Source organism: Isosphaeraceae bacterium EP7, assembly GCA_038400315.1.
Taxonomy (GTDB): domain Bacteria; phylum Planctomycetota; class Planctomycetia; order Isosphaerales; family Isosphaeraceae; genus EP7.
In genome coordinates, this window is sequence record CP151667.1 from 6,340,156 (window position 1) to 6,996,328 (window position 656,173).

Genomic DNA, 656,173 nt, shown 5'->3' on the forward strand with positions numbered 1-656,173 from the left:
TGAACGCATCGAACTTCTCTCGGCCGAACGTCTCTTCGAGCGTCTTCAGGAAGAGGGCCCCCTTCTCATATGGGATGCCCGTCACCCCCTCGTCGGGGTCGCGGCCGGCCAGGTCGATGTGAAGGATCTGGTCGGCGGGCTTCAGCTCCTTCACCTCGGCCTTCAGCTTGGCCAGGCCCAGGACGTCGTCCATCCGGGCGCGGTCGGCGCCGAAGACATCCTCGATGATCCGGCCTTCGATGTAGGTGGTGAACCCCTCATTGAGCCAGAAGTCGCGCCAGGTGGCATTGGTCACCAGGTTGCCCGACCACGAGTGCGCCAGCTCGTGCGCCACCAGCGAGACCAGGCTGCGGTCGCCGGCCAGGATCGTGGGGGTGGCGAACGTGAGTTTGGGGTTTTCCATGCCGCCATACGGGAAGCTCGGCGGCAGGACGAGCAGGTCGTACCGGCCCCAGCGATAAGGGCCGTAGCGATCCTCGGCCACCTTCACCATCGTCTCCGTATCGGCGAACTCGAACGCGGCGCGGTCCACCAGCGACGGCTCGGCATACACCCCCGTGCGCGGGCCGAGCTGGCGGAAGGCCAGATCGCCCACCCCCAGCGCGATGAGGTACGCGGGGATCGGCTGCGGCATGGCGAACCGGAAGACCTCGGGCACGTCGCCCGCGGGCAGATGGTCGGCCGACATCACCGCCGTCAGCCCCTTCGGCACCCGAATGCTGGCCGTGTACGTCAGGCGGACGCCTGGCGAGTCCTGCACCGGGATCCATGAACGCGCGTGGATCGCCTGCGACTGCGTGAACAGGAACGGATTCTCGCCGCCAGCCGTCTGCACCGGGTCGAGCCATTGCAGGGCCGTCGCACCCGGCGTCGTCTTGTACGTCACCCGCACGGCGCCCGCGTCGCTGGGCACGTCAATCGCCAGGGGAGCCCCCAGGATCGGGTCGGCCTTGCCCAACTCGAACTTCACCCCCTTGAACGGCCCTCCGACCGTCGGGGCCCACTCGACGGAGGCAATCTCCAGCGCCCTCGTGTCGAGCACCAGCTTGGCGTCTACAGGGCAGCCGGCCTCGCGGGCCACCGTCAGGACGGCGCTCCCCAGGATCGCCTTGCGCTCGAAGTCGACCTCCAGGTCGAGATCAACATTCGTGACCCGGATCTGGTCGGGATTGCCGTACGAGTGCGGGTCGCGCTTCGAGTCGGCGGCGAGGCCCGGCGTGCAGGCGTTCATGAAAGCGGCCCCGGCCAGGACGAGGGAGGCCACCGCGCGGCGGCTCCGTTTCAGGTGGTTCGACATGGAGGTTTTCATGCAACTTCTGATTCCCGGAAGACCAGCAGAAATTCAATAGATCAAAATCTACTGACCCAACTGACTGGCCATTGTCAAGAGGTCACGCTTGGCCGTTTCGATCAGTCGCTCCGCCGCCGATAGCTCGACGAGATAGACCACTGTCTCACCGGGCGGGGGCAACAGTTCGATCTTCAGTTGGCGATCACGATCATCCATGAAAATGGTAATCCATAGGTGCTCTCTGCCGACCCAGATTTCGGCCACTGCGAGTCTAGAGTCCGGCCTGTTCGCCCAGACCATATTCAGTTTCGTCGTTGTCATCTCAGACCGACTCGCTCGGCCTTATTGCAAACGCCGGATCGAAGGAGGCAAAGTCCTCCTCGAGGCCCGACCGCCGCCGGGCCGGATTGGCCCCGACTCTATCGGGGGCCAATGGCTCGGGCAAGCGCCGGCGACATTCATTTCGGGGCGACCCTGGCCTTGAGCATCGCCTCGCGGCGGGCCTTGAACTCGCTGCCCGGCTTCCAGGTCGGCAGCTCGGGGGCGTCGGCCACCGCTCGGCCCACGGCGGCGAACAGGTCCATGTCCTGCGCGGCCCCGGCCAGGTCCCAGTCGGGCTTCACCTCGTCGGTCACCTTGTGATAGTCCACCTGCGTGTACCGGTCTCGGGTCATCTTGCCGTAGTCGGACGGCCTGCCCACGTAGCGAGTGCCCGACTTGGGGTCGAGCGCCGGCACCCCCTGCTTGGCGAACTCGAAGTGGTCGGAACGGTAGTAATACCCCTTCTCAGGGTCCTCGTCGGGGCTAATCGCCCGTCCCTGCGCCTTTGCGGCGTCGGCCAGCACCTCGTCCAGGCTCGACAGCCCCGCGCCGATGCTGATCACGTCCTCGGTCTTGCCCCAGAGATTGATGACGTCCAGGTTGACCACGGCCGCCGTCGTCTCCAGCGGATAGAGCGGATGACCCGCGTAAAACTTCGAGCCGAGCAGGCCTTTCTCTTCGGCCGTCACGAACAGGAACAGGAGCGAGCGTCTGGGCCGGGCGGCCTCGGGGCTGAACGTGCGGGCGATCTCCAGCACGCCCGCCACTCCCGAGGCGTTGTCCGCCGCCCCGTTGAAGATCTGGTCGCCCTTCAGCGTCGTGTCCCGGCCCAGGTGGTCCCAGTGGGCCGTGTACACGACGTGCTCGTCGGCCAGCTTCGGGTCCGAACCTTGCAGCCGACCGATCACGTTCCTCGACTTCACCTCGCGGTCGACCTTGGTCACCTCGAAGTTGGCCCTGGCACCCAGCGGCACGGGCTTGAAGTCGGGGCGGCGGGCGGCTTCTTTCAGCGTGGCGAGGTCTTGGCCGCTCGCTTTGAGGAGCTTCTGCGCCGTCTCCAGGGCGATCCAGGACTCGACCGCGACGCGACCGGCGTTGCCGTCGGCGGCCGGGATGTCGAAGCCCTCGCCCGTCCAGCTGCCGATGACCACCGAGTAAGGGTAACCGGCCGGGACGGTCTCGTGGATCAGGATCGCGGCGGCGGCCCCCTTCTCGCTGGCGATCTCGTACTTGTAAGTCCAACGCCCGTAATATGTCATGGCCCGCCCCTTGAAGAAGGCGGGGTCGAGCTTCGAAGGGTCGGCCGGGTCGGGCACGGGCGGGTCATTCACCAGCATCACGATCGTCTTGCCGCGGACGTCGAGCCCCTTGTAGTCGTCCCAGCCATACTCAGGGGCCACCACGCCGTAGCCGACGAAGACGACGTCGGAGTTCTCCACCGTCACCCGATCGGCCTTGCGCCTGGAGGTCGCGACCCAGTCGTCGCTGGTCTTCAGCTCGACCTTCGTCCCGCCCACGTCGAACGAGCCCGACGACGCCTTGACCTTGAACCCGACAAGCGGTACCTCCTGCACATAGCTCCCGTCCGGGTTCCCAGGCGCCAGCCCCATCCCCCTCAGCTGGCCGACCAGGTAGTCGACGGTTTTGTCCTCGCCTGGCGTCGCCGGCCCTCGCCCTTCGAAGTCATCCGAGGCGAGCGCCTTGATATGCCCGAGCACCGCCTCGGGACTGACCTCGCCCGCGCAAGCCCCCCCTCCTTGCCAGGCCAGAATCAGAACCAGGGCCGCAGTCAACGCCTGACACATCGGGGTCGCTCCCGCAGAGATTGCCTCCCCGTCGAAAGCCGGGAGGTTCGAGCCGTCATGATAAACGCAGGCCGAGGGCGTGGCCAACCGGCCGGAGGGTGCCGAAGCAGGTCGGACGCGGGTCAAGGGGCCAGAAGGGTTTGCCAACCCCCCCAGATTCTCCCCTACCCCTCGCCTGTTCAAGCCGCCGTCCAGGTCGGTCGATAGACTTCCCATGAGTGGGGGCGTCCGGAGTGGCGCCGTCGAAGGGGGCATGGAGGCCGGGTCATGCAGCGCCGACGTGGCCGGATCATCGCGGAGCTGGCCGTCCTGGCCCTGGTCCTGGCCTGCCTGGCCGGTGCCCTGGGATCGGTGATGGCGATGCATCGCCGCCAGGCCATCGCCCGCATCGAGGCCGCCGACCGCTCACGCACGCCGGCCCCCGTCGCACCCCCCAGCCCCGCGCCGATCATCGTCGCGGCCCCCGAGCCCGAACCTGAACCCGAGCTGGCCCCGGATCCGATCCCAACGGGGCCAACGATCGACCCGACGCCGACGATCCTGGCGAAGGTCGACGCCCTGCGTGCCGAGCAGGCCCAGGAGGCGAGCGTGCTCGACCGCCGCTCGGCGGACTCACTGGCCGCGAAGGCGAAGGCCGAGCAGGAGGCCGATGACTGGCAGAGGCGCGAGGCCATGGCCCGCGCCGAGATCAATGCCGCCATCTCACGCGCCGCGGATGCCGAGGCCGAAGCCGACGCGATCGCCCTGGAGCGTGATGCGCTGGCGCAGGATCGCGACGCCGCCAAGGCCGCGGTGTCGTCGGCCAAGGTCACGTCGAGCCACGCCGTGATGCCCAACAAGGCGGCAAACGGCACCTGGCGGGCCCCCATCGTGCTGGAATGCCACAACGGGATGGTGACCCTGCGCCCCGGCGGCCAGTCATTCAGCCTGATGGAGCTTTCCGCCTTCGGCCCCAGGTCGCACCCGCTCGTCGCCGCCGTGGCCCGCGAAGCCGCCCGCCTCCAGGGGGAGTCGCCCGACGGCGCCGAGACGGTCCCCTACCTGTTCTTCCTGGTCCGGCCCGACGGCGTGAGGCCTTACTACGAGGCCCGTGGCCGCCTGGAAAACCTGGGGATCGCCTTCGGCTACGAGCTGGTCGACGAAGGCTGGACCATCGACACCCCTGACCTTTCCCAGCCCGCCGAGTGGGGCCTCAAGCCCCGGCTCGCCCGCCCCCTTCATCCCGAAACACCCCTCGCCGCCGCACCTGCTCCTGCCCCTGCCCCTGCCGCCGTGGGCTCGGTCAACCGCGACACGACCGGCATCGGAGACCTGCCAGCCCCGGTTCGGCGAGTCGGCGGTTCCGCAGGCCGGCCCCCTGCCTCGTTCGGCAGGCCGGTCGCCGGCACTGTCCCCGGCGTCCCAAATGGGGCCGGTCCAGGCGGAACCGGGATCAGTCCGGTCGCCCGGGCGGGTTCGGAAGATCCAGGCGGCATCGGATCGGGAGTTGGTCATCTCGTCGGCTCCAATGGTCATGCTGCCGGAGGGGCAGGCGCAGGCGTCATCGGAGCCGGAACGGGCGGAAAGGGGCCCGAAGCCGGTGGCCTGGCTAACGGCAATAGCGGCGGGCCGGGCGCGAATGGGTCCGGCAGCCTGACCGGTCCGATCGGAAGTGGAACCGGGACCGGCACCGCAGCGGGCGGTACGGGCGGGCAGGGCCCCGGAACTCCGACCGTCGGAACTCTGGCCGGAGTCGGGACCGGCACCCTTGCGGGGGCCGATGGATCGGGCAACGGCTCGAATCCCGAAGGTGCGAACGACGCGGCACGCGGGAATGGCCCGGCCGGAACTCTGGCCTCCGGAAACGCATCCCCAGGCGGCGGAACACCTTCGGCCAACAACGACCCATCCAGGAATGGCGCCTCGGGCACCGGCAATGGCGAGAATTCTTCGCTTGCTGCATCCGGATCAGCGGGCGCCGGCAAGGGTGCGACGGCCGGCGACGCGGCCAAGGGGCCTGCGGCCTCGAAATTCGTCTGGGGCGGGGCCGGCGGCGCGGGCGGTCACGGCGGCCGTGGCCCGAAGGGGACGGCTAACGTCGCCGACTCGGGGGCCTTCGAAGGCGAGGAGGGGCAGGGGCCGGCCGGCGGTCGTCCCGGAATCTCCGACCTCGATGAGCTGACCGCCGGCGAAGGCACCGACCTTCCTCGCGGAGGCAAGCCGGCCGCCCAGGAGGGCCCCCTCGCCGATGCCGTCGGCCGGGCTTTACGCGGCCCGCTTCTGGGCGCCGGCGAAGGTTCCGACACCCGCAAGCCGATCGAGGGCGGCAGCGCCGACCCCCTGGAACAACCCGACCGCAGCCGCGTTGCCTTCAATGGCTTCGCGCCCAACGGCCGAGGCACGTATCCCGAGCCTGAACAGGGACAGCCAGGCAACGTCCCCGCGACCGCCAGGCCGGCCGAACTGCATCCCGATCTCGGCCAGGGACGGCTCGGGCCGAAGTCGGGCTCCTACTTCGCGGGAATGGATGACCTGCCGCGGACAAGCGGCTCCAGCGCCTCCGAAGGGTCCGCCTCGGAAACGAGCGACCGCGCCGACGCGAACGCCACCCCGGGCGACCCGTCGAACGGCGGAAACCCCGGGAGTTCCGGCAGCGGCGGGAAGGGGAGCGCAAGCTCGAAACCGAAGGGCAAACTCGGCAACGCGACGGGCGCGGGCGGCGGGGTCAACGTCGGCGGCAAGGCCAGCAGCGGCCAGCCCGGTGGCGGTGCCAGCATCGGCGGCGGCGGTTCCCCGGGTGCGGCCAGTCAGTCGGCCGGCGCCGGGATCGGCATGCCCTCGATGAACGTCGGCGGTGGCCAGCCCGGCGGCATCCCCCAGGCCGCCGTCGAGGGCATGGACCAGGGCTCACCCGACCTCCCCGAAGAATCCCTGGAACTCGTCGTCGCCTGCGGGCCGGGCGGGGTCGTCATCCAGCCGGGCGGCTATCGCCTGAGCAACGACGCGATGGCCAGAACCCCCGACTCGCTCCGCTCGTTCCTCGTCTCCATCGCCGCCGAGCGCCAGCGGGCCAACATGGGCGTGCTCCTGCGACCGGGCGTCCGCTTCCTCATCGAGGTCGGCGGCCAGTCCACCTACGCCAAGGCCCGTCAGCAGACCATCCTCTCCGACCTCGACTGGCCCATCAGCCTGCAAGTTGCCGAAGGCAATTCCGGCGTGCTCCGTTCCAGGAGGCTCTTCGAATGAGCAAGCCGAATCCCCCAGCTCCAGAACCAGGCCTTCCCTCGACACCGTCCGCCGCCTGGATCGTCGGCCGCCTGGCCCTCGTCCTCGTCGCGGTCGGAGGCCTCGGAGCCCGCCTTTACTGGCAACCCGCCGCAAAGGCCCCTGCCCCGGCGCCGGTCGCCAGCACGGTCGCCGCTCCCGCGCCTCCCGTGGTGGTCGTGGCCCCGCCCGCCAAAAAGCCCAGGGTCAAGCCGGGGCCGCTCGTCGGGCCACCCAGGCCGGTCTACCTGGAACCCGACAAGGCGAAGATCGCCGCGGCCGAGGCCCTGCTCGACGCCGTCACCCGCGAGCGGGCGATGGCCGAGGCCCGCGCCGTCGACACCGAGACCGACCTCGTCCGCGCCACCAATCGCGCCCGCCAGGCCGAACGCACGTTCCTCGCCCGCGGCGACCGCACCGCCGAGTTGCAAGAACGCCTCACCCTGGCCAGCCAGCGCGGGGGGTTCCTGAAGTCCGAGCGCGACCAGATCAAGAGCGAGCTTGCCACCCTGGCCAACATCCCCAGGCCCAAGGGCAAGACCCTCATCGCCAAGAACCCGGTCTCCCTGCCGGTCGACACCACTGAGGTCCATTTCGAGCTCCGGCGCGACCGGATCGCCCACCTCGACCTCGATCGCCTCATCGACCTGGTCAAGGCCGACGCCAAGCTCAGGCTCCGCCTGCATGGCTCGCCCAAGCCGATCAACTCCGTCGTCGGGCCCGTCGGCCCCTTCGCGCTCCGCTACCAGATGGGCCCCGACATGGACACCTCGATCAACTCGATGCTCGAGAACCGAGGCGTCACCTTCCTGCTCCAGGGCTGGGAAGTCGTCCCCGAGGGCGACGTCCGCGGCGAGACCTACCCCACCACCCGCCACCCCGCCTCGGGCTACGCCCGCGTCATCAGCCGACACTCGCCCGAGGCCGCCGTCATCACCATGTGGGTCTACCCCGACAGCTTCCAGCTCTACCGCACCTTGCGAGACGAGCTGCAAGCCCACGGCTTCATGGTCGCAGCCCGCCCCTTGCCCGAGGGCCTGGCCATCCGAGGCAGCCCCAGCGGCTCCGTCTCCGCGGGCCAGTAAGCCGCCCTGTAGCTCGCATCAGACCTACCACTTGAGCAGTCGCGCACCTTCCGCCGGAAATCTGCAACCGACTCCCTCGCCCCCTGCATTACTCTCTGGAAGACCAGAGGGTAACCAGGGGCCGAGGGCGGCATCCACGTGGCGACCGACAATCCGAGATCGGTGCTCAGGCAGTTCCGCACCCTTTGCGAGGTCGGCGTTGCCCGCGACCTCACCGACGGCCAGCTCCTCGAACGGTACCTCGCCGCCCGCAACACCTCGGGGCATCTTGCGTTCGAGGCCCTCGTCGAACGCCACGGCCCCCTGGTCTGGCGTGCCTGCCGCTCGCACCTCTCCAACCCCGAAGACGTCCGCGACGCCGTCCAGGCCACCTTCCTCATCCTCCTGAAGCAGGCCCGATCCCTCTGGGTCAGGGACTCCCTCGGCCCCTGGCTGCACACCGTCGCCCTCCGCACCGCCCGCCGAGCCCACGCCGAAGCCGCCCGCCGCCGCCAGCTGTACCTACGCGTCGCCGACCACGGCACCCTTCAGTCTCAGACTAGCCCACCGCCTCTCGACGACCTGGAGCAGACCCTCCACGCCGAGATCGACCGCCTGCCCGAGCATCAGCGGGCCGCCATCATCCTCTGCGACCTCCAGGGCCAGTCCTGCGAGCAGGCCGCCCGCGCGCTCAACCGTCCCGTCGGGACCATCAAGAGCTGGCGATCCCGGGCCCGAGACCGCCTCCGAGTCCGCCTCTCCCGGGCCGGCTTCGCCCCCGAAGGCGAGTTGTCCATCCCCCTCGCCACCGGCCTCGCCGCCCGTGGCCTCGCCGCGGCACAGGCCGACGTCGCCGTTCGCACGCTGACCCATCAAGCCATCATCGGAAACGTGTCATCCACCGTCCTCGGCCTTGTTCAAGGAGTGACCAGGACCATGCTCATCGCCATCGTCAGGAAGGCCGCCCTCACCGGCGTCGCGCTTCTTACCTGCACAGGCGGCCTCGGCGTGATCGCCCGAGTTGCCACGGGTGAGGGCAAGGGCATCGAGACGCACCCGACACTCGTCTCCGCCCCTTCGAGGGAAGTCATCAAAGTGCCTCCGCTCTTGCAGACGGAGCCCTGGCGTCTGTCTCTCTCCGAGGCGATTCGCATCGGCCTGAGCAAGAAAGAACTGCGGAACGACGTCCGCCCCCCCGAGGATCACCCCGACGGATCGATCAAGATTGTCGCCGGTCCAAAGGTCGCCCCACATCGGTTCAAGGCCGAGGTCATGGCCTCTGCCCGGTTGATTGAGCAGCAGTATTGGGCCTTGGCCGAGCAGAAGCTCAAACTCGATGGATTTCGAAGGGCCGTCGAGGAGATCGGACTGGTTCTCAGGCGGGAACAAGTCGGACTTGAGGTCGGCCGTGGCAACGTCGCCAATGTCGCAGAGGCCCGCAAGCGGCTTGAGCAAGCTCGCCTCAAGGAGGACAGGGCCTTCTCCGATGTCATCACCTCCGATCATCAATTCAGGAACCTGCTCGGCCAGCCGGCCGCCGATGGGCGAAAGATCGTGCAAATCAACGACCCGCCAATCGCGGAGCCGCCCGCGCCGATCTGGGAGGAGTCTCTGGCCCAGATGCTTGCGTCGCAACCCGATGTGGTCGGAGTGACGGAGGAACTTCGGCTGGCCAAGGCAGATCCGGCAGCGAAATCGGAGTTCAAGGTTCTGTCGGAACGACGCCAGCAAGTCATCGACCGGGCAACCCTCTCGCTTTCCCGTCATTTCCAGGAACTCGGCACCAACTTCAGATGGCTCCAGGACGCGACGAAACTCAGAACAGCGGCCGGCGTTCGTCTCGATGCTCAGCGTGTTTTCTACGAGCAGGGCCGAATTCCACTCGATCGCTTCTTCGACGAGATCGACCAACAGGCGGACGCCATTGCCGCCCATGTTCAGGCCAAGACGAATTACAATACGTCGGTTGCCAATCTCGAAGAAGCGAAGGGGACCTTACTCGATAAAAATAAGATCGTCATCACATTTTCTCCAAATGCGATTCCGTCACAATCCAAATCATTCGACCAGTCTAACCCCGTCCCCATTCCGCCGCCGACCACTCCCACCATCGCCTCGGACGACCATCCCGCCGCGACAATCCCTCACCCAGTCGAGACTTCAAACCCCGCCCTTGCCGACCGAACGTACTCGTTCCACTTCAGCCTCGGTTCCGGTCCCAAGCCGATCGAATTCCGCGGCTCCCTCACCATTCCCCCCAAAAACTGACCCCGCCCCCGAGGGACGCCCATCAGGCGTTCCACATGCAGGTGACGCGGGAACACGGGGGCTGGCGCCGCGTCGAAGCGCTGGTGCCGGTCCCCATTTTCCCGTGCAAGCGCCCCTCTCGGGCGAGATCAGCACACCTCAGCCGCCCGGCCCGCGATACCCCTTGGCTTCGTCATCCAAAATCAGCACCCAGTCATTCCCCTTGCCCTCCGTCGGGGGCTTGAACTCATGCGTCCCCCCCTTCGTCAACGTGTCGGCCCCCTTCAATTCCCCCGTTCGCGGGTCATACCAGCTCACCTTGATCTTGTCGCCGGAGAGCTTCGTCAGGTCGACCGTGAACGGCTTGCCCGAGGCCGAGTAGATGAAGGCGTAGCTGCCGTCCTCGCCTCGCGTGGCCCGGACGTGATCGGTCCCCCGCCCCGCGTCCGACTTCAAGAGGGATTGATCCGGGATGCGCGTGAGGATCGGCCTCGACTCGATCAGGGACCGCGCGAACTTCATCTGGCCGGCCCCGGGCAGGTTGATCGCCTTGGTCCAGGGGGTACGCGCGGCCGTGATGGCCGGGTGGGCGGGGGATAAGAATTGCCAGATGTCATGGCAACCATAGGTGTGGCCGCAGGCGCCGGCGAAGAGGGCCCAGTAGGCGAACTTGCGGGCGTCGTAGTCGTCGAGATAGCCGTTCTCCGCCTTGAAGCCCGAGGGGTGATCCTCATAGCCGGGCTCGGCGTCCAGGCAAGGCTTCGTCGGCTTCAGGGCGTAGTCGGCGGCCACCTTGTTGTAGTTGGCGTTGTTATACGCATGACCCGTCTGCATCATGTTGAAGGCGAGCCAGTCGTCGTTGTGGAAGTCGGTCGCCGACGTCCGACCGCCCGACGGGTGGAACGTGATCAGATGTCGGCCCTCGTCACCTTTCTTGATCCCGGCGGCCATCGCCCGGATGACCGCCCGCTGCCCGTCCGACTCGACCGGGCGGTCGCCGCCCAGGATCCAGATGATGGGCTTGTCGCGATACCGGCGGCCGAGGAATTCGCCGTAGATCGCGGCGTTCTCGGGGGTGAAGACCTCGGGCCCCTTCCCCCACTTCTTGTTCCACTTGTCGCCCCAGGTCGGCAGCATCCCGACCACCAGGCCAAGGCCGTCGGCCATCTCCACCACGCGGTCGACGTCCTTGAAGTACGCCTCCGAGGGCTTCGTCGGATCATTCTTCTCCAGCGGCTGGTTGCCGAACGCATTCGGCACATTGAGCCCGTCGAACTCGGCCAGCACCACCGCCTGGATCACGGTGAACCCCTTGGCCGCCCGGTCCTTCAGATAAACCTCCGCCTCCTTCGCGTCGAGCCGATGGAACAGCTCCCAGGCGGTGTCGGCCAGGTAGAAGAACGGCTTCCCCTCCGCATCCAGCAAGAACCGCCGATTCTCGCTCACCCGGGTCGGAAACCGAGTCTTCCCCCCCGGCCCATCCGCCGCGAACGCGAGCGAGCCCGCCGACCCAGAGACCAGGACCGCAGCCAGCAAGACCAAAGACAAACGTCTCATCGTGCCACCCCATCGGCCGGACGGTCGCGAGCAAGCCCCGAGCCCCCGCCCGGGGACCGAGAACCGCCCTTAAATCCATCTCAATCCAAGGCCTCGCTGCCGCGACCGCGACGCGGCTCATCCTAATCGTGCGGCCGGGCCATGGATACGGTCGGCCAATGGATGCCGAATCCCGGGCGCAGGGTTTCCCTCGAAGAACGACGGGGACAGGGCGGCACGTTCTCACGTCCCGAAACCGGCCCCCGATTCCGATCGCCAGCGAGGCACGAATGGCCCCGGAAAGGCCGGGACCAGAGACGAATCCCGGTTGAGCCGGATACCCGGTACCGAGGAGACTCGCATTCAGTCGTCGGATTTCAGCCGCGAGAATCCGTTCTTCCCCGGCGCCTCAACGGCCTCGTCAGGCCCGTCCTCCTCGGCTCCGGCCAGACCCAGGGCTTCCTCCTCGGCCGCCGATGCGAGCAGGGCGGCGGTCATCTCCTCGCGCAACCCATCGAGCCTCGCCTGGATCTCGGCCCTCGCTGCGTCCGTCAGCTTACTGTTCTTCAGAGCGTCCTCGGCCTTCGTCAACTCGGCCCAGATCACCGGCATCGTTCGCATCGTCGTCTAACTCCAACCATCATCTGTCAGGGATTATGCCGGGGGTCACGTTCCGTCGGACTGCGAGATGTCTGGGAATTTTCATGCCGAGGCGAGGGTCATCCTCGTCGCCCCGACCGATTTCTCACTTCGCCACGAACTTCCCGCCCGAATCCTTGGCAATCTGCCTGAGCTGGTCGCCCGCGGTGCCGCCGGAAAGGTCGATGCAATGGATGGGGATTTTGGCCCGGTTGCGGCCGGCGACCTCGTTGGCGGTCCCCTCGGGATACTCGCCGTCGGAGAGGAGGAAGATGGCGTCTGGTCGCAGGGCGACGGCCAGTGAGAGGGCGGGAAGAGGCTCGGTGCCGCCGGAGGGCTCGATGGCGTCGAGCCAGCGGAGGGCGTTGAGCTTGTGGTTCAGGTCGGCCGAGACGGGGGACGGGCCGGCGGTGTTCACCAGGTCGTCGTTGTAGAGGAGCACCTTGAACCGCTGGGGATATTGCAGCCGCATGATGCTCCGACGCAACTCGGACCTGGCACGCACCATCCGCGAGTTGTCGTCCATGCTGCCCGAGCAGTCGACCACGAAGACGAAGACCTTTCCCTTCGCCTTCACGCCGAAGAACGAGGCCTGATCCCAGGGCTCGACCTTCGACCAGTCGATGACCCCCGGCCCATACCGCTCGTCGGTCCCCCGTAGCGAGTCGGCCACCCCCTCGGCGGTCCTGGGCCTGACCAGGATCGGCCCGTCGGCCGCCTTCGACTTTCCGGCCGAGACTGGACGAGCCACGGTCTCGGCCGGCTTGGAGGCCACCCCGGCCTCTTTGGTTTTGGGGACGATCAACTGACCGGGGGCCTGGGTGGCGGCGAGCAGCATCGCGACCAGGCCCAGAGAGGCCGGCCACCGCGAGACAAACCGAGCCCTCGGCCCCATCATGGCCACCCTCTCGAACGGACCAGGATCGCCACGCCCCGACCCCCATCAGCCTACCCCCCGGATCCCGCCTTCGCCAGCGCCGGAATGATAACCCCGCCGGGCGTTCGGCCTGGATCGGGACTACGGGAGTGTTGGCACACGGGCCGCGATCGGCGGCAGGTCCGGGAATTTTTTCAAGAATTGCTGCCGGTTTTCCCCGTGGATTGCAACTGTAGGGGTTGGCCCCTCGTCTCGTTCCATCTGCGTCGAGTCGAGGGGCCCCGACTCTTTGGCAATCTGAATCGGGGGCACGCGCCGAGTCATCGGAGCGAAACGAACCCACTTGCGAGCGACGACCGGCCCATTTCACCGAAACGAACCCACTCTCGGCCCGACGCCGACCAGTCCTGACGAAACGAACCCATTCTCGGCCCTGCAAATCCCGCATCCAGGTGAAACGAACCCATTCTCAAGGGCCAAGCGGTCCATTTCTGCGAAACGAACCCACTTTGAAGGGCCACGAGGCCCCTTTTTGCGAAACGAACCCATTCTGCGCGTTGTTCAACTCGCGACGGCGGTGCCAATGACGAAGGCGGGCCGGGTCGCTTTCGCGCCCGACCCGCCCTGGTTGGACGAGGTCGTCATGGGGACCGCAGATGGTCAGATCAAGGGGTGGCCGGCAGCGGGGGGAGGTCGATGGGGACATCCTGGATCGGCGGCTCGACGGCGGCCGGTTCGGGCGGGGCCGCGGCCGGTTCGGCCGGGGCGGGGGTCTCGACCGAGGCGGGCATCACGCCCGGCTCGGGGGCCGAGGCCGGCAGCTCGGCGAGAGCGGGCGGGGCCGGGGCGGTCGGGTCGGCGACGAGGGCGGGGTCCGCGGCCGGGGCCTCGGCCATGGCCGGGGGGAGGGCCGGGAAGTCGGCGGGGGCCGGGGCGGCCTCGGACCGGATGTTGGGCTCGCCGACGGGGATGGTCGGGCCCATCGGGGTCGGCAGCGGCCCGAGCGGGCCGACGGGGGCCGGCAGCGGCGGGACGGTCCCGGAAGGAACACCTTCAGTCGGCGGGGCCTGAGTCGGCACCGGGTCGGGGATGACGGGGCCGACGACCGGCTCGGGGGTGTAGGGCCCGTCGCCGGGAACGCTCAGGCGGCGGTGGGCGCCCTGCTGGTCGCGGGCCTGCTGATAGGCACGACGCGGGTAGGGCCCTTCGGCGACCGCGATGTTGTTGTAGGCCAGGAGCGTTCCCTTGGCCTCTTCGAGGGCGACGATCGAGGTGTTGTAGCTCGTCTTGTACTGGGCCTCGGTCGCCACGGCGTTGGCATACTGGCTGACCGCGTCGAGGTAGCGGTCGATCAGGATCCGGCCTTCCTCATAGAAGGCACGCTGGGCGTCGAGACGCTCGGCGGCCGCCTCTCGGACGTTGCGGGCCGTGCGGAACTGCTTGTAGTTGGCGTCCACTTCCAGGAAGAACCGGGCCAGCGAGTGGGTCGTCTGGTGGACGATCTGCTGGAGATAGGCCCGCTGACGCAGCAGCGAATACTGGGCCGACCGGGTGTTGGCCAGCGGTCCGCGGAAGCCGAGAGGCATCTGGAAGGTCAGGCCGACCTGCCAGGTCTCGAAGTTGTTGTAGTTGCCCGGCTGGGCCGGCAGGCCGGCGGCTCGCTGGAGGGCCGAGATCCGCGGGTCGATCGCCTTCAGGCTCGAGCCGGTCATCACCCCCTCGGACTTGCTGAGCGACTGGCCGAGGCCGTTGAACTGGTAGAGGGCGTTCAGGTTCAGGACCGGCAGGAGCTGGTTTCGGGCCAGCAGGAGCTGCAGTTCCGAGAGCCTGACGACCAGCTGCTGGGTGACGATGTCGGGCTGGAACGAGATCATCTGGGCCAGGCTCGATTCCCAGTCGGGCTCGACCCGGGCCTCGTTCGGCGGGGTCACCGGGATGATCCGGCGGTTGTCGGCGGGCGGCAGGCCCAGGATGTTCCTGAGCTGACGCTCGGTGGTGATGACGTCCGAAGTGGCCGTCACCAGGTTGAGCCGGAACTGCTCGAGCTGCTGGCGAGCCTCGGCGACGTTGGCGATGGTGCCTCGTCCCACTTCCAGCTCGGCCTGCTCACGCCTGAGGATTTCTTCGCCCAGGGTGACGGCGGCCTCGCGGCTCCAGAGCTGCACATGCTGCTGCGACAGGGCCCAGTACTGCTGCTCGATCGACCGGACGTGGGCCATGACCTCGGCCTTGAACCGCCAGACCGCCGCGTCGGCATTGAGCCGGGCGATGACGATCGGGGCGCGGTTGGCCTCCAGGCCGCTGGGGTTCTGGGCCGTGCCGCCGAGCAACGGCTGGGTGATCTGCAGCTGCGTGTTGGTGGTGTAGGCCGACGGATAAACGTTGATCGGGCTGTTGGTGTAGGCGAAGTTGATGTTGTGCTGGATCTGCAACACCGAGCCGGTCGCGGTCCGCTTCTGGAGCGTGGACTGCAACTGGCCGGTGTCCTGCTGGAACAGAATCGGATAGCGGGCCCCGGCGGAGATCGTGCCCGCCGCGATCCCGTTGTTCAACGGCGTGAAGCTCTTGCCGTAGAACAGGTTGGTCGAGAGCTGGGCGTCGAAGGTCGAGAGCGCCTGGGCGATCTGCGTCTCCTGGATCGCCGGGTCATACACCGTCTGAAGCTGACCGGCGCCCAGCGAGCTGGCGACCCCGGCCCCGGCCCCGTTGTTCAAGGGGGTGGGCTCGAAGCCGCTGACCGGAATCCCCTGGGCACCCAGCGAGATGACGCGGATGACCTCGGAGTTATCCAGGCCGATGCGGATGGCCTCCTCCAGCGACATCGGCCAGAGCTCTTCGGCCTCGGGGTCGTTGGTGGTCCTTGGCTTGGCCACCTTCGGCAGGGGCATGGGCAGTTGGCTGGTGAACGCCGTCGGCTTGAGCAGGCCGTCCCGCTTTACCTCGGCGTCTTCCTCGCGGATCGTGCCGGCCCTGTCATGAGGAACAGTCTTGGCCTGGTCGATGTAGGGCAGCCGCTGGCAGCCGGGGGCGACGACGCACGCCGTCAGCATCGCCAGGGCCAGCCGTCGTTTAGGAAGGGTCAATCGCATGGCCAGACCGTCCTTGACTTTGGGCGCCATGTGACGAGCGAGACCGGGTCCGTCGCGTCCGGTCGTCCCCGCTCGGGTGACCACCGGGCTGGAAGAGCCCGATCCGCGGCCGGCCGCGTCCATACAGCCTGCACCGCATCGGTCGTGATCCATGTCCGCTCCGAACCGATTCCCACGTCACGCGGCCGGGCCGGGCCGGGCCCGGACGACCTACGTCTTCGTAAAGGCAACAAACCAGCGACCCGCGAGTCATCGCGAGGCTTCCTGGTTCATCACCGATCGCGTCATGGGGTTGTATCGGACAAAACGGATGTGCGTCTTGAGGCGAGCGTGCGGATTATAGGGGGGAATCCGGAATCAATCCACCGCAACCGCCCATTCAACTGGCCGGCCACCCAGTAAGCTTCGTGACCATTCGAACGGGCAAAGGGCCGGGCCCCGTCTTCGACGGCCCCAGCCCAGTTCCAATCGAAAGACGCCCAGAATCCCGGCAACGACGCCGGCACAGGTCAGGCCAGGCTTTGCGTCGACTCGGGGACCGCCTTGGGGGCGACCTTGGCGAACGACCTGGCCAGCTTCTTCTTGAACAGGGTCACCTCGCCCGGCTCACTCCCTTCGATGGCATGTCCGAGGAACTGGATCAAATATCCGCCCACGAAAATGGCCAGCGCGAACAGGAAAATCGCCGGCGAGAGCAGCACGACGAAGACCGGCAGCAGCAAGCCGCCGAGGATCGTCGCGGGGATCCCCAGCATGTGCAGCCAGAACGAGGCCGGGGCGCGGTGACGTTCCAGCCAGTCGCGGACGAAGGGGTGCGGCGGCAAAGGTGGGCAGATCATCCGGGCTCTCCGACGGCAACGATTGCCGGGGCGGGGCGTGTCTCTTGACGCTTGACCAAGGTGTCACTTACGCTTCTCGTCCCTAGTATTCCCAGAGTAACGAAAAGCCGACCCGCATCGCAAGACGCTATTCTGCCGGATGTTTCGGCGGGCGACTGGCCAAGACGAGCCGCGGTCGACGGAGGCCCCCCTGAGCGACCGAACCCCCTGGACAGCCCGCTACCTCCAACTCGTCAGGGGCGAGACCTCCGGGGCCTTGGCCGGCTCGCTCCGGCTCGGCCTGGCCGCGGCCTCGGTCCCCTATCGACTCGCCATCGCCGGCCGAAACCTGGCCTTCGACCGCGGCTGGAAGCCCGCCGCACGCGCCGACGTGCCGGTCATCTCCGTGGGGAATCTCACCCTGGGCGGCACCGGCAAGACGCCGATGGTCGAGTGGCTGGCACGCCACTACCGCGCCCGGGGCATCCGCGTGGCCATCCTCAGCCGCGGATACGGGCAGGACGAGGGCCTCAACGATGAAGGCCGGGTGCTCGAGGAGAATCTGCCCGACGTCCCACACCTGCAAGGCCCCGACCGCGCCGCGCTGGCCCGGGTGGCCGTCGAGGAGCTTGAGAGCCAGGTCTTGATCCTGGACGACGGGTTCCAGCACCGCAAGCTGGCCCGCGACCTGGATGTCGTCCTGATCGACGCGCTCGACCCCTTCGGCGGCGGACACCTGTTCCCGAGAGGCTTGCTCCGCGAGCCGGTCAGCTCATTGCGTCGGGCCGGGATCGTGGTCCTCTCCAGGGCCGATCAGGTCGACGCGAAGACCCGCGCGGCGATCCGCGCCGAGGCCGAGCGACGGGCCGGGCCGCTCGCCTGGGTCGAGGTCCGTCACGCCCCGCTCGATCTGATCGACTCGTCGGGCGGCTCCAGTCCGCCGGCCGACCTCGCAGGCAAGCGAGTCGTCGCCTTCTGCGGGATCGGCAACCCCGAGGCGTTCCGCCGGACCCTTGCCGGGCTCGGGGCCGACCCGGTCTCGTTCCGGGCGTTCGCCGATCACTATCCTTATAGTGCTGCGCAGGACGTCTCGGATCTCTCGGCCTGGGCCGCCGAGCACGGGGCCGAGCTGGCCTTGACCACCCAGAAGGATTTGGTCAAGTTGCGTACTCCCCGTCTGGGAGCGACGCCCCTGCGTGCCCTGCGCATCGGCCTGGAGGTCATCGACGGCCTCGATCGGCTCGAGTCGGCCCTGCACTCGATCTCGGCCTCCCGCTGACAACGCATGACGCGACCGCGCCGAAGGGAAGGATTCCCGATGTTGTCCGATGATCTCGGTCCAATCGACCTGGATGCCTTGCGCTACGAGCCCCTGGCCGGGCGCCCCAGCAAAGTCACGATCGAAGACCTCGGCCGGCCGCTCGGCCCCAAGGCGTCCCTGGCCGACCTGCTCGGCTCGCTGCCCAGGCCGCTGGCGGGATCGGGCCTGCGCCGCCTGCGCGACTCGATCGTGCTGGCGAGGACCTGCGGCAAGCCGGTGGCCGCGGCCATCGGCGGGCACGTCATCAAGACGGGCTGCGGCCCCTACCTGGTCGACTGGATCGATCGCCGCGTGCTCAACGCCCTGGCGATGAACGGATCGGCGGCCATCCATGACCTGGAGCTGGCCGTGGCCGGCCACACCAGCGAGGACGTCGGCCCCCGGCTGATGGAGGGGACCTTCGGCTTCGCCCGCGAGACCTCCGACCTCTTCGCCCGCGCCTGCGCCATCGCCCTCGCCTCGGGCTGCGGCCTCGGCTCGGCCCTGGGACGAGTGGTCGTCGAGCACGGCGGCCCGGGACTCGATTCGAGCGTGCTGGTCGCCGCCTACCGACGCAAGGTCCCGCTGACCGTCCACGTCGCCGTGGGCACCGACATCGTCCACATGACCGGCAAGCTCGACGGGGCCGCGCTCGGGCGGGCGACGCTCGACGACTTCCGGACCCTCACCGAGGTCGTCGCCCGGATGTCGGGCGGAGTCTGGCTGAACATCGGCAGCGCCGTGGTGCTGCCGGAGGTCTTCCTCAAGGCCGTCGCCATCGTCCGCAACCTCGGCAGACCTCTGGACGGCCTGACCACGGCCAACCTCGACTTCCAGCAGCAATACCGCGGCCTCCTGAACGTCCTCCAGCGCCCGGGAGCCGAGGGCATCGCCCTGACCGGGCATCACGAGATCATGATCCCATTGCTTCATGCGGCGGTCCTGGAACGCCTGGAAGCCGCCCCGCACTCGGCCCTACCCCACTTCGACCTGGCCGGGCGGACGGTGCCCCGGTGAACGTCATCGTCTTCTGCCCTAACCTCATCGGCGACACCGTCATGGCGACGCCGACCCTCCGCGCGCTCCGGGCCAGGTTCCCCGACGCCCGGATCGTCGCCGTGGTCAAGCCCGTGGTCGCGCCAACCCTCGACGGCTGTCCCTGGATCGATGCCTTGATCCGTTTCAAGCCGGGCTCGTCGAATCCTGACGAACGGACCGTCGCGGTGATCCGTTCGATCCGCGCCCTCCGTCCCGACCTCGCCGTGCTGCTGCCCAACTCGTTCCGGTCGGCCCTGATGGCCTGGCTGGGCGGGGCTCGTCGCCGCGTCGGTTACGTCCGAGGAGGCCGCGGCCCGTTGCTGACTGACGGGCTCAGGCCGCCGCTCGACGCCAACGGCAAGTTCAAGATCACGCCCATCGTCGACTACTACCTGGAGCTGGCCCGCCACCTGGGCTGCCCGCGCGAGTCGACGCGGCTGGAACTGTTCACCACGCCCAACGACGAGGCCGCGGCCGACGCCGCATGGGCCCGGCTGGGCCTTCCCAAAACCGGCCCGGTGGTCGGCCTGAATACCGGCGGCGCGTTCGGCCCGGCCAAGTCGTGGCCCGTCGAGCACTTCGCCACGCTGGCCCGCAGGCTCCGCGACGAAGGGCGGCACGTCCTGGTCCTCTGCGGACCGGGCGAGCGCGAGGCCGCCCGCGCGATCGTCGCCCAGACCGGGCGAGAAGGGGTGGTCAGCCTGGCCGATGAGCCCATGAGCATCGGATTGTCCAAGGCGTGCGTCAGGCGCCTGAGCCTGCTGGTGACGACTGACTCGGGCCCCAGGCACTTCGCCGCGGCCTTCGGCGTCCCAGTGGTCTCGCTCTTCGGGCCGACCCACATCGCCTGGACCCGGACGCAACACCCGTCCGCCATCCACATCTTCCACCCCGTCCCCTGCGGGCCATGCCAGAAACCCGTTTGCCCGGAGGGGCATCACCGCTGCATGCGCGACCTCTCCCCGGACGCCGTCCACGCCGCATCCCGCAAGTTGCTCCGCTGATCAACCCCGCGCAAGCTCGCCCCTCGCATCAACGATGAACTGGAGTCTCCCGACGATGGCGGCCTGGCTGGTGACGGGCGGTTCCGGATTCCTCGGCCGCCACCTCCTCGACCTCCTGAAGGCCCGGTGCGCCGCCGACATCGAACCGATTGCCCTGGGCCGGCGCCTCCCGCCCGGCTGGCCCGCCGGCGCCTTCATCGTGGCCGACCTCGACGACCCCGGTGCCACAAATCGGGCCATCGCCCTCGCTCAACCCGAGGTGGTCTTCCACCTGGCGGGCCGGATGGTGCCCGCGACGCCCGAGGAGATGTATCGCGGGAACACACTTGCGACCGTGCATCTTCTGGACGCCCTGCGAGCCCTCGACCGACCCGTCCGCCTGGTCATCGCGGGCTCCGCGGCCGAACTTGGTCCCGTGCCCGACGGTGACCTGCCCGTTGACGAGACCTGGCCGTGCAAGCCGGCGGGCGCGTACGGCCTGAGCAAGCACCTGGCGAGCGTCGCCGGCCTGGCCGCGGGCCCCCCGCTCCAGGTCATCGTCGCCCGGATCTTCAACCCGATCGGTCCCGGAATGCCCGCCTCGCTGGCCTTCGGCCGCCTTGCCCGCGAGTTGACGGCCAACGGGCCGATCCGCCTGAAGGCCGGCGGGTTGGAGGTGCGTCGAGACTTCATCGACGCCCGCGACGTGGCGCTCGCCCTGCTCGCCCTGGCCCTGCATGCCACGGCCGACCGGGTCTACCACGTCGGCACGGGCCAATCCCGGTCGATCGGCGAAGGCCTGAGGCATCTGATCGCACGAAGCGGGCGCGAGGTCGTCGTCGAGCCGGACGGCATGGAGCCCCGGGGGCCGCTCGACTCTCGGGCGGACATCGGCCGGATCGCGGCTGAGACCGGCTGGCATCCTTCGATCTCCTTCGAGCGGAGCCTCGACGACCTCTGGGGCTCGCTGTGCGCCGGTCCCGGTTGCGATTGACCCCCCGGGGGGGCGGCCGTATGATCCGCCGCGAATCGAGGGGGCCGGGATGGCCCCGGTGGCCGCATTGACGCGGCCCGATCGATCGGGGTGGGTCAGGGAGGACCCGCGATGTCCGAACGCCGGAATCTGTGGGCGGTGGTGGCCCTGGCCGCCACCCTGCACCTGGCCGGCATGGCAAGGTCGCCCCTGCCCGCGCAGGACGGCCTGAAGTTCATCCGGGTCGCCCGAGAATTCCAGACAGGGCCCTGGGTCGACGCCGTCCGCGGCTCCGACGCCCACCCGCTCTACCCCGCCTTGATCGCCCTGGCCGAGCCCGTCGTCAGGCCCTTCACCGGCGCGGGGCCCGACGCCTGGCGCATCGCGGCGCAAGTCGTCTCGGTCCTCGCGGCACTGGCCGCACTCTTCCCGCTGCACGCGCTGGCCCGTTCGCTCTTCGACGAACGGACGGCCGACGTGGCCACCTTCTTCGCATCGGTGGTGCCCATCTGCTCCGAGCTGGGGCACGACACGCTGGCCGACAGCGTCACGCTGCTGGGAGTGCTCTGGTCCGTCTGTCTGGCCGAGCGCGGCCTGCGCACGGGCTCGATCCGCTGCCTGATTCTGAGCGGCCTTGCCGCGGGCCTCGCCTACCTGGCACGCCCCGAGGCCATCATCGTCCCGCTGGCCATTGCCTTCGCCGCGGCGATCACGATCGCCGCCCGGGCCTGGCGAGGCCGGGACGAAGGGGCCCCCCGCCCCGCGTTCCTCATGCCGCTCGCCGGCCTGGCGTTCGCCTTCTTCGCGGTAATCGGCTCGTATGCGGCGGTGAAGGGCGAGGTCTCCGAGAAGCTGGCGATCCGAGGCGCCCTGGGCCTGGCCCCGAGCTACCTGACATCGAAGAATGCCGCTCCGCCACTTCCCGCCGGCCTCGACGACGCCCGCTGGGACTTCTCGCCCAAGGAAGAATCGGGCGACGACGCCTACGTCGGCAGGCCGCTGGCCGCCGCGTCCCAAATCATGGGCCACTGGGCCGACGAGATGGGCTATGCGCTGCTGGCCCTGGGCCTGCTCGGCCTGGTCTTCGCCAGGTCAGGGCCCGGCTGGGTCCTTGTCGCGTCCACGCTCGTCCTGTTCCTCGCCGCCCTGACCCGACACGCCACCGTCCTCGGATATGTCTCGGGAAGGCATCTGCTGATTCCCGTTGCACTCGCGCTCCCCTGGACGGGCGCCGGCTATGCCTGGTTCACGCGGTCCTGCGCCATCAAGCTGGGTCTGAACACCGAGAACACCCCCGGCCGTCGGCGTGTGATGATGGTGATGGGGGTTGCCCTGGCCGTCGCCGTGGCCGCGCTGCGACCCGGGCATGCCAACCGCTGGGGCCACCAGGCCGCGGGGCACTGGTTGGCTGGCAATGCCGGGTCCGCATCGGCGGTGCTCGACACCCGGGGCTGGGCGGGCTTCGTCTCGGGCCGAGAGGCCTACGATTACTGGCACGTCCGGCAGGCGCTCGCCGACCCGAAGCTGGACTACCTGGTGGTGGGGGCCGACGAACTGGCCGCCGACAGCCCCAGGGCCGAGACCCTGCGGGCGATGGTCGCCCACGGTGCCGAGCCCGCCGCGTCGTTCCCTTCGCGGCGGGGTGGCACATCCGCGGGCGTTCACGTCTACAAATTCCGCAAGCCGGCCTCGTGGGAGACCCTCCGTCGATGAACCACGGATCGTTCTTCGCGAGGCTGTTCCGCGGCTCCCGCTGGGCCTGGCAATCCGATCGCCACGTGGCCTCGCTGCCGGTGGACCTCGATGCGACGGTGATGGGCCTGCAAGCCCGCGACCGCCTGCACGAGAAGCAGGGCCGGTCCACGGCTCGCGTCGTCTTCAGGGCCGATTCGGGCGAGGCGCTGCCCACCTATCTGAAACGGCACTACTCGCTCCCCTGGCCCGAGCGGCTGAGCGCCCTGCTGAATCCGGCGGGCCGCCACTCGCCCGCCACGGCCGAGTTCGCGCACCTGGAGCACGCCCGATCGCTGGGCGTGCCCGTGCCCGAGGTCGTCGCGGCCGGCGAACGAATCGGCCCCTGGGGACGGCTGGAGAGCTACCTGATCGTCGCCGAGCTGACCGGCTCCGACGAGCTGAACCTGATCATCCCCAGGCTCGCGGCGCAGCTCGATCCCGAAACCTTCGCCCGCTCGAAGCGGCTTATCATCGCCCGCATGGCCGAGCTGACGGCGCGGCTGCACGCGGACCATTGCTTCCATAAAGACCTCTACCTCTGTCACTTCTACCTTGACCCGGCCACGGCCACCATGGAGCCCCCTGCCCTGTCGGTCATCGACCTGCACCGGATGGGCAGGCATCGGTGGACGGCCTGGCGCTGGCGTACCAAGGACCTGGCCCAGCTCCTCTTCTCGACCCGCGGGGTCGTCGGGATCAATGGCCGAGACATCCTGAGATTCTGGAAGCATTACAGGGCGTGGGCCGAGCCCCGGCGGCCGCACTGGCAGGCGGAAATGATCCGACGCAAGGCCGGCCGCTACGAGCGGCACAATGCCGGCCCCGATCGGGTCGGGGGGTCGAATTAGAATGCGACTTGCCTTGACCTATCAGAGAGTCGATCCGAGCCGGGGCGGGGCCGAGACCTACGCGGTCGACCTCTGCCACCGCCTGATCCGGGCGGGCCACGACCTGACGCTGTACGCCGACAGCTGGCGCGACAACGTGCTCCCCCCCGAGGTGCGCACCGTCCGCGTTCCCGCCAGGGGGCCCAACAAGCTGGCGCGGATCTGGAACTTCGGCGTCGCCAGCGAGGCCGCGCTGATCGCCGCCCACCACGACTGCTCCGTCGGGCTGATCAACACCTGGCACCAGGACGTGATCATTCCCCAGGGTGGCGTGCATCCCGGCAGCCTCGAGGCCAACGCCCGGCGGTTCGCCCCCGGCTGGAGACGGCGGGCCTACGTCGCGGCCAAGAAGGCCAACCCCAAGTGGTGGGTGTATCGGGCCATCGAGCAACGTCAATATGATCCCGCGCGTGCCACGCGCATCGTGGCCGTGAGCCGGATGGTCGAGAACCACCTGGAGCGCCACCACCGCGTCGACCACTCCCGCGTGACGGTCATCCCCAACGCGATCGATCCCGACCGCCTGCTGGTCCCCGATCCCGCCGCCGCACGCCGCGCATTCAGGGCCGAGCACGGCATCGCCGAGGGCGACCTGACCTGCCTGTTCCTGGCCCACAACTTCTGGCTGAAGGGCCTGAAGCCGCTGATGGAAGCCCTGGCCTTGCGCAAGCGGCGCGACCCCGCCGGCCGGCCGATGACGCTCCTCGTCTGCGGTGGCGGCACCATCGCGCCGTTCCGCGCCATGGCCGAGAAGCTCGGCCTGGCCGACTCGGTGAGGCTGGTCGGGTTCGTCGACGACATCCGCGCCGCCTTCCACGCGGCCGACTTCTTCACGCTCCCGAGCTACTACGACCCCTGCTCGCTCGTCGTCTTCGAGGCCCTGTCCTGCGGCCTGCCGGTCATCACGACAGGCTGCAACGGGGCCGGCGAGGTGCTGACCGAGGGGCGCGAAGGATTCGTCATCAACACGCCCGAGGCCGTCGCCCACCTGGCCGATGCCCTCGACGGCATGGTCGACGACCATCGCCGCGCGGCCATGTCCGAGGCGGCCCTGAGACTGGGTCGCGAACAATCGATCGGCCGGCATGTGTCCAGGCTCATCGAGGTCTTCGAATCCGTCGCCGCCGACCGCCGGGCCGGGCGGAGGGCGTGCTGCACCCCGCACTCGGCGGCCAGACTCGGGTCGGGCGTCATACGCGACCATTGACGACGGCCGGCCCGACCACCCGTCGGGCCGGGCTGTTCGTCCCATGCAGAAGGAGTTGCGCACGATGCGATCGATCATCCTGGCCGGCGGAAAAGGGACGAGACTCAGGCCGTTCACCGCGGTCTTCCCCAAGCCCTTGATGCCGCTCGGCGAGCACGACCCCATGCCCATCATGGAGGTGGTCATCCGCCAGCTCGCGCGCCACGGGCTCGGCGAGATCTCGGTGATCACGGGCTACCTCACCGAGCTCATCGAGGCCTTCTTCGGCGATGGCCACAAGTTTGGCGCGACCGTGGAGTATCGTCGCGAGGTCACTCCCCTGGGAACCGCCGGCGGCTTGACCCTGCTGGAACGCCCTGCGGAGCCGGTCCTGGTCATCAACGGAGACATCCTGACCACGCTCGACTTCGGCCGTATGATGAGGTTCCATCGCGAGCGCGGGGCCGCGGCAACAATCGCGTCTTACCCGCGCGAGGTGAAGATCGACTTCGGCGTGCTGGAGTTCGGCGACGACCCTCACGTGCTCGCCGGCTACCGGGAAAAACCCGAGTACTCGTTCCAGGTGAGCATGGGCATCTACATCCTCGACCCATCGGCCTGGGACTATCTGATCCCCGGCGAGCCCCTCGGCATGCCCGACCTGCTCGAACGGATGCGCGGCGACGGCCGCCCGGTCCATTGCTTCCGCCAGCCCTGCGACTGGCTGGATATCGGCCGGCACGACGACTACGCCACGGCCAACGAGATGTTCGAGGCGCGTCGGGCCCAGTTCCTCGGCGAGACGCCCACCTCGGCGATTCCCGCGCCACACCTGTCGACGGTCGCCTCGCGGGCCAAGGTAGGGCGCGACCTGTGAACGGACAAGCGACGGCAACCGGCCTCGTCCTCGTCGGCTACCTGATCGGCTCGATCCCGTTCGGACTGCTGGTGGCGATGCTGGTGCGCGGGGTGGACATCAGGACGGTGGGATCGGGGAACATCGGTGCGACGAACGTCGGCCGATTGCTCGGCTTCCGCTACTTCGTTCTCGTCTTCCTGCTCGACGCGCTCAAGGGATTCGCCCCGGCCTATCTCGCGGCGAAGCTGATGGGACCGACCTGGCCGTCGGTCCCGGTGCTCACCGCGCTGGCGGCGATCCTGGGACATACCTTCCCCATCTACCTGCGACTGCGCGGTGGCAAAGGGGTGGCGACGAGCCTGGGCGCGGTCTTCGCGCTCGACCCCGTGGCGGCGGGGTCGGCAGCCTGTGCCTTCATCGTCATCCTGTCGGCCTGCCGCTACGTCTCGATCTCTTCGCTGCTGGCAGGGCTGGCGTTCGCCCTGGTCCACTTCCAGCGGTCGAAGGCCCCCTGGTCGCCCGAGGAAATCGCCATGAGTTCGGTGACACTGGGCCTGCTGGGCCTGCTTGTGGTCAAGCACAGGTCGAACCTGGTCCGGGTCGCCGCCGGGACCGAGCCCAAGGTGACGCTGGGACGCAAGCGTGCAAGGCCCAGCGGTCGCGCGGCGGTTTTCGTCGTCCTGGGGCTGGCCGGCCTGGTCGCCTTGGGCTTGCTCGCCTCGCACGCTTCGAAGGTCGAGGTCCTCGACCTGGGTTCGTGCACGCTCAAGCAGGTGGCACGCGTGGCCACCGGCCATCAGCGTGCCGAGCGCGTGGCCTTCGGCGACGGCGGCCGGGTCCTGATGGTCACCTGCCCGAGATATAACCGCGTGGTCCTCTACCGCGTGACCGACGATGACTCTCTGGAGCCGATACGCGATGTGGCCCTGGAAGGTCGGCCGATGGCCCTGGCCGCCGGCGCCGACCGCTTCTATATCCTCCAGCGCCCGCACGGAGACGCCCGGCACATCGAGGAAGCCTGGTGGGAGACCTTCGGCTTCGACGGCCTGAAGGTCGGATCGAGGGTCCGGGTCGGCTTCGATCCCGACGACATCGCGCTGGTGGACGAAGGGCGCAAGGCCCTGGTCCTGACCTCGGGCCGCGCCGAGGGCGAGGCCAATCGACCATCCCCCGCGCTGACGGTGTATGACCTGACCAACGCTGTCCACGCGAGGGTCATCTCCCGGATGGAGTTCAACGGGCCGAAGGACGATCCCGAGCGGCTGAGCCTCTCGACCACCGGACAGCGCCTGGCCGTGACCTTACGTGGGACGGAGGAAGTCGCCGCAATCGACCTGTCCGACGCCGCCAAGCCGACGATCGTCGGCCGCTGGCCGATCCCGCCGAACGGAATTCCTTATGTGTCGGCGCAAGGCAGTGAGCGGATCGTGATGCCGATCGACGAGCAAGGTGAGAGCCTCTGGCTGACCCCGGGCGGCGAGGGGGCGGGACCTTATTTCGTGCGGACCGACCCCGTGGACTCGGTGCTCGAGGTGGTCGACGCCACGCGCCGGGTCAAGCTCGGACGCCTGCCACTGCGGGGGGCGATGAACCTCGGCTCGATCCGGCCGCTGGGCCTGGCCGCATCGCCCAGGCGAGGCTTGCTCGCCGTGGCCGGCCGCGACGGCGGGGCCGTTCACCTGCTCAAATTCGAGTCGGCCCGCGGCCCTGCACTGGCCGAAGGCACCCGCAGTGATGTGACATTGGCTCGGTAGAAACGGCGGTTCTTGCGCGAGGGCGGAGCCGTAATTCTCCCCCTCGCGTCGCCGTGCGCCTGGCTCGCATCACCGCCGAGGCTTGGTCCCGGCGGGCGGTGCGATTAGAATGGGACGATGATGCGGCTCCGCTTTCACGCGCGAGACGCCTCGCCCCGAGGCCACACCATGCACTCGACCGCCGAAAAGCCACCCTTGTTCTGCCCCCGCTGCCGACGCGCCGCTCGGGACGAGCGAGGGAAGGGCCTTTGCAGCCAGTGCGGAGACTCGCTCCAGCCTCAGGGTTATTGCGAAGTCTGCGAGAGCTTCTGGCCGCAGGCGGCCGGGTTCGAATGCCCCAAGCATGAGATTGCGCTCGTCGATTCGGCGCCAGGTCCGCTGATAACCGAGGTCCCTCCGGAGGGGTTGCGGCTCGTCACCGTCGGCGTATACCACATGCCCTACGAGGCCGAGACGCGACGGAGCCGTCTGGAGGCCGAGGGGGTGCCGACGTTCCTGGAAGGGGCGCGAATGGGGGCCATGAAGCCCTACGGCGGCGCCACGGGTGGGATCAAACTGCAAGTCCCGCTCGCCTATCAGGACGAGGCCCGCATCCTCCTGGCGCAGAGCTGGGCCCCCCCGCGCTACCCGGACGACGACCTGGACGACGCCTGGGATGACCTGGAGCCGGACCCAAACGCCACCCACGACGAGCAGGCCCACTGGATTGCCTGGCCCCTCATCGCAGTCGTCATCTTCACGGCTTTGGTCGTGCTGATGAGGCTTCTGAGGGGGGCGTGATCCGCCTGTAAATGGGATCGGTCGGGTCGTCGGAGACCGTCCAGACCTTGCCGTTGCGCAAGTACATCCGCCGCTGCTCCTCGCCGCTGAGGGGCCTGGCCCCGACCCGGCCGAAGACGGCGAGTTGGTTGCCGCTCTCGTCGACCGCGCGGTCCCGGTCCATCCCCTTAGAAACCGCGAGTGCATTGCCGCCTCGGGGCATCTTGTAGGTGGCCACAAGCTGGGGCGTGGGCCTGGGGGTGAAGCCGTCATTGCCGGGGGTCTCGGGGCCGGTCAACTGCACGATACGCAGGCCGTTCTTGCCATCGGCCAGGTAGGCGAAGACGCTGACGTAGGTGATGCCCAGCTTCACGTCATTCAGGTCATTGATGGCCCCCGCGGCGTCATAGACCTGCTCGATGAACGGCCGCTCGGGGTTCTCGACGTCGAGGATGACGAGCCCCTGCTTGCCGGCGGAGACGTAGGCACGCGTTCGCGCGACATAGACGCTTCGGGCGTCGGCCAGGGGGAGGGAGGCGACGGGCCGGGGATGGGCCAGGTCGGTGACGTCGAGGACTTTGACCCCTTCCGCGTCGCAGGCGAACGCATAGCGGAACTGGACCGCGACGGCCTTCGCATGATTCAACGGGACGACCGAAGTGACCCGAGGCTTGGACGGGTCGTCGATCGAGACGACGACAAGGCCGGCGTCGCACGAGATGTAGGCGTAGGTCCCGACGATCGTGAGGCCGCGGGCGCCCTTGAGGATGTCGTCGGGGTTGAACGTCACGTCGCGTTTGAGGAAGTTGTTGAGCGGGTTGCCGTCGAGCAGCGTCGCGGCGCCGACGATAATGAGGCCCTCATACTTATCTGCCACGTAGATCGACCCGTACATCGGGTGCACGCGCCCTTCCTTGTTCTCGGGAAGATGCGTGCGCGTGGGGTCGGGGACCAGGGTGGAGGGGGCAGCGACGGCGGTGGCGTACATGGTCTTCACGAAGAATTTCTGGCCGAGCGGCGAGACAGGAGCGGTGGTCGTGCGCTCGGAGAACCCTTTGTTGTCGATGAACGCGACGTCGAAGATGCGCAGGCCCCCCTCGCCGCAGGCGGCGTAGGCATACTCCCCTCGCATCTGGACGGAGAGGACCTCGGCCTTTTGCAACGGATGGAGCAACGCCTGCGCGACATCGGAACCGCGATGGCGGTGGGCTTCGTGCAGCTCGCGGCCCTCCTCGACGTGCTTGGCATACCGATCAGGGAACGCGAGCTTGTGCAGGTGGCTGCCGAAGACGGCCTGCGGCTCGTCGCGCTCGGTGGCCTCGACCGCGAGCAAGCCATGCTCGCCCGACGCGACCCAGGCATAGCGGCCGATGAAGTTGAGGTAGTTGGTCCCCTGCATCAGCAGCTGCGCCATGATGGCGTTGTTGTCATTCTTGCCCGAGACGTGGCAGTCGGTGCACATCTTGGTCTCGTGCGCCCCGGCGTCGCGTACGGTATGGGGCACGTTGGTGCTGAAGGAGAGGCCGCTGAACCCCTCGGCCGAGATCGTCTGCTGCTGGACGTAGATGCTCTCGCGGTTGCCGTTATACGAGCCCACGTGGATGGCGCAGCTCGAACGCGCCGGGCCGATGCGGTTGCCGGTCACGTCGCCATCGCGGGCGAGCATATAGACGTCGTCGCGCAAGGTCTGGAAGTTGTAATTGACGTAGTTGCGGGAGACGTCGCCGCTGTTGTGCAGGTCCGGCATCTTCATGTTCGCCTTCTGCGGCAGGTGGCACCCGTAGCACGACGGATTCCAGCCGGAGTGGCATGAGATGCAGCTCATCTGCTCGTCGCGATGGGCACACTGGCTGGCATCGCCGAGCCCATCGACGCTGCGGGGGCGATCGCCCCAGATCAGACGATTCTCGGGCGAGTTGAGGTCGAACCGGACGGTCTTGGCCAGGTGCGACTTGGCGTTGTAATCGACGTGCCCCGGGGAGACCGAGTCGACCGTCTGCACGACGCGCCACGACCGATCCTTCTCGACCATCGAATTCTGGATGATCTCATCCCCTCGTCGCTCGAATCTGCGCCTGCCGAACGGAGTGCGCAATGACGCCAGGTCCATCCCACCTTCGGGGGAGGCGGGCCCCGATGACTTGAGATTGGGCCGCTCGCTGGCCGTGCCGTGGCAATCCTTGCAGCCGATCTCGATGGCGTTGCGCACCTCGCCGTAGAGCTTGCCGTTGCCGTGGGCGCTCACCTGGAAATGGCAGTCAACGCAGTGCATCCCCTTCTCCATGTGGATATCCATCATGTGAAGCGGGATGTCGGGTCGGGTCTCGTCCTTGCCGTGTTCGACCTCTTGCTTCGTCGGCGGCAGCATCGCGGCCATCAGCTTGGCGGTGGTCACGTCGTCGATGACCGCGCCCTTGCTGTCGAGGAGCTGTCCCTTGCGATCCTGCTTGAAGACCGACCGGTATACCCAGCCGTGGCCGTGGAAATCGGCGAACTGGGTGTGCTTGAGGTAGGGATTCAGCGAGGTGATGTTCTCCAGGAACTTGGGGTCGGACCAGAGGCCGCGGGCCGACGCCTCGTCGGGGTTGGACATCGCCGCGCGGACGATCTCCTCGGCGGTCGGGTCCTTGGCCTTCTTGGGATACATCAGCTCGCCGTCGGTCTCGTTGTCCCACCACATATAGCCGACATAGCTGTTCATCACGGTCGTGCCGGGATGGATATGGCAGGTGAGGCACTGGCTGGTTGGCGGGGCGGTGATGAACTTGTGCTCGATGGGGTGGCCCGGCTGATTCTTGGGGATCATCGGGTCGGTCGAGAAGCTCGTCCCCTTGTTGCCGAACCGATAATAGGACTCGCTGGAATGGACCGGGGATCGGTCGTTGGCATACATGACATGGCAGGCGGTGCAGCCGCTGGACCGATAATCGCCCGCGTGATCGTTGGTGCCCAGGAAGTTGAGCGTGGGGTCGAGAAGCCGCGTCTTCTGCAGGCCGATGAAGACGGGGTCGGTCCGGTTCAGGGTACCGAGGCCGCGATTGCTCAGACGGACGCGAGGACGGCCCGGATCCTCGAAGATGTCGGGAATTCCCGTCTCCGGCCTGCCTCGGCCGCCGCGTTCGAAGATGCGCAGGACGTTACCGGGCTGGGTGATCTCGAACTGCGGGAGCGGGTCGAGATAGGGAAGAACCCCCTTGCGGTCGATCTCATCCTGCGTGGGCGGCGGCACCGTCTGGATGCGCTGGGGCACGCCATTCATGCTGTAGCTCTCGCCGAACTGCGCCCGCTTCTTGGGGAATGACCCGTTGTTATATAGGGCCGCCTCCCAGAGCATGGCCCCGTGGGTCATCATGCTCTTTCGGTTTTGCATCACCTCATTGGGATGACAGCCCGACGTGCCGCAACTGATATGAGCGACCCGCAGGTCGCCCGGGTTGACGAACCGGATATACTCGGGCGACTCGTGGTTGAGCAGCGTATAAGATCGGACGGGATTGCCCGAGCCGTTTCGCCAGGCTTCGGGCATGCGCGAGATGGGATGCGCCTCGTTGACGTTCACGGTGGAGGCGTTGCCGCCGTGGCAGTCGGTGCAGCCGAGCCGCACGGTGGCCTTCAGGTGGGGGTCGTGCGATCCCTGATGGCAACTGACGCACCCGTTGCTCTTGGACGCGAGGGCCACGTCGCTCTGCCTGTTGAGGTCGACCCCGGCCAACCCGAGAGGCAGCGGGTACGGGTCGGTTCCCGTCGTCTTGCTGTCGTGGAATCCATGCCCCTGACCGTACGCCCAGGATGGGAGAAGGGCGAGACAGAGGGCCGCCAGGGCGGTCCGGATGCAGGCGCAGGGGGGCATGTGTGGACGACCTCCGTGTCGACCGTCGGGAGCGGGCGCAGCTTCCCCGCAAGTGCGAGGCGCGGCAGTGGAGCACAATTAAACCCGTTGGTCAATCGCGACCGTGCCGTCAGGATCGCTCAGAAGCTGACCGTCATCGCCGTGAAGCCCGCGAAGAGGGGGTCGACCTGCTCTCCGAAGTTGCTGTACAGGTTGCGGAAGCCCAGGCCGGGAAGCAGCGTGGTCACGCCCAGGACGCAGACGAAGTTGTCGCTGAGGAAGGGCCGATACTCGAATCCGCTGGAAATATCGACGCCAATGCCGCGGTGGATATTCCCCATATAGAGATACTGCTCGAGCACATTCGTGCTGTCGAACCACTCGAAATTCATGTTATTGATCATCTTCAGCTTGGGCGTGAGGTCCATGTCCTGGCCCAGATTGAAGAGGATGAGGCCCGGGTTGACGAAGTTGCTCTGCCCCTGAATCTTGCTGGCCCGCAGATCTGGCAGGAGGCTGCCGTTGTTCACGAGATTGACACCGAAGAGGGGTAACGCCTGGCGCTGGAGGGTGGCGAAGATGCCGCCGGCGAAGACCTGGGAGTCGAGGATCGAGTCGAACCCGGTCGCCTTGTTGTTGTTGATGTCCTTGTCGCCCGACGCGTACAGGAACGCGGTACGGAACCGCATCCAATCGCGATCGTAGGACAGCTCGATGGCGCCCAGCATCGCGCTGATGTTCTGCGGCTTGCCGGCCAGCGGGTTCATGCTGTCGCGACCGAAGGCCCAGTAGAGGGCATGGTTGACATTGAATCGATTGATGTGGCCGTCGCCCGTCCAACCCAGGTAGGCGACGTCGACCCGGTGGGTCTGGAAGATGCCCACGGGGTCGGGTCGCACCAGGGTCCTGTTCTTGCTGAAGCGGAAGTATGGGTTGTCATTGTTGAAGTGGAAGCTGAGCTGCGACGTGTAGCCGGGCCAGATGAAGTCTTGCCTGTAGTAGTTGGCAATGACCACATTCTGGTTGCGATCATAGAACGAGTTCAGGCCGCTGTTGGTGTCCTTCTCGGCCTGCCGGAAGTAGGCCAGGTTGAACTGGTCTCGGTTGCCGTTGCGGGTGCCGAAGAGGCGGACGGCCCGGTTGACGTCGGCGAAGATCAGGCCGCGGAAGTCGCTGACGAAGAACTGCGAGCCGACGCGCACCGAGGCGAAGTCGAAGTTCGGGCTCAGGTCGGTCAGCTTCCCCTCCGCGAAATATTCCTGGAGCGCGAAGAAGGTCCGGTTACGCGACGTGCCTTGCAGCACGTTGGGGCTCACCTGTGCCAGCTCGCTGAACGCGGCGCTGTTCACGTTGAAGACGGGCGTGACCTTAATCTGCCAGTCGACCGGCTTGAAGGCCGTGTCGCCGTGGAACAGATTGAAGGAGACCTGGCTGAAGTTGGAGAAGCCAAACTGGTTTGGCCGGCCGAAGAAGGGGAACTGGCCCGCTCGTGCGGTGCTCTCGAACGCACCGGTCTGGGTCGGCGCACGGCGAAACTCAGAGACCATCAGGTTCGTGGCCGTCACATCCAGGAAGGTGTGCTGGCCGATGATGGGGAAGTCACCCTTGAGCAAATTCTGATTATACGGGTCATACCAGCGACCGACCGTATAGGGGATATCTTCGAGGCTCCCCTTCCCCTTGCCATAGCGATCCCAGGCCGGGAAGCCGACGCGCCAGCGGTCTTCCACCGGCACGAAGTCGGCCGTCTCCTGGGCCTCGCGGGGGATGATGCTCGACTTGCCCGCAAACCCATTGGGCAGGTCAACCGGCGTGCGGAAGGCATCCGGCGGGAGCAGCATCAAGGTCCCGGGCGGGACCACGAGCATCTCGTCGGGCGTGCGAAGCCCTTCGAGCAGCGGCCCCGGGGCGGGCCGGTCGGGTGCGATCTCGGCTGAGTCGTCCGGGTCAGGCGGAGTCACCGGGAGATCGGGCAGCGGGTCGATGGCGGGCAGCGAGACGGACGGCGGTATGGGCGCGGCAGCAGGCGCCTGGGCGATCGCCTCCGGAGCCAGGAGCAAGGACAACGCGATGGCTCGCGGCAGGCTTCGCCAGATCCACCGTGTCCACCGCGCCATTCATCGCACCCCTGGATCCCGAAATGTCTGCCTTGCTAGGCCGAAGCGCCTGGATGTTCAATCGGACACAACGCAGGGAAACTTTGAGGCCTGCGCCGATTCTTGCGATTTTACCGATTCCCGCAGCAGTCGCGGTTATCGCGATTAAGCCAACCCCGGTTCCGGACCGATATCGAAAGGGGTCGGGGCATGGACTGCGCCCTGGTCTGGATCCGGGGACGAAGGGGAGGCGTGATGGCTAGCGTCGCATCGAAGCTCGGCATGGGCAGGATCCGACGCGGCTGCGTCCCTTCGATCGAGGCGTGCGAACAGCGGACGATGCTCAGCGGCGCCAATGCCAGAGGGGCCGCGTCGCGCACCGACCCGGCCAACCTGAGTGCAACTCTCACCACGATCGAGGTTCAGCAGCTATTGAGCCGGGCGGCGGCGGCCTCTCAGTCCGATGACGCGATCATCGCGGTGGTCGATCGCGGCGGGCGGGTCCTGGGGGTGCGGTCCGAGGCGGGGGTCTCGACAGCGATCACCGGCGACACCGAGAAGATGGTCTTCGCCGTGGACGGGGCCCTGAGCCTGGCCAGGACCGCCGCCTTCTTCGGCAATAACCAGTCGCCCCTCACGTCAAGGCTGGTCCAGTTCATCAGCCAGACGACCAACACCCAACGCGTGATCGAGTCGGACCCGAACATCCAGGACCCGAACTCAACGCTGGCCGGGCCCGGGTTCATCGCCCCGGTGGGCATCAAGGGACACTTCCCGCCCAACGTGCCGTTCACGCCTCAGGTGGACCTGTTCGCCATCGAATATACGAATCGGGACAGCACGTTCATCGCGGGGGATGACGGGCTGCGCGGGACGGCCGACGACCTGATCTTGCCCAACCGATTCAATGTCGCCGACCAAAATATCCCAGCGAATATCTTCACTCCTCCCACCGACACGAGCCCGGGCATCGACCTGCGGCTGGTTCCGCCCGACTCCTACGGCGTGATCTCAGGGCTGCTGCCTTCGGGGCAGAACCGGGGGATCGCGACGCTGCCCGGGGGGATCCCGATCTTCAAGAATGGCGCCGCCGTGGGCGGGATTGGTGTCTTCTTCCCGGGGACGACCGGCTTCGCCACGGCCGAGAACTCGATGCTGAACGATTTCGGCTACGACGACCGGAAGCCAGACCGGTCGATCGAGGCCGAATTCATCGGCTTCGCGGCGGTCGGCGGCAGCAAGGCCGCGGCGCGTCAGCTCAAGCTCCCGCTGTCCATCGGGACGCTCGGCGGAGTGCCCGCCCTGCCGGGGTTCGACCTCCCATTCGGCCGGATCGACCTGGTGGGCGTCACGCTCGACGTCATCGGCCCGCATGGCAACCTGGGGCCGGGCAACCTGCTGCGCTACATCAAACGCATCGGCGTCAAGGCCGGCACCGGCAACCCCAACAGCGGAACCAACCTGCCGGTGACCACCGATCCGGGTGTCACCGTCAAGGCCGGCCGCGTCGTGCCGGACGGCTGGCTCGTCACGCCGCATGACTCGAAGGACGGCAGCTTGACGGCCGCCGACGTCGAGACGATCGTCTCGCAGGGCATCGCACGTGCCAACATGACTCGGTCGGCGATCCGCCTGCCGATCAACAGGCACACGCGGATGGTCTTCGCCGTCACCGACAAGACCGGAGAGGTCCTCGGCCTGTACCGGATGACCGACTCCGTCGTCTTCTCGTTCGACGTCGCCGTGGCCAAGGCACGCAACGTGTCGTACTACGACGACCCGGCGCAGCTCCAACCTCAAGATCAGGTTGGCTCCACCGTGCCCGTGGGAACGGCGTTCACGGCCAGGACGATCCGCTACCTGGCCTTGCCCCGGTTCCCCGAGGGGATCGAGGGCTATCCGCCGGGGCCGTTCTCGATCCTGGAAGACGGCGGCGTGAACACGACCACGGGTCAGACGATCGGCGCCGCCCTGCCCGCCTCGGCGTTCCAGAGCGTCCAGGGATACGCCGCGTTCCACCCGCAGGCCAATTTTCACGCCCAGACCGACCCCAAGAACCAGAACGGCGTCATCTTCTTCCCAGGCAGCAGCCCGCTTTACAAGGACGATGGCCACGGCAACAAGGTCATCGTGGGGGGCCTGGGCGTCAGCGGCGACGGCGTGGACCAGGACGACGACGTGACCTTCTCGGCCTCCCTCGGATACAGGACCCCGGCGACCGTCCCCAGGGCCGATCAGGTCTTCGTCCGTGGGGTCCGTCTGCCATATCAGAAATTCAACCGCAACCCGAACGTGGGTTGATGCCGATAGCAGAGGGGTCGATCCGAGACGTCGTCGCGCAAGCGATTTCACCCGAGGCCCCGAGCATGCGCCGCCCCCGCCTGGTCCTGATCGTGGTGGCCGCCATCGGGGCGATCGCGCTTCGTGCCTCGGCCGATGATGCCCAGCGAGGTCGAGGGCACGTGAAGGCCCCGCGGGTGCAGTCCGAGCGCGATGCCGGCTACCCCCATTGCGTGTCGCCCCACGCGGCGCCTTCGATCACGCCGAGTTATGGCGGCTATTACGTCGGCGGCGGGTGGCCCCTGCATCGCCGGGGCAACGCCCCCCGCCCCGACGATGGGACGTTCGGCTGGGACTATACCGGCCGCGGTCTCTTCCGCCCGCGAGTCAACCTGGGCTTCAGCCATCGATTCCGCCAGGGCTCGGGCGGGCCGTACGCCACCGAGGGCCCCAAGATTCTGGAGCCCGCCATCGAGAAGGTGCGGGAACACCACGAGCCGGCGGAGCACTGATCGCCGGGCGGCACCTCGCCTGGTATCATGCCTTTCTAAAGAGGTGGCCCTCGGGCCGTCGGCGGGGTGCCCACCCCGTCAATCGATGCCTAGCCGCCGAGGTGCCGGTCGATGAAGGACTCGCTGGAGATCCGCGTCTACGACGCCCAGGTCCCCGTCTATCAGGGCGAATTCGTCAAGCCGGTGGAGCTCGGCCGTCAGGGCGCGGGGGAAGAGGGGCCCTACAGCAAGGTGGGGCGTTCCGGTCGCTACCGGCTCATCGTCGCCGGCCTGGAAGAGTCGAACGTCTCGCGCAGGCATGTGCTTCTGGAACCGCTGGGCGACGGATGGGCCCGGCTGACGAACCTGAGCTCGCATGCCCCCTTGCGCATCGAGGGCCGGGGCGACCTGCGGCCCCAGTCCGCCCCCCTGGATCTGCCCCTCCCGTTCGTCTTCTTCCTGGGCCGCAAGGCGGTGCGGGCACAGGCTCCCGAGGTCGAAGAGGTTGGGGTGATTAACGCCCTGGCCGAGGCCACCATGATACCGGGCGGTGGTGCTTCGCCGAGGCCCAAGCCCTCGATCCTGAGCAGGCCCGCGGCCCCATCCAGCGACCTGGAGTCGATGGTCCGATGGCTCTCGGCCACGATGAACGTGCTGCTCAGCGGCGGCAACGCCGGCGAGTTCTTTCAGCAGGCGGCGCAGGCCATCGTCGACGTCGCGGGGCTCGACACCGGCCGGGTCCTGCTGCTGGACGACGGCGACTGGAAGACGGTCGCCGTCGGCATCTCGCCGGCCATGCTCCAGGCCAGGCCCGACTTCCAGCCCAGCCGGTCCGTCACCCGCAAGGTGCTCGCAGAGAAGCGGACCTTCTGGCAGATCCCCGACTCCGACTCCTCGGCCAGCCTTGAGGGGCTCGAGTCGGTCATCGCCGCCCCGATCCTCGACTGCAACGGCGAGGTCATCGGAATCGTCTACGGCGAGCGCGGGGCATCCTGCTCGTCCGACGACGAAGACGCGATCTCCATTTTGGATGCGATGCTGGTCGAGCTGCTGGCCTCGGGCGTGGCCAATAGCCTGGCCAGGCGCGAGCAGGAAGTCGCCGTTGTCGCGGCCCGGGTGCGGTTCGAGCAGTTTTTCACGCCCGAGCTTTCACGCGAGTTAGAGGCCCACCCCGACCTGCTCAGCGGCCGAGACAGCGAGGTCACCCTCCTCTTCGCCGACATCCGCGGCTTCAGCCACCTCAGCGAGCGGCTCGGCCCGACGCGGACCGTCGATCTGATCAACGACGTGATGAGTGCCCTGTCCGACTGCGTCCTCGAACACCAGGGGGTGCTGGTTGACTACATCGGCGACGAGCTGATGGCCATGTGGGGGGCACCTTGCGCGCAGCCCGAGCACGCGAAACTCGCCTGCAAGGCGGCCCTGGACATGCTCGGCCAGCTTCCCGCGATCAACGGGCGCTGGCAAGGAACGGCGGGGATCGACCGCGAAATCGGCCTGGGCATCGGCCTCAACACGGGCATCGCGCGGGTGGGCAACACCGGATCCACCAAGAAGTTCAAGTACGGCCCGCTGGGCAATACCGTGAACCTCGCCAGCCGCGTTCAGGGGGCCACCAAGCACCTTCGCACCAGGCTGCTGGTCACCGGCATGACCCAGGCCGGCGTGGGCGACGACTTCGCCGTCCGCCGCCTGGGCAAGGTGCGTGTGGTCAACATCCAGGCGCCCGTGGATCTCTACGAGATCGACAGTGGGACCACGCCCAACTGGTCGAGGCTGAAGCACGAATACGAGGCGGCCCTGGTCCACTTCGAACGCGGTGAGCTGGCCCCGGCCGCCCGCATCCTGGGCGCGCTCCAGTTCGAGTTCGCCGGCGACGGCCCCTCGCTGGTGTTGCTCTCGCGGGTGGTCAACGCGATGGTCGACCCCAGCAAATACGACCCGATCATGGAACTGCCCGGCAAATGACGCGGGACGTGCCGGGCGATGACTTGCCTATCGGCCCGTCCGCCGCGTCTTCCGGCCGTCGACGAAGCTATCCAGCACAACCTTCCCCAGGTCATCCGAGCCGCAGTAGGCGGCCACGCCCTTGGTGACGCGGGCCATCTCCTCGACGAAATTCACCAGGCTCGTGTAGAAGTAATCCTCGATCAGGGCGAAGCTCGACACTCGGATTCCCGCGGCGGAACAGCGGCGGGCCTCTTCCAGCGTGGCCCTGGCGGTCTTTTGCGCGGGGGGGTAGATCAGGACCACATCGCGACCCTCCAGGTGAGCCGTCGGCTCTCCGTCGGTGATAACGATGATCTGCTTGTTCGCGGCCGCCTGCTTGCCCAGCATGTTGCGGGCGAGCTTCAGGCCGGCATGGATGTTGGTGAAGTGCTGCGGGACCCGCTTGGGTGGCTCGTCCAGGCTGTATCGCAGGTTCACGCGGCTGTCGTAGATGCTCACCGGCTTGGGCGCCGAGTTCAGCAGCTCACGCTCGGTCATCGGCGTGGCATACGTGTAGAAGCCGATCATCTTCAGCCAGTCCTGGGCGTACTGCCCGCGTACCATGGCTTGCAGGGCCATGGCCACCTTCTTGGTCATGGCATACTTGCCATACCGGCTCATCGATCCGCTCATGTCGATGAGCAGGACGGTGGCGCAGCGGGCCTGATACTCCATCTCGTGGACGACGAAATCGTCCTGCTGGAGCCTGATCGGCGCGGTGGCCCCCTGGCGGGCCATCGCGTTCTTCAGGGTCTCGTGCAGGTTGAGGTTCGCCATGCTGTCGCCGAAGACGTACGGCCGCGAATCCTCGTGGCGGATGCTGCCGTCCCCCTTCTGCGGGGTCTCGTGCTTGCCGGCGCCGTCCTTGCGGAAGATCTGGAACAGGTGCGTGAGCGACGATTCCTGGATCCGGCGGATTCCCTTGGGGCTGACCTGCCACTGCCCCTTCTCGTCCTTCTCGATCAACCCTTCCTTGCGGATCAGGTCGAGCATCTCGGGCATGTCGTCGTTGTCGAACTCGTCCAGATTGCGCAGGACCTGGTCGCCGTACTGGAGCATGTAATCGGCGATCTGGTCGAACGCGGCGTCGGCCGACTGCGACTGGAAATCCTGCGAGCCGTCCCACTGGGTATATTCATATCGGGGCATCGCGGGGCGTGTCCTTCCTGCTCAGCTGTCGGACCGGATCGCATCACGCCGCATTCTGACCGCGGTGCCGGCTCAGCGCTTGTACGAGGCCCCGCCGGTCTTGCTGGCCTTGTTCAGCTTGTTGTGGACGTGCAGGCCTTCCAGGATGAACTCGACGGCGCTGGCCGTGGCGGCGTCGCGGGCGTCACCCTCGGTCAGGTCGGGCAACTGGGCCCGCGCCAGCTCGTCGGCCTTCTTCCGCAGGCCGGGCACCTTGTCAGCACGCTCCAGGATCGCCGAGGCCGGCTCTGTGTCGGAGATCTCGAAGCCCTTGCCGCTCTCAAAGTAGTCGACCGTGGCGCGGAAGTCCTTGGCGTTCAGGTGCATGTCGAACACGTTCTTGACCGCCTCGCCCACGATCCGGCCGATGAGCTTGTCTTCCTGCGCGTCGTCCTCGCTCATCGTCAGCTCCAGCTTGCCGCGCGAGCTGGGGGTGGCGTGCGTCAGGTCGGAAACCCTCGGGACGATCCACGACTCGCCGTTCAGCAGCGCCCGCCGCTCGGCGTTGGAGACCACGTTCTCCAGGTTGGCGATCGACATCCGGACCGAGACGCCCGAGGCCTGGTTAACGTGCGGGCTGGTCCTGGCCAGTCGCGACGCCTCCTCCACCACCTGCTTGACGTAGTTCGGCAAGGCAAGCCGCCCCGTCTCGCCGCGGTCGAGCCAGGCATTCTGGTCGTTGATCGCCATGCCCAGCTCAAGGGTCAGCGGATAGTGCGTGCGCACCACCGAGCCGATCCGGTCCTTCAAAGGGGTGACGATCCGGCCTCGGTTGGTGTAGTCCTCGGGGTTGGCCGAGAAGACCATGCAGAGGTCCAGGGTCAGGCGGATCGGGTAGCCGCGAATCTGGATGTCGCGCTCTTCCAGCACGTTGAACAGGCCGACCTGGATCTTGGGCGACAGGTCGGGCAGCTCATTGATGCAAAAGATGCCGCGATTGGTGCGCGGGACCAGGCCGAAGTGCATGGTCAGCTCGCTGGAGAGGTAGCGCCCCTCGGCGTGCTTGATCATGTCCACCTCGCCGATCAGGTCGGCGATGGTCACGTCGGGGGTCGCCAGCTTTTCCTGGTAGCGCTGGTCACGGCCGACCCAGGCGATCGGCGTCGCGTCTCCCAGCGACTCGACCTTGTCCTTGCCCACGGCCGAGAGCGGCGCCAGCGGGTCGTCGTTGACCTCCGACCCCTCGATGATCGGCATGGCGTCGTCGAGCAGGTTCACCAGCTGGCGCAGCATCTTCGTCTTGGCCTGGCCGCGCAGGCCGAGGAACAGCATGTCGTGCCGCGAGAGGATCGCGTTCTGGATCTGCGGGACGACGGTCTCTTCATAGCCGAGAATGTCGGGGAACAGCGTCTCGCCGGAGCGCACCTTTCTGATCAGGTTGCGCCTCATCTCGTCCTTGACCGGCACGCTTCGATACCCGCTCGCCCGCAACTCACCGAGGGTCTTGGGCCGATCCGTCGCCATAAGCTTGCAATCTCCGGATGCTCGCCCGGCGGCCCCCTTGGACGCGAGAAGGGCCGCCCGCGCCTTCGATTCGGGCGAGAGCGAGTCACACGGTCATGCTAGGCACCCGTCCAGGGGATGTCAACGAACCCAGGCACCCGCCGATCCGTGCGGAAGGCCGCCAACGGCGCCCGCGGCCCCCTTCCCACCGGGCGTCCGTCCGCGAATGATTGGGACTTCGACCGAAGACACGACCGACCGCGGAGCTTCTCGCCGATGATCGAATGGCTGGCCATCCCCGCCGTGCAGGCCCCCAAGCGGACGCTCAAAGACTGGGCGAAGGCGTTCGAGGATCTCGGCCAGTTCGCCGCGATCGTCCCCGAGCCCCCGGGTGCCTCCTGGCTCGAAATCCCGGCCCTCGGCCTGCGCGGGTTCGCCACCCACGAAGAATCGGGCCTGGAGGCGATCCTGTTCGAGATGAACGCCCAGGACCCGGAAGTCGCGCTGGCCGCGCTCGCCACGGCCGCCAAGAGCCTCGATTGGGAGATCCACGAGGACGACGACGACGGATCGGACGACGGTTCCGACGACGACTGAGGCCCCGCACCGGGCAGGTCCACGCTTGATCCGGGGCCGCCGACCGGGCACCATCGGGAAATCAAACAATCCCGGCGAGCCCGATCGGAGCCCCCGACGCATGAGACGCGCACTGAGCCTGATGACCCTCGCCGCTGCCGCATTCGCCGGCCCGGCCGACGCCGCCGAGCCCAAGTGGAAGAAGCACGACGTCAACGCCTCCAGCCCCTACGAGGCCGCGGGCGTCTTCGACGTCGACAATGACGGCAAGCTCGACATCGTCTCGGGCGCCTTCTGGTACAAGGCCCCCGACTGGGCCAAGTTCCCGGTCCGCGACGTGGCCAAGATGGGCACCTACTACAACTGCTTCTCCACCCTGCCGATGGACGTCAACGGCGACGGCAAGATCGACTTCATCAGCTGCGCCTACTTCTCCAAGAACGTCGGCTGGGTCGAGAACCCCGGCGAGCCCGGCAAGCCCTGGGCCTATCACGAGATCGACGTACCGGGCCCCAGCGAGGCCGCCGTCCTCGTCGACCTCACCGGCGACGGCATCCCCGAGATCCTGCCCAACACGGTCAACACCGTCGCCTGGTACCAGCTCGAGACCAAAGGGCCCAGCCCCAAGTTCCGCAAGTTCGACTTCGGCACCAAGGCCGCCGGCCACGGCGTCGGCTCGGGCGACGTGAACGGCGACGGCCGCGTGGACCTGCTCACTCCCAAGGGCTGGTTCGAAGCGCCCACCGACCCCGTCAACGCCACCTGGACCTGGCACCCCGAGTGGGAAGCCGGCACCGCGGGGATCCAGATGCTGGCCAAGGACGTCGACGGCGACGGTCTCTCAGACGTCGTCTACGGCAACGGCCACGACTTCGGGCTCTTCTGGCTGAAGCAGGGCAAAGGGACAGACGGCGGCCGGACCTGGACCAAGGCCGTGATCGACCCCAAGCTTTCCTCGGTCCACGTCCTGCAATGGGCCGACCTGAACGGGGACGGCGCCGCCGACGAGTTGATCACCGGCAAGCGCGTTTACGCCCACGAGATCGAGCCGGGCATCACCGAAGGGTCGGTCGTCGGCTACTACCGCTTCGACAAGGCCACCAGCGCCTGGACCAAGCACGTCGTCTTCCAGGGCGAGCCGGCCAATAAAGACACGCCCGCCGAGGGGGGCAAGCGCGACGCCCAGAAGGACTTCCCCGCCGGGACCGCCGGGACCGGCCTCCAGGTCACCGCGGTCGACATCGACAAGGACGGCGACCTCGACCTCGTCTGCCCCGGAAAGAGCGGCCTTTACTACTTCGAGAACCTGGGCGACAAGCCCTGATCGGGCTTCGAACTCGATCCGGGACGCCCCTCCAAACCCTCGCCGATCTGCGGGGGCCTGGAACGGGCGTCCCGGCTTTTGTATAACGAAGGCCCGACCGAAGCCCGCATGCCAACGGCCCCGCCGCGCCGCGACGAGACGCACCCGACCCCCGAAGGCCAAAGCTCCCGATGAAAGTCCACGAATATCAGGCGAAGGACCTGCTCAAGGCCGCCGGGGTCGCAGTGCCCGACGGCATCGTCGCCACCACGCCCGATGAGGCGGCCGAGGCTTATGACAAGCTCGGCGGCGGCCTGATCGTCGTCAAGGCGCAGGTCCACGCCGGCGGGCGAGGCAAAGGCGTCGCCATCGACGCCGATGCCGACCACGACAACGCCCTGCTCATCGCCAGCGGCAAGCTGCCCCGGCCCGACGGCATGGCCAAGGGCGTGCAGCTGGTCAAGACCCGCGACGACGCCAAGAAGGCCGCCGCGGGCCTGCTGGGCAAGACGCTCGTCACCTACCAGACCGGCGCAGTCGGCCAGCTCATCTCCAAGGTCCTCATCACGGTCGGCCACGACATCGTGCGTGAGCTCTACCTCGGCCTGGCCGTCGACCGCGAGACCAAGTCCGCCGTCCTGATGGCCTCCACCGAGGGGGGCGTCGAGATCGAGACCGTCGCCTTCGAGAGCCCCGAGAAGATCCACAAAGAGGCGGTCGACATCGGCCTCGGACTGGCCGATTTCCAGGCCCGCAAGGTCAGCCGGTCGCTTGGCCTGAAGGGCGACAGCGCCAAGAAGGGCGAAGTCCTCTTCAAGTCGTTCGTCAAGTTCTTCCTCGACTCCGACGCGTCGCTCGCCGAGATCAACCCCCTGATCGTCACCGACAAGGGCGACGTCCTGGCCCTCGACGCAAAGCTGAACTTCGACGACAACGCGTTGTTCCGCCACAAGGACATCGCCGCCCTGCTGGACGTCGCCGAGGAAGACCCCAACGAGCTGCGTGCCGGCAAGTCGGGCCTCAGCTACGTGAGCCTCGACGGCGACATCGCCTGCCTGGTCAATGGTGCCGGCCTGGCCATGAGCACCATGGACCTGATCAAGCACCACGGCGGAGATCCCGCCAACTTCCTCGACGTCGGCGGCGGAGCCAACAAGGACCAGGTCCTCGAAGCCTTCCGCATCCTGCTGGGCACCCCGAACGTGAAGGCCGTGCTGGTCAACATCTTCGGCGGGATCATGAAGTGCGACATCATCGCCGCGGCCCTGCTGGCCGCTTACGATGAGATCGACTTCCGCGTCCCCCTGGTCGTCCGCCTGGAAGGGACGAACGTGGAGCTGGGCAAGAAGATGCTGGAAGAGAGCGGCCGCAAGATCATCACCGCAACGGGCCTGACCGAGGCCGCGCAGAAGGTTGTGGCCGCCGCCAAGGGCGCCGCCTGAGCCCGAGCCACGCGAGGACGCCCCCGGCGAGACCCGCGGGGGGCGTCCATCCAGATCCGGCCCCCGGCCCGAGCCACCGCATCGCACACCGGACCTACCGACCCAAGTCCCAGACCGGCCCGAGATGAGCACGCCTTCATGAGTATCCTCGTCGACAAGAACACCCGGCTGATCTGCCAGGGGATCACGGGCAAGGCCGGGGCGTTCCACTCGGAACAGTGCCGCGACTACGGCACGAACCTCGTCGGCGGCGTCACCCCCGGCCGCGGCGGCAACACCACCCTGGGCGTCCCCGTCTTCGACGGCTGCGACGAGGCCGTCAAGGCCACCGGCGCCAACGCCACCATGATCTTCGTCCCCCCGCCCGGGGCCGCCGACGCGATCCTCGAAGCCGCCGACGCCGGCATCAAGCTCATCGTCGCCATCACCGAGGGCATCCCCGTCCTCGACATGGCCCGCGCCGTCGCCTACCTCAAGGCCCACCACCCCGACGTCCGCCTGATCGGCCCCAACTGCCCCGGCGTCATCACCCCTGGGCAGTGCAAGATCGGCATCATGCCGGGCTACATCCACAAGCCGGGCCGCGTTGGCCTGGTCAGCCGGTCGGGCACCCTCACGTATGAAGGTGTCTGGCAGCTCACCAGCCTGGGCATCGGCCAGAGCACCTGCGTCGGCATCGGCGGAGACCCCATCAACGGGTCGAGCTTCTCCGACATCCTGGAGATGTTCCAGAACGACCCCGACACCGACGCCGTCCTGATGATGGGCGAGATCGGCGGCAATGCCGAGGAGCAGGCCGCGGGCCTGAAGGCCTCGGGCAAGTTCACCAAGCCGATGGCCGCCTTCATCGCCGGCCAGACCGCCCCCCCCGGCAAGCGCATGGGCCACGCAGGCGCCATCATCTCCGGCGGGTCGGGCAAGGCGTCCGACAAGATCGACGCCCTCGAGGCCGCCGGCATCCTGGTCGCCAAGAGCCCCGCCGACATGGGCATCACCCTCCAGGCCGCCCTCAAGGCGGGCTGAGCAAGGTCGTCTCCTCGACCAATCCAGGGCCGATTGCTTGGCACCCTCCCGAGCAACCGGCCCGGTCCACATTCCGGGGGTCGACCGCCCTACCCCCCGATCGCCGGCGCGAGCACACCTTCATGTCCACGCCCGACGCCGAGAACCCCTGGACCACCCGGTCCAGCCGCCCCATCTACGACAACGCCTGGATCGCCGTCCGCGAAGACCAGGTCACCCGGCCCGACGGCCAGCCCGGCATCTACGGCGTCGTCCACTTCAAGCACACGGCCATTGGCGTACTGCCCGTCGACGACCAGGGGCGAGTCTGGCTCGTCGGCCAGCATCGCTACCCGCTGGGCAACTATTCCTGGGAAATCCCCGAAGGGGGCGCCGACGACGGCGAGACCCCCGAGCAGGCCGCCCGCCGCGAACTCCTGGAAGAGACCGGCCTCGTCGCCGCCCACCTGGAGCCGATCGCCACCTCGCACCTCTCCAACTCCGTCAGCGACGAGGTCGCCTACCTCTTCCGCGCCACCGGCCTGACCCTCGGCGAAAGCTCCCCCGAGGGGACCGAGCGCCTGGAAGTCCGCCAAGTCGAGTGGGACGAGGCCTGGGCAATGGTCAAGGAGGGCCGGATCACCGACTCCATGTCCCTCATCGCCCTGCTGTCCGAGGCCGTCCGCCGCGGAACTCCGCCGTTGACCGGCTAGACCAAACGCGAAGGCCGGGCCGAGTCGCCATGCGGGCGTCTCGACTCGGCCATTGGTCGCGGCTCGGGCTTGAAAAGCAGGCGAGTTGCTCAGCGGGAGGCGATGCCGCGGACGCCGAGGATGGATTGCGAGGGGAAGTGCTTGCCGGGGCAAGCGGCCGGGCTGTCGGACAGGTCGGCGTGGGTGCCGACGTGGTCGGCGGGAATCTTGTAATGGTCGGTCAGGTAGGCGACGAGCGCCTTGGCGGCGGCGATCTGCTTGGGGGTGGGGGGCTTGTCGTCCAGGTCGCCCACCAGGCAGATGCCGATGCCGTCTTCGTTCATGCGCTGGTCACGGGCGTTGCGGGTGTGCACGCCCCCCTTCTGGTTCGCCCAGCGGCGGGCGACCTCGATCTGGCCGTCGGGGCTGTCGGTGCCGTTGCCGATGACGAAGTGGTAGCCGCAGCCGTCGAAGCCCAGGGCCTTGCGGTGTTCGCGGTCGATCTGGTCGAGACCGCCTTCGCTGTGGGCGCTGTGGTGCAGCACGACATACTTCCAGGGCCGGTCGGCCTTGGGCGGGGCGAACAGGTCGCCCGGGTCGTTGACCAGCGGGCGGACCACCTCGGCCGGGGTCAGCTTGCGCTGCTTGGCGGCGGTCGTACGCCGCTTCGACGAGCGGGCGGCGCTGGGGGGGACCAGTTCGGGGCGAGGCTCGTCAATCTTGGGGATCACGTCGTTGTCGCTGGTGCCGCTGCTGGGGGCCACCTTGGCGTCAAGTGACGGCTCGCCCGTGGAGCCCCCGCGAGACGCGGCCGGCGGCGATTCGGGCACCGCGTTGGCCGGCTCAAGCCCGCCGATCGACGGCTCGACGACCGTGGAGGACTCCCCGGCGTCGCCCGGCACGACGGTCGTGACGCCCGAAGAGACGCCGACAGGCGAGTCGCCGCAGCCGCCGGGGACGTTGCACGGGGCGGCCACCGCGGCGGGGGCACCCATATACACCGGACGCATCGAGGCGCGTTTGTGGCTGCATCCCGGGCCGGAGATGATCAGGCAGGCGGCCGCCAGGCCGGCGGGGGCGGACATCCAGGTCGGTACGGCGCGCAGGGCGGACGCGGCCATCTGGAAGAGGGCCATGAGGGCATCTCCGGTCGGAACACACGGGGAATTTGTTCGAGAGGCGACGACTCTCGCGACGGAACTTCCTAGAGCAATCAGGAGGCCAGCCCCCGACGAAAAACCTTCAAAGTCCGCCGCCAGAATCCTGGATTCGACTGAAGTCTACACCCCGATTGGACGATAGGTCGGCAATCGAAAGAAAATTTTCCGATTCCCCTCAAGACCCAGGCCCCGCCGACCGACGACCCGAAGTCATCTTGACACGCCCTTCTTGTCAATCGTTCAAACCTGCCGTCCGCCACTCCTCATGACAGGCCGCCACCCGGCGCGTTATCCTGTCCCCTTCCATCGCGCCAACCCCCCGTCGACCCGGGCGCGACTCACATCGATGACAGCGGAGGAGGCGTCTCGCCCCCGGCGCGCCCCGCGCGACCGGCCCCCGCGCGACGCGAAGGCCTGCACCCATGCCGAGCTACCACCCGCAGCGGATCGAGCCCAAGTGGCAAGCCTACTGGGACGCCAACAAGACGTTCGCCGCGCGCGACCTCGTGGCCGATCAGCCCAAGCTGTACGTGCTCGACATGTTCCCCTACCCCAGCGGCGCCGGCCTGCACGTCGGCCACCCCGAGGGGTACACCGCAACCGACATCGTCTGCCGCTATAAGCGGATGCGCGGATTCAACGTGCTGCACCCGATGGGCTGGGACGCCTTCGGCCTACCCGCCGAGCAGTACGCCATCAAGACCGGCGCCCACCCGCGCGAGACCACCCAGGCGAACATCGACAACTTCCGCCGCCAGATCAAGTCGCTCGGCTTCTCGTACGACTGGGACCGCGAGGTCGACACCACCGACCCCGCTTACTACAAGTGGACCCAGTGGATCTTCCTGAAGCTCTACGACACCTGGTATGACCCCGACTGCGCCTGGACCGACCCCGGCGGCAAGCCCCGCAAGGGCAAGGGTCGCCCCATCGCCGACTTGCCCATTCCCGACGGCACGCCCGACGCGGCCGCCTATCAAGACGCGAAGCGGCTGGCCTACCGCGCCGAGATCCCCGTCAATTGGTGCCCCGCGCTGGGCACCGTGCTCGCCAATGAAGAGGTGCAGGACGGCAAGTCCGAGGTCGGCGGCCACCCCGTCGTCAAGATGCCGTTGAAGCAGTGGATGCTGCGAATCACCGCCTACGCCGACCGGCTCGTCGACGACCTGGAAGGGCTCGACTGGTCCAAGGCCATCCGCGACATGCAGCGCAACTGGGTCGGACGCAGCGAAGGGGCCGAGCTCGACTTCGCCCTGGCCACCGTCACGCCGGGCGGCTACGACAACTGGAAGATCCTCCGCCAGGGAGACGGCTTCCCCGAGCCCGCCGGCCCCGACGTCGTCCGCGTCTTCACCACCCGGCCAGACACCCTCTTCGGCGCCACCTACCTGGTCCTCGCCCCCGAGCACCCCCTCGTCGACCGCGTCGTCGGCGTCGAGCAGCGGCCGGCCGTCGACGAGTATCGCGAGGCCTCCGCCCGCAAGAGCGACATCGACCGCACCGACCTGTCGAAGACCAAGACCGGCGTCTTCACCGGCGCCTACGCCGTGAATCCGGCCAGCGGCGAGCCGGTTCCCATCTGGATCGCCGATTACGTCCTGCTCGGCTACGGCACCGGCGCCATCATGGCCGTGCCGGCGCACGACCAGCGCGACTTCGAGTTCGCCCAGGCCTTCAACCTCCCCATCAGGGCCGTCGTCCTGCCCGATGATGCCTGGATCGACACCCATGCGCCTGAGGGGCTCGACGGCGACTCGACCGTCGACGCCTGGCGCGCCCACTACATCAGGAATCCGGGGCTCTTCCCCGTGGCCTTCGGCGGCGAGGGCCGCGCCCTCAACTCGCGCAACCCCGAGATCGACCTCGACGGCCGTGCCACCGCCGAGGCCAAGGCCAGCATGGCCAACTGGCTGACCGAGCAGAAGCTGGGCCGCAAGACCGTCAACACCAAGCTCCGCGACTGGCTCTTCAGCCGTCAGCGCTACTGGGGAGAGCCCTTCCCCATCCTGCTGGACAAGCCAGACGGCCTGAAGGCCTACGCCGTCCCGGTCGACGAGCTGCCCGTCGTGCTCCCCGAGATGGCCGACTTCCGCCCTTCGGGGCGGCCCGAGCCGCCGCTGGGCAAGGCGACCGAGTGGGTCAACTACTCCGAGGCCTATCGCCGCGAGACCAACACCATGCCGCAGTGGGCCGGCTCGTGCTGGTACTACCTGCGCTACCTCGACCCCAAGAACGACCAGGCCCCCTTCGACCCCGAGAAGGAACGCTACTGGATGCCGGTCGACCTGTATGTCGGCGGCGCCGAGCATGCGGTCCTCCACCTGCTCTACTCGCGGTTCTGGCACAAGGTCCTCTTCGACCACGGTCTGGTCAGCACCATGGAGCCGTTCCAGAAGCTGGTCAACCAGGGGATGATCCTCGGGGAGACCGAGTACACCGGCTATCGCGACCAATCCGGCGCCTGGGTGAGCTCGGCAACCGTCCGACTCGTCGACGAGATCCAGGTCGACGCCAAGGGCCGGCCGGTCGAGACGGTCAAGCTCACCGAGGACAGGGTCGTCAAGAAGGGCGAGGGCTTCGTCCTGGTCGACGACCCCTCGATCCGCATCGATGCCCGCGCCCACAAGATGTCGAAGAGCCGGGGCAACGTCATCAGCCCCGACCACGTCGTCAAGGAATACGGCGCGGACAGTCTCAGGCTCTTCGAAATGTTCATGGGACCGCTCGAAGCCGTCAAGCCCTGGAGCATGAAGGGGGTCGAGGGCGTCTACCGCTTCCTCGCACGCGCCTGGCGGATGGTCGTGGATTCCGACGCCGACGAGATCCGCCTCGACTTCCGGGTCGTTGACGCCGAGCTGACGCATGAGCAGGCCAAGCTCGTGGCGCGTACCGTCGCCGCGGTGACGGACGACCTGGAGCGCCACAGCTTCAACACCGCGATCAGCCGCCTGATGGAGTTCGTCAACGCGTTCACCGGCCAGGAAACCCGCCCGAAGGCGGCCATGGAGGCCTTCACTTTGCTGCTTGCCCCCTACGCCCCGCACCTGGCCGAAGAACTCTGGGAGCTGCTGGGCCACGGACCGACCCTCGCCTACCAGCCCTGGCCCACGTATGACCCGGGCCTGCTGGTGGACGAGGAAATCGAGATCCCGCTCCAGGTCAACGGCAAGCTCCGCGCCCGCCTGACCGTCCCCTCGGCCATCACGCCCGAGGACCTGGAGGCCACCGCGCGGTCGCACGAGCGGCTGGCCGAGTGGCTCCAGGGCAAGACCATCAGGAAGGTCATCGTCGTCCCCGGCAAGCTCGTCAACTTCGTCGTCGGCTGACGTTGCCCCCCGCCCTCGGTTCACATCTCCTCCACGGCCAACGAAGCCGGCGCCCCGGCCCTGTCCGCCGGGCGCCCGGCCCGCCCGGCCCCCAGCGCAGGTCCGACCCATGACGAAGCACCCCATCCTCCGCGAGTTCAAGAACTCGGCCTTCATCATCGCCGGCATCCTCTCGGCGGCCTTCGGCCTCCACGGTTTTCTGCTCCCCGAAGGCCCGGCGCACGTCGCCGCCCATGGGGCCCCGGTCGAAACCACGAACCCACTCGACACTCACTCCAGGCCGAAGCTCGACGCCGAAGGCAATTCGCTGGTCAAGGTGGATGATCATGAGATCCACTTCATCGACGGCGGCGTCACCGGCATCTCGATGCTCGTCGCCAAGCTCTTCGGCATCCCCCTATCGGTGCTCCTGCTCGTCATCAACCTGCCGTTCATCGCGGTGGGATACAAGCAGATCGGCTGGGCCTTCGCCCTGCGCAGCGCCCTGGCCATCGGCGGGCTGTCGATCTGCCTGGCCACGATCCACTTCCCCGACGTCACGCCGGACAACCTGCTGACGGCCGTCTTCGGCGGCTTCTTCATCGGCGCCGGCATCGGCCTGGCCATCCGGGGCGGGGCCGTGCTCGACGGCACCGACATCGCGGCGCTGCTCATCAGCAAGAAGAGCTTCGTCCTGAGGGTCGGCGACGTCATCCTCGGCCTGAACATCGTCATCTTCCTGACGGCCGCCTTCGTCCTGGGCGTCGAGAGCGCCCTCTACTCGATCCTCACCTACGTCTCCGCCTCCAAGACCCTCGACTTCATCCTCCACGGCATCGAGGAATACACCGCCATCACGATCATCTCGGAGAAGAGCGAGCCGATCCGCAAGGCGATCATCGAGGTCCTGGGCCGAGGGGTCACCATCTACAAGGGGCGACGCGGGATGTCCGGGGATGACCAGGACATCCTCTATTGCGTCGTCACCCGCCTGGAAATCGGCAAGGTCAAGATGATCATCCAGGACATCGACAAGGCCGCCTTCACCATGGTCTACCCGCTCACCGACGTCACGGGCGGCGTGCTCAAGAAGTCGGGCCTGCACTGAGGCGGAGGCCGCCTACCGCACCGAGGCGGCGTCGAAGTGGGGGTTCTCGACGATCGAGAACGTGTTGCCGAATGGGTCTTCCACCGACGCCACCTTGATTCCTCCCCCCACGTCGCGCACCTCTTCGAAGACCCGGGCCCCCAGCTCGACCAGCCGCTTCAGCTCAGCCTCGGCGTCGGGCACGCCCCAGTAGGCCTGCACGCCGTGAGAGCCGGGGGTGCCATCCGGGACCAGGCCCAGCTCGAACCCGCCCACCGTGTATCCCACATAGAAGGGCTGGTCGAAGTACGGCTCGACGCCCAGCACCGCCCCATACCAGGCCTTGGCCGCCGCAAGGTCTTTCGCCGGATAGATCGCCGATCGCAAGCCCTGGATCATCGGATCAACCCTCGTCGCCCCGGTTAGCCCGCGTCGCCGACGCCCTCGTGGCGATCCGCGTGCCATCTCTCGTCTATACTAATGGACGCGGCGGGCGATGAGACCGGGGCCGCCCCGGGTCGTCGCCCACCGACGCTTCGAATCTACGGGACTGGAACGGTTATGGCACGCCCGCGCTACGTCATCGGCATCGACCTGGGGACCACCAACTGCGCCGTCGCCTACGTCGACACCAAGGGGAAAGAGCGGCCGACCGCCGACATCCGCCCGTTCGACGTCCCCCAGCTCGTCGCCGCCGGCGAGACCGCCCCCCGCTCGATGCTCCCCTCGTTCCTCTACTTGCCCGGCACGCATGACCTCCCCCAGGGCGCCGCGGTCCTCCCCTGGCGCGACGACGCCGACCGGATCGTCGGCGAATTCGCCCGGATCCAGGGGGCACGCGTCCCCTCGCACCTCGTCTCCAGCGCCAAGAGCTGGCTCTGCCACCCGGGCGTCGACCGCGAGGCCGACATCCTCCCCTGGGGAGCCCCCGCCGAGGCCCGCAAAGTCTCGCCCGTCGAGGCCTCCGCCGACCTCCTGCGCCACATCCGCGACGCCTGGGACGCCACCTTCGCCAAGGGTGACGACACCCGCAAGTTCGTGTCCCAGGAGATCGTCCTGACCGTCCCCGCCTCCTTCGACGAGGCCGCCCGCGAGCTGACGCTCGAAGCCGCAAAACGCGCGGGAATTCTAAAGCCGGTCCTGCTGGAAGAGCCGCAGGCCGCCTTCTACTGCTGGATCGTCAGCCACCAGGACGGATGGCAGCGCGAGGTGAAGGCCGGCGAGCGCATCCTCGTCTGCGACATCGGCGGCGGCACGTCCGACTTCAGCCTCATCACCGTCGTCGAGACCCCCGATGGCCCCGCCTTCCGCCGCGTCGCCGTCGGCGATCACCTGCTGCTGGGCGGGGATAATATCGACCTCGCCCTGGCCCACGCCGTCGAAGCCAAGCTCAAAGGGGCCCGACTGGACACCGAGCAGTGGTCGGCCCTGCGGCTCGCCTGCCGGACCGCCAAGGAGAAGCTGCTTGCCGACGGCGGGCCCGAGCGCTGGCCGGTCACCATCGCTGGCCGGGGCTCGAAGCTGATCGGCGGCGCGATCCAGTCGGACTTGACCCGCGACGAAGTCCGCAAGGTGGCCCTCGACGGCTTCTTCCCCGCCACCAACGCCGCCGACGAGCCCGGCCGAGGCGCCCGCGCGGGCCTCCAGGAATTCGGCCTCCCATTCGTCAACGACCCGGCCATCCCCCGCCACCTCTCCGCCTTCCTCCGCCGCCACGCCGCCGACGGCGCCCCCGAAGGCCAGCCCCACACGGGCAGGCCCGACGCCATCCTCTTCAACGGCGGGGCCCTCACGCCCCCCGTCGTCCGAGAACGCATCGTCCAGGTCATCACCGCCTGGTTCGCAGGTTCCGAGCCCGAGTCCGCAACCCCTTACAAACCGCGAGTCCTCACCAACGCCTCGCTCGACCTCGCCGTGGCCAACGGGGCGGCCTACTACGGGATCGTCCGGCGCGGCGGCGGCATCCGCATCGGCGGCGGCACCGCACGCTCGTTCTACGTCGGCTTCCAGGGCCAGCCAGGCTCCCCCCCCTGGCTCTGCACCGTCCCGCGCGACGCCCAGGAAGGCGACGAGTTCGCCATCGAGGGTCGCGACTTCGAACTCCTGATGGGCAGGCCCGTCGCCTTCCCGCTCGCCTCCAGCTCGGTGAGGCCCCAGGACAAGCCCGGCGACCTCGTGCCGGCTGATCCCAATTCCATCCTCGACCTCCCCCCGCTCGTCGGCCTGATGAAGGTCGGCCGCAAGGCGAAGGCCGAGCAGATTCCCGTGAGCCTCGCCGCCCGCGTCACCGAGGTCGGCACCATCGAGCTCTGGTGCCAGTCCCGCACCGACGACCGCCGCTGGCGCCTCCAGGTCCAGCTCCGAGGCCCATCCAATCGGGCTGAACCTGGTGCCGACGTACCCATCGAAGAATCCGAGCGCGTTGTCCTGGAGCAGTCGTATGTCGACGCCGGGGTCGAGGCCATCCGAGTCGCCTTCGCCGATCCTTCGCCCCCCGAGGATCGAGGGCCGTCGCGCCTGGTGAAAATCCTCGAAGAAGTCGTCGACCTCCCGCGCGACCAGTGGCCCCCCTCGGCCCTGCGCTCCTTCTGGGAACCCCTGCGCGACGCCGCCGACCGCCGCGCCAAATCCTCGCGCCACGAGTCCCGCTGGCTCAACCTGGCCGGCTACTGCCTCCGCCCCGGCGTCGGCTACCCGCTCGACGAGCTGCGCATCAAGGCCGCCTGGTCCCTCTGGCACCAGAGCGTCAAGCACCCCAAGGACCCGCAGTGCTGGGCCGAGTTCTGGATCCTCTGGCGCCGCGTCGCCGCCGGCCTGACCAAGGCCCACCACGAGGAAATCCACCGCCGCATCGCCCCGTTCCTCATCCCCCCCAAGGCGGCCGGCGGCCTCGCCGGAGTCGCGAAAAAGGCCAACCGCCCCAAGCCCGAGCCCCACGAAGTCGCCGAAATCTGGCGAACCGCCGCCGCCCTCGAGCGCATCCCCGCCGCCGCCAAAACCCAGCTCGGCGACGCCCTCGCCGCCGACCTTACCCGCCCCGGCCCCCTCGCGCACATCCCCTGGTGCCTCGGCCGCCTGGGAGCCCGCGTCCCCCTCTTCGGCCCCGCCAACACCGTCGTCCCCCCCGACGTCGCAGCCCGCTGGCTGGCCCCCCTGCTCGCCCGAGAAAACCCCGCCGGCCGAGAAACCGGCGACCTCACCTTCGCCCTCACCCAGCTCGCCCGCCTCTCCGGAGACCGGGCGAGAGACCTCGACCCCGACCTCCGTCACCAAGTCGCCGCCCGCCTCGCCGAGCTAGGAGCCTCCGAAGAGTCCATCCGCCCCATCCTCGAACTCCAGACCCGAAAAGCCGCCGATCAGGCCCAGGCTTTGGGGGATACGCTGCCAACGGGGTTGCGGCTCATCGTCGCGGATGTCGCAGCGATGGCGTGATCACCACGACATCCCAATCGAATGGGCACGATCGAGAACCACGGGTTCCGTCATCCGTCTCGCGCCCGACATTCCCAACGATCGGTCGCGAGAAAATTGACGAGAGTACCGTGGACGACTTAACGCTCGCCTTGGGTCTGCGAGTGTTCTGTCAATTCCTGCTCCGTGGAATGATTGACCGTCGTCGTCGGCCGGCGGCTGACGATCCACCCGATGCCTCCAACTCCGATCATCACCAAGCTGCCGAGCTCACCGAGTGCGAGCAATCCGTCAAAAACCAGGAACACAGGGGTTTTCCTCAAGGCTCCCCCGAAAGACGCGACCAGCTTGCTTATAAGAAACAGAACTCCGGCAGCACAGAGGCTTCCCAAGCACACAGATTTCCACCAGGATCGCCATCCCGGCACCGGGCCATCGAGAGGATACGGTGGCGCATACTCATGCGACTTCGTCATCATGTTTTCCCAAGTAAATTTCGGCCGGCTCGATTAAGTCAAATGGACCCGCTCAATCGATTCACCAGGGTGCACGCTTAAAACGAGTGACACGAGCGAACGACCTTGGCGGGCCGCGCCAAAGCGGCGCGGCCCGCATCCCATCAACCGATCACTTCGCCGGCGAAATTGTCACCGTCTCCTCACCGTCTTCCGCAAACTCCACGGGCACGGTCCAGACGTAGCTCTTGGGGATGCACAACCCCTCGCTGCCGCCTTGCTTGCAGACGAGGGCACCGACGGACAGCTTCAGGGTTAGCGTCTTGCCGACCTCTAGCTCCTCGGTCAGGGGCAGGTCGAGGCTGAACTCGCTCTTGGCGGGCTCGATGCGGCCTCCGCTCGTGGTGACTTCGCCCTTCAGGGCGTCTTCGGCGCCGGGGGTCTCGGCCAGGTAGACGACGGGGGCCTCGGGGCCCAGCTTGAAGCCCTCGGGGATGGGCAGGGTGATGCTAACTTTCAACGACTTGCCGGGCTTCAGCTTCGCCAGGGGAAGGGTGGCCTCGGTTGGGTTGGCGAAGGAGGGCTTGCGGGGCTTGAGCTTGGGGGCTTCAAGGCCGGCGAGGGCCAGGGTGGTGACTTCCTTGGTGGCCAGGTCGATGGCGCGGATCCGGTGGTTGTTGGTGTCGGCCACGTAGAGGATCTTGCCGCCGACGCTCAGGCCGCCCGGCTCGTCGAAGCGCGGCGGGGTGTCGGAGAGGCCGGGCTTCACGGCTCCCACGAAGGTCTGGACCGACTTGGTCTTGGGGTCGGAGACCTTGATCTTGTTGTTGTAGGTGTCGGCGATGTACAGCTTGCCGTCGGCGTAGGCCAGGCCCAGGCAGTGCTGGAGGCGGACTTCCTTGCCGATGCCGTCGACGTCGCCGAAGCCGAAGAGGCCCACCCCCGCGATCCGGTCGACCTTGTCCTTGTTGTCGCCGGCCAGTCCGATCGAGCGGACGCCGGAGACCTCGGAGTCGGCCACGAAGAGGTACTTGCCGTCGGTCGCCAGGCCGCTCGGCTGCGCGAACTCGGCACTCTGGACGGGGCCGTCGGCGATGTTCTCGCGGCCGTTGCCCGCCCAGACGCTGACCTCCTCGGTCTTGATGTCATACTTCCAGATCTGGTGCGGGCCGGCCATCGCCACGGCCAGGGTGTCGGTTCCCGGGATCAGCAGGACGTCCCAGGGGCTGTTCAGGCCGGTCGCGGTGCCGGGGCCCCCGCCTTCGCGCCGGTTCGACTGCTCGCCGTTGCCCGCCACCGTCTTGACCGACTTGGTTGTCAGGTCAATCGCGCGGATCGCGTGGTTCTCGGTGTCGGCCACGTAGAGGGTCTCGCCCACCAGGGCCATGCCCTGCGGCCGGTTGAACTTGGCCTCGCCGTACTTGCCGTCCGAGAGCCCTTCCTCGCCCGTTCCGTAGGTGGCGATCGCCTTGCCTTCGAGGTCCAGCACCACGATCCGGTTGTGGCCCGTGTCGGCGACGAACAGGCGATTGCCGGGCGTGTCGGCCAGCACCTTGCCGGGGTAGAGCAAGGGCCCGCCGGAGGGCCGGTCGCTCTCGGGCTGGAAGACCAGCTTCGCGTCGCTGAGCTCCCCCGCCTTCTTGTGCTTCTCCGCGAGCTTGCCGATCACCTTGTCCAGGACGTCGTAATTGCCCTCGCCGCTGACGTAGCCGACGTACTTGCCGGTGGCGTCGAGCAAGACCAGGGTGGGCCAGCTCTGCACGCCGAACCGGTTCCAGATCACCTGATTGGCGTCGTTGACAACTGGGTGCTTGATCCGGAACTCGGCCACTTTCTTGCGGATGTTCTCCGTCTCGCGCTCGGCCGGGAACTTGGCCGTGTGGACGCCGATGACGACCAGCTCGTCGGGGTATTTCGCCTCAAGCCGGGCCAGATCCGGCAGGATGTGGTGGCAGTTAATGCAGCAATAAGTCCAGAAGTCCAGGAGCACGATCTTGCCGCGCAGGTCGTCCATGTGGATCGGCCCGCCGACGTTGATCCAGCCGAGTCCCCCCTCCAGCGAGGGCTTCATCTCCTCCTGCGCCTGCGCCCTGGGTTGTGCCAGGGAGCTGTACACCAGCGACGCCAGCAGCGCCGCGGCGCCCAGAGTCATGCCCGCCCAGGCTCTCTTCGCGATCATCGGGGGCCAATCCTTTCCTTCGACGATTCGATCCGGGGTTCGGGTGCGGCCTCGGCGCCGTCCCGCCTCCCCTCAACGTTTCAAGCCCGCATTGTATTCGCCCGAGGGGCCCGCCTGGTCGCTTTTTCCGGCCGCGTCGCCGCCCGGGCAACGTCCCCCGGACGCGAGATCATCTGGCGGCCCCCCGACATGGCGGTTAATCTAGCTGACCTTGAGGCCGGTGGCCCCGACCGCGGGGGCCTCTCATGCCCCGACCCCACGCCCATTGCCCGCCCCAGAACGCCGTCGCCGCGGCCGCGCCGGACAGGCCCCGTCAGGTGAGCATCCCCCGCAATGGACCAGTCGCTGATTTGCACCTCCAAGCAGGCCGATCCCTACGGCGAGCTGAAGATTTTTGCGGGCAAGGCCAGCAAAGACCTGGCCGCAAAAATCTGCGAGTACCTGACCATCTCCTGCGCCAAGTCCGAGGCCATGGTCTTCAGCGAGGGCAATGTCTTCGTCAGGGTCCTTGAGAACGTGCGCGGCCGCGACGTCTTCATCGTCCAGGGGACCGAGCAGCCGGTCAACGACAACTTCATGGAGCTGCTCTTCTGGATCGACGCCTTCAAGCGCGCGAGCGCCACCCAGGTCACCGCCGTCATCCCCTTCTTCTCCTACGCCAAGGGGGACAAGAAAGATGAGCCACGCGTCTCCATCCGCGCCCGCGTCTGCGCCGACTGCCTGGAGGCCGCCGGGGCCGACCGCGTCCTGACGCTCGACCTCCACAGCCCGCAAATCCAGGGGTTCTTCCGGATCCCCGTCGACCACCTCTACGCCATGCCCGTCCTGGCCGACTACTTCCGCAAGAAGCAGATCGAGGACCTGGTCATCGCCTCGCCCGACGTCGGCTTCAGCAAGCAGGCCAACAAGTTCGCCAAGCTGATGAAGACCTCGTTCGTCATCGGCAACAAGACCCGGGCCGACCACACCGAGACCGCCGAGGTGCTCGACATCATCGGTTCCGTCGAGGGGAAGAACGTCCTGATCGTCGACGACTTCACCATCTCCGGCGGCACCCTCATCGAGATGGCCCACGCCTGCAAGGCCCGAGGCGCCAAGGACGTCTACGCCTGCGTCTCGCACGGCGTCTTCTCGCTGGGCTCGGCCGCCAAGATCGCCGCCAGCCCCATCAAGGAGCTGGTCCTCACCGACACCATCGGTTATCGAACCGAGCCCCTCCCCCCCAACTGCACCGTCGTCAGCGTCGCCCCCCTCTTCGCCCAGGCCATCCTCTCCATCCACAGCCGAGAGAGCGTCAGCCGCCTGTTCGAAGACCCGATGCCCGCCGGCGGCTGAGTCGAAATCCTGAGATTGACACCCCCCGATCTCGCGGTTACCTTCGCCGCCATCCCCTGCGCATGCAACCAAGACAAGGTCGTCGGGTCGGTGCGCGGGGCACACGGATGGCCCCCCATGCTTTCCTCATGGAAGCGGTTTGCGGCGAAGAGCCTCACCCTCGTCGCGATCTCTGTGTTCGCCTCGGAGTCCGAAGCCTCCAATCTGGTCACGAGTTACGACCAATGGAGGACGTTCCCCGACCAGTCGATCACGGTTCCCGGAGACACACCCTTCCAGGGCCTCACGTTCCAGTCCGGCAACACATCGATGGCGGGCAAGATCCCGGAGTTCGTCCCTTCCCCGGACGACTTTCCCGTATTTACCGGGACGAGGCATCCGTTCACCGCGACGGATCAGGGATCGTTCCTCATGTTCGTCCATTTCGACCGTCCTGAAGGGGGTGAATCCTCGTCGGAACCCTTACGCGTCTATCTCGCGATCAAGGGGACATTCCAAGGCCAGCTCGGCGGCTATTCCGTTGACCCGAGGAAGGATTATCCTTCGATCGGCGGCAAATACACCGGCAACGTCGAATCGGTCCGGGTCAGCGGGATGACGCTCGACGGCCAGCTTCGCTCCGCCGAGATCACCGACCCCAAGCAGGTGGTCGACCCCGCCCTGATCGCCAGCGTCGTCGAAGGCACCAACATCCCCGCGTCGTTGGTCGACGCCTTCCTGCACCTCGACCGCTACAGCGTCAAGGGTGATATCGGCGTCAAGTCCACAAACTTCAAGCGGCAGCTCAATCTGACCCTCGCCGCCACCTCTCCCGCCCCCGAGCCGGTGCCCGAGCCCACCACCCTCCTCACCTTCGCGGCGCTCATCGGCGGCCTCGCCTATCGTCGGCTCCGCCCTCACGCCACCCCAGCCTCGGCCTGAGCTCAAGTCGCCGACCGTTGATCCGATCCAAAGGCTCGGCCTGAGCACCCGCGGGCCCGGGCCCTCAGCCAATTCGAAGTGGCCTCGCAGGCAATCTCGCGACGAGAACGACCCGAGAATTGTCGGGATCTTGGCCAGCTCGGGATCCAAGGACCGCCGACGGCGAGACGTCAAGTTGGGATTGACACAACTCGATCCCGCGGCGACCATCGCCGCGATTCCCTCCGCGTGCATCTTCGACACGGTCGTCGGATCGATGCAGGGGGCGCACGGATGCGACCTAATGCTCTCCTCGCGGATGCTCCCGACGACAGCCCTCGTCCTCGCCCTGCTCGGCTCAATCGCCCCGGCAACCCCTGCTTCGGCCTCAACCCTGGTCACCTTCTGGGATCAGCGACACATCTTCAGTGAGAATTCATACCAGCTCTCGGCTGACCCCTCGTTCGGTGGCACGGCGATCAAGGGGGAGCGAGGGATTGCAGGTGTATTCGGCCCGCGATACACGTCAGACGGCATGTCAGACGGTACCCTGTGGCACGCGACCGACTCGAATTCGTTCGCCATCATTGCAAACTTCATCGTCCCCTCGGACACCCAGAACGATACGGGCCGCCGAGTCTGGGTCACGCTCGAAGGCTCCTACACCGGGGACCTGACAGGCGGAGACCGGTTTGGCAGGATGAGCGGCTCCTATACCGGCCAGGTCAATTCCATTCACCTCGGTGGCTCGACCCTCGACGGAGAACGAGTCTCCCTCGACATCACAGATCCCTCGAAGCCCATCGATTACACCGCAGTCTCCCGATCCATCGAGGGAACGGACGTCCCGCTTGCCCTGATCGACGGCTTCCTTCATCTCAACCGCTACAGCATCTCCGGCTACATCGGCGGCGGCCACTACGATGTCCGCCTGCTCACCCTGAACATCGCCGGCGGCCCCGCCCCCGAGCCGGTCCCCGAGCCCGCCACGCTCCTCACCTTCGCGGCCCTGCTGGGTGGCCTCGCATACCGCCAGTTCCGCAGCAACGCGAGCCCAGTACCAGCCGTCTGAGCCCTGGCGCCGAGGCGAATCCACCGCGGAGCCCAGCCCGGCCACTTCGCGTGGGCGGCTATCCGATCGTCAGCCGTGCAATTGTCCATTCACGGCTCCAAGGACAGGCTTCCGGGGCCACGAGAGCGGCGACCGACTCAGACGATCGGGATTGACATCATCCGATCTCAAAGCGATTGTCTCCACATCCCCCTCGCATGCAACCACGACAGGGCTGTCGGGTCGATGCCCGGGGACCATGAAAGCCCCCAATGACCACGTCATGGATGTGTCGCACCGCGAGTCTCCTCGTCCTCACCCTGATCGGCGCGATCGCCCCGGTGTCACCCGCCTCGGCATCGACCCTCGTCACCTACTACGACAAGATGCGCAACTTCGACAATGATTCGGCCCCCGTTTCGGCCGATCCATCGTTTGCCGGCACAACGATCGCGCTGAACTATGGCCCCATTTCGACAGGTGTTCTGTCCGATTTGACATACTCGCCGATCGATGGCCGATATCGCGGGACCGACCAGGGGACCTTCACGGTTTTCACCTACTTCAATCGCCCGATCAGCGGTCGGCGTGATTCTTTCGATCCTGATCCGAGCGATCCCTTCCCGCCGTATGTCGCGATCAGCGGCACTTATATCGGGCAAATCGTCGGAGGTGGTGTTGAGGACAGAGCCGGTGGCAGCTATACCGTCCAGGTCAACCATCTCTACCTCTCCGGAATGACTGCCGACGGGGACCACCTCTCAATCGACACCTCCGACCCCTCGAAGCCCATCGATTACAACGCAGTCTCCCGACTCCTTGAGGGGAGGGATATTCCCCTGGCGTTGGTCGACGGCTACCTCCATCTCGACCGCTACAGTGGCACCGGCTCGATCACCGATGGTCACCGGAGCACGAAATTGCTCACCCTGACCATCGCCGGTGGCCCCGCCCCCGAGCCGGTGCCCGAGCCCGCCACCGTCCTCACATTCGTTGCCCTCATCGGTGGCCTCGCCTACCGTCGCTTCAACAGCCCGGCGAGCCCGGCACCGGATTGCTGAGCCCTCGCATCGAGGCGAACGAACCGACCGCGACCGAAGCCAGCCCGGCCACCCCGCAACAGCGTCGATTCAATCGACGTCGGCGAGGTCGATCGGGCCGTTTCATGCGCCAGAGCGCGGGCCGACACTGGTGGGGCGAATGGTGGCCCTGCCAGCATTCGCCGTCCGGTCGGGGAGCGGACACAAATCCGCCTCAGGTGGACATAATTTCGACGTGCGCCGCGATGATTCGAGCGACACCCGCGTCGATTCGCCCGAGAATCAGGCATTTTGGGCCCTCGAACGACCAGGGCATGGGGCATGCATTGACGCTTGATTGACCGGCCATGCACGGCGGCAATCGGCCGTGCCGGGTGGACCGGCCCTCCCCCCCCCGAGGTTTCCATGCGTCGAAACGCATTCACGCTCATCGAGCTTTTGGTGGTCATCTCGATCATCGCCGTGCTCATCGCCCTCTTGCTCCCCGCCGTGCAGAGCGCCCGCGAGGCCGCCAGGCGCATCCAGTGCACGAATAACCTCAAGCAGATGGGGTTGGCCGTCCACAACTATGAGTCGACCGTCGGCGGTCTGCCCCCCACGCTCTGCATCACTGGGGTCGGCACGACCGTTACCTGGACGAACAGCTTCGGGCCGCACGCGCGGGTACTCCCCTATCTGGAACAGGGGAACATCTTCAACACCACCAACTTCACCGTTGATATGCAGTCGCCCCCCAACACCACGGTGCTGGCTCAGGTGATCGGCACGCTCATCTGCCCCAGCGAGATCAAGCCCAACACCAGGCCCCTGGCCGACGGCACGCGTTATGGCATCTCCAACTATGGCTACGTCACCGGCGACTGGTACGTCTGGGGCGGCCTGGGCAGCACCCGCCAGAACCGGGGCGCCTTTGGCGTCAACCTCTCGCGCGGCTGGTCGAGCTTCCAGGATGGCACCTCGAACACGTTGCTGATGAGCGAGGGAAAAGCCTTCTTCGACTACATCCGCGACTGCGGCACGCTCGCCAACATCAACAACCCCGACATCATCCCGCCGCCCAACGCCGACCCCTACACCGTCGCCCCCGAATACCTCTCCGGTTGCGCCCTGCGGCCGCAGGAGGGGCGCACCCAGTGGTTCGAGTCGGGCTCGCACCACAACGGGATCACCACCGCATGGCCCCCCAACAAGGTCATCCCCGGCGGCCCCAACCGCGTCTACCCCGACAGCGACCTCAATGGCAGCCGAGAGAAGCTTGGCAGGCCCAGCTATGCCGCGTCCACCGCGCGAAGCTTCCACCCCGGTGGCGTCAACACGCTCTTCGGCGATGGATCCGTCAAATTTGTGAAATCCACCATTGATGGCATGATATGGCGTTCGCTCGGCACAGTCGCCGGCGGCGAGATCGTCTCGGCCGACGCATTCTGAAGCCTCTACCTGGGGATCGGCCCGGCGGCCTCACGCCGGATCTGGCCGGATTCGCCATCCGGCCTCGTCCCGATTGACTTCCAGGTCGGCCGGGCCTATGCCATCCGGCGGGCCCCTCTTGCATAATGCCGGCCGGTCGCTCAGAATCCGAAATGCCAGGCGAAGCCGGCGAATCGTCGCACCCGTGCGAGGCAAGGTAGGGGTGGTGCACATCCCGGCAAGACCGCCCGACCGCGGCCCCGGGCCTCCTCGACGCGCCCCCGTATCCTCGATACGGGCCCGCCCGAGGAAGTGCCCGGCCGCCCGGGGGGTCCTGGACTTACGTTCGGCTCACGCGTCGCCGCGTGCGGGGCCGTCGCGCCCCCAGAACTCGCAGTCACGACGCCACGTCCCATCCATTCTGATCTTCAGATCCTTCAACTCATGAATGCGTGAATGGCCCGCCGCCCGCGCCCCGGGATGGGCGTCGGCCGCCACCGCGGCGGGCCGAACTCGGCCCCCAGGAGATCGAACGATGACGCGACGCAAGACGTTGGCAATCGCCTGCCTAACCCTGGCCGCGACTTACGGGGCGGCGGCCCCCGGGGCGCAGGCCCAGCCGGTCGTGGCGGCCCCCTACCGGGCGAAGCTCTCCATCGAGACCGCCCTGCCCGCCCTGCCGGGCCACCCGACGCAGATGGCCTGGGGCCCTCGGGCCAGGCTCTACGTCATCAGCACAAATTCGGGCATTACCAGCTATCGATACAACTGGATCACCGGCAAGCTGACCAGCCCCGTCCAGGCCCTCCCCTCCGCCAACGGCCTCGGCCTCGCGTTCCACGGAGGCGACCTCTACTACTCAAGCATGGACGGCTCGCTCTGGAAGGCCAATGACGCCAACGGCAACGGCCTCTTCGGCGAGACCGGCCTGGGCGAGCTGAAGGTTGCGCTCGTCACCGGCATCCCCATCGGCGACCACGGCGTCGACAACATCCAGATCGCTGGCAACACCCTCTACGTCGGCATCGGCACCCGCACCATCAACGGCCAGAGCGGCCCGCTCTCCAGCGGCGCCCTCGACGACTTTGGCAACCAGGGCTTCTTCAGCGGCGGCCCGGGCAACACCTGGGGAGACTCGTCCTACAACGGCACCATCGCCTGGATCAAGGATCTCGGGCAGGTCGTCAACGCCACCAACTCGGCCAACGCCTTCAACACCGTTCCCGCCAACATCTCTCAGGCCTTGATCCAGGACGACTCCGGCCCCGTCACCAAGACCGACGCGGGCAAGCTCGTCGTCCACTCCGCGGGCACCCGCAACCCCTTCGGCCTCGCCCTCGACGCCGCCGGCCAGCTCTTCTTCACCGTGAACTACAACCGGGCGAAGACCAACGGCGACGGCACCACCGTGCAGGCCCACCCCAAGGACGTCGTCGGGCCCGACCTCTCCATGGAAGTCTCCGACCAGCTCTTCAGGGCCGTCCCGGGGGCGGACTACGGCTTCGCCAACGTCAACTGGCGCGGCAAGTCCCCTTTCCTCAGCCTCAATGCCGACGGCCCCAACCGGGCCCATTCCATCACCTTCGACAACCTGGCCAACCCAGGGCCCTACGTCCTGCACAACCCGGCCCAACCCGTCGGGCTCGGCCCGAACGCCTCCGCCGACGGCGCCTCGTTCTTCTACGCCGCCGGCCTGCCCGATGACCTCGCCGGCAACCTCTTCATCGTCCGCTTCAACGACGAGGTCACCGAATCGAGCCCCGGCAGCCGCACCCTCCGCTACGCTGACCTCGTCGCCGTCGACGTCCAGACCGGCGCAACCAAGCGCGTGGCCTCGCAATTCAGCAGCCCGCTTGCGGTCCTCTCCGACGGCCTGGGCAGGCTCCTCGTCGCCGACTTCGGCCTGACTAGCAACCCCGGCGGCAACGGGGCCATCTATACCCTCAAGGTCAAGCAGACCCGCTAGAGCGGTCCCGATTGAACGTATCACGCCGGAAAAGGGGGACAGGTCCCTGCGCTTCGCTGCGGAGCCGGTCCCCTTTTCCTCAACCGCGCCGAGCTAGCAGGAACCGCTCGAATCTCGGCGGCACCGCAGCCCTCGCGCCGCAACGGCCGAATCACTCACGGGGAACGAACCCAATGCCCAGACGCACGCCCAGCCTCCTCGCCGCCGCACTCGTCGCGCTCGCCACAGTCGCGGCCTCCGCTCCGGCCAGGGCCGACCTCGTCACCGTGCTCACGGCCACCGTCAGCGACGCCGGCGGGGGCGCCTCGCTCTACCTGTACACCCTGAGCAACGAGCCGGACAGCACCCTGCCCGTCGTCCAGTTCGACCTCGCCGTCGACGCCACCGCCGACCTCCAGGACATCACCGGCCCCGCCGGCTGGGCCTTCGACTACACCGCGGGCGCCACCACCGTCTCCTTCTTCCTCGACACCGCCGACGGGATCCTCCCCGGCACCTCCGCCGAGTTCTCCTTCACCAGCCTCCTGGGCCCGGTCCTGTCCGACTACGCCATCACCGGCGCCGCCCCCCCCATCATCGGCGTCAACTCAGGCAGCATCCTCGCCCCCGGAACTTCCACCGTCGTCCCCGAGCCCGCCACCCTGGCCCTCCTCGGCCTGGGCCTGGCCGGCCTCGCCGCCGCGCGATCGCGCATCCGTTAAGGGCGATTTTCGACAGGGTGACGATCAATCAACGGGGCCCGGCTCCGCCGCGAAGAGCGGGAGCCGGGCCCCGTTTTCAACGTCATCGAGGTCCGGTTCAGAACCGGATGCCCACCTGGGCGATCAGCTCGTAGGAGAACGGCCGGGGCCCCGTCACGGGAGTCACCACGCCGAAGGCGAACCGGCTCCGCTCGCCGATGATCGTGTTCAGCCCGTAGGTGAAGTCCAGGACGTCGGGCGTGCCGGCGAGGTCCGTCAGCGAGAACCCTCGGTGGTTCAAGGGGGTGCTCAGGTGCACCTCGAACGTCGGCGCGATCGTCGTGATCCAGGCGCTCTCTTCCTTCGCCTGGTACAGGTAATAGCCGAGGCCGAAGTCGTTGAACATCAAGGTCACGTCGGCCGAGTTCATCGGCACGTCGATGGATGAGAATCCCTGCACGAACCAGCTCTCGTTCGTCCAGAAGTAGCCCAGATAGGGCTGCAAGCCCGCATAATGCAGGTTGCGCACCGCGGGCGAGTTGGCGAACGAGGATGGCCCCGTCGGCGCCGTCACCGCCAGCCCGGCCGACATCAGGCTCGGCCCGTTCGGATCGCGCAAGAATACGTACTTGAACACGATTGCCAGATCGCCGAACGACGACGTGTAGCCGTTGTATGCCTTGATGGGGCTGACCACGGAGAGCGTGTTGATCGGCAGCTGCAATCCGATCGACGCATCGCCATCCCAGAACGTCTTCTCGACGCCCAGGATGTTCCGATAGACCCGAAGCTGGCTCACCTGCGCGTTCACGCGTCGATTGAGCGAGGCATTCACGTTGTCGAAGTAGTTGTACTGGTAATAGACCCGGTCCAGCGGCACCGGGCTCTGGTTGTCGGCGATCTTGAACCCGCGGATCGAGGGCACGAAGATGACGCCCTGAGACTGCCCGCCGGCCCCCGGCTCGATCGGCTTGGGGGGCGGGAACGGGGTCGGCAGCCCGTTCGCCTGACCGGCCAGCCTCCCCAGCCTCGGGTCCGGCAGCTTGTCGCCGAACATCTCCATCGCGCGGCCACGCCGCAGCCCCGACAGGTTCGACCGCGTCGCCCGGCTCCCCAGCGCGGGGGCCCCCTGCGTCAGCCCATCACCCAGGACCCGCGAGGCACTCGGCCCCGCCAATCCCGGAGCAAGCGGAGCCGGCGCGACCGGGGCGGCGGGCGCCGCGACGCCCGGCAAGGCCGGGGCCGCGACCGGGGCAGTCGCCGGGGCCCCGGGCGCCTGCATCGCCAGCCGATCTTCGCCAGGCTCGTCCTCGCCGGCGAGATCCGTCGAAGACTCCTCGGGCCCTTCCGCGACCGGAGCGGCCGGAACCGGATTCGGAGGCTCCTGGCCCGCGGCAAAGCCGGCAGGGCCGGGCCTGAGCCCGTAGGCCAGCGTCGCCAGGAAGACCAGAGGCATGCCCCAACCAGTCCGTCGCACGCGATCTCCTCCCCGTCACCACACAGTCCGGTCCATCCCGCCAGGCCAACGTACGCCCCTTATCGACACAATCATCACCCGCCATTGAACCCCATTTCTCCAATCACCCAACCGGGCCCCTTCCGAGGCTCGGAACTCGCACCGGACCGAGCCATAGTCGACGGGCCGACCAACGGTTTCCAGGGTGTTCAAAAGCACGAATTTGCACCCCGGCCCACCGGCGACGGGACGCTTGCGCACGGCGGACGGGCGGGCCCGCCCGTCGTCGCCGATGACCGGCCATCGACGAGCCGCGCAGAGGCTGGACGTCGATCCGCGGGCCTCGGCAAGCTAGGATACTGGCGGCATCGATCAGGCGTTCCGATCAAGTGCTGTTTCGAGCCGCTCGAGTGACCTTCGACCGGCGTTATTGTATAAACGCCCATGGGCTCACCCAAAATGACCAATCGTTCCGATGCCGAGCTTCCTCAGGATGGGGGCGAATTGAGCGTCAAGAACCTTGGCGTGCAAGAGCCGAGCACCTCCGCGTTCGGTCGAGAGACCCTGCCCAGAACCATGACCTGGCACGCGATCTCGGTCGCCGAAGTCGCGGAGAAACTCCGGAGCGATCGCGCGCGAGGATTGGCGGAACTCGAGGCCACCCGAAGGCTCGCGGAATTCGGGCCGAACCGACTCGCGGAGATCCGCGGCCGCAGCGCGTTCGTGATCCTCCGCGCGCAGTTCAAGAGCGTGATCGTGCTCTTGCTGCTCGCCGCCGCGGCGATCGCCCTCGCCCTCGGAGAGAACGTCGAGGCCGTCGCGATCCTGTTCGTCATCGTGGCCAACGCGACGATCGGCTTCCTGACCGAGTGGAAGGCCGAGCAGGCCCTCTCGGCCCTCCAGAAGCAGTCGGTGCCCGTGGCGCACGTCGTCCGCGACGGGACCGAGCACCAGATCCCGGCGGCCGACCTGGTGCCCGGCGACCTGGTGATCCTCTCCGCCGGCATCCGCATCCCCGCCGACGGGCGCATCACCGAGGCCGCCCGGCTGCAGATCGAGGAGGCGTCCCTGACCGGCGAGTCGCTCGCGGTCAGCAAGCGGCCCGACACGGTACCCGACCCGAGGGCGGCGCTCGGAGATCAGACCTGCATGGCGTTCATGGGCACGACCGTGACCGACGGGCGGGGCCGGCTGCTCGTCACCTCGACCGGCGCGCGGACCGAGATGGGCAAGATCGGGATCATGATCGAGGAAGCCGGCACCCATGACACGCCGCTCGACCGGCAGCTCGACCGGCTCGGCCGGGTCCTCGTCGGGGTCGTCCTCGCGCTCTGTGCGGTCATCGTGCTGGCCGGCTGGCTGCGCGGGAATGAGCTCCTGCATATGATCGAGGTCGGCATCTCGCTGGCCATCGCCGCGGTGCCCGAGGGGCTCCCGGCCGTCGCGACGATGACCCTCGCCGTCGGCATGCAGCGGATGTCCCGCATGCGCGCCCTCATCCGTCGCCTGCCCGCCGTCGAGGCCCTCGGCTCGATCACCGTCATCTGCACCGACAAGACCGGGACCTTGACGCGCAATGAGATGACCGTGCAGGCGCTCGTCCTCGACGGGCAGCGGCTCCAGATCACGGGCAGCGGCTACGCCCCCGTGGGCGAGTTCCTCGCCCACGACGGAGGACGCATTGAGCCTCGCTCCGATCCCCATCTGAGCCTCGCGCTCCGCATCGGCGTGCTATGCAACGACGCCCGGATCGACCGCACCGGGGGTGGCGAAACCATCCTCGGCGACCCGACCGAGGCGGCGCTGCTCGTCGCCGCGGAGAAGGCCGGCATGACGATCGAAGACCTCCAGGGAGAATATCCACGCATCGACGAAGTTCCGTTCGACAGCCTCACCAAGCGGATGGTCACGGTCCATCGCACCGCGTCCGGCTCGGTCGTCGCCTTCATCAAGGGCGCCCCGGGTTCGATCCTCGAACTGAGCAGTACCCAGCTCCGCAATGGCGCCACCGAGCCCCTGACGGATGAAGGTCGCGAGCGCCATTCGGAATGGAACCGCGAGCTGGGCGGTGCCGCCCTGCGCGTGCTGGGGCTCGCCTATCGCGAGCTTCCCGAGCGCTACAACCGCGAGGACCTCGATCGCGAGCTGGTGTTCGTCGGCCTCGTCGGGATGATCGACCCGCTCCGCGAGGAGGTGAAGGACGCGATCGCCACCTGCCGCGAGGCGGGGATCCGCACCGTCATGATCACCGGCGACCAGCCGCCCACCGCCGCGGAAATCGGCCGGCAGCTTGGGCTCGACTTCGACTCGCTCGGCCGGCCGCTCGCGGCCGTGCATGCCCGCGAGCTCGAGGGGCTGGATGACGCGGGCCTCGACCTGATCGTCGCCAACACCTCCGTCTTCGCCCGCGTCTCGCCCAAGCACAAGCTGCAGCTCGTCGAGGCGCTCCAGCGTCGGGGCGAGCTCGTCGCCATGACCGGCGACGGCGTCAACGACGCGCCGGCCCTGAAGCAGGCCGACATCGGCGTGGCGATGGGGATCAAGGGGACCGAGGTGGCCAAGGAGACGGCCGACATGATCATCGCGGACGACAATTTCGCCACGATCGTCTCGGCCGTCGAGCAGGGGCGGATCATCTACGCGAACATCCTGAAATTCATCCATTACCTCTTCTCGTGCAACTTCGCCGAGATCCTCACCGTGTTCGTGGCCATCCTCGTCGGCTGGCCGCTCCCGCTGGTCGCGCTCCAGATCCTCTGGCTGAACATGATCACCGACGTCTTCCCGGCCCTGGCCCTGGCCCTGGAGCCTTCGGCCCCCGATATCATGAACCGACCGCCGCGAGACCCGCGGGCGGGGCTCGTGGATCGATCGTTCCTCGGCCTCATCGCCTGGCAGGGGGCGCTGCTCGCGGCGTTCACGCTGCTCGCCTTCGGCGTCGGCCTGCAATGGCACGGGAGGGGGGCCGAGAGCGCCGACCGGGCAACCACCATGGCCTTCTCGACGCTCTCCCTCGCGCAGGTCTTCCACGCCTTCAACGCCCGGTCGCGAATCCGGTCCGTCTTCACGTCCCGGCTGTTCACGAACGGCTGGCTCTGGGCCGCGGTCATCCTCTGCGTCGTGCTCCAGTTCACCGCGGTCTCGGTGCCCCTCCTCCGGCGTATACTCCACACGGTACCGCCCAGCGGCGCCGAATGGACGGTCATCGCCGCCTGCTCGCTGGCCCCGGTCGCGATCGTGGAGCTGGTCAAGCTCGCCGCTCGTCGACACCTCCGCGGCAAATCGGCTCGGATCAAGGCCTGAGGCTCCCGGGAAACGTTCAAACTCTCTCGCCGCGTCCCCTTCGGGAGATCCGGCCGTCCCTCGCGAATGGAGCCCGTCATGCATCGATTCAGGAACATCCTCGTCCCGATCGACGACACCTCGAATCAGCCCGTGCTGGCGCGAGCCACCCGGCTGGCCAAGTGGAAAGGGGCGGCGATCAAGCTGATCGCCGTCGTGGAGGACCTCCCCTGGTATTCCCGACTCCTCTCCCCCAACTCGGAAGACCTGCGTGCGCTCCTCGTCCGCGAGAGGTCCGAGGCGCTCGATGGCCTCGCAGCCCAGCTCCGCGAAGACGGCCTCGACGTCACCACGGAGGTGCTCCGGGGCCGTCGTCACCACGAGATCGTCCGCGAGGTCCTCAGGGGCGGGCACGACCTGCTGCTGAAGAAGGCCGAACCCAACGAGGGACTGCTGTTCGGCTCGACCGACATGCACCTGCTCCGCTCCTGCCCCTGCCCGCTCCTGCTGCTGAAGCCCGAGCACGACGGCGGGGACTTCGCGCGGATCCTGGCGGCCGTCGACCCCGCGCCACCGCCCAACGAGGCGGACCCGCTCCACCTCAAGGCGGAGCTGACCGCGAAGGATGCGGCCCTCGACGCCAAGATCCTCGAACTCGCCGGCTCCCTGGCCGACGAGGAAGGTGGAGACCTCCACATCGTCCACGTCTGGTCGGCACCCGGCGAAGAGTTGCTACGCGGCGATCCCATGCTGGCCCAGGATCAGGTCGATCGCTACGTGTCGGACTCGCAAGCGGAGGCCCGCAAGGCCCTCGATCATCTCCTCGCGAAGGTCCCCGATCAGTCGGGACATCGCATCGTGCATCTGATCAAGGGCGTCCCCGAGGACGCGGTCGTGGAGGCCGCGAAGACCAATCGCATCGACCTGATCGTGATGGGGACCGTCGCCCGCACCGGCATCTCCGGCCTCCTCATCGGCAACACCGCGGAGTCCATCCTCCAGCGAGTCGACTGCTCGGTCCTCGCCATCAAGCCGGACGCGTTCGTCTCCCCGGTGAGCCTCAACGACTGAAGATCCAAGCCGGCCGGAAGTCCTACCGATCCACCGACCCGAACACACCGCAGTCGGACGCACGATTGGGTTTCAGCCACCATTCACGGGCGCCTCAAGGCAGGACGGCCCGTTGAGCGGAGTTCAAGGCCAGGAGCGACGGCGAGGTCGCGCCGTCGCTCCTCGACCGCAGCCGATCACCGAGGCCTCCCGCCAGGCCGATCCACGCCGTTGACCGACATGGCCTACTTGACCCATAAAAATTTCCAGAAACACAGAACTAAATCGCGCGTTCTCAGGATTATCTCTAAAGGAGGCCCGTGCACGCGAAGCCGCGTGCGGCAAGCCCACCGCCGACGTCGGCGGCAATCGTTCGATGATGCACCCCTCGCGACGAAAGCGACGCAAACCCATGGGCAAGATCGCCGTCAGCCAGGCCCGCCTCGACGCCAACCGCAGGAACGCCGAGCGCAGCACCGGCCCCCGCACCGCCGAGGGGAAGGCCAGATCACGCCAGAACAGCCTGATCCACGGGCTCTCGGGCGCCGGGACCGTCGTCCCGCACGCCGAGGCCGAGGCCATCGCCGAACTCGCCGAGCAGTGGAACTCGTCGCTGCGGCCCAACAACGCCTTCGAGATGAACCTGGTCGAGACCGTCGCCACCGAGAGCATCCGCATCAACCGCTGCAGGATCGAGGACCGGGTCGTCCGCACCATCCGCGGCCTCCGCGCCGAGACCTGCTGGGATGACGACCGCCGGGCCGCCGTCGACCGCATCGCCCGCTCGCTCCCGTCCCGCCCCGGCGAGATCTCCCGCAAGCTGGCCGGCACCGCCCACGGCTGCGACTGGCTCATCGAGCGCTGGACCTCGCTAGGCCGCACCCTCGACCATCACGGCACCTGGACCGACGCCCAGTGCGCCCGGGCCCTCGACCTCCTCGGCGTCGAGCCCGAGGACCGCGACACCCCCACCGCCATCGACCCGCCCGCCGGCGAGCCCCCCCTCTTCCATCGACAGGAACTCGTCAGCGACCAGATCGACGACCTCAACCGCCGCAAGGCCGAGTCCCTCGACCTTGTCGAGCAATACCACCGCGACGCCACCATCGAAGGCCTGACCACCCTCGACGACCCCACCCTCGTCCTCCTCCGTCGCTACGAGACCGCCAGCCACCGCCGGCTCTACCGGGCCCTGCACCAGCTCAACCAAGGGCGCCAGAAAGCCCTCCCCCCCCTCGACGAGATGTCGCACACCTACCGCGAACGCCCCAAAGACCACACCTTCGTCCGAGGCCCCGCCCGCGAATTCGAAGACGACCCCAAGCCCGACCTCAACACCCCCGGAGGCCCCACCCAGAACCCGTCCACCGACCCCCGCCCACCCCAGTCCGGCCCCACCCATCAAACCCCAGCCCCGCCATCCCCCACCGACCAAGCCCCCACTGAACCAGCTCCAGCCGCCAACTATTTCGGTCTTACCGCCCGCCTCGCCCCCCAGATCCGGGCCGCCGCCCCCCTCGCAACCCGTCAGGCCCCCCGCCCCATCCAATCCAAGTCCCGAACTCGCCGCACCCCCACTCAGGCCCACGCCAGGGCCCGAGCCCTCTGCCTCGCCCGCTGACCCATCAGGCCAACCTCAAGCAACCAATCCGCCTCTTTGACAATTCGGACGCAGAACGGCCCCGGCAAATCGCTTGCGAGCGAGAGCTGACTCCCGCACAATCCCGGTTCGTCCCGGCCCTCAATGATTAATCTGCGAATCCATTCAGGCTCGACGGATCGATAGGGGACCGCCGATGCCGCCCGACTCTCCCACGGTCTATGTGATCGCCGGCCCCAATGGCGCCGGCAAGACGACGTTCGCCACGGAGTTCCTCACCCACTTCGTCCACTGCCGAGAATTCCTCAACGCCGACCTCATCGCCGCCGGCCTCTCCCCCTTCGCCCCCGAAACCCAGGCCATCCGGGCCGGCCGCCTCCTGCTCTCTCGCATCCACGAACTCGCCGAAGCCCGGCAGACCTTCGCCTTCGAGACGACGCTCGCGGGCCTAGGCTACGTCAAGTTGATCACGCGGCTGAAACGCTCGGGCTATCAGGTCGCCCTCCTCTTCCTCTGGCTGCCGAGCGTTGATGATGCCCTGGAGCGGGTCGCCAACCGTGTCCGACAGGGGGGCCACAATATCCCCGAAGAAACCATCCGTCGTCGCTACGTCGCAGGCCTCCGCAACTTCTTCCGCTTGTATCAGCCTCTCGCGGATTCCTGGCGGCTGTATGATGGGTCGACTCTGATTCCAAGGTTGATCGCTGAAGGCTCAGAGGCGGGAACTCGAGAATGGCTCCCCGACATTTATCGGGCGATTCTCACGCTTGGGGAAAATTCATAGCATGTTTAAACCGAACGAAGATCCGCTCTTGGGAAAGGCCGACGCCGCCTTTCGACTGGTTGCCGCCAAGGTCTTGAATCTCGCGAGACAGACTGGAACCCCGGTCATCATCCGGGTCGATGGCGAACGACGCTCCATCTCGCCGGACGACCTGCAAGACCTCAAAAATCATCCGATCGAGGGCGATCCCATCCGGCCACCAAGCTGAAACCAGAAAGCCCGGCAGCCGTTGGCGTGAGTCGCAGCGGTCCAGGAAACTGCCGTAATCCTTCTTGTGAGCGGCTTCCCGAGATGCGACAATTGTCATAGATGGTCGAAGCGAATCGGTCAGCCAGCGTTGAGAAAGTGGCGACCACACATGGCGCTCCCTTCAGAATCGATCCACAGACCTCGGCACTCACTCGTCTGGATGATGTCTCTCATCGTGATCATCGCCGCCGATCTGGCCGCCTTACGCCCGTTCATTCCGTTGCCACCCATCTTCGAGGCTTCTTATCCCTGGTTCCCTCGTGAGCCCGAGTTTCTACCTATCGGATTCCCCAATCTTGGGATCGTCTTCATCATCCTCGTGCTCGAAATCGGCATTTTCCGATTGGTTTCACGGCAGGGAGCGGGACGAGCGTTCTGGCTCGGCTTCGAGGCCGCGGGATGGGCATGCGTCATCACAAGCTCGATCTTTGCCAGGACGATCTGGTGGCACACTCGCTCGGTTTTTGAAGGATCTTTGCTCGGTCGGCAGATTGGACATCCGCTCGACATGAGCCGATTCATCCTCTTCGTGGGGGCGATTCATCTGATGGTCATACTGGCCATCGCCCTCTTCGTCGGCATGCTGGCACGCTCCATCTGGTATCAAAGGTCGAACTTGCAGAAGTGGCAGTTAAGGTGCTGAACGAAGATTTCCACGATCCACCGGACAAAGCAGGGGCATCAAGGCCCAAGGCAGTCACAGATAGAGTGCACTCCATCCGTCCCATCGGTTTTCGGACGGCTCGAGTCGGTTTTCTGCTCGGTTGCGACTCACGGCCCGCCATCGAAGTTCCGGGGCAAAACGAACCCACTTTCGCCCCATCAAGCCTTCGCGAAACGGCCCGGGTTGCGGCCCGGGAATCGCGACCGGTAGGCTGGCGGGGCGGATGGTGAACCGGGGTCGAGCGGCGGGGGCGGGGTGCATGGCGAAGCGACGGGGCTCGGGCGGGGAACAGGGTGTGGAGGTGGCGGCGGTTGTGGTCGAGGAGGGCGACGAGCCTGACGCGTTTATCAGAGTGCGCGGGGCGAGGGTCCACAATCTCCGGGATGTCAGCGTCGATATTCCCCGCGACAAGCTCGTGGTGCTCACCGGGGTCAGCGGGTCGGGCAAGAGTTCGCTGGCGTTCGACACGATCTATGCGGAGGGGCAGCGGCGATATATCGAGGGGCTCTCCAGCTACGCTCGCCAGTTTCTGGATCAGATGGAGCCCCCCGACGTCGACCTGATCGACGGGCTCCCGCCCACCGTCGCCATCGACCAGCGGGCCGGCACCGCCAGCCCCCGCAGCACGGTGGCGACCGTCACGGAAATCCACGACTACCTGAGATTATTATACGCTCGCGTCGGCATCCCTCATTGTCCCTCGTGCGGCGAGGCCATCCGCCGCCAGGCCCCCGAGCAGATGGTCCGCACGGCTCTTGCACTGGGCGACGGCCGTAAGGTGCTCGTCCTGGCCCCCCTGGTCCGCGCCCGCAAGGGGCTGCACCGCGAGTCGTTCGAGGCCATCCGCCGCGCGGGCCTGCTGCGGGCCAGGGTCGACGGCCAGGTTATCGAGATCGCCGACGACCCTATTCTGGCCAAGACCAAGGTCCACACCATCGAGGCCGTCGTCGACCGCCTGGTCATCCGCGAGGGCATCGCCCCCCGGCTCTCCGAGAGCGTCGACCTGGCCCTGAAGCTGGGCGACGGCTCGATCCTGCTCTCCGCCCAGGCCGGCGAGACCTGGGACGACCTGCTGCTGAGCACCCGCTTCGCCTGCCCCGCCTGCGGCCTCGGCTTCGAGCCGCTGGAGCCGCGCAGCTTCAGCTTCAACAGCCCGCAAGGGGCCTGCCCCGCCTGCGACGGCCTGGGCACCGTCCCCGGCTTCGACCCCGAACTCGTGTTGCCCGACCGCTCGAAGTCCGTCGCCGCAGGGGCCATCGCCCCCTGGAACCGCCCCGGGGCAAAGTCGAAATCCAGGGTCGCCGAGCGTGCCGCCCTCGACGACTTCCTCGCCCGCCTCGAAGTCTCCCGCGACACCCCGCTCGCCGAATGGCCCGACGCCACGCTCCAACAGATGCTGAAAGGAGACAAGACGACACACTTTGACGGAATCATACCCATGCTCGAACGCGAATATAAGACCGAGCCCGCCCGCCCGCCGCTGGAGGCCTACCGCGGCCAGGCCCCCTGCCCCGCCTGCAACGGGGCCCGCCTGAAGCCCGAGTCCAGGGCCGTGAGCCTGGGCGGAATGGGCATCCACGGGGCCTCGGCCCTGGCCATCGACAAGGCATTTACTTTCTTTGACTCCTTGATTTTCGAGCCCGAGATGGCGGCGATTGGCCCGCCGTTGGTCCGGGAGATCATCGGCCGGCTGACCTTCCTGAGGCGCGTGGGCCTGGGCTACCTGAGCCTCGACCGCCCGGCCGACACCCTCTCCGGCGGCGAGCTCCAGCGCGTCCGCCTGGCCACCCAGACCGGCTCGGGCCTGGTCGGCGTCTGCTACATCCTGGACGAGCCGACCGCCGGCCTCCACCCCCGCGACACCGGCCGCCTGCTGGACAGCCTGGCCGCCCTCCGCGACGCCGGCAACAGCGTCCTCGTCGTCGAGCACGACGAGGCCACCATCCGAGCGGCCGACTGGGTCCTCGACATCGGCCCGGGCGCCGGCCCCGACGGCGGCCGGATCGTCGCCGAAGGTCCCCCCGACGCCCTGGTCGACCTGGGCGGCTCACGCACCATCGCCTACCTCGCCCGGACCCACGTTCCCGCCCTCAGCGATCCCGCCCGCCTGGCCGCCAGCCCCGGGAGCATCGACGTCATCGGGGCCCGCGAGCACAACCTGAAGAATGTCGACGCCCGCTTCCCCGTCGGCTGCCTGACCTGCGTGGCGGGCGTCAGCGGCTCGGGCAAGAGCACCCTCGTCCACGACGTTCTGGCCCGCGCCGTCCGCCGAGCCCTGGAGCAGGTCGGGCCCAAGCCGGGAGCCCACGACCGCGTCGACGGCCTGGCCGCCTTCGACAAGCTCATCGAGGTCGACCAGTCCCCCATCGGCCGAGGGCCGCGGTCCACGCCGGCCACCTACACCGGCGTCTTCGACGAGATCCGCAAGGTCTACGCCCTGACCCGCGAGGCCAAGGTGCGGGGCTACAAGCCCAACCGCTTCAGCTTCAACGTGAAGGGGGGGCGATGCGAGCGGTGCGAGGGCCAGGGGATGCGCCGGGTGGCCATGCAGTTCCTGGCCGACCTCTACGTCGGCTGCGAGTCGTGCCACGGCCTGAGATTCAACCGACAGACGCTGGAGGCCCGTTACAAGGGGAAATCCATCGGTGAAGTGCTCTTGATGCGAGTCGACGAGGCCCTCCCCTTCTTCGACGCCGTGCCCAAGGTTCGCAGAGGCCTGCAGGCGCTGCACGAGGCCGGGCTGGGCTACGTGACCCTCGGCCAGTCGAGCACCACGCTCTCCGGCGGCGAGGCCCAGCGCGTCAAGCTGGCCGCCGAGCTGGGCCGGGCCTCGACCGGGCGGACGCTTTATATCCTGGACGAGCCGACCACCGGCCTGCACTTCGCCGACGTCGCCAACCTGCTCCTGGTCCTGCAACGCCTGGTGGACATGGGCAACACCATGATCGTCATCGAGCACAACCTGGACGTCATCGCCGCCGCCGACTGGGTCGTCGACCTCGGCCCCGACGGCGGCGACGCCGGTGGCCACGTCGTTGCCCAGGGCTCCCCCGCCGGCATCGCCGCCGATCCTGCAAGCGTCACCGGAGCTTACTTGCGTCCCCAGCCATGAGCACCCACTTACTTGGCCAGAGACTCCCCGAAGAACTCGTCCACCGCGGCGATATACTGCGCCGGCGACGCGGCATAGGCCCGCACGTGCATGACCCCCGGCAGCGTGACGGCTCGGCACGTGGGCCCGGCGGCATGGGCGATCCGGATCGCCTGGTCCACGGGGACAATCTCGTCCTCCTCGCCGTGGATCAGGAGCATCGGCCTGTCGCCCCAGGCTCGCGCCGAACGGATCGGCACCAGGTCATCCGTCCGCACGCCGAAGGCCCAGTGGGCCGCCAGCAAGATGCCCGGATTGAAGAAGGCGGGCAGGTGGCTGTGCCTGGGCAACTGTGCGGCCAGCAGCTCGGGCAGGTCGCCGTAAGGGCTGTCCATCACCGCCGCCCTGATCCCCGGGTTGCGAGCCGCCTCCATCAGCAGGGCCGACGCCCCCATCGACTGCCCCAGCCAGCCGATCCGATCCGGCGTGAAACCCTGCGTCCCCGCCCACCCCTGCACGGCCCGGAGGTCGCCACGCTCATTGCGCCCCATGAATAGCCGCGAGGGGTCGCTGCCGCCGTGGCCGCGGAGGTCGAACAGCAGGACGTCATAGCCCCTGGCGTGGAGGTCCAGACCGATCAGCGCAATCTTATCCCACGAGTCCCGCATCCCGTGCACCAGCACCAGCAGCCGCCGATGCTCGGGCGTCGGCAGGTACCAGCCCCGCAAGGTCAGGCCGTCGGCGGTCTGGGTCGACCACCCTTCCGCCGACTCATCCAGCTCGCGAATGTCCACCAGCGATGGCCGATTCGAGGCCCGCGTGAGCTGGTCGGCCACCGCCAGCGAGATCGCCGCGTAGCCCATGGGCAGGGCCAGAATCAGGGCCAGCGCAGCCACCCGCAGCCGCCGCCTCGGACGTCTCACCTCAGCCGCCGCCGTCATCTCGATCGCCATGAGACACCCCTCCTCAGGCCGGCGAGCCATCCCGGGACGCCACAATCACAACAACCCTACTCCTCCTTCGGAACACCGCGACCCTCTCGGACAGGAAAATCCCGAAACTCGTGGGGCCTACCGAGCCTACCATCGCCTCGCCGCACGAGCCATCCCCACCGACAGGACCGCGCGCAGGTGAGCCCCGCGCCGTCTGAACGCGACCCCGCGATCCCTGCGACCCGCCGATTCCGGAGATCCATCCCGGCAATCGCGCGATTCCGGCCAGTCCGCGGCACGCCCACTGCTGTAACTGATTCCCGGACGGCGGAACTGCCGAAGCTGATGAGAACGCCGATGTCGGCCCGTGGAGCGGGCCCGGCCCGGCTTACCGGGGAACTGCCATGCGGATTAAGCTTGCGACCTTCGCCCTGCTGGGCCTCGCCACCCTGGGCGGCTGCGCCAATGGTCAGGCGGCCGGTCGCCCCTGGAATAATCGGTCGGCCATGCAGGCCCCTGTCGTCGGCAAGCCCACCAGGCTCTCCCAGCAGCTCAAGGTCAACCGCGAGATCAAAGCCCAGCGTGAGATCGCCGGACACACCGTCGTCGACGGCAACATCACCCGTTAATTCCGACCCCATCGCCCCGCGAAGACGGCACGAGCTCGCTCGCGCCAACTCGATCAGAGCCCAGGCCGCCGAGCTTCCCCTCGCGAGGATGCCCGACGGCCGGGCGCAGCGGTCAGTTCGGGGTGACCACCACCCGGAAGACGGTATTCGAGGCCGTGCTGGCCGTGCTCTCTCCCTGGGCATTCGTCGCCGTCGAGATGATCCCGCCGTAGATGTACCCCACCGTGGTCGCCCCGCGAAACTGCTTCAGCGGGATGACGCCATTGTCGAACGCCTTGATCCCGGGGGCCGCGAAGAACCTGGCCTCCGCGCCGTAGAGGCCGGGCAACTGGGCGGACAGGCTGTACTCCAGGCTCGACCCGTTCGCACTCCGGACCAGGGCGGTCACGTCGTTCACGAATGGCAGGCCCGGGTCCTGGGTCAACTGGCCGGTGCTAAAATCATAGTGCGACAAGCTGATCCCACCGAACAGGATCGTGTGCGACGACCTGTCCCGGGCGTCATACAAGGTGATGTTCGGGGCGCTATACTGCGAGAAGTATTGCTGATACGGGTCGACCCGGCTCCGTCCGCCGCCGCCGATGATGATCGGGTTGAGGAAGCCGCCGCCGGTGTCGGCCGTGAAGACGCCCCCGTAATAGGCCAGCGCGGGCCGGCCCGATGCGACGATCGGCGACAGGTTGCCGTCGCGGCGGCGGTAATTCACCGGGTCTCGCGTCGCGCTGTAATTGTCGATGCGAAGCTTCGAACCGTGCTCCACGATCCGGAAGCTGCGGATCTCGCTGCTATAGACCTGGCTGAGGTCGGCCGTGGAACCGTTATACAGCCCCTGGAAATCGTGCCCGACGACCAGGAACGTCCGGTCGCCGATGGCCGCCATGTCGCCGCCCGTCACTTCAAAGCGCGGGTCTTGGATCTGCCTGACCGCGCCCAGGGCCGTCGTCCCCCCGATCACCGCGTCCATGAGCGCACTGACGTTGATCGAGGAGAGCGTGTCGTAAGTCTGGAACGTCCCCGTGGACGGGTCGCTGGAATAGCCCCCGACGGCGTAGAGCCGGTTGCCCTTCTGGTAAAACTCCTGGTTGGTCGACGCCAGAGAGGCCGTCATCGAGGAGGGCAGGCCGGTCTGCGTCCACGACTCGGACCAGACCTGGCCGGTGGCAGGATCGATGACGAAGATGTCGTTGTTCTGATAGAGCGGCGGGAAGCTCGTAAGGCCCGTGGGATCGAACCCGTGCAGGCCGTTGGTCCGGCCGCCGAAGACCAGCCACTTGCCGCCGTACTGGGCCGCGACGGGAGACTGGATCGACGGAACGGAAGGCATCGAGACCTGCTCGAGGCTCACGGAGTAGGGGAGATTCTTCGATGTCGCCACGACCGGCGTGGGCGCGACATTCACCCCGCCGAGGCCCGGCGTGGGGGGGACGGCCGAGAAGGCCGAGATCGGCAACGAGTTCGCCGACAACTGATTGTCGACCCCGTCCAGGCCGTTCGTGGGCAGGCCCACCACGCCGTCGCCCAGCCTGCCTCGGACCACCGAGCCCCTCAGCACGGTCCCGCCCGGGACGGCCCCGGACACCCCGAACTGGTGCACATTACCGTCGAGGTCGCGCCAGACCTGGACTCGCCCGCCGCCGGTCACGCGGATCCCGGCGACGTCTCCATTGATGTCCGCGAAATGGACCCGCGATCCCGCGGCCACCAGGCCGTAGAAGTCGCCCGCCGCCGTCTGATCATCGTCGCCGTCAAACGTGGTCCCGTCGATGCCGGCCAGGCCCGTCAGGGGTGTGCCGTCGATCCGGACCCGGTAGAACTGCCCCGCGTTCAGGGGGTGCGCCAGGCCGAGGGTCACCTGCCCGGCGGCGGCGTCGTACACCACCGATCGGATCGGGTCGGCACGCCCGGGAGACGTGATCACCCGCGGATCGGCCGTGCCGACGTCGGAAACCCGGTAGAACTTCGGGTCATGGCCGAGGCCGGATCCAGGGGGGAGTCGAAGCTCACGACGATCGTGCTCCGGTCCCGGATGACCAGCCCCGTCACGATCGCTCCCGTGCCGACGGCGAGGAGTTGACGGCCTTCCATCGGCTCCGCACGGGGGCGGGACGGCCTTCTCGACCTCCCGGCGGGCGATGCGTTCGTGCCATCCCGGTCGGGGCGAAAGAGCGACTTGCTTCTCATCCGAGATTCGTCCGATTGCTCATAGGATATCATGCATGGGCCGAACCCCCCGGCGGCATCGATACCGCGGACAGGGCGATCAATATCATGAAAGACCCGTGGACCGCCCGCAAGACAGGAGGTCTAGGCAAAATGAAACGACAATTTCTTGGGCTCACCCCGAAATCCTCCTGGTCTTTCTCAGGCGCGTGCATCGGCCTCGTGACGGGCCGGCGCCACGTAGCCCGGAATAGAATTCATCGAGCCATAATAATACCATACCTATTATGAGATAACATTCGGAGTTTCCACGGGGGATATAGCCTCTTCAGATCGACACGTCTGCGAAGACTTCGAGGAAAACCCCGGCGCGCGGGCCCCTCCGGGCGGGAGTCCTGCATCGGACGGCGGATCGCATCTCACAAAAAATCCATGTCGATTGATGCTCCCATGGTGTAAGATCTTCTCCGTTGCATACCCCCATAGCTCCAAGATAGGATTCGCATCATGGCCCGCAAGTCCGCGTCGAAAGTGATCGAGGCGACCGCCGAGCCGCTGGAGCTCGACGACGAGCAGGTCGAAAACGGTTCGACCGAGGTCGACGGCGCGCCGCTTTCGCAGACCGATGCCGTGAAAGCGGCCCTCGACGGCGGCTATGAGATGCCCGGCGAGGCCACCGACTACATCCGCGACCAGTACGGGATGGAAGTTACCAAGGCCTATTTCAGCGCCATCAAGTCCAAGCTCAAATCCCAGGGCGGGACGGTGAAGAAGCGCGGCTATACGAGATCCGCGGCCACGGTTGCGAAACATGCCGGGGCGTCGAGCACCTCCCAGGCGTCGGCCAGGCTGAAGTCGGCCGGCGGCGACGAGGGATTGCTCAAGGCCCTGGAGGTGATGAAGCCGCTGGTCGAGAAGCTCGGGGCCGAGAAAGTCCGGCGGCTCGTCGACCTCCTCGGCTGAATCGGCCTCGACCCGACGCCCGGCCCACGGGGATGCCGCGATGGATGAAGTAAGCAGTACGTACTTCTATGAACCGTCCAAGGGGCATGGCCTTCCCCACAGCCCGTTCAAGGCGATCATCGCGCCCCGGCCGATCGGCTGGATCTCGTCGAGAGACCGGCAAGGGCGGGTGAACCTGGCCCCATATAGCTTCTTCAACGCCTTCTGCGAGACGCCGCCGATCCTCGGATTCAGCAGCACGGGCCGCAAGGACAGCCTGCGGAATGCCGAGGAGACCGGCGAATTCGTCTTCAACCTGGCGACGAGGCCGCTGGCCGAGGCCATGAATCTGACGTCGGCACCGTTCAAGCACGGTGTCGACGAGATGGCCAGGGCCGGCCTGACGCCGGCCGCTTGCCGGATCGTGGGCACGCCTCGCGTCGCCGAGTCGCCCGCGTCGCTCGAATGCAAGCTCCTGCAAATCATGCCGATCCTCGACCTCGATCGGAGGGAGACGAACTCGTTCCTCGTGATGGGTCAGGTGGTCGGGGTCCACATCAACCCGCTCTACCTGAAGGACGGGATCTTCGACACCGCCGCCGCCAGGCCGATCGCCCGATGCGGCTATCTCGGCGACTATGCGGAAGTCGGCCATCTCTTCGACATGCAGCGTCCGAAGTTCGACGAAGAATAACCGTGGAGACTCCCGCCTTGCCGGGACATCCGCACCGATCCTCCGGACATCAGCGGCCTGACCGTTGTGAGATGTGCCATGCAATGAATGGCCGTGGATCGATATAGATCGGGCCAGATGTCATGTCTTGGCAAGTGGGGGACGAGCGTCGCTCGGAAGGCTCGTAACATGATGCGCATCCGGTCGTCGGCCTGGGCGATGGCAATTCTCGGCCCGAACCGGCTGCGCGGCGATTGACAGGTGTTGCGAGGTCGGGCGCCCCGGAACTGGCCGAATGGCCTCAGGAATCGGCATATCCTCTTGAAACGGCGTGAGTTTCGGCGCGAACATTCGCCTTCCGAGCCCAGCAGGGCGGAAAGGTCCGTGCACGCCTGGATCTCATCTAACCCGACTCACGAGATCGATGGCCGCCACCACTCAGCGCCGACGCCGGGGCGGCCTCGGCCGTCCCGGCGTTGATGGACCGATGACGCGCGTCAGGCGCCGCAGAAGGCGGCCATGCGCTCCTGCATCTGCTCGGTGGTCAGGTCTTCCAGGTGCTCGGCGATCGACCAGTGGTGGCCGAACGGGTCGACGACCTTGCCGTATCGATCGCCCCAGAACATGTCGGCCAGCGGCATGCTCACCGTGGCGCCCGCCTCGACGGCGCGTGCGAACGTGGCGTCGGCATCGGTCACGTACAGGTGGATGGTCACCGGTGAGACGCCTACAGGGCCGAACGAGTCGCATTCGGGGAACTCATCGGCCAGGAAGATCCTCGAGTCGCCGAACAGGAGCTCGGCGTGACCGAGCCGCGGCGTGCCGTCGGGCGACGGGAACGGCATGCGGCTCACTTCCACGGCCCCGAAGGCCTTCGTGTAGAACTCGATGGCCTCCGACGCCCCTTTGATGACCAGGTGCGGGGTGATCGCGTGATGACCTGCCGGAATTGGGTGACCCATGGTTCCCTCCCGTCGTTGAGGAGCCCGGCCTTCCCTGATCACTTGAACAGGATTCCTGCCGGGCTCGTGGATTGGAACCTGGTATCGGCAAGATGTCAACGGCTGTACAGTCCATTTTGGAGAAAGAGGATTTCAGATCGAGGCGATGGGCGATCCCACGGCCCGCATCTTGCGGAATTTGTCCGTCAATGGGCGGTCGAGAATTGCCTCCCGGCAGACTTCACGCAGCAATCCGAGTCACACATCGCATACCTTGGACTCACGAGGGTGACATGATGCCCGCCCAGGACCTCGCGGTTTACGTGGACGACCTGGCACGAGGCTATGACGGAGACGCCTGGCATGGTCCACCCCTCCGCAAGGTCCTCGAGGGCGTGACCGCCGAGATCGCGTCCGCGCGGCCCATCCCGGGCGGCCATAGCATCCGCCAGATTGTCGTCCATCTCTACTCATGGGATGACGTGGTCGTCCGCCGGATCGAGGAGAATTGTGTCATCGAGGCGCCCGACGGAGGCAACTTCCCGCCGCCCGAGGGGACGGGCCCGGACGCCTGGCAAGACGACCTTTCCCGGCTGGATTTATGGCATGCTCGCCTCCTGAAGACAGTCCTGCATCTCGACGCCTCTCGGCTGGAATCGCGGGTCGCCGGCAAGGAATATACCATCGGCCACATGCTGCGCGGTGCCGTGCAGCACATGGCCTACCACGGCGGCCAGATCGCGCTGCTCAGGAAGCTCTCGGAGCGAGGCACGGACGGCTGAAATGACGCATCATATCACCGAGATTCTTACGAGATATGATGCACGATTCTTGAGCGGAACGGACGGGTGGCGGCCCGGTCGAAGGCGTCGTGCATGGCCGTTGGTGCGCCGTCTTCCCCCTCGGTGCACGGTCGCAGGGAACGTCGCGCGGTTCCGAGCTTGCCCGGAGTTGGCCCGTGGCGGACAATCGGCGGACCTGGATCGACGTAACCCGCGCAGGGTCTCCCTGACGACGAATTGCAATCGGGCATCCCATCGGAATTCATGAGAATGATGGGATCCCACAACGCCCCTCGGAAGAGCGATTTATGAAAACCGTGCGGATCGGGATCGTCGGCGTCGGCTTCATGGGCATGATCCATTACCTCGCCGCGCAGAAAGTCCCCGGGGCGAAGGTCGCCGCGATTTGCAGCCGCGACCCCAAGAAGCTGGCCGGCGACTGGACCGGGATCAAGGGGAATTTCGGCCCTGCGGGGACGCAGATGGATCTGACGGGGATAACAGGGTATTCCGACGTGGCCGAGCTGCTGGCCGACCCCTCGATCGACCTGGTCGACCTCTGTGTGCCGAACGACGAGCACGCCGCCCTGACCATCCGGGCGCTTGAGGCGGGCAAGCACGTGCTGGTGGAGAAGCCGATCGCCCTGACAGGGGCCGACGCGGACGCGATGGTGGCCGCCGCGAAGTCCAGCGGCAAGCTGCTGATGGTCGCCCACGTGCTGCCGTTCTTCCCCGAATTCGCCTATGCGTTCGAGGCCGTGCAGTCGGGCCGATACGGCAAGGTGCTGGCCGCCCGGTTCGCCCGGGTCATCAGCAAGCCCGACTGGTCCAGCGGCATTGCCGACTCGGACCGCAGCGGCGGGCCGGCGATCGACCTGCACATCCACGACACCCACTTCGTCGGCTTGCTTTTCGGCGTGCCCCGCGCCGTGGCATCGCGCGGGGTGGAGCAGCAGGGGGCGGTAGTCCACCTCGACACGCACTATCTGTATGACGACTCGAACCTGGCCGTGACGTCGGTCTCGGGCGCGCTGAGCCAGTCCGGGCGCCCCTTCATGCATGGCTATGAGATCTACTTTGAGAAGGCGACGATCTTCTTCGAGTTCCAGAGCGTCGTCGACGGCGCCAGGGTCTCGCCGCTGACGGTCCTGCACGCCGATGGGACCGCAGAACGCCCCGAGCTGGGCTCGGGCGACCCCGTGGATGGATTTGTCGCCGAGATCGGCGTGGCGGTCGAGGCCGTCGCCACGGGCACCCCGGCGCCCAGGCTCGCCGGCGAGCTGGCCAGGCAGGCGCTGATCCTCTGCCAGGCCGAGGTCGAGAGCGTCAGGCGCGGCGGGGCCCCGGTCGAGGTGGCCTGACTCCCCTCTTTGATGTGTCGATGGCCCCACCCCCGGCCTCCGGGGCGACGGGCCATCGACACATGCGACGCGCATTCCGGGAAGCTTCGCTGAAGAGGCCCCCGGCGCCGGGCCGATACAAAGAAGCGGACAGGAGGTCCAAGGCCGAAGCCGCCCGAGCAGGGAGGAGACCGAAGATGACCATCACGATGTCGGAGATGATCCATCCGACGGCAGTCATCGGCCATGAGGTCGAACTCGATGACTCGGTCCAGGTCGGACCTTACGCCATCCTGGAAGGGCCCGTTCAGGTCGGCCCCGGATGCGTCGTCGAAGGGCACGCCTGCCTGAGCGGCCCGCTGGTCATGGGCAGGAACAACCTCGTCGGCCACGGCGCGGTGCTGGGCAAGGCCCCTCAGCACCGGGGCGACCGTGGCGATTCGTGCAGGCTGGTCATCGGCGACAATAACGCCTTCCGCGAGCACGTCACCGTGCATCGGGGGACCTCCGCCGGGGGGGGCGAGACGTCGATCGGCGACGATAACCTGATGATGATCGGCTCCCACCTGGGCCACGATGCGCGGATGGGTAACGGCTGCACATTGGTCAACGGGGCGCTGGTGGCCGGCCACGCCGTTCTCGGCGACGGCTGCATCCTCTCGGGCCACTCGGCGGTGCAGCAACGGGTGAGGATCGGCCGGCTGGCGATGCTCGGCGGGCTCGGCTCCTCGACCAAGGACATCCCCCCGTTCGTCCTCCAGCAGGGCTACAACACGGTCAGCGGCCTGAACGTCGTCGGGCTGAGGCGGGCGGGCCTGGCGCACGCCTCGATCAACGCCTTGCGCGAGGCCTTCAGGATCCTCTACAAGGAAGGCCGGACCCTGACCGCGGCCGCTGATCGCATTGAATCGGACCTCGGTCAATTCGGCGAGGTCGCCGAGTTCGTCCGGTTCCTCCGCACCTCGACGATCGGCGTCTGCCCCGGCCGCGAGGCGACCCGACTGCGGTCGGTCTGAACCGACCGAGCCGGCCGATCAGCCCTTCTTTTTCGTCTTCTTGGTCGCCGGAGGCGCGATCTCGCCGAACTCGCGGTCGATGTCGCGCTGCATCTGCACGATCTCGGCATCGGTGAGCATCGTGGGCTCGGGGGCAAGCTGGCGATGGACCTCGGGGTCGGTGGCCAGGTCGGCGAATTCCTCGAGCCAGTACTCGGCGTCGGCGTGGCTGGGCCCGTGGTGCTTGGACGCGGCGTCGACGCGGGGGATCAGCCGATCGGCCCGCTCCTTGCGACCGTCCAGCTCGGTCCAGTACTCCTCCGAGGTCACGGAGTGGGCCTTGCGGCGGGTTGCGGCCGTGCGGATCCGCCGGTCGGTCGAGACGACCGTCAGGGTCTTGGGAGCGTTGTGGCCGAGGATGAGCAGCTCGATCCGCTCGTCGGCGTCGTCCTCGTCGACGGCGTAGAGGACCGTGATCCCCTTGTGCACCGCCTGGCTGGGAAGCCCGTGCGGGGCCTCGGCGGCGTCGAAGACGACGGTGGCGGCGTGGGCGTCAACCGGCCCGAGGCGGACGGCCAGCGTGTTTAAAAACCGGGTGCGGGCCTTGCGAAGGCCGTCGGGCCCGAGCTTGCGGTCGAGCAGCCCGTTGGCGTACATCAGGTTATAGCCGTCGATGAGCGTGCGCATCACGGCCCCGGTCGGTTGGACACTCGCGGAAAATCCGCCCTCATTCCAACCATACAAGCCGGGGACCGCGTCGTCCAATCGGACTCTCAGGGCGTGGCGGCCTCGCCGGCCTCGTGGACGATGCCGCCCAGGCTGTGGCGAACCTCTCCGGCGACGATGGCCACGTGGGCCCGGCCCTTCACCTTCCAGCCGCCGTAGGGGGTGTTGCGGCTGCGTGAGAGGAACTTCTCGGGGTCGATGGTCCAGGGGGTTTCGGTGTCGATGATCGTCACGTCGGCGTCGGCCCCGGGTCGGAACGTCCCCTTGTCGACCAGGCCCAGCAGCTTGGCCGGGGCGACGGTCAGCATCCGGATCACGTCGACCCAGGTGAGGTGCCCCGGCTCGATCAGGCCGTGGACGGTGATCGGGATCAGGGTCTCCAGGCCGACGATGCCGAAGGGGGCCTGGTCCAGCTCGCGCATCTTCTTCTCGGGCGCGTGGGGCGCGTGGTCGGTGGCCAGCAGCTCGATGGTGCCGTCCTTCAGCCCTTCGATGACGGCGGCCACATCGTCGGCGGTGCGCAGGGGGGGGTTCATCTTGAAGTTGGAGTCGAAGGTCCTGAGCCGCTCGTCGGTGAGGGTGAAGTGGTGCGGGCAGGCCTCGGCGGTCACGTCGATCCCGCGTTTCTTCCCCTCGCGGACCAGCTCGACGGATCGGGCCGTGGAGATGTGCTGGATGTGCAGGCGGCCGCCGGTGATCTCGGCCAGGCGGATATCGCGGGCGACCATGATGTCCTCGGCCGCGGCGGGCATCCCGCCCAGGCCGAGGCGGGTCGACTCGGCCCCCTCGTTCATCACGCCGCCGACGGTCAGCTCGGGCACCTGGCAGTGCTGCATGATGACCCGGTCAAGCATCTTGGAATAGAGCAAGGCCCGGCGCATCAGCGACGCCGAGGCGACGGGGGCGCCGTCATCGGTGAAGGCGACCGCGCCGCCGGCGACGAGTTGGCCCAGTTCGGCAAGCTCGTCCCCCTTGCGTCCCTTGCTGACGGCCCCGACCGGGTAGACATTGGCCTTGCGCGCCCGCTGGGCTTGTAGTACGACGAACTCGGCGGCGCCCTGGGTGTCGAGCGCCGGGATGGTGTTGGGCATGCAGGCGACGGTCGTCACCCCGCCGGCCAGGGCCGAGGCCGCGCCGGTGGCGATGGTCTCGTCTTCTTCGTTTCCGGGCTCGCGCAGGTGGACGTGCACGTCGATCAGGCCGGGGCTGACGATCATCCCTCGGGCGTCGATGACGACGTCGGCCGTCCCCTGGGCGTAGGCTTCACCGATGCCGAGCACGCGGTCGTCGCCGAGCCAGAGGTCGGCCACCTCGTCCACGCCCTGGCTCGGATCGATGATCCGACCGCCCTTGATCTGGATGGTGCGCAAGTCAGGGAACTCCCAAACGAATCAGTCGGCGAGTCTAAGACGGGTCAGTCGGCCGCGGGCTTCGCATCGGTCTTGCCGCCCAGCAGGTAAAGCACGGCCATGCGCACGGCCAGGCCGTTCTTGACCTGCTCCAGGATGGCCGAATTCGGGCCGTCGGCCACCTCGGGGGTCAGCTCGACGCCTCGGTTGATCGGGCCTGGGGCGAGGAGCAGCAGGTCGCCGGGGGCCTTGGACACTCGTTCCTGGTTCATCCCATAGAACCGGGAATACTCGGCCACGGAGGGGAACAGGCCCTGCTGCTGGCGCTCGGACTGGATGCGCAGGACGTTCACCACGTCGAGCCTGGGGAGGATGTCGTCCAGGCTATAGGCGATCTCGCAGCCGAGCCCTTCGAGGCTGCGGGGGACGAGCGTGGGCGGGCCGCAGAGGATGACCTTGGCGCCGAGCTTGGTCAGGCCCCAGATGTTGGAACGGGCGACCCGCGAGTGGCTGATGTCGCCGACCAGGCCGACGGTCAGGCCTTCGATGCGGCCCTTGGCCTTGCGGATCGTGAGCAGGTCGAGCAAGCCCTGCGTGGGATGCTCGTGCGCGCCGTCGCCCGCGTTGATGATGCCGCACTGGACGTGCCTGGCCAGCAGGTGCGGGGCACCCGGCGAGGAGTGGCGGACGACCAGGACGTCGGCCCCCATGGCCTCGATGTTCTTGGCGGTGTCGATGAACGTCTCGCCCTTGGAGAGGCTGGAGACGCTGGCGGAGAAGTCCTGCACGTCGGCGGAGAGCCGCTTGGCGGCCAGGCTGAAGCTGGTCCGGGTGCGGGTGGAGTTCTCGAAGAAGAGGTTGAAGACGATGCGCCCCTGCAGCGCGGGGACCTTCTTGCGGGTCCGGCTGGAGACCTCGCCGAAGCTCTCGGCGGTGTCCAGGATGAAGTGGATCTCCTCACGCGAGAGGTCTTCCAGGCCGAGCAGGTGCTTGCCGGACCATCCCGAGGCGGGCGGCTTGGGCGGTTCGGCCGAAGTCAGGGCGGCGATGGACACCTCGGGCGCTCCGGGAGAAGGGTGAAACGTGCAAGGGGGAGCGATGACGAGTCAGGCCCGCACTTCGCCGGCCTTCGGGGCCGAGATGCGGACGACCTCCTCGACGGCGTCGACCGGCGCGATCCTGACATGAACTCGGGCGCCAGGCGCGGCGACGACGACCAGGCCGACCGCGTCGGGCTGGATGGGCAGCTCGCGCCCGCCCCGGTCCACGGCGATGGCCAGCCGGATGCAGGCGGGCCTGCCCAGGTCGCAGATGGCGTTGAGCGCCGCCCGGACGGTCCGGCCGGTGTGCAGCACGTCGTCGACCAGGATGACCTCGACGCCGTCGACCGCGAAGGGGATGTCGGTCCCCTGCAGGACCGGCCAGCGGCGGGCACGTTCCATGTCGTCGCGATAGAGCGTGATGTCGAGCGCCCCGACGGGAACGGCGTCCCCCGTCTCGCGCCTCAGCTGGATCGCGATGCGTTCGGCAAGCGGGACGCCGCGGCTGCGGACGCCGACCAGCGCGAGCGGGACCCCCGCGGTTCGGCCGTCGAGGATCTGCCCCGCGAGGCGGATGATCAGGGCGTCCAGCCCCAGGGCGTCGCAGAGGCGTTGCTCGGGCCCGGACATCGTCGACTCCAAGGGATCGGTCCCCGGCCGTTGCGGCCGGCGCGCGGGCCTCGTCTGCGGCCGGCCGGATCGTAGCAGCCAGCCAATCGGCCCGCAAGCGTCCGCGGCAGGCAGGCAGGCGTCCCCGAGGCAATACGGACCGGATTTTCGCCGGTTTTCCTCAAGTTTTCGGATCCGGAATGTGGCGCGCGCCGTCCCATGCCGGCTCCGGTTTGCTGAGTGTCCGCGACCTGGCCCGCCGCCCGAGACCGGAGCGTCATCGACCCCGGCGCGGCCCATCGGCCCGATCCGTCTCCTCAAATTCAGGATGAAAATGATGAACACTCGCTTTTCCGACGCAATCCGCGGCCTTTCCACCGACCTCGACGCCCGCGCCAAGCGAGACGCACGCCGCGGCAAGCCGGCTTGCGAGTCGCTCGAAGGACGCGTCGTGCTCTCGACCATGGGCGCCGGGATGGGCGGCTGGGATTCGCAGGGGGCCGACCGATTCGCTCAGGTTGACCTCCAGGCGACGAGCGGCATTGCCATGGAAGGCGGCGGCCCGCAAGACGGCGGGCAAGAGATCCAGCGGGCCAGCTTCCACAGCGGCCCCGGGGGCCAGGGCTTCCGCCAAGGCGGGTTCCAGCAAGGTTTCGAAACCGGATCGAGCGGCCAGTTCGGCAACGGATCGGTGGCCATGTTCGGTGGTCAGGGCGGGATCGGCTCGGGCGTCACGGCGGTCGGCAGCGTGGGCAACTTCGGGATGGGGATGCCGACCGGCTCACCTTCGAGCCTGATCGGTAGCCTCGCCGACCTGGGCATCCTCGGCGACAGCTTCGGCAGCGGAGGCGGTGGTGAGATCGGCGTGGCACCCGGCGGCCCGCACATGATGACCGGAGTCCCGCCGGCGGATTCCCTCACGATCAACGCAACGGCCATCGACGCGACGGCGACAACGGACGCCACCGCGGCGAAGACCAAGCTCGACACCGACCTGACGGCGCTCCAGACCGACATCCAGGCGATCGCCGCCAAGTCGGGCGTCACCGTGGCCGACCTCACCACGCTGGCCGCCGATGAGAAAGCCCTAGCCATGGCCGGCTCCCGGCCCGACGCCACGGCCTTGAAGACGGCCGTCACCGAACTGGCCACCGCCGTCGCCACCGGGGCCGACACCGCCCAGGCGAAGACCGACTTCAACGCGGCTTACGCCAAATCAGGGGTCTCGCAGACCGTGCTCGACCAGGCCTTCGCCGACCTGTCGAAGACGATCACGAACAGCAAGATCACCGCCGACGACCTGACCAGGATCGCCGCCGATCGCGCCGCCATCGAGGCCGACCTCACCGCCCTGAAGCCCGTCAAGCCCACCGAAACCACGACGACCCACGCCGCTACTCCGACGACCATCACCGCCGCTGCGGTCGCGGAGACCACGACCATCGAAGCGGCCACGACGACCGAAGCCGGCACGACCACCGCCGTGGCCGCGGCGACCGAAGCCGCGCCCGCGACGACCCTGACGCCGGCCGATGTGGCCACGACCAACGCGGCCCCGACCGACGCGCCGAGGACCTCGACCGCCTTCGGACGCCGGTTCGGCCAGCGTAAACTGGCCTCACGCGGCTTCGGCGGCGGCCAGAACTCGGGCCAGGCCACGATGCTGACGCAGGCCATCACTCAGCAAACCCAGGGCGGGATGCAGTCCCTCGGCCGATTCCGCGGGTTCAGCCGCCAGCGTTGATGGACGCACCACGGACGCGTGTCTCGGGGGACGGGTTGGTCCGATCCGCTCCCCGGACCCGCCGAGTTCCGCGGCCCGGGGTTGTCCGTCTCCTGCAACCCCGGGCCGTCGTGGAGGACACCTGGCGACCCGACCGACCTTCGACGCGTGGGCCCGCCGAGCTGACCGGCGGGCCCTTCCCTTTGCGCGAAGGTCGATTGCGCTTAGAATCGGGATGGATCTAGGATTGAAGACGTGGCCGGAGCCGACCCCTCGATGAAGGTTTACCTGGCGAATCCCCGCGGCTTCTGCGCGGGCGTGAACATGGCGATCGAGAGCCTCGACCGGGCGCTCGACTTCTTCGGGTCGCCGGTCTACGTCTATCACGAGATCGTCCACAACAAATATGTCGTGGAGCGGGCCAAGCGCCGGGGGGCCGTGTTCGTCGAGAGTATCGACGAGGTCCCCGAAGGCTCCCCCCTGCTCTACAGCGCCCACGGCGTCTCGCCGCAAATCCGCGAGGAGGCCCGCGCCCGCAACCTGCGGGCGATCGACGCCACCTGCCCGCTGGTCACTAAGGTGCACCTGGAGGCGATCAAGTACGCCCGCGAGGGGTACACGATCATCCTCATTGGCCACGAGGGGCACGACGAGGTCATCGGCACCATGGGCGAGGCCCCCGACCGGATGATCCTGGTCGAGACCGCCGAGGACGTCGAGAAGCTCGACCTGCCCGATGACGCCAAGGTTGCCTATCTCACCCAGACGACCCTGAGCGTAGACGACGCCAATGTCGTGATCGGGGCCTTGCGGCGGCGGTTCAAGTCGATCGCCAATCCGCCCAAGGATGACATCTGCTACGCGACCCAGAACCGCCAGGAGGCGGTGCACGAACTGGCCAAGCGGGCCGACCTGGTGCTCGTCCTGGGCAGCCAGAACAGCTCGAACAGCAAGCGCCTGGCCGAGATCGCCAACTCGCTGGGACCGCGTGCCCACCTGATCGACGGGGTCTCGGAGATCCAGGCCGAGTGGCTCGACGGCGTCGAGACCGTCCTGATCACGGCCGGCGCAAGCGCCCCCGAGGACGTGGTGCAGGAGTGCGTCGAATTCCTCGAGGCCCGCTACGGCGCCACGATCCACGAGGAGACGATCCGCGAGGAGGACGTCCATTTCCCCCTGCCCAAAACGCTCAGGGAACTACTCCCCGCATCGGCCATCGCCGGCCCACGCATGGCCTGAACCCGATTCGTATCGTCAGAACGCTTCCTGAAAGGCGGGTTCGAGGGGGAGACCCGACTCCTCGGACCTCGACTTGAGCGGGTCGTTGGCGTGCTCCTCGCGGTCGATCTCGGCGAGGACGTGGCGGCAGCGAGAGGCGGCGAGGAAGCTGAGCGAGGCGACCTGGAAGGCGACGATCGTCTGGATGAAGAGGTTCGCCAGGGAGAACATGAACAAGCCAGGCGTCACCCTGAGCCGGGGCTCCAGCGGCCAGAACGGGTGGCCCCAGTTCGTCCCCTGGATGAAGAGATACATCCAGGACAGGGCGCCGACGGCCACCAGCGAACGCGTCGTCTTTCCCGAATCGGCAGCATGCGGCACCCCCAGGTGGACGGCCAGATCGGCGGCGAGCCCGGCGATCAGGGCGAACTCGGCCCACCCCAGCGCCTGGGCCAGCTTGATCCGGAACCAGAGGTGCTCGGCATCGGCGGCCATCAGGCCCAGCTCGGGACCGCGATCGATCGCCCAGAGGACCGAGTCGACCAGGTTCATCACGACGAGAAGGCCGGCGCGACGCTGCCAGCTCGGGTCGTCCCAGCGACCCCAGAGGAGGTAGGTGCCGAGCAGGGCCATCCAGGTGATCGGGGCCCCGATGAGCCAGGAATAGGCCGGCGAGTTCAGGGCCCAGGCCCAGGGGGCCGGCTGGCCGCGCATCCAACTGAGCCGCAGACCCAGGTTCAAGGTCGAGTCGACGGCCAGCAGCAAGATCGACACCGCGGTCAGGCCGAAGCCGATCATGCAGAGCCGGTAGCGCCGCCGTTGGATGTCGTGGTCGGATTCCATCATCGATGCGGCCTCGGAGTGAGTGGCGGTCCCGATCCGTCGAGGGACTATGATAAAGCCGCGACCGGGCCATCGCCAATCGGATTCGCCGGGGCGATGACCAGGGCGACCTCGCCCCAGGGCCTTCCGTCCACGCAGGCCGCCAGGTCGACCTCCAGGATCAGGCGATTGGATGGCCCCAGGAGCCCTTGAATTTCGGACCCGGCTTCGACTTCCGCCTCGTTGAGCCTGGCGGCGACGAGACCCCGGACCTGCTCAAGGCGCAGGATGACCGCCTCGTCGGTGTCGATGGGCGGGCGGTTGAAGCGGCGGACGAGCGTCGCGGCGGTCCCGGCGTCGTCGGGCCAGGTGGTGGGAAGGGCAAGGCGCCGGGGTGCCTCGTCGGGCGTGGCGGGGTTGTGCCATTCCCAGCCGCCCCTCAGGCGGATGGCGTGTCCTGCTTGATCCATCGGGAGCGCGTCTCGCGGGGCGTCGGTTGGTCTGGCCATCATCGGCCGATTGGATTATAGTTCTAGCCTATCGTGAAGCGTCCGCGGTCATGCCGGTCATGGACACGCGCGAGCGTCCGACTTCGGCGGGCCGCCCGCGCGAGGACGCCGGCAAGCGACCGATCGCCCGCCCATCTCCCCTCGAGCTTGCTCCCGGCATCGCGGCTGGTCGGACCCCTCGGCAGGCCCAAAGCCCCGTCCGGTCGCCGGTCCGCGACCGCCGCGAAATGCCCTATGAACCAAGCGCAAACCACGGTCAAGCCCCGCACTCGATCGCTGACCGGGGTGCAGATCCTCGGCACCGGGCGGTACCTTCCCGACAACGTCGTGACCAACGACGACCTGAAGATCTCGCACGGGTTCGACCCCGAGTGGATCGTCAACCGGACGGGCATCCACGAGCGTCGGTTCGCCCTGCCGCACCAGGCGACGAGCGACCTCTGCGTCCACGCCGGCGTCAAGTGCCTGAAGGCCGCGGGGTGCGACCCTTCGGAGGTCGACCTGCTGGTCGTCGGCACGTTCACGCCCGACATGTCGTTCCCGTCGTCGGCCAATCTGGTCCAGGACCGGATGAAGCTGACCTGTCCGGCGTTCGACCTCCAGGCCGCCTGCGCGGGATTCGCCTACGCCCTGGCCACCGCCGCGCAATTCGTGGCGGCCGGGACCAGCCAGCGGGCCCTGGTCATCGGCGGAGACTGCAACAGCCGGGTCATCAACCCCAATGATATGAAGAGCTTCCCGCTCTTCGGCGACGGCGCTGGCGCGGTGCTTCTCGGCCCCGGCTCGCCCGAGCAGGGGATGCTCGCGTATCAACTCGGCTCCGACGGCGGCGGCGGCGACTTGCTCTGTCGCCCCGCGTGCGGCAGCCGGATGCCCCCGACGGCCGAGGCGCTGGATGCAGGCCTGCAATACCTGACGATGGACGGCCGGGCCGTCTTCAAGTGGGCCGTGCGGGTGCTGGCCGACTCGTCGCAGACGGTCCTCGCCCAGGCGGGCCACACGGTCGACGACGTCCGCTGGTTCATCCCCCATCAGGCCAACGTGCGGATCATCCACTCTGCCAGCGACGTGCTCGGGTTCCACCGCGACGCGGTCTACAAGAACCTGGACCGCTACGGCAACACCTCGGGCGGCTCGATCCCGATCGCCCTGGATGAGCTGGTCGAGGAAGGGCAGGTCAAGCGGGGCGACCTGCTGCTGACCTCCGGGTTTGGCGCGGGCCTGAACTGGGGCACGATCCTCTGGCGTTGGTGAGACGCCATCCGTTCGACCCGTCAACGAAGTACGGCCGGCGCCCGCGAGAAGCTCGCGGGCGCCGGCCGTGATTGATTGACCCGATAGGGCCCGGATCAGGCCTTCCGCACGCCATGCACGCGAAGGGCGGCCTGGGGCGGCGGCAGGTAGCCGCCTTGTTTGGTCCTGGCGTAGAAGCCGGCCCCGACATTGCCCAGCGCGGTGGTCGTCTGGGTGTTGTAGGTGTTGCCGGTCAGGTCGCCGGTGATCGTGCCATCCCCCGCGGTGCTGGTCGAGGAGCCGTAGACATTCCCCCCGGGAATGTACGAGGCAGAGACGACCGAGTTGACCATGTCTCCACGCTGGTGGTAGCGGCCAATCCTGCTGGCGCCCCGGGTCCCTTGCAGGCCGGCGGCCGCGGCGGCGGCGTTGTAGCCCGCCTTGATCTCGGTGTTCTGCAGGTTGCCGACGATCTCGGTCTTGCCGATGTCCGTCGAAGACGTGACCGCGGCGTTGGTCATCGCATTGCCGGGACGGACATAGTAGGTCGTCGAGTTGGTCCGACGCGACTGGATGCTGCCGGGGTTCTGCGCGGTCGAGAGGATCGCGTTGGCCGGTCCAGCCTTGATGTGGCCGATGCTCGACGCGACGATCTTGCCGCCGAGCAGCCTGTTGCCGGGGTAGCCGAAGTTGGCCGTGGGCGTGCCAAGCGTCGTCGCCGCGGTGGAGACGCCGGTCGGGTTGCCCAGGCCTCGGTTGAACTTCAGGCCGCCGATTCTGCCACGCACGTCCAGGCCGAGCCCGTCGGCGTTGCCGCCAAAGGTCGCCTTGTTCAGGTGGGTCAGTCCGCTGGTGCTGCTGGAGAAGGGGACCGCCTTGCGGGACGCGGTCACGTTCACGGCCGAGCCGGCGACGGCCAGCGTGTTCAGGCCCACGGCGCGGATGGCCGTGCGGCCGGTGACGCCGACGGTCGGGTAGAGATACTGGATGCCGGCCGGGATCGTGGCATCGGCCGTCGAGGAGACGAGCTCGACCTTCTGAGCCTGGCCGTTGATGACGAGGTTCACCGTCGGGGACGTCTGCGGGCCGGTCGGCACGCTCGTCGAGGTGCTGTCTACAACCGTGTTGTAGATCGACCGGATCTTCACCGAAGGCCGGACGAGCAGGGCCGTGTTGGCGCTGCCGATGACGATGTTGACCGGCTGGTCGTTCGTCGAGGTGTCGATCGTGGCGATGACGTCGTTGAACTGGAGGACTTGGGCCCCGCCACTGAGGAACACGCCCGTCTGGGTGTTATTCAGGGCGTCGCCGGTGGGGGCGACGGTGCGGGTCAGGTTGAACCCGTTGAGGATCACCGACTTGACGCCGCTGGCGGCCGTCAACTTGTTGAACAAGACGACCGGGGAGGTCTGGACCTCGCCGGATCCGACCACCGTGCCGGTGACGTAGGTGTTCTTCAGGCTGGTGCCGACGAGCTGAATCGTGTCGATGTCGTCGTCGAGCACGCCGTCATTCGGCGTGGCGTCGGTGACGATGACGGCACCCGGGCCGTGGACGGTGATGGTCCACTGGTTGCCGTTGCGATCGCGGCCGGTGAGGATCTTGCCGTCGTTATCCAGGAACGAGAGCTGTCGGGCGCCGTTGCCGAACCCGCCTTCCAGATTGTTCGTCTGGAGCGTCCCGTGGTGCGCCGTCCTCAGGGACAGGTCGGCGGGGGCATAGAGCCCCAGGCCGGGGGAACCGGTCGAGAGGAGCTGCCGGATTTCCAAGGTTTCAAGGTGTGCCGCCGGCCGGCGCCGGGATGAGCCACCTCGGTCGATTTGCCGCCGCTTAGATTGCATGGGTGACTCCCTCCACGGCCGTACCTGCGAAGATCAACCCCCGAGTGGGGATCAATCCGTCGAGGCCGACGTCCGTGTCTCGGATGGCCGTCCGGGTCGAAGAAACACAGCCCGCACTGTCGCCTTGGACGATGGAGACGCGACCGACCGGTCAACCCGGGGGTCGGACCTCATCGCCGAGGCGCATTGCGAGGACACCCTAACTCTCGGACAGTCCCAAGCGGAGACTTCATGCGACTTAGGAAGATAGGGAGGTTGCGGTGTCGAGGAAATCGGGGGGAGTGGTCGAAGCGCCGGCGAGCTTGATGGCGGTCGGAAGGTCCGGAACGATCGTGAAGAATTTATCCAACTTCATGACAGAAAGGACGTCATTTAAGTAGGGCTGAAGGCCGAAGAGAACGAACTGGATCTTGCGGTCTTCGAAGCGTCGCTTGATGCCGATGAGCAGGGCGACGCCGGAGCTGGTGACGATGCCGACGTCCGCGAGGTCGACGGCGGCCGTCGGCGTGGGACATTCCTCGACCGCGCGATAGATTGCCGCCCGGTATTCGTCGGACTGGCGGTCGCTGAGCGCGGGCAGATTCTCGAGCGTGAGGATCTGCACGCCGGCTTCCTGGCGGGTCTTGACGGTTTGCATGAGGTCGCTACCTCGGGGCTGGGATGGATCCGCCGGTTCCGCTTGACAGGTCAGCCGCGGGGGCGATGCTCTTCGCTGCAATCTTAACCCAGGCCTCAAGGATACGCCATGAGACGCCGCCTCCACCACCCAATGCACGCGGCGCTGGGGCTTACCCTGCTGATGACCGGCTGCAATTGCGGCCACAGCCGGCAGGTGATGTACCCGGCGGGCACCCGCGATTCGAACGACGACATCCACATTCGAGCCCCCTTCGTTGACGTCCGGGTCCCGCGCAACAACAAGAGCAGCCGAGTCGTCCCGCAGGCCGTCGAGGTCCAGCCGCCCCTGGAAGTTGAAGACTGAGCCGGCCTCCGATCGGTGGTGGCGTGCCGGGCGGTCGTGGTATGATGGGAAAGTCGGGCGGGCCCCGTCGCGAAGGGATGCCCCCGGCCTCAGACGACCCAGGTGAGGAATGCCCCGTTGAACCGCCTCTGGCTGGCCTTGCGCGCCTTCTGGCTGATCCTGACCGATGCCGAGGTCGCCGTTCGCGTCGAGTCGAGCCTCGTCGCCGCGTCGAAGGGCCCCGACCTGCGGGTGCTCACGGTGCTCCAGCGCGACGGGCGACTGGTCGACTTCCTGCAGGAAGACATCGACCCGTTCAGCGATGACCAGATCGGTGCGGCGGTTCGAGACATCCATCGTGGGTGCCGCAAGGCGCTGCGGGATTACCTGACGATCGAGCCGATTCTGGCCGGCGACGAGGGGGAGGGCGTGACCGTCCCGCTCGGATTCGACCCCGCCTCGATCCGCCTGACCGGCGACGTGCAGGGGAATCCGCCGTTCCGCGGGGTGCTGAAGCATCACGGCTGGAAGGTCAATTCCGTGCACCTGCCGGCCCTGCCGGGGTCCCGCGACGACGGGTCGGTGCTGGCCCCCGCCGAGGTCGAGGTCGAAGTCCGCTAGCGCGCCGGGTTCGTTTCGTCATCGCGCAATCAAAGGGCCCGAGCCAATGCCGCGGTACGTCGTGGGAATCGACCTGGGGACGACTAACTCGGCCCTCGCCTATGCCGACATGCGTGAGGCAGGGGCCGACGCGATGGCCCCCATCCGGCCATTCGCGATCCCACAAGTTGTCGACTTGAAAGAAGTTGCGCCGCGTCCGTCGCTGCCCTCGTTCTTCTATGTGCCCGCGGCCAAGGAGTTTCCGGCCGGCTCGATTGACCTGCCCTGGGAGAAGGGGCCCGAGTGGGTCGTGGGGACGTTTGCTCGCGAGCATGGGGCGAAAGTTCCGGGCAGATTGGTCTCCTCGGCCAAGAGCTGGCTGTCGCATTCGGGCGTCGACCGGCGGGCGGCGATCCTGCCCTGGGGTGGGCCGCCGGACATGGCCAAGGTCTCGCCGGTGGAGGCCTCGACCGCCTACCTGACGCACTTGCGCGACGCCTGGGACGCCGCGATGGCGACCGGGCCCGACGCCAAGGAGTGCCGGCTGGCCGATCAGGACGTGCTGTTGACCGTCCCCGCCTCGTTTGACGCCGCGGCCCGTGAGCTGACCGTCGAGGCCGCGCGCGCCGCGGGTCTCGACCGAGTGACTTTGCTCGAAGAGCCGCAGGCGGCCTTCTATGCCTGGCTTGACGCCATGGGCGAAGGGTGGCGTAAGCGGGTGAAGGTGGGGGACCTGCTCCTGGTTTGCGACGTGGGCGGCGGCACGACCGACTTCACCCTGATCGCGGTGACCGAGGAGCAAGGAAACCTCGGCCTCGACCGGGTCGCCGTGGGCGAGCACATCTTGCTGGGCGGCGACAACATGGACCTGGCCCTGGCTCATGCCGTGGGAGGGACCCTTCCCGGCGGATATGAGTCGCTCGACGCGGGCCAGCGTGTGGGCCTGGGCCACGCCTGCCGGGCGGCCAAGGAAGCCCTCTTCTCGAATCCCAAGAAGGCGTCGGCCCCCGTGACGATCCTGGGTCAAGGGTCGAAGGTGATCGGCGGGACGAAGCGTTCGGAGCTGGACCGAGAGACGCTCAGCCGCGTCTTGCTCGACGGCTTCTTCCCCGCGTGCGAGCCGACCGCCGTGCCGGCTCGAGGGCGTCGAGTGGGTCTGACCGAGATCGGCCTTCCCTATGCCGCGGACGCCGCGGTGACCCGCCACCTGGCCCGGTTCCTGGGCCGGCAGGCCGACTCGCTGGGTTCGTCCGGATCGCAGGTGGCCCCCTCCGCGGTGCTGTTCAACGGCGGCGTCTTCAAGGCCGACCCGCTGCGCGAGCGGGTGGTGGATGTGCTCTCGGGATGGGCCGGGCGACCGGTCCCGACCCTGGGCTCGGGCGACCTCGACCTGGCCGTTGCGCGGGGGGCCGCCTATTACGGCCTGGTCCGCGCGGGTCAAGGGGTCCGCATCCGCGGTGGCGTGCCTCGATCTTACTACGTGGGGATCGAAGGCTCGGCGCCGGCCGTGCCCGGCGTGGCGCCGCCGATCAAGGCGCTCTGCGTGGTCGCCCTGGGGATGGAAGAAGGGACCGAGGCCGACGTGCCCGGCCCCGAGTTCGGCCTGGTCGTGGGCGAGCCCGCGTCGTTCCGGTTCCTGGGCTCGACCACAAGGCGCGACGACACGGTCGGCACGATCCTGGACCGTTGGACCGCCGAGGAGCTGCAAGAGCTCGAGCCGCTTGAGACCTCCCTGGGCGCCGCCGACGGCGTCGAGGGGCAGACCGTGCCCGTGCGGCTGCACGCCCGCGTCACCGAGGTGGGGACGCTGGATCTCTGGTGCAATAGCACGCGAGACGACCGCCGCTGGAAGCTGGAATATGACGTCCGCCATGACGCCGAATGATCCGACTCCGACCGATCCGAGCCCTGCCCTTTCCAGGCCCGCCGCGATCATCCTCTGCGGTGGATTGAGCCGCCGGATGGGCCGGCCCAAGGCCTGGCTGCCGTTCGGGCCCGAGGTCTTGCTCCAGCGCATCGTCCGGCTGATCGGCGAGGCAACCGACCAGGTCGTGGTGGTCGCCGCCGAGGGTCAGGACCTGCCCCCCCTACCCGGCTCGGTCCTCGTCGCACGCGACCCGGCCCCCGACCGAGGCCCGTTGCAGGGCATCGCAGCGGGGATGGATGCGCTACCGTCGGATGCCGATCTCGTCTTTGTTTCGGGCACCGACACCCCGTTCGTGGAGCCCGCCTGGATCGGCCTGCTGGCGGAGTTGATCGGCGACGCCGACCTGGCGATCCCCGAGGTCGACGGCTTCCTCCAGCCGCTCGCGGCGCTGTATCGCAGGTCCGGGGTGCGGCCCTCGATCGAGGGTCAGCTCTCCTCGAATCGGCGGAGCCCATCGTCGCTGGTCGGCGTGGTCCGCTCCCGGGTCGTGCGTCCCGAGGAGCTTGCAGCGGCCGACCCGAGCCTGGCGACGCTCTGGAACCTGAACACCCCCGAGGATTATCGGGCGGCGCTGGCCGAGGCCGGCTTCTGAGACCGGACCTGGAACCGGGACGGATCGGCGGATCGGTGAGCGGCGTGCGGCTGAGCGGGGGCGTGGCGCGGGTCGAGCCGGACCTGCGCCACGCTCGCGGTCGAGGCCTTGGGGCGAGCCTGGGCACGCTCTGAATCCAGGCGGGCGAGGAGCTTCGCCTTCTGGCGAGCCTTGCGGCGTGCCCGAGCGGCCTGCACTTCGGGCTTGCGGTCCCTGGGCCTCGGGGCGTCGTTGCGGGGCGGTGCGCCGGCGGCGCGGAGGAGCCGGTGCGTGGTGGGGGCGGCCCTCAGCAGCGCGTCCAGGCCCCAGCTGTCGCAGACCAGGCAGTACTCGTGCGGGTCGAGCTCACGGCCGGCGCAGGCCGGGCAGACCGGCGGGGGCGTGGGCATCGGGCCCGGAAACGGGCTCAGCCCCTCGCCGATGAGCAGGGTGGGGTGCGGGAGGCGGTCGAGATTCTTCGCGGCGGCCGACGGGGCCAGGGTGACGGCGTGCGCGGCCTGGCGTGTGGCCTCCTCGGCCAGCTCGGCGGCCTCGTCTGGGGTGGGGGCCTGGTCGAAGAGCTGGTCGAGCTGGGCGGCCCGATGGCTGACGAAGACGCCGCGTGCACGGGGGGGAGAGGGCTCGGGATCACCCTGGCGGATCCAGCGCGGGACCTCGTCGAAGCCGACCTCGACGAGTCGGACGCCCATGATCTCGGCGGCGGCGGCCGTCAGGGTGACGACGGGCCCCTGCCGCGGGTCGCACTCCCAGACGTCGAGCCAGCCGGCCAAGTCGAGATCGGCCAGCAGGTCGGTCGTCTGCTCGACCTCCAGGCCGGTCGCCGAGGCGACCTCGCGGGGCGTCTGCCAGGCGCGTGAGGAGCGGATCAGGGCGTCGATCAGCGGTGCGCACGATTCGGGAAGTGTGTCCACGGTCGTCCAGCCTTCTTTGGGGATCCAAGGATGAATTTCAGTGCGAGATGACAAAAAGTCTGCGGCCTTTGAGAGTCCGAGCCCGGGTCGGCGGTCCCGGGTCGCGTGCTGACGTCGGAGCATCATCATGAATGCGGATGGCGTGATTGACCCGGTCCGAGCCCCGGGTGCGTGCTTCTGCGGAGCCTGATCTTGGGGCGAGGCTGGCTGTTCTCAAGCGGATGCGCCGCAGAAGCGTGCGCCCGGATGGTCAGACCTCGAAGAGTTCGGCGGACAGCGCGTCGAACTCTTCGGGGGTGGCCCCTCGGCGGTCGAGGGCCAGGCCAATGGGCTCTCCCAGGGCGGCGCGGGGCCGGGCCAGGAATCGTTCCTGCTGCTCGAGCTCGGCCTCGGTCGGGGCTTCCAGCGACGAGAACCGGCCCTCGGCGTCGGCCAGCGCGATGGCGAACTCGGCCTTGGTCCGGGCCCCTTCCGCCTCGGCGCTGCGGGCGTCGGCCTCCGAGGAGCGGAGGGCCGCCAGGGCGGCGTCGGGGAACTCGGGGACCCCGTCGAGGACGCGGCGCACCCAGCGCAGGGCCGGCCCTTCGGGGGCCTCGCGGGCCAGGACGAACGCGGCACAGCAGGCGTTGGAGTCGCCCGAGCGGAGTGCCTCGGCGACGAACGTCTCCAGGGCATCCGCATCCTCGCCGCGCATCGCGTCGAGATAGGTCGTGATCAGCCTTGGGTTGATGCGATCGGGGCGGTCGCAGGCCAGGTCGATGCGCCTGAGGTCGGCCTCGACGAACGTCTGGCTGCGGCGCGACTCAAGCTGGCGGCGGGCCCACTCGCGGGCCGAGTCGTCGCCCGAGACGGTCGCTTCCTGGTGGAACTGGAGGAGCGACTCGATGGTCGGGGCGGGGACGCCGCCGCCGACGGACCTTCGGAACGAACGGCCCTCGAATTCGGCGGCGCGGGTCTGCATCTGCTGCTCGATGATGGACTGCCGCAACAGCTCGTTGGTGTCGCGCTGGAGGGTCTCCAGCGAGGCCTGGGACCTGGCCTTGCGGCGCGACTCCGAGGCGTCGACGAGCCGGTCGAGGAAGGCGCGAGGGACGGGGCTGTAGGTGTCGGCCCGGGTCAGAAGATCGGCCCGCATCGAGGCGGCGGCGGCCTCGGCCTTCTGGCGGGCGAGCTTCACGGTCAGGTCGCCGCGCCGCACCTGACGCTCCAGGTCGGAGCGGATGGCCCGGAAGCCGGCCAGAGCGACCTCGGCCTCGGCCTGGAACGGGGAGTCTTCGTGGTGCGATCGCATGCCGGTCAGATTCAGCAGGCTGCGGTTCGGATTCAGGGACATCGGTCGGGTCCTCGGCGGTTCAAAGGGTGCCGGTGCGTGGTGCGCCCGGTCGATTCAAGTGAGTGGACCGGCGTAGGCCGGTGCCGTCAGAAAGGGTGGAACCAAAAGGGTCTGACATCGTTCAGGATTCGGGGGTCGACTCGGGCTCGGGCGTGATCCGATTGGTGAAGAAGCTCCGGTCGCCCCGCAGCGCGAGCATCGCGCCCATCGCCCGATAGGCCCGGTCGATGGCCTGAAACCGCGAGCGGCCGGTGCGGCTGATGGAATAGGGGAGCTCTCGCGTGGAGATCGTGGCCTGCCAGAATCCGTCCTCGGTGAGCTGCCAGCTGAGCAGCCAGCCCTTGAGGCCGAAGTCGGCGCGATACTTCCTGGCGATGCTCTCGTCGTGCTGGTTCCAGAGATTCAGCAGGGATAGGTTCATCGAAGTCCCCTCGGCGAAGGCGGGCCATACCCGCCGCCGTCCGGATGCCGGGCGCCCGGCCGGATCTCACGCAACTTCGCGCGTTCCGGTCCAGAACTCAGGCCCGCCGGCAACACCGCCGTGGGCCCCGAAGATGTGACCACTTCATCACCGCCTCTATTGGGAACTATCCTAAAAAAAGCGAGCGCGGTTCTCCCTTTTTGGGAAAAGTCTCGAAATATTTTTCAGACCCCTCCCGAGAGCCGCTTTTGAAAGCCGATGACCCGAGTCGGACGTTGCCGGCCGTTGATCCCAGGTCGGGGCGTCGTTCTCGGGAAGCGACGAGGTGTCGGTCGGCGTCGAAAAATAGGGCGGGTTGTGGTTGGACGTTTGAATCAGGCCGCGGTGGGCCGTACCATGTCGGCTTGCGAGGCAAGATGATGACCCCGACAACCTTGGATGCGATGGGCTGATGAGGCCCGACGCCGAGGGCGATTGCGCCATGGCCCCGACCGACCCGTATGCCCTGCCCGCCGACGCGATCCAGGATCCCCCCACGAGCCTGCTGGGGGCGATGCGGAAGATTGGCCCCGGCCTGATCCTGGCCGGCTCGATCGTGGGCACCGGCGAGCTGATCGCCACGACAGGTCTGGGGGCCGAGCAGGGATACGTGCTCCTCTGGCTGATCCTGTTCAGCTGCGTGATCAAGGTCTTCGTGCAGGTTGAGCTGGGCCGGTACGCGATCACGCACGGCAAGACGACGCTGGCGGCGCTCGACACGCTGCCCGGCCCGCGGCTGGGCGTGTCCTGGATCTGCTGGGCCTGGCTGCTGATGATGCTGGCCACCCAGGCGCAGATCGCCGCGATGGAGGGCCTCATCGGCCAGGCGGCGCACATGACCTTCCCGAGGGTCAGCTTCGCGATGGCCGGGGCCGCCGGAAGTTTCCACCTGGCCAGCGGCGCGTTCCTGGAGAGTCGGCCCGAGCATGTCTGGGCCACCCTGACGGCCATTGCGGCGGTGGTCCTGCTGCTGTCGGGCGGATACAAGCGGCTGGAGCGGATCACGACGACCCTGGTGGCCCTGGTCACGCTGATTACCGTCGCCTGCGTGCTCGGCCTGTCATGGACCGACTATCCCTTGAGCCTGAAAGGCGTGGTGGATGGCCTGAAGGTCACGGTGCCGACGGCGGGCGTGGCGCTGGCGTTCTCGGCGTTCGGGATCACCGGCGTCGGCGCGAGCGAGCTGTTCGCCTATCCGTACTGGTGCATCGAGAAGGGCTACGCACGATCGGCGGGCCCCAGGGATGACTCCGCGGGCTGGGCGATGCGGGCGAAGGGCTGGATGCATGTCATGCAGGTTGACGCCTGGTTCAGCATGCTGGTCTTCACCGCCGCCACGATCGCGTTCTACCTGCTGGGGGCGGCCGTGCTGCACCCTCAGGGGCTGGTGCCCAAGGGCTCTGAGATGCTGGAGACGCTCTCCAGGATGTATGTGGAGCCGCTGGGCCCCTGGACGAGATCGGTGTTCCTGGTGGGTGCCTGGGCCGTCCTGTTCAAGACTCTTTATGTGGCGACGGCGGCCAACAGTCGGCTGTCGGCCGACTTCCTCGACCTGGCCGGCTTCTGGCGTCAACCCGACGCGGCGTCGCGCGAGCGGACGATCCGGGCGTTCTGCGTCTTCTACCCCGCGCTGGCATTGGGGTTGTACTTCGGCCTGCGCGACCCGAAGGCGTTGGTGACGCTGGGGGGTTATGCCCAGGGCTTGATGCTGCCGGTGATCGCCGCGGCGAGCCTGTACCTGACTCGCCGCGACCGCGTGGCCAGCGTGGCCGAGGGCCCGTTCTCGAAACTCCTCTCCTGGGTGGCATTCCTCTCGATCACGGCGGTGGCGAGCTACAGCGTCTACGACCTGCTGGCGCGACTTCGCTGAGAATGACCGGCGGCGACGGCTCGACATCGGCCCACGTTTCTCGCACGCATATTGGCTGACCAACGATCGTTTGCACCCGAACGAGAACGATTCGCATCACTCCAGCAGTCTGGCTCCGGGTCCGATCGCGTGCCCGGCATGCGCCAGCCCTGGAATTGGGCGAGCGAGAACCAGATCGCAAAGTCGGTCGATGATCAACGAAATTGATCGACGCATTCCTGGAGATCGAGTCTGCTCGGCCGGCGCAGGCCGAGGCCGCGACAGGGCAAATTCTCCATCGGAGAGAACAGGGGCCCGCCGAAACGGGGATTGAAACGCGAAGGGCGGCGAGGGACAATCTCGCGGTGTCTCGCGAACGTCTCGGACGACCGTGCGCCCAAGAGGGCAAGGAAGCCTCGAAATCGCGAGACGCGCCGCACAATGCAACGTGGCCTGAGCCACCGCATTCGAGCGCTTTAGGGATTTCGATTGAGAATATTGCGTCCGCTCCTACAACGGATCGGATGGGCCGTTCGCCGTAGGTCGGCGATTCGGTCCGGAGAGCGGCCCCGGGGTGCGTTCCGTTGATCTCCACCTTGCTGCGCGCCCGTTACGTCTCCCTGGCCGTCGTGGTCCTGACCCTGGTGAGCCTGGCCCTGTTCGGCCGTCGGGTCAGCTATGAGCAGTCGATCAAGTCGTTCTTCGCCGACGATGACCCCGAGTTGGCCAAATACAAGGTGGCGTCCGACTCGTTCGGCGACGACAACTTCGTCTTCGTCGCCTACGACGACCCCGAATTGCTCACCCCAGGCGGCATGGACCGCGTGGCCGAACTGGCACGCGAGCTCGGCCCTCTGAATATCGAGGGGGTGCTGCGTATCGAGTCGCTGGACGCGATGCCGGTTTTCTGGAAGATCGACGAGGCCCTGGTCCGCCTGGAAGGTCTTCCCATGTTCGCCCGCAACATAGCGGTCGCGGGCTTGATGCGGGGAGTGAAGGGGGCCGACCTGGCGGGGAGCCCGTTCACGATCGGGGCGGCCGTGCGCGCCGGCGGCGACGAGAAAACGAGGACGCTGCTTCGCGAACGGATCACCGCACACCCCCTGCTTCTGGGAACCCTGGTGAATTCCAAGGCGACGAGCACCGCCCTGGTCGTCCGGCTGAGGAAGACGGAGGAGCACGACGTCATCCGGACGATCGGCGGCCTGAGGTCGAAGGCCGACGCATTCACGTCCCGGCACAAGCTCGGAACGTCCTACGTCGTGGGCCCGCCGGTCCTACTGGCCGACGGCTTCGCCAGCATCGAGGTCGACGGCAAGCGACTGGCCGCGGTGGGGATGGCCTTGATCGCGCTGGTGACCCTGGGGGCGGTTCGTAGCGTCTGGTGGGCGATCGTCCCCCTGCTCTGCGGCTGGACGGTCTGGCTGGCGACGGAGGAAATCCTCTCGGTGTTCGACCTGCGCCTCTCGCTCTCGGGCGGCCCCCTGGTGGCTCAAATCATCGTTCTGACGATGCCGGCGGCGAGCCACCTGGCGATCCACTTCCGGGATGAACGCAGGCGCAGGACCGACCCCGAGAAGGCGGCGCGGTCGACGTTGCAAGCGGTTGCGGTGCCGATCACCTGGTGCGCCGTCACTGGCGCGATCGGCTACGGCGCATTGCTGACGAGCAGCGTGGTCCCGATCCAGCAGTTCGGCTGGATCATGGGCGCCTGCACGTTCGTGTCGGCCATGATGGTGATGGCGCTCTCTCCCGTGGCGATGATGCCCCCCTGGCGGATGGAAATCCCGGTGAAGCCCGGCTCGACCTCCAGGGCGTCGAACATCGTCGCCCCGCTGCTCGGCCTGGCTTACCGACGGCCAGGTCTCGTGGTGATCGCGACGGTGGCGCTGGCCTTGCCGCTGGCCCTGGGGATCGCGCGACTACGCTATGAATCGAACTATATCAACGCCTTCCGTCCGACGGCGCGGGTGGTGAAAGACTACCACTCGGTCGAAAGTCGGTTGGGTGGCATCGGCCTGGTCGAGTTGATCGTGCCCGTGGGCAACGCGATCACCCCGGCGCACATGGCCCAGTTCCGGGCGATCGGCGGGGGCTCGGGCGACGGCGCGTCGAGCGAGGTCCGGCCGATCTCGCTCGCGACGGTCCTGGATCCCGACCATCGCCTCGAGGAGGAGCTTGACGAGGCGGCTTATGCACACGCGTTGACGACCAAGCTCGACCTGATCGCCGCGTCGCCGCAGTCCGAACTGCTGGCGAGTTTCTGGAACAAGACGACGGGGGAAGCCCGGATCCTGGTGCGTGTGTCCGAGCAGCAACCGGCCGAGGTGAAGGACGCGACGTTCCGGCGGGTGGAGGCGAAGACGAAGGAAGTCTTCGGTCCCGGGGCGTTCCTCACGGGACTGTCCTACCTGATGACCAAGACGGTCCAGGGGGTGATCCTGACGCAGTGGACGACGTTCATCTGGTCGGTGCTGGGCATCCTGGCCATGCTGACGATCGCGCTGCGGGGGCCATTCCTGGCGGCCCTGGCCATGTTGCCGACGCTTCTGGCGGTGGCCCTGGTGCTGGGGCTGATGGGCTGGCTGGGGGTGAAGCTGGACATGGCCACGGCGCTGGTAGCCAGCGTGGCGCTCGGGCTCTCGGTGGACGACACGTTCCACTGCCTGCTGCAATATCGCCGCGAGCGTAAGGAGCAGGACTTCAAGACGAGCCTGTTCGACAGCTATGCCGTGACGGGACCTGGCGTCTTGCTGTCGAGCCTGGCGGTCGCCGTCGGGTTCGCGGCGCTGCGGCTGAGCGAGTTCGAGCCGTTCGTCAACTTCGGCACGATGGTCGGCATCGCCACGGCGGGCAGCACGCTGGGCAACATCCTGCTGTTGCCCGCATGCCTGACCCTGGCCGATCGAGTCTCGACGCGTCGGCCGACCAGGGTGCCCGCGAAGGTAAGCTGAGCGTGGCATCCGACCGTGGCGCGCACCGCCACGTCTGTCGCATTCAGCGATTCTGATGGAAGGGGAAGGAGCCAGCGTCTGCCCAGACGGTATGTTGCTCTGCCAGTTGAGCTACATTGGATTTCGCCAATGGTCGGAGTCGAACCGACAGCCGACGGTACCCGGACAGGCCTGGCTCCCTCCACCCTCCACATCCCCAGAGCCACAAAGCAAGGCTCAGGTTCGCGGGTCTGTTGCAATACTCCCGGATGGAGGCCGTCGCTTCATCCCATTCAATGGCGGGCGCGGATCTGGTCGCGCAGGCGGGCGGCGGCCTCGTAGTCTTCGCTGGCGACCGCCTCGTCGAGCTGCTCCCTGAGAGTCTTCTGGACCTCGAAGTTGCGGCGGATTTCCTGCTCGAGGAAGCGGAGCTGCTCGATCATCGCCTCGTAGTGGACCTCGGCCTGGTCGTTGTCGCCGGCCAGGGCATCGGCGTGGCCCCTGATGCGATCGGCGCCGTCGCGGACGACGTCGATGGCCTCCTCGGGCTTGCGTCGCTCCAGGGCGAGCGCGGCGGCGGCCTGGGTGCGATGCAGCAGCACGAGGGCGCGGAATCGCTCGTGAGAGGCGATGTAGTCGGGGTTCTCACCGTGGCGGGCGACGAAGTCCATCAGGGCCAGCGTGTGCTCTGAGTCTTGCAGGGCCCGCTCGTACCGCTGGAGCGAGAGCCAGGCGAGCCGTCGCTGGTAATACTGGGTGAACTCGCGATCGGCCTCCATCCGGTGCTCGGTGCCCATGGTCCAGCTTGGCGACTTGCCGCCCCGGGTCTGGCCGCGGCCGGCGGCCCGGTAGCGCATGTAATCGAGATAGCTGACGAAGCCGAACGGCTTGACGCCGTCGGGTCGGTTCTCGACCTCCATTTGCAACAAGCCCAGCTCGACGCGCATCTGGAGCACCGTGCGGCCGTCGCGGGCGCGCACTTCTCGCGCCATCACTTCCCCGGGCGTTGGCTCGTACGGCCAGCCCTGAAGCGCCTCATCGATGTCCCGCCGCATCGCCACGTCTCCCTCCGCAGTCGAGCCCCGTTTCCCCGCAGGAATTATAGCGGGAGGGCCAAGGGTCAACTACTGACGCCGGATTCGCCCTGGTCCAGCGTCAGCCGGTGATGCGTGAGAACCTCAAACCCTGAGGACGTGATGAGGTAATTCCGCTCGAACCTCATCCCCGATTCCCCCGGAACATACACGCCCGGCTCCAGCGTGACGACATCGCCGAGAACCAGCGATTCCATGCTGAGCGGGACGAGATAAGGAGGCTCGGGATGACCCAACCCAAGTCCGTGGCCGGTGTGACCCGGGCAGACCAGGCGACCTGGAGAAACTGGGATGGCTTGCCTGACAGCCAGGTCGATCTCCCGACACTCTGCGCCCGGCATGAGCAGGCCCTCGCCCACCTCGATCGCCGCCAGGCAGTGGGCGAGGTCGTCACGCTGTTTCTGAGTTGGGCCTGCGCCCACGACGAACGTGTTGGCGAAGTCGCCGCGGTAACCGTGGACGATCACGGAGAGGTCGACAAGGAACAGGTCGCCTGACTTGATGACGCGATCCGTCGGCGGGCCGCCGATCTCGCCGGTGCGGGATCCCGAGACGAAATCTCCGTAGACGACCACCGGATGGCCGGCCGACTCGATGGCCGCACGCTGGGCGATCAGGTAAGCGTCCAGCTCGGTCATCCCGGGCTGCAAGTTCGCCAGGACCGCCGCCAGCGCCGCGTCGCCGGCGCGCATCGAACGTCCCAGGACGACCAGCTCGTCGGCGTCCTTCGACCGGCGCATCGGCCGGATGATGGGGTCAAGGTCGACCACGGCCGACTCGGGACGACCCCGCAACAGCGAGGCGGGTACCGAGGCCAGTTCGACGCCAACGCGGGCGGGATGGAGCCTCGACAGGACCTCGCCGGCCGCGTTGGCCAGGTGCACCCTGCGGTTGCCGGCCGACGACTTGCCTTCGTACCAGGCGGGGGCGACGACCTCGTCGACATGCGCCGCGGCCCAGGCGGGTTCGAGGAGGTTGTCGGCGACGAGCGTGGCGCGGTCGGGCTCGAGGATCAGGATCGCACCCGCCTCGGCGGCCCGGAAGGTGAACGGGGTGACGAAGAAATTGGCGAAGTAGACGAGGTGCTGCGGGTCGGCGACGACCAGGGCATCGCAGGGCGTCGGGAGCGACTCCCAGAGGCGTTTGCGGCGGGCACGGCAGCCCTCGGCGGTCAGCATGGAAGTCGGCTCCTTGGCCGTTCAACCGAGGTTGGGTGGCATGCCCGATTTCGAACAGGCATGCCACCGGCGACGCTCAGTTACTTGGCCGGCACGAGCCAGATGTTGCGGAAGGAGACGAGATTGCCGTGATCTTGCAGCATGATCGGGCCATCGTCTTCATCCTTCAGGCCGTCGATGCCGCCAGGGGTGATGACAATCTCCTTGTCGTCGATGATCGTCTGGCCGTTCTGCACGACGCTGAGACGGGCCTTTTTCCCGTCCTTGGCGGCGTTGAACGTGATGTCGTAGGTCTGCCAGCGCAGGGGGGGGAGGCAGGCGTTGACGGACGGGACGATCTGCTGATAGATCGCGCCGCACTCGTTGTTCTTGGGGGTCAGGCCGTAGGAGTCGAGCACTTGAAGCTCGTACTTGCCCTGGAGGTAGACGCCGCTGTTGCCGCGAGCCTGGCCCTTGGCATCGGGCATGTAGGGGATGTTGAACTCGACGTGCAGGACGAACGAGCCGAAGGTCTTGTCAGTGCGGATGACGCCCGACTTCGGCTTGACGGTGAAGATGCCGTCTTCGACCGTCCAGGGGGCCGGGCTCTTGCCGTCCCCGCCGCGCCAGGCGGACAGGTCCTTGCCGTCGAACAGGACGACGGCGCCCTCGGGGGGCTTGGCGTTCAGCGTGGGAGAATCCTTGGCGTCGGCGGCCTGGGCCGAAGTGACGCCGGCGAGGGCGACGAGGGCGAACGCCGCGAGGGTGGGACGCATGGAAGGGGAAGCTCCTGGTGGGTTTCGGTCAGACGGCACGACGCGGCGTGACCGGCCAGTGTAGCGGGCGGGCGGCCCGACACAAGCCGATGGTTGAACCCCGGCCGGACATCGGCGACGATTGAATCCGACGGGCCGGCGACCGGCCCCCGCGCCATCCCCATTGCTTGTCGTCCGAGCGCCGGAGCCGCGATGCCCCTGGATTTGTTGACTCGGCTCGACCCGCTCCGCCGGATCCGCTGCCCGTTCTGCTTCGAGCGGTTCGCCGCCTACGAGATGCATCTTCGGTGCAACGACCCGGCGTGCAAGACCGACTTTTCCCGGATGATCGAGGACCCCATCCTCTCCAGGGCCCTCAACGGTCGACGTTACACCGGCGGCGCGGGCTCGGCCCTGCGCAGCCCTTGGTGGACCGACCCCATGGCCGACCCACGACGGGGCGTCGGCAAGTATCTCGACTGGATGCTCCTGCCCGCGTCGCTCGACTGCCCCAACTGCAAGAAGCCGACCGATTACCACCTCTGCCCGCGCTGCCACGCCCACCTGCCCGACTCCGTCATCACCCACGACGCCGGCCACCTGGCCATCTTCGGCCCGCAGTCGGTGGGCAAGACCACATTCGTCACCGTCCTGCTGCACGAACTCGAAGAACGGGTGGGCCCCGCCCGCGGCTTCGTCCTCGACCCCCTCACCGACGAGATCCGCGAGCGTTACGAGCGTGAATATCGCGAGCTGACCTACGGCGGCGGCCAGTTCGGCGTGGGCGAAGCGGGCATCAACGACCTCGACCGTCGGAGCCACTCTGCCACCCCCAGCATCGAGACCAACCGCAGCATCTTGCAGCCCCTGGTCTACCGTCTGACGCGACGAAATCGCCGGGGCGGGCCGTCGGGAAGCGGCACCCTGCTCTCCTTCTTCGACACGGCCGGCGAAGACTGGGAGATGAACATCGACCTCCTCCGATCCGAGGCCCGCTACCTCGGCCAGGCCCGCGGCCTCCTCTTCCTGATTGACCCCCTGCGCATCCGCGAGGTGGCATTAGACCGTCGCCTGAACCTCACCGAGAAGGAGCGCCGGGTGCCGCCGGCCAACTACCTGGACGACGCCCGCAAACTGGCCACCTTCTTCCCGAAGTCCCCGGTTAAGACCCCGCTGGCCATCTGCCTGAACAAGCTCGACCGCTGGGGCCGCCTGATGGACGAAGGCACCGCCCTCCGCGAGTGGGGCTCCTCAGTCCCGACCCAGCCCGCCGACGCCAGGCTCGACCAGACCATCCACGAGGAGGTCAAAACCGCCCTGCGAAAGTGGGGAGCCGCCGGCTTCCTGGAACACGTCGCCCTCACCTTCCCCAACCACCGCTTCTTCGCCTCCAGCGCCCTGGGAGACGCCGCCCAGCCCGACGAGAACGCCCCCCAACCCCTGCCCACGCCATTACTCGTGGAGCGTCCGGCGCTCTGGCTTTTGGAGCAGCAAGGGATCATCCGGCCGGAATGAACGATGATGGAAAAAATCGAAAAGACCTTCTCCCGAACATCACCTCTTCCCCAGCATGGGGTAGTGGCCCTAACGAAGTGATAACATGTACCTTATTTGATCTGCCAGCTCAGTCCGTCCGAGTCCCGGTTGATCATCGATGACCACGTGCCCCAAGCGCCAGAGACGCTTTCGATAATGCGGTCTACGTGGTCTGTCTCGTCACCCCGAAGTTTGATGCCGACCATGTAATTTCCGTAGCAGAAGACCACAGAGCGATGGTACTCGGTCCGAGCGTCATCATGGAAGGCGGCGATAAGTGCGGGCCTGCCTGGCCCATCCTGGCTCGCAAAAAACATGATTCCTGCTGTCAGTTCTGCATCTTGGTGAAGTTTGGTCAACCAGTGGGAATGGGCCGAGCTGTCTACCTGGCCGGGTCTCGGAACTCTTGCCGCGACATAAGAGTCGGGGTCGAGAAATCCGATTCGGACCATGCACCTTCTGCTCCACGACGCCATCGCCGGAACACTATCAGGGAACGCTTCGCTGCAGAACGAATCGATTCCAGGGATGACGCCGCAGTTTGTTGATAGTGCGGCGGCGTATTCGGTCGTGCGCGGGCATTCAGTGGACGCATCGGGCATAGGAATTCTACGGTAACGAGATTGATTGTCCGAGAGGTCATTGGACCAGGTTCGAACGGACTGGCCTTGCCTCATTGCGAGTAGTGCCGCCAACAACGCGCCGTTCGGCCCTCCGTATTCGTATAACTCTGAACCGTCAGCTAATGCGTAAGGTACGACGGGCAAACCCGGCACATTTGTAAGGCAATCTCTTAGCAGTGCTGGATAAGAAGTGCGTGCTCCCACGGCGATGACGCCGTTCAACAAATTAGCCATCACACCCTTGTTGAACCTAGGGTTATTCCCTGGTTCGTGCGGAGTTTTGTGCCAGCATTGGGTGAGCGGAGGCATCGAGAATGAAGATGCGACTTCGACAGTGGCTTCTGGGTGTCTCATTAAGACACGAGCCACTTCGAGTACTACGAGATTTTCCAGTAGTGTTCCGTGATTCAACCGTGGCATATTATAAGCAACCTCAACTTGCACGAGAAGAATGTAAACCTTCGGGCTCTGCTGGGATCCGCATGCCGCGAAATGGGAAAATAGAAGAGTGGCGACCTCGGACTGGCCGACGATCCCTCCACGAAAGCCCTGGACACGTTCCTCGCCGGGGTGTTGAAGAAGTGAGTCGGCCGATCATGGAGCCGGTCGAGAGGTCTGACACATGCCTATTGCTTTCCGTTGATCAGGTTTCGCCAGAGCCTTTGATTAACGCTTGATTTCTGTGCCCAGCAGCGTCAGGAACTTGGCCATCCAGGCGGGATGAGCCGGCCATGCGGGTGCGGTGACCAGATTGCCTTCCACATGGGCCTGGGTCACGTCCAACTCTACATACGTGCCGCCGGCCGTCCGCACGTCCGGGCCGCACGCCGGATAGGCGCTGCATTCTCGGCCCTTCAGAACTCCGGCCGTTGCCAGGATCTGGGCGCCGTGGCAGACGGCGGCGATTGGCTTCTTGGCCTCGTCGAAGGCCCGGACCAGGGCGATGACTTCGGGCTTCAGGCGCAGGTACTCGGGCGAACGGCCTCCGGGGATCACGAGGGCGTCGTAGTCGTCGGCCTTCACACGGGCGAAGTCGAAGTTGAGGGCGAAGAGGTGGCCGGGCTTCTCGCTGTAGGTCTGGTCGCCTTCGAAGTCGTGGATGGCGGTGCGCACGGTCTGCCCGGCGAGCTTGTCGGGGCAGACGGCGTGGACGGTGTGGCCGACCATCAAGAGGGCCTGGAATGGGACCATGGCCTCGTAATCTTCCACGTAGTCGCCGACCAGCATCAGGATCTTCTTCGCGGCCATGGCGCTTCTCCGGGACGTTGGGGCTGGCGGCTCGGCGGGAACTCGGTGCCTCCTCGTGGACGGCAAGCCCGGCAGGATAAGATTGTGGGACAGACTCGACCGGCTTGCGAGAGGATTTCCCATGACGCCGATGGATGACGATCTGATCGAGGTTGACGGGCCCGACGAGGCCGAGGGGGTCGACGTCTCGCTGGTCGTCCCGCCCGAGATCGTCGACTCCGTCGACACCGACGAGGGGGGATGGGCCGGCGAGGTCTCGCAGGTCGAGGCCTCCATCGCCGTCGTGCCCGACTTGCCGGCGGTCGCTGCCCAGATTCCCGAGAACCCGGCGATCCGCGAACTGGGCGAGTCACTCACCGGCCGGCTCGACAAGCTTCAATCATTGTTCGAGCGCGAGGTGAGGGCCGAGGCGACTCGCGAGCGGGTGGTCGACCGGCTTCATGCCGAACTCCAGGAGTACAAGAACGACCTGCTGCTGAAGGTGCTCCGCCCCGTGTTCGTCGACCTGATCCAGCTTCACGACGACATCGGCAAGATCGCCGAGGCCCAGCCCGACGGGCAGGGGCCCGAGGTCGCCCGGCTTCTGGGCCTGATGCGGGGGTTCCAGCAGGGGATCGAGGATATTTTGTATCGGCAGGGGGTCGAGCCGTTCGAGGTCGACGGCGACGAGTTCGACCCGCGACGGCAACGCGCCGTGGCGACCACGGCCACCGACGACCCGGGGCTCAACCGTCGGGTGGCCTCGCGGCATCGTCGAGGGTTCAAGTCCGAGGACCGGATGATCCGACCTGAAGTTGTCTCCGTCTTCGCTCACCGGCCGGGGTCCGACTAATCTCGGGGGGCGGGTCGTTCGCGGCCCGACTGTTGCAATGACGGGAAGCCATCCCGAATCGATGAACAACGGCCCGATTTTGCCCGAATCGACGGCATTTATGCCCGAAAATTGGGCGTCGCGACGTTTGATTGGGTGGAACGACGCGTTCTGATGGCCCCGAGGTACCTGAGACTGATGGACGACCTCGAAACCTCGGCGCCCCAGACGATGCCGGCCCCCTTCGGGCGATACGAGGTCGGCGATACCTTCTTCGACGAGATGTTCGACCCGGCGGAGGGGCCGAGGCCGGCCTACCGGAATATCCACCGGCGAATCATGGAGCTGCTCCCCGAGGAGCTGAGGCTCAAACAGCACGCGGCCGACCTGTCGTTCCTCAATCAGGGGATCACGTTCACCGTCTATGGTCGCGACGAGGGGACCGAGCGGATCTTCCCGTACGACCTGCTGCCGCGGATCATCACCGGCGCGGAATGGTCGCGCATCGAGCGCGGCCTGGTGCAGCGGATCACGGCCCTGAACCTGTTCCTGAAAGACCTGTACGACGACGCCCACATCCTGAACGACAACGTCGTGCCGCGCGAGCTGGTGTATAGCTGCCCGCAGTATCAGCGGGAGATGCGCGGGTTCAGCGTGCCGCGGGACATCTACGTGTCGGTCGCGGGCACCGACCTGGTGCGGCTGGAGGATGGCTCGTTCGCGGTGCTGGAGGACAACCTGCGGGTGCCCAGCGGCGTGTCGTACATGCTGGCCAACCGGCAGGTGATGAAGCGCGTCTTCCCGGCGATGTTCCGCGACCATGGCGTCCGGCCGATCGAGAACTACGGCCAGATGCTGCTGTCGACGCTCAAGGCGCTGGCACCGCCGCACCGGATCGACCCGACGATCGTGCTGCTGACGCCGGGCGTGTTCAACTCGGCCTACTTCGAGCACACGTTCCTGGCCCGCCAGATGGGCATCGAGCTCGTCGAGGGACGCGACCTGGTCGTGCACGACAACGTCGTCTGGATGAGGACGACGGCCGGACTGGAGCGGGTCGACGTCATCTATCGGCGGCTCGACGACGACTTCCTCGACCCGCTCGCCTTCCGGAGCGACTCGCGCCTGGGCGTGGCCGGGCTGTTCAACGCGTATCGGTCGGGGAACGTGGCGCTGGCCAACTCGATCGGGACCGGCGTGGCCGACGACAAGGCGATCTATGCGTACGTCCCCGCCATCATCAAATACTACCTGAATCAGGACCCGATCCTGCCCAACGTCGAGACCTTCCTGATGACCAACCCGGTCCATCAGGCTCACACACTCGACAACATCGAGAAGCTGGTGGTCAAGGCGGTGGGCGAGTCGGGCGGCTATGGGATGCTGATCGGGCCGCACTCGACGAAGGCTCAGCGGGATGACTTCCGGGCGCTCATCAAGGCCGACCCGCGCAACTACATCGCCCAGCCGACGCTCTCGCTCTCACGCGCCCCTTGCTTCATCGACGGCGAGGTCGAGGCCCGGCACGTCGACCTCAGGCCGTTCATCCTCTATGGCGAGAAGGTGACGATCATTCCGGGAGGCCTGACCCGGGTGGCGCTGAAACGAGGTTCGCTGGTGGTCAACTCGTCCCAGGGGGGCGGCAGCAAGGACACCTGGGTCCTGTACGAGTAGCGGGATCCGACGACGCCCGCTCGCACCAAACGAAGCCAATGCCCAGGACCAGGACCGAGGCCTTTCCACCATGCTCTCCCGAGTCGCCGACACGCTCTACTGGATGAGCCGCTACCTGGAGCGGGCCGAGCACACCGCGCGGCTGGTGGACGTGAACCTGAACCTGATGCTCGACCAGTCCCCCGAGTCCGCCGTGCCTCGGTGGGACCGGGTGTTGACCAGCCTGCGGGCGAAGATCCCCGGCGTGGACCTGGAGAGCGACCCGTACGCGATCGCGCGGACGTTGATGTTCGACCCGACCAATCCGTCCTCGGTCGTCGCCTGCATCGGCGTGGCCCGCGAGAACGCGAGGCAGGCCCGTGAGTTGATCAGCTCGGACATGTGGGAGCACCTCAACCGGATGTACCTGGATGCCCGGACGGCCGGCGCCGACGGGTTTTTCCAGGCACAGCCGGCCGACTTCCTCCGCGGCGTCCGGCTGTCGGCGCACACGTTCCAGGGGCTCACCGAGTCAACCATCGCGCATGACGAGTCGTGGCGGTTCATCGAGCTGGGCCGCTACATCGAGCGGGCGGGCGCGGTGGCCACGCTGCTCGACGCCTACTTCAACACGCTGGACGAGGCCGAGGCCGCGCCCGGCGGCGACCACCTCGAGTGGATCGGCCTGCTGAAGGGCTGCACCGCCTTCGAGGCCTACTGCAAGGTGTACACGGCCGACCTGCACCCCGACCGGATCGCCGAGTTCCTGCTGCTAAGCGGCGACTTCCCGCACTCGGTCCGGTTCGCCGTCGAGCGAGTGCAGGGGGCCTTGCAGGCGATCGCGGCGCAGGCCGTGCGCCGCAACGCCGGGCGGCTCGACCGCCTGGCCGGGCGGCTCCGTTCGGCCCTGAGCTTCGGCCAGATCGACGAGATCCTCGTCTCCGGCCTGCACGCCTACCTGGAAGAGATCCGCAGGCAGTGCGCCCTGATCCACAAGGCGATCCACGACTTCTACATCGCCTATTCCGTCGAGAGTGCCCTGGGGGCCTGACCGAGCCCGGACATCGGCGACGCCCGACCTGGAGGACGCCCTTCATGTTCTATTACGCGATCCGCCACGTCACCCGCTACCGCTACTCCACCCCCATCGGCGAGAGCGTGATGGAAGTGCGCATGCAGCCCAGGAGCGAAGGCTCGCACCGCTGCTGGGACTTCCAGCTCTCCAGCGCCCCGCGCGCCAAGGTGGCCTCGTACCGCGACAGCCTGGGCAACCACGTCCACCACTTCGACATTCCGGGCCGGCACACCAAGCTGACGATCACCGCCGAGTCGGTCGTCGAGATCGCGCCCACCCCCGAACCCGTCGGGATCGGCCCCGAGGCCTGGGACGCGCTGGACGCCCTGGCCGAGTCGGGCCGCGAGTGGGAGATGCTCCGCCCCAGCAAGTTCTCCCGCTCGAGCCCGCTGCTCGAGGAGTTCGCCCTCGAGATCAACCTGTGCCGCGGCGAAGACCCCTGGACCACACTGCTCGGGCTGAACAAGGCGATCCACGAGGCCTTCGAGTACGTCCCCAAGAGCACGCGGGTCGACTCCCCCATCGACCTCGTCCTGGAGCAGCGCCGGGGGGTCTGCCAGGACTTCGCTCACGTCATGGCCGTGCTCATCCGCAAGCTGGGCATCCCCTGCCGGTACGTCAGCGGCTACCTCTTCCACCGACGGGGCGACGAGGGCGAGCGCAGGGCGGCCGACGCCACGCACGCCTGGGTCGAGGCCTTCCTGCCCGGCCACGGCTGGGTCGGCCTGGACCCGACCAACAACACGGTCGCCTCCGACCGTCACGTCCGCGTGGCGATCGGCCGCGACTACCACGACGTCCCCCCCACCCGCGGGTTCTACAAGGGGGACTCCAGGAGCGAGCTGAGCGTCTCCGTCGAGGTCAGCGAGACCGACGCCCCCGTCGACTTCGACCCGCCGGCGCCCGAGAACTGGGTCGCCGTCGAGACCGAGGCTCCCGACGTCACCTCCCTCCAGCAGCAGCAGCAGCAATCCCAGCAGGAGCAGCAGCAGCAGTCGCTCAATGGGTGGCGGCAGTCGCAGAGTGGATCCGGTAAGAGTCAGCGGCAGTCGCAGGGGCGTTGACCGACCCCGCGGGTTCTTCGTACGCTCAGGGGCATGGGTTACGAGGTCGAGATCAAGTTCAGGTGTCCCGATCACGGGGCCATATCGAAGCGCCTGATGGCTCTGGGGGCCGGCCCTGGGGCCGAGGTCGAGCAGGCCGACGCCTACCTGGCTCATCCATCGCGCGACTTCGCCGCGACCAACGAAGCCCTGCGCATCCGCCGCGAAGGGGCCGAGAACCGGGTCACCTACAAGGGGCCAAAGCACCCCGGGCCGACCAAGACCCGCGAAGAGATCGAAATCCCCTTCCAGGGGGGGCAAGAGGGATTTGAAGCCACGTCCAGGCTGTTCGAGGCCCTAGGCTTCCGCCCCGTGGCCGTCGTGCGGAAGCGGCGAATCCCCCATCACGTCCGCTTCCAGGGGCGTGAGTTGGAGGTGACGCTCGACCTGGCCGAGGAGCTTGGCCCGTTCGTCGAGGTGGAGGCCTTGGCCGCCGACGCGGCCGACCTGCCCGCCGCGCAGGCCGCCGTCCAGGCGCTGGCCGCCGAGCTCGGTTTGACCGACGCGAGCGTCGAACCCCGGTCCTACCTGCGGATGCTGCTGGAGCTGAGCGGGAACCAGGGCTGAGCCGTCGGCCGGTCCGGGTGGCCGAACCCGACTATCCAGGATTGCCCACCTCTGGTAGATATCCCCCCGCTCAGGGCCGCACGAGGTCCGGGCGCCCAGATTCTCGGGGGAGACTCTCGCGATGGACCGCCGCCGATACGTTCCGATGACCGACACGCTGGAAGGGCGGCAGCTCCTCTCCACCGCCAGCGCCACCATCTCGGCCGCAGATGCCAAGGCGAAGACCACCACGAGCAGCACCACCACCACGAATCTCAAGAACCAGACCACCACCACGACGGTCGTCGTCACCACCGACGGCGTCAAGACCGCGACGACGACCACCACCAGCACCATCACGAACGACCCGGACTCGATCGCCAAGAAAGAGAGACGGGTCAAGAATCTACCCGTTTACCTCAAGCAGACCGTACCGGGCCGTTATATCCCACCCGCCGTCCTGACGCAGATCCAGGCCAACCTGTCAGCGATCATCGGTCAGCTCAAGCCGCCCAACCCGGAAGTCCTCAACGGGTTCAACGAACGCCTCCGCGACCTCGGCCAGTGGCAGAACCTTCGCCCCGAGGACGCCGCCGCCCTGAATCATGACTTCGGCACGGTGCTCAAGGCAGCCGGGGCCACCGACGCTCAGACGACCAGGCTCCAGGATTCCATGAAGCAGCTGGCGCAGGTGAGCGCCAACAGCGTCAGCCCGTCGATCCTGGCCCGCAACGACTACGCGACGGTCATCCAGACGGCCCTGTCCGTGGGGCGTGCCCCGGTTGCCAGGACGACGGTGAACACCGTGGTGGCCCAGGCGCATCCCAAGGGCGCAACGTCCCTTAAATAATTGGCCGCGGGCGAAGCCGGGGCGGGTCTTTCCCGAGCTTGATTCGGCCGCCCTTCGTGGCTACCATGACCTTTGTCCGGCCTCGGCCGGGCTGCCTCTGCCATGTTCGTCAGCGGCGTTCTTTTGGCGAACCAACGAGTCCCCGTTGGGCACCGAAACTGGCCTCTGGGCTTGTCCCTGAAGGTCTCAGGTTCCCACTTATTAATTGCGGGTTCTCAAAAGCGCCTCAACGGCATTGCGGTGGAGGCTTCACCCGGCCCACGCCCGGAGCCGACTCGATCGGCCCCGCGTGCGGGCCGGTCTTCGTTTCGAACCTCGGCGATGACGCCCATGGACAACCGCACGCGGAAACGCCGGCTCCGCCGGGAAGTCCGGGCCAGGATTCTGGCCACGGCCCCGGCCCGACGCCTCGAGGAAGAGGCTGAGCTCGCCCTTCGATTCGAGACCCTGCCGGGCCTCTCCTCGGCTCGGACGGTCCTGCTCTACGTCCGCGCGTTCCGCGAAGAGATCGACACGCGACCGATGGTCGCTTCGGCCCTCGAACGAAACCTGATCGTCGCCTGCCCGCGCGTGGATGCGGCCGGTCAACGCCTGCGCCTCTTCCGCATCGCCGACCCCGACCGCGACCTCGTCCCGGGCACGCTGAACATCCCCGAACCCGCCGCGACCTGCCCCGAGCTTTCCCCCAAAGCGATCGACTGGGTCCTCGTCCCGGGCCTCGCCTTCGACCCGCGTGGCTATCGACTGGGACGCGGAGGCGGCTACTACGACCGACTGCTGCCCGAGCTACGCCCCGACGCCCCGCGCTGGGCGCTGGCCTTCGACGCCCAGTGGGTCGAAGGCCTCCCCGTCGAGCCGCACGACATGCCGCTCGACGGGATCGTCAGCCCTTCTCGGACGGAGACGCCCGCCTGACTTACGGCTTGGCCTTCTCGACGCCGATCGCCAGCGACGCATAGGCCGAGTTCGCCGCGGCGACCTGCGCCGCCGTCGTGTCGCCTGCGTGGAGGATGACCCGATAGCGGAACGTGATCGACTTGCCCTGCGGCACGACGAGGTCACCGCTGCGCCCGGACTTGGGGTCGAACTCGCGATTTCCGAACGGATTGGCGGCGAACAGCCCATAAGTGCGGACGTGCCAGGTGGTCGGGTAGCGGACGCTGGTCGGGTGATTGAGGATGGCGATGCCGACCGTCTTGCCGTTGACGGGCCCGACATAGTCGACCCAGGCCGAGGGCTTGCCCCAGGCAGCGTCATCGGTCAGTCCCTCGGCATTGATAATCTTGCCACCTTGCTTGGCGGTGACATCCATGCTGCTGGCCACACGCACGCCGAACGACCCTTCCTTGGTGTCGCCGAAGGTGAGCGGCCCTTCGCTAGCCTTCACGGTGAAGTCGAAGTCGATGACCCGGGCGCCCTTGGTGTTGTAGAACCGGGCGACGCGCTCGTCTTCGCAAACCTTCTTGCCATCGGACCCGATCCAGTCGTCGGTGGTGCGTAGGATGCCGACGGCGGGGCCGCCCAGCTTCGTGAGCTTGGACGTCTCCTTGATCGTGCCGTGGCCGGGCATCTCGGACCAGAAGTCGACACCATTCACCTTGCCGTGATTGAACCAGAGCGAACGGTGGTGCGGGTGGTCGAGCTTCTCGCCCGCGACCTTCTTCATGGGGAAGGCTCGCGTGACAGGGGCGCCGGTCGGCCCGATCAGGGGGAAGAAGAACGGCTTGGGCCCGACATTGCTGACGTACTCGGTCAGGGGCTTGCCGCCGACCGTCACGGCGACGTTCGGCCCCTCATCGGTGAGCACCACGCCCGGCGCCGCGGCCGAGTCGGCGGCCTGTGTCACTTCGAAGCCGTTCGTACCCTGGTCGAGCGCCGGCAGCACGACGGCCAGATACGTCTTGCCCGCGTCCTTGTAGACCTGCGCCGCGAGGGCGGGGCCTTTCCCTTCCGGCCGGACCAGGTAGGCGCCGGGGGCGGCATCGACCTGGAACCAGATGGGCGTCTCGCCCAGCACAGGGCCGGGGTTGTTGACCGTGAATTGCCAGGGCTCGACGGCTCCCGCCGCGGGGGCCGCGAGCAAGAGCAGGGCGATCGCGGCTCGAATCGTTGGCTTCATCGGGCGGCACTCCGTGGGTCGTCTGATCGGTTCACATCGTGGTCGTTCGGGCGGTCAGGGCAGCCGCCATCGCTCGTCGAAGAATCCGGCAACCTTGGCCTTCTGGTTCGGGTCGGCCAGCTCGAAGACGGCGTAATCCCCCAGCTGGGGATAGAGCAACGCATTCGTCCCCTTGAATGCCGATGCGCCGAACGTGTGGCCGCTGTTGAGCACCACGTAGCGGCCCCTGGCCAGCGGGCTGGGCGCGATCAAGGCCGGCGAGTGCGTGGCCGCGTCGTAGGTGTTACGGAGCCGCAACGACTCGCGCGTCCAGGTCAGCGGCAGCCCGGAGAGCGAGCGGGCGATGAGCGAGTTGGAGCCGGGATCGCCGAACAGGATCAGATTCTTGCCGGCAATGTCGGCCTCTGTCACTTGCGCATCGTCCTTGACGGGCAGGTCGCCCCGCATCCACTTGCTCCAGTCCTTGGAGAAGCGGTCGAGGCGGGCGTCGGCCCAGGCCTGGAGCGCCGGGTTCCAGGGGGTCCCGGTGCCCCGGACGCAGAGGAACGGGCCGGTGAATGCGTCGTCGATCGGGCCTTGAAGGCCGGGTGCCTTGGTTCCGTCGAGGTTCTCCTGCAACCCGCGCGAGGCCTCGTGGTCGAGCACCTCCCAACCCTTGGCCCGCTTCTGGTAGTAAACCGAGGGGAGCAGGCCCGACGCCGCCAGCTTCAAGGGGAGTTCGTCGCCGTCGAGCTTGATCGTCTCGCCCACCTGGCGCTGAACCGAAAGGACCGCCACGTTTTCCGTGGTCGCGATCACGGAGCCGCCCTCGACGCGGGCATCGACGGTCGCCCGCGTGTAGTGCTCGCCCATGCGCTCGACGGCCAGCCATGCGGCCTTCGGATACTTGAGCGAGTACGTGACGAACCGGACTCGGGCGGGTTCCAGGTTCGCCCCGTCCTTGGCGTGCTCGTCGTGAAAGGCCGCGAGCAAGGCGGCGCTCGCCGGGTCGACCTTGTGGCCCATCTTCGCGCCGACGACGCCGAGATAGTCGATGTCGGTCCCTCGCGTGACCAGGCCGTCGGCCTTCAGGGCGAACCCCAGCGTGCGCAAGGCTTCTTCAATATTGCGGCTCGCCTTCAACTGCGGGTCATCCTCGCCGCCATAGCCCGCCATCGGCACGTTGAAGGCGTTCAGCGCATGATCCACCGACTCGTAAAGGTGGATCCCTCGGGCCTCGACCTCGGTGAGATTGGCGAGCTTGGCATAGCGTTTCGTCTCGGTGAAACCGGCGCCAGCCTCGACCGACGACCAGGCGGCCGGGTGGTGCAGGCCCAGGTGCCAGGCCCCTGCCCCGCCCATCGAGAACCCGCGCAGGACGACTCGACGGTCGTCGACGGGATAGTTCCGCTTGACCGCCTCGATGGCCTCGAAGACGTCGGTCTCGCCCGCCCAGCGGTAGGCGTTGTTCCCCCGGCCGAAGACGTGCAGCACCAGGCCCGCCTGCCCCGCCGGCGCGGGCTTGCCCTGGTGAGCGTGCAGGAAGCTGACCTCGTTGAGCGTCGCCCCGCGCCCGTGCAGGACGACGTCGAGCCGCAGCTTCCTGTCCGCGGGCACACCTCCCGCGGGGACGACCACCGCATAGGGCTGGATTGATCCATCGACCCTGGAGACATATCCGCGAGCGGTCGATCCCTCGGCGGTCGCCCATGGGCTCTCGCGATGGGCAAGCTTGCCCGCCCGGTCCAGGCCCCTGCCCAGCCCCTCCAGCGTCCAATCCGCGTACGCAGGGGTGTAGAACTCGCCGTGTTCCACGATCAATCGGGCCGCGCGGAGGTAGACGCGGACGTCGGCCACCAGATCGGCCGACTTCGGCGGGACGATCCCCCGCTCGATCGACACAAGGGCCTTCTCCAGCTCGTCGGATTTGGCCGCGATCGCCGCGAGCTGTTCCGCCTTGGGCTCGATCGTGGCCGAGGGCGGCGGTGCCTGCGCCCGCGCATCGCCCTGTGACGTGGCCAGGGACAGGAGCCCCAGCGACGCGGCCAGAAGGCCCTTGAAACTCATCATCACCGGATTTCGCCCCCTCGCACGAAGGCCGGGACCCGCCCGGCCGGGCCCCGATTGTAGCCGAACCGAAAGGCCGGCCAAGGCCCAAGGCCGCCGGCGGACTCGACCGGGGGATGCGTTTGTGGTCTCATCGGGGATCGCCCCGACATCACCCCGCAGGACCGATCCAACGATGGCCGAATCCAGGTTTGGCGTGGGCTTATGCTCGCCCGACGATCTCAAGAAGCGCCTCGACGAAGGTCAGCCCCTGGTCCTGCTCGACGTGCGCGAGGACGACGAGCGGAACTATTGCGCCATCGCCGCGCCCGTGCATGCGACCGACCTGCACGTCCCCATGGGCAGCATCCAGGAGTCTTATGAGCAGATCCGCGAGGTGGCCGAGACGGCCCCGGTCTTCGTCTACTGTCACCACGGGATGCGGTCGATGACCGTCGCACGCTGGCTCGCGGGCCGGGGCCTGACGGGCGTTCACAACCTCGAAGGGGGGATCGACGCCTGGTCTCAGGGCATTGATCCCGGCGTCCGCCGGTACTGAGACGGGCCGGCCTGGGTCAACGGCTCTCCAATGGCAACGAGCGACGCCCGGCGGGAACCGAAGGAAGCGCCGATGGCCTTGGAATCGAGCAACCCCGGCAGCCGACCGGGGTCTTCGGCGGTCCAAGGCGCATCCAGTACGCCATCAGAGAGTGCAACCTCGCCCAGAGGGCCATCGAGAATCCGACCGCCCCCAGACCGTCCAGCCGGGCTGCTCTCGGCCGCCCAATGCACCTCCGGCCCCGCACCCAACGCATCAGACTCTCGACCACGCTTGGGCGATCCACGCCGATCATCATGCAACCAACCCGCCGCCGGAAAATCGCACGTTTTCTCTCGATCGCCCTCCGCTCTGGCAACGCGTTTACATGGATTTACGCGAATTAATCATTTTCTCAAACCAATACACTCTTTTAACTTGCGTCGGCTATACCCGCATTTATGGCCACAAACACGGCGAAATCGGGTCGACCCGGCGCTCGCCTCCATGTAGAACGAACGCTTTCGTTTGAACCCCGGACACTCGGGTCCGGAACAGCGGAAGGCTCCGACCGAGCAACCCCACTTTCGCCGCATCGAACGGGCGGAAATTGCTCCCGGTTGGGAGCCGTACCTCGGACACGCTCATAAGGATGCGTGCGTGTTCGGCTGGCTAGCCGCGTTCCAGGTCGAAGAGGTGAAGGCATGAAGCCAGACCTTGTCCCAACGCGTTTCCATGCCTTCGACGGCCTCCGGGCTTCGATGATGCTGCTGGGCGTCGTCGTCCATACCGCTCTGTCCTACAGCCAGATCCCCTCCAGCAGGCATTGGGTCTTCAAGGACTCGCAGACCAGCATCGTCTGCGACCTGTTGCTGACGGGGTCGGGCCTGTTCCGGATGCCGGCCTTCTTCGTGCTGGCGGGGTTCTTCGCGGCGTCGACCCACCGCAGGCGAGGGCCGGCCGGGCTCGTCCGCGACCGGATGCGGCGGATCGGACTGCCCTTGGTGGCGGGCTGGGTGATTGCGTTCCCCATCACCCGCGCCGCCTTCGCCTGGGCGCGGACACCCGCGGGCGTCGGCCCGGTCGCCTCCATCTTGCTGGCCATCCGCGAAGGGTCGCTACTGGACCGGCCCGGTCCGATGCACTTCTGGTTCCTCGAGAACCTGATCCTGTATTGCACCCTGGCGGCGCTGACCGCCCGGCTGGTCCGCGGCATGCCCAGCCTGGCGATCCGGCTCGACGCGGCCTTCCGCGGCGCCTTGCAGTCGCCCCTGGGGCCTCTGGCGTTCGCCGTAGCGACGTTGCCGGCGTTCTGGATCTCGCCGGGCGCGGCTCTGGAGACGCCCTCGTCGTTCCTGCCGCCCGCCTCGTCGCTGCTCGGCGACTGGGGCTTCTTCGCCTTCGGCTGGATGCTGGGCCGCCACCCGGAGCAAGTCCAGGCCCTGGCGCGGTACCCGATCAGGCTGCTCGCCCTGGCCCTGGTCTGCTGGCCGCTCACCCGCACGGCGGGCCTGTTGCGGCGATCCGGCCTCGATCCGGTGCGGCTGTCATTCGGGCCCGAGCTGGCCCACACGGCGTCGGCCGCGGCGACCTCGCTCGTCACCTGGCTGCTCGTCTGCGGGGTCATCGGCCTGGCCCTGTGCTATCTGGACCGCCCCATCCGCGGCGTCCGCCCCCTGGTCGCCGCCTCGTACTGGATCTACCTGGCCCACCTGCCGCTGGTCGCCTGGCTCGCCCCGTTCCTGGCCGATGTCCCCCTGCCGGGCGTGGTCAAGCTGGTCATCGTGGCGTCCACGACGATCCTCACCTTGCTCGTGGTGCACAAGCTGGCCACCCGCCCCGGGGCGATCCGGATCGTCGCTGGAACCTGGGGCAGAGACCATCCGGGGCCGGTTCACGCTTGAGCGCCGGCCTCGGCTCTGGTACCAACGCGGTCAAGAACCCCGAATTTGCACGGGCTTCCCCCGCCGACACGCGTCGCCAGCCACCGGGCATGGCGACCCCCACCAGACGCAGGCAGCAAACGAGGACCCGCCCATGACCGATCCCACCACCAGGCGCGACTTCCTGGCCGCCTCGGCGTTTGCCGCAGCGAGCCTGGCCGCCACCAGGGCCGGCGCCGACGAGCCGAAAAAGGCCGTCGGGGCCAATGACAAGATCAGCCTCGGCTTCATCGGCGTCGGCGGCATGGGTTCAGGCCTGCTGAACATCTTCAAGACAATGCCCGACGTCAACGTCGCCGCGCTATGCGACGTCTACGAGCCCCACCTCCTCCGCGCCCGGTCGGCCGTCGACGGCAAGCCCGACACCTACGGCGACTTCCGCAAGGTGCTCGAACGCAAGGACATCGACGCCGTCGTCATCGCCACGCCCGACCACTGGCACGCCATCCCGGCCATCATGGCCTGCCAGGCCGGCAAGGACGTCTACTGCGAGAAGCCCCTGTCCTATCGGATCGCCGAGGGTCGGGCGATGGTCGACGCCGCGACCAAGTACAAGCGCGTCACCCAGATGGGCAACCTCATCCACGCTGGCGAGAACTATCGCAGGGTCGTCGAGATCGTCCAGTCGGGCGCCCTGGGCAAGGTCCTGAAGGCCCGGGTCTGGCTCAACGGCGACCACAGCGGCCTCGGCAGCCCGGATGATCTGTCGCAGCCCCCCGCCGGCGTCGACTACGACTTCTGGCTGGGCCCGGCCCCCAAGCGTCCGTTCAACGCCAATCGCTTCACCTTCAACTGGCGCTACTTCTGGGATTACGCCGGCGGCAGCCTCTGCGACTTCTGCTGCCACATCATCGACCTGGTCCATTGGGCCATGGAAGTTGACGCCCCCGAGACCATCACCGCCACCGGCGGCCGGTACGGCCTTCAGGATAACGCGGAGACCCCCGACACCCTCGAGGTCGTCTACCACTACCCCAAGGGAGAGAAGGGCTTCGACCTCGTCTGGAGCTCGTCCGACGTCAACCCTCGCGGCTTCGAGGGCAAGTCCATGGGGATCGCCTTCTACGGCTCCGAGGCCACGCTCGTCTCCGACTACGGCAGCCATCAGGTCTTCGCCAACAAGAAGGGCGCCGAGATCAGCCTGCCACCCAAGACCCTGCCCCGATCCGTCGGCCACCATCGCGAGTGGCTCGACGCCATCGCCAGCCGCGGCCAGGCGTCGTGCCACTTCGAGTACGGCCATCGCCTGACCAGCACCGGCCATCTGGGCAACATGGCCCTCTTGACCGGCGAGAAGCTGCACTGGGACGCCAAGGCCGAGCGCGTGACTAACCACGAGGCCGCCAACCAGCACCTCTCTCGCGCCGAGTACCGGGCCCCCTGGACCCTGCCCAAGATCTGAGATTTCTCGGGACGACGCCGACTTCTCATCCCACCCCGCAGCCGGGCCGCCGGCTGCGGGGTGGGATGCTGCGCGCACCGAAGAAACTCGGGAGCATCACGAAGGCTTCACGCAACCTTCCCGGAGCGAGGGGATAATCAGGCGAATGTGAATGGATAGCGGTCCGCACGACCGCCCCCCATCGCAGGGCCCCGGCCCATCTGTTCATCTCGCCGCCCCGTCGCCGCTGCCGCGTCCATCGACGCTCGCATCGGCGAAGTTCCCAGGAATCCAACCGTGCCCCAGCCGCTCGCCTCATCACGTCGTCACGCCGGCTTCACACTCATCGAATTGCTGGTCGTCATCTCGATCATCGCCGTGCTGATCTCGCTGCTGCTCCCCGCCGTGCAGAGCGCCCGCGAGGCCGCCAGGCGCGCGCAGTGCGTCAACAACATGAAGCAGATCGGCCTAGCCCTGCACAATTTCGAGTCGACCAACGGCTTCTTCCCCCCCTCGGGCATCACCGCGGCCGGCGAGTTGAAGGCCATGGCCATCAACGTCGACGATCAGGGACGAGACCTCCCGGCTCGCCACCCCGAACGCGGCAGCCATTACTTCCTGACATTCCTCCTCCCCTTCGCAGAGCAGCAGCAGGTCTTCAACACCTACAACATCCGGCTCGACTCACGCGAGCGGGTCAACTCCACGACCGTCGGCACCCAGCTCGCGATGTTCGCCTGCCCTTCGACCCCCGAGGCGGACCGCTACCACGTCTTCGACGACACCAACGTGCAGTCGTCGGCCACGTATACGGGCATCAAGATGGCCATGACCGACTACGCGGTCAACAATGGGATCGAGGTCAATCTCGCCGCAACGGGCCTGGTCGACCCCATCTCGGGCCAGATCGCCATGCTACGCAATGCCACCGACGCCCTGCCCAACAACCAGACCCGCCACTCCGACGTCACCGACGGCCTGACCAACACGTTCCTCGTCAGCGAGATCGCCGCCCGACCGTTCCGCTATCGAGGCTGGAGGAAGCTGGCGACCTTCGTCCCCAGCGCCGGCACCGGCGGTGGCTGGGCCGACTATGACTCGGGCTACACCACACACGGCTTCACCGTCGATGGGCTCAAAAACCCCGGGCCTTGCCATACCAATTGCACCAACAACAACGAAAATTACGCCTTCCACCCGGGCGGAGCCAATAGCCTGATGGGCGACGGCTCGGTCCGGTTCATCAAGTCTACGCTCGACATCCGGATCTTCGCCCGCCTGCTGTCCCGAAGCGGCGGCGAGGTCGTTTCGTCCGACCAGTACTGATCCGTCGCCACACCATTCAAGCGGCAGGGCGGCAACTTATTGCTGCCCTGCCCTTCCCCTTGATGAGTTCCCTCACCATGCCTTCGCACTCCTTCCGGGCGCCGCGCCACCAGGCGACGGCCGCACTCTCGCTCGCCCTCGCTGCCCTGACCTCGCTCGCCGGCTGCGGCTCGGACGAGTTCCGCCTCAAGGTCTACCCGGCCGGGGGAACCGTCCTTGCCGGCGGCAAGCCCGTCGCCGACGCCCTCGTCCGGTTCCACCCGGTCGACCCTGCAACCGTGAAAATCCCAGAGGGCCAGGCCGGCTACCCGATCGCCAACCCGACGACCGAGACCGCCGCCGACGGCAGCTTCCAGCTCAGCTCCTACCTGGCCAACGACGGCGTGCCCTCGGGCGAGTACAAGGTCACCGTCCTGGTGGGAGCCGGCAACCCGGGCGACGATGACTCGGGCGAGGAGGCCAACCCCGACGCTCAGAAGCCCCGGACGAAAGGCCCGAAGCTCGCCGCCGCCTCCAAATATCGCGACCCGGCCAACACACCCCTCAAGGCCACGATCAAGCCCGGCCTCGAGAACCGCTTCACCTTCGAGCTTAATTGACCCGGTCCGGAGAGGGGGGCGACGCCATGCAGCCCGCTTCCCGGCTCGCCGGGCACGGTGTCGTCCCGCCTTGCTCGGAAGATTCGCACTCGTACACCGAGAGCCGATTGTCCATTGTTCTGGGCGGTCGAATTGTTCTCGATCTCAACACGCATGGCATTGTTCACCGGCGTCAATGCGCCCACTTCATCCGCTCGAAGTAGGGTCGCGCCGGCAGTTGCACATCCTTCGACAGCCGCAGGTCGGGGCCGAACGGCCTGAGATGCGGCCAGTAGACGGCGAACACCTTTCCGATCAGCAGGTTGTCCGGCACTTCCCAGCTGGCACGGGGCGTCGAGGTCCAGCCTTCGCCGGGCTTTAAGGGATCAATCTGGTCGATTTTCCCCCAGGATCGGCCGTCGTTGCTCCACGCGCTGTTGTCGCCCAGCATCATGGAATGCCCCGGCCTGATGTCGTACTCGGTGGCCGCCGCCTTGATCGTCGACGCGTAACGATCGGGGTCGGCCAGCAGGTCGAACAGCTCGGAGGGATCGGTCCGATCGAGCGCCTGGTCGTCTTGCCGGGTGGGGAACTGCGTGTAGTACAGGTCGCGGCTCAGGACGAGGCCGCCGACACGGACCGAGGCCCCGCGCGACGCGACCGCGACCGGTGCCAGGTCGGCCGAGGTCGGACCGACTCGCTCGCCACGATGTTCGATCCCGTCGCCGAAGGGAGCCTCGCCGTCGACCCAGAGCGAGAGACGGCCGTCGACATTGGCGAACTCGACGTCGTAGGCTCCCGCCCCGCGAATCGGCGTCGGCCTCGGCTCGCCCAGCGGCTCATCGCCGCGTCTCAAGGTCGCCAGTCCGCTGGTCAGGTCGACCTCGCATGTGAGGGGCACGCCCCCCTCGATGAGTTCGAATCGCACCGCGCCACGGGGTTGCTCGACGTGCAGGCGCAGCGCCAGCGTGAGCTGACCGACCCAGTGCGGATAGAGCCAGCCCTTGGAAGACGCGCGAGGTTCGAGTTCCAGGCCCGCGGGAACGTCGGTGTCGTAGGCGTTGAAGTCGGTGATCAGGGTGGGCCTGGGCGGATGCGGCAGATCAACTCCCACTCGGATCGCCGCCCACTGATCGGGCTCGGGCACGACGTGGCGATATCGCAGCTCGGACCAACCCGGCGCATCGCCCGGTCGATAGAGGCCGGTCGGCCCCTCGCTCCAGCCAGTCCAGCGATCCCACCGAGGGTCGCCCCGGAGCGCCTTCGCCCTGTGCGAGTCGTCGTGGACGAGCATCTGCATCCCCCGCCGATGCTCGGTCGACCGCTCGGGTCGGCGGAATGGGGCCGAGGTCCCCAGGGGGCGGGCATAGATGTCGCCGTTGTCGATGCGAATCTGCTCGCCGGAGAGTCCGACCAGTCGTTTGATGTAAGGCTCGTTGGGAATCTCCGGGCGGCGGAAGACGATCATCTCCCAGCGTTTCGGGCCGCCGAACAGCCCCGGCCAGGCCACGTTCGTCTTCATCACCCCGATCCGGTCGCCCTGGAAGACCGGCAGCCCGCCGATCGCCGCATCGTTCCGGCAATTCCCGCAAGTGCCCCGGGCCACCTCGGTCCCCTCGCTGACATTCACCTGGAAGACCGAGCCGCACTCGGGGCACGCCAGCTCCTTGTGACGCCCCATCAGGGTCGGGCCCATCGACCCCGTCGGGATCACGAACCCTTGCGCCTCGAAGCCGACGAGCAGGTAGACCAGCGCCACCGCCACGCACGACTCCACCGTCTCTCGCCAGCCCCCTTTTGCCTTCGGAGGCTGCGGCCTGGACGCGGGAAGAGGCGCGGCGGGAACCGCTGGTTTCGTCTTGCGCGAGTTGCGTCGCGGTCGTGCCATCGTCGTGAGTCTCCCTCATGAAGTCGGAACTCCGGAGATTCGCCGCCGTTGGCCGGTTATTGCCCCCGACATCCCGGCTCGCCGCATGCAGGGCCTTTCGGCTATGCTCGGGCGATTCGCAAGTGCAACGCCTCGCCCCCTTCGGAGAGCCGGTTGGCCATGGATCTGAGCGTACGCCTCGGTCGGCTCGAGCTGAAGAACCCCGTCCTCGTGGCCTCCGGTACGTTCGGATACGTGCGCGAGATGAGCCCGTTCGTCCGCATTGAACGTCTGGGCGGGGTCATCCCCAAGACGGTCACCGCTCGACCGCGTGCCGGCAATCCCACGCCGCGCACGGCCGAGACCGCCTCGGGCCTGCTCAACGCGATCGGACTGGATAACGACGGGTTGGAGCACTTCATCGACCACCACATGCCCTACCTGCGCACGGTGGGCACGGCGGTCATCGGCAACATCGCCGGCGAGGACGAGGACCAGTTCGTCGCCATGGCCGCCCGCATCGGCGAGTGCCCTGGGCTGGCGGCGCTGGAGCTGAACGTCTCGTGCCCGAATGTCAGCCACGGGCTCGACCTGGGCATCGACGCCGCGGCTGTTGGCCAGCTGGTGGCCCGCGTCCGCGCGGTCTGCCCGCTGCCGCTCATCGCCAAGCTGACGCCCAACGTCACCGACATCGTCGCCATCGCCCGCGCCGCCGCCGAGGGGGGCGCCGACGCGGTCAGCCTGGTGAACACCTTCCGCGGGATGGTCGTCGACTGGCGCCGCCGCCGCCCGGTGCTGGCCAACGACATCGGCGGCCTCAGCGGCCCGGCCATCAAGCCGCTGGCCTTGCGCATCGTCTGGGAGGTCTCCCGCGCCCTTCCCGACCTGCCCATCATCGGCGTCGGCGGCATCTCCAACGCCGACGACGCCCTCGAATTCCTCGCGGCCGGGGCCACCGCCATCCAGGTCGGCACCGCCACCTTTGCCGACCCCGCCGCCGCCGACCGCCTCGTCGACGACCTCGAAACCCACCTTCAAGCCGCCGGCCTCACCTCGGTGCGCGAGATCATCGGCACCCTGAAATCCAACCGAGCCTGACCCGCCGGGAAGCAACGGGCTCCGACCGGTACCCCGCCCGGGTGCCATGCGTCCTCAACGCACAAGCATGGCACCCGGAGACCCGTCACTCCGGCAGCGGCTTGCCCTTCGTCTCGGGGGCGAAGGGGAGCGCGGCCAGGCCGATCAGGAAGCAGGCGGTCATCGTCACGCAGGCCAGGCGGTTGGACATGATCTCGCCGTAGCCGCTGTAGACGACGGTGAGCTGGCCCAGGAACAACGGGCCGAGCGCCGCGACGAGCCGCCCCACGTTGTAGCAGAACGACGTGCCGGTGCTGCGCAGGCGGGTCGGGAACAGCTCGGGGAAGTAGATCGCGTAGCCGCCGAAGACGGTGAGCTGGCAGAATCCCATGATCGGGATCAAGACGAAAATATGCCAGAACTCGCTGATATACCAGAAGGTGAACGCCGTCGACGCCATCGCCAGGACGAACGAGATGGCGAATGCCGGCTTGCGGCCAATCTTCGCCGTCACCCGGCTGAAGGCGTAGACGCCGAAGAATGCGCCGAAGTTCTGAAGCAGCGACGTGATCCCCGTCCAGATCGTCAGCTTGCCGGCGATCTCCTTGGGGTTGAGGCCTTGCGCCTTGAAGTGCCCCTCGAAGATCGGCCGGATCACGTCGAAGCTGAAGAAGCCGATCCCCCAGAGGCCCACCACGCCGGCAAACGCCAGCATCATCCCCACGATCAGGTTGTGCCGCCACCGCGGGTCGCTGAACATCTCGCTCAACGAGCCCAGCTTCGGCGCCCCGGCGATCTCCTCCTTCGCCTCGGCGGCCGCGGCCGCCTTCCAGCGCTCGGGCTCCTTCAGCCTGCGGCGGATCAGGATCGCCAGCAGCGCGGGGAACATGCCCACCAGGAACATGATCCGCCAGGGGGCCATCCCCTTGCCCGTCGCGTCCATGCCAATCTGGCCCGCTTGCTCCAGCAGGCCCAGCACGATCGCGATCAACGCGGCCAGCATGTTGCCCACCGCCGAGAGCGCCTGCACCCAGCCCAGCGCGAACGGCCGGGCCCGCTCGGGCATCACCTCGGCCACCAGCGCCACGCCCACCGCGAACTCGCCGCCGACGCCCAGTCCGGTCAAAAATCGGTAGAAGCTGAAGTCCCAGACCCCCACCGACAGGGCGCTCAGGCCCGTGCAGAGCGAGTAGATCAGGATCGTCAGCAGCATCGTCCGCGCCCGGCCGATCTTGTCGCCCAGCACCCCGAAGATCAGGCCACCGATCGCCCAGCCGACCATGAAGATCGAGGTTGCGTAGGCGCCATATTTCGTCACCAGCTCGGGGGCAGGCCGCACCCCGCCGACGGTCAGCAGCTCGGTGATGGCCGGCTTGCGGGCCAGGTTGAAGAGCTGCTGATCCATCGTGTCGAACAGCCAGCCCATGCAGGCCACCACCAGCACGAACCAGTGATATCGGGTCAGGTCCTTGTACCAGGGCCCGGTGTCGGCCCCCGTGGATGGCGACGCCGTCGACGCCGGGTCTTCGAAATGCATCGGGGGATAGCTCCCGGGAAACGAGGCGGGGGGTGGGGGCCGGAGCGGGTCGGGCCTGCCGGGGGGTGTCAACTCCGACGATCTTTCCATCTCCCGGACCCGGCCGCAACCGCCAGCCCCTCGAAATCCGGGCGGGCGCCGGCGACGATAACGGGCTCGCCCGCGACAACCGACCCAGGAGGCCCAGATCGATGCTCGACCCGAAACCTGCCGCGACGGCCCACACGCGCCGGGCCTTCCTGGGCGCGGCCGCCGCCGGCCTCGCCTTCCCCACGATCATCCCCGGCTCGGCCCTGGGCCTCGGCGGCAAGGTCGCGCCCAGCAACCGGATCACGCTGGCGGTCATCGGCACCGGCAACCAGGGGTTCAACGACATCCGGTCGTTCCTGAAGGACGAGCGGGTCCAGATCGTCGCCGTCTGCGACGTCAACCGCGAGAGCAAGGGCTACTGGGAAGACAAGCTCGGCGGCCGAGAGCCCGCCAGGCGGCTGGTGGACGACCACTACGGCAAGATCAAGGACAAGGGGCCGGGCACCTCGAAGGGCTGCGACGCCGTCGTCGACTTCCGCGAGATCCTCGGCCGCGCCGACATCGACGCCGTCGAGGTCGCCACCCCCGACCACTGGCACGCCATCCCCGTCATCGAGGCCTGCAAGGCCAAGAAGGACGTCTACTGCCAGAAGCCGCTGTCGCTGACCATCGCCGAGGGCCGCGCCATGGCCGACGCGGCGAAGAAGCACGGCGTCGTCTTCCAGACCGGCAGCCAGCAGCGGTCCGACCCCCATTTCCGCAAGGCCTGCGAGCTCGTCCGCAACGGCCGGATCGGCGCCTTAAAGGTCGTCAAGGTCGGCCTCCCGGGCGGCCGGCCCGACCTCGCCAGGAACGCCGACAAGAAGGCGGTCGCCCCCGTCCCCGAGGGGTTCGACTACGACCGTTGGCTCGGCCCGGCGCCCGACGCCCCCTATGCGCCCGCCCGCTGCCACGTCAATTTCCGCTGGATCTTCGATTACTCAGGCGGCAACGTCACCGACTGGGGAGGCCACCACCCCGACTGCGCCCAGTGGGGCATGGGGACCGAGTTGACTGGGCCCGTCGAGATCCGAAACGCCAAGGGGGTGTTCGCCCCCGACCCCCTCTGGAACACCGCGACCGAGTTCACCTTCGACGCCGTCTATGAGAACGGGGTCGTCATGCAGGTCGCCAACACCAACCCGATGGGCGTCACGTTCGTCGGCACCGAGGGGACCATCCACGCCGACCGGGGCAAGTTCACGACCGACCCCGCGTCCTTGCACGACTCGGAGATTAAACAGGGCGAGATCCACCTCTACGCCAGCGACGACCACTTCCGCAACTTCATCGACTGCGTCATCTCCCGGGGTCCCACCGCCGCGCCGGCCGAGATCGCGCACCGGTCGATCACCGTCTGCCACCTGGGCAACATTGCCATGCGCCTGGGCCGAGACCGCCTGCGTTGGGACCCCGTGGCCGAGAAGATCCTGGGTGATGACGAAGCCGCCGCGATGCTCAGCCGCCCCTACCGGTCCCCCTGGACCTTGCCCGTGGCCTGACCTGCGAATGGGTCGTGCGCCTGCGGACTGGCCTGGAACTCGGCGGCGAAATGTGGAAACTTGACGATTGGTCGCGGCAAATCGTCAAGTTTCCGCAAACATTGATTTGAAAAGGCCTGAGTCATGTTGACACGAAAGGACTTTTGATGGATTTCCTGACGAGGATTATTTTCGGTCTAATGGCTTTCGACGCGGTCATCGTCGCGGTTTTCTATCTGAAACTTCGGTCGACCTCGCCTATCGATGAGAAAACCCTCTCCGCCAGCGGATTAGGGCTGCTTATGTTCGTGGTGCACGCCTTGTTCTTCTTCAAGGGGGCACTCCTGATCATCCAACTCGTATCCATCGCGGCTCTCTTCGCCATTTGTCAGCTCCAGCACATGGGGAAAATCTCGAAGTCCTCGCTTGTTCCGTCGAAGAAGTGAAGGCCGGGATCTGTCGGATCTTTTCATGGTTTTACACAGAGATTTTCGAGAGTTGAACTCCGTTGAAACGGCGAGAATCGACCGCCTTCTCGCGGTCGATTTCCCCGGACGCGATGAACTCGCCATTCAAATCCAGGACTGCTGGGTCAAATCGCTCGACGAAAATGGCAGCCTCGAGATTCAGGTTCGGTCTCCAATCAAGGCAGCTTCCGTGAGTGGCCGCGTTCCCGCTGAGGGTGAATGCGCGGATTCCGATGGAATCGTCATTCATTATCTCCTGCATGTTCTTGACGGCAGAGTTTGCGAGCTGGAAGTGGACAAGGACGACCTTTCGGCCGTGGTGAACCATCCCCCAGCCCTATCCATCCAGGTTTTTTCTTATTAGGGTATGGCGATCAATTCGCCCGATCCCGCCCCCACGATCGACGACGCACGCAACGCCGGAGTTCCGCCGATGTCCGAGCCCGAGAGCAACCGCCCGACCCCCGTTTCCATGCGTACCCAGGCCGTCTGGGCCGGCGAAGGGGGGACGCACATGCAGGGGGCCACCCAGGTCCCGGTGGTGCACAGCGTCTCGTTCGGCTACGACGACCTCGACCACTGGCGGGCCGTCTCGCTGGGAGAGGCCGAGGGGCACATCTACGGCCGCAACACCAATCCCACGGTCGCCGTCTTCGAGGAGAAGCTGCGCGTCCTGGAAGGGGCCGAGGCCGCGACCAGCTTCTCCACCGGCATGGCCGCCATCAGCGACACCCTGTTCACCCTGCTGGAAACCGGCCAGCGGGTCGTCTCCGTCACCGACACCTACGGCGGCACCAACCGACTCTTCGACGAGTTCCTCCCCAGGATCGGTGTGAAGGTCACCCTCTGCCAGACCCACGACCAAGGCGAGATCGAGGCCGCCATCGACGCGGGCCTGCGCGTTCTCTACCTGGAAACGCCCACCAACCCCACCTGCAAGATCCTCGACATCGCCCGCCTCGCCGCCCGGGCCCGAGCCAAAGGGGCGATCGTCGTCGTCGACAACACCTTCGCCACGCCCATCAATCAGCACCCGCTTGAACTTGGCGCCCACCTCGTCGTCCACAGCGCCACCAAGTTCCTGGGCGGCCACGCCGACGCCCTCGGCGGCGTGCTGGCCGGCGACAAGCATCTCGTCGAGGCCGTCTTCCGTCGCCGCGAGATCACCGGCGCCACCCTCCACCCCGAGGCCGCCTACCTGATCCTGCGCGGGATGAAGACCCTGGCCCTGCGCGTCGAACGCCAGAACAGCAACGCCCTGACGATCGCGCGCCACCTGAAGGCCCACGACCGCGTCGCCAGCGTCTTCTACCCCGGCCTGGAAGACCACCCCAACCACGACGTGGCCAAGCGGCAAATGCCCGGCGGTTACGGCGGCGTGCTCAGCTTCCAGCTCCACGGCGAGTTCGACGCCGTGAAGCGGTTCCTCCCCCGCCTGCGCTGGGCCCACCGAGCCGCCAATCTCGGGGCCGTCGAGACCGTCGTCGCCCCGCCGGCCACCGGCTCCCACGTCGAGCTGACCGCCGACCAGCGGGCCGCCCTCGGCATCCCCGAGACCCTCGTCCGCTACTCCTGCGGCATCGAGGACGTGAACGACCTCATCGCCGACCTCGACCAGGCCCTCGAATCCAGCCGCCTGGCCTGACCTTCTCACTGGCCCTCGGCCACCGACCGATCATCTCAAACCGAGGGTTCGGTTCTCAGCGGGTTCGCGCCTCTCCCTGCCATTCAATGCTCGCTGAATGCGCCGAGATGTAGATGCATGAATTCCAGCTGCTGACGTAAATATAGTGGGCAAAGGCCCCCTGGGGGACCGGGCCGGGCAACTTCATCTCCGGCGGCCATTTCATCGACTCGACCGAGCCCGAGTCCACCCAGAGCGGGCCCGCCACCTGGTAGGGATAGTCGGGGAACGGGGGCTCGATGCAGCAGTACAGCAGCCCCGAGATTGTCACGGTCGCCAGGCGATAAGCATCGCGCTCGTCCGGTCCATCGTCAGGAAGACCGACGCTGATGTCCATCTCGATCACGACTTCCCGGCGGACGTAATCGATCCGGAGACTGGCAACATCGGCGTCGTGGAATCCACTCGGCAACGATTTTTCAAGTTCATCGAGCGTCATGCGGCCGTCCGATCGATGCGGGTTCGCGATTGTAAAAAGGCCCGGGAGCCAGGCGTATCACATGGCTTGTCGCCTCATGATACCCAGGTCGCCGGGCCCGCGATTGTCCGCGTGCATTGAGCTGGCCGCCGATCAGGTGACGGGACGCTTGCGTCGGGCCAGGGTGACGATCCCGATCATGCCGCCGATGCCGCAGAGGGCCAGGGACGTGGGCTCGGGCACCGAGGTGAGCGTCAGGGAGATCACGCCGTTCGACGTGAACCGGAGGCCGGCGAGGTTGACCAGCAACCGACCTTGAGTGAGCGTGATCCTCGAGCTCGAGAATCCCACGATGTTCGAGGAGGGGTCGATCGCGAATGTGTTGACGCCAAGATTGCCGGCGATGTCGGTGAAGCTGAAGCCGTTGAAGCTCGAGTTGGCGAAGGTCTGGTTCCCGGTGATCAGGCTCGTGATCGTCAGGTTCGTGTCGCTGAGCACGGCCTGGAGGAATGGCGAACCGAACTGCTTCGCCTGGAACGTCGCCGTGGGGGCGACGACCTGCGTCCCTTGGTCGTGGTACAGCGAATTGATGTTGGGGCTGAAGTACTGCGAGTGAATCGAATGGTTGATCATCCCCGCATCGACCCGTGTCAACATCCCCGACATCAGGGCCAGCGCTGCGAAGCCGAACGCGATCCTGCGCATGTTGCTCACCATCGATCGAACCTCCTCAGATCGTCCCGCAACCCGGCTCGTCCACCCTGGATACCGGCTAACAAAGGCTAGAACACCCTCTGACGCTCGCATCCAGAATTCGTTGAACGTGCCGAAATCGCACTCGCAAACCATCAACACACGACTGGTCGTCGGGGATGAAGAGCCTTGAGGATCGGATGCCTCGGTCGACGGACCGACCCGGGCTCAATGAGAAACGCCCGCGTCCCGACCTGATGGCCGGAACGCGGGCGATGTCGGTTCGATCGGGAGGCGTCCGATCAGGCGAAGATGTCGCGCACCACGTTGCCGTTGTTCACCCGCAGGGGCCTGCCCAGGGGGTCGAACAGCTCCAGCGCGGGGTCGATCCCCAGGGCGTGCAGGATGGTCGCGCCCACGTCGTCGGGGCTCACCGGGTTCTGGATGGGGCTCGCGGCCCAACGGTCGGAGGCCCCGTAGATTGACCCTCGCTTCACCCCGCCGCCGGCCATCGCCGCGGTGTAGCAGCGCGGCCAGTGCTCGCGGCCCCCGCGCACGCCGGCCACCGGGTTGATCCGCGGGGTCCGGCCGAACTCGCCCGTCCAGACGACGAGCGTCTCGTCGAGCATCCCCCTGGCCTCCAGGTCGTCCAGCAGCGCCGAGAAGGCGCGGTCGGCCGGCGGCATCAGGCGATTCTGGAGGTGGTCGAAGTTGTCACCGTGGGTGTCCCAGAAATTCTGGCCGTCGTCGTGCCAGTTGACCGTCACAAGGTGCACGCCGGACTCGACCAGCCGCCGGGCCATCATCAGGCACTGGCCGTGGATGTGCCGGCCATAGCGATCGCGGAGCCGGGGGTCCTCGCCGTCGAGCGTGAAGGCGCCCCGGGCCTCGGCCGAGGAAAGGGCATCGATCGCCTTCGACTGGAATCCGCCCCAGGCGCCCGAGCTCTCGACCGGAGACAGGCCCCCCAGCAGCGAGCGTCGGCCGACCATCCGCTCCGGGCTTACGCCGTCGGGCAGGTCGAGGCCGGCGACCTTGAAGGCGGGATTGTTGGGGTCGCCCTCGACGGCGAACGGGTCATACGCCTTGCCCAGCCACCCCGCGTGCTGCCCAGGGGCCCTGCCGCCGGGTGCCGCCGGATGGGCCACCGTCCAGGGCATCGTCACGCTGGCGGGCATCGCGCCACGCGCCGGCATCATCCGGGCGACCAGCGAGCCCAGGTGGGGCGAATCGTTCGGCGTCGGGCCGGCCGCGTCGGAGATGGGCGTCGGGGCCAGGTGGCCGGTCAGCACCCGGTGGGCGCTGGAGAGATGCGCCGGGTCGTTGTGCGACATCGACCGGATGAGGGTCAGCTTGTCCATCCGCTGCGCCAGCATCGGGAAGTGCTCGGAGATCTGCACCCCCGGCACGCTCGTCGAGATCGCCTTGAACGGCCCTCGAATCGCCTCGGGCGCCTCGGGCTTGGGATCCCATGTGTCGAGCTGGCTAGGCCCGCCCCACATGAAGACCAGGATGCACGCCTTGGCCTGGCCGAACCCGTCGGCGCCCCCCGCCTTCAGCTTCCCCGCCTTGCGAGTGGCCGCTGCAAGCGCACGCCCGCCCATCAATTCGGGGAGCCCCAGGCCGGTCAGCCCCAGAGTCCCCGCCTTGAGCATCGACCGCCGGGTCACGCCAAGGTCCTGGAACCCCGAGCACCCCGAATGTCCACCGTCGGCCTTGCGTGCCATCTGCGGGCTCCGATCGCCCAGGACCGCGTCCCACGGGCGACACCGTCGCCGCCCATGTTCAACCTTCGCTCAACACGGTCTACAACCCGAACTGTATCCCACCGGCCCCCCGTTGTCCACCCTCCGACCACATCAGCAACACATCACGCACACAAGCATCCATCGCGAATCCGAAGCAGTTCGGTACGCACATCGAACGTTCGACGCTAGGACCTCTCCGGGCAATCCGGGATATTCAACAATTTTTCCCGCCGGTTTTCTCGGGCGATTACAACTCTAAGGTTGTGCTGCGGGCCGGGCGATTTCTCATCGGCACCTCGAACGACCTTTCCCAATCCGGTGCATCCCAGACTTGCCGCCGCCGGCAAATCGAACCCACCTTTGGCGCAAAACGAACCCACTTTTCGACCTGAATGCCCACTTAGGCGCAAAACGAACCCACTTTTCGGCCTTAAACATCACCGTGGTGCAAAACGAACCCACTTTTCGACCTGAATGCCCACCTCGGCGCAAAACGAACCCACTTTCGTGGGCTCGAACCGCGCGATTGATTCAACAAACCACCGGGCCTAGGGCGTCGCCTCATCGCGTCTTCAGGAAGTCGGCAAGCCTCTTGCTCTCCGATTCGATCAGACCGGTCACGATCTCGTAGAGGGCATCGGCCGCGAATCGGTCGACGGGCACCGACTTGCGCCACTTGACGGTCCTCCCGTCCAGACGAAGCGTGACCACGAACGCGTCGGGCATCGGCCTCACCCGGATGGTGTAGTAGGGGGCCCCGCCGCTGCCGGTCGTCTTCACGCGAAGCAGGTCGACAAATCCCTCGGTCACCAGTTGAAGGCGCCTGTTCGCCGCCCCGGCGTCCCCCTCCTTGTCCCTGGCCAACCGATCATGAAGGGCTTGCAGGACGGTTGCCGGATCGAACGTCTCTGAATCCATGGTTCCCATCGATCGTTGTTGGTCTCGAAATTGGGTCGCCGGCCATCCGAGGAGTCTAGCCCTTGATGACCCCGACTGGCCTGAGGCGGGCGACCTTGCGGGAGATCCCGGCGCGGTCGACGACCTCGACCACCTGGTCGACGTCCTTGTAAGCAGCCGGCTGTTCCTCGGCCAATCCCTTGACTCCTCGGGCCCGGGCGATGATCCCGAGGGCGTCGAGTTCCTGGTCGATTCGACGGCCGGCGGCGAGCTTCACCGCGGCGGTCCGGCTCATCATCCGCCCTGCCCCGTGGCAGGTGGTGCCAAACGAATGCTCCATGCTCCCGGGCAGGCCCGCGAGCACCCAGCTCGCCGTCCCCATGCTACCCGGAATGATCACGGGCTGCCCGATCGCCTGGTAAGCGTCGGGGATCTCCGGGTGGCCGGGCGGGAACGCCCGGGTCGCCCCCTTGCGGTGGACGCAGACCCGCTTGCGGAGGCCCCCGCCGACGTCGTGATCCTCGAACTTGGCGATATTGTGGGCCACGTCGTAGACCTGGGTCATCCCCAGCGATTCCCAGGGCTTGCCGAAGACGCGGGCGAAGACCTCGCGGGCCTGGTGCGCCAGCAGTTGCCGGTTGCACCAGGCGTAGTTCGCCGCGGCGCGCATCGCCCCCAGGTAGGCTCTGCCCTCGGGGCTATTCACCGGGGCGCAGGCGAGCTGAGGGTCGGGCAGCTCGAAGCCGTACTTGCGCGGGGCTCCCCTGAACAGGGCGAGGTTGTCGTCGCAGACCTGGTAGCCGAGCCCGCGCGAGCCCGAGTGGATCAGGACCGTGACCTGCCCCTCTTGCAAGCCCATCACGCCGGCCGCGAGCGGGTCGATGACGCGGTCGACCACCTGGACTTCGAGGAAGTGGTTGCCCGAGCCCAGGGTGCCGCACTGGTCATATCCGCGGGTGTAAGCCCGGTCGCTCACGAGGTCGGGGTCGGCCCCTTCGAGGCGGCCGTGGGCCTCGGTGAACTTCAGGTCGTGCTCGGTCCCCCACCCCTGCTCGACCACGTAGGCCGAGCCCATCTCCATCAGGCGCCTGAGCTTCGGCCTGTCGAACTTGTAGTTGCCGCTCTGGCCGACGCCGGTGGGAATGTCGCGAAAGAGCTGGTCGACCAGGTCGCGGATCCGTGGCCTGGCTTCGGCCCAGGAGAGGTCGGTACGCAGCAGGCGGACGCCGCAATTGATGTCGTAGCCAACCCCGCCGGGCGAGATGACGCCCCCCTGTTCGGGGTCGGTCGCGGCCACCCCGCCGATGGCGAATCCGTACCCCCAGTGGATGTCCGGCATAGCCAGGCTGGCCTTCTGGATCCCGGGCAGGGTCGCCACGTTAACGACCTGCTCGGGCCCCTGATCCTTGCGGATCTGCTCGATCAGGACCTCATCGGCGAAGATCAGGCCATCCACTCGCATGTCGGCCCGGTAGCTTTTGGGAATCCGCCACTGGCAAGGGCCCGCCTGCTCCAATGGCCCCGTGTATCCGGCGTTCGCCATGATCTCGCCCCCGTCCCGAACCGCCTGCGTCCCGCCCCGTCACCGAGCGAAGCCCGTGCCGCGCCCCGTCCGGACACGAGCGAAGTGGGCGGGTTCGCCCCATCTCAACGGCTGGCCGTCTCGGTTGCCGCCGCGCAGCACGAGCACGCCTCCTCGGGGAAGACGGCGCGAGCTCGCTCGCGGAGGGCGGGGTCCCGATGCTCGACCAGCCTGCGGCGGTACGCGGCATCGACCTCTTCGGGGGGCGTGCAGGTGTCCTCAAGCGACGAGATGAGGTCCCCGGTCCAGTCGGCCCGCGCGAGCAGCGCGTCCAGCACGGCCAGCCTCTCGACCGGCCCGTGGTTCGACCAGCCGGCCAGCAGCACCTCGGGCACGCGGGCATCGGCCGATCGAGCCAACGCCGAGATCGCGGCCAGCCTGACAGGCCCGGGGGCCTGCGGCCCGACCAGACCGGCCAGCATCTCACGATCGCCGGGGCCCAGAATTCCCAGCGCGACGACCCTGGCCGATTCGGGCAAGGCCGCCGAACCGGCCACCAGCCGGGCGACGGGCGCGAGCTTCTCACGGGTCTCGGGCCGGAGCCAGGCTGCGGCCTTCTTCGGAGTCAATCCGGCCTTCTCCAGCAGGGTCTTGAACGATCGGCGGTCCACCAGGTCCATCTTCCCCGCGGTGTCCTCGTTCTGCACCCAGAGGTGCCCGCCGGAGAACCAGGCGCCGTTGTCCGTGCCGCCGCGGACGATCCTGGGCAAGGCGTTGTCCTCGCCGGCTTTCCCCGCCGTCACCTTCCTCGGCCAGCCCGCCGCCATCGACTCGAACAGGAACAGGCCATACGCATCATCATTCGAGAACGCGACATCGTCGCGGCCGTTACCGTCCACGTCCACCAGCCGCAGGCCGGCGTCGGTCCCCGAGCGATCCACGAATCGGGCCCCGTCCGGCAGGCGGATCGGCAGGAGTGTCCAGCGGTCGCCCGACCGGCCGAAGACGGCATTCTGACGCGCATTGGCCACGATCAGCTCGCAGACGCCGTCGCCGTCCAGGTCCCGCAGCCTGGCCCCGAGGTCGTGGCCCCCGGCGTCCAGCTCCAGCGGCTTGCCGTCGATTTCGAGGCCGGCCGACAGCGACGCGTCCGGGAGCCAGGCGGAACCATCGAACCGCCAGCCGACCGGGCCGCGTTCGCCGTCGGCCAGGACGATCACCGAGCCCCCCGCGCCAATCCCGAAGCGGGCTCCCGGATTGCCGGCCAGGAGGACGGGGAACGGCCCGACCTTCCAGCGACCTGCGGCGGGATCCCAGATGCGGGTCTCTCGGCGTGACGCGTTGCCGACCACGAAATCCATGAAGCCATCGTCATTCAGGTCGAGCATCCGCACGCCGTTGTCGCCGCCGTCCTTGGCCCTCAGAGGCTGGCCGGCCAGCATGTGGGCGTCGATGCGGGCCTGGGCCTCGCGGAAGTTGAGGAACTTCACCTTGCGGCCGTATTTGGCCTTCGCCTGGTCGATCAGGGCCACGACCTGCTCTGTGCTCATCCATCCGTGCGGGTGGAAGACGAGGCAGAAGACCCCCTGCTTCAAGACGGTGGCATCGACGGCCGCCTTCATGTCGGCCAGTGTCTTCGGGCTGTTCTTGCCGTTGAGGTTCTGCCCCTCCCAGTCCGAAGGGACCATGCAGGGGAACTCCCAGGCCAGCTTGTTGATCACAAACGGATAAGGATAATTCTCCACGACATTGACGAACGAGCGGAACGGCAGGAACTTGCGGAATCGGTCGCGGCCGTCGGGGTCCACCGTCAGCTCTCGGGGCAGCGCCTTGTCGGCCGAGGTCGTCAGGTTGAAGACCGAGGTGTCGATGGTCAGGAACCGCCCGCCGGGGCTCGTCTTGTTGAACATCTCGGAGAAGAACCGCGGGCTGACGGTGTTCTGCGAGTCGCAGCAGGGCATCCGGAAGGCGGCCGGCCGGTTCCCCTCGATCGCGCCGACCTGGTCGACGCAGTCGTGATAGGCACGGGCCGCCGCGGCGAAGTCCCCCTTCTGGAGCAACGGGCAGGGATGAGTCACCGAGTGGATGTCGAGCGACACCCCCTCGCCCAGCCAGCGCTTGACCTCGGGGGAATTGGCCGCGACCGAGTTGGTCATGATGCTCAGCGCACCGCGCCCCTCGACCTCCTTGAGCCGGTCGATGATCGGCCGGAGGAAGGTCTCGTACTTCGCCGGATTCCCCTTCAGGTCATCCACGGCCAGCACCACGACCGCCTCGACCCCCGCCTCTCCGACCCATTGCGGCGTGGTCAGCCTGGGCGACTTGAGGCCCACGTGATAGGGGCTCGTCTCGTCAAGCGAAACGAGCCTGTTACCGTCGCCGCCTCGGGCCTGCGCCGCCAGCATCAAGACGGTCAAGCATGCGAACGGGATGCGGGCGAGCATGGGATGGAGGCTCCGGAAGGTCCGAGATCAAGGGGAAGGCGTCGGCGCGGCCACGCTCGCCCCGGTCGTCGGATCGAACCAGACCCCCCGCGCCAGGTCAAGCCCCAGGTCGAGCACCGAGCCCACGGCCAGGTCGGCTGCGGCCGGCAATCGGGCGATCAGAGCCTGACCGCCCGCGTCGAACGAGGCCAGCCGTTCGTGGCCCGTCGTCTCGATGCGTACCACCCGCCCCGGGGCCGCCAGGTCGCCGGGCCGAGGCGGAATGTGGACGTGCTCGGCCCGCAGGCCCAGCATGACTGACCCCGCCGCGTCGAGCCGGAATCGCCCGCCATCCCCGATGCGACCCATCAGCAAATTCATCGGCGGCGAGCCGACGAACGCCGCGGCGGTCGCCGAGGCGGGACGGTCATAGACCTCGGCCGGGGTCCCCACCTGGAGCAATTGTCCGCGATCCAGGACCGCCATGCGGTCGCCCACGGCCATCGCCTCGCCCTGATCGTGGGTGACGAACAAGGTGGTCGTCCCGCTCGCCCGCTGAAGGGCCGCCAGTTCGCCACGGAGGGCGACACGCAGCGGGGCGTCGAGCGCCGAGAAGGGCTCATCCAGCAGCAAGACCAGCGGCCGACGGACCAGCGCCCGCCCCAGCGCGGCCCGCTGCCTCTGCCCTCCAGAGAGCGTCGCCGGCATCCGAGCCAGCACCGAGCTCAGGCCCAGAAGCTCGGCCATCTCGGCCACCCGTCGGCGTGTCTCATCGCGGGCCACGCCCCTGGCTCGCAGGCCGAAGGCCAGGTTGTCGCCGACGCTGAGGTGCGGGTAGAGCGCCGGGTCCTGGAAGACCATCGCCACGTCGCGGTCGCGCGGGGGCAGTCCGTCGATCCGGCGGCCACCGGCCCAGACCTCGCCGGCGGTCGCCGTCTCCAGGCCGGCAACCAGCCGCAGGAGCGTGCTCTTGCCCGATCCCGACGGGCCGAGCACCGCCAGGAACTCTCCCGAGTTGACGGCCAGGTCCAGCGGCCCAAGGCCGACGACGCCTCCGGGGAACCGTTTCGACACCCCCCGCAACTCGATCCTGGCCATCGCGACCGCCTTCTCGAGGGGCAATGTCGGCGGGGCGAGCGAGGCTGCCCGGGCCGCAGATCCGCGGCCGTCGCCGTCTTACTCGGCCGGAATCATGACGTCCAGATAGCTCAATCCCCCGTGCTGCTTCACGGTGCAGGAGACCTTGTAGCGATGGGGCTCGGGCGTGAGGAACCCGTAGGTGACCTTGGCGGGGCCGAACCTCAGGGTCTCGACCGGCTCGCCGAGGGCCGCCCTCAGTTCCTCGAATTCCATCCCCGGGCGAACCGGAAGGCCGATGGCCTTCAGCACCCGGTCCGCGGCCTGCCTCGGAAACTCCCCGAAATCGAGTGAGAGCGAGCCAAGAACCTCCGGGGTGTCGGCCGGCCTCAACCATTCGGAGAACCCGACGGCCTCGCCGACCCACTCGCGATCCTCATACTCCCAGCCCTCAAGCTCGCTGATCTCCGCGTCCGGGCGGAACTGGCTCAAGCGAAGGGCGCCGAACTCGGGGTAGGAAATCATCGCGGCCTCCGGCGGTGCTCGATCGAGTTGCGAGGGCGGGCCGAGGGGTTGCGGGACCACCATGTCAGTTCGTGGGCCGCCCCATGATACGCGTCCACGGGGCCGAGCTCCATGGAGCGACCGATCGCCCCCATGCCGACGAACTCCCTTGGCTTGCCGGCCGGTTCCTGACACAATGAAAGGCCGGGGATGGGTCCGTCGACCGCCCTCCGGCCAGGTCGCCCCGCCCCGCCCACCCGCCCGCGACCCACCTGCTCGGGAGACCCACGCATGAGCCGAGTCCCCCGGACCGCTCGCGTCCCTCTGGCGATGACGAGCCTGCTCGCCTTCGGAATCTTCGCCGCGCGCACGCCGGCCGACGAGCCGAAGCCCACGGCCGCCCCCGCCGAGGTCGCCCCGCCCGAGAAGTTCAACTCCGAGCAGAAGTCGCACTGGGCGTATCAGATCCCCAAGCGGCCCGAGTTGCCCGCGGTGAAGGAAGCCGGCTGGGTCCGCAACCCCGTCGACCGCTTCATCCTGGCCGAGCTCGAGGCAGTCGAGCTGGCCCACTCGGCCGAGGCCGACAAGATCGCCCTGATTCGCAGGGTCACGTTCGACCTCACCGGCCTCCCCCCGACGCCCGCCCAGGTCGACGCCTTCCTGGTCGATGCCAGGCCCGATGCGTACGACCGGCTGGTCGACCGATTGCTGGAGAGCCCGCAGCACGGCGAACGCTGGGCCCAGCACTGGCTCGACCTGGCCCATTATGCGGACACCAACGGCTTCGAGCTGGACGCCGAGCGGCCCGACGCGTGGCGATACCGCGACTGGGTGGTCAACGCCCTGAACGCCGACATGCCGTATGACAGGTTCTTGACCCTGCAACTGGCGGGCGACGAGGCGAGCCCCGGCGACCGCGACGCCCTGATTGCCACCGGATTCGGCCGCTGCGGCCCGCGCGAGGTGGTCGGCGGCAACGTCGACCCCGAGGTCCGCCGCCAGTCGGAGATGACCGAGGTGACCGGCACCGTCGGCTCGGTCTTCCTGGGCCTGACCTTGGGCTGTGCCCGCTGCCACGACCACAAGTTCGACGCCCTGCCCACGACCGACTACTACCGCCTCCAGTCGTTCTTCGCCGCGTCCACGATGGACGACCGCTCGATCGCCGACGCCGCCGAGACCGACGCGTTCGCCGCCGCCACCAAGGACGTCGCGGCGAAGGTCGCCCCTCTGAGGAAGGCGATGGCCGATCTGGAAGCCCCCTACCGCAAGGTGCTCAAGGCCCAGAAGGACGCGACCCTCACCGCCGACGAGCGCAAGGCGCTGGACACCGCCGAGAAGGACCGGACGCCCGAGCAGAAGAAGACCGTCGCCGGCTTGGCCTCCAGCCTCGCCATCCAATGGCCCGAGGTCGCCGAGGCCGTCTCCAAGGTGCCCGCCGACCATGCCGAGCGCGAGCGCCTGAAGCGGGAGATCGACGCCATCGAGCGGACCTTGCCCAGGCCGCCCGCGGGTGCCATGGCGCTCGCCGACTCCGGCAAGGACGCCCCCGACACGTTCGTCTACCGCCGCGGCGAGGTGAAGTCGAAGGGTCCCAAGGTCGCCCCCAGGCCCCCCGGAATCGTGCTCACCTCGCTGCCCGCCGGCTCGTTCCCCGACGAGATCAAGCCGGGCGAGAAGACGACCGGACGCCGCAAGGCCCTGGCCGCCTGGCTGAGCCGGCCCGACAACCCGCTGACCGCCCGCGTGATCGTCAACCGGCTCTGGGCGCACCACTTCGGCCGCGGGATCGTGGCCACACCCAGCGACTTCGGCGTCAGGGGCGAGGCCCCCACCCATCCCGAGCTGCTCGACTGGCTGGCCACCGAGCTGGCCTCCAACGGCTGGCACCTGAAGCCCCTGCATAAGCTGATGGTCACCTCGGCCACCTACCGCCAGACGAGCGCAGGCGACCCCAATCGCGCCACCCTGGACCCCGAGAACACGACCCTCTGGCGCATGAACCGCCGGCGCCTGGAGGCCGAGAGCCTGCGAGACGCCATGCTGGCCGTCAGCGGCGAGCTGAACCCCAAGCTCGGCGGCCCCGGCGTGCTCGTCCCCATCGAGCGCGAGGTCGAGGACCTCATCTTCACCGAGGCCGAGGTCGTCGACCTCTGGCCCGAGACCCCGGACACCTCCGAACACGCCAGGCGTTCGCTCTACCTCTACCGCAAGCGCAACGTCCGCTACCCGATGTTCGACGCCTTCGACGCCCCCGACACCCAGACCGCATGCCCTCAGCGGGCCGTTAGCACCCACGCACTCCAGTCGCTCGTCATGCTCAACAGCGACTTCGCCCTCTCTCGGGCCGCGGCGCTCGCCGGCCGTCTCTACCGCGAAGGGCAAGGGGCCGACGACCGGATTAGGCTCGCTTATCGCCTCGTCCTGGCCCGCGAGCCCCGTCCCGCCGAGGTCGACCAGGCTCGCGCCTTCCTCGCCTCGCAGGCCGGGCGCCTCTATGGCCGCGAACCCGAGAAGCTCGCCCGGCCCGCCTTCGTCCCGGCCGAGACCCCCGCCGTGGCCGCCGCCGCCTGGGTCGACTTCGCCCTGGCCATGCTCAACCGCAACGAGTTCGTCTACATCCCCTGAAGTCGACCGACGAACCCAGGCCAACAACAGCCCGCCCCGAATTCACGCCGCCCGCGGAGACCCGACGCCATGAGCCAGCCGAGCAACCCCCGCCGCTGCCCTGGCCCGCAGCCGTTCAGCCCCCCCAGCCGACGAGACTTCCTCAAGACCGCCGGCAACGGGTTCGGCATGCTCGGGTTGTCTTACCTGATGCAGCAGCAGGCGATTGCCGACTCCTCCAGGGCTGCGGTCAACCCGCTGGCGCCCAGGCCCGGACACTTCCCCGCCAAGGCCAAGCGCTGCATCTTCCTGTTCATGACCGGCGGCCCCAGCCAGATGGACCTGTTCGACCCCAAGCCGGCGCTGAACAAGCTGGAAGGGAAGCCGCTTCCGAAGAGTTTCGGCAAGATCAGCAGCCAGTTCCTGGAGGCCGACCCCGTCTGCATGGGCAGCCGCCGGAAGTGGGGCAAGTACGGCCAGTCGGGCATGGATCTGTCCGACCTGATCCCCAACATGCACCCGCTCGCCGACGACATCGCCCAGATTCGCTCATGCGTGGCCGATAACGTGATCCACGCGCCGGCCATGTATCAGATGAACACGGGCCGGACCTTCATGGGCTACCCTAGCCTTGGCAGCTGGGTCACCTACGGCCTCGGCTCCGTCAGCGAGAACCTCCCCGCCTACGTCGTGATGCCCCAGCCCGAGGGGACCCCCGAGGGGGGCGCGCCCTGCTGGGGGGCCGGCTTCCTGCCCGCTCAGCACCAGGGGACCCTCTTCCGCGGCGGGCCCAACCCCATCGTCAACCTCAAGCCCGCCTCGGCCGCCTTCACCCGAGACCAGCAGCGCGGGACGCTCGACCTGCTCCGGTCGATGAACGAGCAGGACCTGGAGCCCGACGACTCGGAACTCTCCGCCCGGATCGCCAGCTATGAGCTGGCCTTCCGCATGCAGAGCGAGGCCCCCGAGGCCGTCGACCTGTCGCGCGAGACCGAGCAGACCCGCGAGATGTACGGCCTGAACGACGCGCGCACAGCCGAGTTTGGCACCCGCTGCCTGCTGGCCCGCAGACTGGTGGAGCGCGGGGTCCGGTTCGTCCAGCTCTACTCCGGCGGCGGGCCGATCACGGTCCAGTGGGACGCCCACGACGACGTCGACGCCAATCATGAGAAGATGTGCGGGATGACCGACAAGCCGGTCGCCGCCCTGCTGGCCGACCTGAAGCGCACCGGCCTGCTGGAAGACACGCTCGTCATCTGGGGCGCCGAGTTCGGCAGGACGCCGGTCTGCCAGGCGGGCGGGCGCGGGCGAGACCACAACGCGGACGGCTTCACCATGTGGATGGCCGGCGGCGGGATCCAGGGCGGTCGCGTCGTGGGGGCCACCGACGAGATCGGCTACAAGGCCGTCGAGGACCGGGCCCACGTCAACGACATCCACGCCACGATCCTGCACCTGATGGGCCTCGACCACAAGCAGCTGACCCACCTGCACAACGGCCGCGACGAGCGGCTGACCGACGTCGCCGGCAAGGTCGTCACCAAGCTCTTCGCCTGACCGACCCGTCGACTCCTGCCCGCTCCCCACGCCCGGGCCCCGCCGGGGGGAGCCCACGCCCCCGGACCCGGCTTGACCGGGGCGGGTGCGTCCCTAGACTGGAAGCCGTCTCGCGCGATCCGCCGCCTGTGGCTCGTCCGACCGATCTCCCGACCGAACCGGCACCTTTTTCCGGCCGGGCGCCCGAACTCTCCGCCGCCGCGGGACGTACCCAATGACGAAGGCTCTGGAATCGGACGCGACCCTCGACCTCGCCTCCACAACGGACGAGGCCCTGATCGGCCGCTACCGCGACGAGGGCCGGACGCAGGACTTCAACGAGCTCGTCCGACGCTACGAGCGCGAGCTGTACCGCTACCTGGCCCGTTACCTCGGCGACCCCGCGCTCGCGGAGGACGTGTTCCAGAACACGTTCCTCCAGATCCACCTCAAGCGGGCGCTCTACGAGGACGGCCGACCATTCCGACCCTGGCTCTACTCGATCGCCACCCACCAGGCCGTTGACACGCTGAGAAAAGTCGGGCGGCACCCCACCGTCAGCCTCGATCAGCGCACCAGCGGCGGCGACGACTCGAACTCGGGGACCTTGGTCGACCTGCTCGTGAAAGACGAGCCCGGCCCCCTGGCCGCGCTCCAGGGCCAGGAACGCGAACAGTGGGTTCGAGACGCCGTCGCCAAGCTCCCCGAAGTCCTCCGCCAGACGCTCACCCTCGCCTATCACCAAGATCTCAAGTACCGCGAGATCGCCGAAATTCTCAAAGTCCCGGTCGGCACAGTCAAGTCTAGGTTGCACGCCGCGATGGCCAAGTTGCAGGACATGGCCCGCGCCGCCGACCGTGACGCAGACGGATCGATGCCATGAACTCATCTCACAAGCTCGACTATGCTCTCGGCCAGCTCGAAGGCCCCGAGCTGGCCGCCGCCGAAGCCGCCAGGGAGGCCGACCCCACCCTGGCCGCCGAGCTCGCTCGCCTCGGGCTAGCCCTGAGCCGGCTGGCCGACGACGGCCAGGACGACATGCTACCCCCGGAAGGCCTCCGCTTCCGGACCGTCGCCTTCGTCGCCGAGGCCGAGCTGGCCCGGCCCAAACGCCGCCGGTTTCACGATCTGGCCCCCTCCACCGTCCCCTTCAAGTGGTCCGACGTCGCCGTCGCCGCCGGCATCTTCATCGCCGGCCTGCTGACCCTCATCCCTGCCGTCCAGCAAACTCGCACGCGGTCGATGCTCGCCGGATGTGCCTTCAACCTCCATCAGATCGGCACGGCGCTCTCCCAGTACAGTGGCCAGCATCACGCTTTCCCGTTCGTCTCGCCCGAGAACCCCACCGCGCAAACCGGCACCTTCGCCGTGATCCTGCACGATGCCAAGCTCCTGAACAATCTGGACGCCCTCCACTGCCCCAGCAACAGCTCCGCCCGCCGCACTCCCCTGCCCGACTACAAAACCCTCTGCTCCTGGCGGCACACCGACCCCGAGGGGTTCAGGCAGGCCCTCAGCCTCGACTTCGCTTACCATGTGGGCAATCGTCAGCCATCGGGTCGACCTTGCGCCGTCAAAGGGCAGCTCATCTCGAGCATCCCCATCCTGGCCGATCAGCCCCCCAATGACGGCGTCGCCAGAGTCATGGATGGGAACAGCCCCAACCACAATGGCCGGGGGCAGAACATCCTCTTCAGCGACGGCCACGTCCGCTATCGCCGGACCCGCTGGATCAGCGGTCACGACACCGACGTCTACCTGAACTCCGACGGGAAGGTTGCTCCCGGCACTGATCTGGATGACTCGGTGCTCGCCCCCAGCATCTTCCCCTTCGGCGGCCGTTGAGCCCCATCAGGCGACATCCAACACAGACGGCCAGATCCGGGGCAGACTCCCCGGATCTGGCCGTCTTGAGTCACGGCTCCGGCTTCAAGCCCGGGCGGCCTTCCGCCTGGCGTCGCAAATCAGCAATGCCAGCATCGTCTTGGCGTCATCGATCCGACCGTCGGCGACCATGGCCATTGCCTCGTCCCAGGTGACCACGATCGGCTCGATCCGCTCGTCGGGCTGATGCTCGGTCGGCCCGGGGCTCAGCTCGGTGCAGAGGAAGATGTGCATCCGCTCGGTCATCAGGGCCGGGGAGACCCACCAGGTCGACACCGGCTCGATCCGGCCCGCGCGATAGCCCGTTTCCTCGATCAGCTCACGCGCCGCGGTCGACTCGGGCGTCTCGCCGGGGTCGAGCGTCCCGGCGGGAATCTCCAGGATCGACCGCGCCGGGGGATAGCGGAAGTTGCGCACCAGGCAGACGCGGTCGGCGTCGACCATGGCCACCAGCCCCACCGCCCCTGGGTGGATGATCACCTCGCGATCGGCGGTTTTGCCGTCGCTCAGGCGGATCGACTGCAAGGCCAGGTCGACCTTGCGCCCCTTGTAGATCACCCGCCGACCTTCCGGCCCGTCCGTCGTCGCTTCGTCCACGAGATCCCACTCCCCGCCCTAGCCCCACTCATGCCATTCGGCCTGAGCACATCCCGCCCTAGCGGCTCACGACCAGCGTCAGGGACAGCCCGCCCACCACCATGCGAATCGGGGCGCCAGGGCCGACGGCGGGGTCGACCACGGGCACATAAGTGATGAACTGTCCGTCGGACGAAAACGCGGCTGGTGTCGGGTGGACACGTCGGGCGATGATCCGCTCAGACCCCTCGACCAGGCTCAGCGCCCCATCCACGCCGCTCGCGGCAAGCTCGGCCAGTTCCAGGTGCCAGTGGGTCTCCCCATCTCGCCTCGCCAGGAATGCAACCTGGATGCCGCCGCCGAGCGAGCGCCCGATGGTGGGGAACCGCCGCTCGCAGCCGGCCCCCTGAATTGAACGATCCAGGGGCTCGCATTCTAGGATTGATCCGTCCTCGGGATCGAGCCGCAGCCAGGCCATTTGATAGGGCGGAGTCCCCATCCCCCCGTCTGCCTTGCCCGGCAGCCGGGTGGTCACCAGCAGGCGGCCGCCCAGACGGGGGTCGGTCGGCCAGCAGACGTCGCGGATCTGGCCGATGGATCTCGGGGTCAGTCCCCCCCGCATTTCCAGCCGGCGGACGGCCATCCCCGACCGGGTCCCCCTGCGATACTCATAGAGCCGGCCGTCGAAGGCCGAGAAGACGATCCGCTCGGAGCCGTCCGGCGACCAGCACGGGTCGCTCGTCGGGATCACATCGAGCGAGACCCGGTCGATCTCCCGACCATCGGGCACCCCGAAGACCACAAGCCGATGCGTGCTCGATTCCCCCTCGCCGCGGCCCACCGCGGAGAATCCGGCGGCCCGGCGGGAACCCGTCCCGTCCGACGGCGGGGCCAGGCCGATCGGTCCGAAGCCCCCCTGCATCGGCAAGGCGAGACGCACCGACTCGCCGGTCTCCGGGTCGAAGAAGTTGTTCGCCTGATCCCGGCAGAACGCCGCGGCGTCCTGAATATGAACCGCGCGGACCACACCGTGAGGCTCACGCGCCCGGCCGACCAGCGGATCGACATAGCGGCCCAGAAGGATCGCCGCCACGGTGATCGCCAGGGCAAGGCCGATGACAACCCGCCCTACCATCCTGATCACGGCACCGACCCCCTTCATGGACCCGGCTGAAATCCTCATCGATCGATCCCTCGTACATTCGGGGCCCCCCCGCGCCGTTGCAGGACGGTGCCGACGGCCCGACGGGGTATTCCGGCGACGGGCCCCGATATTGAGTCGAGACTCAGACAAAATGTCGCCAGGCTTAGGGACAATTTCGCCACAATCAAGGGCTGATGGACGGATTTAATCGGGAATCCTCGCATTCACGCCTGCTTAGGCAGAAGACTTCAGCGAATCCTGGGCAGCACGTCCGCCTCGATCGCGGTCGAGTCGGCCGTTGCCGGCAAGCCCCCGATCAGCTCCCAACGCTCGACGTGCTCGACGAAGTGACCTGGGGCCAGGGTCACCACGGGACCCAGGCTCTCGAGTTCCGCCATATCGGCGTTGCTGAACGTTTCATAGTTCACCCCGCCATCGGGGTAGCGTGCGTTTGCGTCGTAAGGGAACCGCTTGATGAAAAGGGTCCCCTTGTTGAGGTAGGCGACGGCGCCGGCCGTGTTGGCCAGCCCCAGCTTGGTCGGGCCCGCGGCGGCGGGGTCCTGCCTCAGCAGGATCGCGTCCGAGCCGAACGTCCAGCGAGGGTCCTTGAAGTCGAAGAAGGGCCAGACCGCGAGGACCTGGCTGGGTGCGAAATCGGCCGCCGACCTGGCGTTCTCGGGGCCTCCGGGATGAGGCCGCTTGGGAGGCAGAGGAATGACCTCCACGCCGCCGGGGGCCATCACCGTCAGGGCCCAGGGGGCCAGTTCGGTCGGGGTGTCGCCCAGATTGTGGATCCGGTGGGTGATGGTCACCTTCGAGCCCGACGGGGCCAGCGCCACGTCGAATTCACGCCTGAGCCCGAACGGGCCGTCGGGCGCGGGCGTGAAGCGGATGACGCCAGGGGAAACTTCCCGATGGGCCACCGGGCCGTTGTCGGGATAATAGGTCCGCTTGGGATCCTCGGGCCAAGACCAGAGGCGGTGGCCGCCGCGTGCCAGCCAGCCGGCCTCGCCCGACTTGCCCAGGTGCCCTTCAAATTCCTTGAACACGTTGACCCCGTCGGCCAGGCGGTAGCTCAGGATCCGCGGGCCCACCTCCAGGGTCACGATCAGCTCGGCATCACCGTTGGCGATCCGGAGGTTGTCCTTCCAGCCGCGATAGGCAATCGTCTCGGCCACGGCTCGTCCTTTCTGGGGCCGACCTTGCGCCCATACGGGCGCGGGCCATGCCGCCAAGGTCGCCACCACGGTGACGGCCCACCAGCGGAACCTCGTTACACGCACCGTCATTCGCCTCGCGCACCGGGAAAAGGGGCTCGGCCGCATCACTCGTCTCGGAGCACTGATCGGCCGCCCGTATTAGGAGGCCCACTCTCACATCAGTCAATGGATTTTCACAAAAATTCTGTTCAAACGAACAGTTCATCGCAGGGGCTTCAGCCCGATCGACCGGCGATGCTCGTTGACCAGGCCCAACGCCCTCGGCTCGACCTGGAGGAACCGGGTCAGTTGCGTTGACGAGCACCCCAGCGCCGATGCCGCCGCCGGAACGTCCATCCCGCACACCGCCAGGGCATCGAGTGCCTCGGCAAGCAAGGCCGGGACATCGTCATGCTCGGGATTGACCGAGATCCGCCCCCCCTTGCACCGAGAGGTCCAGAGTAGGCTCGGCAGGATCTCCCCATCCTTCTGGGGTGAACGGAGTTCTAGCGCCAGGAGCATGCGCAATCGGAAGAGCGCCGCACGCCTGTTCTCCCCCTGGGTCCGGCATTCGGCCGCCTCGGCCCGCAGCCCCGTGGGGAGGTGCTCCAGCACCGCGGCCGTCTCCACCTTGTTGCGGTTCTGCCCGCCGGGTCCCGAACGCCTGGTGAAGGTCACCCGGCACTGCTCGAGCAGCTTCTTGGGGTCGATCCGGCTGGGATGAATCTCGGCTGAGTCGCTCACGGGGCCTCCTCGGCGATCGGCCATTCCAGGCCGAGGACCCTTGCCCAGAGCCGCTCATAGGCGGGTGCAACTCGCTCAATTCCGAACTCGGCCTCGACCCGCGCCCTGCCCGCAAGTCCATACTGCGCCAGCCGATCGAGGTCGGACGCCGCGTCGCCCAGGGCAGCCGCGAGTGAACCGGCGGCTGCTGGAGGCACGAGCCATCCGGTTTCTCCGGGTCGAACCAGGTCTTCGGTCCCCTCGACCGACGTGGCGACCACCGCCCGACGCGCGGCCATGGCCTCGAGAACGACGTTGGGCATCCCTTCCCAGAGAGAAGGGAGCACCAGCAAGTTCGCCGCTTTCATCAATCCAGGGACGTCCTCGCGGCGCCCGAGTAACCCGACTCGCCCCCTGAGGCTCGACAAGCGGGCCTCGATCGCGGGCCGCTCGGGCCCCTCGCCGACCAGCAGCAACCACCAATTGGGATCGCTCTTCACCATGACCTCGGCCGCATCGAGCAGCGTCATCAGCCCCTTCTGGGTGTCAAGCCGGCCCACATAAAGCGCCAGAACGGCGGACTCGGGCACGCCCAAACTGACCCGTTCGACAGGACTTGCGACATCGATCGGGCCGACTTCGATGCCGTTGGGGATCACGACCAGGCGTTCCGGGTCCAATCGCCCCTGCCGCACGCTGAAGGCCCTGACCCCCTCCGAGACGCAGACCGAGCCCAGGGCGAGGGGCATCGTCAGGCGGTCGATCTTCAGGTGACTGTTGGCCCGCCGCTCAGCCACCCGCAGGCCGCCAATCACCCAGGGTCGGCCCGCCAGCGGCGCCGCCAGGCGGGCCGCCACGTTCGCGTGGAACAGGAAGCTTTGCACCACTTTCGGCCGGATCCGTCGCAACGCACGCGTTAGGGTCAGGACAGCAGCCGGCGGATTCCCGGCGGAAATGCCCAGGCAGACGGTGGGGATGCCCGCCCGACGCAAGGGCTCGGCCAGCGCGGCTTCCGGGCCCAGGCAGACGACGCTCGGCTCCCAGCGCCTGCGGTCGAGCCGCGTCGCCAGGGCGACCAGGGCTCGCTCGGCGCCGCCGACATCCAGGTCGGTGATCACCAGAGCGAGGCGCACAGGACCGGCCGACCAGGGGCGGCTCGGGGCGGTCGCGAGGCGGCGGGAGAGCGAGATCACGGGGCTTTCGGCTACAATCCGAGGGAGAATCATCGTTGGCGGTCGACGCGACGCCACCATCCTGACAGGCCCCGCGCCGCGGAGTAAGACGTTGCTGACGGCCGACTTCGATTTCGACCTCCCGGGCGATCTCATCGCCCAGCAGCCGGCCGAGCCACGCGACCAGTCCAGGCTCATGGTCCTGCGCCGCGGCAATCGGTCAATCGAGCACCGGATCTTCGCCGACCTGCCCGACCTGCTCAATCCCGGCGACGTCCTCGTCCGCAACGTCTCGAAGGTCGTGCCGGCCCGCCTCATCGGCCGCAGGGTCGCGACCGGCGGTGCCTGGGAAGGTCTCTTCCTCCGAGCCCTGGCCGACAACACCTGGGAAATTCTGGCCACGACCCGTGGAAGGCCCCAACCCGGCGAGATCGTCGAGGTCGGCCAGGGCCTGCAACTGACACTTGTCGAGCGCCACGAGGCCGGCCGCTGGATCGTCTGCCCACATGCGGAAGCCGGGTTGGATCTCGAAGGGCTGCTCGAACGGCACGGGCAAATCCCCCTGCCGCCCTATATTCGCAAAGGCCTCGAAGGCCCCGGCGATCGGGTGAACTACCAGACCGTCTACGCACGAGATCCGGGCTCGGTGGCCGCCCCCACGGCCGGCCTCCACTTCACCCCCCTCGTCTTCGACCGACTCGACGCCCGAGACATTGCCCGGGTCGATGCAACCTTGCACGTCGGGATCGGGACATTCCGACCCATCCAGACGGAGTCCATCGAAGACCACGCTTTACATGGCGAATGGGCCGAATTGACCGACTCGGCCGTGCAGACGCTCCTGGCCAGGCGCGAGGCGGGCGGGCGGATCGTGGCCGTTGGGACGACGTCGGCCCGGACCCTGGAGACGGCGGCAAAACCCACCGGCCGGCTTGCCCCGTTCCGAGGAGAGACGTCGACGTATCTGATGCCAGGTCACGACTTCCGCGGCCTCGACGCCTTGCTAACCAACTTCCACCTGCCCCGCAGCAGCCTGCTCGTCCTGGTTTCTGCACTGGCCGGGGTCGAATTCGCCCGCGAGGCCTACGCCGAGGCCGTCCGCCTGCGTTACCGATTCTACAGCTTCGGCGATGCAATGCTTATTTTGTAAGCCGAAAAACACCCCAGGAAGGCGACAAACTTCCCCCAGACCACCAAAGCCGCCTAGGATTCATGATTGCGGGGATGATTTCCGTCGATTCTCGGTATAGCATGGCGTATCTTCTGTTCGTCATGAAGATCGGATGTTGAAAATCCTGGTGAGGATGCCATGTCGGAATCCGACGCTTCAGTCAGCCAGCATGACCCCCTGAAGGCCGTGGCCGACGCGATGGAAGCCGCCGTTCAGGCGGCCCAGGACGGCGCGACGAGCGCCCGCGACACCGCGGCCCGATTCCTCCCCGAAGCAAGCAGCATGCTGGCCCGTGCCGCGTACTCCACCTGCTATGGAATCTCCTACGGGCTCGTCTTCCCGTCGGTGTTCATCGCCCGCTCGATCCCCCAGAACAACCCGCTCATCCATGGGCTGGTCGACGGTGCGCACGCCGCCCGTGATATGATCAGCGAGATGAAGGCGAGCAAGTCAGCCGTCGACATCTGACGTCCCTCGGGGGCTCCCCCCCCAATCGACAACCGACGACGAAGACGTCGCCACGATCACATCGCCCGCATTTCCGGATTCACTCGACGCCATCGGGCGACCGGGTCGAGGCGGTGTGCGTGTGTGCGCGTCGGCCAATCGGGCGTCGGTCTCGTAGGAGTCGAGCAAGAACTGCCGGCATCCCCCTCCTCCGCCCGCACATCCAAAACTCCTCCTGATCCGACCGATCGACTCTCGTCCACTTTCCGCACATCCGCCCAGGCCCGATTGGCGGGCCCCATCGAGACGCACGACCCAGACCCACGGGCGCGCCGCCTATGGCCCGCGGTTCGACCGACATAAGGCAGAATCTATGGACTTCGCCGTCAGCTTCCCCTCCCCGGGCGTGATCCTGCTGAAGGGTCCTGAGCTATTCCGGGACACCGACTCGCCAGACTGCCGCCGGTTCCTTGACTGCATCTTCCAGGCGCCCGAGGTGAGCCACGTCGAGATCCGACGGGCCGAGGCCGAGTTGAGGTTCTGCCCCAGGACACACAGCCTCAAGGACGTCGTCCGTCGCGTCTGCTCGTTCCTCGCCCCCAAGCCGGTGCCAGCCCCTGTTCATGTCCATGTCCGGGAGGTCGAGGTCGAGGTCCCCGCTTTCACCTTTGCGTATGCGGGCGGAGACGGCTCGTCGGGCGGCCCCGACCACGGCAGCAGCTACGTCTTCGAGCCCGAGTACGAGAACGCGTACGAGAACGGGCACACCAACGGCTCCCACCTTCCCAACGGCTCCCACCTTCCGCACGCCAGCGGGGCGTCCGGCGGCCCTCAGAACGAGACGCGTGGTCCCCTGATCGCGCGGCCCGACACGGCCCGCGACCGCAAAGGGGTGGTCCGCTACTATCGCCACGACTCGGTCGTCTCGGGCTGGGAGGTCAAGCTCGACCGGCCGGGCAGGCTCAAGGTCAAGAACCGGGTGCTCTACCGCAAGCAGGAGCTCTGCCAGGCGATCGAGCGCGAACTGGTGAGCGTCCTGGGCGTCGACAAATATCAATCGAGCTCGATGAGATGCACCGTCCAGGTCGACTACGACCCGCACGAGCTGACCAGGCGGCAGGTGATCGAGATCCTCGACTCGGCGCTCGCTGGCGCCGAGAATCCGTCGAAGCTCGACAAGCTCGACCTGCACTTGCCCATCTGCACCGCGTCGCTGCCGCTGGCCGCCCTCGCCCAGTTCGCCATGCCGCCGCTGCTGCCGGTCGCCGCGGTGGTCTTCGCCTACACGTCGATCCCGACCTTCAGGGAGGCTCGGGCCGTCCTGGTCGACGAGCGTCGCTTGGGCGTCGACGTTCTGGACGCCATCGTCGTCGTCGGCTGCCTGGGGACGATGTCCATCTTCCCGGGGGCCATGCTCTGCTGGTGCCTGGGCCTGGGCAAGGTGCTGGTCAAGCGGACGCAGGACAACTCCAAGAAGCTGCTGCTGAACGCGTTCGGCAAGCAGCCGCGCTATTGCTGGCTGTACAAGGACGGCGTCGAGGTGCAGGTCTCGCTGGATAAGCTCCAGCAGGCCGACGTCATCGTGGTCAACACCGGCGAGGTCGTGCCCGTCGACGGCGTGGTCGTCGAGGGGATGGCCATGATCGACCAGCACGCCCTGACCGGCGAGTCGACCCCCGCCGAGAAGGGGGTTGGCGACCGCGTCTTCGCCTCGACCCTGATGGTCGCCGGCAAGATGTACGTCTCGGTCGAGAAGTCGGGCAGCGACACCGCCTCGGCCAAGATCAGCCAGATCCTCAACGACTCGGCCGGCTACAAGCTCAGCTCGCAGCACAAGGGCGAGGTCATGGCCGACCGCGCGGTTATCCCGACCCTGGCCATCGGCGCCGTGGGCATGGCCACCATGGGCCCGGCCGGGTGTGTCGCGGTGCTCAACAGCGACTTCGGCACCGGCATCCGCATGGCCGCCCCACTGGCCATGCTCTCCAGCCTGGCCCTGTGTGCCAACAAGGGGATCCTGGTCAAGGACGGCCGGGCCTTGGAGCTGATGAACGAGATCGACACCGTCCTCTTCGACAAGACGGGCACGCTCACCCGCGAACGCCCCGAGGTCGGCCGGATGATCGCGTCGGAGGGCTTCGACGGCACCCAGATCCTCCGCTATGCCGCGGCCGCCGAGAAGAAGTTCCACCACCCCATCGCCCTGGCCATCCTCCACAAGGCCCGCGAGCTGGGCCTCGACCTCCCCTCGATCGACGACACCCAGTACAAGGTCGGCTACGGGATCACCGTCCACCTGGAGGGGCACACCGTCCTGGTCGGCAGCAAACGGTTCATGGAGCTGGAAGGCATCGGCATGACTCCCGAGGTGGCCGAGGCGCTCGAGGCCTCGCACCTGGAAGGCAACACGATGGTCATGGTCGGGGTCGACGGCCGCCTCGGCGGGGCCATCGAGCTGCAATCGGCCGTCAGGCCCGAGGTCAAGGACATCGTCGCCGGCCTGCGCAAGCGCGGGGTCAAGCACCTGGCGATCATCTCGGGCGACCACGAGGCGCCCACCCGCAAGCTGGCCGAGCAACTGGGCATGGACCGCTACTTCGCCCAGGTCTTGCCGGCCGACAAGGCCGATTACGTCGCCAAGCTCCAGGCCGAGGGGCGCAAGGTTTGCTTCGTCGGCGACGGGATCAACGACTCGATCGCCCTGAAGAAGGCCAACGTCTCGATTTCCCTGCGGGGTGCCTCGTCGATCGCCACCGACACCGCGCACATCGTCTTCCTGGAAGAGGGCCTGTCCAAGCTCTGCGAGCTGAAGGACATCTCCAGGGAACTTGACCGCAACGTCAAGCGGAGCTGGCAGTTGATCCTGGCGCCCAATATCCTCTGCATTGCGGGCGTCTTCACGCTAGGCTTTGGCATCATGGCCTCCGTCATCACCAACAACGTCGCCGCCATGGCCGCGCTAGGCAACGGGCTCCTGCCCCTCCGCCAGATCGCGCAGGTCGAGGCCGAGCGGCGGCACAAGCGAGAACTCAGGCAGGCCCATGCCCTGGAAAGAAACGCTGTTTGAGCGGAAGTTGAAGCGGCCCGTCGACGGGCCGCTCCGCAAGGACGTCGAGGACGTCTACCAGCGGAGGCGCGGGGAGATCCCCATCTCCACCGACCTCAGCTGGCACCCGGAGAAGCCGGAATTCACCATCCGGTCGAAGCTGCTCTCCTTCATCGTCCGCTTCACCCAAGACCAGCGCATGGTGGTCGAGGCCGAGCTCTCTCTGGCCGCCAAGCTGATGGCCACCGACGCCAACCGCCGTCAGGCCGTCGCCTTCATCGAGTCGATCGCCGACGACCTGAAGATCTGACCCGACCGACCCCCGGGGGGAGCGCCCGCCATGTCAGAAAACGCCAACGCCGTCGAAGACAGGCCGGCCGACTCTCCCCCCAAGGGGGGCGTCGACCTGAACATGCGCGACCATCACTGGAACAACCCGCCGGGACCGCACGAGAAGCGGTTCAACTACTTCCTCGTCGACTCGGGCTGGAACCACGCCGTCTCCAAGATGGTCCGGTCCTTCTTCCCCACCTACTTCAACGCCCACACGCCCGACTCTCTCTACATTCTCACTCCCGAGCAGTCGATGCTGATCCTCCAGCGCGACCCCGAGCTCATCGGCCGAGACCCGATCATCCTCGTCTACGACCTCTACGCCTCCAACCATCGGGGCGCACGCGGCTACCGCGGCTTCCGGCTCAACCTCGGCCTCATTCGGAGCCCCGAGCAGGCCATGGCCCGGCTCCAGGAGTTCGTCCGCTTCATCGCCGTCCACCGCTCCTCCCAGCACCTCGAGGGCGAGGTCCGCAGGGAGCTCCACCGCGAGGGGATCGATGGCATGGTCAAGATCCTCCGCGAGGCGACCACCGAGCTGCTCTAGCCACGCGGCCCTCCGAGGCCCGTCGACCGAACCATCCGTATCCGTGTGAGACCCCCGATGAACGCCGAAGAACTGCCCATCCTGCCGATCATCGCCGTCACGCTGGCCACCCTCTATTTCGGCTACGAGGTGGAGAAGCGCCGCAACCGCCTTCGGAACATCTTCGACACCTTCGACAAGACCGAGAGCCGAGTCGCCTCCGTGCTTGAACGCCTCGTCGAGAGCGGCCAGCTCACCCCCTACCGCGCCCCCTGATCCCCCCGTTGCCACGCGTTCGATTCGCAAGCCCGCAACGCCTCTGCTGAGCTGACTGCGTTCATGCTGACGCTCTGCGAACGCATGACATCCGGTGCTTATTCGAGGGATGCACGTGTCTATCGCCCGGCCCGCCCCCAAACCCTCGACGCTCGCCGGACCGGTTGCCCTGCGCGACGGGGTCGTCTGCCTGCGCGATCGGGCGGCCTTCGGCCCCCTTGCCGACGAGCCGAGTGACCGCCTCGTAAGGCTGGCCCTGGCACTGCCCGAAGTCCGCTCGGTCGCCATCAACCGGGCCACAGGCACCGCCACGATCCGCCACAAGCCTGCGGCCGGCTTCCACGCCCGGCTTGCCTCGGCCATCCGCGGCGAAGGAGTCGTGCTGCCCCTTCCGCCCGGCCCGGCGCTCGCCCCCGAAGGCGAGACCGACTACATCGCCAGGAGGCTGGGCGACGCGGCGACCACCTGGGATCTCGTCCACGTGGCCGAAGGCCGGGTCCGCCTGCGGCACGAACGCCTGACCCGCGACCTCGAGTTCGCCGAGGAGCTCACCCGCCGCCTCCGCGAGCTGCCGGGCGTCACGCGAGTTGGGGCCAATGCGATCACCGGCAGCGTCCTGATCGAGTACCGGCCCAGGTTGGTCACTCTCACCGGGCTGGCCAACGCCGCCGAGCGTTGCCTGCGCCCCGAGCCTGCCGCGCCGCAGCTCTTGAAGCCGCCGAAGCCGGTCCGCCTCGGCCCGGCCAATGCGACGCTTGGCATCGCGATGCTCGGCGAGCTGGCCCTGCCGGCGCTGCTACCGGTGAGCGCCATGCTGCTCATCGGCACCAACATCAAGATCTTTCGCGCCGCCGCCGCCCAGATCCGCGCGGGTCAGTTCGGCCTGCCGGTGCTTTACGCGGTGATCGTCGGCACCACGCTGGCCAGCGGACAGTTCTTCGCCTCGGCCCTGATGAGCTGGTCGCTCCGCTACTGGGAACGACGGCTACGCGGCGACCTCGCCGAGCATCGTCACCAGCTCCTGCACCGCGAACAGGCCGGCTTCGCGCGTCGGTTCGACCCGACAACCGACCGCGAGGTGCTCATCGAGGCCTCGCTCCTCCAGGTCGGCGATCGCCTGAACGTCGGCCCCGCCGAGATCATCCCGGCAGACGGCCGCGTCGACGCCGGCGAGGCCATCGTCGACGAGCGATCGGTTCGCGGCCTGGAAGGGGTCACGCGCAAGCGGGCCGGGGACCGCGTGCTCGACGGCTCAACCGTGCTGACGGGCACCCTCACCGTCGAGGTCAGCCGCCTGGGCGACCGCACCCACGACTCGGGCGTGCGCCGCGCCATGCTGGCGGCAACCACTCCGGACCGCGGGTCCACAGCCCCCACCCGAGACGCGGAGGCCTTCGCCACGCGGGCCGTCGTCCCCACCCTGGCCACCGCCGGCTTCGGCCTGCTTGCCGGCGACCTTGGTGTTGCCGGCGCGATTTTAAGACCCGACTACGCGACCGGCCCGGGCATGGCCGTACCGCTGGAAACCCTGCGAGACGTGGCCCTCTGCGCCCGCAGGGGGATTATCGTCCGCCAGCCCGACGCCCTCGCCCGACTCGCCGAGGTCGACCTCATCCTGGTCGACGATCACCCCATGCTCGCCCGCCCCGAGCTGGAAGTCGCTCGCATCACCACCAAGATGCCAGAGGACATCCTGCTCCCCCTGGCCGCAGCCGCCTTGCGTCACCTGGACGACGAGCGGGCCCACGCCCTGATGGCCGCTTGCCGGGCCCGCACGCTCTCCGTCTTCAAGCTGAATCCGACCCATTTCGATCGCGGCGTGACCATCACCTACGGCGACCACCAGATCCGGGTCGACGACCAGGACCCCGCCGGCGGTCCGATGGGCCCGATCGCCGTGGAGGTGGACGGCACCCTCGTCGGCCTGCTCGAGTTCCGCCGCTCGGCACGCCCCGAGGCCGCCGAGGCGATCCGCCGGATGCAGGCCCTGGCCCCCGTGCCGATGGCGTTCCTCTCTTCGCGACCCCAGGACGAGGCCGTCGCCCTGGCCGCAGCCCTGGGCATCCCCATCGCCCACGGCGACACAACACCCGAAGCCGCCGCCACACTGATCCGTGACGCCAAGGCCAGGGGTAGGCGTATCGCGTTCGTCGGCGACTGCCGCCGCTCGACCCTCGCGGCCGACGCCGCCCACGTGGCGATCGCCCTCCTTGATGACCGGGATGAGGACCTCGACGCCGGCCGCGCCGGAATCTTCATCCAGGGGGGACGCCCCGGCCCGCTCGCCGACCTCTGGAAGATCGCCGGGGCCCACCGTGACCGGGTTCGGGAGGCCCACCGCCTCATCCTGGTCCCGAATCTATTCTGCATCGCCGGAGCCTTCTTCTTCGGCTTCACCAGCCTGGCGTCCGTTCTGGTGAGCAACCTGGGGACCTACGGCCTCTATCGCCGGGCCACCGACTCGCTCCGAGACCTGGACGAGCCCGCAACGCGTCGGGCCCTCGGGCAGTTCGCCCTAGCCCCGGCCGGCGATCGAGTCCCCGGGCTGTCGTAAGATGAATCCCGCCATCGAGCCCACGATTGACTCATCGGGCAACTCCCCGCCGCCACCGCCGACCGACTCTCACGCGTCCCCTCGCAGGCCGGAGCCCACGATGTCCATTGCCATGCCCGAGAACGCCGGCGACCCCCTCGAAGTCAGCCCCGCCGACCGCCTGGGCAAGCTCCCGCGCGAGCTGGGCATCTTGCTCGTCTCCGTCGGGGCCGTCGGCACGCTCCTGCCCGGCATCGTCGGGGCCCCCGCCATCGTCGCCGGCGGCCTGGTCCTCTGGCCCACCGCGTTCGGCCGGGTCGAAGGCTGGCTCCGCCGCACCTGCCCCGACATCCATCGCCAGGGCTTCAACCAGATCGGCCGCTACCTCGACGACATGGGCCGCCGCTACCCCTGGGCTGACTGACCCGGCCCTCTTCCCATCCCCTGCCAGGTCCTCGCGCGATCCATCCCCTTTGGCAATTCGACCCAGCGAGCATCCCCGGCCCAACGAACCCACTCTCGCTCGCGTCGGCCGACTTTGAGGATTCTCTGGATTAATCCGGCAACTACAGCCGATCTCCTCAATCTGGCGGGATGCGTCCATCCGTCCGAACCGAGGTGTCTCGATTGGCCCGAAGTCAGACCAGGCATCCACTCGTCGCCACATTGGCCCTGGCAATCGCCGGGATGCAAGGATGCGCCACTCTGGCGCCGAAAGCCGGGGGCAAGCCCGCCGAGACGGTCCGACTCCAGGACTCGGGCGCCCCGACACTCACCCTGCCCGCCCTGCCGGAGCCCGACCGGCGCGCCTCGCTCGATGATCCCGTCCCCCTCTCGCGCAACGACCCGGAGGACAAGGACGAGGACGAGCCCGTGTTCCCGGACATTCACTCCGATCCGCTTGCGGGCTCGTCGATCCCAGAGTCGGAGCGCGACCCCTTCCTCTTGCCCTGGGCCGTGAACCTGATCCACCATGACCGATGGCGGATGGAGGAAGGCCCCAGCGAGAGCCGGCTCGACCGATTCCGGCGCCAGGCCAGGGCCGACGTCCGCGACCCCGGGCCCGATACCGCCAATTTCCCCAACGGCGCGTACACCTTGCCCAAAGGTCGGGCCTACCTCGAGACCTCGCCCGTCGGCTTCTACGCCGGCTCGCGCGGGGCGCCTCGCCAGTACAACTGGGAGTTCCTGCTCCGCTACGGGCTGACCGATAGCCTCGAATTCCGCATCTTCTCCAGCGGCTTCACCGCCACGGGCGGGAATCACCCGACCAGCGGCTTCTCGCCGTTGGCGTTCGACATCAAGGCGCACTTCTGGGATGAGAACCGCAGGTATTTCATCCCCGCTGTCGGGGCCGAGATCTATCTTCAGACCCAGTTCGGCTCTCCGGCCTACAACGGTGGCGTTCAGCCATCGATCAACCTGCTGCTGGACAACACGTTGCCGCTCGAGCTCAACCTCGAAACCAACTTCGGCATGACCGGAGCGCAGGACTCGAAGGGTGCCATCGCCTACCAGTTCAGCTACCAGTGGGCCCTGGAGCGCGAGGTGGCCGACGGCCTCGTGGTCTTCGTTCACGGCTTCTACAACGCCGCGGCCCTCCCCCGGATCACCAACTTCCAGGGCCTTGCCCCCGGCAACAGCTTCCCGAACATCAACGTCGTCGGCGCCGGCACCACCTGGGCAGTCAACGATCGCATCGCCATCTTTGGCAGCTACAACTTCGGGACGACCCCGGAATCACCCCAGACCATCGCCCTGCTCGGCTTCGCCATCGCACTCTGAGAGGCCTCGGGCGTTGCCCTGAAACAACGCCGAGGGCCCACGAGTCGGCGGGGCGACCGACCCCGAGATCGAGGCGGATTCTTTTGGTCGCGCCCTCATCGCTGAGTTAATCTAGGAAGAGTTGGGCGATCAAGACAACGTGGCCCCGTCGCATGCGGCCATGCAGTTCAACCCTTTTCTCGGTCGAGGTAGTCCGATGTCTGAAGAGTTCCACGAAGCGGGATCGAACAACGTCGCACAGGCCGCCGACACCCTGGAGATGGTCAGGAGCGGAGCCCGCCAGGGGGCGGCCGATGCCCGTGACGTCGCCAATCGCGTCTGGGACGGTGCCGGCCTCTTCTTCTGCCGGTTCCTCTACACGACCAGCTACACCCTCTCGTACGGCGTAGTCTTCCCCGCCACCCTGCTGGCCCGGTCGATCCCCCGCGAGAACTCCGCCGTCCACGGTTTCATCGACGGAGCCAGGGCCGCCCGTGAGAAGGTCGACCAGGTCCTCGAGACCAGGTCGGAACACCACTCGCTGATCATCACCACCGTCTGAGCCAGTTCCCTCGGCCAGCAGATATGGCATCGGCCTCGAACGACGGCTCCCTCAGATCGAAGGGTCTTGCGGAGCCGTCCCTGAATTCACACTCGCAATCTTCACGCGACGCACAAAGAACGAGCACAACGTTCACGTCATCAGCAAAAACAGACTTCAGCGAGCCGAAGGCTAGTTCTCCACGCGATCAAATGTCTCTTTATCACTGAGTAGCCGGCCTAACACCCTCCGATCCGCCCAAAACCGCCGCACTTCATGCCATTATTTTGGGCTTCGACTGCAATGCGCCGCCCGACCTGACCAATTCCCTCACAAGCTAAGTGAGTGGTGTACGGCAACTTGGCACCGATTGCCCGTGCATGCACCCTTTCGGTACACCTCTTGCGTTAGGAGTCATCAACCTCGCGGCGTGGAGCCGCGGGGATGACACGACGGAGTGCCCTCTCCGGGCCCGCAACGCTCCTCCCAAACGCGGTCCCGAGCACATGTCTCGCTCCCATCCGTGCCGGCCGGCGATCGGACGAAGGCCCCCAAACGGGTCCCGATCTCGGGTCGAAGCACCGAGTCCCCGACGCGAGTTCTCCCTGCAATGAGGATGTCAATCGTCCCCAGTCGGACCACCGACGCGCCCGTTCTGCGCGCCAAGACCACCGGTGATCGATTCCTGAAGGCCCTGATCTTCGCCAGCGCCGGGCTCACCGGGCTTTCCATCGCCATGTATGGCGGACTGGCCTCGTGGGTTTCCGAAGATCTGGACCTGCGGCATGTCCACTCGGGACTGGCCCAGGCGGCCTTCTTCGCGGGCAACCTGCTGGCCGTCTGGCTGATGGGGCGGGCCTTGCGGGCCAACCCGTCGCCGGGCCGGCTCTGGCTGATGGCGCTGTCGTTCACGGCGATGGGTAGCCTGGCCACCGGGACGCCCAGCTTCGCGCTGCTCGTCTTCGGCCGGTTCGTGGCGGGCATGGGGCTCTCCAGCACCACGCTGGCGCTGACCGCCCTGATCGTGGAACGCTGGCCGGCGGAACGGACGCGGATGCTCAACCTGATGCACGCGTGCACGGCGACGGCCGCGGCCCTGGCGCTTGGCGGCGGTCGTTCGCTGGCCGAGGGGCTCGGCGGTTGGATGCCCGTCTTCTGGCTCTGCGCCCTGGCGGGCGGCCTCACCGCCGTCGGCCTCCGATTCGTGGACCTCAGCCCTGTCGAGGAAGTCTCCGACGAGGAGACGGGCTTCGCCGAGGAGTTCGACGCCGATCGGCCCCCGGTTTCGCTGGCCCGGATCATCGGCATCATGGGAGCCTATGTGGCGATCGAGCAGGCGCTCACCGTGTTCCTGCCCGCCCTGGCCGAGACGGCATTGAACCTGTCGCCGGCACGTGCCTCGCTGGCCGGGGCCGTGATGTGGGCGGGCGTGATCGTCGGCCGGCTCGGCTCCGCGGCGCTCCGCACGCTGCCCGAGCGGCCGACCCTGATCTTCGGCTCGCTCGGCATGGGTGCCAGCGTCCTGCTGGCCATGGTGCAGACCGAATGGTGGACGATGGCCCCGCTCATCTTCGCCGCGGGCGTCTTCGGTGGCCCCCTGATCCCGACCGGCTACGGCCTGGCCTCGCGCTCCAGGTCGGTCTCGCGCCCGCTGGCCATCAGCCTCTGCCAGGTCGGCACCGGCCTGGGCGGCCTGGCCGGCCCGACCTTCGTGGGCCTGGCCGGCGACGGCTGGGGCCTGCAAGCCGGCCTGACCTGCGTGGCGCTCACCGCCCTGGTCGCCGGCCTCGGCCTAGCGCTTCCAGCCCAGCTGGCCTCGACCGGCGAGGATGACGACGCCGTCACCTCGCCGTCGTTGAATCTGGCCGAGGCCGCCTGACGCCTCGGGGGATTTCCCCGAACGTTCGCCACCGACGCGGGGTGCCTACCGGCCCCGCGTCGGTTTGCGTAGATTGGATGGCTCAATCCGCCCGCGCCCTCAAGGCCTGGAATTCCCCCCTCTGAAACCGGAGAGCCCTGCGGAGAGTATCCTCGTTGCGCGGGCACCCGCGATGCCGCGGGACCGGCCACGCCGGGGCCGCCTCGAACCCTCGGAGAGCAGCATCCATGCGACGCTTCGCAACCCTGGCAGCCGGCCTCACGCTCCTGGCCACGGCCGCCCCGGCGATGGCCGACGGGGCAGTCCCGACTTACACCAAGGACGTTTCCAGGATCCTCCAGGCGCGTTGCCAGGATTGCCACAGGCCCGGGCAGGTCGCCCCCTTCTCGCTGCTAACCTATGAGCAGGCCCGCAAACGAGCCAGCGACATCGGGCACGTGACCGGGGAGAAGATCATGCCCCCCTGGCCCGCCTCGACCAACGTGGGGGGGCCGTTCCGCGACGCTCGCGTGCTCTCGGACGCCGAGATCAAGACCCTGGCCGACTGGGCCGCGGCCGACTGCCCCGAGGGCGACCCCAAGGACGCTCCCGCCCCGCGCGAGTTCTCGTCCGACTGGCCGATGGGCCCCCCCGACCTCGTCGTCACCATGCCCGAACCCTACAAGCTCGAGGCCTCCGGCGACGACGTCTTCCGCGTCTTCGTCCTGCCCACCAACCTGCCCGAAGATCGCTGGATCAGGGCCGTCGACCTGAAGCCGGGCAACCGCGCCGTGGTCCACCACGTCATCGCGGGCGTCGACACGTCGGGCAGGGGACGCGAGTTGGACGCAGCCGATCCCGGGCCAGGCTATGAAGCCCTGGGCGGATTCGGCCCGGGCGTCCCCATCCGCGCCTTCCTGCCGATCTGGGTCCCGGGCTCGACCCCGCGCAACACGCCCGAGGGCTCCGGCTATGTGCTCCCCAAGGGGGCCGACCTCCTGATCCAGATGCACTACCACAAGAACGGCAAGCCCGAGACCGACGCCACGTCGATCGGCCTCTACCTGACCGACAAGCCGCAGCCGCGCGGGGTGCACACCGGGTTCGTCTTCCCCAATGTCTCGGTGCTGCAAGGCATGGCGGCCCGCGCCAAGCTTGAGGCGGCCAAGAAGGACGGCCGCAGGCCGACCTTCGACGAGATGCTGCGCGACGTGCTGGTGATCCCCGCCGGCGAGGCCCACCACGAGGTGAAGGCCAGCACCGCCAAGGGCGCCACCGTGATGGGCCGCCCGCTGCCACGAGACATCCTGCTGACCGCCGTGATGCCCCACATGCACTGGCTGGGCAAGGACTTCAACATGACCGCCGTGCTGCCCGACGAGGCGAAGACCCGCATCCCGCTGATCGAGATCAAGCGTTGGGACTTCAACTGGCAGGGCACCTACGCGTTCGAGAAGCCGATCCCGCTGCCGATGGGGACCACCTTCGAGATGAACGCCCACTTCGACAACTCGGCCGCCAACCCCGCCAACCCGAGCAAGCCCCCCCGCGAAGTGCGCTGGGGCGAGCAGACCACCGACGAGATGTGCATCGGCATCTTCGAGTTCATCAACGCCACCGACGACGACACCCCGCAGAAGAAGCCGAAGCAGGACGCCCCCAAGTCCGCCTCGCGCTGAGCCGGCCGAACGAGACCGTCTCCCCGGCGTCTTCTGATGAATGACGCCGGGGAGACCTGATTACTTCGACCGTGCGAGGGCAACCCGGCCGACGGGAGCCAGCAGCATCGCCCTCGACGCCCGGACCACCGACCGGACATACGGCACGAACCGCCGTGTCGTCGCGGTTTCCTGGCCACCGACATAGACGACCGCCGGGCTCGCCCCGGGGCTGGTGAGCGCCTTCCAGGTGATCTTCGTCGAGAAGTCCGTCCCCGGCGTGCCCCGCCCCGAATCATCGAGGGCCAGGCCATTGGTCCCGGCGAGTCCCGTCACTCCGCCGCCTACCGCCGTCAGCGTGTAGGACTTGAGAAGTTCCAGCCGACGGGCCGGCCTGAGCGTCACCGTCATCGTCGCCGAGTCATAAGCGGCCGCCACGATCGCGACCGGACGGCCGCGCGGGTCGACCAGCCGATAGTTGGCCGGGTCTTGCGCCCTGGTCGGTTCCAGCGGGCCGTCGAAGGTCAGCACGATCGTCGTCGGGGAGGCAAGCAAGCCATACCGGCTCAGCCCGGTCACCTTCGGCCCGGCGACCGTCAAATCCAGAGACGAGTTGCTCGACTCATAGAACCTGCCCTCGGAATACACCGCCCTGAACTGATGCACGCCCGGCGCGAGCGGCCCGACATCCAGGCTCGCATCGCCTTCAAACGAGAAGACAGTCCCCAGCAAGGTCGGGCCGTCGTAGAACGAGACGTTGCCGCCCGTGGTCCAGAGCCCGGAAGGGTCTTCAGACACCCGAGCATACAGCCGCGTGGATGTGCCCGTCGGCTCCGAAGTCAGGCTCGTCTTCGTGCCGATCGGCAGCACCGTCACCGAAGCCTGCATCGACGACTCGGCCGGCGTGAAATTCGAATCGCCCGAGTAGACGGCCCGGAAGGAATGCTCGCCCTTGGCCAACGACGTCACCGTCAGCGTGGCGTTGCAGGAGTATGTTTGGGGGACCATGGGCATGTTCAGCCCCGGCTCGCTGGCCAGGGTGCCCAGCAGGGTCTCGCCGTCGTAGAACGAGATGAGGCCGGTCATCCTCTCGCCGGCCTCGTGGGCGCTGAACGAAGCGTAAATCGCAACCGGCTGGCCGACGATCACGCTCCGGACATCGACAGTCAGCCATCCCCCGCTCGACAGCGACCGCGTGATCACCACGTCAACCGGGCTGGACTGGCTCGGTTCCGAGTTGCCATCTCCCCGGTAGACGGCCACGACCGCATGGGTCCCGACGGTGGGCCAGAGCGTGCGGAACTCGGCCAGGCCATTGGCCCCGATCGAGGCCGACCCGAGCAACGTGCTCCCCTCGTAGAAATCAACGAGCCCCGCTGGGTTCAGGGTCGAGGAGGTGACGCTCGCCGAGAAGCTCACCCACTCGCCCGCTGGGCTTGTTCCGGCCGATGCGACGAGCGTGGTGGCCGTCGGCGAAGGTGTGACCACCTGGGCCACGACGCCGGAGGTGCTCGTTGCGAAGTAGCCGTCCGCCAGATAGATCGCCGATAGATGATGCGTCCCGACGCCGAGGGCCGAGGTCGTCAGCGTCGCCACCCCCCCGGCGCCGATCGCCGCCGAACCAATCGCCGTCTCGCCATCCTTGAAGACGACCGTGCCGGTGGGTGCGCCGAGTATTCCGGTCGGGCTCACCGTCGCTGTAAAGCCCAGGGGAGCTCCCGCGACCGACGGACCGGAGGTCACGGCCAGAGACGTGGTCGTCGGTAGGCCCAGGACCTCCAGGTCCAGAGGTGCGGAAACACTCTTCTTATAATACGGATAATCGTAGCTGATCTGACCGACGACATAGCTGGGATCGTTGTAGGTTGCCGTGAACGAGTACGACCCGGTCGCAGGTGCCACGAACGTGAAGCTCGCGTCGCCGGACGAGTCAATCACGGCGTCGCCCAGGGCCACGTCCCCGGATCGGAAAACGATCCGACCCGAGAGGCCGGGTCGGAGTGAGTTCACATGGGCCAGCAACGTGACCGCCTGGCCGACGAGCAAGGGCCCGTTGACCGGGGCCAGAGACGTGCTCGTCTCCGCCCTACCGATCTTCTGCCACAGAAAATCGTACACGTTATTCGATGCGTCGGTCGCGATCCCGGAGACCCCATTCTCCAACATGAAGCCGAACGAGGAATCCACGAGGAAGGCGGCGTGGCCTGAAGCGTCGGTCGTCACGACCTGCTTGGCGATCGAGAACGGCCCCTGAGGTTGGTTGGGAAAGGGGCTGAAGTTATGGAAGAATTCCAGGGTGTAGGTCGTGTTGGGTGCGCCGTAGAACGTCCCCGAGATCGTCGAGATTGAGTCGACGAGGCTCAACGTCGCGGTGATCGGATAGGTCTGCGAGACATCCGCACCGCCGGCATCGGTGCTCCAGACGACCTGTGCGAATAGGCGTCCCGTCTCGGAGGCGATCAAATTGCCGGTGAGCGAGTTACCCGCGAGTTCCGGCCCGACGACCACAACCCCGACCCCACCATTCAATCCAATCGAATTGGCGAAGCCACCGCCGATCGTGTTATTCGTCCCATTGAGCCGGAGGCCGTCGCCGGCGTTGGCGATGATCTCATTGTTCTGGACGACGGCCCCGCTCACCGCGTAAAGATCGGCCCCGTCCTGGCCGTTGTGCCGGATCAGATTGCCGAGGACCACAATGCCCGTCATGCCGCGAATCACGAGCCCATCCTTCGCGTTTCCGGCGGCGGCGACGAACGGGCTCTCATCGAGGAGAAGGACGCCGATCTGGTTACTCAGGATCGAGCTGATGGCCGGCGTTCTTTGTCCGTCCTGGTCGAGGACGACGCCGTTGCCGCCATTCCGCACGACGATGTTGCGATCGGCCAGGAAATTTGGCCCGCCGATCGTCACGCCGCCGGAAGACCGCACGAGGATGCCGTCATCCGAATTGTCCGCCACATAATTGGATCGGATGATCGCGTTATCGCTCAGGTCGGCGGCGATGCCGTTGGCGAGATATAACCTGTCGTACCGGAAACTTCCCTCGACCCGGTTGCCGCTGACCACGGCGGCGGGGGACATCGAGAGGGCAATCCCGTCGGAGCCATTGTTGCCGACCGTATTGCCCCGGATCACGACCCCCGCCGAGCCTCCCACAGAGATCCCGCCGTAGGCGTTGCCGACCGGGGAGTGGTCGGCCGTCCAGCCGACGATGTTCGACTCGATCAGGTTCCATTTCGACGGGTCGGAGGCGTCCCCCTCGGCTTGACCCACGCCGATGCCTGTCCCGGAATTCGCGAAGATGACATTGTCTCGGATGATCAAATTCCTGGTCAGCGAAACCCCAATTCCGTTGCCGACATTCCGCGCGATTGTGTTCCCGAGAACCGAGAGGCCGTAGGACGTGCTGGCGTACAGGCCCGAGTCCGAGTTGCCGGCGGCGGTCCCGTCGGGCAGGATGCCCAGGAGATTGCCACGGATCGTGACATTCGACACGGTCGTCACCCTGATCCCGGAACCAAACCCATGACCCGGCGTCGACGTGAAGTTGACGATCGACAGCCCGGCGATCGTGCTGCCATCGGAGCCTGAAACGAGGTCTAGGCCGTCGCGATTGAACGATCCCTTGCCGTCGATGACGACATAGGCGGGGCCGGTTCCGCTGAAGGTGCTCTGGGTTGAGCCGTCGAGATCGATCGGTGCGCTCAGGGCCGGCAGTGGCGTCGCCCCGATCGAGATGGTCTGCAACCCGTCTGCGGCGATCTGGAAGTCGATCTTCGCCGTGTTGCCGGCGCCGGCGGCGTTGGCCTGGAGGATGGCCGCGCGGAGCGATCCGGGGGAGGGGTTCAGGTCGTCGCCGTTGTCGGCCACCGAGGTGACGTGGAAGACGGACAGGGAGAGGAGTTGCAGCCGCTCCAGGGTGTCGAAGGAGAGGCGGCGGCGGGTGTTCCGGGGCTTGGGGGCTCTGGAATTCCTGGTGTACTTCAGCGTTGAAGGGGATGCCATCAGCCCAATCTCCAAGGTGCCGGACGACCGCCCTGGCGCACCGGGAGATGGCGCAACTCGGGCGAGTCCGGCCTTCCCTGGCATGGGCGGATGGGGGGCAAACGGCCTCGCGGGATCCCTCCCGACGGCAGGCCATCCGGGCAGCGACGCCTCGGATGCCCACATGGTTGCAAGTAAGACGAGGGGAAGGCAACCCCCCAGAGCATGGCCCCGCGACACAGGATTGAAGGTCTGCGCAACGGGACGGCCCCCGGCACACCCGGGTTGGGGTGTCGGGGGCCGTCCAGGTTGTTTGTTGGCGGGTCAGGCTCGCGGTTGCGGGTTACTTGCCGCGGCGGGCGAGGGCTATCTGCTTGACGGCGAGGCGGGCGGTTGCGGCCTGCATGGCCGCCTTGGTGGCCCGGACGACCGCGTTGACGTAGGGGCCGAAGGAACCGGTGGTGGCCTTGGCCTGGCCCTTGACGTAGGTGACGGCGGGCGGCGAGTTGCGCGTCGTCAGGGTGCGCCAGCTGATCGGCGCGACAAAGTTGGATCCGGGGGTGCCGTTGCCGACCCCGTCCAGGGCCAGGCCGTCGGCGCCAGTCAGGTGGGTCGAGCCCGTGCCCAGGACCGTCAGGGTGTACACCTTGTGGATGTCCAGCCGGCGGGCCGGGGTCAGGGTGACGGTCTGCGTGGCCGCGTCGTAGGTGGCCGAGCGGATGGCGACCGGCTTGCCCCGGCCGTCGGTGATCCGGTAGTTGGCCACATTCTGGGCGGAAGCCACGTTCAGCGGGCCGCTGAATGTGAGCGAGAGCGTCGTCGGGGTGGCGTGGAAGCCGTAGCGGCTCAGGCCCACCACCTGCGGGCCGTCCGCGACAAATGCCAGGACGGCGGCGCTCGACGAGGCGTTGCCGCCGCCGGAGAAGACCGCCCTGAAGCCGTGAGCCCCGGCGGAGAGGGCCCCGATGTTCAGCGTGGCGACGCCGTTGACCACCGTCGAGGTGCCCAGGAGCGTGTCGCCCTCGTAGAACGAGACCGTGCCGTCGAGCGTCGGCGTGCCCGGCGAGGTCGCCGTGACGGCCGCGCTGAGGATGGTGGCACCCTGGGCGTTGCTGGATGCGGAGAGCGTGGTGCCCGTCGTGGCCTGGATGACCAGGACCGTGACGGGCGTCTCCGAGGTGGAGGGACTGTAGGTGGCGTCTCCCGAGTAGAGCGCCCGGATGACGTGCCCGCCCACGGAGAGCGTGGTGGTCGGGAGGCTGGCCTGGCCCGAGGCGATCGAGGCCGAGACCGACAGGCCGCTGATGCCGGTCGGGATCAGCGTCGCCGTCCCCAGGAAGGTGCTGCCATCGTAGAAGCTGACCGTGCCGGTCATCGGCGTCTGGCCCAGGGCGGTGGCCTCGAAGGTGGCCGTGAGAGTCACGTCCTGGCCATAGAACGACTGCGGGGTCGAGCTGACGACCTGCCCGCCCTCGGTTGCCACCTGCGTGACGACCAGATTGGCGGTGGACGATGTGTTGATCAGGAAGTCGGCCGCCCCCTGGAAGACGGCCGTGATCGTGTGCGTGCCGACGGCGAGCGACGAAGTGACCAGGGTGGCGACACCGTTCGCATCCACCGCTCCCGAACCGATCAAGGTCGAGCCGTCATAGAACAGGACCGTGCCGGAAACCGAACCAGTGGAGGTGGTGACGGTGGCCGACAGAGTCACCGGCTGGTTGCCCGCGACCGTTCCGGGCGAGGCGACCAGGTTGGTCGCCGTCTGGCCGAAGACCGACTGGTTGATGATCGGCGACGAGCTGACGGCGAAGAATCCGCTCCCCTGGAAGACGGCCATGATCGAGTGCGGCCCGCGGGCCAGGCTCGACGTGGTGAAGGTCGCGACTCCGTCGGGGCTGATTTCGCCGTAGCCCAGGATCGTCTCCCCTTCCATGAACGCGACGGTGCCGGTCGGGCTGCCCTGGCCGGTGACCGTCGCGGTGAACGTGACCGCCTGACCGACCGCGGAAGGGCTGACCGAGGTGGCCAGCGAGGTCGCCGACGCGGCGGTGATGACCTGCTGATCCTGGGGCGTGGAAGTCGCCTCGGCGAACAGCTCGGACGGGTTGTATGTGGCCGTGATCGCATAAGCACCGGCCGCAGGGGCCACCCCGGTGTAGGTCGCCGTCCCGTCGGCGGCCACCGTCGCGGTGCCGATGATCAGGTCCCCATATCGGAACGTGACCGTGCCGCCGAAGCCCGCGAAGGGCGAGGCCACCTGAGCGCTAAGGACGAATGCCTGGCCGGCGATGGCCGGGCCCGTCTGCGGCAGCATCGAGACCTGGGTCAGCTTCAGGGCCGTCGCGTTGAGGGAGAATTCCGACGTGTTGTCCAGCGAGTCGGTGGCGGTGGACGAGACGATCGTGCCGGGGGCCATCGTCATGGCCATGGGCAGGGTGAAGGTCGCGTTGCCGGCGACGTCGGTGGTCACCGACATGCTTCCCAGGAACGTCCGGCCCTGGCCGTGGCCCGAGGCATCGTTGGTCGGGTTGCTGAAGAACTCCAGGATGTAGTCGGACGAGGGGGCCCCGACGAGCATCCCGGCGATCGAGAGAGTGTCGGGAGAGACGGTGGCCGTGACGTCGACCGGATAATTCTGCGACTGGTTCGGCCCCGAGGGGCTGGAGCCGTTGGGAAGCGGCGTGGTGCTGCCCCCCAGGGTGATGCCCAGGCCGGCGTTGCCGTAGATCGAGTTGCGGCTGATCAGGACGCTCCGGCCGTAGTTGACCGGGGCACTGATGACGATTCCACCCGACGCGGCGGGGGCCGGCGGTGGGGTCGCCAGGACCGAGACGCCCGCGCCGCCGTTGTTGGCGATGAGGTTGGCGGCCCCGTCCATCGCACCGCCGATGGTGTCGTGATAGCCTAAGTCGGAGATGCCGTCGCCCAGGTTGGAGAGGACCTGATTGCTGCGGACCACCGAGTTCTGGGTGTATTTCAGGTTGATCCCGGACAGGGCGCTGTACCGGACCATGTTGCCCAGGATCGAGACGCCGCTGGAGGTCTCGACCTCGATGCCGTTGCGCCCGTTGCCGGTGGTCGCCGCCGAGCCGGTGCCGTCGGCCACCACGCCGATGGAGTTGCCCAGGATCGAGAGGTTCGACGAGCCGAGGAGGGCGTGGATGCCGTCGCCAGCATTCTTGACGACGACGTTGCCGTCGCCGGCGTTCGCACCGCCGACGATCGAGCTGGTCAGTCCCAGGGCGACGAGACCGTCTCCGCCGTTATGGGCGACCGCGTTGCCGGCGATCGTGACATTGACGGAGCCCGCCGCCCTGATCCCGTCGAGGCCGTTGCCGCCGGCCGTCCCATCGGCGAAGAGGCCGACCTTGTTGTTGCGGATGAGAATGTCCGAGGAGACGCCGCCGTCGGCGAACACGCCGATTCCGGACTGGCCGTTGCCCGCGATGACGTTACCGTCGGCCGGGCTGAGGCCGCCGATCGTCAGGCGAAGCGAGTTCGCGGCGTCGATGCCGCCGAAGTCATTGTGGGCGATCGTGTTCGCCCGGATGGTCAGGTCGGTCGAGTTGTAAGCGGAGATCCCATGCCCGCCGCCGCTGGTTACGTTGATCGATCCAAGTTGATGGTTGGCGGCGCCGTTGTACTCGATCGCGTTGTGGTGGAGATCGAGGTTCGAGACGGTGTCCAGACGCACGCCATGCTGTCCGTTGCCGGCCGCGGTCCCGTTCGCCAGCTCGCCGATGAAGTTGCCGAAGAGCTGGTTCTGGCCCGCGATCGTATAGAGAGCGACGCCGTCGCCTCGGTTCGATGCGACGACGTTATTGGCCAGCGTCAGGCTCGTCACCTGGGAGACCTCGACGCCGGTGCCCGTGTTGAACTCGGAGACGTTGCCGAGGATCTCGACATTCTCGGCATTCTGGACGCTGATCCCGGTGGCGTCGTTGCCGGCCGCCGATCCATCGGCCAGGACGCCGACCTTGTTGCCGAGGACCTTGATGTTGGTCGACCCGCTCTCGATGAGCGCCACGAAGATGCCGCCGCCCTCGTTGTTCGAGACGACGTTGCCCTCGCCGTCGTTCGCCCCGCCGATGGTCAGGTTGTACGCGTCGAGCACCTTGATGCCCGCGAACTTGTTGTGCAGGATCGTGTTGCCGCTGATCGTCATCGCCTCGGCGAGCTCGGCGTGGATGCCGTCGCCGCCGTTCATGGCCTGGATTTCGATCGACGACATCGTGATCCGAGGCCGGCCGCTGTACTCGATGATGTTGCCGAGGACCTGTGCGTCGGTCGTCTTGAACAGCTCGACACCGTGCCGGCCGTTGCCGGTGGTCATGAGCGTGCCGCTGCCGTCGGCCAGCACGCCGATCGCGTTGTTCTGGATCAGGATGCCGACGGCCGGGTCGGGAAACTCGCCGCTGACCTTGATGCCGTCGAAGTCATTCGACGCGATGACGTTGCCGTCGCCGAGGCCCGGCCCGCCGATGGTCGTCTGGCTCGAACCGACGACCTCGATGCCGTCGTCGGCGTTGTAGCGGACGACGTTGCCGCGGATGGTGAGCCCGTCGTTGTTCGAGGCAAAGATGCCGTCGCCGCTGTTGCCGCTGATCTCCGAGATCATCCCGGAACTGGCGCCCGTGCCGTTCACGAACAGGCCGATCGTGTTGTTGCGGACGACGTTGCCGTGGGAGACTTCCGCGCCGGCGTTATCCAGCGCCACGCCCTCGCCCCTGTTGGCGAAGATGATGTTGCCATCGTGGGCCGTCTCGCCGCCGACCGTGGTCAAGGTCGAGTCCTGGACGAACACGCCCGCCTGGTTGTAGGCGACCTTGTTGCCCGCGACGATCAGGCCCGCCAGCTCGTGGGCGTAAATCCCCTTGCCCTGGTTGCCCGTGTTGCCGCGATCGCCCGAGCCGTCGGCCCGCACGCCGATCGAATTGCCGCGGATCACGATGCCCGGATCGAAGCCGCCGGAGGACCCGAGGCCGGGGGGTTCGACGCCCCAGTTGCCGGCGACCTCGATGCCGTCTCCGCCGTTGGTGGTGATGAGATTGCCGTCGCCGGGGTACGACCCGCCCACGAAGGCCCCCTCGACGAGGCAAAGGTTGATGCCGTCGTCGGCATTGCCCGCGACGGTGTTCCCCAGGATCGAGAGATCCACGGAGTCGTCGATATCGATGCCGTCGTCGCCGTTGTAGGCGATCAGGTTGCCCAGGATTTCGACGTTGATTGTGTCCTCGATGTCAATCCCGTCGTCGCCGTTGCCGGTGAATTCGAGCGACCCGGTGCGGTCGCCGAGGACGCCGATCAGGTTCCCCTGAATCGTGACGTCGCTGGCCTTGTTGACGTCGCCGCCGGACAGCTCGATGCCGTTCTTGACGTTGGCGAACACAACGTTGGCATCGGAGGGGAGCAGGCCGCCGATGATCGCGCCGACGGGGTGGTCGAGGTCCATGCCGTCGTCGCCGTTGTACGCAACGACGTTGCCCTTGATGGTCAGGGTGGTGGCGTACTGGACGTCGATCCCATCGTCGCCATTTCCGGTCGTCCCGAGCGACCCGGTGTCGTCGGCCAGGACGCCGACCTTGTTGGCCTGGATGAGGATGTCGGCGATCCGGTCGGACGAGTCGCCGATGACGCTAATGCCGTTGCGAGTGTTGCCATACACGACGTTTCCGTCGCCCACGTTCGGGCCGCCGATCGTCACCTGCGACGAGTCCTCGACGCGAATGCCCTGCTTGCCACCGTGGGCGACCGAGTTGCCCAGGACGTTGAGGCCGGACGCGTGAGTGACCCTGATGCCGTCGTCGCCGTTGCCGGCCGCAACGTCACCGGGCAGGGTGCCGATCGCGTTGCCCTGGATCAGGTTGTTCGCCGAGATGACGCCGCTGTTGCCCTGGACGTCAATGCCGCGGAGTTGGTTGCCGGCGATGACGTTGCCCGCCCCGACGGCCGGACCGCCGATCGTGGTTGCCTGGGACGCGGAGACGCGGACGCCATTGCCAAGGTTCCCGCCGATCACATTGCCCTGGACCTGGAGTCCGGACGTCTGGATGGCATTGATGCCCGAGCCGAGGTTCGCTTCGAGCGTGCCGTCGGCCAGGATGCCGATGCGATTCCTGGCGATCCGGACGCCGGCCAGCAGGCCCGAGTTCGTCTCGATATGCACGCCGTCGCCGCCGTTGCCGACGATGACGTTGCCGAGCGTCGTGCCGATCTGCACGCCCGACGACCGAACATCGATGCCGTGGATGGAGCTTTGACGGATCGTGTTGGCGTCGATGGTGAGCGCGCCGGTCACCGGCGCAACGGAGATCCCGCTGCCCCCGGAATCATGGAAATAGTTACCGATGATCTGGTCATCGATGCCACGCAGCCCGATGGCCCTGATCCCGTCGCCGCCGCTGGAGGCGACGGTATTGCCGGTGATCGTCACCGACGCCGCCCCCAGGAGATTGATGCCGTGACCTCCGCTCTGGGCCACGACATTCCCGAGGATTCTCAGATCGCTGGCCGAGGCGAAGGGAACGGAGATGCCGTCGCCGCCGTTGCCCTCGCCCGCGATGAAGAATCCGGCCTGCATCGTCCCGATCAGATTGCCTTGGATCAGGTCGATCGATCCGGCGGCCCCTGCGCCTGAAAGGGCCAGGCCGGTGGTGGCATTGCCGGCGATGGTGTTGCTGTCGACTGTGATCCCGATCGAGTCGAGGATTGTGATCCCGCCATTCGCGGTCTTGACGACGAGATTGCCCAGGACCTCAAGACCGTCGATAAGCCTGGCACTGATGCCCGAATTGCCCGCGCCCAGCGCGTTGGCAAATGTTTCATCGAGTCGCATACCGATTCGATTATTCTGGATCGCGAAATTCTGGTTGTGCTCGGTCGGAGTGCCGTCGATGACGATTCCGACCCCACTAAGGCCGGCGATGACGTTGCCGTCGCCTGCGGTCAGCCCGCCGACCGTGGTCGAGAGAGTCGAGATGGCCTCGATGCCCCCGAAGTCGTTGAAGAGCAGAGAGTTGCCCCGGACCGAAGCGCCCGAGGTATGCTTGAGGTAAATCCCGCGGATCATGTTGCCGCTGGTGTGATTCGAGCCCGTGCCGTCAGCAAAGGCGCCTATGTTGTTGCCCTGGATGAGGTAGCCGGTCGCGGGCGTCGCGTAGCTCTGGCCGACCAGCTTGACCCCGTACCACCCGTTGGCCGAGATGAGATTACCGTCGCCGGCCGCCGATCCGCCGATCATGAGATTCGTCGGCGTGCCCGCGACCGTGGTCGGGAGGACGGTGCCCGATCCGTCGGTGTAGAGGGTCTCGATGCCATCGCCGGAGTTGCCCAGGGCCGCCTGCCCCACTGCGTTGACGCCGATGTAGTTGCCCTGGATGGTGATGAAATCGGCATTGCCCGTGATCAGGATGCCGTCGCCCCCGTCCAGCGGTCCGCCGAAGCCCTGGTTGCCCGAGATCACGTTGCGGTCGGCGAGGGTGGCCCCGCCAATCGTGACGTGGTCAGCCCCGGCGATCAGGATGCCGGTCTGGTTGCTCAGCGAGGCCGTGCCGGCCGCGTTGGTGCCGATCAAGTTCCCTTTGATCGTCGTGGTCGTGGTGGCGACGAGCCCGGCGATGGCCGTGAAGGAGCCGGCGATGTCGGCCGGGCGCGTCGTCAGCACGATGCCCGAGCCGCCCGAGCCCGAGACGAGGTTGCCCTCGATCGCGGTCGCCGTGGTGCCCGACAGGCCGATGTTGAATCCGGACTTGTAGCCGGGGGCGCCCGACGTGGTGGCCCCGCCGTTGGAGACGATCGCGGTGCCGGCTGCGTTGGTGCCGAGGAAGTTCCCGGCGATGATCGTGGACGAGACGGATGCGTTCGGGCCGGTACCGTCGACCAGCACCAGGATGCCCCCCTGGCCGTTGCCCGCGATGACGTTCCCCTGGCCCGCCACGGTCCCGCCGATGGTGGCGGAATGGCCCTGGACCAGCACGCCCAGGGTGTTGCCGGCGCCCGTGGTGCCGTCGGCCTCAAGGCCGATGTAGTTGCCCTGGACAGTCACATTGGTGACGCCGTCCTCGATCCAGATCCCTGCGCCGCCGTCGCTTCCCGACCGGGCGAAGTTGACGATCGAGAGCCCCTTGATCGTGCTGCCGTCGGCCCCGACGCCCAGCCTCAGACCATTCTGGCCGGAGCCGCCCGAGATCTGGATGAGCGGCGCGCCCGCGTAGGAGCCGCCCCCCTGGCTGTAGCCGTCGACGACCGTCGGCTTGACGATCGCGGGCAGCTCATACGTCGAGTCGATGCCCAGCACATGCGTGCCCGCGCCGCTGATGCTGAAGTCGATCACGGCATCGTCGCCGGCGACGACCGCATTGGCGGCGACAATCGCGGCGCGGAGCGAGCCGGTCGTCGGGCTGGCATTGTCGCCGTTGTCGGTGGCCACGGAGACGGTGAAAATCTGAGTCGCCAACAGTTGCAGTTTTTCCAGCGGCTCGAAGGCGAGCTGCCGCCGCGCCCGCTTGACCCGACCGTCCCGCTCGGCCCTGATCGACTTCGGTGACGGATTCCAACCCTTGGACAACGACATCGGGTGCATCTCCGGTGCTTTGCGGTAGATCTCGCCCGTCGGTTGGCCCGACGAAGCGCGAGGAGGGCCCGGCCCGAGGGGATCTCCCGCAGGTCGAGCGAGTCATCGTTATTCGGACATCAAAAAGTCGAAACCGTCGTGTCGAGGTCCGCGGAACGCCTCGTGGCAGTTTCGACATCAATGGAAGGGCTTTTAGCACCCTCCCCGCCCGCCAGGCATGGGGGCGCGACGACAGTCCGTATCACTTCACATTAGAACGGGCACAGATGTTGTGTCGGCGAAATCCCGGCATCACGCCCAAATCGGTCGACCTCGTCGCCCCGCCAACGCAAACGGGCCGGCGGGGCGACAGGCGTGGGTCGCCCCGCCGGCCCGGCGAGGTTGCTTCGAGAGGCCCGTGGTGTTTCGGCCGGGTCGCTCAGACGCCCGCGGCAGCCTTCAGGGCCGCGAGGGCGGCGTCGTAATTCGGCTCCTGGGCGATCTCGGGCACGTACTCGGCGTAGGTCACTGTGTTCGACGGGTCGATCACGAAGATGGCCCGCGAGAGGATCGGGAACGGCAGGCCCTCGACCTCGACCCCGTAGTTCAGGCCGAAGCTGTGGTCGTGCACGTCGGACAGGTTCGTGATGTTGTCGATGCCCGCCTCGGCGCAGAACCGCTTCTGGGCGAACGGCAGGTCGAGGCTGACGGTGTACGCCGCGACGAAATCGCCCAGGGTCGCCAGTTCCTGCGCGAACCGCCTGGTCTGGATGCTACAGACCGGGGTGTCCAGCGACGGCACGACGCTCAGCAGCCGCGCCTTGTGCGGTGTCTCGCCCAGGGTCAGGACCGACAGGTCGGCGACGACACAGCGAAAGTCCGGGGCCCGGTCGCCCGGCTTCAGCTCCGGCCCGAGAAGGTCGAGTTCCTTGCCCTTCATCGTCACCGCTTTGAGTCGCTTCTCGGCCATTTTCGCGTCCTCTTCCTTGGATCAAGGGACAATCAAGACCGCGGCGCGGGCCGCGAAGCCCGCCGCACGCAACCGCCCCAGGCTATCGCCGCGAACCGGCCCGACGCAAGCCGGCCGGTGTGGACGCACGCCCCCCCCGGCCGGATAATTGCCCCGGAGCCCGCACGCCCCGAAGCAGGAGACGCACGTTGAGCATCGCCCGGACACTCGCCCTGATCCTGCCGCTGCTCGCCGCCGGAGCTGGCCCCGTCGAGGTCCGCCTGCCGCTGGACGACGGCCGTGAGCTGAACCTCCCCGCCCTGGTCCACGCCCTGGCCCGGGCCACCGGCCGCCCCGAGCGACCGCGAGGCGAGCCCGTGCTGCTCCCCATGGCCGGCCTGGCCGCCCCCCTGACCCGCGACCTGCTCAAAGACGGCCTCGGCCCGGGCACGACCGTCGAGGTCAACCCCACCGACCTGGTCGTCCGGGTCGACCGCTCGGTGCTTGAGCCATCGGCACTGGCCGCCTGGGACCGGCGGCTCGACGAGCTGGACGCCAGGGCCAAGCTCGAGGCCCACCGCAGGTCGCGCTACGGCCTGAAGGCACGCGGCTCGTACCGGCCGAACGACCCATTCCGGCCGACGATCTGCCTGATCCACGGCCTGAACTCGACGTCGGGAGTCTTCGTCCATATGTTCGCCCCCCTGGAGGCCTTGGGCTACGGGGTGGTGGTTTACGACTTCCCCTACAACCGCCGGATGGGCGAGTCGGGCGACGCCTTCCGCCGCGACTGGGCTGCCTTCCGCCGGGCCAAGGGGGAGAGCCGGCCCTGGTCGATCGTGACCCACTCGATGGGGGGCCTGCTCGCGCGATCCTACGTCGAGGGGAGCTCCTACGCCGGCGACGTCTCCGCGCTGCTGCTGATCGCCCCCCCGCACGGCGGATCGAGCCTGGCGGGCGCCCAGACCCTGCTGCAACTGCTCCAGGGGACGAAGGCCGTGCGGGCCCGCGAGGCCGGCCGGTCCGAGGCCCTGGCCAGGCTCTCCGACGGCCTGGGCGAGGCCGCCGCCGACCTGACGCCGGGCAGCCCATATCTGAAATCGCTCGACGCCGCGGGCCGCCGCGAAGGGGTGGCCTACTCGATCCTCGCCGGCGACGTCGGCCTGCTCTCGGCTCAGGGCCGGGCCCAGATCGAGGCGCAGGTGCGCGGGCTCGCCGGCACCGGCGGCCTGGCCTCGCTGCTGGCCCGCAGGGCGCTGGCCGAGCTGTCCCAGGCGCTCGACGAGCTGTCCGACGGCAAGGGGGACGGCTGCGTGGCGGTCGCCCGCACGCACCTGCCCGGCGTGGCCGACCACATCACCATGCACGCCAATCACGTCGAGCTGATCCGCGCCCCCCTGTTCCACCCCGATCCCGGCCCCGTCGCCTGCATGCCCTTCCTGCGCCAACGCCTGCCCAAACCCGGCCCCGCCGAGCCCCCGGCGCCCCGGTAGTCGACCCTTGGGCTTGGCCGGGCGTTCGGTTAACCTGTCGGTTCGACGAACGGCCGGCCCTCTTCCTCTCCGCCGGCCCGAATCAGGCATCAACGAGTAACGCCGGATCCCCCGCACCGAGAGGACCGCGCCGCCATGTCGCCAGAGCACTCCAGGGCCGCCGCCTTCACGGCCGAAGTCGCCGCCGACATCGACGCCTTCGGGCCGAACCAGCACAGCGTGGGTGGTCCAGGCTCGGGCGGCGGGCCGCTCGACTTCCTCCGCCAGCCCAAGGGGCTCTACGCCCTCTTCTTCACCGAGATGTGGGAACGCTTCAGCTTCTACCTGATGATCGCCCTGCTCTCGCTGTACCTGACCGAATCCCTGGGGTTTGCCGACGCGCGGGCCTCCGACGTCGCCACCTGGTACCTCTCGCTCGTCTACTTCACCCCGTTCCTGGGCGGGCTCATCGCCGACCGGCTCACCGGCTACGTGAAGGCCATCTTGATCGGCGGCACCCTGATGATGTTCGGCCACTTGGTGCTGGCCCTCGACACCAAGGAGTCGGCGTCGCACCCGTTCCTCTTCGCCGCGCTCGGCCTCCTGATCGCCGGCAACGGGATGTTCAAGCCGAACATCTCGACGATGGTGGGCAACCTCTATTCCAAGACCGACCCCAGGCGCGACCGGGGCTTCACCATCTTCTATATGGGCATCAACCTGGGTGCCTTCGTCGCCCCGCTCGCGGGGAACTTCCTGCGGACCCGGTCGGTCGACATCCTCAACACGTGGTTCGGCACCAAGCTCCCCGCCGACGCCGGTTGGCACATCGCCTTCGGATCGGCGGGCGTCGGGATGCTGCTCAGCCTGGCCACGTTCCTCGCCTTCAAGGGCCGCCTGAACGAGGGGAGGCCCGACGACGACGGTGGCTATCCCGACACGTCGGCCCCGGTGATCGAGACGCGCGGCGACCGTCGCCTGAAGCTGGCCCAGTGGTTCAACATGGGTGCCATCGGCCTGGCCCTGACCGTGCTGCTGGCCGGGCCCTCCCTGGGCCTGCCCGTCACGGTCATCCAGTTCGGCGCGGCCTGGCTGGTGATCGAGCTGGTCACCGTCGTGATGCTGCTCACCGGCGGCGACCGGATGTCGGCCGACGCGGCCAAGCTCAAGACGATCTTCGTGATCGTGGCGCTCTTCTGGATGGCCTTCCACCAGAACTCGGTGGCGCTCACCTTCTTCGTCCGCGACTATGTGCAGAGCAGCTGGGACACCGAGACATTCCAGTCGATCAACCCCCTCTGCATCCTCCTGTTCAGCCCCCTGATGGTCGCGCTCTGGTCGTACCTGGGGCCCCGCAAGCTCGAGCCCAGCTCCACCGGCAAGATGGCCATCGGCATGCTCATCACCGCCCTGGCCTACGGCGTGATGGTCGCCGCGGCGGGGCGGCTGGTCGGCCCGGGGGCCAAGGTAAGCGCCGGCTGGCTGGTCGGCTGCTATGCGCTCATCACCGTGGCTGAGCTGCTCGTCAGCCCCATCGGCCTGTCGCTCACGTCCAAGCTGGCGCCCGACCGTTATCGAGGGCTCTGGATGGGCTTCTGGTTCCTGGCCACGGCCGTCGGCAACAAGCTGGTGCACGTCGTCGGCGGATTCTGGGGCAAGTATCCCCCCGGCCAGCTCTTCACGGGCCTGGTCGTCTCGTCGGTCGCCGCGGCGTTGGCGCTGGTGGTCTCGCTGCAAGTGCTCAAGGCGTTCGAACCCAAGGACGGCCGGGCCTGATCGCGGACGGGGCCAGGACGACTCACACCCACACAGGACGACCGAACCCATGCGCCTGCTGATTGGCTTGCTGATGCTCACGGCCCTGGCCTCCCCCGCGCTGGCCGCCGGCCGGCCGATGACCGTCGACGACCTGCTCTCGGTGCGTGGGGTCTCCGACCCCCAGGTCTCCCCCGACGGCAAGTGGGTCGTCTACGTCGTCGGCGAGCTGGACCGCGAGGCCGACCGGACCAATAGCGACCTCTGGCTGGTCCCGGTCGAGGGGGGCCAACCGAAGCGACTGACCTGGTCGCCGGCGGCCGACTCGCACCCTCGCTGGAAGCCCGACGGCAAGGCCCTCGCCTTCACCTCGAACCGCTCCGGCACGTCGCAGATCTGGCTGCTGAACATCGACGGCGGCGAGGCCCGCCAGCTCACCAAGCTGGACGTCGACGCCTCCGGCCCGCTCTGGTCGCCCAAGGGGAACAAGCTCGCCTTCACCGCCGAGGTCTACCCCGCGACCAGCCCCGAGGAGACCGCCAAGAAGGACGAGCACAAGCTCGAGGCGGAGAGCAAGGTCCGGATTTATGACTCCCTGATGATCCGCCACTGGATGGCCTGGGACGAGGGGAAGCGCAGCCACCTGTTCGTCGCCGACGCCGCCACCGGCGAGGCCGTCGACCTGACGCCCAACCTCAGGGTCAACACCCCGCCGGCCCCCTTCGGCGGCTCGTCCGACTACGCCTGGTCGCCCGACGGCAAGGAACTGGCCTTCACCGCCGAGCCGGCCGTCAACCTGGCCTGGTCCACCAACACCGACATCTGGACCGTCGACGCGGAAGGGGGCGAGCCCAAGAACCGGACCGAGGCCAACGAGGGCGCCGACGCCCAGCCCGCCTACTCTCCCGACAGCAAGCACCTGGCCTACGTCAGCCAGGCCCGCGCCGGCTTCGAGGCCGACCTCTGGGTGCTCACCCTGCTCGATCGCAAGACCGGCAACATCACGAAACTGGGCACCTCGCTCGACCGCCCCATCTCGTCCTACGCCTGGCGCGGGGATGCGGAAATCATCGCCGCAATCGACGACGCCGGCCGCCCGTCGATCGTCTCGATCCCCATCGACGGCGAGCCGAAACGCCTCATCGTCGGCGGGACCAACTCCTCGGCCGTGCCGGTCCCCGGAGGCGGCCTCGTCTTCGTCCGGACCGACGCCGCCCGCCCCGCCGAGCTGTTCCGCTCCCGTGCCGACGGCACCGAGGTCGCTCGCCTGACCCATCACAATGATGAGCTGATCGCCAAGCTCGACGTCTCCCCGGCCGAGTCGTTCACCTTCAAGGGGGCCGACGGCGACGACGTCTCGGGCTGGCTCGTCCGCCCCCCGGGCTTCGACGCCTCGAAGAAATACCCGGTCCTGTTCCTCATCCACGGCGGCCCGCAGGGGGCCTGGCACGACGAGTGGCACGCTCGCTGGAATGATCAGATGTTCGCGTCGACCGGATTCGCCGTCGTCGCCATCAACCCGCGCGGCTCCACCGGCTACGGCCAGAAGTTCACCGACCAGATCAGCAAGGATTGGACCGGCCGCGTCTACGAGGACCTGATGAAGGGCCTCGACCACGCCATCCAGACTTATCCCTTCCTGGACGGCGAGAAGGTCGCGGCGGCCGGCGGCTCCTACGGCGGCTTCATGGTCAACTGGATCGCCGGCCACACCGACCGATTCAAGGCGCTCATCAGCCACGCCGGCGTCTTCGACCTGACCAGCAAGTACGGCACCACCGAGGAGCTCTGGTTCCCCGAGTGGGAATTCGGCGGCCCCCCCTGGGACGAGCCCGCCCGCTACCGCGAGCAATCGCCCAGCACCTACGTCAAGAACTTCAAGACCCCCACCCTCGTCATCCACGGGGCCCTCGACTTCCGCGTCCACGACGCCCAGGGCCTCGGCATGTTCACCTCCCTCCAGCGCATGCAAGTCCCCAGCCGCTACGTCTGGTTCCCCGACGAGGGCCACTGGATCCTCAAGCCCCAGAACCGCATCGTCTGGTGGCGCGAGATGCTAGGCTGGATCGAGAAGTATGCGAAGTAAGAGGTCGCGATAGGGGATGGTCCGACGGCCTGAGAGTGACGAGTCTTCGAATGAGAAAGGAGGTCGGACCATGCCATCACCGTTCCCAGGGATGGACCCCTATCTCGAAAACGAATCGCTCTGGGCCGACGTCCACAACACCTTCCTCGTCGCCTTGAAGGAACAACTCGTCCCCCAGATCGCGCCCCGATATATCGCCCTGCTCGAACGATACATCTTCGTCGAGGAATTGACGCCTCAACAACCCGCCCAGCGGTTGCGAGCCGACATCCTCATCAGCACCGGCGGGAGACACCAGCCAGGCATCGCCCTCCTCGAACCCGAAGCCACGATCCGGGTCAAGCACACGGAAGAAGAGGTCGAGCGCCTCGTCCATCTCGTCATCAGGAGCAACGGGGGAGGCGAGGTCGTCACGATCGTGGAATTGCTCAGCATGGCGAACAATCGCGAGAACCAGTCGCAATACCGGGCCAAACGCGCGACGATCTTCGACAGCCCGACTCATCTCGTCGAAATCGATCTCCTGAGGGGCGGCAGACCGATGCCCGACATGGATCGGCCGCAGTGCGACTATTCGGTCATGGTCAGCCGCGCGGGCCATCGGCCATCGGCCGGGTTCTGGCCGATCGGGCTGAAGGATCGGCTCCCCTCAATCCCCATCCCCCTCTCCCGCGCGACTCCCGACGCCCACGTCGACCTCCAGGCGATCCTCGACCACGTCTATGACGCGTCGGGATATGGCGCGTTTATCTATCGAGATGAGCCCGATCCCCCACTCTCGGCCGAATACGCCGAATGGGCGCGGGCCTTCGTCCCGGCGGCCCGCAGACACGTTGACCTTGAACCGACCAACGCACCCAAGGCCCAAGCATGTCGACCTTCGCCTCATCGCCCCGCCCCATCGCCGAAGTCGCGGCCGACCTCGGCATCTCGCCCGATCACCTGGAGCCCTACGGGCGCGACAAGGCCAAGGTGCGTCTTGAAGCGTTGGACTCGCCCCCGGGGCCTCCGGGCAAGCTCATCCTCGTCTCGGCCATCACCCCCACGCCGGCCGGCGAGGGGAAGACCACCACGTCGATCGGCCTGGCCCAGGGGATGCGGGCCATCGGCCGGGGCGCCGTGCTGGCGCTGCGGCAGCCGTCGATGGGGCCGGTCTTCGGCCGCAAGGGGGGAGCCACCGGCGGCGGGGCCAGCCGGCTCACTCCCAGCGATCAGATCAACCTGCAATTCACCGGCGACTTCCACGCCATCACCGCCGCGCACAACCTGCTGGCCGCCGCCATCGACAATCGCCTCCACTTCGGCGACACCAAGCTCGACCCGCTCTCGGTGTCGTGGAAGCGGGCCCTGGACATGAACGACCGCTCCCTGCGCAGGATCGTCATCGGCCTGGGAGGCAAGTCCGGCGGCATCCCGCGCGAGAGCGGATTCGACATCACCGCCGCAAGCGAGGTCATGGCCATCCTCTGCCTGGCCAACTCGCCGGCCGATCTCAGGACGAGGCTCGACCGCATCCTCGTCGGCTTCGACACCGACGGCGGGCCGGTCCAGGCCAAGTCGATCGGCGTCACCGGCTCGATGGCGGCCATCCTCAAGGACGCGCTGCTGCCCAACCTGGTCCAGTCGCGGGAGGGGACCCCTGCGTTCGTGCACGGCGGCCCGTTCGCCAACATCGCGCACGGCTGCAACTCGGTGCTGGCCACCAGGATGGCCCTGGCGCACGGCGAATTCGCCATCACCGAGGCCGGATTCGCCTTCGACCTGGGCGCCGAGAAGTTCTTCGACATCAAGTGCCGATCCGCCGGCCTGAACCCCGCCGCCGTCGTCATCGTCGCCACCATCCGGGCCCTCAAGATGCACGGCGGGGTCGCCCTGGACGCCCTGACGCAGGAGAACCCGGGCGCCGTCGCCCTCGGCCTTGAGAACCTCACCGCGCACCTGGACGCCGCGGCCAACTTCGGCAAGCCGGTCGTCGTCGCCATCAACAAATTCTCGACCGACACCGCCGACGAGGTCAACGTCGTCGTCCACCACTGCCACACCAGGGGCATCCCCTGCGAAGTGGCCGACGTCTTCGGCCAGGGAGGCCAGGGCGCCCTGAAACTCGCCGAGACGGTCGCCGCGGTCGCCGACGCGTCCGAGTCCCCCTTCCAGCCGCTCTACTCGCTCGACGCCACCACGGAGCAGAAGATCGAGCTCATCGCGCGGTCGATCTACGGCGCCAAGGACGTCGCCTTCTCCAACGTCGCGTCGGCCAAGATCCGCAAGGCACGCCGCCTGGGCTACGGCAAGCTCCCCGTCTGCATGGCCAAGACGCAGGACTCGCTGTCCGACAACCCCAAGCTCCGCAACCGCCCGCGCGACTTCACGCTGACGGTGCGCGACCTCGAATTCTCGATCGGCGCCGGCTTCCTCGTCGCCCTCACCGGCGAGATCGTGCGCATGCCCGGCCTCCCCGAGCGACCCGCCGCCGAACGCATCGACGTCGACGAGGCGGGCAACATCCTCAACCTCTCCTGAGCACCCGCGTCAGGGCGCGGATCGGCCGATCAGGGCGATGGCCTGGCTTGCGAGGCGGAACTCTGGGTCCACCTCGCAGGCCAGGGAGGCGCAGCGGAAGAGATTCGCGATCGCGAGGAGCTGGTCGAAGTCGGCCGGCGACGCGTCGCCTTCGCCCGAGCTGAGCATCGCCAGCAGGGCGGCCCGCTGGGTCCCGGCCAGCCGCACCAGCGCCTCCAGGTCGACGCAGGCGAACGTCTGCGACTTCGGGGAATACTTCGCCCGGATCTCGGCCAGCCGAGACGTCAGACCGGGCCGATCGCCGAGGCTGATGACCGCGGCGACCGCGTCGGGCGACGTCCCCAGCGCGATCAAGGCCTCTCCGACCGCGTAGGTGAACGGCCCGGGGCTTCCCGCCACGCTCGTGGCCTTCACGCCGTCGATCGTCCGATCCTCGATCGTCCAGCGTGCCTCGCGCCGGTCCTTGTCCAGCGAGACCAGGGCCAGCAGTGTGCGTAAGGCGTTGTCCACCGCCTCGCCGACCCCGTCCCGGTTGTCCATCGACATCGTGAGCACCACCGGTGGCCGGGCCGAGGCCCCCTCGCCGGGTGCCCCCAAAAACGCCAGCACGTTGGGCCCAAGCCGGGGCAGCACCGCGCCCATCGGGTCGCGGCCCAGCAGCAGCCCACGCGCGGCCACCAGGAAGTTCCGATGCATCCAGACGTCCTCGGCGGGCTGGAAGGGGGCGATCCCCCGCAGCAATGAGGCGAGGTCGACGTGCATCGCGGCCATCGCCAGCGCACCGGCGGGAACCCGCTTGACCAGGGCCTCGACATCCCCTTCGCGGGCCACCCAGGTCTTGATCCAGGGATCGAGCTTGCCGGCATCGAGCGTCTCGCGGACGTGCAGCTTCAACCCTTCGTCGAATTCGAGCGTCGCCGCCGCGTAGCGAACGGCCGCGAGGACCCGGCTCACAAGCTGGGCACCCGGATCGTTGGCCTGCGTCTCGGCATCGGCGGCCTGATCGGCGATCCGCTCGACGAAGCGAGGGTCGACGAACAGGCTCGCCAGCCCATGTTTCGGCAGCTCGCGCCGGATCTCGTCGACCCGGGGATCGCCCGCCAGGCCGGCCGCATCGGCACGCCGTTCGAGCAATCCGACGATGATCGCCTCCGAATTCGACCAGGCGAAGATGTCTCCCGGCAGGATCGCGTACGCATCGGACTGCTTCGATCGCCGGACCCAGTACGGCTGGCCGCCCGCGTCGCGGCGGTCGACCCCTTGGAGCTGCCCTGACTTCTGCTCGGACTCGTTGATGGCGGCGATCGTCGCGTCCAGCAGGGCGCGGTCGCGGGCCCTCAATAGCAGCAGACCTCGCACGTCGGCGGCGGGCGCCCCCGGGTCGAGCCTGAGGCAGAGGACCACCGCGTCGCCCAGCAGGTCGTCGCGCAGACGCGTGAAACTGGCCTTGAACGCCAGCTCGATGTCGCGCCCGGCCTTGGCAAGCTGGGCACGCCCCTCGGCGTCGAGCCAGGCCCGAACCGCGGGAAGCTGGACCAGGTCGGCCACCAGCTTCGAGTCGAGAATCGCCCGGGCGTGGCCCCGCAGGTCTTCCACCACCAGGGTCGCGCCGGCATCGGCGGGCACCAGCTTCAGCAACGCATCGGCGGGCTCTTCGCCCCGCGCCAGGCCCGCCGTCAGGCCGAAGACCAGGGCCAGGATCATCGGCCCGGCCTCGCGTCGGATCGCCGCAATCCTCATGCTCAACGCTCCCCTACCCGCCGCCGAAACAAAGGCCAGATCACGCCATCCGCCAGGTCCTCAGCCGCTCCGCCCGCCCCGACCGGCCAGCGGCTCGGCGGCGTCGGGCGGCTGCATCAGGAGGAACCCGAACGCCTTCCTCGCCGTGCCTGAGATCGGCACCAGGCCCGCGCCCACGCGGTCGGCCATCGCCCGCAGTCGGCCGGGGGCCGGGGTCGGGTCAATCTGAACCTGCGGCATCAGGTCGGGCGTCTCGGCGGCGAGCGGCGCCGCGAGGCCGAACATCGCCCGGCCCAGCCGGCCGGCCGGCGCCGAGGTCATCCGCGCCAGCCCGAGCGTCGCCCCCGTCGCCTCCGCCAGGGCATCATCGAGCGACGAGTTCGTCGCGGCCACGACAGGAGGGACCTCCTCCACTCGCCCCGGTCGAGTCAGCGTCCAGGCCACCGCCGAAGCCGCGACGATCGAGGCGGCCAGTGCCAGCCGCACCAGGGGCCGTTCCCAGATCCGCAACCTCGGCCGATTCCAGCCCTCGACGACCCGATCGGTTAGCCCGACGGGAACGTCCGGACGCGACGCCCAGAGCGTGATCGCCCGCTCGAGCGTCCGCATCCGTTCGTGCCGGGGTCGGCACTCGGCGCATGCCTCGGCGTGCGCCTCCAGGTCGGGCGACGGGGCCGCCACGGCCTCCCCATCCCCGCGCAGGGCGTCGAGCCGCCGGGCCCACCGCTGTTCGAAGTCGTGACAGGTCATGAACGTCTCCCGCCGACCATCCGGGGCTCACGAGCAATGCACGCCGCGGCGCCCGAGATCCTCGGCCAGCTCGGAACGCGCCCGGTGCAGCCAGGTCTTGATCGTACCGACGGGCCGGCCCACCGCCCTCGCGATTTCATCATAGGGAAGGCCTTGTTCATGATAGAGGGCGAAGACCGTCCGGTACTCGGGACGCAGCCTGCCGAGCGCCCTGGCCAGCTCGCCGGCCAGGTCCTCGGGGTCGGACAGCCCCGGCCGGTGGTCGACCGGGTCGTCCAGCACCTCGACCGAGGGTTGCGCGCGACCCCTGCGGGCGAGCGCGGTCCGGCAGCGGTTGGCGGCGATGCCCAGCAGCCAGGGGCGCAGGGAACGCTCCCCGTCAAAGCCCGGCAGACCCCGCAGGGCGCGCACGAACGACTCCTGGGCCACGTCCTCGGCATCCTGCCTGTGATGCAGCATCCGGAAGCAGAGGCCGAAGATCAGGCCGCCGAATCGCTCGATCAGCACGCGAGGGGCGTGCGGATCGCCGCTGCGCAGCGCCTCGACCAGAGCCCGGTCATCCATCAGCCTGGCCCGTCCCTGCCGTCAACAACGCGGGCCGCCGACCACTCTCGGGGTCGATTCAGACGGAGTTACCCCGCCAACGGGGTCCGCGTTTCATCCATTCGGCGGACGTCGACGGAAATTTTCCCGGTCCCCTCCCTTTGATCCTATTCAGACGCCGAGTGCGCCATCCGCAAAACCAGAGGAACGTCGACGCCCAGGCCAGTCGACCTCGGCCATCAGGGCTCGATCTCGACGTCGATGTACTTGCTGCCATTCAATTTGAATTCCAGGTCGGTCCGATACGGCTGCAGCTTGTCGAGGTTCTTTTGCTCGTAGATCCCGTAGAAATCTTTCTCGATCGCTTTCCTGGTCGCCCACAAGCCAACGGGATCGATGCCTTTTTCCCGGAAGGCCTCGCCGTAGTTTCTCCGGGTCTTGATGCGCCGGGCCAGGTCCACCAGCAATGCAGAGCTCGGGATCGGCGCGTAAAACTCGCGCTCCGTCGAGACGATCGCATGTGCGGTCGGCTCCTCGCCCTCCTTGGGGAGCGGCAGGAGGACGTCGAGGATCTGAGTGACGCTCCGGGTGCCGGCGGCCACCGGCTTGCCCTCCGACGGCGGCGTGGCGTTGATGCTGCCGTGGTGGCCGATCTTCAAGAAGTCCACGGGCTTGCTCAGGAGCTTGTCGTGCTGCTTTTCCCACATGACGTTCCAACTGCCGTTCTGTTTCCCTTCCTTGAACTCGCCATCGCACTCGGCGTCCCCGACGAACAGGAGACGCCTCGTCTTCCACTCGATCAGGAGCACCACGCTCATGTTGTTCTGGATTTTGGTGTCTTTCTCGGCGAACGCCAGGCCGTTGGAGAGTAGGCGCGACCGCAGGAGGCGGAAGTCGGAGGCGCTGACGTTCCTCGGCAGGGCGTCGGCCACCGATCCGGGTTGCTCCTTCAAGCTCTTCCCGACACTTGCAAACCCCTTCAAGCTCGAGTCGGCGTCCTCGCCCAGGTAGTAATGGTCGATGTCTTTCTCGGGAGCCAGGACATGGAGGACCGGGTCGCCGGCCTTCAGCCCCAGGTCGATCGAACTCATCCCGGCGTGGACGAATCGAGGCTTGATCCCGTTCGCCTCCGGCAGGGTTTTCATCAGAAGCTCGTCGGCCACGTTGTTGGAGACGCCATAGAGCGACGCCAACAACTCCAGTTCCGGGCTCGACGCCAACCCCTGGGTGGAGATCTCGCCGATTGCCCTGGTGGCGGCATCGTGGAGTTCCCGAACGGAACCGGCCTGGGGATGCTCCGGGTCCATCACGGCGCTCAACCAGATGTTCTTCACCTCGATATTCTTGAACCAGGCGGGGTCGAATCCCTTGATATGATCCTCGTGCCGGTGCGTCGCGACGATCAGGTCGAGGCGTTTCTTCCCGGGGCCATCGCCCGCGGGGAGCAAGTTGGCGCTCAAGTGGTCCACGGCCTCCTTGAGCAGCACGGTGTCGCCCTTCTTGCCGCAATCGATGAGGATGTGAAAGCCGTCGCCGTCATTTGGGACGCGGACATAAATACAATCCCCGCAGCCGACGTTGTACATACGAACTAGCAGCTTAGCTCCCATGGCCGGCCCCCCGCGTCTTCTTCCTGGATCTGAGCATCTTCGGAAAGGTGTAAGTGCGGCGACCGGCGAAACGTGACCGCGCCATCAAGGCGCTCGGCCACGAGGGGCGGCATCCTCGTCCCCAGGAATCCTTTCTCGGTGCCGATGGCGACACCGACACGGCCGGCGGCGATCTGGGCGGCGATCTCCTTGAGGAACGAATCGCGGCGATGCCTCCCTTCCTCGGCGGAGGCCTTCCAGTTTTCCGCGATTTTCCCACGCCTGCCCGGCCTGCCGAAGTCGAGCGTGCCCGGCTTCCTGGCCCAGGCCAGGACGTTGCCGTTGTCGTCGATGACCAGCGTGCCCCCGCAGAGCATGGTCGTCATCCGCCCGTTGAATTCGCCGAACTCGGGCCCGTCAAGCGGAACATCCTCGCGCCAGATGTATTCCAGGATGATCTGGCGGGGTAGGCGCACGCCCTGCCGGTTGCTCTTGTTGGCGTCGTAGAGGTCGGCGACGACGAAATCCTGGAACGCCGGGATCAGAAGGTCTTCCCGGTTGTCGTCGAGGAACCGGTAGGCCGCCGCGCGCGATCTCGAAATCTCGTCGACATCGTGGTAGACGGTCAGCCTCAGCGATTCATACAAGTAACGCGAGGTCGTCAGCATCTCCACGTCGCCGTCGTCGAAGATCTCGCGGTCGCGAAAGACCTTGATCATCATGCCGAGATACCCGTTCGGGTCGACCGGGTTTGCGAGCTGCTGCGACCGGCAGACGGCCAGCGCGTAGTCCCGGAAGGTGGCGTCTACCGGGGGGAGTAAGTCGAGCGGTTGCACCGCCACCCGCTGCATCCGCTGGGCGGCGAAGGCGAGCACCTGGCTGGCAGACTTCACCCTCTGGGGGCGCCCGGCGGATTCGTTCTCGTTGTCCTCGTCGGGATCATTCTTGTAACTCTTGATGAATTCGCGAAGCAGGTCGAACATGGCCCCCGTCATCACCTGAGAGACGCGGTGCGTGCTCGTCATCCCCTTCACGTCCGACATCTTGTCTTCGTTCAGCGCGGAGCGCAGGTAGGGAGTCCCGTTCACGGCCTCGCCGAACTGCCTGGCGATCGACGCCAGAATCTCCTCGGTTTTCGCCTCCCCGCCGGCCCCCTTGGTGAGCTGCTCGCGGAAGTGGTTGTTACGCAAGCTCAGCAAGATCGCCGTCAAATCGCCCATGAACTCGTGGAATGCCCCGGTCTCGACCCGGGTGCTCTCGTTGTAATAGGGCCGGACGCCGTCGAGCACGGCGTGGCCGAACTCGTGGTTGACGATGTCAGTCGAGAGGCAGGTGAAGACGGTCCCGTGTTCACTCGTGAAATAGTAGAATTGAAGGGACTTGCTCTGGCGGTCGTAGAAGGCATTCTGCCCGTAACCGGCGTGGGGGACGACCATCAGGCGGTTGCCCTCGAACGCCCATGGGATCCGCCGACCCAGCCCGTCTGCGTCCTCGAAGAACTCCAGGGCCCGTTGCAGCACGGCCCAGACGCTAACTTGATGGAATTGAACGACATCGACGGACTCGCGGGTTAGCGCCTTGCCGCCGCTCGTGAACCTCTGATTCGGCTCATCCCACTCGGCCGGGGGTGCGAGATGCCCGGTGTCGGCGTTGAAGTCCACGACCGCGAAGCGGGCGCTCGTGGGGCCGTCGGTCAGGCCGGGCTCCCATTCGACCTGGAGTTCTTCATCGAAGGCGAGCAGGGGGTTGGCTTTCGCGACCGCAGGGTCCTTGAAGTAAGTCAGGAACGGGATCTTCAGCTTGCACGCTTTCTTGACATCCGTCGACAGGTAGCGTGCCGCCGAATAGAGGCTAACCCGTTCCCGGGGCGAGAGCTTGATGCCGTCAACGCCGGTTCGCCGGGGAACTTTGACTTTGGCGACTGGAATTTCGGAGCCGTTGGCTCCGGGCGGCTTGGGCCCGACCGCTTCGGGCCCGGGCGTTCGCGGCTTCTTCTTTGCCACGGAAGGGTTCCAGGGTCGGAGGACAATTCGAGGCGACGGCGAACGGTCTGGATCCGAACGCCCTCGATTATCAAATGACATGTTCCCATCGTCAATGAACCCGTATCGAGCGGCTTGCCGAGATCACAGACTATTCGACTTTCGCGTTCTCGATCCCTCTCGCGAGAATCCTGGAGGGACTCGGGATCCTGGGGCGATCTCGGAGGGCCTCGTACTCCAAAAAACCCGCCACCAGGAAGGCTCAAGCCCCGCGAAGAACCTCCGTTAACAATTCCGTGAGGTCGTCCGGATGAGTGCTCCCCGACCCGATACGCCTAGCATGGCCTAAGCTCAATTTTCCAAAGAGTTCTTCCAGGTCGTCGATCTTCACCGCCCGCCGGGCTTGGAATGGCACGACTCCATGTCGGGCATTGCAGCGTCGGCAATGGGCGTGCAGAGCCGCACTCTCGGCGGGCGGAGGGCTCGCTGAGGTTGCCCCGCCCGGATCGCGCGGTCGATCGGCGTCTGCAGATCGGGAAGGAGGCCGGCATCCGGGGCCGATGCCAAGGGGAGGGCGACCTGACAAGGAAGGCCCGTCACGGCAACGGCGACCTGGCCGAGGGTGATCGATTTCCCTGACCCGACGCCGCCCGGTGCGGAGGGATGGCGATCGCTCCGAGAATTGTCGGGAGGGCGGCAGTCGAAGCGGACCCAGGGCCAGCGCGTTCCGCCGCACGCCCGCGGATGATCACCGATCGCTCATGCAGCCTCCATCGAGGCTGCCCCGTTGGCGCAATGAAAGACGCCGGGCGTCCCCCCGGCCACAGGGGGTTCGCCCGGCGTCTTCAAGTCTTCAAGATGCGCGGCCGAACCGCGTGCCTGGACCGGGGAGATCGGCGCGGGCGGGTGCCCGCGTCGGCTTTCGGTCCGCAAACTCGCTCAGGGACGGGCCGCCGCCATGTCGGTCCGCTCTTCGGCGGACGTCTCGTGGAACGGGCGGCCCAGTAGCTCGAGCCCCTCTTCAAGTTGCAGGGCAATCTCATGAAGCTCGGGCGAATCGATCCGCCAGGCGATCTCGGCCAGCTCCATGGGCGTCATGTCCGCCAGGTTCTGGCCCGTCCGCTCCAGCTCCGACTCCAGCCGGAGCATCGTCTCGACCATCTCGGAGTGGGTCTCGGCCGATCCGCCGTACAGCAGGCATTGGTCGCCCGTGCTGAGGCGTTGCTGGCTGTCATCGCCATCGAAGCCGAGCCCGATGATCGTGGCGCGGATCCGCCTTGATCCGCCACCGGGTTGCATCGTCATATCGATGAAGGCCTTTCGCGAGGGGTTACCGAAGTTGGCCGCGACGGGCCGCCGCCCGCCGCGTCACACCCCATGGATCGGCTAAGGGGTGCCCCCGAGACTACTCCCCCGCGGGCCGAATCCGGGCACCCCTCCTCGCCCCCCCGGCACCTTGCTTACGACCCGCTCAGGCATTCCCTCGCCACACTCCGCGCAACTTTGTACGCAAGTCGAACGGAGATCGCGCGGGCCTCCATCTGTTCCTCGCTATAGAGGCGGGTCTCGCTGGTCGGCAATCCCGCCAGGGAGAGGGTCAGCGGCATCAACTCCAGGAATTGCTTGTACTTCTGCTGAAGATCGGCCGCGGCAATCGGTTGGTCGGACATGGTCCAGGCTCCTCGTCGACGGTCAAATCCGCAACGGCCGCGCGGGGGTTTGCCCACCCCGCGACGCGGCCAGGGCGGCCGCGCCCCGGCCGGATCGCGCGTCCGGCCCGTGTGCCCGTCAGAGTATCTCGCGCGCCGAGGGCCAGGCAAGCACCCACCCGCCTCGAGTTCTCGGGGCCCCCGCCGGGATTGATCTTCCCGATGGCGCAATGCGACTCATCGTCAGAGTCGGGCACGCTCGCCCTCATCGCCCAGGGGGCGACTCGGCCGGGCTCGATTCCCGGGTCGGCCCGGGCGGCTATGGGTTCACCCCGGCCCCCGGCAGTAAGATGGGCGTCCGGCATCGGCCCTCCACCCGCGTCGGCGGCGAAGCCCTCAGCCCCGACGCGCCCTGGACCCTCGCACACCCGGCGGCCCCACCCCCGAGAGACCACCCGTCATGATCGAACGCCGACTATTCCCCATCCTCCTGACCCTGGCCGCCTGCCTGCCGCAGGCCCGGCCCTCGATCGCCGCGGACCGCCCCGCCGCCGAGATCGTCGCCGACTACGACAAGGCGACCTTCCCCAAACGCGACCCGGACAAGACCGACGAGGCATCCAATGATGCCTACGAGAAAAGTTACTTCGCCGTCGAGGTGCGCCGCGCCGAGCTCGCCCTGGAACTCCTCAAGGCCGACCCGGACAACGTCCGCCTCCCCAGGATGCTCCTCTCCCGCTGGGCCAGGTTCGTGATGGACCCGAAAAACGCCGCCCGCACCGGCGCCGAGATCGACGAGGCACTCCCCCATTTCAAGGACAAGAAGCAGGCCCGCGAGGCCTCCTACCTGAAGGCGATCACCTCCATCGTCGCCAACGGCAAGGACACCGACGTCGCACTCGCCGCGGTCGACGATTTCATCAAGAAGGACCCCAAGGACCAGCGCGGCGCCGTGCTCCTTTACGGCCTCTTCGATCGGGCCGAGGCCACCGACGCCAAGCGCAAGATCCTCGAGCGGATGACGGCCGACTTCCCCGACTCCTCCGCCACCAGGATGGTCAAGTCGTCGCTCCAGCTCCTCGACATGGTCGGCAAGCCCCTCGACCTCAAGTTCGACGAGGCCATCACGGGCCACCCCGTCTCCATCAAGGGTCTCAAGGGCAAGGTCGTCGTCCTCGACTTCTGGGCAACCTGGTGCGGCCCCTGCATCGCCGAGATGCCCAAGATGAAGGAGCTCTACGCCAAGTACAAGGACCAGGGGGTCGAGTTCATCGGCGTCAGCCTGGACAGCCCCAAGGACGAAGGCGGGCTCGACAAGCTCAAGGAGTTCGTCGCCGACAAGCAGATCCCATGGCCCCAGTACTACCAGGGCAACGGCTGGGAGAGCGAGTTCTCCCAGAAGATGGGCATCTCCGCCATCCCCCAGATCTACCTCGTCGACGCCGAGGGCAACCTCGCCAACGTCGACGCGCGCGGCAAGCTCGAGACTCTGATCCCCGAGTATCTCGCCAAGGCCAAGACGCCCTGACCCACACCGCCCGACGATCGCCATCCCGCAGCAGGTCCGCCACGCCTAAAGTGCGGCGGACCTGCGACCGACGCCGTTCAGTCGTCCTCGGGCTCGCCCACCTTCCCCTCGGGCGAGACCCTCACCTCGACCTCCTTCTTGGCCGCCGTCGTCAGCTCGACCTCATAGGCCTTCTTCTCCTCGCCCCCCTCGAACGTGACGACCTGCTCGGCCTTCTCGATCGTCGAGCCGGGGTACTTCGCCAGCAACGCCGCGGTCACGGCTTTGGGCAAGTCCTTCGCCGCCACCTCGGTCTCGACCTCCAGGATCGTCCCGTCGGCCTTCAGCGCCACCTCGACCGACTTCTCCCCGTCCTTCAACTCGACCTCGTAGCTCACCTTGCCATCCTCAGTCTCCTTCTCGGCCTCGACGATCTCGGCCTTAGGGAACGCCTTCTTCAACGAGTCCATGACCGCCCTGGGCACGTCCTTCAGAGCCACCTTCTCCTCATCGGCCCGCGCCCCCGAGATCGGGGCTAGCAGGCCGGCCAGGGCGATTGCGCGGGCGAATTTCGCGATTTTCATCGGATCGACTCCGTCGGTGTCCAACGCCGTCGAGGCCGCCGCCCTCACCCGGGCGACTCTCAGCCCCGCGTCTAACGCACCCTACCAGGCCTTCATTAAGCCACTGTGAGGCGGGGATAAGTTCGAGCTTATCCCCGCCTCGGACCCCGCTCAGGGCCAGCCCGTAGGATCCTCCGGGGGTAGCGAGCCGATCGGCCTGGTACTCCGGCCGCCGCCCTCCCGATCGAGGACGCCACGCCCGGGGCGCGCAATTCGGGGCCGGGTCGCCCCCCGGCGACCGGGCCCCTTCCGGCTCACGAGCCCCCCATCACGCGTGTCAGATCGTCTGATCGCCGCCGAACGACGTCCGCCCCTTGGTGTGATGCTCCTTGTCGAAGATCGTCGCCAGGGCCCGCTCCAGCTTCTCCGTGGCCCCGTCCACGGCCTCCCGCACCGACGCCGCCTGATGGCTCGCGGCAATCGGCGGCCGCCCCGCCACCCGTGCCTCCATCAAGCAACGCTTATCATCGGCGGGCCCCTTCGGCCCATTCACGTCCGCGAGGTGGACCTCCACCCGCGTAATCTCGCTGCCGAACCGCTCCAGCCCCGTCTCCAACTCGTCCCTGATCTCCGCGAACAGGGCGTCGCTGCCGTTGATATGATTGTCCGTGTTCACAATGACTTGCATGACCAACGCACCTTTCGCTCGACCATCCAACAGACCAAAGGCATCCTCTGGCGGGTCCCGCCCGTGCGGGACGCCACCAACCCTCAATCCTATGCGACCCCCGTGCCCAAGGCCAGTCCGGGGGGATAAGTGGTCGCCCCTCGCGACGGGCCGACTAGGTATTTACGGCATCGGCGACGCAATCCGAAGTTCCTGAGCCGGAACCAACTGCCCCGCCATCAATTTCGCCCGGGTCAACGCCTCGATTTCCCGGTCAAGCTCCCACATCCAATCGACATCAACATCCCAGGGCAAGATCCTGTAAACTTGAAAATGCTTCCGTAGACAACAAAATTTCACGGCAAGGACAAGAGTGTGTTTTTGCAGGAGGATGGCAATGTTGGGGAAACTGCGAGAGCTGTTAACATCGTGCGATGCTTTTGATTCACCTTTTCAACAAAAAATATCATCGCGTTTGGTCTTATTCCCAACAGATGGTTTCTTGCTGACTCAACGGCAGTTTGAGGCACTCAGCGTTGCTTCGAGCCTTTCAGGCGACACAACAGGATACTGCGTAATCACGGAAGGTCTTGACCTATCCGAGGAGGAAGTCCCGAACTACCACGAGTTCAGCTTCCGGGATTATGCCGGTTATCGCGGGCTCCGAGATTCGGGCTGTATATTACAGGAAAACGTGCTTCTATCGAATTGTGGTTCCTGGGTTGTGCTGATCTCTCAGGAGTTTCATGCGCTGCTTGGATGTCCAGATATACTCATGACTGAATTCCTCCGTTCATACCCAGAGGGATGTACGGAGTTCGATCGATTCGTCGAAACCTGGAAAGCTAACGCTGCACGGATCGGTTCGGACATTTCATGGCTGTCAAACTTCCGTGCTCATATGCATTCACATAATCCTGAGTAATCATATCGAATTGGCATGGGGGCATCGGCGACTGATAACCCAGCACGAGCGCCAAGCCCGAGACGAATCCGGCCGCGAGAACCTTGAGTTTGGTTAGGAGTTACGCAGTTGACCGTCAGCGGGACGAATTGGCCGTGAACCTGGGAGATCTGCGTAGGGTGGGCACCGCCCACCAGGAGTGAGCCCCCGCGGTGGGCGGTGCCCACCCTACGGGAATTGCTCAAATTGCCAGCCGTCTGGCCCGGTCTTGGGCTAACTGCGTCACTCCTATTTGGTGATGAGCATGGACCTGAGGACTCCTTCCGTCAGTGAGAGGACACCGGTCGGGACCGACCCGGCCAGCTTGCCCGCCGCGGCGAACCGCGTCACGGCGTCGACCGTGGTGCCCGAAAGCTTGGAGAGCGAACACGTCAGATCGGGGAAGAGGACCGGGGAAACGCCGGCCAGGCCGCGTCGGGTGAGACGCCCCTTGAGCCGCTCACGCCCGCGAGCCCGCCAGGTCTTGACCGTCCTCACCGACCGCCCGAGTCGATGCGCGACCTCCTCGCAGGTCTGGCCTTCCAGGTCGCACAGGACGATGGGCACGCGATAGCGCTCCGGCAGGCGGTCGAGTTCCTCGTGGAGGATGGCCGACCGCTCGTCCCGGTCGTCGCCCGGCCATTCGTCGGGCTTCGCACCCCGCATCATCAGGGCCCTGCTCCGGCCCTCTCGGGCCCTGTGAGGTCGTCGCCCCTCGCGACGGGCCGATGCGACATTTACGGCACCAGCGGCGCAACCAGACGTCCCCGAGCCGGGGCCGGCTGCCCCGCCATCAATTTCGCCCGGGTCAACGCCTCGATTTCCCGCTCAAGCTCCCTCATCAATTGCCTGACGTGCTCGGCCTGGTGCTCGAGACTCCGAACGGGTTCCGCGACGGCTTCTCCCCCGGCCGCGCCGGGCACCTCTCGCCTCATGAGATGTCCCCCGACGATCCGCTCCTCCACCTCGATAAGGAGCTTCTCCTCCGCCTCCTGAAGGTGGCCTTGGTCGAGAAACTTCCGGAGCTGCCGGAGGCGATCCTCGACCTGGCCCTGGACCTCTGGCGTGTGGTTCACGATCAGGCTGATGCTCAGGAAGAACGGCTTGATCGTGCCGACTTTCTGATTCCCGACGTCGCCTGGCTCCTGCACAACGCCGTTCTCGTCCATGATCTGCCACGTCCCCGGCGCCACGGAGGAGGTGATCAGCTCGATGATCGGGCCCAGGTCGACCGAGGCGCCATTCTTGTTGCGCCCCCCGTCAATGCCGGGGCGAGACAGGACCGGATGGATCACGTCGCCGACGTAATAGTTCCTCGTGATGATCTCGGTCGCCCCGGCTTCCACGCCCCGCGTCGCAGACCGAGAGGCCCGCGGCGTCGGCCCCTGATAACCCAGCACGACCGCCGAGCCCGAGACGAATCCGGCCGCGAGCACGACCGCCGCGAGAACCTTGAGTTTGGTGATGAGCATGGACCTGAGGACTCCTTCCGTCAGTGAGAGGACACCGGTCGGGACCGACCCGGCCAGCTTGCCCGCCGCGGCGAACCGCGTCACGGCGTCGACCGTGGTGCCCGAAAGCTTGGAGAGCGAACACGTCAGATCGGGGAAGAGGACCGGGGAAACGCCGGCCAGGCCGCGTCGGGTGAGACGCCCCTTGAGCCGCTCACGCCCGCGAGCCCGCCAGGTCTTGACCGTCCTCACCGACCGCCCGAGTCGATGCGCGACCTCCTCGCAGGTCTGGCCTTCCAGGTCGCACAGGACGATGGGCACGCGATAGCGCTCCGGCAGGCGGTCGAGTTCCTCGTGGAGGATGGCCGACCGCTCGTCCCGGTCGTCGCCCGGCCATTCGTCGGGCTTCGCACCCCGCATCATCAGGGCCCTGCTCCGGCCCTCTCGGGCCCTGAGCTTCCCCGCCGCGCGGCAGGCCACCCGATGCAGCCAGGGGCCCAACGAATCGCGGACCCAGGGCGTCCGGCCGCCGCGAGCCAGCACCAGGAAGGTCGCCTGGAAGGCGTCCATGGCCTCGTGCTCGTCGCGGAGCAGGCCCCGACAGGTGCGCAGGACCATCGGGCCGTGCCGCTCCACCAGGGCCGCGAAGGCCTGGTCGCCCCCCTCGTCGCGTCGGTCCGCGAACCGTTCCAGGAGCTGACCGTCCGTCAGGCCCCCCAACGTCCCGACCTGGAACAGCGTCGTCAGCACTCGCGAGGACGTCCCGCCGGGCGTCAGGCTCACCGCTCGGCCCTCCCTTTGATCTGATCGGCGACCCGAGTCAACACCCAGTAAAGCCGCCCCGGGCCGGCAGGGGGCAACTTTTCTGGGATTCGCCGCCCGAGCCGCGTTTCCGGCTCTCGATCATCGGGCGGGGGCCGGGATGAGGTGCGGCGAGCCGGCGGAATACGCGTCGCGGTACAATCGGAATTCCGACAGAGCGGATCTCACGACGCCCGAAGGCTGGGCCCGCGAGGCCGCCGGCAGGGGGGGAATCCCGATGAGCGAACCGATCGGCGAACAGCCCGCGAAGGCCCTGCGCGAGGTCGGCGAGATGGAGCGGAGGGTCGTCGAGTTCGTCACGAGACGCCTCCACATCAGCCACGACATCAATCGGCAGTTCGACAGCTCACGGACCTTCGGAGAGCGCCTCGCCGACCGCATCACGTCCTTCGGCGGCTCCTGGACCTTCATCCTGATCTTCCTGGCCGTGCTGCTGGCCTGGGTCGTCCTGAACACGGTCATCCTGGTCCGGGTCCGGATGGCATTCGACCCCTACCCCTACATCTTCCTCAACCTCGTCCTCTCCATGGTGGCCGCACTGCAAGCCCCGCTCATCATGATGTCGCAGAACCGCTCCGCGGCGAAGGACCGGGTCGCCGCCGAGCATGACTACGAGGTGAACCTGAAGGCGGAGTTGGAAATCCTGGCCCTTCACCAGAAAATCGACTCACTCATGCGGGAGCAATGGATCGAGCTGGTGGCGATGCAGCAGGAGCAGATCCAGCTCCTGACCCGGTTGATCGAGGAGCGGCGACTTCCCCCATCGCCCGCGAGCCCGGGCTCGGAACCCTCGGCACGCCAGGAATTCGACGAATTCGAAGATTCCGACGGAATTGATGATCGCTTCATCCCTTTTTCGGGATAACATGAACGAAGGTCCCGCACCGCGATGCCGAGAGAGGGCGGGACCGGCCGCCGACGTCGGCGAGCACACCCCCGAATCCGCACCCCAGGAAGCGACGAAGCATCATGGGCACACTCGAAGTCAGCCAGAGGCGCATCGACGCCAACCGCCGCAATGCCACGCTCAGCACCGGGCCGAGGACGGCCGAGGGGAAGGAGCAGTCCCGCCGCAACAGCCTGGTCCACGGGCTTGCGGGCGCGGGGGTGGTGATGCCGTCGGCGGAGTCGGAGCAGATCCAGGGGCGGATGGATCGGTGGGAGGCCTCCTTGAACCTGGCCGACGCGTTCGAGCGGATCCTGGTCGAGACCGTCGCCGTGGAGAGCGTGAGGATCGACCGCTGCCGGATCGAGGAGCGACTCGTCCGGGAGTTGCGGGGACGGCGGGCCACGCATTGCTGGGGCGATGAGCGGCGGGTCGAAGTCGAGTGCGTCGCGCGCGGGCTGGCCGAGCGGCCCGCCGAGGTGGCCGCCAGGCTGAGCACCTCGGCGCCGGGCTGCGAATGGTTGATTGAACGCTGGCAGTCGCTCGGGCGCGCACTCGACAAAAATGGCGGCTGGACCGAAGACCAGGCGAGCCGGGCGCTCGACCTGCTGGGAATCGCCCCCGAGATGCGCGACCAGGCCACCCCGTTCAACGCCCCCGATGGCGTCAACTCGATCGAATTCCGCCAGGCCCTCGTCGACGAGGAGCTCGAACGCCTGATCGGCCGCAAGGAAGCGGCCCTCGACGACATCGAGGACGACCTCCGCGAGGCGACCGTGCTCGGCCTCGCCGTCGTCGACGACCGCGCCCTCACCCTCATCCGTCGCTACGAGGCCGCCAGCGCCCGCCGGATGCGCTGGGCGATCGACCTGCTGCGAGAAGCCCGCCCGGCGCCCGATCACGCCAAAGAAATCGCAAACCCCGACCCATCAGCACCTTGCAACCCGGCCCCGGCCCGCGCCCCCGGCCGAGACCTGAGCGCCGAACGAACCCACCTCGCCGACCGGCCCGTCGGGATCCACCGGCTCGCCGATGCCCTGCCGCCCGCGTCGCACGACGTCCGGTCCACGGGCACGATCGGCCGGGTCGACATCGAGATGACCGCCGTCACCACGGGAAAGGGACACAAGTCCGAACGCAACAAGAATCGCCTCAAGGCGTTGCGCCAGAGTCGCCGTCGCCGCAAGGCCGCCCCGGTGGCCGTCGCGGCCTGCTGACCGACTCCCACCCAACGATCGACGCCCGCCCCGCCTCAGGTCGGCCCGCCCGCATCCAGGACGGCCACCGCCCCCGCACGTCCCGGGGACGGGCCCACGTCGCCCGATCGACCCGACAGAAGCCCCGGCTCAGGCCCCCGGCAGGCAGATGTCGGAACTTGAGTGCATGAGTGAGATTCGCGGGATGCGCTTTGACCGGTGCGGGTTATGGCGGTACAATAGGAAAACGTCGAGATCCATCGGGCCGCGTCGGCCCACCCAATCGCGACGCCCGCGACATCAATCGCCGCGGACACATGCATGAAATCGGAGGCTTGTTTGATCCAACGTGCGGAGGAACCCCAGGCGGGGTTCCGAGAATTGGGCGTGAGCAGGAACATGCTCCAGGCCCTGAAGGCGATCAATTATCTGGTCCCTTCACCCATCCAGGCCGCCCTGATCCCCGAGGCCCTCGACGGCCAGGACGTGATCGGGCAGGCCAAGACCGGCACCGGCAAGACGGCCGCGTTCGGCATCCCCCTCATTGAGATGATGGAAGGGCGCGGCAAGGGGCCGCAGGCCATCATCATGGCCCCCACCCGCGAGCTCGTCCAGCAGATCGTCGTGGAGCTGACCAAGCTGGCCGCCGGCCAGGACGTCATCATCTGCGGCGTCTACGGCGGCGAGCCCATCGAACGCCAGCTCAAGGCCCTCGCCAAGGGTGTTGACATCGTCGTCGGCACCCCCGGCCGCGTCCTCGACCACATCGAACGCCGGACCCTCTACCTGGGCGACATCTTCCACGTCGTCCTCGACGAGGCCGACCGCATGCTCGACATCGGCTTCCGGCCCGACATCGAGCGCATCCTACGCAAGGTGCCCGATCCCCATCAGACCCTCCTGCTCTCGGCGACCATCAGCCCCGAGATCCGGGTCCTCGCGCGTAAATATATGCACGAGCCGCTCGAGCTGAACCTCTCGAGGGACGAGCCGTCCGTCGAGACGATCCAGCAGTACTACGTCACCATCGAGAACGACCGGAAGATGGAGCTGCTGCTCCACCTCCTGGAACGCGACCAGCCCCGCCAGTGCATCGTCTTCACCCGGACGAAGCGCGGCGCCGACCGGCTCGCCGAGCGCCTCCGCAACAAGGTCCGAGGCATCGCCACCATCCACGGCGACCTGGCCCAGTCGGTGCGCAACCGCGTCATGCAGGGCTTCCGCACCGGCGACATCCCGGTCCTGGTCGCCACCGACGTCGTCGGCCGCGGCATCGACGTCAACGACATCAGCCACGTCATCAACTACGACGTGCCCGACGACCCCGAGAACTACGTCCACCGCATCGGCCGCACCGGCCGCATGGGCAAGGACGGGATCGCCTACATGTTCGTCTGCCCCGACCAGGGCGAGCCGCTCACCGCGATCGAGAACCTCATCAACAAGCCCATCCCGGTCCTCGAGCTCGAGAACTTCACGGCCTACCGCCGCGAAGGCCGCGCCCAGCAGGGGCCGTACAAGGAACTCTTCAGCACCACCTCCTGGTGAACACCACGGCACGCCGGCACCGGCCGGCACCGAGGACGATCGACGATCCGACGGCGGAGCCCGCTGCCCTGAAAGACGCGAAATCGAGGGCGGCGGCCAATCAGTCCGGAAGCCGGCAAGATCCGGGGCGAACGACGAACAAGAATCGGCCCGGACGGCGCAGGCACGAGCGAGAAGATCGGTTGATGGTCGGTTGACGGACGACGGTCCGGCCTCGCCGCACGCGAAGGCGACGAGGCGAGGCGCGGACGGTCGAAGCGAGAGGGCCGCACGAAGGCCCGATCGCGTGCATTACGGAGGCCGCCCCACCGAGGGCGGCCAGCGATACCCATTAGATGAACTTGTCAGCGAATCTTTAATTTCAGAACATAAGCAACTGCAAGAATGATCAATCCTGCCGGCGGGGTGCCCGAGCCGCCCCGCGAGGCCAGCCGCCCGAACAGCCCGGCGGCCGGCCCGGCCAGGTCCTCGCCCCCGGCCGACCCCGAGAATCGGGCCCGGTCGCACGCCCCGACCAGGGCCGCGGCGTCCCCACCCAGCAGGTCGCGGGCCTCGTCCGGCGTGACCACCCCGCGGGGCCGGCCCGACGCCGAGGCGAGATAGCCGGCCAACGCATCCATGATCGCCGCGGCGATGATCCGACGATCCGCCCCAACCATCGCCCCGATCTCGGCCGCAGCCCGTGCCGCGACCGCCCGGGCATCCTCGGCACGCCGGCGACGCCGCCGGGCCAGGGCCCACCCCAGCAGGGCCAGCACCCCGGCGGACGCCACGGCCGCGGACAAAAGGATAATCACATAACGATCATCAGGCCCGTCGTCCTCGATGCCGGCCGCCGCCGGCCCCGGGTCGAACCTGGGCACGTCGACCACCCGGACCGGGACCCCCGCGCTCGCCCGGGTGACATAGCGGCCGGACGCCGGGTCGAACGCCGCCACCAGCACGGGCGGGACCACCAGGTCGCCCGCCACCGTGGGCCTCAGCCGGTAGCGGATCACCCGCCTCGGCGGGTCGGCCTGCGCGTCGTCGGGCAGGTCCTCGACCCGGACCGACGCGGGCAGCCGCGGCGCAGGCCTGCCCGTCGAGCCCCGGGCCCCGGGCCCTTCCAGGACCAGGCGGAACTCGAAGGCCTGCCCCGCCCGCACGGCCCCGGGCTCGGCCTCGGCCCGGACGGAGACCGCCCCGACGCCCCCCAGGAAGCTGGCCGTCCGCCCCGACGCCGGCAGCGGCAGCACCTTCAGCCGCAGCGCCCCGGTCTTGCCCCGCCGCTCGCCCAGCCGCAGCGCGAACGGCGGGACCTCCAGCGGGCCGGCACGCGCGGGCACCAGCCGATACCGGAACACATGCGAGTATCGCTCATCCGTGGCGTCGCCGATCGAGCTGGAACCCGCCAGCGTCGAGCGGCCCGCCAGGTAGGCGAGCGTCCCCTGCGTGGGCCGGGGCGCCACCACCGATGGCGGCTCGACGCCCCCGGCCGATCCCACCCGGACTTCGATCGCCTGCCCGACATAGTACGGGGGTGCCTCCACGACGCGCACCGATCCTTCGATCGATCCGCCGGCCGCGGCGAGCAGCGCCAGGAGCACCGCCGATGAGGTCACCAATCCTTGATCGCCCGGTCGACGTCCTCCGGCGGCCCGTCGGGCAGCCGCATCCTCCGGGCCTCGCGGGCATCCCCGACCGCCCGCTCCAGCCGGCTCCCCGGCGATTCGCCCCGAGGCGGCGTCCCGCCTCCCGAGCCCCCCGCGCCGCCGGCCTTGCCCGGGTCGCGGCCCTCGTCGGGCTCGTCCCCCTTGCCCTCTCCCTGCCCGCCCGCCGGGCCGCCGCCCCCTGGGGGCTCGCCGTCCTCGCCCGCCGGGGGACTGGGGGGTTCGCCCGCGTCGGGCTTCGGCCCGTCTCCCCCGTCGCCGGATCGGGACTGGTCGGGCGCCTCGGCCGGCTTCTTGGCGAGCTGGTCCTCGGCGAACTTGCGGTTGATCGCCGCATCCAGGCGCACCGAGTCCAGGCCCGGCCCGCGTGCCCCCGACGCCAGGCAGGCGTCGTAGTGCCCCACCGCAGACGCCGGGTCTCCCAGCGCCAGGGCCACGTTCCCCATCGCGTAATCGGCCTTCATCCGCAGGGCCGCCGATCCACGCTCGCGGGCCTCGCGGTAGCGTGCCATCGACTCCTCGAACCGGCCCAGCCGGTAGAGCGTCGCCGCCGCGTCGTACCTCGGGACCGCCGCCGAGGCGTCGCCCTCGCAGGCCGCATCGAAGGCCTTCAGGGCCGCGTCGAATCGGCCCGCGCGGTACTCGGACACCCCTCGCCTGACCGCCGCGGCGGGGGACTCGCCCGCCGCGACCAGGGCGAGTGCCAGCCAGATCCCCGGTCCCAGCCGGCCGAGTCCGAAGGATCGCCCGCGCGGCCTGGCCCCCAGGCAGCCGACCGTCAGGGCCGCCAGCACGAACAGCCCGAACCGCTCCGAACGCTCGGGCGGATGCATCAGGTCGAGCTTGCGCTTGGCCGCCGGGGCGAGCCTGGACGCGAAGATCGGGCCCAGGTCGGCCGACGCCAGGCCCAGCCGCAGGACCGCACCGCCCGTCGCCTCGGCCACCTGCGCCAGCGCCTCGTCCGACCTCTTCGACAGCACCGGCTTGCCATCGAAAGTCACGAACTCGCCGGGCTTGCCGGCGGGCACCGGGTGCCCCGCCCCGTCGTCGCCGATGGCCACCGCGTGCACCACCGCGCCCACCCCGGAGAGCCGGGCCGCAGCCACCGGCCATCGTCCCTCGTGGTCCTCCCCATCCGAGAAGATCACCACCGACCGCCCCCCCGACCGGTCCTCATCGTCGAAGGCCAGGGCCGCCACCTCGAGGGCTTCCCCGAGATTCGTCCCGCCGGGCCGGACCTCCCCCGGCTTCAGTCGTGCCAACGCATCGAGGACCGCCCCGAAGTTCTCCGTGAGCGGGCACCTCAGGACCCCTCGGCCGGAGAACGCCACGACCGCCGCGCGGTCGCCCGGGCCCAGCGACCGGACGAGGTCGGAGGCCGATTCCGCGGCCACGCCCAATCGGCTGGGGATGGCGTCCTCGGCCGCCATGCTCCGGCTCACATCGACGACCAGGACCACGTCCCGCCCCACCTCGGGGGGTGCCCCCGGCCCGCGTCCCCACCTCGGCTGGGCCAGGGCCAGGACGAGCAGGGCGATGGCCGCCAGCCAGGCCCAGGCCCCGTCGCCGGGCGGCCTTCCGGGCCGTTCCAGCGCGGCCCAGTCCCGCCGACGCAGGCCCCGACCTCGCCGGACCCAGAGGCCCAGGATCGGGACGATTGCCAGCAACCAGAGCCGTTCGGGATGGGCCATATCCAAGTCGCACCGCCCGTCAGGGAATCCGCCGCCAGCGGCCGGCGGAGAGCATGCGATCGGCCGCCAGCAACGCCAGGCCCGCCGCCGCCCACATGCCGAACCTCTCATCATACCGCACCCGGATCGTCGCCTGGACGGGGCTTTGCTCCAGGGCGTCGAGCGTCTGGAACACCTGGCCCAGGGCCTGGGCGTCGGGGGCCACGAACGCGCGGCCGCCGGCCCTGGCCGCCATCCGCTCCAGCAACGCATAATCGGGCGCCGATGTCCGTCGCATCACGCCGGGCCTGTTCTCGGGGTCGGCCGCGTAGGCGGCCCCCTCGCGCCCTCCCACGGCGATCGTGTGCAGCGTCACCCCCAGGTCGCGCGCCAGGCCCGCCGCGTCCAGTGGGTCGAGCGGCTTCTCGACGGCCGGCTCGTCGCGGCCGTCGGTCAGCAGGATCAGGACCTTCTTGCGCGGTGACGCCTTCATCAACGCATCCAGGCCCCAGGCCACCGCGTGCCCCAGGTTGGTCCCGTCGTCCCCCGGGCGGGCGGGCCGCACCGACCGGGCCACGTCGACCAGGAACGCGTGGCCCAGGGTCGGCGGGCAGGCCAGCTCGGGGTAGTTGGCGAAGGTCACCAGGCCGATCAGGTCGTCGGGCCTGCCCTCCACGAACCGGACGAAGGCCGACCGCGCCGCCTCCAGCCTCGTCACCGGCGGGGCCCCCGGGTCCGGGACCTCGCCCCCCTCGGCGTCGGGGGCATTCATGCTGGAACTCTGATCCAGCACCACCACGATCGCCACCCCCTTGCCCGCGATCCGCGTCTCGCCGCCGACCACCTGGGGCCGGGCCATCGCCAGGGCCAGGCACGCCACGGCCGCCAGCCTGAGCATCAAGGGCAGGCCGCGGGTCCGGCTCACCCAGTTCGCCTTTACCCCGTCGAACAGCCGGATCGACGACCAGACCAGGCGCGGGCGGGCCCGGTCCCACCACCAGAGCAGCGGGATGGCCAGCAGCACCAGCAACCAGAAAGGCTCGGCCAGCCGCACAGGCCGTCCCCCGACTTCGGTCGTCCCACGACGTGACGCGGCACCGTCGGCCGCCCAGCCCGATGATACCAGCCCGGGGCCCGCGCGTCCCGCCCGGGGCCGGTACGCCTGCGGCTTGCGTCGCGCCCGCGGCCGGGTGATCATACGCGGACGCATCCGAGGCATCGGTTCACATCGGGGCACACGACCATGAAGCCTATCTCACGCAGGACCGTCCTCGGCGCGACGGCGGCCCTCTCGCTGGGCGGAATCCAGGCGAAGGCCTCGCCCGCGCGGCGGGTCACGGTCGGCCTGATCGGGGCCGGCGGCATGGGCACCGGCCACCTGAAGCTCCTCGCCGGCCGGTCCGACGTCGAGGTCGCCTACGTCTGCGATGTCGACCGCGATCGGGCGGCCGAGGGCGCCTCGATCATCGAGAAGGGATCGGGCAAGGCCCCCCAGGCCGTCGGCGATCTCCGCCGCATCCTGGACGACCGCCGCGTCGATGCCGTCTGGATCGCGACCCCCGACCACTGGCACGTCCCCGCCGCGCTCCTCGCCCTGGTCGCCGGCAAGCACGTGTACGTCGAGAAGCCCTGCTCGCACAACATCCGCGAGGGGAAGCTGCTGGCCGAGGCGGCCGCACGGTCCGGCAAGGTGCTCCAGGTCGGCACCCAGAGCCGCAGCACCGCGGTCGTCCGGGACGCCATCGACCGGGTCAAGGGAGGGGCCATCGGCGACGTGCTGGTGGCCAAGGCCTGGAACAGCCAGCTCCGCAGCTCGATCGGCAAGGCGTCGCCGACTCAGCCGCCGCCGGGCCTCGACTTCGACACCTGGCTCGGACCCGCGCCCGAGGTCCCCTACCGCGAGAACCTGCTGCCGGGCCGATGGCGGTGGTGGCACGACTTCGGCTGCGGCGACATGGGCAATGACGGCGTCCACGACCTGGACGTCGCCCGCTGGGGCCTGGGCGTCGAGTCGCACCCGAGCCGGGTCTTCTGCCTGGGAGGCAAGTCGTTCTTCGACGACGACCAGCAGTTCCCCGACACCCAGTACGCCGCCTTCGAATACCCCGAAGCGGCGGGCCCCGGCCGCGCCAAGCAGCTCATCTTCGAGCAGCGGATCTGGTCGCCCTACGTCCAGGAGGGCTACGAGAACGGCGCCGCGTTCTACGGGACCAAGGGGCTGCTCGTCATCGGCCACTCGGTCGGCTGGACCCTCTACGGCCCGAAAAACCGGAAGATCGAGGAGCGCACCGGCCCGGCCGACCTGGCGGCCCACCACCAGGACTTCCTCGACTGCGTCCGCGACCCATCGAAACGTCCCAGTGCCGGCGCGATCGAAGGCCACCGATCGGCGGCCCTCGTCCACCTGGCCAACATCGGGGCGCGAACCGGCCGGGTCATCCACTTCGACCCGAAGTCGGAGGCGATCCTCGGCGACAACGAGGCCGCCGCCCTGGTCACCCGCCGCTACCGCGAGGGGCACTGGGCGACGCCCAAGGTTGGCTGAACTGACGCGGGGAAACCCCAGGGCCATCGCACACTAACATGCTAATGCGTCAATGAATTCCACGAGAAATCTCTCGTTCCATCCGCAGCAGCGGCGCTTCATGATCAGGCTGCATCGGCGGTCGGGGTGCTGCTCGAGGATCGAGAGGGTGGGGCGGTAGAGCCCGTTGATCTTGTTCCCCAGGGCCCGCTCGCGGATCCGCGAGCCGTCCTCGCGGAAGGTCACGTCGAGGCTCCAATGGCACGAATTCTCCACCGCCCAGTGCCCTCGCACCGCGCCGGCGAAGTGCTTCACGTCCACCGGCAGGCTGCTGAGATCGTAACGGGCCTCGATGCTCACCGCCGCGCCCACCTTCCGCACCGACGTCACCAGGCCGACCGACTTCAGCCCCTTCCAGCCGACCTTACCAGGAGGCCGACGAGGAGGTCCTCCTTCTGCCCGGCCCAGAGGGCGATGGCCGTGGGCCCGCCGGCGCCGGCGAGGGCCGCCAGGACCGCGATGACCAGGACGGCGGGCAAGGGATGCCGCCGGCTGATGTGGGAGCGGGGATCTTCGATCGTGGAGAAGGAGGCTACGATCTCATCCAGCTTGCGGCGCGTCGTCGCCATCGTCGGTCTCCGGCCGCAGGCGCTCGATCACATGATGGTGGACGGTATACCAGGCCAGGGCGGGGGGCGCAACGCTTGCCAAATCGTCATAAAAGTGCGCCGGCCCTGGGGCGACTGAGCGAAAAACAGCCCGACGACCTTTTTGTAAATCTATTTATATATAATATCTTCAAATTTCGATTTGACTTAAATTTAACAAATAATTCGACTTTTTGTCTTGTAATATTTTCTGCCTCTTGATTGAATCCTGTTTCGCAGCGCCCTCTATCACGATTCCTGTTCAAGAACCTGCAAATCGGCACTTTGCTGGGGATGAACGATGGATGTCAGGATTGCCCCGGATGCGCCCGCCGGCATGGCGATGGACCCGGACCGCCGCAAGACGGAAGCCCCAATTCCGATGCGGGCCGCTCATACGCCGAACTTCCCCGCCTTGTTGCGACGGATCGGCGCGTCATTGCTGGTCACCACTTATCAGGCTGGCAAGCTCGTTATGGTCCGCGACGAGGGGGACCACCTCAACACGCACTTCCGCGCCTTCCAGGCGCCGATGGGGATGGCCCTGGCTGGCGACCGCCTGGCCGTCGGTGCCAAGCTCCAGGTCTGGGAGTTCGTCGACGTCCCGGCTGTCGCCGCCAAGCTCGATCCGCCCAGCCGACACGACGCCTGTTTCCTGCCCCGTTCCAGCCACGTCACGGGCAACATCCAGATTCATGAGATGGCCTGGGGCGTCGGCGGCGAGCTCTGGGTCGTCAACACTCGGTTCTCCTGCCTCTGCACGCTCGACGGCTCGGCCAGCTTCACGCCACGGTGGCGTCCGCCGTATGTAAGTGCCCTGGAGCCCACCGACCGCTGCCACCTGAACGGCCTGGGGATGGTCGACGGCCGTCCGCGCTACGTCACGGCGCTGGGCGAGACCGACGAGCCGGCCGGCTGGCGGGCGAACAAGGCTCGGGGCGGCATCCTGATCGACGTCGTCTCGGGCGACGTGATCACCCGCGGGTTGTCGATGCCCCACTCGCCGCGGTGGTACGCCGGCCGGCTCTGGGTCTGCAATTCGGGCGCGGGGACGATCGGATCCATCAACATCAACAGCGGGAAGTACGAGCCGATCGCCGAGGCGCCGGGCTTCACGCGCGGGCTCGACTTCGCCGGCAATCTCGCCTTCGTCGGGCTCTCGCAGGTGCGCGAAAGCGCCGTGTTCAGCGGCATCCCGATCACCGAGCGGCTCACCGAGGAAGAGCGGACCTGCGGCGTCTGCGTGATCGACCTGACGACCGGGCAGGCGGTCGCGCTTCTGCGGTTCGAGACCGCCGTGCAAGAGGTTTTCGCCGTGACGGTGCTGCCGGGCCGGCGGTATCCCGACCTGATCAACGATGACGAAACACTGCTGGAGAACTCGTTCGTGGTGCCCTCCGCGGCGCTGGCCGACGTGCCGGCGTCGCTGCGGACGCCGGCCGATCCGATCCCGGGCGCGGCGGGGGCGGCCGGGAACGGGAGGGTGCCGCGCAACCCCTTGTGAATAGGTGAGCTGCGTGAGAGGAGAGGAGCTGTTCATCACCAGGAAGGCGAGAGAACCATGCTTCACGACCGAGCGAGCGATCAGCGAAGAAGCGGGAGGGGAGCCGTCGAGGCCCGGAACCGGCGGCGGTTGCGGCCGATCTTGTCGGAGCTGGAGGGCCGCCGGCTGCTGTCCACCTTCACCGTCACCAATTTCATGGTTGACGACGTCAACGTGGCCGGCACCCTGCGCTGGGCGGTCGGCCAGGCGAATTCGCACGCGGGCGACGACACGATCAACTTCGACAAACAGGTGTTCAAGACTCCCCGGATGATCACCCTGACGGGCACCCAGCTGGAACTGACCGACACGACCGGGACGGAGACCATCACGGGCCCGAAGGCGGGCGTGACGGTCAGCGGCGGCGGGCTGAGCCGGGTGTTCCAGGTCGACGGCGATGTGACGGCCGCCTTCAGCGGCCTGGCCATCACGGGCGGCGCGACCACTGACAGCGGCGGCGGCCTGTTCAACGATGGCGGCACGGTCACGCTGACCAAATGCACCGTCAGCGGCAACTCCGCCGGCACCGGCGGGGGTCTGGCCACCCGATTCGGCGGCACGGCCACGCTGACCGACTGCACCGTCAGCGGCAACTCCGCGAGCGACAATGGCGGCGGCCTGGCCACCCGATTCGGCGAAGTCACGCTGGCCAACTGCACCGTCAACGGCAACACCGCCGGCCGCAGCGGCGGCGGCCTGTACATCTACAGCGAGGTCGTGAACACGCTGACCGACTGCACCGTCAGCGGCAACACCGCCGGCGGCAGCGGCGGCGGAGTATTCAGCTACTACGGCGTGACCACGCTGACCGACTGCACCGTCAGCGGCAACTACGCCAGCAACGGCGGCGGCCTGGTCGGCTTCCTCGGCGTGATCACGCTGACCGGCTGCACCGTCAGCGGCAACTACGCGAGTAACGATGGCGGCGGCCTGTTCTGCTTCGGCAGGACCACACTCCTGACCGACTGCACCGTCAGCGGCAACTCCGCCGGACACGACGGCGGCGGCCTGGTCGGCTTCCGCGGCGCGATCACACTGACCGGCTGCACCGTCAGCGGCAACTCCGCAGTCCGAAACGGGGGCGGAGTATACAGGCAATATGGCACGACCACACTGACCGACTGCACCGTCAGCGGCAATTCCGCCAGCTTCGGTGGTGGGATTGCAACTGACGGTGCCACCCTGAACATCGCTTCCAGCGAGATCAACAACAACCGAGCGACGTCCAACGGGGGAGGCATCAGAATCACGTTTGGCCGTGCGACGATCACTGATTCCGTCGTCAACAACAACCAGGTCAACTCTCTGGAAACCGCCCTGGGCGGCGGGATCGACTGTGCGTACCACAGCATTCTGTCTCTGACCAACTGCACGGTCAAAGCCAACCAGGCAAACGGCGTGACGGCCCTGGGCGGCGGGATCGACTGTGAGGACAGCATTCTGTCTCTGGCCAATTGCACGGTCAAAGCCAACCAGGCGAACGGCGTGACGGCCCTGGGCGGAGGGTTTTATGCCCTCAACAGCACGGTGGACATCACGAATTCCAAGATCAGGGAGAACGAGGCGAACGGGGCCGTGTTGGGCGAGGGAGGGGGCATCTACAGCTCTGGCAGCACCTTGACGCTCGGGTCGAGCAAGGTGAAGGGCAATAAAGCCTCGACCAGCGGCGACGATATCTCTTTCCATCCCTGAGAGTTCCGACGTGCCGGCGTCGCTGCGGACGCCGGCCGAACCGGTCCCGGGCGCGGCGGGGGCGGCCGGGAACGGGAGGGTGCCGCGCAACCCCTTGTGAATAGGTGAGCTGCGTGAGAGGAGAGGAGCTGTTCATCACCAGGAAGGCGAGAGAACCATGCTTCACGACCGAGCGAGCGATCAGCGAAGAAGCGGGAGGGGAGCCGTCGAGCCCAGGGCCATCGCACACTAACATGCTAATGCGTCAATGAATTCCACGAGAAATCTCTCGTTCCATCCGCAGCAGCGGCGCTTCATGATCAGGCTGCATCGGCGGTCGGGGTGCTGCTCGAGGATCGAGAGGGTGGGGCGGTAGAGCCCGTTGATCTTGTTCCCCAGGGCCCGCTCGCGGATCCGCGAGCCGTCCTCGCGGAAGGTCACGTCGAGGCTCCAATGGCACGAATTCTCCACCGCCCAGTGCCCTCGCACCGCGCCGGCGAAGTGCTTCACGTCCACCGGCAGGCTGCTGAGATCGTAACGGGCCTCGATGCTCACCGCCGCGCCCACCTTCCGCACCGACGTCACCAGGCCGACCGACTTCAGCCCCTTCCAGCCGACCTTACCAGGAGGCCGACGAGGAGGTCCTCCTTCTGCCCGGCCCAGAGGGCGATGGCCGTGGGCCCGCCGGCGCCGGCGAGGGCCGCCAGGACCGCGATGACCAGGACGGCGGGCAAGGGATGCCGCCGGCTGATGTGGGAGCGGGGATCTTCGATCGTGGAGAAGGAGGCTACGATCTCATCCAGCTTGCGGCGCGTCGTCGCCATCGTCGGTCTCCGGCCGCAGGCGCTCGATCACATGATGGTGGACGGTATACCAGGCCAGGGCCGGGGGCGCAACGCTTACCAAATCGTCATAAAAGTGCGCCGGCCCTGGGGAACCCCCCGGTCTGATCAGGGTCGGGGGAAACGGGTCAGGGGGTGCGTACCGCGGTCGGCCAGGGGCATCGCGACCATGCCGCCCCGGCCGTGCGAGGCGTAGCAGGCCATGACCATCTCGACGGCGGTCCGGCCCGCCCTGGCGTCGGTGCGGGGCTGGCTGTCCGTCTCCACGGCCCGGATCAGGTCGGCCACGATGGCCCCGTTCCCGGCCGCCAGGTCGGCCGATTCGAGCGTCCCCACGCCGTCGACCGGGATCGGGGCCCAGGCCGACGAACCGGCGGCTTCCCAGCTCGGATCGGCGAGGATGAATGCCGGGGGCAGCCAGCCGAACCCCATCCGGATGCGCCCCTTGGAGCCGTAGATCGTCAGCCCGAACCGCGCCCCGGGCTCCTTCGGGCGGGATGTCGCGAAGTGTGCCACGGCGGCCGTATCCCGAAAGCCAAACATGGCATCGATGCGGTCGCCCGCCAGCGGGCCGATCCCTTCGGCCCCCTGCCTGACCTGATCCGGCCCGACCGCGCGGCCCCCCTCGGTGACGCGGGCGAAGCACCAGACGGGCTCGCCGAGCAGGTCGTGCATCAGGTCGAAGATGTGGACGCCCAGGACCATCAGGTCCTCGCCGCCCCCCCGACGGTCCTCCTTGCCACGGCCGCGGACCTCCAGCACCTCGCCGATCGCCCCCTCGGCGATCAGCTCCTTGATCCTGGCATAGCGCGGGCTGTAGCGAGTCTGGAAGGCCATCGCCAGCTTGACGTGCGATCGATCGCAGGCGTCGACGATCGCGTCGCACGAGGCCAGGTCGGGCGCCAGCGGCTTCTCGCAGAAGATGCCCAGCACGCCGCGGCTGGCGCATTCGAGGACCATCTCCGCGTGGCCGTCGAGCCAGCGGGGCCCGATCACCACGAACTGCGGCTTCTCGCGATCGAGCATCTCCCGGTAGTCGGCATACGCGTGCTCGACACGCAGGCGTTTCGCTGCCGTGGCGAGCCCCTTGGCGTCGTCGTCGGCGACGGCCACGAGCTGGAACTTCGGCTGATCCCGCGCGGCCAGGTCGAGGCCGTGCCCGTAGTCGCCGCGGCCGGTCCGGCCGATGACCACCGTCCGGTAGGGGGGAGCGAACATGGCCCTCGTCCTCCTCGCACGATCGATGCAGGCCCCGCGAGACGGCGACCTGACGCCGCTCGGTGCGGTCGCATCATCCGCCGGCCGGCGGGTCGAATCAACCGAGGAGTCCGCCGCCCTTTATCGGACCGTCACCGCCCGCCGCGCCGCCAGGGCCCGCCTCAGGGCGTCGTCCGCGTCGGGGTCGATGACCGTGATGTGGCCCATCTTGCGGCCGGGTGCGGCGGTGCGCTTGCCGTAGAGGTGCAGCTTCACGCCGGGGTCGGCGGCCAGGGCGGCCTCCCATCGGGGTTCGCCGTCGGACCAGAGGTCGCCCAGCAGGTTCACCATCGCGGCGGGCCGGGCCATGTCGGTGCAGGCCAGCGGGAGGCCGCAGAGGGCCCGGACCTGCTGCTCGAACTGGCTGCCGCCGCTGGCCTCGATCGTCAGGTGGCCCGAGTTGTGCGGCCTGGGCGCAAGCTCATTGACGAGCAGCGATCCGTCGGCCGCCAGGAAGAACTCGACGGTCAGCACGCCCACGGTGCCCAGGGCCTGCGCGGCGGCTAGGGCCAGGTCGCGGGCCTGCTGGGTCACGATCGGGCCGACCGGGGCCGGCATCAAGGTCGAGTCCAGAATGTGCCGGGCGTGCCGGTTCAGGGCGGGCGGATAGGCGACCGACTTGCCGTCGGCCCCGCGAGCCACGATCACCGAGATCTCGGCCTCGAAGTTCACCAAGCCCTCGGCGACGCACTCGACCCGGCCGAGCGAGGCCCAGGCCGACGGCAGGTCGTCGCCAAGCTCGACCCGGACCTGGCCCTTGCCGTCGTAGCCCGAGGCCGCCGTCTTCAGGATCAAGGGGCGCCCCAGATGTGCATCCGCCGAGGCAAGATCGGCCTCGGTGCGCACGGGGTGCCAGGGGGCGATCGGGATCGCATGCCGGGCGAGGAACGACTTCTCGCGCAGCCTGTTCTGGCTGACCCGGACGGTCTTCCAGCCGGGCCGCACGACGCGGGTGCGGGCCAGCCAGCGGAGGGCCGGGGCCGAGACGTTCTCGAACTCGACGGTGATGGCCTCGGCCCGGCTGCTGAACTCGCGCAGGCCAGCCAGGTTGTCGGGCGGGGCGATGACCGACCACTCGGCCACCTGCGCGGCGGGCCCGTCGACCGTGGCGCTCAGCACGCCGGCCCGGTAGCCCATCCGCTGCGCCGCCTGCACGAACATCCGCCCGAGCTGCCCGCCGCCGATGACCCCCAGGGAGGCTGGCGGCCGCAGGACCCGAGGTTTCGCATGATCGTCGGTCGATTTGCTCATACGGGCGACTCGTCCACGGCGGCGGTCTGGGCCGCACGGAACGCCTTCAGGGCCTCGCGGATCGCGGGCGACTCGATGGCCAGGATCGCCGCGGCCAGCAACCCGGCGTTGGCCGCCCCTGCGGGCCCGATCGCCAGGGTTCCCACGGGAATTCCCCGGGGCATCTGGACGATCGACAGCAGCGAATCCATCCCCTTTAGCATCTTGCTCTCGACCGGCACGCCCAGCACGGGCAGCGCCGTGATGGCCGCCAGCATCCCCGGCAGGTGCGCCGCGCCGCCGGCCCCGGCGATGATCACCTTCAGGCCGCGCCCCTCGGCCTCGGTCGCGTACTTGAACAGCCGATCGGGCGTGCGGTGGGCCGAGACGACCCGCGACTCATGCGCGATGCCCAGCCCGGCCAGGATCTCCGACGCGTGCCGCATCGTCTCCCAGTCCGACTTGCTCCCCATCACCAGGCCGACGACGGGTTCGCTCACGACGCCACCCCCGAGGTCACGACGCCGAGCGTCTCGACCTCGTCTCCGACCCGGATCGGTCCGTCGTCGAGGATCTGGGCACGCAGGCCGCCCCGATGCAGCAGGGCCTTCATCACGCCGGGTCGGGTCATCCCTTGCAGGTGCTTGCACGGCTCGCAGAGGCGGAGGCCCCGCATCCGCACGCCGCCCACGCGGAAGTCGCGGCCCACCAGATGGTTGAGCGCCACCCCACGGGTCACGAGGTTGCGGCGGCTCTCGCCGGGCTCGAAGGGAATCTCCTCGTCGCGAGGGAGGGCCTCGATCGCCTCGGCCTCGATCAGGGTCGCCTCTCGATCGGGCCCCTGCTTCGCCGTGGGCTCGCCCGCGCGACAGTAACGGTCGCCTTCCAGCCCGCGACCGGCGAGGGCCCGGACGGTCTCGACGGCGATCATCGGCCGGCCCTTGGTGTCGGAGATGTAGATGGCCTCGACGGAACCTTGCATGCGCCTCGCTCGTCTAAACAAACCGGCAACCGCCCTGCCCCGTCGCATGCCCCGGCCGACGTGGCCTTGCATCCAACGCATATCCGCCGGCTTACGTCACCTTGGTGACCTGGATCGCATCGTAACCCGCTGCTCCTCCGTTCGCCAGATCGACCGCGCGAGGCGGCGCCGCAATCCGCCGCCCTCCGGTTCGCGCCCGTGCCTTCGATTGGGTATCGTGAACCCTCGTCGCAACCCCGAACGACGCGACCTCGCCCAGTCCAGAATTCGACCGGACCGACGCCCATGCCGCTGGAAGACCACCTGCTGACCGAGGCCCGCAACCCGCTCTCCGAGTCGCTCGACCGGATGGCGGCGGCCGAGATCGTGGCCCTGATGAACGCCGAGGATGCGCGGGCCGTCAAGGCCGTCGCCGCCGAGTCGGCCGCCATCGCGCGGGCCGTCGAGCTGGCCGCGGACCGCTTCCGCGCCGGCGGGCGGCTGATCTATCTGGGGGCGGGGACTTCGGGCCGGCTCGGGGTGCTCGACGCCTCGGAATGCCCGCCGACCTTCAACACGCCCCGGGAGATGGTCGTCGGCCTCATCGCGGGGGGGCCGACCGCCCTGACCCGGGCCGTCGAAGGGGCCGAGGACAGCCCCGAACAGGGGGCCGCGGACCTCGACGCCCTGGGCGTGGGGCCGAACGACCTGGTCGTCGGCATCGCGTCGTCGGGCCGGACTCCCTACGTGCTGGGTGGGGTCGCGCGGGCCAGGGAGTTGGGGGCGACGACCGTGGGCATCGCCTGCAACCGCCCGAGCCTGCTGGGCGAGGCCGTCGACCTCGAAATCGCCCTGCTCGTCGGCCCCGAGATCGTCGCCGGGTCCACCAGGCTGAAGGCGGGCACGGCGACCAAGCTGGTGCTCAATGCCCTCAGCACCGGGGCCATGGTGCTGATCGGCAAGACCTACGGCAACCGGATGGTCGACCTCCAGCCGACTAACCACAAGCTCCGTCTCCGCAGCCGACGGATGGTCCGCGAGTTGACCGGCCTGTCGGACTCGGAGGCCGCAACCTTGCTGGAACTGAGCGAATTCCGCGTCAAGCGCGCCCTGGTCGCCGCGCTCGGGGACGTGCAGCCAGACCGGGCCCAGGAGCTTCTCGACCAGCACGACGGCCGGGTGGCGGATGCCGTCCAGGCGGCGGGCGGCGGCGTGATCGACCGCTCGCGGGCGGACTGGCCATGACGGGGTTGGTCATCGGAGTCGACGGCGGCGGGACCTCGACCGTCGCCTGGCTGGCCAGGCGCGACGGCACCGTACTGGGGCGGGCGCAGGCCGGGCCCTCGAACATCAAGGCCGTGGGCCACGACGCCGCCGGGCAGGCGCTCCGCGACGCGATGACGGGTGCGTTCCGGGCCGCTGGCCTGGAAATCGAGCCGGTCGAGGCCGCCTGCCTGGGCCTGGCCGGGGCCGACCGCGCCGAGGACAAGGCCTGGCTCAGACACTGGGCCGGCGACGGCCCCTGGTCGCGGAACCTGGTCCTGGTCAACGACGGCGACCTCGTCGTCGCGGCCGGCACGCCCGAAGGCTGGGGCGTGGGGGTCATCGCCGGAACCGGCTCGATCGCCGTGGGCCGCGCCGCCGACGGCCGGACCTCGCGGGCCGGCGGCTGGGGCTTCGTCATGGGCGACGAGGGGAGCGGCTACAAGGTCGCCTGTGCCGCCCTGACCCGCATCGCCAGGCGCCTGGACGGCCGCGACCCGTCGACCGGACCCGACCCGCTGGCCGAACGGATCTGCCGGGCTCTGGGCATCGAGTCGCCCGAGGGCCTGGTCACGGCCGTCTATCGCGACGGTGGGAATCGCGCCCGCATCGCCGGGCTGGCCGCCGAGGTGGTGGCGGCCTCCTTCGAGGACGAATCCCTGATCCTGGACATCCTCTATCCCGCCGGCGTCGACCTGGCCGAGACCGTCGCCGCCGCGGCACGCGCGCTCGGCTGGCACGAGGGCCCGCTGCCGCTGGCGATGGCCGGCGGCTTCCTGCTGGCGGCCGAGGTCGTGCGCGAGTCGATGTTCGCCCGGCTCGACGCCCTGGGCTACGACGTCCGGGCCACGCCCGTCCCCGACCCCGTCCGGGGCGCCTTGGTCCTGGCGAGCAAGGCCCTGGAGGCCCGACCATGAGCACCCCACGCGTCGCCACCGGCCTGGACGTGCTGGTCGCCGAAGGCTTCGACTCCCTGCGCGGGCGGACGGTCGGCGTCATCGCCAACCCGACCTCCGTCGACGCCCGGCTCCGCCACCTGGCCGACCTGCTGAACGCCGCGCCCGAGCTTTCTTTGGCCGCCCTCTTCGGCCCCGAGCACGGCGTGAGGGCCGATGCGCAGGACATGATCGGCGTGGACTCGGCCGTCGATTCCCGCACCGGCGTGCCGGTCCATAGCCTTTACGGGACCGACCTGGCAAGCCTCAGTCCCGCTCCACGCCAGCTTGACGGCCTGGATACGCTGGTTTTCGACGTCCAGGATGTCGGCAGCCGCTACTACACGTTCGCCGCGACGATGCTTTACGCGATGGAGGCCGCCGCGGGCCGGGGCATCGAATTCGTCGTGCTCGACCGTCCCAACCCGATCGGCGGAGTGCTCGTCGAGGGTCCGACGATCCAGGCTGGCTTCCACAGCTTCGTCGGCCCGCACCCGATGCCGAACCGTCACGGGATGACCGTCGGCGAGCTTGCCGGGATGTTCAAGGCCGAGCGATCCATCGACGTCAACCTACGCGTGGTCCCCTGCCGTGGCTGGGCACGCGAGATGTCCTGGGACGAGACGGGGCTCCCCTGGGTGATGCCCTCGCCCAACATGCCGACGCCCGAGACGGCCCTGATCTATCCCGGCGGCTGCCTGATCGAGGGGACGAACCTGTCCGAAGGCCGCGGCACGACCCGGCCATTCGAACTCTGGGGTGCGCCCTGGATCGATCCGTATGTGCCGCTGGACGGGCCACCGCCCGAGGGGGTGCTCCTCCGCCCGTGTGCCTTCCGGCCGATGTTCCACAAGCACGCCGCTCAGGGCTGCCGCGGGCTCCAGCCCCACGTCACCGACCCATCGACGTTCCGCCCCTTGATGCTTTATACCCGGCTGCTGGCCTGGGCGCGGGCGCAGGACCCGGGACGCTTCGCCTGGCGAACCGAGGTCTACGAGTTCGTGACCGACCCCGTCGCCATCGACCTGCTCTACGGATCGTCACGCGAGCGTAAGTTTATCGAATCGGGCTCATCCGAATGGTCCGACCTGCAAGCCCTCTGGGCGGCCGACGAGGCCGAGTTCCTGGGCAGACGGGCCGAATTCCTGCTCTATCCGGCCGACACCACCCGCACCCAGGTGCTTATGAGCGACCGAGAACCATTGCTGCGCATCGAGGGGGCCGTCGACCGGCCGCTGGCCCTGACCTGGAACGACCTGCGGGGCATGCCCGCGGCGGATCAGGTGGAGGACCTCGCCAGGTTCAACCCCAAGCGGCCCGGCGACGGCGTGACGCTGGAGTCGCTGCTCGGACTCTGCGGCGTCCGCCCCGAGGCCAACTACCTGACCTTGCACGCCGACGAGGACGACTTCCACGTCTCGGTCCCGCTGGACGCGGTCCGGGGCCAGGGGATCGTCGTCTATCGCCGGGGTGAGGACCCGCTCTCGGAGGATCGAGGGGGGCCGATCCGGTTCCTGATCCCGGACCCGGCCGCCTGCCACACAGCCGAGCTGGACGACTGCGCCAACGTGAAGTACCTGTCGAGGATCGAGCTTTCCGTCGACAAAGGCCGCGACAACCGGCCCGCGGGCGACGCCGAGCACGAGGCCCTGCACGCCAGGGAGCCGAAGGCGTGAGCCCGCACCTTCAATCAAGGCTCACCACCAGCCGAGCAGGTCGTTGAGCTTGAAGGCGAGGACGGTGACGGTGACGGCGGCGGAGGCGATGACCGAGGCGAGGACGCCGCCGGTGGCGATCTCGCGGGCCGTGCGCAGGCCCGGCTCCTCGGGGTCGCCCAGGGCGCGGGCCAGGGTGTCGACGGCGCTGTGGGCCATCTCGGCGACGAGGATCAGGCCGAAGCCCAGGACGAGCAGGCACCAGGCCATCGGGCCGATGCCGAGCATCGAGGCGACCAGGGCGGTGAGCAGGGCGCGGTAGCCGTGGGCGAAGAAGCTGGAGTCGCCCCGCACGGCATGCTTCCAGCCCCGCAGGCCCGCCACGAGCTTGTCTCGCAGGTTGCGGCGGCCGGCGCGGGCGGCCCACGAAGGCTCGGGGTCGGGCCAGTCGGCCAGGGACCGATCGGCGTCGGCCGACGTGGGCACGGGCAGGAGCCGGGGTGACGGGCGGTCCAGCCTCAGGGAGGCGCCCGGCGGCGAGTCGCCGCCGCGGGGGCTGGTGCTGCTGGTTCCGGCGCTGGTCTCGGGTCGTTCCGGCTGGGTCATCGTCGTGCGGCCTCGGGCTTCGTTCGTGTCCGCCGGCGGGCGTCTGGTGCCCACCTCGCCGGCTTCTCGCCGCGTCGGCTCCAAGCAGTTCAGGTCAGGTTACTGGGTCGGGGCATACCTCGGGTCGAATCGGTTCATCCCGCCGCCCACCGAGCCGACTCGCATGCCGGGGCTGAGCCTCGGGACGAGCTCGAAGCCAAAGGTGTAGCTGTGGCGCTGGGGGTCGACCGACAGGCCGACGGTGGTGAGGAAGTCGGGCCCGATCCGGGTCACCGAGAACATGGCACCCAGCAAGATCGCGTTGCCGAAGTCGTACGAGGTGGCCACGGTGGAGAACCACTTCGGGCTCATCTGGTAGCTGTACATGGCGTTGAGTGCCGACGTGGTGATGACGCCGCTGTTGATGATGTTGTAGCCGACGTAGAAGCTGGCCGAGGGGGGCCGCGCGACGGCCACGCCGATGTTGATCATCTCCAGGCCGAACGGGTCGTTCTTGAGCTTCGGGTTCACCTTGTTGAGCGACTCGCCGCTGATGTCGAAGAACTCGAACCAGCCCGAGGAGACGATGCTGGTGCGGTCGCCCAGGAACCACTCGTAGTTATAGGTGTTCTGGCCGAACGGCTTGCCGAAGTTGTCGCGGGTGGCCTGGGGGAAGTAGGTGGTGTCGATGTCGAAGGTCATCCAGTCGATGATCCGCCTGGCCCCTTCCGGCCCGCGCTTCGTCTGGAGCCGCTGGTGGATGCCCATGTGCACGGTGTCGATGGTCGTCTGGAGGTCGGTGGTGCCGGTGATCGGCGAGAGGCCCCGGCGGGTGATCAGCAGCCGAGGGTCGTACTGGGCCGGCAGGATGCCACCGCCGTAGCTGACCAGTGCGAAGTAGCGGCGGACGAACTCGTAGGTGTTGTCGTCGATGTCGTCCTGCACGCCCAGCTGGTTCAGCGGGACGGTCGAGTAGGCGTTGCGGTAATCGACGATGAAGTTGGCCTTGTGATTCAGGCCGTGGACGTTGAACAGCTCGTTCTCGACGGTGGGGAAGGCCCGGTGAGCCATGACGTCGGCGCGGGCTCCGTAGGCCCCCCAGAGCCGGCCGACTTCCTGGCCGCTGATCTGGTTGTTCCAGCCGACGGCCTGCACCTGGCCGTAGGGAACGACCCTGAGGAAGTCGAAGTTCAGGGGGATGTCCAGCTCGTGGGCCGTGAACAGTCGGCCCGACTCGAAGACCCCGGAGGTGTTGGAGGTGGGGTCATACGGCAGGAAGGCCGTCCCCAGGATGGGGCTGTCGGGGGTGACGTTGAACGGGTTGGGGTTGTTCACCTCGGAGGCCGTGTGCGTGTTGGCGTAGTTGGCTCCGGAGTGCTGATAGTAGTTCAGGCGGCCGCCGAAGAGCGAGTCTCCCAGGCGGTAGTAATCGAGCCGGGGGAGCCACTGGGTCTCGGTGTTGAAGTTCTGGAAGTTCCCCTCGGTGAGGATCGTGAACGCGGAATTGCCCCTCGACCGGATCAGATAGGCGAGCGTCGCCTGGTCCATGCCGGTCTCGTTGAGCCGCTTGTAGTACTGCTCCAGGAAGTAGCGGTCGGAGACGTAGGCGCCTTCGAGCTGGAGGCGGAAGTCGTCGAGCGGGTCCGACTCGTCGGTCAGGAGCGACTGCATGTGCCGGGCCAGGATCCGGCCGCGGAACCGCTCGCCGGGGGGGACCGACGTGCGCTGATATCCCAGCTTCGTCGGGGCGATGCCCGTGTCGGTGATGACGGCGGGGCCGCCGCCCAGCACGTCCATGCCATAGTCGTTCAGGCCCCAGACGTCGAAGTAGCCGAAGTATTCGCTGGCGTAGTTGGGGATCAGATCCTTGCCGAACCAGCCGATCTCGCTGCCCGCCGCGATGCCGCGGTAGCTGAGGTAGTCCAGGTCGAGGTTCCAGGTGTCGACGTTCGCCGGCTTCTTCAGCCCCAGGACCTTGAACCCGTCCCAGTCGGTGAGGACCTGCTGGCCGAAGTAGTTGTTGGTCCGGAAGCCGATCTGCCGCAGCGGCGGCTCGATCGAGTCGGCATCACCCACAAACCGGGGCCAGTAGAAGACGGGGACCGCCCCGATGTAGAAGAAGTTCTGGCGGGCGTCGAACCGCCAGGTGAGCTGCTTGGGGGCGTTGGGGTCGTCGGCCCGGCCCACCTTGTTGCCGGACCTCGGGTTCTTCTGCTGGCTCTCGACCCGCGTCAGGTCGATCGTCCGGCTGTTGAAGCGGTAGCCGGGCGTGGGGAACCGGCTGCCGCTGGTGGTCGTCGGCTGCGCCCTGATCTGCGGCAGTCCGAGGCCCATGCCGAAGCCGGCGCCAAGGTCCTGCATCTCGCGGAACTGCTCGATGCGCGGGGCCTTGGTCTTGATCGGCGCGATCAGGCCGGGGACGAACAGGTCGACCTGGCCGTCGGTGACGATGACCCGCTCGGTGCGCATGTCGATGAAGGCGCGGTCGCCGCGGAAGACCTTCTGGTCGCCGTTGCCCAGCTGCTTGCGCTCATCCTGGCGGATGATCACGTTGCCTTCGAGGTAGACCTCCATCGGCTCCTTGAGGTCCGACGTCGCCCGGCCGTTGCCGTCGAGCAACGCCCTGGGGGCCTTGGCGTCGGGCTTGCGGAAGACGACGACGCTGTCGGCCTCGATATCGATGATGCCGATGTTGGGCGCGGACGTGATCATATGCACGCCGCCGCGAATGACGAACACCTCAGTGCCGTCGGGCCGGTCTGGCTGCTTGTTGTCGAGCAGCGGCGAGGCACCGTCGCGGGGCTCGATCGTGGTGACACGCTGGGTAAAAGGCATCAAGGGGCCGGCGCCCACGCCCTCGTCGTCCGGCGCAGCATCACCCTCGGCCCGCGGCTCGGAGGGCATCGACTCCTCGGGCAGCGGATTGAGCAGGGTCGGCGGCGGGTCGACGTCGGGGGCCGATTCGGCCGCCGGGTCGATGGGCAGGTTTCCGCCCATGTTGCCGCCGAAGGCGTCTGCGTTGAACTGGGCCGGGGTGACCGCAGGATCGGCGGGGATCTGGCCCGGCGCGGCCTCGATCGGGGCCGTCGCGGCGACTTCCAGCACCGCGGGAAGCTCGGGCAGCGGCGCGGCGGGGTCCGAGGTCGCCGCCACCTCGGCCGGCGGGGCCGGCGGCAGATCCGGCAGCGCCGCCTCGGCGGTCGCCGGCAAGTCGGCCGGCGTCGGCTCGGACTGGGCGGCGGCAACGGGCTCGGCTGGAGGTGGAGAGATGGGCGCGGGCTCGACCGCGACGGGCGGGGCGACGCCGGTCGTCGCGACGGGCGCGGCGGACGCGAGCTGGGCGGTCGGCCGATTCAGGGTGTCGGGGAAGGCGCGGGCGATGAGCGGGAGCCGGGGCGGGCTGGGCAGGCGCTCAACGCCGTCCTTCTCGTAGGTCTTCAATTGGGTCGGGCGTGCCGAGCTGAGCTCGGCGCGGACGGGCCTGGCCGAGGCCTCCTCGCGGCCGCTGAGGGTGACGTGCCCCTCGGCATACAGCTCGATTCGTGCCTCGTCCTTCGAGCCTTCCGGCGGCGGCGTGAACCGGGCGAGTATCCGGCCGGCGCGCACCCCTTCGACCCCTTGCAGGGCCGCGGCCTGGCCTTCCAGCAGGGCCCAGCGCACCGGGTCGTCGTCCCAGGTCCGCAGGCGCTCGGCGGTCAGCACGACCGGATCGGATGCCGATGCGGCGATCCGTACGGGCACATCGGCGGGAGCCGTCGCGAGGGCGACGCCCCCGACGACGAATATCGCCAGCCAGGCGGCGAGCGGCCCGAGATGGCCCCCGCGCAGTGGCCGGGCCCGGCCGTTGGTCTGGTCGTATCCCCGCACGCGTCCTCCGATGAGCTCGGCACCACGACGCGGGCCAACCCGGCCTTCCTTGGCCGGACGCAAGCCCGCACCTTCCGCCGGACTTTGCGCAAGGCAAAGCCCCGACTTGGGCGTGTCGATCGGCCCGTCGCGCGGCGACGGCGAGCCGACACCCGGGCACATGGTTGGCCTGGGGGGGGCGGCTCGGTCCGGCGGTTTTGGTGGGGATTCGTGGCGGTGCGGCAAGCCGAGGACGGGACGTTCGGGCGGCAAGGTAACGGCGGGGCCGGGAAGCGTCAAGCGGAGTCACGCGCGGGTCCCGGCCCGGCGGATCAGGGGGCCGCGGCGAACCAGCGTTCGAAGGAGTCGAAGGTGGCGGCCGCAGAGTCGACGATCCGGTCCTCGGCGTCGGGGGAGTCGGAGCGAGCCGTCAGGGCGTCGCCGAAGGCCTTCCACATCGACCCCACGCGGTCGCCGTAGCTGCTGAAGAAGGCCAGGGCCCCGGCGGCCTCGGGAAGCTCCTTGGAGACCGACTTGCGGACGTACTGGCCGCCCAGGGTCGCCCCCTCCATCACATACATGCAGCCGAGCGCCTCGGGCCGCCCCGGCAAGGGGGGCAGGTCGCGGCAGAGTGGCAGGGCGTCGATCTCGGACTCGCCCAGGCCCAGGGCCAGCAGGTCGCGCCGCAGCAAGGGGGTCTTGCGACGGTCGTCCAGCTCGAGGCCTTCTTCCCCCCCGAGGAGCGGGACGAGGGCCGCCTCGGCGGGCGCGTAGAACCCGTAGAATCGCTCGATCAGGACGCGATACCCCTCGATCGTGGCACATCGGCCGCCGATGTTCACGCGCCCTTCCAGGGCTTCGTGTTGCGGCCGGGTCCGCTCCTTCAGACGTTTCAGGACCATCGGAACTCATCTCTGGAGGCCGGCGTGGGCCTCCGTCTCGGGGCGGTGCGAATTCAAAGGGTTCGGCAAGTCAGGTCGGTCAGGCGCGCCGGGCGAGGGCCTCCGGCACGTCGGCCGAGAGGATTCGCTCCAGGGTTGCCAGGTCGACCGGCTTGACCAGGTGATGGTCGAAGCCCGCCTCGTGCGAGAGCCTTATGTCGCGGTCGCTGCCATAGCCGGTCACCGCCACCAGCAGCGTCGAGCGATGCTCGGCCCGCCCTCGCAGTTGCCGGGCGACTTCATAACCATCCATGGTCGGCAGCCCGATGTCCAGGAGGACCACGTCGGGCCGGAAGTCGCGGGCCGCCTCCAGGGCCTCGGGACCGTCGTAGGCGAGCCTCGTCTCGTGCCCCATGAACTGCAAGAGCATCGCGAGGCACTGGGCGGCGGTCGCGTTGTCGTCGACGACCAGGATCTGGAGCGGCCGGGCCGCCTTGCCGTCATCCGTCGTCGAATCCAGGTCGGCGTCGGCCTGCTCGACGGGCAGCGGCAGGCAGACGGCGAACTCGCTCCCCCGCCCGGGCCCCGGGCTGGAGGCGGCGACGGTCCCGCCGTGCAGCTCGACCAGGATCCGGACCAGGGTCAGACCGATCCCGAGGCCTCCCTGGCTCCGGTCCAGCGACCGCTCGGCCTGGGCAAACAGGTCGAAGACATGCGGGAGCATCTCCGGGGCGATGCCGATGCCGGTGTCGCGGACCTTCAGGATCAGCTCCGCCTCGGCGCGCCTCGCCTCGACCTCGATCGAGCCCCCCGGGTCGGTGTACTTCACGGCATTGGCCAGCAGGTTCACCAGCACCTGGCCCAGCCGCGTCGGGTCGCCCTGCAGTTGGATGGGCTCGTCGGGCAGGCGGACGGAGAGGTTGTGCCGCATCGCCTCGACCGAGGGGCGGACCGACTCGATGGCCTGATCCATCAGCGCCGTCAGCTCCACCGGCTCAGACCGGAGCGTGATCGCCCCCCTCGCGATGCGCGAGACGTCCAGCAAGTCGTCGACCAGGCGGACGAGGTGCCTGACCTGGCGCTCGATGAGGGCCCGCATCTGCTCGCGGATCTGGGGGTCTTCGCCCCGCAGGCCCATGATCTGGACGGCGTTGAGGATGGGGGCCATGGGGTTCCGAAGCTCGTGGGCGAGCATCGCCAGGAACTCGTCCTTGCGGCGATCGGTGTCGCGTGCCTCGTCGTACAGCCGCTCCAGCTCCAGCCGCTGCCGCGCCAGCTCGCGGGTCGTCTCGACCTTGTGGATCGACTCCTCGATGGTGTGCCGCAGGCCTTCGGCCGTGAAGTGCCCTTTGACCAGGTAGTCGTGCACGCCGAGCTTCAGGGCCTGCACGGCGACGATCTCGCCCCCCCGGCCGGTGAGCATCACGACCGCGAAGGGGGCCACGCCGGTGCCTCCCTCCAGCGTCTCCAGAAACTCCAGCCCGTCCATGTCGGGCAGGTCGTAGTCGAGCAGCATGCAATCGAAGTCGGGCGAGGCCTTCAAGGCCTGGATGGCCTCCTCGCCGGTGCCGGCCTCGGTCAGAACGTAGGAGATCGAGGGGTCCTGGGACAGGTGGCGGCGGATGATCTCGCGGTCCTCGGGGCTATCTTCCACGATCAGGACGCGGCGCTCGGCCTTGGGTTCGGGCGGGGCGGACGGGGGCGTCATCATCAGAGGGGGCCCCCGGGAAGGGTCACGGCTTCGAACCAGTACTCGTTGAGCTGCCTGATCGTGCCGAGTAGCTGCTTGAAGTCGACCGGCTTGATGATGTAGCTGCTGGCGCCCCGGTGATAGCAGGCGTCGATGTCGATCGGGCTCGATGAGGTGGTCAGCACCACAACGGGGGTGCCGCGGATCGCCACGTTGGCCTTGATCTGCTCGAGGACCTCCTGGCCGTCGGTGCCCGGCAGGTTCAGGTCTAGCAGCACCAGGGCGGCCTTGGGCGCCTTGCCTTCCTCGGCGTAGCGGCCGCGGCAGAGCAGGTAGTCGAGCGCCTCCTCGCCATCGACGCAGCGTCGGACGGGCCGGTTCGCCTCGGTCTTGCGGAAGGCCCTCAGCGTCGCCTCGAAATCCTCGTCGCTATCCTCGACCACCAGGATCACTCGACCGGAGTCCATTCGCATGCCCTCAGACCCTCAGCGTGAAATAGAACGTCGAGCCCTGTTCCGGTCCGGACTCGACCCAGATGCTTCCGCCGTGCCGTTCGACGATCTTCTTGGCGATCGTCAGCCCGGCCCCCGTCCCGCCGCCGAATTTATCGCGGCCGTGCAGCCGCTTGAAGAGCCTGAAGATGAGCAGGGCATGCTTCTCCGGGATGCCGATCCCGTTGTCGCGGACGTAGAGCACCAGCTCGCCGGGGGGTGTCGGCATACCTTCCGCCGGCCTGACCGGCTCCGCATAGCCGATCTCGACCCACGCCGGGCGGTTGAGATTGTATTTGATCGCGTTGGCGACGAGGTTGCTCAGCACCTCGCCGATCCCCACCCGGTCGCAACGCACCACGGGCAAGGGGCGAGGGATCCTGATCTCCACGTCGGGGCCGAGTAGCCGGGCCTGGAGGCTGTCGAGCACCTCGGCGACCAGCTCATTGAGGTCCACCGGCACGACGGAGAGCTCCTCGCGCCCCAGCCTGGAGTAGCGCAGCAGAGACTCGATGAGATCTTCCATTCGCTTGGACAGGCGGACGAGGGTCTCGAGCTTGGCCGTGCCGTCGGGCTCCAGCTTCTCCGCGTAGTCTTCGAGCAGGAATGTGGCGTAATTGTGGATCCCCCGCAGGGGTTCCTTCAGGTCGTGCGAGGCGATGTAGGCGAAGGCGTCGAGGTCGGTATTCGACCGGGCCAGCTCGACGTTCAGCCGGGTCAGCTCCTCGGCCCGCCGCACGACCACGGCGATGATCACGTCGCGCAGTCCTCGGGCTGCGTCGAGCTCGCAGGCCTTCCAGGGCAACGACTTGAGGCGGACGACCTCTTTCCACCTCTCGAAGCTGGTCCGGGGCGAGAGCATCGGGCCTCCGGGGCCCGGGACGACCTGCTTCTTGGGGTCGCCCCCCCAGTTCACCGCCTGGATGACCTCGGGCCGAAACCAGAGCACATAGTGACCGTGCGCCTTGGATGTGGCGATGGAAACCAGGCCGCTGGCGGTCTCCTTGTAGGCCTCGGCTTCGGGCAGGAGGCGAGGAAGGCTGTCGGTGTGGAAGACCTCCCCCTCGGTGTGCACCTTCAGCCACTGCACTAGCCGCTTGATCTGGTCGACGTCGGGCGTCGCGCCCAGGGTGGCGCAATCGCCGTCGAAGACGATGGCCGCCCCCTGCGCGGCGGTCAGGTCGAGAAGGCCGGGCTCGCGGCCCGTGAGACCTTGGACCAGGTCGGCCGTCTCGCTCATCCTTCGCAGCAGCTCCTCGCGGATTGACTGCAACGACGCCTTGTACTCGACGTCCTCGCTGTCTTCTTTGATCCCCAGTTGCACCGAGACGAGCACGCCGAGGAACTCGCAGGCGGCCCTGACATCGGGCGGAAGATATCTCGGCCCGTCGTAATGCATGCAGGAGAGCAGCCCCCAGAGCCGCCCTTCACGCATCAGCGAGACCGACAGGCTCGCCGTCGCCCCCATGTTCTTCAGGTACTGGATGTGGATGGGCGAGACGCTGCGCAAGGCTGCGTAGGTCAGGTCCAGCGGCGCGCCGGTCGCGGGGTCGAGCTCCGGCACCAGCCTGGCGGGGGTGTAACCGACGTCGGCGATCAGGCGAATCGGGTTCAGGTGGTAAAGCCGCCTGGCCTGCTCGGGGATGTCGCTCGCGGGGAAGTGCAGCCCCAGCAGCGGCTCCAGGCCGGGACGGCATTCCTCGGCCAGCACCTGCCCGTTCCACTGCGCGTCGAAGCGGTAGACCGTGACCCGGTCGAAGCCGATCAGCGCCCGCATCTCGGCGACGGCCACCCGGCAGAAGTCCATCAGGCTGGCCGCCCGCTGGAGCCTGGACATCGCCCGACGGATGGTGCGCGAGTGATCGGGAGGCGGACCCGGGTCGCCGGGCCGGCCGTTTTCCAACTCCAGGATCAGGGCCCCGTTATGGCGGTGGGCCGTAGCGTTGAAGGTCAGGCCTTCCTCCCCGCGCAGCGTCAGCCGCGAAGGGCTCGGGTCGGCCGAGGTCAGGACCTCCCGGATGCAGGGCCAATGGCCGGCATCGACCAGACCTTCCAGGCCGGTGCCGATCAGGTCGCGGGCGGCGACCCCCAGCAGGTCGGCCGCGTTCTCGCTGGCCTGGACGACGATCAGGTCGGGCTCGGACAGCGAGAGGAGCACCCCGTGCGGCTGGACACGACCGGGGATGTGGATCGGCTCGAACTCGCAATTCGTCAGGTCGACGACGCGTTTGGCCGATTCTTGACGATCAGGCATTACCGTACCCTGGAAGGCCGGGTCCCGGGGCGGCGGGTCCGGCACTTCGTCCGACGGCAAGCTCCCCGCGGCTCGAAGGGCGGGGCGCAGTGGACTCGGACAACCTGGCGATGTGAGGCTCAGGCCGCAATCCGGTCAACATTCTTCGGCATCGGGCCGCACCCTGTCAATGGACCGGGCCGCTCAGATCAGGAGCCGGTTTGGCTCCGATGTCCGCAGCCGGTCGCGCAGCGACGGATTCAGGCCGTACCCCAGGCTGAGCAGCTTGATCGGGTGCAACGTCACCTTGCCCCTCGGCTGCTCCATCTGCATCCGGCAGGCGCCGCATTCGGTGGCGCCCAGCTCGATGTCATCCTCGCGGAAACGCCGCAGGAGCCCACGGCCGGCCCTCAGCGACGTCCGGAATTGCGTCTTCGCCAGCCCGAACGTCCCGGCCATGCCCGAGCAGCCGCGGTCGATGAACTCGGCGTTCAGTTCGGGGATCCCCCGGATCAGGTCCAGGCCCGGCGTCCCCACGTCGAGCGACCGGAGGTGGCAGGGCTGATGGTAACCCACGCGGGCCCGTACCGGGGTTTCGGGTCTGGGCAATTCGCCCAGCTCGCTCATCTCCCGCAGATAGTCGCCCACGTCGCGAGTGTTCTCGGCGACGAGCGCCGCGTCGAGGTCGTCGGTGAGCTTGAGATACTCGACCTTCAGCATCAGGGCGGCGGTGGGCTCGGAGCAGACGATGGTGTAGCCATCGCGGACGGCATCGCCCAGCACACGCAGGTTGGCCAGGGCCAGGTCGCGTGCGTGCTCAAGGTCTCCGGCCACCAGGGCGGGCATGCCCGAGCCTCGCTGCCCCTTGGGCACGAGCACGTCGACCCCGGCGTGCTGGAGCACCCCGACAACGCTTTCGGCAAGTTCCTGGTCGTAATGGTTGGCGTAGACGTCGACGAAGTAGGCCACACGCCGCCCGCCCGTCACGTTGTCCTTCGATTGGGTCAGGCCCATGCGCTCGGCCCTGCGGACGAATGGCGTCCGATTCGCCCTGGGGAGCCGGCGGTAGCGGGACAGGCCGGTCGCCCGCTCCATGACCCAGCGGGCCGACCGGCGGCCCAGCAAGGCGTTGGCGATCAGCGGGAACCGGCTGGCCAGACTCGACCAGATGTCGATCCGGGCGAGGAACCAGTCGGCGTGGGCCAGCCCGTGGTTCTCGACGTAGGCGGCCTTGGCCTCGAGCATCAGGGTCGAGACGTCGACGCCCGAGGGGCACTCAGTCCGGCATAGGTTGCAGTGGATGCAGAGCCCCGCGTTGCGGCGGAACTCCTCAGTGCCCCACAGTTTAGGATCGACGGCGCCGGTCGCCACCTGGCGTACTAGGTTGGCCTGCGCACGGGGGCTGGCCGCCTCGTCGCGCGAGGCCCTGAACGTGGGGCACATCCGCATCGTCGGCTCCTGCGTCCGGCAGGTCCCGCAGCCATTGCAGTTCGACGCCGCCTCCAGCATCGAGAGCCCCGCCCAGCGCAGAGCCGAGACCGGCCCCGGGGCGGGTTCCGCGGGCTCTCCGCCGAAGGCCAGCTCCGGATGGTCGCCCGACGCCCCGGGGGAGTCCGGCGGCCAGAGCACGGTGGGCAGCGCTGCGGGCTGGATCGGCCGCAAGTGGCGAGTCAGCAGGTGCGGGTCATGGCCGACGACCTTGCCGGGGTTGAGGATATGCGCCGGGTCGAACGCCTCCTTGATCTCGTCATTGATCCGGGCCAGGTCCGATGACTGGCGGCGGAGGAACTGGGTGCGCACCAGGCCGCAGCCGTGCTCGCCCGAGACCGTGCCGCCGAACTCCCAGGCGGCCTCGGACAGGTCGTCGGCCAGGGGCTCGAGCTTGGCGCGATCGGCGACCTCGGCCAGGTCCAGGAACGGCCTGACGTGCAGCTGACCGTCGCCAGCGTGGGCGTACAGGGTCCAGGGGACCTCATGATGCCGCAGGATGGCCTGGAGCCTCTGGAGGAACCGCGGCAACATCTCGGGGGGGACGGCCAGGTCCTCGACGAACGGCACCGGCCGCGCACGCCCCGCACGCCGCATCAATTGCGGGACCACCGCCCGTCGTAGCCCGAGCAGCGCCTCGACCCCGGCCTTGCGGTGAACCTCCACGGCGTCGGCCACCAGCAGGCCGGAGCCCTCGATGCGTCGCGCCAGCCGGCGGGCGCGTTCGGCCACGAGGTCGGCATCGTCCCCCTCGAACTCGACGACCAGGGCGGCCTCGGCGGCTTCGGGCACCCAGTTCTTGTAGGGGGCGCCGGCATCGCGGGCCAGGCTCAGGCTCCGCCAGTCGAACAGGTCGCAGGCCGAGGGGCTCTCGGCCATCACGTCGGCCACCGCCGATGCGGCGTCACTCAACCGGCCGAACGGCAGCAGCAGGGCCGACTGGGCCGCCGGCAGCGGCACGGTCGTCAGCGTTGCCTCGGCCACCAGGGCCAGCGTCCCCTCCGACCCGACGAGCAGCCGGGCCAGGTCGATCCCGTCGGCTCGCACGGCCGACGCCAGCGCGTAGCCGGCCCGGTTCCTGGGCGACTTCGGTCCCGAGCGCGACAGCAGGTCGGCGTGGCGGCGGGCCAGCACGGCCAGCTTCCGCAGGATATGCCCCTTCAGGTCGACCGGCTCCTGTTCGAAGGAGGGCCAGGGCTCGAATCCGAGCTCGGCGGTCTCCGCCCCGGCGAAGACGACCGACAGCCGCTCGACATAGTCGGCCGTGGTCCCGTAGCGGATCGACCGCGAGCCCGCGGCGTTCACCGCGATCATCCCCCCCACCGTGCGCGACTCGGGCCCGCTCGGGTCGGGGCCGATCTTGCGGCCCAGGGGGGCCAGGTGGGCGTTCAAGACGTCCAGCACCACGCCGGGCTGAACCACCACGCTCTCCGGCCCGATCGAGATGATCCGCCGGAAGTGGCGGCTGAAGTCGACGACCAGGCCCGGCCCCAGCGCTCCGCCCGCCAGCCCGGTGCCGGCACCCCGAGCGTGCACGGGGATCCCGTTCTCGGCGGCGTACCTCACGGTGGTCGTCAGGTCGTCCAGGGTCCGGGGCACGACCACGCCCAGCGGGTCGATCTCGAAGATGCTGGCGTCGTGCGCGTACGGAGCCCGGCCGATCGCCTCGAACCGCAGTTCGCCGGCGATCAGCCCGCGCAGGTCGTCGTGGATCCGGGCGCGACGTTCGTCCACCTCGGGGTCGGGCCTCGTCGGGGTCGGGGTCGTCCGGAATCGTGTCGAACGGGGGAAGTCATGGCGGGGGGGTTCAGCGCGAGGTGTTGCGTGCGCGGACCTCCTCGACCCGCAGCCGCTCCTGGCGATAGCGCTCGCCGACGGCCAGGTCGAAGAACCGGAATTGGCCCGCGGGGTTGGCCCCCGGGCCGCGATGCTGCCCCAGGCAACGATAGCAGATGATGACGTCGGGCACGAGGTAGTACAGCGCCAGGTCCAGCAGCGCCGAGGCCAGCAAGATCCCGTACGTCCACATGTACATGTCATAGTACCAGAAGACCGAGCTGATGCCGAACCCGACGAAGACGATCGCCAGGCCCAGGCCCTGCGGGAAGTCCTTCTGGGCGTAGAGCTCCCCCGTCGAGCAGTAGGCGCACGCGTGCAGCCCGCCGTCGACGATCGAGCCCGCGGCCACCGGCCGGCCCGCGCCGCAGGTCACGCAGGTCAGGTCGGCCTGGGCCTCGACGTGGTCGACCCGTTGGTTCGACTCGCAGCGGCTGCACTCGTAGGTCAGTTCCATCGGCCGGACTCCCGTCCCGTTCAGAGCAGCACGCCCGCCCGGCGCGACAGGATCAGGGCCGTCAGCTCGCCGAAGAGGACCAGAGTCATCGCAATATAGAGGATACCGGTGGCCGACTGCGTCGACCGCATCCTCGTCGTCTTCCAGGCCAGGGTCATGGCCAGGATGGGCCCGGCGACGCCCATTCCCCAGCGAATCGCCAGGAACAGGCCCGAGGCGTCGGCCGTCTGGGCCCCCGCCCTGCCCGACATGTACAGACCCAGGCCCAGCGCCGCCAGTAGGGTGCGGACGCCCATCGCCGCCACGGCCCAGGCCACCGCGCGTTCCAGGGGGACGATCGACATCGAAGGGGCCGTCAGGTAATAGTGCCCCAGAAGCATCGCCGTCAGCGTCGAGCCGAGCAACAGAGCCGACGAGATCCGGCCCGCCACGTCCAGCGCCGACAGGGTCGGATCGCCCCCCATCGAGGCCCAGGCCAGCAACGACGACGCGGCGATCACCGCGGCCGCGTCGGCCGGCAGGCCCACCCTCGGCAGGCCCAGCCCCCAGGCCACCGCCGACACATACCCCAGGGCCGCCAAGGCCGCCGCGCCGGCGACCGCCGAGGTCGGACCCACCCGCGCCATGTCCAGGGCCGCCAGCACCGCCAGGGCCATCAAAACCTGGCTGTGCGTCTGGAAGAATTTGGGCGGGACTTGCCGCCAGGGGGTCACCAGCAGCATCGCCGCCAGGCCACCCGAGAGGCGAATCGCGAAGTCGGCCAGCATCGGCATCAGGGTCGCCATCGACGGGCCTCGGTCGCGCACGCTCGCGGTGGAACTGGAGGGTGGGACGGCCGGCGACGGCCGCTCACTTGCCGTGGATCAGGGAGAGGACCTCGGCGCGGGTGGCGAGCCGGTCCTTGCAGATGCCACGCATGGCGCTGGTGATCATCGTGCTGTTGTGCTTGCGCACCCCGCGCATCGTCATGCAGCTGTGGCTGGCCTCGATGACCACGGCCACCCCCTTGGCCGACAGCTCCTCGACGAGCAGGTCGGCAACCTCCTCGGTCAGCCGCTCCTGCAACTGGGGTCGCCTCGAGAGGACGTCGATGACCCTGGGGATCTTCGACAGCCCGACGACCCGTCCGTTGGGGACGTAGGCCACGTGCGCCACGCCGACGAACGGCAGCAGGTGGTGCTCGCAGAAGCTTTCGAACCGGATGTCCTTGACCAGCACCAGCTCGTCGTACTTCTGCGTGAACAGCTTGCGCAGGTGGATCCGGGGGTCCTGGTGCAGCCCCTGGAAAATCTCGGCATACATGCGGGCGACGCGGTCGGGGGTCTCAAGCAGCCCTTCGCGGTCGGGATCTTCGCCGACGGCGATGAGGATCTCGCGGACCGCCCTGCGAATGCGGGCCAGGTCGACGGGCCCATCGGCGGCGGGAACGGCCGTCGTCTCGGCCGCGTCTTCGTCGGCGCCGCAGCCGGCCTGGTCGCGCGGCTGGTCGTCCGACGCGAGGCGGTTCGTCATGATCGCTCCCCAGATGGCCCCGCGGAGCGGGACCGGCGGAAAATCTCTAACAGACAACAGGCTTTGGATTTCCGCCAAGTGCGGATAGGCATTCTAGCGACAGACCCCCTTGAAAGCAAGGGTCCGAGGCCATCCCGAGCGGCTCAGTTGACGCTGAAATCCGGGGGGAACGGCTTCAGGCCGACCGGATCGACGCCGGCGAACTCCTGAAGTCGTCGCAGCAGCCGGTCGGCTCGCTCCTCAACGAGCGGCTCGGCCAGGAACGACTGCTTCGTCGCCGGCGAGAGCCGCAAGGCGTGCGCCATCATGTCCACCGCCACGCCCAGCGGCAGATCCGCCGCCAGCAACCGTTCCAGGTCGGGGTCGAGCCCCCTGCCCTTCGAGATCGCGACGCGGAACAGGCCGACGAGGCTCGCCTTGATCTGCCCAGGGTCCATCGCGGCGTCCGGCTCGAGATCCTCGAGGATCTCGGCCTCGGCGATCCGATAGAGCTTCTCGGAGGGGATCTCGCGAAGCAGGCGCACTCGCTTGCGGCCCAACAGCAGGAAATTGAACCGGCCGTCGGGCAGGCGCTCGTGCTGAAGGATGCGTCCCAGGCAGGCGACCGGCTCGATCACGGCGCGTCCGTCGGGCATCATCTCCGCGGGCATCGGCACCCGGACGACGGTGACCAGGCCGTCGCCGGCCAAGGCGTCCTCGGTCATCTGCCTGTATCGCGGCTCGAAGATGTGCAGCGGCAGGATGCTGTGCGGGAACTGGACGACGTCGGGCAGCGGGAACAGCCGGCAGACGCCGTCGAAGCCGCGAAGGTCCAGATCATCCTCGCTCGAAGGTCCCATCATCGAGGCGGCTCTTTCACCATAGGGCGTGGGGCATCCCTCCCCGGCGAACGCCCGGGCGGGGCGGGGTCATCGGGCGCGGAAAAAGCCCCACGGTACGCCCTGCGGCGTCCAGCGTGGCATGCGGCGGGCGAGCCGGCATCGGGCCTCCCAACCACCCGGTTATCTTGGCCCCTGGTGGGCCGTTCGGCAAGGGCGGGCCACGTTGACAGCACCGCCTCGGCGGTTACGATGTCCGCGCGGGGGGAGGTCGTCTCGCCCCTCGACCCCGAAGTCCGCCAGCCCAAGCGGAGGCCCCCGCGTTGCCGCGTCAGGCCCCCACCCCCGCAGAGCTCGACCCGAAACGCCAGGCCGGGCGTGTCGTCCGCGCCCTGGTCAAACTCTACCCCGAGCCCCGATGCGCGCTCGTCCACCGCGACGCCTTCGAGCTGCTCGTCGCCACGATCCTCTCGGCCCAGTGCACCGACGTCCGGGTGAACATGGTGACGCCGGCACTCTTCGCCCTCTATCCCGACGCCCGGGCCCTGGCCGCCGCCGACCTGGCCGAGGTCGAGCGGCTGGTCCACTCCACCGGCTTCTTCCGTGCCAAGGCCGCGAACCTCGTCGCCATGGCCGGCCGGCTCGTCGAGTTACACGGTGGCCAGGTCCCGCGCGACCTGGAGGCCCTGACCGCCCTGCCCGGCGTCGGCCGCAAGACCGCGCACGTCGTGATGGGCAACGCCTTCCGCATCCCCTCGGGCGTCGTCGTCGACACCCACGTCAAACGGCTCTCGATGCGCCTGGGCCTGACAACCAAGACCGATCCCGAGCGCGTGGAACGCGACCTGGAGGCGATCGTCCCGAAGTCACACTGGATCGACTTCAGCCACCGCCTCATCGAGCACGGCCGCCGGACCTGCATCGCCCTGAGACCACGCTGCGACGCCTGCGAGCTCGCCTCGTTCTGCCCCCAGATCGGAGTCACCACCCGGGGGGTCTGACGGGTTCGACGTCGATCAGGCCGACAGCGGCTTGCGGAAGATGGTCCGCTGCATGTCGCGCATATTCATCGAGAACGTCATCTTGTTCAGGCCGAGCATCGTCGAGAGCTTGGTCAGGCCGGCCTGCACCTTGTCGCTCTTGGACATCACGCCGATGTTCCAGAGCAGGCGTTCCATGCTGAGCGACCGTCCGACGAGCTGGAGCTTGACCGACTCGAAGCCCGCCTTCTCGGCTTCCTTGCGCAAGGTGTCGGTGGTGAAGAAGTAGATATGGCCGTTGCAGCTGACGCTCCGCTCGCGACGGCCGAGCATCTTGAACGTCAGCGAGTCGTACCTGGGCGTCTCCATCAGCAGGTGGCCGCCCGGCTTGAGCACCCGGAAGATCTCGCTCAAGGTTGCCGTCGGGCTGGGGACGTGCTCGATGACGTGCAGCAAGATCACGATGTCGGCCGTCGCATCGGGGATGTTGGCCTCCTCGAGGATCTTGGGGACGACGTCGATCTTCATCTCCTCATCGATGTACTGGCAGAATCCTTTATTAGGCTCGACTCCCCGGACTTCCCAGCCATCCTGCCGGTAGTAGTCCAGCATGAAGCCCATGCCGCAGCCGACCTCGAGCACCACGCCCCGCTTGGGGTAGATCTCGTTGAAGTAAGCCTTGGTCGCGGCATAGTCGCGGACCTGGAGCTTCTCCTTCTCATACCTGGGGCGCTGCGATTCGGCGACCTTCCGCGTGAACTCCGGGTCGTAGTTCTCGATCTCGACGCAGTCCGGGTCTTTCGCACGCGGGTTGGAGTACATCAACCCGCACTTATTGCATTTCACAATCTGACTGTTCTGCGCCTCTCCGGCCTTGAAGACGACGGTGAAGTCATCGGAGGAACAAAGGTCACAAACCAGGGTGTTGGTGCTAATGCTCATGGGGAGTTCTTCGCCCGTGCCAGGCACTTGAGTCGTGGTAATGACAGGGTGTCACGAGGCTCAGGCCTGGAATCCACAGTACGCGGGCGGCCCGAGGCGGGACTGATTCGTTAGTCGCATTTTAAAAAAAATTATCCTTCCCACCAGTCCGAAGTAAAGGCCGTTGCCCGAATCCACCTTTTGCCGAAGTTCAGGGTCCCCGGCCCTGCCGTGTCCGGGATGATTTGGCATCGCACGGACCTGAGGTGGTCGCGCCGGGCCGGAAGTTTGATAGGATCAACCGGCCCTGGATCCGGGGCGGGTGACAAAGATAACCGCCGGGATGGCTTCTGTCCGACGATTGGACCATACGACAAGGGGGACGGAGCCAGCGATGCACATCCGCGACATCTTCAAGGCCCACGCCACCACCTTCAGCTTCGAGTTCTTCCCGCCCAAGAATGACGAGGCGTCGGAGGAGCTGTTCGCCAACATCGCCCGTCTCCAGGCCCTCCAGCCCAGCTTCGTCAGCGTGACCTACGGCGCGGGGGGCTCGACCCGCGAGCGAACCCACGACCTGATCGTGCGGATCCAGCGGGAGACCAGCCTGACGGCCGTCTCGCACCTGACCTGCGTCTGCCACAGCCGGGAAGAGCTGTCCTCGCTGCTCGACCGCTACGCCGCCTCGGGCATCGAGAACATCCTGGCCCTCGGCGGCGACCTGCCCCGCGACCGCCCCAACTACGACCGCAACGTCGACGCGTTCCAGTACTCCGACGGCCTGGTCAGGTTCATCAAGGAGCACCCCGCCCCGGGTCTCCCCCAGGGCTTCGGCATCGGCGTGGCGGGCTTCCCCGAAGGGCACCCCGGCACGCCCAATCGCCTGAAGGAGATGGAGTATCTCAAGCGGAAGGTCGACGCCGGCGCGGATTACATCTGCACCCAGCTCTTCTTCAGCAATGCAGACTTCTACGACTTCCGCGAGCGCTGCGAGTACGCCGGGATCACCGTGCCCATCATCGCGGGCATCATGCCCGTGGCTTCCAAGCATGGGATGGCCCGCATGGCCGAGCTCGCCCTGGGCGCCCGCTTCCCGGCGCGGCTGCAGAAGGCCATCGACCGGTGCAGCGACCGCGAGGGCGAGAGCAAGGTGGGCATCCATTGGGCCACTGAGCAGTGCCGCGACCTGCTGGACAACGACGTCCGCGGCATCCACTTCTACACCCTCAACCGATCCGACGCCACCCGCTGCATCTACGAGAACCTGGGCGTTCAGAACTCGTTGGCCCTCCGCGCCACCCGCTGACAGGCGGGGCCCACAACGCCCCCGCACCGCACCATGCACGACGACCTGACCGTGAGGCTCAAGGCCGAGGGGCTGCGGCTGGGGTTCGACCGCCTGGGCGTGGCCCCCGCCGTCGCCCCGCCCGGGCACCCGCGCCTGCTCGACTGGCTGGACGCCGGCCGCGAGGCGGAAATGGGCTACATGCGTCGCCAGGCCGAGGCCCGGGCGCACCCGTCGAGCGTGCTGCCGGGGGTCCGCTCCGTCGTCGTCGCGAGCCTCGTTTACGGCCGCCCCGAGCCCAATCCACCCGGGCCGACTCAGGGGAAAATCGCCCGGTACGCACGCGGGGATGACTATCACGGGGTCCTCTGGCGGCGGCTGGAGCAGCTCCTCGACTGGCTGAAGGCCGAGTGCCCCGGCGCGACCGGCCGCGCAGTGGCCGACACCGCGCCGCTGGCCGAGCGCGACTTCGCCAGGCTGGCCGGCATGGGCTGGATCGGCAAGAACACGATGCTCATCGACCGCACGCTGGGCAGCTTCACCGTGCTGGGCGCCCTGCTCGTCGACGTCGACTTGCGGCCCGACGCCCCCTTCCAGGCCGACCACTGCGGCACCTGCACCCGCTGCCTGGACGCCTGCCCGACCTCGGCCTTCGACGCCCCGGGCGTGCTCAACGCGGGCCGCTGCATCAGCTACTGGACAATCGAGCACAAGGGCGCCGTCGACGAGCGCATCGCCGAGCAGATCGACGGCTGGGCGTTCGGCTGCGATATCTGTCAGGACGTCTGCCCCTGGAACCGCAAGGCAAGCCTCGGGCGCGAGCCCGCGCTGGAGCCGAGCCCCCAGCGAACCAACCCCGACCTGCTCTCCTGGCTCGACGCCGACCCGGCCGCGCTCCGGGCCGAGATCAAGGGGACGGCCCTGGCCCGCACCAAGCGTGCCGGGCTGGTGCGCAACGCTTCGCTCGTGCTGGGCCAGCGTCGCGAGCCCTCGGCCACGCCGGCCCTGGCCCGGCGGCTGGCCGACGCCGATCCCGCCGTACGAGCCGCCGCCGCCTGGGCCCTCGGGCGCATCGGCGGGCCAGCGGCCCTGTCCTCGCTACGGCAGGCGGAAGTCGACGAGCAGGACCCGGCGACGCTCGAAGCGATCCGCCGGGCCCTGGATTCCAGTCGATCAAACGATCGGGGCGATTAGGCCTTGGTCGTGATCGTCTCGGGGGCGTTGGCGTCGTAGGTCACCGGCGAGATGTTGCCGGCGATCGACTGGCCAAAGGAGTCGTTGCTGGAAACCCGGAACGTGTTGGCCCCGGCGCCCAGCGGGGTCGTGATCTTGTAGTTGCCGGTCGCGTCGACCGTGGTGGCCACGACCGGCACACGGCCGGAGATCTCGGTGAACGAGACCAGGGAACCCGGCGATGCGGTGCCGTTGAAGCCGATGGTGGTGGCCTTGGTGACGCGGTCGGCAAGGCCGGTGTCGCTGGCCTCGTCGAGGTTGGCCGAGACGACCGGCGAGATGGTCGTCGCGGCGCCGACGTTCTGCTTGGCGATCTTCATATCCTGATTGGTGACTTTGCCGTCGCGGTTGACGTCGGCATCGAAGTTATATTTGGTGGTGCCGGCGACGGCGTTCATGGCCGTCTTGAGGGCCTTGATGTCGGCCGCATCAACCTTGCCGTCGCCGCTGACGTCGCCGGCCAGGTAGACGCCAAGCAGGGCGGCCCCCTTGGTGGCACCCTTGGCCGAGATGTTCGCCTTGAAGCTGGCCTCGCCGGCGGCGTTGAGCCGCACCGTCAGCGGGAAGACACTCGCCGACGACTTGTTGCCGGTCGTCGAGGCCTTGCGCTGGGCTGGGGTGGCGAACTTGGCCTGGGTCGCACGCACCTCGCCCTTGGTGGCCACGTCGGTGACGCTGTCGAGCTTCGCCTGCACGGTCGAGCCCGACTGCGCGACGACGTCGATGCCCAGGGTGAGCTTGCCGCTCTTGGGCAGCGTGAACGACTTGCTGCTGATGACGAACGGCACCGCGGTGGTGCCGCCGGCCGTGTCGATGGAGGTCGGCAGGATGGCGAACGTGCCCCCCGCGCCCCCGGTCAGCAGCCGGCGCCCTTCGAGCATCTCGGGCCCGGTAATGCTCGGCTTGCGGCGACGGTCTCGATTTTCTGACGTGCTCATCGGTCCCTCCTGGACGACGGAGATACGACCCTGGGGCTGATCCGGACGGAGGGGGGCGGCCCCGAGGTTTCGATGTTCGGACGGTCGGCCAACCTCGGATTCCATCCCAGGCCGGTGGCCGCCTCTGTTATCCATCGAAGATCGGCCGGGCGGGCGTCTCGCCTTGAAGGAAGATTCGGAAAAATCCCGACAATCCTCAGAGCAATCCCAGTCGACGCAAACACCCCGGAAGGCCGAGTGAGGCCTTCCGGGGCGGAGCGATCGAATCCCGTCGAGATCGAAGCGTCGGAGCGGCCGTCTAGCGGGCGCCGATACTCCGGGCTCGAGCGCCGGCCATGTGGGGCGTGCGGGCCCCGGCCGTCGTGGGAGCCGGTGAAGGGGCCTGGTCCTCGACGAACGGGGACTCGTTTCGTTCGGCGAGGACACGCCAGGCGACCCCCACATACACTGCGATCCCCGCCCAGAGGAACATCCCGTAGGCCTGGGCGATCTTGTGCCCCTGGCCACCCAGGAAGAGGCCGCCGAGCTCGCTCGACGTGCTGGCCATCAGCAGTGTGGCCAGCCCCAACAGCGAGGCCAGGCCCCATCGCGTGGCCTTCGGCAAGCTTGGCATTCCCACCCGGCAGGCCAGGTAGGTCATCGGCAGCAGCAGCGTCACGTAATGGTGCTTCCAGCTCCGTTCGGAGACGAACAGCATCGTCAGCACCACCAGGGAGAACTCGCCGAGCATCCGCGGGTCGACCCTGCGAACGGCCTTGGTCCGACAGAGCAGGGCCAGCACGGCGACGAACCCGAGCGAGGAGACCTTGGCCAGGCGGGCCACCATCGCGGGATCCCAGGCCACGAAGTTCACCGGGATCTTCGAGTCGTATCGATCGGGGCCCACACTGTCGGTCAGCAGCCTCGACAGGACGCCGACCATCGACTGGTTGATGTCCCCCTTGCCGATGTTGCCGTCGACCAGGTAGGGGCTCAAAATTCGGTGCCACCACGACGCCAGGCACTGCATGTTCAGGTGCGGGCCGAGCACGGCGCTGGGGACCACGAAGAAGAACAGGGCCATGCTCAGCATCGTCGCGCCCGCGGCCCGCCACGACTTCTTGTAGAGGAAGTAGGGGACGAACAGGGCCGGCGTCACCTTGTAGGTGATGGCCAGGCCCAGGGCCAGGCCGGCCCGCACGTCCCAGCCGCGTCGCCAGCTGGCCAGCGCCAGGACGATCAGGGCCATGATGATGAGATTGTTGTTGCCGTGGTGCAGGTCGCTGAGGATCGGCCGCAGCGTCAGCAGCAGGATGGCCCCCTCAATCCAGGGCGAGATGCGTCGGCCCTCGGGCACCGCCATCTTCAGCAGCAGCCGGAACGAGAGTGCGGCCAGCCCGACCTTGATCATGAAGAACAGGACGGCCCCCACCACCGGGTTCATCGCGGCCAGGGGGGCCAGCGAGATCGCCATGATCGGCGGGTTGGGGTACAGCGTCGTGTCGTAGATGTTATGCCCGGCCATGAGCTCGAGCACCTGCGGCCGCCAGCGGATGAACGCGCTCCGGTCATCGGCCGCCTTGCCGGCGTACAGCACCGCCGCCACGGCAAGGATGACGAACACGGTCACGCGAATCCCGCGCCTGACCTTCAGGTCGGCGGCGGGCTGGTCGGGCACGGGCAGGGGTGTGGTCGCCGTGGGGACGGGCGGCACGGATCGCTCCTTCCTTGGAGGTACGGCCACGCTGGGGGCGGCCCGTTGCCCGATGGGTTCCGGGCGCCCGGCCGATGCAGGCCCCCCCTCATCCTGGGGGAAAGGCCAGTTCCAGCGTCAGGGGCGCCGGGCCGGTTCCGGGTTCGGGACGGAGCCGGAGGAACGGGACCGGATCCCCTTCCAACGTCACCTCGTCCCAGCGCGCCGGCGGGTCGCCCCGCAGGCACGGGACGGAGTGATACCGGAGCACGATGGTCCCGTCAATCCCAGGCCGCCCCGGCCGGACCAACAACCGCCCGTCGGCGGCCGTGACCTCCGCCTCCCCCTCGATCGCCGCGCCACCAAACCCCTTCACACGCCCGATCAAGAGCGTCCCGTCGTCGTCCTTCACGTCGACCAGGTCGGGGTTGTCCTTGCAGAACGAACGGGCCCGGGGGCTCCAGCAGACGATCGCCGCCGGTCGGTACAGGCGTGCATACTTGACGAACTGCTCCCGCGACCATTGCGCGTCGCCGAAGAGCTTCCCCTCGCCCACCTGCGTGAAATTCGTCGCCACAGGGATGTGAAGATAAGGGCCGCCGATGACCTCGACCCCCGTCCGCTCGGGCAGCAGGCCGCTGTAACGCCGGCCTCGGAACGGGTCGGGGACGCCCGGCACGTCGACCCCGCTCTCCTCGTAATAGAGCCGCTCGCCCGGCTTCACGTGCTCACGCACCCGGTCCAAAACCCAGTGCAGCCTGGGCGAAGGTCGGCTGGACAGGAACGGCTCGGGTCCGCCGATCCGATACCGGACCGAGCCCACCACCGAGGGCCCGAACACGCGGACACCAATCGCCAGAATCGCCAGGGCCGCCAGCCCGTCGGCCCGCCAGCCGCGCCCGCGTGAGCGGTCCCAGCTCCGGTCACGCAGCCGCCCGGCCACCTCGGACCACCCCAGGCCCAAGGCCACCGCTAGCGCCGTGTAGAACGCGTAGGTGTGCCGGCCGGGCTGCAAGGAGTCCAGGGCCCGCCAGTAGCCCGCCAGGTAGCCCCAGCCGAATCCGGCCGCCGTGTACCCGGCCAGCGCCGCCGCGGCGACCGGCCGCCGCCGCCAGAGCGAGAGCAAGCCCAGCGGCGCGGCGCCGATGAGCAAGGCCTGGACCACCGGCTCGCGGTCGACGATCTGGAGCAGGCGGTTGACCACCCCCTCGTCGTGCTTCATCACGAAGTCGCTGGCCCCCTTCGTCGCCGCCAGCCAGTATCCGGGCAGCCACCAGAACGCATTCAGGGCCAGCACGACCGGCGGCATCAGCCAGACTCCCGCATGCCGCGCGACCGGGAAGCCCTCCGACCGCCGCCAGGCAACCGCGTACGCCGCCAGGGCCGACGGCACCAGGACCATCGCCACCGTCGGGTGCACCAGGGCCACCAGCGATGACCCCGCCGCGGCCAGAAGCCAGCGCCCGAGCCCCCCGCGCTCCAGGTATCCGGCGATCATCCCGGCCGTCCAGAGACCCAGCGGCACGCCCGTGAAGTAGGCGACCATCCCCAGCGAGGCGTAGTTGATCGGGAAGTCGGTCCAGACGTAAACCAGGTAGACGAGCACCGCCGCGCACCGCGCGTGCGGCCCCGCCCCCAGCGACCGCGCCGCCGCCGAGACCACATACGGCACGCACGCCGTGGCCAGCAGGACGAACACGTTATAAGCCCGCGCCGGATGACTCCCGCCGAAGGCCGCCACGAACAGGCTGACCGCCGTGGCCGACGGATCCGAGACGATGCTCCGCGCATAGCCGGCCATGAAGGCGGGATCGTACGCGGCGGTGGTCCAACTCGCCTTCAGGGTCGCGCGGGCTTTGGCGGCATGGTGATAGTGCATGCCGTGGTCGTCGCGCAGGATCGGCCAATCGCCGCCGATCTCGGTCCAGCCTCCCATGCCCAGCCAGATGGCGGCGGCATGCATCAGGCAGAGCACCGGGGTCATGATCAGCGAGATCAAGTGGATGCGCCCGGGTCCCGGGTCGGCCCCGTCGGCGGGCGCATCGTCGCCGCCCGGCCGGGCCCCGCCGCGCGGGGGGCTCGCCAGGTCGTACACGTCGGTCGTTGCTGCCACGCGTCGGCCCGAGTTGAATGGGTGGGGTTGCGGGTGGGTCGGACGGGCCGAGGCGCGTCCGATTCGGCAAAGAGGCAATTGCGGCCCGCAGGATTCGAACCTGCAACCAAGGGATTCGAGGCATCCCCGCGTTTCCGCGGGGCTCGGACTATCTCACCCTCACCGCGCGCCGCGCCGTTTCTGGTCGCGTCGCGGGGAGGCCGGGCGCTCGTCGGCGGGGAGTATCGTTCGGGCCTCACCCCGCTAGTCTCTGAACCTTCCTGGCCACCTTTCGCCCGGGCCAGGCTTGGCTGCGGATTGCCATGCCGCCGGCTGTCTCCGCGCGTCTCCGGAAAGATCCGGGGGCACGCGGGCCGCTCGGTTTAGGTTCCCCGCAATTCACCCGGATCGCGTACGGGGGTTCCCCCCCGCCGCCACCACTTTGTTTGATGAGTCCCCTGCTCTGCCGTTGAGCTAGGGCCGCATGCCGCGCCATCATTGCCATTCGGAGGCGAAACTTCAAGCCTCGCGACGCCCCGGCGCGCGGATGGCCGTGGGAGTTGACACGGGTGCGTGTTGCGCCCAAGATTCAACGGTGGTCAGGCTCGCGGTGCGAGCGGGCGCGACCGGCAATGGTCCGATCCGCCCGCGGCCGACTTCGCCGCGAGCCAAGGTGTAGACTGAAGTTAGCAGAGACCGACTGCCGGACGCGTCGACCTTGAAGTGCGGCCAGACGGCCGCGTCGGCGACGCGCCGTGTCCGGGCGTGCCGGCGCCTAGCGCGCCCCGCGCCGAGGGGAGGATCCGCGATGCCGTTGTCGTCCAGAACTCGGGTGACGCGCAAGGCCCCCGCACGCGCCTGGGCCTTCGCCGTCGCGGCCTGGCTGACCTGCCTGGCCTGGGTCCCCGCCACGGCCCAGGAAACGGCCAAGGACGCCCCTAAGGTCGAGGCCCCGGCCGAGCCGGCGCCGCCGGCCGTCGAGGTCGCGCCCGCGGACGCCAACGCGGCACCCGCCGCCACCGAGGCACCGGCCACGTCGCCCCCCCGAACCAAGAATATGCTCATGTGGGCCATCGAGGCCTCGGGCCTCATGGGCGTCTTCCTCGTCGGCCTCTCCATCTACTTCACCGCCCTGGTCATCCGCCTCTTCATGGAGCTGAGGCTCAGCGAGGCCGTCCCCCTGCCGCTCGTCGAGAAGCTGGAGACCGCCATCAAGGACCGCAAGTTCCAGGAGGCCTACGACGCCTGCCGGGACAACGACTCGTTCCTCGCCAAGCTCGTCCGCACCGGTGTCGCCGCCCTGCCCAACGGCCGAGCCGAGGCCAAGGAGGCCATGTCCGACGTCTCCGACGAGGTCGTCACCGGCATGGAGACCCGCATCAGCTATCTGGCCATCATCGGCTCCATCGGCCCGATGATCGGCCTGGTCGGCACCATCTGGGGCATGATCCAGAGCTTCCAGGAGATCGCCACCGCCGCCGGCAGCCAGCCCAAGCCCGAGAAGGTCGCCGAGGGCATCTCCACCGCCCTGTTTATCACCCTCGAAGGCGTCAGCCTCGCCGTCCCGGCCATCTTCTTCTTCGGCTTCTTCCGCAACCGGATCGCCCACATGACCGTCGAGGCCAACAAGGTCGCCGACCGCACCATCGCCGCGCTCCTGGCCGCCTCCAAGCAGCAGGCCAAGCCCGCCGCCTGAGGCCTCCCGAGCCCGCGACAGACGAGCCGAGTGAGCCCAGATCGAGCCGAGCCGAGTCCCGTCGCCGCGAGCGAGGCCCAAGCCCATGTCCGGATCCGCATCCATCGAGCTCAAGGCCGAGCCCAACCTGACCCCGCTGCTGGACATCGTCTTCCAGCTGATCACCTTCTTCATGCTGGTGATCAACTTCAGCAGCGACAACTACGACCAGCGCATCAAGCTCCCCGTCGCCGGCTCGGCCCGGCCCGTCACCGATCCCGAGCAGGCGGTCGAGGACCGGCTCGTCCTCAACCTCGATTCCGAGGGCCGGGTCCTCTTCAACGGCAAGGTCCTGACCCTCGGCGAGGGGATCGATAAGATCAAGTTCGAGGCCCAGCTCGCCCGCCTGAACGCCAAGGCGGCCAAGATCAAGCTCAAGGACAACGCCCTGCCCACCCGCGTCGTCATCCGGGCCGACCGCAACATGCCCTTCGGCCCCCTCCACCAGCTCCTCGCCGCATGCCAGTCTAACGGTTACCAGAAGTTCGACTTCAAGGCCATGAGCGGCCCGCCTTGATCGGATGACCCGGCCCATCGGATTTTTATTGGGCTTTCGCACGACTCTCTCGCGGTGGCGACCGCCATGAACACGACCAGCGGCAAGCAACATCCCGACCACCGACGAGCCGGACCGAACCTCGCCCGAGGCCTCGGCGCCAGCCTCCTCTTCGGACTGATCGGGGCCGCAATACCAATGATTGTCTTAGCGATCATGATGGTCGGGCGCTGGATGATTTTCGGCGCCAGCGAGTTCGATCGTCGTGCGGACCTCGCAAGATTCATGATCGAGTTCTCGAGCCCATCAATCGGCATCGGGTGTGTCTTCGCGGCCGCAGGCTGGGCCACTTATGCCCCCGCCAGCCCCCAGCGGTTCGCTCGCACTCTCGCCATCATTGCCCTAATTTCAATCGTGGCCTGGCCCCTGGTCATTCTTTTTGCGAATAGCTTCTCCCCCAGGTTCAAAAGGTCGCCGCAATCGCCGGTCCCGATTCTTACCTACCTGCTCTTAGGGACCCCGCCCCTGCTCGCGTCGTATTGGTTGACGAAACTGCGTAACGATTGCTCGAAGAAAGTGGGACTGGGTTCCTGTCCCCCGTTCCCGGGGTTTAGCCCGACCGATCTTTGACTCCACCTGACAGCGACCGCCGGGGGTGAGCCTTGAGCCGCAGACGCAAGAAGAGTTCGCAGGGCGATGTCGACGTGCCGATCACGCCCATGCTCGACATGGCCTTCCAGCTCCTCACCTTCTTCGTCCTGACCTATCGGCCGGCGCCCGCCGAGGGGGCGTTCTCGATGAACCTGCTCCCCGCCGCGCCCGTCGCCCGCATGGACGCCGAGGTCGCGGCCGAGACGAACGAGGCCTCCAGTGAGCTGCCCGCGGCCCTGCGCACCCTGCCCACCACCCTGCGTGCCGACTCCGCCGGCAATCTCGGCTCCGTCACCATCAATGACCTGCAAGTCGAGGGCATGGACAAGCTCGCCGCCGAGTTGGCCTCGATCCTGAACGACCCGACGCTGCCGTTCGACCAGGCGCTCATCAAGGTCGACCCCAAGCTGCGGTACGCCGAGCTGATCAAGGTCATCGATATCTACGCCAAGTTGAAGATCACCAAGATCAGCTTTGCCGAGATCGACCCCCGCGAGGGGATGGACCCGGGCGTCGAAGCGGGCGGCCCGCAGTGAGCGCCGACCGGCCAGAGCGTGGCTTCTTCCGCGGCGCCGAGCTGACCCGGTTCGCCCTGCTCGCGGGCGTCATGATCGCCGGCTGGGCCTGGTTTCTTAACCGGCCCACCCCCCCCGCAGCCGGCACGCTCGCGCCCGGCACCACCACCGTCGGGGCCCAGAAGGCCGCCCCTCCCTTGAAGCCCGACACAGGCCCCGAGTTCGCCGACCTCCGCGACGACACACGCCTCTCCTTCCGCGACAATGCCGCCTACATCGCTCTGCTCGAACGCGTCCGGTCCAAGACACCCGCCGCGCTCGCCGCCGAAGCCCGTTCCGACATCCTGTTCACCCACCTGAGAGACAACCCCAAGGGCCATCGAGGCGTCCCCGTCCACATCGTCGGTACGGCGCTGCGGATCCTTAGCTATGAGGTGGAGAAGTCGATCTCACCGTCCGGGCGGATGTACGAGGCCTGGGTCGTCACCCCCGACAGCCAGAAGTACCCCTACCTCTGCGTCTTCGACGAAGCCCCCCCCGGCCTGCCCATCGGCCCCAACGTCCACGAACGGATCGCCTTCAACGGCTACTTCCTCAAGTGGATGGCCTATGTGGGCGGTGACAAAGGGCGGATCGCCCCGATGCTCGTCGGAAGGATCGGCTGGGACGCCAACGCCGCCCGCACCGCCGAGGCCCCTCCGTTCTCTGCCACCAGGACCCCCTGGTTCGCCCTCGGCATCGGTTTGCTCCTTCTCTACGGCATCGCCCGCTGGTTCGGCCAGATGCGCCGGCTGTCGAACCTCCTGCCATCGGCCAGATCCCGCCGCCGGACCCTTGACCGGCCCCGAGAACGATCCCCCGAGCCTCCCCTCCCCCCCGAGCAAGTCGGCCAGTGGCTCGCCAACCTAGAAGCCGGCAAGATCCCCCCCGACGACGAGCCTTCCTGAACGCGGCCGAGCCGTCCAAGTCCTCGCCCATCGCCTGCAAGCAGTGAGGGGGACCGCCGGGGCGAGAGTAGGCCCCCGAGTCCGTCGGAGCATGACCACGGTTCAAGGGGAGCAACCCGGGGCGCGAACCGACGGGAAAAATCGGGCTCTGCATCGAATCGACGCGAGCCTCGGGTCAGTCGGCGAGCTCGAAGACGACGAGGAGGGGGCGGTGGTCGGAGGCGAGCGGTTCTTCGAGGACCCTGGTTTCGACGACCTTCCAGCGGGGAGCGTTGCGATAGAGGACGTAGTCGATCTGCCTGATGGGCTTGTCGGAGGGGTAGGTGGGCAGGAAGGTGGAGTCGGAGCGAGTCCAGGTCTTGCCGAAGGCGTCCATGACGCGGCTGCCGGGCACGGAGTTCAGGTCGCCGACGAGGAGGGTGGGGAGGGTCGGGGCCTCGGCGGCCAACTCCTCGAGGCGCTTGACCGAGTCCATCCGCTCGGCGTCTTCGGATCGGTAGTCGATGTGGGTGGCGATGAACCGGATGGGGGTCTGGCGAGGGTCGGGGGCGGTCAAGTCGACGGCCAGGGCCCCTCGCTGCTCGCCGACGTAGTGGGACGGCAGCTTGATGTTCTGGTGCCCCTTAACGGGGAGGCGGGTCAGCACGGCGTTGCCGTATTCGCCCCCCTGGAAGGGGATGTTGCGTTCGAAGAGGGGTGTCATCTTCGTCAGGCGGCCCAGCTCGGCGGGCTCATCGAGTCCGCCCGTTCGTTTGGCACCGCGATCGACCTCCTGGAGCGAGACGACGTGGGGGTCGACCGACAGGATGACCTTGGCAATGCGTTCAAGGTCGAGCTTGCCGTCGGCCCCCTCGCCGTGGCGGATGTTGTAGCTGAGCACCCGCAGGCGGGTCGGCTCGGCGGCGTCGGCGGGCACGAGTGCCGGGGTGAGCAGGAGCGCGAGGGCAACGGGCAGGATCCGGCGAGGGGCATACATCAGGCGGAGGCTCCGGTCATTTCGGGGCGGTGGCGGATGCCGAGGCGGCCGCGACCGAGGCCTTGGGGGCGGCCTTGAATTCTTCGGGGGTCATCCGAATGACGGACCGGTTGAGCAAGAGAACAGGGCCCCCCCGCTCGGGGACCGACTTGCCGTAGGCCAGGACTTCCTGGGCGGGGCTGGCGCCGGGCTCTTCCTTGGTGTCCGGCAGGGCTGCGCCCCAGTTGACGACGACATCGCCGGACTTGACCAGCTCGAAACCGCCGAGGGAGCCGCCCGAGTTGAGGACAAGCTGCTTGATCGACTTGGGGGGCTTGCCGAGGGAAATCTGATATTCGCGGAGCATCTCGCCGACCTGCTGGAGCTTCACCTCCTCGGCGTGGTCGACGCTGAGCGCAGCGGCGGTCGGGCCTCCGCAGCCCGGCAGCCCGGCCAGAATCACAAGGCCGGCGATCATGTGGAAAGTCGTTCGGAGCTTGATACTCATCGGTGTGCTCGCGTGGAGAGAGTTCGCGGCGCGGGGAGAGTGGAAAGCCGGCCCGGGCGGATTGCTTTGGTCACGATGCCGCGGGCCGGCCGGTCGACCGATGTCGTCAGTAGGCGTCGGCGCTGAGGACCTCGCCGCCGGCGCGGGTGCCCAGGGCGCTCCAGGCCAGCGGGTTGACCGTGTCCTTGATGAACCGGACCGAGCCGTCGGCGAACGAGGCGTTGACGCCGCCGGGGTGGTTGCTGCGGGCGGCAATGTGGGCGGCGAAGTAATCGCCGCTATTGGCGCAATCGAAGGTCTTGGAATTGGGGGTCAGCGTGTGGCTGAAGTAGCCCATCGGGCCGATGCCCCGGTAATACTGCTGGCCGCGGTAGCGCACCCGGGTGCCAGCGGCCGAGCAAGTAGCCGAGGCCGGGGCGATGCTGGTGGTGAAGGAAGCGCCCGGCATGCCAAAGACGTTGAGAAGGCTGGTGATGGGCACCTCGTCGACGGTGTTTGCCCTTGAAACCGAGCGGATCGTCTCGGCGAACATGGTCGTGTTGCTGGTGCCATCGGTGATGGCCGAGATCCCCGTCCTGCCCGTGACCTTCAGATAGTCCGGGTTGTTGGCGCCGTTGATCTGCGTCGGCTGGCCGTAGTCGAGCGTCACGTTGAAGACGCCGGCCAGGGCCGTGTTCAGCTCAGTCTTGTTGGGGGGGTAGTTGTACGACGAAGGCGGCGGCGGGCCCAGCTCGGGGCAGGCGGTGGCACCGATCGAGGAGAAGTAATTGTTGTAGCCCACGATTCCGAAGAGGCGGACCGCGGAGGGATCGGACGGGCAGACGTAGGCCGAAACGATCTGACAGCAGGCGGTGTAGTTGCTGTCGTTGGCCAGGTTGCTGGTCAGAGTGTTGAAGTTGATCTGAAAGTTGAACGTGTTGTAGATGTTCGAGTTTTCCAGGAATCCCAGGATCTGCGCCATCGGGGTGGAGCGGGTGTATTGCGGCACGTTGAAAGTCGGGGTCGGCCCGAAGCCCGGCGGGAAGCTGCCGTTCGTGGACTCGAAGTTGTGGGCGGAGAGGCTAATCTGCTTCAGGTTGTTGACGCACTGCATGCGTCTGGCGGCCTCGCGTGCACTTTGCACGGCGGGCAGCAGCAAGGCGATCAAGACGGCGATGATGCTGATGACGACCAGCAGCTCGATGAGCGTGAAGCCTCTGCGCGGTCTGCAAACCATGATGGGAATGTCCTTCGAACTCTCCGGAGAGAGTCCCGAGGCCTCTGTAGAATGTGGTCAGGGGCGGCGCAGCAGACCAACGATCCGGGGGATCGGACCGGCAGCGCCATACCCGGCGACATCGACGGGTCTCAACAGACTCTATCAAGCCTATGTGAAGATTCAACGATCGTCAAACGGTTTCCATGCGAAGAAGCATGCAATCAGCGCAAACGTTGTGATTAGGCATCGCGGCTTAATTGACGACGCCGCGGGCCATGGGCTGGGCGAAAGCGATGCTCTGGGCGAAGACGGGGTCTTCCTCGCGATCGGAGAGCTGGCGGCCGATCATCTCGGCGAGGGTGGGCTGGGAGAAGGCGAGCGTCCTGGGCTCGCCGGGGAAGCCGTCGGGACGGACGCAGAGCCGCTTCTGGTCTTCCAGCGAGACGTCAAGCGCCCCCTGGCAGCCGTCCATCTGGCAAGAGACGCGAACGCGGCGGATCTGCGAGGGGCCTTCGGGGAGCCTGCGGATGACCAGGCGGATGACCCCTTGGGGTGAGTCGAGCCGCCAGGAGATCTCGTCACCCGGGTGGACCTCGACGGAACGGGGGGTCCACTGGAGGCGCGAGGCGAGCCAGGAGACGAGCAGCCAGCCGTGAGTGACCGCGTGCGGACCGTGCTCGACGAGGACCTCGGTGATCGACTGAAGCGCGCCGGGCGCGGAGTCGGGGGCGAGCGCCTGCGAGAGTGCCCGCCGCCAGGGCTTCAGCCGCCGCCAGTTCAGGTCGCTGGCCACGCGCCAGGCGAGGCGGCCGGGTTTGCGTTCGAAGCGTTCGAGCCAGGCGTGGGTGGCGCCCATGCCGCGATGAGGGTCGAGCCAGCCGCTGCTATCGTAGAGGACCTGCTGAACCGACTCGGCCAGGTCGTGGAGGATGGGCCCGGCAAACGGAGGAGGCTGGGGCGTGGCCCACCAGAGGTTGGTGGGGAGGTCGCCGATGATATGGCTGCGGACGGCGTAGGGGAGGTCGCCGACGCCCCGGCCGGCGGACTTGAGCGTGACTTGCTCGCAGTAGAGGTCGTCGCCGGGGCCGGGTCCGACGTCGCGCACCTGAACGAAGGCGCGGATGGGCGAGTCGGGCTCGTTGGCCATGCCGACGAGCAGGAGGACCCTGGCGGGATGGCCACGGACGATGGCCGGGACGAGCGTGTCGGCCAGGGCGGCGCGATCATGATCCTGGCAGAAGATGATGAGATTGGACATCTGGGCGCGGCGCATGACGCCCACGCCCTGCCGCTGGGCGTCCCTGCGTCGGCGGGTCAGCTCGACACCGACGTGGCCGATCGGGACCTCGGCCGGCTCGTCGAAGACCATGATGTTGGTGTCCATCAGAGGGTCCTCCACTGACGACCGTCGGCCTCGATGAGCCGATCGGCCTCGAGCGGGCCCCAGGTGCCGGCGCGGTACTCGGGCAGGAACCGGACGCCGGACTGCTCCCAGGCCTCGACGATGGGCATGACGAACTCCCAGGCGGCCACCACGGCGTCGCGTCGCATGAAGAGGGTTGCATCGCCGGCCATCACGTCCAGGAGCAGGCGTTCGTAGGCCTCGGGGGTGCGGTCGCCATAGCTGGAGTCGTAGTTGAACTCCATCTTCACCGGGTAGATCCGCACCTTGGGCCCGGGCAGCTTCGACGCGATCCGTAGCGAGAGCCCCTCTTCGGGCTGGATGCGCAGGGAGAGCACGGTGGGCTCGACGGGGACGTGCGGGTTGGCGTTGAAGAGGACCTGGGGGACATCCTTGAACTGGATGGCGACCTCGCTGGCCCGCTTGGGGAGACGCTTGCCGGTGCGCAGGTAGAACGGAACCCCCGCCCATCGCCAGTTGTCGATGAACAGCTTCATGGCGACGAAGGTCTCGGTCGTGCTGTCGTTGGGCACCTGCTGCTTGCGCCTGCGGAAATCGTCGCGCACTTCCTGGCGGTAGCTGGGCACCCCCCGCCCGTCGATCTCGCCGTCGATGTACTGGGCGCGCACGACCGAGCGAGCGACCTCCTCGCGAGACATCGGCCGCAGGCAGCGGAGGACGCCCATGCGTGCGTCGCGCACCACGTCGGGCTCAAGCGACCAGGGGGGCTCCATTGCGACCAAGCAGAGAACCTGGAGGATGTGGTTCTGGAGCATGTCCCGCAGGGCGCCGACGCCCTCATAATAGCCCACGCGGCTGCCGGTCACCTCGCCCTCGGCATCGTACTGGGTGAGGCCCTCTTCCTCGGAGACGGTGATCTGGACGTGGTCGATGTACTTCTGGTTCCAGAGGGGCTCGAAGATGCTGTTGGCGAAGCGGAGGACGAGGAGGTTCTGGACGGTCTCCTTGCCCAGGTAGTGGTCGATCCGGTAGGTCTGGCCCTCGGAGAACGACCGGGCGACGGCGGAGTTGACGGCGCGGTCGCTCTCCAGGTCGCGGCCGATCGGCTTCTCGACGATCACACGCGTGAAGACGCGGTCGTCGGCGGGGTCGGCAATCAGGCCCGAGGCCTTGAGGTGGTCGACGCTCATGGCCACCATCTGCGGCGGCACGGCCAGGTAGAAGACCCGGTTGCCGGGGATGCCGAACTGGCGGTCGACGGCGTCGAGCCTGGCCTTGAGTGCCTCATAGGCAGAGGCGTCGCTGAAGCTCCCCTCGACGTAGAAGACGCTCCGCTCGAAGTCGTTCCAGGTGCCGTCGTCGATGGCCTGGCGCGAGAACTTCTGGACGCCTTCGCGGGCGCGGCTGCGGAGCCAGGCGTCGGGTTCTCCCTGCGAGCCGATGCCGAAGCCGACGACGGCGAAGTTGGTGGGCAAGACACCGTCGACGTTGAGGTTGTACAGGGCCGGAATCAGCTTGCGCCAGGCCAGGTCGCCGGCCGCGCCGAAGATGACCAGGATGCATGGCTGGGGCAGGAGCACCTTGGCGGCACCGGCCGTCAGCGGGTTGTTCATCTCGGCCGCGTCGGCGCCGCTCGACATCGCAGGTCACTCCAGAGATCAAGGCGCGATCCGTCCGCGCCACCGGGCCCTTGCCGCATCCTTACTGAGGGACATCACTCGAAGGACGTCCGGTCAGCCGCCGGTGGGGCGCTCGATATGCCCGCCGAACTTGTTGCGCATGGCCGAGAGCACCTTCTCGGCGAAGGTGTGGACTTTGCGCGATCGGAATCGGGTGTAAAGCGAGGCGGTAAGCACGTCGGCCGGCACGGCCTCCTCGACGGCCGCCATGACCGTCCAGCGACCCTCGCCGGAATCCTCGACGAACCCGGAATATCGCTCGAGGTTGGGGTCCTCGGCCAGGGCCATCGCGGTGAGGTCGAGCAGCCACGAGCCGACAACGCTGCCGCGGCGCCAGACCTCGGCGATGTCGGCCACGTTCAGGTCGAAGCGATGCTCCTCGGGAAGCTCCTTGGAGGTCGCGCCCCGGAAGATGTCGAAGCCCTCGGCGTAGGCCTGCATCAGGCCGTACTCGATCCCGTTGTGGATCATCTTGACGAAGTGGCCGGCGCCCGAGGGCCCGCAGTGGAGATAGCCCTCCTCGGCGGTGCCTCCCAGTTTCTCGCGGCCGGGGGTGCGCTCGATCTCACCGCGGCCGGGGGCGAGTGTCTTGAGGATGGGGGCGATGCGCGAAAACGCCTCCTCGGGGCCGCCGACCATCAGGCAGTAGCCGCGTTCCACACCCCAGACACCGCCGCTGGTGCCCACGTCGACGTAGTGGATCCCCTTGACCTTGAGCGCCTGGGCGCGGCGGACGTCGTCCTTGAAGTAGGAGTTGCCGCCGTCGATGAGGATGTCGCCGGGGCCGAAGAGCGCGGCCAGGTCGTTGACGGTCTGCTCGGTGGCCGCGCCACTGGGGACCATGACCCAGGCTGCCCTGGGTTCGGTCAGCTTGGCGGCGAATTCTTCGAGCGAGCGGGCACCGACGGCGCCTTCGGCGACGAGCGTGGCGACGGCCTCGGGGCTGCGGTCGTAGACGACGCAGTCGTGCCCTTGCTTCATCAGGCGCCTGACCATGTTGGCGCCCATCCGGCCCAGGCCGACCATTCCGAGTTGCACGAGTCGCCCCCTCCTCAACGCCTTCGACAGTTCGTAACGGATTGCTCGACGACAGAGTCCGGGCCGCTCGGGGGGCGACGGCGGCCGGGGCTCATCGATGGCCGGCCGCGTCTCGTGTCCCGGCCGGCAACGCCCCGGGGCTGTCTTGCCCTGCGGGGAACTGGAGCCGACGGTACGCCTCTCGAATCGCCTCGTCCAGCCCTGTCCCTGAATCGACGGGAGCGGCGGCCTTCAACGCGGCCAGCGCCAGGGCGTCTTGCGCGCGGCCGTCCCAGTCGCGCCGGGCCGCCGATCGTTGCGGGTCGAGGAAGGTTCTTAGCAAAAGTCGGGCCCGACTCTCACCGGAATTGGGCAAGGCCAGCCAATCGCCCAGCGCCTTCGACGTAAGCCTCGCTCCGGACGCCACCTTGACGGGGTCGGGGACCGGCCGCCGCATCTCGGCATCCACGGCGCGGAACGTCTCCAGGGAACGGGTTGCCGCGTCCCCCGGCCGGGTGCCCAGTGCCTCGGGGAGCGTGGCATAGGTCCAGGTGCCGAACGGAAGTTCGCCGGGCCTTCCCTTGGGGGCTTCCGGGCCCGAGTCACGATACTGGTGGTGGCAGGCGAAGCAGCCATATTCGGAGAACTCGGGCCATGGGGCCCTCCCCTCGCTCGCGGCGTCAGACCGGGTCGCCAGCAGGTCGAGCGCCGCCTGGGCGGTGGCGACTTGCCCCAAGGCCCAGGTTTCCGTTGCGTCGGTCCCTGGTTCTTGCCAGTGCCTGGGATAACGCGCCTGGAAGTCTTCAAACACGAAGGCCAGCCGAGGATGCCCGGCGGCGATCAGGTCGTGGTTGACCTGCCGGGTGGCGTCGCCGACATGACAGCTCGCGCAGCCGCTGGCCCTCGTGCGCAGATCCTTGGTGTCGACCATGCCCGAGGCCAGTGCCTCGGCACGACGCCCGGGCGCCGTGTGCGATGCCAGCCATCCCCGGGCCGGGCCGTGGCACGACTCGCAGCTGACGGCCGCCGAGGCCACCTCGCCGGCCGTTTCCCCCCCGGTCGCGTGGCATCCCAGGCAGGCCTTGGCCGACGACGCGGGCCCTTCGAGCCCGAGCGCCCGCACAATCCGCTCGGATCGCGGCTCCTTCAGCACGTCTCCGGCGTTTGCGTGCGGGTCGTACGCCAGCCAGGTGACGTATTCGCCCCCCTTCGACACCACGTCACCCGCCTCGGGCTTTGTCGGGCCGATCCCGCCGTGGCAGGCATAGGCCGAGCAGCCGCCGACTCCGACGAACCGGTTGCTCGACGGCTGCGCCGATCGGTCGATCGGCTTTTTAACGCTAGTCAGCGGGCTTGCCGCCGTGGGCACGCGAACGCCCCTGGTGGCGAGGATCGCCGCCAGAATCAGCAACGAGACGAGCAGGGCGACTCGCATGGACTTCCGCCTCGACGCGGTCCCGCCGGCAATAAGGGAATCAAAAGGGGCCACGGGCGACCCGGGAGCCGGCTCAATCTGGCCGCTCCCGGGTCGCCCGTGACTTGCAGTATGACTCACGTTCGCCGGCGTTGCACGCTCGGAGACTTCGGTTCAGTCGTCGTCCTCGTCGTCATCGTCCTCGAACCTGGGCAGCACGAAGGCGGCGCGAACCGGGGCGGGCATGGCGGAGTTCGCCCCCCGGACGGCCTTCCAGATGATCTCGTTGAAGACGAGGTCGTCGGCCTGGTCTTCCTTCGACAGGTCGAGCTTCAAGGAGGCCGCGGCCCCGGGCGCGTCGCGGGTGTTCCGCTCGTTGAGGTCGACGATCGCCGGCCGGGCCGCGTAGGGGGCGAGGTCGGCGGTGCCGGTGAAGGCCGCCGCCATCGGCCGGGCCGCGGCGTCGAACTGGCTCATCGGGTCCAGGCCGAGGATCAGCTCCATCGTCCTGAGCATCGACGAGGTGGAGTACATCGTCGAGTCGACCGACTTGCGGCGGATGTAGGGGCTGATGGCCAGGGCCACCGTCCGGTGCGCATCGACATGGTCCGATCCGTTTTGCGCATCGTCCTCGACGACGAAGATGGCCGTGGTCGGCCAGAACTTGCTCTTGCTCACCCCTTCGACGATGCGGCCCAGCGCCAGGTCATTGTCGGCGACCATCGCCGAGACCGTCGGCTTGCCTGGGGACGCCCCGGCGGTGTGGTCATTGGGCAGCCTGAGGATGATCAGGCGGGGCATCTCACCGGCCTTCTCGAACCCGGCGAGCTCTTCCAGGAAGCGGTCGGCCCGCACCTGATCGGTGACGTCCAGGTCGTAGCCGCGGAACTTGGGGTCGAAGTGGCCGATGAGCGCCTTGACGGCCGTGGACGAGGGTTCGCCGGGGGTCTTGCCGTTGGTGACGAACTCGCCGTAGCTCCGATAGGTGACCCCCTTGGCCGCGGCCCTGTCCCAGAGGTAGCCACCGGCCGGGGTGGCGATGTCGAATTTGCCCTCGGCCGGATAGGGAACGCGGCGGTCGCCCCGGTAGCCGAGGGGCCAGGTGCGCTCGACGAAGTCGCTGGCGTAGGCACCCATGGTCCACTCGTGGCCGTCGGCCGAGACCTCGGACTCCACGTAGAAGTTGTCCAGCAGGACGAACTCACGCGCGAGTGCGTGGTGATTGGGGGTGACCCGATCGGGGAAGAGGCAGATGGCCGGCTCGCCGTTGCCCTCGGGCATGTCGCCGAAGACCTGGTCGTAGGTCCGGTTCTCCTTGACGATGTAGATGCAGTGGCGGATCGGCGAGGGCTCACCCACCTTGCGCGGGATGGGATTGTCGGCCGCAAGCTCGGGACCGTTCACGGCAACGGGGGCGTCCTTTTTCAGCGGGCTGCATTCATAGACCGTCCGCGAGTAGACGGCCATCTGCTTGGGGGTGGGCATGGCCAGCGTGGTGAGCGTCCCCTGGAAGAGCCCTCCGATGTACTGACGGGTGCGACCGTCGTCGCCGCCAGGCTTGCTCGGCATGGGGCCGTCGCGGTTTGCCTTGGAGGTCCCTCCCTTGCCGTTCGAAACCCAGAGCGTCTTGCCGTCGCGCCCGACGCGGACGCTCGTGGGATACCAGCCCACGGGGATGAAGCCCAGGGGGGTGCTCTCGCCCGGCTCCTTGACGTTGAACGCGGCCAGATCATTCGTGTTGGCGTTGGCCACGAACAGGACCGACTCGTCGGGCGTCAATGCAAGTGAGCTGGGCGTGCTGCCCGAAGGGGCCAGCGGCGAGATGGCCGTATTGATCGTCTCGATGGCCTTGCGCCCCTCGGTGTCGAAGACCGTCACCGTGTTGCGGTTGGCGTTGGCCACGAACAGGATGGCCCCCTTCCCGGCCAGCAGCATCTCGTTGGGATGCTCCTCGGACGCCAGGTGGCCGGCGACCTCGAAGGTGCCCGGGTTCACGATGGCCACCTTCGACGCGCCCCAGAGGCTGACATAAAGGCGAGAATGCCCCTCGTCGAGCGCCAGACCGTAAGGGAATGTGTTGGCGCCGAGCGTGACTTCGCGGCTGAGCGTGCGGGTCGCCACGTCGAAACTCGCCAGCGAGTGGCCGAATGCGTTGGCGACGTACAGGGTCTTGCCGTCGGCCGAGACCGCCAGGCCCGCCGGCACTCGCTGCGAGGCGCTGGCCACACGGCCCCGGCCCGGCTCGTCTTCGATCTTGACCGCCGGCCTGGCCGGATAGGCGAAGGTGACCCGACCGGACAGGAAGCCATCCTTGTGATCGAAGCCGTAAATCAGGTCATCGAAGCCGCCGCCGACGTAGAGCTTCGAGCCGTCGGGCGACCAGCAGAGGCCCGAGAAGCTGGCGGGGATCCCGGCCTTGGAGATCGTCTTTCCGGTCGCGGTGTCGAGGGTCCAGACCTCGTGATCGCCGTAGCCGGCGTGGAGGACGGCCAGCACAGGCGCGGCCGGATTCTCGGCCAGGATCACCGGCAGGTCGCCCAGCGCCGACTGCTTACCCGCGGGCTTCAATGACCAGCCGTTCGGCAGGAGCACGGAGCCTGAGCGAGTCAGCCCGGGCCAGGTGGGTGCCTGCCTCGGCGGATCGTCGGCCCCGAAGGCGACGGTCGAGGCGAGGGTCAGGAATGTCGTCGTGAGCAAGGCCGCGTGCAGCCGCAGGCGATCGCCGTCTCTCATCAGGGACCTCGCTGAGATGGGCCGTGTGGGGCCGCAAAGGCCCGCGATCCGCCCAGCCTAGCCAACACCGGCCCCCGAAGTAACGCCCGCAGGCCCCTCCTCGGGGAGACTCCTCGAAAACTTCACGAGAAAGCCCCACCGTCGGCCGACCGCCCCGAGAAGGCCCCCGCGCTCAGGACGGGCCGGCCAGGAGCATCAGGCCGCGGCGGACCTTCTCCTTGAACGGCTTGGTCGCCATGCATCCGTAGAAACAACCCCGCTGGCATTCGACCGTCCGCTTGCGGGCCTCACGAGTCAAGGCCGAGGTCCAGATCTCGCGGGCCGACTGAGTCTTGGCGTCGCCGATCGGCGGAAAATGCGCGCACGACTCGACCAGCCCGGTGGGCAGGATCGTATAGACACGCAAGCCGATCCGGCAGGTGCCGACCTCGGGGGCGACCGGATTGCGGAGGAAGTGGTCGGGCATACCCAGGAGGTGATGCTCCGAGGTCTCGATCGGAGCCCCGGCCCGCTTCATCCGCAGCAGCTCATCGACGACCCCACGCAGCTCGGTCACCTCATCCGGGGTCGGCCAGAGCAAGGTGCGGGCCTCCTCGGTCCACCCCCCCAGCACGTTGATGTCAACGGACGACGCCCCGATCGCGGTCGTCCATCGCACAAGGTCGGGCATCGCCCGGAAGTTCAGCGCATTGATCGTCGGCTTGATCCGGATCGGGAAGGAAACCCCGGCACGGCCACGCTCCTCGACCAGCGCGCCGATCCCGCGTTCAATGTCGGCCAGCGAGCCGGGAACTCCGCGAATGTGGTCGTGGATCTCGGCGGTCGGGCCGTCGACGGAGATGTCGACATTCATCGGGCGCGTCGCCACCAGCCGCCGCACCGTCTCGCTCCGAACAAATGCCGATCCGTTGGTGATCAGTCCGAAGTCGATCTCCCGCGATCGGCACGACTCGAGCAGGTCGAGGAACCCCCGCTTGACGAAAGGCTCTCCGCCGATGAACTGGACGACGAACCGGCCGAGAAATTCTTTCAGGCTCGCCATCGCGGCGATCCAGAGGTCGATGCCCATCTCGTCGAACTTGTCGAGCCGCCAGCAACCACAATGCAAGCACTTGTAATTACATCGATCATTAAGCACGCCACGAATCGTCGTCGGCTTGGTCAGGTCGAACCCGGTCGCCAGGTAGAGCGATTCCGGCAGCACGGACGCGGCATGCTTCGCCCCGAGGCGTATGAGAGTCGTCGCATCCATAAACACCGCCTTGCATGCCTTCGGTCGTCGCCGCGTACTTCAGGCGGGCATCCTACGCATAGCAAATGAACGGATGAATCCCCATAAGAAAACTTACTTAATTAAACAAAGTGATTAATCAAGCCATCCCAATGATTGCGTCTCATCCTCATCGGTCGCTGACCCGCGAGCCATGGCGACAACGGATCGAATCCGGTCTTTGTGACTGATCTGTCGCAATTCAAAGCGTGACGATGGCATCGTCGGCCAGAGCAGGAACGCCATAGCCAGCAGGACGCGAGTTTCCATCCAGGACGACCCGTGTCGCTTCCCGTCAACATCAAGCCGCGGTCAGGCCACGGCGGACACACGGCCCCCCGCGAGAGTGGGCTTGTTGCCGATGACCGATCCGGCGGGCAGGCGGCGGTGAATCGGGACCAAGTCGATGACCGGAGGAGTCGGCGGGCCGGATTGGGCCGGCCCTGGCTTCGCGGACATGCAGGGGCCGCCGGCGTTCAGCCTTCGGGGTCGAAGTAGCGGTCGAAGTGCATGAACAGGACGCGGGAGTAGCGGAAGACGACGGGGACGAACGGGAGGAACAGGAGCCAGCCACCCAGGAAGAGCCAGTGCAGCGGGATGTCGGGCCGGAACAGGTAGCCGATGCCCATGAAGCCGGCGATGAGGGGCATGCCCATGGCGTAGCTGAAGTACATCGCGCCGGTGAAATAGCCCGGGCCGCGTTCGAATTTGTATCCGCAGCGCGGGCAATGCTCGTTCATGGCGAACGAGCCCTTGAAGACGCGCCCCTCGCCGCAGATCGGGCAGCGAAGGTTCCAGATCGCCCAGGGGCGAATTCGCGGCTCCGTCGCCGACATCTCGGCCTCGGGGTGGCTGCGACGTTGCGGGGCACGCCGCCGGAATGGCGACCTTCCGGGGAGGGTCCGCCGCCAAAACAAAAACCCCGGCGAGAAGCCAGGGTCCCTGTCGAATGTGCCCGGCAGGGGTCGAACCTGCAACCTTCGGCTTCGGAGGCCGACGCTCTATCCAGTTGAGCTACGAGCACGTCTGGCCCAATTTCAAACGATCGGGGCCGCCTTGTCAAGGACGAGGCGGTCCCGATCCGACGGTCAGGGGGTTGCCTTGGGCTGCTTGCGCTGGAGGTCGCGCAGCTCGCGGTAGCTGATGACCCGGATTCCCTTGGCCTTGAGGGCATCGGACCACTTGGGGGAGCAGAAGAAGTCAGTGTCGGCGGCGCGGGTGCGCCAGCTGTTGGCGGTGAATTCCATCTCGGGGACCAGCTCGCCGCAGTGGATGAAGATCTCGCTGACCTGTCCTGCGGGGAGGTTGTCGAGCATGGCGAGCCAGAACCGCTCGGTGTCCTCGACCTTCTCGGGGCCGTCGGTGTAGAGCATGTCTGGGTGGACGATGCCCATCTCGTCGGCCAGGTCGACCATCCGCTCGGCGTTGAAGGTCTTCATCAGGGCGCGGCCCGCGACGCGGCAGGGAAGGTCGTAGGCCTTGGCAATCTTCAGGTAGAGCTCGTGGTACTTCTGGTCGTACTGGAGCGTGCCCATGTGCGAGTCGACGTGGGTGACGTCGATCCCTGCCTTCAGGGCGCGGTCGACCTGGGCGCGGACTTCCAGCTCGACCTCGTCGAGCTTGGCGTGCGCGTAGACCTCCTCGACCCCGTCGTAGAAGTAGCCCAGCTCGTCGACGAGGCTGGGGACGGCGGTGCGGCCCACGACGGGGCCCCACTTGTACCGCTTCCACTCGCTGGTCAGGGTCAGGTGAAGTCCGAGGTTGGCCTTGGGGTTCTCGCGGGCGTAATTGACGGTCTCGGGGAACCAGGGGCAGGGGACCATGATGGTCGCCGAGCTGAGCCCGCCAGCCTTGAAAGCCCGGAAGGTCCCCACGTTGGTGGAGTGGTTCATCCCGGTGTCGTCGCCGTTGAGGATCAGGACCTTGGCGTCGGCCGGAAACCCCAGGCGCACGACCAAGGGGGGCCTGGCGTCGGCCTTCGGGGCCTTCGCAGGGGCGTCGGCCGCGACAACCGCGAAGGTCAGGGCCAGGGCGATTGCCGCGGCCCGCTTGATTGACGGCCTCAAAGGGTCCATCCCGCGCGATATTCGCGCTTCAGGTACTGGTCGGCGTCGGACGTGTTGGTGGCGTGCAGGGCCTTGGCATCCCAGTCCAGCTTCTTGCCGGTCCGGTAGGCGACGTTGCCCAGCAGCACCGACTCGGTGAGGGCGCCCGAGTAGTCGAAGTTGCAGGTGGTCGGCCCGCCGTTCTTGCACGCGTTGATCCACTCGGCGTAGTGGCCGATGGAGTTGGGGATGGACTGGGGGGGCGGGGTGAAGCCCTTGAACTTCTCCTCGGGATAGAGCTTGTACTGGTCGTAGTCGGCCAGCATCAGGCCCTTCTCGCCGACGAAGAGGACGCCGCTCTCCCAGTCGGGGAGGCCGGCTTCCCTCAGGAGCGCGGGCTTCTTGCCGCCGTCGTACCAGGTCAGGTCGAGGGCGGGCATGGCGTCGCGGGCGGGAAACTCGAACTTGACGATCATCCAGCGCGGGGTGGTCTCGGGGTGGACGGGCGGCCCCTGGGACTCGACCGAGGTGGGGTGCCTGAGCTTCAGGGCCCAGAAGGGGAGGTCCATGTAGTGGCAGGCCATGTCGCCCAGCGTGCCGCAGCCGAAGTCCCACCACCTCCGCCAGTTGGCGGGCAGGTAGGTCGGGTGGTAGGGACGCATCGGTGCGGGCCCGACCCAGAGGTCCCAGTTGATGTACTTGGGGACCGGCGGGGTCTCTCGCGGTCGGCTCCCCTCCGACCAGGTCTTGCCGACCCAGACGTGGCAGGCATTGACCGGGCCGATGGCGCCGGCCTGGATGGCCTCGACGACGCGGCGGTAATTGTTGGTGGCGTGAATCTGGGTGCCCATCTGGGTGGCCACCTTGGCCTTGGCCGCCGTCTCGGCGATGACCCGGGCCTCGTGAACCGAGTGGCTCATCGGCTTCTCGACGTAGACGTGTTTGCCCAGCTTCAGGGCCGCGACGGTGGCCGACGCGTGCACGTGGTCGGCGGTGCTGATGACCACGGCGTCGAGGTCTTTGCGTTCCAGGAGCTTGCGGAAGTCGTTGTATTTCTCGGCCTTGGGGAAGCGGCCGAAGGCGGCATCGAGGTAGCGATCGTCGATGTCACACAGCGCGACGATGTTCTCGCCCTGCACCCCTTCGAGATTGGAGGCCGCCCGATTGGCGACTCCGATGATGCCGATGTTAAGCTTCTCATTGGGCGACCTCTGCGCGGCCAGGGCCCGGCCGAGGTCGAGGCCCCCGAACGTGCCGGCGGCGGCGGTGCCGGCGGCCATGCCTCTGAGGAAGTCGCGGCGTCTCAGGCGTAAACTCATCGTCTGGCATCTCCTGGAATGTCCGGCAATTGAGTGAGAATCGTAGGCCCCCGCAGCCGGGCGTGCAATTGAGCACCGGCCCCCTTCCCCCCGAAATTCGCCCCATGGAGCGGTCAACCGATGTTCGATCTCGACGCGATCCAGGCGGCCGTCCGCGATTCCGGGTTCGATGCCTGGCTGCTCTACGACTTCCGAGGGGCCAATGAGCTGGCCAGGCGCGTGCTGGGCATGCAGGCGATGAAGGCCACCTCACGGCGGTTCTTCTACCTCATCCCGGCCGATGGCCCGCCGCGCAAGCTGGTCCATCGGATCGAGGCAGGGGTGCTCGACCACCTCCCCGGCGACGCGTCCGTCTATCTGACCTGGCAGGAGCTCGAGGCCGGGCTCAGGTCGTTCGTGGGCAGGATGCGGCGGGTGGCGATGGAATATTCCCCCAGGGCCTCCAACCCCTACGTCGCGCGGGTCGACGCCGGGACGGTGGAGCTGATCCACGGCTTCGGGCCCCAGGTCGTCTCGTCGGGCGACCTGATCCAGCGGTTCGAGTCGACCTGGGACGACGACCAGTGGCGGATGCACCTGGAGGCCGAGGTCCAGACCCGAGCCGCCTTCGACCTCGCCTTCGGCCTGATCGCCGAACGGACTCGCGGCGGAGGCTCGGTGCGCGAGACCGAGGTGCAGGCGGCGATCATGGACCACTTCGGCCGCAACGGCCTGACCACCTACAGCCCGCCGATCGTCGGCGTGGGCCCGCACAGCGGCGACCCGCATTACGAGCCGATCGTGGGCCAGGACTCCGAGATCCGCGAGGGCGACTTCGTCCTGATCGACCTCTGGGCCAAGATGGACCGCCCCCGCTCGGTCTACAGCGACCTGACGCGAGTCGGCTTCGTCGGCGACTCGGTCCCCGAGGAGTACGACCGAGTCTTCAAGGTCGTGGCCGCAGGCCGTGATGCCGCGATCGCCCTGGTGAAGTCGGCCTTCGCCACGAGCCGGCCGCTGCGAGGATACCAGGTGGACCGGGCCGCCCGCGACGTGATCGACGCGGCCGGATTCGGCGAGTTCTTCGTGCACCGGACCGGGCATAACATCGGCCAGGAGGTGCACGGCAACGGCGCGGCGATGGACGACCTGGAGACACACGAGCAGCGCCTCGTCCTGCCCCGGACCTGCTTCTCGGTCGAGCCAGGGATCTACCAGGAGCGGTTCGGCATCCGCAGCGAGGTGGACGTCTTCGTCGACGCCGACGGTCGGGTCCACGTGACGGGCGGCCTCCAGCACAGGGTGTTGCCCATCCTGGGCGACTGGGCCGGCGTGGTCGATTGAACCTGGGGATGCCCGGGGCTGTCCGCCCCGTTCATCCGAGTTCCGATCTGGGACGCACCGCGATCGTTCGCGGGGTCCCGTCTTCGTCTGGGAGTGATCCGAGGATGAGCAGCGTTCCACGTCAGTCGTTCGGCATCGAAGCCCTTGATGAGATCCTGGGGGGCGGCCTGCTTCCGGGCACTCTGACGGTCCTGGCCGGGGCGACCGGCGTGGGCAAGACCCAGCTCGGGCTGCGATGGGCCGACCGCGGCCTCGCCGTCGACGGCCGCCGGGGGGTGATCTGCGACCTGACCAGCCGGGGCGACGCCCAGAACCATGCCGATTATGCCAAGACCCAATTCGGCTGGGATCTCGGCGAGTTTCCCGCCGACGGCGCCCCCGACCTGTCCAACGTCTGGGACTTCGACCGCGACCTGGGCGACTACTTCCACCCCTTCTCCAAGGCCGGCCGCCGCGTGACCAGGCGCGACCTGGACCCCGACGAGTGGCACATCTGGAAGAAGGACCTGGCCAGGGTCTTGCGCACCACGGCCAACTACTTCTATTCCAACATGGTCAGGGGCACGCGGCGGATCGTGGTCGACGGCATCGAGCCGACCGAGCGGTTCTCCGAGTCGATCCAGTTCGAGTTCTTCGAGTACCTCTACCACCAGATCCTCCGCAAGGAGGACGAGTGGGCCGCCCGCGAGTTGTTCCGTGAGCAGTACCGCGCCAACGAGCCGAAGGTGCTCGCCCACAGATATGACTCGAAGTCGGTCGGCTGCCTCTATCTGTATACGACCCCGCAGGTGATGCTCGATGAGTTGATCGTCAACCCGATCACCGAGGGCGACATCTTCGCCAACGCCAACACGATCATCCTGATGGGCCGGACCCGCCAGGAAGGCCGCCTGGGCCGGTCGCTCTACGTCGCCAAGCACCGCGGAAGCGTCTGCTCCGACGAGATCCACCCCTACCGGATCACCGACGAAGGGATCGTCTTCGACTGAACTCCCCATCCAGGCCCGCCCGAGACCGGCCCCCCCCGCGCGATTCGTGGGGCGTGTCCCCGGCACCGCCCCGCCGAGGACACGCCCGTCGGATCGAGTACCTTTCGCCCGTCGGCGGCGCGCGTTAGCGTGACCGCGGGTCGGTTTGCCCGGTGCAAATCGAGACCTGGCCTCGGCATGATGGGGTGGGGCATGGACCGACGCGATCTCTTCCGACTACTCCCGGCGGGCGCCGCCCTCGGCGGCTCGGGATTCCTGGGCGGGCGGGCCTTCGGCGTGGCTCAGGCCGGGCCCGATGAGGCGGAGGGCCGGAAGGGACTCCCCCCGCTGAAGATCACCGACATCAAGACGATCCTCACCGCGCCAGACCGCATCCGGCTTGTCGTTGTCAAAGTAATGACCAGCGAGCCGGGGCTGTACGGACTCGGCTGCGCCACGTTCACCCAGCGGGCCCTGGTGGTGCAGACGGCCGTCGACAAATACCTCAAGCCCTTCCTGATCGGCCGCAATCCCGAGGAGATCGAGGACATCTGGCAGTCGTCCTACGTCAGCTCCTACTGGCGCAACGGCCCCGTCCTGTTCAATGCGATGAGCGGCGTCGACATGGCGCTCTGGGACATCAAGGGCAAGCGGGCCAACATGCCGGTCTACCAACTCCTGGGCGGCAAGTGCCGGTTCGCGGCGCCCCTTTATGCCCACACCAGCGGGCGCGACATGAAGGAAGTGGAGGACAAGGCCCGGGAGGCCATGGAGAAGGGATACAAGCATGTCCGCGTCCAGATGGGCATCCCCGGCATGGCCACCTACGGCGCCCGACTCAACCGCGAGGTCCCGCTCCCGTCCGGCACGTTCGGCCCGACGGACCCCTTGAGAGGAGTCTGGGAGCCGGCCGTCTATTGCAGGCAGGTCCCGAAGTTATTCGAGCACCTGAGGTCGAAGCTCGGCGACGAGGTCGAGCTGCTCCACGACATCCACGAGCGCGTCTCGCCCAGCCAGGGGGTCCAGCTCTGCAAGGACCTGGAGCAGTATCACCCGTTCTTCATCGAGGACCCCGTCCCGCCCGAGCAGAACGACCACCTCCGCCTCATCCGCCAGCAGTGCGCCACGCCGATCGCCATGGGCGAGCTGTATAACACGCAGCACGAATATGTGCCGGTGATCACCGAGAGGCTGATCGATTTCATTCGCATCCACATCTCGCAGATCGGCGGCCTGAGCGTGGCGAGGAAGGTCGCAGCGCTCGCCGAGTTCTTCGGCGTGAGGACAGCCTGGCACGGCCCCGGCGACGCCTCGCCCGTGGCGCACGCCGCCGGCCTCGCGCTCGAGCTATCCACCCACAATTTCGGCATCCACGAAGGGGGAACCTTCCCCGAACGGACCCGAGAAGTCTTCCCCGGATGCCCCGAGACCAAGGACGGATTCCTGTACGCCAACGAGTCGCCCGGCCTCGGCATCGACCTCGACGAAACGCTCGCCGCCAAGTACCCGCTCCCCGACGAGCCGACCTTCGAGCACAGCTGGGGCACGACGCGTCGCCGCGACGGGACCGTCATCCGCCCCTGACCTCTCTCCGAAAATCTCCGGTCGTCACCGTGAAACCGGAACGCAACACCATCCACTTCAACCCGCACCAAAAAGCCACGGCGCGTGTTGAGGTGGATGTTTCGTCGGCGGAGGTCAGGGCCGAGGGGTTAGATAAGCAACATCCGGCGTGATCGGATCTGTGTCGATCACAAAATCTGCCACGGCTAGACATGAAATGGCCAGGATGAGAAACCGTTGATGATGATCGTTACGACCGTTATCGCCCTGCTTTTGACGTTCGCCTCGGCAGAGCCGGAGACCGCGGCCAACGTCCCCCTCGAACTCAAGCTCTGGCCCGGCCCCCCACCCGGCGAAGACGGTAAAGCTGTGGGTCCCGAGATGGTGGTGACCGGGAAGCGAAGCGACAAGACGATCGTCAGCCTGAGGAACGTTACATCGCCGGCGCTGTTCGTTTATCCGGCCCCAGAAGTCTCGGCCACGGGGGCTGCGGCTGTCATCTTCCCCGGCGGCGGATATGACCACCTCGACTGGACTGAGGAGGGGGAGGAGGTCGCCGAATGGCTGAACTCGATCGGCATCACGGCAGTCATCTTGAAATACCGAGTGGGATATCGCGAAGGCCGGTCGCGGTCGGATTATGCGCCTGCCATGGCCTTGATGGACGCCCAGCGGGCGTTGAGCTTCGTCCGAGCCAACGCGAGTGGGTGGAATGTCGATCCTTCCCGCGTCGGCGTCATCGGCTTCTCGGCCGGGGGCCACCTGGGCGCTTGGGTCTCGACCTCCCTCGGCGAGCGTTCGTACGAACCCGTCGACAAACTCGACGAAGCGGGATGTTCGGCCGACTTCGCCGTGATCCTCTACCCTTACGGCATCATCAACTTCGACAGCAAGCGGTACGACGCCAACCTGCCGTTGGTGAAAAAAGGCGTCCCACCGACCTTCCTCGTCGTGGCCAGCGACGACGATTTTTGCGTCGACAATGCCACAGCCTATTATCGGAGACTCACCCGTAAGGGCATCCCTGCCGAATTGCACGCCTACGAGACCGGCGGCCACAGCTTCGCACTACGTGCCACCGGCAAGCCTTCGGCCGCGTGGCCGAAACGCTGCGAGGAGTGGATGAGGAACCGGGGACTACTCAAAGCCGCTGGCAGCCGTTAGGTCATCAGATCAAAATCGCTTCGCTTGAAAGTCAGACCATGACTTCCGACGGGCGGTCGATCTCCCTGTAATCGTGCTCATCTTCCGCAAGAGCATGTCACCCTAAGTGGCTTCATTCGTCGCGATTTCTTTCGGATTGCCAAAGAACGGCTGCGGGCGTCGGGCTCGAGCAGGCCGGCGACGAAGCACGTTCTTTCGGCTGCAATTGGGAGCGATTTTCGGCTGACTCTTTTCGGGCGAGGTGAATTTCCATCACTTTGATGGCTTGGGGGTTCCGGCCAGCCAGGCCTCGTAGGCGGCGGCCTGGAGGGGGTTGGTGCCGTCTTCGAGACGATCTCCGTTGACCTGCCAGAAGAAGACTCCCCGGAAGCCCTTGGACATGGCCCACTCGGTCTTCAGGCGGATGGACTCGGCGTCGTCGTAGCCGATGACGGCGGAGCGGTCGGGGGCGGTGAGCCAGGGGGTCTTGGTCTCTTCGTCGTAGGTGCGGGTCCAGCCCTGCTTGATGAGCTTGGCGATGTTGCGATAGTCGCCGCCTGGGTCGCGCTTCTTGGCGACGCCCTTGGTCGAAGCGTAGGGCTCGGAAACGGGAAAGCCCCGGCCGTAGAGGGGGAGTCCCACCGCGAGGTGGTCGGCCGGAATGCCTCGCTCTTCCAGGAGATACGTCATCGTCTGGGCGGTCGAGCGGGGCGACTTGTCGGGCGCCTTCGAGGAGCCGAAGAGGGGAGCCTGATGGCCGGCGAAGGAGGTCCAGTCGCCGGCGTAGTCGTAGGTCATCACGTTGACCCAGTCCATGTTCTCCAGCAGGAAGTCCTTGTTCAGACAGCTGAGGGTGCCCTTGTTGGACGAGGCGGCCATAGTCAGGTCCATGTGGCGATTCTTGGCCTTGCCGACCTCGTCGATTCGCTTGCGCAAGGTGTGGGTCAGGCGTTCGAAACCCTTGACCTCCTCGGCGGTGTCGGGATATTCCCAGTCGAGGTCCAGGCCGTCGTAGTCGTTCTCGTCCATCATCTTGATGACGGAGTCGACGTACCGCTTCTCCGACTCCGGCTTGGAAACGATCTCGCCGAACTGCTTGTCCCAGCCCCAGCCGCCCAGCGAGATCAAGACCTTGACGCCGGCCTTGTGGGCATTGGCGGTGAGCTTGCGGTCGGGGACGTTGCGCGAGGGCCTCAGCTTGCCGTCGCCGTCGGCGGTGATGAACGCGTGGCAGAGATGGGTGTAGAGCGAGAAGTTCAGGTCGCGTGGGGGGCCGAAGAGGTAGCCGACGAAGACCTTCTCCTTGGCGGCCTGAGGCGTCTTGGCGTCGTCGGCGGCCCGGGCGAAGGGGGCCATCGCGGCCAGGATGGCCAGCGATGAGAGGAGGAGGCGCGCGGCGGGGCGAGTCATCGGGGGGCCTCTCCGGGGTCGGGGCGGGGCTCAGCGTTCGACGCACTCGGCCCTGGGGTAAGAACCCAGGATCTCCAGGCGGTCGCACTTCTTCTTGACGGCGTCGAGGGTCCGGCGGACGAGCTCGTCGTCGGCGTGGCCTTCGATGTCGACAAAGAAGAGATAGGTGGGGTTGACCTCGGCGGGCCCCTCGGAGAAAGGGAACGACTCGATCCAGGTCATGTTGACGCCGTTCTTCTCGAACGGGGCGATGGCCTTGCCCAGGGCTCCCGCGGAGTTGGGCAGCCTGATCATGAGCGTGGTCTTGTCGCGGCCGGTGCGCTGCTCGGGGCGCTCGGCGATGACGGCGAAGCGGGTGAGGTTGTGGGGCTGGTCTTCGATGTTGGGCGCGAGCAGTTCCAGGCGGTAGGCCTCGCCGGCCTGGCGGCTGGCGACGGCGGCGGCGCCCTCCTCGTGCTGAGCGATCTCGGCGGCGTGGGTGGTGCTAACCACCTCGACCAGGGTGGCCTGGGGCAGGTTCTTGCCGAGCCAGTTGCGGCACTGCGAGAGCGCCTGCGCCTTGGAATAGACCCGGCGGATCTGGCTGCGTTCCCCTCGCCCGAGCAGGCAGTGGTGGACCCCCAGGCGGACCTCGGCCCGGATCTTCAACCCGGGAAGGCGGACGAACTGGTCGAGGGTATCGGCGATCCGGCCGTCGGTCGAGTTCTCCAGCGGCACGATGCCGAAGTGGACGTGACGCCGGTTGACCTCCTCGAAGACGGCCGCGATCGAGCCGACCGGGCAGTGCTCGACCGACTCGCCGAAGCGGGCCACCGAGGCGAGGTGGCTGTAGCTATATTTTGGCCCCAGGAAGGCGACCTTCAGCGGGCGCTGAAGCGCCCTGGACCCGCTCATCAACTCGCGGAAGACGAGCCGCAAGGTCTCGGGCAGCAACGGACCCTTGCTCAGCGAGAGGGCACGGTTGACGACCTCTTCCTCGCGGGCGCTCGACCAGACGTCGAGCCCCTGCTTCTGCTTGATCTGGCCAATCTGTACCGAGACCGCCGCGCGACGGTTCAGAAGTTCGACCAGATCCTTGTCGAGCCGGTCGATCTCGCCGCGTAGCTCGGTCAGGCCCGGGGGCTTCTTGCTGGCCTCGGCGGCGGGCGTTGCCGCGGTCGCTGGTCGGGCCCTGGCTGCCGCTGCCTTGGTGGTGGCGGGGGGAGCGGCGGGCAGGTCGGCGGGAGGCTTGCGGGGCGGCATGGAGTCATCTCGTCCATGGCCGGGCCGCCATGCGATGCGGGGCGAGCCGAGCCGACGTCAAGGGGACAATCGTCTTGAGATGGACAAATGGATAAAACAACGGCTTGTCCGTGTCAAGCGACTGGTCCGCCATTGAGGCAGGCGAGACGACGAGGGCATTATGCCCAGTTCACGAGCAGCCCCCAGACTCCAGAGTCGACGATACTCGAAAAAAATTACCCAAAATACCCATTCTGTGATTGGCGCCTCCATGACGGCCCTTTATGATCGCATCTGACCGACCCTCACCACCTGCCCGCTCCCTCCGAGCGACGGGCGGGTCGTGCCCGGCGGAGGTCGGTGGATGTCGGGGCCCGTTGTCTTCCGGGCTCGGGGGCATCAGGCGACGTTTCGACCCGCCCGGCGCGACGCCGGCGCGGGTGTACCGCCCGGGTGGCCGGGCGGATTCCCTTGAAGCGCACCTTGATTGAGGGTCTGGATCCCATGCACGAACTGATCTTGTTGACGGCAATGTCGGCCACCGGCGGGCTCTTCGGCGGCCATAAGGCCAAATGTCCCCCGGCTCCGGTCGCCGTCGCCGCCCCCGTGGCCTGCGTCCCGGCCCCCAAGAAGGCCGGCTGCTTCGGCGGAATGAAGCTCGGCCTTCCCAAAATGAAGTTAGGCCATTCCGGTAAGAAGTCGGAGACCGTGTACGCCGGAGCCCCCGTGTTCGAGGCTGTCCCGCTCACGGCCGCGTCCCCGCAGTACGCGACCAGCCAGGCCGCCCCGATCGTCTCGGGCACCGCCGCTGCCCCGGCACCGGCCGCACCCGCCACGTCGTCGATTCCCCCCGCCCCTGTCATCCCGGGCGTGACGGACACCCCGGCCGCCCCGGCCCCCGCGACCCCCGACACCCCGGCCCCCGCGACCCCCGACACGCCGGCTGCCCCGGCCCCGCCGGCGCCCACCGCCACCGAAGTGCCTGCCGCACCGGCCCCGGCCGTCCCGGCCACCCCCGAAGCGTCGATCCCGGCCGTCCCCGCCGTGCCGGGCGTCGAACCCAAGTAATTCTCCTCGCCGGGATGCGTCACACATCCCGGCCGTTTGATCCGCCGGAATTACGAATCGCGACGGCCCGGTCTGCCCCGACCGGGCCGTCGCGATTCGCGTTTTTATGGGCGAATCACCCCATGCACCGGCGGCCGGCGGATTCATTCAGGTCCCAGGGTCGTGCGGGACGGCATTGCATGTTTGCACCCTGCACATCGGCGAAGTCGTCCCTGTTTTCGAGCGGATCGTCTCGGCCGGGAACTGAAATCTTCCGAAGTGGCGCCGGATTCGGTACGATTGATCGTGTTCGAGAGGTCTGACCGGTCGTGCGGCCATTTTGGCAGTCGGCCAATTTGGCATCTTCGGGTCATCCGGCCAATTTGACAGTCCGGGCGATCGAGCCCGCCGTCAGTGAGCCGAGGAAATTCGCCCAACTCCGTTCCAAGATGAGACTTATTCGGCGATGGCGGGCACCACAAAGTGTCGCGGCATCGCCGTTGCATAGGACTGTGCGGTAGTGATGCGAGAGTGAGGAGGACGATTCCATCGAGTGCTCTCGGCGGATCTCGGAGGCCGGGCCCTAGAACAGGCGGCCTGATCCGGTCTCGTCGCATCTCGGCATCCTAAAGGAGATTGGTCGTGGCTGAAGGCGAAAAAATCATCGGGATCGACCTGGGGACGACCAACAGCGTCGTCGCGGTGATGGAAGGCGGCGACGTGACCGTCATCGCCAACCAGGAAGGGAGTCGTTTGACCCCCTCCGTCGTCTCGTTCACGAGCAAGGGCGAAGTGCTCGTCGGCGACCCGGCGAAGAGGCAGGCGGTGACCAACCCCCGCGGGACGGTCTACTCGATCAAGCGGTTCATGGGCCGCCGCCACGACGAGGTGCGCGGTGAAGAGAAGATGGTCCCCTACGAGGTCGTCGGCGGCTCGACCGACTTCGTCAAGGTGAACGTCGGCGGCAAGGAGCAGACGCCGCCGGAGATCTCGGCGCTGATCCTGCGCAAGCTGCGCGAGGCGGCCGAGAGCTACCTGGGCCACAAGGTGCGCAAGGCCGTCATCACGGTGCCGGCGTACTTCAACGACAGCCAGCGACAGGCGACGAAGGACGCCGGCCTGATCGCGGGCCTGGAAGTGGCCCGGATTATCAATGAGCCGACCGCCGGCGCCCTGGCCTACGGGCTGGACAAGAAGAAGAACGAGAAGATCGCCGTCTTCGACCTGGGCGGCGGCACCTTCGACATCTCGATCCTGGACGTGGCCGACGGCGTCTTCGAGGTGCTCTCCACCAACGGTGACACCCATCTGGGCGGCGACGACTGGGACGAGGCGCTGATCAACCACATCGCCGACGAGTTCAAGAAGGAGCAGGGGGTCGACCTGCGCAAGGACCAGATGGCCCTGCAGCGGCTGAAAGAGGCCGCCGAGAAGGCCAAGAAGGACCTCTCCTTCCAGAGCCAGGCTGACATCAACCTGCCGTTCATCACGGCCGACCAGACCGGACCGAAGCACCTGACGATGGCCATCACCCGGGCCCAGTTCGAGAAGCTGACCGACAGCCTCTTCGACCGCTGCCGGGGGCCGGTCCTGAAGGCGCTTGAGGACTCCAAGCTGAAGGCGGCCGAGATCGACGAGGTCGTGATGGTCGGCGGCTCGACCCGGATGCCCCGGGTCCAGCAGATCGTCAAGGACATCTTCGGCAAGGAGCCCCACAAGGGGGTCAACCCCGACGAGGTCGTGGCCATCGGGGCGGCCATCCAGGGCGCGGTGCTCACCGGCGAGGTGAAGGACCTGCTGCTGCTGGACGTCACCCCGCTGTCGCTCGGGCTGGAGACCAAGGGGGGCGTCTTCACCAAGCTGGTGGAGCGCAACACGACGGTCCCGACCGAGAAGAAAGAGACGTTCACGACCGCCGAGGACAACCAGACGGCCGTGACGATCAAGGTCTACCAGGGCGAGCGCCCCATGGCCGCGGACAACCGCGCCATCGGTGAGTTCAACCTGGAGGGGATCCCGCCCGCGCGGATGGGGACGCCGCAGATCGAGGTCGCCTTCAACATCGACGCCAACGGCATCCTGGCCGTGACGGCGAAGGACAAGGGGACCGGCAAGGAGCAGCGGATCACCATCCAGTCGTCGGGCGGCCTGAGCAAGGACGAGATCGACCGGATGCAGCGCGATGCCGAGTCGCACGCGGCCGAGGACAAGGCCAAGCGCGAGCTGGCCGAGGCCAAGAACACCGCCGAGCAGCGGGTCTACCAGCTCCAGAAGCTGATGGACGAGAACCGCGAGAAGCTGTCCGAGGGTGACCTGACGGCGGTGAAGGCGGCCATCGAGAAGGTGAACGAGGCCCTGAAGGGGACCGACTCCGCGGCCATCAACCGCACCGTCGAGGACCTGGGCCGAGCCAGCCAGGCGATGACCGAGCACCTCTACTCGTCGGCGGCCGCGGCCGGCGGCCCCGAAGCCGCAGGCGGACCCGACGGCTCGCCGGCGGACAGCCAGCCTGGGGCCGGCGCCGGCAAGCCCGATGATGTGATCGACGTCGAGTTCGAAGAGAAAAAGTGACCCGTCGCCCTGTGTCGGGCCCCCAAGCCGGGGCCCGCGCCGGGCTCCCGGACCCATCCCGCGCCGCGGCCCGACCCTGACGGTCGGCCCCGCGGCCGTTTCCTCAAACGCCTCAGGAGCGCGTCGATGTCGCTCGACAACGCGAGGGTGGCCTATCCGATCCTGGTCCAACTGGCCCACGACCTCGCCGCCGCGGCCCGGGAACGCCGGCCGGCCCAATGGATCTCCTACGACGACTTCTGCCAGAGGTGCAAGGACGCCGGCATCAAGGAGACACCGCGGACGATCGCCACGAAGCTCCTCAAGCCGCTCCAGGCCGCCTGCCTGGAGAACGAGAAGCCCGATCTAAGCGCCCTGGTCATCGCCAAGCCCAAGCCCCGGGCCGACATGGGCAACCTGCACCGGCCGGTCGACGCCTGGTGGGACGTCTACGTCGAGCGGTCCGAGTCGTCGACCGGCGACGTGAACTTCTGGTTCAACCGCTACCGCGCCGCCCGCGACTTCGAGGAGTGGCCCGAGGCCCCATTCTTCTGATCCGGGCCTGAGCCGGAGCCCGGAGGCGGAAGTCCATGGCCCCGACGACGTATCCAGAGCTCGTCCGCAAGGCCTGGCCGGTCTTCCTGGAGGCCGTCCGGATGGGCCGGACCGTCTCCTACTCCGAGCTCGCCGGCCGCGCCGGCCCCCCGCTCCACCACCGCCACATCCATCGCCAACTGCTCGTCCCCCTCTCGGCCCGTTGCCGCCTCTGTGGCCTGCCCGACCTGGCTGCCCTGGTCGTCCGCAAAGACACCGGCATGCCCGGCGCGGGCTGGTACGTCGACGCCCCCGGGGGCGACCCCGACGCCGCCTGGGCCGACGCGGTGCTCGCCTGCTTACGACATCAGTGGCCCGGCCGCCCCGCCCCTTGCTTGCTCAAGGCGACGCCGGTTGAACTCGCCCCTTGATCCTCCGGGGCGTGAACTTTCATGCCCAACTCGCCGTAACATCGTCGTCGCGTTTCTCGCGACGGCAACCAACTTTGCGCAGGTGTTCACGCCCCGTACCCCGGAGGTGCGCCGATGGCGTTTCGATTCGAGAAGCTGACGATCAAAGGGCAAGAGGCCGTGCAGCGGGGGCAGGAGCTCGCCCGCGAGCGGGGGCATCAGCGGCTGGAGCCGATGCACCTGCTGACCGCCCTGCTCGACGACGACCAGTCGGTCATCAAGGCCCTGCTGGGCCAGCTCGGCGCGACCCCCGCGCGGCTGAAGAAGGCGGCTGAGGAGGGCCTTGGCTCGCTGCCCAAGGTCAGCGGCGGCGAGACCGTGATGGGCGCCGACCTGAACCGGGTGCTGGAGGCCGCCTCGGCCGAGGCCGACCGGATGAAGGACCAATATGTGTCGGTCGAGCACCTGCTGCTCGGCCTGACCAAGGTCCAGGGCAAGGCGCAGGCGCTACTGGAGGCGCTCGGCGTCGACGAGAGGTCGATCGGCCAGGCGCTCAAAGCGGTGCGCGGCGAGCATCGGGTGACCGACCAGAACCCCGAGGACAAGTACCAGGCGCTGGAGAAGTACGGCCGCGACCTGGTCGAGCTGGTGCGACGCGGAAAGGTCGACCCGGTCATCGGCCGCGACGCGGAGATCCGCCGGGTAGTGCAGGTGCTCTCGCGCCGGACCAAGAACAATCCGGTCCTGATCGGCGAGCCCGGGGTGGGCAAGACGGCGATCGTTGAGGGCCTGGCCCAGCGCATCGTCTCGGGAGACGTGCCTGAGAGCCTACGCGACCGCAAGGTGATCGCGCTGGACATGGGGGCCCTGGTCGCGGGGGCCAAGTTCCGGGGCGACTTCGAAGAGCGGCTCAAGGCGGTGCTCAAGGACGTCACGTCGTCGGAGGGGCGCATCGTCCTGTTCATCGACGAGCTGCACCTGGTCGTCGGCGCCGGCAAGGCCGACGGGGCGATGGACGCGGCCAACCTCCTGAAGCCGGCCCTGGCACGCGGCGAGCTGCGCTGCATCGGCGCGACGACGCTGGACGAGTTCCGCGAGAACATCGAGAAGGACCCGGCGCTCGAGCGTCGGTTCCAGCCGGTCTTCGTCGGCGAGCCGACCGTCGAGGACACGATCGCCATCCTGCGCGGGCTGAAGGAGCGGTACGAGGTCCACCACAAGGTCAAGATCAAGGACTCGGCACTCGTCTCGGCCGCCAAGCTGTCGTCACGCTACATCACCGATCGGTTCCTGCCCGACAAGGCGATCGACCTAATCGACGAGGCCTCCAGCCGCCTGGCGATGGAGCTGCAATCGGTGCCCACCGAGATCGATGTCGTCCAGCGCAGGCTGCTGCAACTGCAGCTCGCCAAGCGGATGCTCGCCGGCGAGGACGAGGAGCACGCCCTGGAACGCCTGGCCGAGGTCGAGGCGGAGATCGCCTCGCTGGAGAAGGAGCAGCAGGACCTGCGCAGCCAGTGGGAATTCGAGAAATCGGGCCTCGGCGACGTTCAGAAGATGCGCGAGCGCCTGGCCGCGCTCCAGTTGGAGAACGACCACGCCTGGACCGAGATCCGCGCGATGCAGACCCGAGGCGAGCGCCCCGACGAGGCCCGCTACCAGGATCTGGCGCGGCTCGACGCCGAGCGTAAGCAGCTCGAGGCGTCGATCGAGAAGGCCGAGGCATCCGGCGAGCCCGAGAACCCCGCCGACAAGCGAGGGGGCAGACGCCTCCTGAAGCGCGAGGTGGACAGCGAGGAGATCGCCGAGGTCGTCAGCCAGTGGACCGGCATCCCGGTCAACAAGATGCTGCTCACCGACCGCGAGAAGCTCGTGAAGCTCGAGGACCAGATCCACCTGCGGATGGTCAACCAGAATGCGGCCGTCAAGGCCGTGTCCGACGCCGTCCGCCGCAGCCGCGCGGGGCTTCAGGACCCGAACAGGCCGATCGGCTCGTTCCTGTTCCTCGGCCCGACCGGCGTGGGCAAGACCGAGCTGGCCAAGGCCCTCGCCGAGTTCCTCTTCGACAGCGAGTCGGCGATGGTGCGCCTGGATATGAGCGAGTTCGGCGAGCGGCACAACGTCGCCCGCCTGATCGGCGCCCCGCCCGGCTACGTCGGCTACGAGGAGGGGGGGCGGCTCACCGAGGCGGTCCGCCGCAGGCCCTATTCGGTCATCCTGCTAGACGAGGTGGAGAAGGCCCACCGCGACGTCTTCAACGTGCTGCTCCAGGTCCTCGACGACGGCCGCCTCACCGACGGCCAGGGGCGCACCGTCGACTTCCGCAACACCGTCATCATCATGACCTCGAACCTGGGCAGCCAGGCGATCGCCGAGCTGGCCGAGACCGGCGACGAGGCGCGCATCCGTCGCAAGGTGCTGGAAGTCTTGAAGGCCGAGTTCCTGCCGGAGTTCCTCAACCGGATCGACGATACGATCATCTTCCACCCCCTGGGGATGGCCGAGCTGACCAAGATCGTCACCCTCCAGCTGAGTCGCCTGGAACACCAGCTGACCGAGGCCGGGCTCGCGGTGAAGATCAGCGACGAGGCCAAGCGGGCCCTGGCCGATGAGGGCTTCGACCCCGCCTACGGGGCCCGTCCCCTGAAGCGGGTCATCCAGCAACGGCTGTCCAACCCGCTGGCCACCGCCCTGCTGGACGGGAGCATCGCGCAAGGCCAGGCGGTGCAGATCGACTACGTCGATGGCCAATACACCTTCGAGCCCGTGGCGAAGGACGCACCCGCCGCCGGCATCTGATCCCGGCCGTCCGCGTCCCGGCTCGACCCGGGACGCGGACGGCGATATCGGTGTTCAGTTCCGGGTCCTGGACGCGACGGACGCCCTGGCGACGGACGTGGTGGACGGTCGCGTCGACGCGATCGAGGTCGTCGTCGGCACCCCTCGGCGCTTCTTGCGCCGGCGGGCCGGTGGGGCATCGTCGGCGTTGGCCAGGGTCGTCGAGCTGGCGGTCACGCCGCCGGCCTTCTGGTTCAACTGCGTCTGCATCTGCTGGATCTGCTGCTGCATGGCGTATTGCTGCTGCTGGAGCTGCATGAGCTGCTGGTTCGACGAATTGGTGTTGCCCATCATGGAATTGGCACCCATCGACGAGGCGCCCAACATCGAATTTCCGCCCATCGACGAGTTGGTCATCATCGAGTTGCCGCCCATCATCGAGCTTCCGCCGGTCGTCGGGCAACCGGCCATGCCACTCGAAGAGCCGCCGCCCATGCCCATCATGGATGAGCCGCCGCCCATTCCTCCTCCGCCGCCACCGCCACGCATCCCTCCGCCGCCCGGCCCTTGGGCCCTGGCGACGGCAGGGGCGAGGGCGGAGGCCCCGCAGAGGATGAGGATCACGGCCGAGAGATGCTTGATCATCGATGTCTCTCCCTTCGGGTCGAGCGTTCGTTCGGGTCGGGACATCGCCCGGGCGACGCCCCGACGAATATCGTCTATGGTGAGTAACGCAGGTCGACCGGGCGCGGAGAGCGCACTTCGACGCAATTTTCCCCCAAAGGACGAGGCGAGACCCACCCCATGCCGACGTCCTTGCTCGCCAGATTGGCCTCTTCCGCCCTCACGATCGTCCTGCTCTCGATGCTCTACGGCATGCTCACGAACTGGGCCTCGGTCCTGAAGAATCGCGGGCGCATCGGCGACTGGCTGCCGCCGCGCGTACCGCTGAGCCCCCCCTGGGGGGGCGCCGAGGTGGCCATCGCGTTCCTCGCCTGGTTCCTGCTCCAGAACGTGTTCGCGGTCGCGTATTTCTACCTGGCGATGCGTCCTGCGGACGGGCCAGGTCTCACGTTCAACGAGATGATCGCCCTCTCGACGTTCTCCAACCTGCTGATCGTGGCCTTCCTGCTCGATCTGCTGAGGCGGCGGGCGGGGGGCACGCTCGTCGGCACGGTCATGCCGGAGGAGGGCCTAATGGCGCAGGTCCGGCTCGGAGTGCGCACGGCATTGCTGATGGCCCCGGTGGTCCTGGCCCTCAATCTCGGGCTGGTCAAGCTCTGGCAACTCGTGGCCCCGGACCAGAACGTCCACCCGCTGGCCAAGATGATGCAGTCGGACTCCTCCCCGCTGACCCTTGCGCTCGCTTTCCTCGCGGCCACCATCGCCGCCCCTGCCACCGAGGAATTGATGTTCCGCGTCATCCTGCTGGGCTGGCTCGTCCGACCTCGGCACGTGTCGGCCCCGGGCGACGAAGACGTCGAGGATCCGCAGCCGACTCCCCGTCCGGGGTGGCTGGCCGACCCGGCCACGCGTGCCAATCTGGCGGTATCCCTGGCCTTCGGCCTCATCCATTTCGGCCAGTGGCCTGCGCCCGTGGGGATCTTCGTGCTGTCGATGGCGCTCGGCGAGCTTTATCTGAGGACGGGCAGCCTGGTGGCCCCGTTCGTGGCCCATGCGACGTTCAACGGCGTCAGCACGGTGGCGCTCTCGCTGGCGCTGCTCAACACCCCCGCGGGTGCGGCCAAACCGGGCCCCAAGCCCGCGAAAATCCCCGCCGCCTCGGCCGCGAAGGAGGCCGTCGAGCGGGCGATCCCGGATCCCCTGCCGGTGACCCCGGGGGTCAACGCAGAGTCACCTCTGAAAAATGGAGATTCCAGCGACTTTTGAGTTGGCGCACTTCGGGGTGCCGAGTATCTTGACAAAACCTCGCTCGGAGTGTCCTCGTCATCGCCCATTGAAATGATGGAGCGGCGAGGCTGCGTTGTCCGAAGTTCAGGGAACCCAAAGTCTCGGCCCGCCCAGGCGCGACGCAAGTCGGCCTGGGCGTTTCGCGTCGATGGACAGAGATTCCCGACTAAGGAAGTCGAGTTAGGTTGAGTAAGTTGCCTGGCGACGCGCCGGGGCGGAGTATCGCCCTGGATTCATGTTCGGCCCGCGTGCCCCGACGGGGTTGCGGTCCGCGTCGGACCTGTCCGATGGTCGCCCGGCATCGAGGCCGTCCCCGAACTCCCAGCGGGTGTCGTGCCGACCAAGGATCAAGGGGAGATGAGGCCTCGATGAGCGCGTCGAATTCCAGGCGGACGGCCCCGATTCATTCCGGCTTCGAGTATGCGGGCGTCGTGGCACGGGCCCATCGTGGCACCATGTCCTCCCGCGCCGGACGCCGTTCGGCCCTGCTGGGCGTGCTGACCTCGGTCTACGCCAACGCGAACCGCGGCCCCCGCACCGCCGCCGAGCCCCAGCGCAGCGGCACCGACCGCGCCTGAAACCCGGGCCCCGCCTCCTCCCCCGGCGCGACCCCGGACGGAACCGGACAACACGACCGTCGGCCTCGGCGACCTCCCTTCGCCGCGCCGGCGGTTGCTCATTGAATCCTCCTGCCCCGAACGGACAGGGCCCGGTCCTGCCGGGTTCGCGGCGGGCACACGCGAGAAATCCGACCCGCTGGGCCTTCCCAACCGGGGGCCTGGGTGGCTAAAGTGGTCGATTCTTCCGCGGGCAATGCACCCACGATTTGGCCGCCCGACCTCGCCTCGCCGAGAACGACGATGATCATCGTGCTGAAGCCGAATCCGACCAAAGAAGTGATCGACCATGTCCTCGAGCGCATCGAGGCCTTGGGGTTCTCGGCGCACCTGAGCCAGGGAGTCTCGCGGACAATCATCGGGGTCATCGGCGATGAAGGCAAACTCCAGGCCGAGCCCCTGATGGCCATCCAGGGGGTCGAGCAAGTCGTCCCCATCATGAAGGCCTACAAGCTCGCCAGCCGCGAGTTCCACGCCGACGACACCGTCGTCGAGGTCAAGGGGATCAAGGTCGGCGGCGGCCACCTCGGCATGATCGCCGGCCCCTGCGCCATCGAGAGCGAAGCCCGACTCGTCGAGATCGCCTCGGCGGTCAAGGACGCCGGCGCGAACATCCTCCGCGGCGGCGCCTTCAAGCCCCGGACCAGCCCCTACAGCTTCCAGGGGATGGGCGAGGAAGGCCTGAAGGTCTTGAAGGCCACCGGCGAGCGGTTCGGCATGCCCACCGTCACCGAGGTGATGGACCCGAGGCAGGTCGACCTGGTCGTCAAGTATGCCGACATGATCCAGATTGGCGCCCGGAACATGCAGAATTTCGACCTGCTCAAGGAGGTCGGCCGGACCCGCACCCCCGTGCTGCTGAAGCGCGGGCTGAGTGCGACGGTGAAAGACCTCCTGATGTCGGCCGAGTACGTCCTGTCGATGGGCAACCGCCAGCTCATCCTCTGCGAGCGCGGCGTGCGCAGCTTCGAGGACTCGACGCGCAACATGCTCGACCTGGCCATGGTGCCCAACGTCAAGGGGCTGAGCCACCTGCCGGTGATCGTCGACCCGAGCCATGCCACCGGCCGGCCCGACCTGATCCCGGCGATGGCCCGCGCGGCGGTGGCCGCCGGGGCCGACGGCGTCCACGTCGAAGTGCACACGTGCCCCGAAGAGGCCCTGTCCGACGGCCCCCAGGCACTGCTGCCCCCGCAATATTCCAAGCTCATGGACGAGTTGCGGCAGCTTGCCGACGTCCTGGGCAAGACCATCGACGTCTGCGAAGGGGTCACCGTCTGATGCGATCGCTGTTCATCGCCGGCAACTGGAAGATGAATCCGAGCACCACCGAGGCGGCCGTCGCCCTGGCCACCGAGGTCAAGGCGGGCGTGGGCCAGGAGGCCTCCGTTCACGTGGCCCTGGCGCCCCCGTTCGTCTTCCTGGGCGCCGTGGACGAGGTGCTCAATAATACGCCGATCGGCCTGGCCGGGCAGACCATGCACGCCAAGGCCGATGGTGCGTACACCGGCGAGACCTCCGGCGCCATGCTCGTGGACATCGGCTGCACGCACGTGATCCTAGGACACAGCGAGCGCCGGCACGGGCTGGGCGAGACCGACGAGCAGGTCAACCAGAAGCTGGTGGCCGCCCTGGCCGCGCAGCTCATCCCGATCGTCTGCGTCGGCGAGACCCGCGAAGAACGCGAGGCGGGGCGGACCGAGACGGTCATCGGCGTGCAGCTCGACGGGTCGCTGGCCGACATCACGCCCGACCAGATGGTCGGCGTGGTCCTGGCCTACGAGCCGGTCTGGGCGATCGGCACCGGGCTGACGGCGACCCCCGCCCAGGCGCAAGAAGTCCACAAATTCATCCGCGAACGGCTGGCCGACCGGTTCGGCCTGGCGACGGCGGCGCGAGTCGTCGTCCAATATGGCGGGAGCGTCAAGCCCGACAACGCCGCCGAGTTGCTGGCCTGCCACGACATCGACGGGGCTCTGGTCGGCGGCGCGAGCCTGAAGGCGGGCGATTTCCTCGGCATCATCCAGGCGGCACGCTCCGTCGCGGCGGCCGGCAAAGACTGAGCCCGTGACTGACGGGGTCGCCCGATGGCGGCCCCTCGCGGGCAACATCCCCCTGCCCCCGACGGACCCGACCTCGAAAGGACTCCGGCCTTGCTCGGCTTCTTGATCGGCCTGTTCAATACCCTGTCGATCGTGACCTCCGTCTTCCTCATCTGCCTGGTGCTGATCCAGCGCGGCAAGGGGGGCGGACTGGCGGGCGCATTCGGCGGCGTGGGGGGCTCCAGCGCCTTCGGCACCAAGGCCGGCGACGTGTTCACCCGCGTCACCATCGTGGTCGCCGCCATCTGGATCTCGCTCTACCTGCTGCTGAACATGCTCTCGCACCGCGGCGAGAGCTCGGCCTGGGAAGACGACGTCCCGGCCGCGTCCAGCTCCACCAGCAAGACCACCCCGCTTGGCACGGCCCCACCGGCCACCGGCACTTCGCCGCTGGGCCCCGGTGCCGTCCCCCCGGCCGGCACGTCCACCGCTCCGGCACCGGGCAGCAGCTCGACGCTTCCCCCGGCACTGCCCGAGGTCAACGCGGCCCCCAAGGGCTCTTCGCCCGCGGCGACCAAACCGACCGGGCCGATCTCGGCCACGCCCCCGGGACCGGTCTCGCCCAGCACGCCGGCGCCGGCCCCCACGATCCCCAGCCCGAGCCCCGTGCCCGTCACTCCCTGACGGGCACGAGCCCCCGGTGCCGGCCCTTGTTTTGTCTTCTCCTAATGCACCGATGAACGCCCCGAGCGAGGTTTACGCCCCGTGCTGCTGAGCATGACCGGATTCGGCGAGGCCCGGCGGCAAGACGACCGCTGGGCCGTCAGCGTCGAGGTCCGCTCCGTCAATAATCGACATCTCAAGCTGAACGCCAAGCTGGGCGACCGCTACTCGGCGCTCGAGCCCGACCTGGAACGCCTGGTGCGCGAGACCTTGCGTCGAGGGACCGTGCAGCTCACCCTGCGGGTCGACCGTCCCCGGAAGACCGAGGACTATCGCCTCAACACCGTCGCCCTGGCCAGTTACCGCGCCCAGTTGCAGGAAGTCTTCGGCCAGGACGTCAGCCTGCAAGGGCTGCTGCAACTCCCAGGGGTCGTCGAGGAACGTCGCTCGAACCAGGATGACCCGCACGAGGAATGGCCCGAGCTGGCCGAGATCGTCTCCGAGGCCCTCGCCAAGCTGCAAGCCTCGCGTGCCGAGGAAGGCCGGTCGATGGCCGACGAGTTGACCGCCCTGGGCGACTCGATCGTCGGCCGGCTCGAAGTCATCGCCGCGCGGGCCCCGCTGGTGGTCGAAGGGTACCAAAAGCGGCTCGAAGAGCGTGTCCGCACGCTGCTCGAGGGCAAGGGGGCGACGCTCCAGCCGGGCGACCTGATCCGTGAGGTCTCGATCTTCGCCGAGCGGGCCGACATCGCCGAGGAAGTGGTCCGGCTCAGAGCCCACCTCGGCCAGTTCCGGGCCGTGATCGACGAGCCCGAGAGCGCCGGCCGCAAGCTGGAGTTCGTCGTGCAGGAGATGGGACGCGAGACGAACACGATCGGGTCGAAGGCCAATGACCTCGAGATCTCCCGCGAGGTGGTCGAGATCAAGGGGGCCCTCGAGAAGATCCGCGAACTGATCCAGAACGTCGAATGACGTGCGGACGCACACGGACGGGGATGGGATCTTGCGAGAGACCGCATTGACGATCGACGAGCGAACGACGAACGCCCCGGCCTCCGCCCCCGCGGCCTCGGGGCGACTGGTTGTCGTCTCGGGCCCCTCGGGCACGGGCAAGAGCACGCTCGTGCGCCGGGTCGTCGAGCAATGCGCCCCCGGGGTGGTCCTGTCCATCTCGGCGACGAGCCGGGCCCCTCGCGTCGGCGAGGTCGACGGCGTCGATTACCTGTTCCTCAGTCGTGAGGACTTCGAGCAGGCGATCGCCCGGGGCGAATTCCTGGAATGGGCCGAAGTGCACGGGAACCTGTACGGCACGCCCGCGGGCCCCGTGGCCCAGGCCGTGGCCCGCGGCTGCCGGGTGCTGCTGGAGATCGACGTGCAGGGGGGGATGCAGGTGCGCTCGCGCGTGCCCGATGCCTTCCTGATCTTCGTCCATGCGCCGAGCTTCGAAGTGCTTGAGGCTCGGCTTCGAGCCCGCGGGACCGACGGCGAGGCGACCATCCTGCGTCGGCTGGCCAACGCCCGCGCCGAGCTGGAACAGAGCCCTCGCTACGACGTGCAATTAGTCAACGACGACCTGGACCGGGCGGTGGCCGAGCTGGCCGACGTGCTCGGACGGCTCAGCCCCGGCTCCGGAGGATCCTGACCATGCTCGAAGAGTTGAAGGAAGAGAAGATCGTCAACAAGGTCGGCGGGCGCTTCAAGCTCTCCACCCTGATCCAGAAGCGGATGATCGCCCTGAATCAGGGGGCCCGCCCCCTGGTCGACATCCGCGGCGCCGACAAGATGTACATCGTGATCCAGGAGATCATGCAGGACAAGATTTACCTGGACCTCACGGGCAACATCCAGACGAGCGAGCCGACGGAAGAGGCCGAAGGCGAGACGGTCGACTTGACCCAGCCCTCGGAATGATCACGACCGGCCCGAGGGTCGTCCTCGGGCCCGGCTGAGGCCGAAGCCCGGCCCCCTCCGCGGTCGATGGAGGACAAGGTCCCGGGCGCCGTCGCCGGTGGAGCCCGCAATGGCTCCTCCCATGCGAGGCCCGGGCCCCTGCCGCGCGCCGAGGGGACGGTAACTGATGCTGGATCGTCGACAGATGGGCCGCCACGCCCGGCAACTCGCTCCCCTGTTCGCCACCGCGTTCGTCGCCCTCTGCCTCGTCGGCTACAACCCGGCGGATGCCCCCGGGTCGTCGACATACCCCCCCAACGCGACGCCGACCAACCCGTGCGGGCCCGTGGGCGCGGCGTTCGCATCGCTGATCTTCCGGGGCGTGGGCTATGGCGCATACGTCGGCCTTGCCGGCCTGGTCGCGGCCAACCTCCTGATCTTCCGGCGGAGGCCCGTGCCGGAGATCGAGCTGCGACTGGCGGGAGTCGGTCTGCTGACGGGGGTGGCCTCGTGCCTGGTCCAGCGGTTCACGCCGTGGCTGACGCCCACGCCTTCGGTCGGCCCGGGGGGCTACCTGGGGGCCATCGAGCTCGCCTTCCTGGAGGGGCAATTCGGCCCCGGGGGGATGTTCCTGATCCTGGCCGCCGCGGGCCTGGCGGGCCTTGCGCTCTGCCAGGACGTGCTCTTCGCCTGGCCGGCCCAGGAGCTGGCGGCCCTGCTCCGCCCTGCCCGGCGAGAGCAGCCCCCCGTCCGCACGGCAGGCGCCGGCGTCGACGCCTCGATTTTCGTCCCCGGGCGGGTCGACTCGCCCGACGACAACGGCGAGCCCGGCACCCGGCTTGCCCCGCCCCCGCCCAGACCGGCGCTGGCCAGGCCCCAGCCCAACCCCCGTGCGGCCTCGTCGGCCCTCGTCGACGCCCGGAGCCCGCAGGCCAGGTCGTTTCAAGGCGCGCCGGAGTCCAAGCACTCGGCGCCGTTCGTGCCCCAGAACCCCGACTTCATCCTGCCGCCCATCGCGCTGCTGGAGCCACCCACCCCGGTGGCCGTGGGCGACCACGAGGCCAAGCTGCACGCCCGCGCCGTGGTGCTGGAGCAGACCCTGCGCGACCACGGATGCGAGGTCCGCGTCGTCCAGATCGACACCGGGCCGGTGATCACCCAGTTCGAGATCGAGCTGGTCCCCGGCCTGCGAGTCGCCCGGATCGTCACGCTCTCCAATGACCTGGCCATCGCCCTGGCGGTCCCCAGCGTTCGGATCGTGGCGCCGATCCCCAACAAGACGACCGTTGGCATCGAGGTGCCCAATGAGCGCCGGACGATGGTGCGGCTGGGCGACGTGGTGCACGGCGTGCACACGCAGCTGAACAAGCTGAAGATTCCGCTGTTCCTGGGCAAGGACGTGAAGGGCAACCCCCTGGCGTTCGACCTGGCCGACATGCCCCACCTGCTCATCGCCGGCCGTACCGGAACCGGCAAATCGGTCTGCCTGAACGCGATGATCCTGTCGATCTTGATGACCAAGAGCCCCGAGGAAGTGAAGCTGATCCTCGTCGACCCCAAGATGGTCGAGCTCTCGCAGTTCAAGCGGATCCCGCACCTGATGCACCCGGTCGTCACCGACATGAAGAAGGCCGAGTCGCTGCTCTCCTGGGCCTGCGACAAGATGGACGAGCGATACGCGTTCCTCGCCAGGGCCGGCGTGCGTAACATCCAGACATACAACTCGCTGGGTGCCGACGAGATCTACGCGAGGGTTCAGCCCGAGAGCGACGAGGAACGAGAACGCCTCCCGACGTACATGCCCTACATCGTCATCATCGTCGACGAGATGGCCGACCTGATGATGACGGCGGCCAAGGAGGTCGAGTCGCACATCGTCCGGCTTGCGCAGAAAGCGCGGGCCGTCGGCATGCACCTGATCGTGGCCACCCAGAAGCCGACGGTCGACGTGATCACCGGCCTGATCAAGGGGAACATGCCCGCCCGGATCGCGTTCCAGGTGACGAGCAAGGGGGACTCGCGCGTCGTACTCGACGTGATGGGGGCCGACAAGCTGCTGGGCAACGGCGACATGCTCTTCCTGATCCCCGGCACGTCCCACATCGTCCGGGCACAAGGGACGTACGTGGCCGACGACGAGATCACGCGGGTCACCGAGCACCTGAGCCAGTACCCGGTCGAATTCAGCCGCGAGCTGATGAAGGTCGGCGTCGGCGGCGTAGGGGGCAAGGACCGTGGGGCGGCGCTGAAAGAGCGCGACGAGATGTACGAGCCGGCCATCGAGGTCGTTATCAGCGAAGGTCGAGGCTCGACCTCACTGCTGCAACGCGCCCTGGGCATCGGCTACGGCCGGGCGGCCAGGCTGATCGATTTCATGGCCGAGGATGGCATCGTCGGCGAGTTCAAGAGCGGGTCGGCCCGCGAGGTGCTCTACTCCAGGGAGCAGTGGGATTCGATGAAAGGCGGCGACGATGGGGACGACGACCGCGGCCAAATCTGAAGCCAGGTCTTTCTAGCCCGGTCCGCGCCCGATCTTGAACGGTTCGACCGCGACCTCGGCGAGCCAGAGCCAGCCGATGGCCATGCCGAGCCGATCGATCCAGGTTCCCTCGGGTTTCCAGCGGCCCCCTGCCCCGAGCACAATCCAGGCACAGAGGACCGCGGGCGGGACGGTGGCGCCCAGCCTGGGGGCGGCGATGTCGCGGACCGCGTGGGCATAGGCCGCGAACGCGGCCAGTAGCCAGCCGCCCAGCCCGCCGGCGGACTCTCCCGCAGGTCGTGGGAGCGTCCAGCCGAGTTCGGCGAACGACCGGTACGTGCTCCAGGCGAGCACCACCACCGTCGCGGCGGTCGCCGACATGCAGGCGACCGCCCCCGGCTGACGCATCAGGCGATGCATCGGCGGCCTGGGCCCGCGCAGGCGGATCAGGAGCAGGCCGACCGACCAGCTCGCCAGATAGACGAGGCCCCGCTCCGGCCAGCGGTCCGGGCCCGCCGGCCACCAGGGTCGTACTGCGCCCGGCCCCAAGGCCTGGTCGAACGCCGACGACCAGGACATCGCGACGGCCGTCGCGGCCACCAGCGTCAGCCAGTCGACCGGCCCCGGGGGACGTTCGGCGCGTGTGGGCAACTGGGCCATGGGGAATGCTCTCCGGCCCGTGCCAGGTCGGGAGGGGTGACCGCCCTGGTCACGCCACGATCCGGTTCAGGCACTCGGCCCGCCAGCGGCCGCCCACGGAGCGTAAGTCGTTGAGGGCCATGAAATCAATGCCGACGCGGTCGAAACCTTCGACGGGTACCTCGGGCAGCAGGCTTGTCAGCAGCACGCGGATGACCACGCCGTGACAGACGACCACGACCGTCCCCCCCGCATGGCGTTCCGCCAGCCCCAGGAACGCCGGCAGGGCCCTGTCGCGGATCTGGGTGTACGACTCCCCTCCGTCGTGGGTGTAGCCCAGGTCGCCGGCCATCCAGCGAGCCATGGTGGACTCGTAGATGGCCCATCCTTCGTCCCGAGTCGCCCCGCTGAGCGGTCCCATCCGCCGCTCGTGCAGGGCCCCAATTCGCTCGGGGACCAGGCCGCATTCCCCGGCCGCGGGCGACAGGGTCTCGATCGCCCGGCGCATGGCCGAGCTGGCCAGCGCCCCGGGAGCCAGCGAGGCCAGGTGGCCGGCCATCGCCCGGGCCTGCTCGTGCCCGCGCTCGCCCAGCCCGACGTCGGATTCCGACCCGTGGAACCGATCCGGCGCGGAGGTCTCGGCGTGTCTCAACAAGACAACGCGAGTTTCAACCTGGCTCTCCATCCGTTTACCTTCCGTTCGCCAATGCTTTACAATATGGGGCGACCGGGGTCACCCCCCGTTTCCCCCCCGCCGACGTCGCCCGCGCCGCGAGCGCCCGAACGAACGAGGCCCCGCCATGTCCGCAACGAATCGCTATCGGACGATCCTCCTCTTCGGCATGCCAGGCAGCGGCAAGGGGACGCAGGGCAATGTGCTCGGCCAGCTCCCCGACCTGGTGCACATCTCCTGCGGCGACGTGTTCCGCAAGCTTCCCAAGTATGGCACGCTGGGCAAGGAGATCGTCAGGTACACGTCGCAAGGGCTCCTCGTCCCCGACGACCTGACGGTACGCATCTGGGAACGCCACATCCAGATCCTGGAGATGCAGGAACTGCTGCTGCCCGAGCGGCATATCCTCGTGCTCGACGGCCTCCCCCGCAACTACGAGCAGGCCGTGCGGCTCGACGTCATGCTCGACGTGATCCAGATCTTCCACCTGGTCATCACAGACAACGACAAGGCCACCGAGCGGTTGAAGGCCAGGGCCCTGCGCGAGAACCGGCTGGATGACATCAATGAGGAGGTCATCGGCCGCCGCCTCCGCCTGTACCAGGAAGAGACGCTCAACACCCTCTCCTTCTACGATCCCGAGCTGGTTTACGAGGTCGACGCGTCTCACTCCCCCCTGGAAGTCCTCCGGACCATCGTCGACCGAATGGTCGAGCTTCAGGGGCACCTCGCCGTCGCTCAGGTCGGATCGGTCGGGGCCGACTGACGCCCGGCACGTCCTCGTCCGCGCCGCATGCGCCTGCGGCGCGGAGAGCATGCGTGACGCATCTCTTAGAAAATTCGGGGGATCGGCGATCGGGCCGGCCTCCCGGCTCGGATCGTGTAGGCGGGAACCGGGTCCGCGTGAGGGCCGGAAGATCGGCTTGCGGGTTGCGAGGAAATTGCCGACAGTTTCTTTGGCCTGTCGGTGACCGGCGTGCGTAAACTCGTTAGAGCCTTCGCACACCAAACATCTCGTCTCGACTCCGGTTTTGGGGCGGATCCTTTTGACCCGAAGACCTCGCCGGATGCGTCTGATCATCGTGCTGCTGGCCGCGGTCGTCGCGGGCCCCTGGTCGCTCGTCGACCTGGCCCTCGATTCGATCGCGGGCCGCGCGGCCGATTCAGACCCGACGATCGCGACGCAGGCCTCCTTCGAGGCGGGCTCGCCCATCCGTCCTCGGATCCGCCGGCCGCCGCCCATGGCCCATGGCTGGCAAATCGAGCCGCAGGCAATCGTCGCCGAGCAGGATGAGGCGGATGATCTCGCTCAAGACGCGACCGACGGGTGGTGGACCTCGCCGCGTGCGGACCGACCGAGCCTGCAAGGTTGCCACGTCGGGCTGACCCCGACGGTCAATTCCGACGGCCGACGAATCCCCCGTGTGCCGACTCGCGTCCCGCTTCGCTGCTGATCGCGCGCATCCCCCCGATGCAGGCTTGCGATTCGCCCCCACGCCCAGTTCCGATCCCGGGACGGCCCGCGGCGGGCCCCACGATTGACTCGGGCCCTCCCCTCTTCGGCCCGCGCTCCGGTCATCGCCCGGCCCCGGCCGGTTCGGGCCGAGTCACCTCAACGAACTTCAAATGTGACATTTCCTCGCGCGGAGGTCCCTCGACGGGCCCGCCGATCGATCGAGACGTTGACCCCGCGCACGCGGGGCCTTCGGAGGCCTTCATCCATGCTTCGTAAGCTCATCGCCGCCCTGATCATCGTCGCCGCAGTCGGCGGGGCCGCCTATTTCGGCCTGGTGACCAAGGCCGACGTTAGCCACGCCTTTGATTATTTGAAGAACGCCGCCGCAGGTAAGGGGGCCCACGACGACGAGCTCTCCCACAAGCAGGAGGTCGCACCGGCCATCTCCGCGACCTGGGATCGCCTGGCCGAAGTCGATGAGGTCCAGCGCAAGGCCATCGGCCTCGACACCGTCAAGGTCCGCAAGCAAACCGAACCCATCAAGCTGGAGCTGCTGGGCACCACCGGCTACGACGAGAGCACCCTCGTCCGGATCAGGCCCCGGTTCGACACCCTGGTGCAGAAAGTGAACGTCGTCAGCGGTGGAATCGTCAAGAAGGGCGACCCGCTCGTCGACCTGTACAGCAACGACCTCTCCCAGGCCAAGAACGACTATCGGGTGGCCTACCTCCAGTGGGTCCTGAAGGACAGGCTCTACCGGACCCGCAAGGAGCTGGTGAAGACCGGCGCCGTGTCGCAGCTCCTCTGGGTCGAGACCCAGAATGACGAGAACACGGCGCGGCTCAACCGCGACCTGGCGGCCAACAAGCTGTACGTCTACGGGATCTCCGACGAGGTGGTCGTCGCGCTGGTGGACGGGCTCAGCGAGGAGAACTTCAAGGAGATCAAGGCCAAGGACGTCTCGGACCTGGCCAGCATCACCCTGAAGTCGCCCACCGACGGCATCGTCATCTCGCGCGACGTGGTGCCGGGCAACCTCTACGACGAGACGAGCACCCTGCTGACCATCGCCCCGCTGGACCACCTCTATGTGTGGGGAAACGTCTACGAGAGCGACCAGTCCAAGGTGGACGTCGGTCAGACCTGGGAAATCCATTTCCCATTCCTGGCCGAGAAGGTCAAGGGGAAGGTCGAATACGTCTCCAACCGCGTGGACCCCGAGACCCACGCGATCCGGATCCGCGCATCGATCCCCAACCCCGACGGCCGCTTCAAGGCCGACAACATGGTCCGGGCGATCCTGGAGATCCCCCCCGTGGCCGGCCAGACGGTCGTCCCACGCCAGGCGGTCGTCACCATCCACGGCCAGTACTTCGTCTTCGTCGCCAAGACCCCGTCCAAGTTCGAGCGGCGGGCGATCCGCCCGACCCAGGAGAACAGCGACACGGTCATCGTCGCCTCGGGCCTGGTCGAGGGGGAGGAGATCGTCTCGCAGGGGAGCCTCCTCGTCGAGCAGATCTACGAGGACCAGAGCACCATCCACGGCCAGCTCGAGGACTGACCCTCGGCCAGATCGGGCCCGCCCCGGTGTGGCGGGCCCTCTGGAACGGGGCCGTACCGGCACATCCGGCGCCCCATTCGCGTACTTCACAGGGAACCCGCCCCCTGGGTCCCGTTACCGGTGATATGGTAATGGGGCGGTTTCCTCTCCCTGACGGTCGGGGCTTCTCCATGCCGAAAGTCATCTGTCTGATCCTGGGCGGCGGGCGCGGCACGCGCCTCTTCCCGCTGACGAAGTCCAGGAGCAAGCCGGCGGTGCCGATCGGCGGCAAGTACCGCCTCATCGACATCCCGATCTCCAACTGCCTGCACTCCGGGCTCAATCAGATCTTTGTGCTGACGCAGTTCAACTCGAACAGCCTGCATCGGCACATCAGCCGGACGTACTCGTTCGACACCTTCAGCGGCGGATTCGTCGAGATCCTCGCCGCGCAGCAGACGATGCAGCACGAGAGCTGGTATCAGGGGACCGCCGACGCCGTCCGCCGCAACATCGCCTCGTTCAACGAGCCCGGCTGCGACCTGGTCCTGATCCTCTCCGGCGACCAGCTCTACCGGATGGACTTCCGGGACATGATCCGGACCCACCTGGAGAACAAGGCCGAGGCGACCATCGCCGCGCTGCCCGTCGCCGAGGGCGAGGCCAGGGCGTGCGGGATCATGCGGATCGACCCCGAAGCCCGCGTGGTCGACTTCGTCGAGAAGCCGAAGACCCCCGAGGCGCTCGCCGCCGTCCGCACCCCGGGCGACACCTTCAAGCGGTTCGGCATCGAGGCGAACAACCGCCCCTACCTGGCCAGCATGGGCATCTACCTGTTCAACAGGTCCACGCTCGTCGACCTGCTGGCATCGGAACTGACCACCGACTTCGGCAAGGAGATCTTCCCCCAGGCCATCGCCAACCACCGGGTCCAGGCCCACCTCTTCGACGGCTACTGGGAAGACATCGGCACCGTGGGTGCCTTCCACAAGGCCAATATCGACCTCACGTTAGAGAATCCGCCGTTCGACTTCATGTTCGGTGACCACCCGATCTACACCAGGCCACGCTACCTCCCCTGCTCTCGGCTGGGGGGCGTCACCGTCTCGGACAGCCTGATCGCCGACGGCTGCTTCATCGGCAAGGGGTCGATCATCGAGAACTCGGTCATCGGCGTTCGCGCCCTGATCGGCGAGAACGTCGTGGTCCGCAACAGCTACCTGATGGGCGCCGACCTCTACGAGACCACCAAGCAGGTCGAGGCCAACGCGCGAGCAGGCCGCCCCGACGTCGGCATCGGCGACAACTCGCGGATCGAGAACGCCATCGTCGACAAGAACGCACGCATCGGCCGCGGTGTCCGGATCATCAATGAAGACAAGGTGATCGACTCCGAGGAAGCCCCCCACTACGTGATCCGCGACGGCATCACGGTCATCCCCAAGTTCACCATCCTGCAAGACGGCACGACCCTCTGAGCCAAATGACTCCCGACCGTCCGCCTCGGAATTTGTCGCCCTCCGAATCTCATGTCCCCTCATTGCCGATCCCGATGGAATTTCCATCGGGATCGAGCAGTCGAATTCTATAATCCCCTAAACTCAATATTCCCCCCAAAGCACCCATTCCACCTAATCATCTTGCCTCTTCGACCTCCTTGTCATAAACTGGAGAAAGTTGGTCTTGCAGGCAAGTAGGGCAAGATCAGCGATATGTCTCAAGGATGAGACCGAGGTTGTCACCGCACGTCTCCCGTCGGGCAAGTCGAGGGGACGGTGTCGGGGGGATTTTGCTGATGAGCGTGATGAGCTGTCGACCCAGCTTCGACCAGACGGCCCTCCAGCAGCAGATCCGGCCCCTGAGGCGGGTTGATAACCTGACGAATCTGGCCTTCCTGGCGGCCGAGTATCTCACGCTGGCGACGGTCCTCGGCGGGGCGATCGCGTTCGCCGAGCTGCGCGCGGGGTGGGGACTGGCCTGGGCCTGGAACGTCCCTGTCTTCGCGATCGCCATCGTCCTCGTCGGCGCGATCCAGCATCGGCTGGCGGGCCTGGGGCACGAGGCCTCGCATTACACGCTGCTGCACAACAAGTTCGCCAACGACCTGGTGGCCGACCTCTTCTTCATGTTCCCGCTGGTCACCACGATCCACTTCTATCGCCTGTTCCACATGGCCCACCATCAGTACACCAACGACCCGGAGCACGACCCGGACCTGGTGAACATGGGCGAGGGAAAGCAGATCCACGACCTGCCCATGCCTCGTGGCCGGTTCGTGCGCAATTATTACTTGCGGGCGCTTCTGGGCCCGCTCTCCTTCCCCAAGTTCCAGTGGGCTTATTTCCACGTGAATTCGCTGGGAAAGGGGGGCAACGTCTACATGAAGCGGACCCCCGGCGGCGACGGAGACAGCGACCGTCCGAGGGTGGGGACCGTCCTCGGCTTCGCCTTCATCCTGGCATTCAGCGTCTGGACGCAGTTCCTGGCCATGACAGGACGGTCCGAGCTCATGGTCCCGTCCACCCTTGCGGCCATTGCCATCGGGGTTTTGGGCTGCTACCTGGTGCCGACTCGCTGGACCTTTCACTCGCCCTTCCGGCAAGCGTACTCGGCGCGCTTCGCGGGCGCGGTCCGGATCTCTTACTACATCCTCGCGCAACTCGTCCTGTTTGACTTGCGGATCGCCACCGACGGGCGGTCGGCCGTGTACTTCGTCGCGCTCTGGCTCGTCCCGCTGGGCACGAGCTTCTCGTTCTTCATGCTGCTGCGGGACACGTACCAGCACGGCAACGCCGACGACGGGCGGCTGACGAACTCGAGGATCTTCAACGCCGACCCGTTCACTCGCTGGGCGGTCTTCGTCTATGGACAGGACGTCCACGTGACGCACCACCTCTTCCCGGCCATCCCTCACTTCCGGCTCCGTCGGCTGCATGCGCTTTTGAAAACGGGCCACGCCGAGTATCAGGAGAAAGTGGTCGAGGTTTACGGGACATTCTCCAATGACCGCGGCCTGCCGACGATCCTGGACGTGATGACGACCCCGCGCGAGGAAGCCGGGTTCGAGGAGCAGGTCGGGCCGGCTTCGCTCCAGATGCCCCGGGCGGCCGGGTTCCGGGTCGGGGCCGAGCACGATGCGGCCTGAATCGTGAGGGAGTGCATTTCATGCATCTTCCTTCATGCGATTCGGCCATGCTGATCGGGCGTTCGGTCGTGGTATGAATTTCCGAATCCGTAGCCCCCGGCCGTAACGCCCATGAAACCCCTTGCCCAAGCGGTGCACGCCATCCGACCTGGCTTTTGTTCGGATCGCTCGGCCGGCCAGCCAATGCGTCGGCCGGCACGAACGTCCAGAACATCCGGTCGAGTCGAGACGTTCCTTGCCGGCTGACTTGGGTGCGATCGTCTCGCAGATTCGGGAGACCTGCCCCATGGTCAAGGGATCGATCGTCCCTCATTTCAAGGGAGATTCCCCCCGCGGTGCGGTCGCGCCTTGCTTGCGAAACTCCTCGTCCCTGCTCCTCCAAAGGTTGATCAATTCCTGGAGCTTCTCGGGACGCTGTGCCGCCAGATTGGTCGTCTCCGAGCGATCGACCGAGAGGTCATAAAGCTCCCACGGGGAGTTCTCGCCGGCTCCGACGATTTTCCAGTCGCCCGCCCTGAGGCCACGGTTCTTCTCGTGTCGGAAGTACAGGAACTCACGGCTCACGATGGCATCGCCGTCAAGCGCGGGAACCAGGCTCCGACCCGGCAACAGGGGGCGGGGCTCGCCGCTCCAGCGTTCGGGGGGGGCGACGCCGGCGAGTTCCAGGATGGTCGGCACAATGTCGACGAGGTGTCCCGGAGACGTTCGCACCTTGCCACGATCCTTGATCCTCGAAGGCCAGTGGGCAATCAATGGCGTCGCGATTCCCCCCTCGTGGTTCCAGGACTTGTGGAGGCGGAACGGCGTGTTGGCCGCCGTCGACCATCCCGGCCCGAGCGAAAGGTAGGTGCGTGCCGATCCCGGTGGGGCGGCCTGATCATGCTCGTCGCCACGAATGATCTGCTCGGCGCTTGCACCGTTGTCGGAGGCGAACAGGATCAAGGTGTCGTCGAGGACCCCCATCGTCTCGAGCTGGGTGATCACCCGGCCGACCTCCCGGTCGAGGCGGTCGACCATCGCGGCGTGGATCGCCATCTTCAGCGACTGGAGGTCTTTCTGCTCCTGGGTGAGCGATGACCAGGCGACGGCGTATCCGACCTCCCCTGCTCCGATCCGGCGCCGGAGTTCCGCCTCCTTGAGGTTCCACCCGGGGATCGTCTTCGGGTCACGGGCCGAGAGCTTCGTATCGAGCAGCCCCGACTCGCGCTGGCGCTTCCAACGAGCCTCGCGGATGACGTCCCAACCGGCGGTGTACCTGGATCGGTACCGATCGATATCTTCCGGCAGGGCCTGGACGGGAAAGTGGGGAGCGGTGAACGCGAGGTAGAGGAAGAAAGGCGACGTTTTGTGGTTCGTTCGGTGATCGGCCAGCCATTCCACCGCGTGGCCCCCAATGGCCGTGGTGGCGTAATACGCATCTGCCGGCCCGGGCTGCGGGAGCGGCCGGTCATCGAGCTGATGGTCTCGAGGGCTGAAGAAACGGTCCTGATCGGCCACGAGATAAGACCGATCGAACCCGCCGGCGAGGACCGGCCCGTCCACATGCCACTTCCCGGAGTGATACGAGCGATAGCCGACGGGCCTCAGCAATTCAGGGAGCAATGCCCCCCAGGCCGGACGTCGCCCGGCCGGGTCGCGGTTGACCTGCTGGGCGTAGTAGCCGGTCAGCAGGGCTGCCCGGGAGGGCCAGCACCGCCCTGTGTTGTAGAACTGGCTGAACCGAACCCCATTCGCCGCCAGCCGGTCGAGGTTCGGCGTGCTGATTTCACCGCCGTAGCTGCCGAGGTCCGAGTATCCGAGGTCGTCGGCGAGGATGAACACGACGTTCGGCCTGGCCGGGGCCGCCGGCGGAGCGGACAACGCCCGGCCCGCGGACGCAGCGGCGATCACGAGTGCAAGCGAGGCCGTCAAGGATCGCGACATCGAGTGTGCCTTTCGGGATCTCATCGGGACTGGAGGCTTCGGGTCCGCGTGCTGGCCGGGGGCCGCCTCTTCGGGACTTTCAGGTCGAAATCGAAGGAGTTCTCATCGTCGGCCTTGATCTCGACGTTCAGCCGGGAGTCGGCGTTATACTCCGCCGGCACCAGATCCTTGACCTTGTCGACCTTCTGAAGTTCGACCGGATCGTAGACTTGTTCATTCGTCGCCTGGATGCTGTTGATCTCGACGCGGTAGGGTCCGAGGCCAGGCCCGGCCGACTCGGGTATGGAGTACGCCCCGTCGACGACCTGTCCTACCGCTCCGGGCCCCTCGCGGAGCGGCACGAACCCGATCGTCCCCGTCGCAAGCGGTTCTCCGTCGAGCTTGACGGCGCCCGAGACGGGTCGCCTTGCCGCTTCCCACTCCGTGCCCCCACAGCCGAGGGCGGGCAGCGTGGCCAGCCCCATCGCGGCGAGGAGCCCGGCTCGAAATCCAAACATGATCAAACTCCCAGTCCATCACGGCGTCGCGGGCCTCGCACCTTCCCGATCTCGCGGCGAATCGGCCGGTTCAGTAGGCGTCCGCCGAGATGATCTCCCCGCCCGCCCTGGAACTCAGCCCGCCCCAAACTTCGAGGTTGACCGAGTTCTTGACGAACCGGACCGCGCCGTCGCACAGGAGCGAGTTCACACCCCCGGGGTGCCGGCTACGCGAGGTGATGAACTGGATGGAGAAGGCCCCCGGGTTGTTGACGCACGGGGCATTCCGGCCGGGATCGTCGCCGCAGGCACTCAGATCCGGGAGGCGGCTGTTGGGCCCCTGCTTCGTCGTCACCTGATAGCAGCCCCCGCCGTCGTTCCAGATCCGCCCTCGCCGGTCGAGCACCTGGGTCGCACTCCCCGGGGACAGGGCGACCGGTGTCGTGGTCTGAAGCATCTCGAGCATCGCCAACGTGTTCGTCGTCCCGTCGGTGATCTCCGCGAGCGATGCCCCGTAGCTCAGGAAAAAGGGCGATGCCCCGGTCGCTGAAACCGCCGACCCGACCGCCCCCTGAACGAGTAGGTTGTTCCGACCCCAGTTCGGCCCGTAGCTTCCCTTCACGTCGATCGGCGCCTGGTTCGGCCTGGCGAAGTAGACCTGCGCGTCGGACGGGCAATCGTAAACGTTGATCCGCATCATCCGTGTCGTGTCGTTCGCGGGGTCCTCGAAAAGCGCCACGGCGAAGTTGTAGGAGTTGAACAGGGTGAGTTGTTCGTAATAAGGGAGGAGCGACACGACGAACGGGTGTCGATAGTATCCCGCGGGGTAGAGCCCCGTCAGCGGATTCAGGCCCTGGGAACCCATCGGAAATCGATTGTTGACGTCGTGGTAAGTGTGCAAGGACAGCCCGAGTTGCTTGAGATTGTTGACGCAATGGATGCGGCGAGCTGCTTCCCTCGCCGATTGCACCGCGGGCAACAGTAGCGCGATCAGGACCGCGATGATCGAGATGACAACCAACAACTCAATGAGGGTAAATCCCCGCCGCCAACCGCCTGCTCGCGAATCCGCTCGCATGACCCGACTCCTGATGCCCACGACCCGGCTCGGCTAACTCGTAAGGGCGTTGCCGACAATTTTCGCCGAAGAGTGCGAGATAATCACCATGTCAATCGATTTTGTCAAGTACAAGGTCGCCGCGAAGCTTCGATGCTGAGGTGCGGCTGCAAGGTCTGGCCATTTGACTGCGATCATCTTCCCGGAAAGTCCAGGAAGGGGCTGAACGCATCGAAATGGGGCGAAGTACGACACAACCCCGATCCTGCGCCGTAGTAATTTGGCGGTTGGTCTTCCGACGCGGCCCGCCCCGCCTGGCATGCGTTGTCTGCGGGATCGGTCTCGGTTAAAATTCGTTGAAGGGGAGACCCGGTCCCGGCGAGTGCGGATCCCGCGACGTTCGGTGCCGATCCCCCGGATCGTGAGGTCGTCCATGGCGATGAATGCAAGCGTCTCCAACGAAGAGTGGATCGGCGGCTATAAGGTCGTCCGCACCATGCTCATCGGTCAGGCGACGTCCGTCATGGAGGTCGAGCAGCAGGCGACCGGCAAGCGGTTCGTCATGAAGCAGCTCCTGCCGTCTCGCGCGGGCGACGCCGACGAGCGCCGCAACCTGGCGTTCGAGGCCAGGCTGGGGACCGAGTTCCGCCACCCGAACCTGATCCGGGTCCACGAGTTCGTCAAGGACCCGGAGGGCGCCTACTTCGTGATGGATTACTTCCCGTCGTCGTACCAGCTGAGGCTGCCGATCGCCCGGCCGAGCGTCTATCCGCTGCCCAAGACGCAGCTACACCGGATCATCGAGCAGGCGGCGGCCGGGTTGGGCTACATCCACGACAAGGGTTGGGTCCACCGGGACGTGAAGCCCGAGAATATCCTGGTCAACAAGGCGGGCGAGGTCCGGGTCATCGACTATGCGCTGGCACGGCGCATCCCATCGGGCCTGGGCAAGCTGTTCGGCGGCAAGCCCCCCCGGCAGGGGACCAAGAGCTACATGTCTCCCGAGCAGATCCGCCGCGAGCCGCCGGCCCCCACGGCCGATATCTACAGCTTCGGCATCACCTGCTACGAGATCGCCTGCGGACGCCAGCCGTTCCGGGCGAACAGCGACCAGGAACTGCTGAGCAAGCACGTTCACAGCATGCCGATGCCCCCGACGAACCACAATCCGGCCATCACGCGCGAATACTCCGAGCTCGTGATGTCGATGATCGAGAAGAACCCGGCAGCCAGGCCCCCCGACCTTCGCACCTTCCTGTCCCGGTTCGCCAAGATCCGGATCTTCCAGGACGACCCGATGCCCCAGCCCATCGGCCTGGGGATGTACTGAGAGAGCGACCGAACCGGGCCCGCCGAACGAGCGACCCCGGCGCGGCAAGGATGAGGCCCTTTCGATGTCGACGAAGAACGAACACAGACTCCCGTTCGAGGCCCCCATCTACGAGATGGAAGCCCGCCTCGGCGAGATGGAGTCGATGTACGCCAGGACCAAGACCGGCCAGGAGACGCTCTCGGCGGAGGCCACCGAGCAGATCCGCCGGATGAGGCGCGAGCTGCTCAGCTTCAAGAAGACCGTCTACTCCAACCTCGACCCCTGGCAGACGGTGCAGGTCTCGAGGCACCAGAACCGCCCCCAGACCCGCGATTACCTGGAGCTGATCTTCGACCGATTCGTCGAGCTGCACGGCGACCGTGCCATCGGCAATGACATGGCGATGGTCACCGGCCTGGCCCACTTGGGCGACGCCAAGGTGATGTTCGTCGGCCACCAGAAAGGGAAGAACCTGGTCGAGCGCACCAGCTGCAACTTCGGCTGCGCCCACCCCGAAGGCTACCGCAAGGCGATGGTCAAGATGCGCATGGCCGCCAAGTTCGGCCTGCCCATCGTCACGTTCATCGACACCCCGGGGGCCTACCCGGGGATCGCCGCCGAGGAGCGTGGCGTGGCCGCGATCATCGCCGAGAACCTGATGGAGATGAGCCAGCTGGAGACGCCAATCGTCTGCGTCGTGATCGGCGAAGGGGGCTCCGGCGGGGCGATCGGCATCGGCGTGGGCGACCGCGTGGCGATGCTGGAGCACGCCTATTACTCCGTCATCAGCCCCGAAGGGTGCGCCACGATCCTCTGGAAAGACGCCAAGCACGCCGACAAGGCGGCACGGGCCCTGAAAATGACGGGCAAGGACCTGCTCGCCATGGGCGTCGTCGACGAGGTCATCGCCGAGCCCATCGGGGGTGCCCATCGCGACCATCGCGAGGCGGCCGCGTCGCTGAAGTCGTACCTCATCCGCTCGATCCGAGAGTTGAAGGACCTGCCCCGCGACCAGCTCCTCGACCAACGTTACGCCAAGTTCCGGCGCATCGGCGTCTTCGTCGAGGAGCAGGCGCAGGAATACTCCGGCGAACTCAACGGCCAGCCGGCCGAGCCGACCCTATCCTGAAACGGCGGCGGGCCCGGTCGCAACCCCGGGCCCGCATCCAGCCTCGAATCCGCACCCGAACGAATCAGGCCTTGGGCCTGAAAGTCCCTTCGGGCAGGGCCGCCAGGTTCTCGAAGAGGTGGGTGATCGAGGTCATCAGCTTGACCCAATCCCCTTCGTGCAGGCTCTCATTGGGGGCGTGGGGGTTGCTCTGGGCGTCGGAGATGCCGAGCAGGAGCGCGGGGACGTTGCCGAGCAATTCCGCGACCGGCCCGACGAAGCCGATGGTGCCGCCGGCGCCGATCGGCACCGGCTCTTTCTGGTAGCCCTGCCGGAGGGCGTCGAGCGCGGCGGTGAAGGCCGGGCCGGTCGGGTCGGTGATCCACCACGAGGCGGGCTTGTCTCGCTGGGTCACGCTCACCCGAGTTCCCCACGGGGGGTTGGCCGTGAGGTAATCGCGGACCTGCTCGAACGCCTCGGCCGGTTCCTGGTCGGGGACGATCCGGCACGAGACCACGGCCGAAGCCCTGGGAAGCACCTGGTTTGAGGCAGCCCCGATTGAGGATGCCTCCTGGGCGATGACGCTGATGGCCGGCCTGCGCCAGGTCGCCTCGTACCAATCCAGGCCCTGGGGGACGCCGAGCTGGACGCCCGGCAGGACGCCGAAGTCGCGCCGGACCTGTTCCTCGTCCCAGCCGATCCCGCGGATCGTCGCGCGTTCGGCTTCGGTCAGGGGCCGAACGCGGTCGTTGTAATGAGGGATCGGGATCGGGCCCTCGCCCCAGAAGAGGCGTGAGAGGACGACATTCAGGGCGATGGCGGCGTCGGCCAGGCCGCCGCCGACGAATCCGCTGTGCGACGGCGCCGTCGCGCTCTCGACCTCGACGAGCATCGAGAGGACGCCGCGGAGCGAGTACGTGATCGACGGCGTGCCGGTCTTGATGTTCTCGGTGTCGGTGACGACCATCAGGTCGGACCGGAGCAGGTCGCGGTTGGCCTTGAAGAAGCTGAGCAGGTTGGGCGAGCCGACCTCCTCTTCCCCTTCGATAATCACCTTCACGTTGACCGGGAGCCGACCGTCGGACTTCAGGAATGCGGCGATCGCGGCGATCTGAGCGACGACGCCCCCCTTGTCGTCGCAACTGCCGCGGCCGTAGAGCCTTCCCCCGCGTGGCGTCAGCTCCAAAGGAGGAGAGAGCCACTGGTCGGCGAAGTTAATCGGCTGGACGTCGTGGTGCGAGTAAAGGAGGACGGTGGGAGCCCCTGGGGCCCCAAGCCACTCGCCGAAGACGTAGGGATTGGATCCCTCAGACCGGAGGGTCTGGATGTTCTGAAGCCCGGCCGACTCCATCATCGAGGCGACCAGCTCTGCCGAAAGGTCGATCTCGGCCTGATGCTGGCCGTCGTTGCTGACGCTGGCAATCTGAACCAGGCGGGCGAGCGATTGGATGTGCTCGGCGTGATGCGCCTTCAGGTACTGGCGGGGCACATCCGACATGACCGGGAGTCCTCGGGCGGACCTCCCGCCATCGGCCACACCGACACGCGTCGTGCGACCTCCGCGAGTTCCGTTCCGCCGTCCGGATCCGATGGTAGGAGCGCCCTGGCCGACGGTCAAGATCCGAAAATCCGCGGAAGTCTTGCAAAGTCGACCACCAAGGCATGTCCCGGACACGGCTTACCGGTCGCGTGCATCCTCGGGGAGCTTGATCACCTGGCCGGCGACAACACGGACGTCGTCGCCCAGAAGATCGCGATTCAGGTCGATGATCTCGGCCGCGCGATGCGAGTCGCCGAGCTTCTTCTTGGCGATGCTTCGAAGCGTGTCATAAGCCCGGACGCGATATCGGGGATACTCCTCCTGATATTGCGGGTCGATCGGGTCGCGGTCTCCCTGGAGAACGGCCGCGGACCGGGGCCTGGGAGGAGCGATGGGCAGGGCGATCGCCTCGTCGGTCGCCTGTGTCGCGGACGCGACTCGCTTCGTCTTGGTCACCGGCCTGGCCGCGCCGCCCGCCTGCGCCAACGGCTTGCCCGCTGGGACGATCAGCGACCGGTCGAGCTGCTCCGGCGGGGGGATCAGGATCGTCTGGCCTTCAGTCAACTCGCCGGGCCGAGGGACCTTCGACCGGTTGGCCGACCAGAGGGCCCTCGAGAACCGGCCCGATCCATAATAGTTCTGCGAGATCGAGTCGAAGCTGTCGCCACCACGCACGAGATGGTGGATCGGTTGGACGCGCTCCTTCTTCAGGTCGTCCGAGGATTCAGCGAGCGAGGTGGCCGAGCCGGCGATGATGACACCGCCGCCGGCCGCACCGATCAGGCGATTCTTCGCGTTGGGCAGCGTCACCCAGGGCCCCTTGGGCTCGATGGAGGCGCGCGCAGGGAGGGCGACCGGCTCGGTCGATGCCGGTGTCAACGTGAAGACGGGAACGTCGGCGGAGGGCTTCGGCGCAATCGCCTCGGGTTGAGGGCTGGCCTTCACCTCGGGCGCAGCGGCGGGAGGAGGCGTGGTTGTAGCGAGAGCCGGAGCTGCGGCCGGCGTCTCGACCTCGGGGAGCGTGGAGGTGACTTGCTGGCTCGGCGCAGGCGGCACCTCCGCAGGGGCAGGAGGGGCCGGCTGTCCGGCTTGTTCGGGCGTCGGCAAGGCCGTCACGGCCGCGGGCTCGGGTTCGGCGGGCAGAGGATTCGCCTCGGCGACGGGCGGCAAAACGGGCACCGGCGGCGCTTCCGAAGCCACCGGGAGCGCACCGGCCAGGGGATCGGTCGGCGCGGGCACCGGCACCGGAGGTGCGGGCGGTTCCGGCGGATTCATGCCGGGTTCCGTGGGCGAGTTCGCAGCCACCGGCGGAGCAACGGCGGGCGTCGCGGCCACAGGGTCCTTCTCGTCATCGGGCGGAAGGGTCGGAAGCCCCGCGTCGACGGCCTCGGCCTTGGCGGAATCGGTCGGTGCCGTCTCGTTGGATGCGACCGGAGTCGGCGGAGGGGTCGGCGCCTCCTCGAGATTGGCAGTGCCCTCTACCGCAAGGCTCATGATCGGCGGAGGGTCGTTCGATGGCTGGCGGTTCACCTTGTCGAGGGCGGCGACCTCGATCGGCGATCCGTCGGATTTCTTCTTGACCGTTGGCGCCCCCCGGGGGTGCGTCGGGACGTCGCCCTTCTTCCGGTTGATCACCAGCACCGTGACGAGGACCAGGAACGAGAGGAGCGAAGCGATGCCGACCCGCGTCTCCCATCGGCCGGGCAGGGTGAGTCGGCCCAGGCTCAGTCGCCCCCGCGAGGGCGGAGCGTCGACCTCGGGAAGGTCGGCGTCGGGGAGACGGTCGGCCGAGGAGACCGCGACGTCGTGCGATTGAGCCAGGTCGGAGTCGATCGGCGTGCCTAGCCCGGAGCCGAACGAGTCGAGCGGCGCCTGGGACTCGTGATCGTTCAACGGCCGATCCGACCCGCCGTCATGCGGAGGCTCGGTGGCGTCGGAGGTCCAATGAGATTCGGACATCGCTCGGCGGCCCTCAGTTTAGCGCTGCGAGACCGGGGGTTGGCGGCCAGTTCCTCGGGCGTCGCGGTGACGGGCTTCCGAGTCAAAGGGATCAGGTCGCGGTCGTCCCGGAAGGCTTCCTTGACCCGCCGGTCTTCCAGCGAGTGGAAGCTGATGATCGCGGCGCGGCCCCCGGCCTTGAGCAAGTCGGGGAGTTGTGCCAGCACGGACTCCAAGTGTCCCAGTTCGTCGTTGACGGCGATCCTGAGGGCCTGGAAGACTCGGGTGGCGGGGTCGATCGGGCCCCACTTCCCCGGAACGCTCTTGCGGACGACATCGGCCAGCTGGACGCTGGTCTTGAACGGCTCGATACGCCTGACCTCGACAATCCGCTTCGCGATCCGTCGGCTGTGCCGCTCTTCCCCATACTGGAAGAAGAGGTCTGCCAGTTCGTCGGCCGAGAGTTCGTTGACCAGGTCGGCGGCCGTCTGCCTGATGTCGGGGCCGAATCGCATGTCGAGCGGACCGTCTGCCCCGAAGCTGAAGCCCCGATCTGTCCAGGCGAGCTGGTCGGAGGAGAGCCCCAGGTCGAGAAGAATGCCGTCGACCTGATCGATCTGGAGGTCATCGAGGACCTTGCCGACATCGGAATAGGCGGACCGGACGAGATTGACGGGGAGGCCGAGCGTCGAGGCTTCGGCCAGTGCGAGCATCTCCGGGTCACGGTCCAGACCGATCACAAGGCCGGTCGGGCCGACCAAGGCCGCAAGGGCCGCAGCATGCCCCCCGGCCCCGACGGTCCCGTCGACCAGGACGGCACCCTCGCGGGGCGCCAGCCAGGCGACGACCTCATCGAGCAGGACGGGCCGATGCAATGGGATTGGAGACGCCAGATCGCCAGGCAAGGCCAGCTCGTTTCAAGGTCGGAGGAGGTGCGTCGAGGTGAAGAGACGGGCAGCCCGGACTGACTCCGGCAGGTCCGAATCTATCCGACTGGCCGATGCTGTCAAGGTCGGCCGGGGTGGTCGCCGACCTCGCCGGGTGAAACCCAGCGACGACCTTCGCCAGTGCCGGGTCCGGCCGTCAATCGAAAATGCCCGGCATGTGGGGCAAACCCGACCGAATCCGCGTTCGTCCACGGGGCGGGAGGACGACCTCCCGAGATTTCATCGTCCCCGGCGTTGCTGCCGGGCGATGCTGGGGCGGGGCCCAGGGCTGTCTCCGACGATCTCAGCCCCTTCGGCGGGCTTCAGTGAGTCTTGCGAGCCTGCGGCTGCCCTTGCCTGGGCGAGAGAGAGGGCTTGGGGCTTTCGCGCTCGCCGAAGCGGGTCACGACGTAGGTGCCGCTCTTGTGATTGCGCTCGATGTCGATGACGCCCTCGTTGTCGGCAGCCTCGAGCATGTGGGTGAAGCTGCGGAAGCCGTAGTAGCTCTCGTCGAAGGACGGCTTCTTCCGCTTCATGGTGTCCTTGATCATCGACGCGTACAGGAACTCGTGATTCTCACGCCTCAGGGCGCTGCAGGCATCGATCATCAGCGAATAGAGCTCGCGTTTGCGCTCGGGCAAGTCGGCGTAGAGGTTCGTGACGAGCTGCTGGTCGTCTTGCTCCTGGCGCTCGAGGTCTTCGTAATAGATGAACTCGTCGCAATTGTCCCGGAGCAGTTCAGAGGTCGAGCCCTTCATGCCCAGGCCGATGACGTGCTTGCCGTTCTCCTTGAGCTTGGAGACGAGCGGCGAGAAGTCGCTGTCGCCGGAGACGATGACGAACGTATCCACGTGTGGCTTGGACCAGGCCAAGTCCATGGCATCGACAACCAGGCGGATGTCGGCCGAGTTCTTGCCGGTCTGGCTCCGCTTGGGGATCTCGATGAGCTCAATGGCCGCCTCGTGGAAGGGGGCCGTATAGGCCTGATACCGACTCCAGTCGGCGTAGGCCTTCTTGACGATCAGCTTGCCCTTCTCGACCAGCCGTTCGAGGACCTTCTGGATCTCGAATTTGGTCTTGCGCTGATTCTGGAAACCCATGGCGAGGTTTTCCAGGTCGATAAATACGGCAAGGCTGCGATCCCGATCGGTGTTCGCCATGGACGTCACGTCGCGCCTTGCACGGGAGAGGGGATGGGAATATCGAGGCTGGGGCCTCGGGTGAAAGCCCCCGAGGTTTTATGACGAAGCCGACGACACCAGAAACGATGCCGGCCGCAATCTCGCCCCAACCTCGGGGATTTCCGCGGACGACTCGGCGAACCAGGACCGATCCCGATCCGGCTCAGCCGCCGACACCGTACCAGCCGCCGCCCGCATACATGTCGCGGACAGTCCGGCGAGGGCGGGACTCGTTGACCTTCAAGGCTCGATCGCGATGATCGCTATTATTCAGGGCCGTGATGGCAGCCTGGGCCTCATCGCCATTAGCCATCTCGACCAGGCCGAAGCCGCGGGACTGGCCGGTGCGGGATTTGACCTGCACTTCAGCGAACGTCACCGCGCCAAAAGGCTCGAAGAGGGCCCGGAGGTCGTCCGAAGTCATTGCGTAATCGAGGTTCCCGACGTAAATGATCATGAGCGGACTGAACTCCTGGATCGATGGCGACACGCGACCGGCGGCCCGCCTGCGCGATCGGACTTCGGGCCCGGTCGACCGATAGGATGGGCCGCGTCATCATCGCAGAAGCCCGGCCGATCGATACGGGGCCACCATCTCCGCTCGCTTAGCCCGGCGTCTCGCCATGACCTGGGCCGGGTGCATTCCCTGCGGGCGCGGATGGGTCTCTGATCTGCCGTGCAACGCCGTGACAGGTCGATGCGCCTTCGGCACGTCCGGTCAGTATAACGGCAGCACCGCTCGACCGCCAGCATACTCCTCGCGCTCTTTCTTCTCCGCGAGCCGAGTCCGTGCCCCCAACGGTCCCTTTCCCTGCGCCGTCGATGGTATTCACGGGGTCTCGCGAGTACCATCGTGCGCGATCCGGGCGAGAGTTGAGCGTCGAGGGCACATCACGACCATGCTGGACATCATCTACCGGTACGACCCACGCTGGGGGCTCGAGCGACTCTTGCCGGTCGACGCCGCGGATGCCCGCCGGATGCTGGAGCAGGGCAACCGCGAATTCGCCCAGATGGTCGAATTCGACAAGGGTGATGAGTCGACGACGACGCGGATCGTCCCCATCGACCTCGAAGAGTTGGGCGTCGCGCCCGCGGACGGGACGGCCCCACTGCACTCGCCCTTCGCGGTCGTGCTGGGATGCTCCGACGCGAGGGTGCCGACCGAGTTGATTTTCCACCAGTCGTGCAATGACATGTTCGTCGTCCGGGTGGCGGGCCATGTCCTGGGCAGCGAGTGCCTTGGGAGCATCGACTACGCGATCGGCACGCTGGCCGAGAGCCTGAAGGTTGTCGTCGTCCTGGGCCACAGCCGATGCGGCGCGATCACGGCGGCCGTCGACACGTTCCTCGCGCCGGCGAACTACCTCTCTTACTCGAACTCCCACCACCTCCGCTCGATCCTCGATCGTCTCCTCTCCACGGTCCAAGGGGCCGCGAAGACGTTAGTCGGCATCTGGGGCGATTCGGTGGTCGAGAGGCCCGGGTATCGCGATGCACTGATCGAGATGTCCGTCACGCTGAACGCCGCTGTGGTCGCCCACACACTCCGGCGAGAATATCCGCAGCAGGGCGATTCCAGGATCGAGGTCGTTTTCGGTGTGTACGACCTTGTGACTCGCAAAGTCGGGGCACGGGGCCTCGCGGACGAGGCCGAGGAGGGCGACTCACACCTGGGAGATCCGCCCGAGAACCTCGCCGAGTTCCTGGTATTCTCCAGCCGCCTCGCACGGCACCACACCATTCGCAAACTCCTGGAACTCGATTAACGAAAAAACGGGCTAGGTGGGCTTAGCCCACCCAGCCCGTGCCGGTGTCGAACGAATTGATCTGATTTTGCCAGGGTGGGCCCCCAGAATACGGGCGACTCGTACCGGTTCGCGAACCCATCCCAGGCCTCGAGCCATTTCGGAGCCGACGATCATGATTAATGAGCAACTCCTGTCGCTACTCGTTTGCCCGATGGGTAAAGCCCCACTGAAGCTCGAAGGAGATCAACTCGTCTGCACACGATGCGGGGCGCGATTCCGCATCCAGGACGACATCCCGAATATGCTCATCGAGGAGGCCGAGTTGCCGGAAGGGTGCGACACACCGGCCAACCTCGTCTGTGCGCGCGAGGGGGCCGTCAAGAGCCGCCCATAAGCGAGTCTCGCTCGGAGATAATCGACGTCATTGTGCAGACAATACAGTCCCTGAGAATGACACTGCCGCTCTTCTCACCACGACCTCGGCTGCACTCATTGAATTCCGAGCACCCACATCCGGGCTGCTCGGGATGAGGGAGCGTCATCCCTCGATCTGGGCATCGACCGATTCGTGCGAGGATTATCCCGAGATCGATCGGTTCGGCGATTCGGGGGAGGACGGCCGAGGCCGGGGGGGCCAGGAACCGCCCTGGATCTCCCCCCCGCGATGCCGCGAGCACACAGAGACGAGGGATCGGCTCGCCCAGACAGGCCCCGACCCCGATGGGGCATTCAGCGCATTTCATTGGGTCACGACTACCGATGATGTCGGGTCGCCTCCGTCGTAAACCCGGCCATTCAGGAGCATCATCGGCGAGCAGACGTTTCCCGCCGCAGAGAGCGACCATCGATAGCGGATATCGTCCTGATACGGCGAGACGTAGGTGGTCGTCGGGAAGAGTCTCCGAAGCAGATATGCACCTGGCTCGCAGGCAAGGTAGTAGCGGAACGCGTCGCCCGTGATCGCGTCGGTGAAAGTGCCCGGGCTCAGATGGATAGAGTCGGGGATCTGGAGGCTCTGGAATACCGGTGGTGTCGGCCCGTAGACGAGCGGCGTCGACTGGAACATGCCATTCTGGGCAGAGGGATGATTGCTGACCATCTGGAGCACCGCGGGCGTCGTCAAGCATGGGCAGCCGACGATTTTGATTGGCGCCCCGGAGATCGGCTGGCCGGAGGTCTTCTCGGCGACCCATCGATTGCCGATGAATCGACAGATCAGGTCGTCACCCAGGATCGGGGCGGTCCTCCCGCAGACGTAGACCAGCACCGTCGTCGACGAATCCACCGAGAGGCTGGCGGTCCCCGACTCCACTTCCTGCCCCTTGACCGAGACCGGGTTGACGCTGAAGTAGCATCCGATCGAGGTCGGAACCGTCGGCTTGCCGACGACCCTGCCGACGAAGGATGGCTGCCCCGACGACGATGGCGAAAGGAACCTCGAAGCCTGCGCCGCCCTCGCGTCGATTCCGGCGAGAAAGCGACGTCGATCGTCATCAACCATCATAGCGGAAAACCCAGCGGGCCCCAGTGAAGGTTGCGACCACGGTCGTCCCCGACGCGGGCACTCCCGCGCCGAGGTTGTAGGCGAAAAAGGTGGCCGGAGCCGCGGTGACGCTCCCCTGCCCCCCTTCCGTCTCCTGCCCGAGCACGAAGAGCGGCTCGAGCGCATAAAATCGAGAGGCCGACGTCGGATATGCGACCAGCGTCTTGGTCCGGCCGACCACGCTGGGCATCCCCTGGAGCGTATCGCGCCGGAGGCGAGTCATCCTGTCGGACTGGTCGGCATTACGAATACGGAGGCGTCTCAACTCGTCAGTGTCTATCATCGGCCGGTCCCTCGCTGGTCTGACAGCCTCAGGATCGTCCTCTGCCCGGACTGGAAGTCCCAGGTCAGGCCGACGACCATGGGGTAGGAATCTCCCTCGTCGGCGGGGGCGCCGGCGTTCGTCTTGAGCGAAAGTTCTCGCCCTCGGATGCTCCGGATCCGGTCGCCGACCCGGTAGGCCCTGGTGAAGTAAGGGATGATGACCTGGCCGGAGACCTCGCCCGCCTCGGTCGTCATCCGCCGCGCATCCGCCTCGGTAAGGGCGGCCCTGGTGTCGTCGCGAACGACGACAGCGGTTGAGCCGGGATTGAACTCGCTCTTCGCCGCCTTGACGTGCTTGGCCAACCGATCTCGAGCGTCGATCCGCCTGGTAATCGTGTAGGCGGTCGGGCTCGTCGGCCGCCTCGGTGCGTTGGCGGAAACAGTCCGATCTCCCTCGATGACACAGGTCAGGCGCAGCACAAATCGACGAAACGCCGATCCGTTAAGGTCCTCGATTCCCCGGACCATCCCCAGGGGGTATGGCGCGTTGGGTACTTTCGATGCGCCGATGTTCCAGGCGTTGGGGTTCGAGGCGTTGATCCAGACGCCGAGTTGGTCGGAGAGCAGTTCGAATCCTCCGCCGACCGTCTGCCAGGTCCCCGTCCCGTCCCAGAGTCCCGGCTGAGTCCCAGAATAGTTGGTCGAGATGGAAAGCTTCGCCCTCAATGGCCTCTGCTCTGCGTCGACCGTGAAGAGGTCGCCCAGCGGGGGCCTGCGGCGGCTGACATACCCTTTCGACGAGCCGGTGGCACGTCCGAAGAGGGCCGACAAGGATGGCACGGTCTTGACGATCGCCGAGGTCGCCCAGTTCCAGTGTCCTTCCCCCGTCTCGTCGAAGACGAACAGCCGATACTTCAGAGGATTGCCCACACCCAGGTCGAACTGCGAGAGGGAGGCGTCAGAGTTGGCATCGGCAGGGTCGAGCGCGAACCCAGGAGCCAGGATGAAACTGGCCTCGTATCGCACGAGGCCCGATTCGACGGTGTACGAATTCGCGACATTCGACGTATCACGAGAGAGCCTTGCCTTGGCCAGGTTCGTCAGGCCAGGATCGAACAGTCCGCCCCTGGGTTGGAGGGCAAGATCCTTGACGCTGGCCTCCGAGTCGTCGTTGGTCCGGATGACCTCGAGCGACGTGCAGGGGGTACCATCGCCGCTCGTTTCGGTGCGAAAGATCAGGCCGAAGCCGTGAGGCTCGAGGATGTCGCGCAAGGCGATCGGCCAAGGCTTGCCCGTCACCGGGACATCGGGGACGAAAATTGATTGATTCCGATAAGTCTGTGTATCGGACGAGTTGAGCGTCGCGCCGTTGGACGACACCCTGACCTGGAGCATGGCATCGAGCGTATCGCTATCGGGATTGCTCACATACGTCTGTGTCCCGTTCTGACGATAGCAGAGGTACCTGGCGGCCATGGACAGGGTCCAGGGCCGCCGCGGGTCCGGGTCCCTGATGACCGCCGGATCGAGAAAGGTCGAATAGCGATTGCCGGATGGGTCGCTCGCATCGGCCCCGTCCGGGGTCGCATTAGGCTCGCCCTTGGGATTGAAGTGCGTGACCAGGTCGGTCTCGACATCCTCCCCGTTGATGGGATCATTGGCGTCTCTCATGAGGGCACCGCCGACCGGCTGATCCCACTCGCGTACGGCCACGCCCTGAACGACGAATGTGACCGACTCCTGCACTGGGCCTAAGACAAGCTCGGGCACCTGCGCGAATCCGTCGAAGAGCACGCAGGGATTGCCGTCGGGGTCGACCGTCAGGATGACGAGTCGCTCGTCGTTGGCGACGACCCCCGAGGGGCCGCCGTCGACGCTCAAGATCTGCTCGAACGAGATGGGGTCGTCCGGATTCCCCAGAGGGTCGAGGACGTAACGCAAGATGGCCAGGCCGGGGTCGGCGCCGGCGGCAAGCTGGATCGACTCGACCTGGACGTTCGGAAGGATCTCGTAGGGGGTCGCATCCCCCGGCCGATACCGGAAGACGCAGACCCGGTTGGCGCCCCGCGACAGCGGCACGCCGGACTGCTCGATCGTTCCCGACGATGCCATCATCTGACCCTTCTCGTTAGCTGTTCATCAGCCCGTGCCGCTTCATCGCGGCGACCAGGGCGTTGACCGCGGCCACAAGGGACGCGAAGTTCGAATTCAAGATGACCTGCGAATGTGTCGTGCCGACGTTGGCAACCGTCGCTCCGGCCACGCCGGTCGTTGCGTCAATCAAGGCGGCCAGCGTCGCAGCCTGGGTGGCCGGTGTCGCCCCGAAGAATGAGAGAGTACGTGCGATCGGGTCGACGGCCAGGACCGGCAGCGAGTCGGTCGGATTTTTGACCGACACGGCACCCGTCAGCTGGCCCCCGGCGGTCGGCAGGAACCCACCGGAGGGGGATGCCGTGGCACACTGGACCCGCTCGTCGACGATCGAGCTAACCGATGCGGCGAGCGTGGTGACCGTCGCCAGTCGACAGTGCGAAGTCGTCGGAAATTGTGCACCGAATGCCGGAATCCCGGCCGAGTCCAACCAGATGGCGATGGTCGACGACGCGGGGAGTACGAGCGAATTGCTGCCCGCGAAAGTCTTGAGGCTACCATCGGCCCCCGCGTAAGCGCCGGGAGTCAGGCGAACTCGGAGGGACGAGCTCGGCTCCTCGGTCGTAGCCACGGCAAGGTGCCCGAGGGCCGCGGACCGATCCAGTCGGTCGGCGTTGGCATTCAAAGCGTCGTGCCAGTTGCGGTCGGCGAAGGCCGGTTTCTGAAGCCGGACATTGTCGGTGAAGGTCGTCATGGTCGGAGGCCTCGATTCCGGTCAAGCCGATGGGCTCGGCTGCCAGGACAGTGTGGCCACTCGCGAGGCCGCACCGGTGTACATGTAAGTCAGCGAACCCCCGTCCAGGCCGCGGGCGGGCGGGCGGGGAGGGGCCTGGATCGTCACGCTCGCCGGCGTGGGCACACCGCGCTCGTCGCCGGAGTGGTCGTAGGGGACGATCGCGAACGACCAGACGCCCGATGCGAGCGGCTCGCTCTGCCAGGCATAACGGCCCGCGCTCCGGCCGAAGCCCCCCTGGCCGAATCCGCCCAGGCCGAAACCGTCGGCGACCCAGCCCCCCGGATAGGCCGGTACCGAGCCGACGAGGTTGGTGAAGTCGACAGGCTGGCCCGGGCGCATCGATCCATAGATACGGAATCCGCGGATGTCATCCTGGCCGCTCGGGTCGAGATACGTCCCCCCGAGCCACGACAGGCTGGCCCATGGGCTAGTTCCCGGCGAGGAGGGGAGCTGTCCCGAGAGGTCCTGGTTGAAGTCAGACGGGTCGACTTGAACGACGTCGACCCGGGACACCCTGCCCGCTCCCCCCGCGGGTAAAGGGGCCTGGCAGCGGCGCCCGCGGCCCTGCCAGACCAGCCGACGATCGAGATAGACCTGGAACAAGGCCCCGGGCGGAGACTGCGACGACCAGGAGACGATAAGGTCTCCACCGGCCTGGTCGAGGGCCAGGTCGATCACGGCGGTCGGAAGGATCATGGAGGGGTCACCTCAGGTGCAAGAGGCGGGCCCAGTAGGGCTGCAGGTAATAACCTTGAACGGAGCGGAGCACGCGACCGGTGGGGCGGAATGCGTCGAGGCAGACCCCGTCCCAGGAATTGGACGCGCTGTCCACCAGCGTTCGCGCGACCCCGTCGTTCAGCGACCGAAATGTCGCCTCGACCGAGCGAAGCGACGCCACGGAGTTGCCGACGAGGAGCCCGACCACCTCGGTCTGCCTACCTCGGCGGCCTCCGTCGATGAACTCCAGCCCATCCAATCCGAAATACTCATTGACTTGACGAGACCTCTGCAGGTCGGTCGTGGTCATCGTGACCGAGATGCCGAAGATATTCATTCCGCCATAGCTGGGCATAAGTTTATTCACACGAGCGATTCGAGGTGGATCCGCTCCTCCGCATCCCGGCAGACATCCGCGAAGTCGGCCAGCGGGATGGTCCGGCCGGTGGCGGAAAGCACGGCGAGGAGTGGCGACAAGTCGCCGGCATCGATGGACACGCCCCCGAGGCCGTTGGCCTGGAGCGACGCGCGGGCCCATCCGGTGAACGAGGCCACGCCGGGCCGGGCACCGAACAGCGATTCGACAAGGGTAGCGGCCAGCGCCCTCATCGGCGGCCCCGGCGGTACGGCGACGAGCGACTCGGCCTCGGCCTCGGAAAGGTCATAGTTAGGCCGAAGCAGGCTCCGTGCAGCGACGCGGATCGTCCGCGGGTCGATCGGCTCGCCCAGGACGAGGCCGTCGAAGATCCGGTCCAGGGCGTCGTCGACGTCGGGCTCGGACAACGAACCACGGTCGCCCATGAGCCTCGGCCGTGCCAGCATCCATTCGCCCCCGTCGGCCAGGAGGACGGGTGTCCCCCGGGCCTTCGGGAGCCGGCGTCCGGCCTCGCTCAATGCATCAGTCAGGCTTGATCGTTCCATAAAGAACTCCGTCGCCCCGGTCCAGCCAGTCGTAGCGAGGCTGGCCGGCCAGGGGCGAGTGCGTCGGGTGGAGCAGCGTGTCTCCGCCCTGGGGGCTCAGGAAATGGCCGGTCCCCTGCTGGCGGATGAACATCGCACGGACTCCGAGCAGGGGTGCAAACTCCCGGTCGAGGCGAGACAGTCGCTCGCGGGACGAGCCCTGCCCCGGGTATCCAACGGGGACCATCACGGCGGCCACGCGGCTGATTTCGTTATCCATTTGCGGTCGCTCCGATGGCTTACGAGGCTGCGCTGGCCGAGAGCGGATTCGTGGTCCCGTCGGCAGAGAAGGCGACGAACGTGAGGATCGCCTGGCCGAAATTGCGGTGATCGCCCGAGGTCGCCTGCGACGCGATCACGGCGTTGCTCAGCGTGTAGGTGATCGCCCCGGAACCCGAGCCATTCCTGGCATCGTTATGCGTCGCGGTCAGTGTACCCACCGTGCCGATCGCATTGGCTCTCGTCGCGGCGATGTCGGCGCAGCGGATCGTCACCGTGGGCTCGGACATCTCGGAAACGATCGTCGTCGGGTAACGGTCCCCGTCGCCCGAGAACTTCGCCAGCGTCCCGCCGGCTTCGATCTTCAGCGAAAGGACCCCGGTGTACGTCGTCGCGGTCCCTCCGCTCGGGGTGAAGGTCACGTTCGTCCAATTCATGTGTCGCTTGGTCGCGGGCATTGTCAAACTCCAGGCCCGAGGCGGGGCAGTCCGTGCAAGACCGCCCCGCCCCGCGCGATTAGGCGGGCAGGTTCAGCGTGACGGAAGAGCGATTGCCGGCATTGTCCGTAGACGCCGTGATGCGGGTGGGCGCGTTGTTGCCACCCTTAATCACGACGGTCCCAGTCCCGGCCCCGCTGAGCGTGCCGGCCGAGGCGGCCAGGATCGGCGAGATCGCCTGGCGGATGTTGATCCCTGGCTCGATGGTGACGGTGTCAAGGCCCGCCGCCGCCAGGGCGAAGCCCGATTTGTTGGTCACTTCGCCGACCGTCGGAACGATCGCGCCGTCGTGGCTTACGGCGGCGAGGATCACACGGCCCGTGGTGTCGGTCTTCAGCCGATTCTGGGGGGTGGAGAGCACCAGCGTCGCCGGATCCTGTCCGGTGGCGTAGCCCGAAACCGTCACACCGCCGGCGACCGAATAACCCACCTTGTCGAGCACTGTCCCTGCCGACACGCGGCCGTTGCCGTCGGTGGCAAGTTTATTCGACGGGGTGGCGAGGATCAGGCTCGCCGGGTCCTGACCGGTCGCATAACCGCCGATATTGACGCTGCCCGCGACGGCCACCGGAGCGGTGACCGATGCCACTGCACCGCCCGCGAACGTCGAGTAGGTGCCGCTGGCCAGTAGGTTGTCGAGCTTGGAAAGACGCGTGGCGTCGAACTTGCCGTTCACCGCAGTCGACGCAGCCGTCGCGGAGGCAACGGACGTATCCAGCGAGTTGAACCGGGCACCGACGGCGACGTCGAGATTGTCAAGCTTCAAGGCTCGGGCGGAGGTGAAACCGGCCGCCGTGAGACCGGCGCCGACGGAGGTAGAGACGCTCGAAGGGGTCGCCAGAGTCGAAGAGGCGACGTCGAGGTTGTCAAGCTTCAAGGCACGGGTCGGGGTTAGTCCCACGTTCGTCAAGGCAGCAGCCGGATCGACATAGGCCGCAGTCGTGACGGCCTGCCTGGGATCGACCAGGCCGTAACCGAGGGTGACCGACGGGGAGTCGGAGTTGTAGAACCGGACCCCGCCGACCAGGGTGGCGTCGAGGCCGGTGTAATCCCATCGGTAAAAGCCATTGCCCTTGTCGGTGAAGCCGGTCGAGATCGGGCTGCCGATGTCGGTGTCGGTGCCCGACCCGTCGGCCGACTGCGGCTGGGCGCGGAGATTGGCCAGGATGCCGGCCATGCCGTTGCCGAGATTCAAACTCGCCTGGATTCGCATGATGCCTTCCCTCGGGGTGATGCCGCCGCCTTCGAGGGGGGCGTTGTAATAGGTGGTGGTCAGCAGCGTGGTGAGGGCGGACTGCTTGGCGCCCGGGGCCTGCCCCTGGTACTCGAGGGCGCCGAACTGGTTGCCCGCGCCGGTGGACCCGAACGACTTGTAGTGGTTGGCCAGGATGAACCCGGCCGCGTCGAGCATCTGGTAATAGGACAGGTAGCAGTCGCCCATCCTCGGGTCGCGATTCAGCTCGAAGTAGAACGCGGCCGCGGCCGGCCCGGCGACCGACGCGAGGTGCTGGCCCGACTCATAGGCGGCGATTCGCAGGCCGTTGGGCGTGATGTACTTGGCCACGAATGCGGCCATGAGCTGCGGGAACGCGCCGGAGCCTGGGCCGATGACCATCGCGTTCAGGGCGGCGAAGCCGGCGGACATCGTCCGATCCGAGAACATCCAGATCCGCGCGCCGCCGTTGCCGGGGGACGTGGTCGCCGTGGCGGCGGGGGCGCCGGTCACCGGGAATGTGAATGTGTTGGCGTCCACCACGGTGATCGACCTCGCCCCGCGGCAGCTGCCGGTGACGGCGCCTCCCGAGACGGTGTCGTCCACGCCGGCGACGAACCAGACCTGGCCGGTCGTCAGGCCGTGGCCCGGGCAGGTCGCGGTCGCCACGCCGCCGGCGCTGGTCAGCGAGATCAGCTCGCGGCCGCCGAACGCCCCGCTGTAGCCCCCCCGGATCGTGCCCGACGTGGTCGCCGGCGTGGCCGGGGTGCCGGCCACCTCGAAGGTGATGGTCGTCGAGGTCGTCGAGAGGACGATGTGATCGCCGTTGTACTCGGCCTGATCCGCCCCGGCGATCCGCATTGCCACGCCGAACGAGACGTTGTGACCGATGGCCGTCGCGGTGGCGATGTTGCCCGAGCGGGTGATGCTCGTGACGTTGAACCCGAGGGCACGCACGCCCAAGGAGACCTTCATCCCGTCGGTCGTGCCGGTCGCCGTCGCGGCCGGGCTGCCGGGCACGGCGTAGGTGAAGGTCGTCGTCGTCGGGGCCGAGAGGACGGTGAAGCCGCCGTTGTACTCGACCTGGTTGACGCCGATGATCCGCACCGTGTCGTTGGCGACAAACCCGTGGGCGCCCGAGGTGGTGGCGGTGGCGATCCCGCCAGCCGAGGTGAGCGAGTTGACGACCCGGGCATAGCCCGAGACGCAGTTCTCGTCGATGTCGGCTCCGCCGCCGGCGTTGCTCTTGAAGTAGGGGGCGACGGCGAAGACCTCGTCGCCGGTGAAGACGCCGCCGTTGTCGGCCTTGTACTGGGCCAGGATCGCGGCGTTGTAGGCGCTGTCGACGTACCAGCCACCGATGACCGGCACGAGACGGCTGCCCATGATGGGCCGCATGATCGCGAAGATCTGCTGGTAGCGGCGGCCCATCCAGCGGGCGGCCGAGTCGTCGGACTGGGGGTAGCCGGAAACGCTGGCATTGGAGACGATCTTGCGGAACCGGATCGTCTTGCCGGGCGCCGCCGCGATCGGGACCGATCCGACCATGTCGGTCGGCAGATCTCGCGTCGAGGCGGGGCAAGCGTAGATCGCCAGAGTCGTGCCGGACGTGACCTTGCCGGCACGCCAGATGCCGTTGGCACGGACGTCGGCGCAGCCCGAGAGGACGAAGTAATCGCTCTCGACGAGCCCGGTGCCGGCGGCCGAGAACGAGCCGGCGTAGGTGCCGGTCCCCATCGTGAACTGCAGGCTGCCGACGTCGATCGGCATCACCTTCGCATCATTCTTGTAGGCGAGGATGTGATGATCTTCGATCGCGACGGCCGGCGACGCGGGCGAGCCCGAGACGGTGAACGTGACCGCGAGCAGGTCGGTGACGCCGGCGACCGTGAACGTCCCGTTCCAGCCCTGGTCCGTCGCGCCGGTCAACATGATTGAGTCGCCGACGATCAGGCCGTGGCCGGTGGCGAACATCGCCCCGGTGGCGGGTGTGGCGGGCGAGTTTGCCACGTTGAGCGTGAACGTGTTGGCCGTCGGGATGCCGGTGACCGTGAACGTCCCGTTGTAGTCGGCCTGATTCGCGCCGCCGATGTTCACCAGCGAGCCAACCGACAGGCCGTGCAGCGGGCAGGTGACCGTGGCCACGGAGCCCGAGCGGGTGATGCCCGAGACGTACCGGCGCAGGCAGGAGACGCCCCAGGTGGCCGTCGCGGTTGTGCCCGACCGGGTCAGGCTGGCGAGGCCGTCGGTCTCGCGGGACCAGCGGGCGATGGCCCAGTATTTGACCCAATAGTTCCAGTTCCAGACCTCGAGATTGTGCTCGACCCAGACCTTGAGCCGGGGGTCGAGGGTGTCGAGGAAGTAGGCGGCCAACGCGGCGATCGAGGCGTCGGTCTCGCGGTGTGTGGTGTTGTGCCAGAGGTCGCGGCCGATCTCGTTGCAGAGCTGGACCTCCTGCTCGACGGGCATCGACCGGCCGCTGTTGTAGCCGAACAGCTGCGTGTTCTTCGATCGGTCGACCCACTCCGCCTTCATCGGCGGGCTGGACTGGCTGTTGACGTTATTGTCGGCCGTGCGGATGCAGGCGAACGGCAGGTAATACGCCAGATAATCGGGGTGGTGCAGGAAGTAGGTCGGGTTCGACGCGTTCTCGGCGTAGAGCTGGACGAAGGTCTTGCCGCTGTCCGGGTCGGAGCCGGGCATGATGAACCGTGCGTCGTACAGCGGGGCGGCCGCGTTGGACGCCGTGAGGGTGATCAGCCAGTTCTGATCGACCGCGATCGTCGGCATGGCCAGCGTGGGGGAACTGCACGCGCCGTCCACGAAGGCGAACGTCTTGGTGTAGGCTCCGGCCGTGACGGCGAGCGTGCCGGTCCCCTTGGCGGTCATGGTCCAGGTGCCGGCCGGCGTGGCCCGGCTGGACTTGTAGACGACCCGCATCGACTGGTTGGCCGCCAACCCGGCCGGATAGCCGGTGTCGCGGCCGGAGACGACGTGGTTGGCCGCGAGCGGGGAGGGGCCGTCGTTGACCCAGACCGACGCCCCGTTGCGGCTGACCAGGCTGCCGGCGTCGCAGATGACGTCGGTCGTGCCGTAGAGGGCCACGCCGGTGAGGATCAGCTTCGTCGAGCCCTTGACCGTGGTGTAGGCGTACCGCACCGAGCCGCGCGACACCCCGCCGTTGGTCGTGCCCAGGTCGCGCACGGTCAGCAGCCCGGTGGAGGGGACGCCGGTGTAGCCCGGGTCGTCGCTCCAGACGCTGGGCGTCGCGATCGTCAGCAGGTTGTCGCCGACCGCGTGGGCCGAGGCGAGCGTATCCGACATCCGCGAGGTGTCGAGCCCGCTGGCCTGCCGCGCCAGGATGTCGGGCGAGCAGGTCGCTGGGTCGTAATAGGAGAGCTGCGAGAGATGGGTGCCAATTTTAAGTGCCATGCAAGTCTCCATAGAGTCGGTCGGTTCGGAGTCGAACGGGGGGCCGGCCGATCACAGGAGAGTCACGAGGGACCGCGAGCCGTTACCGAGGCTGAACCAAAACTGCGGGTATCTGGGCGAGGGGGTGAGGCTGGACGTCACGGTCGCCTGAACCTTGGCCACGCCCGAGGCGAATGTGACGTTAAACCCAACGGCGAGCGTGCCCGAGCTAGCCAGCAGGACCGGCGTACCGATGGGCGTGATCTGGCTGGTCGCCACTCCGGCCTTGTTGAGGATGTCGATCGTCGTGACCCCGGAGAGTCGCTGGAGGTCGGTCCCGTCGGTGACCTCGGCCGACCAGGAGAGGTTGAGGCCGACGCTGGTGCCGGCGGCTAGAGGAACCGACAACACATCACCCGCGACCGCGGTCGTCAGCGACTTCTCCGGCGCGACGACGAGACGATCGACGGCGGCCGACCCGGCAGACCCGCTCGACATGCTCCTGAGGAACGTCTGCAGCCTGACGGCCCCGCCGCGGGGGTTGACGGCCGTTCCCAGTCCGGTCGAAGCCCCGCCCGCGAGCACGACGTCGGAGGCGCCGATGTCGGTGCCGATGCCCGACGTGGTCGTGTACATGGCCGAGGGACGGGGGGCGACGTCGGTCGTGACTCCCAGGCTCATCGCCTTGATGAAGCAGAGCGGATCGGACGCGGTCGAGGACGCCCCGACGGCGAAGTAATTCGCGTAGGCGCCCAGGCAGGTGGCGAGCTTGCCCATGACGATCGAATAATGGGCGTCGGTGTTGCCGCCGATGCTGATGGAATTGACGCCGTTGGTGTTGCCGCCGCCGATCGCGATCGCGCCGGCCTGGCGGGCCCAGGAGCTGGTGCCAAGCGCCATGCCACCTCCGGCCGTGGCCTCGACCCGCGCGGTGTTGCCGATGGCCATCGCGTAATTGCCGAGGCAATAGGCGTTGGCACCGAAAACCTCGCTGCCGATCCCCACCCCCGGCGACGACACAACTCCGGTCGAGGCGACGGTCAGCCCCACCCCGGCAGACGTCCTGGCCTGGAAGATGTCGGCAGTCTGCGAGGCCATGCCGATGGCTTTCACCGTCACGTCGGTCGTCGCCGAAGAGACGGCGTGCAAGGCGGCCGTCGGTGAGGCGATGCCGACTCCGAGTCGCTTATTGGTCGCGTCGAAGGCGAGCTTGGCGTCCTGGGCAAGGACTCCGGAGGTTCCGACGATCAGGACGGCCCCCACTGAGGGCGAGCCGCTGAGTGTCGTGCCCATCCCGATGGACGCCGCCACGGTCGCCGGGTCGAACTTCGCGGTGGAGGCGTTCCAGGCCAGCACCTGGCCGGTCGTGGTCGGCACTGCCGACAAATCGGAGGCGCCGGCGATCGTGGACAAACCGGTCACGCCGGCGGGGCCCGTATTGCCGGTGTCGCCCTTAGGCCCGACCGCACCAGTTAGGCCAGCAGGCCCCACAGGGCCCAACGGACCGACGGGCCCCGTGTTGCCGGTGTCGCCCTTAGGCCCGACCGCACCAGTTAGGCCAGCAGGCCCCACAGGGCCCAACGGACCGACGGGGCCCGTATTGCCGGTATCGCCCTTAGGCCCGGCAGGGCCCGCCGGCCCGACCGTGATGGCGGTCGGGTCAAACTTCTTCGTGGCTTGATTCCAGGCAGGCACCTGGCCCGTCGCCGTGAACGAGGAGGACAGGTCGTCCTGGTCCTGGAGTCGCGTAGCAGTCCGCACGATATTCATGGATAAGTCTCCGGGAAGAGACGCCGCCCGACCTTCGTTCGGTTCCTTCACTCGAGCCGTCGCGACGAAGCATCAAAGATCAGAGGATTGAACGACGAGTCGGCTGTAGGGCCGAGAGATGTCTCGTCGACCGCGTTAAGAGTCGAGACGAAGCCGGACGATCCCGAAGTCTCGCGGACCGCCCTCGACCGGGCCATTTGCAGCGGGATTCATCCCGCCGCCGTGACCGGGGCGAGCCGCACGTTGAGCCTCAGCCCACGGCCACGCCGCCGATCCTCGCCTGAGAGATCGAGAGCCGGGCGCTTAGCGAGTAGCGATATTCGCCCGCCTGGGCGACCACGGCCTTCTCCCACCGCGTAAGGCGAGGGACCACGTCGGTCGCCGGCGTCACACCAGCGATCGCCGCGCGGGCCGATCTGAAGAGGCGGAACAACTCCACAGCCCCGCCGCGCCCGTCGAGTCCGGTCGCGACGATATGGATCAGGAATTCGGACCGCTCGATCGAGCAATCCGAGTCATGAAGAGCCATCTGCCATCCGTCGGGGATCACACCGAGGAAGGGCAGCCGATCGAGTGCCAGCTCGTCACGCTCGGCGATCGTGGCCAGCCCGCGGACCTCTCCGAACTCCGCGGAATCGTCCAGAGCCGCGACGATCGCCTCCAGCAAGGGCACGTCCTCGGCAACCGGGGGGACCTCGGGCTGCGTGGAGTCGCCAGCAGTCCCATTCCAGGGGAAGTAGCTCGGCGGATAATAGCTCGGCGCGAAATACAGCGGGCCGGTCGAGTCCGAAGGCAGGGTGGGCGACGTCGGAGCCAGGGCGTAACTCGGAAAGTAGTCGCTCGGGAAATACTTCGGTGCGAAGTAAGGTGTTGAATTCACCAGGTTCACCGGTCCATTGGTCTCAGAGACGTTCCGGCCCGCTCGCGCTGAGGCCGACGTCGAGGGTCGAGGCGTGCTCTCCCGGGAGGCCCCGGGTCACGCCTTTGCCGCCGCGCCGAGACCCGGCGTCCAACGCTCGGCGGGCTCAGTTGGAATTGGCCCCGATCAACTCGGCAGCCGAGAGGCTCGCCGTCGAAGAGAGCCCGGACGGCGAGAGCACCGGCTCGGCGGCCCGCTCACCGGCCGCGTTGTAAGGCCGGATCGTCACGCCACGATAGCCCGCGTCCGCAACGATGAGACGGTAGGTCGACTGGCCACCCACGAACGCGACCGTCGCCAGGAGCTGGTCGGGGACGCCGCCCGCGACAGTCGTCGCGTAGAGTCGGAACCCATCAGGTCCGGCCGAGCCCCGGATCACGGGGCTGAGCCAGGCCAGCGCCAGGCGCCGTCCCGAGATCCGGCGGACCGAGGGGCCGATCAGGGCACCGGGCAATGCCCCCACGTCAGTGCCCAGGGCGTCGGTCCGAATACGGACACGGGCATCCCTGTTCGACTCCTCGATACCGACCGAATCGTCGAAGGCACGGACCGCATAGGCCGCGTCGCTGCCGGGCGGAAGCGTGCCGACCAGGAAGGTCGTCGCCGCCGTCGTGGCGATCGGCAGGTTGTAGTTAATCGGGCCGCCGTGGCCGTCGTTCGCATAGATCCGATAGACAATGGCCATGGCTAGCGCGAGATCCGGGTGCTGAACCGACTGGCAGGAACGGACCAGCCAGACGGGTCGGCGGGCTTCCAGTGGACGATCAGCCGGGCCAGAAGCTCGTCCAGCTCGGCCTTGAACAGCGACGCTTTCGCGACGAACGTCCCCTCCGACCGGCCGTCTCCGCGGGCCAGGTCGAGGTAGCGGCGATAGAGCACGGTCAGGACCACGGCGTCCCGCAGCTCCCTCGGGTCCGACAGGTCGCCCGGCCTCCGGCCGGCCAGGGACGGATCGACCCCGAGCCGTCGGTTCAGGTCGCTCGTGGCCGCAGCGATCTGAGGCGCCAGCGTGACGATCCGGAACTCGACCCCGGTGACCCCGGCGTCGGGGCCGGGCGTCTGCCCTGCCCCGGATCCCTGCCCGAGGCGCCTCAGCAGCACGCCGGAGCCGGCCACCGCCCGATCCACGGCGAGGGACTCGCCCGGCGGCCTGAAGGCCGTGACGGGGCGGAGCAGCCGCACCACCTGGCCAGCGACGACCCCGCGGGCCGTGAAGTCCACCGTGCCCGAGCGGAGCAGCCATCGATCCGCCGGCCCGAGGACCCCGTCGGAACCCTGGACGACCACCTGGTCGTGGGGGCAAAGGAGCATGAAGTCGGCCGCGGCACGGACCGCCACGTCCTCGTCCGTCGCATAGACCGATTCAGGACCGATCATCATTGCCTGGCTTTCTGGTTCGGGTCCGGGACCGGGCCGGCCGGGGCTTGATATAGTCGCTGATCTCGGGGACGTGACCGCTCTCCGCATCCGTCCCGGCAGGCGGGGGGCCCTCCCCCGCCTCCGAGACATCGTGCAGGCCACTCCGGGCGTGCTCCAGCATCAGCTCGGCCGCCCAGAGCGTGATCCGGAGGACGTCTCGATGCCGCGTCGCGCGGTCGAGGATCGTCAGCGCCTCGGCCGCCGACGCCTCGGCCGCCTGCGCACACAGGTTCGACAGCGAAGAGAGGGTCTCGACACCCCGCATCGACGAGGCGAGATCGGCGAGACCCGCCTGGCGTGCGGCGGCCGCCACGAAGACGGACATCCCTGGGAAACGTAACCTCATGGCCGTCTGCACCTCGTCGAGGAAGGGGGCGAGTGTCAATAGCTGGGCGAAGTGCCCGGCGATCAGCTCGCCGAGAAAGCGGTCACGCCTTCGAGCCAGGCATGATGGCTGGGGTTCTCCACTTCGATGGCGCCCTCGGCCAACCACTCACCTTCGAAGGCGTCGCCGCGAACGCCACGCGGGTTCCAGAACTCGTTGCGCTTCATCCGCAGCCTTACCTCGGACGAGGTCAGACAGACCGCGGTGCCCGAACGCAGGAGCGGGGCCTCGATGATCGACAGGCCGCCCAGGAACGGCACGGCGAACACATCGATCGGCGTGCCGAACACGTTCACGCCGGCGTCGATCCGCTGAATCTGCGAGCCCCATGTGGCAAGGCCAGTCATGAAGTTCGGGGCCACCAGCAGCACGTCGGGATCGCCGCCGCCGGTGCGGCACTTCTCCATCGTGTCGCGGATGAAGTCCACGGCGCGGTAGGCCGCCGCGTTCGTCGGGCTGGTCACGCTGTTGACGTTCAGCAGGGTCTTCAGGCCCTTCTGCTTCGGCCTGCTGGCGACGGCGGGGTCTTCGCCGCGGCCGTAGTAGCAGCTGACCTCCATGTCATCCATCAGGTTCTGCAAGGCGTCCATCTTGTTCTGGTCGAACGGGGTCCGATTGCCCGCGGACGCCTGGTACGAGGTGGAGCCTTGCAGCGCGCCGCTGACCTGCACGGGGTGCATCCAGGTCTGGCAGAACTGCGGCACGCCGATGGGCTTCAGCGCGATCCCGTTCTGGTTGATCTCGCCACCGGTCCGGCTGTTGCCGATCAGTCGGACGGTGTCATTAATGGCGCCCGTGCTGGCGGTCGTGCCTTCGGCGGCGCGGCGCACCGTGATGGCGTTGGTCACCGGGTTGGGGTCGGACAGCAGCTCGACCCGCTCGCCCGAGGCCAGCTCGAGCACGTCGCCGGTCATGAAGGCGCTGGCGTCGACCAGCGTGAGCTGGCTGTCGCCGGCGGTCGCGGCCGCGGCCAGCGTGGCGACCCGGGTGCGGAAGGCGCGGCTGACCATCGTGAAGGTGGTCGAGCCGGCGGCCGCACGCGGCAGCCTCGAGACCAGCGGGCAGCGATTCACGAACCAGTTAGTCGAAACGACGTGGATGTCGTTGCGGATCTGCGACTGGTTGTCGAAGACGTTCTGGATGCCCTGCAGATACGCATTGGCCATGAACGGGACCCTCGGACCTGGCCCCGCCCCTTGCGCCGGATCGCGGCGAGGAGGCGGGACCGACTCGGAAATGAATTAAGAACGGCGGGGACGGCCCAGCCCGACGGGGCCGGTGGCCCCCGAATCGGGACGATCCATCGACCGCCACTGGCTCACGACGGCCTCGCCCAGCGTCCGCGGGCTCGTGCCCCGGGCTGCGGCGCCCGGTACGGGAGACGCGACGTCGCGTCCCCCGACACCACCACGAGAACTGGGCAAGGCGAAATGGGCATACTCGGAACTCTTCAGTCGCTCGGCCACGACATCCGATGCGGGCCGGCCGTCGCGAGAGACCACCTCGTGGCGACCCTCGCGTTCGAAGACCTCGAAGTCGTCGCGCCAGAGCTTCAGCAGCTGGCCGACGGCCCCGGAGACCAGCGGACGGCCCGCCAGGGCGGTGGCAACCTCGCGGTCACGCATCGCCCCCTTGAACGCCTGCTCCCAGGCGCTCGCCTTCTTCTCCATCCCGGCCAGCTCCGCGGCCAGGGCCTCCGTCCGCTCCTCGGCCTCACGCGACCGGGACGGCCGCGGCTCCTCGGGCGGGCCGGCGGCCTGAAGGCGCAGCGCGTCGAGCTCTGCCCGCGAGATCGTCACGACGTCGGCGGCCGGCGAACCGCCGGGCTCACCGACCAGTGGGGCAAGACGGATCAAACGGATACTCATTTTTTGGGCCACTCACATTCGCTCAAGGGCGGCGACGAAACAGGCCCAGGACCAGCGGCAGGGCCACCGCGCGGCACGCCGCCAGGCCCATCAGAATGACGGCCCCCGCGACGAGCAGCGGGCCGAGCTGTTCTCCATTCATGGATTCGAGGCCCCAGGCGACGCGGCACATTCGCCTGGCGACCGGGCCGGGCCGAGGGGCCCATCGGCCCCGCGTCCACACCCTTCCCGGCCGCCAACTCACCGCGTCCTCACCCCTTTGCAGCCGGCGATGGCCACAATTCAGTCTCTCTCAATCCCGCAAACGCAACATAAATCCCACATTAGGGCTCGGACAGGTGGCCGCTTTCCGCGTGACCGCCCCGCTTCTCCGCCGCGGGCAACGGCGTCCGGCCCTCCAGGAACGACGTGATCTCCTCGTCGCAGGCCGCGTACTGGGCGTCGGGCATCCCCGGCAGGCAGAGCCGGGCGAGTCTCGAGAGGATCAAGGCCTCCGTCGTCGGCAGCGCCCCGGCCTGGGCCGCGATCGACTGGAACGACGAGGCCGCGCTCGCCACGTCGCCGGCCGTGTACAGGTCGAACTCCGCCGGGTAGATCACCTGGACGAGCTGGAGGTCGCCCCGCTCGACGTCGCCGTCGTTCAGGACCACCCAGGCCAGCTCGGCGGCCACCTGCTCGGAGCGGGCCAGGACCTTGGCCACCTTGGCCAGCCGGTTGTTGCCGTCGGCGTGGTCGATCAGCTTCGACAGGCCCGACTGCGCCGCACCGGACAGGCCGCTCGGGCGGACCAGGGCCGAGTCCCGGTCGACTTCCTGCCGCAGGTCGGCCTTGTTCTTCCGTAGGCTCTCGGCCCCGTCCTTGGGGAAGTTGACCACGTCGAACCCCTCGTAGGTCGCCGTCCCCCCGTGCACATTCTTCTTCTTGGGCAGGAGCCAGCTCGGCCCGATCGGGACCGTGCCGTCCCCCTGCACGAAGTCCTCGGGCCCTTGCAGCAGCGGGTGTGCCTGCGTCGTGTCAGAGAGGATCAGCTCCGAATCGCGGTTGTAATACTCGCGCTGGCGCTCGGCGATCCCCTCGTAGCGCGACTGCCCGGTGTGGCGGCACCGGGGCTTGCGCCGGTCGAATAGCCGGACGATCGGCACCAGGCCGTAGGGGTGCGGCATCTCGGCCAGAACCTCGCCCTCCTCCGTGTACAGGGTCGATCCTTCGGCCGTCCAGTGCCTGTAGCGTTGCTCCACGCCATCGGCACCCTCCACCAGCTCGCGCACCAGGCATTCCTCGTAGCGCTGGCCGGTCGAATCCAGGCGCCACCAAAGCATGTCCTCGGGCAGGATGCACGAGGCCACGCACCGGTCGAGCCCCAGCCTGCGCTGGTCGGCTCGGGTCTCCACCACCTCGCCCTTGGGCGGCGCCGGGTGATCGAAGCAGAGGTCGATCTGCCCGAGCACCATCAGCAGCGGAGCCACGGTCTCGGCCATCCATTGGTCGATCGAGGTACCGCAGCCGTCGACGTCGGCCCACCAGGCGGTCAAGGCCTCGGGGCCGCTGCGCCTCACCTCTCGCACATAGATGCGTGACAGGTGCGTCTCCACGGCCTCGGCCACGAAGGTCGGCGGTGGCGTCCGCGCCCGCCTCAGCTCGTAGTCGTCGTCGGTGGCCAGGGTCGCCGGGTCGGCGCCCGCCATCGCCGCCAGCTCGCCCGATGACTCCCGAGGGTCGGGGTACTCGCGCTTGTGGCGGATCATGTTGCGGATCGGCAGGCCTCGGCGGTCATAGCCGTAGATCGCCTGCCGGTAACGCTCGCCCCCCTCCAGCGAATCCAGCAGCCACTGCCAGCGCAGCCTGTGCTCGGACCACTCGGGATGGCGGCGTCGGATCAAGTCCACGCTCTCCCGCTTCAAATTCATGTCAGAACACCTGTCGGGCGGCCACGCGGGGGAGTTTGTCCGAGGCCGGAGGCTTCCGGCCCTCGGGGTAGATCGCGCGCAGGCCCCCGCGCAGCGCGTCGACCAGGTCCTCGTGCGGATGCTGCGGATCCTCCGGATAGTCCATCCACTGACCCGCCCGCTTCGCCCTCCGGTAGCTCCGCAAGGCCGAGATCAGGTTCTTGCATCGCGGGTGGATCAGCAGCCGAGACTTCCCGTCGGCTGCGTCCATGAACGACTCGACCAGGGTCAGGCCGTCGTTCACCGAGCCGCCGGGCCAAGGGTTCATGGGCTTCAGCCCGTGGTTCTCGTAGATGCTCGTCGCCGTCACGGCGATCGTGTTCCGGTAGCTCCCCGCCGGGTCGGCCCAGATGTGCTGCATCTTGCCCTGGCAGAGGCTCCCGGCGATGTCGCGCAAGGTCCGCGCGTTCACCTCGACCGACTGCGCCTCCATCAGGTGGTCGGCGAACACGTGGATCGATTCGACCATCCCAGTGGGCGTGTAAGCCTGGGTCTTCTGGAAGAACACCGCCCCCGTGAACACGCCCGAGTCCACCGCCAGGTGCACCGGCAGGTGCGGGTCATATTCGGCGAGCTCGCTCACGTGCCGATCCGGGTCGAACGCGGGGAACCAGAGCCCGTCGGCCTTCGGCCCCTTGCAGAGGTAGTCGGCCTCGAAGGTCCGCTTGCTGGTCGCCACCACCTTCTGCACCAGCGAATCGATCGAGTAGTGGCCGTCCGACCGCTTCGCCTTGGGCGTCTGCCAGGGGGGCCGGTCGTGGCAATGCGTCATCAGGGGGCAGCTCGGGCAGTGCTCGAGGTTAGGCCCCGACCGCTCGTCGGTGCACCGCTCCAGCACCTCGAAGACGCAGAACGTGTACGACGGGAACGTGTTCCCCTCGCGTGATCGGTCGAGCAGCTGCCCCACCGGGCCGCCGAGCCTGTGCCAGGTGGAGGTCATCACCACCGAGGCCTTATGCCCATGCTTGTTCATGCTCATGCCCATTGCCGCCTCGCGGCAATCGGAGTCGATCTCGTCGACCTCGTCGAGCTTGAGGCAGGGAACATGCGGCCCGCGCACGCTCCGGCTTGACGCCGCGAGGATCGCCACGTCCGAGCCGTTCTCGTACCGCGCCCGGTCGCGCAGCATCTTCACCCGATCCATGTCCCCGCGGCCGAGGAGCTCCGAGCCCTCCAAAATCTCGCGCAGCCCCGCATACACCTGCTCCGATTGCGCCCGGCTTGCACCCAGAATCCGGGTGCCATACCGCGGGTTCCAGCGGCTCATCAGGTGCGTGTCGAGCGCCGATAAGAACGACTTGCCGCCGCCCCGGGGCCCGACGATCAGGCTCAGGTTCGGCCGGTTGAAGAACAGGTCACGCACGAACGCCCAGACCGGCGAGTGCCCCTCGCAGACGCTCGTCCGGGCGATCTTGATCCCCGTGTTCTCGACGATCCATTTGTAGAGCGCTTCCTCATCCAGAGGGCGGGCATCGTCGCCCCCCTTCGGGCAGTTGACCACGTCGTCCACAAGCATTAAATCCAGGAAATAGACAAGTCATGAAACAAGCCCCGCCATGGTCCGCCTCCTCCCGGCTCCTACGCCCCCGGGCCCGCATCGCCCCGGAAGCCGCCGGCTCCGTCCCCTCCGCCGCTCCCGAAACCCGGGCCCGCCGCGCGGGGACCGGGGCAAAATTCAAAGGAATGAAACGATGAACCGATCAAACAGCTTCGGATGAACTCGCGGTGCCTCCGCTCACTCGAACTTCGCCATCTCCTCCAGGATCGCGCCGATCCTCGACCTCGGCAGGTCGAAGACGTCGGCCAGCATCCGCTGCGAGAGCCCCGAGCGGTGCGCCACGTAGATCACCAGGTTGCGCCGGAACCTCCAGCGCTTCCCGACGCTCGCCCCTTCCGGCGGCGCCATCGGATGCCCCGCCCCGGCCCCTTCGGTCGAGGACTCTTGCCTGACCGAAGAGGTCGGCCGGGTCCGGTCCTGCTTCCGGCACGTCCCGCCTGAAATCGAGACCACTCGCCCTTGTGCGTTCGCCATGGCCATAATTCCCCAATACGGGATAACACAAGTCTTAAACCACAAATAATTTGCGGCACAATCCACCCGGCCAGTTCCCATCCATGGGCCGGGGCCGTCGGCTCAGTTTCACGCGGCCCCCTAGTAGATAGTCCGAAAAAAAGGCAATTCTCTCCCTAGAATCCTCGCAAAGTTCCGAAATATCTCGTATCAGTAGTGCAGCTCGACTTTGCATGTACGGGAATTCTCCTCTCGACCCGGCGGACGGCATGATCCTGACCTGGCTCGTCTCGGCCTCGATCAGCCTCCTCCTCGCGGCCCTGGCCGTCGCGGCCCGCCGCCTTTCAGCGCACTGCGGCCAATGTGCGGCGGCCCGCCTCGGCCTCGCCACGACGACGGTCCTGGGCCTGGTTTCACTCCCGTTCGGCCTGCTCGCGGTCTACCTGGCCGCCTGCTTTGCGCTGGGCCAGCCCGCGCCCGAGTCCCGGGTGCTCGCCCCGGGCGTGACTTACACCCGCCTGGTCCGTTCCTCCCCCAGGCCCATCGTCGCCCACGTCGTCGTGGTCGACCTCGACCGTGGAAGCCGCCTGGCGGCGACGCCCCCGACGATGACCCCCGACGGCCCTCGCGCCGCCGCCCTCACGCCCACGCGGGCGCTCGAAGCCCTGGATGTCGACCTGGCCATCAATGCCAGCTTTTTCCACCCCTTCCGAGAGTCCCATCCCCTGAGCTTCAGCCCCCACGAGGGCGACCTCGTCCAGCCGATCGGCCCGACAATCGGCGAGGGCCAACCCTTCGGCACCCCGCAGCCGGCCTGGATCACCTTCTGGGCCACCCCCAGCGGAGAAGCCGGCTTCGGTCCCCCCCCGCCCGAAGCCTCCCTGGCCGTCAGCGGACCGCGTTGGCTTCTGAGAAGGGACGAACCCATTCCGCCGGGATCGAACGAACCCATTCCGCCGGGATCGAACGAACCCATTCCGCCGGGATCGAACGAACCCATTCCGCCGGGATCGAACGAACCCATTCCGCCGGGATCGAACGAACCCATTCCGCCGGGATCGAACGAACCCATTCCGCCGGGATCGAACGAACCCATTCCGGGCTCCGAGAGTCACCCCTACCCCCACACGGCCCTGGGCCTGGATCTCGCACGCCGGCGTCTTGTCCTCATCGTTGTCGACGGCAAGCAGCCTCGTTACAGCCTCGGGATGACCGACCGGGAACTTGCCCAGCTCTTTCTTGAGCTGGGGGTCGCCGAGGCGATCGAACTCGATGGCGGCGGCTCTTCGGCCCTCGCCGGGCGTGGGCTGGACGGCTCGCCGGCGCTGCTCAGCCGGCCTTGCCACACCAAGATTCCGCGTTGTCAGCGTCCCGTGGCGAACATCCTCGGGGTCCGATTCGCCGGAACGCCCGGCCGAGGCACGCGTCGGCCTCGGGGCAAGGAGTCACCATGAGCACCATCAGTCCTCAGCCTGAATTCCGGCGGCCTCGGGCCGAACCCATGGGCTCAGGGGTTGAGCGGCTCGGGCGCCCATTCGCCATGCCCGGCCCGCACCCATCGGGTCCGCCGATGCGGGGTGGGGCGGAGATCGAGGTGGTCGACCTCCTCGGGGTCGAGGATCAGCAGGGTGAAAACAGCCGGCGGGCGATCGGCGTCGGGGGCCGGCAGCTCGAAGGCAGACGGGTCTGCACGATGACCACCCGGCTCGGGCCAGGCGTATTGGATCCGCGCCGCGGGAGACTGGGCCCGCCAGAGGCGGACTCGCTCGGCGGCGAACTCCTCGTCACGCCCGGGGCCGACCGCCGTCAGCTTCCCCAGGATGCGGAACTGCTGCCGCGTGCCGGCGAACAACCAGCAGACTTCGCCCCAGGGGAGTTGCCTCAGCTTGGAACTCCGCGAGTCGGTGGCGACGAGCAGGGCGTCGGACCCCGGCGCGAACCCACGGAAGACCAGGGTCCGGTTGGCCGGACGGCCGTCCGGTCGCACCGTCGCGAGATGGAGATAGCGCGAGACCGGGTCGTCGCCGGCCTGGCGGATCGCATCGTCCAACTCGATTCGCCAGCTCACCGTGTCTCCCATGTCGCCGACTTTAGCGGATCGCCGGCCCGCGACCAAGGGGGGGGGCCGCGACCCATCCCCAGGCTTGAGTTTCTCGCCAAGCTCCACGATACTCGGATCCGGTCGAGCGACCCGGCCCACTTCGTGGAAGCCTGCCGAGAGGTCCAGGTCTAGGAGATCGTTGATGTTGTTGACGCCATCGGGACGATTGAAGCCCCATCACGCGACGATTCTCTGTGCCTTGCTCGCGCTGGCCACCGCACGGTCGCATGCCCAGGAGCCCGAGCCGATCCCGCGCGGCCAGTCCAAGCCGCCGGGGGCCCCGCTGGGCGCCGCCGAGGCCGCCCGCGCCATGACCGTGCCGCCGGGGTTCTCCGTCGAGGTCGTCGCCAGCGAGCCCGACCTGGTCAACCCCGTCGGGATGACCTTCGACGAGCGGGGCCGCGTCTGGGTCGTCGAGAGCCTGGAATACCCCAGGCGCAGCCCCGGTCCCGGCAAGGATCGCGTCAAGGTCATGGAGGATACCGACGGCGACGGCGTGATGGACAAGTTCACCGTCTTCGCCGACGGCCTGAATATCCCGTCGGGAATCGCCGTGGGCCACGGCGGCGTCTGGGTCGCCAACTCCCCCGACATCCTCTTCCTCAAGGACACCGACGGCGATGACAAGGCCGACACCCGCGAGGTCGTCGTCACCGGCTTCGGCCGAGATGACACCCACGAGCTGCCCAACTCGCTGACCTGGGGCCCCGACGGCTGGCTCTACGGCTGGAACGGCGTCTTCAACCCCGCCCACGTCGAGCATCGCGGCAAGACATTCGACTTCACCTGCGCCATCTTCCGCATCCATCCCAGGACCAAAGACTTCGAGGTCTTCTGCGAGGGGACCAGCAACCCCTGGGGCATCACGTTCGACACCGAGGGGAGCGCCTTCGCCAGCGCCTGCGTCATCGACCATCTCTGGAACCTGGCCGAGACCGGCTACTACCACCGCCAGGGGGGGCCATACCCGCCCTTCACCTGGAAGATCGAGTCCATCGTCAACTACAAGCATCAGCAGGCCGCCTACTGCGGCATCCAGTATTTCGACAGCCCCGCCTATCCCGAGCAGTACCGCGGCGCCCTCTTCATGGGCAACATCCACGGCAACGCCATCAACTTCGACCGCGTCGACCGCAACGGGTCCACCTACGCGGGCCGTCCCGAGGAGGACTTCCTCAGGGCCAACGACGCCTGGTTCATGCCGGTCGCCCAGAAGGTCGGCCCGGATGGTTCGCTCTATGTGCTCGACTGGTACGACCGCTATCACTGCTATCAGGACGCCAATCGAGACCCCGAGGGAATCGACCGGCTGAAGGGTCGCCTCTACCGGGTCCGCTACAAGGACACGCCCAGGGCCCCGAAGTTTGACATGGCCCGGGACTCGACCGCCCGCCTCATCACGCGCCTGTCCAGCCCGAACATCTACGACCGCGACATCGCCCAGCGCCTGCTGACCGAACGGAACGAACCCGCGGCCAGGCCCCAGCTCGAACGCCTGGTCCTCGACGAATCGGCCTCGCGCCCGGGCCGGATGCACGCCCTCTGGGCGCTCGTCGGCTCAGGCCCGCTCGACCCGGCCTTCAACACAAAGCTGTTGGGCCACCCCGACCGCGTGCTGCGTGCCTGGGGCGTTCGGGCCGCGGGCAATGCCAGGACCACCGATGAATCCTTGCGCAACCAGATCGTCGCGCTCGCGAGCGATCCCGCCCTCGACGTCGTCCTCCAGGTGGCCATCGCCGCCCGCAAGATCGAGGGGATCGACGCCGTCCCGCTCCTGGTCGAGATCATCGGCCGAGCCGGCGACGACCCTGCCCTGCCTCGCGTCGCCTGGCAGAATCTGCACCCGCTCCTGGAAGATCAGGGCGAGCGGTTCGCGTCGCTGATCGCCAACGGGAACCTCGCCGCGAACCCGGCCATCGCAGGGGTCCTCCCCCGCGCCATCGACCGCCTGCTCGGCCGGGCTCGTCCCTCCGCCGGAACCGCCGCGCGGGTCGCGCTCGCCGTCATCGAGGCCCCCGACGTGGACAGGAAGGTCGTCGCATCGACCCTCGAAGTGCTGAAGCAGGGCTACCGCAGGGGCGGCCCCGAGCTTCGAACCGGCCTGAAACACGAGCTTGGAAAGGCCGTTGCCGCGTTGGCGGCTGCCCCTGAGTCGCCCGTCGCCCTCGACGCGGCGCTCCTCTCGGCGACCTGGGGCGACCCCGCCGGCCTGGCGCTGGCCCAGGCCTCGGTCGGCCGCCACGACCTGCCGGACGGCCGCCGGCTCGACGCGCTGAACAGTCTGGTCGGCGCCAATCCTCGGGGCGCCGTCGAGGCCTGCGGAATCCTGCTCGATTCGAAGGCGTCGGCCGAACTGCGGGGCCAGGCGCTCTCCTCCATGGGTGGCCTGGACGACCCGGCCGTTGCCGTCCTGGTCCTCGCCCGCTTCAACGCCCTGGAGCCGCAGCTGAAGCCCCGGGCCGTCGAGTTGCTCACGCAACGACCCTCGTGGAGTAAGGCACTGCTGGAGGCCGTCGCCGCCGAGTCGATCCCCGCCGGGGCGCTCGACGCCAATCAGATCCGCAAGCTCGCCGCCAGCAAGGACCCGGCCATCGCCCCGCTGGTCCTCAAACACTTCGGGATGGTGCGCGAGGCACGTAACCCGGCCCGCGAGAAGGTGATCGGCCAGATGCGGGAGTTCCTCGTCGCGAATAAGGAGAAGGGCAAGCCCGAGGCCGGACAGGTCGCCTTCCGCAAGGTCTGCGCCCAGTGCCACAAGATCTATGGCGAGGGCCAGGAGGTGGGCCCCGAGATCACCCGCAACGGCCGCGCGTCCTTCGAGCAGCTCCTCTCCAACGTCTTCGACCCCAGCCTGGTCATCGGCACGGCCTACCAGGCGACGACCGTCGCCACCGCCGATGGCCGGGTCCTGGCCGGCCTGCTCGTCGAGGAGAGCCCGCAGGCCGTCTCGCTCAAACTTCAGGGCGGGAAGGTCGAGGTCATCCCCCGCGCCGAGGTCGAGGAGGTGAAGCGAGGCGAACTCTCCTTGATGCCCGAGGCGATCGAGAGTCAGCTCACACCCCAGGAGATCCTCGACCTGTTCGCCTTCATCACCCTGGACCGGCCCCCGACCGACTCGGAGGCCAGGCGCATCCCAGGGTCGCCCTGACCGGGCGCAGGGCCGCCCATCAGGCGGGCGACCACCCCTCGGCGATCGACTTGGGCGACGAGGGGGAGGCGCTCGCCGACGGGCCGCGGCCGGCGTTCAGGGCGTCGGCCACCACATTCTCAAGGACGTTGATATAATCCAGGAACCGCTTCCGCCCCTCGTCCGTCAGCCTGCAGAGCGTCTGCGGGCGGTTGCGGCGGTGGCCCTTCCAGACCTCGACGAAGCCGGCCTCGTGCAACGCCTGGAGGTGGCGGCTCAGGTTGCCATCGGTCAGGGCGCAGAGCTCCTTGAGGTCATTGAACATGAGCCCCTTTGGATGCGTGACCAGCGAGGTCATGATCCCCAGCCGGGCCTTCTCGTGGAAGATGCGATCGATCCCGTCGTAGGCGAACCGGCCGGCCTCGCCGCCGGCGATGTCTTCAGGCATGGACATCGTCCGCCTCCCCGCCGCCCGACCGACGCAAGACGGCCGCCGCCAGCATCTGGCCGACCCCGAACGGCACGCCCATCGCCCAGGCCGACAACGCCAGCGGCCCCTGGGCCACCGACAGGCAGGCCAGCCCGCTGGCCAGGTAAAAGCCCGCCACCAGTGAGGTTCCCCGGGGCAAGAGTCGGCAGGCGGAAAAGAGGCCCAGGCTGTAGACCACCTGCCAGAGCCCCGGCAGCATCCACGCCGACGCCGGGGCCCGCAGCGACAGCACCGCGGTCAGCAGACCACCGGCCACGACGCAAGGCACGAGTTGCTCGACCACCAGCCGGGTCTTCTCGCGGGCCCAGGCCGGTCGGAACTGCCGGTCTCGCAGCGCCATCTCGGCGAAGGCCGCCGCCACGCTCAATGCCGCCGCGCCCACCCAGATGACCAGGTAGGCATCCATCTGCGTCGTCGGATTGCCCACCCAGGCCGCCTGCAAGGCCGCCGCTCCCACCGCCAGCACCCCCGAGAACGCCACCGGCACCGAACGGAAGTCTCGGCAGACCTCCGTCCTGGCCAGTTGCAGGCGGATCTCGGCGATCTGAGTCATCGCCTCGCGCAGCTCCATCGCGGTCGCCCCCCGGTGCCTCGACCTGCTCTCCCTTTGCTTTGTAGGATAAAGTGAGCCCGGCCCCTGTCAAGCCCCCGCCGCGTCAGCCGGCGGTGCCGCCGATCTGCACGAGGTTGCGCAGCTCGGCCCCGGTCATCCGGTGCGCCGCGTCGTGGGGGCAGGCGTAGACGCACGAGGGCTGGCCGTCCAGGCTGATGCAGAGGTCGCAGGTCGTCGCCTTCTGCTGCACCACGGCGATCGTCCGCGCCGGGTCGGCGGGGTCGGCCTGCATCCTGCCGGGCAGCGAGTGCATGTTGATATTGCCATAGGGGCAATTCTCGGCGCACTTGCCGCAGCCGATGCAGTGGTCGGCAATAAGGATCTCGCGGGTCTCGCCGCGGTGGATGGCGTTGACCGGGCAGCCCACCAGGCAGAACGGGTCGAGGCACGACCGGCACGAGCTGGCGACCAGGAACTTGTCGAACCGGAGCCCTTCGCGGATGAGCCGGGTGACCCCCTCGTGGGCGTCGGAGCAGGCCTTGGTGCACTCGTCGCAGCGGGTGCATTTCTCCAGGTCCAGCACCAGCAGGCTCTGCGCATTGTAGAGCCCCTGGCTGAGGAAGTCGGGCAGCGAGACCGACTCCACCTGGCCGATGGCCCGCTCGATCTCGCGCAGCCGGTCGACCGCCAGCCGGGCCACCTGCTGCCGCACGGCCGGGAACTCGTCCAGGATCGTGCGGAACACGTCGCCGCCGATGCGGACCAGGTCGACGTGGTCCAGGGCGCTGCACGTCGCCGTGCGCCGGCCCGCGGAGACGTGCATGGCCTGGATCTCGGGCAGATGCGAGATCAGGCCGATCTCGCCGATGTAACCGCCGGGGCCGACGTAGTTGAGCACCTGCTCCTGACCGCGTCGAGACTGGGCCACCTTGACGAACCCGGTGCGGACCAGGTACATCGCGTCGGCCTCGTCCCCCTGGCTGAAGATCCGGTCGCCCGGGTTCAGCCGACCCAGGCCCACCCGGTCGCGCAGCAGGTCGACCAGCCTGCGGAACTCCGCCTCGTCGCGGGCCACCGCCGAGAACAGGGGGACGCTCCGGAGCTGATTGTCGATGGCCCGCCGCCGGTATCGCTCGTCGAGCATGGCCCGCGACTTGGTGCTGCGCTGGAGGATGTACAGGACGTTGCGCTGAAGCTCCAGCACGGTGCAGTCGGTGGCCGCGCGCACGGTGGCCGACCGCGGGTAGGAACTCATGCATGTCATCTCGCCGAAGATGTCGCCGGCGACCATGCGGGCGATGGGCTCCTCGGAGTCGAGGGCGACGGGCGCGTCGATGTTGATGAATCGGGGCGCATATTCCTCGTCGCGGCTGTCCTCATCGCGGCCGACCAGCTCGGTGGTGAACTTGCGGACCAGGCCGAAGAGGCCCCAGTCCACGCGGTCGCCCTTCTTCCGGTTATTGCGGGTGCGCAGGTGCTTGAGCTGCGCCTGGAGGAAGACCTCGACCTCGCCGTCCTCGATGTAAAACGCCGTCGAGCCGAAGTCGCCCTCGCGGCAGATGACCTCCCCCTTCGCCAGCCTCCTCCGCCGCACGGCCCCCTCGTTCCAGGCGAGGAACGGCACCGAGACTCCCTCGAACAGCGGGTGCCGCGCCAGCTCGTCGGCGGGCACGGTCCCCTCGGGAACTTTGGACTGGACCTGACCCCGGTACGACAGCGCCCCGGTGGGGCACGAGATCATGCACTCGCCGCACGAGACGCACGAGGAATGGCCCATGTCGGCGTCGAGGTCGAAGGCGATGCGGGCCGTGAACCCCTTGCCGGCCCGGCCGATGACCTGATTGTCGCGCACGTCGTTGCAGGCCCGCACGCAACGGTCGCAGAGGATGCATGCGTTGTGGTCCACGGCGATCACGACCGAGCTGTCGTCGTGGCCCCGGTCGCGTCCCGACGCCGGGAATCGGCTCTCGGTCACGCCTAGGCGTGCGGCCAGGGCCCCCAGCTCGTCGACGTTGGTGCCGCGCCCGGCCGTCGACTTCGGCGGGCTGTGGTCGGTGCACAGCAGCTCGGTCAGCAGCGAGACGGCCTCGCGCACCCGGGCGCTGGTTGCCATCGTGCCGACTTCCAGCGGCTTGGCCAGCCGCTCGTCCCAGGCGGGCCGCTGGCAGGCGGGGGCCAGCTTGCCGGCCTTCCCCTCTGGGTCGAGGTCGACGACGCACATCCGGCAGACGGCCGCCGGGCGCATGTGCTCGCGGTGGCAAAGGATCGGGATGTTCGCACGCGTCTCGTCGCCAAGCTCGCAGGCGGCGTCGTAGATGGTCGTGTACCGCAGCACGGGCTCGCCGTCGGCGTCGAGCACGTCGTTGTTGGCGGCATCCTTGAGGATTCGGGCCTTGTTCACCTCGATCATCCGGCCGTCGATCGACAGCGAGACCTTCTCGGAGAGGCGCTGCTTGGTCAGGTCGGGGAGGGTGAGCTGGCGCCCCTCGTAGGTGAACTGGACCAGGTCATCGTTGCTCTCCATCGTCGGGCCTCGGGTGCGTTGGGGCCGCTCAGCGGGCCGGTGCCAGGTAGGGCTCGACCGCCTCGGGGAAGTGCTTGATGAGCGATGTCAGGGGGCTGGGCGCCACCATCCCCAGCCCGCAGATCGACGTCAGGACCATCGCCCTGGAAAGCTCATCGACCAGCCCCAGGCCCGATCTCGGGAAGTTACCACGCGCCAGTGACTCGGCCAGGTCCACGAGCTTCTGCGAGCCGACCCGGCAGGGGACGCACTTGCCGCACGACTCGTCACGGTAGAACCGCAGGCAGCTCAGCGCGAAGTCGAGCAGATTTGCCTCGGCACCGATGATCGTGATCGCCGCGCCCAGCATCGTGCCGATCGCGCGGAACGACTCTGGCTCCAGCGGCAGGTCCAGCACGTCATAGGTCCCGTCATCGCCCGGCGGATGGTCCTTGGACCAACGCCTGCCGACGTTCTCAACCTTGACCCGGGCCGGGGTCAGGCCGCCCGACGGGCCCGAGAACGCCACGGCCCGCAAGGCTTGGCCACCGCGCATCCCGCCCGCGTGGTCGAAGACAAGCCGCCGCAGGGTCGTCCCCGTGGGGATCTCATACACCCCGGGCCGCTCAACGTCGCCGGCGATCGAGAAGAACCTCAGCCCGGTCCCGCCGCCGATCCCCTGGTCGCGATACCAGGCGCCACCGTTGAGCAGGATCGAGGGGACCCAGCTCAGGGTCTCGACGTTATTGATCAAAGTCGGTTTGCCATAAAGCCCCGTATACATGGGGAACGGGGGCTTGTTGCGCGGCTCGGCCCGGCGGTCTTCCATCGCCTCCAGCAGCGCGCTCTCCTCGCCGCAGATGTAGCCGCCGGGGCTGACGAAGACGTCGATCTCCATCGCCCGGCCCGTGCCGAAGATGTCGGGGCCGAGGGCCCCCATCGCGCGGGCGGCCTCGACGGCGGCCTTCACCGCGGCGATCTCCTCCTCATACTCGTGGCGGATGTAGATCGTCCCTCGCCTGGCGCCGATGACCAGGGCGCCAATGATCACCCCCTCGACGACCAAGTGGGGGGCGAGCCGCATCAGGTCGCGGTCCTTGAAGGTCCCCGGCTCGCTCTCGTCGCCGTTGCAGACGACGTACTTGATCGCCCCGGGGGCCTTCCGCACCGACTTCCACTTATGGGTAGTGGCGAATGCGGCGCCTCCCATGCCGAAGAGCTTCGACGTCTCCATCTGCTCCAGGGCCGCATCGACATCGCCCCCCTGCGCCAGCTTGCGGGCGGCTTCGTAGCGGGGCTCGCCGTCGTAGGGGTCGATCTTCCAGCCCGGCTTCACCCGGCTGGCGTGCTGCATGGGGGGCTGCGTCGGGTCGACGACGGCCAGGCGGATCATCTCACGCAGCTCGGACGCCGACTTGTCCCAGTAGACCTTGTCATTGATGACCACCGAGGGGGCGTGATCGCAGCGGCCCAGGCACGAGGCCTTGCCCACGGTCAGCTTGGCCTCGCCCAGCTCGTTGGCCAGGCCCTTCAGGTCGGTCTCCAGCTCCGCGGCCCCCCTGAGGTGGCAGGCCATGTCTCGGCAGACGAGCACGCGGGCCGCGGGGCCGGGAGCCAGGCGATAGTGTGGGAAGAAGCTGGCCACCTCATGCAGCCTGTGCAGGGGCTCGCCGATCTCAGCGGAGAGGGCCCGCATCTCGGCCTCGGGCAGATACCCGCAGCGTTCCTGGATCTCGTGGAGCCTCTGGACGATCATCGTCTGCTCGCGGGGGGAGTGGGACGCGGGGGCACCGCCATAATAACGTGGCGGAACCCGGACCGTCAGGGCCCGGCCGGCGCCAGGCGGGCCAGCTCGTCGAAGTCGCGGCGGAACTGCGCCGGGTCGTAGTCGCTCAGGGCCTTCAGGCGTTGCGAGAGCAGGGCCACCGGGTCGCGCTTCGGGCCGGTCGGAATCGCCAGTCCGAGCCCCTCGTCCAGCCTGTCCATCACGGCGTCATACGCGGGATCGGCCGGCGTGGCGCCGATCTCGACCAACTCGCCGCGGATGGTCTGATAGGCCCAGGCAAGCTGCTTGGCGGCGTCGGGATCGATGAATTTGGAGCCGCGGCCGCGTTCGACGAGCCGGGCCAGGGCACGCCGGCCCGCCTCGGCGTTGATCTTCGTCGACTTGATCGCAGCGACAAGATCGTCCGACCACGCCGAGATTACCCGCGAGGCGGGGACAACCCGGGCGGGGTCGCCGAACGGTCGGTCGCTGAAGGCCTCAGCAAGCGTGGACCGCGCCGCGTCGTATCGGGGCCGCAAGGTCGTGTCGCCCGAGGGGGCGGACTCGACGAGGTGCAGGGCCAGGTCGATCAGGGCATCGGGCCAGGCCGGCGGGCGTGGGCGTCCCGGCGGGCCGACAGCGCCTCGGGCCTGGCGCCAGCTCGGCCGCCTCAGCTCGTGGTGGCACGACTGGCAGTCGAACCGGCCGAACTCGCTGGTGCCGTCGGCGACCCCCTGCTCCGTGGTGGCGGCCAGCAGGTCCATCGCGTGCCGCAGGCTGACGACGCCGGCGATCACGGTGAACCGGGTCTCCTCCAGCTCGGTCGGATCCACCTTCAGGATCGCCTTGGTGGCCTCGGAGTTCTGGCGGTTGAGCCGCCAGTGGCGGGGCTGGGCCTTGCTGAAGGCGCCCACCTCGATGCCCGGCAGCGGCGGGTGGCCGGCGGCGTACATCTCGTGGGTCAGCACCTTCCCTTGCTCATGATTGCCGACGTGGCAGGCCAGGCAGGTCGAGGCACGCTTCACCGGATCGCGCAAGTTGACCAGCCCCTTCGCCTCTTTCTCGGCCGGCGGCAGGGTGCGCCACTTCGGGTCGAGCCCGTGCGGCAAGATCCAGCCGGAGTCGGGGCCGTGGCAGGCGGTGCAGGTCACCCCTTCGGCCAGCGAGAAGGGGCGACCTCGCTCATCCTCGGGAGCCCAGGTCGAGTGGCAGCTCAGGCATCGACGATCGTTCAGGGCGTCGTAGCCCAGAAGGGCCGACATCGAGGCCGTCCGCTCCTTCCAGACGCCGGCCAGCCTGGAATAGGCCTTGGAGTGGTTGTCCTGCGTGCTCCAGGTCACGTACTCATCAAGCTTGACCCAAGAGACGTCGCGAGCCTCGGCGTCGGCGACGACGTTCCTGGCCCCGGTCGCGTGGCACTGGGCGCACCCCTGGGCTCCGACATACAGCCGCCTCGACGCACCGGCGCCGCCTCCGTCCTGGCCCCGGCCTTCGCGGCGTGGGGTCAGGACCAAGACCGTCAGCAGCGCCAGGCCGGCCATGCCGAGCCGCCATCCCGGGTACTTCGCGTGCACGCGCCGCTCCTTCAATCAGTCGGACGAACCAAGGGGGGTCGCCCGCAACGTCGCCCAGCGTCGGGCCAACTCGCGTGCCTGGTCGTCGGTCAGCCCTTCGCGGCTTCCCGGGGCCCGGAACACATCAAGATAGCCCGACAATTCGCGGATGAACAGCGTCTCGGCTCGCCTCGGGTCGTCGTCCACCAGCCGCCTGGCCATCGCCCGGAGCCCCAGTGCCGTCGCTTCGGCGCGGTCGCGGCTGATCGGGGCGATGTCACCCCCCGATGCCATCATCGCCCCGATCAGCCGTGATGCATCGCCCGGTTCCAGCGGCATCGCGCGTAGCGTCTCGATCAGGGCCTCCAACCGAACAACTCCCTGGCGGGCAAGGTCGGCCGCCGCGGCCGGGCTGGGCGAAGGCCGGCGCATTTCCCGTTCCAGGGAACCAAGCCAGGGCACGTCCTGGCCGACGACCCCGGCCAGAAACCGCGTCGAGGGAGCGAACCAGCTTCCCCATGCCAGCGGCCCGCGGCCCGCATTCTGGCCGGGCCTGGTCGCGGGGTTCGACAGGTCGTGGTGGCACGAGGCGCATTCATATTCCGAGAACTCGGGCCAGGCCGGCGGCGTGGCCAGCGCATGCGCACCGCTCGCAAGCCCATCGCCACGAGCCTTCGAGGCCTCGGCACGCCACGAGAGTAGGGAGAGAGCCGCCTGAGCCGAGAGAGCCCGGCCAACGGCCCAGGCGCGGGCCTCGTACGATGGGTCGCGCCGCTTGTCGTCCTCGACGAGCCAGTGCTTGGGATAGCGGGCCATCTGGCTGGCGTACTCGAATTCGAGCCTGGGGTGGCCTGCGGCGATGAGGTCGTGGTTGACGTCGGCACGGCCGTCGCCGACATGGCACGCCACGCAACGCCGCCCACGCTCAACCAGGTCCTTCGTCGCCACCATGCCAAATTCGCGCTGCTTGCGAGCGTCGCTGAGCTGGCCCGACAGGCTGAGCCCCTTCCAGGCGGCCGAGCCGTGCTGGGCAAGCCAGCCGCCGGCGGCCCCGTGGCAGCTCTCGCAGCCCACGCCGTCGGCCTTGGTCGTGGCCTCGAAATTCAGCAGGCGGTCATCCTCGACGAGCGAGGGGTTGTACTCCTGATGGACATGGCACGACAGGCAGAGCACCTCGTCGCCGGGCCGCGCCTCGGCCGCGTCGGGCATCCCCCTGTAACGGGCCAGCATCCGACGGGCACGCGGGGTCAGCAGGGCCTCGTAGGCCTTGGCGTGAGGGTCACGCATCGCCCAGGCGGTGTATTCCGAGCCCTTCAGGCCGGTGGCCCCCAGTCCGGCAACCCCGCCGTGGCAGTCGAGCGCCGAGCATGAACCGGTCCCCGTCCATCGGGTCGCGGCTGCGGCGGGCGTCGCCCAGTTCCGGTCGGCCGCCGCCAGAATCCGGGGACCCGGGGCAGGCAACCAGGGGCAGGCCAGGGCCGCCGCGGTCAGGATGAGGCCGATCCAGGGGCGAGCGTCGGGTCGTTGCGTCCGCATCCGGCGAGCCTCCCCGGCGGCCTTTGAGACTCTTCGGCCTTAGAAAGGGGCCACCGAGGGGAACTTTAGCACATGGCCTGCGGTGCTCCCGCGGAAGGCCCGCGGCGCCCTATCTCGCGGGGGGATCGGGAAATCGGTCGGGCTCGCGCCTGCCCGCACGCCTTGTGCGTGGTAGGCTTGGCCGAGACCTCGTCCTCCCCCTGGGGATCGTCGCGTGAAGGTCACGATCATCCCGTCGTCGATGACGCCGCCCGGGCAGCATCAGGAACAGTACCTGATCTCCTACCTCATCAACGACTCGGTCGCCGTCGACGCAGGCTGCCTGGGCTTCTACCTGACTCCGGTCGAGCAGGCGAAGGTGCAGCACGTCCTGATCTCGCACACCCACGCCGACCACATCGCCAGCCTTCCCATCTTCGCCGAGAACGCCTACGAGGCGGGCGACGCTTGCGTGACGGTCCACGGCAGCAAAGCCGTGCTCGACTGCTTGCGCACCGACGTCTTCAACGGGCGGGTCTGGCCCGACTTCCTCGGCATGGCCGAGGGGGGGCTCTCGTTCCTCAGGCTCGGGAGCCTGGAGCACTTGCGGACGATCGAAGTGGAAGGCCTGCGGATCACGCCCGTCGAGGTCAATCACGTCGTGCCGACGATGGGGTTCCTGATCGAGGACGACCATTCTGCCGTGGTGATCGCCTCGGACACGGGCCCGACCGAGGCCCTCTGGCGGCTTGCCTCGGCCACACCTCGGCTGGATGCGGTCTTCCTGGAGGCCTCGTTCCCCGACGAGCTCGAATGGCTGGCGGCCGTCTCGATGCACATGACCCCGGCACGCTTCGCCGTCGAGGCGAGCAAGGTCTCTCATCCCGCCCGCTGGATCGCCGTCCACATGAAGGCCCGCTATCGCGAGCAGATCGCCCGCGAACTGGCCGACCTCCGCCTGGAGGGGCTGGAGATCGGCCGGTTCGGCGTCCCTTATTCGTTCTAGGCCGCTCCCACCTAACGCCACTGCTTCTCTGGGTTGTACTTCACGAGCTTGACGGCCGATCCGCCCGGTGCGGAGCCGACCAGGCGGCGGATCTCGGCCTCCTGCGTGACGACGTCGACTCCTGTGGCGGCGGCACTTCCCGGCAGGTCGGCGGCGTCGACCATCGAGACGAGGTCGCCGACGCCCAGGCCCGCAACGGCGACCCGCGAGATCAAGCCGGCGGTGGCCGCGACGTGGCGATCTGAGGCGTCCAGGCCGCCGATGCCCAGCAGCGTGACCAGGCTGACGCCCAGGCCGGCCCGCTTGAGGTCGACGACCAACGCGACGAGATCGTCGTCGGACCAGGATCGCCCCAGGTTCGAGCGCAAGGCCCGGTCGCCCGACTCGATGCCGAGATGGACCCGACGCAGGCCGAGGGCGGCCAGGCGCTGGAAGCCCCGGGCGTCGGGCCTGGGTCGGGAGAATTCGTCCAGAGAAGCGTGCACGCCCCGGAACCGATGCGAGCCGGGGACCGCCTCGTCGCCGGGCTCGGTGCCGATCGGGAATCGGGCGATCGCCTCCTCCAGATAGCCCGCCACGTCGTCAATCGGCAGCCGGAGGACATCGGACCCGGCCAGGAAGAGGACGCGGTACTGGAACTCGCGCCGGCCGATGAGCCTGGAAACGGCCTTGATGTGGTCGGCGAACTGCCGCCGGGTGCGGACCTCGCGCCAGGAGTCCGAGGCCGCCCGCTTCCCGCCGCCGAGGCCCCACTCGTCGGAGGGCCCCATCGTGGCCTGGAGCGTCAGGGCATTCTGGCAGTCGGGGGGGAGGAACGGCAGCGGGCCGTAGGTGTCGAGGTAGCGCTCGCGGGCTGCGAACCAGGCGGCGGCGTCCCAGCCGGCGATCCGGTCGAGCGTGTCGCGCAAGGTCTCGGGGTCGATCGAGTGGGCGGCCGGCGGCGGCTCCAGGCGGCGCATCTCTCCGGACGAGGCGGCCTCCGCAAGCTCGATCGCGGCGGAGCGAATGGAGGCGTCCAGGTCGGCCGCTTCGGCGTAAGGAAGTGTCCGCCTGCGTAGGACGAGGTTCTCGCCCACCCGGACGCGATCGATGGCCTGGACGCTGGTGTCCAGTGCCTTGAGGTAGTGGGTGGCCCCGACGTAGGCACGCTGCCAGCGGCCGTCGAGGTCGAAGTGATAGATGGGGGCGTCGCCATAGTAGAGCGAGAACGCCCCGGCCTTGAAGCCCGCGAAAACAGGGTCGGCGACCTCGTCTGAGCGCAAGCCGATCCTGTGCTTGTACAAGGCGCCTGTCTGGAGAAGGCACGCGGCTTCAGTCTGGTGCACCATCGGGAGGATTCTCTCGTCGCCGGTGTGGGAGAGGGGGCGTCCGGTAAACCGGGCTCAACCGATCCGGCCGGGTTGATTATACTGCCGGCGGCCATGGTCGACATCCCTGCCAGGAGGGGAGGGAGGTCGGCCGCAGCCCGGGGCGCGATGCGCCCGGGGGGGCCGTTGACCAAGGAAGGGGCAGACGCATGGGTGCGCAAGAGCTCGCGCCGTTGTTGCCGGACGAGGACCGTGGCCGGCCGAGGCGGCTGGCCATGGAGGCCGCCTTGATCCTGGGCCTGACGCTGGCCCTGAATCTGGCCGGCAACGACCGGGTCGGCCTGTTCGACCGCGATGAGCCGCGGTACGCCGTGGCCGTGCGCGAGATGCGGGCCAGCGGCGACTGGATGATCCCCTCCTTCAACGGCGAGCCCCGCTACCACAAGCCAATCTTCGCCTACTGGCTGATGGGGGCCACGACGGCCGTCTTCGGCGACACCCCATTCGGCGTCCGCCTCGTCTCGGCGCTGGCCGGCTCGGCGCTGTGCCTGGGCGTCTGGGCCCTGGCCCGCGCCGCGGTCGGCCCCCGCGCGGGGCTGGTCGCGGCCCTTGCCATGGCCACGGCGCCTCTGGTGTTCGTGGAGTCCAAGCTGGCCACCACCGATGCCACGCTTGCCCTGTTCTTGCTGGGCTGCCAGGCCTGCCTCTGGGTGCTTCATCAGAGGCCGTCGACCCGCGCGGCGGCCGGCTTCTGGATCCTGCTGTCGCTGGCTACGCTAACGAAAGGGCCGGTCGGGCCGGCGTTTCTGGCCGCGGCGGGACTTGCGACCTGGGCGTTTGGCGGGCCCACGGCGGGCTGGAGCCGGCTGCAATATCGCTGGGGCGTCGCCACGTTCCTGGTCTTGACGGCCCCCTGGTACATCCTGGTGGGCGTGATCACCAAGGGCGAGTTCTACCGGTTCGCCGTCGGCGACCAGGTCGTCCGACGGGTGACGACCGGCATGGAGGAGCACGGCGGCTTCCCCGGCTATTACCTCGTGATGGTCTTGGGGACGTTCCACCCCTGGTCGGCCCTGCTGCCTGCGGCCTTGCTGGCGGCCTGGTCGCGCCGCAAGGCAAATCCCACCTTGGGGTTCCTGATGGGCTGGATCGTCGGCCCCTGGCTGATGCTCGAGTGCGTGCGGACGAAGCTGGTCCACTACTACTATCCCTCCCTGCCGGCCTGCGCCCTTCTGGTGGCCTGGCTGGTGGAGCTGGTGGCCCGCGATGAGGTGAGCCTGCGCCGCTGGCCGCTGGGCCGGCTGGCGGTCGGGCTCCTCGGCGGTGTGGCGATGACCGGCGTGGTCGGCCTGGCGGCCGGAGCGTTCGTGCTCCCTTCGCCGCTGTTCCTGCCGCTGATGCTGACTGCGGCCTTGCTGGCGGCGGGCACCCTGGCGGCCATCGAGAGGTTCCACACCGGCGCGACCCACAGGGCCGCGCAGGCCCTGGCCATCTCGTGGGCGCTGGCCCTGTTCGTCACGGCTTCGTGGACGATGCCGGCGGCCGAGCCGTTCCGGATGCCCTTGCTGGTGGGCGAGCGGCTGGGCGACCTGGCCTCGAAGCACAAGGCCGAGCCGATCCTCTTCTCGTTCCAGGAGCCCAGCATCATCTACGCCCTGAAGCAGCCGGCCGCGCAGGCCTTCAGCAGGCCCGCGCTGTATGAGCGGGTCCGCAGCAGCGGGCTGGCCATCGCCGCGGTCACGCCCAAGGAGCTGTCGGTGCTGCTCAAGGACACCTCGCTGAAGGTGGACGTTTGCGAGGACCTCTCCGGGTTCAACCTAAACAAGGGGATGTCGCAGACGATCCACTTCGCCCTGCTGCGGCCGGGCGACTCAATGGCCATCCGCAATGATCCGGCCGTCGAGAAGGCGTCCGTAAAGTAGCCGCAGGGCGTCGACCATCGTCTCCTCGCGGAACCGGTCGGCAAACAGCCGCCGCCCCTCCAGGCCCATGGCGTCCCGCAAGTCGGGGTCGCCGGCAAGCCTGAGGATCGCGGCGGTCAGGCCGTCGACCGAGCGGTCGGGCAGCAGGATCCCGGTCTCGGGCAGGACGACTTCGCGGGCGCCGTCGACGTCGTAGCTGATCGCGGGCCGGCCCGAGATGAGCGCCTGCGGCAGGACCCTGGCCAGGCCTTCGCGCAGGCTGGGGTGGACCACGGCGTCGACGCCATGGATCAGCTCGGGGATGCGCCCGGGTGGGACCAGGCCGGTGAAGATGATGGCGTGGCCGATACCCAGCCCCGCGGCGTCGGCCTTCAGGCGGTCTCGCAAGATCCCGTCGCCGATGAAGACGAACCGGACTTTGGGGTTGGCCGCGAGCACGGCGGGCGCCGCGGCCAGGATATCATCGTGCCCCTTGCGCTCGAAAAGCCGGGCGACCGTGGCGAAGGCGACCTCATCGTCGGCCAGCCCAAGCTCGCGGCGGACCTCGGCGCGGGGGCGGCCTGGGTTCAAGAACGAGTCAACGTCCATGCCGCTGTAGACCGTGCTGAACTGGCCGGGGCGGCCGACGCCGGCGGCGAGCGCCTGGTCGGTCATGGCGTCGCAGACGCTGACGATCGAGTGGCAGCGCCTGCCCGCCCAGCGCTCCAGGGCGACGTAAAGGCGGTTCTTGAAGGCCGATTCGCTGGGCCCGAACGGCAGGCCGTGAATGGTGTGGACCACCGCGGGCACACGCTCGTCCCAGGCCGCGGCCCGGCCGACGATCCCCGCCTTGGAGCTGTGCGTATGCACCACGTCGGGCTTCAGGCGGCGGATCGATTGCCGCAAGGCGCGGTAGGCCCGGTAGTCGGTCATCGGCCGGACGGCGCGGACCAGCTCGGGCATCAGTTCGACCTTGAGGCCCTGCGCGGCGGCCCGTTCGAAGAGGTCCCCTTCGGGGCCTTCGGCGGGTCCGGTGATCAGGGTCACGTCATCGCGGTGGCGGTGGTGCAGCCCCTCGACGGTGAGCAGGGTATTTTCCTGGGCCCCGCCGAGGATCAGGCGCGTGATGACGTGGACGATCTTCAACGGTCGACCTCGCCTTGGATCAGTAGCGGACGTAGAGCATGAACAGCCCCTGAGGCGGCGCGGTCGGGCCGGCCTCGGCGCGATCCTCGGCGGCCAGGGCGTCCGCGACCCAGCCTTCGGGGCGGCGGCCGGTGCCGACGAGCGTCAGTGTTCCGGTGATCGACCGGACCATGTTGTACAGGAATCCATCGGCCTCGACCTCCAGCGTGACGAGGCTCCCTACGCGGGTCACGGTCAGATCATAGATCGTCCGGACGCTGCTAGTGCGATTGGGCCAGTGGGTCTCGAAGCTGTGGAAGTCGTGCCGGCCGACCAGGGCTTGCCCGGCCCGCTGCATGGCGGCGTCGTCCAGCGGCTGGAAGACGTGCCAGGCCGTGCGGCGGAGAAACGGGTCGGCGATCGGGCTATTGTCGATGACGTAGCGATAGCGCTTCGATTTGGCATCGAGGGTGCAGTGGAAGGCTTGCGGGACGTCCTCGGCGGAGAGGATGCGGACGTCGGCCGGAAGCTTGGCGTTGAGCGCCTTGACGAAGACACTGGCCGGGTGCTTCGAGGCGGTGAGGAAGTGGACGACCTGCCCCAGCGCGTGCACACCGGCGTCGGTCCGACCGCTGGCGTTGGTCGGGGGCTGGACGCCGGTCAGTTCGCCCAGGGCTTCTTCGAGCACCTGCTGCACGGTCCTCCGGTCTGGCTGACGCTGCCAGCCGGAGAACTCGGTGCCGTCGTAGCTCAGGACGAGCTTGATGTTTCTCAGCACGTCATCAGGCGCCGACCGGGTCGAGCTTCAGCAGCTCTTCGGCGATCTGGACCGCGTTGGTGGCGGCCCCTTTGCGGAGGTTGTCGCTGACGCACCAGAAGAGCAGGGCGTTGGGCCTGGCCAGGTCCTGGCGGATCCGGCCGACGAAGACGTCGTCGGAGCCCGCGGCGGCGGCGGGCAGCGGGTACTGCTTGACGGAGGGGTCGTCCAGCACGACCACGCCGGGGGCGTTGGCCCAGAGGGCGCGGGCCTGCGTGGGGGTCAGCGGCCGCTCGGTCTCGACCAGGATCGACTCGCTGTGGGAATAGAGGACGGGCACGCGCACGCAGGTCGGGCAGACGTCGATGGAGTCGTCCCCCATGATCTTGCGGGTCTCGAGCACCATCTTCATCTCTTCCTTGGTGTAGCCGCTCTCCAGGAAGTCATCGATCTGGGGGATGCAGTTATAAGCGATCGGGTGGGCGAACTTGTTGGGCGTGGGGGCGGACATACCGTGGACGGCGGCCTCGTTCTGGGCCCTCAGCTCTTCCAGGCCGCTCTGGCCGGCGCCCGAGACCGACTGGTAGGTGCTGACGATGATGCGCCTGATGCGGGCGGCGTCGTGCAGGGGCTTCAGGGCGACGACCATCTGGATGGTCGAGCAATTGGGGTTGGCGATGATCCCCTTGTGCCGGGCCACGTCGCCGGGATTGACCTCGGGGACAACCAGCGGCACCTCGGGGTCCATGCGCCAGGCGCTCGAATTGTCGACCACGACGGCGCCCGCCCTGGCGGCTAGCGGGCTGAACTCGCGGGAGACCGAGGCGGGGGTGCTGGACAGGACGATGTCGACGCCCCGGAAGGCGTCGGCCGTCAGCGGCTCGATGGCGTGCATCTCGCCCCGGAACGTGATCGATTTGCCCGCGCTCCGGCCGGATGCCAGGAACTTGATCTGGCTGATGGGGAAGTTGCGTTCTTCCAGCAGGCGGATCATCACCTGCCCCACGGCCCCACTGGCACCCACCACGGCGACGCTCTTCACGGTCCCATCTCCCCCGGCATTCGACTCGACCCGGACAAACACACGGTCCGCGGACCTGGCACAGGTCCGACACTCTTCCCGGCCGCGAGGTTCGCGCGGGCGGGTGGACCATGATACGCCCCGACGCCCCCGGGTTGGAAGCCGGCCTTCACTTCCGGTCGCGCTTCGCCGCGTGGATCGTCTCGTCGAGCTTGGCCAGGAACCGCGACCGGTCGGCCTTGGAATAGGGGGAGGGGCCGCCGCGGAACTCGCCCGACTGCCTGAGCATGTCCAGCAAGGCACGGGTGGCCATGGCGTTGCCGATCGAGTCTTCGTTGAATGGGTCTCCCTTGGGCCCGAGCACCCGGGCCCCCGCATTCAGGCAGCGCTCGGCCAGTGGGATGTCCGACGTCACGACGATGTCGCCCACGGTCGCCCGCTCGGCGATCCAGTCGTCGGCGATGTCGAATCCCCCTTTGACGAGGACCATCTCGACGAGCCCCTCCTTGGGCATGATCATCGACGCGTTGGAGACGACGTAGACCTGAATTTCATAGCGCGCCGCGACCTTGTAGATCTCGGCCTTCACAGGGCAGGCATCGGCATCAATGTAGATCGGCATCGAGCCCCCGCCCCTCAGACTGTGGCTGCGACGCCCAGCTCTTCGTAAAGCTGGGCCCTGTCCCAGTAATCCCAACCTTCGACCATCTTACCATCGACGAACCGGACCCAGGTGATGCCGACGACGCGGACGGTGCGGCCGGTGGGGGAGAACCCCAGCCCCTCGCCGGTGTGGGTGCCGCTGACGACCCATCGGGCGACGGTGACGTCGCCGCTCGCCACCACGTCCTCGATTTCGAGCCGGATGTCCGGGAAGGCCCCGGTCATGACCGCGAACTGCCCTTCGAGGAACCCGGCCTTGCCCTGGAGGTCACCCATCGACGAGTGGCAGACTCCGTCGTCGTGCAGCAGCTCGTCGACGGTCTCCAGCCTGCGCTGGTTCCAGACCTCGTCCAGCCACCTGCGCGTCAAGGCCGCATTGTCGGTCGCCATGGGGGGAAGCTCCGTGGTTGGGTCCGGGCAACAATCGGCCAGGATCGCATGTGCTTGCGTGAAAATCCAGGGTTGGAGGCCGGGGCTCAGGGGAGGGCGCGGGTGCCCAAGGCGGTGTTCAGCTCGAGCATGCTCCGGCGATGTCTGACCAGGGCATCGCGGTACTGGCGGACAACTTCATTGTAGTCGCGCTGGGCTTCAAGGTAGGGGGCCACGGCGGTCTCGCCGCCCAGGTAGAGCCGCAGGGCGGTGTTGCGCACCTGGGAAGCTTCGGGGAGGAGCTCCTCGCGGATCTCGGCGAGGGCAGCCTTGGACAGGTCGTATTCCTGGTCGGCTTCCAGGACTTCGCCGCGGACCTTCTCCTCCAGAGCGGCCATGCCGATCTGAGTCTGGGTGACGTTCAGGCGGGCCCGCTGGATGTTCCCCTGATTGCGGTTGTAGACCGGGATGGGGACGGTGACGGCCACCGACCAGGAGTGGGCGCTCTTGGTGCCGAAGGGGGCGTTGTTCTGGAAGACGTAGGGCGCGGCCATGAAGTAGACGTCGGCATACTTGTTGGCCTGCGCGAGCTTGACGTCGGAGTGGGCCCGCTCGATGCCCAGGCGGAAGGCGTTCAGGTCGGGGCGGCAGCCGAGTGCGATCTCGATGAGCTTCTCGTCGGGCGGGGGCTCGTCGAAGAGGTCGAGGATCGTGCCTCGCAGCTCCAAGCCGTCGGCCTGATCGAGGGGCAGGTTGAGGAGCACCGACAGCGCTCGCTTGGTCCGGCGGACGCCCCCCTCGGCCTCGCGGACCTGGAGCACCGCGGAGGTGCGCTGGATCCGTACCTGATTCAGCTCCGCCTCGGTCTTGGTCCCCGACTTGAAGAGCTGGCTGGAGGTGGACTGGAGCTGATTGAGCCCCTCGAGCGCGGCGCGGGCAAACCGAAGGGTCTCGCGGGCGGCCAGCACGTCGATGTAGGCGTTATAGAGGTTGTCGATCTGGAGCCGAACGGCGTCCTGGAACTGAGCCTCCAGCACCCGCTTGGCGCGGAAGGCGACCATCATCCGCGACTTGCGCTTCTTGCTGACGTCGAACGGGTAGGTGACGCTGACGTCGTACTGCGTCTGGCCGCCCGGCCTCGCCGGCGAGAAGTTGCCGTAGGGGACGGCGTTGGCGTCCGCGTAGAAGAGGGGGTTGGCTCGCAGGCTGGCGGTCAGGATATCGGCGTCGGCCTGGGGGATCTCGACGAACTGGGTGCGCAGGTCGAGGTTGCTTCGCACCAATCGCTCGATGGCGGCGTCGAGGGTCAGGCCGTCGGCGGGCCCCTCGTCCTCCTCGAACCGCTCGCCGGGCAGGGCCAGGGGGCCGAGCGTGGGGAGTTGGGCCTGCTCTCGGCGGATCGGCTTGGTGATCCCGGCCGGAGCCTGCGGCTCGAACGGCCCGGCCGGCCGCGTCAGTGTATTGGAAACGCGCGGCCCCGATCGCCCAGGCCTGCCCAGCAGGATCGAGTCGGCATCCCCGGGAGAATTGCCCAGCGGCCGGCTGCCCGCGCCCGGCGATTCGCCCAGGGTCGGGGATTCGCGGCCCGGCGACATCCGTTCGGACTCGGCGCTCGGCAGAGTCTGTCCGACCGCACGCCCGGCCCCGCCATGCGCCGCGACGAATGTGGCCAGAGCCAGGGCCAGGGCAATCCGCCCCGCCTCGATCCTTCGTCCCATTGGTCCACCCCTCCGGGGAGAGCGACTCGATGGCCGGACGTCGTCCCGACGTCCGCGACGGCCCCGCTGCTCGGCCGCCACCATCGATCGCTATCTACTTCGGATACCGCACACACGGCATCCTTCCCAAATCCTCAGTCCAACCTGGCCCCAATGGGACAACCGGCGTCCTCGGCAGGACCGCCCCCCCTTCAGTGGAGAGCTGATTGCTTTCCTCGCGAAAGTGAGCGCCGGCCTCGCGGCAGTGGCCAGGTGGGGGCAGACATGAGTACCATCAGTCCTCGCCCGAATTCCAGCGGCCTCGGGCCGACGTCTCGGGCTCTTGGTGCAGCCTGCGACGGGGGTCCATCGAGCATGCGGCGCGTCCCCGAATTCGACTCGATCCGGGCCATCGCGGCGGCAGCCATCCTCCTCTTCCACCTCGACCCGATGCGGTTCTATCCCGGCTGGTCGGGCGTCGACCTGTTCTTCGTTCTCTCCGGCTACCTCATCACCCGCAATATCCTGGAGTACGGCGATTCCCGCGGCTTCCTCGCCCGGTTCTACGCCCGTCGCTCGTTGCGAATCTGGCCCATCTATTACCTGGCGCTCTTGGCCCTCGTGGCGATCAACCCGTTCCTCTCGCCCCCCGAGCCCATGGCCGCCCTCCCCTGGTACGTTACCTACACACAGAACCTCTGGCTGCTCAGGCCATGGCCCGCCCCATCGTTCACGCACGCGTTCGACCACACCTGGACCCTGGCCATCGAGGAGCAGTTCTACCTCATCTGGCCGGCCCTGGTCCTGGTCGCGGGCCGTCGCCACCTCGCAACGCTCTGCTTCATGGCCATGGCCATGGCGGTTGCCGCGAGATCGGGCGGCTACCTCTTCTTCTTCAATAGCGCATCGTCGGAGCGGCTGCTTTACGCCCGGTGCGACGGGTTCGCGCTCGGCGGCCTGCTCTCACTCTGGCCGGCCCGCGGCCGTGGGACGGATGACATGGCCCCGCTCGGCCGCCTGGTCTTCGGCCTGGCGGCGGCCGGCTCGTTGACCTATCTGGTCCATGGCGCCTGGCGTTACGGCGGAGTCGGCTTCATCGGGCTGCCGACCCCCTCCGAGCCGGGCCCGATCATCTTCGCCTTCAGCCTCCTTTACGCAGGGCTCGTCGGTCTGGTCCTGGTGCATGCCGGCCGGCCCGTCCTGGCGCCGCTGCGGGCCCGCTGGCTGGTGTCTCTTGGTCAGATGAGCTATGGTATTTATCTGTATCATTATATCGTTTACTGGGCCGTCGACCGCTGGTGGCCGAGGGCCGACGGGACGCTCTGGGGCGGCGCGATCAAGGTCGCCATCAGCCTGGCCATCGCCGCGGCCTCGTGGCACGCCGTCGAGCGGCCCATCCTGGGGTTGAAGGATAGGTTCTGCTACGGGACGAGCGGGCCGAAGGCCCCCCGGCGGGCCAAGTGAGGGACCTGGTTTCATGAGCGATCTCGGAGTAGTGGCGATCGGTCGCAACGAGGGGGAGCGCCTCAGGCGCTGCCTCGTCTCGCTTGCGGAGCAGGCCCCCGGCAGCCCGATCGTCTACGTCGACTCGGGCTCGACCGACGGCAGTGTCGCCATGGCCAGGGGCCTCGGCGTCGACGTCGTCGAGCTCGACCTCTCGATCCCGTTCACCGCCGCAAGGGCCCGCAACGAGGGCTTCGCTCGCCTGGAACAATCCGACACACACCGATACGTCCAGTTCATCGACGGCGACTGCGAGGTGGCCCCCGGCTGGCTCGACCGCGCCCGGGCCGAGCTCGATTCCAGGCCCGACGTCGTCGCCGTCTGCGGCCGGCGCCGCGAGCGGTTCCCCGACCAGTCCGTCTACAACCGCCTCATCGACATGGAGTGGGACACCCCGGTCGGCGAGGCCGATGCCTGCGGCGGAGACGTCCTCGTCCGGGCCGACACCTTCAGGCAGATCGGCGGCTACAACCCCGGCATGATCGCCGGCGAAGACCCGGAGATGTGCATCCGGCTCCGCAAGGCGGCCGGCGGCAAGATCCTCCGCATCGATGCCGAGATGACCCTGCACGACGCCGCCCTGACCCAGCTAGGCCAGTGGTGGAAGCGGCTCGTCCGCGCCGGCCACGCCTACGCCGAGTCGGCCGCGATGTACGGCTACCGGCACGACCTCCACACCACCCGCCAGATCGTCCTGTACGGGATCATCAACACCCTCCTCGTCCTCATCCTCGCCTGGCCGGCCTGGCCTCTGAGCCTCCTCCTGGCGATGCTCTTCCCCCTCAAGATCGCCATCGCCACGATCCGGGAGATCAAGGCCGGGAGGCCCCCGAGGCTCGCGCTGATCCACTCGACCGGGGTGGTGATGGCCATCCTCCCCATGGGTGTCGGCTTCTGGATGTACTGGAGCCACCGGATTCAGGGCAGGGCCAGCACCCTCATCGAGTACAAGAATCCCGTCAACGCGGCCGTCTGAACCGCCTCAGGAGCCCGGCCGGGGCGGGACGGGCGTCGAATCGGCCGCCGCCGGCGCAATCGCCGGCCCAGCCCCATTCTTCGTCGATTGCCAGGGAATGTCGGCCGCCTGCAGCACGGCGCCCGTCCGCTTGTCCTGGACGAACACGGCCAGCCTGAGATTCCGGCGATCCCATCCCGGTGAAACCTCGAACGTGAACGCCTCGACCTTCGGCGACTTGCCCGCCAGTTCCACGAACGAGTACTTCGTCTGGCGGGCCGGGAACCGCGCCGCCAGCGACTTGCCCGCGTTCTCACCGCTGGGCACGTCGGTGACCACCCCGTCCTCGCGCAAGACGGCACAGACCAGCAACGGCACCTTCTCCGCCCGATCCGAACGGCTCGTCACCCTGACCGAAGCCGCCCCTGTCGCACCGCCCGGGGGGATCTCCAGCTTGACCTCGATCCCAACGCCCGGCTTACGAGCAAGCGCCTCACGAATCGCCGCCGCCGCCGCGGCGGGGTCCCGACCATTCACCGTCTGGACGCCGTCGACCATCATCATCGGGGTGTAATAGAGGCCATATTCGGCCGGCTTCGGCTTGGTGTAAATCTGGTTGTAGGTCATCTGCCTCTGGCTGTAGAGCGGGTCCGAGAAGACGTCCTTCCAGGGGTCATTGAAGTAGTCCACATGGAACGCGATCGGCACCACACGGGGGTCTCGGGCGGCCAGCGCCCCCAGCACCTTCTCCGCCTCCGGGCACATATCGCATCCCTGCGACGTATAAAGCTCGACCAGCACCATCCGCCTCGGCACCTCGGCCGCCGGACAGACCCGGCCCTGCCCGGCCGCGAAGGTGACCATCACCCCCATCAAAAATCCGAATCTCGCGAGGCCGCGGCGCATGGAATGGCTCCCTCCCGGCCCCGGCCGATCGCCGAGCCTTCTCCGGGTCTGGACAACATCGATCTGACCGAACCCATGAGCATCAGGCTGACGCACTCGCCCGCCCGAATATTCGGCCCGGCTCCCGCGGCGTCGGGGCGCCCCCTTCGAACGGACGAAGGCCCCGCAGGCCTCACTGGGAGGGCCCGCAGGGCCGTCGGACGGATCTCAGCGTTGACATGGGCCCCTACACGAGCTTCACGCTGGGACCGCCGATCATCTCGACGAGGTCGCCGCGCGACAGCTGCTTCCGCTTGCGCGTCTCGACCTCGCCATTGACCTTCACCTGACCGTCGGCGATCAGCGTCTTGGCTTCGCCACCCGACATCACCCAGCCGGCGAGCTTCAAGACCTGCGTCAGGTTGATCTCGACCACGGCGCCTTCTTCACCGACGCTTAGCGTTTCCGGTTCCGCCATCGGCCTCTTCCTTTTCCGAGCCCCTCAGGGCGTCGATCATCTGGCCGGCAAAGGCACGGCCGGCGCGACCCACCGCGCCGCCCCGCCCCTCGCCGATGGACTTCTTGGTCGCGCCGATCAACTCGTCGGCCACGCTGTCCTTCGCGTCGCCGAACGCCTTCTTGGTCGCGTCGAGGAGCTGTCCGGTCGCGGCATCCTTGGCGTCGCCGATCGCCTTGCGGGTCTCGTCGATCAACTCGTCGGAGGCCGGCTTCACGTCCTTGTCGCGGAACGGGTTCCAGGACCGGGCCGGTCTCGTGGCCGGGATCGCGGCGGGTTCAGCCTGGGCCAATTGCTTGATCGGGGCGTTGGAGGGCACTCCATCCTCGCCCTTCCAGAACGGCCCGAGGATCGACCTGGCCTCCGGGGGCAGGGCCGGGCCGAGGTTATCCATCAGGGCCCCGACCAGACGACCCGAGTAGCTGTGGAAGATCGGCTCGCGGGTCTCCGGTGCGATGCTGACGACGAACAGCGTGACGATCACGCCGAGCATCGCCCCCTCCATGCCGCCCAGGACCATGCCCAGATGACGGTCGAACGCTTCGAACTTCAACCGGGCCAAGGTCGTCCGGACGATCCAGGCGAGCAGGAAGATCCCGCAGGAGGTCACCAGGTAGATGGTGATCATCGCCAGGCCGCGGGCCACCAGAGGCTCGCCCGGGAAGCTCGGCGCGAGCTGGCTGGAGAGCGTGTGCGAGGCCCCATAGCCCAGGAACAAAGAGGCGAGGCTGGCAAGCTGCCAGGTGATGCCACGCCAGGCTCCCCAGCCCAGGCCCAGCAGAATCGCGCCCGCCATCGCCGCGTCGTAGATCGTCATAGGTTGACCTCCATGTCGAGCGTCTCGCGCCTCCGCGTCCCCATCCGGACCGGTCGCGCCATCCCGCAGGCGAAATCCTCGCCGGGGCGACATGGTAGCCGACCGGGCCCTGCGAGCAACCCGAGCTTTCCGGGGGCCGGGCAGGTCGACGGAACCGCTGAAATCAATGGAGGAAGCGTCAATCCAGCGACGGATCGGCCCACCCCTCGCCGGCAGCGAGACGAGCCCTGAAATCGGCCAGGCACTCGCCCAGGGGCCTCATCGCACCAGTCTTCCAGGCGTCGAGCCGTGGGGTCCGCAGGCCGCCACTCAGCGGCCGGGGGGCCCCCTGCCCCAATTCGGCGGTGGTCTTCCCCTCGATGGCCGACTCATCCAGGCCGAACGCAACCGCGATGGACCGGGCGAATTCGACCCGGCCCATGACCTCGGGGCCGACGACATGGATCAGGCCCGATTCGCCCGATTCGGCGAGCCCCACCACGGCGGCCGCCACGTCGGGGGCGTAGCTTGGGCTGCTCACCTGGTCCGAGGGACACGGGAGCGTCTTGCCGGCCCGCAGCGCCCGCACGAGCTGATAGGAAAAGTTCTTCCCCTGACGCTCGGGGCCGAAGACCCAGGAGGTCCGCACCGTTAACTGGCGATCGCCCAGGGCCTCGGCAAGCGCGGCCTCGGCATCCAGTTTGGCCTGACCATAAACCGAGAGCGGGTTGGTGGGGCTCTGCTCGTCGTAAGGGCCTGCCACGCCATCAAAGACGTAATCGGTCGAGAACCCGACGAACCGACCGCCGATGTCGGCGACGGCCCTGGCCAGGTTCAGGGGCTGGTCGAGGTTCGCCGCGCGAGCCCGCTCGGGGTCGCGCTCGCAGCCGTCGACCCAGGTGAACCCGGCCGGATAGAAGACGACGTCGGGCCGCTGGCTGCGCACGTAGGCCGACGCGGCGTCCAGCTCGGCCGCGTCGAGCCGGTCCATGCCGGCGGTCGGCACGGTTGCGTACGTGCCGCGGGCCTCGTGGCCCCGCGCGGCCAGGGAGTTCAGCAGCCAGCCGCCGATCTGCCCCGAACCGCCGATGACCAGCGCCTTCATATCAATGGAACCCCTTGCGGCGGTGCATGCTGTAGCGCTGGAGGGATTCTTCGATGATCGGCAGGGCGGTGTCGGCCTGCTGGATCTCGTCGACCTCGACCGACTTACCTTCCAGGTACTTGTAGTCCAGGAAGAACCGCCTGAGCATCGCCAGGCGGTGCGCGGGCAGTTCGCTGGCGTTCCTGAAGCTGTTGAATTCGGGGTCGCCCACGGCCACGGCCAGGATCTTGTGATCCCGCTTGCCGGTGTCGACCATCGTCATCAGTCCGATGGCCCGGGCCGTCACCAGCGTCATGGGCATGACGGGTTCCTGGCAGAGCACCAGGACGTCCAACGGGTCATCGTCTTCGGCGTAGGTCTGGGGGATGAATCCGTAATTGGCCGGGTAATACACGGCCGAGTACAGGATGCGGTCCACCCTGAGCAGCCCGGTCGGCTTGTCCAGCTCATACTTGACGCTGGAGCCCATCGGGATCTCGACCAGGGCATTGAACTCGAGCGGCAGGTTCTCGCCCGGTGTCACGTCGTGCCAGGGATGCAGCATCGCGGCTTAATCTCGCGGGGTCCGAACCGGGGGGCCTCGGCCGATTTCAATCGGAGTACTCTAGCACAAGCCTACTCCGAATACACGGGCCGTGGTCGTCAAGTTGACCAGTTTGCGCAGAGGCCCGGCTCAGGCATCAGCCATAACTGACGATCACGTCGCGTTGGAATGTATTGAGGTCGCGGGGCTGATCGCGGTTTCGCCTGGTCGAGAATCCGGTGGTGTAGAACTCGCCGAAGAAGGTGTCGGCCCCCTGCCCGCCGATCAGGACGTCGGCCTGGCCGTCGGAGTTGTTCCCCTGCAGCTTGTCGTTGCCGTTACCGCCGTCGAGGTTGTCCTTACCCGTCCCGCCGTCGAGCCAGTCGTCGCCGTTGCCGCCGTACAAATAGTCGTTGCCGCCATTGCCCAGGACCGTGTCGTTGCCATCCTCGCCATACAGGCGATCCGACCCGCCGCCGGACGAGATGAAGTCATCGCCGGCGCCGCCGTAGACGGTCGACGCGATCCAGGAGACGTCACTCTCGTACGAGTCGTCTCCGCCGCCGGCCCGGAAGACCACCTGCTTGGCCTTCAGGACGGTCACCTCGAACGGCTGGCCGTTGAACGTGCCGCTGACGAGCAGCTCGCCGCGATTCTCGCCCGCCTCCACCCGCACCACGTCGGGACCGTTCGTCCCCGTGATCGTCAGCAATCCGCGCGGGACGGTGAGTGTGGTCGGCACGACCCGGCCCTCCAGCGGCTCGCACGACGGCCTCCGACGCGTTGCCATCCGACCCCGACCCGACTCATTTCGCCTCGCCATCGCCGGCCTCCGCTTGCTCGCATTGTCCAGCCAGGGCGCCGCATCCCGCACGCGGCACGCCCGTTAAAGAATACAGACCCATCGCACGGCATGTCATCATGCAAGTCGAATTGGCCCGAAATTCCGGGCCGATTGGCCAACGAGTCGGAGGCTCGTCTCCGGCCCCGGCTCGTGTCGGCCGGGGATCCACAAACCGCGTGGCGTTCAATTCATGTTGACCATGAGCGGCGTCTCCACGACAATACGCCTCAGACGAGCCTTCAAACTGAGGGACGACCTCGTCACTCCCGCCCCGAACTCCCGCCAGGCGACCCGCCTAGGATTTCTCCCCCGATGGTCTTTATCCCGCAGCCTGCTCGCGGCCGCACCGGCTTCACGCTGATCGAGATGGTCGTGGTTCTCGCGATCAGCGGCGTGCTGGTGGCCATGCTCTTGCCCGCCGTGCAGAGTGCCCGCGAGGCCGCCAGGCGTCTTGAGTGCGTCAACAACCTGAAGCAGATCGGGCTGGCGCTCCACAGATATCAGCTGACCCAGCAGTCGCTGCCCATGGGCTCGTCGCCCACCAGGAACCCGGGCACCGGCTCGCCCGGCTCCCGCAACTCGTGGAGCGTGCACGGCCAGATCCTCGGCGAGATGGAGCACCAGGCGCTCTATAATGCCATCAACTTCGACTGGGGCGTGGAAGACTCCGCCGTCACCACCGACCCCGCCTTTCGGATCAACAGCACGGCCGTCGAGGCCGAGGTCTCCGGCTATCTCTGCCCGTCCGACCCCAACTCGGTCCGGTCGAACCGGAATAATTACCACGCCAGCATGGGCAGCACCGCGAGAAACGAACCCGAGGAGAGCGACGGCCTGTTCGCCCTCTCCACGTCGTGCAGGCTGTCGGACGCCACCGACGGGATCTCGAACACCGTCGTCTTCTGCGAGGCGGTCACGGGTCCGCCGCTCGAAGCCTACGTCCCGGCCATCAGCCTCACCGAAGTCGGGGGGATCTCGGCCGACGCCCAGACGGTCAGCGCCCGGCTGAGCCCCGCGGCCATCCACGGCGGCCTGAAGGCATGCGACGCCGCCTTCAAGACCCGAAGCGCCAGGCCCAAGGCGGGGCGCGGGCAACTCTGGGCCAAGGGCTCGCCGGGGTACACCCTCTTCAACACCGTCTCCGTTCCCGGCCTGAAGGCCCACTCCTGGAACTCGTGCAGCGACTCCGACGTCGGCCACTCGCTGTTCAACGGGGCCAACAGCGCACACCCGGGCGGGACGAACATCCTCTTCGGCGACGGCAGCGTCAGATTCCTCGGGGACGCCATCGCCGAGCCGACCTGGTGGGCCCTGGGCTCGCGCAACGGCGGCGAGATCCTCGCCGAAGGCAGCTTCTGAGCCCCACCCGATCCCCGCATGGGCAGACTCGACCGCGACGGCCGGCCCCACGCACCGATCAGCGGGCGTGGGGACGGCCGTTGTCATGCGCGGGCTTGCACGACAAACTAGGCCGACGAGACGAGACCAGGGCTTTGCCGGAAATCCCAGCATGAACCACGACCCGAAACGCGGGACGCCCCATTCGCGTCGCCTCCTCGTCCTGGCCTTGGCTCTCGTTGCGGGAGCGGCAACCTCGCGGGCCGGCGAATCGGTCCCGGAGAAGGCCCGTCCCAACGTCCTGTTCCTCTTCTCCGACGATCAGCGGGCCGACACCGTCGCGGCCCTGGGCAATGCGCACATCCGCACGCCCAACGTCGACGCCCTGGTGGCCCGTGGCACCAGCCTGAACCGGGCCTACTGCATGGGCTCGCCGCACGGGGCCGTCTGCGCCCCGTCCAGGGCCATGCTCATGAGCGGCCGGGGTCTGTTTCACGTCAAGGAAGACCTGGATGGGCAAGCGACCTGGCCCCAGGCGTTCGGCAAGGCGGGCTATTCCACGTTCGCCACCGGCAAGTGGCACAACCAGGCCCCCTCGCTGCTCAAGTCATTCCAGGCCGGCAAGGCCCTCTTCCTGGGCGGCATGGGAGACCCCTACCACCTGCCAGTCCAGGACATCTCGCCCGAGCATACGCTCGTCAACAAGCGGTTCACCGGCGAGCACTCGGTGAAGGTCTTCGCCGACGCTGCCTCCGAGTTCCTGGCGGCGCAGGACGGCAAGGTCCCGTTCGTCTGCTATGTCGCCTTCAACTTCCCGCACGACCCGAGGGTCGCGCCGCTGGCGTACCGCGACCGCTACGACGAGGCCACGCTCCCGCTGCCGGCCAACTACCTTCCCGTGCACCCCTTCGACAACGGCGACATGGCCGGCCGCGACGAAAGACTCGCCCCCTGGCCGCGCACTCCCGAACTCATCCAGCATCACCTGGCCGACTACTACGCCTCGATCGAGTTCGTCGACGCCCAGGTCGGCCGGATCCTCGGCGCATTGAAGGCCAGCGGACAGCTTGAAAACACCCTGATCGTCTACGCCAGCGACCACGGCCTGGCCATCGGCAGCCACGGCCTGATGGGCAAGCAGAGCCTCTACGACCACTCGATGCACTCGCCGGTGATCCTCGCCGGCCCCGGCATCCCGCAAGGCAAGCGGATCGACGCTCTGACTTATCTCTACGACCTGTTCCCGACCCTCGGCGAGCTTGCAGGCGTTTCCGGCCCCGAAGGCAGCGAGGGCCTGAGTCTGGTCCCGGTCCTGGAAGGGCGCGAGCCCACCCGCCGGAACTCGATCTTCACCGCCTTCGCCAAGGTCCAGCGTGCCGTGCGCGACGACCGCTGGAAGTTGATCGCCTACACGCAGGTCAACAAGTCCCAGCTCTTCGACCTCCAGGCCGACCCGAGCGAGCTGCAAGACCTGTCCGCCGATCCCTCGCACGCCGACGACCTCGCCCGAATGACCGCCCTGCTGGTCGACAGCCAGGCCAGGGCCGGCGACACCCTCCCCCTGATCGTCGCCAGCCCCGGTCCGCTGATGTTCGACTTCGACAAAGCCAGGCACGCGGCCCCGTCGAAGAAGGGGGGCCATTGAGGATCAACGAACCCGGGCGGCTCAGCCCTTGGGCTTGAGGATGACCGTCGGCTCGCGGCGGTGGCGGTTGGCGGCCGTGAGCGCCCCGCCAAGCCGGCGGTTGAGGGTCTCGATAGCCGCGTCGAGCACGCCGCGCGCCGTGTCCAGGTGCCTGGGACGCAGGGCATAGGGATCGCGGGGCAGGCCCGTCCGGGGATAGGTGAGCTGGTCGGCCGCGATGGAGAGGCCCGGCGGGACCTGGTGCGACTGGAGCGGGTCGAACGACGAGCCGTCGGCCCGTTCGCGGTAATAGGCCCGGCGGTCGGCGGCGGGGCCCGGGTAGGCCCAGGCGTCGCGCACGGCGAGCAGTTCGGCGAACTGCGGCCACGGGGGGGCGTCGGGGTCGTCGCCTGCGGTGGTCCCCTGCGCCAGGGCCGGCAGCAGCCTCCAGGCCGATGCCAGCGGCATCGGCCTGGACGGGTCGTCGATCAGACGGGCCAAGTCGGGCCGGGCAAGCTCCACGGCGGCCTGGTGCAGCAGGGCCTCGGCGGCGGCCAGGTAGAGCAGCAGCGAGGCCCGCGCGTGACGGCTGGAGTCGGCCTCCGACCGTGCCAGGCAGAGCTGGCTCTGGGTGTGGAAATGCAGCGCATCTTGATAGAGGCAATGGAACGGGCTGACCACCGTCTCGATCAGCCGCGCGGGGGCCGGGGCGGCTGGCTGGCCGGCCGGTGACTCGTCACCGTCTCGGCCCATGCCCACCCCCATGCCGGGGCCATTGCGGGGCGTCCCCCGGCCGATGTCCGACGGGCCGCGGCCGGCGATGGTCGACTCGGGGCCGGCGCGACCGGGGTCACCACTGCGCATCTCGCCCCCTCAAGGCCCGAGTGGGCCGCTTCGTCTGGTCGACGCCGATCTCGCTTGAACGGATTGGCCCCAGTCTATCACGCCGGCCGGGCGGCGCAAGCCCCGGCCGGCGATGACCCTTGGGCCTCAGGGATTGCCACCCGCCGGGGCGATCGAAGGGGCCTGCTGGAGGATCGACGAGGCCGATGGAGACTGACCGCCCAGGCCGGCCGGTGCCTGGCCGATGGTGGGCAGGATGGGCCGACTTTGCGCGGGGCCCCCGGCGGCCGAAGGTGCGGCGATGCCCGCGGGAACCTCGACCGGGCCTGCGCCGCGTGGGAGCCGGTCGGGCACCTCGCCGGTCGGATCGGCCCAGGCCAGGTCGCGGGCCCGGATCAGGTTGCCGATCCCCTGCGGGGTCGAGTCGGGCGAGCCATAGTACTTGGCGGCGAGCCGGCCGTCCCCCTCGGCCTCGTAGAGACGCCCGAGGTTGGCCGCCGCGCCACGGCGGAAGAGCAGGTAATAAGGACGCCTGGGGCCGGGTTCCGGCACTGACTTCAGCGTGTCCAGGAAGAAGAATTTGGCGTCCGACGTGTTCTTCATTTCCAGGTGGCAGAGGGCCAGGAAGTAGGTCGCGTACACGTCCAGGGCCTGCTGCACGTCGGGCGAGACCGGGGTCTTACCGTCCGTCTCGGTCAGGCCCACGGCCTTGCGGAATTCGACGTACTTCAGTTTCGCCTTGTCCAGGTCGCCTCGCAGCTGCGCATGGCGGGCGTAAAGCAGAGGCAGTCGCGGGTCGAGCAGCCGCATCGCCTCGGCCGTCGACCGGTTAAAGCTGGGGTCGGTGAAGAGGCGTTCCTCGACCGTCAGGGGCATCTGCCAGAGGTTGACCTCACCCAGCCGAGGCCCCATCGCACGGGCGAAGTTGGCCTGCTGCTCGGCGGGGTCGCGGTACAGGATCGTCCGGTCCTTGCCGGTCAGCCGCTGCTGCAGCAGCTTCATCCGCGGGGCCAGGCCGATCCGGCTGGAATCGATGAGCACGCCAATCTTCGTCGGGCTGGCGAGCAGCTCCGAGCGAGTCGCCTCGTTGGGGGACTGGCCGGGGAGGCTGAGGGCTTCCAGAATCGACGAGTCGGCGAGGGCATCTTCCAGGGTGGCGACTCCCTTGCCGTCGGGGCCGGGGACTTCCAGCCCGCGGCGCTGGTCGAACAGATAGACCTTGTCGCCGATGACCGCACCGCAGGCCCAGGGAATGGACTCGGCCTCGCTCATCCCGCGCGGGGTGTAGCTCAGCAGGCCGACGTCCACGCCAAGCTGACGGCAGAGCACCATGAACAGCCAGGCCCGCTCGGACCAGAATCCGTCACCCTCGGTGGCCATCCCGCGCATCAGCACGTCATAAGGCCTGGCCTGGGCCTGGGGCAGGCCTGGAGGGGCCAGCGAGCCGGCCGGGGCCAGCATGACCTGCGTGATCACCCAGTCGAAGATCCGCCGGACCCGGGTCAGGTCGTCGCCGACGCCCCCCACCCGCGTGGCGATCTTGTGGTACATCATGCAGTCTTCGAGGTGCCGCGCGTCGCGGATCGTGAAGGCCTTCCCTTCCAATGCCTCTTTGACGAACTTCTCGGGCAGGGTCCGGGCCAGGAACTGCCGGGCCGGCGCCGCCATCGAGTAGTCCAGGCCCGACGAGCCCCGCGCGAAATATTCGTTGAGCAGCTCCGCGGCGATGGCGAAATTATCGCCGCCGGGCTTGATGCTGGCCGTGGCGATGAGGTTGAGCACGCTCTCCAGGATCGTGTCCTGCTTCTGCCGTTCCTCGAGGCTGGTCGCGGCATCGGCCGGCTTGACCGTCCTCCCGGCCCCGCCACCCTTGCCAACAAGCCGGTCGGGCTCGCGGGTCAGCCGGGTCGAGACGATGGGCCTCTGGTCTTCGGGGACCGAATAGTCGCATCCGACCATGGAGAGGCAGACGAGGGCCGCCCAGGCCGCGCAGCTCCCGGCGGCGAGCCGGCCAGTCAATCGGCGGTTCAAGGTTCCAAACTCCTGGGGCATACTCGGAGGGGAGGAGACGGGCGAAGTCGACTCGAGCGGGCCGGCGGCGGCCTCGGTCCCATCCACGCGCGGCGCGCGAGGCGACACTCCCTCTACGATACCCCATGCCCCAAGGTTCGTCAGTCCCCCGGACTCACTCCGTCAAGGCAGATCGGCCAGGGCGGCACGCAGTCGCAGGCAGAGCCGGAGCAAGGGCTCCAGATCGTCCAGCCGGAGCGCGTTCGGGCCGTCGGAGAGCGCCTCCTCGGGCTTCGGGTGCACTTCCAGGAACAGGGCGTCGCAGCCGGCCGCAACCGCCGCACGCGACACGAACGGGACCATCTCCCGCTCGCCCGAGGAGACCCCCTTCCCGGCCGAAGGGAGCTGCACCGAGTGCGTGGCGTCGAAGACCACCGGCGCCCCGGTCTCCTGCATCTGAGGGATCGCCCGCATGTCGTTGACCAGCCGGCCATAGCCGAAGGTGGTCCCGCGCTCCGTCAAGATCGTGCCGACGGCCCCCGCCTCGGTCAGCTTGTTGACGACGTGGGCCATGTCCCAGGGGGCCATGAACTGCCCCTTCTTGACGTTCACGGGCCGGCCGGTCGCCGCGGCCGCCTCAAGCAGGTCGGTCTGGCGAGCCAGGAAGGCCGGGATCTGGAGCAGGTCGACGACCCTGGAAATCGGCCCCGCCTGGTGGCACTCGTGCACGTCGGTCGTCACAGGCAGGCCGGTCTCGGCCTTGATCCGATCGAACAGCTTCAGGCCCTCGTCCATCCCGGGGCCGCGGAAGCTCGACTTGGAGGTGCGGTTGGCCTTGTCGAACGACGCCTTGAAGATGAGCGGGATGCCCAGCCTGCCCGTGATCTCGACGAGCTGGCCCGCGATCCGCCGGGTCATATCGCCGGGCTCCATCACGCAGGGGCCGGCGATCAAGGCGAGGGGAAGGCCACGACCGATCGAGACCGGCCCGACGGCCACCGGATTTGGGGGATTCTGGGACATCTGCCGCCTCCTTGCGTCGCCCGTCGGGTTCCGGCCTCCGGGCCGACCGACCTAGCCCCATCCTAACCCAAGCTCTAAGGCGGGGCGAGCCGAGGTCGCGGCGGCCCGATTCAGGCGGGGTGCGACGAGTGGCCGGCGAAGGCCGCCTCGCCCGGGCTCAGCCCGAACGCCGAGGGGACCAGCACGTCAATGACGCCCGGCAGAGCCTCGATTCGCAGCGGGTTACCGTCGGAGACGCGTGAGACGTGCCCGCAGGGATCGCCGTCGAGCTGCATCGGCACCGGCTCGTCGGCCGCCAGGCTCACCCGGCCGACCCGCCTGTGCTCCACGTCGTCGCTGTCCAGGTGGATGCCGCAGACGACCATCCAGAGGTAGCGCAACGCCTGCAAGGCCCCCGCCCGGCGGAAGACGAGCAAGTCGAGCAATCCGTCGTCGGCCCGCGCCGTCGGTGCGAACGGGAGCCCCAGCGCGTAGCTCGGAAGATTGAACAGGAACGCCGTCGACCCTTCCAGATCTTCCTCGCGCCCGAGGTCTTCCACCCGCACCTTCAATGTGGGGAATCTGTAGCTGAGCGAGGCCCGCAGCACCGGCTCGACGTAGGCCGTCCGGCTGGTCGGGCGCATCACTCCGGCGCGGCCGACCCGGGCCAGGTGGTGTCGTGTCACCACATCGGCATCGAGCCCGATCCCCGCCATCAGGGTGAACCGGCGCTCGCGGGCGCACCCCAGGTCGATCCGCCTGCGGGAACCTCGCGCGATCGTCGCGGCCAGGTGCGCGGGGTCCCGTCCCAGCTTGAAGTAGCGGGCGAACAGGTTCTCGGTGCCGCGAGGCAGAACGGTGATCGGCACGCTCGGCTCTTCGTTGACCAGGGCGCCGACGGTCCCGTCCCCGCCCGCGGCGACCAGGCAACGGCAGGCCGGATCCTGGGCCGCTTGCCGCACCAGCTCGGCGCGATCCTCTGGGGTCCAGACCACACGTGCGCCCAGCCCGTAGGCGCCCAGCTCTGCGACCAGCCTGCCGACCCCTCCGCGACCGCCACCCCGGCCCGACTTCGCGTTGGCCGCGATGCCGACCCATTCCCCAGGCCTGGGCTCACCGCCGCCGGCCTCGAACTCGGACCGATGCGAGCCCTGCCCCTGACTTTGGTGCATGCCGCTCTCCCCATCGCTGCGGGCCGGGCAAATTGCGCACGAAACAGCCACGATAGCCGCGGCCAATGCCCCCGTCAACGACGCGAGGCCCGCCCGCGTTCGCAGGCAGGCCCCGGTTGTTTCAGATTCGAGACGTCGCCGCGGGGGCCCGACTCAGAGGCCCAGGAGGGCGGCCGAGCGCGAGGCGGAACGCGGGGGAGTGGCGGTCGTCGAGGCCGGCTGCGCGGGGGCGGCCTTGGCGTCGATCTTCTCCTGGAGCTGGCGGTTGCCGGCGATCAGGTCCTTCAGCTCGCCCAGAAGGCGGTCGCGGTCGTCCCTGAGCGCCTTCTCCTCGCCGATCAGCTTCTCGACGGCCGCCTGGCTGTCGGCCTTGGCTTTCTCCAGATCGGCCTTATCCTGCCTCTTGCGCTCCAGGTGCTCCGTGGCGGCCTTGACAGACTCGCCGGCCACGGCCAGCTGCGAGGCGACGCGGGCATTGGCCTCGAAGACACCGGCACGAAACTCCTCGACGTCGGCGAGCCGCGACCGGATCACTGTCAGGTCTTGCCCTTTGCCCACCTGCTCGAGCGTCAGCTGGATCTTGAGATCGGCCAGGCTCTTGCGGGCGGCCAGCAGGTCGGCGTCCATCTTCTCAAGCTGGGTGTTGAGCTTCAGGATCGCCTCGCCGCCGTTCTTGTTCAGCTGCGTGACGGCCGAGCCCAGGATAACCAGGACGATCGACGCCAGCGTGACCAGCACGGCCAGGACTTTTCCCGCGGTGGACATCGGAACTCTCCTGCCTTGCTGGGTTGAGGACGGCCGGGCGCCAGGCTAGCGAGCCCACCCGGGGCCGACGCGAGGATTCAGCCGGCGCGGGGCGCGGACCGTCTCGATTACCCTCCATTATACCCCCGCACCGGGCCGACGCCAGTCGCCCGACGTCCAATCCGTGAACCGGTTTGACGCCCCGGACGGGCCGCCCTTACAATCAGCCGTCCGCCGGCCGCGGCGGGCCCAAGAACACCGAGGCTCGCCCCAACGATGCTCCCCTCGTATTCCGTGACCGAGCTGATGGGCGACGGCATCGGCGCGGAACTTTCCGACGCCGTGCATACCCTGGCCGACTCCCTCCCGATCCGCCTCGAGTTCCACCGCGTCGACCTGACGCTCGAGAACCGAAGGGCTCGCGGCAAAGCGATTTACGACGAAGCGGTGGCGTCGGTTATTGCCAGCAAGGTCGCGTTGAAGTATCCCACCATCACCGCGGAAGAGAGCCCCAACGCCATCCTCAGGCGTCGGCTCGACCTGTCGGTGATCCACCGGCCGGTGGCCACCATCCCGGGAGTCCCCAGCAACTTCAAGCGGACCCTGGACCTGGACATCGTCCGGATCGCCACGGGCGGGACCTACGACGACCCCGGCCGGATGATCGGCGACGACGGCGCCGTCAGCCTGCGGATCGTCGAGCGCAAGCCGACCCGCGAGGCCGCGCGTTACGCCTTCAACCTGGCCCGGCGCACCGGCAAGCGCGTCACCAGTTCGTCGAAGTACACCATCCAGAAGGCCACCGACGGCCTGTTCGAAGAAGTGGCCCGCGAGGTCGCCCGCCAATTCCCCGAGGTCCCGCACAACGCGGAGCTGTTCGACGCCCTGCTGGCCAAAATCATCATGACGCCCGAGAAGTTCCAGATCGTCCTCGTTCCCAACGAGTACGGCGACTTCCTCTCCGACATGGCCGGTGGCCTGATCGGCAGCCTCGGCATCGGCGCCAGCGCCAACCTCGCTTTCGACTCCGCCGGCGTCGTCCGCGTGGCCATGTTCGACGCCGCCCACGGCACCGCGCCCGACATCGCCGGCAAGAACCTGGCCAATCCCACGGCCATCTTCCTCGCCCTCTCGATGCTCCTCTCCCAGCTCGGCGAGACCACCCTGGGCACCACCCTGAACGACGTCCTGCTCGCCCTGATGGGCGAGGGCGTCCGCACCAAGGACCTCGGCGGCTCCGAGTCGACCAGCTCGTTCACCGCCGCCGTCTCGGCCGAATTGACCAGGCGCCTCGCCCGTGGCCCCGCGCAGGCCTGAGTTGAGTCAGAACACCTCGGTCGGCGCCCGCTGCGCCATGGTCGCCCGCCGCATCGTGAGCGGCTGCCGACCGATCCGCCTGTCCGGCTCAGCCGGACGCCGCGTCTTCTCCATCTTCGGGCGTGGCTTCGGCCGGATCGTCACCTGCGGACGTGCCGTGAGCAGGTCGGCCAGCAGAAGAGAAATCTCCGGCCGGCGACCTCGCCAGGGCCCGGCCAACGCCTCGGCCTTCATCAGCATGTGCTCGATCCGGGCGGGCGGGAACGATTGGCGTAGGTGAGCCATCCGGGTCAGGATCTTCGGCGATCCCAGGGCCCAGGCCAGGCTCGGGCACTCGGCCAGCCAGTGGTCGGGCCTCGACGACACCAGCAGACGCCAGCAGAGCTCGGCCCAGGGGTCGCCCGGCCGACTCGACGCCAGCGCGATCGTCAGCAGGACATCTCGGGTGCCGCGACGCCCCGCCATGTCAAACCACCAGGCCAGCCTCAGCTCCATCTCCGGCGCCATCGGACGCTCCTTCTCCGGTCGACCGCACCCTCAGAGCTTACCCAAACGCTTGTCGCCCTTTCTTCATCGGCCCGGGACGCTTCGGGCTTGGGCCAATCCGCCAGAAATCCTCAAGGCTGGGGCGGCCCAACCGTCGGTCAACTGGGGTTTTCGGGCCGAGATGCCCCCACTATGCTGTGGACCCCCGATTGCACGCCCACGGACGAGGCCCCCTCGATGCGCATCCTGATGGTGACCTCCTTCCCGATTCCAGGCGACTACGACGGCACCGCCATGCTGCCGATCAAGATCGTCAGGGCCCTCACGGAACGGGGCGTCCCGGTCGTCCTGGCCCACCTGAAGGCCCGGCCCCCGTTCGGACCCACCGTCCGCACCGAGTTCGAGGGGATCCCCTCCTTCACCCTGCACCCATCCCGGTGGGGCAAGGGCTTGCGCGCGATCCGCCGCGAGTTCCAGTTCGATCTGGTCCACGCCCAGCACTACGGCGGCGCCACCCGCGCCTATTTCCCCTGCCGACGCGGGAATTGGCCGATGGTCTACGAGATCCACTCGCTGCTGGGCGACGAGGTCGAGCGTGACCGGCTTGGCCGGGGGCCCGGGTTCCGGCTGACCCAGATGATCGAGCGCCTGGCCTGCCGCCACGCCGCCGCCATCATCGCGCTCGGCGAGCCGGTGCGTGACGTGGTGATCCGTGAGAAGAAGGTGCCCGCCGACCGCGTCTCGGTGATCTACCCAGGCATCGACCTGGCCGAGTACGACCGCCCGGGCGAGCCCGCCGCCATCCCCGGCATCGGGCCCGAGCACCAGGTGGTCATGTACATCGGCAGCATCGTCCACCCCAACCAGGGGGTCCCCATCCTGGTCGACGCCCTGCCCGCCGTCTTCCGGGCCAGGCCCAACGCCCGTTGCGTCCTCGTCGGCGGCCCCCCCGAGGTCGGTGAGGCCTACAAGGCCAAGCTCGGCGAGTTCGGCGATCGACTCATCATCCTGACGGGCCAAACCCCCGAGCAGGTCGTGGCCCTCAGCCGCAGGGCGGACGTGCTGGTGCACCCGCGCCTGGCCTGCCGCGAGAACTTCTCGGTCCAGAGCAAGATCGCCGTCTACCTCGCCGCAGGCCGTCCCATCGTGGCCACCGACTTCGGCGACTACACGACGATCCTGGGCAAGACCGGCGCCGGCCGCCTGACCCCCGTCTCGCCCGATGGGCTGGCCGAAGGCATCATCGACGTCCTGTCCCACCCCGCCCTGGCCGCGAGCCTTGCCGCCGCCGCCGGCCCCGTCGCCCGCGACCTCTTCGGCATGGACCGCAACATCGACCGCTACCTGCAAGTCTACGAGACCGCGCTCGCCCGTGGCCCCGCCTGACTGAAGCGTCCCCGCGGACATCTTGACTCCGCGGGAGTCAACCATTAAATTCTTCCAACAGCCTTGCCATCGTAGCTCAATCGGCAGAGCACCGCTTTCGTAAAGCGGGGGTTGGTGGTTCGACTCCACTCGATGGCTCTATCCCCAAGTACATTCTCCAAAAGTAACTACGCTAACTGGCCGGCGATCGGCGGTGTGGCCTGGGATGCCTTGCAGGGTGGTAGTCCTAGCGGGTCATTCCGGTTGGGCGTGGCCATAACCTACCCGGGTCGTTTGATCGTCGTGGCGGCGCAGGCCCCCGATCCGCCCAGGCGGTGACGACCCTCCCTCCGACACTGCCGGCGGGCGGCCCTCTTCCCGCCCCAGACGAACGGCGTCGGGGACCGATTCCAGTGCTCGGCGACCGCCTCGAACCAGCCGATGATCTGGGCCGGCGTGCCCGGCTCCTGGCCCTCCAGCGCCCTCCGCTTGAGGATCCGCCGCAGGCTCTCGGCCATGTTCAGCCACGACCCGCCCAGCGGCGTGTACAGCGCCATGATCCCTTGGGCGAACAGCCAGCAAACCAGCTCCGGCGTCTTGTGGCCGGCCAGGTTGTCCAGAACCAGCAGCATCCGCAGCGGCGGCAAGTCCGGCGACGGGGGCGTCGCGATCGTGAGCCCCTCCAGCCAGCGTCGCCAGGCGTCCCCGATCGACGGATCGGCCGCCGCCTGGGTCGCCGGGGCGGGCGCCGGTGGCATCTCAGCGAGCACCGCCGTCAGTTCTCGCTTCAGCCAGGCGTGCAGCACCGCGTTGGGGCACGCCGTCACGCCCTTGACACGCGCCCGGCCGTCGGCCGGTTGGAACAGCGTCAAGACCTTTGCGGTCCCGTTGCGGAAATAGTCGTGCGGCCGGCGTGCCGGCCGACCTTCAGGCCGCCACGACTGGCCGGGCTGGGGCACCGCCTGGAATGGCCAGGCCTGGTCGGTGCACCAGACCGACAGGCCCATCGCCTCGCCGATCTGATAGGCGTCCTCGATCAACTTTTTTTCGGTGCGGTGTCCGGGTCGGTGACCAGCACCGGGCCGGCCTTACGGACTCGCAGGACCGTGCCGGTCGGGCACCAGGTGCGGCTGCGTTGATGGCTGACGCCGGCCTTGCGGAGCAAACACCAGATCGTCGAGGTCGCGACCTCCGGCAGGCCGTCGGGGGCCGATCGCAGGTCGCCTCGCAGGCTCGAGAGGCTCCAGGTGGCGTGCCGTCGGCCGTCGGCGTCGGCTCTCGGCCGGCCTCGCGGAGCACGCGCCGGCTCGCCTCGGTGTCATAGACGCGCGGCCGGCCGACGCCATCGCCCTGGTGCTGCTGCGTCTCGTCGCCCGGGAGGTCCTCGACTCGAAACCGTTGCTCTTCGCCCTGGATGACACGCCCACCAGGCGGTACGGCCCCAAGGTCCAGGGGGCCGGCATCCACCACAACCCCACCCCGGAGACGGCCGGCTCGAGGTTCCTCTAGGGTCACAACTGGGTGACCCTCAGCCGAGTCGTGCGTCAGACCCTCGTCGGCGTCATCGGCCTGCCGCTGCTGGCCCGGTTGTACGTCCGTAAAGCCGATGTCCCCAAGCTCCCCGAGCTGGCCAAGATCCTCTTCCGCACCAAGTTTCGGCAGGCCGCCGAGATGCTCACGGCCATGGCCTCGGGGCTGCCCAAGTCCGATCACCGACCCCGGGTTGTCGTCGATGGCGCCTATGCCAACCGGGAGTTCCTCAAGCCGGCCTTCATGGCCGGCTTCGACGTCGTGGCCCGACTCCGCAAGGACGCCGCCCTCACGGACCGACCACCCGTCCTGGCGCCGGGGACCAAGCGGGGCCGTGGCCGCCCGCCGATCTACGGCAAGGATGTCGTGAGCCTGGCCAAACGAGCCGGCCAGAAGCGAGGCTGGGCCGAGCTGAAGAGCACCACCGCCTCGGGCCGAGAGGTGACCGAGTGTTTCAAGACGTTCCTGGCGACGTGGCGACCGGCCGGCGGGGTGATCCGGGTGGTGATCCTCAAGGCGAGGACGACTCGTGGCGGGCCTTCCTGAGCACCGACCGGGATGCCAGCGTCGAGTCGATCGTCCAGGCGGTGCATGACCGCTGGAGTATCGAGGCGAACTACCGGGACTTGAAGCAGGTCAAGCGGGTCGGCGAGGTGCAGTTGCGTCGGGTGTGTGCCAACGTGGGGGCGTTCCACCTGGGAATGTGGGTCCACACGCTGACGGAGGTGTGGGCCTGGAAGCAGGCCACCTCGGAGCTCAGCGACCGGCGGGATCGGCCGTGGGATGATGCGAACCGCCGCCCCTCGCATGCTGACCGTCGCCGAGCGTTGCAGCAAGCGATGTGGCGGGAAGAATATCGGCGCCTGGGCGTCCCGAACACGCTCAGCGAGAAAATCCTGCCGCTGTTCGATCGCATCACCCGGCTGGCCGGATGACCGGCTTCACTATTGGCAAAGTCCAGTAAGAACAGGAACTGGCGGCGCCTCGTCATCTCGGCCGCCGTTACGACAGCTCTGACGACCTAATGCCTGTCGACGTTCTACCCGGCACCCTCTTGGTCAGGGGATGGGCGCAAGCACGCTCCGATCGTCAGTCGATAGGTGGCTCACCGCCAAGAACTTCCTCCTTGCGGTCGCGGGCAAGCCGCTTGCGGATTGCCTCGGCAGGGATCCCCTGGTTGTACCGGGTCGGCTTGGAGAACGGATCACCGAAATGGTGTAGGGCGACTAGCCCCCATTGGAGGTTGAAGCAAGGCGAGCCCGATGAGCCGTAGTCCGTATTCGTCATGTATCGGACACGTGTGCCTTCCGGGTTGACCGACAGGATCGCGTCGGTATCGAAGGCGAGCTTCACTGGGCGTCCATTGGGGTGCTGGAGGATCATCACGGCCCCCCCCCGTTCTAATCCCGTCGGGGCGACTGGCATCTCGATCCAGCCACGGAGGGGCCCCCGGGCGGCCATAGGCTCGGAGCCGATCGGCCGGTCGAGCCGCACGAGCGCATGGTCGAGCTGGTCGAGCGTCGCTAGTGGCTCGCCGGCGTCCTCCGTGGCATCGGGCAATGGTGGGCTCGAGTCGATGTGCCACGCGTCGAAGTCGCCCTTCAGCGGGACCAGGTTCCCAGCCGCCTCCGCGCCGTTGTTCATGATTCGGAAGTCGAATCGGCAGCACACGTCGGCGCCCAACGACCTCGCCTCGATCGCGTCCTTGAGGACGTGATAATTCGTTAGCACGACGTCTTCGTTGACGAGAAATCCGGTGCCGACCGGCTTGCGTTGGACCTCGATCTGGCACACCCTCTGCTCGTTCCGGAGGTACTGCGCGAACCAGAGCCGTGGCTCCAGCATCGGCAACGACTTCCGGATAATCTTCTGGAACCCTTCGAAGGTCGCCGGTACTTCCGCCGGTAACTGTGAGCGTCCCGCTCGCTGGACCTCTACGGCCGGCGACAGGCCGTAAGACTCTAGCACGGCGAGTTTGTCCGAATCAACGGCGGCCCGCTGCGCTTCATTCAGTAGGGATTGGGCATACTTTCGGTAGATCTCCTGGACGTCTTCCCGCAGTGGCCGCGCCGCGGCTACCGCGGCGAACAGTTGCGGATCGCGGCCCTCGTTGTCGAAAACCTCGAGTACAGCACCGACCACCTCGAGGAACGGCCCGTCGGCGACATGGTGGGAACGCTTGAATTCAAGTTGTTCGAAGAGGAACATGTCGAATTGGCTCGGCGTGAAGACCCGCGCGATGGTGTTCTTCACCTCGCCGAACTGGATACCCTTCAGCATCGATTCGGCTCCTGACGGACGTTACCGCTCACCTCACGGAAACGGCCTCGGCGACTCGACGGCCCTCTTCGGTGTCGTGACGATCATACCGCTTCAACTCAGTCAGTTTCACCAGTCCGCCGAGCATTTCCTCGATAGCCCCGATCCCTCGCATGAACCGCTTCCACTTGGCCGGCACCGCAAACTCCTCGGGCCTGGGCACGGCCGAGAGGTCCTGCTCCATCACGAACCCAAAGGCCTCGGGGCCGTCCTCGCCGGCGACGACGACGATCTTCCAGAATGAACGCGGGATTAGGACGCGGACCCGCCCGTGGACGTCGCGGCCGTCGAACACCTGGTCGTCCTCCGCGAGGACCGGGCCGGAGAATAGAATCGCCCGCTCTGCCTTCGTCTCGGCCTGGATCAGGTTCTCCAGGTCGCCCCAGTTGTCCTGCCCCTTGGCCGATTGGTTGAAGGCACCAACCTGTGGCGAGCAATTGGTCGTGTGGAAGGTGTCACCATTGGCCATCTGAATGTCCTCGAAGGTGTCGCCCCAGCAAACGTCGTCGCGGCGCACAAGATGCCCCTTGTCGAAGGCGCCTTCATCCTTCGAGAAGAAGGCGTCGGGGAGCTGGTTTGTCCCGGGGATGCGTGGGTCAATCACCCACTGCTCGGCGACGAAGTCAGGGAGGCCGGTCAATTCCTTGCGGCTCGGCTTGCGGCCGTTGATCAGCCGGTGTTCGGGCTGCCAATCGCTGTTGGCGGCGGTGAACAGGGCGAGCCGCCGCGTCTTGTGCATCACGACCGAAAACTTGTGATACTTCAGCTCCCAGGTGCCGTCGTCGAGTCGGGCAACGGCCGCCTCCCCGTACTGGGTTAGCGTGGGCAAAGGGATGGTCACGTCTTCCCCGAGGCCGAGAAAATCGGGCCGGTAGCCCTCGCGCTCGTCGAGCCCATCGAGGATGACGGGGACCTGCATCCTCATCGCTTCGACCTGGGCCTCTGGGGTCGCGGCCGTCGTCGACGCGATCTCCCCCGGCACTGGCGCCCCGAGCGCGATGGTCACCTGGATCGGGATTGTCCAGGTCACTGTCCCCCCGGCCATTGGAACGGGTCCGGACGGGTTCGGCCCGGGGGTCGATAGGTTGGTCCGGTCATCGTCCCCTTCCTTTTCCCTGATTGCCGTCTCGCCGCCGAGGCGGTCCCAGGCAAAAGCCCAGTCGCTCGTGGCCCGCACCGCCCCGGCGAATCTCAGCCCACAGGCCACAACTCGACTGTCTCGTGCCAGCTCATAGGCCGGCACGGCGTAGTTGGCCTTGAGATATTCCCCAGCGAAGTGCAACGCGACCACCTGGCCGGTCACCAGGTCGATCACGGCAGAGCCCGAGTTCCCCCCGAGAGTGGAACTGTCGTGGGTCAGGGCATTCACCAGGTTACCGAAACTCTGGACCTTTTGACGCTCGCGGAGCCGGCCAGGCTGGAGCCGCTTCACGTCGAAGACCCGATTGAAGATCCGGTTCTGAACGTCCAGGTCGTTCCTCCGGTCTTGCGCCGGATAGCCGATCACAACGACTTCACGATTCGTCAGCGCCTCCGGGGCGTCGACCGACAGCGTCAGCGGCTTCGCCGCGGCGGGTAGGCCCTCCATCCGGAGCACGGCCATGTCCCAGTATGGGTGGATCATCACGACCTCGCGAACCCGGGCGTAGTCCTCGTCCGTGCCCTCTGGGGTGTCGATCTCGCGGCGGAAGCTGATCGCGGCGTCGCCCGGGCGATAGATCAGCCCTCGGTTGCCCAATCCCTCCGCGAACAGCTTGGCGACGTGCTTATTGGTCAGCACGAGGTCGGGGCCGACCACGAAACCGGTGCCGGCGAAGGGGTATTGCGGGAGGTTCGGGACCTCGATCCGACCGATCGAGGGGAGGAGGCCGAGAACTCGCTTCTTCGGGGCGCCGCTATTGAGGTGCGTCCATGGGTCGGGCAACTTATCGTAGTCGACCTTAGACACGGCAGTGCCAACAGTCCGACGCACCAGCACGACCGGCCGCTCTTTGAGCAGGACGATCGCCTCCAGGCCATTCAACTCGTCCGTCGTGACGCGGTCGAATCGGTCCTGCGCGATCTTGCGCAAGCCCTCGACGGCGTTCGCCTCCTCGGGTGGTGTCTCTCCGCCGAAGCTCTCGGTGAGCGTCTCATGCTTCGTGATCAGGCCGTCTAGCCCGTCGGCAGAGACCTTCTCAAGCATGGCCTTCAATCTCGCGGCTTTCTCGACTCGGTCCAAGGCATGCTCCTCATCGTTGGGCTTATGCCTCCCGCGTCAGGGAGGTCCTCGGCAACTGCGAAACTTCGTCCCGAGGGCGAGCCCGTCGACTTCGGTGCCCTGAGCGAGAGACGGCGTCTGCTATATCAGTCGCTTCGAGGAACTGCAACGGCCATGTCCCCCAATCGATTCGGTCGCGGATCGTGCGTCCGCGAGCCGATCACTTCCCGCATCAGACCGATCGGGGTACACTCTTCTCGTAGATATCTGCGGCGGGGACGCATCACCGATTGGTCAACACGAAGCCCCGACGAAGGTTGGACACGCGTTCGTTCCTCGCTCGTCTTCGATCGACCCGGGCTGCTCCGGCCGCTCGCGCAGGCAGACGTCGACCGGCGGGCAACCCGACCCGACTATGGGTCTCGTTGGACGATCTGGCGACCGAGGCTGACCCCAGGAAAGCCAGACCCCGATGTCTCCCCAGATGCACACCCTCGTCGTCCTCACCGGCCGGCAAGTCGGCGAGCTGACCCACATCTTGTGCCAGCTCTTCAACTTGGCAGAATTAACGCGGCTGACTCGGACTCATCTCGAGCTCGACCTGGAAGTCGAAATTGCGACTCCGAAGACCGGCCTCTTGGAGGTCGCCTATAACCTCATCTCACACCTAGACAGGCACGGGCGGGTTGATCAGTTCCTTGGAGCGGTCACTGCTGAGCGGCCACTCGACGATGGGCTGCGGCAATTCATCGGCCGCATCCGGGGCGATGCGCAATCGCCCCCGATTGAGAAGCAGATCAGCGAGGTTAACGAAGCCCTCGAAGCCGTGGCTAAGAGAGCTAAGGCCGATCCGGCGGTCCAGGCGGCACTCGGGGAGACAAAGGCCCAGTTCAAGATCGTCCGGGATGAGCTAACGTACCTGGCTCGGTACAAGGCCTTGCACGACTGCCTTCATACACTCCAGATGCAGCTAACGGCGGTCTCTAGGGCAGCGCAGGCGTTCCCGGATGACCCGACTGCCGGTCGCGACCTGGTGGCGTTTGCCGACCAGCTCCAGCGACAAGCCCGTCGAGCTCGTAAAGCGATCGGCGGGCTGCTGAGCGAGGCCGAAGAGACGATCTGGGTGGACGAGTTCGATCAGGCCCTGGTAGCCGCTCGTGAGGCGGTCCGGGCCGTTGACGGGGCACCGCTGACGGCCGCCGTCGAGGCCCTCGCCCAACTTCTGCCGCAGTCGATCCGGATAAACGATCAAATGATCGGGGCGGCTCGCCGGCTCGGCCTCCAACTTGACCCCCTGGCCACGACGATGTCGTCCCTTGCCAGCGGGACGGACGGAGGAGTGGCTGACCGACTCAAGGCCGGGGCCATCGCGCTTCGTGGGCTGACACCACAACTGGTGGGGCTGACCTCTGTTCATGACATCTGGCAAAAGATTGATTCGGCCCTGACTACGGCGGAAGCGTTCCCAAACGCGTCGCCGGCTCGCCGGGTGCCGCGATGGCCCCGGGTCAAGGCAGACATCGCCCGGGTCTGCCCCCCCGGTTCGGCACTCGACCCGGCGGCCGATCCGGTCGCCCTGACAGAAGGATTGGAGCAAGCAACGGACTTGGCCACCTCAGAGAACATCTTTCTCACGCTTCGCGCGGCTTCCAGGCACGAGTTCAAGGACGTCGACGACCGGCTCCTCGATTTGGCCGAACAGTTAACCGAGACGATTGGCAACTTGAACATCTTGCTCGGAGTAATCTGACGTGCCGGACCTCCTCCCCCCAAACGTAAAACCGGCGACCGAACATTTTGGATCAGCCGAGAACATCCTGGCGGCCCACGGCGAACTGCTGTCGAGCCTACCCGAAAAACCCGGGCCGGCCGACCTCGCGCGTGCGACCGAGTTCATCGGCCGGGCGGTCGCCACCGGAGCCCTGCTTGACTCCCTCGACGACCGCAAGCAGGCCCAGGCCCTGATCGACTACTGGGCGGCGTCCCTGATCACCGAATACCGCGAGACGCCCGTCCGCGGGCCGACGTCCCGGGTCAAGCCGGCGGTGACGGTGCTCGCACCTTTCGCGGCCGACGCCGTCCTCGGCGTGGTCGAGGAGGCCGACCGTCGGCTTCAGGCGCTGCCGGCGGAGTACCGGGACCTAGCCCCTCGAGTGCTGCTCCGCCTCGTCCGGATGTCGCCGGACTCGGACACGTTCCACTTGGCCGCCGCCACCCGCTCCGACCTCCGGGCCGAGGGGCCGGCGACCCGGGTCGATGCAGTGATCGAGGCGCTCGCCGACGCCAAAGCGATCCGCGTAACTCCAGCTGCCGACCCGACTGCCGATGTCGTCGAACTGCGGTACGAGGCCCTGACACGGGTGTGGGGCTTGCTCCGGTCCGAGATGGAGGAGCGGCGCAAGTTCCGCGACGCCGTCCGGTTCTGGGACCGGGCCGGCCAGGACCCCGTAGCCCTCGTCACGGGTTCGCTGCTGAACCGGATCGTGGGCTACCACGACCTGAACTACCTCGAGAAGAAGTTCGTAAGTGGCTCCCGAGAGCGGGAGGTCCGGGGCGTCCGACTCTCCCGCCTTCTTGCGGTGAGTTTCGCGATCCTGGCGGCGGTTGCAATCTTCTTCGCGGTCAGGGCACGTTCGGAGGCGAAAAGCCGGGTGGCTCTGGCGGCGAATTTCGCGTTCAGGGAACGTTTGGAGGCGAAGAGACGGGTGGCTCTGGCGGAGAAGAATGTCGAGCTGGCTAAGGATAAGGCGAATGCGTTGGAAGGTGAGAAAATGGCCCTCGCTGAGAAGGTGAAGGCCGAGGTGGCACGCGGGAAGGCGCTAGAAAATGAGAGAGTCGTTCTAAAACGAGAGAAGGGCCTGATCGAGAAGGTGGCTTCGCAAGAGCGAGAGAAGCAGGAAGCGATCAAACTCGATGCAACAGTGACGAGCACGTCCACCCTGGCGACCGCGATGTTATTGATGCGTGAAGAGCAATACCAGACTCACGCGGCCAAGAAGCTCCTGATCATCCAGACGCTCGGCCAGGTCTTGTTCGCCGGGGACAAGGAAGCCGCCAACGCGGCCGCCAAGAACTGGAAGCGGCTCGAGGAGCAACTCGTCGAACACGACCCAAACGACGATCATAAATTGTGGTTTGGCGACTTTCTTCGCTCGAAGTTCAAGGATGAGATCAAGCGGATCACGAGCGGCCATCCGCCGGATCGGGCCCGCATCGAAGATCTGAAGAAAATCAGTTCCGCTCTCAGCCCGTACATCGCCAATATCAAGACGACCCAGGCCCTCGCGATCATCCGTCCGGTTCTCTTGGAGGAGTCGATCGGCCTCGCCGAACGATTGACCGGGGCGGCCACGGCCGGCGAGCCACTGTCCGACGTCGAGATATTCCGTCTCGCCTTCTGGCGATTGAGGGCCGGAGGCCTCGTGATCGTCGCGAAGGACGACCGCGACTTCGAGAATGCCGTGGAGGCTTTCGCCGTCGCCCTCCGCCACTGGGAGGACGCGGACGCGGTCGCACCCCGCGAGATCGTCCAGGAGTTGTCGAAGGGCCTGGAACAGCTCCGTGCCGTGAAACTTCGCGTCCCACTTACGCAGACAGCGGTAAGAGTCCCGTCGAGGTCTCACCGATGAACGAACGTTCGAATTCGAAAAGCGGCGGTCAGCCATCGTCCCCAGGAGATCACCCGAGGCAGGCCCCGCAGTCCCCTTCGTCATCGGCGATGCCACCGTTGAAGCCCCAAGTATCCCGAGACTCGTCCGGCACGTATGCCATGAGTTGGACGATCCCACTTCACGTGACCGTCACGATCGGGCCGCCGATGCCGTCGATCGCCCCGGCCCCGACTCCGCCCGGCGGGCGTGTGACGGCGCGAGAGGGGCTGTTCGGGCGACCCGCGCCTGTCGTACCCATGGGACGGTTCCGAGCCGGCTCGCTCGGGGCTGGCCGGTTCGAGTGGGAGACCGCGCTGTCGCTCGCCCTGGCCAGCAAGCTCGCATACGACGGGGAGGCCGTCGTCCGAAGCACGGCGATCAGTACCTGGGGGTTGCGGGATTGCCGGTTCATCGAGTCGGACGATACCCAGTGCTTCGTGGCCTGGTCGGACGATGTGGCCCTCGTCTCGTTCCGCGGGACCGAGAGCCTCGGAGACTGGCTGGGAAATCTGAATGCCCTAAGCACGACCCGAGGGTACGGCACAGTCCACCGTGGCTTCCTCGGGGCATTCCAGGTCGTCGATGCGCAGCTGAGGGCGGTGCTCTCGGGCCTCTCCGGACGCCCGGTGCTACTGACCGGCCACAGCCTTGGGGGCGCTCTCGCCTCGGTCGCCGCGGCGGAATGGCAGGGACAATTTCCCATTTCCTGGATTTATACGTACGGCCAGCCGGCCGTCGGCAAGGGGGACTTCCCGACCTTCATCGAGGGCCACTACGCCGGGAAATACTTCCGGTTCGTCAACGACGACGACGTCGTGCCCCGCGTCCCGCCGACGTTCCACCACGTTGGTCGCCTCATTCATTTCGATGCGAGCGGTGGTCTCGAGAACCGATTCGAATCGGCCGCCACCGCGTTGGCAAACGAGGCAATTGGCCCTGTCGCGCCCTCGCCTGAGGCCCCCCCTATGATGACCGAGGAGGAATTCGATCGGATGCGAGCCCGGCTACTAGAAGAGCGGGCCCGGGCCAGAATTGCCGGCACTGAGGCGATGGAGGCTCCGCAACTCGAAGGTTTCCTCCCCAGCGTCAGCGACCACAGCATCGACCAGTATCTCGCCAAGGTCGCGGCCAAGGTCTGAGTCGGTCCGAAACCTTGTTTATTGATCCTAAGGATGGTTGGGCCCTTTCTGTCCGGATCGGGGCCGGTAATGCTGCCGGACCTAACGACCACTCGATCCGCCCAAGAGATTGAGAACCGCCAGCCAATACCGGGGCGCCTCGAGGCAATCCTCGCGGCGGGAGCGGATGCGGGTAGTCTCTGCCCGGGCGAGGATTCTCTTGATTAATACCACGGAGGCCTCGATGGTGAAGGCGGCGCCGGCGAAGTTGCTGATGCCGAGGGCGAGGAGGGCGGCCAGGGGGGGCGATTCGCGACATGGGAGGCGGGTTCTCAGGGGTTGGTCTAGGTGGGATTTGACGAGCGGTCCACTGCTGGACATCGTCGCCTCCCGAGCCCCTCCCTCCCATAGTTGAATGATGTTACACACATTCGTGATAATTCTCGGGAAACAAACTAAGTAGGTCACCAGTAGTGATTGGACGACTCCCCGGAGTTGACCTATGGTTGCGATAGCCCTACAGAGGACTCGCGACCATGGCCCTGATCACACTCCAGCCGGCCGAGCGCGAGCACCTGCGCGGACTGGCCCGTCACTCCGACGACCGCCGCGTCATCCACCGCGCCCTGGCCCTGCTGGACCTCGATTCCGGCCAGCCGCCGCTCGCCGTCGCCGCTCGGCTCGGCGTCAGCCGATCGACCGTCTACAACTGGGCCGGCCGGTTCGCCAAGGAGCGAGATCCAAGCCCGTCGCTGGGCGATCGCCCGCGCGCCGGCAGGCCGCCGGCCGCCAGGCGGGCCGCCGAAGAGTCGGCCGAGGCCGCCCTGGGGACGGATCCCCGCGCGGCCGGCTATCGCCACACCAACTGGACCGTGCCCCTGCTGCTGGCCCACCTGAACCGGGCCTCAGGCCAGCAGGCCAGCGGCACCACCATGCGGCGGGCCTTGCACGGGCTGGGCTATCGCTGGAAGCGGCCCCGCTTCGTCCTCTCGCGCCGATCGCCCACCTGGCGGCAGGCCAAAGGGGGCTGAGGCGCGGGCTGCCCGGACGCACGCGCACCGTCGTCCTCTTCTCCGACGCCACCATCCTCACCGAGACTCCGCCGCTGCGGGCCGCCTGGGCCAGGGCTGGCCAGCAGGCCGAGGTGCCGATCACCGGCAACCGCGACCGCCGCGTCCTCTTCGGCGCCATCGCCGTGGGCCGCGGCACGCTCCGCCTGGACCGCGCCGGGCAATGGAACCAGGACAGTTTCCAGAGCCATCTGCGGCACTTCCGCCCGACCTGGCGCGGCTGGCGGATCGTGCTGTTCCTGGACCGGGGCTCGCCGCACACGGCCAGGCGGTCGCGGGCCCTGGCCAAGCAGTTCTCCATCGAGCTACGGTTCCTGCCGACGGCGTGCCCGGAGCTCAACCCGATGGAGGGCCTGTGGCGCGAGATCAAGGGGCAGATCCTGGCCAACGAGCCGACGCCCGAGCTGGACGTTTCGCTGGAGTGTGCCGTCGATCACCTGATGGCCATGACCGGCAAACAACGACGCCAAACCGCCCGCATCCTCTCCGAGAACTTCTGGCTAGCCACTTAAAGCCTGTTGAGAAAGCTACATTTTCGGTAGTCGGCGGGCCATCAGATGGATCATCGCCAACTTGACGAATGCTTCGCTGCTTGCGGTCGTCGCCTCGTAATCCTTGCTCAGCCGACGGTTCCGCCCCAGCCAGGTGAAGGTCCGCTCCACACGCCAGCGGAATGCGATCGGCTCGAACTTGCCGTCGCCGGGGCGCTTCGCCTTGATCTCCAGCCGCAGCCGGTTGCGGCCCCGCAACGCATGGACCCACTCGGCGATCCCGCCGTTGTCGATCCCGTCGGCGACGATCAGCCGCAGCCGCATGAAGCGGTGCCGCAGCGGGGCCAGGACCAGCCTCGCACCGTCGCGATCCTGGATACGCGCGGCGTGGACGACCACCGAGAGGATCAGCCCCAGGCCGTCGACGAGGATGTGCCGCTTGCGGCCGGCGACCTTCTTGCCGGCATCGTAACCTCGGGGCCCCCTTTTTCCGTCGTCTTGACCGACTGGCTGTCGAGGATGGCCGCCGACGGCTGGCGCGGCCGGCCGTGGGCCTGGCGCAGGTCGCCTCGGAGCAGGTCCATCAGGCGGTCGAGGGTGCCGTCGGCCTTCCAGATGCGGAAGTACCAGTACGCGGTGGCCCAGGGGGGCAGGTCGTGCGGGATCGCGCGCCACTGGCAGCCGGTGCGCGCGACATACAGCAGGGCGTTGACGATGTCCCGCCGGTCGTGCTTGGCGGGCCGCCCGCCCGGCTTGGGTGAGGGGATAACGCGGCAGACCTGGGCCCACTCGGCGTGGGTCAGGTCACTCGGATACGCGATTCGTGTGTCCATTCCAGAAGGCTAGGTCACGCTTTCCCAACAGGCTTTAAGACTCGAGTGACGTCCCCCAATTTCCTGGTCCAACTTTCCGGGGCAGGTCAGGAAAATCTTCCTTATTTCGGCACGACACCATAGAACCTTGCGAGAGATCCTGTAAAAGTACAAACCTCGCATGATTCATATGACCCGACGAACCATAATCGGGGATGAGCGATTCGCGAGGGTGACCGTGAATCCGCTCCCGGCAGCCAGGCTGGCAAATTAACGGAACATCAAATGATTAATCGTCGTTCGATGCTGAAGGCCACGGCGATGAGCGTCCTGGCGGGGGGCGCTAAGGCGCAAGAACTGCCGGGCCCTTACGACGACCCGACCGCGAGATTCGACAAGGCGAAGCAGGACCAGTTGCCGAGCTGGGCGTTCCGTGACGAGCTCTGGATCCCCCTCGTCCCGCGACCGGTGAACGTCGGGTGGTACGACGCGCTCACCTCGACACCCGGCGGGACGCCTCCCCCTTTCAGCCCCACGGACCCGGTGCCGATCGGACACGTCTTCCACGGCATCGCCCGCGAGTGGGGCGAAACGCCGCTGCATTGGAAGGACCTGGGCTGCCGGCCGGAGCCCGGACAGACGGCCTCCCAATGTTGGAGTGATAAGCATGAAAATATGGGTTTCGTCGAATCGTATGAAAGAAAGGAGAACGGCGAGGCGGTCGAGTTGATCCACAACTGGGGTCATTTCCCGATCAAGTGCTTCAAGATGCCGATCCTCGAGACGAAGAAGGCGTTGGCGCACGCCGCGCTTCCCGCGAGGCTCTACGGATACGGCGGCATGGTGCCTGGTCCCACCATGAAGATGAGGCTCGGGCAACCCGTCGTCGTCCGGTTCGAGAACCATCTGGAGACCGAGCTCTCGGTCCACCTGCACGGCGCGCACAGCCCGTCCCATAGCGACGGATTCCCCTCGTTCTACGTCCTCCAGGGCAAGTCGCGTGATTACTTCTACCCCAACATCCTCCCCTTGAGGAAGCCGATGGAATCCGACAAAGGGCGTGCCCGGCCCATGTGTCTGAGCCCGCACAAGTTGGTGGCGGACGACGGCGAGTCCCAATCCACCATGTGGTATCACGACCACGGGATGGACGGCACGGGCTACAACGTGGCCAAAGGCCTCGCCGGCTTCGCCCTCTGCTTCGGTGAACGCGAACTGGAACTGATCGCGAACGGGACCTTGCCGGGCCTGGGGCCGAAGTCGTGCGAGGATCCCGAGCGGCAAGGCGTCAAGACGTCCGCCCGAGACGTCGAAGACCTGGAAGAACCGGGCTATCCGGGCTACTACAAGCGTTGCAAGGAACCCTATGCCAACCCGTTCGACATCCCCATCGTGCTCCAGGACAAGGTGATCGACCCGAATACGGGGCAGGTTGCCTATGAGACGGCGGGGCACAACGGCTATCTCGGCCACACATTCCTGCTCAACGGGGTCGCCTATCCCCACCTGAACGTGAGCAACCGCAAGTATCGGTTCCGCTTCCTCAACGGGTCGAACTCGCGGATCTATCGCTTGAGGCTGCTTTCCGAGGCAGAGTTCCACGCCCGGTTCGGGGGCCAGCCGGCCTCGGTCCCGGCGGCCGTGCCGGCGGAAGTGGGCGTCGTCGAGGCGGACGACATCGGCGGTGGCAGCATGGACGAGGCCTCGCTGCCCTTCCTGAGGATCGGTAAGGACTCCTGGCTCTGGTCGAAGGCCGAGCAGAAGAAGAGCGTCGTCCTGGCGATGGCCAACCGCGCGGACCTCGTGGTCGACTTCAAGTTGTTCGCGTCGCACCTGAAGTCGCGGGACGATCAGGCCGTCTTCTACCTGGTCAACACGATGCCCCAAGCCGACGGTCGCGGCCCCAGGGTCAAGCTCGAGGACGGCGGCGACCCCCGCGTGCTCCCCCTGCCGATCGACGTCGAGGCCGACGCCAAGAAGGGGATCCCGGAGTCCAAGATCGCCGAACTGGACCGTCCGATCCCCCTGATGAAGATCATCGTCAAGGGGCCGCCCCTCGACTGCAAGCTCGACGCGAAGGTCGAGCACGGGACCGAACTCATCCCTCATCACCCGATCGGCGACGACGAGGTGCAGGTCGTCCGCGAGTTCATCTTCGAGCGTGGCAAGGGGGCGTGGAAGGTCAATGGCCGGTTCTACGACCCCAACATCGCCAACGCCACCCCCACGATCGGCACCGCGGAGGAGTGGATTCTCCGCAACGGCGGCGGCGGCTGGTGGCACCCGATCCACATCCATCTCGAAAGCCACCAACTCATCAGCTACCAGAAGGATTTCGAGGCGGACGGCATCATCGATACCGGGGATCCGCCGGCCATCCCCCGGCTGGCGAACCTCGTGGAACTGGTGGACAAGTTCGACGAAGGACAGCAGCGTGGGCTCCACGACACTCAGGTCCTGGGCCCGAACACCGTAGCACGCATCCGCATGAGGTTCCGGACCTGGAACGGGCCTTTCGTGTTCCATTGCCACAACCTTGAACACGAAGACATGCGAATGATGCACAACTTCGAGCCGGTCCCCAGGCCCTTCACGGACGCCGAGGCCGAGGGGAAGCCGGACCGGTTCGACCGCCGGAGGAAGCTCGCGAACATCGCGCCCGACGCCCGGACCCACGGCAATGACGTCACGTTGCAGCCGGACCCGTCCGCCCCGGGCTACCACGAGTCGCATCGCCGGATCGGGGAGCTCGACTGGTCCCATTCGGCGATTCCCACGACGCCCGTCGAGGATGGGGGAGCCTACCAGATCCCCCCTCGCGCGAAAGAAGGGCGATGAGCGCCCGCTCGCTTGGTCGGATTTGATCAACCCGTGATCCTGCGAACATGATCGGATGAAATCCATGCTGGCGAGTCTTGCGAAATTCCTCGGGGCGATGGCCGACGGCCCCCCCGTGACGAGGATCTCGGACGGTTTCGCGAACGTCCCGATGACGAACCAGTACGGCCGGGAGCTTCGATTCCGCGACGACCTGGTCGGGCGACGCGCCTTGATCGTCAACACGATGTTCACCGTCTGCCGGGGGACGTGCCCCGGGACCAGCAGTCGGCTCGCCAGCCTGCGCAAGATTCTGAGCCCGGTCTTCGGAGACGACCTGCTGATCGTCTCGATCTCGCTCGACCCGGAGCAGGATTCGCCCCGCGCCTTGCGGCGTTATGCGTCGATCTACGGAGCGGACCGCGTCCGCGACGGGCTGTGCGACTGGCAGTTCCTCACCGGCAAGCCCGCGGACGTAGAGCGTCTGCGGCGGAGCCTGGGGTTCTACGACCTGGATCTCCGCGTGGACGGCGACCTCACGCGGCACGCCGCGGTCCTCTACTTCGGGAATCCGCGGAAAGACCGCTGGGCGACCTTGCCGTCGGACCTCCGCGAGCCGTTGCTCGTCGAGGCGATCCGGCGCGTGGCGGGTTTCACCTTCGAGCAGAAATACGGCATCAAGGGCTGATCTCGGGCCGGAAGGGCTGCCAGCGATGATCTCTCGACTCCGAACCGCCGCGACGCTGGTCGCGCTTGCGACCCCGGCCCTCGTGTACGTCTACGCCCCCGCCCGGGCGGCCCAGGACGCTCCCTCCTCGCGAGAGCCGACCCCCTCGGCCGTGCATCTCGTGGGACACGAGGACGACGTCCTGCTCCGCCGCGTCCAGGACGTGATCGATGACTGGGACCCCCGCAAGCTCCGCAATCCCTACGTGGACACTCTCGCCGCGCAGGACCGATCGAAGAATCAGCCGGCCAGGAAGTCCCCACGCCGGCGCGACCTCGGCGATTTCATCGCCGACTTCGATGCGGCGGAGGCCCTCGGCAAGGCGTTCTTCTGGGAAATGAAGGCCGGCAGCGACTTCCGGCGCGAGAACCAGGTGGGACTGGGGACCGCGTGTGCCTCGTGCCATTACCGCTACGGGGCCGACGCCCGCGACACCCACACGACCCGCGTCCCGTTCGTCGCCTGGGACCAGTACGACCGCGACAATCTCCATGAGGATCTCGGCTTCAACGAGAAGCCTCGCCCGTTCCCCGTCGCCGAACTCGCTCGTAAGCCGATCAAGGCCGACGATCTCTACCTCCCCCGACGTCGGCAGCGGCACATCGTCCCAAGAGCGGATGAAGCAGAGGACAACGAGGAAGAGGATGACTTCGACGATTCGCGTCGGACGCCCCTCTCCCTGATCGTCGGCTCCCAGGGCGTCGAGCCCCGGAAATTCCTGGGTCTCAACCCCGACCCCGGCGGTAAGAAGGACTGGACGTCGGAGCGCAACGATCCCAAGACGAAGTTTGTGCAGCCAAACTGGCCGCCCGAATGGGCGATGTTCATGGGTGCCATTCCGAACGAGCCGAAGAAGCTCTTCCGCCAGATCACCCCGCGAAACAGCCCGTCGGTCATTAACTCGGGATTCTCGGAACGCCTGTTTCACGATGGCCGCGCCGAGTCGACGTTCAACGGATTCTCGATCTTCGGCGATGCCGACGACCAGGAGATCCTCCACCTCAGCAACAAGCCCGGGGCCAAGCCGGTCCCCGTGCGCGTCGCCATCTCGCGCGCCGCGCTCGCGTCCCAAGCGGTCGGGCCGGTCGTCAACGACCTGGAGATGTCTTACGAGGGAAGGACGTTCAACGACCTCGCGAAGAAGCTGCTCGACGCCGAGGTTCTCGGCGATCAGACCATCGACGTCAAGGACAGCATCCTGGGTGTCTATCTGGCGAATAAGCTCGTAGGCCCCGGCTCCTCTTACAAGCAACTAATCAGGCTGGCCTTCCGGCGTGAATGGTGGGACGACTCCGACGGCAAGGGCGGGAATTACAAGGTCCCCCTGAAGTTGACCGTCTTGACGGACCAGAACCCCAATCCCGCCGGCTCGCTGATGGAAGCGAATTTCTCGCTCTACTGGGGCCTGAGCATCATGCTCTACGAGGCCTCGCTCGTCTCCAATGACTCGCCGTTCGACCGGATGATGAATGGCAAGAAAGAGCTGGTAGAGAAGCTCTGGTGCGATAAGAAAGGGGAATTGGGGCCGATCTACATCGACCGCTTGAGGACGAGCAACCCGAAGCCCGACGGGGAGGCCCAGTTCCTTCTCAAGTCGGGGTCCGAAGTCTTCCAGCGCGGGTTCCGCGTCTTCATGTCGCGGGGTTGCATCGACTGCCACGACGGCCCCTTGATGAGCGAATTGTACGGACGCATGGATTTCGCCGAGGAGAAGCCGCCGATCGCCCGTGCGATCGCCCACACGCTCCTGACGAACTCGCGAGGCGACGCGATCGCCATCGCGATCCGCGAGGAGCACGACCGGATGATCACCCGCGTCGCCGACCTGCTCGCCAGGACGGTGGGCGCGAATCACACGAAGCAACACGCCGAACGCGTGGCGGTCTCGCTGGAGAATCTGGTCGACCGCGCCAGGGGGCAGGAGTCGGCCCTTGAGGAGATCTTCAAGGCGCACTTCACCTCGCCCGGCTTCCTGTTCCCGGGCGCCGACCCGAAAGCGATTGCCCATGAGTGGATCGCCTACGGCAAGAATGCCGTCCGGCATTCCGGCGACCGGACGTTCTTCAAGGAGGAGGAGCGAGTCCCACACGCCGCACTCCTGGTCGAGCCGGTCTCGGTCGAGCAGATGCCGATCCCACCGAATCTCAGGCCTTTCCGACGAACCCTCCCGATCCAGGGCGCGCCGAGCAGCGATTCCTACGCATTCTACGACCTCGCGTTCTATAACCTGGGCGTCTCCCCCCCGCGCTTCGACCGGGGCAATGGCGATTCGTTCTTGATCGACGTCGATGACCGCCCGGCCCCCGCGGTCGCCCTCGCCGCCGCCGAGGAGATCATCGACGCGATCGTCCCCGCAGAACCTGAGGACCTCAAGACGATCGAGGACCAGGTCCGCGAGAAGGTGACGTCCAGGAAGGGCTTCTACCTCACCCGAGAGGGCATGGAAAAGCTGGCCGCCGCGAAGGGTCGCGTCAAAGACGCCTATCCGAAGGGTTCCGCCGCCGTCCGGGAGTTGTCGGGTGCCATCCGCCGCCGCGGTAACGACGACCGATCCCGGACCGGCTCGGGGACGCCCGGCCAAGCGAATCGGATTCGACGTGCCGGCTCTCCACCACCCGCGATTCTGGAGGCGGCGGCCCTGGCGCCGGCGGGAGGGCCGGAGACCATCGAACGCGACCTCTCCTGGTTCCGCGACCTCGCTCGCTGGGACGCGGACTTCCCGCCTGCGCCTCCCGCCCCCGCCCCACAGTTCAAGAGCGTGGACAAGCGACGGATGGACGTCTTCTTCTACTCGAGGGCTCGGAGGCTCGCGCAGGACGAGTCTCCCACCGGCCATCGCAAACCGCTCCTGCACGACAACGAGCTGGCGTTCTGGGGGGCGTTCAAGACGCCCACCCTGCGGAATGTCGAGTTGACCCCGCCTTACATGCACAATGGTCGTATCCTGAGCCTCTTCGACGTCCTGGACTTCTACAACCGGGGCGGCGACGTGGGATTCGACCGTGAGCTGAACCCGGACAAGCACCCGGAGATGATCCGGCTCCACCTGACGCAAGAGGACAAGCTCGCCGTGGTCTTCTTCCTCATGAGCCTGACCGACGACCGCGTCCGGCGAGAGGCAGGCCCGTTCGACCACCCCTCGATCACCCTCATCAACGGCTACAAAGAGAATTACGACGAGAAGTACGTCACCATCCCCGCCGTCGGCGAGGGTGGGAACTCCTGCTCGGTCAACCGAACCTTCCCCCGGGGCGACTGACGGGGCCGACCCCGTCGCCATTCTAAGCCGCCCGCCGATTCAATACCGACTCGATTCGAGGACGTCATGGCCAAGTTCGCCGCGGAAATCGAAGGGACGATCGAGGCGGTCAGCGACGCCGGCAATGGCGACGCGCTCATGGTTGTCATGGGCATGAGCGTGCTGATCAAGGCGAACGCGTTCGCCAACCACCGCGTCAGGACCCCGACGAAGAACAAGACCGTCGACCACGCCCAGTTGATCAAGACGAACTCGCTCCCGGGTCGCAAGAACGTCCCCGCGAACGAAGGCTTCAAGGGTGGGACGGCGATCGTCGCCGGAAATTTCGACGACACGATCCAACAGATCGTCGTCGAGTTCGATCCCACCCCGGTTCCAGGTCAGATTGCCGCGCTGGAGCTGCATCCTTCCGTCGAAGTCGGCCCTCCGGAGAACGTCTTGCTCGGCCCTTTTACGGGGAACGCCGCGACGGGCGTCTTCTCCGTCAACGGCGTGCCGGTGAAGCGACTCGGGGCCGACTTCCCCGCCGACGACCGGCTGGTCGGCGAGCCGATCCAGAACGAGTTCGGCTTCGACATCGTCCCCGGGAGCATCCCGCCCAGCGCGCTCGTGAGCGTGGACGGCTATCTCTCCGACGACGTCCAGGTGAGCGGGAAGTTCCCGTTCGTCGGTTTCAACTTCGTCGTCGACAGCCCTGCCGCGACGCTCACGATCACCAACCAGCGGCAGGTATCGATCACGAGAGCCAGTGCGAGGAACGACGTCACGGACTACAGCCTGGAACTTCGAGGGGGGATCACCACGCCCTCCAATCAGCCGTTCGGCGCAACCCCGACGCTCCTGATTTTCGGGTTCGCACTGAATTCGACTCAATCCTTCCCTATCACCGCCCAGGAGACTCGGATGGGGCCGTTGGTTCCCGGCGGCTTCGCCACCTGGAGGATCCGGACCACCGGGAACGGTTCTGCGCCGGAGCGAGTCGTGGTGAGAATCAGCGGCGTGCCCGGCCCTATCGAGTCGGGCGAAGAATTCGTCGACGTCCGCGAGGGATGATCCGCGGCCGATCTGAGTTCGGCTTCGAAGGCGCCACGATCGGCGTGAGAGACGACTTTGGGTTTGATGGTTGTGACGTGCCTTGATGATGAATATCACCGGCATTGATGCCATCACTGCGCTTCCCGAGATCTTGACAGTATACGATCGCCGGTGGTGGCCCTAACGTAGTGATGAATTGTCGTGGTGGACGAAGTGCCACAACGCCCCGATGTGGTTCGAGTCGCACCGCGAGAACGAAGGCGACTTGCGCACGAATCGTTGGCGGAGCGTGCACAGGACCGCTCGGCGTGATCGGTCTTCCCCTCGCCCTTGCCGCACCGGGTGAGTTGGCCGGCGGGGATGACTGCCCGGTACGCCGCCCAGAAGTCGGTGAGGACCATTGCCCCGGCGTGATACTCCTTCGACAGGGCATCCCACAGGTACCGCCCCGTGGACTCAGAGCGAGCATCGCCACCACCCGCCGGGACACGGCGTCCAGGGCCACCCAGACCCACCGCACCGTGCTCGACTGCCGACGAAGCTCCGCATCTCGTCGGCCTCGAGGATCAGCCCGCCCGACTTTTTTGGGGCGGCTGGGACGTCGGCTCCCACGGGGTCTTCTCGAGGTAGAGGTCATTGACGAATCCCTACAGCCAGGTGCGCGAGACCCCCGTGGCCCGGGCGATGGTGCGCGGGCTGAGCCGCTCCGGGAGCAGCTTGCGGACCAGGTGCCACCGCTCCACGGAGATCGGGGCCCTCTTGGGGGCGACGACGAAGCGGCGATTGCAGCCGCGGCAGAGGAAAGTGGTCAAGCCATACTGGATCGTGCCGTTGCGGACGACGTGTGTGGCGTGGCAGCGAGGGCACGCGGGGATCGGCTCGATGCTGGGGGTCTCAGTGGGCATCCGCCGAGTCTACAAACCTCACTCCGATCGGGCCACTACCCTTGGGTGAACGTCCTTCGTGTCTTCGCCATCGGTGGACTCCTGGTTTCGAGCTTACGCTTCAAACCCGGCGACTGCCATCCGTGGGGGAGTCCAAGAGCAGATCGACAGGTTACTCGAGAGAATTCCCACTTCTCTAAAAATACCGACTTGACCGGGGAGAATCAGTCGGTGATTCTTGCGTTCTGAATCAATATGTCGATCCGACACGCTGTAACAACGGAGATGACGATGGTGCCGATCACGAGGCGTTCGGTCTTGCAATCAGCCGGGGCGGCCGGCCTGGCTGGCGTGGTCACCGGGAGTCGGTCGGCTAGTGCCGATGAGCCGGCGACGGCTTCGTTCAAGACCCGTTTCAGGAAGCCGAAGATCGTCAAGCCGAGGATCGCGGAGCTAGGCGATCTGCCGGCAACGAACATCTCCCCCGACGGCCTCGCGATCACGATCCTCTTCGACAAGGCGATGGAATTAAGCTTGAGCGACGGGGAGGACCTCGTCACATCCCTTACCGCCAGCCTTCTCATCCCGGTCTCCGTGCAGGAGCCGAGTGCGGAAACGTTCCGCGGGTATTCGGCTTTCGTCCGGGGCTTCATCAACAAAGAGAAGGGGACGCGTGTGTTACTGACGCTTGACCTCGGGGAGACGCACGACGTTGCCGATTTCCCTTATGGTGAGGTCGTCTCGGATGACTTTGTGCGACCGGTTTTCAGTTATCCGGTCAGTGAGTTGAAACGCGAGAAGCCAGGCGGTGGGACCGAGACGATCCAGGTCACACCGGCCCCGCATTTTTCGGCGATCTTGACGCTGACGATTCAGCGTCATAGTCCGAAAGATCGGGCTACGATCAAGATTGATTCCTTGGATGTTGAAATCGTTGATCCCTCCAAAACGCCTTCAGGGGGAGCAGAGACACCGGCCACGAAGAAAGGCCAGGGCGAGTACGGTCGAGCGAAGCGAAGCCGGTAATTCATCCGACTCGAACCGCCACTGACCCATAGCCTGTAGACAGGCGATTCGAACCGGAGACAGCCGATCAGCTCTTAGCGGGGGAATCTCGCGTATATCCCGTCACGCGAGGGGGCGACTGTCGAGGAACACCAATCCCGGCGGGTCGTCGTCCTCGCGGGTCGTCAACCGGTCGGGCGTCCACACCTTGGAGATAATCGACGTGAGGGGACCTCCAAGCCTGTGTCTGGTGCTTAATCTTGATCGGGGGGAGCAACGATGCCATGCGAGTCTCCCTCCGAAGTGGGAGAGACTGCGGTGAACGGCGTGATGCGGTCAGAGATCACTGTCGATCGACGCGTTCTCCAGGGCTGATTCCCGCCCGGCCTCCGCTCCCAGGGCTTCGCGTGCATTGATCGCCTCTCGCTCTGGATTGCGGCGGAGGTTGCCCAGGGGAGTGGCCTTCAAAGCGCCTGCAATGGGTTGAGTCACCGCGCGGCCGAGGTTGTGGACACCATCGGAGGCCGCGGTCCCGGCGTTGCGGAAAGACTCACCGAAGCGACGCCTCGGCTCGGTCGGTTTGGTCGCGAGTTTGACCTCACGCTCGGCCCGGCGTTCCTCGGGCGTCGTTCTGCTCCCCTGGCGGTAAGCAATCTTGGACCCGCCGTGCTTGCCGAACGTCAGCTTGACTCCCTGACTGCCGTAGTCATATTCAATCGAGTCATAACGGTAGATCACGCGGGGGGCACCGGGCGGAAGGGTCGTCTCGATGTAGAGGCGCTCGCTGGTTCTGGGGTGGTTGACGACCAGAATCGCCGGCCCGCCCGGGATGATTCGGAACTGAAAGGACCGGTCCCCGGTGTAATAATATCGATGGACGAGCACGAGCCTGGGGATATCGACCAACATCCGCCCATCGGGGCCCGGGATCGTCTCGACGGCAGGATTGCCGACCGGATCGGCATTGGGGTCGAGGACCTCGATCTCCAGCGCAGGGGGAACGGGCACAGGCTTATGATGGTCTTTACCTAAGGCCGTGACGGCGACCGAGGACAAGACGAGGCAGATTGCCGCTGCTCGGAGACCGATGCTTGAAGAGCTCATGGCGTCCCTCCCCTCCTTGGTTGGGTTCCGGCTGAAACGACGGCGTCATGGCCGTCACGGTAAATCCGCGGTCAGCCCTTCCTGCAACTGGTAGTGGTACTCGATCTCGACTCGCTCGACCCGATCGAATGCGCGCCTGGCCAGGTCGGGCGGCAGGACGTCACTCCACTGCATCGAGCGAGATTGCCCGCGCTGGACCCAGAACGGGGGCAGATCCACCGACCAGACGACCGGATCGCCCGCGCCAATCGGAGACACTGACGCGCCGGTCGGTCGAGAGGCGTAGAAGCGGACGCGGACGAAGAACAGGTCTCGAAGAATATGGCCCGTCTGCCGGACTGAGGTCCGAATTTGATCTGGAACCGCAGTGCCTACCAAGGTCGCGTCGAGGGAGGCACCAAAGTTCTGGTCGGCCCGCAGGCTGACGAACCAGCGTCCGTCCGAGTCGAGCGTGGCGCCCATCTTCGACACCGTGCAATGGTCGATGGCCAGCACCGAGGGCTGCAAGAACTGGAACAGCTTGCCCTGGACCGGGGGGTAGGCCACTGACGCCCGCTCCATCGAGACCATACCGTTCGGAGCGAGGATCGTACCTGGGACCTTGAGGGCGAATGGTGCCTCGCCGACCGACGCCGTCGTGGCGAGCCCTGGCAAGTCGCCGGGGACAAGGGGGATCGAGGTGGCGCTCAGTGAACTGACCGAGCGGGAGAACGCCCGATGCTGGTAATCGCGGATTGGCAGGCCGGGAACGCAGCGAGCGGGGGTGTGATGGATCCGGACGCCGGGGCCGGCGCCGATGCATGCCGCTGAAATCACGATCTGACCGATCTGAAAGGCCCCCATGGAAATTGCCCCTAGACTTGCGTCGCCCATCGAAGGCCCGACCGTGTCCCGTCCGCGACGGATCGTCAGACCGACTTTCCCATCGGGCCCCGAGGCAGCTCGGCTCGATCTGAAACCCGGGCGAGATGAGCCCCTGAATTCGTTCGCGTCGATCATCCGGCTCGCGCGGTCCTCAAGCGGATGAGGACCGCGCGATGCGAGCGTCCCACCGGAACGCACCGGACTTGGAGCGAACGAATTGTTCACTTCGACCCGGCAGCCGTGGGACGGAGCCGGGAGAAGAATCGGCCGGATTCGGGCTTAGACGCGGGGGCCACCGTCGCGTTCGAGGGCCGCTGCGTCTGGGCTTGTGCCTTGGCTTTGGTCGCAACGGGTTTGGGGCTCGAAGGGGGCAAGGGAGGGAGCGTGGCCATGGTCCGGGCCAACTCGGAGTCGAGCATGGTCGACTTCATGCCGAGTGCCGAAGGTGGGGCGGCCCTTCGCCCCCCAGCCTGCGTCGGCGTCCCGATCCGTGCGCCAGCGATGGAAATAGTCGCGGGCTTGGCGCGGAACGAAGTCGGGGGGTGGGGATCTGGCAATACACTCGAAGGGGCCGGCGTCCCGATCGGGTCGTTCGTCGGCCTCGCATTGGGAGGGGCCGCGATCCCGTGCTGGATACCCGTCGGCCCCGCATTGGGAGGGGCCGCGATCCCGTGCTGGATACCCGTCGGCCCCGCATTGGGAGGGGCCGCGATTCCGTGCTGGATACCCGTCGGCCCCGCATTGATTGGAGCATTGATTGGATTGGCGGGGGCCGATGCTCCGTGAAGGACATCAGGCTGCTCAGGAATCACCATACCCTCAGGCAGGGGGTGGGTCGAAAATTCCTCGGCCGAGGGGAGCACCGGCAGGCCGACATCGCCGCCGGCGTCGCGGGAATCGCCGGGGATGCGACTCGTAGGGGGAAAGAGGGTCGTGGGATCGTAGCCCTCGCGAAGCTGGCTGTCTTTCAGGTTCAGGCCCGGCCCGCGATAGCCGTTGGGGTGGACGTCAGGGATCGTCTCCTGGCTACGGTACAGGTCAGGACGTCGCTCGGACGGCAGCACCCTCATCGAGTTATCGACGCTGGAGGTTGAGTCGTCGTAGACCCGGTTGGACAGGTCTCGGGCCCTGCCTCGGACGACGAAGTCGGCATTCTTCAGGCGGAGGGTGTCCAGGTCGGCCACGGCCGGGGCCCATCGCAGGCCCATCAGGTCGAAGATGGTGGGGAAGATGGTGCTCTGGGCCAGGATCACGTTCTGCTGGAGCGACGACTCGGCGTTGGGCAGGGGCCGGAACAGGATCCCCAGGGCGGGCACGTCCTCGAGCAAGGGGACACCGCGGCTGGTGCGCGACGCCTTCAGCGCCACCTGATAGTCGGTCACCTCGCGAAGCTCATAGTTGCTGAGCTGCACCGGCCCGTGATAGAAGTGCCGCTTGACCCGGCCGAGATGCTTCTCGTCGGCCCGCACGGGTTCGCGGACGTTGGTCGTGTACATGTAGTTGAAGTCGAAGGTGACCGCCTGGCCGTCGGGCTGGATGACCGGGCGGATCTCATAGCCGGTGCCGGTCTCGAACTTGTAGATGGCCGGGTCGGGGATCAGGGCCTCGAGGGCCGAGCCGAACTCGCGACGACCGGGCCCTGCCTGGCGGAGCACCTCCTCATCGTCGCTACGAGACAACTCGGGCAGGACGCTGCGTACCGAGCTGGCGCCGCCGCCGAGCGTGCCCTGGGCCATCGAACTGGTCGGTTGGCCGCTCTTGAGCTTCGTCAGCGACAGGAACGTCGGGTCGTTGAGTAGCGCTCCGTACTCATCTACCAGCGCCTTGGCCCCGTTCATGGCCTCGGTGATGAGGATCTCCCGCTTGGGAAGGTCGAACTCCATCGTGGCCGTGGGCGAGACCTTGGCGAACATCCGGTTGTTGGTCAGGATGCTCGTCTTCTCGATCTGGCCCAGCTGTACGTCCCAGAGCCGGCTGGCGGCGCGGACCTGGCGGAACGCCGGGTCATAGAACTGGGTGTTGAAGTCGTCATCCAGGGCCGTCGCCAGCGACTTGATATATCCGTCGATGACGGCCGTGTGCGACCTCGTCCCCTCCAGAAGCTCGATGTACTTGTCTTCCATCTCGTCGATGAGCATGTCGAGCATCTTCTTGGAATCGAGCGGACGGCGAGATGCGGCGAGATTCTGTTCGGCGAACTGGCGCCTCAGGTCGGCCTCCAGCAGGCTCCTGAAGCCCCGGTCGATCTTGTCGAAGACCGCGTTGGCGAGGCCTTGCAGTTCCCCTTTGACATCAATGTTGATGCGATTCCTCAGTTGCTGGGACTCGCGGTTCAAATCGCGGGTCGAGACATCGGATTTGCTGAGTTGAGAGATCAGCTTGTTGAATTCGCCGGTAAAGGATTGGGTGTTATATCGAACGGGCGTCAGAGCGATCTTCTGCGCTTCAAGAACTTGATTGAGATCTCGGAAATCCGAGAAGCGGAGGTCCGCTTCAAGCGTTAGATTCTTGAGCCGACTCAGTGTCGGTGCAACCTTGTCGATTGCGTCGAAGTGGGCGTCCTTTAGTACGAAGTTTTCGAAGAATTGCTGCAGGTCGGATGCCTCATTGATCCAACTGTGGAAGAGGGTCTTCGCAAGTACCAGATCACCTTCCCGACTATCAGGCGTCGCTGCCGCCAAGATGCCGTCTTTGTTGAATAAGAAGTAGACGCCTTTTCTGCCTCGAATCGGCAGCGTGATGTGGTTGAGCAACCCCGTGCTCTCCGCAAGCTCCTTCGCCGCGGGCGATTTCGTATTTTCGACTGACTTCAGGGAGTTGATCGCCATCTCACGGTACTCGCCAATCTTGGCTATCTGACGATCGAGATCCGCTCGCGTCGCCTGGGTTTGGATCTCTGGCAGCGATTCCCAGCCTTTCGGCAAGGCATCAACCATCAACTGCTTCCCGTTATCATCTGCGTTGGTCATCGATTTTGAGGCCGCAAGAAAACTCTCACGACGGCTCAAAATTTCGCGCAAAATTTCGCTCGTTTTTCGGACCGATTTGTCACTCCGATCCGAAACATCCCGGACTCTGCCGATCTGATTTCCCAGGTCGTTGAACGCATTGAAGACGACAGTTCGCTGGCGGTTCAGCTCCTCCCGCAGGAGCCGGACGGCTTCGGTCGCCTCGTCTTCCTTCTTCTTCTGGCTCGCCAGCTCTTCGAGGCGGTTCCCGATGCGGTCTTCGATGAGCCCTCGCTCCTTAATCCGCTGATTCAGTTCCAGTTCGGTGACGAGGCGGCTCTTGAAGATCTGGGCGAGGCGGATGAACTCACGCTGGATGGGCGAGAGCGTCTCGTTGCCCTGGATGTCGTGGTTGAAGTAGCCGGTGAGCGACTGGAACTTGGCGTTGGCCGCGAGCAGGACGAACGCGTCCTTCTTGTGCTGGGCGTGTTTGTGCTTCTGGCCCCGGTCTCCGCCGGCCTCGAAGTAGTTCAGCTCGGCGGCGGGAAGATCGCCGGCCATCGAGGCGTGGAACTCGGCGAGGATTTCCTGTCGGGTCTCGTTCTTGGCCAGGGCCATCAGGAAGAGCGCCGAGGCCAGGCTGGTGCTGTCCATCGAGTGCAGCGACAGGACCTTGTTGCCGCTGTGGAGGAACTCACTGTCGATCGTTTGCAGCTCTCTAACGAAGTCTTCCCCGAAGAAGGCACTCACATACTTGGCGTCGCGGGCCTCCTGGGTGGTGCCGTCGGGGCAGAGGGCCGCGGATTCCACGGCTCGCCGGGCGGCGACCTTGACCACGGCGTTGCGGAGCAGTTGGCCCGACTGCATCGTGACGAACCGGGCGTGGTCGATCGAGTCCTTGATCTTCGACTTGACCTTCTCCATCCGGTCGCCGTGCTCGCCGTTGATCTGGACGGTGTGGACGGCGATGCGGACCTGGCCGGCGGGGGAATCGATCTCGTTGATCATGCGCCTGACGATGTTGATGCCCTTGATCGGGCCTCGGAGCTGGATGACACCCTCGCCGATCACGGCGACGGAGACCTGCTCGACCGGATCGATGGAGCCGGGGACGCCCGGGGCGAACGTGTCGGGGTCCTCGCTGGCGGCGGCCACCTCCAGGCGGAACTGCTGCTCGCGGGCGCGGTCTTCCTGGAAGCCATCGCTGGTGAGCGTCTGGCTGGCCACCGCCTCGGCGTCGCGCTTGGCCTGGACATCCTTCTGGGCCGCGGTGACCGCATCGCGGGCGGCGGGCAGCGATTCGGGGACCTGCGTTGCCGTCTTGTTGGCTGCATCGCGCCGCAGTGTCAGGTCGTCGACCTGAGCTTTCAGTCTATCGATGTCCGCATCGTCTCGGTCGGCCGCCGGCACCGCCTGAGCGGCCGTGAGATCCTCCTTGGCGCGGTCGAGCTGGACCTGAAGCTGAGGGGCGACATTGTTCGCCGCGGCCCCCTGCTGCTGGAGATTATTGAGCTTCTGGTTCGCCTGCTCGAGCGCCTTCTCCGCCGCCCGCGCCTCTTGAGCCGCGCGTACGGCGGTCGCTTCCTGGAGCTTTCTCTCATCGGTCAGGCGATCCGCCTCGCGGCGAGTCTCCGACGCCAGTCGCCGACGGGTGTCAACGGCCACCTTGTTGTAGGACTCGACGTGGCGGTTGACGATCTGGGCGACCCGGTGTGCGTCCCGGTAGAAATAGAGGCGGGAGACCTTCGTATCGACCTTGTCGGAGGGGTTGAACCCGTTCGTGGGGGTGCGAGGTTCGGTGAATTCGGGATACTTCACGAACGGCGCCTGACGCCCCGGGGGAATGACGGCCGACTCCAGCGCCGCCAGTCCGCCGTTGGTCGTGGTTCGGATGAATGTCTTCGTGAAGGCACCCTTCGGCTCTCCCTGGATGCTCGACAGGGTATTGCCGTAGATGTCCTTCAAATCATTAAATTTGAACTGGATCTGATAGTTGTCGACGAGGAGCTTCGTGAATTTCAGGCTCACCGAGTTGGTCGCCTGGTCGTAGGAGGCTTCAAATTCACCGACCGGGACCGGAGTTTCGAATTCAGTCCCTCCGTTCGCACGAGTGATCGTGTAGCTCGATTTCGTCTCGGCAACTCCCTTGTCGAGGGGATTTCCGGCGAATCGAATCGTCAGGGTTTGTGCGCCGGTGGCGACTCCGAAATCGGTCGGGAGAATTTCGGATATCACTAGCGCCTTCCTGCTGACGCTCAGTGTCACCGGGTCAGAGGGCGTGCTCCGGGTGGTCCCGCTCGCCAACTCTGCCCTCAGCGTCAGGTTTCGTTCGGGCAGGTCGGGCAGATCAACCGTCCACGCGTCCCCCACGCCAGTGCCGGCGCCGGCCACGGTCCGCCATCCCTCGGCGGTGACCAGGATGTTCGCGCCGGCGACGAATCCGGTGCCGCTCACGACGACCTTGTTGCCATTCGTGGCGAAGTTGACCCCCGCCTGGGCCGTTAGGCTGCGCAGGGGGATGGGGTTGCCCGTCGCGGGGACCACCGAGATCGAGGTGATTGTCGGCTTGACCGACGGCTGGAATGGTGGAGTTCCATCAGTGAACGTCAGGGGAGCGGAGACGCTCTGTGAATCGAGGGTCTCGGACACGGCGAACATGTGCAGCACGCGTGTGGTGTCGGCGAAGAGGAATTCCGTGTCCCATTCTCCCCGGGCCCTGAGCGAGCCCAGCGGTGTGAGCTTCGGCCCTTTCGCGACTCGTGTAAAGGACGTGGTAGTCGAGGATTGAAAGACGTCGAACCGGAGCGGCTTTGATTCCGGTGCATTGAGTCCGACCAGGTGGATGTAGCGGTCGTGAATGGCGATCGGCTGAGTCAGGTCCGCGATCGGCTGTGGTTCGATCCCCTTAGTTGTCGAGACACGCACAAAGGTCGGGGCGGGGGGGCTATCGCGACGGCCGGTGACCAGGTCGATCTCATTATCGGCTGGGGCGAGAAATAACGACCAGAGATCGAGGGCCCTCAGGGTGACATGCGGTGACGAAAGAACGGGCTTGATGTCCGCAGTCTCCTCACTCACCTTCGGCCGAGTGGGCAAACTCCCGACCGTGGTCCCCGACTCGTCGACGATCACGATCGGCCGCCCGTCGGCCTGGTCGATCGTCAATTTCATCGCGTTCGCCTCCGCGTTCGGGTTAAGCCGGAAGGCCTCACCATTCAACCCGGATGGAAAGCTCGTTGAATAGGTGACCGCACCCAGAGTCTCCCCGATCCCACGGATCCTGGGATGCTGGGAGCCCTTCGTGGTCGCGGAGAGGTTGACAGTCCAGGCATTCCCCCCGTTGACCGTGACCTCATATTTTCCGGTCGAGTTAAATGTCAAGAGACAGGAGTCGGCGTCGCCGGAGACGGCGACCGGAGCAGGGACGGCTAAATTAGGGTAATTGTCGAGGCGTTTTACCTTGACTGAACCCAAAATAAGGGGGCCGCTCCCGTTCAGTTTGAGCTTTAAGATGACGGGGCCATCGGCGGTCCCGGTCAACGAATTGAGCGGCGCATTATTAGAGGGGGCCGTCAAGGTGATTGGATTCGGAGTCGATGTGTCGGGAACGACCGTGAAGGGGGACACCTGTCCAGTGCTCGCCATTGCAATCAGGGGGGCCGAGATGGTCCCCGCCTGGAAGACTGCGGGGTCGACCTGGCTTGCGGATTCGATACGTCTTGGGGCGGGGGTGGACGGCCCTTGGTCGGGGATGCTCGATTCCAAAGGCTGTCCACAGCCCGAGATAAGTCCCGTGCATAGGCAGGGGATTATGGACAGAATGGTCCATAGAATCCGCGTCGGCTTCCTCATCGACGACCTCCAGACCGGCTCCGCCGGCGTCAGGACTGCCCGTTACGCGATGTTCCTCGATGTGATTCGTATCGGCATATGGCGCTCGCGACTCCAGATGAGTTTGTCGGTCGCAGCGATTGCGGCGGCGGCCCTCGGGCGAAATCCGCCGGCGAGGGCCCATTTCCCGCACGCATCGTCGAGCCTACGCTGATGGAGGAAGATCAATAGCGTGGGCTGCTTTGGGAACTCGGATAGGAGCCGAATCGGGCTACACCCCTCCTGCGGACCGACTTGAGGCACAGGAGTTGGGAGGATGACGACGGTTCGGCGGGTTGGAATACCCCTTCCGCCGTTCGCGGATCCCGTTGGGCCAGATCGTGGCGGACCAGTGACGACGAATAGCCCAGGTGCCTTACCTTCCAGGTGGCGGCCTTCGATTCACCCAAGGCGTCGACGTGAGGGAGAATCACGATTGGTGGGATTGTCAGAGTTTGATCGAATTTCAGGCCGTAATCGAGACGCAATTGCAACCGGACGGTGACGGGCATGGCGGGCGCCGAGGCAACGAAGCGGACCTCATAGAGCCCGTTGGGGGCGGCGACGAAGCGCATCCCCTCGTGGATCACGAGGCCCTCGGCTTCGATCTCCTCGGGGCAGTCGCCGAACTTCGGCAGGGGGAAATGGGCCGGCGCCGCGAAGTCGAATGGGGAGGTATCCTCGCGAGCATTTTCCAGGAAGGTGCGACCGCCCTGGCTGGTCAACTCGGTATCGTTCTCGGGGGGGATGTCGCCGCGGGTCACCAGGCGAATCACGGTCGGAGTCGCATCGAAGGCGTCATCGGGCAGGCCGCGGATCGAATCCGCAGGGACTCGGAGCCGCGCGAGTTCCTTCTCGTCGAATTTCCCGTCGCTTGAAGCAATGCTTCGCGGGGTCTCTAGGTTGTTCTCATCGAATTGAATCGGTTCGTCGGCGACCGTAATGTTGGTAAAGTCCTCGATATAAACTTCCCCAAATATGGCGCTCGCGTTGGCCCCGCTACCGATGAGCACAGGGAGCAGGGGCGATCCCGTGGCTGTCGCGTCTGTCAGATTCACCAATTGAGAGCCGACATTTTTTGTATCCGCATCGGGCCAGTATTTTGCACGAATTGAATTCTGGTCGACACGTAATTGGACCCAGTACCAGATTACGGAATCCTTGGTCGATGCAACCCATGAGACATTTTTGTCGAGTCCCTCGTTGGGTTCCAAATCCGAGTGACTGGTTTGCGAGCCTTTTTCGCTCGTCAGCCGAAAGACATTGCTCGTTTCTTCGGTTCTAAGCACGAGATTATAGCCGCGGCCTGACTCATCGGTGGACAGCCCAATGCCCAATGGCGTGGCCGGTACGAGCTTAGAATCGGGCGCCACCGCAATCCGGGCCGTGATCTGCATTGCGGACGGCGCGGTCGGCACGATACGACTCGACCCGAGTAAGAGTCTGGACGATATGGCCGGGTCTTGCGCTCCCTTCCTCCAGATCATTTTGCCATCCTCGAGAAACCATTTCGGATCGGAGTCATTCGGGTCCGAAGGCTTTGGAATCGAGGTCCACGGCCCCTTGAGTCGCCCGTCGTCGAAATCATCAATGCGATAGATTGTCGATTTCGGTTTCGGAATTGTGGCCGAATACTGGCGGTCTCCGAAGACGGAATACGTCGATTCGGCAATCGTGCGGATCTTATAGGTGAATTTTGCCTCCGATTTTACATTCGTACGATCGACATAGACGAGCGTCGGCGGCTTGACGGTAGTCCGGGCGACCATGACCCAGTCATTTTTACCGCTCGGTGTCCTCCAGATCTCGTAATTGAGCCCTTTACCATCGGACGGGGCATCCCAGGTGAGTCGGACAAGGTCCGACTCACCGACGACCATCCCTCTTAGGCCGGTCGGAGGATCTGGCCGATCTTGGGCGAGGACAATTTGGTTAGCCGCGATCATAAAGAAGATTGATATGAGCGTTCTTTTCTTATTCATGGGGTGATCCTTTGCCCTTCATGGTATGCCGGTGATCGATCTGATGCGACGGAGTCGGTTCGTGGCAACGATCGACCATCGCCCTGAATTTGACGGGTTATGATGGCTACGATCGACGATTTGCTTCGCCGGAGGTCGGCCTAGCGAGGCCGACGAACTTGTGGTCGCCGTGCCGCGACGAATTCAAGCACGCTCGGCCCCTGAAGGCAGTTGCCTACTCGATCTGTGATGCCGCCGGCGGCGAGCCGCAGGTTGTAGCGACCGGGGGCCAATGGCGAACTCGGTGTGATGACGGTTCGGACCAGATTCGGGTTGTTCAGCGGGACGGAGTCGGTCGGGCTCGACTTCGCATTCGAGACGAAGCCGAGCGGTACCCGCCGGCTCGGCCGGGTGACGGCGAAATTGCCGGCGTTCCCGAGGCTGGCGAGATTCAGACCAACACCGACGTCTCGCGTGACGAGGATGATCTGGTTAAGCAGGCGGTCATAGCCGACGCTCACGACCTGCGGTCCGATCGTGTCCACGACCAGGCGGCCCTGTTCGCCGATCAGCGAGGAACGTTCGGGGAAGCCGCCCGGCGCGTTGACCGTCGCGGTCACGGTATAAATGCCGTCCGCGAGCGGCCCGACCTGGAGATTCCAGACCCCTGCCGGGCTCGCCACGGTCTGTCCGAGCACCAAGGTGCCGACGATCCCGGGGCCGACCGCCGTGATTCTGACGAACGAGAACGGGTCGGCCTTGCCCTCGAAGGTCGGCCGGTTATCGGCGACGGCCCCGCCCCGGATTCCGACGACTTGGCCCGAGAAGGTCTGCGCCGCGACAACGGCAGTGCCGGTCGCCCGCACGATCTGGCCGTCGGTCAGCCGCGTGATCGAAGTCGTGACGCTGTACGACCCCGGGGCTGCATAGACGTTATCGGCGGTGACCGTGTAAATGTTGTTGACCGGGGTGGAGATGAGGCCCTCAGACGTCTGGCCATCGCCCCACTGTACAACCGCTCGATAGGACGTCGCGGCGAGATCTTTGCTTGTTCCGTCTGTGAAGGTCGAGACGACCGCTCCTGTTGCAAGCTGCCCTGCGGTCGCGGTGAAGACCGTTGGCGTCACGACGATCGACGGGGCGGCCGATGCGGTGACGGTGGCCGTCCCGGCAGCGCTCGTCGTGCCGATGCCCCGTACCGCGATGTTCACGCCGACCGTGTACGTGCTTGGGGTGCTGTATGTGTGCGATGCGAGGACGCCCAGGGAGGTGCCGGAGATCAGGGCGACCGGGACGTCGACAGACGTCTGAGAGTCGCCCCAATTGATCGTGGCCTTCAGGTCGGCGACGCTCGCCCCAGACACGTCGGTCGTATCTAGAGTCGCGATTTGCCCACTGAACTGGTAGCCGGCAATTGCCGTGAGGCCCGGCACAGTCAAGGTGGGCACTTCACGCGTCTCGAGCCGGTCGAATCCTAGCAAGATGATCGAAGCCCGAGATCGTGCCTTCCCCCGGGCTGCCGAGCTGTCCGCATGCGATGACGTCATAGGAGGTTTTCCGAATATGGGGTTAGTCGCGGTTGCGACGGGCGGCCGTCCGATTTCTCGTCATGCAACTCCGACATCCCAGCCTCGCGATCCGATCTATGTAGGGAATAGATGCGGAAACCTATCACATGGGACTCTTCCGCGTGCCCGATCGCGACGAATGCCTCGATTCAGGAGGGGTCGCTCGGCGGCTGGCCGCGACCGTGGGACGCTTCGCACCGTGCTTCTTCGTGCGTGCCCGTCTTCGGCCTTCGCCTGCCGTACCTTCCGGATGAGCTTGAGGGGCCGGCAATCAAGGAGGATGCGTTATGACTGCTAGGCGACGATATCAGCCGGATTTCCTGAGACAGCTGGAGGGGCGGGTTGTCCCCAGTTCCGTGAGTGTCAAGCCCACCGACCTGGTCGGCGGCCTGAATCGCGGTCGGGCGATCGTGCCCGTGAAGCAAACCACCGCCGATCAGATTAATTCCGCATTCGACCGGTTCACGACCGATTACCTGCAAGCCCAATCTGCATATGTCGTATCAAGTACACCGCCGCCCACGCCTCTACCCAGGAATTATCAGTCGCCACTCCAGAGATTCACCACCCAGCGGGTTAACCTGCTCTCTCAGGAGTTAATCCAGGTGATGTCTCGCCTTCCTGGCAGCTTTTCGAGGGTCAGTAACGGCCCGTTCGGCGGCAGTTCGGTCACTCTTCAGAGCTTTCTCCAGCGTCGGATCACCGGCCAGACAAGTCCGCAAAGTTTGCTCCGCGGCCTGAATTCGATCCCTGTCACGACGGCCACAACCGGGACCTCCGCTCCGGGGCGCACCCTCGACACACTGACGGCGACCAATACGATCGAGGCGGCCAGGATTGCGACCTTGAACGGTGCTCAGTTCCTTCGCAACGGTGACTTCAGCCGGCACCGATGAGCCGATCATCGGCGCCGCAGCTCTTCGAGCGTGGTGTCGGGGGGCTGCTCTAGTATTACGGTTGTAACTAGAGTCTGAGGCGGAAAGGCTGGCGGCGGAATGCCTACGGAAGATCACCATGGCCAGCACCGGTTCGATCGTCCGCCCCGAGGAGGTCCAGGCCTGGGGGCTGCAACTCGAGGGACTTGCCCGGCGGATCGGCGCCCGGTTCCCCCGCAGCGAGACCCGCGATCGCGTCCGCGCCTACCTCGTCGGCCTTCTCGGGCCCGTCCAACGCAAGAACGCCTGGCAACTGGCCGAGCAGATCGGGGATGCCGATCCCTACGGCGTCCAGTACCTGATGGGCCGGTCCGAATGGGACCCCGAGTGCGTCCGCGACGACCTGCGGGGCTACGTCGTGGAGACCCTCGGCCACCCCGAGGCCGTCTTGGTGCTTGACGAGACCGGATTTCTCAAGAAGGGAACCAAGTCCGCCGGCGTGGCGCGGCAGTACACCGGCACGGCCGGGCGGATCGAGAACGCGCAAGTCGGCGTTTTCCTCGCGTATGCCTCGCCGCACGGCTCGGCGTTCCTCGACCGCGACCTGTACCTGCCCCGAGGAGTGGACCAGGGATCCGAAGCGGTGCGAGCGGGCGGGCATCCCGCATCAGACGCCCTTCGCCGCCAAGATCAAGCTGGCCAAGGCCATGCTTCTCCGGGCGTTCCAGGCGGGAGTGCCGGCGGCCTGGGGCACCGGCGACGAGGTCTACGGGGCCAGGGAGCTGTGGCGCTGGCTCGAGGGCGAGAAGCGGCCGTACGTCCTGGCCGTCCGGGCCAACCAGTACGTCTGGTCGGGGGCCGGACAATCCACGGTCGCGGCCCTGGCCAGGGCGTTGCCCGAGCGGTCCTGGCACACGATCACCATTGGCGCGGGGAGCAAGGGACCGAGGCGGTACGCCTGGGCGTGGCTGGAGATCAACAGCGACCTGGGCCCGGCATGGAGGCGGTGGCTGCTGGTGCGCAAGAGTCTGGATGGCCGCGAGGAGTTGGCGTACTCCATCGCGGCCGGCCCGAGCCGCACGACGTTAACCCGGCTGGCCCAGACCGCCGGGGCTCGGTGGTCGATCGAGGGGGCATTCGAGTCGGCCAAGCAGGAGGTCGGCCTGGCCGACTACGAGGTGCGGAGTTGGACCGGCTGGCACCGCCACGTGACGCTATCGCTGCTGGCGCATGCGGTCCTGGCGGCGGTGAGGAAGTTGGCCGATGGCCCGGCCCCCAAAAGTCGGCCCAGGAGCCGGAATTAATCGCGATCAGCGTGCCGGAGGCACGACGGTGACTGGTCCGTCTCCTCTGGCGCCACCTGCCCGAGATCGAGCAAGTGCTGGCCTGGTCGTGCTGGAGGCGAGCACACCAGGCGATCGCGCGACGTTGCCACTAGAGCGGTTTTCAGGTTGGTGTAGCGCCCTGGCTCCCGATTGGGTATGACTGAGCGACGAGTCGTCCCTCGGGAATCGCGGCGTGAAGCCGTATTGGCTGGATCTCAGGGAACGCGTCCTGGCCGACTGCGACGCGGGCATGCCGGCCAAGCAGGTCGCCCAGCAGGACCGCGTCTGCCCGGCCTGGGTCCGCCGCCTGAAGCGACGGCGTCGCGAGACCGGATCGATCGAGCCCAAGGCCCAGCGTCATGGGCCGCTGCCGCGCAGGCCCGAGCAGGCCGGGCCGGTCGCCGAGGTGATCGAGAAGACGCCCGACGCCACGCTGCGGGAGATTCGCCTGGGCCGCGGCTTGCCCCTGAGCCTCGCCACGCTGTGGCGCCTGGTGCGCGACCTGGGGCTGACCTCCAAGAAGAAGTCGCTCCGCGCCGCCGAGCAGGACCGGCCCGACGTCAAGGGGCGTCGCGACGGCTGGCCGGCGGAGGTCGCCGGCGTCCCGGCCGAGAGCTGGGTGTTCCTGGACGAGACCTCGGCCAGCACGAACATGACCCGCCGCCACGGGCGGAGCCGCCGGGGCAAGCGGCTGGTGATGGCCGCGCCGCACGGGCATTGGAAGACGACCACGCTGGTTGACGTGTCCCAGCTCGCAGACCTCACGGTCCTGATCCTCGAGCAGACCTCCGCGACGGACGAGGGGGTCCGCTCCTTGAGGGGTCTCCTGCCAACAGTCCGGGTGCTGCGGTGGGCCGAAGGCAGCCGCTCCGATGAGTCATGACTCGAGTCAGGCGACTGATCGCCGTTTCCACCAGACTCGCACGCTCCCCGCCCCGGTGATCCGGAGCGAGGAGAGCGAGTGTCGGTCTGGGACAGGCTCAATATGCGTCGGAGCTGACGACCTCGCCGCCGTTTCGACTGCCGAGGGCGCAGTAGGTCGGCATGCTGATCGTGTTCTTCAGGAACTTGACCGAGCCGTCGCCGAAGATGAAATTCCCACCACCGGGGTGCTTGCTGACGAAGCCCTTGGCCGCGGCCGAGAACCGGCAGCCGACCGGGGCGTCGGCAGCCTGCCACTTGCCATTACAAGCCGGGTCGTCCCCCTTGACGGTGTTCGAATTCCAGCCCAGGGGTACGGTGGTCCCCGCAAGGCCGCCGCTGAAGTGCCAGAAGCAACTGTCCGCCGACGCGACGGGGACGACCTCGCCGACCATCAGGGAGTTGCTGGTCCCGTCGGTCATGCTGGCGATCGTGACCGTTTGCATGGTCCGGTAGTCGAACATGCCGCGGAGCGTGCCGCCGCTGGTGGCCATGCCGGGGCCGTACTTGGTGCCCCAGAAGCCGTGCCAGCCGATTCGAGCCTGGCCGGCCGGGAGGGCGGTCGTGTTCGGCGGGGTCTCCCAGGGCAGGCCGCCGTTGAGCGGGCCGCCGCAGTAATTGTCGCCGAAGCTGCCGGCATAGTTCGAGACCGGCACGACCGTGGCGGCGATGCCGGTGGCGGGGTTGAGCGGGGGGGCGCCGCCGGGCGACTGGCCCAGGCCGCCGCCGTAGGGCAGCATCCCACTGCCGTTGGTGCCGTCGGACGGGCACAGGAAGGCGCCCATCACCGTCATCCAGGCTGTATAGAACGAGCCGCCGCCATCGGCACCGCCTGCCGTGGTCTCAACCTGGAGATTGATGGCGTTAAACAGGTTGCCGCCCTCCATCTGCGGCAGGATCATCGCCCGCCAGGAGAGGATGTTGGCCCTGCCGTTCCATGCGGAGTCGGCCATGTTCCCCTGGCCCGTGATGCCGCCCGGCGGGAACGCCCCGTACGTGTCCTGGTAATTGTGCAGCGCCAGGCCGATTTGCTTCATGTTGTTCGTGCATTGGATACGCCTGGCCGCCTCGCGAGCCGACTGGACGGCGGGCAGCAGCAGCGCGATCAGCACCGCGATGATGGAGATGACCACCAGCAGTTCAATCAGGGTGAAACCGACGTTCCTCGAGCTGCGTCGAAGACCCATGGGCAATCCTCCGGGAGTCTTGATTCGGTCAATGATGGACCGCGACCCGATGACGCGATCCAGGGCGGAGAGGCCGTGGTGAAAGGACGTGGCGACCTGGGGCCATGACGGGGAGCCATGGCACCCCGGGCGAAGGAGAGTGAGGTTTAATGAGAATCCCTGGAGAGGCGACGCAGCGGCCGAGGAGGGGCGAAGTTATTCGGGGGAAATTCGCTGGATCCGCGCGTCAACGAGCGTGGCTCACGAGCGTATCGAGACACCGAGGAGAGGTGTCCACAAATTAGGGCCTACTCGCCCGTGGGGTCAAGGGAATTCCTAGATGTTTCGGACTAACGCTAACGAGCCAGGAATCGTCGAGGAAAAAATCCATTAATATTTACATCGCCGAGATCTCTTTCATCCTCGCATGAATGTGCAGGGGATGAACGCCGTTGACCGCGTCCCCGAGCCTGATCGGGAGCATCGCCACCAGCGGTCGATGACGCGGTCTCGAGGCGGTCAGGCCGGGAATTTCCAGATGCCCATGGCGTTCTTGCCGAGCAGCCTCTCGCGGTCCTCGTCGGTGTAGAAGTCGAGGACGTCGTCCACGAATTCGAGCTCCTTCTCCATCGGCAGCTCCCACCTGGGGCGAGGATATCCGGTGCCCCAGATCAGCTGGCGGCCGCCGAATTCCTCGTACACCGCCTTGAAGTAAGGGATCGTGTCGCGGTAGGGGAACTGCCCGGTCAGGGAGAGCTCGTAAGGCTCGGAGGCGCTGATCCACACCTGCGGGAATTTCTTGAGCGCGAACATCTTGCGGAACTCCGGCCATGGGTCGCTTCGCCGCAGGTCGGGCTTGCCCAGATGGTCGACCACGATTTTTACGCCGGGAAAGCGGGCGGCCATGTCCGCCAGCATCGGCATCTGGTGGGGCAGGATGTAGAAATTGAAGACGGCCCCGAGACGCTCCGCCTCGCGCCAGAGCGGGTAATGCTCTTTCGAGTTCAGCCAGGTCGAGTCGGGGTGATAGAGCGGGCTGAACCGCATCCCCTGGAAGCCGTGCTCGGAGACCCAATACCGGAGGCGGTCGGCGACGCGGGGATCTGCCGGGTCGATCAGTCCATGGGCGACGAAGCGGCCCGGGTTGCGGCGGAGGCAGTCGCGGATGTAAGAATTGTCCCAGCCGAAATATCGCGGATTGATCAGGACGCCATACTTCAGGTTGTAGTCGCGCATTTGCGCCACTTGATTCTCGATCGGCGCAGGGACGTCCACTTTCAGGTTGGGCTGCTCGGGGTGGCCGAATGGGTATTTGGGGTCGATGGTCCAGACCTCGACGTGGGTGTCGATGAGAAGTCGGGCCGGCTTCGGCGGGGTGCGCGCGGCGCTCGCCAGGAGACAGGTGCTCGCATGAGCAACGAACTCGCGACGGCTTACGTCGTCCAAAGGTCACCTCCCATCGTGTTACCGTACCATGTCACCTTGCGGATGCGATCCTACCAGATCATCCGCGGCAGTGTGGACGTCCCGGGATGACCGGCCGGGTTCGCCGATCCCTCACACGGGGTGCTTTCAAGCAAGTCCATGACATAAGACCTAGATGGGCCGTTTTCAAAGCAAATTGTCGATGCCCGACAAGCCGTCGGAGCCCTCGCGGCTCGAGGTGATTCGGAGCGGGATTCTGCCCCCGCGACCTGGTCTCGACCGAGGCCGATCTCGGATTCCGGCCCACCGGGGAACGGGGCTGTCATCTCGATCCCGCCGCGGTCACGCGGGGCAGCTTGAGCCGGGGGTCGGAGAGGTCCAGCCGGTACAGGATCTGGTTGTACTCGTAGTAGGGGGTCGGGTGCGGGTTGCCGCTGAAGGTGTTGACGTAGGTCCCCTCCAGGTAGATCACCCGCCCGCCCTCGCGGTCGAGGAACGGATGCTGCGTCGGGTTGTAGAAGTCGTGGGCGTCTCCCGGCTTGTTCGCATGCGTGATGATCTTCCGGGCGTCCGCCCAGGGGCCTTCCGGTGCGTCGGCTTCGCTGTACCAGACCTCGCCGAGCACGGTCGCGCCGAGGACCTCAGAGGCGATCATCACATACTTCTTTCGGTACTCGTTCCACGAGCAAGATCCTCCGTGCAGGAGGAACGGCCTGCCGCCGTCGACGTCCTGCAGGCGGAACGGCGACTCCTCGCGCGTCATCTTGCCGGCGGCGACCAGCTCCGCTTGCTCTTTGGGGCCGAGCGGCGGCGTGCCCCGCTTCCATGCCCAGACCAGCTTGCCGGCGGCGTCGCGGTCGAGTTCCACCCTGTCTTTGTCGCCGTAAAGGGTCCCCGGCTTCAGGCAGGTGTAGCCTTCGTAGACGGCGAGGTCGAGGTACGACGCGCGGTCTGCCCTCACGCGCAGGGCCGGATAAGGCGCGGTGAAGTAGAGGTAGTCCGCCCCCTCCTTCATGACGCGGAAGGGATGCCCGGCGGGCATGATCCAAGGATCCTTGGGGGCAGCGGCCACCTTCTTGAATTGCTCGCTCTCGTCGTCGTACTCGACGAACCCTTCCTCCAGAACCGCCCCGAGGCCCTGACGCCTCTGGTAATACGCGAGCATACGCTCGCGGCCGGATGCGTCGGGCAGGACGACGACGGCCGAGAGCCAGACGACCCCCTCCCCCTTCATCGGGGCCATCGGCCGGGAAAACCCGTCGGCGCCGACGAAGTACTTGAGGTTGATCCCGACGTTCGGGTCGAGCCGATCGGGCGGATCGGTCGTCGCACCGGACGTCGCGAAGTTGCCCAGCGCGTACGAGAGGCGGGCCGTGTCCCCGTAGAACCAGAAGACCTTGCCGCCGTAAACGGCCGTGAGGACGCTGTCCTGCCCGGTGACCTCGGCGTTCAGGAGGGGCTCGGCGACGGGGGCCTTGCGGCCGAGCAGGACGGTTTCACGGTAAACCCCCTGGCCGGTGATCCGGTAGAGACGCTCGGCGACATTCAGGCGCTTGAGCGTCAGCCTGGCCGCCCCCCCGGGCTTCGTCTCCAGGACCACGCCCCGGATGCCGAAACCGTCCTTCGCGAACTCGTACCCATGCGCCGAGACGCCGAAGTAGACCCTCCGGCCCATCAGCCCAGGCTCGTGGAACGCGATCAGGCCGGCCGAGTCGGTGTAGTAGCGGGCGCCGCTGGTGCCCTGAAGCTCGACCAGCGGCACCCCGCGGCCCGTCTGCTCGTCGACGACTTCGATCGCGAAGTAACGCGACGACTCCGTTGCTGGCTCGTCGCCGTGGGCGAAGGCCGGCGCGAGCAGCAGGCCGAGGAGGAATGGGAAGCGAATGCTGGCCATGATGGGATCAGCTCATTGGTGCAGGGAGATGGGAATGATGGACTTCCCCGCGGATGGCGGGCGTCTCGTATCTCAGCGACGAATATCGCCGGACGCAACCGAAAAGACCTCGGCGGATTCGGACAGGCTGGCCATGGCCTGCTGCCTCGTCGCGAGGATCTCGCCCCGAGTCAACTCCGTCTTCGGGCTGGCGAAGAAGCTCTCCATCGGGGCATCGTCCCGGCAGTTCGCCCTCCTCCTCACACTTCGCTACGTCCCGCAGAACGTACGATACGCGCCATCACCGGGGGGCGGGTCCTGATACTCTGCCAGATCCGCCCTCGCCTGATACGGCGACGCCAGCGCCTCCAGCAACCGGTGCAGAACGGACAGGTCGTCCTGCTCCTCGGCGGACGACAGCGCCTCCTCCACGCGGTGGTTCCGCGGGATGACGGCCGGGTTGACGGACTGCATCAAGGCGTAGGCCGTCGCCTTGGGCTGGCCGTCCCGTCCGAGCCGCTCCTGCCAACGGAAGTGCCAGGCCTGGAAGTCCGGTGCCCGGTACCGGTCGTCGGCCAAAGGCTCCTCCGATGACAGGTCGCGGAACGTGTTGGTGAAATCGGCTCGTGACGCTTGCATCCAGTCGAGCAGCGACCGGATCAGCTCGAGGTCGCCGACCTCATCGGTCTGGAGCCCTAGTTTCCTCCGCATCCCGGCGAGCCAATACTGCTCGAACATGGCGGGAAACGCTTCGAGCGCCTCCGTGGCAAGCGCGACCGCCGTTTCGGGCTCCGGATCGAGCAGCGGCAGAAGGGTCTCGGCGAACCGGGTCAGGTTCCACTGCACGATGTTGGGCTGGTTGCCGTAGGCGTACCGGCCACCGTGGTCGATCGAGCTGAACACCGTCGCGGGATCATAGGCATTCATGAACGCGCAGGGGCCGTAGTCGATCGTCTCCCCGGAGATCGCCACGTTGTCGGTGTTCATCACACCGTGGACGAACCCGACGAGTTGCCAGCGGGCGACCAGCGAGGCCTGACGGTTCGAGACCTCTCGGAAGAACTCCGGATACTTGCGCGGATGATCGGACAGTTCCGGGTAGTGTCGGGCGATCGCGTAGTCGGCCAGTTCCCGCAGGGCTGTTTCGTCCCGGCGGGCCGCGAACTCGAACGTGCCGACCCGGATGTGGCTGGCAGCCACGCGAGTCAGGATTGCTCCTCGCCGGATCGACTCTCGGTAGACCGGCTCGCCCGTGGTGACGACCGCGAGGCTCCGCGTCGTGGGGATGCCAAGCGCGGCCATCGCTTCGCTGATGACGTACTCGCGGAGCATCGGCCCGAGGGCGGCGCGGCCGTCGCCGCCGCGGGAGAACCGCGTCCGACCCGACCCCTTGAACTGGATGTCGACGAGTCGGCCGGGCGGCGTCCGGTGCTCGCCCAGCAAGATGGCCCGCCCATCGCCGAGCATCGTGAACCCGCCGTACTGGTGCCCGGCGTAGGCCTGCGCGATGGGTTGTGAACCGTCCGGCAGGGCCTGGCCCGCGAATAATGCCGCAGCGGTTTCGGGGGAGAGACCCGCGAGGTTGAGGCCGAGTTCGTCCGCGAGCCTGTGGTTCAGGATCGACACGCGCGGTTCCCGCACCGCAGCCGGGTTGACGGGGTTGAAGAGAACGTCCGGCAGCCGCGCGTAGGTGTTTTCGAACCGCCAGCCGACACTGTCGGGGGCCGCATCCGATGCGGTTGGGGTGACCATCCAGTTCCTCCAGCGATGCCCTCAAAACAACCCATGATACCCGGCGGGGCGGCGGCCTGGCGCCTGGTCGCTCACCGCTTCGGCTTCGCTGGCTGATTTGGGTAACCGGATTCCAGGAACGCTCGCTTCGCCCCGTTCAACGGCTCATCGAGCAGGATTTGGAGAGGCGTTTGAGAGCAACGCCCTCATCCAGGTCGATGGGGCGATTCTCCGTCAGCTTCCGCCGGATTGTCCGGAAGGACCAGCCGAGCCTCTTGGTTGGCTCGGGCTGGCCTCCCGTCTCATTCGTATCGTCGAGCTTCTCGCGGATGCTGCGAGGCTCGGCGGGCGTCATCCCTTGACGCACACGATCTGCTTCAGCTCGTAGACGACTTCGATCAGGTCCGACTGAGCCGCGATGACCGCCTCGATCGGCTTGTAGGCCGCCGGGCTCTCGTCGAGCACCTCCGGATCCTTCCTGCATTCGACGCCGTTCGTGGCCGCCTCGTGCTCGGCCAGGCTGATCTTTCGGATCGCCTCGCCGCGGCTCATGGCGCGGCCTGCGCCGTGCGAGCAGCTGTGGAACGAATCCGCGTTACCCTTGCCTCGGACGATGTAGGAGCGGGCCCCCATCGAACCCGGGATGATTCCCATGTCGCCCTCGCGGGCGCGCACGGCTCCCTTGCGGGTCAGCCAGACGCTCTTTCCAAAATGGTTCTCCTTGGCGACGTAGTTGTGATGGCAATTCACGGCCACCTCGTCGACGTCCCCGAGCTTTCCGGGGAAGTGGTTCGCAAGAACAGAAAGGACGCTGGCCATCATGACGTCGCGATTCAGCCTGGCGAACTCCTGCGCCCAGTGCAGGGCCTCGACGTAATCATCGAACAGCGCGGAGCCTTCCGGGATGTAGGCGAGGTCGGCGTCCGGCAGGTGGATGAACCACCGCTCCATGTCCCGCTTCGCCCGCTGGATGAAGTACGTGCCGATCTTGTTGCCGATGCCGCGACTGCCGGAGTGGAGCATCGCCCAGACGGCCTGATGCTCGTCGAGGCAGATCTCGATAAAGTGATTACCCGTCCCCAGGGTGCCGACATGGTTCGCCGCCTTCTCGGCCGCACGCGCGATGCCGGGATGCTTGGCGACGATGGCCGCAAGTCGCGCTCGCAATGACGGGCCCTGGGCATCCGTGGTCATCGACATCGCGGCGGCTTCCGTCACCTCTCCCCAGGCCCCCCGATCGTTCGGCCCGCCGTTGTCGGTCCTCCCATGCGGGACCGCCGCTTCGATGCCCGATCGCAGCGCGTGCAGATTGTCCGGCAGGTCGGAGGCGCGGATACCCGTCCTGACGGCCATCATGCCGCAGCCGATGTCGACCCCCACGGCCGCCGGAATGATCGCACCGACCGTGGGGATGACCGAGCCGATGGTCGCCCCCATCCCCCAGTGCACGTCGGGCATGACCGCGACGTGGTGGTGGATGAAGGGCATCTTGGCAACGTTGCGAAGCTGCCCGAGCGCCTTGTCTTCAACCTGGACGCCCTCGGTCCAGCCGAAGATGGGGACGACCCCCTTGCCCAGAAACTGCTTAGCCATTGGTCGCCTCGTACTTCTCGAGATACGTCAACACCTTGTCCGACCAGCCGTCGATGTGGACCCAGGAGCCGTAGCCGACCCCGTTCTTGTTGCTGGCCACGTTGATCATGTACCCCTTGAGCTGGGGCACCGGGTCGTGGCTCTGCTCGTCGGTGATCACGATCAGTCGGTCGCGCGGAGGCAACGAGTTTACGGCCTTGCCGAGTTCGGTCCCCCCGTGGGGCTGCGAACCGACAATTGCGTCACGCAGGGCGAAGCCTCGGCGTCCGGGCACCTCGATCAGGCTGTTGGAGAAGGTGAAGACACAAAGGTCGTCGAACATCTCGCGACCGATCATGGCCAGCGAGCAGGCGACGTCCATCCGGTTCAACTCGGACTTACCCGAGAGCCGACTATCCATCGACCCCGACACGTCGACCAGGATGACCGTCTTGCCCTTCTGCGTCTCCTTTCCTGCGAAGCACTCGAAGAACTTCGCTTCCAGCTCGGGTTCGAACTGCGGGTTGTGGCGTGCGGACGCGATGAAGTTGATCGGCAGCAAACGTCCGGCCTGGATGGAACGGAGCCCATCTCGGATCAGATCCGGCTCAATCCCCGCCCGGGTCATGTTGCGGACGTTGCGGAGCATGGCCAGCCCGCCGAGCTTCTTCTCGGCCAGCAGCCGCTCCCACGACGCCTTCTTGTCTCCGCCCTTGGACAGCTCGACTTCCCAGGTGTCCGGCGTCGCCAGCTCGCCCTTGACCAGTCGCTTCCAGAGTTCGGCCTGCGCCTCGTCCTTCGGCTTCGGGCGGGTGATGCGGATCGCGTCGCGCAGCTTCACGGCCTTCAGCCCGCCGTTGTACTTGGCCAGCTGATACTCATCGAACCGGCGGAACGACTCGCCAAGGTGCCGCTTGACCTGCTTGGCCAGCGGCTCGTCCTTGTTGTCTTTCCAGTACATCGCCAGGAACTCGGCGATGTCGTCGGCACGCAGGATGACTCGCGGGAAGATGTCTTTGGCCAGGTCGCGGCCCTCCTTCGTCCGCATCAGCTCGCGGGCGAGCAGGAGCGGGACGTGGCGCAGCCGCATGTCCTCCTTGGCCTGGATCGCCACGCGGGCGACGTCCTCGGCGGGGACCTGCTTCACCAGGTCGGCGATTCGCTGACCGATGGTCTGGCCGTCCTCGTAGAACTCGGACTCCCACAGCAGGCAGGACATGACCGAGCGTTCGAGTTGCGCGAGAGCGTCGGTACGACGAGCCGGGGCCCCTTCGTGCGTGAAAATCTTCCGGAGTCGGTTCAGCATTGCCATCTCAATACCCATCGATCAAATCGGGCGGGGAAGAGTCGGATAGGGGTTTGCGGGGCTCGAACCCGCCACCGGCAAGCCGGTGTCAACCAAAGAAGTATCCCTATCCTGCACCACCGCCCTGTTGCGGAAACCGTGCGGGGAAGAAGCGACGAAAGGCTTTTCTGTTGCTCTACCGGGCTGAGCTACGCCCGACATACGTCGGACGGCGGGATTCGAACCCGCGACACACAGGGTGGATAAGTAACTCTCGCCTGCACCACCGCACGATGGTTCAAGTGGAGGGGGAAGAGGCGACCGAGGTTTTGACTGTTGCTCTATCCAATTGAGCTACACGGCCTTGCGACCGCGATCGGATTCGAACCGAGAACCCACAGTTCCGAAGTATCCCCGGACTGCACCACCCTCCGCGTTCTCTGAGGCCGATTGGCCCGCCGAGGTTCGCTGCTTGCGAAGCGAATCCGTGCGGCCCGTCGAGAGCGTGCGCGGAGCCCGTCAACTCATGGCGCGGGGCGCCGGATCACTCTTGCCGAGTTTCCCCGAATGAGTAACCTTGCTCGGCCAAGTCGGGCAGGCGCGCCCTCGCGGATTTCCGTCGTGTTGTTCCGGCACCGCCGCCCGCTTCGTGCCGCAACGCGAGGCAGGGAGGCCTTCCATGCTCGGCCACACGATGATCACCCAGATCGCCCTCATTGCAGCCTTGTTCGGCTCCCCGCCGGCTCAGGCCGGGAAGCCCGCCCCGATCGCGGCAACCGCCCCGGATCGGAAACCCGACGACTCCGCCCGGTGGAACGACCGCACGACCCCGCGCAAGACGCTGGAAACCTTCTACTTCGCCATCACGGGGTATGACCGGTCGACCGGGCTCATCGCCAACGCGATCGACTGCCTCGACCTTGAGGGCCTCGATCCGGAGATGCGTGAGCGGGACGCGGCCCTCCTGGCGCACCAGCTCGAATTCATCCTGAACCGCCAGTCCATCCCGCTTTACAGCATCCCCAATCGCCCCGAGGGCGATCGCGTGGTGCTCGACGAGGTGGCCGGGCAGCCGATCGCGCTGGCCCGCCAGCCCGACGGCAAGTGGCGATTCGATGCCGAGACCGTCGGGCGGATCGGCCGCCTCAGGAAGCTCGCCTCCGACGGCCAGCGCGCGGTGCAGGAGGCCAGGGCCAACATGGCCGAGGGCCGGACCGACCCGAACGCCACGATGCGCAGCTTCGCGGTGGCCGCGATGGGGCGGCGTGATTTCGCGATGGCCGCGCGGTGCCTGGACCTCTACGACATCCCGCCCAAGCTCCGCGCCGCCGAAGGCGCGCAGATGGCCCGCAAGCTCGCCTTCGTCATGCAGCGTTGCGGGTTCATGTTCTCCCAGGAAGTGCCGAACAACCCCGACGGCTATCGCTACGTCTGGCACTCCAACCATCGCGGCCGCATCATGATGGAACGGATCCGCCTGCCCGAAGGCAAGGATGCGTGGCTCTTCACCCGCGGCAGCTTGCGCAACCTCGACGCCCTGGTCGAGTCGTTCCGCCCCAAGATGCCCGACCCGCGCTATGCGACCCTCGGACTGGTCATCGGCGAGGACGTGCTGACGGCCGGCCGGGTGGCGAGGGTCCCCGCGCCGGCGGGCGTCCCGGCGAGCCTCGGCTCGCCCCGGAGGACCTTGCGCACGTTCCTGGAGTCGATGGACGAGCTGGAATTCGACGGGGATCGGTCGCGGGAACTCCTCGACTGCCTCGACCTCAGCTCGCTGCCGGAGGAGGGCCGGGCCAGCGTCGGGCTCCGGCTCGCTGCCAAGCTCGAGGCGGTGCTGCACCGGCTCCACGTCGATTTGATGACGGTGGCCGACACCTGGGAGGCCGACACGCTGGCCCTGGGCCGGGACACCGAGTGGCAGGTCACCCTCGCGCGGAGCAAGGATGGCGCCTGGCGGATCGACCGCGAGACCATCTCGCGGGTGCCCGACATGTTCGATCGGCTCACGCCCGAGGAGAAGGCCGCCCGCGAGCGGCGCTCGAACTTCCATTCGCCCCAGCAGGTGATGAGGACGCTCCTGCACGCCTCCGACGCCGGCGACCTCGACCTGGCCGCACGCTGCCTCGACCTCGACGATATCCCCCGAGGCGCCCGCGATGAGCTGGGCCCGATCCTGGCCTACAAGCTCAAATTCGTCCTCGACCGGATCGGCCGGGTGACCGTGGAGGAGATCCCCTCCGAGGCCGACGGCCCCCGCTATTACTACCACCGGGGCCCATTGGGCCGGATCGACCTGGTGAAGCGAGACAACGATCCGCGACGGGGCGACTGGCAGTTCTCCGGCGAGACCGTCGCACGCATCGAGACCATGTTCCGCGACGCGTCGGAACGGCCGCTCGCCCCGACGCTGGCGAAGGACAAGGCCGGCCGGCATGTCTTGTCGGCGGCCCTGCTCCCCTCGCTCTGGCTTCGAGGGCAGATGCCCCCCTGGCTGCGGAGCCCGGCGATGGGGCTCGAGCTCTACCAATGGATTGGCCTGGCGGGTGCCCTGATCGCCGGCGGGGTCGCGACCTGGGTGGCGCAGCGGGCGCTGGCGCGGGCCGCCTGCGTCGGGCTGAGGTGGGGAGGTTTCGAGCTTGGCCGTGAGATTGTCGGATCCAAGCTGCGGCCCATGGCGTTCCAGATCGGGCTGCTCTGCCTCTATCAGCTGTTCCGGCTGCTCGACCTTCCCTCGGCGGTCGTGGGCATCTCGATCCCGGCCGCGAAGGTGGCCTGGATCGGCCTGATGGCCTGGACGGCCATCCGGCTGATCGACCTCGGGATGCTCCTGTACGCGCGGAGCGAGCGGCTGCACGACCGCCGCAGCCTCAGCGACATGATCGTGCCCACGGCCGCCAACGGCATGAAGCTGGCCGCCATCGTGGTGGCCGCCTCGTTCCAGGTCTACCTGATCGGCAGTCGAGAGACCCTCACGCAGCTCCTGGCCGGCCTCGGGTTGGTCGGCCTGGCCGCGTCGCTCGCGGCGCAGGACACGCTGAAGAACTTCTTCGGGACGATGCTCCTGATCGGCGAGCACCCGTTCCGGATCGGCGAGCACGTCGCGGTCCAGGGCGTCGAGGGGACGATCGAGAGCGTCGGCTTCCGCTCGACCCGGCTGCGGACCTTCGAAGACTCGCTGCTGACGATCCCGAACTCGGTGATGGCCGCCGCGATGATCGACAACCGGGCCGCCAGGGCATCTCGCCGCTTCCGCACCGTGGTGTCGCTGGCCTACGGCACGCCGGTGGACAAGCTCGTGGCGATGCGCGATGCGCTGAGGGCGTTCGCAGCGAAGCATCCCAGGTTCATGCCCGACAAGGTCGAGGTCCACATCGGCGGCCTGGGCGCCAGCAGCGTCGAGCTGTTCGTCCAGGTCTTCTTCCGCGTGTCAACATTCACCGACGAGCTGGCCTGCCGCGACGAGTTCAGCCGCGAGGTCCTGACGCAGGCCGAGCGCCTCGGCGTCGAGCTGGCCTTCCCGACCCAGACGATCCACCTGGCCGCCTCGGAAGCCGAGCCCCGCACGGTCCCCCCGGGGCCGAAGCACCTCGGCCACTTCCGACAGGACGCATTCCTGAACACCAGGGGCGAGGGCAAGCCCAACGCCCTCTGACATTCGCGGGCCGTCGGCTTCTTCGTCAGCCCGGCGACGGGTTCGTCGAGGAGGCCGCCGCCCTTGAACTCCGGGCGATTGAGCCGTGGACATCGACTGATCCATTGATTGTTTTCAGCGCCGAGGAGATCCCCGGCCAAGCGACCCACGCGGCCCCGAGCGGAGCCGAGAGGCGAACCGACGCTTGCCCTCAAGGTCGGGCCCTCATTCACGAGACATTCATTAGGAGCCCCGGCCGCCAGGTCGCCATGATGTGCCCTCTTTGCACCAACCAGGAGGCTCATCCATGGCCAGACGCGGATTCACGCTCATCGAATTGCTCGTGGTCATCTCGATCATCGCCGTGATGATCGCCCTGCTCCTCCCGGCCGTGCAGGCCGCCCGGGAGGCCGCACGCCGCATCCAATGCACGAACAACATGAAGCAGCTCGGCCTGGGGGTGCACAATTACGAGGGCATCGCGGGGGCACTCCCGCCGGCGTCCGTCCTCGGCGGCTCGGGCACCGTCGTGTCCACCTGGATCGGCTGGAGCGTCCAGGGTCGCATCCTGCCGTTCATGGAGCAGGGCCCGATGTTCGCCGCCATCAACTTCAATCACTCGGGCGAGAGCCCTCAGAACACCACGGTGGCCAGCCAGGGGGTCTCCGTACTGCTCTGCCCTAGCGAGGTCGACCCCCGACCCGCCGCCGCGAACGTGGGACTCTCGAATGTCACGAATTACGGGTTCTGCATGGGCGACTGGTTCGTCTGGGGCGGCTTCCGAGGACCGGAGAACCGGAGCGCCTTCGGCCCCAATCGGAGTCGTCGCTGGGGGGACTTCGTCGACGGCCTGAGCAACACCGTCTTCGCCGCCGAGGGCAAGGCCAAGCAGCCCCTGTATCGCGACTGCGGAGGTCTCTCGCTCGTCAACAACCCCGCCGATGTTCCCGGCACCGAACGATCTCCACTCGAGGTCGTCCCGGAATATGCCGGGGGCGGCTGCGAGTACAAGACCGGGCACTCGGAATGGACTGACGGGCAGGCGCACCACACGGGCTTCACGACGGCCTGGACGCCGAACCGGCGTTCCGTAGGCTCCTCCCCAGCGGGAGAGGCGATCGACCTCGACATCACGGGCCAGCGGGAGAAGAAGGGCGGGCCGACCTTCGCGGCCATCACTGCCCGAAGCTATCACCCCGGCGGGATCAATACCCTGTTCGGCGACGGCAGCGTGCGATTCATCAAGGACGGCATCAGCGGGCCGACCTGGCGGGCCCTGGGGACGGTCGCCGGCGGCGAGGTCATCAGCTCCGACTCGTTCTGAGGCGAGACGCGCGCCCCGATCGTGCCGGTCGTGCCGACCCCGCTCGATCGAGCCCGGCACGGCGACAATCGGGGCCGGTTCAGCCCTTCGACGCCTCGACTTTACGAGAACTGCATCAAGTCGACATCTCGGAGTCCTATCCTGGGGACCGCCCGCCCCTACCGCGAAGCTTTCCCCCCCGCCGAGAGACCCTCCGTGAACGCACGCAAGATCCCGTCGATTCGCTCCGGCTTTACCCTGATCGAGCTGCTGGTGGTGATCTCGATCATCGCGGTGCTCATCGCGCTCCTGCTGCCCGCCGTCCAGTCCGCACGCGAGGCCGCTCGCAGGGCGCAGTGCACGAACAACATGAAGCAGCTCGGCCTGGCGATGCACACATTCGAGTCGGCCAACGGGTTCTTCACCCCGGCCGCGGTCACCGCGGCGTTCCCCAAGCTGGGCATCAACGTCGACGCCAGCGGCATGGCGCTGCCGACGGCCCAGCTGGTCTTGCACGGCTGGTCGGTCCTCCTGCTCCCCTTCGCGGAGCAGACGGCCCTGGCGAACAGCTACAACCTGACCCTCGATTATCGCAATCCCGGGAATTCGACGCTGATGACGACCCAGCTCAACCTCATGGCCTGCCCCTCCACGCCAACCCCCAATCGGATCGACACCCACAACTCCGGCGGGTTCCCTGGCTGGCGGGCGGCATGCGGCGACTATGCCCCGAACAATAGCGTGACGGCGACCCTGATCGACGCGGGCTTCGTCGCCCCGGGCGAATACGGCGGCGTGATGCAGGCCAATGTCGTGCGGACGATCGCCGAGATCACCGACGGGACGTCGAACACCGAGGTGATGGCCGAGGTCGCGGGGCGGCCCGATCGCTGGACGCGGGGCGGTAAGTTCGTCGCGTCCAATCTCCCCGGCTCCGCGCCCAGGATCCGCGTCTCGGGCGCCGGCTGGGCCGACCGGGATAGCCCCTACGGGCTGCACGGCTTCACGATGGACGGGGGGGCCAACCCCGGCCCGTGCCACACGAACTGCACCAATGCCAACGAGGTCTTCAGCTTCCACCCCGGCGGCGCGAACAACCTGTTCGCCGATGGCTCGGTCCACTTCATCAAGGAAACCGCGGCGATCCAGGTCTACGCTAACATGATCTCACGCGCCGGCGGCGAGATCATCTCCGCGGACTCCTTCTGACCGGGGATCGGGCCCGACGGCCGTCGACCTTCTCTCGAACGAACTGACATCCGCGTTCGCCCCCCAAGAAAGAAGCCGATGCCCAAGCCTACGCGCCTCCAAGCCGCCGCGTTCGCGCTGGCGGCCACCCTGGCCATCCCGCTGCTGGCCCAGGAGAAGCCCCGGACGGCGGGCCCCGTCGATGGGGGATACCTGCTCCCCAACGGCTGGACCATCACCCCCGCCGGCGATCAGGTCGTACTGCCCGACCTGACGCTCAACGTCCTGCCCCTAGCCGACGGCAAGCACGCGCTGGTCACCTCCAACGGGTACAACGACCACGATCTCAGCCTGGTCGACCTGGCCGGGAAATCGGTCGTCGCCCGCCAGAACGTCCGCGAGAGCTGGTTCGGCCTGGCCCACGACCCGTCGACCGGCCGCATCTGGTGGGCTGGCGGTGGGAACGGGATGCGCCACGCATTCTCGCTCAAGGGGCGTGAACTGGCGCGGACCGGCCCCGACGAGCCCGACACCTCCGGGCTGACCAAGAAGGAGAGGGCCGCGCGGCCCAAGAGCTTCCAGGGCGGGATCACCTTCGACCCGGCCAGCAAGATCCTCTATTCGCTCGACGTCGACGCGGCGACGCTCACCGCCGTCGACACCGACGGCAAGGCGACCGAGCGGACCGCCCCGATCGGCGGGAAGCCCTATGACCTGGCCGTCGCCCGCAATGGCTCGCGGCTCTATGTCTCCGACTGGGCCGGGCGGGCCGTGCTCGCGATCGACCCGGCCGACCTCCGCGTGGTCGCCCGGATCGGCGTCGGCGAGCACCCCAACCAGATCGCCCGCCACCCCAAGGACGATCGCCTGTTCGTCGCCTGCGCGTCGAGCAACACCGTCTCCGTGATCGACACGACCAAGGGGACCGTCATCGAGACGATCTCGACCAGCCTCTTCCCCCGGTCGCCCGAGGGGAGCACGCCCGACGCGCTGGCCGTCAGCCCCGACGGCGAGACGCTCTACGTCGCCAATGCCGACAACAACTGCGTGGCCGTCATCGACGTCGCCGTGCCGGCCAAGAGCGGGATCAAGGGATTCATCCCCACCGGCTGGTATCCGACCTCGGTCGCCGTCACGCCCGACGGCAAGACCTTGCTCGTCGGGGTGGGCAAGGGGAACCAGACCAAGGCCAACCCGTTCTTCGCCGACCTGCCGAAGAAGGACGATGACCTCGCCCCCAAGGCCAACGACGACCGGCCCAAGGGGAAGAAGGCCGCGACTCGGCCTTTCCCGCACATCGGCACCACCCTGTCGGGCGCACTGTCGATCGTGGCGATCCCCGACGAGAAGCAGTTGGCGACCTACACCGAGCAGGTCTACAAGAATTGCCCCTACTCCGACGATCTGCTGACCAACGCCCCCTACGCCGGCAAGACGGCGATCCCGACGAAGGTCGGCGACCCATCGCCGATCAAGCATGTCATCTACATCATCAAGGAGAACCGGACCTACGACCAGGTCTTCGGCGATATCGAGAAGGGTAACGGAGACCCCAAGCTGGTGATGTTCGGCCGCGAGATCACGCCGAATCACCACAAGCTGGCCGAGGAGTTCGTCCTGCTCGACAACCTCTACTGCAACGGCCAGGTGTCGCGCGACGGCCATCCCTGGTCGACGATGGCTTATAACACCGACTACATCGCCCGCGACTGGATGCTGACCTACTCGCGTCGCGAGGGGATCGATGACGACGACGAGGGGAACCTGACGAAGGCCCCGTCGGGCTACATCTGGGACGCCTGCGCACGGGCAGGGCTCACCTACCGCAGCTATCGCGAGGCCGGCAAGCGCGTCAGCGAGCCCGACGGGTCCGTCAAGTTCGAGGCCGCCGTGCCCGGGCTGGTCGGCCACATGGCCCCCGAGTTCGGCATCCCCAAGGTCGCCGGCCAGCGCGACCGCGACACCGACAACGTCGAGGCCTTCCTCCGAGAATTCCGCCAGTTCGAGGCGGACGGCAAGCTTCCTCGCTTCATCGTGATGAGCCTTGGCGAGGATCACACCTCGGGGACCACGCCCGGCGCCTTCACCCCCCAGGCGTGCGTGGCCAGCAATGACCTGGCACTCGGCAAGCTGGTGGACGCGGTCAGCAAGTCGTCCTACTGGAAGGAGACGGCGATCTTCGTCATCGAGGACGACGCCCAGAACGGCGCCGATCACGTCGACGCGCACCGGACCGTCGGCCTGGTGATCAGCCCCTACACCAAGCGGAAATACGTCGACAGCTCGCAGTACCAGACCGTCAGCATGATCCGCACCATGGAGCTGATCCTGGGACTGCCTCCCCTGAGCCAGTTCGACGCCGCCGCGCGGCCGATGTTCGAGTCGTTCACCGATGCGGCCGACCTGTCACCCTACGACCACCTGCCGGCCCGCATTGACCTGGAGGCGAAGAACTCCCCCCTGGCCTACGGCGCCGATCGGTCGGCGAAGATGGATTTCAGCGAGTACGACCGCATCGACGACTTCGAATTGAATGAGATCCTCTGGCACGCGGTCAAGGGGCCCGAAGCCCCGCAACCCCCCGCGGTCCGGAGGGCGATCGCTTACCGGCCGCTCCGCAAGGACGCACGCTGAGGCGAAACTCGAAGCGTCGGCGACCCGCGACGATCTGGAAGGATCTTGGTGACTCGCCTCCCCTCGATGACTTCAAACCGAAGACGCCGCAGGATTCAGATCCTGCGGCGTCTTCTTGTTTATGCGACGGGCCGTATGGTCACTTCGCGTGGCCGTGGTCGGCCGAGGCGCCCTCGTAGTGACCCTTGAGGATGTCCTCGCCGAAGTCGCCGTCGAAGTCGCGCCAGACGCTGTGGATGTGGTTGGCGTTGCCCTGGGTGTTGTCGTACTCGATCAGGAACGTCGGCCCCTGGATCCGGTAGTAGTGCTTCTCGCCGGGCTCCAGGCCGCCGGCCCAGGCGAATCCGACCTTGTCGACCCCCGCCTTGAGGATCTTGGCCAGGTCGCGCGCGGCCAGCTCGGGGCGCAGGCGTTCGGCGTAGAGGACGACCAGCTCGTTGAGCTGCGCCTTCTGGTCGTCGGTCAGGTCGGCCATCAGGATGCCGGCGGGCTCCAGCGGGCTGGCCTTGCGCGAGGCCATCGAGATGATGTCGGTGGGCGCAACCTCCAGGATGATCGCCTTCTTGCGACGGGCCTCGTCGAGCGACTTGACGAGGGCGCGGCCCAGATCCTCTTCCTCCGCGAGGGCTCGGAGCCCCTTGCGGGCACCTTCCTTGACCTGGCCGGGGTTGCTGCCCATGAAGGTGGGGCCGCCGGCAACGCCCTTGTCGCCCACGATCGTGAAGTTCAGGGCCAGGTGGTGCCCCTCGAACCGCCAGCCCCAGGGCTGCTTGGGGTCGGTGGAGCCGGGGGTGCCGAAGAGGTTGAAGAAGTAGAGCTCGGGGTCGCGGGTCGGGCCCTTCCCCTGCTCCAGGTCGAAGAGGATCTTCTCCAGGCTGATAATCGTCTCGGCCCGGATGAACCCGCGCTGGCTCAGGCCGCTGGCCAGCAGCCCCTGCGCCAGGGCGTGCTGCTCGCTGGACATCTCCTTAATCGGGAGCCCCTTGCGGGCCCTGGGGATGAAGTGCCAGTCGTGCCGCAGCGGGTCGCCGAACTCGAAGCCAATCTTGGACCGCTGCTCGGGCGAGAGCGAGGCCAGGAGATTATTCGCCGCCGCCGCCATCTCGCGGCCCGCCTTCGCGGCCGGGGTCTCGTGCTTGTGGGCGCCAGGCCCGTCGTGGGCCATCGCGGGTCGGGCCGCGGGCAGGGCCCCCGCGATCGCCAGGGCGAGGAGTAGGGATCGAGAACGAGTCATCGCCGAGGTTCCTGGGTCAGGGGTGGATGGAACTCACATCGGCCCCCCATCGTACCGCGACGGTCGCCGATGTCACCCCGTGCGACCCCGCCGGGCCTTCGATGCGCGTCACGCCGGGCCTTCCCCGTTCGTCCGGAGAGGGGGAACGGGCGGCGGCTCCGGGTCAGCCGGATGAATGCGCGAACCGGGCAGGCGTTCCACCTTGCGGCCGAGCTTGCCGAAACTGCCGGTGCGGGAGACGACCAGCACCTGGCCGGGCAACTGCACCTTCGGGACGAGCGCCCTGACGAGTGCGGCGTCTCGGTCGGCGTCGCCAATACCCCAGCGACCGTGGATGGATCGGACGGCCAGGACGAACAGGGGGCGGTCGGGGAAGTGCCGCACGGCCTTCCTCGCGAGCCAGGCGCCCGTGCAGTCGCGCCGCGAGGCCAGCAAGGCGACCAGTGCCGCGGTCGTCTCGGCGGGGAGGCCGTGCGGCAGGAAGGCGTCGCCGGCGCCGATCGTGGCGCGCTCGGCCTGCGCCTTCTCGACGTCGGCCTCGTGGCGATCGAGCCGATCCCGGACGTCGCGAAGTCGGTCGACACGGCCCGAGGCGCGGTAGTGCTGCTCCAGGGCCCGGCATGCGGCCGGCGTCCACTGCTCGTCGGCCGAGTCGGCGACGGCCCAGAGGAGGCGTTCTCCCTCCTCGGGGTCGCCGAGTTCCAGGAGCCGCTGGCCGAGCAAGGCGCCCGCCCCCGCGTGGCCCGGGGCCCGGCCAAGAAGCTGGCGGAGCATCGGCTCGGCCGCCGCCAGGCCGCGCAGGTCGGCGACCTCGCGGGTCGAGACCCAGAGCGCGGCGAGTTCATGGGGTCGCGCCGGTACCTGCGCGGGGACCATCGGGGCCCCGTCCCCGGCGACGACGGATGTCTCGGCCGCGGCCGTGTTGGTGCGGGGCTCGGCCTTGGCGCGTCTGTGCCGCTCGCGCCAGGAGGCACGCTCCTGGTCCCTCCATCGCTCGGACTGCTCGCGGGTCAGGCGATCGAGGTCGGGCCCCAGCAAGGTCACGGCCGACGGCGCCGGCGCGTCGGCCGCGAAGACCAGGCCGAGGATTTCCTCGCGGGGCCGCCCCAGAGCCAGTGCCCGATCGAAAAATGAAGGGTGTGAATCGTCCAGGACGGTCCGACGGCCCAGGGCCCTCTCGGCCCAGCGTCGCGCATCGGCCGAAGAGGGCGTGCGGAGCATGGCGTCGCGGAGCCTATTCATGACGTCGCCCGGGGGCTCGGCGATCTCCGCGACGGTGCGATGCAGGTCGGGCCAGAATCGTTCGTAGACCAGCGGGCCCAGGCATTCCAGACGCCAGAGCGACGAGACCACCGCGTCGCGGCCGGCGACCTCCGAAGCGAGCCGGTCGGCCTGGAATTCATGGTGCCGCGAGAGCACCAGGGAGCGGGCCTCGAGGCGCGGCCAGTACCAGCCGACGAAGGTCGACGCGGCCCAATGCGTGGCCTTGCGGACGTGCCCCGCCCCGGGCGACTGGAGCCGCTCGAAGAGCGTCGCCCACATCAGGTACAGCCGAAAAATCCGGGCGCCACCCCGGCCGTGGCGGGCCGAGAGGTGGACGAACTCGTGCGCCAGGACCGCCCGGAACTGCTCGGGAGAGAGGGCCATGAGCAGCGGGAGCCCGACCTCCAGGCTCGTCCTGGGCCAGCCGAAGATGCCCAGACGGGGGACCTCCCGCACGCTGGCGTTGAGGTCGCAGGAGAGCCGGACCTCGCCGAAGGATCGGCCGCCCATGTCGCGGCGGAGCGAGTCGAGCATCGAGGCCAGCTCGGGCGCCTCGCCGGCGGCCAGGGCCCGTCCCTCGGGCGGCGGGGCCTCGACGAGCAGGAAGATCCCGGCCTGCGAGATCGCAAACAGGGCGATCGCCACGCCGAGGGCCAGCAGGAACAGGCCGCCGGGCGGCTCGACGACGACCCCCGCGACGAAGGTCGACGCGGCCAGGCCGAAGAGCAGGAGCAGCCAGGCCGCCACGACCGACTGGCCGAGGCGGACCCAGCCGGTCGTCGACCGCTCGAGCGCCGCGGGCCGGCCCGCATAACGCTCGTCGACCCGACGCAGGAGCGAATGGAAGTTCCCCCGGCTCATGGCTTCGCGGCGGCCTCCCCACGGATGACACGCTGGATCAGCAAATAAGGGGGCAAGCGAAGGACATTGAAGCGGGCGGCCTCGCGCAAGTACTCGCCACGCATCTCGGGGAATCGCGAGGCCAGCAGTGCCAGGGTCACGGCCTTCTCGCCGGGCGCGAGAAAGATCCGATCGATCTGGTCGAGCGGCGGCGGGGTGTCGGCGGCCAGCAGCGAGGCGGCCTTGCGGTCGTCGTCGGTCTGGGGCTTCAGCAGGGCGCGGGCCTTCTCCCTCCAGGCGGCGGCCTCGTCGGCCTTCCCCTCCAGGGCCAGGCCCAGCGAGACGGCCGCGAGGGTCCAGGGCTCGTCGATCTTGGCCATCTCCGGGTCGGCCGCCACTTCGGAGGCGCGGCCCGCCGCCGCAAGGGCCTGGGCGCGGATCATGAGGCCGACGGCGGGGGAGCCGATGAGCGAAGAAATCGCCTCGTCGAGCCGGTCGGCCTGATAGAGGGCGAACGCCCCGACGATCGGCACGAGGCCCGCGCGGGCCTCGATGGGGAGCCGGGCAACCCAGGCCGACTTCTCGGCCTCGATCGCCTCGGGATGACCCGAGGCCGCCAGGGCATCGAAGAGGGAGATGACCGTGGAGGGGTCGACCGGCGAGGCGGCGAGCTTGGCGCGGTACTCGGCGACCAGGGCCTCGGCCTGGCCGAGCGCCATCCTCGCCGTGTGGATCGGCCTGTCGAGCTGGCCGTCGGTCAAGTTCAGCTCCCGGGCCTTCTGCAACTCGGCCAGGGCTTCCTCCCAGCGGCCGACGTTCAGGGCCCTCATCCCTCGGGCCATGAACGGCCAGGGGAGGAGCGGATCGGCGGCCGTCGACCGGCGGTAGAAGTCCAGTGCGCGGGCGTCGTCGTCCTCGACCCGTCCCCGCAGATAGAGCAGCGCCGCGCTGTTGGGGTCCTTGGCGAGCAGGGCGTCGTAGTCGGCGGCCATCCCCGCCGGGCCGCCTTCGTGCTCGGCCAGGCTCTGGTAGGCTCGATGCCAGCGGATGGACAGCGGGCGGCGGCCCAGGCCGGACTTGAGGAAGGCCACGGCGCGGGCGCGATGGGCCGGGATGGTGAAGGAGAGATAAACATTCATGAGCGAGACGTCGTCGGGGCTGCGCCCGAGCCGCTTCTCGACGAAATCGAGGGCGCCGGCCCGGTCGGTCTCCGCGAGGGCCTGCGCGACGGAGCTGTCCTGGCCCTGGATCCGGCGGACGGCCACCTTCTCGACCTCGCCCTTACGCCTCTCGGTCCTGAGGCTGTCGGGGGGCTCCTCGAAGGGGTAGTCGACGTGCGGCAGGGAGAGGAACGGCTTGCCGACGACCAGGGAGTGCTCCGCCGGCCGGGGGTTGGCCGAGTAGTAGAGCGTCATGACGTCAAAGGCCGCCTCGCCGCCGGGGTTCAGGGCCCAGAAAGGCGTATGCGTCCAGCGTTCGAAGAATCCGGACGTGAGTTCGATCTCATGCGTCTCGTCGACCGCGCCGCCGACGGAGAGGCGGTGGCGGCCCTCGGCCACGTGGACCTCCCCCAGCTCGCCCGCCACGGTCGACGGCGGGCCTCCGTCGACCCGGATCTGCACCGGGGCGCCGCTGGCGTTGACAACCCGGATGAGACGGTGGGTGCGAATATATTGATTGCTCACCGCCAGCCCGGCCGCGGCGAGCGCCAGGGCGGTCGCGGCCTTGGCCAGGTTCCTCTGGCCCTTGGTGTAGGGCGAGCCCTCGGCGCGGAAGAGGCCGCGCAGTGAGTGCTTCCGCGGGGGGAGCAGCGACCCGGGGCGGCGGCCCGCCTTCTCGGAGCGGCGGACCAGGTCGCGGAAATCGGGCCGCTGGCCCAGGTGGGGGGCCTCGCGCAGCAGGATGGAGGAGAGGTCCAGGGCCTCGTCGTGCCGCCCCGCCGCCTGGAGATTCGTCGCAAGCTGGTAGAGAGGCCCGAGGTCATGCTGGCGGCCCGCGCCCGGCTCCTCCAGGACGTCGAGCAGGCGCCTGGCCTCGTCGAGGTCCCCGCCGGCCATCTTCATCGCGGCGACGCCGATGCGTGCCTCGGGCAGGTCGGGCTCCAGGGCGAGGGCCTCCGCGTGCAGCCGGGCCCACTCGTCGTAGGACGCCACCTGCCGCATGTGTTCCGCCAGGGCCGACCGAAGCCGCGCGTCGCCGGGGAAGCGCACGAGCACCTGGCCGCGGAGGTCGGCCGCCTGGTCATGGTCGTGGAAGGAGAGGAACCGGGCGTGCGCCTCGATGGCCGCCTCGGGCGTCCCCTCGCGGCGATATCGCTCCAGGCTGCCCGAGGTCTGGAGCTGGCGGGCCTGCTCGTACTTGTCCGCGGACGCCGCCATGTGCCGGCGGCACGACGGGCATTCGTCGATGATCCGCTTGCGACCCAGGGGGATCACCGGGATGAAGACGACCACGAACCAGAGTCGAGTCAGGTAGGATTCCAGGGCCCCCACCCGCCCGCATGAGTGGCAAGGGGCGGTCCGCGTCGACCGTTCCTTCTTGCCGTAATAATGAGTCCCGACACCGTTATATGTTATGGGCATCGACCTGGATCTCGGGGGCCTCGGCTCGTCGGCGATATCAGGCCTTGCGGCCGTGGAGCCAGGAGAAGCTGGTGGTGGGCCGAGACTCGGCCATGGCGGCGATCTCGCTGGCGAGCAGCTCGTAGCGCTCGGGCTGCTTGCAGAGATACTCCTGCGCCTTGGCCGCCTTGCCCGAGACGGAGAGGTTGGGGATGTCCCAGACCCGGTTCAGGTGGCGGATGATCCCGGCGTAGTCCAGGGTGGTGTAGACGCCGGTGCGCTGGGTGATGGCGGCGTAGTGGCCGAAGAGGCCGGGGTCGACGTCGTCCCTCATGCTGCGCCCGGGCATCGAGACGAGGCCCTTGAGGATCGACCGGTAGGCGAGGACCCCCTCTTCGGGGTCGTTCTTCATGACCTCGCCGATGACCCGGGTGTAGAAGGCCTCGTGGCGGGTCTCGTCGATGGCGATCTTGCGGCAGATCTTGGAGAGATTCTCGTCGCCCCGGCACTCCGCGAGCTTGGCGACGTTGGCGTGGGTGATGCGGGTGGCTCGTTCCTGGAAGGCGGTGTAGATGAGCCCGGCGTAGTCGTTGTCGTGGTGCCCGGTGGTGAAGCCGCTGCGGATGAGGTTGTGGATCGTCCGCTCGATGGACCTCATGTCGACCCGGCCGCTGATCCTGAGATAGGTGTTCAGCAGGTCGCCGTGGCGGTTCTCCTCGGCGGTCCAGCCGCGGAGCCAGTGGGCCCAGGGGGTCTCGCCGACGCCGGACGGATCGTTGACGAGCCTGGCCAGCGAGACGGCATAATTTGGCAGGGCTTCTTCGGTGATCGTGTTGCCGACGAGCACGACGAGCAGGTCGTCGGGCAGTTCGTCGGCCGCGGAGCGGAAGGCCTCGAGCTGCTCTCGCCAGTCCGCGGCGGAGAAGTCGGGGAGAAAGTCGGTCGGTTGCCAGGCCTGCTTCACCTCGGCCAGTAGCGTCAGATTCTCCCCGACGAATTCCTGCAGATTGGCGATGACGTTCACGTGGTGGGCCTTCCGGGCGTACGGCACTGGGACCGCAGGATGGATAAGTCGAGGGCGCACCGACGGCCGGACCTGGCCGGGGCGTCCTCTGCTCTCGAGACGGATCACGGCGTGCCATCGAGATTTGAAGCCCGGCGATCCCCCGAAATTCGAGGTCGCCCGCGGCGGCCGATGGCGCAGCCCTACCCAATAGTCGCATCGCTGGGCATTGCGGTCGAGCCGTTTTTCCGGGGGAATCTCCGATCGGTGCCGGACTCGACGTCGGGTACGGAAGATGGCGAACTTGGGGTAAGGATCCGGGCCGGAATGAGGCCTCGGATGGGCCGGACGGTTTCGCCGGGGGCCGACCTCGCCTATCATCGAGGCGCCAGGCGGCCCCCGGACGGCCGCCTCGGGGCACGCGGCGGGGCAGACCCCCGGACCGGCGGCGTGCCTCGCCACGGTCCCGACCTTCCCCCTCCCGGAGCTGCCGATGCGGCGGATGACCCTCGCCCTGACCTTGATGGCCCCCCTCCTGGCCGTGGCCCCGGCCCCCTCGGCGCGGGCCGATGAGATCGGCTCGGCGATGGCCGACGCGGCCTCGCGGTTCCTCGGGGTCCTGGACGATGCCCAGCGATCGCAGGCCGCCTTCGCCTTCGACAGCCCCGAGCGATTCAACTGGCACTGGATCCCCAGGCCCCGTAAAGGCTTGCCAATCAAGAGCTTGAAGCCCGAGCAGCGGGCCCTGGCCTTCGGCCTGCTCGACACCGGCCTGTCGACGAAGGGGATGATCCGGGCGACCACGATCATGAGCTTCGAGGAGATCCTCCGCGTCGAGGAGCACGGCACCGGGCCCGTCCGCGACCCCGAGCTGTATTATGTCAGCGTCTTCGGCATCCCCTCCAATGGCGGCGAATGGGGCTGGCGGGTCGAGGGGCATCACCTGGCCCTGAACTTCACGGTGCGCGACGGCAAGGTCGTCTCGGCCACCCCGTTCATGTTCGGGTCCAACCCGGCGAAGGTGAAGTCGGGCCCCAGCAAGGGGTTGCGCAACCTGGCCGAGATCCAGGAGCCGGCCTACGCGCTCGCCGCCTCGCTGACCGAGGACCAGCGCAAGGCCGCCGTCATCAGCCAGGTCGTCCCCGAGGTCACCGTCACCCCGAACTCGGCCACGCCCAAGCTCGACGCCCCCCAGGGCATCTCCGGCGACGCCCTCACCTCGGACCAGCGTCTGCTCCTCATCAAGACAATTAAGGCGTATTACGCCAACTTCCCCGAGTCGATCCGCGACGAGATGACCACGCGGCTGGGCGACGGCGAGACGGGCTACCACTTCGCCTGGTTCGGCCCGATCGACCCCGAGAAGCCGCACGCGTTCCACGTCCAGGGGCCGGCGCTGTACATCGACTTCAATGATGAGCAGAACCAGGCCAATCATATTCATACGTTCTACCGGAGCGTCGTCGGCGACTTCGGCTTGCCCGCGGGGAACTGAGCCGTCAGCATGGGCCCCGGCCCGGCCGACCCCGACCTCGGGGGGCCGGGCCCGCAGATCACCCGGATGGACCCGACCAGACGCGCCTTGGATTGAAGGATCGAGATGATTTCGACGGACGTGGCGATCATCGGCGGCGGCATCGTCGGCCTGGCGACGGCTTATCAGTTGACCCGCGAGCGGCCGGGCACCCGGGTGGTGGTCCTGGAGAAGGAGAGCGGCCTGGCCCGCCACCAGACCGGGCACAACTCGGGCGTGCTGCACTCGGGGATCTACTACAAGCCGGGCTCCCTGAAGGCCGTCAATTGCCGCGAGGGCAAGGCCCTGATGGAGGCCTTCTGCGCGGCCGAGGGGATTTCCTACGACATCTGCGGCAAGGTGATCGTGGCGCTGGGAGACTCGGACCTGCCGGCCCTGGAGCGGATCTTCGAGCGCGGCAAGGCCAACGGCGTGGTGTGCGAGGTCGTGGGCAAGGAGCGGCTGGCGGAACTTGAGCCGCACTCGGCCGGCATCAAGGCCATCCACGTCCCCGAGGCCGGGATCGTCGACTACGTGCAGGTCTGCGAGCGGATGGCCGACCGCGTCCGCGAGCGTGACGGCCAGGTGCTCACGTCGGCACGCGTGCTGAAGATGGATCGGAAGGCCGACCGGGTGGTGCTGACGACGGAGGCCGGCGAGGTCGAGGCCGCCCAGGTGGTCAACTGCGCCGGGCTGCAATCCGACCGCGTCACGGCGCTGGGGGGCCAGAAGCCCGACGCCAAGATCATCCCGTTCCGGGGCGAATACTACGAGCTGAAGCCCGAGGCCCACCACCTCTGCAAGACCCTGATCTACCCGGTGCCCGACCCCTCGTTCCCGTTCCTGGGGGTACACTTCACCCGCCTGATCGGCGGCGGCGTCGAGTGCGGTCCCAATGCGGTGCTCGCCCTGGCCCGCGAGGGTTACGGCAAGACCGACTTCAACCTGGCCGACATGGCCGAGACCCTCACCTACCCCGGCTTCCTGCGGCTGGCGGCGAAGTTCTGGAGGACCGGCCTGGGCGAGATCTGGAGGTCGGCCAGCAAGGCCGCCTTCGTCCGCGCACTCCAGCGCCTGGTCCCCGAGATCAGGGCCGAGCACCTCGTCGCCGTCCCCGCCGGCATCCGCGCCCAGGCCGTCACGCCCGACGGTGCCATGGTCGACGACTTCCTGATCCAGGAGGCCGACCGCATCATCAACGTGAACAATGCCCCCTCGCCGGCGGCCACCGCGTCGCTGAACATCGGCCGGACGATCGTCGGCCGGCTGGTGCCCCGGCTCGACTGATCCGGGCGAGGTCCCGAGCTGGGTTCGAAACATCTCGATTCTCCCTTCCCGGTTGCGGGACTCTCTTGACAGGGTGTCGGAGGTCGGATTTAGAATGATGCGGTCCGCAAGGACAGGTTGAGTGATCGCCGAATCCCCGGGCAGGGACCCGGGGAGCGGGGGACCCAAATTCGTGGGGCGAATCGCGTCGGACTGGACGCGACGGGGCACCTTCGGCTCCGAGCCCGTCAGCTAACCTCGCAGGCGTCCGGAGGGAGACAGCAGCCGGCGTTTTTGTTCTCGCCGGCGTCGACCGGAGGTCCGGTCGACTCCCACGCTCAACTCGCCCCGAACTGGGCCGTCGTTCGCCGTGCATCCTTGCGCCCCCAACCGGGCGTTGAGCACGCCGGCGGTGCGGATGGCGAGCATGCGACCGCAATGGCGAGGGGTCCTGACCGCGTCCGCACTGGCGGCGCTGGGCATCGGCGCGCTGGCGTCGCTAGGACCGTGGCAGTGGCTGACGGCGATGACGCTGATGACCATGGAACTGATGGCCGGCTCCCTGCGAGGGGCCTGGGATCGATCGGGGCCCGGCCCCCGCTCGCGGGCGAACCCGCCGCCTGCCGAAGCCCCGGCCTCGAAAGCCCCCCTACCCCGTCGTGATCCGTCCCGCTTCCGGTTCCGATTCCGCCGGCCGACCGGGGCCCCCGGCCCCCGGATCAGGCCCAGGCGCGTCACCCGCCGGGGCCGGGGCGGAGGATTCGTCTCGCCCGCGTGAGCATGGCCGGGTTTTCCACGAATCATGCCGCGCTCGGGCCCCTCGCTTCGAAACCGAGCGGCACCCGGCACCCACCCCGGGGAGGGATTTTCCGCGTCCGGATTGAGAAAGAGCGGCCGCTTGATTTGAGAATGGGAACAAGCCGTCAGCAGGCGACGAGCTGGGCCATGGCGGCCTGGCGGCGTTGGCGCGCCAGGCGGTCGGGTCGCTGGCTTCGAACAGCCTGGGGAGCGTTTTCGGGCGGTGATTGGGCGGGGGGCTCGGCCTGGGGTGCGGGTTCGATCGCCCGGGCGAAGTGGCCACGCGGGTCGAACTGGCTTCGTTCTGCGCCGGAGTGGGTTCGTTCTGCGCCGGCGCCGGGGCCGGAAGGCATCTGGCGAGGGGCCGGGAAGTTGGGGACGGCGGCCGGGTTGGGGCCTTTCCAGGCGGGCGGGTCGAAGTCGCGCTTGCCGAACCCGTGGTCGTCGGGCCGCGTCTTGTTGCCTTTGTGCATCTGGTCGAGCGCCCACTTCATCCGGCGGAAGCTGGCGGTCTCGTAGCGGCGCAGCAGGACGAGCGCGGGGTCCTCGACGGTGAACAAGCCCTTGGCGGCGGCCTCGCGGCGGTCGTCCTCGATGTCGTCGAGGCTCGACTCCTTGCGCGCGTGCAGCCGTTCGAGCTGGTCGTCGACGAGTGCCTGGCGGGCTCCGAGCGAGGTCGCGTCGTCGTCAACGTCGAGGAACATGGGCATGTCGCGGGCGGCGAGGTCGACGCCCAGAAGGTCGAGGGCCATGGTCCTCTGCTCGTCGGTCCATGCGCCGGTCTTGTCGAGCGCATGGCCGAGCGCCTGCCAGCGGCCGATCAGCCATTCGCAGCCGGGCGCGGTGACGCTCAGCCTGGAGGCGGTCTCATCGGGGCGAGCGGGCAGCGACCGGGCCAGCCTGGCGGCCTCGGCCTTGCGCTCGTCGGCCCAGCAATCGTTGGTCTGGCGGGCGCGGAAGTCGCGGGCGAGCTGCTCCTCGACCCGGCAGCGGTCGATCCGGATGCTCTCGATGGCAATCGTCTCGACGAGCCCCATCTCGAACGCGTTGGCCGGCCGCAGCGACGAGTTCCACTGCTCGGCCCGCTCGCGCACGGCCTGCATGGTATCCTCGGGCAGCACGGCGCCCTCCCCCGCTAGCCCGTGAACCAGGCTATTCCGGCGAGACTTCGCCTTCCCCTCGGCCGTCTTCGGCCCGGTGCTGAGCAGCGCGTTGCGTCGATTGGCCTCAATCCGCTTCTGGCTGATTTCGATGGGTCCCATGGTGCTGCGTCGCTCCGTTGGGTGCAGGTTCCAAGGTGTCGCCGACGTTGGCGAAGGCCCCGCCGCGCGGCATCGCGCGATCGAGGGCTCTATGGAGAACTATCCTGAAAAACGGGCGTCCGGTTCTGTGAAAGTTGGGAATCTTGCGATTTTCTCGCGGACCCCGGCGAGATTTCGACGGGCGGCCTTGAAATGGGTGTGACCGAAGCATGATGTTGTCGTTCAGCCTTGGCCAGAATGCACCCCAACGCTTCACTTTTATGGCTCGTCGGTCTCGACCGTTCGGGTCGGGCCGAAGCTGTTGCGATACTCCTTCACGACATGCTTCGTCCCGTTGGGCTTGGTCGTGGTGCTTGTGATCGACAGTCGTTCCTTGGAGGCTGCCCGCAGGAAAAGCCCCAGAAGGACGGAGAGGAACCCGGTCAGGATCATCAGTTGACCCACTGTCATACGCTTCCTGGGGCGGTCGAGCTCCGCGGGGCGGTAGAGGCAGAGGCCGAACCCTCCCACGAACGTCGCCGTGTAGATGTATGTCGCCGGTTCTCCGAACACAGCTCCGAGGTACGTCGGCCACCACTCCGGGCTGCCCTCTTCCAGGCCACCCGCCGCCAGCGTTGAGAAGCCAAGGATCAGCAACAACACCCACGCGCTGCCCGCGACGATCAGCACGCCGAGGGCGTATCGTATGGAGCTCATGGCCGCACCTCGTGGATTTCTGGATCGGGTTGATCCGTACTTGTCGCACCATTGTTCCGGTTTGGCCAGGGCCAGTTCACCAACCGCATCGTCCGGCAATCGACCGGACGGCTCGGGGATGGCTTTGTCGTGGCCTGTCCCGCCGACAGTTCGATATACGCTCCAAAGGAGGGCGAACGTTGGAACATCCTGGCTGGCGTCCGATCGAACGGGGGGAGTTTGATTCCCTCATGGCCAAGCAAGAGGGGGACCTCGACCGCGGCCAGAGGGCGATGCTCGATGCCGACCGCGCCGAGCCCTGGCGGGCCGTCATCCGCCGTTCCGAGCAGGCGGGGGATGAGATGGTGTGGGTGATCGCCGAACGGCGGGGGCAGGTTCTCTACTTCGACGACGTCGAATGGGGGTGGAACTTCTCCGAGGTCGACGAGGAGGGTCGCGTACTCCGGCCCGGCGGCGGGCAGGGCGAGTTGAGCGGCGTGCTGGAGTTGGGAACCACGACCTCGTGAGGCGGTGTGGGCTCCGTGAGACCCCTCCCATCACATCGAACATCAATCGTCAGCCGCACCCCTCGAAATCAATTGGCAACGGCGCAAGCCTTTCCTCCGGTGGTGAGGTGCGGGTACGCTCGGCCGTCTTGGCGGTTCATGACTTGAACTGAGAGCACATTCCTGGGGAGCGTTCATCGTGGATTCGCTGCTGATCGCCGCCGCCGTGTTCGCCTGCTCGATCGCCGGCGCCGCGGGGGGTGGGCTTCTCCGACGGTTCGTGCCGGAGTCCCACCTGAACGGGGAATCGAAGGACGTCGTCAAACAGGGCTTCGGCCTGATCGCCACGATGGTGGCGCTTGTCATCGGCCTGCTCGTGGCCTCGGCGAAGTCGCAATTCGACTCCGAGAGCGACGGATTCAAGCAGCTGTCGACGAACCTCATCCTGCTCGACCGCTCGCTGGCCCACTACGGCCCGGAGACGAAGGCCGTGAGGGAGTCGCTCCGCCAGGCAGTCGAATCGATCGTCGAGAAGCACTGGCCGAACGACAAGGCGCGGCCCGTCCTGGCGGTGGACGCCGGGGAGATCACGGCGCACGGCGAGGCCCTCATCGGGGCGATCCGCGACCTGGCGCCGAAGGGCGAGTTCCAGTCCACGATCAAAGCGCAGGCCATCGATATCTCCCGCGACCTGGCGAAGACCCGCTGGACGCTGAGCCAGCCGCTGGGCCCGCTCCTGCCGACGCCGTTCCTGTTCGTGCTGGCCTTCTGGCTCGCGATCCTGTTCGCGAGCTTCGGCCTGCTGACGCCCCGGAACGGGACCGTCGTCGTGACCCTGGCCCTCTGCGCCCTCTCGCTCTCGGGCGCCATCTTCCTGATCGCCGACCTGGGCCAGCCGGCCACCGGCCTGATCCAGATCCCGAGCACATCGCTGCGCTACGCCCTGTCGCAACTCGGCAAGTGAGGGGCCGGCCGGCGTCGCCGACCATTCCGGGACCACTGCTCGACCCCGCCGCGATCACATGCCTGGATCCGATCGGCTCAGGTATGCCGGCCTACCTCGCCCAGCTATCATGAGGCCCGCGGGGCGGATCCAGAATGGCGTCGGCAAGTTGCTGGAGACGGTGATGGACAAGTATCAGGCGCTCCGAGAGGCGGGCACGAACGGCGCGAACTACGATCTGGACACCGATGCCGTCATCGGGCACCTACGCGAGTGGGATGCGAAGTACGGGATCGAGCTGAGCGACGCGTCATCGGATTCGGTGGTCGTCCTGTTCGATCGGCTGCCGGATGATGCGGGTTCCCTGGCGGATGACGTCTATGCGTTCTGTCCCGACACCGTCGACCAGCACTTCGGCTGCTTCAAGGAGATGCTGGAGATGCACGAGGACGCGGTTCCCGAGGATCTGAGGGAGTTGGTCGAAGGCGTCGATCTGGAGGACGAGAACTACGGCGTGGAGCTTCTGAGGAAGTCCATCGTGAGCACGAAGGCCGTCAGGTTATGGTGGGACTGACGAGCCTGAGCACGAAGCCCCGACGTCTTGAGGCGATGACCGACCGCCACGTCTTGAACGTCAAGTTGGGAGCCGCCTGCACCGGTTTTTTACTGGGCAAGGCGGATCGAGCGACTTCATCCTCATGATGCGGCGTGCTGTAGACTCTGGTGGCGTACACGGCTGGTTTGGAATGGGATTTTAAGGGGACGCGTCATGCGATTTATCCTGGGGTTCTTCCTGCTGCTGTTCCTGGGAGCGATCGGGGTCTTCGCCCTGCAAAATACCGAGGCGGTGACGGTGAGCTTCCTGAACTGGAGCCTCAAGGCGCCGTTCGCCCTGACGGCGATCGGCATCTATCTGCTGGGGATGCTCAGCGGCTGGACGGTGGTGGCGTTCTTGCGGCGGTCGATCCGCCAGGTGGCGACGACCCCCCCGCCGCGCCAGGTCGAGCTCTGATCGACGGCGAGAGGGTCAGGGTTTGGGGGCCGGGGCTGCGGGCTTGTCGGGTTCGGCCGGGGGCTCGGGGACTTCTTCCTTGTCGAGCACCCCGGCAACCTGGTTCTGGTCATTGATGGCGGTGGCGGTGACGAAGTCGGGCCCGCACTCGACGAGGATCCGCAGGCGGCCGCCGATGTAGACGAACGCGTTGGGGCCGACGTCGGAGCCTCGGGGGCCGTCGATCATGCCGACGATTGCCCCCGAATTGTTGAGGGCGTAGGCCTCGGCGCGGGGGTAGCCGGGGGGCTTGGGCAGGGTCTTGTTGCGGCCGTTGCGGGGGGAGATGACGGCGTCGGCGGTGCCGTCGCCGTTGTCATGGAAGCCGACGACGGTGCCCGCGTTGTTGACGGCCCGAGGGAGGAACTCGCCGACGCCACCGATGGCCTGGTAGGTCCAGGCGCCCTTGGCGTCCCTGGTCCAGAGGCAGGGGATGGCGCCGTCGACGGACGTGACGCGGTTGCCGTCGTCGCTGATGGCGACGACCTGCGCGCCGAGCTGCTCGTTGTGCAGCAGCGGGATGACGGCCCATTCGTCGCCCTTGGGTTCCCAGAGGCAGGCCCTGACGCGGCGATCGCCGATGGAGAAGCCGCTGACCCGACGGCCGTCGCGGCTGATGCCGCAGGCGATGGAGGCGGAGTCGCCCGGCAGGGCGCCCAGGCCGCGCATGCCCTTGGCCTCGTCCCAGGCGAAGGCCTGGTTGCGCAGGTGGATGACCGTGTTGAACGACGCGGGCTTGCTGACGCGGCCGACGACGAGGCCCGACTCGCTGACGGCGGCGGGGAATGTGGACGTGTAGCCGGGTAGCAGCGGCAGGGTCACCTGGCGCCCTGCGCTGGCGAAGAAGGGGACCTGGGCGACGATGCCGGGGGTCTTCGGGTCTTCGGCCCACTCGAAGCCGACGACGTCGCCGCGCGCGTTGATGCCCGTGGCGATGATGCCGTCGTCCTTGGGAGAGGCCACCCTGAAGACGTTGTCGCCGGCCTGGGGCGGGGCCGCGACCGGGGCGGCGGCGAGGAGCAGGAGCATGACGATGGGCATGATTGACCCCGCGGTTGGCGAGACGCCCCTGGGCCGCACCGGCGCCGACGCGGGGGGGAGACGGCTACGATTGCAACGGAGGCCGGCCGGCGGGTCAAGCGCCAGGCAGGCCGAACCGGGCGAGATGCGGGCCGCAGAATGATTCTTGCGTCGAGGTTGTCACGGATTTGCAGGCCTATTCGTCCTTGGTCCTGTTCGGACTGAAGGAGGAGATGCGATGACGCTGGACGATGGACACGGCCGCGACGAAGACGCAGACAACGACCCGGGCCGGCTGCGGCCGAAGCTGCTGGCCGTGGCCTATCGGATGCTCGGGAGCGTGGCCGACTCCGAGGACGTGGTGCAGGACGCCTACCTGAAGCTCCAGCTGGCGGAGGGCGAGATCCTGTCGCCCGAGGGCTGGCTGGTGAAGGCCACGACCAGGCTCTGCATCGACCGGCTGCGGCAGGCGAAGCGGCGCGAGGCCTACGTGGGCCCCTGGCTGCCCGAGCCAGCGCAAGGGACCTGGGGCGGGGCGACGATGGACCGCCTGGAACTGGCCGAGTCGCTGTCGATGGCGTTCATGGTCCTGCTGGAGACCCTCTCGCCGCAGGAACGGGCCGCCTACCTCCTTCGAGAGGTTTTCAACTACGAATACGAGGAGATCGCCGATTTACTCGATCTGACCGCGGTGAACGTCCGGCAGATCGCGTCGAGGGCCAGGCGGCGGATCGAGTCGAGCGAGCGCCGGTTCGCACCGGCCGCCGAAGGCCGGGCCGACGACCTGGCGGGCCGGTTCTTCGACGCCTGCACGTCGGGGGATGTCGGGACGATCGAGGCGCTGCTGGTCGCCGACGTGGTGATGTACTCCGACGGTGGCGGCAAGACCCACGCGTCGCCCAGGCCGATCATGGGCTCGGCCCGGGTGGCCAGAATGCTGTCGGTCGCCTTCCCCAAGCGGATGAAGAAATACGAGGCCTCGGTGGTGAGCGTGAACGGCCAGCCGGGCTTGGTGTTCTGGGAGGCGGGAAAGGCCGTCCAGATCACCACCATCTCGGTGGCCAATGGGACGATCGCCGAGATCTACACGGTCTTGAATCCGGAGAAGCTCAGTCGCTGGAATTCGGCGACCAATCCCGATGTCTAGATGGGAGATGCAGCGATGGGACCTCGACTCGACTACCTGAAGCTGGCGCCCGATGCGGCCAAGGCGATGCTCGACCTGGGCAAGGCCGTGGCCCGCAGCGGGCTGGAAGAGAGCCTGATCGAGCTGGTGAAGACCCGCGTCTCGCAGATCAACGGGTGCGGGTTCTGCCTGGACATGCACACCAAGGACGCACGGGCCGCCGGCGAGACCGAGCAGCGGCTCTACCTGCTGGGCGCCTGGCGTGAGGCGCCGTTCTACACCGACAGGGAACGCGCGGCCCTGGCCTGGGCCGAAGCCCTGACGCGGATCGAGGGCGGGGTGCCCGACGAGGTCTTCGAGGAAGCCTCCAGGCATTTCGAGGAGGCGGAGCTGGTGGCCCTGACCTGGGCGGTGGTCGCGATCAACGGCTGGAATCGGGTCGCCATCGGCTTCCGCAGCGTGCCCGGATCGTACAAACCCAAGGGAGCAGCCGTCCATGTTTAAGACGATGATTGCGGTCGTATTCGGGGCCATCCTGGGGGCCGGCGGGCTCTCCCTGGCCGGCCACGACGAGCGAGACGAGGATGACAATGCGACGGTGAGGGTGATCGCCGAGCGCGACATCCTGGAAAAGCTGGACGGCGAGGCCGCCAAGGTCTCGATGATCGAGGTGACCCACGCGCCGGGGGCAGCCGGCAAGCCCCACCGGCACTCGGGCCCGATCTTCGGCTACATCCTGGAAGGGGAATATGAGCTCGGCCTGGATGACAAGCCGGCGAAGACCCTGAAGGTCGGCGAGACGTTCTACGAGCCGAAGGGGGCCCTGCACCGGGTCGGGCGGAACCCCGACCCGAAGAAGCCGACCAGGGTCCTGGCGGTGCTGCTGCACTCGCGCGACGGGGCGCCGCCGACGGTCCTCGAGCCCTCGGCGAAGTAATTTCCGGGATGAGCGGGCCGGGGGAGGGATCCCCCGGCCGTGCCCGGTTTGATCGACCGGGCCGGTCCCGACGCCGATGAGGGCGCGGGAGGCTCCGACGCGTCGGCCTCCGGCCGGCGACACGGAGAATGAGCTTACGCCGCTGAACGGGACGGTCGAGCGCCCGGAGGCGGGACAGTCGCCCCGGGTTCGCCATCGGAGCTTCGCGCCGGGCTCATCGCGGCTTCATCGAGGCGCGAGACGATAGGGCCGCCGACCGGTGGACGAGCGGGAAAGTCGACCGTTCTGTCCATCCCCGTCCGGGTGGCCTCTGATAGAATTCACACTTCCGAGGCGAGTGCGGGCTCGCCGGGCATGCACGCGGAGTCGCTCGAACCGGGGCGTGGCCATGACCGGAGATCGGATCGGACTGAGGAATACGATGTGGCTGGCGGTCGTCGCGGCGATCAACCTGGCGATGTTCCGCGGGGTGATGAACCTGCTGTTGATCCCGGCCATCGCCGTCTTCCTCGTTTTGCTCGATGTCGTGCTCGTCCGTGTCTTGATCTGGAGGAGGCCGCTCCGCCCGTTCGACTACGGGTTCATCGCCTGCGGATTTACGGCCGCGATGGTGTCACTGTCGCCGGGCGTTCAGGATTTCCTCCTCCCCGCGATCCGGCGGCTGCACGAAGAACTCTTCCATATTCTGAGCTTCTACGGGCTCGGTTGGTTCGGTTACTTCTCCTACTTCACCTTGCATCGCGTGGTCGTCTGCGCCCTGATTCTCTCAGTCGCCCTGGCCGGCGGATTCGCCGCGAAGGCGTTGAATCAACGTCGATTGAACCGATTCGAGCGGGCCGATCGGCCTCCTTTGCAGGACGCCTAGCCCCCATGCGTCGCAGCGGGGCACGTTGTTCGAGGCCCCCAGTCCATCCACCTTCGAGGATCGCCGGACGATGACAGAGACCGCCCGCCGCTGGTTGCTCGCCGCCTGCTTCGCCTCCGCGTTGGCACCGAAGCCGACCCTGGCCCACGACGGGCCCGCGGCCCACGACCACGCGCCGCCGACGCCGGTGGCTGACGCCGTCATCCATCGCCCGACGGCCGTCCCCGACCGGATCATCCGGACCTTCGCCGGCGACCCGGCGACGTCGATCGCCGTGACCTGGCGGACCGACGCCGGCGTCTCGAAAGGGGTCGCGCAGATCGCCCCGGCCGACGCCGGCTCGAAGTTCCCGGCCTCGGCGAAGACGTTCGAGGCCACGGCCACCCTGATGACGACCGACCTGGGCGAGGCGCGGTCGCACTCGGTCGTCTTCGAGGGGCTGACGCCATCGGTGACCTATGCGTACAGGGTGGGCGACGGGGTGAACTGGAGCGAGTGGGTGCACGCGAAGACCGCGTCGGAGAAGCCCGAGCCGTTCTCGTTCGTGTACTTCGGCGACGCCCAGAATGACGTCAAGTCGCTCTGGTCGCGCGTCATCCGCGGGGCTTATTCCGACGCATCCAAGGCCAGCTTCATCGTGCATGCCGGCGACCTGATCAACCGGGCCAACCAGGACGCCCTCTGGGGCGAGTGGTTCGGCGCGGGGGGCTGGGTCAACGCGATGGTGCCGAGCATCCCGACGCCCGGCAACCACGAATACGAGCGCCCCAAGGCCCCCGAGCCCGCCCCGGGCGAGAATCCGCCCGAGCCGGCCAAGGCCGTGCTCTCGCGCCACTGGCGGCCGCAGTTCGCCCTGCCGATGAACGGCCCCGCCGGCCTGGAGGAGACGGTCTACTACGTCGACTACCAGGGGGTGCGGATCATCGCGCTGAACTCCAACGACCAGATCGAGGCGCAGGTCCCCTGGCTCGAAGGAGTGCTCGCCGGCAACCCGAACAAGTGGACGATCCTCACGTTCCACCACCCGATCTACTCGCCGACGAAGAACCGCAACAACTCCACCTTGCGAGACCTCTGGCAGCCGGTGTTCGACCGCTACAAGGTCGACCTCGTCTTACAAGGGCACGATCATACCTATGCGCGAACCGGCCCGATGGTCCACTCCAACGTGCCGGGCGGCGGGGCGCATCGCGACGACGAGGGGGGGACCGTCTACGTCGTCTCGGTGAGCGGACCGAAGATGTACCAGCTCGGCCGCGAGGATTGGATGAGGCGGGCCGCCGAGGACACGCAGCTCTACCAGATCATCCGCATCGACGGCGACACGCTGAAATACGAGTCCCGCACGGCGGTAGGCGACCTGTACGACGGGTTCTCATTGCTGAAGCGCGAAGGCCTGCCCAACCGCCTGATCGAGCAGCGGCCCACCACCCCCGAGCGTCTCCGCCCGGCTACCCCAAAGGCCCCCGCGGCGGCGCCGGCACCGGTGCCGGCCGCGGCCGGCGGGAAGGGCTGACGAAATTCCCCGGCCCCCTCCATGCGCGGTCGGGGCCGGGGCCATCGGCCGTATGCCGGCCTACTTCTTGAGGTCGAAGTCGAAGGTGGTCTTGGTGGCGGAGACCTCGACGGGGAACTCTTTGCGGGCGGGCGCGGGGGCATTCTTCTTGGCCGTCTGCGAGACCTCCTTGCCGAGCCGGGCCATGTAGGGGTCGATGCCCGTCGTGAGATTCTCCGCGGGCGAGGCCTCGGTGACGACGGCTCGATACTTGCCGGCGGAGACTCCGGCCCGGCTCCTCCACATCAGCTTGAAGGTCCCATCGGGGCCACTCACATCATTGCCGGGGGTGCTCACCTCGTTTTTCGGCTCGGGCAGGAACACAATCGAGGCGTTCGCCAGGGGTTTGCCGTTCGAGGTGACGATGCCGGAGACCGGCAGGAGGGGGATGCGATCTTCCTCCGATCCGCAGCCGGAGATCACGACCAGCGTCAGCGGCAAGGCAGCCCGAATCCAGATCATCGGAGAGTCCTTGATTGGGTTGTCTTGTACGGAACGGCCGGCGACAAGGCGCCGGCCCGGGGCATGGCCGACGGGGTGGGGGATCAGTAGGCGTCCGCGCTGACGATCTCGCCCCCCTTGATCGTGGCGAGGGCCGACCAGGTCGCCAGACTGATCGTGTTCTTGATGAACTTGACGCTGCCGTCGCCCATCACCATGGTGACGCCGCCGGGGTGCTTGCTGCTGAAGACCCAGGCATAGGGCAGGCTGCGAGCCGCCGGGGGCGTCGCCGGATCCACGGCGATCGAGGGCCCGTTGGGGGCGAAGCCCGGGGCCTGGGCACCGTTGGTCGGGGAGTTCGGGGAGTAGATCACGCCGTGGGTCGAGGTGTGAGTGCCCGAACCCCAATAAGGGCCGAATCCGTCGGTGGATTTGCGCTGGAGCGACTCGCCCGCGAAGAACGTGTTGCTCATGCCGTCTTTGATGTCGGAGAATTTGGTCGACTTGTCGGTGACGAAGACGCCCTGCTGCTTGGGGTCGATCGTGTAGGCGGGCAACAGGCTCGGGCAGTTGAAATCCGAGTAGGCGCCGGCACTGACCAGGTAGTTGCTGCGGCGCGCGCTCTGGCGCGAGAACATGCCGGTCCCGGCCTCATCGGCGACCGGAGGTGGGTCGTCGGACGGGCAGGCGAAGGACGCGACGAGGGTGCCGACGACGGTGGTGTTCACCGCCGCGTTGCCCAGCAGGATCGTATTCGCGGGGCCGTCGGGGGCCGAGCCGGCCCAGGCCGAGTTGCTCGACGCCTGGCTGAAGTTATAGGCGTTCCAGAGGGGCGCCTGCTCGAGGTAGCTGAGAATCATGGTGAAGGCGGTGGTGTTGAGCACCAGCCCCTTACCGCCGTTGGAATGGCTCAGGCATGAACCGGAGTAGATCTTGGCGGGCGGCAGCACGCGCGTGTTGGTCTCATAATTGTGCAGCGACAGGCCGATCTGCTTCATGTTGTTGGTGCACTGGATGCGCCTGGCCGCCTCGCGGGCGCTCTGCACCGCGGGCAGGAGCAGCCCGATCAGCACCGCGATGATCGAGATCACCACCAGCAGCTCGATGAGCGTGAAGCCACGGCGGCAGACGGATCGAGGCATGTGCGGGTAAGCACGCATGCAAACCCTTTCTCGCTCGCGATTGGAGCGTGGGTTTGGGGCTCTCGGAGTCGACGTTGGTCGAAAAACCGAAGTAGGAGGTGTCATTCGACGATGCCACACGGCAACGGCGAATGCAATGGTCCGAACGGATTCCAGGCCGACCTGCCAACCACTCACAATCGGCTTATTCGAGCACGAAATCCACGAGAAATCTCGCGGCGCGCGATGTGACGTAAACTCTTACGCACCGCCGGAGGAATCGTGACCCGGCTTGAGCCGGCCGAGCCAGCGGCCCCACTTGCGAGGGGGGTGCGCGCGGCCGAACTCGACGAGCTTGGGCTCGAACTGGGGCCAGGTCAAAACGGTGATGCAGGCATCATCCTGGAGGATCGCCACCAGCGGGCGGTCCCCGTGCAGGGCCATCACGGCGAGCGCCCCGTTGGCCGTGTTGGTCCCCAGCTTGCGGGTGCGAGCCAGGGCGACTCGCAGCGAAGGCTCGGGGTCGCCGCCGAAACGCTCGGCGAACCGCTCCAGCGCGTGGCGGGTGAGGTAGATGGCCGAGTAGTCGTGCTGGCCGGGCGGTGGGGCCATCATCGGGCATCCCGGTCGGGTGTCGCGGGCGGCATGTCCTTCGGCGCCGGCATCGTTCTGATCCGGCTCATCGCCCTCTGGACTCCTGCACGCTGCGTGCCGGCCTTGAGGCGTGAGTTCGGCATTGACCGCCCGGACTATCCATGCCTGCTTCTAAATTAATTCCGTGTCACGACCTATCGTGACGTCATTGAGCGCATCTCTGATCCTCCTCTTAAGCTCAGCTTCGTCAATTTGATAGGCTTCGCGATTATCCCTGGGCGTGTAAATCTCGCAGTCGCAGAAGATCGAGGAAAGTTGCTCCATCTGCTTGCCATCGAAAATACCCGGAAAAGCGATCGCTTCCCTGGAAACATATCGGCTTGTTAAAGCATCCACAAACTCTCTTGAATTCAATTCTCCACCCTTGACATAGATCTCGGCGAGCTCCAGAAGGTTGGTCGTCTGAAGATCCGGCTTCATCGAATGACTCCTGTTACAGAATGATCGGTAAGATCCCACATCACCTTGGAGGTGCCGAGGTTGCGGCTCCGCAGGTTCGGCGTCCGGACGAGGACCGCGATGATTCCCACCACGTACAACTTGGCCCTGTCATCCTACGGGGCCGCTGGCTCTGCGGTGCGGAGCAGCGAATGACGTGTGTATTGCGTGGGAACAGAGACGATCGGATCCTCCAGTTCGACGTCGGGCCGGCGGCGTGCGACGACGCGGACGTAGCCGAGGTTGTTGCCTTGGTCGGCCTCCAGCGCGGCGATCTCCACGACGTTGTCGGGCGCGAGGGCGCGGTGCCAGGCCAGCCATTGCTGCCAGCCGTCGGGCATGGCGTCGGCCAGCTCGATGTCCACGATGCCGGTGCGCTCCCAGTGCCTACGCCACCAGGGCGCCGAGTGCAGGCACCAGAGGTCGTTGGTCCACCAGTCACGGAGTGATTCGGGGATGGGGCCGTCGATCTCGCGCATGAGGCCGGCCCCGGCGATGCCGAGCGTGCCGCCCGGCTTCAGGAAGCGGGCGAGGTTGCCGAGGTAGTGGTCGTCGGTGCCGTAGTAGAAGAAGGAGTCGATGGAGATGATGGCGTCGAAGAATTCGGCGGCGAAGGGGAGCGAACGGGCGTCGGCGTGGATCGGGAAGACGCCGTCCTCGACGCCGGCGTCCCGGATCGTCTTCAGGTTCGCCGAGGCGCCGAACCAGAGGTCGGTCGCCCAGACCTGCACGCCGAACTCGCGGCGGAGGAAGATGGACGAGCACGCCCGGCCGCAGCCGAGGTCGAGCACGCGCATCCCGGGCTGAAGGTCCAGGGACTCGGCCAGCCACTCGGTCAGCCAGAGCGAGTTCGCGCCGCCGCTGGCATTGGCGAGGACCCAGTCGGGATGATACTTCGACGAGCGGGGGAACCGATCCGAGATCAGCCGATCGTCCCGAGCCATCTTGATCTCCTTGGGCCTGCATGCGTCGGGCGGGGGCATCGGTCGGGGTGGACCTCCGATCGATGCCCCACGATTTGACTACTTGGATCCGTCGGGGTGGAAGACGTCGCCGGTGGCGGCCCACTCGACGCCCCGGCGCATCCATTCCTGGAGGACGGGGTCGGCCAGGGCGACGGTGTTGTGGCCCAGGACGCTGTGGTAGACGCGTCCGCCGCCGTACTGGTTCACCCAGATGACGGGCTCGTCCTTGCCGGTCCCCTTGGGCTTGGAGGGGTCGCAGTAGGCGGTGGCCAGCACGACGTTGCCGGGGGTCATCTTGGAGTTGGAGTAGAGCTCGTCGACGGGGTGGTCGAACGGGCTGGTCAGGCCGGCGGAGATGGGGTGCTTGACGTCAGTGGCCTTGACACTGAACGCGTAGGCGGGTCCGTGGAACCCCTGCTTGCGCCAGCCGCCGCCGACGAGGGTCTCGAACTCGGGCCAGTCATTGAAGCCCGACGAGGCGAAGTGGTAGACGACCAGGCCCTTCCCCCCCTTGACCGCCTTCAGCAGCGCGGCCTTGTTGGCGTCGGTCCACTGGGTCGCCTCGGTGGGCTTGGTCTGGCGATAGTTCAGCAGGTAGGCGTCGTACTTCGCCAGGTTCTCGTCGGTCAGGTCCTTGGCGGGGGTCTCGGTCACCTCGACGTTGATGCGTCCCTGCGCGCTCAAAAAGTCGCGCATGGCCTGGGTGGTCGCCTTCCAGTCGTGGGCGCCCACCTCGTCGCCGGTGATGATCAAAAGCTTGACGGGCCGGGGGTCGGCGGCGATTGCGAGCGCCGGGGCCAGCGCCGCGATTGCGAGGGCCAGTGCGGGGAGTCGGGTCATGGGTCGGGTCTCCTCGGGTCGATGATGCGTCGCGGGAGGACGGGGGCTCGATCCGATTCGGGCCGGCCCCCGCCCTTGCCTGGGCGTCATTCGGGCTTGGGGTCGAGCGCGATGGGGCCGAAGACGGGGACGGCCATGTCGAGGCTGTCGGTCAGGTTGCAGTAGGGGTCCAGGCCGTAGCCGTACCAGAGCTGGGCGCCGGCGGGGGGCTTGCTGGCGAGCTTGAGGATGACGGCATCCCTGGACGGGCCGACGAGGGCCTCGTAGATGAGCGGGATCTCTGCGCCGTCGGCCTTGCGAATCGAGAAGCCGGCGATGTGGTGGGCGGGCTGGAGGCCGAGGGTGGTCTCGCGGGCCAGAGTGGCGGGCATGCCACCCATACCCATCCCGCCGCCCATCTGACGGAACCCTGGTCCGGCGTCTCTGCCCATCATCCCCTGGCCGCCGCCCATGCCCTGGCCGGGCTGGGTTGAGAAGGGCTGGCCGCCGAACTCCTGGCCGCTGCGGGAGCGGAAGTTAACCCCCTTGAACTTGACGATGAGGGTCTCGCCAGCGCCGGGGAAGACCTTGTCGAGCGTGGGGGTGGTGGCTCCCACCTGGCCGAACTGCTCGCGGAGCGCGATGCGCGCCAGCCGCTGGCCGGCCCGCTTCAGGCCCCTGGTACCAACATGGATCAGGTCGTCAAGCTCCAGGTCGATGATGGAGATGACGGCCGTGTTGGGGATGGCGTCGACCAGGGTGCGCTGGGCGTCCTGCACGGCGTTCCAGGGCTTGGGGTCCTGCTCGCGGATGAACCGGCCGATCTGGACGTAGTAGAAGGGGAGGTCGGGCTGGCCGAGGTCGGATCGGACGGCGGCGATGAAGCCGCCGAAGACCTTGGGGAAGACCTTGGCGGCGTCGGGATTGGCGTCGCTCTCGCCCTGGTACCACAGCACCCCTTTGACCTTGCCGCCGGCGAGCTGGACCTGACGGACCATCGACCCGTACAGGCTGTTGCCCCCCTCGCCCTTCTTGGCGGGGTCCCACTGGGCCATGCTGGTGCCGCCGTGGGCCGCCGCGACAAGGCCGACGGGCACCCCCGTGGCGCCGACCATCGCCACGCCGAACGGCAGGCCGAGGCCGGCCCCCTTCCTCCGACTCGCATGCTGATCCTTGGATCGCTGCTCGCGGGTTGAGGCATCGCCCGAGTGCACGGGGTCGGGCGAATCGACCAGCCAGTGCAGCGGCTCCTTGGCCTGGACCCACTTGCCGTCCATGCCCAGCGCGGCGACCGAGGCGTGGGGCGGCGTGACGTCGACGAGGTCGCCGACGCCTTCCATGTTCGACTGGCCGGCGAGGACCCAGAGGTCGCCGACGAAGAAGGGGGCCGAGTTAAAGGTGCCCACCGCCTCGTTGCCCCGGACGACCGTGTAGTGGGCGGTGTATGGGCCGCCGACCGGGATATTCGAGACCTTTCCGCCTTCGAAGGCGGCGTCGGCAACCGGGTTGCCGCTGAGATGGTTGACCGAGACGTCCTGGACCTTCAGGCCGTCGCCCGCGATGACCAGCGGGACCGAGGCGGTGTCGTTCTGGTCGCGCTGGAAGACCTGCCAGAGGACGGGTGATTTGAGCCTGAAGTCGGGATTATCGGGCGGATGGTAGGTCATCTCGGCCCCGCTCCCCATCCCCATCCCCCCGCCCTGCTGCGCACGGGTGTCGGTGGCGATGACGAGGAGGCTGAGCAAGGCGAGCGAGAGGCCGAGCGGCCTGGAGAGGAACGGACGCATCATGGTGCGGCCTCCGTGGTGTCCGAGATCGGTGCGGGGCGCAAGGGCCCCACTCTGCGCGACGACCCGTCGCGGCAACGGCGTCATCCTACGGCGTCGGCCACGGCCGCGAAAGCGTCGGCTCGCGGCCCGCGGGGAGGCCCGATTCGCCGACGGGATCGGGGCCTGCCGGGGCCGGTCGCCGGAATCCCGCGAATAACGCGCGGCCTTGGGGCGTCGGACATTCGGAGATCGATGAGTTCAAGGGGTGACGTCATCCCTCCGCGAAGTCGGCCGAATTCGAGCCGAGCCGGCCAATCCAACGGTCGTGGCCCCAGCCGGGCCGACAGGCGTCATCTCGACATCAATGGACCAAGCCGGGGCGATCCCCATGCGTCTCCTCCTTCCGACGCTTCTCGTGCTGCTCGGCGGGCTCCAATCGGCCCGGGCCGAGGAGCCGCCGACCTTCTTTGGCAGGACCGTCGACGGCTGGATCGAGGTCCTTCGGGACAAAGCCAGCACCGCGAACAATCGTTCCAGGGCGGTCGTGGCGCTGGGATATTTCGGCCCCTTGGCGCAGGCCGCGGCGCCGGACCTGATCGAGAACGTGCGGCGGGGTCTCCTCGAGGACGAGTCGGCCGAGGCCCTGGTTCATCTCGGGGTGGGGTCGGGGGTGACGGTCCCGCACCTCATCGAGCGGTTCCTGAAGGAAGGCTGTGTGCGCCTGACCGGGGCGGGGGCGATCGGGTACAACCCCCGTGTCAGGGATCTTCTCGTCAAGGTCGGCGGCCCTGCCGTGCCGGCGCTGTTGAAGGTCCTGGATGGGCCGGATCTGGAGATGCGTGTGTGCGCGGCCGAAGTCCTCGGGGACATCGGCCCGGCGGCGAAGACGGCCATCCCCGCGCTGATCCGCACGATTGAACGTCCTGGCCCCGAATATCTCGATGAAATCCTCAGGAGGCACGCCGTCGGTGCGCTCGGGGGGATCGGGCCGGAGGCCAGGGACGCAATCCCGGTCCTGACCGGCTTGCTCGATAAGGATGCTGAAGCGATGGTCGCCCTCGACCGGATCGGGGCCACCCCCGTCAAGTTTCTGATCGACGAGTTCCTCGGCGAGGGCGATTCGAACGGATCGCCTTATTCGTTCTTCTTGCTCGGCCCGAGGAGACGCGAGGCGATCCCTGCCCTTCGCGCCGCCCTGGCCGACAAGAGGCCGCAGGTCCGGATCTCGGCGGCGGTGGTGCTGGCCGACATCGATCCCTCCGTCAATGAGGCGATCCCGGTGCTGATCGAGTCGTTTGATTTCTCGAACGACGAATCGATCGACCTTATGTGGGTCCCCGAAGCGCTGGCTCGATTCGGCACGAGGGCCAAGGCAGCGCTGCCGAAGCTGATCGATCGCGTCGAAAAGGGGGTTTTCGATGCGGATGATCTCAAGGCCCTGGTGCAGATCGACCCGGAGGGCGAAGTATGCGTCCCGGCGCTGATCTCGGCCTTGACGTCGAAGGACGAGAACGTCGATGAGAGTCAACGCTTTAATGCCGCGGCTCGCTGCCTCGGGCTTCTGGGGCCGAAGGCGAAGGATGCGATTCCGGCACTGACGATGGCCATGACCCGCAGCACGGGAGGGGATTGGGTTGCAAGCGGCGACCCGCAGGAGAGCGCGGCCAAGGCCCTCGGGCGGATCGACCCGGAGGGGACGTCCGTGCTCCCCGCCTTGATCGCCGCCCTGAAATTCCGCGACAAACGGACTCCATTCCAGGACATGGAAGAAGTCGACTTCTCGGCCGCCGAAACGGCCGCCTCCGTCCTGGGGGCATACGGGACCAGGGCAAAAGACGCGGTCCCGGCCCTGATCGAAGCAGCGAAGAGCCGCGAGGGAGATGACGCGAATTGGAGCGTTCAGGGGGCGGCCATCCTGGCCCTCGGGCAGATTGGGCCCGACGCGCGGGCCGCGATCCCCGTCCTTCGCGGCATGATGGAGCGGGACGGCAAGCCGTCCCCTAGCCGGCCTGAACTCATCATCGCTCTCGCCCAACTGGCCCCGGACGGGAAGGAGATTGCTGACGCGTGGCTCGCGAAGACGAACGGCTCGGCGCCGACCTGGCCGGGAAATTTCCCTCTGGACTCACGCGCCAAGCTGCATGGGGCCATGGGGCGGGCGAGCTTCGAGGGCGATTTGGCGACACGAATGCGTCTGAACTCGATCGACGAGATCCTGGCCGGCAACCTGAGGGACGGAATCTCGGTCGAATTCCTTGAGGAGTACTTCGAGACGCTCGGAGACCTGCGGACGGCGGCGCGGCTGGCCGTTCCCCGGCTGAAGGAGTTGGTCAAGCACCCGAACCCCTTCATTCGAATGTACGCCGCCGAGGCCCTCGAACGGATTGCGCCGGCCGCCCCGAAGTAGGGCCTGCGCAGGCAAAGGGCGGGGTCGGTCGGTAGAATGGGCGGCATGAATGTCATCGTCGTCGCCTGCAACAGCTTGCATCTGGGGTTCCTGGGCGTTTATGGCAACGGCTGGATCGAGACGCCACACCTCGACCGGCTGGCCACGGAGGCCGTGGTTTTCGACAACCACTTCGCCGAGAACCTGACCACCCTTCCCACCCGCCGGAGCTGGTGGACCGGGAAGTATGGGTTCGCCGACATTGACAGCGGCTGGACCCCGCTGCGGCATGATGAGCCGATCATGCCCGACTTGCTCTTCGACCGCGGGATTCGCACGGCGATGATCTCCGACGTGCCGTTCTTGCGCGACCCGACGCAGGGGTTCGGCCGGGGGTTCGACGAGGTCGTCTGGGTTCGCGGGCAGGGGTATGACCCGCTGGTGCCCAAGGACGACCCCCGAGCCAAGGGCCTCAGCCTGAAGGACGAGCCCAGGCTGCGGCTGCCGGAGAAGGACGACCCGGATTACGACCTCTGGAAGGGGCGCTGGGAGCAGGTCCTGCGCAACCGCGCGGTGCTGCACAGCGAGATGGAAGAGAACACCGGCGTGGCCCGCACCGTGAAGGCGGCCGAGGGCTGGCTGGAACGGCAGGCGACCGACGGTGATACTCGCCCGTTCCTGCTCTGGCTCGACCTGTTCAGCCCGCACGGGCCCTGGGACCCGCCCGAGGAGTATCGCGACAAGTACGCGACGCTGGAGCCCGACGAGTTCGAGGCCGGCGATGAAGGCGACCTCGTCGAGGACGACGACGCGGAAATCGAGATGGACGAGGTGACGGCGCTCATCGACGTGCCGGCCGGCGCGGTGGGCGACGTGCTCGACGAGGCCGAGCTGCTACGCCTCAGGCGCACGTATGCAGGGACCGTGACGCTGGTGGACCGCTGGCTGGGCGAGCTATTCGCAACCCTGAAGCGTCTGGGCCGCGACGAGGACACCTTGCTCGTCTTCACGGCCGATCAGGGGGAGCCCCTGGGCGAGCACGGCTACGTCAGGCGATTCCGCCCCTGGCTCTATGAGGAGCTGATCCACACGCCGCTCATCATCAGGCTGCCGGGCGGGGCGAAGGGCGGGACCCGACGCACGGCCCTGGTGCAGCCCGTGGACCTGCTGCCGACGGTGCTGGCGGCGTTCGGCCTGCCTCGGATGGACGACCTGCACGGCCACGACCTGCTCCCCGTGGTGCGCGGGGAGCAGGCCAAGGTGCGGGATTATGCCTGCATGGGGATGGACGTCGAGGAATTCGCCATCCGGACGCCCGCCTATCACCTGATCCTGCCGATCGAGCCCGACCCGGAGGACGAGCCCCGGGCCAGGCAGCTCTACCTGAAGCCCGAGGACAGGTGGGACCAGAACGACGTGGCGGACCAGCACGCCGAGGTGGCCGAGCATCTGGAGCTAGCGCTTCGGCGCTTCGCCGACGCGGTCGGCCGCGGCAGCCTGGACGGGCTCCCGCCGCTGCGAGAGATCGCCCTGCTGCCCCCCGGCTGAGGCGCCCAGCGAGGGGACGAAGAACGCGGCCGGGATCACGCCCGACCCGGCCCCTGCGGGCTGGGCCTGGGGCGGCGAGACGGGGCGACCCAGGAGCGTGTCGAGCAGCGTCCGCCGCTTGCGGGCGGCCCTGGGCGCCCCGGTCTTCACCACCATCGAGGCCGCCTGCAAGGGGGGATCGAGCTTACGCACCGAGGGGTCGACCTTGGGGATCGCGGCGGCCGTCTTCTCGGAGGATGTCGCGGGGTCGGCCTTGCGGGCGACGACGTCCTTCGAGGCCGCGGGGTTAGCCTTGCGGGCGACGGCTTCGGTCCAGTTGAGCGGATAGTAGCTGGGCAGGAAGACGACGGGGGGGATCTCTTCGAGGTCGCCGGGCCTGGGCCTCGCCATCTTCAGCTTCTCCCTGCCTGCGAGCGCGGGATGCTCGCGGAAGATGCGTCCGAGCAGGGACCTCCGCTCGCGGGCCTGGGGCCGAGGGCTCGACGCCTGGGCCTCGGCCGCCGGGGGTAGGGCGGCGGCCTTCGTAACGTTCACGGCCGGGGCCGGCGCGGCGTTGCTTTTGCTGGCCGGCGGGGTCGCCGCGGCGGCTTCGCGGGAAGGCTCCGAGGTCGGCCGCCGGGGCATCACAACCCGAGAGACCGAAGGACTGGGAGCGGCCACCTTGGCGGGTCCCGGGGCCGGCGGCGGCGGAGCGGGTGCTTTGGCGGGCTCGACGGCCGGCGGGGTCGTGCTCGCTTCTTTGGCGGGTTCAGCCAGCGGAAGCGCGGGCTCGGGTGCTTTGGCGGGCTCGGCGGCCGGCAGGGCCATGGTCGCGGCCGCTTCTTTGGCGGGCTCGACCGCCGGCGGAAGCGAGACCTGCTCCGGGGCAGGCTCAGCAGCCGGCGGGAGTGGGGAATTCTCCGGGGCGGGCTCGGGCTCGGCGGCCGGGGGAAGGGGGTTGGCGTCGACCTCGGGCTTTGCGGGCTCCGGGGCGGGAATGGACGTTTCGGCGGACGCGTCCGGGCTGGCCGGCGGGGCAAGGTCGGCGGTCTCGGCGCGAGCCCTGCGGGCCTCGCCGTCGCGGGGATCGGGCTCGGCGAGGGGGGCCGGGCTGGCGGCGGCGAGGTCGGCCGTGCTGCCGGCCTCGGCGGAGCCCGATTCGGAGGCGGCGAGGGCCTCGTCACGGCCCGGATTGGGCTCGGGCAGCGGCGGGATCTCGATGTTGATGGCCACCGGCAGGATCGACATCGGCTTTCGGCCGACGACGGACCTATGGCCCGGCCGGGTGGCGTCCGAGGTGTCAAGGAGCCCGGGATTTGGGCCGATGGGCGCGTCGGAGGCGTCGACGGCGGGGATCGAGGAAGGCTCGATCAGCGCCGGCTGTTCGGTTGCAGGAGCCGGAGACTCGACCTGATTGGCGACCGCTTTCAGGTCATCAATCGGCGTGCTAGTCCTGTCGTTCTTGCTGGAGCGGACGGGGGACGGGGGGACGACGCCGAAGCGGGACGTGCCCGGCTGGGGGGCGGGACCGCCGCCGGCCGGGGGCGAGGCGAACTGGGGGGCGGCGGTCGGTGGCCGCCCGAATGCCAGCCAATTCGCCCAGCGACGCTTGGCCTGCGACTGGTCGTTCTTCACCATGTCCGTGTACGGCATGATGAAGCGGCCATCCGCCTGGATGTTCGGGTCGGTCCTGTTCTGCGACCCGGCGCAACCCTGGAGGGCCGCGATCATGCCCAGCACGCCTACAATCCACGTCCGATGCATGGCGATTCCCTCCGCCCAAGTCCGTCTCGGCGCCCCACGGGCTGCGCCACCTCGACTCCATCCTGGTATCCAAACCGATCGACCGCGTCGGCCCGCCCTGTCCCTTCAATCCGCGGACGCCCCCACCGCGCCAGACCCACAATCGCTACAAGCAGAAAAAACGACCTAGCCGGCAAGGTCGCCGCCGGGAACAATTCCCCAACGAAGGGCCGCGCCGGCCCCGTTCCACTCGCCGACGGGTCGAGAGAAAAGAGGGCCACCCCGATGTTGTCGACTGCCGCAGCCGAGCAGTTCCTGGCCGTGCCGCTGCTGGCCGAGGTCTCGCGAGAGTCTCGCCAGGCCCTCGTCGACGCGCTGGAGGAGGGGCACGCCAAAGCGGGCGCGACGCTCATCGGCCAGGATAAGCCGAATGAGCAGCTGTCTTTTTTGATCGGCGGCACGGTGGCCGTGACTCACGACTTCCCCGATTCACGCCGCGAGACGGTGACCACGCTGTCGGCGCCGGCGGTCTTCGGGATGCCCTCGTTCTTCCTGGCCTCGCCTTCGCTGGTCTCGATCCGGGCCGTGACGAACGTGCATATTTTGACGCTATCCCACCCGGCCCACGAGGCCCTCAGGCGCGACCACCCGCGCGCCGCCGAGGCCCTGTCGATCGCGGTGGTCCGCGAGCTGGCCGACCGGTTCGACGTGCTGGTCAAGCGGGTCTCGGACCACATGGCCGAGCACAAAGGGGATGCCCCGAGGGCGAGCGAGTGGTCGAGCTTCCGGGCCCAACTGTTCGAGGACGGCGGCACCTGAGCGCCCCCGCCGCCGGGAGTCCGCCCGAGATGCCCCGGCCTCGTGGGGCGACTTCCGTCAGTCCTTCCCCGGCTCGCCGCGGGCCGCGGCGTGCAGGTGATCGGGGACGTGGCTCAACGCCTCGGAGGCCCTGGCCAGCTCGGCGGCCCGCTCGGGCTGCCCGTCCTCGTCGGCTTTCTTCGAGTCTTCATAAAGCTGGTGCGCGGCATCGAGGTAGACCTTCTCGTCGGCGGTCGGCGGCTCGTCGCCTTGCTTGGCCTTCCGCTCGGCCTTCTTGATCTGGTCCTCGGCCTTCCTCGAGTCCTTGCGAAGCCGCTTCTCGGCGTCGCCGCGGCCCGGGCCCGGGGGGGGCGGCAGATCTGGGTCGGGCTTGGATAGGCGTGACGCGTTGCGGACGTGGTCGATGGCGCGGGCCAGGTCGTGCGCGGCTGCGCCCAGGGCGCGGGCCCTTCGGGGCTCGCGGGCCTCGTGGGCCTTGACGGCGTCGCGGTAAAGCTGGCTGGCCCGCTCGGTCCAGTCGCGGAGCTTGGCATCGGCCTTGGCGGGGGCCTGATCGGCATCGGACCTGAGCCGCCTGAGGAGGTCGTAGGCCTTGGTCAGGTCGCCGCCCGGCCCGTCCTTCTTCTTGGCGTCGTCCTTCTTCTTGACCTTGGGCGGCTCATCGTCCGGGTCCTGGGCTCCGGCAAGGAAGCCGGCGGCCCCCAGCCCGAGCAGGGTTGTAAGGCCGAATACGACGAATTTCTTCATCGATGGACACCTCGGGTCGAGTTGGAAGATTGTCCGCGGCACCGTTTCGGATTCGGGTCACCGCGTGCCCAAGGTGCAGCTTGTGTGCCGCGGGAGGGGGCCTTGAAATCGATCGGAACATCCAATTGGTTGACGTTAGGCGTTGCCTGCCGCACAATAAGACCGTGACTGGGTCGCTCCGATCTCCGTACGCGCCCGTCCTTCTGCCACCTCGTTCGACGCGGCAAGAAGCCCGCCGAGCCGGGCCCATCCGGGCCAGGCCCGACATTGCCTCCCCTGCTCTCGTCGGATGTCCGACCAGGCCGGTGCGAGGTCTCCTTTCTAGCCAGCGACAGTCTACGCCGGAGCCCGCCCTTCCATGGACCAACCGTCTCCCCTGGCGCGCTGCACGCACTGGCAACCCTCGTTCGCCGACCTGCTGCGCACCGTGAAGCTGAGCGGCTCGCACGGCCACCTCAATGATGTCCGTGAGTCGCTGCGATCGGCGATCGGACCCGATCGCCCCCTGGTGATGCTCTGCCCGCACGCCGACGACGGGGCCATCACCGCGTCGTGCCTGCTGCACGAGTACGCCGTGCGCCGGGGCCTGCCGGTGGTCGAGGTCCTGGTCTTCGCCGGCGAGCGCAACGTGGCGGCGCCCTGGCTGAACGACCAGAAGAAGGTGACCGTGCGCGAGGCCGAATTCCGCCTCGAATGCAGCGTCCTGGGGGCCGAGGCCGTCTGCTGGAACCTGGACGCCTACCGGAGCCCCGGCTACGAGCCGAGCCCGGCCGACATCGACAAGATCGTCGCCTGGTTCGCGCTGCGCAGGCCGGGCGCCGTGATCGTCCCGCCGGCGACCGACGCCCACCTGGCGCACCGGATGACCCGGGCCCTGACGGCCATCGGCCTCATCGGCGCCGGCCTGACCGACACGGTCGTGCTGACCGGCTGGACCCCCTGGGGCCCCCTGCCCCGGCCCAACGCCTACTTCACTTATGATGGCGAGGCCGAGCGCACCAAGGAGTGGGCCATCCACTGCCACGCCTCGCAGATCTTGCTGACCGACTACACCGAGTTCTGCTCGCACCTGGGCCGCGCCTACGCCGCCCTGGCACGCGAGTGGGCCGAGGGGCACAGCATCTCGGGCCGTGCGGCACGCACCGACGACCGGTTCGTCGGCGTCGAGCTATTCCAGATCGAGTCGTACGACCCGACGAGGCCCGACCTGGCCCTGGCCGACCCGATGCTGAAGGCCCTGGGCATCCTGGGGGGCCACATCCCCAACCCCCCGAGCCGCGAAGCCACGGCCGAGGTGGCAGCCGTCGCCGCCGCCGCATCCCACCCCTGACCCGCCCGGTCACCGCGGGCGCCCGGGCCCCGACGCAATCGGGCGCGGTGCGCCTGCGGGCCCATGGCCGGGGCCCGTAGACCTGGAACCGTCCACCACGGAGCGTAAGCCCTCCCATGATCCCGCTTGTCCGCGAACTGAACCTGATGGGCGCCACGATCCAGGTCTACCACGACGCGGCGACGGCGAGCCTGGCCGCCGCCGAGCAGATCGCCCGCCTGACCGACGAGGCCCGCGCCTCCCGCGGCTCGGCGGTGCTAGGGCTGGCCACCGGCAGCACGCCCATCCCGGTCTATGAGCACCTGGTCGACCTGACCCGCGCCGGAAAACTGGCCTGGGAAGGCGTGTCGACCTATAATCTCGACGAATATTACCCGATGTCGCCGGTCGACCCGAACAGCTATCGCTGGTTCATGCACCGGCACCTGTTCAGCCTGGTGAACCTGCCCGCCAACCAGGCGCATGTCCTCGACGGCACCGTCCCCGAGGCGTTCGCCGCGCAGCACGCGGCCGACTACGACCGCTGGATCGACGCCGCGGGAGGGCTCGACCTGCAACTGCTGGGCATTGGCCGGAACGGTCACATCGGCTTCAACGAGCCCACCGACCTGTCCGCCGAAGTCGCCGCGGGGCTGCCGACTCGGATGGTGGACCTGCACCCGACGACCTCCGCCGACGCGGCGAAGGACTTCGGCGGCAAACTGGAGAAGGTCCCCCGACGCGCGCTGACCATGGGCATCGGTCCCATTCTGGCGGCGCGTTCGATCCTGATCCTGGCATTCGGGCCCAACAAGGCCGACGCGGTGCGCAAGAGCCTCGTCGGCCCCGTCACCGCCGAGGTCCCCGCCTCGCTGCTCCAGACCGTGGCCGGCAAGGTCACCTGGATGCTCGACGAGGCCGCCGCCGCGCAGCTCTGAGGCCGGCGGTGGACGACTCCAAGAACGTCCAACGCAACCTTCCGAATAGGGCACTCGCTGGCGATGAAGGCCGGAGAGGCTCGAGGATCTCCCATAACTCGTCGGGAAGGATGGGCTTTGCCCTGGTCGAAGGCTCCAGGACAAATGCCCGACAACATCCTCCATACCCTCTCCGTCCTACCGCCGGGCTTCATCGCACGGCGTAGGCGGAGGACGGATTGGCCGAATTCGCAACTAGGCTTTGACGCAATCGGCGCGGTCGAGCTCGGCTTCGCCAATCCGACGGATCTGGTGATTTCGTCTTCCCGGACTCATCGTGTTTTCCGTGAACGTGGCGGTGACCGCCAGGGCGACCAGGGTCGCGAGCAGCCAGAGGACGTGAGACGCGACCCCCTCGACGATCGGGGCGAGGCGATTGTCCCAGCCGAAGGCCCGCTCGGCGAGCCATGCCGTGGCCGCGATCCCGGTGAGCGTGGCCCCGGCGATGCGGAACGGTCCGTAGACGCGCGAGCGGGCCAGCAGCACGAGCCACGGCATGGCCGCCAGGATGACCAGGAGCTGGACGGCCTCAATCCCGAGATTGAAGCCCAACACGCTCGAGACCATCGTCCAGGGATCGAAGCCGAAGCCGGTCAGGGTCGACGCGAACGCCAGGCCGTGAACCAGGCCGAAGCCGCCGGCGATGAAGACCTCGTGGCCCCGGAAGACCGGGAGCGAGGCATGGACGGCCGAAATCAGAATTGACAGCGCGATGGCCGACTCGACCAGATTCCCGGGCAGGTTCACCCATCCCAGCACGCCTAACAAAAGCGTGATCGAGTGGCCGAGGGTGAACGCGGTCACGACCTTGACGATCCGCCGGAAGGCCGGCCTCCATCCGGCATAGCCGCCCCAACGCCCGCCCGACGCCACGAGCGGCGCGGGCAGGATCAACGCCAACAGGAACAGGAGGTGGTCGGTCCCCTCGGCGATGTGGCGGGCACCGAGGCAGAACATGGCGGCGAACCCCCGGAACCAACTGCCCCCGGAGCGGTCGATGACGAGCTCTGTGCTGGTGTCGCGCATCGAACCCAGGAGGACGGGTGCCTCACCCGTCACGCCGTTGCGCCAGTCGCTGGCCACGGAGACCACCGCCGTGTGCGTGATCAGGTGGTGGAAGATCACGTCGTAGCGGAATGTCAGCCGATCCACGGGCGCGCCGGGCGGCGGCGTCATCGATAACAGCACCCGAACATCGGGGTTCTGCTCGGCGACCGGGGTCACCTTGCGAACCGTCACGGTCCAGGGCCTGCCGTCGGGAGCATACGGGCGGACATGGGCGAGGACGTAATCCTCGAGGGCCGCCCCGTATTGCCGCACCATTTCGACGGCATCCGGAGGCAGCGGCTTCTCCCATCCCACGCCCAACTCGCCGATCGGTAGCGTCAAATCGGCGTCCATTCCCGTGCGATGGAGGCGGAGCACGATCGCCGAGTTGGGCATGGGATGGCCCCACGCGGGGGCCGCCGCCATCAGGAGGATGAGGATCGGGAGCAGACGTCGCATGAGCGCCTCAGAAGGAAAATTCGGCGCCGTAGTCGGTCAACCGGTCCCGCCAGATCGTGTGGTAATGGTCGCTACCCTGCGTGGCGAACTCAATCCAGACGCGCGGCCCGTCGAGTCGCACGTAGTCTCCACGCTCGCCCACGTCCGTCGTGCCCGAGTAGGCCAAGTTGACCTTGTCGAGTTCGGCCTCGTAGAGCTTCTGGTATTCGACGCCCTGGGGGCTGTCGCCCGTCCAGGCCGCGATCGCCTTCCGCACGAAATCCTTCGAGGTCTCGGAAAGCTCGGAGACCGGCACTCCCTCGCTCTTGGCGGGGAACTTGCCGTCCTTGCCCGGGCCGACGTAGACGTCATTGAAACGCGCGTCGAGCTTGGCCCGCTTCGATTGCTCGGGCGTGAGGGAAATCAGCAAGCCGTGCAGGGAGTCGCGCATCGGGGCGAGCGGGTCGTGCGTCTTGCCCTGGTCGTCCTTCCACACCGTCGGCTGTGCGGCGACGTGGTAAGGAGTCGCGGCTCCGGTCGTCCCCTTGTAATAGATGTTAATGGCGAGGTGGTGCCCGCCCAATTGCAGGATCCAGGGCTTCGTCTTCGACGGCTTGCCCAGGAAGGCGATCATATAATTCGCCGAGCCGAACATCGCCCCGCCGCCACCCGGGCCTCCGCCCTTCTTCTTGGCAGGATCGCCGCCCTTCTTCTGGGCCGGGCCACCCGGTCCGCCGGGTCCTCGGCCGCCACCCCCTTTGGCGAAGACGTCATCGGCCGCGCGGACTTCCTGGTATCGCGAGAAACCCTCGTCGCCCAGGGCGACCCTGGCGACTTTCAGCGCCGCCTCGACCTGCTCAGGCTTAAGGTCGCGGTAGAAGACGCCATTGCGGACGTTGGACCCACCAGGAAAGTTCGTCCACCGGACGGCGAGCGACGACTTGAGCACGATCTCGGCGGTCGCACGCTGCTCGTCCGAGAGCGTGGCCAGGAAAGCGTCCGCGGCCTCGACGACGTCGGCGACCTTCGGCGAGGCCAGCAGGTCCGGGGCGGGCGCCGGGGCCTGGGCAGCAGCCTGGGGAGCGACCGAACTGAAGTTGACCGCGATCAAGCCGAGCGACAACGCGATGCCGACGGCGGTCAGGGTGAGAAAGGCCGGTCGATTCATGCGTTTCTCCGATTCGATGCAATGCAAGCTGCTCGCCTAAGCCACTGCGGCAAACATTACCGTGGCTGACTTGCCAACCTACAGTTCTTAACGACAGGAGCGTCTGCAAGAAGACGGCCAAACCCGAAAATTCCATGCTCCATCGGCTCGATCGGTTGCCGCAAAGCTCGCATTCGATTGCAAGGGGGCGAGGAGGTCGCCGATCTTGACGCCATTCTCAGCTCAGGCCCCCTTCTCGGCCGCCGAGATCGTCCCGCCTTGATTCCGGATGGAACGGGCCGTTTCCGGGGAGAAGCTCGGCAAGGCCCGGCGACAACCCTCGAAACGACTGCCGCTTCGCCCTTGCCGTCGAAGTAGACACTTGCTGCTATCTTCACGCCCCTCTGCTGGCCTGGGGTGCTTACCCCGAGCTTACCAGGGACGTCTGGGCTCCCGAATTTCAGCGCCGCGAAGCTTGTCGCGACTTCGGTCTGAGCACGAGGCCTATGCCCATCAGCCCTGACGGTTGGGAGGATGTGGCTTGAGGGCTTGAAACCATTCTCGCATGTTCCCATGGATTGCCCTTGACTTCGCGAGACATAGGATCAATTCTCTTCACACAATCTTCACGAAAGACGCCTCGCGATTCTGCGTCGGCGGCCTTCCAAAACATCTGCGTGGGGTGAATCTGATGCGGCGACGTCATCGTCGAGGGGCGTTCACGCTCATCGAGCTGCTCGTGGTGATCTCGATCATCGCGGTCCTGATCGCGCTCCTCCTGCCCGCGGTGCAAAGCGCCCGCGAGGCGGCCAGGCGCATCCAGTGCACCAATAATCTTAAGCAGCTCGGCCTGTCGCTGCATAACTACATCGACTCGTTCGGCAGCCTGCCTTACGCCGGCGGCTTCTACGTCAACACCAATGCGACGACCCAGCACAAGGGCTGGGGCTGGATCCCCTCGATCCTGCCTCAGATGGAGCAGAGCAACCTATACAACGCGATCAACTTCTCCGACAGCGAGGAGTGTATCGGGATGTCGACGGTGCGGCGAACGAGCATCGCGGCCTTCTTCTGCCCTTCGGACTCGTCGCCCACGCTGCAGAATGACCGGACCCTGCCGGGCGTTCCGTGCGCCGGCGGGCCGACAACGTCGGATGGCGTGGTGGCCGGTCAGTACATCGCGACCGTCACGCATTACGTGGGCAGCTACGGCGACGGCTATAACAACGGCCCGACCGACGCCTACGCCGCCGCGGGCTCGGGCCTGCGTTACGGGTGCGGCGGCTGCAACGCCTCGGGGAGCAACGTGGAGACGCCCGCGGCCGACTGCCCGACGCCGACGGGCGCTTATGGCTCGGGGCCCAACCATCGCGGCCTGTTCGACTACACCAGCCGATCGGGCGCGGTGACGCTCTCGGGCATCACCGACGGAACCAGCAACACGATCATGACGGGGCACACCGTCACGATCGCGCGATCGAACAGCCTGGTCTGGTTCTCCAGCACCGGGACGACCCACGGCACCTCGCTGCCCATCAACTGGATCCTCCAGCAATCGATGCGCAAGGGCTCGTGGTACGGGTCGAGCTGGATGGGCCGCGGCTTCGCCAGCATGCATCCCGGTGGCACCAACGTCGGCATGGGCGACGGCTCGGTCCGGTTCGTCAAGGACACGATCAGCCAGCGGACCTTCAACGCGCTCGGCAGCCGGGCCGGCGGCGAGGTCATCTCGGCCGATTCCTTCTGAACCGTCCCAGGCAAGACGCGGGAGGCGTAACGCCATGCCAGGCTCATTGCGAATCGCCCTGTCACTCTCGTTGGCCTTGCTCGGCACGGTCGGCTGCGGCAGCAACCACGGCTGCGTGCCGGTCGGCGGCACGGTGACGTACAAGGGCAAGCCCGTCGCCGAGGGAGAGGTCTCGTTCGTCCCCGTCGAGGGGGACGGCCGCACCGGGCGCGGGGAGATCAGCAGCGCGGGCGTCTATCAGCTGACCTCGTTCGACCCGGGCGACGGCGTCGTCCCCGGCAAGTACAAGGTCTCCGTCGTCTCGCGCGGGCCCGACAAGCCCATCCCGGCCAAGAAGAAGGGCCGGATGATGGAGGAAGATATGCAGGGGAGCGGCGACCCGCTAATCCCTGCCAAGTACTTCATGCCCGAGACTTCGGGCCTCGAGCGCGAGGTCGAGGCCGCCAAGACGAATACCTTCAACTTCGAACTGACCGACTGACGGCTACCCGGGCAGGTCTAACCGGTTGATGTTCATGCGAACGGCCCGCGTCCCTGACCTTTTCGGGTCGAGACGCGGGCCGTCCGCGTTCGTCATTGCACCCCGGATCTCAGGCGCCGGCGCCCAGTCGGCCGATGACCTCGCGGGGGACGGGCGGACGGCCTTCGGCGATGAGTCTCTCGCGAAGCTCGGCCAGTTCTGGGTGGTTCATGCCGAGCACGTCAAAACAGGTGACCCGCCCGACGGCGGTGCGGCCGACCAGGATAGGGCCTCGCCAAGAAAGATACTGTCCTCAATTGTGCCGTCGAGGTTTAAAGAGTTAGGCGAGCATTTTCGCGGACGGGTCGGTCCCAGCAATGGTCGGGCGTTGATGGCTGTTGCAGAAGACGCAAACAGACGACACCCGAAGTTCCGCCTTGTCGATCTTCCGAGCCGCTCGCGATGATCGGTATCATAGGCTCGCGTTTCACTCGTTCCACGTGCCCACATGCGGCAACCTGGAGTGGCGTCGGCCGGTCCTGCGCCCGTCAGGGATCCGACCGAATGGCCCGGCTAGTGAGCGTCGGAGATGAGCACGGGTGGCCCGCCGGAGCCGTGGCACTTCGCATGCAAACAAAGCGATCCAAAAATATCAACAAGATAGGGCGAGGGGGAACCATGTGAGTCACGGCGATGCCAGGGAACGACTCGAAGGACTGATCGCCTCGTCGGGCGACGCGGTCGCCTCGCTCACGCCACACGCGGGCCTTGAGTTGATCCTTCGCTTCTACGGCGATGACCCCACCGACGAGAGCCTATACTGCGTCTGGACCAACGTCTCCCGCCACGGGGGGGAGGAGTTGGGGTTCGAATTCCGATGGTGTTGCTCGCACTCCGGTGACTCCCAGGGCGCCGCAACGTCCGATTTTACCCTTCTCTTCAAGATCGGTCCGCCGGCCATTGCCGGCGACTTCCACGGGATGATGGCGTGGTGCAGCGGACCTGAAGAGATCGCGACCTTCCGCTCGACCATCGAGGCATGCGATGCCTTCGAAGCGTGGGGGCACTCGCCGGCAGCGGAGGTCCTGCTCCTCTGGGATGACATCCGTACGTCGGCACACGCCTTATTCGACTGCTGGGGAGTTCGGGACCCCTCGCGCCCCGTCGTGAGCATGACTGAGGAGCAATGGTTACGGTCCGATGACGTCTCGTTGATGCTGAAATGGTTCCGCCAGAAGTGGAGCGGCGAGGAGGCCGACCTGGACCGGATTTTGCAGCGTTATTGCCTGGCCTGCTGCCGGAGGATCTGGCGCCTCCTGCCCCAAGAGGCGAGCCGGGCGGGCGTCGAGGTCGCGGAACGGTTTGTCGACGGCTTGGCGACGCGAGCCGAACTCGGGCAGGCGGAATGGCTGGCCGAAGGTGCGGCCTTCAAAATCGACCAAGCTTTGGAACCCGAGTTGATTGCGCTTTGGTGCAACGAAGTCTCGCGGATTCCCCCCGATGACCTTGGAGCAATGATCCACTCGCCGAGGCCAGAAGACGACCTGTCGCCACACCGCTTGCTGAAGCATGCGGCCTACTTCGCCGATATGGCGATGTGCTACCCCGGCATCAAGCCGAAGGAGTCCATCGAGAGATACAGGCTCTTCTTGCCCGCACCGCTCCTTCGAGAAGTCGTCGGCAATCCATTCCGATCGAAGCCGGATCGTCCACGGGAATAGGGTGACCGGGCGAGGTGGAGCCGTTGTGAGGACTCCGATTTCGCCACGATCCTGGCCGGCTCGGAATCGCCGGGGCCCGTCGATCCCGGCCGACGCGAGCGGTTCTCGATCGACTGGATGCGACCAGCAACCGAGAACCGCTCTCACACATCGGCAAGCTCGATCGAGCCCCTGCCTCAGGCGCCGGCGCCCGGTCGGCCGATGACCTCGCGGGGGACGGTCCGGTCTCGGTGGCTGGCGATGGCGTTGACGGCGTTGAGGTAGGCGTAAGCAGATGCCTCGATGATGTCGGTCGAGGCCGCGCGGCCGCGGAAGGCGCGGTCGCCGCTCTCGACGGACAGCTCCAGGGTCACCTCGCCCTGCGCGTCCTTACCCTGGGTCACGCCGCGCACCGAGAACTCGCGCAGGTCGGCCCGCACGCCGGTGACACGCTCGACGGCCTTGAAGATGGCGTCGACCGGGCCATCGCCGATGGCCGCGTCGCGCACCAGGGTGCCGTCGGGCCGCTTGATGCAGACGGTGGCCGTCGGCAGGAGATTGGTGCCCGAGGTCGTGTGCAGGCTGACCAGCTCCCAGAGGGGCTGGACGTTCTGGATCCGCTTCTCGATCAGGACGACCAGGTCCTCGTCGTAGACTTCCTTCTTCTTGTCCGCCAGCACCTTGAAGTCGGTGTAGACCTCTTCCAGCTGGGCGTCGGACAGGTGGAAGCCCAGTTCCTCGACGCGGTCGCGCAGGGCGTGGCGGCCGGAGTGCTTGCCCAGGACGAGGTCGGTCTTGGGGACGCCGACCTCCTCGGGCCTCATGATCTCGTAGGTGGTCCGCTCCTTCAGCATCCCGTCCTGATGGATGCCCGCCTCGTGGGCGAACGCGTTGCGGCCGATGATCGCCTTGTTGCGCTGGACGGCCAGGCCGGTGATGGTCGTCAGCATCCGGCTGACCGGGTAGAGCCGCTCGGTCTTGATGTTGGTGGTCAGGCCGTAATAGTCGGACCTGGTCTTCAGGGCCATGACGATCTCTTCGAGCGCGGCGTTGCCGGCGCGCTCGCCGATGCCGTTGATGGTGCACTCGACCTGCCGTGCCCCGGCCTCGCAGGCGGCCAGGGTGTTGGCCACGGCCATGCCCAGGTCATCATGACAGTGGGCGCTGACGACCGCCTTGCCGATGTTGGGCACCCGCTCGAACAGGGTCCGGATCACCTTGGCGTACTGGCTGGGGACCGCGTAGCCGACGGTGTCGGGGATGTTCACCGTGGTGGCGCCGGCGGCGATGGCGGCCTCGACGACCTCGCAGAGGAAGTCGATCTCGGTGCGTGCGGCGTCCTCGGGGCTGAACTCGATGTCCGCGCAATAGCCCTTGGCGCGGGTGACGCTGGCCACGGCGCGCTCGATGACCTGCTCGCGGGACATCTTCAGCTTGTGCTCGCGGTGGATCGCCGAGGTGGCCAGGAAGACGTGGATCCGCGGCTTCTGGGCGAACTGGATCGCCTCCCAGGCGCGGTCGACGTCGCGGTCGTTGCTGCGTGCGAGTGCGCAGACGGTGGCGTCGGTAACCTCGGCGGCGATGGCCCGCACGGCTTCGAAGTCGCCGGGGGAGGCGATCGGGAAGCCGGCCTCGATGATGTCGACGCCGAGCGCCGCGATCGCCCGGGCGAGCTCGACCTTCTCGGCGATGTTCATGCTCGCCCCGGGCGATTGCTCGCCGTCGCGCAGCGTGGTGTCGAAGATCAAGATCCGACTGTCATCCTGGGCCATCGTCCGAATCTCCCATTTGGCTGCTGCTCTTGGGCATCGCCAACAGCGGGCTCTCGCCGCGCCGCCGCGTTGCCGCTCCCTGGAAATGCGAAGAAGCCCCGAGGACCACGCCTTGGGGCGGGTCTCGGGGCTTCGCATCTCGTCGAGCCGATTAGCGGCCGCGTGCGAACCCTAAGACCAGGCCCGGCCAAGGAGGCCGAGGGTCGACCGAAGTCGAAGGTCGAGGGATCGCAGGTCGGTCATCGCTGAAATCGGCCCCTTGGCTCGGAATGTCCGCGCTTCGAAGGCCGCGCCGCCCCACGATCGGGGGACGCAGCCGCTCGTTAGATGATAGACCGCCATCCGGGGTTCGGTCAATCCGACGGATTTCCCCCGGCCCTCATCCAAGATTGGCAAGCCCGGGGCGAATTTCCGGTCAGCCGATGCTTGACGTGTCAGATGATTTGTCTTACCTTCCTTTCAGACATTCTGTCTATCGTCGTGCGACGGGAGCTGGCCATGCGGACGATCGTGGATGCGGGCTTGGGCAACGCCGCGGCGGTCGCGCTGCTGGCGATCGTGGCCTGGCTGGTGGGTCGCCTGGGCGGCAGGCCGGCCTGGGCGCACTGCGCCTGGCTGCTGGTCCTGCTCAAGCTGGTGACCCCGCCGCTGGTGAGCGTGCCGCTCTCGTGGCCGACGTACCTGGCCGCGAAGCCAGCCGCCGTGGAAGTCGAGGTGGCCAGCCCTCTGGTGGCCCAACCGATGGCGGCGCCGGCCGAGGCGGCTCCGATCAGCTCCGAGCCTGCGGATTTCGTCCTGGTCGGCCTGCCGGCCGAGTTCTCGGCGGACGTGGATGAGACCGAGGTGACTGAAGTGACCGAGGCGCCCGCCGCCCCGGTTTCACCACCGATTCCGACACCGATCCCCGTCCCGACGTCGCGACCGATCTGGCCCCGGCTGCAATCGGCGGCCGCGACTCACTGGCGGCTGGCCGTAGCCCTGGCCTGGGGGGCGGGTTCGGCCGCCTGGCTGGTCTGCGCGGCGACGCGGGTCCGGCGCTTCCGCCGGGTCTTGAGGCTGGCGAGCCCGGCGCCAGAGGCCGTCCAGGCCCGATCCGACGCGCTGGCGCATTCCCTGGGCCTGAGGCAAGGGCCCAAGGTCTGGGTGATTCCGGGGGCGGTCTCCCCCCTGCTCTGGGCGTTCGGCGAGGCCCCGCGGGTGATCGTCCCTTCGGGGTTGTGGGGCCGGCTGGACGACCTCCAGCGGGACACCTTGCTGGTGCACGAGCTGGCCCACCTGAGACGCCGGGACCACTGGGTCCGGCTGCTGGAACTGCTGGCGACGGCCATCTACTGGTGGCATCCGGTGGCCTGGTGGGCGCGACGTGCGTTGCGCCAGGCCGAGGAGCAATGCTGCGACGCCTGGGTCGTCTGGGCCCTTCCGGGCGCCGCCCGATCGTATGCGACGGCCCTGATCGAGACCGTCGATTTCCTGTCCGAGTCCAGGCCCGTGGTCCCGCTGGCCGCCAGCGGAGCCGGGCCCGTCGATGACCTAAAGGAGAGACTGACCATGCTCGTCAACGGTGCCCCGCCGCGAAGCCTCACACCGGCCGGCCGCCTGGCCGTCCTGGGCCTGGCCGTCGCGCTGCTGCCGCTGCTCCCCACCGCGGCCCGCTCGGCCGCCGATTCCCCCGAGTTCCGCGCCGTCCCCCTGGCGTTCAACTTCACCGCCGTCGCCGATGACGACGATGAGGCCAAGAAGGAAGTCGAAGCCAAGGCGAAGAAGGAAGCGGCCGAGGCCGAGGAGCTGTCCGAAAAGGCCGAGAAGCTGGCCGAGAAGGCCGAAGCCGAGGCTTCGAAGATCGAGGAGCAGGCCGAGGCCATCGCCGCCAAGATCGAGGCCCAGGTCGAGGTCATCGCCGAGCAGGTCGAGGCTCAGGCCGAAGCCCTGGCCGAGAAGGCGGAAGCCCTGGCCGAGAAGGCCGGCGCCGAGGCCGAAGCCCTGGGCGAGAAGCTGGGCAAGCAGGCCGAGGCCCTGGCCGAGTCGATGCAGGCCAAGGCCCTCGAGTTGGGCGACAGCGCCTTGAAGAGCCTGAACTCGCAGCTCGAAACCGCGAAGGAGGACGACGAGGCGGGCGACCCCGACATCAAGCAGTTCAAAGAGAAGGTGCGGGAGCAGACCCGAGGCATCGACCGCAAGAAGCTCGATGAGCTGCGTCAGAAATCGCTCGAACTCCGGGCGAAGAATCGCGAAGAGCGACGCAAGCCCCTCAGCCCGGAGAAGCAGGCCGAGGTCGACAAGGCCCGCGGCGAGCTGAAGCAGGCCGAGAAGGCCCTGGCCGCCGCCGCCAAGAAGCTGGCGGAGCTGCAAGGTCATCCCCAGTTCAACCTGATGTTCCGGATCGATTCCGGCGAAACGACGTCCACCCTGTCGGGCCAGGAAGGCCACGGGGCGGTCACCATCAAAGGCCACCCGCTCGACGGCAAGGACGTCGTGGTCATCGGCGAGGATGGCAAGGAAGACGAAAAGGCCAAGGCCGAGCAGGACAAGGAGAAGAGCAACGACGACAAGGCCAAGGCCGAGAAGGATAAGGAGAAGGGCAACAAGGAGAGGAAGCAGCTGAGGGAGAAGCAGCAGCAGGCGAAGGAGAAGGCACGACGCGACGCCCGCAACCTCCGCCGGCCCGAGCCGCCGGTCCCTCCCGTGCCCCCGGTGCCCCCCGTGCCGCCCGCGGACGTGAAGGCGCCGTCCGGCGACCAGGAGCGGCGGCTGGCCGAGATGGAGAAGAAGCTCGACCGGCTGATCGAAGCCCTGAAGAAGGATAAAGACGACAACTGACCCGGACGAGCGGGCCGCCCGAAGCTCGACGCATGCCCGGGGCACCGCCCCGGGCATGCGTCGTTTCCTTTCGAAGAGGTCGTCGGCCGATCAGTCGGCCCCGCAGGCGGCCCGGGCGCGGTCGAGCACCGGGCGGGCGGTCTTGCGGGCCCGCTCGGCGGCTGCGGCCCTCACCTCGGCGACGCGAGACGGATTGGCCACCCACTCGGCCCTGCGGGCGCGAGGCTCGTCGAAAGCGGCGATGATCGAGTCGGCAAGCCGCGTCTTCATCTCGCCGTAGCCGATCCCCCCCTCGCGGTAGCGCCGGTCCACGTCGGTCAGGTCGTCGGCACTTGCAAACAGCTTGTACAGGCTGAACAAGGGGCAGGTGGCGGGGTCCTTGGGGGCCTCCACCGGGGTACTGTCGGTGACGATCTTCTTGACCTTCTTCCGGATCAACGCCGGCTCGTCGAAGATCTCGATCGTGTTGCCGTAGCTCTTGGACATCTTCCGGCCGTCGAGGCCAGGGACCACGGCCGAGGCGTCCAGGATGTAAGGCTTGGGCAGCCGGAACGTCTCGCCGTAGACGTGGTTGAACCGCTCGGCGATGTCCCGCGTAATCTCCAGGTGCTGCTTCTGGTCCTGGCCCACCGGGACGAGGTCGGCGTCGTACAGCAGGATATCGGCGGCCTGGAGCACGGGGTAGGCGAACAGCCCGTGATCGGAGGGCAACCCCTGCTGCACCTTGTCTTTATAGCTGACGCACTTCTCCAGCCAACCCATGGGCGTGACGGTCGTCAGCAGCCAGGCCAGCTCGGCCGTCTCCGGCACGTCCGACTGGACGAACAGGGTGGCCACCTCGGGGTCGAGCCCCAAGGCCAGCAGGTCGACGATCACGTCGAACACGTACCCGCGCAGCTTGCCTGCGTCGCGGACGCTGGTGAGCGCGTGGTAGTTGGCCACGAAGTAGAAGGCCTCATTGCCGCGTTGCAGCTCGACATACTGGCGGATCGCGCCGAAGTAATTGCCGATGTGCAGGGCCCCGGACGGCTGGATTCCCGACAACACGCGCATGATGGAAACGCTCGCTCCGCTGGCAACCTTCCGCCCCTCGCCCGAGGCCACTTCGCCGCCAAACCATCGTACCATCCGGCCGACGAGCCTTCCAATCGCGGCACGTTGGACGGTTCCGGCCTGGCTGGTAGGATGTTGGCGATCGCCGACCTGAAAATCGGCGAGACCTCGATGGTCGGCACCCGCGACCCCAGGACGGGCGGGGCGAGTTCAACCGTTGCAGGGGATGCCATCGGGTCGCCAGGACGCCGAAGGCCAGGCCATGCTCCTGATACGGCGGCGACCGGCACCGATCCACGAATCAATCGTCTCTAACCGGATGAAACGATGGCAGTCAACTTCTACGACGACAACGGCATCCGCTTCGAGTACCCGGAAGACTGGGAAATCGAGGACAGCCAGGAAGGGCCCGTGACGACGATTGCCCTGCAATCGTCCGAGGGGCCGGCGTTCGCGATCATCACGGTCGATGACACCATGCCCACGATCGAGGAGGTCTCCGAGGCGGCCGTGGAGGCGCTGCGGGATGAGTATCCCGCGCTGGATGCCACGCCGGTCACGGAGACGTTCGCGGGGTTCCCGGGCATCGGGTACGACATTGAATTCATCAGTCTGGATATGGTCAACGCCTGCTCGACGCGGTGCGTGCGGACTCCCAGGCGGACGATCCTGGTCTTCGGCCAGTGGTCGGACATCGAGGGGGACGAACCGGGCGAGGTGGTCCGGGCCATTCGAAGGTCGCTGGCGGAGACCGACGCATGACCGAGGCGGAACTCGTGGCCGGGTCGATGGTAGACCTGGAGGCCGCCGCGGTGGCGGAGGATGAGGCGAGGCAGGCGAGCGCCGACATCGAGACGCTGAGACGCATGGGGTACAAGCAGGAGCTTGCCCGGCGGCTCTCGGCGTTCTCGAATTTCGCCATCTCGTTCGCCGTGATCTGCATCCTCTCGGGGTGCGTCACGTCGCTGCACCTGGGGCTCTGCGCCACCGGCGGGGCGGCGATCGGCATCGGCTGGGCGGTCTCCTGCCTGTTCTCGATGGCCGTGGCCGCGTCGATGGCGCAGCTTGCCTCGGCCTTCCCGACCTGCGGCGGGCTCTATCACTGGGCGTCGATGCTGGGCGGGCGCGGCTGCGGCTGGGCGACGGCCTGGTTCAACCTGGCGGGCCTGATCACCGCGACGGCCTCGGTCAACGCGGGCTGTGCCTTGTTCCTGCTCAACACGGTCGGCCCCACCATCGGCGGCGATGCCGACCCCGCAGGCTGGAGCGAAGGCCAGCGAGTCATGGCGCGGGGCCTGCTGGTCGCGGCGATCACGCTGAGCCAGGCAGGCTTCAACCACCGGGGAATCCGCCTGACCTCGCGGCTGATCGACGCCAGCGGATATCTGATCTTGTTCGTCACGATGACGCTGACGGTAGCGTTGCTGGCCTATGCCCCGAGCTGGGATTGGTCGCGGCTGGTGACCTTCTCCAACTTCAGCGGCCTGCCCGCCGAGGCCCCGGTCTGGCCCAGGACCGACAACCTGGCCTGGCTGTTCGTGCTGGGCCTGCTGCTGCCCGCGTACACGATCACCTGCTTCGACGCCTCGGCGCACGCGGCGGAAGAAACAGTGGGGGCAGCGGAGGCGGTACCTCGGGGGATCATGCGATCGGTCTGGGTCTCCTGCCTGTTCGGCTGGATCATGCTGAGCGCACTGGTGCTGGCCATGCCCAGCCTGGCCGAGGCGGTCGAGCATGGCGAGGGGGCCTTCGCCTGGACCATCGCCAAGATCATGCCGCGTGGCCTGGCCCTGGCGTTCTTCGCGGGAATCGCCGTGGCGCAGTATCTCTGCGGCCTGGCGGCGGTGACGTCGACCTCGCGGATGGCCTTCGCCTTCGCCCGCGACGGCGGCCTGCCGTTTGGCAACGCCTGGGTGCGCCGGGTGAGCCCCCGGTTCGCCACGCCTTCGGTGGCGATCTGGACGACCTCGACGGCGGCGATCGCGTTCACCGTCTCGACGAGAGTCTATTCGTCGATCGTCTCGGTCTGCATCATCTTCATCTATCTGTCGTACATCATCCCGATCTCGGCCGGCCTGCTCGCGCACGGGCGGACCTGGACGGCGATGGGGCCGTGGACGGTGGGGCGCTGGTTCAAGCCGCTGGCGACCTTGAGCGTGCTGGGCGGTCTGCTCCTGATCGCCGCGGGCATCGCCCCGCCCAATGACACGGCGGCCTACCGGGTGGTTGGCGGCGGGATCGCGGCGCTGGCGCTGGCCTGGGTTCTGGTTGAACGCAAGCGTTTCAAGGGGCCCCCCTTGATGGACATGCTGGACCACACGAGGGCGTCAGACGCCTGACGGATGATTCGCGACCGCGTTTTCGAGGAAGGCGACGACCGTGGCGGCAAGCTCGGGCCCGCCCACCTCGAAGACGTCGGAATGCCTGGCGCCCGGCACTTCGAGGTAGAGGGCGGGCCGCGCGAACGCATCGGCGAGTCGGCGGGCCTCGGCGGAGGGGACGAGGGGGTCGTTGGCCCCGTGGATCACGCAGGCGGGGATCGAAAGCTGCGGGGCCAGCAGCATCGGTGCGCTCCGGCCCACGGGCACACGGGCCAGCCGGCCCGCGCGGCGGAGCATGGGGCGGGCCAGCGAGCCGGGAAGGCGGCGGCTACGCAACAGCCGGGCCAGGGTCTGCGAGAGGTCGGGGTCGGGGGCTTCCAGCACCAGGGCGGCAATCCGTGGGTCGGAGGCGGCGGCCCGCACGGCGTTGGCCCCCCCCATCGAGCGGCCCCAGAGGGCAACCCGGGCCGCTGGATCGAGCTTACCGGCGACCAGGTCGACCCAGCCGCGCAGGTCGGCCACTTCCCGCCCGCCGAAGGTGACGAAGGCCCCGCCGCTGCGGCCGATGGCGCGATTGTCGGCGACCAGCACGCTCCAGCCAGCCTCGGCCAGCGCGTCGGCCCGGCCGAGCATCGCGGCCCGGTCCTCGCCGAATCCGTGCAGCAGGATCGCCGCCCGGTCGGTGCCGGCCAGCCGCCAGGCGCCCGAGAGCTTCGAGCCGTCCGGGGCCACGTCCTCGACCGACTCCCAGGGGTGGGGCTCGGGGTGATGGCCGACGTACCGGCGAGACGGGCTGACCAGGGCCCAGGCCCCCCACTCGACGGCGACCAGCCAGGCCGCGAGCCCCAGGCCGACGGCCAGGCCGAGCATCCCGACGAAAAGGCCCGTCGGCGACAAGGCAAACGACAAGGCGAACATGGATGCGTAGACGCTGCTCATGGATCCGGCCCCGTCCCGCCCCGTTCCAGCCAGCCGTCGACCGCCAGGCCGCCCGACCCCGATCTCGTCGCCATCGTCGCCGCCGGCCGCACCCGCAGGGCGCCGCGTTGCCAGGTCCGCCAGAGCGGGATGCCTCGGCCGTCCAGGATGGACAGGGCGTCGGCGGCGCCCGGGGCCGGCTCGCGCTGGCTGACGAGGACGACGGCCGGCCTCGCCCAGTCGTAGAACCAGGGCGGGTTGGCCGTCCGCCCGCCGTGATGCGGCGCGACCAGGGCATCGTAGCCTGGAGCGGCGTTCCGGGCCAGTTCGGTCAGCCCCGGCCCTTCCAGGTCGCCGGTCAGCAGCAGTCGCAGCCCCCCCAGCCGAACCTCCAGAGCCAGGCTCCGGTCATTGTCCCGCGACGACTCGGGCCAGCCGACCGGCGGGTGCACCGCGTCCAGGGCCATCGACCCCAGGTTCACCGAAGCCCCGCTCGAGCACTCGCGGACGGGGATGCCTCGGGCCCGGACGGAATCGAGCAGGGCCGAGACCTCGGGGGCACCCCCGGAGTCGAAGCCGACGGGAACGACCACCTCGCCGATCTCGAACCGGTCCATCAGGTCGGGCAGGCCGTTGTAATGGTCTGAGTCGGCGTGCGAGAGGAAGACCGCCTCGATCCGCGAGACGCCCCGGTCCCAGAGCGCCGGGGCGATCACCCGCCGGCCCACCGTGGGCTGGCCCATCCGGCCGCAGTCATAAACCAGGCAGCGGCCGTCCTCGGCCTGGAGGATGATCGACAGCCCGTGGTCGACGGCCAGGACCTCGATCTCGGGCGTCACGGGGCGCGGCGGGAACCAGGTCGAGGCCAGCCCCAGCGCGCCCCATGCGGCGAGGGCCATCCATGCGGGCCGAAGCATCCGTCCCCGCGCCAGCATCGCCAGGCCCAGCATCAGGTAGGCGGCCAGGGCCCACCACCAAGCCGGCCCCGGCGTGAACCAGTGGCCGCCGGGGACCGATTCGCCCCAGCGGACGATCGCCTCGGTGGCCCGCAGCATCAGGCCACAGGCCCAGCCCGCGGGCACGCCCAGGGGCATCCAGAGTGCCGAAAGGCCCAGCGTCAGGCCCGCAGCCAGCAGCGCCAGCGAGGTCAGCGGGATCAGGGGGATGTTCAAGGCGATGCCGATGGGCGAGACGATGTGGAACCGCAGGGCCACCAGCGGCAACGCCGCCAGCCAGACGATCGTCGACAGCGCCACCCCTTCCCAGGCCGAGCGGGCGAGCAGGCGCATCAATCTCTTCCAGGCCGGCTCATAGAAGCGTTCGAGTCTGTCCAGCGGCTTCAAGGGGCCGCCGATCGTGCGGCCGAGGACCGGGATGCGCCAGGGCCGCCGGGCCAGCGAATCGGCCGCGGCGATGGCCCTGGGGACCAGCCAGAGGATGGCGGCGACGGCCAGGAACGAGAGCTGGCAGCCGATGTCGAAGAGGTCCGATGGGTTCCAGGCCAGGGTCATCAACGCGGCCACCGCAAGGATGCCGGCGGCGGCCCCCTTGCGGTCGGTGCACGCGGCCAGGCAGGCGGTGACGACCATGGCCGCGGACCTGAGCACCGACGGGGCCAGGCCCACGAGCACGCCGTAAGCCAACGCCGCCAGGGCGACCGCCGCCCAGGTCCGGCGGCGGCCGACGCCCAGCAGCCTCAGCCCATAGCCTAGCGCCAGGGCCAGCACTTGCAGGTGCAGGCCCGAGATCGCCAGCAGGTGCGTCGTCCCGGTGCGAGCGAAGGCGTCGCTGACCTCGGGGTCGATCGCGCCGCGGCGGCCCAGCAGCAGGGCCGAGGCCAGGGGCGCCGCGGACGGGTCGAGCCCGCGGGTCAGCAGGGCGTCGCTCCAGGTCCGGGTCCGGCCCAGCCAGCGACGGCCCCAGGCCTCGCCGGGCCAGGTCGCCGGGGCCGTCGCGTCGGGATCGGGCCAGACGGCCGCGGCGCCGGCATCGAGCCGAAGGCGGATTCCCTGACCCCGCAGGTAACCTCGGTAGTCGAACTCCCCCGGATTGCGCGGCGGGGTGATAGTCGAGAGCGAGCCGGCCGCGGCGACGAGCGAGCCGGCGTCCAGGTCCGACCGGTCCCCCTGGGCGTTGACGAGGGCACGCCCCGAGGCGGGTTGCCAGCTCCCCCGGTCGTGGACCTCCGACAGTTCCAGCACCAGGCGGGTCGAGCCCCGGTCGTCGGGCCGGCTGCCGGCGTCGGGCGGGCGGAACCCCTGGCGCTCCAGGATCAGGCCGCGAACCCAGGCGGGCCGGGGCGTCGGGCCCAGGCTGACGGAGAGGTCGTCCGTGGCCCGGTCGGACCACCGATGGTGGTGCCAGCCGCCCCCCAGAGCCAGGCAGGCCGCCAGGGCCAAGACCCAGGCCAGCCGCGGCCTCCGGCGGTCGAGCCGGGGCACGATCAGGCCGCAAGCCAGGGCGATCACCGCCCATCCGGCGGTGCCCAGCGGGTCGGCGAAGCGGTCGAGCGCGATGCCGGCGATCAGGGCCAGAGTCGCCGGGGCCAGCGGCGGCCAGGGGGGGCGGTTCGTCGACGCTTCGGGCTGGCTCACGGGTGGCCCCGAAGGAGGTCGCCGACCGCCGGGCACCCCGCGACCGGCCTGCCCGTCGCCCGAGGTCCCCTTCCCTTCTAGCTTAAGGCGCCGGCGACGCCCGGGGACAGCCCGCCCCCCGAACCCCCGCGCAAGGCCCGGGACGGCCCCGGGTCCGAAGCCCATCGGCCCCCCCAGGCGCGAGGCAATTGCGATCGTTCGGGATTGACCGGCCCGGGGATCGGCCGTACGTTCCCACGCCCGTGAAGGGACCTCGGCCCCACGCCTCGACCTCGGTCCGCCGAGGGCGATCGCCCGGCGTATCGACGCGGCCGGGATCCCGCGAGGGTGGATCGAGGACCGGGCCGGGAGGGCCTGACGATGGGACGCCTGGTCAGGCCCTGGAGGGCTGCCGCCACCGCGCTGATGCTCGGCCTCTGCGGCTGCCAGGCCTGGCACGACCGCGAGGCGGCTTCGAAGGACCCGGCACGCGACGCCCAGGTCCAGCAGGTCAGCCGCCAGGCCCAGGATGCCATCGACCGCGGCGACCCGGCCACCGCGCTGGCCCTGCTGCAGCAGATGGTCGCGCTGGCCCCGCGCTCGGCAGAGGCCCACCACCGGATCGGCCGAGTGCTCCAGGAGCAGGGACGGCTGGCCGAGGCCCGCGCGTCCCAGGCCCGGGCGCTGGAGATCGACGATGAATATGTGAATGCCCTGATCGCCATGGGCGAGGTCGAGCTGGCGATGGGCCGGCCCGACGAGGCGCTGGTCCGGCTCGACGCGGCCATCGAGATCAACCCGGCCCCCTCCGAGGCCCACCTGGCACGCGGCCGGGCCCTGCAAGCCCTGGGCAGGCCCGACGACGCACTGGCCGCCTACTTCCGCGCCCTCAACGGCGACCCCAACCTGACCGCGGCCATGCTCCAGGTCGCCGCCATCCAGCTCGCCCGCAAGCAGCCCGAGCAGGCCCTGGCCCGCCTGACGCACGCCCTGGACCTGACCCCCGACGACCCCGAGGCCCTGCACGGCCGCGGCATGGCCCTGCTGATGCTGGACCGCCCCGCCCTGGCCGCCGCCGACCTGCGCAAGGCCGCCGACCGCCTGCCCGACCGCCCCGAGGTCTTCTACCACCTGGCCCTGGCGCTTGAGGCGAACCACCAGGCACCGGCCGACGCCCTGAAGGCGGCCGAGCACGCCCTGAGTCTCGCCCCGGGTTACTCCGACGCCAAGGCCCTCTCCGAACGCCTCAGGCGCTAGCCGGGCAACCGCGGGGCAACCGCCGCCCCGGCCGTTCCGCGGGGCGGCTGGCTCGGATATGGTGTGCCGGCGGCCGTCGCCGATGGGGGTTGCGGCCGGATGCGCCACAGCCAGGAGGTCGCGCCATGAGCCTGCCCGATCGCGTCGGTCGGAGTCTATTCGTCGCCCTGGCCGTCGGCATGGCCTGGGGGATCCGCGGGGATTTCGGCCACCTGATCGGCGCGATGTATCCCGGGGCGGCCCTGGCCATGGCCCTGGCGTACGTCAGCGGCCAGGCCTCGATGGCTGCCTGGATGCCCGTCCTGGCCGCCCTGGCCGCGCTCGGCATCGGCTCGGGCGGCACGATGAGCTACGGGATGCTGCACGGCTACGCGCAGGCGGACATCCCGGTCAATTACGCCTACGGGTTCGGCACCCTGTTCCTCCAGGGGTCGGCCTGGGGGACCTTCGGCGGGGCGCTCATCGGCCTGATGCTCGAGCGCAGGCCGATGCGCACGGCCGACTGGCTGGCCCTGGCCGCGTGCATCCTGGGGGGCGGCTGGGTCGCGTCGTTCCTGGTCGTCGACGTCCTGGGCTTCCAGATCAACCCGCCCCGGAACAACGGCTCGATCGGCTACTTCGGCGCGGCGATCGGCCAGATCGCCTGGCTGGTGGCCAGCGACCGGCGGATGGGGCTGCGGGGCGCGGTGCTCGGCTATGTCGGATTCGGCCTGGGCATGGCGGGCGGCCGGCTGCTGGGGAACCTGGCCAATGTGGGGCAAGTTCCTTATGGGTATACGATCAACCACTGGAACGTCATGGAGACCTCCTGCGGCATGATCGCCGGCTTCATCTACGCGTTCGGCATGCTCGGCCAGGCCTTCCCCACCCCCGCGCCCGAGGACCGGCTCAGCCTGGGGGTGGCCTCGGCCTGGAGCATCGCCTTCGTCCTTGCGGGCATCCCGGCCTGGCATCGGCTGGCCCGGATCCAGCCCCAGAAGAAGCTGGCCGAGTGGTCGGGATTGCTCGGCGGCTACGGCTATGCCGACCCCGACGGCCTGGCCCGCAAGGTGCTCTGGATGCTCGACGGAACCTGCGTGCTGGGCCTGGTCGGCGCGGCCCTCTGGATGGCCATCTATCTGGGCCACGACCGGAACCGCAGGCCGTCGCCGCTGCCGGTGCTCTGGCTCTCGCTGACGATGCTCCTCTTCCAGAACATCAACGCGCTCTACTTCTTCTACCCGATCCGGCCCAATCTGATCAACATGCACAGCGTCTTCTGGGTGCTCTTCGCCCTGATGGCCCTGTATGCCGCATTCGCCCGGCCCTCGGAGTCGGCGGTCGCGGCCCCCGAGGTAGACGGCCTGGAGCCCGAGGCCCCGTTCGCCTGGGCGGCCTGGCTGGGCGGTTCGCTGGTCGCGCTGACCCTGATCATCTTGCTGGCGGGGCTGGTCAACGGGCCGACGACCATGGCGACGGCCAACACCCGATGGCCCGTCTGGTCGTGGTCCCAGGGCCCCTTCCCCGGCCGCGTCGCCGGGCCCTGAAGCCGACGCCCGCCCCATCAACGGAGCGACCCGCGACGATCATCGGATCGTCGCGGGTCGGGGCGTGTTCGGAGGCTCGTCGGCAGCTCAGCAGCTGCAGCAGACGGGCATGTTGTTCATCATGACGCAGCAGGTGCAGCCGGACTTCATCATGGAGGTCATGCAGTCGCAGCAGGCCTGGATCATGGCGCAGCAGGCGGCGTCGCCGCTGGTGCAGGTCATGCAGACGCCCATGTCGCAGGGCTCGCACTTGGTCATGCCCATCATCATGTTGCAGTTGCAGGCCATCATGCCGTTCATCATGCAGCAGCAGGACATCATGCTGCCGGCCATCATGGTGCAGAGGTTCTGCAGCATGGCGGCGGACATCTCGTCCTCGCACTTGCAGGTGACCTTCATGCCGCCGGTGCACTTCTCGAAGGTCATGGTGCAGCGGGGCACCATCATCATGTTCATGCCGGCGGGCGTGGTCGTCGGCGCGGTGCCGGTCATCATGCCTGCGGCCGGCATCCCCATGCCCATGCCGGTCATGCCCATCATCGTGCCACGTTCCATCATCTTCGCGGTCGCCATCGGTCTCGGCCTCCCAGGTTCGGCGTCTCACCTTCAAGGCCGGCGATTCCGGCCATTCATGGGTCGCATTCTTCCGGAAAAAGGCGCGACTTGCAAGGAGTTGGATCGGAAATATTCGCAACTGATCATGATAAAGTTGATCATCAACGAAAAGCTGATCGAGATTCGTAACACCCCAAGAAGCAGCCCCTTAGACCGCCCCAGGCGGGCAGAAAAACAACGCCCCGAAAGATTCTTGGGATTTTCTCCTTGCCAATCTCACCAATGCCGATAACCTTAGTGAGGTATCCGACGAAGACGCCGCCCGACAGCCGCAGTGGGAGCCTTCGCATGCGTCAGTTTTCGATCCAGATCGCGGGAGACGGGTTCCAGATTGCCCAGCCCTGGTTCGCTCAGGCGGCCGCCCCCGGCCTGATGCCCTGCCCCACGGCCTGCCTGCCCGTGGCCGACCAGCAGACGATGGCCCTGGAGGTCTACCGGCTGGCCTACGAGCGGGCAATGCGCATGGCCCGCCCCTCGATTTATCAGCGTGCCTGCGCCACCTGCCCCAACTGAGATCGGGGTTGGCGCGGCGAAGGGGGGGCGGCGTGCCTCCCCTCGCGGCCTTGGCGTGCCAGGTTGCCGGTTGGCACGGCGCTCGACGGAGCCGAGCATCCGATGAAGATCTCCGCGAAGGCCGAGTATGCCTGTTTGGCGATCATCGAGCTGGCCAGGGATGCAGCCCCCTTCCTGCCCAGGCCCGCACGCGAGATCGCCGAGGCCCAGGGTATCTCCGAGCCCTACCTCGTCCAGATCCTCCTCAGGCTCAAGGCCGCCGGGCTCGTCCAGAGTGCACGCGGGGCCGTCGGCGGGTACCAGCTTGCCCGCGACCCCGAGTCGATCACCGTCGCCGAGGTGATCTCCGCCATCGACGGGCCGGGCGAACGCCTGGGACGCAAGGGAGGCATGGCCGCCAGGGCCCTCATTGACCTCCTGGTCAACGCCAGGGCCGCCGAGCAGACGGTCCTCACGTCGACCTCGATCGCCGACCTCGCCGGCCGCGTCCCGCGCAATGACTGGGTGCTCTAGCGTGACCATCGCCCGTCCTCCTCGCCGAGATCGAGACACCGGAACCCGCCGATCTCAGGCCGGGCGGAGCGGGTAGACCCGCACGCGGACCTCGGCCGCGTAGTGCGCCAGGGGATCCGACGCGGGGCGGGCGATTCCCGACGCGGCCAGCAAGGTCTCGTCGAGCCGCAGGAGCCTCGCGGGCTGGAGCGGGTAGGGCGTGTGGTGCACCCGGCCCGAGATCAGGCCGCGACGGCCCAGGGTGTAGAGCAGATAACGCTCGGCGAGGAAGTGCTCCAGGGTGCCGGGGCGAGAGGCGGCCGGCGTCCCCTCGGGGCGATAGGCCAGGTCGCAGCCGGCCGGCGTGGGTCCCGGCCAGAGCCGCTCCGAGCGATACGAGATCGACCCATCCGACCCGTGCGCCTGCCCCATCCGGGCGAAGTGATAGGGAAGGTTCCAGAACCGCCGGGCGATGCGCACCGCGACCGAGCTGGCCGCGTCGAGGCTGAAGAACCAGACCCCCGGGTTTTTCCCCCGGTGGTGCACGTACGTCCGGACGTTGACCTCGTGGAAGTTCGACAGCCCCGGCACGGCGGGCGCCCAGGTCGGGCGGACGCCGGTCATGGTGAACGGGACGAGGCCGACGTAAGCCGTCCCATCGAAGGTGTCTACCTCCAGGCCCTGCGGGATCAGGGGGCGGAGCACCTCGACCGGCACGGGCCAGTGCAGGAAGAGCAGGTTCGCCCAGCGCTGACGCATGGCCGTCCGGCCGCTGGGGAGGAGCGTCGGTGTCAGGCGGTCGATGGCGTCGTCCACGGGGTTCTCGCCTCGGGAGTGGGACACGGGGCGGTCGGAGAGGGGGCTCAAGGTCATTCCATCCGCCCGAGGGCAACCGGCAAGGTTCGGCCTCGGCCGTCGCCGGCGACCCGGACGTTGGAATAGACTGGCTGGCCGTGAGCGATGCTCCAGGATGGCAACGCACTGCCGAAGATGGCGAAACGTCGGGGTGCCGCGGATGGACACGAAGATCTGGTGGACAACCTTCCACCGTTGGGGGTGGATCCTCCTACTCCGAGGCAACGAGCTCCACCTCCTGGAGATGACCGGGCCCCAGCACCTCCGGGCGTTGAACCGGGCCGTCGAGAACCTGACCGAGGGGGAGGAGCCGGCTTACGTTGGCGCGAAGTCGGTGAAGACCATCCGGCTGGGGTCGATCCTCGGTGCCGTCGTGGATCCCGACGATTTCAGCCTGACGCTGCGGACCGAGGGAGGCCGGCCCAGGACCCTGGAATTCACCCCGGGTGCGGGGGCCGGCGAGATCGTGCGAGCCATCCTGTCCAGGACGGGCCGGGCGTATCACGAGGAGAGGCGAGAGATCGGCCTGAGAACGGCCTTGCTCGGGCCGACCATCGGGGCCGTCGTGTCCACGGCCGTCTGCATCTTGCTCCATCCACGCGTGATGACGCTGGCCGCTGGACTGCAAATCGAGCCGATCAGAGTCATGGGCGGACGCGACCGCGGCGGCCAAGTCCTGGCAGATCTCTTCAACCTGTGTGCCCGGGTGCTGGGTGTCAAAGGATTTTACCTGCTCGTGGCCGCGCTGCTGGTCCTGAATCTGAGATGGGCAGTCCGGGCAGCCACCAACAGGCCAATGCTCACCGCCTGGGAGGTCGAGCGGGCCTGACCCGATTCCTGCCGCCCCACTTTCCCCGGTGATTTCCGGCTGAGAACGCTTGCCCGACCCTTCGAGGGGCAACAGTCCATTGCCCTTTCACCTGCTTCGAATATGTCCTAGACTTTTCTGCGTTACCCATCAAACCGATCGGACGTGCATCGAAAGGCCCGAGATCTCGGGCCGCGGTCGGGATGCGCCATCGCAGCGGAAAGGAACGATGATGGAGTCGCGGATCTGGCTGAAATCTGAGGAGAAGTGGGCCTACATCCTGATGCTGAGGGAGTTCGAGGTCTTCAAGCTGAAGGTCACCGGGTCGATGATCACGCTCAAGCGCAACCTCAAGGCGGTGCTCGACGCGTTGGAACAGGGCAAGGCGCCCGCGGACGCGGGGGCCAAGTGGGTCGAGACTCTGGACGTCCGGACGATCGCCAAGGCCGAGGTGGACCCGGGCAACAGCGGCCTGACCCTCCACTCCGAGGGCGATAAGCCGACGTCGATCTCTTATTCGACGGGCGACAGCGACGCCGACACCATCCTGCAGACGATCCTCGAGCGATCCGGCCGCACCTATCAGCCGACGCAGGAAGAGGTCGGGGTGGTCGAGGCCGTGCTCCCGCCCCTGTTCGTCGGTGGCATCGTCGGCCTCTTCTTGGGGGGCGTGTACAGCGCGGCGACCGAGATCGCCGCGGGCAATGACGTCGAGGTCGACGGGCTCCGCCGCCGGGGCCTGAAGCGGCTCCTGATCACGATTGCCGAGATCATCGGCGTCAACGGGTCGATCGCCATCGGCGTCATTCTGCTGGCCCTGATCGTCGCCTGGATCATACGGCGGATCGTCCACCGCCCCGAGCGCACCGTCTGGCTCCCCGCCGCCCAGGCCTGACCGGAACCCGGCGATCGCCTTCCCCGCGTCGCTCGATCAATGATCCGACGCGGAGAAGGCGTACCAGTCGCCCGTGAGATGGACCCGATCGTAGCGGCCCATACCGTATGGAGAGCCCTTGGGATTGGGCCTGTGGGCGATGCCCCAGGAGGTGATGAAGGGGCCGTCTTCGGATGTCCCGGTCCGGAAGTAGACCCCGCCCCTCGGGTCGGCGTCCCGCCGATCGACCCGGTAGAGCCCGAGCGGCCGGCCCGGATCGTGAGGGCCGGCAAGCCCCGCCTCGAAGGCGGAACGTGAGGCCGCGAAGCCCAGCCGCACGGGGAGGCTGACGCACAAGGCGGCGAGCGTCAGGAGAAGGGTCGCCCCGGCGGACAGGGCCCAACTCCGCGTCCTGCTCGCCCTCGCCGCTTCGCCCGGCCGCTGACACTCCTGGGAGGCCGACCGCAGCACGGCGAAGGCCGTGAGGGGGAGCCAGATCAAGGAGAAGGTGAATGCGGCGAACAGGCCGAGGCTCATCCTGGCCGGCCAGATCGACAGGACGAGCAGCGCCAGACTTGCGCCGATGCAGAGCTTCGACGCAAGTCTCATGGACGACCTCGCGGGCCTGGATCAGTGCCTGACGACCGGGTTGCGGAGGGTTCCCAGGCCGTCGATCTCGACCTCGCAGACGTCGCCGGGCTGGAGCCAGACGGGGGGCTTGCGGGCCATGCCGACTCCGGGAGGGGTCCCGGTGAAGATGAGGTCGCCGGGCTCCAGGGTCATGATCTGGGAGAGGTAGGCGACCACCTCGTCGACTTTGAAAATGAGCTGGTCGGTGCTGGAATCCTGCATCGTCTTGCCGTTCAGACGCAGGCGGATGCCCAGGGCGTGGGGGTCGGGCACCTCGTCGGCCGTGACCAGGGCGGGGCCCACGGGGGCGAACGTGTCGAAGGTCTTGCCGGCCATCCACTGCTTGCCGGGCTTGTTCAGCTGCCAGTCTCGCGCCGAGACGTCGTGGCCGACCATGTAGCCGGCGACGTAATCCATGGCGTCGCCGCGCTCGACCAGCTTGCAGGTGCGGCCGATGACGAAGACCAGCTCGGCCTCGTAGTCGACCTCGGTGCTGACCCTCGGCAGGACGATCTCGGCCCCCTGGCCGACAAGCGTCGAGGGATACTTGCTGAAGAGGATCGGCTCGGTGGGGATTGCCATCCCGCTCTCTTCGGCGTGATCGCGATAGTTCAGCCCGAGGCAGATGATTTTCTGGGGGTCGGGGATGGGCGCGAGCAAGACCGCCTTGGCGGGGTCGTACTTGACGGTCCCCTTGGCCTGAGCCTCGGCGGCGCGGGCCAGCCCGTCGGGCCCGAGCGCGAGGATCTCGCGGACGCTGGCCGGCAGCGCGGGGTCGGCCGCGTTGAGGTCGACGTATTGCCCCTGGAATGTCCCGCAGGCCCTGGGCCCGCCCTCGGTCTTCACGGTCACCAGGCGCATCGCTTTTCCATCTCCGGCCGTTTCCAAAAGTCCGGCCCGACCCTACCGAATTCCCCCGCCCGAGGCCAGTGCCCCCCGCCCCGCCCCCGAATCCTTCGCCCGGAAAACAGGGGCCCCGCACCGGGGCCAAGTGCCGGTGCCGGCCCCCGTTTTCAGGGGTCTGCAATGAGCCGCCCGCCGAATCTTGGGCGTCCCTTTTTCGCATCATCGCCGGCCACCCTCCGCCCCGAAGGCCGGACAGGCCGGCGTTTTCGAAGGCACCTTCAGCCCGGGACGCGCCGGGGCCCGGGCTCATGGGCGGACGGCCCTGGGCGTCCGACGAAACGCGGGACTTTTCGCTCCGAATTGCCAAAGAGCCCAAGGAACAGAGGCGTGGAGTCTTGCTTCCGGAGGCGACGCCCCCGGCGAAGGTTAGCAGGAGAGGAGCAAGGCCTGGGCCGCCTGGCGTCGAGCACGAACCTGGCGCAACTTGCGGGAGTTGCGTGCCTTGCGACCCGCCTCCGGCGCCCGTCCGGGCCCCTCGGTGGCTTCGATCGGGACGCTCGCGGCGACGGCCGTCGGGGTGGCCAGGTCCCTCATGGCGTCGGCCAGCTGGACCCGTCCGGAATGGGCGCAATCAGCCCCAGCCCGGGACACGGAAGTTGTTTCTGAAATAGGACTTGCGGCCCCCTGCCCAGCCTGACGGGGCTCATCGGCCTGGCGGAGATTCTCGGCGGTTTCGGGGCGGCGGTTCTTGTCGAGGAGGTCGAGGGCCCAGCGCATCCGGCGGAAGCTGGCGGCCTCGTAGCGACGGATCAAGGCGAGCGCCGGGTCGAGGTCGACGGCGTATCCCAGGGCCGTGGCCTCGCGGAGGTCGTCCTCGATGTCGTCAAGCGTCCGTTCCTTGCGGCCGATCAGCCGTTCGAGCTGGTCGTCGACGAGCGCCTGCCGGAACTCGATCGCATCCAGACCTTCGGGGGCGTTGATCGGCGTCTCCAGGTCGCGCAGGTCGGCGGCGACCCCGAGCATGTTCAGGGCCATGTTCCGCTGCTCGTCGGTCCACTCGCCCGCCTTGTCGAGCGCGAACCCCAGCATCCGCCAGCGGTCAATCAGCCATTCGCACCCCGGCGCCGACGACGCCAGCACCATCGCCGTCTCGGCCGGCCGCCGCCCCAGCGCCCGGGCCGCCTTCGCAACAACGGCCTTCCGCTCATCCCCCCAGCAATGCCCGGCCCGCCGAGCCCTGAAGTCGCGGGCCAGGTCCTCTTCCACCCGGCACCGCTCGATCCGCAAGCTCTCCACGGCAATCGTCTCGACCAGCCCCATCTCGAACGCATCCATCGGGCAGAGCGACGCACTCCACATCGCCACCCTGTCGGCCAGAGCGTTCCTCTCCCGCTCGGCCACCACCACCCCCGCCCCGGCCAGCCCGTGAACCAGGCTATTTCGCCGGGACTTCTCCTTACCATCGGCCGATTTCGGCCCGGTGCTGCGCATGGCATTGCGGCGGTTGGCGTCGATGCGCTTCTGGCTGACTTCGATTTTGCCCATGGTGCTGCGTCGCTTCCTGGGATGGAGTTCCGGGTGTGAGCCATCCCGTCGCGACGTCGCGTCAGGATGGTCTTCACGAACAATCATCCCCAATGCGGGACAAGCCTTGCAACGGAATTCTTCCAGCCCATCCGGATTTTCCCCGAATAAGGGGGGTTGATCGTCCCGATGCCGCGAGGCTGAGGCCACGAACCCTGAAAAGATCGGGCAAAGCCGGGGGGATAAGTTCAGGTCGGCACGATCCCGAATGCGACGGCGATCCCGACCAGCAAGAGGGCGAAACCCTCGGCGATCGTCATCCGCCCCCGGCAACGACCGTCGTGACGCAGGGATTCGGCCTGCCGGATGGGTACCCACCAGACCATCGGTCTCCCGGCTTTCGCGATGATGAGCCGCGCCCGATGCTCATGGACACTTTGATCCCATCCGGGAGTTCAAGAAGCCCTGACAAAACCCGGGCACCCGCCGATATTGCGAGGCGTGAGCGGTGGTTTTGCCAGGGCTTCTCAGCGAGACGAGCGGCCCCGTCTAACCCGGCACGACCTGGTAGGGTTCCGGCGACTTCTCCAGGGTGGCGATGCTGATGTGCGGCCAGACGGCCCGCCCCGGGAAGTCATCCTGGCGAGGATGGAAGAAGTGGAGCATGACGACTTGCGAGTATTGCAGCCTCAACTTGGGCTTCCCCGATTCGTCCTTCTCGGCGAGTTCCTGAATCCAGAACGTCGACTTCATGCTGACCGGCTCGGCCTCGCGGACCGAGAATGGGACATTCGTGATCCCGGCGCTCTTCCGATCCGTGTCCACTGTCAACGTCGTCGTCCGGACGATGTTGACGCCCTGGTTCGCGAAACGAAGGATCTGGTTCATGTCGGCCGGACTGAATCCGGGGAACGTGGGCGCCCCGACGGTTCCCTTGAACGGGTTGTCGATGTAGTGCTTGTATGGCTCCAGATACGGGTCGCTCTTGAAGTCGTAGTTCGGGCCGCTCACGTCCTCGAAGCGGCCAAAGGGCAACCCGCTCACCGGCGGGATCGGCGGCATGCCGTCGTGGACCTCCGATCTGCCGAGGGCGAGGACGGAGTTTCCGTGCGGAATCGATGCGAGTCGTGCGACGTCGAGCTCCACTTCCGTCACTTGGTCGCCATTGATGTGGTCGTCCTTGGTCCTGCGATTCTTATCGTACAACCATAAGCCGGGTTCGTGGTGGATCGGCAGGCCTGCCGCACCCGCGAGGCCGCTATGAGGCCGGTCTTCCGCCGCGACCTGGGCGATCTTCTGCTGATAATCGACGGTGGCGACGAACTGGTCGGAATCGGGAAGGCCGGGCCGCGACATGCCTCGATTGGGGACGCCGTCGTCGACGAAGGTGAACCGAAGTTCTTCGTCGTACTGATTCATCAGGAGGCGGAATTTGAACCCCGCGGGCGGCGACGGGGCCATCTGGAACGGCAGGGCAATCATGTTCCACCCGGTGCCACGTCCGTTCCAGACCCCCAACAGTTGTTCGAGAGGCCCAAGGTCATGGAGCGGCGGAGTGCCTTGAGTGGTCAATCGTTCCGCTTGCGCGGGCTGCGGAGGGATGATCTCGGCAAACTTACGGCCACTGCCGCCTGCTTGACTGGGCTGAGACATGGTGCTTTGTCCTAGGTGATGTGGATGACACGCCGCTTGTTATTACGACGTGTCACATGGTCGCAGATTCCAGGATCTGACAAAGCATTTTCACGGCAAAATTCAAGTCGATGGGATCCAGGCACCTGGAACGATCCCCATCCAAGGAGATTTTCAGGATCGCGCACCGTTGACGTCCATAAGATCTATGAGTTCTTCAATGAAACCGTCGGTCGGGGTGGAGCCCTGTCCGGCGACGTTTCACGGCGAGAAGATGATCCCGACTCGCTTTTCACCGAATGGTCCTTCAGTCCCGTTGGGGCCGTAGAGTGCCTCGGAGACGACGTATTGCTGGACCACGAGGAAGAGCGCGAAGGCCGTGCAGCCCGCGATGATCAGGTACCATCGATCGACGAGCGGCCCACGCCGACCGAGCGAGAGCACGTCCGCCAGGGCGGGCGACCCCAGGAGGAAGCAGACGAAGTGCGCCACCGAAAAGGCGGGTCCAATCAGGGTCCGACTACGCACAACACCCTGGCTAGCGAGCAGCAACAACTCGACCGAGAACACACCAAGGACAAGCCACGACACACAGACGAACAGACGGCTTATGAGATCGGACTTCATCGCGTAAAAATTCAGGAAGGCGCAATAGGCCGTGTTCGCGACGAGGGCGACAGGGATCGAGAGAAGGATGGCGAAGCCTTCCAACGGGATGCTCCGCGACTCGTGAGGAACGCGGCGAAACCTCTCACAATCCGGAGGTCGAACGCCGGGAGGGGACTGCCCCCTCGCGCTCCCCCCGACGTTGCGATCCTCGCACATCGTCCGGGCTGAGATTTACCGGTTCATTCAGGCGATGGCTTGCTTGAGGGGGGCGGGGCAAGCGGGGAGGATGAGGGTGAAGGTGGTTCCCTGGTTGGGGCGGCTCTCGGCCCGAAGGCGGCCCCGGTGGGATTCGACGATGTCTCGGCAGACGGAGAGGCCCAGGCCGGTCCCGCCCATTCCGGTCTCGTCGGGGCCGATCTTGGTGGTGAAGAAGGGGTCGAAGATGCGGCGGAGGTCGTCGGCGGCGATGCCGGTGCCGGTGTCGCCGACGCTCAGCTCGGCCTGCTGGCCGGTGGGGTCGAGGTGGACGCGGACCTTGACGGTGCCGCCGCCGGGCATGGCCTGGCGGGCGTTGATGATCAGGTTGAGGAGGACCTGCTGGATCTGGGCGGGGTTGATCCGGGCGTGCGGGGTGCCGTCGGCCTGATAGTCGACCTGGACCCTGGCCTTGGAGAGGTCCTTGTTCAGGAGCTGGAGGACTTCCTGCGTGAGCCGCGAGAGGTCGGTGGCCGAGCGGCGGTCGGCGCGGGGGCGGGCTAGGCCGAGGACGCCTCCGGTGATGGTGGAGGCCCGTTGCGCGCCGTCGAGGATCTTCTCGAAGGCACGCTCGCGGAAGGCGGGGTCGGGGTTGCGCAGGCCGAGCTTGGCGTAGTTCAGGACCGGGGTCAGGGCGTTGTTCAGCTCGTGACAGACCGAGCCGGCGAGCACGCCCAGGCTGCTGACCCGCTGGAGGGCCACCACCTGTCGCCTGAGGGCGGCGAGTTCCGCGGAGAGTTCGACGACCCGACGCTCGGCGTCGGACGCGACGAGCTTGCTGGTCGTCTGCCTGGTTGGTGCGGCCATCGTTTCCACCCCCCCGCCCCGGCCCTGACCGTCCTGTCAAGGCCACAGGCATGGTATCGGCCGGGGGGCGGGGGCGGGTTGAGGCGGCGATGGGTCAGAGTTCCACACTCCGGGGTTGACGGGCGGCGAAGAGGGGATAGATGGCGGGGAGGACCAGGGCGGTCAGGAGGGTTGAGGTGAGAAGGCCGCCGATGACGACGGTGGCCAGGGGGCGCTGGATCTCGGCGCCAGGGGTGACGGAGGTGGCCATGGGCAAGAAGCCGAAGGCGGCGACCAGGGCGGTCATCAGGATCGGCCGGAGGCGGGAGAGCGAGGCCTCGCGGGCGGCCTCCCGGGGCGGGTGGCCGGCGTCGCGCAGATGTTCCACGGCGCTGACCCAGACGAGGCCGTTGAGGACGGCGACCCCGAAGAGTGCGATGAAGCCGACGCCCGCCGAGATCGAGAAGGGCAGGTCTCGCAGGGCCAGGGCGAAGATGCCTCCGGTGGCCGCGGTGGGGACGGCCAGGTAAATCAGCAATGCCAGGCGCATCGATCCGAACGAGCTGTAGAGCAGCAGGAAGATCAGGCCGAGCGCCACCGGCACCACGATGAGCAGGCGGCGAGTGGCGGTCTGCAAGTGCTCGAACTGGCCGCCCCAGCGGAGGACGTAGCCGGGGGGGAGGCTGACCTTGGCGGCGATGGAGCGCTGGGCCTCGGCGACGAAGCCGGCGAGGTCGCGGTCGCGGACGTTGACGCCGACGACGGCCCTGCGCTGGACGTTCTCGCGCTCGATCTCGCTGGGGCCTTCCTCCATCGTGATGTCGGCGAGGTCGGCCAGCGGGATGGGCCGGCCGAGGGGGTCGGCGACGCGGATCGAGCCGATGCGCTCGGGGCTGTCGCGCCAGGCGAGCGGGAGCCGGATCTGGATGGGGTGGCGGGCCTGGCCTTCGAAGACCATGCCGACGGTGGTCCCCCCCTGCGCGGAGATGGATTGGAGGACGTCGGCGGCCTGGATCCCGTAGCGGGCGAGCTGGTCGCGGCGCACCGTGACCCTGAGCATCGGGAGCCGGCCCGAGGTGGGGACCTTGATGTCGCGGGCCCCCTCGATCTTGGAGAGCACGCGCTCGATCTCGGTCGCTTTCTCGCGGAGCACGCCGAGGTCGGGGCCGTACAGCAGGGCGGCGACGTCGCTCTTGACGCCGGCGACAAGCTCATTGACGCGCATCTCGATTGGCTGGCTGAAGCCGAACTTGACGCCGGGCACCTGGGCGGAGAGGACCTCGTCCATCTTGCGGATGAGCTCGTCGCGGGTGACCCCCTGGCGCCACTCGGACTGGGGCCTGAGCATGGCCCAAACATCGGTCTGATGCACACCCATCACATCATTGGCGATCTCGGGCCGGCCCGTCTTGCAGAAGACGGTGCGGACCTCGGGGAAGGTCTTCAGGATCGTCTCGATCTGGGTCGACATGGGGACGGCCCCCTCGAGCGCGGCCGACGGGATGCGCACGGCCTCGATGAGGAGGTCGCCCTCGTTGAGCCTGGGCATGAACTCGGCGCCAAGGTTCAGGGCCACCGGCACGCTGGAAGCGACGAGAGCGACGGCCAGCAAGGCCGCGAGGACCGGGCGATGGACGAAGGCGTCGAGGATCGGGGCATAAAGGCGCTTGAGGATGCGTATGACGAGAATTTCGCGGGCGGCGGGGACGGCCTTCAGGGCCAATGACGCGAGGACGGGCATCAATGTGAGTGAGAGGACCATTGAGCCGGCCAGGGCGAAAATCACGGTGAGGGCCATCGGCCGGAAGAGCTTCCCCTCGGTCCCTTGCAGGGCCAAAATCGGCAGGTAGACGATGGCGATGATCAGCTCGCCGAAGAGGGTGGGCTTGCGGACCTCGACGGCGGCGTCGCGGATGATGGCGAGCTTGGATCGCGTGCCTGCCTCGTGTCCGAGGCGATGGACACAGTTCTCGACCATGATGACGCTGGAGTCGACGATCAGGCCGAAGTCGATGGCGCCCAGGCTCATCAGGCTGGCGGAAAGGCCGGTGGCGAGCATGACGTTGGCGGCGAAGAGCATCGACAGCGGGATGGCCAGCGCGACGATCAGGCCGCCGCGGAGGTCGCCCAGCAGCAGGAGCAGCACGGCGACGACGAGGATGCCCCCCTCGGCCAGGTTGTGGAGGACGGTTTCCAGGGTCTGCTCGATCAGGTGCGAGCGGTCATAAAGGGGCTCGATGGTGACGCCGGTGGGGAGGGCGGCGTTGATCCGTTTCAGCTCCGCCTTGACGTCCTCGACGACGAGCCTGGAGTTCTGGCCGATGAGCATCATGACCAGGCCGACGACGATCTCGCCCTCGCCATCGCGGGTGGCCAGGCCCGCGCGAATCATGGGGGCGATGGTGACGTTTGCCAGGTCTTTGATGGTGACGGGGACGCCGGCGCGCTCGTCGACGACGATGGCCTCGATGTCGGGGATGCCGTGGGCCTGGCTCTCGCCGCGGATGTAGCGGGCCTCGCCCTCGTGCACCAGGTAGCCGCCGCCCACGTTGACGTTGTTGGCGTTCAGCGAGTCGACGATCCGGGCCATGGTCAGGCGGTAGGCGTTGAGCTTGTCGGGGTCGACCTCGACCCGGTACGTCTTCAGCTCGCCGCCGTGGCTGTTGATCTCGGTGACGCCCGGCACGGCGCGGAGCTGGTAGGAGACGAACCAGTCGAGGATCGTGCGCAGCTCCATGGGGCTGACGCCCTTGCCCTTCACCTGGAACTGGTAGACCTCTCCCAGGGCGGTGGAGATGGGCCCGAGGCCGGGAGTCCCGTAGCCGGGGGGAATGGCCTGCGCGGCGCGTGAGAGCCGCTCGCCGACGAGCTGGCGGGCGCGGTAGATGTCGGTCCCCTCGCGGAAGACGACGGTGACCACGGAGATGCCGAATTTGGAGACGGAGCGGATCTGCTCGACGTCGGGCAGGCCGCTCATGGCCCCCTCGACGGGGAACGAGATGAGGGTCTCGACTTCCAGGGGGGAGAGCGCGGCGGCCTCGGTGAGGATCTGGACCTGGACGTTGGTCAGGTCGGGGATGGCGTCGATGGGCAGGTTCAGGGCGGAGTAGACGCCCATGGCGGCAACCAGGGCGGTCAGGGCCAGGACCATGAACCGGTTGCGCAGCGAGCCCTCGATGAGTGCGTTGAGCATGTCTCGATCAGTCCTCCGTCTCGCTGCCCAGGATCAGCTCGCTCTTGAGCAGGAAGGCGCCTGCGGCGACGACCTCCTGGCCATCCGCCAGGCCGGCCCGCACGACGCGCCTGCCCTCGGCGGTGCGGCCGGCGTCGACCACGCGGAACCGGAAGCAGTTGGGCGCGCCGGCGGGGACGAAGACGCCCGACTTGCCGTCGATCTCGACGACCGACGCGTCGGGTACGGTCAGGGCCTCCGAGGCGTCGGAGCCGGTGAGGTGGACCCGGACGAACTGGCCGATCTTCAGCAGGCCCGAGGCGTTGTCGACCTCGGCCACCAGCGGCACGGTGCGGGTGGCCACGTCGACCTGGGCGCCGACGTCGAGAATCCTGGCGCGGAAGGACTGGTCGGGGTAGGCGGCGGCCGTGAGCAGGACCTGCGCGTCCTTCAGCTCGGGCAGGCGCCGCAGGCTCCCCTCGGGGACGTCGGCGCGGACGCGGACGCGGGTGACGTCGGCCAGGCGGAAGAGGACCGAGGCGGGCTCGGCGAGCATCGAGGGGACGGCCGTGCGGGTGAGGATCTTGCCGCCGAAGGGGGCCTTGATCGTGTACGAGGTCAGGTCGGGCTCGGCGGCCGAGCCTTCGGGGGCGGGCGCGGACTCGGCCCGCGCGTCGTCCTCGGGCGGGACACCGTAGATCTTCAGCCGCTGGCGGGCGTCGAGCACGGCGGCCTCGGCCAGCCTGAGGTGCTGCTCGGCGAGCCGTTTCTGCTGGGCGGCGTCGAACTTGATCTGCTCCAGGGAGGCCTCGAACTTGGCCTGGGTCCCCTCGCGGGCGTGCTTGGCGAGGAAGGCGGGGTGCTCGCCGACGATGTTCTTCTTGAACAACTCGGCCTGCTTCTGCTCCTCGTGGGTGGCCATCTCCAGGTTGGCGTAGGCGGTCAGCAGCTCGGCCCGATTGGTGCCCAGGGGGCGATCGGCGAAGGTCTTCTCCAGTTCCACGGCGGGGACGTTCTTGCGGAGCAAGGGGATGAGCGTCTGGATGTTGTCGGCGGTCTGGTTGCGCCAGTCGGCCTCGGTCCTGGCGGTCTCAAGCTCGCGCAGGCGGGCCCGCAAATTGAGCCGGGCCAGGCCGACCTCGGCGTTGTCCAGGGTGACGAGCGGGTCGCCCGCCTTGACGACCTGGCCGAGCGTAACATGGACGGTGCGGACGATGCCGGGAACCTGCGAGCGGATGTCGATGAGGTGGTCGGCGTCGGCCTCGACCTGCCCGGCCACGCCCAGCTCGTCGGGCATGGCCAGCATCCGGGCGGGCTCGATGCGGAGGCCGCCGGCGCGGGCCTTCTCCGGCGAGAGGGTGACAAGTTCCACCGGCTCGCGTTCCGCGGGCGATGCCACCGGGGGAGAGGCCGGCGACGGGCGGGCGACGGTGTCATTATGTGTCGAGAAGGGCTCGCCCCAGACCCCGTGGAAGACGCGGTCGTGGGCCGAGAGCCCGAAGAAGAAGGCGAGCCCGAGCCCGATTAAGGGCAGGCCGAGCTTGAACCAGGACGCAAGACGGTGCGCCGCGGCGAGTCCGAGCTTCATTGGGGTCCCCCCGGCCGGCGACATTGGGCTGCGCATCGCGGGATCAACCGCGCGGTGGCCCTTGCCATCGGCCTCGCTGGGTGCGACATCCGTCGGAGTGTCGACGGAGGCCGCGCACGTTCGTTCTGGCACGCTTCAACACGGTTGGACGGCACGGCGGGCGCCGGGAGGGGGCGTCGCGGGGAGGGCGGCGTCGGTGCCGGGCCTCAGCAGGTCCAGCGTTGGAGCAAGGCCAGGGGAGAAGCGGCCGGGCGAGGCGCGCGGGGATGCGACCCGACCGGGGCCATGGAAGGCGGGTGCCAGAAGGAGAAGGCGTCGAGCAGGAAGGGAGTCAGGCCAGGGCCGATGGGGTCGAGCGTGACCAGCCGGCCGGCCGCGGGGGACGACGACGACTCGTCGAGGGCGATCTGCGGCAAGGGGTCGGGGACGGTGCCCGGCTGGTCGGGGATGTTCGCGTGCAGCGCGGGTGTCGAGTCGACGGGGCCACCCGGCAGGGCGTTGGCGGGATTCAGCCAGTGCCAGTGGAGCACGGCCACGTCGTCGGCCACCCCGGCCTCGGGGTGCCAGCGGAGGAGGTGGTCATGCATGGCGCAGACTTCGCCCGGCGTGTCGTGGTGCCGGATATTATGGAAGTCGGCCTCGGGGAACGGGGTCCGGAGTATGCCCAGGACGACCATGGTCGTCGCGAGCCATCCCAGACGTCCGCGCCTCAGTCGCATGGAAAACCCCCGACTGCCCCGCCGCTCGGTGGAGGCTTCAACTCTGATGGGCGCAACCCCCACCAATCCTCTTTCTGCATTATGAGGCGCGGCGAGGCGGCGTCAAGCGGCTTCAAGAGTCGTTGTCTCGCGTGATCGGGCGACGGGGCGGGGAAATTGAGGTTTACTTGCCCGGCCCGATGGATTAAGTTCCCCCGCAGTTCGATTTCGCCTCAAGGTTTCGCCACTGCGGACCGGGGCGGATCGGCATCCAGGTGGCCGGGCAAGGAGGCCGGGTCTCTTGAACAAGCACCCATCGCGACGGCACCCAGACCTCAGCCGATTTGACCAAGGCACGGATGCTGCTCCGGCTCTCGCAGCCGTGGCGGACGGGGTCGCTCTCCCTCGAGGCGAGCGCGGCCCGGGCGCATTTCAGATCGCCGGCGGCGACGGGGTTTTCCCCCGGCTCGCCGAGCGAGACCGGCCAGGCCCCGACATTGGATGTCAGTCGGGGCGCGACATTCCCATTCAAGTTCAGGAGGAGACGATGAGCATGTCACGAAAGTGGGTCGGGCTACGGATCGCCCTCGCCGCTTTGGCTACGATCGCCGTAACGGCGGGCAGCTCGCGGGCGGATTCGCTCAAGAGCTACATGAATTACAACACCTCCGGCACGATCGACTCGGCCGGCGTCACGGGCACCCCGGTCATCAGCTTCAACAGCGTGGCCGCCGGCTCGTTCACCGCCCCCTCGTCGTTCAGCCTGGGCGAGTTCCTCGTCTCCGGCGCCCTGCCCGACGACCAGGTGACGACCTACACCAACACCAAGTTCTCGATCACGCTGGGCATCAGCAAGGTCAACGGCTCGGTGCCGCTGCCCAACGAGACGCCCTTCACCCTGACCGGCGTGCTCAACGGCTCGATCACCGGCACGTCCCAGTCGGACGTGGTGGCGACCTTCGACCCGGTCCCCGTCGGCACCTTCCGCACGGGCGACTTCCTCAACACCCTGAAGGTCCTGGACTCGAACATCTCGCTGGTCCCCTCCACGACCAACGGTGGACGTACGACCGCCCAGGCCCAGATCACCACCACCGCGGCGGTGCCCGAGCCCACCTCGGTGGCGATCTTCCTGTCGGCCCTTGCCGGCTTCGGAATGCTCCGCCGCTCGCGGGCCGGCCGCTAAGCATCCCGGTCGAGCCAAGGGCCGTCGCGACCCCGCGATGTGCAACCTAGAAAAGCGATCGGTTCGCGCGGCCCCTCGGTTCCGAGGGGCCGACCTCATTTCGAAGCCCGACCAAAATTCGCCCTGCCCTGCTCTGCTCCGCCATTCCTCACCTCATCTCCGGTGACCGCACGGGGGCTCGTTCCCCTGGCCATCCGGGTCATCCCGACCAAGCCATCGTCGCCATTTCGCGGTCGTGCCGGACAGACCTCGGCGATCACCGCCCGTTCGTCGTTGGGCAATGGCCGTGCATCTCCGTCTCGGTTGCCCAGCGTGTGGCGGCCAGGGCGATCTCCTCGACGGTTGGCCCCTCGTTCGCCGCGTATCAGACGGAGGTGAGCACGACCGTTCGCGGGTGAGTTGGATCACGAGACGTGGTGCATTGATTACCACACACGTGTTTGGTCGAATGGCCTTACCGCACCCCCAAGACCACCGGCACCGCGTCTCCTCTGCCGCGATCACTCCCTCGGGTGGTCGAGCGAGGCGGCCCTCGTGACGCGAAGGCGGCAGCAGGCACCCATCGGGAGTCCGCCATGCACGACATCCGAGCCGAACGTCGCGTCTTCCTCGGCACGCTCGCCGCCCTCTTCATGACCGGCCGGATCTCCCGACGCATCGCGCGGGCGGATGACGCGAAGCCCGACCCCTTCGAGCTGGCACGCAAGGTCGAGGCGCTCTACGCCTCGTGCAAGACCTACCGTGATCAGGGCAAGGCGGTCCAGATTTTCCTCGATGCCAAGGGAAACGATCGGGCCGAAGGCGAGACCAAGCCTCGCCTGATCACCACGGCGTTCGCCCGCCCGGACAAATTCCGCTTCGAATTCGACGACGAGCGCGACGAGAAGCGCATCCGCAACCTGATCTGGATGGACGGCACGGCGGTGAAGACCTGGTGGGACATCCGGCCGGGCGTCCAGAAGCCCAACTCGCTGCAATTCGCGCTGGGGGCCGCGGCCGGGGTCACGGAATCCGCGTCGATGACGATCGCTCCCCTGCTCCTGCCCGAACTCCTGGGCCGCCCACACGCCCTGAGCGAGGGGCCCGGCGTGCTGTCGCAGTTGGAGGACGGATCGATCGGGGAGCACGCCTGCCGTCGCCTTCGCCGACGGTTCGAGGCGGTCAATTTCCAGACCAGGAAGAAGTTCGAGGTCGTGGACACCTACTGGATCGACGCGAAGACCCACGCCGTCCGGCGGGTCGTCAAGGAGATGCAGCACGACGAGTTCCGGTCGGTCGGCACGCTGGACCTTGAGCCCGAGTTCGACGTCGAGTTGCCCGCCTCGGCCCTGGAATTCGACCCGCCTCAGAATTAGTCGGACGCGGGGCTCGGTTCACGCTCAGAACGAGCAGCCCGAGGCCATCTCGTCGGGTGCCCCGGCCGTGTCGAGATTGATCTCGGCCACTCCGGCGAGCCGGGCCAGGCCGGCGCCGACCTCGGCCAGCATCGTCGACGAGTAGCCGGGCCACATCGCCTCGACCTGCCCGCCCGGGGCCGCGAGCATCGCGTAGGCCGATCGATCGGCCTTGCAGGCTTCGATGATCGTCCGATCGGGGTCGGCGAGGACCGGGTAGGGGGTGCCGTGGCGGCGGGCCCAGTCGCGGGCGGTGGCCAGGTCGCCGTCGATCACGCCGAGGATCGAGGCGTTCGCGCCATAGGCGGCGTGGATTCGCCGAAAATAGGGCTCGGCCGCCTCGCTGCACGGGCAGCCGTCCTTGATGAAGACGAGGACGAGCGGACGATTGGCCGCCTCGCTGGCCGGCGAATGGTCACGCCCGTCCGAACCCATCGCCGAGTGCGCCGTCACTCGCGTGCCGGACATCGCGCCGGCTGCGGCGAGCATGGGCGGTGTGACCGGGTGGACGGCCGCCGGCGGCTTCAGGGCGGCGTAGGCGATCGCGGCGACGGCCGCGACGATCAGGAGCCACGAAATCCGGTCGCGGACTGCCATCGGCCCCCCCTTCCCGGCTGAGTCATGATTCAGCCAATCGCCGGTTCCAGCGCGGTGCCCGGGGTGTCGGCATCGGTTTCAGCGGGCCGCTCCGGCCCCCGGCCGATTTGCAGGACGAAGGCGGCGGTCACCAGGCAGAGGGCTCCCGACGTGAGGAAGGCCCGCTGGTAGTCGCCCATCCAGGAACGGGTGGCGCCGGCCCCGTACGCGGCCGCGGCGGCGCCCAGTTGATGGGCCGCCACGATCCAGCCGAACATGACCCCGGCGCGGGCCTTGCCGAAGGCGTCGGCGGTCAGCCTCGCCGTGGGGGGGACCGTCGCGATCCAGTCGAGGCCGTAGACGACGGCGAAGATCGGCAGGCCCCAGGAGGCCGGCCCCAGGACCATCGGCAGGGCGATGAGCGCCAGCCCGCGCAGGCCGTAGTACCACGACAGCAGGAGGCGATTATCCCAGCGGTCGGAGAGCCAGCCCGAGGCGGTCGTGCCCACCAGGTCGAACAGGCCCATCGCCGCCAGCAGGCCCGCCGCACGCACTTCGGGGATCCCGTTGTCCAGGCAGGCCGGAATCAGGTGGGTGCCGATCAGGCCGTTGGTGCTGGCCCCGCAGACGAAGAAACTGCCGGCCAGGAGGCGGAAATCCCTGGATCGGAGCCCGTCGAAGAGGGCCTGCATGGCCTCCCGCACCGGGTTCTCGACGACCGTCTCCGGCTCTTCCTCGCCGGCAAGCTCTCCATAAGGACGCAGGCCGAGATCGGCGGGCCGATCACGCATGAGCAGAGCCACGAGGGGGATCACCGCGGCGGTCGCGCCGGCGATGAGCATCGCGGCGGGCCGCCAACCCAGGTGCTGGACCATCGACGCCATCAATGGCAGAAAGATGAGCTGGCCGGTGGCCGAGCTGGCCGTGAGCAGGCCGAGCACCAGGCCTCGGCGGCGGGCGAACCAGCGATTGACGACCGTGGCGCCCAGGACGAGCGCCGTCATGCCCGTGCCGCCGCCGACGACCACGCCCCAGAGCAGGACTAGCTGCCAGGAGGCCGTCATCTGCGTCGTCAGGGCGACCCCGGCCGACACGATCGCAAGCGAGAGCATCACCGTGCGTCGCAGCCCCAGCCGGCCCATGAGCGCCGCCGCGAACGGGCCGATGAGGCCGTAGAGGATCAGGTTCACCGAGATGGCCAGCGAGATCGTCGACCGGCTCCAGCCGAATTCTCGCTCGAGCGGGACGATCAGGATCGAGGGGGCAGACCGGACGCCGGCCGTGGCCAGCAGGATGAAGAAGGTCACCCCGGCGACCGCCCAGGCGTAGTGCAGCGAACCACGTGCGGCCGGCCTGAGCGTCGTCATCGGATCGGGACCCCGGATCACCCTTGATCGAACGTCCTTCGTTCGGCGACAATGTTACGGACGGTTCTGTCTCATGTCAATTCAAGGCGGCGAGGGGGCGATTCGTGGAGCCCGAGAAGACGGCACGCGACCGGGTGATGGAGGCGACGCTGGACCTGTTCGGCCGCGAGGGCATCCGCGCCGTCGGAATTGACACGATCATCGCCCGCTCGGGCGTGGCGAAGATGAGCCTGTACCGCAGCTTCCGGTCGAAGGACCACCTGGTCGTCGCCTACCTGGAGGAGCGGAACCGTAGGTTCTTCGACTGGTGGGAACGGTCGATCGGCGACGAGTCCGATGAGCCGGCCGCGCGGCTGCGGGGCCTGGTCGCGGCCACGGTCGAGAAGGTCCGCGGCCCGGGGTATCGCGGCTGCCCGTTCCTGAACACGTCGGCGGAGTTCCCCGACGCGGCACACCCGGCGCGGGCGGTCATCGCGGCCCACAAGCGTGAGGTGAGGTCGCGACTGGACGACCTCTGCCGCCGAGTGGGAGGCCCCGGGGCGGAGGCCTTGGCCGTCCAGCTCATCGTCCTGATGGACGGCATTTATGGCTATCCGGGGTCGGTCGCCGCGCCCGAGGACGCGGCGGCCGTCAACGAGGCCGCCGCCGCCCTGATTGGCCGCGTGGCGACGTGTTGAACCGGGGCGGCCGGCTCACTTGGTTCGCATGAGCCCCGCCGGCTGCTTGGAGAAGGACTCGAAGACATCGCCGACGACCCGGTCGGCCAGGCGGCCGAGGGTGGCGTGGATGACCGGTTCGGCCTCGGGCAGCAGGGGGGACTGGATGGGCTCGTAGCCGCCGACCTTGTAGGACTCGGCCGTGGCGATGTAGCCGAGGGTCCCGTTGGCGTAGCCGACGATGATGGGGATGGCGCGGTCGGCGATGGCGGCTTCGAGCTTGAAGCCGTACTCGACCATGGGCTCGCCGGGGATGGTCAGGAACAGGTAGGGGCCGACCTTCAGGGCCATCATCTCGGCCTCGACGGGGCCGTCCTTGCCGGGGAGCATCACGCGCTCGGAGGCGCAACGCAGCTTGTAGTTCGTGGGGCGTTTGGTCAGGTGCTCACGGACCATGGAGCGGGACAGGGCGCGGACGACGGCTCCGCCCAGGTCGCGGCCGGCCCACTGGATGTCGGCCTCGTCGGCGCAGCGATAGGGGTCTCCGGGCAGGTTGGGGCGGATGTCGCCGGCGCAGCCTTGGAGGAACAGGGCGCGGGTCTGGCCGTCGTAAACCTTCTCGACGAAGGTCTGGGCCTCGCCGGGGAAGTCCGCGCTCATCCTGGGGTAGCCGGTGGGGTACGGCGTGGTGGCGTTGTCGCCCCAGGTGAAGAAGCAGGGATGGCAGACGGCGTGCATCAGGGTGGTCATCGGGGCCATCGACCGGCCGTCGTCGAACCGGAGGACCTTCACCCGGGGGTCATTCGGGCCGTCGGGGTTGAGCCTGACGACGGCGCGGCCGTCGATCACCTTGCGGCGGTTGATGCCGAAGCCGATCGAGTCCTCTCCGTAGCCGACGGAGACGGGCCGCATGTCGGAGGCGGCCTCGGCGGCGGCCGCGGCGACCTTGACGGCGAGCTCGTCGGCCCAGGCCTTCTCCTTGTCGAAGTCGGGGCCCGAATGGTTGTGCGAGGCCGCGACGAGGATGTTCTCGGGAGGGATGCCCGTCTTCGAGGCGATCGCCTGGCGCATGGCCTTGACGAACGGGTCGCCCGCCTTGATCAGGTCGAAGGTGGCGATGGCGGCCTTGGTCTTGCCGTCGTCGAGCAGCAGGATGCCGGCGCGGAGCGGGTCTCGGGCCCCCTTCGTCGGCCTGGGGTGGCCGGTCACCGGGGTGTCGGGCGGCGGCGTGATGTCGAGCTTGGCCACACCGGCCCGGAGGTTGGACTGGACCGGGAAGCCCTCGGCCACGTCGTCGGCCCCGACGGCGTTGGTGGCGGCCAGTCCGAGCAAGGCGCCCGCGAACGTCAGGGCGCGAATGGGACCCATCATCGGCTGCTCCCGGCGGATCTCGACGCGCGAGCGGCCCGTGAATGCGTCGGGCGGTCGCGCCGGCGCGTCTCCTACGGAGGATTCGAATCGATCCCGCGTGCCGAGGCAAGCGCCGACCCGCCGACGGCGACCCGAATTTGCGGCCAGGGGACGGCTTCTCGCGCGGCGCCTTGCCCTGGGTCTCGAGGGATCGGATCATAAAAGGGGGAACATGACGGCCGCGGCTGACGCTCTCAAGAGTAGGGGAGCCTTCATGCGGTCGCTCGGGCCCAAAAGTCGGAGGGGGCCTCAGCACGATGGGCGGCGGACCGATGGACCTGATCGCGCGAGCCAGGGGCGGCGAGGCCGAAGCTCTGGGGGATCTCTGTGCGCTCTATCGAAATTATATGCGCATGGTGGTCCGGACCGGGCTGGGCCCGAGGCTCCGCGAGCGCGTCGAGCTCTCCGACGTGGTGCAGGAGGCCCTGGTCGAGGTGGTCCGGCAGTTCCCGCAGTTCACCGGCCAGAATGAGGCGGCGCTGGTCGGCTGGCTGCGACGGCTGGTCGGGCAGAAGCTGGCGGACCTGGGGAGATATCACAGCCGGGCGAAGCGAGGGTCGGGCGACGCGGCGCTGCCGCTGGACGCGCACTGGGGGGACGGCGGCGGGGGCGAGTCGAACGCGAGCGGAGGCGGCAAGCTGCTGGACATGCTGTCGCTGGACCAGACCAGCCCGAGCGAGGCCGCCAGCCGCCGCGAGCTGACCGTGCTGCTGGCCGATGCCCTGGCGAGCCTGGCCGAGACGGAGGCGATGGTGCTCTGGCTGTACCACGCCGAGGGGCTTTCTTTCGAGGCGATCGGCGACCGACTGGGGGTCAGCCGCAAGTCGGTCCGGGGGATCTGGGGACGCGGCCTGAAGGATCTGAAACGGAACCTGGACGGCCCCCCGGGCGGGAGCCTGAAGTATCCGACGCCCGGACCCTGATGCAATCCGAGCGATTGATTGATTGAGGAGTGACGCCATGGTCCGCCGCATCGAGCCCGAGCCGGAACCGATCAACCGCGACGAGCGGCTGGGCGAGGCGATCGAGACCTATCTGGAGCTGGCCGAGAGCGGGTTCCCCCCCGCGCCCGACGTCTTCGCCTCGGGCTACCCCGAGCTGGGCGACGACCTGCGCGAGGCGCTGGAGGGCCTGGCCCTGGTGCAGGGGCTCGTCGGCGAGCCGAGCGGGCCGGGGCACCGGCTGGAGGCGGGCCGGCGCGTGGCCGGCTACCGGATCGTCCGCGAGCTGGGCCGCGGCGGCATGGGCATCGTCTACGAGGCCGTGCACGTCGGCCTCGACCGCCCCGTGGCCCTGAAGGTGCTGGGGGCCACCGCGGCGCCGGACTCGACCGGGCGGCGTCGGTTCCTGAACGAGGCGAGGACCGCCGCGGGCCTGCATCACACCCACATCGTGCCGGTCTTCGACGTCGGCCAGGTGGGCGGGCTCTGCTACTACGCGATGCAGCGCATCGAGGGGAGCGGCCTGGACCGCGTCATCAAGCACCTGCGGCGCGACCGGGCCACGGCGGCGGGGTCGAGCCTGGGCACCAACCACCAGGCCAGCACCGGCAGGGGCCGGGCCGCCGCCACCGAGCACGGCGAGACGAACGGATCGGCCGACTCCTCCCCCACGGTGAGCTGGGACGGCACCGTGACGGGCAAGACTCGCCCTTCATTCGCCGGCAACGGCCCCCTCGGACGCGTCCGCGACGAGGAGGACGAGGACGACGGCCCGCCCTATGAGCCCCCGCGCGGGTCGGCCTACTACCGATGGGTCGCGGGGGTCGGACGCCAGGGGGCCGAGGCGATCGCGCACGCGCACGGCCGGGGGGTGATCCACCGCGACCTGAAGCCCTCGAACCTGCTGGTCGACGCCAGGGGGACCGTCTGGGTGGCCGACTTCGGCCTGGCGCGGCGGCTGGCCGACCCCAGCCAGACCCAGGCCGACAGCCTGCTGGGCACCCCCCGGTACATGAGCCCCGAGCAGGCGAAGATCGGCCCCATCGACGGCCGGACCGACGTATACAGCCTGGGCGCGACCCTCTTCGAGCTGCTGACCCTGCGGCCCCCCTTCGAGGGACAGACCGCCGCCGAGCTGGTCAACCAGATCACCGACCGCGAGCCCCCCCCGCCGCGCAAGTTCGACCCGAAGATTCCCAGGGACCTGGAGACGATCGTCCTGAAGGCCATGGCCAAGCGTCCGGCCGACCGCTATGCCGGCGCGACCGAGCTGGCCGACGACCTTGAGCGTTACCTGAACACCGAACCGGTGCTCGCTCGCCGGATCGGGCTCGCGGGCCGCGCCTGGAGGTTCGCCCGCCGGCATCCGGCCATCACGGCGGTGACCACGGTGGCCACCGCGACGGTTCTGACGGTGGTCACGGTCGCCTACTGGCGGGTGGTGCAGGATCGCAACGTGGCCATCAGGGCCGGGGAAGAGACCCGGCGCGAGCGCGAGCGGGCACTGGACGCCCAGGCCGAGACGCAGGTGGCGCTGGCCTCGGTGCTGCGGTTCTCCAGCGAGCCGGACCGGCTGGCACGCGGCCTGAAATCCCTGAGCGAGGCCGCGAAGCGGACGGGGCAAGTGGCCGGGCTGCTCGGCCGGCTGCGGAACGAGGCGGTCGAATACCTCGCGCTGCGGGACATCAAGTCGACACCCGGCCTGGCCACCGGGCCGTCCCGGGGAATCGTCTTCGGGCCCCGCGGGCGGGTGGTCACGCTGGCCAGGGAGGGGCAATCGGTCTCGATCTGGGACCCCGAGCAGCCGCTGAAACCCCTGCGGACCCACGAGCTTCCCGGCGCGGCGGCCACCGCGCCGGGCCGCGGGCCTGGCGGCAACAACCGGCCCCAGCCCCCCGCGCTGGCCGCCGCGGGCCGGCTCGCCGCGGCGGTCTGGGCCAACGGCCGCGGGGTCAGATTCTTCGACATCACCTCGGGCGAGATGGCCGGAGACCTTGACTCGCAGGGCCACGAGATCCTCTCGGTCCACGGCTCGCCCTCGGGCGACCGGATCGTGACGGTCGAGAGCCTGGACGAGCCGGGTAAAGGGAACCGCGAGCGGGACAGGGACCGCGGGCCCGGAGCACGCTGGGGCTACGTGGTCAAGCTCTGGGCAGTCGGCCAGGCCGACGAACCGCTGGCCACGCTGGCCGAGATCACGCCGCAGTCGGGCCCGCTGGCCCCCCCGCCGCTGGTCGACTTCAGCGACGACGGAGAGGTCATCGCCACGGCCACGACCTGGGGCCAGGGCATCAAGCTCTGGTCGGCCAAGGATGGCGAGCCCTGGGCCTCGACCGACGGCCACGCGCGGCCCGACCTGGAAACCCAGCCGAGCCTGACGGCGCTCGCCTTCGGGCCCGACGGCCTGCTGGCGGCCGCAGGCGGCGGGACGATCCGGCTCTGGGATACCCGGACGATGACCCCCCTGCCCGGCGTCACGCCCCGCCAGACCTTCGTGCGGAACCTGAGGTTCAACCGCGACGGGACGCTGCTGGCCGTCAGCGGCTTCGGCTCCGAGATCGAGGTCTGGGACCCCGCGGCCAACGTCACCGTGGCCAGCCTGTCGGCGACGGACCTGGTCGTCGACCTGGCGTTCGCCCCCAACGGCCTGACCCTGGCCGCCGCCGGCGCGACGGAGACCCTGGCGACCTGGACCATCGTCGAGCCCGCCGCGCGGACCAGGCTGGGGGGGGCCAAGCCCGCCTGGTCGATGGCCTTCGGCGCGGGCCCGACGCTTGCCATCGCCTATCGAGACACCGACGCGCGGCTCTGGTCGCCCAAGGACTGCAAGGTCGGCTCCGGCGCCATCGCCCGGACGAAGCTGCTCTCGTTGAGCCCGGCCGGCGACGGCCGGATCGTCGGCGTCGATCCCAACAGCATGACCCTGAACTGGTACGACGACCCCAACGGCCCGGCCTCCCGCACGCTCCCCCTGCCCACCGGCCCCGGTGACGACCGCGATCGCCGCAAGGACCGCGATCGGATTCCAAAGCCAGGCCCCGCGCCGGCTGGGGCCGCGGCAACAGAAGGCCGACCCGCCCCGGCCGGGACTCGCGGCGGACGGGGGGGCGGCTTCTTCATCATGCCGATGAGCGTCACGCGCGACGGCAAGGCCCTGGCGCTGGCCATCGTCGACGAGGTCTTGATCTGGAGGGCCGACTCCCCCGACGTCGTCGACCGCCTCCACCGGCCGGCCGTCTACGACCGGGATGGTCAGCGGGTCGCCGGGGGCCAGGCGCAGCGGCCGCGGTTCTGGAGGCAGGCGTTGATCTCGACGGCGGGCGACCGGCTCTACCTGCTCGACGACGGCTCGCAGCTCCACGTCTGGGACCTGGTCGGGGACAAAGCTGCGATAGCATCCTGGACGTCCCCGGGCGACTTCGCCGAGATCGCGCTGAGCCCCGACGGCGGAACCCTGGCCCTGGCCAGGCGCAACGGAGACATCGCGATCGTGGAGACACGCCGGGGCGAGGTGCTCGTCAACCTGCCCTCGTCGGCGGTCGGCCTCTCGCCGGTCTCGGTGGCCTATTCCCCCGACGGCCGCGACCTGGCCGTGGGGACGCAGCAAGGGTCGGTCCAGATCTGGCGGCTGGGAACGAAGCCCACGCCCCTACTGAGGCTGCCTGGCCACCGCGGAGAGTCTCGCACCCTGGCCTACGACGCAGCCGGCCGCTACCTGGCCATCGGCGGCGGCGACAAGGCCGTCGACGTCTGGGACATGTCCCGGATCCGCAGCGAGCTGGGGGGCATCGGCCTGGGCTGGTAAGCCGAGATCCGCGCATTGCACCGCCCGCCGGCGAGGCCCGGAGGCCTCGCCGGCGGGCGGCGGCTTGAATTCGTGCGGGAAAGCCGATCCGGTCAGATCTGGCTTTCCAGCAGGAGCTTGAGCTTGCGGACCTCGACCTCGATCTCGAAGGGGCTGTCGGGCCGGTCTTCCATCGAGACGGTCAGCGACCGGTTGTAGCCGGCCCGTTCGAGCTGGCCGAGGACCTTGCCATACTCGATTTCGCCCTGGCCGATGCGCACCTGGAAGGCGGCGGGGTCGCGGCCGGTGTCCCGCAGGCAGACGTTCTGCACATAGGGGAAGACCTGGTCGTAGGATCCCCCCTTGTGTGGCCCCTGGATGTAGTGGCTGGGGTCGAGCGTCAGGCCCAGGCCGGGCACGGCCTGGCAGAGCGCGACGGCAGCGTCGGGGTCGGCCGTGAGGGTGGCCGAGTGGGTGGCGACGGAGAGGACGAGCCCCTCGGCCGAGGCCTTGTTGGCCAGCGCGGTGAGCCGCTTGACCTCGACGTCGAAGGGGGTGCCCAGCGGGGCGGCCTCCATCGTCAGCACGGCCACCGTGGTCGCCTTGGCCAGCCTGCAGGCGGCGTCGAACCGCTTGCGGTAGACGGGCGAAGCGGGATCCAGGTCGCCGAAGCCGAGGGTCAGGCCCGACGGCGTCAGGCTCGGCCCGCTCCGCAGGCGTTGCACCACGGCGTCCAGGTCGTCGGCAACCTCCGAGGGGCTCAGGTGGAGCGATCCCTCGATGACGGCCAGCTCGTATTTGTTGAATTCGAGTTCGGCGATATGCCTCAGGGCCGACTCCAGCGGCTCCCGGGCGAAGCAAAGCGTATGACAGGCGACGAACACCGAGCCCCTCCTAGCCACCGAGAGGTCCGCAGGACCCCGATCCTCCGCGTACAGGAGGCATCCTTGCCGGCGTCGGACCGGCCCCTCGACGCGTGCCGATCTTACCGCAAGGCCCGGTCCGTGGGTAGGGCAGACGCGGTGCCCGTGCGGGCCAGCGGGTCGGCCGCCGCGGCCTGGCGGGCCCAGTGCGACCCGGCCAGCCTGGAGAAGTCGGCGAAGCGACGCTCGCGATAGGCCTGCAAGGCCGCCGACAGGGTCCGCCTGGCGTTGAGCCGCTCGGGCTCGGTGAGGGTGGCCTCCTGCAACGCAAGGTCGTCGACCCAGAGCCGCCCGGGGCCCGCCAGCTCGAGACGAAGCCGCGCCGAGCTTAGCCCGTCGGCCGGGAGATCGGCGGCCCGCAAGGTGACCTCGGACCACTGCGGGCCGATGTTGGCCTCGGCCAGACGGACCAGCGGGTGCCCGCCGGCGGTCCCTTCGAGGCTGAGCCGGGCGCGGGCCCCGGCCCGGTCGGCACGCAGCCAGGCACGGACGGTCATCCCGGGGCCGGCCGGGGTGGCGAACGCGTCGCTCAGGACGGCGCCCTCCGTTTCCGTCGAGACCAGGCGCAGGCTCGTCCGGCCCGATCGAGGACCGAGCGGGTCGAGCCCGACGGCCACCTTCGAGCCCACGGCATGCCAGCCGGCGGGCTCGGCGGCGAGCCTGGCCGCCTCGGGCTCACCCTGCGCGGGGGTGGCCCCGCCGTCGAGCTCGAAGCCCGGGTTGGGCGGGCCGGGCGGGTGCAGGTCGAGCTGGCGGTCGAGCCTTGCCAGCCGGGTCGAGAGGTCGTCATAGCTGACCTTCAGCCCGGCGAGGGCGGCCGGAGCGGGATGCGGGACCACCCGGCCGAGCGTCACGCCGGTCGCCGGAATCCGGACCGCCGCCACGCCGAAGGGCTCGAGCTGGAGCGCCAGGCGGCACCCCTTGTCGATGGCCTGCGGGGCCAGGGCGAGCCCGCGACCGAGGTCGAAGACGGTGGGCGGCCCCGGGGCCGAGGCCGTCGAGCTGGCCTGGAGGATCTCACCGTCCCAGAGGATCGGCAAGGGGGTGTCGTTTGCCAGGATCAGGTAGCTGGACCGACCCGCGGCGATGGTCCGAGCGGCGACAGGAGGCCGACCCTCGGTCCGGTCGGCGGCCTCGGAGGCGGACGCGGGCAGGGCGTTGAAGACCCGGCCGAACCGGTTCAGACGCCCCTCGCGGCCCGAGGCCGAGGCCAGCTCGACCCAGGCCCAGCGCGGGTCGATGGCGGCCAGCGCGTGCCCCAGGGGCTCGTCGGCGTCGGCGCCCGCGGCGGTCGGTCGGGCCGAATGAGCCAGCGTCGTGCCGCTCGAGGCCGGGTCGTGGCCCAGGAACAGGCCGCGGCCGAGGCGGGCGGCGACCGGGGCGTCCAGGTCGGGGTTAGTCGCCAGGTCGCGGGCCAGCCCGGCGGGGTCGGACGAGGCGCCCCGGAGGATCACCGGGGCGTCGGGGCCGTCGGGCCAGGCCTCCAGGTCGAGCCCGACGGCGCGCCAGGCCACACCGGCGGGCAGCCCGGCCAGGTCGGCCTTGCGTGCCTCGTCGCCGGCCGGCCCATCGGCCAGCACGGGGGTGACCAGGGCCAGTCGTGCGGCGGGCGAGACGCCCCGGACCTGGTCGGCCAGCTCGGCATAAAGTCGACCCAGCTCGCGGGCCCGCCACTTCAGCCAGGGCTGGTGGCCGGGGCCCTCGACGAATCGGGCGCGGGCGGCGAACCGGCCGGCGTCGGCTCCCATCCCGGGGACCTTGCGGGCCGTCTCGCCTTCGAAGGTCTGGGCCACGAACTGGCCATAGCTCGCGTCATCCAGCCCGGTGGAGGGACCGCCCAGCAGCGTGGGCCCGGGGCCAAGCCGGACCAGCACGCCGGCGAAGCGGTCGCCGCCGGGCGGATGTTCCAGCTGCTCGGCCAGCCGCCGCTTCATCGCGTCGCGGACCTCGGGGTGGAGCGGGTGATAGGCCGATCCATCGGGCTGGCCCGTCACGCTGACGCGGACCAGGCCGCGTGCCACGGCGTCCGAAGAGTCGGGCGCGGGCAGTCCGGGCAAGGTTCCGTCGAAGCCGACTTCCAGCCAGAGGCCGACGCCCTGACGGGCGAGAATCCTGGACAGGAGTGTCAGGCGATCGGCCCCGGTGCAGTCCTCGGCGGCCTGGCCATCCAGGCGGCGTCGGGCGTTGCGGTCGGGCAGGTCGGAGGGGAGTGCCACCGAGGTCGCGCCGCAGGCGGCCAGGTAATCGCCCAGGTTGCGGGACTGGGCCACGAAGTCGGGCTCACGCCCCTCGCGTCCGCCGAAGGCGTCGAGCTGCCTGCGGTCGGAGATCGAAAGGCCCAGCGTCCTGGCCGGGCCGGCCTTGGGTGCCCCGGCCATGTCGGAGTTGAACGGCTCGGCCAACTCGGTCAGCGAGACCGAGCCGAGGTGGATCGGCCGCGAGGCCCCGCGGTTGACCAGCACCAGGACCGGCTCGGCGACATCGGGCCAGACCAGCCATGAGGTCGAGGCGGGGGGCGTGGGCGCCGCGATCGGGAGGCCGGAGGCCCTGGTGTCGAGCAGCAGCCGGTGGCGGTCGCCGCCCGCTGAGTTCGAGGCGACCAGCGCGACGCCCAGGTCGGCGGGATCCCCCTCGATAATGCTGAGGGTCAGCCGGTGCGGCCGGCCAGGGCGGCGGACCTTCAGGCCGAGCGCCGACCAGGCGAGGCCGTCGGTCGACTCGGGGGGAAGCTCGGCGATCTCGGGGCCGCGGGCCAGCCAGCCTCGCAGGCGGTCGCGTCGGGTTGCCTCGACGAGGGCCCCCTCGGGCAGCGGCCAGTCGGACCGGCCCGGACCGGCGACCGGCGACCGGCCTGCGGCCAGAGGCCGGTAGCTCCGCGAACGGTTCAGGTCGAGCGAGTCAACCTCCTCGGAGAGGCCACGTGCCGAGGCCTGGGGGCGGACGGTGGCCTCGCGGGCGACGACAGCCAGGCTGACCGTGCGGGTGGCGTTGACGGCCGACGCCTGATCCCTCCGCCTCCGGAGCCAGCGGGCCCGCCTCGGGGCATCGCCGCCGGAGAGCGGTTCCCAGGACGCCCTGAGCGTCAGCAAATAGGTCCCCTCGGCCGCCGGGGCGGGAACGGCCAGTTCCAGGGTGGGCCGACCCTGGGCGTTGGCGACGACGATCTCGTGGCGGTCGACCGTCCAGGTCGGCTCGCCCCCCCGCGCCGGCCGGATTTCGGCCGTGAGCTTCACGGCCATCTCGCCGGGCTCGGCCGTCAGCAGGTTCAGGCCAACCTTCACCGGCACCGATTCCGAGGGGGCGGCGATTCCCTCGCCGGGCAGGTCGATCTCCAGCGCGTCCCAGGCCAGCCGCTCGATGCCCAGGTCGAACGGCACGGGCGGGGCGGTCCGGCGCGGGCCGTCGAGCAGATCCCGGACCGGGAACCGGACGACCCGGGGGCCAACCCGCACGGCGAGGCTCGCCCCGAGGATCGTCTCCAGCCTGACCCGGGCCCTGCCCGATCCGATCGGCCCCAGGGTCCAGCCGCCGCCCGACCAGGGGGCCGGAGCCTGGCCCGGCAGCTCGGCGGGGCCGCAGGCGACGGCGCCCAGGATGGTGCCTTCGGACAGCTCGACCACCGGAGGGCCGGGCGACTCGGCGGCCACCGCAGCGGGGAGGTTCCAGTCGACCTCGACGGTCAGGCGGATGGTGTCGTGGGCCGGGTCCTGCGGGGCACGCATCGGGGGCCCGGCCGACGCCGGGGCGTGTGGCCCGGGTCCGATGGCGATCAGGCCGGCCAGGACAATCAAGGCCGAGTGCCGTCCGAGCATGCTCCGCACCGGGCCGTCCGATCCGTCGGGTGAGCCTGGCATGCACCCCCACGCCGGGGGCCGTCTCGAGAGTGATCTATCGGCACCTCAAGACCCGAACTCGATGAAAAATCGCGACAAAAGGAAAAATCGGCACGCATTTCCAGCACGCAGATCGCACCCTGTATGATCCCCCGACGATAGAATAGACTGATGGCCGGGCGCATCCGGCGGCATGGGCGGTGCATGCCCTCATCACGCAATGCAGATGCCCGATCCGTTTTCTCCACGGGGTTCCCATCCAATGTTGAAGCTGATCCTCTCGATTGCCGGGCTCTTCGGAGGGCACGACGGGTTGGAGCCGACCGACCGCCTGATCCCTCCCGGATACCAAGGCAACCCGTGGGGCCCGGTCGCCAACGAGGCACGCCGCGCCGGAGCTCTGCCGCCGATCCCGATGACGCCGGCCATGACCCAGTGGGACGGCTGGGGGCGCAAGGTTCTGCGCGACGGCGACGTCCTGTTCCGCCGGGGCGACGGCCGCGTCCTCATGGGCGCCTTCCCGTTCAGCCGCTTCATCGCCGCCGCCAGCGGCAGCTACTTCTCGCACACCGGCATCGCCGCCATCGAGGACGGCTCGCCCTTCATCTATGACATGACCAAGGCGGGCGTCCGCCGCCAGCCGTTCTCCGTCTGGGTGCTGGACAACGTCGGGCCCGTCGGCGTCAAGCGGCCCAGGCCCGAGCACCAGGCGAAGATCCCTCAGGTCCTGGCCTTCTGCCGCGACACCTACGCCCGCCAGGTCGCCTTCGACTTCGACCTGAAGATCGACGACAACGAGCTCTACTGCGTCGAGATGACCGAGAAGGCCTTTCGCTCGGTCGGCCTTAAGCTGTCCGACCCGGTGCTGCTGGGCGACATGGAAAACGCCTCACGGTTCCCGATCTGCATGTGGGCGTTCGCCACCTTCTCGAAGTTGACGCTCGACCAGCCGGTCTTCTTCCCCGGCAACCCCCGCCACGGCATCTGGTCGTCGCGCGACCTGCTGACCGTGTACGACCCGTCGCGCGACCCCAAGTTCGAGCCCCCCGTGGGCAGCAAGGTCGGCGACCCCCTGGGCTGGCTGCTGGCCGACCTCCAGCGCATCGGCGACCCGGCTCGCCCCCGGTCGAAGCCCGTCGCGCCGAGGACCGACTCCAAGCCCGAGGCATCCACACCGTCCGCCAATCCGTCGGCCGCGCGAGCCGGCCAGTCCCGGAGCTGATCGGACCGACGGTGGCCGTGCGGGGGGATCGGATCGTGCCTTGACAGGCGGCGGGATTCATCGCTTAATCCCACCGCGTCGATGGCATCCCTCCTCGCGGCCGAGTCGGGAGACCTCGGCCCGTACCCTTCGCCGGTCGCGGGCCGGATCACGATGATCACGCACCCCCCCCTAGCACGACCCGCGGCGGCCGCGTTGCTCGGCTGCCTGCTGCTGGCGTTGACTCCCGGCAGGTCCGACGCGGGCGACGCACTGGCGCTCGACGACGGCCAGCCCCACGCCGCGATGCGTCGCGCCGAATATGGCACCGGACCTCGGTCGTACTGGCTCTTCGAGCCTCGTCAGCCCACTCCGGAGACGGCCCCGCTGGTCGTCTTCTTGCACGGCTGGCTGGCGGTCAACCCGGGGGTCTACGGCGCCTGGATCGATCACCTCGTGCGGTCCGGGCACATCGTCGTCTTCCCCAGGTATCAGGACGACGTCGCCACCCACCCGGGCGAGTTCCTGCCCAATGCCCTTGAGGCGGTCAACGACGCCATCGGGGTGCTCACGACCTCGCCCGGGCATGTCCGGCCCGACCTCAAGCGGTTCGCCCTGATCGGCCACTCGGCCGGCGGCAACCTCGCGGCGCAGATGGCGGCGGTCTCGGACGAGGCCGACCTGCCCAGGCCCAGGGCGGTCGTCGTGGTGACCCCCGGAGAAGTCAGGGCGCTAGCCGGCCCCGACCTGGCGCTGATTCCATCGACTACCCTCCTGGTCGTGGCGGTCGCCGATCAGGACTTCCTCGTCGGCGACAGCCGAGGGCGGCACATCTTCGCCCAGGCGTCGTCGATCCCCGCCTCGCGAAAGAAGTTCGTCCTCTACCGGACCGACCGCCACGGCAAGCCCTGGCTGGTGGCCGACCACACGTCGCCGACCGGCGCCCTTCCCTCGCTGGGCAACGGTAACGGCCTGTTCCCGGGCGCCCAGATGAACCTGGCCGGGGTCGACCCGCTGGACCGCGCCGGGTACTGGCGGATGGCCGACCTGACCCTGGATGCCGGCTTCCGGGGCAAGACCCTGGACGAGGCGACGGCCGGCGGGGCCGAGTTCCGCCAGATGGGCTTCTGGAGCGACGGCCGCCCCGTCCTGCCGCCGATCGTCGGCGACGACCTGACGAAGATCCCCCGGGTGGTGCTCGCCAACGGCCTCCGCCTGATCGCCATGCCCGGCGCCGTGGTCGACAAGATCACCCGCTGAGGCCGTCGTCGCACAGGAGCGTGCCGACGTTCATCTGCTGTGCTTCAGCCACTCGTCATAGGCGTGGGTCCTCGGGCCCAGATATTTGTAGGCCTCGAAGACTTCGCCGCGGCCGGACATGCGTGGATCGCCGTCCATGCGCAACGACGCTTCCATCTCCGATCTGAGCTGCTGCTTGAGGGCCTGGAGCGACGCGTCGGACGCCAGGTTCTTCACGCAGTCGGGGTCCCTGACGACGTGGTAGAGCTCCTCGGCCGGACGCTTGCCGAAGCAGAGGCGATAAGATTCATCGAACTGGGATGTGATCAGGGTCTTCGTCGGGCCATTGTCGCAGTTCGGGTAGCTCGTCTCGGGGTTGCCGACCGGCCAACGATCGGGCTCGTAGTTGACGACGTAGAGATATTCGAGAGAGCGGATGGCGCGGACCGGGTAACCCTGGTCGTCCGGCCGCCCGAGGTCATGACGCTCCTTGCCGACCACCATCCGGTTGCGGGTCGGATCAATCTGCCCGGCCTTCTCGCTCGCCAGAAGGTCGCCGAAGCCGCGACCGCTCATCGAGTCGGGGGCCTTCAGGCCGGCGGCCTCCAGGAACGTCGGGGCGAAGTCGCGGACATTGACGAAGTCATCGACGACGCGGCCCGGCTTGATGCGACTCCCCCACCGGACGGCCAGGGGGATGTGAAATCCCGCCTCGTAGATCTGGCCCTTCACGCGTGGGAACGGCATGCCATGGTCCGAGGTGACGAGGAGGAGCGTCTCCTCAAGCTCGCCCGATTTCTCGAGCTGGGCGATGATCCTGCCGAGATCCGCGTCGAATCGCTCGACTTCCATCGCATAGTCGAGCATGTCGCTGCGGATGACGTCCGAGTTGGGGTAATAGGCCGGGAGCGGGACGGAGGCGAGGTCTCGGCCCGCGCGACGGCCCGCCCCTTCCTCATACGCGCGATGCGGCTCCTGGCTGCCGACCCAAAAGCAGAACGGTTGGCCCGTCTTGCGCTCTTCAAGGAAGGCGGAGAAGTTGCGAGCGAGGTCGGTATTGCTCATCCCGCGCAGCGGCGGCTTCTGCTTGAACTGCTGGTAGCCCGGCCCGGCGGGGTTGCGCTTGAATCCACCCGCCTTGAAGTCTCCCGGCCCCCAGCCCTTGCCTGTGTGGCCGACGAGGTAGCCCGCCTGTTCCAGGAGATCGGGGTAGACCGGCCACTTGGCGGGGAAGACGCCGTTGTGGCACATCGCCTCTTCGAGTTGCCAGGTATTCCGCCCCGTCAGCAGGCTGGCACGGCACGGGCTGCACTTGGGGTTGTTCGTGAATGCGTTGCGGAACAGCACCCCTTCTTGGGCCACGCGGTCGAAGGATGGCGTCTTGATCCACGAACAGCCGTAGGCGCCCGCGTGGCCCGACGACCAGTCATCGGCGATCACCAGGACGATGTTCGGGCGTTTGTCATCCCGGGGCGGGGCGGCGTCGGCGGCCCGCGCCATGAGCAAAATCCCACAGAATCCGACGGCAAACACGGCCCGCCCCGTCACAAGACTGCTCATCGGTCGGACGCTCCGCCCGGTTGCACGATCGCCGCAATTTGAACGGGAGCGACCTCACGAGAGGGCGACAACGTGCGGGCCGGACGACCGGGAACAAAGAAACTACACTAATCCGATCGATCTAGCGATAATCGACCGGCGGGGCACAGAATCCGGCGCATTGACGGGCCCTAAAGCAGGCTGATCGGGTCGACGTCCACGGCCAGCTCGATGCCCGGCGGCGGTTCCATGGCCCCCACGCAGGCACGGAGCAGGTCTTGCAGCGGCCTTGGCCCGGCCGCCCGCAGCTTGAGATGGTGGCGGAAGAGGTTTTTGATCTTCTCCACCGGCGCCGGCGAAGGCCCCATCAGCTTGATCTGCCCCGGGGGCGAAGCATCCCGCAGGACCGTGGCCAGGCCGTCGAGGTAGTCGCGTACCGCGTGGTCATTCGGCCCGCGGGCGATCATCCGGACGAGTCGGCCGTAAGGGGGGAAGCCCCACTGCCTGCGGGAGGGCAACTCGCCGGCGACGAAGCCGAGGTAGTCGTGCGTCATGGCGCAGCGGATCGCCGGGACGTCGGGCGAATGAGTCTGGACGAGCACGCGCCCGCGGCGGTCGCCGCGCCCCGTGCGGCCGGCGACCTGCGCGACGAGCTGGAAGGTCCGCTCCGAGGCGCGGAAGTCGGGCAAATGCAGGCTGGTGTCGGCGTCGATGACCCCGACCAGGGTCACGTCGGGGAAGTCGAGCCCCTTGGCGATCATCTGGGTTCCCAGCAGGATGCGGACCTCGCCGGCTCGGAAGGCCGAGAGCACCTGCTCGTGGCTGCCCGGCGTGCGCATCGTGTCGGAGTCCATCCGCCGGATCGACTGGTCGGGGTGGAGCGTGCGAACCTCGCGCTCCAGCCGCTCGGTGCCGATGCCGCCGTAGAAGAGCGTGGAGGTCCGGCACGACGGGCAGGCGACGAGCCTGGGCCGCTCGGCGTCGCACATATGGCAGACGAGCAGTTGCCTCCCCTTGTGGAAGGTCATGGCGACGTCGCACGAGTCGCACTTCACCACGCCGCATTTCTGGCAGAGCGCGTAGGTGTTGAACCCGCGTCGGTTCAGCAGCAGGATCACCTGGCCGCCGTCGTCCAGGGCCTCGGTCATCGCCGTGCGCAGGGGCTGGCTCAGGGCGCCGTCTCGCATGGGCTCGCTCCGCATGTCGATGAGCGCGACCTCGGGCATGGGCCGGTCGGCCACTCGCCTGGAGAGCGTGACCTTCCTGAACCGGCCGAGCTCGGCGTTCTGCCAGGTCTCCAGCGCGGGGGTGGCCGAGCCGAGGATCACCGGGATCCCCAGCGCCTGGGCCCGCTTCACGGCGACGTCCCGTGCGTGGTAGCGGGGGACAGACTCCTGCTTGAACGTCGATTCATGCTCCTCGTCGATGACGATCAGGCCGAGCCGCCGCGCCGGGGCGAAGACGGCCGATCGGGCACCGACGACGACCTGGATCTCGCCGGCCGCGATGCTCTTCCAGTGCCGGTGGCGCTCGGCGTCCGAGAGGTGACTGTGCAGGACCGCCACGCGCGGGAACCGCCGCTTGAACCGGCGGATCGTCTGCGGGGTCAGGCTGATCTCGGGGACCAGGACGATCGCCTCCATGCCTCGGGCCACCACACGCTCGATGGCGCTGAGGTAGACCTCGGTTTTGCCGCTGCCGGTGACGCCGTGCAGCAGGTAGGTGGCGAAGCCCCCCCCGGACAGCGCCGGCTCCAGGTTGCGCAGGGCCTCGGCCTGCTCGTCGGTGAGCGCCGGCGGTGCGGGCGATCCGCCGGTGGTGTCGCCCTCGGCGGCCGTCGCCGGGGGGAGCCGACGCTTGACGGTGTGGATCAGGCCACGCTTGCGCAAGGCGATCACCGGCCCGGTGGTGCAGCGGCCTCTGCGGCAGGCGTCGGCCAGGGTCAAGGGCCCCTCGGCGGCCAGCAAGATCGCCAGGACCTCCGACTGCTTGGGCGGGAGCCCCTCGGGGATGCCCGCCAGGCGGACCTCCTCGGGCACCGTCAGGCAGGTCCAGACGCGCGTGCCGGCCTGCTTCTTCACCCCCGCGGGCACGACGGCGTCGAGCGCCTGGCCCCAGGAGCAGGCGTAATAGCCGGCCATCCAGCGGGTCAGCTCGAGCATCGGGGCGTCGATCAGGGGAGGGTCGTCCAGGACCTCCAGCACATCCTTGACCCGGCCGGGCTCGAGCCCGTCGGGGGCCAGGTCGGACAGGCTGACGCAGTAGCCGACCGTCGGGGTATCGCCCCGGCCCAGGGGGACTCGGACCCGCTGCCCGGGGCAGATCGCGTGCACTAGGCCGGCCGGCACCCGGTAGGAATAGGCCGTGTCCAGCGGGCGGTTGAAGACCACCCCGGCGAACGGGCCGCCGGCCGCGCGCAAGGGCACCTCGTCGACGCCGAACCATGCCCCTTGGTGTTTGCCGTTGACAGAACTCATGATCCGGCCCTAACGTCCGACGTTCGGGCCCCGGCCTCCCCCCCTTCGCCCCGTGCCGGGCTGGCCGGGGTCACGCGACTCAGTCTAGCATTGCACGTTTGTCCAGACAATTCCGGCCGGGGCCCCGTGGGAGGGGCGGCCATTGGTCCTTAGCCTGAGGTCGAGCCCTCGATGCGACTGGGAGTCTTCGGCGGGACATTCGACCCGATCCACCTGGGGCACCTGATCCTGGCCGAGTGGTGCCGCGAGGCCTGCGAGCTCGACGAGGTCTGGTTCGTCGTGGCCGGCGCCCCGCCTCACAAGCCGCCGGGCGGCCGGACGCCGGTGGCCGACCGGCTGGAGATGGTCCGGATTGCCGTGGCCGGCAACCCCGCGTTCTCGGTCTCCGAGATCGAGGCCCACACCCCCGGGCCTCATTACAGTGTGCAGACCCTGGAGACGATCCGGCTTGCCCGGCCGGATGACGACCTATTTTTCCTGATCGGTGGAGACAGCCTGGTCGACCTGCCCGGCTGGCGTCAGCCGGGGCGGATCGCCGAGCTGGCGACCCTCGTGGCGGTCAATCGGCCGGGTGCCGACCTGCCGCCGACTCCCCCCGGGCTCGGGCCTGGCGACAGGCCGATCGTGCATGTCAGCATCCCGCCGATCGGCATCGCCTCCAGCGACCTCAGGCGCCGCATGGGGCAAGGCAAGGGGATCCGCTATCAGGTCCCGCGCGGGGTCGAGGCGTACATTCATGCCCACCGGCTGTACGGCGTGGGCCGCTGAATATCCGGAATTTTAGCCATTTCGGCCCGATTTGGGCCCGCTCGAACGCACCTGCGGACCCATGCACGCATCCCGCGTTCGCATCATCCCGGCATATCGACGAAGGACACGGAACCGGAACAGAACCATAGTTTTGAGATCCAGATCGGCGGAAATCAGACAGACTATTCAACCCATTTCCGCACGCTGACCCGACCGAAAAGGCCAAATTAGTTTGCCCAGATTCTCCAAATTTGGACTTGCAATCGAAGTTCGACGGGGGCAAGGTGGCTCCGACGACGCGTGACTCTCGGGGGAACCGGGACGGTCACCTTGCTCGCCCAGGACAGGCGGATCGCTTCACGGATTGAGGCAGAAGGTCGAGCGTTCCCTCGAAGCTGCCCATGACTTGGCTCGCAAAGTTTGCAGCCGGGCCGCGTCGGGTCGAGGGAGTTCTGGACGTTGCCACTTCGCACCAATGACCTGCCACGTCGCCGTATCGGCTTTTCTGCCCTATCTCTTATCGCGACGACGGTGGCCATCGGGCTGCTGGCCATGGGGGCGAACGATGCCTCCGCCCAGGCGGTGACCTACCGCTACGCAGGCCAGCCTGCCGCCCAGTACGTCTATCCGGCTCAGACGCAGCAACCGACGTACTACACCTACCCGGCGGCCCAACCCGCGCAGCCGGCCTATTATTACTATCCCGCGGCCCAGCAGCCGGTGGCCCAGCAAGCCCCCGCCCAGGCCGTGCAAACCTACGTCGCGGCCAAGCCGGCCACCTACCAGACGCAGGCCCAGCCCGCTGCCGCACCGGCAGTCGCGGCGGCCCCGGCGCCGGCAGCTGCGACCCAACCGTCGGGCGACTCGTACGGATTCACCAACTGGCTGAATTCGACCCGAGCCTCCTACGGCCTGGGCCCCGTCGGCTATGACCCCAACCTGGAAGCGTGGGCGGCCGCCAACAACGGCCAGCAGAACGCCCGGGGCATGGGCCATCACGTCATGGGACCCGCCCGCAGGCAGAACTCCGCGATGGGCAATTACGCCTCCATCGGGGCCATGTGGATGGCCTCCCCGGCGCACCGGGCGGCCTTGCTCGACCCGACGATCACCGCCATCGGCCTCGCCGGTGCCGGGGCGTACTGGACCTTCAACGCCTACTGACCGATCCCCCGCGGATTGCTCAGCCGACCGATCGCCCGAGCCGCCGGCCCGGACCGATCGCAGCCCTTCCACGCGCCCACCCCCCATCGCCGCCCGGACCGTCGACACGGCGAACTCTCCCCCCCGGCGAATCGACGCCGGGGCGGGGAGCGGGCCTCGCCCCTCCCCTAACCTTCCCATCTCTCGCTTGCCGCTTCCCACCCGCCGCGCACCGCTGGCAGGTCAACGCCGGGCCTGACTCCCGGCCCCCTCGCCTCGAATTGCCAAAGAACCCCCTCGCCCCATCTGCCGCTCACCCGCCTGCATCGCCCTTCAAACGCCCTCATTGGCTTCGTTCTGCGCCCGTTGAATGGCTTCGTTTCGCACAGATCAGAATCAATTCGGCGGCTGACCTGTTACAACTCGAGATTGGACCATCGCTTACGCCCACAATGGGTTCGTTTTGCCGCAGCTCAATGGCTTCGTTTCGTTACGAGCCTGGAAATTCGATCCTTCACACAATGAGAGCATGCAAATACAAGCGATGATCGCCGTCACCTGCCGTTGAATGAACGACGCGGTGTTGAACACTAGAACAACAAAGCCGCAAGATCAAGACGATCGTTCTCAACATGAAATTCGTAAGACATGAGAGAATCGTGACAGGCTCGGGACTGAACTTTCCTGATGACTTTTGTCAGAGATAGGTGCAAGGCCGGTCGTCAACGGCTTTAGCTGTCCTATCAGTTGCAATTGCGAAACAAAACCGGCAGGAATTCTGGCGAAGATTGCCAGTGTGCCGACGAATGGCCAGGCTTAACTTGGCCCGCGAGAGACGTGGGACGGGCACCTGCAATTTTCCCTGAGCCGGTCCCTTTTCCCGCGCCACCCGGGCGAAGAGCGCTCCGGGCGAAATCCGTCGGCGTCAAACCTCGTCCCGTCAGGGCAGGAAGAGGTTGTCGCGGATCTTGGCGAGGATGGCCCGTTCGAGGAGCGGGTCTCGGCCTCGGGGGATCCACTGGACGGAGAGGGGAACGGGGCCGACGATTTCCCGGGAGCGATTGACGGGGAAGTCGTTGCTGAAGACGGCCCGGCCGGCGTTCTGGCGGTCGGGCTTGATGAGGTCTTCCAGCTCCTTGAAGACCTCGACCTTGACGGCGAATCCGCCGGCGGGGGCGGGCTTGACCGTGACGATGGCGAAGCGGCGGATGGTCTGGAGGCTGGACTCGAACCGCTCGCGGAAGCCGACGGAGTCGCCCGACCAGGGTTCCAGCAGGGTGGCGCCGGCCTTGGGCTGGGTGACGATCTTGCCGGAGAGGCGGTTCTCGCTGGCGATGTCGAAGTACTCGTCGACGCTGGCGACGGCCGCCTTCCAGGTGGTCTCGAAGTCGGACGAGGGGGCGACGATGGGGTTGTCCGAGGCGGGGCGCATGTTGGCCCCCATCAGGCCGCAACCGGGCAGGCAGAGGGAGAGCGGAAGCAGCAGGGCCAGCGCGGCGGGCGCGAGGCGCGGGGGGCGCGTGCGCATGACGGGAGTCCTTTCCGGTCCGCGGCGAGCTGGGTGGCCTCGCCCGGTCAAGTTCGCCGCGATCGGCCCATCCATGGGCGCACCCGGGGTAGAGCGGCGGGGCCGTTCCTGCCAGGGCGCCGGGCATGTTGATGATTTTTCGTCGCGCGGGCAAGGTCAAACGCGTGCGGACGTCGCCGACGTGACCTAGGTTTGCCCTTGAGATGGCGGGAGGCGGGGCCCGCCCGACGCTGCGGGAGGACTCAAGCCGAATCGAGGACCGATGATCGACATCCAGACGCAGCGACCAGGATCGGGCGACCCGGCCGAGGGCAGGCCCGCGTACCGCAGCGCCATCCATCGCGTGGCCGACCGGATCGGGCTGTCGCGGCGAACCCGCGACGTCTCCGAGACCGAGCACATGATGGCCGACTTCGCCGGGGTGCTAACCTCAGTGCGCGACTGCGGCGAGCTGGCCGCGGGCCTGGCCAGGGTGGCCCAGGGGATGGTCGGCGGCTGGGCGAGCGCGACCCTGACGCGCGGCGAGGGGGCCTTCCGCGTGTCGTCCGTCTGGCCGCCGCCCGACCCGCCCCTGGCCTCGACGACGCGGACGGCACCGGCCACCGTGGCGGAGACCCAGAACGCCCCGACCGCCGAGCGGCTGCAATTCCCGCTGGCCATCCGGGGCCGGACCTACGGCAAGCTGACCGTCGAGCCGAGCCCCTCCTTCCATGCGAGCCCCGAGGTGATCGCCCGGCTGAAGACCCTGGCCACACTGGCCGCGGCGGCCATGGCCGGCACGCCCGGGCGCGCCGCGGGGAGGATCGACGGCGAGACGCCCGAGGTCACCGACAGCGTGTTCGAACTGGTGCTGTCGCCGATGCTCGTGCAGTCGGACCGCCGGCACGAGCCGGCGACGCTCTTCTACGTCCAGATCGACCTGCTCGACGCGATCCGACAATTGAACGGGCCCGCGGTGGCCGACGAGGCCGTCCGCCGTGCGGAGACGGCGGTACGCACCGCGCTGCGGGCGAGCGACATCGTGATGAGGCTGCCCGATGGCCGGGTCGCCGCCATCCTGCCCAACGCCTCGGCCGCCGACAGCCAGACGGTGGCCAACGCCGTGCGTGCGCTGGTGTCCAAGGCCAACGGCCACCGGGAGGACATGCCGGCCCTGACGGTGACCGTCGGCGTGGCCAGCTACCCCGAATGCGCCCACGACGCCCAGGCCCTGCACATGGCCGCGATCGTGGCCCTGGATCGGTCGAAAGTCCTGGGACGCGACCGCGTGCAGTGCGCCCCGCGCGTCAACCAAGGCATCCAGCCCGGCGCCGCGATGAGTTCGGCCGGCTGAGCGCCTTCTCATGCGCGCGGGCGTCGGTCTCCCCGCGCAGACTGCGCAATGGCTTGCCACCCGGGGATGCCAGCTCGTGGCCGCCCCGCGTGGGGGTTCGACCTTGGGCGAGCTTCATCGCCGGGTCGGGAACGGGTGGGCAGCCATCCAACCTACCCTTTCCTTCCAGGCCCGCTGATCGCGCGGGAATCGAGGTCCGAACGCGACCCATCGGCATTCTGATTGCCATCCTTTGAGGGTGACGGGCCGGCGCGGGGCGGATTGCGGTCGCCGCACGCCTCGCAGGCCATCGTTCTCGGCGGTCCCCGTCGACTCGTCTCCCCCCAAAGGGTGTCTCCTCGCCGGCCGCAGCCCTCCCGCGGCGTAGGCGAGGCGACCAGAGGCAAACAGGCATCGCATGTCAGATGACTTCGCCCGCGGTCCGATTCAGACGCCGAGCGTCCGGCACGCCCGCCTGTCCGACTTCCTCATGGTGCTCGCGATCGGCCTCGCGGCATCTTGCGGCGAGGCCAACGGGCAGCAGCCTGGCGACCTGGTGCCGACCTTGCGGGCGGAGGGGCGGCATTTTGTCGACGGGTCGGGCCGGGTGGTCTTGCTGCGCGGGGCGAACCTGTCGGGCACGTCCAAGGTCCCCCCGTTCGTCCCGCTGACCGACACGATCCACCTGGATCGGATGGCGGCGCTGGGGATGAACGCGGTGCGGCTGATCTTCATCTGGGAGGCGTATGAGCCCTGCCCGGGCGAGTATCGAGAAGACTACCTCGACCAGATGCGGGGGATCGCCGAGGCGGCCTGGGCTCGCGGGCTGCACGTGATCGTCGACTTCCACCAGGACGGGTTCTCGCGGTATGCGTCGCATGGGGCCGGGGATGGGTTTCCGGCCTGGGCCGTCTCGCCACGCGGCCGGCTCTCCACACCGGACAATAATCCGAGCCGCAAGAACTGGCCGATCCTGATGGCCACCGACCCGACGACGTACCGGTCGTTCCACGACTTCTTCGGCGACCGCAACGGCGTCAGGACCCGATTCCTGGCGATGGTCGGGCGGGTGGCGGCGGGGTTCTCAAGCAACCCCGGGGTGATCGGCTACGACGTCCTGAACGAGCCCTGGGGCAACGAGCGTCGCGAGCTTCTGCCGCTGTATCGCGATGCGGCGGCCTCGATCCGGTCGGCACACCCCTGGGCCATCCTCTTCTTCGAGGGGCAGTTGACGACGAACGCGGGGTACCAGTCGAACCTGCCACGCCCTGAGGTGGGCAATGCGGCCTACGCCCCGCATTACTATCTGCCGGCGACGATCGTGCTGAACGGCTGGATGTCTCGGACCGGGCCCATCGACCGGGCCTTCGCCAACATGGAGGCGAAGGCCGAGGAGTGGTGCGCGCCCCTGTTTCTGGGCGAGTTCGGCATCCAGGGGGATGCCACGAATGCCGGTGCGTACATGGATTATCTGCACGACCACCTCGACGCGAGGCTGGCCTCGGGCACGCAGTGGAACGTCACGCCGGGCTGGAACGCGATCGACAAGGACGGCTGGAACGGCGAGGACTTCAACATCATCGACCCGTCGGGGACGCTTCGGCCCAACTTCGTCTGGAGGCCCTATCCCAGGGCGGTCGCCGGCGTGCCGACCGAGTTCCGGTTCGATCGCGAGTCGGGCTGCCTGACCCTGTCATGGGACAGCCGGCCCGAGCTGGGCGAGACCCTGGTGTACGCCCCCGCTCACCTGTTCCCCGGCGGGACAACCCTGACGGTCGACGGCGACCCGCAGGCCGTCGTCACACTCGACCAGGTCCGGCAGCAAATCTCGGTGCGTTGCTCCCGGCCGGGCCCGGTCCGCCTGCGTGCCGGCGCCGGGGCCTGAATCCAGAAGGCCTACCGGCCTCGTTCAAGCCATTTTGGCCACCTCGATACATCAATAAAATGAGTGCCCACTTTGATCGCGTACCAGTTCGATCGACGCACGTTGCGGACACCCGTCGGGGTCGCGGTCGTGTTGCTTGTGTACGCGATCTGGCGAGGCGATTGGCTCGCTCTCGCGGGATTGCCTCTGATCTATCTCGGATGGGTTGGATGCGCCGCGAACTTGAACCTCGCCGACGGGTGCATGCCGGCCTTGGCCACGTTGATCGCCTTCAGCATCGGAATGGGGCTCGGTTCGACAGGACTCATCGCCGCCGCGATTGCGTGTGCCGTAACCTGGAGCGGAGCTTCCCTGGAGTCGGCCGTGCGCTGCCAGCCGATCGATGCCGAGGGCGCCAGGGAGAGTTCCGCCACGACGTCGAGCCCGGACGATCGCGAACAACGTGCTTAAACGTCGCGGGAAGTGACGGGGGCCTCAGGCGATGCCGTAGATCTTGAGGTCGTAGAGGGAATAGTTGGAAGCGGGGCCGGGGGCGGTGGCGTAGATCCGGACGTACCGGCCGCTGCCCGAGAGCCCGGACTGGTCGGTGTAGCCGGCGCTGGAGTTGCCGGTGATCGAGCGGATGGTGGTCCAGTTCTGGGCGTCGTTGCTGACCTGGATCTGATAGTTCACGGCGTAGGCGGCCTCCCAGATCAGGGACACCTCGCTGATCTTGTAGGTCGCGCCGAGGTCGACGTAGATCCAGGCGTTCTTCGTCGGCTGCATCCACTGGCCGCTGGACCAGCGGGTGGACGAGTTGCCGTCGACGGCGAGGTTGGCGCCGTAGCCGGCCCCCTCGACGCTCGACGCGTAGGTGGCCTTGTTGCGGGATAGCTCGGTGGGCTGCGGGCCGGCGGGGATGACGACCTGCGCGCCGTCTGAGGGGCCGAACAGGCGGAACTCGGCGAGCTGGATGATCGAGTCGCCGTTGCTGGCGATGTTGTCCAGCCGGTAGATCCGGTACGCCGTCGCGTTGCTGAAGCTGTACGTCCGGGTCCCCAGGCTCGACGTGTTCGCCTGGTTCGTCTGAGTATCAAGCGTCGTCCAGCTCACCCCGTCGTTCGAACCCTTCAACGACCAGCTCTTCGGAGCCCGGCCGGGGTAGCTCGACGTGTCGGAGGCACTCGTCAGCGTGTACTGATCAATGACGTAGGCCGAGGCGCCGGCGAACTGGTACTGCAACCAGCTGCTGCCGGAGAAGTCGAGCCACTTCGTCGACGCGTTGTTGTCGAGCGCCTTGGCGCGGCCTTCGCCGGTGCCGTTGTCCCCTCGGGCGGAGACGACGATGTCGGGCACGGCGGTGCGGTCGACCCGAACGCCGGTGGCCACGGGGACCGACGATGGGCCGCGGAGCCGGACTTCGGCCAGCTGGATGATCGAGTCGCCGTTGCTGGCGATGTTGTCCAGCCGGTAGATCCGGTACGCCGTCGCGTTGCTGAAGCTGTACGTCCGGGTCCCCAGGCTCGACGTGTTCGCCTGGTTCGTCTGAGTATCAAGCGTCGTCCAGCTCACCCCGTCGTTCGAACCCTTCAACGACCAGCTCTTCGGAGCCCGGCCGGGATAGCTCGACGTGTCGGAGGCACTGGTGATGGAATATTGATCGATGACGTAGGAGGTGTTGCCGGCGAACTGGTACTGGAGCCAGCTGACGCCGGAGAAGTCGAGCCACTTCGTGGACGCTTTGTTGTCGAAGGCGGATGCCCTGCCCTCTCCCGGGCCGTTGTCGCCGCGCGAGGTGACGATGCCGCCGGCCAGGGCGGTGCGGTCGGCGTAGGGGGTGCTGAGATTGAGCGAGGCGACGGCGCCTGCGGGGTTGAGGTTGCCGCCGGTGGACGACCAGGCGCCGACCGACTGAGCGTGGGGCTGGACGGTCTGCTTGAGCAGGGTAGCGCGGCGTGCGGCCGACCACGACGGGGTGAGCGCGGCGATGGTGCCTGCGACGCCCGAAGTGTAGCCGGCCGAGTAGGAGGTGGCGCCCGAGGAGTTGGACAGGGCGCCGAAGTCGACGTGCACGGCCCCGTAATTGGAGGGCGCCGACAGGTTGCCCAGCGAGTCGACGGCGGCGGCGACCAGGACATTGCCGGGCGAAGTGCCCAGGCCGTTCAGGCTGGAATCATCGGCCCAGGCGGGCATGATGTAGGCGCCGCTTGCGTCGATGTCCTGCCCGCCCTGGCTGGAGCCGAAGCCGTTGTTGCCCGGGGCGGTGACGACCAGGGCGCCTCGCGCCTCGGCGTACTGGATGGCCTGCGAGAGCGAGGAGTCGGAGTGGGGGTCGGAGGAGTCGACCAGGTACATGTCGCTGTTGAACGTGATGATGCTGATATTGATGACATCGGCGCCATGGTCGGCGGCCCAGTAGACGCCGCGGACGATGGCCGTGGGGCTGATCGAGCTGCCGCCGGCGGTGACCCGGATGGGCATGATCTTGACGTCTGCGGAGCCCGCGCCGGGCTGGGCCTTGGTGTCGAGGATGCCCCGGATGATGTTGTCGGCGACGGTGGAGCCGTGGCCGTGCTGGAGGCTGGTGTCCTGGACGACCGAGTTCCCGGCCTGCGCAGCGGTCTGCTTGGCGTTGGCGTCGTAGGCGGCGGTGAAGTCGTAGTACGGGTAGTCGGCCGGGTCGGACAGGTCGACGCCGGTGTCGATCAGGGCGACGAGCGCGGGGACGGCGCGTGTCTCGAGCCACTCGAGGCTCGGCCTTCTCTTACGGGGTGTCGTTCGTCGCACGTGGGGCACCTCGTCGTTGGCTCGCGGTCGTCCTCGTTCGCCCGCCCGCGTCGACGGCGCCGTGGACGCGGGATGGGCGGGTCGCCTGCCCGAGCATAGCACCGCAAATGGTCAAGCCGATGGGGCCATTGAGGCGATAGCACCCTGGCCCCAGCAGAATCGATTCGATCGAACCTGGAATTGGACCGCGGGACGGGACGCAGGGGTCGCGACGGATCGCCGGTGATGCGGCCTGTCGCGGTCAACGGCGTCGCGCAAGCGGGAGCCGGCGGAATGGCCTCGTTCGCGTGGATCGGGCCGTCATTCCCATCAACGATCCGATCCGGTCAGATCACGTCGACGAGCAGGGCATTGTGGACGGTGGTGCTGGGGAGCCAGCCCCGGACGAGCACGACGCAGTCGCCCTTCTCGACGAGGTTGCGGGCCTTGGCCCAGTCGATGGCCACTTTCATGGCATGCTGGCCGTCGACGATCCCGGGGACGTGCAGCGCGGTGACCCCCCAGAAGAGACCCATGGCGCGAGCATTCTCGAGGGTGTCGGCCAGGGCGATGGTGGGAGTGGCGTGCCTGAGCTTGGAGAGGGTCAGGGCGGTGCGGCCCGAGCGGGTGGCCACGACCAGCAGCGCCGCGTCGAGCCTGCGGCTGACCAGGCTGGCGGCCTCGGCGAGCGCCTCGGTGATGGGTGTGATCTTGCTGGACGCGCTGGGCCCGTCCTCGATGGCGTCGGCGAGGACCAGGTTGGCATTGCTCGGGATGGCGTTGGCCGGAGAGGCGTAGGCGGGGGTGTGGTCGCGGGCGCCGTACTCGCCCGAGAAGAGGTGGCGTTCGGCCTCGGTGACGATCCGGCTCATCGTCGAGGCGGCCTCGACGGGGTAGAGGCCGGCGGCGGTCTCGCCGGAGAGCATCACCGCGTCAGTTCCGTCGAGCACGGCGTTGAAGACGTCGGTGGCCTCGGCGCGGGTGGGGCGGCTCGACTGCTCCATGCTGTTGAGCATCTGGGTGGCGGTGATGACCGGCACCCGGGCCCGGTGGCAGGCGGAGATGATCTGCTTCTGGATGGCCGGCACGCGGGCCACGTCCATCTCGACGCCGAGGTCGCCGCGGGCCACCATCACGGCATCGGAGACGGCGATGATCGACGCCAGGTTGTCGACCGCCTCGGGCTTCTCGATCTTGGCGATGATGCGCGCGTGGCAGCCGCGCGCGGCCAGCTCGGCACGCAGGCGGGTCACGTCCTCGGCGCGGCGGACGAAGGAGAGGCCGACGTACTCGACCTGGTGCGCGGCGGTCCAGTCGAGGTCGAGGAGGTCCTTGGGGGTGAGGGCCTCGACCTTGAGCGCGGCGCCGGGGAGGTTGATCCCCTGCTTGGTCTTGATAATGCCGGCCAGGGTGACCGACAGCTTGACGCGGCCGGGCTCGGCGGCCGTGACGATCATCGCCACGGCGCCGTCGGCGAACAGTAGGGGGTCGCCCACCTTCAGGTCGTCGGGCAGCTCTCGATAGGTGCAGGTGAGCTGCCTGGGATCGTCCTCGGTGCGGTCGCGGACCAGGGTGAAGACGTCATTCAGGGCACAGACGACGGAGTCTCCCGGGATCACCCCGAGGCGGATCTTGGGGCCGCCGAGGTCCTGGAGCACCGGAATGAGGCGGTCGGCCGCGGCGGAGGCGTCGCGGATGCGGGCGAGGGTCTCGGTGTGGTCGTCGTGGGTGCCGTGAGAGAAGTTCAGGCGGAAGACGTCGACACCGACATTGATGAGCTCGCCCAGGGTCTCCGGGCTGCGCGAGGCTGGCCCGACCGTGGCCACGATCTTCGTCCGCACCCTGGCAAACGGCTCGGCCAATCGGATGGTCAAGGGAGTTAGCTCCGGTCGTCGAGAGGCAGAGGGCGCGAGGTGAGGTGGGGAGAGGGACCCGGGGCCCGCGCATCGCGCCCCGGATCCCTGGCACGTTAGCAAAATCGCAACGCCGACGCCCAGTCCGTCGCGGACCGGCAGGAGCAACGGGCCTGGCGATCGGGCACGAGGCCGAGCCCGCAAGACTTGAGCAATCGCACCATCTTGTGAATTTGGTCGCAAATTGGTCGACAATTTCGTGTCCCGGCCGCCGATCTACTCTAAAGATGATGGCCCCCACGCCCCTCGAGAGACCGGGCGGTCGGCCGGATGCCGAATTGACGGCCGAGCGAGGGTATCGGACAATCGCGGGGGCCGCCCAAGGAGAGGACGAAGCCCGACTGGGCCTCGCCCCCCCCCGAGAGACCCCGGCGACGGCCGGTTCGAGCACGACCCGGGCCCGGCTCGTTCGACCGACATCCTTGCTTCGCACCGACTTGCATTGCTGGGCCCTTTGAACTTTCGATTCCATGGGACCCGCTCGATGAAGCGATTGTTCGCCGTCGTCGCCCTGCTGGCCGCCCTCGGCGTGCTGTCGAAGCTCGCCTTGAAGGGATCCCCGGGTCACTCCGGGAACGGGTCCATGGCGGGCGATGGAGCTCGAAGCCCCGGCCTGGACGCCCCGGCGGCCCCGGATGACGGGGCCTCGCTGCGGGCCAGGTACGCCGGCACCAAGAGCCAAGGGCTGGTCGACCGGACCTGGGACAAGTACCGCCAGACGGCCCTCGCGGTCGAGCGGACCGACGGGATCGAGGGGCTCGCCCTGCTGGACCGCCTCGACTTGGAAGCGATCTTCCTCTACGAGAAATACCCCAAGGAGTTCCGTCGCCTGCGAGACGCCCTGGACGGCGACGCAGCGGCCGACCTGCTGCTGCACTGGCGCGAATACTTCGGGCTGAAGCGGGCCGACGAGACCGACCGCTCGATCCTGATCTCCGAGATCGCTCACCTCAGCCCCGCCCAGCGCAGGGCGGCGTCCAAATATCCGGCGGCGCTCCCGCTGATCCTGGCCGAGCCGACCGGCGTCACCGAGCTGATCACGCGCAAGCAGGGCGAGCCCAAGGAGTTGGGCGATTCGCTGATGCTGCTCGACTTCATCAGCCTGGAACCGGGCTCCGCAGGCCTGCGGGCGGCCCTGCGCACACTGGACACGCACGGGCCGCTGGCGATCGAGGCGTTCCGCAAGCGAGGCATGGAAGGGTTCGCCCTGGTCAAGCTTTACGGCGAAACGCTCCTCGCCCTCGACGACGCCATGCCGCTGGACCAGGCCCTAATCGTCCTGCGTGTGAACGCCGACTATGTCGACCAGCTAAGTCGGACCCTGCGGCCCGAGGCCCTGGCCGGCCACCTCCGGCACGTCGCCGCGGCCGGCCTGACCGAGCTTGTCGGGGGCAGCCCCGACGCCCTCCGCCTGGTCGTCGAGCACGGCGCCATGGGCGAAAAGGCCCTGCGCCAGGCGGGCCCCGACGCCGCCGACGTCGTTTACGGCGACTACGCCGACGACACCCTGAGAAACCGGGCCGTCGAGGCCCTGGCCGTGCACGGCACGATGGCCCTCGCGATGCTGGACAAGTACGCCATCGATCCCGACTTCCGCGAGATCCTCCGCGACCACGGTGCCGCCGTCATCCCCCCCCTGGCCCGCGCCGACGCCGGCCCCGAGACCCTCGCCTATTTGCGGTCGAAGACCGACCGGACGCTGACGGAAAATCTAGCGCGTTCGGTGCTAGCGGTCTCGGGCGAGAACGGCCAGGCGACGATCCGCCTGATCAAGAAGGACGGCCTGGAGCGGGTGGCCGAGCTGGACCAGTCCGGCGTCGAGTTCCGCCAGTTCCTGCCCCTCTACGACCTGCTCCACCTGGGCTCGGTCCTGGTCCGGGGCCATTCCCCCACGACCGGCGAACTCTCCTTCGCCTTGATGGACGGGGCCTTCGTGGTCGTCGACGTCCTGAGCCTAGCCGCCATCCAGCCCGAAGGGGCCGTCGCCGCCGAGGCCGCGAGGGCCGAGGTAAAGGTCGCCGTGAGAGAGGCGGCCAAGACCGTCGGTCGGGAAGCCGCCGAGCAAGCCGGCGAGGTCGCCACCAAGGCCCTCGGCCGCAAGGGTGCCGAGACCACCGCCGGCCAGCTCTCGAAGTGGTGGGCCGTGCGGATGGCCGGGGGAACCTACAAGGTCCTCCGCCGCCTCCCCGAGGCCCTGCCCCGCATGACCCTCCTCGAAGTGGCCGACCTCGGCCGCCCCCTCTGCGAAAAAGCCGGGATGAAGCTGAGCACCTGGGCTCCCCGCCGCCTCCTCACTTCCACCGGCGAGACCCTCCTCGCCATCCCCCCCGCCAGCGGCCTCAGCTACCTGGCCAAGCAAGGCGCCATGGCCGGCGTGGGCGTGGTCGGGTTCCAGAAGATGGAAGAGCACCTGGCCAGCCGCAGGCCGCAGCAATCGGCCGACTGAACACTCGCCGCGTCCCACGATCCCGGCGGGATCTTCCGAGTCCGCCCCCGACTGGCGCGAACTCGGCATCAACGTGGCGGGGCGAGGTACGCACCGACGTTCATCATCCAACCACGCGATCCTCCGCCCTTCCACGCCTGACCGCCGGCGGGGTGCCGCCCCATTTGAATCCCCGTTGGCGAGCGGCTCGCATTTCCGTGCGTCGATGGGACTCGCTCACGCCGAAATTCTCGGGCTGGCGAAGCTTGGCATTGAAGTCCCGAGTAACTCGGGACCGATGAGTAACGCATTGTTATCGGTGCGAGCGCCAACACGGTTCGATGGATCGGGCCTGAGCAATTCCACAGGAGGAGTTGTTCTTCATATGAAAGCACTCCTTTCATGTCCGATCTCGCCCGCCGCACGTCAGGCCGCATTCGGCCCTCGCTGGGCCAACTGGAAACGCTCGAGTCGCGGAACCTGCTCAGCGTCCTGATCAATGCCCAGCCGACTCTCCAGGTCGAGCGGTCTCCGGGCGTCAGACCCTATGGGCAGGGTGAGTTCGCGGTCACGCAGAAATCGGTCATCCATGTCAGGGGTGTGGCTCAGCCGCCCCAGGGGCTGGATGTCACCGTGTCGATTTATGCCCAGGACAGCCAGGGCCAGATCATCAACGGCGGCCTTCCGCTCGCCACAGTCAGGCCGAATAGCCTCGGCCAGTACAAGGCCTCGTTCCAGCTGCCGAGCCTGATCCGCAAGGACACGAACACGCTCGTCGCGTTCGAGACGGCCTCCGGCTCGATCACCTCGAACCTGGCGATCAACGGCACGACGCTCTCCGGTCTCAACAGCAACCAGTCGATCAATGCCACCACGCTGACGAATTTCAGCGGCTCGCTGACGATTAACGCGGGCACGCTCACGAACCTGTCCGCCTCGATCGCCAACCCCAACGGCACGATCAGCAACCTGTCGGGGCAGTTCACGATCCCCGCGGGGACGACGGTCAGCGGGATCAGCGGGTCGACCGTCACGGCGGCGGGGACCACGCTGACGCTCACCGACGGAACCATCACGACGGTCGGCGGGACGCTCTCGGCTCTGGAGGGCACCCTGACCGTCCCGGCCGGAACTCCGGTCACCGTCGGGGCGACCCCAGGCACGATCGGCGCCATCAACGGCACCGTCTTGCTCGCCGGCGGAACGATCAGCGCATCGACCGGCACCTTGACGGGCCAGTCGGGCACACTCGGCGCATCGACCGGAACATTCGCACAGACAGGAAGCGGGACGCTCGGCGCCCTGATCGGCACCCTCAATGGTGGCGGCGGGCTGATCGGGGCGACGACCAGCACGCTGACTCAGACCGGTTCCGCCACCGAGAGCGGGCGGGGCGGGGCCGTGACGAATGGGTCGGGCACGATCAACCCGACAACGGGGACCGTGACCCAGGTTGGGACGGCCGCCATCGCCCCGACGACCGGCACGGCGACGACTCCCATCACCGAATATGCCGTCTCCAACCCGGTCGTCATCCGGATCCACGTCCCGCCGAATCTCGCCCGGGTCGCCGCGGTCCCGAGCCTCGCGAGACCGGCCCGGCCCGCCCTTCTCGGCCTGACTCGCGTTCGCCGACGTTAATGGCATTGGGGGCACCTCGCGAACCTCGGGCGCAGCGTCGCATCGAGAATATTCAACGGCTAGGTCGTGAGGTGCCCGCGACATTCCCCCGCCTCTACAACCCGGCAGCGTCAGGCCAGACGCGGTCTCCTTGCGACCGGATGGCCTGACGCTGCTGCGTCGCCGTGGTATCATTGACCGGTGGAACCTGGGCCAGTTCTCGCTCTTGAACCGAGGTAGGTACGATGGGGAAGGGCAATAACTCGCAGAGTAAGGAAACGAAGAAGCCGAAGAAGGGAACGCCCCCGAAGGCGACTCCCGTCAAGGCGACGCCGCCGCCCAAGAAGCCTTGATCAAGCCGTTCGGGTGCCGCCGGCCACCCTGCTGCTGCCGGTTTGCTTTGTAGGGGTGGAGTAGTAGGCAACTCGCCGGGCTAATCCCCCGGAGCCGTGGGTGCGAATCCCACCCCCTGCACTCGAGACTTCCCGGCCGATTTCGAGGCCTTGGCCCCGAGAGAAATTCACGGGACTGAATGTGATTGATTGCAGCCTTGACGGGGATCATGAAGTCGTTAGATTGCCGGACTTTTGTCGCGACTGATCGTCGAAGAGTACGCATCGGGCGGAGCCCGGGAGTGCCGCAGGGATGCTCACCGATTGTTCATATCGATGGGCCTCGCTGGCCCTCGGGCTCGGTGTCTGCCTCGCGTCAGAGGGCTCCGCGGCAAGCGGCGCCGCGATCTCGACCTGGTCCGGCGCATCCGCCACGGCCGGGGCGACGACTGAGACTGGTGCGACCGCATCGGCGTCCGACGCCTGGTCTCGGAAGGTCGAATATCGCGGTGCTTACGACTACGGGAGTATTGGCGGACGTTTCGTCAATGCCTCCGGCAAGGCTTCCGCCGCCGCCGGCGGCTCACCCGACAATCTCCTTTCCGTAGACACACACGCGTATGCCGAGAACCCCGGCACGATCGAAGGGACGAGCGTCCACGGCGGAGCCGCCACGGCCTCGGCCCGGTGGAGTGGAGATTTCTTGACCATCTCGCCGCCGCAGGGGATGGCGATCCCCGACTCAGTCCAGCTCCATTTCGGAATTGAATTCAACCGTCAATCCGATCAAGGCAATTTTTGGAATGAATATTTTCGCTTCGGACCGGCCACGGTTGTGGCGAACGAGAAGACGTTCAATCTCCGTGACTATTGGCGGGATACAGAATTACCCAGATTCGACTCCGCCGGTCCCGACTCCCCGGTCGGCCGCTTTCACATTGATTTGCCCGTGAACGCTGCGGGCCTGAGTGCACCGTTCTCACTCTCACTTGAAGCCTCATCCTTTGCGGTGGCGCACAGCAACGATCGAGGCGACGTCGATCACAGGCTCCGCCTGAGCCTGCTCGGGGTGACTCTCGCTGACGGGACTTCCCTGGGCTCGCTCGGCTATCAGGTCTCCTTCGCCTCGGGGCTCTCCTCGCCCGAGCCCGTCCCGGAGCCCGCCTCCGTCGCCATCTGGACACTTGGCGCAGCGGCGTGCATCGTGGCCGCGCGTCGCCGGAAGCAGTGGAACTGATCAAACTCGCCGACGGTCGGAAGCATTGAGGTGGCATCGCCTGTCCCCGCTTCGACCTGGCTCTCACTCATCCGAAAACCGCGATTCGCCTTGTCTCGGCCATGCGGCTCCAGCGAGGTCTGGGTGGTTGGCGATAGAGAAAGTCGAGGGCTCGCACTCTCGAGCCTGCCGCGGGCGACTTCAGGCTGTAGAATTGATGGATGGACCGGGATCGAAGGCCCGGCACCCGTGTGAGGGGCGTCGACGATCGGGATTTGTTTGCCTTCGAGCTTGGCGTACCATGTCAGGCAAGAAGAGCGACCGCCGCACGCATCGTCTCCGGTTGCCTCGCAGCCGGGATTGAGGGCCGGCCTGGTCGGATTCTGCCAGAGAATGAGCGGCCCCGGGCGAAGACATGAAGGGGCCGATCCGCCGCAACTGGCCGACAACGGCCCCCTTCCGCCAGCGCTTGCACGAATCCAAACGGCCGGCCCGAGACGAACCGAGCCCGAATCGAGGACCGTCACGATGTTCGATCATGCTCAGAAAAGTCGCTGGGGCCGGATGTTCACGATCTTCGTCGTCGGTCTCCTGGCCATGGTGGTCCCGATCCCGCGATCGGTGCGAAGGTCGTTGCGAAGGACTTACCGTTCCCAGCTCCTCGTCGCCAGCCTCCTGATCTCGCTCGTTCCAATCGGAACGGCGCAGGCGGGCAAGGTAGGCTGGCTGGATGACGTGGTCCAGGAAGTCGTCCGCGAGGCCAAGGCCGGCGGGCGGGTGGCGGCCCGGGGTGGAGACGGCGCGACGGCCTCGACAAAGGCGGCGGGACGACTGTTCGCCGGCGAGGCGGGCGAGAGCCTGGAGAGCCTTGCCCGGCGTCATGACGACATCGCCCGGTTCGGCCGCTCCGCCGAGCCCGCGTCCGACGTCCTGATGCAGACCCGGTTCGCACGCCTGCTGAAGCCCGAGCCCGAGATGGTCCGGACCTTCGCGGCCCTGAGCCCGGCCGAGCGGAGGCTGGTCGTCGAGGTGGGCGAGGCCGCCCAGCGCCTGGCCCTGCGATATCCGGGACAGGCCGACACCATGATCCGGGCCCTGGGCACCGAAGGGCTCTCGGCCGTGCGGGTTTATGGCGACGACGTGGCCGAGGTGATTGTGAAGGAAGGGCCAGGCTCGGTCGACGTCCTTCGCAAGACGGGCCGAGGGGGCTGGAAGTTCTTCACCGAGACCGTGCTTCCCAATAAAGGGAAGCTGGCCGCAGCGGGTGTGCTGGCGGCGTTCCTGGCCGCCCCCGACAAGTTCGTGGACACCGCCGGACGCGTGACCGAGTACGCCGTGGCCGAGTTTGCCAAGGCAGGGCTGAGCCTGGGCGGTGCGGCCACGCGCGGGCTGGAGTCGGCCGTGGGGAGCACCCTGGCCGCCTACGGCCTGAACTTCGCCGCGGCGCGATATCTGGGCATGGGCCTTGCCGGCTGCGTGATCGTGCTGGCCACGATGGTGCTCATCGGCCTGCCCGTGGCCTGGGCCCTCCGCCCGTTCACCGGCCTGGCTCGCCTGGCCAGCGCGCCGTTCCGTCGGTCGGTGCGGGTGGGATGAGCAGATGAGGATCGTCGGGGCGAAACCTGTCCGCCCTGACCTCGCCCGAGGGAGGGGAGCGTAGCCATGCCCACCGAACTTCGGCCTTCCGGTCGGACGGCGATCTCCGTCCGATGCCTGAATCCGAGGAGCAAGATTTCGGTGGGCTCGGGGACGGTCTACGTCGACGGCCGGAGGGTCGGCCTCACGATCGCGGGCAAGGATCGGGCGTTCCGGGTCCGGCCTGGCATTCACACGGTCGAGGTGCGATATGGGATGTCGCGGTCGAACGAGGTGGACCTGAAGCTGGCCCCCGGCGATCAGGCGGCGCTCGCCTTCAAGCTGGGCGGAGGCTCTCGGCCGATGTTCGGCTCGGTGAGCGCTCTGTCGTGCTACATGGCGTTGCTGCCGATCCTCGTGGGGCTTGCCTACGCGGCGCGTGAGCCCTGGGGGAATCTTGTCCCTGCCGTGTTGAACGCGACCACGTTCACGCAGGCCATGATGCCCTGGCTCTATTACGTCGCCCCGGGGTTGTCGTCCTGGACGGTCCTGGCGCTGCTCCTCAACCTGGTCTGGCTAGCTGGCCTGCCGCTGGTCTTGCTCAATCGGGGGCCGGGCACCGGGGAGTTGCTGCGCCAGGTGCTGGGCGGTGGCGAGATCATCCTGAAGCAGGAAGACCGGCTGGCGAGCCTCTCGCCGATCGACCTGATGGTGACCGATCCGGGGCCGACGCCGGAGGATCATCTGAGCTTGCAGGCCGCGAGGAACGCACGGGCGACGTTGCGTAGCGTGCAGCGGCCGGCATCGCGGGATGAACCGGCCGAATAATCAGGGGGACTTACCCGGTGCTGGCGATCACGCGGACGGATCCGTTGAAGCCAGGGGTGGGTGGATCCGGCGGCGGAGCTCCCATCTGGATCATGAGGTAGAGTTGCCGATTCCCCCGGATTCCCCGGGAGATCCGCCAACATTCCCGGGGACTAGGATGGTCTGGACGAGGCTGATCCCTGGACCCGGGCCCGGTTTGGTGGCGGCGCTGATGTTGATTACGTCGGCGGGGTGTGCCTCGCCCGGGGTGCGTGCGGCCGGGGGAGACACGCAGGAATCCAAGGGCTTCCTCCTCTTCGCCAACAACGGCAAGGTGCCCGAGCTGGAAGTGCCGAGGCTGAAGGGGCCGGACGACGTGGCGCCCGGGAAGGCGGGGGCGGAGTCGACCGGGGTGGAGACCTGGATGGTCCACACCCGCGCTTCCGAGCAGACGACCCACTCGGATTTCTGGCGGACGATGGACGTCTCCCAGATCGATCCGGCCGGGGGTGCGCCCAAGCCCGCCCCTGCCAGAACCCTCCTCAATTTGATGGCGGGGCGGACGGTCGTCATCCTGGTGCACGGCAACAACTACTCGTATGAGGCGTCGACCCGCGAGGCGCTGCGGGTGCGGGACGAGCTGGCCGGCGGCGGCGGGTTCACTTCGGATGCCCTGTTCCTGATCTTCGACTGGCCGAGCGAGCGATTGCGCCCGGGCCTCGTCGGCGACCTGAACGAGAAGGCCCGGCGGTCGAGGATCGCCGGCTCGCACCTGGCGATGTTCCTGCGCGAGGCGCCTCCCGAGACGAAAGTCTGCCTAATGGGCCAGAGCGACGGCGGGCGTGTGGTGCTCACCACGCTGCACTTGCTCTCGGGGGCTGAACTCCCCAAGTTCTTGAAGGAACCCGCGATCCAGCTGGAATCGGGCCGCTCCGACCTCCACATGCGTGTCGTGACGCTGGAAGCCGCCGTCGGCCACCACTGGATGAACCCCGGCGAGCGGCTTCAGCACGCGGTGGGGATGACCGAGGGTTGGCTGAATCTCTTCAATCGCTTCGACTACGCGCTCGCGGTTTATGGCCTGGGTCAGTACACGGGAGTGAGGTCGGCACTCGGCCGTAGCGGCCTGCGGCCGGATGACTTGCGCAAGCTGGGGGATCAGACCTGCCTGATCGAGCAGATGGAGCTGCACTCCATCGGCGGACTCCGCCACCTGATCTATGTCGAGGCATTGTCCGACCCCGAGGTGCTCCAGAGAGTCACGCGATACACGTCGTGGGCCCCGGTGCCCGTCGACCCGGGAGGCAAACCTTCGCAGCCCAGCGGCGGGTCGGTCGACTCCGGCGGACCTGGGTCCGACCTGACGCCGATCTTCGAAGGGATGCCCAATCTTCGCTAGACGCGAACGAACCGATGGGGGGATGATGGGGCGGGCGAAGGTGTCTGCGCCCGGGTGGTGGACGAGGCCGAAGGAGTAGGACCCGTCGCATGTCGAACCGGCGCAAGGCCCATCTCGACGCGTTGGAAGCCCGGCTGACCGGGCCCAGGCGCATCGCCCTCTTCGGCCACCGGGACGTGGGCAAGACGACCCTGCTGGCGATGTTCTACCGCCAGGCGTCGACGGGCCAGATCCCGGGGCTCAGGCTGGCGGCCGTCGACGCCACCAGCGCCGAATACCTGGCCGAGAAGATCGCGCAGATCGAGTCGGGCGAGCCCCCCGCCGGCACCCTGGCCGAGACCGAGCTGCGTCTACGGCTCTACCACGGCCGGGCGCGGTTCGACCTGATCGTGCGGGACTACCAGGGGGAGCACGTCACCCTGGGCTCCGACGAGCCGATCCAGGCCTTCTTCGCCGAGTGCGACGCCGTGCTGCTCTGCCTCGACCCCGAGGGGCCCGCCAGCCCGGCCGAGCGCCGGCGGCGGCAGCAGGAGGTGGAGAACCTCCTGGAACGGTACATCGAGAAGTCCGACGACGCCACCACCGACCGGCCGGTCGCCCTGGTCCTGACCAAGTTCGACCGCGTTCCCTACCGGGACGAGGGTGACGGCGCGGTGGTCGAGCACCTGGTCGAGGCCCGCTACGGGATGACCCGGCACTTGCTGAGCACCCACGCCCCCCGCAGCGCCATGTTCGCCGTCAGCTCCTACGGCCACGGCGCCGTCGGCGGCCGGCCCCCCGCCGAGCTTCACCCGATGGGCCTGGAAGGCCCCCTGGTCTGGCTGGCCGAACAACTCGAGGCCGGCGACCACGAACGCCTGGAATGGCTCTGGGACCTGGCCCCCGACGACCTCCCCAGGCTAAGCCGGTGCGTCGCCTCCTACGAGCAACGCTACCCGCGCTCCGAGCGGCTCGACACGCTGCACTCAAAGCTGGCCACGCTCAGGCGGCGACGCAATCGTCGGGTCGGGGCCAGGCTGGTGCTCGCACTGGGGCTCCTCGTCGCTGGCGTGGCGGGATACGACGCCCTGGGGTTCCAGGCAGCCTCGACCTTCGAGCGAAATCATGCGGCCCCCGCGGTGGCCAAGCGCTGGGAAGACCTGATCGCCTGGCATCCGTCGATGGGCGTCTTCTGGCCGTCCTACTCGAGGCGGGCCGAGCGCAAGCTTGCCGAATGGCGGGTGAAGGCCGCTGACGTCCGCGAGACGGTCGGGGCTCCCGACCCCGGCCTGACCGAGCAGCTTACCAGGCTGAAGGTGCAGTCGCCCGATCTCGCCCCGGCAATCAAGAAGGTGGAGGAACGCCGCAGCCAGGCCGAGCACGACGCACGCTGGAAGGCCCTGAAGGCCGACGCACTGGCCGCGGCCGATCAGCCCGAGAAGCCGATGGACCTGGCGCGTGCCTTCCTGAGGGAGTTCCCCGACTCGGCCCACAAGGATGAAGCCCTGGCCCTGATCAACTCGATGCGCAGCAAGGTGGACGACCGCGCCGCGCTGGAGGAGCGCGACCTGATCGACGACCTGGTCCGCGCGTCGAAGCTGCCCAATGCCGACCTGGCCGACGTGATCGCCCGCGCCCAGATCTTCATGAGCGAGCACCCGCGCAGCCGCTGGCGGGGCGAGGCCAACGACCTCCTTGAGCGGTCGGTCAAGCAGGTGGACGACCGCGACATCGAGCGAGCCCGCCAGTTCTCGCGCGACCACCGCACCAGCTTCGCCGCGCGAATCGAGCGCTATGACGACTACCTGAAGGCCCACCGCGACGGCGGCCAGTCGATCAGCGAGGCCACCGAAGCCAAGAACCGGATCCTGGCCGAGTGGGACGCCTATTCTTACAGGCTGGCCTACGACCATTGGGTCGCCCACCCCGACGACGCCGCCGAGGTGGCCACCCGACTGCGGTCCTATCTGCAAGACCACCCCGACGGGCATTACACCCGGGACGCCCAGACGTTCGTCACCTGGTGGGAGAAGGTCATCGCGCCCGGGCAATATCGGGTGACCCTGAAGTGGGGCGAGTTCCCCCCCGAGGTCGGCAAGAACCTGGCCGTCGTCCTCGAGGTCGCCGGCGTGACGCACGGACCTTCGCCGGTGATCCCCAATACCTTGCGGCCGATCTGGCAGTATACGTTCCCTCGGCCGATCACCTGGAAGCTGGGCGACCCCGTGACCATCAAGGTGGTGCGCGACGTCGGCTGGTTCTCCAGCAATCTGAAGCCCCTGATCACCTTGCAGACCCCCAAGGGGGATGCGCTCGGGATGCGGCTTCTGACCGGTCCGATCAAGCCCTCACGCGGCGGGAAGACGACCTTGGTCTTCGAGTCCGACTTCGCCATCCCGCGCCTGACCCGACCGGATTGAGCCCAACATGACCCGGGACGTCGAGCAGGAGCCCGCCCCGGAACAGGGCGACGCGGTGATTTCACCCCCTCGGCGGGGCCAGGGCCAGGTCGTCGAGTTCGAGCAGGCGGTCTACGGCAACTTCGGGTTCTGGGATAAGGGTTATGCCCTGCTGGGGCACTCCCCCGGATGCAGGCCCGAGTGGCTGGCCGATTTCAAGGGGGCCTGCCAGCGGTTTGGCGAGGCCACGGGCGGGCCCCTTCCCGCCGACGCCCTCTTTGCGTTGCGCCTGCCGAGCGGCACCTGGGCGGTAGTTGGCGTGACGCCGCAAGGAGACGACGACCGTGGACGGCCCGGCGCCCTGGCCTTCCACGGCCTTTTTCTGGCGGCGTCCGAATATCGCAAGGTGGGCTTCGACCCGTTTGCCCTGGCCGGAGCGCTCAGGTGTGATTGGGGCGTGCAGCATGCGGCCCTGCCACGCGGGAGAGTTATCGCGGAAGCCGGCGACGCGACGACCGCCGACGCGGATGCCCTCTGGGTCGCACGCTGGCTGGCCTGGGGACGGCGTGTGGTCCTCGAGTCGTCGACGCCCATCGAACCGCTCGCCAGGCGTGCCTGGGCCTCGCTGCCGGCGCGGACACGCAAGCGGAAGTCGCTGGCGACGCTGGCGTTCAGCAACGCGGGCAGGTTCGACCTGCTGGCCGTGCCCAAGCTGGCCGGCGTGACGCTCGACCCGTCCTATCTGGTGATGGAGCCCGGTCAGGTTGGGCTGAGGCTCGAGCCGCCGCCGCGGCCCTGGTCCAGCCGCAGGCGCGTCGGCCTGGCGGCCGGTCTTGTGGCGCTGGCGTTCGTCGGGGTGGCACTGGCCTGGCTGGCGGCCGCCCCACGCACCGTGCCCGAAGCCCCCGAGCCCATCCCGGTGCCCGTCATGCCCCGCGTCGATGTCCGGCCGGCCCCCCCAACGGCAGCCCCGGCACCCGACGACGATCGGAGGGCGGCCGAGGCGCTGGACTCGCTGGCCGGACGGCTGGGGGTCGACACCGGGCCGGGCCTCGACACCCGGGTCGCCCGTCTGGCCGATCGGCTCGATTACCGCGGGCCCCTGCTGGACGACGAGGAGCTGGCCGCGCTTGCGGCCGAGCCGACCGACTCGGAGAGTGCCAGGCGCGAGCGTGACCTGGCCCTTGCCTGGCACGCGCACCTGCTCCGGTTCCGCCACGACGAGCCCTGGGCCACCGGCGACGGCCGAGAATCCGCCACCCAGCAGGCCGAGCGGCTCGCACGCTGGGCCGGCGCCGCCCCGGGCGAGCCCGAGACGTCGGGCGAGACCGTCCCACGCACCGCGGCCGAGCGGGCGGTCGACGCGGTGGCCCGTCACATCGCGTCACCGGTCGCCGTACATCCCAGCCCGCTGTCGCCCCGCTATCCGGCGCTCCGCGATTACGTCCGATTCCTCTCCAGGCTCCCCCGTCGCTGAGTTGTGAAGGGGCGGTGCGGCCGTTATCGTGAAGCAATGCCCCCATCGGCCCTTTCCGCCCGTCATCCCAATGGTTCGGAAAACCCCTTGAAGACCCAGGCCATCGGACTCGGGTTGGCCATGATTGCGCTCATCGCCGGCTGCGGCGGCCAGGAGGTCACCCCCGAGCGGCTCGGGGCCGCCCGCCAGACCTGGCAACGCGCCCGAGTGGACGACTACGACCTGGAATGGACGAGCACCGGCGCCCGCAACGTGCATTACCGCGTCTTCGTGCGAAACGGCGAGGTCGAGGCGATCTACAGCGTCCTTCCCGATGGCCGCGAGGTCGTGGCCAGGCCGGGCGAGCCGAAATACTTCGGGGTCGACGGCCTCTTCCGCACGATCGACGACGACCTGGCGCAGCTCGGGTCGGCCAATCCCTTCGGGCAGCCGGCCGGGACGAAGATCGTGCTACGCTTCCGGCCGGATCCGACCTATGGTTATCCGATGAGCTATCGGTGCGACGTCCTGGGCACGCCGCAGACCCGCGCCCTGGATGTGCGCAAGTTCGTCCCGAACCCGGGCCGAGCGATCCCACCGCCGGGGCCGAGCTGACCAGAACCCGGGGACGCACGATGCGGACACGCCCCTCTTCTCCGCCCGAATCGAAGGCCACCCCCGTGAATGAGCAAGAGACGACTCGCCAGGACCGCCAGTGGAGCCGTCACGCGGCACGCTACGACGAGCTGTTCCTCGACCCGTTCCGCCCCGGGGTCGTCAACCCGCTGCTGGCCATGCTTGACGCTGTGGACGCGCCGACCACGAAGACGGTGGCCGACCTGGGCTGCGGCACGGGCCCCCTGCTGCCGTACCTGGTGGGGCGATTCGGAACCGTGATCGCGCTGGACTTCGCCCCGGCGATGATCCGGCGGTCGCAGGCCAGGCTGGGGGCCCTGGCCTCGCGGGTGACCTTCCACGTGCGAGCGATGGACGAGCTGAGTGATTACGCCGGCAAGCTCGACCTGGCGGTGGCGGTCAACTCGCTGGTGATGCCCGACGTGCGCGAGATCGACCGGACGCTGCGGGCGATCCGCGCCACGTTGCGGCCCGGCGGCGTCTTCGCGGGGGTTGTCCCCTCGATCGACGCGATCCACTATCACACGATGTTGCTGATGGACCAGGCCCTGGACACGGGCGCCGAGCCCGAGGCGGCCGAGCGGTCTGCGGCGTTCCTGGCCGAGCACACCTACTACGACTTCGCCATCGGCCGATTCGAGTTCCGCGGCCTGCGCCAGAAGTTCTGGCAGCCGTTCGAGCTGAAGCACCGGATGGCCCGCGCGGGATTCACCTCGATCGAGCTGGATCAGGTCCTCTACCCCTGGGACGAGAACATGGCCGGGTTCGAGCAGCTCTCGGGCCACCCCCGGAGCTGGGACTGGTCGTTCGTGGCGCGCGCCTGAGCGGGCCACGCCTTGCCCTGCCCTGCCCCCGTCCGCGCAGCTGGAGTCCGCCCCGAGATGGACAGGAAGCCCACCCCGCCCCCGCAGCCCGGCGGCCGCCGCACGCACCGGCTCTTCGACGAGGACCCCTTGGTGGTCGCCGAGTCGATGCCGCGCACGCCGTTCGAGTTCTACCTGAGGTCGACGCCCGCGGCCCCCCTGCCGGGCTGGGTCCGGGCCCTGCTCTGGGCCGTCGGGCTGGCCGTCGCCCTGCTGCTGGTCGCGGCCCTGACGAAGGGCCCGAGGCCCCGCCCGGCGCGGGCCGCCTGGCTCGTTCCCGCCGGGCTCGTCGCGACGCGGGCCGAGGCCTGAGCCATCGCCACGCTGCGGACATCGGAATCGACGGACCATCCGCCGCCGGGCGTGTTTGCCCCCTCGTCTGACTCCACGCCGAGTTCGTCCGGCGGGAGTCCCGCGTGAAGCCGCCCGTTGGCGTACTCCGTGACCTAGTGTCCCCGAGTCGCCACTCCTCTCGGGCCGAGGCACGTCATGTCGCAATGCTCACGGTGTGCGGTCACCCCAGCCCCGCTGCCCGAATCCGGGACCCTCTTCGTGTCCCTGCCGCTGGCTCATACCCAGGGCAAGATCCGGTCGCTGCTCACCCAGATTGAACTCGGGTTCGAGGCGACCGGCTCCGGGCTGCTGGGCATCCCCATCGCCCCAGGTGTCCTCCCCCTCCTGGCCAGGTCGCTCGCCGAAGTCCTGAGCCTGGGCGAGCAGGCCGACGCGAAGACCTTGATCCTCCGCGACGGTGCTTGCCTGTCGATCGACGACCTGACGGCGATGCAGCCCCTGGGCACGCTGCTCGCCCGGATCCGCGGGAACTGGCTCATCGAGCTGCTGAAGGAGAACCGGATGGTCTCCCACTTTCAGCCGATCGTCCGGGCCGGTGACCCCGAGGTTGTCTTCGCCCAAGAGTGCCTGCTGCGCGGTCTGGGCGACGATGGATCGCTGATCCCGCCCGACCGGCTCTACCGGGCGGCACGCGAGGCCGACCTGATGTTCCCGCTGGACAGGGCCGCGAGGCTGACGGCGATCCGCTCGGCCGCGGCCCAGGGGCTCGACCGCGACGAGTCGCGCCTCTTCATCAACTTCAACCCGACGGCCATCTACGACCCGAATTTCTGCCTCCGCACGACCGTCGCCGCGCTGAACGAGACGGCCTTCCGGCCCGAGCGGGTGGTTTTCGAGATCGTTGAGAGCGATCGGATCGAGGATCTGGGCCACCTGAGGCGGATCGTCCACTTCTACCGCGAGGCCGGCTTCAAGGTGGCGCTGGACGACCTGGGATCGGGCTTCGGCTCGCTGAAATTGCTGGCCGAGCTGCGGCCCGATTTCGTCAAGCTCGACATGGAGCTGATCCGGGGCGTCGACGGCGACAGCTACAAGGCAGGCATCGTCGCCAAGCTCCTGGAACTGGCCCGGGACCTGGGGATCGAGACGGTGGCCGAGGGGATCGAGACCGAGGGCGAGAGCGCCTGGGTGCGCGACCACGGCGCCGATTACATGCAAGGTTACTTCTTTGCCAGGCCGACGGCGACGCCCGCCCGCTCGCGCCATCCGGCCGTGGCGAGCCTCTAGACCAGACCCTTCCGCATCAAGCGGTTGACGCGATTTTGCCGATGTCCGCAATGGCCAAACCAGCCGGGGATGTCGTCAGGGCCCGGCACTCCCGAGGCGCTCGCGAGAGTGAAACTGAACGCCGCAAGGCGGCGCTTTGACCGGTCGTCGTGACGGTCCGATTCAAGTCGGATCGATGTACGCTTTTTTTTCGGAGTCACCGGCCTTTCATTATTGTAAAACACCGGCCGAACAGGGTACTGTCATTCTGAGTGATCGCTCATAGAGTCATGCGATTCCCGGTTCGAGTCACTGTATTCAATGGGCCGTATGCCCCGCCGCCGACCTCTGACATTCATCGCGGGCGCGATCCTCACGCTCTCGGTGCTCGGCTGCGCAGCTTCGACGGCCAAGGCGTCGTGTAGTCATTATTCGCACTCTCGCTCAGATCGCGAAATCATCGCGATGCTCTCCTTTTTCGACGATCTGACGGTCGACGCGAGGGTCGGAGACGAGCCTCTCCAAGCTCCGCGACCACAACCCTGCTCCGGACCATCCTGTTCAGAAGGTCCGTCACGCCCGATCCCCACGCTTCCTCCCGCGACGCCGATGGGCGAGCGTTGGTGCTGCCCACCAGCCCTTTCCTATCTGGCACCGCCTAAGACCAGTCGGTTCCGTGTCGATGAAATGACACCACTGACAGTGGACCGCCCGCTCAAGATCGAACGTCCCCCGCGAAGCCATTGCTTCTAAATATCTAAATTAATCGCTGTATTGGTGCAGGCATGTCACGAATGCCGGGTTCTCCCGCGTTTGTGCCCCCTCGTCCTTCGACGCGATTCCGTTCATCGATGGCAAGAACCTGCCTGCGTGAGAAATCTCGCGCGTGGACCGGTCTGGCATTCGATACCGCTCGCGGCTGAATATCCCGGCATAACCTCCCGGACCTTCCTTGCCAAATGGCAGGGATTGACCTTGTCCGGCATTGCGCACCGCGATCGTTTCGATCGGTCCTCCAACAAACTGAGGCCATTTTCATGATTCGCAAGCGTTCAGGCTTCACACTGATCGAGCTCCTCGTGGTGATCTCCATCATTGCCGTCCTCATTGCCCTCCTCCTGCCAGCCGTTCAATCGGCCAGGGAGGCCGCTCGGCGTGCGCAGTGCGTCAACAATCTCAAGCAATTCGGTCTCGCTCTGCATAACTATCACGACGTTAACGGGGCGTTTCCGATCGGCAACGCCATGAACGTCGCGACCAATGACAAGACGAACTTATCTCAGCACACGCGTCTGCTCCCGTTCATGGAGCAAACGGTGATTGCTAATTCGATCAACTTCAATCTCAACTCGACCATGCCCGGGAACTCGACTGCTCTGGTGACCAGCGTCGGCATCTTCGTCTGCCCTAGCGACTCGGCGAATGTGCTGCCCGCGGGTTGGGCGGGAGTCAATTACCGGTTCAACCACGGGACGATCCCGCTGAACGCCTTCGGGCCGCAGGATACCTCCGCCGTGAACACCGCGATGCCCGCGCCCAACGGCACCTTCTTCCTGGACTTCCGCGTCGGGATGGCCGAAATCACCGACGGAACCAGCAACACCGCCGCGATGAGTGAGCATATCAAGGGCGATTTTAGCAACTCGATCTCGACGGAGTTATCCGACACCTACCGCCCGGGGACCTACCCGGCCAACGCCGACGAGGCGGTCAGCATGTGCCGCCAGGTCGATGTCCTGGACCTTTCCAAGCAGGGCAACTCCAACGTCGGCGCACCTTGGATGTCGGACAGCCACACAGGCACGCGTTACTACCACACCGGCGTGCCGGGCTCGCGGTCGTGCATGTACCCGCCGCAGCGGATCAGCACCACCGCCAACAGCCGCCACCCCGGAGGCGTCAACGTCACCATGGCCGACGGCTCGGTCAGGTTCGTGAAGACCACGATCAGCGTCCAGACCTGGCGAGCCGCCGGCACTCGCAATGGTGGCGAGGTCATCAGCGCCGACAGCTACTGATTGGGCCACCTCGATGATGGGCATTCCATTTGGAGACTTCTCGATGAAGCCAATCAACACGGGGCTCGCTCTCCGACCCATCGGACTGGCCCTGGTATTCCTCGTCGGGACCGCCGGGTGCGGCCAGAACGCCTCGCCGTCCGACCCGGTCGAAGGCCGGACGCTGCTGCTGGCCGCGCTCGAGGCCTGGAAAGGGGGCGAGAAGCCCGAAACCTTGACCAGCCAGGACCCGCCACTGCACGTCGCCGACGGGGACTGGATGTCCGGGCTGCGCCTGGTGAACTTCCGGGCCGCCGAGGAGGGTCGGCTGATCGGGACCGACGTCAACTATGACGTCGTCCTGGAGATGAAAAACCCTCGCGGCAAATCAATCAGACGCGACGCCGTCTACGCGGTGACCACTCACCCGCAGCGGCTGGTCCTGCGTCAGGACAGCCTCTGAGACGGTCGACATCGCCCCGTCGCTCGCACTCGTCCACGTCTCTCTAACGTTCGATAAGGGGACGCCTCACGTGAGAACGATCAAGCTCCTCGCGACCGGCCTGTTGCTGGCATCGGCCAACGCCACATACGCCGACTCGCCTCGGCCCGTCCCGCTGACCCGGCCCGAGATGAAGCAGCTTCTCGAAGACATGAAATCGCGCAAACCACGCATTCCACTCCCTGAGCTGAGCGCCGAGGAGAAGGAGAAACTCGGGGAGCGTGGCGCGGGCTACGAAAGTCGAATCCGCGCCCTTTACCTGCCGGCCGGCGAGGGATTCGGCTTCGGAGGAAACCGTCCGGCGTCCGCCGGGAATGCACAGACACCCGCCAATCCCCGGACTCAGCCCGGCCAGTTCGGTAGGAACACTGACCCGAACCAGTCTCTGGACTATGCCTTCAAGACCGAACTGTTCTGGATCGTCTCGCGGACCAACAACTGCCAGTATTGCCTCGGCCACCAGGAGTCGAAACTGCTCGCCGCCGGCTTGAAAGAAGATGAGATCGCCGCCCTGGACGGCGATTGGTCGGAGTTCACTCCCGCACAGCGGGCGGCCTTCGCCTTCGCCCGCAAATTGACGTTCGAGCCCTACAACCTGTCCGACGCGGATATCGCCTCCCTGCGCAAGGATTACACCGACCTCCAGATCCTGGAGATGATCATGTCGGTCGCGGGCAACAATGCGATCAACCGCTGGAAGGAGGGGGCCGGGGTCCCTCAGTCCGCGAACGGCGGCAATTTCGGCAGGAGGACTGAGCCGACCACGGAGCAAAACGCGGCCCATCAGAGCTACCTGACGCCGACCGCCGAGAAATATCTCAGCCGGATCACCAAGGTCGCCCCGGTCGTGAACGATCCCACGTCCGGCAAGCCGACCGTGTTGACCGTATGCGACCGACCGCCGCTGGAGCCACGAGCCGAAGTTGAAAAGGCCCTGCAGGTAGCCCGAACGCGAGGCCCGCGCTTGCCGCTGCTGGATGAGGCAAAGGCTGAGACGGTGCTATCCGAAGCCCTGCCGTCGGGGGATTTGCCGCAGTGGGCGAGGCTGCTGGCCAACTTCCCCCGCGAGGGCGTCCGGCTCGCCACGGGAATCCGCAACGCCGACGAGAAGGGCGACCTTACGCCGCTGCTGAAGGCACAGGTCAGCTGGATCATCGCCCGGCAAGATCGCGCGTGGTACGCGACCGGCCAGGCCAAGAGGCGACTCGAATCGCTGGGCCTATCCGCCGACCAGATCTACAGCCTCGACGGCGATCTGTCGTCGTTCACACCCAGCGATCGGGCACTTTTTGTGGTCGCCCGTAAGCTGGCCGCCTCCCCCGTCGTGCTTACGGATGAGGATGTCGCTCTCGCCGTTAAGCTTGCCGGGCCGCGTGACACAGTCCAGCTCATCAATTACACGACGAACCGTGCGTCGTTCGATCGCATCACCGAGGCGGCCGGGCTCCAGGTTGAGAAATAACAGGGGCGGTTTTCAACTCGCCCGGTCTTGCTTGGACGCCAATCACCGGCACGAGTCGACGCTTTTTGCCCCGGGCGACGGAGAGCCCGGGGTTTTTCATGCGCGGAGCATCGCGTGTTGCCACGCGACCCGTCCATGGAACAGCAGACGGCGATTTCCCCCCACGGGGGCGCAAAAAGAGAGGCCCGCGCCGGCCGTCCCCGAGGTCTGGGAGACGGCCGACGCGGGCCTTCGATCGGATCGGGCGGTCTGCGTCCCGCCGGACTCGTAGCCGCCCGAGATCGCGGATTCTTCAGGGTCAGGTGCCGAATTCGGGCCGGCGGGCGGAGAGCTGGGACTGGAGGCGGCTGATGATCGACGAGTGCATCTGCGAGACCCGCGACTCGCTCAGGTCGAGCGTGGCGCCAATCTCCTTCATCGTCAGCTCTTCATAATAGTAGAGGATGATGATCAGACGCTCGTTGCGGTTGAGCCCCTTGGTCACCATGCGCATCAGGTCCTTGCGCTGGAGCCTCCGGGTCGGGTCCTCCCCCTTCTTGTCCTCGAGGATGTCGATCTCGCGGACGTCCTTGTAGCTGTCGGTCTCGTACCACTTCTTGTTGAGGCTGATGAGGCCGACGGCGTTGGCATCGGCGGCCATCTTGTCGAACTCGCCCGGCGGCAGGCCCAGGCGCTCGGCCAGCTCGACGTCCGTCGGCGGGCGGCCGTGCTGGGCCTCGAGCGACTTGCGGGCCTCCTCCATCTTGGTGTGCTTGGAACGCACCAGGCGGGGGACCCAGTCCATCGTCCGCAGCTCGTCGAGCATGGCCCCGCGGATCCGGGGGACGCAGTACGTCTCGAACTTGACCCCGCGGGTCAGGTCGAACGCGTCGATGGCGTCCATCAGGCCGAAGACGCCCGCGGAGATCAGGTCGTCCAGGTCGACGCCCTCGGGCAGGCGTTGCCAGATCCGCTCGGCGTTGTACTTGACCAGGGGGAGGTAACGCTCCACCAGCCGGTTGCGGAGTGGTGTGGTCGGCTGTTCCTTGAACTCACGCCAGAGTTCCGTGACGTCCACATCCAGCTTGGTTGACATCTAGACCTCCGTGTCGACTTCGCGGGCAGGGGCACATCCATGTGCCGGGGGGTCGCTTCGAGCAGTGGGCCTTCGATGCGATCGCGGCGGAGACCGGCGGCGGCCGGCTCCCCCCTCTCCTGTCGCGGTTCAAGGAACCCCGCGGACATCTTCAGATATCGGACATCCGGCATCATCGGCTTGAGCCGCATTGCCGGAGAAGTTTGCCTGAGCCTCACGATCGACACCCCCGGCGCGTCGGCGCCCAGCGTGCGAACAGCGAGGCGAAGAGGCCGACGATGGCGGCCGGAGGCGGGCCGATGCCCGGGGCCTCCGCCAACCGAGCCGGCGGCGACTTGGACCGCGCCCCGGCCTGGGGAATCTCCCCCGCCCGCGCCCTGACCCATTCACGAAGCCCGTCGGCCTGGTCGGACATGCCCCCTCCCGTCGCGCCCGGGGCGCCTCTGGTCGCCGGCGGGTCGCCCCGCCCGATGGGTCGGTTCATGGCAAGACCTCCTGGCCGAGGATCAGCCGAGCGAGCCTGGACCGGTCCGCGCCCTCGATGTCGTCGGGCACGGCCTGGCCGGTGGTGATGTAGCTGACGGGGCGGTCGGCCTGGGCCAGCAGCCCGAGGACCCCGCCGAGGCCGTCGGCCTCGTCGAGCTTGGTCAGGATCAGGCGGTCGGCCCGGGCCACGGCGAACCGGTCGACGGCCGCCTTCAGGCTCCGGGCTCCGGCCGCGGCGCTGAGGACCAGGTGGACCTCGTCGGGGCGGGCCTCGGCCAGGAAGTCGGCCAGCTCGCGGATCTTCACCTCGTCGCGCGGGCTGCGCCCGGCGGTGTCGATGAGCACCAGGTCCACCTCCCCCAGCTCGTCGATCGCCCGGCGCATGTCGGCCGGGGTATTGGCCACCGAGAGGGGCAGGTCGATGATCTCTGCATACGTGCGCAGCTGCTCGACGGCGGCGATCCGGTAGGTGTCGACGGTGACCAGGCCGGTGTGCAAGCCGTGGGCTAGCTTGAAGCTTGCGGCGAGCTTGGCCACGGTGGTCGTCTTGCCCACGCCGGTCGGCCCGACCAGCGCGATGACGCGCCTGGTGCCGGGGATGGCCAGGATGGGCGGGGCCACCGGGATGCACGACTCGACGGCCAGCACCAGGGCGCGGCGGAGCGAATCGGGCCGCTCGGCCTCCTCGGGGTCGACCAGCTCGGCCACGTGCTTCGCCAGGCGGCGGGCCAGCCCCTCGGGCACGTCGGCCTCCAGCAGGCTCGCATAGATCGGGACCAAGGGGGACGGCAGGTCGGGCAGCAGGTGGTCGAGCCGGCCCATCCGGGCCAGGTCCTCGACCGCGGCGTGCAGCCTGCCGAGCCGGTCGCCAACCCCGGCGCGGACCGCCTCGTGGGCCTCGCGGTGGTGCGCCTGCGGCACCGCCACGGCCGGCGGCTCGGCCGGCGAGGCCGATGCGGCGGTGACCTCGACCAGTTCGCGGCTGCCCAGGCCGAAGATCCGACGGCGGCGGACCTCGCGCGATCCGAGGATGGTGGCCCCGCCCCCGAGGTCTCGTCGCACCAGGGCCAGGGCCCCTTTGAGCGTGGCCGCCCGGTAGGTCCGGGGCGTCGTCTGCGGCTCGGTCTTTCGCACGGTCCCCCTCCCTTCCCTTGTCCCGGGCCATCTCGATCGCGGAAGCCACCCGGTTCCGTCCGGGGGCGAGGCTTGCGTCCCGCTCAGCGGGTCGCCGTGGCTGTGCTCACAGTGGTGACGGCCGGCAGCTCGTCGCCGTCGACCACCGAGCCGAGCGTCTCGACGGGCGCATCCCTGGGGATCTCGCGGTAACTGAGCACGACCAGCCGGGGCAGGTCGGCGCGGGTGAGGTCTTTCAGCACCGGGCGGGCCTCGGGCGAGGTGAGGACCACCGGCGGGTGGCCCGCCTCGACCAGCGGCTGGACGGCCTGGGCGACCACGCGGATCACCTGGCGGCAGAAGTCGGCCCCGAGCGCCGTGGTCGGGCCCGAGTCGGGCTGCTGCGCCGAGGCCGCCAGTCGGGCGTCGATGGCACGGCCCAGGGTGACCACCCGCAGGTGGCCGTCGGCCCCGAGGTGCTGCTGCGCGATCCGCCGGCCGAGGCTCTGGCGGACGTGCTCGGTCAGGGCGTCGGTGTCGTGCGTGCGGCCGGCCTGCATGGCCAGCGACTCGAGGATCGTCTCCAGGTCGCGGATGCTGACCCGCTCGCGGAGCAGGTTCTGGAGCACGCGCTGGACCTCGCCGGCCCGCATCAGTCCGGGCACGACCTCGTCGACCAGGGCGGGCGACGTGGAGCGGACGCGGTCGAGGAGCCGGCCGACCTGCTCGCGGGTCATCAGTTCGTCGGCATGGCTCAGGACGATCTCGGTGAAGTGGCCGGCGACGACAGCGGAGGCCTCCATCAGCCGGCAACCGGCCAGCTCGGCGACCTCGCGGCCATCGGCGTGGATCCAGACGGCCGGCTGGCCGGTGATCGGGTCGAAGCCGTCTCGGCCCGTCGGGCCGTCGACCAGGCCGACGGGGGGGATCGCCAGCAGCCTACCGGCGTGGGCCACGCCCTGCCCCACCACCGAGCCGCGGATCTTGATCCGATATTCGTGGGGGCCGATGCCGATCTCGTCGCGGATCCGGGCCTTGGGCACGATCAGGCCGAGGTCGCGGGCGACCCGGTGGCGCATCGCCCCGAGCCGCTCCAGCAGGTCGCCGCGGCCGGGCTCGGCCAGGCTGATCAGGCGGTACCCAATCTCCAACTCTAGCGGATCGACATGGAGGAGATCCTCCATCCGATCGCGGACGGGCTCGGTACGCTCGGACTCCGCCTCCACACGCTCAGGCTCCGCCTCGGGACGCAGATTGTCGCGTGTGCGTCGGGACCGGATCACGTAAGCGCCCGAGGCGAGGGCCCCGGCCAGGGTCAGCAGCGGCAGCTTGGGCAGTTCGGTGAAGGCCAGGACGGCGAGGAAGACGGCCGAGGCGCCCAGTACCTCGGGGCGACCCAGGAGCTGCCCGGTCACCTCGGCACCCAGGTCCGAGTCGCTGCTGGAGCGGGTGACGATCAGGCCGGCGGCCAGCGAGATGAGGAAGGCGGGGACCTGGCTGACCAGGCCGTCGCCGATCGTGAGCTTGGTGTAGACCTCGACGGCCTCGCCGACGCTCATGCCCGAGTTGACCACGCCGATGTAGAGCCCGCCAAGGATGTTCACCACCGTGATGATGACGCCGGCGACGGCATCGCCCCGCACGAACTTGCCGGCACCGTCCATGGCCCCGAAGAAGTCGGCCTGGCGATAGACCGCGTCGCGCCTGCGGTGTGCCTCGTGCTGGTCGATCAGCCCGGCATGCAGGTCGGCGTCGATGGCCATCTGGCGGCCGGGCAGGCCGTCGAGCATGAACCTGGCGGCGACCTCGCTGATGCGGGTGGCCCCCTTGGTGATGACGACGAACTGGATGACCACCAGGATCAGGAAGAGGATGGCCCCGACGAGCACCTGGTCGCCGGCGACGAATTCGCCGAACGCCTTGATGACGTCGCCGGCCGCGTCCAGCCCGTGCTCGCCGGCCCGGGTGAGGATGAGCCTCGTCGTGGCGACGTTGAGCACCAGCCGGGTGAGCGTGGTGGTCAGCAAGATGGTCGGGAAGACGCTGAATTCATGGGGCGCCCGGATGGCCAGGGTCGTCAGCAGGACGATGACCGCCAGGGTGATATTGGCCGAGAGCAGCAGGTCGAGCGCCGCCGGGGGCAGCGGGACGACGAAGACCAGGATCGCGCCGACGATCGTCACCGGCAGGATCAGGCCCGAGAGGCGCGACCAGGGAGTAACCTGGCTGGGCGGTGCGGGAGGCATCCGTTGCTCTCCTCCGCTCGAGCGGGGTGGTTGGTTCGTCCGTCCGTTCCGTCTGACTCGAACGCCGGGCCGCCCCGTCGGGGGTCGGAACCGGAGTCGGCCGTGGCCCCGGCGAGCATCCATGCTCGACCGAGGCCCGTGCCAAGTGCGCAACCGCAGGCCATCGGCATGCGAGCCGAGGGCCGTACGGAGGTAGGCTTAACTTGGAAAATCTCTGCAATTCGCCGGGTTTTGACTCAAGGATGGCGGGCTCTGGCTTGCGAGGGGGACGATACCGGCGCGGCCCTGCGCTGTCCAGAGCGATCGGACCATCGCCGCCGAAGATCGTCGCCGGATGCGACCTTTCGAAACGCCCGACGGCCCGCACTCCCATGAGGAGTGCGGGCCGTCGGGTGGTTCGTGAGGAGTTCGGCCACTCGGCGATCGCTAGGCGTCCGCTCCGAGGCCGAGGGACCTCAGTTGCCGGCCGGGGTCAGCGAGATGCTGCCGCCGTTGGTGACTTCCGGGGGAGGGGGGACGTCGCCGGCCAGGGTGGCCGGGGCGATGGCACCCGGGGCGTAGGAGGACTGGGCGGCACCGTAGGCGGGAGCAGCCTGGGGAGCACCGTAGGCGGGGGCGGCCTGGGGGGCGGCGTAGGTGCCCTGGCCCGTGGCGTAGGTCACCGGGGCGACCGTGCCGCAGCCGGTGTCGCAACCTTTGTCCTTATGGCCCCAGACGCGCTTCTTCTTCAGCACGTACTCGTAGGTGTAGGTCTTGGGCTTGTGCTTCAGCAACCCGCAAAGCTTGGTCTTCAGGCCAAGGGAGGGAAGCTTGGCGCCGCAACCGCCGGTCTCGCAGCCCTGGGGGCTGGCGATGACGCTCTGAGCGGTGGGGATGGGGCCTTGGGCCGAGGCAATGCCGCAGGTGCTGCAGCCGTGCTCGAACAGACCGGCCGTGCTCACGCTGCTCATGCCGAGAGCGAGGGCCAAGCTAACGCCGAGGGTCAGGGGCTTCAACATGGGAGACGTAACTCCTAAGCAAACGATCGTTACGAGGACGACAATCCGGCCGGCCGGATGCCGAACCCGGCTAAATTCAAACCAGGGCATCAAGTGACAGCAGGTGTTCCCGACACCCGGGGCCTTGCGGCCCGACCACCACTCCGACACCACCCAGTCGGTGCTCCCGAGTTCTCGCTTCAGGGTTACCGAGGCGAGCTAGACAGAGATATCGTCAGCCGGGCCCCGCCCCTTGAACGCCCTTCCCGTTTTCTGCCAACGAGTTACAACGACGACTCGTGACGGTCGTCGGGGTTCCGGCGGCCCGGCAATCTGCGCAAGGAAGGCGGTCGCGACAACCGCCACAACCCCCAAAGTCAACACAGGAAGGTCAACGCAACCATCAACCTTCACGCCGTCGGTTTCGTCGAGGGGCGACAGGTCGGGGCTTCCGGTCGACGAGGACGGCCCCCGATGGTCTCGTCGCGGTTGCGAACGAGGCCATCGGGGGCCGTAGGACAGCTCGATCTCGACGATCCCTGGGCGTCAGCGCCTGGTGGACGGGGTGTCCAGACCGGGGGCCTTCTCTGGGGGGGCTGTCGCCGTCGAGGCGGCGGCCGTCGGATTGACGCGCAGGAGGGTCAGTTCGTTGCGGTCGAGCCCCTCCTCCCGCATCAGCGGGGTGACCAGGCCGGCCAGCGCCCGCTCGAACTGGGCGTAGTCCTTGTTGCGGATCAGGAGATAAGGGGAAGCCTGGCCTCCCTCGCGGATCCACTTGACGAGCAGATCCTGCTCATTGCGGATGCGCACGACCGGGTCGAGGATCAGGCGGTTCTCCTTGGAGGCCTGCACCAGGTCGATCCCCTCGTTGTAGGTCGGCTGGCTGCCGGGGACGGGGGCGAGCTGGCGATCTCGCAGGTAAAACCAGAGGCCCTCGTCGAGTTCGTGGAAGAACATGACGGTGCGGACGTCGGGCGGCAGGACCACGCCGAGCCGGTCGGCAAGCTGCCGGTGGCTGCGCAGGGGGTCTTCGCGGGGGGCGACGGCGCCGTAGGCGACCAGGACGCCCAGGGTCATCGCGGCCACCAACGGGGCCAGGGCCAGGGCATTCGCCCCGCGGCGCCAGGTCCAGGCGCTCAGCACAATCAAGCAGGCGCACGCCGCAGCCCCCGCCAGCGCCACGCCCAGATAGGCCGGCACCAATTGCGAGACGACCACCGGCGCGACGAGCACCGCGACGAATGGGATCACCCAGTGCAACTGGAGCAGGCGTCTGGCGGCCAGATTGGCGGGGCCCTCCTCGCGGGCGACCTGGCAAAGCCGCACCCACTCCTGGCCCGCCAGAAGCGCGGCGCCGGGCAGGCAGGGGACGTAGTAGTTGGGCTTGGCCACCTTCCAGAGGCAGAACATGGCCAGGTTGCCCAGGGTCCACCACCAGGCGAACCAGACCTTGGGCCGGCCCTCGCGGCCGCGATGCAGCAGCGGCACGATCAGGGCCGAGAAGGCGAGCAGGCCCCAGGGGAAGGTCATCCAGGGCCAGTCGACGGCCAGAATTTGCCGGGCCCTGGAATGGTGGATGCCCGCGGTCCCCGCCTTCTGGGCCATCTCCAGGTACCAGACCCGCGCCGCCATCGGGTCGGTCAGCGCGACGGGCACCGGCCAGCAGAGGGCCAGCAGTCCGAAGATGGCCATCCCCCAGCCGTCGGCCAGCCGCCGTAGCCCACGCCAGGGCTCGCCCAGGGCGATGACATAAGGGATGACCGTCAGGGCGACGACCAGCAGGATGATCGGGCCCTTCGTCAGGATGCCCAGGCCCATCGCCGTGTACATCAGGAGCGACCAGCGGCGGCCGCCCGCCTGCTCCGGCAGGGCCTCGCCGGGCTCCGGCGGCCGGTCCCCGTGCAGCCTTCGCCACGCCGCATAGAGCGCCAGCGTCGCGAAGAACGCCAGCGGGCCATCGTTGCCGGCCTGGCGCAGCTCGATGATGAAGAAGGACATCGACGTGAGCACCAGCCCCGAGGCCAGGCCCACCGCACGTCCCCCCAGCCTGCAGCCCAGGCCGTAGACGAGCCCGACCATGCCCAGGGCCGATAGCGCCCCGGGTAGTCGCACGATCACCTCGTCGCGGCGACCCGTCAGGGTCATCAACCCGGCGATCGTCCAACGCGGCAGGGGGGGCTTCTCCAGCCGCTTGCGCCCCTGGATCTCGGCGATCAGCCACCGGCCATGGTCGACCGTGTCGATCGCCTCGGCCGAGGCGCGCTGTTCGCGCTTACCCCAGAGGTCCATCGACCCCAAACTTCCCAGGAACGTGAGGCAGGCCAACACGCCCAGCAGCACTTCCGGGCCAAGGCGACGGACCCAATCCCTCGCGGCCATCGGCATCGTCTCCTCCCTGGACCGGCGCAGCCGTCGCATCTCGTCAGGCCACCGATCGGGAGGCCCAGATTCCAAGTTCGCGACGCCTCCCAGGCCGACCGGCTCCTCCGGCCGACCGAGAGGCGCGGCACCTTACCGCAAGTCTCCCGATGCGACAATCCGGGTCTCGGCCGCGTCGCCGAGGCCGTGCATCGGGCCTCGATCAACGACGAGCCGAGCCCAGCACGAGCCCGAAGGAATTCGGAGAATTTCCGTTCGGGCCCGACCTCCCGGGACCCGGGCGGGTCCCACCTCGGGTGCCGATCTGCTCGGCTCGGGCCGACTTGCGCGTGCCGGGCCGGGCCCATCAGGCAAATCGGCGTGGACTTTCGTCAACGGGGCTGGCTGCATTGACACTTTCTCGGAAGATCGGGTATACCCCCGTTCGACGCCGCCCGAGGTGGGTCGATGGCATCGCCGACGAGGCGACGCCCGACGTCTCGGGCCCCCGGACCAAGGACGGGTCGCGGGCCGACTGCGGCGGGTTTGACGCTGATTCGGAAGAGACAGGCGAGTCTCGCAGCCGCGGGACGAGCATGGTTGCCGGGTCGGACAGGTTGCGACTCGGGTAGAACCCCAGGGAGGGGGCCGGCCCATGCGGATCGAGATCGAGCAATCCACGACGTTGCGGCCGGCGCCCCACCGTCGCTACTTCCCGATCCCCAACGCGGCCGGCCCGCTGGGCCGCTTCGCCCGTCTCTATGCGGACGAGCCGGCGAACTGTCGGCGAGACTGGCGGAAGTTCGCCGCGGTGGCCGCCAACCTCGGGCTGCTCCTGGCCGTCTTCCGGGCTTACCACGTCGAGGGGCGGGCCTTCCAGATCCTGGCCGCGCTGGGCTTCGCCGCGTGGCCGGTGCACTACCTGGCCCCCTTCGCCTGGAAGAAGCCGCTGTTCGTGGCCGCCTCGGTCGCGGGACTGGCGGCGGTCTTCGGCTGGTCGGTCGCCGCGGTGGTCCTGCCCGTCGCGGCGCTCCTGATCGGGGTCTGCTACCTGCCGCTGGCATGGAGTGCTCGCGCCGGCATCATCGCCGCGGCCGCGCTAGGCATGGCCCTGGTCCGGGGCGGGCTTGTCGGTGGCTCCCTGCCCGACGGGCTCTGGCCCGTGCTGGGCACCATGTTCATGTTCCGCATGATGATCTATCTGTATGAGCTGAAGCACGCGAAGAAGCGCGAGTCGCTCGTCGACACGCTGAGCTACTTCTTCCTGCTGCCCAACTACTGCTTCCTCCACTTCCCGGTGGTCGACTACCGGACGATGCAGCGCGGGTACTTCTCGCGTGATATCCACTCGATCCAGCAGGCCGGGCTGGGGATGATCCTGCGGGGGACGGTGCAACTGCTGATGTACCGACTGGTGTACCACGGGCTCTTGATCTCGGCCGAGGAGGTGGCGGGGCCGGCGAGCCTGGCCGGCTACCTGGCGTGCAACTACCTGCTCTATCTGAGGGTCTCGGGCCAGTTCCACGTCGCCTGCGGGATGCTGCACCTCTTCGGCTTCGCCCTGCCCGAGACGCACCACAACTACCTGCTCGCCAATAGCTTCACCGACTACTGGCGTCGCATCAACATCTACTGGAAAGACTTCATGGTGCGGCTGGTCTTCAACCCGGTCGCCTTCCGGCTGAAGCGTCGGCCGCAGTGGCAGGCGTTGGCGGCGGCCACGACGGTCGTCTTCGTGGTGACCTGGGCCCTGCACGCCTACCAGTCGTTCTGGCTGCGAGGGAGCTGGGGCCTGAGCCTTCCGGACTGCCTCTTCTGGGGCATCCTGGGCGTCCTCGTCCTGGTCAACGTCCAGCTTGACGCCCGCAGGCCGAGGCGGCGCACGGCCCCCGGATCGAGGCCGAGCCCGGCGGAATTCGCGCTCCGTGCGGCCAAGACGGCGGGCACGTTCGCGACGATCTGCATCCTCTGGTCGCTCTGGTCGAGCCCCAGCGTGGAGGCCTGGATGGGCCTCTGGCGCAGGGCATTGGGCGGGGCCTGACGCACGCAAGGACGGCACGGGGCCAGCAATCCAAGCAGGTGACCACCGCATGGCTCGGAACATTCACCCCTCACGTCTGCTCGCCGCGGCCGGGCTGCTCGCCTTCGGGCTGGCTCCCGGCCGGCTCGTCCCCCCGCAGGCCCTGGCCGCACGCGACGCGATGCGCAGCGACGCCATCAACGCAACCGACTACGACCGGATGGAACGCGGCTACTACGAGCAGATCCTCGATGCCGGCCGCGACCCGGGCTCGCACCCCGACGCCGACGCGGCCAGGCATGCCGAGGCACCCCCCTTCGACGCCGGCCCGCTGGCCGACGTCGTGCCGGACGCCCGCCAGTACGTGCTCAAGCCAGCCCTCTCCATCGAGCACTGGGGCGTGCGATGGTCGACCAACACGCTGGGCATGCGCGACCGCGAATACGCGGCGGCCAAGCCCCAGGGCACGTTCCGCGTGGCCCTGATGGGCGACTCGATCACGTCGGGCTGGGGTGTCGACGACGGCCGCGGATATGAGCCCATCTTAGAGCGAGAATGGGACGCACGCTCGGTTGAGGGCGGCGGCCCGCGCGTCGAGGTCCTCAACTTCGCCGTCCCGGGCCATGCTCCCGGCCAGCGCTGGGAGCACGCCAGGCGGGTGGCGCTGGCCACCATGCCCGACACGGTCATCTACCAGGCAACGCTGGCCGACCTGGGCTGGGACGAGCGTCGGCTGCGTGTGATGCTCCCCCGAGGCCAGGGCTGGGACGCCCCCGCATACCGCCAGACGCTGGAGCATGCGGGCGCCCGACCCGGGCAGGGCTCCGAGGCCTATAAGCGGCTGCTGCGCCCCATCCGCATCCAGATCCTCGAGGGGGTCTATCGCGAGATCGTCGCCGGCTGCCGCGAGAAGGGCCTCTCCTGCGCCTGGGTCTTGATCCCGCGCGTGGGACGGCCGGGCAGCCGCGCCGAGCGCGAGCAGATGGTGGACCTGGCCCGCGCCGCGGGGTTCTCGCCGGTCCTCGACCTTTCGGACGTCTATGACGGCGTGCCGCCTGAGTCGATCGCCATCAAGCCGTCCGACTACCACCCCAACGCCGACGGGCACGCACGCCTGGCCCGGCGCATCGACGGGGCCATCTGGGGCCACGTCGCCGCAAGACTCAAGGACGCGGGAGGCGACCGATGACGACCGCGACCGGAACGAAGGGCCCGACTCTGACCCGCATCGCCCTGAGCGCACTGCTGCTGGCCGCCGGTGTGGCCCCCCTGCCCCACGGCTGGGCCTCGGCACGCGTTGCACGCGACAACGCCCGCTCGACGGAGCTCAACCGGGCCGACCGCAAGCGCGACGCGGGCGGCTATTACGAGGGCCTCATCGGCGGCGACGGATCGCCGGGCGCACGCGACGAGCTGGCCTTGACCCTGATGGGCAAGCCGGCCAACTGGACCCGATTCGGCGATGCCGGGGTCTCGCGGCAGATGCCCGCCGACTACCTCCAGTTCGAGTTGATCCCGAACGTCAATCGCACCCTCTTCGGCCGCCGCTTCACCACCAACGGGGCGGGCCTTCGCGACCTGCCGACGACCGAGGCGAAGCCCGACGGCATCATCCGCGTCGCCCTGCTCGGCTCGTCGATGGACATGGGCTGGGGAGTGGGCGACGACCAGACGTATGAAAACCTGTTCGAGAACTGGCTCAACGCCCACGCGGCGCGACGGGGCCTTCCCCGTCGGTTCGAGGTGCTCAACTTCGCCGTGGCCGCCTACAGCCCGGCCCAGCGGCTGGAGAGCTATCGTCGCAAGGCCGCCGCGTTCAAGCCCGACCTCGTCTTCTACTCGGTGACGATGCTCGACCCGCGCCTGACGGAGATCCACCTCCGGAGCCTGCTGCTGAATCGCGTCCCGCTGAGAGACGACTTCCTGGTCCGCGCGCTGGCCTCGACCGGGCTGACCGAGGCCGACTTCCGGCTCGACGCCCGCGGCAAGCTGGTCGACAAGAGTTCCGTGAAGGATAAGATCCGCGACCAGTGCTGGCCGATCGCCGACGGCGCCCTCGGGGCGCTCGCCGCGGAGTGCCGGGCCGCGGACATCCCGCTCGCCTGCCTGATCATCCCCCGGGTGGGCAAGTCGGACGAGCCCGGCACGCGCGACGAGGCGGTGGCCCGTCACTCGGGCATCGCCGCGCACCACGCCGTCCCGGTGATCGACCTGTCCGCGTCGTTCGACCGCCATGACCCCCGGGAGCTGGAGATCGCCTCCTGGGACGACCACCCCAACGCCGCCGGACACCGCCGCCTCTTCCTCGGCCTGGCCCGCGCTGTCGCCGCGCAGCCTGAGCTGTACCGCTCGCTGTTCGACGCCTCTCCCCCGCCCCCCAGACCCTAACCCCTCGACGAGAAGGCGCGGGGCCCGCGCCGGCAAGGAAGCGACCATGAGCACGGATCCCTCGATCTCGCACCTCTCCGACCTGCTGCGCGACGCCGCCGCCCTGGCCCCCGACGGGACTGCCGTCGAGGACGAGGCGGGCCGCACCCTGACCTACCGCGAGCTCGACCGCCAGGCGGGCCGGCTCGCCACCCGATTGGCCCGCTGGGGCGTGGCCCGGGGCGATCGCGTGGGCCTGTTCCTGCCCAAGTCGCCCGAGTCCGTCGCCGCCATCCACGGGACGCTCCGCGCAGGCGCCGCCTACGTCCCGGTCGACCCCTCCGCGCCCGCGACCCGCGGGGCAGGCATCCTGGCCGACGCCGGGGTCAAGGCGATCGTCGCCGAGGCCTCCCTGGTCGCCGGCATCCGCGCCGCATGGCCCGGCCCCGGTCCCGTGCCCAGGCTGGTGGTCGTCGGCGGCATCCCGGGTGCCGAGCCGCATCCGTGCGACGCCCCCTGGGACGAGGTCATGGCCGACGAGGCCCCCGCGCCCCTGCCCGAGCCCAGGGGGGCCGACGACCTGGCCTACATCCTCTACACCTCCGGCTCGACCGGCACGCCCAAGGGGGTGATGCTCTCGCATGCGAATGCGTTCACATTCCTGGATTGGTGCGATTTCGCGCTCGACCTGCGCGACTCCGAACGCTTTAGTTCTCATGCGCCGTTTCACTTCGATTTATCCGTGTTCGACCTCTATGCCTGCTGCCGCCATCGCGGGACCCTGGTCCTGATCGGCGAGGCGCTTGGCAAGGACCCGGCCCGGCTGGCGGCGGCCCTGAAGGCGAGGCCGGTCGACGTCTGGTACTCGGCGCCTTCGATCCTCGGGCTGCTGGCCGAACACGGCGGGCTGACCGCCGGCGACGGGTCGGCCCCGAGGGTGGGGCTGTTCGCAGGCGAGGTCTTCCCGATGGCCCCTCTCCGGCGGATCCGCTCCGCCTGGCCCGAGACGACGCTCTGGAACCTCTACGGCCCGACGGAGACGAACGTCTGCACCGGCTATCGTGTCCCCGGCTCGATCGAGGCGGACCGCACCGAGCCGCTGCCCATCGGCCCGGTCTGCCCGCCGCTGCGTGCCCGCGTGGTCGACGAGCAGGGGGCCGACGTGGCCCTGGGGTCGGTGGGCGAGCTGGTCATCGCCGGCCCCGGCGTGATGCGAGGCTACTTCGGCCGGCCCGACCTGACCGCCCGGGCCTTCCTTCCCGCCGCGCAGGGCGAGGCCGAGCCGACCTGGTATCGCACGGGCGACCTGGTGGTCGACGACGGCACCGGCTGCTACCTCTTCCACGGCAGGCGCGACCGGATGGTCAAGAAGCGGGGTTACCGGATCGAGCTGGGCGAGATCGAGAGCGCCTTGTACCGCCACGGCGACGTCGACGGCGCCGCGGTGGTGGCCAGGTCGGATGACGCGGGCGTGGCCATCGCCGCCTTCGTGGCCATGAAGCCCGGCCGCAAGGGGTCGATCATCGCCATGAAGCGTCACTGCACAGGCTACCTGCCGCACTACATGGTGCCCGACTCGGTCTCGTTCGTCCCCAGGCTGCCGACCACGTCGACGGACAAGGTGGACTATCAGCGATTGCAGGGGCTGGCCCGAGGCGAGGGCTGAGCCGGACGGAACCAGACGGCTCGACACGGAAGCGCGAGGGGCCCCGGCCATGACGATTCGGCATGCGTTGACCTGGAAGTGCGCGTTCTACGACGTGCTGCTGCCGCTGCTCAGGCGGACGAGCCCGGCGCGGGCCGACCTGGCGCTCTCCGCGCTGGGCCGTCTCGTCTCGAACTTCCGCCCGATGCATCGGCGGCAGTTGGCCGGGGCGCTGGTCAAGGCTCGCGAGGCCCTGGGGGCCGACTGGTCGCCGGCCGACGTCCGCGCCGAGATGGACGACAACCTCCCCCGGTTCCTGGCGCGAGACTACCTCCTCGGCGGGCCGGCCGACTCGGGCTGGGGCGGCCGGTTCGAGGTCGAAGGGGCCGACGTGCTGGCCGAGGCCACCGCCGGCGGCCGCGGCTGCATCCTCGTCGGCAGCCACCTGGGGGCCTACCTCCCCGCGGTCCGCTGGCTCTGCGAACAAGGTCCCCCCGTCCGGCTGCTCATCCAGCGGCCCAAGCATGTCTCCGGCGAGCTCTCCCGCTGGTTCGACCGCACCGGCCCGCACCCGCAGTCGGGCTTCTTCCTGCGCCGGGGGCTCGACGCGGGGACGTCCGCCACGCGCGTCCTGGCGGCGAGGTCGGCGCTGCGCGACGGCCTGTCGATCTACATGACCGGCGATGTCCCCTGGGACGGCCCCAACGCCCGCCCCGCGCGGTTCCTGGGGCGCGACTTCCGCCTCCTGTCCATCTGGACCGACCTGGCCGTGCTGACCGGGGCGCCGGTGGTGCTGGCCTTCGGCTCGCACATGCCCGACGGCCGGTTCTCCCTCAGGTTCGAGGGCCTGGGCCGGCTGGCCGCGGGCGACGAGACCTGGGCGCTGGCCCGCTATTGCCATCGCCTCGACGCCGAGATCGCCGCCCACCCGGCCGACGCAGTCGCCCACCTGACCTGGCCCTGCTACACCCAGCCGGCACCCTCGACGCGCGTGCCCCGACCGCACCGCGGGAGGACCAAGACCGCACCACGCCTGGCAGGAACCGCGGCCGGACAGGCCCACTAAACGTAGATACTTATACGTTACTCATGTATTGCAAACGCCTATCATTCGCGGAGCCTCCGGTCTATGATCGGGCGGCCCGTGCGGCGGGGAACCGGGGCGGTGAGCCCCTGCCTGGTGCCCGCGGGTCAACCGACGGGACTCCACGATGCCCTGCGCCCGCCTCTGCGCCGTCTACCTCTACTACAGCTCCAACGGCGTCTTCTACTACGGGTCGCTCGACTGCTGCACCAACACCTCGGCCACGACCCTCATCAGCACCTCGACCCCCTTCACCACCCTGGGCTGCGACTGCACCACGAACCCGATGCCGAAACGGTGCATCGCCCGGGCCAATCCGTGCAGCTCAGGCTCGACGGGGCCCCAGGCCAAGGCGTCGGGCACCCAGCACCCCGTCGGCGACCTTGCCAAGGACGGCGCACCGATCTTGAAGCAGACCAACGGCCTCTACCCGGCCTTCGAAGAAGTACCGGGCACCTCCGAGATCATCGGCAAGCCCCGCAACTTCCGGCTCATCAACCCGCTCGACAACCGCGACTTCACCCTCCGGCTTCTGCTGGTGCTGACCACCGCCGACCCCACCCACGTCGCGCTCATCGCCACGGCATTCCAGGCCGAGCCCGACCCGAATGCTCTCAAGGATGAGTTGGTGGTCATCAGCGTGCTGGGCGAGCGCTGCATCGAAGTCCAGCGGAAACTGGACGGCCTGATCTTCACCGCCTACCTGGCCGACATCTGGACCGTCCCCGCCGGGTTCACCTACGATCCAGGGCCGTCCAAGTAGAGCGGGCCCCGGCTCCGGGCGCAGCGGAAGCCAAGGCCCGGCAGCCGGTTGCCTCGGGACTGCCCCACGCGAACGAGGTCGGGCGGCGTCACCGGCCCGATTAGCTTGCCGGAGACCACCTCCGTTCCACCGCCACAGACAACTTGATTGGCGAGGTGATCCGTCGGAATTCCCACGATCCCCGCCAGCGACGGGTCCGACCCGAGCGTCGTGCAGGTCCACTCAGCCACGTTGGAGCAAAGTCCGAAGACGGGGGGAACGGTCGGCAGCATGTCGTGGCGATCCGCCCCCGCCGGTCCGAACGACCAGGAAGTCGGCGGGTCGTTGCCCCAGGGGTAGCGGCGGGTTCCCCCCATCGTGGCCGAGAATTTGAACTCGGCCTCGGTCAGCAGTCGCTTGCCTACACGCTCGGCATAGGCCACAGCCTCGTCGTAGCAAACCATCGTGACGGGGTCGTCCGGCTTGCCCCTCGCGGGCGCCCCATAGGTCCCGACGGTGACCTCAGTGGTATCCAGCAGGAACGGACGGACGTCGCGGCGGAAGGGCTTCGGGCCGGGGCCCGACGCGGGTCGGTCGGGCTCCAGGAGGAAGGCCTCACCGCCGTCGATCGGAGCCATCCCGCGATCGACATCTGGCGGCGGGGCCACGACCGGCGGCCAGGTTACCAGGTCGTCGCCAATCAGCTTCCAGTCCGTGTGAGGGTATTCCATCAGGGTGACGGGCGCGCCAGGCTCAGGCACGCGACGGTAGACCTGGTGGAACCGGCGGTCGGGCCAGACGACCTCGACGAGATAATCGCCGGGCGGCAGGCTCGCGCGGCCGGCCCTCAGACGGACCAGGTGGGCGGCGTCGGGCTCGCCGGTCCTGGGGTCCAGAGGGACTGCGACCGCCCGGGCGCCGGCCGGCTGGGTCACCAAGCTGACCCTCAGCGGCGAGGGCTTCGGCGGGTTCACCCCGCCGCCCCACCGGGACCAGGCCGGGGCGAAGGCCAGGATCAGCACCAGGACGACCGCCGCAAGCGCGTCGGACACACCCCAGGCGTGGTTGCGGACCCAGTAGAGGGCCACACGCAGGGGGCGCCGGCGCCAGGCCTCGATCGGCCGGCCCTCGCGGGCGGCCATCCACTGGTCGCGGAACTCGTCGGTCGTCGCGTACCGATTCTCGCGGTCCTCCGCCATCCCCCTGAGGATCACCGTGTTCAGGTCGGCCGAGATCTTCGGCTGATAGGCCCTCGGCGGCGTCGGCGTCGGCAGGCGTTCGCCCGGCCTGGGCCGGCCGTACGGCAGGTGCATTGTCAGCACCTGGTAGATCGTCACCGCCAGGCTGAATTGATCCGCCCTGGCGTCGAGCGACGGGTGCCCGGCGGCCTGCTCGGGGCTGCTGAACCCGGCCGTCCCCATCGGCTGCCCGGTTCGGGTCAGCAACGACTCCACGGCCAGGCGGGCCAGCCCGAAGTCGGTCAGCCGGGCCCGCCCCCGGCCGTCGATGAGGATGTTCGACGGCTTGAGGTCCCGGTGCAGGATGCCCATCGCATTGACACAGGCCACGGCGTCCACGATCTGGTCGAGCCAGCTCAGCTGGAGCCTCAACTGCTCGTCCGGCTCCAGATGCAGGAACGGATGGTCCTTCTCCGGAAACTCCGGAGGCCGGCCCGCCCGCACTCGCTTCAGGTTCAGCAGCAGCCGGCCGAGGTCCGGTCCGTCGACCAGTGCCATCACCAGAACCAGCGGCGGGCCCATCAGCAACTGCATCACGCCCACCACGTTGGGGTGATCGATGCTCGCGGCAAGCTCCGCCTCGTTGCGGAACCGTGCCACGCGATCCAGATCGTCGGTGCATTCCTCGGGCAGAATCTTCAGCGCGACCATGTGGTTGAGCGAGGGGGACCTGGCCTTGTAGACCTTGCCCATTCCCCCCTCGCCGATCAGCTCGAGCGACTCGAAGCCCGCGACCCGCGGGGTCGGGACGCCCGCCCCGGGTGGGGGATGCGACCCCGCCGCCTGGGTCGACTTCAGCGGGTCTTCCGGCAGCGGCCAGCTGGGCGAAGGGCCGAGTTCCTCGGTCCTCGGCACCTCCTCCACCGCGGCCGTCGACCCCGAGGTGGAGTCTGCCAGCAGGTCGACCTCGTCCGCCGTCAGGCCCACCGCGCTGAGGACCTCGAACACCGTCCCGGAGTCACGCGGGAACCTGCCCACGTACTCGGCCAGGCTCGGGCGGTCGCCCCGGGCCTGGCGCAGGCTGACATCGAGGCGCAGCAGCTCGGCCAGGAGCTTCGATCGCCCCGGCTCCGTCGTCCCCTTGAGATAGGCGTCAATCTCCGGGCCCTGGCCCGACGTGAAGGCCGTCTCGTACTGGGCGGCGACTCCCGAAATCCACGATTCGTCCAACGGAGTCGCCCCCCGAGCGAGACCACGCCCACGTCCCCCTCCCGGGGCACCGACCCTCGCCGCTCCCGGGTCCGATCCACGGGAGCAAGACTGCGGCAAACGACCGCTCCATCGGGCCGAAAGATCGTCGCCGATCCTGAATCCGACAGTAAGGCCTTGCCCCTCTATTCTATTTCTATAGAATACAAACAACTGCCGCCTTGGGCAGCCTTGTTGAGATTTAGCCTCGGGGGGACGGCGATGGCTCGACCGGCGAGTGAACTGCCGACGGACGGAGAGTGGGCGATCCTGCGGGCGCTCTGGGACCTGGCGCCGGCGACGCTCGGCGAGGTGCGCGAGGGGCTGCGGGCGGCGGGCAAGCCCGCGGCGACGACCACCGTGGCGACGATCCTGAAGGTGATGGAGAGGAAGGGACTGGTGACCCGCGACGCCGCCCCGCGCGGGGCCCGATGGTCACCGGTGCCCACCCGCGATTCGGCCGCCAGCGGGCTTCTGACCAAGGTGATGGACGCCGCCTTCGACGGCTCGGCCCGCCGCCTGGCCGCGCACCTGATCGAGCAGGGGGCGCTGACCCGCCAGGACCGGGACGCGATCCGGGCGATGCTCGACGCGGCCCCCGACGACCCCGAGATGCCCGGCCGCTGACGTCGAGCCCCGTACATCCGCCGAGATGCCCGAGGGGAGCCACCAATCGATGAATCCGCATTTTCTGATGAATTTGCCCGCCTGGCGGGCCTGCGGCTGGACGATCCTCCACTTCGCCTGGGCAGGGGCCGCCATCGGCCTGGCCGGCCTGCTGGCCCGCCGCCTGGTGCGACGCGCCGGGCCCGAGACCCGGTACGCCGCCGCGCTCTGCTGCCTGATCGCCCTGGCCGCCGCCCCCGCGGCGATCGCCTGGACCATCGCCCCGGCATCCTGGAATGACGCCCCGGAGATCGGCGCGAGTGCGGCGACCGCCTCGTTCGCGCCGCCACCCGGCCCCCGGGCCGATTTCGCCCTCCCCCGGGAGGCCGTCGCCGCGACGCCCCGGAGGCTAACGGACAGGCTGGACGACCTGGCGAAGTACCTCCCCTGGGCCTGGCTGGCGGGGTCCTCCCTGACCCTGGCCCTGCTGGCCGGCGGCCTGGTGGGGGCCGAGCGTCTTCGCCTGGATTGCCGCGTCCTGACCGAAGGCGAGCACGTCGCCCGGCTCGCCCGCCTGGCCGCCGAGATCGGCATCAAGGGGCGTGTCTCGCTGGCCCTCTGCGACCGCCTGGCCGCCCCCTTGCTCCTGGGCATCGCCCGCCCCTTGATCGCCTTGCCGCTGGTCGCCCTGGCGGGCTGGAGCCCCCATCAGCTCGAGATGGTCCTGCTGCACGAGCTGGCCCACGTCCGCCGCCGAGACAACCTGGTCAACCTCCTCCAGCGCCTCGTCGAGTCCCTCCTCTTCTTCCATCCGGCCGTCTGGTGGGCCTCCGCCTGGGTCCGCGCCGAGCGCGAGCACTGCTGCGACGCCCTGGTCATCGCCCGCACCGGCCGCCCCCGAGCCTACGCCGAAGTCCTCCTCGCCCTGGCCCCCGCCACAGCGCCTCGCCCCCTCTCGAGCCCGCTCGCCTGTCGGATCAACGAATCGCCGCTAGTTCAGAGGGTTCGCCGCATCCTCAACCTCCCGGAGGCCCCCATGAGCCCACGTCGCCTGGCAACCGCCCTGGCCCTCGCGGCCCTCGTCGCACCACTGACCCTCGTCGCCTTCGCCGGCCCCGACAAGTCCGCGAACTCGAAGGAAAGCGAAGAGGTCCTCCGACTCATGCGAGAGTCGATCGCCGCGATTGGCCCGGTCGACGATCGCCTCGCCGCAACGACTCGTCTCGCCCGGGCCGAATTCGCCGCCGGTCATCGCGACGAGGCCGTAGCCATCCTGCTCGACGCCAGGGACCAGGCCGCCAAGCTCAAGCCGGGCGAGGGGCACCACAGCCCCCACGTCCTCTCCTGGATCGCCCAGGCTCAGGAGACGATCGGGGATCGCGACGGTGCCTTGGAGTCGCTTCGGATCGAGGCCCGCGTGGCGGGGACGCCCAGCATCCGACGAATCGACGATGAAGTCGCCTATTCGGAGAATCTCAATCTCTTCGAGAGTATCGTTGTTGAGCAGCTGAAACTCGGCGCGATCGACGATGCGAGAAAGACCGCCGAACTCGCCGAACGATTCGAGAATGCAATTCCGCCGGAAAAATCCAAAGATCACAACATGTTCTCAACTCTCATGAAAGAGAGCATCAACGCGGCCTCCGCGGACGTCGAGACACTCCTGAGTGGCAGTGGAGGCCCCAACCAACCCGAGGTCTCCGCCTCGCGGAAGCGACAACTCGTGCTGATCGCGGCCGCGCGCGGGACCGTGGGACCTCATCAGCAAGAAATCGCCCGGCGGTTGGGCGAACTGGCCTCGAAGCCCACCCCCCTGCCCCCGGCCGATCACCCGGAATATTACAACCAGTTGAATGAACGCTTCAGCTTCGCCTGCGAGGTGGCCTTGGCCCAGGCTCAGGTCGGCTATTTCGGCGAGGCGATGGAGACCGCACGCGCAATTAACGATGAGCGTTTGCCCGGGGTCGCAGATTCCAGCCACCGATTCAACAAGGCGAAGACGATCCAGGAAATCGCAGTCCTGATCAACAAGGCCGGGCATCCCGACGAGGCGAGGTCGATCTTCGCGGAGGCCGCCGAACTGGCCTGCACGATTCAGGAGCCGGGCTTCACCATTGGCCGCCTCGGCCAGATTGCCGAGGCTCAGAACGATCTCGGAGATCTCGCGGGAGAGGAGCAGACCGCGAGACGACAAGATCCCTCCGAAGCCATCTGGACCCTGCTCAGGATCGCCCAAGCCCGGGCCAAAGGGGGTGACCGGGACGCCGCTGCGAAAATGCTGGTCCGGGTGCGGGAGCTCCTGACGACGAAGGGGGCTGGCGGCGTTTTCGCCCCGCTTCAGCGGGTCCATCTCGCCTGCGAGAGCGGCGAGCTCGACGCCGCGACTAAACTGGCGGATGCCATCCCGGGCGACCCGGCCGATCCCGACGCCCGGTTAAAGCGTGACGCCCTCACGATGGTCGCCCTGGCCAGGGCACGCACGGGGGATCTGGAATCGGCCAAAGCGCTGGCTGGAAGGCTTACTGACGCCGAAGCCCGAACCGAACTCTTCGGGCAGGTCGCGGCGGCGCTCGCTGAAGCGGCCAGGGCCGGCGAGACCCGTTAGCGCCCGGCCTCGTTGGTCAAACTTGCCGGGTTCGCCTCGATGGGCGGGCCCGGCAGCGGCGGGACGGGTCGGGGGTCGGCGGCGGGGTTTTCGGTGGGGCGGCGGCCGAGGCCGGGGAGGTGGAGGGACTCGGGGAGGGCTCCGTTTTCAATCGCGGCGGTGGCCTTGAGCCAGGTTTGTTCCAGGTTCAGGCGTTCCCTGGGGTCGAAACGGATGTAGGCGATCTTGCGGTAGAAGTTGGCGACGTTCCCGCAGACGGAGGTCCAGGCGGGGCGGTCGATCTGGAAGTGAGCGACGCAGGCATCGGCGTCGAGGATCGGGGCGGGCGTGCCTTTGGGCCAGTTCAAGGAACCCCGGCGAGCCATCTCGTCCAGGACCTGCTGAGCTTGCGCCATGTAGCCCAGCAGGGTCGGGTGCTGGGCGTCGTGCAGCAGGTGGTCGCTGGTCAGGCCACGGGGGCTGAGGCCGGCGAAGAGCTTCGGGCTGTCGATCAACACGACCGAGTCGTTGTCGGCGGCGGCCACCCGGTAGGCGTCCTGGAAGTCGTCGGGGCAGCGCATGGGCATGGAGTCGAGTTCGCGGGCCCGGTGGTAGCGGTCGCGGGCCTCGACGTTGTCGCCCCGGGCTTCGGCCAGGCGGGCGAGGCGGAAGTGGGCCTCGGCGAAGCGGGGCTGCCGGTCGAGGAGCGCCCGATAGCCGGCGATGGCCTCGTCGGGGTGGTCGGCCTCGCGGTCGCGGATAGCCTGGAACTCGACGGCGATCCGGTCGCGGTCGCCCCTGGGGGTGGCGGAGTCGAGCACCGACCGCGAGGGGTCGAAACCGGCGTCGTTGCCCACCGGGATGACCAGCACCGGCACGACGCCCATCCGCCGGCACGCCCCCGCGATCGCACCCAGACGGCGGCCGAAGTCGGCCACCATCGAGGCTCGCTCGGGCTCGGTGAAGCAAGGGACGTCGATCAGGGTGCGGGTCGCCTTGGGGGGCGGGGCGACGTCAACCCGCTGCCGTTCCACGGTCTCGAGCACCACGTCGGCCAGCGGAGAGATGGCGCGGGCGAGGTCGGCCAGCCGGCTGGGGTCGGGGCGAAGGGGGTCGTCGAGGTAATAGGTCGTGTTGCGTTCCCACGAGAACCGGGCCTGGAACTCGTTATGGCCCGAGCAGACGACCATGACATCGGGGCGCCTGCCGACCCGGGCCAGGAGGGCGTGGGCCCCCTCCAGCGACATCCCCCCGACCGCGCAGAACTCGACGGCAACCTTGCGGCCTGGAAAGACCTCTCCCAGCTTCCAGGCCACCATCTGGGCCACCGAGATCTTGGGGTGGTAGGGCTCTCCCAGGGCGCTCGACTCGCCGACGGCCAGCACGGTCAGTGTGGCCGGGTCGGGGCCTGGGGCCGACTCCATCGCCAGGCCCGGCATCCGGTGGATCCAGGCCCGATATCCCGCGGCGCCGGCCTCGACCAGCCCGACGGCCATCAATCCCGAGACACCCGCCGCCAGGGCAGCCACGGCCCACCTCGGTCGCCTCCGTCCATCCCTTCTGGCACGGCCAGAAGCCAGGGCCGCCGCCCCGATGGCGCCTGACGAGGCAAGCAGAACCAAGGCATGGGCGACCAGGACCGAACGCAGGGCGCCAGCGTGGATCGCCCGCTGGGTGGCCGTCGGCACGAGGGCCTGATACCACATGGGCCCGATCGAGGTCGCCAGGACGAGGGCCACGGCCAGGCTTGCCGCCAACGCGATCCGCACCCGGCGCAAGCCCGCCTTCGATCCCGGCGTCGCATCGGCCATCTCGACAGAACCTCTCATTGGGGTCATGCATGCCCAGTTTTCGGAGTCGGGATCGGGCCGATCCGAGATCTCAATGGGCTGCGGTTTCAGGACTTGCGGTGCGCCGGGTTCGTTTCGTCATCAGACCGCGTTGTCTGACTCGCACCCAATATTAAACAATTATCAATCGTGATCCTGTCACACCTGGGCCAGCAGGCTGGGGCCTGGGACGAGGAGGCGCTCCATCTCGCGGGGCTCGAACTTGGTCAGGCCGCCGGCGTAGGTGCGGCCCTCATTGCGGTTGACCGCATTGGCGAGGTGGCGGGCGAGGTTGACCAGCGAGGACTCCGGGAGCGGGTCGCGGGGATAGAGGCCGTGGGCGATGTTCAGGTGGCGGGCGCCTGCAGTGTTGAGCACGAAGGCGGGGGAGCGGCGGGCCATGTAGGTGGCGAGGATGGGCGCGGGCTCGCGGAGCCCGACCGACCACCAGGCCCGGCGATGCGCGGCGATGTAACCCTTTGCAGTTCCTGAAATTTCGACCATTGAGAGGAAGCCATCGATGGCCCGCCGCTCGGCGTCATCGAAGCCGTCGAGGTCCACCGGAAGGTCGATGACTCTCCTGAGACCGAGGGTGTCGCCCAGAACCTGGCCGGCGCGGATTAGCTCGCGGGCACGGGTCACGGCCGGGATGAGAACCCGCTCCGGGAGCCCCAACGCGTGCGGGCCGGCGATCCAGACCTTGTTCGCGCCGGTGACTTGCCCCCGGTGGACCCTGCAAAGCTCGCCGAGTTCGACATAACCCGCTGAAACCAAACGACCTGGCCGGGTCAGGCGGGACCATCGAGGTTCGGCCCGCAAGACTTCGCGGGGGACGTAGAGACCTGCCCCATCGTCCAGACGTTCGATCGAGGCGACCCGTCGAAGGACCATCGACGGGTGGGGATGCCCGACATCGAAAAGCGTGATGGCGGCGGTGGATGCGGAGTCGGGGAAGGGCTGGGCGGTGGGCTCGATGATGACGACCTCGCGGCCTCCCAGCTCATCGAGGAGCAGGTTGCGGACGAGACGGCCATAGTTGACGTCGAGCCACTCGGACGCGGTGATGAAGGCGCCGAAATCGCCGGGGGTCGCCTTCAACGCGGTGGCCAGCAGGAAATGGACGTGCAGGCCGGCAAGCTGGCTGGCCTTGTGTCCCAGCGCGGCCGCCTGGTCGGTCAACCAGCGTTTCCAATCCGGGCCCAGCAGATGATGCCGAACGTAAGGCGGGTTCCCGAGATAGAGCGTCCTGCCGGCGATGGTCGAGATCGAGGCCGAGCGGTAATCGCCTACCCGGACTTCGGAACGACCGGCCAGGCCGGCGACGGCGAGGTGGGCGCGGGCGAGGAGGGCGGGGAGCGGGTCGGCCTCGATGGCGAGGAGCGTGGCGTCTGGAAACCGGCGGCCAGCCCCGACGGCGAACCGGCCCGATCCGGCACCCGGGTCGACGACCCGCGCGGGGTTGATCCGGGCGGCGGCCCAATCGAGCATCGCGGCGACGATCGCCGGGGGGGTGTAGGTCGCGCCCAACGACCGACGCTCGGCGGGTTTGCGGAGCGTGCAGAGGAATTCGCCCAGGGGGTCATCCCCCGCCTTGATCCGTCGCCTGACCTGCCCGGCCAGGCCGGATGGGGCAGTCCCGCACCCAGCGGCAAGCTCGTCCTCGGCCGCGGACCAGCCCTCGACGTCGCAGGCGCCCAGGCCGATCGCGAGGGCGGCGAGGGTTCGTTCGGAGAGGGTTGTGGGGCTGTCCTTCGCAAGTCGCTTCGTCATGGTGGGGCGATTTTTGTCCGCGGGGCCCGTCGTCGTCGAGGGGGCACGCCGGCGACGCCCGAGATTCGAACCCGGCGTGCACCGGCATGGGCAGGGGATCGAGGGGACGGTACACTCGGCCAGTACGCCGGGATCGGGACGAGGGTGCACGGAGGATTGACGCAGGATGGCCGGCCTGACTCTGTTCGACATGGACGCCGATCTCGACGGGCCGCCGCTCTGCACGGTCTCGGAGCTGACGGCGCAAATCAAGCTGATCCTTGAACATGGGTTCGCCGAGGTCGCCGTGCGTGCCGAGGTCTCGGGCCTCTCCAGGCCGCGGTCGGGGCACGTCTACCTGAAGCTCAAGGACGAAGGGGCGTCGATCAACGCTGTGCTCTGGAAGGGGGACGCCCGCCGGGTCGTCTTCGACCTGACCGACGGCCTGGCCGTGAAGGCCTGGGGCCGGGTGGCGGTCTACGCCCCGCGCGGCGAGTATCAGCTCGTCATTCACACCATCGAGCCCGAGGGGATCGGCGCGCTGGAGCTGGCCTTCCGCCAGATGTATGAGCGGCTGAAGGCCGAGGGGCTGTTCGAGCCCGAGCGCAAGCGTCCCCTGCCCCCCTACCCACGTCGCATCGCCGTGGTCACAAGCCCAACGGGCGCCGCGGTTCACGACTTCCTGAGGGTGGTCGGCAGGCGCTGGCCGGGTGCCGAGATTTTCATCGTCCCGACCAAGGTGCAGGGGCCGGGATCGGCGGCCGAGATCGCGCGGGCGATCGAGCTGGCGGACTCGATCGCCGGGGTTGACTTCCTGGTCGTCACACGCGGCGGCGGCAGCCTGGAAGACCTCTGGTCGTTCAATGAAGAGGTCGTGGCGCGGGCCATTTACTCGACCGTGCACCCGGTCGTCTCGGCCGTGGGTCACGAAGTCGACGTTACCATCGCCGACTGCACGGCCGACCTGCGGGCGTCGACCCCGAGCGTGGCCGGCGAACTCTGCGTGCCCGACGCCGAGTCGATCCGCGGCGGCCTGCTCGATCTGCGCCAGCGTCTCGATCGCGCCGGCCAGGGGAGGATCGACGACGCCCGGTACGAGCTGGAGTCGCTATCCGATCGGGCCGGGCGGGCGATGGCCCGCAACCTGGAACGGCGACAGCAGACATTGTCCAAGCTCGCGGCGCAACTCGAAGCCCTGAGCCCGCTTGCGGTCCTGGCTCGCGGCTACAGCCTGACGACGGCCGACGGCTCTGGCGAGCCACTACGGTCGTCCGACGAGCTGGTCCCCGGTTCCCTAATCCGGACGAGGCTGGCCCGGGGGTCGGTGCTCAGCCAGGTCTTGAGCGTGGATGAATCGTTCTGACCCTGGATCCACGGGCGACGAGTCTTCTTGAAGTCGAAGGGAGAGGGCGAGGATGGAGAGCGGACCCAAGTTCGAAGAGGCGCTGGAGCGGATCGGCGTGATCGTCGCTTCACTGGAGCGCGGCGACGGCGATCTGGGGCGGTCGCTGGGCGAGTACGAAGAAGGAATCCGCCTGCTGGCCCGCTGCAAGACGATCCTCGACGGAGCCGAACGGTCGGTCACTTTGCTGACGGGCGTCGACGACGAAGGGAACCCCGAAGGGACGCCCTTCGAGCCCCATTCATCGACCGAAACCAAGTGACTCCCTTGATTTACGCCACGACAAGTCTGCCCGGATGCCCGACGATCGGTCGAGCCGTGGGCATGGGGCCGGATCGTCAAGGACGGCCCAGATTCCCCATGTTCCTGGAAGCTATCCCCGGATCGAGCCTGGACTTGCGGCCGGACCTTTGCGACGCAAAGCAATTTGGCGGTGCCGCATGGACAATTGGGCCTCGAATGTCCACAATAGGCGCAGCCGCGGTGAGATCGGGCCGGGGCATGACGCATTGTGTCCCTCTCGCCTCGCATCGAAGTGTTCGCCCATGACGACGCTATCGCCGACCGATCGGACGACGCTTGCTGAATCTCTTCGCGAGATCCGCCGGCGGGTGGAAGAGGGTCTCGACCTTTATCTGCCCGCGGCCGAGGCCGGCAAGCCGGGCGACTGCCCCGAGCGGCTGGTCGAGGCGATGCGTTACAGCCTGCTGGGCGGCGGCAAGCGGCTGCGGCCGGTGCTAACGATCCTGGCGGCCGAGGCCTGCGGCGCGAGCCTGGAAGACGCCCTGCCGGCGGCGTGTGCGGTGGAGATGGTTCACACCTACTCCCTGATCCACGACGACCTGCCGAGCATGGACGATGACGACCTGAGGCGAGGCCGGCCGACCTGCCACAAGGCGTTCGACGAGGCGACGGCGGTCCTGGCCGGCGACGGCCTTCTGACGCTGGCCTTCGAGGTGATCGCGCGGCATGTGCGTCCCGGCGACCGCGCCGCGGCCTGCATCCTGGCGTTAGCCGAGGGGTCCGGGCCGTCGGGGATGGTCGGCGGCCAGATGGCCGACCTCGAGGCGGAAGGTCGGGACGACGCGACGATCGAGGCCCTCGAGGCGATCCACCGCCGCAAGACCGGGGCCCTGCTCCGGTCGTCGCTGCGGATGGGCGCGATCGTGGCGGGTGCGCCCGCGGCCTGGCGCCAGGCTCTGGATACCTACGGGCATGCGGTGGGTCTCGCCTTCCAGATCGTCGACGACCTGCTCGACGTGAACGGGGACGAGACGAAGCTGGGCAAGCGCGTGGGCAAGGATTCGAATCTGGGGAAGTGGACCTACCCGGGCCTGCTGGGCGTCGAGGGCAGCCGCCTTCGGGCCCGTCAGCTCGCCGACGAGGCGGTCGCGGCCGTCGGCGTGCTCGGGGATCGTGGGGCGCCGTTGCGGGCCCTGGCCGTCGATCTACTGGAAAGGGATCGCTGATGAGCAGCGCGTTGTTGGCGCGGATCGCGTCGCCGGCCGACCTCCAGACGCTCACCGAGACGGAACTCGGACAGCTCGCCGCAGAGATGCGCGACGAGCTGGTGCGCGTCGTCAGCCGCCGCTCGGCCCACTTCGCCAGCAACCTGGGCGTGGTTGAGCTCTGCCTGGCGCTGCACCTGACGTTCGACTTCAGGCAGGACCGCCTGATCTGGGACACCGGCCACCAGATCTACCCGCACAAGCTGATCACCGGGCGTGCCGCCGAGATCGACTCGATCCGGACGAAGGGGGGCCTGATGGGCTACCCCAACCCGTCGGAGAGCGAGTTCGACCTGTTCATGACCGGCCACGCCGGTTGCGCCCCCTCCACGGCGCTGGGCCTGAAGGCCGGCGACGACCTGATGGGGCACCCTGAACGGCACTCGGTCGCGGTCATCGGCGACGGCGCGTTCCCCTCGGGCATCGTCTTCGAGGCCTTGAACAACGCGACCGAGCTGGGCAAGAAGTTTCTGGTCATCCTCAACGACAACCAGATGTCAATCTGCCCGCCGGTGGGCGGCCTGTCGTACTACCTGGACAAGGCGCGGATGGCGCCGGCCTACAACGACCTGAACCGCAAGGTGAAGTCGATCCTGTCGTCGATCCCGATCGTGGGCGACCAGGCCGACCGCCGGCTTCAGCAGTTCAAGGACGGGATCAAGGCGTCGGTGCACGGCGGGATGCTCTTCGAGGAGCTGGGCTTCGCCTACATCGGCCCGATCGACGGCCACGACCTGAAGACGATGCGGACCTATCTTGAGAAGGTCAAGGCGATGGACGGCCCCGTGCTGCTGCACGTCGTCACAGAGAAGGGCCGCGGCTTCGAGCCGGCGATGAAGGACCCGGTCAAGTTCCACGCCCCCGCCCCGTTCGTCCGCGACGAGTCGGGCATCATCCCCCTGAAGACGTCGACCAGCCTGGCTTACACCGACGCCGTCAGCGCGGCGATCTACGGCGCCATGCAGCGTGACGAGCGGGTGGTGGTGATGACCGCCGCCATGTGCGAGGGGAACAAGCTTCAGAAGATCCGCCAGACCTACCCGCAGCGGTTCTACGACACCGGCATCTGCGAGAGCCATGCCGTCGCCTTCGCCGCGGGCATGGCCAAGGCGGGCGCCCGCCCGGTGGTGGATATCTATAGCACGTTCCTCCAGCGCTCCTTCGACCAGATCTTCCAGGAAGTGGCCCTGCAAGACCTGCCGGTCGTCTTCGCCATCGACCGCGGCGGCCTGGTCGGGGCCGACGGGCCGACGCACCACGGGACGTACGACCTGGCCTACATGCGCATCTTCCCCAACATGGTGGTGATGGCGCCGGGCGACTCCAAGGACGTGGAGCCGATGGTCGAGTTCGCCCTGAACCACACGTCGCCCACGTCGATCCGCTACCCCAAGACCAACCTCGAAGCGATCGACCGCGAGGTGATGCCGATCGAGCTGGGGCAGGCCGAGATCCTGGACTGGGAGACCGACGGCATGCTGCTGGCCTGCGGCACGCTGGTGGGCGCCTGCCTGCGAGCCGCCGAGGTCTTGCGTGAGGACTACGGGCTGCGGGTGGGCGTGGTCAACGCCCGGTTCGTCAAGCCGCTGGACCGCGCCACGACCAACAAGGCGATCGAGGAGTGCGGGTTCGTCCTCACGATCGAGGAAGGCTGCCTGGCCGGCGGCTTCGGCAGCGCGGTGCTGGAGGCGGCCAGCGACGCGGGCCTGACCACCTCGCACGTCCGGCGGCTGGGCCTGCCCGACCACTTCGTGCTGCACGCCGAGCGCGACGAGCAGCTGGCCGAGGTGGGCCTGGATGTCGACGGGATCGTGCGGTCGGCCGTCGAGCTTGCCCGGTCCTCGGGGGTCCTGCCCGTTGTTGCGGCGACGGCCGGTGTCTCGCACGGCAACGGCACATCCAACGGCAATGGCGCCGCCGGCAGCAACGGCAAGAATGGCCGCGGGCACGTCGGCCTCGGCTGAGTGAGGCCGAGGCCGAGTCTGCACCTTCGATCGATCGGGCAACCTGACGCGGAGGAGACTCGCTTGGCCCAGGACCGCTCGACGCCGCTGCGGGTGACCATTCTGGGCAACGGGACCAAGATCGAGGTGCCCGGCCTGGCCGCGCGGCTGGGCAAGGCTGTGGCCTCGACGCCCGGCCTGGTGCTGACCGGCGTCGATCTGTCGAGCGACAGCGACCTGTCCACCCTGGACGCCGATCTGGCCGTCGTGATCGGCGGCGACGGCACGGTGCTGCACACCGCCAGGCGCATGGACGACCACCCCACGCCCGTCCTGGGGATTAACGCGGGCCGGCTGGGGTTCCTGGCCGACCTGACCCCCGAGGCCTTCGTCGTCCAGCTGGACGACCTGGCCGCGCGGCTGTTCGTCGTCGACGAGCTGATGACCCTGAACTGCACGGTGACGCCCCTGGTCGGCCCCCCCCGGCAGTTCCGCGGCCTGAACGACGTGGTGATGCGGTCCGCCCCGGTGTTCCACCTGCTGGAGCTGGCCCTGGACATCGACGGCGAGGGGGTGATGACCTATCGCTGCGACGGCCTGATCCTGGCCACGCCGCTGGGCTCCACCGGCCACAGCCTGTCGGCCGGCGGCCCGATCCTGCCGCCGGGCGCGCAAATGTTTGTGGTGACGCCGATTTGCGCCCACACGCTGACACAGCGCCCGCTGGTGGACTCGGCCGACAAGGTTTATGAGCTGGCCCTGCGCAGCGACGCCGGCGCGGCCATGCTGGTGGTCGACGGCCAGGTTCAGGAGCCGCTGGACCCCGGCGACCGGGTGGCCGTGCGCCGCGGGTCGCCGTCGTTCCCGATGGTCCGGCTGCGCGGGCAGAGCTTCTACAAGACCTTGCGCAACAAGCTCGGCTGGGGGACCGCCCCGCCGGGCGAGCGAGGCCACGGGGCCTGAGCGTGGCCCCTCGGTTGTGGTTGACCGTTCCGAGGGTCGTGGCGTACCATCCGGCCCCATCCCTTGAGGCCGCCACCCCCGTTGATCGACCCCGCCCGAGCAGACCGAACGCTCCAGAGGCGATGCGCCCGGCGATGGCCTATCCTGCCTGCTTCCCACCCCTGACGCGGGCCCGCTGCCTGGCCTTGCTGGCCCTGGTGCTGGAATGCGCCTTGGCGCTGCGGGTGCTGGCCGCCGGCGCGGTGCAGTGGCACGTCGACCGCCGGCTGGCGGCGAAGGGGAAGATCTGCCTGTTCGCCGATGCCCAGATTTACTGGGACCTGGGCGGCGCGATCGAAGAGGGGCGGACCTATCAGGTGATGCAGTACGACGTCCCCCACTTCGCGCTGCGCACCCCGGCCTATCCCGCCTTCCTCGCGGCCTGCCGCCTTCTCTTCGGCGACCGCCTGCTGCCGGCCAGGCTGGTGCAGGCGGTGCTGGGCGCGGCCACGGTCGGGCTGCTCGCCTGGCTGGTGGAACGGGTCAGCCCTTGGCCGGGGGTGGGCTGGCCGGTTTCGCTGCTGGCGGCGGCCCTCGCGGCGGTCGAGCCGTTCCTGGTGGGGACCTCGGCGCTGCTGCTCTCCGAGGCCCTGTTCCTGCCGCTCTCGACCCTGATGCTCGCCTGCGCGGCGATGGCCTGGCCCGCAACGGGAACCGGTCGCCGCTGGTGGGCCTGGGCGTTCGGGGCGGGGGTGTCGGCCGGCCTGGCGGTGCTGTCGAAGCCGTCCTGGGCGTTGTTCCCGCCCTTGCTTGCGCTGGCCTGGCTGGTGCTCGCGGGCCAGGGCAGGCGCAAGCGGGCGTTCGCGGGGGGGTTGCTGATGGGCCTCGGGCTGACGGCGGCGATGGCCCCCTGGTGGGTGCGCAACGCCGAGGTCTTCGGCCGGTTCGTGCCGACGGCGCTCTGGATGGGGGCGAGCCTGTATGACGGCCTGAGCCCGACGGCGACCGGGGCCAGCGACATGCGTTTTCTGGATGCAGGCGACCTGATCGCCCTCGACGAGCGGGCGCAGGACGCCGAGCTGACCCGACGATCGCTGGCCTTCGCGCGGGCCAACCCGTCGCGGGTGCTGGAACTCGCCGCGATCAAGGCCCGGCGGTTCTGGAGCCCCTGGCCGAATGCCGAGGAGTTCGGGTCGCGTGCGCTGGCCGTCGCCAGCGCCACGGTCACGCTGCCGGTCTATGCCCTGATGCTCGCCGGAGTCTGGGACCGGCGGCGCGACGCCCGGGCGTTGGTGCTGCTGGCCGGGCCTCTTCTGTACTTCGCGGCGCTGCACATGGTGTTCGTCAGCTCGATGCGATACCGGGTCGCGGGCCTGGTCCCGGCGCTCGGCCTGGCGGCGATCGGCCTGGGTCGGCTGCTGGATTGGGGACTGCCCAGGGCACGAGGCGAGCCGCCGCCGGACGCGGGCTGAGACCGGGCGGCGGCGGCGGTTCTTGAGATGACACTCCACTCCATGGACGGGGGGGGTTCCTGCGATGCGTATCCGTAGTGAGAAGAGGCGCCGGATCCGGCGGATCCTGACCCTGGCGCTCGTGCTGTTGTCGCTGGGCGTGGGCGGCGTGGCCTGGCTGGCCTACGCCTATCTCACCGACAGCGACACCTGGGCGGCGACAATCCGGGCCCAGGCCCCACGGTTCTTGCCGGGGTCGGTGGTCGACGTGGGCCGGGTGCAGCCCGGGCTGTTCAGCGGGCACGTCAGCCTCTTGAATGTCAACGTGACGCAGGCGATCGACGGATCACCGTTCGTGGCCGCGTCGATCGCTCGGCTGCAGATCGCGCACGATGCGCGGGCCCTGCTGCGCGGCGAGTTCGTCCCCAGGCGGGTCGACGTCTCATATCCGGTGCTCAGGCTGAAGCGTCGCAAGGACGGCCGCTGGAACCTGCAAGGCCTGCTGGCCGACCCCTGGCCGGGCCCCGAGCTGGAGAACCCGCCGCCGGTGTTCATCCACAACGGCAAGGTCGAGCTGAGCGACGAGTCGGGTGCCTCGGCGATCCTCCGCGATGTGGAGGTGACCGTGCAGCCCGTCGACGCCCAGACCGTCGAGTTCGAGGGCTCGGCGCAGGGAGACACCTTCGAGCGGGTCCGGCTGCACGGACGCATCGACCGGTCCACCGGGTCCGTCACGCTGGCCGGCAACCTGGACCGACTGGTCATGTCCGATATCTTGCGCGGCCGGTTGCCGGCCGACATCCGGGCGCTCGTCGACCGGGTGGGCCTGACCGGCGGCGAGGCCGACCTGATGCTCCGCTCGGCCTCCTTCAAGATGGACGACCCCAAGGGAAGCATGAGGTACGACGCCGGGGTGTTGCTGAAGGCGGGCGTCTGGAACTGCCCCGAGCTGCCGTTCCCGTTCAGCGGGGTCTCGGCCAGCCTGTCGGTGGCCGACGGCAAGGTGGTGCTCGACAGCGCCGAGGGGTTCAACGGCGAGACCAAGGTGCATGCAAGCGGGGAGTGCTCGCTGGACGACCCGAAGACGGCCCCGATGGACTTCGAGCTCCTGGTCAACCAGCTGGCGCTGGACGGACGGTTGAAGGCGAGGACACCGCCGCAATTCACCAAGCTCTGGGACGAGTTCAAGCCCAGCGGCAAGGTGAGCGTCGCCCTGCACGCCGTGCGGCGCGACCGCGGCGGGCCGATGGGCGTGGGGATGACCGTCGAGTGCGAGGACGTCGCGATGACGTACCACCTGTTCAAGTACCCCCTTAGCGGCATCCGAGGGCGGATGACCCTGGAGAACGACACCCTGAAGATCATCGGGCTGAGGACGATGGTGGGGGGCAAGCCGGTGACGGCCACCGGCACGATCGAGAAGCCGGGTCCACTGGCCGTGGCCAACCTGACCTTCAAGGCCGAGTCCCTGCCCATCGACGACGTGCTGCTGAAGGCGATGCCCCCGGACGTCCGCGAGGTGGTCCAGCAGTTCTCGCCCCAGGGGACCGTCAATGGCGTGGCCAGGATGAAACGCGTCCCGCCGTCGAAGCCCGGCGACCCCGTGGCCGGGGTGGTGACGATCGACGCCGACCTCGACCTCAACGAGCGCTGCTCGATCCGCTGGGCCGGCCTCCCCTACCCCGTCACCAACCTGACGGGCCACCTGGAGATCCACCCCGACCTCTGGATCATCAGGGACATGAAGGGCAACGGCGGCAGCGGCTCGTCGACCATCGCCGGCAGCGGCAAGGTGCGCAAGGTCGGGCGGGTCGCCGGCAAGGACCTGCTCAACATCGACCTGAAGATCGACGCGGCCGAACTGCGGTTCGACAACCAGCTGCGAGACGCCCTGCCCCCCGCCTGGAAGAAGACCTGGGCCCAGCTCAACCCCAGCGGCACCAGCGACGTGAAGTCGGAGATCAAAATCGTCCCCGGCCAGCCCGACAGCTATAAGCTGACCCTCACCCCGGGCCCGCAGGCCGCCGTGCGCCTGGCCTACAGCCGAGACCCCTCGCCCGGCGACCCAGGTGGGCATTACCAGCTCCAGATGGACGACGTCCGCGGCCAGTTCGAGGCCATCAACGGCACGGTCGACATGAAGAATGTCGACTTCAACTTCTACGGCTCACCCGTCCGGTTCGAGACCGGCCGGGTCCGGGTCGAGGACAGCGGCCGGTTCGACCTCGCCGTGAAGCAACTGAAGGTGCAGAAGCTCAGGCTCGACTCCAAGCTCCAGGAGATCATGCCCCCGGTCATGGCCAGCTTCGCCCGCAGGCTCGACGACGGCCATCCCTTCACCATCCAGCGCGGCAACCTCAACCTCGGCTGGTCGGGCGTGCCCGGCGCCCCGGTCCATTGCGGCTGGTCCGACGGGCTCGTCGTGCTCGACAACAACTCGGCCGACACCGGCATCCCGCTGCACTCGCTGCAGGGGCAGCTCGACAGCGTCGCAGGCCTGTACGACGGCACGAACCTGTCCGTGAGCGCGGCCCTGAACCTGGACAGCGTCATCATCAAAGGCCAGCAGGTCACGCGCCTGACTGCCCCGATCGAGGTGGACAAAGGGGTGGCACGCATCAAGTCGATCCGCGGCACCCTGCTCGACGGCGAGGTCACCGGCGCCCTGGAGGTCAACCTGGAGGCCACCCCGCGCTACAAGGCCGAGTACCAGATCCGCGAGGCGAAGCTCCAGAGCTACGCGCGGACCGTCGCCGGCAGCCAGGCCTACCGGGGGACCGTCTCGGGCCGGGCCTCGCTGGAAGGACAGGGCTCGGACATGCGAACCGTCGTCGGCGACGCCGAGGTCTACATCAATGAGGCCAATCTCGGCGAGATGCCCGACATCGTCCGGCTGCTTGCCCTGCTCCAGCCCAGGCTCAGGGACCGCGGCAAGGCCGGCTTCAACGCCGCCGAGGTCCACGTCCGCGTCCGGGACGGCGTCGCCCGCCTGAACCAGATCCGCCTGACGGGCAACCCGCTCAATCTCCAGGGCAACGGCACGCTCGACATGCAGGGCAACCTCGACCTCTCCCTCGTCCCGGGCTTCGGCGACGGCCTCGGCGTGAAGTTCGTGAACAACTCGCTGAGGGCCGCAAGCAGCCAGCTCTTCGGGGTCAAGGTCGGCGGCACCCTCTCCGACCCCCGCCCCAAGCTCGTCCCCTTCCCCGTCGCCGACGAGGCCTTCCGCCTCTTCAGCCAGCGCCACCCCGAGCGGGCCTCGACTCGCCGCTGAGGCCGGCCTCGCCCGGGTTCAGGCCTCCTCGATCGGCGAACAGTCCAGACCCAGCCGCCGCGCGGTCCCGTCGCCCACGCGCACCCGCTCGGCGATCCGATGGCCGACGACCCAGACGATCCCCGCGGCGTCGCAGACCAGGGGGACACCCGGGCGATCGGCCCTCGCGACGCGGCGACCCCGGAAGAAGTCGGCCAGCGGCCGCGACTGGCCCCCCATCCCCAGCGGTTCGAACCGGTCGCCGGGCTCCGGCCCCCGCACCGTCAGCGGCGGCCGGATCATGCCCAGGTCGACGACCTCGGCCGAGCCGGTCACGTCCAGGTCCGCGACGATCCGCACGCCCCCCCAGGTCACGCTCCCCGGCAGCGGCAGGCAGACCTCGGGCCTGGCAACCTCCGCAAGGGCCGCATGCCTGGATAACACGACGCGGTCGCCGGCAAGCTCCGCGTGCACCCCCGCCGCGACATCCAGGGCCCCTTCCCCCCGGCCAGCCCACGCGGCCAGCCTCCGCCAGCGCCGCGTGTCCATCGATGCCTCGGGCCAACCCTGGCGCGACCAGAGCACGCGCATCACTTCAACCCGATCGGCCGCACGCAGCCCGATCAGGGCCGCCCGGTCGAGAATGAGCACGCCATCGCTCTCTTCAATCAGCACCCGGCGCACCATCGCGGCCCGCACCGGCCGCAGCCGGGCCTCGGCCGACGCCGCGTGGCCGGCCAGCCGCGCCAGGGCCTCGACGACGCGAGGATTGGACTCGGAGGCCAGCTTGGGGATCAAATCGTGACGGATCCAGGAACGAGTGCGCGTTGTGTCGAGATTCGTCGGGTCGTCGCGCCAGACCTGGCCGATCTCGCCCAGGTAACCCCTGACCTCGTCGCGGCGCACGGCCAGCAACGGGCGGACCAGCGAGACCGGGCCGTGCAGCGTGCGGCGTGCCGGGATGCCGGCCAGGCCCCGCAGGCCGGTCCCCCGGATGATCCGGTGCAGCACCGTCTCGCCTTGATCTTCCAGCGTGTGCCCCACCGCCACCGCGGAAGCTCCGCGAGCCAGCGCAATCTCCGCCAGCCAGTCATACCGGGCGCGCCGGCCGTCGGCCTCGAAATGCCCTTCGCGGGCGGGCACCCACGTCCCCAGGTCGCAGGGCCAGCCCAGCGAATCGGCCAGGTCCGCGATGAACGTCTTGACATGCGGGCCCGCCTCGCCCAGGTCCCCGTGGTCGAGGTGCGCCACCGACAGCCGAAGTCCCAGCCCGGGCGCGATCTCCGAGAGCACACGCAGCAGCCCGACGCTGTCCCCGCCGGCCGAAACCGCCACGACCCAGGTCGGCCCCAGGCCGCGGGCCAGCCAGCGGGCGACTCGCGCCCTCACGCGGCGTTTCCAGTCGGGGCTGGGGCCCATCTCGCCCGGAATCGTCGGCATCGTGGCCATCCCTGGTGACTTGGATCGACACGCGAGACGCAGGCATTCTAACCCGGCACCGCTCCGGCCGAGTCCCCGTTCCTCCGCACCGGGGTCGCCGTGTAAACTGGTCCGATGACCATCGACGCCCCCGAACAGTTGCGCTGCCCCCGATGCCGGGGAGAGCTTGAATCCGCCGAATCTGCCCTGCGTTGCGGCGCCTGCGGCGCGACCTACCCGGTCGTCGGGGGCGTGCCCAGGCTGGCCGGCGAGGGCTACGTCGCCAGCTTCGGCCGCCAGTGGAACCGCTACGACGTGGCCCGCGACGCCGAGGACGAGGCCGTCTTCCAGGTCAAGACCGGCATCGCCCCGGCCGACCTCGCCGGCCTCACCGTCCTCGACGCCGGCTGCGGCGGTGGCCGCTACTGCCGGATCGCCGGCCGCTTTGGCGCGAAGGTCGTCGGCGTCGACCTCAGCGACGCGGTCGACAAGGCCGCCTCCCTCTGCGCCGACCTGCCCAACGTCTCTATCGTCCAGGCCGACCTCCTCGACCTCCCCCTCGCCGAAAAAACCTTCGACCTGGCCTTCTCCATCGGCGTCCTGCACCACAGCCCCGACCCCCGCCGCGCGTTCGCCCAGGTCGCCGCCAGGGTGAAGCCGCGAGGCCGCCTCGCCGTCTGGCTCTACCGCCGCAACACCCCGCCGCAGGAATGGGCCAACTCCGCCCTCCGATCTCTGACCACCCGCATCCCCGCCCGGGTCCTGGAACCGTTGTGCGCCGGCCTGGGCGTCGTCGGCAGCGTCCCCATCCTCAACAAGACCCTCAACAAAATCGCCAACTTCTCCAACCACCCCGACTGGACCCTTCGCGTCTGCGACAACTTCGACTGGTACGCCCCCCGCTACCAGTCCCACCACACCGTCGCCGAGCTGAAAACCTGGTTTACCGAGGAAGGTTTCGGCCACCTGACTGAACTAGCCCCCGCCCGCACCGGCCCCCTGTATGACTGGGCCTATCGCAATGACCTGGTCATCGGCAGTGGCGTGAACGTGGCCGGGACGCGACTGGGTTAGGTGAGAGCCATCGACGTTCGAGTCCGACGGTTGACGCGGCATTCCCATGCCCTGGCGTCAACCTATCCGATCCAGGCAGGCTCGCGTCCCGGATCGAAGAGCACGGCGAGCCCAGGCCGACGAGTCCCGAACACGCCCGGCGACCGGCCAGGTACCGCGACGTGAAGAGAGGATGCATTAACGTCGACCTGCCTCGCCGTTGCTGGCGCCGCGGACCCAACCCGCACCGACCTGAAGGCGGGGTTCGCGGCCGGGGCGGCGGCCACGACGGGCGTCACCGCAAGGCCCAGCGGCACGTCCGCGCTGTTCGCCCGCCCCCAGATGACCACGGTGATGAGCGACGGCGGGAGGTTTCCGGAACGCCATTCCGACGTGCTTGGCGTGTAGACGAGGCGATCGTCGAAGCCGTCGCCGTTGTAATCGCCGATCATGGGGAGCCGGGTCCCATCGGCGACGCCGCCGGGGCCGGAGATTTCGACCAGGCCCAAGGCATGGTCAAGGTAGGTCCAGAAATTCTGGGCCGGATGGTAGAGGGTCGGGTCGGCCTTGCCGTCGCCATTGTAGTCGCCCGCGGTGGGCAGCATGCCCGCCGCCGCGGCGGGCATGTCCAGGACCAGCAGCGTCGTGGCCACCGAGTTGCCGATGTACCAACGCTTCGTCGAGGGGCTGAACACCGCCAGATCGGCCTTGCCGTCGCCGTCGAAGTCGGCCACCAACGGGACGTCGTCACCGCCGGCGCCCCCCCAGACCAACGTCGTCGGCGCGGCGGCGCCCCCAGAGTTGCGGATCGTCCAGATCGCCGTCGAGGGCTCGTAGACCGCCAGGTCAGCCTTGCCGTCGCCGTCGAAGTCGCCGACCATCGGGACATCGCCGCCGCCGGCGCGGCCCCAGACCATCGCCATCGGCGCGGCGCCCGACGAGTGGCGGATGAACCAGATCGCCGTCTCCGGGCTATAGATCGCCAAGTCGGCCTTGCGATCTCCGTCGAAGTCGCCCGTCAGCGGGATGTCGGCACTGCCGGCGCGGCCCCAGACCACCACCGTCGGCTCGGCGCCCGACGAGTTGCGGATCGCCCAGACCGACGTCGTCGGGTCGTACACCGCCATGTCCGATTGACCGTCGCCGTCGAAGTCATTCGCCGCGACCTTCTGAGCCTGGCTCGACACCGACAAGTGAGGCCCGCCGACACCGCCGCCAAGGCCGGTCAGCGACACCGAGGCGAGCAACGCCCTCGGCTCCATCGCTTCGATTCGGGGGGAGAATGCGCCTCGAGCCCGCCTCGACCCTCGAATTCCCGCCTTCGATGGAATCATCACGCATCACCTCCGATCACGACCGGTTTGGATCACGTCCCTCGCCCGTCGACGGGGGGGTCAAGCCGAATACCCGGCCATGGCCACGCATCGACGAAAGTGATGTCGACGCACCCGCCCCCGGCTCGGGGCCGACGGTTCGTTCCATCGTCGAAGGGGATGTTCGCGGGGCCTCTCCCCGCGGCGAGCCCTGGTCCAGGGGGATTGCTATCGTCCACGACGGCGCGCGAACACGCAAGCCAATGACCACAAGACCGACTTTAATATCACCCCTCAGAATCCGCCCGATGTATTGCGCGACTCCGACCCAAGGCGCCATCGCTTCCACGTCGACCGCCGAGCCTAACCCGCGGCCATCACGCAGGTCGTCGCGGCGACCGGGAGTTGATCGGAGTCTCGACGTCCCTCCCGGCCCAGAATCCGCCATTCCGCACGATCGCCGCCCGCCGATGCCTCCATCAAAGTGAGACATCAGCAGGCCCGTGACATCCGCAGGTCCGACGCAATTGCCCTGCATCCTCGGTCGGAACGTCACATCGACATTGAAGTCACGCCGGCTCGGCCATGACCACCGCCTCGTCGGCGTCGACCGTCCCCTCGGCGGCGGCGGCCAGGGAGTGGACGAGGTCCATGGGGGGTGACGCGTCGGCCAGGCGCAGGCGGCCGGCGAGCCAGAGGCTGAGCAGGGTCGTCGCGATGGAGATGAGGCCGACGGTCGGGAAGTGCAGGAGCTTTCCGTCGATGGGTGACTTCGCCAGGATCATCCCGGCAACCGACGCCCCCATGCCCGCGGCGATGTGCTGCACGGCCGAGTTGGCTCCCAGGAAGCCGCCGCGCTGGTGGGGCTCGACGCTCGACGTGATCATCGCCATCGCCGGCACCATCCGGCCCGCGTTGCTCACCATCAAGGCGCCCATCACCAGCACCGCAACGGCCAGCGGCACCGGCGGCAGGTTGGTCGAGACCAGGATCATCAGGGCGAAGAACGGGGCCACCAGTCGGTAGACCTTCAACTTGCCGTGGCGGTCGGCGAAGCGGCCCGAGATGGGCGAGCCGACCATCGTCAGCAGGCCGCCGACGATGTAGCAGAACGGCAGTTGCCCCTCCTTGATCCCGACGTTGGCCACCAGGTAAATGCTGAGGGACGGGATGACCGTGAAGGCGCCGAACATCAAGGTCGCCATCAGGGCGAATGCCCTCAGGTGGTTCGGGTGGATCAAGGTCTCCTTGAGCCGGACCAGCGGATCACCCTCGACCCGCCTGCCCAGGTGCGCATCGAGCCTGGGCAACGCCCAGCCGGACAGGAACAGGATGGGCACGCCGAGCGCCGCGAGCACCAGGAAGGGCATCTGCCAGCCGTAATTCTGGCCCAGGGTCAGGCCCACCGGCACGCCGAAGACCGATGCCAGCGCGAAGGCCGACATCAGGGCGCCGGTCGCACGACCACGGCGCTCCTCGGGGAAGACGTCGCCGACGATCGCCATGGCCATCCCGCCCAGGACGCCGCCGAACGCGCCGGTCAGGAACCGGGCCGCGAGCAGGAGTGGATAGGTGGTCGCCAGGCCGCACATCAGGGTTCCCACCAGGAACCCGACGAAGAGGGCGAGAAACGCCGGCCGCCGCGCGAACTTGTCGATCACCATCGTCGCCACCAGCCCGGCCAGGCCGGCGGCGTAGGTGTAAGACGCCACGATCGCGCTGAATTGCGCCGGAGAGAGGTTCATCGCCCGCTCGAGCTGCGGGCCCAGCGGCATGATGACCATGAAGTCGACGATGCTGGTGAACTGCACCGCGGCCAGCACGAGAATGACCAGCCGCTCACGAGGCGACATCGAACCACCCGACGATCCGTCCGCCATCGCGCGCAAGCTCCCTTGATCGCCGCTCCCCGGGCCGGCGCGGGCCTTCCAGGCCCCGGCCGCCTATCCCGGGTCGACGCGGCGGTGCCGCGTCGGGGTCAATCTGCCGAATCATGCCGCGCGCGTCAAGGCCCCACCGGGGAACATCCGTTCATTTCCCGGCCGGCGGCCAGAGGTGGAACCCCGTCATCGTCGTCTCCACGCTGTACAGGCTCTTGCCCGCGCAGATGTAGAGCGTCTTGCGGTCGGGCCCGCCAAATTCGACGTTCGCGGGCCCCTCGGGCGTGGCGATGAACGCCAGGGCCGTGCCGTCGGGGGCGTACACGTAGACACCCGCCAGGGCCCCCGAGCCCGCCGTGGCCACGATCCGGCCGTCGGTCGTCACTGTGAACCCGTCGATCCCGCTCCCCTTGCCGAAGTCCTTGATGACACGCGGCTTCGAGACATTTCCGTCGGAGTCCAGGTTCAGGGCCACCAGGGCCCGCCGCTTCGACCCGTTATCGGCGACGTAGAGCGTCTTGCCGTCGGGGCTGATGGCCAGGCCGTTGGGCTTCGTCGCGGTCGTCTCCAGCCGGTGCACCGAGCCGTCGGGATCGATCCGGAAGACGCCTTCGAAGTCCAGCTCGCGGGGCTCGTCGCCCACGTAGCGGGGGTCGGACATGTAAACACGCCCGGCGGCGTCGACCGTCACGTCGTTGGGGCTGTTGAACTTCTTCCCCTCATAGCGATCGGCCAGGGTGCGGACAGTGCCATCGGCCTCTGCGATCGAGACCCGGCGGTTGCCCCCCGTGTTGGCCCCCTCGGCGACGACGAGCCGCCCCTTGGGGTCGAAGACCATGCCGTTGCTCCGGCCGCCGGGGTCGCGAAGCGCGGTGACCTTACCCGTGGCCGGGTCGAACCGCATGAGGCGGTTGCCGATGTCGGAGAAGAGGATCGCGCCGTCGCCGGCAAGCGCTCCCCCCTCGGTGAAGCTCCCCTCGCCCCAGAGCTTGCGGACCTTCGCCCCTTTGGGCACCACCGAGTCGGCCCCGGCGCCGGGTTCAAAAGTCGTGCCCGGGCCGTCGAGGCCGACGAATGCCAGGGTCAGGGCCAAGGCGGCGGCGAGGGACATGGCGTAGCTCCAGTGCGTCGAGATCGGTCCGGTTCGGTCCGCCGGACACGCTACGCCGGAGGCAGGGCCGGGTCAAGCGTCCGGCCTGCCACGCCGCGGGCGAATGCCCCAGAATGATCTCATCTCGCATCAAGATGAGAATCGCCAAGAAATCGGCGTCCGGTCCCCTCCCAAGCGGCTGAATTTGGCCATGTCTGGATTGCCTGATTCGCCATCCAGGCGGACGACGGAATCGCCCTCGGTGCAGAAAATCATCACGCCAACATCCGATTTCGCGTCCGGCCCGACGGCGTCCCTCGGCGGCACGCAAGGTGCCAAGGTCGGCCTGTCGTCCTCATCAATCGGCGGGCTGGCTGCCGCCGTGGGCCGGCCTTCCCGAGAGGCCGGCCATTTTCAAGCATGCATTCCACTTCGATCATTGATGGAGCATCTGCGATGCTGATTCCTCCGAACGTCGGTTCGCCCAAGGGTGCTGGTCAGGCTCGCCGGAGCTTCCTCAAGAGGCTGGGGCTCGGCGCGGGGGCCATGGGGCTCGTCGGCGCGGGGATGCAGGGGACGGCGTTTGCCCAGCGCGGCGGGCTCGATCCGGCCGTGCTGAACTTCGCCCTGAACCTGGAATATCTGGAGGCGGAGTATTACTCCCTCGCCACGACCGGGCTGAGCATCCAGGAGCGGGGCGTCGGCGTGACGGGCATCAACACGGGCGCGGGCAACCCCGGGACGCTGACGGTCAAGGCCAATCCCAAGGTCCCATTCGCGACGCCGCTCATCGAGCAGTATGCCAATGAGATTGCGCAAGACGAGCTGAACCACGTCGTCTTTCTGAGGTCGGCCCTGGGCGGGGCGGCGGTGGCCAAGCCCGCCATCGACCTCCTCAACAGCTTCAACGCCGCGGGGATGGCCATCGGCCTGCCCGACGGCTTCGACCCGTTCGCCAGCGAGGTCAATTTCCTGCTCGGCGCGTTCGTCTTCGAAGACGTGGGCGTGACGGCCTACAAGGGCGCCGCCCGCCTGATCGCCAATAAAGACTTCCTGGAAGCCGCCGCCGGCATCCTCGCGGTCGAGGCCTACCACGCCGGCGAGGTGCGCACAGTGCTCGCCCGGATCAACGCCGACAATCCCGGCGCCGGCATCGCCGGACTCGTCCAGAAGATCTCCGACCTGCGCGACGGCGCCGACGGCCCCGCCGACCTCGACCAGGGGATTCTCGACGGCAACGGTCAGATCAACATCGTGCCGACCGACGCCAACGGCATCGCCTTCAGCCGGACCACCCAGCAGGTCCTGAACATCGTCTACCTGAACGGCAACGGCACCCCCGGCGGGTTCTACCCCCTCGGGCTCAACGGCGGCATCCGCTAAATCGCGCTCTCGAGTCGTGCCTTCCCCCCCACATTGACCTGATTACACTCACACGCGGGACACCCTCATGAGCGTTCGGAACCTGATCGCTGGACTGGTCGCCGTCGGCGCCCTCGCGGCTGCCTCCAACGCCTCGGCGGACACCTACACCCTGGGCGACGGCGGCAACTCGCTCGTCCGCTTCGCCAACGGCAGCCCCGGCTCGGCCTCGGTGGTCGCCGGCTTCAGCGGCGCCGCCACCGCGCTGGACGCCATCGACTTCCGCCCCGACACCGGCGAGTTGTACGGCTACCAGAGCAACAGCAACACGTATTACACGGTCAATACGTCCACCGGCGCCCTGACGGCCGTCTCCGGGGCCGTCGCCCCGACCAACACGTTCGTCCTGGGCATCGACTTTAACCCGACGATCGATCGCCTGCGCACCGTGACCGAGAGCGGGCAGAACATCGTCTTCAACCCCAACACCGGCACGACCACCGTCGCCACCGGCCTGGCCTATGCCGCGGGCGACGTCAACGCCGGCCTCGTGCCGTCGATCGTCGAGAACGCCTATACCAATAGCTTCAAGGGTGCCACAACGACCACCCAGTATGCCATAGACTACCGCCTGCACACGCTCACCACGCTGGCGAACAACGCCGGAACGCTGGCGACCATCGGCACGATCACCCTGGATGGCGTCGAGCTGAACTTCGACGAATACGTCGGATTCGACATCGCCACATTCGGCGGGGTCAATGTCGGCTATGCCGTGCTGAACGTGGACGGCATCTCGGGCCTGTACACGATCGACCTGGCCTCCGGCGCGGCCACGTCGCTGGGCGCGTTCGACTCGTCTCTGTCGAGCATCCCGCTCTACTCCCTGGCCGTGGCCCCCGTGCCCGAGCCCGCCACCCTGGCGATGCTCGGCACCGGGCTCGCCGCCGTCGCCTTCGCGGCACGCCGCCGGTCCTGACCCTTCTTCATCGCACCGAGATCGCGGCCGATCCGATTCATTTGCAGGCCGCGATCCATCATCCCCGGGCCCGCCTGGCTTCAAACGCCCGGCGGGCCCGGTCCCATTTCCGGGTCGCAAAATCAGGCGAGGATCTGCGGGATGACGTGGCCGTGCACGTCGGTCAGGCGGCGATCAATCCCGTTATGGCGATAGGTCAGGCGCGTGTGGTCGATGCCCAGCAGGTGCAGCACGGTGGCGTGCACGTCGTAGACTTCCGTCGGGCTCTCGACCGCCTTGTACGACCACTCGTCGCTGGCGCCATGGGTGACGCCCCCCTTGATGCCGCCGCCGGCCAGCCAGTTGGTGAACGCGAGCGGGTTGTGGTCGCGCCCCTTGCCCCCCTGGCCGCACGGCATCCGGCCGAACTCGGTAGTCCAGAGGATGATCGTGTCGTCGAGCAGCCCGCGCGACTTCAGGTCGAGCAGCAGGGCGGCGGCCGGCCGATCCATCCCGGCGGCCATGCTGCCGTGGTCGCGGGCCAGGTCCTCGTGAGAGTCCCAGTTGCGTCGGGGGAACCCGTTGTCGGCGCCGCTCCAGACCTGCACGAACCGGACCCCGCGCTCCAGCAAACGCCGGGCGATCAGGCAGTTGCGGCCGAAGTCCTCGGTCACCGGGTCGTCCAACCCATAAAGCGACTTCGTCGCGTCGGTCTCCCCCTTCAGGTCGAGCGCCTCGGGCGCGCTCAGTTGCAACCGGGCGGCCAGCTCGTACGAGGCGATGCGGGCGTCGAGCCTCGAATCCCCCTCGCGGGTGGCCTTGTGGCCCCGGTTCAAGGCATCGAGCAATGCCAGGCCTTCGCTGCGTGCCTCGGGGGTGAGGTCGGGGTCGTCGGGCGGGAACAGGTCGAAGATCGGGTTCTTGCCGCCCGGCCGCACGGTCGTCCCCTGGTGCGTCGCGGGCAGGAACCCGGCGCCCCAGTTGGCCGGCCCGTTGGGGGCATAGCCGCGCGTGTCGGGCAGCACCACGAACGTGGGCAGGTCGCGGTTCATCGACCCCAGTCCGTACGACGCCCAGGCGCCCATCGCCGGGAACCCGGGGAGCACGAACCCGGTCCCTTGCAGGAACGTGGCCGGCCCGTGGACGTTCGACTTGGAGGTCATCGCCGGCAGGAACGCGATGTCGTCGACGCATCCGCCGATGTGCGGGACGAGGTCGCTGACGTATTTGCCGCACTCGCCGCGCGGGGACCAGGCCCAGGGGCTCTTCATCACGGGGCCCGGGCTGCTCTGGAACAGCTCGACCTTGCCGCCGGGGTCGAACGGCTTGCCGTGGTCCCTGATCAGCCTGGGCTTGTAGTCGAACGTGTCGCACTGGCTGGCGGCGCCCGACATGAAGAGCTGCACCACCCGCGTGGCCTTCGCCTTGTGGTGCAGGCCGCCATTCAGGTCGGCTCGGGGCCTGGGCCCGTCGGCCGCCAGCAGTCCCTCGGTGCCCATCATGTGCGCCAGCGCCATCCCGCCCAGGCCGCCGCCGGAACGCCAGAGGAACTGTCGACGGTCGATCATGGCCGGGGTCCCCCTGCAAATGTCAGTCAATCAATGAACACAAACTCATTCGAATTGAGCAGGATCCGGCAGGCATTGGCCCATCCATGGCGAGCCGCGTAGGCGGCAAGGGCGGCCTGTTCGTCGGCCCGAGCCGGCCTGCCCAGCGCGATCCGGTGGGCCACGTCGGCACGGCCGGGGCCGTCGGGCGAGGCGGCCTCGACCCGCGACGCGAACCGCTTCGCTTGCGCCAGCATGAACGGATCATTCATGAGCGCCAATGCTTGCAGCGCCGTGATCGTCGTCGACCGCGCCGGCGTGTTCGCGTTCGGGTCGGCGCCGTCCATGCACTCGATGAACGGGTTCGGCACGCTCCGCACCACGAACCGGTAGACGGCCCGCCGGCGCCCCTCGGGGGGGTCGGAAACGCCCGGCGACTCGTGGTCGTAGATGGGCGAATGATCGTCCTTGAACCGGAAGAGGGAGAACCCGGGGCCCCCCATCATGGGGTCCATCGCCCCGGCCACCGTCAGCACCGAATCGCGCAGGCTCTCGGCATCCAGCCGCCGCCGGCTCATCCGCCAGAGGTAGCGGCTGTCGCCGTCAATCTCCGCCTTACCCGCATCGTCGCCGGATACCTGGCGGTACACGGCGCTCGTCACGATCAGGCGGTGCAGCCGCTTCAAGGATTGGCCGTTGTCGATTAGCTCGGTGGCCAGCCAGTCGAGCAGCTCCGGATGCGTCGGCTTCGACCCGTTGCGGCCGAAGTCGTTCGGCGTGTCGACCAAGCCCCGGCCGAAGTGATAATGCCAGACCCGGTTGGCGATCGACCGCCAGGCCAGGGCATTCCGGGGGCTGCTCAGCCACTCCGCGAGCGCCGCCCGTCGTGCCCCTTCGTTCGCTGAGTCCGAGACCGAGAAATCCGCCCGGGCCAGCTCCAGACAAGGCAAGGCCCCCGGCTCGACCGCCTCCGCGGGCTGCTCGACATCTCCGCGATTCAGGCGATGAATCGGCCTGGGGGCGCGAGAGACGACGCCGTAGACGGCATCGGGCCCGGGAAGCTCCTTGATCTGTCGATCGATCGAGGCGACCTCGACACCGATGGCGGAAAGTTCGGCCCGCTCGGCCGGCAGGGTGGCCGCTTCGAGCTTCGAGCCGCGATCGGCCTCGGCGCGGCGGACCTCGGCCATCAGCTTCGACCTTCGGATGGTGGCGGGGTCGGAGAGCTTGGTCCGGCTGTCGAAGCCATCGACCAGGCTCGCACGGCCCCAGCGGCCTCCTTCGATCGAGTCGAGCGACGAGACCGTCGCGCCCGCGGCGACGTTCCGGCCGTCGGCAATCACTTCGAGCTCACCGAGCGCGAACACATAATCGGCTGTCCGCTCCCAGAGCCGCACGGCCGTCACCCGCACGAACCGGCCGCGTCGCCCGCCGCCGGGCACCGCGACCACCCTTTCCCCGGGATTCGGCACGTCCTCGCTCGAATGATCGGCCACGTTGGCGGCACCCGTCATGGCGGGCTCGTCGGCGATCTCCACCCGAAATCGTCGGGGGAAGCCGAAGCCGGGCGCATCGCGGAAGTCGGTCGGTCGCGCCGGGATGAGCCGGACCTCGTCGATTGGCACGACGCGGCCCAGGTCCACCTGCACCCACTTGGTCACGTCGGCCGTCGCGCCGATCTCGCTGTGATACCCGTTCGTCGGGCTGGCCGCGGCCGGATCGGCCGCCGATTCGAGCTGCGCCCGAAGGGCCGCGATCTCGCCGTCGAGCGCCTCGAGGTTCGCCCCGGATCGCCGCCCGACCTCCGCGACGATCCCGGCCTTGCGGGCGATCAAGCCTGCGCGTTGACGTTCCAAACCGCCCCGCATCCGGTCGATGTCGGGCCTGGCCACCGGGCGGTTGCCGCGTTCCACGCCCGCGAAGACGGCCTGGAGGCGGTAGTAGTCGGCCTGCGAGATGGGGTCGAACTTATGATCATGGCAGCGTGCGCAGTGGGCCGTCAGGCTGACGAAGGTGGAGACGGTGCTGGCCACCATGTCGTCGCGGTCCAGCACCCGCGTCTTCTCCTTGTCGACGGTCCCCTCGCGAAGCTCGACCTGGCCGACGAAGTCCCAGGGGCCCGCCGCGATGAACCCGGTGGCCACCTGGCCGCGCGGGTCGCCCGGGTTCAGGACGTCGCCGGCCACCTGCTCGCGGACGAACTGCCCATAAGGAATGTCGTCGTTGAGCGCCCCGATCACGTAATCTCGATAACGCCAGGCATGCTCGCGTTTCTTGTCTTTATCATATCCGTGGGTGTCCCCATAATGCACCACGTCGAGCCAGTGCCGGCCCCAGCGCTCGCCGTAGCGTGGGCTGGCCAGCAGACGGTCGACCAGCCGCTCGTAGGCGTCGGGCGCGGGGTCGGCCGCGAAGGTGTCGACCTCCTCGGGCGTGGGGGGCAGTCCATGCAGGTCGAAGGTCAGGCGGCGGATCAAGGTCCCGCGGCCGGCCTCGGCGCTCGGGGTCAGGCCGCGCGCGGCCAGCCCTTGGAGGATGAACGCATCGACTGGCGTCCTGGCCCAGCCGCCGCCGTCCAGGCTGGGCACCGGCGGCCTGGCCAGCGGTTTCAGCGACCACCAGGTCCCGCCGTCTCCGGGCTCCTTCAAGACCAGGCCCTCGGGCCAGTGGGCGCCCTGGCTAATCCAGGCACGAAGGGCCTCGACCTGCTCGGGGGCCAGTGGGCCTCCCTGCTTGGGCATCTCGGGGGTCTCGCCGGTCAGCATCTCGACGAGCAGGCTCTCCTCGGGCTTGCCCGGCTCGACGGCGGGCCCGCTCTCGCCTCCGGCCTTCAGGCCAGGTGCGTCGGCCAGTGACAGCCCCCCCTTGGCGTTGCCCGGCCGGTGGCACCCCACGCAACGCCCGGCCAGCACCGGCGCCACTCGGTCGCGGAAGAGCCCGCCGGACGGGTCGTCGGCCGCTTGCGCATGGCCGGTCATCGCGGCCAGCAGGAGCAGGGGCGCGACGAGGCGTCTCGGGGTCGGTTCCGTCATCGGGGTGTCGCCTCGTCGGGGTGGGGAGGGAGCCGGTCTCGCGTGCATGCGACCTTCCAACACTTTCACAACAATGGTCGCAGCTGGCAAGCGCGGGTCGGCCAATGGCAAGACCCCGGCGCGGGCTTTCGCCGTGCGCCGGGGCCTTTTTTTCTCGTCTTCCGAGCGGGTCGCTCAGGCGGTCGGCAGCGAGAGCGGTCCCACCTGGCTCTGGTTGGGATTCACGGTGACATCGCCCCGCATCCCGGCCGAGCGGATATTGGAGCGCGCCGTCACGTTCGTCCTGCGGGTGATGTCCAGGTGCGTCAGGGGCTGGCCGATGACCGTCGAGTTCGACGCATCGTTGATCTGCAAGAGGTTCAGGTTGCCCGAGTCGTTGATCACCATCCCTTGCGCGGACTTGATCCGGATCGACTGCACGTTCCCCTGGATGTCGATCAGGGCCGAGTCCACCAGCTCGGGGTGGAACGACGGGCTCAGGCCCGTCAACGCGTTGGGGTCGTTCAGGGTGATCGCCCCCGCGGGGGCGAACGAGCCCGGGGCGTACAGGCTCACCGTGTTCACGCCGCCGACCTGGCCGGTCACCAGGGCGAGGTTGGCCTCGACGCTGCCCAGCGCCTTCAGCGGGGTGCCGTCGGTGGTGCCCGGCACGATGGTCAGGTTGCTGATCGACTGCGGGCTGGTGATCTGGGTGCGGCCCAGTTCGTTCAGCGTCCCGCCGGCGCCGCTCAGGGTCAAGAACCCGGGCTGGAGCAGGTTGGGCTGGAACGAGTCGAAGTGCGCGGCACCGGTGGCGTAGATGTTGCTGCGCCCCGCGGGGCTCGCCACGCCGCCGGCCAGCTCGAACTGACGCGTCGGGGTATAGGCCGACCCGACCGTGACCGCCTGCCCCGAGGCCAGGCTGGCCGCCGCGTCGATGATCTGGGCCACGCCGCCGCCGCCCGCCCCGGCGTCGATGAGGATCGTCCGCGTCTCGGACGACCCGATCCCGTCCACGCTCGTCAGGCCCGACGGGGCCAGGCCGGCGATCGAGAACGAGCCGGCCGCGTTGCCGGTCGTCGCGTCATAGCCGTAAACCTGCGACCCCACGCCCACCAGCGCGGTCAGCCGGCCATTCACCCGGGACAGGCCGACCCCGGCCGAGCCCGTCGCGGGGGTTGCCCCGGGCAGGTTGATCGTCTGCAAGGCCTGGCCGGTCCCGGTGTCGAACCGGATAAGCTGGTTAGCCGTCGGGTCATACCCGAAGATCTGGGCCGCGTTCAGGGTGCCCGCGGTGGCGCTCGACCCGCCATTGACCTGGTTGACTGTCAGGGCGATGCCGGCGGGGGCATCGGGCACATCCTGCCCGGGCTGGAGCGGATTTTCCAGGCTCGCGCCCGGCACGAACTGCCCGGAGACGCCCGTCAGGACCCGGCCGCCGTTGGGCTCGTTGGCGTAGTTCGTCGTCCGGCCGTCCTGGGTGACGGTCAGCGAGGCCGTCGCGGCGGTCGAGGCGGTCAGGTAGGCGGCGGGAATCTCCCGCAGGTTCATCTGCGTGTTCTTACCGACGGAGTTGAGGAACAGGGCATTCACCCCGCCGGTGAGGTTCACCTTGCCGCCGTCGACCAGGTCGAACCCCTTCAGGTTCACCACGCGGACGAGGTTGGAGCCGACCCCGCTGAGGTTGTCGAACGAGACGTCGGCGTCCCGGACCGAGCCGAGCTTGGCCCCGCCGGCGCCTCGCACCTTGGCGACGATGCCGGTGGCCTGGTTGGTGCGGTTGTACACCAGATCAAGCGTGCCGTCGGGCCGCACGGCCGAGCCCGCCAGGCTGCCGGGCCCGTACAGGCTGATGGTGACCTGAGCCCCGCCGGGCGTGGAATAATCCATCCGTCGCCCGCTCAGGGGCACGCCGTTGGTGCGCTTCTGGATGAGCGCGTTGAGGTCTTTCTGGTTGATTGGCTTGCCGCCCGGCCCCAGCATGTCGCCGTTGAGCAGCTGGCGCCCTTCGAGGTGCTCCGCCAAGGGCCTGAGCTTCCTGGTCCGTCGCATCTCGCGTTCCATCGCCACCGCCTCCGAGCCGGCCCCTGGGCTTGCCCGGCGCCACCGCCCTGGGCAAAATCGGGCATCCTATCGCCGATTCATCCGGGAGAATCATCGGCGGCCGGCCGCATCCGGCATCAACGGAATTTCCCCAACCATCCCGAGATCCGCCACCGCAGGCCCGTCCCAACCCTCGGCCAAATCCGCCGGCGATCGAAGCTCGCCGACCTCATCGCAAGACTCCACTCGATCCTTCCTTTCGGGGCGACCGCAATGCCACACGCCGATTTCTCGCTCATACGCCGCGAGATCAGGGACGCCGCGAGGCGTGAATTCAGCGAGATCCGGTCGAAGGCGCCCGGCGAGTCGTTCTACACCTTCGCGCTTTATTCCGACGGGGACGCGACGACCGTCTGCCCCGCCGCGAACACGGAGCAGGGGTACGAACGCAGGGTGAAGAAATACCGCTCCGACCGCGAGTTCATGGAGATGCTGAAGTCGTTCAACCTCCCGTTCTCCCCGTTCGACTACCGCTGGGGCACCAACGAGTGGGCCCATCTCCACGGCGGATCCGGCCACTTCGCCGCCGTGTCCGCCAAGATCAGCGCAGATGACGCGTACGATGCGACGGCCGACGACGGGTTCGCCAAGCACAAGGGCCGGGTCTTCGCCGCGATGCTGCTCGGTTTGAAGGACCTGGATGCGGAGGGGTTCTTCGGGGTGGGCGAGCAACGCGAGCGAATCATCCTCTTCTGCTCCGCCACCGATGCAAGCGAGACGGCCTGGCTGGAAGAGGAATCGGCGCGTCGCCTGAACTCGGCCGCCGCTTATCAGTCATTCTTCGACCAATGGATCACCAACACGGTCATGGCGGAAAATCTCGCCGATCACAAACTCGACCTCGACGATGACGAGGTTTACCGCGAGTTCTCGCTGAGCCTGGAAGCGGGCTGATCGGGGCCCCTCACCCTGACGATTGGCGATGCTGAATCCATCGCACGAGACGAGAATGGCCCGCGATCGAGGTTTTCCCGGAGACAGATCCAGGTGCACGCCGACATGACCAAGCCCCCCGCCTGCCTGGCCATCGGCGGCAGCGACAGCTCGGGCGGGGCGGGAATCCAGGCCGACCTCAAGACGTTCGCGGCCCTGGGAACTTACGGGGCCAGCGCCATCGCCGCCCTGACCGCGCAGAACACCAACGGGGTGCAGGGAGTGCTGGGCATCCCCGCGGCGTTCGTCCGCCAGCAGGTCGAGTCGGTCCTGTCCGACCTGCCGATCGCCGCCATCAAGGTCGGCATGCTAGGCGACCCCGAGGTCATCCAGGTCGTCGCCGCACTCCTCGCCAACGTCCCGCAAATCCCGGTCGTCATCGACCCCGTCTGCGTCTCGCGCGGGGGAGACTCGCTCATCGAGCCGGGCGCCTGGCAGGCCTTGCGCGATCTGCTCCTTCCGCTGGCCACGGTGGCCACCCCCAACCGCCACGAACTGGCCCTGCTCGCGGGCACGCCCCCCGTCACCGACGAGCTGACCCTGCGGATCGCCGGCCGAGCCCTTGCCGTCCGGATCGGCCGGCCCGTGCTGGCCAAGGGGGGCTCCGCCTTGCCCGAAGCCCTTGACTTGCTCATCCTGCCCGACGGCCAGTTCACGCGCCTGACCGCCCCCGACGCCCCCATCCCCACCCGTCACACCCACGGAGCCGGCTGCACCCTCGCCGCCGCCATCGCCGCCTACCTCGCCAAAGGCCTCCCCCTGCCCGAGGCCGCCCTCGAAGCCAAGCGCCATGTCACCGGAGCCATCCGCCACGCCCCCGGCCTCGGTTCCGGCCACGGGCCCGTCAACCACGCCTGGAATTCGACCTGAAACCCCGCGGATTCGACCTGGCAACGTCGTCAGGCCGATGCGGCGTGAACGCTTGCCACCCACGAACGCACAATCCGCCACCGGTCCCTCCTCGAAGGGGCCGGCGGCCTGAGCTCGTTCGAGTTTGTCGCCAAGGTCGGGTCGAACTCAGCGGGCCTCGGCGCGACCCTTGCTCCGCCAGCGATGGCGGATCAGGCCGCCGGCCAGACAGACTCCGAACAGAGCGAGCGTGCTCGGTTCCGGCACGGGCTGGGCGTGCGGGGTCAGCAGGTAGGCGTGCACGACTCCGTTCGGGTCCTTGGCAACCCCGGCGATCCGCCCGGACGCGTCGATCCCCCGCGCCTCGATGAGGGTCAGGCTCGACGCCGAGGGGATGAGCAGGCCATTCAGGTCAATCGTCTTGCCGTCCTCGAAGATCGCGGCGAGCTTGGTGCTGTACCAGTTCTTCGCGTCCTGCTTGGTCCAGCCGACGACCTGCCCGGCGTTATTCAGGGCCTCAGGCGCCGAGTTCGCGGCCGCCTCGAACAACTGAACATTCGGCCCCGTGAGATAGGACCGCTCACTGAAGAAGAGTTGTCCAGCAGGGGAGTAGCTCCCGATAATCTGCCCATGGTCATTGATCGCGACGGCAGTATTTTCCCAGTTCCCGACCCGGACATCGAACATGGGTATTGCTCCGCCGATCGTGTTGCTCCAGGTGTCCAGCTTGGTGAATGGATTGTAGACGTAGCCGATGGAAGTCCGACTGCTGAAGTCGCCACTGGGGCCGGAACTATTGAGCAAAGCATTCCCGACACTCTGGCCCATATTGTTCGTCGAATTATCGCGGACCTCGTCTCTCCAGGTTCTCGACTCCAACGTATCGTAATCACCCTTATATGTGTAATAGCTACTTCGCCATGAATGTCCCGGGGGATGTGCCCACTGGTCGAACGAGCCCGACCTGAACGCAGCCTGATCGTCGGCCGAGAGGTACGTCAAATAGCTGTTCGAACCGTCCGCGGCGCCGAGGTCGGTCAGCTCATATTTAATCTGGCTCGCATGGGCGAGCGTAGCCGTCGAGAACAGCGCGATCAGGGCTGCGATCACGACGCGGGGCCGCGATGAGACGCCTTGGGCCATCGGGGATCATCCTTGGTGGGGGGAGAACAGACTCGGATCCTTCGAGCCTGCTACGGTCTCTCATCCCGGCGTCAGGATCTCTCGGGGCATCGTCCGGGTGCCAGGTTCTCATTGAGGCCGCGGATCGTAGACCGACCAGCCGGGACTGTCAAGATATCCTGAATTGGTGAGTGGGTCCGTGCAACTCGACTCTGGGACGTGCCCCGGGGGCGTCGGCTTGGGAGAGGTCTGACCGAGCCGAGGGTCGCCGGCGAGATTGACGCCCGACCTGCCCCGGGCGGAACGGATCGCCCACCTCGGGGCACATTCCGACGCAATTGCGCCCCCGGGACTGGGGCCACCGCGAGAAACAGACCGGGCCGAGTGCCCTGGAAGCAGACGGCCGGGACCGCTACACTCGGCACCATCGCCCGATCCGGCACCGGAAGCGGGCTCGTGCGAACCAAAAAGGCGTGCGTTGTGACGCCCCTGACGAAGGAGAGATGCTGGTGCGCCGCTTCCTCACGATCGCTGTGTCACTGTCGATGGTCCTCGGCCTGGCCGCCTCGGGCCGCCTGATCGCCCAGGAGCCGGCGAAGACCGAGGTCAAGGCCGTCGAGGCCCCCAAGGTCGAAGACAAGAAGGCCGAGACCCCGGCCCCGGCTCCGGCCGAGGCCCCCAAGGCCGAAGAGAAGAAGGCCGAGACCCCCGCTCCGGCTCCGGCCGAAGCCCCCAAGGCCGAAGAGAAGAAGGCCGACGCTCCGGCTCCGGCCAAGGCCGAGGAGAAGAAGGTCGAGGCGGAAGCCCCGCTGCCGACCATCCCGCCCGAAGTCGAGGCCAAGCTCGAGGCCGCCCGCCACGCCGTGGCCGAGGCCATCGTCGCCGCCCAGGATGCCGGGCTCGTCGAGACCACCGTCACCCCGCCGCCGATCCTGGACATCCTGATCACCGGCCGTGCCCTAGACCAGCGCGACCTGAAGGCCCGCCGTGGCGTCAGCCCCGAGGTCTTCGGCGCCTGGTTCACCGGCTACGCCGCCCTTGAGGGGATCACCCCCCAGACCGACGTCCGGATCATCCAGCCGTCGAAGGGCCTGACCGACTGGTACGGCCAGCGTGCCAACATCCTCAACCGCCACATCGACGCCGTCCGCAAGGCCAAGGCCGACGCGGCGCCCAAGAAGGAAGAGCCCAAGCCCGCCACCCCGGCACCGGCCCCCGAGCCCAAGAAGGAAGAGCCCAAGCCGGCCCCCGCTCCCGAGCCCGCCAAGGAAGAAGCCAAGCCGGCCGCTCCCGAGCCCGCCAAGGAAGAGGCCAAGCCCGCCCCGGCCCCGGCCGCTCCCGAGCCGGCCAAGGAAGAAGCCAAGCCCGCTCCGGCCCCGGCCGCTCCCGAGCCGGCCAAGGAAGAGGCCAAGCCGGCCGACGCCCCGAAGGACGCTCCCAAGAGCTGATCATTCGGCAAATCGCCCGCAACCCAAACGGCCCCCCACGCCCCGAGGCGCGGGGGGCCGCGTTCGTTTCCAGGCTCGATCATCCCGACCCCGCCAGGGCCCCGTCGATGGCCCGGAACCCGGCTTGCGAGGGACCGCCCATCACCCGACCGAAAAACTTTAAAGAAAGCGAAAACAGAGACCGGTTTTCCCTGCGAATTCCAACTAAGAAGGCGTACTTGACGCAGACCCCCGGCGCGAGCCGGTCGAGCCCCCTCATACTTTGACAATTCGCTGAACCAACCGACGCCAGCCGAGCGATCCAACCGGCCGGCCGAGCTGCCGGATCGGGACAGACCGGCCCAATGTCTCCTCCTCCGATAGGGCCACGTTGCCACCGCCAAACGAAGCCACTCCGAGATTTCGGAACGAAGCCACTTCAAGCCGGCAGAACGAAGCCACTTCGAGATTTCGAAACGAACCCACCTCGACCCAGCAGAACGAAGCCACTCCGAGATTTCGGAACGAAGCCACTCCGACCCAGCAGCACGAACCCACTCCGAGATTTCGGAACGAAGCCACGTCGAGATGACAGAACGAAGCCACTTCGAGCCTTAACTCACAGGCTGATTCACAGTTAGAAAAAAAGAGCTGCTCCGAATCCAGACGAGGCGAGATGGCCTGACGACGCGAACCGGAGTTCATTTCGCGGCTAGGCGGGGTGCCGCGAAAACGTCCCGAATGCGGGGTCGTGGTTGGCTCGGCCGCCCGGGCGTGGTAGCGTGCTTGCCCTCCGAACCTTTCCCGGACTCCACCGGTCTCGACTCCTCGCGGACCGCACACGTCGCAACTCTGAAGCGCCCGAAGGGCCCAGGGCCGACGCATCGTCTGCACAATTCTCAACGAGGCGAGGGGCCGACCGACGTGACCACTCCCCTGAACAAGGCGACGACCGGGCTGCTCGCCATGGCCGGGCAGTCGGCCGTCCGACTCGGGGCGGCCGCCGTCCTGGTGCTGGCCGAGGGGGCGATGGACTGGGAGGGCGTGCGCGAGGTCTTCGAGGACGACGTCCGCGTGCTGATCGCCGTCGAGGTCGAGCGCCACGTCGAGGCCGTCCGCGCGGCCGGCATGATCCCCGTCGAGGTCGAGCCGAGCGAGGCCGCCATCAGCGAGTGCATCAGCCAGGCGCTCATCGAGGCCGTCGCCAACGAGCACCTCACCGCCGGCGACCGCGTCATCGTCGTCTACTCCGGCTTCGAGGCCGAGACCCTCGACAGCCTGACCGTCGTCCGCCTGGGAGAGCACCTCGAACGCCTGACGGCCCGCGACCTGAGGGCCCTGGAAACCTCGGTGCCGCTGGAAACCCTGAAAGCGGTCGTCGACGTGGCCACCGAGATCGGCCGCGAGGGGCGCGAGGGCAAGGCCGTCGGCACCCTGATCGTCGTCGGCGACGTCCGCAACGTCATGACCCGGTCGCACACCCTGGGCTTCGACCCCTTCAAGGGCTACCTCCGCAAGGAACGCAACCTGCGCGACCCGCGCGTCCGCGAGGCGATCAAGGAGATCGCCCAGATGGACGGCGGCTTCGTCGTCGGCCGCGACGGCACCGTCGAGGCCGCCTGCCGGATCATCGACGCCCCCAAGGCCAACCTCGTCCTGCCCAAAGGGCTGGGCACCCGCCACTGGGCGGCCGCCGCCATCACCAACGTGACGAGCGCCCTGGCCGTGGTCGTCAGCCAGTCCACCGGCACCGTCCGCCTGTTCCAGGAAGGCGAGATCGTCCTGAAACTCGCCCCCATGCGCCATGCCCGCGCCATGAAGTGGCACGACGCCGAGACGGAGGCCGCCCCCGCCCGCCCCGAGCGTTGACCCGCGGAGCGATCAGCTCCTTTGATAGGCCGTGCGGACCGGCCCCACGAAGTGGTGGTAGTCTCGACTGGGTAGGAACGAGGACGCCTGCCGGCCGCCGATGATCAGGAAGCTGAACAGGAAGGCGAACATCACCGTCTGGGTCAGCAGCAGGAGCAGGACGCCGAAGCTGGTCGTCGCCCAGCCGGGGATGGCCAGGTCGGTGGCCAGGCGGATCAGGATGATCGCCGCCAGGCCCAGCAGGCTCAGGCCGACCAGGCCGAAGGCCGCGACCAGGACCCGGACGCCGACGACCTCGCTCTGCACCGACAGGGCGCTCAGGCCGTGGATCACCAGGCCGACGAAGTTCATCTTCGACTCGCCGTCGAGCCGGCGGGCACGCACCGTGGGCACCACCGAGTGCGGCTGACGCGACTTCAACACCGAGGCGGCATAGTGGTTCCAGAGTTCGGAGACCACCACCAGGCTGGACAGCCGCTCGCGCGAGATCGCGCTGAAGTTGCCCACCCGCACCCCGTGGCCGATCAGGACCCGGTGCAGGCCGCGGAACAGGCCGTAGAAGAAGCGGAAGGCGAGCGACTCGGACCGCTTGCTCCGGCCGGCGAAGACCACGGTGTGGCCGCCGTCGCGGTCGAGTTGCTCCAGCAGCCGCGGGACATCGCGCGGGTCGTCCTCGCCGTCGGCGTCCATCAAGACGACCGCGCGGCAGGGGACACGGCCTTCGACGAACGACAGGCCGACGGCGATGGCCCGCTGGTGGCCCAGGTTACGCCTCAGGGTGAGCACGCTCACGCGGTCGATCGCGGCGAACGGCCCCCCCGGCCAGCCCGCGGGCGCGGGGCTGGTCGAGCCGTCGTCGACCACCAGGATGCTCGCCGCCAGGTTGGCCCCGCCGAGCGCGGCGTCGAGGCCGACCAGGAGCTTTCCCAGCGCGGGCCAGTCATTGAACACGGGCAGGATCACCAGGAGCGAGTCGTCGCCTCCCCCGATCGCGGCGTCGGTCTCAAGGCTCATGCGTCCCACCATCGTTCCCGGCATCGGGAGTCGAAGGGCCGGCCCTTCAACCTCATCGGGGTATCATTGTCTCGCCCAGCCCTCGCGCTGTCTGCGCCCTGGAACCCCGGGCCGCTAAGGTTCCCGGTCGCGTATGCTAGGACCCGGACGATCGCCGGCTGCTGCACCACGAGGCCCGCTTCATGACCGAATCAACGCTGTCGGCCGGGACGACAATCGAGACACGTGAGCAAACCGCCTGCGCGAGCCTGGTCCTGGTGGCCGACGGGGTCGGCGGCTTTCACTTCCTCTCCAGGGCACTTCAGCATGTGATCGGCCGGCTCCCGGGCGCGCCCGAGGTCCGCACCCTGCGCTGGGGGCACGGGTTGGGCCGCTGGCATTCCGACCTGACCGACATCGTCAACCACCGGGCACAGGCCGAGGTTCTGGCCGGGCAGGTCCGGGCGTTCCGGGCCTTGCACCCGGGCTCGCCGGTCTACCTCGTCGGCAAGTCGGGCGGCACCGGGGTCGTCGTGCGTGCCCTGGAGATGCTGCCTGAATCGAGCGTCGAGCGGGTGATTCTGCTGGCCCCCGCCCTGTCGCCGGGCTACGACCTGACGGCCGCGCTGGGGGCCGTGGTGCGCGAGGTCGTGGTCTTCTGGTCGCCGCTGGACGTCTTCGTCCTGGGCCTGGGGACGCGCCTCTTCGGCACCTTCGACGGCCCGCGTGGCGTGTCGGCCGGCCTGGTCGGGTTCCGCCGCCCGAAGGGCCTGAATGAGCTGGGAATAGCCCGGTATGGCAAGCTCAGGCAGGTCCGCTGGACCCCTTCGATGGCCCGCACGGGATACCTTGGCGGGCATGTCGGGCCGGATAGCCCGGCCTTCCTAAGGCGTTACGTCGTCCCCCTGCTTTTACCCCCTTGGGATCTCGACGCCGGGGTCAAGCCGGCGCGTCGCGGGGTCGATAAGCATTAGGCCCCAGCGACGCGGTGCAACGCCGCGACGCGACGACACGGGGCGGCCTCCCAGAGCCCTCCGCCCGTTTTGACGTGGCGGAACCGGGCAGCCGGAGACAGAATGAGAGGCCGACCGGATCGGGTGCGAGGCGGGTAGACCGGGAGCGAAGCTCCTCGGCTTGCTCGCCGAAGCAGCCTGAACGATCGGGAGGGCGTGCCGGCCGCGGCCTCGCGGGGCCCCGGCCCGCGCGCCCTTCGTCTGCCGGCCAACCCTTGACCGGCGACGGGCACGCACGAGAACTGGCACCGTTGAGCCCGCACCGCGTGGCGGTCTCGACGCCTCGGCTTGGAACTGATTCACACCATTCGCGGCCACCCCCCTCGCCGGGCGTCGAGACCACCACGCGATCGGACCTTGACCGTCCCGTCTCGTGCCGACGACTCCCCCCTTCGGAGGACTGGCCCGGCCCTCGTCGAGGGCTCGCCTCGTCCTCCTGGCTCAGCTTGACACCTCGACTTCCTTCCGGAGCTTGCCGACCACGATGAGCACGCAACTTGCCCCGATCTCCGCGGTGATTGGCCGAGAGATCCTCGACAGCCGTGGCAACCCGACCGTCGAGGTCGACGTCATCCTGGCCGACGGCACCCTCGGCCGCGCCGCGGTCCCGTCGGGCGCCAGCACCGGCGCCCACGAGGCGATGGAGCTGCGCGACGGCGACAAGGCGCGCTACCTCGGCAAGGGGGTTTCCAAGGCCGTCGCCAACGTCAACGGCGCCCTGGCCAAGGTCAGCATCGGCCGCGACCCGTCCGACCAGACCGGCCTGGACCGCGCCCTGCTCGCCGCCGACGGCACCCCCAACAAGGGCAAGCTCGGCGCCAACGCCATCCTGGGCGTCTCGCTCGCCGCCGCCAAGGCCGCCGCGCAGGCCCACCGCCTGCCGCTCTACCGCTACCTCGGCGGCGTCAACGCCAAGACCCTGCCCGTGCCGATGATGAACATCCTCAACGGCGGGGCCCACGCCGACAACAACGTCGACGTCCAGGAATTCATGGTCATGCCCTTCGGCGCGGCCACCTTCAGCGACGCGCTCCGCTGCGGGGCCGAGATCTTCCACAGCCTGAAGAGCGTGCTCAAGGGCAAGGGCCTGAACACCTCCGTCGGCGACGAAGGCGGCTTCGCCCCCAACCTGAAGAGCAACGAGGAGGCCATCGAGGTCATCCTCCTGGCCATCGACAAGGCCGGCTACAAGGCCGGCTCCGAGGTCTTCCTCGCGCTCGACGTCGCCTCGACCGAGTTCTTCAAGGACGGGGTCTACACCCTGGAGAACGAGGCCAAGCCCAAGAAGACGCCCGAGCAGATGGTCGAGTTCCTCGCCTCCTGGGTCCGCCAGTACCCGATCCGCTCGATCGAGGACGGCTGCGCCGAGGACGACTGGGCCGGCTGGAAGCTGCTGACCGACACCCTGGGCGCCACCACCCAGATCGTCGGCGACGACCTCTTCGTCACCAACAGCGAGCGCCTGGCCCGCGGCATCGACGGCGGCGTGGGCAACAGCATCCTGGTCAAGGTCAACCAGATCGGCAGCCTGACCGAGACGCTCGACGCCATCGGCATGGCCCAGCGCAACAAGTACACCACGGTCATCAGCCACCGCTCGGGCGAGACCGAGGACAGCACCATCGCCGACATCGCCGTGGCCACCAACGCCGGCCAGATCAAGACCGGAAGCGCCTCGCGCTCCGACCGCATCGCCAAGTACAACCAACTGCTCCGCATCGAGCAGGAGCTGGGCGCCGACGCCGTCTACGGCTCGACCCTCTGGCCCACGAAGTGACCAGACTCTGATGCAAGACGAGCGGGCGGCCGAGCGCTCGGCCGCCCGCTCGTCGTTCCCGGCCCTGACTCAGCGGGTCTTCTGAGGCATGGGAACCCTGGAAGCCGCCTCCCTGTAGGGGCGTTTCTTGCGATAGAGCGCCAGGGTCATCTCGCCCTCGCGACTCAATTTCGGGTCGACGGTCATCGCGTTGGCCTGCGTCTGGTAGTCGACAGCCTTGTCGAAATCACCGGCCTCGGCGTAGGCCGCGGCGAGGGTAAGCCGCGATTCCATCGCGTTTTGTCCCGCCTCCCGGAACGCCTTCAAGGCCGATTCGACGGCTTTTTTGCCGTCGCGATGCCTGGGGTCCGGGGAAGTGGCCATGATCCAGGCCTGCATCCTGAGGGCTTCCACGTCGTCTGGGGCGAGGCGGAGCGAGTTGCCGAGGTCGGATAAGGCCATCGCGAACTGACGCTTGCGCAACCAGATCGCACCTCGGACCCGGAACGCTGCATCGTTGGCGGGATCCAGTTGGATGGCCTTATCGAGGTCCACCATCGCCTTGTCGTACTCGCCCACGCTGTGACTCAGCACCCCGCGGTAGCAGTAAGCCGCCGAGTTCTCGGGATCGAGGCGGAGGGCCTCATCGAGATCGGCCAGCGCCTTGCGGTCATCCTCCCTCTGGATCCAGATCAGGGACCGTCGGGCGTACGGATCCGGGTTCTTGGGATCGAGGCGAGCGGCCTCGTTGAAGTCGGCCAGGGCCTTGTCCAGGTCGGGCTTGGCGAACCATGCGACCCCGCGGAGCACGAACGCATGCGAGTTCTTCGGGTCGAGCCTGATCGACTCGTCGAAATCGGCCAGGGCCTTGTCGAGCTGCCCCCGAGCGTGCCAGGTATTGCCCCGGTTGCTGAATGCGAGCGGATTGCTCGGATCGAGCTTGATGGAGGCGTCGTAATCGGCCAAGGCCTCGTCAAGCGCCCGCCTGTACCACTGGGCGTCGGCCCGATCGAGGAAGAATTCGGCATCCCCGGGTTTGATGCGGATGGCCTCATTATAGTCGGCTAGGGCACCATCGTGGTCCTTCCTGAAGGACCGGATGCTCGCTCGGTTGTAGTAGGAGAGGGCGTGGTCGGGGTCGAACTTGATGGAGGCGTCGTAATCGGCCAGGGCCTTGTCGAATTCCTCCTTCGCCTGCCAGGTGAAGCCGCGTTGGAAGTAGGCGATCGCGAATTCGGGGTCGAGCCGGATGGCCTCGTCCTGCTCGGCCAGGGCCTTGTCGAAGTCTCCCTTGAGGTGCCAGACGTTGCCCCGGTTGCTGTGCGCGAGCGGGTCCTTGGGATCGAGCCGGATCGCCTCGCCGAGGTCGGCCAGGGCCTTGTCGTATTCCTTCTTGCCCTCCCAGGTCGCCGCTCGGTTGATGTAGGAGGCGGGTACTTCCGGATCGAGCCGGATGGCCTCGGTCAAGTCGGCCAGGGCCCCGTCGTACTCTTTGCGGTGGAGCCGCATCCTGCCCCGATTCCTGAGTGCGTTGGAATTCTCGGGATTGAGCTCGAGCGCCCCGGAATAGTCGGCCAGGGCCTTGTCGAGATCCCCCTTGGCCTCCCAGGCGGCCCCCCGGTCGTTATGGAGGTCGGCGTTCTTGGGGTCGAGCCGGATGGCCTCGGTGTAATCGGCCAGGGCTTTGTCGTATTCCTTCCTGTCTTGATAAATGGCCGATCGATTGATGAAGGCGGCCGGCAGGTCGGGCTTGAGCCGGATGGCCTCGGTCAGGTCGGCCAGGGCCTCCTCCTCGTCGAGATTTTCGCGTCTGACCAGCCCACGCAGGATGTAGAGCGAATCATTCTTCGGGTCGGCCTCGATCTTCCCGGTGAAGTGGGCCTCCGCCTGGTCGAGCGGGATGATCCCGCCCACGGGGGCCCAGCCCGAGATGGCGCGAGATTCGAGCAGGGCCCGGCCGCCCTCGACTCGGGTGACGCGATAGACACGGAAGTTGCCGCCGTTGGCGACGACCTTGCCGTCGACCTCGAGCGGGGTGGCCTCCTCCTTCACGACCATCATCCCGACCTGGATCGGGCCTCGATCGGCCCGGGCGATCCCGCAGGAGAGGGCCAGGACGACCAGGCCGTTGAGGAGATGACGTGACATGGAATCGATCTCTCTCACCACCGAGATGAATGGATGCATCCAGATCACTCTATCTCGGGTTTGCCTGCGCGGCAACAATCCCGGAGCGATCTCGTGGCGGCGTGGCGACATCGCCCGAGTGTGGATCGTCGGATGGCCCCGCGGCCACGCTGTGCAGGCCGGGGGAATAGGGGGTGTGCGCAGCCAGGCCGGGGCCGTCTCCCTCGACGGAGGCCCGCGCAATCAGGATGGGAGAGGGGCGGGATGCGTCCGGTCGGCGGCCATGCCCGCGACGGCCGGCTATGCCTCGATCGTCGGCCTGTTTTCAGCAGCCCAGGTTCGAGGGTTCAGAGCTCGAACCGCTTGATCAGGGTCACTTCGTTGCCCCGCTCATTATAGCGGAACTCGTCGACCAGGCCCTTGGCCAGCATGATGCCGAAGCCGCCTTCGCGCTTGCCCATCTCGTTGCGCAGGTCGATGTGGCCGATGGGGTCTTCTTCGCTGGCGGCGTGCGGCAGGTTCTTGGGGTCGAAGCCGGTCCCCTGGTCGCGGATGATCAGCTGCACGCCTTCGGGCTCGATCCGGTAGGTGATGCGGACCATCAGCTCGGCGTTCTTGCGGTTGCCCCACTCGATGGCGTTGCCCCCCATCTCCAGCACCGCCTGCTTCAGCTCGCGGACCTGGCGCTCCGACAGCGGGGTGTGGGCGTAGAGGTCGGAGAGCATGTCGTTGGTCTGCTGGAGGTAGGTGACCTCGCTGCGGACGTCGAAGTGGATCTCGCCCTTGGTGCCGCGGTGCTCGTGCTCGGCGTGCCAGGCCAGGGCCTTGTCCATCTCGGCGAAGAGTTCCTCGGGCGTGAACGGCTTGGGCAGGTAGCCGTTGGCCCCGACGCGCACGCCCCTGATCCGCTGAGTGGGGTCATTCAGCGCGGTGACCATCACGATGGGCATCAGGTTGGTGTCGCGATTGCGCTTCAACTGCTCGCAGATCTCGAACCCGTCGGCATCCGGCAGCATCAGGTCGAGCAGGACGAGGTCCGGCTTGTGCTCGCGGACGGCCGACAGGACCGACGCACCCGTGTAGAGCTGGACCGGCACGAAACCCCGAGCCTGCACCAGGCTGGCGAGAATCTCGTTGGTGTCGCGCTCGTCGTCGACGATTAACACGGTGCGCGGCATGGGCAAAACCTTCACTCGGGATGAGGATCCGTCGGTCCGTGCATTCTCTCGCGCCGGCTGGCGCCTGACAAGGCACTTGGCCGGCCCCTGCGCCGCCTGCCCACTTGCGGGCCGGGTCGCGCAGCGGTCACAATCGACCCGATCGACGCCGGAAACGGCCCGCTTCCGCCTCGTCCAGTCCGATCCGATCTGATCTGCTGCCCGACGGGACCCACCGGCATGCCGACCAACAAGATCCCCGAGATCATCGACTCATTCGGCTATGTCATCTACGCGGCACTTGCCCTGCTGGCCGTGTGGGGTGCGTACAACTCGATCCTGCTGTACCGCAGCCTGAAGAAGAAGGCATTGGCCAATGACGCCGCCGCCGAGCTGATCGCGCAGGTGCAGGCCGCCTGCCAGCAGGGCAAGGTCGAGGCGGCCATCGCCGCCTGCCAGGCCCCTCGGTTCTGGCACTCGGCGCTGGCGCAGCTGATCTCGGTGGCGCTGAAGCACCGCGACAAGGGGATCGCCAAGGTCAAGGCCATGCTCGTCATGGAGTTCCACACCGAGGTCGTCGCCGGCATGGAGAACCGCCTCGGTTCCATCGGCACGATCGTCCGGATGGGGCCGCTGCTGGGGCTGCTCGGCACGGTCGCCAGCATGATCGGCGCCTTCGGCCGCATTGGCGGCTCGGCCAAGGTCAACCCGACCGACCTGGCCAATGACATCAGCCTGGCGCTCTGGGCCACCGGCGCGGGGCTCCTGATCGCCACCCCGATGATGATCGTCGGCAACGATATCCACGCGAAGCTCCGCTCGCTGCGGGACCGGACCGAGCGCCAGCTTCAAGACTTCATCGAGGTGCTTGAAGCCCAGAACCCGCCGCAGCAGCGCCGCGACTCGGGCTCGCGCTCCGGCACCATGCGGGCCGTGCTCCCCCGCTAACATCCGCATCCAGCACGCGGGCGGCGACGGGCCTCTGCCTCTTATCCTCCGACCACCGACCGGGCCGACGCCATGCTGCTCCGACGACAGGTCAGCGAGGAGCGCGACGAGCACATCGACATGACGCCGATGGTCGACGTCGTCTTCCAGCTCATGACGTTCATGCTCTTCTCCTCGCAGATGGGGGGCGAGCTCCCCGTCGACATCCCGACCGCCTCGCACGGGGTCGGCGTCGAGGACGACACGGCCACGTTCCTCACCCTGCTGAAGCCCGAACGCCCGGGCGCCCCCCCGCGCATCCTGCTGGGCAAGCCCGAGGTGGGCACGATCACGATCGACCAGGTGAAGCAGGCCGTCGCCGCCGGTGCCGCCGAAGGCAAGCGAAGGGTCGTGCTCCAGGCCGACGGCGCCGTGCCGCACGGGGAGGTTTTGAAGCTCGCCGCCCTCGTCACCGAGACCGAGGGCGTCACCCTTCACGTCGGCGTGAAGGAGCCCGAGCGCTAGCGGCCGCAGGCGTCCGGCGTTCCCCCCTTCCCCTTTTGCTGTCAGCCGCTTCCCGCAGGAGCCGAGCCGTTGCCGACCTGGGACGTCTTCGTCGCCGATCGCCTGGAGGTCATCCGCAACCTCGACCTGGACGCCCTCCGCGCCGCCCTGGCCCGGGGCGAGTGCCGCGACGACGACCTGGTGCGCCTCTCGGGCACGACCAACCCCTGGACCAGCCTGGCCGACCTGCCCGGCCTGGCCGCGCCGGCCCCCGCCAGGCCCACGCCCGCTCCTCCGATCCCGCCTGCCGCCAGTCCCACGCCCGCTCCCGTCGTCGAGGCTCCGCCGGCTCCCGTCCCCAAGCTCGACGGGACCGACGCGGACCTCCCCCAGCTCGGCCCCGACGAGGGCGATTACGAGGAGGTGGTGGATGACCTGGACGACGGCCCTTCCTCCTTCGACGTCATCGACCCCGGGATGCCCGAGATCCGGCCGACGACCGGGGGCTACGGCGGCAACGACCAACGGCTGGTCGACGACGCCAGCGCCGACCTGATCCCGGTCTACGGCCCGGACGAACTCTCCCTCGACGATCCATACGATGGCGAGGACGAAGAAGACGAGGACGAAGGGGCGGGCGAGTTCAGCCTGGCCCGACCCGGGGCCGACAAGATCGAGGAGCTGGACCTGGCCGCGATGGTCGACGTCGCCTTCCAACTCGTCCTCTTCTTCCTCGTCACGGCCACCACCGTGCTGTCGAAGACCCTGGAGATTCCCAAGCCCAACCCCGAGAACGCCCCGGGCGCGGTGGCCCAGGGCCGCAGCAAGAACCTCGACGACCTGTCGAAGGATTACATCGTGGTGGAGATCGATCCCGCGGGAGCAGTGAAGATCGATCACGAGCCGGTGAACGCCACGGCCGGCGCGCTGACCGAGGCCCTCCGCCGCTCGCGAGAGGCCACCGGCCGCCGCTCGATGCTCCTCACGGCCGACTTCGCCACCCCCCACCGCAGCGCCGTGCTTGCCTACGACGCGGCCAACGAGATCGGCCTCTCCATCGCCATCGCCCGCCCCACGCCGCCGTCCCCCCTGGGCAACGGCGGGGGGGCGGCCCCGGCCCCGGCCGGGAAGGCGGCGGGTGGCCGATGAGGACGAGCCGCCGGCCCCGGAACGCATCCAGGATTCCGCACGCATGACGATCGAAAAGTCGGAGACTTACGCCTCGGACGCCGTCGTCGACGAGGTGGCCGCCGTCGCCGAGATGGCCGACGACTACCGGCGGCTGAAGGCCGAGATCGCCCGGGTCGTCATCGGCCAGGATCGGGTGGTCGACCAGCTCCTGATCGGCCTGTTCGCCCGCGGGCATGTGCTGCTGGTGGGCGTGCCGGGCCTGGCCAAGACGCTGCTGGTCAGCACGGTGGCGGGCATCCTCAGCCTCTCGTTCCGGCGGATCCAGTTCACCCCGGACATGATGCCCGGCGACATCACCGGCACCGACATCCTTCAGGACGACCCCGAGACCGGCCGCCGCCGATTCGCGTTCATCCCCGGCCCAGTCTTCGCCAACGTCGTCCTGGCCGACGAGATCAACCGGACCCCGCCCAAGACCCAGGCCGCGCTGCTGGAGGCGATGCAGGAACGCCACGTCACGGCGGCCGGCCAGACGTATCCCCTGCCCGACCCCTTCTTCGTGCTGGCCACGCAGAACCCGATCGAGCAGGAAGGGACTTACCCGCTGCCCGAGGCCCAGCTCGACCGGTTCATGCTCAACGTCCGGGTCCCCTACCCCACGGCCTCCGAGGAGCTGGACGTCCTGCGTCGAACCACCGGTGACGAGCCCACGACGCCCACCCCTGTGCTGTCGGCCGACCGGATCGAGGCGCTCCAGCACCTGGTCCGGCGGATCCCGGTCCCCGATCACGTCTTCATCTATGCACGCGACATGGTTCGCGCCACGCGGCCGGCCGAGCCGGAGGCGACCGACCTCGTGCGCCGCTGCGTCTCCTGGGGAGCGGGCCCGCGCGCCGGCCAGTCGCTGATCCTGGCGGCCAAGGCCAGGGCCGCCCTGCACGGCCGGCTCCACGCCGGCATCGCCGACGTCCGCGAGGTCGCCGCGCCGGTGCTCCGCCACCGGGTCGTCACCACCTTCCGCGCCGAGGCCGAAGGGGTCGACCCCGACAAGATCGTCGCCCACCTCATCGAGACGATCCCCGCCCCCGCCGACCGCGCCGCGACCAGGCTCATCGGCACGCACTGATTCATTCCGCCCGTGACCCGGGCCAAGGACCGCATCAACTCAGGCGCAACCGCCCCGATGAGCCCCCAGACCCGCCCCGACGACGGACCCGATGACGTGCTCGACCCGACCGCGCTGGCGCGGTTCGGCCGGCTCGAGCTGCTGGCGCGGCTGGCCGTCGAGGGGATGAACGCGGGGTCGCACAGGAGCCCCTTCAAGGGGTCGTCCGTCGAATTCGCCGAGCACCGCCAGTATGGGCCGGGCGACGAGATCCGCCGCGTCGACTGGCGGGCCTACGGCAAGAGCGACCGCTACTTCGTCAAGGAGTATGAGGAAGAGACCAACCTCAACGCGTATCTCGTCGTTGACAGCTCCGCGAGCATGGCCTACGCGGGCGCGGGTTCAACCAAGCTGGAGCATGCCCGGGCGCTGGCCGCGACGGTCGCCTACCTGATGCTCAAGCAGCGCGACGCCGTCGGCCTGGTCGCCTTCGGCACCACCGCGGGCGAGCCGATCCCCGCCAGGTCGGCGCCGGGGCACTTCGCGGTGCTCTGCAGGGCCCTGGAACTGGCCGAGGCGGCCGGCGAGACGCCCCCATCGGCGGCCCTGAATGAGCTGGCCGGGCGGGTCGACCGCAGGGGCCTGGTGGTCATCTTGACCGACGCCTTCGAGCCGCTTCCCGACCTGATCGAGGCCCTGCGCCACCTGCGGCATCGCCGGCACGAGGTCCTGCTGCTGCACGTCCTGGCCCCCGAGGAGGAGGAGTTCCCCTTCCGCGGGCCCACGCGACTCCGCCCCCTGGAACACCCCGGCGACGCCCGCGACGTGGACCCAGCCGCCGTGCGTGCCGCCTATCTCCGCCGCTTCCGCGCCTTCTGCAACGATCTGGAGGGGGGGGCGCTCGCCCTGGGCTGCGACTACCACCGGGCGTCGACCGCCGAGCCCCCCGGGCGGACCCTGCTCGACTACCTGGCCGCGCGGTCGGCACGCAAGGGGCGGCGTGGGGCGTCGGCCGAGGGCGGCCGGTGAGCTTCGGACTCGCTCACGCCTTGATGCTCGCCGGGCTGGCCGGCCTGGCCATCCCGCCGATCCTCCATCGCCTCAGGAGGCGTCCCGGCGAGGTCGTCGACTGGGCCGCCATGCAGTTCCTCGACGAGGAGCCCGCCGCGCGCCGGCGACCCCGCCTCGACGACCTGCCGCTCATGCTCGTGCGCATGGCCACGCTCGGCCTCATCGCGGTCTCCCTGGCTCGGCCTTATCTCCGGTCGGGCACCGGCGAGCCGGGCGCCGGGCCGGGGCCTCGGCTCGTCGTGCTGGTCCTCGACGGCTCGGCCAGCATGGGACGCCGGGGCGCCGAGGGAACCCCACGCGAAGCGGCCGTCGCCTGGGCACGCTCGCTGCTCAAGAGGCTCGAACCGGGCGACCGGGTCGCCCTGCTCCTGGCCCGCGACCGCGTCGCGCGGGTCATCGACCCTCCGAGCTCCGACCTCTCACGCGTTGCTGAAGCGCTCGACGCCCTCCCGCCCCCCCGCGGGTCGAGTGACCTCCCCTCGGCCGTCGGCGAGGCGTTGCGCATCCTGGAAGGGGTGACACAGCCGGCCGACCTCATGCTGCTCACGGACCACCAGCGGCTGGCCTTCCGCCCCGACGAGTCGGCCCGCTGGCAGCTCTTGCGCGACCTGCGAGGGCGGCTCCCCGCCCCCGTCCGACTCTGGGCACCCGACTTCAGTCCGGCCGGGCCGGCGGCAGGCTCGACCCCCGACGGCTCGGTCGGCCCGGTCTCGGTCTCCCGCGACCCGATTGCACCCGGAATGACGCTGACGGTCTCGGCCGAGATCGCCAACGCAGGGCCCGGCCCGCTGGTGCGGCAGGCCGAATTGCTCATCGATGGCCAGCTCGCGTCGATCCCCGCGCAGGCGGTCGGCCCGCTCCCGCCCGGGGCCCGCGCCCCCGTCCTCTTCCGGGCCTCGATCGCCGACGCGGGGGAGCACCTGCTCGGGATCCGGCTGCGGCCGGCCGACGACCCGAACCCCGTCGACGACACCTCCGAACGCCCCGTCACCGTGCGCGACGCCCTGTCGGCACTGCTCGTCACCGGCGAGCCCGACGCCGACGCTGTGGAACGGGCGACCGAGTTTCTCCGGATCGCGCTCGCCCCGGTCGACGATCAGGCCCCGGTCGTCCGAGCCCGGGCAGCGGCGGTTAGCTCACTGACGCCCACCTCGCTCGACGGCCAGTCGCTCGTCATCCTGGCCGGCGTCGACCGCCTGCCGGACGAGTTCAGCGGGCCGCTCGCCAGATTCGTCGGGCAGGGCGGCGGGCTGCTCGTCATCCCCGGAAGCCGGGCCGAAGTCCCCGGCTGGGTCGACCAGCTCGGCCCGCGCGGGTCCGACCTGCTGCCGGCGCTTCCCGGCGATCTGAAGGGGGAAGTGGGCCGCCGCGAGGCCGTGGCGCACCCGGCCCCCTCCAGTTTCAGCGGCCCCGTGATGGCCCCGCTCGCCGCGGGCGACGCCCCCGCCCTGGGGCTCGCCGACCTGTACTCGTACCGGGTGCTCCGCCCCCTGCCCGGCTCAACTGTCGCGGCCCGGCTGGACAACGGCGACCCCTGGATCGTCGAACGGCCGCGAGGTCGGGGCCGGGTCGCACTGCTCGCCGGCCCGCTGGACGCCAATTCCGGGACCCTGCCGATCAACGCGGACTTCGTCCCGCTCGTCCACGAGTGGGCCGGCCGCCTGGGAGGGCCCGACGCCACGCATCGGCCCGTCCGCCCCGGCGAGCCGCTCGCCTTCGACCTCGACCCGCCGCCCGCCGCCGACGTCGCCGCGCCGACCATCACCGACCCCGACGGCGTCCGCCACCCCGCGTCCATCGACCGGTCGGCCGGCCGGGCCGTCGCTCGGCTGCGCCAGGCCGACATCCCTGGCGTCTACCGGCTCGACCCGGCCGGCCCCCGAGGCCGAGCCGCTTACGCGACGGTCGCCGCAGACCCACGCGAGCCCGACCCCGCCCGCCTGACCCCGGCCGACGCCGCCCGACTGGCCCTGGGCTGGCCGCTCGAACTCGACTCCTCGCCCGCTCGGCTGGCGGGCCGGCTGCTCGCCCCCCGCGCCGCCACCGACCGCGAAGCTTGGAGGCCGCTCCTCCTGCTCGCGCTCGGCGGGCTCGCCCTGGAAGCCTGGATGTCCCGGCTCAGGGCACGATGAGCTGAATGCTTATGCGATGTGACGTTGATCCAAAGCAACGCGACCGGACACAAAATCTGGCTGCAAGCATGAAATCGTGGGCAAGCCATCCGGAGATCCGTCTATTATGGCAGAAAATGCGATCCTCGCGTTTTCATTCGACGACACTCCTCAAATTTTCCGCCGATTGCCGTCCGAACCCCGAGAAGAAACGTACTATTGCAACGGGTTGCGGCTAAATCAGGCCGCCCAATGCCGATGAGCTGCTGACACATCGAACGAGCAGCTCCATCCGGCCGATCTGTTGCGGATCCCTCGGGATTGCACCGAGGGCGTCCGGAAGTTGCCCCGTCCCCGGTCGGATTCGGCTCTCAGGATCGATGACGATCCCATTAGGGCCCGGGTCTTCGACGCGGACGAGGCCCGAGAGGGAAGACCGCGAAGCGCCGGCCATGTTGGCCCTGCGCTCCGAGTGCGTCCCTTCGCATTTCACCTGGAGACGTACGCACGATGACTCGCCGCATTTTCGGTCGGATCGCCGGTGCCATGCTGACCCTTGCCGCCCCGGGCCTGGCCTCGGCCGATTCGGTCCTCTACAAGTACAACGTCGTCACCACGGGCGACTTCACCCAGAACTCGCATGTTGATTACAACACATTCATCGGCGGCAATCTGAAGGGGTCCGGCGGCGTCTTCTCGATGAGCAACAACTTCCCGGTCGGGCCCGGCCTGACCATCGCCGGAACCGCCGTCGGCTCCAGCAACCAGCAGGTCAACAGCAACCGGAACCTCGTCGTCTCCAGCGCCGGCGCCGCGGGCACCGTCCACCTCAACGGCGGGTCGCTCGTCATCGACTCGACCCTGGCGACGCAGGCCGCCCAGATCAGCCAGGAATTGCAGAACGACTCGATCGCCTTCAAGGCCCTGGCCACCAATCAGGCGGGCCCGGTGGTGGCCAACAACGGCCAGTTCACCTTCACCGTGAACGCGGCCACCGCCGTCAACGGCGTCGCCGTCTTCAACATCAATGGGGCCTTGCTCAGCAGCAACTCGGTCCAGAATGGCCTCTCGCTGGCCGGCGACTTCGCGAGCGTCAGCAGCATCATCATCAACGTCACGGGCACGTCGATCACCACGAACGGGAACTTCAACGGCGCCTGGAACGGTGCCCCGATCAGCGCCAAGACGCTCTGGAACTTCGCCGACGCCACCACGCTGACCCTCAACAACAACTTCCAGGGGGCCATCCTGGCCGTCAACGCCGCCGTGACGCACAGCAGCGTCTCGACCGACGGCTCGCTCTTCGCCAAGTCGCTGGTCTCCAATGGCGAGATCCACAAGTCCCTCTACAGCGGCTACGTGCCGAGTCCCTCGGTCGTCCCCGAGCCCGCCTCGTTGGTCATGGCCGGGATCGGTGCCGCCTTCGCCATGGTCACCGCCCGCCGCCGGGCCCGCGCCTGACCCGAAGTTTGGGGGAGCGATCCCCCGGGCCGACCCGGCCCGAACAAGGCCAACCGGGACCGCCCCGCGTCGAGATCCTCGACGCGGGGCGGTCCCGCCTTCGTTTCGAAGGGAAGACCGGGCGCGGCGGGCTGGGCCGGCCCTCGGCTTCCCCCCCCGCCGGGGGCCCGATAGACTGGCGGCCGAGCGGCCGGGCAAGTTGCCCCGGCCGCGCCGTTGCACCTGCGTCCGTCGGGCGCCAACCCCTGGAAGGCCCGCGCCATGACGGTCGACCTGCCGGGCGGGCTCCGCCTGATCCTGGCCGGCGCGCCGACAGCCTGGACCTGGGGGCTCGCCGCCCTCGCCCTGATCGGCCTCGTCTGGGCGTTCTCGCGCCAGGAGCTGCGCCTCGTCGGCGGCCGTGCGGCCCGCGCCTCGATGGCGCTCCGCATGCTGGCGGCCCTGCTGCTGGCCGCCGCCCTGTTCGAGCCGGTCCTGGAACGCACGACGCGAGAAACGAGGCCCGGCCGGGTGATCGTCGCCGTCGACGTCTCGGCCAGCATGGAGACGATCGACCGCCGGAGGCCCGACGCCGAGCGGCAAGCCCTGGCCCGCACGCTCGGCCAGATCGATCCGGCCACGATCCCCAGACGCGAGATCGCCCGGCGGCTGCTCGATGGCCCCCTCGCGCCACTGGCCCGCGAGCACACCGTCGAGTTCGAGTCGTTCGCGCTCCGGACCCGCCCCGCCTCGCCCGATGCGTTCGCCCGGCCCCTTCCCCCGGACGACCCCGAGAGGCTGGCCACCGACTGGTCCGGGGTGCTGGCCGACGCCCTGGCGGACCACCCTTCGAGCCCCCCCGCCGACGCGCTGGTTCTGCTGACCGACGGCCGCCGGAACTTGCCCGAAGGCGACCTGCCCGCGCGGCTGGCCGGCCGCAAGATCCCGGTCTATCCGGTCCTCGTCGGCTCGACGATCCCCCCGCTCGACGTCGCCGTCGCCGCGTTGCGTGCCCCCGAAGTCGCCTTCCGCGGCGACGTGGCCACCGTCGAGGTCGTCGTCAAGGCCGACGGACTGGCCCCCGGGCGTGAGCTGAAGGTGACCCTGGAAACCCAGGGCGGCAAGCCGCTCAGCCAGGTCATCGTCACCCCGAGCGACCGGTCCAGGCCCGTGGCCACCTTCCGCCTGCCGCTGGGCACCCTGGGCCGGGTCCCGCTGACCGCCCGCGTCCAGCCACAGGCCGGCGATGCCCGCTCCGACAACGACGCCCGATCGACGGCCATCCAGGTGGTCGACGACAAGGCCCGCGTGCTGCTCATCGACGGCGAGCCTCGCTGGGAGTTCCGCTACCTGCGCAACGCGCTGACGCGCGACCCCCACGTCAGGCTCGACGCCGTCGTCTTCCGCCAGCCCTCACTCCCCGACCCGGATCCGGCCGCGACCAGGTCGGTCGACGCGGCCGAGTTCCCTGCCCCCGCGCCCTCGCCCGACCTGGCCGACCCGCTAGGCGAGTACGACCTGATCATCCTGGGCGACGCTGCCCCCTCCGACCTCTCCCCCGAGGCCTGGTCGCGGCTCGATCGCTACGTCTCGGAGCGCGGCGGGACCCTGGCCTTCTCCGCGGGCCCCCGGTCGTGGCCCCCCCTGCTCGCCGATCCGACGGCCCGTTCCTTGATCCCCGTCCTCGACCCGTCGCCCGTCCCGGTCGACCCCGCCGCCGTCGATCCGACTCACCCGAGCCTCCCCTCGGGGGTCGCCCTGCACCCGAGCCCCGCGGCCCTGGCCGATCCATTGTCCTGGCCGATGCTCCAGCTCGACGCCCGGGGAGGCGCCGCCTGGGGGACGCTGCCGCGCCTTCCCTGGGTAGTCGCGGGCCGCCCAAAGCCGGCCGCCGCCGTGCTGGCCAGTGCCGGGGAGGGGCCGGAAGCGGGGGGCCGCGCGGCCATCGCGGCGCAGCCATACGGGCTGGGCAAGGTGCTCTGGGTGGGGACCGACGGCACCTGGCGGTGGCGGCACCGGGCGGGCGACGCCTACCACCACCGGTTCTGGGGCCAGGTGGTGCGCTGGGCCTCCGCCGGGCGGCTGGCCTCGGGCAGTTCCCTGGCCCGATTCGGCCCCACCCGCTCGCGCCTGCCCGAGGGGGACGCCCCGTCGATCCAGGCCCGCTTCGCCGAGGGGACCGCCGGCCTGACGCCCGATCTCCTGGTCGCCGCCCGGATCTTCCGCGCCGATGACCCGTCGCGAACCAGGGCCGTCGCCATCGCCCCGCTGCACCCGCTTCCCGGCCGCCCCCGCGTCTATCAGGGGGAAGCCACTCCTCTGCCGCCGGGCTCTTATGTCATCCGCCTGGAAGCCCCCACCCTGACGGCCGAAGGCCCGCCCCTGGAGGCCCCGCTCGACGTCAATCCCCGCGAGTTCGGCGAGTTGATCGACCTGGCCGCCGACCCCGCCCCGCCCGAGCAACTGGCCCGTGCGACCGGGGGCCGGGTCTTCCTGGATCACGAGGCCGCCGCCCTTCCAGGCTCGATCCGGCCCCGAGTCCACACCCTGACCCGCCGGGTTAGCACGCCCCTCTGGGACGGCCCCGCCGCACTGCTGACGATCTTCGCCATCCTGACCGCCGGGTGGGCGCTTCGCCGACGATCCGGCCTATCCTAGGTCGACGGCGGGGGCGAGTTGGGCGATGATGCTCGGTGAAGTCGGCCCCGATTCCCCCGGACAAACGCCGAGGTGAGCGCCCCTCACGGCGGAGACGACCGAGATGGCCAAGCCCGAGCCGCAAAGCCAGCTTACCCCCGCGATCGGCCGGGCCCTGCGCGGGCTCGAACGTCGCCTGCGGTTGGTCGCCGCGATGCGCGGGCTGGGCACGCTGATGCTGGCCGCCGCGGCCTGCCTGACCGTCGGCATGGCGGCCGACTTCGCCTGGGACGCCCCCGATTGGGCCAGGCGCATCGCCTGGATCATCGGAGTGGGCTGCCTCGCCACCATCCCGATCCGCACGTTCGTCCATGCGTTCATGAGACATCCCGGGGCGCTGGCCCTGGCGGCGCTGGCCGAACGATCCGACCCGGCGCTCGGCGACCGGCTGACCGCGGCGGTCGACCTCCTGCTGAGGCCCGCCGGATCGCCGGCCCTGGTGCGAGCCACGATCGCCGAGGCCGAGGCCCGCGCAGACGCCGTCGACGCCCGCCGCGCCGTCCCAGACCGGGCCGCCCGCCGCCATTTCCTGGCCGGGCTGCTGGCGCTCGCCCCCCTGGCGAGTGCGGCCTGGCTGGCCCCCGACTCGATCGGGGTGCTCCTTCGCCGGGCTCTCGTCCCCCGCTCCGACCTGCAACGCATCAGCCGACATCTCATCGAAGTAACCCCCGGCGATCGCGAAGTGGCGCTCGGCGACGACGTCGCCGTGACGGCCCGCGTGGCCCCCCGGTTCGGCGGAACGCCGCCCGAAGAGGCCTGGTTGGAGTGGTCGGGGCCCGACGGTGGTAACCCCCGTCGTGCCCGATTGGTCCCCGATCGAGGCCGCCCCGGACACTTCGCCGGGACGCTCCCCGCCTCGATGCCCGTGACCGGATACCGGGTCCGCTCGGGGCCCGCCGCCAGCCGCCGCCACGAGATCCGGGGGATTGAGCCCCCGACCATCGCCGGGCTGACGGCCACCGTCCGGCCCCCCGCGTACACAGGCCGCCCGACGACCACCGCCCGGGACGCCTCGCGCATCGTCGCCTTCGAGGGGAGCACGATCACGCTCGCCCTTCAAACCAAGGCCGACCGGGCCACCCTGACCACGCCCGGCGAGCCTGCGCGGCCATTCAACCGGACGAGCCTGGACTCATCCTTTCAGATCGACATGAAGGCCGATGAGTCGGGCACCTTCGCGATCGGACTCGTCGACGCCCGGGGGATCGCCGGTCGATCGGGGCCCGCCAGGCACCTGGCGGTCGGGCCCGACGAGCCGCCGACCGCCGTCGCCCACGGCCCGGACGCCGGGACCAGGGCCAGGCCTGACGACGTGCTGACCATCCGCCTGGCCGCGGCCGACGACGTGGCCGTCGCCTCCGCCGAGCTGCACTGCGAGGTCAGGCGGGTTGCCCCGGGCAAGTCTCCCTCGCCCGCTCAGATGCCGATCGACCTCGAACGCGTCGGCCCCTCCGAGGTCCGCGGGCTCGCCCTGCTGCGGCTCGCCCCGCTGGGCCTGGCCCCCGGCGACGTCGTGGCCTGCCGCGTGAGGGTGGCCGACAATCGGCCCCCGCCCCGCGGCCCCAACGTCACCTGGGCCGACCTGCCCCCGCTGACGATCGCCCCGGACGCCGAGCCCCTGGGCCTCCAGGCGGGCAGGCGACGCCGCGACGCGACCCGCGAACGGATCGACACACTCGCACGCGACGCCGCGACCGCCCGCGTCGAGGTCGAGCAGCTGCGTTACGCCGCCGACGCCGCGGCGCGGGGCAACGGCCGATGGGACGACGCGAGGAAGGACGACCTCGCACGCAGGACGCGCGACGTGGCCGCCCTGGCCGATCGCCTCCGAGCCCTGGCCGGCGACCTGGAGCACGACCAGGACGCCCGATTCAGCCCCCTGGCCGCCCCCGCCCGCGGCGTGGCCGAGGCGCAGGTCGAGCCCGGCCGCGACCGCCTCGAACGCGCGGGCCGTTCGACCACCCCCGGATCTCGCCTGGACGAGTTGCGCCGGGCCGATGCCCACCTCGCCGCCACCCGGACCGGCCTGGACGAGCTGCGCCGCGACTTCGACGAGCTGGCCCGCGACGACGCCGACCGCGAGTCGCTGGCCCGGCTGGCCGAGGCACAGGACGCGCTGGCCGACCGCGCGGGCGACCTGGCCAAGCATCGGCCCGCGGGGGGAGAACTCGACCGCCTGAAGGCCGAGCAGGAGGCCCTCGGCCGCGACGTCGACCGCCTCGTCGAGCAGTCCCCCACCCTCCGCGCCGAGCTGCTGTCCGGCCAGATCAAGGAGGCAGGCGCCCTGGCCAACCGGGCCAAGGACCTCGCCCGCCGCAACGCCGAGCCCCCGCCCGACCGGGCCAAGGAAGCCGAAGACGCCCGCGCGTTGGCCCGCGAGGCCGAGCAAGTCGGCAAGTCATTGGCCGATCTCGCCGACCGATCCAAGGACCTCAGCCCGGCCTCGCGCGAGCCCGCGCAGGCCGCCGCCAAGCAGCTTGGCCGCGACGCCCCCGCCGCTCTGGACCGTGCCGCCGATGCCCTGGCCGGCAACCGACCCGACGACGCCAGCGAGGCCCGACGCAAGGCCGGCGAGGCCCTCGAAGGCGGGGCCCGCAAGGCGACCGACCTGGCCGGCTCGCTCCAGTCCGACTATCCCGAGCTGAACATCGCCGAGCCCGACGCCCGAGTCGACCCCGCCCTGGCCGGTGCCCGGGAGGCCCTTCGCGCCGCCGCCCGAGAGATCGACGGGCCCCCCGGTGAAGACGCGGGCAAACCCGCGCCGTCGGCCGAGCCCGCCATGCGCCAGGCCGCCGCCGGCCTCCGCGCCGCCGCCCAGCCGCCTCGGCCAGGCGCGGCACTTGCGGGCCCCGCCGGCACCTCGGCCGGCAAGTCGGCCGCCGCGGCGGGTATCGCCGCCCCCGACCTCTCGACTCTGCCGGCGCTCGCTCGCCAGAGGGCCGGCCGCGCCTGGGGCGGTCTGCCCCCCCACCTGCGTGCCGCCCTGCAAAGCCAGGGGATGCGCGGCGGCTACCGCGACGACTATGAACGGCTCATCCGCCTCTACTTCCGCGAGGTCGCCGCCGATCCCCGCTGAGCCTCATCCATCCACGGATCTCTGCTCTTTTGAAACCTGAATCCCATCGAATGATCTTCCGACTCCTCTTCCCGGCCGTCCTCATCGCCTCGTCGCAAGCGACGGCGCAGGACATCCCGCCGTCGGGCCGGCCCACCACGCCCGCCAGCGACCAGGCCGTGCGACGGGCGCTCGACTACCTGAAGGGGACACAGAAGCCGGACGGCGCCTGGGAGTCGGGCGGCTTCGGTCGGGCCACCTCGGTCACGTCGCTGTCGGTCCTCGCGTTCCTCGCCGCCGGCCACGTCCCGGGCGAGCCCGGGCCATATCGAGACTCGGTCGAGCGAGGGATCGGTTATGTGCTGGGCAGTCAGCGGCCCAACGGGATGCTCGTCTCCAATGCAAGTCACGGGCCCATGTATTGCCACGGGATCAGCACGTTGATGCTCGCCGAGGTCGTGGGCATGACGCCCGACCCCGCGCTGGCGGCACGCTGCCGCGAGGCCCTGGCCCGAGCCGTCGCGCTGATTTTGCAGGCGCAGGCCCTGGCCAAGAACCCCGACAATGCGGGCGGCTGGCGGTATCAGCCCACCAGCCGCGACAGCGACCTGAGCGTCTCCGGCTGGCAGGTGCTGGCCCTCCGCGCGGCCCGCTCGGCCGGGTGCGCCGTGCCGTCCGCGCCCATCGACCGGGCCCTGGCCTACCTGAAGCGGTGCGCCCACCCCGACGGCGGCTTCGGCTACCAGCCGGGCATGCCCCCCAATAATCCGCGGACCGGTACCGGCGTGCTTGCCCTGGAACTGTGCGGTGAGCATGGATCCGCCGAGGCCGTCGCGGGCGCCCGCTACCTGGCCGCCCGGCCGCCCCGCTGGTCCAACGAGTACTTCTTCTACGAGGCCTACTACTGCTCGCAGGCCACCTTCCAGATGGGCGACGAGTCGTTCCTGGGCTACTACCCCAAGCTGGTCCCCATCCTCCTGGAGCACCAGGAGACCGACGGGAGCTGGCTGTCGGCCGACGGCAATGACCGCTCGGGCGGCCGGGCCTACTGCACCGCCATGGGCGTCCTTGCCCTGGCGGTCGAATATCGCTACTTGCCCATCTATCAGCGCTGATTGTTCAGGCTTTCTCCGTCGCCCCGCCCGTCAGCGCGTCGGCCCCGGGCACCAGGGCGATGATCTTGTCGATCACCTCCTGGGGCAGGTAGGCCTTCATCAGCTCGATGGCCTTGGGCAGGAACGCCGCGATCTGGTCCACGCTCAGGCCCGCCTTGCCAAGCAGGGCCAGCAGCGCCACGGCCGAGCCGCCACCGCCGCCCGCCAGCTTGCTGGCCATGCCGATCAGGGAGCCGAGGAGCCCGGGGCTCGCGGCCTCGTCGACCGGCCCGGCCTCGTCCTCGAACGACTTGATGGCGCCGTCGGCGCCCGGCACCGAGGTCTCCACCGTGCCGAACAGTTCCGGGCTCAGGTGCTGCTTCAGGAACCCGAGCAAGGCCCCGAGCCCCTGCTCCGCCACCTTGGGGTCGATGCCCACTTGCGTCGCCAGCGTCGTGATCAGATCCATGCTCGGCCGCCCCTGCTCAGTCCCCGGCTCGTCGCGCCCCGCGCGGGACGCCTCGTGAACCCGACGACTGTGCCAGGCGGCGTGCGCCGGGTCAACGGCCCGACGACCTGAGAACAAAAATTCATATGAAGCCCAGAACGATGATCCGCACGTCAACACGGGGCCCCGCGCCCGATCCGTCGTGGCGGGGGCCGGCCCCGTCATCGCGCCGCGACTTCCGACCGGGCGACCGGCGTCGACGCGGTGTCGTCCGCGGTCGGGGCGACGGCTCCCTCGGTCTTCACCAGGTTGATGCCGTGCTCGCAGTCGGCCTTCGCCTTGTAGCCCTCGCCGGAGGTGGCGATGATCTTGCCATTGCCGGCCCTCAGGCGCCAGCGGAATTCGCCCTTCTTGTCGCTGTAAATCTGGAAGGAGCTGGCCAAGGCGCACCTCGCTTTCCCAAGGAGAGTCGTCACCGCCCGCGCGGGGCACTCACCGCATCTTCCCCGGTCAGCCGGGCCGAATCAACCGCCATGCCTCCCGCTTTCGCGTCGGCCCCGGGCACGCGGCGCGCTCAGCGGGGCTCGCGCACCAGGGTCGGGGCCTGGAAGCGAGACGGCTGGCCCGTCGTGTGGCCATCATTGTCGTACGTGATCAAAAGGCGCACCTTGATGCGTCCGGCATCCTCTTGGACTTCCAGCACGGCCAGCCCTTCGGCCTTCAGGCCCGGCTCGAAGCGGGCCAGCTCCTCGGCCCCCTCGGCGCGGCCGTCGGCCACGAACCAGAGGGTATTTCCGTGGAAGGCGTTGGCCTCGTCCTCGGTGGCCGTCAGCACCAGGAATCCGCCCAGGGCGGGCACATCTTCCAGCGAAGTCAGCTGGCAGCGGACCCCCTCGCGGGCCCCGGGCTCGAACCGGAAGAGCGGCCTCAGGGCGGGCTCGGCCACGCCGGACGCCAGGTCGGCGGCCACCGCCCTGACCCGGTCGTCGGGCTCGCGGAGGCCGATCACCAGCTCGCGCCGGGCCCCTCGCTCGCGGATCGCCAGGCCTTCCACCTTGCGCTTCGCCAGCGCGGCCGGGGCCAGCCCTTCGGCCTCCAGGGCGCCGGCGATCGACCCGGCCACGGCCAGGGTCTCCACCGATGCGTCGTCGATCGCCGGCCGGCCGGCGAGGTCGGCGACCCTGAACCGGATCAGCACCGAGTGGGCCAGCCGCTCGGCCTCGGTCTTGCCGCCGTGCGAGCCGATGGCGTAGATGCGGCCCTCGGAGTCGCGGGCCATGCCCTCCCACTTGGGGCTCGGGCCCGCTGCGGCCAGGAACCGCGGCGAGGCCAGGGGTTCGCCTTGCGCCCCGTCGGCAATCGTCATCAGTCGCAGCGACGCCTCTTTATCGTGGGCCACAAGGGCGTGCAGGCCGTCGCCCAGTGGCTCGACCGCCGAGGCCTCGATGGCCGCGTCGGTCGAGCCGTCGCGCACGAACGGGGCGGGCGGCGGGCCCATCTCCAGGCGGTACGTCCAGGCGTCGTCGGCCGAGGCGCCCGAGCCGAATCCCAGCAGGGCCGCCGCCATCCAGAAGGCTCGCATCGGTCGACTCCCCATCAAATCCAATTACTTGAGCGCGATTAGATACTCGGATTCGGACTCGCTCACTTCGATCGACACCCCGGACGAGCCGGGGCTCCGGTACTTCGAGGGAAGCCGGCCCCGGCCGGGCGCCGTGACGGCCACGCGGTGCAGGCCCGAGACCGCGCCGTCGCCGGCCCGGAAGGTGGTCAGCACGAAGGTGCCGTCGGGCCCGATCTCGCCGTGGGCCTCGCGGCCCGAGTCCTCGGGCTCGAACCGGATGGCCCCGCCGGCCAGGGGCTTCCCTTTGTAGGTCACCTTGCCCCGCACCGGCAGGGTGGCCGCCACGTGGGCCCCCTCGCCCGCCCCGCCGCCGCAGCCCGACGCCAGCAATGCGAACAATGCCGACGCCGTCAACCAAGGCCGAATCGTCATCTCAAGGGGCTCCCGTCGCGTACCACTCACCGATCGCAATATCCACGAAATTAACATGCTTCGACTGCTTTAGAAGGAGTCGGCCGAGATGACCTCGCCGCCGGCAATGGTGCCCATGGCCCGCCAGGCCGTGGCATTGATCGTGTCCTTGACGAACCGGACCGAGCCGTCGCCGAACAGCGAGTTGACGCCGCCGGGGTGCATGCTGCTGGCCGCCAGCGACATGTAGGTCGGGCCGCCGTCGTTCTCGTCGACCGAGTCCCAATCCATCGGCACGAGCTTGCCGGCGTTGGAGAACCCGGTGGCGCGGCTGCGGGCCTTGACCGGGCCGTTGGGGGTCACCGCGGTGGTAAATCCCGAGTAATAGACGCCGCCGTTGCACCAGCGCGTGTGGCCCAGCGGGCCCCCCGCCTTGATCTTGCCGGTTGCCGCGCCGCACGAGCCGATCAGCTCCGCCAGGGCCGCGTTGGAGGCCGCGCCCGGGGCGGGCACGTTGGTCGGGCTCCAGGTCCCCACGCTCGCGTCCGACGGCACGCTCGGCGCCTTCATGCATCCGCGCATCTGCGCGTGGCCGATCGTCCCCTCGGACGCCATCAGGCTGTTGCTCAGGCCGTCGGAGACCATCGCGATCGAACGGGCGTAGTTGGGGCCGAACATCGACTTATTCATCGGCCCGACCGAGTTGGTCGCGCCCCAGTTCACCGACCAGACGTACCAGTCGCCGTCGCTGGTGCCGTAGCTGGTGGTGGCGTAGCCGGTGTTACCCAGCGTGGCGTCGTCGATGTGCGAGCCGGGGTCGGCCGGGCACGTCAGGGCCGCCAGCGGCATGTTCGACACCGTCGTGTTGGGCGGCTCGCTGTAGGTCAGGTTGAAGTTGATCGAGTTGAAGAAGGCCGTCTGCTCCAGGAACGGGGCCACCCGGGCGAAGGCGCTCCAGGATGACTCGAACGCCCACGAGCCGGGGCCGCCGGTCGCCGTGGGGATCAGGATGGTGGTGGGCGGGAACGCCTGGTTGGCGCTCTCGTAGTTGTGGAACGCCAGGCCGATCTGCTTCATGTTGTTGGTGCACTGGATGCGCCTGGCCGCCTCGCGGGCGCTCTGCACCGCGGGGAGCAGCAGGGCGATGAGCACGGCGATGATGCTGATGACGACGAGTAATTCGATCAGGGTGAAGCCACGTCGGGCGGATTTCACGGCGGTCAACTCCGTCGGAGTATGGATGGATCGCGTCCTCGATGCAGAGCACGAAACCAGGATGATCCGCCCATATGAGAATTCCGGCGCAAACTCCGTGAAGATCTCAAGAACCCTTCACAATTCCGCCCCCGAACGCAGCCAGGGCCACCCGAGGCAGCCCGATGTCCACCACCCGGACCTCGCCCGTGTAATCCGCTGCCCCGGCTGCGTCGAATCCCAGCTTGGGCGCCACGAACGTCGCGGTGGCCCGCGCCCGGACCGCCAACCCCAGCGGCTTCCCCGTGTCGGCATCCAGGCCCGAGGGGATGTCGAGCGCCACCACCGGCCGGTCCGACGCGTTCAACGACTCGACGACCGCGTGCAGCACGCCTTCGAGCGGCCGGGATAACCCCGTCCCCAGCAGCCCGTCCACCACCCAGTCGGACCAGTTCCAGAGCCCGGCAAGTTCGGCCGCCGTCGGCTCGGGCCAATGGACCTGATCGATTCCCGACTTCTCCAGGATCAGCCGCTGGACGCCCGCATCGCCCGAGACGGCACCCGCCGCCGCCAGCCAGACGACCTTCACGGTGAACCCCCAGCCGTCCAGGTGCCGGGCGACCACCCCGCCGTCGCCGCCGTTGTTGCCCGCCCCGCAGACGACCGCCACCTTGACCGGCCCCCCGGCAAGCTCCCTGATCAGGGCCGCCGCCCCTTGGCCCGCGTTCTCCATCAGCAAGAGCGTGGGCAGGCCCAGCTCAACGGCCGCCTTCGCGTCGATCGACCGAACTTCTTCCCTGGATAGCGCACGGATGCCCATGAATCTTCCTCCAACCATTAGCCCGTGAACGACTTAGCCGACCTCGGCCGCCATTGACACCCGCCCCGCCCGCGTCCCACAATACCTCGCCAACCAAGCCAGCCACGGAGCGCCCCCATGCCGATCTACGAATATCGCTGCGAGCCCTGCGCCAAGACATTCGAGACTCTCATCCGCAACAACGGCGACACACCCCGCTGCCCCGACTGCGGCACCATCGAGGTCGCCAAGCAATTCAGCGTCCCGGCCTCCGTCCATTCCAACGGCGCATCCTCCCTGCCGGTCTACAACGCCCCTGCCCCGGGCTTCGGCTGCGGCGGAGGAGGCTGCGGAGCCGGTGGCTGCTCGATCGACTGAACCCGGCCGTTTGAAGTCCAACGAGCCTCGCTCCGGGACCGGGGCGAGGCTCCGGCCGATCTGACTTCCTTCCAGCCGCCTGCCTGCGGGACGCCGACCGGGGCCTCGGCGAACCTTGCAGTCGATGCGCGAAGGCCAGACGTCCGCTCCACTTCGGGCGCCACGGCCTGCGATCGGATCTCCGGGTTGCCAGCACGAGAGGCCCGACTCGCCGTGAAGGCGCGGGGACCACTCACGGGCCCTGCGCGATCGTCAGGGTGGCCCCGGAATGGGCGACGCCCCGTGGATTCAGACGTTCGGCGCACTTCACAGCTGCCTCCCGGGGCGAAGTGTCGGCGGCCCGAAACCTGAGAAAATGGCAGGATTTCTCGCCGGTTTTGCTCGCGGATTGCAACTGACCGGGACGGGCCACGTTGCGACCCCGCACGCCCCGGCCTGGCTCTTTGGCAATTCGGCCGGATCGAGTGCTGCGAGTGCCGGCCGGCCCGTCGACGATCGAGGTGCAGGAGTTCGGTCATTGAGACCGGAACGGCGGAGCACGGAACCTGCTCACCCTTAATAAGACGCAACCCAACAAGGCAATCTGCTTCCAAAAATCGAGCGAAGCGAAAAGAATTTTTCTTACGCGACCCCAGAAGCTAGATGTCAGCAGAGGAAGGCCAAGCCCATCATAGCATCCCCTTAACGGGATGTCCAGGGCTCGAATCGGAATTCTCCGGGGCCTGGAGCCCTGGGCATTCTCGCGCGGCCTGAGACGCGTACAGGCCGCCCCACAATCCGGGGTGTCGAGCCGAGTTGCCTCGCCTCGATACCCCGAGGACGCCGTTCGGGGCCGGGGCGGCGGGCAGGCACACGGGTGTCCGGCCGACGCAAGCAGATCGGCCCGGATGCGGGCTGGGGGGGAGAAGGATTCGACGCAAGTCGGCGCCGGCGTGCGCGTTGCCGTCGACCCAAGTCGACTGCGGGCGCGGGCTTGGCGCGTTGACAAGGGTCCCCCGAGGGCGCATATCTCCCTGGCGATCTGAAGGCTCCATCTTGCCGCGCACCCCTGAATTCTCAACTTCCGGCTCAGGCCGGAGGGCCCCGACCGCCGATTCGTTGTGTCGACGGACGGCCGAGTGTTTGTGGCGGGACCGGGTTCCTCTGGGCAGAACAAGCCCCGGGAGGTCGGCCGCCGGAAGGTGGGCGGTGCG

General features: G+C 68.1%; 505 protein-coding genes, 3 tRNA genes, 1 other RNA gene, 3 pseudogenes and 1 riboswitch (1 of these 513 cut by a window edge). Of the genes and pseudogenes, 261 read left to right on the forward strand and 251 right to left on the reverse strand.

The window, feature by feature from the left end; all coding sequences use genetic code 11:
* The 3 genes from EP7_RS25045 to EP7_RS25055 all read right to left on the reverse strand — a co-directional run.
* Positions 1 to 1,309, reverse strand: partial view of a M1 family metallopeptidase gene (locus EP7_RS25045; RefSeq protein WP_463524969.1) — the 5' portion only. Its footprint begins 605 nt before the window's first position; 1,309 of the gene's 1,914 nt are visible here — the first part of the coding sequence; its start codon is at positions 1,307 to 1,309; its stop codon lies off the left edge, out of view.
* 48 nt (positions 1,310 to 1,357) lie between these two features.
* Positions 1,358 to 1,612 (reverse strand): hypothetical protein, encoded by a 255-nt coding sequence (locus tag EP7_RS25050; protein WP_463524970.1) that lies wholly within the window; start codon positions 1,610 to 1,612, stop codon positions 1,358 to 1,360.
* A 137-nt stretch (positions 1,613 to 1,749) separates the two neighbouring features.
* Entirely contained in the window at positions 1,750 to 3,417 is a 1,668-nt protein-coding gene (locus tag EP7_RS25055; RefSeq protein WP_463524971.1) for a M28 family metallopeptidase, read from the reverse strand.
* 267 nt (positions 3,418 to 3,684) lie between these two features.
* Here EP7_RS25055 and EP7_RS25060 point away from each other — a divergent pair, with 267 nt between their 5' ends.
* From EP7_RS25060 to EP7_RS25070, 3 genes are all read left to right on the forward strand, one after another.
* Positions 3,685 to 6,642 (forward strand): hypothetical protein, encoded by a 2,958-nt coding sequence (locus EP7_RS25060; protein ID WP_463524973.1) that lies wholly within the window; start codon positions 3,685 to 3,687, stop codon positions 6,640 to 6,642.
* The gene (locus EP7_RS25065) at positions 6,639 to 7,745 is read left to right on the forward strand and encodes a hypothetical protein (RefSeq protein WP_463524974.1); all 1,107 of its coding nucleotides are present in this window, start codon (positions 6,639 to 6,641) and stop codon (positions 7,743 to 7,745) included. The genes EP7_RS25060 and EP7_RS25065 overlap by 4 nt, the downstream gene beginning before the upstream one ends.
* A gap of 138 nt (positions 7,746 to 7,883) precedes the next feature.
* Positions 7,884 to 9,992 carry a sigma-70 family RNA polymerase sigma factor gene (locus tag EP7_RS25070; RefSeq protein WP_463524975.1) on the forward strand — a complete coding sequence of 703 codons (2,109 nt, stop codon included), beginning with the start codon at positions 7,884 to 7,886 and terminating at the stop codon, positions 9,990 to 9,992.
* A 138-nt stretch (positions 9,993 to 10,130) separates the two neighbouring features.
* Here the strand turns inward: EP7_RS25070 and EP7_RS25075 are convergent, their stop codons facing one another.
* The 5 genes from EP7_RS25075 to EP7_RS25095 form a co-directional block, all read right to left on the reverse strand.
* Positions 10,131 to 11,528, reverse strand: coding sequence for a glycoside hydrolase family 140 protein (locus EP7_RS25075; protein ID WP_463524976.1), 1,398 nt, complete (start codon positions 11,526 to 11,528; stop codon positions 10,131 to 10,133).
* Positions 11,529 to 11,870: 342 nt separating this feature from the next.
* Entirely contained in the window at positions 11,871 to 12,128 is a 258-nt protein-coding gene (locus EP7_RS25080) for a hypothetical protein (RefSeq protein ID WP_463524978.1), read from the reverse strand.
* Between the two features lie 124 nt (positions 12,129 to 12,252).
* A complete protein-coding gene (locus EP7_RS25085) occupies positions 12,253 to 13,044 on the reverse strand; it encodes a vWA domain-containing protein (RefSeq protein ID WP_463524979.1) in 792 nt (263 codons plus the stop codon).
* A 644-nt stretch (positions 13,045 to 13,688) separates the two neighbouring features.
* On the reverse strand, positions 13,689 to 16,112 hold the full coding sequence (locus EP7_RS25090) for a TolC family protein (protein ID WP_463524980.1): 2,424 nt from the start codon (positions 16,110 to 16,112) through the stop codon (positions 13,689 to 13,691).
* A 509-nt stretch (positions 16,113 to 16,621) separates the two neighbouring features.
* Positions 16,622 to 16,951, reverse strand: a complete 330-nt coding sequence (locus EP7_RS25095; RefSeq protein WP_463524981.1) for an Mpo1-like protein — start codon at positions 16,949 to 16,951, stop codon at positions 16,622 to 16,624.
* Positions 16,952 to 17,207: 256 nt separating this feature from the next.
* On the opposite strand from EP7_RS25095, the gene lpxK reads away from it, so the two are divergent.
* The 10 genes from lpxK to EP7_RS25145 all read left to right on the forward strand — a co-directional run bounded on the left by lpxK (position 17,208) and on the right by EP7_RS25145 (position 28,424).
* Positions 17,208 to 18,209, forward strand: coding sequence for a tetraacyldisaccharide 4'-kinase (lpxK, locus tag EP7_RS25100; protein WP_463524982.1), 1,002 nt, complete (start codon positions 17,208 to 17,210; stop codon positions 18,207 to 18,209).
* 39 nt (positions 18,210 to 18,248) lie between these two features.
* On the forward strand, positions 18,249 to 19,247 hold the full coding sequence (locus tag EP7_RS25105) for a GSU2086 family protein (protein WP_463524983.1): 999 nt from the start codon (positions 18,249 to 18,251) through the stop codon (positions 19,245 to 19,247).
* Positions 19,244 to 20,272, forward strand: coding sequence for a lipopolysaccharide heptosyltransferase II (waaF, locus tag EP7_RS25110; protein WP_463524984.1), 1,029 nt, complete (start codon positions 19,244 to 19,246; stop codon positions 20,270 to 20,272). The genes EP7_RS25105 and waaF overlap by 4 nt, the downstream gene beginning before the upstream one ends.
* A gap of 55 nt (positions 20,273 to 20,327) precedes the next feature.
* A complete protein-coding gene (locus EP7_RS25115) occupies positions 20,328 to 21,245 on the forward strand; it encodes an NAD-dependent epimerase/dehydratase family protein (RefSeq protein WP_463524985.1) in 918 nt (305 codons plus the stop codon).
* Between the two features lie 111 nt (positions 21,246 to 21,356).
* On the forward strand, positions 21,357 to 22,937 hold the full coding sequence (locus EP7_RS25120) for an ArnT family glycosyltransferase (protein ID WP_463524986.1): 1,581 nt from the start codon (positions 21,357 to 21,359) through the stop codon (positions 22,935 to 22,937).
* Positions 22,934 to 23,806, forward strand: coding sequence for a lipopolysaccharide kinase InaA family protein (locus tag EP7_RS25125; protein WP_463524988.1), 873 nt, complete (start codon positions 22,934 to 22,936; stop codon positions 23,804 to 23,806). Before EP7_RS25120 ends, EP7_RS25125 begins: the two co-directional genes overlap by 4 nt.
* Before the next feature lies 1 nt (position 23,807).
* Entirely contained in the window at positions 23,808 to 25,052 is a 1,245-nt protein-coding gene (locus EP7_RS25130; RefSeq protein WP_463524989.1) for a glycosyltransferase family 4 protein, read from the forward strand.
* 64 nt (positions 25,053 to 25,116) lie between these two features.
* On the forward strand, positions 25,117 to 25,908 hold the full coding sequence (locus EP7_RS25135) for a sugar phosphate nucleotidyltransferase (RefSeq protein WP_463524990.1): 792 nt from the start codon (positions 25,117 to 25,119) through the stop codon (positions 25,906 to 25,908).
* Positions 25,905 to 27,644, forward strand: coding sequence for a glycerol-3-phosphate 1-O-acyltransferase PlsY (gene plsY, locus EP7_RS25140; protein WP_463524991.1), 1,740 nt, complete (start codon positions 25,905 to 25,907; stop codon positions 27,642 to 27,644). Before EP7_RS25135 ends, plsY begins: the two co-directional genes overlap by 4 nt.
* 168 nt (positions 27,645 to 27,812) lie before the next feature.
* Positions 27,813 to 28,424, forward strand: a complete 612-nt coding sequence (locus tag EP7_RS25145) for a hypothetical protein (RefSeq protein WP_463524992.1) — start codon at positions 27,813 to 27,815, stop codon at positions 28,422 to 28,424.
* Here EP7_RS25145 and EP7_RS25150 read toward each other — a convergent pair.
* Positions 28,381 to 32,253, reverse strand: a complete 3,873-nt coding sequence (locus EP7_RS25150) for a hypothetical protein (protein WP_463524993.1) — start codon at positions 32,251 to 32,253, stop codon at positions 28,381 to 28,383. The two genes, EP7_RS25145 and EP7_RS25150, sit on opposite strands and share 44 nt — an antisense overlap.
* 119 nt (positions 32,254 to 32,372) lie before the next feature.
* Positions 32,373 to 34,298 carry a hypothetical protein gene (locus EP7_RS25155; RefSeq protein WP_463524994.1) on the reverse strand — a complete coding sequence of 642 codons (1,926 nt, stop codon included), beginning with the start codon at positions 34,296 to 34,298 and terminating at the stop codon, positions 32,373 to 32,375.
* Positions 34,299 to 34,583: 285 nt separating this feature from the next.
* On the opposite strand from EP7_RS25155, the gene EP7_RS25160 reads away from it, so the two are divergent.
* The 3 genes from EP7_RS25160 (at position 34,584) to EP7_RS25170 (ending at position 39,067) form a co-directional block, all read left to right on the forward strand.
* The gene (locus EP7_RS25160; protein WP_463524995.1) at positions 34,584 to 36,629 is read left to right on the forward strand and encodes a heme-binding protein; all 2,046 of its coding nucleotides are present in this window, start codon (positions 34,584 to 34,586) and stop codon (positions 36,627 to 36,629) included.
* A gap of 65 nt (positions 36,630 to 36,694) precedes the next feature.
* On the forward strand, positions 36,695 to 37,120 hold the full coding sequence (locus EP7_RS25165) for a hypothetical protein (protein ID WP_463524996.1): 426 nt from the start codon (positions 36,695 to 36,697) through the stop codon (positions 37,118 to 37,120).
* Between the two features lie 111 nt (positions 37,121 to 37,231).
* Positions 37,232 to 39,067 (forward strand): adenylate/guanylate cyclase domain-containing protein, encoded by a 1,836-nt coding sequence (locus tag EP7_RS25170; RefSeq protein WP_463524997.1) that lies wholly within the window; start codon positions 37,232 to 37,234, stop codon positions 39,065 to 39,067.
* A 27-nt stretch (positions 39,068 to 39,094) separates the two neighbouring features.
* Here EP7_RS25170 and EP7_RS25175 read toward each other — a convergent pair whose 3' ends face one another.
* Positions 39,095 to 40,237: a VWA domain-containing protein gene (locus EP7_RS25175; protein ID WP_463524998.1), complete on the reverse strand. Its 1,143-nt coding sequence runs from the start codon at positions 40,235 to 40,237 to the stop codon at positions 39,095 to 39,097.
* Between the two features lie 72 nt (positions 40,238 to 40,309).
* On the reverse strand, positions 40,310 to 41,740 hold the full coding sequence (locus EP7_RS25180) for a sigma 54-interacting transcriptional regulator (protein ID WP_463524999.1): 1,431 nt from the start codon (positions 41,738 to 41,740) through the stop codon (positions 40,310 to 40,312).
* 255 nt (positions 41,741 to 41,995) lie between these two features.
* On the opposite strand from EP7_RS25180, the gene EP7_RS25185 reads away from it, so the two are divergent.
* The 5 genes from EP7_RS25185 (at position 41,996) to EP7_RS25205 (ending at position 46,755) form a co-directional block, all read left to right on the forward strand.
* The gene (locus EP7_RS25185) at positions 41,996 to 42,316 is read left to right on the forward strand and encodes a hypothetical protein (protein WP_463525000.1); all 321 of its coding nucleotides are present in this window, start codon (positions 41,996 to 41,998) and stop codon (positions 42,314 to 42,316) included.
* A 100-nt stretch (positions 42,317 to 42,416) separates the two neighbouring features.
* Positions 42,417 to 43,619: an FG-GAP repeat domain-containing protein gene (locus EP7_RS25190; protein WP_463525001.1), complete on the forward strand. Its 1,203-nt coding sequence runs from the start codon at positions 42,417 to 42,419 to the stop codon at positions 43,617 to 43,619.
* Positions 43,620 to 43,789: 170 nt separating this feature from the next.
* Positions 43,790 to 45,040, forward strand: coding sequence for an ADP-forming succinate--CoA ligase subunit beta (gene sucC / locus EP7_RS25195; RefSeq protein ID WP_463525002.1), 1,251 nt, complete (start codon positions 43,790 to 43,792; stop codon positions 45,038 to 45,040).
* Positions 45,041 to 45,178: 138 nt separating this feature from the next.
* The gene (gene sucD / locus EP7_RS25200; protein ID WP_463525003.1) at positions 45,179 to 46,063 is read left to right on the forward strand and encodes a succinate--CoA ligase subunit alpha; all 885 of its coding nucleotides are present in this window, start codon (positions 45,179 to 45,181) and stop codon (positions 46,061 to 46,063) included.
* 122 nt (positions 46,064 to 46,185) lie between these two features.
* Entirely contained in the window at positions 46,186 to 46,755 is a 570-nt protein-coding gene (locus EP7_RS25205; RefSeq protein ID WP_463525004.1) for an NUDIX domain-containing protein, read from the forward strand.
* A gap of 89 nt (positions 46,756 to 46,844) precedes the next feature.
* Here the strand turns inward: EP7_RS25205 and EP7_RS25210 are convergent, their stop codons facing one another.
* Positions 46,845 to 47,870: a peptidoglycan recognition protein family protein gene (locus tag EP7_RS25210; protein ID WP_463525005.1), complete on the reverse strand. Its 1,026-nt coding sequence runs from the start codon at positions 47,868 to 47,870 to the stop codon at positions 46,845 to 46,847.
* Positions 47,871 to 48,316: 446 nt separating this feature from the next.
* Between EP7_RS25210 and leuS the strand changes: the two genes are divergently transcribed.
* Both leuS and EP7_RS25220 read left to right on the forward strand, forming a co-directional pair.
* Positions 48,317 to 51,220, forward strand: coding sequence for a leucine--tRNA ligase (gene leuS, locus EP7_RS25215; protein ID WP_463525006.1), 2,904 nt, complete (start codon positions 48,317 to 48,319; stop codon positions 51,218 to 51,220).
* A 109-nt stretch (positions 51,221 to 51,329) separates the two neighbouring features.
* Positions 51,330 to 52,307 carry a YitT family protein gene (locus EP7_RS25220; protein ID WP_463525007.1) on the forward strand — a complete coding sequence of 326 codons (978 nt, stop codon included), beginning with the start codon at positions 51,330 to 51,332 and terminating at the stop codon, positions 52,305 to 52,307.
* Between the two features lie 12 nt (positions 52,308 to 52,319).
* Here the strand turns inward: EP7_RS25220 and EP7_RS25225 are convergent, their stop codons facing one another.
* Positions 52,320 to 52,685, reverse strand: coding sequence for a VOC family protein (locus tag EP7_RS25225; RefSeq protein ID WP_463525008.1), 366 nt, complete (start codon positions 52,683 to 52,685; stop codon positions 52,320 to 52,322).
* A gap of 162 nt (positions 52,686 to 52,847) precedes the next feature.
* On the opposite strand from EP7_RS25225, the gene EP7_RS25230 reads away from it, so the two are divergent.
* Positions 52,848 to 55,718, forward strand: a complete 2,871-nt coding sequence (locus EP7_RS25230) for an Hsp70 family protein (RefSeq protein WP_463525009.1) — start codon at positions 52,848 to 52,850, stop codon at positions 55,716 to 55,718.
* A 606-nt stretch (positions 55,719 to 56,324) separates the two neighbouring features.
* Here EP7_RS25230 and EP7_RS25235 read toward each other — a convergent pair.
* Positions 56,325 to 58,331, reverse strand: coding sequence for a thioredoxin-like domain-containing protein (locus EP7_RS25235; protein WP_463525010.1), 2,007 nt, complete (start codon positions 58,329 to 58,331; stop codon positions 56,325 to 56,327).
* Between the two features lie 333 nt (positions 58,332 to 58,664).
* Here EP7_RS25235 and EP7_RS25240 point away from each other — a divergent pair, with 333 nt between their 5' ends.
* The 7 genes from EP7_RS25240 to EP7_RS25270 all read left to right on the forward strand — a co-directional run bounded on the left by EP7_RS25240 (position 58,665) and on the right by EP7_RS25270 (position 66,731).
* Positions 58,665 to 59,666, forward strand: a complete 1,002-nt coding sequence (locus EP7_RS25240; protein WP_463525011.1) for a ribose-phosphate diphosphokinase — start codon at positions 58,665 to 58,667, stop codon at positions 59,664 to 59,666.
* A 117-nt stretch (positions 59,667 to 59,783) separates the two neighbouring features.
* Positions 59,784 to 60,587, forward strand: coding sequence for a PEP-CTERM sorting domain-containing protein (locus EP7_RS25245; protein ID WP_463525012.1), 804 nt, complete (start codon positions 59,784 to 59,786; stop codon positions 60,585 to 60,587).
* Between the two features lie 175 nt (positions 60,588 to 60,762).
* The gene (locus tag EP7_RS25250) at positions 60,763 to 61,638 is read left to right on the forward strand and encodes a PEP-CTERM sorting domain-containing protein (protein WP_463525013.1); all 876 of its coding nucleotides are present in this window, start codon (positions 60,763 to 60,765) and stop codon (positions 61,636 to 61,638) included.
* A gap of 251 nt (positions 61,639 to 61,889) precedes the next feature.
* Complete coding sequence (locus tag EP7_RS25255) at positions 61,890 to 62,678, forward strand: PEP-CTERM sorting domain-containing protein (protein WP_463525014.1); 789 nt, start codon at positions 61,890 to 61,892, stop codon at positions 62,676 to 62,678.
* 384 nt (positions 62,679 to 63,062) lie between these two features.
* Complete coding sequence (locus EP7_RS25260) at positions 63,063 to 64,085, forward strand: DUF1559 family PulG-like putative transporter (RefSeq protein ID WP_463525015.1); 1,023 nt, start codon at positions 63,063 to 63,065, stop codon at positions 64,083 to 64,085.
* Between the two features lie 514 nt (positions 64,086 to 64,599).
* The gene (locus EP7_RS25265) at positions 64,600 to 66,030 is read left to right on the forward strand and encodes a PQQ-dependent sugar dehydrogenase family protein (RefSeq protein ID WP_463525016.1); all 1,431 of its coding nucleotides are present in this window, start codon (positions 64,600 to 64,602) and stop codon (positions 66,028 to 66,030) included.
* 173 nt (positions 66,031 to 66,203) lie between these two features.
* Complete coding sequence (locus EP7_RS25270; protein WP_463525017.1) at positions 66,204 to 66,731, forward strand: PEP-CTERM sorting domain-containing protein; 528 nt, start codon at positions 66,204 to 66,206, stop codon at positions 66,729 to 66,731.
* Positions 66,732 to 66,828: 97 nt separating this feature from the next.
* On the opposite strand, the gene EP7_RS25275 is transcribed toward EP7_RS25270, so the two are convergent.
* Positions 66,829 to 68,187, reverse strand: a complete 1,359-nt coding sequence (locus EP7_RS25275) for a hypothetical protein (protein ID WP_463525018.1) — start codon at positions 68,185 to 68,187, stop codon at positions 66,829 to 66,831.
* Between the two features lie 483 nt (positions 68,188 to 68,670).
* Here EP7_RS25275 and EP7_RS25280 point away from each other — a divergent pair, with 483 nt between their 5' ends.
* The 4 genes from EP7_RS25280 (at position 68,671) to EP7_RS25295 (ending at position 74,882) form a co-directional block, all read left to right on the forward strand.
* Positions 68,671 to 71,469: a cation-translocating P-type ATPase gene (locus EP7_RS25280; RefSeq protein WP_463525019.1), complete on the forward strand. Its 2,799-nt coding sequence runs from the start codon at positions 68,671 to 68,673 to the stop codon at positions 71,467 to 71,469.
* A 78-nt stretch (positions 71,470 to 71,547) separates the two neighbouring features.
* Positions 71,548 to 72,519, forward strand: coding sequence for a universal stress protein (locus EP7_RS25285; protein ID WP_463525020.1), 972 nt, complete (start codon positions 71,548 to 71,550; stop codon positions 72,517 to 72,519).
* Between the two features lie 391 nt (positions 72,520 to 72,910).
* Positions 72,911 to 74,119: a hypothetical protein gene (locus tag EP7_RS25290; protein WP_463525021.1), complete on the forward strand. Its 1,209-nt coding sequence runs from the start codon at positions 72,911 to 72,913 to the stop codon at positions 74,117 to 74,119.
* 175 nt (positions 74,120 to 74,294) lie between these two features.
* Positions 74,295 to 74,882, forward strand: coding sequence for a zeta toxin family protein (locus EP7_RS25295; protein WP_463525023.1), 588 nt, complete (start codon positions 74,295 to 74,297; stop codon positions 74,880 to 74,882).
* On the opposite strand, the gene EP7_RS25300 is transcribed toward EP7_RS25295, so the two are convergent.
* Positions 74,860 to 75,240 (reverse strand): hypothetical protein, encoded by a 381-nt coding sequence (locus EP7_RS25300; protein ID WP_463525024.1) that lies wholly within the window; start codon positions 75,238 to 75,240, stop codon positions 74,860 to 74,862. The genes EP7_RS25295 and EP7_RS25300 overlap by 23 nt on opposite strands.
* A 66-nt stretch (positions 75,241 to 75,306) precedes the next feature.
* On the opposite strand from EP7_RS25300, the gene EP7_RS25305 reads away from it, so the two are divergent.
* Positions 75,307 to 75,774, forward strand: coding sequence for a hypothetical protein (locus EP7_RS25305; protein ID WP_463525025.1), 468 nt, complete (start codon positions 75,307 to 75,309; stop codon positions 75,772 to 75,774).
* A 280-nt stretch (positions 75,775 to 76,054) separates the two neighbouring features.
* Positions 76,055 to 78,907, forward strand: coding sequence for an excinuclease ABC subunit UvrA (gene uvrA, locus EP7_RS25310; RefSeq protein ID WP_463525026.1), 2,853 nt, complete (start codon positions 76,055 to 76,057; stop codon positions 78,905 to 78,907).
* Positions 78,908 to 78,915: 8 nt separating this feature from the next.
* On the opposite strand, the gene EP7_RS25315 is transcribed toward uvrA, so the two are convergent.
* The gene (locus EP7_RS25315) at positions 78,916 to 79,839 is read right to left on the reverse strand and encodes an alpha/beta hydrolase (protein WP_463525027.1); all 924 of its coding nucleotides are present in this window, start codon (positions 79,837 to 79,839) and stop codon (positions 78,916 to 78,918) included.
* Between the two features lie 383 nt (positions 79,840 to 80,222).
* On the opposite strand from EP7_RS25315, the gene EP7_RS25320 reads away from it, so the two are divergent.
* Positions 80,223 to 80,447: a hypothetical protein gene (locus EP7_RS25320; RefSeq protein WP_463525028.1), complete on the forward strand. Its 225-nt coding sequence runs from the start codon at positions 80,223 to 80,225 to the stop codon at positions 80,445 to 80,447.
* 112 nt (positions 80,448 to 80,559) lie between these two features.
* On the opposite strand, the gene EP7_RS25325 is transcribed toward EP7_RS25320, so the two are convergent.
* Positions 80,560 to 82,365, reverse strand: a complete 1,806-nt coding sequence (locus EP7_RS25325) for a hypothetical protein (RefSeq protein ID WP_463525029.1) — start codon at positions 82,363 to 82,365, stop codon at positions 80,560 to 80,562.
* 749 nt (positions 82,366 to 83,114) lie between these two features.
* Here EP7_RS25325 and EP7_RS25330 point away from each other — a divergent pair.
* Together EP7_RS25330 and EP7_RS25335 are read left to right on the forward strand one after the other, a co-directional pair.
* Positions 83,115 to 83,570 (forward strand): hypothetical protein, encoded by a 456-nt coding sequence (locus EP7_RS25330; RefSeq protein ID WP_463525030.1) that lies wholly within the window; start codon positions 83,115 to 83,117, stop codon positions 83,568 to 83,570.
* Between the two features lie 40 nt (positions 83,571 to 83,610).
* The gene (locus EP7_RS25335) at positions 83,611 to 84,243 is read left to right on the forward strand and encodes a flavin reductase family protein (RefSeq protein ID WP_463525031.1); all 633 of its coding nucleotides are present in this window, start codon (positions 83,611 to 83,613) and stop codon (positions 84,241 to 84,243) included.
* A 476-nt stretch (positions 84,244 to 84,719) separates the two neighbouring features.
* On the opposite strand, the gene EP7_RS25340 is transcribed toward EP7_RS25335, so the two are convergent.
* Positions 84,720 to 85,184 (reverse strand): VOC family protein, encoded by a 465-nt coding sequence (locus tag EP7_RS25340; protein ID WP_463525032.1) that lies wholly within the window; start codon positions 85,182 to 85,184, stop codon positions 84,720 to 84,722.
* A 272-nt stretch (positions 85,185 to 85,456) separates the two neighbouring features.
* On the opposite strand from EP7_RS25340, the gene EP7_RS25345 reads away from it, so the two are divergent.
* The 3 genes from EP7_RS25345 (at position 85,457) to lpxA (ending at position 88,301) form a co-directional block, all read left to right on the forward strand.
* Positions 85,457 to 85,945 (forward strand): DinB family protein, encoded by a 489-nt coding sequence (locus EP7_RS25345; protein WP_463525033.1) that lies wholly within the window; start codon positions 85,457 to 85,459, stop codon positions 85,943 to 85,945.
* A 308-nt stretch (positions 85,946 to 86,253) separates the two neighbouring features.
* The gene (locus tag EP7_RS25350; protein ID WP_463525034.1) at positions 86,254 to 87,306 is read left to right on the forward strand and encodes a Gfo/Idh/MocA family protein; all 1,053 of its coding nucleotides are present in this window, start codon (positions 86,254 to 86,256) and stop codon (positions 87,304 to 87,306) included.
* 176 nt (positions 87,307 to 87,482) lie between these two features.
* On the forward strand, positions 87,483 to 88,301 hold the full coding sequence (gene lpxA, locus EP7_RS25355; protein ID WP_463525035.1) for an acyl-ACP--UDP-N-acetylglucosamine O-acyltransferase: 819 nt from the start codon (positions 87,483 to 87,485) through the stop codon (positions 88,299 to 88,301).
* A gap of 18 nt (positions 88,302 to 88,319) precedes the next feature.
* Here the strand turns inward: lpxA and EP7_RS25360 are convergent, their stop codons facing one another.
* The 4 genes from EP7_RS25360 to pyrR form a co-directional block, all read right to left on the reverse strand.
* Entirely contained in the window at positions 88,320 to 88,967 is a 648-nt protein-coding gene (locus EP7_RS25360; protein WP_463525036.1) for an NYN domain-containing protein, read from the reverse strand.
* A gap of 86 nt (positions 88,968 to 89,053) precedes the next feature.
* The gene (locus EP7_RS25365) at positions 89,054 to 90,376 is read right to left on the reverse strand and encodes a dihydroorotase (RefSeq protein WP_463525037.1); all 1,323 of its coding nucleotides are present in this window, start codon (positions 90,374 to 90,376) and stop codon (positions 89,054 to 89,056) included.
* 44 nt (positions 90,377 to 90,420) lie between these two features.
* Complete coding sequence (locus EP7_RS25370) at positions 90,421 to 91,404, reverse strand: aspartate carbamoyltransferase catalytic subunit (RefSeq protein ID WP_463528465.1); 984 nt, start codon at positions 91,402 to 91,404, stop codon at positions 90,421 to 90,423.
* Positions 91,405 to 91,461: 57 nt separating this feature from the next.
* Positions 91,462 to 92,025 carry a bifunctional pyr operon transcriptional regulator/uracil phosphoribosyltransferase PyrR gene (pyrR, locus tag EP7_RS25375; RefSeq protein WP_463525038.1) on the reverse strand — a complete coding sequence of 188 codons (564 nt, stop codon included), beginning with the start codon at positions 92,023 to 92,025 and terminating at the stop codon, positions 91,462 to 91,464.
* A 316-nt stretch (positions 92,026 to 92,341) separates the two neighbouring features.
* On the opposite strand from pyrR, the gene EP7_RS25380 reads away from it, so the two are divergent.
* Complete coding sequence (locus EP7_RS25380; protein WP_463525039.1) at positions 92,342 to 93,748, forward strand: hypothetical protein; 1,407 nt, start codon at positions 92,342 to 92,344, stop codon at positions 93,746 to 93,748.
* A 255-nt stretch (positions 93,749 to 94,003) separates the two neighbouring features.
* Positions 94,004 to 94,966 (forward strand): 4-hydroxy-3-methylbut-2-enyl diphosphate reductase, encoded by a 963-nt coding sequence (gene ispH, locus EP7_RS25385; RefSeq protein WP_463525040.1) that lies wholly within the window; start codon positions 94,004 to 94,006, stop codon positions 94,964 to 94,966.
* A gap of 15 nt (positions 94,967 to 94,981) precedes the next feature.
* Here ispH and EP7_RS25390 read toward each other — a convergent pair whose 3' ends face one another.
* Entirely contained in the window at positions 94,982 to 95,791 is an 810-nt protein-coding gene (locus EP7_RS25390; RefSeq protein WP_463525041.1) for a hypothetical protein, read from the reverse strand.
* Between the two features lie 44 nt (positions 95,792 to 95,835).
* Positions 95,836 to 96,237, reverse strand: a complete 402-nt coding sequence (locus EP7_RS25395; RefSeq protein WP_463525042.1) for a hypothetical protein — start codon at positions 96,235 to 96,237, stop codon at positions 95,836 to 95,838.
* A 273-nt stretch (positions 96,238 to 96,510) separates the two neighbouring features.
* Here EP7_RS25395 and EP7_RS25400 point away from each other — a divergent pair, with 273 nt between their 5' ends.
* Complete coding sequence (locus tag EP7_RS25400; RefSeq protein WP_463525043.1) at positions 96,511 to 97,530, forward strand: beta-ketoacyl-ACP synthase III; 1,020 nt, start codon at positions 96,511 to 96,513, stop codon at positions 97,528 to 97,530.
* Positions 97,531 to 97,625: 95 nt separating this feature from the next.
* Here EP7_RS25400 and EP7_RS25405 read toward each other — a convergent pair whose 3' ends face one another.
* Positions 97,626 to 99,350 (reverse strand): hypothetical protein, encoded by a 1,725-nt coding sequence (locus EP7_RS25405; protein WP_463525044.1) that lies wholly within the window; start codon positions 99,348 to 99,350, stop codon positions 97,626 to 97,628.
* 238 nt (positions 99,351 to 99,588) lie between these two features.
* Positions 99,589 to 99,987, reverse strand: a complete 399-nt coding sequence (locus EP7_RS25410) for an STAS domain-containing protein (protein WP_463525045.1) — start codon at positions 99,985 to 99,987, stop codon at positions 99,589 to 99,591.
* A 108-nt stretch (positions 99,988 to 100,095) separates the two neighbouring features.
* Here EP7_RS25410 and EP7_RS25415 point away from each other — a divergent pair, with 108 nt between their 5' ends.
* The 4 genes from EP7_RS25415 (at position 100,096) to mobA (ending at position 103,430) form a co-directional block, all read left to right on the forward strand.
* Entirely contained in the window at positions 100,096 to 100,332 is a 237-nt protein-coding gene (locus EP7_RS25415; protein ID WP_463525046.1) for a hypothetical protein, read from the forward strand.
* Between the two features lie 117 nt (positions 100,333 to 100,449).
* On the forward strand, positions 100,450 to 100,932 hold the full coding sequence (locus EP7_RS25420; protein WP_463525047.1) for a DUF2760 domain-containing protein: 483 nt from the start codon (positions 100,450 to 100,452) through the stop codon (positions 100,930 to 100,932).
* Between the two features lie 46 nt (positions 100,933 to 100,978).
* Positions 100,979 to 102,796 (forward strand): Hsp70 family protein, encoded by a 1,818-nt coding sequence (locus EP7_RS25425; RefSeq protein ID WP_463525048.1) that lies wholly within the window; start codon positions 100,979 to 100,981, stop codon positions 102,794 to 102,796.
* Positions 102,771 to 103,430: a molybdenum cofactor guanylyltransferase gene (gene mobA, locus EP7_RS25430; RefSeq protein WP_463525049.1), complete on the forward strand. Its 660-nt coding sequence runs from the start codon at positions 102,771 to 102,773 to the stop codon at positions 103,428 to 103,430. The genes EP7_RS25425 and mobA overlap by 26 nt, the downstream gene beginning before the upstream one ends.
* Here the strand turns inward: mobA and EP7_RS25435 are convergent.
* From EP7_RS25435 to EP7_RS25445, 3 genes are all read right to left on the reverse strand, one after another.
* Complete coding sequence (locus EP7_RS25435) at positions 103,397 to 104,341, reverse strand: hypothetical protein (RefSeq protein ID WP_463525050.1); 945 nt, start codon at positions 104,339 to 104,341, stop codon at positions 103,397 to 103,399. The two genes, mobA and EP7_RS25435, sit on opposite strands and share 34 nt — an antisense overlap.
* 250 nt (positions 104,342 to 104,591) lie before the next feature.
* Complete coding sequence (locus EP7_RS25440) at positions 104,592 to 105,674, reverse strand: hypothetical protein (protein WP_463525051.1); 1,083 nt, start codon at positions 105,672 to 105,674, stop codon at positions 104,592 to 104,594.
* Positions 105,675 to 105,795: 121 nt separating this feature from the next.
* Complete coding sequence (locus EP7_RS25445) at positions 105,796 to 106,095, reverse strand: hypothetical protein (RefSeq protein ID WP_463525052.1); 300 nt, start codon at positions 106,093 to 106,095, stop codon at positions 105,796 to 105,798.
* A 481-nt stretch (positions 106,096 to 106,576) separates the two neighbouring features.
* Here EP7_RS25445 and EP7_RS25450 point away from each other — a divergent pair, with 481 nt between their 5' ends.
* Positions 106,577 to 108,004 (forward strand): Nramp family divalent metal transporter, encoded by a 1,428-nt coding sequence (locus EP7_RS25450; RefSeq protein WP_463525053.1) that lies wholly within the window; start codon positions 106,577 to 106,579, stop codon positions 108,002 to 108,004.
* A gap of 563 nt (positions 108,005 to 108,567) precedes the next feature.
* Positions 108,568 to 110,937: an efflux RND transporter permease subunit gene (locus EP7_RS25455; RefSeq protein ID WP_463525054.1), complete on the forward strand. Its 2,370-nt coding sequence runs from the start codon at positions 108,568 to 108,570 to the stop codon at positions 110,935 to 110,937.
* Positions 110,938 to 111,209: 272 nt separating this feature from the next.
* Here EP7_RS25455 and EP7_RS25460 read toward each other — a convergent pair whose 3' ends face one another.
* From EP7_RS25460 to EP7_RS25470, 3 genes are all read right to left on the reverse strand, one after another.
* Positions 111,210 to 111,971: a UvrB/UvrC motif-containing protein gene (locus tag EP7_RS25460; RefSeq protein ID WP_463525055.1), complete on the reverse strand. Its 762-nt coding sequence runs from the start codon at positions 111,969 to 111,971 to the stop codon at positions 111,210 to 111,212.
* Positions 111,972 to 112,036: 65 nt separating this feature from the next.
* Positions 112,037 to 113,188: a M24 family metallopeptidase gene (locus tag EP7_RS25465; RefSeq protein ID WP_463525056.1), complete on the reverse strand. Its 1,152-nt coding sequence runs from the start codon at positions 113,186 to 113,188 to the stop codon at positions 112,037 to 112,039.
* 80 nt (positions 113,189 to 113,268) lie between these two features.
* Positions 113,269 to 113,943, reverse strand: a complete 675-nt coding sequence (locus EP7_RS25470) for a 3-keto-disaccharide hydrolase (RefSeq protein WP_463525057.1) — start codon at positions 113,941 to 113,943, stop codon at positions 113,269 to 113,271.
* Between the two features lie 192 nt (positions 113,944 to 114,135).
* Between EP7_RS25470 and EP7_RS25475 the strand changes: the two genes are divergently transcribed.
* Positions 114,136 to 115,437 carry a hypothetical protein gene (locus EP7_RS25475; RefSeq protein ID WP_463525058.1) on the forward strand — a complete coding sequence of 434 codons (1,302 nt, stop codon included), beginning with the start codon at positions 114,136 to 114,138 and terminating at the stop codon, positions 115,435 to 115,437.
* A 1,310-nt stretch (positions 115,438 to 116,747) separates the two neighbouring features.
* On the opposite strand, the gene EP7_RS25480 is transcribed toward EP7_RS25475, so the two are convergent.
* Positions 116,748 to 117,329 (reverse strand): DJ-1/PfpI family protein, encoded by a 582-nt coding sequence (locus tag EP7_RS25480; RefSeq protein ID WP_463525059.1) that lies wholly within the window; start codon positions 117,327 to 117,329, stop codon positions 116,748 to 116,750.
* Positions 117,330 to 117,450: 121 nt separating this feature from the next.
* On the opposite strand from EP7_RS25480, the gene EP7_RS25485 reads away from it, so the two are divergent.
* The 8 genes from EP7_RS25485 (at position 117,451) to EP7_RS25520 (ending at position 124,282) form a co-directional block, all read left to right on the forward strand.
* Positions 117,451 to 118,161 (forward strand): nucleotide exchange factor GrpE, encoded by a 711-nt coding sequence (locus EP7_RS25485; RefSeq protein WP_463525060.1) that lies wholly within the window; start codon positions 117,451 to 117,453, stop codon positions 118,159 to 118,161.
* A 210-nt stretch (positions 118,162 to 118,371) separates the two neighbouring features.
* Positions 118,372 to 119,814: a circularly permuted type 2 ATP-grasp protein gene (locus EP7_RS25490; protein ID WP_463528466.1), complete on the forward strand. Its 1,443-nt coding sequence runs from the start codon at positions 118,372 to 118,374 to the stop codon at positions 119,812 to 119,814.
* A 70-nt stretch (positions 119,815 to 119,884) separates the two neighbouring features.
* Positions 119,885 to 120,844 carry an alpha-E domain-containing protein gene (locus tag EP7_RS25495; RefSeq protein ID WP_463525061.1) on the forward strand — a complete coding sequence of 320 codons (960 nt, stop codon included), beginning with the start codon at positions 119,885 to 119,887 and terminating at the stop codon, positions 120,842 to 120,844.
* Positions 120,845 to 120,888: 44 nt separating this feature from the next.
* On the forward strand, positions 120,889 to 121,932 hold the full coding sequence (locus tag EP7_RS25500) for a transglutaminase family protein (RefSeq protein ID WP_463525062.1): 1,044 nt from the start codon (positions 120,889 to 120,891) through the stop codon (positions 121,930 to 121,932).
* Between the two features lie 33 nt (positions 121,933 to 121,965).
* Positions 121,966 to 122,538, forward strand: coding sequence for a class IV adenylate cyclase (gene cyaB, locus EP7_RS25505; RefSeq protein ID WP_463525063.1), 573 nt, complete (start codon positions 121,966 to 121,968; stop codon positions 122,536 to 122,538).
* A 121-nt stretch (positions 122,539 to 122,659) separates the two neighbouring features.
* Positions 122,660 to 123,367, forward strand: coding sequence for a hypothetical protein (locus EP7_RS25510; RefSeq protein WP_463525064.1), 708 nt, complete (start codon positions 122,660 to 122,662; stop codon positions 123,365 to 123,367).
* A 91-nt stretch (positions 123,368 to 123,458) separates the two neighbouring features.
* A non-coding RNA gene (ssrS, locus tag EP7_RS25515) (6S RNA) lies at positions 123,459 to 123,618 on the forward strand.
* Between the two features lie 79 nt (positions 123,619 to 123,697).
* The gene (locus EP7_RS25520; RefSeq protein WP_463525065.1) at positions 123,698 to 124,282 is read left to right on the forward strand and encodes a 5-formyltetrahydrofolate cyclo-ligase; all 585 of its coding nucleotides are present in this window, start codon (positions 123,698 to 123,700) and stop codon (positions 124,280 to 124,282) included.
* A gap of 1 nt (position 124,283) precedes the next feature.
* Here EP7_RS25520 and EP7_RS25525 read toward each other — a convergent pair whose 3' ends face one another.
* Positions 124,284 to 125,486, reverse strand: coding sequence for a DUF6807 domain-containing protein (locus EP7_RS25525; RefSeq protein ID WP_463525066.1), 1,203 nt, complete (start codon positions 125,484 to 125,486; stop codon positions 124,284 to 124,286).
* Positions 125,487 to 125,540: 54 nt separating this feature from the next.
* On the reverse strand, positions 125,541 to 127,535 hold the full coding sequence (locus EP7_RS25530; RefSeq protein WP_463525067.1) for an alpha/beta hydrolase-fold protein: 1,995 nt from the start codon (positions 127,533 to 127,535) through the stop codon (positions 125,541 to 125,543).
* Between the two features lie 172 nt (positions 127,536 to 127,707).
* Here EP7_RS25530 and EP7_RS25535 point away from each other — a divergent pair, with 172 nt between their 5' ends.
* The 5 genes from EP7_RS25535 to EP7_RS25555 all read left to right on the forward strand — a co-directional run bounded on the left by EP7_RS25535 (position 127,708) and on the right by EP7_RS25555 (position 133,298).
* Positions 127,708 to 128,070, forward strand: a complete 363-nt coding sequence (locus EP7_RS25535) for a rhodanese-like domain-containing protein (RefSeq protein WP_463525068.1) — start codon at positions 127,708 to 127,710, stop codon at positions 128,068 to 128,070.
* 683 nt (positions 128,071 to 128,753) lie between these two features.
* A complete protein-coding gene (locus EP7_RS25540) occupies positions 128,754 to 129,953 on the forward strand; it encodes an acyltransferase family protein (RefSeq protein WP_463525069.1) in 1,200 nt (399 codons plus the stop codon).
* Positions 129,954 to 130,086: 133 nt separating this feature from the next.
* Positions 130,087 to 131,394: a Gfo/Idh/MocA family protein gene (locus tag EP7_RS25545; RefSeq protein WP_463525070.1), complete on the forward strand. Its 1,308-nt coding sequence runs from the start codon at positions 130,087 to 130,089 to the stop codon at positions 131,392 to 131,394.
* A 276-nt stretch (positions 131,395 to 131,670) separates the two neighbouring features.
* Positions 131,671 to 132,699, forward strand: a complete 1,029-nt coding sequence (locus EP7_RS25550; RefSeq protein ID WP_463525071.1) for a DUF1559 domain-containing protein — start codon at positions 131,671 to 131,673, stop codon at positions 132,697 to 132,699.
* 77 nt (positions 132,700 to 132,776) lie between these two features.
* On the forward strand, positions 132,777 to 133,298 hold the full coding sequence (locus tag EP7_RS25555) for a carboxypeptidase-like regulatory domain-containing protein (RefSeq protein WP_463525072.1): 522 nt from the start codon (positions 132,777 to 132,779) through the stop codon (positions 133,296 to 133,298).
* Between the two features lie 172 nt (positions 133,299 to 133,470).
* On the opposite strand, the gene EP7_RS25560 is transcribed toward EP7_RS25555, so the two are convergent.
* Positions 133,471 to 135,165: a S26 family signal peptidase gene (locus tag EP7_RS25560; protein ID WP_463525073.1), complete on the reverse strand. Its 1,695-nt coding sequence runs from the start codon at positions 135,163 to 135,165 to the stop codon at positions 133,471 to 133,473.
* 159 nt (positions 135,166 to 135,324) lie between these two features.
* Between EP7_RS25560 and EP7_RS25565 the strand changes: the two genes are divergently transcribed.
* Positions 135,325 to 136,242 carry a dihydroorotate dehydrogenase gene (locus EP7_RS25565; RefSeq protein WP_463525074.1) on the forward strand — a complete coding sequence of 306 codons (918 nt, stop codon included), beginning with the start codon at positions 135,325 to 135,327 and terminating at the stop codon, positions 136,240 to 136,242.
* A gap of 85 nt (positions 136,243 to 136,327) precedes the next feature.
* Here EP7_RS25565 and EP7_RS25570 read toward each other — a convergent pair whose 3' ends face one another.
* Positions 136,328 to 137,758, reverse strand: a complete 1,431-nt coding sequence (locus EP7_RS25570; RefSeq protein ID WP_463525075.1) for an MFS transporter — start codon at positions 137,756 to 137,758, stop codon at positions 136,328 to 136,330.
* 191 nt (positions 137,759 to 137,949) lie between these two features.
* On the opposite strand from EP7_RS25570, the gene EP7_RS25575 reads away from it, so the two are divergent.
* The 4 genes from EP7_RS25575 to EP7_RS25590 all read left to right on the forward strand — a co-directional run bounded on the left by EP7_RS25575 (position 137,950) and on the right by EP7_RS25590 (position 141,420).
* Positions 137,950 to 139,329 (forward strand): Gfo/Idh/MocA family protein, encoded by a 1,380-nt coding sequence (locus EP7_RS25575; RefSeq protein ID WP_463525076.1) that lies wholly within the window; start codon positions 137,950 to 137,952, stop codon positions 139,327 to 139,329.
* A gap of 146 nt (positions 139,330 to 139,475) precedes the next feature.
* A complete protein-coding gene (locus EP7_RS25580) occupies positions 139,476 to 139,754 on the forward strand; it encodes a hypothetical protein (protein WP_463525077.1) in 279 nt (92 codons plus the stop codon).
* Entirely contained in the window at positions 139,735 to 140,139 is a 405-nt protein-coding gene (locus EP7_RS25585) for a DUF6984 family protein (protein WP_463525078.1), read from the forward strand. The genes EP7_RS25580 and EP7_RS25585 overlap by 20 nt, the downstream gene beginning before the upstream one ends.
* Positions 140,140 to 140,208: 69 nt before the next feature.
* Positions 140,209 to 141,420 (forward strand): cystathionine gamma-synthase family protein, encoded by a 1,212-nt coding sequence (locus tag EP7_RS25590; RefSeq protein ID WP_463525079.1) that lies wholly within the window; start codon positions 140,209 to 140,211, stop codon positions 141,418 to 141,420.
* 55 nt (positions 141,421 to 141,475) lie between these two features.
* Here the strand turns inward: EP7_RS25590 and EP7_RS25595 are convergent, their stop codons facing one another.
* The 8 genes from EP7_RS25595 to EP7_RS25630 all read right to left on the reverse strand — a co-directional run bounded on the left by EP7_RS25595 (position 141,476) and on the right by EP7_RS25630 (position 150,762).
* On the reverse strand, positions 141,476 to 141,898 hold the full coding sequence (locus tag EP7_RS25595) for a hypothetical protein (protein WP_463525080.1): 423 nt from the start codon (positions 141,896 to 141,898) through the stop codon (positions 141,476 to 141,478).
* 132 nt (positions 141,899 to 142,030) lie between these two features.
* Positions 142,031 to 142,594 (reverse strand): PEP-CTERM sorting domain-containing protein, encoded by a 564-nt coding sequence (locus tag EP7_RS25600; RefSeq protein WP_463525081.1) that lies wholly within the window; start codon positions 142,592 to 142,594, stop codon positions 142,031 to 142,033.
* A 278-nt stretch (positions 142,595 to 142,872) separates the two neighbouring features.
* Entirely contained in the window at positions 142,873 to 144,297 is a 1,425-nt protein-coding gene (locus tag EP7_RS25605; RefSeq protein WP_463525082.1) for a DUF1501 domain-containing protein, read from the reverse strand.
* A 582-nt stretch (positions 144,298 to 144,879) separates the two neighbouring features.
* Positions 144,880 to 145,236: a hypothetical protein gene (locus EP7_RS25610; protein WP_463525083.1), complete on the reverse strand. Its 357-nt coding sequence runs from the start codon at positions 145,234 to 145,236 to the stop codon at positions 144,880 to 144,882.
* Positions 145,237 to 145,291: 55 nt separating this feature from the next.
* Entirely contained in the window at positions 145,292 to 146,758 is a 1,467-nt protein-coding gene (locus tag EP7_RS25615; protein ID WP_463525084.1) for an RtcB family protein, read from the reverse strand.
* 104 nt (positions 146,759 to 146,862) lie between these two features.
* The gene (locus tag EP7_RS25620) at positions 146,863 to 149,181 is read right to left on the reverse strand and encodes a hypothetical protein (RefSeq protein WP_463525085.1); all 2,319 of its coding nucleotides are present in this window, start codon (positions 149,179 to 149,181) and stop codon (positions 146,863 to 146,865) included.
* 27 nt (positions 149,182 to 149,208) lie between these two features.
* Positions 149,209 to 150,258 (reverse strand): ABC transporter ATP-binding protein, encoded by a 1,050-nt coding sequence (locus tag EP7_RS25625; protein WP_463525086.1) that lies wholly within the window; start codon positions 150,256 to 150,258, stop codon positions 149,209 to 149,211.
* A gap of 78 nt (positions 150,259 to 150,336) precedes the next feature.
* Entirely contained in the window at positions 150,337 to 150,762 is a 426-nt protein-coding gene (locus EP7_RS25630) for a hypothetical protein (protein ID WP_463525087.1), read from the reverse strand.
* A 270-nt stretch (positions 150,763 to 151,032) separates the two neighbouring features.
* Here EP7_RS25630 and EP7_RS25635 point away from each other — a divergent pair, with 270 nt between their 5' ends.
* The 4 genes from EP7_RS25635 (at position 151,033) to EP7_RS25650 (ending at position 156,729) form a co-directional block, all read left to right on the forward strand.
* Positions 151,033 to 153,369, forward strand: a complete 2,337-nt coding sequence (locus EP7_RS25635; RefSeq protein ID WP_463525088.1) for a DUF1549 and DUF1553 domain-containing protein — start codon at positions 151,033 to 151,035, stop codon at positions 153,367 to 153,369.
* 69 nt (positions 153,370 to 153,438) lie between these two features.
* On the forward strand, positions 153,439 to 154,905 hold the full coding sequence (locus EP7_RS25640; RefSeq protein ID WP_463525089.1) for a DUF1501 domain-containing protein: 1,467 nt from the start codon (positions 153,439 to 153,441) through the stop codon (positions 154,903 to 154,905).
* Between the two features lie 214 nt (positions 154,906 to 155,119).
* A complete protein-coding gene (locus EP7_RS25645; RefSeq protein WP_463525090.1) occupies positions 155,120 to 155,767 on the forward strand; it encodes an RNA polymerase sigma factor in 648 nt (215 codons plus the stop codon).
* The gene (locus EP7_RS25650) at positions 155,764 to 156,729 is read left to right on the forward strand and encodes a hypothetical protein (protein WP_463525091.1); all 966 of its coding nucleotides are present in this window, start codon (positions 155,764 to 155,766) and stop codon (positions 156,727 to 156,729) included. The genes EP7_RS25645 and EP7_RS25650 overlap by 4 nt, the downstream gene beginning before the upstream one ends.
* 84 nt (positions 156,730 to 156,813) lie before the next feature.
* On the opposite strand, the gene EP7_RS25655 is transcribed toward EP7_RS25650, so the two are convergent.
* The 5 genes from EP7_RS25655 to EP7_RS25675 all read right to left on the reverse strand — a co-directional run bounded on the left by EP7_RS25655 (position 156,814) and on the right by EP7_RS25675 (position 161,603).
* Positions 156,814 to 157,365 carry an NUDIX hydrolase gene (locus tag EP7_RS25655; protein WP_463525092.1) on the reverse strand — a complete coding sequence of 184 codons (552 nt, stop codon included), beginning with the start codon at positions 157,363 to 157,365 and terminating at the stop codon, positions 156,814 to 156,816.
* Positions 157,366 to 157,423: 58 nt separating this feature from the next.
* Entirely contained in the window at positions 157,424 to 158,527 is a 1,104-nt protein-coding gene (locus tag EP7_RS25660) for a hypothetical protein (RefSeq protein ID WP_463525093.1), read from the reverse strand.
* A gap of 209 nt (positions 158,528 to 158,736) precedes the next feature.
* On the reverse strand, positions 158,737 to 159,771 hold the full coding sequence (locus tag EP7_RS25665; protein ID WP_463525094.1) for a hypothetical protein: 1,035 nt from the start codon (positions 159,769 to 159,771) through the stop codon (positions 158,737 to 158,739).
* A gap of 138 nt (positions 159,772 to 159,909) precedes the next feature.
* Positions 159,910 to 160,431, reverse strand: a complete 522-nt coding sequence (locus EP7_RS25670; protein ID WP_463525095.1) for a peptide chain release factor family protein — start codon at positions 160,429 to 160,431, stop codon at positions 159,910 to 159,912.
* On the reverse strand, positions 160,428 to 161,603 hold the full coding sequence (locus EP7_RS25675) for a glycosyltransferase (protein ID WP_463525096.1): 1,176 nt from the start codon (positions 161,601 to 161,603) through the stop codon (positions 160,428 to 160,430). The genes EP7_RS25670 and EP7_RS25675 overlap by 4 nt, the downstream gene beginning before the upstream one ends.
* A gap of 91 nt (positions 161,604 to 161,694) precedes the next feature.
* On the opposite strand from EP7_RS25675, the gene queA reads away from it, so the two are divergent.
* The 12 genes from queA to EP7_RS25735 all read left to right on the forward strand — a co-directional run bounded on the left by queA (position 161,695) and on the right by EP7_RS25735 (position 175,756).
* A complete protein-coding gene (queA, locus tag EP7_RS25680) occupies positions 161,695 to 162,732 on the forward strand; it encodes a tRNA preQ1(34) S-adenosylmethionine ribosyltransferase-isomerase QueA (protein ID WP_463525097.1) in 1,038 nt (345 codons plus the stop codon).
* Between the two features lie 159 nt (positions 162,733 to 162,891).
* Positions 162,892 to 163,221, forward strand: a complete 330-nt coding sequence (locus EP7_RS25685) for a hypothetical protein (protein WP_463525098.1) — start codon at positions 162,892 to 162,894, stop codon at positions 163,219 to 163,221.
* A gap of 352 nt (positions 163,222 to 163,573) precedes the next feature.
* Positions 163,574 to 166,267, forward strand: coding sequence for a heavy metal translocating P-type ATPase (locus EP7_RS25690; protein ID WP_463525099.1), 2,694 nt, complete (start codon positions 163,574 to 163,576; stop codon positions 166,265 to 166,267).
* The gene (locus tag EP7_RS25695) at positions 166,242 to 166,556 is read left to right on the forward strand and encodes a hypothetical protein (RefSeq protein WP_463525100.1); all 315 of its coding nucleotides are present in this window, start codon (positions 166,242 to 166,244) and stop codon (positions 166,554 to 166,556) included. The genes EP7_RS25690 and EP7_RS25695 overlap by 26 nt, the downstream gene beginning before the upstream one ends.
* A 30-nt stretch (positions 166,557 to 166,586) precedes the next feature.
* Positions 166,587 to 167,126 (forward strand): hypothetical protein, encoded by a 540-nt coding sequence (locus EP7_RS25700; RefSeq protein WP_463525101.1) that lies wholly within the window; start codon positions 166,587 to 166,589, stop codon positions 167,124 to 167,126.
* Positions 167,127 to 167,183: 57 nt separating this feature from the next.
* Positions 167,184 to 167,381, forward strand: coding sequence for a hypothetical protein (locus EP7_RS25705; RefSeq protein ID WP_463525102.1), 198 nt, complete (start codon positions 167,184 to 167,186; stop codon positions 167,379 to 167,381).
* A gap of 115 nt (positions 167,382 to 167,496) precedes the next feature.
* Positions 167,497 to 169,935, forward strand: coding sequence for a P-type ATPase actuator domain-containing protein (locus tag EP7_RS25710; RefSeq protein WP_463525103.1), 2,439 nt, complete (start codon positions 167,497 to 167,499; stop codon positions 169,933 to 169,935).
* Between the two features lie 100 nt (positions 169,936 to 170,035).
* Positions 170,036 to 170,338 (forward strand): hypothetical protein, encoded by a 303-nt coding sequence (locus EP7_RS25715; protein ID WP_463525104.1) that lies wholly within the window; start codon positions 170,036 to 170,038, stop codon positions 170,336 to 170,338.
* Positions 170,339 to 170,541: 203 nt separating this feature from the next.
* Positions 170,542 to 171,699 carry a hypothetical protein gene (locus EP7_RS25720; protein WP_463525105.1) on the forward strand — a complete coding sequence of 386 codons (1,158 nt, stop codon included), beginning with the start codon at positions 170,542 to 170,544 and terminating at the stop codon, positions 171,697 to 171,699.
* Positions 171,700 to 171,895: 196 nt separating this feature from the next.
* Positions 171,896 to 172,240 carry a hypothetical protein gene (locus tag EP7_RS25725; RefSeq protein ID WP_463525106.1) on the forward strand — a complete coding sequence of 115 codons (345 nt, stop codon included), beginning with the start codon at positions 171,896 to 171,898 and terminating at the stop codon, positions 172,238 to 172,240.
* 589 nt (positions 172,241 to 172,829) lie between these two features.
* Positions 172,830 to 174,098, forward strand: coding sequence for an MFS transporter (locus EP7_RS25730; RefSeq protein ID WP_463525107.1), 1,269 nt, complete (start codon positions 172,830 to 172,832; stop codon positions 174,096 to 174,098).
* 227 nt (positions 174,099 to 174,325) lie between these two features.
* Positions 174,326 to 175,756 carry an ascorbate-dependent monooxygenase gene (locus EP7_RS25735; protein ID WP_463525108.1) on the forward strand — a complete coding sequence of 477 codons (1,431 nt, stop codon included), beginning with the start codon at positions 174,326 to 174,328 and terminating at the stop codon, positions 175,754 to 175,756.
* A 60-nt stretch (positions 175,757 to 175,816) separates the two neighbouring features.
* Here the strand turns inward: EP7_RS25735 and EP7_RS25740 are convergent, their stop codons facing one another.
* The 3 genes from EP7_RS25740 to tpx form a co-directional block, all read right to left on the reverse strand.
* On the reverse strand, positions 175,817 to 179,743 hold the full coding sequence (locus EP7_RS25740) for an Ig-like domain repeat protein (RefSeq protein WP_463525109.1): 3,927 nt from the start codon (positions 179,741 to 179,743) through the stop codon (positions 175,817 to 175,819).
* Between the two features lie 322 nt (positions 179,744 to 180,065).
* Positions 180,066 to 188,294, reverse strand: coding sequence for a beta strand repeat-containing protein (locus tag EP7_RS25745; RefSeq protein WP_463525110.1), 8,229 nt, complete (start codon positions 188,292 to 188,294; stop codon positions 180,066 to 180,068).
* Positions 188,295 to 188,712: 418 nt separating this feature from the next.
* The gene (tpx, locus tag EP7_RS25750) at positions 188,713 to 189,243 is read right to left on the reverse strand and encodes a thiol peroxidase (protein ID WP_463525111.1); all 531 of its coding nucleotides are present in this window, start codon (positions 189,241 to 189,243) and stop codon (positions 188,713 to 188,715) included.
* Between the two features lie 188 nt (positions 189,244 to 189,431).
* On the opposite strand from tpx, the gene EP7_RS25755 reads away from it, so the two are divergent.
* The 5 genes and pseudogenes from EP7_RS25755 to EP7_RS25775 all read left to right on the forward strand — a co-directional run bounded on the left by EP7_RS25755 (position 189,432) and on the right by EP7_RS25775 (position 197,055).
* Positions 189,432 to 190,715, forward strand: coding sequence for an esterase/lipase family protein (locus EP7_RS25755; protein ID WP_463525112.1), 1,284 nt, complete (start codon positions 189,432 to 189,434; stop codon positions 190,713 to 190,715).
* Positions 190,716 to 190,850: 135 nt separating this feature from the next.
* Entirely contained in the window at positions 190,851 to 192,470 is a 1,620-nt protein-coding gene (locus EP7_RS25760) for a peptide MFS transporter (RefSeq protein WP_463525113.1), read from the forward strand.
* A gap of 49 nt (positions 192,471 to 192,519) precedes the next feature.
* Positions 192,520 to 194,535 (forward strand): dipeptidyl-peptidase 5, encoded by a 2,016-nt coding sequence (locus tag EP7_RS25765; protein WP_463525114.1) that lies wholly within the window; start codon positions 192,520 to 192,522, stop codon positions 194,533 to 194,535.
* Positions 194,536 to 194,626: 91 nt separating this feature from the next.
* Positions 194,627 to 195,280, forward strand: a pseudogene (locus EP7_RS25770) (DUF4058 family protein); the annotation flags it as partial.
* Between the two features lie 125 nt (positions 195,281 to 195,405).
* A complete protein-coding gene (locus EP7_RS25775; RefSeq protein ID WP_463525115.1) occupies positions 195,406 to 197,055 on the forward strand; it encodes a formate--tetrahydrofolate ligase in 1,650 nt (549 codons plus the stop codon).
* A 9-nt stretch (positions 197,056 to 197,064) separates the two neighbouring features.
* Here the strand turns inward: EP7_RS25775 and EP7_RS25780 are convergent, their stop codons facing one another.
* The 7 genes from EP7_RS25780 to EP7_RS25810 all read right to left on the reverse strand — a co-directional run bounded on the left by EP7_RS25780 (position 197,065) and on the right by EP7_RS25810 (position 205,329).
* Positions 197,065 to 198,795 (reverse strand): hypothetical protein, encoded by a 1,731-nt coding sequence (locus EP7_RS25780; RefSeq protein WP_463525116.1) that lies wholly within the window; start codon positions 198,793 to 198,795, stop codon positions 197,065 to 197,067.
* A 60-nt stretch (positions 198,796 to 198,855) separates the two neighbouring features.
* The gene (locus EP7_RS25785; protein ID WP_463525117.1) at positions 198,856 to 199,545 is read right to left on the reverse strand and encodes an anti-sigma factor; all 690 of its coding nucleotides are present in this window, start codon (positions 199,543 to 199,545) and stop codon (positions 198,856 to 198,858) included.
* Positions 199,546 to 199,572: 27 nt separating this feature from the next.
* Positions 199,573 to 200,109, reverse strand: a complete 537-nt coding sequence (locus EP7_RS25790) for an RNA polymerase sigma factor (RefSeq protein WP_463525118.1) — start codon at positions 200,107 to 200,109, stop codon at positions 199,573 to 199,575.
* Positions 200,110 to 200,327: 218 nt separating this feature from the next.
* Positions 200,328 to 201,698, reverse strand: a complete 1,371-nt coding sequence (locus tag EP7_RS25795; RefSeq protein WP_463525119.1) for a ComEC/Rec2 family competence protein — start codon at positions 201,696 to 201,698, stop codon at positions 200,328 to 200,330.
* A complete protein-coding gene (locus EP7_RS25800) occupies positions 201,680 to 203,680 on the reverse strand; it encodes a gluzincin family metallopeptidase (RefSeq protein WP_463525120.1) in 2,001 nt (666 codons plus the stop codon). Before EP7_RS25800 ends, EP7_RS25795 begins: the two co-directional genes overlap by 19 nt.
* A 918-nt stretch (positions 203,681 to 204,598) precedes the next feature.
* Complete coding sequence (locus EP7_RS25805) at positions 204,599 to 204,964, reverse strand: hypothetical protein (RefSeq protein WP_463525121.1); 366 nt, start codon at positions 204,962 to 204,964, stop codon at positions 204,599 to 204,601.
* Between the two features lie 155 nt (positions 204,965 to 205,119).
* Positions 205,120 to 205,329 (reverse strand): hypothetical protein, encoded by a 210-nt coding sequence (locus EP7_RS25810; RefSeq protein ID WP_463525122.1) that lies wholly within the window; start codon positions 205,327 to 205,329, stop codon positions 205,120 to 205,122.
* A gap of 439 nt (positions 205,330 to 205,768) precedes the next feature.
* On the opposite strand from EP7_RS25810, the gene EP7_RS25815 reads away from it, so the two are divergent.
* A complete protein-coding gene (locus EP7_RS25815) occupies positions 205,769 to 206,836 on the forward strand; it encodes a TlpA family protein disulfide reductase (protein ID WP_463525123.1) in 1,068 nt (355 codons plus the stop codon).
* A gap of 77 nt (positions 206,837 to 206,913) precedes the next feature.
* On the opposite strand, the gene EP7_RS25820 is transcribed toward EP7_RS25815, so the two are convergent.
* The 4 genes from EP7_RS25820 to EP7_RS25835 form a co-directional block, all read right to left on the reverse strand.
* The gene (locus tag EP7_RS25820; RefSeq protein ID WP_463525124.1) at positions 206,914 to 207,399 is read right to left on the reverse strand and encodes a PepSY-like domain-containing protein; all 486 of its coding nucleotides are present in this window, start codon (positions 207,397 to 207,399) and stop codon (positions 206,914 to 206,916) included.
* Positions 207,400 to 207,715: 316 nt separating this feature from the next.
* Complete coding sequence (locus tag EP7_RS25825) at positions 207,716 to 208,066, reverse strand: HPF/RaiA family ribosome-associated protein (RefSeq protein WP_463525125.1); 351 nt, start codon at positions 208,064 to 208,066, stop codon at positions 207,716 to 207,718.
* Positions 208,067 to 209,237: 1,171 nt separating this feature from the next.
* Positions 209,238 to 209,657 carry an RNA polymerase sigma factor gene (locus tag EP7_RS25830; RefSeq protein ID WP_463525126.1) on the reverse strand — a complete coding sequence of 140 codons (420 nt, stop codon included), beginning with the start codon at positions 209,655 to 209,657 and terminating at the stop codon, positions 209,238 to 209,240.
* Positions 209,658 to 209,725: 68 nt separating this feature from the next.
* Positions 209,726 to 211,222, reverse strand: a complete 1,497-nt coding sequence (locus EP7_RS25835; RefSeq protein WP_463525127.1) for an RNA polymerase sigma factor — start codon at positions 211,220 to 211,222, stop codon at positions 209,726 to 209,728.
* Between the two features lie 256 nt (positions 211,223 to 211,478).
* Here EP7_RS25835 and EP7_RS25840 point away from each other — a divergent pair, with 256 nt between their 5' ends.
* The 3 genes from EP7_RS25840 (at position 211,479) to EP7_RS25850 (ending at position 214,891) form a co-directional block, all read left to right on the forward strand.
* Positions 211,479 to 212,126 (forward strand): DUF1003 domain-containing protein, encoded by a 648-nt coding sequence (locus EP7_RS25840; protein ID WP_463525128.1) that lies wholly within the window; start codon positions 211,479 to 211,481, stop codon positions 212,124 to 212,126.
* A 104-nt stretch (positions 212,127 to 212,230) separates the two neighbouring features.
* The gene (locus tag EP7_RS25845; protein WP_463525129.1) at positions 212,231 to 213,364 is read left to right on the forward strand and encodes a hypothetical protein; all 1,134 of its coding nucleotides are present in this window, start codon (positions 212,231 to 212,233) and stop codon (positions 213,362 to 213,364) included.
* Between the two features lie 366 nt (positions 213,365 to 213,730).
* On the forward strand, positions 213,731 to 214,891 hold the full coding sequence (locus EP7_RS25850; RefSeq protein ID WP_463525130.1) for a DEAD/DEAH box helicase: 1,161 nt from the start codon (positions 213,731 to 213,733) through the stop codon (positions 214,889 to 214,891).
* Between the two features lie 344 nt (positions 214,892 to 215,235).
* Here the strand turns inward: EP7_RS25850 and EP7_RS25855 are convergent, their stop codons facing one another.
* The 3 genes from EP7_RS25855 to EP7_RS25865 are packed head-to-tail and all read right to left on the reverse strand — an operon-like array spanning position 215,236 to position 219,420.
* Positions 215,236 to 216,492: a hypothetical protein gene (locus EP7_RS25855; RefSeq protein ID WP_463525131.1), complete on the reverse strand. Its 1,257-nt coding sequence runs from the start codon at positions 216,490 to 216,492 to the stop codon at positions 215,236 to 215,238.
* Complete coding sequence (locus EP7_RS25860) at positions 216,489 to 218,231, reverse strand: vWA domain-containing protein (protein ID WP_463525132.1); 1,743 nt, start codon at positions 218,229 to 218,231, stop codon at positions 216,489 to 216,491. The genes EP7_RS25855 and EP7_RS25860 overlap by 4 nt, the downstream gene beginning before the upstream one ends.
* A 19-nt stretch (positions 218,232 to 218,250) precedes the next feature.
* Positions 218,251 to 219,420 (reverse strand): VWA domain-containing protein, encoded by a 1,170-nt coding sequence (locus tag EP7_RS25865; protein ID WP_463525133.1) that lies wholly within the window; start codon positions 219,418 to 219,420, stop codon positions 218,251 to 218,253.
* 33 nt (positions 219,421 to 219,453) lie between these two features.
* On the opposite strand from EP7_RS25865, the gene EP7_RS25870 reads away from it, so the two are divergent.
* On the forward strand, positions 219,454 to 220,755 hold the full coding sequence (locus EP7_RS25870; protein WP_463525134.1) for a Gfo/Idh/MocA family protein: 1,302 nt from the start codon (positions 219,454 to 219,456) through the stop codon (positions 220,753 to 220,755).
* A 33-nt stretch (positions 220,756 to 220,788) separates the two neighbouring features.
* Here EP7_RS25870 and EP7_RS25875 read toward each other — a convergent pair whose 3' ends face one another.
* Both EP7_RS25875 and EP7_RS25880 read right to left on the reverse strand, forming a co-directional pair.
* Positions 220,789 to 221,124, reverse strand: a complete 336-nt coding sequence (locus EP7_RS25875) for an ISAs1 family transposase (protein ID WP_463525135.1) — start codon at positions 221,122 to 221,124, stop codon at positions 220,789 to 220,791.
* Between the two features lie 14 nt (positions 221,125 to 221,138).
* Complete coding sequence (locus tag EP7_RS25880) at positions 221,139 to 221,363, reverse strand: transposase family protein (protein ID WP_463525136.1); 225 nt, start codon at positions 221,361 to 221,363, stop codon at positions 221,139 to 221,141.
* Positions 221,364 to 221,682: 319 nt separating this feature from the next.
* Between EP7_RS25880 and EP7_RS25885 the strand changes: the two genes are divergently transcribed.
* Positions 221,683 to 222,885 (forward strand): TIGR03032 family protein, encoded by a 1,203-nt coding sequence (locus tag EP7_RS25885; protein ID WP_463525137.1) that lies wholly within the window; start codon positions 221,683 to 221,685, stop codon positions 222,883 to 222,885.
* A 129-nt stretch (positions 222,886 to 223,014) separates the two neighbouring features.
* On the forward strand, positions 223,015 to 224,616 hold the full coding sequence (locus tag EP7_RS25890; RefSeq protein WP_463525138.1) for a right-handed parallel beta-helix repeat-containing protein: 1,602 nt from the start codon (positions 223,015 to 223,017) through the stop codon (positions 224,614 to 224,616).
* 228 nt (positions 224,617 to 224,844) lie between these two features.
* Here EP7_RS25890 and EP7_RS25895 read toward each other — a convergent pair whose 3' ends face one another.
* The 6 genes from EP7_RS25895 to EP7_RS25920 all read right to left on the reverse strand — a co-directional run bounded on the left by EP7_RS25895 (position 224,845) and on the right by EP7_RS25920 (position 228,906).
* A complete protein-coding gene (locus EP7_RS25895; protein ID WP_463525135.1) occupies positions 224,845 to 225,180 on the reverse strand; it encodes an ISAs1 family transposase in 336 nt (111 codons plus the stop codon).
* Between the two features lie 14 nt (positions 225,181 to 225,194).
* Positions 225,195 to 225,419, reverse strand: a complete 225-nt coding sequence (locus EP7_RS25900; protein ID WP_463525136.1) for a transposase family protein — start codon at positions 225,417 to 225,419, stop codon at positions 225,195 to 225,197.
* 126 nt (positions 225,420 to 225,545) lie between these two features.
* Positions 225,546 to 226,655 carry a Gfo/Idh/MocA family protein gene (locus tag EP7_RS25905; RefSeq protein WP_463525139.1) on the reverse strand — a complete coding sequence of 370 codons (1,110 nt, stop codon included), beginning with the start codon at positions 226,653 to 226,655 and terminating at the stop codon, positions 225,546 to 225,548.
* A gap of 120 nt (positions 226,656 to 226,775) precedes the next feature.
* Entirely contained in the window at positions 226,776 to 227,945 is a 1,170-nt protein-coding gene (locus EP7_RS25910; protein WP_463525140.1) for a 5-(carboxyamino)imidazole ribonucleotide synthase, read from the reverse strand.
* Complete coding sequence (purE, locus tag EP7_RS25915; RefSeq protein ID WP_463528467.1) at positions 227,942 to 228,397, reverse strand: 5-(carboxyamino)imidazole ribonucleotide mutase; 456 nt, start codon at positions 228,395 to 228,397, stop codon at positions 227,942 to 227,944. The genes EP7_RS25910 and purE overlap by 4 nt, the downstream gene beginning before the upstream one ends.
* Before the next feature lie 23 nt (positions 228,398 to 228,420).
* Positions 228,421 to 228,906 (reverse strand): MOSC domain-containing protein, encoded by a 486-nt coding sequence (locus EP7_RS25920; RefSeq protein WP_463525141.1) that lies wholly within the window; start codon positions 228,904 to 228,906, stop codon positions 228,421 to 228,423.
* Positions 228,907 to 229,191: 285 nt separating this feature from the next.
* Between EP7_RS25920 and murQ the strand changes: the two genes are divergently transcribed.
* From murQ to EP7_RS25935, 3 genes are read left to right on the forward strand one after another with little or no spacing between them, the layout of a single operon-like run.
* Positions 229,192 to 230,130, forward strand: a complete 939-nt coding sequence (gene murQ, locus EP7_RS25925) for an N-acetylmuramic acid 6-phosphate etherase (RefSeq protein WP_463525142.1) — start codon at positions 229,192 to 229,194, stop codon at positions 230,128 to 230,130.
* Positions 230,127 to 231,065: an N-acetylglucosamine kinase gene (locus tag EP7_RS25930; RefSeq protein ID WP_463525143.1), complete on the forward strand. Its 939-nt coding sequence runs from the start codon at positions 230,127 to 230,129 to the stop codon at positions 231,063 to 231,065. Before murQ ends, EP7_RS25930 begins: the two co-directional genes overlap by 4 nt.
* Positions 231,062 to 232,759, forward strand: a complete 1,698-nt coding sequence (locus EP7_RS25935) for an exo-beta-N-acetylmuramidase NamZ domain-containing protein (RefSeq protein ID WP_463525144.1) — start codon at positions 231,062 to 231,064, stop codon at positions 232,757 to 232,759. Before EP7_RS25930 ends, EP7_RS25935 begins: the two co-directional genes overlap by 4 nt.
* Before the next feature lie 21 nt (positions 232,760 to 232,780).
* Here EP7_RS25935 and EP7_RS25940 read toward each other — a convergent pair whose 3' ends face one another.
* The 11 genes from EP7_RS25940 to EP7_RS25990 form a co-directional block, all read right to left on the reverse strand.
* Positions 232,781 to 233,344, reverse strand: coding sequence for a diacylglycerol kinase (locus tag EP7_RS25940; protein WP_463525145.1), 564 nt, complete (start codon positions 233,342 to 233,344; stop codon positions 232,781 to 232,783).
* 99 nt (positions 233,345 to 233,443) lie between these two features.
* Positions 233,444 to 237,253, reverse strand: coding sequence for an LPS-assembly protein LptD (locus EP7_RS25945; protein ID WP_463525146.1), 3,810 nt, complete (start codon positions 237,251 to 237,253; stop codon positions 233,444 to 233,446).
* A gap of 248 nt (positions 237,254 to 237,501) precedes the next feature.
* The gene (locus EP7_RS25950) at positions 237,502 to 238,071 is read right to left on the reverse strand and encodes a biliverdin-producing heme oxygenase (RefSeq protein WP_463525147.1); all 570 of its coding nucleotides are present in this window, start codon (positions 238,069 to 238,071) and stop codon (positions 237,502 to 237,504) included.
* 79 nt (positions 238,072 to 238,150) lie between these two features.
* Positions 238,151 to 239,761, reverse strand: coding sequence for a response regulator (locus tag EP7_RS25955; protein ID WP_463525148.1), 1,611 nt, complete (start codon positions 239,759 to 239,761; stop codon positions 238,151 to 238,153).
* A complete protein-coding gene (locus EP7_RS25960) occupies positions 239,761 to 240,207 on the reverse strand; it encodes a response regulator (protein ID WP_463525149.1) in 447 nt (148 codons plus the stop codon). The genes EP7_RS25955 and EP7_RS25960 overlap by 1 nt, the downstream gene beginning before the upstream one ends.
* 10 nt (positions 240,208 to 240,217) lie before the next feature.
* A complete protein-coding gene (locus tag EP7_RS25965; protein ID WP_463525151.1) occupies positions 240,218 to 242,485 on the reverse strand; it encodes an ATP-binding protein in 2,268 nt (755 codons plus the stop codon).
* Between the two features lie 183 nt (positions 242,486 to 242,668).
* Complete coding sequence (locus EP7_RS25970; RefSeq protein WP_463525152.1) at positions 242,669 to 245,686, reverse strand: FAD-linked oxidase C-terminal domain-containing protein; 3,018 nt, start codon at positions 245,684 to 245,686, stop codon at positions 242,669 to 242,671.
* A gap of 73 nt (positions 245,687 to 245,759) precedes the next feature.
* The gene (locus EP7_RS25975) at positions 245,760 to 246,245 is read right to left on the reverse strand and encodes a hypothetical protein (RefSeq protein WP_463525153.1); all 486 of its coding nucleotides are present in this window, start codon (positions 246,243 to 246,245) and stop codon (positions 245,760 to 245,762) included.
* 20 nt (positions 246,246 to 246,265) lie between these two features.
* Complete coding sequence (locus EP7_RS25980) at positions 246,266 to 247,030, reverse strand: hypothetical protein (RefSeq protein WP_463525154.1); 765 nt, start codon at positions 247,028 to 247,030, stop codon at positions 246,266 to 246,268.
* 64 nt (positions 247,031 to 247,094) lie between these two features.
* Positions 247,095 to 247,757 (reverse strand): GTP cyclohydrolase I FolE, encoded by a 663-nt coding sequence (folE, locus tag EP7_RS25985; protein WP_463525155.1) that lies wholly within the window; start codon positions 247,755 to 247,757, stop codon positions 247,095 to 247,097.
* A 143-nt stretch (positions 247,758 to 247,900) separates the two neighbouring features.
* Positions 247,901 to 248,599, reverse strand: coding sequence for an LON peptidase substrate-binding domain-containing protein (locus tag EP7_RS25990; protein ID WP_463525156.1), 699 nt, complete (start codon positions 248,597 to 248,599; stop codon positions 247,901 to 247,903).
* Positions 248,600 to 248,898: 299 nt separating this feature from the next.
* On the opposite strand from EP7_RS25990, the gene nth reads away from it, so the two are divergent.
* Positions 248,899 to 249,576 carry an endonuclease III gene (gene nth / locus EP7_RS25995; RefSeq protein WP_463525157.1) on the forward strand — a complete coding sequence of 226 codons (678 nt, stop codon included), beginning with the start codon at positions 248,899 to 248,901 and terminating at the stop codon, positions 249,574 to 249,576.
* A 15-nt stretch (positions 249,577 to 249,591) separates the two neighbouring features.
* Here nth and EP7_RS26000 read toward each other — a convergent pair whose 3' ends face one another.
* Positions 249,592 to 250,497, reverse strand: a complete 906-nt coding sequence (locus EP7_RS26000; RefSeq protein ID WP_463525158.1) for a class I SAM-dependent methyltransferase — start codon at positions 250,495 to 250,497, stop codon at positions 249,592 to 249,594.
* A 373-nt stretch (positions 250,498 to 250,870) separates the two neighbouring features.
* On the opposite strand from EP7_RS26000, the gene metF reads away from it, so the two are divergent.
* Positions 250,871 to 251,782 (forward strand): methylenetetrahydrofolate reductase [NAD(P)H], encoded by a 912-nt coding sequence (metF, locus tag EP7_RS26005; protein ID WP_463525160.1) that lies wholly within the window; start codon positions 250,871 to 250,873, stop codon positions 251,780 to 251,782.
* Positions 251,783 to 251,815: 33 nt separating this feature from the next.
* Positions 251,816 to 252,955 carry a tRNA epoxyqueuosine(34) reductase QueG gene (queG, locus tag EP7_RS26010; protein WP_463525161.1) on the forward strand — a complete coding sequence of 380 codons (1,140 nt, stop codon included), beginning with the start codon at positions 251,816 to 251,818 and terminating at the stop codon, positions 252,953 to 252,955.
* Here queG and EP7_RS26015 read toward each other — a convergent pair.
* From EP7_RS26015 to EP7_RS26025, 3 genes are all read right to left on the reverse strand, one after another.
* Entirely contained in the window at positions 252,952 to 253,932 is a 981-nt protein-coding gene (locus EP7_RS26015) for a dockerin type I domain-containing protein (protein ID WP_463525162.1), read from the reverse strand. The two genes, queG and EP7_RS26015, sit on opposite strands and share 4 nt — an antisense overlap.
* A gap of 298 nt (positions 253,933 to 254,230) precedes the next feature.
* Positions 254,231 to 255,625: a glycosyltransferase family 87 protein gene (locus EP7_RS26020; protein ID WP_463525163.1), complete on the reverse strand. Its 1,395-nt coding sequence runs from the start codon at positions 255,623 to 255,625 to the stop codon at positions 254,231 to 254,233.
* A gap of 88 nt (positions 255,626 to 255,713) precedes the next feature.
* Complete coding sequence (locus tag EP7_RS26025; protein WP_463525164.1) at positions 255,714 to 257,717, reverse strand: hypothetical protein; 2,004 nt, start codon at positions 257,715 to 257,717, stop codon at positions 255,714 to 255,716.
* A gap of 787 nt (positions 257,718 to 258,504) precedes the next feature.
* On the opposite strand from EP7_RS26025, the gene EP7_RS26030 reads away from it, so the two are divergent.
* The 5 genes from EP7_RS26030 to EP7_RS26050 all read left to right on the forward strand — a co-directional run bounded on the left by EP7_RS26030 (position 258,505) and on the right by EP7_RS26050 (position 262,040).
* Positions 258,505 to 259,392 carry a MotA/TolQ/ExbB proton channel family protein gene (locus EP7_RS26030; protein ID WP_463525165.1) on the forward strand — a complete coding sequence of 296 codons (888 nt, stop codon included), beginning with the start codon at positions 258,505 to 258,507 and terminating at the stop codon, positions 259,390 to 259,392.
* An 85-nt stretch (positions 259,393 to 259,477) separates the two neighbouring features.
* Positions 259,478 to 259,948, forward strand: a complete 471-nt coding sequence (locus tag EP7_RS26035; protein WP_463525166.1) for an ExbD/TolR family protein — start codon at positions 259,478 to 259,480, stop codon at positions 259,946 to 259,948.
* A 66-nt stretch (positions 259,949 to 260,014) separates the two neighbouring features.
* Positions 260,015 to 260,557: a hypothetical protein gene (locus tag EP7_RS26040; protein ID WP_463525167.1), complete on the forward strand. Its 543-nt coding sequence runs from the start codon at positions 260,015 to 260,017 to the stop codon at positions 260,555 to 260,557.
* A 32-nt stretch (positions 260,558 to 260,589) separates the two neighbouring features.
* Positions 260,590 to 261,114: an ExbD/TolR family protein gene (locus EP7_RS26045; RefSeq protein WP_463525168.1), complete on the forward strand. Its 525-nt coding sequence runs from the start codon at positions 260,590 to 260,592 to the stop codon at positions 261,112 to 261,114.
* The gene (locus tag EP7_RS26050) at positions 261,111 to 262,040 is read left to right on the forward strand and encodes a hypothetical protein (RefSeq protein WP_463525169.1); all 930 of its coding nucleotides are present in this window, start codon (positions 261,111 to 261,113) and stop codon (positions 262,038 to 262,040) included. Before EP7_RS26045 ends, EP7_RS26050 begins: the two co-directional genes overlap by 4 nt.
* A gap of 175 nt (positions 262,041 to 262,215) precedes the next feature.
* Here EP7_RS26050 and EP7_RS26055 read toward each other — a convergent pair whose 3' ends face one another.
* The 13 genes from EP7_RS26055 to EP7_RS26115 form a co-directional block, all read right to left on the reverse strand.
* The gene (locus EP7_RS26055) at positions 262,216 to 263,016 is read right to left on the reverse strand and encodes an endonuclease/exonuclease/phosphatase family protein (RefSeq protein ID WP_463525170.1); all 801 of its coding nucleotides are present in this window, start codon (positions 263,014 to 263,016) and stop codon (positions 262,216 to 262,218) included.
* Between the two features lie 16 nt (positions 263,017 to 263,032).
* Positions 263,033 to 263,503 carry a hypothetical protein gene (locus tag EP7_RS26060; protein WP_463525171.1) on the reverse strand — a complete coding sequence of 157 codons (471 nt, stop codon included), beginning with the start codon at positions 263,501 to 263,503 and terminating at the stop codon, positions 263,033 to 263,035.
* Positions 263,504 to 263,609: 106 nt separating this feature from the next.
* A complete protein-coding gene (locus EP7_RS26065) occupies positions 263,610 to 264,719 on the reverse strand; it encodes a DUF1559 family PulG-like putative transporter (protein ID WP_463525172.1) in 1,110 nt (369 codons plus the stop codon).
* A 235-nt stretch (positions 264,720 to 264,954) separates the two neighbouring features.
* Positions 264,955 to 266,085 (reverse strand): glucose-6-phosphate dehydrogenase assembly protein OpcA, encoded by a 1,131-nt coding sequence (locus tag EP7_RS26070; RefSeq protein ID WP_463525173.1) that lies wholly within the window; start codon positions 266,083 to 266,085, stop codon positions 264,955 to 264,957.
* Complete coding sequence (gene zwf / locus EP7_RS26075; RefSeq protein WP_463525174.1) at positions 266,085 to 267,704, reverse strand: glucose-6-phosphate dehydrogenase; 1,620 nt, start codon at positions 267,702 to 267,704, stop codon at positions 266,085 to 266,087. The genes EP7_RS26070 and zwf overlap by 1 nt, the downstream gene beginning before the upstream one ends.
* Positions 267,705 to 267,797: 93 nt before the next feature.
* On the reverse strand, positions 267,798 to 268,781 hold the full coding sequence (gnd, locus tag EP7_RS26080; protein WP_463525176.1) for a phosphogluconate dehydrogenase (NAD(+)-dependent, decarboxylating): 984 nt from the start codon (positions 268,779 to 268,781) through the stop codon (positions 267,798 to 267,800).
* 91 nt (positions 268,782 to 268,872) lie between these two features.
* Positions 268,873 to 270,195 (reverse strand): multiheme c-type cytochrome, encoded by a 1,323-nt coding sequence (locus EP7_RS26085; RefSeq protein ID WP_463525177.1) that lies wholly within the window; start codon positions 270,193 to 270,195, stop codon positions 268,873 to 268,875.
* 153 nt (positions 270,196 to 270,348) lie between these two features.
* On the reverse strand, positions 270,349 to 272,907 hold the full coding sequence (locus tag EP7_RS26090; protein WP_463525178.1) for an SMP-30/gluconolactonase/LRE family protein: 2,559 nt from the start codon (positions 272,905 to 272,907) through the stop codon (positions 270,349 to 270,351).
* Positions 272,908 to 273,079: 172 nt separating this feature from the next.
* Positions 273,080 to 274,159, reverse strand: coding sequence for a radical SAM protein (locus EP7_RS26095; protein WP_463525180.1), 1,080 nt, complete (start codon positions 274,157 to 274,159; stop codon positions 273,080 to 273,082).
* Between the two features lie 494 nt (positions 274,160 to 274,653).
* Positions 274,654 to 275,013 (reverse strand): DUF983 domain-containing protein, encoded by a 360-nt coding sequence (locus EP7_RS26100; protein WP_463525181.1) that lies wholly within the window; start codon positions 275,011 to 275,013, stop codon positions 274,654 to 274,656.
* A gap of 114 nt (positions 275,014 to 275,127) precedes the next feature.
* A tRNA-Arg gene (locus EP7_RS26105) sits at positions 275,128 to 275,201 on the reverse strand.
* A gap of 64 nt (positions 275,202 to 275,265) precedes the next feature.
* Complete coding sequence (locus tag EP7_RS26110; protein ID WP_463525182.1) at positions 275,266 to 276,252, reverse strand: polysaccharide deacetylase family protein; 987 nt, start codon at positions 276,250 to 276,252, stop codon at positions 275,266 to 275,268.
* Positions 276,240 to 277,541, reverse strand: a complete 1,302-nt coding sequence (locus EP7_RS26115; protein WP_463525183.1) for a Gfo/Idh/MocA family protein — start codon at positions 277,539 to 277,541, stop codon at positions 276,240 to 276,242. The genes EP7_RS26110 and EP7_RS26115 overlap by 13 nt, the downstream gene beginning before the upstream one ends.
* Positions 277,542 to 277,661: 120 nt before the next feature.
* Between EP7_RS26115 and EP7_RS26120 the strand changes: the two genes are divergently transcribed.
* From EP7_RS26120 to EP7_RS26135, 4 genes are all read left to right on the forward strand, one after another.
* A complete protein-coding gene (locus EP7_RS26120; protein ID WP_463525184.1) occupies positions 277,662 to 278,864 on the forward strand; it encodes a M24 family metallopeptidase in 1,203 nt (400 codons plus the stop codon).
* Positions 278,865 to 278,968: 104 nt separating this feature from the next.
* Positions 278,969 to 279,853, forward strand: a complete 885-nt coding sequence (locus tag EP7_RS26125; RefSeq protein WP_463525185.1) for an RAD55 family ATPase — start codon at positions 278,969 to 278,971, stop codon at positions 279,851 to 279,853.
* A gap of 192 nt (positions 279,854 to 280,045) precedes the next feature.
* Positions 280,046 to 281,416: an enolase C-terminal domain-like protein gene (locus tag EP7_RS26130; RefSeq protein ID WP_463525186.1), complete on the forward strand. Its 1,371-nt coding sequence runs from the start codon at positions 280,046 to 280,048 to the stop codon at positions 281,414 to 281,416.
* A 219-nt stretch (positions 281,417 to 281,635) separates the two neighbouring features.
* Entirely contained in the window at positions 281,636 to 282,559 is a 924-nt protein-coding gene (locus EP7_RS26135; RefSeq protein ID WP_463525187.1) for an alpha/beta hydrolase, read from the forward strand.
* Between the two features lie 252 nt (positions 282,560 to 282,811).
* Here the strand turns inward: EP7_RS26135 and EP7_RS26140 are convergent, their stop codons facing one another.
* On the reverse strand, positions 282,812 to 283,948 hold the full coding sequence (locus tag EP7_RS26140) for a glycoside hydrolase family 18 protein (RefSeq protein WP_463525188.1): 1,137 nt from the start codon (positions 283,946 to 283,948) through the stop codon (positions 282,812 to 282,814).
* Positions 283,949 to 283,978: 30 nt separating this feature from the next.
* Positions 283,979 to 285,190 carry a prephenate dehydratase gene (gene pheA / locus EP7_RS26145; RefSeq protein WP_463525189.1) on the reverse strand — a complete coding sequence of 404 codons (1,212 nt, stop codon included), beginning with the start codon at positions 285,188 to 285,190 and terminating at the stop codon, positions 283,979 to 283,981.
* A 483-nt stretch (positions 285,191 to 285,673) separates the two neighbouring features.
* On the opposite strand from pheA, the gene EP7_RS26150 reads away from it, so the two are divergent.
* The 5 genes from EP7_RS26150 (at position 285,674) to clpB (ending at position 292,509) form a co-directional block, all read left to right on the forward strand.
* On the forward strand, positions 285,674 to 286,237 hold the full coding sequence (locus EP7_RS26150; RefSeq protein ID WP_463525190.1) for a hypothetical protein: 564 nt from the start codon (positions 285,674 to 285,676) through the stop codon (positions 286,235 to 286,237).
* Positions 286,238 to 286,858: 621 nt separating this feature from the next.
* A complete protein-coding gene (dnaK, locus tag EP7_RS26155; protein ID WP_463525191.1) occupies positions 286,859 to 288,787 on the forward strand; it encodes a molecular chaperone DnaK in 1,929 nt (642 codons plus the stop codon).
* 126 nt (positions 288,788 to 288,913) lie between these two features.
* Positions 288,914 to 289,321, forward strand: coding sequence for a hypothetical protein (locus EP7_RS26160; protein ID WP_463525192.1), 408 nt, complete (start codon positions 288,914 to 288,916; stop codon positions 289,319 to 289,321).
* Between the two features lie 35 nt (positions 289,322 to 289,356).
* Complete coding sequence (locus tag EP7_RS26165; protein ID WP_463525193.1) at positions 289,357 to 289,731, forward strand: hypothetical protein; 375 nt, start codon at positions 289,357 to 289,359, stop codon at positions 289,729 to 289,731.
* A 114-nt stretch (positions 289,732 to 289,845) separates the two neighbouring features.
* On the forward strand, positions 289,846 to 292,509 hold the full coding sequence (gene clpB / locus EP7_RS26170) for an ATP-dependent chaperone ClpB (protein WP_463525194.1): 2,664 nt from the start codon (positions 289,846 to 289,848) through the stop codon (positions 292,507 to 292,509).
* Between the two features lie 54 nt (positions 292,510 to 292,563).
* On the opposite strand, the gene EP7_RS26175 is transcribed toward clpB, so the two are convergent.
* A complete protein-coding gene (locus EP7_RS26175; RefSeq protein ID WP_463525195.1) occupies positions 292,564 to 293,133 on the reverse strand; it encodes a hypothetical protein in 570 nt (189 codons plus the stop codon).
* 159 nt (positions 293,134 to 293,292) lie between these two features.
* Between EP7_RS26175 and EP7_RS26180 the strand changes: the two genes are divergently transcribed.
* The 9 genes from EP7_RS26180 to EP7_RS26220 all read left to right on the forward strand — a co-directional run bounded on the left by EP7_RS26180 (position 293,293) and on the right by EP7_RS26220 (position 302,111).
* Positions 293,293 to 294,378: a lysostaphin resistance A-like protein gene (locus tag EP7_RS26180; protein ID WP_463525196.1), complete on the forward strand. Its 1,086-nt coding sequence runs from the start codon at positions 293,293 to 293,295 to the stop codon at positions 294,376 to 294,378.
* 389 nt (positions 294,379 to 294,767) lie between these two features.
* On the forward strand, positions 294,768 to 294,977 hold the full coding sequence (locus tag EP7_RS26185; protein WP_463525197.1) for a hypothetical protein: 210 nt from the start codon (positions 294,768 to 294,770) through the stop codon (positions 294,975 to 294,977).
* Between the two features lie 282 nt (positions 294,978 to 295,259).
* Entirely contained in the window at positions 295,260 to 296,297 is a 1,038-nt protein-coding gene (gene aroF / locus EP7_RS26190) for a 3-deoxy-7-phosphoheptulonate synthase (protein ID WP_463525198.1), read from the forward strand.
* A complete protein-coding gene (tpiA, locus tag EP7_RS26195; RefSeq protein ID WP_463525199.1) occupies positions 296,297 to 297,079 on the forward strand; it encodes a triose-phosphate isomerase in 783 nt (260 codons plus the stop codon). Before aroF ends, tpiA begins: the two co-directional genes overlap by 1 nt.
* A gap of 90 nt (positions 297,080 to 297,169) precedes the next feature.
* Positions 297,170 to 297,742, forward strand: a complete 573-nt coding sequence (gene secG, locus EP7_RS26200) for a preprotein translocase subunit SecG (RefSeq protein WP_463525200.1) — start codon at positions 297,170 to 297,172, stop codon at positions 297,740 to 297,742.
* Between the two features lie 81 nt (positions 297,743 to 297,823).
* Entirely contained in the window at positions 297,824 to 298,693 is an 870-nt protein-coding gene (locus tag EP7_RS26205; protein WP_463525201.1) for a YicC/YloC family endoribonuclease, read from the forward strand.
* A 1-nt stretch (position 298,694) separates the two neighbouring features.
* On the forward strand, positions 298,695 to 299,363 hold the full coding sequence (gene gmk, locus EP7_RS26210) for a guanylate kinase (RefSeq protein WP_463525203.1): 669 nt from the start codon (positions 298,695 to 298,697) through the stop codon (positions 299,361 to 299,363).
* Between the two features lie 2 nt (positions 299,364 to 299,365).
* On the forward strand, positions 299,366 to 299,632 hold the full coding sequence (locus tag EP7_RS26215) for a DNA-directed RNA polymerase subunit omega (RefSeq protein ID WP_463525204.1): 267 nt from the start codon (positions 299,366 to 299,368) through the stop codon (positions 299,630 to 299,632).
* Positions 299,633 to 299,798: 166 nt separating this feature from the next.
* Positions 299,799 to 302,111: an FtsK/SpoIIIE family DNA translocase gene (locus tag EP7_RS26220; RefSeq protein WP_463525205.1), complete on the forward strand. Its 2,313-nt coding sequence runs from the start codon at positions 299,799 to 299,801 to the stop codon at positions 302,109 to 302,111.
* Positions 302,112 to 302,123: 12 nt separating this feature from the next.
* Here EP7_RS26220 and EP7_RS26225 read toward each other — a convergent pair whose 3' ends face one another.
* A complete protein-coding gene (locus EP7_RS26225; RefSeq protein WP_463525206.1) occupies positions 302,124 to 302,750 on the reverse strand; it encodes a hypothetical protein in 627 nt (208 codons plus the stop codon).
* 49 nt (positions 302,751 to 302,799) lie between these two features.
* The gene (locus EP7_RS26230) at positions 302,800 to 303,414 is read right to left on the reverse strand and encodes a histidine phosphatase family protein (RefSeq protein WP_463525207.1); all 615 of its coding nucleotides are present in this window, start codon (positions 303,412 to 303,414) and stop codon (positions 302,800 to 302,802) included.
* Between the two features lie 115 nt (positions 303,415 to 303,529).
* Here EP7_RS26230 and EP7_RS26235 point away from each other — a divergent pair, with 115 nt between their 5' ends.
* The 5 genes from EP7_RS26235 (at position 303,530) to EP7_RS26255 (ending at position 309,543) form a co-directional block, all read left to right on the forward strand.
* The gene (locus EP7_RS26235) at positions 303,530 to 304,168 is read left to right on the forward strand and encodes an adenylate kinase family protein (RefSeq protein WP_463525208.1); all 639 of its coding nucleotides are present in this window, start codon (positions 303,530 to 303,532) and stop codon (positions 304,166 to 304,168) included.
* 301 nt (positions 304,169 to 304,469) lie between these two features.
* Complete coding sequence (locus tag EP7_RS26240) at positions 304,470 to 304,856, forward strand: hypothetical protein (protein ID WP_463525209.1); 387 nt, start codon at positions 304,470 to 304,472, stop codon at positions 304,854 to 304,856.
* Positions 304,857 to 305,123: 267 nt separating this feature from the next.
* Positions 305,124 to 306,419, forward strand: a complete 1,296-nt coding sequence (locus EP7_RS26245) for an efflux RND transporter periplasmic adaptor subunit (RefSeq protein WP_463525210.1) — start codon at positions 305,124 to 305,126, stop codon at positions 306,417 to 306,419.
* 170 nt (positions 306,420 to 306,589) lie between these two features.
* Entirely contained in the window at positions 306,590 to 307,876 is a 1,287-nt protein-coding gene (locus EP7_RS26250) for a glucose-1-phosphate adenylyltransferase (RefSeq protein ID WP_463525211.1), read from the forward strand.
* A 317-nt stretch (positions 307,877 to 308,193) separates the two neighbouring features.
* On the forward strand, positions 308,194 to 309,543 hold the full coding sequence (locus tag EP7_RS26255) for a fatty acid desaturase family protein (protein WP_463525212.1): 1,350 nt from the start codon (positions 308,194 to 308,196) through the stop codon (positions 309,541 to 309,543).
* A gap of 309 nt (positions 309,544 to 309,852) precedes the next feature.
* On the opposite strand, the gene EP7_RS26260 is transcribed toward EP7_RS26255, so the two are convergent.
* The 3 genes from EP7_RS26260 to EP7_RS26270 form a co-directional block, all read right to left on the reverse strand.
* Complete coding sequence (locus tag EP7_RS26260) at positions 309,853 to 311,466, reverse strand: arylsulfatase (protein WP_463525213.1); 1,614 nt, start codon at positions 311,464 to 311,466, stop codon at positions 309,853 to 309,855.
* A 20-nt stretch (positions 311,467 to 311,486) separates the two neighbouring features.
* Positions 311,487 to 311,963, reverse strand: a complete 477-nt coding sequence (locus tag EP7_RS26265; RefSeq protein ID WP_463525214.1) for a hypothetical protein — start codon at positions 311,961 to 311,963, stop codon at positions 311,487 to 311,489.
* Between the two features lie 70 nt (positions 311,964 to 312,033).
* Positions 312,034 to 313,020, reverse strand: coding sequence for a DUF1559 family PulG-like putative transporter (locus tag EP7_RS26270; protein ID WP_463525215.1), 987 nt, complete (start codon positions 313,018 to 313,020; stop codon positions 312,034 to 312,036).
* A 412-nt stretch (positions 313,021 to 313,432) separates the two neighbouring features.
* On the opposite strand from EP7_RS26270, the gene EP7_RS26275 reads away from it, so the two are divergent.
* Both EP7_RS26275 and EP7_RS26280 read left to right on the forward strand, forming a co-directional pair.
* On the forward strand, positions 313,433 to 314,329 hold the full coding sequence (locus EP7_RS26275; RefSeq protein ID WP_463525216.1) for a serine/threonine protein kinase: 897 nt from the start codon (positions 313,433 to 313,435) through the stop codon (positions 314,327 to 314,329).
* A 64-nt stretch (positions 314,330 to 314,393) separates the two neighbouring features.
* On the forward strand, positions 314,394 to 315,440 hold the full coding sequence (locus EP7_RS26280; protein ID WP_463525217.1) for an acetyl-CoA carboxylase carboxyltransferase subunit alpha: 1,047 nt from the start codon (positions 314,394 to 314,396) through the stop codon (positions 315,438 to 315,440).
* Positions 315,441 to 315,504: 64 nt separating this feature from the next.
* On the opposite strand, the gene EP7_RS26285 is transcribed toward EP7_RS26280, so the two are convergent.
* From EP7_RS26285 to EP7_RS26305, 5 genes are all read right to left on the reverse strand, one after another.
* Complete coding sequence (locus tag EP7_RS26285) at positions 315,505 to 316,917, reverse strand: M20/M25/M40 family metallo-hydrolase (RefSeq protein WP_463525218.1); 1,413 nt, start codon at positions 316,915 to 316,917, stop codon at positions 315,505 to 315,507.
* 180 nt (positions 316,918 to 317,097) lie between these two features.
* Positions 317,098 to 318,852, reverse strand: a complete 1,755-nt coding sequence (locus EP7_RS26290; protein WP_463525219.1) for a LysM peptidoglycan-binding domain-containing protein — start codon at positions 318,850 to 318,852, stop codon at positions 317,098 to 317,100.
* Positions 318,849 to 319,802 carry a 16S rRNA (cytosine(1402)-N(4))-methyltransferase RsmH gene (rsmH, locus tag EP7_RS26295; protein WP_463525221.1) on the reverse strand — a complete coding sequence of 318 codons (954 nt, stop codon included), beginning with the start codon at positions 319,800 to 319,802 and terminating at the stop codon, positions 318,849 to 318,851. Before rsmH ends, EP7_RS26290 begins: the two co-directional genes overlap by 4 nt.
* A gap of 344 nt (positions 319,803 to 320,146) precedes the next feature.
* On the reverse strand, positions 320,147 to 320,983 hold the full coding sequence (locus EP7_RS26300) for an NYN domain-containing protein (RefSeq protein WP_463525223.1): 837 nt from the start codon (positions 320,981 to 320,983) through the stop codon (positions 320,147 to 320,149).
* A gap of 184 nt (positions 320,984 to 321,167) precedes the next feature.
* A complete protein-coding gene (locus EP7_RS26305; protein WP_463525224.1) occupies positions 321,168 to 321,461 on the reverse strand; it encodes an RNA recognition motif domain-containing protein in 294 nt (97 codons plus the stop codon).
* A gap of 442 nt (positions 321,462 to 321,903) precedes the next feature.
* Between EP7_RS26305 and EP7_RS26310 the strand changes: the two genes are divergently transcribed.
* Both EP7_RS26310 and EP7_RS26315 read left to right on the forward strand, forming a co-directional pair.
* Complete coding sequence (locus EP7_RS26310; RefSeq protein ID WP_463525225.1) at positions 321,904 to 322,773, forward strand: carbonic anhydrase; 870 nt, start codon at positions 321,904 to 321,906, stop codon at positions 322,771 to 322,773.
* Between the two features lie 154 nt (positions 322,774 to 322,927).
* The gene (locus tag EP7_RS26315) at positions 322,928 to 323,149 is read left to right on the forward strand and encodes a Trm112 family protein (RefSeq protein WP_463525226.1); all 222 of its coding nucleotides are present in this window, start codon (positions 322,928 to 322,930) and stop codon (positions 323,147 to 323,149) included.
* A 345-nt stretch (positions 323,150 to 323,494) separates the two neighbouring features.
* Here EP7_RS26315 and EP7_RS26320 read toward each other — a convergent pair whose 3' ends face one another.
* From EP7_RS26320 to EP7_RS26415, 20 genes are all read right to left on the reverse strand, one after another.
* The gene (locus tag EP7_RS26320; protein WP_463525227.1) at positions 323,495 to 324,256 is read right to left on the reverse strand and encodes a hypothetical protein; all 762 of its coding nucleotides are present in this window, start codon (positions 324,254 to 324,256) and stop codon (positions 323,495 to 323,497) included.
* Positions 324,249 to 324,521, reverse strand: a complete 273-nt coding sequence (locus EP7_RS26325; RefSeq protein ID WP_463525228.1) for a hypothetical protein — start codon at positions 324,519 to 324,521, stop codon at positions 324,249 to 324,251. The genes EP7_RS26320 and EP7_RS26325 overlap by 8 nt, the downstream gene beginning before the upstream one ends.
* Positions 324,522 to 324,577: 56 nt before the next feature.
* Positions 324,578 to 326,674: a hypothetical protein gene (locus EP7_RS26330; protein WP_463525229.1), complete on the reverse strand. Its 2,097-nt coding sequence runs from the start codon at positions 326,672 to 326,674 to the stop codon at positions 324,578 to 324,580.
* 16 nt (positions 326,675 to 326,690) lie between these two features.
* Positions 326,691 to 327,407 carry a hypothetical protein gene (locus EP7_RS26335; protein ID WP_463525230.1) on the reverse strand — a complete coding sequence of 239 codons (717 nt, stop codon included), beginning with the start codon at positions 327,405 to 327,407 and terminating at the stop codon, positions 326,691 to 326,693.
* A gap of 21 nt (positions 327,408 to 327,428) precedes the next feature.
* The gene (locus tag EP7_RS26340; RefSeq protein WP_463525231.1) at positions 327,429 to 328,145 is read right to left on the reverse strand and encodes a hypothetical protein; all 717 of its coding nucleotides are present in this window, start codon (positions 328,143 to 328,145) and stop codon (positions 327,429 to 327,431) included.
* Positions 328,146 to 328,152: 7 nt separating this feature from the next.
* Positions 328,153 to 328,521 carry a hypothetical protein gene (locus EP7_RS26345; protein ID WP_463525232.1) on the reverse strand — a complete coding sequence of 123 codons (369 nt, stop codon included), beginning with the start codon at positions 328,519 to 328,521 and terminating at the stop codon, positions 328,153 to 328,155.
* Positions 328,522 to 328,529: 8 nt separating this feature from the next.
* A complete protein-coding gene (locus tag EP7_RS26350; RefSeq protein WP_463525233.1) occupies positions 328,530 to 329,087 on the reverse strand; it encodes a hypothetical protein in 558 nt (185 codons plus the stop codon).
* Positions 329,065 to 329,346: a hypothetical protein gene (locus EP7_RS26355; RefSeq protein ID WP_463525234.1), complete on the reverse strand. Its 282-nt coding sequence runs from the start codon at positions 329,344 to 329,346 to the stop codon at positions 329,065 to 329,067. The genes EP7_RS26350 and EP7_RS26355 overlap by 23 nt, the downstream gene beginning before the upstream one ends.
* A gap of 19 nt (positions 329,347 to 329,365) precedes the next feature.
* Positions 329,366 to 329,782 carry a hypothetical protein gene (locus tag EP7_RS26360; protein WP_463525235.1) on the reverse strand — a complete coding sequence of 139 codons (417 nt, stop codon included), beginning with the start codon at positions 329,780 to 329,782 and terminating at the stop codon, positions 329,366 to 329,368.
* Positions 329,783 to 329,861: 79 nt separating this feature from the next.
* Positions 329,862 to 334,487 carry a hypothetical protein gene (locus tag EP7_RS26365; protein ID WP_463525236.1) on the reverse strand — a complete coding sequence of 1,542 codons (4,626 nt, stop codon included), beginning with the start codon at positions 334,485 to 334,487 and terminating at the stop codon, positions 329,862 to 329,864.
* Positions 334,488 to 334,538: 51 nt separating this feature from the next.
* Positions 334,539 to 335,843 carry a hypothetical protein gene (locus EP7_RS26370; protein ID WP_463525237.1) on the reverse strand — a complete coding sequence of 435 codons (1,305 nt, stop codon included), beginning with the start codon at positions 335,841 to 335,843 and terminating at the stop codon, positions 334,539 to 334,541.
* A 643-nt stretch (positions 335,844 to 336,486) separates the two neighbouring features.
* Positions 336,487 to 337,116, reverse strand: coding sequence for a hypothetical protein (locus EP7_RS26375; protein WP_463525238.1), 630 nt, complete (start codon positions 337,114 to 337,116; stop codon positions 336,487 to 336,489).
* A 145-nt stretch (positions 337,117 to 337,261) separates the two neighbouring features.
* Positions 337,262 to 337,840: a hypothetical protein gene (locus EP7_RS26380; protein ID WP_463525239.1), complete on the reverse strand. Its 579-nt coding sequence runs from the start codon at positions 337,838 to 337,840 to the stop codon at positions 337,262 to 337,264.
* Positions 337,841 to 337,842: 2 nt separating this feature from the next.
* Positions 337,843 to 338,532, reverse strand: a complete 690-nt coding sequence (locus tag EP7_RS26385; protein WP_463525240.1) for a hypothetical protein — start codon at positions 338,530 to 338,532, stop codon at positions 337,843 to 337,845.
* The gene (locus EP7_RS26390; RefSeq protein ID WP_463525241.1) at positions 338,519 to 338,920 is read right to left on the reverse strand and encodes a hypothetical protein; all 402 of its coding nucleotides are present in this window, start codon (positions 338,918 to 338,920) and stop codon (positions 338,519 to 338,521) included. The genes EP7_RS26385 and EP7_RS26390 overlap by 14 nt, the downstream gene beginning before the upstream one ends.
* Positions 338,921 to 338,982: 62 nt before the next feature.
* Positions 338,983 to 340,125, reverse strand: a complete 1,143-nt coding sequence (locus EP7_RS26395) for an SU10 major capsid protein (RefSeq protein ID WP_463525242.1) — start codon at positions 340,123 to 340,125, stop codon at positions 338,983 to 338,985.
* A gap of 75 nt (positions 340,126 to 340,200) precedes the next feature.
* Positions 340,201 to 340,827 carry a hypothetical protein gene (locus EP7_RS26400; RefSeq protein ID WP_463525243.1) on the reverse strand — a complete coding sequence of 209 codons (627 nt, stop codon included), beginning with the start codon at positions 340,825 to 340,827 and terminating at the stop codon, positions 340,201 to 340,203.
* Positions 340,828 to 341,150: 323 nt separating this feature from the next.
* A complete protein-coding gene (locus tag EP7_RS26405) occupies positions 341,151 to 342,707 on the reverse strand; it encodes a hypothetical protein (RefSeq protein WP_463525244.1) in 1,557 nt (518 codons plus the stop codon).
* Between the two features lie 28 nt (positions 342,708 to 342,735).
* Positions 342,736 to 344,283 carry a hypothetical protein gene (locus EP7_RS26410; RefSeq protein WP_463525245.1) on the reverse strand — a complete coding sequence of 516 codons (1,548 nt, stop codon included), beginning with the start codon at positions 344,281 to 344,283 and terminating at the stop codon, positions 342,736 to 342,738.
* Positions 344,284 to 344,508: 225 nt separating this feature from the next.
* A complete protein-coding gene (locus EP7_RS26415; protein ID WP_463525246.1) occupies positions 344,509 to 344,679 on the reverse strand; it encodes a hypothetical protein in 171 nt (56 codons plus the stop codon).
* Positions 344,680 to 345,053: 374 nt separating this feature from the next.
* On the opposite strand from EP7_RS26415, the gene EP7_RS26420 reads away from it, so the two are divergent.
* Positions 345,054 to 346,238, forward strand: a complete 1,185-nt coding sequence (locus EP7_RS26420; protein WP_463525247.1) for a phosphodiester glycosidase family protein — start codon at positions 345,054 to 345,056, stop codon at positions 346,236 to 346,238.
* Positions 346,239 to 346,291: 53 nt separating this feature from the next.
* On the opposite strand, the gene EP7_RS26425 is transcribed toward EP7_RS26420, so the two are convergent.
* Positions 346,292 to 346,852 (reverse strand): Npun_F5749 family FMN-dependent PPOX-type flavoprotein, encoded by a 561-nt coding sequence (locus EP7_RS26425; protein WP_463525248.1) that lies wholly within the window; start codon positions 346,850 to 346,852, stop codon positions 346,292 to 346,294.
* Between the two features lie 175 nt (positions 346,853 to 347,027).
* On the opposite strand from EP7_RS26425, the gene EP7_RS26430 reads away from it, so the two are divergent.
* Entirely contained in the window at positions 347,028 to 350,033 is a 3,006-nt protein-coding gene (locus tag EP7_RS26430; protein ID WP_463525249.1) for a PVC-type heme-binding CxxCH protein, read from the forward strand.
* Between the two features lie 19 nt (positions 350,034 to 350,052).
* Here EP7_RS26430 and EP7_RS26435 read toward each other — a convergent pair whose 3' ends face one another.
* From EP7_RS26435 to EP7_RS26460, 6 genes are all read right to left on the reverse strand, one after another.
* Positions 350,053 to 350,466, reverse strand: a complete 414-nt coding sequence (locus EP7_RS26435; protein WP_463525250.1) for a transcriptional regulator — start codon at positions 350,464 to 350,466, stop codon at positions 350,053 to 350,055.
* Complete coding sequence (locus tag EP7_RS26440; RefSeq protein WP_463525251.1) at positions 350,453 to 351,073, reverse strand: hypothetical protein; 621 nt, start codon at positions 351,071 to 351,073, stop codon at positions 350,453 to 350,455. Before EP7_RS26440 ends, EP7_RS26435 begins: the two co-directional genes overlap by 14 nt.
* Before the next feature lie 85 nt (positions 351,074 to 351,158).
* Entirely contained in the window at positions 351,159 to 353,579 is a 2,421-nt protein-coding gene (locus tag EP7_RS26445) for a cyclic nucleotide-binding domain-containing protein (protein ID WP_463525252.1), read from the reverse strand.
* Between the two features lie 28 nt (positions 353,580 to 353,607).
* Positions 353,608 to 355,383: an NAD(P)H-dependent oxidoreductase subunit E gene (locus EP7_RS26450; protein ID WP_463528468.1), complete on the reverse strand. Its 1,776-nt coding sequence runs from the start codon at positions 355,381 to 355,383 to the stop codon at positions 353,608 to 353,610.
* Positions 355,380 to 356,897, reverse strand: a complete 1,518-nt coding sequence (locus tag EP7_RS26455; RefSeq protein ID WP_463525253.1) for a multiheme c-type cytochrome — start codon at positions 356,895 to 356,897, stop codon at positions 355,380 to 355,382. Before EP7_RS26455 ends, EP7_RS26450 begins: the two co-directional genes overlap by 4 nt.
* A 15-nt stretch (positions 356,898 to 356,912) precedes the next feature.
* On the reverse strand, positions 356,913 to 358,412 hold the full coding sequence (locus EP7_RS26460; RefSeq protein ID WP_463525254.1) for a multiheme c-type cytochrome: 1,500 nt from the start codon (positions 358,410 to 358,412) through the stop codon (positions 356,913 to 356,915).
* 214 nt (positions 358,413 to 358,626) lie between these two features.
* Between EP7_RS26460 and EP7_RS26465 the strand changes: the two genes are divergently transcribed.
* Positions 358,627 to 359,397: a 3',5'-cyclic-nucleotide phosphodiesterase gene (locus EP7_RS26465; protein ID WP_463525255.1), complete on the forward strand. Its 771-nt coding sequence runs from the start codon at positions 358,627 to 358,629 to the stop codon at positions 359,395 to 359,397.
* A gap of 11 nt (positions 359,398 to 359,408) precedes the next feature.
* On the opposite strand, the gene EP7_RS26470 is transcribed toward EP7_RS26465, so the two are convergent.
* Positions 359,409 to 360,725, reverse strand: coding sequence for a radical SAM protein (locus EP7_RS26470; RefSeq protein ID WP_463525256.1), 1,317 nt, complete (start codon positions 360,723 to 360,725; stop codon positions 359,409 to 359,411).
* A gap of 188 nt (positions 360,726 to 360,913) precedes the next feature.
* On the opposite strand from EP7_RS26470, the gene EP7_RS26475 reads away from it, so the two are divergent.
* Positions 360,914 to 362,626 carry an ArnT family glycosyltransferase gene (locus EP7_RS26475; protein WP_463525257.1) on the forward strand — a complete coding sequence of 571 codons (1,713 nt, stop codon included), beginning with the start codon at positions 360,914 to 360,916 and terminating at the stop codon, positions 362,624 to 362,626.
* Here EP7_RS26475 and EP7_RS26480 read toward each other — a convergent pair.
* The 6 genes from EP7_RS26480 to EP7_RS26505 form a co-directional block, all read right to left on the reverse strand.
* Positions 362,576 to 363,751: a glycosyltransferase family 4 protein gene (locus EP7_RS26480; RefSeq protein WP_463525258.1), complete on the reverse strand. Its 1,176-nt coding sequence runs from the start codon at positions 363,749 to 363,751 to the stop codon at positions 362,576 to 362,578. The genes EP7_RS26475 and EP7_RS26480 overlap by 51 nt on opposite strands.
* Positions 363,752 to 363,770: 19 nt before the next feature.
* The gene (truA, locus tag EP7_RS26485) at positions 363,771 to 364,508 is read right to left on the reverse strand and encodes a tRNA pseudouridine(38-40) synthase TruA (protein WP_463525259.1); all 738 of its coding nucleotides are present in this window, start codon (positions 364,506 to 364,508) and stop codon (positions 363,771 to 363,773) included.
* Between the two features lie 4 nt (positions 364,509 to 364,512).
* A complete protein-coding gene (locus EP7_RS26490; protein ID WP_463525260.1) occupies positions 364,513 to 365,529 on the reverse strand; it encodes an aspartate-semialdehyde dehydrogenase in 1,017 nt (338 codons plus the stop codon).
* A 148-nt stretch (positions 365,530 to 365,677) separates the two neighbouring features.
* Positions 365,678 to 366,130: a YaiI/YqxD family protein gene (locus EP7_RS26495; RefSeq protein WP_463525261.1), complete on the reverse strand. Its 453-nt coding sequence runs from the start codon at positions 366,128 to 366,130 to the stop codon at positions 365,678 to 365,680.
* A 14-nt stretch (positions 366,131 to 366,144) separates the two neighbouring features.
* Positions 366,145 to 366,561, reverse strand: a complete 417-nt coding sequence (locus EP7_RS26500; protein ID WP_463525262.1) for an ester cyclase — start codon at positions 366,559 to 366,561, stop codon at positions 366,145 to 366,147.
* 86 nt (positions 366,562 to 366,647) lie between these two features.
* Positions 366,648 to 368,258 carry a TolC family protein gene (locus EP7_RS26505; protein WP_463525263.1) on the reverse strand — a complete coding sequence of 537 codons (1,611 nt, stop codon included), beginning with the start codon at positions 368,256 to 368,258 and terminating at the stop codon, positions 366,648 to 366,650.
* A gap of 354 nt (positions 368,259 to 368,612) precedes the next feature.
* Here EP7_RS26505 and EP7_RS26510 point away from each other — a divergent pair, with 354 nt between their 5' ends.
* Positions 368,613 to 369,701 (forward strand): acyltransferase family protein, encoded by a 1,089-nt coding sequence (locus tag EP7_RS26510; protein WP_463525264.1) that lies wholly within the window; start codon positions 368,613 to 368,615, stop codon positions 369,699 to 369,701.
* Between the two features lie 13 nt (positions 369,702 to 369,714).
* Positions 369,715 to 370,716: a glycosyltransferase family 2 protein gene (locus EP7_RS26515; protein WP_463525265.1), complete on the forward strand. Its 1,002-nt coding sequence runs from the start codon at positions 369,715 to 369,717 to the stop codon at positions 370,714 to 370,716.
* A gap of 6 nt (positions 370,717 to 370,722) precedes the next feature.
* On the opposite strand, the gene EP7_RS26520 is transcribed toward EP7_RS26515, so the two are convergent.
* The 6 genes from EP7_RS26520 to EP7_RS26545 all read right to left on the reverse strand — a co-directional run bounded on the left by EP7_RS26520 (position 370,723) and on the right by EP7_RS26545 (position 375,263).
* Positions 370,723 to 371,601 carry a DUF1223 domain-containing protein gene (locus EP7_RS26520; protein WP_463525266.1) on the reverse strand — a complete coding sequence of 293 codons (879 nt, stop codon included), beginning with the start codon at positions 371,599 to 371,601 and terminating at the stop codon, positions 370,723 to 370,725.
* A gap of 226 nt (positions 371,602 to 371,827) precedes the next feature.
* On the reverse strand, positions 371,828 to 372,058 hold the full coding sequence (locus EP7_RS26525; RefSeq protein ID WP_463525267.1) for an RNA-binding S4 domain-containing protein: 231 nt from the start codon (positions 372,056 to 372,058) through the stop codon (positions 371,828 to 371,830).
* Positions 372,027 to 372,914 (reverse strand): CvpA family protein, encoded by an 888-nt coding sequence (locus EP7_RS26530; protein ID WP_463525269.1) that lies wholly within the window; start codon positions 372,912 to 372,914, stop codon positions 372,027 to 372,029. Before EP7_RS26530 ends, EP7_RS26525 begins: the two co-directional genes overlap by 32 nt.
* 178 nt (positions 372,915 to 373,092) lie before the next feature.
* The gene (locus EP7_RS26535) at positions 373,093 to 373,998 is read right to left on the reverse strand and encodes an SDR family oxidoreductase (RefSeq protein WP_463525270.1); all 906 of its coding nucleotides are present in this window, start codon (positions 373,996 to 373,998) and stop codon (positions 373,093 to 373,095) included.
* A gap of 1 nt (position 373,999) precedes the next feature.
* A complete protein-coding gene (locus tag EP7_RS26540) occupies positions 374,000 to 374,542 on the reverse strand; it encodes an inorganic diphosphatase (RefSeq protein WP_463525271.1) in 543 nt (180 codons plus the stop codon).
* 136 nt (positions 374,543 to 374,678) lie between these two features.
* On the reverse strand, positions 374,679 to 375,263 hold the full coding sequence (locus EP7_RS26545; protein ID WP_463525272.1) for a calcium-binding protein: 585 nt from the start codon (positions 375,261 to 375,263) through the stop codon (positions 374,679 to 374,681).
* A gap of 414 nt (positions 375,264 to 375,677) precedes the next feature.
* Between EP7_RS26545 and EP7_RS26550 the strand changes: the two genes are divergently transcribed.
* Both EP7_RS26550 and EP7_RS26555 read left to right on the forward strand, forming a co-directional pair.
* Positions 375,678 to 376,724: a DUF1559 family PulG-like putative transporter gene (locus EP7_RS26550; protein WP_463525273.1), complete on the forward strand. Its 1,047-nt coding sequence runs from the start codon at positions 375,678 to 375,680 to the stop codon at positions 376,722 to 376,724.
* A 151-nt stretch (positions 376,725 to 376,875) separates the two neighbouring features.
* A complete protein-coding gene (locus tag EP7_RS26555) occupies positions 376,876 to 378,348 on the forward strand; it encodes a sulfatase-like hydrolase/transferase (protein ID WP_463525274.1) in 1,473 nt (490 codons plus the stop codon).
* 21 nt (positions 378,349 to 378,369) lie between these two features.
* Here the strand turns inward: EP7_RS26555 and EP7_RS26560 are convergent, their stop codons facing one another.
* From EP7_RS26560 to EP7_RS26580, 5 genes are all read right to left on the reverse strand, one after another.
* Positions 378,370 to 379,191: a hypothetical protein gene (locus tag EP7_RS26560; RefSeq protein WP_463525275.1), complete on the reverse strand. Its 822-nt coding sequence runs from the start codon at positions 379,189 to 379,191 to the stop codon at positions 378,370 to 378,372.
* Between the two features lie 126 nt (positions 379,192 to 379,317).
* Positions 379,318 to 381,201 carry a hypothetical protein gene (locus EP7_RS26565; RefSeq protein WP_463525276.1) on the reverse strand — a complete coding sequence of 628 codons (1,884 nt, stop codon included), beginning with the start codon at positions 381,199 to 381,201 and terminating at the stop codon, positions 379,318 to 379,320.
* 162 nt (positions 381,202 to 381,363) lie between these two features.
* The gene (gene kdsA, locus EP7_RS26570) at positions 381,364 to 382,203 is read right to left on the reverse strand and encodes a 3-deoxy-8-phosphooctulonate synthase (RefSeq protein ID WP_463525277.1); all 840 of its coding nucleotides are present in this window, start codon (positions 382,201 to 382,203) and stop codon (positions 381,364 to 381,366) included.
* 110 nt (positions 382,204 to 382,313) lie between these two features.
* Positions 382,314 to 383,354 (reverse strand): diacylglycerol/lipid kinase family protein, encoded by a 1,041-nt coding sequence (locus tag EP7_RS26575; RefSeq protein ID WP_463525278.1) that lies wholly within the window; start codon positions 383,352 to 383,354, stop codon positions 382,314 to 382,316.
* A 153-nt stretch (positions 383,355 to 383,507) separates the two neighbouring features.
* Positions 383,508 to 384,119, reverse strand: coding sequence for a hypothetical protein (locus tag EP7_RS26580; protein WP_463525279.1), 612 nt, complete (start codon positions 384,117 to 384,119; stop codon positions 383,508 to 383,510).
* Between the two features lie 255 nt (positions 384,120 to 384,374).
* Here EP7_RS26580 and EP7_RS26585 point away from each other — a divergent pair, with 255 nt between their 5' ends.
* A complete protein-coding gene (locus EP7_RS26585) occupies positions 384,375 to 385,415 on the forward strand; it encodes an isocitrate/isopropylmalate family dehydrogenase (RefSeq protein WP_463525280.1) in 1,041 nt (346 codons plus the stop codon).
* A 6-nt stretch (positions 385,416 to 385,421) separates the two neighbouring features.
* Here EP7_RS26585 and EP7_RS26590 read toward each other — a convergent pair whose 3' ends face one another.
* Positions 385,422 to 385,922: a hypothetical protein gene (locus EP7_RS26590; protein WP_463525281.1), complete on the reverse strand. Its 501-nt coding sequence runs from the start codon at positions 385,920 to 385,922 to the stop codon at positions 385,422 to 385,424.
* 216 nt (positions 385,923 to 386,138) lie between these two features.
* On the opposite strand from EP7_RS26590, the gene EP7_RS26595 reads away from it, so the two are divergent.
* Together EP7_RS26595 and EP7_RS26600 are read left to right on the forward strand one after the other, a co-directional pair.
* The gene (locus tag EP7_RS26595; RefSeq protein ID WP_463525282.1) at positions 386,139 to 387,287 is read left to right on the forward strand and encodes a glycosyltransferase family 4 protein; all 1,149 of its coding nucleotides are present in this window, start codon (positions 386,139 to 386,141) and stop codon (positions 387,285 to 387,287) included.
* Between the two features lie 65 nt (positions 387,288 to 387,352).
* A tRNA-Thr gene (locus EP7_RS26600) sits at positions 387,353 to 387,425 on the forward strand.
* A 122-nt stretch (positions 387,426 to 387,547) separates the two neighbouring features.
* Here EP7_RS26600 and EP7_RS26605 read toward each other — a convergent pair.
* Entirely contained in the window at positions 387,548 to 388,306 is a 759-nt protein-coding gene (locus EP7_RS26605; RefSeq protein WP_463525283.1) for a transposase, read from the reverse strand.
* Complete coding sequence (locus EP7_RS26610) at positions 388,303 to 388,431, reverse strand: hypothetical protein (protein ID WP_463525284.1); 129 nt, start codon at positions 388,429 to 388,431, stop codon at positions 388,303 to 388,305. Before EP7_RS26610 ends, EP7_RS26605 begins: the two co-directional genes overlap by 4 nt.
* 188 nt (positions 388,432 to 388,619) lie before the next feature.
* On the opposite strand from EP7_RS26610, the gene EP7_RS26615 reads away from it, so the two are divergent.
* Genes EP7_RS26615 through EP7_RS26625 form a run of 3 tightly spaced genes read left to right on the forward strand, consistent with a single transcriptional unit; the run spans position 388,620 to position 389,731 of the window.
* Entirely contained in the window at positions 388,620 to 388,775 is a 156-nt protein-coding gene (locus EP7_RS26615) for a hypothetical protein (protein WP_463525285.1), read from the forward strand.
* A 12-nt stretch (positions 388,776 to 388,787) separates the two neighbouring features.
* A complete protein-coding gene (locus EP7_RS26620; protein ID WP_463525286.1) occupies positions 388,788 to 389,342 on the forward strand; it encodes a transposase in 555 nt (184 codons plus the stop codon).
* 41 nt (positions 389,343 to 389,383) lie between these two features.
* On the forward strand, positions 389,384 to 389,731 hold the full coding sequence (locus EP7_RS26625) for a hypothetical protein (RefSeq protein WP_463525287.1): 348 nt from the start codon (positions 389,384 to 389,386) through the stop codon (positions 389,729 to 389,731).
* A 154-nt stretch (positions 389,732 to 389,885) separates the two neighbouring features.
* Here the strand turns inward: EP7_RS26625 and EP7_RS26630 are convergent, their stop codons facing one another.
* Complete coding sequence (locus EP7_RS26630; protein ID WP_463525288.1) at positions 389,886 to 391,076, reverse strand: trypsin-like peptidase domain-containing protein; 1,191 nt, start codon at positions 391,074 to 391,076, stop codon at positions 389,886 to 389,888.
* 28 nt (positions 391,077 to 391,104) lie between these two features.
* A complete protein-coding gene (locus tag EP7_RS26635; RefSeq protein ID WP_463525289.1) occupies positions 391,105 to 393,300 on the reverse strand; it encodes a DNA/RNA non-specific endonuclease in 2,196 nt (731 codons plus the stop codon).
* Positions 393,301 to 393,799: 499 nt separating this feature from the next.
* Here EP7_RS26635 and EP7_RS26640 point away from each other — a divergent pair, with 499 nt between their 5' ends.
* The 5 genes from EP7_RS26640 (at position 393,800) to EP7_RS26660 (ending at position 399,665) form a co-directional block, all read left to right on the forward strand.
* Positions 393,800 to 395,065 carry an effector-associated domain EAD1-containing protein gene (locus tag EP7_RS26640; RefSeq protein WP_463525290.1) on the forward strand — a complete coding sequence of 422 codons (1,266 nt, stop codon included), beginning with the start codon at positions 393,800 to 393,802 and terminating at the stop codon, positions 395,063 to 395,065.
* Positions 395,066 to 395,402: 337 nt separating this feature from the next.
* A complete protein-coding gene (locus EP7_RS26645) occupies positions 395,403 to 396,944 on the forward strand; it encodes an nSTAND1 domain-containing NTPase (RefSeq protein WP_463525291.1) in 1,542 nt (513 codons plus the stop codon).
* A gap of 164 nt (positions 396,945 to 397,108) precedes the next feature.
* The gene (locus tag EP7_RS26650; RefSeq protein ID WP_463525292.1) at positions 397,109 to 398,104 is read left to right on the forward strand and encodes a lipase family protein; all 996 of its coding nucleotides are present in this window, start codon (positions 397,109 to 397,111) and stop codon (positions 398,102 to 398,104) included.
* Between the two features lie 515 nt (positions 398,105 to 398,619).
* Positions 398,620 to 399,114, forward strand: a complete 495-nt coding sequence (locus tag EP7_RS26655; RefSeq protein WP_463525294.1) for a helix-turn-helix domain-containing protein — start codon at positions 398,620 to 398,622, stop codon at positions 399,112 to 399,114.
* A gap of 8 nt (positions 399,115 to 399,122) precedes the next feature.
* Complete coding sequence (locus EP7_RS26660) at positions 399,123 to 399,665, forward strand: transposase (protein ID WP_463528469.1); 543 nt, start codon at positions 399,123 to 399,125, stop codon at positions 399,663 to 399,665.
* Between the two features lie 15 nt (positions 399,666 to 399,680).
* Here the strand turns inward: EP7_RS26660 and EP7_RS26665 are convergent.
* Positions 399,681 to 400,477 (reverse strand): IS5 family transposase gene (locus tag EP7_RS26665; RefSeq protein WP_463525295.1). Its coding sequence is split into 2 segments (ribosomal slippage): positions 399,681 to 400,132 and positions 400,132 to 400,477, totalling 798 coding nucleotides; the frame shifts between segments, so codons are not numbered across the junction.
* A gap of 264 nt (positions 400,478 to 400,741) precedes the next feature.
* Between EP7_RS26665 and EP7_RS26670 the strand changes: the two genes are divergently transcribed.
* From EP7_RS26670 to EP7_RS26685, 4 genes are all read left to right on the forward strand, one after another.
* Entirely contained in the window at positions 400,742 to 403,294 is a 2,553-nt protein-coding gene (locus EP7_RS26670) for a multicopper oxidase family protein (RefSeq protein ID WP_463525296.1), read from the forward strand.
* Between the two features lie 64 nt (positions 403,295 to 403,358).
* On the forward strand, positions 403,359 to 403,961 hold the full coding sequence (locus EP7_RS26675; RefSeq protein ID WP_463525297.1) for an SCO family protein: 603 nt from the start codon (positions 403,359 to 403,361) through the stop codon (positions 403,959 to 403,961).
* A gap of 25 nt (positions 403,962 to 403,986) precedes the next feature.
* Complete coding sequence (locus EP7_RS26680) at positions 403,987 to 407,259, forward strand: cytochrome c peroxidase (RefSeq protein WP_463525298.1); 3,273 nt, start codon at positions 403,987 to 403,989, stop codon at positions 407,257 to 407,259.
* A gap of 66 nt (positions 407,260 to 407,325) precedes the next feature.
* A complete protein-coding gene (locus tag EP7_RS26685; protein WP_463525299.1) occupies positions 407,326 to 408,312 on the forward strand; it encodes a hypothetical protein in 987 nt (328 codons plus the stop codon).
* A 629-nt stretch (positions 408,313 to 408,941) separates the two neighbouring features.
* On the opposite strand, the gene EP7_RS26690 is transcribed toward EP7_RS26685, so the two are convergent.
* Positions 408,942 to 409,199 (reverse strand): IS1/IS1595 family N-terminal zinc-binding domain-containing protein, encoded by a 258-nt coding sequence (locus EP7_RS26690; RefSeq protein WP_463525301.1) that lies wholly within the window; start codon positions 409,197 to 409,199, stop codon positions 408,942 to 408,944.
* 270 nt (positions 409,200 to 409,469) lie between these two features.
* Here EP7_RS26690 and EP7_RS26695 point away from each other — a divergent pair, with 270 nt between their 5' ends.
* Complete coding sequence (locus EP7_RS26695; protein ID WP_463525302.1) at positions 409,470 to 410,204, forward strand: hypothetical protein; 735 nt, start codon at positions 409,470 to 409,472, stop codon at positions 410,202 to 410,204.
* Positions 410,205 to 410,519: 315 nt separating this feature from the next.
* On the opposite strand, the gene EP7_RS26700 is transcribed toward EP7_RS26695, so the two are convergent.
* The 3 genes from EP7_RS26700 to EP7_RS26710 form a co-directional block, all read right to left on the reverse strand.
* On the reverse strand, positions 410,520 to 411,287 hold the full coding sequence (locus EP7_RS26700) for a hypothetical protein (RefSeq protein WP_463525303.1): 768 nt from the start codon (positions 411,285 to 411,287) through the stop codon (positions 410,520 to 410,522).
* A gap of 54 nt (positions 411,288 to 411,341) precedes the next feature.
* Positions 411,342 to 412,130, reverse strand: a complete 789-nt coding sequence (locus EP7_RS26705) for a hypothetical protein (protein WP_463525304.1) — start codon at positions 412,128 to 412,130, stop codon at positions 411,342 to 411,344.
* Between the two features lie 242 nt (positions 412,131 to 412,372).
* Positions 412,373 to 418,270, reverse strand: coding sequence for a coiled-coil domain-containing protein (locus EP7_RS26710; RefSeq protein WP_463525305.1), 5,898 nt, complete (start codon positions 418,268 to 418,270; stop codon positions 412,373 to 412,375).
* A 289-nt stretch (positions 418,271 to 418,559) separates the two neighbouring features.
* Here EP7_RS26710 and EP7_RS26715 point away from each other — a divergent pair, with 289 nt between their 5' ends.
* Complete coding sequence (locus tag EP7_RS26715; RefSeq protein ID WP_463525306.1) at positions 418,560 to 419,144, forward strand: hypothetical protein; 585 nt, start codon at positions 418,560 to 418,562, stop codon at positions 419,142 to 419,144.
* A 10-nt stretch (positions 419,145 to 419,154) separates the two neighbouring features.
* Here EP7_RS26715 and EP7_RS26720 read toward each other — a convergent pair whose 3' ends face one another.
* Together EP7_RS26720 and EP7_RS26725 are read right to left on the reverse strand one after the other, a co-directional pair.
* Entirely contained in the window at positions 419,155 to 420,951 is a 1,797-nt protein-coding gene (locus EP7_RS26720; RefSeq protein ID WP_463525307.1) for a hypothetical protein, read from the reverse strand.
* A 140-nt stretch (positions 420,952 to 421,091) separates the two neighbouring features.
* Complete coding sequence (locus EP7_RS26725) at positions 421,092 to 422,378, reverse strand: Ig-like domain-containing protein (protein WP_463525308.1); 1,287 nt, start codon at positions 422,376 to 422,378, stop codon at positions 421,092 to 421,094.
* A gap of 407 nt (positions 422,379 to 422,785) precedes the next feature.
* Between EP7_RS26725 and EP7_RS26730 the strand changes: the two genes are divergently transcribed.
* The 3 genes and pseudogenes from EP7_RS26730 to EP7_RS26740 all read left to right on the forward strand — a co-directional run bounded on the left by EP7_RS26730 (position 422,786) and on the right by EP7_RS26740 (position 425,581).
* Positions 422,786 to 423,394, forward strand: a complete 609-nt coding sequence (locus tag EP7_RS26730) for a hypothetical protein (protein ID WP_463525309.1) — start codon at positions 422,786 to 422,788, stop codon at positions 423,392 to 423,394.
* A gap of 118 nt (positions 423,395 to 423,512) precedes the next feature.
* Positions 423,513 to 424,677 (forward strand): annotated as a pseudogene (locus tag EP7_RS26735) (IS701 family transposase).
* Between the two features lie 214 nt (positions 424,678 to 424,891).
* A complete protein-coding gene (locus tag EP7_RS26740) occupies positions 424,892 to 425,581 on the forward strand; it encodes a transposase (RefSeq protein WP_463525310.1) in 690 nt (229 codons plus the stop codon).
* Between the two features lie 97 nt (positions 425,582 to 425,678).
* On the opposite strand, the gene EP7_RS26745 is transcribed toward EP7_RS26740, so the two are convergent.
* The 8 genes and pseudogenes from EP7_RS26745 to EP7_RS26780 form a co-directional block, all read right to left on the reverse strand.
* Positions 425,679 to 426,806 (reverse strand): DUF1559 family PulG-like putative transporter, encoded by a 1,128-nt coding sequence (locus EP7_RS26745; protein WP_463525311.1) that lies wholly within the window; start codon positions 426,804 to 426,806, stop codon positions 425,679 to 425,681.
* Between the two features lie 498 nt (positions 426,807 to 427,304).
* The gene (locus EP7_RS26750; RefSeq protein WP_463525312.1) at positions 427,305 to 428,231 is read right to left on the reverse strand and encodes an amidohydrolase family protein; all 927 of its coding nucleotides are present in this window, start codon (positions 428,229 to 428,231) and stop codon (positions 427,305 to 427,307) included.
* 301 nt (positions 428,232 to 428,532) lie between these two features.
* Positions 428,533 to 430,104, reverse strand: coding sequence for a hypothetical protein (locus EP7_RS26755; RefSeq protein WP_463525313.1), 1,572 nt, complete (start codon positions 430,102 to 430,104; stop codon positions 428,533 to 428,535).
* A gap of 7 nt (positions 430,105 to 430,111) precedes the next feature.
* Positions 430,112 to 430,350, reverse strand: a pseudogene (locus tag EP7_RS26760) (IS3 family transposase); the annotation flags it as partial.
* 3 nt (positions 430,351 to 430,353) lie between these two features.
* A complete protein-coding gene (locus EP7_RS26765; protein WP_463525314.1) occupies positions 430,354 to 431,835 on the reverse strand; it encodes a protein adenylyltransferase SelO in 1,482 nt (493 codons plus the stop codon).
* Between the two features lie 136 nt (positions 431,836 to 431,971).
* Positions 431,972 to 432,181 (reverse strand): hypothetical protein, encoded by a 210-nt coding sequence (locus tag EP7_RS26770; RefSeq protein ID WP_463525315.1) that lies wholly within the window; start codon positions 432,179 to 432,181, stop codon positions 431,972 to 431,974.
* Positions 432,166 to 433,407, reverse strand: a complete 1,242-nt coding sequence (locus EP7_RS26775; protein ID WP_463525316.1) for an RtcB family protein — start codon at positions 433,405 to 433,407, stop codon at positions 432,166 to 432,168. Before EP7_RS26775 ends, EP7_RS26770 begins: the two co-directional genes overlap by 16 nt.
* Positions 433,400 to 434,698 carry a TROVE domain-containing protein gene (locus EP7_RS26780; RefSeq protein ID WP_463525317.1) on the reverse strand — a complete coding sequence of 433 codons (1,299 nt, stop codon included), beginning with the start codon at positions 434,696 to 434,698 and terminating at the stop codon, positions 433,400 to 433,402. Before EP7_RS26780 ends, EP7_RS26775 begins: the two co-directional genes overlap by 8 nt.
* A gap of 652 nt (positions 434,699 to 435,350) precedes the next feature.
* On the opposite strand from EP7_RS26780, the gene EP7_RS26785 reads away from it, so the two are divergent.
* The 4 genes from EP7_RS26785 to EP7_RS26800 all read left to right on the forward strand — a co-directional run bounded on the left by EP7_RS26785 (position 435,351) and on the right by EP7_RS26800 (position 443,427).
* Positions 435,351 to 438,323, forward strand: a complete 2,973-nt coding sequence (locus EP7_RS26785) for a mechanosensitive ion channel family protein (protein WP_463525318.1) — start codon at positions 435,351 to 435,353, stop codon at positions 438,321 to 438,323.
* A gap of 286 nt (positions 438,324 to 438,609) precedes the next feature.
* Positions 438,610 to 439,626: a DUF1559 family PulG-like putative transporter gene (locus EP7_RS26790; RefSeq protein WP_463525319.1), complete on the forward strand. Its 1,017-nt coding sequence runs from the start codon at positions 438,610 to 438,612 to the stop codon at positions 439,624 to 439,626.
* A gap of 195 nt (positions 439,627 to 439,821) precedes the next feature.
* A complete protein-coding gene (locus tag EP7_RS26795; protein WP_463525320.1) occupies positions 439,822 to 440,814 on the forward strand; it encodes a DUF1559 family PulG-like putative transporter in 993 nt (330 codons plus the stop codon).
* 78 nt (positions 440,815 to 440,892) lie between these two features.
* Positions 440,893 to 443,427, forward strand: a complete 2,535-nt coding sequence (locus EP7_RS26800) for a bifunctional YncE family protein/alkaline phosphatase family protein (RefSeq protein ID WP_463525321.1) — start codon at positions 440,893 to 440,895, stop codon at positions 443,425 to 443,427.
* A gap of 139 nt (positions 443,428 to 443,566) precedes the next feature.
* On the opposite strand, the gene EP7_RS26805 is transcribed toward EP7_RS26800, so the two are convergent.
* The 4 genes from EP7_RS26805 to EP7_RS26820 all read right to left on the reverse strand — a co-directional run bounded on the left by EP7_RS26805 (position 443,567) and on the right by EP7_RS26820 (position 450,349).
* The gene (locus EP7_RS26805; protein ID WP_463525322.1) at positions 443,567 to 444,661 is read right to left on the reverse strand and encodes a DUF3500 domain-containing protein; all 1,095 of its coding nucleotides are present in this window, start codon (positions 444,659 to 444,661) and stop codon (positions 443,567 to 443,569) included.
* 108 nt (positions 444,662 to 444,769) lie between these two features.
* On the reverse strand, positions 444,770 to 446,785 hold the full coding sequence (locus EP7_RS26810) for a M48 family metallopeptidase (protein WP_463525323.1): 2,016 nt from the start codon (positions 446,783 to 446,785) through the stop codon (positions 444,770 to 444,772).
* The gene (locus EP7_RS26815; RefSeq protein ID WP_463525324.1) at positions 446,782 to 449,346 is read right to left on the reverse strand and encodes a tetratricopeptide repeat protein; all 2,565 of its coding nucleotides are present in this window, start codon (positions 449,344 to 449,346) and stop codon (positions 446,782 to 446,784) included. Before EP7_RS26815 ends, EP7_RS26810 begins: the two co-directional genes overlap by 4 nt.
* 37 nt (positions 449,347 to 449,383) lie before the next feature.
* Complete coding sequence (locus tag EP7_RS26820) at positions 449,384 to 450,349, reverse strand: acyl-ACP desaturase (protein WP_463525325.1); 966 nt, start codon at positions 450,347 to 450,349, stop codon at positions 449,384 to 449,386.
* A gap of 472 nt (positions 450,350 to 450,821) precedes the next feature.
* On the opposite strand from EP7_RS26820, the gene EP7_RS26825 reads away from it, so the two are divergent.
* The 3 genes from EP7_RS26825 (at position 450,822) to EP7_RS26835 (ending at position 453,885) form a co-directional block, all read left to right on the forward strand.
* Positions 450,822 to 451,823, forward strand: a complete 1,002-nt coding sequence (locus EP7_RS26825; RefSeq protein ID WP_463525326.1) for a DUF3500 domain-containing protein — start codon at positions 450,822 to 450,824, stop codon at positions 451,821 to 451,823.
* A 105-nt stretch (positions 451,824 to 451,928) separates the two neighbouring features.
* On the forward strand, positions 451,929 to 453,128 hold the full coding sequence (gene lhgO / locus EP7_RS26830) for an L-2-hydroxyglutarate oxidase (RefSeq protein WP_463525327.1): 1,200 nt from the start codon (positions 451,929 to 451,931) through the stop codon (positions 453,126 to 453,128).
* A gap of 116 nt (positions 453,129 to 453,244) precedes the next feature.
* Positions 453,245 to 453,390, forward strand: a riboswitch (cyclic di-AMP (ydaO/yuaA leader).
* Positions 453,391 to 453,534: 144 nt separating this feature from the next.
* Entirely contained in the window at positions 453,535 to 453,885 is a 351-nt protein-coding gene (locus tag EP7_RS26835; protein WP_463525328.1) for a hypothetical protein, read from the forward strand.
* Positions 453,886 to 454,030: 145 nt separating this feature from the next.
* Here EP7_RS26835 and EP7_RS26840 read toward each other — a convergent pair whose 3' ends face one another.
* Positions 454,031 to 455,167 (reverse strand): hypothetical protein, encoded by a 1,137-nt coding sequence (locus EP7_RS26840; RefSeq protein ID WP_463525329.1) that lies wholly within the window; start codon positions 455,165 to 455,167, stop codon positions 454,031 to 454,033.
* 258 nt (positions 455,168 to 455,425) lie between these two features.
* The gene (locus tag EP7_RS26845) at positions 455,426 to 455,863 is read right to left on the reverse strand and encodes a hypothetical protein (RefSeq protein ID WP_463525330.1); all 438 of its coding nucleotides are present in this window, start codon (positions 455,861 to 455,863) and stop codon (positions 455,426 to 455,428) included.
* A gap of 230 nt (positions 455,864 to 456,093) precedes the next feature.
* Here EP7_RS26845 and EP7_RS26850 point away from each other — a divergent pair, with 230 nt between their 5' ends.
* The 4 genes from EP7_RS26850 (at position 456,094) to EP7_RS26865 (ending at position 458,303) form a co-directional block, all read left to right on the forward strand.
* Positions 456,094 to 456,369 (forward strand): hypothetical protein, encoded by a 276-nt coding sequence (locus EP7_RS26850; protein WP_463525331.1) that lies wholly within the window; start codon positions 456,094 to 456,096, stop codon positions 456,367 to 456,369.
* Positions 456,370 to 456,547: 178 nt separating this feature from the next.
* A complete protein-coding gene (locus EP7_RS26855) occupies positions 456,548 to 457,312 on the forward strand; it encodes a bestrophin-like domain (RefSeq protein WP_463525332.1) in 765 nt (254 codons plus the stop codon).
* 58 nt (positions 457,313 to 457,370) lie between these two features.
* A complete protein-coding gene (locus tag EP7_RS26860; protein WP_463525333.1) occupies positions 457,371 to 457,865 on the forward strand; it encodes a DUF4253 domain-containing protein in 495 nt (164 codons plus the stop codon).
* Positions 457,866 to 458,060: 195 nt separating this feature from the next.
* Positions 458,061 to 458,303 (forward strand): lipopolysaccharide assembly protein LapA domain-containing protein, encoded by a 243-nt coding sequence (locus tag EP7_RS26865; protein ID WP_463525334.1) that lies wholly within the window; start codon positions 458,061 to 458,063, stop codon positions 458,301 to 458,303.
* Positions 458,304 to 458,318: 15 nt separating this feature from the next.
* Here EP7_RS26865 and EP7_RS26870 read toward each other — a convergent pair whose 3' ends face one another.
* Positions 458,319 to 459,383: an HAF repeat-containing protein gene (locus tag EP7_RS26870; RefSeq protein ID WP_463525335.1), complete on the reverse strand. Its 1,065-nt coding sequence runs from the start codon at positions 459,381 to 459,383 to the stop codon at positions 458,319 to 458,321.
* A gap of 217 nt (positions 459,384 to 459,600) precedes the next feature.
* Between EP7_RS26870 and sigJ the strand changes: the two genes are divergently transcribed.
* The 5 genes from sigJ to EP7_RS26895 all read left to right on the forward strand — a co-directional run bounded on the left by sigJ (position 459,601) and on the right by EP7_RS26895 (position 463,806).
* The gene (gene sigJ / locus EP7_RS26875; RefSeq protein WP_463525336.1) at positions 459,601 to 460,509 is read left to right on the forward strand and encodes an RNA polymerase sigma factor SigJ; all 909 of its coding nucleotides are present in this window, start codon (positions 459,601 to 459,603) and stop codon (positions 460,507 to 460,509) included.
* 15 nt (positions 460,510 to 460,524) lie between these two features.
* Positions 460,525 to 460,992 (forward strand): carboxymuconolactone decarboxylase family protein, encoded by a 468-nt coding sequence (locus EP7_RS26880; RefSeq protein WP_463525337.1) that lies wholly within the window; start codon positions 460,525 to 460,527, stop codon positions 460,990 to 460,992.
* A complete protein-coding gene (locus tag EP7_RS26885; RefSeq protein ID WP_463525338.1) occupies positions 460,985 to 461,425 on the forward strand; it encodes a cupin domain-containing protein in 441 nt (146 codons plus the stop codon). The genes EP7_RS26880 and EP7_RS26885 overlap by 8 nt, the downstream gene beginning before the upstream one ends.
* A 388-nt stretch (positions 461,426 to 461,813) precedes the next feature.
* On the forward strand, positions 461,814 to 462,290 hold the full coding sequence (locus EP7_RS26890) for a hypothetical protein (protein WP_463525339.1): 477 nt from the start codon (positions 461,814 to 461,816) through the stop codon (positions 462,288 to 462,290).
* Between the two features lie 70 nt (positions 462,291 to 462,360).
* A complete protein-coding gene (locus EP7_RS26895) occupies positions 462,361 to 463,806 on the forward strand; it encodes a purple acid phosphatase family protein (RefSeq protein ID WP_463525340.1) in 1,446 nt (481 codons plus the stop codon).
* Between the two features lie 60 nt (positions 463,807 to 463,866).
* Here the strand turns inward: EP7_RS26895 and EP7_RS26900 are convergent, their stop codons facing one another.
* The 7 genes from EP7_RS26900 to EP7_RS26930 form a co-directional block, all read right to left on the reverse strand.
* Positions 463,867 to 464,307, reverse strand: a complete 441-nt coding sequence (locus tag EP7_RS26900; RefSeq protein WP_463525341.1) for a carboxypeptidase-like regulatory domain-containing protein — start codon at positions 464,305 to 464,307, stop codon at positions 463,867 to 463,869.
* 83 nt (positions 464,308 to 464,390) lie between these two features.
* Positions 464,391 to 465,446, reverse strand: a complete 1,056-nt coding sequence (locus EP7_RS26905) for a DUF1559 domain-containing protein (protein WP_463525342.1) — start codon at positions 465,444 to 465,446, stop codon at positions 464,391 to 464,393.
* A 222-nt stretch (positions 465,447 to 465,668) separates the two neighbouring features.
* The gene (locus tag EP7_RS26910) at positions 465,669 to 466,019 is read right to left on the reverse strand and encodes a hypothetical protein (protein ID WP_463525343.1); all 351 of its coding nucleotides are present in this window, start codon (positions 466,017 to 466,019) and stop codon (positions 465,669 to 465,671) included.
* A 153-nt stretch (positions 466,020 to 466,172) separates the two neighbouring features.
* A complete protein-coding gene (locus EP7_RS26915; RefSeq protein ID WP_463525344.1) occupies positions 466,173 to 466,481 on the reverse strand; it encodes a colicin immunity domain-containing protein in 309 nt (102 codons plus the stop codon).
* A gap of 134 nt (positions 466,482 to 466,615) precedes the next feature.
* Positions 466,616 to 467,482 carry an SAM-dependent methyltransferase gene (locus EP7_RS26920; RefSeq protein ID WP_463525345.1) on the reverse strand — a complete coding sequence of 289 codons (867 nt, stop codon included), beginning with the start codon at positions 467,480 to 467,482 and terminating at the stop codon, positions 466,616 to 466,618.
* Positions 467,483 to 467,521: 39 nt separating this feature from the next.
* Positions 467,522 to 468,304, reverse strand: coding sequence for a ThuA domain-containing protein (locus EP7_RS26925; RefSeq protein WP_463525346.1), 783 nt, complete (start codon positions 468,302 to 468,304; stop codon positions 467,522 to 467,524).
* Positions 468,305 to 468,390: 86 nt separating this feature from the next.
* Complete coding sequence (locus EP7_RS26930; protein ID WP_463525347.1) at positions 468,391 to 470,073, reverse strand: sialate O-acetylesterase; 1,683 nt, start codon at positions 470,071 to 470,073, stop codon at positions 468,391 to 468,393.
* 367 nt (positions 470,074 to 470,440) lie between these two features.
* Between EP7_RS26930 and EP7_RS26935 the strand changes: the two genes are divergently transcribed.
* Together EP7_RS26935 and EP7_RS26940 are read left to right on the forward strand one after the other, a co-directional pair.
* The gene (locus EP7_RS26935) at positions 470,441 to 472,459 is read left to right on the forward strand and encodes a HEAT repeat domain-containing protein (protein WP_463525348.1); all 2,019 of its coding nucleotides are present in this window, start codon (positions 470,441 to 470,443) and stop codon (positions 472,457 to 472,459) included.
* Between the two features lie 45 nt (positions 472,460 to 472,504).
* Entirely contained in the window at positions 472,505 to 473,986 is a 1,482-nt protein-coding gene (locus tag EP7_RS26940; protein WP_463525349.1) for a sulfatase family protein, read from the forward strand.
* Here the strand turns inward: EP7_RS26940 and EP7_RS26945 are convergent.
* Positions 473,894 to 475,729 (reverse strand): hypothetical protein, encoded by a 1,836-nt coding sequence (locus tag EP7_RS26945; RefSeq protein WP_463525350.1) that lies wholly within the window; start codon positions 475,727 to 475,729, stop codon positions 473,894 to 473,896. The two genes, EP7_RS26940 and EP7_RS26945, sit on opposite strands and share 93 nt — an antisense overlap.
* Positions 475,730 to 475,993: 264 nt before the next feature.
* On the opposite strand from EP7_RS26945, the gene EP7_RS26950 reads away from it, so the two are divergent.
* Positions 475,994 to 476,527, forward strand: a complete 534-nt coding sequence (locus EP7_RS26950; protein WP_463525351.1) for a cyclic nucleotide-binding domain-containing protein — start codon at positions 475,994 to 475,996, stop codon at positions 476,525 to 476,527.
* Positions 476,528 to 476,584: 57 nt separating this feature from the next.
* Here the strand turns inward: EP7_RS26950 and EP7_RS26955 are convergent, their stop codons facing one another.
* The gene (locus tag EP7_RS26955; protein ID WP_463525352.1) at positions 476,585 to 477,274 is read right to left on the reverse strand and encodes a hypothetical protein; all 690 of its coding nucleotides are present in this window, start codon (positions 477,272 to 477,274) and stop codon (positions 476,585 to 476,587) included.
* Positions 477,275 to 477,632: 358 nt separating this feature from the next.
* On the opposite strand from EP7_RS26955, the gene EP7_RS26960 reads away from it, so the two are divergent.
* Complete coding sequence (locus EP7_RS26960; protein ID WP_463525353.1) at positions 477,633 to 478,604, forward strand: PIG-L deacetylase family protein; 972 nt, start codon at positions 477,633 to 477,635, stop codon at positions 478,602 to 478,604.
* A gap of 116 nt (positions 478,605 to 478,720) precedes the next feature.
* Positions 478,721 to 479,521 (forward strand): glucosamine-6-phosphate deaminase, encoded by an 801-nt coding sequence (locus EP7_RS26965; protein ID WP_463525354.1) that lies wholly within the window; start codon positions 478,721 to 478,723, stop codon positions 479,519 to 479,521.
* A gap of 234 nt (positions 479,522 to 479,755) precedes the next feature.
* Here EP7_RS26965 and EP7_RS26970 read toward each other — a convergent pair whose 3' ends face one another.
* Together EP7_RS26970 and EP7_RS26975 are read right to left on the reverse strand one after the other, a co-directional pair.
* Positions 479,756 to 481,066 (reverse strand): HupE/UreJ family protein, encoded by a 1,311-nt coding sequence (locus EP7_RS26970; protein ID WP_463525355.1) that lies wholly within the window; start codon positions 481,064 to 481,066, stop codon positions 479,756 to 479,758.
* Positions 481,067 to 481,073: 7 nt separating this feature from the next.
* Positions 481,074 to 482,213, reverse strand: coding sequence for a DUF3500 domain-containing protein (locus EP7_RS26975; RefSeq protein ID WP_463525356.1), 1,140 nt, complete (start codon positions 482,211 to 482,213; stop codon positions 481,074 to 481,076).
* Positions 482,214 to 482,883: 670 nt separating this feature from the next.
* Here EP7_RS26975 and EP7_RS26980 point away from each other — a divergent pair.
* The 3 genes from EP7_RS26980 to EP7_RS26990 all read left to right on the forward strand — a co-directional run bounded on the left by EP7_RS26980 (position 482,884) and on the right by EP7_RS26990 (position 486,120).
* Entirely contained in the window at positions 482,884 to 483,939 is a 1,056-nt protein-coding gene (locus EP7_RS26980) for a DUF1559 family PulG-like putative transporter (RefSeq protein WP_463525357.1), read from the forward strand.
* A gap of 34 nt (positions 483,940 to 483,973) precedes the next feature.
* Positions 483,974 to 484,420: a hypothetical protein gene (locus EP7_RS26985; RefSeq protein ID WP_463525358.1), complete on the forward strand. Its 447-nt coding sequence runs from the start codon at positions 483,974 to 483,976 to the stop codon at positions 484,418 to 484,420.
* 659 nt (positions 484,421 to 485,079) lie between these two features.
* Positions 485,080 to 486,120, forward strand: coding sequence for a hypothetical protein (locus EP7_RS26990; RefSeq protein ID WP_463525359.1), 1,041 nt, complete (start codon positions 485,080 to 485,082; stop codon positions 486,118 to 486,120).
* 176 nt (positions 486,121 to 486,296) lie between these two features.
* Here the strand turns inward: EP7_RS26990 and EP7_RS26995 are convergent, their stop codons facing one another.
* Positions 486,297 to 487,871, reverse strand: coding sequence for a 2-isopropylmalate synthase (locus EP7_RS26995; RefSeq protein ID WP_463525360.1), 1,575 nt, complete (start codon positions 487,869 to 487,871; stop codon positions 486,297 to 486,299).
* Positions 487,872 to 488,369: 498 nt separating this feature from the next.
* Here EP7_RS26995 and EP7_RS27000 point away from each other — a divergent pair, with 498 nt between their 5' ends.
* The gene (locus tag EP7_RS27000; protein ID WP_463525361.1) at positions 488,370 to 490,688 is read left to right on the forward strand and encodes a M56 family metallopeptidase; all 2,319 of its coding nucleotides are present in this window, start codon (positions 488,370 to 488,372) and stop codon (positions 490,686 to 490,688) included.
* Between the two features lie 90 nt (positions 490,689 to 490,778).
* On the opposite strand, the gene trpS is transcribed toward EP7_RS27000, so the two are convergent.
* Complete coding sequence (gene trpS, locus EP7_RS27005) at positions 490,779 to 491,741, reverse strand: tryptophan--tRNA ligase (protein ID WP_463525362.1); 963 nt, start codon at positions 491,739 to 491,741, stop codon at positions 490,779 to 490,781.
* Between the two features lie 327 nt (positions 491,742 to 492,068).
* Here trpS and EP7_RS27010 point away from each other — a divergent pair, with 327 nt between their 5' ends.
* Both EP7_RS27010 and EP7_RS27015 read left to right on the forward strand, forming a co-directional pair.
* Entirely contained in the window at positions 492,069 to 492,503 is a 435-nt protein-coding gene (locus EP7_RS27010) for a hypothetical protein (RefSeq protein WP_463525363.1), read from the forward strand.
* Positions 492,500 to 494,080, forward strand: coding sequence for an amino acid permease (locus EP7_RS27015; RefSeq protein ID WP_463525364.1), 1,581 nt, complete (start codon positions 492,500 to 492,502; stop codon positions 494,078 to 494,080). Before EP7_RS27010 ends, EP7_RS27015 begins: the two co-directional genes overlap by 4 nt.
* On the opposite strand, the gene EP7_RS27020 is transcribed toward EP7_RS27015, so the two are convergent.
* Positions 494,069 to 495,001 carry an alpha/beta hydrolase gene (locus EP7_RS27020; RefSeq protein WP_463525365.1) on the reverse strand — a complete coding sequence of 311 codons (933 nt, stop codon included), beginning with the start codon at positions 494,999 to 495,001 and terminating at the stop codon, positions 494,069 to 494,071. The two genes, EP7_RS27015 and EP7_RS27020, sit on opposite strands and share 12 nt — an antisense overlap.
* Positions 494,998 to 497,574: a ComEC/Rec2 family competence protein gene (locus EP7_RS27025; RefSeq protein WP_463525366.1), complete on the reverse strand. Its 2,577-nt coding sequence runs from the start codon at positions 497,572 to 497,574 to the stop codon at positions 494,998 to 495,000. Before EP7_RS27025 ends, EP7_RS27020 begins: the two co-directional genes overlap by 4 nt.
* A 360-nt stretch (positions 497,575 to 497,934) precedes the next feature.
* On the opposite strand from EP7_RS27025, the gene EP7_RS27030 reads away from it, so the two are divergent.
* The 5 genes from EP7_RS27030 (at position 497,935) to EP7_RS27050 (ending at position 501,977) form a co-directional block, all read left to right on the forward strand.
* Positions 497,935 to 498,810, forward strand: a complete 876-nt coding sequence (locus EP7_RS27030) for a tetratricopeptide repeat protein (RefSeq protein ID WP_463525367.1) — start codon at positions 497,935 to 497,937, stop codon at positions 498,808 to 498,810.
* Between the two features lie 125 nt (positions 498,811 to 498,935).
* A complete protein-coding gene (locus EP7_RS27035; RefSeq protein WP_463525368.1) occupies positions 498,936 to 500,336 on the forward strand; it encodes a hypothetical protein in 1,401 nt (466 codons plus the stop codon).
* A gap of 109 nt (positions 500,337 to 500,445) precedes the next feature.
* A complete protein-coding gene (locus EP7_RS27040; protein ID WP_463525369.1) occupies positions 500,446 to 501,183 on the forward strand; it encodes a hypothetical protein in 738 nt (245 codons plus the stop codon).
* A 56-nt stretch (positions 501,184 to 501,239) separates the two neighbouring features.
* Positions 501,240 to 501,464 carry a hypothetical protein gene (locus EP7_RS27045; protein WP_463525370.1) on the forward strand — a complete coding sequence of 75 codons (225 nt, stop codon included), beginning with the start codon at positions 501,240 to 501,242 and terminating at the stop codon, positions 501,462 to 501,464.
* Between the two features lie 102 nt (positions 501,465 to 501,566).
* On the forward strand, positions 501,567 to 501,977 hold the full coding sequence (locus EP7_RS27050; RefSeq protein WP_463525371.1) for an Rrf2 family transcriptional regulator: 411 nt from the start codon (positions 501,567 to 501,569) through the stop codon (positions 501,975 to 501,977).
* 54 nt (positions 501,978 to 502,031) lie between these two features.
* On the opposite strand, the gene EP7_RS27055 is transcribed toward EP7_RS27050, so the two are convergent.
* Positions 502,032 to 502,772: a YqjF family protein gene (locus EP7_RS27055; protein WP_463525372.1), complete on the reverse strand. Its 741-nt coding sequence runs from the start codon at positions 502,770 to 502,772 to the stop codon at positions 502,032 to 502,034.
* A gap of 199 nt (positions 502,773 to 502,971) precedes the next feature.
* On the opposite strand from EP7_RS27055, the gene EP7_RS27060 reads away from it, so the two are divergent.
* Together EP7_RS27060 and EP7_RS27065 are read left to right on the forward strand one after the other, a co-directional pair.
* Positions 502,972 to 503,640: a hypothetical protein gene (locus EP7_RS27060; RefSeq protein ID WP_463525373.1), complete on the forward strand. Its 669-nt coding sequence runs from the start codon at positions 502,972 to 502,974 to the stop codon at positions 503,638 to 503,640.
* Between the two features lie 208 nt (positions 503,641 to 503,848).
* Positions 503,849 to 504,514 carry a hypothetical protein gene (locus EP7_RS27065; protein ID WP_463525374.1) on the forward strand — a complete coding sequence of 222 codons (666 nt, stop codon included), beginning with the start codon at positions 503,849 to 503,851 and terminating at the stop codon, positions 504,512 to 504,514.
* Positions 504,515 to 504,550: 36 nt separating this feature from the next.
* On the opposite strand, the gene EP7_RS27070 is transcribed toward EP7_RS27065, so the two are convergent.
* The 9 genes from EP7_RS27070 to EP7_RS27110 all read right to left on the reverse strand — a co-directional run bounded on the left by EP7_RS27070 (position 504,551) and on the right by EP7_RS27110 (position 516,254).
* Positions 504,551 to 505,102: a hypothetical protein gene (locus EP7_RS27070; RefSeq protein ID WP_463525375.1), complete on the reverse strand. Its 552-nt coding sequence runs from the start codon at positions 505,100 to 505,102 to the stop codon at positions 504,551 to 504,553.
* 21 nt (positions 505,103 to 505,123) lie between these two features.
* A complete protein-coding gene (locus EP7_RS27075; protein WP_463525376.1) occupies positions 505,124 to 505,984 on the reverse strand; it encodes a fumarylacetoacetate hydrolase family protein in 861 nt (286 codons plus the stop codon).
* A 411-nt stretch (positions 505,985 to 506,395) separates the two neighbouring features.
* Positions 506,396 to 507,514 (reverse strand): hypothetical protein, encoded by a 1,119-nt coding sequence (locus EP7_RS27080; protein ID WP_463525377.1) that lies wholly within the window; start codon positions 507,512 to 507,514, stop codon positions 506,396 to 506,398.
* 528 nt (positions 507,515 to 508,042) lie between these two features.
* Positions 508,043 to 509,065, reverse strand: a complete 1,023-nt coding sequence (locus EP7_RS27085; protein ID WP_463528470.1) for a heme-binding protein — start codon at positions 509,063 to 509,065, stop codon at positions 508,043 to 508,045.
* A 321-nt stretch (positions 509,066 to 509,386) separates the two neighbouring features.
* Positions 509,387 to 509,836 carry a hypothetical protein gene (locus tag EP7_RS27090; protein WP_463525378.1) on the reverse strand — a complete coding sequence of 150 codons (450 nt, stop codon included), beginning with the start codon at positions 509,834 to 509,836 and terminating at the stop codon, positions 509,387 to 509,389.
* Between the two features lie 141 nt (positions 509,837 to 509,977).
* The gene (locus EP7_RS27095) at positions 509,978 to 510,796 is read right to left on the reverse strand and encodes a sensor histidine kinase (RefSeq protein ID WP_463525379.1); all 819 of its coding nucleotides are present in this window, start codon (positions 510,794 to 510,796) and stop codon (positions 509,978 to 509,980) included.
* Positions 510,797 to 510,890: 94 nt separating this feature from the next.
* Positions 510,891 to 513,968, reverse strand: coding sequence for an efflux RND transporter permease subunit (locus EP7_RS27100; RefSeq protein WP_463525380.1), 3,078 nt, complete (start codon positions 513,966 to 513,968; stop codon positions 510,891 to 510,893).
* Between the two features lie 7 nt (positions 513,969 to 513,975).
* A complete protein-coding gene (locus EP7_RS27105; protein WP_463525381.1) occupies positions 513,976 to 515,535 on the reverse strand; it encodes an efflux RND transporter periplasmic adaptor subunit in 1,560 nt (519 codons plus the stop codon).
* Positions 515,536 to 515,741: 206 nt separating this feature from the next.
* A complete protein-coding gene (locus EP7_RS27110) occupies positions 515,742 to 516,254 on the reverse strand; it encodes a hypothetical protein (protein ID WP_463525383.1) in 513 nt (170 codons plus the stop codon).
* Between the two features lie 526 nt (positions 516,255 to 516,780).
* Between EP7_RS27110 and EP7_RS27115 the strand changes: the two genes are divergently transcribed.
* Positions 516,781 to 517,419: a PEP-CTERM sorting domain-containing protein gene (locus EP7_RS27115; RefSeq protein ID WP_463525384.1), complete on the forward strand. Its 639-nt coding sequence runs from the start codon at positions 516,781 to 516,783 to the stop codon at positions 517,417 to 517,419.
* A gap of 575 nt (positions 517,420 to 517,994) precedes the next feature.
* Positions 517,995 to 518,774 carry a LolA family protein gene (locus EP7_RS27120; RefSeq protein ID WP_463525385.1) on the forward strand — a complete coding sequence of 260 codons (780 nt, stop codon included), beginning with the start codon at positions 517,995 to 517,997 and terminating at the stop codon, positions 518,772 to 518,774.
* A 24-nt stretch (positions 518,775 to 518,798) separates the two neighbouring features.
* On the opposite strand, the gene EP7_RS27125 is transcribed toward EP7_RS27120, so the two are convergent.
* Positions 518,799 to 519,410, reverse strand: a complete 612-nt coding sequence (locus tag EP7_RS27125) for a peroxiredoxin family protein (protein ID WP_463525386.1) — start codon at positions 519,408 to 519,410, stop codon at positions 518,799 to 518,801.
* A 29-nt stretch (positions 519,411 to 519,439) separates the two neighbouring features.
* On the reverse strand, positions 519,440 to 520,756 hold the full coding sequence (locus EP7_RS27130) for an MFS transporter (RefSeq protein WP_463525387.1): 1,317 nt from the start codon (positions 520,754 to 520,756) through the stop codon (positions 519,440 to 519,442).
* Positions 520,757 to 520,860: 104 nt separating this feature from the next.
* On the opposite strand from EP7_RS27130, the gene EP7_RS27135 reads away from it, so the two are divergent.
* On the forward strand, positions 520,861 to 521,433 hold the full coding sequence (locus tag EP7_RS27135; RefSeq protein WP_463525388.1) for a TetR/AcrR family transcriptional regulator: 573 nt from the start codon (positions 520,861 to 520,863) through the stop codon (positions 521,431 to 521,433).
* A gap of 15 nt (positions 521,434 to 521,448) precedes the next feature.
* On the opposite strand, the gene EP7_RS27140 is transcribed toward EP7_RS27135, so the two are convergent.
* A complete protein-coding gene (locus EP7_RS27140; protein ID WP_463525389.1) occupies positions 521,449 to 522,780 on the reverse strand; it encodes a hypothetical protein in 1,332 nt (443 codons plus the stop codon).
* A gap of 299 nt (positions 522,781 to 523,079) precedes the next feature.
* Between EP7_RS27140 and EP7_RS27145 the strand changes: the two genes are divergently transcribed.
* Both EP7_RS27145 and EP7_RS27150 read left to right on the forward strand, forming a co-directional pair.
* A complete protein-coding gene (locus tag EP7_RS27145; protein ID WP_463525390.1) occupies positions 523,080 to 523,745 on the forward strand; it encodes a sigma-70 family RNA polymerase sigma factor in 666 nt (221 codons plus the stop codon).
* A gap of 37 nt (positions 523,746 to 523,782) precedes the next feature.
* Positions 523,783 to 527,568 carry a WD40 repeat domain-containing serine/threonine protein kinase gene (locus EP7_RS27150; protein ID WP_463525391.1) on the forward strand — a complete coding sequence of 1,262 codons (3,786 nt, stop codon included), beginning with the start codon at positions 523,783 to 523,785 and terminating at the stop codon, positions 527,566 to 527,568.
* A gap of 92 nt (positions 527,569 to 527,660) precedes the next feature.
* Here the strand turns inward: EP7_RS27150 and EP7_RS27155 are convergent, their stop codons facing one another.
* Together EP7_RS27155 and EP7_RS27160 are read right to left on the reverse strand one after the other, a co-directional pair.
* Positions 527,661 to 528,431 carry a sugar phosphate isomerase/epimerase family protein gene (locus EP7_RS27155; protein WP_463525392.1) on the reverse strand — a complete coding sequence of 257 codons (771 nt, stop codon included), beginning with the start codon at positions 528,429 to 528,431 and terminating at the stop codon, positions 527,661 to 527,663.
* 101 nt (positions 528,432 to 528,532) lie between these two features.
* Positions 528,533 to 532,282, reverse strand: coding sequence for a hypothetical protein (locus EP7_RS27160; protein ID WP_463525393.1), 3,750 nt, complete (start codon positions 532,280 to 532,282; stop codon positions 528,533 to 528,535).
* A gap of 283 nt (positions 532,283 to 532,565) precedes the next feature.
* Between EP7_RS27160 and EP7_RS27165 the strand changes: the two genes are divergently transcribed.
* Together EP7_RS27165 and EP7_RS27170 are read left to right on the forward strand one after the other, a co-directional pair.
* Positions 532,566 to 533,525: a YiiX/YebB-like N1pC/P60 family cysteine hydrolase gene (locus EP7_RS27165; protein WP_463525394.1), complete on the forward strand. Its 960-nt coding sequence runs from the start codon at positions 532,566 to 532,568 to the stop codon at positions 533,523 to 533,525.
* Between the two features lie 81 nt (positions 533,526 to 533,606).
* The gene (locus EP7_RS27170) at positions 533,607 to 534,764 is read left to right on the forward strand and encodes an alpha/beta hydrolase (protein ID WP_463525395.1); all 1,158 of its coding nucleotides are present in this window, start codon (positions 533,607 to 533,609) and stop codon (positions 534,762 to 534,764) included.
* Between the two features lie 30 nt (positions 534,765 to 534,794).
* Here EP7_RS27170 and EP7_RS27175 read toward each other — a convergent pair whose 3' ends face one another.
* On the reverse strand, positions 534,795 to 536,303 hold the full coding sequence (locus EP7_RS27175; protein WP_463525396.1) for a sulfatase family protein: 1,509 nt from the start codon (positions 536,301 to 536,303) through the stop codon (positions 534,795 to 534,797).
* Positions 536,304 to 536,473: 170 nt separating this feature from the next.
* The gene (gene priA, locus EP7_RS27180) at positions 536,474 to 538,759 is read right to left on the reverse strand and encodes a replication restart helicase PriA (protein ID WP_463525397.1); all 2,286 of its coding nucleotides are present in this window, start codon (positions 538,757 to 538,759) and stop codon (positions 536,474 to 536,476) included.
* Positions 538,760 to 538,930: 171 nt separating this feature from the next.
* Here priA and nadD point away from each other — a divergent pair, with 171 nt between their 5' ends.
* The gene (gene nadD, locus EP7_RS27185; protein ID WP_463525398.1) at positions 538,931 to 539,527 is read left to right on the forward strand and encodes a nicotinate-nucleotide adenylyltransferase; all 597 of its coding nucleotides are present in this window, start codon (positions 538,931 to 538,933) and stop codon (positions 539,525 to 539,527) included.
* Between the two features lie 441 nt (positions 539,528 to 539,968).
* Positions 539,969 to 540,673 (forward strand): CAP domain-containing protein, encoded by a 705-nt coding sequence (locus EP7_RS27190; protein WP_463525399.1) that lies wholly within the window; start codon positions 539,969 to 539,971, stop codon positions 540,671 to 540,673.
* A 919-nt stretch (positions 540,674 to 541,592) separates the two neighbouring features.
* Here EP7_RS27190 and EP7_RS27195 read toward each other — a convergent pair.
* Complete coding sequence (locus EP7_RS27195; protein ID WP_463525400.1) at positions 541,593 to 542,180, reverse strand: hypothetical protein; 588 nt, start codon at positions 542,178 to 542,180, stop codon at positions 541,593 to 541,595.
* 262 nt (positions 542,181 to 542,442) lie between these two features.
* Here EP7_RS27195 and EP7_RS27200 point away from each other — a divergent pair, with 262 nt between their 5' ends.
* Both EP7_RS27200 and EP7_RS27205 read left to right on the forward strand, forming a co-directional pair.
* A complete protein-coding gene (locus tag EP7_RS27200) occupies positions 542,443 to 543,513 on the forward strand; it encodes a diguanylate cyclase domain-containing protein (RefSeq protein ID WP_463525401.1) in 1,071 nt (356 codons plus the stop codon).
* Between the two features lie 397 nt (positions 543,514 to 543,910).
* Positions 543,911 to 545,377 carry a cellulase family glycosylhydrolase gene (locus tag EP7_RS27205; protein ID WP_463525402.1) on the forward strand — a complete coding sequence of 489 codons (1,467 nt, stop codon included), beginning with the start codon at positions 543,911 to 543,913 and terminating at the stop codon, positions 545,375 to 545,377.
* A gap of 474 nt (positions 545,378 to 545,851) precedes the next feature.
* Here EP7_RS27205 and EP7_RS27210 read toward each other — a convergent pair whose 3' ends face one another.
* Both EP7_RS27210 and pyk read right to left on the reverse strand, forming a co-directional pair.
* Entirely contained in the window at positions 545,852 to 548,143 is a 2,292-nt protein-coding gene (locus EP7_RS27210) for a discoidin domain-containing protein (protein ID WP_463525403.1), read from the reverse strand.
* 326 nt (positions 548,144 to 548,469) lie between these two features.
* Positions 548,470 to 549,996 carry a pyruvate kinase gene (pyk, locus tag EP7_RS27215; protein ID WP_463525404.1) on the reverse strand — a complete coding sequence of 509 codons (1,527 nt, stop codon included), beginning with the start codon at positions 549,994 to 549,996 and terminating at the stop codon, positions 548,470 to 548,472.
* A 523-nt stretch (positions 549,997 to 550,519) separates the two neighbouring features.
* On the opposite strand from pyk, the gene EP7_RS27220 reads away from it, so the two are divergent.
* From EP7_RS27220 to EP7_RS27295, 16 genes are all read left to right on the forward strand, one after another.
* A complete protein-coding gene (locus EP7_RS27220; RefSeq protein ID WP_463525405.1) occupies positions 550,520 to 552,481 on the forward strand; it encodes a hypothetical protein in 1,962 nt (653 codons plus the stop codon).
* 381 nt (positions 552,482 to 552,862) lie between these two features.
* Positions 552,863 to 554,101, forward strand: coding sequence for a hypothetical protein (locus tag EP7_RS27225; protein WP_463525406.1), 1,239 nt, complete (start codon positions 552,863 to 552,865; stop codon positions 554,099 to 554,101).
* A 381-nt stretch (positions 554,102 to 554,482) separates the two neighbouring features.
* A tRNA-Ile gene (locus EP7_RS27230) sits at positions 554,483 to 554,554 on the forward strand.
* Positions 554,555 to 554,725: 171 nt separating this feature from the next.
* Complete coding sequence (locus tag EP7_RS27235; protein WP_463525407.1) at positions 554,726 to 555,649, forward strand: hypothetical protein; 924 nt, start codon at positions 554,726 to 554,728, stop codon at positions 555,647 to 555,649.
* A gap of 507 nt (positions 555,650 to 556,156) precedes the next feature.
* Entirely contained in the window at positions 556,157 to 557,224 is a 1,068-nt protein-coding gene (locus tag EP7_RS27240; protein WP_463525408.1) for a hypothetical protein, read from the forward strand.
* Positions 557,225 to 557,290: 66 nt separating this feature from the next.
* Entirely contained in the window at positions 557,291 to 558,031 is a 741-nt protein-coding gene (locus EP7_RS27245) for a hypothetical protein (protein WP_463525409.1), read from the forward strand.
* Between the two features lie 157 nt (positions 558,032 to 558,188).
* Positions 558,189 to 559,409 (forward strand): alpha/beta hydrolase, encoded by a 1,221-nt coding sequence (locus EP7_RS27250; protein WP_463525410.1) that lies wholly within the window; start codon positions 558,189 to 558,191, stop codon positions 559,407 to 559,409.
* An 89-nt stretch (positions 559,410 to 559,498) separates the two neighbouring features.
* Positions 559,499 to 561,808 (forward strand): TRAFAC clade GTPase domain-containing protein, encoded by a 2,310-nt coding sequence (locus tag EP7_RS27255; RefSeq protein WP_463525411.1) that lies wholly within the window; start codon positions 559,499 to 559,501, stop codon positions 561,806 to 561,808.
* 7 nt (positions 561,809 to 561,815) lie between these two features.
* Positions 561,816 to 563,264, forward strand: a complete 1,449-nt coding sequence (locus tag EP7_RS27260; RefSeq protein WP_463525412.1) for a hypothetical protein — start codon at positions 561,816 to 561,818, stop codon at positions 563,262 to 563,264.
* A gap of 120 nt (positions 563,265 to 563,384) precedes the next feature.
* Positions 563,385 to 563,858, forward strand: a complete 474-nt coding sequence (locus EP7_RS27265; protein WP_463525413.1) for a hypothetical protein — start codon at positions 563,385 to 563,387, stop codon at positions 563,856 to 563,858.
* 65 nt (positions 563,859 to 563,923) lie between these two features.
* Positions 563,924 to 564,703 (forward strand): class I SAM-dependent methyltransferase, encoded by a 780-nt coding sequence (locus EP7_RS27270; protein ID WP_463525414.1) that lies wholly within the window; start codon positions 563,924 to 563,926, stop codon positions 564,701 to 564,703.
* Positions 564,704 to 564,760: 57 nt separating this feature from the next.
* Positions 564,761 to 565,054 carry a hypothetical protein gene (locus tag EP7_RS27275; protein ID WP_463525415.1) on the forward strand — a complete coding sequence of 98 codons (294 nt, stop codon included), beginning with the start codon at positions 564,761 to 564,763 and terminating at the stop codon, positions 565,052 to 565,054.
* Between the two features lie 177 nt (positions 565,055 to 565,231).
* Positions 565,232 to 566,323 (forward strand): EAL domain-containing protein, encoded by a 1,092-nt coding sequence (locus EP7_RS27280; protein ID WP_463525416.1) that lies wholly within the window; start codon positions 565,232 to 565,234, stop codon positions 566,321 to 566,323.
* Between the two features lie 1,016 nt (positions 566,324 to 567,339).
* Positions 567,340 to 568,320: a DUF1559 family PulG-like putative transporter gene (locus tag EP7_RS27285; RefSeq protein WP_463525418.1), complete on the forward strand. Its 981-nt coding sequence runs from the start codon at positions 567,340 to 567,342 to the stop codon at positions 568,318 to 568,320.
* 43 nt (positions 568,321 to 568,363) lie between these two features.
* Positions 568,364 to 568,762, forward strand: a complete 399-nt coding sequence (locus EP7_RS27290; RefSeq protein WP_463525419.1) for a hypothetical protein — start codon at positions 568,364 to 568,366, stop codon at positions 568,760 to 568,762.
* Between the two features lie 70 nt (positions 568,763 to 568,832).
* A complete protein-coding gene (locus EP7_RS27295) occupies positions 568,833 to 570,263 on the forward strand; it encodes a carboxymuconolactone decarboxylase family protein (protein ID WP_463525420.1) in 1,431 nt (476 codons plus the stop codon).
* Between the two features lie 298 nt (positions 570,264 to 570,561).
* Here the strand turns inward: EP7_RS27295 and EP7_RS27300 are convergent, their stop codons facing one another.
* The 6 genes from EP7_RS27300 to EP7_RS27325 form a co-directional block, all read right to left on the reverse strand.
* Positions 570,562 to 571,338 (reverse strand): FliA/WhiG family RNA polymerase sigma factor, encoded by a 777-nt coding sequence (locus EP7_RS27300; protein WP_463525421.1) that lies wholly within the window; start codon positions 571,336 to 571,338, stop codon positions 570,562 to 570,564.
* Positions 571,339 to 571,552: 214 nt separating this feature from the next.
* Positions 571,553 to 571,822, reverse strand: coding sequence for a hypothetical protein (locus EP7_RS27305; protein ID WP_463525422.1), 270 nt, complete (start codon positions 571,820 to 571,822; stop codon positions 571,553 to 571,555).
* Positions 571,819 to 572,958, reverse strand: a complete 1,140-nt coding sequence (gene flhF, locus EP7_RS27310; RefSeq protein ID WP_463525423.1) for a flagellar biosynthesis protein FlhF — start codon at positions 572,956 to 572,958, stop codon at positions 571,819 to 571,821. The genes EP7_RS27305 and flhF overlap by 4 nt, the downstream gene beginning before the upstream one ends.
* 83 nt (positions 572,959 to 573,041) lie before the next feature.
* On the reverse strand, positions 573,042 to 575,183 hold the full coding sequence (locus EP7_RS27315; protein WP_463525424.1) for a flagellar biosynthesis protein FlhA: 2,142 nt from the start codon (positions 575,181 to 575,183) through the stop codon (positions 573,042 to 573,044).
* A gap of 455 nt (positions 575,184 to 575,638) precedes the next feature.
* Positions 575,639 to 576,181, reverse strand: coding sequence for a hypothetical protein (locus tag EP7_RS27320; protein ID WP_463525425.1), 543 nt, complete (start codon positions 576,179 to 576,181; stop codon positions 575,639 to 575,641).
* Between the two features lie 525 nt (positions 576,182 to 576,706).
* Entirely contained in the window at positions 576,707 to 578,539 is a 1,833-nt protein-coding gene (locus EP7_RS27325; RefSeq protein ID WP_463525426.1) for an ArnT family glycosyltransferase, read from the reverse strand.
* A gap of 634 nt (positions 578,540 to 579,173) precedes the next feature.
* On the opposite strand from EP7_RS27325, the gene EP7_RS27330 reads away from it, so the two are divergent.
* The 6 genes from EP7_RS27330 to EP7_RS27355 all read left to right on the forward strand — a co-directional run bounded on the left by EP7_RS27330 (position 579,174) and on the right by EP7_RS27355 (position 586,397).
* Complete coding sequence (locus EP7_RS27330; protein WP_463525427.1) at positions 579,174 to 580,559, forward strand: hypothetical protein; 1,386 nt, start codon at positions 579,174 to 579,176, stop codon at positions 580,557 to 580,559.
* Positions 580,560 to 580,608: 49 nt separating this feature from the next.
* The gene (locus tag EP7_RS27335) at positions 580,609 to 581,727 is read left to right on the forward strand and encodes an SGNH/GDSL hydrolase family protein (RefSeq protein ID WP_463525428.1); all 1,119 of its coding nucleotides are present in this window, start codon (positions 580,609 to 580,611) and stop codon (positions 581,725 to 581,727) included.
* Positions 581,724 to 582,926, forward strand: coding sequence for an SGNH/GDSL hydrolase family protein (locus EP7_RS27340; RefSeq protein ID WP_463525429.1), 1,203 nt, complete (start codon positions 581,724 to 581,726; stop codon positions 582,924 to 582,926). The genes EP7_RS27335 and EP7_RS27340 overlap by 4 nt, the downstream gene beginning before the upstream one ends.
* 46 nt (positions 582,927 to 582,972) lie before the next feature.
* Positions 582,973 to 584,571: an amino acid adenylation domain-containing protein gene (locus tag EP7_RS27345; protein WP_463525430.1), complete on the forward strand. Its 1,599-nt coding sequence runs from the start codon at positions 582,973 to 582,975 to the stop codon at positions 584,569 to 584,571.
* A gap of 49 nt (positions 584,572 to 584,620) precedes the next feature.
* On the forward strand, positions 584,621 to 585,616 hold the full coding sequence (locus tag EP7_RS27350; RefSeq protein WP_463525431.1) for a hypothetical protein: 996 nt from the start codon (positions 584,621 to 584,623) through the stop codon (positions 585,614 to 585,616).
* Between the two features lie 145 nt (positions 585,617 to 585,761).
* Positions 585,762 to 586,397 (forward strand): hypothetical protein, encoded by a 636-nt coding sequence (locus tag EP7_RS27355; RefSeq protein ID WP_463525432.1) that lies wholly within the window; start codon positions 585,762 to 585,764, stop codon positions 586,395 to 586,397.
* Here the strand turns inward: EP7_RS27355 and EP7_RS27360 are convergent.
* The gene (locus EP7_RS27360; RefSeq protein WP_463525433.1) at positions 586,373 to 588,784 is read right to left on the reverse strand and encodes a protein kinase domain-containing protein; all 2,412 of its coding nucleotides are present in this window, start codon (positions 588,782 to 588,784) and stop codon (positions 586,373 to 586,375) included. The genes EP7_RS27355 and EP7_RS27360 overlap by 25 nt on opposite strands.
* A gap of 240 nt (positions 588,785 to 589,024) precedes the next feature.
* Between EP7_RS27360 and EP7_RS27365 the strand changes: the two genes are divergently transcribed.
* Positions 589,025 to 589,429 (forward strand): BlaI/MecI/CopY family transcriptional regulator, encoded by a 405-nt coding sequence (locus EP7_RS27365; protein ID WP_463525434.1) that lies wholly within the window; start codon positions 589,025 to 589,027, stop codon positions 589,427 to 589,429.
* A 49-nt stretch (positions 589,430 to 589,478) separates the two neighbouring features.
* On the forward strand, positions 589,479 to 592,013 hold the full coding sequence (locus EP7_RS27370) for a M56 family metallopeptidase (protein WP_463525435.1): 2,535 nt from the start codon (positions 589,479 to 589,481) through the stop codon (positions 592,011 to 592,013).
* Here the strand turns inward: EP7_RS27370 and EP7_RS27375 are convergent.
* Both EP7_RS27375 and EP7_RS27380 read right to left on the reverse strand, forming a co-directional pair.
* Complete coding sequence (locus tag EP7_RS27375; RefSeq protein WP_463525436.1) at positions 592,010 to 593,803, reverse strand: hypothetical protein; 1,794 nt, start codon at positions 593,801 to 593,803, stop codon at positions 592,010 to 592,012. The two genes, EP7_RS27370 and EP7_RS27375, sit on opposite strands and share 4 nt — an antisense overlap.
* Positions 593,804 to 593,980: 177 nt before the next feature.
* Positions 593,981 to 595,591: a class I SAM-dependent methyltransferase gene (locus tag EP7_RS27380; protein WP_463525437.1), complete on the reverse strand. Its 1,611-nt coding sequence runs from the start codon at positions 595,589 to 595,591 to the stop codon at positions 593,981 to 593,983.
* 166 nt (positions 595,592 to 595,757) lie between these two features.
* Between EP7_RS27380 and xseA the strand changes: the two genes are divergently transcribed.
* The 7 genes from xseA to EP7_RS27415 all read left to right on the forward strand — a co-directional run bounded on the left by xseA (position 595,758) and on the right by EP7_RS27415 (position 606,090).
* Positions 595,758 to 596,933, forward strand: a complete 1,176-nt coding sequence (gene xseA, locus EP7_RS27385; protein ID WP_463525438.1) for an exodeoxyribonuclease VII large subunit — start codon at positions 595,758 to 595,760, stop codon at positions 596,931 to 596,933.
* A 52-nt stretch (positions 596,934 to 596,985) separates the two neighbouring features.
* The gene (xseB, locus tag EP7_RS27390; protein WP_463525439.1) at positions 596,986 to 597,234 is read left to right on the forward strand and encodes an exodeoxyribonuclease VII small subunit; all 249 of its coding nucleotides are present in this window, start codon (positions 596,986 to 596,988) and stop codon (positions 597,232 to 597,234) included.
* Positions 597,235 to 597,517: 283 nt separating this feature from the next.
* Positions 597,518 to 598,441: a polyprenyl synthetase family protein gene (locus EP7_RS27395; protein WP_463525440.1), complete on the forward strand. Its 924-nt coding sequence runs from the start codon at positions 597,518 to 597,520 to the stop codon at positions 598,439 to 598,441.
* On the forward strand, positions 598,441 to 600,444 hold the full coding sequence (dxs, locus tag EP7_RS27400; protein ID WP_463525441.1) for a 1-deoxy-D-xylulose-5-phosphate synthase: 2,004 nt from the start codon (positions 598,441 to 598,443) through the stop codon (positions 600,442 to 600,444). Before EP7_RS27395 ends, dxs begins: the two co-directional genes overlap by 1 nt.
* 63 nt (positions 600,445 to 600,507) lie before the next feature.
* Positions 600,508 to 601,386, forward strand: a complete 879-nt coding sequence (locus EP7_RS27405) for an NAD(+)/NADH kinase (protein ID WP_463525442.1) — start codon at positions 600,508 to 600,510, stop codon at positions 601,384 to 601,386.
* 134 nt (positions 601,387 to 601,520) lie between these two features.
* Complete coding sequence (locus EP7_RS27410) at positions 601,521 to 602,837, forward strand: glycosyltransferase family 39 protein (protein ID WP_463525443.1); 1,317 nt, start codon at positions 601,521 to 601,523, stop codon at positions 602,835 to 602,837.
* Between the two features lie 64 nt (positions 602,838 to 602,901).
* Complete coding sequence (locus EP7_RS27415; RefSeq protein ID WP_463525444.1) at positions 602,902 to 606,090, forward strand: AsmA family protein; 3,189 nt, start codon at positions 602,902 to 602,904, stop codon at positions 606,088 to 606,090.
* 18 nt (positions 606,091 to 606,108) lie between these two features.
* Here the strand turns inward: EP7_RS27415 and tilS are convergent, their stop codons facing one another.
* A complete protein-coding gene (gene tilS, locus EP7_RS27420; RefSeq protein ID WP_463525445.1) occupies positions 606,109 to 607,509 on the reverse strand; it encodes a tRNA lysidine(34) synthetase TilS in 1,401 nt (466 codons plus the stop codon).
* A 114-nt stretch (positions 607,510 to 607,623) separates the two neighbouring features.
* Here tilS and EP7_RS27425 point away from each other — a divergent pair, with 114 nt between their 5' ends.
* Positions 607,624 to 608,562: a methyltransferase domain-containing protein gene (locus EP7_RS27425; protein ID WP_463525446.1), complete on the forward strand. Its 939-nt coding sequence runs from the start codon at positions 607,624 to 607,626 to the stop codon at positions 608,560 to 608,562.
* Between the two features lie 62 nt (positions 608,563 to 608,624).
* Here the strand turns inward: EP7_RS27425 and EP7_RS27430 are convergent, their stop codons facing one another.
* The 3 genes from EP7_RS27430 to EP7_RS27440 all read right to left on the reverse strand — a co-directional run bounded on the left by EP7_RS27430 (position 608,625) and on the right by EP7_RS27440 (position 612,845).
* Positions 608,625 to 609,875 (reverse strand): FG-GAP repeat domain-containing protein, encoded by a 1,251-nt coding sequence (locus EP7_RS27430; RefSeq protein WP_463525447.1) that lies wholly within the window; start codon positions 609,873 to 609,875, stop codon positions 608,625 to 608,627.
* Positions 609,876 to 610,423: 548 nt separating this feature from the next.
* Positions 610,424 to 611,734: an MFS transporter gene (locus tag EP7_RS27435; RefSeq protein WP_463525448.1), complete on the reverse strand. Its 1,311-nt coding sequence runs from the start codon at positions 611,732 to 611,734 to the stop codon at positions 610,424 to 610,426.
* 151 nt (positions 611,735 to 611,885) lie between these two features.
* On the reverse strand, positions 611,886 to 612,845 hold the full coding sequence (locus EP7_RS27440; RefSeq protein ID WP_463525449.1) for an SMP-30/gluconolactonase/LRE family protein: 960 nt from the start codon (positions 612,843 to 612,845) through the stop codon (positions 611,886 to 611,888).
* Between the two features lie 435 nt (positions 612,846 to 613,280).
* Here EP7_RS27440 and EP7_RS27445 point away from each other — a divergent pair, with 435 nt between their 5' ends.
* Positions 613,281 to 614,207: a ferritin-like domain-containing protein gene (locus EP7_RS27445; protein WP_463525450.1), complete on the forward strand. Its 927-nt coding sequence runs from the start codon at positions 613,281 to 613,283 to the stop codon at positions 614,205 to 614,207.
* Positions 614,208 to 614,274: 67 nt separating this feature from the next.
* Entirely contained in the window at positions 614,275 to 615,165 is an 891-nt protein-coding gene (locus EP7_RS27450; protein ID WP_463525451.1) for a DUF4394 domain-containing protein, read from the forward strand.
* Positions 615,166 to 615,287: 122 nt separating this feature from the next.
* On the opposite strand, the gene EP7_RS27455 is transcribed toward EP7_RS27450, so the two are convergent.
* The 3 genes from EP7_RS27455 to EP7_RS27465 all read right to left on the reverse strand — a co-directional run bounded on the left by EP7_RS27455 (position 615,288) and on the right by EP7_RS27465 (position 621,766).
* Complete coding sequence (locus EP7_RS27455) at positions 615,288 to 616,712, reverse strand: DUF1501 domain-containing protein (RefSeq protein WP_463525452.1); 1,425 nt, start codon at positions 616,710 to 616,712, stop codon at positions 615,288 to 615,290.
* 26 nt (positions 616,713 to 616,738) lie between these two features.
* Complete coding sequence (locus EP7_RS27460; RefSeq protein WP_463525453.1) at positions 616,739 to 619,723, reverse strand: DUF1549 domain-containing protein; 2,985 nt, start codon at positions 619,721 to 619,723, stop codon at positions 616,739 to 616,741.
* Between the two features lie 174 nt (positions 619,724 to 619,897).
* The gene (locus tag EP7_RS27465; RefSeq protein ID WP_463525454.1) at positions 619,898 to 621,766 is read right to left on the reverse strand and encodes a hypothetical protein; all 1,869 of its coding nucleotides are present in this window, start codon (positions 621,764 to 621,766) and stop codon (positions 619,898 to 619,900) included.
* 252 nt (positions 621,767 to 622,018) lie between these two features.
* On the opposite strand from EP7_RS27465, the gene EP7_RS27470 reads away from it, so the two are divergent.
* Both EP7_RS27470 and thiD read left to right on the forward strand, forming a co-directional pair.
* A complete protein-coding gene (locus EP7_RS27470) occupies positions 622,019 to 622,699 on the forward strand; it encodes a DUF4303 domain-containing protein (protein WP_463525456.1) in 681 nt (226 codons plus the stop codon).
* A 93-nt stretch (positions 622,700 to 622,792) separates the two neighbouring features.
* Positions 622,793 to 623,608: a bifunctional hydroxymethylpyrimidine kinase/phosphomethylpyrimidine kinase gene (thiD, locus tag EP7_RS27475; protein ID WP_463525457.1), complete on the forward strand. Its 816-nt coding sequence runs from the start codon at positions 622,793 to 622,795 to the stop codon at positions 623,606 to 623,608.
* Positions 623,609 to 623,755: 147 nt separating this feature from the next.
* Here the strand turns inward: thiD and EP7_RS27480 are convergent, their stop codons facing one another.
* Positions 623,756 to 624,730, reverse strand: a complete 975-nt coding sequence (locus EP7_RS27480; protein ID WP_463525458.1) for a PEP-CTERM sorting domain-containing protein — start codon at positions 624,728 to 624,730, stop codon at positions 623,756 to 623,758.
* Positions 624,731 to 625,218: 488 nt separating this feature from the next.
* Between EP7_RS27480 and EP7_RS27485 the strand changes: the two genes are divergently transcribed.
* Together EP7_RS27485 and EP7_RS27490 are read left to right on the forward strand one after the other, a co-directional pair.
* Positions 625,219 to 626,157: a hypothetical protein gene (locus EP7_RS27485; protein WP_463525459.1), complete on the forward strand. Its 939-nt coding sequence runs from the start codon at positions 625,219 to 625,221 to the stop codon at positions 626,155 to 626,157.
* 903 nt (positions 626,158 to 627,060) lie between these two features.
* Positions 627,061 to 628,005 carry a DNA integrity scanning protein DisA nucleotide-binding domain protein gene (locus tag EP7_RS27490; RefSeq protein ID WP_463525460.1) on the forward strand — a complete coding sequence of 315 codons (945 nt, stop codon included), beginning with the start codon at positions 627,061 to 627,063 and terminating at the stop codon, positions 628,003 to 628,005.
* 12 nt (positions 628,006 to 628,017) lie between these two features.
* On the opposite strand, the gene EP7_RS27495 is transcribed toward EP7_RS27490, so the two are convergent.
* Entirely contained in the window at positions 628,018 to 629,019 is a 1,002-nt protein-coding gene (locus EP7_RS27495) for a glycosyltransferase (RefSeq protein WP_463525461.1), read from the reverse strand.
* Positions 629,020 to 629,201: 182 nt separating this feature from the next.
* Between EP7_RS27495 and EP7_RS27500 the strand changes: the two genes are divergently transcribed.
* On the forward strand, positions 629,202 to 629,972 hold the full coding sequence (locus tag EP7_RS27500; RefSeq protein WP_463525462.1) for a serine aminopeptidase domain-containing protein: 771 nt from the start codon (positions 629,202 to 629,204) through the stop codon (positions 629,970 to 629,972).
* A gap of 523 nt (positions 629,973 to 630,495) precedes the next feature.
* Positions 630,496 to 631,788 (forward strand): phosphopyruvate hydratase, encoded by a 1,293-nt coding sequence (gene eno, locus EP7_RS27505; protein ID WP_463525463.1) that lies wholly within the window; start codon positions 630,496 to 630,498, stop codon positions 631,786 to 631,788.
* A gap of 69 nt (positions 631,789 to 631,857) precedes the next feature.
* Here the strand turns inward: eno and EP7_RS27510 are convergent, their stop codons facing one another.
* Positions 631,858 to 633,915 carry a tetratricopeptide repeat protein gene (locus tag EP7_RS27510; RefSeq protein WP_463525464.1) on the reverse strand — a complete coding sequence of 686 codons (2,058 nt, stop codon included), beginning with the start codon at positions 633,913 to 633,915 and terminating at the stop codon, positions 631,858 to 631,860.
* Between the two features lie 326 nt (positions 633,916 to 634,241).
* Positions 634,242 to 635,072 (reverse strand): response regulator, encoded by an 831-nt coding sequence (locus EP7_RS27515; protein WP_463525465.1) that lies wholly within the window; start codon positions 635,070 to 635,072, stop codon positions 634,242 to 634,244.
* Positions 635,073 to 635,291: 219 nt separating this feature from the next.
* On the opposite strand from EP7_RS27515, the gene EP7_RS27520 reads away from it, so the two are divergent.
* From EP7_RS27520 to EP7_RS27565, 10 genes are all read left to right on the forward strand, one after another.
* Complete coding sequence (locus EP7_RS27520; RefSeq protein WP_463525466.1) at positions 635,292 to 635,999, forward strand: MotA/TolQ/ExbB proton channel family protein; 708 nt, start codon at positions 635,292 to 635,294, stop codon at positions 635,997 to 635,999.
* Between the two features lie 72 nt (positions 636,000 to 636,071).
* The gene (locus tag EP7_RS27525) at positions 636,072 to 636,503 is read left to right on the forward strand and encodes an ExbD/TolR family protein (RefSeq protein ID WP_463525467.1); all 432 of its coding nucleotides are present in this window, start codon (positions 636,072 to 636,074) and stop codon (positions 636,501 to 636,503) included.
* Positions 636,504 to 636,572: 69 nt separating this feature from the next.
* Positions 636,573 to 637,631, forward strand: coding sequence for an ExbD/TolR family protein (locus EP7_RS27530; protein ID WP_463525468.1), 1,059 nt, complete (start codon positions 636,573 to 636,575; stop codon positions 637,629 to 637,631).
* A gap of 43 nt (positions 637,632 to 637,674) precedes the next feature.
* Positions 637,675 to 638,739: an AAA family ATPase gene (locus tag EP7_RS27535; RefSeq protein WP_463525469.1), complete on the forward strand. Its 1,065-nt coding sequence runs from the start codon at positions 637,675 to 637,677 to the stop codon at positions 638,737 to 638,739.
* A gap of 57 nt (positions 638,740 to 638,796) precedes the next feature.
* Complete coding sequence (locus tag EP7_RS27540; RefSeq protein ID WP_463525470.1) at positions 638,797 to 639,747, forward strand: DUF58 domain-containing protein; 951 nt, start codon at positions 638,797 to 638,799, stop codon at positions 639,745 to 639,747.
* On the forward strand, positions 639,744 to 641,921 hold the full coding sequence (locus EP7_RS27545; protein ID WP_463525471.1) for a VWA domain-containing protein: 2,178 nt from the start codon (positions 639,744 to 639,746) through the stop codon (positions 641,919 to 641,921). The genes EP7_RS27540 and EP7_RS27545 overlap by 4 nt, the downstream gene beginning before the upstream one ends.
* Positions 641,922 to 642,410: 489 nt before the next feature.
* The gene (locus EP7_RS27550) at positions 642,411 to 643,361 is read left to right on the forward strand and encodes a collagen-binding domain-containing protein (RefSeq protein ID WP_463525472.1); all 951 of its coding nucleotides are present in this window, start codon (positions 642,411 to 642,413) and stop codon (positions 643,359 to 643,361) included.
* Between the two features lie 261 nt (positions 643,362 to 643,622).
* Positions 643,623 to 645,998 carry a hypothetical protein gene (locus tag EP7_RS27555; protein WP_463525473.1) on the forward strand — a complete coding sequence of 792 codons (2,376 nt, stop codon included), beginning with the start codon at positions 643,623 to 643,625 and terminating at the stop codon, positions 645,996 to 645,998.
* A gap of 103 nt (positions 645,999 to 646,101) precedes the next feature.
* Positions 646,102 to 649,113, forward strand: a complete 3,012-nt coding sequence (locus EP7_RS27560; RefSeq protein ID WP_463525474.1) for a hypothetical protein — start codon at positions 646,102 to 646,104, stop codon at positions 649,111 to 649,113.
* A 50-nt stretch (positions 649,114 to 649,163) separates the two neighbouring features.
* Positions 649,164 to 650,207, forward strand: coding sequence for a prenyltransferase/squalene oxidase repeat-containing protein (locus EP7_RS27565; RefSeq protein WP_463525475.1), 1,044 nt, complete (start codon positions 649,164 to 649,166; stop codon positions 650,205 to 650,207).
* Positions 650,208 to 650,211: 4 nt separating this feature from the next.
* On the opposite strand, the gene EP7_RS27570 is transcribed toward EP7_RS27565, so the two are convergent.
* The 6 genes from EP7_RS27570 to EP7_RS27595 all read right to left on the reverse strand — a co-directional run bounded on the left by EP7_RS27570 (position 650,212) and on the right by EP7_RS27595 (position 654,623).
* Positions 650,212 to 650,859: a DUF2780 domain-containing protein gene (locus EP7_RS27570; protein ID WP_463525476.1), complete on the reverse strand. Its 648-nt coding sequence runs from the start codon at positions 650,857 to 650,859 to the stop codon at positions 650,212 to 650,214.
* Positions 650,856 to 651,077, reverse strand: a complete 222-nt coding sequence (locus tag EP7_RS27575; RefSeq protein WP_463525477.1) for a YegP family protein — start codon at positions 651,075 to 651,077, stop codon at positions 650,856 to 650,858. Before EP7_RS27575 ends, EP7_RS27570 begins: the two co-directional genes overlap by 4 nt.
* Before the next feature lie 131 nt (positions 651,078 to 651,208).
* Positions 651,209 to 652,216 carry a hypothetical protein gene (locus tag EP7_RS27580; RefSeq protein WP_463525478.1) on the reverse strand — a complete coding sequence of 336 codons (1,008 nt, stop codon included), beginning with the start codon at positions 652,214 to 652,216 and terminating at the stop codon, positions 651,209 to 651,211.
* Between the two features lie 24 nt (positions 652,217 to 652,240).
* On the reverse strand, positions 652,241 to 652,630 hold the full coding sequence (locus EP7_RS27585; protein ID WP_463525479.1) for a hypothetical protein: 390 nt from the start codon (positions 652,628 to 652,630) through the stop codon (positions 652,241 to 652,243).
* A 69-nt stretch (positions 652,631 to 652,699) separates the two neighbouring features.
* Complete coding sequence (locus tag EP7_RS27590) at positions 652,700 to 653,824, reverse strand: DUF1559 family PulG-like putative transporter (protein WP_463525480.1); 1,125 nt, start codon at positions 653,822 to 653,824, stop codon at positions 652,700 to 652,702.
* A 106-nt stretch (positions 653,825 to 653,930) separates the two neighbouring features.
* On the reverse strand, positions 653,931 to 654,623 hold the full coding sequence (locus tag EP7_RS27595; protein WP_463525481.1) for an NAD(P)H-hydrate epimerase: 693 nt from the start codon (positions 654,621 to 654,623) through the stop codon (positions 653,931 to 653,933).
* A 117-nt stretch (positions 654,624 to 654,740) separates the two neighbouring features.
* Between EP7_RS27595 and EP7_RS27600 the strand changes: the two genes are divergently transcribed.
* The gene (locus tag EP7_RS27600) at positions 654,741 to 654,980 is read left to right on the forward strand and encodes an FmdB family zinc ribbon protein (RefSeq protein ID WP_463525482.1); all 240 of its coding nucleotides are present in this window, start codon (positions 654,741 to 654,743) and stop codon (positions 654,978 to 654,980) included.
* The last annotated feature ends 1,193 nt before the right edge of the window (positions 654,981 to 656,173 follow it).

What these genes read in the sequence shown, in the direction of transcription:
- EP7_RS25610 (WP_463525083.1), bottom strand. Translation starts at nt 145,236, where the DNA reads ATGGATTCAGAGACGTTCGATCCGGCAACCGTCCTGCAAGCCCTTCAT.
- EP7_RS26580 (WP_463525279.1), bottom strand. Translation starts at nt 384,119, where the DNA reads ATGTCCACCGCGGGAAAAGTCCTGGCCGTGCTGGTCACGCTGGCGTCG.
- EP7_RS25075 (WP_463524976.1), bottom strand. Translation starts at nt 11,528, where the DNA reads ATGAGACGTTTGTCTTTGGTCTTGCTGGCTGCGGTCCTGGTCTCTGGG.
- EP7_RS26800 (WP_463525321.1), top strand. Translation starts at nt 440,893, where the DNA reads ATGCCCAAGCCTACGCGCCTCCAAGCCGCCGCGTTCGCGCTGGCGGCC.
- EP7_RS27285 (WP_463525418.1), top strand. Translation starts at nt 567,340, where the DNA reads ATGATTCGCAAGCGTTCAGGCTTCACACTGATCGAGCTCCTCGTGGTG.
- lpxA (WP_463525035.1), top strand. Translation starts at nt 87,483, where the DNA reads ATGACCATCACGATGTCGGAGATGATCCATCCGACGGCAGTCATCGGC.
- EP7_RS26100 (WP_463525181.1), bottom strand. Translation starts at nt 275,013, where the DNA reads ATGTCGGCGACGGAGCCGCGAATTCGCCCCTGGGCGATCTGGAACCTT.
- dxs (WP_463525441.1), top strand. Translation starts at nt 598,441, where the DNA reads ATGAGCAGCGCGTTGTTGGCGCGGATCGCGTCGCCGGCCGACCTCCAG.
- EP7_RS27325 (WP_463525426.1), bottom strand. Translation starts at nt 578,539, where the DNA reads ATGGCCGCGAGGGATTGGGTCCGTCGCCTTGGCCCGGAAGTGCTGCTG.
- EP7_RS26840 (WP_463525329.1), bottom strand. Translation starts at nt 455,167, where the DNA reads ATGGGACCCATCGAAATCAGCCAGAAGCGGATTGAGGCCAATCGACGC.
- EP7_RS26435 (WP_463525250.1), bottom strand. Translation starts at nt 350,466, where the DNA reads ATGTCCATGCCTGAAGACATCGCCGGCGGCGAGGCCGGCCGGTTCGCC.
- EP7_RS27380 (WP_463525437.1), bottom strand. Translation starts at nt 595,591, where the DNA reads ATGACGAAGCGACTTGCGAAGGACAGCCCCACAACCCTCTCCGAACGA.
- EP7_RS25085 (WP_463524979.1), bottom strand. Translation starts at nt 13,044, where the DNA reads ATGATGGGGCCGAGGGCTCGGTTTGTCTCGCGGTGGCCGGCCTCTCTG.
- EP7_RS26925 (WP_463525346.1), bottom strand. Translation starts at nt 468,304, where the DNA reads ATGACCCGACTCCCCGCACTGGCCCTCGCAATCGCGGCGCTGGCCCCG.
- EP7_RS26150 (WP_463525190.1), top strand. Translation starts at nt 285,674, where the DNA reads ATGCACGAACTGATCTTGTTGACGGCAATGTCGGCCACCGGCGGGCTC.
- EP7_RS26595 (WP_463525282.1), top strand. Translation starts at nt 386,139, where the DNA reads ATGCGCATCCTGATGGTGACCTCCTTCCCGATTCCAGGCGACTACGAC.
- EP7_RS26140 (WP_463525188.1), bottom strand. Translation starts at nt 283,948, where the DNA reads ATGACTCGCCCCGCCGCGCGCCTCCTCCTCTCATCGCTGGCCATCCTG.
- EP7_RS27440 (WP_463525449.1), bottom strand. Translation starts at nt 612,845, where the DNA reads ATGTCCCTCGCCGCCGCCTTGGCCCTGACCCTGGCATTCGTCGGCCTC.
- EP7_RS25450 (WP_463525053.1), top strand. Translation starts at nt 106,577, where the DNA reads ATGGCCCCGACCGACCCGTATGCCCTGCCCGCCGACGCGATCCAGGAT.
- EP7_RS25235 (WP_463525010.1), bottom strand. Translation starts at nt 58,331, where the DNA reads ATGATCGCGAAGAGAGCCTGGGCGGGCATGACTCTGGGCGCCGCGGCG.
- EP7_RS26590 (WP_463525281.1), bottom strand. Translation starts at nt 385,922, where the DNA reads ATGGCGCCGGAGATGGAGCTGAGGCTGGCCTGGTGGTTTGACATGGCG.
- EP7_RS26470 (WP_463525256.1), bottom strand. Translation starts at nt 360,725, where the DNA reads ATGGTGCACCAGACTGAAGCCGCGTGCCTTCTCCAGACAGGCGCCTTG.
- EP7_RS26680 (WP_463525298.1), top strand. Translation starts at nt 403,987, where the DNA reads ATGATCTCTCGACTCCGAACCGCCGCGACGCTGGTCGCGCTTGCGACC.
- EP7_RS25210 (WP_463525005.1), bottom strand. Translation starts at nt 47,870, where the DNA reads ATGGCCCTCTTCCAGATGGCCGCGTCCGCCCTGCGCGCCGTACCGACC.
- EP7_RS26985 (WP_463525358.1), top strand. Translation starts at nt 483,974, where the DNA reads ATGCCAGGCTCATTGCGAATCGCCCTGTCACTCTCGTTGGCCTTGCTC.
- EP7_RS25120 (WP_463524986.1), top strand. Translation starts at nt 21,357, where the DNA reads ATGTCCGAACGCCGGAATCTGTGGGCGGTGGTGGCCCTGGCCGCCACC.
- EP7_RS27330 (WP_463525427.1), top strand. Translation starts at nt 579,174, where the DNA reads ATGCGGATCGAGATCGAGCAATCCACGACGTTGCGGCCGGCGCCCCAC.
- EP7_RS26640 (WP_463525290.1), top strand. Translation starts at nt 393,800, where the DNA reads ATGCACACCCTCGTCGTCCTCACCGGCCGGCAAGTCGGCGAGCTGACC.
- EP7_RS27365 (WP_463525434.1), top strand. Translation starts at nt 589,025, where the DNA reads ATGGCTCGACCGGCGAGTGAACTGCCGACGGACGGAGAGTGGGCGATC.
- EP7_RS27050 (WP_463525371.1), top strand. Translation starts at nt 501,567, where the DNA reads ATGAAGATCTCCGCGAAGGCCGAGTATGCCTGTTTGGCGATCATCGAG.
- EP7_RS25930 (WP_463525143.1), top strand. Translation starts at nt 230,127, where the DNA reads ATGACGGGGTTGGTCATCGGAGTCGACGGCGGCGGGACCTCGACCGTC.
- EP7_RS25865 (WP_463525133.1), bottom strand. Translation starts at nt 219,420, where the DNA reads ATGCGTCCGCGTATGATCACCCGGCCGCGGGCGCGACGCAAGCCGCAG.
- EP7_RS27315 (WP_463525424.1), bottom strand. Translation starts at nt 575,183, where the DNA reads ATGCCTCCCGCACCGCCCAGCCAGGTTACTCCCTGGTCGCGCCTCTCG.
- EP7_RS27120 (WP_463525385.1), top strand. Translation starts at nt 517,995, where the DNA reads ATGCACGACATCCGAGCCGAACGTCGCGTCTTCCTCGGCACGCTCGCC.
- EP7_RS26175 (WP_463525195.1), bottom strand. Translation starts at nt 293,133, where the DNA reads ATGATCAAGCATCTCTCGGCCGTGATCCTCATCCTCTGCGGGGCCTCC.
- EP7_RS26125 (WP_463525185.1), top strand. Translation starts at nt 278,969, where the DNA reads ATGAGCAGCGTTCCACGTCAGTCGTTCGGCATCGAAGCCCTTGATGAG.
- EP7_RS26245 (WP_463525210.1), top strand. Translation starts at nt 305,124, where the DNA reads ATGCTTCGTAAGCTCATCGCCGCCCTGATCATCGTCGCCGCAGTCGGC.
- EP7_RS25150 (WP_463524993.1), bottom strand. Translation starts at nt 32,253, where the DNA reads ATGCCCCCCTGCGCCTGCATCCGGACCGCCCTGGCGGCCCTCTGTCTC.
- sucC (WP_463525002.1), top strand. Translation starts at nt 43,790, where the DNA reads ATGAAAGTCCACGAATATCAGGCGAAGGACCTGCTCAAGGCCGCCGGG.
- EP7_RS26505 (WP_463525263.1), bottom strand. Translation starts at nt 368,258, where the DNA reads ATGGGACGAAGGATCGAGGCGGGGCGGATTGCCCTGGCCCTGGCTCTG.
- aroF (WP_463525198.1), top strand. Translation starts at nt 295,260, where the DNA reads ATGATCATCGTGCTGAAGCCGAATCCGACCAAAGAAGTGATCGACCAT.
- EP7_RS27195 (WP_463525400.1), bottom strand. Translation starts at nt 542,180, where the DNA reads ATGCGCACGCGCCCCCCGCGCCTCGCGCCCGCCGCGCTGGCCCTGCTG.
- EP7_RS25570 (WP_463525075.1), bottom strand. Translation starts at nt 137,758, where the DNA reads ATGCATTTCGAAGACCCGGCGTCGACGGCGTCGCCATCCACGGGGGCC.
- clpB (WP_463525194.1), top strand. Translation starts at nt 289,846, where the DNA reads ATGGCGTTTCGATTCGAGAAGCTGACGATCAAAGGGCAAGAGGCCGTG.
- EP7_RS26085 (WP_463525177.1), bottom strand. Translation starts at nt 270,195, where the DNA reads ATGCGAGTCGCCCTGCTCGTCTCGTTGCTGATTCTGGCGGCGATCCTC.
- EP7_RS25240 (WP_463525011.1), top strand. Translation starts at nt 58,665, where the DNA reads ATGGACCAGTCGCTGATTTGCACCTCCAAGCAGGCCGATCCCTACGGC.
- EP7_RS27540 (WP_463525470.1), top strand. Translation starts at nt 638,797, where the DNA reads ATGAGCCCCCAGACCCGCCCCGACGACGGACCCGATGACGTGCTCGAC.
- EP7_RS26630 (WP_463525288.1), bottom strand. Translation starts at nt 391,076, where the DNA reads ATGCTGAAGGGTATCCAGTTCGGCGAGGTGAAGAACACCATCGCGCGG.
- EP7_RS25820 (WP_463525124.1), bottom strand. Translation starts at nt 207,399, where the DNA reads ATGAAAATCGCGAAATTCGCCCGCGCAATCGCCCTGGCCGGCCTGCTA.
- EP7_RS25825 (WP_463525125.1), bottom strand. Translation starts at nt 208,066, where the DNA reads ATGCAAGTCATTGTGAACACGGACAATCATATCAACGGCAGCGACGCC.
- EP7_RS25405 (WP_463525044.1), bottom strand. Translation starts at nt 99,350, where the DNA reads ATGCAATCTAAGCGGCGGCAAATCGACCGAGGTGGCTCATCCCGGCGC.
- EP7_RS25625 (WP_463525086.1), bottom strand. Translation starts at nt 150,258, where the DNA reads ATGGCCAGGATCGAGTTGCGGGGGGTGTCGAAACGGTTCCCCGGAGGC.
- EP7_RS25190 (WP_463525001.1), top strand. Translation starts at nt 42,417, where the DNA reads ATGAGACGCGCACTGAGCCTGATGACCCTCGCCGCTGCCGCATTCGCC.
- EP7_RS26110 (WP_463525182.1), bottom strand. Translation starts at nt 276,252, where the DNA reads ATGGACCCTTTGAGGCCGTCAATCAAGCGGGCCGCGGCAATCGCCCTG.
- EP7_RS26310 (WP_463525225.1), top strand. Translation starts at nt 321,904, where the DNA reads ATGCTGGACATCATCTACCGGTACGACCCACGCTGGGGGCTCGAGCGA.
- EP7_RS25205 (WP_463525004.1), top strand. Translation starts at nt 46,186, where the DNA reads ATGTCCACGCCCGACGCCGAGAACCCCTGGACCACCCGGTCCAGCCGC.
- EP7_RS26345 (WP_463525232.1), bottom strand. Translation starts at nt 328,521, where the DNA reads ATGCCCAGCTATGGCGGAATGAATATCTTCGGCATCTCGGTCACGATG.
- EP7_RS26815 (WP_463525324.1), bottom strand. Translation starts at nt 449,346, where the DNA reads ATGCCCATAACATATAACGGTGTCGGGACTCATTATTACGGCAAGAAG.
- EP7_RS27030 (WP_463525367.1), top strand. Translation starts at nt 497,935, where the DNA reads ATGGGACGCCTGGTCAGGCCCTGGAGGGCTGCCGCCACCGCGCTGATG.
- EP7_RS26160 (WP_463525192.1), top strand. Translation starts at nt 288,914, where the DNA reads ATGTCGCTCGACAACGCGAGGGTGGCCTATCCGATCCTGGTCCAACTG.
- EP7_RS26905 (WP_463525342.1), bottom strand. Translation starts at nt 465,446, where the DNA reads ATGCGTGCTTACCCGCACATGCCTCGATCCGTCTGCCGCCGTGGCTTC.
- EP7_RS25880 (WP_463525136.1), bottom strand. Translation starts at nt 221,363, where the DNA reads ATGGCGACGACGCGCCGCAAGCTGGATGAGATCGTAGCCTCCTTCTCC.
- EP7_RS25990 (WP_463525156.1), bottom strand. Translation starts at nt 248,599, where the DNA reads ATGATGGGACCTTCGAGCGAGGATGATCTGGACCTTCGCGGCTTCGAC.
- EP7_RS25965 (WP_463525151.1), bottom strand. Translation starts at nt 242,485, where the DNA reads ATGCCTGATCGTCAAGAATCGGCCAAACGCGTCGTCGACCTGACGAAT.
- purE (WP_463528467.1), bottom strand. Translation starts at nt 228,397, where the DNA reads ATGGGGAGCAAGTCGGACTGGGAGACGATGCGGCACGCGTCGGAGATC.
- EP7_RS27225 (WP_463525406.1), top strand. Translation starts at nt 552,863, where the DNA reads ATGTCCGATCTCGCCCGCCGCACGTCAGGCCGCATTCGGCCCTCGCTG.
- EP7_RS25960 (WP_463525149.1), bottom strand. Translation starts at nt 240,207, where the DNA reads ATGGACTCCGGTCGAGTGATCCTGGTGGTCGAGGATAGCGACGAGGAT.
- EP7_RS25470 (WP_463525057.1), bottom strand. Translation starts at nt 113,943, where the DNA reads ATGCGTCCCACCCTCGCGGCGTTCGCCCTCGTCGCCCTCGCCGGCGTC.
- EP7_RS27465 (WP_463525454.1), bottom strand. Translation starts at nt 621,766, where the DNA reads ATGGAACGCGAGATGCGACGGACCAGGAAGCTCAGGCCCTTGGCGGAG.
- EP7_RS27495 (WP_463525461.1), bottom strand. Translation starts at nt 629,019, where the DNA reads ATGAGCCTTGAGACCGACGCCGCGATCGGGGGAGGCGACGACTCGCTC.
- EP7_RS26980 (WP_463525357.1), top strand. Translation starts at nt 482,884, where the DNA reads ATGCGGCGACGTCATCGTCGAGGGGCGTTCACGCTCATCGAGCTGCTC.
- EP7_RS26270 (WP_463525215.1), bottom strand. Translation starts at nt 313,020, where the DNA reads ATGCGAGCGGATTCGCGAGCAGGCGGTTGGCGGCGGGGATTTACCCTC.
- EP7_RS25565 (WP_463525074.1), top strand. Translation starts at nt 135,325, where the DNA reads ATGGATCTGAGCGTACGCCTCGGTCGGCTCGAGCTGAAGAACCCCGTC.
- EP7_RS27480 (WP_463525458.1), bottom strand. Translation starts at nt 624,730, where the DNA reads ATGGCCCAAGGCGTCTCATCGCGGCCCCGCGTCGTGATCGCAGCCCTG.
- EP7_RS25500 (WP_463525062.1), top strand. Translation starts at nt 120,889, where the DNA reads ATGTTCTATTACGCGATCCGCCACGTCACCCGCTACCGCTACTCCACC.
- EP7_RS25285 (WP_463525020.1), top strand. Translation starts at nt 71,548, where the DNA reads ATGCATCGATTCAGGAACATCCTCGTCCCGATCGACGACACCTCGAAT.
- EP7_RS26885 (WP_463525338.1), top strand. Translation starts at nt 460,985, where the DNA reads ATGTTTAAGACGATGATTGCGGTCGTATTCGGGGCCATCCTGGGGGCC.
- EP7_RS26710 (WP_463525305.1), bottom strand. Translation starts at nt 418,270, where the DNA reads ATGAAATTGACGATCGACCAGGCCGACGGGCGGCCGATCGTGATCGTC.
- EP7_RS26970 (WP_463525355.1), bottom strand. Translation starts at nt 481,066, where the DNA reads ATGCGACGTCTGCTCCCGATCCTCATCCTCCTGATGGCGGCGGCCCCC.
- EP7_RS27060 (WP_463525373.1), top strand. Translation starts at nt 502,972, where the DNA reads ATGGACACGAAGATCTGGTGGACAACCTTCCACCGTTGGGGGTGGATC.
- EP7_RS27430 (WP_463525447.1), bottom strand. Translation starts at nt 609,875, where the DNA reads ATGATTCCATCGAAGGCGGGAATTCGAGGGTCGAGGCGGGCTCGAGGC.
- EP7_RS25870 (WP_463525134.1), top strand. Translation starts at nt 219,454, where the DNA reads ATGAAGCCTATCTCACGCAGGACCGTCCTCGGCGCGACGGCGGCCCTC.
- EP7_RS25265 (WP_463525016.1), top strand. Translation starts at nt 64,600, where the DNA reads ATGACGCGACGCAAGACGTTGGCAATCGCCTGCCTAACCCTGGCCGCG.
- EP7_RS26330 (WP_463525229.1), bottom strand. Translation starts at nt 326,674, where the DNA reads ATGGCATCGTCGGGAACGATCGAGCAGTCCGGCGTGCCGCTGTCGCGG.
- EP7_RS27080 (WP_463525377.1), bottom strand. Translation starts at nt 507,514, where the DNA reads ATGGGCAAAATCGAAGTCAGCCAGAAGCGCATCGACGCCAACCGCCGC.
- EP7_RS27170 (WP_463525395.1), top strand. Translation starts at nt 533,607, where the DNA reads ATGGCATCCCTCCTCGCGGCCGAGTCGGGAGACCTCGGCCCGTACCCT.
- cyaB (WP_463525063.1), top strand. Translation starts at nt 121,966, where the DNA reads ATGGGTTACGAGGTCGAGATCAAGTTCAGGTGTCCCGATCACGGGGCC.
- EP7_RS26285 (WP_463525218.1), bottom strand. Translation starts at nt 316,917, where the DNA reads ATGTCGGATGTGCCCCGCCAGTACCTGAAGGCGCATCACGCCGAGCAC.
- EP7_RS25685 (WP_463525098.1), top strand. Translation starts at nt 162,892, where the DNA reads ATGTCGGAATCCGACGCTTCAGTCAGCCAGCATGACCCCCTGAAGGCC.
- EP7_RS25340 (WP_463525032.1), bottom strand. Translation starts at nt 85,184, where the DNA reads ATGGGTCACCCAATTCCGGCAGGTCATCACGCGATCACCCCGCACCTG.
- EP7_RS27350 (WP_463525431.1), top strand. Translation starts at nt 584,621, where the DNA reads ATGACGATTCGGCATGCGTTGACCTGGAAGTGCGCGTTCTACGACGTG.
- priA (WP_463525397.1), bottom strand. Translation starts at nt 538,759, where the DNA reads ATGAGTTCTGTCAACGGCAAACACCAAGGGGCATGGTTCGGCGTCGAC.
- EP7_RS26335 (WP_463525230.1), bottom strand. Translation starts at nt 327,407, where the DNA reads ATGACGACCTTCACCGACAATGTCCGGCTTCAGAAACCGGCCTTCGCC.
- EP7_RS25805 (WP_463525121.1), bottom strand. Translation starts at nt 204,964, where the DNA reads ATGACGATGCAACCCGGTGGCGGATCAAGGCGGATCCGCGCCACGATC.
- EP7_RS25345 (WP_463525033.1), top strand. Translation starts at nt 85,457, where the DNA reads ATGATGCCCGCCCAGGACCTCGCGGTTTACGTGGACGACCTGGCACGA.
- EP7_RS26920 (WP_463525345.1), bottom strand. Translation starts at nt 467,482, where the DNA reads ATGCCCCCGCCCGACGCATGCAGGCCCAAGGAGATCAAGATGGCTCGG.
- xseA (WP_463525438.1), top strand. Translation starts at nt 595,758, where the DNA reads ATGGCCGGCCTGACTCTGTTCGACATGGACGCCGATCTCGACGGGCCG.
- EP7_RS26055 (WP_463525170.1), bottom strand. Translation starts at nt 263,016, where the DNA reads ATGTATGCCCCTCGCCGGATCCTGCCCGTTGCCCTCGCGCTCCTGCTC.
- EP7_RS26775 (WP_463525316.1), bottom strand. Translation starts at nt 433,407, where the DNA reads ATGGCTAAGCAGTTTCTGGGCAAGGGGGTCGTCCCCATCTTCGGCTGG.
- EP7_RS26765 (WP_463525314.1), bottom strand. Translation starts at nt 431,835, where the DNA reads ATGGTCACCCCAACCGCATCGGATGCGGCCCCCGACAGTGTCGGCTGG.
- EP7_RS26280 (WP_463525217.1), top strand. Translation starts at nt 314,394, where the DNA reads ATGTCGACGAAGAACGAACACAGACTCCCGTTCGAGGCCCCCATCTAC.
- EP7_RS25330 (WP_463525030.1), top strand. Translation starts at nt 83,115, where the DNA reads ATGGCCCGCAAGTCCGCGTCGAAAGTGATCGAGGCGACCGCCGAGCCG.
- EP7_RS26865 (WP_463525334.1), top strand. Translation starts at nt 458,061, where the DNA reads ATGCGATTTATCCTGGGGTTCTTCCTGCTGCTGTTCCTGGGAGCGATC.
- EP7_RS27335 (WP_463525428.1), top strand. Translation starts at nt 580,609, where the DNA reads ATGGCTCGGAACATTCACCCCTCACGTCTGCTCGCCGCGGCCGGGCTG.
- EP7_RS25980 (WP_463525154.1), bottom strand. Translation starts at nt 247,030, where the DNA reads ATGGCGACCCTGATGCCGATGCTGGCCGACTTCGCGATTCGCCTCTCG.
- EP7_RS26955 (WP_463525352.1), bottom strand. Translation starts at nt 477,274, where the DNA reads ATGAAGAAATTCGTCGTATTCGGCCTTACAACCCTGCTCGGGCTGGGG.
- EP7_RS25350 (WP_463525034.1), top strand. Translation starts at nt 86,254, where the DNA reads ATGAAAACCGTGCGGATCGGGATCGTCGGCGTCGGCTTCATGGGCATG.
- eno (WP_463525463.1), top strand. Translation starts at nt 630,496, where the DNA reads ATGAGCACGCAACTTGCCCCGATCTCCGCGGTGATTGGCCGAGAGATC.
- EP7_RS26315 (WP_463525226.1), top strand. Translation starts at nt 322,928, where the DNA reads ATGATTAATGAGCAACTCCTGTCGCTACTCGTTTGCCCGATGGGTAAA.
- EP7_RS27075 (WP_463525376.1), bottom strand. Translation starts at nt 505,984, where the DNA reads ATGCGCCTGGTGACCGTGAAGACCGAGGGCGGGCCCAGGGCCTGCGGG.
- uvrA (WP_463525026.1), top strand. Translation starts at nt 76,055, where the DNA reads ATGGCGAAGCGACGGGGCTCGGGCGGGGAACAGGGTGTGGAGGTGGCG.
- EP7_RS27015 (WP_463525364.1), top strand. Translation starts at nt 492,500, where the DNA reads ATGACCGAGGCGGAACTCGTGGCCGGGTCGATGGTAGACCTGGAGGCC.
- EP7_RS27100 (WP_463525380.1), bottom strand. Translation starts at nt 513,968, where the DNA reads ATGCTCAACGCACTCATCGAGGGCTCGCTGCGCAACCGGTTCATGGTC.
- EP7_RS26515 (WP_463525265.1), top strand. Translation starts at nt 369,715, where the DNA reads ATGAGCGATCTCGGAGTAGTGGCGATCGGTCGCAACGAGGGGGAGCGC.
- EP7_RS25600 (WP_463525081.1), bottom strand. Translation starts at nt 142,594, where the DNA reads ATGGTGAGCAACATGCGCAGGATCGCGTTCGGCTTCGCAGCGCTGGCC.
- EP7_RS26380 (WP_463525239.1), bottom strand. Translation starts at nt 337,840, where the DNA reads ATGGCCATTGTCTATCGGATCTATGCGAACGACGGCCACGGCGGCCCG.
- EP7_RS26225 (WP_463525206.1), bottom strand. Translation starts at nt 302,750, where the DNA reads ATGGCCCAGTTGCCCACACGCGCCGAACGTCCCCCGGGGCCGGTCGAC.
- EP7_RS25510 (WP_463525064.1), top strand. Translation starts at nt 122,660, where the DNA reads ATGGACCGCCGCCGATACGTTCCGATGACCGACACGCTGGAAGGGCGG.
- EP7_RS26755 (WP_463525313.1), bottom strand. Translation starts at nt 430,104, where the DNA reads ATGGCCAGCATTCGCTTCCCATTCCTCCTCGGCCTGCTGCTCGCGCCG.
- EP7_RS26365 (WP_463525236.1), bottom strand. Translation starts at nt 334,487, where the DNA reads ATGGCACTTAAAATTGGCACCCATCTCTCGCAGCTCTCCTATTACGAC.
- EP7_RS27370 (WP_463525435.1), top strand. Translation starts at nt 589,479, where the DNA reads ATGAATCCGCATTTTCTGATGAATTTGCCCGCCTGGCGGGCCTGCGGC.
- leuS (WP_463525006.1), top strand. Translation starts at nt 48,317, where the DNA reads ATGCCGAGCTACCACCCGCAGCGGATCGAGCCCAAGTGGCAAGCCTAC.
- EP7_RS27535 (WP_463525469.1), top strand. Translation starts at nt 637,675, where the DNA reads ATGACGATCGAAAAGTCGGAGACTTACGCCTCGGACGCCGTCGTCGAC.
- EP7_RS26215 (WP_463525204.1), top strand. Translation starts at nt 299,366, where the DNA reads ATGCTCGAAGAGTTGAAGGAAGAGAAGATCGTCAACAAGGTCGGCGGG.
- EP7_RS27105 (WP_463525381.1), bottom strand. Translation starts at nt 515,535, where the DNA reads ATGAAGCTCGGACTCGCCGCGGCGCACCGTCTTGCGTCCTGGTTCAAG.
- EP7_RS27265 (WP_463525413.1), top strand. Translation starts at nt 563,385, where the DNA reads ATGATTGCGCTCATCGCCGGCTGCGGCGGCCAGGAGGTCACCCCCGAG.
- EP7_RS26965 (WP_463525354.1), top strand. Translation starts at nt 478,721, where the DNA reads ATGATCCCGCTTGTCCGCGAACTGAACCTGATGGGCGCCACGATCCAG.
- tpiA (WP_463525199.1), top strand. Translation starts at nt 296,297, where the DNA reads ATGCGATCGCTGTTCATCGCCGGCAACTGGAAGATGAATCCGAGCACC.
- EP7_RS26950 (WP_463525351.1), top strand. Translation starts at nt 475,994, where the DNA reads ATGTTGTCGACTGCCGCAGCCGAGCAGTTCCTGGCCGTGCCGCTGCTG.
- EP7_RS26825 (WP_463525326.1), top strand. Translation starts at nt 450,822, where the DNA reads ATGCGGCGGATGACCCTCGCCCTGACCTTGATGGCCCCCCTCCTGGCC.
- pheA (WP_463525189.1), bottom strand. Translation starts at nt 285,190, where the DNA reads ATGCCGCCCCGCAAGCCTCCCGCCGACCTGCCCGCCGCTCCCCCCGCC.
- EP7_RS26400 (WP_463525243.1), bottom strand. Translation starts at nt 340,827, where the DNA reads ATGAGTATCCGTTTGATCCGTCTTGCCCCACTGGTCGGTGAGCCCGGC.
- EP7_RS27000 (WP_463525361.1), top strand. Translation starts at nt 488,370, where the DNA reads ATGCGGACGATCGTGGATGCGGGCTTGGGCAACGCCGCGGCGGTCGCG.
- EP7_RS26260 (WP_463525213.1), bottom strand. Translation starts at nt 311,466, where the DNA reads ATGTCGCGATCCTTGACGGCCTCGCTTGCACTCGTGATCGCCGCTGCG.
- EP7_RS27425 (WP_463525446.1), top strand. Translation starts at nt 607,624, where the DNA reads ATGACCATCGACGCCCCCGAACAGTTGCGCTGCCCCCGATGCCGGGGA.
- EP7_RS25735 (WP_463525108.1), top strand. Translation starts at nt 174,326, where the DNA reads ATGCGACGCTTCGCAACCCTGGCAGCCGGCCTCACGCTCCTGGCCACG.
- EP7_RS27035 (WP_463525368.1), top strand. Translation starts at nt 498,936, where the DNA reads ATGAGCCTGCCCGATCGCGTCGGTCGGAGTCTATTCGTCGCCCTGGCC.
- EP7_RS26975 (WP_463525356.1), bottom strand. Translation starts at nt 482,213, where the DNA reads ATGAATCGACCGGCCTTTCTCACCCTGACCGCCGTCGGCATCGCGTTG.
- EP7_RS25615 (WP_463525084.1), bottom strand. Translation starts at nt 146,758, where the DNA reads ATGGCGAACGCCGGATACACGGGGCCATTGGAGCAGGCGGGCCCTTGC.
- EP7_RS26350 (WP_463525233.1), bottom strand. Translation starts at nt 329,087, where the DNA reads ATGGAACGATCAAGCCTGACTGATGCATTGAGCGAGGCCGGACGCCGG.
- EP7_RS26910 (WP_463525343.1), bottom strand. Translation starts at nt 466,019, where the DNA reads ATGGCCCCACCGCCCGGCCAGCACGACTACTCGGCCATCTACCTCACC.
- EP7_RS25975 (WP_463525153.1), bottom strand. Translation starts at nt 246,245, where the DNA reads ATGGAACTGACCTACGAGTGCAGCCGCTGCGAGTCGAACCAACGGGTC.
- EP7_RS25125 (WP_463524988.1), top strand. Translation starts at nt 22,934, where the DNA reads ATGAACCACGGATCGTTCTTCGCGAGGCTGTTCCGCGGCTCCCGCTGG.
- EP7_RS25660 (WP_463525093.1), bottom strand. Translation starts at nt 158,527, where the DNA reads ATGAGGATTTCAGCCGGGTCCATGAAGGGGGTCGGTGCCGTGATCAGG.
- EP7_RS25225 (WP_463525008.1), bottom strand. Translation starts at nt 52,685, where the DNA reads ATGATCCAGGGCTTGCGATCGGCGATCTATCCGGCGAAAGACCTTGCG.
- EP7_RS25715 (WP_463525104.1), top strand. Translation starts at nt 170,036, where the DNA reads ATGTCCATTGCCATGCCCGAGAACGCCGGCGACCCCCTCGAAGTCAGC.
- EP7_RS26685 (WP_463525299.1), top strand. Translation starts at nt 407,326, where the DNA reads ATGGCCAAGTTCGCCGCGGAAATCGAAGGGACGATCGAGGCGGTCAGC.
- EP7_RS25690 (WP_463525099.1), top strand. Translation starts at nt 163,574, where the DNA reads ATGGACTTCGCCGTCAGCTTCCCCTCCCCGGGCGTGATCCTGCTGAAG.
- EP7_RS25730 (WP_463525107.1), top strand. Translation starts at nt 172,830, where the DNA reads ATGAGGATGTCAATCGTCCCCAGTCGGACCACCGACGCGCCCGTTCTG.
- EP7_RS26495 (WP_463525261.1), bottom strand. Translation starts at nt 366,130, where the DNA reads ATGCCGATCTACATTGATGCCGATGCCTGCCCTGTGAAGGCCGAGATC.
- EP7_RS25425 (WP_463525048.1), top strand. Translation starts at nt 100,979, where the DNA reads ATGCCGCGGTACGTCGTGGGAATCGACCTGGGGACGACTAACTCGGCC.
- EP7_RS25775 (WP_463525115.1), top strand. Translation starts at nt 195,406, where the DNA reads ATGTCGACCTTCGCCTCATCGCCCCGCCCCATCGCCGAAGTCGCGGCC.
- EP7_RS27455 (WP_463525452.1), bottom strand. Translation starts at nt 616,712, where the DNA reads ATGATCGACCGTCGACAGTTCCTCTGGCGTTCCGGCGGCGGCCTGGGC.
- EP7_RS26510 (WP_463525264.1), top strand. Translation starts at nt 368,613, where the DNA reads ATGCGGCGCGTCCCCGAATTCGACTCGATCCGGGCCATCGCGGCGGCA.
- EP7_RS25645 (WP_463525090.1), top strand. Translation starts at nt 155,120, where the DNA reads ATGACGAAGGCTCTGGAATCGGACGCGACCCTCGACCTCGCCTCCACA.
- EP7_RS25115 (WP_463524985.1), top strand. Translation starts at nt 20,328, where the DNA reads ATGGCGGCCTGGCTGGTGACGGGCGGTTCCGGATTCCTCGGCCGCCAC.
- EP7_RS26265 (WP_463525214.1), bottom strand. Translation starts at nt 311,963, where the DNA reads ATGTTTGGATTTCGAGCCGGGCTCCTCGCCGCGATGGGGCTGGCCACG.
- tilS (WP_463525445.1), bottom strand. Translation starts at nt 607,509, where the DNA reads ATGCCGACGATTCCGGGCGAGATGGGCCCCAGCCCCGACTGGAAACGC.
- EP7_RS27355 (WP_463525432.1), top strand. Translation starts at nt 585,762, where the DNA reads ATGCCCTGCGCCCGCCTCTGCGCCGTCTACCTCTACTACAGCTCCAAC.
- EP7_RS27045 (WP_463525370.1), top strand. Translation starts at nt 501,240, where the DNA reads ATGCGTCAGTTTTCGATCCAGATCGCGGGAGACGGGTTCCAGATTGCC.
- EP7_RS26730 (WP_463525309.1), top strand. Translation starts at nt 422,786, where the DNA reads ATGACTGCTAGGCGACGATATCAGCCGGATTTCCTGAGACAGCTGGAG.
- EP7_RS27110 (WP_463525383.1), bottom strand. Translation starts at nt 516,254, where the DNA reads ATGCGACTGAGGCGCGGACGTCTGGGATGGCTCGCGACGACCATGGTC.
- EP7_RS25955 (WP_463525148.1), bottom strand. Translation starts at nt 239,761, where the DNA reads ATGATGACGCCCCCGTCCGCCCCGCCCGAACCCAAGGCCGAGCGCCGC.
- EP7_RS26745 (WP_463525311.1), bottom strand. Translation starts at nt 426,806, where the DNA reads ATGGGTCTTCGACGCAGCTCGAGGAACGTCGGTTTCACCCTGATTGAA.
- EP7_RS27445 (WP_463525450.1), top strand. Translation starts at nt 613,281, where the DNA reads ATGCTGATTCCTCCGAACGTCGGTTCGCCCAAGGGTGCTGGTCAGGCT.
- EP7_RS26095 (WP_463525180.1), bottom strand. Translation starts at nt 274,159, where the DNA reads ATGGATGCGACGACTCTCATACGCCTCGGGGCGAAGCATGCCGCGTCC.
- murQ (WP_463525142.1), top strand. Translation starts at nt 229,192, where the DNA reads ATGCCGCTGGAAGACCACCTGCTGACCGAGGCCCGCAACCCGCTCTCC.
- EP7_RS26235 (WP_463525208.1), top strand. Translation starts at nt 303,530, where the DNA reads ATGTCCGCAACGAATCGCTATCGGACGATCCTCCTCTTCGGCATGCCA.
- EP7_RS27345 (WP_463525430.1), top strand. Translation starts at nt 582,973, where the DNA reads ATGAGCACGGATCCCTCGATCTCGCACCTCTCCGACCTGCTGCGCGAC.
- EP7_RS25935 (WP_463525144.1), top strand. Translation starts at nt 231,062, where the DNA reads ATGAGCACCCCACGCGTCGCCACCGGCCTGGACGTGCTGGTCGCCGAA.
- EP7_RS26115 (WP_463525183.1), bottom strand. Translation starts at nt 277,541, where the DNA reads ATGAGTTTACGCCTGAGACGCCGCGACTTCCTCAGAGGCATGGCCGCC.
- EP7_RS26275 (WP_463525216.1), top strand. Translation starts at nt 313,433, where the DNA reads ATGGCGATGAATGCAAGCGTCTCCAACGAAGAGTGGATCGGCGGCTAT.
- EP7_RS25520 (WP_463525065.1), top strand. Translation starts at nt 123,698, where the DNA reads ATGGACAACCGCACGCGGAAACGCCGGCTCCGCCGGGAAGTCCGGGCC.
- EP7_RS26670 (WP_463525296.1), top strand. Translation starts at nt 400,742, where the DNA reads ATGATTAATCGTCGTTCGATGCTGAAGGCCACGGCGATGAGCGTCCTG.
- EP7_RS26035 (WP_463525166.1), top strand. Translation starts at nt 259,478, where the DNA reads ATGTCCGGATCCGCATCCATCGAGCTCAAGGCCGAGCCCAACCTGACC.
- EP7_RS26585 (WP_463525280.1), top strand. Translation starts at nt 384,375, where the DNA reads ATGCTCCCCTCGTATTCCGTGACCGAGCTGATGGGCGACGGCATCGGC.
- EP7_RS25910 (WP_463525140.1), bottom strand. Translation starts at nt 227,945, where the DNA reads ATGAGCAAATCGACCGACGATCATGCGAAACCTCGGGTCCTGCGGCCG.
- EP7_RS26780 (WP_463525317.1), bottom strand. Translation starts at nt 434,698, where the DNA reads ATGGCAATGCTGAACCGACTCCGGAAGATTTTCACGCACGAAGGGGCC.
- EP7_RS26015 (WP_463525162.1), bottom strand. Translation starts at nt 253,932, where the DNA reads ATGAGCACGTCAGAAAATCGAGACCGTCGCCGCAAGCCGAGCATTACC.
- EP7_RS27415 (WP_463525444.1), top strand. Translation starts at nt 602,902, where the DNA reads ATGCGTATCCGTAGTGAGAAGAGGCGCCGGATCCGGCGGATCCTGACC.
- EP7_RS25055 (WP_463524971.1), bottom strand. Translation starts at nt 3,417, where the DNA reads ATGTGTCAGGCGTTGACTGCGGCCCTGGTTCTGATTCTGGCCTGGCAA.
- EP7_RS26520 (WP_463525266.1), bottom strand. Translation starts at nt 371,601, where the DNA reads ATGCGCCGCGGCCTCGCGAGATTCGGATTTTTGATGGGGGTGATGGTC.
- EP7_RS25170 (WP_463524997.1), top strand. Translation starts at nt 37,232, where the DNA reads ATGAAGGACTCGCTGGAGATCCGCGTCTACGACGCCCAGGTCCCCGTC.
- EP7_RS27580 (WP_463525478.1), bottom strand. Translation starts at nt 652,216, where the DNA reads ATGCGAGCCTTCTGGATGGCGGCGGCCCTGCTGGGATTCGGCTCGGGC.
- EP7_RS25315 (WP_463525027.1), bottom strand. Translation starts at nt 79,839, where the DNA reads ATGGCGATCGAGATGACGGCGGCGGCTGAGGTGAGACGTCCGAGGCGG.
- EP7_RS25440 (WP_463525051.1), bottom strand. Translation starts at nt 105,674, where the DNA reads ATGTCCCTGAATCCGAACCGCAGCCTGCTGAATCTGACCGGCATGCGA.
- metF (WP_463525160.1), top strand. Translation starts at nt 250,871, where the DNA reads ATGCACATCCGCGACATCTTCAAGGCCCACGCCACCACCTTCAGCTTC.
- EP7_RS25905 (WP_463525139.1), bottom strand. Translation starts at nt 226,655, where the DNA reads ATGTTCGCTCCCCCCTACCGGACGGTGGTCATCGGCCGGACCGGCCGC.
- folE (WP_463525155.1), bottom strand. Translation starts at nt 247,757, where the DNA reads ATGACGAACCGCCTCGCGTCGGACGACCAGCCGCGCGACCAGGCCGGC.
- sucD (WP_463525003.1), top strand. Translation starts at nt 45,179, where the DNA reads ATGAGTATCCTCGTCGACAAGAACACCCGGCTGATCTGCCAGGGGATC.
- EP7_RS26575 (WP_463525278.1), bottom strand. Translation starts at nt 383,354, where the DNA reads ATGCACCAAAGTCAGGGGCAGGGCTCGCATCGGTCCGAGTTCGAGGCC.
- EP7_RS27020 (WP_463525365.1), bottom strand. Translation starts at nt 495,001, where the DNA reads ATGAGCAGCGTCTACGCATCCATGTTCGCCTTGTCGTTTGCCTTGTCG.
- EP7_RS26930 (WP_463525347.1), bottom strand. Translation starts at nt 470,073, where the DNA reads ATGATGCGTCCGTTCCTCTCCAGGCCGCTCGGCCTCTCGCTCGCCTTG.
- EP7_RS26690 (WP_463525301.1), bottom strand. Translation starts at nt 409,199, where the DNA reads ATGCCCACTGAGACCCCCAGCATCGAGCCGATCCCCGCGTGCCCTCGC.
- EP7_RS26655 (WP_463525294.1), top strand. Translation starts at nt 398,620, where the DNA reads ATGGCCCTGATCACACTCCAGCCGGCCGAGCGCGAGCACCTGCGCGGA.
- EP7_RS25065 (WP_463524974.1), top strand. Translation starts at nt 6,639, where the DNA reads ATGAGCAAGCCGAATCCCCCAGCTCCAGAACCAGGCCTTCCCTCGACA.
- EP7_RS25580 (WP_463525077.1), top strand. Translation starts at nt 139,476, where the DNA reads ATGGATTTCCTGACGAGGATTATTTTCGGTCTAATGGCTTTCGACGCG.
- EP7_RS25415 (WP_463525046.1), top strand. Translation starts at nt 100,096, where the DNA reads ATGAGACGCCGCCTCCACCACCCAATGCACGCGGCGCTGGGGCTTACC.
- EP7_RS25175 (WP_463524998.1), bottom strand. Translation starts at nt 40,237, where the DNA reads ATGCCCCGATATGAATATACCCAGTGGGACGGCTCGCAGGATTTCCAG.
- EP7_RS27320 (WP_463525425.1), bottom strand. Translation starts at nt 576,181, where the DNA reads ATGTTGAAGCCCCTGACCCTCGGCGTTAGCTTGGCCCTCGCTCTCGGC.
- EP7_RS25320 (WP_463525028.1), top strand. Translation starts at nt 80,223, where the DNA reads ATGCGGATTAAGCTTGCGACCTTCGCCCTGCTGGGCCTCGCCACCCTG.
- EP7_RS25230 (WP_463525009.1), top strand. Translation starts at nt 52,848, where the DNA reads ATGGCACGCCCGCGCTACGTCATCGGCATCGACCTGGGGACCACCAAC.
- EP7_RS26385 (WP_463525240.1), bottom strand. Translation starts at nt 338,532, where the DNA reads ATGATCGGTCCTGAATCGGTCTATGCGACGGACGAGGACGTGGCGGTC.
- nadD (WP_463525398.1), top strand. Translation starts at nt 538,931, where the DNA reads ATGCGACTGGGAGTCTTCGGCGGGACATTCGACCCGATCCACCTGGGG.
- EP7_RS26420 (WP_463525247.1), top strand. Translation starts at nt 345,054, where the DNA reads ATGATCCTGACCTGGCTCGTCTCGGCCTCGATCAGCCTCCTCCTCGCG.
- EP7_RS25245 (WP_463525012.1), top strand. Translation starts at nt 59,784, where the DNA reads ATGCTTTCCTCATGGAAGCGGTTTGCGGCGAAGAGCCTCACCCTCGTC.
- EP7_RS25650 (WP_463525091.1), top strand. Translation starts at nt 155,764, where the DNA reads ATGAACTCATCTCACAAGCTCGACTATGCTCTCGGCCAGCTCGAAGGC.
- EP7_RS25105 (WP_463524983.1), top strand. Translation starts at nt 18,249, where the DNA reads ATGTTGTCCGATGATCTCGGTCCAATCGACCTGGATGCCTTGCGCTAC.
- EP7_RS27550 (WP_463525472.1), top strand. Translation starts at nt 642,411, where the DNA reads ATGACTCGCCGCATTTTCGGTCGGATCGCCGGTGCCATGCTGACCCTT.
- EP7_RS25180 (WP_463524999.1), bottom strand. Translation starts at nt 41,740, where the DNA reads ATGGCGACGGATCGGCCCAAGACCCTCGGTGAGTTGCGGGCGAGCGGG.
- EP7_RS27160 (WP_463525393.1), bottom strand. Translation starts at nt 532,282, where the DNA reads ATGCTCGGACGGCACTCGGCCTTGATTGTCCTGGCCGGCCTGATCGCC.
- EP7_RS26880 (WP_463525337.1), top strand. Translation starts at nt 460,525, where the DNA reads ATGGGACCTCGACTCGACTACCTGAAGCTGGCGCCCGATGCGGCCAAG.
- EP7_RS26530 (WP_463525269.1), bottom strand. Translation starts at nt 372,914, where the DNA reads ATGACGATCTACGACGCGGCGATGGCGGGCGCGATTCTGCTGGGCCTG.
- EP7_RS26540 (WP_463525271.1), bottom strand. Translation starts at nt 374,542, where the DNA reads ATGCTGCATCCCTGGCACGACGTGACACCGGGCGAGAACCTGCCGCTC.
- EP7_RS27470 (WP_463525456.1), top strand. Translation starts at nt 622,019, where the DNA reads ATGCCACACGCCGATTTCTCGCTCATACGCCGCGAGATCAGGGACGCC.
- EP7_RS25590 (WP_463525079.1), top strand. Translation starts at nt 140,209, where the DNA reads ATGTCCGAGCCCGAGAGCAACCGCCCGACCCCCGTTTCCATGCGTACC.
- EP7_RS25220 (WP_463525007.1), top strand. Translation starts at nt 51,330, where the DNA reads ATGACGAAGCACCCCATCCTCCGCGAGTTCAAGAACTCGGCCTTCATC.
- EP7_RS25700 (WP_463525101.1), top strand. Translation starts at nt 166,587, where the DNA reads ATGTCAGAAAACGCCAACGCCGTCGAAGACAGGCCGGCCGACTCTCCC.
- EP7_RS26395 (WP_463525242.1), bottom strand. Translation starts at nt 340,125, where the DNA reads ATGGCCAATGCGTATCTGCAGGGCATCCAGAACGTCTTCGACAACCAG.
- EP7_RS25165 (WP_463524996.1), top strand. Translation starts at nt 36,695, where the DNA reads ATGCGCCGCCCCCGCCTGGTCCTGATCGTGGTGGCCGCCATCGGGGCG.
- EP7_RS27010 (WP_463525363.1), top strand. Translation starts at nt 492,069, where the DNA reads ATGGCAGTCAACTTCTACGACGACAACGGCATCCGCTTCGAGTACCCG.
- EP7_RS27290 (WP_463525419.1), top strand. Translation starts at nt 568,364, where the DNA reads ATGAAGCCAATCAACACGGGGCTCGCTCTCCGACCCATCGGACTGGCC.
- EP7_RS27140 (WP_463525389.1), bottom strand. Translation starts at nt 522,780, where the DNA reads ATGGGTCCCATTCGCGCCCTGACGTTCGCGGGCGCCTTGCTCGGACTG.
- EP7_RS26720 (WP_463525307.1), bottom strand. Translation starts at nt 420,951, where the DNA reads ATGAATAAGAAAAGAACGCTCATATCAATCTTCTTTATGATCGCGGCT.
- EP7_RS25445 (WP_463525052.1), bottom strand. Translation starts at nt 106,095, where the DNA reads ATGAACCTATCCCTGCTGAATCTCTGGAACCAGCACGACGAGAGCATC.
- EP7_RS25845 (WP_463525129.1), top strand. Translation starts at nt 212,231, where the DNA reads ATGGGCACACTCGAAGTCAGCCAGAGGCGCATCGACGCCAACCGCCGC.
- EP7_RS25740 (WP_463525109.1), bottom strand. Translation starts at nt 179,743, where the DNA reads ATGGCATCCCCTTCAACGCTGAAGTACACCAGGAATTCCAGAGCCCCC.
- EP7_RS27340 (WP_463525429.1), top strand. Translation starts at nt 581,724, where the DNA reads ATGACGACCGCGACCGGAACGAAGGGCCCGACTCTGACCCGCATCGCC.
- EP7_RS27570 (WP_463525476.1), bottom strand. Translation starts at nt 650,859, where the DNA reads ATGACGGGGCCGGCCCCCGCCACGACGGATCGGGCGCGGGGCCCCGTG.
- EP7_RS25620 (WP_463525085.1), bottom strand. Translation starts at nt 149,181, where the DNA reads ATGCTCGCCCGCATCCCGTTCGCATGCTTGACCGTCTTGATGCTGGCG.
- EP7_RS25130 (WP_463524989.1), top strand. Translation starts at nt 23,808, where the DNA reads ATGCGACTTGCCTTGACCTATCAGAGAGTCGATCCGAGCCGGGGCGGG.
- EP7_RS25560 (WP_463525073.1), bottom strand. Translation starts at nt 135,165, where the DNA reads ATGGCACGACCGCGACGCAACTCGCGCAAGACGAAACCAGCGGTTCCC.
- EP7_RS26040 (WP_463525167.1), top strand. Translation starts at nt 260,015, where the DNA reads ATGAACACGACCAGCGGCAAGCAACATCCCGACCACCGACGAGCCGGA.
- EP7_RS26890 (WP_463525339.1), top strand. Translation starts at nt 461,814, where the DNA reads ATGACCGGAGATCGGATCGGACTGAGGAATACGATGTGGCTGGCGGTC.
- EP7_RS27175 (WP_463525396.1), bottom strand. Translation starts at nt 536,303, where the DNA reads ATGAGCAGTCTTGTGACGGGGCGGGCCGTGTTTGCCGTCGGATTCTGT.
- EP7_RS26695 (WP_463525302.1), top strand. Translation starts at nt 409,470, where the DNA reads ATGGTGCCGATCACGAGGCGTTCGGTCTTGCAATCAGCCGGGGCGGCC.
- EP7_RS26355 (WP_463525234.1), bottom strand. Translation starts at nt 329,346, where the DNA reads ATGGATAACGAAATCAGCCGCGTGGCCGCCGTGATGGTCCCCGTTGGA.
- EP7_RS25635 (WP_463525088.1), top strand. Translation starts at nt 151,033, where the DNA reads ATGAGCCGAGTCCCCCGGACCGCTCGCGTCCCTCTGGCGATGACGAGC.
- EP7_RS26835 (WP_463525328.1), top strand. Translation starts at nt 453,535, where the DNA reads ATGCGACCGCAATGGCGAGGGGTCCTGACCGCGTCCGCACTGGCGGCG.
- xseB (WP_463525439.1), top strand. Translation starts at nt 596,986, where the DNA reads ATGGAGAGCGGACCCAAGTTCGAAGAGGCGCTGGAGCGGATCGGCGTG.
- EP7_RS27410 (WP_463525443.1), top strand. Translation starts at nt 601,521, where the DNA reads ATGGCCTATCCTGCCTGCTTCCCACCCCTGACGCGGGCCCGCTGCCTG.
- EP7_RS25335 (WP_463525031.1), top strand. Translation starts at nt 83,611, where the DNA reads ATGGATGAAGTAAGCAGTACGTACTTCTATGAACCGTCCAAGGGGCAT.
- EP7_RS26960 (WP_463525353.1), top strand. Translation starts at nt 477,633, where the DNA reads ATGGACCAACCGTCTCCCCTGGCGCGCTGCACGCACTGGCAACCCTCG.
- EP7_RS27200 (WP_463525401.1), top strand. Translation starts at nt 542,443, where the DNA reads ATGATCGACATCCAGACGCAGCGACCAGGATCGGGCGACCCGGCCGAG.
- EP7_RS25080 (WP_463524978.1), bottom strand. Translation starts at nt 12,128, where the DNA reads ATGCGAACGATGCCGGTGATCTGGGCCGAGTTGACGAAGGCCGAGGAC.
- EP7_RS26785 (WP_463525318.1), top strand. Translation starts at nt 435,351, where the DNA reads ATGCTCGGCCACACGATGATCACCCAGATCGCCCTCATTGCAGCCTTG.
- EP7_RS26535 (WP_463525270.1), bottom strand. Translation starts at nt 373,998, where the DNA reads ATGAAGGCGCTGGTCATCGGCGGTTCGGGGCAGATCGGCGGCTGGCTG.
- EP7_RS26180 (WP_463525196.1), top strand. Translation starts at nt 293,293, where the DNA reads ATGCCGACGTCCTTGCTCGCCAGATTGGCCTCTTCCGCCCTCACGATC.
- EP7_RS27205 (WP_463525402.1), top strand. Translation starts at nt 543,911, where the DNA reads ATGTCAGATGACTTCGCCCGCGGTCCGATTCAGACGCCGAGCGTCCGG.
- EP7_RS25270 (WP_463525017.1), top strand. Translation starts at nt 66,204, where the DNA reads ATGCCCAGACGCACGCCCAGCCTCCTCGCCGCCGCACTCGTCGCGCTC.
- EP7_RS27395 (WP_463525440.1), top strand. Translation starts at nt 597,518, where the DNA reads ATGACGACGCTATCGCCGACCGATCGGACGACGCTTGCTGAATCTCTT.
- EP7_RS26940 (WP_463525349.1), top strand. Translation starts at nt 472,505, where the DNA reads ATGAATGTCATCGTCGTCGCCTGCAACAGCTTGCATCTGGGGTTCCTG.
- lhgO (WP_463525327.1), top strand. Translation starts at nt 451,929, where the DNA reads ATGATTTCGACGGACGTGGCGATCATCGGCGGCGGCATCGTCGGCCTG.
- EP7_RS25530 (WP_463525067.1), bottom strand. Translation starts at nt 127,535, where the DNA reads ATGATGAGTTTCAAGGGCCTTCTGGCCGCGTCGCTGGGGCTCCTGTCC.
- EP7_RS25860 (WP_463525132.1), bottom strand. Translation starts at nt 218,231, where the DNA reads ATGGCCCATCCCGAACGGCTCTGGTTGCTGGCAATCGTCCCGATCCTG.
- EP7_RS27520 (WP_463525466.1), top strand. Translation starts at nt 635,292, where the DNA reads ATGCCGACCAACAAGATCCCCGAGATCATCGACTCATTCGGCTATGTC.
- EP7_RS27435 (WP_463525448.1), bottom strand. Translation starts at nt 611,734, where the DNA reads ATGGCGGACGGATCGTCGGGTGGTTCGATGTCGCCTCGTGAGCGGCTG.
- EP7_RS26805 (WP_463525322.1), bottom strand. Translation starts at nt 444,661, where the DNA reads ATGACTCGTTCTCGATCCCTACTCCTCGCCCTGGCGATCGCGGGGGCC.
- EP7_RS25940 (WP_463525145.1), bottom strand. Translation starts at nt 233,344, where the DNA reads ATGACCCAGCCGGAACGACCCGAGACCAGCGCCGGAACCAGCAGCACC.
- EP7_RS26870 (WP_463525335.1), bottom strand. Translation starts at nt 459,383, where the DNA reads ATGCCCATCGTCATGCTCCTGCTCCTCGCCGCCGCCCCGGTCGCGGCC.
- EP7_RS27145 (WP_463525390.1), top strand. Translation starts at nt 523,080, where the DNA reads ATGGGCGGCGGACCGATGGACCTGATCGCGCGAGCCAGGGGCGGCGAG.
- EP7_RS26340 (WP_463525231.1), bottom strand. Translation starts at nt 328,145, where the DNA reads ATGATCCTTCCGACCGCCGTGATCGACCTGGCCCTCGACCAGGCCGGT.
- EP7_RS25475 (WP_463525058.1), top strand. Translation starts at nt 114,136, where the DNA reads ATGCCCCTGGATTTGTTGACTCGGCTCGACCCGCTCCGCCGGATCCGC.
- EP7_RS25950 (WP_463525147.1), bottom strand. Translation starts at nt 238,071, where the DNA reads ATGGTCCTGAAACGTCTGAAGGAGCGGACCCGGCCGCAACACGAAGCC.
- EP7_RS25760 (WP_463525113.1), top strand. Translation starts at nt 190,851, where the DNA reads ATGTCGCCAGAGCACTCCAGGGCCGCCGCCTTCACGGCCGAAGTCGCC.
- EP7_RS26525 (WP_463525267.1), bottom strand. Translation starts at nt 372,058, where the DNA reads ATGGCGGAACCGGAAACGCTAAGCGTCGGTGAAGAAGGCGCCGTGGTC.
- EP7_RS25640 (WP_463525089.1), top strand. Translation starts at nt 153,439, where the DNA reads ATGAGCCAGCCGAGCAACCCCCGCCGCTGCCCTGGCCCGCAGCCGTTC.
- EP7_RS26070 (WP_463525173.1), bottom strand. Translation starts at nt 266,085, where the DNA reads ATGGACACCAACATCATGGTCTTCGACGAGCCGGCCGAGGTCCCGATC.
- EP7_RS26000 (WP_463525158.1), bottom strand. Translation starts at nt 250,497, where the DNA reads ATGAGCATTAGCACCAACACCCTGGTTTGTGACCTTTGTTCCTCCGAT.
- EP7_RS26300 (WP_463525223.1), bottom strand. Translation starts at nt 320,983, where the DNA reads ATGGCGAACACCGATCGGGATCGCAGCCTTGCCGTATTTATCGACCTG.
- EP7_RS27555 (WP_463525473.1), top strand. Translation starts at nt 643,623, where the DNA reads ATGACGGTCGACCTGCCGGGCGGGCTCCGCCTGATCCTGGCCGGCGCG.
- queG (WP_463525161.1), top strand. Translation starts at nt 251,816, where the DNA reads ATGCACGACGACCTGACCGTGAGGCTCAAGGCCGAGGGGCTGCGGCTG.
- EP7_RS25095 (WP_463524981.1), bottom strand. Translation starts at nt 16,951, where the DNA reads ATGATCTGCCCACCTTTGCCGCCGCACCCCTTCGTCCGCGACTGGCTG.
- EP7_RS25260 (WP_463525015.1), top strand. Translation starts at nt 63,063, where the DNA reads ATGCGTCGAAACGCATTCACGCTCATCGAGCTTTTGGTGGTCATCTCG.
- EP7_RS27070 (WP_463525375.1), bottom strand. Translation starts at nt 505,102, where the DNA reads ATGAGACTTGCGTCGAAGCTCTGCATCGGCGCAAGTCTGGCGCTGCTC.
- trpS (WP_463525362.1), bottom strand. Translation starts at nt 491,741, where the DNA reads ATGCGCGTGTTGTCGGGAATCCAGCCGTCCGGGGCCCTGCACATCGGC.
- EP7_RS26915 (WP_463525344.1), bottom strand. Translation starts at nt 466,481, where the DNA reads ATGAAGCCGGATCTTCAGACGACCAACCTTCTGGAGCTCGCCGAGATC.
- EP7_RS25900 (WP_463525136.1), bottom strand. Translation starts at nt 225,419, where the DNA reads ATGGCGACGACGCGCCGCAAGCTGGATGAGATCGTAGCCTCCTTCTCC.
- EP7_RS26250 (WP_463525211.1), top strand. Translation starts at nt 306,590, where the DNA reads ATGCCGAAAGTCATCTGTCTGATCCTGGGCGGCGGGCGCGGCACGCGC.
- EP7_RS26705 (WP_463525304.1), bottom strand. Translation starts at nt 412,130, where the DNA reads ATGGGGGCCTTTCAGATCGGTCAGATCGTGATTTCAGCGGCATGCATC.
- EP7_RS26255 (WP_463525212.1), top strand. Translation starts at nt 308,194, where the DNA reads ATGAGCGTGATGAGCTGTCGACCCAGCTTCGACCAGACGGCCCTCCAG.
- EP7_RS27115 (WP_463525384.1), top strand. Translation starts at nt 516,781, where the DNA reads ATGAGCATGTCACGAAAGTGGGTCGGGCTACGGATCGCCCTCGCCGCT.
- EP7_RS25480 (WP_463525059.1), bottom strand. Translation starts at nt 117,329, where the DNA reads ATGGCCGCGAAGAAGATCCTGATGCTGGTCGGCGACTACGTGGAAGAT.
- EP7_RS25780 (WP_463525116.1), bottom strand. Translation starts at nt 198,795, where the DNA reads ATGAGGATTGCGGCGATCCGACGCGAGGCCGGGCCGATGATCCTGGCC.
- EP7_RS25400 (WP_463525043.1), top strand. Translation starts at nt 96,511, where the DNA reads ATGAACCAAGCGCAAACCACGGTCAAGCCCCGCACTCGATCGCTGACC.
- EP7_RS25050 (WP_463524970.1), bottom strand. Translation starts at nt 1,612, where the DNA reads ATGACAACGACGAAACTGAATATGGTCTGGGCGAACAGGCCGGACTCT.
- EP7_RS25135 (WP_463524990.1), top strand. Translation starts at nt 25,117, where the DNA reads ATGCGATCGATCATCCTGGCCGGCGGAAAAGGGACGAGACTCAGGCCG.
- EP7_RS25840 (WP_463525128.1), top strand. Translation starts at nt 211,479, where the DNA reads ATGAGCGAACCGATCGGCGAACAGCCCGCGAAGGCCCTGCGCGAGGTC.
- EP7_RS26065 (WP_463525172.1), bottom strand. Translation starts at nt 264,719, where the DNA reads ATGGTTTGCAGACCGCGCAGAGGCTTCACGCTCATCGAGCTGCTGGTC.
- EP7_RS27220 (WP_463525405.1), top strand. Translation starts at nt 550,520, where the DNA reads ATGAAGCGATTGTTCGCCGTCGTCGCCCTGCTGGCCGCCCTCGGCGTG.
- EP7_RS27510 (WP_463525464.1), bottom strand. Translation starts at nt 633,915, where the DNA reads ATGTCACGTCATCTCCTCAACGGCCTGGTCGTCCTGGCCCTCTCCTGC.
- EP7_RS25185 (WP_463525000.1), top strand. Translation starts at nt 41,996, where the DNA reads ATGATCGAATGGCTGGCCATCCCCGCCGTGCAGGCCCCCAAGCGGACG.
- EP7_RS25790 (WP_463525118.1), bottom strand. Translation starts at nt 200,109, where the DNA reads ATGGATGACCGGGCTCTGGTCGAGGCGCTGCGCAGCGGCGATCCGCAC.
- EP7_RS25575 (WP_463525076.1), top strand. Translation starts at nt 137,950, where the DNA reads ATGCTCGACCCGAAACCTGCCGCGACGGCCCACACGCGCCGGGCCTTC.
- EP7_RS25090 (WP_463524980.1), bottom strand. Translation starts at nt 16,112, where the DNA reads ATGCGATTGACCCTTCCTAAACGACGGCTGGCCCTGGCGATGCTGACG.
- EP7_RS25490 (WP_463528466.1), top strand. Translation starts at nt 118,372, where the DNA reads ATGCCGGCCCCCTTCGGGCGATACGAGGTCGGCGATACCTTCTTCGAC.
- EP7_RS26185 (WP_463525197.1), top strand. Translation starts at nt 294,768, where the DNA reads ATGAGCGCGTCGAATTCCAGGCGGACGGCCCCGATTCATTCCGGCTTC.
- EP7_RS26845 (WP_463525330.1), bottom strand. Translation starts at nt 455,863, where the DNA reads ATGAGCTCCATACGATACGCCCTCGGCGTGCTGATCGTCGCGGGCAGC.
- EP7_RS25380 (WP_463525039.1), top strand. Translation starts at nt 92,342, where the DNA reads ATGAACACTCGCTTTTCCGACGCAATCCGCGGCCTTTCCACCGACCTC.
- EP7_RS27450 (WP_463525451.1), top strand. Translation starts at nt 614,275, where the DNA reads ATGAGCGTTCGGAACCTGATCGCTGGACTGGTCGCCGTCGGCGCCCTC.
- EP7_RS27250 (WP_463525410.1), top strand. Translation starts at nt 558,189, where the DNA reads ATGGTCTGGACGAGGCTGATCCCTGGACCCGGGCCCGGTTTGGTGGCG.
- EP7_RS26415 (WP_463525246.1), bottom strand. Translation starts at nt 344,679, where the DNA reads ATGGCGCCGCCGGAAGGGGCGAGCGTCGGGAAGCGCTGGAGGTTCCGG.
- EP7_RS26900 (WP_463525341.1), bottom strand. Translation starts at nt 464,307, where the DNA reads ATGATCTGGATTCGGGCTGCCTTGCCGCTGACGCTGGTCGTGATCTCC.
- EP7_RS25785 (WP_463525117.1), bottom strand. Translation starts at nt 199,545, where the DNA reads ATGACCTGTCACGACTTCGAACAGCGGTGGGCCCGGCGGCTCGACGCC.
- EP7_RS25460 (WP_463525055.1), bottom strand. Translation starts at nt 111,971, where the DNA reads ATGCGGCGGGACATCGATGAGGCGCTTCAGGGCTGGCCGTACGAGCCA.
- EP7_RS25885 (WP_463525137.1), top strand. Translation starts at nt 221,683, where the DNA reads ATGGATGTCAGGATTGCCCCGGATGCGCCCGCCGGCATGGCGATGGAC.
- EP7_RS26165 (WP_463525193.1), top strand. Translation starts at nt 289,357, where the DNA reads ATGGCCCCGACGACGTATCCAGAGCTCGTCCGCAAGGCCTGGCCGGTC.
- EP7_RS26555 (WP_463525274.1), top strand. Translation starts at nt 376,876, where the DNA reads ATGAACCACGACCCGAAACGCGGGACGCCCCATTCGCGTCGCCTCCTC.
- EP7_RS26030 (WP_463525165.1), top strand. Translation starts at nt 258,505, where the DNA reads ATGCCGTTGTCGTCCAGAACTCGGGTGACGCGCAAGGCCCCCGCACGC.
- EP7_RS26135 (WP_463525187.1), top strand. Translation starts at nt 281,636, where the DNA reads ATGATGATCGTTACGACCGTTATCGCCCTGCTTTTGACGTTCGCCTCG.
- EP7_RS26500 (WP_463525262.1), bottom strand. Translation starts at nt 366,561, where the DNA reads ATGGCGACCGACAATGCGGCCTTGACGCGCAGGTGGCTGGACGAGGTC.
- EP7_RS26995 (WP_463525360.1), bottom strand. Translation starts at nt 487,871, where the DNA reads ATGGCCCAGGATGACAGTCGGATCTTGATCTTCGACACCACGCTGCGC.
- EP7_RS26090 (WP_463525178.1), bottom strand. Translation starts at nt 272,907, where the DNA reads ATGAGAGACGGCGATCGCCTGCGGCTGCACGCGGCCTTGCTCACGACG.
- EP7_RS27095 (WP_463525379.1), bottom strand. Translation starts at nt 510,796, where the DNA reads ATGGCCGCACCAACCAGGCAGACGACCAGCAAGCTCGTCGCGTCCGAC.
- EP7_RS25725 (WP_463525106.1), top strand. Translation starts at nt 171,896, where the DNA reads ATGTCTGAAGAGTTCCACGAAGCGGGATCGAACAACGTCGCACAGGCC.
- EP7_RS25360 (WP_463525036.1), bottom strand. Translation starts at nt 88,967, where the DNA reads ATGCGCACGCTCATCGACGGCTATAACCTGATGTACGCCAACGGGCTG.
- EP7_RS26220 (WP_463525205.1), top strand. Translation starts at nt 299,799, where the DNA reads ATGCTGGATCGTCGACAGATGGGCCGCCACGCCCGGCAACTCGCTCCC.
- EP7_RS25495 (WP_463525061.1), top strand. Translation starts at nt 119,885, where the DNA reads ATGCTCTCCCGAGTCGCCGACACGCTCTACTGGATGAGCCGCTACCTG.
- EP7_RS27165 (WP_463525394.1), top strand. Translation starts at nt 532,566, where the DNA reads ATGTTGAAGCTGATCCTCTCGATTGCCGGGCTCTTCGGAGGGCACGAC.
- EP7_RS27260 (WP_463525412.1), top strand. Translation starts at nt 561,816, where the DNA reads ATGACCCGGGACGTCGAGCAGGAGCCCGCCCCGGAACAGGGCGACGCG.
- EP7_RS26860 (WP_463525333.1), top strand. Translation starts at nt 457,371, where the DNA reads ATGCCTGGATCCGATCGGCTCAGGTATGCCGGCCTACCTCGCCCAGCT.
- kdsA (WP_463525277.1), bottom strand. Translation starts at nt 382,203, where the DNA reads ATGTCCCAGAATCCCCCAAATCCGGTGGCCGTCGGGCCGGTCTCGATC.
- EP7_RS25695 (WP_463525100.1), top strand. Translation starts at nt 166,242, where the DNA reads ATGCCCTGGAAAGAAACGCTGTTTGAGCGGAAGTTGAAGCGGCCCGTC.
- EP7_RS27595 (WP_463525481.1), bottom strand. Translation starts at nt 654,623, where the DNA reads ATGGGCATCCGTGCGCTATCCAGGGAAGAAGTTCGGTCGATCGACGCG.
- EP7_RS27500 (WP_463525462.1), top strand. Translation starts at nt 629,202, where the DNA reads ATGACCGAATCAACGCTGTCGGCCGGGACGACAATCGAGACACGTGAG.
- EP7_RS27600 (WP_463525482.1), top strand. Translation starts at nt 654,741, where the DNA reads ATGCCGATCTACGAATATCGCTGCGAGCCCTGCGCCAAGACATTCGAG.
- EP7_RS27375 (WP_463525436.1), bottom strand. Translation starts at nt 593,803, where the DNA reads ATGGCCGATGCGACGCCGGGATCGAAGGCGGGCTTGCGCCGGGTGCGG.
- EP7_RS27245 (WP_463525409.1), top strand. Translation starts at nt 557,291, where the DNA reads ATGCCCACCGAACTTCGGCCTTCCGGTCGGACGGCGATCTCCGTCCGA.
- EP7_RS27235 (WP_463525407.1), top strand. Translation starts at nt 554,726, where the DNA reads ATGCTCACCGATTGTTCATATCGATGGGCCTCGCTGGCCCTCGGGCTC.
- mobA (WP_463525049.1), top strand. Translation starts at nt 102,771, where the DNA reads ATGACGTCCGCCATGACGCCGAATGATCCGACTCCGACCGATCCGAGC.
- EP7_RS26320 (WP_463525227.1), bottom strand. Translation starts at nt 324,256, where the DNA reads ATGGTTGATGACGATCGACGTCGCTTTCTCGCCGGAATCGACGCGAGG.
- EP7_RS26460 (WP_463525254.1), bottom strand. Translation starts at nt 358,412, where the DNA reads ATGCGGACGCAACGACCCGACGCTCGCCCCTGGATCGGCCTCATCCTG.
- EP7_RS26445 (WP_463525252.1), bottom strand. Translation starts at nt 353,579, where the DNA reads ATGGAGAGCAACGATGACCTGGTCCAGTTCACCTACGAGGGGCGCCAG.
- EP7_RS27585 (WP_463525479.1), bottom strand. Translation starts at nt 652,630, where the DNA reads ATGACGATTCGGCCTTGGTTGACGGCGTCGGCATTGTTCGCATTGCTG.
- EP7_RS25540 (WP_463525069.1), top strand. Translation starts at nt 128,754, where the DNA reads ATGAAGCCAGACCTTGTCCCAACGCGTTTCCATGCCTTCGACGGCCTC.
- EP7_RS26560 (WP_463525275.1), bottom strand. Translation starts at nt 379,191, where the DNA reads ATGCGCAGTGGTGACCCCGGTCGCGCCGGCCCCGAGTCGACCATCGCC.
- EP7_RS26475 (WP_463525257.1), top strand. Translation starts at nt 360,914, where the DNA reads ATGGGTGCGCAAGAGCTCGCGCCGTTGTTGCCGGACGAGGACCGTGGC.
- EP7_RS27125 (WP_463525386.1), bottom strand. Translation starts at nt 519,410, where the DNA reads ATGGCAGTCCGCGACCGGATTTCGTGGCTCCTGATCGTCGCGGCCGTC.
- EP7_RS25060 (WP_463524973.1), top strand. Translation starts at nt 3,685, where the DNA reads ATGCAGCGCCGACGTGGCCGGATCATCGCGGAGCTGGCCGTCCTGGCC.
- EP7_RS26230 (WP_463525207.1), bottom strand. Translation starts at nt 303,414, where the DNA reads ATGGAGAGCCAGGTTGAAACTCGCGTTGTCTTGTTGAGACACGCCGAG.
- EP7_RS25410 (WP_463525045.1), bottom strand. Translation starts at nt 99,987, where the DNA reads ATGCAAACCGTCAAGACCCGCCAGGAAGCCGGCGTGCAGATCCTCACG.
- EP7_RS26305 (WP_463525224.1), bottom strand. Translation starts at nt 321,461, where the DNA reads ATGATCATTTACGTCGGGAACCTCGATTACGCAATGACTTCGGACGAC.
- EP7_RS25605 (WP_463525082.1), bottom strand. Translation starts at nt 144,297, where the DNA reads ATGGCACGCAAGGCCGACGGTGGACATTCGGGGTGCTCGGGGTTCCAG.
- EP7_RS25160 (WP_463524995.1), top strand. Translation starts at nt 34,584, where the DNA reads ATGGCTAGCGTCGCATCGAAGCTCGGCATGGGCAGGATCCGACGCGGC.
- EP7_RS27515 (WP_463525465.1), bottom strand. Translation starts at nt 635,072, where the DNA reads ATGCCGCGCACCGTGTTAATCGTCGACGACGAGCGCGACACCAACGAG.
- EP7_RS25830 (WP_463525126.1), bottom strand. Translation starts at nt 209,657, where the DNA reads ATGATGCGGGGTGCGAAGCCCGACGAATGGCCGGGCGACGACCGGGAC.
- EP7_RS25630 (WP_463525087.1), bottom strand. Translation starts at nt 150,762, where the DNA reads ATGATTTCCTACCCCGAGTTCGGCGCCCTTCGCTTGAGCCAGTTCCGC.
- EP7_RS25765 (WP_463525114.1), top strand. Translation starts at nt 192,520, where the DNA reads ATGCGCCTGCTGATTGGCTTGCTGATGCTCACGGCCCTGGCCTCCCCC.
- EP7_RS27300 (WP_463525421.1), bottom strand. Translation starts at nt 571,338, where the DNA reads ATGTCAACCAAGCTGGATGTGGACGTCACGGAACTCTGGCGTGAGTTC.
- EP7_RS26440 (WP_463525251.1), bottom strand. Translation starts at nt 351,073, where the DNA reads ATGGAGCTGCGCGAGGCGATGACTCAGATCGCCGAGATCCGCCTGCAA.
- EP7_RS26060 (WP_463525171.1), bottom strand. Translation starts at nt 263,503, where the DNA reads ATGAGTATCAAGCTCCGAACGACTTTCCACATGATCGCCGGCCTTGTG.
- EP7_RS27560 (WP_463525474.1), top strand. Translation starts at nt 646,102, where the DNA reads ATGGCCAAGCCCGAGCCGCAAAGCCAGCTTACCCCCGCGATCGGCCGG.
- tpx (WP_463525111.1), bottom strand. Translation starts at nt 189,243, where the DNA reads ATGGCCGAGAAGCGACTCAAAGCGGTGACGATGAAGGGCAAGGAACTC.
- EP7_RS25795 (WP_463525119.1), bottom strand. Translation starts at nt 201,698, where the DNA reads ATGGGAGCTAAGCTGCTAGTTCGTATGTACAACGTCGGCTGCGGGGAT.
- EP7_RS26895 (WP_463525340.1), top strand. Translation starts at nt 462,361, where the DNA reads ATGACAGAGACCGCCCGCCGCTGGTTGCTCGCCGCCTGCTTCGCCTCC.
- EP7_RS25705 (WP_463525102.1), top strand. Translation starts at nt 167,184, where the DNA reads ATGAACGCCGAAGAACTGCCCATCCTGCCGATCATCGCCGTCACGCTG.
- EP7_RS26390 (WP_463525241.1), bottom strand. Translation starts at nt 338,920, where the DNA reads ATGAGGTTACGTTTCCCAGGGATGTCCGTCTTCGTGGCGGCCGCCGCA.
- zwf (WP_463525174.1), bottom strand. Translation starts at nt 267,704, where the DNA reads ATGTCGAGCGGCGCCGACGCGGCCGAGATGAACAACCCGCTGACGGCC.
- EP7_RS25485 (WP_463525060.1), top strand. Translation starts at nt 117,451, where the DNA reads ATGACGCCGATGGATGACGATCTGATCGAGGTTGACGGGCCCGACGAG.
- EP7_RS25525 (WP_463525066.1), bottom strand. Translation starts at nt 125,486, where the DNA reads ATGAAGCCAACGATTCGAGCCGCGATCGCCCTGCTCTTGCTCGCGGCC.
- EP7_RS25395 (WP_463525042.1), bottom strand. Translation starts at nt 96,237, where the DNA reads ATGGATCAAGCAGGACACGCCATCCGCCTGAGGGGCGGCTGGGAATGG.
- ispH (WP_463525040.1), top strand. Translation starts at nt 94,004, where the DNA reads ATGAAGGTTTACCTGGCGAATCCCCGCGGCTTCTGCGCGGGCGTGAAC.
- EP7_RS27565 (WP_463525475.1), top strand. Translation starts at nt 649,164, where the DNA reads ATGATCTTCCGACTCCTCTTCCCGGCCGTCCTCATCGCCTCGTCGCAA.
- EP7_RS27305 (WP_463525422.1), bottom strand. Translation starts at nt 571,822, where the DNA reads ATGAACCGACCCATCGGGCGGGGCGACCCGCCGGCGACCAGAGGCGCC.
- EP7_RS26635 (WP_463525289.1), bottom strand. Translation starts at nt 393,300, where the DNA reads ATGCTTGAGAAGGTCTCTGCCGACGGGCTAGACGGCCTGATCACGAAG.
- EP7_RS27040 (WP_463525369.1), top strand. Translation starts at nt 500,446, where the DNA reads ATGTTGTTCATCATGACGCAGCAGGTGCAGCCGGACTTCATCATGGAG.
- EP7_RS25290 (WP_463525021.1), top strand. Translation starts at nt 72,911, where the DNA reads ATGGGCAAGATCGCCGTCAGCCAGGCCCGCCTCGACGCCAACCGCAGG.
- EP7_RS27255 (WP_463525411.1), top strand. Translation starts at nt 559,499, where the DNA reads ATGTCGAACCGGCGCAAGGCCCATCTCGACGCGTTGGAAGCCCGGCTG.
- EP7_RS27275 (WP_463525415.1), top strand. Translation starts at nt 564,761, where the DNA reads ATGGACAGGAAGCCCACCCCGCCCCCGCAGCCCGGCGGCCGCCGCACG.
- EP7_RS27460 (WP_463525453.1), bottom strand. Translation starts at nt 619,723, where the DNA reads ATGACGGAACCGACCCCGAGACGCCTCGTCGCGCCCCTGCTCCTGCTG.
- EP7_RS25815 (WP_463525123.1), top strand. Translation starts at nt 205,769, where the DNA reads ATGATCGAACGCCGACTATTCCCCATCCTCCTGACCCTGGCCGCCTGC.
- EP7_RS25810 (WP_463525122.1), bottom strand. Translation starts at nt 205,329, where the DNA reads ATGTCCGACCAACCGATTGCCGCGGCCGATCTTCAGCAGAAGTACAAG.
- EP7_RS27240 (WP_463525408.1), top strand. Translation starts at nt 556,157, where the DNA reads ATGTTCGATCATGCTCAGAAAAGTCGCTGGGGCCGGATGTTCACGATC.
- EP7_RS25145 (WP_463524992.1), top strand. Translation starts at nt 27,813, where the DNA reads ATGCACTCGACCGCCGAAAAGCCACCCTTGTTCTGCCCCCGCTGCCGA.
- EP7_RS25390 (WP_463525041.1), bottom strand. Translation starts at nt 95,791, where the DNA reads ATGATGGAATCCGACCACGACATCCAACGGCGGCGCTACCGGCTCTGC.
- EP7_RS25555 (WP_463525072.1), top strand. Translation starts at nt 132,777, where the DNA reads ATGCCTTCGCACTCCTTCCGGGCGCCGCGCCACCAGGCGACGGCCGCA.
- EP7_RS26700 (WP_463525303.1), bottom strand. Translation starts at nt 411,287, where the DNA reads ATGAGCTCTTCAAGCATCGGTCTCCGAGCAGCGGCAATCTGCCTCGTC.
- pyrR (WP_463525038.1), bottom strand. Translation starts at nt 92,025, where the DNA reads ATGTCCGGGCCCGAGCAACGCCTCTGCGACGCCCTGGGGCTGGACGCC.
- EP7_RS27130 (WP_463525387.1), bottom strand. Translation starts at nt 520,756, where the DNA reads ATGACGACGCTCAGGCCGGCCGCACGTGGTTCGCTGCACTACGCCTGG.
- EP7_RS26130 (WP_463525186.1), top strand. Translation starts at nt 280,046, where the DNA reads ATGGACCGACGCGATCTCTTCCGACTACTCCCGGCGGGCGCCGCCCTC.
- EP7_RS25535 (WP_463525068.1), top strand. Translation starts at nt 127,708, where the DNA reads ATGGCCGAATCCAGGTTTGGCGTGGGCTTATGCTCGCCCGACGATCTC.
- EP7_RS27150 (WP_463525391.1), top strand. Translation starts at nt 523,783, where the DNA reads ATGGTCCGCCGCATCGAGCCCGAGCCGGAACCGATCAACCGCGACGAG.
- EP7_RS26945 (WP_463525350.1), bottom strand. Translation starts at nt 475,729, where the DNA reads ATGCATCGGACGTGGATTGTAGGCGTGCTGGGCATGATCGCGGCCCTC.
- EP7_RS26790 (WP_463525319.1), top strand. Translation starts at nt 438,610, where the DNA reads ATGGCCAGACGCGGATTCACGCTCATCGAATTGCTCGTGGTCATCTCG.
- EP7_RS25745 (WP_463525110.1), bottom strand. Translation starts at nt 188,294, where the DNA reads ATGTCGTTGTCCAAGGGTTGGAATCCGTCACCGAAGTCGATCAGGGCC.
- EP7_RS26430 (WP_463525249.1), top strand. Translation starts at nt 347,028, where the DNA reads ATGTTGTTGACGCCATCGGGACGATTGAAGCCCCATCACGCGACGATT.
- EP7_RS26550 (WP_463525273.1), top strand. Translation starts at nt 375,678, where the DNA reads ATGGTCTTTATCCCGCAGCCTGCTCGCGGCCGCACCGGCTTCACGCTG.
- EP7_RS27280 (WP_463525416.1), top strand. Translation starts at nt 565,232, where the DNA reads ATGTCGCAATGCTCACGGTGTGCGGTCACCCCAGCCCCGCTGCCCGAA.
- EP7_RS25595 (WP_463525080.1), bottom strand. Translation starts at nt 141,898, where the DNA reads ATGACGCTCGATGAACTTGAAAAATCGTTGCCGAGTGGATTCCACGAC.
- EP7_RS25255 (WP_463525014.1), top strand. Translation starts at nt 61,890, where the DNA reads ATGACCACGTCATGGATGTGTCGCACCGCGAGTCTCCTCGTCCTCACC.
- EP7_RS26325 (WP_463525228.1), bottom strand. Translation starts at nt 324,521, where the DNA reads ATGACTCGCCTCCGGCGCGATACGCTCCAGGGGATGCCCAGCGTGGTC.
- EP7_RS26240 (WP_463525209.1), top strand. Translation starts at nt 304,470, where the DNA reads ATGCGTCTGATCATCGTGCTGCTGGCCGCGGTCGTCGCGGGCCCCTGG.
- EP7_RS26360 (WP_463525235.1), bottom strand. Translation starts at nt 329,782, where the DNA reads ATGAATTGGACGAACGTGACCTTCACCCCGAGCGGAGGGACCGCGACG.
- EP7_RS25920 (WP_463525141.1), bottom strand. Translation starts at nt 228,906, where the DNA reads ATGCAAGGTTCCGTCGAGGCCATCTACATCTCCGACACCAAGGGCCGG.
- EP7_RS26120 (WP_463525184.1), top strand. Translation starts at nt 277,662, where the DNA reads ATGTTCGATCTCGACGCGATCCAGGCGGCCGTCCGCGATTCCGGGTTC.
- EP7_RS26675 (WP_463525297.1), top strand. Translation starts at nt 403,359, where the DNA reads ATGCTGGCGAGTCTTGCGAAATTCCTCGGGGCGATGGCCGACGGCCCC.
- EP7_RS26935 (WP_463525348.1), top strand. Translation starts at nt 470,441, where the DNA reads ATGCGTCTCCTCCTTCCGACGCTTCTCGTGCTGCTCGGCGGGCTCCAA.
- EP7_RS27065 (WP_463525374.1), top strand. Translation starts at nt 503,849, where the DNA reads ATGATGGAGTCGCGGATCTGGCTGAAATCTGAGGAGAAGTGGGCCTAC.
- EP7_RS26810 (WP_463525323.1), bottom strand. Translation starts at nt 446,785, where the DNA reads ATGAGCCGGGGGAACTTCCATTCGCTCCTGCGTCGGGTCGACGAGCGT.
- sigJ (WP_463525336.1), top strand. Translation starts at nt 459,601, where the DNA reads ATGACGCTGGACGATGGACACGGCCGCGACGAAGACGCAGACAACGAC.
- EP7_RS25465 (WP_463525056.1), bottom strand. Translation starts at nt 113,188, where the DNA reads ATGCTGACCGCCGAGGGCTGCCGTGCCCGCCGCAAACGCCTCTGGGAG.
- EP7_RS25545 (WP_463525070.1), top strand. Translation starts at nt 130,087, where the DNA reads ATGACCGATCCCACCACCAGGCGCGACTTCCTGGCCGCCTCGGCGTTT.
- EP7_RS26850 (WP_463525331.1), top strand. Translation starts at nt 456,094, where the DNA reads ATGGCCAAGCAAGAGGGGGACCTCGACCGCGGCCAGAGGGCGATGCTC.
- EP7_RS27525 (WP_463525467.1), top strand. Translation starts at nt 636,072, where the DNA reads ATGCTGCTCCGACGACAGGTCAGCGAGGAGCGCGACGAGCACATCGAC.
- EP7_RS25295 (WP_463525023.1), top strand. Translation starts at nt 74,295, where the DNA reads ATGCCGCCCGACTCTCCCACGGTCTATGTGATCGCCGGCCCCAATGGC.